The following is a 922,746-nucleotide window of genomic DNA, read 5'->3' on the forward strand; positions in this document are numbered from 1 at the left end:
TTCTTGTAAACGATGAAGACGTTCTTTCGGAGAGACGGTTGTCAATTGATCAATTCGTTGTTGCATCATTCTTAATTTAGATTGCAATTGCATAGCGATGTTAGCATACGATTCGGGATTTGCTTGAAGTCTCTCGTACCATTCACTACTAGTGATTGGTTCCACTTCTGTTTTTATTAAAGCGATGGCTGTACCGTGATATTCTTTCGGTGAAATTAAAGAATGATGAGGTATCGTTTCACCTGGAACGATAATGTTGAATAAAAATGGTGTTCCGTCTTCTTCTAGCCGAACTACTTTTAATAAGCCTGTTTTTATAAAGTATAAAGGACCGTCCTCGCCTTGACGGAATAGTACATCTCCTTTGTGTAGAATCAATGTTAGCCCCCCATTAATATGTTTCTATTTCTTCTATTTTAGCGTATATGTATATAGACAATATGCTATTTCAACAGCAATTTCATTGACGAAATGTATGCTATTACAGTAGTATACTATTTAGTGTGTAATAGTACTAGCAATGAATACGCTGTAGGGGGTTTAGTATATTGTTAGATGCGATGAGAATGACGGATATGAGAATTCCGGCGAATGCTATCGTTCATGTAGAAGAGATGAAAGGTGGAGTCGTTTTATCCGTTGAAGTAGACGGCCAAATTATTTATACGATGGCTTATGATGAAGAAACAGATAGCTATGCTGAATTATATGATCGAAACGATAAGAGGGCGTGCCAAGTACATGAAGACTTCATGGGGTGGTCACTTCTTCATTAAAAAAGATGTCAATATGACATCTTTTTTTATTAAATCGATAGAATATACAAAGAAATGAAATATAAGGATAAAATTTGTAATAATTGATTTTGCATTGTTAGCACTCTGTAACTGCAAGTGAACTATTTTTTCGCTATCATAAAGATAACAGTCGCAGTTATAGGAGTGGTCAACTTGAAGAAAGTACATATTTCAAATTATATGTTATTATGTGTTTGTTTAATTTTATTTGTTCTCCTCGGAGGATTTTTATATTCATGTGTATAAGAAAAACGCATTCTAAAAAGAATACGTTATAAAAGGGAAATAATGATTAATCTAGTTCCAAGAATAATCAACGTAATACGTAATAAATTAATTACGGCGTTACCACTTAGTTTTGTATTAATGTAAGCCCCGATTTTTCCGCCAATCCATGCACCCGGAATCAGGATTAATGCATAAATCCAGCTGACATTTCCAAGTGAGATGTGAGTTGCAGAACTTACAATTGCTGATAGAAATACGATGAACATTGAAGTTGCTACTGCAATATGTGCTGGGAATGCAAAAAGAAGCATCATTGCTGGAACAAGTAAGGCACCGCCACCAATTCCAAATAATCCAGATATAAACCCAACTATAAAGGCGATAAAGATAGCAAGAAACGGTGGGAATTGGTAGTGTACAGTATTTCCATCATTATCTGTAAAAGAACGCTTAATTACAGACGTATTTGAGAGGGAAAGAGGTTTTAATTTGTCTCGAAGCATAAGTAGAATTGAGACGAATATAAGGAAAATCCCAAAGTATAAAGAAAATGTGTCTTGGTTTAAAAATTTATTTGCCCATGATCCGATAATACCACCAGGGCCGCTTCCGATAAATAAAATAAGTCCACTTTTATAATCTACTCGCTTATGCTTCATGTAAGTAAGGGTGGAAGATAGTCCTGTGAAAACGACTGTTACCATAGAAGTCCCTACTGCAAGTTGTGGTGATAAACTGTGTAATCCAATTAATAACGGAACAATAATAATTCCGCCTCCAAGCCCAACTAGGCTGCCGACTGTTCCGGCGATTAGTCCGATGAAAAGTAACATGATGTATTCCAAAATTGCCAACTCCTCTAAATAACTTATCCACCAATTATTATACACGCTTTTTAATGAGAAATAGGCTTGTTCACAAAAAAGTCGTCTTCCTAGAAAAATAAGGAAGACGACTTTTGATTAGAAAACAAAATGTAATAGGTAGTAAAACAGAGCAGCTAAAGAAGCTGAAATAGGAAGTGTAATAACCCATGTAATTAACATACGTTTTGCAGTTCCCCATTTTACCCCTTTCACACGGTGAGAAGCACCAACTCCTAAAATAGAAGAAGAGATAACGTGCGTCGTACTAACCGGTAAGTGAATGAATGTTGCACCGAAAATAACAAGTGATGATGATAAATCGGCAGCTACCCCATTTACAGGACGAATTTTCATAATTTGTCCACCGACAGTTTTAATAATTTTCCATCCACCCACAGAAGTACCAAGCCCCATTGCGACAGCACAAGATAATTGTACCCAGAACGGGATATCGCTAGAAGTATGATAGTTATTAGCCATAAGTGCCATCGTAATGATCCCCATTGCTTTTTGTGCATCATTCGTACCGTGTGTGTAGGCTTGTAATGCTGCAGTGAAAATCTGGAATATACGGAAGTTCTTATTCGTTTTCGTTAAGTTAAAGTTTTTAAATACTACTTTAAAAATACTGTATACGATATAACCAATAACAAAAGCGATAATCGGTGAAATGATTAAAGCTTCAATAATTTTAATGAATCCTTTAAGATTTAGCGAGCTAATCCCAGCGGCCGCAATTGCAGCACCTGCGATTGCGCCGATAATTGCATGCGAAGAACTACTTGGAATACCGTAGTACCAAGTAATTAAGTTCCAAGCTATTGCCGCAAGCAAAGCAGCTAAAATTACAAGAGAACCATTTTGTAAGGCGAATGGATCAACGATATCTTTTGTAATCGTTTTTGCTACACCTGTAAATGTCATTGCGCCTAAAAAGTTCATAATAGCCGCCATAATAATGGCATGTCTAGGCTTTAGAGCTTTCGTTGAAACAGCCGTTGCAATAGCGTTTGCTGTATCGTGAAATCCATTGATAAAGTCAAAAGCTAAAGCGCAAATGACTACTAAAACGGTCAGTATCAAGAGTGTATCCATGATCAAACTCCTTACGCGTTCTTCATAATAATTGTTTCTAATACGTTTGCAACGCTTTGACAGCTATCAGCTACTTCTTCAAGCTCTTCGTAAATCTCTTTAAATTGAATAATCTTAATCGGATCTTTTTCACGAGAGAATAAGTGCTTAATCGCATGACGGCGAATATCATCACACTGTGATTCATAATCCTTAATCTTAATCGCATTTGTACGAATGTCGACTAATTTTTTGTTAGACATTAATTCAACAGAGTTTGCAATCTCAATCGCACATTGATTAATTGCTTCTACGAATTTAATCATGTATTCATCAGCTTCTGTAATAGAATACATTTCGAACAGACCAGCACTGTGATCTAATCCGTCTAATACATCATCCATACTCATTGCAAGTTGTAGGATGTCCTCACGCTCAATCGGAGTGATAAACGCTTTGTTTAACTCCATAATGATTTCGTGAATAAATGAGTCACCTTTTGACTCATACTCTTTCATGCGCATAGAAAACTCTTTTAAATCGCTAGCATTTTTAATTTTATACTCCACGAAAAACTGCGCGCCTTCTTTTAAATTTTCGGAAACATTCATTAACATTTCAGAAAATTTATCTTTTTTTGATTTAAAGACCATTATTGTTACCCCCACAAAAGTAATATATGTAAAATATATTGGCTAATCAATTCTAACAAAAAACTGTCGTTTTTTAAAACATTTTATCGAAAAGTTTACAAAAACTTAACATAACTCTCGTTGTTCTATTAATAATATTAATATCCAATAGTGAATATCTTACTTGTAGAATGTCCTTTTCTTGCAAAAAGTATGAATGTAAAAGAAAAGCTTTACACTATAGGAATGACTACGTTATTATAATAAATTTAAAAGGCGGTATATTCTTCCTTTTAAAAAGAAGAGTGTAAATAAATGAAGGAAGTGAACGAATGAAATTGAAGAACACTCATTTTAAAAAAATGCTTGAGTGGTTCAATAAGAGGAAGAAACTTCGTAATTCATTAATTGTATTAGGAAGTGTATTCGTTACTCTATTTATTGCTGTAAATATAATAATTTCCATTCAAGACATATCTGAACTAAAACAAGCTGTTCCACAACCGACTTTAATTTATGATGCAAATAATGAGGTCGCAACTAAATTAGCTTCTTCGAAAACAGAAGGCGTTAAAAGAAAAGATATTCCTGATATTATGGTTCAGGCAATTGTTGCAGTAGAAGATAAGGAATTTTTTAACCATCATGGTATTTATTATAGTGGAATTATAAGTGCGGTTTTTAAAAATATTACAGCAGGAGAAGTTGTAGCTGGGGGAAGTACAATTACACAGCAGCTTGCGAAGAATGTATTTCTGACACAAGATCGTACATTTTCTCGTAAAATAAAGGAATACTTTTTAACAAAAAAAATAGAACGTACTTATACAAAAGATGAAATTATTGAAATGTATATGAATCAAATTTATTTTGGGGAAGGTGCTTGGGGTATAAAAAGGGCAGCAAAATCTTATTTTGATAAAGAGGTAAAAGATTTAACAATTTCAGAAGCTGCAACGATTGCAGGCTTGATTAAAGCACCATCTGCATATTCACCTTATAAAAACTTTAACAAGTCAATTGAAAGACGTAATGTCGTATTAAGCTTAATGAAAGAGCAAGGGTATATTTCTGACGAACAGTATAATAAAGAAAAAGAGAGCGGTCTTGTATTAAAACGTGGTGTGGATGATAAATACAAGGGAAAATATTCTCAATATGTAGACTATATTGTTAGAGAAGCAATGGACAAGTACGAATTGACACAAAATGAAATTTTAGCGGGTGGTTATCGTATTTATACAGAGCTTGACCCGAAAAAACAACAGGCTGTAGAAGACGTTGTGAATAATGATAGTTATTTCAAAGATAATGGCTCAGACCAACTGATGCAAACGGGTGTAGTTCTTATGAATCCAAAAACAGGTGGTGTACCAGCTTTAGTTGGAGGGAGAGGACCGTACCAGTTTTTACAGTTTAATCATGCAACCCAATTAAAAAGACAACCTGGCTCAACGTTAAAGCCTTTAGCTGTATATGTACCCGCGTTAGAGCAAGGGTATGAAGTATACGATATATTGAAAGATGAACCATTTAATATTAAAGAATATAAACCACAAAATAGCGATCATACTTTTCACGGTGATGTGACAATGTATGAAGCTGTGGCAAAGTCGTACAATGTTTCGGCTGTTTGGCTATTGGAACAGATTGGATTAGATAAAGGATTGAAATCTTTAGAGCGATTTGGTATTCCATTAGTGCCAGAAGATCGTACGTATCCAATCGCTTTAGGCGGTATGCATGTAGGAACATCCCCATTTGTAATGGCTCAAGCGTATAGTACATTTGCAAATGATGGTGTTCAAGTGGAAGCTCATGCGATTAGAGAGATACAAAATGCGGAAGGTGAAACGATTGGAAAGTGGTATAAGAAAGAGACACGAGTGACAAGCGAGAAAATTTCTCAAAAGATGACATATTTATTAAAAGGCGTTGTCGAAAAGGGAACGGGCGAAAAGGCGAAAGTTAATAATGTTGATACGGCCGGTAAGACAGGAACTACTCAAATTGTAAATGGCCCAAGCACTGGCGCAAAGGATTCATGGTTTGTTGGATACACACCAGATTTGGTAGGTGCGATTTGGGTAGGATATGATAAAACAGATAGCGATCATTATGTTCCGAGTGGTAGTCAAATTACGACGACAATGTTCCGGGATATTATGAAAAAAGCGAACGCAAATCCAGCTCAAAAAGCATTTCAGTTATCGCTCATATCTGAGGCTGATTATAAAAAACAATTGACTACAATAGAAGAGGAAAAACGAAGAAAAGAAGAAGAGAAGAGAAGGAAAGAAGAGGAACAACAAAGAAAAAAAGAGCAACAAGAGTGGATTGATAAAGTGAAAGAATGGATTCCTTCATTTTGGTAAAAGAAAGAGGCGAATAATGAAATTCGCCTCTTTTTTGTATGAAAAACAAAATGAAACTTTAAACGATTGAAATTATCCCTTCTCCGTACTAGTTACTACTCGTTAAGTATAATGTTTGTATTGCCAAAGGATTGAGAATCGTATGTGACAATTATTTTTCCTTTACTAATAGGTTCGTAAGGTAATTCTTCTTCGTAATTACCATTATTTTCATTGTGGATAGAAAGTGTAATTTCATCGATTTTTTTATTTGTATACTGATCTTTAATCGTTTCAGCAATTTGAAGTAACGCTTCGGAACTAGAAGCTTTCGTAATAAGCATTCCCGTTATAACTTTCTTTTCATTTTTTGTTGCATTGGAATAAGGGATATTGCTTTGTTTCGTATACAAAATTTTGTATGGAACTGTTTTTCTCTCTGCTTTTGAAATAGTGGAATATTTTAGAGTTAAAAAAAATCCTACACATAAAATAATGCATATCATAAGAGCAATCCAAATGCGTATCGGTGACATAAATCTCATTTTTCATCCCTCTTTCATATCTTTGACTTCATTATTTATCATACAAAATGGGGATTAAGATAGAGTAAATTTGAGGTAAAGAAACGTAAAGAAGGAGCACTTATCCTCCCAAATAAGTGCTCCTTTCTATATAAAGAGAGATTTAATGCACGTTTAATCAATACATACAATTATCAATATACTTATTGAGTGAAAATTAGTAAATTCGGAATATAGATAGTGTTGCAGTTGTATCGCCTGTGTTAGGAATAGAAATAGTGTTTGCCGTAGGCTGTATAGAAATTGTTGTACCAGCTTGTAAAGTAACGATTGTAGAGAACGAAACAGCACTACCGATAACATTAGTTGAGAAATTACGAGTAGGTGGTTGACCATTGAATGAAATACCGAATCCAAATGGTGAAGATCCTGGGAAAGTTGTAGACGCTGAGAAACTAATATCATATACTCCTGTTTCTAAAATTGTTAAAGTATCTGAAGTATCGTTGAAAGAGATATTAGTTAATTCAAAAACTTGATTGAATTGGAGGTTTGTTCCAGGAGATATAGTTTGTGGATTGGAGTTTCCAATTGCAGCGATAGTTACAGGAATTGGAGTACCCGCTGGTCCTTGAGCACCAGTAGCACCTGTTGCGCCCGCCGGCCCTTGAGCACCAGTAGCACCTGTTGCGCCCGCTGGTCCCTGTGCACCTTGAGGTCCTTGAGGTCCGGTAGCACCTGTTGCGCCCGCTGGCCCTTGAGGTCCAGTAGCACCAGTAGCACCTGTTGCTCCCCCTCCAAGGCAACCTGATCCGTATTGAACTAGGATAGTTTGGATTTCTGTTATAAGTTTAACTAATTTGTCGATCGTACAACAATCTACTTTGAATAATTTAGCGATATACAGTAAATAATTAAGCAGACTTTGTAGCTCAACGTACAATGCTCCGCATGAGAAAGGTGTTGTTCTTAAAATAGTTAATAGATTAGCAATAATAGAATTTCCAATTTGTTTTTGTGCTGGAGATAAATCTAAGCAATTAAGGAATTTTTGTAGATTATTTAGGGCCGCGATTAAGTTGTCGATATTATTTTGAGAAGGGTTTTGAAAGACAGCTTGAATAGCTTGACCAAGAGCTTGAAGAAGTCTAACAAATTCTGTAAGTTCTGACTTAGGGATGTTAATATGGCTACATGCTCTTACTTCGCAACAATCATTACCATAAAATACTTTTCCTTTATTTTTATTGTTCATCTTTTCATTCTTTTCTTTCATAGAATCATTAGTCATTACTATATATTAAAATGAAATTTATACTAAATTCGTGATGGACAAACTACCATTTCTAAAAAAATAAGAAATTGGCCCACCTACGAAAGAAATAAGTAAGATATAGAGAAAGGTTTATATAATGTAAAGAAGAAAAGTGCAACATAAAAAACTACATGCTAATTGTTGGGAGTGTTTAACAATTGGCATGTAGTTCGTGGATTAGTCCTCTATTTACATTGATTTAATTTTTCAAGGGTTGTTTTAGGTAAGATTGGAATTGAAATAGTGAAAGTTGTACCATCTTCATTACTAGTCATTTTTAATGTGCCGTTATGATTTTGGATGATTTTTTTTGTTACTGACAAGCCTAGTCCTGTTCCCGAATCCTTCGTTGAGAAGAATGGGTCAAAGATATATTCTTGAATAGCTGGAGGAATACCAATTCCATTATCTGTGAAAGTAATCCGAATGAAGTTATTAAGGCGATAACTAGTAATTTGAATAGAAAGAGGTTTGTCGCCTTGAGCATCGACGGCATTTTGAAATAGATTTAAAAACACTTGAACAAGTTCATGTCGATCAATATTGACTAAAATATCATCTAATTCATTAGAGAAGTTATAATCAATTGAAATATTATGCAAGGAAACTTCACTAGCTAGTAACTGTTGAATATAGTCACGTAAAAATGTATTGATGGGAAACGGTTCTCTTGTAAATTCCCGTGTTTTTGAAATGGCTAAAAATTTTGTAATAATATTATTTGCACGATCTAATTCAGGGATAAGCAAGTTTTTAAATAACTCTTTATTTGATGGAGAAACGCTTTCTTGTAAAAATTGTAAGTATCCTCGTACTGTTGTAAGAGGATTTCGTACTTCGTGTGCAATTCCAGCTGCGATTCGCCCTGCTAACGAAAACTTCTCTGCATCACGTTCTGTATTTAAATAATGAAAGACACTAATAACTCTAAAAATCTCCCCGTTATAATCGCGAATAATTCGGTTATTTATAATGCCATAGTTTTTGTCTAAAACTTCTTCATTATATATTTCTGTTCCCGTTTTTAATGTTTCAATCGCTTTAATTTTTTCTTCCGGCAAGTTTAGTAATTGTTGAATCGGTTTTCCGATAATATCATTTCGTATTATACCGAAATCATCTGCAGCAACTTGATTACATAAAGTAATATTCCCTTTACTATCGATAAAGGTTACATGATGTGAAAAGGCATCAAAAATATGTACAAAGTGTTTTTCAAGTTGTTCAAATAAAAATAATGAATCACAAGTAAGTTGAAAATGAGCCTCTTTATTCTCTTTTGGTATTTCTTGAATGGAATGAGTCGTTCTAGTTTTCTTTATTCGTAAACCAATATGTGGATTTTTGTATGTGAAATGATGTGGTAATTGATTCACAAGTTCTTCATAAAAACGTACTTTATTTTCTAGTTCTTCAATTCGTTTTTCATGAGATACAGTAGCATCGTTTGGAAGCATAAATAAATAACCCCTCATTTTAAAAATTCTTCCATATAGTATATCATATTTTTATAAGGATACCCTTAAAGAAAAGGCTACATGATGCAAAGTGAATAGAAGATGAAGTTAAAAAGGGAGGGGTATATGTGCTGTTTATTGGAGTGACAGGATGGGGAGATCATGATTCTTTATACATAAATCCCTATGAAAATAGAAATAAATTACGAACATACAGCGAGTATTTTCCTATTGTGGAAGTGGATAGTTCATTTTACGCAATGCTACCTGCACGAAATTATATAAAATGGGCAATGGAAACGCCGAAAGATTTTTCTTTTGTCGTAAAAGCGTATCAAGGAATGACAGGACATATGAAAGGTGAAATTCCTTTTTCTACGTTCGATGAGATGTTTGATGTGTATAAACAGTCTATTCTTCCTTTAATAGAAGCTGATAAATTAAAAACAATTTTATTTCAATATCCACCATGGTTTGATTGCAAAAAGAAAAATGTAGATTTTCTTCGATATACGAAAGAAAAAATGGAAGGTTTACCATGTGCAATAGAATTTCGAAATCAAACATGGTTTTATCCAGAAATGAGAGATAAGACGTTACAGTTTCTAGAACAGGAGAAATGGATTCATACAATTTGTGATGAACCACAGGCTGGGATAGGTTCTGTGCCACTCGTGTTAGAGGTTACGAATTCAGACATGGCATTAATACGTTTTCACGGTCGAAATGTTCATGGTTGGCTTGAGAAAGGGGAAAATTGGAGAGCGGTTCGCTGTTTATATCGCTACAACAATAAAGAACTGGAAGAATGGGTTGAACGACTAGAGCAATTAAAAAAGAAAACAAAGGATATATACGTACTGTTTAACAACAATTCAGGTGGGGATGCAGCAGATAATGCGAAACAGCTTATGAAAATGATGAACATTACATATGGTGAGCCGAAGCCGGAGCAATTAAATTTTTTTGAATGATAATAAACAAGAAAGGCACTGTACAAACAGGGGGAATGTACAGTGCCTTTCTATATGAAAAAGAGGGGTAACAATGTTACTGAGCGTTTGGTTGATTCATCAATTGTTGGCTTCATAATAAATGATAATGGTTATCATTATCATTGTCAATGGTTTTTCTAAAAATATATAAAAAACTTTGTGTATTTTAAATAGAGATAAAAAAAGAACAGCGATTAATGCTGTTCTTTTCCATTGACGAATTGTTGTAAATCAAAAGGAGTTATCGCTTGGATAAATTCTTTTGAGATAAGTGTTTGAACGAGAGTGCTCTCAGAGATAGAAGCACCTGTTTTCTTTTCATAAGCTTGTTTTAATAAATCAAGTTTTTCAGCCGTTTCTTTTGGTAATTCAATTGTAAGTGTGTTCATAATTTCTCCCCCTTATTATTAGAGTACCACTACAGTATAGGAGAGACAAGAAAAGAGAATACGAAATATAAAAAAGGTTACCAAATTTTAAAATGGTAACCTTTTTTATGTATAAGAGTTATTAAGCAATACCGATATACTTTAAAGTTTTTGATGGAGTACTGTGATCAAAGAAGTGTTGTAAAAACGCAATATCAACACCTGATTTGTATGCACAATAACCCCAAGTTTTTCGAAGTGTATGTGAGCTAATCCCTTCTAATCCAACTTCTTTTGCGGCTTTGTTTAAAATGTACCATGCATGTTGTCTCGTAATAGATTTTGTTCCTTTTTGAGATTTTAACAATGGTTCATTACGTTTCCAAGTTTTACGTTCTTTCATGTAGTCTTCGATTGCGTGCTGTAAGTCTTCATTTACAGCAAACCATTTATGTTTCTTCACTTTTTCATTGTAAAATAAAATGGAATGGCGAACATTTTCATTTTCATCAATTACATCACTAACTTTTAATTGTAAGATTTCACTTACTTTTAAGCCAGAATTTACAGCTAATACGAATAATAAGCCATCACGTTTCGAAGATTGTAAAAGTATATTTTTGATAGTTTCTAATTGTTTTTCATTTTGAATAGGTTGTCCTGCTTGTTTCATTTCACGCACTCTCCTCTTTTATATGTGTAAAGGAAAGGATTAACTTGTTTCTTACTATAAAGGGAGAGTGTGAATTTCATGTGAACTCCTAGTGAAATTAAGACAAATTATTTGACTTCTTTTACTTTTTGTAAATTGAAATAGAATACAACACTGTTAGTCGTATTATACACACCATACTCGGCATGATGGAGGTCTAAAATGTTTTTTACAATAGATAATCCGAGACCGGTACCTCCGGTGTGACGGCTACGTGATGCATCTAGACGATAGAAGCGATCCCAAATTTTTTCAAGACTTTCTTCAGGGATAGGGTTTCCTGTATTCTCGATTTCGACTTTTACGGTATCTTCTGCTTCTATAATGGAGACTTGTATTTTTTCTCCCTCTGGCGTATAACGGATTGCATTACTTAGTAAGTTCACAACTACTTGTTCAATGCGACTGCGATTTGCTTTAACAAGTATAGAAGGGTCTGCATCGATGTTCACTTGTAAATGTTTTTCTTCCATGCTAAATAATAATTTTGTGTAGACTTGTTGCGTTAATTCACCGATTGAGAACGTCGTCATATCTAGTTTGTAAGTACCAGATTCCAACTTTGCTAATTCTAACATTTCAACAATCAGCCTGTTCATATTTTCTGTTTCTTCTAAAATAACATCAGTATAATACGAAGTATCCTTACTAACACCATCTTTAATTCCTTCTGCAAAACTTCTAATTACACTTAGCGGTGTTTTTAATTCGTGTGATACGCCAGAAATGAATTCTTTTCTTGTTTTTTCTAATTGACGTTCACGTTCAATATCTTGTTGTAACTTTGTATTAGCAACATTTAATCGATCGATTCGATCTTTTAAATTTACAGATAATGTATTGATACTGCCAGAAAGCCCGCCAATTTCATCGTCAGCTGTAACAGGTAATTTCTCGCTGAAATCAAAATTAGCCATTTTTTTTGTAACACGATTTATTTTAATTAATGGCTTTACAATAATTTTTGAGTAGTAGAAGGATAACAAAATAATTACGAGAAACACGATGATTAAGGCATAGACATAATAATCTTTTAAAACGAGCATCGCTTCATTAACAGGCTGCAAAGATGCTATCGCAAAAGCATATTCTGTAATCCTTCCATTTTCTATAATCGGTTTTACAAAGATACTATTTTTTATATTTTCTCCACCATCTAATATGAAAGTACTTAATTGGTTCGAGTTAGAAGTGCCCTCTCTAATCATATCAGCAAAATATTGAACGGCTTGTAATGTTTCAATATCATTTGCAAGACGAACCTCAGCTTTGGATGGGAGCTGTAACTTAGTTATAACACCTGTAAAGACGATTCGAGTTGTAGATTTGTATCGGCTTGCAAGTCTGTTCTTAGAAGGGTTACCATTAATTGACTGAAAATCCGAATAGAAATGTTCGTTCTGCCATTGATTATAATTCGTTCCTAATTTTTGTGGTGTGATTATATTATTCTCTTGTACGACTCCATCAACATTGATTATTACATCTTTTTTTAAACCTAAATTTTCGAATTTATTATATTCTTCTGGTGTTAAAAGATTATTGAGTGGAATGGAATACTGTTTATTATTGTTGGGATTAAATACATCGATATAGTAATTGTTATCACTTTTAATAATACCGTTAGAGTCCAAAAACTGCATATCGGCATTTGTTTTATCATGAAATTCTTGTTTTAGTTTTCTAACCTGCTCATAACTTTTATCACTTTTATCATAATTATCTACGAATTTTTCAAAAGCAGTTTGGACTGTTTTTACTTTCTTATTAATATAAAATTTCTCTAAAAATAGAGATTGTCCTAGGAAAAAAAGTAGGAATATGATTGTAAATAAAGTGGATGTTAATAAAAATAGTTTAAAGACGATACTTCTGTTTTTCACTACGTCACCTCTTATGAGAAATACTGTAAATGATTTCTTTATCCCGCTTTAACGGGCAATAAGACTCCCACTTCAAAATTCGGCGAATACAAGGGAGTTAAGTGGGAAATCAATTGCCCGTAAAATCCGATTGGTTCAACTAATAATCAGTGGGGGATGGAAAAAACCTCCACTGATTAAAGTTTCACTTTATTATAACAAACGTTACAAGAAAGTAGAGGGGAGAAATCTGTCTCTTTATAAAGTAGTTATTTATAAAAAGTCACATAAAAAGAACTCGCCAGACGTATGACAAGTTCTTTAGTGTATTATTGTTGAATTGCTGCATCTAAAGCGATTTCAATCATTTCGTTAAATGTAGTTTGACGCTCTTCAGATGTTGTTTCTTCGCCAGTGAAGATGTGATCGCTAACTGTTAATACAGATAATGCATTTACACCGTATTTCGCTGCTAATGTGTAAAGAGCAGTTGTTTCCATTTCTACTGCTAATACACCGTAATCTCCAAGTTTTTTAACCATGTCCATGCTTTCACGATAAAACACATCTGCTGTTAAAACGTTACCGACACGAACGTGTAATCCTTTTTCAGTTCCAGCATCATAAGCTTTCTTTAAAAGGTCAAAGTTTGCAGCTGGTGCAAAATCAAATCCTGGGAATGTTAAACGGTTCATATTAGAATCAGTACAAGCCGTCATTGCGATAATAACATCACGAACTTTTACATCTTTTTGAATTGCACCGCAAGTTCCAACGCGAATTAAATTTTTAACTCCGTAGCTTTGGATTAATTCGTTTACATAAATAGAAATAGAAGGAACACCCATACCTGTACCTTGAACAGATACACGTTTTCCTTTATAAGTTCCAGTGAAACCTAACATACCACGCACATTATTATAGCAAGTAACGTCCTCTAGAAATGTTTCAGCGATATATTTTGCACGTAATGGATCACCAGGTAATAGAATAGATTCAGCGATTTCGCCTTGTTTTGCTTCGATATGTACACTCATAAAAAAGTCCTCCTTATAATGTATTGATAGAAATCAATATCATTTGCATTATACACTACGAATCCTTTCAATTAAAATCTTTTTATTATTTGTAATATGTGCAAAATAGGAGGATTTCATAAATCATAATCTAGAATATATATCTTAAGAAGTTTTGTATGAATAGAGACAATAAAAATGGTAGGTGATGTTTTGAAAAATCTTGTCATCGGGCTTATTGCGTTAGTACTTATTGTGGCAGGAGGATTTTACATAAAAAAATATCAAGAAAACGAAGAGACTGTAGGAGATGTTCAGGAAGTAAAGTGGGATGTTTCAAATGGAAAGGGAAATGAGAAAGTAGATATTGTATTTCAGTTGTTAAACAACAAGAATAATGAAATTCGTGGTGTAAATGATCAAATGCGGGCAGTGATTGTAGATGGACAGTTAAAAAACATACAACAAATTAAACCCACATTTGCAGGGAACGGGTCATATAAGTTATCTTCCAAAATAGCGAAAGACGAAGAATATACAATATTTTTATACGAAGATAAAAATAAGTCCGTAGAGTCATTCGCTAGGAAGAATTTTGGTAGAACGAAAGAGGAGAACAATAAGAAAAAAGTGAAATTTCCAATCGACAGTGTACTTACAAAAAAAATAGGAGAGTATGAAGTTTCTCTTTTATTTGGCGCATTACATCCGAATGAACCAGTTACGTTAACATTTCAGTTTCAAGCAAAAAAGGGTGAAAAATTGAAATTGCATTCAGAGAGAGGAGAAGTAGAGTCACTCTATATAGTGGATGAAACGAAGGAGAATTTTTTATACGCTATGCCTGTAGATACGGATGAACAATTACAATACCGAATTACATTTCCTGCCGAGGGCACGTATAAAATGTGGGGGAATTTCTATATAAATGGTAAGAAGTATGAAAAAGAATTTATTGTACAAGTTCAAAAAAGAAAAAACAGCTAAGAATTTAGCTGTTTTTTCTTTTTCCTATTAATTTTGTTACAGAGAGCATTGTAATTGGTAAAGAATGATTCTTTCTAAATGCTAAATATTTACCGCTCCATGCTGGTTTATATTTTTCTTTAAAATGTCGTAATCCGCTGAAACTATACGTATAACGAACGTTATTAAAGATTGCAGCAGCCACTCGTTCAGACCAGAAAGACTGTGTGGATAAACCAACATTTGAAAGTGGTGCCATACCGATATTAAAGGAGTGGTATTCATTTTCTTTTGCCCACTGGAATAAGTGGATGAAAATTGCGTCCATAATGCCGCTAGGCGCATCTGGATAATATCGCATTAAATCGACAGATAATGATCCGTTTTGATATACAGGCATGAATGTTGTGAATGCAATAATTTTTCCATCCGAATCAGATAATGTTGCGATAGGAGCGCGACTAATATATTCACGATCGAAGTATCCGAGTGAAAAACCTTTCTCTTTTTTTCCACCAAGCCATGCATCTGAAACTTTTCTTAACTCTTCATATAATTCGTCGGAGAAAGGTGGCTCATGAATAGAGAATGTATAGCCTTCTCTTTCAAAACGGTTGAAAGTAGCTCGCATGCCAGCGCGTTTCTTTCCTGTTATTGTAAAGGTATTTAAATCAACAACAGCTTCTTCACCAAGCTTAAAGAAGTTATAACCAAAATCGTGGTATAAACTCATCCATTTACTTTCAATTTGATAGAATACACAAATGTATCCAAATCGATCAGCCTCAGCTAAAAACTCTTGCAATACAGTACGATAGGAGGAAGGGTCCCCGATTGGATCACCTAGTACAATAAGTCGTTTTCCAGTTATTGAGAAGAGAATGAGTGCTTTTCCATCACTACTGAAAAAGAACTGTTTATCTCCTAAAAAACCTAAATGACTAAGTACATTTCCACCATGTTCATCTAAGAAGTTTTGTAATCGTTTATCATTAGCTGGTTGCCCGGGAAATTCATTTCGATAACGATTTGCAATGAGTGAACCAATTAGTAAAAAAGTAGGAACAAAAAAGGCAGCTGCTAATGCACTTCGTTTCACTTGTGTAATATTACGAACGACAAAATCAGGTTTGAAAGCTTCTTTTGCACCTGCAAATAAAATACCTAAGTTTTTATATAAATATAACGTTACAAGTAGGAATATAAAAACTTTTACGATATCGGAAAGTGAGACTTCCATTTTCTCACGTACAAACCTTTTACGAAGCATATACAATACAGCGAGTACGATTAATAAAATAAAAGTTTCTTCAACATCAATTCCTTTTAGTGTGTTAAAAATAGCCGCTCCAATTAAAGAAACAATCGTCATATAATAAGAACGTTTTGTTCCGTAATATATCCCCCGCGAAAGAATGAGGAGGAGAATACCGAATGTTAGCGATAAGCTAAAAGAAAATTGAATAAGATGTTTTGGAGCTAGAATATGTAAGGCGTGTGCCCGATTTATACTTGTCGGTAGAATGGTTGATAAAATAACCATTAAGCCAGCAAATACTGTTAAAGCAGCAGACGCCCAAGAACCTAACTTTCCTAGAAAGTCACGCTGCAAAGTCCATATAACACCAGTTGTCTCTAATGCAGGCGCAATAAAAGGTTTATCTTCAAACTTTTTAATGGCTACTCCTGTCATTTCAAAAGCTGCAAAAATGAGACCAAGGCAGAAGGGCAAGATGTAATAGACGAGACGATATAATAACATAGCAGGGAGTAAAACACCTGTATCGATGCCGTATTGCCCAAGCCCAGTTAAGAAGACAAGATCAAATGATCCAAGGCCACCAGGAACAAGACTAACGACACCAGCTAAAGCAGCAATAACATATACGCCTAAAAACTTTTGGAATTCGATTTCAATGCCAAATAATAGTAATATGACGTACATAACAATACCAGCGGATACCCACTCGACTAATGAAACTAATGAGTATAAAACAGTTGGGTTTTTCTCCTCTTCTTCTTGTTCCTCTGTTTGCGTCGCTTTTCTATTTTTTAATTTAGAAAATCCGATATATATAGGGACGAAAAGAGCGAAGAAGATAAGAACAGGCCATAGCCATGGTTTTTCATGCAAAATAAATCTCGTGTCTAATATTCCGATGAGACCAAGAAATGAAAGAATGGCTAATCCATTAATAAAGGCAGTTGTCATCCAAGCGATACTTTTAATAAGTTTTCCATTTTCTTTTATATATGGACGATAAAGCATTGTGCGTACGCCGGCTCCAACAAGACCACCAAACCCGATAAATCCATTTAAAGTATTAGCAATCCACGAGATACGGAAAATCTTTTGGACAGGGATATCAGCTTTTAAGTAACGAAGCATAACATAGTCATAAAAGAACATTGTTGATACAGCGAATGCACCAAGTGTAATTGCTAAAAAGACTCCTCCAGTTGGAATGTTTTTAATTGTATCAATCGCTTCTAAAAAAGAAATGCCCGCTAATTCTTTTTTTGCTTGAAAGAATACAATTGTTAATACAACAAATGGGAAGACAATTTTCCCGATTTGTAAGAAACGTTTCCATGAAAACGACATAAATACAACTCTCCTTGTATAAGAAAACTGAGACAATAATATTATTATGACAAACTTCAAGAAAAATAAAAAGGTAAATTCCTGTATAGGCGAGCTATTTTTTATATAGGTATATTTAAAAGAATATTTTGTTTATCAGAAAATTAAGTTAGAATAAGATGAAAGAGGGGGGGAGGGGAGTATATGATTATAAAAGGTTACGTAGGATATGAGTTAGAAAAAGCGAAACCTAATACATCAGAAGATTTTTTTAACAGATCTGAAGTGACATATATATTAAATGGTAAAGAGAAAACTTTTTCGGTTGTATACGTTCGATATTTTGAAGAAGTTTTACAAGAAATTACTCCTTTTGAAGGAAATCCAGTGTATAAAGTAGAAGAACAAAACATATATTTGCGTGATATTGTAGCGATATGTTGTTTAGTGAAAGATAAGGAGCTTCGTGCGCAAAAACGTTTGTATTTAAATAATATGGAAGAATTTCAACAATATTTTGATGAGGGAACGGTGTCGAAAGTACAAGAAATATTGGCTGAATTACATAAAAATAAAAGAGTAGAAATAGCGTGAAATGGCAAAGGAGAGAGAAAAATGTCTAATTTGATGGTTGAAAATCAAACAGAACAAGTTTCTATATTTTTAGAAGATGCTATTAATTTGATAACTAATTATGTAAATTATCATACGTTACCTTCTTTATTAGAGGAAACACCAGCAGGGAATGAGCAATATTATAAAGGGGTATTAGCATCAATGAGACGACTTCTCGTTTTTTGCGAAGAAGGACAGGATGCATGTTTTGTTTTGTTGAATAGCCAGCCATTTCGAAAAACAGCAGCTGAAAAAATTTTATATAAGATTTACCATCAAGTAATTGCAGAGTTTTTTTCACCGAAGAGTGATCATTGGTATGAAAATAGTCGGTCTGCATATACAGGGAAAAATTCTATCGTTTTTCAACAAACACCACCTGCATCTTTGGAGCAAGTGATGAAGAGTTTAGAAGGTAAATTTCAATTGATGCGTGAAGAACTAGAATATTATGAGACGGATTATCAGACAAAGATGTTACACAAATATTGATTGAGGAAAAGAAGCTAAGGTGACTTAGCTTCTTTTCCTTTTGTACAGTTATATAAGGGATTTTCATTGAATATAGTTAAGTGGATAGCATTAGGGAGGTGCAACATGAATCAGCAAGGTGTATTTACAGATTACTTTCATGAAGTAGAAAATTGGTGTGAAAGTGTTCTTCACGTATTAGATAGCCGCGCAATGGAAGTGTATGATGTCCATATGCTTGCTTATAAAATTCAGACGTTATTAGAGCGTATGAAAGAGCATGAGTATGAAACAGATGCAGAGTTTATGTATGAAATAAGCGATGATGTAGAACATATTCAGCATCACTTGCAGGAAGTATTTATGCAAGAAGAAGAGGAATATGAATTATATGAAAGAGGGGATAGTGAACGAGCTGTCCCAATTGGAGGACATACACTCCCGCCATTACCTTATCCGTATAATGCATTAGAACCGTATATTTCCAAAGAAATTATGATGTTACATCATGATAAACATCATCGGAGTTACGTGGAAGGGTTAAATAAAGCAGAGAAGATGATGGAAGAAGCGAGAAAAACAAATAAATTTGATTTAATTAAGCATTGGGAAAGGGAAGCGGCTTTTCATGGGTCAGGTCATTACTTACACACGATATTTTGGAATAACATGAAAAAAGACGGTGGTGGAAGTCCAAGAGGAGCTTTTTCACAACAAATTGAACAAGATTTTGGGAGCTTTTTACGTTTCCAAAAACATTTTACAGAAGCGGCCTCTAAAGTAGAAGGTTCAGGCTGGGCAATTCTCGTTTGGGTACCCCGGTCTGGAAGGTTAGAAATTTTGCAAAGTACACTTCATCAATTATTTACACAATGGGATACGATACCGCTCCTTGTACTAGATGTCTGGGAACATGCGTATTATTTACAATACCAAAATCGAAAAGATGAATATATTAAAAACTGGTGGAATGTTGTAAATTGGCCTGATGTAGAAAAAAGGTTTGAAACTGCGAAACAAATTGAATGGACACCATATTAGACGCAAATTCTCTGCGTCTTTTTTAATGGAAGTAGAAGGAAGATTTCGTTCATATTTTAAAAGGCCAAGCATACACTTGTACAAAAAGTGCCAAAAGGACGTGGGGGGAAATATGAGACGAATTTGTGTAATCATTACGCTTCTTATGATGTATGCAAGCGTTATGCCGATTCCTACATATGCAAAGATGAACAGCAATGTCAGTGCTCGAAATGCTGTATTAATGGAGCAACAGTCTGGTCGTGTATTATACGGAAAAGCAGAACATGAGCCTCAAAAAATTGCTAGTATAACAAAAATTATGACCGCCTTATTAGCTGCTGAATCAGGGAAGATGAAAGAAATGGTATCAGTTAGTAATGAAGCGGTGAGGGTGGAAGGATCGGCAATCTATTTAAAGCCTGGACAAAAAGTGAAGTTAGAAGATTTAGTATACGGACTCATGCTTAGATCTGGTAATGACGCAGCGCAAGTAATTGCTGAAAGTGTGGGTGGGAGTATAGATGGATTCGTATATTTAATGAATCAAAAAGCGAAAGAAATTGGAATGAAAGATACGCACTTCTCAAACCCTCATGGCTTAGATGGAGATGGATCACATTATTCGTCGGCTTACGATATGGCATTATTAACGAAATATGCAATGGGAAACGAGACATTTAAGAAAATCTTTGGAACCAAAACATATAAATCAGATTCTTGGGATTACCCGTGGAAAAATAAACATAAGCTGGTAACGTCTTATTATGAATTTGCAACAGGAGGAAAAACAGGCTTTACAAAGAAAGCTGGGCGAACGCTTGTGACAACGGCATCAAAAGATGGACTAGATTTAATTGTCGTAACTTTGAGTGCCTCTAGTGATTGGGATGATCATATGAATTTGTTTGATAAAGGTTTTGAACGTTTCAAACAAACGAAAGTTTTAGGACAAGGAGCAATTGCTGAAATAAATGAAAAGAAGTATGCCAACCATGTTTATACGAAAAATAGTTTTTCGGTACCGTTAACTGAAGAAGAAAAAAAGAACGTAGTATTAAAAGTTGAACTCCATAAAAGTACAAAACTTACGGATGGAGTAAAGGTTGGGAAGACAGACATTTATGTTGGTAATGAAAAAGTTGGAGAACGGAATTTATTTTATAGTAAACGGAAGTTAGTAGCTACAACGGGACTTTACTGGAATAATGTGAAAGAAATTTTTTCTTACATGATAGGTGTTGGGAACGATGGTTAATCTCGTATGGGTAGCGATGGCTGTCATTGGGATTGTATACGCCATGATAAATGGCACGATGGAAGAAGTGAATAAAGCTGTATTTGACGGAGCAAAAGATGCGGTAACGATTTGTATAGGACTTATTAGTGTTTTAGTATTTTGGCTCGGTTTAATGAAAATTGCAGAGGAAGCCGGATTGTTAAAAAAATTAGTTACACTTTTTATGCCGATAGTAAAAAGGTTGTTTCCAGAAATACCAAAGGATCATCCGTCCATGGGATTTATTCTATCAAATATGATGGCAAACTTTTTTGGTCTAGGTAATGCAGCAACCCCTCTTGGTATTAAAGCGATGGAACAACTGAAAGAGTTAAATGGAGGAAAGGATTCGGCGAGCCGTTCTATGGTGACGTTTCTAGCATTAAATACATCAGCCATTACATTAATTCCTACGACAGTCATTTCCATTCGAATGACGTATGAATCAGCGAATCCTACTGAAATTGTTGGGGTAACATTTATTGCACAAGTACTTTCTATGATTGGAGCAATTTGGATTGACCGCTATTTTTACCGAAGAAGGAGTAGAAAGGGGCGGAAAAAATGAGTATTGTAAATACAATTTCTTTATGGGTAATTCCTTGTGTAATTGGTTTTATCCTTTTATATGGCACAATAAAGAAAGTACCGACGTATGAATCGTTCGTTGAGGGAGGAAAAGAAGGGATTCAAATTGCAATTTCCATCTTACCGTTTATGGTTGGAATGCTTGTGTCTATTTCTATATTCCGGTCTTCAGGTGCGTTAGATGCAATGATATCGGTAATGAAGCCAATGTTAGATTTGATCCATGTTCCAGCAGAAATTGTTCCACTAGCACTTATACGCCCTATTTCAGGCTCTGCTGGTTTAAGTATTACGACCGATTTAATTGCCACATATGGGCCAGATTCGTTTATTGGGAGATTGGCTTCTACGATGCAGGGAAGCACAGATACGACTTTCTACATTTTAACTGTATATTTTGGCGCGGTCGGGATTAGAAAAATGGGTGATGCACTAAAAGTAGGACTTTTTGCAGATTTAATAGGGATTATATGCTCAATTGTGTTCGTTTCTTTATTGTTTCAGTAATACTATTCATTTTTTACGCTATTTCGCTTATAATACGTATACGACCACTATTAAGGTGTAGCTTAATAGTGGTTTTTTTATGTGGTATTTTTGACAAAATGATGAACTTTTATTGTGAGAAATATGAAAAATATGGACAATAATAAAAGGTAAAAACATGATTTGACCTTTATATGTTTATTATCATCGCTATGTTGTTTAAGTAAGATGAAGCGAATAGCCGTAAAGCGTATGCGGTTGCCAAGTCTTTCTAATGTAAGGTAAGATAAATTCGAGGTGAAAAAAGAAATGGAACGATTACAAAAAGTGATTGCGCAAGCAGGTATTGCATCGAGAAGAAAGGCTGAGGAATTAATTCAGCAAGGAAAAGTGAAAGTTAATGGAAAAATAGTGAAGGAGTTAGGGACAAAAGTAACTCCTCAAGATAAAGTAGAAGTAAATAACATCCCTCTTGAAAAAGAAGAACCTGTTTATTTTTTACTATATAAACCAACTGGCGTAATTTCAAGTGTATCAGACGATAAAGGAAGAAGTGTTGTAACGGACTTTTTCCCGGAAATTACACAACGTTTATTCCCAATCGGACGCTTAGATTATGATACGTCTGGCGTATTATTAATGACAAACGATGGGGACTTCGCAAACGTATTAATGCATCCTAGATATAAAGTTGAAAAAACATATGTTGCAAAAATAAAAGGTCCATTAACAGGTGAGAAAATTCGCATGTTAGAACGCGGTGTTACGTTAGAAGACGGTAAAACAGCGCCAGCGCGTGTGAAAATTATTTCTTGGGACAAGCGTAAAGAGATGGCTATTGTACAGTTAACAATTCATGAAGGACGTAATCGTCAAGTACGTCGTATGTTTGAAGCGTTAGACTGTAAAGTAGTGAAATTAAAACGTGAACGTTATGCTTTCTTAGAAGTAGGAAGCCTGCGACCTGGTGATGCGAGAGAATTGACACCACATGAGGTGAAACAATTACGCGCACTTGCTTCTACAAAGCCAAGATAAGCTATAGAGTTAAAAATTCACCAGTGGAGTGCTCTGCTGGTGATTTATTCAATACAACATTTACAGAAGATAATACATAACATTTATCGAGGAGAGGAGAGGTAATATGAAGAAAAATCGCTTATTATTTCGCGTTATTATTCTACTCATTTTATGTGGTGCTGTAGGATTTACCCTTTATCAAGGATTCTTTGCTAATAAAGAGAAAATGCAAATCGGAAAAGAAGCACCTAACTTTGTTGTGACGGATTTAGAAGGGAAGAAAATTGAACTAAAAGATTTAAAGGGAAAAGGTGTATTTTTAAACTTTTGGGGCACGTGGTGTAAACCTTGTGAAAAAGAAATGCCTTATATGAATGAATTATATCCAAAGTATAAAGAAAAAGGTGTTGAAATCATAGCGTTAGATGCAGATGAAACGGATATTGCAGTAAAGAACTTTGTGAACCAGTATGGTTTGAAATTCCCAGTTGCCATTGATAAAGGACAAAAGATTATAGGAACATATGGAGTAGGTCCATTACCGACAAGCTTTTTGATTGATAAAGATGGAAAAGTAGTGGAGCAAATTATAGGTGAACAAACGAAAGAACAGTTAGAAGGGTATTTAAAGAAAATTACTCCGTAATAAAGAAAGCCTTTACATAAGGGGTGCGTGTCTATAGTGCCTCTGGTTTAAAAATTCTGAGTATTGTGGTAACTTGAGGTTAGAATATACAATAGTACATATAGATACAGGGGCGGTGAGAGTGTTGAAAGAAATTAAATGTGAATGTGGACATGTTAATCCGATAGGAACCGTTTTTTGTGAAGCTTGCGGGAAACCATTTGAAAGCAATGAAAATGCAAAACTATTGGATATGCGCTATGAGGGGAGTGCACGGAGATCTCTCACGCAGACAAAAACGATAGTCGATAAAATTTGGAGCTTTTTCTCTTCTGTAAAAGTGGGTGTATGGCTAATCGTAATAACTTTAGCTGCATCAGCGATAGGAACTATTTTTCCGCAAGAAATGTACATAACTCCAGGGATTGCACCAGCTGAATATTATAAACAAGAATACGGATTTTTAGGACAATTATACTATCAATTAGGATTTAATAATTTATACGGTTCATGGTGGTATATGATTTTGATTGCTTCTATCGGTATTTCACTTGTGATATGTAGTTTAGACCGCGTTATTCCACTTTATAAAGCTTTAAAAAAGCAAGGTGTAAAAAGACATCCTAGCTTTTTAAAGAGACAGAGATTATATGGGACTGGTACACCGCAAGATGGTGACCTGGAAAGAGTGCAAAAGAATTTAAAGAAAAGAAACTATAACGTGAAAGTGGAAGACGGAAACGTTTTAGCAGAAAAGGGACGCTTCTCGCGTTGGGGTCCATATGTAAATCATATCGGCCTTATTATCTTTTTATTCGGTGCGATGCTTCGTTTTTTACCGAGTATGTACGTAGACGAAGCACTTTGGTTACGTGATGGTGAAACGAAAGAAATACCAGGGACGGATGGACAGTACTACTTAAAAAACGAGAAATTTATAAAAGAAGTTTATGATAAAAGTAAGGACAAAGAAGTTTTTGAGGAAGCGATTGATCGTGTAGGCGATAAAATGATTGCGAAAAACTTCCAAACGAATGCCGTATTATATAAAGCAGTAGGAGAAAATATAGCAGGACAAAAACCGAAATTAGAAAAAGTAAAAGAAGCGGAAATTCGAGTGAATGAACCACTGAAATTTGATCAATTTGCAGTGTATCAAGTGGATTATAAAGAAAGTGAATTTAAAAGTATGTCCTTTAACTTGCAAAATAAAGAAAATAATCAAAAGTGGGGACCGATTAAAGTAGATTTAACGAATCCTAAGGAAAAATATGATTTAGGAACTGGTTATTCTCTAGAACTATTAAGCTATTTTCCTGATTTTTATTTTGATGAGAATGGAAAACCAAATACAAAAACGAAATTACCAAACAATCCTGCATTTGTATTTAAAATGTTTACACCTGAAACACCAGATGGTGAAGTGAGTTTTGTTGGTATTCAGCAAAATATAGAACCAGATGGAAACAACAAATATAAAATGTCGTTTGCAGGTGTTGAAATGCAAAATGCAACAGCACTTACTGTAAGAAAAGATTTAACGCTTTGGATTCTCGGTATTGGAGGATTTATATTTATGGTTGGTGTCATTCAAGGTATGTATTGGAATCATCGCCGTATTTGGATACAACGTGTTAATGATGAATGGTGGATTGCAGGGCATACAAATAAAAATTGGTTCGGTTTAAAGAAAGATATTGAAAGAGTAATAGAAGGTACAGCAATTCCACAGCCAAATGATAAAGTAATTGATAAAAAAATTAGTTAAGGTGGGGAAACGATATGGTGCAAATAAGTAGTAACTTTCTCTTTACCGCATTTATTTTATATTTAATTGCGACTCTATTTTTTGGGGGAGCCATTAAAGAAAAGGGTCATAAATGGGCAAATGTAGGAATAACGATTACAATTTTAGGGTTTATAGCACAAACAGTATATTTTGTTACAAGGTGGATTGCATCAGGGCATGCGCCAGTTAGTAACTTTTTTGAATTCGGTACATTTTTCGGCATGATGCTTGTAGGAGCATTTATTGTCATGTATTTTATGTACCGTGTAAGCATAATCGGACTATTTGCATTACCAGTTGCGCTTTTATTAATTGCCTATGCAAGTATGTTTCCGAGGGAAATATCTCCGCTTATTCCATCTTTAAAAAGTAATTGGTTACATATTCACGTGACGACTGCAGCAGCAGGACAAGCCATTTTAGCGATTAGTTTTATTACAGGCGTTATGTATTTATTGAAAAATGTAGATCAATCGACGAGAAGTAAACGTACATTTTGGCTAGAGACGGTAGTATTTACACTTGTTTGTACAGTTGGATTTATTGGAGTAACAACGGTATTTTCTAGTATGAAATATGAAGCGAAGTTTCAATGGATTGATAAAAATGAACAACAACTGGAAATGAAGTACAATCTTCCGGCTTTAGTTGGACCGCATGAAGGGAAGTTACTGACAGAAAATAAATTAGAACCGGCAGTTGAAGTTCCAGCAATTGTAAATGCAAAAAAATTAAATACTGTTATTTGGTCAGTGTTAGTTGGAACATTACTGTATATTGTATTAAGACTCGTTTTACGGAAGCGAGTATCGGCGGCACTTCAGCCGTTAGTAAAGAATACGAATAGTGATCTACTAGATGAAATCGGATATCGATCTATTGCAATTGGATTCCCAGTTTTCACATTAGGTGCATTAATTTTTGCGATGATTTGGGCTCAAATAGCGTGGACGCGCTTTTGGGGCTGGGATCCGAAAGAGGTTTGGGCACTTATAACGTGGCTCTTTTATGCTGCAGTACTACATTTACGATTATCTAAAGGGTGGCATGGAGAGAAATCAGCTTGGCTTGCAGTAATTGGTTTTGCAATCATTATGTTTAACTTTATTGTAGTAAACTTAATTATTGCCGGTTTACATTCATATGCATAGAGAAATAAAATAGGAGAGTGTATGTCACTTTCCTATTTTATTTTTGTCAACTTTTCTTCTTTTTTGAGAAAAACATGACAAAGTAGCGGTTGATTTTGTAAAATGATGTCGAGGACATTATATACAGTTCAAAAAAAATACATAGTTTTGGAAAAAAATTGAACAAAATTTATTATTCTTGTGAAGCATAATATGGGAAGTGAAACATTTAGAAGATTGCTTAAATAAACGAGAATAGCGCAACATAATAGTTAAAGAAGGGTAGGTGTGAACCGCTGAGGTGAGAGTACGCAGCGGGTAGAGATGGCAAATGAATCAAGAATTTTAATTGTAGATGATGAGGATCGTATTCGTCGTTTATTGAAAATGTACTTAGAAAGAGAACAATATACGATTGAAGAAGCAGATAATGGTGATACAGCTTTAGAAATGGCGTTGCAAAATGATTACGATTTAATCTTATTAGATCTTATGATGCCTGGTAAAGATGGCATTGAAGTATGTAAAGGGGTTCGTGAGAAGAAAGCGACACCAATTATTATGCTGACAGCAAAAGGTGAAGAAGTAAATAGAGTACAAGGATTTGAAGTTGGAACAGATGATTATATTGTAAAGCCGTTTAGTCCACGTGAGGTCGTGCTACGTGTGAAAGCGGTATTACGTCGTGCTGTACCAACAACATTCTTTACACAAGATACAACGACAAAAGATGTTACTGTATTCCCTCACTTAACAATTGATAACGATGCACACCGTGTTACTGCAGATGGCAATGAAGTAAACTTAACGCCGAAAGAATATGAGTTACTATTATTTTTAGCGAAAGCTCCTGATAAAGTATTCGATCGTGAGCAGCTGTTAAAAGAAGTATGGCAATATGAATTCTTCGGAGATTTACGTACAGTTGATACACATGTAAAGCGTTTACGTGAGAAGTTAAGCAAAAAATCACCAGATGCAGCGAAAATGATTGTTACTGTTTGGGGTGTAGGTTACAAATTTGAGGTTGTGAACGACTGATGCTTTGGAGAAGTGTAGTAGGGAAGTTATGGATGACCATATTACTTCTCGTTTCGTTTGTTCTTGGATTTGTTGCGATTTTACTTTCACAATTTTTTAGAACGTATTATGTTGATATGAGTGAAAATAGACTTCAAAAAGTCGCAACAAGTGTTACGGAATTAATTGAAGAAGGTGCCGATGTAAAAACGATTGAGAACATCGCGTACAAATTCTCTGATCCACTTTCAAGGATTATTATTGTAGAAGATGGCAAGGAAATCTCTTCTTCACCGAAACAAGAAGGGTTAGTCACTCTTACAATGGATGATTTAAAAGAAGATAAAGAATTAGCCGCTGTTTTTACGGACAAAAAAGAAATTAAGAACAACATTAGAAAAGCTTCTGATAGTAGAAAGAATAAAAGCACTGAAAATGATATTGTGATCGTTGGGAAACCAGTGCAATCAAAAAATCAAAGCGCAGTGTTCGTATATGAATCTTTACAAGTGCCAATAAAAGATATGGAGAGAACGACTGATTTCATTTTCTTAGCCGCTGGGATTGCGATTATATTAACAACTTTCTTTGCGTTCTTCTTATCTACTCGGATTACAGCACCGCTTCGTAAAATGCGTGAGGTTGCTTTTGAAGTGTCACGTGGGAAATTTGATGCAAAGGCTCCTATGGTATCTCAGGACGAAATTGGTGAGCTGGCAACGGCCTTAAATCAAATGGGTAAACAGTTGAAGTTTAATATGAATGCTTTGCAGCAAGAAAAAGAACAGTTAGCCAGTATTTTGAGTAGTATGGCAGATGGAGTTATTACGTTAAATCAAGAAGGTGAAGTCGTAGTTATTAATCCACCGGCTGAACATTTCTTACAAGTTTGGCAAGAAGAAAAAGAGATAGAGTTAAGAAAAAAATTACCTTCTGAACTTGTGGAACTATTCCATCTCGTTGTAGAAAGCGAGCAACAACAAGTTGTTGAAATTAATTTACAAAAAGGGAACTATGTAGTTCTTATGACACCACTTTACAATCAAACGAAAATTCGTGGGGCTGTAGCGGTACTGCGAGATATGACGGAAGAACGTCGTCTTGAGAAAATGCGTCAAGACTTTATTGCGAATGTATCACATGAACTTCGTACACCGATGGTCATGCTGCAAGGGTATAGTGAAGCGATTTTAGATGATATTGTGCAAACGAAAGAGGAAATAGATGAGTTTGTTCAAATCATTTATGATGAATCCGTTCGTTTAGGTAAACTTGTAAATGAATTGTTAGATTTAGCTCGTATGGAAAGCGGTCACGTAGAGTTACATATTGGTGAAGTCGACATACATCCATTTGTGGAAAAAATTGGTCGTAAATTCCAAGGGATTGCAAAGGATAAAGAAGTTGAACTAACAGTTGATTTCCGGAATCAGATTGAAGAATATGCGTTTGATGCAGATCGGATGGAACAAGTGTTGACGAACTTGATTGATAACGCAATTCGTCATACGAATGCGGGTGGACATGTAACGCTTGTAATTGATACAAAAAATAATGGCCTCATTTTTGAAGTACAAGATTCGGGTGCAGGCATTCCAGAAGAGGATATTCCATTTTTATTTGATCGTTTCTATAAAGCTGATAAAGCAAGAACACGTGGGAAAAAGGGTGGAACAGGACTTGGGCTTGCGATTGCGAAAAATATTGTTCAAGGCCATGACGGTAAAATTTCTGTATCAAGTGTTGTTGGAGAAGGAACTACATTCTCTGTATATTTACCGAATCGTATAATTTAGATATGTGTTTTTAAAGTTGATAATGAATAAAGTTCTGCTGTTTTTTATTTTTTTGTAAACTCAATTAAATAAAGAATGGTAGAACTTTTTTCTATCTTGATCGAATCAAGAATAACAAGAGAGGGTGCTGTGAAGAAATGAAATTATATACAAAAACAGGAGATAAAGGAACGACAAGTGTAATAGGTGGCAGGGTTGATAAAGATGATATCCGTGTGGAAGCGTATGGAACAATAGACGAGGCAAATTCTCATATTGGATATGCAATGACTAAGGTTCAAGGCGGGGCTTTTAGAGATATTTACAATGAGCTCGAAAATATTCAACATGAACTATTTGATTGCGGAGGAGACTTGGCAATAGTGGAACAAAAAATTCCTTATAAAGTGACAATTGAGATGGTTGAAAGTTTAGAAAGAAAGATTGATTTATATATAGAAGAAGCCCCGCCATTAGAACGCTTTATTTTGCCAGGTGGTAGCGAGGCGGCGGCTACTATTCATATTGCACGTACTGTTGTAAGGAGAGCAGAACGCTCTATAGTATCATTGCAAAAAGAAGTGAAAATAAATGAAGTTGTCTTAAAGTATGTAAATAGATTATCTGATTATTTGTTTGCGATAGCTCGAGTAATAAATGCCCGATTACAAGTGAAAGATGTGGAGTATAACCGTAGTGCATTAGTTTTTCGTGATAAGAAAGAGAAGGAAGTGGAGTAATTCACTTTCTTTTTTTGTATACTTTTTTCTGTAATATACCAAAATAGAGAAGGTATGGTGGTAATTAGAAAACGGAGGATGTATATGAAAGTTTTAAAATGCGGCGTCATGTTATTGAGTATACTGTTTGTATCTCAATTACATGTTTATGCAGAAGAAAATCGATGGACATGGCCTGTTGAAGGTCAGATAAGTGATTATTTTGGGACAAGGCATGGAAAACACTATGGTATTGATGTAGCTGCGCCGATTGGAACGCCTGTGGCAGCTATTCAAGATGGTAGGGTAACGAAGTCTTATTATTCAAGTAGTTATGGAAATGTTGTATTTATTAAACACGGAGAATATGAGGCTGTATATGCACATTTAAATAAGAGATATGTGGGGCAAGGAGATTATATTTCCAAAGGAGAAAAAATTGGAGAAGTAGGGAACACGGGAGAATCGCGAGGTGCACACTTACATCTAGAACTTCATCAAGGAAGATGGACGATGGCGAAAAAGAATGCGATGAACCCATTGCTTGTTTTAAATGAACAAAGAAATGAAGTTGTTTCTTCATCATTATATGTCGTACAAAAAGGGGATACTTTAGTTAGTATTGCACGGAAATTTAGTATGACACTTAAGGAAATTAAAGAAAAAAATGGATTGCAGCAAGAGCTAATTTATCCTAATCAACAATTATATGTTAAGTGAAGGAAACATCTCAAAAATTAAACTTTGAACAAATTTATGTTCTTCTTAAATAAGGTTCAATGTAAATGAAATTATATGGGCGCTTTTGCTAGAACTATTGAGTGAATCAGAGCATCTATATCTAAAAGAAAACCGTCCCAAAATTTATTTTGGGACGGCTTCTTTTACCAAAAAATAAAGACACATATAAATCCAGAAATAGCTAAATAGCTATATAAGTAAAAAACTTTTGTTCTTGTTTTCTCTTTTGTTCGAAACAGTACGATAGTCGGTTCAATTAAACCGATTGTCAAACAAAGTAGGCCAAGAAGCATACAACCAATCGAAATAGAATACAGGGCGATTTGTGGTGCTTGAAATGGAATCATCCATTTTAATGAAAATGCAATAAGTGCAGTGTAACAAATACTACCGATGTATTTATTCAGTGGTGTATTAGAACGAAAACCAGGAAGTTTTTTTAAGAAAGAGCGGGAAACAACTTCTGTTTGTAAAGATGTATGCTCTTCAATAATTTTTTGAGCTTCTTTTCCTTTTTGAAAAAGAGATAAGATCCAATTTCGCTCACCCTGAAAAATAAATTGAGAAGTTGTCAAATAGTGATCAATCTTCACTTTATTCCAACTCTTCCACGGATGACGCTCACACAATTTTAATTTACTTTCTGTTTTTTTATCATACTGATAAATACTGATGCCATCTTCATCGAAAGTAGCATAGTATGTCTCGTTTGAGAATGTGCCTAAATCAATTGGGCAATAGAAAAGTAATTCTTTTTTTAAGTAAAAGTATTCTTTTCTTAAGTTTTTTTTCATTGCTTCTCGAATAGAATGTCTCTTGTCTTTTTTCATGACATTTCCTCCATAACTCAGAAAATGTTCTTATCTTAACAATTCAATATCTTATCACTTTTAATTATATATGACTAGGTAATTCAAAAGAGAAATGCCGAATAATAAAAAATATGGATTGTATTGTAAAATATCTCGCAATTTATTTTTTGTTACGAAAAATAAATAACTAATTTTAAATAAGTTACAATTTTTTAGTTCACAATGTTATGAGGTTGTTGTATAATGAAGGGGAAAATAGAATATCGGTCTATCTTCGGGGCAGGGTGAAAATCCCGACCGGCGGTGATGAACTATTTATGATTTTGTTCTAAGCCCGCGAGCCGTTAAGGCAGGATTTGGTGTGATTCCAAAGCCGACAGTATAGTCTGGATGGGAGAAGATGGAGGTTCAAGCGTTCAAAAAAGATATGGATTTGAACGTCTGTTTGATGTGCCTTAAATTCTCCCTTTGTGTAAAACACAAAGGGTTTTTTCGTTCTATGAAAAAATAGGCATAGCAGAACCTTTCCACTTTCCATGAGATGATCGATGGAAAAGGAGAGAGAAAGATGAAACAAAAAAACAGTGTAGTGCAGATGGTGAGTGTAGCGATGCTAAGTAGTATTGCATATTTACTAATGATGTTAGACTTCCCGTTCCCAGGGCTTCCGCCATTTTTGAAAATTGATTTTAGTGATGTACCAGCTCTAATTGCAGCAATTATCTTTGGACCAGTAGCAGGAGTGATTGTAGAGGCGATAAAGAACATTTTACATTACGGGATTCAAGGAAGTTTAACGGGAGTACCAGTTGGAGAAATTGCAAACTTTATTGCAGGATGTTTATTTATTGGACCAGCAGCTTTCTTATTTAGAAAGTATCGTACTGTGAAGAGTTTAACTACAGGATTAATGCTAGGGACAATTACAATGGCACTTATTATGAGTGTATTAAACTACATCATCATATTCCCGGCTTACACTTGGTTTTTAAATTCACCGGCTATGTCTAGCGAAGCTATAAGAACAACGGTTGTAACGGCAATCTTACCATTTAATTTAATTAAAGGGATTGTTGTAACAATTGTATTTGTAGCATTATTCTCACGCCTGAAAGTATGGGTGTTTGCAAAAATGAAAAATGCATAATATATATTAAAACCATTAGTAGTGTGAAACTACTAATGGTTTTTTATTAAGGAAAATAAAATTTAGATACAAAAAATGCCCCTCATCAATATGAGGGGCATTTTTTGAAGTTAATAAAAGACTATTCGAATTTTAAAGCGTCTCCGTCGAATGATTCGTCAGCAACTTTAATTGAGTCAGTTGGACAGCCTTCGAATGCATCCATCATATCTTCAATTAATACATCTGGAATTTCAACGATACCTTGGTTATCATCTAATGTTACAAATGCAATACCTTCATCATCATAGTCATAAATGTCTGGTGCAGCAGCGCCACAAGCACCACATGCAATACAAGTATCTTTATCAACGATTGTATATTTTGCCATCTTTTTTCCCTCCTGATAATATGTATGTGAAAAGCTCGCCATAAAAATTATAACCTTATTGTAAAACGGTTTGTAAAACTTTTCAACATAAAATTATAATGATAATGCTTATCAATTAGAGTGTCAACTTATTTTTGAATTATGTCATAAGATTTTCAAAATACGTAAATATGATTTCGTTTGATACAATAGAATATATACAAGTATATAGTTCTTATATGATAAGTTTAATGAGCGAAAGTAGATAGTGTAATTGTACTGAAAAGAATGAAGTTAAGATTGGAAGGTGGAAGCGGTCATGCAAATACAATATACTTTGTTGCATTGTTTAAAACAATTGAATGGTGAAAGAACCGTTTCTTCTATTTATTATTTACTAAAGGGCAAACGTTCTTCGCAAACTTTACAAGATGGAAATATGTTCCGAATTTCTTTTTTGTTCGGAATATACAAATCATTGAATAGAAATGACTATGATGGTGAAGTTGCAAAGTTGTTGCAAGCGAATTTTATTCAAGAAATACATGAAAATACATATGTGTTAACACCTACGGGTAAAATGCAGTTACATAAATGGGAGGAAGTCTATGCTTTTCCGGCGCATTTGCATGGTTTACATTATGGTGAATTAGGTGAAACATTTTGGAAAAGATTATCATTAATTATTCAAACTATATCAAATTTACAACAGAATAATACGAAGTTTATCCCAATTCAGCAAGATACAGAAATAATGATGTGGGTGAAACGTTTTCTAACAGGAATACCATATAAGAGAAGTGAGTTGGCGAGAAAACTATGGACGGAAGTACATAATCTTTTAGAAAAGAGCAATACGATAGAAGCGACGATTGTAACATATCGACTAACGGGTTATGAACGTATTGGTTGTACATTGCAACAATTAGCAGAAATTACGAAACAAGATATATTCAGAGTGTATTTTTTATTTTGGGGTACAATGCATTTCTTTATACAAGAAGTTCGTGATAAAGAAAATGAATTTCCACTATTAGCTGAAATTATATCTTATCCAAATGAGAGAGCCGAATTATTTAGTTTATCGACGAAAAAAACATATAATTTTTGGAGACAAGGACGTTCTTTAGAAGAAATAGCGACGATTCGGAATTTAAAGGTTGCAACGATAGAAGATCATTTTGTTGAAATTGCTTTGCGAGAAAAAGATTTTTCTATTGAAATGTTTATGGAAAAAGAAAAGATAGACAAAGTAATAAAAGTAATTGAAGCATTGCAAACGCGGAAGTTACGTGTTTTGAAACAAGCGGTTGGAGAAGATATCTCTTATTTTGAAGTTCGTCTTGTATTAGCGCGGATGGAGGGTGTAAATGAAACTTGAAGAATATTTATATAAGTGGTTTGGATATTCTGAATTTCGTCCAGGTCAAAAAGGAGTTATTACAGATTTATTAGAAGGAAAAGATGTGATAGCAATGCTTCCGACTGGAAGAGGGAAATCTATGTGCTATCAGTTTCCGGGGCTTATGCGAGAAGGAACAGTGCTTGTTGTATCACCGTTATTATCTTTAATGGAAGATCAAGTAACACAATTAAAGTATGTTGTGAAAAACCGAGTAATAGCATTTAATAGTTTTCGGACATTAAATGAAAAAAGAGAAGCGATGAAAAAATTATCTTCATATAAATTTATTTTTGTTTCACCAGAGATGTTACAGTCGGAGTTATTAATTAGGGAATTGAAGAAAATTCATATTTCATTATTTGTTGTTGATGAGGCTCATTGTATTTCTCAATGGGGTTATGATTTTAGACCGGACTATAAAAAACTAAATGTAGTTATTGAAAATATTGGTTCTCCTACAGTATTAGCATTGACAGCCACAGCGACAAAAGGGGTACTGCAGGATATCGCAAATAGTTTAAATTTAAAGGGTGCCGCGGAACATGTATACTCTATTGACCGTCCTAATATTGCAATGGATGTGCAATTTGTAGAGACGATAGAAGAAAAGAAAGAGGCGCTTTTAGAGCAGGTGATGTATTTACAAGGGCCGGGGATTGTATATTGCTCAAGTAGAGCGTGGACAGAAAGGTTAACGGAATACTTGAGAGGAAAAGGTGTTACTGGTGTAGCTTTTTATCATGGTGGTATGGAACATGAAGAGCGTATGTTAATTCAACAGCAGTTTATGAACGATCAACTGCAACTTGTAATATGCACAAGTGCATTTGGTATGGGGGTAAATAAGGCGAATACGCGATATATTATTCATTTTCATTATCCAACTAATATAGCTTCTTACTTACAAGAAATCGGAAGAGCTGGAAGAGATGGCGAACCGAGTATAGCTATTTTATTATGTAGTCCGTTGGATCATGATTTACCAATTTCAATCATTGAGGATGAATTGCCAAGTAAGTCACAAATACAATTTTTATTTTCTTTACTACAAGAAAGAATGTTTCAAACGAAAGAATTACCAATAGAAGATGTAGAAGAAATTTGTTATAATGCAGCAAGATTTAATGAGCAATATTGGCGTTTCGTTCGTTATCATCTCGAACAGGTTGGAATTATACAACAACGAAGATTATTATTAGAAGGTTTGTCAGATGAAATCATGAACCGATTAATAGCTGAAGTAGAACTAAGGTTGCGTAATAAATATAGTGAGCTAGAAAATATGAAGTCATGGATACAAGTTAAAGGATGTAGACGTGAATATGTGCTGCAACAGTTCGGTTATAGGAAAGAGCAAGAGTTAATTAATTGCTGCGATTATTGCGGTATTACAAAAGAAGATTATAAAAAAAGACGAGCGCAACAATCGGATTTCGACTATAATTGGGAAACAGAGTTACAAAAGCTTTTCGGCCTAGAAAAGATGGAGGAATGATGAACATTCAAAGGCATAATGTTGAAGATATGAGTCCGCAGGAAATAAGGCTGAATCTATATATAACACAGTTAATTATTATCGGTATTGGCTGTTTACTGGCATATATATTATTTCAAGATGTAAAAGAAGTCTTTAATTTATGGAAGTGGGAACCAGTATCTATACTTATTATAGGTGGTTTGTTAGCGATTGGTATTGTGTTATTAGATTATGTTGCAATGCGAGTGTTTCCGGAGTCTTGGTTTGATGATGGTGGTATTAACGATAAGATGTTTCGAGGAATGTCCGTTCTGCATTTACTCGTTATTACGTTCTTAATTGGTTTTGCAGAAGAATTTTTATTTAGAGGTGTAGTACAGACTCATTTTGGAATTGTAATTGCGAGCTTCGTATTTGCAGTGTTACATATTCGTTATATAACAAAGCCATTTTTGTTTTGTTTCGTCTGTTTCATTAGTTTTGTCTTTGGTTATGTATTTGAATGGACAGGAAATTTGTTTATAACAATCTTTGCACACTTTCTTGTTGATTTTATAATGGGACTCCAATTAAGAAAATAAATGGAAGGTGGTGGTGAACAACATGAGGAAACGAATTCCTGATTTTGAAGAGGAATTAGAAGTTGAGCGAGTGGAAGAAAAAGAAAGTTTACCGCCGCGTAGTGAAATTCATAGAAATAAAGAAAAAAAACAAAAGTTTAAAATAAATCACATTTTCGTCCGGGTTTTAACATTTCTATTCATTCTGCTGCCAATTAGTATTTTGTGGTATACGGATAAATATATTCAGGTGAAGGGTGATAGTAATAATGCCGGAAAAAGTGCGTTTGAAGTAATCTTCTTTGATTCAGCTAAATCTGAGTCACAGAAACATTCTGAAAAAGTAATAACGCATACTGTGAAAGAGGGAGAAACTTTAGAAAGTATAGCGAAGCAATATTTTTCAGATGGAAATGGAATTGAAGTAATTAAAAAGTATAATAACTTGCAAGAAGATGAAGTGAGTGCAGGTCAAGAATTAAAAATTCCGATAAAAGATAAGTCCACAAAGCAAGAAAGCTAGTGAGTTAAGCGATCACAGTTTGTTATAAAAGCCTAGGATTATCTTTATGAGGAGGGGAGTCAAAAATATGATATGGATTATATTATTCAGTACTCTCATAGGCATGGGGATTTTATTGCTTCTTGTGATGTATAAAGAAGCGATGCGTAATACGGTGTTGGAACATACTTTAGTATTTAAAGAATTTCCGAAAAGTTTTCAAAAAGTAAATGTGTTTTTTATTTCTGATATTCATAGAAGAGTCATTTCGAATTTGTTAATTGAGCAAGTAAAAGGAAAAGTAGATCTCGTAATTATCGGAGGAGATTTAGCGGAGAAAGGTGTCTCTTTATCAAAAATCTCTGCGAATATTCAAAAGTTAAGAGAGATAGCTCCTGTATATTTTGTGTGGGGAAACAATGATTATGAGATAGAATATCATGAATTAGATGCGTTATTATTAGAAAATAACGTAAAAGTTTTAGATAATACAAGAGTGGTATTTGAGTCTGAATTAGGCGAGAAAATTTGTTTGCTCGGTATAGATGATGTTGGATTGCACCGTGATCGTCTAGATTTGGCATTGGCGGATTGTAAAGAAGATGGTTTTCGTATCCTAGTTAGTCACAACCCTGATATAATAAAAAAAATGTCTGGAAATGAACAGATTTCACTTGTCTTAAGTGGACATACGCATGGAGGGCAAATCCGATTATTCCCATCTAAAAAATATTTAAAAGGTGGCGTATATAACCATTTAAATACGATTCTCTTTGTTAGTAATGGGTATGGAACAACATTGATACCACTTCGTTTCCGAGCACCTGCTCAAACACACATCATTACATTGTGCGGAGGGAAATGATGCCAACTCTTAATGGGAAATACAATATAAAAGCCGTTTCGAATATAATTGGAGTTCAGCCGAGTACGCTTCGTGCATGGGAAAGACGATATCAAATTATTGCCCCAAAGCGGAATCAAGCTGGGCATCGTTTATATACAGAAGAGCATATTCAAATTTTAAAATGGTTAATGGAAAAAGTTTCTTCCGGTATGATGATTGGACAAGCAGTTCAATTATTAGAAGAGAATCGTTTGCAGAGTACAGTTCAAAAAGAGATACATTTCGATAAAGAAGTTGTTTTAGTGGACGATTTGCTACAAGCTTTGTTAAAATTTGATGAAATTACAATTGCTGCATTATTAAACGAAGCTTTTAGTATATATTCAACAGAGAAGGTTGTTGCCAGTATTGTTCTTCGAGTGACAGACAAATTATTAACGTCAAAAAATAATAATGAGATTTCAATGGTGCAATTTCAATATGCACTATCATTTTTACAAACGCGTCTAGGGATGGTGTATCACAATGCCTCAATGTTTTCCTCTTTACACAAAGTTATTGTGTTAGAAAAGGATGCATTGAAAGGATTTATTTTTTCAACTTATTTACGCTTAAAAGGATATGAGGCGATATATATTAGGACAAGCTTAGCTGAAGATGGTATGTTATCAGCGGTAGAGGAAATACAGCCGAAATATGTATTTGTATCTTTTGCTGACGAACAAGAAATGAAAAAGACGATGAACTTTATAAATTTATTACAAGAAAAAAGGGAATCTCTTTCAGTTGGATTTATCGGAAAGCTAGGCGTTCTAAACCAGTTGGACATTGAAACAATCTTAATTGGTGATACGAAAGAAGAATGGGATGGATGGTTAAAAATGTCGGAATAGTTGTTCGAAAAGAACCATCTATTTTCTATTTCATATAATAAAAATTAGATGCATTGGTTACGTAGGGAGGGTATGAGATGAGGCTGGAACGATTAAATTACAATAAGATAAAAATTTTTCTAACATTTGATGATTTATCTGAACGAGGATTAACGAAAGAAGATTTATGGAGAAATGCACCGAAAGTACAGCAATTATTTCGTGATATGATGCAAGAAGCAAATAAGGAATTAGGGTTTGAAGCAGATGGTCCGATTGCAGTTGAAGTGTTTTCTCTACAAGCACAAGGAATGGTTGTAATTGTAACGAAAGAAAATCAAGAAATGGATACAGATGATGAGTTCCGTGACGAGTTTATTGAAATGCAAGTGACTCTAGATGAAAGTGAGCATATATTATATGAGTTTGCTACGCTAGATGACGTAATTAACCTGTCGAATCGCTTATATAACCTTGGTGTAACTGGCGGAAAGCTATATACGTGGGATGAGCGCTTCTATCTTTGGGTGGAAGAAGAGGAACAAATTCAATTGTTAAAGGCGGATTTTATAGCTATTTTAGCGGAATACGGTAATCCGTCTACAGCAACCATTTATCGCATCATGGAGTACGGTAAAGAATTAATGGATGTTAACGCAATAGAGCAAATACACAATTACTTTGTGAAAAAACAAAACCTCAGCTAATACAACATAGCTGAGGTTTTGTTTTTATTTGGAGAAGGGAAGGGATGATTGTAAATACTCGAACATACTTTTTGAAAATAAAATATGCAGTTTTATAGGAGTGTGGTTGATGAAAATAAAAAACATTTAAATATTTAAGTATTTTACTTTTCTAAAAGTAATAAAAGGACTATAATAATAGTGAAAACGCTTGCAACAGAAAATAGTTTGTATATATTTGTTAGCGTTTTCTATTGCATTCCAAATTTAAGGGTGTATACTAGGCAATGAAGGTTTACTAAACAAGTGAAATTACAGGGGGTTTACTTACTATGGTAGCCGAAAAGGGAACTCAAACAAAAACACAACAACAAAGGGAACAACATTTTGAACTATTGAATTCAACACAAATTGTTATTAGTGAAGCGTTAGAAAAATTGGGTTATCCAAACGAAGTATATGAATTATTAAAAGAACCAATTCGTATGATGACAGTGAAAATACCAGTTCGTATGGATGACGGGACTGTTAAAATATTTACAGGATATCGTGCACAACATAATGATGCTGTTGGTCCAACGAAAGGTGGGATTCGCTTCCATCCGAATGTAACAGAAAATGAAGTGAAAGCACTTTCAATCTGGATGAGTTTAAAATGTGGTATTGTTGATTTACCATATGGTGGAGGTAAGGGTGGAATTATTTGTGATCCACGTGAAATGTCATTCCGTGAGTTAGAAAGATTAAGCCGCGGTTATGTACGAGCAATTAGCCAAATCGTAGGACCGACGAAAGATATTCCAGCTCCAGATGTATTCACAAACTCTCAAATTATGGCATGGATGATGGATGAGTATAGCCGTATTGATGAATTTAATTCACCAGGATTTATTACAGGTAAACCGCTTGTATTAGGTGGATCACATGGACGTGAAACAGCAACAGCGAAAGGTGTAACAATTTGTATTCGCGAAGCTGCGAAAAAACGTGGCATTGATATTAAGGGTGCACGCGTTGTTGTTCAAGGATTCGGTAATGCTGGTAGCTTCTTAGCTAAATTTATGCATGATGCAGGTGCGAAAGTTATTGCAATCTCAGATGCTTACGGCGCGTTACATGATCCAAATGGATTAGATATTGATTATTTATTAGACCGTCGTGATAGCTTCGGTACAGTAACAAAGCTATTTAACAATACAATTTCAAACAAAGAATTGTTAGAACTTGATTGCGATATTTTAGTTCCAGCTGCAATTGAGAACCAAATTACAGAAGAAAATGCTAATGATATTAAAGCGAAAATCGTTGTTGAAGCTGCAAATGGTCCAACAACATTAGAAGCGACTAAAATTTTAACAGATCGCGGAATTTTACTTGTTCCAGACGTGTTAGCAAGTGCTGGTGGTGTAACAGTATCTTACTTTGAGTGGGTACAAAATAACCAAGGTTACTACTGGACTGAAGAAGAAGTAGAACAACGTTTAGAAAAAGTAATGGTAAGATCATTTGATTCTATTTATGAAACAGCACAAGTTCGTAAAGTGAACATGCGCTTAGCGGCGTACATGGTTGGTGTTCGTAAAATGGCTGAAGCAAGCCGCTTCAGAGGTTGGGTATAAAATATTATATCTTGAGAAAACGTGATTTCCTTTCGAGGGAATCACGTTTTTTTGTTGAAGTATTAAATGAGGTGTTGTATATGGAGAATAAAATGCTGGAGCGAGTAGAACAATTAGAAGAAAAGGTTAAGAGGTTAGAGGGAGAACTCGCAAGAACGATGAAAGCTCGAAAAATAAGTACCATTCGGATGTTCGGGGAAGGGCTACTGTTTCTGATATTTGGTGTGGTTGTAGTAGGGCCGATTATTGCCGTTGTAATCTCAATTTTTACTTGGCTTGCTGAAAAATAAAATAAAAATAAAAAAGAACGCTTGTTCTATACGAACAAACGTGCTATACTCTCCTTAGATAAACAAAACGGAAATGATTTTAAGGAGAGATAAATGATGAAAATGACAGTAGACCAAAGATTTATGATGCCAGCAGATGTTGTAGAGCGAGTGGAAGTATTACGAAACAAACAAAGCAAGCGTGGCACATTATTACAATCGGTAAATAAATTTTTCGGTTTAGATACGAAAGAAGATTGTGTTTGGTTTTACGGTTTTTATGGAGTGGCTGTAAGTATCTTGTTGTTTATGGTGTTCACTTCAAATATTTTCGATTTTCTCTTCGCGTAAGAAATATGCGATAAGGACATTGCTACCGAATACATATATAAGGAAGTAAGGTAATCTTCTAGAGCGGGAGTTGGTAGCAATGGCGATGTTTCCTATAGAGCGCAATTATATTGGATATGGAAGTTCACGACCGGGGATTCCTCTGACTAAAGTGAGATTTATCGTAAGCCATGATACAGGGAATCCTGGAAGCAATGCGATAGGGAATCGAGATTACTTTAATGAATTACAACCGAAAGCTTCGGCGCATACATTTATAGATGATAAAACAATATTGGAGATTATTCCTATAAATGAAGTTGCGTATCATGTTCGATATGGTGTGCCGACGGATAATGACTTATATGGCTATGACGCAAATAAGGCGGCCATTGGAGTGGAACTTTGTTATGGTGGCGATGTTAACTTTTGGGAAGCGTATAATCGTTTTACATGGTATCATGCGTATTTATGCCAAAACTTTGGCTTAAATCCGAAAAAAGATATCGTGTCACATAAAACGCTTGATCCAGCTAGAAAGATTGATCCTGAGAATGTATTAGGGAAACAAGGTATTAAATTTCAGCAGTTTTTAGCAGATGTCTATCGGATGTACGTTTCGTTTAGATGACAAATATATGAAAAATGAATACAATAAAGATAGGTGCCTACTGCTGTAAGTAGGTTTTTTCTTGTTTTTATAAATAGTGCATTGGTAGAAGACTAGGAGTGGACGAGTATGCAGAAAGAAACAGTTATTATAATCGGAGGCGGTCCGTGCGGATTAGCGGCTGCAATTTCGTTGCAAAAGGTAGGGATAAATCCGTTAGTAATTGAAAAAGGAAACATTGTAAATGCCATTTATAATTATCCAACTCATCAAACATTTTTCTCTTCTAGTGAAAAATTAGAAATTGGTGATGTAGCTTTTATTACAGAAAATCGTAAGCCAGTTCGAAATCAAGCGCTTGCGTATTATCGTGAAGTAGTAAAACGTAAATCTGTACGTGTAAATGCTTTTGAGCGAGTGGAGAAAGTTCAAAAAGATGGAGAAGTTTTTCAGGTTGAGACGACAAAGCGTGACGGAAGTAAGGAAATGTATATAGCGAAATATATTGTTGTAGCAACTGGATATTATGATAATCCAAATTATATGAATGTTCCAGGTGAGGAATTGAAGAAAGTAGCTCACTATTTTAAAGAGGGGCATCCTTATTTTGATCGAGATGTAGTAGTTATAGGTGGGAAAAACTCGAGTGTAGATGCCGCGTTAGAACTTGTTAAATCTGGTGCACGTGTAACGGTACTGTATCGTGGAAGTGAGTATTCACCAAGCATAAAGCCTTGGATTTTGCCGGAATTTGAGGCGTTAGTACGAAACGGTACAATTCAAATGCATTTTGGAGCTCATGTGAAAGAGATTGCTGAGCATACATTAACGTTTACAGTTGATGGTGAAGCTTTTACAATCCAAAACGATTTTGTATTTGCGATGACTGGTTATCATCCTGATCATAGCTTCTTAACGAAGATGGGTGTTCAGATTGATGAAGAAACAGGACGTCCAATTTATACAGAGGATAGAATGGAAACGAATGCTGAAAATATTTTCATTGCAGGTGTCATTGCTGCTGGAAATAATGCAAATGAAATATTTATCGAGAACGGTAGATTTCATGGAGATGCGATTGCGCAAACCATTGCATCAAGAGAAAAATAAAAAGGAGCTGTCGGGAAAATCTCGACAGCTCCTTTTTATTCGTGCATAAACATATTTTGAATGGATTCATGGGAATTTGTATTCTCTAATGCAACAAGTAATTTAATGCGTGCTTTTTGTGCATTTAAGCCGTATGTGAATACAATGCCCATATCTTTTAAGTGTTTACCGCCACCTTCATACGAATATACGTCTTGAACGATACCGTTGAAACAGCGAGAAACTAATACGACAGGAATACCTTTATTTAATAATCTTTCTAGGCTAGGTAGTGTTCTTGGAGGGAGATTACCTTGTCCAAGAGCTTCGATAACAATGCCGTCTACAGGAAGATTTTCGATTGCTGCTAATAATGTATCATCCATGCCAGCATATGCTTTTAGAACAACTACATTTTTAGACACTTTGTTTATCGTATATGATTCGCGATGTACTAAAGCGTGATGGAAGACAACGCCGCGTTTTGTTACCATTCCAATTGGTCCGTATTGTGGACTTTGGAATGTTGCGACATTACTTGTATGTGTTTTCGTTACATTTGTAGCGCAATGAATTTCGTCGTTTAATACGACTAAAACACCTTTTTCTGCAGCTTCATCAAAACTAGCAACTTTTACAGCTGATAAGAAGTTATATAGACCATCAGCACCTAACTCATTGCTAGAGCGCATTGCACCTGTCACTACGATCGGAATAGTTGCTTGTACTGTTAAATCTAAGAAATAAGCTGTTTCTTCTAATGTATCCGTACCATGCGTAATAACTACGCCATGAATGTTGTCTTGTTTTACTCTTTCATCAATGATGACTTGTAATTGTAACATTTCGCTCGGTGTCATATGAGGAGATGGTAGATGGAACACATCTTCAACGATTAAATCAACATCGCCTTCTAAATCAGGAATGAATTTTAAAAGAGGATTTTTTTTACCTGGTTGTACGACCCCAGTTTCTTTATCTTCCTCCATTGCAATTGTTCCACCTGTGTGTAAAACTAGGATTCTTTTCAATGCTTATACCCCTTTCAAGTAAAAAAATACATTTAGAACATAACATGTTTTGAGTAAATTCGACAATGGAAATGTATAAAAGTATGCCTCGAAAATGACAATAAAATTAACTGCTATATGTACGATGTATAAAATTACGAAACGAAATGTGCAAATATAGTATAGGAGGGAGAAATTACGGTGAAAAAGATGGAGAGAATTTTTATTCGTATATTAATAATACAATTCATTTGTCTTTCTGTTGTACAATTGTTATTTATACATAAGTCATCAGTGAAATATTTATCTAAAATTGTTTATTATGAGGGTGTTATGGTAAAAAACAAAGTGGAAATCTTGCAGGTGAATCGGTAGTTTTCATTTTCTTCTATGAAGGATTATGCTACAATAATTGAGGATTTAATGACGCGAAGCAAATGAGAAGAAGCAGGGTGAACACCTGCTTTTCGTTTTGTTTTATAAGTGAAAAAATGAGGTGTTACAATGGATAAACGAATTTCGATTGCTATAGATGGTCCAGCAGCTGCAGGGAAAAGTACAGTGGCAAAAGTTGTTGCGAAGGAACTTTCTTATGTTTATATTGATACAGGCGCAATGTACCGTACGCTTACATATGCAGCCCTTGAACAAAAAGTAGACATTGAAAATGAAGAGCAGTTAATGGAAGTTGTAAAGAATGTAAATATTGAGTTTCAGCAAGGAGAAAATACACAGCTTGTATTTTTAAATGGACAAGATGTTTCTGAAGTAATTCGTACACCTGATGTGACGAATCGAGTATCTATTGTAGCGAAACATCGCCTTGTTCGTGAAGAAATGGTACGTCGTCAGCAAGAGTTAGCGAAAAAAGGTGGCGTTGTAATGGACGGCCGTGATATTGGTACACATGTATTACCGGATGCTGAAGTGAAAATCTTTATGCTTGCTTCTGTTGAAGAAAGAGCGGAAAGAAGGCATTTAGAAAATTTAAATAAAGGTTTCGATTCTAATTTAGAGCAGCTAAAAGAAGAAATTGCTCAGCGTGATAAATTAGATTCAGAACGCGAAGTTTCTCCACTAAAAAAGGCTGATGATGCATTGGAATTAGATACGACTTCTTTATCAATTGAAGAAGTTGTCCAAAAAATTATGAGCATTGTTTCTGGAGTGTTTGCGAAATAAAGAAAGGGGATAATCCTCTTTCTTTTTTTGTTTAAATAGAAATGTAAAGGATACGTGAATTGTGAGTCTCTTTCCTTGACAAATGAGCTGATTTGTAAGAAGTTAGTTAAAGAGGAATAAAACTGTCAGAATATATTCGCTATTATATTTCAAAACATACTTTTTTCAAGCTGGTTTTGCTGTATACTATTTATATAGGTTTAATATATTTTCTTGTGAATGTTATTGAAAAAGAGTATGTGATGAGAAATTCTTAAACATGCAAATGAAAACTTTGTTTTCATTTCGTATATACATAAAAAATGCTTTGTCAATTCTGTAGGGAGGTATTTCCATGGTAGAGAAAATGAATGAAGAAGTTATGGATTCAAAAGAATTACAAGTTGGTGACGTTGTTACAGGTTCTGTAACGAAGGTTGAAGAGAAACAAGTGCTTGTAAATGTTGGATACAAAACAGATGGCGTAATTCCAATTAGTGAATTAGCTAACGTTCATATTGAAAAAGCAAGCGATGTTGTAGAATTAGATCAAACACTAGAGTTAAAAATTATTAAATTAGAAGAAGATGATCTTGTCTTATCTAAACGTGCTGTTGATGCAGAAAAAGCATGGGTAGAACTACAAGAGAAATTTACTTCTGGTCATGTATTTGATGTTACTGTAAAAGATATTGTGAATGGCGGATTAGTTGTGGACCTTGGTGTTCGCGGTTTTATTCCAGCTTCACTTGTAGAAGTACATTATGTAGAAGACTTTACTGACTATAAAGGTAAAACATTAGCGGTGAAAATTGTTGAATTAGACCGTGAAAAAAATCGTGTAATCCTTTCGCATAAAGCGGTAGTAGAATTAGAACTAGATTCTAAGAAAAAAGAAGCAATTTCTTCATTAAAAGAAGGGGACGTTGTTGAAGGAACAGTACAACGATTAACTGACTTTGGCGCATTCGTTAATGTTGGTGGAGTGGACGGTTTAGTTCACATTTCACAAATTTCACATGAACGTGTAGAGCAACCTTCTGAAGTGTTAGAGCAAGGTCAAAAGGTTAAGGTAAAGGTGTTATCTGTTGATGCTGATACACAACGTATTTCTTTATCAATTAAAGCAGCTCAACCAGGACCTTGGGAAAACGTTGCTGGCGAAATAAAAGCTGGAGATATTCGTGAGGGAGTAGTAAAACGCCTTGTTACATTTGGTGCATTCGTTGAGGTTTTACCGGGCGTTGAAGGACTTGTACACGTATCTCAAATTGCAAATCGTCACGTGAAAAATCCGAATGAAGTATTGGAAATGGGACAAGAAGTAAAAGTGAAAGTACTTGAAGTTCACGTAGCAGAGAAACGTATTTCTTTAAGTATAAAAGAAGCGCTTGAGGAAAATAATGTAACTGAAGATTATAGTCAGTATGAGCCAAATGCTGATTCTGCTACTTTCCAATTAAGTGATATTATTGGTGAACAATTGAAAAAATTAAAGAAATAATGAGGGGTACAAGTGGTAAGGGCAAAACGTAAATTAGATCATATTGAATACGCTCTTTCTACTGGTCAGTCTCGTACGCATGGCTTTCATGATATTGATTTTGTGCATCAAAGCTTGCCAAATTCAAATTATGACACAATAACATGTGAAACAAAAATCGGCGAACTTTCACTAAGTTCGCCGATTTTTATCAATGCGATGACTGGTGGTGGAGGAGAGAAAACGTTACATATTAATGAGCAATTAGCATATGTAGCGAAACATCATAACCTTGCTATGGCTGTAGGTTCGCAAATGGCGGCGTTAAAAGATGAAAGTGAAGCTGCTTCTTATAAGGTGATTAGAAAGGTAAACCCAAATGGTATTTTCTTTGCTAATTTAGGTAGTGAGGCAACTATCGAGCAGGCAGAGCGCGCCGTTGATATGATTGAAGCGAATGCATTACAAATTCATTTAAATGTCATACAAGAGTTAACGATGCCAGAAGGAGACCGTGATTTTACTGGAGTACTTCAGCGTATTGAGAAAATTGTTTTAAATAGTAAAGTTCCTATCATTGTAAAAGAAGTTGGATTTGGGATGAGTAAGGAAACAATGCAACAGTTAGTGAACGTAGGTGTAACAGCAATTGATATTGGTGGGCAAGGTGGTACAAATTTTGCTGCTGTTGAAAATGAAAGAAGACAGCGAATGCTTTCTTATTTTAATAACTGGGGCATACAAACAGCAACCTCGATTATTGAAGCAACCTCTACAAATAATAACCTCTCTTTTATTGCATCTGGGGGTATACAAACAGCGCTTGACGTAGCGAAAGCGATCGCATTAGGGGCGAATACAACTGCGTTTGCTGGTTACTTTTTACGTATTTTAATGCAAGATGGTATCGAGAAGTTAGTGGATGAAATTGAGCTTCTACATACAGATTTGAAATTTATAATGACAGCTCTTGGTGCGAAGACGATAGAAGAGTTGCAATCTGTATCTCTTGTTGTAAAGGGTGAAACATATCATTGGTTAATGCAGCGTGGTATTGATACTGCGCATTATAGTAGGAGATAAAAAATCAACCGTTCGGTTGATTTTTTTTGTTCTATTCTTTTTCGTAATATAAAGTGGAGAATGGGACTAGTATTATATAAAAATATCATTTCGTAAAAATTGCAATTGAAAAAGGACTAAAAAATGTAGATGGTGTGTTGTCGAATTACTGGATAGAACTTAATTTTTAACGGGAATAGGTGAAGGTAAAAAGAAGTAATGGGAGGATATAGTGCGCAAAATATTATTTCAATATAAATAGAAAACATTAAACTGATTATGTAAAAGACGGTTTCGTACAATATCGAAACCGTCTTTTTGTATTAATTAGTGCTGGTTTTGTTTTCGAGCCTGTTCTGGTGTATCAAGTCCAGTTGCACCTGGATATTGTAGTGATTGATCACGATCGGATTCAACGCGGCGTGATTCTCGTAGTTTTCGTTCTTGGCGATCTTTACCCATAATGAATAACACCTCCTTGTTAAAAGTGTTGCTGTTATAAGAAAAAACTATGCGTAAATAAAGTGGATTAACTTTCATAAAAAGTTCCCATAATGGAAAACATAGGAGGTGAAGTTGATGGATGGAAGTACTTTTTATTTTGTAGCTTGGATAGGGTGGATCATTGTAACCTTTTTTATGAAAAAGGACCTTATTCGGTGGAAGTTAGGCGCTTGTATACTGATTTTTATAATTTGCTCTCCGTTACATGTAACGATTGCCTCATTCGTGGTATCAGTAAATGCTCTTTTACTTTGTATTATTTCTTTTATAGGGATCACGCTATATTCTGTCTGGAAAAAATTATATAGCTTACTTTCGGCACTTATTATTGCAATGTTATATACAAGTTTTCATCTGTTAGAAATATATGATCCGATTTGGATTGTGGTGGATAGAGTGTTTCTGCTAAGTAGTGCTCTTGTGTATGCATCGGTGTTATTGCATGGGGATCGCATATTACGATTATGTTCTCTATATGTAGGGATGTTACAAGGAGAGCTGCTAGTGACATTTATTTTTAGGAAATTGAATTTCCCATATGATTACGGTAGTTTAGCATTTTTTGATATCGTCGCCGTTTCTACATTATTCATGGCAGTATTGTTTTGGAGTGCAAAAGCATCAGTATACATGGAACGGTTTAAGAGAAAAACACGTAAAAGAAAGGCGAGGGTAATACATGACTGAATATACACCAGCCATTTTATGCGGCGTAATAGCGGGGACAGTTACAAGGGTGCTAATGCTTCGGACGGATACGCGGCAATATCCGACGAGGCTGCATGGGAAAATTATTCATATTGCAATGGGGTTAATTGCAGCTGCTTTAGGAGCGATTGCAATCCCGTCTATTTTGAAAAAAGATTTTTCTGCCATTACATTTCTTACGTTAGCAGCGACACAATTTCGTGATGTACGTAATATGGAAAGAAATACGCTTCAACAATTAGATGGGTATGAGCTCGTACCGCGTGGAAATACATACATTGAAGGAATTGCATTGGTTTTTGAAAGTCGCAACTATTTGGCAATGTTAACGTCGTTTGCAACGACGTTTGCGTATATAGGATTCCGTTCATGGATTGCAGGAGTAATTATGGCTATAATCGCATTTTTTATCGCGAAAAAATTAATGTCTGGTAAAAGGCTGCATGATCTTGTTGAAATTGAGCACGTTCCGCTTCGTTTTGAAGGAGCAGGGCTTTATATTGACAATATTTACATTATGAATATTGGATTGCCAGCAAGACAAGAAGAAATTATGAAATATGGTATGGGTTTTATTTTAAAGCCGAAATCAATTGATGCGATGGTTACAATCTCAAATTTAGGGCAACGACAAGCTATTTTACACGATGTTTCAGTAGCGTTAGGGATTTATAGAGATTCTGGTACACCAGCGCTTGTACCGTTAGCAAAGCGTGATTTAGAGGATGGCAGGGTTGGGATTTTTGTACTGCCGCAAGATCAAGATGCAGAGAAAGCGATAGGTGTCATAGGAAATGTACCAACGTTAGAAAGTGCTGTCCATATGTCATCGGAAGCCCCGAAAGGAAGGGGAGATAAGAGATGATGTTAGAAAGTGTTATTCTGGCAGTTATAACAACGACTCCAGAAAAATTTGCAGGTGGTGCTCCTTTATTCGTTTGCGAATCGACAGAGGAACTAGAATTTATTGCAAATAATTTAGAGGCAATTTTAGATGGTATTGCACATCGCTTACAAGAGAATGTATATATTATTGTGAAACATTAGCAACGTGTGTTATAATGTGAGGTGTTTTGATACGTTGAGAAATATTCTGGAATGCAAATCCCTTCTTGCACAAAGAAGGGTTTTTTACATAATAAACAGAAGCAAGTTGAAAGGATGAAAGTATATGCCGAAACCAGTAATAGCGATAGTAGGTCGCCCGAACGTAGGGAAATCTACTATTTTCAATAGAATTGTTGGAGAAAGAGTTTCAATCGTAGAAGATATTCCAGGTGTAACGCGCGATCGTATTTATAGCGCTGGAGAATGGTTAAATCATGAATTTAACATTATTGATACGGGCGGAATTGATATTGGAGACGAGCCGTTTTTGACACAAATTCGTCAACAAGCTGAAGTAGCAATTGATGAAGCGGATGTTATCATTTTTATGACAAACGGTCGTGACGGTGTAACAGCAGCTGATGAAGAAGTTGCAAAAATTTTATATCGTTCAAATAAACCGGTTGTACTTGCAGTAAATAAAGTGGACAATCCGGAAATGCGCAGTGACATTTATGACTTTTATGCATTAGGATTTGGCGAACCATTCCCAATTTCAGGTACACACGGATTAGGATTAGGTGACTTACTAGACGAAGCTGCACAACATTTTCCAAAGATTGAAGAAGACGGATATGATGAAGACACAATTCGTTTCTCTTTAATTGGACGTCCAAACGTAGGGAAATCATCACTTGTAAATGCTCTTCTTGGTCAAGAGCGTGTAATTGTTAGTAATGTAGCAGGAACAACTCGTGATGCTGTCGATACACCATATAGTAAAGATGGAAAAGATTATGTAATTATTGATACAGCTGGTATGCGTAAAAAAGGAAAAGTGTATGAAAGTACAGAAAAATATAGTGTACTTCGTGCGCTAAGAGCGATTGAACGTTCTGACGTTGTTTTAGTCGTTTTAGATGGTGAAGAAGGAATTATTGAGCAAGATAAAAAAATCGCTGGATATGCTCATGATTCAGGGCGAGCTGTTGTTATCGTTGTAAATAAATGGGATGCAGTGAAAAAAGACGAGAAAACAATGAAAGCATTTGAAGAAAATATCCGTGCTCATTTCCAATTCTTAGAATACGCACCAATTGTTTTCTTATCTGCAAAAACAAGAAAACGTACACAAACATTAATACCGGTTATCGATGAGGTAAATGAAAGTCATAGTATCCGTATTCAAACGAACGTATTAAACGATGTAATTATGGATGCGGTAGCGATGAATCCGACGCCAACTCATAATGGTAGCCGTCTGAAAATTTTCTATGCAACACAAGTTGCGGTAAAACCACCGACATTTGTTGTGTTTGTAAACGATCCAGAATTATTGCACTTCTCATATGAGCGTTTCTTAAAGAATCGCTTACGTGAATCATTTGGCTTCGTAGGAACACCGATTCACATTATCGCTAGAGCAAGAGACTAATGGAGAGGATGTGATTTTATGACAAAAATCACAGTAGTAGGAGCAGGTAGCTGGGGAACAGCGTTAGCGATGGTATTAGCTGACAATGGACATGATGTACGTATTTGGGGAAATCGCCCAGAACTTATGGATGAAATTAATACGAAACATGAGAATAGTCGATATCTCCCAGGCATTACATTGCCAAGCACAATCGTAGCCTACTCTTCTTTAGAAGAAGCATTAGTAGATGTAAATACAGTACTGCTAGTAGTACCAACGAAAGCGTACAGAGATGTATTACAAGAGATGAAAGAAATTGTTACTGAACCAATTACTTGGATTCATGCGAGCAAAGGAATTGAACCTGGTACGTCAAAACGTATTTCGGAAGTGATTGAGGAAGAAATTCCAGAGCATTTAATTAAAGATGTTGTTGTACTGTCTGGACCGAGTCATGCTGAAGAAGTCGGTTTACGACAAGCGACAACAGTTACGTCTGCAGCAAAGCGTATGGAAGCGGCTGAGGAAGTACAAGATTTATTTATGAATAGTTATTTCCGTGTATACACAAATCCAGATATCGTTGGAGTTGAACTTGGTGGTGCGTTAAAAAATATTATCGCATTAGCTGCTGGTATAACTGATGGTCTTGGATTAGGTGATAATGCAAAGGCGGCATTGATGACACGTGGTTTAACAGAGATTGCTCGTTTAGGAAGAAAAATGGGCGGGAATCCGTTAACGTTTGCTGGTCTAACTGGTATGGGAGACTTAATTGTAACGTGTACAAGTGTTCATAGCCGAAATTGGCGCGCTGGAAATATGCTTGGAAAAGGACACTCTTTAGAAGAAGTGTTAGAAAGTATGGGTATGGTTGTGGAAGGTGTAAGAACAACGAAAGCTGCTCATGAATTGGCAGAGAAAATGGAAGTTGAAATGCCGATTACAGCTGCTTTATATGACGTGCTGTTCAATGGGAATAACGTAAAAGATGCGGTAGGCTCATTGATGGGGCGTGTTCGAAAACATGAAGTGGAAGCTATACCTGATTTACTGTAAAGAAAAGCGACAGAAGTACATTTGTACTTCTATCGCTTTTTTTATTTTTTGGGTCTTTTCACCATTTTTTCATTTTTGCATAGGATGAAGAGTAACTTGAGGAGAGGGTGAAAAGAATGGATAATAACATTTTTAATAATATTGAGAAGGAAGCGAAAGTAAATAAAGAGGATATTTTTAAATTAGCATCATCCGTGCAAAATGCGAATTTACGTGATGAAACTGTACTTCGTCAATTAATTCATCAAGTGGCTCTTATGGCGGGACGTGAAGTGCCGAAAGAGCAAGAGGATCAAATTGTAAAAGCGATTATTAATAATAATATGCCAACAGATTTTGGCTCGTTAAGCAAAATGTTTAAAAAATAAATTATGAGAAACAAAGAGTTTGTAGATTGCATATGATAGCCATGAAAGAATGGGAATAGAGCTGTTTTTGGGCATATTTGGTCAACCGAAGCGAGAGATACAATCGCTTCGGTTTTATTTTTGTCTAGATTGGTGAGAAATGCTGGAAAACCTATTGATTAAAGTTACATATTCGCAATTTGTAGTAAAAAGTTCTTTTTGTATTTGTTTAAAGATTTTAATTTGTTAAAATAGTATAAAAATAGATTAATAAAAAGGGGTGTGTATATGTCAGAAGGGCTTATGAAAATGTGGTTAGCTTTAGGGGCAATTGGATTTATGTTTTTTGCAGTAAGTTTTATTTTATTAAGTAGACATAAAATAAAGAATAAATTTTTGAAAGGGATTACAGCGTTAGTAGCGTACACCCTTATGATTGTGTCAGGAATTGTTATTTTTCTTGTTGTATTTAGTGGACCTGTACAGCAGTAAATGGAATGGTCTCGAAAATATTACATACGGAGCAAGTTAGATTAGTATGAAAAGGTGATGGTAGTGAAAAAATTCCATATTATTTTAATATTTTGTTGTATGAGCCTTTTAACGGGGTGTCTGTATCCGAAAGAAAATATGAAGCAAAATGCGGTTCCTTATGAAGATCAGCTACAGGTTGTTCAAAAAGCTGTTGTGACATTTAAGGAGCAAAATGATGGGATATTGCCAATTAAGACGAGGGATATGAGTACACCTATTTATCAAAAGTATCCAATCGATTTTCAACAGATTGCCCCGCGTTACATACAAGAAGCGCCAGGGAATGCGTATGAAAGTGGAGGAGTATACCAATACGTATTAATAGACGTTGAAACAAATCCAACAGTAAAGTTAATTGATGTTAGGATAGCTGAACAAATTCAGGAACTATCTTTAAAGCTTAGGATGTATCGTGATGAACATCAATATCCACCTTTTAAAAAAGTAATTTCAGATGGTGTATATGAATTGGATTTCAAAAAACTAGGATATAAAGATGTGCCACAAGTGACAAGTCCATATTCTGGTAAAGGACTTCCTTTTGTAATTAATGAAAAAGGAGAAGTTTTTGTTGATTATAGAATCGACTTATATGACGCTTTGAAAAGAAATGAAGGGCAGTTTGCGGAGGGAGAAGATATTCGAAATATACTTTCGAAAGGTTCCCCGTTTGTACCAGCTTATTCTTTACCGTACACAGTAAAGGACGGAGAACCAATTTTTTTAAAATGATAAGTCATGAACCTTTCTTTTAGTGAATAAGTTCTAGAAGAAAGGTTTTTTATGTTATACAACTTACGATGCAAACAAAAGATATTTTTTAATAGTCATATGAAATTGGACAAAATTATATGATATATTGTCCGAACTTCTAGAATACCATTATATTATATCAGATATTATAGGCAACGTTAGAGAAGGTATTAGTTGACTATAAACGCGGAATTATTCCCAAAAATTTTGAGGGAGGGAATCACTTGGAAAAGGTAGATATTTTTAAAGATATTGCAGAACGAACAGGCGGTGATATTTATTTTGGAGTTGTAGGAGCTGTTCGAACAGGGAAATCAACATTCATTAAAAAATTTATGGAACTTGTAGTTATTCCAAATATTGAGAATGAGTCTGACCGTCAAAGAGCGCAGGATGAATTGCCTCAAAGTGCTGCTGGTCGTACAATTATGACGACGGAACCGAAGTTTGTTCCAAACCAAGCGGTTTCTATCGAAGTAGATGAAGGACTTGAAGTGAATATTCGATTAGTAGATTGTGTTGGATATACGGTTCCTGGAGCGAAGGGCTATGAAGATGAGAATGGCCCGCGCATGATTAATACCCCTTGGTATGAAGAACCTATTCCATTTCATGAAGCTGCAGAAATCGGCACGCGTAAAGTAATTCAAGAACATTCAACAATTGGTGTTGTAATTACAACAGATGGAACAATTGGTGAAATTCCAAGAAGAGATTATATAGAGGCAGAAGAACGCGTTGTAAATGAGTTGAAAGAAGTAGGAAAACCTTTCATTATGATAATTAATACGGTACAGCCGTATCATCCAGATACAGAGCAATTACGCCAAAGTTTATCAGAAGAATATGATATCCCGGTTATTGCAATGAGTGTGGAGAGTTTAAGAGAAACAGATGTATATAATGTACTTCGTGAAGCGCTATTTGAATTCCCTGTATTAGAAGTGAATGTGAACCTTCCGAGCTGGGTAATGGTGCTAAATGAAGGGCATTGGTTGCGTCAAAGTTATCAAGAAGCAGTTCAAGAAACTGTGAAGGATATAAAACGTCTTCGTGATGTGGATCGCGTTGTTTGGCAGTTTAGTCAATATGAATTTATTGATCGAGCGAGCCTAGCTGGCATTGATATGGGGCAAGGTGTGGCGGAGATTGATTTATATGCGCCAGATGAATTATATGATCAGATTTTAAAAGAAGTAGTAGGAGTAGAAATTCGAGGGAAAGATCATTTATTAAAGCTTATGCTCGATTTATCTCATGCGAAAATAGAGTACGATCAAGTGGCGGATGCACTGCGTATGGTTAAGCAAACAGGATATGGTGTAGCAGCGCCTGCATTAGCGGATATGAGCTTAGATGAGCCAGAAATTATTCGTCACGGTTCAAGGTTTGGTGTGAAGTTAAAAGCGGTAGCGCCATCTATTCATATGATTAAAGTAGATGTAGAGTCAACGTTTGAGCCGATTATTGGTACTGAAAAGCAAAGTGAAGAATTAGTTCGTTATTTAATGCAAGATTTTGAAGATGACCCGTTATCAATTTGGAATTCTGATATATTTGGACGTTCACTTAGCTCGATTGTTCGAGAAGGAATTCAGGCGAAATTATCTTTAATGCCAGAAAATGCTAGATATAAATTAAAAGAAACGCTAGAAAGAATTATTAATGAAGGATCTGGCGGATTAATTGCGATTATACTATAAGAAAAAATCCCTCTCACTGTAGAGGGATTTTTTGTTTTTTTGATTATAAAATAGAAAAATAAACAGTCATTATCTAATACATTGTTGTAAATTGTCAAGTTTCATCAGATTTTCACATTTTCAGAGTAACAATTTCCTTAAAAATATTGAATTATAAAGAAGAATCGTATAATATAGGCGTTGATAATGATTTATCTACATCTTTGTAGTATAGAATTTGCAAAAATTGCCTACAAATGAAAGTAAGACTCATTTTATGATCATTATACAGTCTTATCTTTGGGAGGAGGTGAATGGCATGAACAAGACAGATTTAATCAATGCTGTTGCAGAAGCAAGTTCCCTTTCTAAAAAGGACGCAACAAAAGCAGTAGACGCTGTTTTTGATTCTATCTTAGAAGCTTTAAAACAAGGTGATAAAGTACAACTGATCGGATTCGGTAACTTCGAAGTTCGTGAGCGTGCGGCTCGTAAAGGTCGTAACCCACAAACAGGTGAGGAGATTGAAATCGCTGCAAGTAAAGTACCTGCATTCAAACCTGGTAAAGCGTTAAAAGATGCGGTTAAATAATCCTTACATATTAACAGGGAAGAAGAGTTTCCTTTTTGGGAACTCTTCTTTTTGCTTTTAAAAACATAAATATGCTAGAATGTGTTCGTATCACTTTTAGGTTTTCGGGAGGGCTAGCGGATGGCAAAAGTTAATTTAGAACAAATTGAACATGCAGTACGCCTTATTTTAGAGGCGATTGGGGATGACCCAAATCGTGAGGGAGTACTTGATACACCAAAGCGTGTTGCAAAAATGTACGCAGAAGTGTTCTCAGGTATGCATGAAGATCCGAAAGAGCATTTGCATAAAGTATTCGGAGAAGATCACGAAGAGCTTGTACTAGTAAAAGATATACCATTTTATTCGATGTGTGAGCATCATTTAGTTCCATTCTATGGAGTTGCTCACGTTGCATATATTCCGCAAGGTGGAAAGGTGACAGGGTTAAGTAAATTAGCTCGTACCGTAGATACAATTGCACGTCGCCCACAACTGCAAGAACGTATTACATCAACAGTAGCGAACTCTATTATGGAAGTACTAGAGCCTCATGGTGTAATGGTAGTAGTAGAAGCAGAACATATGTGTATGACGATGCGTGGTGTAAAAAAACCAGGTGCGAAAACAGTAACGACAGCAGTGCGTGGTGTGCTTGAAAATGATGCTGCAGCGCGCAGTGAAATTTTATCGTTTATTAAAACGAAGTAAAGAAAAGCGGGAAACTGCTTTTCTTTTTTTTTTTAGTAAATAAATGATATAGTTTTAACTAGACAGAGTGAGATTAGAAAGATTGCTTACATGAATGGTAGGTGTAGCCAAGTTTTGGTTATAGAAAATAGAGTGTATGTGTTATAATAAGTTTTATGAATTAGAAAACAAGGGTGATTTTTTGTGTGTGACATCTACGGAGGGTATGCGGGTATAAAAGAAAAATTGATGGAGAAATTACGCCATCCTTACTTTATAAACTATATTGAAGAACCATTTATTGATGAAGAAAAGATAGCATTGTTATATGGTGCTTTAAAGAGTGCAAACTTACATATAGAACAAATTGAGCATTACGTAGTAACAATTATGCTTGTACAAATTGCGCTTGATACGCATGAAAGGGTATCAAATAAAGCAGGCGAGGAAGAGATTGAATTCCATAAATGTCGTCAATTAACAGTACTTGCAGGCGATTACTATAGTGGACTATATTATTATTTATTGTCTATGAATCGTGATATTGTTTTAATTCGTGCACTTGCTGAAGGAATTAAAGAGATAAATGAACACAAAATTATGTTATACCAAAAAGCGCATGAAACGACGGATGACATAATGAAAAGCGTAGTAGCGATTGAGTCTGCGCTCCTTCAAAAAACATGTGATCATTTTCATTTATCACATTGGAAGCCATTTATTACATACGTATTAGGTGGAAATCGCCTTCAAAAAGAAATTCAATTGTATGCTGATAAGCAACATTCACCTGTTTTTCAAGCTATGCAAGATGCTTTAGGGGATAAAGCAGAAGTAGTGATTAATGGTTGGATGAAGGAATTGAGAAAGAAAGAAAAACAATTTTTAGAAAATCACACAGACATAAATGAAATAAATTCTGTGTTAAGGAATAAATAGAAGACATAAGCAATTTTACATTGGAAGAAGGTACGAGCATGCAACAATCAAAAGAAGAAAGAGTACATGACGTATTTGAAAAGATTTCTGATAAATACGATGTGATGAATTCTGTAATTAGTTTTCAAAGACATAAAGCGTGGCGTAAAGAAACGATGCGAATTATGGATGTACAACCAGGTAGTCAAGCGCTTGATGTATGCTGTGGAACCGCAGATTGGACAATTGCGCTAGCTGGAGCCGTAGGTGAACAAGGAAAGGTTGTTGGCTTAGATTTCAGTGAAAATATGTTATCTGTCGGTAAGCAAAAGGTAGAGGCGTTACAATTAAAACAAGTAGAACTTCTACATGGGAATGCAATGGAACTTCCGTTTGAAGATAATACGTTTGATTATGTGACGATTGGGTTTGGTTTACGTAACGTACCGGATTATATGCACGTATTAAAAGAAATGACACGTGTAGTAAAACCAGGTGGAAAAGTAATCTGTTTAGAAACATCTCAACCAACAATGATTGGTTTTCGACAAGGGTATATTTTATACTTTAAATATATCATGCCGTTATTTGGAAAGATGTTTGCGAAAAGTTATAAAGAATATTCATGGCTTCAAGAATCTGCTAGTACGTTCCCAGGGATGAAAGAATTGGCTCAAATGTTTGAGCAAGCTGGACTTGAACGTGTGCAAGTGAAACCATTTACTTTCGGGGTAGCAGCGATGCATTTAGGTATTAAACCAGAATCAAAATAGAAAAAAGAAGTTTTAGGTTAAGGTGAACAATATGAAGTTACAACTTATGTACTCTTTTTTACGATCGGATATTAATGTGATAGAAAAAGAATTAAAAAAGACAGTCGCTTCTGAACAGCCATTAGTAGAAGAGGCAGCATTACAGCTTATTGAAGCTGGTGGGAAACGAATTCGTCCTGTATTTGTGTTGCTTGCAGGGAAATTTGGAGATTATAAGTTAGATGCGATTAAGCATGTTGCTGTTGCGTTAGAACTTATTCATATGGCTTCTCTTGTTCACGATGATGTTATTGATGCTGCATTTTTACGACGCGGCAGTGCGACTGTGAATGCGAAATGGGGAGATCGTATTGCGATGTATACAGGGGACTATCTGTTCGCTAAGTCTCTTGAATGTATAACAAATATCGAAATTCCAGAGGCGCATCAAGCGTTATCACATACTATTTTAGAAGTCTGTAAAGGTGAAATTGAACAAATTAAAGATAAATACAATTATGACCAAAATTTAAGAACGTATTTAAGAAGAATAAAGCGAAAAACAGCATTATTAATTGCCGCGAGTTGTCAATTGGGAGCGATTGCTGCTGGTGCTAATCGTGATACGGTAAATCGTCTATTTTGGTATGGGTATTTTGTAGGGATGTCTTATCAAATTATTGATGACATTTTAGACTTCGTTTCCACAGAAGAGAAACTTGGAAAACCTGCTGGCGGAGATTTACTACAAGGGAATATTACACTTCCTGCTTTATATGCGATGGAAGATCCAGTACTTCGTCAGAAAATCACATCTGTACATGAAAATTCAACAGCAAGTGAAATGCAAGAGATTATTGATGCTGTAAAAAATAGTACAGCAATTGATCAAGCATTTGCGTTTAGTGAACGTTATTTACATAAAGCTTTAGAAATAATAAAACCACTTCCACGTGGAAAAGCAAAGTACGCATTACAAAATGTTGCAAAGTATATTGGAAAACGAAAATTTTAATGTTTATTCTAAAAAATAAAATAATCTCTCTATTTCAAAACTATTGCACAATTGTGATAAGGGTGATAATATGTGTGTGGGGATATACAATTACATACATAATTCAGAAGTGGAGAGATTTTTTATGGAAAAAACATTTCTAATGGTAAAACCAGACGGTGTACAACGTGCCTTCATTGGGGAAATTGTAGCTCGTTTTGAGAAAAAAGGCTTTCAATTAGTTGGTGCAAAATTAATGCAAGTCACTCCGGAAATTGCTGGACAACACTACGCTGAGCATAAGGAAAAACCTTTCTTTGGTGAGTTAGTAGACTTTATTACATCTGGACCTGTGTTCGCAATGGTATGGCAAGGTGAAGGTGTAGTAGATACAGCGCGTAACATGATGGGGAAAACAAGACCACATGAAGCAGCTCCTGGAACAATTCGTGGAGATTTCGGTGTAACTGTTGCGAAAAACATTATCCATGGTTCTGATTCTTTAGAAAGCGCAGAGCGCGAGATTGCTATTTTCTTTAAAGAAGAAGAATTAGTTGACTACTCAAAATTAATGAATGAATGGATTTACTAATTATTTTGAAATAATTTGTAAACGCTTTAATCACTGTGATAATAGTAAAAAGTGCAAGGAGAATAGGGGTATTCTTCTTGCACTTTTTTTATTTTCAGTTAGTTACGAAGTTTGAGCTGTTATGATATGTTGATATTTAAATTAGGCCTATCGGAAATATAGAATAAGAAAATGGTCGATTTATGATATAATTTCTTTAATATTTTTAGAATGATAAAAGTTAATATAGTGAGATAAATACATATACGAAAAGAGGAATAACGTATGCGATATATTACAGCTGGTGAATCTCATGGTCCACAACTTACAACGATTATAGAAGGTGTTCCGGCAGGATTGTCTTTAGTAGCAGATGATATAAACGAAGAGTTAGCTAGAAGGCAAAAGGGATATGGGCGCGGTAGACGCATGCAAATTGAAACGGATCAAGTGCAAATTTTAAGTGGTGTTAGACATGGAGAAACATTAGGTTCCCCTATTGCACTTGTTGTTGAAAATCGTGATTTTGCACACTGGACAAAAATTATGGGGGCGGAGCCTTTAACTGAGCAAGAAGAAAAAGAGATGAAAAGGAAAGTGACAAAACCAAGGCCTGGGCATGCTGATTTAAATGGTGCGATTAAATATGGTCATAGAGATATGAGGAATGTACTGGAACGCTCGTCAGCGCGCGAAACGACGGTGCGTGTTGCTGCTGGTGCGGTTGCTAAAAAGGTGTTAGCAGAACTTGGTATTAAAGTGGCGGGCCATGTAATTGAAATTGGCGGTGTACAAGCTAAGGAGATTACGTATAGTTCAATTGAAGAATTAAAGAGTATTACAGAAGCATCTCCTGTACGTTGCTTAGATGAAGAAGCTGGTAACCAAATGATGAAAGCAATTGATGATGCGAAAGCAAATGGTGATTCAATCGGTGGAATCGTTGAAGTAATTGTGGAAGGGATGCCAATTGGAGTAGGTAGCTACGTGCATTATGATCGAAAACTGGATGCGAAATTAGCAGCTGCAATTATGAGTATTAATGCTTTTAAAGGTGTCGAGATTGGAATTGGTTTTGAAGCAGCGCATAGACCAGGAAGTGAAGTTCATGATGAAATTCTGTGGGATGAGGAGCATGGATATACACGAAGAACAAATAATGCAGGTGGACTAGAAGGCGGTATGACGACTGGAATGCCAATTGTTGTGCGCGGTGTGATGAAACCGATACCTACACTTTATAAACCTCTTCAAAGTGTAGATATTGATACGAAAGAGCCTTTTACAGCGAGCATTGAACGTTCAGATAGTTGTGCAGTGCCAGCAGCTAGTGTCGTTGCAGAAGCGGTTGTGGCTTGGGAATTAGCGACAGCTTTAATAGAACAATTCGGATTAGATCGTATGGAACTAATTCGTGAAAATATTGAGAAACATAATGAATATGCGAGGGGATTTTAATGGGAAACATACATATTCAAACGAAATCAAAAGAATATGATGTACATGTTGGTAAAGAAGCGTTGTCAAACTTAACAACGATCGTTCAAAATATGCAGCCAGCGGTATCTAACGTAATGATCATTTCAGATGAAGCTGTTGCATCACTACATTTACAGACAGTTATCGATGCATTACAAGTAGAGCAGCACGTGTTTTCGTTTGTTGTACCAAGTGGCGAAAAAGAGAAGTCTTTCGAAAATTTCTATGCGGCTCATACGTCAGCTCTTGAAAATAAATTAGATAGAAATTCTTTAATTCTTGCACTTGGAGGCGGAATGATTGGAGATTTAGCTGGTTTTGTTGCTGCATCGTTTATGCGTGGTATTCGCTTTGTGCAGGTTCCGACAACTTTATTAGCGCACGATAGCGCAGTGGGTGGGAAAGTAGCGATTAACCATCCGTTAGGTAAAAATATGATTGGTGCATTCCATCAGCCAGAAGCAGTTGTATATCATACACCGTTTTTACAGTCTCTTCCTGAAAAAGAGTGGCGTTCAGGTTATGCAGAGGTGATAAAGCATGCTCTTATCGGTGATGTGGAGCTATACCATTGGTTAAAAGAAGAAGTGCAAACATTAGCGGATCTTCATGATGAGAAGTTAATCTATATATTAACGAAGGCGATTCCTGTAAAGGCAAATGTTGTGTCACAAGATGAAACAGAGAAGGGTGTACGTGCTCATTTGAACTTTGGACATACGTTAGGACATGCTCTTGAAAAAGAGCTAGGGTATGGAAATATTACTCACGGTGACGGTGTAGCGGTTGGAATGTTATTCGCCATATTTTTAAGTGAGCAAGTGTACAAGGTTGATCTTGCTTATGAAGATATGAAGCAGTGGTTCTTGAAATACGGCTATCCAAAAATGCCAAGAGATTTGAATGTAGAGCGCCTCGTTCAATTGATGAAACAAGATAAGAAAGCAAATGCAGGAGCAATTCATATGGTGCTTATGCAGGAATATGGGGTAGTGAATGTCGTATCTATTTCAGATGAGACTGTTCATATTGCGTTAGAGGCATTTCAAAAAGATATGGTTTAAAATGATAGCGAAGTGCTGTGAAGTGCTCATTTAGAGGTATTCTCGTAATAGTGACGGTTATGACAAAAGATTACAGTAAGGGGCTATAACCGTATTGTAATCAAATTGAATGAAATGACTGGGGGAAGAAAAATGAGAGTGAAAGAGCAATTGTTAACTTTGAGAGCGTATGTGCCTGGGAAAAACATTGAAGAAGTAAAAAGAGAATATGGTTTATCAAAAATTGTGAAATTAGCATCCAACGAAAATCCATTCGGTTGTTCAGCACGTGTGACAGAAGCATTAACTTCTTTAGCGAGCCAATATGCCCTTTATCCAGATGGATATGCCTTTGAACTTCGGACAAAAGTAGCGGAACATTTAGGTGTAAAAGCAGAACAACTACTATTTGGTAGTGGATTAGATGAAGTCATTCAAATGATTAGCCGAGCGTTACTACATGAAGGAACAAACGTTGTAATGGCGAATCCTACGTTTTCACAATATCATCACCATGCTGTTATTGAAGGAGCAGAAGTTCGTGAAGTATCACTTAAAGATGGTATTCACGATTTAGATGCAATGCTAGAGCAAGTAGATGAGAAAACGAAAATTGTATGGATTTGTAATCCGAATAATCCAACAGGTACATATGTTGAGAAACAAAAATTACTTTCATTTTTAGAATCAGTTCCTAAGTCGGCTCTCGTTATTATGGACGAAGCATATTATGAATACGCGGAAGCAGAAGACTATCCGCAAACATTACCACTTCTTGAAAAGTATGAAAATCTTATGGTTTTACGCACGTTTTCAAAAGCATATGGTTTAGCTGCTTTTCGTATCGGATATGCGATTGGGGATGCGAAGTTAATCGGACAGCTAGAAGTAGCTAGGTTACCATTCAATACATCAACTGTAGCCCAATCTGTAGCACTCGCTGCATTAGAAGATCAAGCCTTTTTACAAGATTGTGTGCAAAAGAATGCTGAAGGTTTAAATCAGTATTATGCATTTTGTAAAGAATATAACGTATTCTATTATCCATCTCAAACAAATTTCATTTTCTTAAAACTTGGTATACCGGGTAATGAAGCTTTTGAACGATTAATGAAAAAAGGATATATCGTTCGTTCTGGTGCTGCATTTGGTATCGATGATGGTATTCGTATTACTGTCGGTTTGAAGGAAGAAAATGATGAAATTATAGAGTTGCTGAAAGAGCTTGTAAATGAGCAAGTACAGAAAGAAGAAACATATTCTTAAGAGATTGTGAAGGCTCCTAGTATAGGAGCCTTTTTTATCGCATTCAAAATAAAGGTTGAAGACTGCTAATTAAGTTATTCTGTAAACCACGGTTTGTATGGCTCGATAATTAGTGAGAGAAGTTATTTGCACGGTCATAAAAGAAAGCGGTACAATAGAAGATGATGATAAGGTATCGGTGTCATATCCGAACCTTTTGAACAATTAACTACTCTGTAAGAAGAAGTATAAGAAGAAGCATGCTCATTCTAAAGGTTGCGTTCTAACAGTGAGTTGCTTATGATAAATGAACAGAAGAGAATATTTTTTAGAATTAAAGGAGACGTTTATGCAAAAGTTTGAACAAGCTGTTTCATATATTGAAAATGGTGAAGCGGAAAAAGGATTACAATTATTAAAAGAACAATTAAAAATTGCGAATGATGAAGAGAAGTATGATATCGCTCGTTACTATCATACGCTTGGATTTACAGATGAGGCATTAGCAATTACTGAAGACTTACGTTTACTGTATCCAGAAGAAAGTGAATTCACTGTATTTTTAGCAGAATTATATATTGATCTAGATAAAGAAGATGAAGCGATTGAAGTGCTTCATGATATTCCAGAAAATGACGATTTATATGTTCAATCGTTATTACTTGTTGCAGATTTATTCCAAATGCAAGGTTTTGATGATGTAGCAGAGCAAAAACTATTAAAGGCGAAAGAAATGATGCCTGATGAACCTGTTATTACGTTTGGGTTAGCAGAATTATATAGTAGTAAAGGTGAAGAACAAAAGGCAATTACTTATTATGAATCGCTATTAGCGGAACATAAAGTAATGGGTGGTGTTGTGATCGCACTTCGCCTCGCAGAAACGTTAAGCGCGATCGGAAACTGGGAAGAAGCGATTTCTTATTATGAAGCAGGCCTAGAGGAACAAAAAGATATTCACTCATTATTTGGATATGCCTTTACATTATACCAAGGTGAAGAATATCAGAGAGCAATTGGTGCTTGGCAAGAACTAAAAGAATTAGACCCTGAGTACGCATCACTGTACATGTATTTAGCGAAAAGCTATGAAAAAGAAGGAATGCTTCAAGAAAGCTATGAAACGCTTCATGAAGGAATTAAAGTAGATGAGCTTTCAGTTCCATTTTATGTAGAGTTAGCGAACATTGCGGCGAAATTAGGAAAAATAGTAGAAGCAGAGGAAGTTCTTCAAAAAGCGCTTGAGTTAGATCCAGGGCATTTAGGTGCAACATTAAAATATGCATATATCTTAAAAGAACAAGAAAAGTACGAAGAGTTAATTGCAATTGTAGAGCGTGCTATTGATAGTGGAGAACCAGATACACAACTACTCTGGGATCTTGCGTATGCAAAAAAACAATTAGAAATGTATTCGGATGCATTAAAACACTATGAAAGTGCATATACTTCTTTTAAGAATCATCCAGACTTCTTAGAAGAGTACGGTTATTTCTTATTGGAAGAAGGAAAACGAAAAGAGGCGAAAGAAGTATTTACTCAGTTATTACAACTAGACCCGACACAAATTCATATTGAAGAGTTGTTATATAATTTAGAGGATTTTTCATAAGTTGGAAGGAAACTGAATGCCGCTTCTTGAATCTAAAAAGAAAAGAGAAAGACAGAGGAGGGACTTAATTGCTATGAATACCCCTGTTTCTGTAAACGAGAAGAAGGATTTTGTAAAATGGTTTTTGAATAATTACCAACTGAAACAGCGTGAATGTGTATGGATTCTGAATTATTTAATGAGTCACGACCAATTGATGCATAAAGTCCACTTCGTAGAGCATGCAAAATATTGTCCGCGTGGCTTAGTGATGTCAGCGAATTGTGTGAAAGACACACCGTTTCACTTTTTTAAACAAAATGTTATGACAACAGATGCTGAAAAATCGTTTCATGATATTCGTTTAAATCGAGATGAGGATATTTATATTCAACTCAACTTTAAATCATCGTTTCAAAATGCGAATTATGTAGCTGTATTAGAAGAAAACCCATATTTACCAAAGCATATTGAAGTAAATGAAAAAGATCGTTTACTTGCAGAAAGGTTTTTGGAAGAAAGTGTATTTTCGTTTAGGAGAGAACGCCTTTTGAAACAAATTGATGAAGCGTTAGATAAGCAAGATAAGGAAGCGTTTCATAGATTAACGGCAGAGTTAAAGACTTTGTAGAATTTATTTGGATTAATTAATTTTTACAAATTTCAGACTTTTATCAAGAAAAACTACCTATATTGGGTAGTTTTTCTTTTTTTACCTCTTTTAGTGTGGTTTAATATATATAAAGTGAAAGTTCTGTCATTTGTAAGTGAAGGAGGGAAGGGATTTGAAGTGGATTGTAAAAGATGTAGAACAGTTTGAGCAAGCAAGAGAGTATGTTGATACAGGAGTAATACCGCTGTTATCAGTTTCGGCAGCAAAAGAAATGAAAATGGTTGTAGAACAAGGTGAATTTATCGAATTGTTGAGCACGGAATTGGAAAGAGAGTATAAAGGAAGAGTGCTTTTACTGCCTGCGTTTACGTATTTGGTAGAAAGTCAAAAGAATGAAAAAGGTCGTTTGCAAGAATGGACAAATCATTTACGAAGTGAAGGTTTTAAGCATATTGCTTATGTTACAAGTGATTTTTCATGGAAAAAGGATATGCAAGAATTACAGGGAGATTTATTTTGGTTTCCTTCATTAGCGTTAGAACAATTTAGTGATCAAGCAAAAAGAGAAGTTATTCATGCGCATATAAAAAATATAATGGTGATGTTGGAAGAGAAATGGGGAAACTCGCAATAAACAGAAAGTTCTTATTATTATGAGTAGTATGATATTGACCTGTGCATGAGCGTATTATATCATGATAGTGTCCTAGTTTTTATTTTTTATATAATTTATCACGAGGGGACAATTTCTGATAGAGGGGGGAAATTTTCGTGAGCGACAAAGAACATCGCGTGTCAAGAAGACAATTTTTAAATTACACACTCACAGGGGTAGGAGGCTTTATGGCTGCCGGTATTTTAATGCCGATGACGCGATTTGCGCTTGATCCGGTGTTAAGAAAAGAAGCGGGAACAGATATGGTTGCTGTTGCGCAAGTAAAGGATATTACAACAGAGCCGAAGCGTTTCGATTTTAAAGTGAAGCAGGTTGATGGTTGGTACAAGTCTGAAGAACCAAAATCGGCTTGGGTTCATAAAGATGAAAGCGGAGACATTGTTGCGTTCTCTCCAGTATGTAAACATTTAGGATGTACAGTTAACTGGAATTCGGACAAAGCACATCCGAATCAATTCTTTTGCCCATGTCACGGGGGGCGTTATACAAAAGATGGGATTAACATTAAAGGTACGCCACCCCTTGCTCCGCTTGATGTGTACGAGTCTAAAGTGAAAGATGGAACGCTGTATCTAGGAAAAGCGAAGCCAAGAGGGGGTGCAAAGTAGATGTTAAATAAAATTTATGATTGGGTGGATGAAAGATTGGATATTACACCAATATGGCGTGATATCGCTGATCATGAAGTACCTGAACATGTAAACCCGGCACATCACTTCTCTGCATTCGTCTATTGCTTTGGAGGACTTACCTTTTTCGTTACTGTAATTCAAATTTTATCTGGAATGTTTTTGACGATGTATTATGTGCCTGATATTAAAAATGCTTGGGAATCAGTTTACTATTTACAAAATGAAGTTGCTTATGGGCAAATTGTTCGTGGTATGCACCACTGGGGTGCTAGTCTCGTAATTGTAATGATGTTTTTACATACACTCAGAGTTTTCTTCCAAGGTGCGTATAAAAAGCCCCGTGAGTTAAACTGGATTGTTGGTGTTCTTATTTTCTTTGTTATGTTAGGTCTTGGTTTTACCGGATATTTATTGCCGTGGGATATGAAAGCTTTATTTGCTACAAAAGTAGGGATTCAAATTGCAGAGCAAACACCGCTCATTGGTCCTTATATTAAAACATTACTCGCTGGTCATTCCGAAATTGTTGGCGCTCAAACATTAACTCGCTTCTTTGCTATTCACGTCTTCTTCTTACCAGCAGCACTTCTAGGTTTAATGGCCTTCCACTTCATCATGATTCGCAAACAAGGTATTTCCGGTCCACTATAAGAGATTGCTAAATTAAAGGGGAAAGAACAAAAGGAGGGAGATTATGCATCGCGGCAAAGGGATGAAGTTTGTAGGAGATTCTCGGGTACCAGTAGCTCGGAAACCAAATATTCCAAAAGACTATTCTGAATACCCAGGGAAAACAGAAGCATTTTGGCCGAACTTCTTGTTAAAAGAATGGATGGTTGGTGCAGTTTTTTTAATCGGTTATTTATGTTTAACAGTGGCGCATCCGTCGCCGCTTGAGAGAATGGCGGACCCAACTGATGCTGGATATATACCACTTCCAGATTGGTATTTCTTATTCTTGTATCAGTTATTAAAGTATTCTTATGCTTCCGGTTCATTTACTGTAATTGGAGCATTTATTATGCCAGGGATTGCGTTTGGAGCATTACTGTTAGCTCCATTTCTTGATCGAGGTCCAGAAAGACGTCCATTGAAGCGTCCTGTGGCAACTGGATTTATGCTTTTAGCAATTGCATCGATTATTTTTTTAACTTGGGAATCTGTAGCACACCACGACTGGGAAGCTGCAAAAAAACAAGGAGCAATTGTAAAAACAGCGCCAGTTGATAAAAATGATGATGGCTATAAATTAATGCAAAAAAATACTTGTTTAACATGTCATGGTGACAATTTACAGGGCGGGGCAGCAGCACCGGCACTGCAAAACTTAACTTTAAAGCCAGAAGAAATTGCTAAAATTGCGAAAGAGGGAAAAGGTTCAATGCCTAAAGGTGTATTTAAAGGTACGGATGAGGAACTGAAGAAGCTTTCGGAATTCGTTGCAAAGTATAATAAAAAATAATAAAAAGCTGACTACAAAATTTGTAGTCAGCTTTTCTATTTAGTTGGATGAAGTTTGTTATAATAGAGTAGGATTTAATGAATGAATTACTTTGCTTGAAAGGTGTTGGACATACGGATTGGTGTACTTGTATGTAATGTTAAGACAACGCTCGGTATTATTATTTTTATTAATTGTTAACATATTAGGTACAATTTACGGATTTATATGGTACGGAAATCAATTGAAAGAAACGTCACCTATATTTTGGCCGTTTGTACCAGATAGTCCTATGGCGAGTCTCTTTTTTGTCTTTGTTTTAATTGCTTTTTTGGCAAAGAGAAACTGGGGATTAATAGAAGCGTTAGCGATTGTAACTTTAATAAAATATGGTATTTGGGCTGTTGTTGTAAACGGGATTATGATTTACGTAAAAGGGCCTATTGGCCTTATGGGCTACATGTTAATGCTTTCGCACTTTGCGATGGCAGTACAAGGATTTTTATATGCTCCATTCTATCGTATAAAAAAATGGCATTTTATAGTAGCAGCTGTGTGGACGTTGCATAACGATGCAATTGATTATTTATTTTGGCAAATGCCGCGATATGGAATTATGCATTTGTTTGTAGAGGAAATTGGTTATTTTACGTTTTGGTTAAGTATTGCTGTACTATGTATTACATATTATTGTTGCTTACGTGAGCAAAGGAAACAATTTTCTTTATGATGGTTAGAACATTTAGGGGGAGAACATGGAGAAAAATAAGAGTGGTACAAAAATATTGGATCGATTGATTACTTTAGTTGTTTCATATAGCATAGCATTTTCTATTTTTGCACTCGCAACAACGGCAGTTGTGTATGGAAAATGGCTGTATTATTTTGAAATTGATTTTTTAAATATTCCTGATTTAGCGGATATGACGAAGGATGAAATTAAAAGAAATTACGATGTGCTTATTACATATTTATCCCCGTTTTATGACGGAGCATTACATTTGCCAACATTAGATATGTCCACAAATGGCCGTATTCATTTTGTAGATGTTAAAAATATTTTAGTAAAGATTCAATATGTGATGTATGCGACAATTATGATTGCAGTGATAGGCGGAATTTATTTATTAAAAAAGAAAAATGAAAAGTTTTTACTGCATGGATCGATTTTAACAATCATTTTTCCGATAGCGCTTATGTTACCAATTGCTATTAATTTTGAAAAGAGTTTTGTATTATTCCATAAACTTTTATTTAGTAATGATTATTGGGTTTTTGATCCTGAAAAAGATCCAATTATATTAATGTTACCAGAAGAGTTCTTTATGCATGCTGCGTGTGCTATTTTATTATTCATTTTAGGTGGTAGTATACTTTGTTACAGTTTATATCGATATTTCGTAAAAAAGAAAAGGATGTCACAGAAAAAATTCTCTGCTTAAAGAGAATTTTTTTCTTTGTAAAATGATAATATATTTTTCGGTCTAGTTCTGTTCTATTCTTGTCCAAATTAACATATTTTGTACTAGTAGTTATAGGGGGGACCGGGATGAAGAGAACATTAATTGGATTGATAGCATTTCTAATTATAATGTTTCCGTTACGTATATATGCTGAAGAGTGGAATGAGCTAACAGGGTTGTTAGACGACTCGTTACAGTTAGTGAAGCGTAATGAAGATGAAAAAGCGGTACAAGTATTACAACATTTCTCGGAGCAATTTTTAATAAAGGGGAATGAAAAGAAGCAGGAAGTAACACCAGATCAAGTTAGAGTTATTTCTTTAGCTTACGATAAGGCGCAACAATCGCTCTCTGAAGAAGGTTTAGGTAAGCAAGCTAAAATTGATAATGTGCTGGCATTACAACTTGCTGTTGATGCACAAGTATCGAAATATCAACCACTTTGGATGGAAAGAGAAAGGAAAGTAATGGATGCCTTTTCTCAAATGGAAAAAGCGATGGAAAAAGAAGATGCTGGGCAGTTTCAACAAACGTTAAATACGTTTTTAAATGAATTCAATATTATTTATCCAAGCTTAATGATTGCTTTGCCAGAAAACGAGGTTCAGCGTGTAAATGTTCATTTATCTTATTTAGATGAATTTCGTAACGTTATGTTAAAAACGAAAGGCGGCCAAATGCAATTAGGGATTATTAAAGGGGATTTGCAAAAGATATTTCACACAGTAAAAAAAGATGAAATTGCACCCTCTCTCATTTGGTTTATGACAATTACTGGGGGACTTATTTTATTCACATTAACTTATGTTGGATGGAGAAAGTATAAAGGAGAGAGAGAAAAAAGAAAAAGTAATGTACATTCTAAAAATAGATAATGCAATAAATAAAGATATGGATTGTAAGGTTTATTCATTGACAATAGTGGCAGAAGAAAATAGAATGAGAAGTACTATAATTAAAACTTCAATGGAGGTTCATGATGTTTTATTTAATTTACTTCGCGATCATAATGATCATACCGTTGTATGCACAGTCAAGAGTACGTAGTGCCTATAGCAAGTATTCACAAGTTTATTCAACATCAGGTATGACAGGAGCGGAAGTGGCTCGAAAAATTTTAGATGAAAATGGATTATACAACGTAGCTGTAGAAGAAACACCAGGTCATTTATCAGACCATTATGATCCAACCGCTAAGACGGTTCGATTATCAACAGATAACTATTATGGACATTCAGTTGCTGGTACAGCAGTTGCAGCACACGAAGTAGGACACGCAATTCAAGATGCAAAAGATTATAAATTTATGCGCGTTCGTCATTCGTTAGTGCCAGTTGCAAACTTTGGTTCGAATATGTCTTGGATTTTCGTCCTAATCGGTATATTTGCACAAATGTCTGGTTTGTTGTTATTAGGTATCATTTTAATGGCAGCAGGTGTTGTGTTCCAGCTCGTTACATTGCCAGTTGAGTTTGATGCGTCAAAGCGCGCAATGCAACAAATTGAAGCGTTAGGTATTGTATCAACAGATGAATATGGGCAAGCTCGTAAAGTATTAAATGCGGCAGCATTAACATATGTAGCAGCTGCAGCTGTAGCGGTATTTGAATTATTACGTCTCGTATTAATGTATACTGGTATGCAGCGTAGCGACGACTAAAGACTATCAATTTTGATAGTCTTTTTTTATTGTATAGATTGAATTATATAATGTATTGCAAATAGAAATAATAGAAGTAATGCGGAAAGGCGGTGGGGGGAAATGAAATATCCAGACCATTTAGTAAAACAAGTGCAAGAGCGCAGTGCTCCTTATCAACTAGAAGGTTTTTTAAGTGGACAAGGTCCTGAAAATCCCAAATTTATGTTGTTAGGAGAAGCGCCTGGTGAAACAGAAATTCATAATGGGATTCCGTTTAGCGGGAGGGCGGGAAAACAATTAATGGATTTTTTAGAGCGTATTGATGTTACAAGGGAAGAAGTATATATTACGAGCGCTGTTCGAAGTAGACCTTATAAATGGCGAGAGAAAAAAGAACGAAATGGTGAAATCATACAAAAAAAGTATAATAGAACGCCAAATCAGGGAGAAATAGTTGCCCATGCGCCTTTGTTAGATTATGAATTAGAGAAAATACATCCGAAGCTTATCGTCACGCTTGGAAATATCGGTCTTCAACGTTTAACAGGAAAAAATAAAAAAATCACAGATATACACGGGCAATTATTAAAACAGCCCATTCAAAAATTAAAGGATATGCAAAGTGCAGAGTTTACATGGTCAGAGAAAGAATATCATGTTTTTCCGACTTTTCATCCAGCTTCCATTTTTTATAATCGGAGTTTATTGGAGCTTATTCATGAGGATTTTGAGAAGCTTAAAAGACTTGTAATAAAAAACTAGAAAAGCTAAGGCGCTTTTCTAGTTACATTTAATTATGTAAAGGGTTTTTATTTTCATCTAACGTAAATCCTTCACCAACTACATCATGTACATCACTTACAGCGACAAAAGCATGAGGATCTACAGAAGTAATGATATTCTTTAATTTCACGATTTCATTTTTAGCAACAACGCAATACAATACGTTACGTTCCACTTTTGTATACGATCCAACAGCTTTTAAAAAGGTTGCTCCGCGCTCCATTTCAGATAAAATTTTGGCAGCAATTTCATCATTTTTCTCTGAGATAATAGTCGCTCCTTTGGCAGCATAAGCTCCTTCTTGCATAAAATCAATGACTTTAGCACCGATAAAAACAGCAACTAGCGTATACATGCCCTCGCGGTATGATAAATAGGTAAGAATAGAGACTACGATAACGACAGCATCAAACATAAACATTGTTTTCCCCATACTCCAGCCAACATATTTGTGAGCTAGTCGTGCGATAATATCTACACCGCCAGTAGTCCCGCCATATTTAAATATTATTCCAAGGCCGATACCGATAAATGCCCCGGCGAATAAAGCTGCGAGTGTCATATCATTTTGCAAGTTTAAATGTAAGTTGAGTACTTCGTAACGCTGGAAAATCCATAGAAATAAAGATACGCTAAAGGTGCCAATTAATGTATATAAAAATGTCGTTCTGCCAAGTAACCTCCAACCAATAAAAAATATAGGGATATTTAAAATTAAGTTTGAGTAGGAAGGATCAAACTTAAATAAAAAATACAATAATAGTGTAATACCAGTAAACCCACCCTCTGCAAGGTGGTTTTCAATATTGATATTGACAATACCGAAAGAAAATATAGCGGAACCGATTAAAATAAAAATAATATTTCGCATCTTCAATTTTGATGTCATATAGAAATCCCCCTAATTATGTAATGATTGCATTGCTCCGCTGAAACAGTAAAACATAATAATAAGTAATTTCTAGTTGCTAGTGAAAATAGTAAGAATTTGATTGGTGTGGGCTGATCTTTTGCGAAAAGCACAAAAGAAGGTTTCACTTTATCCCGCTCTAACGGCTGGTAGGAGATGAAGCAAAGAAGAGGGGCAAACCAGCCGTAGGAACCCGATTAGTTCAACTAATCTTTTGCAAAAAAGCGCAAAAGAAGTTTCACTTTACCCCGTACCAACGGCTGGTAGGAGATAAAGCTCTGAAGAAAGGCGAACCAGCCGTAGGAACCCGATTAGTTCAACTAATCTTTTGCAAAAAAACGCAAAAGAAGTTTCACTTTATTATAGTCTATCCAAAAATGGGTCGCAAATAGGTGTTTGGCGGGGAATAATATTTGTCAAATCGCGATGAATTGGCTAACATGAAAGAGGAAGGATTAGAGGTGAATAGTATGGAAGCAAAAACGATGAAAGATATGCAGAAAGAAGTAGATGCATATATTGGTCAGTTTAAAGAAGGTTATTTCAGTCCGCTTGCAATGATGGCTCGTTTAACGGAAGAAATGGGAGAGCTTGCAAGAGAGGTAAATCATTATTATGGTGAGAAACCGAAGAAAACAACTGAAAAAGAAAGAAGTATTGAAGAAGAGCTTGGAGATGTATTATTTGTTATGATTTGTATGGCAAATAGTTTAAATATTGATTTAGAGACAGCACATAACATTGTAATGAATAAATTTAATACACGTGATAAAGATCGCTGGACACGTATTGATGAGGGAGAGAAAGAATAATGAAAGAAATTAAAGTAATTATCGCCGGACCAAGAGGACGTATGGGACATGAAGCAGTTCTTCTTATGGAAAGAACGGAACATTTTAATTTAGTAGCAGCAGTGGATTATAAGCATGGTGGTGAGAAGATTTCTGATTTACCTGGCATGCCAGCAGTACATGCACCGATTTACGCTGATTTACATACTTGTTTAGATGAAGTAGAAGCAGATGTGTTGTTAGATTTAACAACACCAGAAGTGGGGAAACAACACGTTACACTTGCAGTTGAGCGTGGACTTCGTTCGGTTATTGGTACAACTGGATTTACAGAAGAAGAATTGGCACGTTTAAAAGAGAATGCAAAAGAAAAAGCAGTAGGAACAATTATTGCTCCAAACTTTGCAATTGGTGCAGTTCTTATGATGAAATTCTCACAAATGGCAGCGAAATATTTCCAAGATGTTGAGGTAATTGAATTACATCATGATCAAAAATTAGACGCACCATCTGGTACAGCTGTAAAAACGGTAGAGTTAATTCGTCAAAATCGTGAATCAAAGCAGCAAGGTCATCCAAATGAAGTAGAGCAACTAGCAGGTGCACGTGGTGCAAATGTAGACGGTATTCACATTCATAGTGTACGTTTGCCAGGGCTTATTGCACACCAAGAAGTAATGTTCGGTGGAGATGGACAAATGTTAACAGTTCGTCATGATTCATTCAATCGTGCATCATTTATGTCAGGTGTAAAACTATCAATTGAGACAGTAATGAACCTTGATCATCTTGTGTACGGTTTAGAAAATATTATCGACTAAAGGGGAGACAACGGATGAAAATTGCCTTAATCGCACATGACAAAAAGAAAAATGATATGGTTTCGTTTGCATACGCATATAAACCAATTTTTGAACAACATGAATTATTTGCAACAGGAACGACAGGGCTTCGTATTATGGAAGCGACTGGATTAGTTGTAACAAGATATCAATCTGGCCCTCTTGGTGGAGATCAAGAAATTGGTGCAATGATTGCAAAGAACGATTTAGATATGGTGATTTTCTTCCGCGATCCATTAACAGCACAGCCGCATGAACCGGATGTGAATGCATTGCTTCGTTTATGTGATGTATATGCGATTCCACTTGCAACGAATATGGCAAGTGCTGAAATGTTAATGCACGCATTAGAGCGAGGAGATTTAGATTATCGTAAGTTAAGAAAATGAGGGGAACAATTATGAGTGGATTACATATATTAGCGTTTGGTGCTCATGCCGATGATGTTGAAATCGGCATGGCTGGTACCATCGCTAAATATACAAAGCAAGGGTATGAAGTAGGTATTTGTGATTTAACAGAAGCTGATCTTTCTTCAAATGGAACGATAGAGTTGAGAAAAGAAGAAGCGAAGGTCGCAGCTCGTATAATGGGAGTAAAAACGAGGCTGAATTTAGCGATGCCAGACCGTGGTTTGTATATGAAAGAAGAGTATATACGTGAAATTGTCAAGGTGATCCGTACATATAAACCAAAACTAGTTTTTGCGCCGTACTATGAAGATCGCCATCCAGATCATGCAAATTGTGCAAAGCTTGTGGAAGAGGCTATTTTTTCAGCAGGAATCCGTAAATATATGCCGGAACTTTCACCACATCGTGTGGAGTCTTTTTATAATTATATGATTAATGGTTTTCATAAACCGAATTTTTGTATAGATATAAGTGAGTACCTCTCTATAAAGGTAGAAGCATTAGAAGCGTATGAAAGTCAGTTTTCAACAGGGAGCGATGGTGTTAAGACACCGTTAACAGAAGGTTACGTTGAAACTGTGATCGCTCGTGAGAAGATGTTTGGAAAAGAAGTTGGAGTCTTGTATGCCGAGGGATTTATGAGTAAGAAACCGGTTTTATTACATGCTGATTTATTAGGGGGATGTAAATGAAATTAAAAATAGGTATTACATGTTATCCTTCTGTAGGTGGTTCTGGAGTTGTTGGAACAGAATTAGGAAAGCAATTGGCGGAACGTGGGCATGAAATTCACTTTATTACATCGGGTTTACCATTCCGATTAAATAAAGTATATCCAAACATTTATTTTCATGAAGTGACGGTAAATCAATACTCTGTATTTCAATATCCACCATACGATTTAGCGTTAGCAAGTAAAATGGCCGAGGTTGCACAAAGAGAAAACCTAGACATTTTACATGTGCATTACGCAATACCACATGCAATTTGTGCATATTTAGCAAAACAAATGATCGGAGAGCGTATTAAAATTGTCACAACCTTGCATGGAACAGATATTACTGTGTTAGGTTCCGACCCTTCGTTAAATAATTTAATTCGTTTTGGTATTGAGCAATCGGATGTTGTTACTGCTGTCTCGCATTCATTAATTAACGAAACACATGAGCTTGTAAAACCAAGTAAAGAAATTCAAACGGTATATAACTTTATAGACGAACGTGTATATTTCAAGCGTAATATGTCTCAATTAAAGAAAGAATATGGTATAAGTGAGAGTGAAAAAGTACTTATTCATATTTCGAATTTCCGTAAAGTGAAACGTGTGCAGGATGTTGTTCAGGCATTTGCTAAAATTGTTAAAGAAGTAGATGCGAAGTTGCTTCTTGTTGGAGACGGACCAGAATTCTGTACGATTTTACAGATAGTGAAGAATTTACATATTGAAGATCGCGTTTTATTCCTAGGGAAGCAAGATAATGTTGCAGAACTACTTGCGATGAGTGATTTAATGTTGCTTCTATCAGAGAAGGAAAGTTTTGGTCTTGTTTTATTAGAAGCAATGGCGTGTGGTGTACCTTGTATCGGAACGCGGGTTGGAGGTATTCCAGAGGTTATTCAACACGGGGAAACAGGATATTTATGTGAAGTTGGCGATACAACAGGAGTGGCAAATCAAGCTATTCAGCTATTAAAGGACGAGGAACTTCACCGTAATATGGGAGAACGAGCAAGAGAAAGTGTTTATGAGCAATTTCGCTCAGAAAAAATTGTTTCACAATATGAAACGATTTACTATGACGTACTAAGGGATGACAAAAATGGAAAGATTTAAAAAAGCTAGTGCTATTATTGAGACATTAAAGCAACAAGGACATGAGGCTTACTTTGTTGGTGGGAGCGTACGAGATCTTATTATCGATAGGCCGATTGGAGATATTGATATTGCGACATCTGCTCTACCAGAAGAAGTGATGGCTATATTCCCAAGAAATGTTCCTGTTGGTCTTGAGCATGGAACTGTAATTGTTGTAGAAAATGGTGAGCCTTATGAGGTAACTACTTTTCGAACAGAAAGCGAATATGAAGATTTTCGAAGACCTAGTAGTGTTCAATTTGTTCGTTCATTAGAAGAGGATTTAAAACGTCGTGATTTCACGATGAATGCAATTGCTATGACAGGAGAAGGCAAAATGGTTGATTTATTTGCTGGACAGGAAGCCATTCAACAGAGAGAAATTGTGACAGTTGGAAATGCTGCGGATCGTTTTCAAGAAGATGCCCTGCGAATGATGCGTGGTATTCGGTTTGTAAGCACGTTAGGTTTTTCATTAGAAATGAAAACGAAGCAAGCGATTGAAACGTATGGGCATTTGCTAGAACATATAGCAATTGAGCGTATTACAGTAGAGTTTGAGAAACTGTTAACTGGTACATATTGTGTGAAAGGTCTCAAAGAATTAGTAGAGACGAAGCTATTTTCTCATTTGCCATATTTACAAATGTCAGAAGAGAGACTGTTAAAAGCTACGCAGTATAAATGGGATTCTTTCGAAACGGATATTGAGGCGTGGGCATTTTTCTTATATTGTATCGGAGAAGAACATCCATCTGTCTTTTTACGTCAATGGAAGTTTTCGAATAAAAAAATAAAAGATATTGTTGCAGTTTTATTGGCAATTCGTACTAGAAAGGAGAAGGATTGGGATACAGTCCTTCTTTATAAAACGGGAATTCATATCGCTGAAATGGCAGAGAGAGTATATGAAGCGATGATTGAAAGCTATGATCCTACATCTATTGAACGAGTACAATCAATGTTTCATGCATTGCCAATCCAGGAGCGTCAAGAAATGAATGTGACTGGTAATGATTTATTAAACTGGGCAAACAAAAAGCCTGGTCCGTGGGTTGCTGAAATGCTTCAGAAAATCGAAGAAGCAATCGTACAAGGAAACGTAGTTAATGAGAAAGAGCGTATAAGGGAGTGGCTGCAAGGATGCAATCTACTATAAGAAAGCAGTTATTGCAAGTTTTTTCTGAAGCGGATGGCGAGTTTGTATCCGGCCAAACAATTAGTGATAAACTTGGTTGTTCAAGAACTGCTGTGTGGAAACATATGGAGGATCTGCGGAGTGAGGGATATGAACTTGAAGCTGTGCGCCGATTAGGTTACCGAATTGCAAGTAAGCCAGACAAAGTGACTGCTAATGAAATTCAGTTAGGGCTACAAACGAAGCGGATTGGTAGAACAGTGTATTTTGAAGAAACTGTTGAATCAACGCAGCACATTGCAGCAAAACTTGCTTATGAAGGTGCAGAAGAAGGAACTGTCGTTGTAGCAGAAGAACAAACAGCGGGAAGAGGTCGTTTAAGCAGAAAATGGCATTCACCAAAAGGAACAGGGATTTGGATGAGTATTATTTTACGCCCATCAATCCCAGTTCATCATGCACCGCAACTTACTTTGTTAGCGGCTGTTAGTGTTGCACAGGCAATTGAAAAATGTACAGGTGTAAACGTAGGAATAAAATGGCCAAATGATATTTTAATTCAAGGTAAAAAGGCTGTAGGTATATTAACAGAAATGCAAGCGGATCCTGATAAAATTAATGCTGTCATTATGGGCATCGGTATTAATGCGAATCAAAAGCAAGAACATTTTGATGAAGAAATTCAGCACATCGCTACTTCATTAGCGATTGAATCAGGTAAGCCGATTGTTCGTGCAGAACTTATGCAACAAATCTATTTGCAACTAGAAAAATTATATGAAGAATATTTAAAAAATGGTTTCTCTGTCATTAAAATTCTTTGGGAAAGTTACGCTGTGAGCATCGGGAAAGAAATTACCGCTCGAACAATGAGAGAGACGATTACGGGTGTAGCAAAAGGAATTACAGAGGATGGTGTATTGCTTCTAGAAGACCATGAAGGAAAAGTACATCATATTCATTCTGCAGATATCGAAATTAAGTAAAAGAAGTTCCTCTTTTGGAACTTCTTTTTATTTCAATAGTTTTGAGTTGAATTTGTAACATGATAATAAATTCTTTTCGTATTTAAAGTTCATTTCAAAATAGCTTCCGTCGAGTTGGCCTGGCATGTTATTTGACGATTACTTTGCCTGCCATTCCTTTAAGAAGATGGTATCGACATATTAATTCATATGTACCAGTATTTTTAGGTTTCACGGTAATATTCTTTTCTTTTCCTGACTGGACTACGACGTCAATACCGAGTTTTTTCACTGTAAAGGTGTGCTCGTTTTTACCTTTATTTTTCAATAGTAATGTTGTTGATCCTTCAAGCGGAATCGTGATGACATTTGGATTAAAGTAATCATCATTTAGTTCAACCTCAATCACTTTCGTTAAATCGGTGGGTTGTGTTACGACATGAACTGAGGCAAATACATGGGAGGATCCTAAAGACATCCACCATACAAACATTACAAGCAAACTGCTGAATCGAAATAACCACCTGTTCATAGACATCTGCAATTCTCCTTTGTTAAGTACTTTCCTCAATTAACCTGCATCATTAGTTTAAGAGTTATACTATATAGTTAAATTGATTACAGAAAAAATTAACTTGGACTTTTTTAACATGCGTTGAAAAAACATGTATCTTTTCAGGATTGAATTATCCATAAAAACTGTATAGCATATATACTCTCGTGTTAAATTTCATATACCGTAATAAGAATAAAAAATTATTTTTTCAAAAAAATGTAGTAATTCCTTTTTGTAGTTTGCTATAATTAGTTCGAATGTGGGCAGTATCAGAGCGAACTGCACCATGATTCGAAGTCATACGAAAAATAATAACTTGGATTCTGCCTTGATCCAATAACGGACTGGGACAGAGGGATGAATAATGCCGACTAACACACAACCCTTCTGCCCTTTTATGGCCAGAGGGGTTTTTTTATATGATTTCGGCCATCTCCTCTCTCCTGCATAAAGGAGGAGTAGTTTTTGAAAACAAAAACAGATTTTTTGAAGATGAAAGAGCAAGGTGAGCCGATTACAATGCTAACGGCGTATGATTATCCATCTGCTAAATTAGCAGAAGAAGCTGAAGTTGATATGATTCTAGTTGGAGATTCTCTTGGAATGGTTGTACTCGGATACGATTCAACAGTACCTGTAACAGTAGAGGATATGATTCATCATACGAAAGCTGTACGCCGCGGAGCGAAAGAGACGTTTATTGTAACTGATATGCCATTTATGTCGTATCACGTATCATTACAAGAAACGATGGTGAATGCACGCCGCATCGTTCAAGAGAGCGGGGCACACGCACTGAAGGTAGAAGGTGCTGGAGAAGTTATATCGACGATTCAATATTTGACGAACGCAGGAATTCCTGTTGTAGCGCATTTAGGTCTAACCCCTCAATCTGTAGGAGTGTTGGGTGGATATAAAGTGCAAGGAAAAGATGCGGAGAGTGCAAAAAAATTAATAGAAGATGCAAAGAAATGTGAAGAAGCTGGTGCAATAGCGCTTGTGTTAGAATGTGTACCAATGCAGTTAGCAGAACTTATTTCAGAGCAACTAACAATACCGACAATTGGGATTGGTGCAGGACAAAAAGTAGATGGGCAAGTGCTTGTTTATCATGATCTTATCTCATACGGCGTAAATCGTGTTCCGAAATTTGTGAAGCAATATACGTCTGTTCAAGAGGAAATTGTGCGTGGGATTTCACAATATGTTACTGAAGTAAAGACAAGACAATTTCCTGAAGAAAAACATTCGTTCACAATGAAAGAGGAAGAATGTTTAGCGTTATACGGAGGAAAACAATAATGAAAATCGTAACTACAGTGCAAGAGATGCAGCAAATTACGAGCGAACTTCGTGCAAGTGGAAAGAGTATTGGTTTTGTTCCAACAATGGGTTATTTACATGAAGGCCATGCTACTTTATTACGTAAGGCAAGAGAAGAAAATGAAATTGTAGTTTTAAGTGTATTTGTAAACCCACTACAATTTGGCCCAAATGAAGATTTAGATCGATATCCTCGTGATATTGATAGAGATGAAAATGTAGCAAAAGAAAACGGTGTAGATTATTTATTTTATCCGAGTGTAGAAGAAATGTATCCAGCAGAACAAACAACAACGGTAGAAGTTGTGAAGCGCACGGACGTATTATGCGGTCAACAAAGACCTGGTCATTTTGCTGGTGTTGCAACTGTACTAATGAAACTATTTAATATTACGCTGCCAAAGCGTGCTTATTTCGGTATGAAAGATGCTCAACAAGTTGCAGTAATTGAAGGATTTGTAACTGATTTCAATATTCCAGTTACAATCGTACCAGTTGATATTGTAAGGGAAGAAGATGGTTTAGCGAAAAGTTCTCGTAACGTGTACCTATCACAAGATGAACGTGAAGAAGCTCTTCATTTATACCGCAGCCTATGTATGGCGAAAGAAAGAATTGAGGCAGGTGAACGTAATCCGGAAATCATTACAAATCTTGTGAAAGAGTATATTGAGACGCATACGAAAGGCACTGTAGATTATGCAGATTTATATGCATATCCGTCATTAACAATGGTAGAGAAAGTCGAAGGAAGAATCATTTTAGCTATTGCAGTTAAGTTTGAAAATGTAAGATTAATTGACAATATAACATTAACGGTTAAATAAGGGGGAGCATCTATGTTTCGCACAATGATGAGAGCAAAGTTACATCGTGCAACTGTAACGGAGGCAAATTTAAATTATGTAGGTAGTATTACAATTGATGAAGACTTAATGGATGCAGTAAATATTGTAGAAAACGAAAAAGTCCAAATTGTAAATAATAATAATGGTGCTCGCTTAGAGACATACGTTATTAAAGGGGAACGCGGTAGTGGTGTTGTTTGTTTAAACGGTGCTGCGGCAAGGCTTGTACAACCAGGGGACAAAGTAATTATTATTTGTTATGGGCTAGTTACGGAAGAAGAGATTCATAAACAAGAACCAAAAATTGCAGTATTAGACGATAATAATCAAATTATTGAAATGTTAGGTGCTGAAAAAGCGAGTACGATATTATAAGTAGAAAGGCTATCTCTATTGCGGAGATAGCTTTTTTGTGCATCTTTTCATTAAGATGAGATAAAACGTGGTATAGTAACATTATATAAATTATTGTTGTTTGAAAGGTAAGAAATTGAGGTGTTACATATATGAGTAAGCGTTATGTCGTTGTTGATTTAGAGACGACAGGGAACTCCTGGAAAGATGGGAAGGATAAAATTACCCAAATTGCAGCTGTTGTAGTAGAAGATGGAGAGATATTGGAGATTTTTTCGTCTTTTGTTAACCCAAAGAGAGAGATCCCACCATTTATTACAGAATTAACAGGGATTGATGAAAGTCTTGTAAAACAAGCCCCGTTATTTCAAGATGTAGCCCCGATGATTGTTGAGCTATTACAAGGTGCGGCTTTCGTTGCGCATAATGTTCACTTTGATTGGAATTTTTTAAATGAAGAATTAAGGCAAGCTGGATATACAGAAATACATTGTCCGAAAATCGACACGGTTGAATTGGCTCAAATTCTTTTGCCGACAGCCGATAGTTATAAATTACGTGATTTAGCTAAGAAGCATGAACTAGAGCACAATCAACCACATCGTGCGGATAGTGATGCTCTTGCAACAGCGGAATTATTTTTACAATTTTTAAATGAAATTGAAAAGTTACCACTTGTCACGTTGCAATCGCTTTATGAATTAAGTGATGTGTTCCAAAGCGATATAGCTGATGTGCTTTCTGAAAATATTTTAAAGAAAGTAATGCACGGTAAAGAAGATATAACGGAGTATGAAATACATCGAAATATTGCGCTGAAAAAGCGGAACTATTCCTTAAACCTTGGAGAAACGTGTTCATCAAAGTTTGATGCTTTCTTGAATAAAACGATGGATAAATTGGAATCACATATGCCAAAGTTTGAAAGAAGAGAAAGTCAACAACTGATGATGAAAGAGATATATACGGCTTTAAGAGATTCTCGTTTTTCACTAATTGAAGCCGGTACAGGAACAGGAAAGACTCTCGCTTATTTGCTTCCTAGTCTTTATTTTGCAAAGAGAAAAGAAGAACCTGTCATTATAAGTACACAAACGGTACAACTCCAACAACAAATATTAGAAAAAGAAATTCCGTTATTACAAAAAATAATGCCATTTTCATTTGAGGCAGCTCTTCTAAAAGGAAGAAAGCATTATTTATGCTTACATAAATTTGAGTATGCTTTGCAAGAGGAAGAAAAAAATTATGATATGGCACTTACGAAGGCGAAGATTTTAGTTTGGCTATTGCAAACTGAAACAGGTGATCGAGACGAATTAAATATTCCTGAGGGCGGAAAGTTACTTTGGAATCGTATTTGTAGCGATGCGTATAGTCCAGGCGGTATGCAAAGTAATTGGTTTAGTCGTTGTTTTTACCAGCGAGCGAAGAATAAAGCTTTATTTGCAGATATCGTTATTACAAATCATGCGTTATTATTTCAAGATTTTTCAAGTGAAGAACCGTTGTTTGCTTCATGCGAACATATTATTTTTGATGAAGCTCACCATATTGAAGAAGCTGCGAGTAGAACATTGGGTGAACAGTTCTCTTGTATGTATTTTCAATTGGTTATATCTCGTCTTGGGACGCTAGAAACAGAAGATGTACTCTCCAAAGTATATAAAATGATGAAAAAATCAGAGCAAGCATCTCGTTCAACTTTCCGTATGATAAGTTATAGTTTGAAGGAACTTAAGTTTGATGCGGATGAACTCTTCCAAATGTTACGTACTTTTATATTTAAACAAACAAAGCAAGAGCAAGGAACGAATAATATGCCGCTCATCTATAGGTATAACGCAGAACTAGAAAAAGGTAAGTTGTGGGATAGTATCGTCGAATTAACAAATCGTTTTATATATGAATTAAGAAGGGTAGTAACTGCTCTTGAGAAGCAAGTGGATATATTGCAAAGTAAGTTAGAATGGGAGATGCATGTTGTAACAGGTGAATTTATGCATTTAATTGAGTTGCTGAGAAAGATGGCAGAATCATTACAGTTACTCGTATTAGAAAAGAATTCGTATGTAACTTGGATGGAGACTGAAACGAAAGGGACGATTCATTCAACAGTTCTATACGCACAGCCTGTCCATATTGGTGAAAGATTTGCTGATGAATTTTTAACAGAAAAAAAGAGTGTTATTTTTACATCCGCAACACTAACAGTTAACGATACGTTTGATTATATAAAAGAGGAACTTGGTTTACATGATTTCGCTCCAAATACTTTAAAGGTTCCGTCACCATTTCGTTATGATGAACAGATGAAATTAATGGTTTCAACGGATGTACCTTTTATTAAGCAAGTAAGTAATGAGCGATATATTGAATCTGTATCGGAACATATTGCAAAGATAGCAAAAGCCACAAAAGGCAGAATGCTCGTTTTATTCACTTCGTATGAAATGTTAAAAGAAGCGTATGCGAATTTAAAAAATAATGATGAATTAGAGGGTTATTTATTACTCACCCAAAGTGTGAATAATAGAAGTCGAAGCCGCTTAATTCGAAAGTTTCAAGAGTTCGACAAATCAATTTTATTAGGGACGAGCAGTTTCTGGGAAGGAATAGATATTCCTGGAGATGCCTTAAGTTGTCTTGTTATAGTCCGTCTACCATTTACACCTCCTCATCAGCCGATGATGGAAGCGAAAGGTGAGTGGCTAAAAAATCAAGGTGAAGATGTATTCGCTAAATTAGCGCTCCCACAAGCAATATTACGTTTCAAACAAGGATTCGGCCGCTTAATTCGAACGAATACAGATACAGGAACGGTAGTAGTGTTAGATCGTCGTTTGACGAGTTCTTCCTATGGAAAACGATTTCTACAATCGATTCCTAACGTACCTCTTTATGAAGGACCATTAGAAGAATTGTTAGTACAATTAGAAGAACCATCAAATGAATAAAAATGGAAGAAAAATACGCCTGAAGTACTTATAAACTTCAGGCGTAAAAAATGTGGGTAGGAGGAATTTTATTTTTCTTACTTCTTGTATACAAAATGTGTTGGTTTTCGACTTGAAACCTTTTTTTGCTGTACATGTCCTGCTATAATAGATGGGTGATGAAGCAGGGGTTGTAAAGAATGTACTCTTATTGTAACCGCATTGCGTTCTTCTATAATTAGAAATTTTTGTGTAACGGAGGAGTTTTTTCATGGATAAGAAAATCGAAGTACTATCAACGACGCGTATTAAATATTCGTCGGATTTGTATAAAATTGTTGATAGTTTAAATCGTACGTTAAAAGAGCAGGACCTCATGTTCGGACTAGCATTAGACGAAAAAGATAAAGAAACAGCTGTATTTACGATTTACAGAACGTAGTGATACAATGAAAAAGTGGATCTTTGCAATCATTATTGTTATCGTTGCTAGCGGAATATATGGGGCGTATGTTTATAATAAAGCGATGGGAAAGAAAATTCCAAAAGAGTCGAAATTTGTAGAAATTGCTAAAGAAAAAGCAAAGCTTACAAAGGTGAAATCTGTTGATTATTACAACGGAAAATCTGCATATATAGTCGTGCAAGGTACAGATGAAAAGGGAGAACAACTTATCGTTTGGGTGCCTGAGAAAAAAGGGGATACTGTAGTAAGGAAAAAGAGCGAAGGTATTTCTGAAAAAGAGGCTATACAAAGAACAATAGAGCAAGTCGGCAATGAAAGTAAGGAATCAAAAAGTAAGCCGAAAGAGATTATGAAAGTGAAATTAGGCTTTGAAAATGATGTACCACTATGGGAAGTTACATATATTGATGATGACAATCGTTATAGTTATTACTATCTTGAATTTAAAGATGGAAAATTTTTAAGACGATATAGCATTGAAAAATAGATGTAGGGGGAACTACAAATGAAATTAGCAAAGCGAGTAGCTGCTTTAACACCGTCTTCAACTTTAGAAATTACAGCAAAGGCACAAGCATTAAAAGCAGAGGGTCATGATGTAATTGGATTAGGGGCAGGGGAACCTGACTTTAATACACCAGAGCATATTATGGATGCTGCACATAAAGCGATGTTAGAAGGGCATACGAAGTATACACCAACAGGTGGATTACAATCGTTAAAACAAGAAATTGTGAAGAAATTTACTCGCGATCAAGGTATTGCGTATGATCCATCTGAAATTATTGTATGTAATGGTGCAAAGCATGCATTATATACATTATTCCAAGTATTACTTGATGAGGGAGATGAAGTTATCATCCCAACTCCTTACTGGGTAAGCTATCCAGAGCAAGTAAAGCTTGCTGGCGGTAAGCCGGTTTATGTAGAAGGTTTAGAAGACAATGAGTACAAAATTACAGCAAAGCAGCTGCGTGAGGCAATTACAGAGAAAACGAAAGCAGTTATTATTAATTCACCGAGCAATCCAACAGGAATGATTTATAGCAAAGAAGAATTACAACAGCTTGGAGAAGTATGTTTAGAACATGATATTTTAATCGTTTCTGATGAAATTTATGAAAAATTAATTTATGGTGGCGTAGAATATACTTCAATTGCCCAGCTTTCTAATGCATTAAAAGAACAAACACTTATTATTAATGGTGTATCTAAATCTCATTCTATGACAGGATGGCGTATTGGATATGCTGCAGGAAATAAGCAGCTTATTAAAGCGATGACGAACTTAGCGAGTCATAGTACGTCAAACCCTACTTCAATCGCTCAATACGGCGCAATTGCGGCATACGCAGGCTCACAAGAACCTGTGGAAACAATGCGTCAAGCCTTTGAAGAGAGATTAAACATCATTTATGATAAATTAATTCAAATCCCTGGCTTTACTTGTATTAAACCGCAAGGTGCATTTTACTTATTCCCTAACGTAAAAGAAGCTGTAGCTTTATCAGGATATGCAACAGTTGATGATTGGGCAAAAGCTCTATTAGAAGAGGAAAAAGTGGCTCTTGTACCAGGTACAGGATTTGGTGCTCCAAATAATGTTCGTTTATCATATGCGACATCTCTTGAACAAGTAGAGAAAGCATTAGAGCGCATCCATACATTTATGAAAAGTAAAGTGCAAGCTTAATTTTATATTTCATTCATGTAATATAAAAAACCTCCCTATTAATGGGGAGGTTTTTTTGACGGATTGTGGCAAAAAGAAATAGCTAAAGGTGTGTTATACTAGAGAGCGAGGTGTTTGGTGATGAAAAAGAAAATGATGTTACAGTGGTTTGAGCAGGGAAGCATTGCAATTCCAAAATTGCTTATGATGCATTATAAAAAATTAGGTTTAAATGAGACGGAATTTATGGTTGTACTTCATGTACACACATTTTTAGAATCAGGTAATTCGTTTCCGACTCCTTCAGAGATTTCTGAACGGATGACGATAACGGAAATGAAATGTATGGAAGTAATTCAGACGTTGATTCAAAAAGGTTTTTTATCACTAGAAGGTGGACAAAGATCAGAAGCGATGATGTGCGAAAGTTATTCTTTACAACCGTTATGGGAAAAAATATTACATTTCTTAATGGATGAATCAATAGAGGAAGAGCAAAAAGAAAAAAAACAGCTACAAGTAAATTTATATACAGTATTTGAAAAAGAATTTGGAAGACCACTTTCGCCGTTCGAATGTGAAACGTTAGGGATGTGGGAGGACCAAGATCAACATCATCCAAATTTAATTCAAGCGGCTCTTAGAGAAGCTGTAATGAGTGGAAAACTAAATTTCCGATATATTGATCGTATTTTATTTGAGTGGAAAAAGAATGGAATTAAAACGGTAGATCAGGCTCAAAATCAAGGTCAAAAATTTAGAGCGAATCAACAAAGGGCACAACAAATGACAAAACAAGAGACGAAATTTACTGGAAAAGTGCCTTTTTATAATTGGTTGGAGCAGTAATATAGGAGGAAGTATATGTTAAATAAAACACAAATTCGCTATTGTTTAGACACAATGGCGGATATGTATCCAGAAGCACATTGTGAATTAATTCATGAGAATCCTTTTGAATTAGTAATCGCGGTAGCACTATCTGCACAATGTACAGATGCACTTGTAAATAAAGTGACGAAAAATTTATTTCAAAAATATAAAACACCAGAAGATTATTTAAGTGTATCTTTAGAAGAGTTACAACAAGATATACGTTCTATTGGGTTGTATAGAAATAAAGCAAAAAACATTCAAAAATTATGTCAGATGTTGCTGGATGATTACAATGGAAAAGTTCCAGAAGACCGTGACGAGTTGACGAAATTACCAGGAGTAGGGAGAAAAACAGCAAATGTTGTAGTTTCCGTAGCGTTTGGAATTCCGGCAATTGCTGTTGATACACATGTGGAGCGAGTGAGTAAACGATTAGCTATGTGTAGATGGAAAGACTCTGTGTTAGAAGTAGAAAAAACATTAATGAAGAAAGTACCGATGGATGAGTGGGGAGTTACACATCATCGTATGATTTTCTTTGGACGTTATCACTGTAAAGCACAACGACCGCAATGTGAGGAGTGCAGACTGTTAGAAGTATGTCGTGAAGGAAAGAAGCGAATGAAGGTGAAATAAAGGATGGAGCGAGTTATAGAAATACCGAAAGAATTTCACTGTTTACCATTTTTTGAAGAAAGTATAAATTTAATTAAGTATCATACAGACAATTCTTTTGAAGAGATAATACAAAATACTTACTTTATATTTGATATTGAAAGACAGTATGAGCCATGGAAGGAAATTGAAAACAGCATTCCAGTGATGTTGAATGTATGGAAAAATAAGCATGAAGACATTGCTATACTGTTTCGAAATAGAAATAAGCAAGAGGCTGAGGGACCAATGATTCTTTTTGCAGCTCACTTGTTATCGGTTGTCTATTGGCTAAATGAACAACCTGTTCATAGTTTGAATGAAATGCAAATAAATACGAATAAATTAAAAGTGCAACCTGTTAATTTTATGGAAAGATATTCATTCATTATAAAGAAACCGAGTAATTATCATTCTTATATTCAATTAGCGCAGTTGTATATCGAAATAGAAAAGCTGTATGTAAAGAGAATGATAACAAAAAAGAAGTCCGCTTCTCGTTAAGAGAAACGGACTTCTTTTTTGTATATTAGGACTCTGTTGTAACAACAGTACCGTCTGCGTGAGGTGTATCTCCTCCGGTATTTTGGTGTTGCTGTTCTTGTTGTTTCTTGGCCTCTTCTTCAGCTTTTTTCTTGGCCTCTTCTTCAGCTTTCTTCTTAGCTTCTTCATCAGCTTTTTTCTTAGCTTCTTCTTCAGCTTTTCTTCTAGCTTCTTCATCAGCTTTCTTTTGAGCTTCTTCTTGCTGTTTGCGTTGTTGTTCTTGTTGTTGCTGCTGTTGTTCTTGTTGTTTCTTAGCTTCTTCATCAGCTTTTTTCTTAGCTTCTTCTTGTTTTACTTTATCTTCATTAGCTTTTTTCTGGGCTTCCTCATCAGCTTTTTTCTTAGCTTCTTCATCGGCCTTTTTCTTAGCCTCTTCTTCAGCTTTTTTCGCATCTGGAGTTCCGCCAGGCGCAGTGAAAGATGCACCAACTGCTGGGCTTGTTCCAGTGCCTTTTTTCGCTACTACAGAGAAGCTGTAAGTAACACCTGGTTTAATACCACCAAGAGTAGCTGTCGTACCACTTATTGATAGGCTACCACTTGAACCGTCAGTTGCTTTATAGCTGGCTGCATATGCATCAACTTCTGCTGGTCCAGACCAGTTTAGTGTAACTGTGCTAGCGCCATCAAAAGTGACATTCAGACCACTAGGAGCATCTACTTTAATTTGTTTAATTGCATCTTTTTTCGCACCTTTTACGTATAACTCTCCGTTTATTTCTTGTACAGAAGAAGGACGTTCAAAGCGTGATTTATCTGTAGCGAATTTGCTCATCATTACTTGGAACATTTGCTGTGCAATTCTAGTGGAGCGATCGCTAACATAATTTTTTGGACCATCTTTTTCGTAACCGGTCCAAACAGCCATTGTGTATTGTGGCGTATATCCAGCAAACCAGCTATCTCTGTTTGCATCAGCTGGGATGTCATATTTTTGAAGAACTGATTCATCAAAGTTTTGTGTTCCTGTTTTACCTGCTACGTCAACACCTGAAACGTATGCTGTTGGACCTGTACCACCAGAACCAGGTTTTACTACGTCACGAAGAACGTCAGTAACCATATAAGCTGTATAGTCTTGCATTGCGCGATGTTCTTTCGGTTTAAAGCTTTTCTTTTTCCCGTCCGGGAAGGTTACTTCTTTTACGAAGTGTGGTTTATTATAGTTACCACTATTACCAAAGGTTGCATATGCACCTGCTACTTCTAATGGAGAACTATCGTTACTACCGATTGCTGTTGATTCGTAGACTTTTCCTTCTTTAAAGGTCATGCCTAAACCTTCAGCAAATTCTTTTGACTTATTAAGACCAACTGTTTGTGCTGTCTTTAAAGCTGGAATGTTTAATGACTTTTTCAAAGCTTCACGTAGTGAAACGTCACCTTTGTAACTCTTTGTTGCATTTTGTATTTTCTTACCATTGGAATACGTATATTCTGAGTCGTTTAATTGATGGTATGTAGACCATTGTAAATTTTCAATTGCCGGACCGTAGTCGAAAATTGGTTTCATTGTTGAACCAACTTGGCGTTTTAAATCAGTTGCCATATTATGACCTTTGAAAGTAGACTTACTTTCTTTACGTCCAGCACCAATTGCTCGAACTTCTCCAGACTGTGTATCCATAAATACGAATGACCCTTGGAATTGATCGTCCGGATACTTAATAAGATTGCCATCCATAATTTTGTCGGCGTAATCTTGAGCATCTTGATCAAGTGTTGTATGAATCGTTAAACCATCTGAACCGATATTTACATCAGGATATTCTTTTTCAACTTCTTTTACAACCGCATCTAAAAATGCTTGATACTTCATCTCAGTTACTTCTGAAGACGGTTGAAGGCCCTCAGTTACTGGAATCTTAACGGCGTTATTCATTTCTTCTTTTGTTATATAACCATGTCGATTCATTAATGATAATACGACATTACGACGATTTGTTGCTCGTTCAACATTTTCCTTTTTTGTTGGATCATAAATGTTTGGACCTTGGGGTAAACCAGCGAGCATAGCAGCTTCATGTAATTGCAAGTCTTTCAAATCTTTACCATAATATTTTTGCGCTGCTGTCGCAATACCGTATGAACGGTTACCTAAATTAATCTTATTTAAGTACATTTCTAAAATCTCATGTTTAGAGTATTGTTGCTCTAATTTGTAAGATAAGTACCATTCTTGCACTTTTCTTTTAGCAGTTTTGTCCATTGTTAGAAAGTAGTTTTTAACGACTTGCTGTGTAATCGTACTACCACCTTGGGAACCGAAACCACCAGTGACATTTTCCATAACTGCTTTTGTAGTTCGTTTAAAATCAATTCCATTATGATCATAGAAACGCGAATCCTCAGTTGCAAGAAATGCATTTTCAACTACTTTTGGAATTTGATCATAAGTAACATGTGTTCGTTTTTCAGCACCGTATTCATAGAAGAAATTTCCGTTTTTATCGAGAAACTTTGTTGATAAAGGATTAACAAGTTTGGATTTGTCTAATTTTGGAGCGTCCTTTACCATAACAAAGAAAGCGGAAACGCCGGCTACAAGACCAACGATACCAAGAAGTAGACAACCTATAAGGAATTTCTTGAAAAAGGAGCCTTTTTTCTTTGGTTTTTCTTCTTTATGTGTTTTTTTCTCTTGATTTTTCACATGATTTCGTTCTGTACGAGAACGATAATTATCTGACATTATACTTTCTCCTACCTTTCATTCTCTCCCCCAAAAGTCGAAAAAAGAGCCTTAGTGATGACTCTATCACGAAAAATAAACCATGTCTAGTACACGGATATAGTCAATCCGAGGGTGATAACCGCATGATAATAAGGATCCATGCTCTTCTATTTCTTCTTTCGTAATCGACTTGCGTCCACCAGTATTTTGACGATTCCAAAATGCAATAATATGTTTTGCATCTAGTAAATAAAATTCATCAAAAAGTGTAAATTTAATAATAACAAATGCAATTCCATTATGAGCAACCACTTGCTTCATATGTTCAATTTGATGAAGGTGGAAGTTTTGAAGTGGGAAACTAGTTTTATTTTTGGTTTCCTTTGCTTCAAAATCGATGTATTTCCCTTTGTATACACCGTTGTAATCTGTTGTAGAAGGTTGTTTAAAATACGCTTCTTTTACCACTGCAGCACTTCGAGCGGGGTAATCTACTTTTACAATTTGAAGAGGTGTAGGCTTTTTATGTACACATGCAATATTATGGGTTAAGTAATATTGATTTGTTTCATTCAATTCCTCTTCAAGGGACATACCTCTATTACTATAAGTATGTGTTTTTATAGGTGTTTTTTGAGGTTGTGAAGCTTGATTATACCTTTTTCCATTTGGGTAACGAATGGTCATAGTGTGTCCACCCCCAACTTGCTAAGAATTACTTACAAAGGTGATTATATCAAAAAATGAAAAAAGATGTGACCTTTTTGATGAAAGGTATGATGACTTATTTATGTTTACATGGAATGATTATATGAAAATTAAACAAAATCGAGAAAAAAATTTTTGTACAGAGGAAGAAAAAGCAATCATTCACAATATTAAAAAGAAAACAGAAATAGCTAATGTGGACAATATTTCTCGGACACAATCTTATCAAGAATATTATTTAAGAAATAGTGAAATCAGGTGGGCCTTTTTAGCGAGTATGGTTTCGAGAAATGCGGGCTGGAATATGACTGATTTAGAAGGGAGATATTATGCTACTGTTTTACCTAGAACGGTAAAAAAACATTTATTTCTTCTGTACGAACAGGCTAATTGGATTATTTTTTTAGATGCATTTCCTCAGCTATTATTGTATGAGGAAAGTAAGAAGAGACATGCACCTCTCTTTCATTTGTTGCAATACTTCAATGTATCAATTTTTATGGAAAAAGAATGGTTACTTTTCTGGGAAAGAAGAGATATGAATAGACTTATGACAGCGCTTATTATAAATGAACAAAATAAAATTCAAAAACCAGTCATTGAGAACACATATTTTAAAAAACATGTATTCCATACTGCACTTTTTAAAGTACAAGAAAGACTTCATATTAGTGCAGTTATCTTCCCAACAATTGAAGGGAGAATGTATGGGTTTTCGGTTTATCAATTTGAAACGTTACAAAAGCGTATAGAACTAGGAAAAAAATTAGCATGGTTATTGTTTCATCCAATTTATAATGGTTCGTTTTATAAGTTTGCACTGCAAACTACACATACTGGGTCTAGAGAAGATTATGAAGTTTACGCAAAGGAAACTCGAAAGTCTTATACGCCAACACTTAGAGATATTTATCCTGTTATTTTACATGAAGAAATAAAAATGAGAGATTGGTTTTGTGCAAATATGAAAATGAATGTGCTATTTGTACTTGAAGAACCTAAAGGGGAAGTTAATATAACAGAATGGTATAGAAGAAAGAGAGAACAAATCTATAGGCTATCTATCGTAAACCGTTTTGCTAAAAGGATCGATGAGTTCATGATATAATAAAAAAGAAGTCCCGTCTTCCATTTTGAAGACGGGACTTCTTAATTTGAAAAAATCCTGCTATGCGTGCTACAACTTTAATTTCAAAACGTAATGCTAGTAGGAGATTAAGGATGATTTGAAATTTAAATGTTCGTAATAAAGTCTCGCTTTATGTAGCAGGGAAGTTTGGACCATCTAGCTTTGGATTGCCAGTCTCGGGTTTATTTTGTTGTTTGTTTTGGTTTTTCTTTTTTTCATTTTTGTTCTTTGCCATTGTAATACACCTCCTTTTTGTATTGTTACCATTTCTATAAATGACATACGAAATGATTTCTTTGACGAATAACAACTAGTTTTGTCATGTGGGCAGGAGTGGTGAATCATTCGGCGAAATTACATGACAAAGGAAAAGCAAAGAAGGAGGCGTTTTGTATATGGCGATGGTTCAGAAGGAAGATGTAATGAAAAAAATGGATCAAATGTTAAGTTCTCTCGATTTGCTGGAAATGAATATAGGGATTAGAATGAATCATGCATTAAAGGATGCGAGTGAAAAAATATGTAATAAGATAGAAATAACAGAAATGCATATTGAACATATGGAAAATAAATTAGTGCATCACGAAGAAAAAGGGAATTGGGTGAAGACATTTCAAAACGTCGTAGTGAGTGCATAATAAGGTGGGAAAGAAATGAAGAATGAAGCATTAATACAGTCTTCAGAAAAACTCATGCAGTATAATAATGAAGCGAATGTAAAAAAAAGAGAACTAACTGAATACGACTTTTATAAGGATATGAAACCGTTTGTAGATATGGTAGATGAGGAATTAAAGAAGTGGAAAGAATTAGCTTATACGTGGATTAAAGAAGAAAAGCCAAAGTATATACATGTACAGCAAATTGATCAAGTATACGATAATTTACAAACGAATGTGTTGCAATGCTTTGTAAATAAAGGTAAAGGTAAACGATTCTTTGAAACACACCAAGCCATTTCGTATACTTTGCAAAATATAGTTGAGCAATGTAAATAACAAGAGGGAGAGCCCTCTTGTTATTTTTATGCTTCTGTCATTGTTGTAGGTTTTGTTGCGCCGTTTATTTCTAATTCTTTTATTAATGTTCGATAATCTGATATGCATATTTTTCCTTCGAGATACCAATGTCTCGCAAAGTCTAATAATTCATTTGCATTCTCTGTGCAATACCCCTTTTTTTGAGAAAACGCTTGTTTTAAATCCCCTAATACCATGTTGATTCCTCCCCCATGAGAATCTTCTTCTTAATTATCATAGCATGGAAGGGTTTTCTTTTTTAATTTTTTAAAAATTTAAACTTCCGACAAAAATAGACATATATTCCATCACACATATTATTTTATAGGTACATATTATATATGTAGAAACTTATGTGAAGGAGGAGAGAATGCATGTTTCAACAACCTAACGTATATCAGCAAACGAATCCATATGCACAGCAAAATATGTACCAATATAATACGGATACATATTTACGGTATAATATGTATCCTTTCGAGCCTTATTATGGAAATCAAAATTATTATCAACCGTTTGAAGTGTCCTTTATGAATCAAGCTCAACAACCACAACAGCAGCAACCTTATGTGAATCAAGCTCAACAATCACAAGCTCAGCAATCATCATACATGAATCAACCACAGCAGCAGCCTTATATGAATTCGCAATATTATATGCCACCACCATCGCCGTATGCTAATCAACAAGCGATGTTTTATCCACCAAAACAACCGTACCCGACGCAGGGTAAGCAAAAGCAACAACAGCCAAGCCAGTTTTCTAGTTTTGTTTCTCAATTTAAAACATCAGATGGTAACTATGATGTAAATAAAATGATGAATACAGCTGGACAAATGATGAATGCGATGAATCAAGTGACAGGTATTGTAAAGCAAGTTGGAGGCTTTTTTGGTAAGTGATGTTGAAGGATTGTCTATAAAAACAATGTAAATGAAATAAAGGACTAGACAAATTTCCTTGTAATAAATGGGTATATATAACAAACGGCTTTCTCTCTTTTCTCATACTGTAAAGTGTAATCAGATTTTTTTAACGAGAGAGGAGAGAAAAAACTATGCATCATTGTCATCCTTGCTTTGGAGGGCATAAGCCTACAGGACCTATTTGTACGACTGCTCCTGTCATTCATCCGACGAAACAATGCGTAACACACTCTTTTTCAACAACGGTGGTGCCACACATTTTCCCAACACATACAACACATGTACATCATCAACAAATTAAAAACCAAAACTTCTTCCCACAAACAAATTCAAATGTAAATGTTGTGGACCCAATCGACCCAGGATTCGGTGGCGGATGTGGACCGTGTGGTCATGGACATCATGGACATCATGGACATCACGTATCACCATTTGGTCCAGGACCAAATGTATCTCCGTTTGGACCAAACGTATCACCATTCGGACCGAATATTGGACCAAACGTATCACCATTCGGTCCAAATATCGGACCAAACGTTGGTGGAATGTTTAAAAAGTAAATGATATGTTAGAACTAGCGAAATGCTAGTTCTTTTTTTGTAATTGGAGTGTTGATATGAAAGTTATTGCAGTAACAGGATATAAGCCATTTGAACTTGGAATATTTAAAAATGATCATCCAGGGGTGGAGTGTATAAAGAAAGCGTTACACCGTAAATTAACCAATTTTGTAGAAGATGGTTTAGAGTGGGTTATAATAAGTGGCCAATTAGGTGTAGAATTATGGGCTGCTGAAGTTGTTTTTGAAATTCAAGTAGAATATCCAGATTTAAAATTAGCGGTATTCACTCCGTTTTTAGAACAAGAAGAAAATTGGAAAGAAGATAATCGTGAATATTACGAATTTATCCTTTCTCAAGCAGACCATGTTGATAGTATCACGAAACGGAAGTATGAAAGTCCAGAGCAATTTAAATTAAAAAATCAATTTTTTATTGAAAAAAGTGATGCGCTTTTAGCGGTATACGATGAAGAAAAACCAGGAAGTCCCAAATATATTGTAGAAGCAGCAAAGAAAAAAGGAGAAATAGAAAATTATCACAGTTATTTCATTCTTTTTTCTGATTTACAAGATATAATAGAAGAGGAACAGTGGAATAATGCAGAGTAAATATGTAATATAGTACTCGTATATATGATTGACAAAAAGCATTGTTTCTGAAAAAATTTAGTTAATGAAAGTTTTGGTAAAAATTTGAGGTGAAGAAAATGATTTCGGATAAAATTAAATTAACAGCGAAAGATATTTTAGAAAAAGAATTTAAAACAGGTATGAGAGGTTATCAGCAAGAAGAAGTAGACAAGTTTCTTGATATGATCATTAAAGACTATGAAGCTTTCCACAAAGAGTTTGAGCAATTAAAGCAACAAAATGCTCGTTTAAAGCGTGAATTAGAGGAACAAAAACTAGCAGTAACGCAAGTTCCACAACAACCTGTACAAACACCAGTTGCACAACCAGTTTATAACAACACGAATACGGATATTTTAAAACGCTTATCTAACTTAGAAAAAGCTGTATTTGGAAGTAAGTTATACGAATGATGTAAGGTGGGAAAAGGTTTAAGCATTTTACATAGAAAAAAACGTTGCAAAATCTTTTTGTTTCCACTATACTAATGGATGTCATAACGTTTGGGTAATCGCTGCAACGCCAACGTTGTAGAGGAAAGTCCATGCTCGCACGGCCTGAGATGGCTGTAGTGTTCGTGCCTAGCCAATTCATAAGCTAGGGTATTCTGGCTGTAAGGCTGGTTTAACGGCAGGGAAAAAACCTAAGTCCTTTCGGATATGGTTTGACTACCTTTAAAGTGCCACAGTGACGAAGTCCTTGAAGAAATGATAGGAGTGGAACGAGGTAAACCCCACGAGCGAGAAACCCAAATAATGGTAGGGGAATCTTTTCCAAGGAAATGAACGACGGGAAAGGACAGGTTTTATAACCTGTAGATAGATGATTGCCACCGGAGTACGAGGCGTGGGCCGTTTGTAGTACAAAGGAACAGAACATGGCTTACAGAACGTTATGAACCAACTATGAAATAACTCAGCTCTCCTTTGTTAGAGGAGGGCTTTTTATTTGTATGAAGTTATAAAGTATGAGTTAAAATGGTTAATGAGAAAATTTTTCGTAAAATGTAATGATTAATAGGACCAATTGCTATTAATTATTGTTTGAATATACATAAGAGGTGAATGCAAATGGGAAAAGTTACTTTAATTGCAACAGCGGCAATGGGTATTGAAGCGTTAGTTGCCCGAGAAGTTCGCGATCTTGGTTATGAATGTCAAGTAGAAAACAGCAAAGTAACATTTGAAGCAGATGAAAAGGCGATTTGTCGCACGAATTTATGGTTACGTACTGCGGACCGTGTAAAAATTAAAGTTGGCGAATTTAAAGCAACAACATTTGATGAGCTATTTGAAAAAACGAAAGCATTAAACTGGGGAGATTATATTCCAGAGAATGGCGAATTCCCTGTTATCGGAAAATCTTTAAAATCTGAATTATTCAGTGTTTCGGATTGCCAACGTATCGTTAAAAAAGCTGTCGTTGAAAAATTAAAAACAACATATAAACGTACAACTTGGTTTGAAGAAGATGGTCCGTTATTCCGTATCGAGATTGCAATGCTCAAGGATATTGCGACATTAACAATTGATGCGAGCGGTGTTGGACTTCATAAACGTGGATACCGTATGGATCAAGGGGAAGCTCCGTTAAAAGAAACATTAGCTGCGTCTTTAATTAAATTAACAAACTGGAAGCCGGATCGTCCATTTGTTGATCCATTCTGTGGATCAGGTACAATTCCGATTGAAGCAGCATTAATTGGACAAAACATTGCACCAGGATTTAACCGTGGTTTCGCATCTGACGAGTGGGGCTGGGTAGGTAAACAAAACTGGCGTGAAGCTCGTCAAGAAGCTGAAGATTTAGCGAACTATGATCAACGATTACAAATCATTGGATCCGATATTGATCATCGTATGGTTCGAGTTGCTCAAGATAACGCAGAAGAAGTAGGCTTGGGCGATTTAATTACATTTAAACAAATGCAAGTAAAAGATTTCACAACAAAAGAGGATTATGGCTACGTTGTAACGAATCCTCCATACGGAGAACGTTTAAGTGAAAAAGCACTTGTTGAACAATTGTACAAAGAAATGGGACAAGTATTCCGCCCATTAGATACATGGTCAGCGTATGTATTAACAAGTTACGAAGCATTTGAGAAGTGCTATGGAAAAGATGCATCGAAGAAACGTAAACTGTTTAACGGATTTATCCGTACAGATTACTACCAATACTTCGGAAAACGTCCACCGCGTAATTCATAGTATAAAACTCCTCCAGCGCGCATATACTGGCTATTATGTAATGCGTAAAGGAGGAAGTAATATGGATAATTTCCAATTATCAATGATTCAAAAAGCTATTCACCGTACGTATGATGAGCTCGGAAAAGAAGTGGATAGTCAAGATGCAATTGTAGATGAAATACAAAAAGCACAAGAAGAATATTTGTCAGCTCTTTCACATGAAACAGCGATTGATAAAAGGTATTTAAAGTCATTAATATAGAAGAAAATTTTCCTTTTTCGAAAGGAAAATTTTTTTTCGTGTATTTATATGTATGGCAACAGGGGAAAGTAGCTGCACACATATGAGTAGCGGTTACTATATCTTTTTATAGAAAAACTTTTTGGTTGGAGGCTAAGGATGTTTACTGAGAAGAGATTACCATTTGAAGTAGGAAAACAAGATAATTTTTATGATAAGTTGAATGAGTGGATTGGAGATGTGTTTTACGACATCCTTCCGGAAAAAGGCTTTGAAGAGCGTGATGAACAAATTTTTATGGCGTTTCAGTTAGAGCGTGCTTTCCAAGAAAAGAAAGTTATGTTCGCAGAAGCTGGTGTAGGAACAGGGAAAACAATTGTATATCTTCTATATGCAATTTGCTATGCGCGTTATACTGGAAAACCAGCTATAATTGCTTGTGCAGATGAAACGTTAATTGAGCAGCTTGTGAAAGAAGAAGGAGACATTGCGAAATTATCTGAAGCGTTAGGCTTATCTGTAGATGTAAGACTTGCGAAATCAATGGATAATTATTTATGTTTACGTAAGCTTGAAGATGTTATGAGTGGACGAGCTCCAGAAGTAATTGAAGACGTATATTATGAATTACCACAATTCGTATTTGATCATGGTACGATGCAAAACTTTACTCACTATGGTGACCGAAAAGAATTTCCACTATTAAATGACGAAGAATGGTCAAAAGTAAATTGGGATTACTTCCAAGATTGCTTCACTTGTGATTCTCGTCATCGTTGCGGTCAAACTCTTTCACGTGAACATTATCGTAAAGCAGCAGATTTAATTATTTGTTCTCAAGATTTTTATATGGATCATATTTGGACGTACGATGCTCGAAAGCGTGAAGGACAAATTCCATTATTACCAGAAAGTAGTTGTGTTGTATTCGATGAAGGACATCTTGTAGAATATGCAGCTCAAAAAGCTTTAACATATCGTTTAAAGCAAACGATGATGGAGCAACTTTTAACGAGATTATTACAAAACGATATTCGTGAAGAGTTTGCACATTTAGTAGAAGAAACAATTTGGCAAACAGAGCGATTCTTTGATGTGTTACAAGAAAACAAAAAAGAAATTGCCGGTTCTGATCGTTTAGAAATTACTGTGACAGAAAAAGTAACAGCTGAAGCGAAACGACTTTATGCGAAAATTGGTGAAGTCGGTGATGCATTAGTATTTGAAAGTGAAATGCATACAGTAAACACGTATGACTTAAATATCGTTGATGAACATTTAGATGTATTAGAGCATTCACTTCGTCTGTTCATGCATGAGAAAAATGTAATTACATGGGGTGAAGAAGGTGATGGAGCCTTCACGTTAGTGATTATGCCACGTGCAGTAGAAGAAGTATTACAAGAGAAAGTATTCTCGAAGAAAATTCCGTATATTTTCTCGTCTGCTACATTATCTAATAACGATTCATTCGCATTTACAGCAAATAGCCTAGGGGTAAAAGATTACTTATCATTCTCAGTTGCCTCACCGTTTGATTATGAGGAGCAAATGGCAGTAAACTTACTATCGCATACGAAAGAAAATGAATGGGAAAGAAAGTGCCAATATACACTTGAAAATATACAGAAAACAAATGGACGTACACTTGTATTATTCCGTACAACACAAGAACTTGCAGCGTTTAAAGAATATGTAAGTAAAGAACAAATGTCAGTTCCGTTCTTATATGAAGGGGATCAAGAAATTAGTCAGCTCGTTTCTCGTTTCCAAAATGAAGAAGAGACTGTACTTTGTGCCGTTCATTTATGGGAAGGTTTAGACATTCCTGGTTCATCATTATCACATGTTATCATTTGGTCATTACCATTCCCTCCAAACGATCCTGTGTTTGAGGCGAAGCGTAAACATGTAAATGATCCATTCTGGGATGTAGATGTACCGTATATGATTTTACGTCTTCGTCAAGGGATTGGCCGTTTAATTCGTACGAGCGACGATAAAGGTGCTATATCAATCTTCTTATCTGATACAGAAGATGAGAAAGTGATAGAAGCGGTGAAAAACGTACTACCAGTAGAAGGTAAAGAATTATAAGGAGAAAGCTTGGCGCTTGCCAAGCTTTTTTTCTATTATAAAAGGAAATTAGATTTTCATGTCGAATTAAGTTTGAGGTAGAAAAAGGAGGTTTTTATACAATGACAGTAGCTACATATGAAGTAGAAAAGCAATTTTTAACATACGTGAAGAAGATACAAAATTACGGAGAAGCATTAAGCTTAATGTTTTGGGACTTGAGAACAGGGGCGCCTAAAAAAGGTGTAGACCAGCGTTCAGAAGTAATTGGCATGCTTTCATCAGAAGTATTTGCCATGTCGACTTCAGATGAGATGGGGAACTATTTAACAGAGCTTGAAGCTTTAATACGTGAAGATAAACTTTCTGAAACGACGAAGAAAATGGTTGAAGAGTGTCGTAAAGAATATGATAGAAATAAGAAAATTCCACAAGCGGAATACGAAGCGTATGTGAAATTAGAAGCGAAAGCAGAGAGTGTGTGGGAAGAAGCTCGTGAAAAATCTGATTTCGAAATGTTCCGCCCGTACTTAGAAAAAATTGTTGAATTTAAAAAGAAATTTATTACATATTGGGGTTACGGAACATATAAATACAACACATTATTAGACATGTATGAGCCAGGTATTACAGTAGAAGTTTTAGATCACGTATTTGGTCAACTTCGTGAGCGCATCGTACCGCTTGTAAAAGAAATCTCTGAGTCTAAAAAAGGATTAAAAACAAGTGCTTTATCGGAAAAATTTTCAAAAGAAAAACAAAAGAACTTTACATTAGAACTATTAAAGCAATTGAATTATGACTTTGAGGCAGGCCGTCTTGATGAAACAGTACATCCATTCGAGATTACTTTAAATAGAGGGGATGTTCGTATTACGACACGCTATGACGAAAAGGATTTCCGCATGGCTGTGTTTGGAACAATTCATGAATGTGGTCATGCTGTATATGAACAAAATATTGCAGAGAAATTTGAAGGTACACCGTTATGTAGTGGAACATCTATGGGTATTCATGAGTCACAATCGTTATTCTTTGAGAACTTTATCGGCCGTAATAAATCATTCTGGAAGAAAAATTATGATTTATTAAAAGAGTATAGCAATGGTCAATTTGATGATATGTCAGTCGATGAATTTTATGATGCAATTAACGAATCGAAGCCGTCATTCATTCGTATAGAAGCAGATGAGCTTACATACCCGCTTCATGTTATGGTGCGTTATGAATTAGAGAAAGAATTATTTGATGGTACATTACAAGTGAAGGACTTACCAGCAGCTTGGAATGATAAGATGGAAGCATATTTAGGAATTCGTCCGGAAAATGATGCGCAAGGTGTATTGCAAGATGTTCACTGGGCTGGTGGCTCATTTGGATACTTCCCATCTTATGCGCTTGGTTACATGTATGCAGCACAATTTAAGCAAAGAATGTTAAAAGACATTCCGAACTTTGATGCATTGTTAGAAGAAGGAAACGTAACACCAATTCGTGAATGGTTAACAGAACATATTCACCAGTATGGTAAAACGAAAAAGCCACTTGAAATTTTAGAAGATGTAACAGGCGAAGGGTTAAATGCAAATTACTTAGCAGATTATTTAGAAGTGAAGTATAAAGGAATTTATGAGTTATAAAAAAGAGCTGCTTACTTGCAGCTTTTTTTATAGGGGGATAGAAGATGGTTTATACATATACAGTAATGACGCAAGAAGAGGCGGAAGAGATTGCATATAACTGGCATTATAAAGGGGAATATTCCTTTTACGATATAGAGGCAGATGAAGAAGATTTAGATGAGTTTTTACATGATGAGAGTAGAGGGAATCATACATTTTCTGTGAAGGAAAATGGCATTCTCATTGGTTTTTTTACTGTTTGTAAAATGAATGATAGAACGGTTGAGATTGGACTTGGAATGAGGCCTGATATAACTGGAAATGGATTTGGTTTACAGTTCGTGAATGCTGGACTAGCTTTTAGCAAAGAAAAATACGGATGCAAATATATAACACTATCAGTAGCGACATTTAATGAGAGAGCGATAAAAGTGTATAAAAGGGTGGGGTTTGAAGCGGTTGGAACGTTTATACAGAAAACAAATGGTGGTTGTTTTGAGTTCTTGAAAATGAACTATATATGTAAACGTGATTAAAAAACAGAGGATCTTCTGTTTTTTTATTTTGATTTAGAAATATATGATACATATTGTTTACTTGTTGTAATTGAGGGTTTTGAAATTTCGGTAGAGGGTGTGTATGATAGAAGTTTAGTAGCAAATAGTAGGTTTAGCAAGGAAAGGTAGAGGTAGTATGATTACAATTAAAACGAAAAATGAAATAGATTTGATGCATGAATCTGGAAAATTACTTGCTTCATGTCATAAAGAAATTGCGAAAATGATAAAGCCAGGTATAACGACACAAGAGATTGATACGTTTGTTGAAATGTATTTAAAAAAGCATGGTGCCACATCTGAACAGAAAGGTTACAACGGGTATCCATATGCGATATGTGCATCTGTAAACGATGAAATGTGTCATGCGTTTCCAGCCGATGTTCCTTTAACTGAGGGTAATATTGTAACAATTGACACGGTAGTAAACTTAAATGGGGGTCTTTCAGATTCTGCTTGGACGTATAGAGTTGGAAAAGTTTCTGATGAAGCAGAAAAGTTGTTGTTAGTAGCTGAGAATGCTTTGTATAAAGGGATTGATCAGGCGGTAATTGGTAATCATGTAGGAGACATTGGCTATGCAATTGAAAGTTATGTAACAAATGAAGGTTTTTCTGTCGCAAGAGACTTTACGGGACATGGGATTGGTAAAGAGATTCATGAAGAACCAGCAATTTTTCATTTTGGGAAACAAGGACAAGGACCTCAGTTACAAGAAGGAATGGTAATTACAATTGAACCGATTGTAAATATAGGTATGCGATATTCTAAAGTAGATTTAAATGGGTGGACTGTACGAACGATGGACGGGAAATTATCAGCTCAATATGAGCATACAATTGCGATTACAAAAGATGGGCCAATCATTTTAACGAAGTTGTAATTGGGAATGAAAGAGTTTGCAAAACTCGAACAAAAATAGTGGTTTTTAAAAATTTGTACGTGTTTTTTTGATAAATGCTTTTCAAAGCATAAAAAGTACGTTATAATCCTTCTATAAAATAAATAGTTAGCTACACTCATATAATCGCGGGGATATGGCCTGCAAGTTTCTACCGAAGTACCGTAAATACTTTGACTATGAGTGAGGACGAATATAATTGCTTGTTTAGCATTCTTTTTTTGCGAAACTCCAAAAGCGCGTCTCTCACTTGTAACGAGTGGTGGCGGCTTTTGGAGTTTTTTTATTGCATAAGAGGGGGAACAAACATGAAAGTATTACAAGAAAAGATTTTGAACGAAGGAAAGGTTTTATCTGGTGACGTATTAAAGGTAGATGCTTTTTTAAATCATCAAATTGATCCAGTACTTATGCAAGAAATCGGAAAAGAATTTGCTAAACGTTTTAAAGAAGAGAACATTACAAAAATCGTGACGATTGAATCTTCAGGCATTGCACCAGCGGTTATGGCTGCATTAGAGCTTGGTGTAAAAGTAATTTTTGCACGAAAACGTAAATCGTTAACGTTACAAGATAATATGTACGTTGCAAACGTATATTCATTTACAAAACAAGAAACAAATGAAATTTCATTATCTCGAAATCATATCGATGAAAATGATCGTGTATTAATCATCGATGACTTTTTAGCAAACGGTCAGGCTGCTTTAGGTTTAATGAGTTTAGTAGAGCAAGCTGGAGCGAGTATTGCAGGAATTGGAATTGTTATTGAAAAAGCATTTCAAGATGGAGGAAAGAAGCTTCGTGAACAAGGCGTTCGTGTTGAATCACTAGCAGAAATTGCATCACTTGATAACGGCACAGTTACATTTGTACAGCAAGAAACTGCGGAGGTGAAATAAACGATGAAGCAGCATCCATTTAAAATTGCATCGCTTGGTATGCAGCATATGCTTGCAATGTATGCTGGAGCAATTATCGTTCCGCTTATTGTGGGCGGTGGACTTGGTTTGAATCAAAAAGAGTTAACATATTTAGTCTCAATTGATTTATTAATGTGCGGCGTTGCGACAATTTTACAAGCATTATCAAATCGCTTTTTCGGTATTGGGCTTCCAGTTGTGCTTGGTTGTACATTTACAGCGGTTGGACCGATGATTGCAATCGGGAAACAATACGGCGTGTCTTCTATTTATGGAGCAATTATTGCTGCCGGGTTATTCGTTGTTATTTTTGCAAAATTATTTGGAAAGCTTGTAAAACTGTTTCCCCCTGTTGTAACAGGATCTGTCGTTACAGTAATTGGAGTTACACTTGTTCCAGCTGCTATTAATGATATGGCTGGCGGAGTAGGAAGCAAAGATTTCGGAAGTCTTGAAAACTTAGCGTTAGCATTTGGTGTGTTACTATTTATCATCATTATGTATCGTTTCTTCGACGGATTTATTCGTTCAATCTCTATTTTGCTAGGTTTATTGTTCGGTACAATCGTTGCAGCATTTATGGGGAAAGTAAGCTTGCAAGCAGTTGGAGAAGCAGATTGGTTCCATGGTATTCAGCCATTTTACTTCGGTACACCAACATTTGAATTGACGCCAATTATTACGATGATTTTAGTTGCTTGCGTAGGGATTGTAGAAGCAACAGGTGTATACTTTGCATTATCTGATATTTGCAATAAAAAGATTGGTGAAAAAGAATTAACAAAAGGCTATCGAGCAGAAGGATTAGCGATGGTGTTAGGTGGTATTTTCAACGCGTTCCCATATACAACATATTCTCAAAACGTAGGGCTTGTTCAATTAACTGGAGTAAGAAATCGCGTTATTATTTATACTTGTGGTGGTATGTTAATCGTTCTTGGATTCATTCCAAAAATCGCAGCTATTACAACGATCATTCCGAAATCAGTACTGGGCGGTGCGATGTTAGCAATGTTCGGTATGGTAATGGCATATGGTATTAAAATGTTAAGTAGCGTTGATTTTGGTAAACAAGAAAATTTATTAATCGTTGCATGTTCTGTCGGAATCGGACTTGGAGTTACAGTCGTTCCTACTTTATTCTCACAACTTCCTGAAAATATTCGTATTTTAACAGATAACGGAATTGTACTTGGAAGTGCGTCAGCAGTACTTTTAAATATCGTATTTAATATGGTGCCGCAGCGTAAAGTGAAAATAAAAGAAGAGCCGGTGTCTATGCAAAGTGCGGTAAGAGAAGCGTAAAAAAGCAAGGTCTCATTATGAGACCTTGCTTTTCTTTTTAAGTGGCATCATTTTTCCGTACGTACCAAGACGCCAAATGTACTCAAGTGGCCCGTATTGATAATGTGAAAGCCACCAGCGGCTAATAAAGATTTGTAACGTGTAGAAACTAATGCAGAATATTGGTCCAACCCATAATGGAGCAGGATAATAATTTTTAAGGAATAGACCAAATACAAGTAATGTAACAATTGTATGCGAGATGTAATTTGTTAATGCCATTCGTCCAACGTATTGGAATGGACGTAATAACGTTTGCCATTTTTCTTTTTGTAATAAACGCATTAGCGTGAAAATGTAGAATATGAATAACGTTTTTCCGCTAAACATTGTAAAGACCTGCATATAAATTGGTTCATAAAATGGTTTTGATAAGAAGTAACGGACCATGAAGAACCACATTGGTAATGTTAAAAGGAACATAATAATTTGCCATTTTTTAAGTTTTAGATCTAACTCTTTCGTGCGGCGGAAAATATCCTTTTTGCCGGCGTATAAACCAAGCAAAAATAGCCCAACTGTTTCTGGAAGCATAAGTAAATTTAATCCAATTCCATCAGCGTAAAATGCATGGAAACGATTTTGTATTTGTGACAGCCAATCTTCTAATGGCATGATAGGTAAGGAAAAACCTAGCTCTTCCTTTGGTACCAATGCAACTGTAATACCAGCCATTAGCATAATGAATTGAAAAATACTCAATAAAACGATAGCCCATATTAAAATAGTACGAGGTTCTCTCTTATAAAATAAAAATAAGAAAAATCCAGCAATCGCATAAGTATGTAAAATGTCTCCGTCCCATAAAAGAACGTAATGTAAGAAACCGAATAATAATAAAATAAGTAAGCGGCGAACAAATAAAATTTTCGGATGATCTGTTTTTGCTTCAGCACGAGTCATAAAAATGTAAAAGCCTAGGCCAAATAAAAACGAAAAGATAGTATAAAACTTTGTTTGAATAAACATATCGTAAAATAGACGGATATAGCTATCTAGCCCTTCATAAACTCCTGAAATATCACGTGAGTCAATCCCAGCGATAACAGGCCAGTTCACAAGAAAAATACCTAGTACAGCTATTCCTCTAATAATATCGATGGAGTGTATCCTCTCGCCTTGTGAAATATTTTGTGTCATTATTTTCCTCCCTGTTAAGTAATTCCCTTTTATTATACAAAATGTAAGATGGAGGGTATAGGGTGGATTTCCATTTTTTTTAACTATTAAGTTATGTAAGATGCGATATAATAAGAGGGCACAACAAGTTTTAACCTTTTTCAAAACAGGCAGTAAAGCTCCTTCTTATAAGGAGCTTTCTTTATGAAAAGTGTTGATAATGATTCTCTTTAATGATAAAATATATTTAAAATTGATAATCATTATCAAAAAGGTTGGTGTGTAAGTATGGTATATGCATTAGTAGCAGGTACAGTCGCTGTATATGCAGTTATTGCGAAGTATGTTTTAAATGGAGTAGGAACAGCAAAATGAGTGATATGACATAAAATCCCTTTCATTTGTAAAAAGAATGAAAGGGATTTTTTATTTTTAATGAGAATATGCTGAAAATTTAGTATGATAGTAAAGTGAAACTGTAATCAATGGGTAGGTGTAACTCTCACTGGTTATGAGCTCGCAAATAGCGGGGAAAAGTATATACATCTTGGATAAAGGGGAACAAGGGGATGACAAACATAGTACAGACAAACGGTATGAAAAAACTTGTTTGTTTTTATGAAGAGTGGCAAAAACACGGCGATGCAGAGAATAGTTTAAAGTTGTTTGAGGTGATTCAAAAATATAAACAAGAACAGCTTATGATAGCGTTCTGTGGTCACTTCTCTGCAGGGAAATCAACGATGATGAATCATCTATATAAAGCGCAGTTGTTACCAACAAGTCCAATTCCGACAAGCGCTAACGTTGTCAAAATTGAAAAAGGAATGGATCGTGTTGTTGTAACGGTTAAATCTGGAGAACAGTACGAGTATGACGGTGCATATTCAGCTGAAGAATTAAAACAAATTTGTAAAGATGGTGATGAGGTAATTGGTGTTCACATTTATCGGAATGATGCGCCAATTCCTGAAGGTGTTATGTTAGTAGATACACCAGGGATTGACTCAACAGATGATGCCCATCAATTAGCGACAGAATCAACGCTACATCTAGCAGACGTAATTTTTTATATGATGGATTATAATCACGTCCAATCGGAAGTGAATTTGCAATTTGTTAAAGAATTGAAACAACGTAATAAAACGGTTTATCTCGTTGTCAATCAAATAGATAAACATAAAGAAAATGAATTGTCGTTTGAGAATTATAAAGATAGTGTAAAGCAATCGTTCTCTAACTGGGATATTGAAGTAGATGGAGTATATTATACGTCATTACGAATGATGAACCATCCACATAATGAAATTGGAAGCTTAGAAACGTTAATTACTTCTATTATGAAAGAAAAAGAGCAGTATGTAAGGACTGGAATGGAGCGAGAAACAGAATATTTAATGGGGGAACATTTCTCGTTTATTGTTTCTGAAAATGAAAAAGCTCTTTTGAAATATGAGGAAGAGTTAGCATCACCACTTTCTATTTCAGAGGTAGTTGAAAAGAAGGAAGAGTTAACGGAAGCGAAAAATCGTGAGGCAAGTAAAGAGTCTCATGTGAGAAATGAATTTATAAAAGGCCTACAAGCTATATTAGATAACGCGTATTTAATGCCATTTGAAATGAGAGAATTGGCAAATGCGTACTTAGAAACGAAATTAACAAAGTTTAAAGTCGGTTTGCTATTTGCGAAAGGAAAGACGGAGCAAGAAAAACAAAGGCGTGTAGAGGCGTTTTATTCTGCCCTTCAAAAGACTGTTGAAACGCAGCTTGATTTTCATGTGAAGGAATTTATTGTAGCCTTCTTAAAAGAAGAAGGATTGTTCACGGAGGAAATTGGGAAAGACATATATGGGTTAGAAATTGCTTTCGGACCAGAAATGTTGGCTGAGGTAATTAAACAAGGCGCAGGTTTCACAGGTGATTACTTACTTCTTTATACAGCGGATGTAGCGAATGAACTAAAGAAGCGTTATTTTATAAAAGCACAGCAAATTTTTGATAAAAGTGCGGTCGTTTTAAAGCAAAAGGTGAGGGAAGCAGTTGCTCGTATTGAAGAAGAGATTGAAACATATACGATGTTGCAAACGGCGAAAGAAACACAATTACAATACAATAACAATTTGGCGGCATATGAAGACTATTTACGAAATGTTTGGCACGATCATGTTGCTACGCCTGAAGGTTTGCAAATAGATGAGATATTGCAAAGGGAAAAGCAAATTGTTAGTGAGAAATTTACACTACAAGAGAAGGAAATCGTAAACGATAACGTAGCGATTCATGAAGAAGAGCTGAAAGGAACGGCGGCTTTAAATATTCAGCGGATATTAGAGAAAGTGAAAAAAGCTGAAACGATATTAGAGCCATTGCCAGCGCTGAAACATGTACAGCAAGAGGTAATAGAGAAAAGAAGACGTGTAGAAACAAAACAATTTACAGTAGCGTTATTCGGGGCATTTAGTGCTGGAAAATCATCATTTGCCAATGCCTTACTCGGTGAGAAAGTACTTCCTGTATCACCAAACCCGACGACGGCAACGATTAATCAAATTTTGCCGGTTACAGAGGAAAAACCACATGGAACAGTAATTGTTCAGTTTAAATCAAAGCAAGCGTTATTAGAAGATATGAAAGCTGTTTATAAGCTGTTTCATTATGAGATTGCTACGTTAGATGAAGCGTTAGCACAAATTGATAAAGTTATGAAATATCCTTCACCAACTGGGAAGCAAAAAACAACATTTAGCTTTTTACGAGCGGTACAAAAAGGGTATGATGCAGTTTCTACTTATTTAGGAGAACAAGTACAAGTTACATTAGAAGAGTTCTCTGATTATGTAGCGAATGAAGAGAAATCATGCTTCGTTGAGTATATGGAACTTTATTATGATTGTGCTTTAACAAGGCAGGGAGTAGCGCTTGTAGACACACCTGGAGCGGATTCTATCAATGCTCGCCATACGGATGTTGCATTCCAGTATATTAAAAACGCAGATGCTATTTTATTTGTAACATATTATAACCATGTATTCTCTCGTGCTGACCGTGAATTTTTAATTCAGCTTGGTCGTGTAAAGGATACTTTTTCCCTTGATAAAATGTTCTTCTTAATTAATGCTGCGGATTTAGCAGAGTCTGAAGAAGAACTTGAAATGGTAAAAGGTTATATCGCAGATCAGCTACTGCAATACGGTATTAGAAATCCGCGTTTATTTGCAATTTCAAGTTTATGTGCGCTTGAAGAGAAACAAGGAAAGAATGTTGAAAAAGAGAAGTATGGTATTTTACAAAACTCTGGGATTACTAAGTTTGAGGAATCATTTACGTCCTTTATGATGAGAGATTTAATGCTTGTTTCTGTGCATGCTCTATATGGTGCGTTGCAAGGGGCAGATCAGCTTTTAGTAAACATGATAAAGGGTGCAAAGCAGGGGAATGAAGAGAAAGAGAAGCAAACGAAAAAATATGAAGCAGAGCGTGATCAACTACTTCATATCATTTCTTCATATAGTGTACTTGCTGAAGAACAGGCGATGCAAAATGAAGTGAAAGAGTTGCTTTATTACGTGCAACAGCGTCTATTCCTACGCTATAACGATGTGTTTACTGAATTTATTAATCCGGCGTCACTTCGAACCGATGGAAATGTGAAAACACAATTGCAGCAGTGTGTTATGGAATTAGTAGCATTTATTCAGCATGATTTATTGCAAGAAATGCGTGCGACATCATTACGCCTTGAAAAATGGATAGACGAAGCGATGAAGCGTGCAAAAGACGAAATTGTAGTGAACTGTAAAGTAGAAAATGAATCAATTTCTATGAATGGAACAGTGGAGTATGAATATAAAGATATTACACATAAAGAACCCTTCCCTTCAGTTGAAATAAAAGATTTCAAAAAAGCATTGGCACATTTTAAAAATGAGAAAAGCTTTTTTGAAAAGAATGACAAAGCTTTTATGCAAGAAGACGCTAAATCTGTATTAGAACCGCTCGTATCAAACTATGTAGCTGATGAAAAACATTTATTTGTTCATCATTATAAGCAAGAGTGGGATATGAAGTGGAATTTATTCCAAAAAGTGATGCAGCAAGATGTGATGAACTATTATGAAAGTATATTGTTTGCATTGGCTGAAACGATCGATGTATCTCTATATGAACAAAGTAAAGAACAATTGCAAAAGCAGTTAGTAGAGATTGAAAAAGAAATTTATGTTATATAGTCGTTATGAGAAAAAGATTCGTTCAATTTTCTTTTGAAGTACAGTATCTAAAGATTTTACAAATCCAGCAAATTCATCGGTAGAAATCATATGAGTAAGAACGAGTCGTCTGCCATCTGGTGTTTCACCGCATAAGACGAATGAAGAAAATTCATATGTTTTGTTTTCAACTACTAATTTTGGATAGGAATACGTGTCGCTTTTCTTCTTCTTTCCATCAATAGAGATGACGTTGCATTTTTTCTCATTGTTGTCCATGGTGAATCCCTCCTTTCTATTACTTATGGTAGACAAGGAGGGTTTAGAACAATAGAGAAGGGGGAATTTTTTATGTCTGTTGTAATAGAACGTATTCCAAAAGAGGCTATACCGAAGGCTTTATTGTTACTTGCTGATCCAAGTGAACGGCAAATAGCTACATATGTACAAAGAGGATTAACATACGTAGCTAAGCAGGGGGGGAGCGTTATCGGTGTATATGTTCTTTTGGAAACAAGGCCAAAGACGATGGAAATCATGAATATTGCGGTTGTAGAACATTTACAAGGAACAGGGATTGGGAAGAAGCTATTAAGGCATGCTGTAGAAACTGCTAAAGGATATGGTATGTCAAAACTTGAAGTTGGTACAGGCAATTCTAGTGTTTCACAACTTGCTTTATATCAAAAATGTGGATTTCGTATTTTTTCTATTGATTTTGATTACTTTTCGAAGCATTATGAAGAAGAGATTATTGAAAATGGGATTGTATGTCGTGATATGATCCGGCTTGCAATGGAATTGAATAAAAACGTATAACTATTTAGGGGGAAGAGAAGATGGAAGTACATAAAGCAATTACAGCACATTCTCGTAAACAAAATGAAAGCGTAAAAGCATGTTTACAATTAGATGCACAGCGTGAAGCAGCTATTGAAGCTGCCGTATCTCTTGCGTCAAATGGGAAAGAATTTTCGGTTGATGTCATTAATTTTGTAACGAAGCAAATTAATGATCTTGCAAAAAATGGTGTTACCTTGCAGCGTAAATATGTTACAGAAGAAATGGTTATGGAGTATGTAAGTCGTTTGAAAGAGAAAGAAGGTCGTTAAAGATGATAGTTACAGTCGAATGGTTACGTGAGCATATAGAAGATGAGAATGTCCGTATAATCGATTGTCGTTTTGATTTAGCGAATCCTAATTGGGGTAGAGAAAAGTATGAAGAAGGACATATTCCTCATGCGTTATATTTTGATTTGAATTTAGATTTATCAAGTCCTATAGCAGAACATGGTGGCCGCCATCCTTTACCAAATATTGAGGAGTTTGCAGACAAGCTTTCGAAGGCTGGTATTGATGAACATACGACAGTAATTGCGTATGACAGTCAAGCTGGTGCAAATGCTGCTCGTTTATGGTGGTTATGTAACTATGTAGGACATGAGAAAGTATATATATTAGATGGTGGTTTCCCTGCTTGGAAAGAGAATGGACTACCGACAACAGCGGAAATTCCTGTTGCTATACGAAAAACATTCAAAGCTAATATACAAGATCATATGCTTGTAACGATGGAAACGGTCAGAGAGAATATCCGTGCAGGTGCGGATGTTACATTAATTGATTCAAGAGAGCCGAAACGTTATGCTGGTGTAGAGGAACTTGTCGATCATAAAGCAGGACATATTCCAACAGCGGTAAACCATTTTTGGAAGGATGGAATGTTGCAATCAGGACAATTTAAGAATAAAGCTGGGCAACAAGAACGATTCCAAAATCTGTCGAAAGATAAGGAAACCATTGTATATTGTGGTTCTGGTGTTACGGCATGTCCAAATATCGTTGCATTAAAATTGGCTGGATTCCAAAATGTTAAATTGTATGCAGGTAGCTGGAGTGATTGGATTTCTTATCCAGAAAATCAAATTGCAAAAGAAGAAGATTAATCACTTGCATGCAAAAATAATTTGTATTAAAATAAGGTCACAAGCAAGAGATTGCTCGAAAAACTTTGTATTTTACACATTGGAAACAATGTGATAATATAACGACAAGTAAATAATACATCCTGCGGTGTGCGTAACTTATTTATGTCTAAAACCGATGTTAGTTATACGGAAGCTCAATATTTAGCGACCATCATCAAGCCTTCCTTGTGGAGGAAGATGTACGGTAACTGTGAGGGCATCCACCTGCGAGTAGCGGGTTTTTGGACATTTACGAGGAGCGGCACGTGCGGGGGTCTTATTTCAACTAACCTTATATAAAATTCCTACGGTGTACGTAGCTTATGCATGTCTTAAACCAATAAGTTTAATATGGAAGCTCAATATTTAAATGTAGCTAACATGCCATCTTTTTAAGAAGGAAGTTACAAACATTTGTGAGAGCATCCACCTGTGAGAGCAGGTTTATGGACATCTAGAGAGAACGGCATATGTGGGGCTATATAAAAACCTTACGTTTTATACGTAAGGTTTTTTTGTTGCATAGATATATTAATATTATCTTGATTCACCTGTGAAGTTTCCGTAATAAATGTAGCACTTTCTGTCTTCATCAATCTCTCTTGAATCTAAGGAGAATTCCATAGACATGCCGTCTCGCTGAATATATATAATATCTGAATGAAGAGATGGTAAAATTTCTTCGTAGTTCCATACATCTTGACTATCTACTAAGCTTGAACTCGTTTCACTTAGTTCTCTAATTTCAAAACCGATGTGGGAGTATGTAGGGTCTGAAGGGTCATTGGCGAAAACTTCTTTTTGAATATAAATAACTACTGTTCCGTCTGGATCAACCGAAGTTGCAGTAACAACATAAGTATTTTTCTCTTTAATAAAATATTCACAAGTCATGCGTGCGATAATTTCAGAATTAGAAATATTGGCGTAGTTCCATAAAGCAGGATACCCTTTCGTTTCATCATTAAGTCGATATTCTAAGCGCATTTTATACCTCTTCTTCCTTTTTCTTCTACTTTATCATGCCATCCTATATAATAGGAATAGAAATTAAAAAGGGGAGTGCGAAGGTGACAAAAACGAAATGGCTAGTAGGTGGTGTCGTAACGTCTTTAATGACTGGCACTTTATTTGGTTGCGCACAAGATCTTCCCCCAAAACCGAATGATAATAGTTGTTCTGATTGGGATTGGGATGATGAACTTGGGGTATGGCAGTGTGATGATAGTAGTTCAGGTTATCGTGGGCATTATTTCTATGGTGGGCGATACTATCAAAATAAATCCACTTTTAAAAATTCATCGGCGTTTAAATCGTATCAATCGTCTGCTGAATTTAAAGGTGGAATTGGAAGCGGTTCAAAGGGAGGATTTGGGGGATAAAATATGTCGCAATACATAAGGGATCGAAAAGAGTTTTATTTGAAATATCCAAATTTTTGGTCGAATTTATATGAATGTGAGTATAGTTTGTTTCATGTTTTTTCTATAACAAATCAGACTATGAAGCAATTACAATTAGCGACTGAACGAATGGGAAAAATATTTTTTAAGACTGCTAGACTGCTGCGTAATTTAAGTGACGAACAGCTTCTTGAGCTTGGTTTTCCATCCGCGAGTTTATCATTCATTAGAATGAAAGGGCTTTATCCTGAATCTGTAATTTCGCGATTTGATTTTGCTGTAACAGAGGATAACCAAATCAAAATGCTTGAGTTTAATAGTGATACACCAACTTTTATTGTGGAATGCTTTCAAATGAATGGGAAAGTATGTGAAAATCTAGGTTATGATGATCCAAACTCGGATCAAGAACGATTGCTATCTTCTGGTGTTACGAAAGCCGTAATGGAAGCGACAAAGGGATTAGACAATCCAAATGTTGTTTTTACAGCACATCATGAACATATTGAGGATTGGAATACGACTATGTATTTGAGTCAGTTATGTCATGTGGAAAATAAAGTAGTGCCAATGTCAGAACTTAGAATTACAAAAGATGCTCTAATCGATAAAGATGGGGCGAAGATTGACGTTTTATATCGCCAAACATATCCGATAGAAGATTTAATTGAGGATCAAGATCCTGAAACAGGAGATTTGGTAGGTGTGGAATTGTTGCAACTTGTAAAGGCCGGAAAGCTTTTTATAATAAATCCTTTGTCAGCATTTTTACTTCAGCCAAAATCAATTCAGTGTCTTATTTGGGGGTTAGCAGAAGAAGAGGCCTTTTATACAAATGAGGAACAACAGTGGATTAAAGAATATATGTTACCTACATATTTAGAACCAGATTTATTTTTAGGAAAAGGTTCTTTCGTTCAAAAACCTTCATTTGGTAGAGAAGGAGATACAATTACGATTCGTGATAAGGACGAAAATATTATGCTTCAAAATGCACATCAAACATATAAAAAGTCACTGCCAATATTTCAAAAGTATACAGAACTTCCAGTCGTATCCTTGGAAACAGAAAAAGGGATGGAGAAACTGTCGTATGTGTTTGGTTCTTTTTTAATTGCTGGAAAAGCGAGTAGTATCGGTATTCGCGCGGGAGAAAAGATTACAGGAAATGAATCGTACTATTTACCGGTAGGTATAAAAAGGAGGGGGAAAAATGATTAATTTTTTATTATATTTAGCAGTAACACTTGGACTTTTATGTATTGGTCTGTTCTTGATGGAAGTGACAACGAAAGTTAAGGAATTTAAGTTAATGGCTCAAGGGAATAAGGCGGTAAGCTATGTGCTTGGAGGGCGATTACTTGGGTTAGCTATCGTTTTATATTCGACAGCAGCTAATTCAATTTCACTTCTTGATATGATTTCGTGGGGAGCAGTTGGGATTTTGGCTCAAATTATCGTCTTTTATTTAGCTGAGTGGCTTACACCACGCTTTAATATAAACAAAAGTCTTGAAGAAGATAATCAAGCAGTCGGTCTTTTTCTTATGTTTTTATCGCTTTCAATTGGGATTGTAATCGCTGGTTGTATAACTTATTAAAAACTTTACGTTTAAACGTAAAGTTTTTTATTTTATACCGCTATTTGCCGGGCAGCCCGATTGGTGAGGGCTAATAATCAGTGGCGGATGAACAAAACCCCCACTGATTAAAATTTCACTTTATATACGTTAGTTTGCCATACCATTTGAAAAAATTGTAGGCTACGGTTGACATCTATTTTAAATAAGAGTAACATTTTCAATGTAATGAAAATAAGTCTCTGTTAGGTGAGGCTCCTGTATAGAGAAATGCTACTGCCCAAAAATGTCGAGAGACGCCAATGGGTCAACAGGAATGATCGAATTAAGGTTTTTCTTAACGTAGCTGGTAATGTACCTATGCTATACAGTGCTAAAACTCGGTGAGGGAGAGGTCCGTAGATTTCTAATTATATTAGAAATCGTTTATTTGTGTATGTAATGGCCGCTACTCTCTTAAGGGTAGGGGTCTTTTTTGTTACCAAGCTATGAGTAATTTCATATTATAAACTATAAAATTAAACGAGGAGGTGAGGAGCATGTCAAATTCTGACTCGGTTCCGTTACCCATATACTTCAAATCAAAAATATATGATGTAGGCAGGAAACGATTTGTTCCTCCCTCTATATTTATCACAATGTAGCGTTTATAAAGCGCGAGACACTTTCACAGTAAAGTGGATAAATTGAGAAACAAAGCGTTTCTTCCTATGTTGTAAAGGAGGAGACGATAATATGTTATATGCAAACAAAACTGTGGGTAACACGTCATATAAACTAAGTAAAAAATCAATAAAAGAACAAACAATGCTCCAAAAAAATAAAGATTTATTAATTGAAATTGCAACAAGAGATGTAAAATCTGTATTTGCATATTTTAAAACAACAAGAGACGGACTATCAATGAAAGAGGCACAAAAACGTATTCAAGTATATGGCCGAAATGAACTAACTTCAAAAAGAGCACTTCTTGCAGAAGTAATGATGAAGCTAGGTGGCATGATTCCAGGTTTTTCAAAACAACGTGTGTGTGATGAATTACAACGTGAAACGATTACTGTATCTAGAGTAGAATGTTCTAGTAGTACAGGGTTAAATAGTGAACTGAAAATGATGGAGATACCTGTGCAAGAACTTGTACCTGGAGATATGATTTTTCTTTCGGCTGGAGATGCTGTGCCAGCTGATGTACGTATTATTTATGCAGATGATTTATTAGTGAATGAGTCTGTGTTAACGGGAAACGAAGCGAATATAGAGAAGTTTGAGAGCTGCTATCACCTTGAACGTAAACGATTTATTCCATTAAAACGGATGAAAGATTATAATCCACTTGAGCTTGAAAATGTATGTTTTAAAGGTTCGCATATCGTTAGTGGAAATGCAAAAGCTATCGTTGTTTCTACTGGAAAAAATACGTATTCAGGCATCTTGCATACTTGTTGTAGTAGAACGTCTTAATGTGTTAATGGTGCTAAATATACAAAAACAATGTATAATAGACAAAGTTGAGCAAAAACGTAGAATGGTAATCTATTTATATAACCTTACGTGATAACGTAAGGTTATTATTTTTTTAATAGGAGAGGAATTATGAAAAAAGTATTATTAGTTGATGGTATGGCACTATTATTTCGTGCTTTTTACGCAACAAGTGTCTACGGACAATTTATGAAACGACAAGATGGAACCCCTACGAACGGGATTCATGGTTATATGAAACACTTATTAACAGCTACGCAAGCGATCGAACCAACACATATCGTTACATGCTGGGATATGGGAAGTACGACATTTAGAACAGAATCGTTCTCGAATTATAAAGCAAATCGTGCAGCGCCACCAGAAGAATTAATTCCTCAATTTGATTTAGTGCAAGAAATGACTGCAAAATTATCCATTCCAGTTATCGGTATGAAAGGCTACGAAGCCGATGATTGTATCGGTACGCTTGCAAAACAATATTGCAATGAAGCTGAAGTTTATATTTTAACAGGTGATACGGATTTACTTCAACTTGTTGATAAGAGCGTTACAGTCATGCTTCTGCGTAAAGGAATTGGAAATTACGAATATTACACACCGGAGAAAATCATGGAAGAAAAAGGTGTAGAGCCGTGGCAAATCGTCCATGCAAAAGCTTTCATGGGAGATACAAGTGATAATTATCCAGGTGTAAAAGGTATCGGTGAAAAAACAGCGTATAAGCTTATTCAAGAGCACGGAACAGTATCCGCTGTACTAGAAAATGTAGGATCATTAACAAAAGCGCAGCGTACGAAGATTGAAAGTGATTTAGAGAACTTAAATATTTCGTTACAATTAGCCCAAATTCACTGTGAAGTTCCAATTTCATGTTCACTAGAAGAAGGGTTACACACAATGGATGAAGAAAAACTTAGATTTGTTTGTGAAGAAATGAATTGGGGAAGACCTGAAATATTAATAAATATGCTATAAATAGTTTGGAAAGAGGGATGTTGCATAAGTCGAAATTTGACTTGGTGACACCTTCTTTTTGTTTTTGTAAACAGTATTATAGTAAATAAAATTATGTCGAACTCAATTTTAAATATATAAATGTTTTGACAAGATATAATGATAAAAGTTGATGGAAATAGTAACTTTTATAATGAAGTGAATTAATTTCAACATAGTTTTAGATAATCACTTTTTTCGTGTTCACAAAGTTGTCAGAAAATAAACGGAATTTTCATATGAAGTTCAAATAGAATTCACAACAATCAATTATTATAAGAACCACAGATAATTCTTTATCTTTTATATAAATCATCCCCCAAGGAGGACAATGAAAATGAGAAAAAAAGTGAGAAAATCTTTTAAACAATTATTAATTGAAAATAAACAATCACTATTAAATAATAAAGAAAATATGAAAGAAATCGAGGAGAGAATTGAGAAACGACATGTAGCATATAGTGGTGCCAGTAATTAAATAAAATAAAAAAGATAGCCTATATAGGCTATTTTTTTATTTTATATTGAAAAAATGCTAATCAGCTCTTTAATTTTGTAAATATGCAAGATATTTTTATAGCGTTTTTCTATCAATATTACTCATTTTTCGAGGTTGAAATTGGTATATACCAATTTTTGAGATTTACTATTCATAATATTACAAAAAATGTTACAATACACTCAAATTTATACTATAAAATCATTTTAATATGAAAAATTGGAATGAAAAGAAAGGAGGGGAATATGAATAAAGATGTCGCTTTGAAATGATTATTATCATTTCATTAGGAGTTGATGTAAAAAGATGAAGAGATACGAAGAATTGGACTCTATAAGAGGAATTTCTTCATTAGTAGTAATGATCGGTCATCATTTAATGATTTTTTCAGCATTTCAAAATTACAGTTATGAAGATAATAAGCCATTTGTTGTGTACCTATTAAAAGAAACGCCTGCTCGTCTAATTTTTAGTAGTGGTAACGAATCAGTTATTATCTTTTTTGTTTTGAGCGGATTTGTTTTGTATGAATCTATTCAAAAAAACTATAGTAGCTATGGATCATACCTTTTAAAACGTATATGCAGAATATATATTCCTTATATTGTGGCAATAATTATAGCTATTGTATGCCAGATTACAATTAGTGAATATGGTATTTCTTATTTAAGTGAATGGTTTAATCGCTTATGGACGATTGAAAGTTCTTCAAGCTTAATAGCGCAACATATTTTATTGGTTGGGAAATATAATACAGATGCATATAACGGTGTGATTTGGTCACTTGTCCATGAAATGCGAATATCAATAATTTTCCCGTTAATTTTGATGATTTGCTTACGAAAAACGTTGAGGTGTTCATTACTATTATTGTTTAGTTTTAGTATATGTTCTGTCGTAATATTATTTTTGTTTCGCTCGGGCTTAACATTAACAAGCTATGCATTAACATTGCATTACACGGTGTTGTTTTTACTCGGAGCACTAGTTGCGAAGTATAAAAATAATTTAATAGTTTTTTATAGTAATTGTACTAAAAACACAAAAATTACATGGTTTTTATTTGCGATTTTACTTTTTATGTATGAAGGGCTTATAGGAGAAATTAAAGTGCTCAATAATTTTATATTTCGAGACTATGTAGTGGCGATAAGTGCATGTCTATTTGTCATATTAAGTTTGTCAATATCAACTTTGTCGTCCTTGCTACGTAATAAATATTTGTTATATTTGGGGAAGATTTCTTACAGTCTTTATTTATACCATATTATATCGTTGTTTTCCCTTATATACATGCTCCATGAAATATTCCCGTTGCCAATTATTTTAATTTTTTCACTTGTTTTTTCGTTTATACTTGCAATGCTTTCGTATGTATATGTAGAAAAGTTTGCATTCGGAGTTGGAAAGTATGTAACAAAACAAGTGGATAGAAGAGAGAAAGGGTTATCTGTAAAGAGTGAATTGCAGGATGTTATTCAGAAAAGGGCGGTGAAATAATTGAAGCAAGAAATGAGTATAAAAGATTTTCAACAATTATTGAAAAGAAGATTCGTAACGATTATTTTAACGATGTGTTGTTTAACCGCTTCTTTAGTTCTTATCTCTATGTATGTTTTAAAGCCGTCATATCAATATTCAACGCAAATTCTTGTTGGGAATTTAGATGAATTTAATAAGGAAAATTCAACAAATAAAACACAAGAGAATAAGCAACTAGTAACATCGTATGTTGATATTTTAAAAAGCCCATTAATTATTTCAACAGTCAAAAAAACTTTGAAATTAGAGCAATCAAGTCATGAATTAGCACAAAAAATCTCGGTTGTGAATACGGACAACTCACAAATTGTAACTGTTACAGTAAAAGATTCCAATCCGAAAATCGTGAAAGACATTGTAAAGACATTGGCAGAGCAATCACAAAAAAGCTTTCAACAGTACACAAATGTACAAGGGGTGAAAGTATTAACGGATCCTGAGTTACAGGAACAGGCTGAAAAATTGTTTCCTAAATTTCAACTGATCATTCCTATTTCTTTAATTGTTAGTTTTTTTGTTGGAATAGGTTTAGCTGTATTTCGAGATTATTTTGATGAACGTATATACACGGAACAGGATTTAGAGAAAATAACAACAGTCTCTGTTATTGGTTACATAAATATGAAACAAAATAGAAAAAAGAAACCTACAGAGGTTGATAAAAAATCATCTATATATCGAGGTGAACATGTCGATGTTTAGGACAAAGAAGCAGCTGCCATTCAATTTGCATGATGATCTGATGAAAGAGCAGTTTTATACGGTGTATCACGAGCTGAAAAAATCCGGAAAACAACTGTTCACAGTTAGTTCAACGAAGGACAGAGGTGTTGTTGCCTCGCTTATAGTAAATATGGGTGTAGTGTTTGCGGAAATGAAAAAAAAGGTGTTACTTATTGATGTGAATTTTTCTGACCCTAAACTACATGTATTATTACAAAGTGATCACATGATAACAGTAAACGATATAATAAGCTCTTCCTCCCGCAATTATGAATCTTTTTCTAGTAATTTGTCTAAATACTTATATTGTATTCCTACAAAAAAAACAGTACATACAGGGACGCCCTTAGTTGCTATGGATGAATTTGATAATGCGATTGCTAAGTGGAAAGAAGATTTTGATTACATTTTCGTTTATTCTTCTGAAGTATTTGAGCTTCCTGCTACGCACATTATTGCAGGGAAATGCGATGGAGTGGTTTTAGCAGTTAAAAAGCGAAAAGATTCACTACGTACAGTGCAAAAAGTAATAGCGGATATAAATAGGAAAGAATGTGAATTAATAGGTATAATTTTATATTCTTGAATGTGGGGGTAACGATCCATGATTCGTGAAACAAATCAAGCCAAGTTGTATACGATTCCGGCTCAAGAAAAGCCTAGCATATTGAATCGAAGTGTAAAACGCTTGTTTGATATTATATTTTCAATCATATTGTTACTATTAACAATACCAATTATGTTGTTCTTTTGTATTATGATTACCTTAGAAACATCAGGGGCTCCAATATACTTTCAAGAACGTTTAGGTATAAACGGGAAGAAGTTTAATGTATTTAAATTAAGGTCGATGGTAAAGGATGCTGAAATGAACGGACCACAATGGGCAACAGAACATGATCAAAGAATTACAAAAGTTGGATTGTTTATAAGAAAAACGAGAATTGATGAATTACCGCAACTTTTAAACATTTTAAGAGGAGATATGTCTTTTGTAGGCCCTAGACCAGAGAGAGAGTTTTTTTATAATGAGTTTGATGCGTATATTCCAGAATTTAAGGAACGTTTAATAGTAAAACCAGGATTAACAGGATGGGCACAAATAAATGGAGGGTATAATCTTGATCCAAAGGAAAAGTTGAGGCTGGACATGGAGTATATTGAAATGAAAACATTTCGGATGGACATCCGTATTTTATGTAAAACCGTTTTAATTGTATTGAACGGTAATGGTGCAAGATAAATATATATGTAAATAAACAACATATGTAAGTAGGTTACTTGCAAAGGAGAACTTGTATGGGTAGATCTATTCTAAAAAATATTATCCATCTATTTTATAGTACGATTTTAGCTAACCTTCTTCAGGCCGTCAGTTTAATTGTTTTAGCAAACTTTTTTAACGCACAACATTATGGGATGTTTAGTGTTGCCATAGCAGTGACGTTTGTTATGTTATTCTTTACAGACTTAGGACTTAGTAATACGTTTCTTCGAGAAGGGGCAAAGGATGGAGCAGATTTAGAGCAGATTTTATCATCGTATATAAAAATAAGGATGATTCTACTTATTTTTATTTCTATCATCGGTTATATTGCTATTCATTATATGTATGCGGATAAAAATTTAATTTATATGATGATAAACGTAATGTTTTTCATGTTAATAGGATTAACTTGGCAAAACATAGGGATTGCCTATTTTCAACTGACGGAACGTATGAAGTATATAGCGCTCATAAAAGTTGTATCAGCATCAGTTGTCATTATAATTACATGTTTTTGTATTTTCGGAGAGTTACCGGTGTATGTAACAGCTCGCTTATATGCTTTTGGGTATATGATCGGTGGTTTATTCAGTATATATATCATGAGAAGAAAGACGAAAATGAATATGAAAGTCGTAATTCATAAAGCGTTATTTTGGCAATTAACTCCCTTTATTATTAGCGGTTTTTTAATAATGAGTACGCCACAATTAGCGCCTATCTTGCTTAACTATACATTGCCATTAAGTATGGTAGGTATTTTTGCAGTGGCGTACCGGATGCCGGCAGCTTTATATCAAGTACCAGGGGTAATTGCAGGTGCATTTTTTCCGGTGCTCTTTAAGCATTATAACCAGAATAATATAGAAGAGCATACGAAATTAAATTTGCTTCAAATTAAATCAATGATGATTGTAGGAATATGTATGACGATCGGTTTATATCATTTAGCACCATACTTTATTTCTATATTTTTTCATGAAGAATGGAGCAATGCAGTAGAACCACTCAGAATATTATCATTTCTTATTGTGCTACAAAGTTTAAATATTGCCATTGCTGACGGTTTAACGACGAGTGGATGTCAAAATAAGAGGACTGTTGTGCAGTGTGTAGCATTGGTGATAGGTGGGGTTATGCTTTATAGCTTTAGTAGTCTTGGTGGAGTGATAGGAGCGGCATACGCTATGGTTTTATTTGAAATAGTCGCTTTAGTGGGATATATAGCGGTAAGTGTAGTGAAGAAAAAAATTGTATTCCAAATTGTAATACCGTATACACTTTATTTTGGTGTAACCTTTATTGGAGTGCAATATATATTGCATACATATCATTTAATTGCGCTTGTTCTTAATATACTAATTGTAGTAGCTGCCATATTCCTATATGATTATGAGCTAAAAAAACTTCTTCTTTCTTTTATAAGAAAAATACGCAAAAAGGATTATATTACGAAACAGGGGATATAGCCTATGGAAAATAATATGAAAGTATCAATGGGATGGATTATTCTTCTAATATTATTTGTCATGTTAAGTAAATACAATTTATATATTGGATTTTCATTGAAGATATATATGATTTTTTTAGTCATATATTTTTGTTTAACAATTAAAGACTTTCATATTCAAAAGTTATATTTTCATGAAGTTATATTTTTACTGTTTTATTTCATTTATTGTTTAAGCGGAATTCTTTCTATGTATTTAAATGCTAGTATTCGTATGATTTTTGGCGTGCTACTCGTTTTAGGATGCTATTTTATAATGAGAAATTTATTGGGGAATACTGAAATAGTGGTACTTGAATCATCTATTGCTTATGTAGGAATAGTATTTAATGTTGTAAGTCTACTACTCTATATAATCGGTTTACAATACTTTAGTTTATACGGTGGAGAAGAGAGAGAAATTTTTGCTGGATTATTAGTTGATAGAGGATATCCACGGTTAATTGGATTGCTAGATGATCCTAACATTTTTATTTTCTATAATACAATATTTTTTATGTACTATATGACGAATTTGCAAAATATCACTAACATCTTAGGGTTAATTTTATGTGTTACGACGAGTCTATTAACCTTTTCAAGAGGGGGAATATTAGCGCTTGTGCTTGTCATTTTTGTATATATATGTATGTCTAGTTTCGCTAAAAAAATAAAAATAATTATGAGTTTAGTATTGTTTAGTGTAGTTATTTTTAGTTTATCGAATAGTGTAATGGGGGGGCAATTAGATGACATATTAAATAAACGAATTTCTGATTTTTCCCATGATAATGGAAGTGGTAGATTTACATTATGGGAAGCTGCTTTTAAATATTATTTATCCAATCCATATATCGGAATTGGTGCGTTTAACTTCTCGAATTATTATGAGTATCAATTTAATGAAAAATTATATGTACACAATACATTTTTAGAAATTTTGTCTGAGTCGGGCACAATTGGTTTTCTTCTATATAGTGCGTTTTTATTCATATTAATGTTTAAGTTAGCGCAGCATACTTTGTTTCGTGAAAAACCATACCTTCTATTGACTATGATTGCATTTTTATTTCAGATGATGTCATTGTCACTCATTATTAACGAAGCGTTCTTTTTATTTTTAGCAGTTGTTGTGAAGTATATTTCAATATATGAAGGAAGGGGAAAGATAGATGGTAAAATGTCTATCAGCACATAATAAGGCGCCTCATGTTTCTGTAATAACACCTTCTTATAATAGTAGACGATTTATAGGTGAGACAATTTTATCTGTACAGAATCAATCGTATGAAAACTGGGAAATGATTATCGTTGATGACTGTTCAACAGACCAATCTGCCGCAAAAATTAAAGAGATAATAGAAGGAGACTCACGGATTAGGTTATTATCATTAAAAGAAAATGTTGGTGCTGCTAAAGCTCGGAATTTAGCGATTCGAGAGGCGAGAGGAAGGTACATTGCCTTTTTAGATAGTGATGATATATGGTTGCCGCATAAATTGAAGACACAATTGTTATTTATGGAAGAAATGAATATTGCTTTTTCATATGCGTCGTATAGTTTAATTGATGAAAATGGTAATGAATTAAATCGCGAAGTGAGTGTACCAAAATCTGTTGACTATCATTATTTAGTAGGAAATACAATTATCGGGTGTTTAACGGTGATGATTGATCGTGAAAAAATTCCGTATGTCGAAATGCCTAGTGTACAGCCGGAAGATACAGCGTTATGGCTGAACTTATTACATGAAGGGCATGAAGCAAAAGGGATACAGCAAGTATTAGCGAAGTATCGAATTGTAGCAAATTCTGTTTCGAGAAATAAAGTTAGAGCAGCTTTTCGGTATTGGAAATTATTAAGGGACCAAAAAAATCTTAATGCAGTGCAAAGCTTTTACTATTTTAGTAAGTATGCTTATCATGCTTATAAAAAAAATAAAATCAATGTAGTTGGGAAGACGCAATTATGAATATACTGTTGATGACTGATAAATTGATAACTGGCGGAGCCGAAAATTATTTCTGTAAATTAGAAAATAATTTGCATTATGAGGATTTTAAGATTTATACAGCTGCAGGTGATGGAGAACTATATGAATCCCTTACTAGAAAAGAAAATTTTATCTTACTTAGTCGATGGAATCATTTGAGAAATATTTATTATTTACGAAACGAAATTTGTAAACGAAAGATAGAACTTATTCATGCAAATAGTTTGCGGATGGTATTATATGCTTTTCTACTTCAAAAGTTTATTAAAAAAAAGATGAAAATTGTTTATACGAAACACAATGTAACGATATTAGAAAAGAAAATGCCAACGCTTTTTCGTTATTTCATGAATAAATATGTGAACAATATTATTACAGTAAGTGAGTTTGAAAAGAACAATTTAATTTCAATTCATGTAGCAGAAGAAAAAATAAATACAATTTATAACGGTGTTGATATTGAAAAGTTTTTATTCCAGCAGAAAAAGAAAGAATCTACATATAAAATAGGGATATTAGCTAGACTATCCAAAGAGAAAAACCATCAACTATTTGTCAAAATTGCAAATGTGTTGAAAAAGAGAAATGATTTTATGTTTTATATTGCTGGTGATGGACCAGAGAAAGAATCGATTATGAAAGAAATAGAAAAATATGGATTGCAGCAAAGGGTGAAGATGCTAGGGAATATTTCAGAGCCGCATGAGTTTATAGGGAATATGGACGCCTTACTTTTATTATCTTTTCGTGAAGTGTTTCCAATGGTAGTAATTGAAGCGATGGCTACAGGGACACCAATTGTTTCAATAGATGTTGGTGGAATACATGAAGCGGTAATAGATGGAGAGTCAGGTGTTTTGATATCTGAATATTGCGAATCTGAATTCGCAAGTGCGCTTGAGGAACTACAAGGGAATGAAGAAAAGGTAACTGCTATTAGATTGAAAGCACGAGAGAAAGCAATGAGATATTTTTCGTTAACTAAAATGATAGAGGAAACGAAAAATATATATGAATTAAACAAATGACCGAGTAGGTCGTTTGTTTTTTTTATTATAGAAACTTTTAAGAGACAACTCACATATTATATGAAAAAGGTAATATGAGGAGTGAATTTATTTTGTCAGAATATATTTCATCCCAAGAAGATTGTGCGCCAGAAAGTAGCGTTCATATTGATTGTTTTGGCGCAGTTCCAAACTCGGGAAATGATAGCTCATTAGCAATTCAGCAAGCTATTGATTATTGTGTAGCGAATCGAATTTCGACGGTTAGAATTACAGGGATAAATACGTACAAAATTGTAAAGCCGATTGTTATTAAATCAAACGTAAGATTAGAGTTGGATCCTACCGTAACACTGCAAATTGATGGGGATTTTAATGCATTTGAGCTACAAAGTAACGCTTCGATAGTTGGTGGTACTCTTCAAGTTATAAATCCATTGTTTCAATCTGCTGTTATTTATGTTTCTGGTTCACAACAAATCGAAGTACCTAATCAATCTGTTATATCAAATATAAATATAATAAATACAACTCCATCGTATAAAGGAAAAGCTATACATTTTTATTGTCAAAAGGCATGGGATTACATTAGTTTCTTTCAAGTTAAATTTATTCAAATTAAAAACTTTCAAACTGCAATATATTTGAAAACAGAGTATATAGATGATATCAATACACCTTGCTGGATTAACGCAAATGTATTTCAATCTATATTTATTGATGGATGTGTGTATGGGATTGAAGTTGATGGAAATAGTGATTTGCCAAATGAAAGTTCAGGAAATACGTTTCATGATATTCAAGTGCAATGTAGACAACAAACGAAAAAAGTAATTCGTTGTTCAGGTGCGTATAATACATTTGATTGTATGATTTGGGATACGTACCGGATGAGTAGTGAACAAATTGTCATTGAATTTTCTTCTAATTCTCATCGTAACTCCCTTTTTTCAAATCTGCTTTCAACAACTATTGTAGATAAAGGACAATACAATGTTTGTAAGTCTACTTATGAAGAATCCCTACGAATTCAGTTACCATTGACGTTAAATAGACCTCATTTAATAGGGAATCAAGATGATATTTTAGTAAATGCTCAGCAGAAATATAACGTTAAGCAAGTAAGTGGAAAAGTGCCGTACGGGGGAAATCTCACAAATTGCTTTAATTTAATAGATGAGCAAAGTGTAAACTATATTGACGTTCCAGATAGTAACCCAGTTGTCATTGAACTTGATTTTACGAAAAAACCAATACAAATGTTAAATTGTTTTGGAATGTATTTTGGATGGGGAGAGAGTCCAAAGAAAATTAAAATTGAATATGCATTAAGTGCAACTGGAAATTGGGTTATTGCGTCGGATGTTCCATTAAATGTAGGCGATACAATTATTTCGAATATGAAAGCGACTCAGTTATATAAAGTAAGAATTACATTAAGTGGTTATTCTCAAGATCATAAACGTTTTCGAATTAATCGCATTTTTGCAAGATCTTCTATGGAAAATGGGAGTGCTTGGTTAGCGACAACTGGCGGAAGGATGTTTGGAGATATTGAAATAGAGGCAAGTAAAGGTATAATCATGAAGACTGCTAGTGGAGTGAAATGGAAAGTTACTATTAATGAAGCTGGCCAACTTATTACGACTAAAATAACTTGAGGTGGTGTTTAATCGTATATCCTTGGACGAGTTACAATGTAGTGGAATATAGGTAATGAAAAAGAGATTGTAATTTGGTTTCAACCAAACTACAATCTCTTTTTTGTTTCAATTATTTCCACCAAATCCAAGTCCAAAGGTAATTTCGTACATTTCGAGGAGTAATGCGAATGAAGCGTTCACCGTCAAAGAAGCAATTTAAATTTGGAAGTGTTTCATCTGGATTTTCTGGAACAAAGGTGACGATGTTTTCGTTACTTGTAACGGTTACTGTAATTGGTGGATCGGTAGGCGAGACTTGAAGTTGTAACGAAATATTGGCCGTATTTTTAAATGGAGTATTAACAGGTGGACTTATTACTTGTACTGTGAATAACACGATAATTGTTTCGTTTGGTTCTAAATTAGTGGTAACTAGGAAACCGATATTCGGATTTGCTAGTGGAGAGCGTTCACCGTTAATAAAGACAGTGCCGTTTATAAATTGTAAACCTGCTGGAATGGTATCTTGTAAAGAAATATTTGAGAGTGAAATTTCGGCAGTATTTGTAATACGCACCGTGTAATCAAAATATTGATTTAAATAAGCTGAGCTGACGGAAGCATTTTTCGTGACTGTTGTAGTTATAAATTGAACTGGTATACGAACGATGTTTGAATTAACAATGAAAGTAATAATTGGATCCTGTGGTGTCAATTGAAAGGCAGCGGTAACTGTTGCAGAATTTATAATTGTACTGTTTGAAGGAATAGAAGTTACGAGAACTTGAAATGTTATAGTTGCTACTGTATCTGCAGGTAAAGAACCAATATTAATACCAGTGTCTGGACGAACGTTTTGAACGGTAGAACCGTTAATTGTTACGCTATTTTCTATAAATGTTGTACCAGCTGGAATTGTGTCTATAACAGAAGTACTAATTGTGGGAATTGGGGAGTGATTAAATACCGCTAATGTGAATGTAATGATATCTCCTATAACGATAATAGATTTGTCAGCTGTTTTTTCAATGCGAATCAACGGATCAACTACTGTCGTTGTAACGATATTTGTTTGCTTTGTAATCGTAATAGGTGGTTTTGTTGGATCAATGATAACGGTATAGGAAACAGAAGCATCGTTATTAATTGTAGGTTGAAGAGTAGAAGAAGATATTGTCACTTGGAACGTAATAATAACAAATTCATTAGGCGCAAGATTTCCTAAAGTAATACCATTTTCAGGGTTCTCATTAGGCTGATTGATCCCGTTAATCGTAACACTACCAGCAACAAAAGTCGTATCTATTGGTACAGTGTCTATGGCAAGAAGGTCGTCAATCGTTACATTACCGCTATTCGTAATCGTAATTGTATACGTTAAAGTTTGACCAGGTAAGGCGTTTGTTACATCAGCAGACTTAAAAGCAATGACGTTATCATTTTGGACAGTAGTTTTGACAGTATTTGTTGTAGTCGTATTTGTAACAGGTATGTTATTTGGGTTGACTATATAGTTAAAAGTAGTAATTGCGTTGTTGTTTAGTTCATTTGGTGTTGGAATAGAAGTCACAGTTACTTGGAATGAAACGATAGCATCTTCACTAATAGTTATAGTACCAATTGGTATGCCGCTTACTGGATTCACTCCTGGAAGAGTTTCTCCGTTTACAATGACGCTATTTTCTATAAACGTAGTACCTTGAGGAATAATATCTTGAATGATTACATCATTTACTGCAACATTACCGGTTTGATTTAGTGTAATCGTATACGTTAACGTATCACCAACCGTTGCAAATGCAAGGTCAACAGTTTTATTACTATTCAAATTCGCGTGATTAATTTCTGTTGCTGCAGCTGATGAAATAATAGTTTCGGTAATAGGTGGTCGATCTGGTAACGTGTATTCATATTCAATTGTACTCGTGTTAGAGATAGGATTTGTTTGTGGAATCGAAGTAACTCGTACTTGGAATAGAACAGTTGCTGTCGTATTAGGCGGAATGTTATCAATTTGTATACCGTTAAGTGGATTGTTATTTGGACGAGCGTTTCCGTTCACAATAACACTATTCTCTATAAAGTTCGTATTTGCTGGGATGATATCTGTAACAATAATGTTTTCTATTTGTATATTTCCGTTATTTATGATGGAAATTGTATAAGGGATGATTGTTTGTAGGTCAGCATATTGGATAGGTGTTGTTTTTGTCGCAATTACATTAGCAGAAATAACTTCAGTGAAGGTAATATTGCTAGTCGATATTTGTTCTTCCACGTTTATTGTATAACGAGAAGTTGATTGATTTTGAACACGACCGCTGGCTGGAAGAGCTACGACGGTAACAGAAAATGTGACTGGGATAGAAGTGTTAGGAGCAATCGTTCCTACAAGTATACCAGCACTTGGATTGGCATTAAGCTGAGGAATGTTATTTACTAAAACGCTACCGTCAATAAAGGTTGTTCCATCAGGTATATTGTCTGTAAATACAACAGCAGTTGCATCCGTATTCCCCGTATTCGTTAAAGTTGTTGTATAAGTTAAAATGTCACCAATCGTTACAGAGATCAAATCAACAGTTTTAAGTGAAACGATATCAGCATTATTAATTTGAACGAAAGTAGTATTGGAAGTAGTAGATTTTTGAATTGGTGCAAAGTCAGGATTGAAAAGAAAGTCGTAGACGATGTTTGCAGTATTAGGTGTTGGATTTACAGCAGGTAAATTCGTAACGGAAACTTGGAATGTTATTGTAGCCATTTGACCTGCTGCGACATTAGGAATGGAAAAGCCGATATTTGGATCTGCTGCAGGAAGTACAGTATTGTTAACTATTACACTTCCTGGAATAAATACTGTTCCATCCGCTATAGTATCTGTAAAAAAGATGGAGTTAGTTGTAGTCGATCCATTATTTTGAATGAATACTGTATATTCAATGGTTTCATCAATGTTAGCTAATACAGTATTAGCGGATTTTGTAGCAATAAGAATAGCATCAATAAATTGTATATTTGTACTATTGGAAGAGGTTGTTTCTGAAATTGGTGGTCCGCTTGGGTCTGGTCGATACTCATAGTGAATGACGGCGATATTATTAATGTTATTTTGTGGCGGTATAGAGACTACGCTTACTTGGAACGTAACAATAATCGTATTATTTGGAAGAATTATATCAAGATTAATACCGGTAATTGGATTTTCGTTAGGTCTTGGTACGCCATCTACAAGAATGCTATTTGGAACGAATGTGGTGCCAGAAGCAATTGCGTCAAGTAGGAGAGTATTTGTAATAGGTATTGTACCGGCGTTTGTAACTGCGACTGTATATGTGATGATTTGACCGATACGTGTAATGGATCTGTTAGCGGATTTAATTGCACTAACATTTGCCGTTCGCACTTCAGTATTTACTGCATTTGATAACGATCTACGCTGAATAATTGGAGAACTAGGGTCAATTTGGTATTCGTACGAAGTGTCTGAAATATTAATGACTGTATTGCCCTCTGGTATATTTGTAAGTTGTACTTGGAATGAAATAGTGACTGTTTCATTTGGTTGTATCGTGCCGAGAGTTACTCCGTTTTCAGGATTAGCGCCAGGCTGAGTTACATTATTTATTGCTAAGCTATCCTCAATGAATATAGTACCTTCTGGAATGTTATCAATGAACACGGTATTGTTAGCCGGAACGGTTCCTATATTTTGTAGTGTATTTGTGTAGGTAATAATTTGCCCGATTGATATGAAATTTACATCCGCGCTTTTAACAGAAATAATATTTGCATTTTGAAGTGATGTTGTAACAATGTTAGAATTTGCAGAGCGATTTACTGGTGGGGCTGTAGGAATACTTACATATTGGTAAGTTGCTGAAGATTGATTTGCAATTTCGGTTTCAGTAGGTGGATTATTTGTTTGCACTTGAAATAGTATCGTTTTGGAACTGTTTGCTGGAATTGTTCCAATCGGTATTCCGTTTTCAGGATTTACACCTGGCTGAAGGACACCATTAATTGTGACACTATCGGGAACGAATGTAGTCCCAGCTGGAATAAAATCTGTGAAATTAATATTTATTGCGTCAACATTACCGATATTTTTCACTTCAGAAATATAAAGTATAGTTCCGCCAATATCTACAGTTGTTGGATTGGATGTTTTAGTAATTGTCAATTGTGCTTGCACGAAATTTGTAATGACGATATTACTAGTAGATGTTTCAGTAATAGGCGGTTGCCCTGGGTCTGGTTGGATTGTATATGTTGTATTGGATTGATTTGTAATCGATTCTTGCGAGAATGAATCGTTAATAAGAATTTGGAACGAAATAAGATGAGTAGCGTTTGCTGCTAGGGTAGGTAAAGTAACACCTACATTTGGATTAGCACCAAGTATAGTTGTTCCGTTAAGTGTAAAACTATTTTCTACGAATGTAGTATTTTGGGAGATAGTATCTGAAAATATGAGATTAGTAGCTGGAATATTTCCGGTATTTTCTAGTGTTATTGTGTAAGTCAAAATATCACCTGTTGTTGCTTGAGGTGCATTGACTGCTTTTAAAGAAAGGATAGTCGCATCCGAAATTTGTGTGAAAGCAGGATTAGACGTAATTGTTCGAGAGATGATAGGAGCAGTTGGATCGGCGATAAAAGTATAGTCAATACGGGCTGTATTAGAAATTGGGTTCACTCTTGGTATAGATTGAACGATAACCTGGAATGTTACAGTGACGATTTCTGACGGTGTGATGGAGTTTAATGGTATTCCTACGTTAGGATCGGCACCTGGAACAGAAACACCATTAATGGTAACGCTATTCGGAATAAATGCAGTTCCTTCTGGGACCAAATCTGTTAAAGTAACTGTATTTGCAGTAGTATTTCCGTTATTTTGAACGACTACTGTGTAAGTGATTGTACCGTCAGTAGATTGTACGAGAGAATCTGTACTTTTAATTACGGATAACGATGCATCAACAACAGCTGTATTAACCGTATTAGACGAGGATGTTGCTGTAACAGGAGGTTGACTTGGATTGACAATATACGTGTAACTTGTAAGTGCTTGATTTATAATCGCTCCTTGCGGTGGAATAGAACTTGCAAGAAATTGGAACGTAATAGTAGCGGAATCACCTGGTGCGATAATACCAACTGGAATACCGAGAGTTGGACTTGCATCTGGAAGTGAACTCCCGTTGAGCGTAACACTATTTGGAACAAATAATGCTCCTTCAGGAACTCCGTTAATGAGTAATACAGAGTTTGCAGGGAAGTTTCCAGTATTCGTTAATGTTGCTGTATACGTAATTACATCCCCGATAGATACAATTGAACGATTTGCTTGTAAAACAGTTGTAACAGTCGCGTTATTAATTTGTGTTGAAGCGCTATTAGAATTTATCGTGCCTGTAACAGGAGGAGAGGCCGGATCAACGATGAATGCGTATTGAATAGATGCTACGTTTGTAATCGGATTTGAAGGTGGAGTAGATGTAACTATGACTTGGAAAGTAACGGTTAAGGAACTACCTGCGCTAACTGTTCCGATATTCACTCCGTTATTTGGATTTGCGCCTGGAATAGTACTTCCATTTACAGCAAAACTATTTTCAACAAAGGTCGTTCCAGTTGGAACTGGGTCTGAGAAATTTACATTCGTAGCGTTTGTATTGCCGTTATTTTGAATCGAAACTGTATAAGTGATCCTATCTCCAATATTTGCAAAGGCTGTATTAGCAGTTTTTACAGCTGAAAGTATGGCTGTATTAATAGAAGTAACGAAGACATTCGTTTCCACATTGCCAGGCTGAGCTAGTAATGCATTGCCTACGTTATATTGGAAGTTAACAAATCCTAAGTTTTGGAGTTCAGGTGTGAACGTTGTTGGATTACTTACGATTTGTACTTGGAATATGATTGTAACAGTTTGATTTGGATTGATTGTATTTATGCCAACACCTTCAATGATAGAAGCCGATGGTAATGGAGTGCCATCAACAATAACTGATCCTGCAACAAATTGTGTCCACGATGGTAAAGGGTCTGAGAATATAGCGTTGTTAGCAGGAATATTGCCTGTGTTCGTAATAGTCGTTGTATACGTAATTGTATCACCAATCGTTGCAAAAGTTTTATCTCCTATTTTAATAGTATTTAAAATAGCACTTTCAATTTTTGTTGTCACGTTGTTAGAAATAATATTTTTTGAAACTGGAGGATTAGCTGGATTAACGATATGTTGAAAGCTAACGCTAGCTTGATTAGTAATTGGATTTATAGGCGGAATTTCATTGGCGATAATGTGAAATGCTACGATGACAGATTCGTTTGGCGCGATATCACCGATTGGAACGCCTGTAATGATATCTGCATTTGGGATGCTAGTTCCGTTTAGTGTAAAGCTATTCGGTTCAAAGGAAGTTCCGTCTGGAATAAGGTCGGTAAAAATAACATTCGTTGCACTCACATTTCCGCTATTTGTAATTGTAACGGTGTAGGTAATATCCTGCCCGATATCTACCGTAGATACATTTGAATTTTTTTGTGCAGTAAGGATAGCGCTATTAATTTGTGTTGTCGTTGTATTAGATTGATTGGAAGTTGTAATAGGTGGCTGGCTAGGGTCAACGACATAATGATATGTGATAGAAGCAGAATTAGAAATAGGATTAAGTGTTGGAAGTGTAATAACAGTTGCTTGGAATGTAACGATTGCCGTATTACCACCATTAATGGAACCAATATTTACACCAGTTGATAAATCGGCGTTTGGAATGGTTTGCCCATTAGCTGTGAAACTATTTGGAACGAAACTTAAATTGCTATCAAGAATATCGATAATAGTTACATCAGTTGCGGTCACATTCCCGGTATTAGGAAGGTTAAGTGTAAATGTTATTGTATTACCAACATCCGCAAAAGTAAGATTTGCTGTTTTGGTGCTAATAATAGTTGCGTTGTTTATTTGAAGGAGTGTAGTGTTGGAAGTAGCTGCACTTGAAACGGGAGGATTAACAGGATCAACAGTAAATTCATACGTCGTTGATGCTGTATTTGGTGCTGGGTTACTAGGGGGAATATTGTTTACTGTAACTTGAAAGACGATGCTATATATTTCATTTGGTGGAAGTGTTGCAAGTAATACACCTGTATTTGGATCCGCGTTAGGTTGTAAAACGCCATCGACAGTTAATGTGTTAGGAACAAATGTGAGTCCACTTGGTAATGCATCTGTGAATACAATATTAGTTGCATCGGTATTGCCTACATTGGTAATAGAAGTAGTATAAAAAGCAGTTTGCCCGATATCTGCAAAGGATACACTTTCATTTTTCGTCATAGACAATATTGCTTCGTTAATTTGGGTTGAAACAGGATTACTAATTGAAGTTTCTGAGTCAGGTGGTGAGACTAATTGATACGATGTTGATGAGAAATTTACAATTGGGTTTTCGGTTGGTAATGATGTAACAGTAACTTGGAACGAAACTGTTACTGTAGTCCCGGCTGTTATTGTCCCAATATTCACACCGTTCGATGGGTCCGCCTCACTTTGAGAAACTCCATTAATAGAAAATGTGTTTGCAATAAATGTAGTTCCACTTGGCACGGTATCTGTGAATATAACATTTTGTGCAGATGAGTTTCCATTGTTTGTTAAAGCGACAGTATAAGTGAGTGTGTCTCCAATACGACTAAAGGATTTATCGACTTGTTTTAATGAAAGAATGGTAGCTGTATTAATCGTAGTAAACACTGTGTTTGAAGTAACGTTTCTTGAAACAATAGGTGCATTGGGATCAGCAATAAATGTGTAAGAAGCAGTAGCGGAATTGGCAATAGGATTTTGAACAGGGGTAGAAGTAGCGGTAACTTGAAATGCTATAGATATTGAGCTGTTAGGAGCAATTGATCCAATCGTTATGCCTGTATTAGGATTCAATCCAATTTGTGTGAGTCCATTTATTGTAACGCTATCAGTAATAAATGTTGTACCATTTGGTATAAGATCCGTGAAAGTAATATTCGTTGCATTTGTATTACCGTTATTCGTTAAAATTGTCGTATAGGTTATGGTATCGCCTAGTGTTACAAGGGTTTGATCGACCGATTTTACCATCGTTATCATAGCATTTAATACAGGGTTTGTAGCAATATTCGTTGAAGTAGAGGTAGTAGCAGGAGCGCTGTTTGGATTAACAGTATAAGAATATAAAATTGTATCATTACCCATAATTGAACTGGAAGGGGGAACAGAAATAACATTTACTTGGAAAGTAACAGTTACTGTTTCACCAGGAGCGATATTTGGTATGTTTACTCCAAGTGCTGGTTGCGCACTAGACTGCTGAACGCCATTTATTGTGACTGAATTTGGTATAAAGGTAGTGCTAGCTGGAATAGCGCTTGTGAAAGTAATATTCGTTGCGGCTGTATTTCCGGTATTTGTAATAGTAGTTGTATACGTAATCGTATCTCCAACTGAAACGATAGATTTATCAGCACTTTTTTTGGTTGTTAAAATTGCGCTATTGATAGTTGTCGAAACTGCATTAGATACATTTGTTTGTGATACGGCAGGTTGGCTAGGATCGACCACATGTGTGAATTGTACAGAACTAGAATTAGAAATTGGATTTATACTTGGAATGCTTGTAACAAGTACGTTAAGAGTAATCACGGCCGTTCCATTTGGGTTTATATTTCCAATCTGAATTCCGTTAGCTGGATTTCCGATTTGCTGTGTACCAGAATCGTTTGTAAGAGTGCCAGATATGAATGTCGTTCCATCAGGTAAAGTATCCGTAAAAATTATATTTTGTGAAGTGACATTTCCAGGGTTACTTAATGTAATTGTATAAGAAATTGTATCGCCAATTGTTGCGAAAGTTTTATTTACAGATTTGATTGCCACAATTTCCCCAGAATTTATTTGTGTCGAAACTGGATTAGATGTCGTATTTCTTGAAACGAGTGGTAAGTTTGGACCTGTCATAAATTGATAATTAATGGAAGCGCTGTTTACAACCGGTGAGTTTGGTCCGCCTGGTCCAATTGTGAAAATTGGATTTGGAATGCTAACTACTTGCACACGGAAGGTAACGTTTATAAAATCTCCAGCAATAATATCCCCAATCGGTATCCCATTCGCTGGATTTACTCCAGGCAATAAAACTCCGCCTACTCGAACGCTATCTTCTATAAATACTGTGTTATTTGGAATCGGATCTGTAAAAATGATATTCGTAGCAGTTTCGTTTCCTATATTATCCAATAAAACAGTGTACGTTAAAAATGAATTTCCAAGTGCTACGTCAGAAAATAGTCGATCTACACTTTTCGTTGCTTGAATAATCGCTTCGTTAATTTGAACTAAAGTTGGATTACTTGTAGCTGTTTCTGTCACCGGCGGCTGGGTAGGATCAATAATGATCGAGTATGTTGTGCTAGATTGGTTCAAAGTTGGGTTTGTAGCTGGTATTGAGCCAACGATAGCTTGAAAGCTAATTGTTGTCGTTCCTCCAACTGGAATTGAGTCTAAAGAGATTCCGCTATCTGGTCTAAATCCAAGTTGTGGGATTGTATTAATTTGTACGCTATCAGGAACGAATGAAAGTTCAGGTGGTAATATATCTATAAAAACAGGTGTGTTTGCTGAAGTATTTCCGCTATTGGTGAGGATAGTTGTATACGTAATTGTATCTCCAACAGCAGCAAAAGCACTGCTTGCAGTTTTTGTTGCGATAACGGAAGCAGTATTTACTTGTGTAAAAGTTTTATTAGATTGAACTGTTCGTGAAACTGGCGGTTCATTTATATCTACAATAAAGCTATATTGAAGCGATGATTTGTTCGGGATTGGATTAGGGTTTGGAAGTGTTGTAATGTTTACTTGAAAACTGAGTGTAGCAGATGCATTTGAATTCAAGTTACCAATATTGATACCGTTTTGTGGATTTGCATTAGTAATAGTTGTTCCATTTACCGTAAAACTATTTGGAATAAACGTTGTACCATTTGGAATTACATCTGTAAAAATAACATTGTTTGCGGTAGTATTACCGGAATTAGTAATGGTAGAAGTGAAAGTAAGTGTATCTCCAATAGTAGCGAATGTTGAATTGACAGTTTTATTTATAGAAAGAGTAGCATCAATAATTGGAGTAACCGTTGTATTCGTAATTGTACTATTAACAGCAGGTGATTGGTTGGGATTCACGGTATATTCATAATTTACAAGAGCATTATTTGTTAATGTGCCACTAGGTGGTATCGCTAAAATTTGTGCTTGAAAAGTAATGAATACAGTATCTCCTGGCGAAATATCTGCCAAGTGAATACCAAGTGATGGATCTAATCCTGGTTGTGGGACATTATTGATCGTTACGGAGTTTTGGATAAATGAAGCTCCTGCACCAAGCCCATCCGTTAAAACAGTCGCACTAGCAGGAGTATTACCTGTATTTGTTACTGCAATCGTATAGGTAACGATATCGCCAATTGCAGCTGTCGGTGTATTTACAGACTTAGTAGCGACAATAGTAGCGTTATTAATTTGAGTTGTTATTACATTACTTAACGTATTGGCCGATGCTGGAGGTAAGTTAGGATCTACGACGTACTGGTACATTGTATTGCTTTGGTTCGGGATTGGATTTGGATTCGGGATAGAATTTACTTGTACTTGGAACGAGATAATCGTATTTGCATTCGGATTTATTGGATCAATGGCAATTCCGCTTGCTGGATTTACATTAGGCAGTGTATTCCCGTTTACAGTAACACTATTAGCAATAAATGATGTCCCGTTTGGAATTACATCTGTAAATATTACATTTGATGCAAGTGTGTTCCCGTTATTCGTTAAAGTAGTCGTGTACGTAATAATATCATTTACGTTAGCAAACTGTTTATCTACCGATTTAGTAGCGGCAATTGAGGCGTTATTAATAGTTGTCTGTACAGTGTTAGAAGCAACCATCTGCATTACAGCTGGTTTGGATGGATCATACGTATATTGGAATGTTGTGCCTGATTGATTTGTAATTGGGTTTACAGCAGGGATAGTTGGTACAAAAACTTGGAATGCAACGGTGCGTGATGAATTCGCTCCTATCGTACCAATTGAAATGCCGGTAGCAGGATTTGCGTTAGCTACAGGGACATTATTAATCGTTACAGTATTAGGAATGAAGAGGGTACCCGCTGGAATGATATCTGTAAACGTTACATTAGCAGCAGGGATATTCCCGTTATTCGTTAAAATAGTCGCATATAATATGACATCACCGACATCAGCGAAGTTTGTACTCGTTAGTTTTGTAGCAACGATATTAGCAGTATTAATTTGTGTAGTTACTATATTGCTAGCAGTGTTTCTAACAAGAGCAGGTAAGTTTGGATCAGCGATAAAGCTATATTGAAGTGAAGCGCTGTTTTGAATTGGGTTTGGTGAAGGTAGCCCATTTGCACTTATTTGAAAAACAATCGTTGTAAAACCACCTGAAGGAATGGAGCCGACTTGAAGACCGGTACTAGGGTCTGCACCTTGTTGTAAAGTACCACCTATAAAAATACTATTTGGTACGATAGTGGAGCCATTAGGGATTATATCGGTAACAATAACATTATTTGCTGTAGTATTGCCAAGATTAGCTAAAGAAATTGTATATGTGATTGGTTGCCCGACGTCGGTGATAGTTAAATCTACTTCTTTGACAATAACAACATTTGCTAAATTAATTTGTGTACTTACAGTGTTACTTACAGATGTTTCTATAGTTGGTGGATCACCCGGATTTAGAATAAAGCTATACTGTGTACTAGATGAATTTAATGTTGGATTTTGTGTTGGTAAAGAGGTGACGGTTACTTGATAAGAGACGGTAAGTGAACCGTTAGCAGCAATGGAAGGTAGTGGAACACCTATATTTGGATCTGCGTTATTTTGAAGTACACCATTAATAAGAAAAGTGTTTGGAATAAAGGTAGTACCGTCTGGATTCGTATCTACGAAAGTAGGGCTATCAGCAGAAACACTTCCTGCATTCGTCAAAGTAACAGTATAAGTTAATGTATCCCCTACGGTAGCGAACGCTCGATCCACTGTTTTGGCTGAAATGACATTTGCATCGTTTACTTGAGTAAATGTAGTAGTTGAAGTAGTGTTCTTACTTACAGGTGAAGCGTTTGGATCAACGATAAAGTTATAGGAGATGGAAGCGCTATTTGAAATAGGGTTTGGATTTGGAATGCTAGTTATTACTACTTGGAATGAAGCTGTAATTGTAGTATTAGCATTGATGCTACCAATATTGATGCTAGCTGGTGTAACGCCTGGCTGAGTAACACTGTTAACTATAACGCTGTTTGGGATAAAGGCGGTTCCATTCGCAATTGAATCAGATAGTAATATATTGTTCGCTGCAACATTTCCATCGTTAGTAAGAGCAAAGGTGTAAGTTAATACATCGCCAACTTCCGCAAACGTTTTATCTACAGATTTATTAACATGGAGATTTGCTAGTCTAATTGTTGATGTAACAGAATTAGAATTTGCTGTTTTTGAAGTCGGTGGCAAACTTGGATTTACAGTGTAAATATAAGAGGCGAAAGCGTTATTAATAATAGGGTTTTGGGCAGTAATGTTAATGACTGTTACTTGAAAGGATAAGGTAAAAGTAGCTCCACCAGGAATTGTGCCGATAGGTAAAGCAACGAGAGAATCTACATTCTGCAAAACTCCGTTTAGTGTTACAGTACCAAGAGTCAATATCGTACCGTTTGGAAGTGGATCTGTTAGTTGAACGTTATTAGCGGCTGCATTTCCACTGTTTGTAATAAGGATTGTATAACTTATCGTTTCGCCAATTGTGGCAAATTGTTTGTTAGTTGATTTTGTTAATGTTACATTCGCATTGTTAATTTGAGTGGAAACGAGATTAGAAGAAATGTTTTTTGTAACGGGAGATTGGCTAGGGTTGACGGTATATTGATAAGAAGCGCTTGATCCGTTAGATACGACATTTGACGCGGGTATTGTGTTTACTACTACTTGAAATGCAACATTTTTTATTGTGCCGCTTGGGATGGATCCAATGTTCACGCCGGTAGCAGGGTTTGCGCCCACTTGTGTCGTGCCATCTATTGTTAAACTGTTTAGAACAAAAGTTGTTCCAGTAGGAATGATATCTGTAAAAATAACATTGTTCGCATTGGTATTACCTGTACCTGTAAAGGAAACGGTGTACGTTAGTGTATCACCAATATCTGCGAAATTTTTATCTACTGCTTTTGCCATTGTTACAGTGGCGTTATTCACTTGAGTAGATACGATATTGGTCGTATCAGTCCCACTTACTGCAGGTTGATTTGGTACAGGAATGTATTGATATGTTGTTGTTCCACTATTTAATATTGGGTTTGTTTGAGGGATAGAAGGAACGAGCACTTGGAATGAAATAGTAGTAGTGGAATTTGCGGCAATTGAACCAATTGTTATACCATTAGCGGGATTTGCGCCAGCTTGAGTAACTCCGTTCACAGTTACACTCCCTGGAATGAAAGTAGTCCCGCTAGGAATCGGATCCGTATATATCACATTCGTTGCAGCGATATTTCCTATATTAGCTAAGGCAATACTGTAAGTTAATGTTTCACCAATATCGGTAAAAAGTTTGTTAACTGATTTTGTTCCATTAATATCTGCCAGATTAATTTGTGTTCCAGCAGAATTGCTTGTTGCAAGGCCGTTAAAGGTTGTTCCTCCAGCGATTGGTGTATATTGAAATGTAATATTAGCAGTGTTAGAGATAGGATTTTGACTTGGAAGAGAAACGACAGTAGCTTGAAAAGTTACTGTACGAGAAGCACCATTATTAATTGTTCCAAGAGATATACCAGCTGCAGGATTAGCATTTGTTTGTGGTACGTTATCTACTGTTACAGTGCCGGGTATAAAAGAAGTACCGCTAGGGAGACTATCTATAAAAATAGCGTTATTGGCAGGAAGAAGCCCGGTGTTAGGGATAGTAACTGTATAAGTGAGAATATCTCCAATTGCAGCAACACTTTTATTCACGCTTTTCGTCGCTTGTATATTTGGTGAGTTTATATTAATTTGTAAGCCTACTGTATTTAACATATATGCGTCTCCGTTAGTAGTTAAACGGATTGCGGCGGATACTTGTGAGTTTGTTAAATAAGGAGAAATATCAATGGAAGTAATGTCCCAGCCCTGTCTTCCTGCGGAGATGTTTGTACTTGTAGAAGCACTTTGATTTCGCGTTCCAAATGTCCCTGTTGTATCTAAGTTTCCTGCAGCATTATTAACTTGAGAACCGAAGAAATTATTTATAGCATTGTTTGGTCCAGATAAAGCATTTAATGAACTGAAATTTGGTCCAAATAAAGCTTGATCCCCGGTTAAATCTGCATCTCCTTCGGTAGAACTTAAAAATAATCTCCCGCTTACTGGTCCTCCTGAAGGTGTTAAAAATCCAGAAACAGATACATCGGCACTACCAGTTTCTGCAGAAACACGGTTACCAGCTACATAAATGGTTAAGTTTCTTGCAGGTAATGTCCCGTTTTGATAAGCGACAATGAGTGTCCATCCGGCCGAGTTAATGGATCCATTTGAAGCATCTAAAGGATCAACAAGTCCAGGGACAGCTCCTGTAGTATAAGAACCAGAACCTCCAGCTTGAATAAGAGTTGTTACGTCTGCTGAACGAGTATAAAAGCCAAATGTAATAGAGTTTGAAACGAACGTTTGATTTGAAGCTGTAACAGCTGAAGGAGTAATTGAGTATGTTGAAACGGGTGTTGTAAATGAAACGGGATTACCTAGAACACTCGTAATGTTTTGATCACGAGATAAATAGTTTCCACCCCAAACGAGTTCTGCGTAAAGAATAGTGCTACCAGCAGGGATATTTAAAATAGCGGTAGAACTATTTTGTGTATAGGTTAACGTTGTACCTGCGGGAAAAGTAGGTACTTGTAAAGCGGTATTCGTAGTTATAAACGCACCAATTGCCCCGATTGTACCAGCACGGTTTTGATTACTAATTTTACTTAATCCTAAAGTATTACCTGTAATAGCGAGTGCCCCGTTAGTGGTGGTAGAAAATCGATTCGTAATGGGCATGTTGTCACCTCATTTCCAATATAGTCTTGGTCAAAATAGGATATGTGTGTGATAAATAAATGGAAACATGTACAAGTTGATTTGATAATAATGATTTAAATGTCTAGATAAGGGGATGGAGTATGATTGAATTGGAAATTAGAGTGGAGCGTCTTAGGGAAGCAAAAACAGGGAATATTGTATCATTATCTTCTTATATTGGGTGGGATTATAACAGAGAAGAAATTGAGACTATTTTTAACGCAGGGAATGTATACGGTGTTTGGAATGAGAGAGAGGAACTAATTGCTAGCGCGGCAATAATATTATATGGGGAGAAATTAGCGTCTATCGGAATGGTGATTGTACATCCAGATTATAAGGGGAGAGGGATTGGAAAGATAATAACGGAAGCGTGCGTTAAAAGCGTATCAGCTCATACTCCAATTATGCTTATTGCTACGGATGAAGGGAAACCTTTATATGAAAAGTTAGGATTTAGGGCAGTAAGTTATGTTTCTAAATACATATGTAACTCATACAATGCGAAAGATTATTGTGTAAGAAATGAAGATTATGTGATGAATTATGAAGAGGGTGATTTAGAAAAAATAATAAAAATAGATGAATATGCGTTTGGAACAAATAGAAAAGAGTTTTTAAAGAAAAGAATTATGCAAAGTGAACAGTGTATCGTTGTAAGGGACAAGGAACAAAATGTATTAGGTTACGGTTTAAGCATACAAACACCAGAAAATAAGATAATAGGGCCGGTTGTTGCTAAAAATGATGAGATGGCAATGAGAATAGTACATGATTTAGCAAGAGGGCATAATGGAAAATTAAGAATGGATGTACCAGAAGGAAAGAACGATTTCATGAAAGAATTAGAGGTTGCTGGTTTTAAAAAAGTGAATACACCACCAATTATGATGAAAAATAGTAATCGGTTATTAAAAAGAAATAGTGAACTATATAGTATTGCAGCGCAAATTTTTGGATAAAAAAGAATCCTTTTAAATGAAGGATTCTTTTTTGAGCCAATTTAATCACGATATTGGTCATGAGTTGGCTGAAAGAGGTCTTCCTCGATATCTCGCACCATAGAAAAATGATCAACGTTATAATGACCGTGTAAAGTTTTATTGTGATGACCAATAATTTGTTCTGCAGACAATACGTTAGAATCAGTTGTTGAATGACCGTTTTTAATTAATGTAACGTCAAATCCTTGTACAGTTGCTGTCCTAACGGCAGTGTCAATGCAATGTTCTGTTTTACATCCGCCTATAACAATATGATTAATGTTTTCTTCTTTTAAAAGCTCAAGTAAAGAAGTACCGTAGAATGAATTGGTTGCTGCTTTATTAATAAAGATTGCAGACTGGGGTACTTGAATTTGATTATGTACTTCAAATCCTTCGCCACTACCAGAAGCAACATCGATATCTCTTACGAAAACAATAAGAGCATTTGAATCTATTGCTTTCTGGAGGGCTATATTTAGTGTAGATAATAGCTCGGTTTTACGAAAAACTTCATTTTCTTGCTCATTTCCATCAATTAATTCTTGCTGAGCGTCGATAATTAATAGTGCTTGTTTCATCGTGTCTCCCCTTTAATATGAAATAAGTTCCACTGTACATATTCCTTCAGATTGTTAGAAAATCCTCCATTGTAAGAGAAGTAGAAGATTGATTTACAAAGTTGTCAAAGAAATTTCATTCTCATAGCGTGTAAAAACATGTATGATAGGAGATGGAGAATTTTTGAGTAGGTGGGAATAACATGCAAACAGTAGAAGATTATCTTTCATTCTTACATACGAAAGGATTTAAATTATCAGAGGAAGCACAAGGGTTTATTATGTTTGGACAAGGATATACTGGTGCGTCTGATGGGATTGTGAACGCAGCAATAGAAGCGACAATTAAACATCAATTGCAGTTTGATGGTAGTTATTTCGTTGCGTTATTAGAACGATTGAAAGAGGAAGAAATTACAGATAAAAAAAGCGCTAAGGCTTTTATGCGGAAGTTACAAGCGTAACTTCACGCAGCCTGCGCTTCTTTTTTTGTTTTGGAAGGTAATTCAACAAAAATCATGCCTAGAAAAATACATAGACATCCGATAATAGCAGAAATAGAAAGTTGTTCATTTGCAACGAGAACGCCTGTTAATGCAGCAAAAACGGGCTCCATTGCGAAAATAATTGCTACTCTCGTTGGAGAAGTGTGTTTTTGTGCCGATGTTTGAATGAAAAAAGCAATAGATGTTGCAAACAGGGCAGTTAGAAAGAGTGCGAATAAAAAGGATTGATTCGTCCATAGTGATACTGAAAATAACTTTTCCCAATCTTCAAACAAGAAAGCGCAAATAGAAGAAAATATACCAACAGCTAATACTTGAGATGTGCTTAATAATAAAGGTGATATTTTTTTGGAAAAGAAGCCGTTAATAAGAATATGGGCAGCGAAAGCGACTGCACAACCGAGAACAAGTATATCTCCTATATTTAATTGGAAAGAATCAGCAGCTGTTAATAAGTACAAACCTGTTGTAGCTACAGCAATACCAAGTACGATGAAAATGGTGGCTTTTTGTTTTAAAAAGATAAAGGATAAGATTGGGACCATAACAATGCTTAGCCCAGTTAAGAAACCTGCTTTTGAAGAAGTTGTATAGAGTAAGCCAAATGTTTGTAATAAATAGCCGACAAATAAGAAGAACCCAACTATTAATCCAGCTAAACTACTATGTTTTAATTCTTGTTTTGAAGTTTTCTGTGAGAAAATAATTTGAACGAATAATAAAATAATTCCAGCGAATAAAAAACGAATACCATTAAACGTAAATGGACCAACGAAAGACATAGCGTTTTGAACGACAACAAACGTAGCTCCCCAAATAAAAGAGACAAATAATAAAGCAAGAGGAGCAATCCACTCTTTTTTCACACTCATACCCCCGTTAATTTTGTAAGATAGCTTTTCTAGCTAATTCATCAGCTACTTTATTTTGACTACTTGGAATCCACTTAATAAAAAACAGATCGAAGTTTTTTATGTACTGTAGTGCTTCATCTAAAAGAGGTGCAAATATTTTATTTTTTGCGTATTCCTTTTCAAGAGCTCGCTCAACAAGCTGCGAATCTGTACGAAAAGAGACAGTGCTATAATTATGCTCAATGCAATATTTTAATGCTAGAAGTAAAGCGCGGTACTCTGCTTCATGATTGGACATTGTTCCAAGTGGTACTGATAATTGTACAGGCGGCTGAACGCCTTTAATAAACACTCCTGCACCAGAAGGACCAGGATTTCCTTTTGATGCACCATCAATATATACTTCAATCAAAATGAGAAACCTCCAAATTATAAGATTATCCCCTACTTAAATATTTTTTTGAAGTAGGGGATAGAGTAGTTATCCGATTGTGATGCTGTAACGACATGTAAATGTTTCATTCGCTTGTAAAGATTGAATTCCCTTTTTGTCCTTGAAATCTTTTGCTGGATTTACTTCATCAGCGATTCCATACCAAGGTTCAATACATAAGAAAGGTGCGTTATCCCCTGGTGTCCATACGCCGACAAATGGAAATTCATCAAATTCTACTTTTACAAATTTATTATGTTTATGAGAACGAATCGAAATTTCATTTGTATTCATATGTTCAAAAATAAGTGCATCATTTTTGAATAAATCGTATGTAAGTGGCAATTCAGTCGTATTTTCAGCGATTAATTGCTTTTTGTTTGAAAGATAAGGTCCTTCTAATACGCTTGTTTCTAAGCGTTCCGAACCATTAAACGATAAGTGATAATCTGTAAATGATTCACCGTCCAATAAAGGGAAGTTGAATCCAGGATGTGCGCCGATTGAGAAGAACATTTCTTTAGAAGTAGGATTGTTTACTTCATATGTTACATGAACACTTTGTCCATCTAGCTCATAAGAAACGAGTAATTCGAATTCGTATGGGTATTTTTTTAATGTTTCTTCATTACTAGTAACGATATAAGTGATCTTTGTTTCGCTTTGTTCTTTCACAGAAAAAGTAAGATCACGAGCGAAACCGTGTTGTGTTAATGAATATGGTTTACCGTCTACGTAGTATGTATTATCTACTAATCGACCAACAATTGGGAACAAAATTGGTGCACGGCATCCCCAATAAGTAGAATCACCTTGCCATAAATATTCTGTGTTGTCTTCTTTTAAGCGAACGCTCTGTAATTCTGCACCTTTGTCAGAAATGGAAACGATCACTTTTTCATTTTGAATTGTTGCTGTCATGAAGTGAAACCTCCTAAATCTTTCATATGTTTCATTATACGTTGTCTAAAAGGAAAAAGGTAGTTTATGATAGGAAATCTATTGACGAAAGAGGGGCTACCACGTAAAATATAATCTTGTTGCTTAAAAAACGAATAACGTGGTTCGAAACCATCCCACGTAAAAAAACTAAGGAGATTTTGTCATGAATATTAGAACATTAGTCGGTAATGGTATTTTAGCGGCATTATATATTGCTGTTTCTATGCTTATTCAGCCATTTGGCTTTACGAATGTACAGTTTCGTATTTCAGAGATGTTTAATCATCTCGTTGTATTTAACAAGAAAGCAATTTACGGAATTGTATTAGGTGTATTTTTAACGAATCTCTTTTTCTCACCTATGATCGCTTATGATTTAGTATTTGGAGTAGGGCAATCTATTCTTGCATTAGTTGCAACGATTATTTCTATGCGATTTATTAAAGGTGTTTGGGCTCGTATGATTTTTAATACAGTTATCTTTACGATTACAATGTTTATGATTGCAATTGAACTTCATCTTGCATTTGACCTACCATTTATGTGGACTTGGTTAACATGTGCAGCAGGTGAATTCGTAGTAATGGCGATCGGTATGCCTGTAATGTACTGGATTAATAAGCGAGTACAATTTGAAAGATTTATGTAATAGATGAAAGAGCTATTCCTTATATAGGATGGCTCTTTTTGTATGTGATTATATTGAATATAATACTGTGACTCTTGATAAAATATAATAAAATAAAGTGAGGCTTCAATTAGCCGGATAAATAAGAAGTCTTACATAAGGGGAATGTAGTATGAAATATAAAATTCATTGGTTGTATAAAACGAAGCGCGGATTGCAGACGGAATTAACGACAGAGTATATGAATATAGAAGAAGTACTTCAATTTGCAGAGGATTTTGAGAAAACAGGAAGAGTAAAAGAAATTTCATTTTATGATGAAATGGACGCAGAATGGTCATTAAAAGAGATGAAAAAGTTAAGTAAGCAAGTAGAGGAAGATCCCCAAGAAATACTCGTTTATTTTGATGGGGGATATGATGTGCAAACGAAAGAAGCTGGCGTTGGTATATGTGTGTATTATAAAAAAGGAAATACAAACTACCGGATTCGCCGCAATGCATATATAGAAGGTATATATGATAATAATGAAGCGGAATATGCATCGTTACTATACGGTATGAATATACTCGAGGAATTAGGGGTTAAGTATGAAGCAGTCACACTTCACGGTGATTCTCAAGTTGTACTGCAGCAATTAGCCGGAGAATGGCCTTGTTATGATGAGCATTTAAACCATTATTTAGATCAAATTGAACAAAAGGCGAAGCAAATGAAATTAAAACTTATATGTGAACCAATATCTAGAAAACAAAATAAAGAAGCACATCAATTAGCTACGCAAGCATTGGAAGGAACAGTTATTGATAGTCATAAAGAAATAACTGAATAGAGAGGTGCAAAGGTGGATAAAAAGCAACTCATTACAGAGGTAAATGACTTATTAGAAACGTATTGTGAAGGATGTTTCTTGCGAGAACATAATCGAAAGACAAATAGTAAATATTATGCCCATTCATTTTGTATACGGCAATGTACAGTTGGAGAAACATTGAAAAAGTATGGAGAACAGTTGTCATGAAAAAACATCCAGAGAAAATTCTCTGGATGTTTTTTAGTGTCTTGCTTCGTTTAGTTGATGCTCACATTTATTTAATTTCTTTTCCTCATTCATTAAAAATGGCTCATCTAAATCAGTTGCAACAGATTTCATAATTTCAAGCTGAGAGCGAGCTGCTTCTACAGCAGTAGTAGCATGCTCTAATGTATCTGGATCCATTGAAATTGTTGCTGATCCTACCATTTTTTGTGCTGTTTCTACACGGAATTTCACTTCTTCAAAATCATTTACTTCTGATCCCATTAATAATTCCTCCTTTGTATAGTGCGCATTTCACATAGTTTTTGCTCTGTAAAACGGAAATATACAAAGGAATAACAAAGGAGGTTACCAAGTAAGGCAACCTCCTGTTATATGTTGGATTAAAGTTTTACTACGTTAGCAGCTTGAGGTCCGCGGTTACCTTCAGTAATGTCGAAAGATACTTCTTGACCTTCTTCTAAAGCTTTGTAGCCGTCTCCTTGAATAGCAGAGAAATGTACGAATACATCGTCAGCGCCTGCCATTTCGATAAATCCAAAACCTTTTTCGTTGTTAAACCATTTTACTTTTCCTTGCATGTTACAATTCCTCCTAAAAGCGTTTACTATTTTCATTTAGTGAAATTCATTAAAAAAATAATATAAACTAAAAATGCTATATTCTTGAATATTCTGCTAAATGATTAATTTAAATATACACGAATTGGGAGAATTTAGTCAAGTAAGCGATTTTATTTTTTTGTATTTTTAAATAATTTTCCAGTCAAATTTTTAAATAGGTATAGGACAGGCCTTGTACGTAATATTCTTAATTGAATGCTATACATAATGAGGTGAAAGAATGAATAAGTCTTACTTATTAGATAATGAAGGAATGAGAACGAGAACCGACATACCGGATTGGGTTGCAAAAGAATTTGAGATTTTTTCAAATGTTGTGTTAGAACCAACTTTTCCATGTTATTTCGGTTTAACAGCTTTGAAAAAGAATGAACTTCGTTATTCATTTCTTTCTCATAATGATTGGAGTCATTTGCCGCATACAATGTTATCTTTTTTAGACTTAATGAAAGAGAGACCGATTGTAAGAAGGGGCTTTTTCCTTTTTGTAGAACCGGAATGTGAAGAACGATCACTCGAATATTACCGTGATTCTTTTTGGAAAGTGTTACAGTATTTACATGAAAACGATAATCAAGCATGGCCAAAGCAAATTCCTGAAGACCCAGACCATTATTTATGGGAATTTTCATTTGGTGGTGAGCCAATATTCGCATTTGGAAATGCGCCAGCTTATAAACAACGAAAAACTAGACATTTAGGGAATTCTCTCGTTATTGGGTTTCAGCCACGCACTATTTTTGATGGATTAGAGGGAGATCGTCCTAAAGGAGCATATTCAAGACAAATGGTCCGTGAGCGAGTTGAAAAGTGGGATCAATTGCCGAAACATCCTAACATTAGTCATTATGGTGACCCAGAGCATCGTGAATGGAAACAATATTTCATAGGAGACGATGTAGAGCCAATAAAAGGGAAATGTCCTTTTCTTCATAGGATAGAAAAGTAAGAGCCATCATCTAGATGGCTCTTTTGTATATTTTGGATAAAAAAGGGTATTTTATTATGAAAGCTAGTCTATTTTTTTAAATTACATCATTAACTAGTAGTAAAGAGAGTAGAAAGGATAGAGCGATGATTGGAGCAATTATACAGCAAATTGTATTAGGTATATCATTAGCTGCGCCAGTAGGGCCGATTAATATTGAAATGTTAAAACGAGGAATTGAACGTGGTTTTTGGCATGCTTGGGTTGTTGGAATAGGTGGAATGACTGCAGATGTTTTATTTATGCTTCTCATTTATTTCGGTTTATCTTCTGTGTTTATGTATACATATGTACAAGCCTTCATGTATTGCACGGGTTTTTTCTTGTTATTTTATTTAGGATTTCAAAGTGTAAAACAAGGAATTTTCGAATCGAATATGGAATATAAAAAAGAAGAGGTAGGTGGCCTTAAGCAATCGTTTATGGCAGGATTTTTAATTGCGATATCCAATCCATTAAATCTTGTTTTTTGGTTTGGTATATACGGAAGTACACTTAGCTCATTACTTACGAAGGTAACGAAACAAGAAGCTTTTTTGTACAGTCTTTGCATTATTGTTGGTATTATTTTATGGAATTTAAATATTGCTTTTTCTGTACATTTTGGAAGAACTTTATTAAAACCAAAAGCGCTTGGCTACATAACAGCCGGAGCAGGTATTATTTTAGTAGGTTACTCTATACATTTTGCATACAAAGCTTTACAGTTGTTCACATAAGATTGAAGGGGAGATTTTTATGTATCGAACCACTATTGACGGAAAAGAAATTATAATTACGTTAGCGCCAAAAATCCGAAAAGAAATTACTGATAGAAATCCACTATATGAAGCGGTATTTCATAATGCTGCAAGATTGTTACAAACAAAGCAACCGACGTTTGCAGTAAATCATGAAATATTTGGGCTCATTATTGGAGAAGTGCAAAGAGGAGAAGTAACAGTGTTTGCAGTGGAACATATTATTCCGAAGCAAAATATATTTGGATCAAACAATTTTTTCTCGGCAATAGAACAGCAGGCAAATTTGTAAAGTGAATAGAATAAGAATAGAAAAGAAATAGTCGTAACGATATGTTGCGGCTGTTTTTTTGGAAAAGGGGGAAACAAGATGAAGAAAGTGGGGAAAGAGTTCTTTTTACAACATGATATTGTTATTATGTATAGCATTCTATTTATTTTCATTATTATTTTAAAAATGCAATTTTTTACGTGGTTTGGCATGTTAGCATGTATGTTTGGGATTGTTTTCTATACGCTTAATGAATATATGACACATCGTTTTTTATTCCATATAAAGCCACCTAAAAACACATTTCTATTAAAAATGTTAAGAAGATTGCATTATGATCACCACGTATATCCAGATGATTTAAAACTTTTGTTTTTACCTGTATGGTTTAGTATACCTAGTTTTACTATATATTTACTTATAGCATATGGTATTACAAAAAGTGTTACTATTGCACTTTCATTTGGAATCGGAATGATTATTATGCTGCTCGTTTACGAATGGAAACATTATATTGCTCATAGACCGATTCGTCCCGTCACTAAGTTTGGAAGATGGCTAAAAAAACAACATATATTACACCATTATAAAAACGAAAAGTTTTGGTTTGGTGTTTCAAATCCAGTATTCGATTTTATATTTGGAACACTTAAAGACGGAAAAGATGTTGAGTTAAGCGAAACGGCTCGTAATTTAGAAAAGGAAAAAAAGACAAAAGTAGTGCGTTAAGCACTGCTTTTGTCTTAATGAGGATAAATAAGTAAGGTGTCACTTTATTTTGAAAAAGTATATTAAAAATTTAGGGGAAATTGCCGAAAAATGTCTATCAAAAAATCTTTGCATGAATGCATGGATTGTCTAAAATGAATATAAGTTTCTGAATATTTATAAAATTTAGTCTTTAGGTATGCAAGGGGGAAGTGTATTTTAAGTAAGAGAGGGGATCGGTTAATGAAACGAGACGATACGTCAGCACGTAAGTTGCAAAATGAGGTGAATTATACAGAGGTCGTTCAGTCGGAAGAATTTCAATTGTTATTAAATACGAAAAAGAAGTTTATCATTCCAATGAGTATTTTCTTTTTTAGTTTTTTTATCGCATTACCTATTCTAACATCGTATTCAAAGATGCTTAATACACCTGCATTTGGAGACGTTACATGGGCGTGGGTATTTGCTTTTTCCCAATTTATTATGACATGGACACTATGTATGATTTATAGCAAAAAAGCAGAATCATTTGATGAAATCTCCCGAAAAATTTTGCAAGATATGCAAAAAGGGAGGGGCTGAACTTGAATACTACTGCATTTGCACTATTTTTAATTATTGTTCTTGGTACGCTCGTCATAACCTATTTTGCATCGAAAAAAACGAAAAATGCGAGTGAATTTTATACGGCTGGAGGGGGATTAACTGGTTGGCAAAATGGTCTGGCCATTGCTGGAGATTACATGTCTGCTGCTTCATTTCTCGGTATAGCTGGAGCAATCGCATTAACTGGGTTTGATGGATTCTTTTATAGTATCGGTTTTTTAGTTGCTTATTTAGTTGTACTATATCTTGTTGCAGAACCGCTTAGAAATTTAGGGAAGTACACTTTGGCGGATATGATTGCAGCACGCTTTGACGCGAAAAAAGTTCGCGGAGTTGCAGCTCTTAATACGATGACGATTTCTATCTTTTATATGATTGCACAATTAGTTGGCGCGGGTGCACTTATTAAATTATTATTAGGGATTGAATATACGACATCTGTATTAATCGTTGGAACACTTATGACGGTGTATGTTATTTTTGGTGGTATGACAGCAACGAGCTGGGTACAAATTGTAAAGGCTGTATTACTTATGGCCGGTACGTTTATTATTTCTGTTATCGTTTTCGCAAAATTCAACTTCAGCGTGACTGAAATGTTTGCCCAAATGAAAACAGCTACACCATTAAAAGATTCATTTTTAAATCCAGGTGTAAAGTATAAGGATGGCCTTGATACACTTTCTTTAAATTTAGGACTAGTACTTGGTACAGCTGGATTACCACATATACTTGTCCGCTTTTTTACAGTACGTGATGCAAAAACTGCACGTCAATCTGTCGTATATGCGACATGGTTAATTGGTGCATTTTATATTATGACGATTTTCTTAGGATTTGGTGCGGCAGCGTTTGTAGGAAATGAAGCGATTATTAAAGCGAACCCAGCGGGTAATATGGCAGCACCTTTATTAGCCAAAGCGTTAGGTGGAGACTTCTTATTTGCTTTCGTATCAGCAATTGCTTTTGCAACAATTTTGGCTGTAGTGGCAGGTCTCGTATTAACGGCAGCATCAGCATTTGCTCATGATTTTTATAATGAGATCATTCGCAAAGGGAAATCATCGGAAAAAGAGCAAGTATCTATGGCTCGGTATGCATCTATTGGAGTAGCGATATTATCTATCATACTTGCATTATTTGCCCAAACATTAAACGTAGCATTTTTAGTATCATTAGCATTTGCAGTTGCAGCGAGTGCAAATCTACCAGTGATTTTATTTACAATATATTGGAAGCGTTTTAATACAACGGGTGCTATTTCCGGTATGATTGTAGGGCTCGTATCAGCAATTGTTCTCGTAGCGTTGAGTCCGAATGTTTGGAACCCTGTAGCTGGAAAAGCTATTTTTGTTGGGGAAGCGATATTCCCATATACGACACCAGGAATTATTTCAATTCCGCTCGGATTTCTTGCAGCATATTTAGGAACTGTTTTATCTAGTAAGAAAGAAGATGCAGCGAAATTTGATGAAATTCTTGTGAAATCTAATACTGGTCACGGTATTAGTGATGCGTCTTCACATTAAATAAAAGAGGAGCTTTTCGATAGATAAGAAAAGCTCTTTTTTCTTTTGTCATTTTCTTGTAAATATTACTGATTTGTAAGTAGGATTTGTCTTAATTTTGTGGAATGAAAATAGCAGGGAGAAATTTAAGTCATCATGGCACCAGCGCAGCTTTTGTGAAAAATAAGTTGTTATGGAAGGTGGAAGTAATGATGAAAACGAAGCAAACTGATGAATTATTAGCAAAAGATGAGCGATATGTTTGGCACGGAATGCGTCCCTTTAGTCCAAATAGTACAATGGTAGGGGCAAAAGCTGAAGGGTGCTGGGTTGAAGATATACAAGGAAAAAGATATTTAGATGGTATGAGTGGTCTTTGGTGTGTGAATAGTGGATATGGAAGAACGGAGCTCGCAGAAGCGGCTTATAAGCAATTACAAACATTATCATACTTTCCAATGTCACAATCTCATGAACCAGCTATAAAGCTTGCTGAAAAGTTAAATGAGTGGCTTGGGGGAGAGTATGTTATTTTCTTCTCAAATAGTGGTTCAGAAGCGAACGAAACAGCTTTTAAAATAGCAAGGCAATACTATGCGCAAAAAGGTGAACCACATCGTTATAAATTTATGTCACGTTATCGTGGGTATCACGGGAATACAATGGCGACAATGGCAGCGACGGGACAAGCGCAGCGTAGATATCAATATGAGCCGTTTGCTTCAGGCTTTTTACACGTAACACCACCGGATTGTTACCGTATGCCTGAAATTGAAGGGCAGCATATTTATGATGTAGAATGTGTGAAAGAAGTCGATCGTGTTATGACGTGGGAATTAAGTGAAACAATTGTTGCGTTTATTATGGAACCTATTATTACAGGCGGGGGCATATTAATGCCACCACAAGACTATATGAAAGCTGTTCATGAGACATGTCAAAAACACGGTGCCTTGCTTATAAGTGATGAAGTGATTTGCGGCTTCGGTCGTACAGGAAAAGCATTCGGATTTATGAATTATGATGTGAAGCCAGATATTATTACAATGGCAAAAGGCATTACGAGCGCATATTTACCATTATCTGCAACAGCTGTGAAAAAAGAAATATATGAGGCTTTTAAAGGTAAAGGAGAATATGAATTTTTCCGCCATATTAATACATTTGGTGGAAATCCAGCAGCTTGTGCATTAGCACTTAAAAATTTAGAGATTATGGAAAATGAAAATTTAATTGAGCGATCTGCACAAATGGGTTCCCTTTTATTAGAGCAACTAAAAGATGAAATTCGGGAACATCCGCTTGTTGGGGATATTAGAGGAAAAGGTCTATTAGTTGGAATTGAATTAGTAAATGATAAAGAGACGAAAGAGCCAATTGATAACGACAAAATCGCAAGTGTCGTAAATGCTTGTAAAGAAAAAGGGCTTATTATAGGACGAAACGGTATGACGACAGCAGGATATAATAACGTCTTAACATTAGCGCCGCCGCTTATTATTTCAAGTGAAGAAATTGCCTTTGTTGTTGGAACGTTGAAGACGGCGATGGAGCGTATTTAATAAATAGAGAGAGGGGCGAGCTGTAATATAAGGCTCGCTTTTGTTTAGTAGAGGGGACTTTTAATGGATAAATATGATCCGAACAAACATTATCACATCGGATATTATGAATACGGATATGATTTAGAAGTGACGGCGTATAAGAGAATAAATGAGTCGGTTTGGCATGCTTATATTCCGCACTATGAGGTGGACGATTTTTATAAGAAAGTGGAGGGAATGAAGCTAGGTGAATATATAGATAATTACGGCATTATGGTGTATTCATTTAGTAATGATATGGATGATGAAGAAGCACGAACTATTTTTGAAAATGCTTAAAAAAGAACGAGATTGTTTAAAGATAAAACAAAAAGGAGATTGCTATCTTATAAAATAGCAATCTCCTTTTATTATAGTAAACTTATTTACTTGCTTTCATTGCTTTATCTTTTGCACCAAACGTGTATTTTAACATTGGTGGTGTAATCATTGTAGTTAAAATAACGACAATAACGATTGCTGTAAAGTAATCTTGTGCCAATAGCCCAGAAGAAAGACCTGTTCCTGCGATGATAAGTGCAACTTCACCACGAGAAACCATACCAGAACCGATAATTGCAGAAGACTTAGCATCAAATCCAGTCATGCGTGCACCAACACCACAACCAATTAGTTTCGTTAATACAGCGATTACTGTTAATGCTAAAATGAACCAAATTTGATTGCCAATACCGTCAAATGTAATATTCATACCGATACTAACGAAGAATACTGGAACGAACATAGCGTAAGCAATTGGTTCTACTTTCTTTTCTACTTCATGTTTGTAGTTTGTTTGAGAAATTGCAATACCAGCAGCGAAAGCACCGATAATACCAGCAATTCCTAATAGTTCGCCGAAATATGCGAATGAGAAACAGATGATAAGAGCTGCGCTCACGATAGACTCAGATACGCGCAGTGGTGATAACCAACGCATAATTGCTGGAACACCTTTCCATCCGATTAAAATAATAGAAGCGAAGAATACTACTTTCTTCAAGATAATCATTGTTAAGTTAACATCATCAGTGCCTAAGAAGCTCATTGCGAATGCTAATAAAATAACAACAAGAATGTCATCAAATACAGCGGCTCCAAGCATCGTCGTACTTTCACGTGTTTTCATTTTACCTAAATCACGAAGTGTTTGTACGGAAATACTAACACTTGTCGCACATAGAAGTAATCCTAAGAATACAGCGTTTCCTTGTTCCATTCCCATAACAAGGCCGGAAACGTAACCACCTACGAATGGAAGAATGATACCTCCGAGTGCAACTGCTAAAGAAGAATTACGATTTGCGTTTAATTCTTCTAAGTCTGTTTCAAGTCCAGCCATAAACATTAAAAGAATAACCCCGACATTACTTAATTGAGTTAGAAGCTCTGAATTTTCAATCCAACCTAATACAGCTGGACCGATAACGATACCGACAATTAATTTACCTAGTACAGAAGGTTGACCTAATCTAACACTAAGATCACCAGCAAGCTTTGTACTTAATAAAATAAGTGCAATTTGAAAGAAAAATTCGAATTCCATCTGGTCCTCTCCTCATCATTTTTAGTTTTATCATACGATTTCTCGGAATTTGCCTAATGAAAATATGTAAAACCCATTAAACAAAAGGGTCTGATTACAAGTTCTTTTGAACTCGTAATTTGAACCTGTAATTAATATATAATATATTTTGAAAAAAATCAATGGAAAAATGGGAGCTTTTTTAGAGAGAGATGGTGTTATTAGGGATATACATATAAGAATAGTGTGTGAATTTTTATATGTATGAAATAGTATGAAGTCCTTTTTCATTACAAATAATAAAGCCTACATACTATTTCACGAATTATAAATGTGAAAAGGAGGTTTTATCATTTGAATTCATTAAAAAATAACTTGTCTATTGTTGCTTTAGGTGGAGTAAATGAAATAGGAAAAAATATGTATGCTATCCAATATGAAAATGATATTGTCGTCATTGATTGTGGATCTAAATTTCCAGATGAAAGTTTATTAGGGATTGATTTAATAATTCCAGACGTCACATATTTGCAAGAAAATAAAGAAAAAATTCGCGGTTTAGTAGTAACGCACGGGCATGAGGATCATATTGGCGGAATACCATATTTTTTAAAACAACTAAATGTACCAATCTATGCAACAAAGTTAACGTTAGGTTTAATTGAAATTAAATTAAAGGAACACAATCTTCAAAATGATACGGAATTAATCGTTATTCATTCAGAATCAGAAATTGATTGTGGTTCTATTAAGGCAACCTTTTTTAAAACGAACCACAGTATTCCGGATTGTCTCGGTATTGTTTTTCATACACCAGAAGGTACTGTAGTACATACAGGTGATTTTAAATTTGATTTAACACCAGTAAATAATCAACATCCTGATATTCATAAAATGGCTAAAATAGGGAGTGAAGGTGTACTAGCTTTATTATCTGAAAGCACAAATGCAGAACGCCCAGGTTTTACTCCATCAGAAAGGTCAGTAGGAGAACGGATAGAGGAAATATTTATGAAAGCAAATAGAAAAGTAATTATTTCTACATTTGCTTCTAATGTAAATCGTGTTCAGCAAATAGTTGAAGCTTGCATAAAAACAAATCGAAAACTAGCTTTGCTAGGGAGAAGTATGGTAAATGTAGTAGAAGTTGCTCTAGAGAAAGGGTATTTACATATTCCAGACGGCATGTTAATTGAAGCGAGTGAGATAAATCGTTTAGATCCAAAGCAGGTAGCGATACTTTGTACAGGAAGTCAAGGAGAACCGATGGCAGCTTTAGCGCGTTTAGCGAGTGGAAACTATAGACAAGTTGATGTTTTACCAGAAGATACGGTTATTATAGCTGCGACTCCGATTCCAGGAAATGAACGTAACGTTTCAAGAATTATAGATAATCTATTTGCTTTAGGAGCAAAAGTAATTTATGGATCAGGTAGTTCTACTGGAGTCCATGTATCTGGTCATGCGTATCAAGAAGAATTGAAATTAATGCTCACTTTAATGAAACCTAAATATTTTATCCCAATTCATGGAGAGTTTAGAATGCTACATCACCATAGTTTGTTAGCAGAATCAATTGGTGTCGAAAAAGAAAATATCTTTATCGTTCGTAATGGAGATGTTGTAGATATTAGTAATGAAGTGGCCGTTCAATCTAGAAAAATACAGGCTGGAAATATATATGTAGATGGATTAGGAATTGGTGATGTTGGAAATGCATTATTACGTGATCGAAAACAACTTTCAGAAGATGGAATGCTCGTAATAGTTATTACCTTTAATAAAGTGGATGGAGAAATTATTTCCGGTCCTGATATTATCTCTCGTGGATTTGTCTATGTTCGTGATTCAGAAGAATTTTTAAAGGAATTAAATAAATTAGCTGTTATTACAATTAATAATTTGAAGAAAGAGAATGTGAATAGCTGGGGTATTTTGAAAAAAGAAGTAAGAGAGGCTTTAGGGAAGTTTATATATACTAATACGAAAAGAAAACCGATGATCCTTCCTATAATAATAGAGGTTTAAGAGTTAATAAAAAGAATTCTCGTAGGGGAATTCTTTTTTGTTTTGAAGACAAAATGAACATATAATGAAATAAATAGAAATGGAAGGAAATAAAAGATGTTATTAAATAAACGTTTTACAATTGGAGAAATGGCAAAAATGCATAATATCGCAGAATCTACTTTACGCTATTATGATGAGAAGGGAATTTTTCATCCGTCCACTGTGGACCCGCAAACAAATTATCGCTATTACACAATCGATCAATTTTCACTATTAGATACGATTAAGTTTTTACGCCAATTAAACATTCCATTAAAGGAAATTAAAAAATATATTGATGAAAGAAATCCAGCATATGCACTCAATTTACTGGAAAAACAACAAGAGATGATGTTGAAAAAACAAAGAGAAATTGAGTATGCTTTGGCGAAAATGGAGCATAGAATTCATTTAATTAAGGAAGCAACAAAAGCAAAAGCTGAACAAATGGTAATAAAAGAGATTCCGCAGCGAAAAATAACAGCGATTGCGGTTGCCCCGAATACGACGGATGATATGTTTGAGTACTACATTCATTCGTTGCAAAAAAATATGAGGCAAATGGATGATAGCTTATTTTCTGGAGATATTGGTGTAACTGTTGCGAAAAAAGGGTTAATGCAAAATGAGTTTCAAGCATATAGCAGTGTATTTATTCTTTTGGATTATATGCCGTATGAAGTGCATACTTCAGATGAAATTAAAGAAGGTTTATATGCTTGTTCTTATCATCATGGACCGTATGAAGAAACAGATGCAACGTACAAGGAGTTACTTACATACATTGATAAAGAAGGTTACGAAGTACATGGAGATTCGATTGAGATTGGATTGATTGATTGGTCTGTAACAGAAAATCCAGAGGAGCAAGTAACAGAAATTCAAATTCCTGTAGTAAAAAAATAAGATGAAAACCTTTGAATTGATTACAAATTTACATTCATTCATATAAGTCAGTTACCTATTTTTCAATTCTCTATTGACCTTAAAGTTACTTGAAGGTTTAAACTAAGAAAAGAGAGTTGAAAAAAAGGAGCATATTAGAGTATGGAAGCAACAGAAAAATTAAGAGAAAAACCAATTAAAAGCTTATTTATTTCTTATTTAATACCAGCAGTTCTTGGAATGGTATTAATGTCAGTGAATATTGTAATTGACGCGGTTATGATTAGTAGAGGAGTTGGGGCGAACGGTTTAGCAGGAGTGAACGTGGCTATTCCAGCCTTTTCGATTTTCTTCTCTATTTCATTATGGATCGGAATGGGCGGGGCAACGTTATACTCCATTGCATTAGGTGAAAATAAACGAGAAAGAGCAAGGTCTATTTTTACTCAATCAATGACGGTAGCAGTTGTTATCGTAGGGATTTTAGCAGCGATTTGCTTATGGAGAATAGAAGATTTAGCATACTTATTTGGTGCAAACGAAGTGATTCTACCATATGCGTTAGACTATTTACACGTATTATTAACATTTGGAATGATATACGTTTTAGAAAATATTTTAAGTACATTTATACGAAATGATGGAAATCCTAATTTAGCAATGGCTGGTCTTGTTGTAACGGCTGTATTAAACATAGTGTTTGACTATATCTTTATTTTTATCTTTGGATGGGGCGTTACAGGTGCTGCTTCAGCGACTATTCTTTCGGCAGCGATTGGTTTCCTTGTATTATTAACCCATTTCTTTAGAAAAAGTAGTATTTTAAAGTGGACGAAATTTCATTTTGAATGGGATACTGTCAAACAAATTATGGTGATTGGTTTCCCAAGTTTTACAGCAGAAAGTACGGTTGCAATCGTAACGATTGGTTTTAATATCGCATTTGTCCAATATGCAGGAGAAGTAGGAGTAGCTTCCTATGCGATGGTGAATAGTATTCATGCAATGACATTACTATTATTCTTCGGTGTTGGAGCAGCATTACAGCCAATTGCTAGTTTCCATTACGGGGCAAATTTATCAGAGAGACTTCGTGAAGGATTGAAGTTTGCTGTGAAAATTGCAGTTGTCCTTGGAGGCGTTGCGATAATTGTCGGATTATTCTTCGGGAAATATATCATTGGTTTATTTGATGTTCAATCTCCAGAATTATTGGAGTTAACCTTAACAGGTATTAGTTTATTCTTTATCCAATACGTATTTTTAGGTTATAACATTGTGTATGGAGAGTACTTCCAATCAGTGCGACAAACGAAGAAATCAGTACTTATTATAATGAGCCGAGGATTACTATTTATTATTCCATTGTTATGGATTATGCCGAAACTATTTGGTATAAATGGAATTTGGCTCGTTATGCCAGTTGCAGAAGTAATGACAGCGATTATCGTATTTACGATGAATCGTATGAAACATCCTGTTCCATTAAATATGGCAGGAGAGAAAGAAGCGATATGATAAAAATCCCCTTAAGCAATTAAGGGGATTTTCTTATTCCTTTAAACTAATAGCAAAAGATCCATCCGTTTCTTGAACAGAAGCAAAGGCAACGTTTTTAATATTTGTAATTCCTTTTTCTTTTAATTCTTTATATAACCATTTTTCATCTTTATGTATTAACTTTAAGTTATCATATTGAATTTGTGAATCGACGATAAGTGCAATTGGTAATCCAGCATACTTAACATCTATGTTTAAATCTTTTGGAGTTAATGGTACAAGTTCTCTTTTTGGTAAAATACTAATAGCGCCGTTCGCTTCTAAAATAGCGTATTCAATTTCATGAACACTTGGATATCCTGCAACGCGAAGATTAGAAAGCAGTTCTGCAATGGGGTATCTACTTTTTTGTAAGTTCTCAAAAATAATATCACCATGTTTAATTAAAATGATAGGGTGTCCGAGAATAAAACGATTTAGTTTGTTGAATAGGCTTAATTTTGTAAGGAGTAAATGTAAACATGTGATAACAACCATACCGAGAAATGCTTGTAAAGCACCAGAGACGGGTATGGCCTGGAAAGCTAAATAAGATAAAAAAATTATAGCCCCAAAATCATGAGGAGTTAGTTGCGCTAACGCGGATTTACCGAGTAACTTAAGCGATAGCAAAAATAAGATGAAAAAGAACGACACGTTACATAAAAAGAGAAGCAATAGAGACACTCCTTCGTGTAAAGTTGTACTTACTATTCCCGAAAGTAATATAAATATTACCTTTCAGAGGATAAATTAGGGTTTATTGGAATTTGTCTGTATACAAACAAATAAATGGATATTATCATGAAGGAAGTAAAAGAAAATAGGAGTATATGAATATGAGAAAGAAGAAAATAATGAAGGGCATTTTAGTTGTTATAATGATTTGCACCGTGTATGCGGGGTTTTTACAATATCACATTTATAAGCATGGGCATATGAATGCAACATACGATGCTGATTACATAATTGTACTAGGATCGAAAGTAAATGGGACGAAACCATCTTATTCATTGCAATATCGTATTGATAAAGCAGCTGAATATTTAAAATCACATGAGAAAACAATCGCTATCGTATCTGGAGGACAAGGAAAAGGCGAAGACATTTCAGAAGCATTAGCAATGAAACAAGGACTAATAAAACAAAATATCGCAGAAGACCGCATTATAATGGAGGACAAATCTACGAGTACAGATGAGAATATTACATTCTCAAAACCGTTAATTCCAGCCGATATGAAAAAAGGTATGATCGTAACAAACGATTTTCACATGTTTAGAGCGAAAAAAATAGCGGCCAAACAAGGTTTACAATTAGAAGGTCTTCCGGCAAAAACACCGAAACCAATCATCATTCCATCGAATGTACGAGAATATTTAGCAATTACACAGTATTGGTTTATGAATCGAATATAGTGAAAGTGATCCCGTCTGAAACTCAGGCGGGATTTAGTTTGAGGAAAATCTTACAAATATGTCACGTTCGTGAAAGGTAAAGCGATAGTTTCTAGAATGATTTCCTGACATAATGAAGGTAACAAAAACTATTTAGAGGTGAATCGGATGAAAGGAAATAATATTTTATCTTCGTTATGTTACTTTAGTATCTTTTTTGCACCATTTTTACTACCAATTATCGTGTACTTTATTGCAGAAGATGAAGTGAAGTATCACGCGAAAAAAGCATTTTGGTCACATGTTTTCCCATACGCAATCTTATTTGGAGGGCTAGCAGTATCAGGCATGTACGGTTTAGGTTTCAATCAATCTGACGGTGCTGGAATTGGAATGGCTATCACATATGCAGTGTTCATTCTTGCAGGAATTTACTACTTCATTTGGAATATCGTAAAAGGTATTAAAGTTTTGAAAACGGCGTAATAAGATAATTATAATTTCATTTACCGTATCGATAAACGTTTTAAAAAAGGGCAATTCAAAAAGAATTGCTCTTTTTGTGCTTATAAGTTGTGAAAATTGAAAAAGATATGTTAATTTTTCATTATGAAGAGAAAAAAGGAGTGATTTTCATGAATGAGATCATACATAAGATGGAGCAACATGTTTCAGTTCGTAAATATAAAGAAGAATCAATTCCGAAAGATGTAGTAGAAAAGATGGTGCATGCTGCGCAACATGCAGCTTCATCACATTTTGTACAGGCGTATTCTGTTATATATGTAACAGATCAGGAATTAAAGGCTAAACTAGCAGAGCTATCCGGAAATCGCCATGTGAAGGACTGTGCAGCATTTTTTGTTTGTTGTGCAGATTTAAAACGACTTGAAATTGCATGTGAAAAACATAGTACAGAGATAAAGCATGAGGGAGTAGAAGACTTTATCGTTGCGACGGTAGATGCTTCACTTTTTGCGCAAAACTTAGCACTAGCAGCAGAATCGTTAGGATACGGTATTTGTTATATTGGTGGTATTCGTAATAATCCGAGAGAAGTGAGTGAACTGCTTCATTTACCGGATAAAGTATATCCTGTATTCGGAATGACAGTCGGTGTACCAGATGAAGAACATGGAGTTAAACCACGTTTACCAGTAGCAGCAGTTCTTCATGAAAATGGATATGATGAACAAAAATATGATGAATTACTAAACGAATATGATGAAACGATGAACGCGTATTATAAAGAAAGATCATCAAACAAGAAAAACGTAACATGGACGGAATCAATGAGTTCGTTTATGTCTAAAGAAAAAAGAATGCATATGAAAGAGTTTTTAAGTGAAAAAGGATTAAATAAGAAGTGAGTAAAGAGGCAAACCTGTGATGCAGGTTTGCCTTTTTGAGAAGGAGAAATACCTAAGGCCAGAAAGTTGTTTATTCTTTCTGAACTTAGGTATTTTGTTTGTTATCATGCACATAGAAATAAAAATTAATAATTTTTTACAAAAGTGATAGAAAATGAGGATGAAATGCCAATAGTAAGTAAAAGCGGCATAATAGCCGCTTTTTATCGTTTTATTTAGTATTTGATTTGAAATATTTTCCTTATGAAAGAAAGATTATTGCTAATTGTAAACTGTCAATAAAGTTATTTAAGTTTTGATATGGAATACCCCGCCGGAAAATACAGTAATAATTTCGTTTGAACATATCTGTTATTGCACGCTCTAAAGCATCCTCTATAACAAGTTCAAACTTTCAATAAGAAGATAACCCCCTGTACAACTTAAAAGAATGTACGTAAATATTTTAAAAATCCGTTGATTAAGCCATTTAAAAATAATTTGACCTATAAACAAACCTAAAAATACAATTGGAATGGCATAAAAACTTGATTCCCAAATGGTTTTGTTTGTGCCAGTAAAGAGTATTTGAGTTACTAGACTAATGAAATATATAAACAGATAAAAAGCTAATGTAGTTGCTCTTAACTTCTCTTTTTCAGTATTAGTTCCTGTAAAATAAAGTAACAGGGGTGGACCTGGCATACCGATACTTGTCGTTAAAAGACCAGATAATCCGCCAACTATGAGATCTCTAGATTGTGTTGATCTAACCTTAACGTTGCATATTAGCAACAATGTTAATAGTAAGAGTAGGATGCTAACTGCTAATTTAAAAGTGTTTATGTTAACGGAAATGAAAATTAAAATGCCAAAAGGAACACCAACTATACTTCCAAAAATAAACCTTTTCAGTAGAACAAAATCAACGTCCATTCTTATTTTCCAAATGAGTGAAATGGAGATAATTAAAGATAAAGTAATGTTTATTTGTATAGCTTCTTGTGGTAGAAATAACATAAGTAAGAAAGGGGTTGCCATTATGGAAAAGCCAAAACCTGTACTTGCTTGCAGAATAGAAGCCACTAATATAATACATATGAAAAAGAATGTGATACCCAAAACAGCCCTCCTATTTAATCAAGTTTAACTAGTTAAAGTCTATTATTTAAGTGCAATGTTTCACAAACTTATTTGTATTTTAACATAAATATCTAGTTTTTTCTCAAATAGTGTTGCCATATAAGGCTCTTTAACTAAAAAATCTGACTTGTGTTTTTAAACAATTTTATTATGGGGAAACAAATAATGAATGGGATCAAAATGTATTGATTATCATTAAATTATTCACTGAGATCCCCGCGATAAAACAAGAACAGCCATATAAAACTTACAAAAATACAGCATGTAGCTAATAAACAGCCAATCATTTGAGGAGAAAGAATTTCTAACAGCCCTCCTGTAAAAAACATCGATAACTGAATAAGAGATCCGTAAATGGAATAATGGAATGAAAAAACTTTACCTATCATATTTTCGTGTGTGTAAGTTTGAAGTAATGTCGTATCAAGTGGAACGATGATTCCTCCTGCTATGCGCATACAGAATAAAGTAATGATACCGATAATAAGTTGATCGGATAGAATGAATCCGAGAAAGAAAATTCCTTGTAATAAGTAGGCCCAACCGAATACTTTTTTCATTTTTTCTTTATTATGGGATATATAAAGATTAACGAGAAGGCTTCCTATCATAAGCCCAGCCCCTTGAACCGTATATAAAATCCCAATGTTCGTATGGAAAATTTTTTCGGCATAGATCGTTAGAAGTAGTTGATAAGCACCTCCAATAATCCCCCATGAAATGCCGACAAGAATTATTGTTAAAATGATTTTTGTTTGTAATATGTATGTATAACCACCTTTTATATCAGTGAAAAATGCTTTGTTCTTGTTACAAGTATCATGAGCAGGAATACTCATGTTATAAATAAAATAGGCTGAAATAAAGTATGATAGGCTATTTACTAAAAAAGCGAACTCAATATGTAAAGATTGTGCAATTACTCCGCCCAAAGAAGCCCCCATAATAGACATAAAACCATTAATTGTACTAGAAAGAGAGTTAGCAGTTACGAAATGATTTTGGTGTACGATATTTTTTAGGGTTGCTTGTTTAGCCGGTTCAAATAAACAAGAAAGTACAGATAAACATATATTAGTAATGAAAATAATCTCAATTTTATAGCCTGCGAGTAAGTATGTAAGGACTAGAATTCCCCGTGTAATATCGGTAAAAATCATAATATTCTTTTTAGAGAAACGATCTACAATTCCGCCTATGAATGGACTAAGAAGAAGCTGTGGTAAACTTTTACTTATAAAAGTAAGTGCGATCATAAACGGCGATTCCGTTATGCTGTAGACAAATGTTAATAAAGCTACCGTATGGAACCAATCCCCAAGTACACTTAATGTTTGCCCATAAAATAGTTTATTGAAGTTTTTATTTGTTTTAAGAAGTGTGGAATAAGAAACTGACATAAATAGATTAATCCTTATGTAATGACGATGTTTGAATTTGTTCTTTCCACTCACTTAAATACACTTTTTCCGCTGTGGGAAGTCCAACAGGTAATTGTGCAATCAATTCTAAACTATTTCCATCAGGGTCGTTAAAGTATACGGCTGCATGTGCTAATTCCGGAAAAACAATCGGTTCAATTGGTTCCATTCCAAAGTCTTTTCGTGCTGAAATTCCTTTTTGATTTAGCCAATGAATCGCATTTTCTAAATCATGTAAACTTACTTGAAAGGCGATATGTCGTAAAGAGGGGTGATAATTCACTTTGTATTCTGTGCCTTCCCAAAGGCCGAGCCAACTCTCATTTTCTTTAATCCAAAAGAAAGCAATATTATCTCCTCTTTTATATAATTTTAGCCCTAGTGATTCATAAAAAGGTATTGATACTTTTAAGTTGCGGACAGGTAAATGTGCTTCGTAAAGACCTCTAATCATTGTAATCCCCCTTAGTAAAAATGTTTCTTATTCCATAGTAAACAATATGTTGCTAGTTGAAATCGCAAATAAGAGGGATATAAATTCATACGAAAGTATGAAAAAAAACAGCTCATATTTGAGCTGTTTTTCTATAGTTTTTAGTTCATTTTTCAAGGATAGGATATATTAATATCCGTATCCGCCGCCACCCCAACAGCTACATCCGATGATGATTAGAAGGATGAATAGTACGATAAGCAAAGCAAATCCACCGCCGAAACCAGCGCAACTTCCACCATAACTCATATGTTTTCCTCCTTTTTAGTAAGTTAATCTATATGGTTCATGGACTACTATATACAGTATGTTTTTTGTATAGAAAACGAGCCAGTCTCATTTATAATTAGACAAATGCCTGTAGATTCATTAGGATTGCATGTTAGTGATTTGTAAATAAACCTTTACGTAATTCATAATTTAGGCATAAAAAATAAAAAATTGTAAAAAAAACCATTTTCTTATTTTTTTATGAGAGAATATGTACTATAATTTTACAAGTAATATTATGGGAAAAGGGAGTTTTAGTATAGAGATGGAGATGGGACAATTAAAAAATAAAATAGAAAACAAAAAGAAAGAGTTAATTCAACTTGTTGCGAGACACGGATTGGATCATGATAAAGTTTTGTTATTTAGTCGTGATTTAGATATACTTATTAATAAGTTTATGAACATAAAAGACAAAGTGCATAAATAAAAAATTTATAGTTTTTTATATTAAGATGTTTCACAAAAAGGAGAGGACAGTAATTGGAACATTTACAGGAAGAATTGTATAAACAAATAAAAGAAGAAAAAGGTACAGTTACAATTTTCTTAAAGAGTGGCGTTAGAATAGTAGGAGAAATTGTTGGAGTGGATAAATTTACAGTTTTAATCTTAGTGGATGGAAAACAACAGCTTATTTATAAGCAGGCTATATCAACAATAATGAAATAAGACACTCTTGTTGAGTGTCTTATTTCATTATTGCTTGCATGCCTCAACATCAATGCCGGCAGCAATTAACTTCTTTTCTCCATCTTGTTCAATAATTTTTTGTAATTTAGATAGGAAAGAATCAAAGTTTGTATGCTTTGCTACTTGGAACGTCATTTTATGTTCAATTGGTAGCCACGTATCAATATCAGCTTCGTTATGCTGGATTTTCACCTCAAGTTTATCGAGTGCATTAGCAACTTGTGCTTCGTATGTTTCTTTCGCTTCAAACTCCATCCATAAGTCATATAATTCCTCGCCGAGAGAACCTGTTAACGTTTGTTTAATATTTAAAATAGCCTCCAGTTCATTTTTTTGTTTTTGTAACTGTAATTCGTGACTATTCATTGTATCAAAAGCAGGAATATCACCAGCTTCGGCTTCGACTAGGTCGTGAATAATAACCATTTTAAGTAATTTCTCAATACTTACTTTTTGATCCAAATAAGGTTCAACTAAAATGGCCATTAGAGACATCCGCCATGTATGTTCGGCAACACTTTCTTGACGTCCGTTGGAAAGCCAGCTATGTCGCATTTCATATTTTAGTTTTTCTGCTAATGCAATGACTTGTAAAATGTTGTGTTCCATCGTGATCCTCCTCATTTATTCATACCATAATTCTAATATAGAAATGAAATGTGTCAATTTCATGAGTATATTGCGATAAACAGATGATAAGCGTATAATACATGTTATATGTGAAAACGTATTATTAAAATAAAAAAATGTTATATAAAAATGGAAAGGAAAGGGCAGAAATATGGGAGAGAAAAATCAAGTATTAGCTAGACCACAAAGAAAAAAAAGGAAGTTTGATATTTCTAGCCCAGTGGGCATTATAGTAGGTTTCATTATAGTGATAGCGGCAATTATGCTTGGCGGCGGTGGAATAAAAGCTTTCAAAAACTTTTTAGATGTTTCATCTATTTTAATTGTCATAGGGGGAACAACAGCGACAATTGTTGTGGCATATCGATTTGGAGAAATAAAAAAATATACGAAAAGCATTTTTACTGTTTTACATAGAAGAGAAGAAGATTTAGAACAGTTAACGGATTTGTTTGTCGATTTTTCGAAAAAGTCTAAAAAGCACGGCTTGCTTTCTTTAGAGGTAGATGGAGCGCAAGTAGACAATCCTTTTATTCAAAAAGGAATTCGATTAATGTTAAGCGGTTACGATGAAGATGAATTAAAAGAAGTGTTATTGAAAGATATTGAAACGGAAGTGTATGAGTTAAGAAAAGGAGCAGTATTATTAGATAAAATTGGTGATTTTGCTCCAGCTTGGGGAATGATTGGTACGTTAATCGGTCTTATCATTATGCTCCAAAACTTACAAGATACATCGCAAATTGGTACAGGAATGGCAGTTGCGATGTTAACGACATTATATGGGTCTGTACTTGCGAATATGATTGCAATCCCTCTTGCGGAAAAAGTATATCGTGGTATTGAAGATTTATATACAGAGAAGAAGTTTGTAATAGAAGCAATTTCAGAATTGTATCGTGGACAAATCCCTTCTAAATTAAAGTTGAAACTGGATACATACGTATACGAAACAAAGGTAAAAAAGGTAAAAGGAGCAGCCTAATATTTCAAGGAGTGGTATGATGAGTAAAGGACCGCAAAAGGGATCGCCTCGTTGGATGACGACTTTTACAGATTTAACGATGTTATTATTAACTTTCTTTGTATTACTAGTTGCTACATCAAAGCAAGATGCAGTAAAATTGTCAAAGATGCTTGAAAAGTTTAGTGATACGGGGCAAGTAGATGCAAAAGTAATGGAAAATACAATACCGGATATTTCACATGAAAAAAATGATGAAAAAATGATTTCAAAAAAGAGAATGGATGAATTATATAAGAAGTTAAAAGCGTATGTAGATAATAACGGTATTAGTCAAGTGAATGTATATCGAGAGGATACAGGGGTAAGCGTCGTTATAGTAGATAATTTAATATTTGATACAGGCGATGCGAACGTTAAGCCCGAAGCGAAAGGGATAATAAGTCAATTAGTTGGATTTTTTCAATCCGTACCTAACCCAATTGTTGTAGAGGGACATACAGATAGTAGACCTATTCATAACGAGAAATTCCCCTCTAACTGGGAGTTATCTTCAGCACGAGCGGCAAATATGATTCACCATTTAATTGAAGTGTATAATGTGGACGATAAAAGGCTAGCTGCGGTAGGATATGCAGACACAAAGCCAATTGTACCAAATGATTCACCGCAAAACTGGGAAAAAAACCGTCGCGTTGTTATTTATATAAAAGAGTAGTATATTATTATTTTAATAATAAAATACTAAAAATACGAAAATTCTTTTAAAAAAATATTAAATTTTATCATTTTATTTTGTATAATGAGTGAGAATGATAAGGTGAAATATTAAGATATATTTATACATAGAAGGAGAGAATTAAAAAGAATGGCACATAAAATTTTAGTAGTAGACGATGCGATGTTTATGCGAACGATGATTAAAAACTTATTAAAAAGTAATGCTGAATTTGAAGTTATCGGCGAAGCAGAGAATGGGGTAGAAGCAATTCAAAAGTATAAAGAACTTCAACCTGATATTGTAACATTAGATATTACTATGCCAGAAATGGACGGGCTTGAAGCATTAAAAGAAATTATTAAAATTGATTCAAGTGCAAAGGTTGTTATTTGTTCTGCAATGGGACAACAAGGTATGGTATTAGATGCAATTAAGGGCGGGGCAAAAGACTTTATTGTAAAGCCATTCCAAGCGGATCGTGTAATTGAAGCTTTAACAAAAGTAGCAAATAGTTAATATAGAAGGGGTGCCACAAGGAATCAAAACAGTGATAGCGGATCGACGTGTGGCCCCCTTTTTTCTCATTGTAAAACACTAAATTGTTATACATAAATGAAATGTTTGTTAGACAGGTAGGGGATAAAAATGCAAACAGATCTATTAAATATATTTTTCGAAGAGTCAGAAGAACATTTACAGTCGCTAAATGAAAATGTGCTAGTGTTAGAACAAAATCCTGGTGATATGGATGTTGTAGGAGAAATATTCCGATCCGCTCATACATTCAAAGGTATGTCTGCGAGCATGGAATTTACGGAAATGGCTGATTTAACGCATAAGATGGAAAATGTGTTAGATGAAATTCGTCATGGAAATATAGTTGTAAATGCGGATATTATTGATGTGATTTTTGAGTGCATTGATAATTTGGAGAAGATGGTTGCAGATGTGCAACAAGGTGGAATGGGCAATATTGATGTAGCCTCAACTAAACAGAAATTAGAAGCATTATTGAACGGCAATGTAGAAACTCCTACGGAACATATAGAGCAAAATCATATAGACACCGATGATGGAGTTTCGCATGAAGTGCATATAACAGTTGAACAGCAAGCAATTTTAAAAGCGGTACGTGCTATTATGTGTATTGAAGCATTGCAAAATGTAGGGAATATACAAAAAACAGCTCCGAGTATTGAAGAAATTGAAGCAGATGCTTTCGGATTTGAATTTACAGTATTTATGGATACGGATTGTAGTATAGAAGAGTTGAAACAAGTAGTACTTCATGTTTCTGAAATTGAGAAAGTGGAAGTAAAGCAAGGAGAACCGATATCGAAGGAAGTAGTTTCTAAAAAGGTCGTTACACAAGAAGTTGTGCAAGTAGAAGAAAAGCTACAACCTGCTGTGGTTACGCAAGTAAACTCACCGATAGAGGCAACGAATCAACCTTCAAGTACTATGCCAGCTAAAAGTACTACAAAAACGAAAAATGCTAAAGTGGAGAATCGTTCAATTCGTGTTCAATTAGAGAAAATCGAAAGATTAATGAATATGTTTGAAGAAAGTGTAATTGAACGTGGGCGCATTGATGAATTGGCTCAAACGATTCAAAACAAGGAGCTAATTGAACATTTAAATCGATTAGGCGATATTTCAAAAGATATTCAAAATGTACTATTAAATATGCGTATGGTGCCGATTGAAACTGTGTTCAATCGTTTCCCGCGTATGGTACGTATGTTAGCGAAAGATTTAGGGAAAAAAATCGATTTACAAATTACAGGTGAAGATACTGAAGTAGATAAAATTGTTATTGATGAAATCGGCGATCCGCTCGTTCATTTAATTCGAAATGCAATCGATCACGGTGTTGAAACTGTTGAAAAACGACGTGATGCAGGTAAAAATGAGACAGGTACGATTAAATTAGAAGCCTTTCATAGTGGAAATCATGTCGTTATTCAAATTACGGATGATGGAAACGGTATTAATAAAGGGAAAGTATTAGAAAAAGCGATTAAAAATGGCGTTGTAACTGAAGCGGATGCGAATAGATTAACAGATCGTGAAGTGTTTGATCTTATTTTCCAACCGGGATTTAGTACAGCTGAAGTTGTATCAGATCTTTCTGGACGCGGTGTCGGATTAGATGTTGTAAAACATACGATTCATAGTTTAGGTGGACATTTAATTATTGATTCTGAGGAAGGAAAGGGAAGTACATTTAGAATTGAACTTCCATTAACGTTATCTATTATTCAATCTATGCTTGTTCAAACGAATGATAAGCGTTATGCTTTACCTCTTGGAAATATCGTTGAAGCAATTCGAATTAAGAGAGAAGACATCCAATCCTTACAAGGAAAAGATGTATTAAATTATCGTAATCAAATTATTGAAGTGAAACATTTAAGTACTGTATTTGGTGAAAAAACAGTAGATGAGGCGTTTGCGTCATATGATGGTCAAATGGTTCCTGTGTTAATTGTTCGTAACACACATCGCAGCTATGGACTTATTGTAAACACAATTATCGGTCAAAGAGAAATAGTCTTAAAGTCATTAGGTGACTTCTTTGCAGAGAGTTCTAACTATTTCTCTGGTGCGACGATTCTCGGTGATGGACGAGTGGTCCTCATTTTAAACCCAGAAGGTTTATAATAGGAATGAAGGAAAGCTCCCCACTTGTATACAATTGGGGAGCTTTTTGGCTAATCGTTACGAATCTAATAATGGATACATAGTAACGTTTTATACTAATGAGTTTGCTAACATAAAATAAGAGTTTATATTATTTGATAGAAAAACAGAAATGAGGAGGCAGGGAAAATGCCTGAGCAACACACAAAAGGGGATACGAGCACGATTGTGCTAGAAAAAGAAAATGAGCATTTAACGCCCCAAGAATGCGATATTCTTGGCGAAATTGCAAATATATCATTTGGTTCAGCTTCGACTGTATTATCAACAATTTTAAATAGGCAAGTAAGCATTACTGCTCCTCGCATAGAGTTGGTAGATTTATATGATTCAAGAGATGTCGAAGTTCCGCATGTTGTATTAAACATTCATTTTACAAAAGGATTAGATATGGAAAACCTCCTTGTCCTTAAGCAAGATGTTGCATTGTCCATTGCAGATTTAATGATGATGGGAACAGGTGAAGTGGAGGACGGAAAAGAACTTGGTGAATTAGAGCTAAGTGCTGTACAAGAAGCGATGAATCAAATGATGGGATTCGCAGCTACATCTATGTCGGAATTCTTCCAAGATACAGTAGATATGTCTCCGCCGACGATTAAAGTTGTAAAGTTATCAGAAGAAATGGAGAAAATCTCTGAAATCGATGGGAATCATACGATTGTTAAAGTATCGTTTGATTTAAAGATAGATAATCTTGTAAACTCTAAACTTGTACAAATTGTTTCAGTTGAGCATGCGAAACAAATGGTAAATAAATTAATGCAATTATCTGGTGGAGTAGAAGAAACAGACGAACCAGCAGAAGTAGTGGAAACTGAGATTGTAGAAGAAGTTGAGAAAGAGCATTTAACACAAGAAGAGAAAGATGTGCTTGGTGAAATTGCAAATATTTCAATTGGTTCCGCTTCAACAGTATTATCAACGCTTTTAAATCAGCCAGTTACAATTAGTACACCAAATGTGGAAGCAATCAATGTTCGTCATTATGATGGAGTACCAGTACCATTTGTTATTTTAAATGTCGACTTTGTTGAAGGGCTAAAGAATGAGAATGTATTCGTATTTACGAAAGATGTTGCTTTAACAATGGTAGATTTAATGATGATGGGAACAGGGGAAGTTGACCCAGAAAAAGAGCTTACTGAATTAGAACTGAGCGGTATTAAAGAAATTATGAACCAAATGATGGGTCATGCTGCTACGGCGATGTCAGAAATGTTTCAAGAAAAAATGGACATGACGCCGCCAAATGTTAAATTTGTAACGTTAAAAGAAGAAATGGAATATTTGGGAGAGTCAATGGAAGTGGACGAACTCGTTCAAATTACGTTCAATCTTGAAATTGGCGATTTGCTTCAATCGAAGATGTATCAAATTTTGCCAATTTCCGAAGCGAAAGAAATGGTAAGGCGACTTCTGTATCCGATGGTGGAAGAAGAAGAGATTGCCACAGAAGAAATTGAAGAAGAAAAAATTGTAGAACCAGTTGTGCAACCTATTGAATTTAAAGAAGTAAAACAAATGGAACCAGTATATATGGACACGTCCATTCTACAAAATGTAGAAATGAACGTGAAATTTGTATTTGGAAGTACAGTGAAAACGATTCAAGATATATTAAGTTTACAAGAAAATGAAGCAGTTGTACTAGATGAGGATATTGATGAACCGATTCGTATTTATGTAAATGATGTATTAGTAGCGTATGGTGAACTTGTAAATGTAAATGGATTTTTTGGAGTAAAAGTGACGAAATCACTATAAGGCATTGAAATAGGAGTTTGAACTAGTAGATGAAAAACGTAAAGTTTTTTCTAATGAGTTGGCTATGCATACATGTGTGCTTGTTCTTCCCCTTGCAAAGTCAGGCTGAGGAACAAATTGAGCCAGATCAAAAAATAAATGAAGTGAATGTACAAGAAGAAAATAAGGAATCTCAAGAATCTTCAGAGCAAGTGGAAACGAAACAAGATGAAGAGAAACAAAAAGAAGCAGAACAAGAAGTAGAACAAGAAGTAGAACAACAAGAAGTAGTAAATAAACAATTGAATGAAAGAAAGATAGAAACAGAACAGGGAATTATTACAGTAAATAAGCCGGAGCTTAAAGTTGGCGAAGAAATGCGAATTGCTGTAGAACCAAATGGGAAAAACATTCAAAGCATGAAAGGTATATTGCAGTTACAAAAAAATGGCGAGCAATATGCGCAAGAAAGAATACTATCTTTTGAGTATGATGAAGAAACGAAGAGCTGGGTTGCGAACTATAAAGCAGGGGATTTTGATTTGCAAGGTGATTGGAATCTTCAGCTCGTTCAAAGTTACAAAGAGAATGAGAAAGAAGAGATCGTAAAAAATGAAGTGAAAGTCCCGCTCATTCGTATTAAAAATGAAACGCCAACTATAGATAAAGAATTGCCAAAGTTACAGAAAGTTACTATTGATGAAGTAAAAGAGAACTTAGTTGAACGAAAACAGGGAGATTCTATACATATACGAGTAAAAGCGTCAGATATAGAATCGGTTGTAAAAGAAGTGCGCGTTACATTAAAAGGGAAAGAAAATAAAGAGCTTTCGTTTTTATTAGACTACAACAAGCATGATATGGATTGGCAAAAAGTATTTGAAATAACAGAAGCATTGCCGGCTGGGCCATACGAATTACTTGTAGAGATAATAGATGCAGCAGGTAATAAACTTGTTGAAGAAAGTGAATATACCATTTCTGTTTTGGCGCCAAAAAACGAAGATGATAAAAAGATAGAAGAAAAAGAGAAAGAAGATAAATTAGATAATAAACTAGAAAATGAATTAGAAGATAAGAAAGAAAATGAGAAGCAAGAAGATTTGAAAATCAAAAACCCGCTTCCAGAAGAAAAATTGCCAGTTGTTCAAATTCCGAAGCAAGATGAGAAAGTAAATAAGTTTATAAAAGAACCGTTGAAAGAGAAAGAGGAATTTACTTACGTTATAAAAGAGCCGTTCGAAGACAACAAGGAAGTACATAAGGCGAAGGACCAAAAAGAGAAAAATAACAAACAAGTTGTCTCTAAAAAGAAAGAACAAAAAGAAGAAACGAAAGACAAGGAAGAAGAAAAAGGTGAACAGGGAGTACAAGCTTCGGATGTATTTACTATCATGTCAGGTTTGTTCGTACTGTTTTTAGTTTTAAAGAGTAATAAAGAATGGGGCTAATTATTTCATAGTAGTGGAGGCGCTTAAATGGAGATTAAACGTACGACAATTGAAGATAAGACGCTACAACCATTAAAACAGCCTGCAGCTATTTCGGAACATGAAATCCAGAAAGAACGAAAGCGTAGCAATTTAGTGTTTACTGGACAGTCTAAAATTATTTCGAAAAATAATGAGATAGGTATTTTACTTGCAAGTTTAAGTGATGGAAAGATTATGAAGGAAATGCTTTCTAAAGAGATGGATACAGTGTTACAACTTTTTAAAAAGTTACATACGTTATCTGAAGAAGGAAAGCAATCAGAAAAAGTGTTTGAACAAGTAATTAGAAGCCTGCAAGGACTTGTTAAGCAGGCGCATATAAAAGAACTTCCTTTGTTAGATGGAACATATGATTTCGCTGAAGTGCAACTATCATTTGGTAGAAAAGTACATATTCCTTTACTAGATGTAAGTGCACTCATCTCTAGAGTGGAAAGTGATTCTTCAGAAGGAAATATAAATTTGATGGTAACGGTTATTACTGCTTATATAACGAAATTGTCTAACGAAACGATTTTAATTAGCGTTACAGACCGCATTGCTAAAGATCGGGATGTAAGTGTATGGAGAGCGCTTGCGGAAATGAACATGACACAATTATCACAGGCATTGAAACAAACGATGCAAGAACATAAATGGTCTATGACGTTTCTTTTTCTCTTCATATGGATTGTCGGTATTATTTTAATTCGAGTTATGTAAAAAGGTCGTCACTCCATTGTGACGACCTCTTTTATATTTTTTCGTAGAAGAATGTATCAAATCGCTGAAGATTGTAACGTTCGGGTGTTAAAATTTGTTCCGTACTACCAACAAATAGTACACCGCCTTTTCGTAAAGAACGACTAAATTTTTCGTAAAGTTTTACTCTTGCTTCTTCTGTGAAATATATCATTACATTACGACAAATAATCAAATCATAATTTGTATCGAATGACTGCATTAAAAGGTCATGTTGTTTAAACGAGACGTTTTGTTTAATGTTTTGATGCAATGAATATAGACCATTCTCTTTTGTGAAATGACGTTCTTTCAAATCAGTAGGTAATTCCTTTAACGAACGTTCTGTATATTGAGCGCGTTTTGCGGTTTCTAAAATATGAAAATCAAGATCTGTTGCTTGAATTTCAAAACGAAATGGAGCTAGATGCTTTGATAAAATTAAAGAGAGTGTATATGGTTCTTCACCAGCAGCGCAAGCGGCACTCCATACCTTTAATTTTCCGCTATTTTGTTCGAGTAATTTTGGTAGTGCTTTCGACTCTAAAGTTTGCCATCGTTCTTTATTTCTAAAAAACTCTGAAACGTTAATTGTAATATAGTCAATAAAATTTAAAAATAAATTTTGATCAGCGCGTAATTTGTTTAAAAAATTAGTGTAGTTTTCGAAGCCTTTTCTCGAAATGAAAGCATCGATTCTACGGCGCATTCTATCTTGTTTATATGAAGCGATGTCCATATTGAATTGTTGTTTAAAACTCGCGATAAAATGATCATAATCTTGTTCAATTATCATATTTACAATGGGCACAATAATGGTATTGTGCCTCCCCCTTTACATCATACGAATTTTTTGTTCAAAGCTTTTTTTCATTTGCTTTTCATGTAATCCTGGTAAATCATAAATGACAGCATCAATACCTGCTTCTTTTGCAACATCGACAGGGATGACAGATGTATGTTTGTCCCCGTTATAAAAACAGAGAACTAAATCAGTGTCTTCAATAATTTGTTTAACAAAAAACATATAATCTGATCGGTAAATGGAGTCAGAAGGATGATCAAAAGCAACATATTCGGCTCCGTGTTTTTTTAAGTAATCAACGACTTCTTGAAATTCATCTGTTATTGCTTGTAATGGTTGCAGCGTGTAAAGGCATAAATTTTGAGCGAGTCTTTCATTCTCAACGAAAAAACGAAGAACCTCATTTTCAATAGATTTATAACATAATATGTAAATTTTATGTTTGTGAGCATAGTCAGTTAAAAATTTTTTAATTTCTTCTTGATCTAATGCTGTTAATTGATTTGAACCACAAAGGAAAATATTCATAGAATTGTGCCACCTCATGCTAAATTGTAACATATCTTTTATAAAAAATAACTGCAAAATATTACTGTTCAGAGTATAATTATAAATAACTGGATTTTACGATTAAGTTTAGGAAGAAATAAAAAAATAAATAGGTGATATATATGCTACGTTCTATCTCGCATAATCCAATTTTATCGCATATACCGCCTGCTACTCAAATGCCGAAAGAAGCAAATGTCAGGACAGGACTTGCATTTTCGGATAATTTGCATGCAGATCCGAAAAAAGATAAATTGCTAGAACAAATGGAAGCGTTTGTCGATAATATTGGAGAAATTAAAGAGAAAATTGAAATGGAATTAACGCTTGATAATGTAATGGAATACAAAAATACAGTAAAATCATTTTTGAATTTTTACGTTGATAATGTATTGCAGTATAAAGATGTCATGTCTCGTCACCCGCGTTACGGATATTCACAGAAAATGACGATTGTTAAACAGGCAGAAATGGGATTGAATGAATTAGAAGATGTTATGAATTTAATTAATACGAAAACAGGACATTTAGAAATGTTAAATCAAATTGGAGAAATCCATGGTTTAATTGTGAATTTAGTCTTGTAAAAGAAAGGAAGCTATATGTACATACAATTATATGAAAAACTCGTTATTATTCAAAAAGCGTATGAAAATATTCAAGCGCTTGGAGAGCAAATATATGAGAATTTAAAAAATAAAAATGTAAATGCAGTTCAAAAATTGCAAGTAGAGCAATTGCAGTACATTGATGGTTTAAAAGGGTTATCAAGCTCATTAGAAGAAATGGTTGTTCAGTTCTGTAAAGAACAAGGGGTTGAATCGTTTCGTGTAAGTGCGTTATTTTCGTATTTTTCTCAAGAAGAAATTGAAAAAATGGAAGAATTACAAAAAAACGTAACTGAATTAGAAGAGAATGTAAAAATGCTTCTTTTGAAAAATCAATATTACTTAAACGTACTATTAAAAACTACAGAAAGTATTGTGGATTCTGTTTCTGAATATAATTTAGAGCGAAACAATAATTCGCAAATCTTTATGAATGAACTATTGTAAAGGAGAAGTGAAGCTTTATGAGATTATCTGATTATAATACACCGCTATCTGGTATGTTAGCGGCTCAAATGGGGTTACAAACAACGAAACAAAACTTGTCTAACATTCATACACCGGGTTATGTTCGTCAAATGGTGAATTACGGATCTGTTGGAGCAAGCAATGGTCATACGCCAGAACAGAGAATTGGTTACGGTGTACAAACGCTAGGTGTTGACCGTATTACTGATGAGGTAAAAACGAAGCAGTTTAATGATCAATTATCTCAGCTCTCTTACTATAACTACATGAATTCAACTTTATCACGTGTAGAGTCTATGGTTGGAACGACAGGGAAGAATTCATTATCTAGTTTAATGGACGGTTTCTTTAATGCCTTTCGTGAAGTAGCAAAAAATCCAGAACAACCAAACTACTATGATACATTAATTTCTGAAACTGGGAAGTTCACTAGTCAAGTAAATCGTCTTGCGAAAAACTTAGATACAGTGGAAGCGCAGACGGCAGAAGATATTGAAGCGCATGTTAATGAATTTAATCGTCTTGCTGCTAGTTTAGCAGAAGCGAATCATAAAATTGGACAAGCGGGTACACAAGTGCCGAATCAACTTTTAGACGAACGAGATCGCATCGTTACAGAGATGTCTAAGTATGCAAACATCGAAGTATCTTATGAATCTATGAATCCTAATATCGCGAGTGTTAGAATGAATGGTATTTTAACAGTAAATGGACAAGATACATATCCACTTCAATTAAATAAAGAAAAAGACCCAATGTCAGTTGAGATTTACGGTTCAGAAATCTCTGTAACTAGCGGAGCGATAAAATCAGCGATTGATACGAAAGCGAAGATTGTTGATTATAAAAAAAATCTCGAAGACTTAATGAGTTCAATGAAAAATCAAGTGAATACAGTGATGGGAAAAGATTTCTTCGTTGGAGATTATGCGAAAGAGATGAAGTTAAATCCAGAATTCCAAAAAGATGTTTCGAAAATGAAAATGTCTGCTGAAACAGCAAATAAACTAGCAGCAGTTACAGATGACGATTATAAAGAAGGTCTTTCTTATAAACAAGCATTAGACCAATTTATAGTTCGTGTTGCATCTGATAAAAGTGCAGTAAATGGTTATCAAAAAATTCATGGCGACTTACTAGAAGGTATTCAACAAGAAAAAATGAGCGTTGAAGGTGTAAATATGGAAGAGGAAATGGTAAATTTAATGGCCTTCCAAAAATATTTCGTCGCAAACTCTAAAGCTATTACTACGATGAATGAAGTGTTTGATAGTCTATTTTCGATTATTCGATAAGTGATAATAATTGATTGGAAATATATAAGGAGGAGATAGAAATGAGAGTATCTACATTTCAAAATGCAAACTGGGCAAAGAATCAGTTAATGGATTTGAATGTGCAACAACAATACCATAGAAACCAAGTAACTTCAGGGAAGAAAAATCTTCTTATGAGTGAAGATCCACTTGCAGCGAGTAAATCATTTGCGATTCAACATTCATTGGCGAATATTGAACAAATGCAAAAAGATTTAGCTGACTCAAAAAATGTATTAACACAAACTGAAAATACTTTGCAAGGTATTTTTAAATCTTTAACGAGAGCAGATCAATTAACGGTACAGGCATTAAATGAGCCAAATGGTGAAAAAGAATTGAAAGCCATCGGTGCAGAGATTGATCAAATTTTAAAACAAGTTGTATATTTAGCGAATACGAAAGAGCAAGGTCGTTATATTTTCGGTGGTGATAGTGCAGAAAAGTCACCATTTACAGAAGATGGTACGTACCAGGGTGGACAAAATGATGTGAACTGGCAACTAAATGACGGTTATGAGTTAAAGGCATTCCGTAACGGAGAAGCATTATTATCCCCGGTTATAAAAACGTTAAAACAGATGAGCGAAGCGATGCAAAAAGGTGACCAAAAAGCGTTACAACCGTTATTAGGAGAAAATAAGAAAAACTTAGATGGCATCATTAACCGTACAACTGAAGTTGGTTCAACAATGAACACAATGGAGACGTTTAAAACAATTTTAAGTGAGCAAAATTTAGCGCTTCAAGAAAACCGTAAAGAAATTGAGGATGTTGATTTAGCGGTCGCAATTTCTGACTTGGCATATATAAATGCGACGTATGAAGCGACACTTAAAGCAGTTAGTACGATGAGTAAAACGAGTATTTTAGACTACATGTAATCTACAAGGAGTGAGAAAAATGGCAGGAACAACGATGACAGGTATTGGTGGTAGACAACAAATTTGGAACCTCGGAAATAATATGATCGATACTTCTAACCTAGTAGAATTAGAAATGCAAGCGTTAGATATGAGAAAAACACCATATACGAAAGAAAAGAACGACCTTACAAATGATAAATTATTATATACAAGTTTAAAATCAGAATTTAGTTCTTTCACACAAACGTTTAAAAACTTAGCGGCTTTTAAAGGGAATGAGAAAAAAGTAACGACAACACAAGAAGGTTATATTAATGTAAAAGCAGATGGTGGTGCGATTGCAGGAACTTTTAATATGACAATTACACAGCTCGCGCAACGTCATCAAATAGCTTCTAATGAAATTAAAGATATAAATGCGAAACTTCCTAAAGATGAAACATTAAAACTAGGTGGTAAAGAATTAAAAGTAACAACTGATATGACATATAAAGATTTAATTAATAAGATTAATGATGGAGATTATGGCGTATCAGCTTATACACTTGGAAATAAAATTTTCATGACCTCGAAAAAAGAGGGAACAGATGGACAGATTAAGTTTGAGGCGAACACATCTACACTATTTCAAGATATGGGTTTAGCTAAGGCGGATGGCACAGCGCTCAATACAATCAATGAAGCACAAAATGCTATGTATACTATTAATGGTATCAAAGGGGAAGGTTCTACTAATACAATTGAAGCTCTTCCTGGTGTGAAAATTGAGTTGTTAAAGGTAACTGAGCCGAAAGTAGAAGGAGCGCCAGATGCTAGTACAACAACAGATCCAAAAGCAAAAGGTATAGATCTAAAATTTACAGTAAATGACTCAAACGTAACAGACGCATCGAATGTTATTAAAAAAATGGTAGCTGATTATAATAAAGCTGTTTCTACAGTAGATATCTTTGCTGGAAAAGGTGGAGCTTTCCAAGGTCAAGCTATTATGCAAAGTGTACGTCAGGCAATGAACAATGTCGTAACATTTTCTCAAGATGGTAATTATTTATTCACATTTGGTATTCAATTAAAGCAAGATGGAACGATGGAAGTTAATGATGAAAAATTAACACAAGCATTAAAAGAAAAACCCGATGCAGCGAAGCAATTTTTCTTTAGTTCTAACGGTTTAGGAAAAATGATGGAAGAACCGCTTGATAAACTATTCGGTGATAAAGGTGTAGTCGGCGAGAGAGTTAAAAACATTGACTCACGTGTAAGTGATTTAGATAAAAAGATTAAAGATATTGAGACGCAAAACTTGCAAAAGCAAGATGAAATCGTGAAGAAGTATCAAAAGCTAGAGAGTACATTGGCGGCGCTTGATAGCCAACTAAAAACAATTAAAGCAATGACAAAACAAAAAAGTGATGATTAATGAAAGTTGAGGAAGTGATTGTATGCAAGCATGGCAACGTTATATGCAAAATGATATTATGACGAGTAATCCGATTAAAAATACAATTTTTATTTATGAAAGATGTATTGTAGAGTTTCGTAATTTAGAAGAACTTTTACATACTTTTAAACTTCAAGAAGGGGACGCACTTCTTGAAAAATTAGAACGTATTTTTGAAGAACTAAAGCTTCAATTAAATCCTGAGATTACGAAAGATTTATATGATAGTCTCTATGGTTTATATGATTGGATTAGCATTCAAATTCAAACGATGAAAGTAACGCGTGAAGCGAAAGATATTGATGCAATTGTGAAAGTGTTACAAGATTTAATAGACGGTTACCGCGGAGCACTTGAAAATGAACAATGATATTTATCGGACGTTTGTCAGCTGTTTTAATGAAATCGGTGAATTGCAAGTGTCAGACAGAGAGTTTGCTGAGAAGAGTGAGATGTTAAATCGCTGGATGATGACATTGGATGAAGAAACGCGTGCACAAGTTGCGGCGGAGGTAAGCCCGTTCATTATTAAGGCAGCACAGCATATTCGGGATAAGCAAAAGATTTTGGAAGAAATGATTATGACAAATGATGGGCGAATGAAGGCTAATTCATTTTACGGTAAATATTAATAATAACGTCTGGAAACAGGTTCCCCTTTTAAAAGGGGGTCTATTCCTTCGTTTACATAAAGAACCCGCTGATTGAGGTTTCATTTTATGACTGTGATGAAATAATAATTGTAATCTAAATAATAGAAAAATGGACTTTAGTTTATATATTGAAATGTTCTATAGATTACCGTGTGTATACAGTTTTTTGCATTCTTTTTTATATTTTTATATTTTTCTAAAGACAACAATGAAAAAATGGAATAAAATATGTAAGGGTACATAATAGTAAATATTTTAATAAATGCATATAAGAAAATAAATAATGAAGTGAAACTTCTATCAGTGGATCATTAAGTTAGAAAAGGAAGGGTGTGGAATATGCCAGATTTAGTGAGTGATGTAAGCCATTATATGAATTATTTAGTGACGAAACGAAATACGGTTTCTAGTAATATTGCAAATGCGAATACACCTGGCTATAAAGCACAAGATGTAACATTTGCTGAGCAGATGAATAAAAGTAGTGCATTATATAAAAACAATGCGGCTGATTTAAAGAGCAATCCAGATTTATATCAAACGAATGAAATGCACTTGCCGACAGTAAATACGAAAAATACATATGCAAAGATTCAAACAAAATCAATGCAAACGAATAAAGACGGAAATAGTGTGGATGTAACGACAGAAATGCTAGATTTAATGAAAGCAAATCAGTTATACGGTATTTCAGTTAACGCAATTAATACACAATATGCAATTAACCAAGCGGCACGCGGACGTTAAAAGTAGAAGGAGAGACAACGGATGTTTCAGGCAATTAATGCAAGTGGCTCAGGACTAACGACAGCGAGAAAGTGGATGGAAGTTACTTCTAACAATATTGTAAATGCAAATACGACGGCGGCTCCGGGGGCAGATTTATATGAGCGTCGTAGTGTGGTGCTAGAATCAAACAATAGTTTTGCAAGTATGCTAGATGGGGCTCCTACTAACGGAGTAAAAATAAAAAGTATTGAAGCAGACAAAACGGAAAATTTAGTGTATGATCCGACGCATCCGCACGCAAATGAAGAAGGATATGTGCGTTATCCCAATATTGATGTAACTGCTGAAATGACGAATGTAATGGTTGCTCAAAAAATGTATGAAGCGAATACGAGTGTATTAAATGCGAATAAAAAAATGCTTGATAAAGATTTAGAAATCGGCCGAGGATAAGGGGGAAGATAGTAATATGAAAATTCAACCAATGTTACATACACAACCATTTGGAGCAATTCAGTCAATTGGTGCACCGAAAACTTCTCAAACATCTGTAGTTGAGGGGAAAAAGTTTATTGATTTATTGGAAGATATGAATCAAACGCAAAACAATGCGCAAACAGCAGTATATGATTTACTAACTAAAGGGGTAGGAGAAACACATGACGTTTTAATTCAGCAAAAGAAAGCTGAGTCTCAAATGAAAACAGCTGCTCTCGTACGTGATAATCTTATTGAAAATTATAAGTCACTAATTAATATGCAAATTTAGGAAAGTGGACGGGTGTGTTTAAATGGAAAAGATGAAAAATGTTATTCAATCGTTAAAAACGTGGCATAAGTTAGTAATTGGTGCTGCGCTTTTAGCGATTGTAACAGGAGCACTTTTATACTTCACCTTGCCAGATAAATATGTTGTTGTATATCAAAATTTAAATGATACAGATAAACAAGAGATTACAGCAGAATTATCGAAGTTAGGTGTCGATTATCAATTAGCGGCCGATGGTTCGATTCGTGTGCAAAAGAATGATGCTCCATGGGTTCGAAAAGAAATGAATGGGATGGGCTTACCGTTTAATTCGAAAAGCGGTGAGGAAATTTTATTAGAAAGCTCTCTCGGTTCAAGTGAGCAAGATAAAAAAATGAAGCAAATTGTCGGTACGAAGAAGCAATTGGAGCAAGATATTGTAAGAAATTTTGCGACAGTTGAAACGGCAAATGTTCAAATTACATTGCCTGAAAAAGAGACAATTTTTGATGAAGAAAAAGCAAAAGGAACAGCGGCGATTACGGTTGGAGTGAAGCGTGGACAATTGTTAACAGCTGATCAAGTTGCGGGTATACAGCAAATGATTAGTGCAGCGGTTCCTGGTGTGAAAGCAGAAGAAGTAAGTGTTATTGATAGTAAAAAAGGTGTTATCTCAAAAGGAGCAGATGAAGCACATTCTAGTAGTTCCTCTTCTTATGAGAAAGAAGTAGAGATGCAGCACCAACTTGAAGGTAAATTAAAGCAAGATATTGATGCAACGTTAATGACGATGTTTAAACCGAATGAATATAAAGTGAATACGAAAGTATCTGTAAACTACGATGAAGTTACACGTCAGTCAGAAAAGTATGGTGATAAAGGTGTACTTCGTAGTAAACAAGAGCAAGAGGAAAGCTCTACTGCGCAAGAAGGGGCAGATACGAAGCAAGGTGCTGGTATTACAGCGAACGGTGAAGTGCCAAACTACGGTACGAACAATAATCAAAATGGTAAAGTTGTCTATGATAATAAAAATGGTAACAAAATCGAAAACTATGAAATAGATAAAACAGTTGAAACAATTAAGAAACACCCAGAATTAACGAAAACAAATGTTGTTGTATGGGTAGATAATGATACGCTAGTAAAACGTAGAATTGATATGACAACTTTTAAAGAAGCAATCGGAACAGCGGCAGGACTTCAAGCTGATCCGAACGGTAACTTTATAAATGGTCAAGTTAACGTTGTAACTGTTCAGTTCGATCAGCCGAAAGCAGAAAAAGAGACAGAGCCAGAAAAAAGTGGTATGAACTGGTGGTTATTCGGTGGAATTACAGCTGCCTTATTAGCGATTGGTGGCCTAGTATGGTTCTTATTAGCAAGACGTAAGAGAAAGAAAGAAGAAGAGGAATATGAAGAATACTTAGCAGAAGAGGAAATTGCTGCAAGTAATGAAAGTATCTTGGAAATTCCTGAAGAAAAAATAGTGCCAGAGCCAAAACCTGAACCAGAAGAACCGAAAGAACCAACGTTAGATGAACAAGTGCAGGATGCTACGAAAGAACATGTAGAAGGAACTGCAAAAGTAATTAAAAAATGGTTAAACGGACAGTAAGGGAGGAACAACGATGCTAGATGAAATCTCCTCCAAAGAAAAAGCTGCCATCCTTATTCGTACATTAGAAGAAGGGGTGGCAGCAAAAGTCATTGAATATATGACAGCTGAGGAAAAAGAAGTATTACTTCGTGAAATCGCAAAGTTTCGTGTATACAAACCAGAAACGTTAGAAAATGTACTAGGAGAGTTCTTATATGAACTAAATGTAAAAGAATTGAACTTAGTCACTCCAGATAAAGAATACATTCGTCGCATATTTAAAAACATGCCAGAAGACGAACTGGAAAAATTATTGGAAGATCTTTGGTATAACAAAGATAATCCGTTTGAGTTCTTAAATTCACTTACAGATTTAGAGCCACTTCTTACAGTGCTTAATGATGAGTCACCACAAACAATTGCAATTATCGCTTCTTATATTAAACCGCAACTTGCGTCTCAATTAATTGAGAGATTGCCAGATCATAAGCGCGTTGAAACGGTAATGGGTATAGCGAAACTAGAACAAGTTGATGGTGAGTTAATTAATCAAATTGGTGAGTTGTTAAAATCGAAATTAAATAATATGGCATTTAGTGCAATTAATAAAACTGATGGCTTGAAAACAATCGTAAATATTTTAAATAATGTTTCACGAGGTGTTGAAAAAACAGTCTTTCAAAAGCTGGATGAAGTCGATTATGAGTTATCTGAGAAAATTAAAGAAAATATGTTTGTCTTTGAAGACTTACTTGGTCTTGAAGATCTTGCGCTTCGCCGTGTATTAGAAGAAATTACAGATAACGGTGTTCTTGCGAAAGCACTTAAAATTGCAAAAGAAGAAATTAAAGAGAAATTATTTACATGTATGTCTTCAAACCGTAAAGAGATGATTCTAGAAGAATTAGATGGCTTAGGACCGCTTAAGATGACGGATGCTGAAAAAGCGCAGCAAACGATCACTGGTACAGTGAAAAAGCTAGAGAAAGAAGGAAGAATTATCGTTCAAAGAGGTGAAGAGGATGTCCTTATTTAAAAACAGAATTCCGAAGAATTCTGTTTCTTTTTCTGAAGAAACGTATGAATTACAATTTCCAAAACCAGCTTCAGTTCAAATAGAAGAGGAAGAATTACAAGCTGATCATGCAGAACTTCGCGCCCAGCAAGAATCATTACATATGGAAATGAATCAGCTAAGGCAAGAGAAGCAAATGCTAGAACGAGAGCGGCAGCAGTTATTACAAGATAAAGAACAATTTCAAATGCATATTCATGAGCAAATGGAACAGATGGAAGCAGCGCGTGTGCAATTTCAAAAAGAACAACAAGAAATAGCGTATGAATGGACAGAGTTATTATGGGATCAATCTTTTCATCTAGCAGAAAAAATCGTGAATCAAGCGGTAGATTCACGATTGCTTGATGTGTTACCTATTTTAACTGGCATCGTGCAAACATTGCCAACTTCGTTTGAAAAATTAATCATTACAGTACATCCAGAAACGTTTGAACGTATTCAAGAAGAGAAGGAGAATACGAAAGAATATTGGTTACTACAATTAGTAGAATGGAAATATGATTTCTCCCTGCAGTTTGGTGAATTTGTTCTGGAAGAAGAGAAAGAGTTCTTTGAATTTAAATTTGCACCTATATTTGCGAAACTTCGTCAGAAATGGGAAGAAGAGAAGTTATTTGAGGAGCAAAATGTATGAGCCGCCTGTTAATGAATGAGAACGAAAAATGGAATAAGTTTATTAAAACACCGCTGTATACGAAAGTAGGCAAAGTTCATAGTGTACAAGAACAGTTTTTCGTAGCAAAAGGGCCGAAAGCGAAGATTGGAGATGTTTGCTTCGTTGGAGAACATAACGTCTTATGTGAAGTGATTGCCATTGAAAAAGAAAATAATATGCTACTTCCATTTGAACAGACAGAAAAAGTATGTTATGGAGATTCAGTGACATTAGTTTCAGAAGATGTTGTTGTACCACGTGGTAATCACTTGCTCGGAAAAGTGTTAAGTGCAAATGGTGAAGTGTTAAATGAGGAAGCTGAAAACATTCCATTACAGAAAATAAAACTAGATGCACCACCTATACATGCATTTGAACGTGAAGAGATTACCGATGTATTTGAAACAGGAATAAAATCAATTGATTCTATGCTAACAATTGGTATCGGTCAAAAGATTGGTATTTTTGCTGGGTCAGGTGTTGGTAAATCAACTTTACTTGGAATGATAGCAAAAAATGCAAAAGCTGATATAAATGTTATTAGTTTAGTAGGGGAACGTGGCCGGGAAGTAAAAGACTTTATTCGAAAAGAGTTAGGCGAGGAAGGTATGCGAAAAAGCGTCGTTGTTGTAGCGACGTCAGATGAAAGTCATCTTATGCAACTTCGTGCAGCGAAACTCGCAACGTCTATTGCTGAATACTTCCGTGATCAAGGTAATAACGTATTACTTATGATGGACTCTGTTACTCGTTTTGCCGATGCACGAAGAAGTGTTGATATTGCTGTTAAAGAGTTACCGATTGGTGGTAAAACACTGTTAATGGAAAGTTATATGAAGAAGTTGTTAGAGCGGTCCGGAAAAACACAAAAGGGATCTATAACAGGTATTTATACGGTGCTTGTTGATGGGGATGATTTAAATGGTCCTGTACCAGATTTAGCACGTGGTATTTTAGATGGACATATCGTATTAAAGCGTGAGCTTGCAACGCTTAGTCATTATCCTGCAATTTCAGTATTAGATTCAGTAAGTAGGATTATGGAAGAAATTGTTTCGCCACATCATTGGCAACTTGCAAATGAAATGAGAAGGATTTTATCAATTTATAAAGAAAATGAATTGTATTTTAAGCTAGGAACGATTCAAGAAAATGAAGAAAATGCTTATATTTTTGAATGTAAAAATAAAGTAGAAGGCATAAATACATTTTTAAAGCAAGGTCGATCGGATAGTTTCCAATTTGATGATATCGTTGAAGCGATACAGCATATAGTATAAGGCCTCTGCCCAAGAGGTCTTATTTTTTTGTTTTTTAATATTTCACAGATTTTTTTGGAAAAAAACTATATAATAGAAAAAGAGAACGTTATAATAGAAAGGGGCTATGAAAACAGGTGGATAAACAGCAGTACGACACAATAAAATTGCAAATAAACCAAGAAAAAGAACATATTTTAAAAGAAGTGTATGAATTAACAGCTGAAAAAAGAAAAATAGAACAAAAAAAAGAATATGATTTATATGTTGTGAAATCGCGTAGTAAAGTCGTACAAACTGGGCAACGTATTATGGCTGGCATGCTTTCTTCACATACGTTTTCACCTGAAAGAATAGAAGAATGGAATCGAAAAATTAAAAAAACGGAAGGTTTTATTCAAAAAAATGAAAGCCTTTTAGAGCAAGTAAAAGAAAAAGAACGTGTCATTGATGAGATGTATCAAGAAGATTGCAAAAAGCTTGCGAAAGCACAAGAAAAGCTGGAAGAAAAAATGCTTCTGGATTTGAAAATGTGTATGAATGGATGAGGTGAATGTAGTGATACAGTCTGTATTACCGGTGCGACAAAGTTTACCTCCGCAAAAAGAAAAAGGGCTAGAAGTACAATCAAAAAATGAAGATTCTTCATTCGATCGTACGATGAGAATCGAAAATAAAAAACAGCCGCAAACGGAGAAAACGAAACGAGAAGAAGCACCAAAAGAAGAGAAAAAAGAATATAACCTTTCTAAACCATCGGTAACGAAAGAAGAACCAATTGTAAAGAAAGAAGAAAAAAAAGAGACAGAACAGTTGTTATTAGCTGTATCTGAGCAAATGGTTGCAATTGAGCAATTACATGTGCAGCCGGAATTGTTATATCAATACATACAAAAAATACAAGAGCTATATAAAGAATATGGCAATATTAAACTTAATGAATTACCTGTAGCTGAATTACAACAATTACAAGAACTTCTTTCAAATATGAATATCAAAAATGCTATATGTTTAGAAGATACAATGCAAATGGTATTAGACAAAATGAAGATGCCAGAGCAAGCGATGCAAGCATTGAAGGCTGTAGAAACAGAAACTTGTAATATTGCAAAGAAACAAGAAGAGTTTAAAGACGTAGATCTTCCGAAAGCTGAGAGCGATGATGCAAAGATAGAGTTGCCAGAAGTTGATGCATTAAACGATTCGAGCTCTGCAGGTGCAGAATTATTAAATAAAACAACGAGTACCGAACAAATAGGGAAATCAAATAGTGGTGCTGAGAAAGTTTCATTACCTGACTTAGGAAAGAAAATGGAAGCGCAAGTAGAAGCGCTGCAAAAATTTGTAGTGAAACAAGAACGTGTTTTATTTCAGTTAAATCCAGAAAAACTTGGTACATTAACAGTGTTTATGAAAAAACACGGAGATCAAATTGACGTTCACGTAGAAATGGAAAAACACGATGCGAAAAAACGTGTTGAAATCATTTTTGATGAATTGAGATTAAAGTTAAAAGAAAAAGAAATCAATATTCAAATTAGCTATTCAGATAAAGATGAAAATCGTAAAGAACAGCGAGAACAAGAGCAAAGGCAAAAACAGAAATTAGCAAATACAAATCATGAAAAACAACAATCAACAGAATTTGCGGGATTATTGGAGGAATAAAGCGTGCCAACAGTTGGATTAAATACAACGAGTACAAATCATATTCCGTTACAAGCAGGAGCGCAAAAAAGTAATGTACCTGTTAATGGTGTACAATCGCCAGTGCAACAAAGTAATGGAGTTTCAGCAGGAGCGCAAAAGACTCCTGGGGTAATGGGGAAAGATGATTTCTTAAAATTGTTTTTATCAAGTTTCCAACATCAAGATCCATTTAATGCGATGGATATGAATCAAATGATGAATCAGACAGCGCAGTTATCTCTTATGGAACAAGTACAGAATATGACGAAAGCAGTAGATAAGCTGCAATCAACGATGTATTCAACAGCACTTGATGGTGGAATGAAGTTTTTAGGGAAATACGTAAGAGGTGTTGACGGTGACGGAAACAAAGTAACCGGTCAAGTAGAAACAGTTCGTCTTGCGGAAAATAACGATGTACAGCTCGTTATTAATAATAAAGTTGTCTCTCTTCGTTTCGTTGAGAGAGTGTCTGATAAACCGATTGGGGAAACGAACCCAGAAGACGTAAAGAAAGACGATCAAAAAGTAACTGAAGAAGTAAAAAATACAAATTCATAAGGAGTGTCCATACGTTATGATTAAAGCGTTATATACAAGTATTACAGGGATGAATGCAACACAAAATGCATTAAGTGTAACTTCAAATAATATTGCCAATGCACAAACAGTAGGTTATAAAAAACAAAAAGCAATGTTTGATGATTTACTATATAACAATTCGATTGGTGCAAAAGGTGACGGTAAATACGCAGGAACGAATCCGAAAAGTATTGGTAACGGTGTGAAAATGAGTGGTACTGTTACGGATTATAGTGATGGTACAATTACGTTAACAGGTGGCAAAACACAAGCCGCAATGGAAGGTAATGGTTTCTTCGTTGTAGGTGATTCAAAAGGCGGAAATATGGAATTTACTCGTAAAGGTACGTTTGGGATATCTTCAGATTACTATATTACGAATACTGAAGGTCAATACGTATTTGCATACCCTGCAAATGAGGCAACTGGTGAAGTTGATTTATCTGGAATTCCAGGACCGTTGCAAATTCCAATGGGAACAGCAATTGGTGGTATTCGAACATCGAAAGGGACCATTAAAGGGAATATTCCAACTGGTGAAAAACAAATCACACAAGATTTACCTGTATATGATAATGCGGGGAATACATGGACAATGCGTGTAGAGTTTAAACAAACGAGCGAACATAATTATACATATAAAGTGCAAATGCGTAATGACTCGAAAAAAGAAACAGAGTTTAAAGATGTTCCAGGTGCAGGTGGTAATATGACATTTGATGCTGTTGGAAATCCAAATCCGAAAGAGCAAGGAGCTAATATTCCATTTGATGGCGGCTCTATAAAATTAGACTTAAGCCATTTAACAAATCATCCAACAGATAAAACATTATCAGTAACAGACGTAGATGGTAGAGCAGCAGCGACGGTTAAAGATTGCTTCATTGCTGACGGTGGATACGTAATGGTAAAATATTCTGATGGAAGTATGAAATCTGCAGGTCAATTAGCTGTTGCGATGTTCCCGAACGAAGGCGGACTAATGAAAACAGGTAATGGTAACTATACGGCGACGAATACAACAGGTATTTTAGCTCTTGGTACATCTGGTCAAAACGGTGCAGGTAAAGTACGCGGTGGTGCACAAGAAGGTGCTAACGTAGATTTATCTGTAGAATTCGTTGACTTAATGTTATACCAACGCGGATTCCAAGGAAATGCGAAAGTAATTAAAGTTTCAGATGAAGTATTAAATGAAGTTGTAAACTTAATTAGATAATATATCGCATGGAAAAAATGTAATGGAGTAGAAAGGGTTTTTTATTCGTATGACAAGACAAGAGCGAATTTTACAATTGCCTTTTTTCAAAAATAAACGTGAACTTGCCGAGCAAGTATTAAAAATAGAACGAGAAGAGCATGTATATTTACCAGATCAATTTGAAATTAAGCAAGTGCCTCCGTATTCATTTGGCGAAAAACAAGCAATCATTGGCCGTATCCATGAGTTTTATTTCATAAGTGTTGGTAGCGATACTGTTTGGAAGTATCAACTGTTTAAGGATGAGATGAAGTGTCGTGAGTTTTTTGTTATGTTGCCAAATATTACGGATCAGCAGATAGCGTTTTGGTTTAATAACATAGAGTTATTGAAAAGTTCTTAAAAAAATCTAAAAAGCTCTTTTTAGGGTTGACGAGAGGACCCAGCGTTGTTTTTGAGCGGTTAGTGCCTAATAGGGCCTCGACTGGTGTGTAAGGACAAAGGTATGGAGAGTTACTAGGGTGGTATAAGAAGAGGTAAGCAAAGTTTAGTGTGGATAAACAGTTATGGTCCAGAAGAGCTCCTAGTTGTAAGAATAGAGCTATGGAGGCGTACTGAGATAGTTGGGGATGAGATAATCATTTCATAGTAGGACAGTGCCTTCTGGATAGTATATGACAATAGATTTTTATAAAAGGAGAGGTGAGGAGGATGGCGCAAAATAAGTATCGCGTTACATTCATTTCGCCGAGTGAGGTTGAGCAGCGGACTGTAATGGCGGCGAATAGTTTGCCAGATTTAATTCGTAAAGTAGAAAGTATTATCGCAGATCCAAACGGTTATTTTGTGAATGATAAAAAAAATAATTGTTATTTTAAAGTGATTAAAGAAAATGTTACGTTTATTCAATATGAGTTACTATTTTCGGATAAGGAAATTCATATTGAAAAATTAAAACATATAGCACCGGTAGTATTAAAGCGATTATTCGAAAAAATAAATGACCCGGAATTATATGCACTCGCGCTACTTGATGTTGATATAGCAACGAAAGAATATGTGCTAGCAGAAATGAATTCTGAGCTGAGAATAAGAGTAGAGACGGAGCTTTCGAAAAAATGGGAAGCAATGCCGACAGAAATTGTAGGGGCGCAAGAAGTGTTATTAGAAGCACTTGCTTCGTTTATACAAGATTAATTGTTTTTTAATAAAATGAATCGATCGACTATCTATATTTTTTATATAGGTAGTTGACTTTTTCTCTTTTATAAAGCTTAATAATTAGATATACGGAATTAATGGAAGGGGAGCGACACCTTTATGTCACAAGCACAAAGTATTTTATTAGAAAGCGGAACAAATGAATTAGAGATTGTTACGTACACTGTTGGTGAAAACCTATTTAGTATTAATGTAATGAAAGTACGTGAAATCATTAATCCATTCCCTGTTACAACTGTGCCAGAATCTCATCATGCAGTTGAAGGTGTTGTTCAAGTACGTGGTGAAATTTTACCTGTTATTAACTTGGCAATGGCTCTTAATTTAAAGTCAACAAAGCCACTTGATCAAACGAAATTTATCATCTCAGAATTAAACCAAATGAAAGTTATTTTCCGCGTGGATGAAGTACATCGTATTCAACGTATTTCGTGGGAACAAATTGATGAACCAGCTTCATTATCTATGGGACTAGAAGAAACGACATCTGGTATTGTAAAACTAGATGGCAAAATCATCTTACTATTAGATTATGAAAAAATTGTATGTGAAATTAGCGGCACTGGTTATGATAATAAATCAATTGCAGGGTTAGAACAAAAAACAAATCGAGCTGAAAAAGTAATTTATATTGCAGAAGATTCAGCAATGCTTCGCCAAATATTAGAAGAAACATTATCATCAGCTGGATATACGAAAATGAACTTCTTCAGCAATGGTGCAGAAGCGTTAGCGCAAATTGAAAAATTAGCGAAAGAGCAAGGCGAAAAAATGTTTGAACATATTCACTTGCTAATTACGGATATTGAAATGCCAAAAATGGATGGACATCATTTAACGAAAGTGGTTAAGGATAGTGAAGTAATGAATCGTTTACCAGTCATTATTTTCTCTTCATTAATTACAAATGAATTATTCCATAAAGGTGAAGCTGTAGGAGCAAATGCTCAAGTAAGTAAGCCAGATATTCAAGAGCTAATTGGTTTAGTTGATAAGTTAGTGCTTTAAAAGCTTCTATTTAGCCGGAATAGAAGCTCTAGCTAAGTGTTGAGCGGTCAGTGCTTAATAGAGCCCTATGCGATGTTGAGACCAGAGATATGGAGTGGTTATAGGTAAGTAGAAGAGCTGGCGTATAACATTTTTCTATTTAGTAGGAATAGAGGAACTACTTATGTAAGGAAGTTTTCAGTGCTTAATAGAGTCTCATGCGATGTGAGTTCAGAGGTATGAAGTAGTTTTAGGTAAGAAGAAGTGAGACTTTGATTGAGGATTTGAAGACTGGGTTTATAACTCTATTCTGTTAGAGAGAGGAAGGAATTAGCCAATGCTACATATGGCTAATTCCTTTTTAGTATTCTATACTTTAAGCTGGTAGAAAAATGAAAGGTTTCTTGGGTGTTTGTCGCTGTATGTGTGAATAATCTTTATTTAGAGATTTTTGATTTAAAAATATAAGTGAACGTATTTTTTTGATTACTTGAGTAACATTTCGTGGTAACGCAAATTTTTTCGGTGAAAAAATATTCAAAATACCATATAATATAATTAAATGTAATTAATATGCAATTTTACATATTAATAAAAAAACATTTTCCAAATTTTTATACTTTCTATACATTTTTGTATGTTAATTATTTGACAGATAATTTCGAACTGTTATAATATGGATATGTAAAAATTGCTATTTTCTTAAAAGACATGGGAGTCAGATGAGAATTGTGAAAGGATGAGGGGGAGTGGCACAGATTATGTATCACCACACAGCAATTAATGTATTAGGTCTTTTACAAAACATGTCAAATAATAAAATGAACGATATGCAACTAGAAGCGGAATTAAAAAAAATAGAAAAAGAATTCCAAGTAAAGTATGAAGAGTTAGTTGATTTACATAATAGAATGGTATTATTTCAAATAGATATAGAAAAAAATGGCGGGATGCGAGCATATGAAAAATCAGCAATTACATGGCTGAAGTCTGAATTAGAGCTACTGTATGAAGTGTATCAATTTTGTCAACGTCACGGTTTAAACATTTTAAATATTTCAAAATACGTAAGTAAAAATGAACTAAATCTTTTTCCAAAAACAGAAAGTCAATTGCAAAATACGTATTATAAATTGAAAAAACGTGAAATACCATTTGAAAATATTGAAAAACAAAAACCGGGACGAAAGCGAAAATATATACCAGTAAAAGAGACAATCGTTGCAAGAAAACAAGAAAACGAGTACGAATTAAAAGAAGAAATCCAGCATAAAGAGGATGAAAAAAATCTTGTAACAGTTATATCTGGTATCGTTGATAACTTTGAAACAATTAATCAATGTAGTGAAAGGAAAGAAGACGAACTACATCAGTTTATGGAAGGTATTTATAAGCTTTCTAGCATGGCAGCAGGGCGTTCTAGAGAAGCAAAGAATACACGTAGTCTAGAAGGTGAATTGCAGTCGTTACAACTAGAAAATGAAAGGCTAAAACGAGAGAAAGAAGAGCTTGTACAAGATATTAAAGGTATGACGCAGCTTTTAATTCATTTCATTACAAGTTCTGATATCGATCAAATTCGTAAATTACCAACTTTCGTACAAGATTGTAAAATGGAATTACATAAACTTGGGCTATATAATGCACAAGACGGAAAAATGAAAATAATGGTTGACCGTAGCGGACAAGTTATGACGGTAACACAGTAATAAAATTTGGGTACAAAATAAAAGGGAGATACATAGTTTATATGTATTTCCCTTTTATTTTGTATGGAATCGTTCCAAAGAAGGAAGATTCATTTTTATAATTGTAGTAGTTTAGAGACCATTTTCGGAATTTGGTTCGCTTGTGAAACCATACTAATTGCAACTTCAGTCAATAATTTGAACTTAAAAAAATCACTCATCTCCTGCGCCATGTCTGCATCTTCAATTCGAGATGCAGCATCTGTTAGGGCCATACTTTGGCTATTTAAATTTTCAATATTAAACTGTAAACGATTCATCATAGCCCCAAGATCAGCACGATGAAGTGATACATTTTGTAAAGCCTCTTCAATTTTACGAATTGCCGCTCTTGCTTCCTGTTCTGTTGAAATCTTGATGTCATGTTGTGTAGGGGAAGGGGAAATAGATTTTGATATATGTACCGTATGACCGATATCGTCTAATGTAATAGGGTGGTTTTGACCGTCAAATACGGATAAATCATTAAACTCAGTCGTCTCATCAATATAGCCAATTTGTTCTGTTAAAGATTGAAACTCTTTATTTAACGAATTACGGTTTTTATTTGAATTTGTACCATTTGCAGATTGAACAGCTAAATCACGCATACGTTGCAAAACATTCGTTACAGTTTGAAGGGCAGCTTCTGCTGTACGTAGCATCGATATCGCATCCTCATTATTACGAATCGCTACACGCATACCACTTGCTCTCGCATGCATACGAGTTACAATCGCAACATTTGCAGGATCATCAGAAGCATGGTTTAACTTCTTACCAGTCGCCAAATGCTCCATCGCAACATTCATACGCTTCTCATTTTCATACAACGACTGCCTAGCATTCATACTTAAAACATTCGTACTAATACGCATAATAGACACTCCTTATAGATTGATATAGTTAGTGTTCTAAAGCTAATAAAAGGTCATGAAAAGATAAAAAGGCTTATGCTTATTTGCTATTTGTGTTTTAGCATAAGAGGGGATCAAGATAAGCACTAACCGCTTCTATGCACCGCAGATGCTTTCTTCCATCAAAAAAAAGAAAGTTTTATAAATAATCTATCTATATAGAAAAAAATAAACCTCTCCGCAAGCAGAGAGGTTTATTCATGAAACTAAATCAAATGGCTTATTGTAATAATTTAGAAACCATTTGTGGAGTTTGGTTTGCTTGAGAAAGCATGCTGATACCAGCTTCGTTCAAGATTTTGAACTTAGTCATTTCAGACATTTCTTTCGCCATATCAGCGTCTTCGATTTGAGAAGCAGCTGAAGCCATAGAAGAAGATTGGCTCTTAAGGTTGTTTACGTTAAAGTCAAGACGGTTTAATGTAGCACCTAGAGTTGCACGGTTATCAGCAACTGTTGTTAGAGCTTTATCAATTGCTTTAACAGCTTCTAAAGCATTATCTTTTTCAGCTGCATCTGTTGCTTTAGGAAGTGTAGCACCTTTCAAAGCATCTTGAATATCTTTTACAGTATCCACAGTTGCTGTACCTGCTTTAAATGCATTAAGAGCATCATCTATTGCTGTAGCTTCTGCAGGGTCCATACTACCTTTGATTTTAGCAAAAGCATCTTTAATAGCTGTAACATCAGCATCCTTAGAATCTTTTGTTAAGTCAGCAATTCCTTTAGTAACTGCGTCAATGTCTGTTTGTTCAATTTTAGTACCACCAGCACCAGCACCAGCACCACCAGCAACAGCACCAATAGAAATTTTATCAATTCCTAATTTTTCAAGAGTAACTGCTTTTAAATTAATACCAATTTGTTGTTCAGAACTACTTGAATCAAGTGTTTGAATCTTAACTTCGCTATCTTCTTTTAATAAGTTCTTATCATTAAATTGAGTGTTGTCTGCAATGTAAGTGATTTGTTTTTGTAATTCATCAAATTCTTTTTGTAGTGCAGATTTGTTTGAATCAGTATTCGTACCGTTCGCAGATTGGTTGGCGATGTCACGCATACGAAGTAAGATGTTAGATACTGAGTTCATTGCTGAATCAGCTGTACGGATTAATGACATACCGTCTTGTGTGTTGTTAGCTGCTACGTTTAGACCGCTTTCACGTGCACGCATACGAGTTGCGATTGCAAGTCCTGCTGCATCGTCAGAAGCGTTGTTGATACGTTTACCGCTTGATAAACGATCCATAGAATTGCTCATTTTTGATTGGTTTTGACGCATGTATTCTTGCGTACGTAAACTGTTAATGTTTGTATTAATTCTCATAATTAAGAACCCCCATTTTTTTATATTGACTTTTCTGCAAATTGAAAAACGGTAATATGCGAAAAAATCAATTTCGAGATTTATTGTAATCCCTGTCATAGCGGGTGTCAACTAAAAATTCGAATTAATAAATATAAAAAAATAACAGTTTAACAATATATTCATTTTTTTATTACATAATTATTAAAAGGATTATTGCAAACTTTAAAAAAAAACTCTAATATTAGATTATCTTTGTTTACCGAAAAGGTGATATTATGATAGTTGGAAATATAGTAAAAGAAGTGCTTGCATATAAGAAAGGGCAAATTCAGCAAAGGCTAAGTAGTCCACAAGCATTCGTTAGTAGTCGTTTTCAAGAGAAGTTGCAGAGTGAACCTGCGAAGGAGACGAAGGCTACTACGCAGCCGGCAAACATAGAAGATATGAGTCAGCCGGTACAATCTACGAAAATAGAAGCGGTTGTTAATAAACCGGTAGAAACTATTAATAAAGTAGAGGAAGCGAGTAAGTCTGAAGAAAAGGCTGAAACGAAGAAAGCAGATGAGGTGCAAGTTGCGCAAAAAGAGTTTGAACGACGTTTCCCAGAAACGAAAAATGAGGCCGCTGATACGTGGGAATTAACGAAGAAGTATAATATTCAAAAAATACGTTCTTTCAATGAAGGCAAGTATGAGGATATTATTGATCGAGTAAGTCGTACATATGGAATTCCGAAAACGTTAATTCAAAAAATGATTGAAGTAGAGTCTAATTTTAATCCGAAAACGGTGTCACATGCAGGTGCGATGGGTCTTATGCAGCTTATGCCAGCGAATGTGAAAGAGATGGGTGTGAAGAATCCCTTTTCACCAGCTGAAAGTATTGAAGGTGGTGTGAAAGAGTTAAGCGGTTATTTAAAGAAAAATAACGGCGACTTAGTATTGGCACTTGCTTCTTATAATGCTGGTCCTGGCAATGTGAGAAAGTACGGAGGCGTACCGCCATTTAAAGAAACGCAAGGATATATTAAAAAAATATTAAATATCGACGTTTCAAAATAAGAAGTTTCATATATAGAGAGAACATGAAATTTTCGTGAACATGATATGGGAGTTGGCTAGATTTGAAATTACAAGATGATATTCCGTTAACAATTTATTTTGAAATCGGAAATACGAAAAAGAAAATTGAAGATCTGCTTCATATTACGAAAGGTACATTGTATCGTCTTGAAAATTCAACGAAAAATACGGTGCGTCTTATGCTTGAGAATGAAGAGATTGGAACCGGAAAGATTTTGACGAAGAATGGAAAGATGTACGTTGAAATCGTTGAATTGAAAAGGTAGGGAAGGGGATTGTCATGAGTGGCGAAAAATTAAGCCAAGAGCAAATTGATGCCCTGCTGAAGGCGGTAAATGAAGGCGAGGAAATGCCAGCTTTCGCACAAGAAGCAGGAAAGCAAGAGAAATTTCAAGAGTATGATTTTAATAGACCAGAGAAGTTCGGTGTTGAGCATTTACGTAGTTTGCAAGCGATTGCTTCTACGTTTGGGAAACAGACGTCACAGACGTTATCAGCGCGTATGCGTATTCCAATTGAACTAGAGCCTTCAACGGTTGAGCAAGTTCCATTTACGAGTGAGTATGTGGAGAAAATGCCGAAAGATTATTATTTATATTGTGTAATTGATCTCGGTTTACCAGAGCTTGGAGAAATTGTTATTGAGATTGATTTAGCATTCGTTATTTATATTCATGAATGTTGGCTTGGCGGAGATAGTAAGCGTAACTTTACGATGCGCAGACCGTTAACAGCATTTGAGTTTTTAACGCTTGATAATATATTCTTGCTTCTTTGTAAAAATTTAGAGCAATCATTTGAAAGTGTTGTTGCGATTGAACCGAAATTTGTAACGACGGAAACAGATCCGAATGCATTAAAGATTACGACAGCGAGCGATATCATTTCATTACTTAACGTAAATATGAAAACAGATTTTTGGAATACGACGGTGCGTATCGGGATTCCATTCTTATCTGTTGAAGAAATTATGGATAAGTTAACGTCTGAAAATATTGTCGAACATTCTTCAGACAAGCGTAAAAAGTATACGTCTGAAGTGGAAATGAAAGTAAATCAAGTGTACAAACCTGTTCACGTTGCGATTGGTGAGCAGAAAATGACAATGAGTGAGATTGAACAAATTGAAGAAGGCGATATTATTCCGCTTCATACGAAAGTTTCGGATGAATTACTTGGTTATGTAGATGGAAAGCATAAATTTAATTGTTTTATTGGAAAAGATGGAACGCGTAAGGCGCTCCTATTTAAAAGTTTTGTAGAGTAGGAGGATCCATATGAAGCATGAAGTATCTCCCGTGTCATTAATGGGATTAGAAGATTTTGCAGGAAAGCGAAATGAAGCAGGTAAAGCACATATTGATACTGTTTCAGATATTTCGATTGAACTTGGTGTAAAGCTTGGAAAGTCATCTATTACACTTGGTGATGTAAAGCAGTTAAAAGTTGGCGATGTTCTTGAAGTAGAGAAAAACTTAGGACATAAAGTAGATGTGTATTTAAGTAATATGAAAGTCGGCATCGGTGAAGCAATCGTAATGGACGAGAAATTCGGTATTATCATTTCTGAAATTGAAGCTGATAAGAAACAAGCGGCGCTTATGAAAGCGCAAAGTCAAATGCAAGATAAAGAGTAGAGGAGGAGTCATATGTCGTATATGACGACCTTATTTCAAGTCGTTTTACTGTTTGGTGCGCTCGGCTACGGTGCATATTATATGACGAAAAAGACGCGCAAACAGCAGTTTTTTAAGCAGGGTGAAAATGGCCATATACAAGTAAAAGACGGCGTTTATTTAAATCATCAAACGAGTGCCTTTTTATTTGAAGTGGACGGAAAGCAAGTGTTCACTGTTATTAGTAATAACGGTGTGCAGTCTGTGCAATTAACCGGAACAGGAAATCAGTTTCAACAAGCACTAGAAGACGCGGTGAAGAGTGAGACGAAAAAAGTAGAGGATCCATCATGAGAATAAAGAAACAGTTATCATTATTAGCCGTTATTTTCGTATTTTCTATCGTTTTTTCAATTATTTTTGTAAATCCAGCGTATGCAGCCCCGAACGGTTTTATTAATTTCGAAAATGGGAAAGAGTTTACGAGTAATTCAAGTGTACAACTATTTGCGCTCGTTACCCTTTTATCATTATCTTCTTCTATCGTTCTATTATTTACACATTTTACTTATTTTATGATCGTTCTAGGGATTACACGTCAAGGACTTGGGGTAATGAATTTACCACCAAACCAAGTGCTTGTTGGACTTGCATTATTTTTATCACTCTTTACGATGCAGCCTGTACTTGGGCAACTGAAGAGTGATGTGTGGGATCCGATGACGAAAGAGAAAATAACAGTAAGTCAAGCTGCGGAAACGACAGCTCCTATTATGAAAGAATATATGTCAAAGCATACGTATAAGCATGATTTAAAAATGATGCTGAAAGTACGCGGAGAAGAGTTGCCGAAAGATTTGAAAGATCTTTCACTATTTACGCTCGTACCATCCTTTACGTTAACGCAAATTCAAAAAGGTTTACTAACAGGGATGTTCATTTATTTAGCATTTGTATTTATAGATTTGATTATTAGTACACTTTTAATGTACCTCGGGATGATGATGGTACCGCCGATGATTTTAAGTTTACCGTTTAAAATACTCGTTTTCGTATATTTAGGTGGATATACAAAAATCGTCGACATTATGTTTAAAACGGTCGCCTGAAGCGTTTGATGCTATGTGATAGGAGTCATATAAATGAATACGTCACCAATTATAGATATTTTTCAAACCTTTTTTTATAAAGGGGTTATGATTTTAATGCCGGTTGCCGGCGTAAGTATGATTGTCGTTATTATCATCGCTGTCATTATGGCGATGATGCAAATTCAAGAGCAAACGCTGACGTTTTTACCGAAAATGGCGAGTATTGTCCTCGTTATTATCATTTTAGGTCCGTGGATGTTCCAAGAGTTAACGACACTTATTTTAGATTTATTTGATAAAATCCCATCGCTATTGCGTTCGTACTAAGATAGGTGAACTGAAATGAATATGGAATTATGGGCGGCAACGTTTTTTGCGTTTTGCCGCATTACTTCATTTTTATATTTTTTACCGTTTTTCTCAGGACGATCCATTCCAGCAATGGCGAAGGTTACAGTTGGACTTGCTCTTTCAATTACAGTGGCTGATCAAGTGGATGTCTCTCACATCAAGACAGTTTGGGACGTTGCAGCTTATGCAGGAACGCAAATTGTAATTGGATTATCACTTTCAAAAATTGTAGAAATGCTGTGGAACATTCCGAAAATGGCCGGGCATATTTTAGACTTTGATATCGGTTTATCACAAGCAAGTTTGTTTGATGTAAATGCGGGTTCACAGTCTACTTTACTATCAACCATTTTTGATATATTTTTTCTCATTATTTTTATTTCACTTGGCGGCATTAATTATTTCGTTGCCACGATTTTAAAGTCGTTTCAATATACAGAGGCGATTTCAAAATTGCTGACGACTAGTTTTTTAGATAGTCTACTCGCAACGCTATTATTTGCGATCACATCAGCGGTTGAAATTGCTCTTCCGCTTATGGGAAGTTTATTCATCATTAACTTTGTTCTAATTTTAATTGCAAAAAACGCTCCGCAATTAAACGTTTTTATGAATGCATACGTAATTAAAATTACATGTGGTATTTTGTTTATTGCGATGAGTGTACCGATGCTCGGTTATGTGTTTAAAAATATGACGGATGTATTACTTGAAGAATATACGAAACTATTTAACTTTTTCTTAACGAAGTAGGGGGACGCGCATGGCAAAGGATAATAAAACAGAAAAGGCCACCCCGCAGAAGCGTAAAAAATCGCGTGAAGAAGGGAATATTGCCCGGAGTAAAGATTTAAATAATTTATTTTCCATTCTCGTATTAGCAGTTGTCGTTTATTTCTTCGGAGATTGGCTAGGGTATGAGATTGCGAATTCCGTAGCGGTGCTGTTTGATCAAATTGGAAAAAATACAGATTCAACCGAGTATTTTTATTTAATGGGGATTTTATTACTGAAAGTATCGGCTCCGATATTAATACTCGTATACGCTTTTCATTTATTCAATTATATGATTCAAGTCGGGTTCCTATTTTCTTCTAAAGTCATTAAACCGAAAGCATCACGTATTAATCCGAAAAACTATTTCACGAGACTGTTTAGTCGTAAAAGTTTAGTAGATATTTTGAAATCACTGTTTTATATGGGATTAATCGGTTACGTCGCTTACGTTCTTTTTAAAAAGAATTTAGAGAAAATCGTGAGCATGATTGGATTTAACTGGACTGCGTCACTTACTGAAATTATTAGGCAAATTAAATTTATTTTCTTAGCAATTTTAATTATTTTAATTGTTCTTTCTATTATTGATTTCATTTATCAAAAATGGGAGTACGAGCAAGATATTAAGATGAAAAAAGAAGAAGTGAAACAAGAGCATAAAGATAATGAAGGGGACCCGCAAGTAAAAGGGAAACGAAAAAACTTTATGCATGCAATCTTGCAAGGAACAATTGCGAAGAAGATGGATGGCGCAACATTTATTGTAAACAACCCGACTCATATTTCGGTCGTACTTCGTTACAATAAACACGTTGATGCAGCACCAATTGTTGTTGCAAAAGGGGAAGATGAGCTCGCATTATATATACGAACGCTTGCCCGTGAACAAGAAATACCAATGGTGGAAAACCGTCCGCTTGCTCGTTCTTTATATTATCAAGTCGAGGAAGATGAGACGATTCCAGAAGATTTATACGTAGCTGTAATTGAAGTTATGCGCTATTTAATTCAGACGAATGAACTTGAAGTATAATAGCGCGTTTGGAGGAGATCTCTTTGTTTAAGATAGATTCTGCAAGAACCTATTTTTCTATCTTTTTAGCAGCGTCATTCGTAGTGGCGCTCTTAATTCCACTTCCACCATTTATACTTGATATTATTATCGTTTTTCTACTAAGTATGTCAGTGCTTATTTATATGCGAGCGACAAGTATTAACGAGTGGGATGAATTAAAGTCATTTCCAACGATGCTGTTATTAATCGGGATTTTCCGCGTATCGATTAACGTTTCGACGACGCGAGCGATTTTGACAGATGGAAATGCAGGTCATGTTATTGAAGAGTTCGGCCAGTTCGTAATTGGCGGAAACTTATTAATTGGTATCGTTATTTTTACAGTATTAATCATATTCCAGTTTATTGTTGCAAACGGTGCATCTCGTACAGCTGAAGTAGCAGCTCGTTTTACACTTGATTCTTTACCAGGGAAACAAATGTCTATCGATGCTGATTTAAACCAGCGTATTATTTCAGAAAAAGATGCACAAGCAAAACGAAAAAAATTAAATATGGAAACAGAGTTTTATGGGGCGATGGATGGTGCCGGAAAGTTCATTAAAGGGGACGTTATTTTCGGGATTGTCATTTTATTCGTAAACATTATTTTCGGTTTAATTGTCGGAATGATGCAGCAAGGGATGAGCTTTGCAGATGCGGCTCTTCATTATACACAGTTAACTGTCGGTGACGGAATCGTAAACCAAATTGGATCGCTAATGCTTGCAATTTCAACAGGTATTATCGTAACGCGTGTATTTGACGGCTCACCAGATACAGTAACAGAAGGTATCTTTAAAGAGTTATTAGCGCATGAAGTCGTTGTATATGCGCTCGGTGGTTTATTTATCGCAATGGGTATTTTTACTCCGCTACCGTTTCTACCATTCGCACTCGTTGGCGGAACAATTATCTTCTTAGGAATTCGTAATAAAAATCGAATAAAGAAAGAAAAAGAAGACGAGCTTCAAAAAGAAATAGAAATGATCCAAGGCGAAGATGAGCAACTGCAACAAGTAGAAGATTCATTTGGAGTATTTACGGATAAATATCCAATTATAGTAGAACTCGGTTTAGATTTAGCAGCACTTGTAAAGCAGAAAATTAACGGGGAAACAGCTCGTGATAAAGTTGTTCTTATGAGGAAGTCGATTATTACTGACCTCGGTATTAACGTTCCTGGAATTAACTTTAAAGATAATACGAGTTTTAGACCACGCGGACGTTACATTATTCGAATTAAAGGTGCGAAGGCGGCTGAAGGTGTTTTAAAATCAGGTTATTTATTAGCACTGAAAACACCAAACGTAATGGCTGATTTAGATGCAGAGCCAGCGAAAGATCCAATTTTCGGTGAAGATGGATATTGGATTTTAGAGCATATGGTGCAAGATGCACAAATGAAAGGCTATCAAGTGTTAGAGCCACTTAGCATATTAATTACACATTTAGATGTTGTCGTTAGACGTAATCTTCATGAATTAATTCAGCGCCAACATGTAAAAGACTTAATTAACTCGCTTGAAAATGATAATGGCGTTCTATTAGAAGAGATTAAGAAAAAAGAAATTGATTTATCACTCGTTCAAAATGTTATTAAACAACTTCTAAAAGAAGGTATTTCTATTCGTGATTTACCAACAATTATTGAAGGTATTATTGACGGCAAAGAAATTTATCAAAACCACGTGGATGGTGTAACATCATTTGTTCGTGAATGTATTTCAAAAGTTATTTGTGAAAATGCAAAAAATCCAGACGGAAAAATATATGCAGCGCTCTTCTCTGATTCAATTGAGTTAGATGCTGATGTTGTGAATAATTCATATCAAGGTTACTTATTAAACTGGGATTTAGATTTAGAAACACGTGTCGTTGAGCAAGTGCAGCGCGTCTTTAAACAAGCACGTTTAATGGGAAGAGAACCAGTGTTATTAACACGTAGAAAAGATTTTAGATTTGCGATTGTAAGACTGCTAGAACGTTATCAAGTGGAAGCACAAGTACTTTGTATTAGCGAATTAGCACCAGAAATTGTTGTGGATCAAATTGCCTATATTGAATAGTAGGGGGTGAAGTAATGGAAAGTACAGAAAAGAAAGAAGCGTTAATGCGAATAAAAGCAGCTTCGAAAAATGAATTGTATCGAAAGTTATTTGACCAATATGGTACAGATTATTATTACGTTGTCGATGAAAGTGTAAAACGAAATATACCGTTTTTTTGGAAAAAGGATTATGAAATGTTAGTTGCTTTTCCAGAAGAAAAACAGGAAGAAGTGAATGAAGGTACAGCTCAATTTCATGAACAGTTAATGGATGTTGTGAATGATCCTTCAGAACAAATTGTGAAGGCGAATGGAATTCAATCAGTACTGCACAATTTAGAAAACGTAACGACTTCTATGTCATACGCGGCGATGCAAACAGGAAATAGTGAAGAATGGGCAAGAAAAAAAGAGAAACTATTAAAGCTGTTTGAAAAAGGAATCGTCGTTGTGAAACCGATGAAAGAAACGGAAGTAACGAAAAAGAAAAAAGTTGTGAAACAAGTCGTTCCGGTAAAGAAAGAAGAAGTAGTTCCAAAGAAAGAAAATCAAGAATCTGTACCGTTTATTATTCAAAAAGTAATTCGGATGCTAGAACAAAACGATGTGGAACAATATTTCATTCATGCATATGCTGAAAAGTTAAAAATAAAGTTTGAAAATGCAACGATGATTACGGAAGAAGAAGTTATCAGGTACATATTGGAAGATATGAAATCTCATTTTAATACGGAAAACGTCTTTGAAAAAGAAGTACAAACAATTGCATTAATAGGTCCAACTGGCGTTGGTAAAACGACGACACTTGCGAAAATGGCATGGCAATTTCACGGTAAGAAAAAAACAGTTGGTTTTATAACGACCGATCATTCGCGCATAGGGACAGTGCAGCAATTGCAAGATAACGTAAAGACAATTGGATCTGAAGTAATTGCTGTGCGTGATGAAGCTGCAATGACAAGAGCGCTTACGTATTTTAAAGAAGAAGCACGCGTTGATTATATTTTAATTGATACAGCCGGAAAAAATTATCGTACGTCAGAAACAGTGGAAGAAATGATTGAAACGATGGGACAAGTAGAACCAGATTATATTTGTTTAACGTTATCAGCTTCAATGAAAAGTAAAGATATGATTGAAATTATTACAAACTTTAAAGATATTCATATAGATGGTATTGTGTTTACGAAATTTGATGAAACAGCAAGTAGTGGCGAATTGTTGAAAATTCCAGCAGTATCATCAGCTCCTATTGTATTAATGACAGATGGCCAAGACATAAAGAAAAATATACATATCGCTACAGCTGAACATTTAGCAAAACAAATGTTACAAACATCGTAGAAAAGAGGTGAAGAATAAGGCGCTTGCCTTATTCAAACGAATATGAACGGTCTTTATATAGGTTCTATGGGCATGATGAATTACATGCAGCGCATTAATGTTCATTCGAATAACGTTGCAAATGCTCAAACTACAGGATTTAAAGCAGAAAATATGACGTCTAAAGTATTTGATGTACAAGACACATATCGCCGCGGAGATGGGGCGGTAACAAATATCGGTTCGGTCGATTACGCTGTAGTACCAGCTGCAACGCATGTGAATTTAGTACAAGGAAATATACAAATGACAAATAGCGCTACAGATTTCTTTTTAGATGACGGCGCGGCCGGCACAACATCATTTTTTGTTACTTCTAAAAATGATGAAACGTTTTTAACGAGAGATGGTAGTTTCACATTAAATAGTGATCGATATTTACAAACATCTTCAGGTGCTTTCGTAATGGGAGAGAATAATGAGCGTATTCGTATTCCAGAAGGAGCAAAGGTTGCTGTACAAGCAGACGGTACATTATATGATGAAGTAACACAAAATAATATTGGTCGTTTGCAAACAAAAACAGTAGATGCAGAAACGAATGCACGTCTCGTGCAACGTGAAAACAAAAGCTTTACACTAGCAGAAGGAAACATTGCTAATTTACCGAACGGAACAGGAATAGTAAAAAATCATATGCTAGAAAATTCAAATGTAGATATGACGAAAGAGATGGCAGATCTTATGACAGATCAAAAGATGATTCAAGCATCACAGCGTGTTATGACGTCATTTGATAAAATTTATGAAAAAGAAGCGAATGAAATATTGAGATAGTGGACTCCTAATAAAGGAGTCTTTTATTAATTTAAAATTTCAGAATTATCAATTGACTTTATGAAGTTTCTTTTTTATATTAGTAGGTATAACTATAACTACTAAAGAGGTGAGAGTATGACAACGGCATTATATTTAGAAGATGCATACAAAACGAGTTGCGAAACAGAAGTGATAAGAGTAGAAGGGAATAAAGTATTTGTAAAAGAAACAGTTTTTTATCCAACTGGTGGAGGACAGGAATGTGATACGGGTGTCATTGTACAAGATGGGTCTGTATTTGAAGTTGAAAAAGTAAAGAAGGAGCAAGGAGAAATAGTTCACTATATAAAAGATGAAGCTCAAGTAAAGTTAGGTCCAGTTAAATTAGAGATAAATTGGGAAAGACGTCATAATTTAATGCGTCATCACTCTTTACTGCATCTTATCGGAGCTGTTGTTTATGAAAAGTATGGAGCTCTATGCACCGGAAATCAAATTTATCCTGATAAAGCACGTATCGACTTTAATGAGTTACAAGAGTTATCGAGCGTGGAAGTAGAAGAAATTGTTGAGGAAGTGAATAAACTTATTAAGCAAAATAAAGAAATTTCCACTCGTTATATGAGCCGCGAAGAAGCAGAAAATGCTGTAGGAATGATTAAAACAGCAATAAATCTCCTGCCAACTACTATCCAAGAAATCCGCATTGTTACAATTGAAAATTTAGACGAACAAGCTTGTGGAGGCACACATGTGAAAAATACGAGTGAAATAGGAACACTTGTTATTGATAAAGTAAAAAGTAAAGGGAAGCAAAATCGTCGTTTTGAAGTAAGAGCGATTTAGATTGTGAGGGGTTACCGATGGATGAAATTATAAAGGAATTACAAAAGTTAGGATTTTCCCAATATGAATGTAAAGCGTATATTGGATTGTTAAAACATTCCCCAGTAACAGGCTATGAAGTAAGTAAACAAACAGGAGTACCTCGTTCTATGATTTACGAGGTACTCGGTAAGTTAATGGATAAAGGAGCGGTGCATATTGTACCTTCTGAACCAGTTAAATATGTACCAGTACCAGCTACCGAATTAATGAATCGAATGCGAAAAGACTTTGAAAAGTCCTTTGAATTTTTAGATGAGAAATTAAATTGTTTAGAACAAGAGCGACAAATAGATGTAATTTCGCATATTCGTTCAAATGATCGTGTTTTGAAAGAAATATGCAATATAATTAGTAGAGCTAAGGAAGAGTTATGGGTTTCTGTATGGGAAGAACAAGTGCATGAAATTGAACCATACATTCATCAAAAGGAAGAGGAAGGCGTACATATATTTTCAATCTTATTTGGAGCTCCAGAAACAAAAATAGGAGCGACGTTTCATCATAATTATATGACGCCCCACGTTGTTGAAAAGAGAATGGGTGGTCATTTAACTGTTATTGCTCGTGATGGAGAGGAAGTATTAATTGCGAACTTCTCAAATGATAGCACTTCATGGGCCGTTACAACGTATGACCCAGCGCTAGTTCTCGTTGCTACAGAGTATGTGCGGCACGATATTATGGTTGAAGAAATCACAAAGGAATTTGGAGCTGATAAGTTAGATACGTTATGGCGTGAAAATATAGATTTAGTTCATGTCGTAACAGGAAAACGAACTTTAGAAGGAATGGAGGATGATAGAGATGAGTAAAGCTCAGGCACATGTAGCTTTGCAGAGTGACGATACATTTCAGCAAGGAGTAAAAGATTGTTTACCAACTGTATTTGGTTACTTGAGCATCGGTATAGCAGCTGGTGTAATTGCAAAAACAGCTGGTTTCTCCATCATTGAAATTGCGTTTATGTCCACTTTAATTTATGCAGGTTCTGCCCAATTTATATTAGCTGGTATGTATGCAGCTGGTGCTCCTGCTTCCGCAATTATTTTTACTGTATTTTTTGTTAACTTGCGCCACCTTCTTATGAGTGCTGCACTTGCACCATACTTTATGAAACTGCCTCTATTTAAAAACTTACTAATCGGTTCTCAAATTACAGATGAAACGTTCGGTGTTGCAGTGCAGCATGCAGCGCAAAAAGGATATTTAGGCGAAAGATGGATGATTGGGCTAAATGTAACGGCTTATTTAAACTGGATTCTTGCTACTATTATCGGCGGGCTATTTGGTGAGTGGATACCAGATCCACATACATACGGGATGGATTATGCATTACCAGCAATGTTTATCGGATTATTTGTACTTCAGCTCATAAGTAGTAAACCGAAACTAGCAATTCATTTAAGTGTTGCAATTGTAGCGATTATTATCGCATACGTTTCACACCTATTTATGCCAGATAGTATAGCGGTTATTATCGCAACCTTACTAGCTGCGACGATTGGAGTGTTGATTGAAAAATGGAAATGAGATTAGATGTATTATTACTTTTACTAGCAGCAGGAGCTGTTACAATCGTGCCACGTATTTTACCTCTACTCGTATTTAGCAAACTACAAATTCCTGACTGGGGTTTAAAATGGTTAAATTACATACCAATTGCGATATTAGCAGCGCTTTTAGCACAAGTTTTATTTATGCATGAAACGATGCAGTGGGATTATCTTATTGCAGCAATTCCAACATTTCTTGTAGCGATATATACTCGTAGTTTATTAGGTACAGTATTAACGGGAGTGATTGTGATTATTTTGTTACGTTTCCTTTTCTAAAAAGGATTACACTCATATCATAGCGAAAAGTGTAATAACATGAAAAATATAGGGGTGGTGTTATGATACTTTTAACGATAGGAGCAATTTTGTTAACGTTATTTATTTTCTTTATTATCGGCTTTATTACGTTTATGATGTTTGTTGATAAGGCGACACCTCAAATATATTATACACCTTGTGAATCAGTGACAGTGAAAACTAAAGGTAAACATAGAAGGAAGAAAAGTTGAACGTTAGCTTTTCTTCCTTCTTCTATTACATCCCGGAAAGAACTAACAACAATAATCCAAATAAAAAACTAGTCAAGGAAAGAAAACCGATACATATGGAGAATACACGATTATTTCCCCATTCACGCCAGAAAGTTATAAAACCTAAAATACAAAGGAAAAACCAAATGGGTAGGAATAGGAACTCACTAATTTTCTCGGGAAGTAACGAATAAAAAGTTATTACATATAAGATCCAATTAGTAAAAAATAAAAGGCAAACGATAATAGATTGTAAGTAGGGGCGGTTGAAAAATCCTCCTTTTTTTACGGTTATAAAAATGATAGTTAGCGCTGAGATAAAGGCAATGAGTATGAAAACAAGTAAGAGTAATGTCAGCGTCATTTTGAGTCTCCTGTATAAGATTGTTTTTATCACGTATGGGCAGTAAGACCCACACCTTAAAACTCAACGTAAGAAAAGAGATTAGGTGGGGGATGAACCCCCCCCCCACTGATTGAAGTTTCACTTTACAAGAAATGAATCTATTAAATTGTATGCTTGTTTTGTAGAGTGCCCGTTATATTTTTCAGTGTACGGATTTAGAAATCCATGTTCACCGTGTAGTTGTTTTATTTCTAATAAAGGATTCTTTTGTTGCTGCAATGTGTGAATTAAAGAGGATACTGAAAAACTAGCCTCTTTTTCAGGGAATATAAGTAATGTAGAGCATGTAGGCTTTATGTGAACATAGTCGCGTATACGAGAACCGTAACATCCGATAATAAAATCTATTTTCGGATTGTTACTACATAGCCATGAGATGGTAGCTCCAACACTAAAGCCGATAAGTCCAATATGTGTATAACTACTAGAAAGATGGGAAATGAATTCTTCAATTTGCTTTTTTCCATCATCAAATCCAATATGATTTACAAAATGTTCATATGCTTTTTCTTCATCACGATAATGAAATGCGTGTTGTGATTGTAGAAGATTAGGACAGAATACATCTATATGAGATGAAGTAAAGTGCTGGGTAACGTGATGCATATGGTCGTTCACACCATATATTTCATGAACAATAACGAGAGCTACTTTTTTCTTCATAGTTATAAATCGCCTCTATGAAACTTAAATTCTTTCTCAACAAGGCAAATACGCAGGTGGAAGTTTTCATACCAGTGCTCACGACCTCTTTTTTTCGCTTCTTTATGTAAGGTGTTCTTTTTCCAATTTTCAATTGCATCAAGTGATTCCCAATAAGAAATTGTTATTCCGAGCCCAGAATTACCTCGTGCACTTTCTACACCTAAAAATCCAGGTTGTTGCTTTGCGAGTTTTTCCATTTCTTCGGCAACGGTATTATAGTCAGTTGTATCATTTGATAAATTAGAAGTGAATATAACTGCATAATAAGGCTTGTTTTTTTCTAAATTAGATGCCATTATTTTTCCCCCTTAATGTATAGTACGAATAATTAATCCATAGTTTGTATTTTAGCAGGTCACAAAAAGAAAAGAAGTAGAAAATTCTTATTTTTTCAGCTCATGTAAAATAAAGGATATAAGAAATTTATAATAAGTAATCTGAAAGAAGAAAAATGCCACTTCAAAAGAGAAGTAGCATTTCTTATATTTCCTCTAAGCTATTAACTGGAACAGTTAATTCGCGTCCTGGGTTTTTTACTTCATATATGCGGGCGGTTTCATTGCTTTCATCGACGTGTTGAATCATAACAGGCATGCCTTGAAAATTGACATTGGCTTGTTCTGCTGACATAGAAAGCTCTATTGCACGTTGTATATTCATTTATATTCCTCCCATCATTATTATCTTTGCTAAAAAAGAGGAATAATATACCATTTAGAGACATTCTTAAAGTTTTTGTATTATTTGTAATATTTCTTTAATAAATGCAGAGAAAATAGAATCTGGATAAGATTGTATCATTTCATTTGCTTTTGTTGCTTCTTCAAGAGCTCTTGTTTTATCATTTAGTTTGACGTAACAAAGTGCACGATATGCACCAGCTGTTGTAAGCCACGCTTGATCCAGTGGATGGTTCATATAATCCGGTATAATACCACGTTGCAATGCTTGTAAAGCTTCTTCGTAACGTTTTAATCCGTACAAAGCCTTTCCTTTTTCAAGATAGTACAGTCCATCGTCTTGAAAAATTGGCTCATCTTTTAGTTTTTCTCGAAATTGTTCTAGATGTTTTAATGCGATTGTATATTCATTAGTAATTGTGTTGTAATAGTAAGCTTTTAAAATATCAATAATTGCGATGGATAGAATATCTTCTGTAAAAATGGCAAATTGCTCAGATTTTTTTATGTAATATAAATATTGTTCTTTATCAGCTGTAATGACTTTTTGGTAAGATAAAATCCGGTAAAATTCATCTGTTTTATAATACACTTGATGCTTTTTTGAAAATGCGAGTGCTTCTAATATCGTTTCTTCACATTTTTCATAATCGCCACATGCTAGTAAGATGATGGCTTCATATAAACATAACTCGATATGTATAATGAGATCCATTTCTAAATGTTTTTCCTCATAATCATTTCTAATATAATATATAAGTTGTAAACATTCAGCATACTTTTTACGCGTGAATATCGCAAAAGATAATTTTAATTTTGTTTCTGTACTGTCGCGATATAACTTATATTTTTCAAAAATAGAAACAGCTTTTTCTACGTAAGATTCAATGTTGTAATCTTTCATAATCGTCGCAGCAGTTACAAATTGTTTGTATAAGCGAGCTGTATTTAAAGTAGAAGGTAGCTCTGTTTGAACGATAGGTAGTAAAGTCTTGTATACTTCATCGCATTTATTTGCTTTTATTAATGGCTCCATTTTTTGAATGAGTTCCACAATTTCTCCTTCATCTTCTTCTAATAAAAAGCTCATTTCACATTCAAGTTTTTCCGCAATATATTGTAATGTTTTCATAGAAGGTGTAGCTTTTCCATTTTCAATTTGACTAAGCATACTTTTTGTCAGTTCCAAACCTGCCAGCTCTGTTTGTGTAAGCTTTTTTTCTTTTCTTAATGCTTTAATTTTTTCGCCGAGAGTTGCCATATTATTGCTCCTTTATATTTAAAAAGTTAAATTATATTTAACTTTATGTTGTGAAAATCGGAAAGTTGATTATATAATAAGTTTAACACAATTTAACTTTTAAGGGGAGAGAGTCAAAAATGGGAGATATAAGTATAGGACAACATGATTCAAGAATGAAGATTGCAACGAGAAACATCATTTTAATGATGATTGGAAAAATGACGTCTTTATTAGGCGCAGGTATTTATACGTTCGCAATGGGGTTATACGTATTAAAGACTACTGGTTCAGGGATGGGGTTTGCAACTACGCTCGTTTGCGGATCACTTCCAAGGATGATCTGTGGTCCAATTGCTGGTGCTGTAGCAGATCGCGTCAATCGAAAATGGCTTGTCATTGGTACTGATTTATTAAGTAGTTTAACGATGCTTAGTATGTTTATTCTTGCTACTATATTTGGACCATCACTTCTTTTTATTTATATTTCAGCAGCATTATTATCAATTTGTGCAAGTTTTTATTCCGTTGCATTAACTTCGTCTATTCCGAGTTTAGTAGATGAAGGACGTATTCAAAAAGCGAGTGCTTTAAATCAAACGGCGGCTTCTTTATCAAATATTTTAGGGCCGATTATTGGCGGAGTTGTATTTGGTTTCTTTTCAATTCAGTCGTTCTTTTTGTTGAATAGCATTACATTCTTTTTAGCGGTTATTTTGCAATTATTTATTGTATTTGATTTATATAAAAAAGAAGTGGCTGAGAGTAAAGAGCATTTCTTGACGAGTATAAAAGAAGGTTTTTCATATATAAAACGAAAACATGAAATATATGGTTTAATGAAAATAGCATTGTGGGTAAACTTTTTTGCGTGTGGTCTAACCGTTGCACTTCCATACATTATCGTACATACATTGTATTTATCTTCAAAGCAACTTGGTACTGTAGAGGGAATGTTAGCAGTCGGGATGTTAATTGGTGCGATTGCTTTATCGGTGCGTAAAGAAGTGAATAATCCGTTTCGTTCAATTTATACTGGACTGTTTTTGTTTGCAGGTTTAAGTTTATGTACAGTCTTTCCGTTGTTAGTTATCATTCCAAAAGTAGCAAGTTTTATTTACTATATTGCTTTTATGATGTTAACTGGTATAGCAATTATGATTGTAAACATTCCAATGCAAGTACATATGCAAAAAACGACAGATCCGAGCTACCTAGGGCGTGTGTTTGGCCTACTTGAAACAATTGCGACTGCAATCGCACCACTTGGTATGATTGTATATGGACTACTATTAGATATGTTGCCAACTAGCATTGTTATGATGACAATAGGCGGAGGTTTATTGTTAGTTGTATTAGTTGGAGTAAAGCAACATATGGCGAAAAAACAACTAGATGTGTCCGCTTAAAAATAAGAAAATAATAAAAATTTGACTTATCATTATAAAAATGACTAAATTAGTATTTTAGTTTTTGAAACTCTTTTTCATGTATGTTAAAGTAAAGTGAGCTTGCAAAGAAAAGGAGACAACAGCATGAAAAAATTAAGTTTTGCTATGCTTTTTCTATTAGTCGTAATGGCTGGATGTAGCAATTATGACACATATATTGAAACAGGTATGCAATCATTGAAAGATGAAAAGTATAGTGATGCAACAATGTGGTTCGAAAAAGCAGAAAAAGAGAAATCAGGAAATGAAGCGAAATCATATAAAGAAGTTGCTGAGAAAATGGATCACGGAGCAACAGCATTAAAAGACGGTAAGTATTTAGAAGCGAAAGACATTGCAAATGAAGTGTTACAAAAGAAAAAAGATGATGAACTTGAAAAAGCTGTAACATCAAATGCAGAGAATATGCTTCAAAAAGCAAAAGATGTGGAAGAGAAAGTAAATGAAAGAGTGGCAAAGCGTAGAAAGGTAGAAGAAGAGGGAATCGATAAAATTATTAAAGCTGTCGATAGTATAGATGAAGTGAAAGAAAAAGAGAAGAAAGTATCAGAAGCATTAGATAAGGCTGAAGAGGCGCAAGCAAAAATTGAGGCAAAGAAAAATAAATAGATTTATAGTTTAAAAGGCTGTCGTGCATAACGACAGCCTTTTAATTTTTTGTTGCAAATGAAGTGATGCTCTGTAATAAAAAAGAAATGATTTTAGAATTCCATCTGTCCTCATGATGAATCGTATAAATATTACGCTGAAATTCAAATTCAGGGATTGGTATATAGCATATCTCATTTCGTTGTATTTCTTGTTCGATAGCAAGTTTAGAAATCAAGGCAATTCCATTACCATATTTTAAAATTTGTTTCATCGTTTCTAATGAATCTAATTCAATTTCTGATTGGAATGTAATGTTGTGCGCTAACGTCCATTGTGTAAGTAAATCTCTCGTTGTAGATGGGTTACGATGCAATAGTATGCGTTCCTTTTCTATATTTTGTAACGATACATTGTCTTTTTTTGAAAAATGATGTTCTTTGGAAAAGGAAAGAACAAGTGTATCGGGCATTATATTCGTTTGTTTTAAAAGTGGTTCATCAAATGGAGCAGCGGAAATTATCCCAAGATCGATTTCGTGATTTTGTAGCATCATTCGAATTTCAGGGGCTGTTTTCACTAGTAGCGTTATTTTTATATTGGGAAATTCACATTGAAATTGATGAACGACTGCTGGCAAAAGATAAGTCGCTGGTACATAACTAGCGCCAATTGTTATAGCACCTTTATGAAAATCTTTAAACTCTTGCGTGACACGTCTAGCTTCTTTCATAAGTGCATCTATTTTACAAGCATAATGGTGCAAAGCCTCACCAGCCTCTGTTAAGAAATACCTTCCAGAACGTAATTCGAATAAAGACACACCGAGTTCTTCTTCTAAGCTTTTTATATGAAAAGTAATAGTTGGTTGTTTAACGCCAAGTTTTTCTGCAACGATTGTAAGCTTTTGGTATTTCTTAATAAGTACTACAATTTCTAATTTTAAGAGATTCATTATGAATTGCCGCCTTTTTTATTTTAACTATAGAAAAAATCTATAGAAATAAATAGTTTATTAGAAGTTTTTTAATTTAATCTTTACAGTGCATTAACATTCAGTATAAATCTTCCATATAGAATGAAAGCAGGTTAAGAATGAGGGGAGAGAGGTGAGACGATGGATATTAAAATTAATGGATTAGAAAAAACATTTGGAAAAATACAAGCGTTAAAGCCGTTGCAGATTGTAATGAAAAAAGGGGAATTCACTACACTTTTAGGACCTTCGGGATGTGGGAAAACGACTTTACTTAGAATGATAGCAGGACTTGAAGAACCGGATAAGGGAGAAATATATTTTGGAGACCAGTGCATGTATTCTGCTACAAAAAAGATAAAGACATCTCCTCATGAACGGAATATCGGTATGGTATTTCAAGATTTTGCTTTATGGCCGCACATGACTGTTTTTGAAAATGTTGCATTTGGTTTAAGAGCTACAAAGCAAACGAATCATTTACGAGAAAAAGTAGAGGATGCGATAAAGCGAGTTCGCCTGCAAGGTATGGAGAAAAGGTATCCACACGAACTTTCTGGTGGACAGCAACAACGTGTCGCATTCGCTAGAGCAATTGTAACAAAACCTCATTTTATTTTGTTTGATGAACCGCTAAGTGCACTCGATGCAATTTTGCGAGAAGAAATGAGAATAGAGCTTATGGATATCGTTCATTCCATTGGTTTAACTGCACTGTATGTCACTCACGATCAAACAGAAGCAATGTCAATGTCAGACCAAATTATTGTCATGAAACAAGGAGAAGTATTACAAAAAGGAACACCGGAAGATATTTATGTGAAACCGTCTCATGAATTTGTTGCCAAATTTGTTGGTAAGGCGAATTGGCTTGTAGAGGGTGAAAAAATGATTCGTCCAGAGCATGTGAGTTGGACAAAAAATGATGTGTGCGAAATGTATACAGGTGAAATTCAGCACGTTACATACGTAGGAGAGCGTTATGAAGTGAAAGTAAATATGGGGACTTTAGGCATCTGGACAGCCTATCACAATAGTAAGCTAAGCATCGGGAAACCAGTATCGTTATATGTACCCAAAAAATGTATTCATCATATAGGGGGAGAATCGTATGAAGAAATTCAGTTCGCTTAAGTCTTTATTTGTATTTACTTTACTATTTTCTACTGTAGTAACAGGTTGTAGTTCAAAGACAGGTAATGCAGATGCAAAAAGTAAAAATATGAATGAAAAGAAAATTGTTGTATATAGTGCAGGGCCAAAAGGGTTAGCAGAAAAAATTCAAAAAGACTTTGAAAAGAAAACTGGTATAAAGGTGGAAATGTTTCAAGGGACAACTGGTAAAATTTTAGCGAGAATGGAAGCTGAAAAGAAAAATCCAGTCGTTGACGTTGTCGTACTCGCTTCCTTACCAGCGATGGAAGGATTAAAGAAAGAGGGTCAAACGTTAGCTTATAAAGAGGCGAAACAAGCTGATAAGCTGCGTTCTGAATGGTCAGATGATAAAGGCCATTATTTCGGGTATAGTGCTTCAGCATTAGGGATTGTATACAATACAAAAAATGTGAAGACGGCGCCTGAAGATTGGAGCGATATAACGAAAGGAGAATGGAAAGGGAAAGTGAATCTTCCAGATCCAGCACTTTCAGGTTCAGCTTTAGACTTTGTAACAGGATACGTGAAAAAGAATGGACAAGATGGATGGAATTTATTTGAGCAGCTTAAGAAAAATGAAGTTACAGTAGCAGGAGCAAACCAGGAAGCGTTAGACCCAGTTGTAACAGGTGCGAAAGATATGGTCATTGCGGGTGTTGATTATATGACGTATAGCGCAAAAGCAAAGGGTGAACCTGTTGATATCGTATATCCAAAAAGCGGAACAGTTATTAGCCCACGTGCAGCGGGGATTATGAAGGATAGTAAAAATGTTGAAGGTGCAAAAGAGTTTATTGATTATTTATTATCCGATGATGTACAAAAACAAGTTTCTAAAGCGTATTTATTGCCTGGTAGAACAGATATAAAAGCTGAAAATAGACCAAATGTAGAAGAGATTCCAGTATTAAATATTGATTGGAAAACAGTTGAGAAAGAGCAAGATGAAATAGGGAAACAATTTAAGAAAGTATTTCAATAAGATGGTGATTCCATGGTAAATCGATTCGTATCAGTAAGACAAGTTGGAATGACGATAGCGTTATTACTTGTCGCGATGTTAATCGTCATTCCACTTTTTCTTATTTTATTTTCTAGTGTATATGAAAATAGCAGTTGGAATTTTTTAAAGCCTTTTGAAGTGATGCAGAGTGGTGGATTAGCGGGGATTTTTCTAAATTCGATGCTTCTAGGTGTACTCGTTGTAATAGGTGCTACAATATTTGCATTTCCATTGGCATTTATTATGAGCAAAACAGATGTAGGAAAGTATAGTAAGTTAGATATTGTTTTTATGATTCCATTTATGACACCGCCGTATATTGGATCGATGGGCTGGATTTTGTTCATGCAACCTAACGGCTATTTTGAACAATTTTTCCCGATGCTAAAGACAGTTTCATCATCGTTTTTTAGTTTAGGAGGTATGGTCTTAATTATGAGTCTGCATTTATTCCCATTCCTTTATTTCATGCTGAAAAACACGTTACTTCAGATTGGGAGTAGTAAAGAAGAAGCTGCAGCAGTTCATGGCGGAAGTTTTTTCTATCGCTTAAGAAAAATAATATTGCCGTTATTAGTATCAAGTTATGTAATGGGTGCTTTACTCATTTTCGTAAAGACGATTGCTGAATTTGGAACACCGGCTACATTCGGACGTAGAATAGGATTCCACGTGTTAACATCAGAAATTCATAAATTTATTTCGAGTTGGCCAATTGATTTCAGTAGTGCAACAGCATTATCTTCTTTATTACTTAGTGCTTGTATGCTCATTTGGTATATGCAAAATGTATTGAATCGAAAGTATTCATATGCAATGGTTAGTGGAAAAGGTGTGAAATCTAAAAGATATACTTTGTCTATATTTACGCGCGTTGTAGCATGGATGTATGTAATTGGTTTATTAATCGTATCAATTGGAATTCCATACTTTTCTATACTTATTGCTTCTTTTTCAAAATTAAGAGGCGGCGGTTTACATGTAAATAACTTTACAACAAGCCATTATGAGGCATTGTTTACAATGGGATCTCCGGGATTAGAGGCTTTATGGAATAGTTTTCTTTTTTCACTCGTAACAGCGATTATTGCGGTAATTATTGGAGTCTTTTTGGCACTTATGATTCGAAAAGGGAAAAAAAACTCTGAAAAATGGCTTGATATGTGCGGTATGTTACCGAATATGGTACCAGGAATCGTTATGGTTGTAGGTCTTATTCTATTTTGGAATTCACCATATATGCCTATGTCAATTTATAATACACCAATTATGGTTATCATAACGTATGTTATTCTGTTTTTACCTTACACGGTGCAATATGTAAAATCATCACTCGGACAAATTGATGATTCTCTCGTACAGGCAGGAAGTATTTTTTCGGGAAATTATATTTATATTTTTAGAAAAATAATATTGCCTCTTATTATCCCAGGCATTCTTGCCGGATGGGCGATGACATTTACAATTTCAATAAGAGAGTTAGTAGCATCACTTCTCGTATTACCTCCATCAGTAGAAACGTCAGCAACGTTTATTTTTGCTCAATTTGAACAGGGTGAAGTATCTATAGGAATGGCGATGGCCGTTGTTTCTGTTGGACTTACAACAATGTGCTTATTACTGCTGCAACATATGGAGCAAACACGAAAAGGGGTAGCATGATGAGAATGGAAGTATGGGGAGGAGCAGGGGAGTACGGTCGCTCCTGCTATTTTGTAAAAAATAAAGAGACGAAAATAGTATTTGATTGTGGTATTAATCGATCATATGAGAATAGTTATCCAAAAATAGAGGGAGAAGTTGTTCCATTTTTAGATGCGGTATTTTTATCACATATTCATGAAGATCATACGATGGGTTTACCTTTATTGGCGAAGTATGGATATAAGAAAAAAATTTGGACGACTCGTTATACGAAGGAGCAACTGCCGTTATATTATGAAAAATGGAGAAACTATAATGTGATGCAAGGGTGGAAGTTACCTTATAGCGACCAACATATAAAAGATTTAAATTATGTATGTATTGATGAGATTAGTAATCCAAATGAATGGATACAAATTACTCCTACATTGCGGTTTCAGTGGGGGTATAGTGGGCATGTATTAGGAGCTGTTTGGTTTTTAGTTGATATGTGTAATACATACGTATTTTATTCAGGCGACTATTCAGCAGAGTCTAATATACTACGAGCTAATTTACCTGAGAAATTGGGCCACAATATAAAAGTTGCAATTGTAGATGCCGCTTATCACACAGATGATGTTTCGCAAAATGAAAGATTAGACGATCTATGTGCAGAAATTGAACGAGTTATGCAAAATGAAGGAATAGCATTATTACCGCTGCCACAACTTGGTAGGGCGCAAGATATAGTATTGTATTTATATGAACGATATAAAGAATTTCCGCTTATAGTAGATAAAGAAATTTTGGCTGGATTTGAAGAGATGTTCATATATAAAGGTTGGATAAAAAATAATGAAGAACTTAAATGGATTATGGAGAGTTTAAAAAGAAACATAATAGTGATGGATAATGACATTAGTATGCAAAATAGTTACGGAATAGTTGTAATGAGTGATGCGAATATGCAAACGAAACGAGCACAGTTATACTATGAACAACTTCGGAATGAAAAACGGAATGCCGTTATTTTTACTGGGCATATTGCGAAAGGGAGTTTTGCAGAAAAAGTTATGAAAGAACATGTAAGGAGTACATGTAGGGTGAAGAGAGTTCCGTATAAAGTTCACCAAAGTATAAGAGACGTTAAAGAGATGCTAAATACATTATTACCAGAACATACGGTGTTAGTGCACGCTTTGAAAGAGGATACGGATCGATTACAACAAAAGCTAAGTACAGCAGGATATGAAAATGTATATTCACTTGCAATGGAACGTATAGAAGTCATTTGAAATGTAAAGGGGATAGGTATATGAAAAAAGTATTTGTATTCGTAAGCATTTTCTTTTGTTGTTTCCTTTATAACGTTAAGGAAGGGTTTGCAGCTAGTCCAATGAAACCTAGTTTTGAAGTAAAGTTATTATTGAAGCCAGAACAAGTATTAGGTGATAACAAAGAGATGAAGCAAGAGATGCTAGAACATTTCCAGGCTGGTACAAAATATGAAAGAATACAAGTGCAATTTTTAGATACTGCGAATAAAAGTTTAAGCGAGGAAGGTTGGTTTGCTAGAATTCGAAAGAAAGAATTTAATAAAGATTTTGAATTAACATATAAAAAAAGATATCCTATTCCAAATGGTGTAATTCAAGATGCACTAGAAGTAGCTAAAAAAGAAGGATTCGATAGTAATACGGATAGTTATGAGGCGGAAATAGATTGGGGATTTGAGAAGAAAACATTAAGCATTTCAAATAAGAAAAGTTACAGCGCTAAAGGATATGGGATACTTGATTTACCAAATGAACAAGCTGCTCAAAACATGTTAATAGAAAAATTACCAGGGAAAATGAACAAATGGTTGTATACAAATTGGGGAGAGGAAATGTTAAAGAATTCCCGTATTTACGGTCCTGTATTAATGAAACGATATACAGGAGAGTTTGAAAACATAAAAGCAAATATTGAAGTTTGGCCATTAAGTAATACCGGAAAATTAGAAGATGACTTCGTAATAGAAGTGTCATTTAAAACAAATGAAGAAAGTATTGCGACAAAACAAAGGGAATTATTAATGGCGAGTTTAGAGAAAAAAGGCTGGTTGTTACCGAAAGATAGTTTGAAGACAGAGCTTATTTTTCAGTAAATGAGAAAAAAGGAATCCATATTTCGTGGATTCCTTTTTCCAATATATGAGTATTAAGCTAAGTCAGCTGACACGAACATATCACTATTTTGAAGGTTTTTAGAGCGTAAACTATAAGCAACTACCTTCTTTTTATATTGTTTTACAACATCAACATGCTCCTCGTGACTATAAATATAAAATGTAAAATTCTTTTTGCCACGTTTTGCATTGATAATTAAAGGCGTACCCTCATTGTGTGGTGGTGCATAATAGCGATCTAAAAATAAACCTTCGTTAAAATCATGAATAATTTTTGATTTCTGTTCGCCTTCTACGCTATTTCCATGAATTGTAATAGTCACATTCTCTTCTTCAAGTTTTGGATGTGTTTCGTACTTGCTAATAATGGATTCAATAACAGTGTTAGGAAGGCTAGAAACGATAATTTTAAATGCTCCAAATACAACTAACATTACAATAAACCAAGTCGTCATAGTATATCATCCCCTTTATTCTATTTAATAATATAACTCATATGGTAATAGTACATATGGTGAAGTTTTGTATAATTTGTGAAAAATATGCCATTTTCACGAACGAAATGTTAGAAAAATCAATTTTGTTACAAAAAGTTGAAATCGAAGTATTTTAAAAGAAAAAGGTTTATAATAAAAATATAACTAATAACCACATTACTAATTATAAGGAAGTGTAACTATGAGTACTGTAGCAATCGTATATGGTATTATTCTTTCCACAATTATTGTTTTGTTTTTCGTTGGGGTTTCACGTTATATTCATAAATGGAAAGAAGGCGTTGCGAAATTAAATCACATTGAAGAAGAACTTAGTGATTTAATGTTACATCATGGTAAGTAAACATTTATTTTTTAACTAAACAATGTAAAGAATATCACAAAACGTGCTTTCCTAATGAAGGCATGTTTTTTTGTTGTTTAAGAAAAGAAGTATTTTTGTATAAATAATCTAATTATTACTTAAAAAGGGAAATTTATTTAGTATAATATATAATATGTTTATTTTAGGGGGAGTATCATGAGGGGATTAAAAGTTGTTGGAATTATAGCTGGAATTACTATAGTAGGCTGTATAGCTTTCTTTTCAGTGAAGGAATATGTCAATTCCAAAGAAGACTCTAATTATGTGCTAAATTACATAAAAGAACATAAGGATGATAAAACAACTTCTTTAATTGTTAAAAGAAATGGTGAAACATTGACATCAATAAATGAAAAAGAAAAATTACCGCTAGCAAGTATGTCGAAAATCGTTATAGCAATTGAATATGCTAAGCAAGTAGCTGAAGGGAAAATAAGAAAAGACGAGAAAATTTCATTGAAAGAATTAGAAAAATACTATGTGAAAAATACTGATGGTGGTGCACACCCTGCATGGCTAGATGATGTAAAAGGTAAAGAGTTAGTGAAGGGTGGTCAAACTTCTTTAGAAGAAGTAGTGAAAGGAATGATCCATTATAGTTCGAATGCGAATGCATCATATTTATTGGACAAGCTTGGAGCAGCGCGGATAAATGAAAGTTTGAAAGAGTTAGGCTTAAATAGTCACGATGAATTTTATCCAACGTATACAGGGGCATTATATATGAGGGGCTATGTTGAAAAAGAACTGCATATTCCTCAAAATAAAGCATTGGACAAGCTACGTAATATGTCTAATGATGAATATGTTAAGCATGTATGGCAAATACATGAATGGATGAAAGACGAGAAAGAATGGACAAAACGCGAGATATCGTTAAAAGCCGATATGGATTTTCAGCGTATTTGGTCAGATCGGTTTATAGGTGCAAATGCGAAGGATTACATGAGTTTATTGGAAAAGATAAATAGCAGAAATTATTTTACACCACAAATGCAAGGTGAGGTTGAGAATATATTTAAAGGAACCGTAGGAGAGGGTATATTCGAATTTGCTGGACAGAAAGGTGGTTCTACGGCATTTGTATTAACAAATAGTTTCTATGGTACTGATAAAAAAGGGAATAAGATTGAGATTGTCTTTATGATGAACAATTTGAGTGAAAAAGCATTTGAAAAACTTCTAAGTAATATGGATTACTTTATTCGAGATATTGTCATAAGTGAGGAATTCAGAAATAAATTATAATGAAATAATTTTATTATGTAAACAAAGGGGCACTTATGAAAAGTGCTCTTTTGTAATACAGGATTTTCCAATCTTATTATTGAATATAGATGGAAAATAAGAAAGGAGGTTGAAAAATGACAACAATATATTTCGTTCGCCATGCCCATTCTACATATACAAAAGAAGAACGGGAACGACCTTTATCTGAAAAAGGGCACTGTGATGCAGAAAATGTAACGCATTTATTAAAAGATAAACATATTGATGTTGTTATTTCTAGTCCTTACAAAAGAGCAATCCAAACTGTACAAGGAATTGCGAATACATATAAATTATCAATACAAACTGAAGAAGATTTGCGTGAAAGATTATTGAGCACAGAGCCAGTATCAAATTTTAATGATGCTATGCAGAATGTGTGGAAAGATTGGAGTTTTGCATACGAAGGCGGAGAATCAAATACTGTAGCACAAAAGCGCGCTGTAATATGTATACAAAATATATTAAAAAAATATGAAGGTAAGAATATTGTAATAGGTACGCATGGGAATATTATGGTATTACTAATGAATTATTTTAATTCGAAATATGATTTGGAGTTTTGGAAAATACTTCATATGCCTGATGTGTATAAATTAAATTTTGATAAAAATCGTTTCATTTCTGCTGAAAGAATAGAGAAAACAGGTCATCGGTTAAATATTTTGTAAAAGTTTATCAAAAAAAGAGGAAAGAGAGAAGTTATTGTAGAAGTATGACTTTGTAACATAAAAAATATATGTTAAAGGAGGCTGTTTACATGTTTGAGAAAGAGAAAGAAGGGCTTATTGAAGTTCACAACGTATATGAAATTGCACCAGCAGATGGAACAATTATTGGTATGGCAACAGAAGAAGAAATGGAAATTGCTGCTGAACTAGAGCTGCAGTACTATGCCCATTCTCGTTTGCTAGAAGCAAATATTCAGTTAGACGGTTCCTCCTATAAAGAGTTACTTCAGGAGTTCCAGGAGTACGAAAGAAAATCAATGAGCTTTTGGCGAGCAATACATAAGCGTTTAGCTGTGCCATGGGCATGGGTATTACGTATTGATGTTGCGAATGGCCCTATTTATGTAAGTAATGGGAATGCGTATTACGAAGAAATCGATGATGAAGAAGATTATGAATAGATAAGTAAGGAAGCAACTTTAGTTGCTTCCTTTTTTTATTTATAGAGATTGAACAGCCTCAATAATAATATCAGGCCGATCAATTTCGATTCCGTGACCAGCATGTTTGGCAAGTATATATTGGCTATGTATGGAGAGTTGTAATTGTTCATGGATCAGTTCTTGCCACATTGATTCAAGTTGTGTCGCTTCCTCTTTTGGCATGCCACCCTCAGTCAACTGAGTAATAGAATAATGAGGATCTCTACCGATAACGATTAATGGTATTTCTAATGTTTTATATAGCTCTTTTATTGAGCGAGCACAATTTTTCCACTCATATAGTTCAGAAGCTGTTGCTTTATATAACAGAGGAGAGGTAGAAAATTCAATGTACTGTCTTAATTGGTTAGCGAGTATAGATTTTAGTTTATTAGAAAGCATGTCTACATCCATTTTGGAGTATGTATTATATTTTTCAAGCCACATATTATCCGAGTCAGTTTGATCAGAAATTGGTAAATGAAGTTCATCTAAACGGTGTAAGTTCATCGAAGTAGAATCAACTAAAATAAGTGCTTGCAGCTTATCTTCATGTAACATCGCAAAATGTTTTGCACATAATCCTCCATAGGAATGACCGATTAGAATAAATGGCTCTTGAATAGCTAGTTTGTTTAGTAACATATGTAGCTCTTTTGTAACTTGCCTTATTGTACGTGGCTGATTTCCTAGCTCACTTTTCCCGTAACCTGGGCGATGGTATGAAACGACTGTAAAGTGCTGTGAAAGCTTTTTTATAATAGGAAGCCAATCATAAAATGAGCAACTCATTCCGGTTTGAATGACTACAGTTTGTTTACCACCTCCTTTTATATGTACTTCTATATTTTGCCCCATTATTTCTACAAATTTATGAATGTTAATTCCCCCTAAGCTTGAAATAATTTTTGAAAAGCAAAAACGATACACCAAACACCTATACCGAGTAGGACAGATGTACTAAGTGTAAATGAATTTTTTAAACCAATATAGACAATAAATAATAGTAGTGCTGATGCGGGGAATCCATATAATACCCCTAAAGCAAATTGACTCAATTCTTGTTTATTCCCGCCTTCAAATGAAATCCAAAATAGACTAAGTAAACTTACGAGAGGAAGAGCAGCAATAAAGCCACCTATCGTACTATAATGTTTGGCGACTTCAGTGATAACGCCGATAATAAGTGCCGAAACGATTACTTTAACGAGGAAATGCATATTTTGCCTCCTTCGCTAATAACGAAAATGCTTTTTCAATTAATTGTAGTTCTTCTTTTGATAACTGTGATTCTAATATTTTTATCTTTTCTTTATCTAGTAAAGTATGTTTTTCTAATACTTCAATTCCTTCAATTGTTAATGTAAGGTTTACCACTCTTTCATCTTTTTTATTTCTCTCTTTAACGATGAAACCCTTTTGAATAAGGCGCTTTATATGTTCAGATGCTGTGTTATGAGAAAGGCTAAGCTCAGTAGCGACTTTTCCAATTGTTATATCTTTCTCACGAGAAACGATTTGTAAAATACGAATTGCTTGGTGGGAAAGATTGTCCTCGTATTCGTATCGTAAGTGATAATAAATGCTCTCCCAATGTTGATTAATGTTGTTCATAATAATAAATCCCCTTTTTTATATCGTATAGTAAGATATATTCGTTGTTTTAGAAATAAAATCCTTTTATTTGGATAAAAAATGTTGAAAAAGTTTATTTTTATTGAAATATAAGGTAATCTATGTGTAAAGGTATACATTTAGCAAGAGAGAGGATGATAGTTGTGAATACATTCAAATGGATGAGTCATGAACAGATGTATGTAGATGAAATACATGTTGAAAAATGTGGTCCTCTTTCAGTCGGCGTATATGGGGGAAATCAAGAAAGTGATGCATATGAACGAGGAGATGCGGTACTTGCTTGGTGGGACCCTGAATTACAATTTGAATTTGTTATGATTTTTGATACACACCACAAAACAAAAAATATTGATTATATAATAGAAGCGATTTCAGAAAGAAAAGAGAAATTAAAAGAGTTATTTTCCTATCCAATACATTTAGCTTTTCATCATACACATATGTACTTATTAGCGTTATTTACAGATGAGTTATTTATTAAAAAGTGTGATCAAGATGATGAGGAACTCGCTTGCTTAATTTGTTTACGAAAAGGCGAATTTTTATATTGGTTATCAGTTGGTGATTGTTTCGCGTATTTATTCCATTCTGAGAAAACGAAAAATGGAAAAGGACGATTAAATAAACGGAAAAATTACGAATATATTGGCAGGAAAAATATTTTTGCAGCAAATACACCTTGCTTTACGTCAGGTGTAAGAGGATTAGAAAAAGGAATGAATCACATTGTAATGGCAACGGACGGTATTTTAGAGTGTGACAAACGAAGGTTTGATGATGATCAATCTTTAGTAGAAATATTACACGACGGAAATAGCTTGCAGATTGAGCCCGTATTAACAAATGTACTACAGTGGAAAGGTAGAGACTGTGCCACGATTATTGGATGGTCTATTGATACTGATAATAAACAATGTGCTAATTAATATAAAAGGAGTTCAAGGTTTTTATCCTTGAACTCCTTTTTGTTAAGCAATATGGATGTGATATGTTTTCAACCATTCATTTACTTGTAGCATATACTCCATGGCACTTCTTGCTTCAAAATTGTTAATCACTTTATTACTTTGATCAGCAATTGAAAGTAAGATGGAATGGTTAATAAGTGAGAAAATAGGATTGTTTTTATTGTTACACATATCAAGTGTTAAATTACGGATTGTTTGTAAGTAGTGTGGATCTTGTGAAGTTGGATAAGCGCTTTTTCTTCTATTGCGTACATCGTCAGGTAAAGCTGGTTGTAGTGCTCTACGTAAAATGCCTTTTTCAATATTATCAATACTTTTTATGTTGAAAGGAACATTCCATAAATATTCAACTAATCTATAATCGCAAAACGGTACACGAACTTCAAATCCAACAGCCATACTCATACGATCTTTACGGTCAAGTAAGAAAGGAAGGAATCTTGTTAAAAATAAATAAAACATTTGACGTTGTTTCGCGGATTTTTTACTTTCGCCTTCAAGAGTAGGTACTTCAAGTATCGCTTCTTGGAATCGTGTATCAATATAGTCTTCTAGATTACATTGGTTACTTACTTCATTTAGTAGAAGAGGAGATGTGTTTTTACAATTTGTTAGCCAAGGAAACTTATCTACATATAGTAGTTCTTCTTGATGAAACCAAGGATATCCACCGAATACTTCATCAGCCGATTCGCCGGATAAAGCTACGGTCGCATCTTTTTTCATTTCGCAAAATAGTAAATATAGTGAAGTTTCCATTTCACCAGCACTCGGTAAATCTTTTGCATGAAGGGGAACGAATAAGTGATTTGCTAATTCTTCAGCATTCACAATAATATCATGATGCGCTGTCCCGACATGTTCAGAAACGCGTTTTACCCAAGGAGCGTCTAAACCAGTGCGAGCAAATGTCAGTTCGAAATCTTTTGCGCTATTTACAAAGTCAACAGAATACGTATGAAGTGTTTTATTTTCAGCAGCAAATTCTTTACCCGCAAGTGCAGTAATACCGCTAGAGTCTAATCCGCCTGATAACATACAAACGAGAGGAACATCGGCAATTAATTGTCTTTTTACTGTATCTTGTAAAATAGACAAAATATGCGAAGATGTATCTTCTATAGAGTCTGTATGGAACTTACTTTCTAAATTCCAATACTTCGTAACTACTTTTTTATGACGTGTAAATGTTATAGAATGTCCAGCACGTACTTCTTGAATATGTTTAAAGACGCCACATCCTGGAGTGCGAAATAAGCCTAATCCAAATATTTCATTTATTCCATTCGCATCAATTTCAGCAGGGACAGATGGATGCGCTAATAATGCTTTAATTTCAGAGCCGAAAATAATACTGCCATTTCTTTCTGTAAAAAAGAGTGGTTTTACACCTAAATGATCTCGTGCTAAAAACAATTGTTGCTTCTGATCATCCCATAAGGCAAAAGCGAAAATTCCGTTTAAATGTCGTACGCAGTCTTCTTTCCATTCTAAATAAGCATGTAGTAATACTTCTGTATCTGAATGGGTTTCAAATGCATGCCCACATTTTTGAAGCTGCTCTCTCAGTTCACGGAAATTATAAATTTCTCCATTATAAGTAAGAGCATACGTATAATCACCAGCACGAAATGTCTTAGGCTGTGTCCCGCCTTCTGGATCAATTACAATTAAACGCCGGTGTGCAAAGGCCGCATGAGGTGAAAACCAAAATCCTTCAGCATCCGGACCACGATGCTCAATACTATTTGCCATCTTTTTTAAAATAACATGTTGATTTGAAAGGTCTTCCTTCCAATCTACCCAACCTGTAATTCCACACATACACATCTCATCTCCTAATTTTAAAAATAGATTAATGAAATAAAATGTACACTAAATTAAAGAGTGACTATATAAATAGTGTACTACATGAATTAAATTGCAGACTTGAGAAAGTTTTCTTTGAATGCATAGTTATGTGAGAAAATGGCTAAGGGAAAGTATTCCATTACATACAAAAAATAAAAAAGATGAGAGAAAAAATTTTCTCAGACGTTATATAGGGTGTAAAAGCTTTTACAAAACAATAAGGGGAATCGCTACATGAAATCAAATGAGAAAAATTTTATAAAAAGATTACAGCGGCAAAAAGAAGACGCGTTAGAATTCGTTGTCGATACATACTTACCACTCATAAAGGGGATCACGCATAAAGTTCTACTTCCCATTCAAAATGATGGACTCATAGAGGAATGTATAAACGATATATTTCTTTCCATTTGGAATAACGCAAATAAATTTCATGGAGAGCCGAGTGATTTTAAAAAGTGGATTGCAGCGATTGCGAAGTTTAAAGCAATTGATTATTACCGGAAATCGACTAAAACAGTAGAAATCATTTCAGATGAGTTTCATATCAATACAGAAAAATCAGCAGAAGACGAATTAATCGTTATGGAAGATAGGGAAGAATTATTGAAGCTCATTAATCAATTAGAACCGCTAGATCAAAAGGTGTTCATTATGAAATATTTACTTGGTATGAAGACAGAGGAAATAGGTGACAAGTTAGGATTAACTCGGGCAGCAATTGATAATCGAGTGTACCGGGGGAAAAAGAAACTACAACAAAATGCTACGAAAATTAGTTTTGGAGGTAGTGCAATATGAAAGACATTTATGAACTATTAAATGATATTGATATAGATGAAAAAGAACTAGAAGAAATTGAGGCTTCTGAAATTGAAAAGGAAAAAGTAAAACGAAATGTAAAACAATCGATACGTACGAAGAAAAAGATGAAAAGTTGGAAGAAGGGTGTCGCTGCTGCATCTATTTTAGTAGGATTATCGGTTGCAACTCTTGGTATCGGTTTTCCTACATATGCCGGGGGATTGCCAATTGTAGGTGACATATTCCGATTTTTAGATAATGGTAGAACGGGGTTATATGAAAATTATAAGGAATTTTCGACTGAGTTGAATATGACAAAAGAGAGTAATGGGGTTAAGGTTACAATTAATGATGCTGTATTCGATGGTAGAACAATTACAATTACATATTCTATTGAGAGCGAAAAAGATTTAGGAGAGAAACCGTTCCCATTTGGAAGTCCGCAAGTTATGGGCTTTAATGGCGGAGGAGGTAGTTCGAACGTTACAAAAGTTGGAGAGGGAAAATATGTAGGTATGACTACGATGAGTGGTCATGGTAGTGAAAGGTTAGATGTTGCAAATGTTTGGTGGGATATAGAGGCAATTGAGTTGGATTATGAAGGTAATGTAATAAAGGGAAACTGGAATTTTGCGCTTAGTTTAAAAGCAATGGATAGTAAGGAAGTAAAAGTTAATGGGGTTTCTGAAAATGAATTAATAAAAGTAAATATAGACAAAATGGAAGTAACTCCGATGTCATTTATCGTTTTTTTCAATCAGGAAGAATCTAAGGTATTAAGAAGTATATGGGATAGTGCGGATGTTGAGTTAGAAATAAAAGATGATTTAGGAAATCATTATGCCGGTGAAGGAAATGGCGGAAGTAGTACAGTAGCAGAGCCACATAAAAGTAGTTGGAGTGCCACCTTCCAAAAACTAAACGAAAATGCAACAAATCTTATCGTTACACCTCGCGTGCACTTGCGAGTACATACACCTGAAAATCATGGTGGAGTAGAGTATGTGAATGGGAAAGAGAAGAAAATAGAAGTGCCGAAAAAAGAAGCGAAGAGCAAAGATATTGTGTTAGATGATATTGTCATTGATTTAAAGAAATAAAAGAAAGACTGCCTAAAATCATTTAGGCAGTCTTTTTTCGTTAAGAACTAGTGACGAATAGTGCATGCGGATGCTGCGTTTTATACTCATCTTTCCACGGAATGTTTAGTTGTTCCCACGATTCGCCGCTATCATTGGATTGAAAGACGCCATTGTTATTTAACGTGTAGAACGTATGTGGTTCGGCTTCGTTTGTCGCAAACATCGAAATGACTGTACCGATTGCAGATGGTAATCCTTGTTGTACTTGTTGGAACGGAGTATCTTTCGTTTTTCGATAAATATAAGATTCATAAGGGATACGATGATGAGCAAGATCAGCACTTGGCGCAGCAGAAACGAGAATCGTATCACAATCAGTTGGATCGATAGCCATGCTGTATAAATAATGATGTTCAAGTCCTGCACTACATGAGATCCAACTGTTTCCATTGTTATAACTCTCAAGATAAGCACGATCAGGTCCGCCCATAAATCCGTCACCACATGATGCATAAAGGCGATTTGGTGCTTCAGGGTGCATAAGTAATTGATGAGCATCGATAGGAGCACCGAATTTTTTATCAATCCATGTATGCCCTTTATCGTTACTTTGAATAACAGCACCAGCTTCGATTGAAACGTGTATTGTATTAGGGTTATTTGGGTCAACTGTAATCCAGCGTACGTGATGGGTAAAAGGTCTAGGCGGAAATGCCCACGTATAAGAAGATAATAATGATTTCATATTTTTAAGTTCAGTCCACGTTTCACCACCATTTTCAGAGCGAAATAAAGCGCTCGGTTCTGTGCCGACATAAACGACACCATATCCGTTAACTTGTTCATTTGAGCTTATTGTTATGGAAGTGATAGAGGAGTGCAAAATACCATCTTCTTTAGGGAAATCAAAGTAACGATAGGAATCCCCAATTGGTCTCCATGAATCCCCACTATCGTCACTTAACCAGAGACCTCGTCCAAATGTTCCGCAATATACACGATTCTTTTGAAATGGATCAACAGCGATACAGGTAGGTTGCATATTTTGTAAGTGATAAGTCGTTTCATAGTTATCATTGTGTTCTTTCACTACAACAAGTTCACGTTCCATACAGAGAAATAAACGTTTCATTTAAGTAACCTCCTTAAAAATTCTTTCATTAGTAAACAATATGAAAATAAAAAAGAAGTAGTCTTGTTTTATTTGAGAAAAAGGGATTGTTTAAAAAATAGCGAAGTGTGTATACAGAGGAAGCGGGCGTTTACAATCAGTCAATTCGGGATAAACACGGGGAGTTTGTTTCATACTAACATACAGATATTGTACTTAAAGGAGTATTCGTATGGGACATTCACATGATCACGGTCATTCTAACAATAAAAAGGCGTTACTAATTGCCTTCCTACTAACAACAAGTTTTATGATTGCAGAAGTTGTTGGTGGATTTGTAACAAATAGCTTAGCACTACTATCTGACGCGGGGCATATGCTAAGTGATGCAGTATCTTTAGCTTTAAGTTTACTTGCGTTTAAGCTCGGAGAAAAAACAGCAACAACTGCGAAAACATACGGGTATAAGCGAGTCGAAATGTTAGCAGCATTATGTAACGGTGTCGTTCTTATTGTCATTTCGGTATACATTTTTATTGAAGCAATCCGTCGTTTTAAAGAACCAGTTGAGATTGCTAGTAATGGGATGCTCATTATTGCAGTCCTTGGTCTGCTTATTAATATTTTATCAGCTTGGATATTAATGAGAGGCGGAGATGTGAAAGGTAATTTGAATTTAAGAAGTGCTTTCCTGCACGTACTAGGCGATCTATTGGGTTCCGTCGGAGCGATTATTGCTGCGTTACTTATTAAATTTTTCGGATGGACTGCTGCAGATGCGATTGCTAGTATTCTTGTGTCTATTTTAGTCATTATTAGTGGATGGCGTGTAACACGTGATACGGTTCATATATTAATGGAAGGTGCACCACAGCACATAAATGTTGAAGAGGTAAAAAGTACGTTATTAAATATTCCGATTGTCAAAGAAGTTCATGATTTGCACATATGGTCTGTCACATCAGATTTTCAAGTATTAACATGTCATCTTATTATTAAAGGGAATGAAACGCAAAGTGTATTAAAAGAGGCTACGTATGTATTAAAGGAGAAATTTCATGTAGAACATGTCACCATTCAAGTAGAAATAGATGGTGAATTTAATCATGATGACACAACTTGCAAAGTATGAAAGAAAAAGGATAAGAAAAAGTGTCATAACATTTTTCGCGCGGCATACATATATATAATGTGGCCACAAGTACTTTGCAAGGTAAATATTTCATGAAATTACTTTACTTATAAAGAGTCATCTTTTATAATCAAAAGTGGTAATTGATAGAGATTATCATTTTCAATGATCGTAGAAAGGAGTTTTTTAAAAGATGAGTAGTCAACTCCGTTTTGCTGTTGAAAATCGTAAGAGGCATTTAATTGATGAGTTAATTGGAGCAGGTGTGTTTAAGATTCGCGACCGACAATTATACGAGCTGTCTTTAGAGGAATTGGAAAAAGAGTACGAAGATATGGAAGATTATGCAAATGTTCAGGCGTAGCTATATAGATTAGTAAAAGGAGAGCTGGTTACGATTTTGTGTAACCAGCTCTCTTTTTATTTCGTAGAAATTATTTTTTGTATTTCTTTCATGGGACGGAGCCAGTTTTGGGTCATTATTTGTTCCATTTGTTTTTCGTCCTGCTTCTGTAATGCTTGAATGATAGAGTGATGTTCTTCAATAGATTGACTTGCTGGAACAAAGTTTTGGAAAAACAAATATTCAAGACGTAAAACGTGAAGTTGCATATTTTCTAGAAAGGGTTCAATATATTGGTTTTTAGCAATAGAAGAAATTGTATTGTGGAATTGTATATCTAATTCTAAAGCTTGTTTTGCGTTTTTTTTCTCTATAGATTGCTGAAAATGCTCATTTATTTCAGAAAGTAGTTGAATATCAGCGTCTGTAATGTTTTGAAGAGCTTGCTTTCCTATAATAGAGTGAAGACCAGCCATCGTTTCATAAATGATAGATACGTCGTCTAACTTAATAGGAGCAATTTTCGTTTTTTGCCCTGGTACCATTTCCACTAATCCAGAAAGCTCTAATATTTGAAGTGCTTCTCTTACAGGTGTTCTGCTTACTCCTAGTGCCTCAGCCAATTCCCCATCATTAATTTTTTCATTGGGCTTCAGTACACCTTCAATAATCCAATTTTGTAGTTGATTTAAAACGAGTGATTTTGCTGAAACTCTTCCTGGTTTTTTATAATTTTGAGGGACAGGCATAGTGAATTCAATCCTTTCATTGTATATTTTCCTTTTTTGCATGAACAAGCTTTAATTTTTGTTTCCCTTCATCCGGCTTTTGGCTTAAGATGAGCACCATTACAATGACACAAAAAGCGCCTAATAACTGAAAAGATTGAAATGGCACTTGCAATATAAGTACAGAAGAAATAATAGCTGCGAGTGGTTCTGTGCAACCAAATAATGTTGTTTCTTTCGGAGTCAGGTATCGTATGCTGTCTAAGTATAAATAAAAGGCAATAAGTGTCCCGAAAATGACGACAAATGTGATGAGCGGTAGGGTACTTAGTTTTACATATTTCATAGTTGATAATAAAATGAATTCGTTTGTAGAAATAAAGTGTACAATCGTTACACCAATACCCCCAATAATCATGCCCCATCCAACGATAACGGAGGAAGACCATTTTTCTAACAATTCCTTTGAATATAAACTATAAAAAGCGAGAGATAATCCAGATAAAATCCCCCAAATAATAGCTGGTGTAGAAACAGCCAAGTTATGAACAGACCCGTTTGTTAGTAAGAGAAAAGTGCCTACTAATGAAAGGGTAATTGAAATGAAATCAATTTTTGATGGACGAACGTTCCATTTGAAAAGTAAGTATACAGTGATGAATATAGGAGCTAAATATTGTAATAATGTTGCCACGGCAGCATTTCCTTCTTTAATTGAAGCGAAATACGTATACTGTACAGCAAGCATACCGAATAGACCAAACAAAATCATTTTAATAGCATCAGATTTTTGTTTCCAAATGCTAAATATCTCTTTTTTTCTCGTTCCGAATGAGGAAATAATGAGCAAAATAATTCCAGATATAAGTAAACGGATCGTAACTAACCATTCGGTTGAAACATTGTCATATTGAAAAAGTTGCTGTGCAGCTGTACCAGACAAGCCCCATAAACAAGCACCGATTATGACCATTATAATTCCTTTTAATCGATTTGAATCCATATGATCTAAAATTCTCCTTTCTAAAAATACAAATTGAATACAATATGCAATATATCACAGAATGACGTGTTAATAAACTGAAATTTCTAATTTGTTTTTTATGTATAGTAAAATATTGTAGAGGAGGGGGAGTATATGTTAGCTGGATTTTTAGTTTGTTTATTTGTTGGGTTACTTATCATTTTTTTAGGGTATCAAATACATGTGAAAAAGAGGTTGTTTTTGTTAGCAGGATATCAAGAAGAAACGTTTGTTGGAGATAAAAATAAATTAGCGAAGCTTTCAGGAGCATTTTCTTATATAGTTGGAGTTGCTACTATAATATTACCGCTTGGCTTAGAAAAAATAGGTAATGTAGTTGGTATCGTATATGCTATATTAATTGTTTTAGGTACAATTGTATTCATAATTAAAGCAAACCTATTAAATAAGAGTGCTATAAAGTAAAAAGGCTTCATTCTACTGAAGCCTTTTATTAATTGTTATGAAGTATAAGTAAAAGCCGGGATAGGATCAATAAATGTATTCCAGTTTTGTTGCATTTCTTTTTCTGTTAATAAACAATCATCTAATGATTGTTCAATTAAAGAACAGTTCATATCAATTCCGATAAATACGAGTTCGGTTATTCGATCTCCATATTGTTTATCCCAGTTTTTCAATACTTCTGGTTCTTCTGTAATCATTTGATTTTTTTCAGTTTCAGGTAATGCCGCTATCCATTCACCGGCTCCTTGAATTGTAATAGAGGAGCCTGCTTGAGATAGAAGCCCTATCATATTATTACGAGATGCCAACCAGAAGAATCCTTTCGCTCTTACAACATCTAAAGGCCATTTTTCTAGCCAATTCATAAGGCGCTCGGGATGGAAAGGATATTTGCGGCGGTAAACAAAAGAAGTGATACCATATTCTTCTGTTTCCGGTGTATGATGATCACTGTTTAATTCTTGTATCCAGCCGGCCGATTGACTAGCTTCTTCATAATTAAATAGATTTGTGTTTAAAATTTCTTGTAATGGTACTTTGCTAAACGAAGATTCAAGAACTTTTGCATTAGGATTTAATTTTTTTAGTAAATGATGAAGCTCTATCACATCTTCTTTTTCTAGCAAATCTATCTTATTAAGAATAATTACGTTTGCAAACTCAATTTGATCTATTAATAAATCAATAACTTCTCGGGTATCATTCTCATCGATTGCTTGTTTTCGGTCTAATAAACTTTCTCCATCTGCAAAATCATCCCAAAATCTATTTGCATCTACAACTGTAACCATCGTATCGAGGCGACAATTTTTCGTTAAATCAATGGTAAGAACTTCGTCTGTATAAGTAAACGTTTGAGCAACTGGAATAGGCTCACTTATACCAGAAGATTCAATAATAATATAGTCAATATCACCATTTTCCACAAGACGATTCACTTCTATCATTAAATCTTCTCGTAGTGTACAACAAATACAGCCATTTTGAATTTCTACTAGTTTTTCCTCCGTACGTGAAAAACCACCCTTTTTTATAAGAGATGCATCAATGTTTACTTCGCTCATATCATTAACGATAACAGCTACTTTTAGGTTATTCTTATTAGTCAAAATGTGATGTAGTAAGGTAGTTTTTCCAGATCCTAAAAAACCACTTAATACAGTGATAGGTACTTTTTTCATGAAATGATCTCTCCTTTAAATCGTAATGATTACGTTTTATATTAAACGATAGGAAAAGAAAAATCAATAATAAATCATAATGATTACGATTTAAGAATAGAAATAGACTATAAAATTTGTGCTGTAGTATGAAGGATTTGGACAAGCACATGTTTACATATAAATAAAATGGAGGCGAGAAGCTTGGTCTTTAATAGAGTTTCAAAAGAATTAGTAGGCATAGCTCTTATCGCTATGTTTCTCTTTTTATTATTTTTTGTAGATTTTACAAGTCTAGTAAATTTGCACAAAAATATACCGCAGGAATGGCTGAATGTGAATACGGTATTTTTAAGTATCATTTTTGAAGCAATACCTTTTATTTTATTAGGGGTAATTGTTTCTTCATTTATTCAAGTGTTTGTGACGGAAGATATGATTCAAAAAGTAATGCCGAAATCTCCAATTGTTGCAATGATTCCAGCAGTATTTGTGGGAGTTCTTTTTCCAATGTGTGAATGTGTCATTATACCAATTGTAAGAAGGCTCATTCAAAAGGGGTTACCACTTCATGTAGGCATTGTTATTTTACTGAGTGCACCCATTATGAATCCAGTCGTTTTTTTATCTACTGTATATGCGTTTCAAAAAAATGATTACGTTGTATATGCACGTTTTGGGATAACAATTCTAGTTGCTCTATTCATAGGTCTAATTGTGTATTATTGCTATCGCGAAAGAAATGTTTTAAAAGACGTAGAGGTTTCAGTTCAAACAAGCAAAAAAAAAGAGTTGGAAAGATGTTATGAATCACACTGTAGATGAGTTTTTTGATACTGGTAAGTATTTATTGATTGGTGCTTTTTTAGCAAGTGTATTTCAAACGTTTTTTGATCGAAATGTACTGGATGCAGTAGCACATAACGAAGTAATTGCTCCCGTTATTATGATGGGGTTTGGTTATGTTTTATCAATTTGCTCTGCAGCCGATGCTTTTATAGCTGCGTCTTTTGGACATGTTTTCTCGATAAAGGCACTTCTCGCATTTCTTGTGTTTGGGCCTATGCTTGATATGAAAAATACGTTAATGCTATTTGCGTATTTTCAAAAGAGATTTGTATTCTTTTTGATGGGAATTGTCATTGTATCTGTGTATACCATCGTGCAAATCATAATGTTATAGGAGGTGAGAAAGAATGGAGAAAGAGGAGCAGAAGGCATATCATCGCTATATTCGTGGCATTATTTTAATTGGTTTAGCAATGCTCTTATTTAAACTACTTGTAACAGGGAATATTTATAATTTTATCGCTCCAAAAATGATCAAATTTACGTATATAGCTTTTGTAGTAATTTTAATTTTTGGTATTGTACAAGTTTGGGGGGATGGAAGAGAAAAACAGCATGATTATAATTGTTGTAAACATCATACAACATCAAAATCAGGGATAAAAAGTTTCTTTGTATATGTTTTATTTGTTGTTCCGATAGTTAGTGCTTTTCTCTTTGGAAGTGTAACAATTGATGGAAGTTTAGCAGGAAAAAGGGGTATGAATCAAAGTGTACAGGCGAGAAGTCTGGAAAGAAACGAAAAAGAGGGGAAACAGGTTAAGTTTGATGAGCGAGAAGTATTAGTTGATTCAGAAGAAACATCAAATTTAGCAACGACTTATAAAACGGAAGAGCAAGTAGTAAAAAGTATGTTAGGACAGCGTAAACTACAAGTAAAGGATAAGGATTATGTTCAAACAATGAATGTAATTGGTCAAAATGTTAATTGGTTTAAAGGGAAAGAAATTACATTCTTAGGGTTTATATATAAGGATAAAGATGTGACGGGTAATAAAGCAGTAGTGGCTCGATATGGCATAACTTGTTGTATTGCGGATGCATCAGTCTGGGGGATGATTGTTACCGGGAAAAAGATTGAAAAAATTCCAGAAGAAACATGGGTGAAAATAACAGGATTATTAGATGAAACGACATATAAAGGAACAGTTTTTCCACTTGTAAAAGTAAACAAAATCGAGAAAATTAATAAGCCAACTGACCCATATGTATATGATGCTTTACCTCAATAGAAAAGAATAAATTCTTCATATTTTCATGAAATAGAATCATAATCAAGGCGATAAAAAAATAAAGATAAGAGTAATTTGGTTTGTTAAAAATATGTGCAGAAGGAGTTATGCGATGAACTGGGTTACTCATAAACCATCATTTGAATTTGAAACATTTAGTCCTATTATTCGGTCACAATCTGCGTGGAGTGGACATTTAGATTTTGCATATGACTTAGTACGATTTGAAAAACCAGAAACTTTAGTTGAGTTAGGTACACATTTAGGAGCTTCCTTTTTTAGTTTTTGTCAGGGAGTAAAAGATGGAGGGTTATCGACTAAATGCTTTGCAGTAGATACTTGGGCTGGAGATGGGCATACAGGTCCATATGGAGAAGGGGTTTTTCAAATAGTAGAAAAAGTAGTGAGCGATAACTACCTTAATATAGGAAATTTAATTCGATCTACTTTTGATGATGCTGTAGACCGGTTTCAAGATGAAACGATAAATCTTTTGCATATTGATGGCTACCATACGTATGAAGCTGTTTCTCACGATTATAATACATGGCTACCGAAAGTCGCGAAAAACGGTATTGTATTATTTCATGATATTGAAGTTAGAAGTAGTGATTTCGGCGTATATAAGTTTTGGGATGAGGTAAAAGCGAAGTACCCTCATTTTCAATTTGCGCATTCATATGGACTGGGAGTGTTATTTCCGAAGGGTTGTAGTGATAAGTTTGAGGAAATACTTAAAAATAAAGAAGAAATACAAAATATGTATAAATAAAGATAGGGCATGCATCATTTTAATGATGTGTGTCCTATTTTTGTGTGGAAAATAATAGTGTGAATTAAAAAGTGAAGATAGTTGTAAAAAGTTTTATTGCAGCAAATATTAAAAAAGTTAGTATGGGATTTTTCTTTGTAAATAAAGTGAAGCTTTAATACGTTCATATCAATTCGGAATTTTACAGTAGTTAATTTCTTACCTAAGTGCTTTGCACTTACTGAATTTTGAGACGGGGGTCTTATTGGTCGAAAATATCGGGATAAATAAAAATACAACATTTTTTATATTTTTCATTGCGAAAAACGTAATCTACTTTTACAATAGAAAGGGTTGTGAATATATTATACTGGAAAAATAAATCGAAATAATATGAAAATTTTGTTTTGTCTTCGCTAATTGTATATTACATACATGTAAGACGACATACGTCATGTTATCGACTTGTAAGGAGAGAAAAAAATGAAAAGTGTAAGATTACCATCGATGCTAGAAATCATAGTTCTTTTATTACTATTTCTTGCTGTTGTCTTTTCCTTCCAAACGATTTTTGATCTCCCAATTCAATTAGCGCTATTTATTTCATGGTTTTTAGTAATTGCGCTTGGATTAAGATTAGGATTTCGTTATCAAGAATTGCAAGATGCAATTACGAAAGGGATTTCTAACGGATTAGAAGCGATACTGATTTTAGTTGCAGTAGGTGCTTTAATTGGAACATGGATTGCTGGTGGGGTAGTACCAACATTAATCTATTATGGATTAGAATTTATTCACCCTAGCATATTCCTATTAGCAACATTAATTATTTGTTCTATAACTTCTATCGCAACAGGAACGTCTTGGGGAACAGTGGGAACAGCAGGTATTGCTATGATGGCGATTGGTGAAGGCCTTGGTTTACCACTTCCGCTTGTTGCTGGTGCAGTTCTTTCAGGAGCTTATTTCGGCGACAAATTATCACCACTTTCTGATAGCACAGTTCTTGCAGCTTCTATGGCGAAAGTAGATGTTATTGCTCACGTTCGAGCTATGCTCGTATTAGATGTTCCAGCTTATATTATTACTAGTATTATGTTTACTGTAGCTGGTTGGATGTATGGCGGCGATAATGTAGATTTGAATCGAGTAGAATTTTTAAAAGAAGCTTTATTAAAGCAATTTGATATTAAAATATGGATGCTTGTTCCGGCGGTCATTGTTATCGTTCTATTAGCGATGAAGAAACCGTCTATGCCAACAATTGCAATGGGAGCTTTAATTGGTGCAATTTGGGCAACCCTTTTCCAAGGGATGAACTTTGGAGAGGCGATTGGAACAGCTTATAACGGATTCTCAATTCAATCTGGTGTTGAGTTTGTTGACAAGTTATTAAACCGTGGTGGAATTAACGGCATGCTTGGCTCAGTAGCCGTTATTATTTTCGGTTTAGGATTTGGTGGATTACTTGAAAAACTAGGTGTTTTAAAAGTAATCGTATCAAAATTTGAGAAGAAATTAAATTCTGCAGGTAATGTAACATTGTCTACATTAATCGTGGCATTCTTAGCTAATATATTTGGTTGTGCGATGTATGTATCACTAATTTTAACACCAAAAATTATGGAAGATAGCTATGATAAATTAAAAATAGACCGTCGTGTATTAGCGCGTAACTCAGAAGTAGGTGGAACGTTAACTTCAGGTATGGTTCCATGGTCTGATAATGGTATTTTTATGGCTGGTATTTTAGGTGTAGCAACGTTCTCATACGTTCCGTTTATGTGGTTAAGCTTCGTATCGTTAATTTTAGCAGTTATTTACGGATATACAGGCAAATTCATCTGGTATGTAGATGATGCAGATAAAGGAAAGCAAGCATCATAAAATAAAAATCACCTTCTACAATATGTAGAAGGTGATTTTTTTATTTTTTAATAGCATTTGCTGAAGTTATTTCATTCTCATATTTAGCAATTTTTTGTTGTATCTTTTTTAAGTTTTTTTCAGTGTCTTGAATGAGCTGTAAGACATTGGTCTCCTGTTGTTTCATTAATTCTAACCTTTGAAGGATGGTAGATTCTCCTTCCATAGACCAGTCGATAAATTGTTTTATTTTTTGAATTGGCATACCAGTGTTTTTTAAACACAAAATCATCTCTAAATATTTCAGTGCTTCTTCATCAAAAACTCGATCTCCTTTTTCGTTTCTTTGCAGAAAAGGGAACAGTCCTTGTTTATCGTAATAACGTATTTGAGAAATTGTTAAGTGTTGCATCTTGGCGACTTGTCCAATTGTATAATACATATCATTCATCCTTTTATTACCAAGGTATAATGCCATCTTTATTTAGTATTTTGCCATTATAGTTTGTTTCACTTAATGCATATTTAATAATAATTTTAGCACTTTCAGTGGTTGTATGGCCACCGGGGGAATTTCCATTAAGATCCGTAGTTGTAAAACCAGGAGTTACCCCAAATACTTCTGGACCGTTAGTAGCAAATTCTTTACTAAAAGCTAATGTTAAAGCATTAATAGCTGTTTTTGAAGAATTATATCCTAGTGTATTAATTGGATGTGTTTCACCATTAGAAAACATTGTTAGTGAGGCCATATCAGTTGTTACATTTATTATTTTACTGTTGCTTGAATTCTTTAATAATGGTAAAAAGGCTTGCATCATTTGGAAAGTTCCAAAAAAATTAACTTCAAATCCTTGGCGTAAAGTTTCAATATTTAATTCACTAGGTAGCATATTGAAGTCTAGCGCTATGCCTGCATTATTAATTAATAAATGTAAGTGATCAGTCGTTTCGTAAATTTTCTTTGTTGCTTCTTGAATGGATTGTGAATTTGAAATATCTACTTGAATATAGGAAACGTTTGAAACATTTAAAGATTCTACGGCTTGTTGTCCAAGTTGTTCATTACGAGCACCTAAAAATACGTGATAATCTTTTTCTGCTAATTGACGAACAAGTTCATATCCAATTCCTTTATTCGCACCTGTTATAAAAGCATATTTTTTCATATTGAATTCCTCCAGTAATGTTATAGTAGGTTACAATGGAAAGGATACAGCCTAAACTTAAGTTTAGGTCAAGAGGAATTTTTTTAAATAAATATAGAATATCTATATTTAAGAGTGAGAATTCTTATCATTTAAGAGGAAGTCTGTTATTATAAGAGATGTAGGTATTATATTTTCAAGGGGATGAAAACATGGAGTACAGAATTGAAAGAGATACATTAGGAGAAATAAAAGTTCCAGCTGATAAATTATGGGCAGCACAAACACAACGTAGTAAAGAAAACTTTCCAATTGGAACAGAGCAAATGCCGCTTGAAATTGTAAAAGCATTTGCAATTTTAAAGAAGAGTGCAGCGCTTAGCAATCAAAAATTAGGAAAGCTATCAGAAGAAAAAGCAGAAGCAATTGTAGAAGCTGCTGACGAAGTGATTGCAGGGAAATGGAATGAACATTTTCCGCTTGTCGTATGGCAAACAGGTAGTGGTACACAGTCAAATATGAATGTGAATGAAGTAATTGCAAATCGTGGGAATCAAATTTTGAAAGAGAAGGGATCTGACGTACATATTCATCCGAATGATGATGTGAACATGTCACAAAGTTCAAATGATACATTTCCAACGGCGCTTCATGTAGCTTGTGTAATCGCAGTAGAAAATCGCGTATTACCAGCGATTACGAAATTAAAAGAAACTTTAGCAGAAAAAGTAACTGCATTTGAACATATTATAAAAATTGGTCGTACACATTTACAAGATGCAACGCCGTTAACTTTAGGGCAAGAAATTAGCGGATGGCACCGTATGCTTGAAAAAACAGAGCGTATGATTGCAGAGAGCAATACATATATGAAAGAGTTAGCAATTGGTGGAACTGCGGTTGGAACAGGTATTAATGCTCATCCTAAATTTGGTGAGATGGTATCAGAGGAAATTAGTCAATTTACAGGTAAACAATTTGTTTCTGCACCAAATAAGTTCCATGCATTAACGAGCCATGATGAAGTTGTATATACTCACGGTGCATTAAAAGCATTAGCTGCGGATCTAATGAAGATCGCTAACGATGTACGTTGGCTTGCAAGTGGTCCACGTAGTGGTCTTGGAGAAATTATTATTCCAGCAAATGAACCGGGAAGCTCTATTATGCCAGGTAAAGTAAATCCAACGCAAAGTGAAGCGTTAACGATGGTTGTAGCGCAAGTAATGGGGAATGATGCAACAATCGGATTTGCTGCGAGCCAAGGTAACTTTGAGTTAAATGTATTTAAACCTGTTATTGCTTATAACTTCTTACAATCAGCTCACTTATTAGCGGATGCAATTGTTTCGTTTAATGACAATTGTGCAGTTGGTATTGAAGCAGATGAAGAAGTAATTAATGAAAATGTGAATCGCTCACTAATGCTTGTAACAGCGCTAAACCCACATATCGGATATGAAAATGCAGCGAAAATTGCGAAGCATGCTCATAAAGAAGGATTAACTTTAAAAGAAGCAGCATTGCAATCTGGGCTACTAACAGAAGAGCAATTTGATGAAATTGTAGATCCAAAGAAAATGATTGCTCCAAAAGAGTAATAGAAAAAGCCAAGGTTCTGAGTATAGAATCTTGGCTTTTTTGATGTTCATTTTTAAGTTTCATCTACTTGCAATAATGCAAGCTTCAAAATATATTATTTGTTAGCAGGCGTATTCATTACTTTCATCTGTGGGCAGTTCTCTTTTAAGAGTGAAATGAATTTTTCTTCTTCTAGTGGTACGAAAGAGGTCACTGAGTCAAATAAATTGTAATGTATTTCTAATTGTTGCCTGGTCCATTTTTTTGAACGAAGTTTTTTGCCAGAGTGCTTAATATGGCGAATGTCTTTAAATGGGATTTCAGTACGAAGTATGAAACCGTGTTTTACAACAAGAGATGATTCCGTTACGTTGTAGTGAGAGAAATAGAATGAAGAAAGATTCACGATATTTAGCAGCATCATGAGAGTGAAAAAAATAGAATTTTCATTTTGAAAGAATAACGAAACGAAAAAAATAATTATAAATAATGTAATGAAAATGACGTGGAATGGATTTTTTTTCGCTTTAAATTTCAAGTTAGTCACCTCGGTATACTTGTTCTGTAACTAAATTAAATCATAACATTGTGATAAAACGTGTGAATATGCAGAATTGCATATTCACACGTTTTATTATTCATGTAAAATTTCTTGATGGGATAAATTCAAAAGAAGTTTTGTAATAGTGGAGTGGCATAAAGTGACTTACAAGAATAGAAAGATAGCGTTAGTCATAATTAGTTGTATGATGATTATGAGTAGTTGTGCTAATAAATTTGTTGAAGATAGAAATCGAAAGCATACATTTGTACAAGCAAGTAAGGTTTTAGTAGAGACTGTAAATAGAATATATAAAGTGAAACGTTAATTAGTGGGAGGCTTACTGCCCGGTAAATAGCGGGATAAAAAGTAAAAGGTGTTTTCTTATACGGAAACATCTTTTTTGTAGTTAAAATTGAATACTGAAGTTTTGGAATGAGTGAATACCGGTTCCATATTCACTAATCGCATATGCGTTCTGTGCAATTTGCTTAACGGTAAACCAAGGGTCTTGAAGAATATTCATGTTCTATTTCACATCCTATAAAATGAATTTGTATAAACATATTCGCTTTTCGTTGTATTAACCCCTTTTGATAGATGTTTTTATAAAAGTTTATAAAATGGGCAAACGAAACGTTGAAATGTTTGTTTGTGTTGTGATAAGATGATGAAGTGGTAATAAACGATATAGTGATTTGTTTGGTTTTTAAATAAACATTTTGAAGGAGTGTTTAGTATGAGCGATATTTCAGAGAAGTTTTGGGATGCGTCAATAGAGGAATTAAAGAAAGGGTATGTGTTTGATGAAGAAAAAGAGGGGTACATTTGCTTAGCTTGTGGTGAAACATTTATTAAAGGTGTTATTTATCAAGATAATCAAGTTTTGTATGAAGCAGAGAAGTTCGTCCAATTGCATATTCAAAATGAGCATACGTCTATGTTTGATTATTTGCTAAATATGGATAAGAAATTTACTGGATTAACGGATTTACAAAAGAAAATGGTTCAGTTTTTCTATATGGGACTGAATGATAAAGAAATTGTAAAAGAGTTGGATGGCGGAAGTACATCAACAATTCGTAATCATCGATTTACACTGCGAGAGAAAATGAAGCAAGCAAAAGTATTTTTAGCGCTAATGGAATTATCAGAAGAAAAATCAAAAGTACAAACGAAATTTGTACCAATTCATAGAACAGCAACGATGGTGGATGACCGATACAATATTACGGAAGAAGAAAATAATGAAGTATTAAAAGCTCACTTTACAGAAGGATTAGATGGACCTCTCTCTAAATTTCCGAAGAAACAAAAGCGTAAATTAATTATATTGCGTCATTTAGTGAAGAAGTTTGATAGTAATAAAAAGTATACTGAAAAAGAAGTAAATACAGTGATAGAAAATGTATACTCTGATTTCGTAACTTTAAGAAGATATTTAATTGAATATGGATTTTTAGATCGAACAGCCGATGGAAGTCAATATTGGGTGAAGTTATAATCATAAGAAAAGAAAATGAATAGAAGCACAGTATTATAACAACTATACAAAGAGATAGATATTGAAAATAGATGTTTAATAAAAGGAGAAATGAAATTTGAAACCACCTGCAGATAACAATAAAGAAGGTGCGGAGTCACATAAGTTGGAAAGTGAGAGTAAACCGATTTGGAAATCGATGTCGATGTTTTTAGTACCGTTATTATTAAGTAATGTACTACAATCAGTTGGACAATTATTTGGTATGGTAGTAGTAGGAAGATGGCTTGGAGTTAATGATTTAGCGGCTATATCAGCATTCTTCCCATTATTTTTCTTGCTCGTTTCATTTGTAATTGGTATCGGTTCAGGAAGCTCTATTTTAATTGGTCAGGCGTTTGGTGCTAAAAACGAAGATCGTTTAAAAGCTATCGTTGGTACGACGCTGACATTTACCTTTATTATTGGAGTTGTGTTGGCGATAATAGGAAGTATTTTTGCGATGGATATTATGCGTCTAATGGGAACGCCAGAAAATATTATTGAAATAAGTGTACATTATGCACGGATTTTATTTATATCGATGCCAGTATTATTTTTATATTTCGCATATACAACATTTATGAGAGGTACAGGAGATTCTAAAACGCCATTTTACTTTTTAATTGTAAGTACAGTACTAAATATGATTTTATTACCAGTTCTTATTTTTGGATGGTTAGGAGCTCCGAAATTAGATGTGTATGGAGCAGCCTATGCATCTGTTATATCTACAGTTATTACGTTTATTGTCATGCTTGTGTATTTAAAGAAGAAAAATCACCCATTACAACTAGATGGAACGGTTAGAAAATACCTTCGAATGGATGGGGAGTTATTAAAGCTATTGCTAAGGCTCGGTATACCGGCAAGTATAAATATGATATTAGTTTCATTATCTGAGATTGCCGTAATCGCATTTGTAAATCGTTACGGTTCGGATGCAACAGCTGCTTACGGCGTTGTGAATCAAGTTGCAAGTTATGTACAAATGCCAGCAGTTAGCCTAGGTATTACAGTTTCTATTTTTGCAGCACAATCAATTGGGGCGAATCAATTTGATCGATTGCAGAAAGTTGTGAAGGCCGGAATTATTATGAACTACGTCATCGGTGGTGTGTTAATATCTCTTATTTATTTATTCTCAAGAGACATTTTATCACTATTTTTAACGAGTCAAACTACAATTGAAATTGCTCATAGCTTAGTTATGATTACGTTATGGAGTTATTTAATTTTCGGTCATGCACAAATTATTAGTGCGACAATGCGAGCGAGCGGTACAGTACTTTGGCCAACTGTTATTGGAGTTGTTTCAATTTGGCTTGTAGAAGTACCCGTAGCATATTATCTTTCTTACCATACAAGTCTTGGAATAGAAGGTATCTGGATCGGGTATCCAGCAGCATTTATTGTCAGCTTAATATTGCAGTATGCATATTATAAGCTTTCATGGCAAAAGAAACGAATTACACGATTAGTTAGTTAAATAGAAAAAATGTCCCTAAGTTATTAGACTTAGGGACATTTTTTCTTAAGTGCAGGTTTACAAATAGCTTTTTAAAGTTATATCAAAATGTTGTCTAATGAGTGTTTTATCACTCATATAAAACTCCCATGCTTTTTCCGATTCACCGATAATCTCAAAGGATTCCTCTGTAATATATAAAGCGCAATTATCCTCCAGTGCAATTCCTTCTATATTCCCTTGATGATTTTGTAAAAAGGAATGGAAGGCGTTCATTCTGTTTAATTGATTATAATGTGGACAAAATCTTTTATTAACAATCCCCCATCCATTACTCTCTATATAACCAGAACCTTCATAATCTGATCGGATACTAGACGTGAACCAACACATAGCACCAGCGCTATAGCCAGCAATAAGTGTCCCTTGTTGCAGAGCCAATAATAATTTTTCATCAAGTCTATGTTCTTTCCATTGCGTAAGCATGTGAATATAGTTTCCGCCACCTAGATAAATTAAATCGGCTGAATGAATCATCTCGTCTATTTCATACTTAGAAGGTGAATCTGTTGTAATGCGTAAAATTTGTACTTCACAATGTAATTGTTTTTCAAACGTGTCTAAAAATAATTTTATATAGCTTTCATCATCATGACTAGCCGTTGGAATAAACAATACTTTTGGATACTGTTTATTTGTTAATTCTATAAGGCGTTCATTAATAGGCAAGTGATTTGAATCTTGTAAATCACCGCCACCAATGACAGCTAATTTCATAGTAAAGCACCACCTAATTATTTTTGTTATATAAAAATTCGATAGAAGAGAGTTACATTCCTTCTCTATATGTAATGAATAAGTAGAAAATGTAGTTTAAGTATATCGGGATAGTAAAGAAACTACTGACTATATATACCAATGAATTAGAAACCATTCATTGATATATAATATTTCATACTAATGTTTCAAAAAATGGAAAAAATATGTTTAAATAGATGTAATGAAGCATTCATTCATATTGAATTTATACTTATATTTTAAAAGGGTATCGGAAATAATAGCGATTTTCTAAAACAGTTTTTACTTTTAATAGGAAGTTGTATTACAATATGGTAAAATTATTTCAATATATTTATTTAATATGAAATACAAAGAAGGAGCGTGAAAAAAGTGGATTTTCGATTTGAATTTACAACGAAGCTGAAAGAATACTTAGACGATGAGAAGGATGAAAAAATAATAAAAGATGGACATAGAGATGTAATTTTTCACTATTTATATGCGTTAGAGACTGAAATTGGCGTTGTTAAAAATCCTAATTTTACTTTTTTTGCATCAGGAAGACGTTCACATATAGTGTTAGAAAACGTTGAATTTAAAACAGAAGTAAATGTAAAAAGTAATATAATTGAAATTACAAAAATAGTGGATAATGTAGTTATTCCGTTAGATACTATCGTAGCGAAGGATCGGGAATTATTTGCCCTTGGGCGTAATGAGAAGTTTAGTGTACAAATATTAGAGCAGTATCTTTTTGATACATTTGGAGAAAAATTAGGTTTAAAATGAATGGAATAGCCTATGTATTTATGGGTAGTTAATTTTCATATATATCATTTACGTTTGACCTTTCATTTAATTTATACTACAATCCGTAGTGTGAAAGGAGTTGTACAATGTTTACTCAAAACTATAGGTTAAATGAGCAAGGATTAAATCATTTCTTTGGACCGCTTGAAGCGAAGATTATGGAGATTGTTTGGTCTAGCGATGGTATTACGATTAAAGAAGTCCAGCAGAAATTAAGTGAAGAATCGCCTGTGAATTTTAATACTGTTATGACAGTTATGAACAGGTTAGTAGAGAAATTACACTTAGAAAAACAGACTGTGAAAAGAAGTGGCATATATCGTGCTATACAAACGAAAGAAGAATTCTTATCCAATCAAACGAAGAAAATGACACAGGAATTAGTGGGGGAATTTGGAGATTTAGTTATAACACATATGATAGATGAGTTAGAGCAGGCTGATCCGAATTTAATAAAAAAATTAGAAGACAAATTGAATCAGTTAAAAAAAGAGGATCGATGAAATGAAAGGGCAAATGCGTAAAATCGTATTGTTAGCGCTCATTGTTAGTACCCTCTTTTTCAGCTTGTTATTGTATTATGTTACATATCCATTTCTCTTTCAAAATAAGGCATTCTTCCTTTCAAAGTTTTGCTTGTTTCAGTTAGAAAAACATATGAAAGAACTATCAATGGTTCGTATTATAATAGCGGGGTTATTATTAATTACTGTATTGATTGTTTGTAAAAGAATTTGGCGGCAATTTTTCTATAGTAAAAAAGTACAAAAAGTACTTATCCCATTTATTAGAAAAGGGAAACAAATATATATACTACCGACTGCGGAAGTTGCAGCGTTTACAATTGGATTATTCCGTCCGAAAGTTGTCATGTCGGAAGGTTTGCTTCAGACGTTTTCAGATGAAGAGATTGATGCGATTATTTTCCATGAAGAATATCATCAAAATAATTGGGATCCGCTAAAATTATTTTGTTTTACGTTATTAGCAGAAGGAATGATGTACATCCCGATATTAAAAGAATTGTTACAACGATATCATACGTATCAAGAGTTAGCAGCAGATAAATATGCGATGAAAAAAATGGAATCTTCATTTGAGTTAGGTAGCGCGTTATTAAAATTAATTAAAATAAAGACAATGGAAAATCGATGTGTTACAGCTTCATTTGCAAAAACAGCAATAAATTTACGAATCGAGCAAGTGTTAAATGAAAAGGTTGCTAAGCTTACTATTCCGTTACATACGAACTCGGTATATGTAACAGTAGGGTTATTCTGTGTGTCAATTGTACTTATTGTCGGAGAGTGCATATAGCCTCTTTTTTTAAGAATAAACACTACTATATGTAGTGTGGATAGAGGTGTTGTCATTTATATCATTATACTTTTTATCGCTATATATATCTTATTTATCATATATTACAGGTATTTTATTGTATACAAATCAAATGACGAAAATGACAGCATTCTTTATTCGTCTATTTGGTGGATTTACAGGTTTTTAAAAATGAGGAGGAAGAAAAGTGAAGAAACTAATTGCTATTATACTAGTAGGTGCTCTCGTTTGGGCGGGGGTTAACTTTTATAATTCAAAGAAAGAAGAAAAGGAAAGAAAAGCGAAACAAGCAGAGTTACAAGAGAAAGAAGTATTACCACAAGTAGGTTTTAAAGCACCTGGCATCACATTAAAAGGATTGGACGGAAAGTTGCAGTCGTTAAATGATGCCAAGGGAAAACCATATATTATTAATTTTTGGGCATCATGGTGTGGGCCGTGTGAAATGGAGGCACCTGACTTAGTTCATATGTATGATAAATATAAAAAGGATGTTGAAATTTTTGCGGTGAATGCAACTGTTAGTGACCCAGTACAAGAAGCAAGCGCATTTGCTAATCGCTATGGATTTGAGTTTCCGGTTCTACTAGATATGGACGGAGTAGCTGGACTAGATTATAAAGTATTCTCTTTACCGACGACATTTTTTGTTAATAAAGATGGAATTATAGTAGATCATGTACGAGGTGTATTACCACCAGATCAATTAGAAAAGAAATTTAAGAAATTGATTGAGAGCTAAAAGGGGATTTCGTGATGATGGAGTGGATCGTGAGATTACAACCCGTATCTCTTATAATTGGAAGTCTATTTGGATTTATGTTGATGAAACGAAAGATGAGGCATCAAAATGCATCATATGAAAAAATGATGGATGCCGTAACAAATGCGTTTCTTATCATCGTATTTGTATGGAAGTTTGCACCAGCAATTTTAAATCCTGTATGGGCTTTTGGGGCGCCAGTGCAAGCAATATTAGCTATTGGAAGTATGCAACATATTGTAGTAGGATGCGTAATTGCTAGTGTATACATTGTTTGGAAAAGTAAAAAGGAACAATTTTCGCTTCGTATTTTACTTGATGTACTCCCTTTTGGATTGTGTGTGTGCACTATCTTTTATTTTCTATTACATCATGAAGTAGGTGCACCAACGACACTACCATGGGGAATGAAAATATATGAATCTAAACTTTTATATCACCCTATATTCGTATACGAGATCATCCTTGCTCTTTGTATAATGGGCTTGTTATGGATGAAAAATGAAAGGCTCGGAAATGGAAAGAATATAAGTGTTTTTCTAATTATTGAGGGTTTTGCTCAAATCATTATTTCGCTTGTTAGTGAACAAAATTCGGTTCTGTTTGGTCTATCAGCACAGCAAATAATGAGCTTTTGTATTATTAGTTTAGGGATTTTGTTGGTGCCGAAAAAATAAAAGATAGCCATGTACAGAGAGTATCTGTGTATGGCTATCTTTTATAAGCGTATTATTATATTGTAGAAACCTAAAAACCCCTTTATTAGGGGTTTTTAGGTTTCTATAGGTCTGCATGTGTTTCTTGTTTATCTGTATCCCATTTTGGAAGTTGTTTTGCTTGTTGATTTTCAGTGAAATTATTAAAGCCAAAAGCAAGTATGCATGTAAAGGTTAAAATAGCTAAACTAATCTTTTTCATTATCTTAGTGCCTCCTTAGTTAATAATTTTTGTTTTGCTTCGTAAGTTTTGAAAAAATATTTTTGAGATTTCTCTATTTTATTCACTTTATGAAATTCTACTGCTAATAATTCGTAATATTCTTGTGCATAATCGTATAATTCTTTACTGTTAAAATATGTAGTGCCTGCAATGATTGCGTTTTCTAAGTCGTCTAGAATACCAGTGTGTTGTGTTTTTAAGATAGTGAAATGGTGTTTATATTCTTGATTATTTAATTCATTACAAATTTCTAAGCCTTTTTGAACCCAATCGTTTGCAAGTTCTTTTTCATTTAAACTAAAATGTTCTTTGGCTTGTAGAAAATTGGCTTTTAGGTGTTTAGGTAATTTGTTTGTAACTATTGTAAGATGTCTAATAGCAAGGGTTGATAGATTTTGAGAAGAGTAGAGCCAACCTAAGTTATTTCGAACTTTTAAGATTAGTGTATCGTCTTTCAGCTTTTGTAAAATATTGATTGCTGAATTATAGTTCTCTTCGGCTTGTTCGAATTGTTTTAAATAAACAGAACATGAGCCTAAAATGTTTTCGCATAGAGCTATTTTAATTTCATAACGTGGATATTTTGAGAAAATCTCTTTCGCTTGATTTGCATAATTGATTGCTGTAAGTGGTTTGTTTGTATGGTGATTAAATATAGCAAATTTATATTTATATTCAGCTTCTTCTAGTTCGCCTGGTACATGTTTTAAAAGGGATTCAGCTTTTTCGTATTCTTTTTTTGCTTCATCATAATTTCCAATAATGGTAGCATGTTCAGCTTTAAAAAAGTGATAATAATAAGTAATAAAGTCTTCAGTTATTGGATTGTCTAAACGAACAATTTGACTAAAAGTATCATACTTAATGTTTGTCCAATCGGTTAGGACCTTATATTTAAAGTTTAGTAGGGAGTAGTAAAGCGATAGATTTTGATCAGCTTCAATTTTATTAATCTGTTTCTCTATTTTTTCTTTTAATTGTTTCGCTTCAATTAATTGCTCCGCTACCATTACTTGATATAAAATGTTTAATTCGTTGACAATCTGTTCATGCCCTTTTAATAACACACTCATTATATATTCCCCCATCCGATAAAAGTATCCTAATTTAATTATTTCTATAATAGCAAAATAGAAGAAGTATAAGAGTAATTTTACCATATTTTTCAACAAAATTCTGAAAAATTAATTAATTTTTACGTATTTCTTATTTTTATGTGAATATTACAAGTGCCTCTGGTAGTGGTGGGATGAATCTGACTCATGATACGTTAGCATCAATGGGAGGGATAGCTTCACTTGTAAAAATGTTTTTAGGAGGATTGTTCGGATTGGGTCCAACTGTTAAGTTTTTAACAAAAATTTCACTTTCTTATTTAATAAAAACAGGATAATCCGCATTTTATAAGAATCATCCTGTTTTTATTGATACATTAAAAAATCGGCGGAGTAACAGAAAACAAAACAATGGCATTTTTTTTAAAATGATTCACCCATTTATGCTTTAAATAAGCAGGTATCTTTACACTGTCGCCAGTTTCTAATACGTATTCTTCCTCATTTAAATATAATGTGATTTTCCCATCTAAGACAAATGCTAATTCTTCTCCTTTATGTTCTAGCACATTTTCTGATGAAGCTGTATTAGGCGGGACGGTCATAATTGCTGTTGCTAAATTTCCAGTGAAATCAGGTGAAAGCATTTCATATGATAAATTATCAATAATCATTTTCTTTCGTTTATGGGAACGTACAATTAAATCGTCTGTATTTGTATCTTCAAGTAAAAAGCTAAATGTTGGCACATCAAGAGCTTTAGCAAGCACTTTTAATGTTTGAATAGAAGGGTTAGCAGACCCACGCTCAATTTGACTTAACATAGATGGTGTAATATCGGCCATCTTTGCTAGTTCTTTACTAGTTAAATCTTTTTCTTTTCTTTGTTTTTCAATTTTTTTACCAATATCTATATTTTCCATAATGAAAATCTCCTTAAGGGTTATTAAATTATATTTAAATAAATTAAATTAAAATTAACTAAAGTTAACGATTTGTGTTAAACTATATTAAAATTAATTTAATTATAATTTATTATATGGTGAGCTACAAGGATATAAGGAGGAAACAAAATGAAAGAAATAGGGGCATTACAAGCAGAATACCCATTAGTGAATAAACTTATTGCAACAGAAGAAGTATTTTGGATAAATCCAAACATAGAAAAGTATGAAAGGGCAATAAAAGATTCACCACTTAATGAAAAGAATGTAAAAGATGCGGAAGAGAGATTAAAGCGTTTTGCACCATATATTGCGAAAGTTTTTCCTGAAACGAAAGGGACGAATGGTATAATCGAATCACCTTTAGTGAAAATATCTTCTATGAAAGAAGCTTTAGAGACAAATTACAAGCAACCTATTTTAGGAGAATTATTATTAAAATGTGATAGTCATCTTCCGATATCAGGATCAATTAAAGCTAGGGGTGGCATTTATGAAGTGTTAAAATATGCTGAACAATTAGCTTTGCAGCATGGTATGTTAACAGAAGAAGATGATTATTCCATTTTAGATAGTGATACATGTAGAGAGTTTTTTGCCAAATATTCAATTGCGGTCGGTTCAACAGGAAATTTAGGGCTAAGCATTGGGATTATGAGTGCCAAACTAGGTTTTAACGTAACGGTTCATATGTCAGCAGATGCGAAACAATGGAAAAAAGATTTATTAAGAAGTAAAGGTGTAAACGTTATTGAATATGAAGATGATTATAGTAAAGCAGTAGAAGAAGGAAGAAGACAAGCGGATGCGGATCCTAGCTGTTATTTTGTAGATGATGAAAACTCACATGATTTATTTTTAGGATACGCAGTAGCAGCATCACGATTACAAAAGCAATTAGAAGAGTTAGAGGTTGTAGTAGATGAAGAGCATCCTTTATTCGTTTACCTTCCGTGCGGAGTAGGAGGCGGACCTGGCGGCGTCGCATTTGGTTTAAAGTTATTGTATAAAGACAACGTTCATTGTTTCTTTGCAGAGCCAACACATTCTCCTTGTATGTTACTCGGTTTAATGACAGGCCTTCATGATAAAATTGCTGTTCAAGATATCGGGATTGATAATGTAACAGACGCGGACGGACTAGCGGTAGGAAGACCGTCTGGATTTGTCGGTAAAACGATGGAACCATTTTTGAGTGGAAATTACACAGTAAGTGATGAAGAGTTATATAGATTGTTAAAAGAACTAGCTGATACGGAGAATATTTATTTAGAGCCTTCTGCACTAGCAGGTATGATTGGGCCAGTGAAAGTATGTAAAGAAGATGAGTATTTACAAAAGCAACAGTTAACAGAGAAGGTGAAAAAAGGTACTCATATTGTGTGGGGAACGGGTGGAAGTATGGTTCCAAAAGATGTAATGAATGAATATTATAGGAAAGGTTTGGAGTTAACGGTATAAGAAAAATGAGGCTAATTGTAGCCTCATTTTTTCATGTACATAAAAATCTTTGTTATTTTCACAATAGTTCTTTATAGTATATATAAAGGATAACTAATATGGAATAAATACAACAAAAAAGCTTTATTTTACATAATAAGAGGATGTGTATACGATGTCATTACAGACTAAATATATAGCGGGTATTTCGCTTGGGGTTATGGGGATAGGCTTTGCGGCTTCTATCCCTTTTCAAGGAACGGTAGCAGGAGAGATTATACAAGGGGGATTTGAAGCTGGGTTAGTTGGCGGGCTTGCAGATTGGTTTGCGGTTACTGCTTTATTCCGTCACCCGATGGGAATTCCAATTCCGCATACAGCTTTGTTACCTAAAAACCGTAAACGAGTAACGAAAGGGCTCATCAATACGTTAGAAAATGAGTGGCTAACGAAAGAAAGTATTACGAATAAAGTAAAAGAAATGCAGCTAGCACAAATGGTGCTACAAATTGCAGAGAGAGAAATGCAGTCTGATGCTGTGAAAAAAGGCATTGTAACGATTGCTGAGAAGGCGATTGCTTCAATCGATACAGAAAAATTAGCGGTTATTATTGAAAAAGAATTAAAGACGTATTTACATACAATTAATACAAATAACATTTTACAAGTGCTTGTTGATCAATTAGTTGTGCAAGAATATGATGAGAAGACACTTGATTACATATTAGTGAAGGTAAAAGATTGGACAGCGCAAGATGAAGCTCGTTACCAGCTCGGTAGCTTAGGTATGAAGGCGATGGAAAATATAAAAGTAGATGGATTCTTGCAGTTTACTTTGAAATCATTTATGAATATTGTAGATGAAGATAAAATTGGCGGCATTTTGCAGAAGTTTATCATTAGTAATATTAACAGCCTACAAGAGGCTGATAATAGCACAAGACAACTTATATTAGCGAAGATTCGTCAAGAAATTATCAATGTAAAAGAAAATGAAGCCTTATTAAAGGAATTAGAAAATTGGAAAGAAAAGTGGATTGCGAATTGGGATGCTACTGACAAAATAAAAGAGATGCTAGAGCAAGTACAACAAAGAGCAGTTGCTTTTGTAAATAATGAAGAATTTGCTGATAAATATGTTATTCCATTTTTACAAAAACAAATGAATAAAATAAAAGAAGATGAACAGACAGTTCAAAAAATAGAAGATTGGTTACAAAAACAAGTTGTAAGTCTTGTTGAGAAGAACCATTCGAAAATTGGTAAGCTTGTACAAGAAAACCTTGATAAGTTAGATGATAAAACGTTGATCGAAATGATTGAAAATAATGTCGGTAAAGATTTGCAGTGGATCCGAGTGAACGGGGCGGTTTGCGGATTTATGATTGGATTAGTGTTAGAAGGAATTAAAGCGATTATATGAGAAAAACCTTCCGCAATTGCGGAAGGTTTTTCTCATTTTTCGATAACGCTCATATTCAAATTATAAGTTTTCTCAATATTTAACTTGTACGTCCCATTTCCAGTTTTAATCGAATTTTTATACCAATGTTCTTGGTTGTTTAATTCTGGATGTTCTTCTGAAGAAGTATTTTCGTTTTTCGTTAAATCTTCTACTTGTTCCCAAGGTGTACTTCCATGTGTTTCTTTTTGATTCGTTACTGCTGTTAAAGATACATCACTTTCTTTTGCAAGATGGACAGACACTCTTGAGCTTTCCTGTACAAACCAATTATTTTGTAATTGACCTGGATAAAGAGATAGTTCGTTATTTGAAGCACGGATTTCCACATTTTTATTTTGCGGAAGAACAAGCGTTGGTTTCACCTGTGGTGCTGAATTAAATAACGTATGCTGAACAGGTAATGATTTTAAAGTGATATACATCGTTTCTCCAGCCGTTTGAACTGAAAGGAAATCATCTCGTTTTAAATTGAGTTTTTCATTTGCTTTCGTTGTCATTTCATAAGTTCCCAAAAGATGAATTTGATTTGTATTATTTCCCTCTATCGTTAGAGGTTGATGTCCTGCATCTACTACGATTTTTTTGATAGATTCAGGTATATCAAATTGTCCGTCTGGAATATTACTCGTTTGCCTCGTTGTGTTAATAGAGTGACGAACTTCTTCTAGTAATCCAGTTGATAATAAACAGTAAAAAGCAATTCCGACGCTTCCTAAAACGCCGATAAAGAAAATACTAAAAATATCATATTTAATAAATGATTGTTCCTTCTTAGAAAATAGAAGGTATAGTAAAACTTCGGCTCCAAGTATGATGAGTAAAACTGGCCACCATGCAGTTAGTGTATCTAATACTTGAATTCCTTTTACGACTGAAAATAGTAAAAAGCATCCTAACGATATAATAGAAAGCCCCATTGAGAATGTTCCAACACGCCAAGTCCTCATTCGCTTGTCCCACCTTTGTTTTCTTTATTTCCAAGTAACAATTTAAAGCCGCCGCCAATTAAAAGGAGCGCAACGATAGATGTTTGGAAATAGCGATAATATAGTTCACTAAGATGAATATTAAATATAGTTACAAAATAATCATTCAAAATAGGAAGGACTGTTTGATTTAATAAATAATAACCACCGAGTGTAATTAATCCGATACCGATCCATCTTTGATGATTTATAAAATAATCGATAATGGGTTCGTCTTGAACTCGTTCTTTTCCGTATTTTGCTGTTTGCTGTAACGCATCAAAAAAGCTATAGAACCAAATGATTGGTACTAAAAATAAAAACGCAGAAAGTCTTAATAAGTCGAGTAAATAAATAGATAGTAAGAAGGCTGCCATAAGCTGAAGACCACGGCGTTGTAAGCCTAAATACATATGACCTGCTCCAGGGAACATCGCTAAAATAGAAGCAAATGTTTTACTTTTCTTTCCCTGCTCTCGATGTTCTTCAAAATCTTCGAAAATAGTACGGTCAATTAATTGCTCGCCACGTTCTTTTTTCTGTAGTTGCTGAACAACGTCAAAGAAATTATAAATCCATAAAACAGGTAACGTAATAAGGAAGATAAGAAAACTTTCTTGCGATGTTAAAAGTGCAACGAAAATGATCATACTTCCGATTCCTGTGCAAGCTACTAAAAATGTAAGTCCGCGTTGCATAAGTCCTAATTGGAAATGGCCAAGTCCAGGGATGATGGATAAGAGAATGATATAAAATCGTTCGCTCTCTTTAGAGGAATTTATCACTTCTCCAGCTTCTTGCTTTTTCGTTTGGTTTATAATGGTGATAACTAAATCTAGTAAGTTAATTACCCATAGAACAGCTAGTAAAAATAGAGAAAGAAAAGCAATATCACGTTCTCTTACTACTATGGTACAAAATACTGCAAAGGAGAATAGAAATAGTGATCCTCCGCTATATAAAATAAACCGTCCTAGCTTTTTTAAGTATAAATGTCCAAGCCCAGGAATTAGCCCTAATACAAGTGCTAAAAAGGGATTTTTATTCATGCTTTGAACCTCCGTCCTTTTTCGATGTGTCTACCGATTTGTTTACAATTTGTTGTGAAATAGAAGACTCGTTATGTTTTGAAGATTTCTCTAAATTTGATGTCGCTGTAAAAATATACTGAAATAAACCACTTACCATAAAAATAATTGTAGCCGCAGTCGCAATTATGTAATGAATGATCGTGCGCTTTAGTGAGGTTGTTTTTATATTTTCATTAGACTGTAGTGTTTCAAAATTAATTTGCGTCATAACTTCGTTCGTAAATGAATCATCATTTATCATTGGAAGGTTTTCATGTTGTTCATCAATACTTTCCATATAAAGTGCTAAACAATGATCACATTCATAAAGATGTTCTTCCATAGATTCACGTTCATTGCTTTCTATAAAATCTAATGTATAATTGCGCCAATCTTCTTTTGAATAATGCATCATAGAAACTCTTCCTCCTTCCAATGTTTTTTAATCCATTTTCGTGCTCGATACAGTTTCATTTCGACTGTTTTTACTTCGATGTTTTCCTGTAAAGCAATTTCTTGATAGCTCTTTTCTTCTAAGTAATGTGCGAGAACGACGTCACGGTAATTTTCGGGAAGTTCTCTCAGTTTTTGAGCAATGAGTAATTTTTGCTCTTTCGTCAATAATAAAGCCTCAATATTATGAGAGGACTGTATATTTTCCTCAGCTTCTTTACATAAGGAGAGTTCTTCACTTTCTCTAGCTTTCTTTCTCTTATAATCAATAGCGTGATTGGTGGCAATACGTGCCATCCACGTTTTTAATCCGCGAAATTGATAATTTGGGAGAGAGGTGTGAATTTTTACGAATACTTCTTGTGTAACATCTTTCGCATCTTCTTCATGTCTTAAAATAGAAAAGATAACTTGAAAAATATAATGACGATATGTTTGTACAAGGATACGAAAAGCATGCTCGCTTCCTTGCTGTGCTTTTTCAATTAATTGTTTTTCCTCAATCGGTCTCTCCCTCCTTTTTGACGCATTCTATTATATAGACGTAAAGAATGATAAGTCACCCTACACATTTTGTAAAAAAAGAATAATATATTTTTTGCGGGAGAGCTAGATGAAAAAAGGTGTGAAAAAATGGTAAAGAGAAGTATATAATGAGCAAGTAGGAAATGTTATACGGAGAAAGGATGTGAATGTTAGTAGGGAAAGGTTCATACTAACAAACATGAAAATTAAAATATTAATAGCAGATGATAACTCTTTTATTAGAGAGGGCATGAAAATTATTTTAAATACATACGAAGAGTTTGAAGTAGTAGATACTGTAAATGATGGGGAAGATGCTGTAGCGTATTGTAAAAAGCATGAAGTTGATATTGCTCTTTTAGATGTTCGTATGCCAAATATGAACGGTGTAGAGGCGACGAAGTTCATTTGTGAAGAGACGAAAACAAAACCGCTTATTTTAACGACGTTTGATGATGATGAGTATATTTTGGATGCAGTAAAAAACGGAGCGAAAGGTTATTTATTAAAAAATAACGATCCGGAGCGTATTCGTGATGCGATAAAAGGAGTATATAACGGTCAAACTGTTATGCAAGATGTTGTCCTCGATAAAATTAAGTCTAATTTAATGGAAAGTAAAGAGGAAGAATGTAAAATTGATAAGAGCCTTTTCACAGAAAGGGAGCTTAGTATTATCGCATTAATTGCAAAAGGTTTCTCAAATAAAGAAATTTCGAAACAGCTTTTTATATCTGAGGGAACAATTGCAAATTATATTACATCAGTTTTAGGGAAAACTGGACTTGAACATCGCACACAAATTGCGATTTATTACTTAACAGGGAAAGTAGATTAATGATATGGAATTTTGGTTAACTGTAAGTAAATTAATTGTCTTTTTATATATTGTGTTCAGTTATATTTACGCAAATGTAGCAAATTTACCGTGGGTTATATTTACTTTACTTATTTACCTTTCTGTAAACGTAATGATTTCTATATTTAAAAAAGATACGTATAAAAAAATATTAATCTGTATATCCATTGGCGTAGTTATGTTATTTACATGGAGGGTTCATCCATTTTTTATTTTGTTTTTACCTTTGAACTTATACGAAATTACATTCTATTACATAGAAAAGAATTGGCCACGCTTTGTCGTTATGATGCTCCCAATTACGATTGCAGATGAAAGTATTCGAATGACTTATGGATTAATTGTTGCATTTTCTTTTCTCGTTTTAACTATTGCAGATCGATATATATCGCGTGTAGTAAAACTTGAATCGCAAAATGATAAGATGCGAAAAGATATGCAACGACTTACGAAAAGCTTACATGAAAATAAAGAGTACATAAGACAATCTGAATACACATTTAAGCTAGAAGAGAGAAATCGGTTATCGCAAGAAATTCATGATAAAATTGGTCACTCGATGACGGGTGCGCTTATTCAAATGGAAGCAGCAAAAAGGTTAATGGAAATAGATAAAGAAAAATCTGCGGAGTTATTACAAAATGCAATTCACATTTCAAAAGATGGAATTGAAAGTATTCGCATTACATTGAAAAATATGAAGCCACCAACTGAGCAAATTGGTATTCATCGTATGAAATTATTCATAGAGGAATTTGCCGGTAAGAATGATGTGAATATTCCTTTTGTATATAAAGGGAACTTAGATATGATTTCTCCCATTCAGTGGAAAATTATCGGTGAGAATGTTACAGAAGCACTAACAAATGCAATGAAATATGCTGATGCTACAGTTATTTCTATAGATATTCATGTGCTTAACAAGATGGTTAAGGTGCAAGTGAAGGATAACGGAAAAGGGGCAGCTCTTGTTAAAAAAGGTCTCGGTATTATGGGGATGGAGGAGCGAACAGCTTCAGTAAACGGAAAAATTATTGTAGATGGAACAAGTGGCTTTTCAGTGACGATGTTGTTGCCGATATAAGAGAATGGGACGAAGATGAACCATCTCATATGAAAAAAGTGAATATTCTCATGTGAAAAGAATGAACTTCTGCACTGAGCAGGTTCATTCTTTTTGTTTATACTAAAAGCAGAGAAACCGAAATAGGGGTGAAAATGATGAATACATTAGAAATTAAAAATTTAACGAAAAAATTTGGTGATTTCATCGCAGTTGATAATATGTCTTTATCTATTAAAGAAGGAGAAATATTTGGCTTTTTAGGATCAAATGGTGCTGGTAAGAGTACAACGATAAATATGATTGCTGGCTTGTTAAGAAGTAATGAAGGTGAAATTAGCATACTAGGAAAAAATATAAAGAAACATAATCGATTTGCAAAGATGAATATTGGTATTGTTCCGCAAGATATTGCGATTTATGAAGAGTTAACTGCCTATGAAAATGTGAAATTCTTTGCTGGGTTGTACGGATTACGAGGAGCCGAATTAAAAGCTAGGGTAGAGGAAGCTCTTCAATTTGTAGGACTTAGCGATAAACATAAAAGTTATCCGAAAAACTTTTCTGGCGGGATGAAACGAAGACTGAATATCGCTTGTGCAATTGCTCATAGACCGAAGTTAATTATTATGGATGAGCCGACAGTTGGAATTGATCCACAGTCAAGAAACTACATTTTGCAGTCAGTACGTAAATTAAATGAAATGGGAAGTACGATTATTTACACGAGCCACTACATGGAAGAAGTAGAAGAGATTTGTACGAAAATCGCAATTGTCGACCACGGTAAAGTGATTGCAGAAGGTACGAAAGAACAGTTAAAAGCGATTATTACAGATACGAAAGATATTTGGATTGAAGTGAAGTCAGTAGAAAATTTAGATGTAGAAAAGTTAAAAGAGATAAACGGTGTGAAAGCTGTTCAAATTGAAGAGAACGTAATCAAGGTAAACTCGGATGCAGGATTAAATAATTTAAATCAAATTATTCAGCATTTCATTAATCATGACATTGAAATTCGTTCATTAGAGGAGCAGGCTCCAAACTTAGAAACAGTATTTCTTACGTTAACCGGAAGAAACTTACGAGATAAATAAAAGGTAAATGAAGAAAAGGTAAAGGGAGGTTCATCAATTGAACATCTTCAATATTGCAATTATGCATATTAAAAGAGATTTCAGAGACGTAAGAACTTTAGTTTTTATGTTAGCATTTCCGATTGTACTTATGCTTGTGTTAGGAACAGCGTTAACCAACGCATTTAATAGTGATAGTCATTCGATTAAAGATATACAAGTGCTATATAAAGATGAAGCGAGTAGCACGTTTTCTCAATCATTTGCAGCATTTACGAAAGAAGTGGATAAATCAGGTATTCATTTTAAAAAAGCTTCCGGCAGTATAGATGGGAAAGAAGAAGTGAAGAAAAATAAATATGCTGCTTATGTAGAGTTAAATAAAGATGGTGCAAAATTTTACGGAAGTGACAAAAGTAGTATTGAGGGGAGTATTGTGGAAGGAATGCTTACAACATTTGTTGATAAGTACAATGTAGCGGTCGAAGTTGCAAAAGTAGATCCTACTAAGGTGAGCACAGTTATTTCAAACGGAAATCATAATGATTATATAAAAGAAACATCCTTACAAGCTGCGAAAAAACCAGGTTCTATGGATTACTATGCGGTTGTAATGACAACGATGATTGCACTATATGCTGCGATGGGAGCGAGTTCTTTAATTCGAGGAGAACGAATACGTAAAACAGGAGATCGTCTCATTGCTGCACCTATAAGTAAAGCTGAAATATTCATTGGAAAAGTACTTGGTAGCCTAGTAGCAAATGCCCTGTGCATATTACTCGTCATGTTATTTAGTAAATTTGTTTTTCAAGCGAATTGGGGCGACCATCTTGGAATCATATTTCTTATTTTATTAACACAAGTCTTTCTAGCAATTAGCTTCGGTTTAGGAATCGGATATATCACGAAAACAGCTGAAGCGTCTAGGGCAATTATTATGGTTGTTGTGCAATTAGCTTCTATTTTTGGAGGTGCATATTTCGTAGTAGAAGAAAATTTCGTTACGAATTTATCGCCATTAACTTGGGCAAATACAGCTGTTATGAAAATTATTTATGCAAATGATGTAGGGGCAGCACTACCAGTCATTTCTTTAAACCTTGGAATATCAGCACTCTTTTTATTAATTGCAATTATTGCATTACGTAGACGGGAGGGGCTATAGTATGAAGGATATTTTATGGCTCATACAAAAAACGTTATCTGTACTTTTGAAAAATAAAAAAGGGTTATTCATTATTATTAGTTTGCCGATAATAGGGACGCTCATTTCCTTCTCGATATACGGAAATGCAGGGCAAGGAACGTTAAATATCGGGATTGTAAATAAAGAAAATGAGCCGATAGCAAATGATACGATAAAGTTTTTAGAAGGATTAAATCATGTGAATGTGAGTAAGGTTAAGGAGTCTCAAATAGAAGATAAACTCACTTCCAAAAAACTTGATGGAGTTATTACATTAGATTCTGGTTTTTCAAAAAGTGTTCGAGAAGGGAAACCAGAGCATATTGAAATTTCATCGATTAAAGGTGATCAAGTAACAGGATTTATAAAATCATATTTATATAATTATATTGATAATATAGCAGCTATTAGTAAAGTGGCAGGAACAGATCAAAGTGCGTTTGATAATATGTACGCAGGGTATCAAAAAGGTTCATTTAAAATGAAAACTGAGACGCTAGAAGATACTTCGAAAAATAAAGATATGACAAATCAAACGATGGGTTACCTTATTATGTTTATGCTGTTTTCAGCAGCGAACTTATCAGGTCATATTTTAAAAGAAAAAGAGAATAGAACGTACTTTAGACTATTATCAACGCCGATAGATGGGAAGAAGTTTATATTATCTAATGTCGGAGTAAATATGATAATACTAACAGTACAAATTTTGATTACAATCCTATTCCTAACGAATGTTTTTCATACGAATATCAATATGCCTTTCATAGTGATGATGGGCGTACTAATGCTATTTGCATTAATCGCAATTGGAATATCATTAGTCCTTGTAGCTTTTTCGAAAAACTCAGCATCGGCAAATGCGATGCAAAATATGATCATTGTACCAACATGCTTACTTGCTGGATGTTATTTCCCATATGACATTATGCCAAGTGCAGTACAAAAAGTAGCTAATTTTCTTCCGCAGCGCTGGTTGTTAGATACGATATCAAAACTACAGCAGGGAATACCATTCTCGGAGTTGTATTTAAACATTTTAATTTTATTAGCTTTCGCAATTGCATTCTTCTTAATTGCTATTTATAAGTTTGGAAGAAATAATGATGCGAGAAATTTTGTTTAATGTGAAAAGGTGTGGCTTAATGCCATACCTTTTTTGTTTGAAATTTAGAGTATCTTTTGTAGTATAGGAATGCTTTTGTAGAGCACTTCGTTATGTGAAGCATGCAAAACATATTTATGTCCCTTTAGAAGAAAAACGCTATGTAGAACAGCGTTACCGTCACCATGTTTTGTAAGTAAATCACTGACGACTTTGCCGTCTGTCCATTTCAGTTTGGAATGTGAAGGGACGACTTGTAAATATTGAGTTGTTTCCTCTCCATCTCCGGCAATGAGTGTCGTTTCAATATTTCTTTTTTGTATAATAAATCTATTTTTATTTAATGTATCGAGGAAAGGGTTTTTCGTTTCCATCTTACTATAAGGAAGAAATGTAATAGAAGAGTTGGATTTTATAAATAAATAATTTCCGTAATCTTTACAAGGAATAACATCTTGTAATCCTGGAAAGTAAATGTGTATCGCCTCAACTTTATTCATTTTATGTAAGATGCTTAAGTAACAAATATATTGTTCCATATAAAAATGAACGATATTTATTTTAGAAGAGGCATGGATAGGGAGACTGCCTCCAGTCCAATAACTATAATTTGGTGGAGATCCAGCGTTTGGTGTGCAGAGTATTATAAGTTGATTCACATCATTTTTATATTCGTCACTTTGAACGTAAGAACGTCCAAGAAGGCCGCCCATACTATGACAAATTAAATTTAGTTTATCGCAACCTGTAATCTTTTTAGCATAAGCAATCGTTTGTAATAAATATTTTTGTGTAGAAAAAACAATACGCTGCCGCCAGTCATAAAAACAGATGAACAAGTCTTTATTTCGTTCGTACCCCATACTTTCTAGCATCATGATGAATGGTTCGTAAACAAATGCAGAAAGTCCAAAACTCCAATTACCAGTGCCGGGAATAATAATATTGCTCATTGAACCGAAAAGACCTGGGATAAAAACAATAGGAGTTTTTCCTTTTCTCATATTCGTATCTCCTTTAACTGTTTAGTATCAATAAAAATAAGAAATACATTTCGTATGAAAACATATTTAAATGAAACACTACGAAATAGTAAGGAATATGATTGGAAGGAAACCAAAATGATTAAAAAAATATTAAGAGTTACTTCTATTATTATTGCTATTTTCGTTTTTATTGTAATTTGTATGCATATCGATGTTACCTTAGGTAGGAAAATGGAAGCTGGAAAAAACATGCCGACAGAGTATGCGCCTCATTATAGTGACTTTCAATTATATGTAGAAGGGAAGTCTTTTTATAAACAATTATTTACTGATATAAGAGAAGCCAAAAGCTCCATCTACACTTATTTCTTCATTTTGTCGGATGATAAAAGTAGTCATACTTTTTTAAACTTATTAAAAGAGAAAGCAAAAGAAGGAGTAAACGTCTATTTATCAGTTGATCGCATTAATGATTTATCATTTGAAAGAAAGATGATAAATGAATTGCGGGAAAGTGGTGTGCATTTTACATATAGTAGAAAACCTGCATTGCCATTCGGATTTTATTCACTTCACCATCGTAATCATCGCCGTATTACGACGATTGATGGGGATATTGGCTATACAGGCGGATTTAATATAGGAGATGAGTACTTAGGGAAAGATAAGCGATTTGGATATTGGCGTGATTATCATGTACGGCTTAAAGGAGAAGGAGCAAAAGATTTAGAAGAGCAGTTTGCTTTAGATTGGAAACGAGATACGAAAGAAGAGATAAAGAGGAGTACGAATAAAGCTAGTAAAGGGAATACATTACATACTATGACTAGTTACAATGGGCATTACGTTGCTGAAAAATATATAGAGCTCATAAAACAAGCTCAGCACTCCATTGTAATTGCAACGCCGTATTTTATAGCAAAAAATAAAGAATCCATGAATGCTTTAATCGCAGCACAAAAGCGTGGTGTTACAGTAAAAATACTTTGGTCATATAAACCAGATCTACCTCTTATAAAAGAAGCGGCGTATCCATACATACGTCAAGCTGTTAATAATGGGATTACTGTATATGGGTATAAAAAAGGAATGTTCCATGGCAAATTAATGCTTATTGATAATGAATTAACTGTTATTGGTACAACAAACTTTACTTCGCGTAGCTTCAATATAAATGATGAAATGAATTTTTATATTTATGGCGGTCCTATTGTAGGACAAGTTAATAAGGCGTTAACAGAGGATTTTCATGATTCGAAAGAAATGACGAAAGAGTTTTTTGAGAAGTTATCTTTTTGGGAGCGTTGTAAGGAGAAAGTGGCGGGATTGGTTGAGTTCTATTTGTGATGATGGATTAGGAAAGGGTGCCTACAAAAGGCACCCTTTTTGGTGGGAAATCATTATTTTTCATGCACCAGCATCGTAACATCATCATTAATCAACGTCCCCACATGTTCACCTAAACATATTTTTTTCATGACTCCAGGCTCATCAAAGTTAAAGACATGCGTTGGTAAATTGTAGTCCCGGGCAAGCAGTAATGCCGCTTGATCCATGACTTGTATATTTTGTCTAACGACATCATTATAGTTTAGTTTGCTGTACATTTTTGCTGATTTGTTATGCTTCGGATCACTTGTAAAAACGCCATCGACACCCTGTTTTGCGACTAATATGGCATCGCTATTCATTTCAATAGCTCTTTGTACGCTTGGATAATCTGTCGTCACGAACGGTTGCCCGTTTCCGCCTCCAAAGATAACGATATAGCCGTTATCTAAATGGTGGACTGCACGCAAGCGAATGTATGGTTCAGCTACTGCATTAAATGGAATGGAAGTCATAACGCGTACTTCTCTATTTGTTTTACTTGTTAAAACACCGCGAAGCATTAAGCTGTTAATGATTGTACCTAACGTACCGATATTATCAGCTTCTACGCGATCGATTCCCCATTCTTCAGCTAGATGCCCCCTAAAAATGTTACCGCCACCGATGACGATGGATACTTCGATACCTAAATCAACAATGGATAAAATTTCGTTTGCGATATGTTCTAATCGTTTGGAGTTAAAGCTATTTCCAGTTTGATCGGCAAGTGCACCGCCGCTTAATTTAATTAAGACACGTTTATATGGCTTCATAACAATTCCCCCTATATAGATCGCAATAAAAAAGGAACAAAGGCGAATGCCTTTGTTCCTTTTTAAGAAAATGAAAAAGAAAAGAAGAAGATAGGACGAATTGCTTTGTATAGTTTTTCATAACATCCACTCCTTTTCATTTTGATTTGTTTTAAGTATATATCTTTTTGATTATACGAAACAATCTGATTACTTATCAAGTTTATTTTATCGTTTTTTAACAAAATGGTGTCAATGAAAAAAAGAAGAAAAATATTTGAATTTTTTGTGACGAACTTGTAGGTTTTTGTATGATTTTGTAGGTTCGCTTATAAGATGTGTGAGTAGCTTTTATAAATTCAAATTGAAAGCGTTCGCATGAAGGGGATGAACATAAATGAAAAAATTCGGATTGGCAACACAAATTTTTGTCGCGCTTGTTTTAGGGATTGTAGTAGGGGCAGTCTTTTATGGCAATAAAACGGCGATTTCTTATATCACACCAATTGGGGATATATTTATTCACTTAATTAAGATGATTGTAGTACCAATTGTTATTTCAGCATTAATTGTTGCAGTAGCTGGTGTAGGAGATATGAAGAAGCTTGGGAAACTGGGTGGTAAGACAATTCTTTATTTCGAAATTATTACGACGATTGCTATTTTAATGGGATTACTTGCAGCGAATATATTCCAACCAGGTACTGGTGTTGATATGAGTAATTTACAGCAAAGTGATATTTCTTCTTATAAACAAACTGCAGATGCAACAGAGAAGAAAGGTTTTGCTGAGACAATTGTTCACATTGTACCGAAAAACGTATTTGAATCGATTGCACAAGGTGACCTATTACCGATTATATTCTTCTCAGTATTATTCGGCTTAGGAGTTGCGGCAATTGGGGAAAAAGGAAAGCCTGTCTTTAACTTTTTTGAAGGCGTACTCGAAGCCATGTTTTGGGTTACAAATCAAGTTATGAAATTTGCACCATTTGGTGTATTCGCATTAATTGCCGTTACGGTTGCAAAATTTGGTGTAGCAACACTACTTCCGCTAGGAAAACTAGTGCTAGCTGTATACGTAACTGTTATACTATTCGTTGTGATTGTATTAGGTATTAATGCACGAATGGTTGGAGTAAACATTTTTACATTAATAAAAATTTTAAAAGAAGAATTGATTCTTTCATTTACGACAGCAAGTTCAGAAGCTGTTTTACCTAATATAATGAGAAAAATGGAAGAGTTCGGTTGTCCAAAGGCAGTTGCCTCTTTCGTAATTCCGACAGGTTATACATTTAACTTGACTGGATCGGCTATTTATCAAGCGTTAGCGGCATTGTTTGTTGCACAAATGTACGGTGTGCACATGTCACTAACGGAGCAAATAACGTTATTATTCGTTCTCATGTTAACATCCAAAGGTATGGCGGGAGTTCCAGGTGCATCGTTCGTTGTTGTATTAGCAACGTTAGGTTCAATGGGGTTACCACTAGAAGGTATCGCATTAATTGCGGGAATTGACCGCATTTTAGATATGATTCGCTCATCTGTCAATGTATTAGGAAATGCATTAGCGGCCATTGTTATGTCGAAGTGGGAAGGCGAATTCGATAATGAGAAAGCAAAACAATATGTAGAAACAGTCAAAGAAACAAAAGCAGCATAAGAAATCGTTAAGGAGTGAATAATCATGGCAACATTAACTGAAGTTAAAAATGGTGTTCGAATTGAAAAAGATTTTTTAGGTGAAAAAGAAGTACCAAACTATGCATACTACGGCGTACAAACAATGCGTGCAGTTGAAAACTTCCCAATTACAGGATACAAAATCCATGAAGGTTTAATTAAAGCGTTCGCAGTTGTAAAAAAAGCTGCAGCGCTTGCGAATACAGATGTAGGAAGATTGGAATTAAACAAGGGCGGTGCGATCGCAGAAGCTGCTCAAGAAATTCTTGATGGAAAATGGCATGATCATTTCATCGTAGATCCAATCCAAGGCGGAGCGGGTACTTCAATGAACATGAATGCAAATGAAGTCATTGCCAATCGTGCTCTTGAATTATTAGGAATGGAAAAGGGAGACTATCATTATATTAGTCCAAATAGTCATGTAAATATGGCCCAATCAACAAATGATGCATTCCCAACGGCGATTCATATCGCAACGTTAAATGCATTAGAAGGCTTATTACAAACGATGGGTTATATGCATGATGTATTTGAATTAAAAGCAGAACAGTTTGACCATGTTATTAAAATGGGACGTACACATTTACAAGACGCTGTGCCAATTCGCCTTGGACAAGAATTTAAAGCGTACTCTCGTGTACTTGAACGTGATATGAAACGCATTCAGCAATCACGTCAACACTTATATGAAGTGAACATGGGAGCAACTGCAGTTGGTACAGGCTTAAATGCAGATCCAGAATATATTGAAGCAGTTGTAAAACATTTAGCTGCAATTAGTGAACTGCCACTTGTCGGTGCAGAAGATTTAGTAGATGCGACGCAAAATACGGATGCTTATACTGAAGTATCTGCAGCGCTTAAAGTATGTATGATGAATATGTCTAAAATTGCGAATGACCTTCGCTTAATGGCATCAGGTCCGCGTGTTGGTTTAGCGGAAATTATGTTACCAGCTCGTCAACCAGGTTCATCTATTATGCCAGGGAAAGTAAACCCTGTTATGCCAGAAGTAATTAATCAAATTGCGTTCCAAGTAATTGGTAATGACCATACAATTTGCCTTGCTTCAGAAGCAGGACAATTAGAATTAAACGTTATGGAACCAGTACTTGTTTTCAACTTACTTCAATCGATTAGCATTATGAATAACGGTTTCCGTGCCTTTACAGATAATTGCTTAAAAGGAATTGAAGCGAATGAAGATCGCTTAAAAGAGTATGTTGAGAAAAGTGTAGGAATTATTACAGCCGTGAACCCTCATATCGGTTATGAAGCAGCAGCTCGCGTTGCGAAAGAAGCAATTGCAACAGGCCAATCCGTTCGAGAACTTTGTGTGAAAAATGGTGTATTGTCACAAGAAGACTTAGAGTTAATTCTAGATCCATTCGAAATGACACACCCAGGGATTGCAGGAGCAACTCTTTTAAAGAAAAATTAAAAGAAGGGGGGGACAATCCCCTTTTTTTTGTTTACAATATAGAAATGCTATATATGAATAGAGGTAGGGATGTTATGAGCAAGTTTACAGTAGCTTCTAATGGTGCATTAGAAACAACATTAAGAGGAGCAGAAGTATTATCAACACCACTTTTAAATAAAGGGGTAGCTTTCACACAAAATGAAAGAGAAGAGTTAGGTTTAAAAGGGTTATTACCGCCAGCGGTTTTAACGTTAGAAGAACAGGCACGCCGAGCATACGAACAATTTAGTTCTCAGCCGGATGATTTATTAAAGAATGTATACTTAACTGCGTTACATGATCGAAATGAAGTATTATTTTATCGTATATTAACAGATCATTTACGTGAAATGTTACCGATTGTATATACACCAACTGTCGGTGTAGCAATTCAAAGATATAGTCATGAATATCGTAAACCACGTGGTGTTTATTTATCAATTAACGATCCATCAGGTATCGAAGAAGCATTCACGAATATCGGTGCAACAGCTGAGAACATTGATTTAGTCGTTGTAACAGATGGAGAAGGCATATTAGGAATTGGTGACTGGGGCGTTGGTGGTATTAACATCGCAATCGGAAAATTAGCTGTTTACACTGCTGCAGTTGGAATCGATCCTAGTCGTGTATTACCGGTAATTTTAGATGTAGGTACAAACCGTGAGGAGCTATTAAACAATCCATTTTATATTGGAAATCGTCACCCTCGTATAACAGGTGAAGCTTACGATGAATTTATTGATACGTTTGTACAAGCGGTAAACAAACAATTCCCGAAAGCACTTTTACATTGGGAAGACTTTAGCTCTCGTAATGCACGAAAAATTTTAGATAAATATCGTCATGATGTTTGTACGTTTAATGATGATATTCAAGGTACAGGTGCAGTTTCACTTGCGGCAGTATTATCGGCAGTGAAAGCTTCTGGTGTACCGCTAAGTGAACACCGCGTTGTTGTATTTGGTGCTGGTACGGCTGGAATCGGTATCGCAGATCAAGTTAGAGATGCGATGGTTCGCGTAGGCGTATCTGAAGAAGAATCATATAAGCGTTTCTGGTGTATTGATCGTAACGGGTTAGTTACAGATAATATGGAAGATCTTCTTGATTTCCAAATTCCGTACGCAAGAAAAGAAGTAGAAGTAAGTGGGTGGAAGCAAAATGATGTGATCGGACTTGCTGAAGTTGTGAAACATGTAAAACCGACAATTTTAATTGGTACATCTACTGTTGCAGGTGCATTTAAAGAAGAGATTATTAAAGAAATGGCTTCTCACGTAGAAAGACCAATTATTTTACCAATGTCGAATCCGACGCCACTTGCTGAAGCAAAACCAGCAGATTTAATCGAGTGGACAGAAGGAAGAGCGTTAGTTGCAACAGGAAGTCCATTTGAACCAGTTACATATAACGGTGTAACGTATGTGATTGGACAATCAAATAATGCACTGATTTTCCCAGGTCTTGGTCTTGGAACAATTGTAGTACGAGCAAGCGTCATGACGGATGGAATGTTCGCAGCAGCAGCTGAAGCAGTTGCAAGTATGGTAGATACAAGTCAGCCAGGAGCACCTATTTTACCAGAGGTCGAAGAATTACGTAATATCTCAGAAATGGTTGCAATTGAAGTAGCTAAAGTTGCAGTTGCAGAAGGTGTTGCAAGAGTGAACTTAAGTGATAACGATATCAAGATGGCAGTGAAAGAAGCAATGTGGAAGCCAGAGTATCGCCAAATAAAAGCGGTAGAAAAGGTTAGAATATAGAAAAAAAGCCCGTTTATAACAATAAGCGGGCTTTCGCTTTTACTACTGAAAAAAAGTATAGGAAGTGTCACCTTTGAATTGGAATCAATTATGGAAGAAAGATATGTCCCTTTTAATTATATTAATGGTCGTTGTTCCGATTGCTGGGGAGCTGAACTTTCATCCCTTTAATGATACGTTTCGAGTTAGCTTCGGTACACCGCTATTCTTCTTTTTATTATTATTTTTAAGAAGAGTACCAGCAGGAGTTGCAGGTATTCTTGTTGGTATATCTGTAGTCTTATTCCGAGTATGTCTTGACTGGATCATGCAAGGTTCATTTCATATGACAGAATCATTTTATTTGCGTTATCCTGTGTTCTTCTATTATTTTATTTATGGCAGTTTTTTTTCGCTTTGCAGGGTAAATAAGTTCCATCAGAAACCAATCATTATTGGCTGCCTTGGAATTTCAATTGAAATTGTTGCAAGTATGTCAGAACTTGCGTTTTATCATATGTTAGTACTAGGTACAACAATAACGATTTCTGAAGTAAATAAACTCATCATTATTGCTATTTTTCGTAGTTTCTTTGCACTTGGTTTTTTAAATATGATGAATTTATATGAAACGAAATTAAAAGAATCGCAAGTTCGAAAAGAAAATGAAAATATGTTAATGCATCTTTCTAATTTATATGTGGAATCTGTTCATTTGAAAAAGACGTTACAAAATGCGGAGTTAATTACACAAGAAGCATATCAACTATATCGAAATTTACAAGTAAGCGCTGATTCAAGTAGTAAAACAGCATTGAAAATAGCGGGGGAAGTGCATGAAATAAAAAAGGATAATCAAAGGATATTTGCAGGATTATCTAAACTGTTATTAGATAAAAATGTGGCTGAATATGTAGAAGGACATGAGTTAGCAGAAATGATTGTTAGAATAAACGAGAAGTATGCTGAAATGCTAGAAAAGGATATACGTTTTTCTAAACATATAGAAGGTGAGCATGCTGCATACCACGTGTATACAGTTCTATCAATTTTTAATAACCTCGCTGCAAATGCAGTTGAAGCAATTGAAGATAAAGGTGTCGTTATTATTAAGCTATATAAAAGAGATCAACATATATTTTTTGAAGTAATTGACGATGGACCTGGTATTGCACAAAAGTATAAGAAATTAGTATTTAAGCCAGGGTTTACTTCCAAGTATGATCAAACGGGAACACCGTCAACTGGTATTGGGCTTTCTTACATAAATGAAATGGTAACAGAGCTAGGCGGAGAAGTGAGATTAGAAGGCCGAGAAAATAAAAGAGGATGTAAGTTTATCGTTTGTTTACCAGAGGGTAGTTTAAAGCGGGAAGGGGAATAGATTTGTTTTATTATATCGTAGACGATGATGAAGTTTTCCGTTCGATGCTTTCGCAAATTATTGAAGATGGAGATCTTGGAGAAGTAATTGGTGAGGCGGATGACGGAGCTTTTATTGAGGCGGATCAACTAAATTTTAAAAAAGTAGATATTTTATTTATTGATTTGTTGATGCCGATGAGGGACGGAATTGAAACAGTTCGTCACATTGCGTCAACTTTCACGGGGAAAATCATTATGATTTCTCAAGTGGAATCGAAGCAGCTTATAGGTGAGGCATATACACTTGGTGTAGAATATTATATTACAAAACCATTAAATAAAATCGAAGTTGTATCTGTTGTACGCAAAGTGATGGAGCGTATTAGATTGGAGCGTTCTATACACGATATTCAAAAATCATTGAATAACGTGTTTCAGTGGGAAAAACCGCAATTGCGTACTGAACCAGTGCAAGAAGGAAAAAAGATAGGGGATTTAGGGCGCTTTTTACTATCAGAACTCGGTATTGCGGGAGAGAATGGAAGTAAAGATTTACTTAGTATGCTGGAATATTTATATGGTCAAGAAAAGGCACAGACATTTGAGTTTGGCTTTCCTGCGTTAAAAGAAATTTTCCATCATATTACGATAAGAAAATTAGGGGATTTAGCTTTAGAGGCGGATATTGATAAAGAGAAAAAAGCTTCTGAACAAAGAGTACGTCGAGCTATTTATCAGTCGTTAAATCATTTGGCTTCTTTAGGATTAACAGACTTTTCAAATCCAAAATTTGAAAGCTATGCTCCAAAATTTTTCGATTTTACCGTAGTTAGAAAACGGATGACAGAAATGACGAAAGATGAACTCGCATCTTCTGGTCATACGCGAATTAATACGAAAAAGTTTATTCAAGTGTTGTATTTTGAGGCGAAGAGGTTGATGGAGATAGAGTGAAGAAGATGCTTATAAATAAGCATCTTCTTTTGTTAAATCAACATTTTATATTTTCTCGTGGAGCATGTAAAATGTTAAGTAAGAGAAAATGGTTTTATATTAAGGAAGTGTCAAAGCAATGAGTTTCACATTGAATAAATCGATTATTAAAGAAGTGTGCGGAGAGACCTCATATAAAAGAGGTGAAGCCTATTATAAATCAAATAAAGTGATAATAGATCAGTACGATGAAAATAAAGAAATTTGTGAGGCGACAGTAAAAGGGAACGAGGATTTCCATGTTACAGTAGCAAAAGCCAAAAAGGGTGATGTTGTTGCAAAATGTAGTTGTCCTTCATTAGCGTCTTTTCAAACGTACTGTCAACATGTTGCAGCAGTATTAATACAAATAAACTATAATCAACAAACAGGTGGAATGAGCTCCACTAGTAGCAGAAATGATCAATTGACAAGTGGTATGTTTCAGCTGTTTGCAGATAAACCACTGAGGCCAAAAAGTAAACAACACCGTTTTGATACACGTGAAATATTAGATATTGAGTTTATATGTACACCAGTTGCTACGAGAAGTGGTGGGGCTCTTCTTGGAATTCAATTGAAACTTGCCAAAGTGTATGTCATAAATCATATTAGAGAATTTCTTTCTAAGGTGGAGAAAAGAGAGTCTTTTCATTGTTCAAATGAATTTACATATACACCAGATGTACATAGTTTTAAACAAGAAACGGATGCAATTATTCAGCAGCTCATTAAAATGTATCATAACGAAAAAATGTATGAAGATACGCTAGAAGTACATGCGAAACAAGATGAAAGTATGATATTTATACCACCAGCTTCATGGAAAGATATGCTCTTTTCGCTTTCTAAAGTTGAATATGTACAGCTGAAACAAAATGAACAACTGTTTCAGAGATTACAAGTTTCAAAAGGGTTGTTGCCGTTACACTTTGAATTTACGAAGGGAAATAATGGCGGATTTACACTTCATATAGATGGTTTAAATCGTGTACAAGTTATGGATATGTATAACAATGCACTTTACGATGGGAAATTATATCACTTACACATTGAAGATTGTATGCGACTTATTGAATTACAAAAGATGATGAGTCGCTCAAATAGTAATCAGTTTTATATTCCAGAAAGTAAGATGGAACATTTCGTCGCGAAAGTTGTACCAGGATTAATGAAGCTCGGAACTGTACACATTGATGAAGTAATATCGGATCGTGTTGAAACACCTTCGCTAAAAGCGAAATTGTATTTAGACCGCGTGAAAAATCGCTTATTAGCAGGTCTTGAATTTCACTATGGGAACGTCATGATTAATCCGCTAGAAGAGGATGGACAGCCGTCTGTTTTTAATCGTGATGAGAAAAAGGAAAAAGAGATTTTAGACATTATGAGTGAAAGTGCTTTTGCAAAAACAGAAGGCGGTTACTTTATGCATAATGAAGAAGCTGAGTATAATTTTTTATATCACGTCGTGCCAACATTAAAAGGTTTAGTTGATATTTATGCGACGACAGCAATCAAATTGCGAATTAGTAAAGGGGATGCAGTTCCTCTTATTAGAGTGAGAAGAAAAGAAAGAATTGATTGGTTGTCATTTCGTTTTGATATAAAAGGAATACCAGAAGCAGAAATTAAAGGTGTATTAGCGGCCCTTGAAGAGAAACGTAAATATTATCGATTGGCGAATGGTTCGTTTTTATCGCTAGAGAGTAAAGAGTTTAATGAAATTAATCAGTTTATAAAAGAATCAGGTATTCGGAAAGAATTTTTACATGGAGAAGAGGTAAATGTTCCACTTATTCGGAGTGTAAAATGGATGAACGGACTTCATGAAGGCAATGTTTTAAGTTTAGATGATTCTGTTCAAGAGTTAGTAGAAAACATTCAAAACCCGAAAAAATTAAAGTTTGCTGTGCCAAATACTTTAAATGCAGAAATGAGAAAGTATCAAGTATATGGGTTCGAATGGATGAAAACACTTGCTCATTACCGTTTTGGCGGTATTTTAGCAGATGATATGGGACTTGGAAAAACGTTGCAAAGCATTGCTTTTATAGATTCTGTTTTGCCTGAGATTCGAGAAAAGAAACTACCTATATTAGTCGTTTCACCATCATCTCTTGTTTATAATTGGTTTAGTGAATTGAAAAAATTCGCCCCGCATATTAGAGCAGTTATTGCAGATGGAAACCAAGCAGAGCGCCGGAAAATTTTGAAAGATATAACGGAATTTGATGTCGTAATTACGTCATATCCATTACTGAGAAGAGATATAAGATTGTATGCAAGACCATTTCATACACTATTCCTTGATGAAGCGCAGGCGTTTAAAAACCCTACAACGCAAACGGCAAGAGCTGTGAAAACAATTCAAGCTGAATACCGTTTTGGGCTAACGGGTACACCTGTAGAAAATTCATTAGAAGAGCTATGGTCTATCTTCCATGTCGTCTTCCCAGAATTATTACCAGGAAGAAAAGAGTTCGGTGATTTAAGGCGTGAAGATATAGCGAAGCGAGTGAAACCATTCGTATTAAGACGATTAAAAGGGGACGTATTAAATGAGTTGCCAGAGAAAATAGAGCACTTACAATCATCGGAGTTATTACCCGATCAAAAGAGTCTCTATGCTGCTTATTTAGCGAAGCTAAGGGAAGAAACGTTAAAGCATTTAGACAAAGATACGTTACGTAAAAATAAAATTAGAATTTTAGCTGGTTTAACGAGATTGCGACAAATTTGTTGTCATCCTGCTTTATTTGTTGATGATTACAAAGGAAGTTCAGCTAAATTTGAACAACTGTTAGAGATTTTAGAGGAATGTAGAAGTACAGGGAAGAGAATATTAATTTTTTCTCAATTTACGAAGATGCTTTCCATTATTGGTCGTGAGTTAAATCGACAAGCAATTCCATACTTTTATATAGACGGGAGTACACCAGCGCAGGAACGTGTAGAGCTGTGCGATCGGTTTAACGAAGGAGAAGGAGATCTATTTCTCATTTCTTTAAAAGCTGGTGGTACCGGACTTAATTTAACTGGTGCAGATACAGTAATATTATACGATTTATGGTGGAATCCAGCTGTTGAACAACAAGCGGCCGATAGAGCGTATCGAATGGGACAAAAAAATACAGTGCAAGTTATAAAGCTAGTAGCCCACGGAACAATTGAGGAGAAAATGCATGAACTGCAAGAAAGTAAGAAAAATTTAATTGCTGAAGTGATTGAGCCGGGAGAAGGGAAATTGTCCTCAATCACAGAGGAAGAAATTCGAGATATTTTAATGATTTAATATAAAAAAGCTATGCCTTCAAATTTATGAGGGCATAGCTTTTTTGTTGTAATAATTATATTTTGTTTTGTACAAAGTAAAGAAATCAAATGTTATTTAAATTACTTCTTTGTACCTTTACTTTTGTATGGTTTGGCAGCTGCCTTTTTCTTTGCACTTGATTGCCAACGGTTCCATCCTTTACTTCCTGTACCTTGTCCTACACCTTTTTTCGGTTTTGCTTTCGTTTTACTCATATGATCACTCCGTTATATAAAAATCTTATTTGATAATAGTCAATGATTTAGAAAATACTCTTTATAAATGACTATGATTGCTTTAAGTAAAAATAAACTGCTTGAATGCTATAGTATATCATGAAATTGGAAGTAAACTGAAAGGAATTATAAAGAAAATGAAAATAATAAGAAATACTGCGGATTCTATATTCCGAACGATCACATTAATTATTGTGTATACGTTAGTTTCGGTCAGTGAAACATTTTTTGGATTGACGAGGCAGAAAAAGTAAAGATGTTAAATTAACAACAATCAATAAAGCCGTAAAATAAAGAATTGAAAAATATTTTAAAACTTTTTGTTGACTTTCTTTATTTTTTGTATAGAATAATCATTAATAAAATGTTTCAGAGATGTGACAACAAAACGACTATGAAAGGACGAGTAGTAGTAGGACGTAGTTTAAGCGAGTCAGGGGTGGTGTGAGCCTGATACGAAGCCTATTATGAAGAACCTCCTGGAGTTGCTAACCGAAATCCTTTATAGGAAAGTAGACTTAGCCGGGAACTTCGCCGTTACAAGAAGAACAGTATCGAGATATTTCATCTCCGTATTGTATAAGTGAGCAACCTCTGTTGCTAATTTGGGTGGTACCGCGGAACCAAAGCCTTTCGTCCCAGTTTTTTGGGAAAGAAGGGCTTTTTTTGTTGGCTTCTTTTCACAACATCCAAACATTTTAGGAGGAAACCACCATGTATCAATCATTAATGACAGTAAGAGAGACTCAAATTGCAATTAAGGAAGTTAAAACATTTTTCGAGGACCAATTAGCAAAACGCCTTGAACTATTCCGCGTATCTGCACCATTATTCGTAACGAAAAAATCAGGATTAAACGATCACCTAAACGGTGTAGAACGTCCAATTGAATTTGATATGTTACATTCAGGAGAAGAATTAGAAATTGTTCATTCACTAGCGAAATGGAAACGATTTGCATTACATGAATATGGATATGAAGCTGGTGAAGGTTTATATACAAACATGAACGCGATTCGTCGTGATGAAGAACTTGATGCAACGCATTCCATTTACGTTGACCAATGGGATTGGGAAAAAATCGTTCAAAAAGAATGGCGTACTGTCGATTACTTACAAAAAACAGTACAAACAATTTATGGAATATTCAAAGATTTAGAAGATCACTTATTTGAAAAATATCCGTTCCTTGGAAAGTATTTACCGGAAGAAATTGTTTTCGTTACTTCTCAAGAATTAGAAGATAAATATCCAGAATTAACACCGAAAGATCGTGAACATGCAATTGCGAAAGAACATGGTGCAGTCTTCATTATCGGAATTGGTGATGCACTTCGTTCAGGTGAAAAGCACGACGGACGCGCAGCTGATTATGACGATTGGAAATTAAACGGTGACATTTTATTCTGGCACCCAGTACTACAATCTTCATTTGAATTATCATCAATGGGAATTCGTGTTGATAGTAAATCACTTGATGAGCAGTTAACGAAAACTTGTGAAGACTTCAAACGTGAGTATGATTTCCATAAAGGTATACTAGAAGACGTACTACCATTAACAATCGGCGGTGGCATTGGACAATCAAGAATGTGCATGTACTTCTTACGTAAAGCTCATATCGGTGAAGTTCAATCTTCTGTATGGCCTGACGATTTACGTGCAGCTTGTAAAAAAGAAAACATTCATCTGTTTTAATAGAAGTGAGGGAATAGCTTAAATATAGAGCTATTCCCTCTTTTTTTATAAAACATTACTTATTTATTACCGAGTTCTTCCGCTAAACCGATTAAAATTCCTTCGACTCCACGAATGTAGCAGAGACGATACGAGTTCTCGTACTGAACTACTTCGCCAACGAGCTCTGCACCATGCTTAGTGAGTCTCGATACCATTTCGTCAATGTCTTCAACGGTGAACATGACACGTAGATAACCGAGGGCGTTTACAGGAGCTGTTCGGTGATCTGCTATAGTAGGAGGGGTGAGAAATCGCGAAAGTTCAATTCGGCTGTGGCCATCTGGAGTGGCCATCATAGCGATCTCTACGCACTGAGAACCGAGTCCAGTTACGCGACCAGCCCATTCACCTTCGACATTGGCTCGACCTTCGAGATTCAAGCCAATCTCCTCAAAGAAAGAGATTGCGTTATCAAGGGATTCTACAACGATGCTGACATTGTCCATTCGTAGTAATTTGTTTTTTGCCATAGTCTTATCTCCTTATGTATAAAAGTCTATTATTTAATTATCCCCGTAATTATACTACTAAGTAGTTACAAATTCCTTTCAGTCAAAAACACCTTGTCACAGTATAGGAAAATGTGACAAGGTGTTTTTTAATATGTCATATAGCATCGTGTTAACGAACAGCTTTTTATTTAATAGGAATGTAATACATTAATCAGATTTTTTTAGTATTACTAAATATATCAGATTAGCTCATTTGCACGAAAGGCTCAATTTTCGCCATAAATGATTGATGCAGCGCCTCAACGCCTGTTACTAAATGAAGGCGGTCAATAACGACAGACACTTTAATTTCTGATGTACTTACCATTTTAATATGAATATCTTCTTCTTTTAAAGTAGTGAACATATTTGCAGCGACACCTGGGTTAGATACCATGCCAGATCCTACGATTGATACTTTTGCTAAGTGATTTTCATGTTCTACAGATTCATAGTGAAGAGTTTCTTGATTTTGTTCCAAAACTTCTAAAGTTTCTCTTAAATCATTCGAATGAATGGAGAAGGAGAGGTGTACAGTTCCTTCATTTGTAATACTTTGAATGATGATATCTACATTAATGTGTGCTGCTGCTAATGTAGAGAAAACTGTTGAAAGCGAGCCTTGTTCTAATCCTTTAATTGTGACACGTGTAATGTTATCCTCAAATGCAATACCTTTAACGATTGATTGTTGTTCCATGTTACATTCTCCTTTTACAATTGTTCCGTTTTCTTGTTCCATACTTGAGCGAACTTCTAAAACTACGTTATGATTTTTAGCAAACTCAACAGCGCGCGGGTGTAATACGCCGGCACCGAGATTAGCAAGCTCTAACATTTCGTCATAAGAAATTTCGTCTAATTTGTAAGCATCTTTTACAACTCGTGGGTCCGTCGTATATACACCTGTCACATCCGTATAAATATCACATTTTTTTGCTTTAAGTGCAGCGGCTAGTGCGACAGCAGTTGTATCAGAACCACCACGGCCAAGCGTGGTAATTTCATTTTCTACACTTATACCTTGGAAACCAGCTACGATAACAATCGTGCCTTCAGCAAGATAAGATTGAATACGATCTGTATGAATGTCAGTAATCCGTGCACTACTATGTACAGATTCTGTCGTAATACCTGCTTGCCACCCTGTTAATGAAATTGCATGATAGCCTTTTGCTTGCAGTGCCATTGTTAATAATGAAATAGTTACTTGTTCTCCTGTAGATAGAAGCATATCCATTTCACGTTTACTTGGATTTTCTGTGATAGCGTTAGCGAGTGCGACAAGTTCATCTGTGCTTTTTCCCATTGCTGAAACGACAGAGACAATGCTATGACCTCGTTCATATTCTTCAATAATTAAATTTGCTACATGTTGAATGCGTTCGACGCTTCCGACAGAAGTGCCACCAAATTTTTGAACAATTATTTCCATTACAAATTCCTTCTTTCGTCTATTTTTAAGAATAGATTAGGAAATATATAAATCCCAATACTCCTGTAGTTACCAGAAAGACAAACAAAAAACACCATCTCAAATAAGTGAGGATGGTGCTGTTACAGGAAAAGGGAAACAGAAAACGGAGCTAATAAAAAAACCGCCAAAAAAGGAATATCATAAAAAAATGATATCTCTTTTTTGTAGATAGCTCTTCATACGTACACGTCTGTACATATGACAGTTCTGTTTCTATTCGAAAACAGCCCCAATTGATAAATGCAGAGAAATTTATCAATTTCGGCAATACTTCCTTTCATCTAAGTTCATAGACATCTCTGTGTCTCCATTAGAATACTCATAAGTATCGCAACCTCTATCTCACGTTTTAGGCGAGAGTGTTTGATTTATGAAGTTGTTGGTAACATTTGTTTTATAATAATTTAAATTTTTCGGGGAATCAAGTGTTTTATATATATTTTAAAAATTCTTTCTTTTTCGAGGAAGTTTGTGAAAAATGTAGCAAAATAAATTCATTGCATGTACATTAAACTTATAGTGCATAGGAGGTGGGGAGAATGAAAAGGAAACAGTCTATTTATGTTGCGATAAAAATGAACACGACGATGGAAAAATTATGGGAATATACGCAAGAACCAGATATACATACAGAGTGGGATGCTCGCTTTACTGAAATTTCGTATTTAGAGAAAAAAGAAGGAGAACCACAGAAGTTTTTGTATAAAACAAAGATTGGATTTGGGCTTGAAATAGTTGGAGAAGGGGAATCAATAGGTGAAATAAGAAAAGAAACTGGTGAAAGAATTTCTTCTTTAAAATTTTGGACGGATAATACATTATCTCTTATTCAAATAGGACGTGGTTATTGGAAGTATACGCCCAATAAAGAATACATCCATTTTGAGACACAATATGATTATGATACAAGATTTGGTCGTATAGGAAATGTGATAGATTCCTATATTTTTCGTCCGTTATTAGGTTGGGCGACTGCTTGGAGTTTTGATGCCTTAAAATTATGGTTAGAAAAGGGGCTTCATCCTAGGTTACTAATTAGAAGAACAATGAAGTATTGGCTCGTATGTTCTTTATTTGCTTTTGTATGGATATATCAAGGGATAGTGCCAAAACTACTGTTTACTCATTCAGAAGAAGTAAAGATGCTTTCTTTATTAATCGGTTCAAATGAAAGTAGTGTATGTATACTTAAAATAATTGGGGGGTTAGAAATAATTTTCGGTGTCGTATGGCTGTTGCCACTAACAAAACGAAAATTATTTATACTGCATATTATTGTATTACTAGTTTTAAAGTTAGCGGCAGGATTTACGAATATCGCAAGCTTTACAGGACCGTTTAATCCGATTACATTAAATGTTCTTTTAATGGGGTTATCAATTGTCGGTTATATAAATAGTTTCGATTTACCAAGCGCGAAAAATTGCAAGAGGGCGAGAAAGGGATAAGTATATGGCTAATATGTATGAACGATTATTAGGGGATACCTATAAAAATCTTCATCCTGAATTGCAGAAGCGTTATGCGATTACAGAAGAGAATAGTTTTACAGGGGAAGGAAAGATGGATGAAATTTACGGTGGCTCTTTTTTCGTGAAATTTATATTGAAAATTGCATCGAAGTTTCGAATGTTTTTCTCGGAACGAGGAGAGGAAATTCCATTTACGATACAAAACATAGCTGAGCGAGATGAATATGGACAAGAATTAGTAAGGTGGAACCGTACTTTTTATTTTCATAATAAGAAAAGATATTTTAATGCAGTTATGCAATTGGATGAAAACGAAAATGAAATTGTAGATTATTTTGGTGAACCACATTTACTCGTTTCTACACTGCATTTTCATATCGATGAGTTAGGGGCAATGCATATTTCTTCAAAGAAACAATGGTTTTATATGTTTGGAAGAAAAATGCCGTTACCAAAATTTTTGTATGGTGAGGCAAAAATTGTTGAAAGTTATGATGAAACACTTCAGTGTTTTCGAATTCATGTACAAGTACGAAACCCGTTAATTGGTTCGCTTTTTTCATATAAGGGAACATTTGTGGAAAGGGAATAAACGATATGAAAAATATAATATTTGGGCTTGCTTGCTATGTTGTTTTTCTAATATGTGAGTGGTCGAATATAAATCCTGTTGAAGCAATTATATTATTATCTGTTTTATTATTTATACCAATGTCATTTTGTATTATTGATAAAAGAACAAGAGATGGATCGCAATTATTATTTTATAAATCCGTATCATTTTTATATCCAATCGCAGCAATTTGTGCAATGCTAGCTTTCGTCACACATCACTATTTATTTGCGCTAGTTTGGTTTGTATATACAGGAATTGTTGCGTTATTTGGTGTAAGTAGATTGCTAGAAAGAGGATGGAAGCCGTTAGAAGAAATCGCCATAGATAGTGCGTTTATTTATTTGTTTTTAGGTGGTTTTTGGTTTTCTGCTTCAGTAGCAAAACTTTCAATTATGCATTTTAGCTCTGACATTGTTTTACTCACAGCTGCACATTTTCATTATTCGGCGTTTCTATTGCCATTATCAGCTGGTTTAATAGGGAGAAAAAGAGAAAAGAGAAGTAAAGTGTATGATGCTATTATGTTTATCATCATGATTTCACCTATGACAGTTGCAATAGGAATTACATACTCAAGAATATTTGAATTTTTTGCAGTGTTCCTATATTTATGTGCAATTTATGGGTATGGATTTTACGTTTGGAGAGCAAAATTTAATGCTATCAGTGCAAAGATTCTTCTAATCGTTTCGTCTAGTACACTCATGGTTACAATTATGTTCTCACTCATATATTCATACGGAAATTTGAAGCATGTCTTGACGATTACAATTGCTCAAATGGTTTGGATTCATGGTGTTGTCAATGGAATTGGAGTAGCGTTACCGGCATTTATCGGCTGGGTGATTGAAAAGAGTGTTCCGAATTATAAATACTATGGGAAACCAATGAGTAAGTTAAGAGGAAATGTGGCAATTGGTGAGGCTTATTTATATAGCAGCAATTTAGTAGACAGTAAGGAATACAACGGTTTAGTTGATAAAGTAAATGACTTTCATAGTGAGGCATTTGATGTGACGAAGGTTCCTTTAAGTATTATTCATTTTTATGAAAATACAGCAGAGTATGAATTGCAATCGAATATTAAATGGGCTCGTTGGTTCCGTCCGTTCGCACTTTGCTATGAGAAAATGAGTAAGCGTGTAGAACAAATACATTTAGGAATGGGCGGCAATTGGGAAACGATGCATGGCTCTATCATTAGTGTCATAGATGAGAAAGATGGAAGAGAGAATGTAAGGGCTTGGCTAAGAAAAAATGAAGCAGGTGAATCTATTTTTGTAGCTCTTTATTCAAAGCATACAAATAAGAATGAGACATATATGAATATCGCCTTACCTTTACCTTATTCGAATATGACTGGTATTTTGAAACTATATAATGATAGTCATGATTTAATTATTACTAGTAAGTTAAGAGAAAATGGTCAGGGAGATGAGGGGATTTATTTACATACTCGGTTCTTGACAATCCGTTTACCGTTAGCAGAGACTTTTATTATAAAAGAGCGCACGGATCACATACTAGAAGCTAATCATAGAATGTGGATATTTGGAGTTAAGTTTTTAGAAATTGATTATAAGATTAAGAAAGTAGAGGAGAAGTAAGAAAAGCTTGGAGAGATTCCAAGCTTTTTTACGTATGTGTAATTGTTATAGCAACTTGTTTATCTAGCTCATTATCCCAAACACGTTGAATTTCAAAGGTGCCTTTTTCAAAAAATAATGGGAATCTTTCTTTAAACCAATCTTGCATAGGAAGCTTTAGTGCTGTATCGATTGGTATCCATAATAATTTGCCCTCAGGTGGGTTTAAAAGAAGTTCACCTTCAAATGAGTCTGTCCAGTAGTTAAATACCATGTACCGAACATTCCCTTTCGGATTTACATATTCATCTAATCCCTTAAAATTTAAATCCGAAACAAGTAATCCGGTTTCTTCTTTTACTTCCCTTATAGCGGCTTGAACGATACTTTCGGGAAAATCTACTTTGCCGCCAGGAGCTATGTAGCCAGGGAAACCTCGATGATTGGGTCGTTTTACGAGTAAAACTTCATTGTTGCGCTGGATCATACACATTGTATAGATTTGGTGTTCGATATTATGTGAATTTGGAGGCATAATGATGCATTCTCCTTTATATTTTTTTGATAATTTTACCATAACATAATGGTTTCTTATATAATTAGAAATATAATATTATAAATTTTCAGTCATATATTATGTATTCTATAGTCATTTGAAAAGAGGGGAGAGACATGCAAGGGGAAATACAAAAGGAGAAAAGTTTAGGTTATATTGGAAAATTATTATTACCAGTTAAAGTATCAACGCACTTTAAGTTTTTATGGATTGGACAATTACTCTCGGCCTTAGGTAGTTCGATAACTATGGTCATACTTCCAGTTGTTGTGTATTCATTAACTGGTTCAACAGTTGTAATGGGGATGACGATGGCAATGTACATGCTACCTAATATTCTTGCTTTACCATTTGCAGGTTTAGTTGTAGACCGAATTGATCGGGTTAAATTAATGTTATTTACGGATATAATCCGCTGTATAGTAATGCTATTACTTGCATCGCTTATATTTATGGATTTATTAACAATTACGATTTTATATATTCTCGTTGCCATATATGGACTTATGGAAGGGATATTCCAACCAGCATATTCTGCTGTAAGGGCAAAAGTATTCGTCCCTGAAATTCGTAATGCAGCTAACGCACTCACTCAAATGAGTAATCAAGGTATACGATTAATTGGGCCAGCACTTGGTGGGTTAATCGTATCGGTTGCATCTGCAGGGATAGGTTTCGGACTAGATGCAGCAACGTACTTATTATCATTTTTATGTTTATTATTTTTAAAAGAAATTAAGTTTAAAAAAGTAAAGCCCATTGAAAAGAGTAAGCTTACTTACAAACAAGAGTTTATGGAAGGTGTTTTAGTTTTAAAAAGTCATCCGTGGCTGTGGATTACAATTTTAGTTTTTTCTTTTATAAATATTTGTTATGCCGGCATTATCGTCGTATTAATTCCATGGTTATTTAATGTTCATCATCATTTTGAAGCTTACGTGTATGGACTTGGCATGGCCTTTTCTGGTGGTGGGGCTGTAATTGCCGCATTAATATTTGGTGGGAAAGAGCGGTGGCATAAGAGAGGATTACTGGCTTATGGAGGTGTTTTAATGAGTGGCATTGCTTTATTAATTATGCCATTCATTTCTTGGGCACCCGCTTTAATATTCTTAATGGCAATTGAAGGATTTGGCATGATGATATTTGGACTCATTTGGGAAACGAGTTTACAGGAGCTTGTACCAGAAGAAGCATTCGGAAGAGTGGCAAGCCTTGATATGTTGGGTTCTTTTGCTTTATTGCCATTAGGGTATCTAGTTGTAGGCTGGTTAGCTACTGTCATAGGTGGCGAAATAACTATTATAACACTAGCTAGTTTAGTAATTTTAACAATTGGAATAGCATTGTCTGTACCGAGTATTCGTCGATTTAATTGATTATATGAGAAAAGAGGGCTAGACCTATATAGAAAATAACTTAGCATATAATCAACTAGTATTAATAAAACACCTTTGTAATGAAAAACTGTCCGTACATATTTGGCACAACAAAATTAGAAATCACAAAAGAAGTGACGGAAGCGATACAAGCAGGTTTCAAAAAAGAAGACTAAGCCCTAAAGAAATTAGGACTTAGTCTTCATTAAATACAAATGTTTGTTTCATTTTTTTACCTTCATTTACCGGATGGCCATTGTAAGAGAAATTCTTTTCTTCCCAAGTGATTACAACTTTAAAATTATGACTATTAAAGTCTAATGGGAATACCATGTAGTCAAAGCTTGTATGACTTTTAGAAATGTTTCCATTAGGTGTAGTAGGTTTAAAGGTAGCTTTAGAGGTAGGGTTGTTATCAAGTATTTCCACAGATACGTTTGATACATCATGACCGATGTTTTTTACGAGTAAACTATACGTATCAAATACACCTTGCTTTGGCTGGATTGCTTGCTTGTTTGAGTTATGAGATTTATCGATTTCGACATACCATTGTTTAGACTTTGACGCAATCGGTAGTGACTGAAATGTGTAAGCACTAGCTTGTATTGGTAGTGCTAAGCATAAAAGTGTAAAGAGAGTTAATATTTTTCGTTTCATTTTTTGAGTGCTCCCATTCTTTAATGGATTTACTTGTTATTATCTTCTTTTCACGAGTAAATATACCATATAATGTAAAGAGGCTATTGTGAGTAGTGGATCAATATCTTATTCACTACTCTTATAGCCGGCATAATTACGTATGTAGTAAAAAAGAATAAATTTTTTTCTATACTTAGATTGCTGCCCTTTTTAAAAGGGCTATTTTTACGTTTTAATAAAAAGAATATACTAAGAGTTCAGTATAAATTATTTATTTTAATGTAGTTAAATGTGCTTGTATATGTGAAATTAGAGAAGGAAGCTGTGTAGAGGTGTTTCTACACAGTTTTTTAGGATATGAAAAAATTACCAAAAATATGTTAAAATAACATTGTCATACAACAAGGGGGATTTGTTTTATGGAAAATGGACATCTTGCTAAAGTAGACTTAACGAAAAAAATTGAATCAAAATCTAAGTACAATAAGAAATTAGAAAAATATCAAAGGCGCTTATTAGCATTACAGCAAATTTTGAAAGAAGAAAAAATCGCGGTTATGCTTGTTATGGAAGGATGGGATGCGGCTGGTAAAGGTGGGGCAATTAAGCGGGTGACGGAACACCTTGACCCGCGTGGGTTCCAAGTAAATCCAATTGGAGCGCCTGCACCTCATGAAAAACGTTACCATTATTTGCAACGTTTCTGGCGCAAAATTCCACAGTACGGGCAAATCACCATTTTTGATCGCTCATGGTACGGTCGTGTGTTAGTTGAGCGTGTTGAAGGATTTGCTACAAAGGAAGAGTGGATGAGAGCATATGATGAGATTAATGATTTTGAAAAACTACTAACAGATGACCATTACATAATAGGGAAGTTCTTCTACCATATAAGTAAAGAGGAACAGTTAAAGAGATTTAAAGATAGAGAGAAAAATCCTTTGAAAAGATGGAAAATTACAGACGAAGATTGGCGTAATCGTGAAAAATGGGATGAGTATGTTGAAGTAATGGAAGACATGTTTGAAAAAACAAGTAAGCCAAATGCAAAGTGGCATATTATTGAAAGTAATGATAAATTGTATGCTCGTGTGAAAACGTTAAAAATCATTATTTCATTCATTGAGGATTATTTCTTAGAACATGGTATAGAATTTCCTTCTTATTATTATGAAATGAAAGAGGATATTGAAGGTTTGCAAGATGTAGGTGTGAAAGAGTAAATAAGAAAATGGCCCTGTGAATTGGTGAAACCAAATTATGGGGCTTTTTTATTTAGAAACATTTTACAATTAACAGAATAAGGTATATAATCAATAATCATATTAATATTGTTAATATGATTATTGATTATATACTATGTGGGGGTTTTACTTTGAAGGGAAGAGATGTTGTTTTAGGTTTATTAATGGAAAAGGAATTGTCTGGTTACGATATTAAAATTGTGTTTGAAGACGTATTTACTCATTTTTTTGATGGAAGTTTTGGAATGATTTATCCAACGTTACGGCAATTGGAGAATGAAGGGAAAATAAAAAAAGAGGTTGTCATGCAAGAGGGAAAACCGAATAAGAAAATGTACTTTATTACAGATGAGGGGCGTGAAGAATTTTATCAATACATGCAGACGCCTGTAGAGAAGGATGTTTTACGTTCGGATTTTTTAATGAGAATGTATTTTGGCAACTATAGTGATGATGTAACAATAAAAAAATGGATTAAAGATGAAATTGAAAGAAAAGAAGCGTACATTGCAGATCTTCGATTGAAATATGAAAAGTGGAGAGTAGGTATTACTTTCGTCGAAGAAATTTCACTAGATGTAGGTATTGCATCGTATAGTGCACAAGTGGAGACTTTGAAGAAAAAATTAGAAGAGTTAGAGGCGAAAGAAAACAATAAAACAGAAGAATGAAAAACGCATTCACAATAAATAAAGGGGTATATAAAGATGGAGCAATCAAAGGGTATTAAGATTGTCTTTTTAATGTGTCTAGGTATCTTTCTTTGTATGATTGATACGACAATTATGAATATAGCTTTACCGGCAATACAATCGAGTGTAAATACTTCATTAGAAAAGATGTCTTGGGTATTAAATGTTTATACAATGACGATTGCAGTACTTGCCATTCCGTTAGGGCGGATAGCTGATATCTTTGGAAAAGCAAAGATGTATATTCTTGGTCTGGTGATTTTTGGTGGTGGATCGGTACTTTGCGCTTTTGCTAATACAGGTGATTTTCTTATTTTTTCTCGTTTTATACAAAGTATTGGGGCAGCAATTTTATTTCCAACAAGTATGGTAATTGGTGTATCAGCTATGCCGTTAGCTAAAAGGCATGTTGCACTTGCAATTTTAGGAGTAACACAAGGATTGTCAGCTGCTATGGGGCCAGTAATAGGTGGAATTATTACGCAAAATTTAGGATGGAGATGGGTGTTCTTCTTTAATGTTCCGGTTTGTATAATAGGAATCGTGTTATGTTGCATCATGCTACAAATAAAAAATGAAGAACGTATTATCTCAAAAATAGATTGGATAGGACTACTATTAAGTAGCACAGCAATTTTTTCATTTACTCTCATATTAGTAAAAGGTAATACATGGGGATGGCAAAGTAATATTGCTTTGTCTTGTTATGCAATTAGCACTATTTCTCTTATTCTATTTATTTTAGTAGAACGAAAGATTCATAACCCAATGGTGAATTTAAAGTTATTTCAAGATCGAATGTTTGTCGGAGCGTCGATCGTTGTTATATTAAGTAATTTATTTTTAATTGGAGTTACTGTATTGCTTCCAACGTTCTTGACGAAACTACAAGGTCGAACGGAAATTGAAGCGGCTTTTTTAGTGACACCTATTTCAGCAATGATATTTTTTGTCTCACCAGTTGCAGCAACTTTAATTAAAAAACTCGGAAAAGTAACTATTATTTTGTCAGGATTTCTTGTTATGGGGCTTTCCTACTATTGGTTGCAAATGATTGATGTTCATTCAACAAATATAGAAATTATTATTCCATGTATGATATTAGGTGTCGGATATGGCTTAGTAGTGGGGCCAATTACAGTTTTAAGTGCGTCTTCGTTTGAAGGAGAATTATTAACTGCTTCTCAAAGTGTTGTATCAATGTTACGACAGGTTGGAATTGTATTGGCGGTCGCAATATTTGTCTCTAACTTAACTCATAATTTAAATGTAAATAAAGAAAAAGTATATTGTTATGCAGAAGAAAAGGTGCGGAATATTCATGTGAATAGTACTGAGCAAACTGAAATTTTACAAATGACTAAAGAAAAAATAGAGAATCAAAGTTTAGAGTCGAATATAAATAAGAAACAAAATACAATGACAATGGGATTAAGTAAAGAGAAAAAGGAAGAATTGATTCGCGACAAGACGGATGAAATATTAAGAAAAGTTCCAGTAGAATATAGGGATGTAAAAAGAGAAGAAGTTATGAGGCAAGTAACAAAAGAAGTTGAAAAACAAGAGGAAAGTATAAAGAAAGAGGTACTCACATTCTCGAATGATGTGAATCATTATGCCAAGAATCAGATGGCAATGAGTTTTACAGATTTATATAAAGCAAATGTGCCAATTATTTTAATTTGTGCTTTCGTAAGTTTGTTGTTTTGGGAAGGAAGAGCTTTGAGTAAAAAGAGAAGGGGAAGGATAGTAGAAGAAGTGTAAAGGGAAACAGGCTGCTATTAGCCTGTTTTTTCATTGTTTTCTCCTTGCATATTGTGAATAGTAGTATTTTTAATATAGCATGGGATAAGTCGAGTATGATTAGAAAGTTTTTTAGAATGAAAGGGATGAATGGAAAATGCCATTGAATATGTAACGTTATACATAGTACATTAACAAGAGGGATTAATTTTAAAAGGAGGATGGGGAATTGCTAGATAAGGCAGGGGCTTTAATAGATAATCATGTGTACACAGAAGAAGAGCAACAAAAACTATACAAACGAACGTTAATAATCGTCAGCATTTCACAAATGTTTGGCGGTGCAGGACTAGCTGCTGGTATTACAGTGGGAGCACTTCTTGCGCAGCAAATGCTTGGAACAGATGCATTTGCAGGATTACCAACTGCTATGTTTACATTGGGATCAGCATTAGCAGCTTTCATAGTAGGGAAGCTTTCGCAACGATATGGACGCCGGATAGGTCTTGCAACAGGGTTTATAGTAGGTGGATTTGGAGCAATTGGTGTTGTAATGGCAGCTTTAACGAATAGCATTATTCTTTTACTTATTTCTTTACTCATATATGGTGCCGGTACAGCCACGAATCTACAAGCTCGTTATGCAGGTACAGATTTAGCAGATAAGAAGCAGAGAGCAACGGCTGTTAGTATTACGATGGTAATGACGACTTTCGGTGCAGTTGCAGGACCAAATTTAGTAGGAGTAATGGGTAGTTTTGCGCATTCAATTGGAGTTCCTAAACTTGCAGGTCCGTTCATACTATCGGCAGCAGCATTTATACTGGCGGGTCTAGTTCTTTTTGTTATGCTTCGTCCAGATCCGTTAATTATTGCTAACATAATAGAAAGATATAAACAGGAACATACATATAAAGGGCAACCAATAACAGAAGAAGTGAAAGAAAATAAACGAGGTATTACAGTTGGAGCAATCGTAATGATACTTACGCAAATCGTGATGGTTGCGATTATGACGATGACGCCAGTTCATATGGGACACCACGGTCACGGTTTAAGTGCAGTAGGACTTGTGATAGGTTTTCATGTAGGTGCAATGTATCTTCCATCTCTCGTTACAGGAATGTTAATTGATAAAATTGGCCGAACTACAATGAGCATAGCTGGTGGAGTGATTTTACTTGCAGCGGGTGTCATAGCTGCGATAGCGCCAAGTGATTCTTTATTACTATTAATCGTTGCTCTGTCTTTACTTGGGCTAGGATGGAACCTCGGATTGATTAGTGGTACAGCACAAATCGTTGATTCCACAACACCGTCTACACGTGCTAAAACACAAGGAAAAATAGATGTTTTTATTGCGCTAGCTGGAGCTTCTGGTGGAGCGATGTCAGGTATGGTAGTAGCGAATTCAAGTTATGCGGCATTGTCATTGGCTGGAGGCGTGTTAGCGTTATTACTTATTCCTGTTGTGATATGGTCTCGAAAAGGGGCAAGAAATTAAATGAAAAAGAGGTTCTAGTTACTGACTAGAGCCTCTTTTTATACACTTAAATTAAATTCCACTCTACAATAAGTCCTAAATGTGTAAGACCACCACCGAATCCGTATAGTAAAAGTGTGTCTCCATTATTTAACTTCCCTTCTTTTATAGCTAAATCTAGAGCGAGTGGAATGGTGACTGAAGAGGTATTCCCCATATATTCCACGCTCGTTAATGTTTTTTGTATTGGAATTTGAGATTTTTCGCAAATAGATTCAATCATTCGTAAGTTAGCGCTGTGGGGTATGAACCAGTCTATATCATCTACTTGCATATTTGAGGTATGTATTAAATCTTTTATGCCTTTTGGCACTGTACGTGTTGCCCATTTATATACTTCTCTTCCATTTTGAACGATTTTTTCATTTGTTTGCAGTGGTGTGCCATTCATAGTAGTAGATAAGTTTGTTCTATATAGATGAATGCCGCCATCACCGTTTGTTCCCATGTGAGCAGCGATAAAGCTTGGGGTGTCTTCATCTCTTTCTAATAAAATAGCTCCAGCACCATCACCGAATAAAATACAGGTCGTTCTATCGGTATAATCAGTAACTTTAGATAATGTCTCTGTCGCTACGACAAGTATTTTTTCATGTGATCCAGAAGTGATTAAGCTATTACCGACGTGTAGTCCATATGTAAAACCAGCACAAGTTGCATTTAAATCAAAAGCTAGTGTATGAGGTATGTTGAAGTATTGTTGTATTTGGCAAGCAACACTAGGGAAAACGTAATCAGCAGTAGTAGTAGCGACAATGATACAGTCGACATCTTCTAAGTTTTTCTTATATGTTGTACATAAATTTTTAATTGCTTTAATGGCTAAGTTTGAGGAATATTCTTCTTCGCTAGCGATTCTTCTTTCCTTCATTCCTGTTCTTTGTACAATCCATTCATCATTCGTATGGACCATCTTTTCTAAATCGTTATTAGACAATATTTGATCTGGAACATAAGTACCAATTGCAGTAATACGAGATTTAGAATGCATAGGAACATCTCCTAATTTTTATTTTTTATAACCTGATACTAATATCAGGTTATAAAAATGTCAATATAGATTTTTGTTGTATTAAAACGATAATACTTAACTTACTATGAAGGAATTTGGCGAGTGCTGTAAAAATAATATACGAGAAGTTTCTAAAATTGATAATTGCTTTTGTTATTTTTATTGTGAGAAAAACTCGCAAAAAATGACGATTTTCTTTAGTGTGATATAGGTTGTTAAACCTTGTGAAAGCGAATTACTTATGCTACACTTTATGTAACTTAAAATGAACGGAGGGGCTTCCTTTGATCTTAATCAGATTACGTCTCAATACTTTGTGCCAATAATTGAATAGCGCTCAAAGGCTCTGTCTGTGTACAGAGTGAACGGGATTGGTCTGCCTATTTTAAAGGAACCCTTTATTAAGCTTATATGTGACAAAGAGGGAGGGACGAATACGCCCTCTTTTTGTTTTGCCTTTATAAATAGAATGGGATTGTATAGGTGAACGCTTATTGTGGATACGTATATGATCTTGGGACTTTTTGACTATAAAATAGGATGAAAGCATAGCTTTCTTCTATTTCTTTGGTGAACCCTTATCCGTTTACGAAAACACAGGCAGCGACCTGTGTTTTTTATTTTACGTAATCGAAATGGAGGAATAAATATATGGAAGAAGTATTACAAAGAGCAGTTTTAGTTGGAGTAAATGTAGGTAATGAAGATGATTTTGCATATTCGATGGAAGAGTTAACAAATCTTGCGGAAGCCTGTGATGTAGAGGTAATTGGGCAAGTAACGCAAAATTTACAACGAGTAAATCCATCGCATTATATCGGAAAAGGAAAGATTGAAGAAGTAGCAGCGTATGTACAAGAAATAGATGCGAATATGGTCATCTTTAATGATGAATTATCTCCTTCACAAATTCGAAATTTAGAAGAGGATTTAGATTGTAAGGTAATTGATCGTACCATTTTAATTTTAGATATTTTTGCGCAACGTGCGAAAACGAAAGAAGCACAGCTACAAGTAGAAGTAGCACACCTTCAGTACATGATGCCTCGTTTAATCGGTCTTCGTGAATCGTTAGGGAGACAGAGTGGCGGCGTTGGTACGAAAAATAAAGGTGTCGGTGAGAAGAAGTTAGAGTTAGACCGTCGTAAAATTGAAGAACAAATTTCAGTTTTGAATAAAGATTTAGAAGCGCTCGTTGCCCAGCGTCAAACGCAGCGAAAGCAACGTAAGAAAAATGAAATACCTGTTGTAGCATTAGTAGGTTATACGAATGCAGGAAAGTCAACGACGATGAATGCAATGCTTGAAATTTATAATGGTACAGAAGAAAAACAAGTATTTGAAAAAGATATGTTATTTGCGACGTTAGAAACATCTGTACGAAATATTGATTTGCCAGATAATAAATCATTTTTATTAACAGATACAGTTGGATTTGTAAGTAAATTACCACATCATCTTGTGAAGGCGTTCCGTTCAACGTTAGAAGAAGTAGCGGAAGCAGATTTACTTATTCACGTCGTAGATTACGCAAATCCAAATTATGAACAATTAATTGATATTACAAATGAAACGTTAAAGAAAATTGGAGTAGAAAATATTCCAACGATCTATGCTTATAACAAATCAGATATGGTGGATGTTGAAATTCCGAAAGTACAAGAAGACCGCGTGTATTTATCTGCGAAGAAACATGTTGGAATTGAAGAGCTTGTAGAAATGATTCGTTCCCATATTTATAAAGAATATACGAAATGTGAAATGTTAATTCCGTATGATCAAGGACAGGTAGTTTCGTATTTCAATAATCATGCGCACGTTTTATCAACGAGTTATGAAAATGAAGGTACGAAACTAGAAGTGGAATGTAAGACGAGCGATTACGAGAAGTATAAGCGTTTTGCAATTTAATGTAAGAGGCAACCCAGTTTGTGATTGGGTTGCCTTTTTCTATAATGTTTTACTGCTGAAAGTTACAAGGATGCAAGTCAATGATGGGAGTTAAGTTATATTTCTGGAAAAAGAAATGAAAGCAGTATAGAATAGAAATGTTTCAAAAGTCAGAATTTATTACACCTACTGTAATAAATATATATTTTGTACAGAAAGGAGCGATTCACATATGCAGGCAGTTTCACAAAAAAACACAGTAGAAACACCGACAATATATCGAATATTATTTGCGATTAGTTTCGGACATTTTTTAAATGATTCGATGCAAGCAGTTGTGCCGGCGTTGTTTCCTATTTTGGAAAAAACGATGAATTTATCCTATATGCAAGTAGGGTGGATTGCGTTTGCGTTAAATATGACGTCATCGATTATGCAACCGGTGTTTGGTATGTATTCAGATAAGAAGCCGTCACCATTTTTATTACCACTCGGTATGTTTTCAAGTATGCTTGGAATGATTGGACTCGCGTTTGCACCAAACTTTATTATTGTTATTATTTCTGTTTTATTTATTGGCTTAGGTTCCGCAGTCTTTCATCCAGAAGGCGCTCGTGTTGCGTATATGGCGGCAGGTGCAAAACGAGGGTTAGCGCAAGCGATTTATCAAGTTGGGGGAAACACGGGGAATTCTTTAGCTCCTATTTTTACAGCGCTAATTTTCGTTCCACTCGGTCAAATTGGTTCATTAGGTTTTACAGCATTTGCAGCAGTAGGAATTGCATTATTAATTTTCGTATCGAATTGGTACAAAAATGAATTAGCAACCGGCGCTGTAAGAAGGAAGAAGAGAGCTGCGCTTGAGGCGGAAAATGCAATTGTAAGTACACACATTAAATTTGTTATTATACTTCTTGTTTTTCTTACTTTTGTGCGCTCTTGGTACGGTGCCGGTATCGGGAATTTCTATCAATTTTACTTAATTGAGCATTATGGTTTATCTATAAAAAATGCCCAGTATTTCGTATTCGCATTTATGATTGCTGGTGTGTTAGGCACTTTCTTCGGGGGACCGTTAGCAGATCGATTTGGTAAGAAAAACATCATCGTATTTTCAATGTTAGGTTCAGCGCCACTTGCGCTGTTATTACCACATGTCTCACTTGTGTGGGTCGTACCTTTATTTTTATGTATCGGTTTTATTAGTTCAAGTAGTTTTAGTGTAATTGTTGTATACGCGCAAGAGCTTGTTCCGGGAAAAGTAGGGATGGTATCAGGTCTAATTGTAGGTCTTGCGTTCGGCCTTGGTGCTCTAGGCGCTGTAGTACTAGGAAAGTTAGCTGATATATATAGCCTTCAGTTCATTATGATATTATGTAGTTGTTTACCGTTAATTGGACTTACTTCATGGTTATTACCAAGTGATAAGAAAACGATAGAATAGGGGATGCACTATGAAATTATGTGAAAACGTAACAGAATTAATAGGAGATACACCTGTCGTCCGATTATCTAAATTTATTTCGGAAGACGCAGCGGACGTGTATGTGAAACTAGAAATGTTTAATCCATCACGTAGTGTGAAAGACCGTGCTGCTTATAATTTACTTCACGTTGCAGAAGAAAATGGTCTCATTAAACCAGGGGATACAATTATTGAACCGACAAGTGGGAATACAGGAATTGGTTTAGCGATGAACGCAGCAGCTAAAGGGTATAAAGCGATTTTAATTATGCCAGACAATATGTCAAAAGAGCGTATTAATTTATTGAAAGCATACGGGGCAGAAGTAGTTTTAACACCAGCAGAACAAAGAATGCCAGGAGCAATTGCGAAGGCATTAGAACTGCAAAAACAAATACCGAATAGTTTTATCCCGCAACAATTTGAAAATCCAGCTAATCCGAATATTCACCGTTATACGACTGCACTTGAAATTTACGAACAAATGGATGGAGAGCTTGATGCTTTTGTTGCAACGGCAGGAACAGGCGGAACGATTACAGGGACTGGTGAAACGTTAAAAGAGAAATTACCAAACTTATATATTGCAGTAGTGGAACCGAAAGGATCTCCCGTTTTATCAGGTGGTGTACCAGGTCCTCATAAACTAGTAGGAACAAGCCCAGGATTTATTCCGAAAAACTTAAATACAGAAGTGTATAACGAAATTATTCAAATTGCAGACGAAGAGGCTTTAACGACAATGAGAAATATAGCTAGACAAGAAGGATTATTAGTTGGGCCATCTTCTGGAGCATCTGTTTACGCTGCAATTATGATAGCGAAACGTCTAGGCGTTGGTAAAAAAGTTTTATGTATTGCGCCTGATACAGGTGAACGTTATTTGAGCATGGGGTTATTTGAATAAAAAGGATAGAAACACCTTAATAGTGAATAGCTGCTATTAAGGTGTTTGTTTTATGGAATGAAGAGGGGGAGAAGAACAATGAAACTATTAAAACCAATACATGAATATAGTGAGCATATTACGGCGTATAGACAAGCGTTTTTACACTCAGGGGAACAACCACATGGAAGTAGTTCTTTACAAAACTTTGATTCTCTTGATGAATGGTTTGAAAAAGTGAGTAAACAAGAACTAGGAGAAAATTTACTAGCTAATCGAGTGCCATCTAGTCAGTTTTTAAGTTTTGAAAAAGGAGAACTTATAGGTTTTGTGAATATTAGACATAGATTAAATCCAGAATTATTACGGGAAAGCGGTCATATTGGATATAGTGTCCATCCAAATAAACGTCGCCACGGTTACGCTACGAAACAACTACAACTTGCATTAGCTGAAGCGCAAAAGTTAGGATTGCAGAAAGTATTAATAACTTGCGATAAATCCAATATCGGTTCTGCTAAAACGATTCAAAAGGTTGGAGGTGTGTTAGAAAATGAAGTAGTTTCTTCTCGTACTGGTGAAGTTATTCAGCGCTATTGGATAGAAATATGATTAAGTAGGAATTTGAAAAGGTAATGCAAGCTGTAATATCGAAATAGATAAATGAAATATAGGGGATTACTGCAATTTTAGGGGGAAATGAAATGGGATTAAAAGAGAGAGCGATAGAGATGTCAGAGATTTATAGGAAAAATCCGAAAGTAGAAGCTATTATTTTAGCGGGTTCAGTAGCTAGAAAGCTTGAAGATGAACATTCAGATATAGAATTACATATTTTATGGTCAACACCGCCGGAAGATGAGGATCGTAGGGCCCCTATTTATCATATTGATGGGAAAATATTATCGTATCATCCGTATGAGGAAGAAGAATGGTCGGAAACGTATTTAACGAAAGAGGGAATTAAATTAGAGATTAGTAACTTTTTAACAGAGACAGTAGAGAAAGTAATTTCGGATGTGGTGGATCAATATGATATAAATTATGAAAAACAATGTATTGTATCATCCATTCATGATGGTGTTAGTTTGTATGGAGAAGGGAAAGTGAATGAATTAAAAGAAAAAGTAGCGGCATATCCAGATGAACTAGTAAAACGGATGATTTCAGAAAATCTATGGTTAAGTAATCGTTGGCACAATCGAAAGGCGCTTTTAAAACGGAAAGATTGGCTTATGCTTTATGACGTTATTTGCGAAGTACAAAGGAACGTATTCGGTGTTTTATTTGGTTTGAATAAAATGTACGTACATCATCCAGCGTTTAAATGGATGCCTAATAATGTGGAACGAATGACTATTAAACCTGAAAAATTATATGAACGTATGGCGGACACATTAATAGGGAATCCAGAAAAAAGTGTGCAGGAGTTAGAGTTGCTAATAGAAGAAGTGTTGCAACAAGTTCATACATACGCGCCAGGAGTAAATGTGGATGAGCAAGAAAAATCTATTTTTTGTTTTGTGAAATAGAAAATAGTGATAAGGGGGAAGTTATGGGTTTTTTTAATAGGTTTTTTAAAAAAGTTGAAAAAGTAAATGAGCAAGAAGCTACTCTTCATGAATTAAGTGAAGAATTGTATGTTGAATCACCGGTAGAGGAAGCGACTAGTTACTGGGTATCAATGGCACAAAATATAATTGTTAATGCTGTAAAGGCGGCTGACAATGATGTGGAACGTGCCTTCGTATTATTGAACTTGAAGAAAGGTGAGGCCTCATTTGATATTTTTTATCAAATAAATGGGCAATTGTATTTCTGGGATCAGCTCGAAAATGAGACGATAAGAAATACAATTCAGAACGAGTTGTTACCGCAAGCTCCAGAAGTTTCAAATGCAGTAAATGAGCAATTTCGTGAAGCTGATCACCCTATAATTTCGTTCGCACAATTGCAGTTTGAATGGGAAACGAAAGCCTGGTTCTCACATATAATTTGGGAAGATAACCTTGCTGCTCAATTGCCCAAAACTCAAATTCTAAATGAATGGTTTCGTGTAATTAAAGAAGAAACGAAAAATAGACCACTGGATAGTGATGTGAAATTTTCTTGGTATCCATCAAACTCTTAAAAAACTAATACAGAGAGACAGGTTATGTTTCTAGATGATTTGTATTATTGAATAAGTATCAATAATACGTAATTCTTTTTCTATTGCCTATTAGAATTCGTTATGTACTAATCCACCTGTTTTCTAAACTAAAACTTACATTTTGAATTTTTAAATAGATTGTAATACATAAAAATTCAAAATATAAGTTGACACTATTTTTAATGTGTGATAAAAATGATAGTAATCAATTCGGAAAATAATATTTGGGCAATGAAAGGGTATAGTAGTGAATATCTCCCTATTTCAGAGAGCTGATGGTTGGTGTGAATCAGTATATAGATTATTCATGAAGTTCGTCCTGGAGCATCTTTCATAAATCTCACATTATGAGGAAATGAAAGACGGTAGTTTATACCGTTATCAAATAAAGTGGTGAAGATTTTTCACAACTAGGGTGGTACCGCGATATTTATCGTCCCTACGTATTTACGTAGGGACGTTTTTTATTTAGGGCCTAACTTTGGTGTGGCTTCATAACTAGGGTGGTACCGCGATATTTTATCGTCCCTACGTTTTTGCGTAGGGGCGTTTTTATTTAGGTGGTTTCTTAGTATTCTTCACAACTAGGGTGGTACCGCGATATTTTTGTCGTCCCTACGTATTTACGTAGGGGCGTTTTTTTATTATTAGGGAGGAAGTGAACGTATTAGAAAAGAGTATTGATAGAACAATATAAATACCGAATTGTAACAAAGAAAAAGAGACAGAGAGGAGATTAACAAATGAATTCACAGCAATGGACATCGAAATTAGGTTTCGTATTAGCTGCAGCAGGTTCAGCAATTGGTCTAGGGGCGATTTGGAAGTTCCCGTACATGGCCGGAATTGGAGGGGGCGGCGCGTTCTTCCTTATTTTCATCGGTTTCACATTATTAATTGGTTTACCGCTATTATTAGCTGAATTCGTTATCGGAAGAAGTACACAAAAAGAGGCCGTTGATGCATATAGAGAAATCGCACCAAAAACATTATGGCCATGGTTAGGGAAATTAGGAATTGTAACTTGTTTCATACTACTTTCTTTCTACAGTGTTGTAGGAGGCTGGATTTTATTATACTTATGGAATGCAATTACAGGTAGACTATGGGAAGGAAATGGGGCATACGAAGCTACGTTTGGTGAAATCATTTCCAATCCATATTTAGCAGTTGGGTCACAGCTATTATTCATCCTAATTACTATTTTCATCGTAAGTAAAGGTGTACAAAATGGTGTTGAAAAAGTAAATAAATATTTCATGCCAGCATTATTCGTTTTATTCTTTGTTTTAATCGTTCGTGCACTTACGTTAGATGGTGCTGGAGAAGGAGTTCGTTTCTTCTTACAACCTGACTTCTCACATGTAACATCAGAAGTTATATTATACGCAATGGGGCAATCGTTCTTCTCATTATCTGTCGGGGTAGCCGTTATGGTAACGTATAGCTCATACTTACCGAAAGAAGAAAGCTTACCACGTTCAGCATTTTCTATCGTAGCCTTAACTCTTGTTATTACATTACTTGCAGGACTTGCAATTTTCCCAGTTGTGTTCGCATTTGGAATGGAACCATCTCAAGGACCTGGGCTATTATTTATCGTATTGCCAGCTATTTTCAGTAAAATGGCATTCGGAAAATTATTCTTCATCGTTTTTTTATTACTATTCTTCTTTGCTACGATTACATCAGCAATTTCGATGTTAGAAATTAGTGTTGCATCGTTAACATCAAAAGGTAAAGGGAAACGTGAAAAAATGGCCTTAATCGTAGGGTTATTAATCTTCGTTGTTGGGGTACCATCAGCATTATCATTCGGTATATTAAGTGATCTGAAGATTTTCGGGAAGACAGTCTTTGATTTAGCGGACTATGCAGTAAGTAACGTATTAATGCCACTTGGTGTATTATTAGTTTCTATCTTTGTTCCTTTAAAAATGAAGAAAGATGTATTAATGAAAGAGCTAGGTGTAAGTAAAAATAAAGGATACAAACTATTTGTGTTATGGTTATTCTTACTTCGCTTTATCGCACCAATTGCGATTATTATCGTATTCTTAAATGTACTTGGCATTATATAAATAGAAAGGTAGCGTATCATACAAAGATACGCTACCTTTTTATTTTGCTCTTTTTTGCAGTTCGTTTACCGTTACGAACTGATATCCCTTCTTAGATAAAGAATCTAAAATACCTTCAATCGTTTGTAAATTTTCATTAGACTCATCATACATAGAATGCAATAAAATGATAGAACCTGGTTTTACATTTTTATTAACATATTTAATTTTATCAGCCGCAGATTTATAAAAAGTATCGGGCTCAAGATCCCATATAATCGTTTCGATATTATTTTTATTTAAATAATAGGGTAGTCCAATTAATTTTTTTCCGTTAGGGGGCCTAAAATCAATTGCGTCTGTAAATCCTGTTTGGCGGATTAATGAATTCGTTTTTTCTATTTCATCTTTAATAAAAGAAGGTGTTTTGAAAACCATTCTATTATGAGAATATGTATGGTTTCCAAGTTGGTTCCCAGATTGCGCGATAGCTTCTCCTAACGATAGATTTTTCTCTAATTCATTTCCAATTAAAAAGAAAGTAGCTTTAGCGTTGTATTTATCTAGTAGCGGTAATATTTGTTTTACATTGTTAGTAGGGCCATCATCAAAAGTTAAAGCGATCACTTTTTCATTTGTTTCTACGCGTTGTGTTAAATCTCCAAATAATTGAAAGCTTCTTGCGTTCATCAATTTGTATGTTCCGAATAATGCCGTGATAATAAAGAATAGTGTAACGATCGTAATGATAATTTTTTTCTTCATAACGTAACCTCACAATGATTTTTGATTCAATTAAAAAGTATTATATCAAACTAAGTAATTTCGTGCTTTAAGAAGGGTGTGGATGCAAGGAGAAGGAATTTATCATATAATAAAATACAAAAGGTATATTAGGAGGTGTTTATATGGCGATTATAATTCAATTGCCAGACACTGCAACGTCTCATGCAAAGCCAAGTATGGAAATGGCGATACTTTGCGTGAGGTAGACAAGTAATATACAATCGCCTATATGAGCTCGTATCATTTTTTATATTTGGCTTTGCACCTTATTGAAATGAACCATAAAAAATAAGGGGCGAGCAGAAATGAAATACGTAAAAGCTAATGCTGTTTTACCGGAGAGTTTAATTACTGAAATTCAAAAGTATATACAAGGTGAAACAATTTACATTCCGAAACAAGAAACGAAACATTATAAATGGGGTACACGATCTGGCGGAAGAAAACAATTAGATGAAAGAAATAAAGCAATTAAAGAAGCGTTTAAAAGTGGGATTGCTATTCATCAACTTGCAGAAGAATATTTTCTTTCTGGGGAAACGATTAAAAAGATTGTGTATTCTAAATAAGAGGAAAAGAGTCTGATTCATATATTACTTTGAATCAGACTCTTTTTGTTTTATATGTATTGGATATATGAAGTGTGAACGGGCATGATAATAGAAAAAATGTGCCGTTTTTTATTAAATGCTATACAGAACATTTGAAGAGTAGAAAGGTGAACATATATGAATCATATTGGACAAATAACGATAGAGCTTTTAATTGGTTTTTTTGTTCTATTAATTGCTACAAAAATATTAGGGAAAACACAAATATCTCAGCTAACGCCCTTTGATTTTATTTCTGCAATCGTCCTAGGTGAGCTCGTTGGAAATTCAATATATGATCCTAAAATTAAAGTATGGTCTATTTTATATTCAGTATTTGTTTGGGTAATTTTAATTTATACTATTGAAGTGATAACACAAAAAGTAAGAGGGACAAGAAGGTTTTTTGAAGGATATCCTTCAATTATTATTCGTAATGGAAAGATTGATCGTGAACAATTAAGCGTAAATCATTTGGATATAAACCAATTACAACAAATGCTTAGGCAACAAAAAGATATATTTTCAATCCGAGAAGTTGAATATATGATATTGGAACCTAACGGAAACATAAGCGTTTTGAAAAAAAGTAAATACGAATCTCCTACTGTAAATGATTTAAGTTTAAAACATAAGCCTGTATACTTACCAATTTCATTAATTAGTGATGGAAAAGTAGTTAAGGATAATTTGAGGGAAGCGGGATTTGATGAAGGGTGGCTTTATAAACAAATAAAGCAAAAAGGAATTACTAAATTTGAAGACGTATTATATGCGGAATGGAAAACAGATGATGGCTTCTTTTGTCAGGAAATGCAGCGGTAGAGAATAAGTGATATATGTAATGTTTGTTTCTAAGTTATCTTTTACATATCAAAAAACGTAATCATTGTATACAATAAAACTAGATCAACAATTTGTATGGAGTGATAAAGATGGAAGCGTTTATTAGAAGTGATCAATATAATTTTATAAAATCACAAGCTTATATTTTAGCAAACGGGCATGCAACGGCAAATGATAGAGGTGTAATTCAAGCGTTAAAATCGCTTGCGATTGAAAAGATAATACATGTATTTGAGAATTTAACGGATGAACAGAAAGAGTTAATTGATACGGTATTAACAGTTCAAAATAGAGAAGATGCAGAATCATTTTTAATGAAAATAAATCCGTATGTAATTCCGTTTCAAGAAGTTACAGCACAAACATTAAAAAAGTTATTTCCTAAGGCGAAAAAGTTAAAACTTCCTGATATGGAAGAAATAGATATGAAAGAAATATCTTATTTAAGCTGGATTGATAAGGGATCAAGCAGGAAATTTATTATAGCGAAAAATGATAAAAATAAATTTGTTGGTCTGCAAGGAACGTTCCAAAGTTTAAATAAAAAAAGCATTTGTTCATTATGTCATGGGCATGAAGAAGTAGGAATGTTTTTAGTTGAAATTAAAGGCGATGTACCAGGAACTTTCGTTAAAAAGGGAAACTACATTTGCAAAGATGGTGTAGCTTGCAATCAGAATATGAAATCGCTAGATAAATTGAACGATTTTATTGACCGCTTGAAGAAATAACGAGAAAACCTCTAGTATTTAAACTGGAGGTTTTTATTTTTTGAAGAAGTAAAATAAGCTTTCTTTGTAAATGTAGATTTATAATGAAATTTGATAAAAATATCTATTATGATACAGTTGCTTATATGCAAGGAGGTAAAACATGGATTACCTTTTATCGAAAGAAAAAGTGAAGCGATGGCCCAAAGATATGATAGCGGCGGGGCGTTGTCATACTGTTGGCCTTAAATCGGATGGCACGGTAGTAGCGGTGGGCCGGAATAAAGAAGGTGAATGTAATGTAAGTGGCTGGCGAGATATTGAAGCAGTCGCAGTGGGCAATGTTCATATGGCAACGAACACGGGTAATGCTCATACAATCGGTCTTACATGTGACAGTACTACGGTAGCAGTGGGTTGGAATAAGCATGAACAATGTGATGTAAACGATTGGCATAATATTGTAGCGGTTGCGGCAGGGTGGCGTCGTACTATTGGCCTTAAATCGGATGGCACGGTAGTAGCGGTGGGCCGAAATAAAGAAGGAGAATGCAATGTAAGCAGTTGGCAAGGTATTGTGGCAGTCACAGCGGGTGACTGGCATACAGTCGGTCTTAAATTGGACGGCACATTGACGACTGTGGGGAATAATCGATATGGTCAATGCGATGTAAGTAGCTGGCGAGGTATTGTAGCGGTCAAGGCTGGGTATCTTCATACTGTTGGTCTTAAACGAGACGGTACGGTGACAGCAGTGGGGAATGATAAACATAACCAGTGTGATGTAAGTGGCTGGATAGATATTGTAGCAATAGCGGCTGGTACGAATCATACAATCGGACTAAAATCAGATGGTACCGTGCTGGCAGTGGGCTGGAATGAGTATGGTCAATGTAACGTAAGTGATTGGCGCGATATTGTAGCGATAGCGGCTGGTTGTGCACATACAGTCGGACTAAAATCAGACGGCACGGTGGTCGCGGTAGGTAATAATGAATTTGGCCAATGCGATGTAGGTAGCTGGCGCGACATTCGGTTGCCTGGCAAATAGTCAATTTACAATCAATGATTAGTAATATTATTCTATTTTAGGAGTAATTATGGAATAGGATATGTAGAAAATAATTAAACTTAAATCTACTGAATAAGAATCTCTTTTGAAAAGGGATTCTTATTATTTTTCATAAAATGAGGGTCTAAATGGAATTTTTGAACAAACTATATTTCAAAATTACAGTAGAAGATATAAATAAAGTATAGAGGAGATAAAGGAATGCTTAAAAGGTTTTTACTTTCTTTACCGGATGTTTTACTTATATGTATCGTTCTTTACATAACGTACACAAATTCTTTTAGCTTTGGACAAATGTTAGTAATTTCGATTGCAATCGGAATCATTGGTGGTCTTGTTATAAGGATTGGTAAGGATGTATTTATGTATATAAGGTGGACAATGAAACAGAGGAAATCTTGAATACGTTGTATTGCTGTTAGGAGAAGATGAAATGACTAAGAAAAAGAGTAGAGTGAAAAATGAAGTAGCGCTTTGGGCATTAACAGCGGTTGTTCTCATCATTGTATGGTACTTTTATCAAAAATAAAAACGCATCGTATTAAAAAAGCACGATGCGTTTTTATTATTTTTTTTGCCAATTTTTTTTAATAAAGTCTTCACGACCAGATTCCTTTTGCTCAATAGCATATTTCTCTGGATTCTTTTTATAGAAATGTTGGTGGTATTCCTCTGCTGCGTAAAAAGGTGCAGCAGGACGAATTTCAGTCACGATTGGATCTTTAAACATACCGCTTTCTGTAAGAGCTTGTTTTGATTTTTCGGCAAGCCCTTTTTGTGTTTCGTTATGATAAAAAATAGCGGTACGATAAGATGGACCACGGTCAAAAAATTGTCCGCCATCATCAGTTGGATCGATTTGTGGCCAATATAAGTCTAGTAATTTCTGATAAGGAAAAATAGAAGGATCGAATGTAATTTGAACAACTTCTAAATGTCCAGATGTTCCAGCTTTTACTTGTTCATATGTTGGGTTTTCTACATGACCTCCTGCATAGCCAGAAAGTACTTTATGAATACCAGGAAGTTCATCAAATGGTTTTACCATGCACCAAAAGCAACCGCCTGCGAAGGTTGCGAGTTCGTATGTTTTTTCGGACATTGCTGTAATCCTCCTAAATGTATATGTTTTATATAGTATTATATAAATTGTTTTATTGCGCAATAAAAAAGATTTGAAAATATATGTTTTTTATAAACAAGATCCTCCGCTCACATCAATTAATTGTCCAGTTACCCAGCGGCTGTCTGGAGAAGCAAGGAATGCAGCAGTATCGGCAATGTCTTCTACTTCACCTAAGCGATTGAAAGCGGAAATAGTAGTAGCGTACTGCTTCATCATCGGGTCGCTCAAGAGTTCTGCATTCATATCTGTTTTAATAAATCCTGGAAGTATTGCATTCACCGTTATTCCTCGTGCTCCAAGCTGTTTTGCTAGCGTAAAAGTCATTGTATTAATAGCGCCTTGCGTCATACTATATGCAACAAAATCAGGTAAAGAAATGCGGGTGGCAGCGGATGAAATATTAATAATTCGGCTATTGTCACGTAAACGTGGCAGTGCTTGTTGAATGATAAAGAATGGTGCTTTTGCATTTACTGAAAACATTCTATCAAAAAATTGTTCAGTCGTTTCTTCAATAAAAGCACCAGGACCAATGCCAGCATTGTTTATTAAAATATCAAATTGTGTTTCACCAGTGCGCTTTTGTAATTCAGTATCTAAAGCTTTATAAAGGTTTTCTACACCGTGTAAGGATTCTAAATTTGCGCCGATAGAAAAAGCTTGGCCACCATCTGATCGAATTTCCTGAACAGTTTCTTCAGCGTCATCTTTTCGATTACCGTAATGAACAGCAACCAATGCACCGTCATTTGCTAAACGTTTAGCGATCGCTCGTCCAATTCCTCGGCTTGCTCCTGTAACTAACGCTACTTTCCCTTTTAACATAGTTTCCTCATCTCCTCATAAACTTTATAAGTTTTTCTTTATGTAGTAATGCAAACATACTTAAGTAATATATGAGTGTATGTAAGTAATGCATTCCAATTTTGATTTGAGAAAAAATAAATAGAATGAATTTTGATTTTTTCAAAAAATATGTTGACAACGAAAAGAACAACGTCCTATAATACGTGTAACAAATAAAAGTTAATTAAGAATTTTCTAACTTTATATGTTGTATATGCAAAGAAGAGGAAAGTAGATGATTATGATCGTTTCAGAGAGCTACTCCAAGGCTGTGAGGGTAGTAACAATCGAATCATTGAAGATCACCTCGGAGCATCGCTTGCGAAAGGGAAACTGAGTAGAGGGCGGCGGCATCGTCTCCGGTAAAAGGACGGAGGTCTGATTGGACCTACAAAGCTTATATTTCGTGAGAAGTATAAGGAAGCTGAGTGGTAACGCGAAACTCTCGCCTCAGCAATCAAAGCTACTAAATTGTAGTAGTTGATTGCTGAGGCGAGAGTTTTTATTTTTAAAAATAGAAGAAGAGAATGCGTAGAAGAGGAGAGTAAATGATAAAGATTGTTTCAGAGAGCTGCCCCGAGGCTGTGAGGGTGGTAACAATTCAATCATTGAAAATCACCTTGGAGCACTACTTTTGAAAACTAGTAAAAAGTAGCGGGGGTGTTCCCGATAGAAAAACAAAAGTCTAATTGGACTTGCAGAGCTTATGTTTCGTGAGAAGTATAAGGAAGCTGAGTGGTACCACGATTCCCTCGTCTCAGCAATGGATTGCTACAAGTATGTAAGTAATCGATTGTTGAGACGAGTATATTTTTAAGGGTTATATACTGAATATTCTGTTAAAAATACTCATCTCAGCAATCGATGTAGAAATAGATTGCAAAAATAGAGAAAAAAGAGGAGCGATGTGAGATGGGAAACCAGTACATTTACATGAATGGGGAATTTGTAGAAAAAGAAAAGGCAGTTGTTTCAGTGTATGATCACGGTTTTTTATACGGAGACGGTGTATTTGAAGGGATTCGTAGTTACGGAGGAAATGTATTTTGTTTAAAAGAACATGTGAAACGATTGTATGAATCAGCGAAATCTATTTTACTAACAATTCCAATGACGGTAGAAGAAATGGAAGAAGCAGTTTTACATACACTCCAAAAAAATGAATACGCTGATGCTTATATTCGCTTAATTGTCTCAAGAGGAAAAGGTGACTTAGGACTTGATCCGAGAAGTTGTGTGAAGCCGAGCGTAATTATCATTGCAGAACAATTAAAGTTATTCCCACAAGAATTTTATGATAATGGGCTAAGCGTTGTATCTGTTGCATCAAGACGTAATACGCCAGACGCGTTAGATCCACGTATTAAGTCAATGAATTATTTAAATAACGTACTTGTAAAAATTGAGGCGGCACAAGCAGGAGTGTTAGAGGCTCTTATGTTAAATCAACAAGGATATGTTTGTGAAGGTTCTGGCGATAATGTTTTCGTTGTGAAAGATGGAAAAGTATTAACCCCGCCATCCTATTTAGGGGCATTAGAAGGTATTACGAGAAATAGTGTTATCGAGCTATGTGAACGACTGAGTATTCCGTGTGAGGAAAGACCATTCACTCGCCATGACGTATATGTAGCGGATGAAGTATTTTTAACAGGAACAGCAGCGGAGTTAATTCCAGTTGTAAAAGTTGATTCGAGAGAAATTGGAGATGGGAAACCAGGAAGTGTAACGAAACAATTGACCGAAGAATTTAAAAAATTAACGAGAGAAAGAGGAGTACGTGTTCCCGGGCTGACGGAAAGCTTAGCATAAATAAGGAGAGGAGTTAATTGAAATGAAGCAGCAGTATACAGCGTATGAGAAGTTACAGTGTGAAGAAATGACAGGCGCTGGGCACGTGATTCAAGGTTTGAAGAAATTGGGTGTAACGACCGTTTTCGGCTATCCAGGCGGAGCGATTTTACCAGTATACGATGCGTTATACGAAAGTGGTTTGAAACATGTTTTAACTCGTCATGAACAAGCTGCCATTCATGCGGCTGAAGGATATGCGAGAGCTTCTGGGAAGGTCGGGGTAGTCTTTGCTACCTCTGGCCCAGGGGCGACAAATTTAGTTACGGGCTTAGCAGACGCTTATATGGATTCGATTCCTTTAGTTGTCATTACCGGCCAAGTTGCAACGCCTTTAATTGGTAAAGATGGATTTCAAGAAGCGGATGTTGTCGGAATTACAGTACCTGTTACGAAGCATAATTACCAAGTTCGTGATGTAAATCATGTATCACGAATTGTGCAAGAAGCTTTTGACATCGCCAAAAGCGGAAGACCGGGACCAGTATTAATCGATATTCCAAAAGATGTTCAAAATGCAAAAGTCACCAGTTTCTTTAATGAAGAAGTTGATATTCCGGGGTACAAACCAGAACTTGTACCAGACAGCATGAAACTTAGAGAGGTGGCTAAAGCAATTTCAAAATCAAAGCGTCCACTTCTTTATATTGGAGGAGGTGTCATTCATTCAGGTGGATCCGATGAACTCTTCGAATTCGCAAGGGAGAACCGTATTCCAGTCGTTTCAACTTTAATGGGACTTGGTGCATATCCACCGGGAGATCCATTGTTTCTAGGGATGCTTGGTATGCATGGGACATACGCTGCTAATATGGCGGTAACAGAATGTGATTTACTACTTGCATTAGGTGTACGCTTCGATGATCGTGTAACAGGAAAATTAGAACTTTTTTCTCCGCACTCGAAAAAAGTACATATTGATATTGATCCTTCTGAGTTTCATAAAAATGTAACTGTAGAGCATCCGATTGTTGGTGATGTGAAAAAAGCGTTACACATGTTGTTACATATGTCTATTTATACACAAACAGATGAATGGCTTCAGAAAGTAAAGGCATGGAAAGAAGAATATCCACTTTCTTATAAGCAAAAAGAATCTGAGTTAAAACCACAGCATGTGATCAACTTAGTAAGTTAATTAACGAATGGTGAAGCGATTGTCACAACAGAAGTAGGACAGCATCAAATGTGGGCTGCTCACTTCTATAAAGCAAGAAAACCTCGGACGTTCCTTACCTCTGGAGGATTAGGAACAATGGGGTTTGGGTTCCCAGCGGCAATTGGTGCTCAGCTTGCAAAAGAAGAAGAACTTGTCATTTGTATTGCAGGTGATGCTTCTTTTCAAATGAACATTCAAGAACTACAAACAATTGCTGAAAATAATATCCCTGTAAAAGTATTTATTATAAATAACAAATTTTTAGGGATGGTAAGGCAATGGCAAGAAATGTTTTATGAAAATCGTTTATCAGAGTCAAAAATTGGCTCACCAGATTTTGTGAAAGTGGCAGAAGCTTATGGAGTGAAGGGATTAAGGGCGACAAATTCAACAGAGGCGAAACAAGTGGTGTTAGAAGCATTTGCTCACGAAGGTCCTGTCGTAGTTGATTTTTGTGTAGAAGAAGGTGAAAACGTATTTCCGATGGTTCCGCCAAACAAAGGGAATAACGAAATGATTATGAAGAGGTGGGAAGAATGAGTCATACTTTTTCACTCGTTATTCATAACGAGCCAAGTGTCTTATTACGTATAAGTGGAATTTTTGCTCGGCGTGGCTATTATATTTCTTCTTTACATTTAAACGAAAGAGATACGAGTGGCGTTTCTGAAATGAAACTCACAGCAGTTTGTACTGAAAATGAAGCGACATTACTTGTTAGTCAGTTGAAAAAATTAATTGATGTACTGCAAGTAAATAAATTATAAGGGGTGTATGGAGTATGAAAACGTATTATGAGAAAGATGCAAATGTAGAGTTATTACAAGGGAAAACAGTTGCGGTAATTGGTTATGGATCTCAAGGGCATGCGCAGGCACAAAATTTACGTGATTCAGGTGTGGAAGTTGTAGTTGGTGTTAGACCTGGTAAATCGTATGAAGTAGCAAAAGCAGATGGATTTGAAGTAATGTCTGTTTCAGAAGCGGTTCGAACCGCACAAGTTGTACAAATGTTATTGCCAGATGAACAGCAAGCACATGTATATAAAACAGAAGTAGAAGAGAATCTCCGTGAAGGACAAATGTTACTTTTCTCACATGGATTTAACATTCACTTCGGTCAAATTAATCCGCCAAGTTACGTAGATGTAGCAATGGTTGCGCCAAAAAGTCCAGGTCATCTCGTTCGCCGTGTATATCAAGAAGGAAATGGTGTTCCGGCATTAGTCGCAGTGCATCAAGATGCGACGGGAACAGCGCTACATGTAGCATTAGCGTATGCAAAAGGTGTAGGTTGTACACGGGCGGGTGTAATTGAAACGACATTCCAAGAAGAAACCGAAACGGATTTATTCGGTGAGCAAGCTGTACTTTGCGGCGGGGTAACTGCACTTGTGAAGGCCGGGTTCGAAACGTTAACGGAAGGTGGATATCGTCCTGAAATTGCATACTTTGAATGTTTGCATGAATTAAAGCTAATTGTTGACTTAATGTACGAAGGTGGATTAACGAATATGCGCCATTCTATTTCAGATACGGCAGAGTTTGGAGATTATGTAACAGGATCGAGAATTGTTACAGATGAAACGAAGAAGGAAATGAAGCGTGTTCTGACAGAAATTCAGCAAGGTGAATTTGCGAAGAAATGGATTTTAGAAAATCAAGCAGGGCGTCCGACGTATAACGCAATGAAAAAAGCAGAACAAAATCATCAATTAGAAAAAGTGGGAGCAGAGCTTCGTGAAATGATGAGTTGGATTCATGCACCGAAAGAATTAGTAAAGAAATAGAGTAAGAGAGTATAAATGAAAAATATGTAAGAGGGGATTTGACAAGATGAGAAGTGACATGATTAAAAAAGGTTTTGATAAAGCGCCGCACCGTAGTTTATTAAAAGCAACTGGTTTGAAAGATGAAGATTTTGATAAACCTTTCATAGCGATTTGTAATTCTTTTATTGAAATTATTCCAGGGCATAAACACTTGAACGAGTTTGGGAAACTTGTAAAAGAGGCAGTTCGTGCGGCAGGTATGGTACCATTCGAATTCAATACAATTGGAGTTGACGATGGTATTGCGATGGGACATATCGGTATGCGTTATTCTCTTCCGAGTCGTGAAATAATTGCAGATTCAGTAGAAACGGTTGTAAATGCACACTGGTTTGACGGCATGATTTGTATCCCAAACTGTGACAAAATTACACCAGGTATGATGATGGCTGCACTACGTATTAATATTCCGACTGTGTTTGTTTCAGGCGGCCCGATGGCAGCAGGAAAAACATCTAAAGGAGAAGTTGTTGATCTGAGTTCCGTTTTTGAAGGAGTAGGAGCTTATCAATCTGGGAAAATTTCAGAAGAAGAATTAAAAGATATTGAAGATCATGGCTGTCCATCTTGTGGCTCTTGTTCGGGTATGTTTACCGCGAACTCTATGAATTGTTTATGTGAAGTGTTAGGTTTAGCTCTTCCTGGTAACGGGAGTATTTTAGCAATTGATCCAAGACGTGAAGAGTTAATTAAACAAGCAGCAGAGAAATTGAAAATTTTAATTGAAAGAGATATTAAACCAAGAGACATTGTAACGGAAGAAGCAATTGATGATGCGTTTGCGCTTGATATGGCGATGGGCGGTTCAACAAATACAGTGTTGCATACATTGGCGCTCGCGCAAGAGGCTGGATTAGATTACGATATGAACCGTATTGATGCCGTTTCAAGACGTGTACCACATTTATGTAAAGTAAGCCCTGCTTCCAATTGGCATATGGAAGATATTGATCGTGCGGGCGGGATTAGTGCAATTTTGAAAGAGATGAGCCGGAAAGAAGGAGTACTTCATCTTGATCGAATAACTGCTACGGGGCAAACATTAAGAGAAAATATTGCTGAGGCAGAGATTAAAGATAAGGAAGTTATTCACTCTCTTGAAAACCCTCATAGTGAGGAAGGAGGATTGCGTATATTAAAAGGCAACCTTGCGAAAGATGGAGCGGTTATTAAAAGCGGTGCAACAGAGGTAAAGCGTTTTGAAGGACCTTGCGTTATTTTTAATTCACAAGATGAGGTACTTGCTGGCATTATGCTTGGGAAAGTGAAAAAAGGAGATGTAGTTGTCATTCGTTATGAAGGACCAAGAGGTGGCCCTGGTATGCCAGAAATGTTAGCACCAACATCAGCAATTGCTGGAATGGGATTAGGTGCTGAGGTTGCATTATTAACGGATGGACGTTTCTCTGGAGCTTCACGTGGAATTTCAGTAGGACATATTTCACCAGAAGCAGCAGCTGGTGGAACGATCGCACTTCTTGAACAAGGGGATATTGTATGTATTGATGTTGAAGAACGCTTGCTAGAAGTAAGTGTGAGTGATGAGGAATTAGAAAAGCGTAAAAAAGAATGGAAACGACCAGAACCGAAAGTGAAAACTGGCTGGCTTGGACGTTATGCACAAATGGTAACATCGGCGAATACAGGGGCTGTTCTGAAAATCCCGAATTTTGATTGAGCCAATTTAAAAGAGATAAGGATGATATATAATGGTGCAAAAGGTAAAGGAGAGAGTGAAAATTGAAGATATCTTAATGGCTCATAATTGCATGAAAGATATTGTTATTAAAACACCGTTACAACGTGATACAGTTTTATCTGAGAAATATGATTGTGACGTTTATGTAAAACGAGAAGACTTACAATTAATTCGCTCTTTCAAAATTCGTGGTGCATACAATTTGATTCAAAGTTTACCGAAAGAAAAGTTACAAAACGGTGTTGTTTGTGCAAGTGCTGGTAATCATGCGCAAGGAGTTGCTTATACATGTAATTTATTGAAGATTCCGTCGAAAATATTTATGCCCACAACAACACCGAAACAAAAAGTATCACAAGTACAATTTTTCGGTGGTGATTTCGCAGAGATTGTATTAGTTGGTGATACATTCGATAGCTCTTTCCAAGAAGCACAGTGTTATTGTGAAGAAAATAGAATGACATTTGTTCATCCGTTTGATGATCCGTATGTAGTTGCTGGTCAAGGGACAGTGGCAGTTGAAATTATGCATGATATGGAGAAACCGGTTGATTATATCTTTGCGGCAATCGGCGGTGGTGGATTAGCATCAGGTGTTGGTACATATGTAAAAGGTGTTAGTCCTACTACAAAGGTTATTGGTGTAGAACCGATGGGAGCTGCATCTATGAAAGAGGCTTTTCTTCAAAATGATAATGTCGCATTAGAGAAAATAGATAGTTTTGTTGATGGGGCAGCGGTTAAAAAGGTAGGAAAGTTAACTTTTGAAACTTGTAAAGATGTAATTGATGACATCGTTTTAGTACCAGAGGGGAAAGTTTGTACGACGATTTTAGAACTGTATAAGAAAAATGCGATTGTAGCTGAACCGGCTGGTGCACTCTCTATTGCAGCACTTGATTTATACAGAGATGAAATTAAAGATAAAACAGTTGTATGCACATTAAGTGGTGGAAATAATGACATTGATAGAATGCAAGAAATGAAAGAACGATCTCTCATTTACGAAGGGTTAAAGCATTATTTCATCATTGAATTCCCGCAGCGTTCAGGCGCGTTAAGAGAATTTCTTGATAAAGGATTAGGGCCAGAAGATGATATTACTCGTTTTGAGTATATTAAGAAACATAATAAGGAAAATGGTCCAGCATTAGTCGGAGTAGAATTAAAACATAAAGAAGATTATGAGCAATTAATTACTCGCTTTAAAGAAAATAATATTCAATTTATGGAGCTTAATAAAAACCCTGTTTTGTTTGATTTGCTTATTTAATAGAAGGGAAGAATAAGCATCTAAATAAAAAAGATAGATACAAGCGAGGAAATATAGTGCTTGTTCTATCTTTTTTATAGTTAAACTAGATACTCATTAAATTCAAGAAGAATAAAGCTAGTTAACCAAAAAAATATCGCAATGCGAATAATTACATACATAGTAAATTCAAAGGTAGTAAGTTTTTGTTCGCGTTTTATTTTTTTAGAAATCTAACAGAAAAAACTGAACATAAAAGTAGAACGGCTATAGACATTTTATAAATATTTTCTAACAAACTTACATTTTCTAATAAGTTTTTCAGCATGTTTATCACCTATTCTGTAAAGTAGATTACAGAGAAATAGATCTTGAGCTGTCTAGTTTCGTTTATTTTTTATTTTCCCTGTATCATCAATTTCTACATCAGTTGAAATTGTTTGTAAATATTGAAGAGCTTTTTTCTTTTCTTCCTCATTTACAGGGGAAACTTGGTTGTTGCGAATGATATAAGGATTGAATGACATTTGGACATCCTTTCCTTTAAAAGTTAAAGTTAATACGCCAGTTTCGGCGCTTTTTCCATTCACATAACTTGGGAATAAAAAGTTACCTAATGAGTAAGCGATAGGAACTTTATTATAATACTCAAACCCTTGTAACCAATGTGGATGGCTTCCGACAATCGCGTTAGCTCCTGCTTCAACCATTTTAGGTACATATTGCTTTTGGTATTCTACCGGACGGTTTGATTTTTCAACGCCCCAATGCATATAGACGATTAAATAGTCTGCATCTTGTTTTTGTTCTTTAATTGTTTTTGTTACAAGATTTAAATCATAGCCATTCGCAACGCCAGGTTTATTCTCACCAGCTACCCAATTAGAATCAGGCATAAATCGAACGAAGGAAAGAAATTTAAACTTTTTCCCTTTTACGGTCATTTCTCGTGCAGTATATGCATCTTTTGCATTTTTTCCGGCTCCAATGTAAGGGAACTTTAATTTTTCTACGTGAGAAATCGTATCCAATAATCCATCTTGCCCATAATCAAGTGTGTGGTTATTCCCAATATTTACGATGTCATATCCAGTGTTTTTAATAGCTTGTAGTGTAGATGGATCACTTTTAATCCAAAACAATTGCCCAGGTGCTTTCTTTTCTTTCGTTGTAAATGCCGATTCTAAATTCACAAAAGAAATATCAGCTTTTTTTATTTCTTCTTTTACATGTTGGAATGGGTAATCAACCCCATTCTTTTCGATTATAGGACGTAATTGCCAATCAAACATTGTATCACCAGAGAAGGTGAGTGTGATTTCTTGGTCTTCTATTTTCTTTTCGCTTTTTGAAGCGGTTTTACTAGATTTGTTTTGCAAATCGGGTTTGTCTTTTGCTTTTGAAATAAAAGAGTAATTGATTAATAAAACAATCGGTGTAATGAAAAAGGCTATTAACAAAAATCGTTTTAGTAAAGTTTTCATATATACCTTCCCTTTTAATATTATCCCGCAATTAAATTAACACTGAATCTATTAAAGGTAATTAAAGTTACAAAAAAACAGCGGGTTATGTAGTGGAAAACATTTGTTAATATTCTCAATATTAAGTTAACATATAGATAACCTGTAAATCAATGTATAAACCAAAATATAGAAATAAAGAATTCGAAGGGTGAAGAATGAGAAATGGTTATATTAGGAGCAGTTGTAAATGGGATTTGTATTATATTTGGTACTTTACTTGGTAAATTATTTAGTAGGATTCCAGAAAGTATGAAAGGGACGATAATGCACGCAATCGGTTTAGCGGTTACTGTGCTTGGGCTTCAAATGGCATTAAAAAGTGAAAACTTTCTTGTTGTCATACTGAGTTTAGTGATTGGTACGGTAATTGGAGAATGGTTACAATTAGAAGAAAAGTTAAAACATTTAGGGGATTGGCTAGAAAATAAAGTTGGATCGAAGGGGAAAGGAAGCATATCAGAAGGTTTTGTAACAGCTACTTTAATTTTTGCAATTGGTGCGATGGGGATACTTGGTGCACTTGACAGTGGGATTCGCGGAAATCATAATATTTTATTTACCAAGGCAATTATCGATGGATTTATTTCTATTATATTAACGACAACTCTAGGAATTGGCGTAGTATTTTCGGCGATTCCAGTTGTTTTATATGAAGGTGGTATTGCAGTTTTTGCAACACAAATTAATAGTTTTGTCCCGGAAGAATTAATGAACCAATTTATAGTGGAGATGACGGCTGCGGGCGGCATTATGATATCTGCTATTGGATTGAACTTGCTTAGTATTATTAAAATCAAGGTGGCAAATTTACTTCCAGGTATATTGGTAGTGGGTGTAATTGTTTCAATTATTTATGGTTACGGTTTGTTAGTAAATTAGTAGAGGATGGAAACACATATGGAGGAATTTCAATTTACAAAACGTGTGCATAAAATATTGGAGATTGCAGCAGAAGAGAGTGAGTGTAGCATAATTCACCCGGTCCATCTGTTTATAGGTATGTGTAAAGAAGGTACAGGAGTTTGCGCTGAGTTATTTATGTATTTGTTTCATAAAGTCGGTCCAGATTTTTTAGAAAAACTTTCGTTACGAAAACGATTCGATTTACATAATCAAGAGTATAAAAAAATAGAGCAATATAAACTATCTTATAATGCGATAGAAATTTTACAAATAGCGAAGAAACGTATGGAACGCTTTCAGCAAGTAGTAATCAATGAAGGACATATTATGTATGCATTATTTCGTGTAGATACAGATATTGGTGAATTTATACATACACAAATGCAAGAAGATATATTACGTATTACAGCTGCACCGAGAGACTTAGCGGTTGATTTAAATAGTTTTAAATCTATTTATAATACATTATTTTGTCATGTAAGAAGAGCTAGTCCTTCTGATTTTGATAAGTTATCACGATTTGTGGCGGATGAATTTGGTGAACGGTGGTTACAGTCGGTTGATTATGGATTTCGGACATATAATGAAAAGTTACCTATCTATATTGCACAGCAGGAGGAAGTGATAATTGGTTTCGCCTGTTACGATGTAGTGAGAGGAAAGAAAGGATTGTTTGGTCCAATGGGCATAGCGAAACAAAATCGTGTGAAAGGTGTAGGAAAAGAATTATTGCATCATTGTTTATATAATATGAAGCAAGATGGATATGAATATGCGATTATTGGACAAGCAGGTCCCATTGAGTTTTACGAGAGAAATTGTAATGCTCGTTTAATATCGATAGATAATAAGTAACCAACTTCATCTAAAGGAGTTGGTTTTATTATGAAAATGATGTAGAGATGTAGTGGTTTTTACTAGAAAATAGCGGGTTTTGTAGTAAATCTTGCATATAAAGCAAATTACTAAACTTTTTACAAGAAAGGGTGTAGAATGGGTATCTAAAGAAAGAAGGTGTGAAAATGGCCAGCTGGAAACGAAATTTAATGATTTGTTGGCTAGGTTGTTTTACCACTGCAGCCGGTATGAGTTTAGTAATTCCTTTCTTATCTTTTTATATTGAGGAATTGGGAGTAACTGGCACTTCAAGCATTGCACAGTGGTCGGGACTTGCATTTGGTGTAACATTTTTAATGGGTGCGATCGTATCACCAATATGGGGAAAGCTTGGTGATATACATGGACGGAAATTGATGCTAATTCGTGCTAGCCTCGGTATGGCGATTATTATGACGCTTATGGGGTTTGTAACGGATGTATATCAATTAGTCGCACTAAGATTTTTAATGGGAGCAGTATCTGGTTTCCTTTCAACCGCAATGACATTTATTGCAGCAGAAACTCCGAAAGAACATTCAGGTTGGGCAATTTCCACAATTTCAACTGGTGGTGTAAGCGGTTCGTTACTTGGCCCGTTACTTGGAGGTTATTTATCTGAATTAATTGGAATGCGTCATGTCTTTCTTGTTACAGGAGCTTTTTTATTCCTTTCCTTTCTCATCGTTTTTTTCTTCTTGCATGAAGAAAATCACTCTGCTCAAGCAAAAAAAACACAGCCGAAAAAAGTATGGACGATGGTCCCAGCGAAGCATTTAATTATTAGTTTGTTTGTTACAACATTTATTATTCAACTTGCTAATATGTCAGTTCAACCAATTGTTACATTGTACGTGAAAAATTTAGTAGGCCCTCATACTGCACATATTGAAACAATTGCGGGAGCAGTTATGTCAGCGACAGGATTAGCCGTTATTTTGGCAGCACCAAGACTAGGAAGATTATCAGATCATATCGGTCCTCAAAAAACGTTAGTTGTAGCGTTATTTGCTGCAGGAATTATTTTTATCCCGCAAGCATTTGTAACCTCAGCTTGGCAACTATTAATTCTTCGATTTTTATTAGGTATCGCACAAGCAGGATTATTACCTTCCGTACAAACTCTACTAAAACAACATACACCAACCCATGTTACGGGAAGAATATTTGGATATAATCAATCATTTCAGTTTTTAGGAAATATGATTGGTCCAGTACTCGGGGGACAAATTGCAGCGCATGCAGGTTTCCAATATGTTTTCCTCTCTACATCATCACTATTATTTATTGCGTGTATCTGGGTTTATTTTCATAATAAGAACGAAGAGGTATCAGAGAAACGACATTTGGAAGTTAGTTAACTAAGTGAATAAAAAAAGGATGAAGCAATCATTGCTTCATCCTTTTCTTTAAAATTTAAGACATAGATAGCTTAATGTACCAAGCTCATAACTACGGTGAATGACTTCACCGCTATTTTCACCACTTCCCATAGCGATAAATAAAGGAACAAAATGTTCTGCTCTTGGTACTGCTAATTGTGCATGAGGAGCATTTTTTTCCCAATTAAACAATGCATCTTTATCGTTATTCTGCATATGTTTAATAATCCAATCATCAAATTCAATTGCCCATTTTTCAGGTGTAGTTTGATTCCATTTCAGTGCTCGTAAGTTATGGACGGTAACACCACTCCCGATTACTAAAATATCTTCTTGTCCGAGTCCTTTAAGTGCTTCTCCAATTTTAAATTGTTCTTTTGCAGAAAGGAATGGATTTACTGATATTTGCACGACAGGAATATTTGCTTCTGGATACATGCGGTGCAGGAGTGTCCATGAACCATGATCTAAACCTCTCGTCATATTATGATGGACTGAAATACCTTTGTTCTTAAATTTTGTTTCTAACATAGATGCAATGCTAGAAGAGCCTTTCGCACGATATTTGATTTCGTATAACTCAGGGGGAAAACCTCCAAAATCATAAATTGTTTCATACTCGTTATCTGATGAGGAAATCGTTAATACTTCACTTTCCCAGTGAGCAGTGAAAATAACAATTGCTTTCGGTTTATATGTTTCTCCAAGTGTTTTTAAAAATCGTGTATAGTCTGTATCTTGAATAGCGAGCATAGGCGAACCATGTGCTAAAAATAATGATGGCATCATAATAGTAGAAACCTCCTAAAAATTATATAGTTACTTTATGTAAGTAACTATATAATTTTATTTCAGGTTCGTCAAGAGATCAGTTTGAAAGCAAGTCTGAAAAATACATCATTTGTCATAATGAAAGCAATTACATATAATATAAAATAAGAAAAGTGAATGGATATTCATTTCTCTTAAAGGTATACATAATAGAGTTGGGAGCTGACGAAATGAATGTACAGGAAAGTTTCGTTACGGCATTGGATGGATCGGAAATTTATTTGCGTAAGTGGTTACCAGAAGGAGATCCGAGAGGAATTATTCAAATTGCACATGGCATGACAGAGCATGCAGGGGTGTATACAGAATTTGTGGATGCTTTATTGGAAGCAGGGTATGGTGTTTATGCGCATGATCATAAAGGACATGGGAAAACAGTAAAAAAAGAAGAAGATTATGGTCATTTTGAACCAAATATAGGGTGGAATCAAGTTGTAACGGATGTTATCTTTGTTTCAGAAAGGATAAAAGAAGAGCAGTCAAGTCCTTTGTTTTTACTTGGACATAGTATGGGTTCTTTTTTATCAAGACGTGCTGTACAACTTAGGGGTGAACTATATGATGGATTTCTGATTTCAGGAACAGGTGGAAATCCAGGGCTTTTAGGAGTTATTGGTCATAAAGTAGCAACAATCGAAATGAAGTTGCGCGGGGCAAAAACGAAAAGTCCAATGTTAAACTTTTTATCTTTCGGAAACTTCAATTCGAACTTTAAGCCAAATCGTACAAAATTTGATTGGTTATCTTCAGATAATAATCAAGTTGATAAATATATTGCGGATCCGTTATGTGGTTTCATTTGTACGACGAGTTTTTACCGAGAATTATTTTCTGGTGTATTAGAAGTAAATAAACTAGAAGAATACAAGAAGACGCCAAAGAATCTTCCAATACATATATTCTCTGGTGATCGTGATCCTGTTGGCGATATGGGGAAAGGTGTAAAAGAAGTATATGAAAACTATAAAAAATGTGGTGTGAAAGACGTGACACTACGTTTATATGAAAATGGTAGACATGAAATGTTTCATGAAGTAAATAAGGATGAAGTATTTAAAGATTTAATTTCGTGGTTAGATGCGCATAATAAATGAGAAAGATAATCCCAAACTGTTTGTAGTTTGGGATTATTTATTTTACAGAAATACGGGCAATAAATTCTTAAATTTACTTTACTTAATAAAAAATAAATCTTATTCTAGAGTCGTTAAAAAAATAAAGAAATATTGTATGAGAGGAAACCTCACTTTTCTGAAGTGAGGTTTTTTGTAGTAACGAAGTAATAGTGAATAAAACTAATTTTAAAAATAATTTAAAATCAAACTATTTATAAAGAAACAGATGCCTGTTCATAATAGTAGTATAATAGTGAATGAGGTGTTAATAGAATGGAAGATAGAACATTAGGTTTATTACTAGATGTTGTTGGTGAATTATTTTCAGATGAAATTTCAATTGCTGTTTCGAATACGAAAGAATATATTTACTATCGGCCAAGTAAACGAATTGATTTAAAGATTAGTGTTGGGGATCCTATAAAGGAAGGAACGATTGCTCATAAAGCGATGGTGATGAATCAAAAAACATCTGAGTTTATGAATCGGGATGTTTTTGGTATTCCTTATCATGGAATGGCTGTACCATTTTCAAACAATGGAAAGCTTGAAGGGTGCGTAACGGCAATTTATCCAGCTTTAACGGATGGAAAGTCAGTCGTTACTTTAAAAACAACAGACGGCTGGATTCCGGTTCCTTTTTCAAAGGTTATGTATTTAGAGGCTAAAGATAAAAAGACGTACGTGAATTCAGAAGAGTTATCAGGAACACATAAATACTCTCTGCAAGAATTCGAATACTTGCTTCCTAAAGATTCATTTATTAGATGTCACCGTTCGTTTATTGTAAATGTTAATCATATTAAAGCGATTTATCCTGATACCCATTCTACTTTTGTACTTTCGATGGATAATGGTGAGAGAGTACCAGTTAGTCAATCATACGCTAGTTATTTCCGTAAGCTTCTAGGATTCTAAATTTTTCTGCTTTAGAACCTAAATTTGCTGTTCTGTCTGAATTTTCGTTATTGTATACTAAAATCCCTATTTTGATAGTGTAAATGTGTAAAATAATTATGAATATTCAATGAGAGAGGGATTACATATGGAGAATAATTTAGATAGAATCAGAGATCAACGTCTAAAAGATCGGGTAGTTACACCTGAAGAAGCAGCTTCCTGGATTCAAAGTGGAATGACTTTAGGCTTAAGTGGGTTTACACGTGCAGGTGATGTAAAAGCAGTCCCATTTGCGCTTGTAAACCGAGTTAAGAATGATGAATCTTTTAAAGTAAATGTTTATACTGGGGCTTCTTTAGGCTCGGATGTAGACAAATTATTTGCTGAGGCAGGAATTTTAGGGAAAAGATTACCTTTCCAAGCTGACGCGACGATGCGAAAAGGAATTAATAACGGAGACTTTTTATTTGTGGATCAACACTTATCTCATACAGCAGAGTTACTCCGCGCTGACGTTCTGGATATAGATTTCGCTATTTTGGAAGCGGTTGCGATTACAGAGGACGGAATGATTATTCCAACCACTTCAATTGGAAATTCCTTAGCGTTTTCCTTACATGCTAAGTCTATTATTATTGAAATGAATATGGCTCAATCCACGCAATTAGAGGGACTACATGATCTATATGAACCAGGTAAACAAGGGGAGAGGCTTCCAATTCCGCTTGTGAAAACAGATGACCGAATTGGAACAATCGGTATTCCAATTGATCCTGAAAAAGTAAAGGGAATTGTGTTTACGAATCAATTGGATTCGCCATCGACAATTGTTCCTCCGGATGAAGAAACGGTCATTATGGCACAGCATTTAATAGAATTCCTTCGAGAAGAAGTTAAAATAGGGCGATTAAAAAATCGTTTAGCGCCGTTACAATCAGGAATTGGTTCAGTTGCTAACGCAGTATTGCATGGAATGTTAGATTCAGAATTTGAAGATTTAGAAGTGTATTCTGAAGTTTTACAAGATGCAGTTTTTGATCTTATGGATGCTGGAAAAGTCAATTTTGCTTCTTGTTGTTCTATCACGCTTTCTGAAGAGAAAATGCAACAAGTATTTTCTAACTTTGAAAAATATCGTGACAAATTAATGATGCGTCCGCAAGAGATTTCCAATCATCCTGAAATCATTCGTCGCCTTGGATTAATCTCAATTAATACTGCATTAGAATTAGATATATACGGAAATGTTAACTCTACTCACGTTTTAGGTACAAAAATGATGAATGGAATTGGTGGGTCTGGTGATTTTGCAAGAAATGCACGCCTAGCTATCTTTGTTACTAAATCGATTGCGAAAGGTGGTAACATTTCAAGTATTGTTCCTTTCGTTTCTCATGTAGACCATACTGAACATGATGTAGATGTTATCGTCACTGAACAGGGGTATGCCGACTTAAGGGGACTTGCGCCAAGAGAAAGAGTGGAACTTATTATTGAGAATTGCGCACATCCAATGTATCGTGAACAGCTACGAGCTTATTACGAAGAAGCAAAAACAAGAGGTGGACAAACTCCTCATATTTTAGAAAAAGCTTTTTCTTGGCATACGAATTATGCTAAAAATGGAACAATGCTTGAAGCGATAGTAGAAACTGTATAGGTTTGTATCGTACGAAATAGTAAAATGAATGAGTGAGTTTGAAGATTAAATTTTAGAAAAAGAGAACGCCAACTTTTAGGGATGGCGTTCTTTTTCTTTAAAAAAATTGTTAAAAATTGTACTGGTTATAATAAAGATTTATAAAAATAATCTCTAATTTATGAAAAAAAGGTTTTTTAAAGTGCTTTCCGAATCAATTTAGTAGTTTACATATCGAAGGTGAGGAAAAAGAATCATGAAGATAAGAGAAGCGTTACTAAGTGAAGCAAATGAATTAAGTGAATTCGCACTACAATCAAAAGCAACGTGGGATTATAGTGAAGAATTCATACTTGCTTGTAAGGAAGATTTAACAATTACAGAAGAATACATAAAAAATAATTTTGTATATGTTTTAGAAAACGATAATGCGAAGATTGGTTTTTTCTCATTTTTACGTAATGATAAAGCTCTCGATTTCTTGTACATTCATCCTGATTACAAAGGAAAAGGTTACGGGAAAATACTTTGGGAGTATGTAATAGAAAAAGCCAATGAACTAGGATTAAAAAGTTTTACAATTGATAGTGATCCGAATGCAAAAGGATATTACTTGAAAATGGGAGCACAGTTAATAGGAGAGACGCCATCAACTGTCTTTAAGGATCGTTTACTGCCTCTTTTGAAATATGATGTGTAAAACTATTAATAGTAGGGGAAGATTAGAATGGATGATGTAAAGGAAAAAAGAATATATGAAGCACTAATAAAATCGTGGTCGATTGAAACAAGTTCAAAGTGGACAATTGAAAATCCAGCAAAGGGACAGTGTGGTGTAACGGCTTTAGTCGTTCAAGATATATGCGGAGGTGAAATCAAAAAGACAAAAATAGGGGAGGTGTGGCATTTTTATAACTGTATAGGTGGGGAGAGGTTTGATTTTACAGAGGCTCAATTCAATGAAAACCCGAATTATTTGGATGTGGAATCAAATCGGGAAGAAGCATTTGCAGATACAAATGAAAAACAATATAGCATTTTGAAGGGAAAAATAACGAAAGAATTAAAATTATCTTTTGACTCTTAATCTTTAATAAGTTACTATAATGGTGGTAACTTATTAAAGGGAACTTCATAGAGTTGAAAGGGGAAATACTTTTGAAAACAACTTATGTAAACGCTACAATTGTAACGATGAATGAACAAAACGAAGTGATAGAAAATGGATATATCATTGTAGAAAATGATCAAATTATAGATGTAAAGAGCGGAGAATTCGCTAATGATTTTGAAGTAGATGAAGTAATTGACATGAAAGGAAAGTGGGTTTTACCAGGGCTTGTCAATACACATACACACGTTGTAATGAGCCTTTTAAGAGGTATTGGAGATGATATGTTATTACAGCCATGGCTTGAGACGAGAATTTGGCCACTGGAAAGTCAATTTACTCCAGAGCTTGCGGTCGCTAGTACGGAATTAGGATTACTTGAGATGGTGAAAAGTGGTACAACATCATTCTCTGACATGTTTAATCCAATTGGAGTAGATCAAGACGCAATTATGGAAACGGTATCAAGGAGCGGGATGCGAGCTGCTGTTTCAAGGACTTTATTTAGCTTCGGAACGAAAGACGATGAAAAGAAAGCGATTGAAGAAGCTGAGAAATATGTGAAGCGTTACTATAACGAAAGTGGCATGTTAACTACGATGGTTGCACCACATAGTCCATATACATGTAGTACAGAATTGTTAGAAGAGTGCGCACGGATTGCAGTAGAGAATCAAACGATGGTTCATATCCACCTTTCTGAAACAGAGCGTGAAGTACGTGATATTGAAGCACAATATGGAAAACGTCCAGTAGAATATGCAGCGAGCTGCGGATTGTTTAAACGCCCAACAGTTATTGCACACGGTGTAGTATTAAATGACGATGAGCGTGCATTTTTAGCAGAACATGACGTTCGAGTAGCTCATAATCCGAATAGTAATTTAAAACTAGGTTCTGGTATAGCGAATGTAAAAGCGATGCTAGAAGCAGGAATAAAAGTAGGAATTGCAACAGATAGTGTTGCATCTAACAATAATTTAGACATGTTTGAAGAAATGCGCATAGCGACTTTACTACAAAAAGGTATTCACCAAGATGCAACAGCTTTACCAGTTGAAACAGCTCTTACACTTGCGACTAAAGGGGCTGCTGAAGTAATCGGGATGAAACAAACAGGATCACTTGAGGTTGGAAAATGTGCTGATTTTATTACGATTGATCCATCTAATAAGCCGCATTTACAACCAGCAGATGAAGTGTTATCACATCTTGTGTATGCTGCTAGTGGAAAAGATATAAGCGATGTAATTATTAACGGAAAACGTGTCGTTTGGAATGGCGAATGTAAAACGTTAGATGAAGAGCGTATTATATTTGAAGCAAGTCGTTATAAACGAGGTTTGCAAAGATAACTAATTATGTGGCAGTTGAAAAAGCTATCCTTTTAAAAGGATAGCTTTTTTCTTGAACGAATAAATATTCAAAAGAATGTCGCATCTTTCTGTTCATATTTCTGCTATAATATATAACGCTTTATAATATTTTATACTTAAGGAGAACAACTCATGAAGCGAAAAAAGAGCCATTTAATGGTAATGGCACTTGTTACATCTTTATTATTAACAGCTTGTAATAATAAAGCGAATAAAAGTGATACAGAGGTTAAAAAACAAGTGTTAAATGTAACAGTATCAGAAGAAATTCCTTCTCTGGACACTGCGAAAACGATGGATGGTACATCAGCACACGTTATGCAAAACATATTTGAAGGGTTATATGTATTAAATGATCAAGATCAGCCTACTCCAGCAGTAGCAAAATCGTTTAAAAGAAGTGAAGATGGTAAGAAATATACATTTAACTTGCGTAAAGATGCAAAATGGTCAAATGGAGATAATGTAACAGCAAATGATTTTATATTTGCGTGGAAACGTGCAATTAACCCTGAAACGGCATCTCAATATGCATACATGCTCTTTTATGTGAAAAATGCGAAAGAGATTAATAAGGGAACAATGCCTCTTGATGCACTTGGGGTTAAAGCAATAAATAATTATACGTTAGAAGTTGAACTCGAACAGCCGGTTCCGTATTTTTTACAGTTGTTAGCACTACCTATATACTTACCACAGCATGAATCATTTTTGAAAGAACAAGGAAACAATTATGCATTGGAACCTAGTAATCTCATATATAACGGGCCATTTGTATTAGAAAAATGGAAGCATGAACAAGAGTTTCAATTAAAGAAGAATGCTGCATATTGGGATCGAAAGAAAGTGAAATTAGACGAAATAAACTTTCATATCGTAAAGGATACAATGACAGCTGTAAATTTATATGAAGCCGGAGATTTGGATCGAGTACCTATTAATTCGCAAGTTGTAGACAAGTATAAAGGGAATAAGGAATTACATATGTCGAGTGATCCTGGAATTGCTATGCTTCGTTTTAATGAAAAAAATACCGCGTTAGCAAATAAAAAGGTGCGTCAATCTATTTCATTAGCGTTAAATAAGGATGATTTCGTTGCTCACTTTATTAATAACGGAGCAAAACCTGCAAGCGGGCTTGTACCAGTTGGTCATGTAAATGAAGTGACCGGTAAAGATTTTAGAAAAGAAAACGGAGATCTTTCTTCATATGATTTGCAAAATGCGCAAAAGATTTGGAAAGAAGCGAAAAAAGAGCTTGAAGTAGAGCAAGTAAACCTCGAGTTTTTAACGTTTGAACAAGATAATGCAAAACGGATGGCAGAATATATAAAAGGTGATTTAGAAAAGAATTTGCAAGGAATCGCGATACAAATTAAACAACAGCCATTTAAGCAAAAATTACAGTTAGAACAAGCAGGTGATTACGATATAACTATGGCAAACTGGGGACCTGACTATAAAGACCCAATTAGTTATTTAGAGTTATTTACGACAGGGAATCCGAATAATAAAATGAATTATTCTAATGTTCATTACGATGAATTAATAAAGAAAGCGAAAACGGATTTTGTACTAGATACGGAAAACCGATGGGAAGCGTTGCGAGAAGCCGAGCAGGTATTATTAGAAGATGCTGCGGTAGCGCCGCTTTATCATATTGGCTCAGCATATGTACAAAAGGATTATGTAAAAGGAATTGAAAAGCATCAATTTGGTGGTATTTATACTTATAAGAATGCTTATATTGCTAATGAATAAATACAAAAAACCTTACTTTTTAAAAGTAAGGTTTTTTACACATGAATTCTATTAAATCGATTTTAATAAAGCGTAAAAATTCGTATCATATGGGACATCATCTTGATACATATAATTTTTTAGAACGCCTTCTTTTTCAAAGCCTAATTTTAATAGTACTTTATTGGAAGCTTCATTTTCAAGAAATACAATTGCTCCAATCCGCTTTAAATGAATCGTATGGAAACCGTATGATATAACCTCAGAAACAGCTTCAGTCGCATATCCTTTTCCCCAGTGTTCAGGCAAAAAGGCATAACTTATATTGGCTCGTTTATGCTCAGAAGACCAATCATGAAAACCAATGGTACCGATGAGTTCTTTCGTGTCTTTTAATTCGATTCCCCATTTTATACCGCTTCTTGCATTGTAACTCAACTTAAAGTTATGAATGATTTGTTTCACTTGATCAACATCTTGTAACGGTTTTTGGCCATAATAGCGCAGTACATTAGTATTAGAAAAGCATTGTAGTATACGCGGTGCATCTTCTTCGGTAAGTTCTCTTAAAATGAGTCGGTCTGTTTTCAATATAGGAAACATGCTTTCACTCCATTTCTTTTGAAACTAGAATGTGTTGTTATTATATAATCTAGTCTGAAAATAAAGATTATTCAAGAGGGGAGTATGGTTTTAATTTATGATAAAATTGATTGTGGAATATATTTCAAAAAGAGGTTTGTATATGGAGAAAAATTCAATTTTAATTGTAGATGATGATCAAGATATTGTTCAATTTATAAAAGTGAATCTAATGCAAGAAGGTTTTAAAGTTTTTAGTGCTCATAACGGAGAAGAGGCTTTAGAAATAATAAATAATAACAGTATTCAACTTGCTATTTTGGATATTATGATGCCACAAATGGATGGGATAGAATTGTGTAGAAGGATTAGAGAGAAACATAGTTTACCAATTATGTTTTTAAGCGCGAAATCATCGGATGTCGATAAGGTAATTGGATTTAGTACTGGGGCAGATGATTATATTGTGAAGCCGTTCAGTACAATTGAATTTATCGCAAGAGTGAAAGCTCAATTAAGAAGGTATACATATTTCAACCAAAATGCTGTCCAAGTAATGGAAAAGAAAATAAATATTAGAGGTTTAGAAATAGATGAAGTGTCGAGAACTGTAATGTTATATGGAGAAACAATGAATCTTACGAAAACTGAATATGATATTTTACACTTAATGGCAGCTGCGAAGAATCGTGTGTTTACAATTGAAGAAATATATGAGAGCGTTTGGAACGAAAGAGCCTATGAAAGTAATAATACAGTAATGGTTCATATTGCAAGATTGAGAAATAAAATTGAAGAGAATCCAAAAGAACCGAAGTTTATACAAAATGTTTGGGGAGTCGGATATAAAATTGAAGATTAGATCTTTACAGGGTATTAGGGCGAAATTTTTTTTAGCTTTCATATGTAGCATCTTGTTAGCGACTGTAAGTATAATAGTGCTTCAAATTTTAGTTGGAAATATATATAGTCATGTTAATGCGTTAGAGGAAAAATATTCATTTTTATACTTTATAGTTTTTTTGATTTTTACTACGACATACTTTGCATGTATGACAAAAACAATGATGAAAAGATTGTCTGAAATTAATAAGAACGTGAAGGAAATAAGTAATGGTAATTTTGAAGTACATATACCTATTTCAAAAAATGACGAGATTGGTGAATTAGCGACGAATGTAAATAGAATGGTCAAAAGTTTAAAAGAGTCTATCGAGAATGAAAAAAAATCACAGGAAATGAAAAATGAAATGATTAGTAATATTTCTCATGATTTACGAACGCCAGTAACATCTTTAATCGGTTATGCGGACCTGTTAGGAAATAAACTCCATTCGAATGGAGAAGAATGTGAACAGTATGTAAGTATATTAAAGCGAAAAAGTTATGAATTAAAACATCAAGTAGATGATTTATTAGAATACTGTCAAATAAATTATAGAGAGATTGAATTACATAAAGATGAAGTAGATATGAAAGCATTAATTGAACAAATCATGATTGGCTTTGTACCACAATTAGATGATGCTAATATGAGCTTTTATATTAAAAGTGATGAAGTGCTGTATGTAGAAGTTGATGTGGCACTTATAGTGAGACTATTTGAAAATATAATAGGTAATAGTATTATGTATGGAAAAGATGGAAAGGAAATTGCAATTGGAATTTCCAATAAAACAATGAATGTTGAAGTAGAAATTAAAAATTTTGGACAATGTATTCCGGAAGAGGACCTTCCTTACGTTTTTGAGAAATTTTATCGTAGTGAAAAATCACGTAGTTCTTATACTGGTGGGAAAGGAATGGGGCTTGCAATTTCAAAAAGTATAGCCGAGCTCCATCAAGGGGATCTAACTGTACGTAGTAACGATAAAGAAACAGTTTTCACTGTGAAATTACCGCAGTATAAAAAAGTAAGAAAGTCGTAAGTATTTCTTTTATATGTCGTAATTTTTACTTTGTATCATTGAGAAAAAGGATATGAGAGTAGGGATGCGACATGTGGAAGAAATTTTTATTAGTGATTATAGTTTCTTTTTTAATTATAAGTTGGATCTTAGTTTATGTAGCTAATGGTGTTACATCAGTTTTTGTTTGGTGGAGTATTCAGGCTTTTAGTTTTATTTCAGTTTTCCTCTTGATAGGATCAGTAATAATATTTTTTTGGAAAGGCATTTTTAGAAAGCGGATAGATAGAACGCTATTTTTAATCATTCTGTTTTCTATCATTGGAGCTTGGCCTGTCGGTTGGTTTGCTAATATAGGTAGAATTGCTTACCCAGCAGATATACAATCTATGAGTCCTAAAGCAGTAGTTCGTGTTCCTTTGAATGAACGAGCATTAATAGGCTGGGGCGGTGATCAGTTAGAAACGAACTATCATGTTATAAAGCCAAATGAAAGGTGGGCATATGATATCCTCATTCCACCTGCTGAAGTGAAAAGTAGTAAGTTAGAGGATTACGGAATATATGGAGCGAAAGTAATGGCACCAGCTTCTGGGACGGTTGTATCAATCAATAATGATGAAAAAGATTTAATTCCCGGATTGGATGATTTTCAGTCAATGGCAGGGAATTACATATATTTACGGATAGATGAAACAGAGACATTTTTGATTCTTGCCCACTTAAAGAAAGGGTCCATTAAAGTTAGAGAAGGACAACGTGTAAATGAAGGAGAATTTCTTGCTCAAGTCGGTAACTCAGGAAGTTCAAGTGAGCCATATTTACATATTCATCATCAAAGGCAAGACCCGTCCAAGGTAAGTATGTTTTTTGCGGAAGGATTGCCACTTTACTTTCGAACTGAAAATGGTGTCATGATGCCGGAAAGAGGGACATACATAAGTGGTAACTAGAAGAAAATCATTTCATCCAAAAAGGGTATTCCAAATTAAAATTGGAATACCCTTTTTCATTATCCTACAAATGTTTGATACAGTAAGAAGATATTTAAAATGATAACGAGTGCTGCAATTATCCAAGCGATAAATGTTGTTATAAGGTGGTTAACGAGTGCACCCATAATCTTTTTGTTACTTGTAAACATAATAAGTGGTACTAGCGCAAATGCAATACCGAATGATAAGACGACTTGGCTCATGACTAGAGCGTAAGTTGGATTTACACCTAAAGCGATAATAACTAATGGTGGAATCATTGTAATAAATCGGCGTAAGTATAACGGAATATGCATGCGAATGAAACCTTGCATAATAATATCACCCGACATTGTACCGACAGAAGAGCTAGATAGTCCTGCTGATAAAAGTCCAATCCCAAATAATGCAGCCGATACAGGACCTACTAAATTGGTAAATTGAGTGTAAGCAACATCTAAATCTTCAACGTGCAAGCCGTTTTTAAAGAATAGTGCAGCAGCAACAATTAACATACTTGCATTAATTGCTCCAGCAATAACCATTGCAATAATAATATCGATAAATTCGAAACGAAAAATCTTTTTCTTTTGTTCGTCAGTTGTTCCGACCACGCGGCGTTGTGTTAATGCAGAATGCAAGTATATTGCATGTGGCATAACTGTTGCACCTAAAATCCCTGCTGCAAGTAATATACTGTCTACATCTTGGAATTTTGGAATAAATAGTCCTGAAAGAAGGGGACTTAATTCTGGTTTTGCATAAAAAACTTGAATCCCAAAAGCAATTACTACAATGAAAATCATTCCTGTAATAATAGCTTCTAGTGGACGAAATCCTCTACGTTGAAACTCAAGAATAATAAATGATCCGGCTGCAGTAATTAAAGCGGCAGGTAGCATCGGGATTCCAAATAGTAAGTAAAGCCCCAAAGCAGCTCCAATAAATTCCGCTAAATCTGTAGCCATAATAACTAGTTCACCTTGTATCCATAAGCCGATAGACACAGGTTTTGGAAAGTTTTCACGAGCTATTTCGGGTAAATTGTTTCCTGTAGCAATTCCTAATTTAGCTGATAACGTTTGGATTAATACAGCCATTAAGTTAGAAGCGAGTATAACCCATAATAGTAAATATCCATATTGTGAACCAGCTGCGATATTTGTAGCAAAGTTGCCAGGATCAATATAAGCAACGGACGCGATAAAAGCGGGTCCTAAAAATGGTAACAGTCTTTTCCAGCCTTTTGTTTCTCCACTTAAAGCTAAATGAGCTGATTGTACAGTTGTACTTTCAGAAGGGAGATGTTCATCTTTTGTTATATCTTTATTCATAGTAGTTTTCCCCTTTAAAATGTTAACTTGATGAAATTATTGTATTTATTCTTACTCATTATTTCAATACATTTAAATATGTTATGTGATAATTTCATTTGAACACGAAAGTTTCCTTAATGCAAATTATATGCCTTTACGCAATGGATGGTGTGATAACGTAAAATAAATTGGGAGTTTATGGTGTGATGACGTGGGGAAACATAATAAATTAAAGGGTCAATTTTGAAATTTATGTGAACATAAAGCCGATAATCCAGCATATTAATTGATGGAATTGCATTTGTATGATATATAATATATTGGGATTACAACATAACCATAGTGTTTTGATGTGTAATCTTGTTTTTTATTTTTGTTAACTGATAGAAAATAGTATAAAGAAAAGAAAATGGGATTCATTTTCTTATTATATATGTTTTGATATGAACGTTAACTTATACATGATTTTAAAAATTAGATAGGTGGTAGAAATACATTGGCAACTACAAAACCATACAGAGTATTACTATATTACATGTACACAACAATTGAAAACCCAGAAGAATTCGCGGCAGAGCATTTAGCATTTTGTAATTCACTTGAATTAAAAGGAAGAATTCTTGTAGCAAAAGAAGGTATTAACGGAACTTGTTCTGGAACTGTAGAACAAACAGAGAAATACATGGAAGCAATGAACAATGATCCACGTTTTGATGGCATCGTATTTAAAATAGATGAAGCTGATGGTCATGCATTCAAGAAGATGCACGTGCGTCCTCGTCCAGAGTTAGTTACACTTCGTCTAGAAGATGACATTAACCCACACGAAATAACTGGGAAGTATTTAGAGCCAAAAGATTTTTATGAAGCAATGAAACAAGAAGATACAGTTATCATTGATGCACGAAATGATTATGAATTCGATTTAGGTCACTTCAAAGGTGCGATTAAACCTGATATCGAATCATTCCGTGAATTACCAGATTGGATTCGTGAAAATAAAGAAGTACTTGAAGGTAAAAAGATTTTAACGTATTGTACAGGCGGAATTCGTTGTGAGAAGTTTTCTGGTTGGTTAGTTCGTGAAGGCTATGAAGATGTAAGTCAGCTTCACGGCGGAATTGTAACGTACGGAAAAGACCCAGAAGTACAAGGTGAGCTTTGGGATGGACAATGTTACGTGTTCGATGAGCGTATCGCTGTACCAGTAAACCAAAAAGAACATGTTATTGTTGGTAAAGACCACTTTACAGGTGAACCTTGTGAGCGCTATGTAAACTGTTCAAATCCAGAATGTAATAAGAAAATTTTATGTTCTGAAGAAAACGAAGCGAAATATTTACGTGCATGTTCTCATGAATGTCGTGTAAGTCCACGTAACCGCTACGTAATACAACATGAATTAACGGAAGAGCAAGTAGCTGCTGCATTAGAGCAAATCGAAGCAGGGAAGTAAACAGAATTCGTATAATAAAAGGGGTACTCCAAGTTTAATTTTGGAGCACCCTTTTTTTATTATCCGGTTCTGTCATTTGTCGGTTTTTGTCGGCAAGTCGATATATTAAAAAAATCGCTGATATATTTCGAGTTGCGCCGATATAATCGGAAAATCGCTGATGAAAATTTCACTTACTGCAGCGCGCCAAGAATTTGAAAATAACCTTCTTTAATTTTTATCTTCTTTCTCTTTAACGGCAGAAAGTACAGTTTGTTTTACCCAAGCTTTTCTTCGTTTATGTTGTAGACCCCATTGGTATAAACTTTGGGCTCCTAAAATAAGTGAAATGACAATGCCGCTAATTGCAATTAATAGAGCGAAAAATTCAAGAGGTGACGATATTTTGTTTGAATCGGTGTTTCTTAAAAGGTCAATCATAGTAAACCCTAACATTTGGCCCACTACAGAGTAGAGCGTTAAAATTAATAATAAAAGGCTATCTTTTTTAGAGGCGACATTTTCTTGATATTTAAACAAACTATCAAGATTTTGTTTCGCGTTCGAGTATAGAACCTCAATATTAAAAAGTTTTCTTAAGCGGAAGAAAATATCTTCACTTTGTGATTGGGATACTAATTCTAAAGAAAAATAATTAGCAGTGAACGAATTGATCGAATAAATTAATTTCTCTATTTCATTAGTATCTTGTTCAATGTTTAGCTCAGCATAGGCGTTTGCCATTTTTAATAAAACAATTTTATGGAATAGATTTAATAATAAAGCGTAATAAAATTCCCCGTACATTTGACTAGCAAGTTTAGCGATTTCGCGTTCTCCTTCATTTGTTACACATGTAAAAATATGTTCTTCCATTATGAAATAACGATTTGGAGCCCATCTCTGGTAAGCGTGTTTTTTTAAATAGTCATGAATGTAAGGAAGGTTATTTGCACTCACATATGGCTTACCATCACTTGTTAATCCGGAAAGACTAGAAGTACGATAAACATCCACTTCATTAAGTTCAAAACTTTCTTTTAGTGACAATAAAGTTTGGACGTACATTCTTTGGTCTTCGAAGAAAGGGAAGGTTTGAAAGTATGAACTTCTTAATCTCTTCTTTTCAAAGAAATCAGTTACGCCATGAAATAAATAACCAAAAATGAATTTTTCAACTTGGGAATACTTTTTTCCGTTACATTCAATACAAATAGTCTCATTTGTATCATTTTTAGTTTCAAGTACACGGAAGCGAGCAGCAAATTCGATTGCTTCAGATAAAGTCATGTTTAGAGTAGTGTTTACTTCTGTTCGAATTGTTAAGAAGCCAAGTTCATAAGGACAAAGTGTTACATCAATAGAGTGTATCTTGAATGGAATTGAAATAAGGTTTGTTGTTAAATGTCCAGTTAAGTTAAGGTCCTTTGAATAACGTTGCAAGCCCTTTTGATGCTCTGAGTGAGGAAAGAGAATTTTATTTGTAAATGAAAGATAGTATGCTTCCATATTTTGATGTGAAACTTTAAACTCCCCATAATATGTATTTTCATCATCGAGATGATCGAGCCGAAAAGGACGGAAATCGTTTTTTTGTAAGAATGGGAACATATTTTGTTCATATCCAGCTTTAAACGAAAACGGGAATATAAATTGAAATATAGCTGTTGCTACATCTTTTTCCTCAATTGCTTGTATTGCCTCCATCTACATTGTTTCCTTTCCATATATGCTATAGAAACAACATGCCCAAATTTATTTGAAAATAACCACTGTTTTATACTCGATTGAGAGTGAAAATTCAGCTTATTTAGCAGAGGACATGTATAATGTTATGTATACTAAAAGTTATGAAATTGTATTTTGAAAAGGGGGATGCTGTATGCGGATTTTAGTATTAGGCGCTGGTGGAGTCGGAGGATTTTTTGGTGGCAGATTAGTCGAAAAGGGAGAAGATGTTACATTTCTTGTTCGTAGTAAACGGAAAAAACAATTAGAGGAAAGAGGACTTGTAATCCGAAGTGTTAACGGGGATTTTTCCTTTCAACCGAAATTAATAACGAAGGAAGAGAGAACTTCTCCATTTGATGTCATTTTATTTTCAACAAAAGCGTATCACTTAAACGAGGCAATTCAAGATTTGAAGCCGTTTGTTGGCGAAGGTACTGTAATCATTCCATTGTTAAATGGTATCGCTCATTTATCACTATTACAAAAAGAATTCGGCGAAGAAAAAGTAATTGGCGGTTTATGCTTTATCGAGACGACGTTAAACGATCAAGGAGAAATTGTACAAACTAGCGCTGCCAACAGACTTGTGTTTGGAGAAATTAAGTCTCAGAATTCAGAGAGAGTAAAGCATATTTCTAAAGCATTTGCAGGTACGAAATCTAGTTTTGTTTTAAGTGAAAATATTACGCAAGATATGTGGCATAAATATTTATTTATTACTGTAATGTCCGGTGTGACAACGTTAATGCGTGCACCAATTGGACCAATCCGTGAAAGTGAAGGCGGCCGTGATTTTATCCGTAATGTGTTTGAGGAATCTGTACAAATCATGAGAGTATTAGGAGCTCCAATAAAGGTTAATATTGCCCAGGAACATATGAAAACGATTGATAAAATTTCGTATGATATGAAGTCATCGATGCAACGTGATATGGAGAAGGGTTCGTTTATTGAAGGGAAGCACTTGCAAGGATATTTACTGGATGTAGCAGAGCAATTTTCTATAACGGCACCATTATTAAGCACTATATATCAAAATTTAAAGGTGTATGAAGAGATGACCTTTAACAGATCTGTAATAGAATTAGATGTATGAAAAAATAAAAAAGATAGCAATATATAAGTGTATTGCTATCTTTTTTATTTTTTTGTATGACAAATTATTTATTTCTTTTCGTTCTATCTGTCAAATTTATTTCCTGTTCACGTTTACCATATAACTGATTAATTTCATTTGCTACTGCATCTAAATATGAATCGGAAAAAATAGGCTTCTTTTCTTTAGACATATGGGTCTCCTTTGTGGATTTTTTAGTATTCATTATGTATATTTCTCAGTGGATTATGCACAATCATTTTAATTTTTTTCTTATTAAAAATTTTTGTTTACTTTTTGAAAATAAAGGAGTATTATAATCCACAGTTTCAATTTTCTAAATCGCTGAAACCGCATGGTACGGGGGACCCGTTTTTACGGATTAGTACATAATCCGATGGGGTGAATCCTTGAAAAAGGTAGGGCTACTCATAGGCCCGAATCCGACAGCTAACCTCGTAAGCGTTATATTGAGAAGGAAGGTGGAGCTTGTGCGACAAAAAAAATAATGTCTACAAGTCTATTTCGCTATGGCTTGTAGACATTTTTTGTTTTCTGAAGAAATAGTTTACTGGCTGTAACAAGCAGAAAAGTTCGTACAAAATTATTGGAGAGTGGACAGCATTGGTTTCATCTATTAAAAGATTTTTAATTGGAAGACCGTTAAAATCAACAGAGCTTGGAGAACAAAAGCTTAATAAAACGAAAGCTTTAGCTATTTTATCTTCTGACGCATTATCATCAGTTGCTTACGGTCCAGAGCAAATTTTAATTGCTTTAGCAGGTGTTGGAGCGATCGCTTATTGGTATTCCATTCCGATCGCTGTTGGAGTATTAGTATTATTGACAGCCCTTATTTTATCTTATCGACAAATTATTTTTGCTTATCCGCATGGCGGGGGAGCGTATGTTGTATCAAAAGAAAATTTAGGGATGAATCCAGGCTTAATTGCTGGAGGATCTTTATTAGTTGACTATATTTTAACTGTAGCCGTTAGTGTGTCCGCTGGTACAGATGCAATTACGTCTGCGTTTCCTAGCTTACATGCACATAACGTAATTATTGCGGTTATATTTGTTATATTAATTACGATATTAAATTTAAGAGGAGTAACGGAATCAGCTTCCGTTTTAGCATATCCTGTTTATTTATTCGTTTTAGCACTATTTATATTAATTGGTGTGGGTATATATAATATTTTAACTGGTCATGTTTCACCTACTTTACATGCGCCGATTGGTACACCAGTTGCAGGGATTAGTTTATTTTTATTACTAAGAGCATTTGCATCAGGTAGTTCTGCTTTAACAGGTGTTGAAGCAATTTCAAATGCAATTCCGAACTTTAAAGATCCTGCGCCAAACAATGCTGCAAAAACATTGCTTGCAATGGGTGCATTACTTGCTGTGTTATTTTCAGGAATTGTATTTTTAGCTTATTATTACGGAGTGACTCCGAGTAAAGAAGTAACAGTTGTTTCTCAAATTGCTGAACAAACATTTGGACGTAATTTCATGTACTATTTCATACAAGGTACAACAGCTTTAATATTAATTCTCGCTGCTAATACAGGTTATTCTGCATTTCCTTTATTAGCGGTTAACCTTGCAAAAGATAAATTCATACCGAGAATGTTTACGATTAGAGGAGACCGTCTAGGTTACTCAAACGGTATTATTATACTTGGAGTTGCTTCGATTATTTTAATTGTAGCTTTCCAAGGACAAACAGAACATTTAATTCCACTATATGCAGTAGGTGTATTTATTCCATTTACACTTTCTCAAACAGGGATGGTATTAAAATGGCTTCGCGAAAAGCCTGAAGGATGGGCTTTAAGATTAACGATTAATTTAATTGGTGCAGTTATTAGTTTTATCGTAATGAGCATGTTCTTCTTAACTAAATTTGCACAAGTTTGGTCGATTCTTATTTTCTTACCAGTTATTATCTTCTTATTCCATCGAATTAAGAAGCATTATGATGCAGTGGGTGATCAATTAAGTTTAAAAACTTGCGAACCTCTTATTCCAATTGAGGGGAATGTAATTGTCGTTCCTGTAGCAGGTATGACGCATGTAGTAGAAAATTCGTTGAACTATGCAAAATCTCTTTCGGCAGATCAAGTTATCGCAGTATATGTTGCTTTTGACAGAGAAGAGGAAAAGAAATTTGAAGAGAAATGGAAGAAGTGGCAACCTGAAGTAAGGCTTGTTACATTACATTCTCATTATAGAAGTATTATTCAGCCGCTAACAAAGTTTATTGATACAGTGCAATATAAGGCAAGTGAATCGAATTACCGCGTTACGGTCGTTATACCACAGTTCATTCCGAAAAAAGGTTGGCATAACATTCTTCATAATCAATCCAGTTTACTCATACGTGCGTATTTACTTTATAAAAGAAATGTTGTTATTACGACAGTTCCATATCATTTGAAAAAATAAGAAGATTTTTTAAGGATAGTTTCGTGAAAATGAAGCTATCCTTTTTGTGTATATGCTATGCATAATTGCATACGGGGTTAAAAATTATATCAATATAATTTTATCAGTTATTTGCAAGTGGTGTTTTCTGTTGTGATATGTAGATATTTCAATCGATAAAGTGAATCGGATTATATTTTGAAATAAGGACATGAAAGCTTGAAAATAAAGGGAATGAAAATACTTCTTTACGTTATATAAACAGCTGTGTTTAAATGACCTTACAGTACAAAACTTATATGAAAACAAAACGAAATTTCATATTTATGTATGTTGTTTAGTTTAAAATGAATAATATTTTTAAGTAATATATTCACTGTGTGAATGTGAGAATTTCGATGGAATAGAAAATTTATACAATATTATTCATACTAAACACATATGAAAAATAATAAAATGTTTTGTGACGATAAGTAAGTGCTGTAGCAATACGAGAGAGGTGGTTCATACATGGATCACGGTGAGAACGTTCTCTATTTTAACCATCTCAAATTATGGGCAAGAAAATAGAATAATAAAATGCGATAGTAATAGTTGCTAATACATAGGAGGAGTTAAAGTGAAAAAGACTTTAATTACAGGGTTATTGGTTACAGCAGTATCTACGAGTTGCTTCATTCCTGTAAGCGCTTACGCTAAGGAGGGGCAAACAGAAGTGAAAACAGTATATGCGCAAAATGTAATTGCTCCAAATACATTATCCAACTCAATTAGAATGTTAGGATCACAATCACCGCTTATTCAAGCATACGGATTAATTATTTTGCAACAGCCAGACATTAAGGTAAATGCGATGAGTAGCTTAACGAATCATCAAAAGTTTGCAAAGGCGAATGTACGAGAGTGGATTGATGAATATAATCCGAAGCTAATTGACTTAAATCAAGAGATGATGAGATACAGCAATAGATTTAATAGCTATTATAGTAAGCTCTATGAACTAGCAGGAAACGTAAATGAAGATCAGCAAGCAAAAGCAGATTTTATGAGTGCATATGGAAAATTACAATTGCAAGTACAGAGCATCCAAGAGAGTATGGAGCAAGATTTATTAGAGTTAAATCGATTTAAAACAGTATTAGACAAAGATAGTAACAACTTATCAATTAAAGCCGATGAAGCAATAAAAACACTGCAAGGATCAAGTGGAGATATTGTGAAATTAAGAGAAGATATTAAAAGAATTCAAGGGGAAATTCAAGCTGAACTAACTACTATTTTGAATAGACCTCAAGAAATCATTAAAGGTTCTATTAATATCGGTAAACAAGTATTTACAATCACAAATCAAACTGCACAAACGAAAACAATCGATTTTGTTTCTATCGGTACTTTAAGTAATGAAATTGTAAATGCTGCAGATAGTCAAACGAGAGAAGCAGCTCTTCGCATTCAGCAAAAGCAAAAAGAGTTATTGCCACTTATTCAAAAGTTATCACAAACTGAAGCAGAGGCGACTCAAATTACATTCGTTGAAGATCAAGTAAATAGCTTTACAGAATTAATTGATCGTCAAATTACAACTTTAGAAACGTTATTAACCGATTGGAAAGTTTTAAATAATAATATGATTCAAATTCAAACAAATGTTGAAGAAGGCACGTATACAGACAGTAGTTTACTTCAAAAACATTTTAATCAAATTAAAAAAGTAAGTGATGAAATGAATAAGCAAACAAATCAATTTGAAGATTACGTTACAAACGTTGAAGTACATTAAATAGAAAAATAATTAGCGATATAGGGAGAGAAGAAAAATGACAAAAAAACCATATAAAGTAATGGCTCTATCAGCACTTATGGCAGTATTTGCAGCAGGAAATATTATGCCGGCTCATACGTATGCAGCTGAAAGTACAGTGAAACAAGCTCCAGTTCATGCGGTAGCAAAAGCTTATAATGACTATGAAGAATATTCATTAGGACCAGAAGGCTTGAAAGATGCAATGGAAAGAACAGGTTCAAATGCTTTAGTAATGGATCTGTATGCTTTAACAATTATTAAACAAGGTAATGTTAACTTTGGAAATGTATCGACTGTTGATGCAGCTTTAAAAGGAAAAGTGATTCAGCACCAAGATACAGCTAGAGGAAATGCGAAGCAATGGTTAGATGTATTAAAGCCACAGCTTATTTCAACGAATCAAAACATCATTAACTACAATACTAAATTCCAAAACTATTATGATACTTTAGTTGCTGCGGTAGATGCAAAAGATAAAACGACTCTTACGAAAGGCCTAACTAGATTATCAAGTAGTATTAATGAAAATAAAGCGCAAGTGGATCAGTTAGTAGAAGACTTGAAAAAATTCCGAAATAAAATGACGTCGGATACGCAAAACTTCAAGGGTGATGCAAATCAAATTACATCTATATTAGCTAGTCAAGATGCAGGAATTCCGCTTCTGCAAAATCAAATTACAACGTACAATGAGGCAATTAGTAAATATAATGCAATTATTATCGGTTCATCTGTTGCGACAGCTCTAGGACCAATTGCAATTATTGGTGGTGCAGTAGTTATTGCTACGGGCGCAGGAACACCGCTAGGAGTCGCATTAATTGCAGGTGGTGCAGCAGCTGTAGGCGGTGGTACAGCTGGTATCGTATTAGCGAAGAAAGAACTTGACAATGCACAAGCTGAAATTCAAAAAATAACTGGACAAATTACAACTGCTCAATTAGAAGTAGCTGGGTTAACGAACATTAAAACACAAACTGAGTATTTAACAAATACGATTGATACTGCAATTACAGCGTTGCAAAACATTTCAAACCAATGGTATACAATGGGATCAAAATACAATTCTTTACTTCAAAATGTGGATTCAATTAGTCCAAACGATCTTGTTTTCATTAAAGAAGATTTAAACATTGCGAAAGATAGCTGGAAAAACATTAAAGACTATGCAGAAAAGATTTATGCTGAAGATATTAAAGTAGTAGACACGAAAAAAGCATAATTGAATACGAATCGTTAGAGCGTTAAGTGTTGATGAATGATTTGAAGCTCCTGTTCAGTTGTGAGCAGGAGCTTTTGATATCCTTATAAAGAGAATAGGTGAAAAATATGCAGAAACGATTTTATAAAAAATGTCTTTTAGCGGTAATGATTGCTGGGGTGGCAACGAGTAACACATTTCCTTTACATCCTTTTGCAGCAGAACAAAATGTAAAGGTGCTACAAGAAAATGTGAAAAACTATTCTCTTGGACCAGCAGGATTCCAAGATGTAATGGCACAAACGACATCAAGCATATTTGCAATGGATTCATATGCAAAATTAATTCAAAATCAACAAGAGACGGATTTAAGTAAAATAAGTTCGATTAATAGTGAATTTAAAGGGAATATGATTCAGCATCAAAGAGATGCAAAAATTAATGCAGCATATTGGTTAAATAATATGAAGCCTCAAATTATGAAAACAGATCAAAATATTGTAAATTACAATAATACTTTTCAATCTTATTATAATGACATGTTAATAGCGATTGATCAAAAGGATAGCGGAAAATTAAAAGTGGATTTAGAAAAGTTGTATGCGGATATTGTGAAGAATCAAAATGAGGTAGATGGATTATTAGGGAATTTGAAAGCTTTTCGCGATAGAATGGCGAAAGATACAAATAGTTTCAAAGAGGATACAAATCAGTTAACAGCGATATTGGCAAGCACGAATGCTGGTATTCCAGCTCTAGAGCAACAAATAAATACATATAACGATTCGATTAAAAAGAGTAATGATATGGTCATTGCTGGTGGCGTACTTTGCGTAGCTCTAATAACATGTCTTGCTGGCGGGCCGATGATTGCGGTTGCGAAAAAAGATATCGCAAATGCAGAAAGAGAAATCGCCAATTTAAAAGATAGAATTTCAGGAGCACAAGCAGAAGTCGTAATTTTGACTGATGTAAAAAATAAAACAACAAACATGACAGAAACAATCGATGCAGCAATTGCAGCACTACAAAACATATCAAATCAATGGTATACAGTAGGTGCAAAATATAATAATTTACTACAAAACGTAAAAGGGATTAGTCCGGAAGAGTTTACGTTTATAAAAGAAGATTTACATACAGCGAAAGATAGCTGGAAAGATGTAAAGGATTATACAGAAAAATTACATGAAGGTGTGGCAAAGTAAACAGTGGACTAGTTCTGCTGTTTATTTTTTTATCCTGTTTTTTTGTGAGAGTTGAACTTGTAATTATATATAAGTTTGTCATGTGTTTTATCAATGTGGCTATTGGGTAATATTTAATCAAATTGATACGAATAACCTAAATAAATTTCTGATCAAGTCTTTTATATGTAATGTTTTAATGAAAAAAGCTATACTGTAAGCAAAACTAAAAATTGGAGAGGAAATACTACAACATGGAAAATTATTTGTTATTTATCCTTACAGCAATGCTAATCATAATGATGCCTGGTCCTGGTTTTGCACTAGTTACAAAAAATACTATCTCGCATGGTAAAAATGGCGGGATAAAGACTGTTTTAGGAACGATATCTGGAATGATGATTCATACAATAATGGCTACGTTAGGACTTTCTGCTATCTTAATGAAATTTGCTATGTTATTTACATTTATAAAATATGCTGGGGCTGTTTATTTAATTTATTTAGCTGTAAAGTCAATTAAAAGTGCCTTACATAAAAAAGAAGATATGTCAGGTTCAGCAGAAATGGACTCTAAGGATATTGGGGCAATTAAAAGCTTTAGACAAGGATTTACTACGGCAATTTTAAATCCAAAAACCGCTGTATTTTTCCTTAGTTTTTTACCCCAATTTATTGTGAGTAATCAAAATCATTTCCTCCAATTTCTTTTATTAGGAGTCACATTTACGACTTTGACAGCAATATGGTATTTACTTTACATCTCACTCATACGTCAATTAAGAACTTTTTTAAGAAAAGAAAGAGTGAACCGTACAATAGAGGGTATTACAGGCGCCATATTATTAGTATTTGGAGTTAGATTGTTTTTCCAAAAATAAATATGTAGATAAAACGAGAAATAAAAAAGTTGATTATTTCTCGTTTTATTCTTTAAAATCTGCAACAGAACCAGGATCTCCCATCAAAGTATAAATTCCAAGGGAGGAACTGTTTTTTATTTACTTATATACGTACAGCTGTACCACTGACAGCAACCATTAACATTCCATCACGAACAACTTCGTAATCTACGTCAATACCAACGATAGCGTTCGCACCTTTTTCTTTTGCAAGTTCTTTCATTTCGCCCATTGCAATATCACGAGCGTCTTTTAGTTTACTTTCATAAGCACCAACACGGCCACCGACAACATCACGAACGGAAGCGAATACATCGCGGACAATATTTGCACCCATAATAGCTTCACCATTTACAATATCAATATACTCAATAATCTCTTTACCTTGAATTCCAGAAGTTGTTGTTACAATCATGACTGACACTCTCCTAATATTTTATAATTTTTGATTAGCTTTCTTATGTCATAGAAAAAGTAGTTCTGGTGCCAAAAATGCTTGATAGAAACATAGAATATTTTTGGCATCAGAAACAAGTCTAGTTTCTTACAGAATGAAACCAAGGCAATTGTTTAACATATGTATCGCTATAACATATGCAATGGATCTTTTAGAAATAAGATAAGCCGCAGTAAGTATCAACGATCCAGGTAAATAAATAGCAATATCCGCAAGTTGGTTCGTATGAAGAAGTGTAAAAATCATAATCGAAATGATAGATGCAATAGCGGTACCAATATGGTAAGAAAAACGATTTATTAATATGTGGCGAAACACAATTTCTTCAAGTATTGGACCCAGAATACCAAATACAAGCAATGTAAATACAAGAGGTACCTCTGCACCCGTTTCAAGGAGCTGCTCTTGGTTCTCTGGTTGACCAGTTGCTAGAAAATACATAACACACTGTTCCACAATTAACGTAAATAAAACTACCATAGGAATACTTACTATTTTCAAAATTGTCTTCTCTTTAAAATAAGTAAAACTTTCAATAATTTCTTTCCTAAAGCAAATGATTCCTACAATAGCAGGTACAGTAAAACCGATGGCACTAAGAACAAATTCTGATTCAACTAAATTGACATTAGCTAAAAGTGATATGCCAAATAATATGTACAAGCCAATTTGAAATGGTACAAACAGTGTAAAGATTATTAGCATAATGATTTCTTTTTTATTCATTTTTATAAAGTTCACTGTATTGCCCCCATAATTAAATTACCTATAATTTTTGATTTTTCTTTCTGCATAACGCTCTCCTTCTAAATATATTTATATAAGATTCTAAACCGGACGGTTCGGTCCGAATCGAAATCTAATGATACTACAAGTTTCTAGTTTTTTAAACCCTTTTTATAAAGTATTAACAAAATCAAAATGGAAAAAAGCAAATATATTTATATTTCAGTTGCTTTGTTACAATTTAATTCCAGTAATCATTAATGGTTAATCTTTTATAGAATGAAGTGAAAGTGGGAGTAGTTCAAACACTTTAGCTAAACATATTGATAAAAATTATATATAATAATCATATGTCTATACGTTAAAATTAACTATATATTTTTACACCTCTACGATTTTAGATGAAATTAGTTGTATAATATGACTGAATTAAACAATTGGTCATGTTGTTTTGACAGAAAATTCACTTAAGTTATGTAGGTAATACAATTTGATTAACTTCTTTTCAAACTGTATTGTTTGAGGTTTCCATAAGATAGGGATTGATAAGATATTTCTGTTCCCAACTTATTTATACTTACAAAAAAATTAAGAAAATAGAGAGTAAACATTACCTAGAATATTAGGATCGTTTTCATTAGGAGGATTACAAAGCATGACTAAAGTTGATAAGGTTAAAGAAAAAATTATTGAAACATCTTTATATTTATTTAATACTAATGGGATAACTCGCACATCCATCCAGGATATAATGACAGCTACTGAACTACCTAAAGGATCTATTTATCGTAGATTCAAAAGTAAAGAAGAAATTGTCCTTGCTGCCTACGACAAAAGTGGTGAGATTATGTGGAGTCATTTTCATAAAGCAATGGAAAATAAAAAAACAGCAATTGATAAAATCCTTGCAATTTTCCTTGTATATCAAGATGCAGCTAATAATCCTCCTATTGCTGGAGGCTGTCCATTACTTAATAGTGCCATTGAAAGTACTGGAGTATTTCCAGAATTACAAAAAGCAGCAGCAAAAGGTTATGATGATACAGTAATGTTAATGGCTTCTTTCATAAAAGAAGGAATAGAGAAACAAGAATTTAAAGAAGATATAGAGGTTATATCACTCGCTTCCTTTCTTGCCTCTTCAATGGAGGGGGCTATTATGGCAAGTCGAGTATCTAACGATAATATACACCATCATTATTTTATTGAACAAATAAAACATCATCTTTTCACTTATTCTAAATAAGTGAGAACTTGCATTGTTTCCATCCAATTTTTATAAAATTAAATTGAGTAAATACCCCTTATAAATAGTAACTTCTGTTTATAAGGGGTATTTGAATAGACTTTAGCAAAGGGAGCTTTTTACACGTTGTTTGGATTATTTCACTAATACGAACTTTAGTTGAAGAGCAAGCCATAATGAAAAAGCTGTTTTAATATACTAATTATGTATCATATGTTAAAAAACTTATGTTATTTTGTTTTTCTAAGTTTATAGCTAAGAAGAATATAAGAATTAGAGGAGGGGGGAAATTGAAATTTTTTACGATATTTGCATCAAGGAATGATACAAGTGATATAGAAGGTTTCATTACTCAAGTTTTTCAAAATGGGTTTAAGGTTGAACGCAATAAAAATGAATATACGATTCAATCGAAAAGACTATTTGGCAAAAATAAAATTATTATTCGGGTGGATTCTGAAGAATTATCTCCTGATTATTTTTTCAATAATATTCCTGGAATGATGCACATGTACGATCAAATCGAATTTCAAGAAGAACATCTTAAGAAGATGGTTTTGGCACAGATTTCTGTAATTAATACCATAATCGCTATAGAGACGAAGAAGGATTATAGTGATGAATACGTGGAGCTGTTTCTTAAATTACTTAATGAGGTGAACGGTATTGGTTTTATTCCTGATCGAACTCTCATCGGGAAGGATGGAAAAGTAATTGTATTTCCGGATGGATCCTCTGGTCCTTCAGAATTTACTCCTCAAGCATGTACGAACAAAATAAGGGGACAGAATAGTACTTCTACCGATGGGGAGAAAAGAAAACAGAAATCGATAAGCTATCTGCAAGATAAAGGGATTCCATATATAGAAGGATTGCCTCAATTGCCTCCTTTGACAAGTATTCAGTTAAGAAGCCGAGAAGAGATTACGAAGAGAGCAGTAGCTTTGTTGATTGTCATACAATATGCTTGTGATGTTGCCCAAGAAGGAGATTTGAAAACTTCCAAAGAGTTCGTCATGGAGCTGCTGAATCAATTTGATGTGGTTGAATCATTAACGATGCAGGAAAGAAATTTTCTAAATTCAGAGGAACCTGATGAGAAAGAAGCGATACAGATTGCATGGCAGTATGAAGCCCAATGGGTTTTGCTTTGGTCAATAGGCCTCGTGAATACACTGAAATTCCCAAGAGAAATCTGTGACTGTCATTATGCAATTAAACTTGTTTCTGATTGTAGTTCTTTTAATGAATTTTATCAAAAAACAAAATTGCGAAATGCAGAAGAAATTTTGGACGAGGCCGACCTTATTTATCGGCTTCATTGGGCTTGTGTACATGATAGAATTAATGCGAGAGAAGCAACTGCAGGTATGCATGAAAGTATTGTTATTGAAAGACGAAGAGGCTTGTTTTGGCTAATCAATTATAAAAATGAAGATTGGGATTGTATCTCCATGGATACATAATCCATATTCTTTGTTCTGTAGAGCATTTGTATTCTAGATAATCGAATTATTGCTTCATCAGTTTAATCCCTTATAGAAAAACGGGCGAAAATGCCATAGATAGGAGAAAAAATAGTCTTTGATATTCTAAGCCTCATATACAACTTGAACGGCTTTGTTATCGTTACTACAGAAAAATGTGAATTAAATGTTAATCGATTTATATGTTTCAAGCGTATCTATATTGAGTTTGTAAATCTACACAATAAGTTTTCATTATATATTAAGTGTAGTAGAAGTTCAGATAGATAAAATTCGGTAGTCGAATTTTTTTGCATAAAGCTGTATAATGCTTGTAACGAAAGGGAAATACAGGAAGGGATTTGTAATGAGTTACTATGGAAAAAGATAAACAACAATTAAGCGTTGAAGTTGCAAGATTATATTATCAATCAGATTATAGTCAGCAAGAAATTGCTAACAAATTAAATATTTCAAGACCAACAATTTCTAGATTGTTAAAGTATGCGAAAGAAAAAGGGTTTGTTCAAATTAGCATCGCTGATCCATTTGCGGATTTAGATAACGTTGGGAATTTACTGAAAGAAAAATACAACTTGTTAGAGGCACATGTTGTATTTTCTCCAGTACCGGAATATGCAACGATTACAGAGTATATAAGTAAATATGCTGCTGAGTATATGGAAAAGACAGTTAAAAACGGTGATATTGTTGGTGTAAGCTGGGGAATGACTATGTATGAAATCGCTAGAAAAATCGTACCGCAACATGTAAAAGGGGTAGAGGTTGTCCAGCTAAAAGGTGGTATTAGTCATTCAAGTGTAAATACATATGCGAATGAAACGATAGCTTTATTTGCAGATGCTTTTCAAACGACGCCAAGAAATCTACCTCTTCCAGTTATATTTGATAATGCAGTGACAAAAGAATTAGTAGAGCAGGATCGACATATTCATCATATTATCGAAATGGGGAAGCAAGCGAATATTGCAATTTTCACTGTAGGAACAGTGCGAGACGAAGCGCTATTATTCCGATTAGGTTATTTCGATAAGGGTGAAACGAGTTTACTCAAAAAACAATCGGTCGGTGACATTTGTTCACGATTCTTTGATGGGGACGGAAATATTAGTAGTGAAGAAATTAATAAGCGGACCATTGGAATTGAGTTAGAAGAACTGAAATTAAAGAAACGTTCTATTTTAGTTGCAGGTGGTAATAGAAAAATCAAAGCAATTGATGGTGCGTTACGTGGCGGGTATGCAAATGTATTAATTATCGATCAGCATACAGCAAAAGAATTGTTACATTATCAAAAAGATTAGAAATAAAAGGCGTTCTCAAGATGTTAATTTTGAGAACGCCTTTTATTTTGTTATGTATGAATGATAGGAGTTTTTTGAACACAAGTTGCCTTTTTAAAAATAATTATGGATATGGAGATACATACTACCATTGTTAACATAAAAATTTTGATTATATATTTGAAATGTTCTTTGTTAGAATGCGCTTTATTTACTACAAGAAAATTCCTTTTAAAAAAGAATGAACAAAATTTCAAAAGTGTATTTACATTTGTTCAACTAAGAGTTAGAATGAAGTTGTTAAAAGATATGAGGAGTGAAGATAATGAACATTGCAAAGTTAATTGACCATACAATTTTAAAAGCTAATACTACTAAAGAAGATGTTATGAAAGTAATTGAAGAAGCAAAGGAATATAAATTCGCTTCTGTTTGTATTAACCCAACATGGGTAAAATTAGCGGCTGATGAACTAGCTGGACATGATGTAGACGTTTGTACTGTAATCGGTTTCCCATTAGGAGCAAGCACTACTGAAACAAAAGCATTTGAAACAAAAGATGCTGTCGCAAAAGGTGCAACTGAAGTTGATATGGTAATCAACGTAGGCGCTTTAAAAGATGGCGACAACGAACTTGTTGAAAAAGATATTTATGAAGTAGTACAAGCAGCAAAAGGAAAAGCTCTTGTAAAAGTAATCATTGAAACTTGCCTATTAACAGATGAAGAAAAAGTACGCGCTTGTGAATTATCAGTAAAAGCTGGTGCTGACTTCGTAAAAACTTCAACTGGATTCTCAACTGGCGGAGCAACTGCTGAAGATATCGCATTAATGCGTAAAACAGTAGGACCAAACGTTGGTGTAAAAGCATCTGGTGGTGTTCGTACACGTGAAGATGCAGAAAAAATGGTAGCTGCTGGAGCTTCTCGCGTTGGAGCAAGTGCTAGTGTTGCAATCGTATTAAATGATGCAAAAGGTGCTACAGATAACTACTAATCATTAATGAAGTCAAAAGCGATAGATACACAAAGTAAAGTGTATCTATTGCTTTAATAATTGAAAAAAATGTAAGCGGATACGAATGGGAGGAGACGGCTTATGAAATACTTAATCGGTGTTTTAGGCCTCGTATTGATTTTAGGTATCGCTTGGCTTGCTAGTAATGATAGAAAAAAAGTCAAATATCGCCCAATCATAACGATGGTTATATTACAATTCATTTTGGGATTTTTATTATTAAATACAAGTGTAGGGAATATATTAATTAGCGGAATAGCAGATGGTTTTGGAGAGTTATTAAAATATGCTGCTGACGGTGTGAATTTTGTATTTGGTGGACTAGTAAATCAAAAAGAGTTTTCGTTCTTTTTAAGTGTATTAATGCCAATCGTATTTATCTCGGCACTAATAGGTATATTACAACACATTAAAGTATTACCTATTATTGTGAAATCTATCGGTTTAGCATTAAGTAAAGTAAATGGAATGGGGAAACTAGAATCATATAATGCTGTTGCTTCTGCGATTTTAGGACAATCTGAAGTATTTATATCAGTTAAGAAACAACTAGGGTTATTGCCAGAGAAAAGAATGTATACATTATGTGCATCTGCAATGTCTACCGTTTCAATGTCTATCGTCGGATCATATATGGTGTTATTAAAACCGCAATATGTTGTAACCGCTTTAGTGCTTAACTTATTTGGTGGTTTTATTATCGCTTCTATCATTAACCCTTACGAGGTTACTGAGGAAGAAGATATGTTAGAAGTGCAAGAAGAAGAGAAAAAGACTTTCTTTGAAGTATTAGGTGAATACATTATAGACGGATTTAAAGTTGCCATTACAGTAGCAGCTATGTTAGTCGGTTTCGTTGCTCTTATCGCATTCATTAATGCAGTATTTAAAGGTGTAATCGGTATTTCATTCCAAGAAATTCTTGGTTATGCATTTGCACCATTTGCATTTATTATGGGTGTACCTTGGCATGAAGCAGTTAATGCCGGAAATATTATGGCAACAAAATTAGTATCGAATGAATTTGTCGCTATGACAGATTTAGCACAAGGAAACTTTAATTTCTCAGATAGAACGACAGCGATTATATCTGTATTCTTAGTTTCATTTGCAAACTTCTCTTCAATTGGGATTATTGCAGGGGCGGTTAAGAGCTTAAATGAAAAGCAAGGGAATGTAGTGGCAAGATTTGGTTTGAAATTACTATTCGGTGCAACATTAGTAAGTTTCTTATCAGCAACAATCGTTGGCTTATTATTTTAATAGATTCGTATAATATAAAAAGGAATGGTGATTGTAATGAGAATGGTAGATATTATTGCAAAAAAACGTGACGGCAAAGAATTAACGACTGAAGAAATCAAATTCTTTATTAATGGATATACAGACGGAAGTATTCCTGATTATCAAGTGAGTGCGCTTGCAATGGCAATCTTCTTTAAAGATATGACAGATCGCGAACGTGCAGATTTAACGATGGCGATGGTTGAGTCTGGTGAAACGATCGACTTATCAGCAATTGAAGGAATTAAAGTAGACAAACATTCAACTGGCGGTGTTGGTGATACCACAACTTTAGTATTAGGACCATTAGTTGCTGCTTTAGATGTACCAGTAGCAAAAATGTCTGGTCGTGGTTTAGGACATACAGGCGGAACAATTGATAAATTAGAAGCGGTAGAAGGATTCCACGTTGAAATTACAAAAGAACAATTTATTGATATTGTAAACCGTGACAAAGTAGCTGTTATTGGACAAACAGGAAACTTAACACCTGCAGATAAAAAGATTTATGCATTGCGCGACGTAACAGGAACTGTTAACTCAATTCCTTTAATCGCAAGTTCAATTATGAGTAAAAAAATTGCAGCTGGTGCTGACGCAATCGTACTTGATGTAAAAACAGGTGCTGGTGCATTTATGAAAACAGAAGAAGATGCAAAAGAATTAGCACATGCAATGGTACGTATCGGAAATAATGTAGGACGTCAAACTATGGCTGTTATTTCGGACATGTCACAACCGCTTGGTTTTGCGATTGGTAACGCTCTAGAAGTAAAAGAAGCGATTGATACGTTAAAAGGTGAAGGTCCAGAAGATTTAACAGAATTAGTACTTGTATTAGGTAGCCAAATGGTCGTACTTGCGAAAAAAGCAAATACGTTAGAAGAAGCTCGTGAAATGCTAATTGAAGTGATGAAAAACGGAAAAGCAACTGAGAAATTTAAAGAGTTCTTAAGCAATCAAGGCGGAGATAGCTCAATTGTAGACAATCCAGAAAAAATGCCACAAGCTAAGTATGTAATTGATGTACCTGCAAAAACTTCAGGTGTTATTTCTAACATTGTTGCAGATGAGATTGGTATTGCAGCTATGTTACTTGGTGCAGGTCGTGCAACGAAGGAAGATGAAATCGATTTAGCAGTAGGATTAATGTTACGTAAAAAAGTTGGCGATGCAGTAAAAGAAGGCGAGCCATTCGTAACAATCTACGCAAATCGTGAAAATGTAGAAGATGTAAAAGCAAAAATTTATGAGAACATCTCTATCGCTGAAACAGCAATGGCTCCTAAATTAGTTCATACAGTTATTACTGACTAATCATCATTTCATTTACTTTGAGGGGGAAATAATATGGATAAGAAAAAATATATTGAAGAAGCAAACAAGATGTTATCGAAAGCGTATATTCCGTATTCTAAATTTCCTGTTGGCGCAGCGTTAGTTACGAAAGAAGGGAAAATCTATACTGGTTGTAATATAGAAAATGCTTCTTACGGTTTATGTAACTGTGCAGAAAGAACAGCAATATTTAAAGCAGTATCAGAAGGTGAGCGCGATTTTAGTTACTTAGTTATTACAGGAGAAACTGATGGACCGATTTCACCATGTGGTGCGTGTAGACAAGTAATTGCTGAATTCTGTGATCCAAAAATGCCTGTATTATTAACGAATGTAAAAGGTGATGAAAAAGAAGTGACTGTTGAGCAATTACTTCCAGGTGCTTTCTCAATAGAAGATTTAAAATAAATTGAAAAGCCATTCTACAATTATTATTTGTGGAATGGCTTTTTTATTTTCAAAAATTGAATGTAATATTTTGTTCATACTCCGTTCATAAACTTCGCTTAAAATAATTGCAGCGAATATAGAAAGTTTACAACAGGAGGAATAGAATGAAGAAATTATATAATGCGGCATTTATTTACTTAATTATTGGTTTATTATCAGGTGTATTTGCAAGAGAGTATACGAAAGCACAAGGAATTAAAGGATCCACAATGTTGCAATTAGTGCATACACATGTATTAGTGCTCGGTTTTGTATTCTTTTTAATTGCTTTAGCTTTATGTAAAGTGTTTCATGTACAAGAAACAAAGAGCTTTTGTGCATGGTTTGTTGTTTATAATGTAGGAGTAATCTTTACTATTGCTACAATGCTATGGAGAGGTCTTTTACAAGTAAATGGAACTGACTTTTACGGTTTAAGCCATATGGCTGGATTAGGTCATATTATTATAAGTATCGGGCTCGTTTGGTTTATGATTTTGCTCAAAAAGTCTTTTAAATAGATAGGAGTGGGAAGAGTATGATAGCACTTTTATCAAGTATTTTAGCGGTTTGTATGGCTGTTGGTGTCATGTTTCTGCGCTTTAAAGCAGCGAAAAAACCGGTAACGAAAAAGAAAATTATATTGCCGCCAATTTTTATGAGTACTGGAGCAATGATGTACTTTTTACCGGAATTCCGATTAACGTCGTTAGAAATAATAGAAGCAATTATTGCAGGGCTTATTTTCTCTGTATTTCTTATAAAAACAACGAAGTTTGAAATAAGAGACGAACAAATATATATGAAACCGTCAAAAGCATTTATATTTATTTTAGTCGGATTATTAGCTGTACGAGTAGCGTTGAAATCATATTTAAGTCAATCGATTGATTTAGCGGAGTTAAGCGGAATGTTTTTCTTACTTGCATTTGCGATGATTGTGTCGTGGAGAATTGCGATGTATCGCTCGTTTACTAAATTAGAAAAGACAATAAACAGAGCTGGAATTTCTATATAGGAAATCCAGCTCTGTTTATGTTTTATTGAAATTCTTTAGCGCGGAACTCATTTGCTTAATTTTAAACGTATTTGAGCATCTTGTAATGCAACTGGTGTAACGTTAAGACCATTAGGATCAACAATTTTTGTATTTAATAAAATGGAATCTAGGCTTCCACGAAATGTTTCTGTATAGTTTTGGCGCAACATTTGTTGTTCTTGTTTTTCATCAACTGTTAATCCAGATGTTCTTTCTTTTTTTGATAATTCATTAATACGGAATAAAATGTTTTGCATTTTGTTCACCTCTTATTTTAAAATAAATTAGTGGCTTACCAATTTATAGTTATTGTAACTTGTTTAGTAGTTTGTGTCAATACTATCTAAAATTAAGTTAAAAATTGACGAAAAATTATAACAATAATAGAATGAATTGTATTGATGATTAGTTTCACAAGCATACATAGAACACTAGGAGGATTATTATGAAATCAACATTTTTTTCTCAAAATAGAGAACGATTAGCAAACACATTACCAGAGGGATCTATTACGATTTTATTTGCGGGACAAGCACCGCATATGTCAGCTGATGCACATTATAAATTTGTACCGAATCGTAATTTTTACTACTTAACGGGAATCGATGAACCAAATGTTATTTTTATGCTGAAAAAGGTTGGGAATAGTGTAGAAGAGACACTTTTCATTGAAAAGTCAGATCCAGTAATGGAAAAATGGGTTGGGAAAACAGTTTCTAGCGAAGAAGCAGAGGGAATTTCAGGTATAAAGAAAGTTGTATATTTAGATAGCTTTGAAAAGACAATGTCAAATATACTCTTTACAGAAAATGCGAAGCATTTATATTTAGATATAGAAAGTCGTGAGTGGAATGGTACGGAGACAAAAACATTAGCATTTGCTAAACATGTAAGAGAAAAATACCCACACGTAACAATTGGTAATGTATATCCGAACATTTGTGAATTACGAGTATTTAAAACAGAAGAAGAAATTGAAATTATTAAAGAAGCGATTGCTATAACGAAAGACGGTATTTACAACGTACTTAAGCATGCAAAAGCAGGCATGATGGAGTATGAATTAGAAGCACAATTTGATTTTACACTGAAATCATCTGGCATTAAGCACCATGCGTTCAATACAATTTTGGCGAGTGGGAAAAATGCTACAGTTCTTCATTATGAAGATAATGATGCACAAATTCAAAATGGTGACTTAGTATTACTAGATTTAGGTGCTCAAAAAGACTACTATAACGCTGATATTAGTTATACATTCCCGGCAAATGGAACATTCTCTAGTCGCCAAAAACAAATTTATAATATTGTATTAAAAGCATTAAAAGAAACAACAGAGATTATTAAGCCAGGATTAAAGTTCGATGCATTAAATGAGCATACAAAAAAGGTACTGGCAGAAGAGTGTAAAGCAATTGGTTTAATTCAAGAAGATGAAGAGTTATCAAAATACTATTATCATGGTGTCAGCCATTTCCTTGGTTTAGATACACATGATGTAGGAACATATAAAGATAGAGTGTTAGAAGAAGGTATGGTTATAACAATTGAACCTGGTTTTTATATTGAAGGAGAATCAATTGGAATTCGTATTGAAGATGACATTCTTGTAACGAAAGACGGGTATGAAAACTTGTCAAAAGATATCATTAGGGAAGTTGAAGAAATTGAAGAATTTATGAGTGTAAATAATGAACATGTAAAAGGAAACCGAGCTGTAGTTAAATAATAAAAGAGTCATCACTAATTTATTTGAACTTTATCTCGAATCGTGGACAATTAAAAAATCCATGATTCGGGATAGGGTTCTTTTCTTCGAAATACTAATCTTTAATTATTAATCCTAATAAAGTAGCAAACTGAACAGCTTGATATGTCGATACTTTACATCCTCTTAAATCGTTCACTGAAACTGTAAGTGTATCAAAGGTAGAAGAACTAATATCTATCCCCTTCAGTGATGTCTGATCAAAATTAGCTTCATCAAGACTACATAATTGGAATTCAACTTTTTTAAGTTTACAGTCAAAAAAATCTGCATTATTTAATGAAGTTTCATTGAATATGATTTTTTCTAGTTTAGAATTTCCAAATGCCGCTAAATTCAAAATTGAATTCTCAAATTTAACATTTCCTAAGCTAGATCCTGTGAAATTTACTCCGATTAATTTACTGTTTTTAAATTCGACTCTGTGAACAGAAGAATTGCTTAAATTAACATTTGATAAATCACAGTTTTCAAAACAAACATCTGTAATATCAATATTGCTAAAGTCTGTATTAGTAAACTTACAGTTTTTTATCACCGCATCATATAACCGCACTCTATCTACAGATTCATTTTCGAAAGTGGAGTCTATAATTTCACACACTTCCAATGTTGGATCTTCTTCATAAAAAATATCTTGAAAATTCTTTGAAGATAACTCTGGTGAAATTTTTGGTCTATCAATTTTCATCGTATATCAATCCTCTTCTATTTGATATATTTGTGTAATTTGAGTCCATTGTCTGTGAGGAACATTAGTTCTTATTATACAGAAATCTAAGTTCTTTTGTGAAGAGCATTTTAGCTACATTTTTCTTATTTAATAATAGCAGTGTTATTGTTTCTTAAGAAATAACGTCAAAACAAATACGAGAACGGCTAATATAGTCGCTACAAGGAAAGCATTTTGTATTACTAAAATATTCGTCTCTTGTAATGTCTCCGCTTTTAGTAATTTTCCAATTAGCTTACGTAAGATCTAATTACATCTCCTTATTTTCTTGAAAATCAAGTTCTATAATGATTTTGAAAAAGGAGGGATTTTCCATGAAGCGATTTGTATTAAAAGCTGTTACGGTCTCTGTAATATTTTTAATTGCTGCATGTTCTTTGGCCACAAATACAACAAATGATCATAAAAATATGAATGATAACAAAACACTACAGACTGAAACAGCTACAACACCATTGAAGGTTGAAAAAGGGCCAGAAGTTACTTTAATAGCGAAAGAAGAAAAGCAAAAATTAAGTAACGGTGTTATTGTTCCAGTCTGGACATTTAATGGCTCATCTCCTGGTCCAGAAATTCGGGTGAAAAAAGGTGAAAAGGTGAAAGTGACATTAAAAAATGAATTATCTGCACCAGTATCTATTCATTGGCATGGATATCCTGTCCCAAATAACATGGATGGAATTCCGGGCGTGACACAAGATGCAGTTGAACCAGGAAAAAGTTTCACTTACGAATTTGAAGCGAACGTACCAGGAACGTACTGGTATCATTCGCATCAAGATTCTGTAAATCAATTAGATAGAGGTTTGTATGGAGCGCTCATTGTAGAGGATACAAAGGAAAAATATGATAAAGATTACACATTACTGTTGGATGAATGGGTTACAGATAAAGAAGAAATTAAAAAGCAGTTAAAAGAAATGACAAAAGGGCAAATAGGTAATAAATCTAAAGGTGATGAAAATACGAAAAAGAATGATGATAAGAACGGCATGGATCATTCTGGTATGGACATGGGCAGTGATCAAAAAGACTCTGGCAATATGGCAGGAATGGACCATGGAAATATGAAGATGGAAGGTCATGATATGAGTATGTATGATTTATTCACAATCAATGGAAAAAGCGGTGATTTAGTAGTGCCATTGAAAGTGAATAAGGGAGATAAAGTTCGTCTTCGACTTGTTAATGCTGGTTATCTATCACATGATATACATGTTCACGGTCATGATATAAAAGTAATTGCGACAGATGGTCAACCAATAAACAATCCAAAAGTTATAAAGGATAAAGTAATTTCAATCGCACCGGGTGAACGTTATGATATTGAATTTACTGCTAATAAAACTGGGAAATGGTATGTTGAGGACCATTCAAAAAATAAAGGTGCAAAAGGAATGAAAGCTGTTATTGAGTATGATGGCAGCAAAGAGATGAAAGATAAAGCAGATGAAAAGGGAAAATTAGCGAAATTAGATATGACGAAATATGGTGTTAAAAAATTAGGTAGTTTCACGTTAAATCAAGAGTATACTGCCACATATAATATGGACTTAAATACGCAAATGAATGAAAATGAAATGGTATATACAATTAACGGAAAGGTATTTCCGGATATTGACCCAATTCAAGTAAAAAAGGGTGATTTAGTAAAAGTGAAGTTGGTAAATCGTTCTAAAATGGATGATCACCCAATGCATTTACATGGGCACTTCTTTCAGGTGTTGAGTAAAGATGGAAAACCGATAGAAGGTTCTCCAATTGTAAAAGATACATTGAACTTAAAACCAGGAGAAGAATATGAAGTAGCCTTTGTAGCAGACAATCCCGGTGAGTGGATGTTCCACTGTCACGACCTACATCATGCTTCAGCAGGGATGGTAACGGAAGTGAACTATACAGATTATAAATCTGACTATGTTCCAAACCAAAATATTCCTAATAAGCCAGAATAATAGGAAGCAGTTATCCTATGGATAGCTGCTTATTCATTTTTGTTGCAAGTACTAATGTATATGTTGATTATGCCCAGGTGAAGGCGCAGGAGTATGATCTGGGAATGTCGCGAATACGGCAACGATAATTACTACACTAATTGAAAGTAATAACAAAAAACGCTGTTGGATAAAAGTAGAAAAGTTCTCCGATAACAATTGAATCACACAGGACATAGTAATCGTTATAGTAAGTAAAAGGCTAATGAACAATATACTATGAGCTTGTTGAGCGTTTAACATTTCTGTAATCATTGCTCCCATCATACTTGCCATTAATCCAGAGAACATTCCTTCTAAAGCAGTATATAGGTGAAAACGTAGACCCACTAAAAAACCGATAAAACCACTAATTAAAATAGCAAGTAAAGTAGAATATAGTAATTCCCCCTTAAAGAGAATGCCTAAGTAAAAACCAATACTTAAACCGATACTCATACTAAAAGACATAATAAATACCATATACTCCATTAGGGTACCCTTACGTTTAGAAATATTGGATGCAATAAGAATTGAGGTACAGCAAAGTGTTAGGGCAGTTAATGTATAAACAAACATTATGATACCTCCTTGTCCTATCGTTCATTTCATCATATGTGTACTTATGATAATTTATATCTGCATATTATCTGCACAATTTCATAGATGTAAGCAAAGGAACGCTTGATTTTTTAGGGCGTCTTTTTTAATTGTAAGCATGTGAAAGAAATTGTTATATTATGAGTTTCTATTGTGAAGCCATAAAGAATAAGCGTATAATATTATAGGTCTCCCATTTGCGAGACAAATCGCGAATGATAAATAAGATTGTTGTTTTATCATCGCTTCTAAACATATAGACAATGAAAGTAACACTGGAATACAGATAGGGAGTTATAAAATGAAATTAATTATTGCCGAGAAACCAGATCAAGGGTTGGCTCTTGTTTCACAGTTTAAATATCGCCGGAAAGATGGATATTTAGAGGTAGAAGCGAATGAGTTATTTCCAAATGGAGCGTACTGTACATGGGCAATTGGTCATTTGACGCAGTTATGTAATCCAGAGCATTATCACGCAGAGTGGAAAAAATGGTCACTTAATACATTACCGATGATTCCAGAGCGTTTTCAATTTGAAGTAACAAAGTCAAAGTATAAGCAATTTAACGTTGTGAAACAGCTGTTACATAATCCACAGGTAACAGAAATTATTCACGCAGGCGATGCTGGGCGTGAAGGGGAACTAATCGTACGAAATATTATTAATCTTTGTAACGTGCAAAAGCCGATGAAGCGTCTATGGATTTCGTCTTTAACGAAGCAAGCTATTTATCAAGGGTTTAAAAATTTACTTGACGAATCAGATACAATTAATACGTATTACGAAGCATACACAAGATCTTGTGCTGACTGGGTTGTTGGTATGAATGCATCACGTGTGTTTAGTATTTTGCTAAAGAAAAAAGGAATGAATGATGTATTTTCTGCTGGTCGTGTCCAAACACCAACGTTAGCATTGATTGTAAAGCGTGAGAAAGAAATTGAAAACTTTAAGTCAGAGCCTTTCTGGGAAGTGTTTGCAACCTTTAATATAGAAGGAAAGAAATATGACGGGAAATGGGAGAAGGATAATGAATCCCGCTTAAAAGACCCTGATATGGCGAATAAAATTGCGGCATTTTGCCAAGGGAAACCGGCTGTTGTGAAGGAAATGAAAACGGAGCGTAAAGAGTTTCAGCCGCCGCTTTTATTCAACTTATCATCACTGCAAGCAACGGCAAATAAAGCCTTTAAGTTTTCACCGAAAAAGACGCTTGATATAACGCAAGCACTCTATCAAAAAGGGATTGTTTCTTATCCACGTTCAGATTCTAACTATGTTACTCAAGGAGAAGCAGCGACGTTCCCTGATATTTTACAGAAGTTAAGTCAGTTTGATGAATATAAAGGTTTATTACCGGCTCCGGTTGAATCCATTATGAACAATAAGCGTTATGTAAATGAAAAGAAAGTAACAGATCACTACGCGATTATTCCGACAGAGCAAGTTACAAACCCAAGCAGACTATCAGGTGATGAAAAGAAAATATACGATATGATCGTAAGAAGGCTTATTGCAGCTCATTATGAAGTTGCAATCTTTGACTATACAACGATTGTAACGCTTGTAGATGAACGTGCTGAATTCATTTCAAAAGGAAAACAGCAAATTCAAGAAGGTTGGCGTAAAGTTATTTTCCAAGACGATAAAGATGACGAAACCATTCTTCCAATTGTAGCTGAAGGTGAAGAAGGAAAAGTTGTAAAGGTGAAAGTGAAAGAAGGAAAAACACAGCCACCGAAGCGTTATACAGAAGGACAACTTATTACGTTAATGAAAACAGCTGGTAAGTATTTAGAGAATGAAGAGCTAGAGAAGGTATTGAAGAAAACAGAAGGTTTAGGTACGGAAGCGACCCGCGCAGGGATTATTACGATGCTGAAAGACCGTAAATATATAGATGTAAAGAAAAACCAAGTGTATGCGACTGATAAAGGAAAAGTATTAATTACCGCAATTGGTGACAAAATACTAGCTTCACCGGAAATGACTGCGAAATGGGAACAACGTCTTGCGGAAATTGGTGAAGGTACAGCTTCACCAGCAACTTTTATGGAACAGACGAAAAAGCTATCAGCTAAAATTATTGAAGACGCAGTGGAAATGTCTGAGAAGTGGGATTTCACGGGACTACATGTTGAATCGATTGAACGAAAAGGATCGAAATTTACAACGGGTAAAAAGGTTGGTAGCTGTAAAAAATGTGATGGCGATGTAATTGATAAGTCAACGTTTTACGGTTGTTCTAACTATAATACAACGCAATGTGATTTCACCATTTCAAAGAAGATATTAAGTAAAACAATTTCGCAAAAGAATATGACAAAGCTCTTAAAAGGTGAAAAGACTGATTTAATTAAAGGCTTTAAAAAGGGCGAGAAAACGTTTGATGCGAAATTAGAGTGGAAAGATAATAAGATTAATTTTGTATTTGAGAATTAATTTGTTAAAAGAGCATGACATAAAATTGTCATGCTCTTTTGTTTTTCTTTGATATAAAATTTAACGATAAAAAAAATCCTTTAAATAATAATTTTTTATTGTAAAACGATAAATTTTGTATTAAAATCAAAATCATAATAAATGAGTGAGGTGCTTTTGTTAAAAGGTAACAACCTTATTTTAAAATTAGAGGAGGTATAACTATGAACAGTAACAATTTGATTGTTAAAAATATGGATAACCCCCATGAGTTGGAGAAGATGTATAGAAAAGATCCGAAAGCTTTTAAAAAATCATTCTCACAAGCATGGGACCAAAACCCTGATTCTCAAATTCTAGGTGCTTGGTATGAAAGGTTGCATTTCAAGGAGAAAGTAAATAAAGAAAAAACATCTTTGTTTCAAAAAGGTTTCTTATTCATGGGCCTTTTAGCTATTCTGGCCGGCATAAGCACCAGGATCATTTTCCACTTTGTTGAGCAGGAAGCAATTGCTCCAATAAACTTGGCTTTTGGTGTAATTCCCTTTATTGCTGCTTATTTTGTTTACAATAATAAGCCGAAAAAAAGTATTATTTATTCCCTTATAGCGTTATTCCTAGTTTCCGGGGTGTATCTTAATACGTTGCCAATAAATTATAAAGACAGTACCATACTTGCTTATTTACATCTTCCTATATTTTTATGGGTCTTAGTAGGGCTTGCGTTTACAGGAAATGAATATTCAAAAGGCAGTACAAGATTAGCCTATATTAAATTTAATTTAGAATATTGTCTTCTCTATGCCAGCATGGCAGTGAGCGGAATGATACTAGCGGTATTCACCATGCGTTTATTTAGCTTTGTTGACTTAGATATAGGAGAGTTCTATTTTAGTAATGTTGTTTTATTTGGAGCAGCCGCTCTCGCTATTGTGACTGCATACTTAGTATCAATGAATCTTAAGCTTGCTAAAAATATTACACCATACATATCTAAAATTTTTAGTCCTCTCGTCCTGATCACCTTGCTTATCTATCTTATAACGGTAATTTGGGTCGGGAAAAATCCATTCTTGGATCGCAATTTCCTAATGGCCTTCAACGGAATACTGCTTGGTGTATTGGCTGTTACTATATTTTCTATCGTTGAGAGTGACTCGGACGAGAAAAAGAACATTTCAGATTATATAAATTTTTCCTTAATTGTTTTGGCACTTATTATTGATACTGTTGCATTGTCAGCCATCGTATTTAGACTTTCTTCTTACGGGATTACACCTAATAGACTAGCTGTTTTAGGTGTAAACATACTGATCTGGGCAAATCTAATTTGGATTATGTTTTCCTATATGCGTTTCTTGCAAAATAAATCAGGACCAAAAGCTATCCAAGATGCCGTTACGAAGTATTTGCCAATATACGGACTTTGGGCAGCTTTCGTTATATTTACGTTTCCTATCATTTTTAATTAGAAAGGATCTGTTAATGTAACGAAAAGTTAATTCTCTATAACATATAACATTTTTAGAGCCCATCGATTTATAATGGATATTATTACGTTTGTAGTTTCGGTAATTTCATTTGTATTGATAAATAAGAAGTAAGTGTTGTATGTAATCTTTCCATAATAAAAAACGTCCCAAAATGGGACGTTTTTTATTATGCATATTGCCGTTTTTTCTTAATAAGCAACAAAACTTGTGACACACAAGCTAGTACCGGTAACTCAATCAATGGTCCAATAACGAGTGCAAGTGCGATAAGAGGTTCGTCTGGAAAAGCGGTCACAGCGATAGCGAGTGCAACAGGTGAGTTTCTTGCTAACGTTGTTAAGCTTAGACTTACTGTATCTTTGTAAGATAAATGCATCATGCGCCCGATAAATTGTCCTAGTAAAAAATTAATGATGAAGAACAATAGAACAGGAACGAGTAATAATAAAACAACATTCATATTTTGTAGTAAATATTTACCTTGTGATGCAAACATCGCTACTATTGCTAAACTTAAAAATACAATTTGAGCAGAGCTGAAAAACGGAATGAGTTTATTCTCGAGAGGTTCAGCTTTTTTCATTTTATTCATAATGAACTTTGTAGCGTGTGCAAGTATAAATGGTAAGACGATTACGATAACAATACTTTCTACTAAAACAGAAACCGCTACAGTTTTCATGACACCAGCAAATAAAAATAAATAAATGGGAAGGAGCAGTACTTGCAAAATTAAATTTACAGGTAAAATTGCAGTAGAAAGTGCTACATTACCTTTCGCTATTTCAGTAAAGATTAAGTACCAATCTGTACATGGAGTAACCATTAACATTATAAATCCAACCCAAAGTGCTGGATGATCGGAAAGAAATAGTGCCCCTAACCCCCAAGCGAGTAAAGGTGTCCATAAGAAGTTAATAGTAAGACTTGTTCCAGCAAATTTTAAATTGCGAAATCCGTTTTTTATTTCTTTTAATGGGATGCTGAGGAATAATCCATATAGCATGAAGAATAAGAAGGGGACAATAAATTTGTCTGAATACGTATGTATCATATTAAATTGTCCGAGTACGATGCCGCATGTAACAGCAAAAAGAATAATAAAAGTTTGAATCTTTTCTATAGTGCTCATGAATAAATCCTTTCTATATATGAATTTTCCTCTCTAAGTTTATTATACAAGTAATAAAGATGTATTTGGTGTTCAATTGTATCTCGCTTAATATTTTTAAGTCGAGATTTTATTTTTCATTAAAAGTTACTTGACTAAAGTAAGTGGCTATATTACAATCACTTACATAAGGTAATTAAATAACAAAAAGTTGCAATGGCGTAACTTAAGGTATCTATTGGAACTTTTTCTTAGAATAAGAATTTTTATGATGATGAATAATGAATATGAAAAGAAAGATTAGGTGAAGAAAATGGGACTATTTAGCTCATTATTTGGTAAAAAAGAAGAAAATACGACTGTAGAGGGGAATAAAAAAATGTCGAAAGTATTATTTGTAAAAGCAAACGATCGTCCAGCGGAGCAAGCAGTTAGTTCAAAAATGTATGAAACATTTGTAAGTACTTATAAAGAAGCAAATCCAAATACAGAAATTACGGAATTAGATTTATTTGCATTAGATCTTCCTTATTACGGAAATATTGCGATTTCAGGTGGATATAAACGTAGCCAAGGTATGGAGTTAACAGCTGAAGAAGAGAAGGCAGTTGCTACAGTAGATCAATATTTAAATCAATTTTTAGAAGCTGATAAGGTTGTATTTGCATTCCCATTATGGAACTTTACAGTACCAGCACCATTAATCACATATATTTCATACTTATCTCAAGCTGGAAAAACGTTTAAATATACAGCAAATGGCCCAGAAGGTTTAGTTGGTGGTAAGAAAGTAGTTGTGTTAGGTGCTCGTGGTTCAGATTACTCTTCAGAGCAAATGGCTCCTATGGAAATGGCAGTTAATTACGTAACAACTGTACTTGGATTCTGGGGAATTACAAATCCAGAGACAGTTGTAATTGAAGGACACAATCAATATCCAGATCGTTCACAACAAATTGTTGAAGAAGGTCTAGAAAACGTTAAAAAAGTAGCAGCAAAATTTTAATTCATGATAGTAAATGGAAAAACCAACATGGATGACTATGTTGGTTTTTTAGTCTATTTTTCATGTTAAAAAATGTATATTTATAAAATAAAAGAAAAGTTCGAAAATAGTATTGCAAAATATTATATAGCAAACTATAATGAATTCAAGAATAGTTGATACTTAAATTAAATATTCAGAAAATTCAATTAGTTAAAATTGGAAAATGAGATAAGGAAACTTGAATGGGGGTTATATTATGGCGAATAAAGTACCGTTTTCGTTCATAGTAGTTATTGGATTAATGTTATTTGCACTATTTTTTGGAGCGGGAAATTTAATTTTTCCAGCGATGCTTGGTCAATCAGCTGGAGAGAATGTATGGATTGCTAACGCTGGATTTTTAGTAACTGGTGTTGGATTACCATTACTAGGTGTACTAGCATTTGGTTTTTCAGGTAAAGATGATTTGCAGTCGTTAGCTAGTCGTGCTCACCCAGTGTTTGGGATTGTGTTTACAACAGTTTTATACTTAGCGATTGGTCCGTTATTTGCAATACCAAGAACAGGAAATGTTTCTTATGAAATTGGTCTTAAGCCGTTTATGCCAGAAGGAGTAGGTTCTACACCTTTAATTCTTTTCACAATTATATTCTTTAGTATCACTTGTTTTTTTTCGCTAAATCCCGCGAAAATTGTCGATATTGTTGGAAAAATCTTAACGCCAATTAAGTTGACTTTCATCGGTATTTTAGTAATCGTTGCTTTTATACATCCGATTGGAGATATGCAAGCACCAGTGGAAGCTTATACATCACATGCATTCTTTAAAGGATTCCAAGAAGGATACTTAACGATGGATACGCTAGCATCATTTGTATTCGGGATTATCATTATCAATGCTATTAAAGAAAAAGGTGCGAAAACGAAAACACAAATTATGGTCGTTTGTGCAAAAGCGACAATTATTGCAGCATCTATTTTAGCAATTATCTATACAGCACTTTCTTATATGGGTGCTTCAAGTGTTGCAAAGCTTGGACATTTAGAGAACGGCGGAGAAGTATTAGCGAAAGTTTCTAACTACTATTTCGGATCATATGGCGGAGTATTATTAGGATTAATGATTACAGTAGCTTGTTTAACAACTAGTGTGGGACTTGTATCAGCATGTTCTTCATTCTTCCATAAGTTATTCCCAAATGTTCCTTACAAAGCAATTGCAATTACGCTATGTGTATTTAGTGCAATTGTTGCAAACGTAGGATTAACACAATTGATCGCAGTTTCTGTTCCAGTATTAACAGCAATTTATCCACTAGCAATCGTATTGATTTTCTTAACATTCTTCCATTCATTATTTAAAGGAAGAGCTGAAGTTTATCAAGTAAGCTTAATCGTAACATTTATCATCAGCTTATTTGATGGATTAAGTGCAGCTGGAGTTAACATTGAAGTAGTAAGCCAAGTGTTCACTAAATTCCTTCCGATGCAGGAAGTAGGATTAGGCTGGATCTTCCCAGCGATTATCGGTGGATTTATCGGATATGGCATTAGCATTTTAAAAGTGAAAAACCAAGTTCAACCAGCAACTAGAGCGGATAAGAAAATAGGTTAAATAAAAAAAGTTATAGACTTGTTTCTATAGCTTTTTTTGTTACTATTAATAATGAGAAAAAATAAAGTAGTAGGGGAAATAAAATGAAAAAAACAATTGATCATATCGGAATCGCAGTTCGAGATATAGATCGTTACGTAAGTGAAGCTCCTGGTGTGGAAAGCGAAGTAGCCATTCTTGAAGTAGATGGAGATAGAATAGAATTACTTGCACCGACGAATAATACGACATCTCCAATTGCCCGTTTTATTAAACAAAAAGGTAAAGGTGTTCATCACGTTGCGTATCGAGTAGATGATTTAGATGTGGCTTTAGAGGAATTGAAAGAACAAGGAATTCGAACGTTAGAGCATACACTTCGGATTAATAAGCACGGTAGAAGATTAATATATCTTAACCCAGCGGATACAGAAGGAACGATTATCGAGTATTGTGATTATCCGGAAGAGCAATAGAAGAAGGATATTTTTAAAAAGGTGTTACGTTATTACGTAACACCTTTTTATTTATGCATTTCACATTTTCTTCACAAATGATTCACGATAACTTTTCTTCTTTGATAACTTACATAAATATATTTTATGATATAATAACAATCGACTTAAAAAATGTAAGTTGTATCTATAGTGATAGTTACTATTATATTAGAAGTTTAGAGGTGGAAGAGAAATAAGAGTTATACTTTATAGAAGTTTATATTTAATAAGGTTAATATTTCGCCCGAGAATCAAACTTCGGAAGTTAAAGTAATGAAAATAGAGCGATGAGGAAGAAAGAAGTGAAATGAGTGTGAAAGTAATGAGAAGATTAGGGACATGGTTATTACTTGTGTGTGTGCTTATCATATTGATACCGCAAAGTGCATCTGCTCATGCGTACGTTGTGAAATCAAACCCTACTGAAAATGAAACATTGAAGAAAGCACCATCTGTTGTAAAAATCGAATTCGATGAGGACATACAAGTTTCAAGTTTTAATACATTGTACGTGAGAGATACATCAGGTAAAAGGGTCGATTTAAAAGATGCTCATATTGATAAAAAAAATAAAAAGCTATTAGAAGCTGGATTAAAAGACAATCTCAAAAATGGTCTTTACTCTATTCAGTGGAAAGCTATTTCAGCTGATGGACATCCAATTCAAGGAGTTATCCCGTTCCGGGTTGGATTAGCGGAAGCGGAAACAGACGATATACAAGTGGAAGAGATGGGTTACGTCCCACAAATCGATATGATTATGGAACGTGGAATTTTATATACAAGTTTCTCACTATTTATAGGAGTGCTATTCTTTAATCTTATTATGTATAAAGGCAATGCAACCTCGGTTCGATCAAGGAGTAAGAACATAATATGGATCTCTTTATTTGGGATATTGATTAGCTTGTTATTCAATCTACCACTGCAAGCGAAAATAAATGCTGATGTTTCATGGATAGAAGCATTCAATCCTTTACTATTAAAAGAAACATTACAGCTTTCTGTTTTTGGTTATGTATGGATTACTCAAATGGTTCTCATTAGTACGCTTATAATTGTTACGTATTTTGCGGTGAAGCATGAGAAGTTTTCGTCGTTTAAAGTATGGAGTATTCCAATACTATTGTTTATAGGGTTACTTGTTATGAAGGCCTTTAATAGTCACGCATACGGTTTAAAGTTTAAAGACATTGCTGTCGTTATGGATTTTCTACATTTATTAGCAGCTTCATTATGGGTTGGTGGTTTATCATCTATTATTCTTCTTTTACGTAAAGAGGATAACAAGTGGCATATGTATTGGGATATGATTAAGCGTTTTTCACCGTGGGCAACAGGTGCTGTCATCGTGATTTTAATAACAGGCCTTTTTAACAGTACATTTTTTATTCCAACAATCCACTCGTTATTTGATACGAAGTATGGATTGGCTTTATTAACAAAGATACTTTTATTCATTTTCATGGGGATATTGGGAATTATTCATTATATGAAAGGGAGAATGCGAGCGCAGCAAGGATTAGGAGCTACGGTGAAAGTAGAGTTTGTCATTGGAATTATCATTTTCGTAATCGTAGCTTTTATGACAAACGTACAAACACCACCGATGCCTCCTACTGGACCTTTTACAGAGAGTAAGCAATTAGATAATGGATATGAACTTACGCTAAATGTAAGTCCGAATAAGGTAGGACAAAATAAATTCCATATTACACTAAAGGATGAAAAGGGACAGCCTGTTACTGATATGGAACAAATGATATTGACGACTCAATCATTAGATATGAACATGGGAAAAGGTTCATTTAAAGTTTCAGTAGTTTCACCAGGAGAATATGAAGCAGAAGGTATGTATATTAATATGACAGGAAACTGGAATATACATGTTCATGGATTAACAAAATCTCTTGATAGTTTCGATACAGATTTTAAATTTATTGTCGGTGGCAGATAAAAAGAAGCTATGTATGAAAAGGAGCTAATAGAAAATGAAACGTATAAAAAAATTAGGAACAACAATGATCGCAACAATTATTGCAATGGGAATGTTTTCGTTACCTGTTAGTGCGCACGTCACTGTAAAACCAGCAACTTCTGACGTTGGTTCTTGGGAGACATATACGATAAAAGTACCAGTTGAAAAAAATGTAGCAACAACAAAAGTTACACTGAAAATACCGTCTGGAGTAGAGTTCCAGCAGTATGAACCAGTGCCAGGATGGAAAGTTGAGGAGCAAAAAGATACAGCTGGAAAAGTTAAAACTGTAGTATGGGAAGCAACAGGAGAAGGGATTTTACCCGGTCAGTTCCAGCGATTTACTTTCGTCGCTAAAAATCCGGATAAAGAGCAAAAAATAGCTTGGGACGCATATCAACAATATAAAGATGGAGAAATTGTTGAATGGACAGGCGATGAAAAAGCTGAAAAACCGCATTCACTTACTATAATTGCAAAAGGTACGTCATTAACAGGAGAACATGGTGAAGTGTCTAGTGTAGAAAAGAATGAAGGTACTAGTAATATGCAATTGATAGCAATTGTCTTATCTATTTTTGCGATAGTATCGTCGGTAAGTGCGTGTGTTTTTGTAGTACGTCGTAAAAAGTAAGACGTAAGAAAGAGCCTGCAAACAGTAGGCTCTTTCTTACGTTTATTTCAATTCAACTTGCTGCCTTACAGCAAGTGTTTTCGGTTTTATATTTACAAAACAAATACTCACAACAATAAATAATAGTCCGATGAATAAGCTAATGGTAATGGCCTCATGTAAGAAAATTGAACTTACAATAATAGCAATTAGTGGAATGAGGAATGTATAAGCCCCAACTTTACTTGCTTCACCAGCTCCAACAAGTGTGAAGTATGCAAGCCACCCCATTGCAATAACAAAGAATGAAATAAAGAGAAGTACGCTAACAAATGGTATACTCCAAGCGATACTAGACCAGCTTTCAAATTCTGAACCAAATCCAATTAAGCAAAGTCCACCAATAATAAGCTGAAGTGTTACCATCCAAATGGCATTAACACGGTGACCAGTCTTCTTAATAAATACTGTGCCAAGTGCCCAGCCGATAGCGCATCCTAACGCGAGAAGGATTCCAATAATAGAAATATGTCCTGTTAAACTGCTTGAGCTAATAACACCTACACCAATAAATCCGAGAACAAGCCCAAAAATTTTCAAGCCGTACATTGATTCTTCAAGCCATATCCACGAGAAAATACCGAGTAAAACTGGTTGTAGAAATACAATGGCGGAAAATAATCCAGCAGGCATATATTGAAGGCCGACAGTTTGTAACCCGTAAAATATAATGATGTTAAGTAAAGAAGAAATAACGTATAAATGCCACGTTTCTTTTAAATGTAACTCTTTGTATTTCGGTAATGCGAACAGGAGTAAAATGAATCCTCCAATTAAAGTTCGAACGCCTGCAAATAAAACAGGTGGCGTATAATGCAGGGCAAACTTTGATAAAGGCCAATTGATTCCCCACATGAAAACGAGAAAGGTAAGGATTATGGCCGTCTTAGTTCGAGAAAGCTGTGTCACTGAAAGACCTCCTTGTTGTTATTCATTTCACTATGATATGATATCGACTGTAATAAATAAAATGAATCTTTTTTATAAGGAGTATAAGTGATTAGTTATGACCATTACACAACTGCAAGTATTAATAAAAACTGTTGAGTTAGGTAGTTTTACGAAGGCCGCCAGGGTATTAAATATGACGCAGCCAGCTGTTAGTCATGCGATTTCAAGTATTGAGTCAGAGTTAGGCGTTACTATTCTTATACGTGATAAACGAAAAGGGCTCCTCGTTACGGATGTAGGAAACAGGATTCTTGTACATATTAGAGAGATTTTGAACGGTGTAGAGAAGATTGAACAAGAAGTTGCGATGGAGAAAGGACACGAAGTTGGGACGATTCGAATTGGTAGTTTTCCGAGTGCTTCTGCACATTTCTTACCCAAAATGATAAACCTTTTTAAGGAGAAGTATCCGAGCTTAGAAGTAGTTCTTTGTGAAGGAACGATTAAAGAAGTTGAAGATTGGTTAGTATCGAGGGTTATTGATATAGGAATTGTTATTTTGCCTAATAAAGATATGGAGATTGTTCCATTAACGAAGGGGAAAATGGTTGCTATCTTAAGAGAGGATCATCCTCTCTGTAAGAAGGACGCTATTACAATTAGTGATTTAGAGAATGAACCGATCATATTATGTAAGGGCGGATACGAACCACCTATTATTGATATGTTTAAACAAGCAAACGTACCACTTCGGGCTGAGTATGTAATTTCGACAGTTACTACAGCTTTAAATATGATTCAAGAAGGATTAGGCATTGCAATATTAGCTGAATTATCTTTAACGAATTTACCAAAAAATGTGCAAACGAGAGAATTGGAACCACAAGTATGGAGAGAAATTGCTTTAGCTGTTCCTTCATTAAAGGATTCTTCAATCGCTGTACAGCTATTTATTGAAGAATTTCAAGCGCTATTTGCAGAATAAAAAGAGGTGTCTCATATATCATAATGGGACACTTTTTAATTTACTTATAAAAAATTTATGAAAAGGATTGACTTATTTTTTAGTTGTAACTATAATGATTACATCGAGGTGGTGATTACGATGAAAATTAGTAGCCGCTTTTCCATAGCTGTTCATATTTTATCTATTTTGAAAAACAATCCATCTTCACTTTGTACTTCAGACTATATGGCTGAGAGTGTCAATACAAATCCAGTAGTCATTCGTAAAATCATGTCGTACTTGAAACAAGCTGGCTTTGTTTACGTAAATCGTGGACCGGGTGGCGCGGGATTACTAAAGGATTTACATGAAATCACATTGTTAGATGTGTATCATGCAGTAAATGTAGTAGAAGAAGACAAGCTATTTCATATTCACGAGCAACCGAATCCAGATTGTCCAATTGGGGCGAATATTCAAGCGGTGTTAGAAATCATTTTAATTCAAGCACAATCCGCGATGGAAGAAGTTTTGAGAAATATTACGATGGGGCAGTTGTTTGAAACTTTGCAAGAAAAAATGAATGCTTAAATCATATTTATATTTTTTTATCATTAATGTAACTTATTCGATTACAACTGTAAAGGTAAGGTGTAAAAGTTATGACTGTAAAAATGAAAGTATACTCAGATTTTATATGTCCGTTTTGTTTTTTAGCAAAAGGTCCATTAGATGAGGTAGCGAAAGAGAAAGATGTAGAGATTGAATGGATGCCATTTGAATTACGTCCAAGTCCATATTCAAAAATAGATCCATGGAATGAACCAGAAAAATTAGGTTCATGGGATGCTTTCATTCTTCCGACAGCGAAGAAGTTAGGAATTGATATGCGCTTGCCACGTGTTTCACCACATCCATATACACATTTAGCTTTCGAAGGATGTCAATTTGCGAAAGAACGTGGACTAGGTAATGAGTATCATCACCGCGTATTCACAGCATTTTTCCAAGAAGAGCAAAACATTGAAGATATTGATGTATTAACAAAATTAGCGGTAGAAGTAGGACTTCCTGAGGCGGAATTTAAAGATGCTTTAGTAACTCGTAAATATAAAGAAAAGCATCAAGAAGTAATTCAACACGCATATGATGAAGCGAATATTATGGCTGTTCCAACTGTCATGATTGGAGATGAAGTCATTCAAGGGCTTGCTAGTAAAGAAACACTAGAAAGGGTCATTGATAAAGAAATTGAAAAGGGTAAAACAAATTCATTTGAAGGTATGCAATGTAATACCGATGGATATTGCTAATTCGCTTGTTATGAAATAACAAAATAAATTATAAAACAAACATTTGGAGGAATTAAAATGTCAGCAACTACAACAAACTTAAAAGAAGCAATTGTGAACCGCCGTTCAATTCGTAAAGTAGCAAAAAACGATGCAATTACGAAAGAAAGAATTGAAGAAGTATTAAAAACAGCTTTACACGCACCAACATCTTTCAATATGCAAAGTGGTCGTATGGTTGTATTAATGGATGGAGAGCATGAAAAGTTTTGGGATATCGTTAAAGAAACACTAAGAGCCCGTGTACCAGCAGAAAACTTTGAAGCGACTGTAGAAAGACTAAAAGGTTTTCATGCAGGTGTAGGAACAGTTCTATTCTTTGAAGATCAAGCAACTGTAGAAAAAATGCAAGAAAATGCACCATTATATAAAGATCAGTTCCCATTCTGGTCTCATCAAGGAAATGCGATGTTACAACATACTGTGTGGATGCTATTATCTGCTGAAGGAATTGGGGCGTCATTACAACATTACAACCCAATCGTAGATGCTGAAGTGAAAGAAACTTGGAACATTCCGGCAGAGTGGAGCTTAGTAGGTCAAATGCCATTTGGTGAACCAAACGAACAACCAGCAGAAAGAACGTTCTTGCCTACTGAAGATGTAGTGAAATTTTATTAAGAAATACAATATGTAACGAGAAGGAAGCTGTGCTTAAAAACAGCTTCCTTTTTTGTAGTGGTGTTAATTTATGCGCATTTAGGGAAGAAATATAAGAAATAATACGGTGAGAAGGGAATTAGAAAAATGAATGATGAGAAAAAATATACAGTGGTAGGTACTGATGTTGAGGAAGTAAAGCGTTTAAATAAAAATTCAGGATTAACGTATAATCAAGTGAAAGAAATGTTAGCAAAGCAAATGCAAAAAAAGAAGTAATTAGATTGAAATCTTTCATTTTTTCATTTAGCATTTTGATTGGAGAGAGTTAAGTAAAAGGTAACTCTCTTTTTTGTATAGCTAAGCATCTTATAGAGTGGAGGAAGCAACATGAAGAAATGGGTAAAGGTAACGCTGTCTATCACTGGAGGCATTGTCTTATTAGCGTGTGCCGGTGGATATTACGTGTATAAAAATTATTTTCCAAAGGAACCTGAGCGTATTGTATATGATAAAGAAAGAGTGCTACAACCGATACATAATCAGCTTAAAGGAATCAATATAGAAAATGTAAAGATAAAAGAAAAAGAAGTCGTAAATGCGACTGTAGATGAGCTTCAAAAAATGATTGATAATGGAAAGTTGTCATATGAAGAATTAACGAGTATTTATCTCTTTAGAATACAAGAACATGATCAAAATGGAATAACATTAAATTCTGTTACAGAGATAAATCCTAATGCGATGGAAGAAGCAAGAAAGTTAGATCAAGAGCAGGATAGAAACAAAAATTCGAATTTATATGGTATTCCTGTCGTTGTAAAAGATAATGTACAGACGGAAAAAGTGATGCCGACTAGTGCAGGAACTTATGTATTAAAAGATTGGATTGCAGATCAAGACGCAACAATTGTGAAGCAGTTGAAAGAAGAAGGAGCATTTGTTTTAGGAAAAGCGAATATGTCTGAGTGGGCGAACTATTTATCTTTTACAATGCCAAGCGGGTATAGCGGGAAGAAAGGACAAAATTTAAACCCGTACGGTCCGATTACATTCGATACTTCAGGATCAAGTTCAGGATCTGCTACAGTAGTTGCAGCAGATTTTGCGCCGCTTGCAATTGGAACAGAAACGACGGGATCGATTGTTGCACCAGCGGCGCAGCAATCAGTAGTTGGGTTACGTTCATCTTTAGGTATGGTAAGTAGAACAGGAATTATTCCATTAGCTGAAACTCTTGATACAGCAGGACCTATAGCAAGAACAGTAAAAGATGCAGCAACGTTATTTAATGCAATGATAGGTTATGACGAAAAAGATGTTATGACAGAAAAAATGAAAGATAAAGAAAGAATTGATTATACAAAGGATTTATCAATAGATGGATTAAAAGGGAAAAAGATAGGGCTTCTTTTTTCTGTAGACCAACAAGATGAAAATAGAAAAGTAGTAGCAGAAAAAATTAGAAAAGACCTTCAAGATGCAGGTGCGATATTAACGGATAATATCCAGTTAAGTACTGAGGGTGTAGATAATTTGCAAACATTAGAATATGAGTTCAAGCATAATGTAAACGACTATCTTTCACAGCAAAAGAATGTACCGGTAAAATCGTTAGAAGAGATTATAGCGTTTAATAAAAAGGATAATAAAAGACGAATAAAATACGGACAAACATTAATTGAAGGGTCTGAAAAATCTGTTATAACGAAAGAAGAGTTTGAAAACGTAGTGCAAACGAGTCAAGAAAATGCAAGAAAAGAGCTAGATAGGTATTTAGTAGAAAAAGGTTTGGATGCTCTAGTTATGATTAATAACGATGAAGTTCTTCTATCAGCTGTAGCTGGTTATCCGGAATTAGCGGTTCCTGCTGGATATGATAAAAATCGAGAACCAATCGGTGTAGTGCTTGTAGGGAAACAGTTTGGTGAAAAAGAGCTTTTCAATATTGGATATGCGTATGAACAGCAGTCTAAAAATAGAAAATTACCTAGTTTATAAAAGATTATATGAAAAATAACTGGAATCCACCGAAATATGTTGGTTGATTCCAGTTAAAGGAATCTAACAATATGAAAAGAAAAAAAGGATTCTTCTCAATTAGTAAGAAAGATTGTCTATAGGAGTTCATAAAATGTAATATATTCAATTTCCATCCATTGAAGGGGGAGGTTAATTCTTAATGAATGAAGTAAAGAGTTTTTTTCGAAGTAGAGGGTTTCAACGGTTTCTCGTTTTAATAATAGTAGCGCTTGTATTATACGCATTAAAAAGTATGATTAATTTAATATTAATTACGTTTATACTGACGTTTTTAATGGATCGATTTCAACGTTTTATTTCAAGAAAATTGAAAGTAAACCGGAAAATTGTTATTGCATGTTTATATATAATACTAGTTTCCTTTATAGGCACAACGTTATATAAATATTTACCTGTGCTGACGATACAAATTTCACAATTAATTTATCAATTTAAACTATTTTTTCAAAATCCACCTGATAATGAAATCGTTAAATATGCACTTTCGACAATTAATGGGATGGAAGTATCAAAATATATAGAACAAGGTGTAGACGTCATATATCAATCAATAGCAAATATAGGGAAGGTAAGTTTACAAATATTATTATCTCTAATTTTAAGCTTATTTTTCTTATTAGAAAAAGAGCGTATTATTACATTTACATCAAAGTTTAAAGATAGTAAGTTAAAAATCTTTTATGAAGAAATTGCATATTTTGGTGAAAGATTTGCAAGATCGTTCGGCAAAGTAATTGAAGCTCAGTTTTTAATTGCCGTTGTAAATTGTATTCTTACTGTCATTGCATTAATCGTTTTAGGATTTCCACAGCTACTTGTATTAGCTGTTATGATTTTCTTACTAGGGTTGATTCCTGTTGCAGGTGTGATTATTTCTTTGTTTCCACTTTGTATCATTGCTTACAACGTAGGCGGAGTTATGTACGTAGTATACATACTCGTATTCATAACAGTAATCCATGCTCTTGAAAGTTATTTTTTAAATCCGAAGTTTATGTCTGCAAAAACAAATTTACCAATATTCTACACATTTATGATTCTTATCTTCTCAGAGCATTTCCTCGGAATATGGGGGCTTATTATCGGGATACCAATCTTTATCTTTTTATTAGATGTACTTGATATAAATAATGAGGATGAGACTAAAAAATAAGAAATGATAGAAAATCACTAAAAAGTCATAGGAGATAATGAAAATAAAAAAGCAATCCAAAATAAATTGGATTGCTTTTTTATTTTCATTAAAGAACCGGAGCCATTGTTTCTTTCAATACTTGAACAGAGTGGTCGAATTTTAATTCTTCATCTTCACTTAATTCAACCTCTAAAATTTCACGAACACCGCCGCGATTTAAAACAGCAGGTACCCCGATATAAACATCTTTTTGACCGTATTGACCTTCTAAGTAAGCTGATACAGTTAATACACTATTTTCGTCGTTTAAAATTGCTTTTGTAACACGTAGAAGTGACATACCGATACCATAATAAGTTGCGCCTTTACGCTCAATAATATGGTAAGCTGCATCACGGACGTTTATGAAAATTTTGTCTAAATCTTCTTGATTATACGTGTTGTCTTTTTCAAGCAATGTTTGTAGTTTTTGGATACCAACGGAAACATGGCTCCAAACTGGAAGTTCAGTATCGCCGTGTTCTCCGATAATATAAGCGTGAATGTTGTGTGGACCAATATTGAAGTACTCACCTAACATATAGCGGAAACGAGCAGAATCAAGCGTTGTACCAGAACCGATTACACGTTCTTTCGGTAAACCAGATTCTTTCCAAGTTACATAAGTTAAAATATCTACAGGGTTTGTTGCGATTAAGAAGATGCCATCAAATCCGCTATCCATAATACTGCGAACGATTTGTTTAAAGATTTTGGCGTTTTTCTCAACTAAATCTAAACGTGTTTCGCCTGGCTTTTGTGGTAATCCAGCTGTAATAACTACAAGGTCAGCATCTTTACAATCTTCGTAGCTGCCTTTCCATACTCTAGTTGGAGCTGGTGCGAATGGAACAGCATGACTTAAATCCATTGCTTCTCCTTCAGCTTTTGCCTCATTTACATCGACTAAAACAAATTCTTCAGCTACGGCTTGGTTAATCATGCAGTAAGCATAACTACATCCAACTGCTCCTGTTCCTACTAATACAACACGGTTAATACCTTTTTTCATTTCAAAATTCCTCGCAATTTCATTGGTTTTGTTATGTAAGATAATACGTCTTACTTCTATAGAGTCATATCTAGTTTATTACATTTTATAAAAGATATTCAAGTATTTGAAAATGTATCCGTGCAAATCCGCGAACAAAACATAGGAATTCAGTGAACCGAATATAATTCAGTAAAATCCTTTGTAAAAGGGGAAATGGCATGGGGAACCCATTAGCAATGGAAGAAATGCTTCATATTATTCATGCAGGGCTTGTTAAAAAGAATAACTCAAAACGGATTACGATTGCAGGTGCAGGGATTTCTGGATTAGTTGCAGGTTCTTTATTAAAAGAGGCTGGGCACGAAGTAACGATTATAGAAGCAAATAACAGAATAGGTGGCAGGGTGTATACGATTCGGGAACCATTTAGTGTGGGTTTATATTTTAATGCGGGACCGATGAGAATCCCTGACACCCATAAGTTAACCTTAGCGTATATTCATAAATTTAAACTACCTTTAAACCTTTTTATAAATAAAACTTTTGCAGATATCATTTATACGAATAACATTCAAACGAGATTGAATGTGTTTGAAAATGATCCAAGTGTACTTGAATATCCGGTTTTGGATAAAGAAAGAGGAAAAACGGCAGAAGAGCTAATGATTGAAGTATTAGAACCAATACTAAATTATATTAAGAAGGATCCTGATAAAAACTGGCTTATCGTTGAAAAAAAGTATAAAACGTATTCGCTTGGTTCATTTTTAATGGAGTATTATTCAGATGGTGCAATAGATATGATTGGGGTACTTCTTGATATGGAAGCTTATATGGGAATGTCCTTAATTGAAGTATTACGTGAAATGATTTTCTTTACTTCAACAACGAAATATTATGAAATAACTGGTGGAATGGATAAGTTATCGAATGCATTCTTACCACAATTAAGGGAACATATTTTAATGCAGTATAAGGTTGATAAAATTATACAAGAAGATAATAAAGTAATGTTACAAGGAAATCATGAACAAACGTTAGAGCAATTTACAATAACAAGTGATTTTGCTATTATTACAATTCCATTTTCAGCGTTAAGATTTGTAGAAGTTCAGCCATACTATTTATTCTCTTATTTTAAAAAAAGAGCAATTCGTGAATTAAATTATATTGCTGCAACTAAAATTGCAATAGAGTTTAAAAGTAGATTTTGGGAGAAAGCGGGACAGTGTGGCGGTAAATCTATTACTGATTTACCGATACGGTTTACATACTATCCGAGTTATGGCATTCATACTCCAGGACCAGCTATCGTTATAGCAAGTTATACGTGGGCAGATGAGGCGTTAACATGGGATAGTCTCCCGCAAAGAGATCGTATTCGTTACGCATTAAAAAATTTAGCGGAAATATACGGTGACATCGTCTATAGTGAGTTTGTCACTGGAACATCTTTTAGCTGGAGTAAAAATCCGTATTCTTGCGGTGCATTTACAGCTTTCGAACCAGGCCAAGAGCTCGAGTTATTTCCGTATATTACACCACCATCTGGAAAAGTACACTTTGCAGGAGAGCATACGACATTAACACATGGATGGATGCAAGGGGCAATTGAGTCTGGAGTTAGAGTTGCATATGAAGTGAATGAACAGTGAATCTCTTATATTTACAAATGTTCATTCTTTTAATAAAATGATAAATATAAATCGTAATTATTACGCTTTGAATACATTTGAAGTAAAGAAATGGATGGTCGGTTGAATGAATAAAGTGGAGATTCATATATTAGGTGGTTTTTTAGGTAGTGGAAAATCAACATTATTACAAAATTTATTGTTAGCAGAGAAAAAGAAGAATAGAAAAGTTGCAGTATTAATGAATGAAATTGGTGAATACTCAGTAGATACAGATATTATTGGAAAAGAGAATGTTTTAAGAGAACTTCTTAAAGGATGTATTTGTTGTACGTTAAAAGAAGAGCTTGAAATACAATTGCATTCGTTATATCAACAAGAAAGACCAGATGTAATTTATATAGAAACGACAGGTGTTGCGCATCCAATTGAAGTGTTAGACGCGTGTGTCTCGCCAATTTTAGCTCCTTTTCTGGAAGTGAAATCAATTGTAGTCGTTTTAGATGCAGTAAGGTGGTTAAATCGAAGTATATTAAGTGCAAATGTACAACAGCTATTGCATGAGCAACTGAAATTTGGTAGTCACATTCTTGTTAATAAAGCAGATTTACTAACAGATGAAGATAAGAATACAGTATTTGAAGAAGTAAAGGCAATAAATGATCATGCGAAAATGTATGAGACAAAGTATTGTAATATATCTTTAAAAGATATAGAAGAAGCAGAATTTCCAAATGATGAGGAACATGAGACACTACATGTCAAACAGCATTTACATATACAAACGATGACGTATCAATTTACGAAACCGATTGATCAAGACAAATTATATGAATGGCTTTCGAATTTACCAGATAGTATTTATCGAGTGAAAGGTTTTGTGAAATTCCATGGAGATAAATACCCTCACCTATTCCAATATTCGTTCGGAGTACCAACTTTATTAGAACAAGACTTCGGTTTCCCGACAAACTTAGTAGTAATAGGAGAAGGACTAGATAAGAAACAATTGGCTGAAGGGTTAGAGAAAGTAGAACTTAACTCTAATTAAGGGGAAAAGACTAACTTAAAAATAAGTTAGTCTTTTTGTATGGTCATTACTGAAATGAAACAGTATTTTCAATTGGATTGCAGAATATATATTGATTGTATGTCCGTTTCCATTACATAGGAAGGTGATTATATATTTGTGCCGAATGTAGAGGGTACTACAAGAGTTTTCCATTATCTATCGAATTAGTTAGTCATGATTACGGACAGGGGATTTTGGCGTGTTTGATTCTATCAGAAAGTAAAGTATGGGGAGGATCACAATGTCGATGAAAAAACGTAAGTGGCTAAAGACAATGTTTACTGGTTGTGTTTTAGGTTCATTATTAATAACGGCAGCTTGTTCAGGAAAGAAAACAAGTACAGAGGATGAAAAAACGATTAAGGTAGGAGTCCTTGCTTCTTTAACAGGACCACTAGAATCGTATGGAAAACAAACAGTGAACGGATTTGAATTAGGGTTAGATTATGCAACTGGTGGAACTGGGAAAGTAGATGGGAAAAAGATTAAGTTTGTTGTAGAAGATACAGAAACGAAAGCGGATGTAGCAGTTAAAAAAGCTACGAAGTTATTAGAAGAAGAGAAAGTTGATTTTTTAGTTGGATCGTCTAGTTCAAGTGATACGTTAGCGGTTTTACCACTGGCTGAAGAATATGAAAAGATTATGGTTGTAGAACCGGCAGTTGCGGATAGTATTACCGGGAAGAACTGGAATAAATATATTTTTAGAACTGGAAGAAGTTCCTCACAAGATGCGATTGCAGGAGCAGCAGCAATTGCGAAAAAAGATGTAAAGATTGCGACATTTGCCCCAGATAACGCTTTTGGTCGTGAAGGGATTGCTGCATTTAAAGCGGGTGCGAAAAAATTAGGTGCGAACATTGTGAATGAGCAATACGCGGATACAAATTCAACAGATTTTACAGCGAATATTCAAAATATCATTAGTTCAAAACCAGATTATTTATTTATCGTTTGGGCAGGGGCAAATTCACCTTGGAAACAGTTGAAAGATATGAATGTGGAAGCGCAAGGTATTAAAATTTCTACAGGTGCGCCAGATATACCAGCATTAAAAACAATGGATGCATTAGTAGGTATGCAAGGTTTTTCTGTATATTATCACACACTTCCAAAAAATAAAGTGAATGATTGGCTAGTTGAAGAGCATAAAAAACGTTTTAATGGTGCAGTGCCAGATTTGTTTACAGCTGGAGGAATGTCAGCAGCAATTTCTATTGTAGAAGCCTTAAAGAAAACAAAAGGTGATACAGATGTAGATACCTTGATTAAGAAAATGGAAGGAATGGAATTTGATACACCGAAAGGAAAGATGAAGTTTAGAGAGAAGGACCACCAAGCCATGCAGATACTGTATTCTATCACATTGAAAAAGCAAGACGGTGTTGATTATCCGGTGCCAGTGTTAGAGCGAGAATTAACGATGAAAGAAACAGAACCACCAGTTCAAAATAAATAGACTGAATTTTCTGTTGTTTTTGTATAAAGAGGGGGGACCCTCTTTATACATATTTCTTTCATACTCACGGCTTTAAAGGGAGGGATTTCGTGACACATTTGCTAGAGACGAAAAATCTTAGCGTATCTTTTGGTGAACATCATGTTATTAAAGATGTAAATTTAACTGTCCAAAAAGGAAAGCTCATTTCTATTATCGGGCCAAATGGTGCGGGGAAGACAACATTATTTAATTTACTAAGTGGACAGATTTCACCCACAACAGGTGAAGTGTATTTTAAAGGGCAAGATATTACAAAACTATCGATTTCAGATCGAACACGCTTAGGAATCGGTCGCTCTTTTCAGCTTACAAACATATTCCCAGAATTAACGGTACTTGAAAATGTCCGTTTAAGTGTTCAATCATTCGTACAAGATTACTATAGTTTTTTCCCGAGTTCAGCAAAATTAAAGCAACAAGTTGGAGAGGCGAGACGTTTCTTAAAAACAGTATTACTTCACGAGAAAGAGAACGTATTAGCGAAAGATTTGGCACATGGAGAGAAAAGAAAGCTAGAACTTGCGATGTTATTAGCTTTAAAAACGGATGTGTTATTACTTGATGAGCCGACGGCAGGTATTTCGGTTGAAGAGGTCCCTGCTATATTACAAGTGATTGAAAATATTAAGAAACATCCAGAGAGCACAATTGTACTTATCGAACACAAAATGGATATGATACTAGGTTTGTCAGATCATCTTATCGTTTTATTTCATGGAGAGTTATTGGCTGAAGGATTGCCAGAAGAAATTATGAAAGATGAGCGTGTACAAAGTGCTTATTTAGGGGGATTATATAGTGGCACTATTACAAGTGAATAATATAGAAACGTATTTAGATCAGTTTCATATTTTGCAAGGAGTATCTCTTACTGTTGAGAAAGGGACGATTACTGTACTGTTTGGTAGAAACGGGGCAGGGAAAACAACGACATTACGTTCAGTTATGGGGTTTCACCGGATTGCAGATGGTGAAATTTATTATGATAGTGCAAAAGTAAGTGGATTAGCTACACATTTAATTTCAAGGAAAGGAATAGGGTATGTACCAGAAAATCAAGGTATTTTTCATGATTTGACAGTAGAAGAAACATTCGCTCTTGCTAGGGGGAAAGGTGAAGAAGTAGAAGGGAAAATAGAGTGGATGCTGGAACTATTTCCGGATTTAAAGCAGTTTTGGAATAAGAAAAGTGGGCTCTTGAGCGGAGGGCAAAAGCAAATGTTGGCTATTTCAAGAGCGTTTATTAATAGTGATGGATTATTACTTATTGATGAGCCGAGCAAAGGGCTATCCCCGATAATGGTGGAGAAATTAATGGTAGCTATTTTGAAGATGAAAGAGAAAACAACAGTTTTACTTGTTGAGCAAAATTTTATGATGGCTAGTCAAATTGGTGATTATTTTTACATTATGGATAACGGACGAATTGTTCATAACGGTTTTATGAATGAATTAAAAAAGGATAAGGAAATGTGTCATAAATATTTAGGAATCTCTTAACATGAATCCGAGGTGAAAAGGGTGGATGTGTTAATCAATTTATTTGTAAATGGGATTTCAACAGGGATGCTCATTTTTTTGTTAGCATCAGGTCTTTCACTTATTTTCGGTCTAATGAGCGTTTTAAACTTTGCACACGGTGGTTTATTTGCATGGGGAGCATTTACAGGTGTTTGGTTATTTAATATGACAGGAAGTTATATATTAGCTTTAGTTGGAGCAGTAGCCATGGGAATGTTCCTAGGATTTATTTTAGAAAGGTTTCTTATTAGACCGGTATATGGAAATCATGTTCGACAGCTGCTCGTTACGCTTGGAGGAATGCTCGTTCTTAGTGAGTGTATTAAAATATTTTGGGGGCCAAACCCTATTAGTGCAAAATTACCGTTATGGTTACAAGGAAGTTTTACATTCGGAGGTATTATATTAATTAAATATCGTCTATTTGTTATTTTGATTGGGATAATTATTTACATTGCACTACTACTATTACTCAAAAAGACGAAGATAGGTCTTATGATCCGTGCAGGTGTAATGGATAAAGAAATGGTTCAAGCGCTTGGTATTAATGTAAAAGCGATATTTTCTTTCGTCTTTTTATTAGGAGCAGGGATGGCAGCTTTGGGAGGATTCTTATTAGCTCCGTATTCGGGCGTTATTTTCGCCGAGATGGGCATGCAGTATGCAATTTTAGCTTTTATAGTAGTAATTATCGGTGGATTAGGAAGCGTTCAAGGTTCAGCTATTGCTTCTTTAATTGTCGGATTAGCTGGTGCTTTTACAGCGTATTTTATACCAGATTTATCACTTGCAATTAATATGTTAATGTTACTATTTTTCTTAATAGTGAAGCCAACTGGACTTGTTGGTGAAAAGGGGTGAAATGGTGAACAACACATCGGACCGAATTAAAGTATACTTCGGAGTATGTATGCTCATTTGTTTAAGTGTATTTCCGTTCGTAAATGATTCACGGAGCCTGTTAATTTTGTTCACTCAAATCTTCATCTTTGCTATTTTTGCAATGAGTTTTGATGTATTGCTTGGGTATACAGGAATTGTATCGTTCGGTCATTGTATGTTCTTTGGGATAGGAGCATATGGGGTAGCGCTTTTATTTGATCGACACGGCGTATCAATAACGAACTTTTTAATTGGAATAGTAGCTGCAATTATCATTTCAGCAATAGTTAGTTATATAATTGGTTTACTTTCTTTACGGCTGAAAAGTCATTTTTATGCGATGCTAACACTTGCTATTTCACAGCTGTTTTTCGTCCTTGCTGAAAAATGGCGTGGGCTCACTCACGGAGGAGATGGTTTTACATTTGGTGTACCAGACGTATTCCGTGATCGTTTTACGTTTTATTATGTAACACTTATATGTTTACTTATCATTTTTGTTCTGTTACGTCTTTTCACCAAATCTTCTATTGGAAAAGTATTAAAGGCAATTTCACAAAATGAGCAACGTGTTGAAGCACTAGGATATAAAGTGCTTCATTATAAAATTATTGCTAGCATTGTTGCAGGAGTAGTAGCTGCGATTAGCGGTGGTTTATTTGTTATTACATTACGCTTTGTCAATACGACTGTATTTTCAATTGAAATGACACTAAATGCACTCTTGATGACGATGATTGGAGGAGTCGGAACATTAATTGGAGCTATTGCTGGGTCTGGGATTATTGAATCCCTAAAATATTATTTATCAGAACTAGCTACAGAGTATCCGATCTTTGAACGATGGACGATTATTCTTGGTTTATTGTACATTATCGTATTGCTAGTTTTCCCGAAAGGATTAGTTGGTACGGTTAAGGGACTGAAGAATATGAAACGGAATAAGAAGGAGAAAAGTGCAGAAGTGGAGCAAAATGTGTGAAAAATCAATTGTATAGAATATGAAAATCCCTCTTTTAGATTCATAAAGGAGGGATTTTTTATTAACCAAATAGTTCATCAGGGATTTGTTTGAAAGAGTTTTGATTTGTAAAAAAATGAACAGCTAATTTCTCAACTGGAACATCTTCAATTGGTACCAATTTATCATTTTTAATCGGTAAAAAAGCTATTCCTTTTCCATCATCAATAAACTCTTCCATAAGCGAATAAGAATCCAACTGTTGAAGTTGTCGCTGAGATAGGTTGTTTTCTTTTAGAAATTGTATTGTCTTATTCCTAAAAGGGCACTTTTTGTCATTGCTAACGAAGAAAATTTCTTTTGAATAATCAATGGTACATTTTTCTTTCGCTTTTAATAAGCCTACAGAAATTGAGGTTGTGAACACTTTTTTAAACGATGCGTCAGGATAATCCTCATAAGTTATGACCATATCAACTTTTTGTTGCTGAAGTAATTTTTGCAAATGACTACTACTTTCTACATATATTTGATAATTTCTGAAGTTTTCTTCAATACGCTTACTTAAATAATTTGTCAAAATAGATTGTGACGTCGCTATTATATAAGAAGAACCACTCGTTTTAATTTCATCTTTTACTTCTTCTAATAGAGTTAATATTTTATTCGTGTAATCTAATAAAATGTCACCAGCAGGTAACAAGGAAACGCCTTTGTTATCTCTATGTAGTAAAGGCGTTTCTAATTCTTGTTCTAATTTTTTGATTCGCTCAGTTACGTTCGGTTGAACATATCCTAACTCTTTAGCAGCTTTACTAATAGAACCCTCACTGGCCACAGTTTTGAATATAATAAGATCATTTATTTCCATGTATCTCAGCCCCTTATGCACTATCATTATAAATGATACCAAACATAATTTATACCTATTTTACGTTAGTCAATCATCGGTTTATCATTATGTATATAGGATAGAAAGTGAGTGATAAACATGATTGGAATGCAATATAAGGTCATTTTGCCAAAGGATTATGATATAAAGATTATTAGGAATAGGGTAAAGGATAATGGGCATAAAACTGATGGTTTTCAAGACCTGAATTTTAAAGCTTATTTAATTACTGAGGTAGGTAAGGACGGGAATTTCTATAACTGTTATGCACCTTTATATATTTGGAATGGCCATGAAGGAATGAACAAATTTATCTTTGAAGGATATTATGATAATATTTTACAATCTTTTGGATGGCAACAAATAAATATAGGTGTTCCATTAGTTGTTAATCTAAGTGATGGATTTAAGAAAAGTAGATATGTTGTTGAATATGCGGGAAGTATTTCTCAAAGTAAAACGCTGGTTGGGACTCAATTAAACACGATGAATGAAAATGTACAAAACAATGAAAAGTGTTTAGGGGATGTAATCGTTTATAATCCGGATAAATGGAGATATAGTAGGTTTGAGTTTTATGAAGAGAAACCTGATATTGTAGTGAATAAAGGTGTTACAGTATATGAGATTTTACACATTTCACGATGAAATTTTGTTGTATATTAAAAATAAGAAAAGGAATGAAAGTCTATGCCTTTTGTGAAGATTTATTATTCTGAAAACATATTAAATGAAGAAGAGTTGGAAAAAATGGGTGAATGTATCCATCTTTCATTAATTGAACATTTTAACATCCCTGAAAATGATTATTTTCAAATGTTCCTACCTTACCAACAAAACAAATTTTTATATAATCCATATTATTTGTTGGAAAGAGGAGAAAAGAGAACAGAGAATATGATTTATGTTTCTATTACATGTGGACCGGGAAGAACGGTGCAACAGAAAAAAGATTTGTATCAATCCGTATCCTTAAAAATTACGGAATATTCCGATTTTAAAACTTCGGATATTTTTATTACACTAAATGAGACAGCTGCTGAAAACTGGTCATTTGGTCAAGGAATAGCACAAATGGTGAAAATAAAGGGAGAAAAAAATGAAAAACGAACTTATTGAAGTACATATTAAAAAGAAAATGAGAGAAATGTCACCTGCATTTGCTCATTATAGTGAAAAGATATTATTTGAGGAAGTGTGGCGGGATGCCACTTTAACATTAAGAGAAAGAAGCTTGTGTACTGTGTCAGCACTAATCAGTCTCGGTAATACAGAACAATTACAATTTCATCTGAAGCTAGCTAAACAAAATGGGGTTATGGAGAATGAATTGGTTGCATTAATAACACATATGGCTTTTTACGTTGGTTGGCCAAAAGCTATGGCAGCTTTAAATATAGTAATGAATGAAATGAAAAGTTAAGAATAATGATAAGTAAGAATTCATGTTTATATGAATTCTTACTTATCATTATTTATACAATACTCTATCGCTATATTTATTACATTTTCTCTTGCTTTTTTATCACTTGCGTAGTAAAGTGATAGTAAGATTCACGATAGGAAGTGATCAAACATGCGTGATAATACGATAGGATCATTAATATGGTTACGTTTAATACGATTTACGAACCAAAGTAATCAAATGTCAAATGAGTTTTTAAAACGTTTTGATTTAACGACAGCTCAATTTGATGTGCTTTTGCAAATACGTACGTATCAACCACTAACACAAATGGAGTTAGCTGAAAAGGTAACTGTTACACAAGGGGGCATTTCTCGAATGTTAACTCGTCTTGAAAAAGAAGGATATATTGTACGAAAACAAGATTGGAAAACGAAAACAATTAGTCTTACAGAGCAAGGAGAAGCAGCTTTAGAGAGAGCATTGCCAGAGCAACTTGCATTTCAATCTTCGTTTTTTGATGATGTATTAAATGAAGAAGAGCAGAAAATATTATATGAGCTGATGACGAAAGTTCATAAGCATAGTGAGAAAAAAGAATTACCGCAAGAGTAATTTTTTTTACATTATCAATTGACTAATCAAGTGAAGGTGTAGGTAATACGTAGATATACCTGACTTACCAACGTTTTTAGAAAAAAACTAATACTACTTTATTAAAGGGGAGAGTAACTATGGAAAAATACCGTATAGATATAAGAAAAGGAATTGAGTTTGGATTATATTCAATTGGTGATCATGTTTTAAATCCACATAATGGGGAGAAAATTACGCCAGAGAAAAGAATTCACGAACTAATTGATACAGCTAAGTTAGCAGATGAGGCAGGACTTGATGTGTTTGCTGTCGGCGAAAGTCATCAAACACATTTTACAACGCAAGCTCATACAGTTATTTTAGGTGCGGTCGCGCAAGCTACGAAAAATATAAAAATTGCAAGTTCAGCAACGATATTAAGTACATCTGACCCAGTTCGAGTATATGAGGATTTCGCTACAATTGACTTGATTTCTAATGGACGTGCAGAAATTGTGGCTGGTCGTGGATCTCGTATTGGGGGATATAGTTTACTTGGTTATGACGTGAATGATTATGAAGAATTATTCGAAGAGAAGATGGATCTTTTATTAAAAATTAATAACGAGGAACATGTCACATGGAATGGACAGTTCAGAGCACCGCTCGCACATGCATCGGTTATTCCGAGAGCGAAAAATAATAACTTACCAATTTGGCGTGCGGTTGGAGGTCCACCAGCTAGTGCAATTAAAGCAGGACGCGCGGGTGTACCAATGATGATAACAACACTTGGTGGTCCAGCAATTAACTTTAAAGTGTCAGTAGATGCTTACCGCGAGGCGGCTGTACAAAGTGGATTTGATTCAGCTAGTTTACCAGTTGCGACAACGAGTTTATTTTATACGGCAAAAAATTCACAAGATGCACTTAGTGAATATTACCCTCACATTAATGCTGGTATGCTTACACTGCGCGGTGGTGGGTATCCGAAACAGCAATTTACAAATGCAATAGATTACCGTGATGCTTTAATGGTTGGTAGCCCACAACAAATCATTGAGAAAATGCTGTACCAATATGAATTATTTGGCCAACAACGCTTTATGGCACAAATTGATTTTGGCGGTGTACCAATTGATAAAATTGAGAAAAATATTGAATTAATTGCTACTGAAATTTTACCAGCCGTTAGAAAACATACAGCAAAATAAATAAAAAAACTGAGAGTCTAATCGACTTTCAGTTTTTTTTATTTGTTCTGGAAAAATGACAAAAAAATGAACTTTTAGTCGAGGAAGAGGGAAGTTATTTTCTATTTTTGAATAACATTATTTCGAGTTTGAATTTTGAAAATACATTTTTCTCTTGACAAAAAACAAGCGTTTATCGAGGGTAGTTTCGAGGACATTTTTTCGGGTGAAAGTCAAGTGTATGAAGAGAAAAACGATTGTTTTATAGATATAAAAGTAAGAAGTATATTGAAAAAACACATTTTGCTAATGAGAAAAATCTGATTCAAAAAAATGACAAAAGACATATTTCAGACAAAATGATGTCAATAATACGTCAAAAATAACCTGAATTTACTATGCAGGTATATTATACAATTCGATTAACGAATAAAACACTACAGAAATAGTGAAAAGGTAAAAAATAGCATTACAATAGTTTGAAAAACTGAAACTTCATATTTTTCGACAATACATACAAAATGTTTTTGTCTTTTCGTATTTCTTAATAATTGAGTTTGATAAGATTGCTCAATTAACTTTTATTATAAAAACTATGAAGGAAGTGATTTTAGTATGGAAACGCTCGAATTGGCACGAATACAGTTCGCATCAACAACGATTTTCCATTACTTTTTTGTTCCGCTGTCAATTGGTTTAGCTTTTATTATTGCGATCATGCAAACGTTGTATGTGGTAAAAGGGCGAGAAGTATATAAGAAGATGGCAAAGTTTTGGACGCAATTATTCCTTATTAACTTTGCAGTAGGTGTAGTAACAGGTATTTTACAAGAATTTCAGTTTGGTATGAACTGGTCAACGTATTCACGTTTTGTAGGTGATGTATTTGGTCCCTCGCTTGCAATTGAAGGATTACTGGCATTTTTCATTGAGTCTACATTCCTAGGTTTATGGGTATTCGGTGAGGATAAATTACCGAAGCGAATTCACTTAATGTGTATTTGGCTCCTTTCAATTGGAACGATGTTATCAGCATTCTGGATTTTAACTGCAAGTGCATTTATGCAGTCACCTGTCGGGTATGAAATGGCAGCTGATGGTCGTGCGCAAATGAATGATTTCTTAGCCATTATTCAAAACCCACAACTATGGGTACAATTCCCGCATACAATTACAGCGGCAATTGCAACAGGTGCATTCTTTATTGCTGGTGTAAGTGCATGGAAAATTACAAAAGGACAAGAAACTGTAGTATTTAAAAAATCTTTCCGAATTTCTATCATTGTTGGAACAATTACAACGGCGCTTGTATTATTCTTCGGTCATGCACAAGCGCAACAATTAATTAAGACACATCCAATGAAGATGGCGGCAGCTGAAGCGCTATGGAATACAAGTGAGGATCCAGCACCATTTACAGTATTTTCGAAAATTGATACAGAGAAGAAAGAAAATTCGTTTGAAATTCAAATCCCTTATATGCTAAGTCTATTATCGTATGATAAGTTTAGCGGTCAAGTTGAAGGGATGAATCAAATTCAAAAACAATATGAGGAAAAATATGGACCTGGAGATTATATTCCTCCAGTGCATACAATGTTTTGGAGTTTTAGAGCGATGGTAATGAGTGGAACATTCATGCTTCTTCTAGGAGCTTACGGATGGTTCTTATCAAGAAAAGATCGTTTAGCTGAAAAAACGTGGTATTTAAAATTAATGGTGTATGCAATTTCTCTTCCATTCATCGGTAATACAGTAGGGTGGATTATGACTGAAATGGGTCGTCAACCTTGGGTTGTATTTGGTGTAATGAAAACAGAAGATGCTGTATCACCAAATGTAACATTCGGTGAAGTATTATTCTCACTTATTTCATTCACATCAATGTATTTAATTATGGGTGGAATTTGTGTGTACTTATTTGTTCGTACCATTAAGGGCCACAAGAATAAGAAAACGAAAAAGGATTATCAAAGCCATGATCCATTTGATAAGGAGGAAGAGTATGTTATCTCTTAATGAGTTATGGTTTTTAGTTATTGCAATCTTATTTGTTGGATTCTTTGTACTGGAAGGTTTCGACTTTGGGGTAGGAATGGTTTCGAGGTTTTTAGGAAAGAATGATTTTGAAAAACGAGTTTACTTAAATACAATAGGACCGTTCTGGCACGCGAATGAAGTATGGCTTGTTTGTGCTGGCGGAGCCATGTTTGCGGCATTTCCGCACTGGTATGCAACTTTATTTAGTGGTTTTTATATTCCGTTTGTATTTATGCTTCTTGCTTTAATTTTAAGAGGTGTTTCCTTTAAATTTCGTGCGAAAATAGATAATCATAAATGGAAGAGTGCATGGGATTGGGGGATGTTTATTGGAAGTATGTTACCTCCTATCCTTTGGGGAGTTGCGATTGCAAACTTTATGGTAGGTGTACCTATTGATGAGAGTAAAAATGTTGTAGGTGGATTCCTGCAATTACTTCATCCATTTGCGTTACTTGGAGGAGTAATGTTTCTCCTACTATGTATTGTTCACGGATTACAATTTCTTACGATACGTACAACTGGTAAATTGAGAGAACGTGCACGAATTGCTGCAATAAAAATTGCACCATTTTCATTAATTACACTTCTTGTTTTTGCTGGTGTGGGGTTATGGAAAACCGACATTTTCACTGCTCATGGAACAGAATGGATTATGGTGCCAATCGGAGCTTTTGTAGCACTATTAGTGTCCACTTTATTAAATAAAAGAAGAAGAGATGGTTGGGCTTTCTTTATGACGAGTTTAACAATCATTTTACTAAGTGCGAGTGTATTTATCGGTATGTTCCCACGTGTTATGATTAGCTCTTTAGGAGCAATGAATGATTTGACAATTTACAACGCAGCATCAGGGGCTTATGCATTAAAACTTATGACTTACTTTGCGATTGCTATTTTGCCTTTCGTTATCGGAAGTCAAATATGGAGTTATTATGTATTTAGACAACCTGTTAAGTCAGACAACGATTTGGAGTACTAATGAAAAGAAAAAGAGGACTTCCGTCTTATCCCGGTAGCCGTATTTTATATGTAGCGTTAACGATTATTAGTATTTTAGAAGCTTTTAGTATTATTGCGCAAACAATCTTTTTAGCACGAGCTATTACGTTTTTATTTCATGGAGAGACAGTACAAACAATATTAAGTGAAATTGTTTATTTTGGTATCGCGTTTGCAGCGCGTCACATAGTAGTTCGAACATCACAAATATTAGTGGAACGTTTTGCTGAAAAAACAGGGTCGTTACTAAGAAAACAACTAATAGAGGCATATTTCACATTAGGTCCAAGGTATGTTCAAACTGTTGGGACTGGTCATCTGGTTACCTTATCAATTGAAGGGATTGAGAAATTTAAAACATATATTGAATTAACGATTCCTAAAATGATTAGAAGTAGCATTGTTCCAGGTCTAATTGTACTATATGTTTTTACGCTAGATATTGAGTCTGGAATCATTTTAGTTGTAACGATTCCTATCGTGATCATATTTATGATTCTTCTCGGATTAGCAGCGCAAAAAATGGCAGATAGTCAGTATGAGATATATCGTGTACTTTCGAACCATTTTGTAGATACGTTAAAAGGTTTAGAAACATTAAAGTATTTAGGGAAAAGTGAACAGCACGAAGGAAAGATTGAAAAAGTAAGTAAAAGATATAGAAAAGCAACGATGCGTACTTTGCGAGTTGCTTTTCTTTCTTCTTTTGCATTAGATTTCTTTACGAGTTTATCAATCGCGTTTGTGGCAGTTGGATTAGGGATACGTTTAATAGATGGAACGATTATACTATTACCAGCCCTTACAATTTTGATTTTAGCTCCGGAATATTTTCTGCCGATTAAACAAGTGGGAGCAAATTATCATGCAACATTAGATGGACAAATTGCGATGGAGCAAATAGAAGAGATTTTGCAACAACAAAAAAGAATACAAAAGAAAGATTTAAATGAAGATATAGTATGGAATGCCTCTAGTAGCTTGAAATTACAAGACATCAAAGTTAATAATACTGAATCTGAAAAGGCTATATTAGAAGGAATTAATTTTACTTGGGAAGGTAACGGTGCTATTGGTGTTATTGGTGAAAGTGGTGCAGGCAAATCGACGTTAATCGACGTATTAGCAGGTTTTTTATCTCCTTCGAGTGGAAAGATGTTAGTAAATGGTGTAGAAGTTGATGGATCTACTCGTGAAGATTGGCAAAAAAATATCGCTTATATTCCGCAGCAACCTTATATTTTTCCGCTTTCGTTAAAGGATAACATTCGTTTTTATGAAACAAATGCAACAGATGAAGAAGTTGAAAGAGTTATTAATGAAGTCGGCCTTCGTTCACTCGTTACATCACTTCCAAATGGGATGCACGAAAGAATTGGGGAAGGTGGACGTATGCTAAGTGGCGGACAAGAACAGCGTGTTGCTATGGCGCGTGCGCTTTTAAGTAAAAAACCAATCATTTTATTAGATGAGCCTACGGCACATCTTGATATTGAAACCGAATTTGAAATAAAGCAAGCGATGTTACGTCTATTTAATGGAAAGTTAGTATTTTTAGCAACCCACCGTCTACATTGGATGAAACAAATGGACCATATTCTTATTTTAAATAAAGGGGAAATGAAAGAAAGTGGGACGTATGAAGAACTTTTAGAGAATGAGACATTACATTTTCATAGGGAAGAGAGGGGAGAGAAATGAGTAACTGGGTTAAACCTTATATAAAACAAAATAAAGGTAGAATGACTTTAACTATTTTCCTTGGTCTTCTTGGAGTTAGTTCAGGAGCGATGTTACTTTTTATTTCAGGTTATTTGATCTCAAAATCTGCCCTTAGACCAGAAAATGTAATGGCTGTATATGTTCCTATTGTTGCAACAAGAGCGTTTAGTATAGGGCAAGCTGTATTTCATTATATAGAGCGCTTAGTCGGACATGATGTCGTACTACGTATATTAGAAAAAATGAGAACGAGGCTATATAGAATAGTAGAACCACAGGCGTTATTTTTCCGTTCTCGATTTCAAACGGGTGATATGTTAGGAGTGTTATCCGAAGATATAGAGCATTTGCAAAACCTATATTTACGTACAATATTTCCTAGCATATTAGCGCTAGTTGTTTATAGTATCTTCGTACTTGTTATCGGTGCATTTGATTTTGTTTTTGCACTTATTGTAGGTTGTATGTTAGCTATTATCGTTTTTCTTCTTCCGTTTGTATCATTACTTTTGATGAAGAAACATCATGTTACTTTAAAGCAAGGAAGAAACCGTTTGTATCAACAACTGACAGATGCTGTTTTTGGATTATCTGATTGGCAAGCAAGTGGTCGTAAAGATGAATTTATTAATGAGTATGTAAAACAAAATGATCAGTTGTTAAAAATCGAAAAGAGAGTGAAACGCTGGTATCATATTCGGGACAGTATCATTCAATTAGTAGTAGGTATTGTAGTTATTTCGATGATCATATGGACTGGGAATGAAGCGGCAAGTGAACAAATTGCTCCTACAGTTATCGCAGCTTTCGTATTAATGACTTTATCTGTAACGAACGCGCTTATTCCTATTGCAGATGCCATCGATCGAATACCGTCGTATGTAGAATCTACCCATCGTCTTAATGGCGTAGAAAGTGATAGTGTTTTACATGATGAAACGGATTTGCATGGAGAGAAAGATTATATTGAACCAAAACATGTAGATATTGAACTGAATCACGTATCGTATAGTTATCCAGATAGTAATGAGATTGTATTAAAAGATGTATCATTACAAATAAAAGCAGGGAAGAAAATTGCTATTTTAGGGAGAAGTGGGACAGGGAAATCTACTTTACTAAAATTGTTAACAGGGGCGTTAAGCCCAGTAAATGGCCAAGTTGTACTAAATGGTGAACGAGCTCATACGAATCTTTTATCTAAATATATTTCTGTATTAAATCAAAAGCCGCATTTGTTTGATACGACAATTGGAAATAATGTACGAATTGGCAAACCAGAGGCGACGGATGAAGAGATATGGAAAGCTTTAGAGAAAGCACAATTAGCTTCACATGTTACTTCTCTTCCAGCCGGATTACAAACAAAAATGCATGAAATGGGAAAGCGGTTTTCTGGTGGGGAAAGACAAAGGGTTGCTTTTGCTAGAACTCTTATGCAAGAAACACCAATTATTGTACTTGATGAACCGACTATCGGTTTAGATCCAAAAACAGAATTGTCTTTAATTGAAACAATGTTTTCTGCAACGGAAGAAAAGACAGTTATTTGGATTACGCACCATCTTGTAGGAATAGAACATGTAGACGAAGTTATATTCCTTGATCGTGGCCAAATTGTCATGCAAGGTAGTCATAAACAACTTCTGAAAGAAAATGAAAAGTATCGTAAACTTTATGAGTTAGATAAAGGAATATAATTTGAATAAGCAATAATTGTAAAAATAGCTACGCCTAATGGTGGAGCTATTTTTTTGTTAGATTGCAGGTGTATATGATTGTTACGAATTAAAAATGAATTTCATATTATACATATAATGGAGGGGATGTACATGAAGGAGCAATATAAAATCATTGTTTTAAGTGATGAATTATCAGGGGATAGGATTCGAAATACGTTAGACAAAAATAAATGTAAAACAATAGTTCATGTTGTGGACGTTTCAGATGTTGTTCGTATAGAAAGTTCTTTTCAATATATAGTCATTTGGAGAGGGGACGCAGAAAAACTTACAAATGACTTGATAAATAGGGGCGTGCAAAGTTCAAAAATTATTAATTTAACAAAATACATGTATGAATGGAAGGATAAATTAATTTCTATCTATCAAATAAATCCGGATCTTATGTCTTTATACATTTCTATGAAAAAAGCAAAGAGTGATCCGACGTATGAATTGTTTGCTACCGGTTTGTCTTATCCGCATTGTGGCATAAGTACGGAGCTTCTCTCAAAAAAGTCAATAAAATTAACACTTCCATCGCAAGATCTATACTATGATTATTTAATAGCGTCACAACTTTTATCAAACAATCATTCATTTCAATATTGTTTAATAGGAATAGCCTATTTCTCGTTTTACTTTGATATGTCGTTATCCTCCGAATCATATAGAATTCACAAAGTATATTATCCATTGTTTCAAGATGGTCATCATACTGTAGTTCACTCTCCTCTACCCACTGATGGATTCTCCCATCTAAATACTCCGAAACCACTTCTTTCTATTTTTAATTTGCATTTTGAATATATTTTATTAGACGAACTAAAAGATGAATCATTGATACTGCCTTGGATAAATGCTGAGTGGAATACTACTCCTCTTCATATTCCTTTTGAAGAACACGGGAAAATAAGAGCAGCTTCACATGCTAAATTGTCGTACCCTCATACTTTAGTTGAAAATAAAATGATTTTTAAAAAATATTTAGATTTACTGTTAAAAAACGATATAAAACCACTAATTGTTGTGTTCCCTGTTACTTCACATTATTTCAATTGTAGTAGTAAAAAATTAAAAGAAGATTTTTATAAAGTTATAAATGATTTTCAAACTCAATATTCTTTTCAAATCATAGATCTATTTGATTCGCCATTATTTTGTGACGATGATTTTTATGATAGTGATCATATGAATAAAAAAGGTGCAAATAAAATGTCCGCATTATTAAATATGTTTATTCAGGAACGAAAAGTATGATAATTTGTTTCATGTTTGCATAAAAGTATATAGGCTCCATACAGTTAAAGTAATGTGATTTTTGTGTCGCGTATATAAATAATATGCGAAGAGGTGAGAGAGTTAAAATGAGAACTCGTATTGAAAGAACTGAAGAGGTGGTAGAGCAACTTCCGTTGGTAAGTGTATTAATTCCTACGTATAATCGTCCTCGTTACTTTGAAAAGGCGCTATGTAGTGTGTTAGAACAAACGTACCCTAATATAGAAATTATAGTTGGAGATGACAGCACGAATGATGAAACAGAAAAAGTGTTACAAAAATACTTATGTGATCATTCAAATATTATTTATATAAAAAATAGATCAACTCTCGGACAATTTGAAAATGCGCTAATGTTATTTAATGAAGCGAACGGTGAATATATAAATTTTTTAATGGATGATGATGTATTTCATGTGAATAAAATTGAAAAAATGATGAAGTATTTTTTCGATGATTTAGATAATGAAATTAAGCTTGTAACATCTCATCGTCAAGTCATTGATGATAAAGGGAAAGAGCTACGACATATTTATTCGACTGTCCGTTTATTTGAAGAGGATACCATTATAGCGGGAACAGAATTAGGAAATAAGGTAATTGTGGATCAAAAAAATTATATTGGAGAACCGACAACAGTTTTATTTCGTAAAAATGATTTACAAGAACCGTTTGGGATTTTTGATAAGAGGCGGTATTTATGTAACGTAGATATAGCTTCATGGTTATCTTTATTAAGTAAAGGAAAAGCTGTATATATAGCAGAGACACTTAGTTACTTTCGATTACATCCAGATCAACAGTTAAATGAATCTAATAAAATGATGGATGGGTTAGAAGATTTTTCACACAGTATTATAGCAGGAGAACAATATGGTTTCTTATCCACTGAAAAAGAGTTAGACAAAGCGATAACTAATTTTCTAGATTATGCAAGAAGGATAGTTCCATCATCAATATTATATACATTAGACTATTACCAAAAAATTAGAGCGAAGAAAATAAACATAGAAAAGAAAAAACAACATATAAATAATAATTCTTCTTTACCGAAAGTAAGTATACTTATTCCTGCATACAATAGACCTTATTACTTAGAATTAGCACTCAACAGCGCTTTGAATCAAACATATGAAAATATTGAAATTATTATTTCTGACGACAGTACAAATAATGAAGTCAATGCTATGATTCAACCGTACTTACGTGAATATGAGTGTATTACATATGTAAAAAATGAAACGCCGTTAGTTGCCGAAAACTTTAATAAGTGTGTAGAACTTGCGAATGGGGACTATATAAACTTTTTATTAGATGATGATTTATTTCATCATGAAAAGATCGAGAGAATGATGAAATACTTTTTGGCGTTAGAAAATATTTCATTTGTGACGTCATATCGTGAACTGATTGATGAGAATGGAGAGATATTACCACCTTCAACATTAAATATGAAAATCGCGAAAGAAACTACACTTTTTGAAGGAAAAGAATTAGGGAATTATATGTTAAAAAACTTGAAAAATGTAGTTGGTGAGCCGACAACTGTTTTGTTTAATCGGAATTTGTTTGACGGGAAGTTTGGATATTTTAAAGGAAAGGCTTATTCTGCTATTAATGACATTGCAACTTGGCTAGATATGATGAGGAAAGGAAAAGTAGTTTATATACAAGAACCTCTTAGTTATTTTAGACAACATAGTGGACAAAATCAAAAACAAATGCATTTTATTTTAATGACAATTGAAGAGTGGATTGAATTAATTATAGATGCATATAATAGTGGATTTTTAAGCTCCGAAAGTGAGTATAAAGAGAGTTTATCTTATTGTTTAGAAAATGCGGGATTTATAGTTAAGGATGCAGTAAGAAATGGCGAACTAGATCAAATTTATAATGAAAAGATAAAAAAAGGGTTAAACAAGTTAGTTGCTCATATGTTCGAGAAAGAATGTTGTTATTGTCAATATTGCAATCAACAATTTGAAAAATTTTCACCTTGGCCAGCACATTATGATTTTCCGAAATATAAATTTGAGATGTGGAATAAAGATACAGGGATATGTCCAGTTTGTAATTCGATGGATCGTGAAAGATTGTATCGTGCGTACATTGAAACGGAAACGGACTTGTTAAATAGAAACTATACTATGCTTCATATTGCACCTGAAGCGAAGTTAAGAGATTGGTTTAACGAGTATAAAAATATTACGTATGTATGTGGTGACTTAGAACCAAAGGATCCATTAATGAAGGAAATTGATGTTACAAGGATTACATATGATAGTAATACTTTTGATGTAATATTATGTAGTCATGTGTTAGAACACGTTCCTGATGATGACAAAGCAATGCGAGAGTTATATAGAGTGTTAAAGCCAAATGGATGGGGAATTATTCAAGTACCAATCGTAATGAATGTAGATTTTATTGTAGAGAATGAATTAATTGTAACACCACAATTGAGGAAATTAGCTTTTGGTCAAGAAGATCATGTGAGAATTTATAATCAATCGGGATTTATTCAACGATTAATGAATGCAGGATTTAAGGTGGAATTATATAACATAGCGGAAAAACAAGGAATGAAAAGTGCTAGGAAATTTGGATTATCTGAAACAGATATGCTCTATATTGTCCGAAAATGATAGGAAGGAATAGATAGATATGGAGAGTATTCCTTTTTTACGTGCTTCAACTGTACCTGTAAGTGAGTATTTGGATGAATTGAAGGAAATTGATACATCTCACATATATACGAATTATGGACCTATAAATCAACGTTTTGAGGAAACAATTATGTCGTCATTTTTTCAAAACAGGGGAGCTGTTACAACAGTAGCAAACGCAACGTTAGGGTTAATGGCGGCTATTCAACTAAAGAAAAGAAGAAAGGGAAAGTATGCTCTCATGCCTAGCTTTACATTCCCTGCGACTGCCTTAGCCGCTATTTGGTGTGGATTGGAACCTTACTTTATTGATATTTCAATAGATGATTGGTATATGGATAAAACCGTACTTTTGCATAAGATAGAAGAATTAAAAGAAGAGGTTGCGATTGTTGTCCCGTACGCCACTTTTGGATCATGGATGAACTTAGAAGAATATGAAGAATTAGAGAAGAAGGGGATTCCGGTTGTCGTAGATGCGGCGCCGGGATTTGGTTTAATGAATGGAGGAATGCATTACGGTCAAGATTTTAGTGGAATGATCGTATATAGCTTTCATGCAACAAAGCCTTTCGGAATTGGTGAAGGAGGGCTCATATATAGTAAAAACGAAGAAGATATACAACGTATTAAAAGAATGGGGAATTTCGGATTTGATAAAAATCGTGAATGTACGATGATGGGGTTTAATTGTAAAATGTCTGAATACGCAGCAGCTATTGGGATTGCGACTATAAAAAAGTGGGATCAAAAATTAAAAGAACGCACTCGTATTTCTGAATGGTATAAACAGTTGTTACAAAATACTGGGTTAATGAAAAAAGGGTGGAAAGTCCAAAAGACAGAAGCAGTTATTCACCAATTTATGCCTATCATTTGTCCAGAAGAAGTTCGCAACATACAAGTAATAGAAGAATTGAAAAAACAGAAAATAGAAGCTAGATTATACTTTTCACCATCTTGCCACCAACAAGTTCTTTTTAAAAACTATAAGTCTACAGATTTAACAAAGACGAATAAAATAGCAAAACGAATCGTAAGTTTACCTTTATGGGAAGGAATGACGAAAGAACTAGTAGAGCAAATTGTAATCTGTTTAGAGCAGAAGGTGGTGTCGGTAGATGAATAGTTTTTATAGTCAAGAAGAACTAAAGGAAATTGGATTTTTATCTGTTGGGAAAAATGTATTGGTTAGTAAAAAAGCAAGTATATATAATCCGAGTGCTATATCAGTTGGCAATCATGTAAGAATTGATGATTTTTGCATTTTAAGTGGTAAAATCACAATTGGAAGTTATTCGCACATATCAGCGTATACAGCGTTATATGGAGGGGAAGTTGGGATTGAAATGCATGATTTTGCAAACATCTCAGCTAAAACAATCGTATATGCAGTACTTGATGATTTCAGTGGAAATACATTAATGGGGCCAACCGTCCCGAATCAATATAGGAATGTGAAAGCAGAAAAAGTTATTTTAAAAAAACATGTGATTATTGGTGCCAATTCTATTATTTTTCCAAATGTAATTGTAGGAGAAGGTACGGCAGTCGGCGCGATGAGTATGGTAAAAGAGAGTTTAGATGATTGGTATATTTACGCTGGAGTTCCCGTAAGGAAAGTAAAACCTCGTCAAAAAAAGATGCTAGAGTTAGAAATTGATTTTTTAAAAAGCATTTATTCTTAACAAAAAAGAATGAATGCTTTTTATTTTTATCCTGCTATTTGCCGATAAAGACTCGACTGGTGAGGGTTAATTAAAGTTTCACTTTATGATAGAGCGGAGTGTATCTTAACTTATTATGTTTTAAATTTTGCTGACCAAGGCAATACTGAGCCATAGTGAATGTAAAGTTGGAGGGCGAGCGTATATGTTTGATGAGGATGGGATTGTTTTAATTATGGAACCAGTTGATGAAAGAAACTTGAGGAGATTTATTTTTTCAGTGCCAAAGTCAGTGTATGAAAAGAAGGGGCTTACATTACACTATGGAACAGCTATAGGACAAGGGTATATGGATATAATTGAAGATATTATAAGCGTACATATAGAAATAGATGTTGTAACGATAATAGGGCATGTAAGAGGATAAATAACTATTTGAAAAAGGTTATAAACAATTTAGCTAGAAGTTATGTATAGAGAAAATTACAGACAATTATAAGGACGAAGGGGGTCTAAAATGAAAATAAAATCAATTGTATTAGTATTTATAGTTTCAATTGGTTTAATGGGATGTTCAATAGTGGAGGAAGGAAAGAACTCCCTAGATTACGCGCAAAAAGCGACAGACTATGTAAATGAAATAAGTGCATTTGCAAATGATGCACCAGCATTAGCAGAAAAGGCCGTTAATGATAGCGAGGCTCGAAAAGAATTAGAAACGAAGCTTAGTGAAATTAAACAAGATATACCCGCATTCAATGAATTAACGCCACCTGATGTAGCAAAGGATCTTCATCAACAAATCGTCGGATATAACGAAAAGTTAAATACGTTAATTGATACGGCGAAGACAAAGATAGAAGAAGGGAAAGTGGATGTAGAGCAATTTAAAAACTCTGAGCTTATGCAGACGGTAGATCAAGTTCGAGATTTGAAAGATAAAGTGCAAAATTTAGGTCAATAGTAAAAAGCTCCGTTTGTGATAAACGGAGCTTTTTACTATTGGATACAATAAACGATTACACCAACGATAATAATCATGTTGCCGATGAGTTTACGTTTCGTTATTTTTTCTCCTAGGAAATACCAACCAAAAATTAATATGATGATATAACTTAAGGATTCTAATGCTGATGCTTGTTTTAATGCCATGCCCTTCATGGCGATAACATTTAATCCGGCGTTAATTACAAATAAAGAGTAGCCGATAATAACATAAGGATTCACATATTCTTTTATTCTAGAATCGTATTGTTGCAAAGTAGCTTTTTTTAATAATATTTGTGAGTAATTAGCTAAAATTATCCCGAAAATAAATAATAACATATAACTATTCATCTTTTGTCACCACCACAATTCCGACGATAATAATAGCCGCACCAAGTAAATGATTCCACTGAATCGTATCTCCAAATAGAAATACTGACCAAAGCATTGACCATAGTATAATAATTCCGCGATGTGAATATGCTTTTGAAATTTCGAAATGTTTAATTACTTGTTGCCATAAAATTGCATATCCGAATAAAAGTATAACTAGTCCGAAATAAGCAATAAAAAATGAGATGGAAGCAATGGGGAATTTAGCTGCCCATTTCATGTAAACCATAATGATAGAATATATCAAAAAAGCTACATGTAAAAATACGTAATTTTTAATAGTTGGTTTCATTTATTCACTCTCTTTTACATATAAATATATATTTATATCTATCTTTTCCTAATAATAGATATTGGAACGTATTTTGTTTAATCTTTCACATTCCAAATTATATAGTATCATGGCTTTTATTGTAAAACAATAGAAGCTATGCATTCATTTTTTCCAAGGTTCTACAATATGTATCGTTTTATTTGTTGCATCCAACTTTACTTGAATACCGATAGGCATGGTAATCATGGGATGTGTATGACAACAATCGAAGTCAGCTAGAAAAGGAATTCTTTGATTTTGAAGTACTTCTAATAGTATTTCAAAAGGCTTTCGATTTGTACCACAATCATCAAATTGCTCATGTTTTCCAAGAATGATACCTGAAATTTTATCGAATACACCGTTAATTTTAAGTAATGAAAAGCTTCTTTCAATAGTAGCTGCATCTTTTGAACTGTCCTCAATGAAGAGAATGTCGCCTTCTTGAATATGTGGCATATAGGGGCTACCCAAAATTCCTTGTATCGTGTTTAAATTCCCGCCAATAATACGCCCAGTAGCTTTTCCATCAATTACTGAAATCCAATCGTTTGGTCGAAGTTCTTTCTCCTTCGTCTTTTCTTCCCAATTAATAAATTCATCTGACCAAAATAATGGTTGTTTTATATGATAAGGAAGAGAATGATCATGTAGTAAAGTTTCAGCAAAATATTTGTATGTGCAATCAACAAAAGGTTCAAATTCGCCAAAGGAAGGGACGAGAGCTGGTCCATAAAATGTAGGGATTCCTGTTTTGGCGTAAATTCCTAGTAATAAAGCAGTTGCATCTGAATACCCAATCATTATTTTAGGGTTCTTTAGAAAAGCATCATAATCAATATAAGGTAATATTGAATTTGAATTCATCCCACCAATTGTTGACATAATACAAGAAATATTAGGATTTCTTATTAAGACATTTAGCTCCTCAGCACGCTCTTGTATACTACCAGAACGATAAAAATCATATCGACCTGTTAATGAACCTTCTAATATATGAAACCCTTTCTGTTGTAAGTAAGATTTTGCTCGTTCAAATCTTTTTGGAGAAGTGTAGGTTACTGGTGAAGAAGGGGAGTAGATCCCAATTGTGTCTCCATATTTTAATGATTTTGGAAGTAGCATTTGTATGAATCCCTTCTATTAAATAGTTTATCTCGCTATTTGACGGGTAGCCCGATTGGGGGGCTGATTAAAGTTTCGCTTTATTTACGAGATTTTATTATTGAATATTCTTACGTTTCAATATTGTAAGTTTAACATAAATAAATTAAAATAATCATTGCTGTACTATGAATAAATATACCTTTTACCTTGACTGTATAAAGGAATTGTTGTTAAGGTTAAATGTGAGCGTATAAAAGGTTTGCTAAAGGAGTTTTGAAATGAATCGGTTAAAATGGGGAAGGATGACAGTCCTATTAGTCATTATTTTAGGGATATGTTGGTTCTTATTCCAAGGAAATCAAAAGAGCATAGCGAATGTAGAGGGACAACCTTTGCAAGTGGCAGAACTACCTAAAGCAGGATTTACTGAAAAAGTAGTCCCGCCAAAGTACATCCCACCAGAAATTAACGCAAAAGCAGCTATGATTATCGATGCGAGTGATGGAGATATTATTTATCAATATAATGAAAATGAAGCTTTTGCACCGGCTAGTATGTCTAAGATGATGACAGCGTATCTCTTACTAGAGAGTATACATAACGGGAAAGTTCGCTGGGAAGATCCAGTAAAAATGAGTGCGAAGGCGGCACAAACAGAGGGAGCGAGAATCCCAGTACAAGTTAATGATACATTAACTGTTAAAGATTTATATCATGCATTAATGATTGAGTCAGCTAATAATTCAGCTGTGGCTTTAGCAGAACATATGGCAAAATCGGAGAAAGATTTCGTTCAGCTTATGGATGCAAAAGCGAAACAGTTAAAAATGTCGGAACATGCTAAATTTGCAAATGCTTCTGGATTACAAGAGCCGGATGGAAGTGAAACAAAAATGACGGCTGCTGATGTAGCGCAATTGGCGTATCATCTTATAAAAGATTATCCGGAAATATTAGAAGTGACTCACTTACGCCAAAGTCAGCTAGCATTTAATAATATTAATGTTATAAGCACAAACGACATGTTAAATAAAAATAATAAAAGTTTATATATAGAAGGAATGGACGGACTAAAGACTGGATTTACAGATAGTGCAGGATACTGTTTTACTGGGACTGCAAAGCAAGGTGATAATCGAATTATTACAGTGGTCATGGGGACATCAAATAAAACAAAACGTTTTACAGAGACAAATAAGTTAATGTCGTATGCATTTGGATTAGTTAATTAAGTAAGTAAAATACGAATCTAGATCGCTACATAAGTAAGACTGTTTGTTGTTACTAATTTTAGATAACAACAAACAGTCTTTTTATTTTTATTTTAAAAAGGAAAAAGCTTCTAAATATAAGTGGTATTATTTGAGTTTGTTTGTTGCTGTGATATTATAAAGTTATAAGCTTATTAATAATAAGTTTGAGGGGCGTAATATGATATATACATATGAAATAGCCTCAATTGAAAATTGGAGGGAATTATGATGGCAAAAGATTTTTACTCAGCAATTGAAGACAGAAGATCTATTTATGCAATTAGTAAAGAGCAAGTAGTTTCTGATGAGAAAATTCAAGAAGTGATTTATCATGCTGTAAAACATACACCTTCAGCTTTTAATTCTCAAAGTGCTCGCGTTGTTGTTTTATTAGGAGAACAACATGATAAATTATGGGATATTACGAAAGAAACGTTACGAAAAATTGTACCTGAAAATAACTTTGCATCCACTGAAGAAAAAATGAATGCATTTAAAAGTGGTTATGGAACGGTTTTATATTTTGAAGACAGTGAAGTAGTGGAAAGCCTTCAAGCTAACTTTGCATTATATAAAGATAATTTCCCAACTTGGTCTCAGCAATCATCAGGAATGTTACAATTTGCAATTTGGACAGCTTTAGAAATTGAAGGGTTTGGTGCTACGTTACAGCATTACAATCCGCTAATTGATGAAGAAGTGAGAAAAGAGTGGGATGTTCCAGAGAATTGGAAACTTATTGCGCAAATGCCATTTGGTAAACCGGTAGTACATGCTGGTGAAAAAGAATTCCAACCGCTAGAAGACCGTGTGAAAATTTATAAATAATTTAAAAAGGTGAACAGGAATATAACCTGTTCACCTTTTTTTATACGTAATAAGGGTTTTTTTGTCCGGCATTTTTCATCTGATTTTTTAATTCATTTTTACGTGTTTCAATAGCTGATACTTTTTGTAATGTTATCATTGAAACGAATTGAATAAAAGCATAGTATAGCTCTATGTTTTTTTGTATTGGATCATCTATTATATTTCTCACAAATATGCCTCCTCTTTTTATTCCAATAAAACTCCGTATTAATGGGCAGCCCGAGTGGTGAGGGTTAATAATTAGCGGAGGATGTATAAAACCCTTACTGATTAAAGTTTCATTTTATAAGGGAATGAAACTTTAATCAATTCGCTAAAATTCTTTTTTATTAAGATATGTATATAATACTATGAATATCCTATAAATTCCATTATGGGAAAAAGAGAACAGTTGATATAGTGTGTGTTTTCTTTAAAGGAGAAATGGCTTTTGTGAAATAAATCTTACAATTCGTCAAATTATTTCAAAAATGTAGATAGTATAGAAATTTAGTTTTCTAAAAATATTATACTATTGATAAATAGAGTGATTTTTGTCATGATGAAAGTATACTTCATGTAAGGAGCTTTATAAGGAAATACATAATGTGGTTTGTATTAGGTTAATAGAATTTTTTATAGAAGATAGAAAAGGGATGTTTTATATTGAGATATTAAATGAAATGTCGAATTTTCATGCGATATATGAGAAATTTGAAAAAATCATTGCAAAAACACTATAATTAATGATAAAGTTCACATGAAGTTCACACGGATTTCACTTTGTTCATTTAAAATGAACTCTGTGTGAAAAATAAAACTCTTGCTAAAAAATGGAACTGGATGAATATTTTACTTTGATAATATTGTAAAGTATTAAAGTTTTAAGTTTTTTTTAAGAGGATAGTAGGGAAAGGAAGTAAAGACAACTTATGAAAAAAGTAATTGCAGGTTTAGCAGCAGCTTCTGTAGCTGGCGTTGCAGTTCCAGGAATGGATTCTGCTCATGCACAAGTTTCAAATGAAGCGCTAAAAGAAATTAATGGACAAACTCAAACTCAAACTCAAACTCAAACGACTGTAACTGAAACAAAAACTGTAGAAACAACTTCTGAATTAAAATACACAGTAACTGCTGATGTATTAAATGTTCGTTCAGGTGCTGGTACAGGACATAACGTTATTTCTAAAGTGAAATCAGGTCAAGTGCTACAAGTAGTTGGACAAGAAAACGGTTGGTTCAAAGTAAACGTAAATGGTCAAACAGGTTATGTAAGTGGTGACTTCGTAACGACTGGTGGCAAAACAGGAACGACTGTTCAACAAGGAACAGGTACTTACACAGTAAACGTTTCTTCACTTAACGTACGTACAGGCCCAAGTACATCTCATACAGTATTAGGTTCTGTAAACAAAGGTAAAACAGTACAAGTTGTAGGTGAAGTACAAGATTGGTTTAAAATCAACTTCAATGGTGGAACTGGATACGTAAGCAAAGACTTCGTAACAAAAGGTGGTTCTGCTGTATCTAACGAAACACAACAACCAACTACAAACAACAATACTACAACAGTTCAAACTGGTGGTTCTTATGTTGTTAACACTGGTGCTTTAAAAGTACGTACAGGCCCAGCTACATACAACGCTGTAATCGGTGGAGTAACAAATGGTAAAGTATTAAACGTTACTGGTGCTGAAAATGGTTGGTACAAAATTAACCATAACGGCCGCACAGGTTACGTAAGTGCAGACTTCGTTAAGTTTGTAAAAGGCGGAGTAAACAACGTTACAAATAACAATAATGTTACAAATAACGTTCAACAACCAGGTAAAGACGTACAAAAACCAACAACAGGTGGAGATACATCTTCAATCGCTGGATTCGCTAGATCTTTAAATGGTTCACCATACAGAACTGCTGGTACAACACCTGCTGGTTTTGACTGCAGTGGATTCATTCACTACGTATTAAATCAAACTGGTCATAAAGGCGCTCGTCAAACAGTTGCTGGATACTGGAGCTCTAAAACAAAAACTAGCAATCCACAACCAGGTGATTTAGTATACTTCCAAAATACTTATAAATCAGGTCCTTCTCACATGGGTGTTTACTTAGGAAACGGTCAGTTCATTAGTGCAGAAACAGATGCAACTGGTGTACGTATTAGTTCTGTAAGTAACTCTTACTGGAGCAAGCACCTATTAGGTTACACAAAAGCATACTAAGAAAAAGTAGTTTTATATACTTTTCGTATAGAGAAAAGGCTTTCCAAGGAAACTTGGGAAGCCTTTTTATAGTTGAATAAATTGGAAGTTTAATAGTTTTTATTTTAACTTTCCATTTAAAAATCGATCATATAAGTCATGGAAATAGTTAGGACGAAATAAGTTCGCTGCATGTCCCGCTAAAGGTATTTCCTTATATAAAACGTTAGGCAAAATAGATTTCAAATCAAATAGACAAGATTTATAGAGATGATCATGCTCTCCCATTACCCATAGTATAGGGTGAGGAAGTGATTTTAATTTAGATTTTAAATCGAATTCTAACCGATGTCGTAATGACTGGGCAATTATGGATGAATGTAATTGTAATCCGAAACGGTAGTAAATATTTCTTGAAATGACTGCGAACGGATTTGCTTTTAATATACCGCTTGGAAAAATAGTATTTGCGTATTGAGAGAGCCATTTAGAGTATTCATCTCCTCGCTTCTCCCAAAAATTTTGAAATACATTATATAAACGAGAAGGGTTATTGTAATGTCCTCCAATATGACAAATACTTAATACTTTTTCTGGATGCATTTGTGCAAAAATTGTAGAGATGTAACAGCCGTAACTTAGCGCACAAATATGTGCTTTTTTAATACCTTCTTGTTCATATAAGTTTAATAATTGATCTACGAGGCGCTGTAATGAAAAGTCGATTGCTTCTCCTTTATCATCACCGTGACCTAATAAGTCATAAGTTATAATGTTGTAGGAGGCAGAAAATCGTTTTTGCTCTTTTTTGAAGGCGCGACGATTGCCAACTAATCCATGAATAAAAATAATTGTTTCCTTTTCAGAATGTATATTTGTTTGCAAAAAGGATACTCCTTTCACTAACTGGAGATTTATATCGTGTTTTAAATTATTTATCTATAATTTACATAGAATAATATTAAGTACCAGGTAATAATATCAGATGTTTATATCTGTTGTAAAGATGAGTTTTTATGTATATTTTGTAAAAATAGAAAAAGTGTGTTTACATTCAGTTTACATTTGTATCGTATTCTAATTTTAGAAAGAACAGTTTTGTTTAACATGAGGAGATGAACAGGAATGGAAGTTAGAAATGAAATAAAGAAAAAAGGGAGTTGGAGGCAGTTTTTACGCCTTATTCAAGATACAAATCCTCCGAAAGGAATTTTAGTATTTGCGTTGTTAATGAGTTTGCTTTCTACGGGAGCGAGTTTATTTATTCCTATGCTGACAAAAGGATTAGTAGATAATTTTTCGCTTTCTTCAATTAGTGCAGGACAAATTGTTGGGTTAGTTGCTTTCTTTGTAATGCAAACTATTGCGGCAGGGTTGTCTATATATTTACTAAATTATATTGGGCAGAAGATTGTAGCGGGACTAAGAGAACGTTTGTGGAAAAAGGTACTTATCTTGCCGGTATCTTATTACGATCAAAATAGAACAGGTGATACTATTAGCCGTATGACGAATGATACAGGTGTTGTGAAAACGTTAATTTCTGAGCATTTGTCAAACTTATTAACAGGTGGTATTTCAATTGTTGGATCGTTAATTGTATTATTTGTTTTAGATTGGAAAATGACTGCGTTACTTTTAACGGTTATTCCGTTGTCTGTGTTAATTTTAGTTCCACTTGGAAGAAAAATGTATAAGATTTCAAAAGCGCTTCAAGATGAAACTGCATCTTTTACAAGTGTGTTAACGCAAGTGTTATCAGAAATTCGTTTAGTGAAATCTTCAAATACAGAAAAGAGAGAATATGAAACGGGTAATACAGGCATACAAAAGTTATTACAATTTGGTTTGAAAGAAGGAAAAGTGCAAGCATTAATTTCGCCAGTTATGTCGTTTGTTTTAATGGCACTACTTGTTATTATCGTAGGATATGGCGGGATGCGAGTTTCTAGCGGTGCATTAACAACCGGTGAACTTGTAGCGTTTATTTTGTATTTAGTTCAAATTGTAATGCCAATGAGTCAATTATCTATGTTCTTTACACAATTCCAAAAGGCAATTGGTGCAACGGAAAGAATTAGTACGATTTTAGAATATGAAGTAGAAGATCATGAAACTGGTGTGAAAGTGACAAATGCTAAGCAACCGATTGTTCTTGAAAATGTACATTTTGAGTATAACGAAAAAGAGCAAGTTTTGAAAAATATTGATTTCACAATTGAATCTGGAAAAGTGACAGCGATTGTAGGACCGAGTGGTAGTGGGAAAACAACGTTATTCTCATTACTGGAACGTTTTTATGAGCCAACTAGTGGTGCCATTAAATTAGGGGAAGAATCAATTACGAGTTATTCATTACAGTCATGGCGACGTCAAATCGGTTACGTATCACAAGATAGTCCGTTAATTGATGGAACGATTCGTGATAATATTTGTTATGGTGTCGAGGGCGAAGTAACGGATGAAGAAATTGAAAAAGTAGCTGCAATGGCATATGTTGATGCATTTATTCATGACTTACCAAACGGTTATGCAACAGAAGTTGGAGAACGCGGTGTGAAACTTTCTGGAGGACAAAGACAGCGAATTGCCATTGCCCGAGCGTTACTTCGAAATCCGCAAATTCTTATGTTAGATGAGGCGACTTCAAGCTTAGATAGTAAATCTGAGTCTGTCGTTCAAAAAGCGTTAAATAACTTAATGAAAGGCAGAACAACGTTAGTGATTGCGCATAGACTTTCTACTGTTGTAGATGCAGATAAAATTATCTTTATTGAAAAAGGTAATCTTACAGGAAGCGGTACACATGATGAATTATTACAGACGCATGATATGTATCGTGAGTTTGCAACGCAGCAATTGAAAATTAAAGAGGGTGCATTATAAAATGAATCATCAGTGGGATTTTACTCCACTGATGATTCATTTTTAAACAATATATTAGATGCTAAGTAGAAAGGAAATGGTTCCTTTGATACCTAAAATTTTAATAGTAGACGACGATCCACATATTAGAGAACTCGTTTCTGTATTTTTAGAACGAGAAGGTTTTCAAACATATGAGGCAATTGATGGAGTAGATGCACTTCAGAAAATGGATGACGTAAAAGTCGATATGGTTATTCTTGATATCATGATGCCAAATATGGATGGATTTGATGTATGTTTTGAATTAAGAAAATACTATGATATCCCGGTTCTGATGCTAACTGCCAAAGGGGAAACATCACAAAAAGTAAAAGGATTTCACCTTGGGACAGATGATTATCTTGTAAAACCATTTGACCCTATAGAATTAGTAGTGAGAGTAAAGGCATTATTGAAACGTTACCAAATTACAGTTTCCCAATCGATTCAAGTTGGAAATGTATTATTAAATCGTAAAACATTCGAAGTTACATCTGGAGAACAAACGGTTACATTACCGTTAAAAGAATTTGAGCTGCTCTTTACTTTAGGGTCTAAATCGGGAAGAACTTGTTCGAGAGAGCAATTAATTGAAGAAATATGGGGATATGATTTTGAAGGGAATGAACGTACACTAGACGTTCATATTAATCGGTTACGTGAGAAGTTTCAAGAAGAGCAGTCGAAATTTAGTATTAAAACAATAAGAGGATTAGGGTATCGCTTAGAGGTAAGTAAATGAGAAAAAGAAAACGAATGAGTAAGTTGAAGATGCTGAAAGTATTTGGAGCGGTATTAGCGCTCTTTTCTTTTCTTACTATAATTTGGTCTATCGCATTTTATGTAGCAACTAGTATATTGAATGCTTTTGACGTAAACGTATCGCCGTTTGTTGCCTTTCTAATTAGTGATATGGTCGGTTTTGTATTTATTATTCTTATTTGGACATTGATTGGAATATTAATGAGACCAAAACGAGAGGCGATGATTTGGACTATTATTGAACCGATACAAAAAATTGCAAAAGGAGACTTCTCCGTAAAAATACGAAATGAAGAAAAGTATGATGGAGAAATTGGCGTGCTCGTAAAAAGTATAAATGATATGACAGATGAACTGAATACGATGGAGAAAATGAGACAAGAGTTTGTATCAAATGTTTCTCATGAAATACAGTCACCATTAACTTCTATAAAAGGATTTGCTAGAGCACTACAAGAAGATAATTTTTCTGAGGAAAAAAGAAAGCATTATCTTACCATTATTGAAACTGAAACAACGAGATTATCTAAACTAAGTCAAAACTTATTGAAGCTAACTCTTTTAGAATCAGAAGAGTATACACCAGAAAGAGTGAGCTATCGATTAGATCAACAGTTAAAGCAAATTGTGTTAAATAGTGAACCACTCTGGGCTGAAAAAGAAATTGAGTTAGAACTAGATTTAGAAAAAGTACATGTTATTGCTGACCAAGAAAGTATGAGTCAAGTGTGGATTAATTTAATTCATAATAGTATTAAATTTACTCCAAGCGGTGGTACGATTACTATTCAGTTAAAGGAACATGAGACAGTAGTGGAAGTGCGTATCCGTGATTCAGGAATTGGTATATCAGAAGAACAGAAACAACATATTTTTGAGCGTTTTTATAAAGCGGATTCTTCACGAAATCGTGCCTATGGAGGAAGTGGCTTAGGTTTAGCTATTGTAAAGAAAGTACTTGACCTTCATCATGGGGAAATAAAAGTTGAGAGTGAGGAAGGAAAAGGTACTGAATTTATTGTGCGTATGCCAAATCATGAAGAGAAATAGTGTTAGAAGGAGAACCTTCTAACACTATTTCTCTTTAAAAATGCATTTACCGTTACTGCAATTATATTGATAAGCTTTTCCTTCGCTTTTCATACTCATACACTCCCCTATGCTGGATTTGTTTTTATTTTACATGAATAATGGTAAAAAAATGAAACTTATAAATAAAAACTTTCTATAGTTACCTACAAGTAACCTACGCACATGAAAGTGCATCATTGCCTTTTTACATAAACATAGATACAATTTTAATATAATACATAACTGAGATGATTAAGGAGTGTTATACTTGGCAGAATTATTACAAGGTAAAAATGCTTTAATTACAGGAGCAGGTAGAGGGATTGGTCGCGCTGTAGCAATCGCATTAGCGAAAGAAGGCGTAAATGTAGGCTTATTAGCTCGTTCAGAAGAAAACTTAAAAGCTGTAGCGAAAGAAGTAGAAGCAGAAGGTGTAAAAGCTGTTATTGCAACTGCTGATGTTTCTTCATACGAAGAAGTAACAACTGCGATTGAAATGTTAAAAAATGGTTTAGGATCTATCGATATTTTAATTAATAACGCTGGTATTTCTAAATTCGGTAAGTTTTTAGAACTAGACGTTGCTGATTGGGAAAAAATCATTCAAGTAAACTTAATGGGTGTATACTATGCAACTCGTGCAGCTTTACCGAGCATGATTGAACAACAATCTGGTGATATCATTAACATTTCATCTACAGCAGGACAAAAAGGTGCACCTGTAACAAGTGCATATAGTGCTTCTAAATTTGGTGTCCTTGGCTTAACAGAATCGTTAGCGATGGAAGTTCGCAAACATAACATTCGTGTAACAGCTTTAACTCCAAGTACAGTAGCAACTGATATGGCTGTAGATTTAGGATTAACTGATGGAAACCCTGATAAAGTAATGCAAGCAGAAGATATTGCAGAATTTATCGTAGCGCAGCTGAAATTAAATAAACGTACATTTATTAAATCTGCTGGGCTTTGGTCTACTAATCCATAGGAATTAAATTTAACTTTAAAAGAAGGGATATCTATTCTGTAAGGGGTAGATGTCCCTTCTTTATTTTTTGTATTCGAGACAGAATTTTCGGTATAATTAAAAGTGAATGGTAGAAAGCATTGGTAAATTGAAAGGAATGGCAGTTGTAAAAGAGTGATGTAAGGAGGGAAAAGGGATGAAAAAGAAGTTTCAAAAATTATAACATGTATCGTGTATAACGAGATTAGCTCGTGGACCTCCAGTATACATAGCATTATATTATATATTAAAAAATTGGAGGATATAAGTAGATGAGAACTGAAAAAGAAATGTTAGACGTAATTATAAATATAGCAAAAGAGGATGAAAGAATTCGAGCAGTTATCATGAATGGATCGCGTGTAAATCCAAATGTGAAAAGAGATTGTTTTCAAGACTATGATATTATGTATGTTGTAAATGATATACAATCTTTTACGTCTAATCATAATTGGATTCATAGATTTGGAGAAATAATGATAGTACAAATGCCAGAAGAAATGTCGTTAGTTCCACCAGATGAAGATGGGAAGTTTCCATATTTAATGCAGTTCATGGATGGGAATCGGATTGATTTAACGCTAGTTCCAGTTGAGTTAATAAAAAAGTTCGTTGGACAAGATAGTTTAAGTAAACTGCTTCTTGATAAAGATAATTGTCTGGAAGAATTCCCGCCAGCAAGCGATAAAGATTACTTAATAAAAAAGCCTACAGAAAAAGAGTTTTTAGATTGCTGTAATGAATTTTGGTGGTGTAGTACGAATATCGCAAAAGGGTTATGGAGAGAGGAGCTTTCTTATGCAAAAGGAATGCTTGAAGGACCAGTGCGAGATATGTTCATCGTAATGCTAGAATGGTATATTGGTATGAAAACAGACTTTACAGTTAATACAGGGAAGTTTGGAAAGCATTTTGAGCAATATATTGAAGAAGATATGTGGGAGCAATTTAAAAGAACATTTTCTAATGCAGAATATGAAAATATATGGGATTCATTCTTTGTCATGGGTGATTTATTTAGGGAAGTGGCGAACGAAATTGCTAACACGTATGAATATCAATATCCGCAAGATGATGATGATAAAGTGACGAACTATTTAAAACATGTGAAAGCTTTGCCGAAAGATAGTACATCGATTTATTAATAATAGTAAGCAGCAAGACTGTCCTAATTAAGGACAGTCTTATTTTTTGTTTATGAATAACAATTTCTCTAACAAAGTGCAGAGGAATCACATATGAAAAATTAGGGAGGTTTTTTTATCATGTATTATTTTTATTCGCCACAAATGTTTGCTCCATATCATTGGGGACTAGAACGAGACGTTTCATACGCCTATATGCCATATGACTCATTTTATTATGGAGACTATATAAGTTCATTGCCATACGTATATATCCCTCAAAACTATGAAGTACAAATGAAAGCATATGAGCGTGGATCGTGGACACCATTTTCGTGGGTCGAAAAATATGCGTACGCATTTTCCGGACCGTACAATAAAGCGGAAGTCGCTCTTACATTTGATGATGGACCAGATTTAGAATTCACGCCAAAAATATTAGATAAGTTAAAACAACATAATGTAAAAGCTACTTTTTTCTTACTTGGTGAAAACGCAGAAAAATTTCCGAACGTAGTAAAGCGTATTGCAAATGAAGGGCATGTAATTGGTAATCATACGTATAGTCATCCGAACTTAGCGAAAGTAAACGATGCTGAGTATCGTAATCAAATAATAAAAACGGAAGAAATATTAAATCGTTTAGCTGGTTATGCACCGAAGTTTATACGTCCGCCATACGGTGAAATACTTGAAGAACAATTGAAGTGGGCAACAGAGCAAAATTTTATGATTGTACAGTGGAGTGTTGATACGGTTGATTGGAAAGGTGTGAGTGCTGATACGATTACAAATAATGTGTTAGGGAATTCATTTCCTGGAAGTGTCATCCTCCAACATTCAACACCAGGTGGGCATTTACAAGGATCTGTAGATGCACTAGACAAAATCATTCCGCAGTTAAAAACGAAAGGGGCACGTTTTGTAACACTTCCAAGTATGTTCCAGACATCAAAAGAAAGAAAGTGAATGTGTTATGAATTGGGAAAATAAGGTTTATGTCGTATAATGAAAGTGTAAGTTAGGGGGGATATAATTGATTTATGCACTAGTAAACATAGGAATAAGCATATTGATTGGTATTATTTTTGTACTTGCGGCAATTATTCTTCAAAAGAATCCACCGACCGATATTAATGCGGCATATGGTTATCGTACGAAACGATCTATGAAAAATAAGGAATTATGGGGTGCGGGTAACAGGTATAGTGCAGAAGTGATGAAGCAAAATGGATTCATCATGATGTTAATTGGAAGTGTTATTAGTATACTGTTTAGATACTCCCATACAACGTTAGCTATAATGATCTTTATGCTAGTACTAATCATTCGCTTATTCATACGAGTAGAGAAAAGATTGAAGGCACTTGAGCAATAATGAAAAATAGGACTCCACGCAATATAATGTTAGGAGTCCTATTTTATTTATAAACTATTATTTTCTAGTAAGTCTTTTCCTTGTTCAACAACAAATTCATAGTATGCAAGATCATATGGATAAATATCATCAAAAGTTATCGTTATCGGTTTATTGCTCAAAACAGAAGTAGCTGTAAAAGATGAAATTTCACCATTTAATAGTTGTAGAAAAGAAGTTGCATGTACTTTCATCACATCGTCTACTTCTTCACCTGGTGCGAATGGAAGTGGATTGATGACATTGTGAAAATACATATGACAAAATTCACGATCAGTAAGATTTGAAATTTCATAATCTATTTTAAAGATTCCTTTGTATACTAAATCAGTAGTTTGAAAGGAAAGCCCCAATTCTTCTTCGATTTCACGAAGACCACCAATTTGTACATCTTCATCATGCATAATATGTCCAGCTGAAGTAATATCCCATATAAGTGGAGCTTCTTTTTTATTTTTAGAGCGTAATTGGAAATATAAGAATATATCTTTAGCATCTTTTTCTACAAACCAACAATGAAATGTTTCGTGCCAATCACCGTCACGATGCACTTCATCGCGTAATTTCTTCCCAAGTGTATTTCTTTCAGAATCAAATATTGTTAACCACTCTGTCATTTTAATTCCCCTTTCTGCAAATTTTATTATACAATATTCGTATTGAATTTTGGGAAAATAAAGAAAAAGGGGCGATTATAAGTGGAGATAGAGCGTATGGAAATAAAATCGATTATTTCAACAGAGGAAGAGTTACGGAAAATATTGGGGAAACCAAGTGAGCGAGCATTGAAAAAAGTTATTTCATCATTAGACCACCATGGTGTAGATTTCCTTTCTAAATCTCCTTTTCTAGTATTATCTACTGCAAATAAGTTGGGGGAGTGTGACGCCTCGCCGAGAGGAGACGCACCTGGATTTGTATACGTACTCAATAATAATAAAATTATCATTCCAGAAAGACCAGGAAATCGTCGTATAGACTCCATTTTGAATATTATTTCAAATCCACGTGTAGGACTAATCTTTTTTATTCCAGGTCTTGGGGAGACACTTAGAATAAATGGCCGAGCGTATATTACAAACGACGAAGAAATTTTGAAAGAAATGCAGGCGAATGGACGTAATCCGTTGCTTGGAATTGTTGTTGAAATAGAAGAGTGTTACATTCATTGTGCAAAAGCGTTTATTCGTTCGAAGATATGGGATCCAGAATCTTGGTTACATAAAAAAGAGTTACCTTCAGCAGCAAAAATGTTGTTAGAGCATGCGAAAGTGAATGCTTCAGAAGAAGATGTTGCACGTTCTTTAGAAGAAAGTTATACAAAAAGATTGTATTAAAAATTTTATTGATATAATTTTGTAAGGTGAGTATGTACGGGTTTTAGAATGGGGATTTATCCCGCATTAACGGGCAGTAACACCCCTACCTCAAAATTCAGCGAAAGCAAAGAAGTTAGGTGGGGATCAACTGCCCGTAAAAGCCCGATTGGTGAAGGCTAATAATCAGTGGGGATGAACAAAATCCTCACTGATTAAAGTTTCACTTTATATATGAACCGTTGATTTATAAACTGGAGAAATGACAAAATAGGTAAATTGAGTGGCAGTTGCATAATGCTATTGTGAAATATAATAAAAAATTATTTTGAAAATAGTTAGTAAAAATAGGCTTGCTTTTTAAAAATTTGATAACTATAATAAGTTAACAAATAGACATGAACGAAAAAGTAATGATAAGGACACGAAATCATTTTTACGGTTTACAGAGAGGGAAGCCAAGGGTGTGAGCTTCCTAACACGAGAAATGATTTTACCACCTTTGAACTTCAATAGTGAACGAGTAATCTAGTAATTATTGGCGGTATCAGCCGTTATCTGAACTTGAGCAATCTAGAAGGAGATACGTCTAGATTGGAACAAGGGTGGAACCACGAAAACACATTCGTCCCTTTCCTAGGGATGAGTGTGTTTTTTATGGTATAAGAGATTGAAAAATTAAAATAATTAAAAAATAGTATTGATTTTGTTTTTTATGCGAGTATAATGAGTTAACAAATAAACATGAACGAAAAAGTAACGATAAGGACACGAAATCATTTTTACGGTTTACAGAGAGGGAAGCCAAGGGTGTGAGCTTCCTAACACGAGAAATGATTTTACCACCTTTGAACTTCAATAGTGAACGAGTAATCTAGTAATTATTGGCGGTATCAGCCGTTATCTGAACTTGAGCAATCTAGGAGGAAATACGTCTAGATTGGAACAAGGGTGGAACCACGAAAACACATTCGTCCCTTTCCTAGGGATGGGTGTGTTTTTTTACTTTGAAAGGAGGTGCGGTAATATGAAACGATTTATAAGTACGGAAATAACCACCACCTGCATGACAAAAAAGCAGAGTAAGGTGATTTATAGATGTAACAATTAAACTTTTAGGAGGAGATTAGAAGATGAATAACGTTATAAATGTTGGGGTATTAGGTTTAGGTACGGTCGGAAGTGGTGTTGTTCATATTTTGAAAGAACATTATAAAAAAATCGCACTTGATACAGGATACGAAGTGAAAGTGAAAACAGTCGTTGTACGTGATTTGGAAAAAGAACGCGATGTTTGTATTGATGGAATTGCAGTAACAAGTCATGCAGATGAAGTTCTAAATGATTCAAATATTGATATTGTAGTAGAGGTAATGGGCGGAATTGAAGAAGCAAAACAGCATATTGTTAAGGCTTTACGAAATAAAAAACATGTCGTAACAGCAAATAAAGATTTAATGGCTGTATATGGTGCAGAGCTTCTTCAACTGGCGAACGATAATGATTGTGATTTATGTTACGAAGCGAGTGTAGCGGGCGGTATTCCAGTGTTAAGAGGACTAACTGATGGGTTAGCATCAGATCAAATTGAAAAAATAATGGGAATTGTAAATGGTACAACAAATTATATGTTAACAAAAATGAGTCAAAATGGATGGTCTTATGAAGAGGCTTTACAGGAAGCACAAAAATTAGGCTTTGCAGAATCGGATCCGACAGCAGATGTAGATGGACTAGATGCGGCGAGAAAAGTAGCAATTCTTGCAAACTTAGGTTTTTCGATGAATGTTTCATTAGATGATGTGCAAGTAAGAGGGATTCGAAAGGTCGAAAAAGAAGATTTACAAATGGCTGAAAAGTTAGGATTTACTATGAAGTTAATTGGTAAAGCTGAAAAACAAGGACCAGCCATTCATTTAAGTGTAGAACCGACGCTTTTACCGAGCCAGCATCCATTATCAAATGTGAATAATGAATTTAATGCGGTGTATGTCCATGGCCAAGCGGTAGGAGAAGTGATGTTTTATGGACCCGGAGCTGGGAAGTTACCGACTGGTTCTGCTGTAGTAAGTGATATTATTTCAATCGTTAAAAATATGAATCAAGTTCCGAAAAATAAAAGTGCGTTAAAAGAACCAGTTCCTTATGAATTACAAGGTGATGAAGAAGTAGTTTCGAAATATTTCTTACGTATTTCATTACAAGATGAGCCTGGGATGTTACGAAAAATAACAGAATGTTTCGTTAATTATTCTGTAAGTTTAAAAGAGGTTATTCAATTACCTTTAAACCGTGAACTGGCAGAAGTCGTTGTTGTGACACATCGAACTTCCAAGTATCAATTTGAACGAGTTTTAGAAGCGATAGAAGCTGTCGCAAGTGAAATAAACAGTTACTACATTATTGAGGAGGAAAAACAATATGTATAAAGGACTATTAAAACAGTATGCGTCTTATTTACCGGTGAATGAAAATACACCTGATGTCAGCTTAATGGAAGGAAACACACCACTTATTCCATTATTAAATATATCAAAACAATTAGGGATTCAGCTATATGGTAAGTACGAAGGAGCGAATCCGACAGGTTCTTTTAAAGATCGTGGTATGGTTATGGCAGTTGCTAAGGCGAAAGAAGAAGGTTCAGAAGCAATCATTTGTGCATCAACAGGTAATACATCAGCGTCAGCTGCAGCATATGCGGCACGTCTTGGGATGAAATGCATTATCGTAATACCAGAAGGAAAGATTGCACATGGAAAATTAGCGCAAGCGGTCGCTTATGGAGCTGAAATTATTTCAATAGAAGGGAATTTCGATGATGCGCTTAAGGCTGTAAGAAATATTGCTGCAGAAGAGCCGATTACGTTAGTAAACTCAGTAAATCCTTATCGAATTGAAGGGCAAAAAACAGCAGCGTTTGAAATTTGTGACCAATTGCAAAATGCACCAGATGTTCTAGCTATCCCTGTTGGGAATGCAGGGAATATTACAGCGTATTGGAAAGGCTTCTGTGAATATGAGAAAGAAAAAGGTTATAAAAAGCCAAGAATTCATGGCTTTGAAGCGGAAGGAGCAGCTGCAATTGTAAAAGGGTATGTAATTGAAGAGCCTGAAACAATTGCAACAGCGATTCGCATCGGTAACCCGGCAAGTTGGTCGTATGCAGTAGAGGCTGCCGAGCAGTCTCGTGGTGAAATAGATATGGTATCAGATGAAGAAATTTTACATGCGTATAGGTTATTGGCAAAAACTGAAGGAGTTTTCGCTGAACCAGGATCAAATGCTTCATTAGCCGGCGTAATTAAACATGTTCAATCTGGGAAAATCAAAAAGGGAGAAACAGTTGTTGCGGTATTAACTGGAAATGGTTTGAAGGATCCTGATATCGCTATTTCTTCAAATCAACTAGACATCGCAAGTGTGTCAAATGATATAGAACAAATTAAAGATCATATTAAAGGGGTGATTATGTCGTGATACCATTTAGCGTTCGTGTCCCTGCTAGTACGGCGAATGTTGGTCCTGGATTTGATTCAGTTGGAATAGCTTTGTCATTGTATTTAGGTGTGGTGGTTAAAGAAAAAGCTGATAAATGGCAAGTAATCCATTCCTTTGAAGAATCAATTCCGACAGACGATAAAAATTTAATCGTTAGCACGGCATGTAAAGTATGTCCTTCTATATCACCCCATATAATAGAAGTTACTAGTAATATCCCATTAACGAGAGGGCTAGGAAGTAGTGCATCAGCGATTGTAGCTGGGATAGAGCTTGCGAATCAACTAGGCAATTTGAACTTAACTGCTGATCAAAAAGTTCAAATTGCTACAAATTTTGAAGGACATCCTGATAATGTTGCTGCTTCTATATTAGGTGGAACTGTAATTGGAGCACTTGATGGAAAGGATGTTTCCGTCGTAAGAATTGAGAGCAAGGAATTGGGTGTAATTTCTCTCATTCCGAATGCAGAATTAAATACAGATGAAAGTCGATCTGTATTACCAAAGATGTTTCCGTTTCATGAGGCAGTTAAAGCTAGTGCGATAAGTAACGTATTAGTAGCTGCATTATGTCAAAAGCGGTGGGAAGTTGTAGGTGAAATGATGGAGAGAGACCATTTTCACGAACCATATCGTTTAGAACTCGTACCATTATTACCATCTATTCGTAAATGCGCAAAAGAATTTGGTGCGTACGGCACAGCACTTAGTGGTGCGGGGCCATCTATTTTTATATTAACGCCATATGAGAAGCGTCAAGAAATCGCTGAGCAATTAGCGAGAGTATTTACAGATATGAAAGTATGTGAGCTTGAAATCGACCATAAAGGTATTATTGTAAATAAGGAAGAGCATATTGGATCGTAAAGAAAGCTGGCATGGCTAGCTTTCTTTACGTTGCAAACCTATTTTAAATTAGGTTTTTTCGGAAAAATATAAAACAAATGTTGATTTTGAATAATGTAAGTAAAGAGTGCATTCATTTTGGAGGTGATTAAATGAATAAAGAGTCACCAGAAGAAAAAAGAGAGCGTATGAGACAAAGTGAATTAAAAAGTAATCCTACGGGTTCTTTACGTGACGGACTCAATAGAGCGGAAACGGGTAGTCCAGTTGATATAGCAGGCGGTATGAATTGGAAAGGTACAGGAATAATCATTTTAGTACTACTTTTAGGATACATTGTATACACTTATTTTTTCAGTTGAAGAATGCTTGTTAAAATTTTGATTTGTTTAGTTTCATAATTGTTGAGAAAAAATGTAGTTACTGTATTACATATCTTCTAAGCGAATTATAGTTGTTCATATCAACTTTTAATACTCCAAACAGAGCTAGCAAAATGCTAGCTCTATTATTTTTTGCCACATTCCTGTAACAAAGCATCTGTATATTCATTGGTGGAGGTGCAGAGGATGAAAAAAATGATAGCGATATGTCTTCTTACAACTATGTCGTTTTCGACTTTAGTCGGTTGTGACGTAAAAGGTAGTAATGCTGTACAAGAGTCTAAAATAAAGAAAGCGACGTATAAAGATTTTACTTATGATGTAAATCCAGAAACATTCACATTAACTGTAGAACATGAGGGGGCAAAGGAACAGGCATCACAACCCCTACCGAAAATGAAGGTATCGAATGTAAAAAAAGAAAAGGATCGTACATCGTGGGAATATCCAGATCAAAAAGTAAAAATAAAATTAGAAAAGAAAAAAGACCACTTAAACATTGAAGTGGAATCGACTGGTGCAGAAAGCTTTACATGGCCGAAAGTAGAAGCTGAGAATTATACACTTCCGTTATGGGAGGGTAAGCAAATTCCGAGCAATGATGAGAATTGGAAGAAGTTTTTAAAGGATGATGCATATTCATTTGCTGAATCATTTTCTATGAAGTTTTTCGCATTAAATGGTTCGAAATATTCAATTGTATATATTGCAAAGAATATGTTTAATAATGAATTGAAATTTCATTCGGATCCGAAAATAGGGTTTGATTTTACACATGAATTTCCGAGCATAAATAAAAATAAAACATATGGATTTCAATTATATGTGACAAATAATGATGCGGTAAGTATTGCTAAACTATATAAGGATGATATTGTTCGAAAAGGTGAATTTAAAACATTACAAGAAAAGGCTAGAAAAAATAAAGAAATCGAAAAGTTATATGGAGCGGCGCATTTTTATTTTTGGAATCAAAATGGTTTATCAGAAAATAATATAAATTGGCCAAAACTAAGGGAGCAAATAAATAGCCCGCTGTTTAGTCATATAAAAGAACTTATTCAAAAGAATAGTTCAGAGCCTGGGGAACTGAATGTATTAGATCAAGTAAGTAAACAAGATTTCATTGATAAGTATCAAAAAAATGTTATTTTACGTTATATAAACGAAGTATTATCGATGAAGGAATTTTATAAAGAGGATATTTTCCAAAACGTTGATCAGGAAGCTGGTGCGCTAATAAAGAAAGGTGTAGGTCACTTAACGAAGACAGAATTGTATAGCTTAAATAAGCATTTATTAAAGTCGCTACTTGGTGATGCGGTTGAAGAGGTAAGTAAATGGGGTAATGCAGATGGAACGGACATATTAAAGGAAATGAAAGAGACAGGAATAGAAAAAGCGTGGATTGGTCTGCCGAACTGGGAACAAGGATTTATGCAACCTAATTTTGTGACAAAAGCTAAGGAAATGGGATATTTAGTTGGTCCGTATGACTCATATCATTCCATTCACGAAAAAAGTGATAAAAATTGGAACACAGCATTCTTTAATGACCCATCATTATACGAAGAGGCTACTGTAACGAAGAAAAACGGAGAAAAGGTGCAAGGCTTTTTAGGTAGAGGTCGCAAGTTAAACCCGACTTTATCGCTACCTAGTGTAAAGGAACGCATGAATGATATATTACAAAATGGCCCTAAATATAATTCATGGTTTATTGATTGTGATGCGACAGGTGAAATTTACGATGACTATTCAGCGAAACATATAACGACACAAGAGCAAGATTTAAAAGCACGTTTAAAACGAATGGACTACATTGCGCAAGAAAAGGGTATGGTCGTTGGTTCTGAAGGCGGAAATGATTTTGCTAGTAGTACGATTGCATTTGCACATGGAATTGAAACACCTGTTATTAAATGGGACGATGAAGATATGCGGAAAAATAAAACAAGTCCGTATTATGTCGGTGGATATTGGTCACCAAATCAAAATGTGCCTGAAAAATATGCAAAACAAGTACCATTGAAAGAAGAATATAAACAAGTATATTTAAACCCAGTATATTCGGTACCATTATATAAATTAGTATACAATGATTCCGTTATTACAACGCATCATTGGGAATGGGGAAGTTTAAAGGTAAAAGATGAAGTTGGAAATCGAATGCTGTCTGAATTATTGTATAATGTTCCTCCGTTATACCATTTAGATGAAGTAGAGTGGAATAAGCATAAAAAAGAAATTACAGAGCATCTAAAAGTTTGGAATGAAGTTCATGAAAAAGCAGTAAAAGAAGAGATGACGAATTTTGCGTATTTGTCAGAAGATAAGCTAGTACAATCTGTTTCTTATGGAAAAGATATTAAAATCATTGTGAACTTCTCAAATGAAGACATGGAAGTAGAAAAAACGAAAATAAAAGCAAAGTCGGCTTACATTGATAATCAGGGGAAGAAAAGCGTGTATACGCCGTTTGAGAAATAATAAAGTCAAATATACTGTATTCATAGAGATTTTATAATTAGCTGGATTCTTTATTCATATCGTTTGTTAAGAAAAAGACATCCTAATTTAAAATGAAAGAGTTAATAAATTTGTAAATTCATATGTTGCGAAGTGCTAAATTTTTGAAATTGGTAAATAGTGACTTGCCAAAAATAAGTACGAGAGTATAATGTGAAATGGAATACGTATTGGGTTTAAGTAGTAACCTTACAAAATTGTAAGGTTAGTGAAAGGAAATTCAATATGAAGATAAATAGACTTACATTATACTTGGTAAAGAGAAAGAGAGGCGAATGGGTATGAGCTCTGAATTAGAACAAAATACGAGAAGTAATAAAAAGCGTTCTAAAAGAAAGTCAATAAAATGGTTCATATTAATTCCATTTTTCCTACTTATTTTTGGAGGAGTAGGATATGGTTCGTTTATATATAATAAAGCAAAAGCTGTTGTAAATGATGCGTATGCAAAAATTGATAAGTCATCAAAGCGTGATAAAGAAGTCGAACCTTTAAAGGATAATATTTCAATATTAATCATGGGTGTAGATGGAAGTGAAATGAGAAAAAGCCAATATGGCGAAGCAGTTCGAACAGATGCACTTTTATTAGCAACAATTAATAAAGATGATAAGTCTGTTAAGCTAGTAAGTATTCCACGTGATTCACGTGTTTACATTCCAACTAGAAAAAAATTAGATAAAATTACTCATGCTCACGTATTTGGTGGCGTAGAAAGCACACGCGATACGGTGGAAAGATTTTTGAATGTACCTGTTGATTATTATGTGAAGTTTAACTTTGAATCATTCGTACAAATTGTCGATTCAATTGGTGGTATTGATATTGATGTACCAGTTACTTTCACTGAACAAGATAGTAAAGACCAAGCTGGTATGATCCATTTAGAAAAAGGTTACCAACATTTAAATGGAGAACAAGCTCTTGCACTTGCAAGAACGCGTAAAATTGATAGTGACGCAATGCGTGGACAGAGACAGCAACTTGTAATAGAAGCAATTGCTAAAAAAGCGATGTCTGTTCAATCAATTAGCAAAATGGGCTCTTTACTAGATGCGGTTGATAAAAATATGAAAACGAACTTAACATTTGACGATATGCTTGCCATTACAAAAAATATGGCAGGATCTAATTTGGAAATGGAAAAATTGCAAATAGAAGGTACAGATAAACGTATCGGTGGTATTTATTATTACATTCCAAATGAAAAAAATGTAAAAGATATTTCAAAAAAATTAAATGATCATTTAGGTGTAACGCCAAAATCAGTCCGAAACGAATAATAAAAAAAGATTGGCTTTTGCCAATCTTTTTTTTTGGAATGTATTTGTAACTTTTCTGTAACGATTTTTTAGTTTAGAAAAATTATACTCATATGTATGAGTATAATGGATAGGTAAAAAAGTAAAAGGACATATTCAAAATTTGTGGTAAGGAAAGATATCATATGCAGAAATGGTTAAGCATGATGGGAATTATCTTTATATTGACTGGATGTAAAATGTCTGAAGCTCCAACAAGTCTAATGGAAGCTCCTACAAATGAAAAATGGATTAATGAATTAAAGGAACAAATTGATAAAGATTTACCTGTTAATTATCGCTTACTTACTCCAATGTCTAATAGAGATAAACAGACGACATGGTCAATGAATTTCGAACGAGATAATAAAAAAGAAGCTGTCATCGTATATAAAATACCTAATGAAGATTATCATATATATTTAGCCGTATATGAGAAGAAAAATAATGGATGGAATATGAAGTCAACCTATACATTTGATGGGGAAGAAGTAGATATTGTTGAGGTAGGAGATTTCACAGGGAGTGGGAAAAGGGAACTATTGATAGGAATAACTACCAATCGTGATTTATTAGAAAACACAATGTATGTTTTTTCCGATGAGAGTGACGATATAAAGGAATTTTATAGACAGAAGTATACAAAGTTATTTATAGATGATTTAAACAAAAATGGTTTTAAAGACATAAGCCTTGTTTCGTATATGAAAGATGAACAGTTGAAGGTTCAGTTCATTGAAAAGTTTAAGGTATTGTCAGAGGTTACATTTGATCCGTATATAAATAGTATTCAAAGAATACAAATGGGCCGTATTTCTAAATCATTAAAGGCAGTTGTAATCGATGCGGGAACAGGGGCTCATTCAGGTATAACTTATGTAGCAAAATTTGATCAGGATCATTATGAAGTATTACCTATAGATGGGAAAGAAGATTTATTTAATGAATATGTTGTAGAAAGTAAAGATGTTAATGAAGACGGCATTATTGAATTTGTTCGTACTGTACGTCCAAAAGGTTGGGAGGATAAATCACATGGTGATAGTCCGCTTTTTGAACGTTACATACAGTGGAGTGAATCTGGAATTAAACCAATTGAAGAACGATATATAGATATAGAAAAAGGGTATTATGTGAAAATTCCTAAAGAGTTAATAGGGAAAATTACAATACCAGATCAGCAAAAAGAATCAAATTCTCAAAAGTTTTTGGATACAAGAACAAATAAAATATGGCTTGAAGTTCATATTTTTAAGCGGAAAGAATGGTTCAATATAAAAGGCTACAGCGCAGCAATTAAAACGGCTTCTCACGTATATGCAGTACCGAAGCAATCGGAATTTGAAAAAGTGAAAGCATATATAAAACCGCTAGCGGATTATCAACAAGAGTAGGAGGTGGGAATTATGTCAAAAATTTTAGTTTTAGAAGATGAATTAACGATCCGTAGCTTTATTGTTTTAAATTTAAAACGTGCTGGATTTTATGTAATAGAAGCTACTACTGGAGAAGAAGCGTTACAGATTTTGAGTGAACAAACTGTTGATATAGCACTGCTGGATGTAATGTTACCGGGGATTGATGGTTTAGAAGTTTGTAAGGCTATCAGGAAAGAAAATAAAAAAATGGGTATTATTATGTTAACCGCACGTGTACAAGATGAAGATAAGGTGCAAGGACTAGGAATAGGTGCAGATGATTATATTGCAAAACCGTTTAGTCCAGTAGTATTAACTGCACGTATACAGTCTTTATTAAGAAGAATAGAAGTACATGAAGAAAAAACGAATATTGTTACGTCAGGTCCATTTTCGTTAAATATTATAGAAGAAAGATTGTATAAAGATGGACAATTAGTCGATTTAACACCTACAGAGTATATGATATTACAGTATTTAATGAATCAGGCTTCAAAGCCAGTTTCGCGTGATGAAATTTTAAATATGATTTGGGGAACCAATTACGTAGGTGAGACGAAAGTAGTAGATGTAAATATGAGACGGTTACGTCAAAAAATAGAATGTAATCCATCAGAACCTGAATTTATTCTTACGGTGTGGGGAAAAGGATATGTGTGGAAGGAAAGTATGAGATGAAACGGAAAGTGACTTTATATTTTATGACGGTCATTACACTTATGCTTGTATTATTTGAAGTTGTATTTTCAGTCTCAATTTATCGATACTATTATAATGGTATTGTGCAATATATAGAGTCTCATGCGAAAACGAGTACACGTTTTTTTTCAGAATACAATTCACTATACTTTATTCGATTACAAGAATATAGTGGTGACATAATTAGTAGCTTTCAATTAGAAGGAACAGAATTACAGTTAATTGATCGTCACGGCTCGGTTATACAATCTTCAAGTGGTGAAAAGGTAGAAGGTAAAGTGAATATTCCACAATCATTATTAGAAGGTGAAATGTATAATCAAGTTACTACGAAAGGTAATAAAAAACAACTAGAGGTGCTAAGCCCACTTATACATCAAGGACAAACTATTGGTGTTTTAAAATATACGACTGTTTTAACAAATGTAAATAAAAAGATTATTGAAATTATTACGTTTACTATTTCTGTAGGTATTGTTATTTCGGGAGTCGCCTTCTTAATTAGTAGACGTTTGGCAAATTCATTTGTTGAGCCAATTGAATCCATTATTCAAGCCTCTTCACAAATTGCAGAAGGCACATTAAAGCAAAAAATTAAAGAAGATTATCCTGGAGAATTAGGTGACTTGGCACATAGTTTAAATTATATGGCCTATAAAATAGATAAGGCTGAGCAGATGAAAAATGAATTCATTGCTTCTATTTCGCACGAAATACGAACGCCTTTAACAGGAATTAAAGGTTGGAGTGAGACGTTAAAAACAGTAGATCATTTAACAGAAGAAGAAATAAAGCAAGGTATGGGCATTATTTCAGGTGAGACAGATAGGTTGATTCATTTAGTAGAAGAATTGCTAGATTTTTCAAGATTACAATCAAATCATTTTAATTTATATAAACAAAAGGTGCAATTGTACGATATACTAGAGGAGACGATTTGGCAATTAACTCCTAAATCGGAAGAGAAGGAAATTCAATTTATTACTACTATAGACCGAATTGAATTGATGGGAGATCGAAATAGGCTAAAGCAAGTTTTCTTGAATATTGTTCAAAATGCAATTAAGTATTCACATGAAAAAAGCACAATACACATTGAAGCAACTAAAATAGAAGGACAAGCAGTGATTAAGGTAAGAGACGAAGGGATTGGAATTGCTAAAGAACATTTACCATATATTGAGCAATCATTTTACCAAATTAATAATCATGCTGCAGGTGCAGGTATTGGTTTAGCTATCGTTAAAAAAATGGTAGAGCTTCATGGCGGTGCGCTTAGTGTTACAAGCAAAGAAGGAATAGGAACAACAATTTTGATAAAACTCCCATTATAATACAAATAAAATCTATTTATATGGTGAAATAAAAATAAATAGATGTATAATTATATTGGGCGATTTATATATAAGATTAATAGGGAGAGGAATTCGATAGAATGGAAAAAGCTTTAAAAATTAAACAAATAGTAGTCGTTTTAATAGCGATTGCCGCAGTAGCTATTGGGTATTACATGTTTCAATCAATTACTTCACCAGCAAAAGCTGTTGCGAAACAAGAAAATGTAGTGCAGCTTGCAAGTGAACAGCCGAAAGTTGAAATGAATAAAACGGCACCAAGTCGTTTTAATGGAAAAGAAAGAAAAGTTGCTTATCTTACATTTGACGATGGGCCAGGGAAATATACGGCTGAATTATTAAATACGCTAAAACAACATGATGCGAAGGCGACGTTCTTTTTAATTGGAGCGAATGTAAAAGAATTTCCTGATTTAGTGAAACGTGAAAATGCTGAGGGTCATTATGTAGGCATGCATAGTATGACACATAATTTCGCAAAGTTATATAAAAATGGCGAGTATGTAAATGAGATGAAAGAAGATCAAGGTTTAATCGCTAATATTATTGGGAAATCACCTAAATTAACACGTCCTCCATATGGTTCGATGCCTGGATTGAATGAAGGTCTTCGAAATAAAGTGGTAGAAGGCGGATTTAAAGTATGGGATTGGACAATTGATTCATTAGATTGGAGATACAATAAAATGCCAGTTGATGCAGCTGCAGCACAAATTGCTCAAAACGTATTAACAAACGCAACAAAACCACAAGAAGTAATTTTAATGCATGATATTCACCCGCAATCAGTTGCTGCTGTGCCAGCAATTTTAAAGGGGCTAAAAGAAAAAGGTTATGAGTTTGAAGCTTATCATGAAGAGAGTCACTTCCCAGTGAACTTCTGGCATGATAACCGTATGTAATGGAGGAATTGACGTTGAAGTATGGAAAAGTAGCAGTAGTTGGAGCGTTATCAGTAGGGTTGTTAACAGGTTGTTTCGGTGAAAAGCCAGAAGAAAATTTATATACAGCTTTTGAAACAGCAGCAACACAAGAAAAATCTTTAGTGGATGAAGCAAAAAAATTAGAGCAGTTAGAGAAACAAGGCCAAGAATTATATTCTCAAATTTTGCAAGAAGGCAAAGATCATAATGAAGCAGTTGTGAAGAAACTAGAGCAAGCTACTGCAAATGTAGATGATCGTGAAAAAGTATTGAAAAATGAAAAAGAAATGCTAGAAAAAGCTCAGAAAGAAACAAAATCTGTACAAGGAAATATAGAGAAGCTTGAAGATAAAAAGTTACAAAAACAAGCAAAAGCAGTAGAAGAGTCGTATAAGAATCGTTATGATGCATTCCAAAAGATGAATGAAAATTACACGAAAGTGTTAGCGACTGAAAAAGAACTGTATGAAAAATTAAAAGTAAAAGAAACGAAATTAAAAGAAATCGGTGAAAAAGTTAAAACTGTTAATGAATTAAATGTGGAAGCACAAAAGTCGAAAGAGCAGTTTAACAAATTTACAAAAGAGTATAATGACAGTAAATTAGCATTCTACAAAGATGCAGAAATTAAGATTAAAGATCAGAAATAAAGAAGAATCTAAAGTGTAATAAAAAGCCGGAGAAACATCGTTATAAATGTTTTTTCGGTTTTTTACGTTAAATGAATAGAAAAGACTGGAATTGATATCATAAAAGAGTTATAGTGAGTTATTCTAAGGGAAACATTGTAAAGTAAGGAGAATGGGAATATGTCATATGAATTTTTACTCAAATTAGGTTTAGCACTCTTTTTAGGATTATTCATCGGGATAGATAGGCAGCTAAAGAATAAACCACTTGGTGTGAAAACAAGTATGGTTATTTCTGTAGCAAGTTGTTTAATTACGATGGTTTCAATTGAATCTGTGCATGTATATTCTGTTCCAGGACATACAAATATGGATCCGATGCGACTGGCCGCTCAAATTGTTAGTGGAATTGGTTTTCTTGGCGCAGGTGTCATTTTACGAAGAAGTAATGACGTTATTTCTGGATTAACAACAGCTTCTATGGTGTGGGCTGCTTCAGCTTTAGGAATCGCAATTGGTGCAGGATTTTATTTACAAGCGACAGTTGCTATGGTTTTAATTATTTTAGCGATTAATGTACTTCCGCAACTTGTGAAAATTGCAGGACCGTATTCATTAAGACAAAAGGATTTATCTATAAAAATTACTGTTAAAGAGCATCATGAATTAGATGGTATATTTAAGCAAATTAAAAATTTAGGCATGCATGTGAAACGCGTGAAAATTAAAGATATAGATAGTGGAGCATTTCAGCAACTGGAGATGGTTATTTTAGCTCCAGAAGATTTATATACAACAGAGTTATATAGTTCCCTGAAAGAGATTGATCGAGTAGTTTCAGTTGAAGTGGAAAGTAGATAATTGTGATAAAAAAGAGTGAAGTGAATTGAACTGCACCCCAATTGTTAGACACAGTCTAACAATTGGAGGTGCAGTTTTTCTATGGCTAAATTTACAGCTGATGAAAAAATACAAATCGTTCTACGTTATTTGAACGGGAATGAAAGTTATCGAGAAATGGGTAGATCGCTCGGTATAAGTGACACAATCATTTTGAATTGGGTAAACCAATATAAACAGAATGGTCTGGAAGCTTTTCTAAAACGATGTACAAATTACACACAACAATTTAAACTAGACGTACTAAACTTTATGATTGAAAACGGTATGTCCTTATTTGAGACGGCAGCTATTTTTAATATTCCTGCCCCTTCAACGATTTCTGTTTGGAAAAAACAGCTTGAAACACAAGGAATTGATGCCCTTCAATCTAAGAAAAAGGGGCGTCCATCCATGAAAAAAGATTCAAATAAACAATTAAAACAACCTTTAGCTGAAGGGTCAGTCGAAGCACTTGAAGCACGCATTAAACAGCTTGAGATGGAAAATGAGTACTTAAAAAAGTTAAATGCCTTAGTTCAAAACAAGGAAAAATCACAAAACAAGACAAAGCGCAAGTAGTCTATGAATTAAGGCATAAATATTCGGTGAAGGCACTTGTGGAGCTAGCTACTATTCCTCGAAGCACGTATTATGATTTAGTAAAGAAAATGAATCGTCCAGATGTAGATGCCGATTTGAAAGCTGAGATTAAAGCGATTTATGAGGAAAATGAAGGTCGTTATGGTTACCGTCGCATTCGTGATGAATTAACGAATCGTGGCCAGAAAGTGAACCACAAGAAGGTTCAGCGCATTATGAAAGAGCTTGGGTTAAAGTGTGTCGTGCGTATGAAGAAATATAAATCCTATAAAGGAAAAGTCGGTAGAATCGCACCTAATATTTTAGAGCGTAATTTTCATACAGATGCACCGAATCAAAAGTGGGTAACAGACATCACAGAGTTTAAATTGTTTGGAGAAAAACTGTATGTATCACCTGTATTAGATTTGTATAATGGTGAAATTATTACCTATACAATTGGTTCTAGACCGACGTATTCGCTTGTTTCAGACATGTTAGAGAAAGCATTGGAACGTTTACCTGAAACCCACCAGCTACTGATGCATTCGGATCAAGGATGGCATTATCAAATGGGACAGTACGTCCGGACACTTGAATCAAGAGCTATCGTCCAGAGTATGTCTCGAAAAGGCAACTGTTACGACAACGCAGTAATAGAAAATTTCTTTGGGATTATGAAGTCGGAGTTCCTCTACATAAAAGAATTTGAAAATGTAGAGCACTTTAAAATAGAATTAGAAAAATATATAGATTATTATAATACGAAACGGATTAAGGCAAAATTAAAAATGAGCCCGGTACAATACCGGACTCACTTTTATCAAGCTGCCTAATGAAATAACCGTGTCTAACTTTTAGGGGTCACTTCAAATTCACTCTTTTTTATTTGGATTTTTAAGGAATGAAATTGATATAATGATGAGTAATAAGGGGAGAGAAATGATGGGAATACATATTAGAAGAGCAATAAAGGATGATATACAAGGTATAGCAAAGGTGCATGTCGATAGTTGGAAGACAGCGTATAAAGGGATATTTGCTGACGAAATTCTAGATAATATAGCATATGAGAAACGAGAAAAACAATGGGAAGATATTTTTCAAAAAGAAGGTAATCATCAATTTAGATTTGTAGCAGAGAATTTAAATGGAGAAATAGTTGGATTCATCGATGGGGGGATAGAAAGAACTGATACATATAATTGTGATGGAGAATTATATGCAATCTACCTTTTACAACAGTATCAAGGAATGAAAATAGGACAAAAGTTATTTCAAGCGTTACTATCAGAATGTGTAAAGAATGATATGCAATCACTTTTAGTTTGGGTTGTTACGAATAATCCTTCTAAAAAGTTTTATGAAAAATTTAACCCAGAAAAAATTGATACAAAATTTTTAGAGCGATTACAGGTAGAAGAGACAGCATATTGCTGGAGAGATATAAATAATATTATTATGTAAACTTTATGTTTGAAAGAGGTATACCAATTAAGGTATACCTCTTTTGTTTAACCATTTTGGATAGATTACTAATGAAAAATAGTAAGTATGTAGTTTGAAGCTGAGTATTTTTTTTGTGTATTTTTAACTAGATTAAAGAAAAGGGGGAAAACAAGGAAAATTAAATCAGATAAAAAAATTCTGAAATATACTCTTGAATTGAATATTATTATCAATTAGAATCATAATTGATAACGACATTCAATTATCGTTTATTATATAAAATTTCGATAGCTTTAATATAAAGAGGAGGACCAACATGCAGCTTGCGAAACAAATCGCAGAACATGCAACATTACAAAGCTTTTTAAACTGTTATTTAAGAGAAACAGGGAGTGGAGAATGGATTACAGAGGATGAAAGAATGAAAAGTATCTTCAGTAATACGTTGAATAGAGATACAGTCCCCACATATTTATGTTGTCGGCTATCGGCACAGAACGTTACTTTGTATGGAGAAGTTATATATAAATCACCAACAGATCGCCATTTGTTTGGAGAACAATTTTATTATCAAATTGGAGATAGTAATTCTGTTATTACAGCAGATTACGTTACAGTTATTACGTTTTTAATAAAAGAGATGTCGATCAACTACGGAGAAGGAACGAATCCTGCGGAACTTATGCTTCGAGTTATCCGTAGTTGTCAAAATATTGAGGAATTTACAAAAGAGAGAATAGAAGATACATCCGCATTATACGGTTTCCATACAACTTTTATAGAAGCGGAGCAGTCTTTATTATTTGGGCATTTAACTCATCCTACACCAAAGAGTAGACAGGGGATATTGGATTGGAAAAGTGCAATGTATTCTCCAGAATTAAAAGGGGAATGTCAGCTTCATTATTTTCGGGCACATAAAAGTATAGTAAATGAAAAATCATTATTATCAGATTCTATAACAACGATTATAAAAGAAGAATTAAGTAATGATGAGATGGTTAGTAAGGAATTTATAGCGAAGTACTGTAAGGAAGATCAATATGCATTAATTCCAATTCATCCGCTTCAGGCAGAATGGCTCTTGCATCAAGCTTACGTACAAGATTGGATAATTCAAGAATTGCTTGAGTATATTGGTCCTGTAGGTAAGTATTATATGGCAACATCATCACTAAGGACGCTATATCATCCCAATTCGAAGTATATGCTTAAGTTTTCATTTCCGGTGAAAGTAACGAATTCAATGCGTATTAATAAACTGAAAGAACTTGAGAGTGGTCTTGAAGGGAAGGAAATGTTAAATACGGCTATTGGTGAAGTACGAGAAAGATTTCCAGGATTTGATTTTATTTGTGATCCAGCCTTTATTACATTAAATTATGGAACACAAGAATCTGGATTTGAAGTGATTATTCGTGAGAATCCTTTTTATAGCGAACATGCAAACGACGCAACATTAATTGCTGGGCTAGTTCAAGACGCTATACCTGGGGAGCGTACGCGGTTATCGAATATTATTCATCGCCTAGCAGATTTAGAAAGTAAAAGCTGTGAAGAAGTAAGCTTAGAGTGGTTTAGACGATATATGAATATTTCTTTAAAGCCAATGGTATGGATGTATTTACAGTATGGTGTTGCATTAGAAGCTCATCAGCAAAATAGCGTTGTTCAGCTAAAAGATGGTTATCCGGTCAAATATTATTTCCGTGATAATCAAGGATTTTATTTCTGTAATTCAATGAAAGAGATGCTTAATAATGAATTAGCTGGTATTGGAGAACGTACTGGAAATTTATATGACGACTATATTGTGGATGAGAGATTTCGTTACTACTTAATTTTCAATCATATGTTTGGCCTCATTAATGGTTTTGGCACAGCAGGATTAATTAAGGAGGAAATTCTTCTCTCGGAATTAAGGTCTGTACTTGAATCATTCCTTCCATATAACCGGGAACCTTCTACATTTTTAAGAGAATTATTGGACGAAGATAAGTTAGCGTGTAAAGCAAATTTACTAACGAGATTTTTCGATGTCGATGAGTTAAGTAATCCATTGGAGCAAGCTATTTATGTGCAAGTACATAATCCACTCGTTAGAGAAGTGGCTGTTCGTTCATAAATAACGTTAAAATTTCACGTAATACAAATAATGGTATTTTGTCATAAGGTGGAGGGTTTTATGAGAGTGGACATGTATCATACGAAAGTATTGAAGGCGCTCGAATCAGAAGATTACATTTCAGTACGAAGAAGAGTGCTACGTCAATTAGTAGAATCGTTAATTTATGAGGGGATTATTACACCGGTTCGCATAGAAAAAGAAGAACAACTTCTTTTTCTAATACAAGGACTTGATGAAGAAGGCAAAAGTGTCACGTACAAATGCTATGGCAGGGAACGGATGACATTTGGACGTATTTCGTTAGACTCATTAATAGTAAGAGTTCAAGATGAACAGCAAGAAATACAATCTGTCTCGCAATTTCTAGAAGAAGTTTTTCGGGTTACTAGTGTAGAACAAGCTAAATTAGATTCTTTTATACACGAATTAGAACAAACAATATTTAAAGACACGATTGCACAATATGAAAGAAATAATAAGAGAGAATATACTCAAAAATCTTACGATGAGTTTGAAAGCCATTTAATAGACGGCCATCCATATCATCCTAGTTATAAAGCACGTGTTGGATTTCAATATCGTGACAATTTTCAATATGGTTATGAATTTATGCAGCCAATAAAACTCATATGGATTGCAGCGCATAAGAATTATGCGACTGTAGGTTATGAGAATGAAGTGATGTATAACAACCTTTTAAAAGAGGAGATTGGCGATCGTAAATTAGAAGAGTTTATGGAACGAATTCGTAATAAGGGATGTAATCCAAAACAGTACGTGTTTATACCTGTTCACCCATGGCAGTGGGTGAATTTCATCATTTCAAATTATGCGGATCATATACAGGGGAAATTTATTATTTATTTAGGAACATCTGAGGACGATTATTGCGCGCAACAGTCAATGAGAACATTAAGAAATATTACGAGTCCAAAGAAACCGTACGTTAAATTATCGATGAATTTACTCAACACTTCAACACTTCGTACGCTGAAACCATACTCTGTTGTGAGTGCACCAGCAATATCAAATTGGTTAAATGATGTTGTAAGTAATGACGCCTATTTAATGGATGAAGCACGTTTAATCTTGTTAAATGAGTTTTCCAGTGTAACGTATGACACGAATAAGAAAGCTATATATGGTTCATTAGGATGTATTTGGCGCGAAAGCATTCATAAGTATTTAGATGCACAAGAAGATGCAATTCCTTTTAATGGTTTATACGCTAAAGAGAAAAATGGTACACCAATTATTGATGCGTGGTTGAATAAATATGGAATGAAGGATTGGCTACAATTACTTATTCAAAAAGCGATAATACCAGTTATACATCTTGTTGTAGAGCATGGCATCGCACTGGAATCACATGGACAAAATATGATTCTAGTCCATAAAGAAGGGGTGCCTGTTCGTATTGCGTTAAAGGATTTTCATGAAGGGCTTGAGTTTTATCGTCCATATTTGAAAGAAGTTGACAAATGTCCCGACTTTACTAAAATGCATAAAACATATGCGAATGGAAAAATGAATGATTTCTTTGAAATGGATCGCATTGAATGTTTGCAAGAGATGGTGTTAGATGCACTATTTCTGTTTAATTTAGGAGAATTAGCATTCGTACTTGCGGATGAGTATGGATTGAAAGAAGAACATTTTTGGATGATGGTTGTTGAAGAAATTGAAAATCATTTAAGAATATATCCACATTTGAAAGGTAGATTTGAAAATATTCAATTATATGCACCTACATTCTATGCTGAACAATTAACGAAACGTCGATTATATATGGATCTGGAATCGCTTGTTCATGAAGTTCCAAATCCATTGTATAGAGTAAGACAACTTATGAAACAAAAATCAGCTGTTACAGGGGGAAATTATGCTAATCGTTAATAAACAAGAGTATAGCAAAAGTGATTTTGAATCGAGATTACAAGTTTATGAGGAAATGGAACAATTTAAAGAAGCAGAAGGAAATAGATTTGCACTTTGTCTGAAAGATCCATTCGATATTATTACGATTGTGTTTTTCTTAAAAGAAAAGAAATCATCAGTATTACTTATACATGAAGATACACCAAAAGAAACAGCTATTGAAATGGCAAAGCGTGCAAATTGTGTAGGAATTTTATATGGAGAATATGGCGATTGTACAAAATTAGAAGTAGGGAACTTTTTACTAGAAGAGCCTTCTTTACTGCAATATAGTTCTGGAACTACAGGGGAACCGAAACTAATTCGTAGAGCATGGACGGAAGTTGATACGGAAATTACCGCTTATAATGAAGCTTTAAACTGTGAAGTAGATGAAGTGCCAATCGTTATGGCTCCTGTTTCACATTCATACGGACTAATATGTGGTACTTTATCAGCAATTACGAGGGGGAGCCAGCCTGTAATCATTACGAATAAAAATCCTAAATTCGCATTAAATATAGTTCGCAATACAGAAAAACATATTATATATGCAGTACCACTTATGTTACACATTATGGGGAGTTTTCCATTAGGAACGTTCCAGTTTCATAAAATTATGACATCAGGATCGCCTTTGCCAGAAGCACTATTTTATAAACTAAAAGAAATGACAACATATATGATGCAGCAATATGGTTGTTCTGAAGCAGGTTGTATTAGTATATGTCATGATATGAAGAGCCATTTAGATTTAGGAAACCCTCTACCTCATGCGAGTATAAGCATAGGTTCAGATGAAAATGCACCGGAAGAAATCGTCGTGAAAATGAATGATAAGGAAATCTTCACGAAAGATTTAGGGTATAAATCTGAGCGTGGCATTCATTTTATGGGGCGTATGGACGATGTAATTAATGTTTCGGGATTAAAAGTCTTTCCTATAGAGGTAGAAGAAACGATGCTTCGATTGGAAGGTGTTCAAGAGGCAATTGTATATCGAGGGAAACATCCTGTCATGGGCGAAATAGTTAAAGCGAAAGTGATCTCTCATGTTGATCCAGTACAAATAAGAGAATGGTGTATTCAGCACTTACCTTCTTATAAAGTTCCCCATGAAATTGAAAGTGTAAATGAAATTCCTAAAAATAAAACTGGAAAAGTAAGTAGAAAGTTACTAGAGATGGGAGAGGTTACAACATGAGACGGGAAGCGTTAAAGAATGCCGTGTTAAAAATTATGATTGAAAAAATGGAACTGAAAAATGTAACGCATTTAGAAGAAACGATGCGCTTAAATCAAGATTTATATATAGATTCGGTAATGATGTTACAGCTTATTGTATACATAGAAATGGATGTAAAGCTATGCGTTCCAGAGGATGAGGTAGATCCAAAGGCATTTCTTACTGTAGGATCTTTGCTTGATTTTATGGAGGAGTTACAGGAAATAAATGTGAATAACTAACCTTTAGGAAAGTGGATGAGAGTATGACTTCAATTAAAGTGCACTGTTTAGTGAGTTGTTTTTGTGAAATTATAAAAAGGCGTAGCGACATTGATTTTCGTCCATTTTATTTTGGACTATGGGATGGAGATTTTGATATAACAGAAGGCGGAATTATTTCATATCACTCTGAAAACATTAACCATGATCATTATTTACTTTGGTTTGAAAAATTGTACGGTATTAAAGTAAACGAATGGTATGATCATGCAAAAGATAAAGATAGCAATGTAGAAACGTTTTTAGAATTAGTAGAAAACAAGCCGGAAAATCGTTATGTCATTGTAATGGTTGATATGTCTCTATTACCAGAGAGGGAAAATAAATTTCATCAAAAACCGTTTCCACATTATTTAATGATATCAAAAACAGAGAAAGAAGAAGAGTGGTTCATGCTAGATCCTGATTTTCGTTGGGAAGGAAATATGGAAAGAGAAAAAGTACTTCACTCTATTCAAGATAACCCATTTGGTGGAGGGTATTTCATTGATATAGAAGGAATTGGGGAGCCAACGCAAGAAACAGTAGCTAGTTATTTCACAGAAACATTCAAAAAGAACGACAATGAACTGACTATGGAGCTGAAAAATTTAATTGTAAAAATGGCAAATGAGGAAGAAGGATATGCGCTTTCTGGACTTGTAGCAGCAGTAAAACAAATACCAGTACTTGCAATTCGTAAATATAGTTATGAGCATGCCTTTGCATACTTCCGTGAAACGTTGCAATATTCGGAGCAAGAATTTGATTATTGGTGTGATCGGGTAGAGGATATTGTACAAGGATTTACAAATGTACAGTATCGTGCAATTAAAATGGCAATGACGAATAATAAAGGTATGCTAGTATCGATTATTGAAAAACTGGATGAAATGAATGCAATTGAACTGCAAATTAAGAAGGAATTAGAGAGACAGTTTCTATCATGGAAAGGTATGAAAACAAATCAGTCTGTCGCAACTTTTTAATAAGCTAACTGAATTTAAGATAGGGGAGTTTAATGCTATGAAATATTCGCTATGTACCATTTCATTTCGTCATCAATTAATTTCATTTACTGATATTGTTCAATTTGCATATGAAAACGGTTTTGAAGGAATTGAATTGTGGGGGACTCATGCACAAAATTTGTATATACAAGAACGCGAAACGACAGAACGAGAATTGACTTTTCTAAAGGATAAAAACTTAGAAATTACGATGATAAGTGATTACTTAGATATATCATTATCAGCAGATTTTGAAAAAACGATAGAGAAAAGTGAACAACTTGTAGTACTAGCTAATTGGTTTAATACGAATAAAATTCGCACGTTTGCTGGGCAAAAAGGGAGCAAGGACTTCTCGGAACAAGAGAGAAAAGAGTATGTGAAGCGAATACGTAAGATTTGTGATGTGTTTGCTCAGCACAATATGTATGTGCTGTTAGAAACACATCCCAATACACTAACGGACACATTGCCTTCTACTATAGAACTATTAGAAGAAGTAAATCATCCGAATTTAAAAATAAATCTTGATTTTCTTCATATATGGGAGTCTGGCGCAGATCCAATAGACAGTTTCCATCGATTAAAGCCGTGGACACTACATTACCATTTTAAGAATATATCTTCAGCGGATTATTTGCATGTGTTTGAACCTAATAATGTATATGCTGCAGCAGGAAGTCGTATTGGTATGGTTCCGTTATTTGAAGGTATTGTAAATTATGATGAGATTATTCAGGAAGTGAGAGGTACGGATCTTTTTGCTTCCTTAGAATGGTTTGGACATAATGCAAAAGAGATATTAAAAGAAGAAATGAAAGTATTAATAAATAGAAAATTAGAAGTAGTAACTTCGTAATGTGAAATGATGTGAGAGTCTCGTTTTAGAGGCTCTTTTTTTATGGTAAAAAATAACCAAAAATTTCCATGTATTTTAATTTGAATTTAACACAATTTATATATAAATAAGGAGGTGATTGGTAATGGCTAGAAATCGTAATTCTAATCAATTAGCATCACATGGAGCACAAGCAGCTTTAGATCAAATGAAATATGAAATTGCACAAGAGTTTGGTGTACAACTTGGCGCTGATACTTCTTCACGTGCAAACGGTTCTGTAGGCGGTGAAATTACAAAACGCCTTGTAGCGATGGCAGAACAACAACTTGGTGGCGGATATACTCGCTAATTGTAGAAGGTTATAGGAGAAAGGAAGGATTCTTCCTTTCTTTTTTTTTCAATTAATTGGTATGGATATATTGTGAACTGGATTCAAAGAATAGGAATAATACTATAATTTCCCCAATTTCTTTTGTTGTGAATGGGAAGTAGTAAAGATGTAATAGCCCTGGTGGAATGAAAAGTTACGTTCCAGCGGGGCTATTATATGGTAAGAAATATATGATGAAAGGTTTCGAAGCCAACATGTTAAAAAAAGAAAACTGTTGTTTAATTGCGCTTGCATCAGTTCCACTTGTTATGACATTAGGGAATTCAATGCTCATCCCAATTCTGCCGACTATTGAAAAGAAATTACATATTTCATCGTTTCAAGTATCCATGATTATTACAATTTACTCTATCGTAGCTATTCTACTTATACCGATTGCTGGTTATTTATCAGATAGATGGGGACGAAAGATGGTAATGGTTCCGAGTTTGCTGATTGCAGCTATAGGAGGAGCGATAACTGGTTGGGTATCTTGGAAAGTTGATAATCCCTACAATTGGATATTGATTGGTAGAGCGATTCAAGGTATTGGTGCTGCTGGTGCAATGCCAGTTGTTATACCGTGTGTTGGTGATTTATACAAAGACGAAAAACAAGTTAGTACAGGTTTAGGAATCATAGAAACATCCAATACATTTGGGAAAGTACTGAGCCCTATTTTAGGGTCTGCTCTTGCTGCCGTTGTATGGTTCTTACCATTTTGGGCGATTCCAATTTTATGCGTAGTATCAATTGTTTTATTACTTGTTCTAGTAAAGGCAAAGAAACAAGAAGGAGAAGTCCCACCACTTAAAGAGTTTATAAAATCTATTCTGTCTACGTTTCGAGAAAAAGGAAGATGGTTAATTGCCATTTTTGCATTAGGTGCAATTATTATGCTTATTTTATTCGGAATTCTCTTTTATTTGTCGACTATACTGGAATCAAAGTATGACATTCATGGTATATGGAAAGGGTGTGTGCTTGCTATTCCGTTACTTGTACTGTCACTTAGTTCATATATGGCCGGTAAAAAAATTGGAGATAATCAAAATGTTATGAAGAAGTGTATTTATATTGGTTTTTTAATGGCAGCTGCATCAGTCATCATTCCTTTATTTATAAAAGGGATTTATTTACTACTTCTTTGTCTCGTTATTATGGGGATAGGGATTGGTATGGCACTCCCATGTTTAGATGCCCTCATTACACAAGGAATTGAAAAGGAGCAAAGGGGAACGGTTACGTCATTTTACAGTTCAATGCGATTTATCGGTGTAGCAGCTGGACCACCTTTATATTCTTTTTTCATGAAAGGGGCGGACCATGAAGTGTTTTATTTGACAAGTATTTTCGCTGCCATTGGTGCTGTCATAGCAATCATTTGGATTAAACCAGCAAAGGATGCAAAGGTGGTAAAACAGAAACCGGAACCTACTTCATAATTTGTAAGAGAATTGCATGATGTTTTGAGAAACATGCAATTCTCTTTCGTTCATTAAGAATAAATAACTTGTTTTAACATATAAAGTGCGACACCCCATATGATGAGGCCAGAAAATTTATTTAATAATAAAATTGTCTTTCCGGTTGAGTCTAGTCTTTTTAGAAATTTCCCCGCTAAAGCTAAGCTTATAAACCAAATCCAAGAAACGATAATAGTTGCAAGTGTGAAAGCCCATTTTTCACTTCCTATGTATTGAATAGAATTTGTTCCAATTACACCGATTGTGTCTAAAATAGCATGTGGATTTAATAACGAAACTGATGCTGCGAAAAGGATTTGCTTTTTTAAGGGCATACTTTTTTCTTGTTTTACATCGTTGGAAGGATTACTTCTCCAAATAACAAAGCCCATGTATAGGAGAAAGAAAAATCCAATTATATATAATGAGTTAGTTAGCCAAGAAAAAGTAAGGAGTACAAGGGAGACACCTTGCACTGCAATCAATATGAGTAACGTATCACATATAGAGGCAGTTAATACTACAGGGGCTGCCCTCCAAATGTTTGGTTGGCTCGCACCTTGGTTAAAGACAAAAACATTTTGTACACCTAATGGAATGATAAGTCCAAATGCAAGAATGATACCATGAATAATTGCTTCACTCATCATATTACCTCCTATTTTAATTCATTATGATAGTGTATATTGTATAGAAGAAATGAAAATTTGTATCCATCCATATGGTTGGGGAGGTTACCAACCAAAAAGAATATAAGGTGATATGATGGAAAGATTCGTTTGGAAACCGGATATGTCTCTAGCGACGCCGCTGTATAAACAAATAGAAACGTATATAAAAGAAAAGATCGTTAATGGAGAATGGACCGTTGGAACGAAATTACCTTCACAAAGAGATTTGGCCCATACATTTGGTGTGAATCGAAGCACAATTGTAATGGCTTTCGATGAACTAGTTGCAAAGGGATACATTGAAGGGAATGGCAGGAAAGGAACAATTGTTGTAAATAATAATGAGAATGTTTCAACTTACGCACCCCCGCCTAATTGGCAGTCTTATGTAGAAACAGGACTTCATTATCCGAATCTCCCAGCTATTCAGGAGATTAATCAAGCTGAATTTTATCCACATGTAATTCGATTAGGAACAGGTGAGCTCGCGCCGAGTCTCTTACCTGAGAAAAAGATGAAAGAAATTATGAATAAGCTTTTAAAGTCAAATGTGACGCTTGGGTATGAAGAGCCAAAAGGAAATTTTTATTTAAGGGAAAAGATTTCCGAATACTTAAAGGGGCATGGTGTATATGTATCTCCTGACTCTATATTAATTGTTTCAGGAGCAATTCAAGCGCTGCAACTTATCTCTATGGGGCTTCTTCCAAAAGGCGCATCCATCTTATTAGAAAAACCATCCTATTTATATTCGCTTAATGTTTTTCAATCCGCAGGAATGCGTTTCATTGGAATACCAATGGATGAGAACGGTTTAAATGCATCATATATTACAAAATATAAGAAGCAATTTAATGCCTCTATTTTATATACAATCCCGTCTTTTCATAATCCAACGAACTTTAGTATGAATGCGAAGAAACGAATAGAAGTGATGGAAATATGTAATGAAATTGGATTACCTATTATAGAGGACGCAGTGTATCAAGACTTATGGTTTGATGCACCTTGTTCGAAACCTTTAAAAGCCTATGATAAAAATGGAATCGTACTACATATTGGAAGCATGTCCAAAGTAATTAGTCCAGGTTTAAGAATTGGATGGATTGTTGGACCTGAGCCAGTAATTCAAAGATTGTCAGACATAAAGATGCAAACAGATTATGGTTCAAGCACTATATCCCAGCAAATTGCAGCAGAGTGGTTTACAAATGGTCTATATGATGAGCATTTGCGATTTGTAAGAAGTGAATTGAAAAAACGAAGAGATTTTATGTTACTAATGTTAGATAAATATCTTCGTGAAATAGCAACTTGGCATGAACCAACAGGCGGGTTTTATATATGGGTACATATAAAAGTACCCATTTCATATCGCAGTTTATTTGATAAAGCTCTGCAAGAAAAGGTTTTATTAAACCCAGGTACTTTATATGATAGAAGTGCAAATCAATTTTTGCGCCTATCGTATTCATACGCAACGTTAGAAGAAATTGAAATAGGTATAAAAAAACTTGCACAACTAATGAAAAAGTAAGAGGAGAAAGTAATGAAACAATATGTAATTTGCCAAATGATCAATGGAGAAAAATATTTAGCTGCTTATGCGGAGACGAAGCAAGAGGCGATTGAAAAAGCAGAACTGTTAGGATTAAGAACGGGAAATCGTTACATAGTTATAACTGCAGAAGAAGCCGAAGGCTTAACGTATCCTTAAACAATGTATGAGATTATATAGGAAGTAAATAAGTCTAGTAATATAAGAATTTACTAGGCTTATTTACTATTAAGTTGTTAAACGTTCTCGTATTTATACGCAAAGTAATAATATTATGAGTCAAGTTGACGAAAAAATCGATTTGTCTTTCGGTCTTGATTTCCTTTTCTATACTCATCAATATATTGCCTAAAGTTCCAAGCTTGTAAAAATTTATTAGCAGAGTTATAACCAGAATTGTAAAGCCAGTCTTTTTCTTCCTTCGTCAGTTCAAAATTAGTACTTGTAATCGTTCCTGTTGGAATTGTAATCGTTCTTGCTTTTGATTCCTTATCTAAATGACGTAAATCATGAGCTTGCATCATTGTTTTAAATAGTCCTTTGAACATGGAAATAGGCTCGTTATAGTGAGCAGGGTCAGCTTGAATCTCATCTTTTACAAAATGAAATCCGAAAGTCGGCCAGCGAGGAGCGGTAGGTGAATCGAAGATCCAAATTGGATAATTACTTAGAATTCCTCCGTCAACCATATAACAAGGCTGCTTCCATTTTGGAGTTCTCCATTTTACGGGTTCAAAGAAGAAGGGGATTGTACTACTCATTCTTACCGCTTTAGCGATAGAGAAGCGATAATTTAAAAATCCGTAGTTTGGTAAGTCGTCAGGAAAGACAACCATTTTACCATTACTAATATCAGAAGCGATGATTTTGAGTTTGTTTAGATCCGGTAAATCAGTAAATAAATGAACACCTTTTTTTCGAAGTAATTCTTCAATCCATTCTTCTATAAATACATTAGAGTATATACCTAGAGTAGTCCATGCACTTAGTCCTTTTCCGATAAAGGGGATTTTGTCAATAAATGTTTTCTTCGTAAATTTGTTATAATCGATATCAGTTATAATGGTTTTTAGCTCTGAACAAGAATATCCTGCAGCTAAAAGTGCCGCGATAATTGCACCAGCTGATGTTCCAGCTACACGTTCCCATTCATAACCTTTTTCGGCTAACGCGCAAATTGCCCCAACATGCGCAATACCGCGCACACCGCCTCCTTCAAAAACACCATCAATCTTCATTAAACATACTTCCTTTCAAATAAAAGATTTGGAAATGGCAAAAAAGCACGTATTGTACGTGCTTTTTTACAATGGTTTTTAAGTTTACTAGCAGCCTACAAAGCCGCCCCAACAGCTAGCTCCGATGATGATTAGAAGGATGAATAAAACGATTAATAAAGCGAAACCTCCGTAACCACAACCACCACAGCTACCGCCGTAACCGTAACCGCCGCAACTATATCCGTAACCCATGTGGAATTCCTCCTTATATTAAAAATAAAAATGAACGAGGGGAAAATGTACTGGAAGAACTAAAGAACTATCGTGTTTGTAGGAACAATGTATAGTATGCTTTTTTAAACTTGTTCGCGTACGAAGGATAAGCCCGTTTTTGAAGGCTTGTTGATTTTGTAAAGAATGAAGTATAATCTTTGTACTATGATATAAATAAGTATGTAAATGTAAGGAGAATTTATGAATAAAAAAATTGAAGTATTAATTGATAAATATGAACTAACACACTTGAAAGAGGAACTTATTAATACTGTATTTCCTTGTATAAAAGTTGTGCCAAAGCAGCAGGAAACTGTTGCGATAGGTAGTTCGAAAATGGGAGGAGTTCCTGATTTACCAGCTTTATTCGAATATCCAAAGCATAAAGGAAATCCACTACAATTTATCGCGCAATTTAACTTAAGTGATTTACAAAACGTTGGTATGGATCACAATCTTCCTAAGACGGGGATGCTGTATTTCTTTTGCATTGAAAATTATTTTGAAGAAAATGTGAAGCTAACAGAGGCTGGGCGTGTACTTTATTATGATGTTCCTGTAGAGCAATTACGAAGAGGAAATGAAGTACAAGCGAAATATAACCAGTGTGCAATTACTTTTGAACTGACATACAAATTACCAGAACTTTTCATTGAAGATGAGGCTGATTCAGATCGTTTCTTGCAATTACTTGAAGAGCTAATTCCGGATAACTACGATAACCATCAAATGTTTGGTGAGCCATTCTCTGTACAAGAAGAAGTGTTATATGAGACGGGAGAATATATGGGAGTAGACCCGCAGCAAATGACTCTTTTATTCCAAATTGATTCAGATCATAAAAATTGTAATATGGTTTGGGGAGAACTAGGGATGCTATATTTCTGTATTAGTAATGAAGATTTGAAAAATCAACGTTTTGAAAATACATGCTGCGTATTACAAACATGCTAATGAAAAAAGGTTGTTCTTTTTAAAAGAACAACCTTTTTATGTGAATTAGTTAATATGCATAATCTCATATGACCTATACGAAAAAGTATTGTATACTCTGAAACTATACGATACTTTTTCGTATAGTTATAGAATATAAGGAGTGACAAGATGGGAAAGACAAGTAAGTATGTGACAGCTGCCGCACTTTGTTCAACTATAGTAATGGGAGGCTTACAAGCGTCATCTGTATCTTATGCAGCTACAAATCCGACTACAGTGACAGCACAATCAGATGTAAAGTTATTAGATGATTTCAGAAAAGAATTAAAAAAACAGATTGATAATCGAGAAGAAAATATTACAATCACATATAAAACAAAAGATAGAAATGCTAGAAATATTATGGATCAATTGTATGGTGAGTTTAATAAAATTGTAGATGCTGATGAGTATGTAAAATATAATGTAGCGTCTACTAGATATTCCATTAAAGGAATGCCAGGGGACTATACGTTTACACTGCAAGTAAAATACCGTGAATCAAAAGAACAAACTCAATATGTAAAAGCTCAGGCGAAATCAATTGTTGGATCAATTGTAAAACCAGGGATGGATGAGCATGAGAAAGTAAAAGCTATTCACGATTACGTTGTTAAGCATGTGTCTTATGATACGTCTTATCAAGCGTATACAGCATATGAAGCATTAGCGAATCGTTCTGCCGTTTGCCAAGGATATACATTATTGACGTATGAGTTGTTAAAAGAGGCAGGTATTCAAAATCATATTGTAACAGGCACAGGAAACGGACAAGCTCACGCGTGGAATTTAGTGAACATTGAAAACAAATGGTATCACCTAGATACTACATTTGATGATCCAGTACCAGATAAAGCAGGGCGTGCAACTTACTCATATTTTAATATGTCTGACGAACAGTTAAGTAAAGATCATGAATGGGATCGTAGCAAATATCCAGCGGCAACTACAAGTTATTTTGGTGAATTAACAAATAAAATAAAAGCTGGTAGCTCAAAAACTGTCGTATATGAGCAGATGTTAAAAGAAACAAATTTACAATACTTATCTGCAGAATACGGAGCAGAAAATTATAATGAATTTAAGCAAAAGTTGCAGCAAAAGTTTGCAGCTAAACCAGAAAAAGTAGAAGTGCGATATAAGCAGTCCATGGATGGGACGATGCAAGATATAAAGAAAGTATTAAATGAAATAAATTGGCCAAAAGGTGCAAAGCGTGTGTCTTATCAAGTAGCGCCTTATAGTGCATTGGCGGGTTATTCATTAGCGACAATTACATTTACGTATTAAGCAATGAGAAAGAGCATCTGTAAAAGATGCTCTTTTTATATTTATCGATCACTTTAAAATTTTGGGAATTATGTGATAAAATAAAAAGGAGAGGATGTGAATGCTGAATGAACTTGTTCGAAAGTAATATTTTTACATTGATATATACTTGTTTAGTAATCGGACTTATCGTTTTGTTTTTCATATCATTTACTTTGTTTATTAGAAGAGTATTACAAAGCAGTGCTGCAAAGAAACACCACGTGATTAATATGAACCAGAAGCTAGATCGAATCATTGAATTGCTTGAAAAAGATAAGAAATAGCGATAGAAGAGGTATGAAAAGGGGAAAGAGAATGGCCAATTATATAAAAGAATTACGTGAAAAAGTAGGACATGATTATGTTTTCTTAAACTTTGCCGGTGGTTGTGTATTTAATAAAGAAGGAGAAGTATTACTGCAAAAAAGAGGAGACTTTAACGCTTGGGGATTTCCAGGTGGTGCAATGGAGATAGGAGAATCAGCTGCGGAAACTGCAATCCGAGAAATAAAAGAAGAAACCGGGTATGATGTAGAAATAAATGAGCTTATTGGAGTGTATACAAAATATTTTCAATCATATCCAAATGGAGACAAGGCCCAGTCAATTGTGATGTTCTTTTCATTCTCAATAGTTGGAGGTGACAAAAAAGTAGATGGTGATGAAACGTTGGATTTGAAGTTTTTCCCGTTAGACGACATGCCACCGTTATTTTGTAAACAACATGAAGATTGCCTGCAAGATTTATTGGAGAAAAGAGTAGGGGTATATCGTTAACATATAAAAAAGAAGCTAAATGAAGATTAGCTTCTTTTTTATGTTTCATTTATTTCCACCAATCATCAAACATTGACGCTGGTACTTGTCTTTTATGCTCACTCACTGTGTAACGTTTTTCAATTTTCTCTGCAACGTCAGCTGGAACTGCTTTACCTTCTAAATAATCATCTAATTGATCATAAGTAATACCTAACTCTGTTTCATCAGCTTGACCTGGTTTTTCATCTAATAAATCAGCTGTTGGCATTTTTAAGTACAGTCGCTCGTCTGCACCTAACTCTTGTAATAATGCACGTCCTTGACGCTTCGTTAATCCCGTTAATGGTAATAAATCTGCACCACCATCTCCGAATTTTGTAAAGAACCCTGTTACAGCTTCTGCAGCGTGATCTGTTCCGATAACAAGTAGCCCTTTTTGTCCACCAATTGCATATTGAGTAACCATACGGATACGTGCTTTCACGTTACCTTTATTGAAATCTGTTAATGATTCACCCAATAAGTTTTCATATTGATTTGAAAAAGCATCAACAGTTGAAGCAATATCAAATGCAACAGATTGATCTGCTTGAATGAATTGTAATGCTAATTGTGCATCATCTTCATCTTTTTGTACTTTATAAGGAAGACGCACGGCGATAAACGTTGCATTACCACCTTCGTTACGAATTTCTTCAACTGCAAGTTGTGCTAAGCGTCCTGCTAATGTAGAGTCTTGTCCGCCGCTAATACCAAGTACAAATCCTTTTGCACCTGTTTTTTTTACATAATCCTTTAAGAAATCAACTCGTTTACGAATTTCAATTTTTGGATCAATTACAGGCTGAACATGTAATGCTTTCATAATCTGTTCTTGTAATGTCATTATGTTTCCTCCTATTCATATTAAAGCGGTAATTAAGTTTATATGTATAATGGTACATACTTCTATCCTTTATTATTTCGCAAAATTAACGAATATACAATAGGATGTGTGTATGAATATGAATGTAGTCATTATAAATAAAGTACTACGTATAAGCAATTTTTTTAAACCTTTCAAAAATGTAAGGTTTTTGTCATTTGAATCGATGGAAGGTATTTCCGCACTTTACTAATATAAAAACATAGATAGTAGAAGGGCGGAGAAGTAATATGAACATTAGAGAACTAGCATATCGGAATGTAACCCGAAATAGACGGACATACTCAGCCTATTTTTTGAGTAGTGCATTTGCAATTATGGCCTTTTTTGTGTATTCATTTTTTGCGTTTCATCCGGCATTAAGTGCAGGAGAATTAGGTCAGTACGTATTCGTAAGTATGTCTTTTGCACAGTCTATTATTTACTTATTTACATTCTTCTTTATTTTATATTCGATGGGAATGTTTTTAAAAACGAGAAAGCGTGAACTAGGGATTTTAATGATGTTAGGTATGACGAAATATCAATTAAAGCGTCTAATCTTTTTTGAAAATATTATGATTGGAATAGGGGCAATTATTTTTGGTATTCTTTCAGGTATGTTATTTTCAGGGGTATTACTATTTTTCGCTCCGATGATATTGAAACTAGATATCTCCTTATCCTATTACATACCGATGAAAGCAATTGTTGTAACGAGTATTATGTTTTTTATTTTATTTATGATCATATCATTGTTTAGTGCAGGAATGATTCGTAAAAATAAGATTATGAAGTTGTTTAGAGGATCGGCAGAGGCGAAACCGGAACCGAAAGCATCAATCATTTCTTCCATATTAGCAGTAGTATTGCTTAGTGCTGGCTATGTAGGAGCTCTTCTATCACATGGAGCAATGGTATTTATTATGATGATTCCTGTTACAACGGTAGTTATTATTGGGACGTATTTGTTGTACAAGCAGCTGAGTGTCTTTATTATTCGATTATGTAAAAAAAGTAAACGTTTCTATTGGACACAGACTAATATTATTACGTTATCAGATTTAGCGTATCGCATGAGAGATAACGCAAGAATGTTCTTTATTGTAACCATTATTTCTACTGTAGCATTTTCCGCAATAGGGACATTAGTTGGCTTCGCATCCATGACGAAAGGGATAATGGAGAGACCGATTTCGTTTCATTACCATTCTAAGCAAGGGAATAGTAACGAATCACAGCATATACAAATGATTGACAAAGGATTAAAGAAACATAGTATAGCAGCTTCAAAAACTAATATTTCGACAAAGAAAACGGAGGAACAGTCGTTAAGAAGCGCCATTTTTATAAAAGAATCAGACTATAAGAAATATGCAAAGTTAACAGAAGAACCATTTAATACTGTAGCAAATAAAGAAGTTGTATTTTTGTCAGCTAATATACCAGGGCCAACGATGAAAGAAAGAAAAGAAATTACTTTACCTAATATGAATGAAAATTTAAAAGTGAAAAAAGTTACTTCATCTTCATTGGGGAAAATATTAAGAGGAAATGTTTATGTAATCTCTAATAGTCAATATGATTCATTACAAGATGGGTTTATAGAGACAAAAGATTATATGTATAAAACTGAAAGAACGAAAGATGAGATTGAAATTGGTAAAGAGCTTACGCATCAAATTAAACCGTATCAAGAATATTCAACGTTTAGTGCGGAAGAGTACGAGCAAAACCAAAGTTTACAAATTGCAGGACCGATTTTATTTGTAGGTTTCTTTATTGGTATAGTATTTTTCGTTTGCGCAGGAAGTTTCCTTTACTTCCGTTTATTCTCCGATTTGGAGGATGATGTTCGCTTGTTCGAAATGATTCGTAAAGTTGGATTGACAAGTAGGGAATTATCGAAGGTAGTTACAATTCGATTGGCCCTTTTATTCTTCGTTCCAATTGGTGTTGCAACATTACATGGAGCAGTAGCCTTAACGGCGTTAGGGCAAATGTTTGAGTACTCATTGTTTAAAGAAAATACAGTTGTATTAAGTATTTTCATAGGTATTCAAGTTGTATACTTCTTACTTATAAGATCCCGTTATGTAAAACAATTGAAAGAGAGATTACGTATGCATTAAATGTGTTTTTTTAACTCGAGTACAAAATTTTCTAAAAAGAGGCAAGTATTGTCAAAAAGTGATAAAATGGAAAAAGCGAGGTGAAAAAATTAATAGAGAGTAAGGGGGGAGAAATATGAAAGCAACAGGAGTTATTCGAAAAGTAGACGAATTAGGACGAATTGTTATCCCTAAAGAATTACGCGATGTATTGGGAATACAAATCAAATCACCGCTTGAAATTTTTGTAGAAGCAGATAAAATCATTTTACAAAAATATCAACCTTACAATGCTTGCCAAATCACAGGTGATGTTTCAGGGCAGAATATTACATTAGCAAATGGAAATATTACAGTTGGTATAGAGGGAGCGGAATATTTAGTAAAAGAAATAGAAAAGTTTTTAAACAAGAGTGAGGTTTAGTCTTAATTTATATTATTTTTCAAATTACATATCATTCTTTTAAAAGACTGTAAGAGGACCATTAATTGGTCCTCTTATTTTGGTTATTAGTTGAACGACTCGGGTTGTTACTTCCTACAAATCATAGGGAAAATAAAGAAGTATTATAGAGGTAGTAAATGATGTTGAGAAATATTTGAAAAGAAGGAAAACAAAAAGAATAAAACGAATGTTACATTTACACGTATTCAAAAGTGGTCTGAAATGAAAATAATACATTTTCAGGAGGGATTACGATGAGTAGTACAGTGAATAAACAAAAAGGTATACAATTGATTCCGTTTACCGTAAATAAGGTGGTAGAACAAGTAAATGAAATTCCACCAGGTGTACAACTGATTCACGCTCCGCAAGTATGGGAAAAGAGTGTGAAGGGGCAAGATGTAGTCGTTGCCGTATTAGATACAGGGTGTGATACTAATCATATAGATTTAAAAGATCGTATTATCGGCGGAAGAAATTTCACAAAAGATTATGAAGCTGATCCAAATGTGTATCTTGATAATAACGGACATGGTACTCATGTTGCGGGAACGATTGCCGCGACTGAAAATGGTGTCGGTGTATTAGGAGTTGCACCACTTGCTAAAATGTTAGTATTAAAAGTTTTAGCGGGAGATGGTTCTGGAAGTTATGAGCAAATTATTGAGGCAATTCATTATGCTGTAAATTGGAGAGGGCCGAATCAAGAGAAAGTGAGAATTATTTCAATGTCACTTGGTGGTCCGCAAGATGTTCCAGAATTACATGAAGCAATTCAAAATGCGGTAAAGCAGGATGTTCTCGTTGTATGTGCTGCTGGAAATAATGGAGATTGCGATGATGAAACAGAGGAACTAGACTTTCCGGGTGCGTACTCCGAGGTAATTGAAGTTGGTGCCGTTAATTTAGAGCGGAAGATTGCATGTTTTAGTAATTCAAATCAAGAAATTGATCTAGTAGCGCCAGGTGATGAAATATTATCTACGTATCCAGAAGGAAAATATGCTGTGTTAAGTGGAACTTCCATGGCGACGCCGCATGTTGCTGGAGCGCTCGCCTTGCTCATTAAACAGTGTGAGAAAGAATACGGTCGAAAGTTATCGGAGCCGGAAATATATGCACAACTCATTAAAAGAACTGTACCTTTAGGGTACGAACGTACATCTGAAGGGAATGGATTAATAGATTTATTAAAAGAATAGCCATATAAAAAAAACATCTCATATGAATATGAGATGTTTTTTTTATATGGCTCTGTCGTATGTAATACTTCCCTATTTAAAGAGTCTTATTGTTGTTGAATACTTTTTCTTTGTTTTATTTTTTGTGACAGGAATTTTGTTTGTATTAATGATGAGGCACTTACAAAACATGTCTAGTGTAGCAAGAGGAACAGGAGCCGCGCTTGCAAATGCTTCTATGTACATTGGTCAAATGATTGGTGCGGCAATAGCTGGAATGTTATTTGCAATATCTCACAATTTTATACTTATAGGTAGTTTTACTGCGTTACTATATATAGGAGCTTTATTTTTGTTTAGAAAAAGTGAAAAACTTACTGAAAATAGTGAAACAGGAATTGCATCATAAAGCTTGTATAAATATTTCGCAAATCAGAATTAATAAGAGTGTGAATACATGAATGTGCTTTTAATTAAAGTGGTTACTAAAAGTATAGAGATAGTAGAAGAAATGTATTGTAACAAAGTTATGAGGAATCAAAAAATAAAAATCCCTATAAAGATAGGGATTTATATATCGGCATATAGTTCCTTGGAAAAGGATATACTTAGTTTAGCATATCGGACTACTTATATTTGTGAAATAGATGTGAAAGTAATGTGAAAAATGCCGAAGGAAAAAACTATTTAAATAGAGGGCAATTTAGATGGGGATATGGATTTTACATAAATATTGTGTTATATTTCTACTTATCTGTTAATAATTACATATTTTAATTTTATTGGGGATAAAAGGGAGAGGTTTAAATGCAATGGTATTTGAAAGCTCTAAAGAATTATGGGAATTTTAGTGGTAGAGCTACGCGAAAAGAGTACTGGATTTTTAGTTTATCCAATATCGTAATTTTTTGGCTACTGTTATTTTTATCATCATTTTCAGAGGTGTTAGTTGCTATTATTGCGTTGCTATTTATGTTAGTAATGATTATACCAAGTTTTTCGGTTGGTGCACGACGATTACATGATATTGGGAAAACGGGATGGTGGCAACTATTAAATTTTGTACCGTTTGGTAGCATTGTTTTACTTGTATTTTTTATCATTGAAAGTGAAGAAAATGACAATCAATACGGACCAAATCCGCATTCAGATTTAAAAGAAGCGATTTAATAAACTTATTTAGTTTGTAGCATTACTAGTTCAATTATTTTATCTATTATTAAAATGGTTTGCGTGGACTAATATTATTAGGTTGATCTTTAGGTCTAGATGACTTTTGAAACTGTAAAAATGGAAAGATAAAGGCAGAGAGAATATAGCATGGAAAGAAAAAAATTCTAAATAAAAAGCACTGTTTTAGCTAATGTAGCTAAAACAGTGCTTTTCTCTTTGATTGAACAGTTGCAGCATTTTCATCATGTATACCTGCATCTTTTATAATTCGTTGTTTTGCTTTATTTAATAGATGGTTTACTGCTTCGCCAAAATAGTTAGCTTCGCTTTTTGTGCGGGCTTCTCGTAAACATTTATAGTTTTCTAGCAGTTCCTCTTTTTCGGAGTTTGTTAAGAAATCTTCTATTTTCTTTTTTGTCATACGAAACACCCTTTCTCCTGACAAACGACGCAATAGAAAATATTTATTTCTCATTATAACAATAATTTTAAAAGAAAGTATACACTAACGTCGCAATAATTTGTCAATTTCTTGAATCTTCTCATCAGCTTTCCCAATTTGCGTATTTTTAGCCTGTTCGCCACCAAGAGCTTGATGTAGTAAAAAAGTTTGACCGGAAATAGCAGTTACAATGGATACTTTTATAATTTCTTTTATTGCGGTGACATCGAATAAAACGAGCCCAAGAAGTGCGGCTAGGCTACCAGTAAAAATATCAGTTAAAAATCCAAAATGAAAAAATGTTTTCAAACGGCGTGGAAGCAATAACTTACCTTGGTTATTGATTAGATGGGAAACGAAGCCGGTAATGCCACCAACGAGAACAGCGGTTAGCCATTGATACATTTCCATCGAATCCACTCCTTTTAGTGAATAAGATTCGATTATTTTATATTGATTCCTTTTAATATTTCATATAAGCATATTGAGAAAGTTTGTTTGGGTATATTTTGTATTCAAATTAATTATAACAGAAAATTTAGATAGATTTCAGTCTATTATATGAATCATTTTTACAATAATATGAATGCAGAAAGGGGTGCGTGATATGAATATAGATTATCGAATAAGAAGTGTAGATGGTTATACAAAAAAATAGGGGAATTAGTAAGCCTGCTTGAGCATACGAGAGCTGTAACATTAGGCGAAGTAAAAATTTATCAGTTGAGCAATTAGATTTAATTATGCAAAGCAGCGGAAATTCAATTGGCGCCTTATTAAAGCATATAGCAGCTATTGAAAAAGTTCATCAGCTTATTTCATTTCAAGATCGTGACTTTACAAAAGAAGAATTAGAAATATGGGAAGATGCACTGTATTTAGGGGAAGCGGGTAGAGCAATCCGTGGTCATGAAATACAATATTATGTACAACTTCTACAAAGTGTTCGAGAAGAATCTCTGAAGTATTTAAGTGAACAAGGTGATGAGTGGCTCATGTCAGAAAGAAAGTGGCCTAACGGTGTAGCATATAACCAGCACTATCTATGGTTTCATGTGCTAGAAGATGAAATTAGTCATCGAGGACAAATTAGAATGCTCAAAAAAGTTATTTGAAAATTACGTAAAATAATGTAGCTTTTTATAGGAGAATTCCATATAATGAGAATAATTAAAATAAGAACGGGGTGATGTATTATGGCGAAAATAACTTATATGAATAATCAACCAAATACAAAGGTGGATGGAAAGGGCGATATTATATAAGGTAATTCGCAATCCTTCCACTTAGTACAAACTAGGGAGGATATTTATTTGAATCAAAATATTTTAGAATCTTTCGGCTGGGATTCATTTTTTGAAGAACAAGTTACAGAGAAAAATTATGAAGTAGGTCGTATTTTACTTGAGCATAAGCATATATATCGCATTATTTGTAATGATGGTGAATATATGGCAGAACTGTCTGGGAAGTTTCGGCATGAAGCGGTTACGAAAGGCGATTATCCAGCAGTTGGTGATTGGGTGTATATAAAGAAATTAGAAGATGAAAAGAAAGCGATTATTCATCGTATTTTCCAGCGAAGAAGCTCTTTCTCAAGACAAGAGGCTGGAACAAGAACAGAAGAACAGATTATAGCAGCAAATGTAGATTATTTATTTTTAGTGAATGCACTTAATCATGATTTTAATGTTAGAAGGATGGAACGTTATTTATTATTAGCGTATGAAAGCGGCGCTATGCCAGTTATTGTTTTAACAAAGAGTAGTATATGTAATGATGTGGAAGAGAAAATTGTAGAAACGGAAGCTATAGCAATTGGTGTTCCTATTTTCGTTGTTGATAGTTTAGAGCATACAGGTATAGATTCGTTGAAACAATTCGTTTCTTCAGGGAAAACAATTGCTTTAGTTGGATCATCAGGGGTAGGAAAGTCAACTTTGTTAAATGCTTTAATAGGAATTGATGTAGCAAAAACGGGAGATATACGTGAAGAGGATAGTAGGGGGAGGCATACGACAACGCATCGAGAATTATTCCAATTGCCTAGTGGCGCTCTCGTTATTGATACGCCTGGCATGAGGGAATTGCAACTTTGGGAAGGCAGCGAAGCGATTCAAACAGCATTCTCTGATATTGAAGAACTTGCGACAACATGTCGTTTCCGTGATTGTAAGCATGAGAATGAACCAGGATGCGCGGTGTATAGTGCAATTGAAAACGGACTTATTACGATAGATCGTTTGAAAAGCTATAAAAAATTACAAAGAGAACTGGCGTATTTTATGAGGAAACAAGATGCCATCCTTGCCAGAGCAGAGCGTGATAAATGGAAGAAAATTTCTAAACAACATAAAAAAATGTAAAAACCAAAGGGGCCCCTTTGGTTTTTTCTATTTGTAAATTTTATAATAATATTATTCATATATATAGACAAAGGGAAATTAATTGTTTAAACTTTACAAAGTATTCACCATAATAGGTTATGAAAATAATAATTAAGGAATGGGAAATATTCATAATTAACTCAATTTAACTTTTAAATTTGAAAATTAGGAGGTTCATAATGGGTAAACTATTAAATTTGTTTCGTGATATGAAAGTAGCAAAAAAGCTATTAATTTCATTCTTTGTAATTTTAATTGCAGCCGTTTCTATAATCGGGGGCATGTCTTATCAAACTGCTAAAAAGAATTTTGAATCACAAATTACGAGTAGTGCTAACGATAATATAAAAATATTAGATAATTTAATCAATCAAATGATTGAAGCAAAATTTAACGATGTGAATAACTTTGCACGAGTAATTCAAGGGAATATGTATCAAGGGGATAATCAGGATGAGCTAAGAAAGACATTATCTCAGTATATCAATTTGAATATAGATGTTGAACAAGTGTATGTTGCCGGTAATGATAAGAAATTTGTACAGGAACCAAATATACAAATGGCAGCAGATTATGATCCAACAACACGACCTTGGTATAAAGATGCAGTGGCAAAACAAGGTGGTATTGTTGTTAGCGAGCCATATAAGGCAAAAGGAAATGGACATATTGTCGTAACGATTGCAAAACAAACAGAAGATAAAAATGGGGTTGTTGCGCTAGATTTAAGTTTAGACAATTTATTAAAAACAACAAAGTTAATCAATATTGGTAAAAAAGGATATGCCTTCATTTTAGATGGAAAGCAAAAAATCATTGCTCATCCACAAGAAAAATCAGGGGATAAAGCAGCTGATTCTTGGGCAAAGAAAATTTATGAAGATAATCATGGTGCTTTTACATATTCTTATGGTGGTAGTGAAAAGAATATGGTATTTGCTACAAACGTAAAAACAGGTTGGAAAATTGGTGGGACGATGTACGCAACTGAAGTAATTGAAGCTGCTCAACCTGTATTTTATAATATGTTAATTGTTATGCTTATTTCGTTAGTAGTAGGTGGAGTACTTATTTATTTTGTGACACTTTCAATTACGAAGCCTTTAAAGAGATTAGTTATCACTTCTAAAGAAATAAGTGAAGGGGATTTAACGCAAACAATTGAAATTCATTCTAATGATGAAATTGGTCAACTTGCGAAAGGTTTTAACGAGATGACAAATTCATTACGGACGTTAATTGGAAGGATTAACACTTCGGCAGGACATGTTGCAGCAGCATCAGAAGAACTAACTGCAAGTGTAAGACAAGCGAGTGAAGCAACTGAGCAAATTACAACAGCAATGGATGAAATATCAAGTGGGGCAACGACGCAAACAACAAGTGTAGAAAATGGTGCTATGTTACTGTTTGATGTAACGGAAGGAATTCAGCATGTAGCAAATAGTTCATCATCTATTAATATCGCTTCTGCTCATACTCGTGAAAAAGCAGAAGATGGTGGGAAACTAGTAGGAAGAACAGTAAACCAGATGCAGTCTATTGCAGAATCGGTTTCACAATCAGATGCTGTTATACAGTTATTAAATAATAAATCAAAACAAATTGGTGATATATTAGAAGTAATTCAAAACATTGCAGATCAAACAAATCTTCTAGCTTTAAATGCGGCAATTGAAGCTGCAAGAGCTGGTGAACATGGAAGAGGTTTTGCAATTGTTGCAGATGAAGTACGTAAATTGGCAGAGCAGTCTAGCATATCTTCCAGTGAAATTAGTAAATTAATATGCGAAATACAAGACGATATGGGTAAGACAGTCAAATCAATGAATCATGTAAATGAAGAAGTTCAATCTGGACTTGTTATTGCAAATGAAACGAAGCAAAATTTTGCTGAAATTTTACAATCTACAAATGAAATAGCTAATCAAATTAAGACGATGGTTGAAACGGCTAATGGAATGTCAAAAGGGGCAAATGAAGTATCTATTTCAGTAGGACAAATTGCAATGACGGCACAAAATAATGCGACAAGCACACAAAATGTTGCGGCTTCAGCTGAAGAACAGCTAGCTTCGATGGAGGAAATTGGATCAGCGGCGGGTACGCTATCTCAAATGGCTGAAGAGTTGCAAGTATTAATTGAGAGATTTAAAGTTTAATAAAGAACAGACTACCCCTAGTAGCATTATGACACTAGAGGGTAGTCTGTTTTATTATGTAAAATCAAATGGAGATGTAAACTTCCTTTATGACGTTTAAAATGGTATTTTGCATAATATTTGTCGAAAAATAGAGGTATTTGTTAGCTTTGTGTATAATTATTAACCTATAGAATACAAATAAAAGGAGAGTATTATGGGAGTGTATTGGGGGACAAAAAGACATTCTTGGCTTAGTTACGTCTCATTTTGGCTAAGTATTTCATTTTTTATTGTTTTTCTAATTGAAGTGTTTATATTAAAAACACTTTCGAATAGCTCGGTGCAAATTGTTAAATATTTTTATTTTATACTTGTACCAGTAAATATTTTTCTTAGTTTAAAGTTACTATTTAAGAAAAATGAAAAGAAAGCGTTACCTATTTTTAGTTTCGTTGTCTCATTATTATTTGCAATTTTAATAATCGTATTAGTTTTAGCAGCTATAGGGAAGTTCTTTTAAGGGGAGTGGTATAAGTCACTCTCCTTTTTTATTTGTGGTAGTCTTACTATATGTAAAAGTTGTGAATGCTGTGAGCTAATAAAAGCGGAGAGTAGACAATATTTGCATGGATTAAAGTCTGTCGTTATTTGAACTTATAAGAGTGTATGGAGTAATGAGGTAATATACATAATAATGGAGATAGAATTAGTTATTTTATAAGTGTGTATGAAGCAAATGAATACGGTAAGAACGGTGATATATGGTACAATAGCTATGGATAGTGATAGAGATAAAGGGTATATAAAATACTCATCGTTTTTTAGTAAGAGAGGGGTTATCTTATGCTATACGAGGATTTGGAGACATTATTTCAAACAGCTCCGAAAGAAGATAGAGGCGGATGGAAATATATAATCCAAGAACAAAATGATACATTTAAAATTGGTGATGAAATACTGAAAAATCAAATGAGTGTCGAATTGTATTTTAATGAATACGATGAGGTGAAAATCACTTTATATAAAGATGGAATTCCCATTACGACTATGCAAAAAATTACGATTTCAAAAGTTGAATTAGACGAAGATGAAGAAGGTATTCAATTTGTTTTAGAACGCATGCCTAGTCGAATGATTCGGTTGCAGTTAAAGCCGTATTTAGCATTAGAAATGGGACTGTACTGGGAAGTATGTGATGATTGTGAATGAACATAAAAAAGCATCCAATAACATGGATGCTTTTTTATGTTTTTTGAAGTTGTTTAAACGCAATGATTGGAAGTATAACAATACTTACCCATCCGATGATAGGATATAGAATGTGAAGTAAGTCACTGTAACCGATGTAACTAAAGCAATAACTAATTAGTAAAATGAAGAAAATAATATTGTGATTCTTCCACCCAGTAATAGATTGCATCTGTTTTGTCATTCCGAACACATTACCAACTAAAGTTGTGAAAACTTCACCGAAAATAATGAGGACGAAGAAGAAGTGAAAAGTTGCATTAAATCTTCTTATGACTTCAGCCATTGGGATGTTATATTGATAAAATTGATCGACTGATAAGATTGCTAAATGGCTGCATAATAAAATTAAAGAAAGTCCAGCACCACCTAAAATCCCACCCCAAAAAATGGCTTTTCGATCCTTTACTTCACTGGCTAATGGGACGAGAACACTTTGGGCGAGAGAAAGGTTTAAGGCGACATATGTAATAGGGCTAGTAATCCATTTCATATTCCAGCTCTCTGCAGGAATAGTGTTATTAATAGGAGGTGTACCGTGAAAAAAGGTTGTAATAGCAAGTCCTATAATAAAAATCATCATAATAGGTACGACAAGTGTATTTACTTCAAAAACACCTTGTAACCCGCGGCTACTTATAATGAGACAAGCGATAACTGTAATGAGAATACCGAGTTGTCTTGGTAAGCGAAGTTGCTCTTCAAATACTGCACCAGCCCCTGATAACATAACGCTCGTTACGCCGAATAAAACGAGTAATAATAATGTGTTTACAACATTCCCAAATACATCCCCAAATAAATATTTGTTAAATTCTTGCGCTGAAAATGCCCCGATTTGTGATGAAAGTAACATCATCTTTGTGCCAAGCCAAATAAAAAAAAATCCACTTACACATATGCCAATTGTCCCGTATAATCCATTCACTGTGAAAAATTCAACAATTTCTCGTCCAGTAGCAAATCCAGCTCCAACGACAGTTCCGATATAAGTAGCAGCTACTTTCTTTGCTACTTGCCATTGTTGATTGTCCATGTTATCCCTCTTTCTACTATGATGAGCTTGATGTACTATTATGCATATGTATGAGCTTGGACAATTAGACGTATGAAGTGGTTGAAAAAATACATGAATTAAATGATATTAGGGAAGCATTAAAGGTGTTAAAACTTTGTTACATATAAGCCAATTGTTCGAAAGGAAAGGGAATGTATGGTAAAATGTAATTAAGTTATTAAAAGATAAACATTACAAAATGATAAGAGGAGTGATTGTATGAGTACGAAAACAAATGTTGTTGAAGTATTAAACAAGCAGGTAGCAAACTGGAATGTGTTATATGTTAAATTACATAATTATCACTGGTATGTGACAGGGCCACACTTCTTTACATTACATGAGAAATTTGAAGAGTTTTATAATGAGGCTGGAACGTATATTGATGAGTTAGCAGAACGTATTTTAGCTTTAGAAGGTAAACCATTAGCGACAATGAAAGAATATCTCGCAACATCTAGTGTCAGCGAAGGGACAAGCAAAGAATCTGCAGAAGAAATGGTGCAAACATTAGTGAATGATTATTCTGCACTTATTCAAGAATTAAAAGAAGGTATGGAAGTTGCGGGTGAAGCTGGCGATGAAACATCAGCTGACATGCTGTTAGCAATTCATACAACATTAGAACAGCATGTATGGATGCTAAGTGCATTCTTAAAATAACGATAAATATATAGAAACCCATTGAAAAATTATTTCAATGGGTTTTTTTATGATTTTTCAGTTTTCTTTTATGCTATAATATAGTAAAAAGGAGGCGATGCGATGTTTCGCTTTTTCAGAACTGGAAAAGAAGAGCGGGAAATTACGAAAGATGAATTAGAACAAGCGATGGCTCAGTTTTTAGAAACGAATGCTAATATCGTTTATACAGTATTAGTAAATGACGATTATACAGTAAATTATGATTTGTTAAAACCATATTTACCTGCATTTCCAACAAATATTTTTCTCATAACGAAGGAAACGCTTGAGGTATTTGAACATACAGCAGAAAATTTAAACCTAGTGAAAGAAATTGATGTCGTACAAAAAGCAGTAGATCAATACGTAACAGAAAAAGAAATGTTCCCAATTGTTGAAGGTAGCGAAGATCGCCTCATATGCGGAATGAAACTAGGACCTTACTTAAATCGTAGCTTAAAAAGAGACTTATATATTTCAGAAAAACATTATTTAGTTTCAAGTAAACCAGATAGAAAAAAACAAAAGAGCGGGTAGATGTAATGAAAACAACAATACATATATTGTTGTCTTTTTTTGTTTATTAAAATATTGATTTTTCAGTCTATTCTTATTTATACTAAATGTATTGGACAGGGAAGAGTAACTATTAAGCATCATTCTGAGAATAAGGTATTGTTAGCGTGGGTTATACAAAGTGGTATAAAGATTCGCAAACAAATATTATAAAAGGTTTCGGGGGAATTGGTACATGAAAAATAGTATGACTTACATTCAATTATTAAATGAAACGTTACGTTGTTATGCAAATAAAGGAAGTTTTGAAGCGTACAATTATATAATGGAAAACGCTACAGGTGTAATAGGGAATGAGGCACAAATATATAATTTTCAGTATGCGCTCGCAAGTGCATCGGGACTTGAAAAAGAAGCATTACATTTAATGAGGGAGGCTATTATAGAAAGGGGATTCTGGTATGGAAATGAGTATTTAATTTCCGACGAAGATTTAAAATCACTACATAAATTTGAAGAATTTCATACAATGGTGCAGTTATGTAAAGAAAGAGAAGAATTAGCACATAAAACGGAAAGACCAGATGTGAAATATATATACACCAAGAAAGAAGGAAATCTACTACTTACATTGCACGGTGACCAAGAAAATATTCAAATAGTAGAGCCATATTGGAAATCAGTTTTGACACAAGATTACACGTTAGCTTTACCACAGTCTTCACAAATTCAGTTTTCAGATGGATTTGTTTGGGATGATATAGAGAGAGGGAACGAGGAATTAAAAGGGCATTACAATAAGTTTATAGAAAATCATACAGTAGAAAGTGTAATCATTGGTGGTTTTTCTGCAGGGGCGAGAGTAGCTTTATATACGATTTTACAACAAGATATAAATGTAGATGGTTTTGTTTTTATGGCACCATGGCTTCCGGAGATTGAAGAATGGGATGAGTTGCTAAGAGTGCTGAAGGATAAACATATAAAAGGATATATAGTATGCGGGGATCAAGATGAAGATTGTTTCGAATCCACGCAGCAATTTGTACAACTATTAAGAGAGAAAAATATAGAACATAAGTATAAAGTTGTGCCTGACTTAGATCATGATTATCCTATTAACTTTGAAGAGCTATTAAAAGAAGCTATTGAATATATAGGAAATGAAAACAATAAGTAGTAAGGAAAAGAGATGCATCACATGTGATGCATCTCTTTTTAGAATTATAAATTAAAAGCATTTGCTAGTAAGCGATAAGAATTTAATTTATGTTCAAATTGATGAGTAATCGTGACAATCATAAATTCGTCAGTATTGTATGCTTTGCTTAAGTTTATTATTTTTTCTTTTACAGAAGACGGATCACCAACAATCATACGTTGACGATTTTCTTTTATACGGAATAAATCATAAGCGCTGTATGAATAATTTTGAGCAGTTTCAATAGAAGGTGTACCAGTAGTTCGTTTTCCTTGCTCTAATAATAAGATTGATAAATCTAAACTAGAAGCAATTTTTTCCGCTTCTTCATTTGTTTCTCCGCATATAACAAAGATGGCAACGATTGAATTAGGCTTATCTCCTAAAAATGAAGGCTCATATTGTTCTTGGTAAGCCCTCATAACTTCAGGGCCTCCGAAGCCGTTAATAAATTGTGCAAATGCGAAAGAAGCTCCGTTGTTTGCAGCAATTTTAGCGCTCTCTCCGCTAGAACCGAGCATCCACATTTCAGGAGACGTTGGGATAACTGGAGTGGCTTTTAAGTTTGCATAGTGATGGTTTTCTGGTACTTGATCATGTAAGTACATTGCAACGTCTGCAATTTGTTCTGGGTATTGATCAAGTGAGACCATTTTCCCTTCTTGAAGTGCGCGAGTTGCTATTGGCATACCACCAGGCGCTCTACCAACACCGAGATCGATGCGGTTCGGATACAATGCTTCTAGAACACGGAAATTCTCAGCAACTTTATATGGGCTATAATGCGGTAACATAACACCACCTGAACCGACTCTAATACGGTCCGTTTTTGCGGCAATATGAGAAATAAGTATTTCTGGACTTGAACCAGCTAAGCTTACGGAATTATGATGTTCGGATACCCAAAAACGTGTGAATCCGAGTTTTTCAACTTCTTGTGCAAGCGTAACTGTATGTGAAAAAGCTTGGGCTGCTGTGCTACCATCTGAAATAGGTGATTGGTCTAATACACTTAACTTGATCATAGAATATACCTCTCAATCTTAATGTACATCCTATTATATATTTACTTATGAAAAATGCGTAGTGAAATGCTCAAAATGAAAAGCGGATAATCTTATTTCCGCTTTTAACGAGAAAATCCGCGTTCATAATGATTCATTTCGACTAGATTTAAAATATATTCATAGTTGTCAATTTCACGCTTTAGTTGTTCACGTTCTTTTTCAGATAGTGTCATATTGCTAAGTTTTTTACATAAGTTTTGTTTCTTTAATTCTAAATGTTTTTTTGTAGCATCGTAGTCATAAGTATGTTTCATTTTTAACCACTCCTTCTTTGTAGTTGCTATATTATACGAAGTATAAAGAAAAGTGAGATCTGTCTCTTATGTACTTTTAGTGAATATTCAAATTGCAATGGTGTTATGTTTATGGGGATTTATGAATAAAATGCACTAAACCACTAACGTCCATTTGATGAAGTAAGGGGTGGAATTGTGCAGAAAGATATAATGTATAACACTGAAATGGATGAAGCGTTAAAAGTTATAGATAAAGGATTGAAGAAGACGATAAGCCCAAAACAGATTATTGTAGTGGGAGCTGGTATGGCTGGGTTAGTTTCAGCATCTTTATTAAAGGCTGCAGGACATGATGTGAAAATTTTTGAAGCAAATAACCGGGTAGGTGGCCGTATAGAAACAGTGAGAATGGAAGATACCGGATTATATTTAGATGTTGGAGCAATGAGGATTCCGTATTCGCATACATTAACGATGGCATATATAAGAAAATTTGGGCTACAGGTGAGACCTTTTATTAATAGGAATGAGACGGATATTATATACGTAAATGGACGGAAAACGACGTTAAAACAATATGAAAAAGATCCAAGTATTCTAAGATATCCTGTGGAAATGAATGAAGTTGGAAAAACGTCAGAGGAATTATTAATGTTAGCGGTACAGCCCATTATAAATTTTATAAAAAAGAACCCAGAAAAAAATTGGGATATTGTTGTAAAGGATTTTGGAAGATACTCTACTGGACAATTTTTAAAGTATCATCCTTATCAGTATAATACTTACTTTTCGCCAGTAACAATTGAGATGATTGGTGTTCTATTAGATTTAGAAGGTTTTTTGGAACGATCGTTTGTAGAGACTTTACGCTTTCTATACATTATGCAAGAGGAGAGCGGATTTTGTGAAATTGTGGGCGGGAATGATAGATTGCCAAAGTCATTTTTACCGCAATTAGAAGAAAATATTATATATAATCAAAAATTAATGAAGTTACATCAACACGATAATGGTGTGACAGCTTTCTATCGGAACGAGGAAACTTTTGAATATAGTAGTATTACAGGAGATTTAGTTATTGTTACCATTCCGTTTTCGACAATGCGTTTTGTAGAAGTAGATCCGTTTGATTCTATATCTCATGAAAAATGGAAAGCAATTCGTGAATTACATTATATGCCTGCAACGAAAATAGGAATTCAATTTAAAAGCCGATTTTGGGAAGAACAAGGACAATTAGGTGGCAGAATTATAACAGATTTGCCAATTCGTTATGCCTATTATCCAAGTTATGGAATTGGGGAGAAAGGACCGGCTATGATGTTAGGTAGCTATACATGGTCTTATGACGCGTTGTTATGGGATGGTTTATCAAAAGGGGATCGTATTTATTACGCATTACACAACTTAGCAACAATATTAGGTGGTCAAGTGTATGATGAGTTCATATCTGGAATTTCAAAAAGCTGGACATTGGATCCGTATGCGCTTGGAGGATTTGCACTTTTTCAAGCAGGTCAAGAATCTGAGCTGCAACCAGCGATTGTCAAACCAGAGGGGAGAATATTCTTCGCTGGAGATCATACAACGCTATATCACGGATGGATTCAAGGTGCGATTGAATCTGGAATTCGTGTAGCGGTGGAAGTGAATGAGTAAAAGGTTTTTAATTCAGAAAATTCTTTACTATATAACTTGAGATGGATATTATTATATATAAAAGAAATATAGGGAGTGTTTACAGTGAATCCGTTATTATTCGATTTTCCTTCTGAATTTTATACTGACAGGCTTTTTATTCGAATGCCGAAACCAGGAGATGGTAAAGTTGTATATGATGCAATTCAGGCTTCAATACAAGAACTAAAACCTTGGATGATGTTTGCACAAAAAGAGCAAACAGAGCAAGAAGTAGAAGAAAGTATTAGAAAATCACATATTCAATTTTTGCAACGTGAGGATTTAAGATTACTAGTATTTTCGAAAGAAACAGGTGAATTTATTGCTTCAGCCGGATTACATCGTATTAATTGGGATATACCTCAATTTGAAATCGGATATTGGATTGATACAAGGTTTAGCGGAAAAGGCTATATGGTAGAGGCTGCGAAAGGTATAACGGATTACGCTTTTTCTGAATTAAAAGCAAACCGTGTAGAAATTCGTTGTGATTCTTTAAATAAGAAGAGTAGAGCGATACCTGAGAAATTAGGGTTTAAGTTAGAAGGTACGTTAGAAAGTGCGAGTGTTGCGGTAGATGGAAACGGATTAAGGGATATGTGTGTATTTGCCATGACTAGAAATACATATGAAAAAGAAGAGCTGTAAAAAAACAGCTCTTCTTTTTATGCATTATGGTACAGGATGTCCATTAGAGCTTTCGAAAATTGTAAACCATTGTTGACGGTCTAAGTTAACTTTTGTAGCAAGAGCGGCAGTTTTTACGCGATCTAATTTACCAGAGCCAACGATTGGCATCATATTAGCTGGATGAGCAAGTAACCAAGCATACATAACCGTATCGATACTAGAAACACCTAGCTCAGTAGCAACTTTTTGCACAGTTTCACGTACACGTACGGCGCGTTCTGATTGACCAGTAAAAATCTCCCCACCAGCAAGAGGTGACCAAATCATTGGATTGATTCGTTTTTCTTGGCATAAATCAATTGTCCCTTTTTCAAAATGCTCAAGCTGTAATGCAGAAACTTCAATCTGGTTCGTAATAAGTGGGAAATCTAAGTACGAACTTAACATATTAAATTGTGAAGGTAAGAAGTTAGATACACCGAAGTAACGAACTTTTCCTTCTTGTTTTAATTGTGAAAATGCTTTTGCCACTTCATTTGGATCCATAAAAGGATCGGGACGATGAATAAGTAATACGTCAATATAATCTGTATGTAAATTTTTAAGTGATGCTTCTACACTTTGCATAATATGCTCTGTACTAGTATTGTAGTGAGCAACATATCGCTCTGGAAATTTCGGTGATGGGGGAGCGATTCCACACTTTGTAATAATTTGCATGTTTTCTCGTAAGGAAGGCTTTAATTGTAAAGCTTCGCCAAATAACCCTTCACACGTATATGCGCCGTAAATATCAGCGTGATCAAAAGTAGTAATTCCCATATCCATACAATCTTCAATGAAAGAAAGTAATTCTTGTTTCGTCATATTCCATTCTGCTAAACGCCAAAATCCTTGAATAATACGAGAAAATTCTAGCGTCTCAGCCATTTGAACTCGCTCCATTATAAGTACCTCCTAGAAGAATAATAATGTTTTGAAAAGGCTTTCTTACTACATGTTATTATATAGTTAATTAGGTGTACAGACAATAAATATGTTTTGCTACAAAAACGATTTTCTCTATATGCTATAATATAGAAACATATAGCTATAAGGAGATGTACGAAATGATTCCAGTAACAATATTAACTGGTTTTCTTGGATCGGGGAAAACGACATTATTAAATCGTATTTTATCAGAAAATCACGGTAAGAAATTAGCGGTGATTGTAAATGAAATAGGGCAAATTGGCATTGATAATCAGTTGATTATGAATGTGGAAGAAGAAATTATGGAAATGACAAATGGCTGTTTATGCTGTACTGTACGTGAAGACTTACTTGTTGCTTTAAAACAGTTATTGGACGTAAAAGCAGAAGAGAAAATGGATTTTGATGGTTTAGTAATTGAAACGACTGGCCTTGCAAATCCAGGGCCGATTATTCAAACATTCTTTTTAGATCCAGTCATCCAATCTGCTTACCAAATTAACGGTGTTGTAACGGTGGTAGATAGTTATCATATACATAAACATTTTGAAAAAGGATTAGAAGCAAAAGAGCAAATTGCGTTTGCTGATGTCGTTTTAGTAAATAAATTAGATTTAATTGAAGAGAATGAGAAAGAAAATCTCTTGCATGAAATTCAAGGGATTAACCCGACTGCAAAGTTAATTGAGGCGACTAACTGTGAGGTAGATATACCATCTTTATTACAAATCCAAACATTTAAAACGAAAGATACGTTGCAAATTTACCCTCATAAAGAACATAACCACTTAGAAGGTGTGAAATCATTTGTATTACGTGAAGAACGTCCGCTGGATTTACAAAAGCTTAATGAGTGGATGTCAGCTGTCGTTCAAGAGCTAGGGGAATATTTATATCGTTACAAAGGAATTTTATCGATAGATGGAGTAGATAAACGTATCGTTTTCCAAGGTGTACATACGTTATTTGCTGCTTCGTACGATAGAGAGTGGCAAGAGGGAGAAGAGCGAGTAAGTGAAGTAGTTTTTATCGGAAGAGATATTAATAAAGAGTGGTTCCAAGAACATTTCGAGGAGTGTGTGAAATAAGTCTGCGTAAATTGCAGGCTTATTTTTTATGAGCATTCTATTAGATTGTAAAACAGAATTAAATAAGGGAGAGAAACTAAAAATTGATAAATGTATAATAAAAAGCCTGTTTTCACAGGCTTGTATTTTCGTCTATTAGTAACTCCATTACAACACCTACAACTGGACCTTCATCATCAATATCCCCATTTAAGCGGAAACCAAATGATTCATACAGTCCCATTGCAAGTTTGTTGTCTGGATGTAAACTTAAGTAAATTATTTTGCATTCAAATTTTTCTTGTAAGAATTGAATGAGTAAGCGAAGGAAACGTTTTGCGTATCCTTTTCCTTGATATTGTTGGTCAATCATAAAGCGATCGAGCCATACACTTTTATGTTTTACTGAATACCATCCATACATTGCGTATCCTACAAGTGTTTCTCCATCATATAAACCTACTGACGTTCCGTTTCCTTCATATAATGATTCTGCTAAAGAAAACGCGTTACTTTCAATAAATTGTTGCTGATCTTTTGCGACGTCTAAAGCAACTACTGAACGCCAATTTTTTGCTGTTACTTCACAAATGTGAAGATTCATAATTCCAACTCACCTTCTAAATTAATATAGCTTTAAAGCTAATATGGATAATTTTACTTGTTATTTTGGTCAAGTCAAGGATAAATACATAAAAAGGCAGCTGAATAACAAATTCAGCTGCCTAGAAAATATAATGGATTAGTTTGTTGCTTCTTTCAATGTGTTTATGTTTTCTTCCATTAAAGTAAAGTAATCTTTATTATTTTTTGCATCATCTTCAGAAATAGTAGCTAAGTGATTTAAGCGTAAAACTTTTGTACCAGTTTCTTTTTGAATTACGGATGCTACTTTTGGAGTAGAGAATGTTTCGAATAAAATATATTTTAGATTATGTTCTTTTACTGTTTTTGTAATGTCAGCAAGCTGCTTTTGAGATGGTTCATCAGAAGCTGAAATTCCAGCGATAGGAATTTGTTTTAGGCCGTATCGTTGTTCCCAGTAACCATAGGCAGCATGAGAAACTAAAATTTCTTTCGTTTTTGCGTTCGCTACAGCTGCCTTAAATCCATCGTCTAAATCAGTAAATTTAGTTTGAAGTGCTGCAAAGTTTTTTTCGAATTCTTGTTTATGTTCAGGTTGTAATTCTACAAGTGCATTTTTAATTTTTTCTGCCTGTTTCATTGCTAGAGTAGGATCTAACCAAACATGCGGGTCTTTATCGTGATGATGTTCATCTTCTTTATGGCCATCTCCATGATCATGATGCTCTTCTTCAGTAGAAGCACGAAGCTCAATACCTTTAGATGCATTTACAATTTTAACATTTTCTTTTTGTAATGTTTTTTCCATTTTTTCAGCAAATGGTTCTAATTCAGCGCCGTTATAAACAAATAAATCGGCTTTTGCAACTTGTACTGTTTGTTTTTGACTTGGTTCAAATGTATGTGAATCTGCACCAGGTGGGTAAATCGCTTCAACATTTACATAGTCGCCACCGATTTTCTTTGCGAAATCAGCAATTGGGAAAATCGTTGTATAAACTGTTAGCTTTCCATCTTTCTTGGCATTACTTTCTTTTTTATTTGAGCAGCCAGCGAAAATTAAGGTAAAAATAAGTAAGAATGAAAATATAGTCAATCTTTTAGGCATGAAGTTCTCCTCTTTTCTTTTTTACGGATATATTTTCCCCAATTATAGAAGAAAAATATCATTTTAATACAAAACGGAATAATTACGTTTTAGTTTGCGAACTTAGTATAATACATCTTTAATAAAGTTGCAATAAATAATAATCATTCCGATTTGTTTTTGTTATAAAGTTGTCAAATATAGGTGTATTATTTTTGCAAATGCATGCATATGTGACAACGCTGTTTTCATATATTGAAAAGGAGGTAAAGAGGGGGATGAGCGCTTGGGTTACTTAATGGAAGCTATTTTATTAATATTAGCGGTAGTATTGCCATTATCTTTCGTATTAATTTTTTTAAGAAGATTAATAAGTAATTTAGGGGACGCTACAACAATAACGAAATTACAAGAGAGAGATGAGAAGAAAGAGTGAGTAAAGCACTATGCGTACGCATAGTGTTTTACTTGTGGTAAAATAAGAGCAGGAAACTCCTAAAGGTTGTATTTTACTAAAGGAGAGAAAAGTAAAATAAGAGGTATATGCATATATGAATAAGCGAACAGCGTTAATACTTGGTGCAAGTGGTTTAGTTGGACAAGAGATAACGCGTCTATTACTTGGATCAGATTACTACGATTCGGTTACTATTTTTGTAAGAGAGCCAATGCAATTGCAACATGAGAAGTTACAGCAGAAACAAGTTGATTTTTCGGTATTAGAGGAATATAAAGAGTTCTTTGCTGTGGATGATGTTTTTAGTTGCTTAGGAACAACAATAAAAAAAGCAAAAACAAAAGCAAATTTTAAAAAAGTAGATTATGAATATACGTTACGAGCTGCGTGTTTAGCTGAAAAACAAGGGGTACAAAATTTCCTTGTCGTGTCTTCTATGGGAGCGAATCCTAAATCATTCTTCTTTTATTCACAAGTGAAAGGAAAAATGGAAGAAGAATTGCAAAAGTTAGTGATTGGTGGTATTCACATTTTTAGACCATCATTATTAGTAGGAAATCGACAAGAATTTCGTTTCGGCGAACGAATGGCTGAAAAGTTATCTCGTATTATTCCGTTTATCTTTAAAGGAGCTTTCAAAAAATATAAACCAATTTCAGCTAAAGATGTGGCGAAAGGGATGTATATAACCGCGCTGCGAGAAGAATCGGGTATCCATACTTATAATTCAAATGAAATTACAACGATAGAATAAATAAAACCGAGAAGAATGACTTCTCGGTTTTATTTATTCGTATGAATTTTTCCTGGTGCTCGCTTATATTGGTGAGGTTCTTGCAATTCAAAGCCAAGTTCATTGGCCGCTATTCTCGGAAAATACGGATTGCGAAGTAATTCACGTCCGATGAAAATTAAATCTGCTTCGTTATTATTTAAAATTTGCTCTGCTTGTACTCCGCTCGTAATCAATCCAACTGCACCAGTTGCAATGTTAGCATGCTCTTTAATATGTTTGGCATATTGTACTTGATAACCGGGATACACATCAATATGTGCTGGTACAACTGCGCCAGAACTACAATCGATTAAATCTATTCCCTGTTCTTTCATCCACTTTGTATACTGAACGTAATCTTGAACCGTTAGCCCGTCAGGATGATAATCATTTGCTGAAATACGAACGAATATTGGTCCGTCCCAAACTTCATTTATCGAGTCAATGATTTCGCGTAAGAAACGATAGCGGTTTTCAGGTGAACCACCATATTCATCAGTCCGCTTATTGGAAAGCGGAGAAAGAAATTCATTAATAAGATAACCGTGAGCACCGTGTATTTCAATAACATCAAATCCAGCTTGTTTTGATCGTACTGCAGCTTGCTGAAAAGCTAATACGGTATCTTTAATTTGGTGTTTGCTCATTTCTATTGGCATTTTCATTGTTTCATTAAATGGAATGGCTGAAGGAGCTAACGCATCTGTTTCTAGTTCTGCTTTTCTTCCGGCGTGAGCGAGTTGAATGGCAGCTTTTGCACCATTATCATGTATAAAAGTAGTCGTTTTATGTAAGCCTTCAATTAAACTGTTATCCCAAATGCCTAAGTCTTTATTTGAAATTCGACCTTCAGGTAACACGGCTGTTGCTTCAATCATAACTAAACCAACTTGACCGGCAGCTCTTGTTCCATAATGAATGAGATGGAAATTCGTTACTTGGCCATCCCCGTTTTCCGATGAATACATGCACATAGGTGACATAACAATCCGGTTTTTTAATGTAACGTCCTTAATTGTATAAGGTGAAAAAAGTTCGGAATTCATCCAATAGCCTCCTAGATTGAATTTTCTTACATTGTATCATTCTCTTTTTTGTTTCTCTAATAAAACGCTTATACGAAAAATTTTGTATATTCGTGTTACAATGACTAATATGAACTGAATTGGAGGATGGCATATGTACCAGGCTTATTATGAAAGCGAAGTAGGTTTGCTTGAAATTACAGCGAATCAAGAAGGAATTACGTCTGTTATATTTGTTGATGAACGACAAGAAGAAAATAAAAATGAAATGATAGAACAATGTATAAATGAGTTAGATGAATATTTTAAAGGGAAAAGAAAAGAGTTTACGGTCCCGCTGTCTGCGGAGGGAACAGCATTTCAAAAAAATGTATGGGATGCACTTTATACTATTCCGTACGGCGTAAGTGCTTCATATTTAGATATTGCAGAGAAAGTTGGAAATACAAAAGCTGTACGGGCAATAGGAGGGGCAAATAGTCGGAATCCAATTTCAATAATTGTTCCATGTCACCGTGTAATAGGGAAGAGTGGAAAGCTTGTTGGATATGCTGGTGGTTTATGGAGGAAAGAGTGGTTATTAAAACACGAAGGTATTTTGAAATGACGTATGGATGGGAAGAGGGATTGTTTTGAAATGTATAAATTGTGGGCAACCTTGCGAGGAGGAACAGTTAAATTGTGCAAGTTGTCAGCGAAACTTGGATAATGAACAAGATGAAGGTAGCTCGTTAATAGATAAAGAACTAGAAGTATATGTAGGGAGACAATATCCGTATTACAAAAGGAAATGGGAGCTTGAGAATAAGCGGATTGCTAGGTGGAGCTGGAATGGTTGGGCTGCTATTTTCAATATAGGCTGGCTAGGATATCGTAAGTATTATGTACCAGCTGCTTTATTTATGTTGTTATTAGTAGCGTGTGATGCATTTTCGTATTATATGGGATTTAATGTAGCGTTGCCAATCATTAATATGGTGCCTCTTACGTTTTTATTACTCATTTTTATTCTATTTGGAATGGGGATTTTTGCAAATGAATTGTACTATCAATTTGCGGAAAGACGTATATACCGAATAAAAGCAAGAGAAATAAAAGATAAATCAGTTGAAAACTATCTAATCAATGATAGCGGCGGAACGAGCAAAATGGGAGCGACAATCGTTACTATTTTAGCAGTTGCTAGCATATTTTTTAGTCATTTCTTTTTTCCGACTGATCGAGACGTTATTCAAAAGGTTCGTACAAGTTCGCTTTATGAATATCCTTTCTTTTCAATAGGTGAATCTTTCGAAAATTATTTTCAAAATTCAGGTTGGATATATTATCGTGGAACGGAAGGGTTAGAATTAGTAGAATTCCAAGGATATAACACCGGAACGCCAAGACAAAAGGTGAAGATTCAATTTGTTGTCGATTATAAATTAGGTGAAGTGGAACCATACTCACTTATGGTTAATGGTGAATCTAAAACTGAAGAAGAGTTTTTGAAGCTGATGGAAGAAATATTTAAAGTTCAAAATCCATTTGATATAGAGGATGGATTACAAGTAAATGCTATTCAAGAAAGCGGCTGGAAAGAAATTTCCGATCGCTTTTTTCTATGTTTGTTAAAATAAATATTTAAAATAATCAGAATCTTTTGTATAATAAAATATATTATATAGGATTTAACTTATACATATAGATTGGGGGAAGGAAGAATGAAGAGAAAGACAACAACAATTGCTGCACTTGCGTTAACGACGAGTGTATTGGTTGCAGGGTGTGGGAATGGTGAGAAGGCTTCGACAACGAAGAAAGAATCGAATAAGGGAATGGCAGATAAACAAGTTTTAAATTTGCTAGAAACAGCTGAAATTCCTTCAATGGATACGTCTAAATCAACGGATTCTGTATCTTTCCGTGTATTTGTAAATGCAATGGAAGGTTTATATCGTCTAGATAAAGATAATAAACCAACACCAGGTATGGCAAAAGATGTGAAGATTAGTGAAGATAAAAAGACATATACATTTGAATTACGTGATGCGAAATGGTCAAATGGTGATCCAGTTCGAGCACAAGATTTTGTATATGCATGGCAACGTACATTAGATAAAGCATTAGCGGCAGAATATGCATTCATTTTATTTGATGTGAAAAATGCACAGAAAGTAAATAAAGGAGAATTACCAGCAGATCAATTGGGTGTTAAAGCGAAGGATGATAAAACGTTAGTAGTAGAATTAGAGCAACCAGCACCTTATTTTCTTGAGCTTACGTCGTTCCCTACATTTTTCCCATTAAATGAAAAATATGTGAAAGAGCAAGGAGATAAATACGGATTAGAAGCAGATAAATTAGTATATAATGGACCATTTACAATGAGTCAATGGAAACATGAACAAAATTATCAGTTAAAGAAAAATCCTAATTATTGGGATAAAGATACTGTAAAGTTAGACGAAATTAATGTAAGTATTGTGAAGGAAACAAGCACGGGAGTAAATTTATATGATAGTGATCAAGCAGATCGAGTTATTTTAACTTCTGAATTTGTTGATAAATATAAAAAGAATAAGCCAGATGAATTTAAAACGAAGTTAGATCCACGCATATATTTCTTACGTTTTAACCAAAAAAATGCAACATTTAAAAACCAAAAAGTACGTGAAGCGATTGATTTAGCATACGATAAAAAAGGAATTGCTGATGTCATTTTAAATGACGGTTCATTGCCAGCATATTTCTTAGTACCTGAAAAATTCACGACAGGTCCGGATGGAAAAGATTTCCGCTCTGTAAATAAAAACTTCCGTGATAGTAAAGATAACGCAGAGAAAGCAAAAAAATTATGGGAAGAAGCGAAGAAAGAGCTTGGTCAAGATACAATTACGGTTGAATTACTAAACGATGATAACGGTAGCCGTAAAAAAGTAGGCGACTTTATTAAGGAAGAACTAGAGAAAAACTTGCCTGGTATTAAAGTGAATTTGAAACAGCAACCATACAAGCAGAAGCTAGATTTAGAAAAGAAATTCCAATATGAATTCTCATTATCTGCATGGAGCCCTGATTATCCGGATCCAATGACTTATATTGATATGTTTGTTACTGGAAGCTCATTTAATGAAATGGATTATTCTAATCCGAAGTATGATGATTTAGTAGCGAAATCAAAAGGAGAGCTATTAAAAGATGATAAAGCACGCTGGAATGCACTTGCGGAAGCTGAAAAAATCTTAATTGGTCAAGACGCAGCAATTTCTCCTACGTACCAACAAAGTACAGCTTATTTAGAGAAGCCATTTGTAAAAGGCATTGCTAACCATACGTTTGGCGGGGACTTCAGTTATAAATGGGCATATATTACAAAAAAATAGTATAATAAAAGATGAGTGAATTTTCGCTCATCTTTTATTTGTATAAGGAGGAATTATAGTTGTTAAGAGGAATCAATCATATTTGTTTTTCGGTATCTAATTTAGAAAACTCTATTATGTTTTATGAAAAAGTATTAGAAGGAGAATTATTAGTTAAAGGAAGAAAATTAGCTTATTTTAACATATGTGGAGTATGGATAGCGCTTAATGAAGAGACGCATATTCCGAGAAATGAGATTCATCAATCTTATACGCACATTGCATTTTCTGTTGAACAAGAAGACTTTAAATGTCTAATACAGCGATTAGAAGAAAATGATGTTCATATTTTACAAGGAAGAGAACGTGATTTAAGAGATTGCGAATCTATATACTTTGTTGATCCTGACGGTCATAAATTTGAGTTTCACTCAGGGACACTGCAAGACCGTTTAAATTATTATAGAGATGAGAAACCTCATATGACATTTTATTAGGGAGGGATAGCATTTGCATGCACTTGTAATTGGTGGAACAGGAATGCTAAAGAAAGTTTCTATGTGGCTTTGTGAGAAAGGATTTTATGTTTCTATTATCGGGCGAGATGAAGTGAAATTAGAAAATGTTAAGCGAATGAGTTCTGCACCAGAAAATATTACATGCCTTTCGTTAGATTATCATAATGATGAAGATGTAAAGCTAGCTATTAAAAGTACAATTAAGAAAAATGGCCCAATCACATTAGTTGTTGCATGGGTACACACAAGTGCAAAGCATGCACTATCAAATATTTGTAAAGAACTAGATTTGTCGTCTAAAACATATAGTTTATTTCATATTTTAGGTAGTAAAGCATCACGTATGCCTGCACAAAAAATAGGGAGTACGCGATGTATTTATCATAGAATTATTTTAGGCTTTATTTTAGAAGATACATATGGAAGATGGCTTACTCATGAAGAGATAGCTGATGGAATTATAAAAGGGATTGAAAGTAAACGAGCGGAGTGGATTGTAGGGAGAGTTGAACCGTGGGAATTACGACCAACATGGTGAGGGGGAGTAAGAAATGAAAACAACTATATATGTAACAAGGCATGGTGAAACAGAGTGGAATGTAGCGAAGCGAATGCAGGGACGGAAAAATTCTGCTTTAACTGAAAATGGTATAGTTCAGGCGAAACAATTAGGGAATCGAATGAAAGATTTACCAATCCATGCGATCTATAGTAGTCCGAGCGAAAGAACACTTCATACGGCAGAGTTAATAAAGGGGGAACGTGATATACCCATTATAGCGGATGAGCATTTCTATGAAATCAACATGGGTATATGGGAAGGACAAACAATCGCGGATATAGAAAAGCAATTTCCAGAAGAAGTACATCTGTTTTGGAATGAGCCACATCTTTTTCAGTCAACATCAGGCGAAAATTTTGAGGCTGTTTATGAAAGAGTAATTGAAGGGATGCAGCTTCTTTTAGAGAAGCATAAAGGACAAAACATATTGATTGTGTCTCATGCGGCAGCAGCAAAATTACTTGTAGGGCATTTCGCGGGAATTGAAATAGAAAATGTGTGGGATGATCCATTTATGCATAGTGCCAGTTTGAGCATAATAGAATTTGAAGAGGGTATCGGTAAAGTGAAACAATTTGCAGATATAAGTCACTTTCAATAAATGTAAAAAAGGCCGCAAAACGGCCTTTTTTTGGTGGTATAAAAACTAGCAGTTACGTTTTTTATACCAGAAGTGATCGAATTTCTTATTTTTGCAAGATGGGAATTTATGTCCGCCTTTGCAATCATTCCATTTGTGTCCGCTATCGTGACAGTCTTTACCATGATCACATGAATCATCGCAAGAGTGACCGTGTCTGTTAGGGAAGAATTCGCATTTTTTACAGAAACTTCGTTTTGTCCAGAAAAATTTCTTTTCAAAGCGTATGCATTTTGTAATGAATGTACAATGTTTTCTGCGAGTACGTTTCGTAACTAATACGCATTCTTTTCTACGCGTTACTTTCGTAACGAACGTCCATTTTTGAACACGTACACGAGTACATTTCGTAACAAATGTCCATTTTTTCACATGCGTACATTTTGTAACGAACGTACAATGTTTCACGCGAGTACATCTTGTTCTTGGACATTTACCCCCAGTTGTACATTTACATCCAGTTGTACAATGATGATGAGTGAATTTATCATCATCGCATTCAAAAGTACTTGGATCTTGGTGTAAGAAATCCTCCATCCCAGCACTTTTGATTTCTTCGACAGCTTTTCTAATATCACGTTTCATAGAAATCCTCCTTATCATGTATTAAAGTGAAAAGGTATTCTTTTTCCTTAACATGATATGTATGTAGGCATCTTTCTGAACAGGACAAGAGTGTAATTTTATATAAATAGATGATTGCGGATGTATGGACAAGAAAAGGCGCATACATTGAAGGAAGAGAACTGAGAAGGGATGAGAAAACATGCTGCCTTCATATGATTTTTTTGTTCATCCAATGTACTTAGTGGAATTGAAAAAGGACATTTGGTCAGATAGTCCAGTGCCAGCAAAATTAACTTATGGAAAAAAGAAGTATGATATTGATATCGTATACCGAGGAGCTCATATTCGCGAATTTGAGAAAAAGTCTTATCATGTTATGTTTTATAAGCCTAAAAAATTTCAAGGTGCGAAAGAGTTTCATTTGAATTCGGAGTTTATGGATCCGTCTCTCATACGAAATAAATTATCTTTAGATTTTTTTCATGATATTGGTGTACTTTCGCCAAAATCACAACATGTATTTATAAAAATTAATGGTCAAATTCAAGGTGTGTACTTACAGTTAGAATCGGTTGATGAAAATTTTTTGAAAAATAGAGGATTACCGAGTGGTTCTATTTATTATGCGATAGATGATGATGCGAATTTTTCATTAATGAGTGAACGAGATAAAGATGTTAAGACAGAGCTCTTTGCGGGTTATGAATTTAAATATTCGAATAAAAATAGTGAAGAACAACTGAGTGAATTTGTATTTCAAGCGAATACTTTGACGAGGGAAGCCTATGAAAAAGAAATTGGGAAGTTTCTACATGTAGATAAATATTTACGATGGTTAGCAGGAGTTATTTTTACGCAAAACTTTGATGGTTTTGTTCATAACTATGCACTATATCATAACGATGAAACAAATTTATTTGAAGTTATACCGTGGGATTATGATGCGACTTGGGGGCGAGATGTACAAGGGAGACCGCTTAATCATGAATATATTCGTATTCAAGGTTATAATACGTTGAGTGCAAGATTGCTAGACATACCTGTATTTAGAAAGCAGTATCGAAGTATTTTAGAAGAAATATTAGAAGATCAATTTACAGTTTCGTTTATGAGGCCGAAAGTAGAAGGGTTGTGTGAATTGATTCGTCCATATTTACTACAAGATCCATACATGAAAGAAAAATTAGAAACATTTGATCAAGAGGCTGATATGATTTATGAATATATAAATAAAAGAAGAAAGTATATACAAGACCACTTACATGAATTGGATTAATTTTGAAAGAGATTGAGACGTTATCAATCTCTTTTTTTTTGTATAATAAAGATGTATCAATAAAAATGAAGTAATATATTTGATAGAGAATGGGGATGCGGATATATGACGATTAAATGGATTGATTGGGTAAAACAAATACAATCTATAGCTCAAGCGGGTTTAACGTATTCTAAGGATGTGTATGATATTGAGCGTTTCCAGCAATTACGAGATATTTCTATTTCAATGATGTCACATTACACGAAAACAGATTGGGAAGTCGTAGAGAAATTATTTGCAAGTGAGACAGGCTATCAAACACCTAAAGTTGATATAAGAGCGGTTGTTTTTCAAAATGAAAAGTTATTATTTGTGAAAGAAAAAAGCGATGGGAAATGGGCATTGCCAGGTGGATGGGCTGATGTCGGTTATACGCCAACCGAAGTTGCAGCAAAAGAGGTTTTCGAAGAGACTGGTTATGAGGTAGATCATTTTAAGTTACTAGCTATATTTGATAAAGAAAAACATCAACCATCTCCATCGGCGACGCATGTATATAAGATTTTCATTGGATGTGAGATTATTGGTGGAGAAAAGAAAACTAGCATTGAAACAGAAGAGGTGGAGTTTTTTGGTGAAAATGAATTGCCTAATTTATCAATTGCTAGAAATACAGAAGACCAAATTAAAGAGATGTTTGCCTACATGAAAGACCCGCAGAAAGAGAAATTAATAGATTAATCCTGCTTGAATTGTACATATTGTTAAAATGAAGATATTGGCAGATTGCAGCCTTTATGTAATAATGGGATGGTATGTGAAGAAAAAAGGAGATAAAAAAGAACATGTTAGCAAACATAATAGATCAGTTATTGCAATTTTTTGCAAGCTTAGGTTACTTTGGAGTAGCTCTTGCTTTAATGATTGAAGTAATCCCGAGTGAAATTGTACTTTCGTATGCTGGCTTTTTAGTAGCGAATGGTAAAATTAGTTTTGTGGGTGCAGTTATCGCCGGAACGATTGGTGGTACTTTAGCGCAAATCTTTTTATACTGGCTTGGATACTACGGAGGGCGTCCGGTTGTAGAGAAATATGGGAAATATCTACTTATTAATAAACATCATTTAGACATAGCGGAAGGTTGGTTTAAGCGTTATGGAGCAGGCGTAATATTTTCTGCGCGCTTTATCCCAGTAGTACGTCATGCAATCTCTATTCCAGCAGGACTAGCTAAGATGCCATTAAAACTATTTACACTTTATACGGTTGTAGCGATCATTCCATGGTCAATTCTATTTATATACTTAGGTGAAAAACTTGGTGGGAATTGGCGACAAATTAAAGAGTATGCATCTGATTACACACATTACATAATTATAGGAGCTGTTCTTTTTATTGCTCTATACTTTGGTTTAAAGTATTTCAAAAAGAAAAAAGCAGCGCGTTAAAGTCAATGATAATTCATTGGCTTTTTTTGTTTGTTTCAGTTCTAAAGAAAAGGAGTTGTCCATAATGTGTAATAATAAAGCGTAGCGGAGGAATGTGATGAAAGGGTCACCGTTTATACGTGGAACGATATTTTTAACGATGGCAACGATGATATCAAAAATGTTAGGGTTTATATATGTTATACCATTTACAGCGATGGTCGGTACGAGTGGTTACGTTCTATACACATACGCATATCGTCCTTATACCATCATGCTCAGCATAGCAACAATGGGATTACCGCTAGCTGTTTCAAAGATGGTATCAAAATATGATCAACTGAATGATTATCATACGGTTAAGAGAGTGTTGAAAAGTGGAATCGTGTTTATGTTTATAATGGGAGTCATTTCGTGTTTTACGTTATATATGCTAGCTCCGCATTTAGCTAAACTTGTCATCGATGGGAATGATCAAACGGGGAATAGTGTAGGAGCGGTTACTACTAATATTCGAATTGTAAGTTTTGCGTTAATACTTGTGCCAGTAATGAGTTTATTAAGGGGCTTCTTTCAAGGATTCCAATCGATGGGGCCTTCTGCATTAAGTGTAGTTGTAGAGCAATTTTTTCGGGTTTTAACCATTTTAATAGGAAGCTTTGTCGTTTTATATGTTTTAAAAGCTTCTGTTTCGCTAGCAGTTGGTATTTCAACGTTCGGTGCCTTTATGGGAGCTGTAGGTGGATTAACTGTTTTAAGTGCGTATTATATGAGAAGGAGAAGGCACTTAAAGAAAAAAGAAATGGCAAGTATACCACAAACAACGAAATCTTTTTTCTCGCTTTATAAGGAGCTCTTTACATATTCTATTCCTTTTGTTGTAGTAGGCTTAGCAATTCCGTTGTATCAGACGATTGATACATTTACAATTAATAAACTACTTATACAGATAGGGTATATGCAAGGCGAAGCGGAAAAAATTAATGCAATAATTGGCCTTGTTCAAATGGTTGTGCTTATCCCGGTATCCGTTGCGACAGCTTTTAGTATGTCTCTCGTACCAGAGATGACGAAAGCTTATACAGCAGGAAATACGAAGCTATTGTACAAACATTTTACGAGAACAAATGTATTAGTAGTAGCGATTACGGTACCGGCGGCAATTGGAATGATGGTGTTAGCCAAGCCTGTATATACCCTTTTATTTGGTGCTGGAAATGATCCAGAGATGGGGAGAATCATTTTACAGTATTATGCTCCTGCTTGCATACTATTTTCTCTTTTTACAGTAACGGCTGCTATGCTACAAGGAATCAATCAACAGCAGAAGACGGTGCTAGGACTAGTGATTGGAATTATTGTGAAGATAGTTTTAAATATTGTATTGCTTCCGTATTTCGATTATGTAAGTTTTATCATTTCAACATACGCGGGCTATACGATTTCAGTTGGGTTTAACTTGTGGATGCTTTCTAAATATGTTATAAAGGCAACATAAGCTTTTAAGGCAGAGAGCACTCTGTCTTTTTCTATGTTTATCCCGCTCTAACGGGCAGTAAGATCCTCATCTCAAAATTCAGCGAAAGAAAAGAAGTTTGGTTGGGGGCGGGCAGCCCGTAAAAGCCCGATTGGTGAGGGCTGAAAATCAGTGGGGGGATGAAGCCCCCACTGATTAAAGTTTCACTTTATAATATTTTTCTTATAAAAACGTTTTCAAAATAATTTTTCTATTGAAATTTAAACGTATGTTTCATATGCTGAGAATGGCGGTTTAAAAACTGTGATTTAAGAGAGGTAGATTCCTACATGTAAAAAGAATCGGGGTGATAGTATGTTAAATATATATTTAACAGACCGAAACGGAAAACTACAAGAGATTGAGGAAATGCAAAAGGGGTGCTGGATTAATGTACTTCATCCAACAGAAGAAGAAATTCAATATCTAGTACAAACTTTAAATGTAGACTTAGATTTCATTAAAGACCCTTTGGATGATGAAGAACGCTCTCGTATTGAAAAGGAAGACAATAATACTTTAATTATCGTCGATATTCCGACAGTTAGACATGACGAAGAAGGAAATTCGATTTATGACACGATTCCAATAGGTATGATTGTGATGCCGGATTGTTTTGTTACAATCTGCTTAGAAGAGAATCCAATTTTTGAACGTTTTATTAATCAACGTATTAAAGAATTTTATACGTTTAAGAAGACGCGCTTTGCACTTCAGCTCTTATATACAATTTCTACTTATTATTTAAGATACTTAAAGCAAATAAATCGAAAAACAATTGATTTAGAGCATCAATTAAATCAGTCAATGAAAAATAAAGAGATTTTCACATTGTTAGGCCTTGAGAAAAGTTTAGTATACTTTACAACGTCATTAAAGGCTAATAAAATTGTAATTCAAAAGTTAATGCGTAATAGTACATTTTTAAAAATGTATGAAGACGATCAAGATTTATTAGAAGATGTATTAATTGAAAATAAACAGGCTATTGAAATGGCGGAAATATATAGTCACATTTTAAGTGGAATGATGAATACTTTTAGCTCCGTTATATCAAATAATTTAAATAGTGTTATGAAACTGTTAACGTCAATTACGATCATTTTATCTTTACCGACGATGGTTTCTAGTTTCTTTGGAATGAACGTAAAGGTTCCGTTTGAAGGGGAAGCCCACGGTTTTGTAATTGTACTCATCATATGTGTAACACTATCTTTCACGTTAGCTTTTGTTTTTTGGAAGAAACGTTACTTTTAACGATAAGAAAGCTGCTCTAGCATAGTTATACAACTACGCTAGAGCAGCTTTTTTGCTATGAAATCTCAAATTTTGAATAGAATATAACTTGTACAATGTAATGTATATAAAGGGTATGTATTCCATATAAGCCTTGTTCAATTAATGAAATGGGGTTAAAATTACATATTGTTAATGAAAAGTTGGAGGAAATACATCATGGAATTGTTTCAATTACCGAAAGCATTCCTGCAAATGAATACAATTTTTATCTCCATATTGATCGAAGCACTTCCTTTCGTGCTCATTGGTGTATTTATTTCAGGATTCATTCAAATGTTCGTGACAGAAGATATGGTGGCAAAATGGATGCCGAAAAACCGATTTCTGTCTGTTTTATTAGCTACTTTTTTAGGTATGTTGTTTCCGGGCTGTGAATGTGGAATTGTTCCGATTGTAAGACGATTAATTGGAAAAGGTGTTCCACCATACGCAGGGATTGCATTTATGTTAACTGGACCTATTATTAATCCAGTTGTATTATTTGCTACTTATGTTGCCTTTGGGAGTAGTATGCACATGGTATGGTATCGTTCTATTGTAGCGATTATCGTAGCCATTATCGTTGGAATTATATTATCCTTTATGTTTAAAGAACATCAATTAAGAGATGATCACTTCCCAGAAGTGAATAATAAGCGTCCACTGCGTAAAAAAATGTGGGATGTATGTACACACGCTGTTGAGGAGTTCTTCTCAATGGGAAAATATTTAGTACTAGGTGCGTTAATTGCAGCAGCGGTACAAACGTTTGTACAAACTTCAACACTTCTTGCTATTGGACAAGGTCCGTTTTCTTCATCAGCTGTTATGATGGGACTTGCTTATATATTATCACTTTGTTCAGAGGCAGATGCATTTATCGCTTCTTCGTTCCAAAGTACGTTTTCAACAGCTTCACTTGTCGCGTTCCTCGTTTACGGACCGATGGTGGATATTAAAAATATGTTTATGATGCTTGCGACATTTAAAACGAAATTTGTAATTGTTGTTATAGTTACAGTTACTCTTGTTGTTTATGCAAGCTCACTACTCATTTATGCGATGGGGTGGTAGGTTATGTTTCGAGCATATATATTATTAGGTTTTACAATATTAATTGCGCAACTTCATATTTCCGGTAACATTACGAAGTATATCAATATGAAGTATGCCTATTTATCAACAACAGCAGCAATTATTTTAGGTTTCTTAACGATTGTACAAATTATCGTCGTTTTCCAAAAAGAGCACCAAAAGGAAAAAGAGAGAAATGATTGCAGTTGTGACCATAGCCATTGCGGGCATGATCATTCAAAAGATGAGAATACATGGTGGAAAAAAGCATTTTCGTACTCATTGTTTTGTTTTCCAATTATCTCAGGATTATTTTTCCCAATTGCGATGTTAGATTCGGATATTGTTAAAGCGAAAGGATTTCACTTTCCTGTTGCACAAGCAGAAAGTAAGGATCCATTTATGACAAGACAATTTCTAAGACCTGATACGAGCATTTATTACGGGAAAGAAGGATACCGCGGTGTAATGGAAAAAGGGAAGAAAGAGTTTGTTACGAAAGATAATATTAATTTGAAAGATGAAGACTTCCTAAAGGGTATGGAAACAATTTATAATTATCCTGGCGAGTTTACTGGGAAAAAATTATCTTTTAAAGGGTTTGTTTTTAGAGATGATTCTTCTAAAAAAGAACAATACTTCTTATTCCGTTTCGGTATTATACATTGCGTAGCAGATTCTGGTGTGTATGGTATGTTAGTGAAAAAGCCAGAAGGCGTAGAGTGGAATAATGATGACTGGATTCAAGTAGAAGGAGCGATAACTACTGAGTTTTATCAGCCGTTTCATGCGAATATTCCTGTATTAGAAGTAACAAAATGGAATAAAGTTGAACAGCCGAAAGAACAATATGTATTTAGAGGAGCCGATTGATAAAATCGGTTCTTTTTTGTGGACTAAAAGTTCTGAATGTTGTTAATATTAAACGTGTAGTTCATTTAGTATAGTGATTATTGAAATATTAGGGATAGTTCATTAAAGGGGTGATAACAATGACAGAAGTAAAGGGGAAAACAGCCAATGAGTCAAGGGTGTTCAAAACGAGCCGAGTATTCCCAACAGATTTAAATGATCATAACACGCTATTTGGTGGGAAGATATTAGCGGAGATGGATATGGTTGCTTCTATTTCAGCATCCAGACATTCAAGAAAGGAATGTGTCACAGCATCTATGGACTGGGTCGATTTCTTACATCCTGTTCGTTCTTCAGATTGTGTTAGTTATGAATCTTTCGTAATTTGGACAGGAAGAACTTCGATGGAAGTGTTTGTGAAGGTAGTGGCTGAAGATTTAATTTCAGGTGAGAAGCGTATAGCGGCAACGTCATTCGTTACTTTTGTGGCACTTAGTAAGGAAAATAATCCAGTTCCAGTACCGCGTGTTATCCCTGAAACAGAAGAAGAGAAAGAATTACATCGTATTGCTGTGTTACGTGCAGAACAGCGTCATATACGTAAGGCAGAGAGTAAGAAAGTAGCCACATTGTTAACCTTTTGAGATGAATATTTAGCCATTTAAGTTACTATAGCAGTCGGAAATGGTTTTAAAATGAAAAGCGGACACCTAAAAATAGGTGTCCGCTTTTATAGTTTTTTCATCCACATATCATATGACAGTAGCTACTTAGCAGAAGCAAGCAGCACCGACGATGATTAAGAGGATAAATAATACGACTAATAGCGCAAATCCATTACCATGTGCGAAGCCCATTGTTATTTCCTCCTTTTATTTTAAGATACAACATACAATATGCAAATGAGCTATTGTTTGATATGGACATATATCATGCAATGACATATTTTCTTGAATGATAATGTAATAAAAAAGGGAAGATATAGAAATAACAGTAAGTGGAGAAAGGAATTTATCCATGAAGCACTTTTTCGCTATAATCCTTTGTTTAATAGGTGTATTCATTTGGATGAACATCGATGTAGAAATGGGGAAGGAAATGGCTAGTGAATATGAATTAGGACAAGTTCGATTAGGTGAATTTCAACTATATACGAACGGTGAAGAGTTATATAGAAAATTATTTGAGGATATAAACGATGCAGAAAAATATATATATATCCATTTTTATATTGTAGGAAAAGATGAAATAAGCCAAGAATTTTTACAGTTATTAGAGAAAAAAGCATCTAGCGGAGTAGAAGTGAAATTGTCAGTCGATCGGATAGGTGGATATAAGCTGAAGAAAAAGGTAATTAGCCGATTAAAGGAAAACGGTGTGAAGTTTACATTTAGTAAAAAACCGAAACTGAAAAATGTGTTCTATTCTTTGCATCAACGAAATCATAGACGTATTGTTACGATAGATGGAAAGGTATCATACGTCGGTGGCTTTAATATCGGAAAGGAGTACCTTGGACAAAATCCAAAGTTTGGGCCATGGCGTGATTATCACGTGCGTATCCATGGTGAGGGTGCAGCGGATATGGAAAGAAAGTTCGCCGAAGATTGGAAAGAAGATACAGGAGAAAAAATGCCTATACATGAAAGTATACCTACATTAGGGAATATAAAATATCAATATTTATTTTCAAATGGAAAAGGTTTATGGGAAAAATATGGAGCACTATTAAAGCAGGCTAAAAAATCTTTAATTATAGCTACACCATATTTTGTACCAAGTAAAGAAATGGTGAAAGAGTTAAAAGCTGCATTAAATCGTGGTGTTAATGTGAAAATTCTCGTGCCATTTAAAAGTGATGCCATATTGTTAAAACAAGCTGCCTATCCATATTTGAAAGATATGTTACATGCTGGAGCGGAGATTTATCAATATCGAAATGGATTTTTTCATGGGAAAGTAACAATCATAGATGGAGAAATTGTTGATATTGGGACAGCGAATTTTGATAATAGAAGTTTTTATTTAAATTGCGAGTCTAACTGTATCATATATGATAAAACAGTTGTTGATGAAGTATGGAGTCGATTACAGGTAGACTTTCATAAATCAAAACGATTTTCTGAAGAAGATTTTGAGGAAATTAGTAGATGGGATTGGTTTTTAGCAAGAATAGCGAATGTTTTAGCATCATATTTATAGTATATGGACAAAAGAGAAGGGAGGCGCTTTAATGGACTGTATGAAAGAATTAATGAGATATAGTTATATGCTAATATACAAGGTTGGAGAGTATGCTGGAAAGGTCAGAGACGAAGAATTAAAAAATCTATTACAGCACCATTTACCATATATGTTACAAGCATATAATGAACAAGTAAATTTTCAAGAAGGAGAGAATGTGCAGCATATAACCTGTGAAACAACGGAGTTTGATTTGCATGAAATGGAAAAGGAAACAGTTAGTAAATATACAGGGGATATTCATATTGCAATCAGTTATATTGCGCACTTGAAACGATTAGCTTTAAAGTTTGCTCAAGTTGCAGTGGAAGTTGCTAATCCAGAGTTTCGCTCATTTTTGGAAAATTGTTTCCTGAAAATGAACCGTTACGCTTATAGTGTGTGGCAATATGTTATGAAGAAGGAATATAAGATTACACATCTATATGAAAATGAAAAGTTTGCATGAGAAACTAAGGCGAAATGGTATGCGCCTTAGTTTTTTTACGTCCATTGAGAGAAAAAACTAGTTTTATTGTGTATCGATTGGAAATGAAATAAAATCAGGTTTTGTTATCAGAAAATTTACAAAAATTTACCGTATATTTACTGTTTTTCAATCTCTCCTTTAAAAATAGAGAGTAATATGAGGTTGTACATATTCTATCACAAGGAGGAAACGCAAATGAATAAATGGGTTAAATCATTAACTGCTATGGCACTTGCAAGTTCTTTATTAATGGTAGGTTGTAGTAAAGGTGAGGACAAGAAGAAAGAAGACGACACAACAACACAACAAGAGGATAAAAAGGATAAAGAAACAAGCGGAACCGAGAAGTCTACTGATTCTAAAGAAAAGAAATAAAGTAATAATAAAGCTTCCTCTCATATATGAGGAAGCTTTTTTGTTGTAAATTTATTGAGATTATTGAAAAATAGAAAGAGAATGAAAGAGGGGGAAAACAAATGAAAGTATGTATATTGGGAGCAACAGGACGAGTAGGTTCAAACATAATTAATTTAGCATTAAAGGATTCAGCTGAAGTGAATGCATTAGCGCGTGATTTAAATAGAATAGAAATACAACATGAAAGGCTACGAGTGATAGAAGGTAATGTATTGAACGAAAATGATATAAAGAAAGTGATAGAAGGAAGCGATATAGTAATTAGTGCACTTGGAACGGATCAAAATGGAACATTAGGGAAGAGTATGCCACAAATCATTAAGCAAATGGAAGAAGAAGGGGTTCGTAGAATCATAACAATAGGAACAGCTGGTATTTTACAAGCAAGAACAAATCTAAATTTATATCGTTTTCAATCAACGGAATCAAAAAGGAAAACGACAACGGCAGCGGAAGATCATTTGGCTGCATATAAAGTACTAAGTAATAGTAATAATTTATGTTGGACAGTTGTTTGTCCGACACATTTAATAGATGGTGAGGCGACAGAGGTATATCGAACTGAAAAAGATATATTGCCAGAGGGGGGATCAAAAATTACAGTGGGTGATACAGCACACTTTGCATGGGATCTATGTAAGAAAAACATATATGAAAATAGTCGAGTAGGTATTGCATATTAAAAAACCATCCCGAAGTCGGGATGGTTAAAAGATGATATAACACAAGAAGATGATAATCATAATGATTTGGAGAATTGCTTTCGCTACTGTACTGCTTAAAAAACCAACTACAGTAGCGACTCCAACTAGAAAGGCATCTTTTGGCGCTTTTTTATGCACTAGTTCTGTTATAAATACTGATAAGAACGGTATGATAATAAGTCCGAATGGCGGGAAGAAGAACGATCCGACAATGATAGAAATCATTCCGACACGTTCGCCCCATTTAGAACTACCGTATTTTTTTAAGAAATATCCATTTGCAATAAAATCAGCAACGAAAATGAAAAGAGTGAAAATGACTTGAATAATCCAAAAAGAAGTTGTTAATTCGCCTCCATTTATACCGAAATGGTAAATCAAATATCCAGCCCAGACAGCTAGTATGCCAGGGATAATTGGATAAATGAAGGCGAGAAATGAAACAATGAAACAGGCAATGATACAAATTGTTAATAAAACAGTCACTTTATAGCTCCTTTTTAATATCTAGTTTATGTACAGCAACTTTTTTGACTTGATGTCCATCAAGTTCTAATACTTTAAATTGAAAACCAGCATATTCAATGGAGTAGCCAGCTTCAATATTTAAGTCAACTGCTTGAGAAAGAAGCCATCCTCCGATTGTATCTAAATCACTATCATCAATATGTAGGCCAAACATATCATTTACTTCAGAAATAAGCACCTTTCCATCTAAAACAGTAAGCTTAGGTGTACGCTTTTCAATCATAGGTGATTCATCCGCATCGAATTCATCTTGAATTTCTCCAATGATTTCTTCAAGAATATCTTCCATCGTTAAAAGTCCAGCAGTACCACCATATTCATCCATAACGATTGCCATCTGAACGCGATTTTTTTGAAGGTGGACTAATGTTTTACGAATTGGAACTGTTTCAAATACAGTTAGAACAGGATGTATATAAGATTCAAGTGGTTTATAAATATCTTTCGTTTGATCATGGAATACTTCTTTCGTATTGATCATCCCAATGATATCATCTTTATCTTTTTCGATAATTGGATAGCGTGTATATTTTTCAGTAGCGACGATATCCATATTTTCTTCTAACGTATTTTCAGTAGATAAGCAAATCATTTCGGTACGAGGAACCATAATTTCTTTTGCAACTCGATCATCAAATTCAAAAATGTTATTTACATATTTATATTCGGTTTGGTTTATTTCACCGCTTTTAAAACTTTCACCTAAAATGAGTCGCAATTCCTCTTCAGAATGAGCAAGTTCACTTTCTTTCGCAGGTTCTAATCCGAGTAATTTTGTGAAAAATATAGCTGTACTATTGAGTAGCCAAATGAATGGGTACATAATTTTATCAAATAAAATAAGCGGTCTTGCAAATTTGAGTGTGATTGCTTCTGCTTTTTGAATTGCGAAAGACTTTGGAACTAATTCACCTAATACAACGTGGAAAAAGGTAATAACACTAAAGGCAATAACAAAAGATAAAGTGTTAGCCATTGTTCCAGTAATATTAATTTTTTCAAAGAGCGGTCGTAGTATATGCTCCACAGTTGGTTCACCAAGCCAACCAAGCCCTAAAGAAGTGATTGTAATTCCGAGCTGACAAGCTGATAAATAAACATCTAAATTAGATAGGACGCTTCTTGCAGCTAAAGCTTGTTTATTACCTTCATTTGCAAGTTGGTCAATTCGACTTTTTCGTACTTTTACAACAGCGAATTCTGATGCAACGAAAAAGCCAGAAATAAGAATAAGTACAAAGATGAGAAAAATATTTAATATGTCCAAGCGTGTTCTCCATTCCAAGGTTTGGAATAAAGATGTCACCTCCTGCAATTATGTTATACTTTTATAATAAATCCAAATGAAAAGAATAGTCAAAGGAAAAGGGTAAATATTGGTATGTTTCTGTAATAGTTTTTGAATTTGCTGTTATTTTGTCCGCTATACAAAAGGAATAACCCCCTACTTTTAGATTATAGAGGGTTATTTTAAATTAAGGTTTTGGAACACTTCTCGTTAAAGTGTATGACTGTTGCTTGGAGTAGTTTGTGGTCCATAGTGTTTGAAGGAAAGAAAGTATGCTATATGGGATATAGAGTAGTAATAAGCCGATTGTAACAATTATGGGTGAATTTCCGCCAAATTGAACGATAAATTGTAACAGTCCATTTGCATGAAAAACGCATTCCATAAAAACGAATGAAAGAATAATGGAACCTAAAATTGATTTATGATTCGAAGTAAGCGCCAAAAACAATGTATCCACAAGAAAAGAATCATGTTTTATTTCATATTCATTTGTGTTTTTTAAGAAAGGAATCCATTTTTTTACTGCTTGCATAACGATAATCATGGAAGTACTACATACGATGATAAATGATGAGTAGTAAGGAAGGTTTATAAATTGTGCGATGTATAGAAGTAGTAATAAGACTGAACATTGTAATACTACAGTGCAAAAAGAGTAAGGTATCCATTTCAATACAGTAGTAAACTTTTTAAACGAGTTAGGTACTTTGAAAAATAAATGGCCGATACCCAAACTTATGAAAAATCCGATCGCAAGGGTAAAAGTAAAACGAACAATCGATATAAAATATATTTCCCATATGTAAGGGAATAATGGTGTTGAATGATTAGAAGTATGTATCATTTGGTTTGCTGAGAAAAAGATAGATTCATGCATCCAATCAACCTTTGGAATTGATATAGAAGAAAGCTGTGCGAAGTTTTGAAAAATGCTAATAAATCCATTTTGATAAGAATAATTGTGTGTAATAAAAAGAGCTGGAATAGGACTTATGGCAAAAATAACAATAATACCAATTATAAATTTACATATATGTGAGCGTAATAAGGACATATAACCACCTACTCTTAGAATATTCAGAAAATTCTTATTCTTATTTTAGCTTTTTTTGAAAGAAGTTACAATATATTTTTCATTCAGTAATTCAGAGAGAAGATTTGATAGCAAAAATATGCAAGTGAAGGATTCATGAATAAATTATGACAAGAAAATGAATAATTTTCAGAAAAATAAAATAAATTATTTATTTTTTTCTGAAAATATAATATAGTTATGGCACAGAAAGTATTTTAACATAAGGAGGCTATTTATGAGGATTAAAGGGAATTACGTACCGAAAAGGGAAGTTTTACTGTGCTCAAGTTCGATTACGATAGGGGAAGCGTTAGAGCATTTAAATAAAACGGGGTATCGTTGTGTACCAGTTTTAGATGAAAAAAAAGAGAAATTTTTAGGGAATATATATAAAGTAGATATTTTAGAATATAAAGGATCACTTGATGAGAGTGTAATACAATTATTAAACGATAAAGAAGGATTTGTGAGAGAAGATTCATCTTTCTTTAAAGTATTTTTTACAATAAAAAAATTGCCTTATTTATCAGTAGTTGACGAAAAAGGGGTTTTCCTTGGAATTTTAACGCATAAAAAAGTTTTTGAGTTATTAGAGGATGCATGGGGTGTTCACTCTAGTAAATACTCTGTCATGATTGGAACGCAAGACTATAATGGAGCAATCCAAAAGTTATCGACAGTTTTAAAGAAATACACTGGTATTCAAAGTTTGATGACTTTTGATAATGATGCCTTATTAGTTCGTAGAATTATGTTTACATTAGGAGAAGAGTTTAACGACGGTGAATTAGAGACATTATTGAAAGATTTAGAAGATCACGGATTTAGAGTTGTGTATGTGGAAGAGATGAAAAATCCACGTGAAGTTGAAACGATAGAGTAACATACAAAAGCCATCTAAATTATATTAGATGGCTTTTGTATGTTACGTGTATAAAGTTATTTGAAAATAACGATTGAATAATAGGTGAGATTATAACAATATTTGTGTAAGAGAATAAAAAATGTAGATAATTTCGATTTTCAAAAAAATCAATTTGAAAATATGTTTTTATTTTGCAACTAAATATGTTACTATATGTGTGATAAAAACAAAGAGGTCTGACAACTATACTCCACGTAATAACACTCTAATGATTTAAAAATTCAAAAAAATCAAAAATTAAAATAATAATTATATTAATGATTAGAGTAAAAATAAGGGGAATGGAGAAATTATGGAGAAAGACACTGCTTTGTAAGGGGCATATTTTATCATCTTGAGCAGAGAGGAGGATGCATAGCATATTGTAAAATATAGAGATAAACAATGAAAAAGTGCTATGCAAATGAAGAGCATGAAGGGACGTTTAAGGCCAGGTGATACGGTAGCAATTGGTTTAATGCTATTTGCATTATTTTTAGGAGCAGGAAATTTAATTTTTCCGCCAGTTTTAGGTCAACAAGCAGGAGAGAATGTTTGGATTGCTACAATAGGATTCCTTGTAACGGGAGTCGGATTACCCCTACTAGCTGTAACAGCTGTCGCGTTTGTAGAGGGGGACTTGAAAGCGCTATCTTCTAGAGTCCACCCTATATTTGCGTTTATTTTCCCATTGATTAGTTATTTAGCAATTGGACCATTTTTCGCGATTCCTCGTACTGGAGCTGTTTCGTTTGAAATGGGTATGAAGCCGTTTTTATCAGAGGCAATGGTTTCAGAGTGGTACATGCTATTTCTTTTCACGATAGTTTTCTTCGGAATAACGTGGTATTTATCATTAAATCCATCTAAATTAGTGGATTGGTTCGGAAAGTTTCTTACACCATTATTAGTATTAATTGTCGCTGTTATTGTCGGAAAGGCAATTATTGATCCAATTGGAGAGCCAGCTGCGCCGTTAGCTGCTTACAAAGAAAATGCTTTCTTTGGTGGATTTATTCAAGGATATTTAACGATGGATGCAATTAGCGCGCTCGTATTCGGAATTGTCGTTGTACAAGTTATCCGCTCTAAAGGGATAAAAGAGAGTAGTCAAATTGCAAAAATAACAGTAGTATCAGGTATTATCGCTGTACTTGGTTTAACGTTAATTTATTTATCGCTTGCTTATCTTGGTTCAACAAGCACATCACTTGGTATCTCAGAAAACGGTGGTCTTATTTTAACGAATGTTGTAAATGAGCTATATGGGACGAGTGGTAAAATTTTATTAGGGCTTGTTATTATACTCGCTTGTTTAACAACTTCTGTTGGGTTAACATCTGCGTGTGCGGGTTTCTTTACAAACTTATTCCCAAAACTTTCGCATAAAACGATTGTAACAATGGTATGTGTATTTAGTTTAATTGTATCTAACCTAGGTTTAACACAATTAATCGCAGTAACATTACCTGTGTTAATGATCATTTATCCAGTTGCAATTGTATTAATTGTACTTTCGTATTTCCATAAGTGGATTGGGAAGCGTAATACAATTTATATTGGAGCTATTTTAGGTGCATTGTTAATTAGTTTCTTTAACGGTTTAGAAAGTGCGAAAATTAAAATTGACGCGATTTCTAATGTACTACAAATGTTACCGTTATATAACGAAGGAATCGGATGGTTAATTCCATCATGTATTGGCGGGATTCTCGGTTTCTTCTTCTATAAATCAAATGAATCAAGTGAATTACAAAAGAAAGGTGCTTAGGCACCTTTCTTTTTTTGAAGGGGATTTTTGTATTTTGTCTAAGTAATAATTGGGGGGAATGATAAATGGCTAATTTTGAAGATTTTTTAAATTTGGATTTGAGAATTGGAACTGTAATACATGCAGAGGAATTTAAAGAAGCGAGAGTACCAGCGATTAAACTAGCAATAGATTTTGGAGAAATCGGGATAAAGCAGTCAAGTGCTCAAATTACGAAAAGGTATAGTCCAGAAGATTTAATCGGTCAACAAATCGTTGCTGTTGTAAACTTTCCACCAAAGCGTGTAGCTGGATTCAAATCAGAAGTACTTGTGCTTGGTGGTGTTCCTGAAGCTGGTGATGTTGTGTTACTTCAGCCTAATATGGAATTGCCAAATGGAACAAAAATTAGCTAGGGTGAAGGTAGGGGCTAATATGGATATCGGACGAGAATATTTGCAATGTGCGATTTCGAACTTTAAAGCAACAAAGAAACAAGGGGAACGGGCACTTTCTCAATTATCATATGAACAAATACAATGGTCTTCTCATGAAGAAACAAATAGTATAGCGATTATTATTAAGCATCTGCACGGTAATATGCGTTCTAGATGGACGGATTTTTTAACGTCTGATGGTGAAAAAACAGATCGTAATCGAGATGGTGAATTTGAAGGATGCTATCATTCAAAAGAAGAAACCCTTATAGCTTGGCAAGAAGGATGGAAATATGTTTTTAATACGATGAATACTTTAACGCCGGAACACTTATTGAAGACGGTATACATTCGCGGTGAAGCACATACTGTCATGCAAGCAATTGAAAGGCAAATTGCTCATTATGCATTGCATATTGGTCAGATTATTTACATTGGGAAGATGTTAAAAGAAAATGAGTGGGAATGTTTAAGTATTCCGAGAGGTCAGTCTGCGCGTTATGTAGAGAAAAAACGTTCAACATAATAATAAGAAAGAAACCGATAAAAAATGGGAAAAAAGAAAGTCAGCCAAATAATAGATGGTTCTGTAATCATAAGAATACTGCCAAAAATAAGTCCATATATAATAAGAAAGAAATTGAAAAGTGTATTCACAGGGAGAAATCGTGAGATGAACACTTGCTGTCGTTTAAAACAATCACTGTGAAATAAATAAAAGCGGAAGTACCATGTGGCTGTAATAAGATCTTTCTTTTTCATAATTCTTTTTTTGCATGTATGACAGATAAATGGTGGTTGCATTTCATTACGCTCCATTTTTTATTTTCATAATAATGTGAGACAAAAGTAGGTACAAAGTGTATGTTCCTATATACGCTCCTGCAATAAGGAAAAATGGATTCAGTAAAATTCCATGAATGCTCGTCATGAAAACTAAATCTTGTATTAAAACATCGTATATATTAATGGAAATAATTATACCGAGTACATACAGTGCCAAGTACGCAGAAATATGTAGCACAATAGAGATTTTTGGTTGCTTAGCGGACAAATAAAAAATGAATGATAGAGCGATTGGTAATATTCCTATTAATAGCTTCAATTCATTTCACCTCATTAACAATATAGCCGAAATTTTAACGGTCTATTCTCTAGGGCTTGTACATAACTTGAAATAGAGAGGTGATAGTATGAATCGGGGCTTTTTTTTTATGAAGTTTACAAGTATGCGTAAGTTAGTTTTATTTGTTATTACTACAATGCTAGCGACTTTTTTTCTTATTAGTATGATGGTAACCTCTATGAAAGAGACAAAGTCAACGTATTTATATAATTGGTTAAATGAGTTATCGATGAATGGTTACATGTATGTACTTGGAAAAGAGAATCATTATTTTACACAGGAGTATCGAAATTTGAATCAAGATTTTTCAATTTCTTCTTTTCTCTTTTCTATGGCTACAAATATTCGCTTTAATGATGTACGCAGTTTCGTCGGGAAAGAGCTCCCGGGGTTTGGTAAGTACGATACAGAAATTGTTATTGCGGGTGAGGGTACAAATTATTCTAACTTACCGATAGAGTCGAGTGTTCCTCTTGAAGAAGTGGTGAAGGAACGGACTAGTGGAACTGGACAAGTACCTAAACAAGATACGAGTAAAGAGAAAAAACAGCCGTCCCAAACGACTGGGAAGAGACAAGTTGCGTTTATTTATCATACACATAGCTGGGAATCTTATTTACCTTTACTTAACTTAACGAATGACCCGAATCCGAATAAAGCAACGAGTTCTGTATCGAATATTTCTATATTAGGAGATCGTTTCCGTGAACAACTAGAAGGTGAAGGGATTGGAGCTACTAACGATAAGAGTGATGTTGGTCAAAAGTTAATAAGTAAAGGTTTAAACAGTAATAGTTCGTATAAAATGTCACGGGAAATTGTGCAGCAAGCTATGGCTGGAAATAAAGATCTTCAATACTTTTTTGATTTGCATCGTGATAGTGCCCGAAAGAATGTAACGACAAAAACAATTGGAGATAAATCATATGCAAAGCTTGCATTTGTAGTAGGGAAAGGAAATAAAAACTATGAAAAAAACTTACAATTAGCGACAGCTTTACATGAGGCGATTAATAAGAAATATCCAGGAGTGAGCCGTGGGGTCATTCAAAAAGGGTTCCAGACAGGAAATGGAATCTATAATCAAGACCTATCAGGACAAGCGATATTAATAGAAGTTGGCGGTGTAGATAATACAGAGGAAGAATTGAATCGATCAATTGATGCACTTGCTAATGCATTTGGTGAATATTTTTGGCAGGCAGAAAAAGTGAATGGATAAAGTGAATTTTAAATTGGTGAGAGACCTCACCTGATGAGGATGAGTTCACAGTATTTTTGAAAAAACGTAAGTGTAATGCTTGCGTTTTTTCTTTGTAATGATGAGACGTCACAGAATAGACATAATTTGTCGTTGTTATAGTAATATCGAAATTTGTCAATTTATAGTAGGAGATTTACAAAGGAATTTTCGGGAAAGTAGAGAAAATCTTTTTATAAGGAAAACTTTTTATTATGAAACTGGTAGGGTGATTGAAGTGATTAGGGAAATCGAAATAGAAGATGCAGCATCATTTTTGCAATTAAGTAAGCAATTAGATGAAGAAACGAAGTTTATGTTATATGAACCAGGAGAAAGGAAAACTACAGCTGAGCAACAAGAAAAAATGATCCATCGATTTATGGAAAATGAATATGCAACAATATTTGTAGCAGTTGAAGATGAGAGAATAGTAGGTTTTATATTAGTGAATGGAAATAACATTCAAAGAAAGAGGCATGTGGCAAGCATTGTAATTGGTATTTTGCAAGAGTATAACGGGCGAGGTATTGGGACTAGATTGTTTAAAGAGGTTGAGAAGTGGGCAAAATTACATGATGTATGGCGTTTAGAATTAACAGTAATGGCCCACAATACAAGAGCTCAGGCACTATATAAAAAAGCTGGATTTGAGAAAGAAGGTGTCAAAAAAGCTGCTCTTATTATCGATGGAAAGGACATCGATGAGTATGAAATGGCCAAATTATTAAAATAAGAGGTCGTTATATGAAAAAAAGATGGGCACTACTCGGTATCGTAGCTGCAATAATTATTGTTGGAGTAGCAGGAATCAATTATAAAATGTATAAGGATAAGCAGGCGCAGGAAGTAAGTGTAAATAGCGTATTTCCGAAAGCGAAAGAAACGATTGCTAATATGGATGGGGATATTGCCGTAATTAATAATCCGAATTCAATGCTTGTACTTGTAAATAAAAGTAGGCGTTTACCAGATGGGTATAGACCGCCAGATTTAGTTATTCCGAAAGTGCGCTACTCTAGTGAAGGTGATCAAGAAAAGAAAAAGATGAGAAAAGAAGCAGCGAGGGCGCTTGAGGATATGTTTCAGCAGGCTGACAACGAGCGTATTTTTCTTTTTGCAGTTTCTGGATTTAGATCTTTTGATCGACAAAAAGCATTAAATACGATGTATAAAAAACAAGACGGGGAAGCAAAAACAGCAATGTCTAGCGCGGTTCCTGGCACAAGTGAGCATCAAACTGGACTAGCTATGGATATTACGTCTCAATCTGCTGAATTTCAGTTAGAGACGGTTTTTGGGGAAACGAAAGAAGGTCAGTGGCTTTCTGAAAATGCCCATAAATTTGGTTTTGTTGTTCGATACACAAAAGCGAAAGAAACGATTACGGGTTATCGGTATGAACCATGGCACGTAAGGTATGTGGGAAATCCACAAGCTACATATTTGTATGATAATCAACTGACGCTTGAAGAAGTAACAGAGTAAATGATTGAGGGGAGAGACGTATAATGACGATGTTATATAAGAAAAAAGTACATGCATATATTACAAGAGAAAAAGAGGGGGTTATGCAATTACTTGTTTTTAAACATCGTGATATACATGAAGCTGGTATTCAAGTGCCAGGAGGAACGGTTGATGAAGGTGAAACGTTAGAAGCGGCTATATTGCGTGAAGTACAGGAAGAATCCGGATTGCGTCATTTATGCATAGAACGTTTTTTAGCAGATTACATCATACATATGAAAGAAAAACAGGAATATGAAAAACGCCACTTTTTTCATGTAACTTTACTAACAGATGTAAAGGATACTTGGGAACATATTGTAAGTGCTGGTGAGGAAGATAAAGGATTAGTATTTTGCTACGAATGGGTTGATATTGCAAAATGCCCTGAATTAGCTGGGAAACAAGGTGAGTTTTTACATTTGTTAGATGAAGTATACGCACAGTAATGTAAGAGTCTGAAGCGAAGTTCAATCCGTTTCAGACTATTTTTATTTTTCGGGAAATTAAAGGTGTTTAAATAAGGAAAGTGAATTTCTTTAAAGGGATATTAATTAAGCTAGCTTATGCTTTTGAACAAGCGACAAAGCATAGAAAAATCCCCAACTTATCATGAATAGAATAAACAAAGAGGACAGGAATCCCTGTCCTCTTTGTTTTAGTGATTAAAGTGAAATATCGTTCTGCTCTGTCTTATGATATTTTAATAAACTAAAAGATAAACAAGCGGAACATAAAATAAGAATAGAAGCGATGATATAAATTGTACGAACACCGAACATATCAGTAATAATGCCAATGCTAAGCATAGATAGTCCAGAGGCTGTTGAAAGAAGTGCACCATGTGCTGTATACATTTTGGATAATAAAGCAGGGGAGACACTTGATTGTAAAACAGTCGTTTGGGAAATATCTCTAATTTGATAACATGGTCCCATTAGAACACATAGAAAAAGCGCAATAAATCCGCTGCTTGTCATACCGTATAAAAATGTAAGAATACTAAACATAAGAGAGCCAATCGACATAGATCGTATTAAATTGTTTTGAATATAGGAACTCATTTTCCAGGCTAATAGACCACCGATTAACGTGCCAACATAATAACTTGTATTAATATATCCCCACCATTCTTCGCCCTTATGAAGGATAGTCGTAACGTATGCCATCGTAATAGCACCAATCCATATTGTCCCTGCGAAAGTTTCGATTAAGTCCATATATGTAACGGTACGGAGAGAAGGATTTTGAAATAGGAGTTTCCAACCTTCCAATAAAACAGTACTTTTGGAAGAGGGAGAATCTGCTATTCTTTCAGTATGTATGGAACGTAATGAAAAATGTAATGCAATGCATCCGAAAATCATCAAAATGTTATTAATCATGAGTGTAGAAGTAGCGCCAATGAGAAGAACGACAATACTCGTAAATGAATAAGCAGCGGCTTGCACAATTTGTGTTGAAAAGGAAAAGATACTATTTACTTTTACTAATTTTTCTTTCAGTGTAAGGCGTGGGAGAATACCGTATAATAACGGAGCACTCCACCCACTACATAATGAAATGAAAAAAATAAAAGTTAATAGAGCCATAATGTTTGCTGAGAAGAACGGGAACAAAATCATTAATAATAGTAAAAAGACTGTTTTCAGCCATTGGAGCGTATATAACAACGTATAAGATGGAAAACGATTTATTATAAGTGGTGCAGAGATGTTAGCAATTAGATTTGTGATAACTTGTAATAATGGAAAAAGAGCAGTAATAGTAGCTGATTTAGTTGCTATATAAATATGAGTTGTAATAATCATTACATATACGATGTCAGCGAGAGTAATGCATATTTTGGAACCTAAATAGTAGATTAGTGACAGGTTTCTCAATAAGAATATCACCTCTATAAAAAATAGTATTTAGTAATTAGAATAATTGTAATTTAAAAATTAAAATTTTAAAAGAATTTAATTTTTTGTCACTTTTTGAAAGGGATTTTCATGTATAATGAAGAATATATTGATATAGTATTATATTAATGATCATTGTAACAGTGAATATGTACAATAGCTTGTAGCAAACGCCCAAGTGTAAGAAAGGGCGGATAAACCATTCTTTTCTTCATATACATATAGAAAATGAGAAAGAAAGTGAGGGTTGCATATGGCTGCTTGGGTAATTTGGTTTATAATAGCTGGTATTTTATTTATCGCGGAAATGTTGTCGATTACATTTTACATGCTTTGGCTTGGAATTGGAGCTGTTGTCGGAGGTCTTATTGCTTTGTTTGCTCCTGATGCACTACTGTTACAAGTTACTGTTGGTGCAATTGTAAGTTTAACTTTGACATTCTTTACGAAAAGAATTTCAAAAAACTTTCGAGAAGCAAAAGGTTTTACTGATACAGTAGATATGCTTGTTGGTAAAAAAGGGATTGTTATGCAAGCGATTACAAATGAAGCGAATGGTATTGTGAAGGTGGATGGAGATACTTGGACAGCTATTGCAGATTCTTCAATTGATGCTGGAGAAAAAGTCGTTGTTATAAAGAGGCATAGTACTATATTACAAGTGAAAAAGGAGAGTGAATAAATATGGTAGCATTAACGTTAACGATTATATTCGCACTAATTGTAGTTACATTTATCGCATTAACAATTAAAATTATTCCTCAGCAAAAAGTTGGGGTTGTTGAAAGATTTGGTAAGTTTCAACGTATCATGCACCCAGGGTTAAATATTTTAATACCAATTGTAGATCGTGTTCGTGTATATCATGACTTACGTATTCAACAAACGAATGTACCACCGCAAAAGGTAATTACGAAAGATAATGTTCAAGTAGAAATTGATACTATTATTTTCTATCAAATTGTTGAACCAGAACTTGCGACATATGGTATTTCAAACTATGAATATGGTGTTCGTAATATTACTTCAGCAACGATGCGTCAAATTATCGGTAAAATGGAACTGGATGAAACGTTATCTGGTCGTGAAAAAATTTCAACAGAAATCCGCTTAGCGCTTGATGAAGCAACAGAAAAATGGGGCGTACGTATTGAACGTGTCGAAGTTGTTGATATTAACCCGCCAAAAGATGTGCAAGCATCAATGGAAAAACAAATGAAGGCTGAGCGTAATAAACGTGCGATTATTTTAGAAGCTGAAGCAGCAAAACAAGATAAAGTCCTTCGTGCTGAAGGGGAAAAGCAAAGTAAAATCTTGATGGCTGAAGGGGATAAAGAAGCGCGTATTCGCGAAGCTGAAGGTATAAAAGAAGCAAAAGAATTAGAAGCGCAAGGGGAAGCAAGGGCAATTGAAGAAATCGCAAAAGCAGAACAAAATCGTATTGAATTGCTTCGTGAAGCGAATTTGGATGAGCGTATACTTGCTTACAAATCATTTGAATCATTAGCTGAAGTTGCAAAAGGACCAGCAAATAAAGTCTTTATTCCGTCTAATGCAATTGAAACACTTGGTACTCTTGGGGCAATTGGAGAAATATTTAAAGAAAAACAAGTGAAGAAACTACCTTCAAATGATACAGGAAAAGAACAATAAAAGTGAGGAAGAGAAATGGGATACCATTTCTCTTTTTTTTTGCGTATATTCCGAAAAGTTTGTACATATCCATGTATAAAGAAGGTGATGCAGTGAAAAAGTATGCAACTCGAATACATGGGAAGAAACTGATTTCGTTACTCCTTTTATATGCGCTAATAGTAATTATGATAGCGTCGATTTTGACGTCATTTTTACATACAATGAAATCGAATTATGCAAATCAATGGTTTGGAAAAGTATCGATGCAAGGTTTTGTTCAAATGATAGAAAGTGAGAATCGCTATTACGGATTTGATTATTTTAAGAAGAATAAAAGAGAGTCAGTTGGAAATTTAATGTTCTCTATTGCGACAGATTTGAAAATTAAAGATTTAAGAACATTCGTCGGTAAAGAAGTACCTGGTATGTCAAAGTATTATTCTAATATTATCGTAGCTGGGGAAGGGACAAACTTGACGAATATCCCAAATGAATCTAGTGTACCGATTGAAGAAGTAACGAAAGAACGGGAAGTAGCAAAAGATAAAGTTACAGAAGCGGAAAAGAATAATCCGGTTCAGAAAAAGAACGGAGCGAAAAAAGGTGAAAGTGCAGTATATATTTATCATACACATAGCTGGGAATCCTTCTTTCCATTATTACCAGGGGCTACGGATCCATCAAGTCCAGATGTAAATGTGTCCTTACTAGGGAAACGTATGAAAGAGCAACTTGAAGGACAAGGAATTCCGGTAGTTCACGATAAAACGAATATGGGTGATTTATTAGCGAGTAAAAAATGGAAATGGCCGCAATCATATAAAGCGTCTCATGAATATGTAAAAGAAGCATTAGCACAAAATAATAAAATTGCGTTTCCAATTGATATACACCGTGACGATCAGCGTAAGAAAGTAACAACAAAAGTAATTAACGGAAAATCGTATGCAAGATTATATTTTATAATTGGGATGGAAAATGAAGGCCGTGCTGAAAATGAAAAAATTGCAAGAGCGATCAATAGTTATTTAGATGAAAACTACTACGGATTAAGTAGAGGGATTTTTCCCAAGTATAAAAAAGATGGAAATGGCGTTTATAATCAAGATTTATCGAAAAATGCGATGTTAATTGAAGTTGGTGGTGTTGATAATACGTTAGATGAATTATATAACACAATTGATGTGTTAACAGAAGCGTTTAGTAAATATTATTGGAATGATGCGGAAAAAGTGAATGGATGAGGGACGGGAGACCGTTCCTTTTTTATTTTGGAATCTTAAAATGTGATATAATGGAATTTTATGAATGTTAAATAAAGGGAGAGAGAAACATGCAAATACTACTAATACGCCACGGAGAATCAGAAGCTGATATTTTACATGTGCATGAAGGTCGAGCTGATTTTGAGTTAACTGACAAAGGGAGACAACAAGTACAAAGACTTGTACAGAAAGTGAAAAAAGATTTTGCGCCAGATTTCATTTGGGCAAGCACATTAAAACGCGCTCGTGAAACGGGTGAAATATTAGCAGAAGCAATTGGTTGTCCAATTCAATTAGAAGAGGAATTAATGGAGTTTAATAATGGAGTGCAAGCAGGCTTATCATTTGAAGAAGCAAAGAAATATCCAGAGCCAAAGTTTCTTCATGACCGTTTTGAAAACGGAGAATCATTTATTGAGTTTAGAATGAGAATAGAAGGAATCTTTTCTAAAATTATGATAGAGAATACATATGATCGAATTGCAATTGTTGCCCATGGAGGCGTAATTAATAGTCTATTACGTGCATTTTTCAAAATGCCAATTTCAATGGACTACTATTTCAAAATGGGAGATACGGGAATAAGTTTAATTGAAATTGAGGGTGAACAAAAAACGGTGCATTTCATTAATGATACGAATCATTTGGCCGGGATGTAAAGACTTATGTACAAAGTTGTATTTTTCGATGTTGACGGTACGTTATTAAGTGAGATTGATAGAAGCATGCACGAAAGTACAAAAGAAGCGATACGAAGGTTAATAGATAAAGGAATTCACGTAGTTGTTACAACTGGAAGACCGTATAGTTTATGCTCACAATTTAAGGAACTAGGTATAAATACGTTTATTTCAGCAAATGGTGCACATATAAAATGTGGGGAAGAAGTTATACATAAATCAGTACTTTCAAGCGAAATCGTTCATGATATTTCAAATTTTGCTGAATTACATGGTCACAGTGTTTCTTACTTTACAGAAGAATTTGCAATGAATAATATTGCTTCCAAAGATGAACGTGTCATGCGAGCGTTAAATGAAACTTTAAATTTAGAGCGGTATCCTGACAAAGTTAGAAACTTATCAGATGAGATGTATTGCATATGTCTGTATGCTGATGATACAGAAGCTCAAAAATTCATTGAAAGATATCCAGCACTTACGTTTGAGCGTTTTCATGGTTACGTTATAAATGTATTGGAAGATAGTAAAGTATCGAAGCTAACTGCAATTCAAAAAGTATTGGAACATTTAAACATTAGTAAATTAGAAGCCATTGCTTTTGGCGATGGTGGAAATGATATTGAGATATTGCAGTATGTAGGATTAGGAGTTGCGATGGGAAATGGTGGAGAGGAGTTGAAGAGAAGGGCTGATTTCGTTACAACGAAGGCGAGTGAAGGCGGAATTTCTTATGCCTTAAAGAAGTTGCGAATTATTTAAAACTAATAGTTAGTCAGTGTGAAAAATCCTTTTTTAATAATGGCTTTTGTTAATATGTATACTGTTTTAGGGAATTATTTGAGCTCTCCTACTTACAATTTAACTGCAGAACAAATCCTTTATTTTCGCTTAGCAGGGCTGTTTGGTATGTTGCTGTCACCACTTACAGGTCGTTTAACAAAGAGGTTTGAAGTAAGAAAGGTTCTTCAAGGAGGATTGTTGATTGCTATTTTTAGTCTAAGTTCAATGGGCTTTGTTTCGGATCTATCTCTACTTGTAATGATGAGTGTCTGTTTTGTAATAGGTATTGCTATATCCGTTCCGTCTTTAGTTTCTCTTGTAGGTCAATTAGGAGGGAAAGCAAGGGGAATATACTTTTATTTTATTTTTAGGTACTAGTATAGGACCTATCATTTCTATTTATCTTATGAAAATAGGAGGTTATGCTCAAACATTTATTTTATTAGGAATGATACTTTTTATTGGTTTTGTAGCTTCTCTATTTATAATTAATGAATGAGTGGAAAATCACTCAAATAAAGGAATGCGAGGATCTTTCATATGCTCACATAATAAAATATGAATTTGTCCACGATGATGATAAAAGTGTGCAACGATTTCAAGTAACCATTCAAAGCGCGAATAAGAAATCCCCCAATAGGCAGTCATAACTTCTGCTAATTCTATTTGGGAGTAGGAAAGAAATGTTTTAGAGAGAAGGTTGTATCCTTCAATCATCGTTTGTTGCATGTGAGCAACTGTTACGGGCGTATGTTCTATATAAAAGGTATGTAATTCTTTTTCTGAAATACCATTTAAAATGAGTAAATCAGCATGACAAATAAGAGAAAGATGTGCACACATTTCAAATAATGATCGTTTTGAGTGAATCGGTTGTATTTTTAAATCGTTTTCACTATATTGGTTAAGCATATAAATAGAAGTATCAATAGCAACTTTTAGTTGATGCAATGCAGATTGAACAAACATTGTAATTCTCCTCGTCTCCGTATATAATAGTTTCTTGAGGATATTATATCATACTCAAAATTCCGAAAATTCTAGTAGTTTGACTAGCATAATGAAAAGTATTATATTGTAAAAGGTCATATGAAACGTGAAATAGAATGGAATGCAATTATTGAGTTAGGAGTTAGACCAATGAGTTTGAAATATGGAAGAGATACAATTGTAGAAATTGACTTAAATGCTGTAAAACATAATGTAAAAGAATTTAAAAAACATGTAAATGATGAAGAAATTAAGATGATGGCTGCTGTAAAAGCGAATGGGTATGGCCATGGGGCAGTTGAAGTTGCCAAAGCTGCAATTGAAGCGGGAATACATCAACTTGCAGTTGCATTTGTAGATGAAGCAATAGAATTAAGAGAAGCAGGAATTACTGTACCAATTTTAATTTTAGGATACACACCAGTAGCGGCTGTAGAAGATGTAATTCAATATGACGTTATGATGACTGTTTATAGAGTAGAAGATTTACATGGTATAAATGAAATTGCAAACCGTCTTCAAAAGAAAGTACAAATTCAAGTGAAAATTGATACAGGAATGAGTCGTATCGGTTTACAAGAAGAAGAAGTTAAACCATTTTTAGAAGAATTAAACCGTATGGAGTATGTAGAGGTAGTAGGGATATTTACGCATTACTCTACGGCAGATGAAATCGATAAATCATATACGAATATGCAAACAAGTTTATTTGAAAAGGCTGTTAATACAGCGAAAGAATTAGGAATTCAAATACCATATATTCATAGTTCAAATAGTGCGGGATCAATGGAATTAAGTAACACATTTCAAAATATGGTACGCGTTGGAATAGGAGTGTACGGTATGTATCCATCAAAAGAAGTGGATCATTCAGTCGTTTCTTTACAGCCTGCGTTGTCGTTAAAATCAAAAGTAGCTCATATTAAACATGCGAAGAAGAATCGTGGTGTAAGTTATGGGAATACGTATGTAACAACTGGTGAAGAATGGATTGCGACTGTACCAATTGGTTATGCTGATGGTTATAATCGTCAATTATCTAATAAAGGCTATGCGTTAATTAACGGGGTTCGAGTACCTGTTATTGGCCGTGTTTGTATGGATCAGTTAATGTTGGATGTTTCAAAAGCGATGCCAGTACAAGTAGGAGACGAAGTAGTATTCTACGGTAAACAAGGTGAAGAAAATATCGCAGTAGAAGAAATAGCGGATATGTTAGGTACAATAAACTATGAAGTTACATGTATGCTAGATAGAAGAATTCCGCGTGTCTATAAAGAAAATGACGAAACAACTGCAATTGTAAATATATTAAGAAAAAACTGAATCATTTCGATTCAGTTTTTTTATTTTTTTATTCATATCAAATGCGAATATACCCTCGTTATGTAATACGGAGTAAACTTTGCGAAACACACTTTTTAGTTCAACTAAATTAAACTATCACCGGCAGAGATGACCAGTCCCGCAACAAAGATCTAATATACGAGAGTAGGGAAGAGCATCTTGTAAAACGAGGCTGGATAGGAGTATTCAACAAAATGTCCCCAATGTTTATTATAGATGTCTGCTAAAATATCATAATTAGAATAAATTGTTTTTTTAACATATGTATTCACCTAAAAATTAATTAAATTATAATAGTCATGCCTCGTGTTAATTTCAAAACCACATTGTGTATATAGTTTTAAAGCGTGGATATTTTTCGTTTCGACGTCTAACTCAATTGTTGAAACTCCTTCTGTAATAAGAGTATGTACTATATTACAAAGAATATCTTTTCCGTATCCTTTACCTTGATAAGAAGGATGAACGGCGAATCCTGATAGTGTAGTAGATTGCTCTTGTTTAGAAACTGTAATTGTTCCTATCACTTTTCCAGCAATAAGGGCACTGTAAACTTGATGGGAAGATGAATTCATCATTTTTTGTAACCATGTAGCCGTATTTTCTACTGAATCACCAAAAGCTTTACCAGAAATTTCAATAAGATCAAGAAGTGATTCTGAAGGTGCAAGAGTAAGCTGTATATTATTATCTGTTGTTTTTTGAATTTCGTTTGTTTTGAACTCCATACTATATTCACTATATAAATATGGTAACTTCATATGTTTTACAAATTCATTCCCAGAAATAGAATCCCCATTAATAATAAGAAGAGCTTCATCTGTCTCTCTATTTTGTATTTCTTTCATTGCAGTTTGTAAAAGGATAGTTCCGAAACGTTGTTTTCTAAAATGAGGATGTACAAAGCCTATTAGTTCAAGCTTTGTTGGTCTTTCGAAATCATACATATTTAAAGCGCCAATTAATTGAGTACCGTTATAAAGAAGAAAATCGTTTATATAATCTTCATTTCGATTTTTTAAAAAGTTGATATGTAAATCTGAAGAGTAATCAAGATTGTCTTGTTGCCCACAAATATAAGCCAAATCCTTCATTTGCTGTATTTCACTTTCTGTTACAGAACGCTTTTTCTGAATATCCATTGTATACTCCCTCTCATTTGTATTTAAAAATAGGATGGGTGACTTAACCATTTCTTTAATTCCACATTACCTTGCACAGATAACAGTCGGTATAAATAACGATAAGGCTGTCTATATTCTTCTAATTGAGGAATAGACATAATTGTTTCGTAACCACTTTTAAAGGCATGTGCTTCTTTTTCGGTAAGTACATATTCTAGTCCGATAAAATCAAGCTCTCGCGGAGCAACAGCGTAAGCTTCAGTATCTATTAAACCCGTAATAGTTGTACCGTCAGATAAAAATTGAGTAGGATCCATATCAATTAAGACGAGTGTAGATTCCTTTGGTACGGACAGGGAAGAAAGTTGTGATTCAAAAGTAGGGAATGCATTTTGTATGCTTTCATCATCGGAATAAAACATATTCACAAGCTCTTTACTCACGTTTAAAATATGTGATTGGAATTCATCTAGTGGAACTTGGAACTTGCCTGACGGATTTTCTATGAAATCGGCTTTAAATTTATGTATTTCTGCAAGTCCTTTTCCTAGGCTGAATAAAATAGAATCTGGTTGCTCGATAAAAGATTGAACTGTGTTACCTACTAACTTTTCGACCACCACAAATTCACGGCCATTTAAAACATGTTTTTCTAATATTGTTGGGATAGGAAGATTCGTATGTTCTTGCAGCAATGTATGTACAGTTTCTAAATGATGGACGTTCCTTGGATCAATTCCAAATAGATTTTTACATCCCCACCAAAAATCATTATTTGGTTCTTCATTCATTTTAGAAGCACGAACGATAATTTCTGTATCTTCTGTTTGAACGAGAAAAACATCACTTGCATGATCTTCATAACCTGGGTGCAAGGCTTGAACGGATAGAATAGGTGAATTGAATAGTTGTTGTAACATGAAAAGACTCCTTTTTCTGGAAATTCTATAAATTCATTATATAACAGATGATGAGTTATGAGGATAAAGATAAAAAGATTGAAAGCATACTTACATTTATAGTGAAAACTCATTAAAAATATTATATTTCTCTATTTTTGTATGAATTGTCTAAAAATAATGGTGGTAATACTTTAATGTAAGACTCGTATCTTTAAATCTATGAAGAGTAAAAGTAAAATTAAGCATTCATTTATAAGATTGTGAATCACAATAATGTAGGCTATAGAAAATATTTCTCAATAATAAAATGAAGAGAAAAGCATGAAGAAGTAGAATGCATTCATTTATAATAGACTTAAATTAATTAATATAATTAATTGTTAATTTTATTATATTAATTGGATAGGAGAGAATGTTATGGCAAATGTACTCGTAATAAATTTTCCTGGGGAAGGTCATATTAATCCGACTTTAGCTATTGTAAGTGAGTTAATTCAGCGAGGGGAAACAGTTGTTTCTTATTGTATTGAAGATTATAGAAAGAAGGTTGAAGCAACAGGTGCGGAATTCCGAGTGTTTGAGAATTTTCTCTCTCAAATTAATATTATGGAACGAGTAAATGAAGGTGGGAGCCCTTTGACGATGCTATCTCATATGATTGAAGCATCAGAGCGTATTGTTACTCAAATTGTAGAAGAAACAAAAGAGGAAAAATACGATTATTTAATATATGATAATCATTTTCCAGTAGGACGTATTATAGCGAATATTTTACAATTACCAAGCGTTTCATCCTGTACAACGTTTGCTGTTAATCAGTACATTAATTTTCATGATGAGCAAGAATCGAGACAAGTAGATGAAATGGATCCATTATATCAATCTTGTTTAACGGGAATGCAAAGATGGAATAAGCAGTATGGAATGAAATGTAATAGTATGTATGATATTATGAACCATCCTGGTGATATTACGATTGTATATACTTCAAAAGAATATCAGCCGCGTTCAGAGGTATTTGATGAATCGTATAAATTTGTAGGTCCATCAATTGCTACTCGAAAAGAAGTGGGGAGTTTTCCTACCGAAGATTTAAAAAATGAAAAAGTGATTTTCATTTCTATGGGAACAGTTTTTAATGAACAACCTGCTTTGTATGAAAAATGTTTTGAAGCGTTTAAAGATGTTGATGCGACAGTCGTATTAGTCGTTGGTAAGAAGATAAATATAAGTCAATTTGAAAATATCCCGAAAAACTTTAAGTTGTATAATTATGTCCCGCAATTAGAAGTTTTACAGCATGCTGATGTATTCGTGACACATGGTGGTATGAATAGTTCGAGTGAAGCGTTATATTACGGTGTTCCATTAGTTGTAATTCCGGTAACAGGAGATCAGCCATTCGTTGCAAAACGATTGACTGAAGTAGGGGCAGGAATAAGACTTAATCGCAACGAGTTAACTTCTGAATTATTACGTGAGACTGTAAAGAAAGTAATGGATGATGTGACGTTTAAGGAGAATAGTCGTAAAGTGGGAGAGTCGCTTAGAAATGCCGGTGGATATCAAAGGGCAGTTGAGGAAATATTCAAATTAAAAATGAAGCCGTACGTAAAGATTAAATAGATGTTAAAAACACACTTACTTTTAATTTGTAAGTGTGTTTTTAGTATTACGCGTTACATGTGTTACATAAAAATAGTGATAAAGGAGAAACTTTTGTGTATATAAATCGATACCTTTGAATTAGTAGTAAAATTACGTTAAAATAATACTAAGAAAATATATAAGTTTTGGGGGTAATGAATGAAGAAAGTATTTGAATACGTATTATTAACAATTGGCTCAATTATAGTAGCAGGTTCATTAGAGCTTATTTTAGCACCTAATGGATTAGTAGATGGCGGGGTAACGGCTATTGCTATTATGGCAAATAAAGTTGCAGGATTGCCGCTTTATGGTGTGTTCTTAGGAATTAATATCCCAATTTTATTATTTACTGCAAAAGTAATGGGAAAGAAATTTTTTATCCGTACATCTTATGCGAATGTAGTTACAACACTCGGATTAATTTATTTAAAACCATTTCCAGCAATTACGACTTCTGAGTTATTAATTGTACTTTATGGTGGAGTACTGTTTGGAATTGGTGTTGGGATTGTTGTTAAAATGGGTGGAGCAATTGACGGTTCGGAAATGTTAGCAGTTTGGATGAATAAACACTTTAATGTACCGATTAGTACATTTTTACTTGCAGTAAATGCAGTTATTTTCATCTTTGTTGCCATTTTATTTTCAATCGAACAAGCGATGTTCTCATTAGCAATTTTCTATATTGTTACGAAGATGATTGATTTTATATTAGATGGTATTAATCAAGGTAAGAGCGTTATGATTATTTCTGGTAAGAATAAAGAAATAGGCGATTTACTTATGAAAGAATTGCAACTATCTGTTACGTATCTACATGGAGAAGGTGGTTTTTTAGGGGAGCATAAGAGAATCATTTATTGCATTACAAACCGATTCATTTATCCGAAAATGAAAGATCTCGTTCTCTCTGTAGATCCAGCCGCTATAATCGAAGCTTCCTATTCAACAGAAACGACTGGTGTGAAACGTCCGGGAAGGAAAGCTAGGTCAGGTGAATAACTAGAAGAAGGCTGTCCAAAAAGTTATTTTGGACAGCCTTCTTTTTTATTTTGTTGAATTGTTAACATGTTACAAGTTAAATCCACTGTTAAAAAGTTTCCTTGCAACTAGGAAACCAAGCGTCTTTTAATAATGTAGCCAACGTTTCAATTTTATTTTCTGGAATACTACCAAAGCCGAGTAATACGTATGATTCCTTACGTAAATCATTCACGAAATCATATGGAGAAAGTGGGTATAATTTAACGCTTTGTTTTTTAGCGGATTCAATCAGTTCATTTTCATTCATACTGTTATGGACACATAAAACAATATGAAGTCCGGACTGTTCGCCAAGAATTTGAACATTAGCCCCCATTTCTTTCATAATGGATTTTACTAACGCATGATGTTTTCTTTTATATAGTGTACGACTCCGATTAAGGTGACGTTCCCAATTCCCGCTTTGTATAAAGTTAGCAAAAGCAAGTTGTTGTATTGTAGCGACTGTTTGTTTGAAAATTCCATGCAGTTCTTGATATGTTTTTAAAAGGTGTGGTGGTAAAACAACATATCCCATTCGTAAAGAAGGTAAAAAAGATTTTGAGAAAGTTCCCATATAAATAACGCGTTCATTTGAATCAAGACTTTGTAAAGAAGGAATCGGCTTACCAGCGTAGCGAAACTCTCCGTCATAGTCATCTTCAATAATGTATCCGCTGCAATCATTAGCCCACTTTAACAATTCTAATCTTCTAGATAAAGGCATAATAATCCCGAGCGGAAATTGGTGTGATGGTGTAACGTATGCGACATTGGAATTTGTATTGTATAAACTAGAAATATCAATCCCTTTTTCATCCAATGGTATGGGATGAATTTGTCTATCACAGCTTTTAATGATTGCGTGTATACGGTGAAATCCAGGGTTTTCAATGCCGTATTCTTTTGTAGGGCCAAGCAGTTGAAGTAGTAGCCAGAGAAGTGGCTGCGTTCCGGCGCCAATCACAATTTGATCAGGTGAAGAATGGACACCGCGAGAATGATATAAATATGTTGATATATGCTCTCGAAGAGCGAATTCACCTTGAGGGTCTTCTTTGGCAAATAGTGCATTTTCGTATGTAAGTATGGATTCTTGTAATGCTCGTTTCCAATTTGTAATCGGAAATGTATTTTGATCAATAAGTCCTTGGCTACAATCATATTCAAATTTTTCGTCTATCAAATTGCTCGTCTTCTTTGCTGCATTTCGCTTTTTATTTGGGATAACGTCAATATCGAAATTTGCTACAAAAATACCACGTTTCGGTTTACTTTCTACATAACCTTCAGCTAATAATTGTTGATAAGCTGATTCAACAGTAATGCGGCTAATATTAAGTTGTGATGCTAAATTTCTGTGTGAGGGTAGACGTGTGCCGACAGAAATAGTCCCTTGTATAATTTCAGCTTTAATATATTCGTAAATTTGCAAGTAAATAGGTGTGTTACTTTGTAATTGCAATGGGATAGTAAAATCCATATAAAACTCTCCTTTAAAACTGGCCTTATAAAAAACACTTAAACTGTCACTTAAGTGAAGGGCAGTTACTTTCTATAATAATGATATAACATTTAGAAAATTAAATAAATAGTTAGAGGAGAGTTAAAAATGAATGTTAAAGAAGTAGTAACAGAAGAGCAATTACATGAAGTATTACCTGTTTTACAGCAATTACGAATGGAACTTTCAAAAGAGGAAACAAGCTCTTTATTTCGAAATATGAAAGAAGAAAATTATAAACTATTTTCGCTGCGTAATGAGAATGATGAAGTTGTTAGCCTTGCAGGTGTAGCGATTTGTACGAACTTTTATAATAAGAAACACGTTTTCGTATATGACCTTGTAACAGCAGAAGCACATCGTTCAAAAGGACATGGGAAAGTATTACTTTCGTATATAGAGAACTGGGGAAAGGAAAACGAATGTGAGTCTATCGTCCTCACGTCAGCATTTTCAAGAATTGATGCTCATCGTTTTTATGAAAGAGAAGGGTATGATAAGGTGAGTTATTCTTTTTATAAAGAACTATAAAAAATAAGAAGAAGCTGTCCTGCAAAAGTTGGGAACAGCTTCTTCTTATTTTTTAAGTTATTATTGAACCGTAAATAGGTTGTAAGTTATGGTATATGTATTTGAAAAGGTTATATAGTGTATTTTGTCGAATTGTTTTAATTTAATAAAGAGAATGATTGGAGCGCTTATACTTGAAAAAAATAAAGAAACTATCAATCCCTAATGATGCTAGAGTTATTGTCATATCTGATATTCATGGAGAATTAAATCTTTTAAAAGAAGCACTACATAAAGTTAACTTTAAAGATGAAGATTATTTAATTATTAATGCAGATCTTTGCGAGAAAGGACGAGATAGCGTAGGCGTAGTAAACTACGTTATGAATCTTGTAAAGAACAATTCAAAGGTTCACGTTGTTGAAGGGAATTGTGAAGTTTTAGTTGATGCTCTTCTAAATGAAAATCCTGGTCTTATTAATTATTTATGTACGAGGAAGCATTCAATTTTTAATGAATGGCTAGAGCAATTGGGTTTTTCAGTTCATGAGGGCACTTCAATTCGTGAAGTGAAAGAAGCATTGTTAAGTGAATTTTCACAAGAACTGTATTGGCTAACAGAGTTGCCAACAGCGATTGAAACAGAAGATTATATTTTTGTGCATGCCGGTCTAGAAGATAGAGTAGATTGGAAAGAAACTGAGCGCAAAAATGCGATAGCAATGCCGGAGTTTTTCAATCAATCACATAAAGCAAATAAGTATGTAATAGTCGGTCATTGGCCTGTCGTGAACTATTCTGAAGAAGCACCGTCTAATAATCCAGTTATTGATAAGGAGAAAAAAATTATTGCAATTGATGGAGGAAATGCAATTAAAGAAGCAGGGCAGTTAAACGTATTTATTATTCAGAGGAAACAAACGGACGATACGTTTTCTTATACATATGTAGACTATTTTCCAGAGTACGAAGTAATAGCGGATTTTAATGCGAATTCAGAAATGCAGGGCGGAGTGACATATCCGTATTATTACATAGAGCCTATCGAGAAGGTGCAAGATTACACCGTATGTAAACAAAAGGAAACGAATAATGTGCTCACTGTAAAAAATGAATATATGAAACAACTTAAGTCAGGTGAATATACAGTGAAAACTGATATTTCTTGTGCGCAAATAAGCGTTAGGAAGGGAGATATCGTTTCTCTCATTGATGATAGCTGTTCAGGATATGATTTAATTAAAAAAGATGGCGTAGAGGGTTGGATAGAGAAAGGGATTTTAGTTGAGATAGAAAAAGTGAAAAATAAAACATTAAGCTGAAATAGGAGGGATATAACCTCCTATTTTTTTAAAGGAGTAGATTGCTTGCTGTCTTTAATAAGTAAATAAATCGTACTCGGCAGAATGATAAGCGTCATTCCTAAAAGAATTGCTAGTATAGCATAACCTCTATAGGGAGCAGAAACGATAAAAGGAAGTATCGCTAAAAAAATACCTGCTATCATCATTGAAATACTACTAATATTTGAAGCTCTTTTTTCAAGGTACTTATCATTCCATTCTAATGAAACGGTTGATTTAGTCGTATCAATTTTGGAACTGAAATAACCTATTAATATAAATAAAAGCCCTAATGCTAAAAATATGAAATGATCAAGAGGAAGTGAAAAGCCAAGAGCGATGAGGGCGATGACAATATCGACAAAAAATAAGAATAGTAACATTGTGTTGCCGATCCAATGGAGAAATTTCTGGTTACTCGCTGCTTTAGATAAAGCTAAAAATACAAAGAATAAGAAGGAACATATAATTATATTTATGATTACAAAAGTGCTTTTATCCATTGTTGATGTAGGCGTTCCATTAAAGTCCCATTTCGTAACAATACTTAATGGTAAGAAGAAATAGAGAATAATATTTGTCATAATAATAGTAAGAAATAAAGCAATACTAAATCGTTTATTCATTGAATCACCAGCTTTCTAAATCAATAATTGGTACCTTATAACAAAATTATACAATATAATAAATGATATTTGTTTTGATTTTTCAGAAAAAATATTATAATTATATATGAAATAAAGAGGAATGCAGGAGGGAATTATGCAAAACGTTGTATTAAAGGGGAAGAAAGTTACAATTCGTACAATAGAAGAATCGGATATAAAAACATTATGGAATATCATATTTAAAGAAGAAAGCCCAGAATGGAAGAAATGGGATGCGCCATATTTCCCGTTCTCAATGCAAGAATACTCTTCCTATAAAGAGAAGATGCAAACTCGTTTGAAAGAAGAACCACTGTCAAATTTAATTATAGAAAATAACGGTCAAATCATTGGGACAGTTGGGTTTTATTGGGAATACAAACCGACGCGTTGGTTAGAGATGGGGCTTGTGATTTATGACCCAACATACTGGAATGGTGGATACGGTACAGAAACATTGACATTATATAGAGATTTGCTATTTGAAAAAATGGAGATTGGTAGAGTAGGAATCACGACTTGGTCTGGCAATGAACGAATGATGAAAATAGCGGAGAAAATAGGAATGAGCTTAGAAGGTAGAATGCGAAAGTGTCGTTATTATAACGGAACATACTATGATTCTATTCGAATGGGCATGATTCGTGAAGAATGGGAAGCGCTATGTGTAACGAAGGGGTGAGAAAGATTGTACGCTATTATTGCTACATTTGATCGTGTGTTTACTAATAAAATTACAGAATTGCAAAATGAATTAACAAATGTAATTGGAACAAATCAATTAGCTGGAGTAGAACCTCATATTACGTTAGCTGATTATAATGAGTTAGATGTTCATTTGTATACTGAGAAACTAGGGGAGTTTGTAGCTATTCAAGAAAATATGGATGCAGTAACTTTTCCTTCTGTTGGAATTTTTCCTACTAATGGAACGGTCTTTCTAGCGCCGACCGTTACCGATGAATTGTTAAAACTTCATTATTCTTATCATGATTATTTTAAAACTTTTCATGACAACCCAAATTCATATTACGTACCGGGAAAATGGGTTCCGCATTGTACAATTGCAAATAGATTACATACAAAGCAGTTTTTAAGTGTAATGGAATATATTTATGGGAAGTTTGATTTTGCAACAGCTTCAATTGAGAAATTAAAATTAATTAAGGTGAATTATGAAAATGGTTTTGCCGTTTCTTCTAGTATATTAGCAGAATATAATTTAAAGAGAATGGAGACATCGAGATGACATATATAATTAGAGAAATGAAGCAAGAAGATATTCATGCTGTACAATCAGTAGCAAAAATAGCTTGGCATGATACATACGAAGGCATTATTCCGAGAGAAATTCAAGATAGTTTTTTAGACGAGGCATACTCTGATGAAAAAATGAAATATCGTCTTAAAAATACACATTTATTCGTTGCGGAAGAAGAGGGTGAAGTAATAGGGTTTGCGAACTTTTCACCTGTTAGACTACAAAATGAAGCGGAATTAGGTGCGATTTATTTGTTACCAGATCAGCAAGGAAAAGGGATCGGAAGTGCTTTATTACAAAGAGGGATTAAAGCATTAAATGGGATACGGAAATTGTACATACATGTAGAAGCAGCAAATGAAAAAGGAAAACGCTTTTATGAAGCGAAAGGTTTTGCTGAATTAGAGCAATTTGAAGAAGACTTTGAAGGACATATGATGCAGACAGTAAGGATGGTTTTATACGTATAAGGAGGACTAGTAATGAAAATTTTTGATTTTAGTGAAAAAGTAGGAAAGCACCTATCAGTATTTCAATCTAATTTCATCATGTCGAAAATATTAAACCATCGAGGGAATATACATATCGGTGTTATGCATTTACACGAGAATGGAATCATCGGTAATCATGAAGCAGTTGTATCTCAACTGCTTCTTATTGTGAAAGGAGCAGGATATGTATGTGGGGTAAATAAAGAAAAGATAAATATAGAGGCGGGACAAGCTGTGTTTTGGGAAAAGGGAGAGCTCCATGAAACAAGTACAGAACACGGATTAACAGCAATTGTTATGGAAGCGGAGAATCTTGAACAAGCGATAGTAATGCCTATTATTCAAGGGGAGTTGTAAAAATGATAATTAAGGCGAATCAAGAAGATACCAATGAAATATTAAAATGTGCGGCTCAATCGCTTTTTGAAGGGACGAGAGGCAATTGTCAATTAAGTACCGAGAAAGCGATTGAAATTACAAAGCCGATTGTAGAAAAAGGAGCATACTATTTAATCGTTAAAGAAAAAAATAAAGTAATGGGATGGATATTAATTGGGGAAAATACAGACTATTTTTCTCGTGAAAAACTTGGATTTATATATGAATTGTACGTTTTCCCAGAATATCGCGGGAGAGGATTATCGCGAGAACTGATGGAAGCTGGTATTAAGGAATTAAAGGAGAAGTATTTAGAAATTCGGTTGAATGTATTTGCTGGGAATTTTGCAAAAGAGATGTACGAAGAGTTTGGGTTTGTTGAAAGGCAGGTAATTATGACTTTGAAGTGAGTAGAATAGTCTGAATGAGAGAAGAGAAAATAATGATTTAGTGGCTACTTTATCGCTGGAATTTAAAGCGAATAAGTATAAAATAGATGGTTTGCCTTTATTTTATAGTAGATTTATAGAGTGTGCTTAAAAAACAAATAAATTAGTATTATATAATATATCGTTATTATAGTAAAAGAGAAATTTTGGAAAAATATCATTTTTTTGTTTAGAAATTTTTAAATTATTGATATAATCAATTTGTAGAATTGATTATTGGTTAATTTTACTATTTTTTAATTTTAAGGGGGATTTAATAATGGCAGGACAAATTCGTATGTCACCAGAGGAGCTTAAATCGAAAGCGACTCGATATGGACAAGGTGCAAATCAAATTGAGGACATTTTACGTCAACTACAAAACTTACAAAATGAATTAAGAGGAGAATGGGAAGGTCGTGCTTTCGAAGGTTTTGACCAACAGTTCAATCAATTAAAGCCAAAAGTACAAAACTTCGCACAGCTATTACAAGAAATTAATATGCAGCTTAATAAAACTGCAGAAGCTGTTGCTAGACATGACGAAGATCTTTCTCGTAATTTTGGTCTACAATAAGACAGATAAAAAGAAATATATAATTTAGCCATGCAACCATACGTTGTATGGCTAAATTACTTTAAAACTAGAGTAAGATACGAAGTCTTTCATCAGATAGACTCGCAGTCGCAGGAGTGATAAGTAGTGAAAAAGTTCAAATGGAGCATCTTGTTGTTTATTATTTTAGCTCTTGTACTATCGACAGGGGTCTCCTATTTAGCATTAAATCAAAATGTTAAGAAAGCTAATGAGAATACTACACCAAAAATGACAGTTGCGTTGGTAAATGAAGATCAGGGCACTGTATTTGAGGGCAATAAAATAGCATTTGGAGATCAATTTGTTAAAAATGTAAATAAAAATACGAAACAAGAATGGTACATAGTTAGTCGCGGGGTAGCAGAAAATGGATTGAAAAATAATAATTACAATATGATGATTGTTATTCCAAATGATTTTTCTAGGAAAGCAGTTGCGATTGATTCAGAGATTCCGGAGAAATTAACGTTAAACTACAAAGTAAATGCAACTGGGAATAAGGATTTGAAAGCTGAGGCAGAAAATACAGCTTCTGTTATTTTAGAAGATTTCAATAAGCAAATAATCGACGTTTATTTTGCGAGTATTATCGGTAAGCTACAAGGTGCACAAGATAATATAGGTAAAATAATTGAAAAAGGAAACGTTCAAACAACTATGTATAAAAAAGATATACATAGTCCGTTAGCAAATTACACAAATCAATTTAAAACAGTACAAGATTATACAGGTGTTTCTGTTAATAGTTTCAAAGGATTTCAGGATGTTTTAAAAGGTTTCGGTCAAGCGTTAGATGAAGGGAATAAATCTAACAGTACGTACTTAGATGGTTTTAATAACTTTCAAAAAATGCAAACTGATAACAATTTGTTAGCGAATAATTTCACAAATCAATTCAATCAATATATGAATGATATGAATACAGGCGATGCTTTAAAGCAATTAAGTGCATTGGAATCCGCTAATAAAAGTATTTCAAATCAATTTACGTTTTCAGAGAAAGAACCAAATATTTTAACTGATGCTGCAGCGATTCAAAAATATTTAGCAGATGTAAAAAAACAAGTATCTGAATATGATACAGAACTTGCAGGAAAGTTAGAAAGTGATATTCAAGAGACGGTAATTAAGAAGTTAAAGCAATCTATGTCGAATGATGGAAAGCAAGAAATCTTCATAAATACATTAATGAAACAACCAGATGCTCGAATAAAGAAACAAATCGAGAATTTAATTGCGAAATTACCTAGTTTAAACATGGAAGAAATCGGTCAAAGCGATTTACCAGATGCGACGAAATTACAACTGCAAAATGTAATTCAATTTACAAAAAAATATAATAAAGAAAATAATTTTTATTATGATCCTGTAAATAAAATATCTTTAGGAAACGCTATTAAAGAAGTAAAGGATAGACTTTATACAGAGGGAATTACATTTAGTGATACTGCGAAAGTAATTAAAATGGAATCTCCGCAAATTTTGAAGATAAAGATTCCAGAAGAATTTAAACTAGATGGAAGTACAGAAGCTTTATATATTGATGATGTGGATCGTACAAGTGACTTTCTACAAAGCGAAGCAGGAGAAATTACAATAGCTCCTCGTAATGAAGGGGATATAAAGATTAGCTTGCATGTGAAGCTAAAAGATCCAAACATCAATATAGATGTTTTCTCTCCTGTAACATGGCAGTGGGAATTGAGCGGGACTCATAAAAAAGAAACTAGTCCTGAAAAAGAAGAACCTAATAAAGAGGATAAAGGAACACAAACTGAAAATAGCAAGGTGGAAAATGTGGTTCATAAATCACAGTATGGCATAATGCCGTTAGTACACAATGCTAAAACGCCTATTATTCAAAAAACAGAACAGAGTAATAATGGTGACAGTGTAAAGCCTGATACAGGAGGAAAACCTGATGCAGGAGGAAAACCTGATGCAGGAGGAAAACCTGATGCAGGAGGAAATCCAGACACAGGAGGAAAACCTGATACGGGAGGAAATCCAGACACAGGAGGAAAACCTGATACGGGAGGAAATCCAGACACAGGAGGAAAACCTGATACAGGAGGAAATCCAGACACGGGAGGAAAACCTGATACAGGAGAGAAACCAGACACAGGAGAAAAACCTGATACAGGAGAGAAGCCAGACACTGGGACAGATAACGGTAGCAATTCAAAAACTATTGAAAGTACAACGAATCAAGTTATACATCAAAAAACAGAAAAAATACCAGATATTACTTCTAGTGTATTAATAAAAGAAGCAGTAGATACAGTCGAAAGTTATCAAGGTTTAATGAGCCTTTACGAAATGTATTATGGGATTGATTTAAGAACGAAAGATGTAGGTCCTAAGTTAGAAGAGGGAAGTTTAGATGCAATTGCGACGGATCAATCTTTGTACTACGTATTAAATAAACAAAGTTTAATTGATTTAATTTCAAATCTTGTTTCATCAAGTATTACTACAGAAATAAAGCAAGATATGTCAGGTTTAAAACAAAAAATAAACTCTTATCAACAATCTATTACTAGTGCGGATCAAAATTCTATGCTACTAGCGGAGAAATTAAATGGAACGACGCAACAAGCAACTAGTATGAATGAAAATTTAGGAGAGTATTTAAAAGGTTTAGCGAAATGGCGTGAGAATAGTTTAAAGCTAGTTGAAGAGCAGCAAGTATTAACAACAAATCATGCTGGTGAGCAAACAGCTATTTTATCGTTAGATTCTGGTATTAAATCATTAATGATGCAAAGTCAGTCATTGGTCGAAAGTTCGAAGCATAGTTTAGCAACTTCAGACGATGTATATAAAACATTTGATCAAATTAATGGACAAGCAAAAGAAATTCAAGACAGCGGAACGACAATTGTTTCAAAAGCTGATTTATTATTAAATGACTTTACGAAGAAAATGGAAGATGATAAATCATTCTCCAAAAACTTTACGAAAATTTTAGCGAATAGCCGTATTGGAGATCGTCAAAATGAGATGCTATATGACTTTTTAGCTAGTCCAGTTCAAAAGCAAAATGATGGAGTAATTGTAGCAGGAAATGCTTTTACACCATACTTAATTGTATTAACTTGTTTCATTGTTGCATTATTTACAGCATACGCAATTGCGAATCAAGAAAAGAAACGAATGCAATCAGATCATTTTGAAGAGAAATTCTCATTAATTGATATGAATGTACCAACTACAGTAGTAGCTTTCGGTATATCAATTGTGGAAGGGATTAGTATAGGTATCATTTCTGGGCGTCTTTTAAAGTTCGGTCAGGATCAAAGTTTACTATGGATTGCGTTCATCACATTTATTATGATGGCGTTTGTATTGGTCTCAACCTACTTATTACGACAAATAAAAATGGTAGGAATGTTTATACTATTAGTATTTTTAAGCATGTACCTATTTTTAACTGAGGCAGTTGGAAGTAAAGTAGATCAAATGTCGTCTGTCGGAAAGATACGTCAATTCTCACCGCTTCAGTATATAGAAAGTTTTCTAAATGATTTTATTAGTGGTAAAGATACTGGGAAAGTTATTTTTGTCGTATTGTTTGTAATTGCCATTATTGGATTGGTTAGTAATCTATTTGTATGGCATAAGAAATGGGAGGAAAAAGAAGTAAATGATCAAACAATGGAGCATAGTGGCTAAGTTATCATTTCTCTCTATCCTTTTACTGTTTGTCGCGCTCCCGATAAGGAGCGCGGCTGACAGTTATCTTGGTGATGATGGGAAGATTAAGTTTAAAGTGGATCGACTTGAAGAAAGCGACCAAGAAAAAAATAAAAAGGAACATAAGGAAACAGAATTAGATAAAGCATCGATTGAGTTATTTAACAAAGATATAGAAGAAGAAATTGAGAAAAAGAAAAAGAAAGAACAAAAAGATATGGAAGCTTTGCGAGATTCTCTTTTTACAAAACCAAAAGAGAATAATAGTGTTAAAGATACGAAAAATAGTTTGTTTAGCAGTGAATACATTGTCAGAAAAAGTGCAGATGAAGTAGCGAGTAATGAAACAATGAATGAAGAGCCAATTAGTATAACAATAATATTATTATTTGGCGGCGGCATTCTACTTATTTGCATCGGTATTTATACGGTTCTTCGTAAAAGTTGGAGGTAAAGCGATGGCAATACAAACACATATCAATGTGACAGTAGATTTTAGTAAATGGAATGGAAATACATATGATTTGCGTATTCCGAATCATCAATCTATTAAATATTTATTAAAAAACTTATTAGATACGCTAAAGATTGATAATCATGAAGGTTCACATTTTGTAATTAAAGTGAAAAATAAGTCAATTGTTTTAACAGATAATGATCGTTTAATTGATCACCAAATAACAGATGGAGATATTTTGCAAGTTTTATAAAGAATATTTTTTACTTTTAGTTATTTGAAAATAAGTTATTACGGGTTATAAAGAAAAGGAGAAGAGGATAAACATGACGGAAAAAATAATTCAAATTGATGCAATGAACTATCAATTTCAAATAGAAAAAGAAAATTGGAAATTGGAGATGACCAAATCTCAAACACGTATAAAAGACTTCCGTCAATTCGATATAATTACGGGCGAATCATCTGAATTTGTACCATTAACAATAGAAGAAACGGATGATATGTTTACGTTTCTATATCAAGTAGATAAAAAATTATATAAGTGGGACGATCTTAGCCGTTTTGGAAGAAATGAGAAATTAAGACTACTTCGGAATGTTGCGCAGTTTCGTAAATATTTAAATAAACGAATCACGTTCTTTTTACATCCAGACAATATAGTTTTTAATGCTAATTTAATACCAAGTATTATACATAGAGGAATTCGAGATATTGTTCCGCCAACCCCGTTATTAGAAGAGCAATTTTTAACACAATATAAGTGTCTAATTATTGCTTTATTCTCCCAAAAACATAACTTTGATGATTTGTATGCTGGGTTACTAAAAGATGCAAAAGAAACAACATTTGAACAGACCGTTGCTCAAATGGAAAGCTTAGATGCATTACTGCAGTTTCTTGATGACAGCTTTGAGAAGGAACAAACAAAAACAGAAAAAAATATGCAGTTAGTACCTAAAAAAAGCTACAAATCATTTAAATACTTAGCTTTTTCCTTCATAGCGGCGACAGTTATTTTAGCTGCTCCTTTAATATATTTCACTTTTATAAAATTTCCTTATCAAAATAAATTGTTAGAAGCAAATGCAAGTTTCATAGCAACTGATTATGACAAAGTCATTACGCAATTGAATGAAGAGGAGTTTGAATCATTACCGATTGCATCTAAATATGAGTTAGCATTCGCATACATTACAGCTGAAAAACTAGGTGAAGCTCAAAAGAAATCGATTATGAAAAATATTAGTTTGAAAAGTGATGAAAAGTATTTGCTGTATTGGATGTATAACGGAAAAGGTAATTTTGATAAATCATTAGATTTAGCTAAGACACTTGATGATCCTCAGCTTATTATGTACGGCCTTGTTAAACAAATTGAATCACTGAAAAATAATCCAGATTTATCAGGGGAAGAACGTGATCAAAAGTTAAAAACATATGAGCAACAATTAGATGAATATAAAAAGAAATATGGCAATTCATCAAACGATAAAAATTTGTCGGACACAGAGAAAAAAGAGTAAGCACTTGATGAGACAGTTGAAAAGGAGCAGTGAACACGGATGGAGCAACTATTAGTATTGACTTATGGAGACAAAATATATAAGTGCACATTACATCCAAATGAGCAATCAATAGTGTCGATTGGAAAAGAGTGGACAAATGATATTACGAATCCAAGTTTAGAACAAGAGGTAGAGTTAAAGTGGAATAATGAAGCAAATGCTTGGATGGTACAGGATCAATTAATAGAATTCAATAAGGAAATTGAGATTGGGAAAACAAGAGATGTGAGCTTGAAAATCTTTATATCTATTGTTGGCACAACTAAAGTGTTTGATATTGGAACGAAACATTCTCTTACAGTGAGTCAAAACGATTACGATGATATTTCTATTACCGGGACTAGTGTCGATTTAATGCTATCTCGCGAAACGTTGTACGATTCTTTTAAAGTGAACGTGTATGGCGGGGATGTATTTCATAATTATACGAAGTTAAAAGATAGCGTTATGTTGGAATCAGGAGACGTATTATATTTTGATGGTATTTTATTGGAGATTGGTAGTGAAGACATTCAAGTACTTTCTTCAGAAAATAAAGTGAAATCTGCGTTACCTATTTTAGTAGAATCAGAAACAAATTATCAAAGTGGTTATCCAGACTATCATCGTTCACCACGTATTATTTACCGTGAACCAGAAGAGAAAATGACAATTGCAAAGCCTTCAAGTATGCCATCAAAACCAACGGAGCATTTAGCAAGAATCATTGCACCTTCACTTGTCATGATTGTGGTAACTGTATTACTTGCTATTTTCATGAAATATGGAATGTTTATTATCGCATCGATTGCGATGACATTAGTAACAATCATTGTTTCTGTCACATCGTATATTAAAAATTTGAAGCAATATAAAGTCGACATTGTTGAACGAGATAAAAGCTATAGAGAGTATATAAAACAAAAAACGAAAGATTTACATGCAGAAAGTGAAAAACAGCGTCACGCATTACATTATCACAATCCAAATGTAGAAGTAATACGTAATATGGCAGTTCAAGTAAATCCTAGAATTTATGAAAAAACAATGTTACATCATGATTTCTTAACATTTAGCGTTGGAACAGGACAAGCTAATACGAGTTTTGAAATTCAATTTAATGAAGAAGAATTTAGTCAAACAAAAGATGAATTAATCGATATAGCACGTGAACTAAGACAGCGTTATCTATCATTGGAAGATGTACCAGTTGTAACAGATTTAATGAATGGACCAGTCGGTTATATTGGCCAACGCTCTTTAGTGTTAGAGCAATTACAATTATTAGTTGCACAAACAGCTTTATTCCATAGTTATTATGACTTGCAGTTTATTACTATTTTTCCGGAAGAAGAAAAAGAAAAATGGGATTGGATGCGCTGGTTACCTCATGGAAGTGTTCGCGATATAAATGTACGTGGATTTGTATACCATGATCGTAGCCGTGATCAAGTGTTAAATAGTTTGTATCAAATATTGAAAGAACGAAAATTAAAACTAGATGAAAAAAGTTCTACTAATGAAAAAATGTACTTTGCACCGCACTATGTCGTTCTCATTACAGATGAAAAACTAATATTAGACCATGTTGTTATGGAATTCTTTAATGATGATCCGAGTCAATTAGGTGTATCACTTGTATTTGTACAAGATGTTATGCAAAGTTTACCGGAGCATGTGAAAACGGTAATAGATATAAGAGATGCAAAACAAGGGAACATCATCTTAGAGCAAGGAGAGCTTGTTAACCGTCAATTTAAACTAAATCACGTACCGAAAGGGTTCAATTTAGAAGATATTTCACGGGCATTAGCACCATTAAATCATTTGCAAAACTTAAAAAATAGTATTCCAGAAAGCGTAACATTTTTAGAAATGTACGGCGTTGAAAAAGTAAAAGAACTGAATATCACAAGTCGTTGGGAGAAAAATGCAGCGCATAAATCTTTAGCTGTACCACTTGGATTACGTGGTAAAGAAGATATCGTAAACTTAAACTTACACGAAAAAGCACACGGACCACACGGATTAATAGCAGGTACAACAGGTTCAGGTAAATCGGAAATTATACAATCGTATATTTTATCTCTAGCAGTCAATTTCCACCCGTACGAAGTAGCCTTTTTACTAATTGACTATAAAGGCGGCGGAATGGCGAATTTATTTAAAAACTTACCGCATTTATTAGGAACAATTACGAACTTAGATGGAGCACAAAGTATGAGAGCGCTCGCATCAATTAAAGCTGAATTACAGAAAAGACAACGATTATTTGGTGAAAATGATGTAAACCATATTAATCAGTATCAAAAACTGTATAAAGAAGGCTTAGTAAGTGAGCCGATGCCGCATCTATTTTTAATTAGTGATGAATTCGCAGAACTGAAGTCAGAACAACCAGAATTTATGAAAGAGTTAGTTTCAACAGCGCGTATCGGTCGTTCGCTCGGAATCCATTTAATATTAGCTACGCAAAAACCGAGTGGTGTTGTAGATGATCAAATTTGGAGTAACTCGAAATTCAAACTAGCATTAAAAGTTCAAAATACGTCAGATAGTAATGAAATCTTAAAAACACCGGATGCTGCTGAAATTACATTACCAGGACGTGCTTACTTACAAGTTGGGAATAATGAAATTTATGAACTATTCCAATCAGCTTGGAGCGGAGCAGACTATGTAGAAAACAAAGAGGATAAAGAACATTTAGACGCAACGATATATGCAATAAATGATCTAGGACAATATGAAATATTAAGTGAAGATTTAAGTGGACTTGGTAGCAGTAAAGAAGTAATAAGCGTACCATCTGAGCTGGATGCTGTTATTGACTACATTCACGATTACGCAGAAGTAAATGAAATTGAAGCGTTAGCTAGACCGTGGTTACCACCACTTCCAGAAAGCGTATATTTACAAGACTTACATGCTATTCAGTTCAAAGAAGCATGGACGAAAGAAAAGAAACCATTACAAGCAACAATTGGTCTACTAGATCAGCCTGAATTACAATCACAAACACCATTAACACTAGATATTAGTAAAGACGGACACGTAGCGGTCTTCTCAAGCCCTGGCTACGGAAAATCAACATTCTTACAATCAGTCATTATGGATGTAGCTCGTCAGCATAGTCCGGAGCATTTGCATGTGTATTTAGTGGACCTTGGAACAAATGGTCTTCTACCTTTGAAAGGATTACCTCATGTAGCGGATACGATTACGATTGATGAATCTGAAAAATGTTTAAAGTTTGTTGAAAGATTAACTCAAGAAATGAAAAATCGTAAACGATTATTAAGTGAATATGACGTTGCAAATATTGAAATGTATGAAAAGGCAAGTGGGAAAGAAATACCACATATTATTATTGCGATCGACAATTATGATGCAGTAAAAGAAGCGAAGTTCTATGAAAGCTTTGAAATGCTAATTATGCAAATTGTCCGAGATGGAGCAAGTTTAGGAATTCATACCTTAATTAGTGCAGGGCGACAAAATGCACTTAGAATTCAATTGTACAATAATATTAAAATTCAAACTTGCCTATATATGATTGATCAAAGTGAAGTAGCTAGTATTGTAGGGAGATCTGATATAAAAGTGGAAGAAACAGCAGGAAGAGCGTTAATAAAACTAGAATCTCCTACATTATTCCAGGTTGCATTACCTACGAAAGCAGAAGATGAATTACAGCAAATTCAATTATTACAACAAGAAGCAAATGATATGGACCGAGAATGGGATGGAGAACGTCCGAAGGCAATTCCAATGATGCCAGAAATTATTGATATTGCTACTTATCGTAAAAATAAAGACGTTACAAAAGCTCTACAAGCAGCAAGAATTCCAATGGGGCTTGATTTTGCAAACGTAGAAGTTGTAGCTCATGATATTGCAGTGAATGATCATTTAATGATTTATAGTGTAGATGATAGTATGAGAAAACAAATTGTATCTAGCATCCTATCTCAATTGAATAAAGATTATTTTGAAAGTGTGACGTTAGTGGATACAGCAGAGTATAGTTTCGTTCAATATAAAGATAATGTGACGCACTACATTGTAGACGAAAATGAAATCAATATGCATGCGAAGTATTGGATGGAAGTAATTCGCGAACGAGCTCTTGAATTAGCGCAAGCAAGACAAGAAGGTAGAGAAATTCCTGCATTCACAAAACAACTCATTATCATGACAAATGTTGAAGAGTTTAGTAAATTTGTTTATTTAGAAATGGAGGATGCAGCAACTTTAATTGATCTATCTCGTACAGTAGGCATTTACTTTGTATTAGCAGGTCACCACGACTACATGGACCGAAATCGTGAAGCTCTACCTATGAAAATGAGAAGTAAGCTAACAGCAGCAATTATCGCAATGCCATTAAATGATCAAAGTATCTTCAACATAAAATATATAAGCAACGAAGCGCCATTAGGTAAAGATGAAGTGTATTACTATCAAAAAGGGAACATAATGAAACTAAAAATGCCTAGAGTAACTAACGAGGTGACAGTATGAAATTAAAGAAGAAAGCTAAGGTGATGATAGTCGTGTCAATAGTGGCAAGTTTATTAAGTGGATGTGGTTTTGGGGAGACAAAGATAGAGTATGAGAGATTAGTAAAGGCATTGGATGAAGGGGACATGAAGACTGTTATGTCTGCAAGTGATGATGGGTATGCTTATGTGAAAGAAGAGGTTAGGGATAGCACTTTTATTGAGGATAATAATAAGCAAATAGGAGTAGTTTATCAAACAACGCAAGGTATTTATAGTATTAAAGATAATATTCTTTTTGGTGAGGCACAAAAGAAAGTCAATACTCCAGTTGAGGATGAAAAACATAGTGACAACCCACAATATAAAGAAGAAGTTGTATTCAAGTCAGATATAAGATACGAAAATGGACAGCTAGAAGCTTCAAATCGAGGGAAAGATATGTCTAATATAAAATTAATGCTTAATAGGGTGCAAGGAATAAAAGAATTGAAACCAAATGTGAATAAAAAAAGCTTCAGCCAACCAGCTACGATAAGCTATAATTTATCAGAAATTCAATTTAAAGAGATATTTAATGGGAATTTAGGATTAGAGTACGAGAAGTTTAGTTATGCAACACTACTAATTGAATTTAATTCTGCTAAGGATACAAAGGAAAATCCGATGGAAATAACAGAGATAACAATTTCGATAGGCTATAAACAAAGAAATGAAGAAAATAATATGATTAGGCATGATCAAGAAATAACAACATATTTACATAATAAAGAAGAAAATAATCGGAAATCAAAAAAAGATTACTTACAATATGAAAAGAAATTTAAAGAAAGCCATTAATATATAAGGGGGAGAATATGGTGAATGAGGAAGATTATAAATTAAGTAGTGATGTAGGAAAATTAAGATTATCGGCAAAAGATATTTATGATTATAATGCACAAGAAAAAAAATATAATAATTCTGATCCAATAATAAATAAACAGAAGTTACAAGACAACTTTAATGCTAATCTTATAGCTTCTGATGATATTCATTCAGTAACTGGATTTGGGGCATATGCTTTAGAGGATAGAAACACGCATGAAATTTTCATTGTATACGTTGGAACCCAACCGAGCCAAATAGGTGATTTAGCAACCGATGGAGCAATTGGGCTACATAATTTAACTAATTCACCTATATTGGGGTCATTAGCGGAATTTCAGTATAGTCAAGCAGAAAAATTTTATGAAAAAGTCAAGGCGAAGAATAAAGGAAAGAAGATAACTTTACTAGGGCACTCCTTAGGTGGCGGAGCAGCGAATACAGTTGCATTAAGACATCAAGAAGATAATATAAACGTATTAGCTTTAAATCCTGCGCCTGTTTTAAATAAAGATGTGGTTAAGTACGGATACGGGACCAATATGAAAAATTGCCGCAGTCTTATAAATGAATATGATCCTTTGTATGGCGCCATTAAGGCCGCAGATTTTGTAATACCTGGACAGGTTTATAAAATGGAAAATGGGGAAGGGCATTCTTTTTTATATGATCCAAAATTTTATTTTAGGAATGGGAATGTAGCAATAGATAAATTGAAAAAGGTTAGCGAAACAGGATTTGATTGGAAATTTGGTTTTTTAGAAATATCAGAATCTGCTGGGGACCTATATAAAGGAATCACTGGAAAAAAAACATTAAGTACAACAGAAGAAGTTGTAGTGGATTTAGTGGTAAATGGAACCCCAGTCAGTGCAATTCTAGTTGCAATAACAGTAGTGGGAGATACTAGTGCTCTAGCAACAAAAATAGCAAGTATAGGTGTAGAAACAGGAAAAAAAGCTTTGAAATTTAGTAAGGAAGTTATACAAGAAGTTAGAAATCAGGTGAATGCGGCTGTGGATTGGATAGAGAATAAATTAGCAAAATGTAAGGAAAAGGTACTTGAAGTGTTAGAATCAGTATTTAACGCAGCTGTAGATTTTTTAGTAGGATGCATCATTCTTTATTTATCCCGTGATGAAATTATAGCAATTGCAAAAGAAGTAGCATCTTCTCTTGTTCAAGATATTTTAGATGTATTTAAAGGTGACTTTGAAATTGATACAAATATTGCTTCAATTGCTGGAGATTATGTAAGAAGCCATCGCCAATCATTATTAAACTATTTTATGAATGATGGTAGTAGAGGGTTAAATCGTTCATTATTAGTAGAGATTTCTAGAGATGTGAACGAACTTTCAAATGATTTAAAAGAGTTAAGTCAAGATGTAACAGATGCGGTAATTTCTATGATAGCAAAAGATGAAGAGTTAGCTTCAGTTTCTTATTATTGATAAATGTTAAGGAAGGGGGTATGAGGATGGATTTACATATGATAATGTCGAGGGTTCATAGTACATTTCCGGACAGTGGTGGGCGAGATCAAATTATTAATGTTGTTATGCAACTTGAAAAAGCAGCTGTATCTTTGACCGGAGATATTAGAAGATTAGAAAATAGTATTGATAATAGTTTGCAAGGTAAAACACGTGATGCTTTTATTGATCGTATCCGCCAATTAGAAAAAAGGCGACAAAAAATAGAAGAGAAAATTATCGTGTTAAAAGGATCGGTGAATTAATATGAAAGATTATATGGAGAAAGTTTTGCCTTTAGGAAGTGTAGTGAGGTTGAGTACTGAGGAAGAAAAAGATGTAGAGTATGTAATTACTACAAGAGGAATACTTCTCGATGAAGACACTTTCTATGACTATGGTGGGGTATTACACCCAGTAGGTTTGACGGGAGAGACATATAAATTATTCAATGACTTTGATATATCAGAAGTGAAATTTGAAGGGTATAAAAATTCTATTGAAGGAAATTTTGCTCATAATTTTAAAATATGGCGAAATGAATTTGTAAAAACGATAAAGAACAAGGCTGAAAATAATAAGTAACAATTATTAATAAAACAAAGGCTATAATATATTTGGAAATAAATAGACTTTCCTCTTCCAAAATGGAAAGAGGAAAGTCTATTTTTAATTGAATAAGAATCTAAATATCTAATATTACGTGGGAACAATATGAAAAAGAGCGCCAAGAATTTATAGCGAATAGAAAAAGAATAAGAGAAAAAGAGCAAAAGCTGAAATAATATTTGTAAATAATAGTCATAGACTGTTTTTTTATGGTGAAAATCTATCTGTGAAGAAATAAATCATTTTATACTGTACGATGAAAATGGGGATATTTCGGTATTTTTATAGTTAGGAAAAAGTTATTCTAAAAGGAGTATGTTGGGTGAATCATAGACGCAAGAAAAAGAAACCGAAACAAATAAGAAAAGAATCTGTTCAGATAAAATCGATAGTAGAAGAAAAACCACTAAAGAAGAGTAGCAACAAGTTAGTTGATATTCTCCTAGGTATTCTTCTTTTCCCAATTTTTATATGGGCTGTCTTGGAAGGTTCTACAACACAAGTAAGCAAAGGGAAGACTTTCCTTATTATCGTTTTCTTTATCTTATTGCAATAGGGTTATCTATGATAGGAAACAAATAAGGGGGAGTTCAGATGTTTAAGAAGAAGGAGAAAAAAAACATTTACGTTAGACTGGTAAACACACAAGGGGAAATCATTCGAGAGTTTAATTGTACAGAAAAAGACTTGCGAAAAGTAAAAGAAAATGGTGCTGAAATTCGTTTGGTTGGAGACAACTCATATGAGATGGTAGCAACCGATGAACAACTAGAACAACTAGCAAGAGCTGAAGCAGAAATCGAAGCGGAAATTAAGGCATGGGAAGATGCTTTAAATGAGAGTTTGGATGAACGCGAAGAAAGAGAAGCGAGACAGAAGGAATTGAAAGAAAAGAATAAATGGAGTACAAAGAAGAAAGTAATCGTATTTGGACTGATATTCTTTGTATTTATTGGATTACCTATTATCGAAGGGTATCAAAATAGTAAATTAGTTGAAGAAGGTACATCATTACATGCAGAAATTGTAGGTAGGCATGTAGAGAAGGAATTCATGTTTACACACCCCACATTAGTAGTTGAGGTAGATGGTAAAAAGCATAATGTATGGGTAAGTGAAGAGACATATAACGGAGCAGAGTGGTTAGGTAGACTAAAAGTCATCAAAACAAAAGATGGTAAAGTTGAGAAAGACCCTAGATATGAGGGGGAAGACTTAATTACGAGTTATTAAGCAGTATGTTTTTAATATTCGCTGCTCAAATTAAATAACATTATTATTTGCAAAAATCGAATCCATTAAAATAAAAAACAAATTTTAAATAACTGTAATAACCTCCTAGCATATTGTTGATGGGAGGTTATCACCTTTCTGAAGATAAAATTAAAGCTATGTTATCTCGATACAATTGTGATGACAGTAACGTTTTTACTAAGTGAGTGCAGTTTCGGGGGAAACAAAAATAGAGTATGAGGAATATGCTTAAGTAAAAGAGAGAAGAATATTTAGAGCTTTTGAGGAGAAAGAAGGCTATTTGAACTATCAAAAGTATTCTGATTATGTACGGTAATTAATATAGAGATAATATTATCTGAATATAGTTACACAAAGATGAATGTACTTAAAAAGTTAGGAATGTAATGGGATTTTAGTGAATGAAAATTATTTAAACTGTATAGAAGGTGAAAAGTCAGGATGTGGAATATAAAAGAGGAAGATTTAGAAGCATTTCGGATGACATGCAGAAGGCGTTTAAGTCTTGAAGGTGCGACGGGATTTATGCTCGGAACGATATTTTATACTTCATTATTTATGGTTATTATTTTTATAGGAGGAATAGATTATTATACTACCTTGTTTGATAAGGTAATTGTTAGGATTGAATTAGTGTTATATGGTTTGCAAGTAATGTTTTTAATTCTATATTTATTCCCTAAAGCTCGTTATAAATTTCAAAAATTACAAACGCTCGTTATATTATTATATGCATTTCAACTTGGAACTATCGGATGCACGTTATTTGTTCTTTCTGGAATGATTGAGCATTCAATTGATCTCAATACACGTGTTTATGTAGGTCTATTAGTATTAGGTGGAATTATTGTTCATATTGTGACAACAGTTGATACATTTAAACAAGCAAGCGAAGGTGCATTTAGTAGTGGGGACAAATCAGATTCGTTTTTTAGTAAAACAAAGGGACATGTTATACAAGGTGCTGTAATTTATGTGTTAATTCTTCTTGTTTTGATTTATATAAATAATAATTACTCATTAAACACAATGTTTGGTTATGTTATGTGTAATGTTGTTATGTATGCAGTAGCCATTGGAGCGGCAGAATTCCAACTATTGGCGTACTGTAGATTTAAATTCAAGTCATTTAATATGTCATGGGAAGAGAATGAGAGAATGCGAAAGCGAAATACAAAATCTAAAACGAAAAGTAAATAAGGGTGAAATGTATTACTTTCCAAAAAGGAACATAATGAACTTAAAAATGCCTAGAGAAATCAACGGGGTGTCAGTATGAAGTTAAAGAAGAAAGCCAAGATGATGATAGTTCTGTCAATAATAGCAAATTTATTAAGTGGATGTGGTTTTGGGGAGACGAAGATAGAGTATGAGAGATTAGTAAAGGCATTGGATGAAGGTGATATGAAGACGGCTATGTCTGCGAGTGATGATGGGTATGCTTATGTGAAAGAAGAGGTTAGGGATAGCACGTTTGGGGCGGAAAATGATAATCGCATTAGCGTTGTATATCAAACAACAGGAGGAGTATACAATATTAAAGAAAAAAAGTTCTATGGAACAACTTTGCAAGAAATTGCTAGTTCATTAAATAGTGAGCAAAAAAAAGAAGAGATTGTATATAGAACTAGTATTAAATATGAAGATAATCAATCAAAAAGTCCAGATCAAAATTTGGATGTTTCGAATGTTCGATTTATATTTAATAGATTAAAGGGAATAGATAGTTTAAGACCAAAAAAAGATAAAAAAAGATTTAGTGAGTCATCCAAGGTAACATATTACTTAACTGAATCGGAATTTCAAGAAATAATTAATAATAAGTTAAAGGTGGACTACGATAAATTTGATGAAGCAATATTATTAATGGAATTTAGTTCGGCGAAAGATTCAAAAGAAAATCCAATGGAATTCACTACAATAAGCATCACAATGGGATATGAAAAAAAGAATAAAGAAGGCCGATTAATAAGGCATGATCAAAAAATAGCAATCTATTTAAATACTAAAGAAGATAACGATAAAGCTTCTAAAACCCGATATGAGGAGTATAAAAAACAATATTTGAATAATAAGTAATGTATAAAATAAGGGGAAAGGTGTAGTTATGGCATGAGTAAAAGGTTAGTTAAAAAAATAGTTATTGTAATGACAGTAACGTTTTTACTAAGCGCGTGCAGTTTCGGGGAAAAAATAGAGTATGAGAGATTAGTAAAGGCATTGGATGAAGGTGATATGAAAACGGTTATGTCTGCGAGTGATGATGGATATGCATATGTGAAAGAAGAGACTAGCGACAGTACTTATGAAGAAAAAGAAGATGGTGAACATAGCAGGATAATATATCAAACAACCCATGGAGTATATAATGTGAAAGAAGACGACTTATATGGGAAAACAACTCAAAAGGTTGTTACTGATATAAAAAATGATAAAAACGTTGGTAGTAATCAAAATTACAAAAAAGAAACGGTCTATAGTACAAATTTAAAAAATGAAAAATCCCGTTCAGTAGCCCAGGATCAAGCTATGAATGTTTCATATGTAAAATTAATGTTTAGAGGATTAAATGAACTTAGTAAATTGAAACCGAGTGAAGATAAAAAAAGATCTAGTGAACCGAGCATAATAAGCTATGATTTAACTGAATTACAGTTTAAAAGCATAATGAATGATAAGTTAAATTTAAAATATGATAAATTTGATTCTGCAATATTGATGATTGAGTTTAATACGCCTAATGATACAAAAGAAAATCAAATGAGAATAACACAAATAACAATATCGGTAAATTATGAAGAAAAAAAAGAAGATAAGCTTATAAAATGCAATCAAGAGATTTCAACATATTATCATACCAGGGAAGATAATAATCAAAGTTCCAAAAAAGAATATGTAAATTATGAAAAAGAGTATATAAATCAAAAATAATATATTTTAATTGAATTTTGAGAACGATAAATGTTGTGAAGATATGAGTAAAGGGGTAGTGAAAAATAGTTACTGTGATAACAGTTATGTTTTACTGAGCGCGTATAGTTTTGGTAAATCAAAATAGAGTATGAGAGTCTAATAAAGGCATTGGATGAAGGTGACAAGAAGACGGTTATACTTAATTGAAAGAAGAATATTTGGAACTTTTGAGGAAAAAAGACACTACTTGAACCATCAAAAAGCATTCTGATTAGATGATTATGGTAATTAATATGGTAATGATATACCTAAAAGATTATCTGAATTTAGTTGTACAAAAATCTATGTACTTAAAAATATTAAGAATGGAATAGAATTTTAGTGGATGAAAATTATTTAAACTGTATAGAAGGTGAAATGTCAGGGTGTGGAAAATAAAAGAAGAAGATTTAGATAAATTTCGAATAACATGTCAAGGCCGTTTAAGTCCTGAAGGTGCTACGGGTTTTATGCTTGGAACAATATTTTATATTTCAATATTTATGTTTATTATTTTTGTAGGGAATTTGAATTACTACAACAATTTTTTTGATAGAACAATTGTTAAAACTGAAATTGTGTTATTTAGTATTCAAATTATATTTTTAATTATATATCTATTTCCGAAAGCATGTTTTAAATTTCAAAAGTTACAAACGCTCGTTATATTATTATATGCGTTTCAGCTTGGAACGATATTATTTGTAGTTTCGATTGTCTCTGAAATGGCTGACAATTCAACTGGTAGGATGTATACTGGGCTACTATTTGTAGGGGCAGTTATTATTCATATTGTAGCAACGCTAGATACATTTAAACAAGCAAGTGAAGGTGCGTTTAGTAGTGGTGAAAGATCCACCTCTTTTTTTAGTAAGACAAAAGGAGCTATGATTAAGGGGGCTATAATATATGTATTAATATTATTTATTTTGATGTATTTTCAAAATGATTATTCAATTGATTTTTTTGTTATGTATGGAGTGGGAACTGTATTAATGTATGCGGTTGCAATTGGAGCGGCAGAATTCCAACTATTGGCGTACTGTAGATTTAAATTCAAGTCATTTAATATGTCATGGGAAGAGAATGAGAGAATGGGTGGGAGAATTCGAAAGCGAAATAAGAAATTCAAAACGAAAAATAAAGTGAAACTTTAATCAGTGGGGGTTTTCTTCATCCCCCACTGATTATTAGTTGAACCAATCGGACTTTTATGGGCAGTTGATCCCCCACCTAACTTCTTTGCTTTCGCTGCATTTTGAGGTGGGGGTCTTACTGCCCATTAAAGCGGGATAAATAATATATTAATAGAATTTTAGTGTTTGAAAAATAATTGAAACGTATAGAAGGTGAAGAGCCAGGATGTGGAATATAAAAGAAGAAGATTTAGATAAGTTTAGGATGACATGTAATGATCGTTTAAGTCCTGAGGGGGCTACAGGATTTATGTTTGGAGGAATACTATTTAGTTCAATAACCATTTTTTCTATTGTTTTATCAGCCGGGTGGGATTACTGCATGCTTCTCTTTAATATAGGAATTGTTAAGTTAGAAGTATTCTTATATATTATACAAATAATTCTTTTCGTCATTTATTCATTTCCGATAGCTCAATTTAAATTTCAAAAACTACAAACCCTTGTCGTATTATTATGTTCATTCCAATTGGCAACAATAGCTCCTATTGCTTTGACTGTTACTAAAATGGCTAATAATTCAATTGATTGGATTACAATACTGTATGCGGGTTTATTGCTTTTAGGAGCAGTAATTTTTCATATCGTAACAACAATAGATACATTTAAATTGGCAAGTGAAGGTGCGTTTAGTATGGATGAGAGGTCTGCTTCTTTCTTTAGTAAAACAAAAGGAAAGATGATGAAGTGGGCTACACTATACGCAGTAACTATTCTTATTTTGATATATTTTCATAACGATTATGGGTTTGATGATTTATTTATGTATGTAGTAGGGACCTTTTTAATGTATACGATAGCAATCGGTGCAGCTGAATTTCAGCTATTAGCATATTGCAGATTTAAATTTCCATCATTTAATAAAACGTGGGAGCAACATAAAAGAGAGACTCCAAGATATCGAAAGAAAAATAAAAAAGGTAAATCGAAACGTAAGGCATAAAGAAAGTGCGTATTGTACGTTTTGATGATAGAAAAGTAATTATTTACAAGAGAGTATTTTAACTTCTAAAAGAAAATTTAATTATGTAAGGTGATTAAAGTGATTAGAAGGTTATCTGATCGAAAATGTAGAGTGGGTAGTGTGATGATGAAATGAACATAAAAAAGGTTTCTAAAATGATTACTATCATAATAACAATCAGCCTACTACAAGCATGCAGTTTTTTTGAAGAAAAGGTAGAGTATGAGCCATTTATTAAGGCATTGGATGAAGGTGACATGAAAAAGGTTATGTCTGCAAGTGATGATGGGTATGCTTTTGTGGAACAAAGAGGTATTTATAGTACGTTTGAGCAAAAAGAAGATGGAGAGTATAGTAAGACAATTCGTCAAACTACGGAAGGTGTATATAATACAAAAGATAAAAGTTTATATGGAGAGGCGATACAAACAGTTATGACTGATATAGAAAAAGACAAGGGAAAAAGGACAAATGAGAATTATAAAAAAGAAACTATTTATAGTACTCATGTTAAGTATGAAAATGGACAGGTGAAAAGTTCGGATTCAAATCTAGATGTTTCATACGTAAACTTAATTGTAGATCGTTTAAATGGGATAGGGAAACTAAAGATGAAGCCCGAAGGTGATATAAAAAAGTTTGATCAGCCTAATTCAGTGGGATATCGACTAACTGAATCTGAATTTAAAGATATTATTAATAATAAATTAAAGATACAATACGATGAATTTGATGGAGCAACAATCGTATTGCACCTGGATGCCTCAAAAAATCCAAAACAAATTTTGCAAATGAGGATAGATATAGATTTTAAAGAAAAGAATGAGGATGGAAAATTAGTAGAAAATATGTTCCAAATAATAACGTATTTTAATAGAAAACAGGATAATAACCAAGATGCGAGACAGGAATATTTAAAATACAAGGCGCAGTACAACAAAAGAGATAGTTAAGAGTGGTGATGAACATAAAAAGGTATAAAATCAGTGACTACGAAAATTGAATCTTTATTTTGGTAATATACTATAGTTCGGGGAAAGGTGGAGCTAACAAATGTGGAACATAAAAGAAGAAGATTTAGATGAATTTAGAATTACATGTAGAAATCGTTTAAGCCCAGAACGCTCCATGGTGTTTATACTTGGCGCAACTGTTTATAGTTCATTATTCATGCTTTTTATTTTTGGAGCATTAGTTAAATTTGGCTGGGGTTACTATCCAAATCTCTTTGACAAAATAATTGTTTGTATTGAATTAGTTTTATATACCTTGCAAGTAATCTTTTTAATTCTATATCTATTTCCAAAAGTTCGTTTTAAATGTCAAAGGTTGCAAGCGCTTGTGATATTATTATGTACATTTCAGCTGGGAACTATAGGATTCACATTGTTTATACTTCCAGCAATTTCAAATTATTCGATTGATCAAATTACATTATTGTATGTGGGTTTATTGTTTCTAGGAGCAGTTTTTGTTCATCTTGTGACAACAATTGATACCTTTAAACAAGCAGAGAGTGGAGCATTTAGTATGGATGAAAGGGCAGCTTCATTTTTTAGTAAAACAAAAAACAACGTAATGATTGGTGTTACGGTATATGCACTAATCCTTCTTATTTTAATTTATTTTCATAATGATTATGAAATAGAGATATTAGCAGGGTATATAGCAGGAACTCTTGTAATGTACGCGGTAGCCATAGGTGCAGCTGAATTCCAATTATTAGCCTATTGTAGATTTAAGTTTCCGTCATTTTATATTTCGTGGGAAGAGCACGAAAAGGAACGTCAGAAAAGACTAAAGCTTTATGAAGAAAAGGAAAAAAAGCAAGCCAAAGAAATAAAATAAGTTTTGATTTCTGAAAATTCGAACGGAATATATAAACAATTAAGGATTGTATAAAAATCGATGCTATTAAAAATTAAAGTATCTTCAATATAATCTGTATGAGTTAATAAATACCGGTAAGTAAAGGTGAACTATATTACTATCAAAATGGGAATGTAATGAACCTAAAAATGCCTAGAGAAATCAAGGGGGTGTCAGTATGAAGTTAAAGAAGAAAGCTAGGATGATGATAGTTCTGTTAATAGTATCAAGTTTATTAAGTGGATGTAGTTTTGGGGAGACGAAGATAGATTATAAGCCATTTGTCAAAGCTTTGGATGAAGGTGATATGAAAAAGGTTATGTCCGCTAGTGATGATGGATATGCCTATGTGAAACAAAGAGGTATATATAGTACATATGAGCAAAAGGAAGATGGAGAGCACAGTAAAACAATCTATCAAACTTCGAAAGGCATATATAATACGAAAGATAAAAGTTTATATGGAAATACAACACAAGAAATTACCTCGGAAGTAGATAATAAAAATTATAAAGAAGAAGTTAATTATAGTACAAATATTAGTTATGAGAATGGACAGGTACAAAGTACGGATTCAAGTCTGGATGTTTCATACGTGAACTTAATTGTAGATCGTTTAAAAGGGATAGGGAAACTAAAGATGAAGCCAGGAGGTGATATAAAAAAGTTTGGTCAGCCTAGTACTGTTGGATATACATTAACTGAATCAGAGTTTCAAAATATTATTAATGATAAGTTGAAAATACAATATGATGAATATGGTGGTGGATCGATCGCACTGCATATTGAGTTTACAAAGGGCTCAGAGCAGATATTGGAAGTGAGTATTGTAGTGAATTATAAAAAGAGAAATGAAGAAGGAAAGTCAGTAGAACACATATCACAAATACACACATACTTTGATAGTCAACAAGGTAATAATCAGGACGCGAGACAGGAATATATTGATTTTAAAGCACAGTATAATAAGAAGCAGTAATATTAAAAAGAGCATTTGCACGTAATGATAATAGCGACATAAGTGGAATAAATGTTTCATAAATATAGTGGAAAGAATTTGAGGGTAAACGCCCCAATTGCTGGAGTAGATGCAACTGGGGCATTTATCTGTCTAAATTTAGCTTGAATACATGACATGTTTTAGTTAGGGGCACGGCTTTACAAGTAGTTTCTCCATCTTCATAATAACGGTGTGGGTTATTTTGTAATTTGCTTGTATTACTAAGTTACGACTATTTCCTCTTATAGAGTTACTTCTTATTATCGATACATCGTCCACATCCCAATATCTTTAAACCCTAATCGTTTATAAATTCGCCCAGCAGCTGGATTGTTATAAAACAAACAAAGCGTTCGGCCTTCTTTCGTAAAGTCTTGAATCATTTTTTGTAATATGAGCGAAGCGTATCCGCTTCCGCGATAATTCGAATGTGTACATACGCCAACTACCATAGCGGATAATGAATTTTCAGCGGAAGTAGAGGCGGATGCAATAATAGCACCGTCTTTTTCAATATAATATGTGTGTCCTGTATTTGTTTTGAGAGCTTGTCTTAATATTTTCTCTGATTCATTAGCAACTGGAAATTCAGCAATGTCACTTCGTAATCTCATAATTCGTTCTATATCATCGAGTGAGGCAAGTTTAATTGTTTCATGAATTGGTGTGCTAGGTAAGTAGTTGTCATTTAGACATTCACAAAAATACATTTCATTTTTGACGCCTAATTGTAGACTTGGAGCAGTTTCAAACTTTTCTACAATAGTTGATTTACCAGAGAGTTTAAGCGGCTTATATGCGGAAAGAAGTGCCTCATAATCAGTGGTAATAAATTCTTCTTTACTATAGGGTATAAATGAATCGTGGAATCGGAGTAGAATTGATTTTAATGTTCCATTCTCTTTAAATACTCCCCATAATTCTTGAAAATCTGTGTCATAACCGAAAGCTTCAATATCTCCAATAATAAACAAGTTAATGGCTGCTTCTTCTTTTAGATAAGCGAATACTTGTTCATGATCTTTCTTTGTTAATTTTCGCATCATAACGAATTGACCTCTTTTTTTATTTTTCTAAATATTACAACTTAAGTTTTTTGAAATCAATATAAAATTTTATGTTTAGTTCACAAACTTTCGGAAAAACTAGGAAAGATATGACAAAGGAGGTTATGAACGGTGGATCATCCAATTCAAGGGTTAATGAAAGCAGCAATGGAAAATTTAAAAGAAATGGTTGATGTAAATACGATTGTTGGAGAGCCTGTTCAAACGGCTGACGGTGGTGTGGTGTTAACGGTTTCTAAAGTAGCGTTCGGTTTTGGAGCAGGAGGTTCTGATTTCCAAACGAATGATGGACAAAGAGCGAACGGTAACGCTGCATTTGGTGGCGGTAGCGCGGGTGGTGTTTCGATTACACCAGTAGCATTTCTTGTGGTGAATAAAGATGGAGTAAATATTCTTCATCTACAAAATGCGACACATTTAGCAGAAAAAATGATTGAATTAGCTCCACAAACAATTGATAAAATTCAATCGATGTTCCAAAAAGAAGAAAAGAAAGAGGGAAATCATCATCCTCAAAACCCAGATGAAATCCTTTAAAAACGCCTGCTTATGAGCAGGCGTTTTTTCTTGTAATCACTATGTAATAAAACACATGAAATTGTAAATAGTTTTTGAAGTTTTTTCTATGTTTCTAAAATTTTTCATGTTAAAATATGCTATAGAATTGAAACATATAAAACGAAGGTGGCTAGGTGCTTTGTCTGGAGGATCTGACCAAGTAAAGAATATGATATATATTAATGGTAATCGTCGAGGTCATTGTTTTATTACATCAGGAATTACGTTTAAAGAGTTTGCGAGTAACATCCCTTCACCGCTTCATCAAGTGTTGCTTTTGAAGCACAACTTTGAATGGACGGATTTTCATTATCATACTTTATTTGAATATGTTGAGGAAGAAAATATACATAAGTTAATTCAAGCAGAGATTGATGAATTTGATGAATTTTGTTGGGTAGATTTTGATGATGCAAGCGATTTAGATGAATTAGAGCCGAAAGAAATTGCAGAATTATTATATTTGGCTCACAAAAAAGAACCACTTGCAAGAACATTCTTTCCGCTGTTGAAAAATCGATTTGTTTATTTTTCACATGATGACGGATGGTACAACAAAGTGTATTATCGTAGAATTGCTGATTTTGTAGGAATGTTAAGTAAAGTCATTCCGTATAAACTCGGTGCTTTCGGTAAGAAACGTTTTTCTTTCTTCCAAAAATCAAAAATTTTCCCAGCAATTTCAAAAGAATTGATCATGGGACTGATTCCACTAATGGAAGATGGTCTTTACATAGATCTAGCAGGGAAGATTGAGTCAAGAAGAGGTCTTGAAATTCCGGTATATGTAGTTGGTTCGTATGAAAGTACGGATGAGGTGTTAGATAATATCGATGAATTGAAAGAGGAAGCAACAGAAACAGGTTGGCTCATTTTTGATAAGAAAGAACAAGAGTGGCAATGGGTTGTTGACTAAGAAAACTTGGCGTATGAAGTCAAGTTTTCTTGTCATTTGAAAGGAGTACAAATGAAGAAATATTATACAATTGTGGGTATTATAAGTATTATTCTCGTGGCAATATTACTTATAACTTGTCCGAAAGAATCAGATTTTAAAGTGTATGTAGAGGATAAGTATGCGTTGAATTGTAATGAGAGTAGTTTTGAATGCACGCAAAATGTAGATGGTAAAAAAGAAAAACTACAATTTGAAAGTACAGATGCACGAAATGGTGTATTCTTTATGACTGTAAAGCAAACATTTAAAACAGAAGCTGGTGTTTCAAAAGAATATAGCGGAGTAGGAATGTTTGGTACATTTCTTTTTGTTTCAGAGAAGACTTTCTAGTAATAGAAGGTCTTTTTTTTATGCTTATGTTCATATAGATGAAGTAAGACAAGCATAGGAGGGATAGCGATGAAGAACACATGTATCGTTTGCGGTGGTGAGGAGTTTTTTTCCTCAACGTTATATGCACGTACGAAACAAGATTGGGCATATGCACCAAACATGTATCGATTTGAAAAAGTATTTATTGAGCATCGAGATGAAGAAAATTATCCAGTGTTTCAAGAAATTACAGCGAAACATTGTTGTGGATGCGGTCATATTATGTTGTATCATGAATGAACACACCAAGTATAACTTGGTGTGTTTTTTTAAAACGCTGACAAAGCAAGCGGATAAAGTAAAGTAAATAAAACAGAAAAACTACCAAAACCAATTGCTGTATATCCAAGTGTTCTTGCTCCGAAATTGACAGCTAATAAGCCAACTAAAATTGCTAGGGAGCCGAGCGTAACGGGATAAAAAGCAATGGAGAATAACGAAAGAAATAAAGCGACATAGCCTACCATTGCGCCGGTATTTGTACCTTCTATCTCATTTGCAATTTCTTTACGCTTATGTCTAATTGGAATGCCAGCTGGTGATATTTCAGCAGCATACTCTTCGTTTTTTTCACCACTTTTAAAATGATGATTTCTCTTTCTTCGCATGTACATCCCTCTCTTTCAATTGGGTGTATCTATAGTATCTTTCAAAATGAGAAGAGCATGAGTATGAGTTAAACCCAAGTAAAGCAAAAATTGGAGAATACGCATTCCATCGTTAACATATCCATCTCCTAGTGAAGATAAAGTGTGGGATTTTTTCCACTAGGACTGATTATCAGCCAGCAACAATTGGATTTTTATGAGCAGTTCTCTCCCATTAACTGATCCGCATCCATTGAATTTTGAGGTAGGTATCTTACTGCAAGCGGGATAAAACAGGAATTTTGGAAAATGATGTAGAATGAAATGAATGATAATACGTGAAGGTAGGGGAATGTATGACGAAATTTAATTGGCATGAATCAGCAGAAAAGAAATGGGATAGTAGTGCAGAGTTTTGGCATCAAAATAGTCAAGAGATGTGGGACAGCGGGAGTAGGAGCACAATTATTCCGTTTTTTGAACAATACGTGAAGAAAGAAGCACTAGTGCTCGATGTTGGTTGTGGTGATGGGTACGGTACATATAAATTAAGTCGCGCAGGCTATAAAGCAGTGGGAGTAGATTTATCGGAAGTGATGATTCAAAAAGGTAAGGAACGCGGAGAAGGACCGAATTTATCTTTTATAAAAGGAGATCTTTCTGCATTACCATTTGAAAATGAGCAATTTGAATCAATTATGGCAATTAATTCTTTAGAATGGACGGAAGAGCCATTACGAGCGTTAAATGAAATAAAGCGTGTGTTAAAGAAAGATGGATATGCATGTATTGCAATTTTAGGACCGACAGCAAAGCCACGAGAGAATAGTTATCCTCGCTTGTACGGAAAAGACGTTGTTTGTAATACAATGATGCCTTGGGAATTTGAACAGTTAGCGAAAGAACAAGGTTTTAAAGTTGTAGATGGCATCGGCGTATATAAGCGCGGAGTAAATGAGAAGATGTTAGGTCAACTACCTACAGAGTTGCAACAATCGTTAACATTCTTATGGGTATTTATGTTAAAAAACGTATAAAGAAATGAAAGAATTTTTAGGAGGTAAATAAGTGCAGAAAATACAAAAAACTGATACAATATCATCAGAACCAATTAAAGGGGGACTAGGGTATATGACAACTACTACAACAGTGAAATCCGATATTGAAATCGCACAAGAAGCGAGTATGAAGAAGATTCAAGAAATTGCAGCTGATTTAAATATTTTAGAAGATGAATTAGAGCCATACGGGCATTATAAAGGTAAGTTATCTCTTGATATTTTTAAGCGCTTACAAGATGAGAAAGACGGTAAAGTTGTTTTAGTAACAGCAATTAACCCAACTCCAGCTGGAGAAGGTAAATCAACAGTAACAGTTGGTTTAGGTCAAGCTTTTAACAAAATTGGTAAGAAAACAGTAATTGCACTTCGTGAACCATCTCTTGGACCGACGATGGGATTAAAAGGTGGAGCAGCAGGTGGCGGTTTTTCACAAGTCGTACCAATGGAAGACATTAACCTTCACTTTACTGGAGATATCCATGCGATCACAACTGCCAATAACGCATTAGCAGCGTTTATTGATAATCATATCCAACAAGGAAACACACTTGGAATTGATACGCGTAAAATCGTTTGGAAACGCTGCGTTGACTTAAATGATCGTGCCCTTCGTAACGTAGTAATTGGTCTTGGTGGACCTGTACAAGGTGTACCACGTGAAGACGGTTTTGACATTACAGTAGCATCTGAAATTATGGCCGTGTTCTGCCTTGCAACAGATATTCAAGACTTAAAAGCACGTTTATCTCGCATCGTAGTTGCCTATAACTTTGCAAATCAACCTGTAACGGTTAAAGATTTAGGTGTAGAAGGTGCGTTAACACTATTATTAAAAGACGCATTAAAGCCGAACTTAGTACAAACGTTAGAAAATACACCAGCTATCATTCATGGCGGACCATTTGCGAATATCGCTCACGGTTGTAACAGTGTTATCGCTACAACAATGGCAGCAAAATTAGGTGATTATGTTATTACAGAAGCTGGATTCGGTGCTGATTTAGGCGCTGAGAAGTTTTTAGATATTAAAGCTCGTGCAGCTGGCATTAAACCAGAAGCAGTTGTTATTGTTGCGACGATTCGTGCGCTTAAAATGCATGGCGGCGTTGCAAAAGATCAATTAAAAGAAGAAAATGTAGATGCATTAGCAAAAGGTATGGAAAACTTACAGAAGCATGTTGAAACAATTCAAAGCTTCGGTGTGCCTTTCGTAATTGCAATTAATAAATTCATTACAGATACAGATGCAGAAGTTACATACTTACAAGAGTGGTGTAATGAGCGTGGCTATGCAGTATCCTTAACAGAAGTTTGGGAGAAAGGTGGCCAAGGCGGAGTTGACCTTGCTGAAAAAGTACTAAAAGAAATCGAAAAAGGTGAAAACAACTACGCACCACTTTATGAATTAGAATTACCCTTAGAAGAAAAAATTCGTACAATTGCTCAAAAAGTATATGGCGCAAAAGATATTGAATTTGCTCCGAAAGCACGTAAGCAATTAGCTCAATATGAAGGAGAAGGTTGGAGTAACCTACCAGTTTGTATGGCGAAAACACAATACTCTCTTTCTGACGATGCAACAAAATTAGGTCGTCCATCTGACTTTATTGTTACAATTCGTGAGTTAAAACCATCTATCGGTGCAGGTTTTATCGTTGCGTTAACAGGTACAATGTTAACAATGCCAGGTCTTCCAAAACAACCAGCAGCACTTCAAATGGATGTAAATGAAGATGGAAAAGCAGTAGGTTTATTCTAAAAGGTTGTAATTCATCTCGTTTATCTGTAAACTATATATACATCAAGTGGCGCCTTTCCATCGAAAGGCGCCTGTTTTTTGGAGGAAATTATGTTTGATCCAACTGCTTTTGACAATTTAAAAGTAATCGTAGAAGGTGCTGTGTATGATTTTGATCTACATGGAGATATTCTTGTAACAGATCGAAAAGATATGATGGATCTTGCTTCATTAAGTCGTATATATCATATCTCATTTCAATTAACAGAACCGTTTGAACCATTAGTAGAAGCAACATTTTCATTATCTGTGGATGCAAAGAACTTGTCTGGTGAAATACTAGAAGTGCCTCAGTTTACACCAGGTTGTGAAATGAAGCTAGCATTTTCATTCCCGTTAGAACAACCAGAAGTAAAATGCGAAGAAATTGAAACATTAATACGTTCTATATGGGGAAAAGAAAGAATGATTATGCAGAAAGTTTCATACGAATATAATAAGCAAGCGATTTCATATCATAATAAGGTAGAGGTTCTATTTCAAAAAGCGATTACAGAAGACCATGTTGATGATTTAATAGCTGTTATTTCACACATGATAGAAACGGTGCGAACAATACAGCATTTTCTTCAAAAATAGAGATAAAGGAGAAAAACAAATGATAAAAGATATGCAACCATTTTTACAACAAGCTTGGGAGAAGGCTGGTTTTAAAGAGTTAACTGAAATTCAAAAACAAGCGATTCCAACTATTTTAGAAGGACAAGACGTTATAGCTGAATCTCCCACTGGAACAGGAAAAACATTAGCGTACTTATTACCACTTTTACATAAAATTAATCCTGAAGTAAAACAGCCACAAGTTGTTGTTTTAGCGCCAACACGTGAACTTGTAATGCAAATTCATGAAGAGGTTCAAAAGTTTACAGCAGGAACTGAAATTTCAGGTGCATCTTTAATTGGTGGTGCAGATATTAAGCGCCAAGTTGAAAAATTAAAGAAACACCCAAGAGTAATTGTCGGTTCACCAGGCCGTATTTTAGAATTAATTCGTATGAAAAAGCTAAAAATGCATGAAGTAAAAACAATTGTATTTGATGAGTTTGATCAAATTGTAAAGCAAAAAATGATGGGCGCAGTGCAAGATGTAATTAAATCAACGATGCGCGATCGTCAATTAGTATTCTTCTCGGCGACAATGACAAAAGCGGCAGAAGATGCGGCACGTGATTTAGCAGTGGAACCACAATTAGTACGTGTAACACGTGCAGAATCAAAAAGCTTAGTTGAGCATACGTATATCATTTGTGAGCGACGCGAAAAAAATGATTACGTAAGAAGAATTATGCATATGGGCGATGTAAAAGCAGTTGCTTTCTTAAACGATCCATTCCGTTTAGATGAAATTACAGAGAAATTGAAATTCCGTAAAATGAAAGCGGCGGCTCTTCATGCAGAAGCAAGTAAACAAGAGCGCGAAGCGACAATGCGTGCTTTCCGCGGAGGGAAATTAGAAATTCTACTTGCTACTGATATTGCAGCGCGCGGTATCGATATTGACGATTTAACACATGTAATTCATCTAGAGTTACCAGACACAGTAGACCAATATATTCACCGCTCAGGACGTACTGGACGTATGGGTAAAGAAGGAACTGTCGTATCTCTTGTAACTCCACAAGAAGAGCGCAAATTACTGCAATTTGCGAAAAAACTAGGCATCGTATTTACGAAGCAAGAAATGTTCAAAGGATCATTCGTAGAAACGAAACCGAAAGCACCAAAGAAAAAGAAACCAGCATTTACTGGGAAGAAAAAGCCTAGATAAATGATGGAGAAGGCGTAACTATTTGTAGTTACGTCTTTTTTGTTTGTAAACAAGTGATAATGGGAATTGTATTAGTGTTTTTAATGTGCCTATCATATATATGCTTCTACTGGGAGTATCGAAAAAAGGGTAGTTTATTTATTTGGTTTATACGAGGAAATAATATAAAAAAGTCGAATATTAAAATGATGCGAAATAATAAAAAGAAGGTACATATATGGATAGGAAATTAGGAATGTTTTTGAATACAAAATATATTGAAGTAAACGAAGGAATAAAAAAGGCGAGAGAATGGGGGTTAGAATATATTCAATTATATGCTATGAATAAAAACTTTAACTTAGCTAATATTCCAATGGCAGAGTGGAATGCTTTAAAGAAAAGCGTATCTTTTAATGGAATAAAGATTCCATCATTAGCAATTAGCTTCGGAGAAAATGGAATAATAGGAACTGAAGCTGAATGTGTAATAGAGAGTTTTAAATATATTACTGATAAAGGGTTAAGGTTAGGAGCTAACGTAGTAACAGCCCATATTGGGAAAATCCCTGATGATGAAAATAGTGAGTACTATGATAAAATGCTACGTGTTTGTAATGAAATAGGGGACTTAGCGTTCAGATTTGGAGGATTCTTCGCCATTGAGACGGGATCTGAAAAAGCAATAGTATTAAAACGATTTTTAGAAACTGCAAACTCGAAAGGACTAGCTGTTAACTTTGACCCAGCAAATTTAATAAGTGATGTAAATGAAAATCCGTTAGAAGGTTTATTACTATTAAAAGATTATATAGTACAAACTCATATTAAAGATTGTAAAGAAGTGAAAAGTAATAGTTCAAGTAAGTATATAGAAGTAGCAGTAGGGAATGGTGAAGTAGATTTCGATATATTCTTCAAAGTATTAGATAAAATTGGATTCGACGGATATAACATGATTGAAAGAAATGATTATTTTGATGAACTGGATGGGATGAAACAGTCGATAAATTTTGCAAAGAAGTACATACCAACTCAAAAGGAATAACGATAGTATTTGTAGAAAGCTACATAGAATATAAAAACCATTAGGGGGAAATGTAATGATCCATAAAGTAGGACAAATTATGTTATATGTAAATAATCAAGATGAGGCAGTAAATTTTTGGACGGAGAAGGTAGGGTTTCATGTAGTTGCAGAGGAAGATAATAAGCAAGGAATGAGATGGATTGAAATCGCTCCGAAAAGCGGTGCAGAAACGAGCATTATATTACATAATAAAGAAGTTATTTCGAAAATGAGCCCAGAATTGAATCTTGGTACACCGTCCCTAATGTTCTTCTCAGAAAATCTTGATCAATTATATACAGATTTAACAAATAAAAATGTTACTGTTGGAGAAATGGTAACTATGCCTTCTAGTAAAGTGTTTAACTTTGCTGATAGCGAAGGGAATTATTTTGCGGTTATGGAGAAGAACCAATAATAATATTGCTATGTGAAAATCCCCCTCAAATATATTTGAGGGGGATTAAATTTTTGAAGTGGATTTTTCATTAGAGAGTTGTTTAATAAAAAATACTCCTTTTTCAATAGCTGTCTCAATATAGCCAACGATTTGGTCAAACGTAAATACTTGTAAGTCTTCATGCAAATGTTGCTTTGGATACAACATATCTTCAAAAAGATACTTTCGAAAAGCTAAAACGTTTTCTTTAGAAACCTCTTCAATATCCACAATGTGAGCCTCTTGATTGAGAAGAGAGAAAAGCTGTTGTTCTTGATCGTAATGATGAAGCAACTTTGCATTTAACAATTTAAAATCGTTATAGTACAGGGGTGCGATAGTTTCGTCATTCTCTATTCTATTTTTTAGCCAGGGTAGAAAAAATCCACTTAGCCAATTATCATCGGCAATGAGGTGGGTATAATAGCCTAAAATAAATGGGGAATCTATATGTGATTCATATTTATGAAAAAATGAATCATAATCTATTCTTCTCGTATAGTTCTTCGTTGTACCGGCATAAAAATGTGAGGTTCCTTTTTCTTTTTTTGAATGAACAGCATCAGGGGCTACAGCTCCAAGTAAGAAAGAAGTCTTATCGTGAATTGATAGTTTCTCAGCAATACCACTAGCGATAATAACATGCATAATTCGTGATCCCATGAATGCCACCTCTGTTTCCAGTATTCATTTCAGGAAGAGGACTAAACAGTTAGTATTACTTTCCCTGTACTTTTTCTACTTTCGACCCATTCATGTGCTTTCCCTGCATTTTGAAGTGGAAAAGATTTCGTAGCCTTAATTTGTAAACGTCCGTCACGCAAATAACGGAAAACTTCATTTGCAGTTTCTTGGAGCAGTTCAGGACGCTTTTTTCGTGTGGTTCCAAAGCTAAAACCGAGTATAGAGCGACAACTTGCATGTAAATCTTTCGTTTGAAAGTTACCAATTTCACCGCTAGCATTACCGAAATGAACGAGGCGACCGTAATCAGCAAGGCAGTTTAAACTTCTTTCAGAAACAGTTCCAGAAATAGAGTCCAAAATGATATTCACTCCTTCACCATTTGTCAGTTCATTGACTTTCTCTACAAAATCTTCATCTTGATGACAAATAACATAATCAGCTCCAGCATCTAAAGCAATTTCTTTTTTTGCTTCACTTCCGACAGTACCTATAACTGTTCCAGCCTCTAATAGTTTAGCAAGTTGAATAGCAGTAGTGCCAATTCCGCCAGCAGCCGCATGAATGAGTACAGATTCACCTTGTTGAAGCCTTGCAACATTTGCGAGTAAATTATAGCTTGTAAAAGATACGATTGGACAAGCGGCTGCAGTTTGAAAGTCAACTTCATGGGGTAATACGAAAGTAAGATTTTCATTTGCAACAACGTATTCTGCGTAAGATCCATTTTGAGGAAAAGCAATGACACGTTGTCCAGGGTGAATATTTTTCACATGAGAACCGACACGTTCTACAATACCAGTGGCATCTATACCTGGAATAAAAGGTAGTGCTTTATTTCCTTTTTTACCATAACGTGATTTAATATCAGCGAAATTTACACTAGTAGCAACAACGCGAATTAAAACTTGATCTTCTGAAATAGCCGGTAGATCCAAATCTGTATATTTCATCACTTCAGGACCACCGAACGACGTTACAACGATAGCTTTCATCATATATCCTCCTAAATTTGACTATATAAATTATTTTAAATCTTTATCAGAAATTGGAAAATTATATAATAGTTATGTGTGGTTATAAGTGAAGCTTATGAACTCAATGAATCATAATATTAATTTATATAAAAAAACTTTAAAAAAATCGAACGAAATATGAATTACCTGCCAATATATAGTGTAAGACAAAGGAGGGCTGGAATATGAAGGGTGAAATAGATTACGCACATTTAATCCAATTAACTTTATCAGGAAATAAAGAAGCATATAGCAAGTTGTATGATAAAACGATTCAAGAAATATATAAAACAGCACATTTTTTAATAGAGGATAAAACGGATGTAGATGATGTCGTTCAAGAAATATACATACAGCTATATGAATCGCTTCGTAAGTATGATAGCGAGAAGCCATTTCGTCCTTGGCTAATTGGACTTGCGATTAAACAAATTCACTCTTATAGAAGAAAGAGGTGGATGCGACTACGAATTATAAAAAAAGCAGAAGAGCAAAGAAAGTCAGTGCAAATTGATTTTTCTAACGATGTTGTAAGTGAAATATCAAACCAAAAACTAATTGAACTCATTCATAAATTACCGTATAAATTGAAACAAGTTATTATCTTAAGATACTTACATGATTATTCACAAGAAGAAGTAGCACAAATATTACATATTCCAATTGGTACTGTGAAATCTAGAATTCATGCGGCATTAAAGAAACTACGTCAAAAAGAGCAAGTAGAAGAAATCTTTTTAGGAGAGGTAGGGAATGTGAAATGAGTTTAGATTGTAGAGTTAGGGAATCTATACAAGAAGAAGCAAAAGGTATTGTTGCCCCGCCGGATTTAAAAGAAAAAGTAATCGTACAAATAAAAATGAAGCACGGGCGGAGTAAGAGGAAGAAACGCCTTATCGCAGGAGTACTTGCAGCAGCTCTTTTAATCCCGACGACTGGTTTTGCGTATCAATCTATTATGGCGGATGGTATATACGGATCTTTCGAGAATTTAAAAAAACATGCCGGAACGATGACATTAGAGGCGTATATGCGTTTTAGTGCAAAATTATCAGAGGCGAAAGATGAAATGGGTACGAAGGAATATGAAGAGTTTACAAAAGAACTAAAAAAATTAACAAATGCAAAACTTACGTACGGAGATTCGAACGGTAATATTGATTATGATCAATTATTACCGGCTAAAAAAGAGGAATTGAAAAAGGTGGTAATGGAGCTTCATCCGTATTTTGATAAATTAAATGGCCATAAGTCTAGTAAAGAGGTATTAACTCCTGAAGAGTATGAACAATATATGGAAGCATTAATGTCATATCAAACCGTTTTAGTAAAAACGAAATCGAGTGGGGGGATAACAATAGAAGAAGTACCTGAAGCGTACAAAGAAAGATTTATTAAAGCAGAGCAGTTTATGGAATATGTAAATGAAAAGGTGCAATAATTAGAAAAGCTCATAGCCTTAGCTTTGAGCTTTTTTATTGAAACAAAAAAGAGTGTTCAATTATACTTTTTCATATTTGCATTATCTTTTTGTATAAAACAATCTAAAAGGGAATAACCAGCTATTAAACTAATTATCGTAACAAAAGTTGTATTTATTAGAATAATATTAACTAAATAAGGTAGGTATTCTGCAAGTGGTGAAAAGAGTAGTGCTGGGGAAAAGGAAATGAATAGTGTAGGCACTGTAATAGCAATAAATTTATCCGGTTGAAAGCTCCAGTTTTGTTTACTTGTTTCGCGATTAATAGATTGAAGGAATCGTAATAAAATGCCAACTATAAGAGGGAAGAGTGTAAAGTAGAATAATCTTGGATAAACGTTAAAGTTCACTTGCGTGTCTGTATCTAAATAAAATTGAATTTTTACTCCTACAAATAATAATAAGACGATAAATAATGTAAAGCAGAGGTATAGCATCACTTTTTGCATTATATTCCACCATCCTTTACTCAAAATATATTCAAAAAAAGAAGAGATATACAATAACTACTGTTGTATATCTCTTCTTTTACTGTTAGTTAATAGTGGAGTTTGCTTTTTCTTGCTTCGTGAAATAATCAATAATGCCCATTGCACTAATTTCTATATCTAGATGTAAAATATTATAAACGGAATGATCTGATGGAACGTTTAACTTTGTAAGATGAGAAGAGATTTTATCCATTAACAAAGTTTGTAAAGCTTTAGTCGCTTCATCGAAATCATTATACTTTTCAAAGACTTCCTTACCAGTCTGAACGAAAATAGGTAGCCAATGTTCCAGTTGATTGTATACTTCTGTAACATGAGAGGATGCGCCGTAATGACCGAAATAAATAGTATCTACATCCATACTTTGAATATGATTTTTAGAAGCAATCATCGCATCTGGTTGAAATTGTGAAGGGGACGTTGATGGTAGATACAGTTCTACACCAACGTTTGCGAGTTCTCTATAATAAATTCCAATTGTATCACCAGTGAAAACCCCGTTTGTTAATGAATCGTGAATGCTAATATGGTGCTTAGCATGCCCCGGTGTATCGTAAAATGTAAGGATACGTTCTTCGGCAATTTTTAACGTATCACCATGTTGTACAATACGAACACGTTCTTCTTCTATAGGAAGAATTGGATCAAATAGTTTATCAAAATCTTCTTTGTATACAGCTTTTGCACCTAAAATGAGTTTTGTTGGGTCAATCATATGACGAGCACCGCGAGAATGCACATATAAAGTAGCATTTGGGCACTTTTCCATCATTAAACCAGCAGCCCCTGCGTGATCTAAATGAACGTGTGTAACGATAATGTTTTTAACTGCGTTTAAATCAATATGTAATTGTTGTAAGCCGTCTAAAATATACGGAAGAGAAGGGGCTGCACAAGTTTCAATTAAAGTAATATCGTCACCTAATAAAACGTACGTACCAGTTCGTTCATTATGTTGTAAATCGAAATCATCAATCAGATATAGGTGAGAAGATAATTGCTCTACTTTTTTCATATTTACCACTCCTTATATACTGCATGTTTCTATTATACGCTAAAATAGAAAAAAGGCAGAAAACGAAGCTCGTCTTCTGCCTTTTTGTAATATTATTATTTCGTTTGTTGTTTATTAATAGACATAATGAACAGTCCAACAATCCCGCCTACTAATGGAAGCATAATTTCTCCTGCTAAATTAAAGTAGGAGCTTAAGAATAAACCATTTACATCGATTACCCAGCCAGTAACATACAATAACATCATATATAGTACGAAATAAAACTCGCGATTTGAAATCGTTTCATGTTGTGCAGTTTTCATAATGGACACCATCCTTTTCTTTTATAATGGAATATAAACTGTCACATTTTGTTCACATTTCAATTGTAAAACTTTCCATCATAAAAGTCTAGTAGTATGTGTCGAATTTTGAACGGAAATAAAGCGTTATCATTATATCTTATAAGTACGTAATAAGAGATGTATATTCACGAATGTAGTATAGTATAAACATAGAATGATAGTGAAGAGAGGGGCAAAGACAATGACAGTTTATGATTTTTCAGCTAAAACAATTACCGGTGAAGAAAAATCGTTAAAAGATTACGAAGGAAAAGCACTTCTTATTGTAAATGTAGCTAGTAAATGTGGTTTCACACCGCAATATAAAGGATTACAAGAGGTGTATGATAAATATAAAGACCAAGGACTTGAAATACTCGGATTCCCTTGTAACCAATTTGGAGGACAAGAACCAGGTACAGAAGCGGACATTACTAGTTTTTGTGAATTAAACTACGGTGTAAACTTCCCAATGTTTGCAAAGGTTGATGTGAAAGGTGATAAGGCTCATCCTTTATATACATACATGACAGAACAAGCACCAGGTTTACTCGGTATGAAAGCAGTGAAATGGAATTTTACGAAGTTTTTAATTGGAAAAGACGGGAAAGTAGTAGGGCGTTTTGCGCCACAGACGAAGCCGGTAGATTTAGAGGTTGAGATTGAGAAGGTACTTGGAGAATAATTAGGAGTTTCACTTTATTAAAAAACGTCTCAAAGAACAATGTAGTTCTTTGAGACGTTTTCTTTAAACTCCCATTTTCAAGATTAAATTACTATATCAAAGCCATCTGATTTAGGTAGAGAAGCTGCTTTTTTCATAAGCACTTCCCATAAGTGTACGGATTTCTTCCATTCTGCTGCAGCCTGCCCCTGTTTATACATAGCGTTCTCATAACTGGCAGTAAGTTGTTGCATATCGGCCGAGTTGTAAAGTGTATCGATATGGAGAGCGTATTCTCGGAATGTTTGACTTTCACCCCGTGGTATGCCAATTCTCGCAAATTGTTTTAAAAGTGCACCGTAAGCTTTTTGATAAACAGCATCATTTTTTCGGTATTTATAGAAATGAATAATAAGAAATGTCCTCCATATCATTCTAGTGGTGAAGAGAATGTATCCCATAATACTAATTAGTATCGTAGAGAGGAATACGTACCACCAAGAAAAACTAGTTTGAGAATTTGTGACCTTTTTAGTAGAAGCTTCTTCTGTATTTTCTATTAAACTTTTAAGTTTTGCTTCATTATTTCGTTGTTGTATTTGCGTGTTATTAGAATTATTTGCTTCGCTATTTTGTGAAATAGGAGCAGGCGTATTATTTATAAAATTATAGGGATTAGTAAATCCTTTTGTTGGTTCGAATGGAATCCATCCGTATCCTGGGAAATATACTTCGACCCAAGAGTGTGCGTTATCGTTCGTGATTGTATAAACATCCTCACCTTCTGCAGAGGCAAGTGTATTGTCAAGAGTTCCTTCTGTATAGCCTTTTACCCAGCGAGCAGGAATCCCGGTAGAACGAAGTAGTACAATCATAGACGTCGAAAAATTATTACAGTAGCCGCTTTTTGTATCGAAAAGGAATTGATCTACATAATCTTGGCTTTTGGCAGGGAATAAGACATTCATTGATTCGTATGTAAAAGAGTTGTCTGTAAAGTAATTTTCAATAGCTAATACTTTATCATATCGGTTGTCTTTATCATTTGTAAGATTGACAGCCAAGTCTTTTACGCGCTGTGGTAATGACTTGGGAAGTTGTGTGTACTTTGTCATAAAATAAGGATTTGTTTCTTGACCTTCATTTGTTTTTACAGCTTTCAAGTTTTCTATGGAAAACTCAGGGATCTCATATGTTACTTTATACGAATGTAAAGTAGTAGAAGAGTCTCCATTCATTGTATAAATTTTTTCTGAAAACGGGTCAACACTGTATGATACATCAGAAGCAGCCTCAACTGATACTAATCCTGCTGGATAGGTAAGGTGAGGGTAACTTTTTTGCATGGTAATTGTTGCCTCAGTCGTTTTCATTTTTGTATTTTGTTCGTACCAGCTTACGACGTCGTTTTTATTTTTAAAAGAAATCTTTTTCGGATTTTCAGAAATTTCCCAGCCTTTTCCTGTATAAAAATCTTTTGTTTCTACTCTCCAATATTGTTTGTTTTGCGTTCGTGCTGTGAAAACAATTGTAGGATCCGCCTTAAAAGGACCGCCTAATCGCGAGTCATCTAAACCATACCCAATTGTAGAAACTTTTTGCTCTTTACTTGCTTCAGATGTGTTGAATTTTAAAAAATCCATTGGGTTTGGCCATTGAGGGCCAAATTTTGGAGCAAAGTATGCAATGGTTGCTAATAATACGATAAATATTGTAAGTGGTCTAAGTAATTTTGAGATTTCTCTAGCATAATTTTGTAAGTGTTCACGTTCTTTTATTCGTTCTACTTGAAGAAGACTAAGCATAAAAAAGCCGATGACAACAGTACGAATAATAGCGTAGTTTGCATTGTATAAATGTAAGTTATGAAAAGTTGCGATATAAATAATAGTCAATACAAGGAATAGAAACCCACGTTTTTTATGAATAATCCAAAATGAAGTGAAAGAACTCAAAAACCAAAATGAGAGAAAAAATAAAACCGTCGGAAAAACTGGAGAAATATCTAGTAAATTCCCTTGGAAAAACAGGGAGGAATTTCGAAACATATCAGAAAAGAATGTTGTTAGCCAAGATGGATTTATAAAAGCATTTTTATAATATAGGGAATGAATGATAAATAAGACTGTGACAATTTTTATAGGAATCTGCCACCTCGTTTGAAAAAAAGAGAGAGCGAAGCAAATTCCTATAAATGTTACGAAAATATCTAATCTACCTACATTTGTAATACCTATAAGAGGTCTTAGCCATTCTAGTAAAAGAAGAAATACACATGCATGCATGAAGAATCTGTTCGTATCCCACTTGTATTTTGCTTGTAATATCATCATTTGCTCACCTCAAAAAACACGTTTGTATACTGGTTTTCATAAACCGTGTTTACAAATATTTGTCGTTTTTTTAGAGTTTCTAGTATACTGAGTTCTCGGTGTGAAAGTTGATTCGCTTTTTCTTTCACGACAAAAACCATACATTTTCTATTTCTTATAGCAGCACAATCAGCCGCCTTTTGAATATCGGGAGAAAGATTACTGGTCACGAGTATAACCGTGACGGGCTCATAAATTTTTCTTAGTTCCATGTCTACACTCTGGGAGAGCGGAAATACACTGTCTGCTTGTACTTTTGCTAAATGACAAAGGATTTGTTGTAACTGCGTATCTCCATTGTCTAAAGGGAAAATAGTTTGTTCTTTTCCGATAGACACGAATGATGCTGGTGAATTTTGTTTCAAGACAGCCCTTACGATAGAGGCAGTAAATGTGACGACTGATTCGAATAGAGGAGACTCGGTTCTGTCTATGAATATCATGATATTATGGCTGCGCTGTTGTTCAAACTCTTTTGTCATAATATTGTTTGTTCGTGCAGTTGCTTTCCAATCGATCCATGAAAAGCGATCGCCAGGTTTATAGTCTCTGACACCGACCGAGATTGTAGAGTCTTTTGCTGAATTTATATTTGCTGAAAGCGCTCCTTGTTCGAAATGATTTTCCAATTGTCGATACGCTATATCTACATACTGGGGATAGACTAAAAATGTATCTGGAACTGAAAAAGTTACTTCTTTCTCCATCATGCCGAATAAATCGCCAGTTTTGACACGAACGCTTGAAAAAGTGTGCTCGCCTCTAGGGATTGTGTCAATAACATATTGAAACGAAATATTTCGTTTCAATCCTGGGAAGAGTACTACCTTATTCATCTTTATTTGTTTACAACTTATAAATTGTGGTGGCAGTTCATCTTCTATAACTAAATAAAGTAAGGGAAAAGGAAATTTTCTTTTTATTGTAATCGTGCTTACAAATTGTTCTCCTACTACATATCCATTTTGGTTTGTTATTCGCTTTACTTCAGCGTCCCGTAAAGCGTAGAAGGGGAGTAGTAGTGAATAAAGAGCAATGGGAATTATGCTGTAAAATAAAAACCAACTGACAAACCCTCCTTGAAACATAGCGTACACAAATGTTAAGACTAGGCATAAAGGGAGTAGCAATAACTTCATAACGTGATATAGCGCTCGCAGCATTCGTTTCATCAAGGGTTCATTGTCCTTTGAGTAGGCACGGTAGTTCGTGCAACGATTTTTGCGATAACTTGTTCGCCAGTTATTCCTTCAAATTTTGCTTCCATTTTTATAATGAGTCTATGTGCTAAAACGTAAGGGGCTAAAAGTTTAACATCGTCTGGAATAACATAATTCCTGCCATGGATAAATGCATAAGCTTGTGAAGCTTTCATTAAAGCAATCGAACCACGTGGACTTGCACCTAACTGTATAGAACTGTACGTACGAGTCTGATTAACAAGCTTTACAATGTAATGCTTAATTGCTTTGTCCATACTTACTACCCGTACGCTTTGTTGTAAATAAATTAATTCTTCTATTGTAGTAATGGTCTGTAATTGAGAGAGTGGAGTTGTTTTTTCCATCCGGTTTAAAATTTCAAATTCTTCCTCTGGTGTAGGATATCCCATTTTTAGTTTCAATAAGAAACGATCGAGCTGAGCTTCTGGTAGAGAATATGTTCCTTCATATTCGACCGGATTTTGTGTAGCCATGACAAAGAACGGCTTTGGTAAAGGCCTTGTAATACCATCTATTGTAATATTGCCTTCTTCCATACATTCAAGTAAAGCAGATTGTGTCTTTGGAGATGTACGATTAATTTCATCAGCAAGTACAAAATTCCCCATAATTGGTCCAGGCTTGAACTCAAATTGGAGCTCTTTCGGATTATAAATAGAAACTCCTGTTACATCTGACGGCAATAAATCAGGTGTAAATTGAATTCGCTTATAATCAGCATCAATGGATTTAGAAAGAGCACGTACTAGCATTGTTTTTCCGACACCAGGAACATCTTCTAATAGCACATGACCTTCAGCTAAGAGAGCTGTCAAAGCTAAGATCGTTTCTTTTCGTTTTCCGACCATTATTTTTTCAATATTATTGATTATTTTTTCTACAGTGGGATGTAATGAATCAAGTTGGGGCATCGTAATCCTCCTAATGTTATTATCGTTTTCTAATCTATTTAGTGGACATATTTCTAATTCTATTTGTAGATAGTAAAACTTCCACCTTGAATTCTAAGAATATTCAGATTATTTATTTTGATTATATCTAGTATAATTGTTTCCGTAACTAAGGGCAATACAGTAAATAATGATTTGTAGTTTTATGTAAAATCAGACTCGATATAAAATAATAACATTGGGAAAAATTTTTTTACATACAATTTATACTCTTTTCCTTATGGCAGTTTTGAAATAATATCAAAACTCTTTTTCTTTTGCAAAATAGTCGATACCTCAAAATAGCATTCTCCTAATAATTAAGATTAACCATAATCTTCACAACGGAACAAAAGATTTTCTCACAAACTTATTTTCTACTGAATTTTTGACAATCTCTTGAACTGTGCGAAATGTCACATCTGTATTTTACAACCTCTCTTATAGTAAGGGTATGTAAGAGAGACGTATTAAAGGAGTGAACAGTATGAAGAAAAAAACTTCAGTACTAATGAGACGTTTAAAATATTTTTCACCAATAGATCGTTATAACGATAATCATACACAAGAAACATATGAAGATCGTGAATGGGAAAATGTGTACAGAAAGCGTTGGCAGCATGATAAAGTAATTCGTTCTACACACGGCGTGAACTGTACTGGTTCATGTAGCTGGAATATATATGTGAAAGATGGAATTGTAACTTGGGAAGGGCAGGAGCTTAACTATCCGACTACAGGTCCTGATATGCCAGATTTTGAACCGCGAGGATGCCCACGTGGAGCAAGTTTTTCTTGGTACATTTATAGTCCACTTCGTGTGAAATACCCGTATGTACGTGGTGTTCTTTGGAATATGTGGCAAGAAGAATTGCAAAATAACGAGTCACCATTAGAGGCTTGGAAAAGCATTGTGGAAAACCGTGAAAAGGCACGTACGTATAAGCAGGCGCGTGGTAAAGGGGGATTCATTCGTGCGAATTGGGATGAAGTGTTACAACTCGTTTCAGCTTCTTTACTGTACACAGTAATGAAATACGGTCCAGACCGAAATGTTGGCTTTTCACCAATTCCAGCTATGTCGATGTTAAGTCATGCTGCTGGTAGTCGCTTTATGCAACTTATGGGTGGACCGATGCTTAGCTTCTATGATTGGTATGCGGATTTACCACCAGCTTCTCCTCAAATTTGGGGCGATCAAACAGATGTACCAGAAAGTAGTGACTGGTATAACTCTGGTTACATTATGACATGGGGTTCAAATGTACCAATGACGAGAACACCAGATGCACACTTTTTAGCAGAGGTTCGATATAAAGGAACGAAAGTCGTTTCTGTCAGTCCTGATTTCGCTGAATCAACAAAGTTTGCGGATGATTGGATTAGTGTGAAACAAGGTACAGACGGTGCACTTGCGATGGCAATGGGGCACGTAATCTTACAAGAATTTTACGTAGATAATCAAGTGGAATATTTCACAAATTATGCGAAGCAATATACTGATTTTCCTTTCTTCGTCACATTGAAACAAAAAGGAGATCAATTCGTTGCTGATCGGTTCTTAAATGCTTCTGATATTGGACGAGAAACGAAGTTAGGGGAATGGAAACCTGTTCTTTGGAACGAGAATACGAATGATTTTGCAACACCTCACGGCACAATGGGATCACGTTGGGATAATGAAAAGAAATGGAACTTGCGTTTAGAAGATGAAGAAACAGGTGAAAAGATTGATCCACGTCTTTCTTTACTTGGAATGGAGGATAGTGTTCAAACTGTACAAATTCCGTACTTCTCTGATGATGGAAACAAAATATTAGAACGTACGATTCCAGTGAAAAAGGTTATGACAGAAGAGGGCGAATTGTTCGTTACAACTGTATACGACTTAACGTTAGCAAATTACGGTGTGAACCGAGGGCTTGGCGGACAAGAACCAAAAGACTTCAATGATGACATACCGTTTACACCTGCATGGCAAGAGAAAATGACAGGAGTAAAACGTGAGCTTATTATTCAAATCGCTCGTGAGTTCGCACAAAATGCTGTTGATACGAATGGTCGCTCAATGATAATTGTTGGAGCAGGTATTAACCATTGGTTTAACTCTGATACGATTTATCGCGCCGTTTTAAATCTTGTTCTTCTCGTTGGAGCACAAGGTGTAAACGGCGGTGGTTGGGCTCATTATGTTGGTCAAGAAAAATTAAGACCAGCAGAAGGATGGCAAACAATCGCGATGGCAAAAGATTGGCAAGGTCCACCGAAATTACAAAACGGTACATCCTTCTTCTATTTCGTAACAGATCAATGGCGTTATGAAGATACACCTGTTGGACATTTAGCATCACCAGTTGAAGGTAACTCTCGTTATCAACATCACGGTGATTACAACGTATTAGCTGCACGACTTGGCTGGTTACCTTCTTATCCAACATTCGAGAAAAATGGAATTGAATTATATAAAGAGGCTGTTGCTGCTGGTGCAACAACGCAAGAAGAAATCGGAAAATACGTTGCGCAAAAACTAAAAGAAAAAGAACTGAAATTCGCAATTGAAGATCCTGATAACAAAAACAACTTCCCGCGCAACTTATTCGTATGGCGTGCAAATTTAATTTCGAGTTCTGGTAAAGGACATGAATATTTCTTAAAACATTTATTAGGTACAACAAACGGGTTAATGAATGACGACAGTGATTCATTACGACCAGAAGAAATAAAGTGGCATGAAGAAGCGCCAGAAGGGAAGCTTGATTTACTCATTAATTTAGATTTCCGTATGGCTGGAACAGCACTGTATTCTGATATCGTCTTACCTGCTTCAACTTGGTACGAAAAACACGATTTAAGCAGTACAGATATGCATCCATTTGTACATCCATTTAATCCGGCAATCGGTTCACCGTGGGAAGCGCGCTCTGACTGGGATATTTTCACTTCACTTTCTAAAGCAGTGTCAGATTTAGCGAAGAAAATTGATCTTGAATCAATGAAAGAAGTTGTTGCAACACCACTTCTTCATGATACACCGCAAGAATTAGCGCAACCACTTGGCAAGATTAAAGATTGGAGTAAAGGTGAATGTGAACCAATCCCGGGTAAAACGATGCCACAAATTCACGTTGTTGAAAGGGATTATAAAACGATTTATGACAAAATGACTGCGCTTGGACCAAATGCCGGAAAACAACCGATTGGTACGAAAGGGATTTCTTGGTCAGCAGAAAAAGAGTATGAGCAATTAAAGAGCAAATTAGGAGTCGTTCGAACGGATTCTATCGCGAAAGGTTGTCCAGACATCAAAGAAGCAATCAATGCTGCTGAAGCGGTATTAACACTATCTTCTACAACAAACGGTCATATGGCAGTAAAAGCATGGGAAGCACTTGAAAAACAAACAGATTTAAAACTACGTGATTTAGCAGAAGAACGTGAAGAAGAATGCTTTACATTCGAACAAATTACAGCACAACCGAAAACAGTAATTACTTCTCCGGCCTTTACAGGTTCAGAAAAAGGTGGACGACGTTACTCACCGTTTACAACAAATGTGGAACGTCTCATCCCATGGAGAACGATAACTGGTCGACAATCTTTCTACTTAGACCATGACATGATGAAAGAATTTGGTGAAACGATGGCAACATTTAAACCAATTCTGCAACATAAACCGTTCCGTAAATCACGACCTGAAGTAGAAGGGAAAGAAATTACATTAAACTATTTAACACCGCATAATAAGTGGTCGATTCATAGTATGTACTTCGATTCATTACCGATGTTAACGCTATTTAGAGGTGGTCCAACTGTTTGGATGAATAAAGAGGACGCTGCTGAAGCGGGTGTTGCAGATAATGATTGGATTGAGTGCTTTAATCGTAACGGTGTTGTTGTAGCGCGTGCTGTTGTAACGCACCGTATACCGAGAGGAATGGCATTTATGCATCATGCGCAAGATCGTCACATTAACGTACCTGGTACGAAATTAACAAGTAATCGCGGGGGAACGCATAATAGTCCAACTCGAATTCACGTAAAACCGACACATATGATTGGTGGATATGGTCAATTAAGTTATGGATTTAACTATTATGGTCCAACTGGGAACCAGCGTGATTTAAATGTTGTAATCCGTAAACTGAAGGAGGTAGATTGGCTTGAAGATTAAAGCACAAGTCGGAATGGTAATGAACCTAGATAAATGCATCGGCTGTCATACTTGTAGCGTAACATGCAAAAACACCTGGACAAATCGTCCAGGTGCTGAATATATGTATTTCAATAACGTAGAAACGAAACCAGGTATTGGTTATCCGAAACAATGGGAAGATCAGGAGAAATATAAAGGCGGCTGGGAATTGAAAAATGGTGAAATTCAGCTAAAATCCGGTTCGAAAATGAAACGTCTTATGAATATTTTCCACAATCCAGATCAACCAACGATTGATGATTACTTTGAACCTTGGAACTATGATTATGAAACGTTAACAAATAGTCCGCAGCGTAAGCATCAGCCAGTTGCTCGTCCGAAATCAGCAATTACAGGCGAATTTATCGACAAAATTGAATGGGGTCCAAACTGGGAAGATGACTTAGCAGGCGGACATATAACTGGATTGCAAGATCCAAACGTAAAGAAAATGGAAGAAGAAATTAAAACAGATTTTGAAAACGTCTTTATGATGTATTTACCACGCATATGTGAACATTGTATGAATCCATCTTGCGTATCATCTTGTCCATCTGGTGCGATGTATAAGCGTGAAGAAGATGGAATTGTTCTTGTAGATCAAAATGCATGTCGCGCATGGAGATTCTGCGTATCATCTTGTCCATATAAAAAAGTGTATTTTAACTGGCAAACGAATAAAGCTGAAAAATGTACAATGTGCTTCCCACGTATTGAAGCTGGTATGCCAACAATTTGTTCAGAAACATGTGTAGGACGTATCAGGTATATTGGAGTAATGCTATATGACGCTGATAAAGTAAAAGAAGCAGCTTCTGTTGAAGACGAAAAAGATTTATATGAATCTCAGCTTACTGTTTTCCTAGATCCAAATGATCCAGAAATAGCAGCTGAAGCGAAAAAACAAGGCATTCCTGAAGAATGGATTAAAGCAGCACAACATTCACCTATCTATAAAATGATTATCGATTGGAAAATTGCTCTGCCTCTTCACCCGGAGTATCGTACAATGCCGATGGTTTGGTATATCCCTCCGCTTAGCCCAATTATGAACATGTTGGAAGGGAAAGGTAGTAACTGGCAAGCAGAAGAGGTTTTCCCTGCAATTGATAATATGCGTATTCCAATTCAATATTTAGCGAATTTACTCACTGCAGGGGATGAATCACACATTCGTCTTACATTGAAAAAAATGGCTGTTATGCGAACATATATGAGAGCACTGCAAATTAATAAAGAGCCAAATGAAGCTGTATTAAAAGAACTTGGTTTAACGAAACAGGATGTAGAAGATATGTATCGTCTTCTTGCCATTGCGAAATATAAAGATCGCTTCGTTATCCCGACATCTCACCGTGAACAAGTGGCAGATTTATATAGCGAACAAGGAAGCTGTGGTTTATCATTCACAGGTGGTCCAGGCTCTTGTATGACAATTTCTTAAATAAAGGGGGCAGAAAATTATGAGACAAAGTTTACAAACAGCTTTTTCTTGTTCTTCTTTTCTTCTCTCCTATCCTGAACTAGGGTGGAGAGAAGCTGTAACTGAATTGCAAGAAGAGGTTGAAACAATAGAACAGGAAGACGTTAAAGCGTCACTTACAGCCTTTATAAAGCAAGTGCTAGATAAAACGAATGATCAACTCATTGATAGTTACGTATATACATTCGATTTTGGTAAGAAAACAAATATGTATCTTACTTATATGAACACTGGTGAACAAAGAGAAAGAGGTATTGAATTACTGGAGTTAAAACAGCATTATAAAAAATCTGGTTTTGAAGTAACAGATAAAGAATTACCTGATTATTTACCGCTATTGCTTGAGTTCTTTGCAAATGCAAATGAGATAGACAGTGAACCAATTATGAGTAAATACACGGAGAATATACAAGCGTTACACGTTCAATTAAAAGAAGCAGACAGTATGTATGAACCAATTCTTGCGGCTGTTCTACTCGCTATCGAAACATGGGGTGTACAGACAAATTAGAAAGGAGAGTTGTTAAAATGATGGATCAATTTCTATGGGTATTGTTTCCCTATATCATTTTTGCAATCTTTATCGGTGGACATATTTTTAGATACAACTATGATCAATTTGGATGGACATCAAAATCTAGTGAACTATTAGAAAAGAAAATGCTCCGACTCGGAAGTCTATTATTTCACTTTGGGATCATGTTCGTAATTGGCGGTCATGTTATGGGGATTTTAATTCCAGAAGCTGTATACCGTTCAGTAGGTATTTCTGAGCATATGTATCATGTAGTAGCAATTAGTTTTGGGCTTCCGGCAGGTGTTGCTTCTATTAGCGGTTTAATTATATTAACGTACCGCCGCGTAACTGTAAAACGTATCATTGCAACGAGTACAAAGGGAGATTATATTGCGCTTATTTTATTACTTATCGTAATGCTAGCAGGACTTTCCTCAACATTTTTAAATATCGATTCAAAAGGATTTGATTATCGTACAACGATTGGCCCTTGGTTCCGAAGTCTCTTTATTTTCCAACCGAAAGTTGAATATATGATGGAAGTAACAATATGGTTTAAAATTCACATTCTCGCAGGGATGGGGCTTTTCGCAGTGTGGCCATTTACAAGACTTGTACATGTATTTAGTGCCCCAATTAAATATGTAAGCCGTAGTTATGTAATTTACAGAAGACGTATTCCTAATGAGTTGAAAAAATAATACTGCTGTAAACGGATAGGAGCTAATGGTTAAAACGAAACGAGGTCTAATATGGAAGGCCTCGTTTTTGTTTACATAGGGAATAAATGTTAATAAGTAGTTTAAATTGAAAAAAGATTAGCATCTAAATAAGATGCTAATCAATGCTACAAACAGAAGCAGAGCAATCTTCACAAGCAATTTCACATTTTAAAAATTGTAAATCGTGGATTGTAATCTTTCCTTTATGAATTGAAATTGTACCTTGCTTTTTTAATTCATTTAACATTCGATTTACACTTTCACGTGAAGTTGCACAGAAATTAGCGAGTTCTTGATTCGTTAATGGTAAATCGATGAGAATACCATTTTCTTTTAATACACCGTAACTATTTGTCATTCGTATAAGAGTAGAGTACAGGGCACCTTTTTTGCCGTGTAATACTAAATCTCGGAACTTCGTTTGCATTCTTCTTAAATGTTCACTAATCCATTTCATAAATTCAAATACAAGAGCGGGTTTTTGGAGTAATGCTTTTTCTAACGCTTCACGTTTTATTACACCTACTTCAACATCTTCAAGACATTTTGAGTTTAATAAATATTTTGCATTATCCGTGAACAATGTTAATTCTCCAATAATGTCATATTCCGAACAAATTCGAAGTGTTAATTCTTGTCCGTCAGCACTAAGTTTACTAATTTGTACTTTCCCTGAGTGAATGATATAGAGTTCTGTTGCCTCCATACCTTCTTGAAAAATAAAACTACCTTTTTTTATCTGCATTTTATATTCAACAGATGCAAGTAATTCTTTTAAATCTTGAGATAATGTCATACTGTTTGCCACAGTGATCACCTTTCTTCTTATAAGCAATACATTTCCTATTTTGAGTGTAAGTATGATGAAAATGCAAGAGCTATTTAAAAATAAATTGAAATTTCAATGACCGTAAGGAGGAGTGGCTAAAGATGTGAACAAAATGCGAACGGATTTGTGAAAATTTTTTGAATGGGGAAAGTGATGTGAGAAAAGTCACATTGAATATGTAGCTTCTTTTTTATAATGAAGGCAAATAAAAAAATGAAAGCTTACTAAGGATTGCAGCAGAAAAGAAGGGATAGAGATGCACGAGAACATGAAAGATTCTTTAAAGCGGCCACTTCAAGATTTACGCATTTCAGTTATTGATCGTTGTAATTTTAGGTGCACATATTGTATGCCTGCTGAAGTGTTCGGACCTGATTATGCTTTTTTACAGAAAGAGTGTTTATTAACATTTAATGAAATAGAAAGGTTAGCTAGATTATTTATAAGTATGGGAGTTAATAAAATTAGGCTTACTGGCGGTGAACCTTTATTGCGTAAAGACTTACCGAAATTAATTGCAAGACTTACAAATCTAGAAGGCTTAAAAGACATTGGACTCACAACAAACGGAATTTATTTAGCAAAACAAGCTAAGGCGCTAAAAGACGCGGGATTAAAACGTGTAAATATTAGTTTAGATGCGATAGAGGACCATGTCTTCAAAAAAATTAACGGAAGAAATGTAAGTACAAAACCTGTACTGAAAGGAATAGAAGCAGCAAATGCTGCTGGATTAGAAGTAAAGGTAAATATGGTCGTAAAAAAAGGGATGAATGATAGTCAAATTCTTCATATGGCTCGTTATTTTAAAGAAAAAGAAATTCAGCTCCGTTTCATTGAGTTTATGGATGTAGGCAGTACAAACGGATGGAATTTTGAAGAAGTCATTACGAAGGAACAATTAATAGAGAAAATTAATCGTGTATATCCAATTGAGCCCGCTCAGCCTCGTTATTTTGGAGAGGTTGCGAAATTGTATCGATATGTAGGGAGTAATGCAGAAGTTGGATTTATTACTTCTGTTTCTGAGTCATTTTGTTCTTCTTGTACGAGAGCTCGTATTTCGGCAGACGGCAAGTTTTTCACGTGCCTATTTGGAGCGAAAGGAACGGATTTGCGAACGCTTCTTCGAGAAAATATTTCTGATGCATCACTATTAAAAATTTTAAATGATACATGGCGATATAGAACAGATCGATATTCAGATGAAAGAACGGTTGAGAATACAAGTAAACGTCCAAAAGTTGAAATGTCTTACATTGGTGGATAGTGAAAGGAGGATTTCTTATGCAAGAGCGTTATTCAAGACAAGTGTTGTTTTCTGGAATTGGTGAAATGGGACAAAGAAAAATAAGAGAAAAGCATGTGCTCCTAATCGGTGCGGGTGCGCTAGGAGCTGCGAATGCAGAAGCACTTGCTAGGATGGGAATTGGGAAATTGACAATTGCTGATCGTGACTACGTCGAATGGAGTAATTTACAGCGGCAGCAGTTATATACAGAAGAAGATGCGCAGCAGTGTAAACCAAAAGCAATTGCAGCAGCAGAACATGTAAGAAAGATTAATTCTGAAGTGGAAATTGTACCAGTTGTAACAGATGTCACAATGCGAGAAATAGAAGAGTTAACAAAAGATGTGGATCTCATATTAGATGCGACTGACAATTTCGATACGCGTCTACTTATAAATGACATTTCACAAAAAGAAAATATACCTTGGATATATGGCGGATGCATTGGGAGTTACGGTGTAACGTATACAATTCTTCCTGGGAAAACACCATGTTTTCGCTGTCTAATGGATCATCCTATGGGCGGTGCAACATGCGATACAGCCGGAATCATTCAGCCAGCTGTACAAATGGTCGTTGCTCACCAAGTTACAGAGGCGATGAAAATATTGGTGGGTGATTATGAATCATTAAGAGGGACGATGTTGTCATTTGATATTTGGAACAATCAATATCTTTCATTAAAAGTAAATAGACAGAAGAAAAGTACATGTCCTTCTTGTGGGAAATCACGAACGTATCCAAGCCTAATATTTGAAGCGCAAATGAAAACGGAAGTGTTATGCGGACGGAATACAGTTCAAATCCGTTCAGGAATAAAGAGAAATCTTAATTTAACCGAAATTCAAAAACGATTACAAAAAAGTGTACATGTTAAAAAAACGCCTTACTTACTATCATTTCTAGTTGATGAATATCGTTTTGTTTTATTTATAGACGGTAGGGCATTTATTCATGGGACAAATGATGTAAAAATAGCAAAACGATTATACGCCAAATATATAGGATGAACAGAAAAATCGTTTTTTCCTTATTAAAACGAGGTGAAAAAAGAATGTTAGATAAACGTATACCAATTCCAGTAGCAGAAGCAGTTGCTCGTGTAATGAAATATGCCTACCAAGGTGAAATGGAAAAGGTTTCTCTTATAGAAAGCTACGGTAGAACACTTGGAGAAGATGTTATTGCAGATCATGATGTTCCGCATTTTGATCGCTCTCCGTACGACGGGTTTGTGATTCGAGCGGAAGATACAAAAGAAGCGAGTAGTAGTAACCCCATTCAATTTGAAGTAATTGGCGAAATTGGAGCAGGCTTTGTTTTTACAGAAGAAGTGAAAGAATTTCAAGCTGTCCGTATTATGACAGGTGCCGCAATTCCGGAAGGGTGTAATGCGGTTGTTATGTTAGAGCTAACGGAAGGATTTGAAGAAAACGAAAAGATTTATATGGTATTAAAACGTTCTTTCTCTTCTGGCGATAACATTTCTTTTAAAGGAGAAGATGTAAACCAAAATAGCATCCTTGTGAAAAAAGGGACTGTTATTAATCCTGGAGTAGCAGCGCTTCTTGCTACGTTTGGTTATAGTTCCGTACATGTTATAAAACAGCCGGTTATTGGAATTGTAACGACAGGAAGCGAACTGCTTGAAGTACATGAACAATTAAAGCTAGGAAAGATTCGAAATAGTAACTCTTATATGATTGCTGCTCAAATTGAACGAGCCGGCGGAGCTGTACAGTATTATGGGCAATTCGCTGACGATTTAGAGACGTGTTATAACACTGTAAAAAAAGCGATGAAAGAAGTCGATATTTTAATTACAACTGGTGGCGTTTCGGTAGGAGATTATGACTATTTACCTGCTATTCATAAGAGGTTACAAGCTAATGTACTTTTTAACAAAATAGCGATGCGACCAGGAAGTGTGACAACTGTAGCTGAGGTAGAAGGAAAACTACTATTTGGTTTATCTGGTAATCCTTCTGCTTGCTATGTCGGTTGTGAATTATTTGTTCGGCCAGTTATTCGAACATACTTGTATAAGAAAAATCCGCACGTATTTCGTGCAGAGGCAATATTACAAAAAGACTTTCCGAAAGCAAATCCATTTACTCGATTTGTAAGAGGGAAAGTGGAAATTGTAGATGGAACATTGCAAGCTATACCAGTTGGTTTAGATAAATCTAGTGCAATTTCTTCACTTGCAGAGGCGAACGCATTTATCGTCCTGCCGGGAGGAACGAGAGGATTTGAAGCAGGAATAACTGTTTCGGTACTGTTATTAGAATCAAACGCTGGAAGTGAGTGGCCTTGGGAAGAACCACTTCGATCATACAAATAATAGAAAAATAGATTACTAACTTATACAAAGATAAGAGGTGCAAAATGATACAAACGTATTATGAAGTAATTGATACACCTATTTCAATTGAGGAAGTTACAAACAAAGTAATTCGTCGTGAGTGTGGCGCAGTTACTACTTTCGTTGGTACTGTTAGAGAATTTACGAAAGGGCGTCGTACGCTACATTTAGAGTATGTAGCATATAAAACAATGGCAGAAAAACAACTTGAGAGAATTGGTACTGAAGTAGGAGAGAGGTGGCCTGGGACATTTGTCGCCATTACACATCGCATTGGTACATTACAAATTTCTGATCTTGCTGTTGTCGTCGCTGTTTCTACACCACACCGGAAAGCAGCCTATGAGGCGAACGAATATATTATGGAGCGTATAAAACAAATCGTTCCAATTTGGAAGAAAGAATTTTGGGAAGATGGTGAATCATGGATTGGTGATCAGTTAGAGAATGTAGCATATGAGAATGGTGAGCCTGAAGAGGAGATGAGAATATGATTGAAGTACTATTATTTGCACATTTACAAGAAGAAGTAAGTAAGCCAGCATTACAAATCGATTGTGAAAATATTACAGTTGCTGAACTAAAGAAGGTACTCATTAAGAAATACAACGTAGCGATTTCAAATGAAATCATGGTAGCTATAAATGAAGAGTATGCAAATGAGAATGACATCATTCAAACTGGTGATACTGTGGCGATGATTCCGCCAGTAAGTGGTGGTTGATTCTTTTCGACCTAATCATGTTACGACGTGATTAGGCTGGAGAGAATGAATATAACTATGCATACATAGGAGGGAACAGGATGAAAAGTCCTAATTTTCAATTAAGCTTACAAACTTCTAATCTAATTATAGGTTTTATGGTATGGGTCATTTTATCATCATTAATGCCTTATATTAAAGTGGATATCCCATTAACTGCGGGGCAAATTTCTATGGTCACAGCAGTACCCGTTATTTTAGGTTCTGTTCTTCGCATTCCAATTGGTTATTGGACAAATCGTTTCGGAGCAAGAAAATTATTCTTTATTAGTTTTATTCTATTATTACTTCCTGTCTTTTATATTAGTGTTGCCAATTCTATGATGGATTTAATTATTGGTGGATTATTTGTAGGAATCGGTGGTGCTGTATTCTCTGTAGGAGTAACTTCTTTACCAAAATACTTTCCGAAAGAGAGTCATGGTTTTGTAAATGGTATTTACGGTGTCGGTAACGCCGGAACAGCAATTACTTCATTTTTAGCGCCTGTTATCGCAACTTCAGTTGGCTGGAGAACGACAGTACAATGTTATTTAGTTTTACTTGCAGCATTTGCACTTATGAACTTTTTATTAGGTGATCGTAAGGAGAAAAAGGTGAATACACCATTAATGGAACAAATAAAAGGTGTATATAAAAATGAGAAACTTTGGTTTTTATGTATCTTTTACTTTTTAACATTCGGATCATTTGTCGCATTTACAGTATACTTACCAAACTTTTTAGTATCTCACTTCGGATTAGAGAAAGTAGATGCTGGTATGCGAACTGCAGGATTCATCGTACTCGCAACAATTATGCGTCCGATTGGTGGTTGGCTCGGCGATAAGTTTAATCCATTTAAAATATTAATCTTCGTATTTATTGGTTTAACACTTTCAGGTATTATTTTATCATTCATGCCTAGTATGAACGTGTATACATTTGGTTGCTTACTAGTCGCATTTTGTGCAGGCATTGGTAATGGTACAATCTTTAAACTCGTTCCAATGTACTTCTCAGAACAAGCAGGTATTGTAAATGGACTCGTTTCAGCTTTAGGCGGACTAGGAGGGTTCTTCCCGCCCCTAATTTTAACATTACTATTCCAACTAACAGGCCATTATGCAATTGGATTTATGGCATTATCAGAAGTCGCACTTGCTTGTTTAATCATTACAGTGTGGATGTATAGTCAAGAAAAGCTGTTAGTGATGTTAAAGAATCATTAATAAGGAAAAAGAACCATCCCAAAGTATTTTGGGATGGTTCTTTTAGTAATAGGCTTCAACATGTTTTTATTGATCTCTCAATAAACGCTTGTTTTCTATAAGAATGTGCTTTTAAAATGAAGATGTCAAAAGTTATTCAATTAAAGGGCAGATTAATTAAGGAAATCTTAAATCTATTCTAAAGATCGAACTCATTTTTAGAATGCAAATATTTAATTGAATCGGGATGTTTAGATGAAAAAAATATAAGTCCACTCAAGATAAACAAGTATCAGGTGTGTTAGGTAGTTTAAGCGACAAGTATAGGATTGATGCAAGTATCCTTCGCATAGTAACTGCATTATCAGATTTTTTTAGGGCCAAATTTTTTGGTAAGGTTAATGGATATTGTGAAAAAGTATACTTAAAATAAAGAAGATAGTTTAGGTCAATAAGATAAAATTATGAATTTGTATAAATAATCCATAATTTTCTTTATGAGTTATATTTGGTATGTTAAAGAAAAGAGAGGAGAGGGAAATGAAATAAGAATTTTTGATGCACATTTTCATATTATTGGTTTAAGTTTTTCTGATTATTGAGAATTGAAGAGATTTTCCGACTGATTAAATGTGATTCATATTTAGTAAAGTGTTTAATCCAACTAAAATATATTTAGAATGAGGTTTTACATGTTTGTTTTTATTATACTAGACGTAATATTACCAATATTAATATTAATGCTAATTGGTGCAATCTTACAAATAAAGTTCCAATTTAACTTAAAGCAGCTTTCTACACTTATTACTTATTGCTTAATGCCAGCGGCTGTATTTGTGAATATATATGATATTAGTATAGAGACAGGTTTGTTGCTCCAAATAATATACTATTTAATGCTTTATAGTCTGAGTCTGATCATAGTAAGTCATTTCATTTCAAAAACATTAAAGTTAGAAAAAGGAGAAAGTGCAGCTCTAAAAAATAGCATTTCGTTAATGAATTCCGGTAATTATGGGTTACCAGTAAGTCAATTGATTTTCAGTCACAATCCAGTGGGGGTTTCCATTCAGATTTTTATTGTGATTTTCCAGAATCTTTTAACTTATTCATATGGGATATATAACTTACTATCAGCAACAAAAACAATCGGAGGTATTATTCAATCATTTCTAAGACTGCCTGTATTTCATGCGCTCGTATTAGGGGTTCTCTTTCAATCTTTTAAAATTCAAATACCTAATTCTATCTTGCTACCTCTTAATCAGCTTGCGAATGGTTTTGTTGCAATAGCACTCATATTGCTAGGGGCGCAATTATCCAACATTAAACTTAATTTTTTCCATCGAGTCATAACATGGGCTTTAATTGGAAGGTTACTGATGGGACCATTATTAGCACTTGCTGTAATATACATACTAAACATCGATGGTATTGTTGCACAATCGTTATTTATTGCAAGTTCTTTTCCTACTTCAAGAAATACATCAACCATTGCTATGGAATATCAAATAGAGCCTGAATTACATGCACAAATCGTTTTATTTTCAACAATTTTCAGCATTATTACAGTAACTGTCGTTATTTATTTATCATATATTTTGTTTTGAATATACGTGCAAAAACGAAAAGATTTGAGGCGGTAAATGATGGACAGAAGTCCTATAGATATGAGAAGAAAGCAGTCTTTCATATATTGGGTGTCGTTTACAATTGTACCATGTTTCAAAATCTAGTGACTTAATTCAAAAAAAGAAACTTATTAGGGTTTATTTCGTATGGAAATCTTTAAAGTATTTACATATAGACTTGCGAAAAAAAGACACAATCTCGCTTATAATTAAAGTTATATGAGCTTAGGGTGATAGCGATGGGGTGGGAGTGTCAAGTAAGAATTTTATGCATAATTGCCACTAAGGGAGATGATTAAAAGTTGAGTAAACAGAATATCAGCACAATAGTTTCAGGAGATTTGATTGTTACCCATCTAATTGGCCAGATTAATACAGAGGATGTGTATGAATGGTTTAATGATTTTGAGCAGGTTTGTCAGCAATTTATTTCTGAGGGTCGGAAATACAAATTGTTGGTGGATAGAAAAGGGTATACCCCAAATCATTTTTCTGTTCAAAAAGTATGGAAAGATAAGTTCTTCAATGAAACCATTTTGAATCATAGTAAGGCAATTGCATTTCTTCTTGAAGAAGGAGAGATACTGAAGTATTTACAACAATCCAATACAAAAGAATCCGTGGAGTTTTTTGATGATTATGAACAAGCGCTAATTTGGTTGAATGAATATCCAATATAAAAACTGAATAGAAAGAGTTGCTCGTAATGTTACACTTGTCATGAAATTTATTTGTTTACAAGTTGCAAACACCATTTATTTTCTTCATAGATTGCTTGTGAAATAAAAGAACAGAACTACAATAAAAAGAACAAACGTCCCCTAAAAAACGTTTGTCCAAAGGTAATTACTATTTTAACTAAGAAATAGATTACAATTTATGTGTACGAGAAATCTTTTTTATAAGTTTAGGCAATATAGATGTTAGTTCTTGCTTCAAACGCTTCGTAAATGATGGATCTTTACCAGAAGTTGAAATAGTGACAACATATTCATTATTTCTTATAACGCCAGGTGTGTGAAAAGATGATTCTGTACCATCACTTACAACGTTAACCCACTGGAAATCATGAGCGGCCTGTTTGACCATCATATTTACAGCGTGTTGATTTGTAGCTGCATAAATAAGGTGAGCATCTTTAATATCATCATTACTAAAAGCTTTTTGCTTCCAAGTAATATAAGAAAGTTCCTTCATTTCCTCGCAAATTTCTGGGCTGACAACAGTGACGAAAGCGCCTGTATCTTTTAATCCAGACGCTTTTCGATATGCAATTTTACCTCCACCAATGATAACAACCACTTTATTTTGTAGATTAAACATAAGAGGGTACATGTTATACATATATGCATTCCTCCATTCGTTCTAACAATGTTAGTTTCATATATGTATCAAACTGAAGACAGTTACAAGTCGTAACATGATTGTATTTTTTTGTATGCAATTCAATTTTTTGAAGTAATAATCCGGTAAAGAGAAGGTATGGCATGACATATACATGGGACGCAGTCGATGTTATAGCCTTGAGCTCGGCAGTAAAAGAGGGAGTTCCTTTCGTTAAAAAGGAACAGGATACTGGCATACCAAGTTTTCGTTCGATAGCTGCTCCGATTTGTTGTAACTCATATATCGGTTGTGTATCACTACTGCCTCGTCCTACGAGTAAAATACTACTATTTTGCATTGGCATAGCTTCACGTATTCTTTTCACTACAAGTTCCACCATATGTGGATGTGTACTAAAAGGAGGTACAACTGAAAATGTTATTTGTGGATATTTCTTTTGTAGTTGTTCTATTTCAAAAGGAATATCACGTTTATAGTGAGCTGCTGCAAATAATAAAACAGGTACAATCATTATTTCAGTTACTCCCTCTATTATCGTTTCTGTAACTGCATCCGAAATAGTAGGTGTCGTTAGTTCTAGAAAAGCTATTTTTTGAATTCTTTCGTTTCGCTCTTTCATAACAGATTGAATAAATTGAATGAATTGTTCATTACCTTCTTGTAGCCGGCTCCCATGTCCAACATATACAATTCCTTTCATTGTCTCACCATGTCTTTCTTCATAAGAGTTTCTTGTAATTGATGATCTACGTTATGAAACCCAACTTTATTTGCATAGTATAAAGTTGGAACATCGGTATACGAGAATGGGAGAGTAAGAATATTGATAAAGCCAAGGCGTTTTATTTCTGCTAGAAACGTATCAATAGAAGCACGACCTTCAAATACAATGCTATCCCATGAGAATTCAGAAAGCATACGTGAATGAATTTCATCGAAGCGATGATCAATTGTGTACTCATGAGTCATCATATAGGAACCAGCACCAATTTTTTCTTGAATAACAGCAATTCGGTTAATGTTTCGTCCTAAATAAACTGTTGTATTGGAAGAGAACTCTGCTTGTTTACTTAGTAGCCCATATTGCATAAGTTTTTCTTGAGTGGCAACGTTCATATGTTGTAGTTGCGCTTGTAAAGAACGAATATCTTTTTGGTGTTTACTACATGATTGCATCAATATTTCTACACTTTCAGCTGAACAAAAAACAAGACGATTAACGTTAAAAATTTCATTGATTTGTTCAAGTGTTAATGTGTATTCTACCTTTTTGAAAGTAGGAATTTGATATATTTCTGCACCGGCTTCTTGTAACTTTTGCTTCATTGAACTTGTTTTATTCGTTGCAGATGCAAATAAAACTTTTTTCTCGTGTAATGGTTTACGTTCTTTCCAAGCGATCTGATCCCGTAAGGAAACGACATCACCAATAATTGTCATAGAAGGATTAGAAATATTTTCGTTTTTGACAATAGAAACAATGGTAGACAGTGTCCCTGTGACAACGCGCTGTTTACCAGTTGTACCCCATTCAATGACTGCTACTGGCGTATCTTCTTTTTTTTCTGCTTGTAGTAAGTTTTCACAAATTGTAGGTAAGTTTTCTATACCCATGTAGTAGGCAATTGTGTCGCTATTGTGAGATGAATTATATTTTCCATGGTCGGTTAAAGGACCTTTTGCATGTCCGGTTAATAAAGTGACGCTATTACTGTAGTCACGGTGGGTGAGGGGAATACCTGCATAGATACTAGCGGCGATGCTAGATGTAATACCTGGTACAATTTCATATGGAATATTTGCTGATGCTAAAGTCTCTGCTTCTTCACCAACACGGCCAAAAATAGATGGATCTCCGCCTTTTAAGCGGACTACGATTTTTCCCTCTTTCGCAAATTGAAGGAGGTGTGCGTTAATCATTTCTTGACGCATAGTATGATTCTTTGGCATTTTTCCGCAATAAATAAGTTCACATGTTTCTTTTGTATAATTAAGAAAGGAAGGGTTTAATAAGCGGTCATATAAGACGATATCTGCACGATTTAAGCACTCTATCGCTTTTTTTGTAATAAGCCCTTCATCACCTGGTCCTGCACCAACTAAATATACATATCCGTTCATATTCGCACCTCGTCTATTTTTATTTAAAAGGAAGCCAGGGGAGGCTTCCTTTTGTAAATTACATGTATATATAAATATCCCCGTCAATAACTTCTACTTCATACGTTTGAATACAACCATCATCAGGTTTTTGAACTTCACCTGTTAGTAGTGAAATTTTCCAATCATGTAGTGGACAAAAGACGAATTCTCCAGATACAATACCTTCCGCTAATGGCCCGTTTTTATGAGGACAACGATTTTCTACAGCTCGAATATCGCCATTTGAAAGGCGGAATAGGGCGATAGACATACCTTTCATTTGTACCTCTTTACCGATTTGAATAGGAAGGTCTTCTGCACGCATAACTTTTATTTTTTCTTTCGTTTGTATCATATAGATCACAGCTCCTTATTTCACAGTTTCTACTTCATACATCGCTTTTAATGATTTCGTTTCTAGTGCTTGTCCCCATGCTTCTTTATATGTGCCACGAGCTTTTTGGAAACGTTCATTTAACTTAGTGACCATATTTGCATCTTGCAGTATTTCCTTTATGTGATCGAAGCCTAATCGTTCTGTCCAGTAGGCAGTACGCTCTCCATAAATACCAGTTTCACGATAATACTGCATGTAAGCTGTAGCGATGCGAAGGACATCATCTTCAGTAGGGACAATCATTACAAAATCAGCTTCGCGTACTTCCGTACCACCATTTCCGCCAATATAAAGTTGGTATCCATTTTCGACACAAACAACGCCAAAATCTTTCGTCAGTACTTCCGCACAGTTACGCGGACAGCCCGTTACACCCATCTTCATTTTATGAGGTGTATCTACCATTTCTAATGATTGTTCAAGCAACATACCAAGTCCTAATGAATCTTTCGTACCGAAACGGCAGAAACGAGAGCCAACACATGATTTTACATTACGAAGAGATTTTGAATACGCATATCCAGAAGCCATATTTAATTCAGCCCATACGTTAGGTAAATCTTGTTTCTTAACACCGTATAAGCCGATTCGGCTCGCACCTGTAATTTTCACAAGTGGAACATCGTACTTTTTCGCAACTTCAGCAATTTTCATTAAATCATCTGCTGTTGTAACGCCTCCGTACATACGTGGAATAACAGAGAAGGTACCATCGTGCTGGATGTTACCATTCATTCTTTCATTCACGAAACGGGATGATTTATCATCTTCATATTCTTCTGGAATCGCCATACGTAAATAGTAGTTTAAAGCAGGACGACATTTCGAACATCCATCTTCATGTACAAAACCAAGAACGTTTCGTACTTCTTTTGGAGATTTTAAACCTTTCTCATGAATGGCCGCTACGACTTCATCACGTGATAAAGGTGTACATCCGCACATACCGGTAGACTGCGCAGAAGCATCAAAAGCATCTCCAAGTGTATGAGATAAAACTTGTTCTACAAGCGGACGACATTTACCACAAGACCCTGCGGCTTTCGTACAGCCTTTAACTTCTTCAAAAGTCTTTAACTCCTGTTCTAAAATGGCGTGAACGATTGTGCCTTTCGTAACACCATTACATCCGCAAATTGTGTCATCCGCACTCATAGTAGCAACGTCAAGTTCACATTCTTCACCAGCTTTGTGAAGAATGGAAGCTGGTGTATATTCTTGTATATCTTCTTCTTTCTTTAACAGGCTAAAGAGGCGTGTACCGTCAGCTGTATCACCGTATAAAACGATACCGACGACTTTATTATCACGAATTAATACTTTTTTATAGGAACGTTTACATTCATTAAAGATGGATATTGCTTTCGTTTGATCATCTTCATAAATTTGGCCAGCAGAGAATAAATCACAACCAGCAACTTTTAATTGTGTACCGACGATACTGCCCGAATATCCATCAGTTTGTAAATTTGTTATATGTTTTGCTAATATTGCACCTTGTTCATAAAGAGGAGCAACAAGTCCATATGCGATACCGTCATGCTCTGCACATTCTCCAACTGCATAAATGGACTCATCATTTGTTAGCATATAGTCATTGACTACAATACCGCGATTTACAATTAGACCAGCATCTTTTGCTATTTGCGTATTTGGGCGTATTCCGACAGCCATTACGATTAAATCACAATCTACAACTTCACCGTCTTCAAATTGAATGCCCTCAACATGGTCTGTACCAAGAATTTTTACAGTTTTCTTTTCCATTAAAAACTTCATGCCTTGTGCTTCTAAATCTTCACGCAGAAGAGCAGCTGCTTTCGTATCTAGTTGTTGCTCCATTAAGCTAGGCATTAAATGAACAACATGTACGTTCATTCCTAAATCAATTAGACCTCTTGCGGCTTCTAAACCGAGTAACCCGCCACCAATGACAACGGCCTTTTTCTTTTCTTTAGCGGTATCTATCATAAATTGTGTATCTTCAATAGTTCGAAATCCTGTTACACCAGAAAGTGCGGAACCTTCAACAGGTAAAATAAAAGCACTAGAACCTGTTGCGATAATGAGCTTGTCGTATGTAAGAGTACGCTTCTTTTCTGTAATAATAATTTTTTCTTCTCGGTTAATACTTTGAACTCTTTCATTCGTATACAAAGTTATTTCGTTTTCTTCATACCAACTGTATTCATTCATAATGATATCTTGCATATTTGTTTTGCCTTGTAAAACATGAGAAAGCATAATGCGGTTGTAGTTTGGATGCGGTTCATCTCCAAAAATAGTAATCTCATATGAATCACTATCATGTTTTAAGATTTCTTCCATACAGCGAATGCCAGCCATACCATTTCCGATCATAACTAAACGTTTTTTCATTTTCGTTTCCCCTTTTTATGTGAAATATTGAACAAAGGATTATATTTTTATTATAGAAAATCAAATAAGGGGAAGATGTGATATTTATCACATTTTTATAATGATTCACAAATTGTTAAAATTCGGTTTTATGTGAAGGGGATGTGAATATTTTTCGCAAAACGAAAAAGCAGGCCATAAGTATTTACACTCATGTCCTGCACTTGATTTATGCTCTTGTAATAGCACGTGGAAATAAAATATTATTTTCTAAATGAATATGCTCAAATAAATCAGACTCTAGAGCTTCAAGACGTTGGTAGACAAGTCGATAAGTACCGCAAGCGCCTTCTGGAGGAGTAAAGTCATTTGTCACTTTACGAAGTTCTTTTATAATATTTCCGGCATGATTGTGCTCATTTTCTAGTTCATCCACTACTTTACGTAACTTTGTATAATTTTCATCAGTTGGATTTTGTTCAAATTCTAAAATTAATGGGAAATCTTCCATTTCTTCTTTAATTAAATGCTGTTCTAATTCCATTTTAAGTTCATGAAATAGCTTATGAATTTGAGCTAAATGAGGCTGACTTGCCCCATGAACACGTAATACTTTTGTCACATATGGACTTAACTGTGGTAATTCTTCATTTAAATAGCGATGATGCTTATTTATAACATAATCAATCAATTCACGATAAGAAGCATTTTTCCAATCAATTTCCGATTCATTTAATCGTTTCGTATTATGATAAAGCGTATTTAACTCTGTAAGCACTTCAGTAGCTGATAAATTTCTTTCATGAATTGCATCAATAAGTGGCTTATTACCGCCACAACAAAAATCTATTCTATATGATTTAAAAAGATCACTAGCTTTCGGAAATTGTGTAACAATCTCACCAACAATTGAAGTTTCAGTAAATGTATGTTCCATATGAATGCCTCCATAAAGTTTTAATGTAATATCTAAATTAAGAATAGCGATAAATTAAAATCTATGTAGTGATTGAAATCACTTATTCTGTGTCGTTTTTGAGAATAATAAGAAGAATGTTATTAAAATAAGGGGGAAAGTAATAAGTGGTAATATTTTACGTTAATAAAAAAGAAGCTTAGTAAAAGCTTCTTTTTTATTACTATTTTTCACATGCAATTCCATCGCCATCACGATCAAGATGAGAGCTATAACCTGGTTGCCCTTTATGTAAAGGAGCTTTCCCAGCTGCTCTAACTGCAGCACAATTTTTGTAGTATGCACTATCAGTATTACCATTAGCTGGTTGTGTTTGAGCTTGCTGTGCTTTTTGTTCTTCTTGTTGTTTACGAGCTTGTTCATCAGCCTGACGTTTTTGTTCTTCTTGTTGTTTACGAGCTTGTTCATCAGCCTGACGTTTTTGTTCTTCTTGTTGTTTACGAGCTTGTTCATCAGCCTGACGTTTTTGCTCTTCTTGTTGTTTACGAGCTTGTTCATCAGCCTGACGTTTTTGCTCTTCTTGTTGTTTACGAGCTTGTTCATCAGCCTGACGTTTTTGCTCTTCTTGTTGTTTACGAGCTTGTTCATCAGCCTGACGTTTTTCATCCTCTTGCTTACGAGCTTGTTCTTCGGCTAGACGCTTCTCATCTTCTTGCTTTTGAGTTTTTTCGTCCGCCTCTTTCTTTTCTAGCTCTTTTTTCTGTTCGCTATCTTTTGGCTCTTCATTATTAGAGGCAACTTTTGTACTAGTTGCTGTCGTTTTTTCAGAAGAAGGAGCTGAAATACCTAATAACGCAACAAAAATGACAAATAATACAGCTGTAATAATAAATTGTTTTTTCGCTACACCTGTTTTCTTAATAACAGATAAGATTGCTAGAACAAGGAAGAATATAAATAGAATGAAACTTAAAGTAGAAAAAAACTCGACGACGGGGTGTTCCGATTTTGTTGTACCGGCCGTTATTAATATAATAGAAATCATAAAAAGAATAACGGTAGGACGTCCATATTGTTTTGCTTTTCCATTTTTCTTAAAGAATGAAATGATACATAAGATTAAAAGAATAAAAGCAATAAAAAATAAAGCTGCACCAATATTACTTAAAATCGACATTTTCATACCTCCATTTGTAAGATTCTTCTTATTGATTATATAGGAGTTTATTGGATATTACACGGTTTGTATAAATTTAGAAAATTAATATTTTTAATAGACTTATAAACATTTATTTTATATATAAGGGAAAATGGATATATTTCCTATTACTTTTTGAAAGAGATTTCATAAATTATAGTATATCGATTGAAAGGAGGAGATTTGAATGGAATTTCAATTGTTGGTAACTTGTATATTACAAGAAGGTAATGCTTACTTTTTAGTAACGAAGGTAGATGATGTTATTACGTTAAAAGTACCGATTACTGCGGGAGTAGCAGGTTTATTTTTAGCTTTAGGTGTACCAAGATGTTCTTAATTTAAATCTCTATAGTAGAAGGGGAAGGGACATGCCTTCCTTTTCTACTATTACATAATATAATTATGTAAACTTAAATATCATATTTGTGATAGCACGTTTGAAATGGACATGCATATACTATAATGTTTCATTGGATGTTAGCGGTGAAAGGTAGTTTTAATAAGTGCATCCAGTGATATTTTTAAGCTATGAAAATAAAAGAGGTGCTATTATATATGAAAAGAAAAACATTGGATATTCCAGTTACATTGCGAAGAGAGTGGTTTTTAATAGAGTTAGCTCATTTAACGAAAAAATATGGAATTGAAATTGCAACTAGTAAAATGGATGCTGCACCGTTTTTAAGAGATCAAGTTACGGAGTCAAAGATAGGGAAAGGGCTACAATACGATAAATATGATGATGAGTATATAATTGAAAATTAAAGGGTAACAACAAAATTAAATTAATTTATAACAAATATAAAATAAAGCAGATTCTAAATATAGAATCTGCTTTATTATGAAATACTTGTAGTCAACTAGCCTCTTTCTAGTGTTTTTCCTACATATTTCTCTTGCGTTATTCCAAAAGAGTCACGAAGAATGCGAGCATAATCTTTAGATTCTATTGGTCGTTTATTTTTGGTGCCTTTAAAGGTTTCTGTATAATTTTTATTTGTTAATGATATGTGACCATAAGTAGTTAATTTACAAGTGATAGCTCCTTTATTAAAAGGAGATTCTTTATGCTCTACAATCACTTTTTGAATCTTATTCACTTTTTTCTCATCTATTGGATCTACAGTGAAAGCATAGCCTATTTTCCATTCGTTTGAAGGTTCAGATTGTAAGAAACTTGTAGATTCCCCGTTAGCTCCTTTTCTCATTTCTAAAATATGCGTACCTTTTCGAGTATTTCGCTTACGAATTCGATATTCTCCTGTTTGAGAGGAGATGACTTCTCCGTTAAAAGGGACTGGATGTAAAGGGAGATGAGATGCAAAACCTGCATCCACAACATAATCTTTATCCTCATGACTTAATATGATAATGACATGACCATCATCGGGTTTCCATTTATTATCGTAAAGGTCATAAACAGTACCGGCTACTTTGTATACTTGAAACCCACAATCAATTAAAAAATAATACAATAGGGAGTTTAATTCATAACAAAGTCCACCTCGTTTTTGAATAAGTAACTTTTCTATTAAGTTATCTTTTGAGATATTTTTAATAGTACCAGCCATAATATCAAGATTTTCATAGGGGAGAATCATTCCCATTTTCAAGAGAATTCCATCTAAATCATCAAATGTTATTTCTTTTGCAGGAATTTCTAAGCGTTTAAAAAACTCCTTTTGTAATTTGGTCATCATAAAGTATTCTCCTTTCTTTTTACAGAATTTTCTTCTGCTCACCGATAGGTTAGTACTTCTAAAAAGTTAATTCAAGTGTGCGGAAATTATCATAATATATGTTTCTGGAAATATGATTTTCTATTCGGAAATTTCAGTTTAATTTTTAATCGTAGGAAAGTCTTATAATACAAGCTCCTTTAAAATTAGTTTGTATTTAATGAAAAGAAAGTACATATCTTTATTATATTTTTAAATAACTAACTAGTAATAAAATGTTTTTTTACTAAAATTTTTTCAAGATTTGTATGCTTTATATAAACAATAATGATTTAAAAAATATCTGGGTGTAGCGAAGTTAACAATTATTGAGAAACTTTTTTGTCGTATTCTATCAAAAGGAAGAGGTAGAAACAAAGAGAATAACGAGAGTTAAGGAAGAGGGGATACAACTAGTAACCTTCTAAAAATAGGGCTAACATCTTTTAAAAATGAAAGATTAGCTATTATTAAGGAAGGGAAAATATAAAATATTATAAAGAACACCTTCTTTCAAAAAAATAGGGGGAGTAATATGCGACTGATGAGAAGATGTGTGGCCTTACTAATTGTATTTTTTATCATGGCTCCAACGATTAGCACAAATGTACAGGCAGAAGTTGTAAAAGAGCTTGGAAAGGGGTTTCCTGATACAGAAGTATTCACACCTGGAGAATGGTTTTTAGGCCAAAAACCTGCTAATTATGATGAGAATAAACCGCCAATTCTCTTTGTACAAGGAAGAAATGGTAATGCTGATAGTTGGTATGGAAAGACAGTATATCATGATATAAATGATATGTATGATTATGCTTTAAAAGCAGGCTATCAAACAGTGTTTATACAATTGTATGATGCTGCAGGGAAAGGTTCGGCTAGTCAGTGGGATAACGGAAAATTGTTAGCACAAAAACTTGAAGAAATATATAATCATTTCGGTAAAAAAGTTAATATTGTAGCGCATAGTAAAGGTGGTATTGATACACAAGCCGCATTAGTTGAATATGGTGCGAATCGATTTGTTGGAAATGTTATTACACTTGCTACACCGCATCACGGCTCAAATTTAGCAGATTTGTCATATAGTTGGTGGGCAGGTTGGCTTGCTTCTATATTAGGTCAAAAAGATGATGGTACGTATTCGTTACAAATAGGTGAAATGGCAAAGTTTCGTTCAATAATAGATAACAACCCAGCAGCTAAATTAAACCGTTACTATACGGCTACTGGAACTAGCTGGGGGCCAACATTTTCTGCATTATCTATGGGCGGGTTATATTTATCATCGTACGGTTCAAATGATGGACTAGTAAATGAATGGAGTGCGAAGCTATCGTACGGTACACATTTATTTACAGATTCCAGATTTGATCATGACAATATAAGAAAAGGATCAGCTGTTTTTGCACGAATTGAACCATATTTACGTACGACAAATGTGGGATTACCAGCTTTAATAGCATCCAGCACTAGTTCAAATGAAAATCTAGAACAATTAAATACAACTTCAAATCAAAATATTTTAGGAGGCGAATTACCACAAAATCAGTGGATAGAGCAAAGTATTTCTGTTGATAAAAAGGCTGAAGGAATAGTTTCTGTACTAACTGCTTCTTCTGATGTAGAAGTACAAATGGTATCTCCAAAAGGAAAAATCTATGCAAATAAAGATAGCGCTATAACTACTGGTGAAGGCGAATCTTTTTTTAATGGGGCGACAATTAGAACGTTTAAGTTTGATAAATTAGAAGTAGGCGAATGGAAAATCAAAATGATGGCGAAGCAGTCGAAAGATGCATATTTAGTTGTAAGCGATTACAAGGATGACGCACCATTTGTTCTTCGAATGCCTACAAAAGTTAAAATAAATAAACCTGAGTATAAACTGAAAAAATCACCTGTAGCACCTGAAATGAAAGGGGATCTTTCCATAACAGTAAGAGTTGTTAATAAAGAAGGTAAGTTAGTCTCTGAATTTAATGAATTACAAAATGTTAATACGAATACATTTACAGGTGCTTTGAAAGATATAAAACAACCGGGAGTATATAACGTTACGATGGATATAAAAGGGATGAATAAAGAAGGAAAACCATATAATCGTACGATTGTTAAGTCGGTTTATGTAGAGAAATAAGGAAGAATAAATAAGTATAATAAAAAAGTGCAGAAATCTTGTGTTAGAAAGAATTCTGCACTTTTTTATGTGGGGAGAGATAATAAAAGTTGAAAAAACTGTTATTCAATAAAAAAAGATGCTGAAATAGCATCTGAATGTGAAGAAATAATTTTAACTTAGTTTTGTAACTGTTAATTCAACTGAATTTATACCATTGTCACAAGTTACAATACTTTGACGATTAAAACCACTATTATTTCTAAGTTGAAGAGTTGAATTAGCAGGCACTGTAACAATCGTTTCGCCAACGAGTTGAAGACATTCGTTATTTGATGAAGTATTCATTTGAATAGCGAAGTCACCTTGACTATTAGCAAGTGGATTGTTATTTAAAAATATAGTTATGACTGGGATATGTGGAAATACAGGATTTAAAGTAGTATTAATACTGGAAATGAACGAAACTCTATAATCACTAGCTTGTCTAAAGTGTATAGTAGTAGGATTTAGTAAGGAAACACCTCCTGCTAAAGGTCCAACGTGATTAAATGGAAAAGGATCGCCAAAAGGAACAGTTATAAATTCAGTTTGCCAAAAAGTTCCGTATGCAGGACAGCTTCGTTTATGTGAATGGTCACATGAACATTTTTTATTTGAACTGGAAGAAGATTTGCATGAGCATTTTTTATACGAGTTTGAAGAATGATAGTATGAACCCAATATATTACCTCCTATTCTTAATAAATTTAAACCACATAGTAGTTTATGAAGATGAATCACAATTGGCGTGTATGCTTGTACTATAAAAGGAAATAGATTTGGAATATAAAGTGGTCAAATGATGAAGTGTAGTATTTGGGTATTACCTGTAACACCTTTTGAAGATGATAAGGTTTATAATTTGATAGAAAAATAAATGGAATTTCTAAATAGATTGAAGTAATGAGGAAACGTTTATCCCGCTATTTTCCGAGCAGTAAGACTCCCATCTCAAAATTCAGCGAAAGCAAAGAAGTTAGGTGGGGGATGAATTAAACCCCCACTCATGAAAATTTCACTTTACTATATTTATTTAGTCTGACAAAACAGAAATATTACCTTTAGCTGTATGGATGTTATCATTTGGTAAAGTTATAATATTTAGCTATATTTATATTAGGTTATTCAGTTTATTTTTTATTTGCGTAGCTGAGCAGGAAAAAGTCAGAAAATATAGAATAATATACATATGAAGCATCGTTTGTTTTTGGTGTGAATAGTAATTAAAGATACGCTAAAATATTTAAAATTGTAACGAAAGAGAGATTAAATAATAGAGGGAGCAACTTACATGGAAAATATATTAAAGGTATCTTCAAAATCAAGCCCAAATTCAGTCGCGGGTGCAATAGCAGGAGTACTAAGAACAAGTGGTAATGTGGAAATTCAAGCGATTGGGGCTGGAGCTATAAATCAAGCGATTAAAGCAATTGCGATTGCAAGAGGGTTCGTCGCTCCAAGTGGTATTGACTTAGCTTTTGTTCCAGCGTTTCAAGAGATTTCTATCAATAATGAAGAGAGAACAGCGATTAAATTAATTGTAGGCCCTAGAAAGAAAAGGTCTTAGTAGAAGAGAGCGTTACTATAAGGGAAAAAGCTAATAGACTTCCCAGGTTAGATACGTTATTTTATGTAACCGATCCTTGGGTGTGGACACGGCATTATACCGGACTCATGTCTGTTAATTTCTCCTTAAATTTAGCGCGTGTTCTAGATACTTAAAAATGCCAAATCCTTTGTGATATAAGGGATTTGGCATTTTTGATGTTTTTAAAAATAAACAACCCTAAAACTGCTCATTTAGAAGATTTAGTTTTAGTAGCGGCCATTGAACGTTTTTATGATAGTTTACCTGATAAATAGAAGAGTTTACCAATGAAAAGTAACTGGGGGATTCAAAAAATGAATCAAACTATTTTAGAGAAAGTCCTAAAATTTCGGGACGATAGGAACTGGAAGCAGTTCCACAATCCTAAAGATTTAGCTATTTCTCTTTCTTTAGAGGCGAGTGAGTTGTTGGAGAATTTTCAGTGGAAAAGCAGTGAGGAAGCTGTAGAAACAAAAAAAGAAGACATGAAAGATGAGTTGGCAGATGTACTCATTTATTCAATGTTGTTGGCAGATCAATTGGATATTGATTTAGAAGAGATTATTATAAACAAAATAGAAAAAAATAATAAAAAATATCCAGTAGAGAAATCTCGAGACTCTAAAAAGAAATATAATGAAATTTTAAAAAGGTGGAATTAAATATGTTATATCTTTTTACTGCAAGTAATGATAGTGCTATAAAAAATTTGGAAGCTACTATTGAAAAACCATATCCTATTTCTAAATGTTTAGCAGATTTAGATGCCGATACAGTAACTAAACTTAAAGATAATGAATTACATGAGAATGTATGTGGGGAGCAACTCCTGGTTCTTCAAATGTTGATAGATGGGAAAAGTTAAAAGAGGGTGACGGGATTTTAGCATATTCTAAAGGGGAATTTAAGTTTTTCGGGACAATTTTTGCTAAGACTCATAACCCAGATGTAGCTAGGGAAATTTGGAAAACAAACGATAATGATGAAACTTGGGAATACATCTATTTTATTAAGGATCTAAAACCTGTAAACATTAAAGCAATCGAATTCGCAGCTTTCTTTGGCTACAAATTGAACCATACACCACAAGGATTTACTAATATTGATTCAACAAAATTAGAAATTAAATTAGCAAAATATAAATCTATTGATAATATTATTAAAGCGTTGAATGAGAGCTTTATTCTTTCTGAGGATGAGCAAGAGGAAGATATGTATCAGGCTAATATTGATTCGGATTTTAGTAAAGTAAAGATTGCAGAAGAAGAGAAACCGGAAAATCGAAAAAAAACTAAAATGGAATCTGGTAGGGAAGTATGGCCTCGTGATCCGAAAAAAGCTAAACAAGCTATTAAACAGGCAGAATTTAAATGTGAAATAGATGACACACATGAAACATTTGTATCGGAAGCCAGCCGAAAAAATTATATGGAGGCCCATCATCTAATACCGTTAAGAATGCAACATGATTTTGAAAATAGTTTAGATGTTGTTGGAAATATAGTTAGTATATGTCCGAACTGTCATAGGTTGATTCATTATGGAAGAGACAAAGATAAGAAAAAAGTTTTAGAACTTCTCTTTGAACAAAGAAAAGATTCTTTGAAGAAGTTCGGTATTGAGGTATCTCTCAAAGAGCTATTTGGATACTATGGAATTCTAAAATAAGAATATTCATAGCTATAGTGAAGGTAGAATGTTTCATACTTAAACATAGCTATTATTGTGATGGAAATTTAAATTTCGTCTTTTGAAAGTATCAATAATTTGTATTATTTTTATAGGGTTATATATATTTCTTTTGCTCTGCTGTATAGCAGAGCTCTTTTTTTGTCGTACAAAAGCCACCTATATATGTGAAGTGCACCCCAATTGTTAGGCTGTGTCTAACAATTGGGGTGCACTTCAGTCCTGTCGGGCGGCTTCTTTTAATTTATATTCACCAATTCATCAAACTTAAACTTAGTATTCAAACCAAAAGCATCTGTACAATATATAATTTTCGTCATCGGTTCAATATGTAATACATTTATGTACATGTCTTGCACCATTCCATCACGATAGTATGAGATATGTATTTCTTCTTCCTCGTGAAAAGATTGCATTAACGCTCTTTCTATTCGTTCCATAGTATCTTGTGTTAAAAAAGGTTTAGGTACTTTATATTGTTCCTCAAACATACTATGTATTTCCTCGTATTGCTCCGGTATTGAAGCAAACGGATTCCATTTCACCATACCTCTTCCACGTACTACAGGAAAGCCGTTATATTCCATGATGTAATACCTCACGTTTGTTTTTTTAATTCCACTAAAAACAAACGTGTGTTCTTTTTTTAGGTTTGAAAAGGGACCAATTTGTTAACATGAATATTCAAAAATAATTTTTTCAAGTTAGAATATTCAAAAACTTATTTATGCAAACAAGCATGTCATGGTAACATTTAACAAAAGGGGGTAGAAGTAGATGAGTGTTGACATTATTTCTAAAGAAGAAATCACAAAATTATTAAACGACTGGTATCAAGCTATGATTTCACAACGTGTATTACAGTCTCAGAAAATAAAAGAGGATATTGCAAATAAAATCAATAATATTAAGGAAGACCAAACAATATTAGTCTACTACGCTTTATTGAATGCACGGTATAAACTGCTAATTCGGGATATGGATAGTACAAAAGATATTCTGGACAAAATCGAGCCTTTACCAGAGTCTACAGAAACATTTTTAGAGTACTATCATCATTTATTTAAAGCAATTTACGCTATTAATAAAGCAAACCATAGTGAAGCAAGAATGCAATTTGAAAAAGCTGAAACGTTTTTAGAGTACATGCATGATGAAATTGAAAAAGCTGAATTTAATTATTGGCTTGCAGTCCATTACTATCACGTATTAAAACCGATCTTAGCAGTTCAATTTGCTACAAAGGCGAATGAAGTATTTTCAATTAGTCCAGGGTATGAATTAAAAACTGCAGCATGCTTAAATACTTTAGGAATGGCACACATTCGACTAAATGAATTCGAAAGTGCAGAGGAATATTTACTTTCAGCACTAGGTACCTTCCAAAAATCTAATGATGAACTTCTTATTAAACGAGTTAAGCATAATTTAGGGCTTTTATACGCAAGTCAAAACATGCCAGAGTTAGCAATTAAACACTTAGAGGATTCATTAGAAAATAACGCTAAAACTATGTTTCTTTTAGCAAGAGAACATTTTAAGTTAGGTTATAGTCATATCGCTAATGAATATATTGAGAATGGCTATAAGATTAGCGACTTATGTTACCGTCATCATTTCCGAATTTTAAAAGCAGTACATAACTATGTACCGCAAGAAGAATTAGAAAATGTGGTTATAGAAGGTATTTCGTATTTTGAAAAAGAAGAATTATATGATTGGGTAAAAGAATATGCTTCTCTTTTAGGTGAAATATTCTATGGTTCAGAAAATCACAGAAAAGCAAGCAAGTATTTGCACATCGCTTTAGATGCAGACAAAAAGAGCATAGAAAGAAGGGCGCTAAAATGAAAAAAGCAATCTTATTAATGATGATGTTATCCGCTGTTTTTACTTTTGGTCTTACTAATGTAAAAGACATACCACAAAACGAAGCAATTGAAGTGTTTATGGATCATGGAGAACATATTTAAAACCTAAGGAAGAGGGCGCTTATAGTGTCCTCTTTTTAATATCTATTATTTATATGATGAGGTTGCAGGTACGTCTTTTGGTTATTGTTTGATAAACGTAGGATGTTTCTAAAAATGTGTATACAAAGGTGTATTTTTGTACTGTATATGTTCACGTACTATATAAAAAAGTATGAAAATCTATAAAAATAATTATTTCAATAAAATTTGTTTTAGATATTAAAAAGTGCCAAAACCCTTGTGGTATAAGGGGTTTGGCACTTTTGTGTTTTTTATATTTTATCAAATAAACAACCCTAAAACTGCTCATTCTTCTCCCAAGATTCAACGATATAGTATAAAAAACCTTATTATATCAAGGTTTATAAGTGTTGATTTTCCTTGATGCTCACATTTTGCTCACATTAAATCATTTCATTTTTTATCAGACGTTTTCATTAGATTTTATTATGCTCTCGAAGTTTTCTGCGGCTTGTTGCTGCATGTTCTGTGTGATGTGGCTATACTTGTCTAACGTCATTTGAATAGATGAGTGTCCTAAGCGATCTTGTACGATTTTAGGGTGTTCTCCAGCCTGAAGCATGAGTGTAGCGTGAGTATGTCGTAAGTCATGTATACGAATTCGGGGAACACCAGCTTTTTTATAGTGATCATTCAAAAAGCGATGGGGAGCATCTATATGTAAGGGCGAATGTATCGTATTGCCAGTGAAAATATAGGCCTCTCCATTCAAGTGTATACCCCAGCGGAAAAATTCTTTCTTTTTATAGGAGTAGTAGGATTGTAACTTCCCTATAACAAAAGAAGAGATACTAATGCTTCTATTTGAAGACTTAGTTTTTGTAGCAGCTTTAAAAAGTCCTTTTTCTGTTTTTACAAGCGATTTATTTACCAGGATACGTTTATTATCAAAGTCAATATCTTTCCATGTTAGTGCAAGTAATTCTCCGCGTCTCATACCTGTATAGATTGCGAGTAAGAAGAACATATGGTACTTGGTATTTTTTTCTTTTAAATAATGGAGGAATCGATTACATTCTTCGCTAGACCATGTTTTCATCTCACCTTGCTCTTCACGTGGTTTTTTTACTTTATTCATTATATTATCATGTACGATCTCCCATTCTACTGCATGTTTGAATATGCATCTGAAGCAGCGATGGATATTGCTGATTGTACCATTTGACAGGCCTTTTTCTTTAAGTTCAGCATAGTAGCTTTGAATCATTACGGACTTAATACTTTTAATTTTTTTATAACTAAATGGGGGAAGGATATAGAGCTTAACTAAGCTCATGTCTTTTTCATAAGATGTAATTTTTAATTCAGCTTTACGAAGAGGCTTTAACTTTTCCCATACATCTAAAACAGTTAATTGTTTGTCATCAAAATATATTCCTTTCTCTATCTCTGTAATCATCGTTGCAGCAGCATTTTGGGCTTCTTTTTTTGTTCTAAATCCACTCTTACTTTTTTGCTGGCGTTTTCCTGTGGCCGGATCTATACCGATATCTATTGTAAAAGACCACGTATTTCCACGTTTACGGAAACTTCCTTTCATATTCAATACCTCCTGAATCGTTATTTTTGAAAATTACAGTATTGTGATGTTTGATTCTGTAATTTACTTGCTAATAATTGATTTTCATAATGTAAAAGCCTTTTTTCAGCAAACTGTGTTGTTACATTGAATTTTTCTGAGATTATATATGCTTTTAACTGTAGGGGAGGAAGCTTTCTTAACATAAAAGTAGGTACACAAAATTGTTGTGCGAAGTTTTTAGCTTTTGCTTCTTGATAATCTAGAAACATTTGATGCATTAATAATTGATTACCAGAATGAAATAGAATGTGACAGGTCTCATGGCCAAAATCCTCCCATTGTTCTTGCTGAGAGATACGATTATCTATAACTAAGTTAGCTATTTGATTTTTTTCCATTGCATGACTTCCAAACGGAGCAAAGTACAGCCAAATGTTTAGCTTTTTCGCAATCTCTATCATATCTATTTGTTCAGGAACAATAATAGATATGGATTGGTACAAGTGCTGGATATAGTCTTCGAGTTGTGTAGTGTAGTAGGGTTGCGATTTAAACATGATTTTCACTCCATTTAATTTATAAAATAAGAACGTTTGTTCTCATTTTATAATAAAAGAGAAAGAGTTTGAAGTTTTATTTTTGTATATTAAAATATATATATAAAAATTATATGAAATTAATAATTTATATCTTGCCAGGAATTAAATGTTAAGATACGGTAATAAATGAAAGAAATATATGGCAAAGAGGGTTGAGAGTAGTTGGAAATGAAAAGAATGGTAACACAAAAACACATCCTGGAACATTTCAATTTATCTAGAAATACTTTGGTTACTATGAAAAAATAATCATGTTGAGTTAAAAAAGAATAGATTTAAATAAATTTGTAGTTTTTTCTACGAATGGAGTGTTGTACTTGGATCACAGGATAATACGTAGTCAAGAAATAATAGAAGAATTATTAACACTAGCATTAAATGCGGAACAATGGAAGGCCCTTGCAAGACGAAGTGGTATAAATCCATTAGAGGTGTTTGGTGAGAATTACAATAATCCCCAGAAAGCAGATGCCTTAGTAGAAAGAGCTATGCAATTTGATAAGGAAGAGAATTTAATTAATATAGCGAAGGACCTAAGCTGTGCTGCTGTTATTGTTGATGAACAGTCAAATAGCAATAGAACAACATTTAGTAAGCTAGATACACAATTAGCTATAAAATTAGGTGAATTATATCAAGAATTACTAGTAAAATTAAATGAGGCTGAAGAAGAGTATGAGGAAGAGGAGTTTTCAGGAGCAAATGATAATGTAGATGATGGTAATAAAATTATTGAATTTAAGAGGAAATTGAGAGATGTGGCTGAGTTTTCTCCGAGTAATTGTATACATGCAATAGATAGTAAAAATGAAAACACTGTACTAAAACGAAAAGCCAAAAAGTTAGGTTTTGACAAGTATGAAGAGCTAATTAAAAAAATGAGAAACTATTATAATAAGAGAATTTTATCGAGATATCCTCCAAATTTATATAATGCAGATAAAAGACTAGAAATTATGATTGATGAGTTGTTTGAATTTTTACCTGCTAATTTTCAAGATGACGACGCAATAGACTATCTAAATGGGATAATTTTTGATACAACATTTCAATGTAAAATTTTTAACGAATAGGAGAATATATGAATATAGATATTGAAGAAGCTTATAACATTGAAGAAAATAGTATTTTAAATGGCATGTATTTAGTTATTATTATTCATGAATTAGGTGAATGTACTGTTGAGGAATTAGCAATGACTTTATATCTTTGCCGATTTCCCAACATAACAAAATATTTCTTAAGTGAAAATGATAAAAATGGATACTTGAATCTTTATTCTGATACAGAGATGAATAATCTGGATAATGTTTTTTTAACTTCTTTTTTAATTGGAAAATATAGCACGAGGTTTATTAGAGGATTAAAAGAGATAATATCAAGGGATATGATTAAAATTGATGAACAAGTGATTAGATTAACAGAAAATGTGGATGCTGGAATGGTAGTTCTGAATGACAAGAATGTTAGTAATATCCAAAAAAAAGTAAGATACATAGAAAGAATTATAAATGAAAATACCATTGATATAATTAACACTAGAATAGAAAAAATTGTAGGTGATAGATAATGAAAAATACTCTTTTTATCAATAGGGTAACTACAGAACCGAAAATTAATAAATTCGACGTTCAGTTAACAAAAGGGTTGAATATCATCTTTGCACAAGATGTAGGGGGGAAAGGTGCAGTTAATAGTGTAGGGAAATCTACATTTATAAAGTTAATTGATTATGGTTTAGGATCAAACTCTTTTTTGAAGAGTGAAAGTGCGAAAAAACAATTAAAGAATACTTATTTGCTAATGGAATTTAGTGTAAATGATACGAAGACTACAATCAAGAGGAATTTAATAAAAGGAACCGTCTGTGAAGTTTATGATGGATGGGTAATAGATAAACTTTTATCGAATCCTAGTTATACAGGGGAAAAAATGGATAATGGAGATTATAAATCAAGGCTTGAATCTCTTCTGTTTTCTAATAAAAATTATTATAAAGATAAAAAGATATTAAGTATTAGGCAAATTTTATCCCAGTTAATTCGTGTGCAAGGAAGTGGATTTGAAGCAATTGATAAACCGCTTGGAATAAATGAGTCTGCTAATATACGAAGACAAAGATTAGAATTTTTGACGGGATTATTATCTGAAGAAGAAAAACATCTAAATCATGAGATAGAGCAGGCCGAAGAGAGAGAAAAAGATCTAAAAAAACAATATCAAATAATCGAGGGGTACATCAGACACAAAACAATCAAATATGAGTTTGAATTAAAAGAAGAGTTAAGTCAGTTAGAGTTTCAGATAGGAAATATAGAACAAAATTTAGAAGATGAGAGGTACGAATTAGTAAAAATCTATGAAAGACAAGATGAATTGAAAAAGGAGAAACAAAAGAATATAAAAATTATAAATGAAATTCAAGAAAAGATAAGTGCTTATAAATTAAGGACTCTAAATTATACCACTACCTGTAATGAAATTGAAAATGAATCTGAATCAATAGATTTTACAATAAGATCTATGGAATGGTTTAAAAGATATCCTCATAAAAAATGCCCTACATGTTTAAAGCCTTTAAAATATGATGATAATGAGAAATGCGTATTGCATGAGGTAGGGGCTTCCAATATGGCTATAGAAACCATTAAGCAAGTATTGGAAAATGAAAAAAAAGAACTACAAGAATCTATATCATTTTATGAAGATCAGATAAAACAATTAGTGAAAGAAAAATCAGATGTCCAAAAGTTAGTGAATGAAATAAATGGGCGTATGGCTAAAGAAATTGATACAGTTATTGAAAATATTACAAATCTAGAGGGTAAAAAAGAAGAATTGCAAAAAGACTTAATGAGTATAAATATTCAAATGAATTCATTGAATGATGTAAATAGATATCAAAAAGAATGGAGTGATGAAAAAGATACACTTGAGATTTTAAGAAAGGACTTAAAAAGCTATCAAGAAGGAATGCAAGTAAGATTACAATCTCTGAGTACATATTATGATGAAATTGTGCAATTTCTTTATAATGATACTAAAAAAGGGATATTAGATTTAAGTCCAAGGGCAAAAAATATACAGGTAAAGATAATTAACAATGACGGTGTAGGTGAAGAAGACACTGGAGATGCAACCAAAATAATGAAAGTAGTTGCTTTTGACTTAGCGCTATTAAAACTTGCGGAATCTAGTGAGGTTATGCATCCTAAATTTTTAATACATGATTCGCCTAATGTTAGAGATGTTGATCCAGAAGTTTATAAGAGAATTATGAGTTATATATTAGAATTAGAGAGAGAGATAGTTGATATAGATTTTCAATATATAATTACAACTTTACTTCTTCCAGAAGATATTAAGGAGAACTCTGAGTATATAAAATTAAAATTGAATAATAATGGAGAGGAAGGTAAGTTATTTGGATTCTCATTTTAGGTTAACAAGTATAAAGGAAGATGATTTAGTTGATTATTTAAAGCAGTCATATTCTGACCCAGAGTTATATAGTTTATGCAGACAACTAGAGATAGATAAGAATGATATTTTTTCAAAGTATTTGCCTAAGAAACAAAATTGTGAAAATCTTGTTGAAACTATTCAACAAAAAGATTTAATGAGTGAACTTTTCCAACTTTTACAATCTGAGAAGTTTTATAGAAAAAGACTAATAGAGACTTTTCCTGACCTAGATTTGCAATCACCTATAGAATTCGAAGAGTTAAGAAGATTAGTTGAAAAAGTTTATACAATAAACAACGAAACTTCGGATTCCTCTCAAAATTCTATGCAGTGGGTAAAGGCATGTAAGGAAAAAATGGTATTAGTATTGGGAAAGGATAGTCCACAGGAGTATATGAAGGAACTAGAGGATATTTGTGAGTGTGTTGAAAAAATGGGATATACTCCAATTCTAATAAAAAAGCAGGATGAAATTGAAACCATAACTAATGAAGAGAAAATGTTGGCATATGCGAGCATCTCAAGGTTTGTTATAATTGAAAAATCGTATCCAGCAGGTCAAATCGATGAGGCGAAGATATGTGCAATAAATAGGTTCCCTACAATTTGGCTTCAAAAGGAAGGGATGGGGGACACCTGGATGCAGGGCGATTATCATATAGACCAAAGGAGTATCCAATTATTTAAATATAAAGACGAAAATGTAAAAGGGAAATTAGAAGAGGCGGTTAAATGGGTAGAGCAGTTTATAAAAGAAAAATCAGAAACATTAAACGATCTATATCCCTGGAGATAAATTTATATTTTAGATGTGTAAAGGATGTTTAAGCAATGAAAAATCAGGACTATCTTGAAAAAATTATGATAGAAGAAGTGAAAATAATACAAGATATAATAAAAAGAATGTCTTCGAATTCTTTTATTATTAAGGGGTGGACAATAACCTTAGTTGTAGGTTCATTGTTGTTTAAAGGAGAGAAGATTCAATTTTTCATATCTTTTATACCATTAATAGTGTTTTGGTTTTTAGATGCATACTTTTTGCGCCAAGAAAGATTATATCGAAAATTATATGAATGGGTTATTAAAGAAAGGGTAGAAACAGACCTATTTTTACTTAGTATGGATACTGATAGATTTAGAATGGAAGTTCCTACAAGAATACAAATTATGTTTTCATCAACCCTTATCTATTTCTATGCTTTAATAGGATTATTAATAGCAGTTTACTTAGTTTATATAAATTAGGTGTAAAGGGTATAAAGAACGCTTAAAATACTTTGATTTAGCAACCGACTTAATTATAGTTGGAGCGGTTAGGATTAAATAATATGAATTTTATTTAAAACCACTTGTTTTTATTAAAGCAAGTGGTTTCTTTTTTAATAATATTAGAGTAGACATGCAAGGGGAGCAGGATAGATAGAATTTTTGAACTTAATAATAAGATACATACACATATTTGAATGAACATTTGTTGTTAGCAGATGTTTTGTTCTTAATTATCTTCTCTCATGCTATTCTTTTCATTTTGCATTATAAATTCCCAAAAGCGTTTTAATTCCTCGCGTTTCTCAGGAGAAGCATCTTTAATATTTTTGAACCAGAGACCTAGTTCTGGGTCATTTATAATGATATCTATGTCAGATGATTTAGTTTGCTTACAATCAGATATTCTACCCAATAAAAAATCAGTAGAAACAGAAAAGAGGTTAGCTATCTTTAAGACAGTCTCCATAGGTGGTTGTTTAGTGTCATTTTCATATGCAGTGTATGTAGTACGAGCAACATCTAGTTGATTAGCTACATATGTTTGCGTCCATTCAGAGTTTTCCTTCTTTTTTTCTTCTCGTAAACACTTCAGTTTTCTACCAAAGGTATTCAAATTAGTCACCACCATTATATTTAAATCTTACTTTTAATTATAAACGAATTTCTGTGTTACTAATAGTAACTTCAATAAATGCTCCTATTAGGAACATTTTTGTTGATTTGTTCCTAAAAGTAACATATAATCTTGTTAAGATGTAATTTTAAGAAACAAGGAGGTCATAATATTGAGAGAATGGTTAAAAGAATTTAGATGTGTAAAAGGCTATACCCATGAAAATATTGCGAATAAATGCAAAATATCTAGAAGTTATTATACCCACATTGAAAATGGAACAAAAACACCTTCGGTTGAAATCGCTAAAAAAATAGGGGGGAGTCTGAATTTTGATTGGACAATTTTTTTTGGAAGTCAACGTTCCTTAAAGGAACAAAAAATTATTTGAAGAGGTGATATTTATGATTAACTTCGACATCGAATCATTTCGCAAAATAATCAGAGAAGAAGTACAAAAAGCAACTGAACATCTTCAACCAATGAAAGAATTACCACCATTTTTAACTATTACGGAATTAATGGCATTATTACATATTAAACGCACTAAAGCATCTGAGTTATTAAACCGTTCTGATTTTCCAGTATGTCGCGAAGCAGGAGTTCTTATTCCTACACATCTTCTTTTTAAGTGGATGGAAAATCACACTGAATGGGTAGAAAACAATACAGAGTATTACAATCCATTTAAAGAATCCGTCTAATAATAAATTACCATAGTAAGTTGTCACAAATAAATATTGCTTTAGGTACGAATGGGGGAAGTAAACGATGTCCATAGGAAAAGAAGTTGCTATGGCACGCAAACGAAAGGGAATCACCCAAGAACAACTCTCCTTAGAAATCCCCGTGAGTCGTGAGTCACTAGCAAAATATGAAACTGAACAACGACGTTTACCAGAAGATTTACGAAAGTGTATTACTGAAGGAATTGATGATCCACAGTTGTTTTTTAAAATGTGGAGTGAAGCAACAGGGGATGTAAGTATTCCGTTCTTCAACGGAGAGCAAATAGATCTTCATCCTACAAGTATGAGATACATGGTTTATCAAGAGACAAATGAAGCTTTGGAACAACTCGATACAGTATGTTGGTTTAAACCTTCACAAGCTTGGTCCGAAAGTGAGAAAGAGGATTTGAAAAAAGTAATGCATGAAATCTTGGATGCTACAGGTTCGATGATGAGCCTCGTAGCGATCCTATGTGATCAATATGGTTTTTCAATGAAAGAAATCTTTAAGTACTGGAAAGTATCATTACGAGCTAGGAAGTATATAAAAGCTTAATTTAATTATTTTATTGGGGAGGTTTAAGTTATGACAATTGATTATGCAAGTCCAACTTTAAATCAATACAAAGCACTAATTCGTAAGGAAGCAAATTTATATGGTGATATTCGAATTGCATCAGTTTGTGGAGACTATAGAAAAGCAAAAAGCTTAAAGCAAGAGAAGAAGTTGATGGAGATAAGAATTCGAATTATAGAAGCAGCGTTCGTTTTGAAAAACAAAAATAAAAAAGAAAAGACTACCGCATAGCCCGCGATAGCCAATCATGACAATATATAAATTATAGCATATAACAATTTGGTGCGACAAGCTGTTGTGCTTGTCGTTATGACCAGGAGGATTTGTTACCCTCAATCTTTTATACATTACTTTCTGGTCATAACGATGCGTACAGTATCAAATTATTAAAAATGGGGAGCAAATTATGAAAGTAGAATGTAATCGTCTATTCGACTTAGTTCTACCAGGTGATTTTGCTTTTGCAAATGAATTACATAACTGCATGGTGACATGTATTCATAACATGTTCAATGCTGGTTCATTAGATGAAGCAAATCATTGGGAGAAAGAATTAAATAGATGCGCAAAAGAATTCAAGAGCCTTCGTAATGAAAAAGAGGATCACGATGTATCAAAGAGTTATCGTGTAGTTGTTAAAAGCCTTCAAGGGCAGGGGATCAATGCACCAGTAGTTAGTCGAAGAAAATAAAAAATCTATCACTTGGCAGAGTGATAGATTTTAGACTCTAATAGAGAGTCTTTCTAAAATTTGAATTGGATTAAGTATATCAAAGCAAACCAAGTAAAACAATGGAGGATGAATAATATGGCAGTTTATAGACCTGTTCAAGTTTCATATTGGCAAGATGCTTTCGTTTTAGATCTTACACCGGAGGAGAAATACTTCTACTTATACTTAATGACTAATAGCAAAACTTCTCAGAGTGGTATCTATGAGCTTCCATTACGAGTGATAGAAATGGATACAGGGTATAACCGTGAAACGGTTGAGAAGCTGCTAGAGCGATTTGCTGATTATGGGAAAATTTATTACAACAAAAAGACGAAAGAAATTATGTTGCTTAATTGGCTTAAATTTAATGCTATTACAAATATGAATATTGAAAAGTGCGTGTTAAAAGAAATCCAGAATATTAAGTGTGAAGATTTTTTAATTGATTTTTATGAGACATGTTTAGATTTAGAACAGCAGCAAGATTTTAAAATTCCTCGTATTAAGGATTACTTCCAAGCTCGTTTTGAGTGGCTTATAAGGGGCTTCGAAGACCCTAAGAAGGAAAAAGAAGAAACAAAAACAGAAACAAAAGAAAAAGAAGAAACAAAAACAAAAGAAGAAGCAGCAAGCTGCTCAAGAGATAAAAAAGTTGCAGAAGAAAATCCAATAGCATTTTATGAGCAAAACTTTGGAGTTCTTAAACCATTTGTAGCTGAGGGTATTAATGCGTGGATTGAAGATTTGAATGCACAGCTTGTTATCAAAGCAATGAAAATAGCTTTAGAAAAGAATGCACCTAATATGTCTTATGTACAAGGTATTTTAAGAGATTGGCATGCTAAGGGGTATAAGAGTATTACTGATGTTGAAGCTGCACAAACTCAATTCCGTAAGAAATACCAGTCTCGTGGTGGGAGAAGTAATACTAGAAAAGAAATCGTCCCTGATTGGTTACATACACAAGATACAGAAGTGCAATCCCAGCCTGTAAAGCACGATGAAATGGATTTAGAGGGTGAACGTAAACGTTTAGAACAAGTGTTATCTAAATATAAAAAAGAGGCTTAGGAGGATTGTAATGCCAAAGCAGTTAACAATATTTGATGTTGAGCCTGTAGTAGCATTTGATACTGAGAAAGCACACATTCATCGATTAAATTCTAAAGTTCGTTTTACGGATGTAGTTGTTCAAGTACCAAATCAAGTAAGAGCTACTGATGAATTAAAACCAACAACAGAGCCAAATGATCAGTATGAATTATTTGAGGAATATACAATCGGAATTTGGAGATTTAAGCGAGTGGAAGATAAGCAGTTCGATTGGGAAGAAGCGGTGGAGCTTTGCAAGTCTGCGAGAGATAATAAAGAACCGATTTCAATACGACTTTATTTATCATTAGAACAATCATTTATTCCCGATAATGTTGTGGAATATCTATAACAAAATAAAAAAGTCGAGATTACTCCCGACTTGCTTCGACAAAATAATCATAACATACGGGAGTGGTCTCAGTGGGAATTATTAAAGAAAAACTTGAAGAAATGACAGCTGAAATAGATTTGAAAATAAACGGAATATATGTTGTTAAAAATGGTCAGGTCCAACTAATAGAACCACCCCAAGGTGGATTTGGTGAACAATCATTTGTATATCAAAGTGGAAAAGTAATTCGTATGGAAGAACGAAAAACACAGTTACTTTAATCAAATTTGAATTTTTTAGAGAAATGAGGAATAAGAAATGGATCCAAATACAAAGGTGTGTTTTACATTGGGCATCGGTTACGTAGGTGCAACACATGATGAAACATTCACGTTATATGATCCGAAAGTAGATAAGGATGTAGAACAATTTCTTGAAGAACAATGGCGAGAGTGGTCAAACAATTATATTGATGGTGCATGGAGTTTTGCAGAGGAAAACTAAACAAAAAGCGTTAATTGAATAGATAAATCCAATCCACTCCAAATGTGTTTCTTTGGAACGGATTGGAGTAGTGAAGCTATTTATCACTGGTCTAAGGAAGAACGAATGTTTTTTGCTTAGTGATATCCGCTGTGAAGACAGCTGTTACATTTGAGTTTTTTAAATGTATAGCTATGTCTTTACCAAGCGAATCTGTTACTTTCTTAAATTGTTTATCAGTAATAGGTGTTCTCCTGATGCAATGATAATAAATTGCTTCATTCGGTAGCACAGAATTACTGTTGGCATCTCGGATTTTTTGTATGCCTTCACGACTATCAAGAAAAGAGATTTTAAAATCATCATTTGAGTTGACTACACTTTGAATTGACTCTTTAAGTTTTTTCTGAAACTCGGTAAATCCTGGGTTTGTTGTGTTGCTTAATCCAATAGCGTATGTATAGTAACTACCCCAGTGCATACCAATATTAGCAACACCATTTTTGAAAATGACTGGGTAATTTTTAACAAAAGAGATTTTACTATTTTCGCACACAAGAACCAAAAATTGATTTTCTTCTTTGTTAGAAAAGAATATTTTAATTCTATGCTTTTTAAAGTCAAACGAAATTTCTAGTATTTTATCAGGATTTATAGAGCGCAATATTTCATATTCTTTTTGAAATTTCATTAAAAATACACCTCCTAAATCTGTCAATATTCGACATTTAGGAGTGTAAGTCCTGCATGATTTGTAGAGATGGGCTGGAAATTGAACAAAAGCGTTATTTGAATACAAAACAAAAATAAGGGAGCGATAATAATGAATTTAGAAAACAGCATTAAAGACGTGATTGGCAAGAAGTTAGCAGAGGGAATGGTTGAGAAGTTAATTGAGGAACAGTTAGAAAAAGGCATTAACAATGCATTAGGAAGTTTATTTGGATCATATGGCGATTTAACAAAAGTGATTGAAGAAAAAGTGAAGTCGGTTATGGTTCCATATCTAGAAAACTATGATTACTCGAATTATATAACTAAATTAGACAGCGTAATGGTCGCTGTTCTAAAGAATTCAGCATTAGAAAACAAAAAGTTATTAAGTAATTTCCAAGAATTAATGATACCGGCAGCAGAAAAAGAAATTAAGGTAACAGACTTATTTGATAAATGGAAAGAACATGTTGAACAAAATGTAGAAACAGATGGATTAGAAGTTGATTACGATGATGAACCAACGTATGAATATGTGGATGTTAGATTTGAAGTAGTTGAGGATGATGATAGGGATTGGAGTTCCTTTAAATATGCAACATTAGTATTTGAATGTGATCATGATGAGAAAATGAACTTTGCCATTCGATTATCTAAATGGAAATCAGGAAAAGGTGAAGGATGGGACATGCAATTTGATAATGTTCCTGATTTAAAATCTTTAAGAAATTTAAACTCATTTGAACTGCTATTAATGAAAATGAATCAAGATCGTACGCAAATAATTCTTGATGAAATAGATGACAGTGATTCCATCGTACCAGAAGAAAGACCAGAGTTATCTTATTAATAATAGGCAATTGGTACTGTACTTACCTAGCGATATTAAAGAGGGGTTTAAAAAAGTACAGTACCAATTTAATAGGGTTCTAAAACCAAACAAAATAGTTATTTTATGACGAAAAAATAATAGAACCCGTTTGTTATAAACGGATTCTTTCCACAAGGTGTGCAAGAAATTCAAGGTAACTGGACCAGAGCCGCCTGTGGAATTCCTTGTGATAATACTGTATGCAAAGGAATCAATAAGGTTAATGAAATTTAAACAAAATCCTTATTTTAAAGCTAAAGAGCGACTTGTAGTGCGCTACTAATTTTGATCTTAGATTTCTTACTTGGAGGAATAAAATGCTCTTAAACAAAGTTTAGATAGACAATCCAGCCAATAATTACAATATAAAACACCGCACAAAAGAAGATTAAAATGTATTTGAATGTCTTGTTCATATTAGTACCGTCCTAAAAGAGGAATATTTGGATTTTAATAGGGTGTGTAAAAAAGGCGCATTTATACAAGAGAAGGGTAGCTAGCAAAAGTAAAACAAAATCTCTATTTGAAAAAACGAACAAAAAGCACTACCAGATCCAGTGAAAGTTCGTGATTTAATACAAAATAGTTATTTTAATTAAAAGTGCAGCTAGCAAAAGCTAACTGCTTGTTGAAAAAAGAATCCACCCCAGGTTATTTACTGGCAGAGTTTCAAGAAATAAATGATTAAATTAATTTAATTTTTCAATTACAATCGAAGCATTTATATTTGTTTGTGTTCCACCTGCCAAAGTCTGTAAAGTAACTGCAGCAGCGGAAGTATGATTATTAAGGGTAATAATATCACCTGCGGCTAAAGAGAGAATTGTTTGCCCATTGTTTTGCTGAGTTCCTGCACCTGATCCATAAACTGCGTTGGTAACTGGAGCACCATTTAAAAAGAGCGTAAATTGATTAGGCTCAACTCCTGATACAGAAAAAGAAATTTTATAATCTCCTGCATTAAGAACCATTAATTGAGAAGTTCCCAGTGTATGAGTAAACCCAGATGTCATTCTACCATGTGAATTAAAAAGAATAGGTGCTTCTAAGGCAACAACTTGAGCTGCTGTATTGAAAACATAAGCATAATGAGATAACCCAGATACTGTAAGAGCGGTAGGCCCAGTAGGTCCGGTAGCTCCAGCGGTTCCTGGTAATCCAGTAGGCCCAGGAATGCCTTGGATACCTTGGATACCTTGAAGCCCAGTTGGGCCAGTCGGGCCGATAGGTCCAATAAGTCCCGGATTACCTTGAATACCTTGGATACCCTGAATTCCAGTCGCCCCAGTTATTCCAGTGGGTCCAATAGGACCAATAGGCCCCGGATTACCTTGAATCCCCTGAATCCCTTGACTTCCTTGAGGTCCAGTGGGGCCAGGAATGCCTTGGATACCTTGGATGCCTTGAAGTCCGGTTGGTCCTGGTGACCCAGAAGGTCCAGTGGGGCCAGTCACTCCGGTTGGTCCTGGTGGTCCCCCAGAAGGTCCAGTCGGGCCCGTTGGTCCTGGCGGTCCCCCGGAAGGGCCGGTAGGTCCAACAGCTCCAGAAGGTCCAGTTGGACCTACAGAACCAGGAATGCCAGGAATCCCTTGAGGGCCGGTCGGACCAGGAATCCCTTGAATCCCTTGAATGCCAGGAATCCCTTGAATGCCAGGAATCCCTTGAATTCCAGTGACCCCTGTTATTCCAGTGGGTCCAATAGGACCTTGAATGCCAGGAATGCCTTGGATACCTTGGATACCTTGAATTCCAGAAGGTCCAGTTGGACCAATAGATCCAGAAATCCCAGGAATCCCTTGAGGTCCAGAAATACCTTGAGGTCCAGTAGGTCCCAGGCTACCTTGAATTCCAGTAGGCCCGGTAGGTCCCCGAGGTCCACCTGAAGGTCCGGTAGCTCCAGTAGGTCCCGAAGGTCCAGTAGCACCAGTTAATCCAGTAGACCCGATTTGAGGTAAAGGAAAGGCACATGGAAAGGGTATGTGACAATTCTTTTTAAATTTACTCATTTTTACACCTCCCTTATAAATTAACTAACAATTTATATTTATACTTTAACAACTTATGAGTAAACAGACACACGGGTGTAAGGAAAAACCCTACAATAATTACATAAAAGGTTTTAAGAGCAAGCCTTTATTTCACATTCCATACCAAAAAGAGCACTATATAAGTGCTCTTCGGATCAAAGCTCTTAGTGTAAAAGAGTACATGATACCAAATGTAATTTTTTTATGGACGTGAAGTATTTGAACAAAAACACTATTTGATACTGAAATTATCCACTTTAAAAAGAGCACTATAAAAAGTGCTCATTCAAAAAATATTGTTATTTACTTAATTTTAATAATAACTAACAAAAAGAAATTGGAGTTTGCTTACTGTTATATAAGTTGCAGAAAATTTATTACGGCTAAGACTACTGCTAATACTCTTAGTGAAATTGTTGCTGACCTTGTTGACCGCTCATTTGCTGACCTTGTTGACCGCTCATTTGTTGGCCTAGTTGGTTACCCATTTGTTGACCTTGTTGACCACCCATTTGCTGGCTCACTTGATCAACCTGTGTTTGGGCCTGTGCAATAGCTTGATTAATTTGACTTAATGTTTGATTAGATTGTAGGTACTGTAAACCTTGATTTAATGTTTGAATAGCTTGTTGGATAGTTTGCTGTAATTGTTGATCCGCTTGTTGCATTTGTTGTTGAGATTGATGACTAAATTGTTGAAGTTGTTGCATTAGTTGATTAGCTTGTTGTAATCCTTGTTGTTGACCTTGTTGTTGACCTTGTTGTTGACTTTGAGTTGTTTGAGATAAAGATTGTTGTAACTGTTGAATTTGGTTTTTAAGGCTAGTTAATTCTTGTGAAACTTCTAAATCAGCAGCTTTACGTGCTACGGCTTCAACTTTTTTCTCAGTACGTTTGTCCATTTTTAACTCCTCCTTATGTAACCACATCATTGTGTGGAACATTTTTATAATGTACAAATTCTTATTTTTGATACTAAAAAAATAAAATTTAAAGACTAGGGAGGAGAGGGATATAAATAGTACTTTAATCGAAAATAGGACAAGCAATTTTGCTTGTCCTAGAAGGAGGAAATTTCAAAACACCAAATTGACTCGTATTGGTAAACAGGTTCCTGCATAGTATGATTCAAATTAAGAAAGTTATACAAAAATAGCAGGCAAAGAAACTTTGCCTGCTTGTGGGTTGAATGAGTTAGCCAATTGTGATGAAACGCCTTCCCATCCTTTTACAAGAAGAGTGAAGCCACTAGTTCGAATGGCTTAGAAGTATCGTGTGTATTTTAGTTGAAAAATATGTAAAGGAAGATAAAGAATTTATTTTATAGCAAAAAAGAGCATTATTTGTAAATGCTCTTGAAAGACGAGCATCAATAATTACAAGAGATTGGCTCAATAGAACGTAGGATTTTCTTATTTCAAGGTGAAAATTAAATGTAAAATAGGAGAACAGATACATAGACTGTTCTCCTAAGGAGCGGGAATACTGAATTTGAAGTGCATCTCAAATGACAATCAATCAAGCGTTTCATAAATAGTATGTACTTATGTTGAGATTTAATACAACAAAACAGCTAGCGTAGCTAACTGTTTTGTCTTAGGAAGAATTCAAGAAAATCTGAGATTCATTATGGAATAGCTATTACCAACTTATTTATAGTATGTGGATATTTTTGTAATATTATGTATGTGTTGAAAAGGTAATAAAAATTTCATTTTGTAGAAAAGAGGAAGCTAAAAAAGAGCACTATATAAGTGCTCTTTTCGAGAGTGAGTATAAATACCTATCATTCTATACTAGTATATGCACTGTATTATGTAGTTGATACTAAAGTTAATGTCAGTTTTTAAAATTAGAGGTTTCTACTAAAGAAACCTCTAAAAAGACAACTAAAGTTACGTTATAGTAAATTCAATTGCAATAGGAGTACCTCCATCTAGGACGGCTCCTCCTACAATAGTAGCAGCTGTAGTAGTCACACCAGTAATAGTATCACCAGTTTGAATAATGCCATTAATATAAAGCGTAAAATAAGCGTAAGAAGCAGGGAATGTTGTTACAGCACCAGTGTCATCAGTGAAGTCTGTGTTAGCAAAAGTTAAATCCGCTCCAGCTACAGTTCCTGTTGCTGCTGTACTTACAAATCTTCTTCCAGCTATAAAAGGTTTAACAATAGGCATTTATGTTCACCCCTTTTTGGGAATTAACTCAGACAAGTTTTTTGAAAGTCTTGTCCTGTATTGTATTCTATGTTGTGCTTCCTTTGAAAGATACGGCTTGTAAACTAGTAAAAAAGTATAATTCTTATGTGTTTATTAGATTTTGTATAAATTTAAACAAAATAATCCTTTTAAAGTAGAGCAAACAAAATATAGTCCGGCTAGAAAACTAGAGGACACCAATCCATTAAAGCAGCAGTTAAAGCTGTTTTAGGAATAGGTGTCCTTTTTATTTTGAAAAGAGAGATGAGGAAATGAAAGGGTTAAAGGATCAGTTACGTGAATGGAAAAAGCAATCAAAAAAAGCAAAGAAGAAAACCAAGAAAAAACGAAAAGAGAAATTAAGCACTCGTGAAATTGAAGATTTAATGGGGATGCATAGACCTTGTTATGAACGAAGATGTGGAGCAATAAGACAAAAGTAATCTAAAAATAAAAAGGAGTGGTCTTTCATGACTAAACAATTATCTTTCTTACCAAAAATCGATAGAACAGCGACACAAGAGGAATTAGAAGGTGTGTTGGAAAGTGTACGTATACATAGACAATTCGGGATGATGCGTAAAGAAATGAAGGTCACTCCTTCTTATGAAATGCGTGAGCACGGCCCTACACATGCAGTTGGTAAACCGTTAGAAGATGTTGCTATAGCAAATATTCAACAAAGCAAACGAGAAGAATGGCTTGAAAGAATGTCATTACGTATTGATCAATTTCTAAATCGATTAGGAAATGGACGTGCAGGAAGCATTCAGAGAGATATTATTTATAAACGTTATTTAGAAGAAGAGGACGTATGTGATTACATGGTTTATAACGAAATAGGGATGTCAGAGCGTACTTATCGACGTTGGAAGTCCAAAGCGTTTTATAAACTTGCTTTTGCACTTGGATTAGAAGTTTACGAGACAGAAGAAACGGTAGGTAATAAATAATGAATTTTGTTCAACCGATACGTGATCCAGAGCAAATACAACAAATTAAAGAATATCTAAAAGAAAAGAATGAACGCAATTATATTTTGTTTGTAATGGGAATTAATACAGGTCTACGTATTAGTGATATTTTAAAACTGAAGGTTGGAGATTTAAATGGCAGCCATATATCAATGCGTGAAATGAAGACAGGTAAGCAGAAACGTATTCAGATTACTGCAGCATTAAGAAGAGAGTTAAAGTGGTACATTGAAGATATGGAAGACTATGAGTATTTAATTAAGAGCAGACAAGGAAAGAATCGACCAATCGGAAGAAGCATGGCATATAAAATACTTAGTACCACAGCAGCAAAGTTTGGTTTAGAAGAGATTGGGACACATACATTACGTAAGACATTTGGATATCATATGTACATGCAGACAAAGAACATAGCTTTGCTGATGGAGATATTCAATCATTCAAGTGAACGAGTAACGTTAAGATATATAGGAGTAAACCAAGATGCAATGGATAAAGCAATGACTAGGTTTAAAATCTAATCATTGCTTTTTTGTTCGAGGATAGCAACATATGCTTATCGACTTAAGAACAGAAACTTACGCTTGAACATAAAATCAAATTTAGATGAGAAAAGCTATTTCAAGTGAATAGAATCCACTCTTTAAGAATACATAAAAAATATATATACAAGCGTATTCTAATCACTGCATCATTGGTGAAAGTAGAATTCTATAAATTTTGGAGGAAGAGATATGCAAAAAAAGGTTCTCCTGTTTACAGATTTAGGGATTGATGATGCGTTTGCTATACTGTACACCTTTTTTCGTAAAGACATTCAACTTGTAGGAATTGTGGCCGATTATGGAAATGTATCAAGAGAAGATGTAATAAGAAATATTAACTATTTAAAGTACATTGCGGGAAGAGAAGAAATACCTGTATTCCTTGGTGCTTCTGTACCGTTGACAGGTATAGTGATTCAGTATTTCCCTGAGGTACATGGAAAAGTTGGATTAGGACCTATTATTCCACCTGAAATTTCATATCCAGTTTATCCTTTAAATGATATTTATCAAATTATAGAATCAAATTTAGAAGATCTTACAATTATCAATTTAGGAAGACTTTCTTCGCTAGCTACGACTTTTGTATTAAATTTAGAAACAATGCGAAATGTAAGAGAATGCATTTGCATGGGGGGAGCTTTTTTCTATCCAGGTAACGTAACTGCTGTGGCTGAAGCTAATTTTTACGCAGACCCTTATGCAGCAAACTTAATTCTGCAGCATGCAAAGAACTTGACGATTATTCCTTTAAATGTGACTCAACACGCGATTGTTACACCCGAAATGGTCCAGCAAATTGATGCATTTCATCGGAGTACACAGGATCTTGCAGGACTCATCATCAAACCTATGTTAGATTATTATTATAATTTCTACTCCAAGTCTAATCCTGGTATAAGTGGAAGTCCTATGCATGATTTTGTAACGGTGTGGTATTTGCTGAATCAAGAGGCTGTTAGTCTTTCAAGGGTACCCATTAAAGTGATTCCTGATCAAGGGGAAGGATTTGGTCAAAGCATTGCAGACTTTCGTTTTGTTACTAATCCAGGCTATAAAACGCATAATGTAGCTTTTCAGTTTGATTATGAATGGTTCAAGAAGGATATTATGGAAACGTTCCTAAAGAAGAGAGTGTAACAGACTTTATTAATTTCAGATAATACGGATTATCTGAATGAAATATCACTGCGCTTCACGTACAAGAATTCGACTTTTTTAGGTTAAAATTCGTCTAACATACAAAGCTTCCGAAATGTTGGCTGTACCCTATCACTATCAAGCTAACAGAATAAAATCTTCCTAATTTCTGGTATGTTAAAACTTTAAGTTGATGACCATGTGGCGCTCCCCCACATCCATCAACTTAAGAAAAGTAAACACCTCAAAAACAAAAAATGAGTTGACTTCTCAAAATAACTAAATATAGAGAAAGAGAAATTTCATTTAGTGGGTACTTCAAAACCTTAGCTTGATTGCGATGGGGTCACCATATCAAAAAAGAAAATTGTGCGTTTAGACATATTTTTCAACCGCTTCCTGTACGTTAAGGGACTCGTTATTTTTTTACAGTTTTTTATTATGCAATTCAAAATAATTAATTATAATAGGTGAAAAAAACGATCAATAGTTGGGGTACGGAAAGGATTTGAATTTACATTCTTTCTCAATACATATCATGGAAAAATAAAGTAAAATATGGGTTGGGGCTATGTCTCATGTTGTGTTAATCCTAACAATAACTAAGGGTACATAATATGCTTTCATACCTTTGAATAATTTTGTTATAGAAGGGATGGAGACTTAACTGGCTCAAATTGTTGGTATTGATAGATACCTTTGTACTGGGGCTTTAATCTATATGCGTGAGGACCTTTCCCTAAGTCTTGTCAGGAAGTAAGGAACAGTAAGCAAACACTTATACAATATGAATAGAGGAGAGGAATGCCTTATGAAAATACGTGGTCAAATTACATGTGCAAGTCTGGCCCTTTTAATAGCTGGAAGTTCCCTGTTATATACAACATCAACCTCAATTGTAAAAGCAGAGCCCACTCAAAATGTATCTAGTTCGTTACAAACAAATATGCAACGAGATCGTACTTCCGTCAAGCAAGCAATGCGAGATACATTGCAACTTGGATACCCGGGGATACTTGCTAAAACTTCTGAGGGTGGAAAAACGTGGGGGTATGCCGCTGGAATAGCGGATCTGAGAACCAAGAAACCAATGAAAACAGATTTTCGCTTTCGCATTGGGAGTGTGACGAAGACGTTCACCGCAACAGTTGTACTTCAATTAGTTGGAGAGAATCGCCTGAAGCTAGACGACTACATCGAAGACTGGTTGCCTGGTGTCATTCAAGGAAATGGATATGATGGTAACAAGATTACTATCCGGGAGATATTGAACCATACAAGTGGTATCGCTGAATACTCAAGGTCAAAAGACGTTGATTTTACGGATACAAAAAAATCGTATACGGCTGACGAGTTAGTGAAGATTGGGATCTCTCTTCCCCCAGACTTTGCTCCAGGAAAGGGCTGGTCTTATTCAAACACAGGATACGTATTACTGGGTATCCTTATTGAAAAAGTAACTGGAAACAGCTATGCGGAAGAGGTTGAAAATCGAATTATTGAACCACTTGAATTGTCGAATACATTCCTACCAGGCAACTCAAGTGTTATTCCAGGCACTAACCATGCCCGTGGATATTTCCAACTAGACGGAGCAAGTGAGCTAAAAGATGTTACTTATTATAACCCAAGTGCAGCTAGCTCTGCTGGAGATATGATTTCTACTGCTGACGACTTAAACAAATTCTTCTCTTACTTGCTCGGTGGCAAATTACTGAAAGAACAGCAACTAAAACAAATGCTTACTACAGTTCCTACAGGAAAAGAAGGAATCGATGGATATGGTCTTGGAATCTATGAAACTAAGCTTCCAAGCGGTGTCTCGATATGGGGACACACAGGTGGCATTCTAGGGTTTACTACTCTTGTTGGAGGTAAACTTGGAGGCAAGCATACGCTGGTCGTCAATTGGAATAGTTTGGGTAGAACTGACAGTCCTAATCCTTTTAAAAAAATTTTACTTGCTGAATTTAATAAGTAGGAAAAAGGAAAAATTTATCGTAGTTTTCATAGTTAAAAATATACTTTTCTGTTTCAAAAGCCTCAACTTATTTTTTAGAAAAATTTGGGGCTTTTTTTGTTTTGGTAGCGTTTATTCTCCTTAAGTTGATGGATGTGTGATGCTACCCTATTCTATACGGTTACTCATTTTTATTGTGTTGTGTAACTCAAAAGAGAACGTGCTATGAAGCTATTAATATCAAGGGCTGTAGCGTTTGGATTAGTTACACACAATATAAGATATGGGTAAGTGGCAGTATCAAGGTATCGAATGGTGTATATACATAAATATAAAATGCAAGGGGGAGGTAATTGTGATTCATGTTAAATGAAGAACTATTAGAAGTAATAATTAAATACAAAAGGAATACTGGAAGAAATCCTGATATGTTAAAGCTAAATCCAAATTATTTTAGAAATATTCTAGAAGAATTGAATTATCCACATTGGATTATTAAAAAGAAAATGACAGAAATGAAAAAAAGTATATTCGGAGTACCAGTGGAATTAACGGATGCAGTGGAAAAATTTGAGCTATGAAAATGTTGGCAGAGTCGTGACCGCTTTTTGGCAGGAAATGTGTCGGTTATTTTGGAATTAACGTGTTATATTTGTATTGTGGGAAGTGGCGGAAAACACAACTCACTATGTTGTTTTTAAAATTCTAAACGGTTCGTAATGATGGCGCATAAAATCCGAAACCAGCAGATGGTAACGATTGAATGATACCGTTATTAAGGAGAGCTTTTGCTCTTCTTTCAGTTACTTAATAATGCATAAAAAGATTGGTGCAGCAATATTAGGTGATTGGAAGAAGGGTAAAACTTCATTTACCGTAATTAAAATACAAATAAATAATTGATATCAGAGCATCCATACCGGTTGCTTTTTTCTTTGTTATATAGAAATTACACATTAAACGTATTTAAATACTGTTTTAGGTATAACATGAATTGACATCAATGGTACAGATATTAGATGTTAAATGTACCGTGAAACTCTTGGAAATACAATGATGGGAAATTATAATGATATTGGTATATTACAGGAGAAGGCGCAATTGTAGGAGTAAAGGGGATATGCCCAGGTTGCATACCATATTGACCATATGAAGGATATTGAGGTAAATGTTGCCAAGCAGAAGCTGGAGCTACAACAATCCTCATCGGTAAAGGATTCATAATATAATCACTCCTAAAGTAGTATTCATGTAATAGGGTATGCGCTCACTGAATATAGATGTGCACAATCTAGGCCTATAAACATAATAATTAACGAACAGAAAATACGGTTACTAATCTTATGATGTGTCCATTAGGGATGTTTTATTTTTAGAACAAACATGTGTATAGTAATTAGAGCAGGCGCTGCCGTGATCTGGGTGGCGTCTTGTTTGTTGTTAAGGAAAAATAAGCGCAAACGTGTTGCATTTATTATGAGGTGATACATATGGAATTAGAATTATTAAATGATTTAACAGCAGAGTTAAAGACACGAGTTTTATCTGATGCAGTTACATGGGAATTAATTAATGATATTGTATTGGATCATTTAGAGAGAATGACAGATAAAACAAAAATGAATGAAATGGGTATAGGGATGTATGGTGTTAAATGGGAAGATGTTAATTTGAAACCATATGCAGCGCTAGATAATGTTATTGGTGTTAATGATGCTCATCTTATTAGCGGCCTTTCTCCTGGTCATATAAAGAATCTATGTGCAGCAGGTGCTATTGAATCCAAAAAGGTCGGCAATACGTGGATTTTAGATAATGAGAGATTTAGAGTATGGTTTGAATGCTCCCAATTAAACGAAACAAACTCAACACAACCCAAATATTGTAAGGGGTGATGGTATTGTCAAATGTACAATATACTGCTCATGCAAATAATGATAGTAAAGATGCTACAGAATATGTAAATGCATTAGCTTATATATCTTCATTTTTGTTAGCTTATTCTGATCAGAAAGTTATCGATAAATTGCTAACTCAATCCAATGAAAAAGAAACTGAACTAATTAATGGTATTTTAAGTAGATTGCAACTGCGTTTGTCCGAAAACTAGTGTCTCAAAAACAAAACATTATGAGACACTGAATATATGGGCATTAAAACCTATAAAAATGGTATAACAAATGTCTCAAAACTATGTCTCAATTAATAATTGATTTTGATACAGGAATTTGATACACTTTTTATATCAAATAACAAGGGATGATGGTGCATGATATTCGGATATGCTAGGGTTTCTACTAAAAAACAAAATTTAGATATGCAATTGGATGAATTAAACCGTTATGGTTGTGAAGAAATAGTTACAGAAAAAGAAAGTGGAGCAAAAAAGGACAGAAAAGAGCTTCAATTATTACTTGGCAAACTTCGCAAAGGTGATACATTGGTTGTTTACAAGTTAGATCGTTTAGGAAGAACCATGCATCAGTTAGTTAATTTATTGCAAGAATTTAATGATAAGGAAATTCACTTTGTTTCTATTAAAGATGGTATTGATACATCTACAACAATGGGAAGGTTTTTATTTCATATATTTGGTGCAATGGCTGAAATGGAACGCGAGGTTATTAATGAACGCGTTGTTAGTGGTGTAGCTGCTGCAAAAGAAAGAGGGAAACAAGGTGGGCGCAAACGTGCTCATACTCCGGAACAGATAGAGGGGATGCTAAAAATGGTTGAACAAGGGTTGCCTAAAGTTGATATCTGTAAGATGTTCAACGTTTCAAGGGCAACTTTATATAGATACATAAATGAAGAAGAGAAAAATACGAAAAATTTAAAGTAGCGAATCCGCTGCTTTTTTATTTTAAAAAAAAGAACCTGCAAACCTGCAGATTCTCCTGACAATGATTTATATAAGTAAGATTCGAAAATGAATTCAAGATCGCTTGTTAATTCAATCTGTTCTATAATCATTGTTTCTAATTTTCTTTTTTATATCTAAAAATCCTATAAGCATAATTGCTATAAATATTAATTTAGTCCAATGAAATTCTTGATGGAACATTAGCCCATAGAAGAATTCACAAGCATATATTACCCCAATGATGGGGAATAGCCAAATCATAAATTTTAAATCTTTTAAATGATATTTGTAATTATTGATTTTTTTCCACATATGTATCAGCTCCTTTTATTATGAGTTACTTATAATACTACATTTAAATTAATAGATTAACAATAAAATACAAAGAAATTATCGTGAGGTGGTGTAAATGGAAGAAGAAGCTATAAACGTTCCTACATGCTCTGTTTGTAATGAGCCGTGCATGTGGACATTAAAAATGCCATTAACTATTACTCATTTTGATAAAACATATCTCCGTGAAGCAAATACGGATAATGCTCATATATGCATTGAGTGTTTAGAGAAAGAAGTACAAACAATTGGATAAGGGGGCAGGTGTTATGTAATTATGGCCAGACAACGAAGTCCAGACCGTAACAAAGCGTATGAAATATTTAAAGAACATAACGGTGATATTACGAATCGTAAAATTGCTGAATTGTTGTCTACATCCGAAAAAACTGTAAGCGAAAAAACGGTTGGTGGATGGAAATCCAAAGATGGATGGATAGACAAATTAAATGGAGTACTCCATAAAAATGAAAGGAGTACTCCGAAGAAAGATACGGAGTACTCCAAAAAGAAACCAGGAGCACCCAAGGGTAATAAGAATGCTGTAAACAATCGTGGTGGAGCTAAAAAGGGTAATAAAAATGCTGTTGGTAATTCCGGTGGCGCTGCGCCACTACGTAATGGTAATGCTGCTACTCATGGTTTATATAGAAAGTACTTACCGCAAGAAATATATGATTTAAAAGAAGAATTAAAAGAAGCAGTTAACAACGATTCCTTAACAATCATTTGGGACAGTATTATGCTGCAGTACACTCAAATCATCCATGCTCAACGTATTATGTTTGTTAGAGATAAAGAGGACATGACAAAGGAACTGCGAAAGAAAAAGCTCACTGAAAGTGGATTTGAGGAAGAATGGGAAATTCAATTCGCCTGGGATAAGCAAGCTAGTTTCTTAAATGCTCAATCGAAAGCAATGTCAACATTAGTAAATCTTATGGAAAAATACGATAGGTTAGCTAATACAGAAGAACAAAAACTACGAATTGAGAAACTCAAGAAAGAAATCGCTGCTATTAAAGTTGATGGTGATACTAATCAGAATACAGAAGACTGGAAAGAGTCTCTTATGAAGATAGCAGAGCGCAGACGTAAGCAAAAGGAAGCTGAACAAAATGAGTAATACAGCTTTTAGCGAATTTATGGAGATTATCGATATTTATTGGGATGATCCTGTAGCGTTTGCTGAGGATATGCTAGGTTTTTATCCAGATGAATGGCAGAGAAAAGTTCTTATGGATTTGGCACAAAGTCCAAAGGTTTCAGTGCGTTCTGGCCAAGGTGTTGGTAAAACAGGTCTTGAGTCAGTCGTTGTTATCTGGTTCCTCTGCTGTAGGCCGAATCCAAAAGTTATATGTACAGCCCCTACAAAGGAACAGTTATTTACTGTACTTTGGGCCGAAATAGCCAAATGGTTAGAAGGAAGTGCAGTTAAAAATCTTCTTAAATGGACTAAAACACGAGTATACATGATTGGTAGTGAAGAACGTTGGTTTGCTACTGCTAGAACAGCAACGAAGCCGGAGAATATGCAGGGTTTCCACGAAGATTATATGTTATTTGTATGTGATGAAGCTTCTGGTATAGCAGATCCTATTATGGAAGCCATACTCGGTACTTTATCTGGCGCAGAAAATAAATTGTTTTTATGCGGAAACCCAACAAGAACAAGCGGTGTATTTTATGATTCTCATAATCGTGACAGAGATTTATATAAAATACATAAAGTCTCTAGCTTAGATAGCCCTCGAACCAGTAAAGACAATATAGAAGTATTGAAAAAGAAATATGGTGAGGGTTCAGATGTTTGGCGTGTACGTGTACTTGGTGAATTTCCTAAAGCAGAAGCAGATGCATTTATCCCGTTAGAAATTGTAGAGCAAGCAGCATCTTGTAAAGTGGAGCCGACTGGTGAAACACTTGACTTAGGTGTTGACGTTGCACGATTTGGTGATGATGAAACTGTAATTGCTCCAAGGATAGGAAATAAAGTCTTTAAATTATTAAACCACTATAAACAAGATACTATGGAAACTGCTGGTCATGTATTGAAATTAGCTAAGGAATACATGGCAAAGTACAAGCAGTTAAAAAGAGTTGATATAAAAGTCGATGATAGTGGTGTTGGTGGTGGTGTTACGGACAGATTGAAAGAAGTTATTAAATCTGAACGATTACCATTCAAAGTATATCCGGTTGTGAACAATGGGAAGCCGCTTGATGATGAGCATTATGATAATGCAGGTGCAGAAGGTTGGGCCGTAGTAAGAGATTTACTTGAAGAGAATATGAAAGCATTTATACAGGGTGAAGAACCTACAATGGAGATTCCAAATGATGAAAAAATGATTTCTCAATTTTCTAGCCGTAAATACAGAATAACAAGTAGAGGTAAGATTGCATTAGAGCGAAAAGAAGAAATGAAGAAACGCGGATTGCAATCACCTGATAGAGCAGATGCTATAGTTCTAGCCTTCTATAAACCAAAAGTAGTTATGGGCGGAAAGGTTAAAAGAGTGTAGTCGAACATTTATTGTTCGGCTATTTCTTTTGCTCTCCATTAATAGAAGAAAGGAGGACACACAAACGATATGAGTGACAAGAAAACCATAAAGAATGTAAAAGTATTTGGTATTAATAAAGCAGCAGATGATCCAAAGAATAGGGAAGATAACAGTAAGCAAATGGCGGTTGACCCATTTGCACAAATATATGGTGATAAGGGATTGATTAAACCTCCTTATGATATGAAAGTGCTGCTTGATATAAAAGAAAGTAACCCTATTCATTCTGCTTGCATTAGCGCTAAAGTTGATGATATTGCTGGTGTTGGTTTTGACTTTGCTCCTTTTGAAGAAGTAAAAGAAGCAGCGAACCAGGAGCAATATAAAAGGTTAAAAGACTTTATGAGGAATTGTAATCCGGAAATGACAAGCTCTGAAATCATAAGGGCCGTATGGGACGATTATGAAACAGTCGGATGGGGCATTATTGAAGTTGTTCGTAATAACAAAGATGAACCGTCGGAACTATACCACATTCCAGCTCATACGGTTCGTGCTCATAAAGATAAAGTACGCTTTGCTCAAATTGTAAATAACAAAGAACGATGGTTTAAAAAGTTCGGTTATCCTGATGATTTCCGTCTTGCTGATGGTAGACCTTTAAATGAAGAAGATATTGCAGAAAGCGGAACAGAAAAAGCCGGAGAAGTAATTGTTATTCGTAAATTCGGTTCTCGTTCTTCTTATTATGGAATACCTAATTATGTTAGTTCTATTGGCTCAATAGTCGGCTCTCAAGCGGTAAGAGATTACAATATTAACTTTTTTACAGGCAAGACTATTCCAGACGCTCTACTATTCCTTGAGGGTGTCGATGAAATAGATGAGGGAACAGAAAACGAACTAAAAGCATTTTTCTCTGCAGAAACTAAGGGTGAACATCATAAGTTGGCCGTAGTTCCTGTTCCACCAGGAGCAACAGCTAAGTTAGAAAAAGTCAGTCCAGACGTAAAAGAAGGTAGTTTCCGTTTATATAAGCAGGATAGCGCAATGGAGATATGTGTGGCCCATCGTGTACCACCTTATCGTATTGGTTGGGCTATGACAGGTTCATTAGGACAAACAACTGCTAAAGAAATGAACGAGATGTACAAGCGTTCTATTATTGAACCTGGACAAGAAATATTAGAACATCGATTAAATAATCAATTGTTCCGTGTATTTGCTGAAATACTAGGTGGCTTAGATTGGTATTTCAAATTAAATGAAATTGATACGGATGATCGTGAAGCAGATTTGAAGTATGCGAAAGACAGTTATGATGGTGGAATATTAATGCTGAATGAGTCACGAAAAGTAGTAGGTTATGAACCTGTACCAGGGGGAGATAAATTCATTAATGATAAAACTGAAACTACCCTCCCTGAACCAATTGCAAAAGCTGCAGATAATGAGCAAGAGAACATAATTGCTATTAATGCATTTAGGGAAAAGCATGAAGAAATAGAGAAAGCTATGCAAAAGAAGGTCACTGATTTTTTTCAGAGCAGGGAAAACGGCTCTTAAACCTGCTTCCCGTAATTCGTATTAATAAAGCAGATGAAGAGATTGATCTTGTAATTGCAGAAGCAGAAGTTGATGAATTTCTGGATAGTGTTGATTGGGATGAGGAACGACAAATGTTTGTCGATGGAGTCACGGACACACTACAGGATGATGTAACAGAGTTTGTACAGAGTACTATAGCTTCTAACGGTTTAACCTGGATGGTATTAGATCCAATTGGTGACGTTGCTGCAAAATGGGTAGCTACTTACGCTTTTGAATTAGCAAAGGGAATCCATGAAACCACTAAAGATAGATTAAGAGAAACAATGCTAAAGAATCTTAGTCAGGGAATGGGTGTCGATGCATTAAGTGTTTCCATTGCAGATGTAATGTCAGAAGCGAGCAACTACAGAGCGATGATGATTGCACGTACAGAAACTACATATGCAATGAATTACGGCAATTTAATTGCTTATAAGGGCGCAAATAGAAACAAGAAAACATGGCTTACAGGAAACGATGAGCGTGTTTGTAAAGAATGTGGTGGTTTACATGGGGAAACGGTAGATATTGATGGTCTATTTAGTAATGGAAAGATGTGCCCACCAGCTCATCCGCATTGCCGATGCACTATGATTTCAGAAGAGTAATAAAATACACCTATTTAATTGGGGTTTCATCGTCAAAACGTATATGGCTTTAAATTGGCTGCTATGCGTTTTGACAGTGGAACCCCAATATTTATAGGGAAGGAGGTAAAACGATGGGATACGAACTAAAAAACGCCAATATTAGTTATGTTTCATTAGTTACAAAGGGCGCAAACGGTCGTCAATTTGCCATTATGAAAAGTGAATCTGCTAAACAACCAAATATATCAAAGCAAGTTCCAATCCTTAAAACAGAGGAAGAGAAGCAGCTTGTTACAGGAGTTGTGTATGAACCGGATGTAGAAGATTCACATGGGGATACAATGACTGCAGAAGAAATAGAAAAGGCCGCTTATACCTTTATGGAAAATTACCAGCACATCGACAAGCAACATGACGAAATCGCTGGTAAAGGAACAGTTGTTGAAAACTGGATTGCTAAAAGTGATATGACAGTAGGCGAACAAGAAGTACAAGCAGGAACATGGCTTATGACTGTTCGCGTTGATGATGCAGACACCTGGGAAGAAATTAAAAAAGGTGAAGTCACTGGTTTTTCTATGGGTGGATTTGGTGAACGTGTAGAAATCGCCAAGACTGATGATTTTACTCATGAAGATAAAGGCCTTATTCGAAAGATGTTAGATTTCGTTAAAGGTGAAAGTCACAAAGTCACAAAAGGCGAAGTAAAAGACCGTTTTATTGATGAAAAACAAAAGCGTGATTTGCGAGCTGTATTTAATTTGTTTGAAGATGTGTTCTATTGGGGAATTTGGGAAAGTAATCCCGATATCGACCGTATGGCAGCTGCTCTGGATGATATGAAGGACATACTTTCTTCTATTAAAGGTGGTTACACCATTGCGAAATCAGAAGATAGTGTACAAGCAGAAAGCATTGTATTAGAAAGTATTAAAAAAGCCGGGAAAGTTTTATCCCAAAAGAATCATGCAAAATTAGATGAAGCATTAGCTTTAATTAGTGAAATAAAAGAAGCTGCTTCACCACAGGAGGAAGAGGAAATGAAAGCAGAAGATATTGCAGAGATTGTTAAACAAGCAGTAGAGCCACTAGCTACTAAGTTAGATAAGATTCAAAAACAAGTGAATGGTGAGGAAGCAGAACCGACACCAGAAGAGCAAACAGAGGAAGAAAAAGCTGCAGCAGTTATTCAAAAAGCACTAGAACCAATCACAAAGCGACTTGAAAATATCGAAAATGCTGCTTCTATCCGTAAAGGTTTAGATCCAGATGAAGAAGTTACACCAGGACAACAACAAATTAAAAAATCTAAATGGGCAGGATTGAACCTGTAAGGGGAGGTTTTATCATTATGACAATGACTAACGCACAATTATTAAAACGTTTAGATCGTATTGAAAAGGCAGCAATGACAACAAGTGGAATGAATGCAGGATTATTAAATCCAGAACAAAGTAAAGAGTTCTTCCGAATGGCATTCGATACAACACCATTCTCACAATTACATCGTAAAGAAATGCGTAAAGCAAAACAAGGTGAATTAGATAAAATTGCAATTGGTGGACGTATCTTACGTAAGAAAACAGAAAACAGTGATGATAATTACCGCGCAGGTGTTCAAACTTCTAAAATTGAGTACAATACAAAGGCTATTCGCTTACCTTGGGAGATTACAGAAGAATTACTGCGTGAAAATATTGAGGGTGAAGGTTATGAGGATACTGTAATGGCCCTTATGTCTACACAATTAGGTATCGATTTAGAGGATTTACATTGGAATGGTGATACAGAATCTTCCGACGGAATGTTATCTATTAATGATGGATGGTTGAAAAAAATCAAGAAATCGAAAGAGTCTCATATTGTCGATCATGCTAAATTGGTAACTGGTACAGGCGAAGCTGCTGCGGCAAATGGATTTGGAAAAGGCTCTATCTTTGCTTTATCCGGTGCAATGCCAAATAAATATAAAAACAGCAACCTACGTTGGATTATGTCTCCAAGCCGTAGAGAGAAATGGATTGAGTATTTAACAAATCGTCCTACTGGTGCTGGTGATGCCGCGTTACTTGGAGCAGGAGATCAAGTTAATAAACCAATGGGATACGGAATTGTTACGGTTCCATCTTTAGAAGACGATGTTATTATTCTTGCAGACCCTAAAAACTTTATTGCAGTTAATACATACGACACTCGTGTTCGTAAAACTACAGAAGGTAAAACTGCAGTAATGGAAGATAAACGATTCTATGTAATTCACTTTGATGACGATGCTGTAATTCAGGAAATGGATGCAGTAGCAATCCTAACAAATATTCCGGATACGTTTGGAGCTTAATATCCAGGTGTATTTTTTATGGGAATAAACCCTTTGTTATTAGGGTTTTGAATGTATACTTTTTTAATGTTTTCTTGTTTTTAACGGAAAACGAGACAGAACCAATAAAACCAACAATACGAATGTAAACTTTCATTGATTAGTTTACATTCGTATTTTCAATGAGAAAAAACACAGCAATGACCTAGGCTATATTGTGAATGCTCATAGTACTATATGTTGGATATCAAAAACGTGTTAAAAAGTAAACTTTTAATAATTAGTTTACATTCGTGAAAGGGGTGTTAATTATGAAAGTAGTTACGCTGCGATTAGGTGGTACTTATACCGCTTATGGACAAAAGTTTAAGAATGGCCAAGAAGAAACAATAGCAAATGATAAAGCTGATTACCTTGTAAGTACTGGAAATTTTGAACTTTTAAAAGAAGTCGATAAGAAGGAGAAAGAAACATAATGGATATTACCTTGCAGGACATTAAAGACCGCGTAAATGTACAGAAGATGCCTGATACAGTTATTCAAGAACTAATAGATTACTATGCGGTTATTGCTAGAAAGTATTTACGAGTAAAACCGGAGAAGCCGATGAAAGAAATCATCCAAACAAGTAAACTAGCTTGGCTTTCTTTTCCTGCTGAATCTATAGCAAAAGTAACTCATGTTAGTTCTAAACAAGATATGACCGATTCTATTACTGTAAATGGGCGTATTGTTTATGGTTTATCCGAAAATCAGTTATATGAATTTGAATATAAGATACGAGATTATGATGATCTGCAGGTACTTATGAAGAAATGTAATATTGATTTGGTTGTTTCTGCAGTAGTTCGTGCTAACTTACAACGAAAAGGTATGAAGACATCGGAGAGTATTGGTGATTATTCGTACCAGATTAGCCCAGAAACGTTAGATGAACCAGCTACAAACAATAAGATACTCAATGGTTTAAAAGGTTTTAGAGCAAGAGTTAAGCCGGTGATGGCCACATGAACGAAATGTATTTCGATGATGGTGGAATGGATGATTTATATATTCATGAGGTAGTTGTAAAACGAAAAAAGAAAAAGAAGCAATCCGCTGGTAACTATGCAGAAGTACCAGAGGACGTTTACGAGAAGATGATTTGCCGTGTAACAACTAATTCTGCTGCTGATAATGAGAGGTTCAAGCGTGATAAACAAAATTTCGATACAACCTTTAAGATATTTGCACCTGCTTCTTACAAAATTAAACCTAATGATCGTATCCATTTCAAAAGTGAAGAATTAGGCGTTGATTATATGTTTGAAGTAAAAGGCGAACCGCGTAATCCTGCATTTATGAATCATCACATTGAGATTTATTGCGAAAAGGTATGATTATATATGGCAAATTCAGTGGAAATTGAGTACTCAAGCAATATGGAGCAAGTAAAGACACATATTAACGCTATGTGTGTTGAAAAGGTCACAGCAGCATCTATTCATTTGCAAAATCAAGTTAAGAAGAATCTCACAGGTAGCCGTAGCGGTAAGCAATACAAAATACCTCATACAAGTCGTAAATATACCGCTTCTAAACCAGGTGAAGCACCTGCTGTTCGTACCGGGGATTTATTAAATTCGATTAAGTATAATGTCAAACGATCACAATCGGAAGTGTTAGGCGCAGTAGGAAGCGATTTGAAAAAAGCAATATGGCTTGAAACTGGTACAAGTCATATGGAAGCCCGTCCATTCCTATTAAAAGCGTTTGAAAAAGAACGTAGAGAACTTAAAAGAATGATGGGAGGGTAATAGATGTCTAACGCTATTGCAGCTATTAGAATACTTGTAGAGAACGATGAAATAATAAAAGCTAATCTATCAGAATATGGTGAAGGCGAGGGCAAAGGCCCTGCTCTTTCATTCCAAACTGCACAAGATGATATGGAAATGCCTTATGTAGTTATGAGAATTGAAGCAGATAATCCGGATGATGTTGAAATTATAGATCGTATGATTCTAAATTTCGATGTGTATTGTGATAATGGGGATTATGATAAGGCAAAGTTAATTGCTACACGTATTGAGAAGTTACTAGATAGAGAAGTTGGTTTAAAAGATGATGGGATACTTTCTATACATCGTGCAGGGAAACTGCCGGTACCGGATGAAGACCCATCTATCATTCATATAAATGCGAAATTTCTTGTCCGAACCATGCGAACGGACTTGTATTAGGGGGTAGGACAAATGAGCTGGAAATTAATTAATGGTGTCCGTGAAGGGACTACAGATAATTTTGTTATCGGTCCTGGTGTCATGTACAAAGGATTTAAAAGTGTAAAAGAATTAGGTGAGCTTGTAGGAGCGACTACAGGCGGAACTAAAGTGGGTTTTGATCGTGAGTATTATGATGCAGATATTGATGGTGTGCTAGGTAAAATGGTGCGTGGTAAGTGGTTATTAAAAGATGAACCGCATGTAGAACTTACATTAGTAGAGTTCACAAAAGAAAACCTGCAGTTAGCTTTACCTGGTATGACGGTAGATAGTACAACTGAAGAAGATTACGATATTATGAAACCTTCAAATGATATTCCAGATTCAAACTATCATGATATTGCACTCATTGGTATGATTTCGGGTAGTGAGCTACCAGTCATTTTTGTAATTCGTAATGCAATGGTAGTTTCATCTATTGAAGTAGATCTAAAAGACGGTAAAGGAACGGTTGGTTTAAAGTGTAAATTTATCGGTCATTATAGTGAGTCTGCACCAACTACACCACCATACTCAATTTATCTACCAAAGAAAAAGAAAGCAACAGCACTTAAAGCACCGGCTACCGAATAAATGGTAGTCGGTTTTCTATTGCATAAAACAAGCTGAATGCTAAAAGGAGAGAACAAAATGACTTCTATATTAGAAAAAATGATGAATACCGGTACAGAAATTACAATCTTAGGTGAAAAAGTAACGATGCGACGATTAAATGTAACGGACGTTTGGCGATTCGCTAAGATTATTTCGAAGGTTGGACGCAGCGCAATAGTTAACTTCGCTGATTTCGGTAAGGATAAGCAAGCAATGGATGAACTTACTAAAGCAGCAGAATCTCTTCCAGAAGAAGAAAAACAAGCACAATTAGTTGCACTTAAAGAGAAGCAGCAACAAAAAGGATTAGAATTTGCTTTCCGTGTTCTAACGATGATCCCTGCTTGTGAGGATGATTTTACAGAGTTCTTTGCTAGTTTATTAAAAGTAAAAGCAGAAGAATTTAGACAGTTCCCTCCGGAAGCAATGGTTTCTGTTATTCAAGGATTACTGGAAAGTGAAGACTTAATGACTTTTTTCAACCAGGTCAAGGGACTCGTGAAAGTTCAGAGCGAGAAATGGAGCCAATCAGCAGCAGCGCCAATCCTAGCGTAAATGAAGACTCAGATGAATATTTAGAAGAAGCAGAACAAAATATGTTACGTGCTTTCGACAAGATACAAAAACGGTATGGATGGACAGATGATTATGTCTTATCAATACCGTATTCGCGTTTAATGGACCTGTTTTCTCTAATTGCACGAGAAGAGCAGCAAGAAGAACTAAATGAGTGGAAGAAGATGGCGTTCATTGGCTTTCAAACTCGTCAGCTTGAAGAAGGTACTACTTTCAATGATTATCTTCAAGCCTTTGGGCTCACTGACAACCAGGGCGATAAAGAATCGTCTTATGAAATGGGTGAAGTATGGACGAAAGAAGAATGTGAAGCGCATGTTGAGCAGATCATGGCCCACTTCCAAGAAGACGATGAAGATGCAGAATAAAATGGTTATCGGCCCCGTGAAAGGGGGTGCGTAAATGTTAGCTGAAATGTTCCAACTGTTCGGAACGATTGGTATTAAAGCAGAAGGCGCTTATAAAGATTTACAACAATTCGAAGATCGTGTACAAAAAACTGCAAATGGAATGCATGATAAATTCCAAAAGGCAGGGGAATCCATTAGTCATGTAGGTAACAAAATGAAAGATGTTGGTACAAACATGACAACGGGCGTTTCTTTACCTTTAGCTGGTATCGGTGCTGCAGCTGTAAAAGTGGCCTCTGACTTCGATACTTCTCAAAGAAACATCCAATCTTCTTTAGGTCTTACGGAAAAAGGTGCAGAAAACCTTGGTAAAGTCGCAAAAGAAACTTGGAAAGATGGATTTGGCCAGAGTATTGAAGAAGTAGATCAGTCTCTTATAAAAGTGTATCAGAATATGAAAGAAGTCCCTCACGAAGAATTAGAAGAAGCTACAAAAAGCGCTATGACATTGGGTAAAACATTTGATTCTGATATCAATGAAGTAACTCGTGGTGCAGGGCAGTTAATGAATCAGTTTGGTATTTCTTCAAAGGAAGCATTCGATTTATTTGCTGCTGGTGGACAAGAAGGTTTGAACTATTCAAATGAAATGTTTGATAATGTGGCCGAATATGCTCCACTGTATAAACAAGCCGGCTTCTCTGCTAACGAGATGTTTACCATTATGGCAAACGGTACTCGTGATGGTAGTTATAATCTCGATTACATTAACGACCTTGTAAAAGAGTTCGGAATTCGGGTACAGGATGGTTCTAAAGGTGTATCTGATGCCTTTGCTGAAATGTCACCTCAAACACAAAAGGTCTGGGATAACTTCAACAAAGGTAAAGGGACTTCTGCGGATGTGTTTAATGCCGTCTTAGGTGATTTAGGTAAGATGGACGATAAAGTAAAAGCAAACCAACTTGGTGTTGCTGTATTCGGTATAAAATGGGAAGACATGGGCGCTCAAGCTGTCTTGGGACTTAATAATGCAAATGGTGCGTTAGGCGATGTCGAGGGCACAATGGGTAAAATGCAGAAGACGCAGCAAGAAGCTTTTGGTGTTCGTTGGCAAAAGTTAATGCGTACTACAATGGCATCTTTAGAACCATTAGGACAAGCTATTTTAGATATTGCAGAAGTAGCACTTCCTCCAATTATTAAAACAGTAGAAGTTGTTGCAAAGGCATTTAGTTCTATGCCTAAGCCAATTCAAATTGGTATTGTAGCAATTTTAGGTATGGTCGCTGTATTAGGTCCATTAGTCGCCATGATGGGCTTTATGACAAGTGGGGTTGGTGCATTTGTTGGCTCATTAAGATTCCTAGTACCAATACTTACTAAAGTACCATTACTATTTACAGGTATTCTTAAAGTCGGCCCTAAACTTATTGGTATGTTTGGTGGAATCGGGAAAGCTCTAGCGCTGTTGGGCAGATCCATGATGACCTTACTGATGAATCCCTGGACGATTGCCATACTAGCAATTGTAGGATTAGTATATCTAATTTATAAAAACTGGGATGACATTGTAAAATACACCAAGAAAGCAGTTAAATGGATTGGCGATGTCTGTTCCAAAGCTTGGGACGCAACCGTAAAAGGTGCAAAAAAGGCATGGAATGGTTTAGGTAAGTTCTTCTCTGGATTTTGGAATGGTACAAAAAAACTTTTCAAATCTGCTTCATCATTTTTGGGTAAAGTCTTAGAAGAAGCTTGGAAATATATAAAACAAAGAATTGAATACAACATTAAGATTTGGAAAAACATTTTCGAATTTGGATGGAATGCCATTAAATTTGTTTTTAACCTAGCATTAAGTGGTTTGAAAAAAATTGTAGATGGCACATGGAAATTCATTAAGAATAGTGTCCAAAAGGCAGTTAATACCTGGAAGAAAATTTTCTCTACTGGATGGAATGCTATTAAGAGAATTTTCTCTATGGCTTTAGCGATAATAAAGCAGTACGTAAAAACCGAATTCGAAAAAATGAAAAATACAATATCCAGTGTTTTTAACACGATTAAGGAAATTGTAAAAAAAGCCTGGGACTCAATTAAATCAACCTTTACTACAGTATTAAAATTCTTAAAAGATTTTGTGAAATCTTCTTGGGAATCTATTAAAGGTACAATTTCTAGCGTTATGAACACCATTAAAAATGTGATTCAATCAGCTTGGAATTTTATAAAGTTTACAATCATTAATGCAGTTCGTGAATTTGTTGGGTTTGTTATTACTAATTTCAACAAATTATATAACACAATAACCGATGTTGTTGGCGGTATAAAAGAATTTATTGTTAGTAACTTTAAGTCTATAAAGAAAGCAATCACGGGTGCATTTACAGGAGTTGTAGATACTGTAAAAGATGTATTTAGTAAAGTTGGTTCTATAGTAAAAAATGTAGCAAAAGATGCAGTTAACTGGGGAAAAGATATTATCGCTGGTATTGGTGAAGGGATGGCTGGAATGGCCGGATGGGTAGCTGATAAAGCGAAAGGTGTAGTAAGTGGAATTCCAAAAGCAGTTAAAAAGTTCTTTGGTATTCGAAGTCCTTCACGCCTAATGATGGAATTTGGTGGATTTATTACAGAAGGTCTAGGTATAGGGATGGAAAAAATGATTCCTGCAGTAGACAGAGCTTCTGAACTACTAAATAAAGCTGTTGTTCCACCTAAACCAATGAAACTAGTAACCGATGTATCTACTCAAATCGGACAAATGGGCGCACGTTCTGCAGATCTAATCGGGAAAACTGCACATCCATTTGCTGGACAAACCCACGTCGAAAAGAAAACGGATAATGGCGTAACAATTCAAAATGCTACATTTAAAGTCTCTGTTGAAAAACTACAATCTGCAGACGACTTTGTAAAAATGAGAAAGCTGCTACAAAACGTAGTTGCTGATGATCTAATGGGAATGGCGGTGCGAAATGTATGAGTATATTAAAAACATTGCATAGAAGAGGTGGTTCATACCATCTCTTAGGGGATGCAGCAGAAGTAAAAAACACAATACGATATACAATTAATTTCTCATGGCCAGGGACATATAACTTTTCGTTTTTGTCCCAGGTTCCTATTGGTTCTGATGGAATGCTACCAAATAAATACTTTGTTGTTCGAGTTAATGGGATTGAAAGATTCAGAGCACGAGGTCCTTATGATTGGGAAGCGAGAGAAATTTTTGTAGGTGCAGGACCACAAACAATTGAATTTACAACAATCGGTTATGGTTCCTCTGATATAGCATATATACGCGACGTACATTACTATGCATTTGGGCATGTACCTAATATCGAAAAGATTGAACAAACAAAATTACCAAAATCACTAGATGGCTTAAAATTACATAATGTCATGCATGGATACCCGCGTTCTCAAAGTGCAGGTAGCAAAGGATGTGAAGTAGAATTCACTTTACTATTCAACGATATCAGTTATTGGCGTGATTTCATGAGGGAAATATACCGCCCTCATATTATTACTGGTGATTATGGTACCTACGGGGGTATAATACCACCGGATGAAGTAGATGCAATACGAAAAGGAACGCTAGTCATAGCAAAATGTAAATTAATATCTATGTCACAAGCAGGAATAGGAGTTGATGGAATGTGAGAGAAGGTTCTATTTCTTTAATTAGAATGTTGGGGAGCTATTTCCAAGTGGGGAATAACTCCCCTAATTTAATTGTTTATATGAAAAGAAGGGACTCTTCTTCTTACGTCCAAATACAACATCGTGTAATGGGCCTAGAAGTACAGGAGAACGCAGATCAGTTTGCTAGTACATTTACTATTACCTTTGCAAATGAATACGGCCAAATGGCTCCTGATAACTGGTATGGTAAGTTCTCTTCTATTTCAGAATGGTTTTATAACAGTGAGGTAACAAATACAAACCAGCTATATCCGCAGACTGAATTTAAGGTGTCTATTGGCTACGGTGAAGAGGCTTTACCATATATACATGGTTTTGTATCTGATGTGAAGGTAAATGCAGAAAGTGGCACGATTTCAGTAACCTGCACTACATCCTATAAGAAGGTTTTACATAAATCAGTAATCCCAACACCTGGATCAGATGAAATTGTTGCACCTACCGGTAATGTTTATGATGTTGTGAAGTTCTTCTTCCAAAAAGCCGGAGTTGTTCTACACGGTAACAGAGTAAATATTCCTGGAACCAATCAGAGTTGGATTGTTGAAGGAGCAACCGGTAAGAGATTTCAAAAATGGGATGAAATTGTTCGCGATATTATAGATACAACATTCCACTATATTAAACACGAACCAGACGGAAGTTGTACATTTATGAAAATGCCAGACTATGCAATTAATGAACCTGCAAAGTTTAGTTTTAGAGAAGGGGAAAACCTTATCTCTTTAGATATGCAGCTAACTGACCAGGATATAAGTAATAGTATTGTTGTTAAATGTGGAGATTACGCAAACGGATTTCTTAATTCGTTTCTATTAAAAAATGTATCGCAGGGTGATTTGCGAGAGGAAATGATAGAAGTGCCCTGGGCAACAACATTCTTTGCAAGAAGAGCGGTTGCTGCAGCTTATCATTTAAAAGCAATTCAGAAGTTCAGAACATTAACAGTAGCAGTAGTTGGTGATCCAAGGATTCAATTATTTGATGTTATTTCTGTTTACAATAGAGATTCTGGCCAACAGTGGAATTACTTTGTTAAAGGGATTAATACAATGATTTCTGCAGATGATGGATTCTATCAAACTTTAGATTTAACTGTTAACTATGGGTATGAACCTGCTCCCTATACAGATATAACCGGTATTACCGTAAATGTAGATACATTACGTTTAAAACTTTGGGATTGGGATTTAGAGGATGGCGATTTATTAAATATTTACTGTAATGATAAATTAATCGAAGAAAATTATTTCATCCGGAACAATCCAACGTATGTAGATATTCCGCTTGAATACGGCGTGAATATTATTGTATTTGAAGCAGTACGAAACCCAAAAGGGATTCTTACAGGACGTTTGCAAGTACTGGATACGCAGAATAATATCTTATTTGATTATGGTTCTTTACCAGATTTATCATTTCCTCGGGTAAATCAAGATGCAAATCACTATTATATCCAGCGTCCAGCCAAAACATGGTCTGTTACGCGCGTGAACTAGGGGTGATTCTATGATAATGCAAAAAAACTTATATGATCCTATCATGTATTTGATGAAAGGATTAATTGACAGGCAAATATATACCGGTGGTAAACCACTGCCTGGTAATGACCCAAACGATGTATTTAAAGAAGGTATGACAGAAGGTTACACCCTCATTCGTGATGGTGCTCGTTTATCTGCAGTCGATGGAGATAAATATTTACACTACGATTTAGCTTTTAATGCACATGGCATGTTAGAAAAAGTCCTTGTCTCCCATAAAGTAACCGGAAAAGAGATGGAGATACAATTAATATATAATGCACAAAAGCAATTAGAGCGTGTGCAGCCGAGACTTCTTAATAAAGGTAACGGTATACTATCTGATTTACCAATTCCCGATGTGTCGTAATGATGCACGGGAATTTTTTAATACACGAAAAAGGGTGATTGCTCTTGTTTGAAACAACCTATTTAGCCGGTGGCCGATTAGATCCACCTTTTCATCCGACTAAAACAGAACCATTTATACCTGGTTTCATTATGGATTCCACATCATTTAAAACGGATGAAGTGAAATATACATTACCTGCAGATATGGAGATTTATGCAATTAGTGTTAGTTCTTCCATTTACGAATTAGATGATAAATGGGATTTAATCGTAAACGGGCAAACCGTTTGCCAAGATATTTATACAAAGCGGCTTCCGGAAGGGATGCACTTTATGGTTTATAAAGCAGTTAAAGCAGGAGACACAATTGTATTTCAATTCCATAACCAAGGAATTCTTGATAAAACAGTTTGGTTTGAATTGCACTTTTTAAGATAAGGGGTCGTATTGATGAGTTTTGCTGTTACCTATATGGCTGGTGGAAGATTCGACGCACCTTACTTCCCAACAAAAACAGAGCCATTCATACAAGGGCGAAGAGTTGATATACATGATGAAATTCATGTAGATAAGTTTTCATTACCATTCGAAACAGAAATGATTGCTTTTTCTGTTGCCGCTTCACATTACAGTGATTCGGACTACTGGAATTTATTTATTAATGGCCAACAAGTATTTAAAGAGGTTTATGTAAAAGATGTGCCGGAGGGGTTTAATTTCTCCATTGTAAAACCTATACCTGCTAATGCAGAACTAAAGTTTGAATATCACAATGCATCTGCAGAGAAAAAGGCTATATGGCTTAATTACCAACTATTAAGAGATTAGGAGCGTGAAATAGATGGCATACGTTGAAAAAATGTATACAGAAGGTGAATTCCAAGACGAAATGGTTAAATTGGTAATCGCTAACGGATGGAAGAAAGTAAAATCGTTTTTTAGAGCCGTTTATCCGGATTTAGACGTAAAATCCGAAGATGATTCAAAGTTTGAGTTCGGCATGAGTAAGCACATGCTAGTGAAGAACAATAGCGGTTCTATTTATGGAATTGCTCAAATTTCAAAATGGTCACTTAAAAAGTCAGAGATTAAATACAACTTCACAAATGAAGAAGGTAAGAAAGCTTTTGCCGAAGATGGTAAAAAACGTTTAGAAAGCGGCAGGGATCGTTCTTGTTTTTATGTTTATATGATTGAAAAAGAACCCAGCGTTGCAGATGATGGCGTTCTTGTTCTCCCTTATGAATTTAATAAATTTGAAAAAATATTATTAGATGTGGAATTAACTAAGATAGGAATTACTCTAAAGACAAATCCAAATGGTGTCGGTACATATAAAGTTTACTCCTATGACGAAGCAGAGACACAAGTCATGATGTCCCCTTGGGTGAAAGTAACATTACGAAATACGAATTTACAAGGTATCGATGCTCAAACAAATTGGTGGCCGGATTCATTGGTTCGAATTAATGGCCAAGTTGATGAAAGTCGCGTTGTGTTGTTAATACAAGCAGATAACACACCAGCTTTTGAAAATAATGTGGTTCCAGTTACGCCACTTTACATGGGCCAATTAGAAAGCTATGCAAATGATGATACATTAGGTGACGCTTTATGGGCAGGAACAGCCTTTGATACTGGAAACGAAGCAGCATCACACAAATTCGATTTTAACGATACGAAACCATATAGGAATGTAGAAAACTACATGCCTGTCATGAAGTCTTATCCACGTTCCCCTGGTAATGGTATTGATAACGTAATTATTAAACGTTCAAGATTAGGAGCAAGATACCAGGCCCATTTTATTGCTTGGAATGTAGCACCTAATGCAATGCCACCAGATCGCGTCGGCAAAGATGGCGGCCAATATTCACTAGCATGGCAATCGCAAGATAATGACGAATATAAATATCAATTTAACCCGTCTGTTTATAGCAATAAAGTACATACTTCTCGTGCTTATATTGTGCATCCAGATGAAGGTGTACGTGGATATTTACCTTATATGATCCTATTGTCTCCGTTAGGTCTATTAAATGGCGATAGATTAAAAGTTAGAAAGAATACTTGTCCGGATTCACACGACATTTACAAATTCTTTAATGTAGATGCTATTTCACCAATTACAAAAAGACCTGCTACGGCGTATCGTCCTGCTGGATTAGGTATTTTTGAGAAAACAGTATAAAGGAGTGTACATATATGTGGTTTGATAAAGTCGTATATTTACAAACATTACCGCAAGAATTAGAAAAATTATTTGCTGATAACGGTTGGAAACGAACGCTATTTTTCCAAATTAAGAGCGGAATTTCAAAATTTATTGATGTAAGGTTGTTTGAATCGTTAGGAAGCGATGGAGAACGTAGAAGATTCGGTATAGCAAATGCATATGACACTGCTGATTCTGATTTCACTGATAGCCGGTTTATTTCTGCAGATTCTCCACTAGGTAAATTAGGAATGGGCGATGGAGTGAAGAAAGACTTCTCTATCCCTGTTTCTCCTGTTCTTGGCCCTTCAGTCATTGTATATGTAAATGGGTTTGAGCAAGAAAAGAGTAAATATAAGGTGGATGCAACTACAGGAAAAGTAACATTTACTACTGCTATTGCAAAAGGCGATAAAGTAACATGCGAATACAGATTAGCTACCAACACATATGAGCCAAACAATGACATGCTGCTATTTACTTTCAATCGATACTTTATTGAAAAAGAGATCCTTTCCGGTGATAAATTAGGGGAATTAGGAAAAGGAAATGGAACGAAAAAGAACTTCGAATTGCCATTCCCTAACTTTGACGAAAGTAGGACCGTAGTTTACAAGGATAATACAATTGTTGATCCTAGCGAGTATTCGTTCACTGAAACGGAAATTGTATTTAAAACCGCACCTGCAGCAGATACAACAATTAAGATTGGCGGTATTTATTTCTTATTACCAAAAGAAGACGGAACACTGGATACATTAACAGCAAAAACAAGTTTCGATGTACAAAAGATGGAAAGTATTATGGGTGAAGTATATTCTACGATTAATTTTGTGAATCCATCGCCTTATACATCCATTAGTTTTACACCGGAGCAACGTTTCTCTAAAGAGTTAAATCGTGATTCTGTTGTTTATCTGTACGGGAACGCAAACAAGGACCGATTAATTATGTTTATGCGTGTAGATCCAACACCAAATCCAGTTCGTGCATTATTTGTTCCGTTGTATATCGGTAAATTATATACATTCGATGTTGCACCAAGAAAAAACATGATTATTTTAAGCGGCTGCAGACCAGGCGACCAATTTGTATATTCACCAAATAAGAAAATTGGTAATGCGCCACTTGATTATGGTTCTGATACATCAAACGGAAACGAAACGGTTCAATTATCACAATCAAGTACAGGAGCCATGTACCAGCATCATTATTTAGCTTTCATTACCCATGATATGTCAGTAGATAGTGGACAAGGACGCTTTAATCCATCGGTTTATAGTGGTAAATATCATTTATCTCAAATTTATATTGTGCATCCAAATGATGGCTATGTTGGAAAGTTGGATGATGTATATGCAGTACATCCGAAGAACATCCAACAAGCTGATGAGCTAGAAATTGAAAAAACAGTTGTAGATGAAGTACTTGGACAAGGTGACGGACACCATAAGGTATTTCATCTAGAACATAAGCCAAAAGGCGAAACGTTACGATTATTCATTTCATGTAAAGAAGTAGAAAAAACGGATTATGTATACAATGCAGAAGATAAGACCGTTACATTTAACGAAGCACCGGTTATTGGTTCTGAAATCACAGGTGCTTATGAAATGGCTCAATTATATCGTTACACATTACCAACAACGCCGGTTTGTCCTATGACACAAGCGAAAGCAACACCATTTAATCCAATTGGTTTAGCAATCTACAAAGAAGATATTTAAGCATAAGGGGGTAGCAGAAGAATGAGTGAAAAAGTTTATTCTATTGCTTCCCCTTCTATATGTACCAAAGAAAAAAGTCATGTTGTTGTAGTTGGTTCTGGACCAGATCAGAATGAAAAAGTTTATTCTTTTTCTATTACACCAGCAAATACAGAAAACAAAAATGATGTTGATTATCCAATTTGCATTGCTCCTTATGCGAGATATAAAGCTGTTAAAGAAGATAACGCAGGAGTAACCGCCACAAAAGTAAGAGCAAAAGGGATTTTAACAGATGCTGTAGAGAATGCATTGCGACAAATAGAGGTAGAAGCCTACATTTTAAATGCAACTGATTCTGATTTAAATCGAAATATAAATGTGGCCAACATTGAAATGCAGCATTCACAACGAATGGACAGTATTTCTGTTCAACTAATTTCCGCAGAAGCATCGCAACAACATAGACGAATTTTCGATATAAACCATATCGAAGGGGTAGAGAGCGAAAAACCAAACGAGATAGAGGCAATGGTACACGCTTCTGATGAAACAGATCTTATAACGAATGAATATGAAGCTGCACCGATCATACAGCAGGATTTACTACAAGGTAAGTTACGTGAATTCGCTGCAGGTGTAGAAGTATTACCGGAATGGGTAAATGTTGCGCGTATTGTATATGGTGAGGGTTTTTATAATGAGCTTATGGCTGATAGAGTTACAACGGATTATGAAGCTGTATCAATGCATAATGAAACGAGCGAGATTGTTACCAGGGAGCTAAAAGCTACACATGCAGAGGTTACTTTATCTACTGCAGTGCCAAATATATTACCTGTATCCATTGCCGAAAATGAAACTGGTGATATACAGCAAAAAGAAATACTTCTTCATGCTCTGGCACAATTCGAATTTGGTACAAAAGAGCGAGAAGTCAAAGGAATCATAGAAGAATTTGATTTGTTCAATGGTATGGGTATACCGGTTTATCTTCCGGATTATGATTTATTTGCTCGTATGCAAAGAGACATTGAAACGTCTATCGCTAAACAATATGAATTGAATCGTGTAGAAGAAATTGAAAATGTGGACCTGCTTCCTTATGAAGATATTGAAAGTGCGTATTTAATTCGTGACATAGATGTAGCTCAAATTAACCTGAATCACTCTATTCGAGCAAAGGAACTTGCTGCAGATGTTATCGCAAGTAACGACGTAAGCAAGAAAATAAATATGTTTGATTCTGAAAGAAATGAATCCGCATCATTTACAAGAACAAAAGAACAGTATGCGAATGTAGATACAACACACACATTTGAACGTATCGTAGAAACACTTGATTCTGTTTATGCTGATCAACAAGAATTCGCAAATAAAGAAAATGTATTTGCTGCGGCTATAGAGGTAGGACAAGAAATTGAAAATACTTCACGGATATTATCTGTTAAAGATATTTCCGAAACTGACGATGCGAATAAATCGCAAAACATATTCGAGATACAGACAATTGTCACAGAAGAAGCAGAAAGGTTACATGAAATAAATGCCGGCATTACTGATGCAGATTATTCTCATCGTATCTTCAAAGAATTACAAGGTGTATCGCCAGACGTTACATTTGCAGAAGTGAAAAATGAGCTACAAGTAACTGTATTTGAACTGGAACAAGCTGATAAAGAAGATACTGCAGTACTTACACATGTTGATGAAATTTCTTCATTCGGATTAAAAGAACACGTACTTATTACTGATGTAAATACTGATGAAGTTGCCAATAAAATCGAAAAAGCATTTCAAGCTAACATAGAAGAGTTTGATTTATTTGAGGGCCTTGGTATTCCTGTATATCTTCCAGAATTCGATTTGTTTGGCCGTGTTCAAAAAGAACTAGAAACACGTATTGCCTTACTTAATGATTCATCTAAATCACTAAATGTGATGCAAATGCAGCTAAATCAAACAATTGAATCTGAAAAAGCAATGAAAGAACATACAACTGCAGTAATTGAAGAAGTAGCTTCGGACACCGTTCCAGTTTTCTTAGATGCTGAACATATAACTTTAGACATTTCTTACAAACAAGATTCACAACAAGCCCTTATTACAGAGCAAGAAGCTTTTAACGGTATTCGTGAATTTGAGGGCGGAATTATCTCTGATATAACACCTGCTGATAAAGAAGTTATAACAACAGATACAAATGTAATTGAAACTGTACATGCAGCAAGGGAATCTGAACGATATGCAATCGTTAGTGAACATGAATTAGTAGAGCGACAAACTAGCATAGAAGCTGTAACTAATGAAGCAGATACATTTTATAGGGAACATGAATTAGAAAGTGTTACAGAGAAATATGAATGGTTTGAGCGTACACCAGAAAGGGAATCAGTTCTAGAAGATAATGAGCTATTCAAAATGGAGAGAGCACTAGATACAGAAAAGCCAGATGAATTAATAGTTATCGAAAAAGAAAATGATGATCCTAAGTTATGGCTGCGGCATAGTCGTCAATCTTGGTGGACAAATTCAAATTGGAAAAAAACAAGATAAAGAGAAGGTGATGGTATGGCTTATATAGGACAAGTGCTTCTAAAACCAGAAACGGGTTGGAATCGTTATGATGATAACGATAAGTTAATCACATATGAGGGGAATTGGACTGCAAATGGCTTGTCTACATCTTACAATAGAACATATCATTTTGGTGTTGGTGAATCAAAAGTACGCTTTTCATTTGTAGGTAGTAAGATTCGTATAATAGGCTGCACCTATAGTTCTTGGAAGGGGACTGTAAATGTTGAAATAGATGGTAAAGAGTGCGGTTCGTATACTCCAATTAGATCCGGGGATGATGCCGTTCTCCTATACGAGAAGAATGATTTAATATATACAACTCATAATGTTGTTTTATATGGAACTGGAATTACTACTCTGGATGCTCTGGATTTTGGAGAACCAGGAGGGCTTGTCGCTCCTATCAAAGTGGGTGATGTTCTCAAAAAACCTGAACTTGGATGGAAACGATTTGATGATACGGATAGTAATTTCCGATATTCCGGAGCATGGAGCACGACTAACAGACCTGACTACTACGGTGGTTCTATACACTATTGTCCAGGTAATAAAGATTTAGCGACTTTACAATTTCAGTTTTATGGTAAAGCTTTGCGGATTATAGGCTTATTCTCCCCTTCATTTGATATAGGTCAAATTTCAATTGATAATCTACCAACTGAAAATATCAATTATAAAAATACTACTGTACATTATCAGGCATTACTATACGAGAAATCGGATTTAACTGAGGGCGTTCATACAGTGAGTTTATCCGGCCTTAATATAAATTTTGATGCAATCGATATTCTGGCCGGAGAGTTAATTCCCTTTAATGCTCAAAAAAAACAAGTATCGCTATACGAAAAAGAAAGCGGAAAAATATTTGTAGATGATTTTGATTCCGTAAATCCAAAATGGCTTATGTCACCATCAAATTCATTTAACAATGCTGTTAAAAAAGGATTCTTACGTATGAATCATTCTACAGATAAAGACGTTATGCTTTTAATCGATAAACCACAAAGTAACTTTGCAATCCAGGTTATTGCGGATTATGCTCCTACAAAAGAAGGAGATGAAGGCGGCTTACTAATCTATCAAAATGAAAAGAATAAAGTCGAGTTTCTTGAATCCTATTCTGCTAATGGTTCACAAAGCAATAAAAAGTGGATGGCAATATGCAAGGAAGATCAATGGGACTTTTATACAAAGACAGATACATTTTTTGATTATGCGGATAACGATTCATTGGCAGCAAAAAGAATTGGTGTTGTTTTAAAAAGAGGAACTGCAGAGGGATTTGTACCGCTAGACATCAATAAAATTATTATGACAACAAGCAACATGTTACGTCTGCGCCAACTATATGAAAATTATAAGGTTGTATTAAAAGATACTGCAGATAATATCCTGTCTACTAACATCGTAGCTGCAGCTCATACCGGCATTGATATTCTACTTCCTTCTTTAGAGTTTGAGGGAATCATAGAAATATATGACGAGGAAAACGAATTGATAGCAAAGAAACAAGCTACCTTTTACGGTGGGGATATGTATTGCATGGGTTCATCCCTGCAAATCAAAATGAATAGCGCAGAATTAAATACAACGGATCCAACGAACTTAGGTTACATGGTGAATAATGAGCGTACTGTAAAAATGACAATCGTAAATGATAACATCGGTGCTGCTACAAATATAAAACTATCCATTCAACAGTACATGGAGAAAGTTGGTTACACCTGGGCGCTTATTTCGTTAGATGGGACAAGTTATTTAAATGAAATACAGATTGATTCAGTAGCCGCACAAAGTACGCGTGATTTTTGGGTAAAGGTTGTGAAGGATACAAATTTCCTAGTATTCGAACCAATTTATTTTAATATTCATCTAAAACATAATTGAGGTGAATACATTATGGGAACTGTAATGAAATTATATAGATATACATCGGAAAGTGAGATTACACCATCAATCCTTATTGAGAGGAATATACAAATTACAATTGAACCAGGAAAAACTCTATATGCTCCACTAGATGTAGGTTGTAACAAATACGATATTCGCACGATTCAAGTTACAAATGACTCAAATGTTGAAGCAATGTTATTTATGTACGATCAAAAAGAGAATGGGAATCAAATCTATAAAAGCTTATCAGAAAAAAGAACATATGATATTTTGGCTATTCCTTGTGAGGATAAAGATCATACAAACAAGGTACATCTTTATATAGAAAATAGGGGTGTGGCAACCTCTACTTTTAATGTTTCTATGAAAGCAATACGTTTAAGTTAAGGAGGAACATGCAGAATGACAAATAAAATTTGTAAGTTACACAGACTAGAGCGAAGAGAAGTTTTTATGAAGATTATCGATGAAATGAAAAAGGCTGGATGGCAGCAATTAAATGCTGCTGCACCATCAAAGGATACCATTTATGTTATGTACTCAAATGGTAACGACGGCATGAAGAACCATTCTATAGAATTACGTCCATTTGATGTCGCCACTGCAAGTAGCAAAGATATTATAGCAGGTACATATAAGGGCTATGATATAAGAGATCCTAGTTGTATTTTTACCGATGCAACCTTTAGATTAATTGAACGATATGATAAAGAGCAAGATGTTACTTTTGGAGGACCTGGTCCTTTCTACCCGTTATGTTTTCATCAAGGGAAAACAACTAACTCCACTAATGTTACCACTATTAGCAAACCAATTGTTATGGTGGACCTATATTTATACGTTGATAAAGACATTGTTATCTATTGTGTTTATGAAAACGATGATAATCTTCCAGAACGAAAAGGGAAAACTGTAATAGGATTATTTGGTATTCCAGATGAACTATATCAACAAGAGCAATTCACACCTATATCCTCTCCTTTTAGTGTCATGGTAAGTGCTGGTTCGGCTTGGGGTTCTCCTGCGGCACTGGTAATTGCTAGAAGCAAATTATTGTATGAGGGGATAAAAAATATTAATGTTAGTACTTTTTTTTGGGACAAACCTTTTTTAAGAGCACCATCTTTAGAAGGTAATATAATATTCACACCACTTTTCATGGGAGATGGTATAGATGGATTAAGGGCAAAATTCGATGGTTTTTACATATATAGAGGATCCAATTATGTAACTGGTGATATTGTTGAAATTTCTCAGGGTTCAGAAGTGCAGAAGTATAAGCTATTTAACACTTACTACTCAGGTTTATGGGGTTCAATTAATGATTTTCAAATTGCGTTACGAATAGAATAAGGCTGGTGTTTTTATGACGATAAAGGGCATAGTAATTCAACCGGAAAACCTATACCAAACTGTAAAACGCAGCCCCCAAATACACCAAGGTTCAAAATTAGAAATCAGTAACATGTATATTACAGGAGTTAGAGCAACTGCTATACGCAAAGGGGTTATGTTTGATTTCTCTCGAAACGAAAGTAAAACTACTGAAAAAGCAGTGATGAAACCACCACGTACTGAACCACTAGAATACGCGTGGAAGAAAATGAACATATAATTTTATCGAAATCGAGCGTGCTGCAGCAGGCTTTTTTATTTTGATCAAATTTTGAAAGGAGGTGAGAACTTGGAAAGAATTCACGAACTCATCAAGGCATTGAATATAAGCGATGTTATTACAAGTACTCAATTTAAAGTAGGTGGTGCTATAGGCGGTGGATTAGGAACAATAATTAATTTGTTATATGGTAAAGCGAACTTAATTTGGATCTCGATTTACTGCTGGATTATCATGCTCGACTGGATTACTGGTAGTAAGGCTTCAAAACTAGATGGAACATACTCATCACAATATGGAATTGAGGGCATCACGAGAACCGTGGTGCTTTTATCATTACCAGCTCTTGCGCATTTATTTGATATTGCTCTTAAACTACCTGATTTCTTTTTCTTCATGGTAGTCGGTGGATTGAGTTACCACATTTTTAATAGTTTCGCAGCAAACTGTGCACGAATTGGCTGGGAAAAATGGATTCCTGCATGGTTATTAGAAAGTGTAGCATCCGAAATTCAAGCAAAAATCCAAAGAAGTGATGCACGAAAAGAAAAACATAATACCAAATAAAAAATACACGCCTTACATAAGGAGAGCATTGTCAAAAGACGGTGCTCTTTTTGTTTGGCAAAAAGGGGAAAATACACAATGAAAAAACCAATTAAACTATTCAGCTCATTATTTATGACTCTATTACTCTTATTTTCGTTTGCTACGGCTTCTTTTGCCGATAGAGCACTAATTATCCAAGACTTACCGAAACAAGCATATCGCTACGGTGTGGGCGCTTATGAGGGCGTTGTTGCACATAGTACTGCAACACCAGAAGCACCAGCAATTAACATTCGAAATTATGAAGCTAGAACATGGAGAAATGCATTTGTACATTATGCTGTAGATTGGAACGAAACAGTCCAAATTGCCGATACAAAATATGTGGCTTACGGTGCTGGACCATCTGCAAATAAAAGATTTGTTCACGTAGAACTTTCTGAAACTAGCAATCCAGATAAATTTAAATCTTCTTACGAGCGTTATGTAAAACTATTAGCTAAGATTTTAAAAGATAGAGGGATTCACCCAAGCAAAGGTTTATGGACACATAAAGATATTACTTACAAATTAGGTGGAACTGACCACGAAGATCCGATTGATTACCTTCGCAGTCACGGTGTATCAGAATCACAATTCAGAACGGACGTACAAAAGGCGTATGAAGGCGCGACAGTTACAGTTAAACCAAAACCACAAGAACCATCTCAAAACGTTGTAGGCGAAACAGGAGTAGCTTATATTGAAGGGTTTAACGTCAACCTAAGAAGTGGACCATCAACAAATCATGGTACTATCCGTCAATTAACTAAAGGGGAATCATATCAGGTATGGGGAAAACAAGGTGATTGGTTAAATCTTGGCGGTAACCAATGGATTTATAACAACCCATCTTACATTAAATATCAAGGGGAACAAACTACTACTTCAAGTTCTGTAGTAGGAAAACGTGTTGTTTCTAAAGTGGACGACCTTCGTTTCTATGACTCTGCTTCTTGGTCTGATAAAGATGTAGCAGGAACGGTAGATGAAGGGCTTGGATTTACTATTGATGCTAAAGTATCCGTTAATGGTTCACCACAATACAAGGTACACAACAGTAAAGGCGTAACATACTATATAACTGCAAATGAAGCCTATGTGTATGTGAAGTAGAAAAAAGGGTATGCCCAAGTTTGGACATACCCTTTTTTTGTTTATTTCACGTAAAAAAATGGAGTTTTTTCTATAATTCAGCCTATATTTGGAACCCTTTTCTATAATTCTTATTACATACTAAAAGGAATCTTATTTTCAAAACAGAATAGTTATATTTTAAAATTACTTTTGTATTTTTTTAGAGGAGGTGAATTAATGTTAAAATTTATTTGGGCAATTGCATTCGCTCTAATTATATTTTTTTTAGTGCGCGGTACGTTTATACCATATATAGCTTCTAATGAAAATATTGTAGCTTTATTTGTAATTTTTACCGTAGTTATTATTAATTCATGGATTATTGACTTAATAAATCGTTTAAATAAAAAAAGAACCGAACTAGATAAATAATCTAGTTCGGTTCTTTTTTTATTTTGTATATTTCATAACTTTTGTATCAGTATATACTTTCTTACCGTTTTTAATTGTATCCGTTACTGTTTTTACATAATGGTTAACGGCATCGATATCTCTATATGCTTCAGTGTGATAATACGTAATAGAAGGTTGATTAAAATACATTAATCCGCTTGCAACTACTTGTGCTGTAACCTGTACTGGTTTCCAAGGAATATAAGAAGATAATCCATTTACTAAAATAAGTCCTACATTATAACTGTCTTTATTAATTCTATTGCTTGAATCTTTACTACTAGCGTGTTTCCAGTTGAAACTACCATCAGCAATAATTACTCCCTGTGTATTACTTGTACGAGTTTCAGTGCCTGAAACCTCTCTATTAATAACGTTTTCATTTTCATCAAATTTTACTGTTTCGCTGTATAACACTTCAAAGTCTGCACTTGAAGTATCCAAAGGTGATGTTACACCTGCAAATTTTGCTGGTGAATTAGCAGATTCAGGTGCTGTAGGCGAATCTGCATATGCATTACCTGCACCCCATCCAGTACTAGCTAACATTCCACCAACTAGTAACATTGGGATTGTTTTTTTCTTTAATAAATTTTTATAACCCATAATAACATCTCCATCCTTTTGAAAATTTATGCTAATTTACCGGTATTTACTAGCACAATCCCGATAATAGACTATAAAATTCAAAAAATAAACAATATTTAGATTAAAATTTTCACAAAACAATTCGACAAACCTTCTTAAAACCATGTCATTACTGGAGTTATAATGATTTTTATATAAAGAATTTCTTTTTTGCGATCTAACAATTTACCGATAACCATACGTCAATTGATAAAATAAAAACTAAATATTCTGAATTATATTTATAAAATCGTTTTTTACAACTTATTACAATTGAACTTTGTTATGATTGATTCTATATAAACTAAATAAAGGAGATTGTGATATGATAATTCTGAATAATGAAAAAGTTACCAAACTATTGAATGAATGGTATAAGGTTATTTTATCTAAGCAAATAACAAAAGCGACAAGAATGAAAGAAGAAGTTGATGAAAAGATTAGTGTCTTAATGGTCGAACAAAACCGAGATCTACAAGATCAAAATCTCTTATTGTATTATTCTCTATTGGATTATAGTTATAAAGTGTTAATCAATAAATCATATGTAACTCGTAGTGATTTTGATGCAGTTGAAAAACTTACAACAAAAACTATCGATGAGTATTTAAAATACTACTACCATTTCTATAAAGCTGTGCATAACACCATGATTGCTAACTATATGGAGGCTATGGAGCAATTTGAAGAAGCTGAACGACTTTTAGAGTATATTCCTAATGACATTGAAAAAGCTGAATTTAATTATAAACTTGGTGAACTATATTACCATCTTCAACAACCTTTATTAACAATTAAGCATGTAATGAAAGCAAAAGACATATACAAAAAGTATGAAGATTATGTAATAAATCAAATTGAATGTGATACAATCCTGGGATTAGCAAGTGTCACTTTAAGTCAGTTTGAACAAGGAGAAGAACTTTTTGTTAAGTGTTTGGATATGGCTAAAAAACATAACTGTACTCGACTAATTACCTTAATTCAGTACAACTTGGGTTTCCTTTATGCAAAACAAGGTATATCCGCAACTGCAATACGACATTTAATGGATGTATATAAATCTGAAAAACCATATCATAAAACTGTATTCTTACTGGCTCGAGAACATTTCAAAGTAAATGAAATTGAACAAGCACAAGAATTTTTGACTCAAGGCTTTGGATTAGCTGACGTTGAATATACACATCATTTACGAATACTTCGAGCACAATACGATGAAAATTATAAGCAGAATCTAGAAACAACGATTGCAGATGGACTAGATTACTTCGAATCCCAAAAACTTTATGGATTTATGGAAGAGTACTCTGGAATTTTAGCGAAAAAACTTTATCAAGAAGGTAATCATGAGAAGGCTAGCCAATACTTTAATATATCTTATGATGCTAAAGAATTACTTCAGAAGGGAAGTGCGTTAAAATGAAAAAAGTACTAATAGGATTTTTTAGTTTTGCTGCTGTTTTAACTATTGGAAGTTTTGCAGAATCTTATACATCACAAGCTGATCATGGTAGACCGCCTGCACCACAAAGACCAGATTATATTTCTAATGTGGCCGATTTTGATCACGGTAGACCACCTGCGCCGGCATACGAATACGGCGATACTTATATTGATCATGGTGAGCATATCTAAAACAAAAAGAGGACGTGATATATACGTCCTCTTTTTGTTTTATTTTAATTACGACCAAATTATATTTAAAATAATATAAGGGATAATGTTCTCTAGTATATCAATCCCATCAACAATAATGTCTGGGTGTGGCTTGCTATCAAGAAACTGTCCGAGTGCCAACAGGAAAAAGTGTTGGTTTTTCATATAAATCTCATAATTGAGAATTGGTTTAAATAACCAGTGCACCAACAGCAAAATGTGATTCATATATTTGCGCACATTTTGCTCACATTTTGTTCACGTACTATATAAAAAAGTATGAAAATCTATAAAAATAATTATTTCAATAAAATTTGTTCTAGATATTAAAAAGTGCCGAAACCCTTGTGGTATAAGGGGTTTCGGCACTTTTGTGTTTTTTATATTTTATCAAATAAACAACCCTAAAACTGTTCATTCTTCTCCCAAGATTCAACGATATAATGTGCAATCGTCGGATTGAAGCCTTTACCAACTAAAAACATAATCGCAGCAACTTCTGTTAATGCGTGTTCATGTGATGTATGTTTTGCTTCATTTAAACCGTAATCTACCCATGGTTTTACGAAATCTAGTACGGGTTTCTTGAAAGGTAAAAACTGTGTACCGACAACTTGTTGAATTTGTTGTTGTGTTGGTTCAGTAATTGGTCCAGGTGGCAATATTTGTGGTTGTGTAATGTCTAGTGTTGGTCCAGGCGGTAAAATTTGTGGTTGAGTTGGATCTATTGTTGGTGGTTTAGGTGGTGAGACACGTGCGTCGTAGTTTGGTTGATACATTTGTTGTTGGTATTGCGGTTGTTGTGGTTGAGTTGTGTATGGGTTTTGTGGTGCTACATATGGATTTTGAGGATATTGTTGTTCTTGGTTTTGTGGTGCTACATATGGATTTTGAGGATATTGTTGTTCTTGGTTTTGTGGTACTGCATATGGATTTTGTTGATATTGTTGTTCTTGGTTTTGTGGTATTACATATGGATTTTGAGGATATCGCTGTTCTTGATTTTGTGGTGCTGCATATGGATTTTGAGGATATTCATAATTTGGACGTGTGTCATATGGATTTTGTTGAAATTCAGTTTCTAGGTTTTGCTTTGTTGCATATGGGTTTTCGTCATATTGTGGCTCTTGCTGTTGTAACTCTTGTTCTTCGTATTGTTCTGTGTATCTCTGTTCTTGTTGTTGAGGATACAATGGTTGCCTTGGATAAGGCGGTTGATTATTATAGAACATGTTTATTCCTCCTTCATGATGATGCCTACCACCTAGTGTATGGGCGGACAAGAAAATATGTGATGAAAAAATGCGGGCGTGTTACAATAAGTAACTGGGTGAAGATAAAATGACAAAACAAGAAAAAATTCAAAAAACAATTACTTTTGTAAAACATATTTTAGAAAAAGATGCGAGTGGGCATGATTGGTATCATATTGAACGTGTACATAAAATGGCGATTTCTTTATCTGAGCAAGAAGGTGGAAATCGTTTTATAATTGAAATGGCAGCATTACTTCACGATGTGGCAGATGAAAAGCTAAATGAAAGTGAAGAAGCAGGAATGAAAAAAGTTTCTGATTGGTTAGAAGAGCTACGTGTTGAAGAAAAGGAAAGTAAACATATTCTTCATATCATCGCCAATATGTCTTATAAAGGTGGTCATGGCGGTAAAGTGGATTCACTTGAAGGGAAGCTTGTTCAAGATGCGGATCGCTTAGACGCCCTTGGAGCAATTGGAATAGCTCGTACCTTTGCATATGGCGGGGCGAAAGGGAGATTAATGTATGACCCAACTATTCCGCCGCGTGAAGAAATGACGAAAGAAGAGTATAGAAAAAATAATGATCCATCTTTAAATCATTTTTATGAAAAACTTTTGAAATTAAAAGATTTAATGAATACGAATGCAGCAAAACAAGAGGCTGAAATTCGTCATCGTTATATGGAACAGTTTATTGAACAATTTATGAAAGAGTGGAATGCACAAATATGAAAATGTTAACTGTGGAGAACTTATCAAAATCATATGGGGAAAAGCCGTTATTTGATGGATTATCATGTAGTATTACAGAAGGACAACGTGTCGGAATTATTGGTGTAAACGGAACTGGTAAATCGACATTATTAAAAATAATTGCAGGATTAGAAACTCCTGATACAGGTGATATGACGCATTCACGTGGGTATACAATTAGTTATTTATCACAGCAACCAGAGTTTGATGAAAAACTGACAGTATTAGAGCAAGTGTTCCATGGTGATACACCTTTAATTCGTCTTCTTCGTGATTATGAAAAAGCACTATTAAATATTGAAAAAGATCCAAGTAATGAAAAAGTACAGGAACAATTATTTGTAGTGCAGCAACGTATGGATGCAATGAGTGCATGGGAAGCAAATGCAAATGCGAAATCTCTTTTAACGAAATTAGGAATTACGGACTTCACTGCAATTGTTGGGAATTTATCTGGTGGACAGAAAAAACGTATCGCAATGGCACAATGTTTTATTGAAACACCGGATTTATTAATTTTAGACGAGCCTACGAACCATCTTGACCATGAGACAGTTGAATGGTTAGAAGAATATTTAGCGAGATATACAGGTTCGGTATTACTTGTAACCCATGATCGTTATTTCTTAGATCGTGTGACGAATCGTATTTTTGAATTAGATAATGGTAAACTATATAGCTACGAAGGAAACTATAGTACATTTTTAGAAGCGAAAGCACTTCGTGAAGAGCAAGAATTGGCACAAGAATCGAAACGCCAAAATTTATATCGTCGTGAACTTGCTTGGATTCGTCGTGGTGCAAAAGCCCGTTCTACGAAACAAAAGGCGCGTATTCAGCGTTTTGATGAGCTAAAGGCACAAGAAGGACCAGCTGCAAAACAGTCAGTTGATATTGCACTTAGCGGTAGCCGTCTTGGGAAAAAAGTACTTGAGTTAAAAGATGTAACGAAAAAATTTGGTGATAAAACGGTATTAAACAACTTTAATCATATCGTGAAACCAGGCGATCGCATCGGAATTATTGGAGCGAATGGAAGCGGGAAATCTTCGCTATTAAATATGCTTGCAGGTAAGTTATCTCCTGATAGTGGTGAAATTGAAGTTGGGCAAACTGTAAAAGTTGCTTATTATACGCAAGAAAATGAAGAGATGAATTTAAATCAGCGTATGATTGAATACATTAAAGAGATTGCAGAAGTTATTCATACGACAGATGGAAAAGTAATTGGTGCATCTCAAATGTTAGAACGTTTCTTATTCCCGACGCATTCACATGGTACACCACTTGGTAAACTATCTGGTGGTGAAAGAAGACGTTTATATTTATTACGTATTTTAATGGGAGAACCAAACGTACTTTTACTTGATGAACCTACGAACGATCTAGATACACAAACATTAACAGTACTAGAAGATTATTTAGAAGATTTCCCAGGTGTCGTTTTAACTGTATCGCATGACCGTTACTTCTTAGATAAAGTAGTAGATGAACTGTTCATCTTTACTGGCGGAGGCGAAGTGCGTGAGTTTCTAGGTAGTTATACAGATTATTTAGAAATGGAAAAAACGAGAGGACTTATGGAGAAAGCGGAAGTTCAAAAAGAGAAAAAAGTTGTAGAAGAAGCTCCAAAACAACAACGTAAACGTAAACTTTCATACAATGAGCAGCGTGAATGGGAAACGATTGAAGATACAATTGCCGAACTTGAAGAGAAAATTGAGTCAATTGGAGAAGAACTTGCGAAAGTTGGATCTGACTTCACAAAGGCACAAGAATTATCTGAAGCACAGCAGAAAACAGAAGAAGAGCTAGAAAAAAAGATGGAAAGATGGAGTGAACTATCAGACATCGTTGAAGGATTAAAATAAAAACAAGCTGCATATATTGAAAAGTAAAGAGAAAAACTTTACACTATTGGTAGAACCTATTTTAGGAGGGAAAAAATGAGAACATCTAATCCAATGCTGAAAAAAGAGGCATTCCGTAAAGAGGGAGCAAGTGCTTCTGCGATGACGATTGGCGGAACAGTAGGCAAAACGTTTATTATGCTTATCTTGCTACTTGCAACGTCTGTCTATTCATACATACAGATGATGCAGGGGACGATGAAGATGCCAGTATTAATTGGTGCTTTAATCGTTGCGGCAATCATCGCATTCGCGTCTATGTTCTTCCCGCGCATTTCACCTTTTGGTGCACCAATCTATGCAGCGGTAGAAGGGGTTGTGTTAGGAAGTATTTCAGCAGTTTATACAATGAAATTTGGCGATTCTATCGTTTTAAATGCTGTATTACTAACAATCTCAATTCTATTTGCAATGTTAGTGTTATATGCAACACGTGTAGTAAAAGTAACGGATAAATTCCGTACAGGCGTTATGGCAGCAACACTTGGAATTATGGTTATGTATTTAGTCGTATTCCTACTAAATATGTTTGGTGTAACTGTTCCATACATTCACCAAGGTGGTACAATCGGTATTATTATTAGTGCAGTTGTTATTGTAGTTGCTGCATTAAACTTATTACTAGATTTCGATTTAATCGAAAATGGTGTACGTAGTCAAGCTCCGAAATATATGGAGTGGTATACTGCGATGGGACTAATGCTTACATTAGTATGGTTATACTTAGAAATTCTTCGTTTCGTTTCTTACTTTACGAAAAATGACTAATAAAAAAATCCTGCATGAGAAATGCAGGATTTTTTTATTTTTAAAGATAAATTGATTTTATGGTATAATATGGATATTGGTAACTTGAGTTAAGGGGGGATGGAATATGATGAAAGAGAAGAAAGGGATTATGAAAAAACTATTTTCTAAAAGTTTTTTCATAGAACTAGATGAAGCTTTAACGTATCCATCATCAAAAGTTATTACTTCAGCGATTGAAGGATATGCAACTGAATGCAATGAAAGACTAAAATTTGAGAGTAAAGTTAAACCGATTACTTTCTACTTAGAAAATGTAATGTACCGTGCTGAAATAAAGATGGCTCGCGGAGGATATTACATATCTTGTACTGAAGTGTAATAAATTTTGAAACCATACATGTTTGAACTATGTATGGTTTCTTTTTTGTTTTGTAAGGTCCAAAATAATACTTTCTACTTACGGATATATCATTTTGTGCTTTTTACCATTCAAACATTTCTCCTTACAATGAAGAAAAACATGTGAGGTGGTATAACTTATGATGAATCGAGTTGTATTAATCGGTAGATTGACAAAGGAGCCAGAATTATACTACACAAAACAAGGCGTCGCTTATGCACGAATATGTGTTGCGGTGAATAGAGGATTTCGAAATAGTTTAGGTGAACAACAAGTCGATTTTATTAATTGTGTCGTTTGGCGCAAATCGGCTGAGAATGTAGCTGAATATTGTAAGAAGGGGTCGCTCGTTGGGATTACAGGGCGTATTCAGACTAGTAATTACGATGATGAACAAGGCAAGAGAATATATAGAACTGAAGTTGTGATTGAGAGTATTACCTTTTTGGAGAGAAGGCGGGAGGGGGCATCGTAATAAAAGGTGATTTTAAGTAATAGCTTCGGAAAAAATTGTGGAAAGTATTTTAATAAACTTAAAGAGGGGATACCGCCAGCTTTTTTGAAAAAACAAGTAAAGAGTATACAAAATTTTATAACGTTTTTTGGCTAATCCAGTAACAAACGAGAATCGTAAAACCCATCACAGGATAGGAATGTATAAAAAGATGAATCGAGTGATAGAAAATAAAAAAAGGGATTCCTTCTGAGAGTAAGGAATCCTCCTTTTTGTTGCTACCGATAATAGGACGCTATGTTAATTAGAAATGTATACTATATTCATAAAATTGGAACTGTTCAATTTGTTTAAAAAAACTATAGTTGAAATTCTTTCTTTATAATTTCAGCTACTTCTGTAGCATTTAAATTCGTATTATTGATCCTTATATAATTTTTCTCTGTAATTTCTCCTTCTCTTGAATTTAATCTAAAATTTTCAAATGTGCTTAATAAATTTTGTTCAGATTGTTCAATATTTCTTTTCGTTGGCTTATGTTCAAGTCGATGAGGTGTTTTATTTCGTTGAAGTCTTTCTTCTACATCAGCTTCTAATTCAACAAAATAAATATCAACCCCTTGGGAACGAAAAATATTACATATACTTTCAACATCATCCCAATCGTTCTTTTCATTAAACGCCCATACGTATGTAAAAATCATTCCATAATGTTCACTCTTTGAAAATGATTGAAATATTTCCTTTCGAAAAAGATGGGTCAATCGCCACATTTCCGAAGAGAATCCATACAATGGCTCCAATAAATCAATTGTCATATGGTTATGAAATAATTTTAAATCAGTCATCTTTGCTAGTTCTTGTCCAACTGTCATTTTCCCAACTGCTTGTGGCCCAAATATCAAAACAAACTTTTTCATCGAATTCCCTCCAAAAAATAATAAGACATTAATTACAAAATAAGAGATTCTGTAAATGTATCATAATCAAAATATTTTGTAGAATCTATATACTTTTCTGCCTTTTGTATTATAAAAATAGTTGTCTTCCAATAACGAAAATTATGTAAATAAGCTATCCATATGGATAGCTTATTATATTTTTTTGCTTAGCGTGTTTTTTTCAAAAATAATGGCGATGCCTCAAGAAATGGATAAAAAATAAAAATCATCGGAAACGAAAGCTTTTAAAATCCCGTTCCTAATTTAAAATGTAAAAAGAATGAAATAGTATGGTAGCGGGAAGAAAGTAGTAAAATTAAGCATCCGAGTAGGAGTATAGAGTGATAACATGTTACAATACAGCTAAGAACATGCAATAAAGGAGAGTTTTTTACGTGAAGATTAAAGCAATTGAACCGACGCCAAGTCCAAATACAATGAAAGTTATTTTGAATGAAGTATTACCATCAGGAGCGCGTAATAATTATACTAATGAAAATAAAGAACAAGCACCAATGCAAGTGCAAGAAATTTTGAAAATTGAAGGCATTAAAGGTGTATATCATGTAGCCGACTTTTTAGCAGTGGAGCGAAATGCGAAGTATGACTGGAAAGTTTTATTACAACAAGTTCGTGCTGTTTTCGGCGAAGAAGTAGTGGAAGAAAGTGAAGAACAACAACTTGCTCATTTTGGAGAAGTGAAAGTGTTTGTTCAAATGTTCTTTACAATTCCAATGCAAGTAAAGTTAACAGATGGAACGACGGAAGAACGTGTTGGTTTACCAGATCGTTTTAAAGAATCAATTATGAAAGTGCAAATGTCTGCACCAAACGTTGTAAAAGAGCGTAAATGGGTGGAACAAAGTACACGTTACGGTAATTTTGAAGAAATTGGGAAAGAAGTAGTGGAAGAGATTGTTGCTGCTTATTCAGAAGAACGTGTAAATGAAACGGTTAAAGAATTATTAAATCAAGCAGGTGCTGTTGAAGTAACGATTCAAAAGCGTGAGCCATATAAAGTAACAGAAGAGATGATGAAAGATTCTGACTGGAAAAACCGTTTTGCAGCATTAGAACAAATGGATCCTACTGAAGAAGATATTCCAGTGTTGAAGATGGCGTTAGATGATGAAAAAGTTTCAATACGCCGCTTAGCAACAGCGTATTTAGGTATGGTAAAAGGTGATGAAGTATTACCGTTATTATATAAAGCGTTGTTAGATCGCTCTGTAAGTGTTCGCCGTACTGCAGGAGATTGTTTATCAGATGTAGGTGATCCGGCAGCGATGTTCGTTATGATTAAATCTCTGAAAGACCCAAGTAAATTAGTACGCTGGCGTGCAGCGATGTTCTTATTTGAACTTGGAGATGAAAGTGCGATTCCAGCATTAAAAGCAGCGCAAGATGATCCAGAGTTTGAAGTAGCGATGCAAGCACGTCTAGCATTAGAGCGTATTGAAGGCGGAGAAGAAGCAAAAGGTTCTGTATGGAAACAAATGACGGAGTCACGTAAAGGGGAATAATGCATGATTGTTTTCTATGATAGTTGGTGTCCGATGTGTACGGCCGTTGCAGAACGTACGAAAAAATTAGATAAAAAGGGTAAGATGAAATTTGTTTCATTTCGAAATGAAGATGTAGTTGAGAAGTATGAGCTTTCTCAAGAACTACAAAGTAAGATGGAACAAAGACTGTATATTTTAAAAAATAATAAGTGGTATGACGGTATTCAGAGCATAGATGTATTAGCAAAGGCCGTTCCATCTTATTGGTTTGCAGTTCCTTTTATAAAGCTATCTATCGTACTTGGTTTTGGAAGTAAAGTATACGATTATATCGCTAATAATAGAAAACTTGTTCCAGTGGGACATTGCCGCGGTGGGGTTTGTGAAATCCCTACAAAAAAATGAAATCATCGTTATCTTTCTTTTGCACCTATTAATAGAGCGTGATATGATGAATTTGGAATGAAAGTTGAAGGAGAGATTACAAGATGTCAAATGCTTATGAAGAATACATGCGCCAAATGGTAATCCCAATGCGCCAAGAGTTAGTGCGTTCTGGGTTTGAAGAGTTAACTACAGAAGAAGCTGTAACAGAATTTATGGAAAATACATCAGGTACAACTTTAGTAGTTGTAAACTCTGTTTGTGGTTGTGCAGCTGGTTTAGCACGTCCATCAGCAGGTCAAGCGGTTGTTCGTGCTGAAAAACAACCTGATCATCTTGTAACTGTATTCGCAGGTCAAGATAAAGATGCTACTGCAAAAATGCGTGAATACTTCGGAGAAATTCCTCCATCTTCACCATCTATGGCATTATTAAAAGGAAAAGAAGTTGTTCACTTCATTCACCGTCATGAAATTGAAGGTGCAACTATGGACGAAATTATTACGAACTTAGAACAAGCTTTCGAAAAGAATTGCTAAAGAAGGGGGAGAGTAAATCTCCCTCTTTTCTTTATATAGAGGTGAAACCATGATCGTAACAACAGCAGGAAGAACGAATAAAGAAATGACAGATTATGCAAACGAGGTAGCAGCAGAATTAAATGCTTCTTTCGTTAAACGTAATGACATACCAGTACATAAGCTGCATGAGCAGTATGAACAAGATGTGCTTGTCGTAGGGAAGAACCGATTAGCTATTTATCCGAAAGGTACGGAAGAATCGTTTTTCTTTCATCCGAACTCAGCGATGTTTCGTGTGAAAAGGTTAATGCGTGGAGAACACGATCCGTTTGTACAAGCCACGCAATTAGAGAGAGGAATGACAGTGTTAGATTGTACGCTCGGTATGGCATCAGATAGTATTGTAGCTAGTTATGTTGTTGGTGAAAGCGGAAAAGTAACAGGACTTGAAGGCAATGAGTATATGGCTTATATTATGGAAAATGGTTTGAAAACATGGTCTTCATCCGTTTCTGAAATTGATGAAGCAATGCAAAGAATTCAAGTAAAGCAAATGGAGCATTTTTCATTTTTAGCGCAATGTGAAGACAATAGTTACGATGTTGTTTACCTTGATCCGATGTTTGAAGAAACTGTCATAGAATCTGACGGAATTAAAGGATTAAAACACTTCGCTTTGTATCATGATATTACTGACGAAACAATTGCGGAGGCAAAACGAGTGGCGAGAAAACGTGTCGTTTTAAAAGATCATTTTCGTAGTTCTAGATTTGAAAAACACAATTTCCACGTATACAAAAGAAAAAGTGCTAAGTTTCACTTTGGTGTAATTGACCCTTGCTAATTGTTTGAAAAGATGTATAATAAGCAATAATTAATTAAATATACTGTCTGTGATGAAGAGAGTAGTCTTTTTTAGAAGGAAAGCGAGCTAGGGATGGTGTGAGCCTAGTACGGAAGAAAAAGATGAAGCGCACTTCGGAGATGCTTCTTGAACGAATAGTAGAGAAAGCCGAGGCCCCCTGTCCTCGTTATAAACGGGAAAGTGGTTCGTAACGAACAACAAGGGTGGTACCACGGGTTAAAACTCGTCTCTTTTTTAGAGACGAGTTTTTTGTGTTTTAAAAAATAAGGAGGTTGTATCATGGATTATAAAATGCAGTTTGCGGAAAGTTTATCTAATATTTTCACGAATGAATTAACGCAAAAACAAATTTTAGATTTAATTGAAACACCGAAACAAGATGAATTTGGAGATGCAGCGTTCCCATGCTTTTCATTAGCGAAGCAATATAAAAAAGCACCAGCTCTTATCGCAAAGGAAGTTGCTGAGAAATTCAATGATCAGTTTTTTACGAAAGTAGAAGCCGTTGGTCCTTATGTAAATGTATTTTTCAATCGTGAAACTGTAAGTGATGCAGTATTAAAAACAGTTTTAGCGGAGAAAGAAGAGTTCGGTCAAAACCACTTTGGCTGTGAAAAAACAGTAGTAATTGATTATTCCTCTCCTAATATCGCGAAACCTTTTTCGATGGGGCATTTACGTTCTACAATGATAGGAAATTCGCTGAAACATATTGCTGAAAAATGTGGCTATGAAGTTGTAGGGATTAATTATATAGGAGATTGGGGAACACAGTTTGGAAAGTTAATTACGGCTTATAAAAAATGGGGAAATGAAGCAGTAGTTAAAGAAGATCCAATACGTGAGCTATTTAAGTTATATGTCCAATTCCATGAAGAGGTAAAAGACGACGAAGAACTAGAAGAAGAAGGACGTGCTTGGTTTAAGAAATTAGAAGAAGGTGATGAAGAAGCGGTAGAGCTTTGGAATTGGTTCCGTCATGAGTCCCTTAAAGAATTTTCTCGCATTTATGAACTTCTCGGCGTAGAATTTACTAATTTTCAGGGAGAAGCATTTTATAATAATTTAATGGAAGATTTTATTGGGATTTTAGAAGAACATGAGTTGCTTGAAGAATCAGAAGGTGCATTAGTCGTTAATTTAGAAGAAGAAGGAATGCCGCCTTGCTTAATTAGAAAATCAGATGGTGCGACGATTTATGCAACGCGTGACTTAACGGCAGCTTTATATCGTCAAAACACTTATGGGTTTGATAAAGCGCTATATGTTGTTGGTCCAGAACAAAGCTTACATTTCAATCAATTTTTCACCGTATTAAAAAAACTTGGCTATACTTGGGTTGATGGTATGGAACACGTACCGTTTGGCTTCATTTTAAAAGATGGTAAGAAAATGTCGACACGTAAAGGAAGAGTTATTTTACTTGAAGAAGTACTCGAAGAAGCAATCGAACTTGCAAAACAAAATATTGAAGAGAAAAATCCAAACTTAAAACAAAAAGAAGAAGTAGCAAAGCAAGTCGGTGTTGGTGCAGTCATCTTCCATGATTTAAAAAATGAGCGTATGCATAATATCGAATTCTCATTAGAAAATATGCTGAAATTTGAAGGAGAAACAGGACCTTACGTACAGTACACACATGCACGTGCTTGTTCTATTTTAAGAAAAGAAAGTGTAGAATTTGAAACATGTACATTTGCTTTAAAAGACGATCATAGCTGGAGTGTCGTAAAATTACTTAATAAATTCCCTCAAGTAATTGAAGCAGCTTTCAATAAAAATGAGCCATCTATTATTTCGAAATATATATTAGATGTAGCACAATCATTCAATAAATATTACGGTAATGTTCGTATATTAGAAGAGAGCGCAGAAAAAGACAGCAGACTCGCATTGGTTTATGCTGTGACGGTTGTATTAAAAGAAGGATTACGTTTACTTGGGGTGGAGGCACCTGAGGAAATGTAACATAGTAGTAAACTAACAAACTGGGTCTAGTATAAACCTGGTTTGTTTTTTTATTGGATATATATTTTTTTTGCAAAATCAATTAAAATCTTTTTAGAGAGGGTGATTCATATTGATTCGAACTTTTATTTTACAAATTCCTTGTCATAGAAGATTAGATAGGAGTTTTTTTAAACTACAAAAGTACATACCTTTATGTGCGCGTTGTACAGGCATGCTTATTGGTATTTTAATGTTTCCAATTTATTTTTATATGACACCTTCATTTCTTTTGGCAATCATACTATCATTTTTCGCTCAAATTCCGTTACTTATCGATGGGTTCACCCAAAAGTGGAAATGGAGAAGTAGCTCAAATTTGCTAAGAATAACTACTGGTGTATTAAGCGGTAATGGTATGGGATTATTCATTTCCTCTAGTGTTATATGGATATTATCTTAAGATATATAGTAATGGAGGTATTTACATAGATGTTCTGGATTTATTTAATTCTAATTTTTATTTCAGGCGGAAGTGGAATTGGTTTTATGACTCAAAATAAGTATACAGAAGCAATAATAGCTTTTGTTATTTGTATACTATTGTTTGGGCTACTGTATTATTATCTTAAAAGAAACAAAAGAAAGAGAAAAGCAGATTGTGACGATTTAGACTGTACGGATTGTTTTGATTGTGATTGTACTTGTTAAATTTTTCTTCCAAATAAAAAGCTAGTGTATTTTTAATAATACACTAGCTTTTTGCTTTGAAATTTTAAGAAAAGTGTAGGAATACGGCTATTATATAGAGAACTTTAGTTTTGTATATAAAAGGAGGCGTTAGATGTTGGAAACGTATGATTGGAACAATAAACTAACATATTTAAAAAACACGAGAGATTTATATTACAACGACGATTATGTAAGCTTTTTAGTAAATACAGTTTGGAAGATTACTAAGCCTGTACATATCGTTGATTACGGTTGTGGATATGGTTATTTAGGGTTAGTATTAATGCCATTACTCCCAGAAGGTTCAAAGTATACAGGTATTGATAGTGGAGAAACATTATTAGCTGAAGCCAGAGAGTTGTTTCGTTTACTTCCGTATGATTCAGGATTTCTTGAAGGAGATGCTACAGAAATTGAACTGAACGATAAATACGATATAGCAATCTGTCATGCTTTCTTATTACATATGACTACTCCAGAAACAATGCTACAAAAAATGATACATTCAGTTAAAAAGGGTGGAAAAATAATCTGTTTTGAACCACATTGGATTTCTAATATGGCTTCTTATTTACTAGATGGGGAGAAACAATCGGAATTTATTCAGCTAGGTGTTTTGCAGAAATTATTTGAAAGTGATACGCAAAGAAATGGTAAAGATGGCAATATAGGCATGAAAATACCGATATATTTAAGTGAATTAGGTGTGAAAAATATTGAATGTAGAGTAAGCGATAAAGTGAACTTTTTAGATTCAAATATGCATCACAATGATAAAAACGATTTGTATCAATCATTAAAAGAAGAGGGGATTGCAGGTGATCCGGGTGATAAGCAACAATTTGTAGAACGTTTAATAGCCAGAGGATTAACATATGATAATGCGCTAGCTCAATATGAAGCTGAACTACGATTTTTTAAAATATTTCATGTGTATTCTTCTTTTGTATACGCTCCCAATATGAAAATTACATTTGGTGACATAGTTTGTTAAAAGGTATGATGTATAAGGATTGTCGTTTAATGTCGATAAGTCGATATTCGACATATAATCGCTGATAAATGTTAAGAATCGGTCGATATAATTTGAAAATCGCCGATAAAATGAAAGAATCGCTGATATATTTGAATTATCGCCGATATAATTTTATGTACTAATTTCAGCTTCTACAAGATTAAAACCGCATGTTACGTTATTCCATATAATTAAACAAAATACGGAGAAAAACAATCATTTTTACTATATTTTGTTATAAATTTGAATAATATTAATTAATACCATCCACTATAAGAGATTTTAGTTGAATACATACTATATGGTGTGTAAAATCTAAGCAAGTAGCAGTTTAAATATAAATTCGAGGTGAATGCATGCTAGATTTTAAGCAGTTAGAAACTTGTTTAAAAGACAAGAGATTTGTAGATGGATTACAGGAAATAAATAATGAAATTGCATATATAAAAGAAACGAATACTTTATCCTATGTGAAGAAGTGGCTTGCCAATATTCCTTCGCATAAGGAGTTCGATATATTAATTCGCCTTACTGATGAAGGGCTTATGCACCAATACAGTTCATTCCTCATTCGTTACGCTTATAAAAAATTCCCAAATATGAGAACGCTCTCTTTATATTGTGATGAGTTAATTGATGAGCGGAAAATTCTTGAAGCGGAGCAGTTGTTAAAATCTTCTTTAGAAGAGTTAAGTAAAGAAGAAATAGATGCAGATTTTTTAGCGAAAACATATTTTACGTTAGTACGATGTCTTTTAGAAATGAAACGAAACGAAGAAGCGTTAATGTATATGCAAAAAGCAGAGGAGTACAGTGCACGCGCAGTGTTTGATAAATGGGGCTACGTTTATATGCATACAGGTGAATGGGAGAAAGCGGAAGAACAATTTATTGCTGGCATGCAGCATGAAGATTGTGAAGAGTTATCTACCTATTTATTATCACAATTGTATGCGAATAAAGGAGACCAAAAACGCGCGATACAGTTAATCGATGATGCGATTGTAAAATTCCCACAAGTACCATATTTTCATTTTGAGAAGATAAAGTATTTATTAGATTTAGAGCAATATGAAGAGATGTTAGCGGTAATAGATAACATAAATACTCAGCTGCCATATCATGCCTATAATACTTACTTTGTACATTTACGTGCAGAAGCACTGTACAAAATGAATAAATTTGCAGATTTACAAAAACTATTAAAAGAAGAAAAGAGTTTAAAAGAATCTTTATATCATAATTTAGAAAAAAATCCGGATGGAAAAAAGGTTCACTTGCCGATAGTTCCTATTGTACAAAAGGATAATTATTGTGTTCCGACAAGTTTAGAGATGATGTTGCGTATATGGGGAGAGAAACGTACACAAGATGAAATAGCAGAGTTTATTTTTGATATGACAGGTTCGAAGTTTTCAGATACTGTTTCTTATTTAGAAGAATTAGGTTATGAATATCGTTATTTTAAAGGAAATGAAGAGAATTATAAGAGACTGATTGACGAAGGGATTCCTGTTTTATTAAGTATAGATATTGAGCATGCTTCACACGTACAAGTGTTATCTGGATATGATGATACATTGCAAGCTTTCTATGTTCAAGATCCAAACTTTATAGAACCAGTTCTTGTGGAATATAGTAAATTACAAGAAAAATATCGTTATACAGGCTGTTTAGCAATCACGTTTGTTCCGAAAGAAAAGAAGGAGCAACTAGCGTTTCTAAGTGAAGAAGAAAATCGTTATTTTAAATCTATTTTTTCTCTTACGGATCATTTAGATGAACATGACAAAGAGGGAATTAGTAACTTAGTACAATTTTTAAAAGAAACGAGTGATAATCCAAATACGTGGTTATATACGATAAAGCACTTAGATGTTGAAGTAGATAAAGAATTTATTTTATATTGTATCGATAAGTTAATGGAAAAGTTTCCGAACTCGGACTTTGTTAAATTGCATGGTGCACAGTGTTTTATTCGTCTTCAAGAAGTAGAGAAAGCGGAGCAAATGCTGACAAGCGTTGAGAAGAAAAATAATCGTGCTTTATATCATTTAATAAACGGAAGATATGCGTTTGAACAGGAAAGTTATCTAGAAGCGATTTCAAGCTTTCGTTCATCGTTACAATTAGACGCAGATCAGCCTATTGCTTGGAGTTTTCTCGCTTTATCCTATATGTATATTGATCAATCTGAAAAAGCATTGCAATACTCTCAAGTTGCGTTAGAGCGTAGTCTTGAAAGGTTCACTTTAACAAATCACGGTTTAATATTAATAGATTTAGAAAGATATGAAGAAGCATATGAAATCTTTAATGACTTGTTAAAAGAGTATAAATATGAAGCGCATGTATGGTATGAACGAGCGAGATGTGCACATCAACTAGGGAAATTATATTTAGCAATAAAAGGGCTTAAAGTAGCGATTCATTTGGATAGTAATGCACCTTACATTTATACGAAACTTTCGGAAATATACGAATCTGATTTGAAGGATGAGGAAAGTGCGAAAGAAATTTTATTAAACGGTATTGAGAATTGTGATGATAAAGCACCCCTTTACGTAAAATTAGGTGACTATCATTTTCAAAATGATAGCTTGGAAGAAGCAGAAGTATTGTATAAGCGTGCTTTAGAAGAAAATGATGAGGATGTTTATTCTCACTTCGGACTTACACAAGTTTATATGGCAAGAGAACAATATAAGGAAGCAAAAGAATATATTCTTGGTCTTGAGAAGCAAATTGAAAAGAGCCAAGATTTCCTCATGAATGCAGGAATGGTTTTATGGGATGCTGAAATTGAACTTGGTGGAAATGAAGAAGGATTTAAAGTAGCGCTATCTAAGTTAGAAAATGCTATAAAGAAAAGTGATTATAATGTAGCAAGTGCGTTAGATGAATATGTGAATCGAATTAAAGGAACGGAATTTGTACAACGAGGTATAGCATTTTTAAGAACGTTACACAAAGAAAGAAATGAAGTAAGTGAGTACGGTTGTTATGCAGGTATTTTATATGAATCTATTGGACAGTACGGCCAAGCGATGAAAAGATATAATAAGGCGATAGAACAAATGGAAACGGCATTACCGTATTACCGAATTGGCGAAACACTTATGGCATTAGGGCAATTGACGGAAGCAAAGCAGGCGTATGAAACATGCTTAGAGCTTGATGGGAATTTCGTAGGTGTACATTTACAGCTTGCGGAAATATACGAAAAAGAAGAAAACCGTTCTAAAGAACAAAGTCATATGGTTCAGGCGATGAAAGAAGAGCCGTTGCATATTAATATGGAATATTTGGCACAGCTTTCAGTAGAAATGAACCTTCAGGAAGAATTGCTGATTGAACTAGAACAATTAGCGGACGAAGTACCTGAAATATGGCGTTTAGATGCGATTGCATATGTGTACGGAGCGATGAATGAAACAGATAAAGAACAAGCACAGATTGAATACGCGCTACAATTAGATGGTGAGCATATAGAAGTACTATATCATTATGCAAAAGTATTAGTGAAAAAAAGAAATGTAAAAGCAATTGAAGTTGCAATGAAAGTAATACAAAAAGATTTTGATAATGAACGTATATTTGATGTTTATGTAAAAGCAGTAGAGCAACATAAAAAATTGTCTAACATACGAGATTTTCTTCATACATTAAAGGTGAAAAAAGCAGAAAGAAGTACAGCATTCATGTATGCTGCAGCTGCGGTTACGGAAATATGGATTGAACGCCAGCTGCATGAACAGCCGAAACGATCTATCATTACGAGAGCTTTTTATCGTATGAAAAATCGTGCGAAAGAAATTTCAATGGTTACTATGATAATTGATTTATATGAAATCTCTTTAAAGTTAAATCCGAAAAATAGTATGGCAGCACAGCGATTTGCGCTATTTTATGAGAATGTAGAGATGAATAAAGAAGCAATAGAGATTCTGCACACGTCACTAGAAAATAAATGGAATTATGACGTAGCGAAGCAACTTGTAAATCTTTTCGTTGAGTGCGAGGAAGAAGATATGTTAAGAGATGCTTTGGAATTAACGAAACAAATGGTTCGAGAACTACCAGATGATTATGATACTCTTCTTCTGCAAGCACAAGTATTCTTTAAAGCAGGGGAAGAAAGAAAAGCAGAAAAGATTATCTTACAATTAACAGAGCAAACACCGTTTGTAAGTAGAGCATTTCTTGCTTTAGGAGAAATATATCAAAGTCAAGAAAGGTTTGAAGAGGCAATTCATGTATTAGAAAATGCTTCTGTACATCATCCAAATGAAACAGCAATTCTTCTTTCTTTAGCATCTTCATATCATGGTGTCGGCCAAACGATAAAGGCAGAAAAAATAACAAATGAAGTATTAATAATTGACGCGAGTGATTTGTTAGCAAGATATGATCGTGCTTGTTATTTAGCGCAGTTAAATAGAAATGAAGAGGCGAAGGAAGAGCTTGAATTTGTCCTTCGTGAGGATGAATCGGGATTCTTTGCTGAACTTATTGAGGATGATGAAAATTTAGCAGCATTGCGAGAATTTGAAAAGTAATTGTATAAGAATAGGGGAAAAAGATAAGGATATATTTTGAATTAGTTGACAATTAGTTGCTAAATGGCATAAAATAACTTTTAACAAAGTATACAAATCTGAAGACGAGAAAGAGTAAAATAGTGAGCTGTTCTCCAGAGAGCCGGTATATTGCTGAAAGCCGGTGTGCAGACGTTATTTGAAAATCATCTCCGAGGAGCCGAGGCTGAAAGTGAGTAAGCCCGGACGGATGTCTACCGTTACAAAGAACACGTATGATAGTACGTTGCTAAGTGCTATTAGTGAAAAAGCTAATAGAATTAGGGTGGTATCGCGGGTAAACCCGTCCCTACTTTATAGGGACGGGTTTTTTGTGTGCTTTAAAATATTCAAAGGAGTGATTGTATATGGAAAAAGTAGATGTAAAAGAATCAGCTGTAGGAAGAGAAATGCGAATTCGCAAACAGTGGAACGAACAAAATATTTTCGAACAATCAATTCAGAATCGAGAAGGCGCACAGTCTTTCGTATTTTATGAAGGACCACCAACGGCGAACGGACTACCGCATGTAGGTCATGCACTTGGACGAACAATTAAAGACTTAGTAGCAAGATATAAAACGATGGCTGGTTATAAAGTGTTAAGAAAAGCGGGATGGGATACACATGGTTTACCTGTAGAATTAGGCGTTGAGAAGCAACTTGGTATTTCTGGTAAACATGAGATCGAAGAATATGGCATTGAACCATTTATTCAAAAGTGTAAAGAGAGTGTTTTCACATATGAGAAGCAGTGGCGTGAATTCACTGAAAGTATTGGTTATTGGGTAGATATGGATGATCCATATGTAACTTTAAAGAATCCATATATCGAAAGTGTATGGCATATTTTGGGGACAATCCATGAAAAAGGATTGTTATATAAAGGACATAGAGTTTCACCATACTGCCCAAGCTGCCAAACCTCATTGAGCTCACATGAGGTTGCACAAGGGTATAAAACAGTAAAAGATTTAAGTGCAACTGTGAAGTTTAAAGTGAAAGATAGTGAAAATGAGTATTTCTTAGGTTGGACCACAACACCTTGGACACTTCCAGCAAACGTTGCGCTTGCTGTCCATCCAAATATGGAATACGTTAAAGCAAAACAAGAAAGTCATGTATACATTGTTGCGAAAGAACGTGTACAAGAAGTATTAAAAGAGAACTATGAAGTATTGTCTGTTCATAAAGGCGAAGAATTATTAAACACATCTTATACAGCGCCATTTCCGATGAAAGAAGTTACAAATGGTTACCGCGTTATTGCAGCAGATTTTGTAACGGGAGATAGTGGTACAGGACTTGTTCATATTGCTCCAGCATATGGAGAGGACGATTATAGAGTCGTTCAAAGTGAAGGATTGTCATTTTTGCACGTTGTAGATGAAAAAGGTGAGTATACAGAAGCAGTACCATTTTTGAAAGGGAAATTTGTAAAAGATTGTGACGTGGATATCGTTCGTTATTTAGCGAAGGAAGGTTTACTGTATCATAAAGAAAAATATGAACATAGCTATCCGCATTGCTGGCGTTGTGATTCACCACTACTTTATTATGCAGGAGAAAGTTGGTTAATCCGAACAACTGCAATTAAAGATACATTTTTACAAAATAATGATTCTGTTACTTGGTATCCGGATCATATGAAACATGGACGTTTTGGTAAGTTTTTAGAAAATATGGTGGACTGGAATATTAGCCGAAATAGATATTGGGGAACACCATTAAACGTGTGGGAATGTGAAAGTTGTAATCATCAGTTCGCACCGAAGAGCATTGCCGAATTAAGAAAGCATAGTACGAAAGAAACACCGGAAGATTTGGAATTGCATAAGCCGTATGTAGATGAAGTGCAAGTGTGCTGCGGGAAATGCGGAGGCACAATGAATCGTACACCAGAAGTGATTGATGTTTGGTTTGATAGTGGTTCTATGCCATTTGCACAATATCATTACCCATTTGAAAATAAAGAGTTATTTGAAGAGCAGTTTCCAGCGGATGTTATTGCAGAAGGAATTGATCAAACACGCGGCTGGTTTTATAGTTTATTAGCAGTATCAGCACTATATACAGGAAAAGTACCGTATAAACGAGTGTTATCACTAGGGCATGTTTTAGATGAAGAAGGGCAGAAAATGTCTAAAAGCAAAGGAAATGCACTAGATCCAGTTGATTTAGTAGATAAGTTTGGTGCAGATGCGTTAAGATGGGCTTTACTTGTTGATAGTGCCCCGTGGAATGCGAAGCGTTTTTCTGAAAGAACAGTACTGGAAGCGAAATCTAAATTTGTAGATACATTAGTCAATGTGTATAGCTTCTACGTTTTATATGCAAATTTAGATGAGTATAATCCGAAAGAAAAGTATGATGTAAAGCTTACAAAATTAGACGAATGGGTATTATCAAGGTTGCATAGTACAACGAAAAAAGTGAGAACTGGACTTGATGATTATCAATTTACGAATGCAGCTCGTGAAATTGCAACACTTGTAGATGAAGTGAGTAACTGGTATGTAAGACGCTCACGTAATCGTTTCTGGGAATCTGGTATGAACGCTGAGAAAGCAGCTGCGTATGAGACACTTCATGAAGTGCTTGTAACAATTAGTAAATTAATTGCACCATTTACACCATTTGTCGCGGAAGACATTCATCTAAATTTAGAAGGAAGCAGCGTTCATTTAGCCGATTATCCAGTTGTAAATGAATCACTACTTCAACCGAAATTAGAAGTGGAAATGGATGCTGTTTTACAAGTTGTTGAACTTGGAAGAAGTAACCGTAATCAGCATTCTTTAAAAGTAAAACAGCCGCTAGCAGAACTTGTATTACTTGAGCATAACGAGAATGATATGGATTGGGAATCTTATCGTGATATCGTTATGGATGAGTTAAATGTAAAAGCGTTCCATGTTGAACTCGATGAAACAAAATACACATCATATCAATTGAAGCTTAATTTTAAAACAGCGGGGCCGAAGTTCGGTAAAAATGTGAATGCAGTGAATGGTTGGCTAAAACAATTATCACAAGAAGAAGTGCAAAACTTTGTATCAACAGGAAGAGCAGTTTACGAAGCAATACCAGGAGAAGAAGTAGTTGTAACTGCTGAAGATGTGTTAGTTGAGAAAGTTGCAAAATCAGGATTCTCTAATACGACTAACGGACAATATACAGTTATGTTAGATACGAATGTAACGGAAGAATTGTTACAAGAAGGAGTAGCGCGTGAATTCATTCGTGCGGTTCAAGAATATCGTAAACAGTTGAATTTACCAGTTAATTTACGAGTCGATGTTATTCTTGATACAGAAGTAGAGCTACAGAGAACGTTAACGAACCATAAAGATTTATTGGAAGAAAACTTACTCGTTAAACAATTTACATTTGGTCACTTAACGAACGAAGACGATGAACTTTCTTTAGGTGAAACAAAACTTAGAATTAAATTAAGTGCAGCTAATTAAAGAAAAAAGGAAGTTGGAATGATTCCAACTTCCTTTTTGTATGATTAGAATTTATTTGACTATACATTCGATAGGACCACTAGCAATTGTCTTTTTTCATAGCGTACCGAACACAATACTGTAGAAATATATTTCTACAGTATTGTGTTCGGTTTATACATAAATATTGAGAAAATTTCACTTACCCTAAATGAAAAGGTAATAGAAGTGTTCATAGAGAATTACTCGTAGATTCAATTTTTATCCATCCGTTTTGCGGGGAATGATTGCCTAGTGGTAATGGGATAAGGTTGAGCTACTTTATTAGGGGGAGTGGTTCTATGTTTAATAAAAAAATGGTGGCAATGGCAATGACTGTGCCGTTAGTAATGGGGACAATTACTACGGTTTCGGCATTGGAAAAACAACAGCAAGTAAAGTTAGAAGCTTATTCGCCACAGAAAAAAGCAACTGAATATTTAAAAGAAAATGCTGCGCAGTATGGATTGAAAACAGATCTTTCAGACTTGCAATATATTTCTACAACAGAAACGTCAGTAGCGTCATATGTTAGGTTCCAACAAGTTGTTAATGGTGCACCTGTATTTTCAAAACAAATAACAGTTACGCTTAACGGAGAGGGAAAGGGAGTACTCGCTGTTTCTGATTATCAGCCTGTTACAGGTGTGAAGGAAGTAACGACAAAAATTAGTGAAAAAGATGCAATACAAAAATCAATGGCGTATGTTGGAGAAGCAAGTGAGCAAAATTTATGGGCTCCTACAGATAAAGAGTTCGGATATATTGTTGAAGAAGGAATTGCTCGTCCAGTATATAAAGTTGTAGTCCATTCTAATAATCCATTTGGTGCATGGGAAACATTTATTGATGCAGAAAATGGAAAGTTAATTAAAAAGGTTGATATAAACCGAAAAGCTGAAGGGTCAGGAAAAGTATTTTTACCTAACCCAGTCGTATCTAGCGGTAGTAAAGTAGGCTTAAAAGATAATAACGATGCAGATTCAACAGCTCTAACGAACCAACTGAAAACTGTTACGTTAAAAGGTTTAGATGGAACAGGATTTTTAATTGGAGAATATGTAACGATTTCTTCAAAAGCGAAAACAAAATCTACGAATTTACAATTTAACTATACACGCGCAAATGATAGCTTTGAAGATGTTATGTCGTACTATCATATCGACACATTGCAACGTTACATTCAAAGTCTAGGTTTTAAAAATATTAATAACCGTTCGATAAAAGTGAATGTTAATGGTACAACTGATGATAACTCATTCTATTCTCCATCAACAAAAGCTTTAACTTTCGGTACTGGCGGTGTTGATGATGCAGAAGATGCTGGTATTATCGCACATGAATATGGGCATTCGATTCAAGATAACCAAGTTCCTGGCTTTGGTAGTTCAGCAGAAGGTGGAGCGATGGGAGAAGGATTTGGCGACTTCTTAGGTGCTACGTATGAAGATGCAGTATCGACGACAGGGTACGGAAAAGCATGTGTTGGAGAATGGGATGCGACTGCTTATTCTAGTTCAGATCCGACGTGCTTACGCCGATTAGATACGAATAAAGTGTATCCGAAAGATATTACAAATGAGGTACATGATGATGGGGAAATTTGGGCACAAGGCCAATATGAAATGGCACAAGCATTTGGACGTGATGTAGCAACGAAAATTATTTTACAATCGCACTGGTCATTAACACCAAACTCTAAATTCAGTGATGGAGCAAAAGCAATTAAGCAAGCGGATGCTCTTTTATATGGCGGACAACATGCTGCTGATATCGATCGCATTTGGGCAGCGAGAGGCATTAGTACGAATTAATATAAAAAGTCGTGGCATTTATAAGCCACGACTTTTTAATTTGCTTACGAACTGGTACTAGTAAATAAAGCTATATCAATGATAGTGTGAATGTATCCATATCCCATTTACTTTTTAGCTTCTTTAAAAACAAAATGCTCTTTAAATTTTCTAGATTCAACTTTTTGACCATTTCGCATCGATCGGAATGGGTGTTCTTGCCATGTAATAATAACATCAACTTCATCCGCTTTTGTAGCAACAGGTAAATTAGCGTGTTCAAATCCAGTTTTTCCACTTGCCAAACGACTTTCCTTTAGGGAAAAGAGTTCATATTTCGTTTTCTTATTTGGTTCGTTGCGGAATACTTCTACGTTTACATTATATACTTCACTATTCCCGACATTCTTTACTGAAAAATGATATGTTTGAAATTCATCTTTTTTAGCTTGAAGCATATTCTTGTTTGTTTTTTTCGGTTTATCAATATTCACTTGCCATTGATCAGAGCTTTGAGAGATTGGTAAAGATTTTGGTGAATAGGCGTACGTTTCGTTTACTACAATTAAGCAAAACAAAAGGAGAAAGAAACTAATTGCTTTTTGCATATACACACCTCGCTTTAAAATTTTTATTAATATGCGTAAATGAATTAGTTTTTATGTAAAAATTGGAAAATATTAAAGGGGTAATTTCGGATGTAATACATAAGAATGTGTATTACAAAATTAACTTTTCACACTTTAGAAGAAGTTAGGAGTTAGAAAACCAGAATGTTTCAAAAAAAGCTTGCGTTTTATAAGGTAAGGAGTTAGAATACTCTGTAAATATAAAAAGTGATGATCAGGAAAAGTACATGGTGCAAAGGTCTACAGAGAGCAGCCGGTTGCTGGGAAGGTTGCGATACCGCATGATGGAAAGACACCTGTGAGTGTTGCTTTGAACGTGATTATTAGTAAAAGCAAACGGTACCTACCGTTATCAGGGCTAAGATGGTCAGTATGACAATTTGGGTGGTACCGCGGAAAAAATCCGTCCCTATTTATAGGGGCGGATTTTTGTATTCTTTGAAAGGGGGTGAGTGACCGTGGATGATGACGATGACAACAATAACGTAAATAAATATAAAATTACTGGAGGGAAAAATAATGGATTCATTAATGAAGCGTTCACTCACAAAAGAATGTACAAAGCAAAACGGAAAGGTTGTATTACTTCAAGGATGGGTAAAAAAAATTCGGCATCTTGGAAATGTTAGTTTTTTATTATTACGGGACAGAACAGGAGTAATTCAATGTGTATTAGAAAATGAATTGGCTGGATATAAAGTTGATGTAGAAAGTGTCGTCCACGTAATTGGTGAAATAGTCGAGACGTCGAAAACAGAATTGGGTGTTGAAGTACTTGCTCATGAAGTGAACGTAATAAACGGTGCAGAGCCACTTCCATTTGAAATAAATAAAAAGAAATTACAAGTTGGCTTAGATCAATTATTGAATGAGCGGGTACTCTCATTAAGACATGAGCGAACTGCAGCGATTTTTAAAGTGAAATCTACACTCGTTCAGAGCTTTAGTGAAGTTCTAATAGAGAACGATTTCACACGAATATTTACGCCAAAAATTGTTTCGCAAGGGGTAGAAGGAGGAGCAAATGTTTTTAAGCTTCCATACTTCCAAAAAGAAGCTTATTTAGCACAATCACCACAGTTCTATAAGCAAATGATGGTGGCAGGTGGGTTAGAACGAGTTTTTGAAATTGCACCTGTATATAGAGCGGAACATCATAATTCTTCCCGTCATTTGAATGAATATATATCGTTAGACGTAGAGCTTGGTTTTATTCATGATTTTTATGAAGTGATGCAACTAGAAACGGATGTTTTACGATATATGTTTCAACAAGTAGCGAAAAAATGTGAAATAGAACTACAACTATTACAAATAGAAGTACCTATTATTACTGAAATACCTAAAATTACATTGTTAGAAGCACAAGAAATTTTGAAAAGTAAGTATCGTAAAGAATCTCCTGTAGGGGATTTAGATACAGAAGGTGAAAAGTTACTAGGGAAATATGTGAAGGAAATATATAATAGTGAATTTGTTTTCATTACGCATTATCCGAAAGAAGCGAGACCGATGTATACGATGCCGAATAAAGAGAATCCATCTATTACTGATTCATTCGACTTATTATATAAAGGATTAGAAATAACGTCAGGGGCACAGCGAATTCATAATTATGAAATGTTACTCGCTTCGTTTAAAGAAAAAGGATTACACCCAGATAAATTTCAATCTTATTTAAATACATTTCGATATGGTTGTCCACCACATGGAGGTTTCGGAATTGGGTTAGAAAGGGTTGTATATAAACTTTTAGAATTAACAAATGTACGAGAGGCGAGTGCTTTTCCGAGAGATTGTACTCGTCTCATACCGTAAAAAGAATCTTCGCGATTATCGCGAAGATTCTTTTTTTATAGTTCGTTTAAAAAGGTGAAAATATAGACTCTTTCTTTTTCTAATAAGCTTAGTAAAAGTCAGTTGAAATATGAACCATTTCGACAAAAAAATCAATATACCCTTGACAGTTACAAATATAACAGATATACTTCATATTAATTTCAAAAGAAAATATATTCTAAATATTAAAATGTGTTGAATAGGAGTAGTAAGGTCATGTATTTGTACAGAGAGCTATGGGTTGGTGTGACATAGTCAAATGACATCCTGAACTCGCCTAGGAGCAGTAAGGTGGAACGGAATTACATTCTTAGTAAATCTTAACGGTTAACCTTCGATATTAGGTTTGTAATCAAACGATTACTACTAAGGTGGATTCATAATGGAATCAATAAGGGTGGTACCGCGTTAAGTAAATGGCTTAGCGTCTCTTTATATAGAGATGCTAGGCCATTTTTTTATTATATGGAAGAAGAAATGGAGGGTTTATTTGAATAGGTTTATAAAATTTATTTATTTGTATAAAAAGATTTAATTAGGAGGAAAATGAGATGAAACAGACGGAGCAATGGACTTCGAAATTAGGTTTTATAATGGCGGCAGCCGGATCAGCAATTGGACTTGGTGCGATATGGAAGTTCCCTTATATCGCTGGGAAGAGTGGGGGAGGAGCGTTCTTTTTAATATTTATATTATTTACTGTTTTAATTGGACTACCGCTACTTATAGCTGAATTTATGATTGGACGCAGTACGCAGAAACAAGCATTTGGAGCATTTAAAAGCATCGCACCAAATACAGGATGGCATTGGATTGGACGCCTTGGCGTTGGAACGTGTTTTATACTACTTTCGTTTTATAGTGTTGTAGGTGGATGGGTATTAATTTATTTATTCAGAGGAATAACTGGACAACTGATTACTCCAGGACAAAATTACGGTACATTATTTACTGAAACAATTGGGAATCCTGCTTGGGCTATTATGGGACATTTCGCTTTTATGTTCATTACGATATGGGTTGTATCAAAGGGTGTACAAAACGGAATTGAAAAAGCAAGTAAATATATGTTGCCAGCATTGTTCGTTTTATTTGTCGCTCTTATTATTCGTTCGTTAACACTTGATGATGCAATGAAAGGTGTGAAGTTTTTCTTACAACCAGATTTCTCAAAGATTACTTCGGAAAGTATTTTGTTCGCAATGGGGCAATCATTCTTTGCAATTAGTATCGGGATTTCAATTATGGTTACGTATAGTTCCTATTTAAATAAAAAAGAAAGTTTACCAAAATCAGCAATAACAATTGTTGGATTAAATTTATTTGTTTCATTATTTGCAGGTCTTGCTATTTTTCCAGCCGTATTTTCATTAGGAATGGAGCCAACAGAAGGACCTGGATTACTATTTATCGTATTACCATCTGTATTTAGTCAAATCCCATTCGGTGGATTTTTCTTAACAGTATTTCTTGCACTATTTACATTTGCGACATTAACATCAGCATTTTCTCTACTAGAAACTGTTGTTTCAGCATTAGCAAATGGTGAACAAGAAAGAAGAACGAAATTATCATGGATGATCGGCTTCTGCATTTTCTTAGTAGGTATACCATCTGCGTTATCATTTGGAGTATGGAGTGATATTACGATTTTTGGAAAGAATATTTTTGATGCAGTAGACTTTTTATCTAGTAATATATTAATGCCACTTGGAGCACTATTTATTAGTATTTTCGTTTCATTCAAAATGGAGAAGAAGGTACTAGAAGCAGAGTTTTTTGTAGGTGGAAATTATGGAAAGAAAGTATTTACTTGTTGGGTATTTTTACTTCGATTTGTAGCACCACTTGCAATAATTATCGTCTTCTTAAATGTAATAGGGATTATTTAATATTAAATGTTATAATATTCAGTAAAAAAGGGGGGCGATGATCATAAAGGAAAATTTGATAGAAGCAGGGAAATATATGAATATTAGAGGGAAAAAGCTATACGTTGAAACACATGGAAATCCTAAAAATAAGCCAGTCTTATACTTGCATGGTGGACCAGGAGAAAGTTGTTATGATTTTTCATTTCATCAAGCGGAACGTTTAAAAGATTCTCTATATGTAATTATGATAGATCAAAGAGGTGTTTGTCGCTCAGAAGAAATTACTGAAGACGAAGCTTTTGGATTAAATGATTTGATTGAAGACTGTGAGGAATTAAAAAAAGTATTACAAATTGAGAAGTGGTCTATAATTGGACACTCTTTCGGTGGATATGTAGCATTGCTTTATGCGTCGATATATCCAAGTTCAATAGAGAAAATAATATTTGAAGGACCAACTTTTGATTTTGCATTAACAAGTAGGGCTTTGTTAAAAAAGACAGGGCATTTATTAAAAAAGTATGGAAAAGAAGAAGTAGCAGAAGAGTCTCTTGCTTATTCATCTAGCAATGCTAGTTCAAAAGAGTTGTTAGAAGCTTATATAAGACTAAGCAATGAATTAGAAGAAAAAAGAATGGAGATTTACAATAATAAGGAAGATAGGACAGATGAGAGTTTATACAGTGATGAAGAGTGGGAAAAATTTTCAAATCGCTCTCAAATTCATTTTGATAGATTAAAATTAGAGGGCTCATGTCATACGTCATTATTATATAAAATAAAAGAAGTACAAAATCCAATGTTATTAATTGTAGGAAAACATGATGTAGTAACGTGTGAAGAACAAATTAAAACATTTAATAAAGATGCCCGAAACGGCAAGTATATCGTATTTGAAGAGAGCGGTCATTCACCTCATTATGAGGAAGCGGATAGATTTGCAGAAACAGTCATACATTTTTTGAAATGAAGAAAAGGGTGCTTCTATAAATGAGAGGCACCCTTTCTAAATTTCTGGATATGTGATTGTGATGTTAGGCCACTTACTTTGCCAATTCTTTTTTATAACTCTGTTTTTGTACATATGTAATCGTTCTTTCGATTTAAGAAAATGAGCTGTTGGTTTCACTTGTAAGGAAAGGACATCTTCAATACCACATGGGGCTGTTAAGATAACGTTGTTTAGTTCATCAAGTGTAACTCCTAAAGCCGTTGCTGTTTCAGGGAATTTAGAAATAGCATTAACAGAAGAAGAATATGGTGGCATATTATTCACTACATGCATACGAGCTTGATTTTTTACAGACCAAGGGATAGTAGCATCAATATTCATTAATTTCGTTTCTAATGATTGTTCGTATATCTCATCTTGATGTAGACTATCATAATAAATCACATCAACATCAGGCATAGCCGTTTTCGCTTCATAGTCATGTAAAGTATCCCAAATTTTAGAACGAACAAATCCGGCACAAATCCACCAATCAGGTAGCTCTAGTGATTTTGCCATTTGTAATACATTCATCATCCATTCGTCGTTTTCTATTAAGCGAATTATATCTTTCTCTGTTTTGATCTTCATTGATAAATTCACCTTTCTAGTAAATTAATGCATCAGTTCAATAATCCATAAAATCCAGTAAGCACCTGGTACAAATAGCAGTTGTGCTAATAATGTGCCGAGAAGTCTAGAAATCATTAGCCAACCATACATTTTACTCATAGATTCAGCACCGCTTTCTGATTGTAGAGCACGTTCTGTTAAAAGAGCAATGCGTGGATCGAGTAATACAGTTAATAAAATAGTGGCGAAACCATTTACAAGGCCAGAAGCTGTACTTGCATTTGTTGCATAATCTGGATTTAAAAAAGAAGCGTAAAGGGCTGAAAGTACCCCTGCTGTATAAATAGCAGTAGCAAACATGTTAATAAGCATAATACGCTTTGGAATACCACCGATACGCAGTCTATGAATCATTTCTAACTTTGGAAAACGGACATATTTTTTTGTGTACTTTAATTTTTGAATGTTATTCGTTTTCATCATTCGAATGAAAGAACCGTCTGTTTCAAAGTTTTGAATGACATATCCAAATAATTTTGTCAAAGTTGGATAAAGAATGATCGCGATTAATGTACCGATAGAAGCCGATAATAGTACGAGTCGTATAATATGCTCTAAATTAATAGAAGAATCTAGTTTTGCTTCATCGACAATACCACCGATTAAAAAGGCTTGTAGTAAGTTTGATGTTCTTGAAATAAGTAACACCATTCCTACAACAGACAAGGCAACCGCAATCTTCTTTAAACGTACTCCAGCTAATCGAATACTATAAGAGCTTGTTTCAACTGCGTGGATCACAATTGTGAAAGCCATTATAAAAATTAACGTAATTGACATTTGTTTCACCAGTTTCTATTAAAATAATTGTAACTTTTTTACTGTATCATATCTATCGTATTTTGTAACTGAAAGTATGTGACATATGGAAATTGATTTTTCGAAAAAATAGATAATAATAGTATAATAAGGAGAAGTGGAAGAGATGTTAGCACTTATTTATACAGCAAATTAAGTGGAGGAATGAAGCATGTATAAAACATTTCTATTTGATTTAGATGGAACTTTAACGGATCCGAAAGAAGGGATTGTAAACTCGGTTTTATATGCATTAAAAAAAGTAGGAATTGAAGAAGTACATATAAGTGAGTTAGATTCATTTATAGGTCCTCCTATTCAGCAATCATTCATAGAGAGATATAATATGAGTGAAGGAGAGGTTGAACGTGCTGTTTTTTACTTCCGTGAGTATTTAAAGCAGCGTGGATTGTTTGAAAATAATGTATACGAGGGGATTCTGAAGCTCTTGCAACAATTAAAAAGTTCAGGGAATCGCATATTCGTAGCAACTTCAAAGCCCACTGTATTTGCGAAACAAGTTATAGAGCATTTTCAATTAACGAATTATTTCGAAGACATCATTGGAAGTAATTTAGATGGTACGAGAATAAAAAAAGAAGAAATAATTGCTCATATTTTACAAACACATGAAGAATTAAATAAAGAAGAAATGATAATGATTGGTGATAGAAAGCACGATATAATAGGTGCAAATCAGAATGGAATTGCTTCAATTGGTGTTTTATATGGCTATGGCTGTGAAAAAGAACTGACTGAAGTTAGTGCGACCTACATAGTGAAAGATGTTGAAGAACTGTATCATTTTTGTGTAGAGAAAAATTTAATACAGCAGTAAATATAGATTCTAGCAATCCCTTTATAACGTATGACGATGAATTCGTTTCTGTTTAAAGGGATTTTTCATATGTAATCGAATAATTATAATTAGACATTTTTAGCATAAAAATTTGTATGAATAAGAGGAGGGATGTCAGAATTAAAAGGTTAGTAGAAATTTATCAATAAAATTTAGAATATTCTGTTTAATGGAGGGGTAAAATTGGAGTTAGTTATTATATTATTAGCACTAAGTTTACTTATGTTCGTAGCATACAGAGGTTTTTCTGTTATTTTATTCGCGCCGATATTTGCATTATTTGCAGTATTTTTGACAGAACCTAGTTATGTATTACCTTTCTTTTCTAATATCTTTATGGAGAAAATGGTTGGATTTATAAAATTATATTTTCCTGTGTTTTTATTAGGAGCAATATTTGGAAAAGTAGTGGAAATGTCAGGAATTGCAGATTCTATCGCAAAAACAATTATTGAGTTAGTTGGTGAAAAACGTACTATATTAGCGATTGTATTAATGGGGGCTATTTTAACGTATAGTGGTGTTAGTGTGTATGTAGTAGTGTTTGCTGTTTATCCGTTCGCAGCTAAGTTGTTTCGACAAGCTAATATTCCAAAGCGTTTAATCCCTGGAACGATTGTTCTTGGAGCAGTAACGTTTACAATGGATGCGCTACCTGGATCACCACAAATTCAAAATGTAATACCTACAACATTTTTTAAAACGGATATTTATGCTGCACCGATACTTGGGATTGTAGGAGCAATTTTTGTTCTTACATTAGGTTTACTATATTTAGAGAGTAGACGTAAGAAGGCAAAAGCAGCAGGTGAAGGATATTTTGGTTTTAATGATGGAAATACTGAAATGGCAGCATCTTTGCAAGTAGAACAAAAAAATATGCCATTAATTAATAACATTGAAATCACAAGAGCGCAACAACTTATTGCATTTATACCACTTATTTTAGTAGGTGTAATGAATAAAGTGTTTACTATTATGATACCGAAGTGGTATCCAAGCGGTTTTGATTTTTCTGCAATTGGTATGAAAGCATTTGGAAAAGTAGAATTAAGTGCAGTAGTAGGAATTTGGTCTGTAGAATTGGCACTTATTATAGGGATCTTAACAACGTTATTATTGTATTGGAAGCGAGTAGTAACAGGTTTCCAAGCTGGATTGAATACAAGTATTGGTGGAGCGCTACTTGCAACGATGAATACAGGAGCTGAGTTTGGATTCGGTGGTGTCATTGCAGCACTTCCAGGCTTCGCAATTATGAGAGATGGCATCTCTGCTACTTTCACAAATCCGTTAGTGAATGGTGCAGTAACGACGAATATTTTAGCTGGAATTACAGGCTCGGCATCAGGAGGAATGGGAATAGTATTAAGCGCAATGGGAGATAAATTTATTGCAGCGGCCAATCAATTTGATATTCCATTAGAAGTTATGCACCGTATCGTATCAATGGCATCAGGCGGAATGGATACACTACCACATAACGGGGCTATTATTACTATTCTTACAGTAACAGGATTAACACATAAACAGTCATATAAAGATATATTTGCTATTACAATTTTGAAAACGGTTGCTGTATTTTTAGTTATCGCATTCTATACTTTAACAGGACTCTATTAAAAAATTTGAATCGTAAAGATTCATCAAATCGATAATTTATATTATAAAATATTAATTAGGATAAGAAGGGGTGGGGGACTTGCAAGAGGTTTCTGAGTTTCGTATGCCAAAGTCGGTATTATATGGAAGAAATTCGCTTGAAAAACTGGGAGAACAATCAAAAAAGTTAGGGAAAAAAGCTTTTATAGTTACTGATACAATTATGGAGAAATTAGGATATGTTGAAAAGTGTATGCAACAACTAAATAAGAAAGGTATTACTGTTAGCACATATAATAAAGTGGATGCTGAGCCTACAAATATACACGTATTAGAAGCGTTATCTCTTTGTAAAGAGGAAAAGTGCGATTTTATTATCGGTATTGGTGGTGGAAGTTGTATTGATGCTGCGAAAGCGGTAGCGGTTTTATATACAAATGGTGGAGAAGTTGAGGATTATGTCCAAAAGGATATTGAAATAGAAAACAATCCACTACCACTTATTGCAATTCCAACAACTTCTGGTACTGGTTCGGAAGTTACAAGTGTAGCAGTAATTACGAATAAAAAAACAGATGTAAAAATGATGATGAAGCATCCTAGTTTTATACCGAAAGTAGCAATTATAGATCCAGTTTTGACAAGTTCGTTACCACCACAAATTACGGCAGCAACAGGAATAGATGCGTTATGTCATGCGATTGAAGCTTATATTTCTAAATTTTCACAACCACTTACAGATGTACTTGCTCTTTCAGCTATTGAAAGTATTATGAAATATTTACGTATAGCATATGAAGATGGACATAACATGGAGGCAAGAGAAGCGATGATGATTGCTTCCTTACAAGCTGGAATTGCATTTTCGAATGCATCAGTTACATTAGTTCATGGAATGTCAAGGCCAGTGGGAGCATTATTTCATGTACCGCATGGAATATCAAATGCCATACTATTACCTACAGTGTTAGAGTTTACAAAAACAAGTGCAGTGAAAAGGTTAGCAAAAATTGGGCGTAGTTTAAATAAGGATTTGTATTCGAATTCTGATGAGGAAGTAGCAAACTACACGCTTGGGGAAATAAAAAAACTTTGCTTTGATCTTCGTATTCCAAATTTAAAAGAATATGGAATCGATGAAATTGAATTTGAAAATGCTATTTCTAAAATGGCATTAGATGCAATTGAAAGTGGTAGCCCAGCTAATAACCCACGTGTTCCATCATATGATGAAATCAAAGAGTTGTATCGAGAGTGTTTTAATTATAAGTATAAAGAATTTATAAAAACATCAAATTTTTAATTTCAGAATATTCTATAAAAATTTCCTTGGAAATGAAAGTAGAATTATTCTTTATTATTCCGTTAAAACAAGACTTTATATAAGACTTTATATTCCAAACTTAAAGTCTTGTTTTATTGTGTATAATATACATAATAAAACGTTGTTATTAGTTTTATAAAAATAGTTTAGGTAGGTGTTTGTTTATATGAAAACGATAGGTCTTATAGGTGGTATGAGTTGGGAATCAACTTCAGAATATTATCGAATTATTAATGAAGAAATAAAAGAGAGATTAGGAGGGCTACATTCAGCAAAATGTTTGATTAATAGTGTGGATTTTGAAGAGATTGAACGATGTCAGTCTAGCGGAGATTGGGATGGTGCTGGAGAAATTCTAGGGAATGCGGCATATTCATTACAAAAGGGAGGAGCAGACTTTATAATTATTTGTACAAATACAATGCATAAGGTAGTTGGAAAAATAAAGGCGAAAATTGATATTCCAGTCTTACATATTGCTGATGCAACTGCAAAAGAAATTAAAAGAAAAGACATTCAAAAGGTTGGTCTGCTTGGAACTAAATATACAATGGAGCAAGATTTCTATAAGTCACGTATAGAAGAAAATAATATAAAAGTAATAGTACCATCAGAAAAAAATAGAAAAGAAATAAATAAAGTAATATATACAGAATTATGTTTAGGAAAAATAGTATCTCAATCTAGAGAATATTATAAAAGAGTCATCGAAGAGTTAGTGCAAAAAGGAGCACAGGGAATCATATTAGGTTGTACAGAAATAGGATTATTAATAAAGCAAGAAAACGTATCTGTCCCGATATTTGATACAACTCATATACATGCAATTGAAGCAGTCAAGGTAGCTCTAGATAGAGTATAATTATATTATGTAAACTTGATTCGTATATCTGGAAAACATTCAGAAAATATTTTATAATGTAAGTGGTTACATTTAAGGGGGAATGCGTATGTTTTCAGTTCAACCAATCGCATTTGTACATAATGAAAGAAAGGAAATAAAAGATGATGAGTGGGGGAAAGTAAGATCCCGTATAACTTTAACTGAAATGTATGCAGAAGAAAGTATACAAGGGATTGAAGATTTTTCTCATATTGAAGTTGTTTTTTATTTTCATAAAGTAACTGACGAGCAAATTCAGTATTTTGCTAGACATCCTAGAAATAATAAGGATTATCCTGAAGTAGGTATTTTTGCACAGCGCGGGAAAAATCGTCCGAATCGCATAGGTGTAACAATTGTCAAGGTAATCAAAAGAGAAGGTAAATCAATTATTGTTGAGGGATTAGATGCTATTGATGGCACTCCTATATTGGATATAAAACCAATAATGAAAGGGTTTATGCCGACAGAAGAAATACACCAGCCTAAATGGGCAACGGATATAATGAGACAGTATTGGAAGGGGAATGGAGTAAAATGAGAATATATGAGGCAACAATTGCAGATTTAGATGGACTAGCATCAGTTTTTAATAACTATCGCATATTTTATAGACAAGATTCTGATTTAGAAGGGGCAAAAGTATTTTTACGAAATCGAATTGAGAGAAAAGAGTCCGTTATTTTCGTAGCAGTTGAAGACGGCGAATATATTGGGTTCACGCAACTATATCCATCATTTTCTTCCATTTCAATGAAAGAATTATGGATTTTAAATGATTTATTTGTACAAGCGGCGAAGCGTGGAGCCGGAACAGGTAAAAAATTATTAGAAGCTGCTAAAGAATACGCATTAGAAAATGGAGCAAAAGGTGTAAAGCTGCAAACAGAGATTGATAATTTATCAGCACAACGATTATACGCTGAAAATGGTTATTTGAGAGATAATCGTTATTTCCATTACGAATTAACGTTTTAAAAAATTAAGTTGAAAGAGACATTTTCAAGAAAAAGAATTTCTTTGTAATGAGAAATTCTTTTTTATTTTTGCCTAAATTAAAAAACATGACAAAAATAAAACGATATTTATTTATTGTTAAACAATAAATGTTGTGATAAAATTATGTTGTCATTAAATAAGTGAGGAATTGTAAATGAATCTTAAACGAAGTTCAACAACGTTCTTAAAAGTAATTATTTTTCTTGCTGGAATTTCAGTGCTTGCTTTATGCATATTTTTAGTGCCGGAAATGGCGAATTTCGCAGCAAATTTGTATCCTAATATTGCTCCGATGAAATATCTTGTTTTCATTGTGATGTATGGAGCAGCTGTGCCTTTTTACGTTGCTCTTTATCAGGCTTTCAATCTTTTACAGTACATTGATGAGAACACAGCGTTCTCGGAATTATCAGTAAAGGCGTTAAAGAATATAAAGCGCTGTGCAATTACAATCAGTGGTTTGTATGTATTAAGTTTGCCACTTTTTCATTTTATAGCGAAAAAAATGGACCCTCCTATTGGGCTAGTGGGACTCATTATCGTTTTTGCTTCGCTCGTTATCGCCGTTTTTGCTGCTATCCTCCAACGACTTCTACAAGAGGCAATTAACATAAAATCAGAAAATGATTTGACGGTCTGAGGTGGCGGATATGACAATCATTATTAATATTGACGTCATGTTAGCAAAACGAAAAATGAGTGTAACGGAGCTTTCGGAGAAGGTTGGAATTACGATGGCGAATCTTTCTATTTTGAAAAATGGGAAAGCAAAAGCGGTTCGTTTTTCAACATTAGAAGCGATATGTAAAGCTTTAGAGTGTCAGCCAGGGGATATTTTGGAGTATAAAAACGATGAGAATACTCAATAAAAACAGATAACAAATGTAAATAATAGAAGTCAATAAAGAAGGGATAGCCACTAAGCTATTCCTTCTTTACGTTAATTGCTGTTACTAATAAAAAATATAATTTGAATTGCAATGTTTGCGTATCAAAAGGGAACTTGCTACCTTTTGAGGTGATCCGTTTTGTGGAAGACAATTATTTGCCAAAAAGGCTATTTAAACTATGTTTTAAATTATTTCGAGTGAATCAAAATCTTCATTTGTATTATAGTTGATTTAAAACCCAGTTTGTTGCATCTTCAAAGTTATCTGCAATGTAGTTTGGTTCAATATGTGCCCATTTGTCTCGGTACGTATGCAAAGCATCATACCCAGCGCCTGTTCGGACTAGAATCGTAGTCGCATTTACTTTTGCCCCTGCAACAATATCAGTCCAGCGATCACCAACTACAGCACATTGTGTTAAATCAAGCCCATGTTTTTTTGCTGCTTTAAGCAGCATGCCTGTACTTGGTTTACGGCATTCACAACCATCACCGTGTTTATGAGGACATACATAAACATCATCAAAACCGAAGCCTTCTAATTCTTGTACAAAATCGGCTACAGTGGCTATTCCATCTGCGATACCAGGTTGATTTGTGAAAGAGAAAATTTTTATATTTTTAGCTTTTAGTTTTTGCAAAGATGTTTTTGTGAATGGAAATAATGTAAAAGATCCTGGATAATGTATTGTAGTGTCACCACCAATTGTACCGTCACGATCAATGAAAATTGCTTTAATGTTTGTCATAGTTATAGTCCCTTCAATTTATTCCGTATTAACGGGGAGTAAGACCCCCACTGATTAAAGTTTCACTTTATAAGTAGTTTAAAAATGTTTTACAAATCGGTAGCCATTTACTTCATAGCCTAATTTTTTGTAAAAAGGATGAGCTTCTACTCTTTTTGTTCCACTAACTAGCCATGTGCCAATGCAATTATGTTTCTTTGCTAATTGCTCGGCATAATCCATCAACACTTGTCCAATGCCTTTCCGTCGTATGTTAGAATCAACGCTAATAATTGAAATCTCTCCATAACGTGTTACATCTTCTAAATTTTCACGTATACGAAATCCAAGTAATCCAAATATAGCTTCTTCTTCCTCGTAAACATATAAAAAATCAAACGGACTCATTTGTACGAATTGTAGGCGGTTGTTCATATCTTCATAGGAAATAGAGGAACCTTTTAATTCTTTCGTTAAAGAACAAAGTGCGTCTATATCATCTATCGTTGCTTCACGAATTTGAAAAGACATATTATCAACTCCAATAAAATGTAATCAAACATTTTGTATTCTGTTAAAAAATGTTTTTTCCTGCTATGAAAATAAATATTTTATAATGATATACAGATAGTTATATATTATTATTTTCCTTGATTGTATTAGAAATGGAAAGAAGGGGAATGCATGTTAAAAGTAAATATCCGCTCAGCTGGATATGAAATAGGTGAAAAAATAATTCATGATATAGCTTTTTCTATCGAAAAAGGTGAACTAGTTGCTCTTATTGGAGCAAATGGTGCTGGGAAGAGTACGACGATTAAAACGATACTCGGATTACTTGTAAATATGGACGGTGAAATATCATTCGGTGAAAAGAAAAATCCGTATGCATACGTACCAGAACATCCAACATACTATGATTACTTGACGCTCTGGGAACATATTGAATTATTAATGGCAGCTCGTGGAAGTGAAATGGGAAGTTGGGAAGAACGAGCGGAACAATTATTACATACTTTTCGAATGAATAAGCATAAACATGAGTATTTATCAAAGTTTTCAAAAGGCATGAAACAAAAATCGATGCTAATATTGGCATTTTTAACTGAGCCAGATTTTTATATCATTGACGAACCTTTTATCGGTTTAGATCCAGTAGCTACGAAAGAGTTTTTAAATTATTTATATAAAGAAAAAGAGCGCGGGGCAGGAATTTTACTTTGTACGCACGTATTAGATACTGCTGAAAAAATTTGTGAAAGATTTTTACTCATTTCACAAGGTACATTAGTCGCAGATGGACATTTAGAATCTATTCAAATATTAGCGGAAATGCCGGGTAGTTCATTATTAGACTGCTTTGATGTAATTGTAAGGCGTGAACAACATGATTAAACAACAATTTTATAAGAGATTACGCCATGAACTTGAGCGGAAATGGAAGTCTATACGTTCGGTAACAGATTGGACAGTCGCATTATATATTATTATTCCAGCACTTATATTTATGGGAATCTATTATCGATCGCTATGGATAAATGAATTATCAACGGAAGAGACGATTTATTTCGGATTAGGATTACTCGCATTTTATTTAGTAACATATCCAAGAGGAGTTCGTTCATTTTTTGAGCAAGCGGATAGTTTATTTTTAATTTCGTATGCAACACATATGCGAAAATTAGTCCAGTATGGCATGATGTACACATTTGTTCGAATAGCGATAACGAATATAATAGTAGTCGTTATTATGTTACCGGTGTTGATGAAAAGTATCGAAGTAACAGAGATACAAGTCCTATTATTTTGGGTATTCTTTACTATATTTCGATTTATGTTGTCGTTGTTAACGAGATTTGTTCATGTACATGTGGGGAAACGATGGGTTTTATGGATTGTAAAAAATGTAGTATTTTCTATGAGCGTGTCCTTTTTTGGAATTAGTTTATTTTTTATTTATAAAAATCCGTTGTATTCAATTTTATTTATCGGTCTAGTAATTTTCTTAAGTAGTGTATTAGTAAAAGAGAAAATGAATTATAAAAAGTTCTTTTTTAAAGAAATCGAGAAAGAAAAGGAGGAAAGCATGCGCTGGACGAGCGGAATTATGCAAGTTGGTGGTCATGCGGCTAAACCGAGTAGTTCGAATAAAAAACCGTGGATGTTTCCGCGCTCTAAAAGACTTTTAGGGAAAAAAGCTGATTCTCGTATTGTCGAATCTTTTTTGAAAGAATTTTTCCGTACAAGTACTGCACGAATATTTTATATTCAAATTGTATGTATCAGTACTGCAAGTATAATTATGACTCCAAGGTGGATTGCAGCTATTGTTCTCGTATTTGCTGTAGTTGCAATTTCTCGCTATGCACGTGATTATTGGAATGAATTTACGAATAAGATGTTTCTTCGTTTATATTGTGATGAAGGGAAATTACTATTGTTAAGATGGAAGGCAAATCGTTATTTACTACTACCAGCAATACTTTTATATGGAATAGTTATACTTTCACAGTTTTATTTATTGCCAGCTGTGGTAGGCAGCGTTGTTTTTATTTTATTAATTGTATGGATTGTATTTCTACCATTAAAAAAGAGCCATTGATGGCTCTTTTTCTAGTCTGTAACACATTGATAAATAAAATATACTAAAACGAGTATGCTTGCGGCGGAATACATGACGTCTAAAGTCATTCAAGTGCCTCCTCAATATCGTGGTATTAATATTGTATGAAATCTTACAATTTCATATTCAAGTGAAAAATATGTGAACGTTAACAAAATTGTAAAGTGCAAAAATTATAATCATTTTGTATAATAGAAGAAACCACCGTTATATAAAAAATAATGAGTGAAAGGGGAGGGAACATAAATGCCAAATTGGTTTAGAAAAACCTTAGTCGCATTAATTACCGTATTTACATTTGGTTTAGTGACGCCTCCTTCCATATTGCTTGATAATGCCAAAGCTGCGGACAAGCCTACGAGCACAGCTGGGCAACAAAGTTTGGAGAGTACGTCCTATACATATGAAGAAACGAATGACAGGTTAACCACCGATACTTTTATTACTTATGCGATGCAAGAAGCAGAGAAGCAGTCGATGCAAAAGTTTGGTACTAAAATTGGTCCAGTAATTGAAGATGAATTTAAAGATGTAATATTACCAAAGATTGAAGAGGCAATTGCTGAGCTTGCTAGTGATGTACCAGAAGATTCACTACAATCATTAGCGATTTCTCAAAAACCAGCTGGTGGGAATAATGAAAAGATTTTTCATGTCTACGATACGAAATCAGGAAATGATTTATTGCGTTTCCATGTAAGAAGAGATCATCCACCGCAAGATGGTTATTATTTTAATTTCCATTATCATCGTTTTGATGATGGATACTCAGGACATCATGAGTTAGGAAATATTTATTGGAATACGAATGTACCGCCGAAATGGCTTTCTTAAAAAGAACAAGAGAAAATCTTGTTCTTTTTTATTTTTATAGAAGGGACAGACAACCATGTTGTTGAATAACATAGGTTTAGAAAAAAGAAGCAAAGGGAGTATGGGAATGCAAAAATATATTGTTTTTGACTTTGATGGCACATTAGTAGATTCACAAAATATATTTGTACCAATTTATAATCAAATTGCTGAAAAGCACGGATATAAAACGGTAAGAGAAGAAGAAATTGAGTATTTACGCAAGTTAACGATGGCGGAGAGATGTAAACAACTCGATGTACCACTGTATAAACTACCGATATTAGCGCTGGAGTTTTATAAATTGTATCAACCTGCTATAAAAGATCTTATTTTGTTCCATGGGATGAAGGAAGTATTAGATGAACTACATAAAAAAGGCTACGGAATTGCAGTCATATCATCGAACTCAGAAGAGCATATTCGGGCGTTTTTACAAAAGAATGATATAGAAAATATACAAGAAGTGTATTGTTCTAAAAATTTGTTCGGTAAAGACAAGATGATAAAAAGATTTTTAAAATCGAAAAAGATAACAGAGAAAGATATGTTATATGTCGGTGATGAACAGCGAGACGTAGCAGCGTGTAAAAAGGCTGGAGTGAACGTAATTTGGGTATCTTGGGGATATGATGTTATTGAAACAGTGAAAAAAGATGCACCAGATTACATGGTTCATAAGCCGATGGAAATTGTGCAAGTAGTACAAGGAGCGTATTCTTAATATGAATACACTGCGAGCAGGCATTCATCATATTGAATTTTGGGTAGCAAATTTAGAGGAGTCCATTTCTTTTTATAATAAGTTGTTTTCCATAATTGGGTGGAGAAAGTTAAATGAAGTAGCATATAGCACAGGAGAAAGTGAAATATACTTTAAAGAAGTAGATGAGGAAATTGTAAGGACGTTAGGGCCTAGACATATTTGTTATCAAGCTATTCATAGAGAAGTAGTTGATGAAGTAGCAGATTTTCTTTCTAGTACGAAAGTGAAGGTAATACGTGGTCCAATTGAAATGAATCATTATTCGGAAGGTTACTATACGATTGATTTTTACGATCCGAATGGATTTATTGTAGAAGTTGCCTATACACCAAATGCAGAAATGTAAGGGGAATAGATATGAAGATAATTACAGCACGGCAAAGCAATATACAAATAGTAAAAGATGCAGCGAATATTGAAGAAATTTCTAAAGGTTTTTCGCCTGATAAGAAATATATAATTACGAATGCAAATAATGAAAAATATTTATTTCGGACAGGCGATATAAAAGAGTATGAAAGAAAGAAAATAGAGTTTCAAATTTTAAATGAAATGGTAAAACGTAACGTACAGGCACAAAGGCCAATTGAAATAGGTATATTGGAAGAAGAAGGTGTATGCTATAGTATTTTTTCATATTTAGAAGGGGAAGATGCGAAGAAGCTATTGCCTACGTATTCACCAAAAGAACAATATGATATTGGTATAGAGGCAGGAAAAGATTTAGCAAAAATGCATACATTTGAAGCTCCTAAGGATATACTTCCATGGTATGAAAGAGCTATGAAAAAACATAGTAAATATGTAGAGGTATACAAAACATGCGGAATAAAAATAAAAAATGATGATAAAATCATAAAGTTTATAGAGGAAAATGAAATATATTTAAAGAGCCGCCCGAATCGATTTCAACACGATGATTTTCATTTAGAAAATATAATTGTACGGGATGGAAAATATGTAGGTGTTGTTGATTTTAATGGCTATGACTGGGGCGACCCAATTCATGATTTCGTAAAAATTGCACTGTTTGCAAGGGATATTAGTATTCCGTATTCAATTGGACAAATAGAAGGATACTTTAATAGGAAAATACCAGAGGAGTTCTGGAAATTATACACGGTGTATATTGGCATGACAGTTTTCTCCTCAGTTGTCTGGACATTACGAGCAGCGCCGCATATGTTAGATGATATGTTAGAGCGTCTTACTATAGTTTTAGAGGATCATAATAACTTTGAGTTATCCAAGCCAATTTGGTTTCAACCAGATAAGATTGATATGAAATAGAAAAGGTAGGTGTGATTCGCACCTACCTTTATTTTTTACCATCAAGATACTTATTTAATTTTCTTAAATGTAAGCGGCTGAGTACTTAATGTAGCTGGTACATGTAACTGAAGGGATGGGAATTCACCACTTACATTCATTTCATAAGCGAATAATAAGCTCATTTTCATTTGGAATAAGTCAACTTTTGTGGAGAAGATGTCGTAATGATGATGCCCTAATTGAATATCCATTTCCATAAATTGTACATATAACGAATCATCTCGTTTGTATACTTGTAATGTTCCGTATGCAGGATGTTCAAAAGTACCAGTATAATCCTCTAACTTGTGCGAAGGTGTAGTCCCTTTAATTTGTTCAGGGAGGGATTCAGTTGCTTCTTTCATCATTTCCTTCATTTTTTTAGTATCTTCTACAGCACGTTTATGCCAATCAATGGATTCTAATTCAAGTAGTTCGTCATAAATTTGATTAGCGAGATAAGTAGGAAGTAATGTTCCTCCAGCATTCGTTAAAATGACAAGGCCTATGTTTTCTGTTGGTATGAATGAAACAAGCGCTGAAAATCCATCGATATTACCGCCATGATGAATCACTTTTTTACCACGATAAGCGCTAATAAACCAACCAAGACCGTAACTATTTAATGGAGATTCAGGGAGTGATAAAACCGGTTGGTCTGGAATTGAATTGTGTGGTGTATACATTTGTTGTAATAATTCAGAGGAGATTAATTCATGATCTCCAAATTTTCCTTCATTTAAGTGGAGAAGTACCCAATTTGTCATATCTTCAATTGTGGAATTAATACACCCAGCAGCGCCAACTGTATCGATGTTACGGAATGGAACTGCTTTTATTTCACCGTCATTTTCAATGTAAGGTAAAGCGTAATCATCTGTAGTTTGTGAATCGTTAACAGAGAAGTTTGTATGTCTCATATTTAAAGGTTCTAAAATATGTTCTGTAGTGTATTGCTCCCACGTTTGATTTGTAATGTTTTCAACAATGTAGCTAATTGTTGCATACATTAAGTTGTTATATAGAAATGCAGTCCGGAACGGTGCATCAAGTGGTAAATGTTTTATTTTTTCAACGAGATCTTTTCGAGATAAGGAAGAACTGTACCAAAGAGCCTCATGACGACTCACTCCAGTTCGATGAGAAGCTAAATCCCGTCCTGTAACTTGTGAGCTAGCAAGTAGTTCAGATAAAGTAAAGTTAGGTATATAAGACGAGACAGGAGCATCCCAATTAAACTTTTTTTGCTGTGCTAACAAGCTTAATGAAAGTGTACCAAACGCTTTCGTTGAGGAACCGATTGCGAATCGAGTATTCGGTGTAACAGCCTCTTTTGTTTCTATATTACGATAGCCGAAACCTTCTGAAAGAATAACTTCACCGTCTTTTATAACAGCGACAGCAACACCAGGAACATTTAAATCCTTCATCATTTTTTCAACCGTGGTTTGTAAAGAAGTCATAACAGGTGTTTCAATTTTAGACATATTTCTAACCTCCAAATATAAATTTTGATCTACCGCACTATACTTTCGGTAATAGAAAATGAAAACCTTTTAAAATATGGAAAGTTAATAATTTTGTAAGAATTAGCGCAAGAAATTTTATTAATTAAGATTATTAAATTTACCATTTTTCATGTTATGATAAATTCCATATACGATTGAAAGAAGGTTTTCCTACATATGAAACATGCTGAAAATGAATACTTAAATTTATGCCGCCATGTAATGGAACATGGTACGAAGAAAGAAGATCGTACAGGGACAGGAACTGTATCTGTATTTGGATATCAAATGCGTTTTGATTTGAGCAAAGGATTTCCTTTATTAACGACAAAAAGAGTACCATTTCGCCTTGTAGCAAGTGAACTACTTTGGTTTATGAAAGGTGATACAAATATTCGCTATTTATTGCAGCATAATAATAACATTTGGAATGAATGGGCGTTTAAGAGCTGGGTAGAAAGTGATGAGTATACTGGTCCTGACATGACTGATTTTGGTCTTCGCTCACAACAAGATGAAGAATTTAAAGTACAGTACGATGAGCAAATGGAATTGTTTAAAAAGAACGTTTTAGAAGATGATGAGTTCTCAAATAAATATGGTTATTTAGGAGACGTTTACGGTAAACAATGGCGTGCTTGGAAAACGACAGCTGGTGAGACACTTGATCAATTAAAAGATGTAATTGAAATGATTAAAAAAACACCAGACTCACGTCGTTTAATCGTTTCTGCTTGGAATCCTGAAGACGTACCGAGTATGGCATTACCGCCTTGTCATACATTATTCCAATTTTATGTAGCGGACGGAAAACTTTCTTGTCAGCTATATCAAAGAAGTGGTGACATATTCCTTGGAATTCCATTTAACATCGCAAGTTATTCACTACTAACACATTTAATTGCACATGAATGTGGTCTTGAAGTAGGAGAATTTGTTCATACAATTGGAGATGCACACATTTATACAAATCATTTTGAACAAGTAGAAAAGCAATTGGCACGTGAACCACGTCCATTCCCGAAACTTACATTAAATCCAGATGTGAAATCTGTGTTTGATTTTGAAATGGAAGATTTAATGATTGAAGGATACGATCCGCATCCAGCAATTAAAGCACCGGTTGCAGTATAATTGTAGAGGAGATGAAAAAATGATTGTTTCATTTATGGTCGCGATGGACGAAAATAGAGTAATTGGTAAAGATAATAATTTACCTTGGCGTTTACCGAGTGAATTACAATACGTGAAGAAAACAACGATGGGCCACCCGCTTATTATGGGAAGAAAGAACTATGAAGCGATTGGTAGACCACTGCCTGGAAGACGTAATATTATTGTAACTCGTAATGAAGGGTATCATGTTGAAGGCTGTGAAGTTGTTCATTCTGTAGAAGAAGTATTTGAACTATGTAAAAATGAAGAAGAGATTTTTATTTTTGGCGGAGCGCAAATTTACGATCTCTTTTTACCTTATGTAGACAAGTTATATATAACAAAAATCCATTATGCATTTGAAGGAGATACATTCTTCCCAGAAATGGATATGACAAATTGGAAAGAGATTTTTGTAGAAAAAGGTTTAACGGATGAAAAAAACCCGTATACGTATTATTACCATGTATATGAGAAGCAACAATAATAAAAAAGATTGATGTGAGAATTCACGTCAATCTTTTTATTTGTATTCACCAATATAAGTTTATAGATGAGATTCGATAGTGCTATAATGATAGGTAGCATGTAAAAATGCTAAAATTTTCAAAAGTACTAATATAGAAAGAGGAGGAGAATCGATTGAGAAAGATATGGGGGATTCTTTTTCTTTGCTTAACATTCATGTTAGTTGGATGTGGTAAAGAAGAAAAACCACAAGAAGCGTTTGATACATATGTAAAAGCGTGGAATAAACAAAAATTTGCAGATATGTATGATCAACTATCAAAAAATGCAAAAAAAGATATTTCAAAGAAAGAGTTTACTGAGAAATATGAAAAAATTTATTCTGGTATCGAAGTGAAAGACTTAAAGGTAGAAACAGGGGAAGTAAAAGAAGATAAAAAAGATGAAGGTCCTGTTCCTTTTAAAGTAAGCATGGATACAGTTGGTGGTAAAATCACATTTGGTCATGAAGCAAAAATGGTGAAAGAAAAAGATGGAGATAAAGAATCTTGGAAAATAGATTGGACTCCTGATTTTATTTTCCCTGGCATGACGAAAGATAGTAAAGTGCGTATGCAGACAACACAGCCAAAACGTGGTGAAATATACGATCGTAATGGAAAAGGTCTTGCAACGAATGGGAAAGCTTCTGAAATCGGATTGATTCCTGAAAAGTTAGGCGATACTGCTCCGCAGACGAAAGAAACAGTAGCGAAGTTATTAAATATGTCTGTAGAAGAAATTGATCAAAAATTAGCTGCTAAATGGGTAAAACCAGGGTATCTCGTACCAATTGGAATTTTGCCTGAAGGGGCAACACAAAATACGTACATTGATTTACCAGGTGTTTCAACAAAACCTGTAAATGTTCGTACATATCCGTTAGGGGAAGCGGCAGCTCATCTGACTGGTTATATTGGAAAGGTAAATGCTGAAGATTTAAAAACGCTACAAAAGAAAGGCTATCAAGCTGATGACCCAGTTGGTAAAGCTGGCTTAGAGCAAGTATTAGAGGAAAAGCTACGCGGTAAAAAAGGTGGCCGTGTCTTTGTAGAAGATGCGCAAGGAAAAGAAATTAAAAATTTAGCAAAAACAGATGCTGTTGATGGAGAAAATGTAACTTTAACTATTGATAGTGTTGTTCAAGAAAAAACGTATAATGAAATGAAGGGCGAAGCTGGTTCAAGTGCAGCAATTAATCCGAAAAGTGGAGAAACAATTGCACTAGTAAGTAGTCCAGCATATGATCCTAATATAATTGCACGAGGGACATCAAAGGCACAACGCGAAGCGTGGAATAATGATCCGAAAAAACCAATGACAAATCGCTTTACACAATTGTCGGTACCAGGTTCTGTATTTAAACCTATTACAGCTGCAATTGGTCTTGAAACGAAAACGATTGATCCAAAAGAAGAGTTGAAAATTGAAGGATTAAAATGGACAAAAGATTCTTCTTGGGGTAATTACTATGTAACGCGTGTGAAAGATGCAAATCCGATTGATCTTGATAAGGCGATGAAATACTCGGATAATATTTACTTCGCACAAGAAGCTTTAAAAATCGGAAAAGACAAGTTTATGAGTGAAGCGAAAAAATTCGGATTCGATGAGAAACTACCAATTGAATATGGATTCCCTGCTTCTAAAATTGCAAATGACGGCATTAAAAATGATATTCAAATGGCAGATACAGGATATGGACAAGGACAAGTATTAATGACTCCTCTTCATTTAGCTTTAACGTATGCGCCAATTGTAAATGATGGAACGATTCCGTCACCGTATATTATTAAAACAGATAAACAACCAAAAGCTTGGAAAGAAAATGTAATTTCTAAAGGAAATCAGGATATATTAAAAACTGCAATGACGAAAGTAATTAATGATCCAGATGGTACAGGGAAAATTGCTAAAATTGATGGCATGACTCTTGCTGGAAAAACAGGTACAGCGGAATTAAAAGTATCAAAAGAGGCCGAAGGAAAAGAACTAGGTTGGTTCGCTGCATTTGATTTAAATTCACCAGATATGGTCATTACAATGATGATTGAAGATGTAAAAGGTAGAGGCGGAAGTAATATTCCAGCTGAAAAAGTAAAACATGTATTTCAAAAATAATATGTAATAGAAGGCTATCTCTATAAGTTGTAGAGGTAGCCTTTTTATATGAAAGAGTTCTTAATATCTGTATACTAAATTTTAAGGAAACAAAGTAAATCATTAACTTACGAAAAAAAAGTAGCTATTTTTTATTGACATTGATTAAAACTTTTTGTATTATACTTACATAAGGTAAGTTGTTAACTTTTAAAAAATAAATCTTGAATTAAAGATAAAGAGAAAAAAGGGAGAGAATACAATGACAAAAGTACTATTTATTACAGCAAATCCAAATTCAGCAGAAGGTTCTTTCGGAATGGCAGTAGGGGAAGCTTTCATCGAAGCTTATAAAAATGAACATCCACAAGACGAAGTTGTAACAATTGATTTATTCAATACTACAGTACCAGCAATTGATGCAGATGTATTTGCTGCTTGGGGTAAATTTGCAGCAGGTGAAGGCTTTGAAGCTTTAACTGAAGTTCAACAACAAAAAGTAGCAGCAATGAACACAAACTTAGAAACATTTATGAATGCAGATCGTTATGTATTCGTAACTCCAATGTGGAACTTTAGCTATCCACCAGTAGTAAAAGCATACTTAGATAACGTAGCAATCGCAGGTAAAACATTCAAATATACTGAAAATGGTCCAGTCGGCTTATTAGAAGGTAAAAAAGCACTTCACATTCAGGCAACAGGTGGCGTATATTCTGAAGGAGCATACGCAGCTGTAGACTTCGGTCGCAATCACTTAAAGACTGTATTAGGATTTGTCGGTGTAAATGATACTGAATATATCGCAGTTGAAGGTATGAATGCAAACCCTGAAAAAGCACAAGAAATTAAAGAAGCAGCAATTGCTAATGCTCGTGAATTAGCAAAACGTTTCTAATATAGAATGCTTAAAAAGTCCAAACACTTGCTGTTTGGACTTTTTTTCTTCTTTTTCCTTCGTTTGTCTAGTATAATGAAGGTCGGAATGATAATAGGTGGGGGTTCTGTATGATTCAAACGTTTTTTAAAATCTTTTATTTAATTTTAATCGTAATTGCGATTACACCGAGAATGTGGCGTCTTAAAAGACAAGTAAATACGATGGCGCCAAAAGAAAAAGATAATGCTGTGTATAAAACGACAAATTGGTTTGGTAAGAAAATGGTACGTGTAGCTGGAGGGGCAGTAGAAGTGAAAGGACTTGAAAATGTTCCGAAAGACAAGCCAGTACTAGTTGTAAGTAATCACCAAAGTAATATGGATATCCCTGTTTTACTAGGTTACTTAAATAAACCAATTGGATTCGTTTCAAAAGCAGAGATTAAAAAGTTCCCAGTTGTACCAACTTGGATGGAACTTATGAATTGTGTATTTATGGATCGTAGCGATCGTCGTCAATCTCTTCAAGCGATTAAAGATGGAATTGAACTATTAAAGAATGGACATTCTATCGTAATTTTCCCTGAAGGAACGAGAAGTAAGGGTGGCGAAGTTGGAGAGTTTAAGGCTGGTAGTTTTCATCTTGCAGTAAAGTCAGGTGTAGCAATTTTACCTGTAACGTTAGATGGTACATATAAGATGTTTGAAGCGAATGGAAATCGTATGAAGCCAGCTCATGCAACAGTAACAATTTCTAAGCCGATTACACCTGAAGATTATGCGAATATGGATATTAAAGAATTAACGAAGCATACACAGGAAGTTATCGCATCACAATTACATAAGTAATAAAAAAGGATTCAGCTTATAGTAAGCTGAATCCTTTTTTATTATGCTGTAGGTAAGACATAAAAGAGTACACAGAAGAACATCATCGCACTACCACCTAAAACGAACAGGTGCCATATGGCATGGTTGAAAGGTAGCTTTTCCCAAAGGAAGAATATAGCTCCGACAGAATATAAAATTCCACCTGCTAAAAGTAGTGAAAAACCATGTCCAGTTAGATTTTCATAAAGTGGTTTAATGGCAACGATTATGAGCCAACCCATAATGATGTAACATAAGGTTGAAGCCTTTATAAAGCGACGTACAAAGAAAATTTTGAAGACGATACCTCCGATTGCTAGTGTCCATATTATAGCAAGCAACGTCCATCCTAATGGGCCACGAAGTGTAATAAGTAGAAAAGGAGTATACGTGCCAGCAATCAATAAGTAAATGGCTGAATGATCTAAAATAGTAAATATTTTTTCTACTTTAGGATGATGAATGCTATGTAGTAATGTTGAAAACAAGTACAGTAAGAACATGCTTACACCATAAACAGTAAATGCAACTACAGCTGATGCGGTACCGTGCTTAGAAGCATGAATAATCAATATGATTAAGGCAGGGATGCTTAAAATGGCACCGATACCATGTGTAATTGCATTTGCAATTTCTTCTTTTACAAATTGGGTCATTCGTGTCATTTTTTCAGTCATAATGCAAATCCTTTCTACTATCATAAAATAATATGTCATTTCCCTTACCATATCATACACAAGAGCAATAGAAAATGAAATTTGTATAATTGATTATATTTTTGAATTTTTTTGATAAAAGACAATGGATTTGTTGACGTTTTCAAACTTTTTTGACAAAATAAAATTATGTAATAGTAGGACAAGGAAACTACTAATAAAGGGGATGGGGAAATGTTTTCAAATATTGGCTTTCCAGGGTTAATTTTAATTTTAGTAGCAGTACTCATTTTATTTGGACCTAAAAAATTGCCGGAAATCGGGAAGGCTTTAGGGGAAACGTTAAAAGAGTTTAAAAAATCAACGAAAGAATTGACAGATGACGCATTTCAAGAAAAGGAAAAGAAAGAAAAAATGTAGTGTATTTTCCTTGTAATGGATAAATAAAGTGTGGTGAACGAGATGGAAGATCGGGAAATGAGCGTAGTAGAACATATTGTTGAGCTTCGAAAAAGAGTAATATATACGGTGTTATCCTTTGTACTATTTTTAATTATTGGATTTACTTTTACAAAGGATATTTATTTTTGGCTTGTAAAAGATTTACCAATGAAATTAACTGTTCTCGGTCCAAGTGATGTATTGTGGATTTTTTTCTCGATTGCTACAGTATTTGCTATCGTTTGTACAATTCCTTTTGCTGCTATACAAATTTGGTTATTTGTAAAACCGGGTTTACATCCAAATGAACAAAAGATGACAATAATGTATATACCGGTATTGTCTATATTATTTCTCGCAGGTTTATGTTTTGGATATTTCATTGTAATGCCGTTTCTATTTCACTTTTTAACTACGATAGGTAATGAAATGTTTAATACGATGTTTACGACAGAAAAGTATTTTCATTTTGTACTTAATTTAACAGTTCCATTTGCTGTGATTTTTGAATTGCCAGTCGTTGTAATGTTTTTAACTAGTATTGGAATACTTACGGCGGAATTTTTAATAAAAATAAGAAGGTATGCTTACGTAGCATTAATTATCATTGCATCTTGTATATCACCGCCAGACTTTTTATCTCATAGTTTAGTTGCAGTGCCGCTTATTTGTATTTATGAAGTAAGTATTGCGTTATCAAAGGTTGTTAGTAAGAGGAAAAAGAAAAGAGAAGAAATGCAGTCGAAAAGTGCCTCGTTATAAAGGCACTTTTTTATTTATTTGTTATACTATAGCTATAAACGTATACAATATATAGAAGAAAAAAATTATAGAATCTCCAAAATTTAGACAAACTTTGCGCTTTTATAAGCTTATACTAAATGTATTAAACAATTGATGGATAATGAGATTCCCGTCTCAGAGATATTTAGGACGGGAAGGTGAATTAGGTGGAGATGAATAGAGTATAAATCTTCTAGCCATAAGGACTACAGAAATCATATAAGTCTGATTTTACTCCACTTTAAACAACGTGTTACAGCGCAAAGTAGAGGAAGTTCAAAAATCCAATGAAAAAGAGGATTGATATTGTGATTACGAAAAGTTTTTATTTCACTCATTCAACAGGGGATTGCATTAAAATATTCGAAATCCCTGTCCTACAGGCACAGCATCCATTATCGTTTCTAATTCAGTCTCGTCTTCAATTATTTATTGCAAAAATTCAAAGACAAAAACACCCAAGATTTTCGTATTCTTTCCGTGAATATTTACAAAATTGTTTGAAGTGGAATGATTATTTAAATGTATATAAAACAAATACCCTTGAAAAAAATGCATGATACGAAGTACGGACAGGGTTAGTAAACTCTGTCTTTTTCATTTTAGATATGAAAATATAATTAATTTGATGAAATTTCGTTCCAAATTGTTGAAAGCAATGGGAATACTAGTATAATAACAAGGAGAGCGTATTGGAAAGGGAAGAAGTATAGTATGCAAAAAATTAAAATTGTAACAGATTCAACGGCAGATTTATCACAAGACGTAATCGAAAAGTATGACATTCATGTTTTACCATTATCAATCTCTGTAAATGGACAAACATATTTAGATCGCGTTGATTTACAACCTGACGAATTTATTGAAGAAATGATTAAATCAGAGGAATTACCAAAAACATCACAACCAGCTATGGGTACATTTGTAGAAATGTATGACAAGCTAGGGGAAGATGGAAGCGAAGTCCTTTCTATCCATATGACAAGTGGAATGAGCGGTACTGTAGCAACTGCAAATAGCGCTGCATCAATGACTGATACAAAAGTAACGGTTGTTGATTCTCAATTTATTACACATGCTTTAGCATATCAAGTAATTGAAGCTGCAAAAATGGCAAATGACGGACGCTCACTAGAAGAAATTTTAAAACGTGTAGATGAAGTAAGAAAGAATACTCGTTTATATGTAGTAGTGGATACATTAGAAAACTTAGTGAAGGGTGGACGTATCGGTAAAGGAAAAGCGTTTATCGGTTCGCTACTTAATATAAAGCCAATTGCTAGTCTTGAAGACGGTGTTTATAATCCTGTAACGAAAGTTCGTAGCCAAGGCCAAATTGTAAAAACATTAGCTAAGTTATTTGAGCAAGATACGGCTGGAAAAGTCGTAAAAGCTGTTGCAATTCCGCATGCGAAAGCAATTCCTTTAGCTGAAAGTATGAAAGCGGCGGTTGAAAAAGTGAGTGGATTTGCTCAATCAGAAATTTTTTATACAACGCCTATTATTAGTACTCATACAGGTCCGGGCGCAATCGGATTTATGTATTTAGCAGAGTAATAAAAAAGCTACTTGAAAATATATTTCAAGTAGCTTTTTTATGTAAATAGAAAGTAAGAAATAAGAAGAGCTACACAGGCACTACCGCTAATGATATAGCGAGTCTGTAAATATTCATTCATAGAAAACACCCTTTATCCCGCTATTTGCGGACAGTAAAACTCTCTACCTTAAATTTAGCTGGAGCAAAGAGGTTAGGTAGCGGGCTGCCCGTAAAAGCTTGATTGGTGAAGGCAAATAATCAGTGGGGATGAAGAAATCCCACTAATTAAAGTTTCACTATAGGATTTTCTATATTATATGTTGGATATAGAAAATCAGTCATTACGTTACACATGTAAAGTTTCAATTTTTTCGTTTATTTGCTTATCATTTGTTGCGTTACTATAAATAAAAGTTTGACCTAAAAAGAGTACATGCAGTTGTTCCCACGGTAACATGCGCAAATTCCAATTATTTCGAAGTCTAGTTATTGCTTCACGAGGTGTTTCATCGGCGAGTGCAAAAGCTCCGTAATGCATTGGTATAAAATGTGTAGCGTTTAAATCTAAATAAGCTTGCACGGCCTCTTCAGGTGAAACATGAGATACTTTCATAAACCATTCTGGTTCATAAGCGCCAATGGGCATAAGAGCAATATCAATTAAAAAGCGTTCACCAATTTCTTTGAAACCTTGGAAATAGCCACTGTCGCCACAAAAATATATGGTTTCCATAGTCGTTTCATTATCAATAATCCATCCGCCCCAGTGAGACGTATTCATATCAAATAAGAATCTTCTCGTCCAGTGCTGAGCAGGTACGAAGTGAAAAGAAACTTCGTTAATTATCGTACTTTCCCACCATTTATACTCTTCTACATGTTTAAATCTCTTACGAGTAAATAATTTTTTTAATCCAATAGGTACAAGATATAGAACATCATCATTCAACTGACGAAGAGTTGAAAAATCTAAATGATCATAATGACCATGTGAAATAAGGACAATATCAATTTTAGGTAGTGCTTCTATAGAGAGTCCAGGTTCTGTAAGTCTTGGAACTAGCTTTAATTTATTAGCCCATACTGGATCTGTTAATATATTAAGTCCATTCGTTTGGATAAGAAAAGTGGAATGCCCAATCCATGTGATAGTCGTTTTTTCAACATTACTTTGCAAAAATGCACTTTGTTTAACGGGTGATTGTTCTACTAAGAAAGAAAAATCTTTTTTGTTTTGCTTTCGTTCTTTACGCCAGCGTAAAAAAGAGCGAATTGATTTTTTTGTACTAACATTATCCATATTTTCATAGCGCTTTGCCATGAACATCACCTCATTTAAAATCGTTGTATTTGTATTGTACCGAAATGTTGTTAAGGAATACAGTGTAAAACATGGATTAATGTTTAAGGAATTGTTAAAAAATAGGGAGAGGTATTTACAAAAGTAACAATGAAATTAGTTTTATCACTTTTATTTAGAGAAATAATAGTAAAAAAATATATTTTGTCTAGTAATTCGCTTGAAATAAAGAAGTAACATACGTAAATTCGTACGATTTCGTGAACAAATGTAGTAAACAATTTTCTCGTAGTGTTAACTTTTGTTATTATAAACATAACCTATTTAAATTTAGGATAGAGAAAAGAGGTTTATAAATGAAGCGTTATCAAAAAATAATTGGTCTTATGGTTGTATTTTGTCTCTTTGTACTTGCTGGATGTAGTGAATCAGGTTCAAAGCTTCGTAAACCATTAAATTGGGATTTAGAAACCTTCCAATTTACAAATCAAGATGGAAAGAAATTTGGTACAAAAGATTTAAAAGGGAAAGTTTGGGTTGCAGATTTTATGTTCACAAATTGTCAGACAGTTTGTCCACCAATGACTGCAAATATGGCCAAGCTTCAAAAGATGGCAAAAGAAGAGAAATTAGACGTTCAGTTTGTTTCATTTAGTGTAGATCCAGACCTTGATAAGCCAGAAAATCTGAAAGCTTTTATTCAAAAGTTTACAGAGGATACTAGTAACTGGAATTTATTAACGGGGTATTCGTTAGAAGATATTACAAAGTTTTCAAAAGATAATTTCCAATCACTTGTTGATAAGCCGGAGAACGGTCAGGTCATGCATGGGACATCATTTTATTTAATTGATCAAAACGGAAAAGTAATGAAAAAGTATAGTGGCATTAGTAATACGCCATACGAAGACATTATACGTGATATGAAGCGATTAGTGGGTTAAAAATAAGGGTGCATAGCACCCTTATTTTTTTTGTATTAGTCTATCGATAAAATGTCATGTTGCTGGGGAAGTTTCGGTGCACGAATTTCTAATACGCCGTTTTGATAAGAAGCTTTTGCCGCTTTTTTATTAATTGAATACGGCAATTTAATCAATCTTGATGCTTCTGAAATGGAACGTTCTCGGCGATAATAGTTATGGGATGTTTGTTCTTCTTCCTCTTCAAGTATCTCTTCTTTTACAGAGACTTTTAAGTATTCACTTTGTATTTCAATTTGGATTTGTTCTTTTTGTATACCTGGTAGTTCAGCTGTAACAACGAGTTCTTCACCAACTTCATATAAATCTACAGGGAATGTTAATAAACGGTTTCCTTTTTGGAAAAAATGATTTAAATCAGCGATTACATTGCGAAGAGGTGTTTGCTCGAAGAAATCATCAATTTGCTTTAAGTAATTACGAACCGGTGGGCGAGAAGAATCTTTTTTTTCTTCACTCATGGTATTCCCTCCTAGAAATCAATTTGCAATATCATATGACAAAAGCGGAGAAAGGTGAGTGCCTAGTTTTCATGTTTTCATAAAAAATTGTTAAAAATGTGAAATGGAGTGATTTTTTTATAGTTTTTGGTCGCCATATTCAGTTGATTATGCTAGTATAAATAGGGTTGATATAGTAGTATAGAGACAGAATGAAAACTGAAAGAGGGTAAGAAGTATGTGTGGTTTTGTAGGATGTTTATGTGAAAACCCTAGAGAGTTTTCAGAAACAGAAAAACATCAATTTGAAAATATGAACACGATGATTTTCCACCGTGGTCCAGATGACGAAGGATATTTTCGTGATGAACATGTACAATTTGGCTTCCGCCGTTTAAGCATCATTGACTTAGAGGCAGGACATCAGCCGCTAACTTATGAAAATGATCGATATGTAATTATTTTTAATGGTGAAATTTACAACTATGTAGAATTACGTGAAATGTTACTTGAAAAAGGTGCAACGTTTGCAACGCAATCTGATACAGAAGTTATCATTGCATTGTATGCACATATGAAAGAAAAATGTGTAGACTACCTTCGTGGTATGTTTGCATTTATGATTTGGGATCGTGAGGAAAAGAAACTTTTCGGTGCACGTGACCACTTCGGTATTAAACCTTTATACATCGCACAACAAGGTGATACTACATTCTTCGCATCTGAGAAGAAAAGTATTATGCATGTGATGGAAGATAAAGGCGTTAATCCAACGTCACTACAACATTACTTTACGTACCAATATGGTCCAGAGCCAGAAACGTTAACAATTGATGTTAATAAAATCGAGCCTGGTCATTATTTCGTAAAAGAAATCGGTAAAGAGATGGAAATCCATCGCTACTGGAAACCTTATTTCAACGCTTCAAGTGCAACGAAAGAGGAGCATATCCAAGCAATTCGTGATGTGTTATATGATTCAGTAAAAGTGCATATGCGTAGTGATGTACCAGTAGGTTCATTCTTATCTGGTGGTATCGATTCATCTATCATCGCTTCTATCGCAAGAGAAATGAATCCAAATCTTTTAACATTCTCTGTTGGTTTTGAGCAACGTGGTTTCAGTGAAGTTGATGTTGCGAAAGAAACAGCTGAGAAATTAGGCGTTAAAAACCATAACGTATTCATTTCAGCGAAAGAATTTATGGATGAGTTCCCAAAAATCATTTGGCATATGGATGATCCTTTAGCTGATCCAGCAGCTGTACCATTGTACTTCGTTGCGAAAGAAGCACGTAAACATGTAACAGTTGTTCTTTCAGGTGAAGGCGCAGACGAGCTATTTGGTGGTTATAACATTTACCGTGAGCCAAACTCACTAAAAATGTTCTCTTACATTCCTAGCCCAGGTAAGAGCGTTCTAAAAGCATTAAGTGGTGCTCTTAAAGAAGGATTTAAAGGTAAGAGCTTCTTAGAGCGTGGATGTACACCAATTGAAGAGCGTTACTATGGAAATGCTAAAATCTTCCGTGAAGAAGAAAAAGCTGAATTAATGAAGTATTACAATGAAAGTGTTAACTATATGGATATCACGAAACCATTGTATAACGAGATTAAAGATTATGATGATGTAAGTAAAATGCAGTACATTGACATGTTCACATGGTTACGCGGTGACATTTTATTAAAAGCTGATAAAATGACAATGGCAAACTCATTAGAACTTCGTGTACCGTTCTTAGATAAAGAAGTATTCGATGTTGCATCTAAAATTCCAACTGAATTTAAGATTGCTAACGGAACTACGAAAGCTATTTTACGTGAAGCAGCACGCGGAATCGTTCCAGATCACGTATTAGATCGTAAAAAACTTGGATTCCCAGTACCAATTCGTCACTGGTTAAAAGACGAAATGCATGATTGGGCTATAAATATTATAAACGAAAGTAAGACAGAGCATTTAATCGACAAACAGTATGTATTAAACTTACTGGAAGCACATTGTGCAGATAAAGGCGATTATAGCCGTAAAATTTGGACTGTACTTGCGTTTATGGTATGGCACCAAATTTATGTTGAGCATAAATACGATACGAATAAGTTCCATGAAGAAACAAAACGTGCGTATAGCTTAGTTTAATTAGAAAAACCTTAAGATCGCATACGGTCTTAAGGTTTTTTTCATAAATAGGAAGTATTATTGATACAATAATAGTAAAAGGATGGACAACATATGATTACGTTTGAGAAAGTTACTGTAGAAAATGAAAGCGTTGTTAAAGAAATGTTTAAATCGCATAGTTTAGGTGAGAAAAAGGTACAGTACTGTGTGAAAGTTGATGATACATATATTGGTGTAATAGATTATAGTGTACAAGAGGAACGGGCTGTTTTATCACAGCTAATTATTCATTTTGATTACCAAGGTTACGGTTATGGTACAAATACGTATTTTACATTTGAAGAAATGATGAAACAAAGAAATGTGAAAGAAATAAAAGTGCTACAAGAGAAATTAACAGAAAAGGCGAAGTCTTTCATAGAGAGTTTTGGTTTTACTTCAGAAGATGAAGAGTATGTAAAGAAAATATAACGATGATTATTTATGCGATACAATAAATATAAGGCAGGTGGATGTATGACGATGACTTCTGGTCTTGTATTAATTGGAGGGTGCTTTATAGTAGCAGAATTATGTCATATAATCATTCGGAAAAGAATGAGTAAGAAAAAAAAGCCATATGAATTACAATACATCCCTGTCTTTTTCATTATGTTTTGTATGCTTAGTACATTACAAAATCTAATGAACTTTCCACCACTTGTAAATGTTTTTTTAAAGTTTGGTTTACTTTATAGTGGTGTTGGAATAGCACTTTTATTTATTTTATTTTGCATACGTTATGTTCACTATCAATCGTATATATTTATTTTAAATTGGTTAAAGCAAGATGATAGAAACCGCCTTACATAAGGCGGTTTTTTTATTTGCAATTGTAACAGAACTTGTACATTTCACATAAAATAGGACGAGTAGAAATGCGAACATATTACAAGAAAGGGGCGGGGCAATAAAATGAAACTTGTTATAGACGCAGGGCACGGTGGATATGATTCTGGTGCTGTTGGTAATGGTTTAGTAGAAAAAAACTTAACACTTCAAATTGCTAGACGCGTTCGAGACATTTTAACGGTAAATTACCCAATTACAATTAAAATGACACGTGATAGTGATGTGTTTATTTCTTTATCGGAACGTGCTAATATTGCTAATGCTTTCAGTGCGGATTATTTTATTTCATTTCATATTAATAGCGGCGGGGGTACAGGTTTTGAAAGTTATATTTATAATGCGTTATCCAATAGCAGCACTGCATATGCAAAGCAACAAAAAATGCATACAGCTGTCAATCCTGTATTAATAAAATACGGTCTTCGTGATCGAGGAGCAAAAAAAGAAAATTATGCGGTATTAAGAGAAACCGCAATGGATGCAATTTTAACTGAGACTGCTTTTATTGATACAGCGTTTGATGCGAATTTATTAAAAAATCCACAATTTATTGAAGATCTAAGTCAAGCGTATGCAAATGGAATAGCAGCTATTTTGGGAGTAGCTCCAAATCCACAACCCCCTAACCCACAACCGACACCTCAAACGAAGGGAATCGCTTATGTTCTTGGGAAAAATGTAAATTTAAGAAATGGTCCATCAACTTCTTCCTCAGTTATTCGTCAATTAAATTCTCCAGAATCTTACGTTGTATATCAGGAAAGTAACGGATGGCTAGATTTGGGGAATGGACAATGGGTGTATAATGATCCTTCGTACATTAATTTTGTAAAGACAAGCAATAGTGATGGAAGCCCGATTGGGGTTGCATATATACAAGGGATGAATGTAAATTTAAGAAGTGGTCCATCAACTACATCTGCAGTTATCCGCCAATTAAATTCTCCAGAATCTTATTTAGTATATATAAATGAAAATGGTTGGTTAAACCTTGGGGGAAATCAGTGGGTATATAATGACTCAGCGTATATTAAGTATACTCAATATTAGGAATTGAAATGATAGTGCAATATGGATGCGTATCCTTGTTATGTATAACAAGGATACGCATTTTAATAACAACATTTTTTTTCATACTTATGCACTATGTTTTAAAAAGAAACATTAGAAAAGCGGATAGAATCTAAATAGTATATATTAAAAAAGTTATCTTATATACATTGACAATGTATGTAAGATACATTAATCTTTAAATGTTAATGATAATCGATTTCATCTAGGGAGGACATATGATACATACTAAAAAACTAATTATGTTCTGCATTATGATACTCATGGTTGTAATTGCAGGATGTAGTAAAGAAGAGAAAAAAGAAAATAATATATCAGCGAAAGCAAAAGATTCATATACGGTAAAGCATGCAATGGGTGAAACGACAGTAAATGGTACACCTAAAAAAGTTGTTGTTTTAACAAATGAAGGCGCAGAGGCTCTCCTAGCTGTGGGCGTAACGCCAGTGGGGACTACGAAACCACGTGCTGGTGATGAATGGTATCCTCATTTAGCGAAAGAGTTAAAAAACACGGAAGTTGTAGGAACTGAACGTGATATTAATTTAGAGGCTGTAATGAAGCTTAAGCCAGATTTAATTATCGGAAATAAAATGCGTCATGAAAAAATATATGATCAGCTAAAAGAAATCGCACCAACTGTTTATGCAGAAACATTACGCGGTGATTGGAAAGAAAACTTTACACTTTATACAAAAGCTGTAAATAAAGAAAAAGAAGGGCAAAAAGCTCTTGATGATTATAAAAAACGCATTGAAGGAATGAAAGAGAAGTTAGGCGATAAATTGAATTCTAAAGTTTCTATTATTCGTTTCGTGCCAGGTGATGTTCGTATTTATCAAAAAAACTCATTCTCGGGCGTTGTTTTAAATGATATTGGATTTAAACGACCACCATTACAAGATAAAGATGATTTTGCGATAAAAGGAATTACAAAAGAGCAGATTCCAAATATGGACGGAGACTACTTATTCTATTTCACGTCTGATAAAGATGCAGATAAGAATAATGAAGGAAATTCGTTAGCAAAGGAATGGACAGAAGATCCACTCTTTAAGCAACTACAGGCTTCTAAAAATAACAAAGTATTCCAAGTAGATGAGGTAATCTGGAATACAGCAGGCGGTATTAAAGCTGCGAACCTTATGTTAGATGATATTGAAAAATATTTCCTTAAATAAATGATAAAATACATCACTTTTACGAAGTGATGTATTTTTTGTTTGTGAAAATACAGAAAATTCCTTCTTTCAGGGTGTCATAAGTTGTACAATAAAATCAATCATGTGATAAAGGAGTGGGGAAGAATGAAAGCTACTCATAAAGATTGGATCTTGTTTAATGGGAGAATGATTAATACGAAGGAAGAACAGCCGATGGTCGCATTAGAAGAGCGAGGCTTCCAATTTGGTGATGGGATTTATGAAGTATTTAGACTATACGATGGCAAGCCTCATTTATTAGATTTACATTTGGAACGATTCTTTAACTCTATGGCGGAAATAAAACTAATTCCACCATTTACGAAGGAAGAATTAGTAGAAGAGTTATATCAAATGATTAAAAAAAATCAATTTCAAGAAGATGGGAATGTATATTTACAAATATCAAGAGGTGCACAACCGCGCAATCATGTATATGAATCAGATTTACAACCGACATATTTTGCAAATCTTGTTTCGTTCCCAAGACCAGTTGCTTCAATGGAGGCAGGGATTAAGGTGACAGTAGAAGAGGACATCAGGTGGAAGTTTTGCCATATAAAATCTTTAAATTTGCTTCCTAATATCATGATCAAAAACAAAATAAATGAACAAGGGTATCAAGAAGCAATATTAGTACGAGATGGCATTGTGACTGAAGGGTGTCATTCCAATTTCTTTATCGTGAAGAATAATAAGTTGATTACACATCCAGCGGATCATTTCATTTTACATGGTATTACACGTCACTACGTAATTACATTAGCGAAAGAGTTACATATCGATGTAGAGGAACGAGAGTTTTCATTACAAGAAGTATATGACGCTGAGGAGTGCTTCTTTACAGCGACGCCGCTTGAAATATTCCCAGTCGTTCAAATTGGTGATGAACAGTTCGGGGCTGGTGAAAGAGGACCAATTACGAAAAAACTACAAGCTGCATACGAAGAGAGTATTCGTTTATTTAAAGTGACAAATTAATTATGAAGAAAAAAGCTGGTATTCTTCCGGCTTTTTTTCATGATATAATTCAAGCATAGGACAAGTTTTGAAAACGCTGTAAAAAGGGGATTTAATATATGAATTATGAAGATTTTAAAGAAGTAATTCACGGAAGACGAAGTGTTAGAAAGTTTACAGATCAAGAAGTATCTACTAATGATATAAAAGAAATAATTGATTGTGCTCGTTACGCACCAAGTGATACGAATTCACAAACGTGGGAATTCTTAGTTATCATGAATCGAGAGAAGATTAAAGAAATTGAACAAATGACATGGGATGCATTACATAAACTTGCGACAAAAGCAGCAGAAAATGGAGAAGAGAAAGCAGGGAAATTACTTACACGTTCTTTCGGACCATATGCAACAGCTTTCTCGGAGGCACCAGTATTAATCGTATGTTTGGCAACACCATATGAATCAAAGTTCCGTGAAAAGATATTTGATCCAATTGCTTTTGTTCCAGATTCAGTTTGGGAAGAAGAAGGCATTAAGAGTAGCTGTTTAGCGGCACAAAACTTAATGTTAGCTGCACATGCAAAGGGACTTGGTACTTGTCCAATGACAGGGCCAGTATTGCTAGCTCAAGATGAACTGCGCCAATATTTACAAATTGAGCCTGAAAAACAAATAAATATGGTTATTTCACTCGGATTTCCGAAAGATAAACCGAAGAAACTTACAAGAAAAGAAGTAGATGAGATTACAACGTTTGTTTTTTAATTGCTGTATAGAAAAGACATTGAACTAACAATGTCTTTTTATTTTTGAGGGTATGTAATTCATATGTTGGGCTAAAATGATAGATAAGAGGGAATTACTATTTATTTCATAAAAAAAATTAATGTTCTATTAAGGAAAGTATGATACATTAATCGTGAGCAAGATTCTATTTGTTCATGAAAGTGTTGAAAGTAGTCTCAAAATTTAAAAGTTATTTTTGTATAATAAATTATAATGAAGTTACAGGGGGGATGAATTTTGAAAAAATTCATAATCACTGGATTGTCTGTATTGTTATTAGTTGGTTGCGGTGCTCCACAGGAAAAAGAGGACGCGCAATCAAAACAGGAAGAACAAGTTGTAAACGCAAGTGATGAGAATATGGTTGTATTTCCTGAAGGAGCAATGTCAATTGGAGAAGGGAAAGTAAAAGTTATTACTCCAGATGGTACTTCTGAAAACGGCAATATACCGACTGTATTCATCAAAAAGGATACGTTAATTCAGCAAGTTGAATTAGAACTTTCTAATTTTCAAAGTGATAAAGAAACATTCGTATTTGTAGATCAAATGTATACGGATAAACATCAAGTAACTAGTACAACGCAGACAACAGTGCAGTTAAAAGAAAAAACGCTGGAAACAGGTAGTCATACAATTACTGCAGTTCAGTATGAAAACAATGACCCGAAAGGAAAGGTTATTAGTTTTAATCAAGCAACATTTGAGACAAAACCAGCGTCTTAATATGAATAAAAAGTACATTACTCAAAAAGTAGTGTGCTTTTTTGTTTGGACTAGAGTGTGCAAGAGTGAATAACTTATTTCATTTTCTAATACAATTAAATAGGAAGAAATCACTTGTTACTTATGACAGAGAAAGAGGCTGAATACGTGAATCGGTGTATTCGTATCATTTTGATTAGCCTAATGATGGCAGTAATTTGGTTTACGATATAAGAGTTTATGCAAATAACGCTCAATTATCAAATTCATGACTTGTTAATAGGAGCTATTTGTTTTACCATTGTTTATCTATTATATCCCGCACTAACGGGCAGTAAGACCTTACCTTAAAACTCGGTATAGGTGAGGAGATTAGGTGGGAGATCAACTGCCTGTAAATGCACGATTGATGAGGGCTGATAATCATTGGAGATGAACAACCTCTCCAATGATTAAAGTTTCACTTTATGATAAACTCGGATTAAGGTGAGTTTTGCAAGAAAAATGTAGGTATTTCATTTGAAATGTCGAATAGTACATACGATGTCGTAATAACAAATTTTCTATTGTTTACTGTGAAACAGAAGAAGGAGAGATAGTAATGAAACGAGCTCTTATTAATATTGATTATACATATGATTTTGTAGCGGAAAAAGGTGCTTTAACTTGCGGAAAACCAGGACAAGAAATTGAGAATGAAATTGTACATATAACGAAGCAATATATTGAAAATGGGGATTACGTAGTGTTTGCAATTGATAAACATGAAGAAAATGATGAATATCATCCCGAAGCGAAATTATTTCCTCCTCATAATATAGCAGGTACAAATGGTAGAGACTTATTCGGTGAGTTACAAGAAGTATACGAAACATATAAAAATGCTGAGAATGTATATTATATGGATAAAACGCGATACAGTGCGTTTGCTGGAACGGATTTAGAGATGAAGCTAAGAGAAAGAGGAATAGCAGAAGTTCATCTTGTAGGTGTTTGTACTGATATTTGTGTTCTTCATACAGCAGTAGATGCTTATAATAAAGGGTTTAAAATTGTTGTTTATGAAAAGGCGGTTGCATCTTTTAATGCACAAGGACATGAATTTGCACTTGGACATTTTAAATCTTGTTTACATGCAGAAGTGAAATAAAAAAGAGGCCTTTAAAAAGGTCTCTTTTATTTGTCATTGTTCATTGAAAACAGCTACCGCAACGCCTACTAAATTGAGTGGTCTTGATCCGACAACTTCTCTAATTTCTTCCATATACCCTATTGTAGGTAACCTCCTTAAGGAAAAATAAGAGCATATAAACTATTCGTTATTATATAAATATATTCCTCTTTATAAAGATGAGAGATGTCAAATATCTCATGTGTTTTATTTGGTAAAATATACATCAAAAAAGGTCAAATGTTATAATAAAGGCAGAAAGAGATAATCTTTCATTCATAAATAATAAGGAGGAAAAAATATGCGTAATTTATTTCCAGAGATAACAAAACGTCAAAATGGTATTTTTGATTTTGGGCCTTCTTTATTAGAAGGGATGACAGATGCTTTCTTTAAGCCACTGAACATGGATACTTTTAAAGTAGATGTTCATGAGCAATCTGATAAATATACTGTGAAAGCAGATTTACCAGGTTTTCAAAAAGAAAACATTCAAGTTGATTTTGAACAAGATGTATTAACGATTCAAGCAACTAACCATAATGAAGTAGAAGAAAAAAATGAGAATGGCACATATATTCGTAAAGAACGTTCTATAGGTTCTGTAACTCGACGCTTTAGTTTTAAACAAGTTGAGGAAGAAAATGTTAGAGCAAATTATAAAGATGGCGTGTTGACAATAGAATTACCAAAACTGAAAGAAGAAAAAAACAGTAAGACAACAATTAACATCGAATAAAAGAGCTGATGATTTCAGCTCTTTTTTGTACTTAGTTAATAAATTAATTGAAATCGTAATGAGTAGAATAAAGTTGTAATATTAAAAAAATCACTATTAGCTCCCTTTAGATTATTAAAAAGGGTATATTTAAAGGGAAAGGAAAAAGAACAGCTAGACATACTGTTTAAAGTGAATTAGTAATAGAGTCAAAATACATAGTAAGGGTAGTGGCATTTAAGATTAGGATAATAGATTTTTCTGGAACAAACTTAGGCGATTATGAATTTTTTAATTAGTAAGGAAGTGGTTAAATGAGCTTATTAACGTATACGGAAGAATTTTTTAATTATGTACGAGAGTTTTTACTTTTAAGATTTTTACTATTTGCTTTAGTTTTAATCATTATTTCTTTTGTAATAAACCGTATTATTGATTGGTTTTTTAGGAAATCAAGCTTTTTTGATGAAGAGGTAGAGCAGACAATTCAAAGTGTAATTCGATCTATTTTTAGATATATCATTATCATCAGTCTTATCATATATTTAATTAGCCAATTTGTAGATATAAAAAGTATTATTGCAGGTGCAGGGATAGCTGGAGTTGTCATCGGTTTTGCTGCACAACAGATGCTAAAAGATGTTATATTAGGTTTTGCAAGATTAGCGGACAAAGAGTTTCGAGTTGGTGATTTTGTAACTTTTAACGGAACAAATTCAGGAACTATTGAAGAGATTAGTATTCGTTTTATGCAAATTCGTGAATGGTCAGGAAAACTACTTACCATCCCGCACGGAGAGATTAGAACGATACAAAATTTTAATAAAGGATGGATGCGTGTAATTGAACGCATCACGGTAAGTTATCAGGAAGATCCAACAAGAGTGAAGGAATTGTTAGAAGAAGTATGTGTTATATGCAATGAAAAATTGAATCAAACTCTTTATAGAGTAGAGGATGAGGCTGTTGAACCATTTAAATACGTTGGTGTTACAGACTTAAATCCTAACTTGAAATATGTTGGCTATGAATTTTGTATTACAGGTTTAATAAAGCCAGAAGATTATTTTGAAACTTCTAGACAAGTAAGATTTGAATTAATGTCTATGTTCCATAAAAATCAAGTGCAAATGCCAGCAGCGAATATGGTTGTTACTACTGAAGGTTTACAGCATATCCATGGTGGACAATCTTTATCGGACAGCTAAAGTAGAATCGTTTGTTAACAAAAATTCTGCTTCCAAAATTGGATAGAATAACAATAATAAAATGATTGATATAAAGAAAGGGCTGAAGGAATTCGGTTCTTTTTTTATTTATAGAATTTAGAAATTTCTTAATGTTATAATTGTAGTTGGTGATGAGAATGAACTTTGAAGAAAAAGAGATGCGTCGTTTAGAAGCATTAAAAGAAATTGCTGAATTATTAAATGAAGCAACAAACTTACAGGATATGTTAGAAAAAGTGTTGCATACATTGTTACAAGTAATGAATTTACAAACAGGGTGGATATTCTTTATTGATGAAAGTGGAAAGCATAGCATGCTTGTAGACGAAAATTTACCAGAAGCTCTTACGTGGCAAGAGAAGAAGCCGATGTGTGAAGGAAACTGTTGGTGTGTAGAACGTTTTGTAAATGGGAGATTGGAAAAAGCGACTAATATTATTGAATGTAAGCGAATAGAAGATGCAATTGAATGTAATTGGGGAGAGACAGAAGATGTTACACATCATGCGACAATTCCGCTTAGGTCTGGATCAGAAAAATTTGGTCTACTAAATGTGGCTGCACCTCATAAGACTCATTTTTCAGAGGAAGAGTTAGCATTATTAGAATCAATTGCATTTCAAATTGGAACGACAATACAACGTATTCAGTTAGTTGAGAAAGAACGTAAATATGTAGTGGTAGCGGAAAGAAATCGACTTGCACGTGATTTACATGATTCAGTAAAACAATTGTTATTTTCTATTATGCTAACAGCGAAAGGTACTCTGAATATGACGCAAGATAGAGAATTGCAAGAGATGTTAAGTTATATTGGAGAATTATCACAAGAAGCATTACAAGAGATGACTCTATTAATTTGGCAATTAAGACCTGAAGGATTAGAGAAAGGGTTAGCAGAAGCAATTCAAAATTACGGGAAGTTATTAGGAGTTCAAGTGGAAGTTCGAATTGATGGGATGGTTTCAATTGGGGATGAAATAGAAGAAGTTTTATGGCGTATTAGCCAAGAGGCGCTACATAATTGTAAAAAGCATGCTTCGTGTGAAAAGGTACATGTTCTTTTAAAAATAGAAAATAACCAGTTACATTTTTACATAGAAGATAATGGAATAGGATTTATACAAGAACAAGTAAGGGAATCAGCACTTGGTCTGAAAAGTATGAAGGAACGTATTCAGTTAATGAAGGGATCGTTTCAAATTATAACGGAGCTGAAAAAGGGTACAAAAATAGAAATTCAATTGCCGATTTGAAGGGGAGAATAAGATTGAAGATTAAATTGCTACTAGTTGAGGATCATCATATCGTTCGAAGAGGACTTGTATTCTTTTTGAAAACGAGAGAAGAATTTGAAATTATTGGGGAAGCGGAAAATGGCGAAGAGGCATTACATTTCGTGCAAAAAGAAAGACCGGATGTCGTACTAATGGATGTATCGATGCCGAAAATGGATGGAATTGAGGCAACAAAACGTCTAAAGCAATACGATGAGACGATAAAGGTACTTATATTAAGTAGTTTTTCAGAGCAAGATTATGTTATACCAGCACTTGAAGCTGGAGCAGATGGTTATCAATTAAAAGAAGTACAACCTGAGCAACTTGTCGCTTCTATTATTGCAGTACAGCAAGGAAATGCGAATTTTCACCCGAAAGTAACACCTGCATTAATGGGGCGTTCCGCAGTAAAGAAGGAAATAGAAAATCCTTTTTCAATGTTAACGAAAAGAGAACAAGAGGTACTTCGCGAAATTGCAAAAGGAAGAAGCAATAAGGAGATTGCAGCAGAACTTCATATTACAGAACAAACTGTGAAAACACACGTTTCAAACGTTTTAGCTAAATTGGAAGTGGATGATCGTACGCAAGCCGCATTATACGCAGTGAAACATGGAGAGAATTATTCATAAGCATGAATAATTCTGTTATATCGTATGACAGAATACATAGGAGCAATTAAAAATTATAGTAATCCCTAATATAGGTTTTTCTTCTTTCGATAATTAGGTACAATAAAGTGAAACTCTAATCAGTGGAGGACCATCCCCACTGATGATTAGTTCAACTAATCGGTTTTTACAGGATAAAGCTACGATGGAAGGGGAGGATATGCTATGCCTGGTACAAGAAGTGGGATTGGAAAGATTCAGGCTTCGTTAAATGGTTTATCACCGAAATTGCGAAGTATTGCCGAACATATTTTGAAACATCCACAAGATGTTGTACATAAATCTATTACAGAATTAGCTGAAGTTACGAATAGTTCCGAAGCTACGATATTCCGCTTATGTAAAAACCTTGGTTTGCAAGGTTTTCAAGATTTAAAGATTACATTAGCTCGTGAAATTGTACATACACCGATGCAAAATATCCATGAAGAGGTATCAGCAGAAGATAGTATGGTAACTGTTGCTAAAAAAGTTTTTCATTCGCATATTACAGGACTGCAAGATACTTTACATTTGCTTAATGAAACGGCACTTGAGCAGGCTGTACGAGCCTTACAAGAAGCAAGTCGAATTGAGTTTTATGGAAATGGTGGCTCTGGTATTATTGCAATGGATGCGTATCATAAGTTTATGAGAACGGGTATTTCTTGTATCGCTCATACTGATTCGCATTTTCAAATTATGGGGGCAGGTTTACTCTCGGAAAATTCAGTTGTTATTGGTATTTCTCATTCTGGTAGCAATAAAGGATTACTTGAAGCGTTAGAAGTAGCGAAAGCAAGAGGAGCCAAAATTATTGCGATTACGAGCTATAAGAAATCAGCATTAAGTCAACTTGCTGATATAACGTTATATACATCAACACGTGAGACTGAATTCCGCACAGAAGCAAGTTCATCAAGATTAGCACAGTTAAGCTTATTAGATACTTTGTATGTAGGGTTGTCGTTGCAACGACAAGAGGAAACTCTAAAAAATTTACAAAGTATACGTGAAACGATTTCGATGAAGCGAATATAAAAAAAGCTCTTCAAATGAAGAGCTTTCAGACTGTAGACAAACTATTTTTGGAGAGTTCAAATGCTAAAAATAGTTTGTTTCTTATTTTAGGGATAATTTATCCAATGGAATTTATATGTAGTGCTTTCTATACTATAATTTACTATAAGTGAGGAAGGTGTCTTATGAAAATATCTGTTTATGTTGCAAGTGCATTTAGTAAGGATCATAAAGGCGGAAATAAAGCAGGAGTGGTATTTATTGAGAATACATTGACCACTACTCAAAAAATGGAAATAGCCAAACAACTGGGCTATGCGGAAACCGCATTTATATCAGAATCTGAAATTGCTGATTATAAATTTGAGTATTTTACACCAAAAGAAGAAGTTGATTTATGTGGTCATGCCACAATTGGCTCTTTCGCGATACTGATGCATTTAAATAAACTTTTCAGGAATCGCTATACGATTGAAACGAACAGCGGTGTTCTTACTATTACTATAAAAGATGATATCATATTCATGGAACAAAATAAACCGATATTCTATGATGTTGTATCTCCAAACGAGTTCATCGACTGTTTTGATAGTAAAGATATAGAAAATAAATACCCAATTCAAATTGTCTCCACGGGATTAAAAGATATTTTAATTCCTATAAAAAGTGAAACACAATTACATGCACTGCAACCTAATTTTGAAAAAATTAAAGAAATCAGCAAGTATTATAATGTTGTCGGGATGCATCTATATACTTTTAATGACAATCGAATTATATGCAGAAATTTTGCTCCGCTATACGACATCAATGAAGAAGCAGCGACTGGAACTTCAAACGGTGCATTAGCTTGCTACCTTTATGAACAGCACTACTTGCAAAAAGAAGTCTATGTATTTGAACAAGGCTATTCTTTACACTCGCCTTCTGAAATATTAGTTAAATTAGCAACCAATAGCAAAAATAAAATAGAAAAAGTTTATGTTGGTGGCAAAGGATATTACTGTGAAACTAAGTGTTTACATGTAGAAAATATTGAGTGAAGAGCTTTTTTATCGGTAAGAAGTTTGTTAATTTATTTTCTTTTAGAAATATGTGACTTACTTATAGTCAATGATAAACTCTCATTTTTAAAAATTTAAAATAAAGACCGATTTGTGTAATGATTCAAATATTGTTCATAATTTCACAAGTTGTTTATGAAGTGTCATGTTATGATGAAGATGTAATGATGATTGAACACTTAAATTTGGTACAATAACTAGCCAAAGTAGTGAAGAAAGTAGTTGTGAGATAAACTCATTAAAATGCTAAAACACTAAAGGGGAGATCACATATGAAAGCAGTAGTGGTTAATAAAAACAGCAAAGCAAACATCGAAGTGATTGAAAAAGAATTACGTCCGTTACACTCAGGTGAAGCGTTAGTAGATGTAGAATATTGTGGAGTTTGCCACACTGATTTACACGTTGCGAATCATGATTTTGGTAACACTGATGGCCGTATTCTTGGTCATGAGGGTGTAGGTATTGTTACGAAAATAGCTGATGATGTTACTTCACTAAAGATAGGTGACCGTGTAAGTATTGCATGGATGTTCCAATCTTGTGGACGTTGTGAATATTGCGTAACTGGTAGAGAAACATTTTGCCGTGAAGTTAAAAACGCTGGTTATTCAGTGGATGGTGGTATGGCTGAACAATGTATCGTTACAGCTGATTATGCGGTAAAAGTACCAGAAGGATTAGATCCTGCTCAAGCATCATCAATTACTTGTGCTGGTGTAACTACATATAAAGCTATTAAAGTATCAGATATTAAACCTAGTCAACCTATTGTAATCTATGGCTGCGGTGGATTAGGTAACTTAGCTATCCAATATGCTAAAAATGTATTTGGTGCAAAGGTAATCGCAGTAGACATTAATGATGACAAATTAGCCTTAGCAAAAGAAGTTGGTGCTGATATGACTATCAATCCAATTTCTCAAGGTCCTGCTGATAAAATTGTGCAAGAGGAGTTTGGTGGCGCTTATGCTGCGGTAGTAACAGCAGTCTCTAAAGTAGCCTTTAAATCAGCAGTTGATGCAGTACGTGCTTGCGGTAAAGTAGTTGCAGTAGGGCTACCAGTAGAAACAATGGATTTAAACATTCCACGACTTGTATTAGACGGAATTGAAGTAGTTGGTTCTCTAGTTGGTACTCGTAAGGATCTGGAGGAGGCATTTATGTTCGGCGCAGAAGGAAAAGTAGTGCCGGTTGTTCAAACGTGTTCTCTAGATAAAGTACAAAATGTATTCGAAGAAATGGAACAAGGTAGAATTCAAGGGCGTATGGTAATCGATTTTAAACAGCATAATTGTGAGTGTAAATAATTCATTTTAAATATAAAAAGCATGAGTCTAGCAAAGGACATTTAAAAAGTTAGACGGCATAAAAAAGGTGATCCCTCGTATTCAATAGGGATCATCTTTTTTACATTCTACTAATATCAATGCCAATTAATACTTGATTAATGAGAAATGATTAAAGGTTTACTTTATTTGCAAACGAAAAGGAATCTTTATGTTTAACAAATTTTTTATGATCTGGAACGTTTTGAATTGCTACAATTTGCGAATCTCTTGCTTTCAGTGCATCTTGAATCCCGATGGTCATAAGCTTAATAAATAGAATCGTAATAAAGAATGAAGCGAGAGTATAAAAAATAATCCACCATGAAAGATTCATTTCATTACGATTTAATCCAATAAGACCTGCCCAATCATTAGATAGAGAAACAGGTTTAAGCACTCCGTCATAGAGTTCACGCATTTGTATCCCGCCAATTACAATGTTAAGCAACGCTAAATGGATAACGAGTATGAGTGTTTGGACGATATGTTCCATAAATAATACAAATAAGCGGTCAAGTAATAAGACTCGTAAGTGTTTTTTAATAATATGAAAACGGCTAGCACCCAGTAATTGTGAACTTAAGATGTAATCTCGTTTCATAAATTCATCAACCTCTGAGGATATGTATAAAGAAAGTGTAGGCAGAGCGACGAAAATAAGTACGAGTACTTGATAAAACGTAAATGAAATATTTGGATCTACCCCATCAGCATTTGATGTGATTATAATATTAACGGGCGTGATGAGTATGAATGCGATAAATAGAGTTGGAATATAATAAAAAACTTCTGAGCATGACTGGAAAAATCTCTTGAGTTTTGGAGCAAATAAACTTAAGAGGATTCCTATACATGTTCCGCATAAAATTCGAAAGAAGCTAATTGCCACTGCTAATAAAATAGTGAATTTTGCTCCTTCTACAATTTGTAAGAAAACAGACTCTCCAAAACGATCAGATCCAAAAGGTGGAATTAACGATGGCGGAAAGGGGGCCTTTCCAAGTAATTCGTTATTGTCATTGTAAAGTAACTGAGGAGGTTTTGGGATGTTATCTTTAAAGAACCAACTATAAATAAAACTAGCTGAAATAAGTATGAATAGATAAGTAAAGCCGATTAAAAAGCGTTTTGATTTCCAAATAGATTTCATAATGATACTCCTTTCAATTGCTTTTTCCATCTATTCATCATGAATGAGACTATTTGGAAAATGGCATAAAACGGTAAAATAATCATAACAAGTATGATAAATGCAGCTGGAGGTGAAACAAACGCCTTATTAAATAAAAATTGAATAATGCCTTCCATATTAAAAACAAATTCTAAAATGAATAAATTAGAAAGTAAGAAAACAAAAATCGTTTTTAAATGGTGGAAGAAGTGGATAGATATATTTTTGAATAAATGAATGCATAGTATATAACTTGATGAAAGGCCTTTTCCATATGCAACCTCTACGTAATGTTTTCCTTGTTCTTCTTTTATGTATAACACAATCATCCGAAACATTTGTAATGTAGGTAAGACAGCTAATGATAAAATAGGGAGTAAATAAGCTCGATTTTCATTAAAAGAAATAATAGTGACAGGAGATTCCCCAAATTTCTGAAGTACCCATATGAAAAATATTTGCAAACAAATCATCATCATCATATCAGGGACAGCTTCTAATATGAACACAATTCGGTTTATCCATTTTTTTATATAATCTTTTGCTAAAAAATAAAAAAATGCCATGCTGGATGATAAAAAGAGAGCAAGAAAAAAGGCTGAAAATAATATAGTAAATGAATATAGGTAAGGTTCTAAAACAGTTGGAAATAATGGTGTTTTTTTGAAATGGCCAAACTTCGGGTCTGATCCTATAATCACTAATGATTCAGGGGAGAAGACCTGTTTTAACATGGTAACGATCTGATTAAAAAAATAAATTGGTTGAAAGGTAAATCCTTGTTGAGTGATAAATAAATAAGGTAAATTTAATAATAGTAAGAGTGATAAAAGAATTGATGAAAGCTTAATTGTGAATTGAGATATTTTATTTAACATTAAATCCCTCCGACATCTTTTTACAACATTATACAATAAATTCCGTATTATTATTTTATTTTTCTGAAAAATAAAAATACACTTCGGTTTTATAGTATGCAAGATATATTTACAAGATAAAAAAGTGATAGTAGGGGGCCACGCTCTATGTTTATCAAGATAAAAGACTAGTGAACTTAAAACAATAAATAAGAGCAAAATGCACAGAATTCTCATTCTGCGGTTAGTTACTTTTCTTGGTTTGATGGTGATGTTACGTGACCGCTAAAAATGAATATTGCTTTTCAACTCTTTCTTCAAGCAAATAAGTAGAACGTGTGGAGGACTATGTATGTGTTGTTAATGAGAGGAAAGAGTGTATTGCGTAACGAATATAACGTAATTTTACCGCATGGAAAAGCTAAATGTAGTATATAAGTGAAATGGAATGAGGGGATTTATTTTTTGGTATGAAAAAAATTTTCTTTTTATAACTTGATAAATGAAAAAATATTTTATATACTAATTCATGTAAACGGTTTACTAAATCGTATTTTGCTAGAAATGAAGGGAAGATTCGCATGGAAACAAGGGGGAGAGTAATCGGGATTGATATCGGTACCACAAGTACAAAAACGGTTGTGTTCACAGAAAAAGGAAAAGTCATTGCATCACATGCAATCGATTACCCAATTATTCAACCGAATGTAGGATGGGCTGAGCAAGATCCTGATGTAATATGTGCCGCTGTATACAAAAGTGTAAGCGTTGCCATTGAAAAAGGTAATGTATTACCAGAAGATATTTCTTCAATCGGTATTAGTACAGCTATGCACGCATTAATTGCAGTAGATGAAAATGGTGCGCCATTAACGCGTTCTATCATTTGGGCAGATAATCGAAGTACGAAGCAATCAGAAAAATTATTACAACAAATGAATGGGCATGAAATTTATAGACGTACAGGTACACCGATTCATCCGATGTCACCACTTTCTAAATTGTTATGGATGAAAGAAGAGGAACCAGAGTTATATACAAGTGCCTATAAATTCATTTCCATTAAAGAGTATGTGATTTACCAATTATTTTCACGCTACGTAGTTGATTATTCGATTGCTTCTGCTACGGGGTTATTTAATTTAGAAACATTAAACTGGGATGAAGATGTTTTAACTATGTTACATATGTCACCAGAACAATTATCAACCCCTGTACCAACTACATATATTTTATCAGGTATGAAGCCAGAATTAGCACAGAAGATGGGGATAAGTGCAGAAACACCAATTGTCATCGGAGCAAGTGATGGGGTTCTTGCAAATGTAGGAGTTGGTGCGATATCACCGGGTGCGGCTGCAATTACGATTGGAACGAGTGGTGCGGTTCGAACAATCTCATCAAATATAAATACAGATGAGAAAGGGAGAACGTTTTGTTACGCATTAACAGATGAGCACTGGGTAATCGGTGGTCCAACGAATAACGGCGGAATATTACTGAGATGGTTACGTGATGAATTTGGTAGTCCAGAGCAAGAAGTAGCAAGAAAGCTCGGCATTGATCCTTATGATTTATTAATTAAATATGCAGAAAGCGTACCAGCTGGAGCGGATGGGCTATTGTTCTTACCTTTCTTATCTGGAGAACGCGCACCTTACTGGAATGCCAATGCTCGTGGTACATTCTTTGGAATCAATCTTCAACATAAGCGAGAACATTTTATACGTGCAGTGATGGAAGGTGTTTGTATGAGTGTATATTCAGTAGCACTCGCAATCAGGGATTGTACAGGTCCACTTACTGAAATACGAGTTTCAGGAGGGTTTGCAAAATCTGCATTTTGGAGACAAATGTTGTCCGATATGATGGGAAAAGAATTGTTTGTACCTGAAAGTCATGAAGCATCTGCGCTTGGGGCAGCGGCAGTTGCTTTATATGCTGTAGGAAAAATTGATTCTCTTGAAGAGGTAAAGGATTGGATTGATATTGTCCATCATCATGTACCGAATAAAGAAAATACGGCTATATATTTAGAAATGTTTTATATGTATGAACGACTTTACAATCGCTTGAAAGAAGAATTTGATTGTATAGCTGCTTTCCAACGTAAAAAATAGGGGGATTGGGAGAAATGGTAGTTGGGATCGTACTAGCGGCAGTTGTCATACTACTTTTACTTATTACGGTAGTAAAATGGCATCCATTTGTCGCATTAATTTTAACAGCAATTGGTGTAGGATTAGCAATGGGAATGCCTTTAATTGGAACTTCACCAAAAGATCCAGGGATTATTGATTCTATTAAACTAGGGCTTGGTAATACGTTAGGATTTTTAGCGATAGTTTTAGCACTAGGAACGATGCTTGGAAAAATGATGGCCGAATCTGGTGGTGCTGAACGAATTGCTAACACATTAATTAATCGTTTTGGGAAGAAACGAGTTCACTGGGCGATGATGTTCGTTGCATTTTTAGTCGGGATTCCGGTATTTTTCCAAGTTGGATTTGTACTATTAATTCCGTTAGTATTTACAATTGCGTTAGAAACTGGGGTATCACTTATTACAATTGGTATTCCGCTAGTAGCAGGACTGTCAGTCGTACACGGACTTGTTCCACCGCATCCAGCGGCAATGGCGGCAGTTGGTATTTTTAAAGCAGATGTAGGGAAGACAATTTTATATGCGTTAATTGTCGGACTTCCAACTGCAATTATTTCAGGTCCACTTTACGGGAAATGGATTGGTGCTCGTATACATAAGGAAGTACCATTAGATATAGCGGAGCAATTTGTTGAAAAAGATAATAAAAAAGAGCTTCCTAGCTTTTGGAATACATTGTTTACAATTTTACTTCCAGTATTTCTTATGCTTGGTGCATCAATAGCAGAAGTTGCATTAAATAAAACAAGTCAACTAGCACAAGTATTACACTTTATTGGAGATCCGATTGTGGCTTTATTAATTGCAACCATTTACTCTTTCTTTAGTCTTGGATATGCAAAAGGTTTCTCAAAAGATAAAGTGTTACAATTTACAAATGATTGCCTTGGACCTATTGCAAACATATTGTTAGTGATTGGTGCAGGCGGCGCATTTAATAAAGTATTATTAGATTCTGGAATTGGAACGACAATTGCAGATATGGCGAAAGAATCACATATTTCACCGATATTATTAGGGTGGGGAATTGCGGCACTTATTCGAATTGCAACTGGATCAGCTACTGTTTCTATGATGACAGCGGCTGGAATTGTTGCACCGATTGCAGCAAGTACACCAGGTGTAAATGTTGAACTACTAGCACTTGCAACTGGTGCAGGGTCATTAATTTTATCACATGTAAATGATTCAGGATTTTGGATGATTAAAGAGTATTTCGGAATGACTGTGAAAGAAACGTTATTAACATGGACTGCAATGGAGACTATATTATCTGTAGTAGCACTTGGGCTAATTTCGATATTAAATATATTTGTATAGAATAGGAGATTGATTAATATGAAACTAGGTTTAATTGGATTAGGAAAAATGGGATTCCCATTAGCTGAACACTTACATGAAGACAAGCATGAAGTAGTAGTATACGATGTAAATAAAGAGCTTGTTGAAAAGGCAGGAAAACTAGGAATTACTGCACGTCATACATTAAAAGAAATGATTGCTGAACTAGAAGCTCCTCGTACAATTTGGGTAATGGTGCCTGCAGGAGAAGTTGTAGAGTCAGTACTAAAAGATGTATATCCGTTATTAGATGAAGGTGATATCGTTATTGAAGGCGGAAATTCATTCTATAAAGATACGTTACGCCGTGCTGAAGAAGCAAAAAGCTTCGGATTACATTATGTAGATATCGGTACATCAGGCGGTGTAGAAGGAGCTAGATACGGTGCTTGCTTAATGGTTGGTGGAGAAAAAGAAATTTACGACCAATTAGAACCTTTATTTAAAGATTTAGCAGTAGAAAATGGCTATTCTTATGCTGGCCGTGTTGGTAGTGGTCATTTCTTAAAAATGGTTCATAACGGTATTGAGTACGGCATGATGCAAGCAATCGCTGAAGGATTTGAAGTACTAGATAAGAGTGACTTTGATTTCAATTATGAAGATGTTGCAAAAGTATGGGCGAATGGATCAGTTATCCGTGGTTGGTTAATGGACTTAACTGAAAAAGCATTTGCAGAAGATCCCAAACTAGATGGCATTAAAGGTGTAATGAACTCTTCGGGAGAAGGAAAATGGACTGTTGAAACTGCACTTGAACTTCAAGCTGCAGCACCAGTAATCGCTATGTCATTATTTATGCGCTATCGTTCTCAGGAAGATGATACATTCCATGGAAAAGTAGTTTCAGCACTACGTAATCAGTTCGGTGGACATGAAGTTGTGAAAAAATAAGGATGTTTTTGAAAAGAAACTTGTGCATAAGCGCAAGTTTCTTTTTTATAGTTTAAGAAATTACTAATTTAAAAATACCAATCAATCATCGTTTTTTTGTCACAAATGACACTAACCTCCTCTTAGACTTTGAAATGTACGGATTCCCGCATTATGTTTTTTGTATTGATTGTATCAAATATAAAGCGCTACATGAAATATGTCCCAACATAAAAGTAAGAATAAATAAAATGAAGTTTTCATAAATAGTAAAAGGGTGCTTATGTCATCAGTATAGCTAAGAAATGTTGTTACATATGAGAAGAGCGTGTTAATAAAATATGAGGTGGTTAAATGGGAAATGAGCAAGTGAAGTCTGTAAAGGAAGAAAAAAAGTTATGTCTTTGTATGATCGTCAAAAATGAGTCTAGAATTATGGAAAGATGTTTAAATGCAACAAAATCAATTGTAGACTTTGTTTCTATTTGTGATACTGGATCGACGGATAATACGCCTGAAATTATTGAAAATTGGTGTAAGGAAAATGAGATACCTGGGACGGTTCATCATGAGCCGTTTAAAAACTTTGGTTATAACAGAAGCTTAGCTGTTTCGTTAGCGCAAAAAACATACCCAGAAGCAGATTATTTATTAATATTAGATGCAGATATGATTTTAGAGGTTGGTCCGAATTTCGATAAAACGAGCTTAACGGAAGATCATTATCTTACATTACAATATGATGTTCATATTAAATATTGGCTTACGCGTCTTTTAAAAGCTTCTTTACCATGGAAATCTGTCGGTGTTACTCATGAGTATTGGGATATAGATCGTTCAAAAGTTGGAGCGAATTACAATACGAGGGTAGCTCGGTTAGAGACTCTTGTCGTGAATGATCCCGGAGATGGCGGGAGCAAAGCTGATAAATTTGAAAGAGATGAGAGGTTGTTGTTACAGGGGATAAACGACCCAGAAACAACGCCAGATTTGCATATAAGATATTTATTTTATTTAGCTCAGACTTATTTTCATTTAAGTCAATTTGAGAATTCAATTAAATGGTATAAAAAACGAGTGGAAGCAGGAGGATGGGTTGAAGAGGTATTCTATTCGTTATTGCGAATAGGATTTTGTTATGAGCAGTTAGCAAATCGTTCAGCAAATAAACAAAATGAAGTGACAGATGCTGATGAAAAAGAAACTGTTAAAGGGCAAGAAGAGCAATATTTAGCATTAGCTGTTTTTTATTTTCAAAAAGCGTGGGAATATAGACCAACCCGGGCTGAACCATTATACCAACTTGCAAGGTTGTATCGATTACGATCTCAAAACAATATTGCTTTGATGTATGCTCTGCAAGGGAAGGAAATTCCTTTTCCAAAGGATGATCTACTATTTGTAGATTATCATGTGTATGATTACTTATTTGACTATGAAATTTCTATTAGTGCTTTCTATATACCTCATAAAAAACATTTAGGGGCGGTATCGCAAAAGTATTTGGAATCGATAAAGGAAAAGATTCCATTTCATATAGCAAATATAGTAGAGAATAATGCGAAATTTTATTAAATACATTTTCGATTAAAGGAGTAGTGGAGTAATCATGGAATTAATGCGATGGGCGATTGAACTAGGAGAATCGGTGCATGGAAATACGTATGAAGAATTGATGCCACTACTAGACTATTATTATGATCGTGATCATTTAAAAGCGTATTGTATCGCAAATCTTCTTTTAAACATGGATGTATTAGATGAGGACCGGGAAAGAATCGAATTAAGAAGATGCATCGCTGCTTATTATGCTGGATTATATAAAGTAGCAAGAAAACATGCAAATGAGTTGGTACTTAAACATCCAGATGTAGATTTATATAAAAATAATTTAAGATTAATGGAAGTTTATTTGAATAAAGAATATGATTATTGTCTTTTTATATGCCCAAAGACATACGGTAGTTTCATAGATGTTGCGCGAGCTTTAAAGTGGCGGTTGGAGCAGGAGGGAAATACAGTAATTATATCAGAAACAATACTGGGAAATGTAAAGAATACAGTTGTTTTTGGAGCACATACATACGCATATAACCCGAATCTTCTTCCGAAAGATGCAATTATTTATAATTTAGAACAGCTATACGAAGGAAGTCCATATGCGCATCCCCTTTATTTAATATTATTAAAAGATAGAGTGATTTGGGATTATAGTAAACAAAATATAGAATGGCTTCAACAAAAAGGGGTAGGAAAAGAAATAAAACATGTAGAAATGAACTATGCTCCAACTTTGGAAATAAAAAAAGATGCGTTTGAAGATGAGATTATTGAAGATATTGATATTCTGTTTATAGGTGCTCTTAATCCGAGGCGACAAGCTATTTTTGATCATCTAAAAGCGATTGCCCCGAATTTAAATATAGTTTTTAAAAATAATGCGTGGGGAATTGTTAGAAATGAATTGATTGCTAGAGCTAAAATTATATTAAATATTCATTTTTACTTATCAGGAATTCTTGAAACACCTCGCGTGTCTTATGCAGTCGCGAATAAGAAATTTATTATTTCCGAAAATAGTAATCCAGAAGATGAGGTAGAGTGGCCAGGAATTGTATTTACTCCGTACGAAAAAATAATTGAAAACGTAATGAAATATATAGAATTACCAGAAGAACGGAAAAGATTAGCGGAAAAAGCATATAATCATTTTGAAGCAAATGAAAGTTTAGGTACATTGAGCATGAGAGATGAATCAAAGTAATTGTACGAAACTCATACGAAAGTATGAGTTCTTTTTTGTTTATCATACTATTTTATGAAACAAGTTAACTCTTTATATTGTGTTTTGTATAGAAATTTCTGATAATATATAAGTTGAACTTGAAAACAAAGGGGAGAAATAATCATGAAACTAGTCGTTATTAACGGTACACCAAGAAAATTTGGTAGAACTCGCGTGGTGGCAAAATATATTGCGGATCAATTTGAAGGAGAATTATATGATTTAGCAATTGAGGAGTTACCTTTATACAATGGAGAAGAGTCGCAACGTGATTTAGAGGCAGTAAAAAAATTAAAAACGTTAGTGAAAGCTGCGGATGGGGTTGTATTATGTACACCAGAATATCATAATGCGATGAGCGGTGCGCTGAAAAACTCTTTAGATTACTTAAGTAGTAGTGAATTTATTCATAAACCAGTTGCGTTGTTAGCGGTTGCTGGTGGCGGTAAAGGTGGAATAAATGCATTAAACAGCATGCGAACGGTCGCTAGAGGTGTTTATGCAAATGCAATTCCAAAACAAGTTGTGCTTGATGGATTACATGTTCAAGATGGTGAACTTGGGGAAGATGCAAAACCATTAATTCATGATGTAGTTAAAGAATTGAAAGCATATATGAGCGTATATAAAGAGGTGAAAAAACAACTAGGAGTGGAATGATATGTCCTCACTTTATCATGATTCTCGCTTGTATTACATTCTAGGAGCCAATAGTCTATCTGCTATTGGTTCTGGAATTGTTATGATAACGATTCCTTGGCTGTTAATTAAAGAGAGTGGAGGAGAGACAACATTTGGTTATGTTTCTATCATTGCAACCCTCATTATGTTTTTATTAACACCATTCATTGGGCAAAGTATTGATCGTTTTTCAAGAAAATCTTTATTGCTATGTAACGAAGGAATCGGAATAGCCGTAATCGGAATAATGGTTATATGGGGATTTGCTGGGCAACCTTATCATTCTATTCACTATATTCTTATTTATATAGCCGGATCATTTTACTATTTATTATTTTATCCTACAATATTTGCGTTCAACCAAGAGATATTTCAAGCAGAACATTATAAAAGTTTAAGTGGAACGATGGAAATACAAGGACAGTTAACACAAGTTATTTCTGGAGCGGCCGCGAGCTTCTTAATTGAAATTGTATCTTTGAAGTGGATTTTGTTAGTAGACATGTTAACTTTTGTTGGAGCATTTTTTCTTTTCTTATGTATACCGTACGTAAAGAAAAAAGAAGTGAAAAGAAAAATAACATTTAAGAAGCAATTGTTTGAAGGAATTCACTTTATGAAAAAACGTCCTAAGCTCTTTTGGTTCTTACTGGCCACTTATATGCCGTTTATAGGTGTTATGATGGCAAATTATTTAATACCAGTTTATATTTCGGATATACTTAAAGCCAATGCCTCTGTATACGCAATAGAGGGAATGATGTACGGTGTTGGAGCGGTTGTTGCAGGAATATGTATTCCACTCATAATGAAATATGTAAAAACAGAAGTTTCAATCGTTATGACGATGTTCATTTATGTAATTTCAATTACCGCAATGATTATTGAACCTTCCGTAATTTTCTTATATGGACTTGCAATTTTTCAAGCAGTTGGAAATGCGGGTACAAGAGTGGCGAGAAATGTATTGATGATGGAGGAAATTCCAAACGAAGTAATGGGACGTGTAGACAGCTTATTTCGCCTAATTGGTACTGGAATACGAATTGTATTATTAATGCTGTTTACAGCGGGTGTATCTAAAGCCGGAGTAATGCTTCCGTTTTACGTATTAAGCTGCATATTGATCTTCTCATTAGGAATCGCTATTTATTATGTACTATCACAACGTAAAGTAGCGGCGAATGTTTCTAATAAATCAATCGTTTAAAAAAACACTTCTGCCGCCCTTTCTTTTTCTGTATAATAAAAAGAAAGGGAGTGCAAACTTATTTATGAACAAATGGATTTTTCTTATCATTTTATTATTACCGCCACTATATATCATTTATATGACGTTTAGAATGAACAAAGTTGCTCGTGAAAAGTTGAGCTATCACTCTCCGTACGTTCTTATACTGGGTGCAAAGTTATTTGGAGATAGACCGTCTTTATCTCTTCAAAATCGTTTGGATGTAGCGTTGGAGTATTTATTTTCCCATCCTGAAGCGAAAGTAATTGTTTCAGGTGGTCAAGGAGAAGATGAAGATATACCGGAAGCTCACAGCATGAGAAACTATTTAATGGTACACGGTATAGATGAGAGTCGTATTTTAATAGAAGATCAATCTACAAATACGTATGAAAATTTAAAGTTTAGTATGGATTTATATAATGTGAAACATGCGGTAGTTGTAAGTAATACGTATCATTTATATCGAACGAAAATAATTGCAAAGCGTTTAGGCATGAAGATGGAGGCACTAGCTGCTGAAACACCAATTCGTTCTAAGAGAAAAATGTATGTTCGCGAATATGCTGCTATTATGAAAACAATATTGTTCGACCGTTAGAGCTCAAATGTGAGCTCTTTTTTTATTTAAAAGCGTATCATTTGAAATGAATGCCATATTCCATCAAAATAAAGGAAACAACAGTAAAGGAGTTGTATTTGTGATTCAATTTAATCATGTGTCAAAATCGTATGAAGATGGCACGAAAGCAGTGGATTCATTGCATTTAGAAATTAAAAAGGGAGAATTTTTTGTTCTTATCGGTCCGAGTGGTTGCGGGAAAACCACGACAATGAAGATGATTAATCGTTTAATCGAAACGACTGAAGGATCGATTTTAATCGATGGAAAAGATATTCAACAATATAATATAAACGAATTACGTTGGGATATAGGATACGTGTTGCAACAGATTGCTTTGTTTCCTCATATGACAATCGCTGAAAATATTGCAGTTGTTCCTGAAATGAGGCAATGGAGCAAAAAAGAAATTAAAGCACGCGTCGATGACTTGTTACATATGGTTGGATTAGAGCCGGATATATATCGAGATCGTATGCCTGATGAATTGTCAGGAGGACAAAAACAACGTGTCGGTGTCGTGCGAGCATTAGCCGCAAATCCGAAAATCGTTCTTATGGATGAACCATTTAGTGCGTTAGATCCATTAAGTAGGGAACAGCTTCAGAAGGATATTGTACAGTTGCAAAAAAAGATTCAAAAAACAATCGTGTTCGTAACACATGATATGCAAGAAGCATTATCACTTGGAGATCGCATTTGTATTATGAAAGAAGGAAAAGTTGTTCAACTAGATACACCAGAAGGAATTATACATAATCCGAAAAATGAATTTGTAGAGGAGTTCATTGGAAATCATGGGCGAACTTGGTATGAGGGGAAAAGTGTAGCAGATGTATTGCCACTTGATCAAAGTGTGCAATTAGAAGGGCAGGCGCTATCATTACATTCTTCCTTACAAGAAGCACTAGTTCGTGTGCGTGATGAAGAGGTCGTTCCAGTTGAAGAAAACGGTCAATATATTGGAGCGTTAACAAGTCGTCATATTGTCAATTACATTGTTGAACAAATGAAGGAAAGAGGCTAAACAGTGACTAATTTTATACAAACGTTCCAAGAACGAAAAATAGAATTACTAACTGCATTAAGTGAGCATTTACAAATATCGCTTATTTCATTATTTTTTGCAGTAATTATAGCAGTGCCACTTGGCATCTTATTAACAAGAAAAGAACGAATGGCTGAATTTATAATAGGAACTTCTGCAGTAATGCAGACAGTGCCATCACTTGCATTGCTTGGACTCTTAATTCCGTTAGTAGGAATCGGAAAACTTCCAGCGATTATCGCATTAGTTGTGTATGCACTATTACCTATTTTACGAAATACATATACAGGAATAAGGGAATTAGATGAATCTCTAATAGAAGCCGCGAAAGCTATGGGGATGAATAGTTGGAGAAGGTTGTGGAAGGTAGAACTTCCTCTTGCATTGCCTATTATTATGGCCGGTATTCGTACAGCGATGGTATTAATTGTTGGAACGGCTACATTAGCAGCTCTCATTGGTGCTGGTGGGCTCGGTAAGCTTATATTATTAGGTATAGATCGAAATGATCATGCACTTATCATTTTAGGGGCCGTACCAGCCGCGTTACTCGCTTTATTCTTTGATATAGTACTTCGCATACTTGAACGACCGAAACGCCCTTCTAAGCGTGTTATATTGACGATATGTATTGTTTGTATAATGATTGCTTCTCCATTTCTTTGGAGTACAGAAAAGAAAGATATTGTTATTGCGGGCAAACTTGGATCAGAACCTGAAATTTTAATTCAAATGTATAAGCAGCTTATTGAACAAGATACAGATTTACACGTACAATTAAAACCAGGTCTTGGGAAAACAGCATTTGTATTTGAAGCGTTGAAATCAGGGGAAGTAGATATATACCCAGAATTTTCAGGAACAGCTTTATCTACTTTCGTGAAAGAAGAACCAAAGAGTACAAATCGTGATGAAGTATATGAGCAGGCTCGCGTTGGAATGGAAAAGAAATATAATATGATTATGTTGAAGCCAATGGAGTATAACAATACATATGCACTAGCCATGCCGAAAAAAATAGCAGATCAAAAGAATATAAATACAATTTCTGATTTAGGGAATGTTGCGCAGGAAGCCAAAGTAGGATTTACATTGGAATTTGCTGATCGTGAAGATGGTTATAAAGGAATGCAAAAATTATATAACTATAAGTTCTCAAATGTTAAAACGATGGAGCCGAAGCTGCGTTATAGCGCAATTGAATCTGGAGATGTTAACGTAATTGATGCATATTCAACAGATAGTGAATTGGAGCAATACGGACTGAAAGTGCTAAAAGATGATAAAGGGTTATTCCCACCTTATCAAGGAGCACCATTATTAAGAAAAGAAACGTTACAGAAATATCCTGAACTTGAAAAGGTATTAAATAAATTATCTGGAAAGATTACAGATGAAGAAATGCGAAAAATGAATTATGAAGTTAACGTAAATGGTAAAAGTAGTGAAGAAGTCGCAAAACAATTTTTACAAAAAGAGAATTTACTTCGTTAAATTTACAAGAAATATACAAATTTATATGTTTGAAATGACCGTTCATTACAAAATGAGCGGTTTTTTTATGCATACTTATACATTTTTTCAAAAAAGTATTCCATTTTTGCTCATTTTCTTTTAGAATAAGTAATGTTTTCCTGAAAAAATATAAGAGAAACGTCTATTAGAGAAAAAGGTGACTTTAATAGTTGAACGAACATAACACCTAGAATGACAGATGGGGTGGTACAAATAGAAAAGAAGTTAGGATTTTTTCCATTAATCGCATTAGTAGTTGGAACAATGGTTGGTGGCGGTGTTTTTAGTTTACCGCATGATTTAGCAGTAGGAGCAAACAGTGGTGCAATAATAATTGGCTGGTGTATTACAGCGATGGGAATGATTCCCCTTGCGCTCGTATATCAAACGTTAGCAAGACAAAAACCGGAACTTGAAGGTGGAATTTATAGTTATGCACGTGCTGGTTTTGGTGAATATATTGGATTTAATAGTGCTTGGGGATATTGGCTAGCAGGAATCTTAGGTAATGTCGCAACAATTATGTTACTGTTTAGTACATTAGGTTATTTCTTTCCAATTTTCAAAGGAGGAAATAATGTTGCGTCTATCGTTGGGGCATCACTTTTATTATGGACACTTCATTTTCTAATTTTATTTGGGATCCGTGAAGCTTCTATTATGAATGTTATCGCAACAATAGGGAAGTTAGTTCCAATCGTTTTATTTATTGTTGTAATGGTAACAGCCTTTCGCTGGGACACATTTACACATGATTTTTGGGGAGAAGGAACGATCTCACTTTCCGCTATACTTGGTCAAGTGAAAAATACAATGCTTGTAACACTTTGGGTTTTCATTGGAGTTGAAGGAGCGGTTGTATTATCTGGAAGAGCGAAGAATAGTCGAGATGTTGGTAAGGCAACAGTATTGGGACTTATTTTAGTAATGTCCATTTATATTTTAATTTCTGTCCTGTCAATGGGAGCTATGACAAGAGGCGAACTTTCTGTGTTAGAAACTCCGTCAATGGGACATGTATTAGAGCACGTTGTTGGCCCATGGGGTGCAGTTGCGATTAACATCGGATTAGTTGCTTCACTTGTCGGTACATTAATTGGCTGGTTTTTACTTGTTTCTGAAATTTCTCATGTAGCAGGAAAAGATGGCGTATTTCCGAAAGTCTTTACGAAAACAAATAAAAAGCAAACACCGTACATGGCATTATGGATTTCAAATGGTGTTGCCCAAATTATATTTATCATCGTTTTGTTTTCGGAATCAACATATCAAATTATGTATTTCATTGCATCAACATCAATTTTATTACCATATTTATTATCAGCGTTATTCCAATTTAAATTAGTCATTACAAACGAGCTAAAAGACGCAAAATTAAAAAACGGAGCGTTGGCTTTAATTGCTTCTATTTACTCTGTATGGCTTCTTTATGCAGCTGGTTTAAAGAATTTACTACTCGTTTCAATTGTGTATGGAATTGGAATTATTGTTTACACGTTTGCAAGAAAAGAACAAGGGAACCGTTGCTTTGTAGGTGCAGAGAAATATGTGATGTGGGCAATTATTGTTGCGGCTATCACATCCATATATATGTTATTAACTGGAAATATAAAAATGTAAAAAGTCCTTTTCATTTAAAGGGCTTTTTTCTTTGTTTAGAGAATATTTACTACATAAGATATTCAGGAGGGATGAGAATGGAAAAAAAAGAACAGTTGTCTAGAATAATTGATTTAGCTAGTGAGTTAAGGAAAGTATTAGTGCAAGAATCTTTTTTTAATCATCATCCTGAACTGAGAGGAGTCATTGAAAATTTAGCAAGTTCTGTTGAAAATTTGGCGGAATTACAAATAAGTAAAGATGAAAACGCTGAAGATCGATTACGTTATGTACTTGCGAAAATGAAAATTGCTCATAATGCAATTTTACAAGAGAAAAAAGCATTTCCTTCTCATTAATATAAGTTTTTATTTTGAACCTGGCGGATAACGTCAGGTTTTTTATTTCTAGTTTTTCGTTTCTTTCATACACTAAGAATAGTATGAAAAAAGAAGGTGACTAAGGTGAAATTACATAAAGCTCTTCAGCCAAGTTTTATAAAACGAATGTACTATATGAGATTTTTAGGGAAATTTACAAAAGCTGAGAAAGAGAAGAGTGGAGAGAATTTCTTTGTACAATGCTTATCGCCAATACCATTCACTTTACAGGAACAATTTACAAATGAACCATATGTATTTGAAGGGTTATGTAGCAATAAAAAGAATGAAAAAATCTTTTCGGAATTAAAGAAGAGGAAATTAGAAAAGCAACTAGTAATGTTTCGTCTTTATTATGAAAGAGGAAATGTATACGTGGAGTTAATATGTACAGAAGAACCGAAAGAAATAGCAAGCAGCTATAAAATGATTCCGGCACCTAAAGTTACAAATAATAAAAAAAGAGAATCTTTAGAACGAAAACTTAGCAACGGTTATTTATCATTTCTTATGCCAAAATTTCCGAAAGACTTTGAGCCTCCCGAATTATTGTGGCACGATGGAAGACTTTACGGAAACATATCCCTAAAGTCATCAATTAGCTCAATCGCCTATTTTGAACAGAAACGTGAATGTAAATATATAAACTGCAGTGACTGGACGAAGTATGTAGAAATAGCGGTAGAAGATCAATTATATTTTGTAAGTGATTATGTGTATGAGCAATTAAAAAAACGAATGCATGAAGAAGGTAAGCTAGTTGAAGTAGAGGATATAAAAGTACAAAAAGATGAATGGGAATGGGATGAGCGTGAATCGTCTTTTTTACAGTATGTACAAAGTATGGTGCATAATAAAGGGTTATATTTGGATGAAACGGATATTTATAATTTCCATATAAGTGTAAAAACAAATATGTTAACGATTCTTGGTGGTATACCGGGCGTTGGGAAATCACGGTTTGTGCAAACTTATGCAGAAGCATTAGGGTTACAGTATGGGGAAGAGTTGGTTTGGATTCCGATTTCGCCATCGTATCAAGAACCACATGATTTACTTGGTTACCTTCATCCAAATGGTACTTTTATTGAAAGTGAAACGAAGTTAGTTAGAACGTTAATGAAGGCGAAAGAAAATCCCAATCAACTGTATATAATCGTTTTTGATGAAATGAACATGTCTTATATTGAGCATTGGTTTACTCCGTTTCTATCTGTTCTTGAACTTGAAACAAAAAATCGTATTTTAAACTTGTATGAGGGTGTACAGGACATAGAGAATTCAATTCCATCAACAATTGAAATTGGAGAAAATATTATATTTGTAGGTACTGTGAATTTTGATGAAACAACAAAAGAGCTCTCTGATCGATTATTAGATCGAACGAACCTAATAACGTTACAGAAAATTCCGTTTTGTGAGATGGACATGGAACAGGGGAAAGTCGTATTACATCCACCTTTGAAAGTAACAGCGGGAGAATTTCGGATAAATTGGATGAGAAATAAAGCGATGATTGAAGTGTTTTCTGAAGAAGAATTAGAGCTATTAGATAAGTTGCATGTCGTATTGTCATCACATGACGCGTCTAAGGGAATTTCTTTCCGATGTGCAAATGCAATTGCGACTTATTTGCAAAACATACCGTTCCAAAATAATCATACCTATATGATCAGTAGAGAAGAGGGGTTTGATTTACAAATAAAGCAGCGTGTATTGACGAAAATCAGAGGGACCGAAATGATGGTTGGGCCTTTACTTTCTGAAGAAGCAAAAAGGGGGGCGACCTTAGTACCTCTTTTGCAATCTGCACTTGCAAACAGAGTATCTACATTTGAACACTCTTTAGCATATATACGAGAAAAACGTAGAGAACTGGAGCTGTATGGATATGCAAAATGAAGGGCGTTACGAAACAAAAATCGTTGATACGAATGAAACGCTCCCTTTTGTATTAAAGTTAATCATTGGAAATGAGGGGAAAGGAGATTATATTTTATTAAATCGTCTTTGTACATCTACTACAGCATTAGTTCAATGTATTTATAAAGTACAAGAATTAAAACCAATAAGATTGCAGTACAATTATGAAATTCCAATGAATATTACTTTTATATGGAATAAAGTATATGAGGGACAGAAAAATATAAAAGAGGCTCAATATGAAATAAATGAAAAAAAACAAAGAGTATTAATATATGAACATGGGAAAACAGAATTCTTTTATCCATGGCGCTGTGGTTTATACCATTTTGAAGTGCGTATAGAAGATACAACGTATTATGGCGCATTTCAAATCGTACCGAAAAACTTTTTTGATGATCAATTTGAAATGATTCAAGACTATGTGAAGTCAATTTTAAATGAGTTGATTTTGGATAGAGGTTACTATAAAAAGACCTTCTCTGCACTTAGCGATATTGAGGATTCTTCTTATTTAGTGTTACTTAGAAAGTTACCCCAAAAAATGAAAATGATAAAGCAAATCTTTAAGAAAATAGAATCAAGCTCAAAATTTATAAATGAATATAAATGGGAAGGAAAAGAGCGAAGGCCAACAAGAAAAGGAACTATAGTGGCAGAACGAAAACCTTATGCCAAACATTATAATCGTAAGTTTATGGAACAAAAAAATAGTAAGGAAAATGCATTTCTTAAATATAAAGCGATGCAATTTTATCATTATTTAATTGAAGCAAAAAGTTTTTTACGTCAAACAATTGAAATCTTAGAAAGAGAAAAAAAGAAAAAATCAGAAGAGTTTCAAGCCGTAAAAACGATTATACAAACAATTGAGCGTAATGGATCGGTAACTGATAGAGAGAAGCAAAAATATAAAAATATACATTTACTAAAAGAAGCCGATTTACGAAAGAGCTCAATGAAAATACAAGAATATAAAATATTGGCGCATATTGTGCATGAAAATGTACAATACTTTCAAATGTTAATGCATTCTTCGTTTTGGAGGGAAGTTACTGAAACAAGTAACATGAACTTACATGATTTACCGATACCACATCAACAATTACTACATCATTTAGAAGTACTCCCGCAATATACGGATCAATCTCCATCGTTATTATTTGTTTATAAGCCAACGTTTTTAGTGTATGAATATTACGCTTTTTTTATCGTTATTTCAATTTTAGAGCAAATTGGTTTTGAAGCTAGAAACTCTATCCGTGAACAAATACAAGAACATTTTTATGTAGATGGATTACAAGATGGAACGACAGTAGTTTTAGAACGAGATGATATAAAGGTGCATGTTGCATTTAATGACTTAATTGAAACACATCCTCTTATTGCATTAAGTAAAGGTAGTAATTTTTACAATGGTGAGGATACGAAGAAGCCAGATATTCGCTTAGACTGTTATGTAAAAGAAGATGGGAAATACGTATATAAATCTTCTATTATTATTGAAGTGAAGTATAGTCCAATGTACAATATTTTTCAGCACGTCGGAAATACGAAAGCAACTGAGCAAATGTATAAGTACTGGTCTATAAAGTATGTAGAAGAACAGGATGGAAAGCGAGTCTATTATCGAAGGTCAATTTATGAAGTCATTTGTGTATATCCAGGAAGCCATATGCATAGTAAAAAAATTGAGTCTGGATGCGGCGTTTTCTTGCAGTTATATCCATATAAGACGAAACAAGGGGAAGAGAAATTAGCTGGAAAACATGGGATGATACAAATTTTTGAAAAATGGTTAAAAAGCATTAAGAAGTAAAAGAAATCCTTTTTCATAAAGGATTTCTTTAGATTAAGAAGAATTATATGCTGTATGGAAAGAAACATAATGTAATTTAGATTTGAAAAGTGCTACAAATGTGTTATTAAAAGGAATGTGAGCGCGGGATAAAAGTCGATTAAATTGGAATCTAATTCATTTTGCAGAATATAATAAGTCATAAATATTTTTAGTTGCATACGAAGATTTGTTCTTATATGATAGATAGTGAAAGCGTTATCAAAAACAGAGCGGCGATGGGAAAGGCGGTTAAATATGTTCCAGCGTGTTCAAACAAAGGAAGAACATTTTGGGTTCGAGCAACTATGGGGAGATTTTTGTGAAGAAAGAAACTTAATGTTCGTAGAACGTAATTTAAATCCATCACGATTTTTATTAATAGAAGATGAACATCCTATTGGTACAGTAGAATGTATTAAGTATACGATACCTGAACAATCAAATTCTGAGTTTTTCTATCCGTTTTCTAAAAATGATTTAGTAAAAGATTTGAAGAATGTGTATGAAATAGGTAAGTTAAGTATTTCGAAAACGTCTCGTGGGAGAGGACATTTCAAAAGGCTAACAGCTATTTTATTTATACATGCGTTAGAAACAAAAGCTGAATGGTACATTGCAGCAGTAACAAAAAGAATGTATATGTATTTACTTACACTTGGTTTTCCAATTGAGCCAATAGATAATCCATTTCAGTTTCATGATACTTTACAAGGTGTACCAGTAAGAATTCATGCTCGAAAAGGGGTTACGCATTTGTATTCTTTAAAAGAATTTCGTGATGTGATTCAAGGGAATGCTCATGCACAGGCATTAATTGCAGAATACAGTAAAAATATTATGTTAACGAAATAAAGCGAAGTGAATATGTATAATAAAGAGAATAATATTTGTATAGGATATAACTCTTCATTAAAAAAGACCCTTATTATTTTAATAAGGGTCTAAAAATTATAATCCAAATATACTAAAAATCATTTTGCGGCGCTTCGGTTTCTTTTCTCGTTCATATGTTGGTTTTGAATCAGGAGTAATATAAATGGGTTCTTCTTTCGTTAGGGCAGCTTCTAACTTTTGAATTCGCTCTAACATTTCCTCCATTTCACGACGGTGTTGTAAAAGTTGGTACGTGACGACATCATTTGCCTTATCTTGCATTTGTTCTTCCATTCGATCAAGTCTTCTCGTAATAGTGTTTAATTGATCAGCTAATTGCTCAAAATCATTCGATGATATGTTTTGAACAATTGTATTAACTTGAGTTTTTAATTCCTCAACTTCATTTGAGGAAGCCTTTTGAGTAGATTGAGAATTTTGAGATTGCTCTATTTGAAATCGATGGTGTTCTAACATTTGATCGACATCCTCTTGTGTGAAAATAAAGTGACCATATTTGTTTTTCTCTATCGTAAGATTTAATTGTTGTGCGATCCGGACAACAGCCTTTGGGCTAACACCTAATTTCTTTGCGATAAATGGTGTTTTATATTCCAAAATAATCCCTCCTATATATATCCTGTTGAATGATTTCGAGCTATGAAGTAAGTTCCCTTCTAGTGTGACAAAAGAAGTGTGGAATCGGCAAAGAAAGTGTTTTTTCACGAAATTGAGTTGAGAAGAATAGTTCGTTTAAATAAAAATGTTTTATCGTAACATTTAGAATAATTTGACGAGTGTAAATGAATTAGATTATCATAATGATAAATATCTTTTTTATGTATGCATATAATATATAAAAAGGTGGTTGCTAATGTAGAATTTTGTTAGAGTATTAGAATGCTTACTTCACTTGAATAAAATTAAGTAGGAGGTGGCTTCCTTGCTTACAATGTAAGTAAGGAAAAGTATTTGGACATATATAGTATAAGTATAGTGATTGTTTTAATTGCTTTAACGGCATTTTTCGTTGCAGCAGAATTTGCAATTGTTAAAGTGAGAAGTTCACGAATTGACTATTTAATTGCAGAAGGAAATAATCGTGCAAAATCGGTCAAAACAGTCATTACAAACTTAGACGAATATTTATCTGCTTGTCAGCTAGGAATTACTGTTACAGCTTTAGGAATTGGGTGGTTTGGTAAACCTGCGTTAAAGCAAATGTTTGATACGCTTTTTGCAAATTGGAATATCTCTACTCAACTAGCAGACATTTTTGCTGTGATTTTAGTGTTTTTGTTAATTACTTTTTTGCATGTTGTAATAGGTGAATTGGCCCCAAAAACATTTGCAATTCAAAAATCTGAACAAGTGAGTTTACTTGTTTCTAAGCCGTTAATTTTCTTTTATCGTATTGCATTCCCATTCATTTGGCTATTAAATGGTTCAGCTCGAATCATTACGAAGCTGCTAGGGCTAAAACCGCCGAAGGGACATGATGAGGTTCATTCAGAAGAAGAATTACGGTTGTTAGTTTCAGAAAGTTATAGAAATGGTGAGATTAATCAATCTGAATATAAATATGTGAATAAAATTTTTGAATTTGATGATCGGATTGCAAAAGAAATAATGGTACCTCGAACTGAAATGAATATTATAAGTAAAGAGATGTCTGCTGAAGAAGCTCTGCAAAAAATGTCTCGTGAAAAATATACAAGGTATCCAGTTGTTGATGGCGACAAAGACCACGTAATAGGTTTTGTGAATTTTAAAGATATTTTTACTGAATTTGTACAACATAAAGCTGTTAATAAGAAGACAGTAGAGCAATATATGAGACCAATTATTTTAGTTATCGATTCTATTCCAATTCATGATTTGTTTTTGAAAATGCAAAAAGAAAGAACACATATTGCTATATTGATAGATGAATATGGTGGAACATCTGGACTTGTTACTGTTGAAGATATTCTGGAAGAAATTGTTGGAGATATTCAGGATGAGTTTGATACGGATGAGCAGCCAGAAATTCAAAAGGTTAGTGAAACGAAGACGATACTAGAGGGAAAAGTACTTGTTAGTGAAGTAAATACGTTATTTGGTTTAGGGATTGATGATGATGGTGTTGATACAATCGGTGGTTGGATTTTAACGAAGAATATAGAGATTGCTGAAGAGGATTCCATTGAAATTGAAAATTATAAGTTTTGTGTGAAAGAATTAGATGGACATTATATAAAAAGATTAGAAGTTACAAAGATAGTAGAATCGATTGTTATTTTAGAAGATGAAAAACAAATTTCGTTACAAGAGCAAATTAGCTCGTAAACTCTGCTATATAGCAGAGTTTTTTTGAGCATAATGTTTTTTGAGGGATAGGAGCTATGATACAATGACATAAGTCAAACCTTTCACTAGGTGAAGTATTGTTGTATACATATATTTGGAAGGAGAAGAAGTATGAAAAAGCATTTATATATAAATGGAGACTGGAAATCTGTAAACACGTATAAACCATTGTACGCACCATATTCTGAAGAAACATTAGCGGAAATTGCACAAGGAACGGAAGAAGATGTAAAAGAGGCTGTTACTGCTGCAAAAAATGCAATGACAAAAATGAATACATTATCTGCATATGATCGTGCGACTATTTTAGAGAAAGTTGCACAAAAAATGGATGAAAGAAGAGAAGAATTTGCAGAGATTATTGCAAAAGAAGCTGCAAAACCAATACGTGCTGCAAGGGGAGAAGTAGATCGTACTGTTCAAACGTACAAATTTGCAGCTGAAGAAGCGAAGCGTATATATGGTGAGACATTGCCATTAGACGCCGCACCTGGTGCGGATGGGCGTATCGCATATACAATCCGAAAGCCGATTGGGGTTATAGGGGCTATTACACCATTTAATTTCCCATTAAATTTAGTAGCGCATAAAGTTGGACCAGCAATTGCTGCCGGAAATACAGTTGTATTAAAGCCAGCTGATCAAACGCCATTATCATCTTATGCATTAGTTGAGTTATTTGAAGAGGCAGGATTGCCAAATGGAGCTTTAAATATCATTTCTGGCCCTGGCTCCACGGTTGGTGAGGCCATCGTCAAAAATGATTACGTTGCTTCTATTACTTTTACCGGAAGTCCAAAAGTTGGAATTGGAATAAAACAAAAGGCTGGGCTAAAACGAGTTACGTTGGAACTAGGATCAAATGCTGCTGTTATCATTGATGAAGATGTAGAGTTAACAGATGAAATAATTGAACGTGTAAAATGGGGAGCATTTGTTAATAATGGACAAGTTTGTATTTCCGTACAACGTGTTTTTGTACATGAAACGAAAATGCATGAATTTCTTTCGAAGCTGAAGAAAGCGATGGAATCAGTTGTTGTTGGTGATCCACTGCTTGAGGAAACGGATGTATCAGCTTTAATTTCAAAAAAAGATGTAGAGCGAATTGATATGTGGGTTCAAGAAGCAATTAAGGAAGGAGCAACTGTTTTATGCGGTGGTAAAAAGCGCGATGCAAGAATTTTTGAACCGACTGTATTAACAAATGTTCCAGATCATGTATCTGTGCAGTGCCAAGAAGTATTCGGCCCACTCATGACAGTAAATACATTTAAAGAATTTGATGAAGCGATTGAACAAGTAAATAATTCGCGTTACGGCTTACAGGCAGGTGTATTTACAAATAATTTAGTTAAAGCAATGCGTGCAATTGATGAGCTAGAGGTTGGTGGTGTCATGATTAATGATATACCAACGTTCAGAGTAGATCATATGCCTTATGGTGGTGTGAAAGAAAGTGGTACGGGGCGTGAAGGAATTAAATATGCAATAGAAGAAATGACAGAAATGAAATTAGTATGTATTAAAAAATAAAATAGAAAAACTTAAAACTTGCACTAAAAAACGAGTAGGAAATGTTTACGATTCCATACTCGTTTTTTACGCTTCTAGTAACTATTTAATTAAGTGTAACTTTTACTTCATTTCTTGTTTGAAAATAGTATCTTCTACATAAATTTGTTCTTTATCTACAGCAGTAGCATGAGTTAATACTAAACCGATTGGTGTTTTTGTATCTTTATTTTGAACAATTGTAAAAGGAACATTTTTTTCGTTTGCTAATTTAATGTATTTTGATAAATGTGGGTAAGCAATGCCACCATTTAGGAGGAGTTGTAATGATTGAGAAGGGCGCATGCTACCCGCCACTTCAGAGTATACATTACTTTGCATTACTTGACCGATCGTTAAAGCGATTTCCACACGCTCACGTAATGTAGTTAAATACATATTACGTTCTTCTGGTTTGTTTTGCTTTTGGCCGTAAATGCCTTCTTGGAGATAATCTTCCACATTTTTATTTACCATATTTTTCACACCTTTCATTTTCTATTGTACGCAAGAATTAAAAATGATGCAAAAAAAGTCGTTTTGACTACGGAAATAATGAAAATATGTGAAGGAAAAAGGGGATTTGCATACAATTAGTTAAATAAGAAAGAAAAAATAATTTTATCAACAGAAATTAACAAAATGTGACAAAAATCTATTAACGAATCGTATTTTTTGTGTTAATATTCAAAATATAAAGGGTATTCGTCGTATGGAAATGGAGGGAATGGAGGTTTTTCCAATCGATAAGGATATTAAAGAAATATTTTGTTCACACTTGAAAAACAATAGGCACCAATTCGTAGAGAACTGGAAAAACAAAATGATAATTTCCGAAAAAGATCCATTTAAACTAGAAGTAGTTCAAAATGGAGAGGATTTACTAGAGTTAATTATCGAACTTACTATGGAAGATAAAGATATAAATTATCTTCAACCGTTATGTGAGAAAATTGCTATTGAACGTGCTGGAGCAGATGCGAATATTGGAGATTTTGTTTATAACGCAAACGTGGGAAGAAATGAACTTTTCGAAGCGATGTGTGAATTAGATGTTAGTGCTCGTGAATTGAAACCAATTATGGCAAAAATACATACTTGTTTTGACAAATTAATTTATTATACCGTTTTAAAATACTCGGAAATTATATCGAAGAATTTAGAGGAAAAACAGCAATATATTAACGAAACACATAAAGAAAGACTGACGATTTTAGGACAAATGTCAGCTAGTTTTGTACATGAATTTCGTAATCCGCTTACTTCCATTATGGGGTTTGTCAAATTATTAAAGGCAGATCATCCGAGTTTATCGTATTTAGATATTATTTCGCATGAATTAGATCAATTAAATTTTCGTATTTCGCAATTTTTACTCGTATCAAAAAAAGAAATGTGGAATGAATCGGAACGGTTTTGGCTTAATGACTTGTTTCAAGACATTATACAATTTTTATATCCGAGTTTGGTCAATGCGAATGTTTTGATTGAAAAGAATTTACCGTATCCAATTCCGCTTGTTGGTTATCGAAGTGAAGTGAGACAAGTATTTTTAAACATATTAATGAATTCAATTGATGCTCTTGAATCAATGAAAGAAGAACGAAAAATTATCATTGATGTATTTGAAGAAGATCAAGCTATTCGAATTGTGATAAAAAATAATGGACCAATGATTCCAGCTGAAAATGTAGAAACGATTTTTGAACCATTTGTAACTACTAAAAAGTTAGGAACTGGTATTGGATTATTTGTATGTAAACAAATTGTGGAAAAACATAATGGATCCATTATGTGTCGATCAGATAACGATTGGACAGAATTTCAAATTGCATTTCAAAAATAAACAGTCTACACCAAATGAATGGTGTAGACTGTTTTAATTTGTGAGTATAACGGCTTCTAATTTAGGATCTTTAGTTGAATAACCTACTATTGAAATTGTATAAATAACATTTGGTTCAACATTGAATTTCGGTATAGTCAATAAAACGTTTTTATTATCTGCGAGTGAAATTTCAATATCTGCTGTACCAGGGCTAACTTGCAAAAAATCTGTTATTTGTTTAAAGAGTACATTTTCAAATAAATGATCCCCATCTTTTAAATCTACATTTACAACAGGGGTATCTGGAGAGAAATGTGCAAACCGTATTTTTGCTTGACCAGCTGGTAAATGTGTATTATCAAGTATAGGCTGTAATTGTAGGTGATTATCACTATTTATTGCAGCAAGAGTGTAAGTATGATTTCCCATTATTGGTACCAACGCTGAAAAGATTGGAGTTTCATTTCCGACAGGAACAATGTCTATACGGTATTTACCTTGCACTAATGATAAATAAGGGCTGAATTGCTTAAATGAAATATTTTTAATAACCTTTTGTCCGTTTACTAAAATGTCAACTGCTGGTATATTTGGATCGGCATGAAAAATTCTTATATGTGACGGTAAAGCAGCTTCTTGTGAGTCTCTTGTTTCATACGCCTGTACAAGTTTTGATAGTGCATCGTAATATTTCATATATAATTCTATATATTTTTTAGGATTACGAAACTGATAGTAACGTGCGAGCTGTTCGTATTGCGTAACTTCTTGTCCATATTTTTCGATTTCAGATTGAGACATGAACATTCCTCCTTTGTCATCATTAAAACTATATGCGAAGCAAGAAAGCGGTTATGCAAAAAAAAAGATTTTATAAGGGGAAAATTAAAAATTGACAACAAATATGTTGTCATAAAGAGGTGCTGGTACTTACGAGAATTTCGTAGAGTAAAGCAGTACATATGACTGCACGAAAGTAAAATAAATTCCAAATTGAAAGTGTATTTCAATTAACATATTGAATACATGTCCAAAAATCGCTAGAAAACTAGGGATTTTTTTAATTATAGGCAAATACACATACAAAGTGATAATTGTCCTACATAAATTATAAAGGAAAGATAGTTTGAATCTGAGGAAAGGGGTGCCACTTCGGGAGAGAGATATCCTGATAGTAATTGTGATGTGAATGAAGTTATGAAAAGGTTTTGTGTTATAGGCTGTAGGATGAATTTGTAAACTTCATTTTTCTATTTATTTTAGCAATTGACAGTATTAACCCATAAGAGAGCGTCATGACGAACTGATTAGTGTGGTTAATCGGTTCTTTTTTTATAGTTTAAAAATGAAAAGTTTACATATTAAATATGAATCTGAATTGATTAGTAAGGTGGGGTGTCGAAATTTGTTTTAAAATATGCAATTTAAAGTAGGATAATAGGAAGGAGTTTAACGGGAGTTCCGTCGAAGTGTACAGAATGTCGGTATTTAAGGACAGCTGGCATTATGCTATAAAAACATTTGGTGATGCAGTCATTTCATATAAAAGGGAGGGGTATTTGGGCGTATAGAAAAGGGTTGGTCTTCGTTTTCTAGTTCTGAATTTTCTGTTTTATAAATATTTTTAAGCACTCATTTGTATATTTTATAATAGTTTTTTGATAAATTCACTGCTTTTGCAGAGGATTCTTTTTTATGAAAGAAACGTCAATTTTCTTCATATATATATACAAATTGGAGAAATGGGGGAGCGCTATGCGCGATTACTTAATTAAACCACTTGTTGGTCAGCCGTATCCAATGATTTCACATGGAAAAGGTGTTTATTTGTATGATCAAAATGGCAATAAATATTTTGATGGTTCGTCAGGAGCAATTACGGCAGGTATTGGGCATGGCGTAAAGGAGATTGCAGACGTTATTAAAAAGCAAGCTGAGGAGATTGCTTTCGTTTATAGATCACAGTTTACGAGTGAACCAGCTGAAAAATTAGCGAAGAAGTTAAGTGATTTAAGTGTAGGAGATTTGAACTGGAGTTTTTTTGTAAATAGTGGTACGGAAGCGAATGAAACAGCTATGAAAATTGCAATTCAGCATTTTCAAGAGCGAGGTATTCAAGGGAAACATAAAATTTTATCAAGATGGATGAGTTATCACGGTATTACGATGGGTGCTTTATCGATGTCTGGTCACCCACTACGTAGACAACGTTTCGTATCTATTTTGGAAGATTATCCGACTATACCAGCTCCATATTGTTTCAGATGTCCTGTTCAAAAGGTATATCCAACTTGTCAGCTGGCATGTGCGACTGAACTAGAAAGATCAATTGAAAGAATTGGTGCAGAGCATATTGCTGCTTTTATTGCTGAGCCGGTTATTGGAGCAGCTGGAGGCGCGGTTGTTCCGCCGAAAGACTATTATAAAGTCATTAAAGATATTTGTAATCATTACGATATTTTATTTATTGCGGATGAAGTAATGACTGGGCTTGGTCGTACTGGAGCATGGTTTGCGATGGAGCATTGGGGCGTAGAGCCGGATATTATGACACTTGGTAAAGGATTAGGAGCGGGATATACACCGATGGCAGCTACAGTTGTAAGTGATCGTGTTATGGAACCAATATTACGCGGATCACGTTCAGTAATGAGTGGTCATACGTTAAGTGCAAATCCATTGTCTGCAGCAACGGCTTTAGCTGTTATTGAATATATGGAGAAACATAATCTCCCTGAAAAAACAGCAGAAAAGGGAGATTATTTAATAAAGGGCTTGCAGAAAGTTCAGCAACAATCGACAATCATTGCTGATGTGCGCGGAAAAGGGTTGCTAATCGGAGTAGAATTGCAACCGTTTACAAAAGCGTCGGAGCTTATTTCAGTTGCAGCTAAAAACGGCCTGCTTTTATATCAAGCAGTTTCAGGGCAAGCAGGAAAAGAAGATAGTGCACTGCTTGTAGCACCGCCAATGACAACTACATATTCCGAGTTAGATGAATTACTTTCAATTTTCTCTAAAAGTGTGGAAGAGATGATGCAAAAAGGAGGGCATAGTATCGCATGACAACTATTACAAATACATTCGGTAAATTAAAAGAAATTGAGGAAGTAATTTCTTTGTTCCATGATGATATGACATTAATGTTTGGGGGATTTGGAGGGATTGGATCCCCTCCATCTTTAATACAGGCAATTTTAGAAAAAGGCGTTACAAATTTAAATTTGATTGGAAATGACACTGGATTTCCTGATGTAGGTATCGGTCGTCTTGTTACAAATGAAAGAGTTAAATCACTAATTACTTCTCACATTGGCTCCAATCCAAATGCAGGAAGGCAACTAAACGAGGGAAGATTACAAATTGAGTTTTCTCCCCAGGGAACATTAGCAGAGCGCATTCGCGCTGGTGGCGTTGGTCTTGGTGGTGTTTTAGTTGATGTTGGTGTTGATACAATTGTGGAAGAGGGAAAACGAACAGTTGAAATGAATGGTAAGACCTATTTAGTTGAAACAGCATTAACTGCTGAAGTTTCAATTGTATATGCAAAGAAGGCAGATCCGTTTGGTAACCTTGTATTTGACAAAAGTGCACGAAATATGAATCCTCATGTAGCTATGGCTGGGGATATAACAATTGTAGAAGCAGAAGAAATAGTCCCGCTTGGAAATTTAGATCCAGAGGAAATTGTCGTTCCAGGTGTTTTCGTAAATTATATTGTACCGTCGAAAGGAGTGAACTGGAAATGGGTATGGGCGTAGAAGTGAGGGATAAGATTGCTAGGCGTGCGGCGAAAGAAATACAAAATGGTATGATTGTAAATTTAGGTATTGGCATACCATCGCTTGTACCAAATCATTTGCCTGACGATATAAATGTTATGTTTCATGCGGAAAATGGAATCGTGGGCATGGGACCAACGCCAAGTAAAGGGAATGAAGACGAAAATTTGTGTAATGCAGCAGGTTTACCAACTTCTCTTATAACAGGAGCGAGTTATTTCGATAGCTGCACAGCGTTTGGGATGATTCGAAAAGGTTTGCTAGACATAACGATTCTTGGTTCATTACAAGTAAGTGAAAATGGTGATTTAGCAAACTGGATTGTACCTGGAAAACGTGTTCCAGGTATTGGTGGAGCAATGGATTTAGCACAAAAAGCGAAGCGGGTCGTTGTTGTGATGAATCATGTTGATAAGTACGGAAATGCAAAAATTGTTTCAGAGTGTACATTGCCATTAACTTCAAAGAAATGTGTAGATTTAATTATTACTGATATGGCAGTCATGGAGGTAACTCCGAGTGGACTTATATTACAAGAATTAATGAGCCCATACACAGTAGAAGATGTAAAACGACATACAGAAGCTGATTTTCAAATTAGTTCTAACTTACTAGTAATTGAATGAAGGGAGATGTAATATATGGAGCAATTAAAAAAGCAAGTTTGTGATTATATTGAGAGCCATGAAGAGGAAAGTGTGAAATTTTTAAAACGATTAATTCAAGAAAAGAGCGTATCTGGTGATGAAAGCGGTGCGCAGGCAATTGTGATTGAAAAATTACGTGAATTAGGTTTAGATCTCGATATATGGGAGCCCTCCTTTTCTAAAATGAAAGATCACCCTTATTTTGTATCACCCCGTACAAGTTTTTTGAATAGCCCAAATATTGTAGCGACTTTAAAAGGAAGTGGCGACGGGAAATCTATGATATTAAATGGGCATATTGATGTAGTTCCAGAAGGGGATGTGAATCAGTGGGAACATCACCCTTATAGCGGTGAGAAAATAGGGAATCGTATATATGGCCGTGGAACGACGGATATGAAGGGCGGAAATGTCGCACTTATGCTTGCGATGGAAGCGATCATTGAATCTAGCATTGAATTAAAAGGAGACATCTATTTTCAAAGTGTAATAGAAGAGGAAAGTGGCGGAGCAGGGACATTAGCAACTATATTACGAGGATATAAGGCAGATGGTGTCATTATTCCAGAGCCTACTAATATGAAGTTTTTCCCGAAACAACAAGGTTCCATGTGGTTTCGTCTACGTGTAAAAGGGAAAGCTGCACACGGTGGAACGCGCTATGAAGGGGTTAGTGCAATTGAAAAAAGTATGTTTGTTATAGAACATGTAAGAAAGCTAGAGGAGAAAAGAAATAGTCGAATTATAGATCCGTTATTTAAAGAAATTCCGATTCCAATTCCAATTAACATTGGGAAAATTGAAGGAGGGAGTTGGCCAAGTTCTGTTCCCGATGAATTAATTTTAGAAGGAAGATGCGGTGTTGCGCCGAATGAGACTATAGAGGCGGCAAAAGAAGAGTTTGAGAATTGGATTGCTGAATTAAATGATGTGGACAATTGGTTTGTTGAAAATCCAGTAGAAGTAGAATGGTTTGGAGCGAGATGGGTTCCTGGTGAACTAGAAGAGAATCATGAACTCATTACAACACTTCATCATAACTTTGTTGAAATCGAAGGGAACGAACCAATTATTGAAGCATCTCCGTGGGGGACTGATGGAGGTTTATTTACACAAATTGCAAACGTACCAACAATAGTATTTGGTCCAGGGGAGACGAAAGTAGCACACTATCCAAACGAATATATAGAAGTTGATAAAATGATAGCTGCCGCAAAAATTATTGCATGTACATTACTAGATTGGTGTGAGGTGAAAAAATGAAATACTATGAATCTTTTAGAGAACAGACGAATTGTTATACAGTAGAAGGCGTTTTAGATTATTTTAATAAGCGTATTCGGGTAGATCACTATACAGGAAATGTTGAAAGTATTATACAGACAATTGACGAACTAGCAGAGAAACATTCTTTCACTAAATGCATTATTAAAGGAAAGGGAGAGCATGTTTCAACATGGCTCTCTTTCGGTTTTTTGTTGGAAGCAACGATACCTCATTATTTTCAAGGACACGATGCATACTTTTTCGTGAAATATAATAATGATGAAAGACGAAATAGTATGCATTGGACTGAGGAAGATACTATATTAAGCGGTGTAAAAGGAAAAGAAATAAAAGAAAAAGTAGTTCCAGAGGAATTTTTGCTGAGAAAAGCGACTGAAGAAGATGCAGAAGAATTAGCAACTGTATTCGGAAAAGTGTTTGAAGTGTATCCGACACCTTTAAATGAAGCGAGTTATGTATTACAGACGATGAAAGAAGACGATACAATTTACTACGTATATGAATTTGAGGGGAAAATTATTAGTACAGCATCTGCAGAAATGAACATAAAGGAAGGGAATGCAGAATTAACGAATTGTGCTACTTTACCTGAATATCGTAAACATGGATTTATGAAAAGTTTACTAATTAAATTAGAGGAAGAACTTCGAGAAAGATCTATTTTCTGCTCCTATACAATTGCTCGATCGCTTTCTTTCGGAATGAATGCTGCCTTTCATCAATTAGGCTATACGTATACAGGAAGACTGGCAAATAATTGCTACATTTTCGATAAGTTGGAAGATATGAATATATGGGTGAAAGATCTATCTAGCTATTCGAAAGCAGTAAAACTTCCGCTTCAAAATTTGGCTGTAAAGCAAAACATTTAGGTGGAGCTGGGTGTTTGAAAAAGCCTTACTAATTAGAGTTTCGAGTTATCTAATGAAAATATAAAATTGATTAAAATTATAGAACGGAATCGTCATGCTTACAATCGCACATAGGTGTGCCGAAAATTCGGCATGTAATTGCTGGATTTTCGGCAAGAGGGGGGATGACATTGCTAGCAGTTTCGACACAAGAAGTCATTGAAGCGATTTTGGGCAGTATTGATGAGGCTATACACGCTGTAGATGAAAATGGAATTACAATATTTTATAATTCTGTAGCTGCAAAACACGATGGATCGAAGATTGAAAAAGTGTTAGGGAAACATCTGTTAGAAGCGTTCCCGTCTTTATCAAGGGAAACGAGTACATTGATGAAAGTACTAGATACAAAAAAACCTATCGTACATCAGGTACAACATTATCAAAATTTAAATGGTGAAGATGTTTGTACAGTAAATACGACGTTACCTATTTTTATAGATGGGAATATTGCTGGGGCTGTTGAAATTGCAAAGGATTACTCTACAATTCAAAAACTTACTGACACAATTGTTGACTTACAGTCGAAAATAAAGCGATCATCTAGAAAAAAAGTGATTAAAAAGCACGCTGCATTTGAGACGATAGTGACAAATGATACGCGGTTTAAACAGACGAAAGAGTTAGCACAAAAAGTAGCACCAACAGACGCGAATGTTTTAATATATGGTGAAACAGGAACAGGAAAAGAACTGTTTGTACAAGCAATTCATGAAGCTTCTAAAAGAAAAAACAAGCCATTTATTGCACAAAACTGTGCAGCTTTACCAGAGTCGCTATTAGAAAGTTTATTGTTTGGAACGACAAAAGGAAGCTATACGGGAGCGATTGAAAGAGCTGGGCTATTTGAACTTGTTGATGGTGGTACATTATTTTTAGATGAACTGAATTCAATGCCTCTTGATTTGCAGGCAAAAATGTTACGAGTGTTAGAAGATGGAGTCATTAGAAGAATTGGTGATAATAAGACGAGAAAAGTAGATGTTCGTGTTATTACCGCAATGAACCAGCCTCCAGAAATATGTTTACGAGAGAATAAAATTCGCACTGATTTATATTATCGCTTAAACGTATTTTCATTATATATCCCACCGCTTCGTGAAAGAACTGAGGATGTACTATTATTAGCATCTTATTTTTTGAAAGAATATAATAAAAGTTATAAAAAAGGTGTACTTCAAATTGATGAGGAAGCGAAAGATAGACTGCAAGCTTATCAGTGGCCTGGAAATGTCCGGGAGTTAAAACATACGATTGAACATGCTGTTATTATTGCAGAAGGGAATACATTAACAGCCAATTGTTTACCACGTACATTTCGGAAAGAGAAGTTTTCGAAGAAAAAAGGTATAATGCCACTTAGAGAAGCACTTCATCAAACAGAAAAAGAATTAATAGATCAAGCGTTGATTGAAACGGAAGGGAATATACTACAAGCCGCAAAAATGTTAGGTATCCCTCGTCAAACGCTTCAATATAAACTGAGCAAGTACGACAAAACCGCCGAATAATCGGCGGTTTTTGTGTGTTTGCACCAATAAAAGAGCGTTTACATATATAAAAAGTAATGAATGTGATGTTAATTATTGATCTCATACAACACTTAAAAATATTTTTTCGCTTATGTAATAGGGTTCTCCGCACATTTACTTATCAACAATGCAAAGTTGGCATAACTATTGCTTATATAAAGGATGAGCGTATAAAAAGGGGGAATAGCAATGTTACATGATGTATACAAACCAAATCGTCACTGGAAGGATATCGAATTATGGAAAGATGTTACTGAAGAGCAATGGAATGATTGGGTTTGGCAATTAACGAATACGATCAAAACGTTAGATGACTTAAGAAAAGTGATTAACTTAACACCTGAAGAAGAAGAGGGCGTTAAAATTTCAACGAAAACGATCCCGTTAAACATTACACCGTACTATGCTTGGCTAATGAATCCTGATGATCCACGCTGTCCGATTCGGATGCAATCAGTACCGATTTCGGAAGAGTTATATAAAACAAAATATGATTTAGAAGACCCACTTCACGAAGACGAAGATTCACCAGTTCCAGGGCTAACACATCGTTATCCGGACCGTGTACTATTCTTAGTAACAAATCAATGTTCTATGTATTGTCGTTACTGTACACGTCGTCGTTTTAGTGGACAAATTGGAATGGGTGTACCGAAGAAACAATTAGATGATGCAATTGCTTATATTCGTGAAACGCCACAAGTACGAGATGTATTAATCTCCGGTGGTGACGGACTTCTAATTAACGATAAAATTTTAGAATATGTATTAAAAAATTTACGAGAGATTCCGCATGTTGAGATTATTCGTATCGGAACGAGAGCACCAGTAGTATTCCCGCAACGTATTACAGAAAACTTATGTAACATTATTAAAAAATACCATCCAGTATGGTTAAATACACATTTCAATACATCTATTGAAATTACTGAAGAATCGAAAAAGGCATGTGAAATGTTAGCGAATGCTGGTGTTCCAGTCGGAAACCAAGCAGTAATTTTAGCTGGTATTAACGACAGCGTTCCAATTATGAAAAAACTTATGCATGACTTAGTAAAAATCCGTGTACGTCCATACTACATTTATCAATGTGACTTATCTGAAGGTATCGGTCACTTCCGTGCACCAGTATCTAAAGGTCTTGAAATTATTGAAGGTTTACGTGGACACACATCTGGTTATGCTGTTCCGACATTCGTTGTTGATGCGCCAGGTGGAGGCGGTAAAATTGCACTTCAGCCAAACTATTTAATCTCACAAAGTGCAGATAAAGTTGTACTTCGTAACTTTGAAGGTGTTATTACGACGTATCCAGAGCCAGAGAGCTATATTCCAGGAAGAGCGGAAGGATACTTTAAAGAGATTTATCCGAACTATGAAGAAAAACGTTCAGATGTTGGTATCGCAGGTCTTATGAGCGATAAGAAATTTAACCTCGTTCCAGACGACTTACAGCGTATGAACCGTCGTAAAGACTACGAAGATAATGATACTCATGCATCTTTAAAAGATAAACGTGATAAGCGCGATCAATTAAAAGATAAAAAATATCAAGCACAAATGGCTAAATTAGAAGAAAACGACAAAAAAACTGAGGGTGATGCAGTATGAATTGTATGTGGTGTGACAGTACAGAAGCGAAAGAAAGCTTGAATACTGTATATTGGGAATTACCAGATGGTACGAAAGCCATTGAAATCCAAGAGACACCATGTATTTCTTGTTCCTCGTGCGGGATGGACTATCAATCAGACCATACAGTAAAAGAAATTGAAGATCAATTATTCTTAATTTACACGAAAGATTTACCAAAACAACTAACATATGAAGAATTAATGGGAAGACCGCGTCTATTAAAAAGAAATTATTTCGACTTTTAACCAGCTTTTATGCTGGTTTTTTTCTTTTTTGCCTTGTATAATGTACCCAAGTTAGAAAGGTAGGGAATATTTTTGAAAAAGACATTTTACCATTATATGATGAAGCATCGTGCAGCTTTATTTAGAAATGAAATTTCAGATTTAGCAGAGGCGATGTATGATGATTTAAGTTTTCCGAAGCAATCTGAAGACTATGATGAAATTAGTTTATACTTAGAGTTGAGCGGAATGCTAGAAAGTATGTCTATATTTGATGAAGCCTGGGATTTATACATACAAGATAGATAAAAACTATTTGAAAACATACAGAATACATTACTTTATTTAAAGTGAAGTATTCTGTATGTTTTTTTATTATGAAATTTGTTGATTTGAAGCTAGTCTAGTTACTAGCTTTTGTTTGAGTGTAATGTAAATTTTATAAGATTATATTTTTTATTGAAAAAATTTATGAATATAAGCTTCTGTGATAAGCGTTTTTATGTAGGTTGCATATACTGATATCAAAATCACGACGTCAAAAAAAGGAGAGATAGAGATGGCAAGAAAAAAACAACCTAAATACAACGTAGGGGACATAGTCGTGATTACGCTATATGGAACCGTTGGGAAAATCACAAATATGAAGGTTTTAGATGGAGTTTATGTATACGAAGTCAATAATCACGATGGCTTTTACGTAGAGCAAACATTGCAGCACGTTACAGAGCAAGATATGAAAAAGGGCGATACGGAGTGGATTGAACTAAATTATAATTTCACGTTTGGTGATCTTGTGCAAGTAACTGGATATGATAAAGATGTTTTCCGTATTGTTGGTTTTCGTACAGAAGTATGGAGATATAAGAATGACGCATGGGAAGATACAATTTATGAATTGTCACGGATTACGGATGGTGAATGGTTAGAAGCGGATGAATCAGATTTAACGTTACTCGCCAATGCTCAAACGGCAAATGCAATTTTGAAGAAAATGAAACAAGATAAAGCAGGTATGAATAAATTAGATTTAGGAAAGTTAAAGTCAATTAACAACTCGAAAAAAGTGAGTGTTAAGACGAATCGTCAAGAAATCATTGATGGATTACTTGACATTTATAACGATTATCAATTATTGTTCGATACATTTAAAGATGAAGAATATAAAATTGTAATGGATGTTGTTCATAATTATTTAGTTAAATTGACAGAGAAAAAATAGTTAACTAGAAAGAGAGAATAAATTGAACAACAACATATGCAGTATAAGGTATGCCTACAACTATTAAAAAAATAAAAAGCCACTTTATAAGAGAGTCTGCCCATTGATCTTCATGCATGAACTCTTCTTTTGTTTGTCCTACTTCATATTGATTTTCCATTATTATTTCCCCCTTTGAATAGCTTGTACTACAATCGTATGTATCTCGTCCAAAGCTTATGACCTATAAAAAAATAAAATCTATTTTTCTAATCTCATATACATAATTTTGAGATTTTTTCATAAAACAGAAATAAAGGAGTGATGCTCATGAAGGAAATTGAAGTCGTGATTGATACGGAAGAGATTGCGGAGTTTTTTTATGAGCAACTAATTGAAAGAGGGTACGTCCCAAAACGAGAAGAAATTGAAGATCTCGCAGATATTACATTTGAGTATTTATTAGAGAAATGCATGATTGATGAAGTTTTTGATGAAGAGGATGAATGAAAGTAACGACGGGCATAACTCGTCGTTTTTTACTCTTTACAAACCTGTCACAAATATAGTCAATAATTATTGGTATAATGAAAAGGAAATTTTACTCAAGAGGTGAAGTAATGTTCAAAAAAATTATTGATTCTTTATTAGGAAAGAAAAAATATCGTTCGTATTCAAGTAGTGATTATCGTCGTAGAGGGCGCTCGTATTCAAGTAGCGATTATAAACGACGTTCATCTGGTTATGGACATCAACATTATAAAAGAAAACGTAAAAGCCGTAGCTTTTTTTCAAGTAGCTGATGAAATGGCGTCGTGTACTAGCATTATTTGATAGACCACTGCGAAAAAATACAATTGTTGCAGAGCGTTATAAAATTGAATCAGTAATTGGAATGGGCAGTTATGGGGTTACATATGTCGTTAATGATTTGCAAATAAATAGATATAAAGTCTTAAAACAATTAAGACAAAGTAAACAAAGATATGAGTCTGGTAGAAAATCATTTGAACAAGAGAAAATGATTTTACAAACATTAAATTATCATGCAATTCCTAGTCTATATGATCATTTCATATGGGAGAAAAAGAGCTTCTTTGTGATGGAGTACATGCCTGGTAAAAATTTTGAAGATTATATTTTCATAGATGAGTATGTATATACAGAACGTGAAGTTTTTGAGATTTTATATGAAATATTAGAAATTGTATCGGTGTTTCATAGTGAAGGCATTATTCACCGAGATTTACGCATTCCAAACATATTAATGAAAGAAAATCAAATTAGTATTATTGATTTTGGATTAGCTAAATGGAAAGGTGAGGATGATGAGCGAGCTACAACTTACGAAGGTGAACAAGCTTTGATGCGAGAAGTTCAATTTCGTAGCGACTTTTATGCGCTCGGTCATTTCTCATTATTTTTATTATATGCAGGATATGAATCTAATGAAAAACAGGAAAAACCATGGTACGAAGAATTAACTTTGGAAAATTATAATCGCGAAATGCTTATGCGAATGTTACAAATAAAAACGCCGTACTATGAGAATGTACAAGATTTAAAACAAGATGTAGCTTCTGCTTTAGAAAGGATGGAGACTCCATGTTTCAAAAGTTTTTAGCAAGCGTTGGTATTGGAAGTGCAAAGGTAGATACTGTTCTTGAAAAAGATGAGTATATTGTTGGGGAAGAAATAGTTGGAAAGGTTCATATAACTGGAGGTTCAGTTAGCCAACAAATTGAAAGCATTTACTTAACATTATCGACGTCGTATGTACGAGAAGTGGATGATAAAAAAGTAACAGCAACATATGATTTAGAGCGAGTACGCTTAACCGAACCTTTTTCTGTAGAACCGAATGAAACAGTTGACATTCCATTTTCTTTTCCAATGCCAATTGAAGCACCACTTACACTTGGTATGAAAACGGTTTGGATTCATACAGGTCTTGATATTAAACGTAGTATAGACCCAAGTGACCGCGACTACGTTCAAGTGTTACCTAATGCATTATTAAGTAGTGTTTTAGATAGTGTAAATGAATTAGGGTTTAAAGCACGTCATATAGAATGTGAAGAATTACCGCACCGATTACGTAAACAAGTTCCATTCGCACAAGAATTTGAGTTTATTCCGGTTTCTGGAGAGTACTACGGCAGATTAGATGAATTAGAATTATTAATTTTGCCACGTGCATACGACCGATTAGAAATAATTATGGAAGTAGATAGAAAATCACGTGGATTAGCTGGTTTATTCGCTGAGGCACTTGATCTTGATGAGAAGGTTATTCGCTTCACTGTAACAAGAGAAGATATCCCTGAGATGAAGCAAAAAATTAATAATTATATTTTTTAATAAACTATGCATAAAAAAGAAATGGAGAGGAAAACTAAAACAACCGCTCCATTTTTTTGCATAGTGAGGTTATGTATGTGAAACGATATCGACATTTATACTTGCTAAGTTTTACGTTACTCATTTGTTTTGTCGTATTATCACTTTCGTATCATACCGCTTGTATTGAGAACTTTGACAATATAGTCGCACATTTTATTCAAAGCTTTCGAAACGATTATTTGACGACCTATTTTACTTGGGTGTCTTTTATCGGTTCCAAAAGAATATATTTTCCATTACTCATTATTCTTGTAATGTATTTTCTCGTTAGAAAAAAGTTGCTTAGTGCGTTGCTTCTAACAATTAATTACTACGGATCTCGTTATTTAAACAGTATGCTTAAACTATGGTACGAACGAGCAAGACCTGATGTCACGCAGCTTGTTACTGCAACTGGATATAGTTTTCCGAGCGGTCATACGATGAATGCTACTGCTTTTTTAGGATTTATTGCATACGTCACAATTACTGAAGAGCGTATTTCGTTGCATAAAAAATTGTTAATTATTCTTATAGCAAGCTTTGTTGTATTATCTATTTCAGTTAGTCGAATATATCTTGGCGTGCACTATCCATCTGACATATTAGCAGGATGGGCAGCTGGTGGTAGCTGGCTCGTTTTATGTGTTATATTCCATAAAACGTTCATAAAAAAAGAACCTATGTCATAATAGGTTCTTTTTTCATTGGCTCAACATGAATGTGTGCATGGTAAATTCCAAACTTTTTGCGAAGCATAGCTTCGATGTTGTCGGTAATACAGTGACTTTCTCCAACATCCATGCGAGCATCTACTTCAATTGTAATATCAACGTACGTTTGATTCCCGTACATACGTGCTCGAATATCTACAATGTTTTCCACACCGCCAATATGCTCAATAGCATCAGCGTATTCTTCCATTTTATCAGGATCAATTCCATCTGTAAGCATATGAGAAGATTCTACGAAAATCTCCCATGCAGTTTTACAAATAATAAGACCGACAATTAAAGCGGCAATAGGGTCTAAAATAGGCATTTGGAACTGAGAACCGACAATACCTACTACAGTACCAATACTTACGAGTGCATCTGATAAATTATCCTTTGCAGCGGCTTCTAATGATTTACTTTTTGTTCGTGCTGCAATTTTTTTCGTATACAAATACACGCAATACATAACGACAGCAGAAAATAAAGCAACCCATGCAGCGAGTACATTAGGCGCTGCTTGTTTCGGATTTAAGAAAGATTGAATGGCACTAATAACAACTTCTAATCCGACTGTTGCCATAATGAAGGACGCAACAAGTGATGCGATTTGTTCGGCACGCGAATGCCCATACGGATGATCTGGGTCACGAGGTTTACGAGATATTTTTAGACCAATTAATATCGCTAAAGAAGCACCGATATCCGTTAAGTTATTTAAACCGTCAGCGCGTAATGCGCTAGAGAAGGTAATATAACTGATGATGATTTTCATAGAGGATAAAAATATGTAGGCCATAATGCTGACAATAGCGCCTTTATCAGCTTCTTTATGAGAAAGAGTATCCATTTTAATCACTCACCTTTCTTTAAAGGAATTTCTTTCTATAAATAGAGTATCAAACGAAAGTCGTGTGGGTCTATACAAACATTGTTGACGTTTTATAGCTTTTTAAGAAGGGGATAACAAAGTTTCGTGAAGGAAAAATATGTTGAAAAGTACAAAGTCAGGGTGTAAACCGAATTGGAGTTTATTTACTAAAGAGAGAGGAGGGGAGATGGATCAAGAAACGAATACTTTTCTTACTACATATTATTCTTATCATGACAAGGTGTAATTCATTAAACGAGGAAAAAAGTCAAAAGATAATTATGAAAACAGATGAAAGCCCTCTGAAAAATATTTTCCAGAGGGCTTTCATCTTAGTATGCTTCTAAAAACTCAGTAACTTGCTCTTCAGTTTTTGCATTAGCACTATGTAAGTGGCCTAGCTTCTCACCGTTTTGGTATACAAGTAAACTTGGAATACCCATTACTTGATACTCTTCAGCGATACTTGGAAACTCATCTTTATTAATAGAATACCATTCAAATTTATTGAACTCTTCCATTACATCTCCGATAAAGTTGTCCATACGTACGCAATCTGGGCACCATGTAGTAAAGAACTTAACAACTACTGGCTCCTCGCTTGCGATGATGTCTTTGAATTCTTGTTCTGTTTTAATTTCTTTCATAAGTAAAACTCCTTTCAATATCACACGAATTTATATGCAAAATTCGTATTTGCAAACATGTTGCAAACTTATTATTTGTTTTTTAGTTTTGTAGTTCGTTCACACTTATAAAATTGTATGTAACATGACTGTGCTACTAAGTGTGAAAATAACGGAACCTCACTTTTCTTTATAAGCTTTTTCCAGGATTGTGTCAAACTTTTGAATTTTATACAGAAATTAAAGAAGCCCAAACTTTGATTGAGTATGGGCAGAGTGACTAAAATTAATCGCTTATTAATTTCGAATAAATATTTAAATCGATAAGCTTTCCAGCTGATTTTTCGCTTTTTCTCAGAGTACCTTCAAAAGTAAAGTTTAATTTTTCTAATAATTTTACGGAATTTACATTTGCTGGTTCAACTTTTACAAAAATTGAATCAGGTTAGAAATTATATGGTTGTAATGGGAATTGAGGGATATGAATAAAAAAATTGTATCCCGCATTAACGGGCAGTAAGACCTCCACTGATTAAAGTTTCACTTTATTAGGGATTTGCCTTAAACATTTATTACAGTCAAGAATATTTATAATAATATGAACTAAAAAAGGTCCAATTTTTGTAATGTTGGAGGGGAGTATTGTGGACATAACTCAAAGCGTGGCAAGAATAGTGGTTAATGGGAAAGACCTTTCTTTCACTTCAGTTCAAACCTCTGCATGGAATCATGGACCTGTAAATGATTTAATCGTTACGACGAATCAGAGAGTGAATGAGCTTTATCAATTCATGTGGTCACAAGTACCGGTTACGATGTCGGTATATTTTCTTCAAGGGGCGGATTTACTTAGATTCGTTAGGGTTGCTGGAATTGATGAGCGTGTAAACGGAGAATATGTATATCATTTCATTTGGTAATAAGAAGAATTAAAAGTAGTCTAGCAGCTACTTTTTTATTTTATCATTTGAATATAAGCGAGCGAACTAGCATTATAGTACCAATGAAATAAAGAATCATAATATAATGTGTAACAAATTATACGGAAGTGAGTTGAAAATTATGTTTTATTCATATATTAATTCTGAAGCTGGCATGCGACCAGCGTATGGTACGTCTATAACGTATAGTGGAGCACAAAGTACAGTTCAAGCTATTCAACAAGCATTGCAAATGCAACAACAAATGCAGCAGCAAGGAGTACAACCATATTACTCATCCGTAGAGTATTTTTATCCAGTACATCATGTTACACCGTACGGAAGTTCTTTTCTTACTATTCCATATGGAACTATATACAACTTATAACTAGTAAGGAATGAAGTGGTTTATATAAATAAGGGTGCAGATTAATAGCGCCCTTATGAATAAGAAAAATAGCTAGTCCAAACCTTATAAATCAATCTTACATAATATGTAGTAATAAGTTTGAAAGGGGAATTAGTATGTCTTGTTATTACTACTGTAAGTATTGTAAGGAGTATAAAAAGAAGCATCATGATTGTTGTAAGAACATTAGTAAGTGTCATGATAATAAGGACAATCTTGTTAGAGCATCGGCATTTAGAGCTAGAAATACTGTGAATCAAAATGTTCCTGCTAATACTTTTGTGAAAGTGTTATTTCAAAATGAACAATTTGATTTAGCGAATGAGTATAATCCAGCAACATCTATTTTTACGCCGAAGACTAAAGGAGTATATTCTATTATTGGAACGATTGGTTTCTTTCCAAATGATCCAACTTTAAATTATAGAGCGCGTGTAGAAATTCGTGTGAATGGAAACGCAGCGATAGCTATAGATAATGACTTTTTTGGTCCAATAAGTTTTGGAAATGTCGTAAGTGTTTCGACGATTGTTCAATTGAATGCAGGGGATGAAGTTGAGATTTATGCACAAAGTAGTATAGATGGGGTTTTAAGTCCTTTAGAAGATGGGGCACATTTTGAAGCGGCAAGATTTCCTTCTCCAACTAAATAAAACTGATCATTAAATGTTTTTTAGTAGGTTTAGTTAATCCCCTTACCAAATGGTGGGGGATTATTATTGTTTTTCTAGAATATATAAGTAAACAGGTGAAGTGTAGTTTAATTTGTAGAGGTTTCAACCTTCTTCAGATAATAAACAGAATAATAAGTAACATGCTTGTGAAAACTCATTGTTAGTAAGTTTGCTAGTTTTCTTATAGAACAAGAAAGACGGAATACATAAAAGATCGTATCATTACGTTTTTTCTTTACTATATAGAAATTATATATTGAACATAGATTTGTGTAGGGAATCCTAATACACTGAAAAGAATAACATAAAGGCGATTACACTATATAAAAACAAAATCAATCCTAAGATGAGTAGTATTGGATGCAACTTGAACATATTTGACCTCCTTGAGTATATAAAGAATTTTAATATATTGTTGGTCAATTTAGAAGGGGGACGGTTACATAAAAAAAGAGCATACATAAAAAGTATGCTCCAAAGAAAGATAGGTTTTATGAGTGGATAATCTCCATACGATAATATATGTTCTATTAATAAAAACGTGTAAAAAATCAATGAATTATCAATGGAATATCATAAAATGAGTAATTTTAATTTAGAAATGCAGTTATTTTCTTTCTCAGTTATTTTAGGTAACAAAGTTGTGAAAATCGTGCATTATGCGGACTAACAACGGGATAACGATCGTACTTCAGTTACATATTTCTTAAAGTCTGGATATTGCGTGATAGTTTGACATTTAGGGGCGCATAGTTGATTAATTATAGACACATTTGTAATTACTTCGTTACAAGGACCGAAAAATGTAACTTTTAGTTTTGAATTTGGTGGGATTTTAAACACGATAGGTTTTTTTTTCATGAAATCAGCTCCTAATATTGAGTATTATAATTTAAAGGATATAGAGTCGTATTAGTATAATATGAAATTTCAGTGGATTTGCTTATAATAAAGAATTTCATAGTAGTAAAAGTGCTTAAAGATGTAAAGGGAAAATTGAGAATGTGAAATAAGATGTTTAATTAATATAACTGATGCATTTTTTAGTTTTTTACATATTATGCTAGTAAGAATTGTATAAGGAGGTAGTGTAAAATATTGGAAGAAAATGTACAAGTTCAGCTTTTGCCACCTTGGATCACATATTTTAATGAATTAAAAAATTCAACATTTGACTTAATAATATATAGAAAATGAGTAGTGATTTTTATTAACTGAAAGGGAATTGATACTGGGAGTTTTAAGTTAATAATATAAGAGGATTTTTTCTAATATCTATAAAAATGTTCAATACCTAAATTGATAGGATGAGACTACATAACAAATAGTAAGGTATATTTCGAATATGAGAATATTTTTTGTGACATACATGTTAAAACTAATAGAAATATTTCTGAAAGAGAATATATTTTGAAAAACGGTAAAGATTCTTTTTATTTATATTATAGATAGCTAGTTCTAGAGAGAGGAGGCTTACAATAAAACAAGCTATGAATAAGACATTAAAAAGGAGCTGGAATGTGTGGGGTATATTGTAGATATTTCAAAATGGAATGGAACTATCAATTGGGATATTGCAGCATCTCAGCTAGATTTAGTGATTGCTAGAGTTCAAGATGGCTCTAATACGGTGGATTTTATGTATCAAAATTATGTTAGTGAAATGAAAAAGCATAGTATCCCATTCGGTAATTATGCTTTTTGCCGTTTTATATCTATTGCTGATGCAAAGAAAGAGGCACAAGATTTTTGGAATCGTGGTGATCAATCTGCTAAGTTTTGGGTAGCGGACGTAGAAGTTCAAACGATGGTAGATATGCAAGGCGGGACACAGGCATTTATTGATGAATTACGCCGTTTAGGTGCGGAAAAAGTAGGATTATATGTAGGGCATCACACGTATCTATCATTTGGAGCACGTAATATTGAAGCTGATTTCGTATGGATCCCTCGTTATGGAGGGAATAAGCCAGCATATCCATGCGATATGTGGCAATATACGGATTCAGGGAATGTTCCTGGGATTGGGAAATGTGATCTGAATCGATTAGTAGGAAATAAGTCACTTTCTTGGTTTATAAATTCGAACAAAGCAAATCAATCTAACATAGTGTATACACAGCAACCGAATGGCATTGGTATTGCAGTTTCGAAATATCCTGATGGATATGGAATAAATTTATATGAAAACCCCATGAATCCCCAATTTACAGGTACACTCACTCAGAAAATTCCATATTTAATCTTAGCAGGTTATTGGGGAGGCGGTGAGCAAGATATGATTTGTTTAGGGAACGATAAGCAGTGGGTATATTTAAAACATTTTAATGTGAAATGGTTTTATGCAACTTCAAAATATCCTGTCGGTTACGGAGTAAATTATTATGAAGAGCCTGAATGTATGAATTATAAAGGAAACATAGATGGATCGACATCTTTTCGAGTGTGGGGTAGAGTGGGAAATGCGGTAGATATCGGGCAGAATAGTTGGATACCTGAAAAACATGTAATTATTAAGCAACTATAGAAGCTATATTTTTTTGAGAATTATATAAAGAGTCTTCTTACTATGCATAGTAAGAAGACTCTTTATATTTAAAAATGAAAATACATGATACATAGTCAACTCATATGAAATGAATTACATGTAGAAAACACACTGTTTTCACAATGACTGTGTATAGTTAATTTGCATAATGATAAAAGTGAGGTATTTGAATTGAAAAAGAAGAAAATATTTATTGGAACAATTATTTCATGCATGATGCTAGCATTATCTGCATGTGGTTCCTCAGACAACGTAGTAACATCAAAAGTAGGAAATGTTACAGAGAAAGAATTAAGTAAAGAATTACGACAACAATATGGAGAAAGTACTTTATATCAAATGATGTTAAGTAAGGCATTGCTAGATAAATATAAAGTTTCAGATGAGGAAGCAAAAAAGAAAGTAGAAGAAGCAAAAGATAAAATGGGTGAAAACTTTAAATCGACTTTAGAACAACTTGGGTTGAAAAATGAAGATGAATTAAAAGAAAAAATGAAGCCAGAAATTGCATTTGAGAAAGCGATTAAAGCAACAGTTACAGATAAAGATGTGAAAGATAACTATAAACCAGAAATGAAAGTAAGTCACATTTTAGTGAAAGATGAAAAAACGGCTAAAGAAATAAAGGAGAAAGTAAATAATGGTGAAGATTTTGCTGCCTTAGCAAAACAGTATTCAGAAGATACTGGTTCAAAGGAACAGGGCGGGGAAATATCTGGTTTTGCCCCTGGGCAAACAGTGAAAGAATTTGAGGAAGCTGCGTATAAATTAGATGCAGGCCAAGTAAGTGAGCCGGTTAAAACAACTTACGGTTACCATATTATTAAAGTGACGGATAAAAAAGAATTGAAGCCATTTGATGAAGTAAAGGATAAAATACGTAAAGATATAGAACAACAAAGACTACAAGATACGACAGGTAAATGGAAACAACAAGTAGTCAATGATTTATTGAAAGATGCTGATATTAAAGTGAATAATAAAGAATTTAAAGATACATTTAAATTTCTAGAAAAGAAATAATGACTGTAATCATAATTAGAAAAGGGAACTCATATAGAGTTCCCTTTTTCTAATTAGTGTGTGAGTTATAAATAGATAGTAAGACAATACAATATTACATTTAAATATTAAGAATTACAATGGAAAATTATGGATTATAATTATTTCAACGAAAGTGAATATTCTACGGTTTTCATTATGCAAGTTTATTACATATATTTACTCTTTAATAATGGATATCGAACATAATTTAAAAAATAATACATATAATGTTTTTGAATAAATATTTAACATGGATAATTAGTAAAAAGCTGAGCATTCGATTGGAAAGGATGTTCTTTTTCATATGAAAATTTTAGGATAAAGAATGAATCGTTTTAAACGCGTCATTTACCACATCAATAAATTAAGGTGGTGGAGAATATATGAAAGTAATCTTTCAAGGAGAGGGCGGCGCGAAAATTTTTGAGTCATATGATGAAAATGTAAGTGATTTATTAGCTATATTAAAAGAAACGAAAGGGATTAAAATCGGGATGGTTGAGTATAAAGTGTTAAAGTACGAACTTAATTATTTTCGTCATCCGAAAAAAGCGGATACAGAGAGAGAGTTACATATAATAGTACAACCTAAGTATATGTAATAAAATATAATAATAAAAATCATTGATTCAGTTTTGTAAAGTTCCATAGAGTATGTAAGAAAAGAGAGTGTTGTAAATGCTCTCTTTTCTTATGCTTTGTGAGTTCGTTCATCATAGTATATGTTTTCAGTTATAGATGGTTAATAAACGATAAAAATTTAAAACTTTTTCGTTTAGGCAGGGATTTTATATTTGAGTAAATAAATATACTATGAAGTATTTTTTATACGAATACTGGAGGAGTATAAAATGAGTTTAGCAAGTTACATAGGCTGTAATGTAGAAATTCCGTTAACGGATCCGGATTCTAATAATCTAATTGTTTTTGGACCGTGTTTTTCAGATGAAAGTATGCTTGAAATTGTACAAGATTATCAATTCCAAACAAATTACACATATGAGGTTTCAACTAGTTGGGGAATTGAACTTGTCGAGTGGCAAAATGTAAAGGAAAAAAAGAAGCGAAAGAAAAACTTTTAACTTTATGCAAGATTATGGAAGGTTATTTGGAAGATGGAGACTATTTCGAATTATTTAGTTGTTGGGTTGGTGATGAAGATAAGGAACGAGTAGGGGAATTGAACTTAAAAATAAATCATTTTAATATAGATGAATTATGTATTCCAGAAAGAACATTAGTTAGGATAGAAAAATAAGCTTTGAAATATTTTTTAGAAAAGGGCGATTTCACTTTGGGTGAAGTCGCCTTTTAGTTGTTATATGCATGTTATATAAGAAATGAGAAGTTTATTTGATAAAGGAAAAAAGTATGGAGATAAATAAAATTATGTTTTTTGTTAAGAAATAATAAGTATGGCTCTTCTCAAAAGAACGTAAGTTCGTGTATAATAAGAACGAGTGTTCTTTTGAGAGGTAACCTAATTATAGTTTAGAAGTAAATCCGAGTTTAGTAAGTATTAAAAATAACTAAGGGATAGTATGGCTAAATAAATGTATAAATGATCAAGGAGATAAAAAATGAACGATGTAAAGATACAAAAAGAAGAAAGAGAGTGGGTTCTGTTTACAGTAATGTCCGAACAACTTTTAAATATGAGAAAGATTATTGGAGAGAAATTAAAAGTACAAAAACCGCTTTTAACAAATGAAGCAAAAGAGAGAATTTCTGATAAATTATTAACGTCATTATTGTCTGAGAAAGAAATATTGGTAACATATTTTGAAGATGGTTACATACTAACAAGCTACATGACTGTTGTACATATCAATCCGGTAAAACAAATTGTAATTTGTACAGACGCCTTTTATAAAACTTACGTATTTAACGCTATGGATATTATTGAAATAACGTAAAAGAAGCTGAATATTAAATGGCAGCTTCTTTTATTTCTGATTTATGAGACAAATAATACAAGAAAAAGCAGCTAGCTTCGTGCTAGCTGCTGAGCCCCAGGGAAAGGGAGAAAAAGATAGGGTACTCCAAAATCAACAAGAGCTGTCAAACAGCCTGATTATAGTATAGACAAATTAAAATTTTCTATACAGAAAGTTGAACATAAGATTAGGCTGTACCCACTTGGTTTTGATCTGCAAGGTCAGAATCAAATGTATTGGTCGCGCTAACACCGCTAAAAGTATTAACAACAAAACCAACGTTTGATGCGCCGGAACCATTATAAGCTTTCGTATTTTCTTTCGGAGATACGTTGTAGAAATCACCTAAGTTAAATGATCCATTGCTATTTTGTACAACTAAATTTCCTACAACTGATGGCATAATTTTCACCTGCTTTATAATAAGTTGTTAACATTACTATATGGAGTTATAGTCCAGATGGTTCATACAATAAAAATTGTGGAATAGTAAAACGTTTGGAGCATGGATTTCAATAAAAGTGTGTTAAAATTAATATAATAAAGTTGAGTAATTTTTTTAAAAAATTTGTATAATTGATATATATGAAAATAAAGGAGGCAAAATGTAATGAAAGATATTATGAAAAAAGTTGATTTAACAGATGCCAAATCAAGTAATCTTGTTGCACTAATTTATAGTAATGAAGTTATATTAGTTGAAGACGCATTTTGTCCAAATGAAATAAAATTAAAGTTTAATGAAATTGCAATTTTATCTGCAATTAAAACAGCCCATATTGCGAAAGTGTCTATTAGGAAAGAACTTGAAGCGCTTTTTCATGATACGGGTGTTATATTAGTGAAACAAAATGTTGATTATGGTAGTAGCCAATCTATTACCATGCATTTTGAGCAATTTAAAAAATTGCAAGATGAGATTGAACATTTAAATAAAAGTATATAATAAAGCAGCTAAATAAAGGTTCTATCATAAAGGTGGAATGTGTTGTGTTGAAAAAGTGGTTTAAAAATTATTTGGGTGAATCGCATTGTAAACATAAATATATTTTTATTAAGATGCAGGATAATGAGGATTTTAAAAAAGGTATATTAGGTGTAGTTTATATTTACCAGTGTGAGAAATGTGGAAAAGAGAAGCTGAAATGTAAAAACAATAATGAAATAAACAATGAATTTTTAGATATATAGCAAAAAGTAACCATGATGGTTACTTTTTTTGCTTATGTATGCAATATCAAAACCATTACTAAAGTATGAGTTGAGTTGATACTATAGTAAATCGCTGAATAAAAATGAAGAGAGTAAGATATAGGGAAGGAGGATGAGAGAAATGAAGCGAAAAGAAATTAGTAAATCTGTAATTATTACAGGTGTGACACAAGGGTTAGGACGTGCGATGGTTGATCGATTTCATGAATTAGGGTGGAACATATATGGTTGTGGACGTTCAAAAGATAAAATTGAAGAACTAAAAAAACAGTACAGTAAAATACATGATTTCCAAGTAATTGATGTTTCAGATTCTCAGCAAGTTAACAATTGGGCAAATTATATACTTAATAGACATACGGCTCCCAATCTGATAATAAATAATGCATCGATTGTAAATCAAAATGCACAACTTTGGAAAATTACGGCTCAAGAATTCGAAAGTGTAATGAATGTAAACGTGAATGGTGTAGTAAATGTAATAAGAGCGTTTGTTCCCGCAATGGTATCTAGGAAAGAAGGAATTATCATTAATATGAGTTCTAGTTGGGGGAGAGAAGGTGAAGCTGAGCTTGCGCCATATTGTGCCTCGAAATTTGCAATTGAAGGTATCACTAAATCTATGGCCCTGGAATTACCCCATGGCATGGCTGTAGTTGCTTTAGATCCTGGAGGGAGTATTAGTACTCCAATGCTGAAGTCATGTGCGCCACAATATATAAATGAATCGCCTACACCTGAAACTTGGTCACATAAAGCGATTGAATATATATTGAATATAACAATAGATAAAAATGGAGATTCATTGACATGCCCAGCATGCGTATAAAAAGCACCTTTAAGGTGCTTTTTATATTAGTAGCACATTATATCATTCACAAAATTACATCTGAAAAATAAAATAAAAGATTAAGGGTGAGATTTGTTTGTTTTGAAAGCTTTAGAAAATATTTGAATAGGTGATAAAAATGAATCCAAGCAGTTTAAAAGTGACAGGGGCATGGTTTCAAGTAGGGGGGAATCTTACAGCTGCTATTGGAACGACAAGAGGATTTATTGGAGAAGAGAAAGTTGAATCGGAACTTGTTATTGTAGGAAGCTCATTACAAGCCCTCGGGTATATATTACAAATCATTGCGAGCAATTATGATGATGGGGAAGAAAAAAGAGAGAATCAAAGTAAATTACTTGATCAAATAGGAATTGAGTTATTAGCATTAGGAAATATATCAAATGTAATAGGAATATATTTTAATATAAATGAACAATTGAAAGAGAATGATTATCTTATCATTACAGGGAACAGTTTACAATCGATTGGTGCTTTTTTAGGAGTAGAAGCAGCTTTGGTGGATATAAATGTATTACAGAAAATTATTATACTGGGTAACTCCATGCAAAGTTTAGGAGCTGGATTACAAGCGTATCAAGGTGTTTTAAATGTATTGAAAGATGAGAAAGAAAATAAAGATAGTATTTTTGATAAGAAGGATGAGAGAATCATTGCACTCATTGGTATTTGGATACAAGCGATAGGAACGTTAATTTCCGCAATTGGAATAACTGCAATAGAGGAAGAAAATAGGCTAGAAAACAATGAAAAGTCTGAAATACTTATATAAATAGAAGGGGATACATTGATTTTAGAGGCAGGTTAAGATTAAAATGGTAGTAGGTTTTTTTGCGTATATTTTGAAAAGTGATATATAAAATATAAAATAAGGAGTTTTCAAGGGATGATGTATTTATTAGCAATTTTTCTTCCACCTGTTGCTGTATTATTTTGTGGAAAACCAATTCAGGCAATCATAAATTTCATATTAACATTAATATTTTGGGTTCCAGGAGTTATACACGCAATTCTTGTAGTGCATGATAAAAAAGCTGATCGGCGTTTGAAAAAACAAATTCAAGCATATGATGAAATTAATAAGAGAAATCGAAGATAATTCATCTGCCAAATGTTTTTAAAAGAAAGGAGGATTAACCTCCTTTCTTTTTTAGTGGGTGTTAAGTTTAAATTTTTGTGTGGCGGAAAGAATTTTTAATGTAAGTATTATGATAATAACTTTTAGATTGTGCATGTAATAGGCCAGTATAAATGCTTTCTGGTACATTAAAGAAATCATACATACCATGCTTTAATTGGATTCGCAAAATCATAGAAAAAGGATTATAACCAACAGCAACTATATTTTTTGAGGTAACCGGAGATAGCTTCATTATTATGCAACTCCTTATTTTTCATTTTTAATAATTCTTTGTAGGAAACGGTATTGTGGTGTTGAAATCTTTATAATTAAAGAGGTATTATACCAATATTAAATATATTAAATATTGGTTATACGTAATTATAAGTAAGTTCACACGAAGTTCATATCGATATGCTATTTTTATTTCACCTTTGATTTATTAATAAGAAAATATTGACCATTTGAAAAAAAGGTATATTATTTATACGAGGTAATAAAAATTCACTTCTTTCATTATTATGCTAAAAGGGGCAGCATTATTAGAAAATTAGAAGTGAAAATAGTATGTATAAGAGCCATTCTAAAATTTGTAATCTGTGAATTGGGAAAATATTGAATGCTCCAGGTCAATACACTTTCTTGCCTAAACGTATTTACGAAAGTGACCTCAATATTTTTAATTAAATCAACGGGAGAATTGAAAGGCAGGAGAAAGTAACATGTCAGAAAATTATCGTTCTCGCGAGGAGCGACGACAAGTTAAAAAGAAAAAACAACCAGCTTCTAAAACACAAAAACCAAAAGGTAAAACATCATTTTTCCGCAAGTTTTTAATTACTTGTTTATTACTTGGTATTGTAGGTTTAGTGGCGGGGGTTGCTACCTTTTTCGTAATGATTAAGGACGCACCAAAACTGGAAAAAGCAAAACTTGTTAATCCGTTATCCTCAAAAATTTATGATAAAAACGGGGATTTGGTATATGAATATGGAAAAGAAAAAAGGACGAATGTTACGTATGATCAAATACCTAAATTAGTAGAAAATGCATTTTTAGCGACAGAAGATTCACGTTTTTATGAGCATAGCGGAGTAGACTTTAAAGGTACTGCCCGTGCTGTTTTAGTGAGTCTTAAAGGAGATTATGGCTCTCAAGGTGGAAGTACGATAACGCAGCAAGTTATTAAAAACTACTTCTTATCTATGGATAAAACACCAAAGCGTAAGGCGCAAGAAATATATTTAGCTTATAAGCTAGAACAACAGTATTCAAAACATGAAATATTAGAGATGTACTTAAATAAAATTAACTTAGGTAATCGTTCATATGGTATCGCAACAGCAGCACAAAACTACTATGGTAAAGAATTGAAGGACTTAACATTACCAGAAGTTGCGATGCTTGCAGGTTTACCGAAAGCACCGAATAACTATGATCCAACGAAAAAAGAAAATGTTCAAAAAGCAACAGAAAGAAGAAATGTTGTTCTAAGTTTAATGAACCGACATGGATATATAACAAAACAGGAAATGGAAGAAGCATCAAAAGTTGACGTAGAAAAGGGGCTTAAGCCTGCAGCTCAACTACAAACAATGCCATACCCTGCATTTATGGATGCAGTTGTGAAAGAAGTAGAAAAAGAATTACCAGATGCTAATATCGGTTCTGACGGTTTAGAAATTTATACAACGTTAGATCCGAAAGCACAGAAACTTGCTGATAATATTTTAAATAATAATATCATTGATTATCCGAACGATAAATTCCAAGGTGCATTCACATTTATGGATACGAAAACAGGAGAAGTTCGTGCTATAGGTAGTGGCCGTGGAGAAAATAAAGCTGTATTTAAAGGGCATAATATGGCAATTGAATTAGATCGTGCAGCTGGTTCAACGATGAAGCCGATTTTCGACTACGCTCCTGCAATTGAATATTTAAAATGGGCTACGTACCATCAAATTGATGACTCTCCATTTAAGTATTCAACGGGACAAGAAGTACGAAATGCAGATAGAAGTCATATGGGTCCAATTACAATGCGTGAAGCATTAAAAATGTCGCGTAATATTCCTGCAATTAAAACTGCAAAAGAAGTAGGGATTAGTAAATCGAAAGAATTCTCTGAGAAACTAGGTATTACATTTAATACAGCACCGACAGAATCGACAGCGATTGGTACAAATGAAGTATCGCCAACTGAAATAGCGGGTGCTTATGCGGCATTTGGTAATGAAGGTAAATATACGAAACCGCATTTTGTTAAGAAAGTCGTTTATCCAGACGGTAAGTCACAAAGTTTTGGACAAAAACCAAAACAAGTTATGACAGATTCTACCGCATACATGATTACTGATATGCTTCGTTCTGTAGTTACATCAGGTACTGGTACATCGGCAAATGTAGGCTCTTTAGATGTAGCTGGTAAAACGGGTACGACAAACTATTCATCAAAGCAATTAGCTCAATATAAAATTCCAGAAAGTGCAACTCGTGATAGTTGGTTCGCTGGATATACACCGCAATATACGATGGCAGTATGGACTGGGTATATGAAAGATGGTAAAGACGAGTATATTAGTAGTAAAAATACGAAAATTGCACAGTTGATCTTTAAAGAAATGATGAGCGAAATGGCTACAGATAAATCACGCTTTAAAATGCCAAGTAGCGTTATTCAAGAAGGTAGTGAGCTACGTATAAAAGGTGAAAAACGTGATTCATCGCCAAATACTAGCGTACCGGATACAACGGAGCAACCAAAACAAGATCAACAGCAAAAAACTGAAGAAGAGAAAAAGCAAGAAGAATTAAAGAAACAAGAAGAACTGAAAAAACAAGAAGAACAAAAGAAACAAGAGGAACTTAAGAAGCAAGAAGAACAAAAGAAACAAGAAGAGCAAAAGAAACAAGAAGAGCAAAAGAAACAAGAAGAACAAAATAATGGAAATGGCCAAGGAACGACACCTCCAGTAAATAATGGAGGAGGCCAAGGAAATACGACACCTCCAGCAAATAATGGAGGAGGTCAAGGAAATACGACACCTCCAGCAAATAATGGAGGAGGTCAAGGAAATACGACACCTCCAGCAAATAACGGAGGAGGTCAAGGAAATACGACACCTCCAGCAAATAATGGAGGAGGTCAAGGAAATACAACTCCACCAGCGACCACACAACCAGAGACTGGCGGTAATGCAGGAGAGGCCCCTGCTAATAATGGGCAATAAGAAAAATTTATAAAAAATATTAAAAAGCACTTAAGATTTGTGAAAATTACAATCTTAAGTGCTTTTTTCATTTAAATGTAGTAGCTATGAAATGATGTGTTTTAAATGTTAAACGTACCATAAAAATTTTGAAAATAAATTGATGGGAAATGATAAAAGACTTGAGCTTGAGGTAGTGGAGCGTAGCTAGGATGATAAAAGGTAGTGCTACTTGGATGGGCACCATGATGCCAAAATGAAGGGGTAACTTGACCGGGAATTTGATATTGCTGCCAAGTTGCGGGAAGTTCAATTCCTACATCGGAGCTAGCTGTATGAACTGCAGGAACATGTATCCCAGGAGTCGAAGGAACTACGGCAGTTACTCTTAATAATACCCACATAAAATATTCACTCCTAAGTTGTGTTAATAAATTAGTATATTCTTTTCACACGTATAAAGGTACATATATAGGACTTTCGTTTAAAACATGCGTACAAAGTCTTAAGACTAATGTAAGCTGATGGTGGACTATTTAATATGAAAAGATACGTCTATTTGCGGAGGGAAAAGAGATAAAAAAAATATACAATGAGGGTGTTAATCGTAATATTTTACGAGTGTATGGAGGTATTTTTATGGAACGATTATGGACGAAATCATTTATTCAAATGACTTTCGCAATGTTATTTTTATTTACAGCATTTTATTTACTTGTTCCAACGCTCCCGCTCTTTATTAAAGAGATAGGTGGCAATGAATCGCAAGTTGGACTTATGACGGGGATGTTTACAATAGCTGCGGTTGTAATACGACCGATTATTGGAGGAATGTTAGATCAATATGGTAGAAGATCCTTTATTATTTTCGGACTCATCTTTTTTGGCTTAACGATGTATTCCTATAATATAGCATCGACTATTGTCCTTTTAGCTGTTTTACGTGTTATTCACGGAGTAACATGGGCTGTTTCTACAACAGCTGTTGGAACAGCAATAACGGATATTATTCCAGATTCACGCCGCGGTGAAGGTATGGGTTGGTACGGGATGGCGATGACAATTGCAATGGCGATCGGACCTATGATTGGATTATGGGTTGTGCAAAATTATTCATTTGATGGTCTATTTTTATTAGCGACGTTGTTATCTTTTATGGCAGTCGTATTATCATTAATAACGAAGATGCCATTTACGCCACAAAAAGAAAAAGGGAAGATGCAGCTATTTGAGAAATCCGTATTAACAATCACGATTGTAGTATTCTTTTTATCGTTTGCATATGGAGGAATAACAACCTTTTTACCGTTATTTGCATCATCAATTCATGTGAATCCGGGAACTTTCTTTCTTGTATATGCAATTGCATTAACAATTGTAAGACCAATTTCAGGGAAACTATTAGATAAGTATGGAGAAGTATTCATTATACTTCCAGCATTATGTATTACTATTTTAGCTATAGTTGTTTTAACTATTTCAAATGGTTTGATAGGTGTAATTATTGCAGCAACATTATACGGTATTGGATTTGGTTCAGCACAGCCAGCTTTGCAAGCGGCAATGCTTACAATTGTCGATCCGAGTAAAAGAGGAGTTGCAAATGCTTCATTTTTTACAGCGTTTGATTTAGGAATCGGGTTAGGTGCTATTTTACTTGGAGTTGTTTCACAAATGTTTGGTTATCGTATTTTATTTTCAGGGAGTGCAATTTCAGCATTGATAGCCTTAATTATTTTCGTCTTTTTTGTAAAACAACGATTAGGAAAAAAAGAGTTTGCGTAAACTGGAGGAATAAAGATGAGAATTTCAATTGATCGTAAGGCTCTGCAATGGTTCCAGGAAGAATTACGTATAAAGCACGGTGAATCTGTACGTTTTACTGTAAGGTACGGAGGGAATAGTTCAATTCAGCCCGGATATTCTTTAGGGGTTGTTGCTGAGAAACCCGATGGCGAAATAGTGTCAGTTGAGAAGGAAGGTATTATATTTTTTGTAGATTCTGATAATCTTTGGTATTTTCAAAACTATGATTTATTTGTAAGTTATCATGAGGAAATGGAAGAAATTCAATTTAATTATGTAAAATAATAACTTTATTAAAAATGAATAAGTTTTATATAAAAATTATATTTAAGAGATATTGAAATAAATATCATATAGTAACGAGCTGTATTTATGTACAGCTCGTTTTTTCTATTTCTCAAATAAAATTAGAATAATTTTATATTTGGCGGTGTTATATGAAAAATCTTTATATCTTGTTTTTGAAAATACGCAAAGAAGTCTATCCTTTCTTTATAAAATATAAGAATTATTTTCAAAAAATTGTATTGTTACAGTAAGAAAAGTGTAGGAAACTTATCATTATAAAATAAATTGAAATCTTCTAAAAACTCTGATACATTGAAATAGAAATGTAGTTTCACAATATTGTAAAGGCTTACAGTTATGTGCACGAAGATCTATTAGGATTGGAGGAAATAATGATGAAAGCTGAAGAAAAATTTTCCCCGGGATTAGATGGTATAGTGGCAGCGGAGACGAAAATCTCGTTTCTTGACACAGTAAAAGGTGAAATTGTAATTCAAGGGTATGACTTAATCGAACTCTCAAAAACAAAAGAGTATTTAGACATTGTGCACCTTTTATTGGAGGAACATCTACCGAATGAAGATGAAAAAGCAACACTTGAAAAGAAATTAAAAGAAGAATATGCAGTACCAGAAGGTGTATTCAACGTACTAAAGGCATTGCCTAAAGAGACGCATCCCATGGATGGATTACGTACAGGTGTGTCAGCGTTAGCTGGTTACGATAATGATATCGAAAACCGCTCGTTAGAAGTGAATAAAAGCCGAGGGTACAAGCTGTTAAGTAAAGTGCCAAACATTGTAGCAAATAGCTATCATATTTTAAATAATGAGGAGCCAATTGAACCTCTTAAAGAATTATCATATAGTGCGAATTTCTTCTATATGTTAACTGGTAAAAAACCAACTGAACTTGAGGAAAAGATCTTTGATCGTTCCCTTGTTTTATATAGTGAGCATGAAATGCCAAACTCTACATTTACAGCTCGCGTTATTGCATCAACACAATCAGATTTATACGGTGCTCTAACAGGTGCAGTTGCATCTTTAAAAGGAAGTTTACATGGCGGTGCAAATGAAGCGGTTATGTACATGCTTTTAGAAGCTGGTAATGTTGAGAAATTTGAAGAGTTATTACAGAAGAAACTATATAACAAAGAAAAAATTATGGGCTTTGGACACCGTGTTTATATGAAGAAGATGGATCCAAGAGCACTGATGATGAAGGAAGCTTTAAAACAGTTATGTGATGTAAAAGGTGATTATACACTATATGAAATGTGTGAAGCTGGAGAAAAGATTATGGAAAAAGAAAAAGGAATTTATCCAAATCTTGATTATTATGCAGCTCCAGTATATTGGATGCTAGGTATTCCAATTCAACTTTACACACCAATCTTCTTTAGCTCTAGAACAGTGGGGTTATGTGCGCACGTTATTGAGCAACATGCAAATAATCGTTTGTTCCGTCCACGTGTAAATTATATTGGCGAGCGACATGTACTTAGTAAATAAGAACAACTGGGGAGTTGTTAGCGCCGCCCGCCAGATGGGTGTTTGACCGACACCCATCATTAATAATAACGAATTTTCGACAGAAAGGGAAGAATAGCATGATTAAAACAAATGAAATTAAGCAAAAAGATGCATTATTAGAAGAGATTACCGATTATGTATTAAATAAAGAGGTTACTAGTGCAGAAGCATTCAGTACAGCTCGTTACGTATTACTTGATACACTTGGATGTGGAATTTTAGCACTGCAATATCCAGAATGTACGAAATTACTAGGACCAGTTGTGCCAGGAACAATCGTGCCAAATGGTACACGTGTACCAGGTACGTCTTATGTACTAGATCCAGTAAAAGGTGCATTTAATATCGGATGTATGATCCGTTGGTTAGACTATAACGATACTTGGCTTGCAGCAGAGTGGGGACATCCATCTGATAACCTAGGCGGAATTTTAGCAGTTGCAGATTATATTAGCCGTGTTCGTATTTCAGAAGGAAAAGAAGCTTTAAAAGTACGTGAAGTATTAGAAATGATGATTAAAGCACATGAAATTCAAGGCGTGCTTGCTTTAGAAAACAGCTTAAACAGAGTTGGTCTTGACCATGTATTATATGTAAAAGTAGCAACAACTGCAGTAGTTGCGAAAATGCTTGGCGGAACACGTGAAGAAATCTTTAATGCATTATCACATGCGTGGATTGATAATTCTAGTCTTCGTACATATCGTCATGCTCCAAATACGGGCTCACGTAAATCATGGGCTGCAGGTGACGCAACGAGCCGCGGTGTTCATCTTGCAATGACTGCTCTAAAAGGTGAAATGGGTTATCCAACAGCATTATCTGCGCCAGGATGGGGATTCCAAGATGTATTATTCAATAAACAAGAATTAAAATTAGCAAGACCACTAGAGTCATATGTAATGGAAAATGTATTATTTAAAGTGTCATATCCAGCAGAATTCCATGCACAAACGGCTGCAGAATGTGCAGTGAAGTTGCATCCGGAAATTAAAGAGAGATTAGATGAAATTGACCGTATTACAATTACAACTCATGAATCAGCAATTCGTATTATTGATAAAGAAGGTCCATTAAATAACCCAGCTGATCGTGATCATTGCTTACAATACATTACGGCAATTGGTTTATTAAAAGGAGATATCGTTGCAGACGATTATGAAGATGCAGTAGCAAACGATCCACGTGTAGATGAATTACGTAATAAGATGGTTGTTGTTGAAAACAAACAGTACAGTTTAGATTACCTTGACCCGAACAAGCGCTCAATCGCCAACGCTGTTCAAGTTCGCTTTAAAGATGGCACAGTAACAGAAAATGTGGAATGTGAATATCCACTTGGTCACCGCTTCCGTAGAGACGAAGCAATTCCAAAAGTTGTTCAAAAATTCACTGCAAATATGGCAGGTCATTATTCTAGTAAGCAACAAGAACAAATTCATGAAGTTTGTTTAAATGAAGAAAAACTAGAAAATATGAATGTAAACGAATTTGTAGATCTATTCTTAATTTAATAATAGGGGGAATTTAGAATGGCTTGGGTTGTGAAAAAGCAGTCAACACAAGAGGAGCTTGCGAATCGATTCCGAGCTTTAGTAGAAGCAAATGAAATTTTGCAAATTCCAGGTGCTCATGATGCAATGGCGGCTTTAGTTGCAAAAAATACAGGTTTTTCAGCTCTTTATTTATCAGGAGCTGCTTATACTGCAAGTAAAGGCTTACCAGATTTAGGTATCGTGACGTCTACTGAAGTGGCTGAGAGAGCAAGAGATTTAGTAAGAGCTACAGACTTACCTGTTCTTGTTGACATTGATACAGGATTTGGTGGTGTACTAAATGTGGCGAGAACAGCTGTAGAAATGATGGAAGCGAAAGTAGCAGCTGTCCAAATTGAAGATCAGCAATTACCAAAAAAATGTGGACATTTAAATGGTAAGAAACTTGTTACTACAGAAGAATTGGTTCAAAAAATTAAAGCGATTAAAGAAGTTGCACCGAGCTTATACATTGTGGCACGTACTGATGCTCGCGGCGTTGAAGGATTAGATGAAGCAATTGAAAGAGCAAATGCATATGTAAAAGCAGGTGCAGACGCAATTTTCCCTGAAGCGCTTCAATCAGAGGAAGAATTCCGTCTATTTAATAGTAAGATAAATGCACCTTTGCTTGCGAATATGACTGAATTCGGAAAAACTCCATATTATAGTGCAGAGGAATTTGCGAATATGGGCTTCCAAATGGTTATTTATCCTGTAACTTCACTTCGCGTTGCAGCGAAAGCGTATGAAAATGTGTTTGCTTTAATTAAAGAAACAGGTTCTCAAAAAGATGCACTTTCTAATATGCAAACGAGAAGTGAATTATACGAAACAATTTCATATCATGACTTTGAAGAGTTAGATACTGGTATTGCAAAAACAGTATTATCAGAAGATCAATAGATAAAGCAGCGAAGGCGATGAAAATACATCTTTGGCAAAATAAAATGCTTGATGTGAAAAATCATCGCCTTCTATTTTCAAAAAAGATATTCCACTCATCGTAGACGAGCATAAGCAAAAAGCTATGAAAGCCGAATGATAGGGGGATACATATGGAGAAAACGAAGTTACCATGGGATGAATTTTTTTCACTCAAAAAAGATATAAATCATACTTACTTTACACCAGAAGATTTTTCAGGTGATGAAGATTTAATCGCAAAAACGACAGAACAATTTGTTAAACAAGAAATTGTTCCACAAATGGAGAATATTGAACAACATAACTATAAAGTTTCTCGTCAATTATTTGAGAAAGCTGGGGAACTTGGATTATTAGGCATTGAGGTACCAGAAGATTATGGCGGGTTCGAGTTAGGAAAGGCTGTCTCAGGTCTTGTAGCAGAGAAAATGGGTTACGCTGGTGCGTTTAGCGTTTCTTTTAATATACACGCTGGTGTCGGTACATTGCCTTACATATATTATGGAACGAAAGAGCAAAAAGAAAAATATTTACCGAAAATCGCATCGGGAGAATGGATTGGGGCTTATGCTTTAACGGAGCCAAATGCTGGTTCGGATGCATTAAGCGCAAAAACAAGCGCCGTATTAAATGAAGAGGGAACAGCTTGGAAGTTAAATGGTGAGAAGCAATGGATTACAAATGCTCATATGGCAGATGTATACGTTGTTTTTGCGAAGACAAATAAAGGAATGACAGCGTTTATTGTCGAAAGAACATGTGAAGGTGTATCTATTGGATTAGAAGAAAAGAAAATGGGGATTAAAGGTTCTTCAACAGCGACTCTTATTTTAGAAGATGTTGTCATCCCTGCTGAAAATGTTTTAGGGGAAGTTGGGAAAGGGCATCACGTAGCTCTTAATATTCTTAACTTTGCTAGACTTAAACTTGCTTTTGGAAATATTGGAACAGCAAAACAAGCAATTGGTTTGTCGGTTCAATATGGAAAAGAGCGAAAACAGTTCCAAACGGAATTAGTAGACTTTACGATGATTCAAGAGAAGATTGCAAATATGATCATTGCTACATATGGAGCCGAAAGTGCAGCTTATCGTACAGCAGGTGTAATTGATGAAGCAATTCATGAGAGCGATGAGGATCTTATGAAGAAAATGTCCCAATTTGCAATTGAATGTGCACTGAATAAAGTAAATGCTTCTGAAACACTTGCTTATATCGTAGATGAAGCTGTACAAATTCATGGTGGTTACGGTTATATGCAAGAATATGAGGTAGAACGATTATATCGTGATGCTAGAATTAGTCGTATTTTTGAAGGGACGAACGAAATTAATAGATTAACAGTTGCTAAAATGTTAATGAAGCAAATCGAACAATTAGAAGATACTGAAGTAGAAAGTGATGTAGCAAATGTCGAAAGAAACCATCGTTACATTTTATTAGCGAAAAAATTGTTGAAACAATCTTTGAAAACGCTCTCTAAAACTCCGGGTCTAAAAATTGACCAAGAACAAGAATATTCACGTGTAATTTCAAATATGTTGACGGACGTGTACGTCATGGAATCAGCGTTTTTACGTACGAGAAAAGCGGTAAGTAAAAATGGTGAGGAAAAAGAACGTACGAAGCAATTAATAACGGATGTTATTTGTGAAGAAGGATACCGTAAAGTAGAAGAAGCGGCGATTTCTGTACTTTCAGCAGCTGTCACAGAAGAACAAGATAGACATGTGATTTTAGCTGAAATCCGTCAATTATTAGTGCCTGTATACACGAACGTATTTACGAAGAAGAGAGAAATTGCGAAAGCTATTATAAATCGTGGGAAATATATTGTGTAAATAGGAGGAAAGCGATATGAAAAAGATTGGTTTTATCGGTTTAGGTAACATGGGTCTTCCAATGTCAAAAAATCTAGTTAAATCAGGTTACACAGTATATGGCGTGGACTTAAATAAAGAGGCGGAAGCGTCCTTTGAAAAAGAAGGCGGAATTATCGGTCTATCAATCTCAAAACTAGCAGAAACATGTGATGTAGTTTTTACAAGTTTACCTTCACCTCGCGCTGTTGAAGCGGTATATTTTGGAGCAGAAGGATTATTTGAAAATGGTCACTCGAATGTAGTTTTCATTGATACAAGTACGGTATCGCCGCAGTTAAACAAACAGTTAGAGGAAGCTGCAAAGGAAAGGAAAGTAGACTTTTTAGCAGCACCTGTGAGCGGTGGTGTAATCGGAGCCGAAAACCGTACATTAACGTTTATGGTTGGTGGATCAAAAGAGGTATATGAGAAAACGGAATCTATCATGGGCGTACTAGGCGCGAACATTTTCCACGTTAGTGAGCAGATTGATAGTGGTACAACTGTTAAGTTAATTAATAACTTATTAATTGGTTTTTATACAGCTGGTGTGAGTGAAGCTTTAACATTAGCGAAAAAGAACAATATGGATTTAGATAAAATGTTTGATATTTTAAATGTAAGTTACGGTCAAAGTAGAATTTATGAACGTAATTATAAAAGTTTTATAGCACCTGAAAACTACGAGCCAGGATTTACTGTGAATTTATTGAAGAAAGATTTAGGATTTGCAGTTGACTTAGCTAAGGAAAGCGAACTCCATTTACCGATAAGCGAAATGTTATTAAACGTATATGACGAAGCGAGTCAAGCTGGATATGGTGAAAACGATATGGCTGCTTTATATAAGAAAGTTAGCGAGCAATTAATTTCTAATCAAAAATAAATTATACAAAGGAGAGAATACAATGATTACAACTGAAATTAAACGAGTAAAAAATCACATTAACGGTGAGTGGGTTGAATCGACAGGTACGGAAGTAGAAGCAGTGCCAAATCCAGCGACTGGGAAAATTATCGCTTACGTTCCACTATCTCCAAAAGAAGATGTCGAAAAAGCTGTTGAAGCGGCAAAAGCAGCATTTGAAACATGGTCTAAAGTACCAGTTCCGAATCGTTCAAGAAATTTATATAAATATTTACAGCTATTACAAGAAAACAAAGATGAGCTTGCAAAAATCATTACGCTAGAAAATGGTAAGACGCTAACGGATGCAACAGGTGAAGTACAGCGTGGTATTGAAGCGGTAGAACTTGCAACATCTACGCCAAATTTAATGATGGGTCAAGCACTTCCGAATATCGCTAGCGGAATTGATGGATCGATTTGGCGCTACCCAATCGGAGTTGTTGCTGGTATTACGCCGTTTAACTTCCCGATGATGATTCCGTTATGGATGTTCCCACTTGCAATTGCTTGCGGTAATACATTCGTATTAAAAACATCTGAAAGAACGCCACTTTTAGCGGAGCGACTTGTAGAGTTATTCTATGAAGCTGGTTTTCCAAAAGGAGTATTAAATTTAGTACAAGGCGGAAAAGATGTTGTAAATAGCATTTTAGAAAATAAAGATATTCAAGCTGTTTCATTCGTTGGATCTGAGCCGGTAGCTCGTTACGTTTATGAAACTGGTACGAAACACGGGAAACGTGTACAAGCGTTAGCTGGTGCGAAAAACCATGCGATTGTAATGCCAGATTGCAATCTTGAGAAAACAGTACAAGGTGTAATTGGATCTGCATTCGCAAGTAGTGGAGAGCGCTGCATGGCATGTTCAGTAGTAGCAGTAGTAGATGAAATTGCTGATGAATTCATTGATGTATTAGTAGCAGAAACGAAAAAATTAAAAGTAGGCGATGGTTTTAACGAAGAGAACTATGTTGGACCATTAATCCGTGAATCTCATAAAGAGCGCGTTTTAGGCTATATTAATAGCGGTGTAGCAGATGGGGCAACTTTATTAGTAGATGGCCGTAAAATTAAGGAAGAAGTTGGAGAAGGTTACTTTGTAGGTGCAACAATCTTTGATGGCGTGAATCAAGAAATGAAAATTTGGCAAGATGAGATTTTTGCTCCAGTATTAAGCATTGTACGAGTTAAAGATTTAGAAGAAGGTATTAAACTAACAAATCAATCTAAATTTGCAAATGGTGCAGTTATTTATACGTCAAACGGTAAACATGCACAAACGTTCCGTGATAATATCGATGCTGGTATGATCGGTGTAAACGTAAATGTTCCAGCACCAATGGCATTCTTCGCATTTGCAGGAAACAAAGCGTCATTCTTTGGTGATTTAGGTACAAATGGTACAGATGGCGTTCAATTCTATACACGTAAAAAAGTTGTAACTGAGCGCTGGTTTTAATATAAAATAAACAGCCAAATTAGTTATTAAATGAAAACCACCACTATTAATAGTGGTGGTTTTCATCTTGTTAATTACTTTTTTCAAAAGCAAGTTTAATACCAAAACCAATTAAGACGACTCCCGTTAACCCTTGAATATAACGTTGCGTCTTCGGTTTTTTCATAAAAGCACTAATTTTATCAATTAAAAATATATAAAAAGCGAACCAAATGGCTGTTAAAACGAGGTAAGTAAGGCCCATTACGAGTAGTTGGATAAACGTATTATGATTTGGATTTAAAAATTGCGGTAAAAACGTTAAAAAGAATACTGCAACTTTAGGGTTTAATAAATTTGTAAGAAATCCTTGGCGAAAGCAAGAAGTATGTTCGTTTTCATTATTCAAAGATAGATCATTTGCATCTAAGTTTTCTTTGTTTCTTACTGCTAAAAGGGCTTTAATACCGATATATATTAAATAGAGAGCCCCAACGTACTTGAAAATAGAAAATAAAAGAGCTGACTTTACAATAAGTGCAGAAAGACCAATTACAGCAGCTAAAGTATGAATTAATAGTGCAATACATGTACCAAACACTGTTTTCACTCCACCGACTTTACCAGCAACCAATGTATTTTTCGTAGCCATTGCTGTATCTGGACCAGGTAAAATGATAAGGCAAATAGACATAATGATGAAAAGAAGATAATTTTCTATCATAGCCGCCCCTCCTTTTTATTTTTAGAATATTTGATTAAAATCAGTGTAGCACAAAAATGGATTTAATAAAATTAAATTTTATTAAAAAGCATTAAATAAAAAGGCTATATAGTAGCTGTAATTACAGCTACTATATAGCCTCGATTTTATACCGCTATTTGCGGGTAGTAAGATTTTTACCGCACAAGATTTAGCTGAAGCAAAGAAGTTAGGTGGGGGATGAACGAAACACCCCCTCATGACAGTTTCATTTTATGCATTAAGTAAGTTAAAGAAACGATTCACATCTTCTTCTGAAACGTCACTTAACTGTTTATATTTATAATTCGGATTTTGATCTTTATCAACGACAACGGAGCGTACTCCTTCGAAGAAATCTTCATGTCTCATGAAATTTTTAGCAAGTATAAGGTCCGTAGCGAAACATTCTTTAACGGATTTATCTTTTCCATCAATAAACTGTTTTAATGTTACTTTTAGTGAAATAGGGGATTTTGATAACAGTGTTTCTTTCGTTTTTAGAGCAAAGGAACTTTCATCTTTCTCCAATGAATGGATGATTTCTTCAATTGTATCGAAAGCAAAATGTGAATTGATTACTTCTATTGAAGGAGCAAGCTCGCTTTCTAAGTTTGGAGCAGTTGCAAATGTACGAATAACTTCTTTTAAATTAGTATGTACATCATCTTCTTTATGCCAATTTACACTTTCAAGTTCAGTAAGAAACTTTGGTAATGAATCAGATGTCATAAAGTAATCAGCAGCATTAATAAATAATACGTCAGAAGCTTTTAAAATAGATGCTGTTAAAGCAACGAATCGTCCTGTATATCCAGGCGCTTTATTTAAGAAATATGCAGCTCCGACGTCTGGGAAGAAGCCGATATTCATCTCTGGCATTGCCCATTTCGTACGCTCAGTTACAATGCGATACTTCGCACCATTTGTAAGACCGACACCACCGCCCATTACAATTCCATCTAAACAAGCAATAATCGGTTTTGTATATTGATAAATATATGTATCAATTTCATACTCTTCTTCAAAAAAACGTTCTGCATGTTGCAATGCCACTTCATTGGAACGCGCTTCATAAAGAGTTTTAATGTCGCCGCCTGCACAAAAACCTTTTGTGCCAGCTCCTTTTAACACGATAAGTGCAATACGCTCATCGTGTTCCCACTCTTTAAGTTTTTGTCCGATAGGTTGTAACATGTCATAAGATAAAGAATTAAGTGCTTTTGGACGGTTTAAAGTAATTGTTGCAACGCCGTTTTCACTAACAGAAAATAAAACGTGTTCAGTCATAATGCATCCTCCCTTACATATCTTCTTATTCTTAATTCTTGATATGTACTGAAATGTCCTTTATAAATTTCGTCAAAAGTTGACGGTAAATATTAATTTGGTCACCGCATATTTTGACGAGTTATCTTTGCAGGATTTCAGAGACTGAGGGGGAATATTACAACATTACTGTAAGTGTAATTATTTGAAGTTATAATGATAAAAGCGCTATTATATAGGTGTGAATTGTTCATTATCAATTCTAAAAAGAGTGTTTGAAGAAAAAATGAATCGTACAATTGTAATAAAAAATTTTACACTGAATTAGAAATAGAGAAAGGAGAAATCGGAATGCCAGGACCTTTACTATTGTCGGTTATTATTTTGTCTTCTTTAATGATAGGAATAACGCAGTATTTTCATCATACAGATACGACAGAAGAAGTGAAGGATAAAGTACGTCTCGTATTTCCGATTTTTATAATATCTATTTCATTCTGTATTTTATTAAATAAAGATGGGTACATTGTCGCAGTGTTCTCATTTTTCGTCGCAATCGTTTTAATTACCGTTTTATATTATGTAATGAAAGACTTTATACAAAAATAAAGATGTCACAATAGGCATTTTTATTTTGGGAAAAATATAAAATTTCACATACCGTATTTTATATAAAATACATAAAACATATAACAATAGAAAAGTGTGTACTTTGCTGTGTATGTACTTGTCAATCTTGCATAGCCACTATACTATTAAAATGTAGAGATTATAAAAAGGGGTTGTATCTATCATGAAATTTGAGATGCACACAAAAATTATTTCAAATGAAAAAGAAGTAAGATTACATATTGAAGAAAATATATTTCAATTAATATTGGATGGTTATCACTTATTTACAGTTCAAGAAATATTGCCTTTATATAAATCAAATGAAGAAAGAATTGGAAGTGCAACGATATTAAAGCTAGAGTGGGAGAACGGAAAAACTATAATAAACTATCAACTCGTTTCACTAAAATCAGTAAATTAAAAGGAGTAGAAAAATATGAAGTTATTTCATACAGCGGATTGGCATTTAGGTAAGCTTGTTCATGGCGTGTATATGACTGAAGACCAAAAGATTGTATTAGATCAGTTTGTACAGGCTGTTGAAGAAGAAAAACCTGATGCTGTAATTATTGCAGGGGATTTATATGATCGAGCAATTCCACCTACAGAAGCAGTAGACTTATTAAATGATGTGCTGCAAAAAATAGTTATTGATTTACAAACACCAGTTATTGCAGTAGCTGGTAATCATGATAGTCCGGATCGTATCCATTTTGGAAGTAGTTTAATGAAAAAACAGGGCTTGCATATTGCAGGTCAATTTCAATTCCCGTATGAACCTGTTGTACTAAATGATGAATATGGAGAGGTTCACTTCCATCTAATACCGTATGCAGACCCAAGCATAGTGAGGCACGTGTTGAAAAATGAAGACGTACGTTCTCATGATGATGCGATGCGCATTTTTATGAATGAGCTCTCTGAAACGATGGATAAAGAAGCTAGACATGTATTTGTTGGACATGCATTTGTAACTTCTTCAGGAGAAGCGGAGGAGAATACAAGTGATGCAGAACGACCACTTTCAATTGGTGGTGCTGAATATGTAAATAGTCATTATTTTGATAAGTTTCATTACACAGCGCTTGGACATTTACATCAAGCGCATTTCGTACGTAATGAGACGATTCGATATTCAGGTTCACCACTTGCCTATTCAATTTCTGAAGAGAAACATAAAAAAGGTTATTACATTGTAGAACTGAATGAAACTGGTGAAGTAGCAATTGAAAAAAGGTTACTTTCACCACGTCGTAAAATGCGAATAGTAGAAGCGAAAATAGATGAATTATTACAGCACCCAGTAAGTGAAGATTACGTATTTGTAAAATTATTAGACGAAAACCCTGTCTTACAGCCAATGGAGAAAATACGATCTGTATATCCAAATGCAATGCACGTTGAAAGAGCGATGCAAAGACGAGAACTCACAGATACAAATGAAGTAACTGTTTCAAGACATAAAACGGATGATTTATCTCTTTTAAAGGCTTTCTATAAAGAAATGAAAGGGTTAGATTTATCAGAAGAGAAAGAACGCCTATTTATAGATGTATTACAAACAGTGCAAGAACGGGAAGGTGAACGAGGATGAGACCGATTCAGCTTATTATGACAGCATTCGGGCCATATAAACAGAAAGAAATAATCGATTTTGAAGATCTTGGAGAACATCGTATTTTCGCTATTTCTGGGAATACAGGAGCTGGAAAAACAACGATTTTTGATGCGATTTGTTATGTGTTATATGGTGAGGCTAGTGGAGAAGAACGTAGTGATACGAGCATGCTTCGAAGTCAATTTGCTGATGATAATGTTTATACAAGTGTTGAACTAACCTTTCAATTAAAAGGGAAACGCTATGAAATAAAACGACAACTTGGACATAAAAAACAAGGGAATAAGACCATTACAGGACATGCAGTAGAATTATATGAAGTTATTGATGGAGAAAACGTTCCAGCCGTCGATCGTTTTCATGTAACAGACGTAAACAAAAAAGTGGAAGATTTAATTGGGTTAAGTAAACATCAATTTAGCCAAATTGTTATGTTACCCCAAGGGGAATTCCGAAAATTATTAACATCTGAGACGGAAAACAAAGAAGAGATTTTACGTCGTATTTTTAAAACGGATCGTTATAAGTTAATGCGTGAGTTACTTGACCAAAAACGAAAACAATGGAAAGACGTCTTACAAGAAAAGCAGAAAGAGCGAGAGTTATACTTCCGTAATGTTTTTAAATTACCAATCCGTGATGGAGCATTATTAGAGACATTAGTGGCACAAGAACATGTAAATACGCATCAAGTAGTAGAAGCGTTAGAACAAGAAACAACCGTGTATAAGGCAGAGGTTGAGCAATTACAAGTAGAACAAGATGTTCAAACGAAGCAATTAAAGGATGCAGAAACACGTTTTCATGCAGCAAAATCTGTAAATGAGAAATTTATAGATTTACAACAAAAGAATGAGAAATATAACACTTTACAAGAGAACCGTGCAGCAATTGAAAGGAAAGAAAAATTCTTTAAACGTGCGGAACAAGCAAAGCACTTATTACCATTTGAACAATGGTATGAAGAAGCGATGGAAAATGAGCAGAAAGCTGAAAGTTTGTTAAAACAGATAATCGTCAAACAAGAACAGATAATGAATAGCTTTGAACTTGCTCAGGAGAAGTATGAAGTAGTAAAGAATAAAGAAGCTGAACGAGAAGATGCTAAAAAACTTGTTCAAAGATTAGAAGAGTTACAAGCGATCATTGAATCATTAGCTGAGAGAAAGTTGAATTTACAAAATGCCGAAATTCAAATAGGGAAATTAAAAGAAAGTATGCAAAAGTTGGATCAACAACTAGAAGAGCATACAAACCAAAAACAGAGAATGTCTGATGAATTGCAGCAATTAGAACAAGCACTTGAGCAATATGTAGCTAAAGTGGAAGAACTAACGAATATGCGAGAAGATGCAAAAGTTTTAAAACAAGCATATGATGTTTGGCAAGAAAAACAAAAATTCGAGCAAGAAAAAGAAGCGGCAAATAATAAAATGCAAGTGGCAGTTCGTGCATATGAAAACATAGAGCGCCGCTGGTTAAGTGAACAAGCTGGTATATTAGCTCTTCATTTACATGACGGTGAATCTTGTCCGGTATGTGGTAGTACGAATCATCCACAAAAAGCTACAGAGCAAAGTAATGCGATCGATGAAAAAGAGTTAAACGATTTAAGAGATAAGAAGAACATTGCTGAAAAATTCCATGTGCAAGTAGAGGAGAAATGGAATTTCTATCGACTACAATATGAACAAGTGATAGAAGAAGTTGTGAAGCGCGGCTACAATTCGGAAAAATTAGCTGAAACATATAGTGCACTTGTTCAAAAAGGAAAACAATTAGCTGCAGATGTTAATACGTTAAAAGCAAGTGAAGAAACACGTAAGCAGATTGCTGCGAACATGAAAAGCGTAGAAGAAAAAATAGAAGAACTTCAGAAACAAAAACGAGAAGTAGAAACAATGCAGCACCGTACAGAAATGGAGTGTATGCAACTTCGTACGTCATATGAACATGATAAACGAAATATTCCAGAAAACTTACAAACAGTACAAGCTTGGGAAGCACAGTTTAATCAAGCTATGCAGGAACTTAGGTTAATGGAGGACGAATGGAAGAAAGTGCAGGAAGCGTATCAGCATTGGCAAAATGAAAATATACGTATTCAAGCTGAACAAAAAGGTGCTTCTAATCAATTTGAAAGTGCAAAATTAAAGAAAGAAGAGACTTTCGCACGCTTTATGAAAGAGCTAGAACAAAGTGGGTTTACAGATCAATTCACGTATAAAGAAGCCAAATTAAGCGATGCCGAGATGGAGATATTACAAAAAGAAATTCAAGGTTATTATTCATCGCTTGAAGTACTTGCAAAACAAATTGAAGAGTTAAACTCAGAATTAAAAGATAAAGAGTATATGGATATTACATCTTTAGGTGAACACATAAAAGATCTAGAAATTAATCTCGATATAATTAAAGAAAAACGTCAACGTGCGCAAAATGCGGTAACATATATTTCTGATTTACATGAAAACATTAGACGTATTGACGAACAAATTCACGAGGAAGAAAAAGCCTTCCAAGAACTTGTTGATTTATATGAAGTAATGAAAGGTGATAACGAAAGTCGTATATCATTTGAACGTTACATCTTAATTGAGTATTTAGAACAAATTGTTCAAATCGCAAACGAACGACTACGTAAATTATCAAATGGACAATTTTATTTAAAACGAAGTGAGCGAGTTGAAAAAAGAAACCGCCAAAGTGGATTAGGTTTAGATGTGTACGATGCATACACTGGCCAAACGCGCGATGTAAAAACATTATCCGGCGGAGAGAAATTTAACGCATCACTTTGCTTAGCGCTAGGAATGGCAGATGTCATTCAAGCATATGAAGGTGGTATTTCTATCGAAACGATGTTCATCGATGAAGGGTTCGGTTCATTAGATGAAGAATCATTAACGAAAGCAGTAGATGCCTTAATTGACTTACAAAAATCAGGCCGATTTATCGGTGTCATCTCACACGTTCAAGAGCTGAAAAACGCAATGCCAGCTGTATTAGAAGTAACGAAGCAGAAGGATGGATGTAGTCAGACTAGGTTTGTGGTGAAGTAAGCTTAGAAAATGGAGTAGGGAATCTATCGATACTTTTAGTGTCATATGTATGAATCATAAAACGTCGTCTCTTCATATTGGAGGCGACGTTTTATTTTATAAAATATCTATGAATTATCTGTAGAAGGCGGCGTATTCTCCAAACGATTATAAGCTTTAAAAGCTGAAATTGCCGATATAACCCCGCCTACTAAAAATAAAGTCGATCCTCCAACTAAGATGATACGACTGACATATGTTTCCCGTGCTTCTTCGACTTCTTCTTGTAACGCTGTAGGCATATGAATCCTCCCTTTATAAAAGTTGTTTTATAAATAGTATATACAAACGCCTAAAATGTGTTAAAATAACTGATGATTTTATGCAGTGAGTAATTAGATGAGTAGGATGTGAGTGGCTAAATAAATCTTCATCATAAATTTATGCGAACTTCACATAGAGCACATATTAACATTGTATTATGTATATGTACCAAATAAATAAATAAATAAAGTGAATGTAAGTTCTGTTTTCAAAAATTTAAAATCCTTTTATTTCTATATGAAAGTTTTAATCAAGGGTTTTAAAAAATTTGGAAATAGATCTTATGAATATGGAATTCATATAAAAGGGGAATGTCTTATGACAACATATACGAGTGAAATGAGAAAAACTTTAGTTTCAGAAGAAGATGTAGATATTTTAAAAATTATGGCGCATCCAATCCGACTGCAAATTGTAAATGAATTAAGTACGAGAAAAACTTGTAATGTAACACAATTAACAGAGTTACTGAATATTCCGCAATCTACTGTTTCACAACATTTATCAAAAATGAAGGGTAAAGTGTTACGAGCAGAGAGAAGAGGTTTAGAAATTTATTATCATATTAACAATTTAAAAGCGAGTAAGATTGTTAATGTTTTAGGGTATATAAACTAGTGAAATATTTTTATATAAAATAGCCCCTGCTGTTGAGCAGGGGCTATTTTGTGGTGTTTTATGTATTTGTATTTAAAACTTTATAGTTTTTATGATTTACAATTGTTCGATCAAATTCAAAAGTACCACCGCTTACATTTGTAATTTCAACTAAGACCGATTCAGTATAAAGTTTTAATACAGATCCTGTAATCTTTAAATTATTTCGTTGAAAAAGTATAGTATCCCCTACGTTTGCTTTCATAGTACCTCCTCATTAAAGACAGAAATATTTTTTATTATATATATTAAACCACGGATAGATATATTAGTGAATATTTAGTTTTATTTATTGGAAAAAAATTTGTTCTCTAATAGAAGAGTATAAAGTACTCCTATGTTAAAAGTTATATTTTATTTAAGTTTATCCCGCTATTTGTTGGGCAGTAAGACCCCCGCCTCAAAATTCAGTGGAAGCAAAGAAGTTAGGCGAGGGCCCTGTTGCCCGTAAAAGCCCGATTGGTGAGGGCTGATTAAAGTTTCACTTTATTATAAGCAAAGTAAATTGTTTTCAGCATTAGCGAAACAATATTTCTATGTAAATACTGCAGAGAAACATAAACGTATAAAAAAAGTCAGGCTTATGAATTGAACTAATAAAACCGTCTCTTTAATAAATAGTAAAGAGACGGTTTTATTGTTTCACTTTTTAAAAAAGGGTTCAAAAACAAATGTAAATAGAGCTTATACAAAAACTACTTATTAAATAACTGTTACGTATTTAATAAGTAGTTTTTGTATTTCATCCTTCGTTTTTTGTAACTGATTCTACGTTTTTGACGCTCTGTCTTGTAAGTGCTTACATAAACGAAAACATCTTATACAATGAAGGTGTTAAATCAAAAGAGGTGACCAAAATGAACATAAAAAAAGTAAATTTAGCGAATAGCATTGAAATAGAAAGAGGAGGCGGAAAGGTATGAAAAAATCAACTGTTAATCCATGGCTTGTTGTCCTTGGCACAGTTATAGTACAAATGGGGCTTGGGACGATATATACATGGAGTTTATTCAATCAGCCTTTAGTTAGTAAATACGGTTGGAGTCTTAACGCTGTTGCGATAACTTTCTCAATTACTAGTCTTTCTTTAGCATTTTCAACTTTATTTGCGAGTAAATTGCAAGAAAAATGGGGACTTCGTAAACTTATTATAATAGCTGGATTAGCATTAGGACTAGGATTAATACTTAGCTCACAAGCATCCTCACTAATATTACTTTATGTACTAGCGGGAGTTGTTGTAGGTTATGCAGATGGTACAGCATATATCACTTCACTATCAAATTTAATAAAGTGGTTTCCAGAGCGTAAAGGTTTAATTGCTGGTATTTCTGTCTCTGCATATGGTTCAGGTAGCTTAATCTTTAAATACGTTAACGCACAGTTGATTGAATCAGTTGGTGTATCCCAAGCATTTATATACTGGGGTTTAATTGTTACAGCTATGATTGTAATTGGTGCTTGTTTAATCCATCAAGCTGCAGATCAAGGAGCAGTTCATGAAACAAAAACTGAGGAATACACAACGAAAGAAATGTTAGGCACAAAACAAGTATACTTATTATTTATCATGTTATTTACATCATGTATGAGTGGCTTATACTTAATTGGTATGGTAAAAGACATTGGTGTTCAACTTGTAGGACTTAGCGCAGCAACAGCAGCTAATGCGGTGGCTATGGTTGCAATCTTCAATACATTAGGTCGTATCATTTTAGGACCGTTATCGGATAAAATTGGGCGTTTAAAAATCGTTACTGGTACTTTTGTTGTTATGGCGAGTTCAGTCTTAGTTCTAAGTTTTGTAGATTTAAATTATGGTATTTACTTCGTATGTGTAGCAAGTGTAGCGTTTTGCTTTGGTGGAAATATCACTATTTTCCCAGCTATTGTTGGTGATTTCTTCGGTATGAAAAACCATAGTAAGAACTACGGAATTGTGTATCAAGGATTTGGATTTGGGGCGCTTGCAGGTTCCTTTATCGGTGCACTTCTAGGTGGATTCAAACCAACGTTCATGGTAATAGGTGTATTATGTGTCGTGTCATTCATTATCGCAATTTTAATTCAAGCACCTAAACAGAAAAAAGAAAAAGAAGAAGAGTATCGTAGCGTAGCATAAGTATACAAATCTTCTATAACACTATGATTACGAAAAAGCATCCTATTCTATTAATTAGGATGCTTTTTTATGAGTTATTTTAACAAGGTTAAATTACTTTTGGGATTTTTATAGATGTAAAAGTGAGTGGAATACCCATTTGGAATATAATAAATTGATACATCGTATTCGAAATATATATTAAATCTTAAATGATAAAGAAGACATTCATTAGTATTTGTAAGATATATTTTCAGAAAAATATTGAGAAAATATATACTTGAGTTTTTCATAAAGCATTGTAAATGAACGTATCTCTAGTTTAGCTTCTTCAATTTTAAAAAGAGGACTTTGAATTTTATTTATAATATAAGTACTTTTAATGCGTTTACATATGATTTTATTAAGAAGCATTAAAATGGTTTATCTGAAAAATAAAAAAAGATTGACAAGTTTATTGAGAAACATTATCATTTCGGTGTAAGATGGTAAATGAAAAACATTATCAATAAAATGAATTTTAAAGTAATGCGCACTTGACCAATTAGTTTAGTAAGTGTATTATTTTTTACAACACAACTGATAATGAAAATCAATATCATCGGTGTTACTTAATGAAATTAATGTTTATGTGAAAGGATAGAGAAAATGAACTTAGGGGAATTTGATGGGAAAACAGTTTTAGTAACAGGTGCAGCACAAGGCATAGGCAGTGTCGTTGCCAAAATGTTTTTAGAAAGAGGAGCCACAGTTATTGCGGTTGATCAAAATGAAGAGGGGTTAAATGTACTCTTAAATCAAAATGAATTAAACAATACACGTATGAAAACGTTTCGTTTAGATGTGAGTGATAGCGCCGCTGTTGAAGACATGGTAAATCATATTGCAAATGAAATAGCGCCAATAGATATTTTAATAAATGTTGCAGGGGTTTTACGTATGGGACCAATTCATTCGTTAAGTGATGAAGATTGGAATAAAACATTCTCTGTAAATACTACAGGGGTTTTCAATATGTCCCGAGCGGTAAGTAAAAATATGATGTTAAGAAAATCGGGGGCAATTGTTACAGTCGGTTCAAATGCGGCAAATACGCCAAGAATGGAGATGGCTGCGTATGCTGCGTCAAAGGCCGCAACGACGATGTTTATGAAATGTTTAGGACTAGAGCTTGCGGCATACAATATACGCTGCAACTTAGTTTCTCCAGGTTCTACTGAAACTGAGATGCAAAGATTACTATGGGCTGATGAGAATGGAGCTAAAAATATAATTGCTGGTTCTCAAAATACATATAGACTCGGAATTCCATTACAAAAAATTGCACAACCTTCAGAAGTTGCTGAAGCAGTGTTATTTTTAGCCTCAGATAGAGCAAGTCATATTACAATGCACAATTTATGTGTTGATGGCGGTGCTACGTTAGGAGTTTAATAAAAATTCAGGAGGTTATTATATTATGAATGAACATATAGCTGTAAAGGAATTGTCAGAAAAACTTTTAGAAGATTATAAGACTGAATCTTCATTCTTTTTCGCTTCACCAACTCGAACGATATTAGCAGAAGGAGAGTTTACTACAGTAAAGCATCGTGAAATTGAAAGTTTCCCAGAGCTTGTGCAAGCGACATTAAGTAATGCGAAACAAGCTGGAAATCCAAATCCTATCGTTGTGGGTGCTTTGCCATTTGATCGTAGAAAAGAAGTCCAACTCATCGTACCAGAATATAGCAGAATTTCTGAGCGTTTACAATTGGATACAACAAATCAGCTTGAAACAAATGAGAATGTAACATTTGAAATGACACCAGTGCCAGACCCTGAAGTTTATATGAATGGTGTGAAGCAAGGAATTGAAAAAATACAGGACGGTGATTTAAAGAAAATCGTTCTATCCAGATCGTTAGATGTTAAATCTTCCGAAAAGATTGATAAGCAAAAACTTCTGCGAGAATTAGCAGAGCATAATAAGCATGGTTATACATTTGCTGTAAATTTACCGAAAGATGAAAAAGAGAACAGTAAGACGCTAATTGGAGCAAGCCCTGAATTACTTGTTTCACGTAATGGTATGCAAGTTATTTCTAACCCGTTAGCTGGTTCAAGGCCACGTAGTGAGGACCCAGTAGAAGATAAAAGAAGAGCAGAGGAATTACTTTCTTCGCCAAAAGATTTACATGAACATGCGGTAGTAGTTGAAGCGGTTGCCGCTGCACTTCGTCCGTATTGTCATACATTACATGTTCCAGAAAAGCCATCAGTTATTCATAGTGAAGCGATGTGGCATTTGTCTACAGAAGTGAAAGGTGAACTTAAGGATCCAAATACTTCTTCTTTACAATTAGCAATTGCCCTTCATCCTACGCCAGCAGTTTGCGGAACTCCGATGGAAAAAGCAAGAGAAGCTATACAGCATATTGAGCCATTTGACCGCGAGTTCTTTACAGGAATGCTAGGATGGAGCGATTTAAATGGAGATGGAGAATGGATTGTTACAATTCGTTGTGCTGAAGTACAAGAAAATACACTTCGTTTATATGCAGGAGCTGGAGTTGTTGCTGAGTCAAAACCAGAAGATGAATTAGCAGAAACATCAGCTAAGTTCCAAACAATGCTAAAAGCTTTAGGGTTAAGAGATAGTTCACTTAATGAAAAATAGGGGGAAGAAAGAATGCTAGTAGGTTATACAGAATGGCCAAAAGAATTTGCCGATCGTTACCGAGAAGCAGGATGTTGGCTTGGTGAAACATTTGGAGGAGTGTTAAGAGAGCGGGCTGAGAAATATGGAGATCGAATCGCGGTTGTAAGTGGTAAGAAGCATATAACATATAGTGAACTTAATAAAAAGGTAGATCGTTTAGCAGCAGGTTTACTCAATTTAGGAATAAAGAAAGAGGACAGAGTTGTAATCCAGTTACCTAACATTATTGAGTTTTTCGAAATATGTTTTGCACTATTTCGAATTGGAGCGCTTCCTGTCTTTGCACTACCTTCACATCGAAGCAGTGAAATTAGTTATTTTTGTGAGTTTGGCGAGGCGAGCGCTTACGTTATTTCAGATAAGGCTCTCGGTTTTGATTATCGAAAACTAGCAAGAGAAGTGAAAGAGAAAGTGCCAACTTTACAACATGTAATTGTAGTGGGAGAAGAAGAAGAGTTTGTGAACATAAATGATCTGTATATGGATCCCGTCTCATTACCAGAAGTTCAGCCAAGTGATGTTGCATTTCTCCAATTATCAGGAGGCACAACAGGTCTTTCTAAATTAATTCCTAGAACGCATGATGACTATATTTATAGTTTACGTGTTAGCGCTGAAATTTGTAATTTGAATGCAGAAAGCGTCTATATGGCAGTTCTTCCAGTAGCACACAATTACCCAATGAGTTCTCCAGGGACATTTGGAACTTTCTATGCGGGTGGAAAAGTGGTATTGGCAACTGGTGGTAGTCCAGATGAGGCCTTTGCTCTTATCGAAAAAGAAAAAGTTACAATTACAGCGCTTGTTCCGCCATTAGCAATGATTTGGCTTGATGCTGCATCTTCTCGTAATGCCGATTTATCAAGCCTAGAGGTTATGCAAGTAGGTGGTGCTAAGTTTAGCGCTGAGGTTGCAAAACGTATACGTCCTACATTTGGATGTACGTTACAGCAAGTATTCGGTATGGCGGAAGGATTAGTGAACTATACAAGATTAGACGATCCGGAAGAAATTATTATTCATACACAAGGTAGACCAATGTCTGCACTCGATGAAGTACGAGTTGTTGATGAAAATGACAACGATGTACAACCGGGCGAAGTAGGTAGTTTATTAACACGAGGTCCATATACAATTCGTGGTTACTATAAAGCCGAAGAGCATAATGCACGATCATTTACAAAGGATGGGTTTTATCGCACAGGTGATCTTGTAAAAGTAAATGAACAAGGATACATCATTGTAGAAGGAAGAGATAAAGATCAAATTAATCGTGGTGGTGAGAAAGTTGCTGCGGAAGAAGTTGAAAATCATCTATTAGCACACGATGCGATCCATGACGTAGCAATCGTATCTATGCCTGACGATTATTTAGGTGAACGCACCTGTGCTTTTGTTATAGCTCGCGGACAAGTTCCGGCAGTAAGTGAATTAAAAATGTTTTTAAGAGAACGTGGTATAGCGGCTTATAAAATTCCAGATCGAATTGAATTTATTGAATCATTCCCGCAAACAGGAGTCGGAAAAGTCAGCAAAAAAGAACTACGTAAAGTCATTGCTCAAAAACTTATTACAGTAAAACAATAATAAAAACCGGAAGGAAGTGATTAGATGGCTATCCCATCTATTTCAGTATATAAAATGCCAATTGAATCAGAACTACCAAAAAATAAAGTGAATTGGACACCAGATCCGAAACGTGCAGTACTTTTAATTCATGACATGCAAGAATACTTTCTTGATGCATATAGCGATAAAGAATCACCAAAAGTAGAACTTATTTCAAATATTAAAATGATAAGAGAAAAATGTAAGGAACTTGGTATACCAGTTGTTTATACAGCACAACCTGGTGGGCAAACGTTAGAACAACGAGGTTTATTACAAGACTTTTGGGGTGACGGTATACCTGCTGGACCAGATAAAAAGAAAATTGTTGATGAACTTACTCCTGATGAGGATGATATATTCATAACAAAATGGAGATATAGTGCATTTAAAAAGACAAATCTATTAGAAATTTTAAATGAACAAGGAAGAGATCAACTCATTATTTGCGGTATTTATGCGCATATTGGCTGTCTTTTAACAGCTTGTGAAGCATTTATGGATGGTATAGAGCCGTTCTTTGTAGCAGATGCAGTTGCTGATTTTTCACTAGAGCATCATAAACAAGCATTGGAGTATGCATCTAATAGATGTGCAGTAACGACATCAACAAACCTACTGTTAAACGATTTACAAAGTGTAAAAGATGATGAGAGTGAAGGAATCACTATACAGGAAGTGCATGAACTAGTTGCACAACTACTTCGTGAGCCAGTAGAGAGTATTGATATTGATGAGGACTTATTAAATAGAGGGCTTGATTCGGTCAGAATTATGAGTTTAGTAGAGAAGTGGCGTCGTGAAGGGAAAGAAATCACTTTTGCACATTTAGCAGAACATCCAACTGTTGCAGGTTGGTACAGTTTACTATCTTCACAAACAGCACAGGTGCTGTAACAAATAGACTACATAATAAAGGGGTAGTAAAGAATGCCTAACAGTCAAAAGATTCGTCATTCGTTATCATCTGCGCAGTCTGGTATGTGGTTTGCGCAACAATTAGATCCGCTTAATCCAATTTATAATACTGGGGAATATGTAGAAATAAACGGAAATATTCATCAAGACATTTTTGAATTAGCTGTACGTAAAGTTGTAATGGAAACAGAAGCACTTCATGTTCGCTTCGAAGAGAATGAAATTGGCCCATGGCAAGTTATTGAAGAATCACAGTTTCATATGCATTTTATTGACGTTCGTAAAGAAGAAAATCCTGAAGAAGCTGCTAAAGTATGGATGAAAAATGATTTATCTATGCCAGTCGATTTGAAAAAAGATACATTATTTACTGAAGCACTTATTCAAGTTGAAAATAATCGTTTCTTTTGGTATCAGCGCATCCATCACATTGTGATGGATGGCTATGGATTTTCACTTCTTAGCCAAAAAGTGGCGAATGAGTATACATCACTTATAGAAGAAACAAAGAAGAATGAAAAGCCGTTTGGTTCTCTTACAAAAGTCGTGCAAGAAGATATTGAGTATCGTGAGTCTAAAAAATTTCAGGAAGATCGTACTTTTTGGTTAGAAAAATTTGCGGATGAACCAGAAGTTGTAAGCTTGGCAGAGCGAGCACCGAGAACATCAAATGGATTTTCACGAAAAACAGCTTATTTATCTAGTTCTAGCACGAAAACTTTATTAGAAGATATCAATATTTCGTTAACAAGTTGGCCGGAATTCATTGTCGCTGTAACAAGTATTTATATGCATAAGTTAACAGGTGCAAATGATATTGTTTTAGGTTTACCGATGATGGGACGTCTAGGTTCGGTATCTATTCATACACCAAGTATGGTAATGAATTTAGTGCCACTTCGTATTACAGTAACTCCAAATATAACTCTTGCGGAATTATTGCAGCAAGTTTCTAAAGAAATCCGAGATGTACGTCGCCATTATAAATACCGTCATGAGGAATTAAGAAGAGACTTAAAGTTACTAGGTGAAAATCAAAGGTTGTTTGGACCGTTAGTGAATGTTATGCCTTTTGATTACGGGCTAAATTTTGCTGGAAATCGTGGTATTACGCATAATTTATCAGCAGGACCTGTCGATGATTTATCAATAAATGTATATAAACGTTTTGATCAAAATGAGCTAATGATTCATTTTGATGCAAATCCTGAAGTATATAATGGCGCGGAGCTAGCATTGCATAAAGAAAGATTTATGAGTCTATTTGAATTAGTAGTAAATAATTATGAGAAAAACGAGTCGATTGGAAAAATAAACATTACTCTGCCTGAAGAAAATCATAAAGTTTTATTGGAATGGAATGAAACGAAGGAAGACGATGAGTTAATCAGTCTGCCTATATCATTTGAAAAACAAGTGCAAAAAAATCCCAATAAACTAGCCATTACTTGTGACGGTGTAAACCTTACGTATAAAGAGCTAAATGAACGAGTGAATGAACTAGCACATTATTTAGTAGAAGAAGGAATACGACCAAACCAGTTTGTAGCTTTAGTATTCCCTAGATCAATAGAAATGGTAGTTAGTATGCTAGCAGTCTTAAAGGCTGGTGCAGCGTATTTACCAATAGATCCAGAATACCCAGCAGAAAGAATTAATTATATAGTAAATGATGCAAAACCAGTTTGTATCATAACACATTCATCTGTTTCATCTAAGTTAGTTATAGAAAATGATATGAAAAAAATTGTATTAGATGAAGAAGAAACGAAACTAGCGTTACATACATATTCCCGTATGAATATAGCATGTAAGAATGATGTATCACTTTTAAACCCAGCCTATACAATATATACTTCAGGCTCAACAGGAAACCCAAAAGGTGTAATTGTTCCTATGAGAGGTTTAAGTAACTTTTTAATGGCTATGCAACAAAAGTTTTCATTAAATGAAAATGATCATTTATTAGCAGTTACAACGTTTGCGTTTGATATTTCTGCTCTAGAAATTTATTTACCTCTTATTAGTGGTGCAAGTTTAACAATTGCGCAAAAAAAAGACATACAAGAGCCTTCTGCATTAACGACACTTTTACATGAAGAAAGAGTGACCATTATGCAGGCTACACCGACGCTTTGGCAGGCGTTAGTAACTGATTATCCAGAGAAGCTACAAGGGCTAAACATACTAGTTGGTGGTGAAGCTCTTTCAGCGCATTTAGCAAATAAATTAAAAGAATTAGGTTGCTCAATAACTAATTTATATGGACCAACTGAAACGACGATTTGGTCTACTTTCATGAACATTGATGAAGGTGAAAAGGGTATACCTCCTATTGGAAAGCCAATTTGCAATACAGAAGTGTATGTATTGGATGCAGGGTTACAACCAGTTCCACCTGGAGTTATTGGGGAATTATATATTGCAGGGGAAGGACTTGCAAGCGGATATTTAGGAAAACCTGAGTTAACAGCTGAACGGTTTGTTGCAAATCCTTATGGAGAATCAGGGAAGCGCATGTACCGTACAGGAGATCTTGTGAAATGGCGTAGTGATGGTGCGTTAGAGTACATTAGTCGCGCAGATCATCAAATTAAAATTCGTGGATTCCGAATTGAATTAGCTGAAATTGAAACGGTATTACAACGACATGAAAATATTCAACAAGCGGTAGTAATAGTACGAGAAGATCGTCCAAATGATAAACGCATCATTGCGTATATCGTTGCAGAAGAAAAGGAACCGATTAATCTTTCAGAAATTCGTTCTTATGTTTCAGAAAGTTTAGCGAATTATATGATACCATCGGCATTTGTTGTGCTAGAAGAATTACCATTAACGCCAAATGGTAAGGTTGACAGAAAGAAATTACCTGCTCCTGATTTTAATGGAATGCACAATGAGAGAGTTGCTAGAAATCCGAAAGAAGAAATATTATGTGATTTATTTGCAGAAGTACTTGGTGTTTCTCGAATTAGCATTGATGATAATTTCTTTGAAATGGGTGGACATTCACTTCTTGCATCTCGTTTAATGGCAAGAATTCGCGAAACGTTAAGTGTGGAATTAGGAATTGGGAAACTATTTGAATCACCAACTGTTGCCGAACTGGCGAAACAATTAAACCATGCAAAAAGTGCAAGACCAGCTATTCAGAAAGCAAGTAGGCCAAATGAAGTTCCACTTTCATTTGCACAGCGCAGGTTATGGTTCTTAAATTGTTTAGAAGGTCCAAGTCCTACTTATAATATTCCGCTAGTCATTCGTATGAATGGAATATTGAATCGGGAAGCATTACAAGGTGCTTTTTATGATGTAGTTGAGAAACATGAAACACTTAGAACAATTTTCCCTAACGTATTAGGTAGTTCCTATCAGAAAATTTTAGATATGGAAAACTTAAATCTAGAAATGGTTATAACTAATACATGTAAAGATGAATTAGAAAGTGTACTTTCAGAGGCGGTAAGATATAGCTTTAACCTCGATTTTGAGCCGGCAGTTCGTTTGCAACTTTTTACAGTGAGTGAAAACGAACATGTATTATTAATTCTATTACATCATATTGTAGGTGATGGCTGGTCATTACAACCGTTAACGAGAGATTTTACAGCGGCGTATAAAGCGCGATGTCAAGGTGATAGAGTTCAGCTGGAGTCACTTCCAGTTCAATACGCAGATTATGCACTTTGGCAACAGCAATTGCTAGGTGATGAAACGACACCAGAGAGTCTTATTTCAACACAATTAGATTTTTGGAAAGAAGAACTTAAAGGTTTACCAGACCAAATGGAGTTACCTACAGATTTCCAGCGTCCAATTGAGACGAGTTACCGCGGGGAAACAATTCATTTTCATATAGATGAAGGTATGCATAGTAGGTTAGTAGAGCTTGCACGTAAAAATGGAGTTAGTTTGTTTATGGTATTGCAAGCAGGGCTTAGTGCACTATTTACAAGATTAGGTGCAGGCACTGATATACCAATTGGAAGTCCGATTGCTGGAAGAAATGATGATGTACTTTCAGATATTGTTGGTTTATTTGTAAATACATTAGTGTTACGTACAAATACGTCAGGAGATCCAAGTTTTAAAGAATTATTAAATAGAGTGAAGCAGGTAAATCTTGCAGCTTATGAAAATCAAGATGTTCCATTTGAAAGGCTTGTTGAAGTGTTAAATCCAGTACGTACTCGAAACAGCCACCCGTTGTTTCAAGTTATGTTAGCTTTTCAAAATACACCAGAAGCAACGTTTCATGTACCAGGTTTAGAAGCGAGCCTTGAAATTCAAAGCGTCGGTTCTGCAAAATTTGATTTAACATTTGAAATTAGTGAGAGTAACGGGGTTGATGGTACTCCGAACGGTTTACATGGATTACTAGAGTTTAGTACCGATTTATATAAACGTGAAACGGTTCAAAAACTAATAGAACGATTCATTTTGTTATTAGATGATGCAGCGAAACATCCGGATCAATCAATTGGCAGATTAGAAATATTAACTGTAGCAGAGAAAAATACAGTGTTAGAAAAGTGGAATGGTGGTTTTCAAATTGCACCAGAAATGACATTGCCACAATTATTTGAAAAGCAGGCTCATATAAATCCAAATTCTATTGCTGTTGTCTTTGAAGATAAGAAATTAACTTATGAAGAGTTAAATAGAAAAGCAAATAAAATAGCTCGATTCCTAATAGCAAAAGGGATTGGTCCTGATCAACTCGTTGCTTTAGCGATGCCAAGATCATTAAACATGGTTGTAAGCTTATTAGCTGTTCTTAAAGCTGGTGCTGGATACCTTCCGTTAGATCCAGATTACCCAGCAGACCGTATTTCATTTATGCTACACGATGCGAAACCATCATGTGTTTTAACGAATTCAGAAGTGGAAATTGAATGTAATGAGGCACTAAAAGTTTTAATTGATAATGTAAAAGTAATAGCAGAAGTTGAGAAATATAGTGAAGACAATATTGATGAAGTGGAACGCATTAAGCCATTATCTCCATCACATATTGCTTACGTTATTTATACGTCAGGGTCAACGGGTAGACCGAAAGGCGTTATGATACCTCATCAAAATGTAGTAAGACTTTTAGGAGCAACTGATCATTGGTTCCAGTTTGACGAAAACGATGTTTGGACGATGTTCCATTCATATGCTTTTGATTTCTCGGTTTGGGAAATTTGGGGACCTTTATTATATGGAGGGCGTTTAGTTGTAGTGCCACATACTGTAAGTCGCTCGCCGAAAGAATTTTTACAGCTTCTTGTTAAAGAAAAGGTTACGGTTTTAAACCAAACTCCATCAGCGTTCTATCAATTGATGCAAGCAGATCGTGAAAATGAAGAGATTGGTCAAAAATTATCTTTACGATATGTTGTTTTTGGAGGAGAAGCACTTGAGCTAAGTCGCTTAGAAGATTGGTATAGTCGACATCCTCATAACGCACCAAAGCTTATTAATATGTACGGTATTACGGAGACGACAGTACATGTTAGTTATATTGAAATAGATGAAACTATCGTCTCTTTACGAGCAAATAGTTTAATTGGGTGCAGTATACCTGACCTTAAAGTGTATGTGTTAGACAACTATTTACAACCAGTGCCACCTGGAGTAGTTGGAGAAATGTATGTTGCAGGTGCAGGGCTTGCGCGTGGATATTTAGGAAGAGCAGGATTAACGGCTGAACGCTTTATCGCAGATCCATTTGGCAAGCCAGGTACAAGAATGTATCGTACAGGAGACTTAGCTCGCTGGCGTAAAGATGGGACGCTAGATTATATAGGACGTGCAGATCATCAAATCAAAATTCGTGGGTTCCGAATTGAATTAGGAGAAATAGAAGCAGTCATAATGAAGCACCCTAAAGTTGAGCAAGTAGCCGTTATTGTACGTGAAGATCAACCAGGGGATAAACGGTTAGTTTCTTATATCGTTGCATCAAATAATGAAGCGATTGATACGAATGAAATGCGTCAGTTTGCTAGTGGTAGTTTACCAGATTATATGGTTCCATACGCTTTTGTAGTAGTAAATGAGTTACCTTTAACTCCAAACGGTAAATTAGATAGAAAGGCATTGCCAGCTCCAGAATTTATTGCATCATCTTCTAGTCGTGGTCCAAGAACACCGCAAGAAGAAATGTTATGTGACTTGTTTACAGAAGTGCTAAGTGTACCTCAAATTGGAATTGATGACGGATTCTTTGATCTTGGTGGCCATTCACTCCTTGCAGTGCAACTTATGAGCCGCATGAAAGAGGCGCTTGGAGTGGAACTAAATATTGGCACTTTATTTGCAGCACCGACTGTTGCAGGGTTAGCTGAAAGACTTGAGATGGGGAATGGTCAAAGTGCACTTGATGTGTTGCTTCCATTACGAGCAAGCGGGGATCAATTACCACTATTTTGTGTACATCCAGCAGGTGGATTAAGTTGGTGCTATGCAGGACTTATGAAATCTTTAGGAACAGATTATCCAATCTATGGTGTACAAGCACGAGGTATTGCTAAAAATGAAGAACTTCCAAAAAGCTTAGAGGAGATGGCGGCGGATTACTTGAAACATGTTCGTGAAGTACAGCCTCATGGACCATATCGTTTACTAGGTTGGTCGCTTGGAGGAAATGTTGTGCATGCAATGGCGGCGCAATTACAAAATGAAGGGGAAGAAGTAGAATTACTCGTTATGCTTGACTCTTATCCTGGACACTTCTTACCGAATACGGAAGCGCCTACTGAAGAGGAAGCGTTAATCGCATTACTTGCTTTAGGCGGATATGACCCAGATAACATGGATGGTAAACCACTTACAATGGAAAGTGCAGTTGAAATCCTTCGTAAAGATGGAAGTGCATTAGCAAGTCTTGAAGAAGAGACTATATTGAACTTGAAAGAAACATATGTAAATTCAGTAGGGTTGTTAGGGAAATATGTACCGAAAGTTTATAACGGAGATATCTTATTCTTTAGATCTACTGTTATACCAGACTGGTTTGATCCTATTTCTCCAAATACGTGGCTAAATTATTTAGATGGGCAAATTGTGCAGCACGATATTGATTGTAGACATAAAGATCTATGTCAGCCAGGTCCACTTACGGAAATTGGACAAGTATTAGCGAAATATTTGCAGAATAAGAAAGGGGTAAGTAGAGTATGACGAATCCATTTGAAAATGATAATTACACATATAAAGTATTAATAAATGAGGAGGGCCAGTATTCTCTCTGGCCTGCTTTTCTCGATGTACCTATTGGCTGGAATGTCGTATATGAAGAAGCTAGTAGGCAGAGCTGCTTAGAATATGTTGAATATAACTGGAAAGATTTGAATCCACAAGGTAATCAAGTTCGCGAAAAAACATTAGTAGGAAAACGATAATGAAAGAAAAACTAAATCCAAAAGTAGTTGTAAGTATCGTTTATATAACTGCGATGTTTATGGCTGCGATGGACGCAACGATTGTAAATGTAGCACTGCAAACGATAAGTAGAGAACTACAAGTACCTCCATCTGCAATGGGGACGGTGAATGTTGGATATTTAGTTAGTTTAGCTGTTTTCCTTCCGATTTCTGGTTGGTTAGGAGATCGTTTTGGTACGAAAAGAGTATTTTTAATTGCTCTTTTCGTATTTACAATTGCATCTGCTTTATGCGGAATGGCTAACGATATTACTTCATTGAATATTTTCCGTATTATTCAAGGTGCTGGCGGAGGGCTTTTAACACCGGTCGGAATGGCGATGTTATTTCGAACATTTTCACCAGAGGAAAGACCGAAGATTTCCCGGTTCATTATACTTCCAATTGCTGTAGCACCAGCAATTGGTCCTATCATCGGTGGTTTCTTTGTAGATCAAATGTCTTGGCGTTGGGCATTTTATATTAATCTACCGTTTGGAATCGTTGCATTGCTATTTGGACTTCTATTTTTAGCAGAACATGTTGAAAAATCAGCTGGTCGCTTTGATTCGCTCGGCTTTATTTTATCAGCACCAGGATTTGCGATGCTCATATATGCACTCAGCCAGGGACCATCAAAAGGGTGGATTTCTCCAGAAATTATGAGTACTGGGATAGCTGGGGTTGTATTCATTACATTGTTTATAATTGTAGAACTGAAAGCAAAGCAACCGATGTTAGATTTACGCTTATTAAAAGAACCAGTCTTTAGAAAGATGAGCATTATATCATTATTTTCATCAGCTGGTTTATTAGGAATGTTATTTGTTTTTCCTCTTATGTATCAAAATGTGATAGGAGTTTCTGCACTGGAATCAGGACTTACGACATTTCCAGAGGCGATTGGATTAATGATTTCTTCACAAATTGTACCATGGTCATATAAGAAATTAGGAGCTCGAAAGGTAATTTCTATTGGATTAATATGTACGGCGGTTATATTTGTTTTATTGAGTTTTGTAAATCACGATACGAATCCGTGGCAAATCCGGGCATTATTGTTTGGTATCGGTATTTTCTTAGGTCAATCTGTCGGTGCGGTTCAATTTTCTGCCTTTAACAATATCACGCCGCCTTCTATGGGGAGAGCGACTACTATATTCAATGTGCAAAATCGACTAGGTTCAGCAATAGGAGTAGCGGTTTTAGCTAGTATACTAGCTGGTTTTGGAGGTAATAACGTTCAATCCGATTTTTTACCATATCAAGCAGCATTAATTGGGTCAGCAATATTTTTGCTCATAGCACTACTATTTTCTTTACGTATTTCCGATAAAGAGGTAATGTCAAAGAAGAAAGAAAAAACATTATCTGTATCAGAAAAAGAGAAAGTACTTGTCAATGAATAACAATATACGTATGCTTTTTTATGAAAATTGATATTCGTTGAATAAAGGAGAGTTTACATGATAGAAAGTAAAGTTGTAGATTCTATTCCAACTTTGAATGAGAATGATTGTCAAATATGGTGGGCAAGAATTTCGGATTTACAATCATGGCATTACAATTTACTAAATGATATAGAGCGAGAGAAAGCAAATTCGTATCATCATTCGGCAGATCGAGCTCGTTTTATAATAGGTTGCGTAATAAGTAGATTAGTTCTCGGCAAGATACTTTCTATGTCACCAGTCCAAGTACCAATTGATCGAATGTGCTCAGTATGTAAATTGCAGCATGGAAGACCACAATTACCAGAAGGTATGCCGCAATTATCCGTTTCGCATTCAGGTGAGTGGGTTGTCGTTGCATTTACAAAATCTGCACCTGTTGGCATAGATGTAGAACAAATGAATCCAAGTATAGATGTTATGAAAATGGCAGAAGGTGTATTAACAGACATTGAAATAGCGCAAGTTATGAAACTGCCAAATGAACAGAAAATAGAAGGTTTTTTAACATATTGGACTCGAAAAGAAGCGGTGCTGAAAGCGACAGGTGAAGGACTAATGATTCCACCAGTACATATTACAGTATCAGCTCCAAATGATCCTCCAAACTTGTTGGTTTTTAAGGATAGACAAGAGTTAGCAAGTAATACAATGATGGAAGATGTAAGGCCTAGTTTAGATTATAGGGCTTCTGTTGCAATATTCAGTAAGGAAGTGACTGAAATTACGCAATTAGACGCGGCAGCACTTTTAAATCTTAAATAAAAAAATTACAGAAGAGGTGTTCCTCATGTTAGTAGCGGAAAATAGAAAGAATGAATTCACTTATAATGTACAAGCAATTAAAAATATTTTATTTTCTGGAGATACATCATCCATTCATGCTTTAGAAAAGCTTTTAAATGATACAGTTCAGTTTGATGTTCTTGAACAAGAGGCACTTGGTAGACAGTACATTCCGAAAGAAGCAAAGAATTTCTTTGATAAAGATGGAACATTTCTTTACCGTGTATCTAATGTTAGTTATAAAGGAAAGGTGTTATCTGAAAATCTAATTTTTGCAGACACTTCGTTTTTAACGGACGCAATAAAGAGTGAATTAGAGAGTGGAAATATTCCTGTTGAAAAGCTTATAGAAAAGATGGAAGTAAGAAGAAACGTATTATATGAAGGATATCAGCCATCTGGAAATATTATTGAATTGTTTGATGGATGTTCTGTTACAGCGAATGTGTATCCAACTAGAAAGTATCAAATTGTAAGTAACTGCAAATGTGTATTTTATATTTGTGAAGTGTATCATGCAGAGAATATAAAGCAATTGCTTAAATAAAAACAAGAAACCAGCCTATAAAATGGCTGGTTTCTTGTTTTTTATTTAACAGCTTCTTTTAATTCTTTACCTGCTTTAAATGCAGGAACTTTACCAGCGGCGATTTGAATTTCTTCGCCAGTTTGCGGATTACGTCCTGTACGAGCAGATCTTTCGCGTACTTCAAAAGTTCCAAACCCGATTAGTTGAACTTTATCTCCAGATTGTAATGCATTAGCAATTGTGTCAAATACGGATTGTACAGCTGCAGAAGCGTCCTTTTGAGAAATATCAGCTGATTGAGCTACGTTTTTAATTAATTCTGTTTTGTTCATGTTTTCACCTCATAAAAAAATTTTTGGAATGAATGTTTTAGTATAATAGATAGTAAAGATAAAGCTATCACTATGATTAGAAAGAATACTATATAATTATGTTAATTTCGTTGCAAGAGACTGAATCCCTTCTATTATTTAGGGATTAATTAAGAATCGATGCATATAAAAAGCTTTAATATGAGGATGAGGGGGAGTATACGAATGATTTTTCGTGAAAAAAATGAGAAGGAAAGTATTTTAATTCGTCAACATGATCATGGTTTTTTAGCCGGAGAGATTGCAAAGCATATAAAAGAAGACTTTTTTGAAGATAAAACATATTTAAAAGAAACAGTTGATGCAATATATGAGCATGACAGAGGATGGATAGAGCTTGATAAAGTACCAATTTTGAATGATGCTAAAAATATTCCATATACATTTATGGATTGTCCAAGCCCATTACGTTTTGTTTTTTATACGATTGGATTGAATGAAATTGAAAATTCTAATCCATACGGGGCATTGCTTTGTAGTAAACATTTTTTATCATTTCCACTAAACGAGGAAGATGAAGAGATGATGTCATTTTATAAACATGAATTAGAACGACAAAAAAGAGTTTTGAAAACGTTAACAAAGGAACAGTTTGCGATGTTCGATAAGCATTATAGATTATTAAAGTTTTGTGATGAACTTTCTTTATACGTATGTATGAATAAGCCTGGTGTCAAAAAGAAAGATGAAATTGATTTATTTAAAGATGGTTTTGAAGGAACAGAAATGTTTAATAGTAAAGAGGAGAAACTTATTCAAGCTGAATGGGTGGACGAGGAAACAATTCGGATTACACCATTTCCATTTCAAACGGAATTTTATACGTATGTAAAATATAAAACGATAAATAAGCATGAAATGAAAGAAAAAGGGATTGCAAAGGCTGATAGAGAATCAGAAATGAAGAAACAAGCCATTCGTTTCATACAATAAGGAGGTAATATAAATTGAAAGATTATATATTAAAACAGTGTGATTACCATGCTTGGGCTAATACTAGATTATTCAATCGATTAAAAGAGTTACCAAACTATGAGAAAATTTTTAATGAGCAGATACAGAGTGTATTCCCATCCATTAAGGATACTTTTGTGCATATTTATATTACAGATCAAGTGTGGTTACATATATTGCATGGTAAAAGTATGAATGAAGCAATACAAGACCGAGAAGATTTACGAAAACAAATTGAAACTAAATCGTTACATGAATTAGAAAAAATGTTTGAAAACATGGCAAATCAATATAAAGAGTTTTTAATTACAATACAAGATGTGAATGCTGTATTTGTTATTGAGAATCCATATGTAGGGAAATTAGAAACTTCGATTTTAGAATTAGTGCAACATGTTGTAAATCATGGTACATATCATAGAGGAAATATAACAGCGATGATCCGTCAACTTGGTCATTCGTCGACAATGATGGATTTTGTACTGTATTTACATATGGTTAAAAAGCAGGGAGAGTAATATAGTTTGTAAGAAGGAGAGGCTTTAATTGTAGAAGTCTCTCCTTCTATTTTATCCGGCATTAATGGTAGATCGACCGATCAAAATTTTACTTTATTTATTAAGAAGCTTTATTTTCTTGTAATTGCTTAGCGTATTGTACAGCCTTATATGCATTGACTCTACCGTTTTTCCAGTACGTACCTGTACCACTAATTTTATCAGTAGTAGACTCAATAATTTGGCGGATTTGTGTATTGCTATATCCTTGATTTGCTAAAAGAGCTGCGACTCCTGCAACATGAGGTGTTGCCATAGATGTACCACTTAATGATTGATACGTACTTCCTTTATATGTTGAATATATATTTGAACCTGGTGCTGCAACATCTACCCAGCTACCATAAGTAGAGAATGAAGATTTTCTATCTGATTGATCTGTAGAAGCAACTGCAATTACTTCGCTGTAATAAGCAGGGTAATTAGCTTTTGTATTTCCAGCATTTCCAGCAGCTGCAACTATAACAGAGCCTTTATTCCATGCATATTGAACGGCTTGTTGTAATGCAGTACCACCATTTGGAGCTCCTAAACTTAAACTAATTACTTTTGCACCCGAATCAGCAGCTTCTCGAATACCTTGCGCTACAGCATCAAGAGTACCACTTCCTTGATTATCTAATACGCGGACAGCATAAATTGAAGTTTGTGGGGCAACACCAGCAATTCCGACGCTGTTATTCGTAAGTGCTCCAGTAATTCCAGCGCAATGTGTACCATGACCATTACCATCATCAGATGTATTGTCGTTATCAACATAATCATGCCCGTAAATTACTTTCGAAGCCAGATCAGGGTGTGAGCCTTGAACTCCTGTATCAATAATAGCTACTTTTACACCAGGATCACTTCGTTGGCTATCCCAAGCTTGTGGAGCTTGAATCTTTTGTAACCCGTATTGATTATTAAAATATGGGTCGTTTGGAGTCCAAAAGGCGTGAACGTAATAATTCGGTTCTGCATATTCCACATCTGGATTATTTTTATAGCTCTTTATTTTTTCTTTTACAGTACCTTTTGAAAATTGTACGACTTCAAAACCTAACTTATCATCTTTAGATAAGACATTAGCTCCGACAGATTTATGAAAAGATTGCACATTACTTAAAGATGCATTTTGTTTGAACTTAACGATTAATTGGTTAGGAACGTAATCAGTAGATGATGTTTCAGCGCTTGAAGTATTCGTGTTAAAGAAGAAACCACCAATAATAAATGATAAAACAGATAGGAAAACGATGATTTTGTTTTTCAAAAGATTTTTCCTCCCTTTTCTTGGATGAGTTTTTCAGTGACACCTTAATGTCGCATTCCTTTTCAACTATATAGTTAGACCATACGATTTATGACATTTATGTGAAAAACTTTTGAAGGAATAAAAAGGAGTAAATATTGATATAAATATATTTTTAATGATAGTAATTAAGTAAAAGAGGGGATGAAAAAAGGAACGCTCATCATGTATGAGTCATTCCTTTTTTCATAGATTAACTTGCCTGTTTTTTATTATTTTCTTTCAATTTCTCTGCTTGTAAAAAGCGATTCGTTTCAGCAACAACAATACTACTTAATCCAATTAGACCAATCAAGTTTGGAATTGCCATAAGTCCATTTGCAATATCAGCAAATGTCCATACGATTCCTAGCTTTAAATTAGCACCAATTGCAATCATAACAATAAAGATTGCTTTATAATATTTAACTGCACTTTCTCCGAATAAATAAGCTACACATTTTTCTCCATAATACGACCAGCCTAAAATAGTAGAGTAGGCAAATAAAATAATTGCGATACCGAGAATCATACTACCAGCAGTACCAAATACAGATTGGAATGCAAATGTTGTAGCTTCAACGCCAGTTTTACCAGATCTCCAAGCACCTGTAGTAATTAATACTAGTCCTGTAATTGTACATACAATAAACGTATCTAGAAAAGTACCAGTCATTGAAACTAAAGCTTGCTTTGCAGGCGAATCAGTTTTTGCCGCCGCCGCGGCAATAGGGGCACTCCCTAAACCAGCTTCGTTCGCAAATACACCACGCGCCATTCCGATTTGAATAGCTGATGCAACTGTTGCCCCAATAAAACCACCAGCAGCTGCTGTACCATTAAATGCACCAGAAAAAATAAGTGAAAATGCTTCTGGAATTTGGTCGTAGTGATAGAAAATAATTATAAGACCAGCAATTATATAAAAGAAAGCTTTAATAGGAACGACATATCCCGTCACTTTCCCAATTTTTTTTACACCGCCTAAAATAACAATTGCGATTAAAAATGACATTACTATACCAGTTAAAGCAGGAGGGAAAGAGAAATTAATTCGCATTGCCTCTGCAACTGAGTTAGATTGCACCATATTACCAATACCGAAAGAAGCAGTTGTGCCGAATATAGCGAATAATACTGCCAGCCATTTCTTACCTAAACCACGCTCTAAATAATACATTGGTCCACCTGAATATTCACCATTTTCATTACTAACACGGTATTTTACTGCAAGTATTGCCTCGGCATACTTTGTTGCCATACCGAATAAAGCGGTAATCCACATCCAAAATATTGCACCAGGACCACCAATTGTAACCGCTGTTGCAACACCGGCTATATTTCCCATACCAATCGTTGCGGCCATAGCTGTCATGAGTGCTTGGAAGTGACTAATATCTCCAGAAGAAGAAGTATCTTCTGATTTTTTAAACGCTAGTTTGTGAGCGTATAATAGTTTACTAAACTGTAAACCTTTCAAACGCACTGTGAGAATGATACCTGTTCCAACGAGTAGCAACAAAGTTGGTAATCCCCACACGTATTGATTCATTTGTTCTAATACTTTACTTACTGTCTCCATCTTTATTCTCCTTTTTTAGAAAAAATAAAAACCACTTCAAGTAAATGAAATGGTCTCTGGAGAAACAAGGGATAGAAAAATAAACCGATACAATCGGCTTTTTCTTTCGCTTGTCTCTGTCCTTTTACCTGAGAGATTATCCGCTAAAGTAGCGGATTTGCTCCTTCGGTGCTCGTTTTCCTCCGCGCTCTATGAAAGCGAGAGGGAGTCTCTCCAGAGATTCGTCCCCATGCAGTTCTACTTGTAACCAAGACCTGAGAGTTTCAAAGTTGGTATAACAACTTTTTGCCCCGTCGGTAGATCAATAGACCTTCTCCTGAATGGTTCATCCGAATTATAAAATTTATAAACACATTGATTGTAAATCAATAAAAACATTATAGACATACAAATTGTGAATTGCAATCATTTTTTATTTTAAAATAGTAAATAGTTTTATTTTTTTGTAAGTCCTAATTTATCTTCAACTTCATTTAAAGTAGATAAAGCGATGACAATATGTTGATCCGCAAGTCCTAAAGCTTGTTTTGTTTTTTCAATAGTTTCATCGGTTGGAGTAGAGTTATTTGCTCCGTCTATAATCAAATTTGCTGCATTTTTCATGAAATTTGATGCGGATTTAAACTGATTTGTGAATTGAAGTAGTTGTTTTTGTATATCTATATCTGTTATGTTTTCTTCAATTTTAAGCGTGTCTATTTCGTTCATAATTGTTTCGTACTGCTTGGAAACAGCACTCATTGTAACTAATAGTTTATTTCGATCTACTGAATCTCCATTCGTGTTAATCTCTTCCCAAGCAGGTAACCAATCTTTTTTGATGATGTTATTATAAGTAGTAGTCAATTCATTGATTTTAGGTTGTAATTTAGTTTTGAAAGTTTTTGTATCCGCTGTTTCTATAGTTGCTTTTTCGTGGTTATTTTTAACATTAGTAACGTAGAAAATTGTACCAAAAATGATGAAAATAGAAATAACAACTGTCCATTTAGTAAAAAGTAATTTCTGCAATATGTAACGCCTCCAAAATTTAAAAACTTATAATTATAATATATAACAATAATGTTGTTTTAAGTAGAGAAAATAGGTTAGAAATGATTTAAAATATATCTTTTCTATACATAAATAATTAAAGTTAGTAAAATGATGAAAGTTATATGTGAGAAAAGAGGGTTTTTAGTGAAAATGAATAGAAGAAAACTAGTTTCAAGTATTTCAATGGTTATGTTATTAGTTGGTTTAATTGCATTCATATTTATGAATAAAGAATCTAAAATTAAAGATTTTCCAGTGCCAATGTCAGCAATCCATATTAACGATGATAAGGAAGAGGACTATCAATATATAAGTGTAATGCCAATTACAAAGGCGAGTGGATGGGAGAACTTAGGGGAAAATGGGCATACTGTTAGTTTTAAAAAAGGGGAGCGGAAGGTAGCAGTAGTACATTATCCGGGAGAAATTACGTATTATTTATTTGAGAAAAAGATGAATAAGGGAGATTAGCTAAAGATGTAATTCATTAAGAGTTACATCTTTTTTTATTCTGAATCATTTGAAATTAAATTCGATAGATGTTTTGATAGATGTAGTGATAAATATGATTAGTTCTATATGTCTATAAAAAGTATTAGGGTGATTATAAAAATATTATGTGAACTAATTATTGTGAGAAGAAGATAAATTATATGCTAAAGGGGGAATTAAAAATGCTACTAAAAACAATCTACTGTAAGGTGGAAGAAGAGAAAAAGGAATTGTTTTCAAATGCGCAAGGAAAATGGCGTGATATACGGCACCTAGATGGTTTTCATGGACAATTTGGTGGATGGTATGAAGATGAGGCATGTGTATTTACTTTATGGGAAGATAGAAGTACATATCAATCATTTATGAATGGTGCTCACGATACAATTTATTTAAATAGTAATCAAGAGGATACGTTTCTTGCATGTGAAATTGAATTATTTCAAACGTTGTATGATATAACTGATACGCATTTGAAAGACGTTGTTACAGAAGGATCATTCGTAAGAGTTGCTATATGTGATGTAAAGATGGAAAAGGAAAATCATTTTTTACATAAGCAAGAAACAATTTGGAATAAAGGAATGGAAAAAGCAAAAGGAATGTTAGGTGGAGTAGTTGGGAAGTCTTTAAAAAATGAAAATCGTTACATAGTGTTAACGTATTGGAAAGATGAAAAGACACATCAACATTATGTGGAAGAGATTTTCACAGATTTATATAAATTAGCTAATATTCATGAAGAGATAGAAGAGATAAAAGGAAAACAAGCTGTATGTAAGGAAGAATGGCTTGTATATTAAACGCTGAAAAAGTGCATAAATGAATGTATAATAAAGATATTTTCTTATAAACAAGTAATTAATAGAAGACGTTATATACCCTTTCATGTTAATATATTTAAGTTATAATAGGAGGCTTACCCTTTTGTATTGTACGGTAGAAGCAGTGTGAGCTTGAAATTTTTTTTAGAAAAGGATGTGCCTAATTTGCGTATCAATAAATTTATTAGTGAAGCTGGAAAAGCGTCTCGACGTGGAGCGGATAAACTAATTAATGAGAGAAGAGTAATTATTAACGGTAAGGTTGCAAAAATTGGTGACCAAGTGAACCCAGGTGATGATGTACGAGTAAATGGAGAGCAGCTTCGAATTGCTCGAGATCACGTATATATCGCTTTAAATAAACCAGTAGGTATTACATGTACGAGTGAAAAATCAGTAAAAGGTAATATTATTGATTTAGTGAATCATCCTTTACGAATTAGCCACATTGGACGTCTTGATAAAGACTCTGACGGTTTAATTTTGTTAACGAATGATGGCGATATTGTTAATGAGATTTTACGTGCTGAAAACAAACATGAGAAAGAATATATCGTTTCAGTAGATAAGCCAATTACACCTGATTTCTTAGAGAAAATGGCAGCGGGTGTTAAAATTTTAGGAACAAAAACGCTTCCTTGTGAGATTACACAGTTATCAAAATATGAGTTCCAAATTATTTTAACACAAGGGCTAAATCGCCAAATTCGCCGTATGTGTGAAGCTTTAGGTTATCAAGTATACACGTTAAAACGTACGAGAATTATGAATATCGAATTGAATAATTTACCAGTTGGGCAGTGGAGAGATTTAACGAAGAAAGAGAAAAGACGTCTATTTGCAGACTTAAATTACGAACCACAAGATTGGTAAAATTGTGAAGTGAAACCAAAAAAATTTGGTTTCGCTTTTTTAAATTAAATAAATAATTTTTTTAAACACTTGCAAAAATAAAATGAATAAGATATATTAAATAACAATAAATGGATGTTTTACAAAAAGCAAAGAAAAGGACACGAGTTATTTTACCCGGTTATACAGAGAAGGAAGGAAAGCTGAGAACTTCCTAACGCAGAAAAATAACTTACCACCTTAGAGCTGCACTAGGGAAATGAAGTATCTAGTGCCGTGTATGCGACGTTATCGCAAAAGAAGCCATTATGTTTTTTTGTGATGGGAATCTGGGTGGAACCACGGATATAAGCATATTCGTCCCTATATTTTGGGATGAATATGCTTTTTTGCATTCAATTTCATAATAAGCGAAGAAAAGGACACGAGTTATTTTACCCGGTTATACAGAGAAGGAAGGAAAGCTGAGAACTTCCTAACGCAGAAAAATAACTTACCACCTTAGAGCTGCACTAGGGAAATGAAGTATCTAGTGCCGTGTAAACGACGTTACCGTAAATGAAGCCATTGTATATTTACAATGGGAATCTGGGTGGAACCACGGGTAAAAGCACGCTCGTCCCTATTTTAGGGATGAGTGTGCTTTTTATTATGAAATGGAGAGATGAAAAATGAAAGAACAAATGATTGAAATTAAATTTCCAGATGGTAGCGTTAAAGAATTTGTAAATGGAGTTACTTTAGAAGAAATTGCTGGATCCATTAGCAGTAGTTTGAAAAAGAAAGCAGTCGCGGGGAAAGTAAATGATGGATTATATGATTTACGCCGAGATATTGAAGAAAATGCGGAAGTGGAAATCATTACTATAGATTCAAATGAAGGGGTAGAAATTGCAAGACACTCCGCGGCACATATTTTAGCGCAAGCTGTAAAAAGATTGTATGGTGATATAAATCTTGGAGTAGGACCTGTTATTGAAAATGGATTTTATTATGATATGGATCTTCCAAGTAGTGTAAACATAGAAGATTTACGAAAAATCGAAAAAGAAATGAAAAAAATCATAAATGAAAATATAAAGATAGAACGAGTTGAGGTTTCTCGAGAAGAAGCAGCTAAACTGTTTCAAGAAATGAACGACCGCTTGAAATTAGAACTTTTAGAAGCAATTCCTAGTGGGGAAAGTGTAACACTATATAAACAAGGTGAATTTGTAGATTTATGTAGAGGACCACATTTACCATCTACAGGTTATTTGAAAGCATTTCAATTAACTCACGTTTCCGGTGCATATTGGCGAGGTGATAGTAATAACCAAGTGCTTCAGCGCATATATGGTGTTGCATTCTCTTCTCAAAAAGAATTAGAAGAGTATTTACATTTCGTTGAAGAAGCAGCAAAAAGAAATCATCGTAAGTTAGGCAGTGAGCTTGAGTTATTTATGTTTTCTGAAGAGGCTCCGGGAATGCCGTTTTATTTACCGAAAGGACAAATGATTCGTAACGAATTGGAAGCATTTTTAAGAGAAATTCAAAAAGAGTATAAGTATCAAGAAGTACGCACTCCGTTCATGATGAACCAAGAAGTATGGGAGAGATCAGGGCACTGGGGACATTATAAAGATAATATGTATTTCTCTGAAGTAGATAATAAAAGTTTTGCATTAAAACCGATGAACTGCCCAGGGCACATGCTTATGTTTAAAAATAAATTGCATTCTTATCGTGAATTACCGATTCGTATGTGTGAATTTGGTCAAGTACATCGTCATGAATTTAGTGGTGCGTTAAACGGATTATTAAGAGTACGTACTTTCTGCCAAGATGATGCACATTTATTTGTAACTCCAAAACAAATTGAAGATGAAATTAAATCAGTAATGGCGCAAATTGATTACGTATATAAAACTTTTGGATTCGAATATGAAGTAGAGCTTTCTACTCGTCCAGAAGATTCAATGGGTGATGATAAATTATGGGAGCAAGCAGAAGCGGCATTAGAAAATGTATTACAATCGCTAAATTATAAATATAGACTAAATGAAGGTGACGGTGCATTTTACGGGCCGAAAATTGATTTTCATATTAAAGATGCTTTAAATAGAAGCCACCAGTGCGGAACAATCCAGCTTGATTTCCAAATGCCAGAGAAATTTGATTTGAATTATATAGATGAAAATAATGAAAAGAAAAGACCAGTTGTTATTCACAGAGCAGTTTTAGGGTCATTAGATCGCTTCTTAGCAATATTAATTGAGCACTTTGGAGGTGCGTTCCCGGCATGGGTGGCACCAGTTCAAGTGAAAGTAATTCCAGTTTCAAATGCAGTACATGAACAATATGCCAATGAGATTGCACATAAATTAGCACAAGCTGGAGTTCGTGTTGAACAAGATGCACGAGATGAAAAATTAGGATATAAAATAAGAGAAGCACAAATGCAAAAAGTACCGTATGTTCTTGTTATTGGGGATAAGGAAATGGAAAACGGAGCTGTAAATGTACGTAAATATGGGGAAGAGAAGTCAGAAGTTATTGCGCTAGATGTATTTGTGGCAAGTATTGAAGAAGAAATAAGGAATAGAAAATATTGATTGTAAAGAAAACACACTATTAGCAATTAGTGTGTTTTCGTTTTTATCTTACAAAAATGTAAGGTAAATGTAAGCGAAATCGAGGGAACGAGTTGTAGAAAAATGAGAATATGGAGTAGGAAATAGGTTCATGTTAAGGATGTAACTCTTATTGAATGAATAATTAAAAAAATCTTAAGGATTTACATGGCAAAATAATAAGAAATATGTGAGAAATTAATTTTATACAAAAGGGATGGAGTGAAAGAGATGTCAACAAATGTAGTTACTGTAGAAAGTGTAGAAAAAACGTATGGGAAAAGAAATGAGAATCAGTCAAAAGCATTAAGGGGTGTATCGTTAAGTATTAAAGAAGGAGAATTTGTCGGGATCATGGGACCTTCTGGGTCTGGCAAAACGACTTTACTTAATGTGATAAGTACACTTGACCAAGCGACAGGTGGTAGTGTGACGATAGCTGGTACAAATATTACTTCTATGAAGGGCAATGCGTTATCTGATTTTCGCTCTCAAAAATTAGGTTTCATTTTTCAAGATTTTAATCTTCTAGAAAACTTATCAATTTATGAAAATATAGCTTTACCACTTTCTTTGCAAGGCGTACCGTCAAGTGAGATTACTGGAAAGGTAAATGACGTTGCCAAGAAATTAGGTATCACCGAAATTTTAACAAAATATCCGACGGCTGTTTCTGGAGGACAAAAGCAAAGAACAGCGGCGGCAAGAGCTTTAGTACATAATCCAGCAATTGTATTAGCAGATGAACCGACAGGTGCGCTTGATAGTAAAAACGCAAAAAGTTTATTAGAAGCGATGCAAGATTTACATGAAAATCACAATGTAAGTATTTTGATGGTTACACACGATGCATTTAGTGCAAGTTATTGTGAGCGTATTTTATTTATTCAAGATGGTCTTCTTTATAAAGAATTAAATCGTCAAGGCACTCGAGAGAATTTCTATCAAGACATTTTAGGTGTGCTCGCTCATATGGGCTCAGCTGCTGAGTCTAAGTAGGGGGGCGAAACTATGTTATTTAAATTATCACGTCATAGTATGAAAAAGATGTTAAAAGATTATATGGTTTTACTTATTGGCCTCGTTATTAGTATTAGTATTTTCTACATGTTCCAAACGATGGCGATGAATAGTGAATTTACGAAAGATAATAGTCTAATTAGTAGTATTAGACTCGTCTTTTGGGTAGGTGCAATACTATTATCTTTCATTACTGTATTTTATATTATATATGCCAACTCTTTCTTGCTCACATTAAGAAGAAAAGAACTCGGTATGTACATGATGCTTGGTGCGAAAAAGAAAAAAGTAGCACAGTTATTATTTATTGAAACATTCGGTATGGGTATTGTCAGTATTATTATCGGTATTTTAGTAGGGATGTTACTTGCAAGTGTAGCAGGAAACTTTTTAATGAATGGAATGGAAATTTCAGCAAAAGGTAGTTATGCATCTGTATACACACCAGCAATTTTAGTCACAGCTATTTTCTTCTTAATACTATTTTTCATTACTGGCTTAATGAACAGTGTCCGATTGTTACGTAAAACTGAACTAGAGTTAATTCGTGAGGATGAAACACTAGATGAAGTGAAGAAAAGTAAAACTCGCATTATAATAATGACAGTACTTGGTGTATTACTAGTAAGTACAGGGTACTATTTTATGATTAATGTAAAAATATATGCTGAATTAGGTTTTATTATAGCAACCATCGTTACAACACTTGGAACATATTTCATCTTTAGTTCATTACTCCCATTTTTTGTGATGAAAATTAAAGGAAATAAAAAACGAAATGAAACGGGCTTAAATAGTTTTACATACGCACAGCTACGCTTTCGAGTTAATAGTTTATCAAGAGTATTAGGTACTGTAGCTATGTTAATTGCATTAGGCGCAGGTGCGATGACTGCAGGTATGGCTTTCCAAAAAAATGTAGGTATTATGACAGACCTTTCTCGTGTATATGATGTTGCAATTCATGATCCAAACGAACAAGATACAGCAGCATTAAAAGAAATGGAAATTGTTGAAGAAAGCAAGTACAAGTATAAAGTAGATGGGGAAGCGGTGTATTACTTACGTAACGACTTAGTAGCGAAGCCACCACTAATTTCCGAACGCTTTGATACGAAAACTTTAAAAGAACCTGCGCGTAAACGGGTGGCTGAACCTTTAACTGAACCCGTATATTCTGCTTTGGAAGCTCCTGAAGTAGCGAATAAGCTTCCTCGTATGCCAAAAGATTGGGAAGATGCTATTGTAAGAGAAATACAACTTACACATAATCAATTTAACGGAAAACCAGTAAGAATTGCAGATGAAGAGCATTATAAAGGAATTCAAGGAACCGAACACACTGTAACATTAGCAAAAGTAGATGATATGAAAAAATATAAACCATTATTGATCGAAATAGACAAGAGACAAAAAGAACAAATTGAAAAAGCAACAGGTGCAAAGGTAGACATATTTACGAAAATGACAATTTATCAGTTAACGAACAGCTTCATGAGCGGAACAATGTTTATGGGATTTTTCCTCGGAATTGCCTTTTTAGCAATGATGGTAAGTTCCCTTATGTTCAAAATATTAACAGGTGCTTCTCGCGACGTACGACGTTATGAAATGTTACGAAAAATTGGCGTAAGACGTAGTATGTTAACGAAAAGTATATATAAAGAAATTTCGTATTTATTTATCTTCCCAGCAATCATTGGCATTTCTCACGTTTTAGTTGGGCTTAACTTATTCAGCTTTATATTAGTTGACCCGTTTGTGAAAGTGTGGGTGCCAATAGGAATCTTCTTAGTCATTTATTTCATGTATTACTGGATAACTGTTCAACTTTATAAAGGTATGGTAATGCCGAAAGAAGAAGTAGCTAAATAGTTTATGAAAAGAGTCATTGTGTTGAAAACAAGGGCTCTTTTCTATGTGTTTTTATAAAAATGTGTATGCGAGATGTTTTCAAATCTTTCTGTAATGAATATAACTTGTTAGACGTAATTCGTTATAACGTTGGATTATCACATTCTCAAACTGTCTTATTAGAAAAGGATTTAAAAAATCCATTGCCTACTAAGGTGATTGAAATGAAGCTACCGTTTTATTTCTTTATAGGGAAATATGACTATAACACTTCATTGCATGCAGCAAAAACATATTTTGATAAGATAGAAGCAGATCAAAAACAATTTATTACTTTTGAGAAATCAGCTCATTATCCACAATTTGAAGAGAAAGAAAAATTCTATAAGTGGATGTGCGATACATTCATAAAATAAAGTATATCCGAACTTTAGAGAATTGAAATAGTTAGCGAGATGTATAAAGATTTTTAGATGCATAGTATTAACTGAAGCGAAATTAAATAAAAAGACTCTTGATAAAAAATAAGAGTCTTAAGTACAACCAACTATGGATGACTTTTCTTTTTATAGAGAGATACAAAAATAAAAAAGATAGCTGAAGACAAATTGTTTTCAGCTATCTTTTTTCGCTTAAAGTGGAGGTAAATCAATCTTACCTTCTTCAAATAATTCTTTTATCATATGCTTCGTATAACCAGCGGCTTGACCAAATGTGATTTTTGCTGGCATTGGTGCTTCGTTAGCATCTACAACTACATCAATAATACATGGTTTATTTTGTTTTACTGCATTTTCGAAAGCGGGAAGTAGTTCATCTAAATTCTCAACACGGTATCCAATACCTCCACAAGCCTCTGCATATTTTGCGAAATCAGGGTTCGTTAAGTCTGTTTCGAATTCGATATTACCCATAACTTCTTGTTCAAATTTAATCATCGCAATTTTATTATTGTTTAATACGACGACAACGATTGGTAATTTATATTTTACAGCTGTTACGAAGTCATTCATCGTCATTCCAAATCCGCCATCACCACAAACTGCAAATACTTGTTTATCCGGGAAAGCAATTTTTCCAGCAAGTGCACCAGGTAAACCGCAGCCAAGTGTTGCGAGCCAGCTAGAAATGATAAATTGTTGGTTTGTCATACGGAAGTGTCTTGCTGTCCATACTGTTACATTTCCGACATCGACTGATAGAATTGCATCATCATGAGCTACTTGCTGCAGAGCATGCATAACACGTTGTGGTTTAATTGGAATGGAAGAGTCTTCTTCTTGATCGTGTAATTTATCTTCCCACTTTTTCATCATTTCTTGGTGCTGTTCTAAGAAGGAATGGTCTGTGTGTTCTTCAACATTTTCAATTAACCATCGTAATGTTTTATCAGCATCACCAGCTAAACCAATATCTGTCGCATAACGTTTCCCGATTTGGGCAGGATCTGTATCGATATGAATTGTTTTTGCTTTTTCAGGTAAGAAGCCGGTGAACGGATAAGAAGTACCGACCATAATTAAAGTATCTGCATGCTTCATTGCTTCATAAGAAGGTTTCGTTCCAATTAATCCTAATCCACCAATACAAAGAGGGTGTTCATCAGGAATAATTCCTTTAGCAGGTAATGTAAGTACGATTGGAGCACCAATATGTTCTGCTAATGCAAGTAAAGATTCTCTCGCATGTTTTGTTCCTTTTCCAGCTAAAATCACAGGCTTTTTCGCTTCATTTATTGCGAGTTTCGCTGCATCTAAATCTTCTTTTTGTGGAAATAATTCAGGCAAAGTAAAAGAAGTATTTGTAACACGGGCACCATTTTTCACTTCAAATTTCGGGACATCATCTGGAATAGTAAGAACGGATACACCTTTTTTCGTATAAGCCATTCGAATTGCTTGATTCACTACGGCAGGTAGTTGCTCTGCTGACATAATACGCTGGTTATAAACCGCAACATCATCAAACATTCTTTCTAAATTTACTTCTTGGAAAAAGTCCGTTCCAAGTAAATCGGTTTCTACTTGACCTGAAATTGCTAGAACAGGGGCTTTATCGAGTTTCGCATCATATAAACCATTTAATAAATGAATAGCACCAGGTCCTGCAATTGCCATACAAACGCCAAGTTTTCCTGTTAATTTCGCATAGGCAGCCGCTGCTAGTGCACCAGCTTCTTCATGGCGAACTTGAATGAATTTAATTTTATCTTGTTTTTTTCTTAAAGCTTCAATGATAGAATTAATGGAATCTCCAGGCATACCGTATATGTGCTCTACTCCCCAATCAATTAATAAATCAACTAATGCTTCACCTGCTGTTTTCCCAAACATAATTGTTCCTCCTTATAATAGGTAGATAACATTATGTTTTGAATAAAAAGGAAAAATATACAAGTAAGAAATTTATCTAGTTATTTGTAATCCAAGAATCAGTGTGGGAGGAACAAAAGTTTCACTTTAGCAACTTTAATGATGACCAGCGAATAAAGTGAACACTGTTATTAGTAAAAAACCACTAGTTGCCCACATTAGAAATGTAAGGAAAGAGAGCTGTTTCTTAGCTTTCCAAAGCATTTCATGAATTGTGACATATCCAAGTGAACCAATAGCACTTCCCATAATGAGGCCTTGCAGGTGAAGAGCTTTTCCTTCCATCAAAATGCCAAAAACTGTGCCAGTACCGAGAATAAGAGAAAGTAATAAAGTCGTTAATAAAAAGGAAATATATTTATGTTTTGTAAAAAGAAATGGAATAATTAAAGCTAATCCTTCTGGAATATGGTGAACGACGATTGCTATTAAAAAGGGAATGGCAGAGTCATTATGATTTATAAAAGCTGTACCTAACGCAAATCCACTCGGTATATTATGAATAAATATAGCGAAAGAGAGAAAAAGGAAGGTTTGCCATGCTTGTTGATCTTTTTTATGTATCATTGGATGGTGACAATAGTTATCTAATAAGCTCATAACTAAAATACCGATAGCTATACCAAGTATAGGCCCAACCATTTCGTAGCTTGAAAATGTTTCAGGAATAATTTCAAGGGATAAAAGCCCAAGTAAAATACCACCACATAATGCGTATAAACGATGCATCTTTTCTTCAATAAGTTGGCGTGTTGCTACTCCAACAGCACCTCCTAATAGTAATCCACCGAACGAAAAAAATGTTACAATCATTGGAATCCATAAACGTTCCATAGTATCACACTCCGATTCTATTCCCTTATTTTTAGCTTACGAAAAAGAAAGTTAGATTAGTCCAAGTAATTGTGTTTGATTATAGAGAAAAAAGTAGTGATTCGTTATAATTTATATATTAATTTTAAGTGAGAAAATGAAAAGGGGAATTGGTTATGCAACAAATTAAAAAAATAGGAAACTCATTTTGGTATATGACACCTGTTTCTGAAACAGATAGACCTATCTTAGGAATGGTCGTTGGACAAGAAAAAACGTTAATGATTGATGCAGGAAATTCAGAAGAACATGCACAATTATTTTTAGAAATGTTAAAAGAACAAAATGTATCGAATCCTGATTTTGTAGCATTAACGCATTGGCATTGGGATCATATTTTTGGATTATCTGTATTACAGAATGCATTAACTATTTCGCACGCTGAAACGAAAAAAGAAATGCAGGCAATAGTATCTTATGAATGGACAGATGAAGCGTTGGACGCACGCGTAAAAGAGGGTACTGAAATTGCATTTTGTGCGAATTGTATCAAGAAAGAGTTTGAAGAAAAAGCGAGAAATATTAACATTATTCCTCCAACCTTAACGTTCCAGGATCAAATGGAATTAGACCTTGGTGAAGTGACATGCGTGTTAAAACATGTGGGCGGAGATCATGCGCATGATTCAGTTGTTATGTATATAAAAGAAGAAAAGATATTGTTTGTAGGAGATTGTATATATGCAGATATTTTTTCTTCAAAGTGGAACTATACGACGAAAAAAACGTTTAAATTGATAGATGAATTAGAGAAATTTGATGCTGAGACATATATTCTTTCTCATGGGACAGCTATAAATCGAGACGAGTTTTTACAAGAAATTCATTTGCTAAAAACAGTAGGAACATATACAGAAGCTCATAAAGGCGATGAAGAGAAGATAAAGGCAGCGTATAAACAAGAGCTAGATAGAGAATTAAATGCAGATGAGTTAGAAACAATAACGTATTTTGTCAATGGTTATGAAATGAATAATCTGTAAGACACTACATTAATCAAATATAATTAAATTGCACAAAAAGAGTATTGAAATTTAATTCAATACTCTTTTTAATAGTTAAATATCTAGTTACAACCAATTTCTAAAATTGGGGCTCATTATCTGAAGTTATATCACTTTATAGGGGTTCAGATAGAAGCTTTCTTTGCTAATTCAGTAATATATTCAAAGAAAACATCATGTTTTACATCATAAACGACATTTACAGGTCGTCCATCAGTAGTTTCCTCTGTACGTCCTTGGCTTGGTCCGTATGTATGAACGATACTATTAATCGTTTCAGTTTTTGCAAGGCTAGTGTTTCCGACAAAAGCGGTAGTTAGTACATCCCATAAATAGTAAGTAGAGTTCGTTGAGAAGTGAACGAGAGGGGGGACCATTGCATAGCATTGACCAAGGAAATCCATACCAATATACTTTCGTTCTTTTGCCCACTGCTCACGTATGTTTATAGTTAACGGAACTTGGTTTGTACTTTCTAGTGTCACTAAGTCGATTTTAATTTTTGCATCCCATACACGAGCTACTGCTTCAGGATCCCAAAATGAATTCCACTCAGCTGTTCCATCATGCTCTGGTTCATGTACATTGCCAGCTTTAAGAAATGTACCACCCATCCAAACAAGGCGTTCAATTTGATCTTCGATTATGGGAGCTTCATATAATGCACGAGCAAGGTCAGTTAGGGGCCCAGTAAATAATAAAGTTGTTTTTCCTTCCGTTTGTAGAAGCGTTTCTATTAAATGATGATGCGCGGGTTTTGCCACCACGGGTGTTACAACTTTTCCAGACTCATTTAAAATTGGTAGAGCATCTACATAAAATGCATGCATCCGCCAGTCTTTAGGAAACGGGTTTTGCCCGCGAGAGTTTGAAGCGGCTACGGCAATATTACCTTTGCCGAAGCAATCGATAATTTTACGACTGGCAGACATTGCGGGTTCTAAATAGCAGTCTGCTGGGATAACAGATACACCCGTAAGTTCAATGTTTTCCATTTGAAGTAATAAAAATAATGAAATTAAATCATCTACGCCGCCATCATGATTGAAGTACACTTTTTTCTTCATTGTAATCTCCATCCTATATGATTTAGTTAGAAATTAAATATGAATTGAGGAAAAGTCATCAATAATTTCCACCACTTCAATTTCTCCATTAATCAGTAGCTCAGGAAGCTCATTTCTAATATTTCCTTTCCAATACTCTCTAGCTTGTTCGATTTTTTGAGAAAAAGGAATTCCATCTTCTTTCGGTAAAAGATTCCCGTCACCTTCAAAAGAACTTCCAATCACTCGTAGTTTAACAATCTGTAAAACTTCTCGATTGTAAGAATCAAATAGCGCTCTCCATTTCAAAGCATCCTCATAGCTTTTAGCAGCATATAAGCAAGATAACCTGGAAGGGTATTCAGGGAATTCTTGTAGTCTAACCATTTCTACAATTGTTTCTCTAACTGCTCTAATTGTTTGATCCATATAACTCATAACTACTTTAGTATTTTCATTATTTATATGTAATTCGTTATTTTTATAGTGTTTATTTAAAATTTGTATGCCATCTTCACCACTAGCATTTAATTGTTCTCTTTCAAAAAAGAAGTGATATAGAGTATTGTGTTGATTTTTGTTAAAAGGAATGATTTGTCCGATATGCATTTTTTTCCTTGTTACGATGTGATATGCGTAAAATTCTGCTTCATTCATGGTTATCCTCCTAGTAATAGTGTAATGCAATGTTAAATTTAGTAATTCAACATTGCGATATATATAACCTCTATAAGTAAAAGTGAGAATTTGAGTAGAAAGGAAAAATATGAAAACGCTTTAAATTTGTTCACAAAATGTTCACTTACGAAGGGGTTTCCAATGTCGATATAATGACAAAGACTCAAAGAGAAAGGATGATGAAATTTGCCAACAACAAGAAAGGAAAACCTCCAATTTGGCATGATGATGTGCCTTGGGATGGTTATCGTAATGACGTTTTACAATTTACTAATGAATGAAACAGGAGGACCAATTTATATTAAAGAGATTGCATTAGAACTATTAATTGGCTTTATTATTGCACTATTAATTGAAATATGTATCGTTGGACCTTGTGCGAAAAAAATTGTATTCATATTGCCATTTGATAAATCTAAAAAAATAAATATTATCGTTGCAATGGCGACAACTATGGTAATTGGAATGGTGTTCTTTATGTCATTTTTCGGTATGGCTATGATGTATTTACATGGTGGACTACAAGGAGATTCATTTGTTTCCATTTATTTTTCGATTTTTATTAAAAATTTCATAATGGCATATCCATTACAATTAATTATTATGGGACCGCTTGTACGTTTCTTATTTGCAAAGTTTGTTATGAAAAAGAAATCTTTTAATGTAGCGTAATTTTCATTTTTAAAACATTATATATAAATAATGAAAAACACATCTCGCATTTTTGAGGTGTGTTTTTGTTCATTTCAAGTTATTTTCATAGTGATGTGACATTTGTCCTTTTGCCATTATAGGATGATGGTTTTTAATTAAGTCAGAAATAAAGGATGAGGAGATGATTTTTTGAAAGGTATTCTATTTGCTATTTTTGCGGGGATATTTATAACACTTCAAGGTACCTTTAATGCGAAACTTAGTTCACATATCGGTATATGGTCGACGAGTATTATAACCCATTTAATTGGATTCATTATTGCAACAACTGTATTTTTATTAAAGAAAGAGGAGAAAGTAACAAATTTAAAGAGTGTGAAAAAAATATATTTAGCAGCTGGTGCATTTGGTGGATTCATTATTTGTGCAGAAACTATGGCGATATATTCATTAGGAGTTACATTGACAGCTGGCACATTAATGGTTGCTCAATTGTTAACGGCAACAGTTATTGAAATGAAAGGACTGTTTCATATAAAAAAGATACAGATGGAGAGATATCATATTGTGGGAACGATAGTAATGATTATAGGTATTGTTGTATTTAATATGTAAATGAAAGGAGAAATGAATATGGAGAATAGATCAGGTTTAATTACGCATTATTTGAAAACCAATAAAACGCTCGAGGTTTTTTCAGAAATAGATACAGCTTATTTTCAATTAAATCACTTTGAAAAAGGCGAGCTTATTTGCAATATAGATGACGAAATGGATCGTTTATATTTTGTTGTTAAAGGTAAAGCAAAAGTTTACACGATTACACCTGAAGGGAAGAAACTAATCCTTCGCTTTATCAATCCATTGGCCATTGTTGGTGATATTGAATTAATTCAAAATAGCAAAGCACATAATGTCGTTGAAGCTTGTTCAGATGTTGTAGCAATCTCTATTTCTAATACGGTTATTAGAAACAAGTTATTACATGATCCTATATTTATGAAGTTCTTGCTTGAAAACATTGCGAACACATTAAAAATATCGACTCGTTTTACTGCTCTTAATTTACTTTATCCTGTAGAAGTACGTGTAGCTAGTTATTTACTTTCAATTTCAACAGATAGTAACGGGAATATGTATAAAGAGGATTTGGATGCAACTTCGGTAACGAGTATTGCGGATTTTATAGGGGTAAGTTATAGGCACGTAATACGGGTATTACAAAAATTTTATAATGAAAAATTAATTGAAAAGAGTAATGGAGTTATTGTAATTAAAGATTTTTCTAGAATGAAGGAAGTCGCTAAAGATAATATATATGAGCAATGAAAGGGAGAGGAAGATTTTGATTGGATTTAGTTTAGCTATATTAGCAGGAATATTAATTAGCTTACAATCTGTTTTTAATGCAAAAGTAAATGAAAATGTAGGACAGTGGTTAACGACTACATGTGTCCTTGGAATAGGTCTCATTAGTTCTATTCTATTTTATATCATTACAGAAAACAGTATTAACATTAAAGTGTATACTACAAATTATTTGTTTTATGTAAGTGGACTGTTTGGCATCGGGTTAATTATTTGTATAATGGGTGCAATAAAGAGCTTAGGTCCAGCATATACGGTGCTAATTAGTCTTATTACTCAATTGGTTGTTGCGTTATGTATTGATACATTCGGATTATTTGGAATGGAGAGTGTTCCATTACAAGTAAATAAATTAGTTGGTATAGTTTTATTAATTGTGGGAGTAGGAATTTTTAAAAATCTATTTTTGAATAAGAAAGCTATTCATATAAATGAGGATAGTGTCTAAAGGATACAAAGGGAGAAAGTGTGAATGGTCAGAACTTATACATTTAGATAGTAATAAGTGAGCGATGAGGAGAGAGGGTAAATGAATCAGTTAATGTTGCAAGATGGTGTACACTATTTGAAAATCAATGGGGTATTGCATTGGTGTAAAGTTGCAGGGGCAGCTCATAATACAGTTCCTCTCATTATTGTACATGGTGGTCCAGGTGGCAATCATTATGTATTCGAAAGAACACTTGGGTTGAGGTTAGAAGAAAATATGACTGTTGTTTATTATGAACAAAGAGGATGTGGTAGAAGTGAGGCACCACAAGATGACGGTGAGTACTCAATCAATACTCTAGTCGAAGATTTAGAGGAATTAAGAAAGCAATTACATGTAGAGAAGATAAATTTGTTAGGATATTCTTTTGGTGGACAACTTTGTTTAGAGTATGCTTTGAAATATCCAAAAAATGTTGAACAAATGGTATTACAAGCACCATCGTTAGATGATTTAAATGATATGTATACTGTGCAGATAGAAGGTTTTCTACAAGTAACGAAAGGAGAAATGAAAGAAGAAATATTGATAATAAGTAAGTCAGAAATTCCTTTAAAAGAAAGGTATAATCAAGTTTGGAGTATAGTTGATACAAAAGCTGTAGATCGATTATTGTTTAAAAATGAAGAATTTGCAAAGCTAAATCGGAGTCTTTGGGAGGAAAGTCAGTTAAGTAATACAGGGAAGATGAGCAAAGTTATTTTTGGAACAAAATCATCTTTACCGCTTATTGAGCGTATTAAAGGTTTAGAAATTGATACGTGTGTCATAGTTGGAGCGCATGACTATAACACGGGTGTAGGAATGAGTTATAGAATAACGAGACAATTGAAAAATGGTAAACTTGTTATATTTGAAAAAAGTGGACATTTCCCAGATATCGAGGAGACGGATAAAGTATGTGAAACGATTATTGAGTTTTTGGAATAAAAGGGGGATATTAAGATCGAACCGAATTAATAGAGTTGAATTGTCTATGGGGATATTAAATCATGTAATATGCTAATTGTTTACTTGTAATTGAGGAAGAATCAATTAGTGTATTTGGAAAATAAGTAAAAAAGACCTCGTAAGGTGGAGGTCTTCTTGATTTATTATTTAATATTTTGAACTTATATGAACTGAAGTAGAAGAGTATGATAAGCACTTTCAGGGAACGAGAATATAACGGAATATAAAATATTACTAAACGTATATAACTAATGAATACAATGTCTTTTTCAGTTATTAAGTTGTAAATCATTTTATGATAAAATCTTTTACATAATTTAATAAAGGGGTAGTATTTAATGGGTTATTTCTCAAATGGTTTATTAGTTTTGTTTGTGCTAATCGTATGCAGTTGTATATTTTTTGGTTGATAATATAATGAGAGTCTTATATAAAAGAAGTTATCTTAAGTGAGATAACTTCTTTTTATTTTATATTGAGAAGGAATTCTATCTTTCTTATTGAAGTTTGTTCTAGTTATTTTTACATCGATCAGATTTGTGTAAAGGGAATTTTATGAAATATAAACAAGCCAGAGAATAGGGAGTATTTACATGGAAAATAGTATACGCTACACAAGTGAACATCCTACAGATTTTAATGGATTATTATCCTTATACGAATCTTTAGGATGGAATTCTCTTAAATTAACGGTTAACGAGTTAGAACGAATGTGTAAGCAAAGTTGGTATGCAATTTATGTTTTTGATGATAAGAGGTTAGTAGGGATGGGGCGTGTCATATCAGATGGAGTAATAACAGGCGTTATTTGTGGAGTTGGTGTATTGCCAAAATATCAGTCTAGTGGCATCGGAAAAGAAATAGTGAAACGATTAATCCAGCACTGTGAACAAAACAAGGTTATTCCACAACTTATGTGTGTAGAAAAATTGCAATCTTACTATGAATCTATAGGGTTTGAGGCATTCTCTATTGGTATGACAAAACATATTATAAGATAGAGGTGCTTTATCCCGCTATTTGCCGGGTAGTAAAACCCCCACGGATTAAAGTTTCACTTTATATTTTCAGTTTACTCGTACATATTTTCAAACTTCAACATAAAGGAGAATGGCTGTATGGAGATTGCTAAAGGGATAGAAATGTTACAACTTGAATTTCAAGAATTTGTTATTCATCCAATTCTTTTATGGGATGATGAAATGGCAGTATTAATAGATACGGGTTTCCCAGGACAAATTGAAGATATACAAGTAGAGATGGAAAAGGTTGGGGTATCATTTGATAAGTTAAAAGTCGTGATTTTGACGCATCAGGATATTGATCATATAGGTAGTCTTCCGGAGTTGTTGCAGCGCTGTCGAAGTAATATTAAAGTTTATGCGCACGAACTAGATAAGCCATATATCGAGGGGGATTTACCTTTATTGAAGGACGGAAATGTAGAGAACCGACCAAAAGGAAAAGTGAGTGATACTGTGATTGATGGGCAAGAACTTCCGTATTGCGGTGGAATACTAATTCTTCATACTCCAGGGCATACTCCGGGTCATATTAGTTTATATTTGAAACAAAGTAAAATTCTTATTGCAGGAGACTCTATGTATAGTGTGAATGGGATGTTAGGAGGAATTCACGCCCCAACAACTATAAATATTAAGGAAGCAAAGAAGTCTTTGAAGAAGTATTTAAATTTACATATTGAATCTGTAGTTTGTTACCATGGGGGATTTAGTAAGGAGAATATAAATGTTCAACTTCAAAATTTGTAAAAGTTAAAGTGAAATTTTTTGTTAAACAGCATTGAAGTATAATCTGATTATTAGTATATAAATAAATTATAAAAGAGCATGTTTGAAAAAATTCAAACATGCTCTTTTATTAAAGCAAATCAGTTTAATATGAATGATCCAATCCGTTCCAATAAAAAGAAACGATTTCTTGTGCTAATTCATCTATATTTGCAAGAATAGGATTGTGATTTTCATCTTTAAAATTCCCAATTGATAATAAAGATACGAAAGCATGAGCCGCAAATTTAGCGTTTCCTTTCGGAATTTCTCCGATGTGCATCGCGTTATCGAGTGCTTTTTCTAGTACTTCATACATATTATCTTCAGCATTTTTTAATTGCTTCAATTGCTCTTTAGATAACGACAGTTTTGCATCTTTCATAAAATTTTTCATATCAATATCCATCGTTGCGTGTAAGTAAACTTTAGCGAAGTCTAATAATCTTTCTTCTAAAGTTTTGTTTGTAGAGAGTATTTGAGACATATTCTCACGTATACGTACCATCATTTCGATCATAGTAGCGGTAAATAAATCGGCTTTTGTTGAATAGTAATAGTAGACAGTTGCTTTCGTAACGTCACAAACTTTTGCGACCTCATCCATAGAAACGACTTGATAATTTTGTGTAAGAAATAAGCGGGTTGCTACTTCTAAAATGGTTTCTTTTGTAGATTTTGTATTTTTATTTTGACGCGGCCTTCCGAGAGGACGTTGTTTTTGTTCCAAATCCATTCGCTCCTGACATTTATGATTGAGATAATTATAACATAATTTTCAATCACCCTTGATTAATTAACCGACCAGTATATATAATTAATAATGGAGGGAAAAAGGAAGGTGGGTTTTTTATGAAAAAGCACCCGTTACATATGTTAGGGAGGCTTATAGCAGGGAGAAATACGCAATGGATCACTTTATCGGTGTGGGTTCTTATTACATTATTACTTTCATTTACGTTACCACAAGTAAACAGTACGAAAGAACCGAATCCGAAAAATTCACCTGAAACAGCTATGTCACAGCAAGCGGAAGCGCTTATGAAAAAAGAATTTCCGAATAATGCAGGGAATCCGCTGTTAGTAGTATGGTATAGAGATGGTGGATTACAGTCACAGGATTATAAACTCATACAAGACGTTTATAAAGAGTTAAAAGCTAGTCCTTTAAAAGAACAATCAACGTTACCACCATTTGATACAATTCCAGAGCAAGTATTATCAAAAAGTGCATCAAAAGATGGTACATCATTTGTTACACCGGTATTCTTTAATAAATCTGCTGGTACGGATATATTAAAAGGAAATCTTGAAGAGTTTAGAAAAATAGTGAATAGTAAGGTGGATGAAGATCCATTTAAACAAAAAATAAGTGAATCTGGTTTACATGTTCGATTATCTGGACCTGTAGGTATTCAAACGGATGCAGTTAGTTTATTTAGTCAAGCAGATGTGAAATTGTTAGTGGCTACTGTATTATTAGTCTTGGTCCTATTAATTTTACTTTACCGTTCGCCAATTTTAGCAATTTTACCTATACTTGTTGTTGGCTTTGCATACGGTATCATTAGTCCTACACTCGGTTTTTTAGCTGATCACGGATGGATTAAAGTGGATGCCCAAGCGATATCAATTATGACAGTATTATTGTTTGGTGCTGGAACGGACTATTGTCTATTTTTAATTTCGAGATATAGAGAGTACTTGTTAGAAGAAGAAAGTAAATATAAAGCATTGCAACTTGCGATTAAAGCTTCTGGCGGTGCAATAATAATGAGTGCGTTAACTGTTGTACTTGGATTAGGAACATTATTACTTGCTCATTATGGTGCCTTTCATCGATTTGCAGTACCATTTAGTGTTGCTGTATTTATAATGGGAATCGCAGCTTTAACGATTTTACCAGCACTATTATTAATTTTCGGTAGAATTGCATTTTTCCCGTTTATACCGAGAACAACTTCAATGAATGAGGAGTTTGCAAGAAAGAAAAAGAGGGCTGTAAAAGTTAAAAAATCAAAAGGCTCCTTTAGTAAAAAACTTGGAGATGTAGTAGTCCGAAGACCGTGGACAATAATTATGCTAACTGTGTTTGTATTAGGTGGATTGGCTTCGTTCGTACCACGTATTCAATACACATATGACTTATTAGAATCGTTTCCAAAGGATATGCCTTCTCGTGAAGGGTTTACGTTAATTAGTGATCATTTCTCAGCTGGTGAACTAGCACCAGTAAAAGTGGTTGTTGATACGAAAGGAAAAGAGCTTCCTATTAAACAAGAACTAGAGAAATTTTCTTTCGTAAATACAGTGAAAGAGCCAAAAGAGGGAAAAGAAAATAAGCAAATACAAATGTATGAAGTTTCTTTAGCGGAAAATCCATACTCAATTGAAGCGTTAGATCAAATTCCTAAATTGAAAAGTAATGTAGAAAAAGTATTAAAAGATGCTGGGATTAGTAATGCTGAAGAGCAATTGTGGATTGGTGGAGAAACAGCTTCATTATATGATACAAAGCAAATTACTGAACGTGATGAATCAGTAATTATTCCAGTAATGATTAGCATTATCGCTTTACTATTACTTGTTTATTTACGATCGGTTGTTGCGATGATTTATTTAATTGTAACTGTCGTTTTATCATTCTTCTCAGCGTTAGGAGCAGGATGGATATTACTTCATTACGGTATGGGATCGCCGGCCATTCAAGGTGCGATACCGTTGTACGCATTCGTATTTTTAGTTGCTTTAGGTGAAGATTATAATATCTTTATGGTTTCAGAAATATGGAAAAACAGAAAGACACAAAATCACTTGGATGCAGTAAAAAATGGTGTAATACAAACAGGTAGTGTTATTACATCGGCAGGTTTAATTTTAGCAGGAACTTTTGCAGTGTTAGGCACACTTCCAATTCAAGTATTAGTTCAATTTGGCATTGTAACTGCAATTGGCGTATTACTAGATACGTTTATCGTAAGACCGTTACTTGTACCCGCAATTACAGTTGTGTTAGGCCGATTTGCTTTTTGGCCAGGTAAACTTTCAAGAAAGAGTGAAGAAATACAAAAGGTGGATGCCTAGTTAAAAAAGCCAAGGATATTTTCCTTGGCTTTTTTCAATGTAGTTAATTAATTTTTCGAAGTCAAATCATCAGCTGCAGCGTGATCAGCATCTTCAATTGTTGTTTCGGGCATTCCGTATAAGCCGTTCATTGCTTGTTCTTCGATAGTAAGGTTTGCAGTATTATTATTTTGAATAGATGTAGTGTTTTCAGTAACATTTTCTTTTTTATTCATATTTTTGTTATTCATGTATGTATCCTCCAAATTTTATTTGATTTATCTATAGTATGTGGATGGATTTCCAGAAATATGTGAATTGATTCTTACATATGTTATATAATTAAATAAATAATTAGGGTGAATTGTAAACTGTTAGGAGTGAACAATTATGGTGAAAGCAAGGGAATTAGCCTTCTAAAATAAAAAGAAAATTTTAGGAGGCTATTAGAATGAAGTTTCATGTAATTGATAGAGAAGATTGGAATAGAGAGCAGTATTTTGAGCATTATTTAAAGTTGAAATGTACATTTAGTATGACTGTTAATGTTGATATCACGATGTTATTAGAGGAAGTATATAAAAAGGGAATAAAATTTTATCCCGTTTTTATATATTTAATTTCTAGAGTAGTAAATAATCATAAAAAATTTCGAACATGTTTTAACGATGAAGGAGTTTTAGGCTATTGGGAGGAAATGATACCGAGTTATACGATCTTTCATAAAGATGATAAGTCTTTTTCAAGTATATGGACGGATTATTCAAGGTATTTCCGCACTTTCTATAAGAATTATGAAGACGATATGAGATGCTATGCTAGTGTTCATGGTTTTTTCACGAAAGAAAATATTCCGCCTAATGTATTTCCAATTTCTAGTATACCTTGGACTAGTTTTACTGGATTTAATCTTAATATTAATAATGATGAAAATTTTCTATTGCCAATTATAACTTGTGGGAAATATTTTAACGAAGGAAACAAGGTTATGCTACCAGTTTCATTGCAAGTACATCATTCGGTTTGTGATGGATATGATGCGAGTCAATTTATAGAAGATTTACAGCAGTTAAGTAATACTTGCAACGAGTGGCTTAAGTAATATCTAATTTTTAATTATATAAAGTGAAGCTTTAATCAGTGGGGGTTTTGTTCAGCCCCACTGATTATTAGCCCCACCCCCACCTAACTTTTTTGCTTTCGCTGAATTTTGAGGTGGGGGTCTTACTGCCTGGAAAATAGCGGGATAAAATTGAAAATGAATAAAAGAAGAGAACATGTTTACATTACATGGTCTCTTCTTTTATTCATTAATACTAAGTGATTGTGGAAAATATAGGGTGATTTGTAGTTTAATAGTAAAGAGAGTGATTAGTATTAATTTTCTTTGTTTTTAAAAGAATAAGGATATAAATGTTTTAACAGGGGGGGGAATAAAGTGAAATTCATAAGCATTGAAAAAGATGAGATCTTAATTGGGGATATGGCAAAATTGTATTGTAAAGTATTTGAGAAAACAAATTTCAATGAAATGATCGAACGAATGAATAGGCATATAGAATATACAGGTTTTAAAGGTATAGTAGCAATAAATGATGAAAATGAAGTAGTTGGCTTTACTTATGGTTATCGCTCAATGGAGGGACAGTACTATAATCAATTAATGAGAGAAGCGTTACATCTAGAGCAAGTAGACGAATGGTTACAAGATTGTTTTGAATTTGTAGAGTTAGCAGTTCACCCACAATATCAAAATGAAGGTCTTGGAACGAAATTACATAATAAATTACTAGAAGGGCTTTCAAATAGAACGAGTGTTTTAACAACACAAGTAAACAATGAAAAAGCACGTTCGTTATATGAAAGATTAGATTGGGTAAATGTATTGGAGTCATTTCATCCAAGTACAAATGATACTCCATATGTAATAATGGGAAAAGCATTAAAAATAAAAGTGAATTGATAATTATAGCATTCACAACAGTTGTCGGTTTGTAATAATGAAGGGGAAAACAACAATGATATCTATAGAAAAAGCTACAATTTTAGATGCTGAGAAATTAACAGAAATAATGAAAAGAACATTTGATGCAGAAGCAAAACAATGGCTATATGGACAAGATGATGTCATTGATTATAACATTCAACCACCAGGATATTCTTCAGTTGAAATGATGGAATATTCCATTGAAGAATTGGATTCTTTCAAAGTTGTAATGGATAAAGAAATAATTGGAGGGATAATAGTTACGATTTCTGGTAAGTCGTACGGTCGAATTGATCGTATTTTTGTAGATCCTGTTTATCAAGGAAAAGGAATTGGATCACATGTTATGAAATTAATAGAAAAGGAATATCCAAACATAAAGATTTGGGATCTCGAAACATCTAGTAGACAAATTAATAATCATCACTTTTATAAAAAGATGGGCTACCAAATGATTTTTGAATCGGAAGATGAGTATTGTTACGTGAAAAGAATAAAAACAAGCTCAAACAAAGCGAGTGTAGTTACAAATAAAGATATGAAAAATAGTCAATACGAAAACTGTAATTTAGCAAATACAGGGTATTATCAAGTGAATTTAAAAAACAGTTCATTTGTTGGTAGCAATATAATGAATACGAATATGAGTAATTGCAATGTAAGTCAATCAAAGTTTAGAAATATAAATTTTAGAAGGTCATCATATGCAGATTTAAATCTTTCTGGCAGTAAATTTAATTTGGTGACTTTAGGTGGAGTACAATTCAAAAATACAAGTCTCGGAGATGAGAAGGAACCTATTTTATTCGATAAATGTGACTTGGAAGGTAGCACCATAAGTAACAGTAATCTGAAAAATATTGAAATAGAAAATTGTAATATAGTCGGGATGAAACTAAATGGTATTCCAATTGAAAATTTACTTGATTTATATAACGAGGTGAAAAGTTAACCAAATCCATATTTGTTAATCTTTTTGGAAAATAAGTGTTATATCGAAATAATTATGTAAAAATGACATAAAGAAATACGAGTGAGAAGGTCATTCATACATGTTTCTAGAATACACACAAACAAATATATTGTTATTTATATGGAGGAGAGAAAGATGGGGATCAACGTTAGAGCAGTAGAAATACAAGATGCTAGAGCAATTCATCGTATATGTATACAGGATGACGTTTTACCGTATATGGTTTTCCTACCTAGCATGCGTGTAGAAGCTATGGAAAATAGAATTCGAAATTTAGCACAAAATCAATTTGAATTTGTTGCAGAATATGATGGAGAAGTTGTTGGGTTTGTAGGTTTAACACAAAGTCCGGGCCGAAGATCTCATTCAGGCGATCTATTCATTGGGGTAGACAGTGAATATCATAATAAAGGAATTGGGAAAGCACTTCTTACGAAGATGCTTGATCTGACTGATAATTGGTTAATGTTAGAGAGAGTAGAACTAGGTGTGTTAGAAACGAATCCAAAAGCAAAAGCTTTATATGAAAAATTTGGATTTGTAGAAGAGGGAGTAAAGATAGGGAATTTGAAAGCTCACGGAAAGTTTATTAATGAAATTATGATGAGTCGTTTTAGACCGAATGGTTTAATTGTACATAATTAATAGTTAAAAGCATGACAGTATACTGTCATGCTTTTTCATTAGAATTTGGCTGTAATAAAAATAATACTAAACCAATAAAAATAACTGTAATTCCTAGTCCTTGTTGTAAAGAAATAGTCTCATGTAATATAAAGTACGCTAGCATACAAGTGCCAATTGTTTCACCTAAAATACTCATTGAAATTACAGTAGCACTCATCCATTTTAATAACCAATTAAAAATGGTTTGTCCTAAAATTGTAGCAATGAAAGCTAATCCAATAAAGCACAACCAAGTTTGTGTAGAGTAATGGATGAAAGATTCTTGTTGCATGAAAGCAAATATGCTAAGAAAGCCAGCACTACTTCCATAACTAATTACCGAATAGGGTATAAGTGACAAATCTTTACGAACGTGTTGGCTAATGAAAAAATAAGCAGTAATGATACCGGCAGCGATAAATGCTAAAATATCTCCATATAAAGCTTCTCCACTAATTTTGAAATCTTGCCAGCCAATGATGATACTACCTGAAATAGCGATGAGGCAACCAATAACCGCTCCTTTCGTAAATCTCTCCTTAAATAAAAAATAACCACCAATCATTGAGAACAAAGGTTGTAACGTTACGATAACTGTAGAGCTTGCTACAGAAGTATATTGTAATGATTCAAACCATAGTACATAATGTGCAGCTAAAAATAGCCCAGATACGAATCCAAGTGCCCATTGTTTTTTCGGTAAAGTTATTAGCTCATTTCGACTATTTTTATTAAATAGTAATAACGGTAACAGGATTAGTGTGGCAAAGAATAATCGGTAAAAAGCAATGATTGTCGCAGGAGCATCTGCCAATTTTACAAAAATTGCTGAAGTTGATAAGGCGAATACACCAAAAAATAAGATGCAATATGAAAGAATAGGTGATTTCAAAGTTTGTCCCTCCGATAGAATGTTTATTATAATAAACTTAATGCGATATAATGTACAAAAGTAAGTATATAAGTCCCTGAGATAATAGGAAAGGATTATTTGCCTTTGTTTAGTATGTCAGCACAAAGACAATGAAATATGCATTATGATGGACGAAAGGAAGTTTTACTATGATACATGATAGGCTTGGACAAACAGTATTAAGTTATCGTAAGAAAAATAATATGACAATTCGTGAATTCGCTGAGTATGCAGGGATTAGTACATCACTAATTAGCCAAATTGAAAGAGGACATGCTAATCCTTCTTTAAATGTTTTGGAGTTAATTGCAAAAGCATTAAATGTACCGCTGTTTACACTTTTTATTAATGATATTGATACAGATTCGCTCATTTCTAAGAAAAAAGATCGAAAAAAAGTATATCGGGAAAACAATGATCACATTGTATATGATGTATTAACACCTGATTTTATGAAAGCACGTATTGAAATGTTAATGATGGATTTAAATAAACAAGCAAACACAACAGAAAGCCATTATTCCCATGAAGATAAGGAAGAGATTGCTGTTATTATGAAAGGGGAAGTGTACGTGGAATTGGAGGGAAAAGAATATTTTTTAGAAGAAGGCGATGTTGTACGTATTCCACCGAATGTGAAGCATCGATTTTTGAATAAAAGTGATGAATCGAATCACATTTTATTTGTACTGACACCATCTTTAGGATGAAAATATAGTGATTTTTATTAGGGGAGAAAGAAAATGGAAAACAAAAGTATTTTAAAAGGCGGCCTTTCAATTATTTCTCAATGCAAAAAAGAAACAAATGATATTTGGCATGCGCATTTTGGAGCAGCTACAATTGCTAGTTATTTTAATCATATAAAGAGAGCTCCAAATTATAAAGATATAACATTAGAAAAATTCCGGTATGTTATTCATTCTTAATGAACGTCAATAATCTGTAAAAGGAAGCTTAATCTAGTTTCTTTTTTTGTTAGTAGTATATTATTTTTTCAAATATGTAAGATTTTACATGCTTATTTTACTTTTACTAATTATGTAAGTAGGCTATACTGAAATACATACATTTTATTTTTGGAGAGATGTAAAACGACATGGAACTAGCGAAATTAGAAAAAGTAATTGAAATAAAAAAAGAAGAACTTTTATATTTAGTATCGGATTATGGAATTCAACATGAAAAAGTATTGGCATTGAGTCAAGAACTAGACAAATTAATCAATTACTTTATGTTTTTAAAATAAAGAGAACTATGACGTGGTTTGTATATGTTATAGTTCTTTTTTATTAGGTAATTTGAAAATATATTCAAATATATTGTCTAATTTCTTACAGAATGCGCAACTTGCTAGTCGAATATAAGGACTTTTGGTTATAATAAAAAGGAATTATTAATTGTATCGGTTAGGAGCGCAGCACATATGAAAACAGTTGTTGTTATCGGTGGAGGTATAACGGGACTTTCTACTATGTTTTATTTAGAAAAATTAAAAAAGGATTATAATATCGATTTAAATTTAATTCTTATTGAGAAAGAAGAGTATTTAGGTGGAAAAATCCATAGTGTGGAAGAAAAGGATTTCATTATGGAGTCAGGAGCGGATTCAATCGTTGCTCGTAATGAATATGTTATGCCACTTGTAAAAGATTTAAATTTAGAAGATGAAATGGTATATAATGAAACGGGTATTTCTTACATATATTCTGAAAACATGTTACATCCGATTCCTTCTGATACTATATTTGGGATACCGATGAGCGCCCGGTCGTTGTTTAGCAGTACACTAGTCTCAACGAAAGGGAAAATCGTAGCTTTAAAAGATTTCATAACGAAAAATAAAGAGTTTACGAAAGATACATCACTTGCTCTATTTTTAGAAAGTTTCTTAGGGAAAGAGTTAGTGGAAAGACAAATTGCTCCTGTGCTTTCAGGCGTATATTCTGGTAAATTGAATGAGCTTACAATGGCATCTACATTACCATATTTACTAGATTATAAAAATAAGTATGGAAGTATTATTAAAGGTTTTGAAGAGAATAAAAAACAATTTCAATCAGCAGGAAATAAAAAATTCGTATCATTTAAAGGTGGACTATCTACGATAATTAATCGCTTAGAAGAAGTGCTGACTGAAACTGTCGTAAAAAAAGGTGCTATAACGACGGCTGTAAGTAAACAAGAAAATCGATATGAGATTTCTTTTGTAAATCATGAAACAATACAAGCTGATTATGTTGTTTTAGCAGCTCCACATGATATAGCACAAACTTTATTACAGTCTAATGAGTTAAATGAGCAGTTTAATACATTTAAAAACTCATCTCTTATAAGTATTTACTTAGGATTTGACATACTAGATGAACAACTACCAGCTGACGGCACAGGGTTTATTGTAACGGAAAACAGTGATTTACATTGTGATGCTTGTACATGGACAAGTCGAAAGTGGAAACATACATCGGGTAAACAAAAATTATTAGTAAGAATGTTTTATAAGAGCACCAATCCGGTATATGAAACAATCAAAAATTATAGTGAAGAAGAATTAGTACGAGTAGCTTTATATGATATTGAAAAGAGTCTTGGAATTAAAGGTGAACCAGAAGTAGTCGAAGTTACAAATTGGAAAGATTTAATGCCGAAATATCATTTAGAACATAATCAAGCGGTTCAAACATTGCAAGAAAAAATGACGAATCTTTATCCAAATGTATATTTAGCTGGTGCCTCATATTACGGTGTCGGAATTGGTGCGTGTATTGGAAATGGAAAGAATATAGCCAATGAAATAATGGCTATATTAAATAAATAATACTGTAGAATAAATAAAAACTGTCTCTTCAGCAAAATGGAGGAACAGTTTTTATTTATTTTATTTGAATGGAAATTTTGTTGTTTTTTACATTTTTTTCTTTTATTGTTAATGTTATTTCTCCAGACTCTTTAAATGAATACGGTGATAGTTGATAAATATCTTTTATATCATGTTTTTCCTGTAATTTATTTACCGGTATTGATACGATATTTGGCTTCCATGTTTCTTGTTTTCCTGAAGGATATTCTATAAGTATTACCGGATTTTTTAACTGTATTGTTTTCCAAGAGATGAAATATAGTTGTACTTCTGTATCTTTTTTTAATAATTCTTCGGAGAAATAACCGAATTCGCCTACATTACCGAAAACAGTATAGTTTTGATTTTTTAATTTAATATCTAAATAACCAGGTTGATATGTTACTGCATGATAAGTTCCATATGAAAGTGAGAGTATGGCAGCGATTAAAATACCGATTGAAAATGTCGTAAAGCTATTGCCTTTAAAGCTAGTCATCATGAATGAGTTTGGTGTGAATTTCTTTGCGAATAAAAAAATAAGTAATATGAGTAAGAGGGATAAGCCGATGAATATATACATAGGAAATTTTCACCTCCACAATAAAATAATATATTAACTATATTTTACCATAAATGTATGGGGTAGGTTGGTTGTTTAGAAGGAGAAAATGAAGAAACAATTTCTTTACAGTTCTTGATAATTTAAAATTCGATTTATGGAAATTATAGCGTGATGTTTGAGGTGCAATCAGAAGGTATCTAATTCGTGTATATAGAATTAAGAGAGAATGTGCCATTAGAAATGTTTGATTTATGGAACAATAAGGACTTTACTAATTATACATATTTTTTCTGATATAATGAATGAGTAGAGAGAAAGGAGTGATCCTATGGCATTTCCTATATTAGAAACAGAACGCTTACGTTTAGTTGAAATAGAACAATCTTATTGTCAAAAAATATATGAAATCTTTTCATTGGATGAAGTGACGTGTTACTACGGTATGAATTCTTTTACGGAGTTTGGACAAGCTTCACGTATGATCGAATCTTTTTCAAAAAATTACTTTGAGAAAAAGGCAATACGATGGGGAATTGTGTTAAAAGAAACGAACGTTTTAATAGGAACAATTGGACTAAACAATTTACAATTATGGAGTAAACGATCTGAGATTGGATATGATCTGCATCCTCGCTATTGGGGAAATGGTTATGCTTCAGAAGCAGCTGGAGAAATTATTGATTATGGATTTAAAGATTTAGGTTTGTTTAGAATTGGAGCTATTACATATCCTGAAAATGTTACTTCTTGTAGAATGTTATCTAAAATTGGCTTCCAAAAGGAAGGGCTATTGCGCGGATATATTCATCAAGGAAATAAGCAACACGATGCATTATTGTATTCTATAGTGCGAACTGATGTTGAGGACATAAATTTATAATAAAAAAACCTCTTAATTAAAAGAGGTTTTTTTTATTATAAATTAACCTAATTTAGGTAATAAACGTTCTCCGCTTTTCATGCTACTTTTACATAAAGGGCATTTAGGCTCTTCTTCAAATGAAAAGTTCTTTCTCATCCATCCTAAACAATCCTCTGATTCACATTCCCAAACAGGGGTTTGTTCTGGTGGTACTTCTGCTACATCGTTCTTTCGATTGCGATACATGTAACCACTCCTTTTATGTAAAAAATTTTAGTTATATATTAAAAAGGTTGTTAACCTTGCTGGTAACAACCTTTTTATTGTTTGAATTATAGCTTTACAACGTTTTTAGCTTGAGGTCCGCGGTTACCTTCTTCAACTTCAAAGCTAACTTCTTGACCTTCGTCAAGAGACTTGAAGCCGTCACCAGTGATAGCTGAGAAGTGAACGAATACATCGTTACCGTCTGCAACTTCGATGAAACCGAAACCTTTTTCGCTGTTAAACCATTTTACTTTACCTGTTAATGTCATGGTAATGCCTCCTAAAAGTAGAAAAATTACAATATGATCGGCCTTATTTGAATGAAAATAAAATTTCACATATTATCAAAAACCCATAAGGGGTACAAACTGTCCCTGATTGATACTTGATAATATGCAAAGAAAATATAGTGTTAAATTGACCTTAATTACTATCTTACAACAAATGGTGGGAAATAGCAAGTGCTGGTAATGCCACTGAGTAATCTGGGTGATAATAGTAAAGGCACAAAGGCACCTCTTTTATTTATATATTATTCCTAATTTGGATTTATGCAAAATCATGTAAGAAAAACTTAGAGTAAATATTAATAATGTATTTTTTGTGGTAAAATATGGTTGTTTACTGTTGGTAGTTAAATATTATAAAAGGAGAAAAGAAAGTGAAAAATAATTCATTTTTAATAATTGAAGCAGCAAAAGCAGGGAGAAAAAAGGTCCATCCAGTCTTTGCTGTAATATTAGCCATTATATTTTTGACTTTAGGCGAACTTTTTATGTTATTTATGTTATTTTTACCGAAAGCTGAAACGATATTCATGAAAGGTATTTATGACAATGTTAGAATGGTGTTAACGTTTGGCGGAGCTATATTTATTTTATTTATATGGGTTCGTTTTGTAGAAAAAAGACCTTTTTCATCCATTGGCTTTTGGAAAGAGAAATGGATGAGAAAGTATTTAAAAGGTGCGTTAATAGGGTTTTTATTTATTTCAACGCCAGTTATTTTACTATTATTAATGGGGAGTGTGAAATTGCAAGTACAACATATTACCTCAACAGTGATAGTAGGAATAGTAGGATCTCTAGTTGCCTTTTTAATACAAGGGGCAACGGAAGAAATTATTGTACGAGGTTGGTTATTCCCGGTTCTTTCTGTTAGAAGTCGTATATGGGTTGGAATAATTGTAACTTCATTTTTATTTGGATTTCTTCATCTACTTAATCCGGGAATTACAATATTATCTATATCGAATATAATATTAGTGGGTGTTTTCGCAGCTTTATATGTATTGAAAGAAGACGGTCTGTGGGGAATATGTGCATGGCACTCAATTTGGAACTGGGCTCAATATAATGTATATGGTTTTGCAGTTAGTGGCACAACTGTATATTCTACTCCAATTTTTAAGTCTATAACAAATGGACCAGAAACATTGCATGGAGGCACGTTCGGAATTGAAGGTAGTATCATTACAACAATCATGCTCACTATTGCTTCAATTGTTTTATGGAGAAAGTTATGGGGAAGAAAAGTGAAACAACGAAATTTTAGTTAATGAAAGAGGAAGAAACTATGGGGATAATAGCATTTGAGGGAGCAAGCGCTGTTGGTAAAAGTACCACGTGCCGTGAATTAGAAAAGAATTATGGTGCTTATATAATACCTGAAGTGAATTCTTTATTTGAAAGGCCAAAAAATGAACATAGAACATGGTATTTTGAAAAACAAGTTGAGCGCTGGAATATAGCTGTTCAGAAGTCAAAGCAATATGAATTAGTAATACTCGATGGCGATATATATCAGCCACTTAGTTATAATTGGTGTTTTCATTTTGATATATTTAATCAGCCATTATCTTTAATAGAAAATTTTTATAAAGAAAAGATGATAAATAGGGAAATTGGTTTTCCAGATCAATATTTTTATTTATATACGAACGATGAAGAACTTAGAAAGCGGAAAGTATCTGATGAGACGAAAAGAAGAAGAAACTTCGAAAAACATTTACATATATCAAAATCGTTTCAACGTTATTATGAAAATTTAAATACTGTTACAGATGGGTATTGTAAATTAATTGAGGCGAAAAGTGTAAGAAATAATGAATTAGAAATAGTGAAAAACTCAAAAAAATTGAACGTGTGTGAAGAAAGACGTTTTGATGTTTCGAAGTTAGATGTTATTACGAAGTGGTTAAAAGAAAATCGTGCATAAAGTAAAAACAACGAGTGTTGTAGAACGCAATCGTTGTTTTTTTGTTTCTTTATAAATATAAAGGAAAAATTTGTAGAATATTTTCATTATTTAACAGAATAATCTTTTAATTTCAAAGGAAAAGAAATACAATATGAGGAAGTATATATAAATAATATGATAGGGGATGCGATATTTTGAATGAAGTAACAGTTTTTATATAAGAAATAATTAGGTAGTCAGAACAGAGAAATTTGGGAGGAAACAAGCGCGATGAAAACACTATTTAAAATAATCGGTATTCTAGCTGGTATGGCGGTAATCGGAGTAGGTTTAACATATGGTATGCTGCATTATTTAAATAATAGTAAACCAGCTGCGAAAAAGGTATCACCAGCTGCTCCAGCAGTAGAAGTATTAGCTGATAGTAACGTAAAAGCAGAAGATGCAAAGCTTTTAGAAAATGGAAATTATTCATTGCCGAATAGTGGTTTTAATAAAAATTTTAAATGGACAGATGAGAACATACAGACAGCATTACATGAAATGGCACATCAAAAAGCGAAAGCTGATCAAAAGTGGGGCTATATTTTTATTACACAAGAGCGGATTGAAAGCTTAATTGATATTGTAAAGAGTAATGATCTTGTACAGGGAAGTACATATGTAGAAATTTTAGAACGATGGAAACAAGGAAAATATGAAAAAGTTGATGGGGATCACAATAAGATTTGGAAATTACAAAGTGGGAATTTAGGAGAAGGAAAAGGAGTAATGTCGGAAGCTGAGCAAAAAGAATTAATTAATCAAGTGTTTATGAACAAAGGTACATATTCAGGTAGTAAATTAATTGCAGGTGGGGGACAGACTAATAAATAGTATACTAATTAATGAAAGAGAGTAATTGCTTATTAGGCAATTACTCTTTTTCTATGTACGTCTTAATATTTTAGTCTCGTTCAAGTAAGGAAAGGAACGATTGTAATACCGGGGAAATCCATCTAGATTTATGATAGATTACATAACTTTGAATAACTGTTGGAGTTTCGATAGGTTGAAAACATAGTTGTCCTTTTTGGCAACTTTCTTGTACAACGATATAAGGAAGAATTGAAATGCCTAACTCACACATAACGGATTGTTTAATGACTTCAACATTGGAAGTTTCAAATGTTTTAGCTGGAATATTTCCAATTTGACATAAAAAACGATCTACCATTGGCCTATAGCCGCAGCTTTGTTCTGTAAAAATGAACTGGGTGTCTTGTAATAACTGGAATGGATTTGTATGCGCAGAGGAATAAGCTGGTAAAATCCATCCAAATGTTTCATTACTAAAAGTACGCGTAATAAAATCATTATGTTCTATACTTTCTCCAATTATGAAGACAACGTCTGTTTCTCCTTCACGTAATTTTTGTAATGCTTGTTCATTTGTGTTTGTTTCAAGTACGATATTTACTTTTGGATTTTTCTGTTTGTAAGTACGTAATAATTGTGGTAATTGGTATACCGCTAATGATTCATTAGATGTAATACTTAATGTACCTTCTAAATAATCTTTATTTTGGGGGATTTCTCGCGCTTTTTCATATATTGAAAGTAATTCTAATGCATAAGGATGAAATTGATGACCTGCTTTTGTAAGTAGCACTTTTTTCCCTAACCGATCGAAAAGAGGAATATGTAAATCGTTCTCTAAAGCTTTCATATGTGCTGTAACAGTAGATTGCGCATAACCTAGCGCATGCGCAGCCTTAGAAAAATTACCATACTTCACAATGGCGCAAAATGTTTTAACATGTCTCATTTCCATAAGCGATCCCTCTTTTATTATCATGATTTGTGAATGATTATATCATGTATTTTAATTTTCCAAATGATTAAATTCTGTATAAAATGAAATTGTAGAAATATTCATTTAGGTGATATTGGAGGAGAAAAGATGAAAAAAAAGGGCTATCATGTAGCTGTTGTTGGGGCTACAGGTGCGGTAGGGCAAAAAATTATTGAACTGTTAGAGAATGAAATGAAGTTTAATATAGTTGAAGTTACATTGCTTTCGTCAAAACGATCCGCTGGTAAGAAAGTAAGATTCAAAGGACGAGAGATAATTATAAAAGAGGCAAAAACAACTAGCTTTGAAGGTGTAGATATTGCCTTTTTTAGCGCTGGGGGAGAAGTATCTAGACAATTTGTAACTCATGCAGTTTCTAGTGGTGCGATTGTAATTGATAACACAAGTGAGTACCGAATGGCACAAGGTGTACCGCTCGTTGTTCCGGAAGTGAATGCGCATACTTTAAAGCAGCATAAAGGTATCATTGCAGTTCCAAATTGTTCAGCATTACAGATGGTAACAGCACTTCAGCCGATTCGAAAATCATTCGGTTTAGAAAGAATTATCGTTTCAACATATCAAGCTGTATCGGGTTCTGGCATTCATGCGATTCATGAATTACAAGAGCAGGCTAAGTCTATGCTTGCTGGTGAAGAAGTGAAAAGTAATATATTACCGGCGAAAAAAGATAAAAAACATTACCCAATAGCGTTTAATGTACTGCCTCAAGTAGATATATTTACAGACAATGATTTTACTTTTGAAGAAGTAAAAATGATTCAAGAAACGAAGAAAATATTAGAAGATGAAAACCTGAAAATGGCAGCTACTTGTGTACGTGTTCCAGTTGTATCAGGACATTCAGAATCGGTTTATATAGAACTGGAAAAAGAAGCAACCGTTGCGGAAATTAAGGAAGTATTAATGGATGCACCAGGTGTTATTTTGCAGGATAACCCTAGTAAACAGCTGTATCCAATGCCATTATATGCAGAAGGGAAAATAGATACATTTGTCGGAAGAATACGTAAAGATCCTGATATGCCAAACGGATTCCACCTCTGGATTGTTTCCGATAACCTATTAAAAGGTGCGGCTTGGAATTCAGTTCAAATCGCAGAGACTTTAGTAGAAAAGGGAATACTTTAATCTAGTTTGAAAAACCGGGGAATCGATAATGATTTTCCGGTTTTTATCCCGCTATTTGCTGGGCAGTAAGACCCCTACTGATTAAAGCTTCACTTTATTTAATAATTGTTTTCTTTATTTCGCCCAACTTTAATTTAAATTAGTCGTTATTGAATTTTTATAAATATCTACTTTATGTGCAGTGAAGCGTAAGGTTTTGGATTCTGCATGAATTGTTAGGTTAATAATAATCGATAACGGCATTTCGACCGTTTTCACAATATCTTCTATAGCAATATACTCATTTTCTACTTCGTTATAATAAACAACAGAACGAATTACTGCCTCGTTATTTTCAATGTCAATTTCACACATCATAGGGGATTTTTTACCATTATGTAAGAATAGTTCGCCTAGTACGATTGAACCGTTTAACTCCTCTGTAAAATTAGTAGTTGCTGCTAGTTTTACCCATGTTTCGTCATGTTCTTCGTTTTCCTCTTCATCTATTGCCCATTCCAAAATGGGGTTTTGTTTTAGGTCTTCAATAGTTAATTCATCAATTGGTTTGCAATTGCTCATACATAAATTCTCCTTTTGCTTTGATAAATAAGTTTCTTAGTTTCATGAATTAGATGATTGCTTATAAGTGGGGACAATGTATTGTTTTTGTTTATCGGATGTCAAATCACTTTATTTTGGAACTCTATTATTACCATAATCTTAACAAGGCAATTATCAGTTAGCAAATAATCATTAGTTGAGAGTTTTGATGAGGTCTGATGTGAAGGAAAGATAGTGAAAAACAACAGGAATGAATAAAAGTTCTTTAGTACTATGTGGTATAATATGGTAGTGTAAAGAGTGCGTTTATACAGGAGGGATTACCAATGCTAAAAGTTATGTTACCATTTGTTCTTATCTTTTTTCTTGTTATTGCGATGTATATTGCTTATCAAAAGAGAAAAAAATCTGGGATAAAAGGATTGAAAAGTGCGTTAACTTCTATTTGCTTCTTTTCACTCGCAATTTTAAATATGTTTGCATATTGGTTTCACTTTGGCGGTGCTTTTACTTGGTTATTTTCAATTGTATTATTGCTAGTTGGTGCATATTTTACTAAATATATTCCAATATCTAAAAAGGTACATTAAAATCTATAAGAGTTTAATATAATGTTTACTTTGTTTTGAAAAGAGATTATTCTACTAGATCGTTGTGAAACGGTTTCATAGGATAATCTCTTTTTTTAGTTTTGGAAAGAACTTACTGTGCTTTTTAGTTGTTCAATAAATTCTTGAGTTGCAGCACACATATATTTATCTTTTCTATAAATTAACCCTATTTCAATTGTTGGAGTAGGGTTTTCTATTTTAATAGCTTGAATGTTATTATTTTGTAAAAAGTCTATATATGGTTTGGGTAACACTGTAATTCCCATTCCTTTGGAAACCATTTGGATTAAAGATTCCATCGTGCTAATTTCTAAAATTGGTCTTGGTTTAAAGTTGAATTTTTGACAATGAGATGTAATTAGTTCGGTTAAAAAGAAATTTTTAGGTAAAAGAATTAAAGGATAGTTCTGTAATTCAGCAATAGATACATGATTACGTTCAGCTAATCGATGACCAGTGGGCACGACTAATGTAAGATCGCTTTTGTATAGAGGGATAGAGATAATCTCTTTATCTTGCACCGGGAGAAATGTAATTCCAATATCTAGTTCGTTTTGTAATAATTTTTCACGGATATCTCCTGTGCGAAGCCCTAATACAGAAAGCTCTATATTGGGATATAAATTATTGAAATTTAAAATAGTTAGTGGTAGTAAATAATTTACGACGGTTAACAAAGCCCCTATTGTTAAGGAACCTTGCTGTAATCCGTTTAGGTCTTGAATAGCTGAACGAGCTTGTTCAACTTCATGAAAAATGGTTTTACTATGTGATAATAAAATCTTTCCTGCTTCAGTTAAAGATATTTTTTTACCAATTCGATCGAAAAGTGGCATTCCTAGTTCATGCTCTAATGCACGTATTTGTTGACTTAGAGAAGGCTGTGAAATATTTAATTTCTCAGCTGCTTTTGTGAAATGTAATTCTTTTGAAACAGCTAAAAAGTATTCAAGTTGTCGTAATTCGATTGGAATCACCTCAAGTATAATAATAGGTTATACCTATCATTATTATATAAATAATTGAATTGAACAATGATTTTAGAGGTTTTATAATCATCTTTATATAACAGAGAGGGTTGTAAAAATTAATTGAGAGAAAATACATGTAACACCTTTAAAGGAGGAAATAGAATGGCTAATGAATATCAATTATTATCTTTAAATATAGGGTTACCAAAAGAGGTTATATACGGCGGAAAGGTAGTTCATACAGGCATAAATAAGAAACAAGTAAAGGAACCGGTATATTTATCCTTTGTAAAATTTAATGGGGATGGACAAGCTGACTTAGTTCATCATGGAGGAGTAGATAAAGCAGTTTGTGTTTATACTGGTGATCACTATCCATACTGGGAAAAAGAATTGAATCAAGATCTTGTATATGGGGCTTTCGGAGAAAATATAACAGTTAGTGGTATGAGCGAAGAGGATGTTTGTATTGGTGATACGTTTGAGCTAGGACAGGCAATCGTACAGGTAACACAACCAAGGCAACCTTGTTTTAAATTAGCAAAAAAATATAATATTCCAAAGTTACCACTATATTTTCAAGAAACAGGATATACAGGATTTTATTTTCGTGTATTAAAAGAAGGATGGGTATCATCAGTCGACACCTTAAAAAGACTACAGTCTGATCCAAAAGGTGTTTCAGTAGCATTCGCTAACCGTATCATGCATAAGGAAAAACAAAATATTGAAGGGGTAAAAAGGATATTAGAAGTAAATGCACTTTCAAATAGTTGGAGAAAGTCTTTTGAAAAGCGTATAAGTGGAGAAGAAATTAATACGAAGGAAAGACTTGAAGGGATAAAAGAATAAAAATATTTTATTATAAATAGTGTATTTCTATTAGTAAAAGCTAATTAGAAAGCGCTATTTTTATAAAATAAACTAATTAATATCCAGAAATCTTAATATTTTTTTATTCGACTTATTTTCAAATAGTCGAAACATAAAATTAATTAGACTTTTTTTTTATGTTTTATGATAGTATATTGATTGGTAAGACCTCTATTTTTAAGAGTAGGTCATATAAGTATATCTAATTTAATGGAATTTAACATTTGGAGGTACAACATGGGGAATGTTGAAAAATTGGCAAGTCTTCTAATAGAAGAACCGAAAAGAGAGCAGTTATTTCCTTTATTTGAAGAAGTGTTGGGAATTACAACTCAAACATTGAATGATTTTTCGGATAAAGGATATTGGGATGATACATATAAAGCTTTATCATTTTTACAAGAAGATAAAGTGATTGCAAATGTTGCGGCATTTTCACTCCCATTATTAATTAATGGTGAAAAAATAAATGCGGCGGGTATTCAATCAGTAATGACACACCCTAATTTCCGTAGACAAGGGCTAATGACACAATTAATGAGTAAAATGATAGAAGAAATCGATAAGAAATGTGAATGTGCATTATTGTTTACGGAAAAACCTGAACTATATACAGCATTTGGATTTAAAGTTGTGCAGGAATATTTGATGACTATACCATATGATAAAAATATTAATAATAACGATTCACTACTTAAAAAGTTAGATTTCTATAATATAGAGAATAGACAGTTAATACATGAAACTATTGATAGTAGCCAAAGACTTTCAAATAGTTTTTCAACTTTAAACTTCCATCCTTCATTTTATTTGAATATGTATGATTCGGAATGGAATGAGAAATTGTATTATTCAGAGAAACTAGATGCTTTAATCGTTTATGAAGTAGACAATGAAAAGTTGAAATTATTTGGAGTATTTGCGCCAGTACTTCCGGTTTTAGATGAATTATGTGGAGAAATCAATGAAAGGTTTACGGAAATCGAATTTTATTTTTCTCCGGATCAATTAGGGATTGAGGATGTACAGTTTACAGAATTACAGTCTAGCAAGTATTTAATGGTTCGAAGTGATAAAGAGTTAGATTTTAAAGGTTATAAATTTCCAGTATTAGCGGAGTTTTAAATGTCTATATAAATGCTTTATTATGGAGGAGCTATGAATATATCGTATATACCAGAACGTATTGAGCAACTCACTATAATGAATGTACCTGAATACTATAAAATTAATGATAATCATGCGTTTATTGTCCGTTCGAAAGCAGAAACCGATTTTTGGCTTAAAACACATTATGGTTTTGAAGTCATGAATGGTCATGTATTTTATAATGAGATGATGACAGACTTTCAAGCTGAAGTTCAGTTACGTATGAATCCAAATTCAAAATTCGATCAAGCAGGTCTTTTTGTTATGATTTCGGAGAACTGTTGGCTAAAAACATCTTTAGAATATATCCCTGAAGGGCCATCTCACTTAGGTGCTGTCGTAACGAATAATGGATATTCTGACTGGTCAACGCAAGATTATCCAACTGAAGCAGCTAAGCAACAACTTCGTTTTCGAATTATTCGAAAACGCGGTGATTATACAATATATGTGAAAAAGAGCCATCAATGGGAACAAATAAGAATCGCTCATTTAATGGAGGATATAGGAAATGAGCCTATTAAAATAGGTTTTTACACGTGTAGTCCTTCTAAAAATAAGGGATTTGAGACTGAGTTTTTAAATTTTACAATTGAAGAAATATAGATGAAAAAAACCGTATTCTTTTCATTAAGAATGCGGTTTTTGTATTTACATAATATAAAGCACATTTATTGACTAGAAAGTCATTAATACTTATCATTTAATAATGTTAAATATTAATTTGCATAATATAATAAAAGTAATGAAGAAATTACAAAAAATATCAATTAAATAAGGAGGGATATGAATTATTCAGTGGTAATTTTATGGGAAAAGGAGATTATGTATGAAATCATTTCGTAAGTTATTACAGTATTTAAAACCATACATGTTCTTCGCTATTATTGGACCGCTATTTATGGTACTTGAGGTTGCGATGGACTTAATTCAACCGACTATTATGCAACATATCATTGATGTTGGGATTGCAAATCGGGATTTAAATTATGTAATAAAAATGGGGCTTCTTATGATAGGAGCAGCAGCACTCGGTTTAGTTGGAGGGCTTGGGTGTATGATGTATTCTACAAAAGCAGCTGTTAATTTCGCTACAGACATACGAAAAGATGTGTTTGCGAAAATAGAAACATTTTCTAGTAATAATCGTGATTCATTTGGAACAGGTAAATTATTAACGATCGTGACGAATGATATCACTTCCATTCAATCAGCAATGACAATGACATTACGTGTTCTCGTTCGTGGTCCGCTGTTATTTATGGGAAGTATAATTATTGTTTTTGTAACAGCAAGAGAGTTATTTCCAATATTACTTGTAGTTGTTCCGATTTTATTACTTGCGATTATTTTAATTGCAAGTAAAGCAAGTGGTACATTTAAAAAGGTGCAAGAGGCATTGGACAAAGTGAATACAAAGTTACAAGAAAATTTATCTGGTGTACGTGTTATAAAAGCGTATGTAAGACAAAAATATGAAATCGCTCAATTTGGAAGTGTAAATACAAATTTAACGAAGATAAATATTCGAGCTGTGCAACTTATTTCTTTAATGATGCCAATCATTATGCTAGTTGTAAGTGGCGGGATTGTCGCAACATTATGGATTGGTGGAGAAAAAGTATTCAATGGAACGCTTCAAGTAGGAGCGATTTTGGCATTTATTAATTACTTGAATATCATTTTAATGTCACTTATGTCGATTAGCATGGTATTTATTCAAATTGCGCGAGCTTTTCCATCTGCGGATCGTGTACAGCAAGTGTTAAATACCGAGGTTGATATTATAAGCGAAGCGAATGCAATCGAACCTGAGAAAATCGAGGGGAATATCGAATTTAAAAATGTTAGTTATAGCTATACGAAAAATAATGAATACGTTTTAAAAGATATTTCGTTTAGCATACAAAAAGGTGAAAAAGTAGGGATTATTGGATCAACTGGAAGTGGTAAATCTATCTTAGCGAAACTGTTACCACGTCTATATGATGTGGATCAAGGTGAAATATGTATAGATGGAATAGATGTTAAAACATATGATTTGCAAAAACTCCGTGCTTCAATAGGGTTTGTACCTCAGAAGGCTTTGTTGTTCTCAGGTAGTATAGAAGAGAATTTACGTTATGGTAAAGAAAATGCAACACATGATGAGCTGGAAGTAGCAGCTGCATCAGCTTGTGCGACTGAGTTTATTAATAAGCTGGAAGAATCTTATCAATATAATTTAACACAAGGTGCGACAAATCTATCAGGTGGACAAAAACAACGTGTATCAATTGCAAGAGCACTTGTGAGAAAACCACCGATTCTCATATTAGATGATTCTACATCAGCAGTTGATGCAAAATCAGAGGCTACTATTCAAACAGCTTTAAAAACAAAATATAAAGGCACAACGACTTTATTAATCGCGTCCAAAATTTCTTCCATAATGGATGCGGATAAAATACTTGTATTAGATAATGGTGAATTAGTTGGCAATGGTACACATGAACAATTGTTAGAACGAAGTGAGGTTTATCAGGAAATTTATCTTTCCCAAGGTGGTAATTTGCATAAAGAAGGTGGGGAAGAACATGCGTAATTTTCAAGGACAATTTGCTAATAAAGGTGGACGAAATACGCCAAAGATGGGAAAAGCTAAAAATGCCCAAGGAACTGTAATGCGGATATGGAACTATATGGGCTATCAAAAAGCTGCTCTAATGTTTGTTATATTTCTAGTCGTTGTTACTACTTTACTTGGATTATTAGGTCCCTATTTTATGGGAGTCATTATAGATCAATATATTGTACCGAAAGATTTAAGTGGTACAGCAAGAATGTGTATGTTACTTATCGCGATTTACGGTGTAACTGTACTTTTAACATGGTTACAAACATTTGTCATGATTAACGTTGCATTAAAAACAATTCAAAAAATACGACAAGATATTTTTGAGAAAATCCAAACGCTTTCTTTACGGTTCTTTGATGTGCGTTCTCAAGGTGATTTAATGAGCCGTGTGACAAATGATATAGATAATTTGAACCAAGCTTTGACACAAAGTGTTGTACAAATTATTTCATCAGCGTTAACTTTTATAGGTGTAACGATTGCGATGTTCGCCTTAAATTGGATTTTAGCAATTGTAACTTTAATTACAGTACCTATTATGTTTTACGTTACAAAAAAACTAGTTGCATATAGTGGTAAAAACTTTGCGAAGCGTCAAAAAGATTTAGGTGAATTAAATGGATTTATTGAGGAAGCAATTACAGGTGCGGATGTTACGACGTTGTACGGAAAAGAAAAAGAAACTGTACAAAATTTCAATAAAATTAATGAACAGCTAAGAGTTTCAGCTACGAAGGCTGATACATTTTCAGCTTTTATTTTTCCAAGTATGAACTTTATTAATAACTTAGGTATGGGGCTTGTCATTGGGACTGGATCAGTTATGGTCTTAAACGGAATGACAACAGTAGGTGTTATTGCGGCTTTTATTAATTATTCTCGTCAATTCTCAAGACCGTTAAGTCAATTTGCGACTTTAATGAATACAATTCAAGCGGCAGTTGCTGGTGGAGAACGTGTTTTTGAGATTATGGATGAGGTACCAGAAATTCAAAATAAAAAAGACGCATTTGTTGTACAAAATTTACAAGGGCATGTTGCACTTGAGAATGTTTCATTTGGCTATGCAGAGAATAAAACGATTTTAAAAGAAGTGAGTCTTAAAGCGCAGCCAGGAGAGACAATTGCTTTAGTTGGTCCGACTGGATCAGGGAAAACAACAATCATTAATTTGTTAACTCGCTTTTACGATATACAGCAAGGACAAATTCATATTGATGAAAAAGATATAAAAGATTATGATATTAATTCTTTACGAAGTAAAATAGGAGTAGTTTTACAGGATACGTATTTATTTGCTGGTTCGATTATGGATAATATCCGTTATGGACGCTTAGATGCTACTGATGAAGAAGTTATCACTGCAGCTAAGGCAGCATCTGCACATTCTTTTATTAAGCATTTGCCAAATCAATATGAAACAGAAATTGCTTCAGAAGGATCGAATTTAAGTCAAGGGCAAAAACAACTTCTTGCGATTGCACGAGCAATTTTAGCAGATGCAGATATATTAATTCTAGATGAAGCGACATCTAATATTGACACAAGAACAGAATTACAAATACAAGCAGGACTAAATAATTTAATGAGAGGTCGCACAAGTTTTGTGATTGCTCATCGACTTAAAACAATTGAAAAAGCAGATCAAATCCTTGTTATAAAGGATGGGAGAATTTTAGAAAGAGGGAATCATGAATCTCTCATGGAAGATAAAGGATTCTACTTTGATTTGTATACGAGCCAGTTTAAAATATAGTAAAAGCATTGATATGTTGCGGTTTCTCTTGAGAGGAGAAACCGCATTTTTTTATATTTGTAAATATTATTCTAATGGTCTTTCAATACATAGTTTAACAGCATCCGCCTGCATTCCAGGTAAAACATGTGAATAGCGATTTAATATTATGAACATATCTTTATGACAGAAGTGTTCACTTGCAGTCTTTAGATGTATATCTTGTTTCAAAAGTAGTATAGCATGTGTATAACGTAAAGCATAAAATCGAACTTTAAAATTAAATAAAAAGAGGGCTGTTAAAAGCGCTCTGAGACAAACTATATATTTAGAGAGGAATCAAGATAATATATGGATATTGTTTGAGAATGTTGTAGGTTTTAATTAAAAATAAAGCACACATATAAGTGTGCTTTTATGAACGCTTTAGATTTGTATGACTATATAGTCAACATACAATAAAATATGCTTGTTTGATATAAATGTGTGTCAAATCTATAAAAATATATTTTAGTGTGTATAAGGAACATTAAATGTTAGTTAGCCAAGTCTTTTGTTTTTATCCCGCATTAACGGGCAACCCAATTGGTGAGGGCTAATAATCATGGAGGATGAACTAAACCCCAATGATTAAAGCTTCACTTTATTAACGAATTTGCGCAACCGTTAACGCTGCAGAACGAATATCTACTGTACCTATTACTTCAACGGGGACAATTTGAATTAAATCACCTGGGTTTAAGTTAATTAGAATGACACCACTTGATACATCGACTTCACCAGTTCCGATAATATTAGAACGGACTGCGGTTCCGGATCCTGCAATAACATTAGTCGATGAATTTAATGTCAAGAAAAAGCGTGCTGCTTCTGGGGCTACTGGAACGTTATCAAGACTAATCGTTAATGTATAGCTAATTTGATAAATACCAGCTACTTGAATTTTAATACCAGTTCCAGTACTAATTGTATCATTGATTACAGGGACAGTAATGTTAGGATTTGGGCCTGTACTAGGTAATAGTAGTGGTGTAAATAATGTTGCAAATTGAGGTGAAGTAGCATTGAAGGCAAAACCTAGGGCAGGTAGTGTACTAGGTGCTTGTGCTTCACAATTAAAATTAGTGAATTTACGAATGGATGAGCGCATATTTTCACTCCTTTCTTGTATTTAGATTTCGTGAGTATTAACTTCACGTTTTGGACAAGCATAATACAATATATGAAAATTTATAGTAGATAGTGCACAAGCGTTACTATTATGGATAAAGCTATGAATAATAAATACAATATCGAAAAAGCAGTTAGCTAATTTAGCTAACTGCTTAGTAGGTTCTCCAAGAGCAAATAGGCGAAAAAATATTGTGCTATATAAAAGATCACTATAGATAAGTGCTCTTTTTGAGAGTGAGTATAAATTTTTATTATTCTATTTAGTATATGCACTTGTATTATGTAGTTGCTACTAAAATTGATGTAAATTTTTAAAATTAGAGGTTTCTTTTAATGAAACCTCTAAAAAGACAACTAAAGTTACGTTATAGTAAATTCAATTGCGATAGGAGTGCCTCCATCTAGGACTGCTCCTCCTACAATAGTAGCAGCTGTAGTAGTCACACCAGTAATAGTATCACCTGTTTGAATAACACCATTAATATAAAGTGTTAAAAAGGCATAAGAAGCAGGGAATGTTGTTACAGCACCAGTGTCATCAGTGAAGTCTGTGTTAGCAAAAGTTAAATCTGCTCCAGCAGCAGTTCCTGTTGCTGCTGTGCTTACAAATCGTCTTCCAGCTATAAAAGGTTTAACGATAGGCATTTATGTTCACCCCTTTTTGAAAATTAACTCGGACAAGTGTTTTGAAAGTTTTGTCCTGTATCGTATAATATGCTGTGCTTCTACTAAGAGATACGGCTTGTATACTAGTAAATAAGTATAATTATTATGCGTTTTATAAGTTAGGTTCTTATAAGTAATTAAGTGGTTAAGGTTGGATTTTGTATATGGTATGTTTATGTAAAAAAAGAGAGCTCTTTTAGAAAGAGCTCTTAATCAAATTATTATCTTAGTGTTGGAGGGAGACTGGCGGCCTCAGTGACAGATGGTAAAAATAATTTCCGTGGTATTGTAATAAATTCAAGCGCAATTTGCTTTGGATAAAAAAGTATTTGAGTTAAATCTAGAGCATGTATTAATAGTATCATGAAGCTTGTAAGAATGATAAAACTACCCCAAAAGAAACTTTTTGAAGTGTTGCGAAAATCTTTTATTAAAGAAAAGAATGAAAAAAATGCGGTAACAATGAGAATGAAAAATTTATACTTATCAGCCATTGTAATCCTCCTAAAGAACAGTAATTTATATTATACCGTATTTTTCAATATTATTATAAAAAGATTTTAAAGTGAATAATAAAAAAAAATAAAGCCATAACTTAAAACATTAGTTTAGGTTCTATTGTTTGAATTCTTTGTTTTAGAAGGTATATAATCTGAATTTGAAAATTTTCCAAATGAATTACCATTTTTTATTTCTGATCCAACATCAAGTGCTGAATGAAATGGTATGAAAGATTATAGGCTAGTGATACGAGATTAAATAAGAGGAATTTGCGTGCAGCAAGAGTTCTAGCTCAGATTTCTACTAGAGAAAAGTATTTAGTTGGAGTTGGTATGTTAATAAAAAACGGATAGATGTCGAAACTAAATATTCATGACATTAAGGACAAAGATCAGGAAATATAATTTGGTATTCTGGGAATAACCGGAGATCCGTAGTTAAGGTTGCATAGTATTTGTATTTTTTTTCTAATTTTTCAATTGTTGTTAAGTGATGAGAACCTAATCCACGTCGTACACTATGTTGAGAAAGAGTCGGCCCAATTTGTAATTTTCGTTTTTTCATTGGATCGTTCCATGGACTGTAAAAAAATTTAAAAATAAAAGCAGGTTCCATGTAAATGCTATAAGGATAATGCGAACCATGTCTCCCGACTCTATAGTTCCCGTGCGAATTATTGTGAATTAATCTACCGTTAAGATATAGTTGATTTGGATTAGGTTGAATTATTATGCCGTGATAACGTTGTTTAACAAGCGGAGAACTATATCTTGGATTAGTGTAGCCATAAGTCGGTTCATCAATCATCATAATCATTCTTATTGAAAACATATTGCCGCCCATAGTGCTAAGTGATTTAAAAAATTGTTCTTTATTATAACAGCACAGGAATTCTGTCGTATTCAATACCATTTTCCATCCTGTAATTTCTCTTTCAATTTCCATAACTTCTTGATCAACTAAATAAGCATCAAATTCGAGTGATTTTGAGTTTCGTATTTCCCAATTAGGAGCGAATGTTTTACAGATTTCAACTGAACGATCAGTGGATCCACGATTAATAAGAATGCCATGATCAAATAGCTTTGTATGGTGCATTAACCACCATGGAAGTAAATATTCTTCATTGTAAAAATGAGAAATTAAAGTAGTCTTAATCAAAATCACCTCCGTATTTAACCTGCTTCTTATTTAATATGATATGGAAGGAAACCTATTGTTAGAAGGTTTCCTCTTAAAAGTTTTAAACCACATAGGGTATGTGAATGGATTAGTATATAAAGTAGTCTGATTTTTATTTTTTGAATATAAAAAAAGACACTCAATTGAGTGTCAATATAGTATTGCTCTCGCGTATAGGATTGGAGATGTTCCTCAAATACATATTGAGATGGTCTGTAAAGAAGAAACAATCTTCATCTTTAATGTAACATCGACATGGGTGAGTGTAAATTGATAATATATATACGGAAAATTTAGTATAGATGTTTTCTACTATGGATATAGTAAAATTTATTTTTATTACTTAATCACTATCGTAATATTTATCAATTGAGTATTTAGATTGTTTATTATAAAAACAATGAATCATTTTTTTAATCAATTCGTATAATTGTAAGAGAGGCACCTGTTGATCCGCCTCCAACTAAATTCACGACGGATAATATACCAAATAATTGTAGTGAGATTGTATTACCAGCATTTAAATTAGTAATTAAGTTATTACTATAATTTGAAGTGGATAAAGCGGGAGAAAAAATAGAGCCAGGAATTGGCGTAGAAGCGTTTAATAGTAGTCTAGTTCCAGCAAGTAGAGCGGTTGTCGTATTAACTTGATAGGTTAAATGATATCTTCCAGTTACAGGAATTGTAAATACGTCATTTGAAGCGTTAACTGTAAAATTACCGAGACTTTGGTTATTTGCCAGTGGAATGTTTGTTCCTCCTAATACGACTGAAACAGAACCACCTGATGTATTATTAGCGAACATAGAGTTTGTTGTAACGATTGAACCAGTACTTCCGGTAGGTCCAGTACTTCCGGTAGGCCCAGTACTCCCGGTAGGTCCAGTACTTCCGATAGGCCCAGTACTTCCGGTAGGTCCAGTACTTCCAGTAGATCCAGTATTCCCGGTAGGCCCCGTAAGCCTGTAAGGGAAAATAATGTCAAGAGCCATTGACATTAGTTCCTTTTTTCTAATTTCATTATTATCTTGAATATAAATCACCTCATCTTTTTAAATAAGAATGTTATAGATTTAATACTTTTTAAATAGAATGATCAATTTATTATATTAATAATAGTGGCTATAGCAACGGTAAAATGTTTAATACATGTAATAATTATTATGAGAAGAAAAGAGAATAGTTATAAAGTTATTCTTTAATGATAAGGTCTAAATGATATGTATGAGTTAAAAAACATGTGGAATGAGGTATTAACTTGAAACGCAATGACAAATTATCATTGAATAAGGGGATGATAGGACCAGAAAATATTGGACCTACATTTCCGATTCTTCCACCAATTTATATTCCAACCGGAGCAACAGGACCAACTGGAATAACGGGACCGACCGGAGCGACAGGGATAACAGGAGCAACCGGAATAACGGGAGCAACCGGAGTAACAGGACCGACTGGAATAACGGGACCGACCGGAATAACAGGACCGACTGGAATAACAGGACCGACTGGAATAACAGGACCGACTGGAGTAACAGGACCGACCGGAGCAACGGGACCAATTGGAATAACGGGACCAATCGGAATAACGGGGCCGCCCGGAATAACAGGAGCAACCGGAATAACAGGACCGACCGGAGCAACAGGACCAATTGGAATAACCGGGCTAACCGGAATAACGGGACCAACCGGAGCAACGGGGCCGTCCGGAGCAACAGGAGCAACCGGAATAATGGGACCAACTGGAGTAACCGGGCTAACCGGAGCAACGGGACCAACTGGAATAACGGGATCGCCCGGAATAACGGGACCAACCGGAGAAACAGGCCCGACCGGAGCAACAGGCCCAACCGGAATAACAGGCCCAACCGGAGAAACGGGACCGACCGGAGAAACAGGCCCGACTGGAATAACGGGGCCGACCGGAGAAACGGGGCCAACCGGAATAACAGGCCCGACTGGAATAACGGGGCCGACCGGAGAAACGGGGCCAACCGGAATAACAGGCCCAACCGGAGAAACAGGCTCGACCGGAGAAACAGGCCCAACCGGAATAACAGGCCCAACCGGAGAAACGGGGCCGACCGGAGCAACAGGCCCTACTGGGGGTATTGGTCCTATCACAACAACCAATTTGTTATATTATACTTTTGCAGATGGAGAGAAACTTATATATACAGATGCCGATGGGATACCTCAATATGGTACAACGAATATATTATCGCCTAGTGAAGTTTCATATATTAATTTATTTATTAATGGAATAATGCAACCACAGCCATTATATGAGGTGAGTACTGGTAAATTAACTTTATTGGATACTCAACCTCCATCGCAAGGATCTTCAATTATATTACAATTTATCATTATTAATTAAAAGGACAGATCCTTAATGAAAAGGAATCTGTCTTTTTTTGTTTTATATTTAAATAGTTAAAATTAAGTGAAGGTACATTCAATTTCTAGCTGTCATAAATGGTTGAATGATAGGAATTTTAACTTCAATCCTTTTCACAGTGTATTGGAATAAAATATAAAATGAATTTTTCAATATATTATATGAGAGTTCTCTATAATACAAACGGCTTCATGCTTAAAAAGAGAACACAATCTTAGTAAAGAAATAATGTATATTTATATAAAAAAATAGCACTGTTAATTGTTGAGTATATTCAAATTAATATGTGTATTTAAACCTAAGAGATAAACGTGGAAAAATAAAATAAACCCGTAAGTTTAGGTATTTAATCTAAGCAGTCAATTATTAAAAACATATAATTAATATGTGAGTCATGAACATAATTAAATAGCGTTTGTAAGTTTAATTATATTTCATGTTTCCTATTTTAAGTCAATATATAACATATTTTTTTACAACTTTATGATCCTTATAATAGGAAAAACTCAAATATAAAACAAGTAAGGAGGACATAAATGACAAACAATAATTGTTTTGGTCATAACCACTGCAATAATCCGATTGTTTTCACTCCAGATTGCTGTAACAATCCACAAACAGTTCCAATTACTAGTGAGCAATTAGGTAGATTAATTACTTTACTAAACTCTTTAATAGCGGCTATTGCAGCGTTTTTTGCAAATCCAAGTGATGCAAACAGATTAGCTTTACTCAATTTGTTTACTCAACTATTGAACTTACTAAATGAATTAGCACCTTCCCCAGAAGGGAATTTCTTAAAACAATTAATTCAAAGTATTATTAATTTACTACAATCTCCTAACCCAAATCTAAGTCAATTACTTTCTTTATTACAACAATTCTACAGTGCTCTTGCACCATTCTTCTTCTCTTTAATTATTGACCCTGCAAGTTTACAACTTTTATTAAACTTATTAACTCAATTAATTGGTGCTACTCCAGGAGGCGGAGCAACAGGTCCAACAGGTCCAACAGGTCCAGGAGGCGGAGCGACAGGTCCAACAGGCCCAACAGGAGCGACAGGTCCAGCAGGTACTGGTGGAGCAACAGGTTTAACAGGAGCAACAGGTTTAACAGGAGCAACAGGCTTAACAGGAGCGACAGGCCCAACGGGAGCAACAGGTTTAACAGGAGCAACAGGTTTAACAGGAGCAACAGGCTTAACAGGAGCGACAGGTCCAACAGGAGCAACAGGTCCAACAGGAGCAACAGGTTTAACAGGAGCAACAGGTTTAACAGGAGCAACTGGTGCAACTGGTGGCGGAGCTATTATTCCATTTGCTTCAGGTACAACACCATCTGCGTTAGTTAACGCGTTAATAGCTAATACAGGAACTCTTCTTGGATTTGGATTTAGTCAGCCTGGTGTAGCTTTAACTGGTGGAACAAGTATCACATTAGCATTAGGTGTAGGTGATTATGCATTTGTAGCACCACGCGCAGGGGTTATTACGTCATTAGCTGGTTTCTTTAGTGCAACAGCTGCATTAGCTCCATTATCACCTGTTCAAGTGCAAATACAAATATTAACTGCACCTGCAGCAAGCAATACGTTTACAGTACAAGGCGCACCTCTTTTATTAACACCAGCATTTGCCGCAATAGCGATTGGTTCTACAGCATCAGGAATCATACCTGAAGCTATTCCAGTAGCAGCTGGGGATAAAATACTGTTATATGTTTCATTAACAGCAGCAAGTCCAATAGCTGCAGTTGCTGGATTTGTAAGTGCAGGTATTAATATCGTTTAATTTGTTACAATGTTTAGTAGGAAATTAAACAGGGGTTTGTATATAGTCCTTCCTAATAAATTTAGGAAGGACTATATTTTTTGAGGAAATAAGTAATAAATCAATTGAATAATTACTCTTTATTAAGTTCGTATAAAAAAGTATAATTTACCCTTTCTCATTTAAGGCATAAGTTATGTAACTTTAAAAATTTCCGATCAGCAAAAAAAGATGAATTCTTTTAAAAAAGAATTCATCCATAAAATAAACTATTTATTTTTATTGCAGTTACATCCTTTTTTCTTTACATAGCCTTGCTCGGCTAAGTCTCTTTGCGATTGGGAATTGGAAGATTGAGAATTGGAAGATTGAGAGGATGCTGAAGAGCTACTATTTTTATTATAAGAGTAGTTTTTTCGATAGTTATAATTACTCATAGTACTATCACCTCCAATTTAATATATAAATATTATATGTATGTACACTATCAATTGTTACTATTTTTAATAGGAAGAGAAGATACAATAAAAAAATCTCCTCGGTATTTTCCTAGGAGATAAACTGTGTTTTTTTGAAAATTTACAAATTAATAGCCCCAGTAAAGAGGAAAGTAATAAGAATCTTGGTGATGCGGATTATGTTGTTGAGCGAGGGGCTGGGTTGGATAATTTTTCGTTTCACGGTTTTGATTGCAGTTTGCCGGAGGACCAATTACAGTAGTTGATTGAATAGGGGAAACCGCTTGTTTCCATTGTTGTTCATTGAGGCAGTAAGTATGGGCCATCATATGAGCCGGAGTTAATCTTAAAATATCAGAACCGAAAATAACTTCTGGCGCTGGGGCATTGAAAATAGCTAATAAATGAGTATTATCTGCTGTAGCAATTTCATAATGCCACCACGCTTGTGGAATGTTGGCAACTTGCCCCGGTTTTATCGGTAAGTTTAAAATTTGATTCGTAAATGGATTAAGTAAAGAAACAACAGCAGACCCTGAAATACAATAAACAAGTTCAGCTGCATTTTGATGAATATGTGGTTCTACAACATTTCCTGTACTTAAATAAATATCTAATAAAGAAGTATTTTCTAAAGTATTTAATTGTTTAATACCGAGTACATTTATATAATTTTGGGCATCTTTCCGAAAAAAATTACTTTTATTTACATTATAAGTAAAATTGGTTGAGGGAGAGGTATAGTCGATGTTGGCAGTCAATTGTATTACCCGCCTTTCTATAGGGAAGTTAGGTTACAAAATTAGGATATGAGTCTAGTCTTTGTTTTGTGCTGTTGTCGGCAGCTTAATAAATTCACTTATTTCATAAAGAATAAGGTGTTAATACTAAACTATATTCGTATTCCCATTCATACTTTGGATTGATGGAAAAAAGTAATGAAAATGTTAATTTAAAAGTACATCAATCATTTATAAGGAGTGAATGTTCATGTCATTTAGTGAAATGATTAGAAATGAAGTACTCAGCTGGGCGGGTGTTTCTGAAAAACCGCATCGATTTGGTGGTATTGAAATAAATTATGGTAAGAAAGAACTTGGCCATCTTCATGGTGATAAATTAGCTGATTTACCATTTCCGAAGTTAAAGCGAGATGAATTAGTGAAGCAAGGATTGGTAAAACCACATCACGTATTACCTGAATCAGGATGGATCAGTTATTATATAAAGAGTGAAGAGGATATTCCATTTGCAATTGAGTTATTTCGTATGCAATATGACCGAATTAAAAAGTAATGAAATAAAGTAGGGTAATAAAAATTTATTTTCATGTCACATCCCTCCTTAATCGTTCGTCTTGTATGTAGAACGATAAGGAGGGATTTTATTATGAATACATTTGATGTAGCAATTATTGGCGGTGGGCTTGCTGGATTAACAGCATCTATATATTTAGCGAAAGCTGGAAAGAAAGTGATTGTATTAGAAAAATCCAGTCAATTCGGTGGCCGAGGGATGACTATAAATAAAAATGGAATCTGCATGAATCTTGGTGCACATGCTTTATATAGAGGCGGAGCAGCGTTTATAACTTTTAATGAGCTCGGTTTGAATCTTCCAGGTGGAATACCATCTACAAAAGCACATGGAATATGGAAAGGGGATATATTCACCATCCCAACAGATTTTCGCTCAATTTTATCAACACCACTACTTTCGTGGTCTGCAAAAGTACAATTCTCACGTCTTATGATTCGTTTAGGAAATTTAGATGTAGGAGAAGTTCCGAAAATGAGTCTAACTACATGGGCAGAAAATGAAATAAAAGATCCAATGGTTCGCAATATATTTTATGCGCTATGCCGGACAACAACATATACGTTTGCTCCTACAATACAATTAGCATCATCTGTACTAAAGCAAATACAGCTTTCTATAAAAGCAGGAGTGCTTTATGTAGATGGTGGTTGGGAGACGATAATAACAAAATTAAGAGATTTAGCGAATGATGTCGGGGTAAAATTTTTGGCTAAAAAGCATGTTTTGGAAATAGAGCATTATGAAGATAAACAAAGAATACATTGTGTTGATGATGAGGTTTTTGAAGTAGGTACAGTCATCGTGACGACTCCGCCAAAAGAGGCTTGTAAAATAATAAAAGGTGCAGAAGGAACAAGTTTGCATAGATGGAGTGAACAATCGGTACCGGTTACTGTTGCTGCATTAGATATTGGCTTGAGACAATTACCCAATCCTACACATCAATTTGTATTAGGATTAGATCAACCTATATTTTTCACAAATCAATCGAGAGCAGCTAAATTAAGTGAAGATGGATCAATTGCAGTGAGTCTAATTAAGTACCATAATCCTATGCTAGAGATGAATCATATTCATGAAGATAAAGAACAGTTGGAAAGTACGATGGAGTTGTTACATCCAAATTGGAAAAGAGAAGTTGTTGCACAGCAATATTTACCGAAAATAACAGTAGTACATGATTTTCCTCATATTGACCGTGTTGAAAAGCCGGGTCCTAATATACCTGAAATGCCAGGTGTTTATGTTGCAGGAGATTGGGCAGGGCATGATGAAATATTAGCTGATGCTGCGGTAGCAAGCGGGAAACGTGCAGCGTTACACATTTTAAAGCAATATGAAAGTGAGGCAGTTCATCATGGAAACGGAGCAGTTATATGAAGCGTATCAACCATTATTATTTTCGTTAGCATACAGAATCCTTGGGAGTGTTATGGATGCTGAGGATATCGTTCAGGATGTATTTATCTCGCTAAATAATATAGAAGATCCTCAATCTATAGAAAATATGAAAGCATATTTATGTAAGATGGCGACAAATCGTTCAATTGATAAATTACGATCGGCAGCGCATAAACGTAACGTGTATGTAGGGATGTGGTTGCCAGAGCCAATTGTAGAAGAGAGTGATGAGCCATCAAAGTCATTTATAATGAAAGAATCCCTTTCCACCGCATATTTATTACTTTTACAACAATTATCTGAGGTAGAAAGGATTGTTTTCATATTAAGAGAGGTTTTCAGTTATGAATACGAAGAAATAGCTTCAATTGTTGATAAGAGTAGTGTGAACTGCAGGAAAATCTTTCAACGTGCTCGAAAAAGCATGTTGGAGAAACCGAAGCAATCAAAATTAAGCACGGAGAAAATGGCTTCTTATGTTGAAAAGTTTGTATCATCATTACAGTGTGGGGATGCGGAAGGTATGTTAGAAGTATTAAAAACAGATGCTATACTCAAAGCTGATGGTGGTGGTAAAGTTACGACTGCTATTAACCCGATTTATTCTGCGGATCGAATTATACGTTTGTTCTTTGGGATTGCACAACGATTGACAGAAGAGTACACTGTTGATTTCAAAATGGTCAATGGTATACCAGGAGTTATAGTTACAATAAATAATAAAGTAACTTATGTTCTTTCGTTTGCATTTGAGGATGAGAAAATTTCAAATATTTATATGATGGTTAACCCTGAAAAACTTATGCATTTAAATGTAAAAATATAAAAAAGCGCATTTCTTCAGAAATGCGTTTTTTTATTATTTTTCTAACATTTCAAGAGGTACATCTTTTTCGCCAGCTACCTCAAATTTAATTTCCCCGTCTTCTTCATAAATACGTGTAATAATCGGTATAGTAATCATTAATTTTTTATGCTGCTTTCGTTTTCGAGCAGCATCTAAGCTAATCACGTTCATTTGTAAGCATCCTTTCTTCTGGAAATATATAAACAAAGAAAATGCGTCCGAAAAGGGCGCTTAATTGAATTTGAAATACCGATTCATTTAAATGGGGTTTATATAATTTAATAACTGCAATTTTAATATGAAATAATATGAATGGAATAATTGCACGTAGAAATTAACTTTACCAAAAAACGAAACAATATGCTATAAAAAATTATAAATCTTTGTCATATAACAGGAAAAAGGTTTTTGTTTCGCATATAATAAAAAGTAGACGGGCAGCAAGAGCTTTTTCATCATATTGCTTTGGAAAGGCGATGAAAAAAATGGATACGTTAGATTCATTATTATTTCAACTTGAACAATATGGAGAAGAGCATGATCGAAATAAAAAAACACGGGAAGAAAAATTACGGAATATTACTCGTGAGATGGGGCAATTTTTATCAATTTTAGTAAAAGGGTGTAGCGCAAAAAACATTTTAGAAATCGGAACTTCTAATGGCTATTCTACATTGTGGTTAGCTAATGCGGTAGAAGAAACAAATGGAAATGTAACAACTGTAGAGCTTTCTTCAGAACGAGTTGGAGAGGCACTTGTCAATTTTGAAAAGGCAAACCTTTTACAAAGGATTGATGTTCATAATCAAGAAGCAGGGGCATTTTTAGATGCGCAATTAGATCATTCATTTGATTTTATTTTCCTAGATTCAGAGCGTACGCAATACATGTGGTGGCTTGAGCATATAAAACGCATTTTACAACCAAAGGGTTTTCTTGTTGTTGATAACGCAACCTCTCATGCGAGTGAATTAGATGAGTTTATAAAAATGATAGAAGAAGATGAAATGTTTGAAACGGTTTTATTGGCATTTCAAAATGGAGCATTTGTAGCGCATAAGAAGAAATAGGGTATAGCGTAATATAATTATCACATTGAAAAAGGGTGTATGTCAAAAGATTGAGTACAGTAGGATAGGAAGAACATAATTTATAGTAACATACGAAGAATCCGCCTTCAGCATGTCGTTCTCTAGGTCTTAAGTCTGAGGAAAATTATGTTGATTACAGGTATACTTATAGTAAGAAACAGGGAATGACTGCATAAACAGGCATTTCTAAAAAAATCGATTTCAAGCAGTCAGAATGTATATGAAATACGATATAATTGATGAAATATAGTGCATATAAATTCGCACATATAAATAAAGGAGCGATTTTGTTGACTGAACTCGAGAAAAAAGAACCTGTATCCATTGTGAAAGATAATAATGTAGAAGTAGTAGTTGATACAGTTATAAAAGATGAAGAATTAGAGGAACTAAATAAAGAAGCTGATCTTTATGTACAAAAGTTAAATAGCGAGCAAAATACAGATTTATCAAAAGTATTGTCTCAGCTAGGAGATTTAGGGGATAAAGAGCAACAAGCAGCAGGACAAACGTTGTCAGCATTAAAACGTCCTGTAACAGCGATGATGAATGGAAAAAACGAAGAAATTCCAAATACATTGTTAGAATTACGAAAAGTGGTATCAGAACTTGATCCGAATTCATTAAAAGCAAGTGGTATGAAGAAAATTATGTTTAAAGTATTCAAGAAAAACCCACTTGAAACATACGTGCATAAATATCAATCTATAGATAAGCAAATTGAGGAGATTATAAGATCCCTTCTAATTGGTCGTGACAACTTACAAGAAGATACAGTTGGTCTTGAAATGCTTAAAGAGCAATCGCATGATAAAATTCACGCTCTTGATAAGCAAGTATACTTAGGGAGAAAACTTGCTGGCATGCTGGAAGCTGAGAAACAAAATCCAGAACGTCAAAGAGATATTCCATTAATTAACGATGCGTTAGAAAAGATACTTGTACGTACACGTAATATGCAGCAAGCGAAAAGTGTTTTATTACAATCTATCGCATCTGTAGACATTATTAAGAAAAATAATGAAAAGTTAACAGAGGCAATTCGTAATGCAATTACGATGACGCAAAACGTTGTAACGGTTTCAGCTGCTATTCAGTTAGCGTTAACAAATCAACGGAAAACAATCGATGCAGTGAATGCGACAAATGAAGCAATTGAATCGATGGTATTAAGTAATTCTCAAGCGTTAAAACAAAATACAGAAGAAACGACAAAATTGCTTGAAAACCCTGCTATTAGCATGGATAAATTACGTGAATCATTCCAAAATGTGTTCGCTGCAATTGAAGCATCTGAAAAATCGTCAGAACGTATTATCGAGTCAAGTAAGAAGTTCGTTATTGAACTAGACACATTTAATGATGAGATGAAGCAGAAACTCATTCAGCGTCCAAGGAAATAACGGATTATTAGAGGAGGTGAACAAATGAGTTTCATTCAAACAGTATTATTACTACTCGGTACATTGCTTTTAATAGCATTTACTGTCGTTGTTTTAGTGGTATATTTCGGACGGAAGCTGTATTTTTCATGGACGAAGCCATATAAAAGAGCGCAAGATTCTTTAGACAAGTTATCAAACAAATCAATACCGTTTCTACAAGAATTTACACAACATCCACTGTTTTATCGTTGGATTCGCACTGAAGGAAAGAAAGAACAAAATACATTAAATACTCTATTTTGTGCATCAGGTCAACGTACGAGAGAACAAGTCTTCTCGATGTTACCGAAAGAAAAGCAGAAAAAAGTGCATGTAATGGCAAAAACTACGAAAAAGCTTACGAATGAAGATATTGATGTAGCTGCGATGAAAGTGAAAGATTTCTTAAGACAAGAAACACAGCAAACTGTAAAACCGACAGACTTATCATTTTACAAATTGTATTTTTATGACCGTTATCCAGACGCATTAAATACAATTCAAGCGTATAAACGCTCAATAAATCCTTCATTACAAAGAACGGTTGATGATATTACAATTTCAGTATTGAATGCACTTCCGTACTATCAAGAGCAACGCATGTTTGAACAACAACATAAACTTGAAACGTTCTTATTGAAAGATTTAACGGCTATGTTATCGTTGGTAGTACAATTACCGCCTTCACAAAGACCAGAGAAGGAAGAAGAACTGAAAATCTACTTAGAAAATTTCCAAAAAGAAATGGAAGTAGTAGAGCGAGATATTCGCGACTCAATTGATCACGATTTAAATGTGAAGATGAGAGCAGCGACTGAGAAGTTTAAGAATAAATAGAAGAGATCGCCTAAAAAGTTGAATGTTTCAGCTTTTAGGCGTTTTTTTTGAATTGAGGGAGTGTAATCTTTTGTGAAATTGTATATACAAACGTTAATAAATGGTAAAATATAGAGTGTTTTTTTATACTTTGTGTAAACAATTATTATAAAAGGGGTATGATATTGTGCTATTTGAGTTAGTCATACTATTTGTAATTCTATTTTTATTTCTTGGCTACCCTATTAGTAAAGCTTGGGATAGTTTCCAATCGAAGAAGGAGAATTCCTCAAGTATACTAAAGTTCGAGCCGCAGGAAATATTATCAATGGGTTTGAGTTATTTTATCTTTGGTTTAGGTATTATGTGGAATGCAAATGATGTAAGAGCAGGAATACCATTACATAAATTTGAAAAGAACGGAATGATGTCTGATCAATATGCTTCTTTAGCCCATGACTACATTGCGATAGTAGTTCTCTTAGTTATTTTAGGTGGAGTTTCGTATTGGAGATTAACAACAGGATTAATAAAACTTTCACCAATATTTTATATTTTTTATAGTACTTTAATGATAGTAAACATTGTATATACATTCATCTATATTACCCATACAGGCTTTGCCTTTTATACGGAATTAGGAGGATTGAGATACATTCCAGTCTTTTGTATTCAAGTTGGAATGCTTGCCTTTAGTCTATTATTCTTAGCTAAATTAAGAAATACATTAGGTTATTTCATACAATCTCAGAATGAGAAAGATTATACGCAGAGCAACAGAATTATATTATTGCTGTATCGTATTTCTTTTGGATATCAAAAAATGGCTACAGTCTGGATGATAAGTTTATTTCCTGTCTTGTTAATTGTTCAATTTATTTTAATACTGTTTGGCCAAAAACCAGATAGTTTTATAAGAGTGTTTATGGAAACAAGTAGTTTTAATTATTCTAAGATTCCTGCCCCAAGTCCTCAAATTGTCTCCGGCGATGGGCATTATTTATGTACAGTTTCTGTGAAAGGCCATAAAAACATCGTTAAGCCATTACGAGCAGGAATTAGGCATGGGGAAAGAATTACAGTTAATCGACAGTTATTAATTGCGAACGCTTTTGAAAATGTAATTGAGGAGCGGGTACCAAAATGTCATAAAGTTATTCGTAATTTTTATGATAAATACGGTTATCCGATTAGTAAACATATTAATACGAAATGGTCGGCTGATTTTGTTTATATTTTAATGAAGCCACTAGAATGGTTCTTCTTATTTGTACTTTACACAGTAGATAAAAACCCTGAGAATAGAATTCATATTCAATATAGTGAACTACGAAAATAAAAGTAAGAGCCCGCATTCAAAAAAATGGGGGCTTTTACTTTTATTTTGCTTGAATAGTAGATTTACTAGAAGCCACACTTTCATTATGCAATCGATCAACTGCAGTTACGACATACGTATACGTTTCTCCAGAAATAACTGTTTTATCTACATAAATTTCTCCAAGTTTTGTTTTTCTTACAGTAGTAAGTAAATTTTTCGGATTTTGTATATCCACTTCATTTTTCCCATTCGCGCGGTAAATAGCGTAATAAGCAGAATCATTATCTCTATTGTCAATGATACCGATTGCAATACCTTCATCTCTTGGAATGGCGCCTTTTAAAGTCGGTTGTTTTGGTGGATCATGATCAAGCCAAGGCATAGGCGGGATTAATGCAGGATATTTATATATGTCTTTTGAGAGTCTATCTTTAACTCCAAGTGGATTGTTATTAATATCTTTTAAGCTAAAATGCATACTACCTTTTATTTCAGGATATAGCCGGTTTAATGCAATTTGTCTTGGATATTCTTCTGGATCAGACCAAGCAGGGACGGAGTTATTATTAATTTTATAGGCCGCTTGACCGATGTATAGGTGAATCGGTTTGTTATTTGTTTCTTTAACCCACCAATCTACTAATATGTCATATGCAGCTGGGGTGAAACCTATATTCCAATATATTTGCGGTGTAATGTAGTCAATATATCCTTTTTGTATCCACTCACGTGTGTCAGCATAAAGGTCATCATAGTTTCTTTGGCCTGCGGTTGTGTTAGAGCCAGTCGGATCGTCAGCTATATTTCTCCATACGCCGAACGGACTAATGCCAAACTTTACATATGATTTTTCTTGTTTTATAGCAGTATTTAAATCTTTTACAAGTTCATTTACATTGTTACGTCGCCAATCTTCTATATTTGTAAATCTACCGTTATTATATGTTTCGTACGTTTTCTGATCTGGAAATTCTTCACCGGCTACTTTATATGGATAAAAATAATCATCCATATGCAGCGCATCAATATCGTAATTTTGCACGATTTCTAAAGCACCTTCTGTTATAAATTTTTTCACTTCTGGAATACCGGGATTGTAATATAACTTTCCGCCATAAGAGACAACCCAATTGGGATGTTGCCTTGCAGGGTGATTATTCGATAATCGATTTATATCGGTGTGATTCATCGTTATTCGGTATGGGTTAATCCAAGCGTGGAATTCTATATTTCTTTTATGAGTTTCTTCAATCATAAATGCAAGCGGGTCATAACCAGGATCTTTTCCTTGTGTTCCTGTAATGTATTCAGACCAAGGACCGTAATTTGAAGGATAGAAAGCATCAGCGGTTGGTTTAATTTGTACAACAACTGCATTCATACCAGTGCTTTTTACATCGTCTAATAATCTTATAAATTCTTGTTTCTGTTTTTCAATGGGTAAGCCAGTTTTTGAGGGCCAATCAATATTCAGAACAGATGCAATCCATACAGCACGTAATTCATGTTTTTTGTATGCAGTATTTACTTCAGCATAAGTAGAGTGAGGGGGAATGAAAGAGAAAGGGATGAACAAGATGACGATACAACATATCATTAATAAACGTTTAACGATCATTTATACGCCTCCCTATCATATGATTATTTAAAATAATATAGGAGGCGAGGTTGACTTTGCAATAGAGAAAATTGCATATTGAAACATTAATTTAATAGGAAAAATATTTTTAATGAAATTTACTTTCATTATAACTAAATTCATTTACTACTTCATATGCTTGTTAGTAAAGTGAAACTTCCTTTCATTTGAAGGGTAATAAATTATAAGTATAGGAGGATTAATAAATGAAAGTTTTGTTCGTCTGTTCTGGAGGAATGTCCAGTGCAATTGTTGTAAACGCTTTAAAAAAAGAAGCGGAGAAAAATGGTGTAAACATGGAAGTGCATGCAATTGGAACGAATGAGGTAGAGGAAGAAGTAAAGAATGACTGGGATGTCGTAATGGTGGCACCTCAAATAAGACACCGATTTGACTCTGTAAAAAAATTTGCAGAGGAGGAATCTATTCCGTGTGGCATCATTCCACCGCAAGCATACACGCCACTTGGAGGCCCGACTTTATTAAAAACTGTAAATGAATTAATTAGTTAGGGGGAAGCGTTATGAATAAGTTTGTCACGTTTCTTGATAAAAACTTATCTGGCCCGATGGCAAGGCTTTCTGAGCAGAGGCATCTACAAGCAATCCGTGATGGAGTTATTTCGGCGTTACCATTTATTATAGTAGGAAGCTTTTTTTTAATAGTAGCATTTCCACCACTGCCGAAAGATAGTTTCATATCGGTTTGGGCATTAAAGAATCAAACAAGTATATTGATACCATATCGTTTAACTATGTTTATTATGTCCTTATATATAGCATTTGGAATAGGATATAATTTAGCGAAAAGTTATAAATTAGATGCTTTATCAGGAGCACAGCTTGCGGTATGTTCACTACTTTTAACATTAACGCCTGAGTTAATTGATAAAAAAGGATTCATGCTTCCGATGACAAATCTTGGAGGTCATGGATTATTTGTGACGATGATCGTCTCTATTTTATCAGTTGAGATTTTAAGATTTTGTAAGAAGAATAACGTAACGATAAAAATGCCAGAACAAGTACCACCGTCAGTATCACGTTCATTTGAAGCACTTATACCTGCAGCATTCGTTATTATTATTATGAGTCTTATTACAGTCGTTTTTAAAGTTGATTTACATTACGTTGTAGATAAACTAGCCGCACCGTTAGTAAAAGCTGGTGATAGTTACTTTGGCGTTATTATACCTGTATTTTTAATTACGTTTTTCTGGTCTTTCGGGATACACGGAGTATCAGTTGTAGGTACTGTGGCAAGGCCACTTTGGGATGTGTATTTAGGAAAGAACGGTGAAGCTGTAGCAAGTGGAGCGAGTCATTTTCCGTTTATTGCACCAGAACCGTTTTATCAATGGTTTATTTGGATTGGTGGTTCGGGTGCAACGTTAGGGCTTGTGTTAGCTATGATTGTATTTGGTCGATCAAAATATTCGAAAGCATTATCGAGAACATGTATTGTCCCTGGGATTTTTAATATAAATGAACCGGTTATATTCGGTTTGCCGATCGTATTAAATCCAATTTTAATTATTCCTTTCGTCATTACACCGTTAGTAACAGCTACTATAGCGTATGCTGCAACCGCAATGGGATTTGTAACACCAACGCATATTATGCCGCCATGGACATTACCTGCTCCAATCGGTGCATATTTAGCAACAGGTGGAGATTGGCGTGCGATTGTATTAGTTTTTATAAATATAGCAATATCGTTCCTTATTTATTTACCATTCTTTAAAATGTACGACAAAAATATGCTTGAAATTGAAAAGAATGGTGACGGAGAGTCGGTTAATCCTTAATCTGCATGCTGTTATTTTGAGTGATAGACTTTTTGTCTATCACTTCTTTCACATTAAAATTAGAAAGGGGGAAATTGAATGAATATAAAATTTAGTTATAAAGGTGTGTTTTTATTATTATTTGGAGTGATTTGTGCAAATTTACTTTTTGTCCCTTTATTAGGCATGCTAAATTTATCACAAATGCATAGTATCTGGCTCGTTACAAGCATTGCGGCAAGCGTTTTGCTTACGGTAGTTGTTTCTTTCATTGATGGATCGTTTGCATCGAAAGCTCAGTTGTTTTTTAGATTTATATTGTTTTCGATTGGTTGTACGTTGGTTACTTACATGATTGTTTTTTAGTAAATAGGAGGTCATGCACGTTATGTATATTGCAGGGGTAATGTCTGGTACTTCATTAGATGGAATAGATGTAGCGCTCGTTCATATAGAAGGAAGTGGTGTAGATTCTAAAATCGAACTCATCCATTTTACTACTGTTCCATTTTGTAATGATATGAAAAATGAGATCCAACAAGCGTTATCAATTGAAACTTCGAATGTCCAACTTATATGTAGCTTGAATTTTAAACTTGGTTTATGCTTCGCCAATGCTGTAAAGGAAGTTTGTAAAGAGGCCAATTTTCCTTTGAGACAATTAGATTTAATAGGCTCTCACGGACAAACGATTTATCATCAGTCAAAGCAAGAAGAGAATATTATTTCTTCAACATTGCAAATTGGGGAACCAGCAGTAATAGCATATGAAACAAACACGACGGTTATCTCGAATTTCCGAACGATGGACATGGCGGCAGGGGGACAAGGTGCACCACTTGTACCATATTCAGAGGTTATTTTATATCGGCATCAAACTAAAAATAGACTACTACAAAATATTGGCGGGATTGGTAATGTTACAGTTGTTCCAAGTAAACGAAGTAAAGAGAGTGTTATTGCTTTCGATACTGGACCAGGCAACATGGTAATCGATGAAGTATGTCAAAGATTATTTCATGTACCATATGATCAAAATGGTTGGATTGCAAAGGAGGGGGTAGTTGTAGATGAAATTTTAACATACTGCATGAACCATCCATTTTTGAACATGAAACCACCAAAATCAACAGGTAGAGAACAGTTTGGAGAAGCGTTTGTGACTGAATTATTGAATCGATTTAAAAAGCATAGTAAAGAAAATATATTGGCAACTGTCACGATGTTTACAGCATGTTCAATTGTTCATCATTATAAGGCGTTTATTTTGCCGTATTATGAAATTGATGAGGTGATTTTAGGTGGTGGTGGAAGTTATAATAATACACTTGTTGAAATGTTACGGAATGGATTAAGAGAAGGGAAATGTAGCATATGTATACAAGAAGATATTGGTCATTCTTCAGCAGCGAAAGAAGCAATTGCATTTGCTATTTTAGCAAACGAAACGTATCATCGTAATCCGAGTAATGTGCCGAGCGCAACAGGTGCTAAGAATTCCGTAATTTTAGGGAATATAACATTCCCTCCATACGCAGATGAAAATGAGGCGAACATATGAAGTATATGATTGGAGTAGATGGCGGGGGAACGAAGACCGAGGCAATTGCATTTGATCAAGATGGAAATGAAGTTGTAAGAGGTACGAGCAGATTTGGAAATGTATTAATAGATTTTGATCAGGCGCTTTTGCATATTATGGAAGCAATTAATCAATGCCAGAAGAGTTTAATAAATGAGCATTGCGTTTGTATTTGTTTAGGGTTAGCTGGTATAAGCGGAGCGAATACAAATGAATTAACATTACGTTTAAAAAAGAAATACGGAACAAAAATTGAAATTTTTAATGATGCAATGATCGCACATGCAGCTGCTTTAAAAGGTAAGGAGGGAATATTAACTATAGGTGGTACAGGTGCAATTTGTATAGGAAAGAAAGGGGAAGTATATCAGTATAGCGGTGGATGGGGACATATTTTAGGAGATGAGGGGAGCGGATATTGGATTGCATTACAAGCTTTAAAGAAAATGGCAATTCAGTTCGATCAAGGAATCAGTCTTTGTCCATTGAGTTTGAACATTCAAAGGCAGTTTCAACTTTTGACACCGTCTCATATAAAAAGCTTAGTATATACTTCTTCTAAAGATAAAATTGCAGCAATCGCGCCATTAGTTATTCAGGAAGCGAGAAATGGCAATGATGATGCGCATGAAATTATGATGCAAGCTGGAAAGGAATTGGCAAGGATTACAGTAAGTGTTTATAACAAGTTGAACTTTAAGCACTCAACGCCAATTGCAGTAAGTGGCAGTATATTACGTTTAGTTCCTGAAATATTTGCTGTATTTAAGAAATGCTGTGAAGATAGTATGAAAGAAATTACATTCGTATCACAAGCAGAAATGGCAGTGAAAGGAACATATTATTTAATGAGGGATATATATTTTTAAAAATAGTGTATGAGAATTTTTGTATGATTTGTAAAAATATGATGTTAAAATGTATAAAGGGATGTATGTTAAAAACGTACAATATACGTAGTAATTGAATATTGTATATGTAATCCCATGTAGAAAGTGAATGATTACATGATTAATAGTATGCAGTTTTTATATTTGGTGGCTTCTTATTTAATTGGAAACATATTGACCGCTTATATAGTAACAAAATTGAGACATAACGTTGATATTAGGGATGAAGGAAGCGGAAATCCTGGCGCAAGAAATATGGGGCGCGTATATGGAAAAGGGTATTTCATCGCTACATTTTTAGGTGATGCGATTAAAGGGGCAATCGTTGTTACTGTTGCAAAATATCTTTTTGAAGATCCTACATTCGTAATGTTAACATTATTGGCCGTTATTATTGGACATATTTATCCAGTTTTATTTAAAGGCAAGGGCGGTAAAGGTATTTCAACATTTATAGGAGGACTAATCGCATTTGATTATTTGATAGCGCTTACCCTCTTAGGCATTTTTATTGTATTTTATTTAATATTTAAAGGGTTTACGAAGCCAGGACTAATTACAATTGCTTGTTTACCAATTTGTATGATTCTTTATTCTTATTCTATTGTTACCACTATATTAAGTGGAATGATTATTGTACTTATTCTATATGTGAATCGAGAATAAAATGAATGTTTAATAAGTGGGGATAATCTCCACTTATCATTTTTTATTAAATAGATAAAGGAGATAAGGCATGGGGTTAATTTATAAAGTTGCTGATCAAGATTGGGAATTTGAAAGTATACATAAATTAAATTATAAAACTTTTGTGGAAGAGATACCACAACATGAAGAAACGAAAGACCGGTTTCGTATAGATCGGTTTCATAAAGAAAATACATATTTAATTTGTTTAGATGAGGATAGATTAGTAGGTATGGTCGCAGTGCGGGGAAAACGACCATTCTCGTTAGATTATAAAATCTCAAATTTAGATGTTTATTTGCAAGAGCATGGAGAAAAAATGTATGAAATTCGTTTACTTTCAGTAGAACGTGAATATAGAAATGGAAGAGCGTTGTTAGGATTAATTCGTTTTCTACATCGTTATTTGCTTCTAAATGGATATGAATTAGCACTCATTTCTGCAACAACACGTGAACTAGCTTTATATGAGCAAATGGGATTCAAATCTTTCCATACGTTAGTTGGTACAGAAGAAGCAGCCTTCCAGCCAATGTATGTTACCCCTGCTATGTTTGAAGAGTCGAGTGTTGGGGGGATTATGACGAAAGAATATACGTTTTTACCTGGTCCAGTAGATATTGAAGAGAACGTTCGAAAGGCATTTTCTACGCGGCCTATTTCGCATCGCTCTAAGTCATTTCAAGTGATGATGGGCAATGTGAAAAAACGGTTACTTTACATGACAAAAGCAAAACATGTACAGCTTATGTTAGGAACAGGGACGTTAGCAAATGATGCGATTGCTTTACAGTTACGTTCTTTAAAAGGGAAAGGACTAGTATTAACAAATGGGGAATTTGGTAATAGATTAGTTGGACATGCAAAACGAGCACGGTTACATTTTGATACGTATAAAAAGGAAATGGGAGATCCATTTATTTATACCGAATTAGAAGAAATCATGACAACTGGAAATTATGAATGGATTTGGTTTGTTCATCATGAAACATCTACTGGAATGTTAAACGATTTAAACGAGCTAAATACTCTTTGTAACGAGAATCAAATAAAACTATGTGTAGATTGCATAAGCTCAATTGGAGCAATACCATTAGACTTGAAGGATGTGTATTTTGCAAGTGGTGTTAGCGGTAAAGCGATTAAATCATATACAGGAATTTCTTTCGTTTTTCATAACCACATTGTAAAAATAAACGAGGCTGTGCCGGCCTATATGGACATTGGTATGTATGAAGAAAATGAAAGCATTCCATACTCACAATCATGGAATTTAATTTATGCATTGCAAGAAGCGTTGAAGAGATTTGAAGATGAAAAGGCATTTGTAAAAATTAAAGAGACATTCGATTATGTTGAAGAAGTTATTACTGATATGGGTTTAAAGCTTGTTTCACCTAAAGAACATGCCGGGCCAATTATACTTACTATTGTATTGAGCGAAGATCATTCTTCTAAAGTAGTAGGCGATGCATTAGCATTACAAGGATACATCGTTCATTATGAGTCATCTTATTTACAAAAGAATAATTGGATTCAAATTGCATGTTTAAATCATTATAAAGAACGTGATATGAAGAGAATGTTAAATTGTTTGCAAATGTGTTTATTTCAGAGTGGGGTACATATATAAAGACTTTTTCTTTTCGTATAAAGGAGCTACGACTTACGAAAACTTAGAAATAGAACAGTGGAAGAGGTGTCAGTATGATAACTAGAAAACTACGATTACATATAGACGATATTAAAAAAGCTCACAAAATTCTAGATAGAAATGCTCGTAAAACGCCATTAGTAAAATCTTTTTACTTGACTAGTAAAACGGGCGGAGAAATTCATTTGAAATTAGAAAATATGCAATTAACGGGTTCGTTTAAATTCCGTGGCGCATTTAATAAAATGTCGCGGCTCACGGATCAAGAAAAAGAAAGAGGTGTAATTGCATGTTCAGCAGGTAATCATGCACAAGGAGTTGCATTATCTGCTCATTTACTCGGTATTAAGAGTAAAATTGTTATGCCAATTTCTGCACCGCAGGCGAAAGTTGAAGCAACAAAAGGATATGGATCTGAAGTGATTTTACATGGTGAAACCTTTGATGATGCAAAGGCAAAATGTGAAGAAATTATAAAGGAAACAGGTGAAACATACTTACATCCATATGATGATGTAGAGGTAATGGCTGGTCAAGGTACAATTGGATTAGACATTCTTGATGATATGTGGGATGTAGATACTGTCATTGTACCAATAGGTGGAGGCGGAATTATTTCTGGTATTTCTGTAGCATTGAAATCTTTTAATCCATCCATTAATATAATTGGTGTCCAAGCAGATAATGTTCATGGAATGAAGGCATCTTACGATAAAGGCGCAATCGTAGAACATTATGAGGCGCCTACTATTGCAGATGGTTGCGCAGTTAAAATACCAGGAGAATTAACATTTGAAATTGTAAAAGAATTAGTAGATGATATTGTAACTGTATCAGAAAAAGAGCTGGAAGTAGCGATGAAAGATTTATTACAACGTGGGAAAGCTGTTGTAGAAGGTGCAGGTGCATTAGCAACTGCTGCACTTCTTGCAGGAAAAGTTGATAGCTATATAAAAGGAAAAAAAGTAGTAGCGGTTATATCTGGTGGGAACGTAGACTTACAGCGCATATCAAGTGTATGTGAGCACTTTTTTGTCGCTAATGAAGTGAAATAGTTTTATGAAAGAAGAGCTAAGAGAAATAGTCTTAGCTCTTACTTTTTGTCTACTGTTTACTGTAAGTAGCAATAAGCTTGCAAAATTTGCTGTTTAAAAATTATTTTATTTAAGCGCCTATTTTTACACATATCTTTAATGTTACAATAATTATTTCAATATTGTCGAAACGTAAGCAGAAATTTAATATAATAGTTTTAATGTGCTAATGAGCGGTGAGGAGGGCAGATCATGAATAAAGAAGAACAGGTCATGAACGGTTTCAGGGAATTATATAATAAGCTGGTTTGGCTTAATAAAGATAAGATGGAAGAAGGTCTTAAAGGTTTTAAGTCTTCTGAAGTCCACTGCATTGAATATATTGAAAACAATGCAGATTCTAACGTGACGCAACTCGCAGAGGCTTTTTATGTGACTCGCGGTGCTATAAGTAGAATGACTAAGAAGCTCATACAAAAAGGCCTTGTTGAAAGTTATCAAAAGTCAGAAAATAAGAAAGAAATTTATTTTAAGCTTACCGAACAAGGGAAAGAAATTTATAAAATCCATGAAAATCTGCACAAAGAGTTTCAAGAGCGGGATAAAGCTGTATTTGAGCAAGTAACTGAAGAAGAATTCGACAGTATAATTAGCTTTGTGGAAAAGTATAGTAGACATTTGGATGCAGAAATAAAGAAACAAGGTATACATATTAAATCGTAATACATTTTAATAATGAAATGGCAGCCTTACTCTAATATGAGAATAGGCTGCTTTTTTATTATTTTATCTTTGTTGACTAATCAACAAAACAGAGTTATTATTTTGTTGACAAAGCAACATTTTTTTGAGGGGAGAAGTTAAATGTCTATATTTAGATCAAAAAATGAAAGGGAAACTGAAAAAAGCATAGATAAACATGCGTTACTATTCGGACTTATTTCTGTATTTCTTTGTGGTATAGGTTTCAGTATCATCATGCCTGTAGTCCCATTCTTAGTACAGCCATATACAAGTAATCCGGAAGAACAAGCATTGGTTGTTACACTACTAACTTCCGTATATGCGGCCTGCGTGTTTTTAGCTGCTCCAGCACTCGGGGTTTTAAGCGATAAGTATGGCCGTCGTCCATTACTTTTAATATGCTTATTTGGTTCTGCAATTGGGTACTTAGTTTTTGGAATAGGAGGAGCTTTATGGGTACTATTTGCTGGACGCATAATAGAAGGAATAACAGGCGGAAGCATAAGTACCATTTTCGCATATTTTGCAGACATCATCCCTCCAGAACAGAGAACGAAATACTTTGGATGGGTGAGTGCAGTTGTAGGTGCGGGAACTATTATTGGACCAACTCTTGGGGGCTTACTTGCAAAGTTTGGTCATTCTGTACCTTTATACTTTGGAGCGCTCATAACTTTATTAAATGTTTTATATGGTATGAAATATATGCCTGAAAGCCTTGACAAAAATAATAGGTTAAAAGAGATTACTTTTGTAAGGTTAAATCCTTTTGCGCAGTTAGCAAACATACTTTCCATGAAAAACTTAAAATGGTTACTTGTCTCAGCGTTTTTACTATGGATACCTAACGGATCTTTACAAGCGATTTTCACACAATTTACAATGGATACTTTCAGTTGGAAACCTGCATTAATCGGACTTATGTTTTCAATTTTGGGCTTTCAAGACATTGTTTCACAAAGTTTTATAATGCCAAAGCTTTTAATCAAGCTTAGTGATAAACAAATAGCAATTCTTGGGATGGTTTCGGAGATTATAGGATACAGTTTTATTGCAGCATCAGCTGTATTTTCACTCTCTCCACTACTTATCGTTGGAATGCTAATGTTTGGTTTTGGGGATTCAATTTTCGGGCCTTCATTCAACGGGATGCTTTCAAAGTCTGTCAGTTCTAATGAACAAGGAAGGATTCAAGGTGGAAGCCAATCTATTCAAGCTTTAGCAAGAATGATTGGTCCGATTATTGGAGGACAAATCTATGTATCACTTGGTCATGCCGCACCTGCTTTTATGGGTATGATTCTTATAGTAGCGGCAATAGCAGTTTTGTATAAGGGAATGCATGCAACTGTATAACAGATAGATATAAGAACAAATAAAAGGGAGTCAGAACTTAGGAACAAGTGCTGATTCCCTATTTGTTTACGGTTTGAGAGCTAAGAGAAATGCTTTTGTTTAGGAATTTATTCTGCTATGCTCTCATGGTGAAGGGTAATATTCAGTGAGGTGGAACTATTATTAATTACAGTTAGCTTTATTTGAAAGTAAAAAGGTAGGTAAATGACTAGATAATTTCATTATGCTTGTGCTGAAGTAAATAATGATTCCATCTTTACTTTGCTCTTCTCTCGGATTTCAGCATCTGCATGGCGCATCACATATTTATGCGCTACAGCGATTGCTAAAACATCATCTAATAAGCCAATCCCAATAATAGCAGCTATATCTGGAATGAAATCGATTGTTAATACGTAATAAGATAAAGCGGCTAATATTATGAATTTCGCCTTAGTAGGTAATTTTTTCTTTTTCATTGTGTAGAATAAAATAATACTTTCATATACGCTAGATTTACCGAGGTTTACAGAGCTTTTTTTGAACTTTTTCCAAAGTGTCTGTTTCTCCATATAAACACTCCTTTTACAAAACATAGATTTTTTAAAAGGATGGACAAAGAAGTGAGAGATTAATCAATTTTATTGTTTTTCTTAATTATATATTTCCATAAAAATAGGGGATTACCTGTTTAAAATAATATAATGTGGATTATGCAACGATTCATAGTGTTCCGTTACATAGTATATATATTGTAAAATGTATGTGGATGATTTAGTTATTATTATGCATTTTATAAGCGGTATGGGGGAAGCAAAATGAAAATAATAGAACTACCAATTGAATTCGAATTTAACGGGCAAAAACAATGTGTTTATCCAAGTTTAATTATAGTACATAATGAATTAACGTTAGTCGATACAGGATATCCAAGTTTTTTACCTTTAATTGAAAATGCAATATTAAAACATGGATATGAGATGAAAAACTTAAAAAATATAATTATTACTCATTATGATGATGATCATCTAGGGTCTGTATACGATTTTAAAGTGAAATATCCTCAAATTAATGTTATTGCTAGTGAAATTGAATCTAACTATATTAGTGGTGATATAAAATCAGAGAGGTTAGTTCAAGCTGAAGAAATGTTAGAACGTATGCCAAATGAAGAAAAAGAATTTGGTAAATGGTTTATACAACAGTTAAAAAATATAAAACATATTTCCGTCGATGAAAAAGTGCATGATGGTCAAATGATTTTGAATAATGAATGTCAAATAGTAGCGACGCCAGGACATACTTCGGGGCATATTTCATTATATTTTCCGAATTTAGATTGTGTAATTACGGGAGATGCGGCTGTTCAAGAGAATCGTGAGTTAGTAATAGCTAATCCGAATTTTTGTTTGGATATAGAAAAAGCGAAACAGTCTTTAAACAGGATTAAAAGTTTTAAAGCAGCAGAGTATTATTGCTATCATGGAGGAAAGCTTACTGTATAAATTAATGAAAACCGGTCTTTCCTAAATCGAAAAGATCGGTTTTTTAGTTCATATATTTTGCGATTTCAACCAAATCAGTAACATTATATTTCGGTAAAATTGAAATATATATGTAAAGAAGAATATATATATAATTTGAGCAAGGGTATAGGGGGGAGAAGATGGGTTCGTTATTTGATGTAATAGCAAAATTAAGAAGTTCATTTTGTCTTCTACTAACATGGAAGCATTAATAAAATCTGAGAAAAAGCAAAAAGATTTTGTTCATCTAGTACAGGATGAATATAAAAAAAGAAGATAAGAATTTTTTTATTTTTCATATTTGGCGAAACAAATGGTACAATGAAAGCTAATGTGAAAAATAAGGAAAAGAAGTGGTCTATTTGAAAAACTTTTTAGAATTAGGAATTAGTGAAACTTTTAATCATACATTACGTGAAAATGGAATTACAGAAGCAACACCAATTCAAGAGAAGGCAATTCCTGTTATTATGTCAGGTAAAGATATTATTGGGCAGGCGAAAACAGGAACGGGTAAAACGTTAGCATTCGTGTTACCGATTTTAGAAAAAATCGATCCAGAGTCTAGTGATGTTCAGGCTTTAATTGTTGCACCAACAAGGGAACTAGCTCTGCAAATTACAACTGAAATTAAAAAAATGCTTGTTCAAAGAGAAGATATTAATGTACTAGCGATTTATGGTGGGCAAGATGTAGCACAACAATTGAGAAAATTAAAAGGTAATACACATATTGTTGTAGCGACACCGGGGCGATTATTAGATCATATACGACGTGAAACAATTGATTTAAGTAATCTTTCAACGATTGTATTAGATGAAGCGGATCAAATGCTTTATTTTGGTTTCTTATATGATATTGAAGATATTTTAGATGAGACACCTGATAGTAAACAAACGATGTTATTCTCAGCAACGATGCCAAAAGATATTAAAAAATTGGCGAAGCGTTATATGGATGAGCCGCAAATGATTCAAGTACAAAGTGAAGAAGTAACGGTTGATACAATTGAGCAGCGTGTCATTGAGACGACAGACCGTGCAAAGCCAGATGCACTTCGTTTTATTATGGATCGTGATCAGCCATTTTTAGCTGTTATTTTCTGTCGTACAAAGGTTAGAGCAAGTAAGCTTTATGATAATTTAAAAGGATTAGGTTATAATTGTGCTGAACTTCATGGTGATATACCTCAAGCGAAACGTGAAAGAGTTATGAAGAGTTTCCGCGAAGCTAAAATTCAGTACTTAATCGCAACGGATGTAGCAGCTCGTGGACTTGATGTAGATGGTGTAACGCACGTATTTAACTTTGATATCCCTGAAGATGTAGAAAGTTATATTCACCGCATTGGCCGAACAGGACGTGCAGGTGGATCAGGTCTTGCAATTACGTTCGTTGCAGCGAAAGATGAAAAACATTTAGAAGAAATTGAAAAAACGCTTGGTGCACCACTGCAAAGAGAAATAATCGAACAACCGAAGATAAAACGTGTAGATGAAAATGGAAAACCGGTACCAAAGCCGGCTCCGAAGAAATCAGGTCAAAATCGTCAAAGAGATAGCCGTGAAGGTTCAAGAAGTGAATCAAGACGTGATTCGAGAAATAGCTCGAGAAGTGATTCAAGAAATAGTTCTAGAAATGAAAATAACCGATCATTTAATAAACCAAGTAATAAAAAAGGTAGTACAAAGCAAGGTCAGCAAAGACGTGGTCGTTAAATAGTTATAATTGTAAAAGAGTCGCAAAATATTGTGGCTCTTTTTTTGTTTGTATACAACAAGGATGATGACAAGAAAAAACAAAAATTTCATTCACCGTATTTGAAATTTATAAAGGAAATTTTATAGTCCAAAACCAGTAGAGCAAGGGTATTACTACCATGTCGTCATTCAAGAACAAGTGCAACTTATGCATGAAAAATATTTAAGCGGAAAAATCGAGAGAAAGCAATTTGTAACATATTCAAACGGTACGGGAATGTTATGCAGTAGCAAAAGAGAACGGAACTTATTATGTCTACTATTTCGGCAGAACACTTTGGTTGAAAGCAAAGGTATTAAAGTGAGCGAGTATTTTCATTACACGTTCCGCAATTATCGAAAGGGAACAAGAGAAGTTTATGAAGGATTAAACTCGTATTGGTTTACGATCGTTGGAAACTGGAAAACTAATTTGTTAGTTTTGATCAATGAGGAAATCGAGAAGCACCACTGCCATCCTTATGGGGAAATTGCTTATGACGATGAAGGTAATGTAGTGATAATATGCGAAATAAGAAAAAAGGACTAGCAGTCGTACCTGCCGTCCTTTAATAGGAGAAAAAGTAATCTTGTTTAGAACTACGCATAAACAGAAAATCTGCTTGTAATTAGTTTTACCCTAAATATACATGTCTATACAAAAAAGGGATAAGTAAAAGATACTTATCCCCGGAAGGGAAATCCCAAGCACCAAAATGGCTCGTATTGGTCTGCAGGTTCAAAAGTAGTATATGTAAAACGAAAAATCTCATACAAAAAGCAGACAACGATTTTGGTTGTCTGCCAGTGAGTTCAATGAGTTAGCTAATTGTGATAATTTGCATCCCCATTGCGAGAAGAGTGAAGCTGCTAGTTCAAACAGCTTGTTGGTATTATTTTCGATTTCTTAAAAAATATACAGAGAAAGCAGATAAGTGAAGAACCTACCTGCTTTTGCTGTAACAAAAGAAAGAGGTATTAGCCGTGGACACGGCGGCTTGAAAATAGTATGTATTTTTATTTGAAAAATATTCACGGGGTGAAGAAACGTGGAATGTTTGATAAAGGTGTTTGTGAAATTAATCAGCTAATTAGTAAAACAAAATAGTTATTTGGAAGAAAAGGAAAATGAATATGAGATGAATTGAAGCTGTTGAAGAATTACTTGAAGTGATGAAAGAATGCTTTTGGAACGGAACATCTTTAAAGGGTGAAGCTAATGATTTTAATATTGTATCTTGGCTGATTGAAGAAGCGACGCGTAAAACAAAATAAAGATTTCATTTTGTAGCAATGGAGAATAGATATGTGTACTTATTGGGGGAAAGTAGATAAAGAGTTCTTTAAGAGGCAAGAACCGGAACAAAATAAAAGAGCGGCTAGCAAAAGCTAACTGCTCAATACAAGGAGATACAGAGAAGACTACTTTAAATGAATGTTGGCATACAGCCTACATACAGTATTGACCGAATATTTATTTTAAATTCAATTTATTTAAAGTAAACATCCCAACAGATAAAATGGTTGCGCCTGCTACAGAACCTAGCCAGTCTCTCCAACCTAATGTATTTAAAGATGCATCTGTTAAATCCGTAATTAAGAAGATAGCAAACATTAATACACCAAATGTTAAGCATCCCCAAAATGTTTGCAAATATTTAATCATCTTCTTTCGGAACTTGCTCATATAAATCACCCTTATTAATAATTTATATTTTTATAAATAAATTATCGCATGTGCAAAAATTAAAAGTGCGAAATATGCAATATTACATATTGGAACTCAACAAAATACTCCATTGATAAGTACATAGATCGAACGGAGGCATCGTTCTTTTCCTAAAATGAAAGGTGACGATAAGAAACATGAGATACGTTTTAAACAAATTGAGCGGACGTTAAAAAATAAAAATTTATAAAGGAAATAGAAAGTATGGTGTTGTATATGTACGATAATAGGAAACTTTTTGCAAACTAAACATATAATTTTAATAGACCGACAGTCGGTCTGATGGGAAGGAGAACTTGAATGCGAATTGTAAAGGAGTATGAGGAGCGTAGAAAGGAAATTTTAGAAACAGCTGAGCGTTTGTTTCTTACGAAAGGTTTTACGAAAACAACCGTGAATGATATTTTAAAAGAAATTGGTATAGCAAAGGGGACGTTTTATCATTATTTTAAGTCGAAGGAGGAAGTAATGGATGAAATCATTATGAGGATTATTAAAGAGGATGTCACTAAGGCGAAAAGGATTGTCTCCAATCCCGATATCCCCGTTTTAGATAAGTTATTTAAAATTTTAATGGAACAATCACCAAAATCAGGAGATGTCAAAGAAAAAATGATTGAACAATTCCATCAACCAAATAATGCAGAAATGCATCAGAAAAGTTTAGTGCAATCCATTATACATTTATCTCCTGTATTAACGGAAGTTTTAGAGCAAGGAATAGAAGAAGGCATATTTTCTACTCCATACCCACAAGAAACAATTGAATTATTACTCTCTTCAGCACAAGTCATATTTGATGATGGTTTATTCCAGTGGAAACCGGAAGAAATGATGAGAAGAGCTAAGGCTTATATTAAAATGATGGAAGTATCTGTTGGAGCGAAAGAAGGGTCCTTTAATTATATGATCGAGGTTTTAATGAAACAGAAATAGCTTTTTTCTGTTTGGGTGTTATAGACCGGCAGTCGGTCTAGACTAAATGAAGGATGTGATGAAGATGCCAGCAAGTATTCAATCTTCCTTGAAAGATTTTCACTTAATGGTAAGTGGTCAAATTATTACTATTTTAGGTTCAACACTATTACGTTTTGCACTGTCTTTATATGTGCTAGATATAACAGGACGTGCCGATATATTTGCAGGGTTATATGCCATAACGAGTATCCCGTTTTTGTTAGCTCCTCTTGGCGGAGCGATAGCAGATCGTTTCAACCGCCGTAATGTAATGGTCATTTTGGATTTTATAAACGCTGCTATTGTATTAAGTTTTATAGTTTTGTTATTAACTGAATCGGTATCTATTTTATTGATTGGAGCAATTATGTTTTTACTAGCAGTCATTAGTGCAATGTACTCACCAGTTGTTATGGCAAGTATTCCGCAATTAGTTCCAGAGAAAAAGTTAGAACAAGCAAACGGTATCATAAATGGTGTGCAAGCATTATCTAATATAGTTGCACCTGTACTAGGAGGAATATTATATGGCATAATTGGTTTGAAAATGCTCGTAATAACAAGTTGTCTTGCTTTCTTTTTATCTGCAATTTTAGAAATGTTTATTACAATACCTTTTATAAAAAGAGCGCAAGAAAGCCATATCATACCGACAATTGTAAAAGATATGAAAAAAGGTTTTCTTTATGTTTTAAAGCAACCTTTTATTTTGAAGGCTATGTTACTTGCAGCTTTACTAAACTTAATTTTGACACCGTTATTTGTTGTTGGAGGACCTATTATGTTACGAGTAACTATGCAGAGTAGCGATACGATGTATGGAATTGGAATGGGATTAATTGATTTCGCAACCATATTAGGGGCATTGTCAATCGGTTTCTTTGCTAAAAAGTTACAGATGAAAACATTATATAATTGGATGCTTATCATAGCTTTATTAGTAATGCCAGTGGCACTATCATTTACACCGTTTATTCTTAATTTAGGATACTATCCACCATTTATCCTCTTTATACTTTCTTCTCTTCTAATCGCAATGATTATGACAATTGTATCCATCTATGTGATTACTGTAGTCCAAAAGAAAACACCAAATGAAAATCTAGGAAAAGTGATGGCAATTATAGCAGCGGTATCTCAATGTATGGCACCAATTGGGCAAGTCGTATATGGTTTTATGTTCGAAGGATTCAGTACGAAAATTTATTTACCTATATTTGCTATTAGTTTCATAATGACAATAATAGCTATATTGACGAAGAAAATATTAAGAAATGAAGGGAACTAGCTTCATATGCTTAGAGTATTAGCGAAACCCAACCCTAATCAATTCTTCATCATTTATTTCAATTACGAATCTATATTCTTTGTCTAATAGCCAGTAATAAAAACTGACTGCATCAACGTCAACTAGTGATTGGAATACTTTATCAAGATTTGTACTTACTACAGGGATTTCATAGTTATCCCATATTATAAAAATCTGTTCGTCAAAATCTAGTTGGTTTGCTCTAATAAGGGAAATTAGTTGTTCTTTGTTCGAAGCTATGAATTGATTATCTATCTGTTCCCAATCTATTCTTCCCGAGACAGTTATAGGAAATGAATTCATTAAAATAGTAGCAATCTGCTGGCTTTTTTCTTGGGAGAAAATGAGAGTTTCGTTTCCTAGGGATTCAAGGCATTCACTAAATAAAGGGTTTGTGTCATTGTTGTTTTTGGTTTTCAGTGCTCTTAACTTTTGTCGCAATTTCCATTGTCTTGACGATCTATCATCCATTTTTAACATTCCTTATACAATTATTTAAGAATGAGTATAGCATATAAGGGAAGTCTTTATGAAAAGGAACTTTTTAAATATAAATTAAACAAAAGCGTTATTTGAAAAAAAAGCCTTTTAAGGAAAGATAAGAGGCCATCAAAAAATATAACAACATGAAAATTTTATATTATGTATATACAATTTAAAGAGTTAGTGGAAATAATAAAATGTATAAAATTCTTATAAAAAAGCCCTAGGATTAGGGGATCTAGGGCTTCCTCTGTTGGTATATCTCACACGACATTATAAAAAGAAAAGAACTTAATGAAGATAACACATGAATGTTTCGTAAATGTATCAAAAAAGTGAACAAAAGCGTTATTTTAAGGACCATGATATATCATCAAGGGCTTTATAAATATAACTATACATTCGGTAAAGGAGATATTTTGGATTGTATTTTTGTTTCCAGTTCATAATAATCACCTCTCATACAAATAGTTTAATTATATTATAAGGTTATTAAAGAGAATGTTAAGAAAACTTGATATGAATTAAGGTGAATTTAAACAAACTAGTAATTGTAATTAAAAAGCAGTTAGCTTTTGCTAGCTGCTTCACTCACTGGGAGTTTTTTTATGTAATTTAGATAAAGAAACTAGCCATTAAAAATATTGCTTCTATCAAAATTAGAGAATCAACTAAAATCAAGAACTGTTTTTTCTGTAGCTTTTGAAATTCCTTTATTAATCTAAAAACTGCACTTATTCCGAAACAGATGTATAACAAAATCATTATTATTTTTAGTATTACTAACATTCCTAATATAATTAATTAAGTATCAGAAAATATATCCATGTAAGTTTTTAACAAAAACCTTATTTAAATAGAAAATGCCAGCTGAAATGTCAAGGGTGTATCAGCTGGCACTGAAATAGATATTAAATTTTAATATTAGGTTTTTTAGTTCGTACTTTTGTTCTTATTTCTAGAAGAGATTGTACCAAATATTGCTCCGGACATTGCTCCGATCAAAGTCATAAAAATTGCACTCCATACTGCAAATGACATAATTACACCTCCTAATAATAAAATGCTGCAACTATGTTTTTATTATATATGAATTTTAGTATGTTAAGTGGGGGAAAAGTTAGAAAATTAAACAAAACCGTTAATTAAATTAAAAAAAGAGCCCCGCGATAATGGCTGCAAGGCTTCATAAGGTCGAGTTATGTCGTACTCACAAGGGATTTTAACATGAATGTTGTGGTAAACATACTGGTAAATGTATCTAATTTATTTAGAGCATTTATTTTAAACCAAAACGCTATTTGATAAGTATATGTAAAAAAAGAGCGCCTTGTAAAGGCAATCTTTGCAAAGTCTTTTGTCTACTGTCGTGTTTTTATATTTACAATTCAGTAGCTTTGAAAGTTCGTTATTTTTAACAAAAATTTAATTTTATGGAAATGAAAACCCTAGTTTCCTAGGGTAATGGTATAACAGCCAAATATATTTTATTCTTTTATATCGTAACTTAATTTTACGTTAAAAACATCAGGTAAGTGTAACCAATTGCAGAAAATAAAAGAGCAGCCAGCAAAAGCTAACTGCTTGGTTCTCCAAGGGGAAAGGAGAAAGGTTAGGGATTTCATTAAATGAGTTTTGGCTATTGCCTATCTATATTATTAACGGAATATTGAGTTTTATTCACGAAGAACGATGTTTAACTTAATGCATAGCCAACAATCAAAGTTAGTGTTAAAAACACTGATAATACCAATGTTAGTAAGACTGTTGCTACACTTCTAAGCATCGCAATCCAATTATTCATCTTAGAAAATCCTATGATGTCTGCAAAAAAGTTCCTATTGCTAAAACTAGTAATATAAACAAAGGGTGAATGTGTAATAAATCCGTGAAAAATTTGAATAGTTCAAGTGAAATTTCAAAATATAAACGGAATAGCCCAACGCAAACTAAAGAACAAATAAAGGATCATAGATTGATGTTATGCTTCATAGCTTTCTCCTATGTTATCAAAATAGTTTTACTCAATTTTAATGGAAAATAAAAGAAAAAGATAGCGGTTATAAATTAAAATGAATTTTTTAACAAAATAGATCCTTTGAATAGAAAGTGAAGTAATGTAGGAGTTTTTTCTTTGTTTGAAAGTTCAAAAAGATATATAATAATTTTCTGACTATTAATTCGTGGAGGGGTGTTAATGAAAAATGAAACGTTACACACACAAGAAGACATTTTAAAAATGCTTGATTCATTATTAAGACCTGCAGAACCATTTTGGAATGAATTTTATGAGAATAGAGAGAAGGATGTTCCGTTTTTTGGAAATGTTCCAGATGAGAACCTAGTTTCGTATATACAAAAAGAGAGAGTTTCAAAAGGGAAAGTATTAGAACTTGGATGTGGTCCAGGTAGAAACGCCATTTATTTAGCGACTCAAGGGTTTGATGTAACCGCAGTGGATTTATCTGTAGAAGGCATTAATTGGGCTAAAGAAAGGGCATTGGCAAAAGGGGTAGAAATTCATTTTATTTGTGATTCAATTTTTAATTTAGAGGTTCAAAACGAATTTGATTTTTTATACGATTCGGGCTGTTTGCATCACATTCCACCGCATAGAAGAATAAATTATGTGGATTTAATTAAAAACTCATTAAAATCGGGTGGTTATTTCGGATTAACATGTTTTGCGGCAGGCGATTTAGATGAGCGAAATGGATCGGAAATAACAGATTGGGACGTATATAGAGGGTGGAGTCTACAAGGTGGTCTTGCATACTCGGAAGAAAAGTTAAGAGAGATATTTAAAGAATTTGAGGTAATTGAGATTAGAAGGATGAAACAAATGAAACAACCGAAAGAAATGTTTGGAGAATCATTTCTTTGGACAGCATTATTTAAGAAGAAATAATAAAGTAGATAATTGACAAACTCATCGTTTTTATAGACAATATATTAAAAGGAACATACGTTTGTTTTTGGTGGCGTATGTTTTACATAAATACATAGCAAGGGGCTGTCTCCATATGAGTAACGCAAATCAAAAAATTACTACGTTTTTAATGTTTGAGGGCAAAGCTGAGGAAGCAATGAATTTTTATACGTCACTATTTGATCAATCAGAAATTGTAAGTATTTCTCGCTACGATGAAAATGGACCTGGTAAAGAGGGAACTGTAATTCATGCAACTTTTACGCTAAATGGCCAAGAGTTTATGTGTATTGATAGTTATGTAAATCATAATTTCACATTCACTCCAGCTATGTCTCTTTATGTAACTTGTGAGACAGAAGAAGAAATTGAAATGGTCTTTCATAAATTAGCGCAGGATGGAGCGATTCTTATGCCTTTAGGTTCTTATCCGTTTAGTAAAAAGTTTGGCTGGTTAAATGATAAGTATGGTGTATCTTGGCAGTTAACTCTTGCTGAATAAAAAAAGAAAAAGCGTAGCTTATTTGTTTAATGGATTTAGTTAAAAGCTTGAAAAATGAAATAACATAAAAAAGCGTTCCAACTGTCAACAGATTTGGAATGCTTTTTTTATGTGGAAGTGAGTTGTTTAAAACTTACCAATTCTACGATTATTTTAAATGAATGGAATGGATGTATAATTTTTTGTCTTTTTAGAATTTTTAGCGATTATTAGCGTTTATCTGTTAATATAAATATAGACAACTATGTATGAACTATCAGGCGGGTTAATAGAAAAAGGAAAGCATAAATAGTTAATAAGTTTACACTTAAAATGCAACTAGATCGTTAGGAGGAATAATTGTAATGGATACTACACAACAAAACAGTAATGCATGGGATAAGAAGGTGGAAGAAGGTTCTAGATACACGCAGTCTGTAAGTAGCGAGATTATTGAGAAAAGCAAATCAGGTGAATGGGAGATTACAGTCACTACGGAAAAATCAGTTCCTAGAGAATGGTTTCCAAAGTCATTAGATGGATTAAAGATACTTTGCTTAGCATCAGGTGGCGGACAACAAGCACCAGTTCTATCTGCTGCTGGAGCAGATGTAACAGTTACTGATATATCTAAGAAGCAATTGGAACAAGATGAAAAGGTAGCAAAACGGGATGGTTTAACTTTAAAAACCGTACAAGGAGATATGTCAGACCTTAGTGATTTTGAGGAAGAATATTTTGATATTGTTGTAAATCCTGTGTCTAATTTGTTTGTAAAAGATGTTCATCTTGTATGGAATGAAGTTTCTAGGGTTTTAAAGAATAAAGGTGTTCTTATTGCTGGATTTACAAATCCGTTACTATGGATTTTTGATGATAACCAAGAGCAAAAAGGTATTCTGGATGTTAAACATTCAATTCCTTCATCAACATTGGATTATTTACCAGAGGATGAAGTTCAAGATTACATCGATTCAAATCAAACAATAGAATATGCGCATACTTTAGAAGACCAAATCCAAGGTCAAATTGAAGCTGGTTTTGCTATAACAGGTTTTTATGAGGATGATTTTGGTGGAACAAGGATATTAGATAAGCATATTAAAACATTTATTGCGACAAAAGCTATAAAGTTAAAGATGGATTAAGAATTTTTGCTTGTCACACGGGGCGTTAGTCGAAGAAGGCTCTTAAAATAGAAAAGGATGGTGCTTTCCATCCTTTTCCTTATGTATTTTGAGTGTCGAAACTATTCTCAAAACAAGCTTTACACTACTAGTTGTATAATTAGGTTATGCTTTTATATTAAGAATTTTGCTGACCGAATCTTTTCCCGAGTTTAGCTAACAATTCAGGTTGATCGCTTTGGCTCATTATAACTTCAATAAAGATAAGTTGATTCTTATTAAAAATTATATTTGCTAAGGTTTCTGCTAATTCTGCTTCATTTTCTACTTTAAATGTTAGACTTTTTTCTTCTGATCCAAATATCATTGATAGTTTATTGTAATCCCACATCTGTATGTCATTATAAGGTTGGTTTTGGCCGTGAATGGCACGTTCAACAGTGTATCCGTTGTTATTGATTAAAAATATAATCGGTTTTAAATTTTGACGTAGTATAGTTGATAACTCTTGGGCAGTTACTTGGAAAGAACCATCACCAATAATTAAAATGTTGCGCCGTGATAAATTGGCGAGCTGTGTACCAAGTAGAGCGGGCAGTGTATATCCGATAGATCCCCATAACGGTTGTCCTACATATGCAGTGTTATTAGGTAGAGGGATAGCAGCGCTACCAAAGAAAGGTGTTCCTTGCTCTACAATTAAGACGTCGTTTTCTTGTAAGAAATGGTATATATGCTGCCAAAAACGTTTTTGTGTGACCATTTGTGCTTTTGGATTGAACTCTTCAGTAAAAGGTGATGATTCTAAAATAAATGGCTTAATGTCAAGGGTATTTTTATTACGATGCTCAATTAAATCACTTAAATGTTGTAAAACATCCTGCATTACAACTGGACCGTATTTTTTATCTATAATTTTCACAGTGTAGGGATGGATTTCTATCACTTGTTCTTTTGTAAAACCTTGTGTGAAGCCGCCTGTAATAGTATCAGTTAACTTCACACCAATACTAATAATACAATCAGACTCATCAATTCTTTTTCGCAAGTACGGAGAACTTACATCACCAGTATAAACACCTATAAATTGAGGGTGTTTTTCTGGGAATATTCCTTTTCCCATACTTAACGTCGCGATGGGAAACCCAGTTTTTTCTACGAATTGATGTAAATTTTCTTTAGCGTGAAATCGATCTACTTCAAAATCAGCTAAAATAACAGGTTTTTTGGCGTTTTTTATTTTTGAAGTGGCATGTAGAAGCATTTTATCCAACGCTTCTTTATTACTTAAAATCGGTTTATATAAAATTGGTTCCGTAGGTTTATTAATTGGTTTATTATACACATCAATCGGCAAATTAATATGAACAGGGCGTTTTTCATTCCAACATGCACGTAAAACACGGTCAATTTCCTCAACAGCATGCTCAGGTGTTACATTTGTTTGTGCCACAGTGATTTCTCGATACATATTGGAAAAGTGGTCGAACTTTCCATCGCCTAACGTATGATGAACGATTGCTCCATTTTCCATTACTTTTGTTGGTGGCGTACCCGTGATTTTTATAACTGGTACGTTTTCTGCATATGAGCCAGCAATGCCGTTAATGGCGCTTAATTCTCCGACACCGAAAGTAGTAATAAGAGCAGCGATTCCTTTTATGCGAGCGTACCCATCTGCTGCATATGCAGCATTTAATTCATTACAATTGCCAATCCATTTTAAACTTTTATGTGCTATCACATCATCTAAAAAGGCAAGATTATAATCACCAGGAACCCCAAATATATGTTCAATTCCTAATTCGTGTAGTCTATCCAATAAATATGTACTTACAGTATATTGTTTTTTCAAATGAATCATCTCCTAATTATGCAATGAATGTTTCAATAGACTAAAGAAGTTCTAATGCGTTGATTAAAATATTCATTACTAGATTGTGGTATAATTTACATACAGGGGGAAAGTAGATGACACAACATAAAGAAGAGCAGATGAATGAGGCATTAGCATTATTTTATTTTGCATATAAAACATTTACTGAAAAGCCAGATGAAATTATAAAAGAATATGGCATTCAACGAGTACATCATCGAATTTTATTTTTTATCGCACGTTTTCCAGGGATAAGTGTAAATGAGTTATTATCACTATTAGAAATAAGTAAACAAGCTCTCCACGGGCCGCTACGTCAACTTGTGGAAAAGGGCTTAATTGAGAGTAATGAAGCTATGCATGATCGACGTGTAAAACAGTTGTCTTTAACAGAAAAAGGTACAGATTTAGAGAAAAAACTGAGTGATGTACAAAGACAACAAATGGGTGCTATTTTTTCAAAATTTGGTGAATCATGTGAGGACAATTGGCACCAAGTTATGAATGAAATGGCAAATAGCCGATCAGGTTTTGATGCTTGGATATCGAAACGGGAAATACCAGTCGATCAAAAATAATGAAAAAGCTTCTGTTTTTATCGTTTGAAAAAGAACAAATTTTATCCATACATTTGGCAACTATCGATTGGTCATAGA

General features: G+C 34.3%; 935 protein-coding genes, 3 other RNA genes, 18 pseudogenes, 7 riboswitches and 11 other annotated features (1 of these 974 only partly in view). Of the genes and pseudogenes, 735 read left to right on the plus strand and 221 right to left on the minus strand.

Annotated elements, in window-relative coordinates; all coding sequences use genetic code 11:
* Positions 1 to 378: the 5' portion of a Crp/Fnr family transcriptional regulator gene (locus MKY21_RS07355; protein ID WP_000600585.1), read on the minus strand. It extends 135 nt beyond the left edge of the window; 378 of the gene's 513 nt are visible here — the first part of the coding sequence; the start codon lies at positions 376 to 378; the stop codon falls past the left edge of the window.
* A gap of 170 nt (positions 379 to 548) precedes the next feature.
* On the opposite strand from MKY21_RS07355, the gene MKY21_RS07360 reads away from it, so the two are divergent.
* A complete protein-coding gene (locus tag MKY21_RS07360; protein ID WP_000883010.1) occupies positions 549 to 776 on the plus strand; it encodes a hypothetical protein in 228 nt (75 codons plus the stop codon).
* Between the two features lie 293 nt (positions 777 to 1,069).
* Here MKY21_RS07360 and MKY21_RS07365 read toward each other — a convergent pair whose 3' ends face one another.
* The 3 genes from MKY21_RS07365 to MKY21_RS07375 all read right to left on the minus strand — a co-directional run bounded on the left by MKY21_RS07365 (position 1,070) and on the right by MKY21_RS07375 (position 3,618).
* The gene (locus MKY21_RS07365; protein WP_000455762.1) at positions 1,070 to 1,870 is read right to left on the minus strand and encodes a sulfite exporter TauE/SafE family protein; all 801 of its coding nucleotides are present in this window, start codon (positions 1,868 to 1,870) and stop codon (positions 1,070 to 1,072) included.
* Positions 1,871 to 1,987: 117 nt separating this feature from the next.
* Positions 1,988 to 2,986, minus strand: coding sequence for an inorganic phosphate transporter (locus tag MKY21_RS07370; RefSeq protein ID WP_000380270.1), 999 nt, complete (start codon positions 2,984 to 2,986; stop codon positions 1,988 to 1,990).
* 11 nt (positions 2,987 to 2,997) lie between these two features.
* Positions 2,998 to 3,618 carry a DUF47 domain-containing protein gene (locus tag MKY21_RS07375; protein ID WP_000231447.1) on the minus strand — a complete coding sequence of 207 codons (621 nt, stop codon included), beginning with the start codon at positions 3,616 to 3,618 and terminating at the stop codon, positions 2,998 to 3,000.
* Between the two features lie 311 nt (positions 3,619 to 3,929).
* Here MKY21_RS07375 and MKY21_RS07380 point away from each other — a divergent pair, with 311 nt between their 5' ends.
* Positions 3,930 to 5,972, plus strand: a complete 2,043-nt coding sequence (locus tag MKY21_RS07380; RefSeq protein ID WP_341075825.1) for a transglycosylase domain-containing protein — start codon at positions 3,930 to 3,932, stop codon at positions 5,970 to 5,972.
* 95 nt (positions 5,973 to 6,067) lie between these two features.
* Here MKY21_RS07380 and MKY21_RS07385 read toward each other — a convergent pair whose 3' ends face one another.
* From MKY21_RS07385 to MKY21_RS07395, 3 genes are all read right to left on the minus strand, one after another.
* Positions 6,068 to 6,496, minus strand: coding sequence for a hypothetical protein (locus MKY21_RS07385; protein WP_086408929.1), 429 nt, complete (start codon positions 6,494 to 6,496; stop codon positions 6,068 to 6,070).
* A 196-nt stretch (positions 6,497 to 6,692) separates the two neighbouring features.
* Positions 6,693 to 7,751, minus strand: coding sequence for a Gly-Xaa-Xaa repeat protein (locus MKY21_RS07390; RefSeq protein WP_341075828.1), 1,059 nt, complete (start codon positions 7,749 to 7,751; stop codon positions 6,693 to 6,695).
* Positions 7,752 to 7,975: 224 nt separating this feature from the next.
* A complete protein-coding gene (locus MKY21_RS07395) occupies positions 7,976 to 9,247 on the minus strand; it encodes an ATP-binding protein (RefSeq protein ID WP_000937238.1) in 1,272 nt (423 codons plus the stop codon).
* Between the two features lie 128 nt (positions 9,248 to 9,375).
* Between MKY21_RS07395 and MKY21_RS07400 the strand changes: the two genes are divergently transcribed.
* Positions 9,376 to 10,221 (plus strand): DUF72 domain-containing protein, encoded by an 846-nt coding sequence (locus MKY21_RS07400; protein ID WP_341075830.1) that lies wholly within the window; start codon positions 9,376 to 9,378, stop codon positions 10,219 to 10,221.
* A gap of 215 nt (positions 10,222 to 10,436) precedes the next feature.
* Here MKY21_RS07400 and MKY21_RS07405 read toward each other — a convergent pair whose 3' ends face one another.
* The 4 genes from MKY21_RS07405 to deoD all read right to left on the minus strand — a co-directional run bounded on the left by MKY21_RS07405 (position 10,437) and on the right by deoD (position 14,221).
* Positions 10,437 to 10,631: a DUF3924 domain-containing protein gene (locus MKY21_RS07405; RefSeq protein ID WP_001094860.1), complete on the minus strand. Its 195-nt coding sequence runs from the start codon at positions 10,629 to 10,631 to the stop codon at positions 10,437 to 10,439.
* A gap of 121 nt (positions 10,632 to 10,752) precedes the next feature.
* The gene (locus MKY21_RS07410) at positions 10,753 to 11,283 is read right to left on the minus strand and encodes a tyrosine-type recombinase/integrase (protein ID WP_000806236.1); all 531 of its coding nucleotides are present in this window, start codon (positions 11,281 to 11,283) and stop codon (positions 10,753 to 10,755) included.
* A 107-nt stretch (positions 11,284 to 11,390) separates the two neighbouring features.
* The gene (locus MKY21_RS07415) at positions 11,391 to 13,205 is read right to left on the minus strand and encodes a sensor histidine kinase (protein ID WP_000797516.1); all 1,815 of its coding nucleotides are present in this window, start codon (positions 13,203 to 13,205) and stop codon (positions 11,391 to 11,393) included.
* A 308-nt stretch (positions 13,206 to 13,513) separates the two neighbouring features.
* Entirely contained in the window at positions 13,514 to 14,221 is a 708-nt protein-coding gene (deoD, locus tag MKY21_RS07420; RefSeq protein WP_000110707.1) for a purine-nucleoside phosphorylase, read from the minus strand.
* Positions 14,222 to 14,398: 177 nt separating this feature from the next.
* On the opposite strand from deoD, the gene MKY21_RS07425 reads away from it, so the two are divergent.
* On the plus strand, positions 14,399 to 15,187 hold the full coding sequence (locus MKY21_RS07425) for a hypothetical protein (protein ID WP_000232610.1): 789 nt from the start codon (positions 14,399 to 14,401) through the stop codon (positions 15,185 to 15,187).
* A 4-nt stretch (positions 15,188 to 15,191) separates the two neighbouring features.
* Here MKY21_RS07425 and mprF read toward each other — a convergent pair whose 3' ends face one another.
* Positions 15,192 to 17,771: a bifunctional lysylphosphatidylglycerol flippase/synthetase MprF gene (gene mprF, locus MKY21_RS07430; RefSeq protein ID WP_000010893.1), complete on the minus strand. Its 2,580-nt coding sequence runs from the start codon at positions 17,769 to 17,771 to the stop codon at positions 15,192 to 15,194.
* A 183-nt stretch (positions 17,772 to 17,954) separates the two neighbouring features.
* On the opposite strand from mprF, the gene MKY21_RS07435 reads away from it, so the two are divergent.
* The 14 genes from MKY21_RS07435 to MKY21_RS07500 all read left to right on the plus strand — a co-directional run bounded on the left by MKY21_RS07435 (position 17,955) and on the right by MKY21_RS07500 (position 31,007).
* A complete protein-coding gene (locus MKY21_RS07435; RefSeq protein ID WP_000584365.1) occupies positions 17,955 to 18,344 on the plus strand; it encodes a hypothetical protein in 390 nt (129 codons plus the stop codon).
* Positions 18,345 to 18,365: 21 nt separating this feature from the next.
* Positions 18,366 to 18,857, plus strand: a complete 492-nt coding sequence (locus tag MKY21_RS07440; protein ID WP_000067556.1) for a YpuI family protein — start codon at positions 18,366 to 18,368, stop codon at positions 18,855 to 18,857.
* 105 nt (positions 18,858 to 18,962) lie between these two features.
* On the plus strand, positions 18,963 to 19,877 hold the full coding sequence (locus MKY21_RS07445) for a superoxide dismutase (RefSeq protein WP_001075739.1): 915 nt from the start codon (positions 18,963 to 18,965) through the stop codon (positions 19,875 to 19,877).
* A 112-nt stretch (positions 19,878 to 19,989) separates the two neighbouring features.
* A complete protein-coding gene (locus tag MKY21_RS07450) occupies positions 19,990 to 21,114 on the plus strand; it encodes a D-alanyl-D-alanine carboxypeptidase family protein (RefSeq protein WP_001252637.1) in 1,125 nt (374 codons plus the stop codon).
* A complete protein-coding gene (gene spmA, locus MKY21_RS07455; RefSeq protein ID WP_000247811.1) occupies positions 21,107 to 21,703 on the plus strand; it encodes a spore maturation protein SpmA in 597 nt (198 codons plus the stop codon). The genes MKY21_RS07450 and spmA overlap by 8 nt, the downstream gene beginning before the upstream one ends.
* Complete coding sequence (gene spmB, locus MKY21_RS07460; protein ID WP_000029514.1) at positions 21,700 to 22,230, plus strand: spore maturation protein SpmB; 531 nt, start codon at positions 21,700 to 21,702, stop codon at positions 22,228 to 22,230. Before spmA ends, spmB begins: the two co-directional genes overlap by 4 nt.
* Before the next feature lie 276 nt (positions 22,231 to 22,506).
* Positions 22,507 to 23,247 carry a 23S rRNA pseudouridine(2605) synthase RluB gene (gene rluB / locus MKY21_RS07465; protein WP_372474244.1) on the plus strand — a complete coding sequence of 247 codons (741 nt, stop codon included), beginning with the start codon at positions 22,507 to 22,509 and terminating at the stop codon, positions 23,245 to 23,247.
* Between the two features lie 106 nt (positions 23,248 to 23,353).
* Positions 23,354 to 23,875: a thiol-disulfide oxidoreductase ResA gene (resA, locus tag MKY21_RS07470; protein ID WP_000742194.1), complete on the plus strand. Its 522-nt coding sequence runs from the start codon at positions 23,354 to 23,356 to the stop codon at positions 23,873 to 23,875.
* 121 nt (positions 23,876 to 23,996) lie between these two features.
* Positions 23,997 to 25,622: a cytochrome c biogenesis protein ResB gene (gene resB, locus MKY21_RS07475; RefSeq protein WP_016117480.1), complete on the plus strand. Its 1,626-nt coding sequence runs from the start codon at positions 23,997 to 23,999 to the stop codon at positions 25,620 to 25,622.
* Between the two features lie 14 nt (positions 25,623 to 25,636).
* Positions 25,637 to 26,794: a cytochrome c biogenesis protein ResC gene (gene resC, locus MKY21_RS07480; protein ID WP_000250081.1), complete on the plus strand. Its 1,158-nt coding sequence runs from the start codon at positions 25,637 to 25,639 to the stop codon at positions 26,792 to 26,794.
* Between the two features lie 303 nt (positions 26,795 to 27,097).
* Positions 27,098 to 27,814 (plus strand): DNA-binding response regulator ResD, encoded by a 717-nt coding sequence (gene resD, locus MKY21_RS07485; protein WP_001262938.1) that lies wholly within the window; start codon positions 27,098 to 27,100, stop codon positions 27,812 to 27,814.
* Positions 27,814 to 29,589, plus strand: coding sequence for a sensor histidine kinase ResE (gene resE / locus MKY21_RS07490; protein ID WP_000964695.1), 1,776 nt, complete (start codon positions 27,814 to 27,816; stop codon positions 29,587 to 29,589). The genes resD and resE overlap by 1 nt, the downstream gene beginning before the upstream one ends.
* A gap of 137 nt (positions 29,590 to 29,726) precedes the next feature.
* The gene (locus tag MKY21_RS07495; protein WP_000781277.1) at positions 29,727 to 30,308 is read left to right on the plus strand and encodes a cob(I)yrinic acid a,c-diamide adenosyltransferase; all 582 of its coding nucleotides are present in this window, start codon (positions 29,727 to 29,729) and stop codon (positions 30,306 to 30,308) included.
* A gap of 84 nt (positions 30,309 to 30,392) precedes the next feature.
* Positions 30,393 to 31,007: a peptidoglycan DD-metalloendopeptidase family protein gene (locus MKY21_RS07500; RefSeq protein ID WP_000866120.1), complete on the plus strand. Its 615-nt coding sequence runs from the start codon at positions 30,393 to 30,395 to the stop codon at positions 31,005 to 31,007.
* A gap of 164 nt (positions 31,008 to 31,171) precedes the next feature.
* On the opposite strand, the gene MKY21_RS07505 is transcribed toward MKY21_RS07500, so the two are convergent.
* Positions 31,172 to 31,858, minus strand: coding sequence for a hypothetical protein (locus MKY21_RS07505; RefSeq protein ID WP_016117483.1), 687 nt, complete (start codon positions 31,856 to 31,858; stop codon positions 31,172 to 31,174).
* Positions 31,859 to 32,106: 248 nt separating this feature from the next.
* Positions 32,107 to 32,246, plus strand: a riboswitch (FMN riboswitch).
* Positions 32,247 to 32,408: 162 nt separating this feature from the next.
* Here MKY21_RS07505 and MKY21_RS07510 point away from each other — a divergent pair.
* The gene (locus MKY21_RS07510; protein ID WP_000810856.1) at positions 32,409 to 32,987 is read left to right on the plus strand and encodes an ECF transporter S component; all 579 of its coding nucleotides are present in this window, start codon (positions 32,409 to 32,411) and stop codon (positions 32,985 to 32,987) included.
* Between the two features lie 121 nt (positions 32,988 to 33,108).
* Here MKY21_RS07510 and MKY21_RS07515 read toward each other — a convergent pair whose 3' ends face one another.
* On the minus strand, positions 33,109 to 33,357 hold the full coding sequence (locus tag MKY21_RS07515) for a ferredoxin (RefSeq protein WP_001151993.1): 249 nt from the start codon (positions 33,355 to 33,357) through the stop codon (positions 33,109 to 33,111).
* 298 nt (positions 33,358 to 33,655) lie between these two features.
* Between MKY21_RS07515 and MKY21_RS07520 the strand changes: the two genes are divergently transcribed.
* The 12 genes from MKY21_RS07520 (at position 33,656) to MKY21_RS07575 (ending at position 43,623) form a co-directional block, all read left to right on the plus strand.
* Positions 33,656 to 34,717 (plus strand): helix-turn-helix domain-containing protein, encoded by a 1,062-nt coding sequence (locus MKY21_RS07520; RefSeq protein WP_001167008.1) that lies wholly within the window; start codon positions 33,656 to 33,658, stop codon positions 34,715 to 34,717.
* Positions 34,707 to 36,236, plus strand: coding sequence for an ATP-dependent DNA helicase RecQ (recQ, locus tag MKY21_RS07525; protein WP_016117484.1), 1,530 nt, complete (start codon positions 34,707 to 34,709; stop codon positions 36,234 to 36,236). Before MKY21_RS07520 ends, recQ begins: the two co-directional genes overlap by 11 nt.
* A complete protein-coding gene (locus MKY21_RS07530; RefSeq protein WP_001025780.1) occupies positions 36,236 to 36,799 on the plus strand; it encodes a CPBP family intramembrane glutamic endopeptidase in 564 nt (187 codons plus the stop codon). Before recQ ends, MKY21_RS07530 begins: the two co-directional genes overlap by 1 nt.
* Before the next feature lie 22 nt (positions 36,800 to 36,821).
* Positions 36,822 to 37,301, plus strand: a complete 480-nt coding sequence (locus tag MKY21_RS07535; protein ID WP_001231553.1) for a LysM peptidoglycan-binding domain-containing protein — start codon at positions 36,822 to 36,824, stop codon at positions 37,299 to 37,301.
* Between the two features lie 67 nt (positions 37,302 to 37,368).
* Entirely contained in the window at positions 37,369 to 38,145 is a 777-nt protein-coding gene (locus tag MKY21_RS07540; RefSeq protein WP_000637796.1) for a metallophosphoesterase, read from the plus strand.
* A complete protein-coding gene (locus MKY21_RS07545) occupies positions 38,145 to 39,020 on the plus strand; it encodes a MerR family transcriptional regulator (protein WP_001142651.1) in 876 nt (291 codons plus the stop codon). Before MKY21_RS07540 ends, MKY21_RS07545 begins: the two co-directional genes overlap by 1 nt.
* Positions 39,021 to 39,097: 77 nt before the next feature.
* Positions 39,098 to 39,706, plus strand: coding sequence for a genetic competence negative regulator (locus MKY21_RS07550; RefSeq protein ID WP_001235402.1), 609 nt, complete (start codon positions 39,098 to 39,100; stop codon positions 39,704 to 39,706).
* Between the two features lie 311 nt (positions 39,707 to 40,017).
* On the plus strand, positions 40,018 to 41,304 hold the full coding sequence (gene gudB / locus MKY21_RS07555) for an NAD-specific glutamate dehydrogenase (RefSeq protein ID WP_000225173.1): 1,287 nt from the start codon (positions 40,018 to 40,020) through the stop codon (positions 41,302 to 41,304).
* Positions 41,305 to 41,384: 80 nt separating this feature from the next.
* Entirely contained in the window at positions 41,385 to 41,594 is a 210-nt protein-coding gene (locus tag MKY21_RS07560) for a hypothetical protein (RefSeq protein WP_000428473.1), read from the plus strand.
* A gap of 93 nt (positions 41,595 to 41,687) precedes the next feature.
* Complete coding sequence (locus tag MKY21_RS07565; protein WP_001983018.1) at positions 41,688 to 41,924, plus strand: DUF3961 domain-containing protein; 237 nt, start codon at positions 41,688 to 41,690, stop codon at positions 41,922 to 41,924.
* Between the two features lie 79 nt (positions 41,925 to 42,003).
* The gene (locus MKY21_RS07570; protein ID WP_001240655.1) at positions 42,004 to 42,534 is read left to right on the plus strand and encodes a peptidoglycan recognition protein family protein; all 531 of its coding nucleotides are present in this window, start codon (positions 42,004 to 42,006) and stop codon (positions 42,532 to 42,534) included.
* Between the two features lie 108 nt (positions 42,535 to 42,642).
* Complete coding sequence (locus MKY21_RS07575) at positions 42,643 to 43,623, plus strand: YpdA family putative bacillithiol disulfide reductase (RefSeq protein ID WP_001168515.1); 981 nt, start codon at positions 42,643 to 42,645, stop codon at positions 43,621 to 43,623.
* Between the two features lie 35 nt (positions 43,624 to 43,658).
* Here the strand turns inward: MKY21_RS07575 and ansA are convergent, their stop codons facing one another.
* A complete protein-coding gene (ansA, locus tag MKY21_RS07580; protein ID WP_000822027.1) occupies positions 43,659 to 44,633 on the minus strand; it encodes an asparaginase in 975 nt (324 codons plus the stop codon).
* A 180-nt stretch (positions 44,634 to 44,813) separates the two neighbouring features.
* Here ansA and MKY21_RS07585 point away from each other — a divergent pair, with 180 nt between their 5' ends.
* From MKY21_RS07585 to MKY21_RS07600, 4 genes are all read left to right on the plus strand, one after another.
* The gene (locus MKY21_RS07585) at positions 44,814 to 44,987 is read left to right on the plus strand and encodes a YpfB family protein (RefSeq protein WP_000738057.1); all 174 of its coding nucleotides are present in this window, start codon (positions 44,814 to 44,816) and stop codon (positions 44,985 to 44,987) included.
* A 129-nt stretch (positions 44,988 to 45,116) separates the two neighbouring features.
* A complete protein-coding gene (gene cmk / locus MKY21_RS07590) occupies positions 45,117 to 45,794 on the plus strand; it encodes a (d)CMP kinase (protein ID WP_000361252.1) in 678 nt (225 codons plus the stop codon).
* Between the two features lie 334 nt (positions 45,795 to 46,128).
* Entirely contained in the window at positions 46,129 to 47,277 is a 1,149-nt protein-coding gene (gene rpsA, locus MKY21_RS07595; protein WP_000229561.1) for a 30S ribosomal protein S1, read from the plus strand.
* Positions 47,278 to 47,289: 12 nt separating this feature from the next.
* Positions 47,290 to 48,339: a type 2 isopentenyl-diphosphate Delta-isomerase gene (locus MKY21_RS07600; protein ID WP_341075839.1), complete on the plus strand. Its 1,050-nt coding sequence runs from the start codon at positions 47,290 to 47,292 to the stop codon at positions 48,337 to 48,339.
* Positions 48,340 to 48,645: 306 nt separating this feature from the next.
* On the opposite strand, the gene MKY21_RS07605 is transcribed toward MKY21_RS07600, so the two are convergent.
* Positions 48,646 to 48,780: a YpzI family protein gene (locus tag MKY21_RS07605; protein ID WP_000513900.1), complete on the minus strand. Its 135-nt coding sequence runs from the start codon at positions 48,778 to 48,780 to the stop codon at positions 48,646 to 48,648.
* Between the two features lie 117 nt (positions 48,781 to 48,897).
* Between MKY21_RS07605 and MKY21_RS07610 the strand changes: the two genes are divergently transcribed.
* The 29 genes from MKY21_RS07610 to MKY21_RS07750 all read left to right on the plus strand — a co-directional run bounded on the left by MKY21_RS07610 (position 48,898) and on the right by MKY21_RS07750 (position 73,452).
* Positions 48,898 to 49,509, plus strand: a complete 612-nt coding sequence (locus MKY21_RS07610) for a YphA family membrane protein (protein ID WP_000349096.1) — start codon at positions 48,898 to 48,900, stop codon at positions 49,507 to 49,509.
* Positions 49,502 to 50,395, plus strand: coding sequence for a YIEGIA family protein (locus MKY21_RS07615; protein ID WP_000141596.1), 894 nt, complete (start codon positions 49,502 to 49,504; stop codon positions 50,393 to 50,395). Before MKY21_RS07610 ends, MKY21_RS07615 begins: the two co-directional genes overlap by 8 nt.
* A complete protein-coding gene (locus MKY21_RS07620; RefSeq protein ID WP_000979058.1) occupies positions 50,392 to 50,577 on the plus strand; it encodes a capping complex subunit for YIEGIA in 186 nt (61 codons plus the stop codon). The genes MKY21_RS07615 and MKY21_RS07620 overlap by 4 nt, the downstream gene beginning before the upstream one ends.
* 124 nt (positions 50,578 to 50,701) lie before the next feature.
* A complete protein-coding gene (gene der, locus MKY21_RS07625; RefSeq protein ID WP_001125893.1) occupies positions 50,702 to 52,012 on the plus strand; it encodes a ribosome biogenesis GTPase Der in 1,311 nt (436 codons plus the stop codon).
* Positions 52,013 to 52,030: 18 nt separating this feature from the next.
* A complete protein-coding gene (locus tag MKY21_RS07630) occupies positions 52,031 to 53,053 on the plus strand; it encodes an NAD(P)H-dependent glycerol-3-phosphate dehydrogenase (RefSeq protein WP_000161763.1) in 1,023 nt (340 codons plus the stop codon).
* A 116-nt stretch (positions 53,054 to 53,169) separates the two neighbouring features.
* Positions 53,170 to 53,421, plus strand: coding sequence for a stage VI sporulation protein F (locus tag MKY21_RS07635; protein ID WP_000369754.1), 252 nt, complete (start codon positions 53,170 to 53,172; stop codon positions 53,419 to 53,421).
* A 267-nt stretch (positions 53,422 to 53,688) separates the two neighbouring features.
* On the plus strand, positions 53,689 to 53,892 hold the full coding sequence (locus tag MKY21_RS07640) for a DUF2768 domain-containing protein (protein WP_001289004.1): 204 nt from the start codon (positions 53,689 to 53,691) through the stop codon (positions 53,890 to 53,892).
* Between the two features lie 63 nt (positions 53,893 to 53,955).
* Positions 53,956 to 54,666 (plus strand): hypothetical protein, encoded by a 711-nt coding sequence (locus MKY21_RS07645; protein WP_000713405.1) that lies wholly within the window; start codon positions 53,956 to 53,958, stop codon positions 54,664 to 54,666.
* Positions 54,667 to 54,911: 245 nt separating this feature from the next.
* On the plus strand, positions 54,912 to 56,390 hold the full coding sequence (gene spoIVA / locus MKY21_RS07650; protein ID WP_000416519.1) for a stage IV sporulation protein A: 1,479 nt from the start codon (positions 54,912 to 54,914) through the stop codon (positions 56,388 to 56,390).
* 298 nt (positions 56,391 to 56,688) lie between these two features.
* Positions 56,689 to 56,961, plus strand: coding sequence for an HU family DNA-binding protein (locus MKY21_RS07655; RefSeq protein WP_001043860.1), 273 nt, complete (start codon positions 56,689 to 56,691; stop codon positions 56,959 to 56,961).
* A 120-nt stretch (positions 56,962 to 57,081) separates the two neighbouring features.
* Positions 57,082 to 57,651: a GTP cyclohydrolase I FolE gene (gene folE, locus MKY21_RS07660; protein WP_001151482.1), complete on the plus strand. Its 570-nt coding sequence runs from the start codon at positions 57,082 to 57,084 to the stop codon at positions 57,649 to 57,651.
* 183 nt (positions 57,652 to 57,834) lie between these two features.
* Entirely contained in the window at positions 57,835 to 58,569 is a 735-nt protein-coding gene (locus tag MKY21_RS07665; RefSeq protein WP_000332850.1) for a heptaprenyl diphosphate synthase component 1, read from the plus strand.
* Between the two features lie 38 nt (positions 58,570 to 58,607).
* The gene (gene menG, locus MKY21_RS07670; RefSeq protein ID WP_001187674.1) at positions 58,608 to 59,321 is read left to right on the plus strand and encodes a 2-heptaprenyl-1,4-naphthoquinone methyltransferase; all 714 of its coding nucleotides are present in this window, start codon (positions 58,608 to 58,610) and stop codon (positions 59,319 to 59,321) included.
* A 31-nt stretch (positions 59,322 to 59,352) separates the two neighbouring features.
* Positions 59,353 to 60,315 (plus strand): heptaprenyl diphosphate synthase component II, encoded by a 963-nt coding sequence (gene hepT, locus MKY21_RS07675; RefSeq protein WP_000776077.1) that lies wholly within the window; start codon positions 59,353 to 59,355, stop codon positions 60,313 to 60,315.
* Between the two features lie 124 nt (positions 60,316 to 60,439).
* Positions 60,440 to 60,886 carry a nucleoside-diphosphate kinase gene (gene ndk / locus MKY21_RS07680; protein ID WP_000415883.1) on the plus strand — a complete coding sequence of 149 codons (447 nt, stop codon included), beginning with the start codon at positions 60,440 to 60,442 and terminating at the stop codon, positions 60,884 to 60,886.
* Positions 60,887 to 61,150: 264 nt separating this feature from the next.
* Positions 61,151 to 62,323: a chorismate synthase gene (gene aroC / locus MKY21_RS07685; RefSeq protein ID WP_001269386.1), complete on the plus strand. Its 1,173-nt coding sequence runs from the start codon at positions 61,151 to 61,153 to the stop codon at positions 62,321 to 62,323.
* Positions 62,323 to 63,408: a 3-dehydroquinate synthase gene (gene aroB / locus MKY21_RS07690; protein ID WP_086392148.1), complete on the plus strand. Its 1,086-nt coding sequence runs from the start codon at positions 62,323 to 62,325 to the stop codon at positions 63,406 to 63,408. The genes aroC and aroB overlap by 1 nt, the downstream gene beginning before the upstream one ends.
* A gap of 132 nt (positions 63,409 to 63,540) precedes the next feature.
* Positions 63,541 to 64,653 carry a histidinol-phosphate transaminase gene (gene hisC / locus MKY21_RS07695; protein ID WP_001264023.1) on the plus strand — a complete coding sequence of 371 codons (1,113 nt, stop codon included), beginning with the start codon at positions 63,541 to 63,543 and terminating at the stop codon, positions 64,651 to 64,653.
* Positions 64,654 to 64,981: 328 nt separating this feature from the next.
* Positions 64,982 to 66,244, plus strand: coding sequence for a tetratricopeptide repeat protein (locus MKY21_RS07700; RefSeq protein WP_001168671.1), 1,263 nt, complete (start codon positions 64,982 to 64,984; stop codon positions 66,242 to 66,244).
* A 73-nt stretch (positions 66,245 to 66,317) separates the two neighbouring features.
* Positions 66,318 to 66,854 (plus strand): ReoY family proteolytic degradation factor, encoded by a 537-nt coding sequence (locus MKY21_RS07705; RefSeq protein WP_001095925.1) that lies wholly within the window; start codon positions 66,318 to 66,320, stop codon positions 66,852 to 66,854.
* A 154-nt stretch (positions 66,855 to 67,008) separates the two neighbouring features.
* A complete protein-coding gene (locus MKY21_RS07710; protein ID WP_086392150.1) occupies positions 67,009 to 67,470 on the plus strand; it encodes a YpiF family protein in 462 nt (153 codons plus the stop codon).
* Between the two features lie 137 nt (positions 67,471 to 67,607).
* On the plus strand, positions 67,608 to 68,120 hold the full coding sequence (gene qcrA / locus MKY21_RS07715; RefSeq protein ID WP_001280593.1) for a menaquinol-cytochrome c reductase iron-sulfur subunit: 513 nt from the start codon (positions 67,608 to 67,610) through the stop codon (positions 68,118 to 68,120).
* Positions 68,121 to 68,795 (plus strand): menaquinol-cytochrome c reductase cytochrome b subunit, encoded by a 675-nt coding sequence (gene qcrB / locus MKY21_RS07720; protein ID WP_000932700.1) that lies wholly within the window; start codon positions 68,121 to 68,123, stop codon positions 68,793 to 68,795.
* A 43-nt stretch (positions 68,796 to 68,838) separates the two neighbouring features.
* A complete protein-coding gene (gene qcrC, locus MKY21_RS07725; RefSeq protein ID WP_000554603.1) occupies positions 68,839 to 69,606 on the plus strand; it encodes a menaquinol-cytochrome c reductase cytochrome b/c subunit in 768 nt (255 codons plus the stop codon).
* A gap of 118 nt (positions 69,607 to 69,724) precedes the next feature.
* A complete protein-coding gene (locus MKY21_RS07730) occupies positions 69,725 to 70,315 on the plus strand; it encodes a DUF1405 domain-containing protein (RefSeq protein WP_142954689.1) in 591 nt (196 codons plus the stop codon).
* 25 nt (positions 70,316 to 70,340) lie between these two features.
* Entirely contained in the window at positions 70,341 to 71,027 is a 687-nt protein-coding gene (lit, locus tag MKY21_RS07735) for a lipoprotein intramolecular transacylase Lit (protein WP_000414377.1), read from the plus strand.
* Positions 71,028 to 71,134: 107 nt separating this feature from the next.
* The gene (gene ypjB, locus MKY21_RS07740) at positions 71,135 to 71,923 is read left to right on the plus strand and encodes a sporulation protein YpjB (RefSeq protein WP_000831584.1); all 789 of its coding nucleotides are present in this window, start codon (positions 71,135 to 71,137) and stop codon (positions 71,921 to 71,923) included.
* 101 nt (positions 71,924 to 72,024) lie between these two features.
* Positions 72,025 to 72,708, plus strand: a complete 684-nt coding sequence (locus MKY21_RS07745) for a zinc metallopeptidase (protein ID WP_058839490.1) — start codon at positions 72,025 to 72,027, stop codon at positions 72,706 to 72,708.
* Between the two features lie 102 nt (positions 72,709 to 72,810).
* Positions 72,811 to 73,452 carry a uracil-DNA glycosylase gene (locus tag MKY21_RS07750; protein WP_016117488.1) on the plus strand — a complete coding sequence of 214 codons (642 nt, stop codon included), beginning with the start codon at positions 72,811 to 72,813 and terminating at the stop codon, positions 73,450 to 73,452.
* 28 nt (positions 73,453 to 73,480) lie between these two features.
* Here MKY21_RS07750 and MKY21_RS07755 read toward each other — a convergent pair whose 3' ends face one another.
* Entirely contained in the window at positions 73,481 to 74,362 is an 882-nt protein-coding gene (locus MKY21_RS07755) for a YitT family protein (protein ID WP_000202121.1), read from the minus strand.
* A gap of 491 nt (positions 74,363 to 74,853) precedes the next feature.
* Here MKY21_RS07755 and MKY21_RS07760 point away from each other — a divergent pair, with 491 nt between their 5' ends.
* From MKY21_RS07760 to MKY21_RS07790, 7 genes are read left to right on the plus strand one after another with little or no spacing between them, the layout of a single operon-like run.
* Complete coding sequence (locus MKY21_RS07760) at positions 74,854 to 75,195, plus strand: nucleotide pyrophosphohydrolase (protein WP_002108639.1); 342 nt, start codon at positions 74,854 to 74,856, stop codon at positions 75,193 to 75,195.
* On the plus strand, positions 75,195 to 75,995 hold the full coding sequence (dapB, locus tag MKY21_RS07765) for a dihydrodipicolinate reductase (protein ID WP_137070194.1): 801 nt from the start codon (positions 75,195 to 75,197) through the stop codon (positions 75,993 to 75,995). The genes MKY21_RS07760 and dapB overlap by 1 nt, the downstream gene beginning before the upstream one ends.
* Positions 75,996 to 76,009: 14 nt before the next feature.
* Positions 76,010 to 76,405, plus strand: coding sequence for a methylglyoxal synthase (gene mgsA / locus MKY21_RS07770; protein WP_000684765.1), 396 nt, complete (start codon positions 76,010 to 76,012; stop codon positions 76,403 to 76,405).
* An 11-nt stretch (positions 76,406 to 76,416) separates the two neighbouring features.
* A complete protein-coding gene (bshB1, locus tag MKY21_RS07775) occupies positions 76,417 to 77,121 on the plus strand; it encodes a bacillithiol biosynthesis deacetylase BshB1 (protein ID WP_000015673.1) in 705 nt (234 codons plus the stop codon).
* The gene (gene bshA, locus MKY21_RS07780; protein ID WP_000768305.1) at positions 77,118 to 78,263 is read left to right on the plus strand and encodes an N-acetyl-alpha-D-glucosaminyl L-malate synthase BshA; all 1,146 of its coding nucleotides are present in this window, start codon (positions 77,118 to 77,120) and stop codon (positions 78,261 to 78,263) included. Before bshB1 ends, bshA begins: the two co-directional genes overlap by 4 nt.
* A complete protein-coding gene (locus MKY21_RS07785; protein WP_086392153.1) occupies positions 78,250 to 79,443 on the plus strand; it encodes a CCA tRNA nucleotidyltransferase in 1,194 nt (397 codons plus the stop codon). The genes bshA and MKY21_RS07785 overlap by 14 nt, the downstream gene beginning before the upstream one ends.
* On the plus strand, positions 79,428 to 80,408 hold the full coding sequence (locus tag MKY21_RS07790) for a biotin--[acetyl-CoA-carboxylase] ligase (protein ID WP_016117490.1): 981 nt from the start codon (positions 79,428 to 79,430) through the stop codon (positions 80,406 to 80,408). The genes MKY21_RS07785 and MKY21_RS07790 overlap by 16 nt, the downstream gene beginning before the upstream one ends.
* A gap of 127 nt (positions 80,409 to 80,535) precedes the next feature.
* Here the strand turns inward: MKY21_RS07790 and MKY21_RS07795 are convergent, their stop codons facing one another.
* Positions 80,536 to 80,925: a cupredoxin domain-containing protein gene (locus MKY21_RS07795; RefSeq protein WP_086392154.1), complete on the minus strand. Its 390-nt coding sequence runs from the start codon at positions 80,923 to 80,925 to the stop codon at positions 80,536 to 80,538.
* Positions 80,926 to 81,408: 483 nt separating this feature from the next.
* On the opposite strand from MKY21_RS07795, the gene panB reads away from it, so the two are divergent.
* The 10 genes from panB to MKY21_RS07845 all read left to right on the plus strand — a co-directional run bounded on the left by panB (position 81,409) and on the right by MKY21_RS07845 (position 90,576).
* Positions 81,409 to 82,245 carry a 3-methyl-2-oxobutanoate hydroxymethyltransferase gene (panB, locus tag MKY21_RS07800; protein WP_000851108.1) on the plus strand — a complete coding sequence of 279 codons (837 nt, stop codon included), beginning with the start codon at positions 81,409 to 81,411 and terminating at the stop codon, positions 82,243 to 82,245.
* Positions 82,245 to 83,093 carry a pantoate--beta-alanine ligase gene (gene panC / locus MKY21_RS07805; protein WP_000707024.1) on the plus strand — a complete coding sequence of 283 codons (849 nt, stop codon included), beginning with the start codon at positions 82,245 to 82,247 and terminating at the stop codon, positions 83,091 to 83,093. The genes panB and panC overlap by 1 nt, the downstream gene beginning before the upstream one ends.
* A 12-nt stretch (positions 83,094 to 83,105) precedes the next feature.
* The gene (panD, locus tag MKY21_RS07810; protein WP_000490183.1) at positions 83,106 to 83,489 is read left to right on the plus strand and encodes an aspartate 1-decarboxylase; all 384 of its coding nucleotides are present in this window, start codon (positions 83,106 to 83,108) and stop codon (positions 83,487 to 83,489) included.
* A 131-nt stretch (positions 83,490 to 83,620) separates the two neighbouring features.
* Positions 83,621 to 86,425: an ATP-dependent DNA helicase DinG gene (dinG, locus tag MKY21_RS07815; protein WP_341075848.1), complete on the plus strand. Its 2,805-nt coding sequence runs from the start codon at positions 83,621 to 83,623 to the stop codon at positions 86,423 to 86,425.
* A gap of 250 nt (positions 86,426 to 86,675) precedes the next feature.
* Positions 86,676 to 86,846 carry a YpmA family protein gene (locus MKY21_RS07820; RefSeq protein ID WP_000358352.1) on the plus strand — a complete coding sequence of 57 codons (171 nt, stop codon included), beginning with the start codon at positions 86,676 to 86,678 and terminating at the stop codon, positions 86,844 to 86,846.
* 7 nt (positions 86,847 to 86,853) lie between these two features.
* The gene (locus MKY21_RS07825; protein ID WP_000758739.1) at positions 86,854 to 87,357 is read left to right on the plus strand and encodes a cell wall elongation regulator TseB-like domain-containing protein; all 504 of its coding nucleotides are present in this window, start codon (positions 86,854 to 86,856) and stop codon (positions 87,355 to 87,357) included.
* A gap of 18 nt (positions 87,358 to 87,375) precedes the next feature.
* Positions 87,376 to 88,563: an aspartate transaminase AspB gene (aspB, locus tag MKY21_RS07830; RefSeq protein WP_000761571.1), complete on the plus strand. Its 1,188-nt coding sequence runs from the start codon at positions 87,376 to 87,378 to the stop codon at positions 88,561 to 88,563.
* Between the two features lie 120 nt (positions 88,564 to 88,683).
* A complete protein-coding gene (dnaD, locus tag MKY21_RS07835; protein WP_000728552.1) occupies positions 88,684 to 89,391 on the plus strand; it encodes a DNA replication protein DnaD in 708 nt (235 codons plus the stop codon).
* Between the two features lie 15 nt (positions 89,392 to 89,406).
* Complete coding sequence (nth, locus tag MKY21_RS07840) at positions 89,407 to 90,054, plus strand: endonuclease III (RefSeq protein WP_016117493.1); 648 nt, start codon at positions 89,407 to 89,409, stop codon at positions 90,052 to 90,054.
* A 3-nt stretch (positions 90,055 to 90,057) separates the two neighbouring features.
* Positions 90,058 to 90,576, plus strand: coding sequence for a YpoC family protein (locus MKY21_RS07845; protein WP_016117494.1), 519 nt, complete (start codon positions 90,058 to 90,060; stop codon positions 90,574 to 90,576).
* Between the two features lie 25 nt (positions 90,577 to 90,601).
* On the opposite strand, the gene MKY21_RS07850 is transcribed toward MKY21_RS07845, so the two are convergent.
* Both MKY21_RS07850 and recU read right to left on the minus strand, forming a co-directional pair.
* Positions 90,602 to 93,307: a PBP1A family penicillin-binding protein gene (locus tag MKY21_RS07850; RefSeq protein ID WP_206904357.1), complete on the minus strand. Its 2,706-nt coding sequence runs from the start codon at positions 93,305 to 93,307 to the stop codon at positions 90,602 to 90,604.
* A gap of 66 nt (positions 93,308 to 93,373) precedes the next feature.
* Positions 93,374 to 93,976, minus strand: a complete 603-nt coding sequence (gene recU / locus MKY21_RS07855) for a Holliday junction resolvase RecU (protein ID WP_000155598.1) — start codon at positions 93,974 to 93,976, stop codon at positions 93,374 to 93,376.
* A gap of 103 nt (positions 93,977 to 94,079) precedes the next feature.
* Here recU and MKY21_RS07860 point away from each other — a divergent pair, with 103 nt between their 5' ends.
* A complete protein-coding gene (locus MKY21_RS07860) occupies positions 94,080 to 95,105 on the plus strand; it encodes a DUF2515 domain-containing protein (RefSeq protein WP_000495653.1) in 1,026 nt (341 codons plus the stop codon).
* A 151-nt stretch (positions 95,106 to 95,256) separates the two neighbouring features.
* Here MKY21_RS07860 and MKY21_RS07865 read toward each other — a convergent pair whose 3' ends face one another.
* Positions 95,257 to 95,436, minus strand: coding sequence for a hypothetical protein (locus tag MKY21_RS07865; RefSeq protein ID WP_001987054.1), 180 nt, complete (start codon positions 95,434 to 95,436; stop codon positions 95,257 to 95,259).
* An 85-nt stretch (positions 95,437 to 95,521) separates the two neighbouring features.
* Here MKY21_RS07865 and MKY21_RS07870 point away from each other — a divergent pair, with 85 nt between their 5' ends.
* Together MKY21_RS07870 and MKY21_RS07875 are read left to right on the plus strand one after the other, a co-directional pair.
* On the plus strand, positions 95,522 to 95,764 hold the full coding sequence (locus MKY21_RS07870) for a hypothetical protein (RefSeq protein ID WP_001252036.1): 243 nt from the start codon (positions 95,522 to 95,524) through the stop codon (positions 95,762 to 95,764).
* A 15-nt stretch (positions 95,765 to 95,779) separates the two neighbouring features.
* The gene (locus MKY21_RS07875; protein ID WP_000786940.1) at positions 95,780 to 96,124 is read left to right on the plus strand and encodes a YppE family protein; all 345 of its coding nucleotides are present in this window, start codon (positions 95,780 to 95,782) and stop codon (positions 96,122 to 96,124) included.
* A gap of 26 nt (positions 96,125 to 96,150) precedes the next feature.
* Here MKY21_RS07875 and MKY21_RS07880 read toward each other — a convergent pair whose 3' ends face one another.
* Positions 96,151 to 96,342 (minus strand): YppF family protein, encoded by a 192-nt coding sequence (locus MKY21_RS07880; RefSeq protein WP_000242652.1) that lies wholly within the window; start codon positions 96,340 to 96,342, stop codon positions 96,151 to 96,153.
* 177 nt (positions 96,343 to 96,519) lie between these two features.
* On the opposite strand from MKY21_RS07880, the gene MKY21_RS07885 reads away from it, so the two are divergent.
* From MKY21_RS07885 to pbuX, 13 genes are all read left to right on the plus strand, one after another.
* Positions 96,520 to 97,047 carry a YppG family protein gene (locus tag MKY21_RS07885; protein ID WP_341075853.1) on the plus strand — a complete coding sequence of 176 codons (528 nt, stop codon included), beginning with the start codon at positions 96,520 to 96,522 and terminating at the stop codon, positions 97,045 to 97,047.
* Positions 97,048 to 97,202: 155 nt separating this feature from the next.
* Complete coding sequence (locus MKY21_RS07890; RefSeq protein ID WP_000546268.1) at positions 97,203 to 97,631, plus strand: CotD family spore coat protein; 429 nt, start codon at positions 97,203 to 97,205, stop codon at positions 97,629 to 97,631.
* Between the two features lie 56 nt (positions 97,632 to 97,687).
* Positions 97,688 to 98,242, plus strand: a complete 555-nt coding sequence (locus MKY21_RS07895) for a DUF1273 domain-containing protein (RefSeq protein ID WP_000862912.1) — start codon at positions 97,688 to 97,690, stop codon at positions 98,240 to 98,242.
* A gap of 98 nt (positions 98,243 to 98,340) precedes the next feature.
* A complete protein-coding gene (gpsB, locus tag MKY21_RS07900) occupies positions 98,341 to 98,676 on the plus strand; it encodes a cell division regulator GpsB (protein WP_000622431.1) in 336 nt (111 codons plus the stop codon).
* Positions 98,677 to 98,762: 86 nt separating this feature from the next.
* Positions 98,763 to 99,153: RNase P RNA component class B (gene rnpB / locus MKY21_RS07905), an RNA gene on the plus strand.
* 180 nt (positions 99,154 to 99,333) lie between these two features.
* The gene (locus MKY21_RS07910; RefSeq protein WP_341075855.1) at positions 99,334 to 100,473 is read left to right on the plus strand and encodes a THUMP domain-containing class I SAM-dependent RNA methyltransferase; all 1,140 of its coding nucleotides are present in this window, start codon (positions 99,334 to 99,336) and stop codon (positions 100,471 to 100,473) included.
* A 61-nt stretch (positions 100,474 to 100,534) separates the two neighbouring features.
* Complete coding sequence (locus MKY21_RS07915; RefSeq protein WP_000368569.1) at positions 100,535 to 100,717, plus strand: DUF3921 family protein; 183 nt, start codon at positions 100,535 to 100,537, stop codon at positions 100,715 to 100,717.
* Between the two features lie 138 nt (positions 100,718 to 100,855).
* Positions 100,856 to 102,793 carry an ATP-dependent DNA helicase gene (locus tag MKY21_RS07920; RefSeq protein ID WP_000493698.1) on the plus strand — a complete coding sequence of 646 codons (1,938 nt, stop codon included), beginning with the start codon at positions 100,856 to 100,858 and terminating at the stop codon, positions 102,791 to 102,793.
* Between the two features lie 101 nt (positions 102,794 to 102,894).
* Positions 102,895 to 104,412, plus strand: coding sequence for a carboxypeptidase (ypwA, locus tag MKY21_RS07925; RefSeq protein WP_341075857.1), 1,518 nt, complete (start codon positions 102,895 to 102,897; stop codon positions 104,410 to 104,412).
* Between the two features lie 44 nt (positions 104,413 to 104,456).
* On the plus strand, positions 104,457 to 104,930 hold the full coding sequence (locus MKY21_RS07930; RefSeq protein WP_000263214.1) for a GNAT family N-acetyltransferase: 474 nt from the start codon (positions 104,457 to 104,459) through the stop codon (positions 104,928 to 104,930).
* A gap of 157 nt (positions 104,931 to 105,087) precedes the next feature.
* Positions 105,088 to 105,834 carry a type I methionyl aminopeptidase gene (locus MKY21_RS07935; RefSeq protein ID WP_000628415.1) on the plus strand — a complete coding sequence of 249 codons (747 nt, stop codon included), beginning with the start codon at positions 105,088 to 105,090 and terminating at the stop codon, positions 105,832 to 105,834.
* A gap of 116 nt (positions 105,835 to 105,950) precedes the next feature.
* Positions 105,951 to 106,052: riboswitch (purine riboswitch) on the plus strand.
* Positions 106,053 to 106,160: 108 nt separating this feature from the next.
* A complete protein-coding gene (locus tag MKY21_RS07940) occupies positions 106,161 to 106,754 on the plus strand; it encodes a xanthine phosphoribosyltransferase (protein ID WP_000866483.1) in 594 nt (197 codons plus the stop codon).
* Positions 106,755 to 106,757: 3 nt separating this feature from the next.
* Positions 106,758 to 108,080 (plus strand): xanthine permease PbuX, encoded by a 1,323-nt coding sequence (gene pbuX / locus MKY21_RS07945; protein WP_000809219.1) that lies wholly within the window; start codon positions 106,758 to 106,760, stop codon positions 108,078 to 108,080.
* A 15-nt stretch (positions 108,081 to 108,095) separates the two neighbouring features.
* On the opposite strand, the gene MKY21_RS07950 is transcribed toward pbuX, so the two are convergent.
* A complete protein-coding gene (locus MKY21_RS07950) occupies positions 108,096 to 109,259 on the minus strand; it encodes a DUF418 domain-containing protein (RefSeq protein WP_098616271.1) in 1,164 nt (387 codons plus the stop codon).
* Between the two features lie 548 nt (positions 109,260 to 109,807).
* Between MKY21_RS07950 and MKY21_RS07955 the strand changes: the two genes are divergently transcribed.
* Complete coding sequence (locus tag MKY21_RS07955; RefSeq protein ID WP_341075861.1) at positions 109,808 to 113,467, plus strand: dynamin family protein; 3,660 nt, start codon at positions 109,808 to 109,810, stop codon at positions 113,465 to 113,467.
* Between the two features lie 3 nt (positions 113,468 to 113,470).
* Here the strand turns inward: MKY21_RS07955 and MKY21_RS07960 are convergent, their stop codons facing one another.
* The gene (locus MKY21_RS07960; protein WP_000369740.1) at positions 113,471 to 113,725 is read right to left on the minus strand and encodes a DUF3931 domain-containing protein; all 255 of its coding nucleotides are present in this window, start codon (positions 113,723 to 113,725) and stop codon (positions 113,471 to 113,473) included.
* Positions 113,726 to 113,797: 72 nt separating this feature from the next.
* Here MKY21_RS07960 and MKY21_RS07965 point away from each other — a divergent pair, with 72 nt between their 5' ends.
* The 5 genes from MKY21_RS07965 (at position 113,798) to ssrS (MKY21_RS07985) (ending at position 115,898) form a co-directional block, all read left to right on the plus strand.
* The gene (locus MKY21_RS07965; RefSeq protein ID WP_000117687.1) at positions 113,798 to 114,265 is read left to right on the plus strand and encodes a GNAT family N-acetyltransferase; all 468 of its coding nucleotides are present in this window, start codon (positions 113,798 to 113,800) and stop codon (positions 114,263 to 114,265) included.
* A 20-nt stretch (positions 114,266 to 114,285) separates the two neighbouring features.
* Positions 114,286 to 114,558, plus strand: coding sequence for a YpbS family protein (locus tag MKY21_RS07970; RefSeq protein WP_000451810.1), 273 nt, complete (start codon positions 114,286 to 114,288; stop codon positions 114,556 to 114,558).
* 2 nt (positions 114,559 to 114,560) lie between these two features.
* Positions 114,561 to 115,394 (plus strand): sulfurtransferase, encoded by an 834-nt coding sequence (locus MKY21_RS07975; protein WP_000637562.1) that lies wholly within the window; start codon positions 114,561 to 114,563, stop codon positions 115,392 to 115,394.
* 116 nt (positions 115,395 to 115,510) lie between these two features.
* Positions 115,511 to 115,693, plus strand: a non-coding RNA gene (ssrS, locus tag MKY21_RS07980) — 6S RNA.
* Positions 115,694 to 115,714: 21 nt separating this feature from the next.
* A non-coding RNA gene (gene ssrS, locus MKY21_RS07985) (6S RNA) lies at positions 115,715 to 115,898 on the plus strand.
* A gap of 54 nt (positions 115,899 to 115,952) precedes the next feature.
* On the opposite strand, the gene MKY21_RS07990 is transcribed toward ssrS (MKY21_RS07985), so the two are convergent.
* Entirely contained in the window at positions 115,953 to 116,402 is a 450-nt protein-coding gene (locus MKY21_RS07990) for a hypothetical protein (protein WP_086392164.1), read from the minus strand.
* An 83-nt stretch (positions 116,403 to 116,485) separates the two neighbouring features.
* Here MKY21_RS07990 and MKY21_RS07995 point away from each other — a divergent pair, with 83 nt between their 5' ends.
* The 15 genes from MKY21_RS07995 to MKY21_RS08065 all read left to right on the plus strand — a co-directional run bounded on the left by MKY21_RS07995 (position 116,486) and on the right by MKY21_RS08065 (position 131,057).
* A complete protein-coding gene (locus MKY21_RS07995; RefSeq protein WP_000169030.1) occupies positions 116,486 to 116,797 on the plus strand; it encodes a hypothetical protein in 312 nt (103 codons plus the stop codon).
* A 3-nt stretch (positions 116,798 to 116,800) separates the two neighbouring features.
* Entirely contained in the window at positions 116,801 to 118,039 is a 1,239-nt protein-coding gene (locus tag MKY21_RS08000) for a glutathionylspermidine synthase family protein (protein ID WP_000084949.1), read from the plus strand.
* Positions 118,032 to 118,418 carry a DUF350 domain-containing protein gene (locus tag MKY21_RS08005; protein WP_000606857.1) on the plus strand — a complete coding sequence of 129 codons (387 nt, stop codon included), beginning with the start codon at positions 118,032 to 118,034 and terminating at the stop codon, positions 118,416 to 118,418. The genes MKY21_RS08000 and MKY21_RS08005 overlap by 8 nt, the downstream gene beginning before the upstream one ends.
* 213 nt (positions 118,419 to 118,631) lie before the next feature.
* A riboswitch (M-box (ykoK) riboswitch) is annotated at positions 118,632 to 118,797 on the plus strand.
* Positions 118,798 to 119,132: 335 nt separating this feature from the next.
* Positions 119,133 to 119,858: a P-type ATPase gene (locus tag MKY21_RS08010; RefSeq protein WP_000964949.1), complete on the plus strand. Its 726-nt coding sequence runs from the start codon at positions 119,133 to 119,135 to the stop codon at positions 119,856 to 119,858.
* Between the two features lie 132 nt (positions 119,859 to 119,990).
* Positions 119,991 to 120,857, plus strand: coding sequence for a 5'-3' exonuclease (locus tag MKY21_RS08015; RefSeq protein WP_000757076.1), 867 nt, complete (start codon positions 119,991 to 119,993; stop codon positions 120,855 to 120,857).
* Positions 120,858 to 121,212: 355 nt separating this feature from the next.
* A complete protein-coding gene (locus tag MKY21_RS08020) occupies positions 121,213 to 121,353 on the plus strand; it encodes an FbpB family small basic protein (protein ID WP_001228048.1) in 141 nt (46 codons plus the stop codon).
* Between the two features lie 327 nt (positions 121,354 to 121,680).
* Complete coding sequence (locus tag MKY21_RS08025) at positions 121,681 to 122,874, plus strand: acyltransferase family protein (protein WP_341075867.1); 1,194 nt, start codon at positions 121,681 to 121,683, stop codon at positions 122,872 to 122,874.
* Positions 122,875 to 123,618: a YveK family protein gene (locus MKY21_RS08030; protein WP_098938142.1), complete on the plus strand. Its 744-nt coding sequence runs from the start codon at positions 122,875 to 122,877 to the stop codon at positions 123,616 to 123,618. It begins immediately after the preceding gene.
* Positions 123,605 to 124,225 carry a CpsD/CapB family tyrosine-protein kinase gene (locus tag MKY21_RS08035; RefSeq protein ID WP_141444305.1) on the plus strand — a complete coding sequence of 207 codons (621 nt, stop codon included), beginning with the start codon at positions 123,605 to 123,607 and terminating at the stop codon, positions 124,223 to 124,225. The genes MKY21_RS08030 and MKY21_RS08035 overlap by 14 nt, the downstream gene beginning before the upstream one ends.
* An 18-nt stretch (positions 124,226 to 124,243) precedes the next feature.
* Positions 124,244 to 124,882: a sugar transferase gene (locus tag MKY21_RS08040; RefSeq protein ID WP_000617652.1), complete on the plus strand. Its 639-nt coding sequence runs from the start codon at positions 124,244 to 124,246 to the stop codon at positions 124,880 to 124,882.
* Positions 124,883 to 124,938: 56 nt separating this feature from the next.
* Positions 124,939 to 126,375: an oligosaccharide flippase family protein gene (locus MKY21_RS08045; protein WP_200462139.1), complete on the plus strand. Its 1,437-nt coding sequence runs from the start codon at positions 124,939 to 124,941 to the stop codon at positions 126,373 to 126,375.
* A 3-nt stretch (positions 126,376 to 126,378) separates the two neighbouring features.
* Positions 126,379 to 127,593: an O-antigen ligase family protein gene (locus MKY21_RS08050; protein ID WP_000429870.1), complete on the plus strand. Its 1,215-nt coding sequence runs from the start codon at positions 126,379 to 126,381 to the stop codon at positions 127,591 to 127,593.
* Complete coding sequence (locus MKY21_RS08055) at positions 127,568 to 128,368, plus strand: glycosyltransferase family 2 protein (protein ID WP_341075876.1); 801 nt, start codon at positions 127,568 to 127,570, stop codon at positions 128,366 to 128,368. Before MKY21_RS08050 ends, MKY21_RS08055 begins: the two co-directional genes overlap by 26 nt.
* Positions 128,365 to 129,417, plus strand: coding sequence for a glycosyltransferase family 4 protein (locus MKY21_RS08060; RefSeq protein ID WP_001023684.1), 1,053 nt, complete (start codon positions 128,365 to 128,367; stop codon positions 129,415 to 129,417). Before MKY21_RS08055 ends, MKY21_RS08060 begins: the two co-directional genes overlap by 4 nt.
* Before the next feature lie 92 nt (positions 129,418 to 129,509).
* A complete protein-coding gene (locus tag MKY21_RS08065) occupies positions 129,510 to 131,057 on the plus strand; it encodes a hypothetical protein (RefSeq protein WP_341075877.1) in 1,548 nt (515 codons plus the stop codon).
* A 112-nt stretch (positions 131,058 to 131,169) separates the two neighbouring features.
* On the opposite strand, the gene MKY21_RS08070 is transcribed toward MKY21_RS08065, so the two are convergent.
* Positions 131,170 to 146,202 (minus strand): DUF7507 domain-containing protein, encoded by a 15,033-nt coding sequence (locus MKY21_RS08070; RefSeq protein WP_341075878.1) that lies wholly within the window; start codon positions 146,200 to 146,202, stop codon positions 131,170 to 131,172.
* A gap of 122 nt (positions 146,203 to 146,324) precedes the next feature.
* On the opposite strand from MKY21_RS08070, the gene MKY21_RS08075 reads away from it, so the two are divergent.
* Positions 146,325 to 147,185 carry a GNAT family N-acetyltransferase gene (locus tag MKY21_RS08075; protein ID WP_000571012.1) on the plus strand — a complete coding sequence of 287 codons (861 nt, stop codon included), beginning with the start codon at positions 146,325 to 146,327 and terminating at the stop codon, positions 147,183 to 147,185.
* A gap of 41 nt (positions 147,186 to 147,226) precedes the next feature.
* Here the strand turns inward: MKY21_RS08075 and MKY21_RS08080 are convergent, their stop codons facing one another.
* The gene (locus MKY21_RS08080; protein WP_000806320.1) at positions 147,227 to 147,787 is read right to left on the minus strand and encodes a cysteine hydrolase family protein; all 561 of its coding nucleotides are present in this window, start codon (positions 147,785 to 147,787) and stop codon (positions 147,227 to 147,229) included.
* 182 nt (positions 147,788 to 147,969) lie between these two features.
* On the opposite strand from MKY21_RS08080, the gene MKY21_RS08085 reads away from it, so the two are divergent.
* Positions 147,970 to 148,230: a DUF6123 family protein gene (locus MKY21_RS08085; RefSeq protein WP_001195212.1), complete on the plus strand. Its 261-nt coding sequence runs from the start codon at positions 147,970 to 147,972 to the stop codon at positions 148,228 to 148,230.
* A 2-nt stretch (positions 148,231 to 148,232) separates the two neighbouring features.
* Here MKY21_RS08085 and MKY21_RS08090 read toward each other — a convergent pair whose 3' ends face one another.
* The 3 genes from MKY21_RS08090 to MKY21_RS08100 form a co-directional block, all read right to left on the minus strand.
* Complete coding sequence (locus tag MKY21_RS08090) at positions 148,233 to 149,138, minus strand: DMT family transporter (RefSeq protein WP_000712602.1); 906 nt, start codon at positions 149,136 to 149,138, stop codon at positions 148,233 to 148,235.
* A 13-nt stretch (positions 149,139 to 149,151) separates the two neighbouring features.
* Complete coding sequence (locus MKY21_RS08095; RefSeq protein WP_000573878.1) at positions 149,152 to 149,538, minus strand: reverse transcriptase-like protein; 387 nt, start codon at positions 149,536 to 149,538, stop codon at positions 149,152 to 149,154.
* Positions 149,539 to 149,607: 69 nt separating this feature from the next.
* Complete coding sequence (locus MKY21_RS08100) at positions 149,608 to 150,480, minus strand: aldose 1-epimerase family protein (RefSeq protein ID WP_341075879.1); 873 nt, start codon at positions 150,478 to 150,480, stop codon at positions 149,608 to 149,610.
* Between the two features lie 133 nt (positions 150,481 to 150,613).
* Positions 150,614 to 150,658, plus strand: a riboswitch (PreQ1 riboswitch).
* A 6-nt stretch (positions 150,659 to 150,664) separates the two neighbouring features.
* On the opposite strand from MKY21_RS08100, the gene MKY21_RS08105 reads away from it, so the two are divergent.
* The 3 genes from MKY21_RS08105 to MKY21_RS08115 all read left to right on the plus strand — a co-directional run bounded on the left by MKY21_RS08105 (position 150,665) and on the right by MKY21_RS08115 (position 152,150).
* Positions 150,665 to 151,150, plus strand: coding sequence for a QueT transporter family protein (locus tag MKY21_RS08105; RefSeq protein ID WP_001026471.1), 486 nt, complete (start codon positions 150,665 to 150,667; stop codon positions 151,148 to 151,150).
* Between the two features lie 151 nt (positions 151,151 to 151,301).
* On the plus strand, positions 151,302 to 151,961 hold the full coding sequence (locus tag MKY21_RS08110) for a ribonuclease H family protein (protein WP_000875555.1): 660 nt from the start codon (positions 151,302 to 151,304) through the stop codon (positions 151,959 to 151,961).
* Positions 151,962 to 151,973: 12 nt separating this feature from the next.
* Positions 151,974 to 152,150: a zinc-finger domain-containing protein gene (locus tag MKY21_RS08115; RefSeq protein WP_000358801.1), complete on the plus strand. Its 177-nt coding sequence runs from the start codon at positions 151,974 to 151,976 to the stop codon at positions 152,148 to 152,150.
* Between the two features lie 33 nt (positions 152,151 to 152,183).
* Here MKY21_RS08115 and MKY21_RS08120 read toward each other — a convergent pair whose 3' ends face one another.
* Both MKY21_RS08120 and cspB read right to left on the minus strand, forming a co-directional pair.
* Entirely contained in the window at positions 152,184 to 152,432 is a 249-nt protein-coding gene (locus MKY21_RS08120) for a DUF2564 family protein (RefSeq protein ID WP_000534392.1), read from the minus strand.
* 119 nt (positions 152,433 to 152,551) lie between these two features.
* Positions 152,552 to 152,749, minus strand: a complete 198-nt coding sequence (cspB, locus tag MKY21_RS08125; RefSeq protein WP_341075881.1) for a cold shock-like protein CspB — start codon at positions 152,747 to 152,749, stop codon at positions 152,552 to 152,554.
* 262 nt (positions 152,750 to 153,011) lie between these two features.
* Here cspB and MKY21_RS08130 point away from each other — a divergent pair, with 262 nt between their 5' ends.
* The 8 genes and pseudogenes from MKY21_RS08130 (at position 153,012) to MKY21_RS08165 (ending at position 159,518) form a co-directional block, all read left to right on the plus strand.
* Positions 153,012 to 153,740 (plus strand): YqcI/YcgG family protein, encoded by a 729-nt coding sequence (locus MKY21_RS08130; protein ID WP_001043762.1) that lies wholly within the window; start codon positions 153,012 to 153,014, stop codon positions 153,738 to 153,740.
* A 125-nt stretch (positions 153,741 to 153,865) separates the two neighbouring features.
* Positions 153,866 to 154,498, plus strand: a complete 633-nt coding sequence (locus MKY21_RS08135; protein ID WP_000578569.1) for a LysE family transporter — start codon at positions 153,866 to 153,868, stop codon at positions 154,496 to 154,498.
* 19 nt (positions 154,499 to 154,517) lie between these two features.
* The gene (locus MKY21_RS08140; protein WP_000286362.1) at positions 154,518 to 154,811 is read left to right on the plus strand and encodes a hypothetical protein; all 294 of its coding nucleotides are present in this window, start codon (positions 154,518 to 154,520) and stop codon (positions 154,809 to 154,811) included.
* A gap of 78 nt (positions 154,812 to 154,889) precedes the next feature.
* Positions 154,890 to 155,519: a sterol desaturase family protein gene (locus MKY21_RS08145; protein ID WP_000755396.1), complete on the plus strand. Its 630-nt coding sequence runs from the start codon at positions 154,890 to 154,892 to the stop codon at positions 155,517 to 155,519.
* 222 nt (positions 155,520 to 155,741) lie between these two features.
* Positions 155,742 to 156,083 carry a DUF485 domain-containing protein gene (locus tag MKY21_RS08150; RefSeq protein WP_341075885.1) on the plus strand — a complete coding sequence of 114 codons (342 nt, stop codon included), beginning with the start codon at positions 155,742 to 155,744 and terminating at the stop codon, positions 156,081 to 156,083.
* A 2-nt stretch (positions 156,084 to 156,085) separates the two neighbouring features.
* Positions 156,086 to 157,636, plus strand: a complete 1,551-nt coding sequence (locus MKY21_RS08155; RefSeq protein WP_001098233.1) for a solute symporter family protein — start codon at positions 156,086 to 156,088, stop codon at positions 157,634 to 157,636.
* Positions 157,637 to 157,827: 191 nt separating this feature from the next.
* Positions 157,828 to 159,177 carry an aspartate aminotransferase family protein gene (locus MKY21_RS08160; RefSeq protein WP_341075887.1) on the plus strand — a complete coding sequence of 450 codons (1,350 nt, stop codon included), beginning with the start codon at positions 157,828 to 157,830 and terminating at the stop codon, positions 159,175 to 159,177.
* A 63-nt stretch (positions 159,178 to 159,240) separates the two neighbouring features.
* Positions 159,241 to 159,518: pseudogene (locus MKY21_RS08165) on the plus strand (DUF3986 family protein).
* 62 nt (positions 159,519 to 159,580) lie between these two features.
* On the opposite strand, the gene MKY21_RS08170 reads toward MKY21_RS08165, so the two are convergent.
* Positions 159,581 to 160,744 carry a cation:proton antiporter gene (locus MKY21_RS08170; protein WP_000393892.1) on the minus strand — a complete coding sequence of 388 codons (1,164 nt, stop codon included), beginning with the start codon at positions 160,742 to 160,744 and terminating at the stop codon, positions 159,581 to 159,583.
* A 333-nt stretch (positions 160,745 to 161,077) separates the two neighbouring features.
* Between MKY21_RS08170 and MKY21_RS08175 the strand changes: the two genes are divergently transcribed.
* From MKY21_RS08175 to MKY21_RS08185, 3 genes are all read left to right on the plus strand, one after another.
* Positions 161,078 to 162,751, plus strand: a complete 1,674-nt coding sequence (locus MKY21_RS08175) for an RNase J family beta-CASP ribonuclease (protein ID WP_100619600.1) — start codon at positions 161,078 to 161,080, stop codon at positions 162,749 to 162,751.
* A 96-nt stretch (positions 162,752 to 162,847) separates the two neighbouring features.
* Positions 162,848 to 163,678, plus strand: coding sequence for a MerR family transcriptional regulator (locus MKY21_RS08180; protein WP_000925951.1), 831 nt, complete (start codon positions 162,848 to 162,850; stop codon positions 163,676 to 163,678).
* A 141-nt stretch (positions 163,679 to 163,819) separates the two neighbouring features.
* Positions 163,820 to 165,175: an MATE family efflux transporter gene (locus tag MKY21_RS08185; RefSeq protein WP_000388390.1), complete on the plus strand. Its 1,356-nt coding sequence runs from the start codon at positions 163,820 to 163,822 to the stop codon at positions 165,173 to 165,175.
* A 33-nt stretch (positions 165,176 to 165,208) separates the two neighbouring features.
* Here the strand turns inward: MKY21_RS08185 and MKY21_RS08190 are convergent, their stop codons facing one another.
* Complete coding sequence (locus MKY21_RS08190; protein ID WP_000923922.1) at positions 165,209 to 165,874, minus strand: DUF421 domain-containing protein; 666 nt, start codon at positions 165,872 to 165,874, stop codon at positions 165,209 to 165,211.
* Positions 165,875 to 166,035: 161 nt separating this feature from the next.
* On the opposite strand from MKY21_RS08190, the gene MKY21_RS08195 reads away from it, so the two are divergent.
* The 3 genes from MKY21_RS08195 to nfsA all read left to right on the plus strand — a co-directional run bounded on the left by MKY21_RS08195 (position 166,036) and on the right by nfsA (position 167,963).
* Positions 166,036 to 166,614 (plus strand): YdcF family protein, encoded by a 579-nt coding sequence (locus tag MKY21_RS08195; RefSeq protein WP_001227679.1) that lies wholly within the window; start codon positions 166,036 to 166,038, stop codon positions 166,612 to 166,614.
* Between the two features lie 147 nt (positions 166,615 to 166,761).
* Positions 166,762 to 167,079, plus strand: a complete 318-nt coding sequence (locus MKY21_RS08200; protein WP_000678033.1) for a DUF4870 domain-containing protein — start codon at positions 166,762 to 166,764, stop codon at positions 167,077 to 167,079.
* 149 nt (positions 167,080 to 167,228) lie between these two features.
* Positions 167,229 to 167,963 carry an oxygen-insensitive NADPH nitroreductase gene (nfsA, locus tag MKY21_RS08205; protein WP_001002392.1) on the plus strand — a complete coding sequence of 245 codons (735 nt, stop codon included), beginning with the start codon at positions 167,229 to 167,231 and terminating at the stop codon, positions 167,961 to 167,963.
* A 375-nt stretch (positions 167,964 to 168,338) separates the two neighbouring features.
* On the opposite strand, the gene MKY21_RS08210 is transcribed toward nfsA, so the two are convergent.
* The 4 genes from MKY21_RS08210 to MKY21_RS08225 form a co-directional block, all read right to left on the minus strand.
* Positions 168,339 to 169,064, minus strand: coding sequence for a sulfite exporter TauE/SafE family protein (locus tag MKY21_RS08210; protein WP_000513082.1), 726 nt, complete (start codon positions 169,062 to 169,064; stop codon positions 168,339 to 168,341).
* Positions 169,065 to 169,285: 221 nt separating this feature from the next.
* On the minus strand, positions 169,286 to 170,485 hold the full coding sequence (locus tag MKY21_RS08215) for an MFS transporter (RefSeq protein WP_000117067.1): 1,200 nt from the start codon (positions 170,483 to 170,485) through the stop codon (positions 169,286 to 169,288).
* A 7-nt stretch (positions 170,486 to 170,492) separates the two neighbouring features.
* Entirely contained in the window at positions 170,493 to 170,960 is a 468-nt protein-coding gene (locus tag MKY21_RS08220) for a VOC family protein (protein ID WP_000617953.1), read from the minus strand.
* A 168-nt stretch (positions 170,961 to 171,128) separates the two neighbouring features.
* Positions 171,129 to 171,248 (minus strand): YjcZ family sporulation protein, encoded by a 120-nt coding sequence (locus MKY21_RS08225; protein ID WP_000120179.1) that lies wholly within the window; start codon positions 171,246 to 171,248, stop codon positions 171,129 to 171,131.
* 232 nt (positions 171,249 to 171,480) lie between these two features.
* Here MKY21_RS08225 and MKY21_RS08230 point away from each other — a divergent pair, with 232 nt between their 5' ends.
* Entirely contained in the window at positions 171,481 to 171,699 is a 219-nt protein-coding gene (locus MKY21_RS08230; RefSeq protein ID WP_000291688.1) for an aspartyl-phosphate phosphatase Spo0E family protein, read from the plus strand.
* Between the two features lie 53 nt (positions 171,700 to 171,752).
* Positions 171,753 to 171,941 carry an RNA chaperone Hfq gene (hfq, locus tag MKY21_RS08235; RefSeq protein WP_025688342.1) on the plus strand — a complete coding sequence of 63 codons (189 nt, stop codon included), beginning with the start codon at positions 171,753 to 171,755 and terminating at the stop codon, positions 171,939 to 171,941.
* Positions 171,942 to 171,968: 27 nt separating this feature from the next.
* On the opposite strand, the gene MKY21_RS08240 is transcribed toward hfq, so the two are convergent.
* Positions 171,969 to 172,571, minus strand: coding sequence for an HD domain-containing protein (locus tag MKY21_RS08240; RefSeq protein WP_000400781.1), 603 nt, complete (start codon positions 172,569 to 172,571; stop codon positions 171,969 to 171,971).
* A 172-nt stretch (positions 172,572 to 172,743) separates the two neighbouring features.
* On the opposite strand from MKY21_RS08240, the gene MKY21_RS08245 reads away from it, so the two are divergent.
* The 7 genes from MKY21_RS08245 to MKY21_RS08275 all read left to right on the plus strand — a co-directional run bounded on the left by MKY21_RS08245 (position 172,744) and on the right by MKY21_RS08275 (position 180,921).
* Positions 172,744 to 173,577: a flagellar motor protein MotP gene (locus MKY21_RS08245; RefSeq protein WP_086392175.1), complete on the plus strand. Its 834-nt coding sequence runs from the start codon at positions 172,744 to 172,746 to the stop codon at positions 173,575 to 173,577.
* A 19-nt stretch (positions 173,578 to 173,596) separates the two neighbouring features.
* Positions 173,597 to 174,274 (plus strand): OmpA family protein, encoded by a 678-nt coding sequence (locus MKY21_RS08250; RefSeq protein WP_000033627.1) that lies wholly within the window; start codon positions 173,597 to 173,599, stop codon positions 174,272 to 174,274.
* A 150-nt stretch (positions 174,275 to 174,424) separates the two neighbouring features.
* Positions 174,425 to 174,793: a response regulator gene (locus tag MKY21_RS08255; RefSeq protein WP_000940568.1), complete on the plus strand. Its 369-nt coding sequence runs from the start codon at positions 174,425 to 174,427 to the stop codon at positions 174,791 to 174,793.
* 129 nt (positions 174,794 to 174,922) lie between these two features.
* Positions 174,923 to 176,941 carry a chemotaxis protein CheA gene (locus tag MKY21_RS08260; RefSeq protein ID WP_086392176.1) on the plus strand — a complete coding sequence of 673 codons (2,019 nt, stop codon included), beginning with the start codon at positions 174,923 to 174,925 and terminating at the stop codon, positions 176,939 to 176,941.
* A 168-nt stretch (positions 176,942 to 177,109) separates the two neighbouring features.
* Positions 177,110 to 178,747, plus strand: coding sequence for a flagellar motor switch protein (locus tag MKY21_RS08265; protein WP_001115015.1), 1,638 nt, complete (start codon positions 177,110 to 177,112; stop codon positions 178,745 to 178,747).
* Between the two features lie 29 nt (positions 178,748 to 178,776).
* Positions 178,777 to 180,177 carry a transglycosylase gene (locus MKY21_RS08270; protein ID WP_086392177.1) on the plus strand — a complete coding sequence of 467 codons (1,401 nt, stop codon included), beginning with the start codon at positions 178,777 to 178,779 and terminating at the stop codon, positions 180,175 to 180,177.
* A 27-nt stretch (positions 180,178 to 180,204) separates the two neighbouring features.
* Positions 180,205 to 180,921: a hypothetical protein gene (locus MKY21_RS08275; RefSeq protein WP_030024807.1), complete on the plus strand. Its 717-nt coding sequence runs from the start codon at positions 180,205 to 180,207 to the stop codon at positions 180,919 to 180,921.
* A gap of 31 nt (positions 180,922 to 180,952) precedes the next feature.
* On the opposite strand, the gene MKY21_RS08280 is transcribed toward MKY21_RS08275, so the two are convergent.
* Both MKY21_RS08280 and MKY21_RS08285 read right to left on the minus strand, forming a co-directional pair.
* Entirely contained in the window at positions 180,953 to 181,735 is a 783-nt protein-coding gene (locus tag MKY21_RS08280; RefSeq protein ID WP_021728666.1) for a CheR family methyltransferase, read from the minus strand.
* Positions 181,736 to 181,774: 39 nt separating this feature from the next.
* A complete protein-coding gene (locus tag MKY21_RS08285) occupies positions 181,775 to 182,272 on the minus strand; it encodes a flagellar motor switch protein FliG (protein ID WP_001020110.1) in 498 nt (165 codons plus the stop codon).
* Positions 182,273 to 182,415: 143 nt separating this feature from the next.
* Here MKY21_RS08285 and MKY21_RS08290 point away from each other — a divergent pair, with 143 nt between their 5' ends.
* The 22 genes from MKY21_RS08290 (at position 182,416) to MKY21_RS08395 (ending at position 201,103) form a co-directional block, all read left to right on the plus strand.
* On the plus strand, positions 182,416 to 182,880 hold the full coding sequence (locus MKY21_RS08290; protein ID WP_000946323.1) for a YaaR family protein: 465 nt from the start codon (positions 182,416 to 182,418) through the stop codon (positions 182,878 to 182,880).
* A 15-nt stretch (positions 182,881 to 182,895) separates the two neighbouring features.
* Entirely contained in the window at positions 182,896 to 183,348 is a 453-nt protein-coding gene (locus tag MKY21_RS08295; protein WP_000275885.1) for a hypothetical protein, read from the plus strand.
* Between the two features lie 17 nt (positions 183,349 to 183,365).
* On the plus strand, positions 183,366 to 184,664 hold the full coding sequence (gene flgK / locus MKY21_RS08300) for a flagellar hook-associated protein FlgK (protein ID WP_001239711.1): 1,299 nt from the start codon (positions 183,366 to 183,368) through the stop codon (positions 184,662 to 184,664).
* A gap of 41 nt (positions 184,665 to 184,705) precedes the next feature.
* Entirely contained in the window at positions 184,706 to 185,569 is an 864-nt protein-coding gene (locus tag MKY21_RS08305; RefSeq protein ID WP_001266405.1) for a flagellar hook-associated protein 3, read from the plus strand.
* Between the two features lie 19 nt (positions 185,570 to 185,588).
* Positions 185,589 to 186,971 (plus strand): flagellar hook-associated protein 2, encoded by a 1,383-nt coding sequence (locus tag MKY21_RS08310; RefSeq protein ID WP_044796755.1) that lies wholly within the window; start codon positions 185,589 to 185,591, stop codon positions 186,969 to 186,971.
* 22 nt (positions 186,972 to 186,993) lie between these two features.
* On the plus strand, positions 186,994 to 187,362 hold the full coding sequence (locus MKY21_RS08315) for a flagellar export chaperone FliS (protein ID WP_001149516.1): 369 nt from the start codon (positions 186,994 to 186,996) through the stop codon (positions 187,360 to 187,362).
* Positions 187,352 to 187,624 carry a hypothetical protein gene (locus tag MKY21_RS08320; RefSeq protein WP_001058088.1) on the plus strand — a complete coding sequence of 91 codons (273 nt, stop codon included), beginning with the start codon at positions 187,352 to 187,354 and terminating at the stop codon, positions 187,622 to 187,624. The genes MKY21_RS08315 and MKY21_RS08320 overlap by 11 nt, the downstream gene beginning before the upstream one ends.
* 360 nt (positions 187,625 to 187,984) lie before the next feature.
* Positions 187,985 to 188,392 (plus strand): flagellar basal body rod protein FlgB, encoded by a 408-nt coding sequence (flgB, locus tag MKY21_RS08325; RefSeq protein ID WP_001113109.1) that lies wholly within the window; start codon positions 187,985 to 187,987, stop codon positions 188,390 to 188,392.
* Between the two features lie 21 nt (positions 188,393 to 188,413).
* The gene (gene flgC / locus MKY21_RS08330; protein WP_000484680.1) at positions 188,414 to 188,827 is read left to right on the plus strand and encodes a flagellar basal body rod protein FlgC; all 414 of its coding nucleotides are present in this window, start codon (positions 188,414 to 188,416) and stop codon (positions 188,825 to 188,827) included.
* A gap of 16 nt (positions 188,828 to 188,843) precedes the next feature.
* Entirely contained in the window at positions 188,844 to 189,143 is a 300-nt protein-coding gene (gene fliE / locus MKY21_RS08335; protein WP_000701672.1) for a flagellar hook-basal body complex protein FliE, read from the plus strand.
* Between the two features lie 22 nt (positions 189,144 to 189,165).
* Complete coding sequence (locus tag MKY21_RS08340) at positions 189,166 to 190,740, plus strand: flagellar M-ring protein FliF C-terminal domain-containing protein (protein WP_086392180.1); 1,575 nt, start codon at positions 189,166 to 189,168, stop codon at positions 190,738 to 190,740.
* 13 nt (positions 190,741 to 190,753) lie between these two features.
* Entirely contained in the window at positions 190,754 to 191,758 is a 1,005-nt protein-coding gene (gene fliG, locus MKY21_RS08345; RefSeq protein WP_000883364.1) for a flagellar motor switch protein FliG, read from the plus strand.
* The gene (locus tag MKY21_RS08350) at positions 191,745 to 192,434 is read left to right on the plus strand and encodes a FliH/SctL family protein (RefSeq protein ID WP_000051690.1); all 690 of its coding nucleotides are present in this window, start codon (positions 191,745 to 191,747) and stop codon (positions 192,432 to 192,434) included. The genes fliG and MKY21_RS08350 overlap by 14 nt, the downstream gene beginning before the upstream one ends.
* Positions 192,431 to 193,735: a flagellar protein export ATPase FliI gene (fliI, locus tag MKY21_RS08355; RefSeq protein WP_044796752.1), complete on the plus strand. Its 1,305-nt coding sequence runs from the start codon at positions 192,431 to 192,433 to the stop codon at positions 193,733 to 193,735. Before MKY21_RS08350 ends, fliI begins: the two co-directional genes overlap by 4 nt.
* A gap of 116 nt (positions 193,736 to 193,851) precedes the next feature.
* Complete coding sequence (locus tag MKY21_RS08360) at positions 193,852 to 194,262, plus strand: hypothetical protein (RefSeq protein ID WP_000360855.1); 411 nt, start codon at positions 193,852 to 193,854, stop codon at positions 194,260 to 194,262.
* Positions 194,263 to 194,272: 10 nt separating this feature from the next.
* On the plus strand, positions 194,273 to 195,382 hold the full coding sequence (locus tag MKY21_RS08365; protein WP_137070144.1) for a flagellar hook-length control protein FliK: 1,110 nt from the start codon (positions 194,273 to 194,275) through the stop codon (positions 195,380 to 195,382).
* A 3-nt stretch (positions 195,383 to 195,385) separates the two neighbouring features.
* On the plus strand, positions 195,386 to 195,964 hold the full coding sequence (locus tag MKY21_RS08370; protein ID WP_086392182.1) for a flagellar hook assembly protein FlgD: 579 nt from the start codon (positions 195,386 to 195,388) through the stop codon (positions 195,962 to 195,964).
* A 16-nt stretch (positions 195,965 to 195,980) separates the two neighbouring features.
* Entirely contained in the window at positions 195,981 to 197,204 is a 1,224-nt protein-coding gene (locus MKY21_RS08375; RefSeq protein WP_000588321.1) for a flagellar hook protein FlgE, read from the plus strand.
* 49 nt (positions 197,205 to 197,253) lie between these two features.
* The gene (locus tag MKY21_RS08380) at positions 197,254 to 197,589 is read left to right on the plus strand and encodes a DUF3964 family protein (RefSeq protein ID WP_086392183.1); all 336 of its coding nucleotides are present in this window, start codon (positions 197,254 to 197,256) and stop codon (positions 197,587 to 197,589) included.
* 308 nt (positions 197,590 to 197,897) lie between these two features.
* Positions 197,898 to 198,383, plus strand: a complete 486-nt coding sequence (locus MKY21_RS08385) for a hypothetical protein (protein ID WP_000068301.1) — start codon at positions 197,898 to 197,900, stop codon at positions 198,381 to 198,383.
* A 123-nt stretch (positions 198,384 to 198,506) separates the two neighbouring features.
* Positions 198,507 to 199,415 carry a chemotaxis protein gene (locus MKY21_RS08390; RefSeq protein ID WP_341075896.1) on the plus strand — a complete coding sequence of 303 codons (909 nt, stop codon included), beginning with the start codon at positions 198,507 to 198,509 and terminating at the stop codon, positions 199,413 to 199,415.
* A 740-nt stretch (positions 199,416 to 200,155) separates the two neighbouring features.
* On the plus strand, positions 200,156 to 201,103 hold the full coding sequence (locus tag MKY21_RS08395) for a DNA-binding domain-containing protein (protein WP_000274675.1): 948 nt from the start codon (positions 200,156 to 200,158) through the stop codon (positions 201,101 to 201,103).
* Positions 201,104 to 201,198: 95 nt separating this feature from the next.
* Here the strand turns inward: MKY21_RS08395 and MKY21_RS08400 are convergent, their stop codons facing one another.
* Positions 201,199 to 201,999 carry a flagellin N-terminal helical domain-containing protein gene (locus MKY21_RS08400; protein ID WP_341075898.1) on the minus strand — a complete coding sequence of 267 codons (801 nt, stop codon included), beginning with the start codon at positions 201,997 to 201,999 and terminating at the stop codon, positions 201,199 to 201,201.
* Positions 202,000 to 202,258: 259 nt separating this feature from the next.
* Positions 202,259 to 203,365: a flagellin N-terminal helical domain-containing protein gene (locus tag MKY21_RS08405; protein WP_088867714.1), complete on the minus strand. Its 1,107-nt coding sequence runs from the start codon at positions 203,363 to 203,365 to the stop codon at positions 202,259 to 202,261.
* Positions 203,366 to 203,622: 257 nt separating this feature from the next.
* Here MKY21_RS08405 and MKY21_RS08410 point away from each other — a divergent pair, with 257 nt between their 5' ends.
* The 17 genes from MKY21_RS08410 (at position 203,623) to MKY21_RS08490 (ending at position 216,463) form a co-directional block, all read left to right on the plus strand.
* Positions 203,623 to 204,408, plus strand: coding sequence for a lytic transglycosylase domain-containing protein (locus tag MKY21_RS08410; protein ID WP_341075904.1), 786 nt, complete (start codon positions 203,623 to 203,625; stop codon positions 204,406 to 204,408).
* Positions 204,409 to 204,470: 62 nt separating this feature from the next.
* Entirely contained in the window at positions 204,471 to 204,695 is a 225-nt protein-coding gene (locus MKY21_RS08415) for a flagellar motor switch protein FliN (protein WP_000775712.1), read from the plus strand.
* Between the two features lie 14 nt (positions 204,696 to 204,709).
* Positions 204,710 to 205,696 (plus strand): flagellar motor switch protein FliM, encoded by a 987-nt coding sequence (gene fliM, locus MKY21_RS08420; RefSeq protein WP_000012356.1) that lies wholly within the window; start codon positions 204,710 to 204,712, stop codon positions 205,694 to 205,696.
* A gap of 10 nt (positions 205,697 to 205,706) precedes the next feature.
* The gene (gene fliN / locus MKY21_RS08425) at positions 205,707 to 206,066 is read left to right on the plus strand and encodes a flagellar motor switch protein FliN (RefSeq protein WP_000680010.1); all 360 of its coding nucleotides are present in this window, start codon (positions 205,707 to 205,709) and stop codon (positions 206,064 to 206,066) included.
* Positions 206,067 to 206,078: 12 nt separating this feature from the next.
* A complete protein-coding gene (locus tag MKY21_RS08430; RefSeq protein WP_000121176.1) occupies positions 206,079 to 206,399 on the plus strand; it encodes a hypothetical protein in 321 nt (106 codons plus the stop codon).
* A complete protein-coding gene (locus tag MKY21_RS08435; RefSeq protein WP_001220582.1) occupies positions 206,396 to 207,154 on the plus strand; it encodes a flagellar type III secretion system pore protein FliP in 759 nt (252 codons plus the stop codon). Before MKY21_RS08430 ends, MKY21_RS08435 begins: the two co-directional genes overlap by 4 nt.
* A gap of 33 nt (positions 207,155 to 207,187) precedes the next feature.
* Positions 207,188 to 207,463 carry a flagellar biosynthetic protein FliQ gene (locus tag MKY21_RS08440; protein WP_001098085.1) on the plus strand — a complete coding sequence of 92 codons (276 nt, stop codon included), beginning with the start codon at positions 207,188 to 207,190 and terminating at the stop codon, positions 207,461 to 207,463.
* 15 nt (positions 207,464 to 207,478) lie between these two features.
* Positions 207,479 to 208,240 carry a flagellar biosynthetic protein FliR gene (locus MKY21_RS08445; RefSeq protein ID WP_001055718.1) on the plus strand — a complete coding sequence of 254 codons (762 nt, stop codon included), beginning with the start codon at positions 207,479 to 207,481 and terminating at the stop codon, positions 208,238 to 208,240.
* 10 nt (positions 208,241 to 208,250) lie between these two features.
* Positions 208,251 to 209,297, plus strand: a complete 1,047-nt coding sequence (gene flhB, locus MKY21_RS08450; RefSeq protein ID WP_001040114.1) for a flagellar type III secretion system protein FlhB — start codon at positions 208,251 to 208,253, stop codon at positions 209,295 to 209,297.
* A gap of 23 nt (positions 209,298 to 209,320) precedes the next feature.
* Positions 209,321 to 211,387, plus strand: coding sequence for a flagellar biosynthesis protein FlhA (gene flhA / locus MKY21_RS08455; RefSeq protein WP_000472534.1), 2,067 nt, complete (start codon positions 209,321 to 209,323; stop codon positions 211,385 to 211,387).
* Positions 211,388 to 211,401: 14 nt separating this feature from the next.
* Positions 211,402 to 212,712 carry a flagellar biosynthesis protein FlhF gene (flhF, locus tag MKY21_RS08460; protein WP_025967105.1) on the plus strand — a complete coding sequence of 437 codons (1,311 nt, stop codon included), beginning with the start codon at positions 211,402 to 211,404 and terminating at the stop codon, positions 212,710 to 212,712.
* A 42-nt stretch (positions 212,713 to 212,754) separates the two neighbouring features.
* Positions 212,755 to 213,528 carry a flagellar basal-body rod protein FlgG gene (locus tag MKY21_RS08465; protein ID WP_001013935.1) on the plus strand — a complete coding sequence of 258 codons (774 nt, stop codon included), beginning with the start codon at positions 212,755 to 212,757 and terminating at the stop codon, positions 213,526 to 213,528.
* Between the two features lie 117 nt (positions 213,529 to 213,645).
* On the plus strand, positions 213,646 to 214,356 hold the full coding sequence (locus MKY21_RS08470; RefSeq protein ID WP_000205398.1) for an alanyl-tRNA editing protein: 711 nt from the start codon (positions 213,646 to 213,648) through the stop codon (positions 214,354 to 214,356).
* A 17-nt stretch (positions 214,357 to 214,373) separates the two neighbouring features.
* Positions 214,374 to 215,210 carry a TrmB family transcriptional regulator gene (locus MKY21_RS08475; RefSeq protein ID WP_000343362.1) on the plus strand — a complete coding sequence of 279 codons (837 nt, stop codon included), beginning with the start codon at positions 214,374 to 214,376 and terminating at the stop codon, positions 215,208 to 215,210.
* Entirely contained in the window at positions 215,203 to 215,928 is a 726-nt protein-coding gene (locus MKY21_RS08480) for an AzlC family ABC transporter permease (protein WP_000030474.1), read from the plus strand. Before MKY21_RS08475 ends, MKY21_RS08480 begins: the two co-directional genes overlap by 8 nt.
* Positions 215,919 to 216,230 carry an AzlD domain-containing protein gene (locus MKY21_RS08485; RefSeq protein ID WP_000425938.1) on the plus strand — a complete coding sequence of 104 codons (312 nt, stop codon included), beginning with the start codon at positions 215,919 to 215,921 and terminating at the stop codon, positions 216,228 to 216,230. Before MKY21_RS08480 ends, MKY21_RS08485 begins: the two co-directional genes overlap by 10 nt.
* A 62-nt stretch (positions 216,231 to 216,292) precedes the next feature.
* Positions 216,293 to 216,463, plus strand: coding sequence for a DUF3951 domain-containing protein (locus MKY21_RS08490; RefSeq protein WP_000602236.1), 171 nt, complete (start codon positions 216,293 to 216,295; stop codon positions 216,461 to 216,463).
* A gap of 25 nt (positions 216,464 to 216,488) precedes the next feature.
* On the opposite strand, the gene MKY21_RS08495 is transcribed toward MKY21_RS08490, so the two are convergent.
* From MKY21_RS08495 to MKY21_RS08515, 5 genes are all read right to left on the minus strand, one after another.
* Entirely contained in the window at positions 216,489 to 216,848 is a 360-nt protein-coding gene (locus MKY21_RS08495) for a hypothetical protein (RefSeq protein ID WP_044584281.1), read from the minus strand.
* Between the two features lie 120 nt (positions 216,849 to 216,968).
* Positions 216,969 to 217,553 carry a dienelactone hydrolase family protein gene (locus MKY21_RS08500; RefSeq protein WP_341075909.1) on the minus strand — a complete coding sequence of 195 codons (585 nt, stop codon included), beginning with the start codon at positions 217,551 to 217,553 and terminating at the stop codon, positions 216,969 to 216,971.
* A gap of 2 nt (positions 217,554 to 217,555) precedes the next feature.
* A complete protein-coding gene (locus tag MKY21_RS08505) occupies positions 217,556 to 217,891 on the minus strand; it encodes an antibiotic biosynthesis monooxygenase family protein (protein ID WP_000157878.1) in 336 nt (111 codons plus the stop codon).
* Positions 217,892 to 218,075: 184 nt separating this feature from the next.
* Complete coding sequence (locus MKY21_RS08510) at positions 218,076 to 218,255, minus strand: H-type small acid-soluble spore protein (RefSeq protein WP_001025731.1); 180 nt, start codon at positions 218,253 to 218,255, stop codon at positions 218,076 to 218,078.
* A gap of 66 nt (positions 218,256 to 218,321) precedes the next feature.
* Complete coding sequence (locus tag MKY21_RS08515) at positions 218,322 to 219,536, minus strand: helix-turn-helix transcriptional regulator (RefSeq protein WP_341075912.1); 1,215 nt, start codon at positions 219,534 to 219,536, stop codon at positions 218,322 to 218,324.
* Between the two features lie 119 nt (positions 219,537 to 219,655).
* Here MKY21_RS08515 and MKY21_RS08520 point away from each other — a divergent pair, with 119 nt between their 5' ends.
* Together MKY21_RS08520 and MKY21_RS08525 are read left to right on the plus strand one after the other, a co-directional pair.
* Positions 219,656 to 220,924, plus strand: a complete 1,269-nt coding sequence (locus MKY21_RS08520) for an MFS transporter (protein ID WP_341075914.1) — start codon at positions 219,656 to 219,658, stop codon at positions 220,922 to 220,924.
* Between the two features lie 126 nt (positions 220,925 to 221,050).
* Complete coding sequence (locus MKY21_RS08525) at positions 221,051 to 221,575, plus strand: hypothetical protein (RefSeq protein ID WP_341075916.1); 525 nt, start codon at positions 221,051 to 221,053, stop codon at positions 221,573 to 221,575.
* Between the two features lie 40 nt (positions 221,576 to 221,615).
* Here MKY21_RS08525 and MKY21_RS08530 read toward each other — a convergent pair whose 3' ends face one another.
* Positions 221,616 to 222,509, minus strand: a complete 894-nt coding sequence (locus tag MKY21_RS08530) for a LysR family transcriptional regulator (protein ID WP_341075918.1) — start codon at positions 222,507 to 222,509, stop codon at positions 221,616 to 221,618.
* Positions 222,510 to 222,671: 162 nt separating this feature from the next.
* Between MKY21_RS08530 and MKY21_RS08535 the strand changes: the two genes are divergently transcribed.
* Genes MKY21_RS08535 through MKY21_RS08555 form a run of 5 tightly spaced genes read left to right on the plus strand, consistent with a single transcriptional unit; the run spans position 222,672 to position 228,463 of the window.
* On the plus strand, positions 222,672 to 223,664 hold the full coding sequence (locus MKY21_RS08535; protein WP_341075920.1) for an ABC transporter ATP-binding protein: 993 nt from the start codon (positions 222,672 to 222,674) through the stop codon (positions 223,662 to 223,664).
* Positions 223,642 to 224,667 (plus strand): ABC transporter substrate-binding protein, encoded by a 1,026-nt coding sequence (locus tag MKY21_RS08540; protein ID WP_341075922.1) that lies wholly within the window; start codon positions 223,642 to 223,644, stop codon positions 224,665 to 224,667. Before MKY21_RS08535 ends, MKY21_RS08540 begins: the two co-directional genes overlap by 23 nt.
* Positions 224,668 to 224,679: 12 nt before the next feature.
* Positions 224,680 to 226,350, plus strand: a complete 1,671-nt coding sequence (locus tag MKY21_RS08545) for an ABC transporter permease (RefSeq protein ID WP_000248144.1) — start codon at positions 224,680 to 224,682, stop codon at positions 226,348 to 226,350.
* Positions 226,347 to 227,609, plus strand: coding sequence for an MBL fold metallo-hydrolase (locus MKY21_RS08550; protein WP_323630448.1), 1,263 nt, complete (start codon positions 226,347 to 226,349; stop codon positions 227,607 to 227,609). The genes MKY21_RS08545 and MKY21_RS08550 overlap by 4 nt, the downstream gene beginning before the upstream one ends.
* A gap of 20 nt (positions 227,610 to 227,629) precedes the next feature.
* Entirely contained in the window at positions 227,630 to 228,463 is an 834-nt protein-coding gene (locus MKY21_RS08555; RefSeq protein ID WP_341075927.1) for a hypothetical protein, read from the plus strand.
* 53 nt (positions 228,464 to 228,516) lie between these two features.
* Here the strand turns inward: MKY21_RS08555 and MKY21_RS08560 are convergent, their stop codons facing one another.
* A complete protein-coding gene (locus tag MKY21_RS08560) occupies positions 228,517 to 228,939 on the minus strand; it encodes a YfmQ family protein (protein WP_088066895.1) in 423 nt (140 codons plus the stop codon).
* A gap of 41 nt (positions 228,940 to 228,980) precedes the next feature.
* On the opposite strand from MKY21_RS08560, the gene MKY21_RS08565 reads away from it, so the two are divergent.
* The 5 genes from MKY21_RS08565 to MKY21_RS08585 all read left to right on the plus strand — a co-directional run bounded on the left by MKY21_RS08565 (position 228,981) and on the right by MKY21_RS08585 (position 231,746).
* Positions 228,981 to 229,097: a hypothetical protein gene (locus MKY21_RS08565; protein ID WP_001987133.1), complete on the plus strand. Its 117-nt coding sequence runs from the start codon at positions 228,981 to 228,983 to the stop codon at positions 229,095 to 229,097.
* 65 nt (positions 229,098 to 229,162) lie between these two features.
* Entirely contained in the window at positions 229,163 to 229,324 is a 162-nt protein-coding gene (locus MKY21_RS08570; RefSeq protein WP_000108701.1) for a hypothetical protein, read from the plus strand.
* A 177-nt stretch (positions 229,325 to 229,501) separates the two neighbouring features.
* The gene (locus MKY21_RS08575) at positions 229,502 to 230,593 is read left to right on the plus strand and encodes a serine hydrolase (protein ID WP_001214673.1); all 1,092 of its coding nucleotides are present in this window, start codon (positions 229,502 to 229,504) and stop codon (positions 230,591 to 230,593) included.
* Between the two features lie 116 nt (positions 230,594 to 230,709).
* Positions 230,710 to 231,285 (plus strand): histidine phosphatase family protein, encoded by a 576-nt coding sequence (locus tag MKY21_RS08580; RefSeq protein WP_341075932.1) that lies wholly within the window; start codon positions 230,710 to 230,712, stop codon positions 231,283 to 231,285.
* 89 nt (positions 231,286 to 231,374) lie between these two features.
* Complete coding sequence (locus tag MKY21_RS08585) at positions 231,375 to 231,746, plus strand: hypothetical protein (protein ID WP_000461766.1); 372 nt, start codon at positions 231,375 to 231,377, stop codon at positions 231,744 to 231,746.
* A 39-nt stretch (positions 231,747 to 231,785) separates the two neighbouring features.
* Here MKY21_RS08585 and MKY21_RS08590 read toward each other — a convergent pair whose 3' ends face one another.
* Genes MKY21_RS08590 through MKY21_RS08600 form a run of 3 tightly spaced genes read right to left on the minus strand, consistent with a single transcriptional unit; the run spans position 231,786 to position 233,381 of the window.
* Positions 231,786 to 232,697: an alpha/beta fold hydrolase gene (locus tag MKY21_RS08590; RefSeq protein ID WP_141541455.1), complete on the minus strand. Its 912-nt coding sequence runs from the start codon at positions 232,695 to 232,697 to the stop codon at positions 231,786 to 231,788.
* Positions 232,658 to 232,987, minus strand: coding sequence for a DUF3147 family protein (locus MKY21_RS08595; RefSeq protein WP_000545641.1), 330 nt, complete (start codon positions 232,985 to 232,987; stop codon positions 232,658 to 232,660). Before MKY21_RS08595 ends, MKY21_RS08590 begins: the two co-directional genes overlap by 40 nt.
* Positions 232,971 to 233,381, minus strand: coding sequence for a MarR family winged helix-turn-helix transcriptional regulator (locus tag MKY21_RS08600; RefSeq protein ID WP_001059784.1), 411 nt, complete (start codon positions 233,379 to 233,381; stop codon positions 232,971 to 232,973). The genes MKY21_RS08595 and MKY21_RS08600 overlap by 17 nt, the downstream gene beginning before the upstream one ends.
* Positions 233,382 to 233,503: 122 nt before the next feature.
* Between MKY21_RS08600 and MKY21_RS08605 the strand changes: the two genes are divergently transcribed.
* Positions 233,504 to 234,331, plus strand: coding sequence for a protein phosphatase 2C domain-containing protein (locus MKY21_RS08605; RefSeq protein ID WP_001999549.1), 828 nt, complete (start codon positions 233,504 to 233,506; stop codon positions 234,329 to 234,331).
* 42 nt (positions 234,332 to 234,373) lie between these two features.
* Here the strand turns inward: MKY21_RS08605 and asnB (MKY21_RS08610) are convergent, their stop codons facing one another.
* Positions 234,374 to 236,197: an asparagine synthase (glutamine-hydrolyzing) gene (gene asnB / locus MKY21_RS08610; protein ID WP_341075935.1), complete on the minus strand. Its 1,824-nt coding sequence runs from the start codon at positions 236,195 to 236,197 to the stop codon at positions 234,374 to 234,376.
* A 261-nt stretch (positions 236,198 to 236,458) separates the two neighbouring features.
* Here asnB (MKY21_RS08610) and MKY21_RS08615 point away from each other — a divergent pair, with 261 nt between their 5' ends.
* The gene (locus MKY21_RS08615; protein ID WP_089148926.1) at positions 236,459 to 237,025 is read left to right on the plus strand and encodes a sigma-70 family RNA polymerase sigma factor; all 567 of its coding nucleotides are present in this window, start codon (positions 236,459 to 236,461) and stop codon (positions 237,023 to 237,025) included.
* The gene (locus MKY21_RS08620) at positions 237,022 to 238,128 is read left to right on the plus strand and encodes a DUF4179 domain-containing protein (protein WP_098616248.1); all 1,107 of its coding nucleotides are present in this window, start codon (positions 237,022 to 237,024) and stop codon (positions 238,126 to 238,128) included. Before MKY21_RS08615 ends, MKY21_RS08620 begins: the two co-directional genes overlap by 4 nt.
* A gap of 40 nt (positions 238,129 to 238,168) precedes the next feature.
* On the opposite strand, the gene MKY21_RS08625 is transcribed toward MKY21_RS08620, so the two are convergent.
* Positions 238,169 to 239,242 (minus strand): WD40/YVTN/BNR-like repeat-containing protein, encoded by a 1,074-nt coding sequence (locus MKY21_RS08625; protein ID WP_065704425.1) that lies wholly within the window; start codon positions 239,240 to 239,242, stop codon positions 238,169 to 238,171.
* A 211-nt stretch (positions 239,243 to 239,453) separates the two neighbouring features.
* Between MKY21_RS08625 and MKY21_RS08630 the strand changes: the two genes are divergently transcribed.
* Together MKY21_RS08630 and fbpA are read left to right on the plus strand one after the other, a co-directional pair.
* Positions 239,454 to 240,353, plus strand: a complete 900-nt coding sequence (locus MKY21_RS08630) for a cation diffusion facilitator family transporter (protein WP_016117538.1) — start codon at positions 239,454 to 239,456, stop codon at positions 240,351 to 240,353.
* 193 nt (positions 240,354 to 240,546) lie between these two features.
* A complete protein-coding gene (gene fbpA / locus MKY21_RS08635) occupies positions 240,547 to 240,717 on the plus strand; it encodes a Fur-regulated basic protein FbpA (protein ID WP_000098303.1) in 171 nt (56 codons plus the stop codon).
* 56 nt (positions 240,718 to 240,773) lie between these two features.
* On the opposite strand, the gene MKY21_RS08640 is transcribed toward fbpA, so the two are convergent.
* On the minus strand, positions 240,774 to 241,445 hold the full coding sequence (locus MKY21_RS08640; RefSeq protein WP_001145065.1) for a GntR family transcriptional regulator: 672 nt from the start codon (positions 241,443 to 241,445) through the stop codon (positions 240,774 to 240,776).
* Positions 241,446 to 241,461: 16 nt separating this feature from the next.
* A complete protein-coding gene (locus MKY21_RS08645) occupies positions 241,462 to 242,427 on the minus strand; it encodes a DMT family transporter (RefSeq protein ID WP_000378087.1) in 966 nt (321 codons plus the stop codon).
* Positions 242,428 to 242,562: 135 nt separating this feature from the next.
* On the opposite strand from MKY21_RS08645, the gene MKY21_RS08650 reads away from it, so the two are divergent.
* Entirely contained in the window at positions 242,563 to 242,874 is a 312-nt protein-coding gene (locus MKY21_RS08650; protein ID WP_000879375.1) for a DUF3784 domain-containing protein, read from the plus strand.
* A gap of 35 nt (positions 242,875 to 242,909) precedes the next feature.
* Here the strand turns inward: MKY21_RS08650 and MKY21_RS08655 are convergent, their stop codons facing one another.
* A complete protein-coding gene (locus tag MKY21_RS08655; RefSeq protein WP_000757681.1) occupies positions 242,910 to 244,097 on the minus strand; it encodes a GTP-binding protein in 1,188 nt (395 codons plus the stop codon).
* Positions 244,098 to 244,280: 183 nt separating this feature from the next.
* Here MKY21_RS08655 and MKY21_RS08660 point away from each other — a divergent pair.
* From MKY21_RS08660 to nhaC, 4 genes and pseudogenes are all read left to right on the plus strand, one after another.
* Positions 244,281 to 245,259, plus strand: a pseudogene (locus tag MKY21_RS08660) (permease).
* Positions 245,260 to 245,272: 13 nt separating this feature from the next.
* A complete protein-coding gene (locus MKY21_RS08665; protein ID WP_341075940.1) occupies positions 245,273 to 246,157 on the plus strand; it encodes a TIGR03943 family putative permease subunit in 885 nt (294 codons plus the stop codon).
* Between the two features lie 112 nt (positions 246,158 to 246,269).
* The gene (locus MKY21_RS08670; RefSeq protein WP_001104673.1) at positions 246,270 to 246,929 is read left to right on the plus strand and encodes a class I SAM-dependent methyltransferase; all 660 of its coding nucleotides are present in this window, start codon (positions 246,270 to 246,272) and stop codon (positions 246,927 to 246,929) included.
* 462 nt (positions 246,930 to 247,391) lie between these two features.
* The gene (nhaC, locus tag MKY21_RS08675) at positions 247,392 to 248,795 is read left to right on the plus strand and encodes a Na+/H+ antiporter NhaC (RefSeq protein WP_000843992.1); all 1,404 of its coding nucleotides are present in this window, start codon (positions 247,392 to 247,394) and stop codon (positions 248,793 to 248,795) included.
* Positions 248,796 to 248,835: 40 nt separating this feature from the next.
* Here nhaC and MKY21_RS08680 read toward each other — a convergent pair whose 3' ends face one another.
* Both MKY21_RS08680 and MKY21_RS08685 read right to left on the minus strand, forming a co-directional pair.
* Positions 248,836 to 249,216, minus strand: a complete 381-nt coding sequence (locus MKY21_RS08680) for a MerR family transcriptional regulator (RefSeq protein ID WP_000291861.1) — start codon at positions 249,214 to 249,216, stop codon at positions 248,836 to 248,838.
* A gap of 16 nt (positions 249,217 to 249,232) precedes the next feature.
* A complete protein-coding gene (locus tag MKY21_RS08685; RefSeq protein WP_016117541.1) occupies positions 249,233 to 249,943 on the minus strand; it encodes an SDR family NAD(P)-dependent oxidoreductase in 711 nt (236 codons plus the stop codon).
* Between the two features lie 191 nt (positions 249,944 to 250,134).
* On the opposite strand from MKY21_RS08685, the gene fumC reads away from it, so the two are divergent.
* Positions 250,135 to 251,523 carry a class II fumarate hydratase gene (fumC, locus tag MKY21_RS08690; protein ID WP_061664437.1) on the plus strand — a complete coding sequence of 463 codons (1,389 nt, stop codon included), beginning with the start codon at positions 250,135 to 250,137 and terminating at the stop codon, positions 251,521 to 251,523.
* Between the two features lie 95 nt (positions 251,524 to 251,618).
* Here fumC and MKY21_RS08695 read toward each other — a convergent pair whose 3' ends face one another.
* Entirely contained in the window at positions 251,619 to 252,041 is a 423-nt protein-coding gene (locus MKY21_RS08695) for a PH domain-containing protein (RefSeq protein ID WP_044796727.1), read from the minus strand.
* 163 nt (positions 252,042 to 252,204) lie between these two features.
* Here MKY21_RS08695 and MKY21_RS08700 point away from each other — a divergent pair, with 163 nt between their 5' ends.
* The 3 genes from MKY21_RS08700 (at position 252,205) to MKY21_RS08710 (ending at position 255,055) form a co-directional block, all read left to right on the plus strand.
* A complete protein-coding gene (locus MKY21_RS08700) occupies positions 252,205 to 252,372 on the plus strand; it encodes a hypothetical protein (protein WP_000221433.1) in 168 nt (55 codons plus the stop codon).
* A 411-nt stretch (positions 252,373 to 252,783) separates the two neighbouring features.
* Positions 252,784 to 253,548, plus strand: coding sequence for a DUF2087 domain-containing protein (locus tag MKY21_RS08705; protein ID WP_016117543.1), 765 nt, complete (start codon positions 252,784 to 252,786; stop codon positions 253,546 to 253,548).
* Positions 253,549 to 253,645: 97 nt separating this feature from the next.
* On the plus strand, positions 253,646 to 255,055 hold the full coding sequence (locus tag MKY21_RS08710) for an MATE family efflux transporter (protein ID WP_044796725.1): 1,410 nt from the start codon (positions 253,646 to 253,648) through the stop codon (positions 255,053 to 255,055).
* 57 nt (positions 255,056 to 255,112) lie between these two features.
* Here the strand turns inward: MKY21_RS08710 and MKY21_RS08715 are convergent, their stop codons facing one another.
* On the minus strand, positions 255,113 to 255,811 hold the full coding sequence (locus MKY21_RS08715) for a peptidase E (RefSeq protein ID WP_016117545.1): 699 nt from the start codon (positions 255,809 to 255,811) through the stop codon (positions 255,113 to 255,115).
* 393 nt (positions 255,812 to 256,204) lie between these two features.
* Here MKY21_RS08715 and MKY21_RS08720 point away from each other — a divergent pair, with 393 nt between their 5' ends.
* The 6 genes from MKY21_RS08720 to MKY21_RS08745 all read left to right on the plus strand — a co-directional run bounded on the left by MKY21_RS08720 (position 256,205) and on the right by MKY21_RS08745 (position 259,402).
* Positions 256,205 to 256,603, plus strand: a complete 399-nt coding sequence (locus MKY21_RS08720; RefSeq protein ID WP_142318432.1) for a DUF3942 family protein — start codon at positions 256,205 to 256,207, stop codon at positions 256,601 to 256,603.
* A gap of 107 nt (positions 256,604 to 256,710) precedes the next feature.
* A complete protein-coding gene (locus MKY21_RS08725; protein WP_000495079.1) occupies positions 256,711 to 257,127 on the plus strand; it encodes a BlaI/MecI/CopY family transcriptional regulator in 417 nt (138 codons plus the stop codon).
* Between the two features lies 1 nt (position 257,128).
* Positions 257,129 to 257,941 carry a M56 family metallopeptidase gene (locus tag MKY21_RS08730; RefSeq protein WP_016117547.1) on the plus strand — a complete coding sequence of 271 codons (813 nt, stop codon included), beginning with the start codon at positions 257,129 to 257,131 and terminating at the stop codon, positions 257,939 to 257,941.
* Between the two features lie 49 nt (positions 257,942 to 257,990).
* On the plus strand, positions 257,991 to 258,131 hold the full coding sequence (locus MKY21_RS08735; protein WP_162495399.1) for a hypothetical protein: 141 nt from the start codon (positions 257,991 to 257,993) through the stop codon (positions 258,129 to 258,131).
* Between the two features lie 18 nt (positions 258,132 to 258,149).
* Positions 258,150 to 258,704 (plus strand): TlpA family protein disulfide reductase, encoded by a 555-nt coding sequence (locus tag MKY21_RS08740; protein WP_000733185.1) that lies wholly within the window; start codon positions 258,150 to 258,152, stop codon positions 258,702 to 258,704.
* 17 nt (positions 258,705 to 258,721) lie between these two features.
* The gene (locus MKY21_RS08745) at positions 258,722 to 259,402 is read left to right on the plus strand and encodes a prolipoprotein diacylglyceryl transferase family protein (RefSeq protein ID WP_033693872.1); all 681 of its coding nucleotides are present in this window, start codon (positions 258,722 to 258,724) and stop codon (positions 259,400 to 259,402) included.
* Between the two features lie 103 nt (positions 259,403 to 259,505).
* Here MKY21_RS08745 and MKY21_RS08750 read toward each other — a convergent pair whose 3' ends face one another.
* Together MKY21_RS08750 and MKY21_RS08755 are read right to left on the minus strand one after the other, a co-directional pair.
* Positions 259,506 to 259,643, minus strand: a complete 138-nt coding sequence (locus MKY21_RS08750) for a hypothetical protein (protein ID WP_000724010.1) — start codon at positions 259,641 to 259,643, stop codon at positions 259,506 to 259,508.
* Positions 259,643 to 260,737, minus strand: a complete 1,095-nt coding sequence (locus tag MKY21_RS08755) for a response regulator aspartate phosphatase (RefSeq protein WP_000114846.1) — start codon at positions 260,735 to 260,737, stop codon at positions 259,643 to 259,645. Before MKY21_RS08755 ends, MKY21_RS08750 begins: the two co-directional genes overlap by 1 nt.
* 143 nt (positions 260,738 to 260,880) lie before the next feature.
* Between MKY21_RS08755 and MKY21_RS08760 the strand changes: the two genes are divergently transcribed.
* Entirely contained in the window at positions 260,881 to 261,057 is a 177-nt protein-coding gene (locus tag MKY21_RS08760) for a hypothetical protein (protein ID WP_001999537.1), read from the plus strand.
* Between the two features lie 39 nt (positions 261,058 to 261,096).
* Here the strand turns inward: MKY21_RS08760 and MKY21_RS08765 are convergent, their stop codons facing one another.
* Entirely contained in the window at positions 261,097 to 261,642 is a 546-nt protein-coding gene (locus MKY21_RS08765; RefSeq protein WP_086392039.1) for a helix-turn-helix domain-containing protein, read from the minus strand.
* Between the two features lie 150 nt (positions 261,643 to 261,792).
* Between MKY21_RS08765 and MKY21_RS08770 the strand changes: the two genes are divergently transcribed.
* Together MKY21_RS08770 and MKY21_RS08775 are read left to right on the plus strand one after the other, a co-directional pair.
* Positions 261,793 to 263,124, plus strand: a complete 1,332-nt coding sequence (locus tag MKY21_RS08770) for a D-serine ammonia-lyase (protein WP_061664942.1) — start codon at positions 261,793 to 261,795, stop codon at positions 263,122 to 263,124.
* A 154-nt stretch (positions 263,125 to 263,278) separates the two neighbouring features.
* Positions 263,279 to 264,526: a DUF445 domain-containing protein gene (locus MKY21_RS08775; protein WP_137070149.1), complete on the plus strand. Its 1,248-nt coding sequence runs from the start codon at positions 263,279 to 263,281 to the stop codon at positions 264,524 to 264,526.
* A 32-nt stretch (positions 264,527 to 264,558) separates the two neighbouring features.
* On the opposite strand, the gene exsE is transcribed toward MKY21_RS08775, so the two are convergent.
* The 4 genes from exsE to MKY21_RS08795 are packed head-to-tail and all read right to left on the minus strand — an operon-like array spanning position 264,559 to position 267,560.
* Positions 264,559 to 265,515, minus strand: a complete 957-nt coding sequence (exsE, locus tag MKY21_RS08780) for an exosporium protein ExsE (protein ID WP_086392037.1) — start codon at positions 265,513 to 265,515, stop codon at positions 264,559 to 264,561.
* On the minus strand, positions 265,512 to 266,582 hold the full coding sequence (locus MKY21_RS08785; RefSeq protein WP_001039124.1) for a hypothetical protein: 1,071 nt from the start codon (positions 266,580 to 266,582) through the stop codon (positions 265,512 to 265,514). The genes exsE and MKY21_RS08785 overlap by 4 nt, the downstream gene beginning before the upstream one ends.
* Positions 266,575 to 267,018, minus strand: a complete 444-nt coding sequence (locus MKY21_RS08790) for a hypothetical protein (protein ID WP_000972351.1) — start codon at positions 267,016 to 267,018, stop codon at positions 266,575 to 266,577. The genes MKY21_RS08785 and MKY21_RS08790 overlap by 8 nt, the downstream gene beginning before the upstream one ends.
* Positions 267,015 to 267,560, minus strand: a complete 546-nt coding sequence (locus tag MKY21_RS08795; RefSeq protein WP_306461541.1) for an RNA polymerase sigma factor — start codon at positions 267,558 to 267,560, stop codon at positions 267,015 to 267,017. The genes MKY21_RS08790 and MKY21_RS08795 overlap by 4 nt, the downstream gene beginning before the upstream one ends.
* Positions 267,561 to 267,780: 220 nt before the next feature.
* Here MKY21_RS08795 and MKY21_RS08800 point away from each other — a divergent pair, with 220 nt between their 5' ends.
* From MKY21_RS08800 to MKY21_RS08820, 5 genes are all read left to right on the plus strand, one after another.
* Positions 267,781 to 268,419, plus strand: coding sequence for a response regulator transcription factor (locus tag MKY21_RS08800; RefSeq protein WP_050569649.1), 639 nt, complete (start codon positions 267,781 to 267,783; stop codon positions 268,417 to 268,419).
* Between the two features lie 4 nt (positions 268,420 to 268,423).
* Positions 268,424 to 269,524, plus strand: a complete 1,101-nt coding sequence (locus MKY21_RS08805) for a sensor histidine kinase (protein WP_016117554.1) — start codon at positions 268,424 to 268,426, stop codon at positions 269,522 to 269,524.
* A gap of 137 nt (positions 269,525 to 269,661) precedes the next feature.
* Positions 269,662 to 270,600, plus strand: coding sequence for an ABC transporter ATP-binding protein (locus tag MKY21_RS08810; RefSeq protein ID WP_001093811.1), 939 nt, complete (start codon positions 269,662 to 269,664; stop codon positions 270,598 to 270,600).
* Positions 270,601 to 270,637: 37 nt separating this feature from the next.
* On the plus strand, positions 270,638 to 271,747 hold the full coding sequence (locus MKY21_RS08815; protein WP_001020152.1) for an ABC transporter permease: 1,110 nt from the start codon (positions 270,638 to 270,640) through the stop codon (positions 271,745 to 271,747).
* A 1-nt stretch (position 271,748) separates the two neighbouring features.
* A complete protein-coding gene (locus MKY21_RS08820; RefSeq protein WP_063264000.1) occupies positions 271,749 to 272,894 on the plus strand; it encodes an ABC transporter permease in 1,146 nt (381 codons plus the stop codon).
* A 44-nt stretch (positions 272,895 to 272,938) separates the two neighbouring features.
* On the opposite strand, the gene MKY21_RS08825 is transcribed toward MKY21_RS08820, so the two are convergent.
* Positions 272,939 to 273,877, minus strand: a complete 939-nt coding sequence (locus MKY21_RS08825; protein ID WP_016117556.1) for an esterase/lipase family protein — start codon at positions 273,875 to 273,877, stop codon at positions 272,939 to 272,941.
* Between the two features lie 117 nt (positions 273,878 to 273,994).
* On the opposite strand from MKY21_RS08825, the gene cls (MKY21_RS08830) reads away from it, so the two are divergent.
* The gene (gene cls, locus MKY21_RS08830) at positions 273,995 to 275,206 is read left to right on the plus strand and encodes a cardiolipin synthase (protein WP_000591931.1); all 1,212 of its coding nucleotides are present in this window, start codon (positions 273,995 to 273,997) and stop codon (positions 275,204 to 275,206) included.
* 53 nt (positions 275,207 to 275,259) lie between these two features.
* On the opposite strand, the gene pyrH is transcribed toward cls (MKY21_RS08830), so the two are convergent.
* A complete protein-coding gene (pyrH, locus tag MKY21_RS08835) occupies positions 275,260 to 276,003 on the minus strand; it encodes a UMP kinase (RefSeq protein WP_000806138.1) in 744 nt (247 codons plus the stop codon).
* Between the two features lie 376 nt (positions 276,004 to 276,379).
* Between pyrH and MKY21_RS08840 the strand changes: the two genes are divergently transcribed.
* The 6 genes from MKY21_RS08840 to MKY21_RS08865 all read left to right on the plus strand — a co-directional run bounded on the left by MKY21_RS08840 (position 276,380) and on the right by MKY21_RS08865 (position 286,513).
* Positions 276,380 to 277,651, plus strand: coding sequence for a cation:dicarboxylate symporter family transporter (locus MKY21_RS08840; RefSeq protein WP_000713291.1), 1,272 nt, complete (start codon positions 276,380 to 276,382; stop codon positions 277,649 to 277,651).
* Positions 277,652 to 277,675: 24 nt separating this feature from the next.
* Positions 277,676 to 279,115, plus strand: a complete 1,440-nt coding sequence (gene aspA / locus MKY21_RS08845; protein ID WP_000224190.1) for an aspartate ammonia-lyase — start codon at positions 277,676 to 277,678, stop codon at positions 279,113 to 279,115.
* A 74-nt stretch (positions 279,116 to 279,189) separates the two neighbouring features.
* Positions 279,190 to 280,902, plus strand: coding sequence for an oxaloacetate-decarboxylating malate dehydrogenase (gene malS / locus MKY21_RS08850; protein WP_044795800.1), 1,713 nt, complete (start codon positions 279,190 to 279,192; stop codon positions 280,900 to 280,902).
* Positions 280,903 to 280,966: 64 nt separating this feature from the next.
* On the plus strand, positions 280,967 to 282,265 hold the full coding sequence (locus MKY21_RS08855; RefSeq protein ID WP_002195356.1) for a sensor histidine kinase: 1,299 nt from the start codon (positions 280,967 to 280,969) through the stop codon (positions 282,263 to 282,265).
* A 2-nt stretch (positions 282,266 to 282,267) separates the two neighbouring features.
* Complete coding sequence (locus MKY21_RS08860) at positions 282,268 to 283,200, plus strand: response regulator (RefSeq protein WP_000500302.1); 933 nt, start codon at positions 282,268 to 282,270, stop codon at positions 283,198 to 283,200.
* A gap of 118 nt (positions 283,201 to 283,318) precedes the next feature.
* A complete protein-coding gene (locus tag MKY21_RS08865; RefSeq protein WP_341075955.1) occupies positions 283,319 to 286,513 on the plus strand; it encodes a DEAD/DEAH box helicase in 3,195 nt (1,064 codons plus the stop codon).
* Positions 286,514 to 286,614: 101 nt separating this feature from the next.
* Here MKY21_RS08865 and MKY21_RS08870 read toward each other — a convergent pair whose 3' ends face one another.
* Positions 286,615 to 286,749, minus strand: a complete 135-nt coding sequence (locus MKY21_RS08870; protein WP_000047588.1) for a DUF3934 domain-containing protein — start codon at positions 286,747 to 286,749, stop codon at positions 286,615 to 286,617.
* A 406-nt stretch (positions 286,750 to 287,155) separates the two neighbouring features.
* Positions 287,156 to 287,414 (plus strand) — a binding site (T-box leader).
* Between the two features lie 70 nt (positions 287,415 to 287,484).
* Between MKY21_RS08870 and asnA the strand changes: the two genes are divergently transcribed.
* On the plus strand, positions 287,485 to 288,468 hold the full coding sequence (gene asnA / locus MKY21_RS08875) for an aspartate--ammonia ligase (RefSeq protein ID WP_016117560.1): 984 nt from the start codon (positions 287,485 to 287,487) through the stop codon (positions 288,466 to 288,468).
* Between the two features lie 59 nt (positions 288,469 to 288,527).
* On the opposite strand, the gene MKY21_RS08880 is transcribed toward asnA, so the two are convergent.
* Both MKY21_RS08880 and MKY21_RS08885 read right to left on the minus strand, forming a co-directional pair.
* Complete coding sequence (locus MKY21_RS08880; RefSeq protein WP_001107256.1) at positions 288,528 to 288,980, minus strand: VOC family protein; 453 nt, start codon at positions 288,978 to 288,980, stop codon at positions 288,528 to 288,530.
* A 226-nt stretch (positions 288,981 to 289,206) separates the two neighbouring features.
* Entirely contained in the window at positions 289,207 to 290,436 is a 1,230-nt protein-coding gene (locus MKY21_RS08885) for an aspartate kinase (protein WP_016117561.1), read from the minus strand.
* Between the two features lie 203 nt (positions 290,437 to 290,639).
* A riboswitch (Lysine riboswitch) is annotated at positions 290,640 to 290,826 on the minus strand.
* Between the two features lie 191 nt (positions 290,827 to 291,017).
* Between MKY21_RS08885 and MKY21_RS08890 the strand changes: the two genes are divergently transcribed.
* Genes MKY21_RS08890 through MKY21_RS08900 form a run of 3 tightly spaced genes read left to right on the plus strand, consistent with a single transcriptional unit; the run spans position 291,018 to position 294,173 of the window.
* On the plus strand, positions 291,018 to 291,926 hold the full coding sequence (locus MKY21_RS08890; protein WP_341075959.1) for a DoxX-like family protein: 909 nt from the start codon (positions 291,018 to 291,020) through the stop codon (positions 291,924 to 291,926).
* Positions 291,927 to 291,930: 4 nt separating this feature from the next.
* The gene (locus MKY21_RS08895; protein ID WP_000002650.1) at positions 291,931 to 292,542 is read left to right on the plus strand and encodes a DUF4166 domain-containing protein; all 612 of its coding nucleotides are present in this window, start codon (positions 291,931 to 291,933) and stop codon (positions 292,540 to 292,542) included.
* A gap of 5 nt (positions 292,543 to 292,547) precedes the next feature.
* Positions 292,548 to 294,173 carry a YndJ family protein gene (locus tag MKY21_RS08900; RefSeq protein WP_016117563.1) on the plus strand — a complete coding sequence of 542 codons (1,626 nt, stop codon included), beginning with the start codon at positions 292,548 to 292,550 and terminating at the stop codon, positions 294,171 to 294,173.
* Positions 294,174 to 294,201: 28 nt separating this feature from the next.
* Here MKY21_RS08900 and MKY21_RS08905 read toward each other — a convergent pair whose 3' ends face one another.
* Positions 294,202 to 294,687, minus strand: a complete 486-nt coding sequence (locus tag MKY21_RS08905) for an 8-oxo-dGTP diphosphatase (RefSeq protein WP_001134949.1) — start codon at positions 294,685 to 294,687, stop codon at positions 294,202 to 294,204.
* A 137-nt stretch (positions 294,688 to 294,824) separates the two neighbouring features.
* Between MKY21_RS08905 and MKY21_RS08910 the strand changes: the two genes are divergently transcribed.
* Positions 294,825 to 296,087: an MFS transporter gene (locus MKY21_RS08910; RefSeq protein WP_098616424.1), complete on the plus strand. Its 1,263-nt coding sequence runs from the start codon at positions 294,825 to 294,827 to the stop codon at positions 296,085 to 296,087.
* A gap of 195 nt (positions 296,088 to 296,282) precedes the next feature.
* Here the strand turns inward: MKY21_RS08910 and MKY21_RS08915 are convergent, their stop codons facing one another.
* Positions 296,283 to 296,747, minus strand: coding sequence for a hypothetical protein (locus MKY21_RS08915; protein ID WP_016117566.1), 465 nt, complete (start codon positions 296,745 to 296,747; stop codon positions 296,283 to 296,285).
* Positions 296,748 to 297,148: 401 nt separating this feature from the next.
* Here MKY21_RS08915 and MKY21_RS08920 point away from each other — a divergent pair, with 401 nt between their 5' ends.
* The 4 genes from MKY21_RS08920 (at position 297,149) to MKY21_RS08935 (ending at position 301,912) form a co-directional block, all read left to right on the plus strand.
* Positions 297,149 to 297,952, plus strand: a complete 804-nt coding sequence (locus tag MKY21_RS08920; RefSeq protein WP_000427322.1) for a polyphosphate kinase 2 family protein — start codon at positions 297,149 to 297,151, stop codon at positions 297,950 to 297,952.
* Positions 297,953 to 298,104: 152 nt separating this feature from the next.
* Entirely contained in the window at positions 298,105 to 298,644 is a 540-nt protein-coding gene (locus tag MKY21_RS08925) for a PadR family transcriptional regulator (RefSeq protein WP_000678333.1), read from the plus strand.
* Positions 298,645 to 298,680: 36 nt separating this feature from the next.
* The gene (locus tag MKY21_RS08930) at positions 298,681 to 300,429 is read left to right on the plus strand and encodes an MDR family MFS transporter (protein ID WP_341075962.1); all 1,749 of its coding nucleotides are present in this window, start codon (positions 298,681 to 298,683) and stop codon (positions 300,427 to 300,429) included.
* A 208-nt stretch (positions 300,430 to 300,637) separates the two neighbouring features.
* Positions 300,638 to 301,912: an MFS transporter gene (locus tag MKY21_RS08935; RefSeq protein ID WP_000884517.1), complete on the plus strand. Its 1,275-nt coding sequence runs from the start codon at positions 300,638 to 300,640 to the stop codon at positions 301,910 to 301,912.
* A 46-nt stretch (positions 301,913 to 301,958) separates the two neighbouring features.
* Here MKY21_RS08935 and MKY21_RS08940 read toward each other — a convergent pair whose 3' ends face one another.
* Positions 301,959 to 302,942 carry a ketoacyl-ACP synthase III gene (locus MKY21_RS08940; RefSeq protein WP_098616422.1) on the minus strand — a complete coding sequence of 328 codons (984 nt, stop codon included), beginning with the start codon at positions 302,940 to 302,942 and terminating at the stop codon, positions 301,959 to 301,961.
* Positions 302,943 to 303,614: 672 nt separating this feature from the next.
* On the opposite strand from MKY21_RS08940, the gene hflX reads away from it, so the two are divergent.
* From hflX to MKY21_RS08975, 7 genes are all read left to right on the plus strand, one after another.
* A complete protein-coding gene (gene hflX / locus MKY21_RS08945; RefSeq protein WP_000393282.1) occupies positions 303,615 to 304,874 on the plus strand; it encodes a GTPase HflX in 1,260 nt (419 codons plus the stop codon).
* Positions 304,875 to 305,085: 211 nt separating this feature from the next.
* Positions 305,086 to 306,297 carry an MFS transporter gene (locus tag MKY21_RS08950; RefSeq protein ID WP_001149411.1) on the plus strand — a complete coding sequence of 404 codons (1,212 nt, stop codon included), beginning with the start codon at positions 305,086 to 305,088 and terminating at the stop codon, positions 306,295 to 306,297.
* A 10-nt stretch (positions 306,298 to 306,307) separates the two neighbouring features.
* Positions 306,308 to 307,225 carry a cysteine synthase A gene (cysK, locus tag MKY21_RS08955; RefSeq protein WP_341075967.1) on the plus strand — a complete coding sequence of 306 codons (918 nt, stop codon included), beginning with the start codon at positions 306,308 to 306,310 and terminating at the stop codon, positions 307,223 to 307,225.
* A gap of 78 nt (positions 307,226 to 307,303) precedes the next feature.
* Positions 307,304 to 307,816: a GNAT family N-acetyltransferase gene (locus MKY21_RS08960; protein WP_000771270.1), complete on the plus strand. Its 513-nt coding sequence runs from the start codon at positions 307,304 to 307,306 to the stop codon at positions 307,814 to 307,816.
* Between the two features lie 92 nt (positions 307,817 to 307,908).
* Positions 307,909 to 308,736 carry a DUF4037 domain-containing protein gene (locus tag MKY21_RS08965; RefSeq protein WP_109140120.1) on the plus strand — a complete coding sequence of 276 codons (828 nt, stop codon included), beginning with the start codon at positions 307,909 to 307,911 and terminating at the stop codon, positions 308,734 to 308,736.
* A gap of 23 nt (positions 308,737 to 308,759) precedes the next feature.
* A complete protein-coding gene (locus MKY21_RS08970; protein ID WP_000505548.1) occupies positions 308,760 to 309,335 on the plus strand; it encodes a hypothetical protein in 576 nt (191 codons plus the stop codon).
* A 243-nt stretch (positions 309,336 to 309,578) separates the two neighbouring features.
* Positions 309,579 to 309,800: a binding site (T-box leader), on the plus strand.
* Between the two features lie 299 nt (positions 309,801 to 310,099).
* On the plus strand, positions 310,100 to 311,437 hold the full coding sequence (locus MKY21_RS08975; RefSeq protein ID WP_001088185.1) for a sodium-dependent transporter: 1,338 nt from the start codon (positions 310,100 to 310,102) through the stop codon (positions 311,435 to 311,437).
* Between the two features lie 39 nt (positions 311,438 to 311,476).
* On the opposite strand, the gene MKY21_RS08980 is transcribed toward MKY21_RS08975, so the two are convergent.
* Positions 311,477 to 312,181, minus strand: a complete 705-nt coding sequence (locus tag MKY21_RS08980; RefSeq protein ID WP_341075972.1) for a polysaccharide deacetylase family protein — start codon at positions 312,179 to 312,181, stop codon at positions 311,477 to 311,479.
* A 326-nt stretch (positions 312,182 to 312,507) separates the two neighbouring features.
* Between MKY21_RS08980 and MKY21_RS08985 the strand changes: the two genes are divergently transcribed.
* The 5 genes from MKY21_RS08985 to MKY21_RS09005 all read left to right on the plus strand — a co-directional run bounded on the left by MKY21_RS08985 (position 312,508) and on the right by MKY21_RS09005 (position 315,822).
* Positions 312,508 to 312,771 (plus strand): CD3324 family protein, encoded by a 264-nt coding sequence (locus tag MKY21_RS08985; RefSeq protein ID WP_000878325.1) that lies wholly within the window; start codon positions 312,508 to 312,510, stop codon positions 312,769 to 312,771.
* A gap of 159 nt (positions 312,772 to 312,930) precedes the next feature.
* On the plus strand, positions 312,931 to 313,617 hold the full coding sequence (locus MKY21_RS08990; RefSeq protein WP_001015535.1) for a DUF421 domain-containing protein: 687 nt from the start codon (positions 312,931 to 312,933) through the stop codon (positions 313,615 to 313,617).
* Between the two features lie 110 nt (positions 313,618 to 313,727).
* A complete protein-coding gene (locus MKY21_RS08995; protein ID WP_000387064.1) occupies positions 313,728 to 314,369 on the plus strand; it encodes a FusB/FusC family EF-G-binding protein in 642 nt (213 codons plus the stop codon).
* Between the two features lie 142 nt (positions 314,370 to 314,511).
* On the plus strand, positions 314,512 to 315,399 hold the full coding sequence (locus MKY21_RS09000) for an RCC1 domain-containing protein (protein ID WP_137074598.1): 888 nt from the start codon (positions 314,512 to 314,514) through the stop codon (positions 315,397 to 315,399).
* A gap of 222 nt (positions 315,400 to 315,621) precedes the next feature.
* A complete protein-coding gene (locus MKY21_RS09005; protein WP_000919320.1) occupies positions 315,622 to 315,822 on the plus strand; it encodes a hypothetical protein in 201 nt (66 codons plus the stop codon).
* Between the two features lie 163 nt (positions 315,823 to 315,985).
* Here MKY21_RS09005 and msrA read toward each other — a convergent pair whose 3' ends face one another.
* On the minus strand, positions 315,986 to 316,522 hold the full coding sequence (msrA, locus tag MKY21_RS09010) for a peptide-methionine (S)-S-oxide reductase MsrA (protein WP_016117574.1): 537 nt from the start codon (positions 316,520 to 316,522) through the stop codon (positions 315,986 to 315,988).
* Positions 316,523 to 316,612: 90 nt separating this feature from the next.
* Complete coding sequence (locus MKY21_RS09015) at positions 316,613 to 317,371, minus strand: SDR family oxidoreductase (RefSeq protein WP_341075974.1); 759 nt, start codon at positions 317,369 to 317,371, stop codon at positions 316,613 to 316,615.
* A 544-nt stretch (positions 317,372 to 317,915) separates the two neighbouring features.
* Positions 317,916 to 318,155 (plus strand) — a binding site (T-box leader).
* Between the two features lie 149 nt (positions 318,156 to 318,304).
* Between MKY21_RS09015 and ilvE the strand changes: the two genes are divergently transcribed.
* From ilvE to ilvA, 6 genes and pseudogenes are all read left to right on the plus strand, one after another.
* Positions 318,305 to 319,204: a branched-chain-amino-acid transaminase gene (gene ilvE, locus MKY21_RS09020; RefSeq protein WP_000528156.1), complete on the plus strand. Its 900-nt coding sequence runs from the start codon at positions 318,305 to 318,307 to the stop codon at positions 319,202 to 319,204.
* Between the two features lie 22 nt (positions 319,205 to 319,226).
* Positions 319,227 to 320,942, plus strand: a pseudogene (gene ilvB / locus MKY21_RS09025) (acetolactate synthase large subunit).
* The gene (locus MKY21_RS09030; RefSeq protein WP_000019916.1) at positions 320,939 to 321,169 is read left to right on the plus strand and encodes an ACT domain-containing protein; all 231 of its coding nucleotides are present in this window, start codon (positions 320,939 to 320,941) and stop codon (positions 321,167 to 321,169) included. Before ilvB ends, MKY21_RS09030 begins: the two are co-directional and overlap by 4 nt.
* 14 nt (positions 321,170 to 321,183) lie before the next feature.
* The gene (gene ilvC / locus MKY21_RS09035) at positions 321,184 to 322,191 is read left to right on the plus strand and encodes a ketol-acid reductoisomerase (RefSeq protein WP_044795702.1); all 1,008 of its coding nucleotides are present in this window, start codon (positions 321,184 to 321,186) and stop codon (positions 322,189 to 322,191) included.
* 46 nt (positions 322,192 to 322,237) lie between these two features.
* Positions 322,238 to 323,911: a dihydroxy-acid dehydratase gene (ilvD, locus tag MKY21_RS09040; protein ID WP_341075977.1), complete on the plus strand. Its 1,674-nt coding sequence runs from the start codon at positions 322,238 to 322,240 to the stop codon at positions 323,909 to 323,911.
* A gap of 31 nt (positions 323,912 to 323,942) precedes the next feature.
* Complete coding sequence (gene ilvA / locus MKY21_RS09045; protein ID WP_000250321.1) at positions 323,943 to 325,205, plus strand: threonine ammonia-lyase IlvA; 1,263 nt, start codon at positions 323,943 to 323,945, stop codon at positions 325,203 to 325,205.
* Positions 325,206 to 325,285: 80 nt separating this feature from the next.
* Here the strand turns inward: ilvA and MKY21_RS09050 are convergent.
* Positions 325,286 to 325,512, minus strand: a pseudogene (locus MKY21_RS09050) (hypothetical protein).
* A 52-nt stretch (positions 325,513 to 325,564) separates the two neighbouring features.
* Positions 325,565 to 326,668, minus strand: a complete 1,104-nt coding sequence (locus MKY21_RS09055; RefSeq protein ID WP_341075979.1) for a CapA family protein — start codon at positions 326,666 to 326,668, stop codon at positions 325,565 to 325,567.
* A gap of 204 nt (positions 326,669 to 326,872) precedes the next feature.
* Between MKY21_RS09055 and MKY21_RS09060 the strand changes: the two genes are divergently transcribed.
* The 3 genes from MKY21_RS09060 (at position 326,873) to MKY21_RS09070 (ending at position 329,850) form a co-directional block, all read left to right on the plus strand.
* Positions 326,873 to 327,589: a DUF554 domain-containing protein gene (locus MKY21_RS09060; protein ID WP_016117577.1), complete on the plus strand. Its 717-nt coding sequence runs from the start codon at positions 326,873 to 326,875 to the stop codon at positions 327,587 to 327,589.
* Positions 327,590 to 327,607: 18 nt separating this feature from the next.
* Positions 327,608 to 328,468, plus strand: coding sequence for a GNAT family N-acetyltransferase (locus MKY21_RS09065; protein WP_000390845.1), 861 nt, complete (start codon positions 327,608 to 327,610; stop codon positions 328,466 to 328,468).
* A 167-nt stretch (positions 328,469 to 328,635) separates the two neighbouring features.
* A complete protein-coding gene (locus tag MKY21_RS09070; protein WP_000179303.1) occupies positions 328,636 to 329,850 on the plus strand; it encodes a multidrug efflux MFS transporter in 1,215 nt (404 codons plus the stop codon).
* 48 nt (positions 329,851 to 329,898) lie between these two features.
* Here the strand turns inward: MKY21_RS09070 and MKY21_RS09075 are convergent, their stop codons facing one another.
* Positions 329,899 to 330,660: a DODA-type extradiol aromatic ring-opening family dioxygenase gene (locus tag MKY21_RS09075; RefSeq protein WP_016117578.1), complete on the minus strand. Its 762-nt coding sequence runs from the start codon at positions 330,658 to 330,660 to the stop codon at positions 329,899 to 329,901.
* A 212-nt stretch (positions 330,661 to 330,872) separates the two neighbouring features.
* Here MKY21_RS09075 and MKY21_RS09080 point away from each other — a divergent pair, with 212 nt between their 5' ends.
* The 7 genes from MKY21_RS09080 to MKY21_RS09110 all read left to right on the plus strand — a co-directional run bounded on the left by MKY21_RS09080 (position 330,873) and on the right by MKY21_RS09110 (position 338,604).
* A complete protein-coding gene (locus MKY21_RS09080; RefSeq protein WP_001102590.1) occupies positions 330,873 to 331,796 on the plus strand; it encodes an alpha/beta hydrolase in 924 nt (307 codons plus the stop codon).
* Positions 331,797 to 332,090: 294 nt separating this feature from the next.
* Complete coding sequence (locus tag MKY21_RS09085; RefSeq protein ID WP_000390211.1) at positions 332,091 to 332,735, plus strand: LytTR family DNA-binding domain-containing protein; 645 nt, start codon at positions 332,091 to 332,093, stop codon at positions 332,733 to 332,735.
* A gap of 127 nt (positions 332,736 to 332,862) precedes the next feature.
* Complete coding sequence (locus MKY21_RS09090) at positions 332,863 to 334,377, plus strand: acetyl-CoA hydrolase/transferase family protein (RefSeq protein ID WP_341075981.1); 1,515 nt, start codon at positions 332,863 to 332,865, stop codon at positions 334,375 to 334,377.
* 235 nt (positions 334,378 to 334,612) lie between these two features.
* The gene (locus tag MKY21_RS09095) at positions 334,613 to 335,056 is read left to right on the plus strand and encodes a GNAT family N-acetyltransferase (protein WP_000701893.1); all 444 of its coding nucleotides are present in this window, start codon (positions 334,613 to 334,615) and stop codon (positions 335,054 to 335,056) included.
* A gap of 27 nt (positions 335,057 to 335,083) precedes the next feature.
* Positions 335,084 to 335,443: a YunG family protein gene (locus tag MKY21_RS09100; protein WP_098283975.1), complete on the plus strand. Its 360-nt coding sequence runs from the start codon at positions 335,084 to 335,086 to the stop codon at positions 335,441 to 335,443.
* A gap of 53 nt (positions 335,444 to 335,496) precedes the next feature.
* Positions 335,497 to 336,822, plus strand: a complete 1,326-nt coding sequence (locus MKY21_RS09105; RefSeq protein ID WP_141529109.1) for a bifunctional S-methyl-5'-thioadenosine deaminase/S-adenosylhomocysteine deaminase — start codon at positions 335,497 to 335,499, stop codon at positions 336,820 to 336,822.
* Positions 336,823 to 336,975: 153 nt separating this feature from the next.
* Positions 336,976 to 338,604 carry a peptide ABC transporter substrate-binding protein gene (locus MKY21_RS09110; protein WP_000823521.1) on the plus strand — a complete coding sequence of 543 codons (1,629 nt, stop codon included), beginning with the start codon at positions 336,976 to 336,978 and terminating at the stop codon, positions 338,602 to 338,604.
* Between the two features lie 51 nt (positions 338,605 to 338,655).
* On the opposite strand, the gene MKY21_RS09115 is transcribed toward MKY21_RS09110, so the two are convergent.
* Positions 338,656 to 339,186, minus strand: coding sequence for a GNAT family N-acetyltransferase (locus MKY21_RS09115; protein ID WP_016117584.1), 531 nt, complete (start codon positions 339,184 to 339,186; stop codon positions 338,656 to 338,658).
* Positions 339,187 to 339,328: 142 nt separating this feature from the next.
* On the opposite strand from MKY21_RS09115, the gene MKY21_RS09120 reads away from it, so the two are divergent.
* The 3 genes from MKY21_RS09120 (at position 339,329) to MKY21_RS09130 (ending at position 342,025) form a co-directional block, all read left to right on the plus strand.
* The gene (locus tag MKY21_RS09120) at positions 339,329 to 340,027 is read left to right on the plus strand and encodes a response regulator transcription factor (RefSeq protein ID WP_016117585.1); all 699 of its coding nucleotides are present in this window, start codon (positions 339,329 to 339,331) and stop codon (positions 340,025 to 340,027) included.
* Positions 339,993 to 341,093 carry a HAMP domain-containing sensor histidine kinase gene (locus MKY21_RS09125; RefSeq protein WP_116777434.1) on the plus strand — a complete coding sequence of 367 codons (1,101 nt, stop codon included), beginning with the start codon at positions 339,993 to 339,995 and terminating at the stop codon, positions 341,091 to 341,093. The genes MKY21_RS09120 and MKY21_RS09125 overlap by 35 nt, the downstream gene beginning before the upstream one ends.
* 71 nt (positions 341,094 to 341,164) lie before the next feature.
* Entirely contained in the window at positions 341,165 to 342,025 is an 861-nt protein-coding gene (locus MKY21_RS09130) for a M23 family metallopeptidase (RefSeq protein ID WP_341075987.1), read from the plus strand.
* Positions 342,026 to 342,084: 59 nt separating this feature from the next.
* Here MKY21_RS09130 and MKY21_RS09135 read toward each other — a convergent pair whose 3' ends face one another.
* A complete protein-coding gene (locus tag MKY21_RS09135) occupies positions 342,085 to 343,380 on the minus strand; it encodes an Nramp family divalent metal transporter (RefSeq protein WP_341075989.1) in 1,296 nt (431 codons plus the stop codon).
* 478 nt (positions 343,381 to 343,858) lie between these two features.
* On the opposite strand from MKY21_RS09135, the gene trhO reads away from it, so the two are divergent.
* Entirely contained in the window at positions 343,859 to 344,818 is a 960-nt protein-coding gene (gene trhO, locus MKY21_RS09140; RefSeq protein WP_000246214.1) for an oxygen-dependent tRNA uridine(34) hydroxylase TrhO, read from the plus strand.
* Between the two features lie 210 nt (positions 344,819 to 345,028).
* Here trhO and MKY21_RS09145 read toward each other — a convergent pair whose 3' ends face one another.
* Complete coding sequence (locus MKY21_RS09145; protein WP_341075991.1) at positions 345,029 to 346,504, minus strand: hypothetical protein; 1,476 nt, start codon at positions 346,502 to 346,504, stop codon at positions 345,029 to 345,031.
* Positions 346,505 to 346,679: 175 nt separating this feature from the next.
* Between MKY21_RS09145 and panE the strand changes: the two genes are divergently transcribed.
* On the plus strand, positions 346,680 to 347,624 hold the full coding sequence (gene panE / locus MKY21_RS09150; RefSeq protein WP_016117589.1) for a 2-dehydropantoate 2-reductase: 945 nt from the start codon (positions 346,680 to 346,682) through the stop codon (positions 347,622 to 347,624).
* A gap of 64 nt (positions 347,625 to 347,688) precedes the next feature.
* On the opposite strand, the gene MKY21_RS09155 is transcribed toward panE, so the two are convergent.
* The gene (locus tag MKY21_RS09155; protein WP_000031873.1) at positions 347,689 to 347,817 is read right to left on the minus strand and encodes a hypothetical protein; all 129 of its coding nucleotides are present in this window, start codon (positions 347,815 to 347,817) and stop codon (positions 347,689 to 347,691) included.
* A gap of 140 nt (positions 347,818 to 347,957) precedes the next feature.
* Positions 347,958 to 348,104, plus strand: a riboswitch (cyclic di-AMP (ydaO/yuaA leader).
* A gap of 144 nt (positions 348,105 to 348,248) precedes the next feature.
* On the opposite strand from MKY21_RS09155, the gene MKY21_RS09160 reads away from it, so the two are divergent.
* The 5 genes from MKY21_RS09160 (at position 348,249) to MKY21_RS09180 (ending at position 355,127) form a co-directional block, all read left to right on the plus strand.
* Positions 348,249 to 350,075: an APC family permease gene (locus MKY21_RS09160; protein ID WP_000254884.1), complete on the plus strand. Its 1,827-nt coding sequence runs from the start codon at positions 348,249 to 348,251 to the stop codon at positions 350,073 to 350,075.
* A gap of 598 nt (positions 350,076 to 350,673) precedes the next feature.
* Positions 350,674 to 351,834 (plus strand): non-hemolytic enterotoxin NHE subunit A, encoded by a 1,161-nt coding sequence (gene nheA / locus MKY21_RS09165; protein WP_000751823.1) that lies wholly within the window; start codon positions 350,674 to 350,676, stop codon positions 351,832 to 351,834.
* A gap of 37 nt (positions 351,835 to 351,871) precedes the next feature.
* Positions 351,872 to 353,080 carry a non-hemolytic enterotoxin NHE subunit B gene (nheB, locus tag MKY21_RS09170; protein WP_000162981.1) on the plus strand — a complete coding sequence of 403 codons (1,209 nt, stop codon included), beginning with the start codon at positions 351,872 to 351,874 and terminating at the stop codon, positions 353,078 to 353,080.
* A gap of 107 nt (positions 353,081 to 353,187) precedes the next feature.
* Entirely contained in the window at positions 353,188 to 354,267 is a 1,080-nt protein-coding gene (gene nheC, locus MKY21_RS09175; RefSeq protein WP_341075995.1) for a non-hemolytic enterotoxin subunit C, read from the plus strand.
* A gap of 233 nt (positions 354,268 to 354,500) precedes the next feature.
* A complete protein-coding gene (locus MKY21_RS09180) occupies positions 354,501 to 355,127 on the plus strand; it encodes a LysE family translocator (RefSeq protein WP_000433000.1) in 627 nt (208 codons plus the stop codon).
* A 124-nt stretch (positions 355,128 to 355,251) separates the two neighbouring features.
* Here the strand turns inward: MKY21_RS09180 and MKY21_RS09185 are convergent, their stop codons facing one another.
* Positions 355,252 to 355,563 (minus strand): heavy metal-binding domain-containing protein, encoded by a 312-nt coding sequence (locus tag MKY21_RS09185; RefSeq protein ID WP_000637518.1) that lies wholly within the window; start codon positions 355,561 to 355,563, stop codon positions 355,252 to 355,254.
* 129 nt (positions 355,564 to 355,692) lie between these two features.
* Complete coding sequence (locus MKY21_RS09190; RefSeq protein WP_341076000.1) at positions 355,693 to 356,346, minus strand: CPBP family intramembrane glutamic endopeptidase; 654 nt, start codon at positions 356,344 to 356,346, stop codon at positions 355,693 to 355,695.
* Positions 356,347 to 356,986: 640 nt separating this feature from the next.
* Between MKY21_RS09190 and MKY21_RS09195 the strand changes: the two genes are divergently transcribed.
* The 9 genes from MKY21_RS09195 (at position 356,987) to MKY21_RS09235 (ending at position 365,434) form a co-directional block, all read left to right on the plus strand.
* Positions 356,987 to 357,577 carry a TetR/AcrR family transcriptional regulator gene (locus tag MKY21_RS09195; RefSeq protein ID WP_341076003.1) on the plus strand — a complete coding sequence of 197 codons (591 nt, stop codon included), beginning with the start codon at positions 356,987 to 356,989 and terminating at the stop codon, positions 357,575 to 357,577.
* 290 nt (positions 357,578 to 357,867) lie between these two features.
* Entirely contained in the window at positions 357,868 to 359,043 is a 1,176-nt protein-coding gene (locus MKY21_RS09200; RefSeq protein WP_341076005.1) for a DUF4272 domain-containing protein, read from the plus strand.
* 377 nt (positions 359,044 to 359,420) lie between these two features.
* Positions 359,421 to 360,368, plus strand: a complete 948-nt coding sequence (locus MKY21_RS09205; protein WP_000409785.1) for a sugar-binding transcriptional regulator — start codon at positions 359,421 to 359,423, stop codon at positions 360,366 to 360,368.
* A gap of 304 nt (positions 360,369 to 360,672) precedes the next feature.
* Positions 360,673 to 361,344, plus strand: a complete 672-nt coding sequence (gene deoC / locus MKY21_RS09210) for a deoxyribose-phosphate aldolase (RefSeq protein WP_044795722.1) — start codon at positions 360,673 to 360,675, stop codon at positions 361,342 to 361,344.
* Positions 361,345 to 361,446: 102 nt separating this feature from the next.
* On the plus strand, positions 361,447 to 362,628 hold the full coding sequence (locus tag MKY21_RS09215) for a NupC/NupG family nucleoside CNT transporter (RefSeq protein WP_044795723.1): 1,182 nt from the start codon (positions 361,447 to 361,449) through the stop codon (positions 362,626 to 362,628).
* Between the two features lie 36 nt (positions 362,629 to 362,664).
* Complete coding sequence (locus tag MKY21_RS09220) at positions 362,665 to 363,966, plus strand: pyrimidine-nucleoside phosphorylase (protein ID WP_061664479.1); 1,302 nt, start codon at positions 362,665 to 362,667, stop codon at positions 363,964 to 363,966.
* A 33-nt stretch (positions 363,967 to 363,999) separates the two neighbouring features.
* On the plus strand, positions 364,000 to 364,395 hold the full coding sequence (locus tag MKY21_RS09225) for a cytidine deaminase (protein WP_000358532.1): 396 nt from the start codon (positions 364,000 to 364,002) through the stop codon (positions 364,393 to 364,395).
* Between the two features lie 146 nt (positions 364,396 to 364,541).
* Complete coding sequence (locus tag MKY21_RS09230; protein WP_341076008.1) at positions 364,542 to 364,937, plus strand: DUF2871 domain-containing protein; 396 nt, start codon at positions 364,542 to 364,544, stop codon at positions 364,935 to 364,937.
* A 17-nt stretch (positions 364,938 to 364,954) separates the two neighbouring features.
* Complete coding sequence (locus tag MKY21_RS09235; protein WP_098906283.1) at positions 364,955 to 365,434, plus strand: CcdC family protein; 480 nt, start codon at positions 364,955 to 364,957, stop codon at positions 365,432 to 365,434.
* Positions 365,435 to 365,481: 47 nt separating this feature from the next.
* On the opposite strand, the gene MKY21_RS09240 is transcribed toward MKY21_RS09235, so the two are convergent.
* Positions 365,482 to 365,712 (minus strand): DUF896 domain-containing protein, encoded by a 231-nt coding sequence (locus MKY21_RS09240; RefSeq protein ID WP_001179616.1) that lies wholly within the window; start codon positions 365,710 to 365,712, stop codon positions 365,482 to 365,484.
* A 188-nt stretch (positions 365,713 to 365,900) separates the two neighbouring features.
* On the opposite strand from MKY21_RS09240, the gene MKY21_RS09245 reads away from it, so the two are divergent.
* Entirely contained in the window at positions 365,901 to 367,184 is a 1,284-nt protein-coding gene (locus tag MKY21_RS09245; protein WP_341076014.1) for an aminopeptidase P family protein, read from the plus strand.
* Between the two features lie 94 nt (positions 367,185 to 367,278).
* Here the strand turns inward: MKY21_RS09245 and MKY21_RS09250 are convergent, their stop codons facing one another.
* A complete protein-coding gene (locus MKY21_RS09250) occupies positions 367,279 to 367,914 on the minus strand; it encodes a pentapeptide repeat-containing protein (protein WP_000687273.1) in 636 nt (211 codons plus the stop codon).
* A 356-nt stretch (positions 367,915 to 368,270) separates the two neighbouring features.
* On the opposite strand from MKY21_RS09250, the gene MKY21_RS09255 reads away from it, so the two are divergent.
* Complete coding sequence (locus tag MKY21_RS09255; RefSeq protein WP_341076016.1) at positions 368,271 to 369,911, plus strand: multicopper oxidase family protein; 1,641 nt, start codon at positions 368,271 to 368,273, stop codon at positions 369,909 to 369,911.
* A 51-nt stretch (positions 369,912 to 369,962) separates the two neighbouring features.
* On the opposite strand, the gene MKY21_RS09260 is transcribed toward MKY21_RS09255, so the two are convergent.
* Entirely contained in the window at positions 369,963 to 370,508 is a 546-nt protein-coding gene (locus MKY21_RS09260; protein WP_341076018.1) for a hypothetical protein, read from the minus strand.
* A gap of 322 nt (positions 370,509 to 370,830) precedes the next feature.
* Here MKY21_RS09260 and topB point away from each other — a divergent pair, with 322 nt between their 5' ends.
* Both topB and MKY21_RS09270 read left to right on the plus strand, forming a co-directional pair.
* Positions 370,831 to 372,975, plus strand: coding sequence for a DNA topoisomerase III (topB, locus tag MKY21_RS09265; RefSeq protein ID WP_000766771.1), 2,145 nt, complete (start codon positions 370,831 to 370,833; stop codon positions 372,973 to 372,975).
* Between the two features lie 203 nt (positions 372,976 to 373,178).
* Entirely contained in the window at positions 373,179 to 374,426 is a 1,248-nt protein-coding gene (locus MKY21_RS09270; protein ID WP_341076019.1) for a DUF4153 domain-containing protein, read from the plus strand.
* A gap of 187 nt (positions 374,427 to 374,613) precedes the next feature.
* Here MKY21_RS09270 and MKY21_RS09275 read toward each other — a convergent pair whose 3' ends face one another.
* Positions 374,614 to 375,579: an arsenic resistance protein gene (locus MKY21_RS09275; RefSeq protein WP_044795731.1), complete on the minus strand. Its 966-nt coding sequence runs from the start codon at positions 375,577 to 375,579 to the stop codon at positions 374,614 to 374,616.
* A 292-nt stretch (positions 375,580 to 375,871) separates the two neighbouring features.
* Here MKY21_RS09275 and MKY21_RS09280 point away from each other — a divergent pair, with 292 nt between their 5' ends.
* From MKY21_RS09280 to MKY21_RS09300, 5 genes are all read left to right on the plus strand, one after another.
* Complete coding sequence (locus tag MKY21_RS09280) at positions 375,872 to 376,564, plus strand: FMN-dependent NADH-azoreductase (protein ID WP_000522529.1); 693 nt, start codon at positions 375,872 to 375,874, stop codon at positions 376,562 to 376,564.
* A gap of 238 nt (positions 376,565 to 376,802) precedes the next feature.
* Complete coding sequence (gene brnQ / locus MKY21_RS09285) at positions 376,803 to 378,161, plus strand: branched-chain amino acid transport system II carrier protein (RefSeq protein WP_001284783.1); 1,359 nt, start codon at positions 376,803 to 376,805, stop codon at positions 378,159 to 378,161.
* An 83-nt stretch (positions 378,162 to 378,244) separates the two neighbouring features.
* Positions 378,245 to 378,616, plus strand: a complete 372-nt coding sequence (locus tag MKY21_RS09290; protein WP_341076023.1) for a VOC family protein — start codon at positions 378,245 to 378,247, stop codon at positions 378,614 to 378,616.
* A gap of 328 nt (positions 378,617 to 378,944) precedes the next feature.
* Positions 378,945 to 380,594: a copper resistance CopC/CopD family protein gene (locus tag MKY21_RS09295; RefSeq protein ID WP_103572896.1), complete on the plus strand. Its 1,650-nt coding sequence runs from the start codon at positions 378,945 to 378,947 to the stop codon at positions 380,592 to 380,594.
* A 34-nt stretch (positions 380,595 to 380,628) separates the two neighbouring features.
* Positions 380,629 to 381,249 carry a YcnI family copper-binding membrane protein gene (locus MKY21_RS09300; protein WP_074624961.1) on the plus strand — a complete coding sequence of 207 codons (621 nt, stop codon included), beginning with the start codon at positions 380,629 to 380,631 and terminating at the stop codon, positions 381,247 to 381,249.
* Between the two features lie 42 nt (positions 381,250 to 381,291).
* Here MKY21_RS09300 and MKY21_RS09305 read toward each other — a convergent pair whose 3' ends face one another.
* Entirely contained in the window at positions 381,292 to 382,197 is a 906-nt protein-coding gene (locus tag MKY21_RS09305; RefSeq protein WP_016117597.1) for a DMT family transporter, read from the minus strand.
* 97 nt (positions 382,198 to 382,294) lie between these two features.
* Between MKY21_RS09305 and MKY21_RS09310 the strand changes: the two genes are divergently transcribed.
* The 7 genes from MKY21_RS09310 to MKY21_RS09340 all read left to right on the plus strand — a co-directional run bounded on the left by MKY21_RS09310 (position 382,295) and on the right by MKY21_RS09340 (position 388,273).
* Positions 382,295 to 383,164 carry a LysR family transcriptional regulator gene (locus MKY21_RS09310; protein WP_086424367.1) on the plus strand — a complete coding sequence of 290 codons (870 nt, stop codon included), beginning with the start codon at positions 382,295 to 382,297 and terminating at the stop codon, positions 383,162 to 383,164.
* Positions 383,165 to 383,284: 120 nt separating this feature from the next.
* Positions 383,285 to 383,716, plus strand: coding sequence for an Rrf2 family transcriptional regulator (locus tag MKY21_RS09315; RefSeq protein ID WP_000704073.1), 432 nt, complete (start codon positions 383,285 to 383,287; stop codon positions 383,714 to 383,716).
* A gap of 71 nt (positions 383,717 to 383,787) precedes the next feature.
* Entirely contained in the window at positions 383,788 to 384,438 is a 651-nt protein-coding gene (locus MKY21_RS09320; protein ID WP_341076027.1) for a DsbA family oxidoreductase, read from the plus strand.
* Between the two features lie 57 nt (positions 384,439 to 384,495).
* A complete protein-coding gene (locus MKY21_RS09325) occupies positions 384,496 to 385,098 on the plus strand; it encodes a nitroreductase family protein (protein WP_001277011.1) in 603 nt (200 codons plus the stop codon).
* A gap of 126 nt (positions 385,099 to 385,224) precedes the next feature.
* Positions 385,225 to 385,356, plus strand: coding sequence for a hypothetical protein (locus MKY21_RS09330; RefSeq protein WP_000997344.1), 132 nt, complete (start codon positions 385,225 to 385,227; stop codon positions 385,354 to 385,356).
* A gap of 111 nt (positions 385,357 to 385,467) precedes the next feature.
* Entirely contained in the window at positions 385,468 to 387,078 is a 1,611-nt protein-coding gene (locus MKY21_RS09335; RefSeq protein ID WP_341076029.1) for an amidase family protein, read from the plus strand.
* Positions 387,079 to 387,259: 181 nt separating this feature from the next.
* Positions 387,260 to 388,273 carry an AI-2E family transporter gene (locus MKY21_RS09340; protein ID WP_001006598.1) on the plus strand — a complete coding sequence of 338 codons (1,014 nt, stop codon included), beginning with the start codon at positions 387,260 to 387,262 and terminating at the stop codon, positions 388,271 to 388,273.
* A gap of 88 nt (positions 388,274 to 388,361) precedes the next feature.
* Here the strand turns inward: MKY21_RS09340 and MKY21_RS09345 are convergent, their stop codons facing one another.
* Positions 388,362 to 389,306 carry an L-lactate dehydrogenase gene (locus MKY21_RS09345; protein WP_000715326.1) on the minus strand — a complete coding sequence of 315 codons (945 nt, stop codon included), beginning with the start codon at positions 389,304 to 389,306 and terminating at the stop codon, positions 388,362 to 388,364.
* A gap of 200 nt (positions 389,307 to 389,506) precedes the next feature.
* On the opposite strand from MKY21_RS09345, the gene MKY21_RS09350 reads away from it, so the two are divergent.
* The 7 genes from MKY21_RS09350 (at position 389,507) to MKY21_RS09380 (ending at position 396,880) form a co-directional block, all read left to right on the plus strand.
* Positions 389,507 to 390,943 carry a flavin monoamine oxidase family protein gene (locus MKY21_RS09350; protein WP_016117602.1) on the plus strand — a complete coding sequence of 479 codons (1,437 nt, stop codon included), beginning with the start codon at positions 389,507 to 389,509 and terminating at the stop codon, positions 390,941 to 390,943.
* A gap of 106 nt (positions 390,944 to 391,049) precedes the next feature.
* Positions 391,050 to 391,973 carry a CobW family GTP-binding protein gene (locus MKY21_RS09355; protein ID WP_001044939.1) on the plus strand — a complete coding sequence of 308 codons (924 nt, stop codon included), beginning with the start codon at positions 391,050 to 391,052 and terminating at the stop codon, positions 391,971 to 391,973.
* A gap of 262 nt (positions 391,974 to 392,235) precedes the next feature.
* On the plus strand, positions 392,236 to 393,453 hold the full coding sequence (locus tag MKY21_RS09360; RefSeq protein ID WP_000061994.1) for a substrate-binding domain-containing protein: 1,218 nt from the start codon (positions 392,236 to 392,238) through the stop codon (positions 393,451 to 393,453).
* Positions 393,454 to 393,542: 89 nt separating this feature from the next.
* The gene (locus MKY21_RS09365; RefSeq protein ID WP_000149328.1) at positions 393,543 to 394,316 is read left to right on the plus strand and encodes an ABC transporter ATP-binding protein; all 774 of its coding nucleotides are present in this window, start codon (positions 393,543 to 393,545) and stop codon (positions 394,314 to 394,316) included.
* On the plus strand, positions 394,294 to 394,995 hold the full coding sequence (locus tag MKY21_RS09370) for an ABC transporter ATP-binding protein (protein WP_001196707.1): 702 nt from the start codon (positions 394,294 to 394,296) through the stop codon (positions 394,993 to 394,995). Before MKY21_RS09365 ends, MKY21_RS09370 begins: the two co-directional genes overlap by 23 nt.
* Positions 394,996 to 395,016: 21 nt before the next feature.
* Positions 395,017 to 395,877: a branched-chain amino acid ABC transporter permease gene (locus MKY21_RS09375; protein ID WP_000382787.1), complete on the plus strand. Its 861-nt coding sequence runs from the start codon at positions 395,017 to 395,019 to the stop codon at positions 395,875 to 395,877.
* A 49-nt stretch (positions 395,878 to 395,926) separates the two neighbouring features.
* Positions 395,927 to 396,880, plus strand: a complete 954-nt coding sequence (locus tag MKY21_RS09380; RefSeq protein WP_136986674.1) for a branched-chain amino acid ABC transporter permease — start codon at positions 395,927 to 395,929, stop codon at positions 396,878 to 396,880.
* 61 nt (positions 396,881 to 396,941) lie between these two features.
* Here the strand turns inward: MKY21_RS09380 and MKY21_RS09385 are convergent, their stop codons facing one another.
* Positions 396,942 to 397,730, minus strand: coding sequence for a LysR family transcriptional regulator (locus MKY21_RS09385; RefSeq protein WP_341076034.1), 789 nt, complete (start codon positions 397,728 to 397,730; stop codon positions 396,942 to 396,944).
* Positions 397,731 to 397,850: 120 nt separating this feature from the next.
* Between MKY21_RS09385 and MKY21_RS09390 the strand changes: the two genes are divergently transcribed.
* The 15 genes from MKY21_RS09390 to MKY21_RS09460 all read left to right on the plus strand — a co-directional run bounded on the left by MKY21_RS09390 (position 397,851) and on the right by MKY21_RS09460 (position 413,991).
* Positions 397,851 to 398,399 (plus strand): DUF4865 family protein, encoded by a 549-nt coding sequence (locus MKY21_RS09390; RefSeq protein WP_000579876.1) that lies wholly within the window; start codon positions 397,851 to 397,853, stop codon positions 398,397 to 398,399.
* Between the two features lie 42 nt (positions 398,400 to 398,441).
* A complete protein-coding gene (locus MKY21_RS09395) occupies positions 398,442 to 398,870 on the plus strand; it encodes a tautomerase family protein (RefSeq protein WP_044795745.1) in 429 nt (142 codons plus the stop codon).
* Entirely contained in the window at positions 398,851 to 399,174 is a 324-nt protein-coding gene (locus MKY21_RS09400) for a carboxymuconolactone decarboxylase family protein (RefSeq protein WP_000787201.1), read from the plus strand. Before MKY21_RS09395 ends, MKY21_RS09400 begins: the two co-directional genes overlap by 20 nt.
* A gap of 153 nt (positions 399,175 to 399,327) precedes the next feature.
* Complete coding sequence (locus MKY21_RS09405) at positions 399,328 to 399,771, plus strand: MarR family winged helix-turn-helix transcriptional regulator (RefSeq protein WP_001205523.1); 444 nt, start codon at positions 399,328 to 399,330, stop codon at positions 399,769 to 399,771.
* 119 nt (positions 399,772 to 399,890) lie between these two features.
* Complete coding sequence (locus MKY21_RS09410; RefSeq protein WP_341076039.1) at positions 399,891 to 400,946, plus strand: LLM class flavin-dependent oxidoreductase; 1,056 nt, start codon at positions 399,891 to 399,893, stop codon at positions 400,944 to 400,946.
* 594 nt (positions 400,947 to 401,540) lie between these two features.
* Complete coding sequence (cydA, locus tag MKY21_RS09415) at positions 401,541 to 402,944, plus strand: cytochrome ubiquinol oxidase subunit I (RefSeq protein ID WP_341076040.1); 1,404 nt, start codon at positions 401,541 to 401,543, stop codon at positions 402,942 to 402,944.
* Positions 402,931 to 403,947, plus strand: a complete 1,017-nt coding sequence (gene cydB / locus MKY21_RS09420; protein WP_000950083.1) for a cytochrome d ubiquinol oxidase subunit II — start codon at positions 402,931 to 402,933, stop codon at positions 403,945 to 403,947. The genes cydA and cydB overlap by 14 nt, the downstream gene beginning before the upstream one ends.
* Positions 403,947 to 405,668, plus strand: a complete 1,722-nt coding sequence (cydD, locus tag MKY21_RS09425) for a thiol reductant ABC exporter subunit CydD (protein WP_000824022.1) — start codon at positions 403,947 to 403,949, stop codon at positions 405,666 to 405,668. The genes cydB and cydD overlap by 1 nt, the downstream gene beginning before the upstream one ends.
* The gene (gene cydC / locus MKY21_RS09430) at positions 405,665 to 407,389 is read left to right on the plus strand and encodes a thiol reductant ABC exporter subunit CydC (RefSeq protein WP_053512680.1); all 1,725 of its coding nucleotides are present in this window, start codon (positions 405,665 to 405,667) and stop codon (positions 407,387 to 407,389) included. Before cydD ends, cydC begins: the two co-directional genes overlap by 4 nt.
* A gap of 132 nt (positions 407,390 to 407,521) precedes the next feature.
* A complete protein-coding gene (locus MKY21_RS09435; protein WP_000664248.1) occupies positions 407,522 to 408,670 on the plus strand; it encodes a hypothetical protein in 1,149 nt (382 codons plus the stop codon).
* Between the two features lie 107 nt (positions 408,671 to 408,777).
* A complete protein-coding gene (locus MKY21_RS09440) occupies positions 408,778 to 411,339 on the plus strand; it encodes a glycosyltransferase (protein ID WP_242320116.1) in 2,562 nt (853 codons plus the stop codon).
* A 19-nt stretch (positions 411,340 to 411,358) separates the two neighbouring features.
* Positions 411,359 to 412,489, plus strand: coding sequence for a DegT/DnrJ/EryC1/StrS aminotransferase family protein (locus MKY21_RS09445; RefSeq protein WP_000443945.1), 1,131 nt, complete (start codon positions 411,359 to 411,361; stop codon positions 412,487 to 412,489).
* Positions 412,482 to 413,048, plus strand: coding sequence for an acyltransferase (locus tag MKY21_RS09450; protein WP_001084165.1), 567 nt, complete (start codon positions 412,482 to 412,484; stop codon positions 413,046 to 413,048). The genes MKY21_RS09445 and MKY21_RS09450 overlap by 8 nt, the downstream gene beginning before the upstream one ends.
* Positions 413,049 to 413,232: 184 nt before the next feature.
* On the plus strand, positions 413,233 to 413,454 hold the full coding sequence (locus MKY21_RS09455) for a hypothetical protein (RefSeq protein WP_000459116.1): 222 nt from the start codon (positions 413,233 to 413,235) through the stop codon (positions 413,452 to 413,454).
* 90 nt (positions 413,455 to 413,544) lie between these two features.
* Positions 413,545 to 413,991: a DUF6376 family protein gene (locus MKY21_RS09460; protein ID WP_242320118.1), complete on the plus strand. Its 447-nt coding sequence runs from the start codon at positions 413,545 to 413,547 to the stop codon at positions 413,989 to 413,991.
* 35 nt (positions 413,992 to 414,026) lie between these two features.
* On the opposite strand, the gene MKY21_RS09465 is transcribed toward MKY21_RS09460, so the two are convergent.
* From MKY21_RS09465 to MKY21_RS09475, 3 genes are all read right to left on the minus strand, one after another.
* Positions 414,027 to 414,365, minus strand: coding sequence for an EamA family transporter (locus MKY21_RS09465; RefSeq protein ID WP_001089868.1), 339 nt, complete (start codon positions 414,363 to 414,365; stop codon positions 414,027 to 414,029).
* Positions 414,358 to 414,699, minus strand: coding sequence for an EamA family transporter (locus tag MKY21_RS09470; RefSeq protein ID WP_049107612.1), 342 nt, complete (start codon positions 414,697 to 414,699; stop codon positions 414,358 to 414,360). The genes MKY21_RS09465 and MKY21_RS09470 overlap by 8 nt, the downstream gene beginning before the upstream one ends.
* A 144-nt stretch (positions 414,700 to 414,843) precedes the next feature.
* On the minus strand, positions 414,844 to 415,845 hold the full coding sequence (locus MKY21_RS09475) for a S66 family peptidase (RefSeq protein WP_098877179.1): 1,002 nt from the start codon (positions 415,843 to 415,845) through the stop codon (positions 414,844 to 414,846).
* Positions 415,846 to 416,105: 260 nt separating this feature from the next.
* Here MKY21_RS09475 and MKY21_RS09480 point away from each other — a divergent pair, with 260 nt between their 5' ends.
* Positions 416,106 to 417,059, plus strand: coding sequence for a D-alanyl-D-alanine carboxypeptidase family protein (locus MKY21_RS09480; RefSeq protein WP_016117616.1), 954 nt, complete (start codon positions 416,106 to 416,108; stop codon positions 417,057 to 417,059).
* A 246-nt stretch (positions 417,060 to 417,305) separates the two neighbouring features.
* The gene (locus tag MKY21_RS09485) at positions 417,306 to 417,908 is read left to right on the plus strand and encodes a nitroreductase family protein (RefSeq protein ID WP_103572897.1); all 603 of its coding nucleotides are present in this window, start codon (positions 417,306 to 417,308) and stop codon (positions 417,906 to 417,908) included.
* A 40-nt stretch (positions 417,909 to 417,948) separates the two neighbouring features.
* Here MKY21_RS09485 and MKY21_RS09490 read toward each other — a convergent pair whose 3' ends face one another.
* On the minus strand, positions 417,949 to 418,119 hold the full coding sequence (locus tag MKY21_RS09490; RefSeq protein ID WP_001244279.1) for a hypothetical protein: 171 nt from the start codon (positions 418,117 to 418,119) through the stop codon (positions 417,949 to 417,951).
* 742 nt (positions 418,120 to 418,861) lie between these two features.
* On the opposite strand from MKY21_RS09490, the gene entFM reads away from it, so the two are divergent.
* Positions 418,862 to 420,154, plus strand: a complete 1,293-nt coding sequence (entFM, locus tag MKY21_RS09495; RefSeq protein ID WP_000755498.1) for an enterotoxin EntFM — start codon at positions 418,862 to 418,864, stop codon at positions 420,152 to 420,154.
* A 99-nt stretch (positions 420,155 to 420,253) separates the two neighbouring features.
* Here the strand turns inward: entFM and MKY21_RS09500 are convergent, their stop codons facing one another.
* Entirely contained in the window at positions 420,254 to 421,018 is a 765-nt protein-coding gene (locus tag MKY21_RS09500) for an alpha/beta fold hydrolase (RefSeq protein ID WP_001194306.1), read from the minus strand.
* A 240-nt stretch (positions 421,019 to 421,258) separates the two neighbouring features.
* On the opposite strand from MKY21_RS09500, the gene MKY21_RS09505 reads away from it, so the two are divergent.
* The 3 genes from MKY21_RS09505 (at position 421,259) to hitS (ending at position 424,852) form a co-directional block, all read left to right on the plus strand.
* On the plus strand, positions 421,259 to 423,019 hold the full coding sequence (locus MKY21_RS09505; RefSeq protein ID WP_242320121.1) for an ABC transporter ATP-binding protein: 1,761 nt from the start codon (positions 421,259 to 421,261) through the stop codon (positions 423,017 to 423,019).
* 85 nt (positions 423,020 to 423,104) lie between these two features.
* The gene (hitR, locus tag MKY21_RS09510) at positions 423,105 to 423,782 is read left to right on the plus strand and encodes an envelope stress response regulator transcription factor HitR (RefSeq protein ID WP_000612414.1); all 678 of its coding nucleotides are present in this window, start codon (positions 423,105 to 423,107) and stop codon (positions 423,780 to 423,782) included.
* Positions 423,779 to 424,852 (plus strand): envelope stress sensor histidine kinase HitS, encoded by a 1,074-nt coding sequence (gene hitS, locus MKY21_RS09515; RefSeq protein WP_142954707.1) that lies wholly within the window; start codon positions 423,779 to 423,781, stop codon positions 424,850 to 424,852. Before hitR ends, hitS begins: the two co-directional genes overlap by 4 nt.
* A gap of 24 nt (positions 424,853 to 424,876) precedes the next feature.
* Here the strand turns inward: hitS and MKY21_RS31155 are convergent.
* Positions 424,877 to 424,945 (minus strand): annotated as a pseudogene (locus tag MKY21_RS31155) (DUF3139 domain-containing protein); the annotation flags it as partial.
* 196 nt (positions 424,946 to 425,141) lie between these two features.
* Between MKY21_RS31155 and MKY21_RS09520 the strand changes: the two are divergent.
* The 4 genes from MKY21_RS09520 (at position 425,142) to MKY21_RS09535 (ending at position 428,381) form a co-directional block, all read left to right on the plus strand.
* The gene (locus MKY21_RS09520) at positions 425,142 to 425,861 is read left to right on the plus strand and encodes a 3-ketoacyl-ACP reductase (protein WP_215712499.1); all 720 of its coding nucleotides are present in this window, start codon (positions 425,142 to 425,144) and stop codon (positions 425,859 to 425,861) included.
* Between the two features lie 290 nt (positions 425,862 to 426,151).
* The gene (locus MKY21_RS09525; RefSeq protein WP_341076051.1) at positions 426,152 to 427,024 is read left to right on the plus strand and encodes an aminoglycoside 6-adenylyltransferase; all 873 of its coding nucleotides are present in this window, start codon (positions 426,152 to 426,154) and stop codon (positions 427,022 to 427,024) included.
* A 120-nt stretch (positions 427,025 to 427,144) separates the two neighbouring features.
* Positions 427,145 to 427,972 (plus strand): peptidoglycan-N-acetylglucosamine deacetylase, encoded by an 828-nt coding sequence (locus MKY21_RS09530; RefSeq protein ID WP_325764029.1) that lies wholly within the window; start codon positions 427,145 to 427,147, stop codon positions 427,970 to 427,972.
* A 70-nt stretch (positions 427,973 to 428,042) separates the two neighbouring features.
* Complete coding sequence (locus MKY21_RS09535) at positions 428,043 to 428,381, plus strand: SdpI family protein (RefSeq protein ID WP_033667343.1); 339 nt, start codon at positions 428,043 to 428,045, stop codon at positions 428,379 to 428,381.
* A gap of 47 nt (positions 428,382 to 428,428) precedes the next feature.
* Here MKY21_RS09535 and MKY21_RS09540 read toward each other — a convergent pair whose 3' ends face one another.
* The gene (locus MKY21_RS09540; RefSeq protein ID WP_000141384.1) at positions 428,429 to 429,037 is read right to left on the minus strand and encodes an NUDIX hydrolase; all 609 of its coding nucleotides are present in this window, start codon (positions 429,035 to 429,037) and stop codon (positions 428,429 to 428,431) included.
* An 81-nt stretch (positions 429,038 to 429,118) separates the two neighbouring features.
* Between MKY21_RS09540 and MKY21_RS09545 the strand changes: the two genes are divergently transcribed.
* The 23 genes from MKY21_RS09545 to MKY21_RS09655 all read left to right on the plus strand — a co-directional run bounded on the left by MKY21_RS09545 (position 429,119) and on the right by MKY21_RS09655 (position 455,428).
* Positions 429,119 to 429,757 (plus strand): pyridoxamine 5'-phosphate oxidase family protein, encoded by a 639-nt coding sequence (locus MKY21_RS09545; RefSeq protein WP_061664160.1) that lies wholly within the window; start codon positions 429,119 to 429,121, stop codon positions 429,755 to 429,757.
* 383 nt (positions 429,758 to 430,140) lie between these two features.
* Positions 430,141 to 430,372 (plus strand) — a binding site (T-box leader).
* A gap of 114 nt (positions 430,373 to 430,486) precedes the next feature.
* Positions 430,487 to 430,718: a binding site (T-box leader), on the plus strand.
* A 151-nt stretch (positions 430,719 to 430,869) separates the two neighbouring features.
* Positions 430,870 to 432,165 carry a homoserine dehydrogenase gene (locus MKY21_RS09550; protein WP_001066900.1) on the plus strand — a complete coding sequence of 432 codons (1,296 nt, stop codon included), beginning with the start codon at positions 430,870 to 430,872 and terminating at the stop codon, positions 432,163 to 432,165.
* Positions 432,158 to 433,216, plus strand: a complete 1,059-nt coding sequence (gene thrC / locus MKY21_RS09555) for a threonine synthase (protein WP_341076057.1) — start codon at positions 432,158 to 432,160, stop codon at positions 433,214 to 433,216. The genes MKY21_RS09550 and thrC overlap by 8 nt, the downstream gene beginning before the upstream one ends.
* Positions 433,213 to 434,106 carry a homoserine kinase gene (gene thrB, locus MKY21_RS09560; RefSeq protein ID WP_000612105.1) on the plus strand — a complete coding sequence of 298 codons (894 nt, stop codon included), beginning with the start codon at positions 433,213 to 433,215 and terminating at the stop codon, positions 434,104 to 434,106. Before thrC ends, thrB begins: the two co-directional genes overlap by 4 nt.
* 131 nt (positions 434,107 to 434,237) lie before the next feature.
* Positions 434,238 to 434,447 carry a DUF6366 family protein gene (locus MKY21_RS09565; protein ID WP_001031483.1) on the plus strand — a complete coding sequence of 70 codons (210 nt, stop codon included), beginning with the start codon at positions 434,238 to 434,240 and terminating at the stop codon, positions 434,445 to 434,447.
* 207 nt (positions 434,448 to 434,654) lie between these two features.
* Positions 434,655 to 436,958 (plus strand): glycoside hydrolase, encoded by a 2,304-nt coding sequence (locus MKY21_RS09570; RefSeq protein ID WP_044795760.1) that lies wholly within the window; start codon positions 434,655 to 434,657, stop codon positions 436,956 to 436,958.
* 320 nt (positions 436,959 to 437,278) lie between these two features.
* Positions 437,279 to 438,280, plus strand: a complete 1,002-nt coding sequence (locus MKY21_RS09575) for an LCP family protein (RefSeq protein ID WP_002163948.1) — start codon at positions 437,279 to 437,281, stop codon at positions 438,278 to 438,280.
* Positions 438,281 to 438,444: 164 nt separating this feature from the next.
* On the plus strand, positions 438,445 to 439,692 hold the full coding sequence (locus tag MKY21_RS09580; RefSeq protein WP_001174875.1) for a hypothetical protein: 1,248 nt from the start codon (positions 438,445 to 438,447) through the stop codon (positions 439,690 to 439,692).
* Positions 439,693 to 439,704: 12 nt separating this feature from the next.
* On the plus strand, positions 439,705 to 440,394 hold the full coding sequence (locus MKY21_RS09585; protein ID WP_000036071.1) for a response regulator transcription factor: 690 nt from the start codon (positions 439,705 to 439,707) through the stop codon (positions 440,392 to 440,394).
* Positions 440,391 to 441,749, plus strand: coding sequence for a sensor histidine kinase (locus tag MKY21_RS09590; RefSeq protein WP_000824531.1), 1,359 nt, complete (start codon positions 440,391 to 440,393; stop codon positions 441,747 to 441,749). Before MKY21_RS09585 ends, MKY21_RS09590 begins: the two co-directional genes overlap by 4 nt.
* A 101-nt stretch (positions 441,750 to 441,850) precedes the next feature.
* Complete coding sequence (locus MKY21_RS09595) at positions 441,851 to 442,672, plus strand: peptidoglycan-N-acetylglucosamine deacetylase (RefSeq protein WP_000409484.1); 822 nt, start codon at positions 441,851 to 441,853, stop codon at positions 442,670 to 442,672.
* 14 nt (positions 442,673 to 442,686) lie between these two features.
* Complete coding sequence (locus MKY21_RS09600; protein ID WP_000873574.1) at positions 442,687 to 443,343, plus strand: YkyA family protein; 657 nt, start codon at positions 442,687 to 442,689, stop codon at positions 443,341 to 443,343.
* Positions 443,344 to 443,502: 159 nt separating this feature from the next.
* Positions 443,503 to 444,183 carry an MgtC/SapB family protein gene (locus tag MKY21_RS09605; protein ID WP_000119510.1) on the plus strand — a complete coding sequence of 227 codons (681 nt, stop codon included), beginning with the start codon at positions 443,503 to 443,505 and terminating at the stop codon, positions 444,181 to 444,183.
* 81 nt (positions 444,184 to 444,264) lie between these two features.
* A protein-coding gene (locus MKY21_RS09610; RefSeq protein ID WP_325764816.1) for an IS3 family transposase occupies positions 444,265 to 445,619 on the plus strand; the annotation gives its coding sequence in 2 pieces (ribosomal slippage) (positions 444,265 to 444,718 and positions 444,718 to 445,619; 1,356 coding nt in all).
* Positions 445,620 to 445,725: 106 nt separating this feature from the next.
* Positions 445,726 to 446,250, plus strand: a complete 525-nt coding sequence (locus tag MKY21_RS09615; protein WP_033682813.1) for a GNAT family N-acetyltransferase — start codon at positions 445,726 to 445,728, stop codon at positions 446,248 to 446,250.
* Positions 446,251 to 446,548: 298 nt separating this feature from the next.
* The gene (locus MKY21_RS09620) at positions 446,549 to 448,357 is read left to right on the plus strand and encodes an IucA/IucC family protein (protein WP_341076065.1); all 1,809 of its coding nucleotides are present in this window, start codon (positions 446,549 to 446,551) and stop codon (positions 448,355 to 448,357) included.
* 60 nt (positions 448,358 to 448,417) lie between these two features.
* Entirely contained in the window at positions 448,418 to 450,256 is a 1,839-nt protein-coding gene (locus MKY21_RS09625; protein ID WP_341076067.1) for an IucA/IucC family protein, read from the plus strand.
* Positions 450,243 to 451,481, plus strand: coding sequence for an AMP-binding protein (locus tag MKY21_RS09630; RefSeq protein ID WP_000909578.1), 1,239 nt, complete (start codon positions 450,243 to 450,245; stop codon positions 451,479 to 451,481). Before MKY21_RS09625 ends, MKY21_RS09630 begins: the two co-directional genes overlap by 14 nt.
* Positions 451,478 to 451,744, plus strand: a complete 267-nt coding sequence (gene asbD, locus MKY21_RS09635) for a petrobactin biosynthesis protein AsbD (RefSeq protein WP_001250561.1) — start codon at positions 451,478 to 451,480, stop codon at positions 451,742 to 451,744. Before MKY21_RS09630 ends, asbD begins: the two co-directional genes overlap by 4 nt.
* Before the next feature lie 23 nt (positions 451,745 to 451,767).
* On the plus strand, positions 451,768 to 452,751 hold the full coding sequence (locus tag MKY21_RS09640) for a DUF6005 family protein (RefSeq protein ID WP_000200704.1): 984 nt from the start codon (positions 451,768 to 451,770) through the stop codon (positions 452,749 to 452,751).
* A gap of 37 nt (positions 452,752 to 452,788) precedes the next feature.
* Positions 452,789 to 453,631 carry a sugar phosphate isomerase/epimerase family protein gene (locus MKY21_RS09645; protein ID WP_000877670.1) on the plus strand — a complete coding sequence of 281 codons (843 nt, stop codon included), beginning with the start codon at positions 452,789 to 452,791 and terminating at the stop codon, positions 453,629 to 453,631.
* Between the two features lie 124 nt (positions 453,632 to 453,755).
* Positions 453,756 to 453,962 carry an alpha/beta-type small acid-soluble spore protein gene (locus MKY21_RS09650; RefSeq protein ID WP_000113545.1) on the plus strand — a complete coding sequence of 69 codons (207 nt, stop codon included), beginning with the start codon at positions 453,756 to 453,758 and terminating at the stop codon, positions 453,960 to 453,962.
* A gap of 236 nt (positions 453,963 to 454,198) precedes the next feature.
* The gene (locus MKY21_RS09655; RefSeq protein ID WP_044795802.1) at positions 454,199 to 455,428 is read left to right on the plus strand and encodes an MFS transporter; all 1,230 of its coding nucleotides are present in this window, start codon (positions 454,199 to 454,201) and stop codon (positions 455,426 to 455,428) included.
* A gap of 53 nt (positions 455,429 to 455,481) precedes the next feature.
* On the opposite strand, the gene MKY21_RS09660 is transcribed toward MKY21_RS09655, so the two are convergent.
* Entirely contained in the window at positions 455,482 to 456,096 is a 615-nt protein-coding gene (locus MKY21_RS09660) for a LysE/ArgO family amino acid transporter (RefSeq protein ID WP_001287303.1), read from the minus strand.
* 118 nt (positions 456,097 to 456,214) lie between these two features.
* Between MKY21_RS09660 and MKY21_RS09665 the strand changes: the two genes are divergently transcribed.
* Positions 456,215 to 457,657, plus strand: coding sequence for an aminotransferase-like domain-containing protein (locus MKY21_RS09665; protein ID WP_000439397.1), 1,443 nt, complete (start codon positions 456,215 to 456,217; stop codon positions 457,655 to 457,657).
* 12 nt (positions 457,658 to 457,669) lie between these two features.
* The gene (locus MKY21_RS09670; protein ID WP_000816389.1) at positions 457,670 to 457,837 is read left to right on the plus strand and encodes a DUF3933 family protein; all 168 of its coding nucleotides are present in this window, start codon (positions 457,670 to 457,672) and stop codon (positions 457,835 to 457,837) included.
* A 113-nt stretch (positions 457,838 to 457,950) separates the two neighbouring features.
* Here the strand turns inward: MKY21_RS09670 and MKY21_RS09675 are convergent, their stop codons facing one another.
* Positions 457,951 to 458,916, minus strand: a complete 966-nt coding sequence (locus MKY21_RS09675) for a patatin-like phospholipase family protein (RefSeq protein ID WP_000686789.1) — start codon at positions 458,914 to 458,916, stop codon at positions 457,951 to 457,953.
* A gap of 87 nt (positions 458,917 to 459,003) precedes the next feature.
* A complete protein-coding gene (locus tag MKY21_RS09680) occupies positions 459,004 to 459,150 on the minus strand; it encodes a YjcZ family sporulation protein (RefSeq protein ID WP_000540425.1) in 147 nt (48 codons plus the stop codon).
* A gap of 222 nt (positions 459,151 to 459,372) precedes the next feature.
* Here MKY21_RS09680 and MKY21_RS09685 point away from each other — a divergent pair, with 222 nt between their 5' ends.
* From MKY21_RS09685 to MKY21_RS09700, 4 genes are all read left to right on the plus strand, one after another.
* A complete protein-coding gene (locus MKY21_RS09685) occupies positions 459,373 to 460,125 on the plus strand; it encodes a YwqG family protein (RefSeq protein WP_001034836.1) in 753 nt (250 codons plus the stop codon).
* A 150-nt stretch (positions 460,126 to 460,275) separates the two neighbouring features.
* A complete protein-coding gene (locus MKY21_RS09690; RefSeq protein ID WP_000520857.1) occupies positions 460,276 to 461,436 on the plus strand; it encodes a transglutaminase domain-containing protein in 1,161 nt (386 codons plus the stop codon).
* Positions 461,437 to 461,543: 107 nt separating this feature from the next.
* Positions 461,544 to 461,741 carry a DUF4083 domain-containing protein gene (locus tag MKY21_RS09695; protein ID WP_001048102.1) on the plus strand — a complete coding sequence of 66 codons (198 nt, stop codon included), beginning with the start codon at positions 461,544 to 461,546 and terminating at the stop codon, positions 461,739 to 461,741.
* A gap of 31 nt (positions 461,742 to 461,772) precedes the next feature.
* The gene (locus MKY21_RS09700) at positions 461,773 to 462,234 is read left to right on the plus strand and encodes an NUDIX hydrolase (RefSeq protein WP_000024999.1); all 462 of its coding nucleotides are present in this window, start codon (positions 461,773 to 461,775) and stop codon (positions 462,232 to 462,234) included.
* 49 nt (positions 462,235 to 462,283) lie between these two features.
* Here MKY21_RS09700 and nadE read toward each other — a convergent pair whose 3' ends face one another.
* Complete coding sequence (gene nadE / locus MKY21_RS09705; protein WP_000174891.1) at positions 462,284 to 463,102, minus strand: ammonia-dependent NAD(+) synthetase; 819 nt, start codon at positions 463,100 to 463,102, stop codon at positions 462,284 to 462,286.
* Positions 463,103 to 463,371: 269 nt separating this feature from the next.
* Between nadE and MKY21_RS09710 the strand changes: the two genes are divergently transcribed.
* The 6 genes and pseudogenes from MKY21_RS09710 to MKY21_RS09735 all read left to right on the plus strand — a co-directional run bounded on the left by MKY21_RS09710 (position 463,372) and on the right by MKY21_RS09735 (position 468,027).
* Positions 463,372 to 465,252: an ABC transporter permease gene (locus MKY21_RS09710; protein ID WP_137074238.1), complete on the plus strand. Its 1,881-nt coding sequence runs from the start codon at positions 463,372 to 463,374 to the stop codon at positions 465,250 to 465,252.
* Positions 465,253 to 465,367: 115 nt separating this feature from the next.
* Positions 465,368 to 465,655, plus strand: a complete 288-nt coding sequence (locus tag MKY21_RS09715) for an AbrB/MazE/SpoVT family DNA-binding domain-containing protein (protein ID WP_000648325.1) — start codon at positions 465,368 to 465,370, stop codon at positions 465,653 to 465,655.
* A gap of 275 nt (positions 465,656 to 465,930) precedes the next feature.
* Positions 465,931 to 466,878, plus strand: coding sequence for a serine protease (locus MKY21_RS09720; protein WP_000099756.1), 948 nt, complete (start codon positions 465,931 to 465,933; stop codon positions 466,876 to 466,878).
* Positions 466,879 to 466,921: 43 nt separating this feature from the next.
* Positions 466,922 to 467,266 (plus strand): annotated as a pseudogene (locus tag MKY21_RS09725) (MFS transporter); the annotation flags it as partial.
* Between the two features lie 48 nt (positions 467,267 to 467,314).
* Positions 467,315 to 467,521, plus strand: a complete 207-nt coding sequence (locus MKY21_RS09730; protein ID WP_001101741.1) for a hypothetical protein — start codon at positions 467,315 to 467,317, stop codon at positions 467,519 to 467,521.
* Between the two features lie 143 nt (positions 467,522 to 467,664).
* Positions 467,665 to 468,027: a DUF805 domain-containing protein gene (locus MKY21_RS09735; protein WP_001198794.1), complete on the plus strand. Its 363-nt coding sequence runs from the start codon at positions 467,665 to 467,667 to the stop codon at positions 468,025 to 468,027.
* Positions 468,028 to 468,226: 199 nt separating this feature from the next.
* On the opposite strand, the gene MKY21_RS09740 is transcribed toward MKY21_RS09735, so the two are convergent.
* Positions 468,227 to 468,451, minus strand: coding sequence for a hypothetical protein (locus MKY21_RS09740; RefSeq protein ID WP_000162602.1), 225 nt, complete (start codon positions 468,449 to 468,451; stop codon positions 468,227 to 468,229).
* Between the two features lie 84 nt (positions 468,452 to 468,535).
* Entirely contained in the window at positions 468,536 to 468,883 is a 348-nt protein-coding gene (locus tag MKY21_RS09745; RefSeq protein ID WP_000426317.1) for a DUF4257 domain-containing protein, read from the minus strand.
* Positions 468,884 to 469,079: 196 nt separating this feature from the next.
* Here MKY21_RS09745 and MKY21_RS09750 point away from each other — a divergent pair.
* The 6 genes and pseudogenes from MKY21_RS09750 to MKY21_RS09770 all read left to right on the plus strand — a co-directional run bounded on the left by MKY21_RS09750 (position 469,080) and on the right by MKY21_RS09770 (position 474,212).
* Positions 469,080 to 469,603, plus strand: a pseudogene (locus tag MKY21_RS09750) (DinB family protein).
* Between the two features lie 182 nt (positions 469,604 to 469,785).
* Positions 469,786 to 470,838, plus strand: a complete 1,053-nt coding sequence (gene rsgA / locus MKY21_RS09755) for a ribosome small subunit-dependent GTPase A (RefSeq protein WP_001073077.1) — start codon at positions 469,786 to 469,788, stop codon at positions 470,836 to 470,838.
* Positions 470,839 to 471,140: 302 nt separating this feature from the next.
* Positions 471,141 to 472,079 (plus strand): annotated as a pseudogene (locus tag MKY21_RS31160) (HAMP domain-containing protein); the annotation flags it as partial.
* A 123-nt stretch (positions 472,080 to 472,202) separates the two neighbouring features.
* Positions 472,203 to 473,021, plus strand: a complete 819-nt coding sequence (locus tag MKY21_RS31165; protein ID WP_420953500.1) for a methyl-accepting chemotaxis protein — start codon at positions 472,203 to 472,205, stop codon at positions 473,019 to 473,021.
* Positions 473,022 to 473,217: 196 nt separating this feature from the next.
* Complete coding sequence (locus tag MKY21_RS09765; protein WP_325764741.1) at positions 473,218 to 473,523, plus strand: hypothetical protein; 306 nt, start codon at positions 473,218 to 473,220, stop codon at positions 473,521 to 473,523.
* A 323-nt stretch (positions 473,524 to 473,846) separates the two neighbouring features.
* Positions 473,847 to 474,212: a DUF3979 family protein gene (locus tag MKY21_RS09770; protein WP_016117642.1), complete on the plus strand. Its 366-nt coding sequence runs from the start codon at positions 473,847 to 473,849 to the stop codon at positions 474,210 to 474,212.
* A gap of 34 nt (positions 474,213 to 474,246) precedes the next feature.
* On the opposite strand, the gene MKY21_RS09775 is transcribed toward MKY21_RS09770, so the two are convergent.
* Positions 474,247 to 475,287, minus strand: coding sequence for a YkvI family membrane protein (locus tag MKY21_RS09775; protein ID WP_000370203.1), 1,041 nt, complete (start codon positions 475,285 to 475,287; stop codon positions 474,247 to 474,249).
* Positions 475,288 to 475,527: 240 nt separating this feature from the next.
* Between MKY21_RS09775 and MKY21_RS09780 the strand changes: the two genes are divergently transcribed.
* The 3 genes from MKY21_RS09780 to MKY21_RS09790 all read left to right on the plus strand — a co-directional run bounded on the left by MKY21_RS09780 (position 475,528) and on the right by MKY21_RS09790 (position 477,688).
* The gene (locus MKY21_RS09780) at positions 475,528 to 475,971 is read left to right on the plus strand and encodes a Dps family protein (RefSeq protein ID WP_000105199.1); all 444 of its coding nucleotides are present in this window, start codon (positions 475,528 to 475,530) and stop codon (positions 475,969 to 475,971) included.
* Between the two features lie 102 nt (positions 475,972 to 476,073).
* On the plus strand, positions 476,074 to 476,529 hold the full coding sequence (locus tag MKY21_RS09785) for a DUF3939 domain-containing protein (RefSeq protein WP_044795770.1): 456 nt from the start codon (positions 476,074 to 476,076) through the stop codon (positions 476,527 to 476,529).
* A gap of 214 nt (positions 476,530 to 476,743) precedes the next feature.
* On the plus strand, positions 476,744 to 477,688 hold the full coding sequence (locus MKY21_RS09790; protein WP_325764742.1) for an alpha/beta hydrolase: 945 nt from the start codon (positions 476,744 to 476,746) through the stop codon (positions 477,686 to 477,688).
* A 44-nt stretch (positions 477,689 to 477,732) separates the two neighbouring features.
* On the opposite strand, the gene MKY21_RS09795 is transcribed toward MKY21_RS09790, so the two are convergent.
* Together MKY21_RS09795 and MKY21_RS09800 are read right to left on the minus strand one after the other, a co-directional pair.
* Positions 477,733 to 478,734, minus strand: a complete 1,002-nt coding sequence (locus tag MKY21_RS09795; protein ID WP_000594042.1) for an LLM class flavin-dependent oxidoreductase — start codon at positions 478,732 to 478,734, stop codon at positions 477,733 to 477,735.
* 104 nt (positions 478,735 to 478,838) lie between these two features.
* Complete coding sequence (locus MKY21_RS09800) at positions 478,839 to 479,030, minus strand: DUF3896 family protein (RefSeq protein ID WP_000683359.1); 192 nt, start codon at positions 479,028 to 479,030, stop codon at positions 478,839 to 478,841.
* Between the two features lie 177 nt (positions 479,031 to 479,207).
* Here MKY21_RS09800 and MKY21_RS09805 point away from each other — a divergent pair, with 177 nt between their 5' ends.
* On the plus strand, positions 479,208 to 480,671 hold the full coding sequence (locus MKY21_RS09805) for a flavin monoamine oxidase family protein (protein WP_001168113.1): 1,464 nt from the start codon (positions 479,208 to 479,210) through the stop codon (positions 480,669 to 480,671).
* A gap of 84 nt (positions 480,672 to 480,755) precedes the next feature.
* A complete protein-coding gene (locus tag MKY21_RS09810) occupies positions 480,756 to 481,340 on the plus strand; it encodes a GNAT family N-acetyltransferase (protein WP_001068740.1) in 585 nt (194 codons plus the stop codon).
* A 24-nt stretch (positions 481,341 to 481,364) separates the two neighbouring features.
* On the opposite strand, the gene MKY21_RS09815 is transcribed toward MKY21_RS09810, so the two are convergent.
* A complete protein-coding gene (locus tag MKY21_RS09815; protein WP_044795773.1) occupies positions 481,365 to 482,267 on the minus strand; it encodes an aldo/keto reductase in 903 nt (300 codons plus the stop codon).
* Between the two features lie 164 nt (positions 482,268 to 482,431).
* Between MKY21_RS09815 and MKY21_RS09820 the strand changes: the two genes are divergently transcribed.
* The gene (locus MKY21_RS09820) at positions 482,432 to 483,382 is read left to right on the plus strand and encodes a CobW family GTP-binding protein (RefSeq protein ID WP_341076076.1); all 951 of its coding nucleotides are present in this window, start codon (positions 482,432 to 482,434) and stop codon (positions 483,380 to 483,382) included.
* Between the two features lie 112 nt (positions 483,383 to 483,494).
* Here MKY21_RS09820 and MKY21_RS09825 read toward each other — a convergent pair whose 3' ends face one another.
* The gene (locus MKY21_RS09825) at positions 483,495 to 483,965 is read right to left on the minus strand and encodes a GNAT family N-acetyltransferase (RefSeq protein WP_001048677.1); all 471 of its coding nucleotides are present in this window, start codon (positions 483,963 to 483,965) and stop codon (positions 483,495 to 483,497) included.
* A 138-nt stretch (positions 483,966 to 484,103) separates the two neighbouring features.
* Entirely contained in the window at positions 484,104 to 485,054 is a 951-nt protein-coding gene (locus MKY21_RS09830) for a metal ABC transporter substrate-binding protein (protein WP_016117645.1), read from the minus strand.
* A gap of 265 nt (positions 485,055 to 485,319) precedes the next feature.
* Between MKY21_RS09830 and MKY21_RS09835 the strand changes: the two genes are divergently transcribed.
* Both MKY21_RS09835 and MKY21_RS09840 read left to right on the plus strand, forming a co-directional pair.
* Complete coding sequence (locus MKY21_RS09835) at positions 485,320 to 485,469, plus strand: hypothetical protein (RefSeq protein ID WP_000540932.1); 150 nt, start codon at positions 485,320 to 485,322, stop codon at positions 485,467 to 485,469.
* Between the two features lie 115 nt (positions 485,470 to 485,584).
* Positions 485,585 to 486,244: an oxidoreductase gene (locus MKY21_RS09840; RefSeq protein WP_001042740.1), complete on the plus strand. Its 660-nt coding sequence runs from the start codon at positions 485,585 to 485,587 to the stop codon at positions 486,242 to 486,244.
* A gap of 29 nt (positions 486,245 to 486,273) precedes the next feature.
* Here the strand turns inward: MKY21_RS09840 and namA are convergent, their stop codons facing one another.
* Positions 486,274 to 487,311 carry an NADPH dehydrogenase NamA gene (namA, locus tag MKY21_RS09845; RefSeq protein WP_016117646.1) on the minus strand — a complete coding sequence of 346 codons (1,038 nt, stop codon included), beginning with the start codon at positions 487,309 to 487,311 and terminating at the stop codon, positions 486,274 to 486,276.
* 133 nt (positions 487,312 to 487,444) lie between these two features.
* Between namA and MKY21_RS09850 the strand changes: the two genes are divergently transcribed.
* The 6 genes from MKY21_RS09850 to MKY21_RS09875 all read left to right on the plus strand — a co-directional run bounded on the left by MKY21_RS09850 (position 487,445) and on the right by MKY21_RS09875 (position 492,315).
* On the plus strand, positions 487,445 to 487,897 hold the full coding sequence (locus tag MKY21_RS09850; protein ID WP_000283913.1) for a methylated-DNA--[protein]-cysteine S-methyltransferase: 453 nt from the start codon (positions 487,445 to 487,447) through the stop codon (positions 487,895 to 487,897).
* Positions 487,898 to 487,904: 7 nt separating this feature from the next.
* Positions 487,905 to 488,909, plus strand: coding sequence for a DUF2628 domain-containing protein (locus tag MKY21_RS09855; protein WP_445662222.1), 1,005 nt, complete (start codon positions 487,905 to 487,907; stop codon positions 488,907 to 488,909).
* Positions 488,910 to 488,993: 84 nt separating this feature from the next.
* A complete protein-coding gene (locus MKY21_RS09860) occupies positions 488,994 to 490,655 on the plus strand; it encodes a peptide ABC transporter substrate-binding protein (protein WP_000824278.1) in 1,662 nt (553 codons plus the stop codon).
* 59 nt (positions 490,656 to 490,714) lie between these two features.
* The gene (gene fosB / locus MKY21_RS09865; protein WP_086424331.1) at positions 490,715 to 491,131 is read left to right on the plus strand and encodes a FosBx1 family fosfomycin resistance bacillithiol transferase; all 417 of its coding nucleotides are present in this window, start codon (positions 490,715 to 490,717) and stop codon (positions 491,129 to 491,131) included.
* Positions 491,132 to 491,144: 13 nt separating this feature from the next.
* Positions 491,145 to 491,690, plus strand: coding sequence for a short-chain dehydrogenase (locus MKY21_RS09870; protein ID WP_016117649.1), 546 nt, complete (start codon positions 491,145 to 491,147; stop codon positions 491,688 to 491,690).
* 13 nt (positions 491,691 to 491,703) lie between these two features.
* A complete protein-coding gene (locus MKY21_RS09875) occupies positions 491,704 to 492,315 on the plus strand; it encodes a phosphoserine phosphatase 1 (protein WP_000858827.1) in 612 nt (203 codons plus the stop codon).
* Positions 492,316 to 492,360: 45 nt separating this feature from the next.
* Here the strand turns inward: MKY21_RS09875 and exsB are convergent, their stop codons facing one another.
* Complete coding sequence (gene exsB / locus MKY21_RS09880) at positions 492,361 to 492,939, minus strand: exosporium protein ExsB (RefSeq protein ID WP_000817498.1); 579 nt, start codon at positions 492,937 to 492,939, stop codon at positions 492,361 to 492,363.
* 181 nt (positions 492,940 to 493,120) lie between these two features.
* Here exsB and cotH point away from each other — a divergent pair, with 181 nt between their 5' ends.
* The 8 genes from cotH (at position 493,121) to MKY21_RS09920 (ending at position 500,973) form a co-directional block, all read left to right on the plus strand.
* On the plus strand, positions 493,121 to 494,197 hold the full coding sequence (cotH, locus tag MKY21_RS09885; RefSeq protein WP_000937999.1) for a spore coat protein CotH: 1,077 nt from the start codon (positions 493,121 to 493,123) through the stop codon (positions 494,195 to 494,197).
* A 105-nt stretch (positions 494,198 to 494,302) separates the two neighbouring features.
* On the plus strand, positions 494,303 to 494,920 hold the full coding sequence (locus tag MKY21_RS09890; protein WP_000153584.1) for an NUDIX hydrolase N-terminal domain-containing protein: 618 nt from the start codon (positions 494,303 to 494,305) through the stop codon (positions 494,918 to 494,920).
* Positions 494,921 to 495,024: 104 nt separating this feature from the next.
* Positions 495,025 to 495,627 carry a DedA family protein gene (locus MKY21_RS09895; protein WP_000880691.1) on the plus strand — a complete coding sequence of 201 codons (603 nt, stop codon included), beginning with the start codon at positions 495,025 to 495,027 and terminating at the stop codon, positions 495,625 to 495,627.
* Between the two features lie 97 nt (positions 495,628 to 495,724).
* Entirely contained in the window at positions 495,725 to 497,104 is a 1,380-nt protein-coding gene (locus MKY21_RS09900) for a putative polysaccharide biosynthesis protein (RefSeq protein ID WP_000678847.1), read from the plus strand.
* 333 nt (positions 497,105 to 497,437) lie between these two features.
* On the plus strand, positions 497,438 to 498,379 hold the full coding sequence (locus tag MKY21_RS09905) for a magnesium transporter CorA family protein (RefSeq protein ID WP_000932389.1): 942 nt from the start codon (positions 497,438 to 497,440) through the stop codon (positions 498,377 to 498,379).
* 198 nt (positions 498,380 to 498,577) lie between these two features.
* Complete coding sequence (locus MKY21_RS09910) at positions 498,578 to 499,474, plus strand: permease (protein WP_000418716.1); 897 nt, start codon at positions 498,578 to 498,580, stop codon at positions 499,472 to 499,474.
* Positions 499,475 to 499,477: 3 nt separating this feature from the next.
* A complete protein-coding gene (locus tag MKY21_RS09915) occupies positions 499,478 to 500,347 on the plus strand; it encodes a TIGR03943 family putative permease subunit (RefSeq protein ID WP_341076084.1) in 870 nt (289 codons plus the stop codon).
* Positions 500,348 to 500,466: 119 nt separating this feature from the next.
* Entirely contained in the window at positions 500,467 to 500,973 is a 507-nt protein-coding gene (locus MKY21_RS09920) for an acyl-CoA thioesterase (protein WP_000141164.1), read from the plus strand.
* 126 nt (positions 500,974 to 501,099) lie between these two features.
* Here the strand turns inward: MKY21_RS09920 and MKY21_RS09925 are convergent, their stop codons facing one another.
* Entirely contained in the window at positions 501,100 to 501,186 is an 87-nt protein-coding gene (locus MKY21_RS09925) for a YjcZ family sporulation protein (protein ID WP_000505094.1), read from the minus strand.
* A 160-nt stretch (positions 501,187 to 501,346) separates the two neighbouring features.
* On the opposite strand from MKY21_RS09925, the gene cls (MKY21_RS09930) reads away from it, so the two are divergent.
* The 4 genes from cls (MKY21_RS09930) to MKY21_RS09945 all read left to right on the plus strand — a co-directional run bounded on the left by cls (MKY21_RS09930) (position 501,347) and on the right by MKY21_RS09945 (position 504,142).
* Positions 501,347 to 502,531 (plus strand): cardiolipin synthase, encoded by a 1,185-nt coding sequence (cls, locus tag MKY21_RS09930; protein WP_016117651.1) that lies wholly within the window; start codon positions 501,347 to 501,349, stop codon positions 502,529 to 502,531.
* Between the two features lie 31 nt (positions 502,532 to 502,562).
* On the plus strand, positions 502,563 to 503,021 hold the full coding sequence (locus MKY21_RS09935) for a spore coat protein (protein ID WP_000340540.1): 459 nt from the start codon (positions 502,563 to 502,565) through the stop codon (positions 503,019 to 503,021).
* A 216-nt stretch (positions 503,022 to 503,237) separates the two neighbouring features.
* A complete protein-coding gene (locus MKY21_RS09940; RefSeq protein WP_001045960.1) occupies positions 503,238 to 503,417 on the plus strand; it encodes a hypothetical protein in 180 nt (59 codons plus the stop codon).
* Positions 503,418 to 503,518: 101 nt separating this feature from the next.
* Entirely contained in the window at positions 503,519 to 504,142 is a 624-nt protein-coding gene (locus MKY21_RS09945; protein WP_000861639.1) for an NAD(P)-dependent oxidoreductase, read from the plus strand.
* Positions 504,143 to 504,166: 24 nt separating this feature from the next.
* Here the strand turns inward: MKY21_RS09945 and MKY21_RS09950 are convergent, their stop codons facing one another.
* From MKY21_RS09950 to MKY21_RS09960, 3 genes are all read right to left on the minus strand, one after another.
* Positions 504,167 to 504,649 (minus strand): DUF456 domain-containing protein, encoded by a 483-nt coding sequence (locus MKY21_RS09950; RefSeq protein WP_000217334.1) that lies wholly within the window; start codon positions 504,647 to 504,649, stop codon positions 504,167 to 504,169.
* Position 504,650: 1 nt separating this feature from the next.
* A complete protein-coding gene (locus MKY21_RS09955) occupies positions 504,651 to 505,958 on the minus strand; it encodes a hemolysin family protein (protein ID WP_322375385.1) in 1,308 nt (435 codons plus the stop codon).
* Between the two features lie 208 nt (positions 505,959 to 506,166).
* Positions 506,167 to 507,036 (minus strand): hypothetical protein, encoded by an 870-nt coding sequence (locus MKY21_RS09960; RefSeq protein ID WP_000055260.1) that lies wholly within the window; start codon positions 507,034 to 507,036, stop codon positions 506,167 to 506,169.
* Positions 507,037 to 507,292: 256 nt separating this feature from the next.
* On the opposite strand from MKY21_RS09960, the gene cbpA reads away from it, so the two are divergent.
* From cbpA to MKY21_RS09980, 4 genes are all read left to right on the plus strand, one after another.
* Positions 507,293 to 507,940 carry a cyclic di-AMP binding protein CbpA gene (gene cbpA, locus MKY21_RS09965; RefSeq protein WP_001220526.1) on the plus strand — a complete coding sequence of 216 codons (648 nt, stop codon included), beginning with the start codon at positions 507,293 to 507,295 and terminating at the stop codon, positions 507,938 to 507,940.
* 454 nt (positions 507,941 to 508,394) lie between these two features.
* Entirely contained in the window at positions 508,395 to 509,732 is a 1,338-nt protein-coding gene (brnQ4, locus tag MKY21_RS09970; protein WP_011110049.1) for a branched-chain amino acid transport system II carrier protein BrnQ4, read from the plus strand.
* A gap of 65 nt (positions 509,733 to 509,797) precedes the next feature.
* On the plus strand, positions 509,798 to 510,127 hold the full coding sequence (gene csaA, locus MKY21_RS09975; protein ID WP_001263017.1) for a chaperone CsaA: 330 nt from the start codon (positions 509,798 to 509,800) through the stop codon (positions 510,125 to 510,127).
* A complete protein-coding gene (locus MKY21_RS09980) occupies positions 510,108 to 510,674 on the plus strand; it encodes a DUF1572 domain-containing protein (RefSeq protein WP_000435828.1) in 567 nt (188 codons plus the stop codon). The genes csaA and MKY21_RS09980 overlap by 20 nt, the downstream gene beginning before the upstream one ends.
* Here the strand turns inward: MKY21_RS09980 and MKY21_RS09985 are convergent.
* Together MKY21_RS09985 and MKY21_RS09990 are read right to left on the minus strand one after the other, a co-directional pair.
* Positions 510,647 to 510,952: a hypothetical protein gene (locus MKY21_RS09985; protein ID WP_047386009.1), complete on the minus strand. Its 306-nt coding sequence runs from the start codon at positions 510,950 to 510,952 to the stop codon at positions 510,647 to 510,649. The two genes, MKY21_RS09980 and MKY21_RS09985, sit on opposite strands and share 28 nt — an antisense overlap.
* Before the next feature lie 4 nt (positions 510,953 to 510,956).
* Positions 510,957 to 511,253, minus strand: coding sequence for a hypothetical protein (locus MKY21_RS09990; RefSeq protein ID WP_000770736.1), 297 nt, complete (start codon positions 511,251 to 511,253; stop codon positions 510,957 to 510,959).
* A gap of 88 nt (positions 511,254 to 511,341) precedes the next feature.
* Between MKY21_RS09990 and spoIIP (MKY21_RS09995) the strand changes: the two genes are divergently transcribed.
* The 4 genes from spoIIP (MKY21_RS09995) to MKY21_RS10010 all read left to right on the plus strand — a co-directional run bounded on the left by spoIIP (MKY21_RS09995) (position 511,342) and on the right by MKY21_RS10010 (position 514,472).
* Entirely contained in the window at positions 511,342 to 512,496 is a 1,155-nt protein-coding gene (gene spoIIP, locus MKY21_RS09995) for a stage II sporulation protein P (RefSeq protein ID WP_341076091.1), read from the plus strand.
* Between the two features lie 256 nt (positions 512,497 to 512,752).
* Positions 512,753 to 513,250, plus strand: coding sequence for a GNAT family N-acetyltransferase (locus MKY21_RS10000; RefSeq protein ID WP_141444310.1), 498 nt, complete (start codon positions 512,753 to 512,755; stop codon positions 513,248 to 513,250).
* 11 nt (positions 513,251 to 513,261) lie between these two features.
* Entirely contained in the window at positions 513,262 to 514,002 is a 741-nt protein-coding gene (locus MKY21_RS10005; RefSeq protein ID WP_016117655.1) for a M15 family metallopeptidase, read from the plus strand.
* Positions 514,003 to 514,025: 23 nt separating this feature from the next.
* Complete coding sequence (locus tag MKY21_RS10010; RefSeq protein ID WP_000178285.1) at positions 514,026 to 514,472, plus strand: NUDIX hydrolase; 447 nt, start codon at positions 514,026 to 514,028, stop codon at positions 514,470 to 514,472.
* 216 nt (positions 514,473 to 514,688) lie between these two features.
* Here the strand turns inward: MKY21_RS10010 and MKY21_RS10015 are convergent, their stop codons facing one another.
* A complete protein-coding gene (locus tag MKY21_RS10015) occupies positions 514,689 to 515,906 on the minus strand; it encodes an MFS transporter (protein WP_341076096.1) in 1,218 nt (405 codons plus the stop codon).
* Between the two features lie 274 nt (positions 515,907 to 516,180).
* Between MKY21_RS10015 and MKY21_RS10020 the strand changes: the two genes are divergently transcribed.
* The 6 genes and pseudogenes from MKY21_RS10020 to MKY21_RS10045 form a co-directional block, all read left to right on the plus strand.
* A complete protein-coding gene (locus MKY21_RS10020; RefSeq protein WP_000741974.1) occupies positions 516,181 to 516,609 on the plus strand; it encodes an NfeD family protein in 429 nt (142 codons plus the stop codon).
* Between the two features lie 2 nt (positions 516,610 to 516,611).
* On the plus strand, positions 516,612 to 517,580 hold the full coding sequence (locus MKY21_RS10025; protein WP_000226253.1) for an SPFH domain-containing protein: 969 nt from the start codon (positions 516,612 to 516,614) through the stop codon (positions 517,578 to 517,580).
* A gap of 20 nt (positions 517,581 to 517,600) precedes the next feature.
* Positions 517,601 to 518,806, plus strand: a complete 1,206-nt coding sequence (gene spoIIP / locus MKY21_RS10030; protein ID WP_313897460.1) for a stage II sporulation protein P — start codon at positions 517,601 to 517,603, stop codon at positions 518,804 to 518,806.
* A gap of 89 nt (positions 518,807 to 518,895) precedes the next feature.
* Complete coding sequence (locus MKY21_RS10035) at positions 518,896 to 519,486, plus strand: histidine phosphatase family protein (protein ID WP_341076098.1); 591 nt, start codon at positions 518,896 to 518,898, stop codon at positions 519,484 to 519,486.
* 6 nt (positions 519,487 to 519,492) lie between these two features.
* Positions 519,493 to 520,269 carry a Cof-type HAD-IIB family hydrolase gene (locus MKY21_RS10040; protein ID WP_341076100.1) on the plus strand — a complete coding sequence of 259 codons (777 nt, stop codon included), beginning with the start codon at positions 519,493 to 519,495 and terminating at the stop codon, positions 520,267 to 520,269.
* A 33-nt stretch (positions 520,270 to 520,302) separates the two neighbouring features.
* Positions 520,303 to 520,789, plus strand: a pseudogene (locus tag MKY21_RS10045) (MFS transporter); the annotation flags it as partial.
* Positions 520,790 to 520,797: 8 nt separating this feature from the next.
* Here the strand turns inward: MKY21_RS10045 and MKY21_RS10050 are convergent.
* On the minus strand, positions 520,798 to 521,259 hold the full coding sequence (locus MKY21_RS10050; protein ID WP_000498002.1) for a DinB family protein: 462 nt from the start codon (positions 521,257 to 521,259) through the stop codon (positions 520,798 to 520,800).
* 171 nt (positions 521,260 to 521,430) lie between these two features.
* Here MKY21_RS10050 and alr point away from each other — a divergent pair, with 171 nt between their 5' ends.
* On the plus strand, positions 521,431 to 522,606 hold the full coding sequence (gene alr / locus MKY21_RS10055; protein WP_001987589.1) for an alanine racemase: 1,176 nt from the start codon (positions 521,431 to 521,433) through the stop codon (positions 522,604 to 522,606).
* A 30-nt stretch (positions 522,607 to 522,636) separates the two neighbouring features.
* Here alr and MKY21_RS10060 read toward each other — a convergent pair.
* The 3 genes and pseudogenes from MKY21_RS10060 to MKY21_RS10070 form a co-directional block, all read right to left on the minus strand.
* Positions 522,637 to 522,899: pseudogene (locus tag MKY21_RS10060) on the minus strand (class I SAM-dependent methyltransferase); the annotation flags it as partial.
* The gene (locus tag MKY21_RS10065) at positions 522,900 to 523,769 is read right to left on the minus strand and encodes a GNAT family N-acetyltransferase (protein WP_000354424.1); all 870 of its coding nucleotides are present in this window, start codon (positions 523,767 to 523,769) and stop codon (positions 522,900 to 522,902) included.
* 23 nt (positions 523,770 to 523,792) lie between these two features.
* Entirely contained in the window at positions 523,793 to 524,671 is an 879-nt protein-coding gene (locus MKY21_RS10070) for a nitrate reductase (protein ID WP_341076102.1), read from the minus strand.
* A 399-nt stretch (positions 524,672 to 525,070) separates the two neighbouring features.
* Between MKY21_RS10070 and MKY21_RS10075 the strand changes: the two genes are divergently transcribed.
* On the plus strand, positions 525,071 to 526,279 hold the full coding sequence (locus MKY21_RS10075) for a macrolide family glycosyltransferase (RefSeq protein WP_016117661.1): 1,209 nt from the start codon (positions 525,071 to 525,073) through the stop codon (positions 526,277 to 526,279).
* Positions 526,280 to 526,459: 180 nt separating this feature from the next.
* On the plus strand, positions 526,460 to 527,305 hold the full coding sequence (locus MKY21_RS10080; protein WP_000755125.1) for a YitT family protein: 846 nt from the start codon (positions 526,460 to 526,462) through the stop codon (positions 527,303 to 527,305).
* 88 nt (positions 527,306 to 527,393) lie between these two features.
* Here the strand turns inward: MKY21_RS10080 and pdxR are convergent, their stop codons facing one another.
* The gene (gene pdxR / locus MKY21_RS10085; protein WP_098284009.1) at positions 527,394 to 528,809 is read right to left on the minus strand and encodes a MocR-like pyridoxine biosynthesis transcription factor PdxR; all 1,416 of its coding nucleotides are present in this window, start codon (positions 528,807 to 528,809) and stop codon (positions 527,394 to 527,396) included.
* A 129-nt stretch (positions 528,810 to 528,938) separates the two neighbouring features.
* Here pdxR and MKY21_RS10090 point away from each other — a divergent pair, with 129 nt between their 5' ends.
* Both MKY21_RS10090 and MKY21_RS10095 read left to right on the plus strand, forming a co-directional pair.
* Positions 528,939 to 529,361, plus strand: coding sequence for a GNAT family N-acetyltransferase (locus tag MKY21_RS10090; protein WP_341076104.1), 423 nt, complete (start codon positions 528,939 to 528,941; stop codon positions 529,359 to 529,361).
* Between the two features lie 173 nt (positions 529,362 to 529,534).
* A complete protein-coding gene (locus MKY21_RS10095) occupies positions 529,535 to 530,662 on the plus strand; it encodes a metallophosphoesterase (RefSeq protein ID WP_341076106.1) in 1,128 nt (375 codons plus the stop codon).
* A 20-nt stretch (positions 530,663 to 530,682) separates the two neighbouring features.
* On the opposite strand, the gene MKY21_RS10100 is transcribed toward MKY21_RS10095, so the two are convergent.
* The gene (locus MKY21_RS10100; RefSeq protein WP_016117662.1) at positions 530,683 to 531,309 is read right to left on the minus strand and encodes a DUF1648 domain-containing protein; all 627 of its coding nucleotides are present in this window, start codon (positions 531,307 to 531,309) and stop codon (positions 530,683 to 530,685) included.
* Positions 531,310 to 531,445: 136 nt separating this feature from the next.
* Here MKY21_RS10100 and MKY21_RS10105 point away from each other — a divergent pair, with 136 nt between their 5' ends.
* The 26 genes and pseudogenes from MKY21_RS10105 (at position 531,446) to MKY21_RS10230 (ending at position 556,853) form a co-directional block, all read left to right on the plus strand.
* Positions 531,446 to 532,012, plus strand: a complete 567-nt coding sequence (locus MKY21_RS10105) for a GNAT family N-acetyltransferase (RefSeq protein ID WP_341076108.1) — start codon at positions 531,446 to 531,448, stop codon at positions 532,010 to 532,012.
* 6 nt (positions 532,013 to 532,018) lie between these two features.
* The gene (locus MKY21_RS10110; protein ID WP_016117664.1) at positions 532,019 to 532,579 is read left to right on the plus strand and encodes a 2'-5' RNA ligase family protein; all 561 of its coding nucleotides are present in this window, start codon (positions 532,019 to 532,021) and stop codon (positions 532,577 to 532,579) included.
* Positions 532,576 to 533,061, plus strand: coding sequence for a GNAT family N-acetyltransferase (locus MKY21_RS10115; RefSeq protein WP_000221050.1), 486 nt, complete (start codon positions 532,576 to 532,578; stop codon positions 533,059 to 533,061). The genes MKY21_RS10110 and MKY21_RS10115 overlap by 4 nt, the downstream gene beginning before the upstream one ends.
* 12 nt (positions 533,062 to 533,073) lie before the next feature.
* The gene (locus MKY21_RS10120) at positions 533,074 to 533,439 is read left to right on the plus strand and encodes a hypothetical protein (protein ID WP_000688080.1); all 366 of its coding nucleotides are present in this window, start codon (positions 533,074 to 533,076) and stop codon (positions 533,437 to 533,439) included.
* A gap of 2 nt (positions 533,440 to 533,441) precedes the next feature.
* On the plus strand, positions 533,442 to 533,870 hold the full coding sequence (locus MKY21_RS10125) for a GNAT family N-acetyltransferase (protein WP_000584232.1): 429 nt from the start codon (positions 533,442 to 533,444) through the stop codon (positions 533,868 to 533,870).
* 298 nt (positions 533,871 to 534,168) lie between these two features.
* Positions 534,169 to 534,465 carry a WXG100 family type VII secretion target gene (locus tag MKY21_RS10130; protein WP_000918601.1) on the plus strand — a complete coding sequence of 99 codons (297 nt, stop codon included), beginning with the start codon at positions 534,169 to 534,171 and terminating at the stop codon, positions 534,463 to 534,465.
* Between the two features lie 126 nt (positions 534,466 to 534,591).
* Complete coding sequence (gene esaA, locus MKY21_RS10135; protein ID WP_341076110.1) at positions 534,592 to 538,161, plus strand: type VII secretion protein EsaA; 3,570 nt, start codon at positions 534,592 to 534,594, stop codon at positions 538,159 to 538,161.
* Positions 538,133 to 538,636: a type VII secretion protein EssA gene (essA, locus tag MKY21_RS10140; RefSeq protein WP_000595655.1), complete on the plus strand. Its 504-nt coding sequence runs from the start codon at positions 538,133 to 538,135 to the stop codon at positions 538,634 to 538,636. Before esaA ends, essA begins: the two co-directional genes overlap by 29 nt.
* Before the next feature lie 4 nt (positions 538,637 to 538,640).
* Positions 538,641 to 538,892 (plus strand): EsaB/YukD family protein, encoded by a 252-nt coding sequence (locus MKY21_RS10145; protein WP_001007571.1) that lies wholly within the window; start codon positions 538,641 to 538,643, stop codon positions 538,890 to 538,892.
* A gap of 73 nt (positions 538,893 to 538,965) precedes the next feature.
* The gene (gene essB, locus MKY21_RS10150; RefSeq protein WP_000136611.1) at positions 538,966 to 540,165 is read left to right on the plus strand and encodes a type VII secretion protein EssB; all 1,200 of its coding nucleotides are present in this window, start codon (positions 538,966 to 538,968) and stop codon (positions 540,163 to 540,165) included.
* Positions 540,166 to 540,204: 39 nt separating this feature from the next.
* Positions 540,205 to 544,710 carry a type VII secretion protein EssC gene (gene essC / locus MKY21_RS10155; RefSeq protein WP_000436730.1) on the plus strand — a complete coding sequence of 1,502 codons (4,506 nt, stop codon included), beginning with the start codon at positions 540,205 to 540,207 and terminating at the stop codon, positions 544,708 to 544,710.
* Positions 544,707 to 545,528 carry a DUF3952 domain-containing protein gene (locus MKY21_RS10160; protein ID WP_000768474.1) on the plus strand — a complete coding sequence of 274 codons (822 nt, stop codon included), beginning with the start codon at positions 544,707 to 544,709 and terminating at the stop codon, positions 545,526 to 545,528. Before essC ends, MKY21_RS10160 begins: the two co-directional genes overlap by 4 nt.
* 17 nt (positions 545,529 to 545,545) lie before the next feature.
* Positions 545,546 to 547,009: a lipase family protein gene (locus MKY21_RS10165; RefSeq protein WP_044797222.1), complete on the plus strand. Its 1,464-nt coding sequence runs from the start codon at positions 545,546 to 545,548 to the stop codon at positions 547,007 to 547,009.
* Positions 547,010 to 547,035: 26 nt separating this feature from the next.
* Positions 547,036 to 547,296 carry a hypothetical protein gene (locus tag MKY21_RS10170; protein WP_000363090.1) on the plus strand — a complete coding sequence of 87 codons (261 nt, stop codon included), beginning with the start codon at positions 547,036 to 547,038 and terminating at the stop codon, positions 547,294 to 547,296.
* Position 547,297: 1 nt separating this feature from the next.
* Positions 547,298 to 547,615, plus strand: coding sequence for a DUF4176 domain-containing protein (locus MKY21_RS10175; protein WP_000656388.1), 318 nt, complete (start codon positions 547,298 to 547,300; stop codon positions 547,613 to 547,615).
* A gap of 346 nt (positions 547,616 to 547,961) precedes the next feature.
* Positions 547,962 to 548,221, plus strand: a pseudogene (locus tag MKY21_RS10180) (hypothetical protein).
* 12 nt (positions 548,222 to 548,233) lie between these two features.
* Positions 548,234 to 548,872 (plus strand): hypothetical protein, encoded by a 639-nt coding sequence (locus MKY21_RS10185; protein ID WP_044797221.1) that lies wholly within the window; start codon positions 548,234 to 548,236, stop codon positions 548,870 to 548,872.
* 462 nt (positions 548,873 to 549,334) lie between these two features.
* Positions 549,335 to 550,093 carry a hypothetical protein gene (locus MKY21_RS10190; RefSeq protein ID WP_000267149.1) on the plus strand — a complete coding sequence of 253 codons (759 nt, stop codon included), beginning with the start codon at positions 549,335 to 549,337 and terminating at the stop codon, positions 550,091 to 550,093.
* A 75-nt stretch (positions 550,094 to 550,168) separates the two neighbouring features.
* Complete coding sequence (locus MKY21_RS10195) at positions 550,169 to 550,972, plus strand: DUF3952 domain-containing protein (protein WP_000768458.1); 804 nt, start codon at positions 550,169 to 550,171, stop codon at positions 550,970 to 550,972.
* 33 nt (positions 550,973 to 551,005) lie between these two features.
* Positions 551,006 to 551,824, plus strand: coding sequence for a DUF3952 domain-containing protein (locus MKY21_RS10200; RefSeq protein WP_044797220.1), 819 nt, complete (start codon positions 551,006 to 551,008; stop codon positions 551,822 to 551,824).
* 141 nt (positions 551,825 to 551,965) lie between these two features.
* Complete coding sequence (locus MKY21_RS10205; RefSeq protein WP_229163603.1) at positions 551,966 to 552,013, plus strand: hypothetical protein; 48 nt, start codon at positions 551,966 to 551,968, stop codon at positions 552,011 to 552,013.
* A 218-nt stretch (positions 552,014 to 552,231) separates the two neighbouring features.
* A complete protein-coding gene (locus MKY21_RS10210) occupies positions 552,232 to 553,002 on the plus strand; it encodes a hypothetical protein (protein ID WP_044797219.1) in 771 nt (256 codons plus the stop codon).
* 205 nt (positions 553,003 to 553,207) lie between these two features.
* A complete protein-coding gene (locus MKY21_RS10215; protein ID WP_000267121.1) occupies positions 553,208 to 553,984 on the plus strand; it encodes a hypothetical protein in 777 nt (258 codons plus the stop codon).
* Between the two features lie 152 nt (positions 553,985 to 554,136).
* A complete protein-coding gene (locus tag MKY21_RS10220; RefSeq protein ID WP_001999669.1) occupies positions 554,137 to 554,958 on the plus strand; it encodes a DUF3952 domain-containing protein in 822 nt (273 codons plus the stop codon).
* Between the two features lie 100 nt (positions 554,959 to 555,058).
* The gene (locus tag MKY21_RS10225) at positions 555,059 to 555,853 is read left to right on the plus strand and encodes a hypothetical protein (RefSeq protein ID WP_048567944.1); all 795 of its coding nucleotides are present in this window, start codon (positions 555,059 to 555,061) and stop codon (positions 555,851 to 555,853) included.
* A 199-nt stretch (positions 555,854 to 556,052) separates the two neighbouring features.
* Positions 556,053 to 556,853, plus strand: a complete 801-nt coding sequence (locus MKY21_RS10230; protein WP_000768487.1) for a DUF3952 domain-containing protein — start codon at positions 556,053 to 556,055, stop codon at positions 556,851 to 556,853.
* A gap of 281 nt (positions 556,854 to 557,134) precedes the next feature.
* Here MKY21_RS10230 and MKY21_RS10235 read toward each other — a convergent pair whose 3' ends face one another.
* On the minus strand, positions 557,135 to 557,920 hold the full coding sequence (locus tag MKY21_RS10235) for a GNAT family N-acetyltransferase (RefSeq protein WP_341076118.1): 786 nt from the start codon (positions 557,918 to 557,920) through the stop codon (positions 557,135 to 557,137).
* 132 nt (positions 557,921 to 558,052) lie between these two features.
* On the opposite strand from MKY21_RS10235, the gene ytfJ reads away from it, so the two are divergent.
* The 4 genes from ytfJ to MKY21_RS10255 all read left to right on the plus strand — a co-directional run bounded on the left by ytfJ (position 558,053) and on the right by MKY21_RS10255 (position 560,069).
* Positions 558,053 to 558,478 carry a GerW family sporulation protein gene (gene ytfJ / locus MKY21_RS10240; protein WP_000349986.1) on the plus strand — a complete coding sequence of 142 codons (426 nt, stop codon included), beginning with the start codon at positions 558,053 to 558,055 and terminating at the stop codon, positions 558,476 to 558,478.
* Between the two features lie 160 nt (positions 558,479 to 558,638).
* A complete protein-coding gene (locus MKY21_RS10245) occupies positions 558,639 to 559,415 on the plus strand; it encodes an oxalate:formate antiporter (RefSeq protein ID WP_000014087.1) in 777 nt (258 codons plus the stop codon).
* Positions 559,416 to 559,466: 51 nt separating this feature from the next.
* Positions 559,467 to 559,787 (plus strand): hypothetical protein, encoded by a 321-nt coding sequence (locus tag MKY21_RS10250; RefSeq protein WP_000761171.1) that lies wholly within the window; start codon positions 559,467 to 559,469, stop codon positions 559,785 to 559,787.
* Positions 559,788 to 559,856: 69 nt separating this feature from the next.
* Positions 559,857 to 560,069 (plus strand): hypothetical protein, encoded by a 213-nt coding sequence (locus MKY21_RS10255; protein WP_000798747.1) that lies wholly within the window; start codon positions 559,857 to 559,859, stop codon positions 560,067 to 560,069.
* A gap of 29 nt (positions 560,070 to 560,098) precedes the next feature.
* Here the strand turns inward: MKY21_RS10255 and MKY21_RS10260 are convergent, their stop codons facing one another.
* Entirely contained in the window at positions 560,099 to 560,437 is a 339-nt protein-coding gene (locus tag MKY21_RS10260) for a hypothetical protein (RefSeq protein ID WP_001253201.1), read from the minus strand.
* 335 nt (positions 560,438 to 560,772) lie between these two features.
* Between MKY21_RS10260 and MKY21_RS10265 the strand changes: the two genes are divergently transcribed.
* The 6 genes from MKY21_RS10265 to MKY21_RS10290 all read left to right on the plus strand — a co-directional run bounded on the left by MKY21_RS10265 (position 560,773) and on the right by MKY21_RS10290 (position 566,509).
* A complete protein-coding gene (locus tag MKY21_RS10265) occupies positions 560,773 to 561,453 on the plus strand; it encodes a class I SAM-dependent methyltransferase (protein ID WP_137074706.1) in 681 nt (226 codons plus the stop codon).
* Between the two features lie 94 nt (positions 561,454 to 561,547).
* Positions 561,548 to 563,236 (plus strand): formate--tetrahydrofolate ligase, encoded by a 1,689-nt coding sequence (locus tag MKY21_RS10270; protein WP_014482011.1) that lies wholly within the window; start codon positions 561,548 to 561,550, stop codon positions 563,234 to 563,236.
* A gap of 90 nt (positions 563,237 to 563,326) precedes the next feature.
* Positions 563,327 to 563,854 (plus strand): hypothetical protein, encoded by a 528-nt coding sequence (locus MKY21_RS10275; RefSeq protein ID WP_000460218.1) that lies wholly within the window; start codon positions 563,327 to 563,329, stop codon positions 563,852 to 563,854.
* Between the two features lie 19 nt (positions 563,855 to 563,873).
* Positions 563,874 to 565,043 carry a DEAD/DEAH box helicase gene (locus tag MKY21_RS10280; RefSeq protein ID WP_000588613.1) on the plus strand — a complete coding sequence of 390 codons (1,170 nt, stop codon included), beginning with the start codon at positions 563,874 to 563,876 and terminating at the stop codon, positions 565,041 to 565,043.
* A gap of 217 nt (positions 565,044 to 565,260) precedes the next feature.
* Positions 565,261 to 566,070, plus strand: coding sequence for a sugar phosphate isomerase/epimerase family protein (locus tag MKY21_RS10285; RefSeq protein ID WP_098783421.1), 810 nt, complete (start codon positions 565,261 to 565,263; stop codon positions 566,068 to 566,070).
* A gap of 55 nt (positions 566,071 to 566,125) precedes the next feature.
* Positions 566,126 to 566,509: a VOC family protein gene (locus MKY21_RS10290; protein WP_153582318.1), complete on the plus strand. Its 384-nt coding sequence runs from the start codon at positions 566,126 to 566,128 to the stop codon at positions 566,507 to 566,509.
* 45 nt (positions 566,510 to 566,554) lie between these two features.
* On the opposite strand, the gene MKY21_RS10295 is transcribed toward MKY21_RS10290, so the two are convergent.
* Positions 566,555 to 567,193, minus strand: coding sequence for a zinc dependent phospholipase C family protein (locus MKY21_RS10295; RefSeq protein ID WP_000535630.1), 639 nt, complete (start codon positions 567,191 to 567,193; stop codon positions 566,555 to 566,557).
* A 41-nt stretch (positions 567,194 to 567,234) separates the two neighbouring features.
* Positions 567,235 to 568,209, minus strand: a complete 975-nt coding sequence (locus MKY21_RS10300; RefSeq protein WP_098783419.1) for a quinone oxidoreductase family protein — start codon at positions 568,207 to 568,209, stop codon at positions 567,235 to 567,237.
* Between the two features lie 206 nt (positions 568,210 to 568,415).
* Between MKY21_RS10300 and MKY21_RS10305 the strand changes: the two genes are divergently transcribed.
* Together MKY21_RS10305 and MKY21_RS10310 are read left to right on the plus strand one after the other, a co-directional pair.
* The gene (locus MKY21_RS10305; RefSeq protein WP_098783418.1) at positions 568,416 to 568,994 is read left to right on the plus strand and encodes a sigma-70 family RNA polymerase sigma factor; all 579 of its coding nucleotides are present in this window, start codon (positions 568,416 to 568,418) and stop codon (positions 568,992 to 568,994) included.
* Positions 568,991 to 569,671, plus strand: a complete 681-nt coding sequence (locus MKY21_RS10310; RefSeq protein ID WP_000050675.1) for a DUF3600 domain-containing protein — start codon at positions 568,991 to 568,993, stop codon at positions 569,669 to 569,671. The genes MKY21_RS10305 and MKY21_RS10310 overlap by 4 nt, the downstream gene beginning before the upstream one ends.
* Positions 569,672 to 569,727: 56 nt before the next feature.
* On the opposite strand, the gene MKY21_RS10315 is transcribed toward MKY21_RS10310, so the two are convergent.
* From MKY21_RS10315 to MKY21_RS10325, 3 genes are all read right to left on the minus strand, one after another.
* Positions 569,728 to 570,162 (minus strand): hypothetical protein, encoded by a 435-nt coding sequence (locus MKY21_RS10315; RefSeq protein ID WP_001174543.1) that lies wholly within the window; start codon positions 570,160 to 570,162, stop codon positions 569,728 to 569,730.
* A gap of 85 nt (positions 570,163 to 570,247) precedes the next feature.
* On the minus strand, positions 570,248 to 571,219 hold the full coding sequence (locus tag MKY21_RS10320; protein ID WP_136986095.1) for an MBL fold metallo-hydrolase: 972 nt from the start codon (positions 571,217 to 571,219) through the stop codon (positions 570,248 to 570,250).
* Positions 571,220 to 571,314: 95 nt separating this feature from the next.
* Positions 571,315 to 571,524 (minus strand): DUF3925 domain-containing protein, encoded by a 210-nt coding sequence (locus tag MKY21_RS10325; RefSeq protein WP_000844984.1) that lies wholly within the window; start codon positions 571,522 to 571,524, stop codon positions 571,315 to 571,317.
* Between the two features lie 223 nt (positions 571,525 to 571,747).
* On the opposite strand from MKY21_RS10325, the gene bsaA reads away from it, so the two are divergent.
* A complete protein-coding gene (gene bsaA / locus MKY21_RS10330; protein ID WP_000219434.1) occupies positions 571,748 to 572,230 on the plus strand; it encodes a glutathione peroxidase in 483 nt (160 codons plus the stop codon).
* 83 nt (positions 572,231 to 572,313) lie between these two features.
* Here bsaA and MKY21_RS10335 read toward each other — a convergent pair whose 3' ends face one another.
* Genes MKY21_RS10335 through MKY21_RS10345 form a run of 3 tightly spaced genes read right to left on the minus strand, consistent with a single transcriptional unit; the run spans position 572,314 to position 576,715 of the window.
* On the minus strand, positions 572,314 to 574,542 hold the full coding sequence (locus MKY21_RS10335; protein WP_136986094.1) for a transglutaminase TgpA family protein: 2,229 nt from the start codon (positions 574,540 to 574,542) through the stop codon (positions 572,314 to 572,316).
* Entirely contained in the window at positions 574,539 to 575,753 is a 1,215-nt protein-coding gene (locus tag MKY21_RS10340; RefSeq protein WP_136986093.1) for a DUF58 domain-containing protein, read from the minus strand. Before MKY21_RS10340 ends, MKY21_RS10335 begins: the two co-directional genes overlap by 4 nt.
* Positions 575,753 to 576,715 (minus strand): AAA family ATPase, encoded by a 963-nt coding sequence (locus MKY21_RS10345; RefSeq protein ID WP_109140182.1) that lies wholly within the window; start codon positions 576,713 to 576,715, stop codon positions 575,753 to 575,755. The genes MKY21_RS10340 and MKY21_RS10345 overlap by 1 nt, the downstream gene beginning before the upstream one ends.
* A gap of 505 nt (positions 576,716 to 577,220) precedes the next feature.
* Between MKY21_RS10345 and MKY21_RS10350 the strand changes: the two genes are divergently transcribed.
* The 4 genes from MKY21_RS10350 to narI are packed head-to-tail and all read left to right on the plus strand — an operon-like array spanning position 577,221 to position 583,626.
* Positions 577,221 to 580,904, plus strand: coding sequence for a nitrate reductase subunit alpha (locus MKY21_RS10350; RefSeq protein ID WP_201145270.1), 3,684 nt, complete (start codon positions 577,221 to 577,223; stop codon positions 580,902 to 580,904).
* Entirely contained in the window at positions 580,894 to 582,369 is a 1,476-nt protein-coding gene (narH, locus tag MKY21_RS10355) for a nitrate reductase subunit beta (protein WP_341076131.1), read from the plus strand. Before MKY21_RS10350 ends, narH begins: the two co-directional genes overlap by 11 nt.
* A 19-nt stretch (positions 582,370 to 582,388) precedes the next feature.
* Positions 582,389 to 582,919 (plus strand): nitrate reductase molybdenum cofactor assembly chaperone, encoded by a 531-nt coding sequence (gene narJ / locus MKY21_RS10360; RefSeq protein ID WP_001249924.1) that lies wholly within the window; start codon positions 582,389 to 582,391, stop codon positions 582,917 to 582,919.
* A gap of 17 nt (positions 582,920 to 582,936) precedes the next feature.
* Positions 582,937 to 583,626, plus strand: a complete 690-nt coding sequence (narI, locus tag MKY21_RS10365; protein ID WP_341076132.1) for a respiratory nitrate reductase subunit gamma — start codon at positions 582,937 to 582,939, stop codon at positions 583,624 to 583,626.
* Positions 583,627 to 583,762: 136 nt separating this feature from the next.
* On the opposite strand, the gene MKY21_RS10370 is transcribed toward narI, so the two are convergent.
* Complete coding sequence (locus MKY21_RS10370) at positions 583,763 to 584,455, minus strand: Crp/Fnr family transcriptional regulator (protein ID WP_000013866.1); 693 nt, start codon at positions 584,453 to 584,455, stop codon at positions 583,763 to 583,765.
* 277 nt (positions 584,456 to 584,732) lie between these two features.
* On the opposite strand from MKY21_RS10370, the gene moaA reads away from it, so the two are divergent.
* From moaA to MKY21_RS10415, 9 genes and pseudogenes are all read left to right on the plus strand, one after another.
* Positions 584,733 to 585,746 (plus strand): GTP 3',8-cyclase MoaA, encoded by a 1,014-nt coding sequence (gene moaA / locus MKY21_RS10375; protein WP_134995332.1) that lies wholly within the window; start codon positions 584,733 to 584,735, stop codon positions 585,744 to 585,746.
* 17 nt (positions 585,747 to 585,763) lie between these two features.
* Positions 585,764 to 586,777, plus strand: a complete 1,014-nt coding sequence (locus MKY21_RS10380; RefSeq protein ID WP_001158130.1) for a molybdopterin-synthase adenylyltransferase MoeB — start codon at positions 585,764 to 585,766, stop codon at positions 586,775 to 586,777.
* A 44-nt stretch (positions 586,778 to 586,821) separates the two neighbouring features.
* Positions 586,822 to 588,111 carry a molybdopterin molybdotransferase MoeA gene (locus MKY21_RS10385; protein WP_341076133.1) on the plus strand — a complete coding sequence of 430 codons (1,290 nt, stop codon included), beginning with the start codon at positions 586,822 to 586,824 and terminating at the stop codon, positions 588,109 to 588,111.
* 44 nt (positions 588,112 to 588,155) lie between these two features.
* Positions 588,156 to 588,626 (plus strand): molybdenum cofactor biosynthesis protein MoaE, encoded by a 471-nt coding sequence (locus MKY21_RS10390; protein WP_000616829.1) that lies wholly within the window; start codon positions 588,156 to 588,158, stop codon positions 588,624 to 588,626.
* Positions 588,623 to 588,856, plus strand: a complete 234-nt coding sequence (moaD, locus tag MKY21_RS10395; protein WP_000573682.1) for a molybdopterin converting factor subunit 1 — start codon at positions 588,623 to 588,625, stop codon at positions 588,854 to 588,856. Before MKY21_RS10390 ends, moaD begins: the two co-directional genes overlap by 4 nt.
* Before the next feature lie 80 nt (positions 588,857 to 588,936).
* The gene (gene narK / locus MKY21_RS10400) at positions 588,937 to 590,106 is read left to right on the plus strand and encodes a nitrate transporter NarK (protein ID WP_000841857.1); all 1,170 of its coding nucleotides are present in this window, start codon (positions 588,937 to 588,939) and stop codon (positions 590,104 to 590,106) included.
* Positions 590,107 to 590,344: 238 nt separating this feature from the next.
* A pseudogene (locus MKY21_RS10405) lies at positions 590,345 to 590,473 on the plus strand (PspC domain-containing protein); the annotation flags it as partial.
* Between the two features lie 304 nt (positions 590,474 to 590,777).
* Positions 590,778 to 591,695 (plus strand): AEC family transporter, encoded by a 918-nt coding sequence (locus MKY21_RS10410; RefSeq protein WP_341077898.1) that lies wholly within the window; start codon positions 590,778 to 590,780, stop codon positions 591,693 to 591,695.
* Between the two features lie 323 nt (positions 591,696 to 592,018).
* Positions 592,019 to 592,396: an STAS/SEC14 domain-containing protein gene (locus tag MKY21_RS10415; protein WP_000043362.1), complete on the plus strand. Its 378-nt coding sequence runs from the start codon at positions 592,019 to 592,021 to the stop codon at positions 592,394 to 592,396.
* Positions 592,397 to 592,586: 190 nt separating this feature from the next.
* Here MKY21_RS10415 and MKY21_RS10420 read toward each other — a convergent pair whose 3' ends face one another.
* From MKY21_RS10420 to tolA, 7 genes are all read right to left on the minus strand, one after another.
* Positions 592,587 to 593,060, minus strand: a complete 474-nt coding sequence (locus MKY21_RS10420; RefSeq protein WP_000282595.1) for a precorrin-2 dehydrogenase — start codon at positions 593,058 to 593,060, stop codon at positions 592,587 to 592,589.
* Positions 593,053 to 593,763: a sirohydrochlorin chelatase gene (locus MKY21_RS10425; RefSeq protein WP_000676476.1), complete on the minus strand. Its 711-nt coding sequence runs from the start codon at positions 593,761 to 593,763 to the stop codon at positions 593,053 to 593,055. The genes MKY21_RS10420 and MKY21_RS10425 overlap by 8 nt, the downstream gene beginning before the upstream one ends.
* Positions 593,760 to 595,184 carry a uroporphyrin-III C-methyltransferase gene (locus MKY21_RS10430; protein WP_001014973.1) on the minus strand — a complete coding sequence of 475 codons (1,425 nt, stop codon included), beginning with the start codon at positions 595,182 to 595,184 and terminating at the stop codon, positions 593,760 to 593,762. The genes MKY21_RS10425 and MKY21_RS10430 overlap by 4 nt, the downstream gene beginning before the upstream one ends.
* A gap of 58 nt (positions 595,185 to 595,242) precedes the next feature.
* Positions 595,243 to 595,560, minus strand: coding sequence for a nitrite reductase small subunit NirD (gene nirD, locus MKY21_RS10435; RefSeq protein WP_000616692.1), 318 nt, complete (start codon positions 595,558 to 595,560; stop codon positions 595,243 to 595,245).
* Between the two features lie 15 nt (positions 595,561 to 595,575).
* On the minus strand, positions 595,576 to 597,981 hold the full coding sequence (nirB, locus tag MKY21_RS10440; protein WP_341076135.1) for an NADPH-nitrite reductase large subunit: 2,406 nt from the start codon (positions 597,979 to 597,981) through the stop codon (positions 595,576 to 595,578).
* A 208-nt stretch (positions 597,982 to 598,189) separates the two neighbouring features.
* A complete protein-coding gene (gene ric, locus MKY21_RS10445; protein WP_086391309.1) occupies positions 598,190 to 598,897 on the minus strand; it encodes an iron-sulfur cluster repair di-iron protein in 708 nt (235 codons plus the stop codon).
* Positions 598,898 to 599,099: 202 nt separating this feature from the next.
* On the minus strand, positions 599,100 to 600,053 hold the full coding sequence (tolA, locus tag MKY21_RS10450) for a cell envelope integrity protein TolA (protein ID WP_044584406.1): 954 nt from the start codon (positions 600,051 to 600,053) through the stop codon (positions 599,100 to 599,102).
* Positions 600,054 to 600,261: 208 nt separating this feature from the next.
* On the opposite strand from tolA, the gene exsG reads away from it, so the two are divergent.
* Both exsG and MKY21_RS10460 read left to right on the plus strand, forming a co-directional pair.
* Entirely contained in the window at positions 600,262 to 600,414 is a 153-nt protein-coding gene (gene exsG / locus MKY21_RS10455) for an exosporium protein ExsG (protein ID WP_000395679.1), read from the plus strand.
* A 218-nt stretch (positions 600,415 to 600,632) separates the two neighbouring features.
* On the plus strand, positions 600,633 to 600,842 hold the full coding sequence (locus MKY21_RS10460) for a hypothetical protein (protein ID WP_000824207.1): 210 nt from the start codon (positions 600,633 to 600,635) through the stop codon (positions 600,840 to 600,842).
* A 95-nt stretch (positions 600,843 to 600,937) separates the two neighbouring features.
* Here MKY21_RS10460 and MKY21_RS10465 read toward each other — a convergent pair whose 3' ends face one another.
* Positions 600,938 to 601,777 (minus strand): arylamine N-acetyltransferase family protein, encoded by an 840-nt coding sequence (locus MKY21_RS10465; RefSeq protein ID WP_000988428.1) that lies wholly within the window; start codon positions 601,775 to 601,777, stop codon positions 600,938 to 600,940.
* 553 nt (positions 601,778 to 602,330) lie between these two features.
* Between MKY21_RS10465 and MKY21_RS10470 the strand changes: the two genes are divergently transcribed.
* Positions 602,331 to 603,932 carry an esterase/lipase family protein gene (locus tag MKY21_RS10470; protein ID WP_267378074.1) on the plus strand — a complete coding sequence of 534 codons (1,602 nt, stop codon included), beginning with the start codon at positions 602,331 to 602,333 and terminating at the stop codon, positions 603,930 to 603,932.
* Positions 603,933 to 604,085: 153 nt separating this feature from the next.
* Here the strand turns inward: MKY21_RS10470 and MKY21_RS10475 are convergent, their stop codons facing one another.
* Entirely contained in the window at positions 604,086 to 604,634 is a 549-nt protein-coding gene (locus MKY21_RS10475; RefSeq protein WP_134995335.1) for a preprotein translocase, read from the minus strand.
* A gap of 610 nt (positions 604,635 to 605,244) precedes the next feature.
* Between MKY21_RS10475 and MKY21_RS10480 the strand changes: the two genes are divergently transcribed.
* The 4 genes from MKY21_RS10480 to MKY21_RS10495 all read left to right on the plus strand — a co-directional run bounded on the left by MKY21_RS10480 (position 605,245) and on the right by MKY21_RS10495 (position 607,209).
* A complete protein-coding gene (locus MKY21_RS10480) occupies positions 605,245 to 605,520 on the plus strand; it encodes a stage V sporulation protein S (protein ID WP_000427801.1) in 276 nt (91 codons plus the stop codon).
* Positions 605,521 to 605,855: 335 nt separating this feature from the next.
* Positions 605,856 to 606,203 (plus strand): nucleotide pyrophosphohydrolase, encoded by a 348-nt coding sequence (locus MKY21_RS10485; protein WP_044797225.1) that lies wholly within the window; start codon positions 605,856 to 605,858, stop codon positions 606,201 to 606,203.
* Positions 606,204 to 606,205: 2 nt separating this feature from the next.
* The gene (locus tag MKY21_RS10490) at positions 606,206 to 606,406 is read left to right on the plus strand and encodes a hypothetical protein (RefSeq protein ID WP_241669928.1); all 201 of its coding nucleotides are present in this window, start codon (positions 606,206 to 606,208) and stop codon (positions 606,404 to 606,406) included.
* Positions 606,355 to 607,209, plus strand: a complete 855-nt coding sequence (locus MKY21_RS10495; RefSeq protein WP_229172705.1) for an HNH endonuclease — start codon at positions 606,355 to 606,357, stop codon at positions 607,207 to 607,209. Before MKY21_RS10490 ends, MKY21_RS10495 begins: the two co-directional genes overlap by 52 nt.
* A gap of 260 nt (positions 607,210 to 607,469) precedes the next feature.
* Here the strand turns inward: MKY21_RS10495 and MKY21_RS10500 are convergent, their stop codons facing one another.
* Positions 607,470 to 607,817 carry a YolD-like family protein gene (locus tag MKY21_RS10500; protein WP_044797204.1) on the minus strand — a complete coding sequence of 116 codons (348 nt, stop codon included), beginning with the start codon at positions 607,815 to 607,817 and terminating at the stop codon, positions 607,470 to 607,472.
* Between the two features lie 190 nt (positions 607,818 to 608,007).
* On the opposite strand from MKY21_RS10500, the gene MKY21_RS10505 reads away from it, so the two are divergent.
* Both MKY21_RS10505 and MKY21_RS10510 read left to right on the plus strand, forming a co-directional pair.
* Positions 608,008 to 609,081 (plus strand): response regulator aspartate phosphatase, encoded by a 1,074-nt coding sequence (locus MKY21_RS10505; protein ID WP_000109855.1) that lies wholly within the window; start codon positions 608,008 to 608,010, stop codon positions 609,079 to 609,081.
* Entirely contained in the window at positions 609,078 to 609,203 is a 126-nt protein-coding gene (locus tag MKY21_RS10510; protein ID WP_000709202.1) for a hypothetical protein, read from the plus strand. The genes MKY21_RS10505 and MKY21_RS10510 overlap by 4 nt, the downstream gene beginning before the upstream one ends.
* 424 nt (positions 609,204 to 609,627) lie before the next feature.
* On the opposite strand, the gene MKY21_RS10515 is transcribed toward MKY21_RS10510, so the two are convergent.
* Both MKY21_RS10515 and MKY21_RS10520 read right to left on the minus strand, forming a co-directional pair.
* A complete protein-coding gene (locus tag MKY21_RS10515; RefSeq protein ID WP_341076143.1) occupies positions 609,628 to 610,764 on the minus strand; it encodes a site-specific integrase in 1,137 nt (378 codons plus the stop codon).
* A gap of 20 nt (positions 610,765 to 610,784) precedes the next feature.
* Positions 610,785 to 611,303 carry an ImmA/IrrE family metallo-endopeptidase gene (locus MKY21_RS10520; RefSeq protein WP_341076146.1) on the minus strand — a complete coding sequence of 173 codons (519 nt, stop codon included), beginning with the start codon at positions 611,301 to 611,303 and terminating at the stop codon, positions 610,785 to 610,787.
* A gap of 359 nt (positions 611,304 to 611,662) precedes the next feature.
* Between MKY21_RS10520 and MKY21_RS10525 the strand changes: the two genes are divergently transcribed.
* From MKY21_RS10525 to MKY21_RS10545, 5 genes are read left to right on the plus strand one after another with little or no spacing between them, the layout of a single operon-like run.
* Positions 611,663 to 612,418, plus strand: a complete 756-nt coding sequence (locus MKY21_RS10525) for a hypothetical protein (protein WP_063263960.1) — start codon at positions 611,663 to 611,665, stop codon at positions 612,416 to 612,418.
* Between the two features lie 8 nt (positions 612,419 to 612,426).
* Entirely contained in the window at positions 612,427 to 612,915 is a 489-nt protein-coding gene (locus MKY21_RS10530; protein ID WP_063263961.1) for a hypothetical protein, read from the plus strand.
* The gene (locus tag MKY21_RS10535; RefSeq protein WP_063263962.1) at positions 612,915 to 614,786 is read left to right on the plus strand and encodes a DUF2326 domain-containing protein; all 1,872 of its coding nucleotides are present in this window, start codon (positions 612,915 to 612,917) and stop codon (positions 614,784 to 614,786) included. The genes MKY21_RS10530 and MKY21_RS10535 overlap by 1 nt, the downstream gene beginning before the upstream one ends.
* Positions 614,770 to 615,606: a hypothetical protein gene (locus tag MKY21_RS10540; RefSeq protein ID WP_063263963.1), complete on the plus strand. Its 837-nt coding sequence runs from the start codon at positions 614,770 to 614,772 to the stop codon at positions 615,604 to 615,606. Before MKY21_RS10535 ends, MKY21_RS10540 begins: the two co-directional genes overlap by 17 nt.
* Before the next feature lie 35 nt (positions 615,607 to 615,641).
* The gene (locus MKY21_RS10545; protein ID WP_063263964.1) at positions 615,642 to 616,058 is read left to right on the plus strand and encodes a hypothetical protein; all 417 of its coding nucleotides are present in this window, start codon (positions 615,642 to 615,644) and stop codon (positions 616,056 to 616,058) included.
* Positions 616,059 to 616,308: 250 nt separating this feature from the next.
* Here MKY21_RS10545 and MKY21_RS10550 read toward each other — a convergent pair whose 3' ends face one another.
* Complete coding sequence (locus MKY21_RS10550) at positions 616,309 to 616,695, minus strand: helix-turn-helix domain-containing protein (protein ID WP_341076152.1); 387 nt, start codon at positions 616,693 to 616,695, stop codon at positions 616,309 to 616,311.
* A 172-nt stretch (positions 616,696 to 616,867) separates the two neighbouring features.
* On the opposite strand from MKY21_RS10550, the gene MKY21_RS10555 reads away from it, so the two are divergent.
* The 9 genes from MKY21_RS10555 (at position 616,868) to MKY21_RS10595 (ending at position 620,648) form a co-directional block, all read left to right on the plus strand.
* Positions 616,868 to 617,086, plus strand: a complete 219-nt coding sequence (locus MKY21_RS10555) for a helix-turn-helix transcriptional regulator (RefSeq protein ID WP_063263966.1) — start codon at positions 616,868 to 616,870, stop codon at positions 617,084 to 617,086.
* Between the two features lie 13 nt (positions 617,087 to 617,099).
* The gene (locus MKY21_RS10560) at positions 617,100 to 617,399 is read left to right on the plus strand and encodes a DNA-binding protein (RefSeq protein WP_063263967.1); all 300 of its coding nucleotides are present in this window, start codon (positions 617,100 to 617,102) and stop codon (positions 617,397 to 617,399) included.
* A gap of 67 nt (positions 617,400 to 617,466) precedes the next feature.
* Positions 617,467 to 617,982 (plus strand): helix-turn-helix domain-containing protein, encoded by a 516-nt coding sequence (locus MKY21_RS10565; protein WP_098920109.1) that lies wholly within the window; start codon positions 617,467 to 617,469, stop codon positions 617,980 to 617,982.
* 30 nt (positions 617,983 to 618,012) lie between these two features.
* The gene (locus MKY21_RS10570; protein ID WP_341076156.1) at positions 618,013 to 618,234 is read left to right on the plus strand and encodes an RNA polymerase subunit sigma; all 222 of its coding nucleotides are present in this window, start codon (positions 618,013 to 618,015) and stop codon (positions 618,232 to 618,234) included.
* 175 nt (positions 618,235 to 618,409) lie between these two features.
* Positions 618,410 to 618,694, plus strand: a complete 285-nt coding sequence (locus MKY21_RS10575; protein ID WP_088119523.1) for a hypothetical protein — start codon at positions 618,410 to 618,412, stop codon at positions 618,692 to 618,694.
* A 117-nt stretch (positions 618,695 to 618,811) separates the two neighbouring features.
* Positions 618,812 to 619,789, plus strand: coding sequence for a DnaD domain-containing protein (locus tag MKY21_RS10580; protein ID WP_341076162.1), 978 nt, complete (start codon positions 618,812 to 618,814; stop codon positions 619,787 to 619,789).
* A gap of 10 nt (positions 619,790 to 619,799) precedes the next feature.
* Positions 619,800 to 620,162: a cell division protein SepF gene (locus MKY21_RS10585; RefSeq protein WP_098346552.1), complete on the plus strand. Its 363-nt coding sequence runs from the start codon at positions 619,800 to 619,802 to the stop codon at positions 620,160 to 620,162.
* Positions 620,163 to 620,233: 71 nt separating this feature from the next.
* Positions 620,234 to 620,425, plus strand: coding sequence for a DUF3954 domain-containing protein (locus MKY21_RS10590; RefSeq protein ID WP_050821784.1), 192 nt, complete (start codon positions 620,234 to 620,236; stop codon positions 620,423 to 620,425).
* Positions 620,426 to 620,462: 37 nt separating this feature from the next.
* Positions 620,463 to 620,648 (plus strand): DUF7167 family protein, encoded by a 186-nt coding sequence (locus MKY21_RS10595; protein ID WP_098659964.1) that lies wholly within the window; start codon positions 620,463 to 620,465, stop codon positions 620,646 to 620,648.
* 91 nt (positions 620,649 to 620,739) lie between these two features.
* Here MKY21_RS10595 and MKY21_RS10600 read toward each other — a convergent pair whose 3' ends face one another.
* Positions 620,740 to 621,318, minus strand: coding sequence for a hypothetical protein (locus MKY21_RS10600; RefSeq protein WP_341076171.1), 579 nt, complete (start codon positions 621,316 to 621,318; stop codon positions 620,740 to 620,742).
* A 132-nt stretch (positions 621,319 to 621,450) separates the two neighbouring features.
* Between MKY21_RS10600 and MKY21_RS10605 the strand changes: the two genes are divergently transcribed.
* Positions 621,451 to 622,191 carry a hypothetical protein gene (locus MKY21_RS10605; protein WP_098145723.1) on the plus strand — a complete coding sequence of 247 codons (741 nt, stop codon included), beginning with the start codon at positions 621,451 to 621,453 and terminating at the stop codon, positions 622,189 to 622,191.
* A 710-nt stretch (positions 622,192 to 622,901) separates the two neighbouring features.
* Here MKY21_RS10605 and MKY21_RS10610 read toward each other — a convergent pair.
* From MKY21_RS10610 to MKY21_RS10620, 3 genes are all read right to left on the minus strand, one after another.
* A complete protein-coding gene (locus MKY21_RS10610; protein WP_341076180.1) occupies positions 622,902 to 624,218 on the minus strand; it encodes a BclA C-terminal domain-containing protein in 1,317 nt (438 codons plus the stop codon).
* Positions 624,219 to 624,643: 425 nt separating this feature from the next.
* Positions 624,644 to 625,141, minus strand: a complete 498-nt coding sequence (locus MKY21_RS10615) for a hypothetical protein (protein ID WP_341076183.1) — start codon at positions 625,139 to 625,141, stop codon at positions 624,644 to 624,646.
* Between the two features lie 993 nt (positions 625,142 to 626,134).
* A complete protein-coding gene (locus MKY21_RS10620; protein ID WP_341076185.1) occupies positions 626,135 to 626,419 on the minus strand; it encodes a DUF4183 domain-containing protein in 285 nt (94 codons plus the stop codon).
* 293 nt (positions 626,420 to 626,712) lie between these two features.
* Between MKY21_RS10620 and MKY21_RS10625 the strand changes: the two genes are divergently transcribed.
* The 6 genes from MKY21_RS10625 to MKY21_RS10650 all read left to right on the plus strand — a co-directional run bounded on the left by MKY21_RS10625 (position 626,713) and on the right by MKY21_RS10650 (position 631,640).
* Positions 626,713 to 626,883 (plus strand): hypothetical protein, encoded by a 171-nt coding sequence (locus tag MKY21_RS10625; protein WP_098659967.1) that lies wholly within the window; start codon positions 626,713 to 626,715, stop codon positions 626,881 to 626,883.
* 27 nt (positions 626,884 to 626,910) lie between these two features.
* Positions 626,911 to 627,393, plus strand: a complete 483-nt coding sequence (locus tag MKY21_RS10630; RefSeq protein ID WP_070183773.1) for an ArpU family phage packaging/lysis transcriptional regulator — start codon at positions 626,911 to 626,913, stop codon at positions 627,391 to 627,393.
* Positions 627,393 to 627,935 (plus strand): site-specific integrase, encoded by a 543-nt coding sequence (locus tag MKY21_RS10635; protein WP_001012135.1) that lies wholly within the window; start codon positions 627,393 to 627,395, stop codon positions 627,933 to 627,935. The genes MKY21_RS10630 and MKY21_RS10635 overlap by 1 nt, the downstream gene beginning before the upstream one ends.
* Positions 627,936 to 628,148: 213 nt before the next feature.
* Positions 628,149 to 629,099 carry a nucleoside hydrolase gene (locus tag MKY21_RS10640; RefSeq protein WP_016117709.1) on the plus strand — a complete coding sequence of 317 codons (951 nt, stop codon included), beginning with the start codon at positions 628,149 to 628,151 and terminating at the stop codon, positions 629,097 to 629,099.
* 811 nt (positions 629,100 to 629,910) lie between these two features.
* Positions 629,911 to 631,080 (plus strand): serine hydrolase, encoded by a 1,170-nt coding sequence (locus MKY21_RS10645; RefSeq protein ID WP_100616968.1) that lies wholly within the window; start codon positions 629,911 to 629,913, stop codon positions 631,078 to 631,080.
* 341 nt (positions 631,081 to 631,421) lie between these two features.
* Complete coding sequence (locus tag MKY21_RS10650; protein ID WP_000930969.1) at positions 631,422 to 631,640, plus strand: hypothetical protein; 219 nt, start codon at positions 631,422 to 631,424, stop codon at positions 631,638 to 631,640.
* 434 nt (positions 631,641 to 632,074) lie between these two features.
* Here MKY21_RS10650 and MKY21_RS10655 read toward each other — a convergent pair whose 3' ends face one another.
* On the minus strand, positions 632,075 to 632,281 hold the full coding sequence (locus MKY21_RS10655; protein ID WP_001068927.1) for a hypothetical protein: 207 nt from the start codon (positions 632,279 to 632,281) through the stop codon (positions 632,075 to 632,077).
* Positions 632,282 to 632,549: 268 nt separating this feature from the next.
* On the opposite strand from MKY21_RS10655, the gene MKY21_RS10660 reads away from it, so the two are divergent.
* From MKY21_RS10660 to MKY21_RS10670, 3 genes are all read left to right on the plus strand, one after another.
* Complete coding sequence (locus tag MKY21_RS10660) at positions 632,550 to 632,954, plus strand: hypothetical protein (protein WP_000418198.1); 405 nt, start codon at positions 632,550 to 632,552, stop codon at positions 632,952 to 632,954.
* Positions 632,954 to 633,169, plus strand: coding sequence for a hypothetical protein (locus MKY21_RS10665; RefSeq protein WP_000244509.1), 216 nt, complete (start codon positions 632,954 to 632,956; stop codon positions 633,167 to 633,169). Before MKY21_RS10660 ends, MKY21_RS10665 begins: the two co-directional genes overlap by 1 nt.
* Before the next feature lie 159 nt (positions 633,170 to 633,328).
* Positions 633,329 to 633,901 carry a recombinase family protein gene (locus MKY21_RS10670; protein WP_000576166.1) on the plus strand — a complete coding sequence of 191 codons (573 nt, stop codon included), beginning with the start codon at positions 633,329 to 633,331 and terminating at the stop codon, positions 633,899 to 633,901.
* Positions 633,902 to 634,012: 111 nt separating this feature from the next.
* Here the strand turns inward: MKY21_RS10670 and MKY21_RS10675 are convergent, their stop codons facing one another.
* Positions 634,013 to 634,234, minus strand: coding sequence for a hypothetical protein (locus MKY21_RS10675; RefSeq protein ID WP_100616967.1), 222 nt, complete (start codon positions 634,232 to 634,234; stop codon positions 634,013 to 634,015).
* 97 nt (positions 634,235 to 634,331) lie between these two features.
* Between MKY21_RS10675 and MKY21_RS10680 the strand changes: the two genes are divergently transcribed.
* The 31 genes from MKY21_RS10680 to MKY21_RS10830 all read left to right on the plus strand — a co-directional run bounded on the left by MKY21_RS10680 (position 634,332) and on the right by MKY21_RS10830 (position 662,735).
* The gene (locus tag MKY21_RS10680) at positions 634,332 to 634,511 is read left to right on the plus strand and encodes a hypothetical protein (protein WP_086392344.1); all 180 of its coding nucleotides are present in this window, start codon (positions 634,332 to 634,334) and stop codon (positions 634,509 to 634,511) included.
* Positions 634,512 to 634,532: 21 nt separating this feature from the next.
* Positions 634,533 to 635,381 carry a phage terminase small subunit gene (gene terS, locus MKY21_RS10685; protein ID WP_086392345.1) on the plus strand — a complete coding sequence of 283 codons (849 nt, stop codon included), beginning with the start codon at positions 634,533 to 634,535 and terminating at the stop codon, positions 635,379 to 635,381.
* Positions 635,374 to 636,780: a DEAD/DEAH box helicase family protein gene (locus tag MKY21_RS10690; RefSeq protein ID WP_015670499.1), complete on the plus strand. Its 1,407-nt coding sequence runs from the start codon at positions 635,374 to 635,376 to the stop codon at positions 636,778 to 636,780. Before terS ends, MKY21_RS10690 begins: the two co-directional genes overlap by 8 nt.
* A 69-nt stretch (positions 636,781 to 636,849) precedes the next feature.
* A complete protein-coding gene (locus tag MKY21_RS10695) occupies positions 636,850 to 638,328 on the plus strand; it encodes a phage portal protein (RefSeq protein WP_061663819.1) in 1,479 nt (492 codons plus the stop codon).
* A gap of 113 nt (positions 638,329 to 638,441) precedes the next feature.
* Positions 638,442 to 638,960, plus strand: coding sequence for a phage head morphogenesis protein (locus MKY21_RS10700; protein WP_086392347.1), 519 nt, complete (start codon positions 638,442 to 638,444; stop codon positions 638,958 to 638,960).
* Between the two features lie 113 nt (positions 638,961 to 639,073).
* On the plus strand, positions 639,074 to 640,276 hold the full coding sequence (locus MKY21_RS10705) for an XkdF-like putative serine protease domain-containing protein (protein WP_341076192.1): 1,203 nt from the start codon (positions 639,074 to 639,076) through the stop codon (positions 640,274 to 640,276).
* 17 nt (positions 640,277 to 640,293) lie between these two features.
* On the plus strand, positions 640,294 to 641,280 hold the full coding sequence (locus MKY21_RS10710; protein WP_044795829.1) for a phage major capsid family protein: 987 nt from the start codon (positions 640,294 to 640,296) through the stop codon (positions 641,278 to 641,280).
* Positions 641,281 to 641,570: 290 nt separating this feature from the next.
* On the plus strand, positions 641,571 to 641,735 hold the full coding sequence (locus MKY21_RS10715) for a YqbF domain-containing protein (protein ID WP_341076194.1): 165 nt from the start codon (positions 641,571 to 641,573) through the stop codon (positions 641,733 to 641,735).
* Positions 641,735 to 642,271, plus strand: a complete 537-nt coding sequence (locus MKY21_RS10720) for a hypothetical protein (RefSeq protein ID WP_341076197.1) — start codon at positions 641,735 to 641,737, stop codon at positions 642,269 to 642,271. The genes MKY21_RS10715 and MKY21_RS10720 overlap by 1 nt, the downstream gene beginning before the upstream one ends.
* Positions 642,268 to 642,639, plus strand: a complete 372-nt coding sequence (locus MKY21_RS10725; RefSeq protein WP_341076198.1) for a hypothetical protein — start codon at positions 642,268 to 642,270, stop codon at positions 642,637 to 642,639. The genes MKY21_RS10720 and MKY21_RS10725 overlap by 4 nt, the downstream gene beginning before the upstream one ends.
* Before the next feature lie 6 nt (positions 642,640 to 642,645).
* Complete coding sequence (locus MKY21_RS10730) at positions 642,646 to 643,056, plus strand: HK97-gp10 family putative phage morphogenesis protein (RefSeq protein ID WP_000024034.1); 411 nt, start codon at positions 642,646 to 642,648, stop codon at positions 643,054 to 643,056.
* Positions 643,057 to 643,059: 3 nt separating this feature from the next.
* Positions 643,060 to 643,482: a hypothetical protein gene (locus MKY21_RS10735; RefSeq protein ID WP_341076200.1), complete on the plus strand. Its 423-nt coding sequence runs from the start codon at positions 643,060 to 643,062 to the stop codon at positions 643,480 to 643,482.
* Positions 643,483 to 643,494: 12 nt separating this feature from the next.
* On the plus strand, positions 643,495 to 644,097 hold the full coding sequence (locus tag MKY21_RS10740; protein ID WP_086392352.1) for a hypothetical protein: 603 nt from the start codon (positions 643,495 to 643,497) through the stop codon (positions 644,095 to 644,097).
* Between the two features lie 57 nt (positions 644,098 to 644,154).
* Positions 644,155 to 644,673, plus strand: a complete 519-nt coding sequence (locus MKY21_RS10745) for a hypothetical protein (RefSeq protein WP_000200742.1) — start codon at positions 644,155 to 644,157, stop codon at positions 644,671 to 644,673.
* Entirely contained in the window at positions 644,637 to 645,062 is a 426-nt protein-coding gene (locus MKY21_RS10750) for a hypothetical protein (protein WP_086392353.1), read from the plus strand. The genes MKY21_RS10745 and MKY21_RS10750 overlap by 37 nt, the downstream gene beginning before the upstream one ends.
* Positions 645,063 to 645,096: 34 nt before the next feature.
* A complete protein-coding gene (locus MKY21_RS10755; RefSeq protein ID WP_341076203.1) occupies positions 645,097 to 648,033 on the plus strand; it encodes a phage tail tape measure protein in 2,937 nt (978 codons plus the stop codon).
* Positions 648,030 to 648,713 (plus strand): hypothetical protein, encoded by a 684-nt coding sequence (locus tag MKY21_RS10760; protein ID WP_086392355.1) that lies wholly within the window; start codon positions 648,030 to 648,032, stop codon positions 648,711 to 648,713. Before MKY21_RS10755 ends, MKY21_RS10760 begins: the two co-directional genes overlap by 4 nt.
* Positions 648,710 to 650,254: a hypothetical protein gene (locus MKY21_RS10765; RefSeq protein WP_341076205.1), complete on the plus strand. Its 1,545-nt coding sequence runs from the start codon at positions 648,710 to 648,712 to the stop codon at positions 650,252 to 650,254. The genes MKY21_RS10760 and MKY21_RS10765 overlap by 4 nt, the downstream gene beginning before the upstream one ends.
* A 10-nt stretch (positions 650,255 to 650,264) precedes the next feature.
* Complete coding sequence (locus MKY21_RS10770) at positions 650,265 to 650,648, plus strand: hypothetical protein (protein WP_341076207.1); 384 nt, start codon at positions 650,265 to 650,267, stop codon at positions 650,646 to 650,648.
* Between the two features lie 44 nt (positions 650,649 to 650,692).
* Positions 650,693 to 651,067, plus strand: coding sequence for a Low copy number virion structural protein (locus MKY21_RS10775; RefSeq protein WP_087969597.1), 375 nt, complete (start codon positions 650,693 to 650,695; stop codon positions 651,065 to 651,067).
* 12 nt (positions 651,068 to 651,079) lie between these two features.
* A complete protein-coding gene (locus MKY21_RS10780; protein WP_341076212.1) occupies positions 651,080 to 651,457 on the plus strand; it encodes a Low copy number virion structural protein in 378 nt (125 codons plus the stop codon).
* A 13-nt stretch (positions 651,458 to 651,470) separates the two neighbouring features.
* Positions 651,471 to 652,820, plus strand: coding sequence for a hypothetical protein (locus MKY21_RS10785; protein ID WP_098659984.1), 1,350 nt, complete (start codon positions 651,471 to 651,473; stop codon positions 652,818 to 652,820).
* Positions 652,821 to 652,834: 14 nt separating this feature from the next.
* A complete protein-coding gene (locus MKY21_RS10790; RefSeq protein WP_341076216.1) occupies positions 652,835 to 654,571 on the plus strand; it encodes a hypothetical protein in 1,737 nt (578 codons plus the stop codon).
* Positions 654,572 to 654,592: 21 nt separating this feature from the next.
* A complete protein-coding gene (locus MKY21_RS10795; protein ID WP_341076219.1) occupies positions 654,593 to 657,106 on the plus strand; it encodes a hypothetical protein in 2,514 nt (837 codons plus the stop codon).
* Positions 657,107 to 657,121: 15 nt separating this feature from the next.
* Positions 657,122 to 659,017: a hypothetical protein gene (locus MKY21_RS10800; RefSeq protein ID WP_341076221.1), complete on the plus strand. Its 1,896-nt coding sequence runs from the start codon at positions 657,122 to 657,124 to the stop codon at positions 659,015 to 659,017.
* Positions 659,018 to 659,029: 12 nt separating this feature from the next.
* The gene (locus tag MKY21_RS10805; protein ID WP_086392362.1) at positions 659,030 to 659,410 is read left to right on the plus strand and encodes a DUF1998 domain-containing protein; all 381 of its coding nucleotides are present in this window, start codon (positions 659,030 to 659,032) and stop codon (positions 659,408 to 659,410) included.
* Between the two features lie 15 nt (positions 659,411 to 659,425).
* Entirely contained in the window at positions 659,426 to 660,376 is a 951-nt protein-coding gene (locus MKY21_RS10810; protein ID WP_341076224.1) for a hypothetical protein, read from the plus strand.
* Between the two features lie 13 nt (positions 660,377 to 660,389).
* A complete protein-coding gene (locus MKY21_RS10815) occupies positions 660,390 to 660,638 on the plus strand; it encodes a hypothetical protein (protein WP_341076226.1) in 249 nt (82 codons plus the stop codon).
* 69 nt (positions 660,639 to 660,707) lie between these two features.
* Positions 660,708 to 661,205, plus strand: a complete 498-nt coding sequence (locus MKY21_RS10820) for a phage holin family protein (protein WP_000439586.1) — start codon at positions 660,708 to 660,710, stop codon at positions 661,203 to 661,205.
* Positions 661,206 to 661,283: 78 nt separating this feature from the next.
* Positions 661,284 to 662,342 (plus strand): N-acetylmuramoyl-L-alanine amidase, encoded by a 1,059-nt coding sequence (locus MKY21_RS10825; RefSeq protein ID WP_341076228.1) that lies wholly within the window; start codon positions 661,284 to 661,286, stop codon positions 662,340 to 662,342.
* 198 nt (positions 662,343 to 662,540) lie between these two features.
* A complete protein-coding gene (locus tag MKY21_RS10830) occupies positions 662,541 to 662,735 on the plus strand; it encodes a hypothetical protein (protein WP_063263838.1) in 195 nt (64 codons plus the stop codon).
* A gap of 18 nt (positions 662,736 to 662,753) precedes the next feature.
* Here MKY21_RS10830 and MKY21_RS10835 read toward each other — a convergent pair whose 3' ends face one another.
* A complete protein-coding gene (locus MKY21_RS10835) occupies positions 662,754 to 663,362 on the minus strand; it encodes a hypothetical protein (protein ID WP_063263839.1) in 609 nt (202 codons plus the stop codon).
* Positions 663,363 to 663,708: 346 nt separating this feature from the next.
* On the opposite strand from MKY21_RS10835, the gene MKY21_RS10840 reads away from it, so the two are divergent.
* Both MKY21_RS10840 and MKY21_RS10845 read left to right on the plus strand, forming a co-directional pair.
* Positions 663,709 to 664,809, plus strand: a complete 1,101-nt coding sequence (locus tag MKY21_RS10840; protein WP_341076230.1) for a response regulator aspartate phosphatase — start codon at positions 663,709 to 663,711, stop codon at positions 664,807 to 664,809.
* A complete protein-coding gene (locus tag MKY21_RS10845) occupies positions 664,806 to 665,021 on the plus strand; it encodes a hypothetical protein (RefSeq protein WP_000756625.1) in 216 nt (71 codons plus the stop codon). The genes MKY21_RS10840 and MKY21_RS10845 overlap by 4 nt, the downstream gene beginning before the upstream one ends.
* A gap of 425 nt (positions 665,022 to 665,446) precedes the next feature.
* Here the strand turns inward: MKY21_RS10845 and MKY21_RS10850 are convergent, their stop codons facing one another.
* Positions 665,447 to 666,274 (minus strand): hypothetical protein, encoded by an 828-nt coding sequence (locus MKY21_RS10850; RefSeq protein WP_000499709.1) that lies wholly within the window; start codon positions 666,272 to 666,274, stop codon positions 665,447 to 665,449.
* 109 nt (positions 666,275 to 666,383) lie between these two features.
* On the opposite strand from MKY21_RS10850, the gene MKY21_RS10855 reads away from it, so the two are divergent.
* The 5 genes from MKY21_RS10855 to MKY21_RS10875 all read left to right on the plus strand — a co-directional run bounded on the left by MKY21_RS10855 (position 666,384) and on the right by MKY21_RS10875 (position 670,587).
* Positions 666,384 to 667,031, plus strand: coding sequence for an HD domain-containing protein (locus tag MKY21_RS10855; protein ID WP_000165969.1), 648 nt, complete (start codon positions 666,384 to 666,386; stop codon positions 667,029 to 667,031).
* Positions 667,028 to 668,923: an ABC-F family ATP-binding cassette domain-containing protein gene (locus MKY21_RS10860; RefSeq protein ID WP_000783179.1), complete on the plus strand. Its 1,896-nt coding sequence runs from the start codon at positions 667,028 to 667,030 to the stop codon at positions 668,921 to 668,923. The genes MKY21_RS10855 and MKY21_RS10860 overlap by 4 nt, the downstream gene beginning before the upstream one ends.
* Positions 668,924 to 668,998: 75 nt before the next feature.
* Positions 668,999 to 669,730 carry a Bax inhibitor-1/YccA family protein gene (locus MKY21_RS10865; RefSeq protein WP_001260655.1) on the plus strand — a complete coding sequence of 244 codons (732 nt, stop codon included), beginning with the start codon at positions 668,999 to 669,001 and terminating at the stop codon, positions 669,728 to 669,730.
* Between the two features lie 106 nt (positions 669,731 to 669,836).
* Positions 669,837 to 670,091 carry a DUF4318 domain-containing protein gene (locus tag MKY21_RS10870; protein WP_000975140.1) on the plus strand — a complete coding sequence of 85 codons (255 nt, stop codon included), beginning with the start codon at positions 669,837 to 669,839 and terminating at the stop codon, positions 670,089 to 670,091.
* A gap of 160 nt (positions 670,092 to 670,251) precedes the next feature.
* Positions 670,252 to 670,587: a single-stranded DNA-binding protein gene (locus tag MKY21_RS10875; protein WP_000982014.1), complete on the plus strand. Its 336-nt coding sequence runs from the start codon at positions 670,252 to 670,254 to the stop codon at positions 670,585 to 670,587.
* A gap of 338 nt (positions 670,588 to 670,925) precedes the next feature.
* Here MKY21_RS10875 and MKY21_RS10880 read toward each other — a convergent pair whose 3' ends face one another.
* Positions 670,926 to 671,486, minus strand: coding sequence for an AAA family ATPase (locus tag MKY21_RS10880; protein WP_000714951.1), 561 nt, complete (start codon positions 671,484 to 671,486; stop codon positions 670,926 to 670,928).
* Positions 671,487 to 671,902: 416 nt separating this feature from the next.
* Here MKY21_RS10880 and MKY21_RS10885 point away from each other — a divergent pair, with 416 nt between their 5' ends.
* From MKY21_RS10885 to MKY21_RS10935, 11 genes are all read left to right on the plus strand, one after another.
* Positions 671,903 to 673,030: a conserved virulence factor C family protein gene (locus MKY21_RS10885; RefSeq protein ID WP_000692580.1), complete on the plus strand. Its 1,128-nt coding sequence runs from the start codon at positions 671,903 to 671,905 to the stop codon at positions 673,028 to 673,030.
* A gap of 3 nt (positions 673,031 to 673,033) precedes the next feature.
* A complete protein-coding gene (locus tag MKY21_RS10890; RefSeq protein WP_000634887.1) occupies positions 673,034 to 673,417 on the plus strand; it encodes a thiol-disulfide oxidoreductase DCC family protein in 384 nt (127 codons plus the stop codon).
* Positions 673,418 to 673,500: 83 nt separating this feature from the next.
* Positions 673,501 to 673,935: a BrxA/BrxB family bacilliredoxin gene (locus tag MKY21_RS10895; protein WP_000063706.1), complete on the plus strand. Its 435-nt coding sequence runs from the start codon at positions 673,501 to 673,503 to the stop codon at positions 673,933 to 673,935.
* A gap of 49 nt (positions 673,936 to 673,984) precedes the next feature.
* Entirely contained in the window at positions 673,985 to 674,761 is a 777-nt protein-coding gene (locus MKY21_RS10900; RefSeq protein WP_000637457.1) for a class I SAM-dependent methyltransferase, read from the plus strand.
* Positions 674,762 to 674,801: 40 nt separating this feature from the next.
* Positions 674,802 to 675,016: a binding site (T-box leader), on the plus strand.
* A gap of 45 nt (positions 675,017 to 675,061) precedes the next feature.
* Positions 675,062 to 676,750 (plus strand): arginine--tRNA ligase, encoded by a 1,689-nt coding sequence (gene argS, locus MKY21_RS10905; RefSeq protein WP_000384914.1) that lies wholly within the window; start codon positions 675,062 to 675,064, stop codon positions 676,748 to 676,750.
* A 112-nt stretch (positions 676,751 to 676,862) separates the two neighbouring features.
* On the plus strand, positions 676,863 to 677,192 hold the full coding sequence (locus tag MKY21_RS10910) for a DUF2085 domain-containing protein (RefSeq protein WP_000621475.1): 330 nt from the start codon (positions 676,863 to 676,865) through the stop codon (positions 677,190 to 677,192).
* Between the two features lie 29 nt (positions 677,193 to 677,221).
* Complete coding sequence (locus tag MKY21_RS10915; RefSeq protein ID WP_000498604.1) at positions 677,222 to 677,440, plus strand: hypothetical protein; 219 nt, start codon at positions 677,222 to 677,224, stop codon at positions 677,438 to 677,440.
* Positions 677,441 to 677,576: 136 nt separating this feature from the next.
* Complete coding sequence (locus MKY21_RS10920; RefSeq protein WP_033683862.1) at positions 677,577 to 678,455, plus strand: class I SAM-dependent methyltransferase; 879 nt, start codon at positions 677,577 to 677,579, stop codon at positions 678,453 to 678,455.
* 377 nt (positions 678,456 to 678,832) lie between these two features.
* On the plus strand, positions 678,833 to 683,035 hold the full coding sequence (locus MKY21_RS10925) for a tetratricopeptide repeat protein (RefSeq protein WP_341076234.1): 4,203 nt from the start codon (positions 678,833 to 678,835) through the stop codon (positions 683,033 to 683,035).
* A gap of 92 nt (positions 683,036 to 683,127) precedes the next feature.
* Positions 683,128 to 683,368 (plus strand) — a binding site (T-box leader).
* A 53-nt stretch (positions 683,369 to 683,421) separates the two neighbouring features.
* Positions 683,422 to 686,523: an isoleucine--tRNA ligase gene (gene ileS / locus MKY21_RS10930; RefSeq protein ID WP_000416537.1), complete on the plus strand. Its 3,102-nt coding sequence runs from the start codon at positions 683,422 to 683,424 to the stop codon at positions 686,521 to 686,523.
* Positions 686,524 to 686,843: 320 nt separating this feature from the next.
* Positions 686,844 to 688,355, plus strand: coding sequence for a M36 family metallopeptidase (locus MKY21_RS10935; protein WP_016117723.1), 1,512 nt, complete (start codon positions 686,844 to 686,846; stop codon positions 688,353 to 688,355).
* Between the two features lie 107 nt (positions 688,356 to 688,462).
* On the opposite strand, the gene MKY21_RS10940 is transcribed toward MKY21_RS10935, so the two are convergent.
* Positions 688,463 to 688,942: a hypothetical protein gene (locus MKY21_RS10940; protein ID WP_341076236.1), complete on the minus strand. Its 480-nt coding sequence runs from the start codon at positions 688,940 to 688,942 to the stop codon at positions 688,463 to 688,465.
* 222 nt (positions 688,943 to 689,164) lie between these two features.
* Positions 689,165 to 689,377, plus strand: a binding site (T-box leader).
* Positions 689,378 to 689,482: 105 nt separating this feature from the next.
* Here MKY21_RS10940 and aspS point away from each other — a divergent pair.
* The 3 genes from aspS (at position 689,483) to MKY21_RS10955 (ending at position 693,646) form a co-directional block, all read left to right on the plus strand.
* Complete coding sequence (aspS, locus tag MKY21_RS10945; RefSeq protein WP_341076237.1) at positions 689,483 to 690,781, plus strand: aspartate--tRNA(Asn) ligase; 1,299 nt, start codon at positions 689,483 to 689,485, stop codon at positions 690,779 to 690,781.
* 207 nt (positions 690,782 to 690,988) lie between these two features.
* Positions 690,989 to 691,237 (plus strand) — a binding site (T-box leader).
* Positions 691,238 to 691,353: 116 nt separating this feature from the next.
* A complete protein-coding gene (locus tag MKY21_RS10950; RefSeq protein ID WP_341076240.1) occupies positions 691,354 to 692,694 on the plus strand; it encodes a sodium-dependent transporter in 1,341 nt (446 codons plus the stop codon).
* Positions 692,695 to 692,770: 76 nt separating this feature from the next.
* The gene (locus tag MKY21_RS10955; protein ID WP_016117725.1) at positions 692,771 to 693,646 is read left to right on the plus strand and encodes an alpha/beta fold hydrolase; all 876 of its coding nucleotides are present in this window, start codon (positions 692,771 to 692,773) and stop codon (positions 693,644 to 693,646) included.
* A gap of 36 nt (positions 693,647 to 693,682) precedes the next feature.
* On the opposite strand, the gene MKY21_RS10960 is transcribed toward MKY21_RS10955, so the two are convergent.
* On the minus strand, positions 693,683 to 694,258 hold the full coding sequence (locus MKY21_RS10960) for a nucleotidyltransferase family protein (RefSeq protein ID WP_016117726.1): 576 nt from the start codon (positions 694,256 to 694,258) through the stop codon (positions 693,683 to 693,685).
* Positions 694,259 to 694,282: 24 nt separating this feature from the next.
* A complete protein-coding gene (locus MKY21_RS10965) occupies positions 694,283 to 695,080 on the minus strand; it encodes a lipid II flippase Amj family protein (protein ID WP_000028915.1) in 798 nt (265 codons plus the stop codon).
* 190 nt (positions 695,081 to 695,270) lie between these two features.
* Between MKY21_RS10965 and MKY21_RS10970 the strand changes: the two genes are divergently transcribed.
* The 8 genes from MKY21_RS10970 to MKY21_RS11005 all read left to right on the plus strand — a co-directional run bounded on the left by MKY21_RS10970 (position 695,271) and on the right by MKY21_RS11005 (position 701,634).
* Complete coding sequence (locus MKY21_RS10970; RefSeq protein ID WP_000278478.1) at positions 695,271 to 695,936, plus strand: HAD family hydrolase; 666 nt, start codon at positions 695,271 to 695,273, stop codon at positions 695,934 to 695,936.
* A 204-nt stretch (positions 695,937 to 696,140) separates the two neighbouring features.
* Positions 696,141 to 697,580: a GntP family permease gene (locus MKY21_RS10975; protein WP_000424327.1), complete on the plus strand. Its 1,440-nt coding sequence runs from the start codon at positions 696,141 to 696,143 to the stop codon at positions 697,578 to 697,580.
* A gap of 79 nt (positions 697,581 to 697,659) precedes the next feature.
* Entirely contained in the window at positions 697,660 to 698,862 is a 1,203-nt protein-coding gene (locus MKY21_RS10980) for an iron-containing alcohol dehydrogenase (protein WP_044795534.1), read from the plus strand.
* 187 nt (positions 698,863 to 699,049) lie between these two features.
* Entirely contained in the window at positions 699,050 to 699,745 is a 696-nt protein-coding gene (locus MKY21_RS10985) for an aspartate/glutamate racemase family protein (RefSeq protein ID WP_000848571.1), read from the plus strand.
* Between the two features lie 88 nt (positions 699,746 to 699,833).
* Positions 699,834 to 700,307 carry an SAM-dependent methyltransferase gene (locus MKY21_RS10990; protein WP_016117728.1) on the plus strand — a complete coding sequence of 158 codons (474 nt, stop codon included), beginning with the start codon at positions 699,834 to 699,836 and terminating at the stop codon, positions 700,305 to 700,307.
* On the plus strand, positions 700,304 to 700,744 hold the full coding sequence (locus MKY21_RS10995; protein ID WP_001223853.1) for a GNAT family N-acetyltransferase: 441 nt from the start codon (positions 700,304 to 700,306) through the stop codon (positions 700,742 to 700,744). The genes MKY21_RS10990 and MKY21_RS10995 overlap by 4 nt, the downstream gene beginning before the upstream one ends.
* A gap of 175 nt (positions 700,745 to 700,919) precedes the next feature.
* Positions 700,920 to 701,405 (plus strand): DUF2975 domain-containing protein, encoded by a 486-nt coding sequence (locus tag MKY21_RS11000; protein WP_001050149.1) that lies wholly within the window; start codon positions 700,920 to 700,922, stop codon positions 701,403 to 701,405.
* A 10-nt stretch (positions 701,406 to 701,415) separates the two neighbouring features.
* On the plus strand, positions 701,416 to 701,634 hold the full coding sequence (locus tag MKY21_RS11005; RefSeq protein WP_000152534.1) for a helix-turn-helix domain-containing protein: 219 nt from the start codon (positions 701,416 to 701,418) through the stop codon (positions 701,632 to 701,634).
* Positions 701,635 to 701,875: 241 nt separating this feature from the next.
* Here the strand turns inward: MKY21_RS11005 and MKY21_RS11010 are convergent, their stop codons facing one another.
* Together MKY21_RS11010 and MKY21_RS11015 are read right to left on the minus strand one after the other, a co-directional pair.
* A complete protein-coding gene (locus MKY21_RS11010; RefSeq protein ID WP_016117730.1) occupies positions 701,876 to 702,403 on the minus strand; it encodes an HAD-IIIA family hydrolase in 528 nt (175 codons plus the stop codon).
* Positions 702,404 to 702,481: 78 nt separating this feature from the next.
* Positions 702,482 to 702,913, minus strand: a complete 432-nt coding sequence (locus tag MKY21_RS11015; protein WP_000009776.1) for a GNAT family N-acetyltransferase — start codon at positions 702,911 to 702,913, stop codon at positions 702,482 to 702,484.
* 153 nt (positions 702,914 to 703,066) lie between these two features.
* On the opposite strand from MKY21_RS11015, the gene MKY21_RS11020 reads away from it, so the two are divergent.
* The 6 genes from MKY21_RS11020 to MKY21_RS11045 all read left to right on the plus strand — a co-directional run bounded on the left by MKY21_RS11020 (position 703,067) and on the right by MKY21_RS11045 (position 707,913).
* Positions 703,067 to 703,777 carry an ABC transporter ATP-binding protein gene (locus MKY21_RS11020; RefSeq protein ID WP_000921904.1) on the plus strand — a complete coding sequence of 237 codons (711 nt, stop codon included), beginning with the start codon at positions 703,067 to 703,069 and terminating at the stop codon, positions 703,775 to 703,777.
* On the plus strand, positions 703,770 to 704,984 hold the full coding sequence (locus MKY21_RS11025; RefSeq protein WP_098207085.1) for an ABC transporter permease: 1,215 nt from the start codon (positions 703,770 to 703,772) through the stop codon (positions 704,982 to 704,984). Before MKY21_RS11020 ends, MKY21_RS11025 begins: the two co-directional genes overlap by 8 nt.
* Before the next feature lie 267 nt (positions 704,985 to 705,251).
* Positions 705,252 to 705,839: a YpjP family protein gene (locus MKY21_RS11030; protein WP_001134421.1), complete on the plus strand. Its 588-nt coding sequence runs from the start codon at positions 705,252 to 705,254 to the stop codon at positions 705,837 to 705,839.
* A gap of 106 nt (positions 705,840 to 705,945) precedes the next feature.
* Complete coding sequence (locus MKY21_RS11035) at positions 705,946 to 706,581, plus strand: HAD family hydrolase (protein WP_001987851.1); 636 nt, start codon at positions 705,946 to 705,948, stop codon at positions 706,579 to 706,581.
* A 1-nt stretch (position 706,582) separates the two neighbouring features.
* Positions 706,583 to 706,969 carry a VOC family protein gene (locus MKY21_RS11040; protein WP_001094668.1) on the plus strand — a complete coding sequence of 129 codons (387 nt, stop codon included), beginning with the start codon at positions 706,583 to 706,585 and terminating at the stop codon, positions 706,967 to 706,969.
* Positions 706,970 to 706,980: 11 nt separating this feature from the next.
* Complete coding sequence (locus tag MKY21_RS11045; protein WP_341076248.1) at positions 706,981 to 707,913, plus strand: aminoglycoside phosphotransferase family protein; 933 nt, start codon at positions 706,981 to 706,983, stop codon at positions 707,911 to 707,913.
* Positions 707,914 to 707,963: 50 nt separating this feature from the next.
* On the opposite strand, the gene MKY21_RS11050 is transcribed toward MKY21_RS11045, so the two are convergent.
* Entirely contained in the window at positions 707,964 to 709,421 is a 1,458-nt protein-coding gene (locus MKY21_RS11050; RefSeq protein ID WP_044795538.1) for a serine hydrolase, read from the minus strand.
* Between the two features lie 198 nt (positions 709,422 to 709,619).
* Here MKY21_RS11050 and MKY21_RS11055 point away from each other — a divergent pair, with 198 nt between their 5' ends.
* The 5 genes from MKY21_RS11055 (at position 709,620) to MKY21_RS11075 (ending at position 714,932) form a co-directional block, all read left to right on the plus strand.
* Positions 709,620 to 710,576, plus strand: a complete 957-nt coding sequence (locus tag MKY21_RS11055; RefSeq protein ID WP_044795539.1) for a thymidylate synthase — start codon at positions 709,620 to 709,622, stop codon at positions 710,574 to 710,576.
* 19 nt (positions 710,577 to 710,595) lie between these two features.
* Positions 710,596 to 711,084: a dihydrofolate reductase gene (locus MKY21_RS11060; RefSeq protein WP_000637207.1), complete on the plus strand. Its 489-nt coding sequence runs from the start codon at positions 710,596 to 710,598 to the stop codon at positions 711,082 to 711,084.
* Positions 711,085 to 711,239: 155 nt separating this feature from the next.
* The gene (gene pbpC / locus MKY21_RS11065; RefSeq protein ID WP_001227248.1) at positions 711,240 to 713,225 is read left to right on the plus strand and encodes a penicillin-binding protein 3; all 1,986 of its coding nucleotides are present in this window, start codon (positions 711,240 to 711,242) and stop codon (positions 713,223 to 713,225) included.
* Positions 713,226 to 713,466: 241 nt separating this feature from the next.
* The gene (locus MKY21_RS11070) at positions 713,467 to 714,102 is read left to right on the plus strand and encodes an FMN-dependent NADH-azoreductase (RefSeq protein ID WP_000170025.1); all 636 of its coding nucleotides are present in this window, start codon (positions 713,467 to 713,469) and stop codon (positions 714,100 to 714,102) included.
* 110 nt (positions 714,103 to 714,212) lie between these two features.
* Entirely contained in the window at positions 714,213 to 714,932 is a 720-nt protein-coding gene (locus MKY21_RS11075; RefSeq protein ID WP_000616577.1) for a lysophospholipid acyltransferase family protein, read from the plus strand.
* Positions 714,933 to 714,973: 41 nt separating this feature from the next.
* Here MKY21_RS11075 and trhA read toward each other — a convergent pair whose 3' ends face one another.
* Positions 714,974 to 715,630 (minus strand): PAQR family membrane homeostasis protein TrhA, encoded by a 657-nt coding sequence (gene trhA, locus MKY21_RS11080; RefSeq protein WP_000136889.1) that lies wholly within the window; start codon positions 715,628 to 715,630, stop codon positions 714,974 to 714,976.
* A 213-nt stretch (positions 715,631 to 715,843) separates the two neighbouring features.
* On the opposite strand from trhA, the gene MKY21_RS11085 reads away from it, so the two are divergent.
* The 4 genes from MKY21_RS11085 to MKY21_RS11100 all read left to right on the plus strand — a co-directional run bounded on the left by MKY21_RS11085 (position 715,844) and on the right by MKY21_RS11100 (position 718,390).
* Positions 715,844 to 716,029 (plus strand): twin-arginine translocase TatA/TatE family subunit, encoded by a 186-nt coding sequence (locus MKY21_RS11085; protein ID WP_000492443.1) that lies wholly within the window; start codon positions 715,844 to 715,846, stop codon positions 716,027 to 716,029.
* Between the two features lie 42 nt (positions 716,030 to 716,071).
* Positions 716,072 to 716,812, plus strand: a complete 741-nt coding sequence (gene tatC / locus MKY21_RS11090) for a twin-arginine translocase subunit TatC (protein WP_000390120.1) — start codon at positions 716,072 to 716,074, stop codon at positions 716,810 to 716,812.
* Positions 716,813 to 717,141: 329 nt separating this feature from the next.
* Positions 717,142 to 717,393, plus strand: a complete 252-nt coding sequence (locus MKY21_RS11095) for a DUF2535 family protein (protein WP_000629013.1) — start codon at positions 717,142 to 717,144, stop codon at positions 717,391 to 717,393.
* Between the two features lie 154 nt (positions 717,394 to 717,547).
* Positions 717,548 to 718,390: a DegV family protein gene (locus MKY21_RS11100; protein ID WP_001169470.1), complete on the plus strand. Its 843-nt coding sequence runs from the start codon at positions 717,548 to 717,550 to the stop codon at positions 718,388 to 718,390.
* 329 nt (positions 718,391 to 718,719) lie between these two features.
* Here MKY21_RS11100 and MKY21_RS11105 read toward each other — a convergent pair whose 3' ends face one another.
* Complete coding sequence (locus MKY21_RS11105; protein ID WP_016117735.1) at positions 718,720 to 719,694, minus strand: MBL fold metallo-hydrolase; 975 nt, start codon at positions 719,692 to 719,694, stop codon at positions 718,720 to 718,722.
* Between the two features lie 335 nt (positions 719,695 to 720,029).
* On the opposite strand from MKY21_RS11105, the gene MKY21_RS11110 reads away from it, so the two are divergent.
* A complete protein-coding gene (locus MKY21_RS11110) occupies positions 720,030 to 720,617 on the plus strand; it encodes an SCO family protein (protein ID WP_000833331.1) in 588 nt (195 codons plus the stop codon).
* A gap of 35 nt (positions 720,618 to 720,652) precedes the next feature.
* On the opposite strand, the gene MKY21_RS11115 is transcribed toward MKY21_RS11110, so the two are convergent.
* Positions 720,653 to 721,117: an Hsp20/alpha crystallin family protein gene (locus tag MKY21_RS11115; RefSeq protein ID WP_001288085.1), complete on the minus strand. Its 465-nt coding sequence runs from the start codon at positions 721,115 to 721,117 to the stop codon at positions 720,653 to 720,655.
* 217 nt (positions 721,118 to 721,334) lie between these two features.
* On the opposite strand from MKY21_RS11115, the gene asnB (MKY21_RS11120) reads away from it, so the two are divergent.
* The 10 genes and pseudogenes from asnB (MKY21_RS11120) to MKY21_RS11165 all read left to right on the plus strand — a co-directional run bounded on the left by asnB (MKY21_RS11120) (position 721,335) and on the right by MKY21_RS11165 (position 729,985).
* Positions 721,335 to 723,236 carry an asparagine synthase (glutamine-hydrolyzing) gene (asnB, locus tag MKY21_RS11120; RefSeq protein ID WP_000333816.1) on the plus strand — a complete coding sequence of 634 codons (1,902 nt, stop codon included), beginning with the start codon at positions 721,335 to 721,337 and terminating at the stop codon, positions 723,234 to 723,236.
* Positions 723,237 to 723,329: 93 nt separating this feature from the next.
* Positions 723,330 to 723,689 carry a GNAT family N-acetyltransferase gene (locus tag MKY21_RS11125; protein WP_000627523.1) on the plus strand — a complete coding sequence of 120 codons (360 nt, stop codon included), beginning with the start codon at positions 723,330 to 723,332 and terminating at the stop codon, positions 723,687 to 723,689.
* 51 nt (positions 723,690 to 723,740) lie between these two features.
* Positions 723,741 to 724,070, plus strand: coding sequence for a hypothetical protein (locus MKY21_RS11130; protein WP_000200459.1), 330 nt, complete (start codon positions 723,741 to 723,743; stop codon positions 724,068 to 724,070).
* A gap of 102 nt (positions 724,071 to 724,172) precedes the next feature.
* Positions 724,173 to 725,159, plus strand: coding sequence for an N-acetylmuramoyl-L-alanine amidase (locus MKY21_RS11135; RefSeq protein ID WP_044795542.1), 987 nt, complete (start codon positions 724,173 to 724,175; stop codon positions 725,157 to 725,159).
* Between the two features lie 239 nt (positions 725,160 to 725,398).
* Positions 725,399 to 726,361, plus strand: coding sequence for an ABC transporter substrate-binding protein (locus MKY21_RS11140; RefSeq protein ID WP_000581989.1), 963 nt, complete (start codon positions 725,399 to 725,401; stop codon positions 726,359 to 726,361).
* A gap of 126 nt (positions 726,362 to 726,487) precedes the next feature.
* Positions 726,488 to 727,363 carry a D-amino-acid transaminase gene (dat, locus tag MKY21_RS11145; protein ID WP_000648387.1) on the plus strand — a complete coding sequence of 292 codons (876 nt, stop codon included), beginning with the start codon at positions 726,488 to 726,490 and terminating at the stop codon, positions 727,361 to 727,363.
* 98 nt (positions 727,364 to 727,461) lie between these two features.
* Entirely contained in the window at positions 727,462 to 728,109 is a 648-nt protein-coding gene (locus MKY21_RS11150) for a nitroreductase family protein (protein ID WP_044795545.1), read from the plus strand.
* A gap of 258 nt (positions 728,110 to 728,367) precedes the next feature.
* Positions 728,368 to 728,856, plus strand: coding sequence for a hypothetical protein (locus MKY21_RS11155; protein WP_000713496.1), 489 nt, complete (start codon positions 728,368 to 728,370; stop codon positions 728,854 to 728,856).
* Positions 728,857 to 728,979: 123 nt separating this feature from the next.
* Positions 728,980 to 729,186, plus strand: a pseudogene (locus tag MKY21_RS11160) (hypothetical protein).
* A 250-nt stretch (positions 729,187 to 729,436) separates the two neighbouring features.
* On the plus strand, positions 729,437 to 729,985 hold the full coding sequence (locus MKY21_RS11165) for a cysteine hydrolase family protein (protein WP_016117736.1): 549 nt from the start codon (positions 729,437 to 729,439) through the stop codon (positions 729,983 to 729,985).
* 36 nt (positions 729,986 to 730,021) lie between these two features.
* Here the strand turns inward: MKY21_RS11165 and MKY21_RS11170 are convergent.
* Positions 730,022 to 730,108: pseudogene (locus MKY21_RS11170) on the minus strand (DNA mismatch repair protein MutT); the annotation flags it as partial.
* A 199-nt stretch (positions 730,109 to 730,307) separates the two neighbouring features.
* On the opposite strand from MKY21_RS11170, the gene MKY21_RS11175 reads away from it, so the two are divergent.
* From MKY21_RS11175 to adhP, 7 genes are all read left to right on the plus strand, one after another.
* Entirely contained in the window at positions 730,308 to 730,745 is a 438-nt protein-coding gene (locus MKY21_RS11175) for an Hsp20/alpha crystallin family protein (protein ID WP_001245052.1), read from the plus strand.
* A gap of 293 nt (positions 730,746 to 731,038) precedes the next feature.
* Complete coding sequence (locus MKY21_RS11180; protein WP_000055434.1) at positions 731,039 to 731,932, plus strand: mechanosensitive ion channel family protein; 894 nt, start codon at positions 731,039 to 731,041, stop codon at positions 731,930 to 731,932.
* A gap of 179 nt (positions 731,933 to 732,111) precedes the next feature.
* A complete protein-coding gene (gene casK, locus MKY21_RS11185) occupies positions 732,112 to 733,209 on the plus strand; it encodes a two-component system sensor histidine kinase CasK (protein WP_268501773.1) in 1,098 nt (365 codons plus the stop codon).
* A 14-nt stretch (positions 733,210 to 733,223) separates the two neighbouring features.
* Positions 733,224 to 733,865, plus strand: coding sequence for a two-component system response regulator CasR (gene casR, locus MKY21_RS11190; protein WP_000694631.1), 642 nt, complete (start codon positions 733,224 to 733,226; stop codon positions 733,863 to 733,865).
* 204 nt (positions 733,866 to 734,069) lie between these two features.
* Positions 734,070 to 734,924 (plus strand): MurR/RpiR family transcriptional regulator, encoded by an 855-nt coding sequence (locus tag MKY21_RS11195; RefSeq protein ID WP_001119646.1) that lies wholly within the window; start codon positions 734,070 to 734,072, stop codon positions 734,922 to 734,924.
* 164 nt (positions 734,925 to 735,088) lie between these two features.
* Positions 735,089 to 735,946, plus strand: a complete 858-nt coding sequence (locus tag MKY21_RS11200) for a PhzF family phenazine biosynthesis protein (protein ID WP_000704317.1) — start codon at positions 735,089 to 735,091, stop codon at positions 735,944 to 735,946.
* Positions 735,947 to 736,239: 293 nt separating this feature from the next.
* Complete coding sequence (adhP, locus tag MKY21_RS11205) at positions 736,240 to 737,277, plus strand: alcohol dehydrogenase AdhP (RefSeq protein ID WP_341076252.1); 1,038 nt, start codon at positions 736,240 to 736,242, stop codon at positions 737,275 to 737,277.
* A gap of 151 nt (positions 737,278 to 737,428) precedes the next feature.
* Here the strand turns inward: adhP and MKY21_RS11210 are convergent, their stop codons facing one another.
* Together MKY21_RS11210 and MKY21_RS11215 are read right to left on the minus strand one after the other, a co-directional pair.
* Complete coding sequence (locus MKY21_RS11210; RefSeq protein ID WP_000836568.1) at positions 737,429 to 738,448, minus strand: ABC transporter permease; 1,020 nt, start codon at positions 738,446 to 738,448, stop codon at positions 737,429 to 737,431.
* Entirely contained in the window at positions 738,445 to 739,347 is a 903-nt protein-coding gene (locus MKY21_RS11215; protein WP_000932681.1) for an ABC transporter permease subunit, read from the minus strand. The genes MKY21_RS11210 and MKY21_RS11215 overlap by 4 nt, the downstream gene beginning before the upstream one ends.
* Before the next feature lie 560 nt (positions 739,348 to 739,907).
* On the opposite strand from MKY21_RS11215, the gene gntK reads away from it, so the two are divergent.
* Genes gntK through gnd form a run of 3 tightly spaced genes read left to right on the plus strand, consistent with a single transcriptional unit; the run spans position 739,908 to position 743,725 of the window.
* On the plus strand, positions 739,908 to 741,446 hold the full coding sequence (gntK, locus tag MKY21_RS11220; protein WP_341076254.1) for a gluconokinase: 1,539 nt from the start codon (positions 739,908 to 739,910) through the stop codon (positions 741,444 to 741,446).
* Positions 741,447 to 741,460: 14 nt separating this feature from the next.
* Positions 741,461 to 742,810, plus strand: coding sequence for a GntP family permease (locus MKY21_RS11225; RefSeq protein ID WP_000260208.1), 1,350 nt, complete (start codon positions 741,461 to 741,463; stop codon positions 742,808 to 742,810).
* Between the two features lie 18 nt (positions 742,811 to 742,828).
* Positions 742,829 to 743,725, plus strand: a complete 897-nt coding sequence (gene gnd, locus MKY21_RS11230; protein ID WP_000765982.1) for a phosphogluconate dehydrogenase (NAD(+)-dependent, decarboxylating) — start codon at positions 742,829 to 742,831, stop codon at positions 743,723 to 743,725.
* Positions 743,726 to 743,839: 114 nt separating this feature from the next.
* Here the strand turns inward: gnd and MKY21_RS31170 are convergent.
* Positions 743,840 to 743,907 (minus strand): annotated as a pseudogene (locus tag MKY21_RS31170) (DUF2711 family protein); the annotation flags it as partial.
* 151 nt (positions 743,908 to 744,058) lie between these two features.
* Between MKY21_RS31170 and MKY21_RS11235 the strand changes: the two are divergent.
* From MKY21_RS11235 to MKY21_RS11290, 12 genes are all read left to right on the plus strand, one after another.
* Positions 744,059 to 745,279, plus strand: a complete 1,221-nt coding sequence (locus MKY21_RS11235) for a glycosyltransferase family 2 protein (protein WP_000526227.1) — start codon at positions 744,059 to 744,061, stop codon at positions 745,277 to 745,279.
* 34 nt (positions 745,280 to 745,313) lie between these two features.
* Complete coding sequence (locus MKY21_RS11240; RefSeq protein ID WP_016117744.1) at positions 745,314 to 746,468, plus strand: hypothetical protein; 1,155 nt, start codon at positions 745,314 to 745,316, stop codon at positions 746,466 to 746,468.
* Between the two features lie 144 nt (positions 746,469 to 746,612).
* The gene (locus MKY21_RS11245; RefSeq protein WP_000780355.1) at positions 746,613 to 747,149 is read left to right on the plus strand and encodes an NADPH-dependent FMN reductase; all 537 of its coding nucleotides are present in this window, start codon (positions 746,613 to 746,615) and stop codon (positions 747,147 to 747,149) included.
* A 1-nt stretch (position 747,150) separates the two neighbouring features.
* Positions 747,151 to 748,380 (plus strand): MFS transporter, encoded by a 1,230-nt coding sequence (locus MKY21_RS11250; RefSeq protein ID WP_000097171.1) that lies wholly within the window; start codon positions 747,151 to 747,153, stop codon positions 748,378 to 748,380.
* 64 nt (positions 748,381 to 748,444) lie between these two features.
* Positions 748,445 to 749,002 (plus strand): YdcF family protein, encoded by a 558-nt coding sequence (locus tag MKY21_RS11255; RefSeq protein ID WP_001045713.1) that lies wholly within the window; start codon positions 748,445 to 748,447, stop codon positions 749,000 to 749,002.
* A 100-nt stretch (positions 749,003 to 749,102) separates the two neighbouring features.
* Positions 749,103 to 750,050 carry an ABC transporter ATP-binding protein gene (locus MKY21_RS11260; RefSeq protein ID WP_000614082.1) on the plus strand — a complete coding sequence of 316 codons (948 nt, stop codon included), beginning with the start codon at positions 749,103 to 749,105 and terminating at the stop codon, positions 750,048 to 750,050.
* A gap of 3 nt (positions 750,051 to 750,053) precedes the next feature.
* Positions 750,054 to 751,565, plus strand: a complete 1,512-nt coding sequence (locus tag MKY21_RS11265; protein WP_044796278.1) for an ABC transporter permease/substrate-binding protein — start codon at positions 750,054 to 750,056, stop codon at positions 751,563 to 751,565.
* 213 nt (positions 751,566 to 751,778) lie between these two features.
* Positions 751,779 to 753,206, plus strand: coding sequence for a basic amino acid/polyamine antiporter (locus MKY21_RS11270; RefSeq protein WP_086392381.1), 1,428 nt, complete (start codon positions 751,779 to 751,781; stop codon positions 753,204 to 753,206).
* A gap of 77 nt (positions 753,207 to 753,283) precedes the next feature.
* Positions 753,284 to 753,544 (plus strand): hypothetical protein, encoded by a 261-nt coding sequence (locus MKY21_RS11275; protein WP_000412089.1) that lies wholly within the window; start codon positions 753,284 to 753,286, stop codon positions 753,542 to 753,544.
* Between the two features lie 105 nt (positions 753,545 to 753,649).
* Positions 753,650 to 755,467 (plus strand): AAA family ATPase, encoded by a 1,818-nt coding sequence (locus MKY21_RS11280; protein WP_000766199.1) that lies wholly within the window; start codon positions 753,650 to 753,652, stop codon positions 755,465 to 755,467.
* Positions 755,457 to 757,307, plus strand: a complete 1,851-nt coding sequence (locus MKY21_RS11285) for a hypothetical protein (protein ID WP_016117746.1) — start codon at positions 755,457 to 755,459, stop codon at positions 757,305 to 757,307. The genes MKY21_RS11280 and MKY21_RS11285 overlap by 11 nt, the downstream gene beginning before the upstream one ends.
* A 276-nt stretch (positions 757,308 to 757,583) precedes the next feature.
* A complete protein-coding gene (locus MKY21_RS11290) occupies positions 757,584 to 758,180 on the plus strand; it encodes a hypothetical protein (RefSeq protein WP_000487794.1) in 597 nt (198 codons plus the stop codon).
* A 96-nt stretch (positions 758,181 to 758,276) separates the two neighbouring features.
* Here the strand turns inward: MKY21_RS11290 and racA are convergent, their stop codons facing one another.
* Entirely contained in the window at positions 758,277 to 758,819 is a 543-nt protein-coding gene (racA, locus tag MKY21_RS11295; RefSeq protein ID WP_000456022.1) for a chromosome-anchoring protein RacA, read from the minus strand.
* Between the two features lie 354 nt (positions 758,820 to 759,173).
* Between racA and MKY21_RS11300 the strand changes: the two genes are divergently transcribed.
* Both MKY21_RS11300 and MKY21_RS11305 read left to right on the plus strand, forming a co-directional pair.
* The gene (locus MKY21_RS11300) at positions 759,174 to 760,529 is read left to right on the plus strand and encodes a hemolysin family protein (protein ID WP_002098489.1); all 1,356 of its coding nucleotides are present in this window, start codon (positions 759,174 to 759,176) and stop codon (positions 760,527 to 760,529) included.
* Between the two features lie 132 nt (positions 760,530 to 760,661).
* Complete coding sequence (locus tag MKY21_RS11305; protein WP_000716457.1) at positions 760,662 to 762,086, plus strand: aldehyde dehydrogenase family protein; 1,425 nt, start codon at positions 760,662 to 760,664, stop codon at positions 762,084 to 762,086.
* A gap of 102 nt (positions 762,087 to 762,188) precedes the next feature.
* Here the strand turns inward: MKY21_RS11305 and MKY21_RS11310 are convergent, their stop codons facing one another.
* Positions 762,189 to 762,581: a YueI family protein gene (locus MKY21_RS11310; protein WP_000247557.1), complete on the minus strand. Its 393-nt coding sequence runs from the start codon at positions 762,579 to 762,581 to the stop codon at positions 762,189 to 762,191.
* Between the two features lie 235 nt (positions 762,582 to 762,816).
* Here MKY21_RS11310 and MKY21_RS11315 point away from each other — a divergent pair, with 235 nt between their 5' ends.
* On the plus strand, positions 762,817 to 763,950 hold the full coding sequence (locus MKY21_RS11315; protein WP_000425086.1) for a BA2291 family sporulation histidine kinase: 1,134 nt from the start codon (positions 762,817 to 762,819) through the stop codon (positions 763,948 to 763,950).
* A gap of 33 nt (positions 763,951 to 763,983) precedes the next feature.
* Here the strand turns inward: MKY21_RS11315 and MKY21_RS11320 are convergent, their stop codons facing one another.
* A complete protein-coding gene (locus tag MKY21_RS11320) occupies positions 763,984 to 764,733 on the minus strand; it encodes a DUF4397 domain-containing protein (protein WP_000083284.1) in 750 nt (249 codons plus the stop codon).
* 954 nt (positions 764,734 to 765,687) lie between these two features.
* Between MKY21_RS11320 and MKY21_RS11325 the strand changes: the two genes are divergently transcribed.
* The 10 genes from MKY21_RS11325 to MKY21_RS11370 all read left to right on the plus strand — a co-directional run bounded on the left by MKY21_RS11325 (position 765,688) and on the right by MKY21_RS11370 (position 775,172).
* Positions 765,688 to 766,998: an aspartate aminotransferase family protein gene (locus tag MKY21_RS11325; RefSeq protein ID WP_001205897.1), complete on the plus strand. Its 1,311-nt coding sequence runs from the start codon at positions 765,688 to 765,690 to the stop codon at positions 766,996 to 766,998.
* Positions 766,995 to 767,693 (plus strand): acetate CoA-transferase subunit alpha, encoded by a 699-nt coding sequence (atoD, locus tag MKY21_RS11330; protein WP_086392382.1) that lies wholly within the window; start codon positions 766,995 to 766,997, stop codon positions 767,691 to 767,693. The genes MKY21_RS11325 and atoD overlap by 4 nt, the downstream gene beginning before the upstream one ends.
* A complete protein-coding gene (locus tag MKY21_RS11335) occupies positions 767,678 to 768,340 on the plus strand; it encodes a CoA transferase subunit B (protein ID WP_000525278.1) in 663 nt (220 codons plus the stop codon). Before atoD ends, MKY21_RS11335 begins: the two co-directional genes overlap by 16 nt.
* 15 nt (positions 768,341 to 768,355) lie before the next feature.
* Positions 768,356 to 769,624: a peptidase gene (locus MKY21_RS11340; RefSeq protein ID WP_000436685.1), complete on the plus strand. Its 1,269-nt coding sequence runs from the start codon at positions 768,356 to 768,358 to the stop codon at positions 769,622 to 769,624.
* Positions 769,621 to 770,520 (plus strand): putative beta-lysine N-acetyltransferase, encoded by a 900-nt coding sequence (gene ablB, locus MKY21_RS11345; protein ID WP_086392383.1) that lies wholly within the window; start codon positions 769,621 to 769,623, stop codon positions 770,518 to 770,520. Before MKY21_RS11340 ends, ablB begins: the two co-directional genes overlap by 4 nt.
* Positions 770,521 to 770,684: 164 nt before the next feature.
* Positions 770,685 to 772,070 carry an arginine utilization transcriptional regulator RocR gene (gene rocR, locus MKY21_RS11350; protein WP_011110073.1) on the plus strand — a complete coding sequence of 462 codons (1,386 nt, stop codon included), beginning with the start codon at positions 770,685 to 770,687 and terminating at the stop codon, positions 772,068 to 772,070.
* A gap of 210 nt (positions 772,071 to 772,280) precedes the next feature.
* Positions 772,281 to 773,702: a lysine 2,3-aminomutase gene (gene ablA / locus MKY21_RS11355; RefSeq protein ID WP_000902142.1), complete on the plus strand. Its 1,422-nt coding sequence runs from the start codon at positions 772,281 to 772,283 to the stop codon at positions 773,700 to 773,702.
* Positions 773,699 to 773,971, plus strand: coding sequence for a YokU family protein (locus MKY21_RS11360; RefSeq protein ID WP_000995763.1), 273 nt, complete (start codon positions 773,699 to 773,701; stop codon positions 773,969 to 773,971). Before ablA ends, MKY21_RS11360 begins: the two co-directional genes overlap by 4 nt.
* Before the next feature lie 72 nt (positions 773,972 to 774,043).
* Positions 774,044 to 774,259, plus strand: coding sequence for a YozE family protein (locus MKY21_RS11365; RefSeq protein ID WP_016117750.1), 216 nt, complete (start codon positions 774,044 to 774,046; stop codon positions 774,257 to 774,259).
* 250 nt (positions 774,260 to 774,509) lie between these two features.
* Positions 774,510 to 775,172: a hypothetical protein gene (locus MKY21_RS11370; protein WP_000101499.1), complete on the plus strand. Its 663-nt coding sequence runs from the start codon at positions 774,510 to 774,512 to the stop codon at positions 775,170 to 775,172.
* Between the two features lie 4 nt (positions 775,173 to 775,176).
* Here MKY21_RS11370 and MKY21_RS11375 read toward each other — a convergent pair whose 3' ends face one another.
* On the minus strand, positions 775,177 to 775,332 hold the full coding sequence (locus MKY21_RS11375; protein ID WP_000431486.1) for a DUF3930 family protein: 156 nt from the start codon (positions 775,330 to 775,332) through the stop codon (positions 775,177 to 775,179).
* A 149-nt stretch (positions 775,333 to 775,481) separates the two neighbouring features.
* Here MKY21_RS11375 and MKY21_RS11380 point away from each other — a divergent pair, with 149 nt between their 5' ends.
* The 5 genes from MKY21_RS11380 (at position 775,482) to MKY21_RS11400 (ending at position 778,225) form a co-directional block, all read left to right on the plus strand.
* A complete protein-coding gene (locus tag MKY21_RS11380; protein WP_000658451.1) occupies positions 775,482 to 775,661 on the plus strand; it encodes a YozD family protein in 180 nt (59 codons plus the stop codon).
* Positions 775,662 to 775,771: 110 nt separating this feature from the next.
* Entirely contained in the window at positions 775,772 to 775,954 is a 183-nt protein-coding gene (locus MKY21_RS11385) for a hypothetical protein (protein WP_000473371.1), read from the plus strand.
* Entirely contained in the window at positions 775,954 to 776,775 is an 822-nt protein-coding gene (locus MKY21_RS11390) for a serine/threonine protein kinase (protein ID WP_086392386.1), read from the plus strand. The genes MKY21_RS11385 and MKY21_RS11390 overlap by 1 nt, the downstream gene beginning before the upstream one ends.
* Complete coding sequence (locus MKY21_RS11395; RefSeq protein ID WP_000486631.1) at positions 776,757 to 777,512, plus strand: sporulation protein; 756 nt, start codon at positions 776,757 to 776,759, stop codon at positions 777,510 to 777,512. The genes MKY21_RS11390 and MKY21_RS11395 overlap by 19 nt, the downstream gene beginning before the upstream one ends.
* A 77-nt stretch (positions 777,513 to 777,589) precedes the next feature.
* Positions 777,590 to 778,225: a phosphatase PAP2 family protein gene (locus tag MKY21_RS11400; protein ID WP_000833370.1), complete on the plus strand. Its 636-nt coding sequence runs from the start codon at positions 777,590 to 777,592 to the stop codon at positions 778,223 to 778,225.
* Here MKY21_RS11400 and MKY21_RS11405 read toward each other — a convergent pair.
* The 3 genes and pseudogenes from MKY21_RS11405 to MKY21_RS11415 form a co-directional block, all read right to left on the minus strand.
* On the minus strand, positions 778,215 to 779,096 hold the full coding sequence (locus tag MKY21_RS11405) for a cation diffusion facilitator family transporter (protein WP_044796285.1): 882 nt from the start codon (positions 779,094 to 779,096) through the stop codon (positions 778,215 to 778,217). The genes MKY21_RS11400 and MKY21_RS11405 overlap by 11 nt on opposite strands.
* A gap of 353 nt (positions 779,097 to 779,449) precedes the next feature.
* Positions 779,450 to 779,764: a thioredoxin family protein gene (locus tag MKY21_RS11410; RefSeq protein ID WP_000658787.1), complete on the minus strand. Its 315-nt coding sequence runs from the start codon at positions 779,762 to 779,764 to the stop codon at positions 779,450 to 779,452.
* A 265-nt stretch (positions 779,765 to 780,029) separates the two neighbouring features.
* Positions 780,030 to 780,179, minus strand: a pseudogene (locus MKY21_RS11415) (GNAT family N-acetyltransferase); the annotation flags it as partial.
* Between the two features lie 208 nt (positions 780,180 to 780,387).
* Between MKY21_RS11415 and MKY21_RS11420 the strand changes: the two are divergent.
* The 3 genes from MKY21_RS11420 to MKY21_RS11430 all read left to right on the plus strand — a co-directional run bounded on the left by MKY21_RS11420 (position 780,388) and on the right by MKY21_RS11430 (position 781,725).
* Complete coding sequence (locus MKY21_RS11420) at positions 780,388 to 780,663, plus strand: hypothetical protein (protein ID WP_000355691.1); 276 nt, start codon at positions 780,388 to 780,390, stop codon at positions 780,661 to 780,663.
* Between the two features lie 142 nt (positions 780,664 to 780,805).
* Positions 780,806 to 781,051 (plus strand): DUF3947 family protein, encoded by a 246-nt coding sequence (locus tag MKY21_RS11425; protein WP_000500112.1) that lies wholly within the window; start codon positions 780,806 to 780,808, stop codon positions 781,049 to 781,051.
* Between the two features lie 137 nt (positions 781,052 to 781,188).
* The gene (locus tag MKY21_RS11430) at positions 781,189 to 781,725 is read left to right on the plus strand and encodes a C1q-like domain-containing protein (protein ID WP_001278086.1); all 537 of its coding nucleotides are present in this window, start codon (positions 781,189 to 781,191) and stop codon (positions 781,723 to 781,725) included.
* A gap of 687 nt (positions 781,726 to 782,412) precedes the next feature.
* Here the strand turns inward: MKY21_RS11430 and MKY21_RS11435 are convergent.
* Positions 782,413 to 782,607, minus strand: a complete 195-nt coding sequence (locus MKY21_RS11435) for a hypothetical protein (protein WP_044796288.1) — start codon at positions 782,605 to 782,607, stop codon at positions 782,413 to 782,415.
* A gap of 661 nt (positions 782,608 to 783,268) precedes the next feature.
* Here MKY21_RS11435 and MKY21_RS11440 point away from each other — a divergent pair.
* The 6 genes from MKY21_RS11440 (at position 783,269) to MKY21_RS11460 (ending at position 787,254) form a co-directional block, all read left to right on the plus strand.
* Positions 783,269 to 784,273, plus strand: a complete 1,005-nt coding sequence (locus MKY21_RS11440; protein ID WP_000540659.1) for a glycoside hydrolase family 25 protein — start codon at positions 783,269 to 783,271, stop codon at positions 784,271 to 784,273.
* A gap of 192 nt (positions 784,274 to 784,465) precedes the next feature.
* The gene (locus MKY21_RS11445) at positions 784,466 to 785,317 is read left to right on the plus strand and encodes a peptidylprolyl isomerase PrsA (RefSeq protein WP_000727342.1); all 852 of its coding nucleotides are present in this window, start codon (positions 784,466 to 784,468) and stop codon (positions 785,315 to 785,317) included.
* Between the two features lie 404 nt (positions 785,318 to 785,721).
* The gene (locus MKY21_RS11450) at positions 785,722 to 785,940 is read left to right on the plus strand and encodes a hypothetical protein (RefSeq protein ID WP_000864279.1); all 219 of its coding nucleotides are present in this window, start codon (positions 785,722 to 785,724) and stop codon (positions 785,938 to 785,940) included.
* 249 nt (positions 785,941 to 786,189) lie between these two features.
* Positions 786,190 to 786,420 (plus strand): hypothetical protein, encoded by a 231-nt coding sequence (locus tag MKY21_RS31175; protein WP_000050517.1) that lies wholly within the window; start codon positions 786,190 to 786,192, stop codon positions 786,418 to 786,420.
* A 26-nt stretch (positions 786,421 to 786,446) separates the two neighbouring features.
* Positions 786,447 to 786,596 carry a hypothetical protein gene (locus MKY21_RS31180; protein WP_194807957.1) on the plus strand — a complete coding sequence of 50 codons (150 nt, stop codon included), beginning with the start codon at positions 786,447 to 786,449 and terminating at the stop codon, positions 786,594 to 786,596.
* Positions 786,597 to 786,918: 322 nt separating this feature from the next.
* Positions 786,919 to 787,254, plus strand: coding sequence for a YolD-like family protein (locus tag MKY21_RS11460; RefSeq protein ID WP_016117757.1), 336 nt, complete (start codon positions 786,919 to 786,921; stop codon positions 787,252 to 787,254).
* Between the two features lie 208 nt (positions 787,255 to 787,462).
* Here MKY21_RS11460 and gerPF read toward each other — a convergent pair whose 3' ends face one another.
* Positions 787,463 to 787,678: a spore germination protein GerPF gene (gene gerPF / locus MKY21_RS11465; RefSeq protein WP_001141569.1), complete on the minus strand. Its 216-nt coding sequence runs from the start codon at positions 787,676 to 787,678 to the stop codon at positions 787,463 to 787,465.
* A 207-nt stretch (positions 787,679 to 787,885) separates the two neighbouring features.
* Between gerPF and MKY21_RS11470 the strand changes: the two genes are divergently transcribed.
* From MKY21_RS11470 to MKY21_RS11490, 5 genes are all read left to right on the plus strand, one after another.
* The gene (locus MKY21_RS11470) at positions 787,886 to 788,221 is read left to right on the plus strand and encodes a hypothetical protein (RefSeq protein WP_000651906.1); all 336 of its coding nucleotides are present in this window, start codon (positions 787,886 to 787,888) and stop codon (positions 788,219 to 788,221) included.
* A gap of 44 nt (positions 788,222 to 788,265) precedes the next feature.
* A complete protein-coding gene (locus MKY21_RS11475) occupies positions 788,266 to 788,466 on the plus strand; it encodes a hypothetical protein (protein ID WP_000915140.1) in 201 nt (66 codons plus the stop codon).
* A gap of 142 nt (positions 788,467 to 788,608) precedes the next feature.
* Positions 788,609 to 789,316, plus strand: coding sequence for an SDR family oxidoreductase (locus tag MKY21_RS11480; protein WP_016117759.1), 708 nt, complete (start codon positions 788,609 to 788,611; stop codon positions 789,314 to 789,316).
* Positions 789,317 to 789,455: 139 nt separating this feature from the next.
* Entirely contained in the window at positions 789,456 to 790,109 is a 654-nt protein-coding gene (locus MKY21_RS11485; RefSeq protein WP_001070041.1) for a DUF6944 family repetitive protein, read from the plus strand.
* A 114-nt stretch (positions 790,110 to 790,223) separates the two neighbouring features.
* Entirely contained in the window at positions 790,224 to 790,436 is a 213-nt protein-coding gene (locus MKY21_RS11490) for a YqaE/Pmp3 family membrane protein (RefSeq protein WP_000990219.1), read from the plus strand.
* A gap of 67 nt (positions 790,437 to 790,503) precedes the next feature.
* Here the strand turns inward: MKY21_RS11490 and MKY21_RS11495 are convergent, their stop codons facing one another.
* Complete coding sequence (locus tag MKY21_RS11495) at positions 790,504 to 790,710, minus strand: KTSC domain-containing protein (RefSeq protein ID WP_000777843.1); 207 nt, start codon at positions 790,708 to 790,710, stop codon at positions 790,504 to 790,506.
* 469 nt (positions 790,711 to 791,179) lie between these two features.
* Between MKY21_RS11495 and MKY21_RS11500 the strand changes: the two genes are divergently transcribed.
* The gene (locus tag MKY21_RS11500; RefSeq protein ID WP_341076269.1) at positions 791,180 to 793,690 is read left to right on the plus strand and encodes a transglycosylase domain-containing protein; all 2,511 of its coding nucleotides are present in this window, start codon (positions 791,180 to 791,182) and stop codon (positions 793,688 to 793,690) included.
* Positions 793,691 to 793,791: 101 nt separating this feature from the next.
* On the opposite strand, the gene MKY21_RS11505 is transcribed toward MKY21_RS11500, so the two are convergent.
* Positions 793,792 to 794,073: a hypothetical protein gene (locus tag MKY21_RS11505; protein WP_000270087.1), complete on the minus strand. Its 282-nt coding sequence runs from the start codon at positions 794,071 to 794,073 to the stop codon at positions 793,792 to 793,794.
* A gap of 235 nt (positions 794,074 to 794,308) precedes the next feature.
* On the opposite strand from MKY21_RS11505, the gene MKY21_RS11510 reads away from it, so the two are divergent.
* The 8 genes from MKY21_RS11510 to MKY21_RS11545 all read left to right on the plus strand — a co-directional run bounded on the left by MKY21_RS11510 (position 794,309) and on the right by MKY21_RS11545 (position 803,991).
* Positions 794,309 to 795,454: an MFS transporter gene (locus MKY21_RS11510; RefSeq protein ID WP_341076271.1), complete on the plus strand. Its 1,146-nt coding sequence runs from the start codon at positions 794,309 to 794,311 to the stop codon at positions 795,452 to 795,454.
* Positions 795,455 to 795,469: 15 nt separating this feature from the next.
* The gene (locus MKY21_RS11515) at positions 795,470 to 795,760 is read left to right on the plus strand and encodes a HesB/YadR/YfhF family protein (RefSeq protein ID WP_001222847.1); all 291 of its coding nucleotides are present in this window, start codon (positions 795,470 to 795,472) and stop codon (positions 795,758 to 795,760) included.
* 395 nt (positions 795,761 to 796,155) lie between these two features.
* The gene (gene mmgD, locus MKY21_RS11520; RefSeq protein WP_001987369.1) at positions 796,156 to 797,277 is read left to right on the plus strand and encodes a citrate synthase; all 1,122 of its coding nucleotides are present in this window, start codon (positions 796,156 to 796,158) and stop codon (positions 797,275 to 797,277) included.
* A gap of 98 nt (positions 797,278 to 797,375) precedes the next feature.
* Positions 797,376 to 798,812, plus strand: coding sequence for a 2-methylcitrate dehydratase (prpD, locus tag MKY21_RS11525; RefSeq protein WP_086392389.1), 1,437 nt, complete (start codon positions 797,376 to 797,378; stop codon positions 798,810 to 798,812).
* An 18-nt stretch (positions 798,813 to 798,830) separates the two neighbouring features.
* Positions 798,831 to 799,739: a methylisocitrate lyase gene (prpB, locus tag MKY21_RS11530; protein ID WP_061664875.1), complete on the plus strand. Its 909-nt coding sequence runs from the start codon at positions 798,831 to 798,833 to the stop codon at positions 799,737 to 799,739.
* A 152-nt stretch (positions 799,740 to 799,891) separates the two neighbouring features.
* Entirely contained in the window at positions 799,892 to 801,601 is a 1,710-nt protein-coding gene (locus MKY21_RS11535) for an acyl-CoA dehydrogenase family protein (RefSeq protein ID WP_000415984.1), read from the plus strand.
* 16 nt (positions 801,602 to 801,617) lie between these two features.
* A complete protein-coding gene (locus tag MKY21_RS11540; RefSeq protein ID WP_044796251.1) occupies positions 801,618 to 802,508 on the plus strand; it encodes an NAD(P)-dependent oxidoreductase in 891 nt (296 codons plus the stop codon).
* A 22-nt stretch (positions 802,509 to 802,530) separates the two neighbouring features.
* Positions 802,531 to 803,991, plus strand: a complete 1,461-nt coding sequence (locus MKY21_RS11545) for a CoA-acylating methylmalonate-semialdehyde dehydrogenase (RefSeq protein WP_000633346.1) — start codon at positions 802,531 to 802,533, stop codon at positions 803,989 to 803,991.
* A gap of 70 nt (positions 803,992 to 804,061) precedes the next feature.
* On the opposite strand, the gene MKY21_RS11550 is transcribed toward MKY21_RS11545, so the two are convergent.
* Together MKY21_RS11550 and MKY21_RS11555 are read right to left on the minus strand one after the other, a co-directional pair.
* Positions 804,062 to 804,694, minus strand: coding sequence for a LysE family translocator (locus MKY21_RS11550; RefSeq protein ID WP_044796252.1), 633 nt, complete (start codon positions 804,692 to 804,694; stop codon positions 804,062 to 804,064).
* A gap of 252 nt (positions 804,695 to 804,946) precedes the next feature.
* Positions 804,947 to 806,002, minus strand: coding sequence for an enoyl-CoA hydratase/isomerase family protein (locus MKY21_RS11555; protein ID WP_000134923.1), 1,056 nt, complete (start codon positions 806,000 to 806,002; stop codon positions 804,947 to 804,949).
* A 330-nt stretch (positions 806,003 to 806,332) separates the two neighbouring features.
* Between MKY21_RS11555 and MKY21_RS11560 the strand changes: the two genes are divergently transcribed.
* From MKY21_RS11560 to MKY21_RS11575, 4 genes are all read left to right on the plus strand, one after another.
* The gene (locus MKY21_RS11560; RefSeq protein ID WP_001119409.1) at positions 806,333 to 806,590 is read left to right on the plus strand and encodes a hypothetical protein; all 258 of its coding nucleotides are present in this window, start codon (positions 806,333 to 806,335) and stop codon (positions 806,588 to 806,590) included.
* A 184-nt stretch (positions 806,591 to 806,774) separates the two neighbouring features.
* Positions 806,775 to 807,014, plus strand: a complete 240-nt coding sequence (locus MKY21_RS11565) for a DUF2584 family protein (protein WP_000667345.1) — start codon at positions 806,775 to 806,777, stop codon at positions 807,012 to 807,014.
* Positions 807,015 to 807,029: 15 nt separating this feature from the next.
* Positions 807,030 to 808,187 carry an exonuclease SbcCD subunit D gene (locus MKY21_RS11570; protein ID WP_044796255.1) on the plus strand — a complete coding sequence of 386 codons (1,158 nt, stop codon included), beginning with the start codon at positions 807,030 to 807,032 and terminating at the stop codon, positions 808,185 to 808,187.
* Complete coding sequence (locus MKY21_RS11575; protein WP_016117766.1) at positions 808,184 to 811,273, plus strand: AAA family ATPase; 3,090 nt, start codon at positions 808,184 to 808,186, stop codon at positions 811,271 to 811,273. Before MKY21_RS11570 ends, MKY21_RS11575 begins: the two co-directional genes overlap by 4 nt.
* A 107-nt stretch (positions 811,274 to 811,380) precedes the next feature.
* Here the strand turns inward: MKY21_RS11575 and MKY21_RS11580 are convergent, their stop codons facing one another.
* Positions 811,381 to 811,554, minus strand: coding sequence for a hypothetical protein (locus MKY21_RS11580; RefSeq protein WP_001141668.1), 174 nt, complete (start codon positions 811,552 to 811,554; stop codon positions 811,381 to 811,383).
* A 340-nt stretch (positions 811,555 to 811,894) separates the two neighbouring features.
* Between MKY21_RS11580 and MKY21_RS11585 the strand changes: the two genes are divergently transcribed.
* Positions 811,895 to 812,194, plus strand: a complete 300-nt coding sequence (locus tag MKY21_RS11585; RefSeq protein WP_000214801.1) for an ArsR/SmtB family transcription factor — start codon at positions 811,895 to 811,897, stop codon at positions 812,192 to 812,194.
* Positions 812,195 to 812,252: 58 nt separating this feature from the next.
* Here MKY21_RS11585 and MKY21_RS11590 read toward each other — a convergent pair whose 3' ends face one another.
* Positions 812,253 to 812,438: a YkvS family protein gene (locus MKY21_RS11590; RefSeq protein WP_000646793.1), complete on the minus strand. Its 186-nt coding sequence runs from the start codon at positions 812,436 to 812,438 to the stop codon at positions 812,253 to 812,255.
* Between the two features lie 714 nt (positions 812,439 to 813,152).
* Here MKY21_RS11590 and MKY21_RS11595 point away from each other — a divergent pair.
* The 10 genes from MKY21_RS11595 (at position 813,153) to MKY21_RS11640 (ending at position 829,757) form a co-directional block, all read left to right on the plus strand.
* Complete coding sequence (locus MKY21_RS11595) at positions 813,153 to 814,355, plus strand: L-lactate MFS transporter (protein ID WP_341076277.1); 1,203 nt, start codon at positions 813,153 to 813,155, stop codon at positions 814,353 to 814,355.
* A 627-nt stretch (positions 814,356 to 814,982) separates the two neighbouring features.
* Positions 814,983 to 815,768, plus strand: a complete 786-nt coding sequence (dhbA, locus tag MKY21_RS11600) for a 2,3-dihydro-2,3-dihydroxybenzoate dehydrogenase (RefSeq protein WP_001048430.1) — start codon at positions 814,983 to 814,985, stop codon at positions 815,766 to 815,768.
* Between the two features lie 25 nt (positions 815,769 to 815,793).
* Positions 815,794 to 816,993 carry an isochorismate synthase DhbC gene (dhbC, locus tag MKY21_RS11605; RefSeq protein WP_001002075.1) on the plus strand — a complete coding sequence of 400 codons (1,200 nt, stop codon included), beginning with the start codon at positions 815,794 to 815,796 and terminating at the stop codon, positions 816,991 to 816,993.
* Between the two features lie 12 nt (positions 816,994 to 817,005).
* Positions 817,006 to 818,622, plus strand: a complete 1,617-nt coding sequence (locus MKY21_RS11610) for a (2,3-dihydroxybenzoyl)adenylate synthase (RefSeq protein WP_044796258.1) — start codon at positions 817,006 to 817,008, stop codon at positions 818,620 to 818,622.
* Positions 818,623 to 818,646: 24 nt separating this feature from the next.
* Positions 818,647 to 819,540 carry an isochorismatase family protein gene (locus MKY21_RS11615; protein WP_044796259.1) on the plus strand — a complete coding sequence of 298 codons (894 nt, stop codon included), beginning with the start codon at positions 818,647 to 818,649 and terminating at the stop codon, positions 819,538 to 819,540.
* A gap of 33 nt (positions 819,541 to 819,573) precedes the next feature.
* On the plus strand, positions 819,574 to 826,731 hold the full coding sequence (locus MKY21_RS11620) for an amino acid adenylation domain-containing protein (protein WP_341076279.1): 7,158 nt from the start codon (positions 819,574 to 819,576) through the stop codon (positions 826,729 to 826,731).
* A complete protein-coding gene (locus MKY21_RS11625; protein WP_000184059.1) occupies positions 826,728 to 826,952 on the plus strand; it encodes an MbtH family protein in 225 nt (74 codons plus the stop codon). Before MKY21_RS11620 ends, MKY21_RS11625 begins: the two co-directional genes overlap by 4 nt.
* Positions 826,952 to 828,382, plus strand: a complete 1,431-nt coding sequence (locus tag MKY21_RS11630) for an MDR family MFS transporter (RefSeq protein ID WP_098601372.1) — start codon at positions 826,952 to 826,954, stop codon at positions 828,380 to 828,382. Before MKY21_RS11625 ends, MKY21_RS11630 begins: the two co-directional genes overlap by 1 nt.
* 57 nt (positions 828,383 to 828,439) lie before the next feature.
* Positions 828,440 to 829,189, plus strand: coding sequence for a 4'-phosphopantetheinyl transferase Sfp (gene sfp / locus MKY21_RS11635; RefSeq protein ID WP_000572999.1), 750 nt, complete (start codon positions 828,440 to 828,442; stop codon positions 829,187 to 829,189).
* A gap of 25 nt (positions 829,190 to 829,214) precedes the next feature.
* Positions 829,215 to 829,757, plus strand: a complete 543-nt coding sequence (locus tag MKY21_RS11640; RefSeq protein WP_016081713.1) for a hypothetical protein — start codon at positions 829,215 to 829,217, stop codon at positions 829,755 to 829,757.
* Positions 829,758 to 829,798: 41 nt separating this feature from the next.
* On the opposite strand, the gene MKY21_RS11645 is transcribed toward MKY21_RS11640, so the two are convergent.
* Positions 829,799 to 830,071, minus strand: coding sequence for an HU family DNA-binding protein (locus MKY21_RS11645; protein ID WP_001043905.1), 273 nt, complete (start codon positions 830,069 to 830,071; stop codon positions 829,799 to 829,801).
* Between the two features lie 204 nt (positions 830,072 to 830,275).
* Here MKY21_RS11645 and MKY21_RS11650 point away from each other — a divergent pair, with 204 nt between their 5' ends.
* Complete coding sequence (locus MKY21_RS11650; protein ID WP_044796265.1) at positions 830,276 to 831,043, plus strand: DUF3891 family protein; 768 nt, start codon at positions 830,276 to 830,278, stop codon at positions 831,041 to 831,043.
* A 14-nt stretch (positions 831,044 to 831,057) separates the two neighbouring features.
* Positions 831,058 to 831,582: a DinB family protein gene (locus MKY21_RS11655; protein ID WP_016117772.1), complete on the plus strand. Its 525-nt coding sequence runs from the start codon at positions 831,058 to 831,060 to the stop codon at positions 831,580 to 831,582.
* A gap of 100 nt (positions 831,583 to 831,682) precedes the next feature.
* On the opposite strand, the gene MKY21_RS11660 is transcribed toward MKY21_RS11655, so the two are convergent.
* The 3 genes from MKY21_RS11660 to MKY21_RS11670 form a co-directional block, all read right to left on the minus strand.
* A complete protein-coding gene (locus tag MKY21_RS11660) occupies positions 831,683 to 832,876 on the minus strand; it encodes a S8 family peptidase (protein WP_000790937.1) in 1,194 nt (397 codons plus the stop codon).
* Between the two features lie 232 nt (positions 832,877 to 833,108).
* Entirely contained in the window at positions 833,109 to 834,476 is a 1,368-nt protein-coding gene (locus MKY21_RS11665) for an alanine/glycine:cation symporter family protein (RefSeq protein WP_000451049.1), read from the minus strand.
* 106 nt (positions 834,477 to 834,582) lie between these two features.
* Positions 834,583 to 834,703, minus strand: a riboswitch (glycine riboswitch).
* A gap of 208 nt (positions 834,704 to 834,911) precedes the next feature.
* Positions 834,912 to 835,487, minus strand: coding sequence for a hypothetical protein (locus MKY21_RS11670; RefSeq protein ID WP_086392393.1), 576 nt, complete (start codon positions 835,485 to 835,487; stop codon positions 834,912 to 834,914).
* A 132-nt stretch (positions 835,488 to 835,619) separates the two neighbouring features.
* Here MKY21_RS11670 and MKY21_RS11675 point away from each other — a divergent pair, with 132 nt between their 5' ends.
* The 7 genes and pseudogenes from MKY21_RS11675 to MKY21_RS11705 all read left to right on the plus strand — a co-directional run.
* Complete coding sequence (locus MKY21_RS11675) at positions 835,620 to 835,982, plus strand: hypothetical protein (RefSeq protein WP_001999750.1); 363 nt, start codon at positions 835,620 to 835,622, stop codon at positions 835,980 to 835,982.
* A 203-nt stretch (positions 835,983 to 836,185) separates the two neighbouring features.
* Positions 836,186 to 836,806: a YdbC family protein gene (locus tag MKY21_RS11680; RefSeq protein WP_044796268.1), complete on the plus strand. Its 621-nt coding sequence runs from the start codon at positions 836,186 to 836,188 to the stop codon at positions 836,804 to 836,806.
* Between the two features lie 186 nt (positions 836,807 to 836,992).
* Positions 836,993 to 837,700, plus strand: a complete 708-nt coding sequence (gene rluF, locus MKY21_RS11685) for a 23S rRNA pseudouridine(2604) synthase RluF (protein ID WP_001222170.1) — start codon at positions 836,993 to 836,995, stop codon at positions 837,698 to 837,700.
* Positions 837,701 to 837,822: 122 nt separating this feature from the next.
* Positions 837,823 to 838,047: a binding site (T-box leader), on the plus strand.
* Between the two features lie 36 nt (positions 838,048 to 838,083).
* Positions 838,084 to 838,306, plus strand: a binding site (T-box leader).
* A 44-nt stretch (positions 838,307 to 838,350) separates the two neighbouring features.
* Positions 838,351 to 840,273 (plus strand): threonine--tRNA ligase, encoded by a 1,923-nt coding sequence (gene thrS / locus MKY21_RS11690; protein ID WP_044796237.1) that lies wholly within the window; start codon positions 838,351 to 838,353, stop codon positions 840,271 to 840,273.
* Positions 840,274 to 840,522: 249 nt separating this feature from the next.
* On the plus strand, positions 840,523 to 841,290 hold the full coding sequence (locus MKY21_RS11695; RefSeq protein ID WP_000106426.1) for an ABC transporter ATP-binding protein: 768 nt from the start codon (positions 840,523 to 840,525) through the stop codon (positions 841,288 to 841,290).
* A gap of 12 nt (positions 841,291 to 841,302) precedes the next feature.
* Complete coding sequence (locus tag MKY21_RS11700) at positions 841,303 to 843,186, plus strand: ABC transporter permease (protein WP_341076287.1); 1,884 nt, start codon at positions 841,303 to 841,305, stop codon at positions 843,184 to 843,186.
* A 92-nt stretch (positions 843,187 to 843,278) separates the two neighbouring features.
* Positions 843,279 to 843,581: pseudogene (locus MKY21_RS11705) on the plus strand (hypothetical protein); the annotation flags it as partial.
* 216 nt (positions 843,582 to 843,797) lie between these two features.
* Here MKY21_RS11705 and MKY21_RS11710 read toward each other — a convergent pair.
* Positions 843,798 to 845,498 carry a pyruvate oxidase gene (locus tag MKY21_RS11710; protein WP_000467235.1) on the minus strand — a complete coding sequence of 567 codons (1,701 nt, stop codon included), beginning with the start codon at positions 845,496 to 845,498 and terminating at the stop codon, positions 843,798 to 843,800.
* Positions 845,499 to 845,633: 135 nt separating this feature from the next.
* Positions 845,634 to 846,371, minus strand: a complete 738-nt coding sequence (locus MKY21_RS11715) for a ZIP family metal transporter (protein WP_000440632.1) — start codon at positions 846,369 to 846,371, stop codon at positions 845,634 to 845,636.
* Positions 846,372 to 846,526: 155 nt separating this feature from the next.
* Between MKY21_RS11715 and MKY21_RS11720 the strand changes: the two genes are divergently transcribed.
* Complete coding sequence (locus tag MKY21_RS11720; RefSeq protein WP_086392395.1) at positions 846,527 to 847,393, plus strand: MBL fold metallo-hydrolase; 867 nt, start codon at positions 846,527 to 846,529, stop codon at positions 847,391 to 847,393.
* A gap of 146 nt (positions 847,394 to 847,539) precedes the next feature.
* On the opposite strand, the gene MKY21_RS11725 is transcribed toward MKY21_RS11720, so the two are convergent.
* Together MKY21_RS11725 and MKY21_RS11730 are read right to left on the minus strand one after the other, a co-directional pair.
* On the minus strand, positions 847,540 to 848,493 hold the full coding sequence (locus MKY21_RS11725) for a nucleoside hydrolase (protein ID WP_142668977.1): 954 nt from the start codon (positions 848,491 to 848,493) through the stop codon (positions 847,540 to 847,542).
* Positions 848,494 to 848,514: 21 nt separating this feature from the next.
* Positions 848,515 to 849,117, minus strand: coding sequence for a DUF2441 domain-containing protein (locus tag MKY21_RS11730; RefSeq protein WP_001001048.1), 603 nt, complete (start codon positions 849,115 to 849,117; stop codon positions 848,515 to 848,517).
* 207 nt (positions 849,118 to 849,324) lie between these two features.
* Here MKY21_RS11730 and MKY21_RS11735 point away from each other — a divergent pair, with 207 nt between their 5' ends.
* The 7 genes from MKY21_RS11735 (at position 849,325) to MKY21_RS11765 (ending at position 854,373) form a co-directional block, all read left to right on the plus strand.
* Positions 849,325 to 849,810 (plus strand): hypothetical protein, encoded by a 486-nt coding sequence (locus tag MKY21_RS11735; protein ID WP_002103059.1) that lies wholly within the window; start codon positions 849,325 to 849,327, stop codon positions 849,808 to 849,810.
* A 171-nt stretch (positions 849,811 to 849,981) separates the two neighbouring features.
* The gene (locus tag MKY21_RS11740) at positions 849,982 to 850,407 is read left to right on the plus strand and encodes a DMT family transporter (protein WP_000676256.1); all 426 of its coding nucleotides are present in this window, start codon (positions 849,982 to 849,984) and stop codon (positions 850,405 to 850,407) included.
* A gap of 18 nt (positions 850,408 to 850,425) precedes the next feature.
* Positions 850,426 to 851,121, plus strand: coding sequence for a Crp/Fnr family transcriptional regulator (locus MKY21_RS11745; protein WP_016117888.1), 696 nt, complete (start codon positions 850,426 to 850,428; stop codon positions 851,119 to 851,121).
* A 16-nt stretch (positions 851,122 to 851,137) separates the two neighbouring features.
* Positions 851,138 to 851,608: a DMT family transporter gene (locus tag MKY21_RS11750; RefSeq protein ID WP_086392397.1), complete on the plus strand. Its 471-nt coding sequence runs from the start codon at positions 851,138 to 851,140 to the stop codon at positions 851,606 to 851,608.
* A gap of 81 nt (positions 851,609 to 851,689) precedes the next feature.
* Positions 851,690 to 852,580: an alpha/beta fold hydrolase gene (locus MKY21_RS11755; protein WP_061664946.1), complete on the plus strand. Its 891-nt coding sequence runs from the start codon at positions 851,690 to 851,692 to the stop codon at positions 852,578 to 852,580.
* Between the two features lie 614 nt (positions 852,581 to 853,194).
* Positions 853,195 to 853,602 (plus strand): GNAT family N-acetyltransferase, encoded by a 408-nt coding sequence (locus MKY21_RS11760; protein WP_000431736.1) that lies wholly within the window; start codon positions 853,195 to 853,197, stop codon positions 853,600 to 853,602.
* Positions 853,603 to 853,719: 117 nt separating this feature from the next.
* Entirely contained in the window at positions 853,720 to 854,373 is a 654-nt protein-coding gene (locus tag MKY21_RS11765; protein ID WP_086392398.1) for an MBL fold metallo-hydrolase, read from the plus strand.
* A 124-nt stretch (positions 854,374 to 854,497) separates the two neighbouring features.
* Here the strand turns inward: MKY21_RS11765 and MKY21_RS11770 are convergent, their stop codons facing one another.
* Positions 854,498 to 855,121 (minus strand): TetR/AcrR family transcriptional regulator, encoded by a 624-nt coding sequence (locus MKY21_RS11770; RefSeq protein WP_016117891.1) that lies wholly within the window; start codon positions 855,119 to 855,121, stop codon positions 854,498 to 854,500.
* 122 nt (positions 855,122 to 855,243) lie between these two features.
* On the opposite strand from MKY21_RS11770, the gene MKY21_RS11775 reads away from it, so the two are divergent.
* Positions 855,244 to 857,475, plus strand: a complete 2,232-nt coding sequence (locus MKY21_RS11775; protein WP_086392399.1) for an MMPL family transporter — start codon at positions 855,244 to 855,246, stop codon at positions 857,473 to 857,475.
* A 47-nt stretch (positions 857,476 to 857,522) separates the two neighbouring features.
* Here MKY21_RS11775 and MKY21_RS11780 read toward each other — a convergent pair whose 3' ends face one another.
* The gene (locus MKY21_RS11780) at positions 857,523 to 857,705 is read right to left on the minus strand and encodes a DUF4021 domain-containing protein (RefSeq protein ID WP_001060657.1); all 183 of its coding nucleotides are present in this window, start codon (positions 857,703 to 857,705) and stop codon (positions 857,523 to 857,525) included.
* A gap of 200 nt (positions 857,706 to 857,905) precedes the next feature.
* On the opposite strand from MKY21_RS11780, the gene catA reads away from it, so the two are divergent.
* The 4 genes from catA (at position 857,906) to MKY21_RS11800 (ending at position 861,059) form a co-directional block, all read left to right on the plus strand.
* Entirely contained in the window at positions 857,906 to 858,556 is a 651-nt protein-coding gene (catA, locus tag MKY21_RS11785) for a type A chloramphenicol O-acetyltransferase (RefSeq protein ID WP_137070641.1), read from the plus strand.
* A 336-nt stretch (positions 858,557 to 858,892) separates the two neighbouring features.
* Positions 858,893 to 859,417, plus strand: coding sequence for a GNAT family N-acetyltransferase (locus tag MKY21_RS11790; protein WP_000668805.1), 525 nt, complete (start codon positions 858,893 to 858,895; stop codon positions 859,415 to 859,417).
* 37 nt (positions 859,418 to 859,454) lie between these two features.
* Positions 859,455 to 860,393, plus strand: a complete 939-nt coding sequence (locus MKY21_RS11795) for a GNAT family N-acetyltransferase (RefSeq protein WP_001999770.1) — start codon at positions 859,455 to 859,457, stop codon at positions 860,391 to 860,393.
* 156 nt (positions 860,394 to 860,549) lie between these two features.
* Positions 860,550 to 861,059, plus strand: coding sequence for a GNAT family N-acetyltransferase (locus MKY21_RS11800; protein ID WP_016117894.1), 510 nt, complete (start codon positions 860,550 to 860,552; stop codon positions 861,057 to 861,059).
* A 25-nt stretch (positions 861,060 to 861,084) separates the two neighbouring features.
* On the opposite strand, the gene MKY21_RS11805 is transcribed toward MKY21_RS11800, so the two are convergent.
* Entirely contained in the window at positions 861,085 to 861,972 is an 888-nt protein-coding gene (locus MKY21_RS11805; RefSeq protein WP_016117895.1) for a DMT family transporter, read from the minus strand.
* Positions 861,973 to 862,142: 170 nt separating this feature from the next.
* On the opposite strand from MKY21_RS11805, the gene MKY21_RS11810 reads away from it, so the two are divergent.
* The 4 genes from MKY21_RS11810 to MKY21_RS11825 all read left to right on the plus strand — a co-directional run bounded on the left by MKY21_RS11810 (position 862,143) and on the right by MKY21_RS11825 (position 864,811).
* Positions 862,143 to 862,703, plus strand: a complete 561-nt coding sequence (locus MKY21_RS11810) for a helix-turn-helix domain-containing protein (RefSeq protein ID WP_000581041.1) — start codon at positions 862,143 to 862,145, stop codon at positions 862,701 to 862,703.
* Positions 862,704 to 862,736: 33 nt separating this feature from the next.
* Entirely contained in the window at positions 862,737 to 862,922 is a 186-nt protein-coding gene (locus MKY21_RS11815; protein WP_000428905.1) for a hypothetical protein, read from the plus strand.
* A gap of 170 nt (positions 862,923 to 863,092) precedes the next feature.
* Positions 863,093 to 863,242: an aspartyl-phosphate phosphatase Spo0E family protein gene (locus MKY21_RS11820; RefSeq protein WP_000417698.1), complete on the plus strand. Its 150-nt coding sequence runs from the start codon at positions 863,093 to 863,095 to the stop codon at positions 863,240 to 863,242.
* Positions 863,243 to 863,419: 177 nt separating this feature from the next.
* Positions 863,420 to 864,811, plus strand: a complete 1,392-nt coding sequence (locus MKY21_RS11825; protein ID WP_000860365.1) for a protoporphyrinogen oxidase — start codon at positions 863,420 to 863,422, stop codon at positions 864,809 to 864,811.
* 55 nt (positions 864,812 to 864,866) lie between these two features.
* On the opposite strand, the gene MKY21_RS11830 is transcribed toward MKY21_RS11825, so the two are convergent.
* Positions 864,867 to 865,415, minus strand: coding sequence for a hypothetical protein (locus tag MKY21_RS11830; RefSeq protein ID WP_016117897.1), 549 nt, complete (start codon positions 865,413 to 865,415; stop codon positions 864,867 to 864,869).
* A 310-nt stretch (positions 865,416 to 865,725) separates the two neighbouring features.
* Between MKY21_RS11830 and MKY21_RS11835 the strand changes: the two genes are divergently transcribed.
* Positions 865,726 to 866,277, plus strand: coding sequence for a GNAT family N-acetyltransferase (locus MKY21_RS11835; RefSeq protein WP_000885387.1), 552 nt, complete (start codon positions 865,726 to 865,728; stop codon positions 866,275 to 866,277).
* 42 nt (positions 866,278 to 866,319) lie between these two features.
* Here the strand turns inward: MKY21_RS11835 and MKY21_RS11840 are convergent, their stop codons facing one another.
* Together MKY21_RS11840 and cspD are read right to left on the minus strand one after the other, a co-directional pair.
* Positions 866,320 to 866,505 (minus strand): cold-shock protein, encoded by a 186-nt coding sequence (locus MKY21_RS11840; protein ID WP_000286203.1) that lies wholly within the window; start codon positions 866,503 to 866,505, stop codon positions 866,320 to 866,322.
* An 86-nt stretch (positions 866,506 to 866,591) separates the two neighbouring features.
* Positions 866,592 to 866,795, minus strand: a complete 204-nt coding sequence (cspD, locus tag MKY21_RS11845) for a cold-shock protein CspD (RefSeq protein ID WP_000176366.1) — start codon at positions 866,793 to 866,795, stop codon at positions 866,592 to 866,594.
* A 392-nt stretch (positions 866,796 to 867,187) separates the two neighbouring features.
* Between cspD and MKY21_RS11850 the strand changes: the two genes are divergently transcribed.
* The 3 genes from MKY21_RS11850 to MKY21_RS11860 all read left to right on the plus strand — a co-directional run bounded on the left by MKY21_RS11850 (position 867,188) and on the right by MKY21_RS11860 (position 869,601).
* On the plus strand, positions 867,188 to 868,084 hold the full coding sequence (locus MKY21_RS11850) for a CPBP family intramembrane glutamic endopeptidase (RefSeq protein WP_016117898.1): 897 nt from the start codon (positions 867,188 to 867,190) through the stop codon (positions 868,082 to 868,084).
* On the plus strand, positions 868,084 to 868,743 hold the full coding sequence (locus MKY21_RS11855; protein ID WP_000656807.1) for an AAA family ATPase: 660 nt from the start codon (positions 868,084 to 868,086) through the stop codon (positions 868,741 to 868,743). Before MKY21_RS11850 ends, MKY21_RS11855 begins: the two co-directional genes overlap by 1 nt.
* Positions 868,744 to 868,995: 252 nt before the next feature.
* Positions 868,996 to 869,601 (plus strand): PRK06770 family protein, encoded by a 606-nt coding sequence (locus MKY21_RS11860; RefSeq protein ID WP_137070653.1) that lies wholly within the window; start codon positions 868,996 to 868,998, stop codon positions 869,599 to 869,601.
* A gap of 70 nt (positions 869,602 to 869,671) precedes the next feature.
* Here the strand turns inward: MKY21_RS11860 and MKY21_RS11865 are convergent, their stop codons facing one another.
* Positions 869,672 to 870,538, minus strand: coding sequence for a LysR family transcriptional regulator (locus MKY21_RS11865; RefSeq protein WP_098782340.1), 867 nt, complete (start codon positions 870,536 to 870,538; stop codon positions 869,672 to 869,674).
* Between the two features lie 129 nt (positions 870,539 to 870,667).
* On the opposite strand from MKY21_RS11865, the gene MKY21_RS11870 reads away from it, so the two are divergent.
* Complete coding sequence (locus MKY21_RS11870) at positions 870,668 to 871,711, plus strand: aspartate-semialdehyde dehydrogenase (RefSeq protein WP_016117900.1); 1,044 nt, start codon at positions 870,668 to 870,670, stop codon at positions 871,709 to 871,711.
* A gap of 129 nt (positions 871,712 to 871,840) precedes the next feature.
* On the opposite strand, the gene MKY21_RS11875 is transcribed toward MKY21_RS11870, so the two are convergent.
* Positions 871,841 to 872,272 carry a hypothetical protein gene (locus MKY21_RS11875; protein WP_341076311.1) on the minus strand — a complete coding sequence of 144 codons (432 nt, stop codon included), beginning with the start codon at positions 872,270 to 872,272 and terminating at the stop codon, positions 871,841 to 871,843.
* Positions 872,273 to 872,580: 308 nt separating this feature from the next.
* Between MKY21_RS11875 and MKY21_RS11880 the strand changes: the two genes are divergently transcribed.
* Entirely contained in the window at positions 872,581 to 872,844 is a 264-nt protein-coding gene (locus tag MKY21_RS11880) for a hypothetical protein (protein WP_000921858.1), read from the plus strand.
* Positions 872,845 to 872,939: 95 nt separating this feature from the next.
* Here MKY21_RS11880 and MKY21_RS11885 read toward each other — a convergent pair whose 3' ends face one another.
* Positions 872,940 to 873,842, minus strand: a complete 903-nt coding sequence (locus tag MKY21_RS11885) for a LysR family transcriptional regulator (protein WP_016117902.1) — start codon at positions 873,840 to 873,842, stop codon at positions 872,940 to 872,942.
* A 156-nt stretch (positions 873,843 to 873,998) separates the two neighbouring features.
* Between MKY21_RS11885 and MKY21_RS11890 the strand changes: the two genes are divergently transcribed.
* The 5 genes from MKY21_RS11890 (at position 873,999) to MKY21_RS11910 (ending at position 880,231) form a co-directional block, all read left to right on the plus strand.
* Complete coding sequence (locus MKY21_RS11890) at positions 873,999 to 874,688, plus strand: MOSC domain-containing protein (RefSeq protein ID WP_086392405.1); 690 nt, start codon at positions 873,999 to 874,001, stop codon at positions 874,686 to 874,688.
* A 258-nt stretch (positions 874,689 to 874,946) separates the two neighbouring features.
* Entirely contained in the window at positions 874,947 to 875,834 is an 888-nt protein-coding gene (locus MKY21_RS11895) for a GNAT family N-acetyltransferase (protein WP_044797081.1), read from the plus strand.
* Positions 875,835 to 875,867: 33 nt separating this feature from the next.
* A complete protein-coding gene (locus tag MKY21_RS11900; protein ID WP_016109944.1) occupies positions 875,868 to 876,464 on the plus strand; it encodes a DUF1349 domain-containing protein in 597 nt (198 codons plus the stop codon).
* A 223-nt stretch (positions 876,465 to 876,687) separates the two neighbouring features.
* Positions 876,688 to 878,442: an ABC transporter ATP-binding protein gene (locus tag MKY21_RS11905; RefSeq protein ID WP_341076318.1), complete on the plus strand. Its 1,755-nt coding sequence runs from the start codon at positions 876,688 to 876,690 to the stop codon at positions 878,440 to 878,442.
* Positions 878,435 to 880,231 carry an ABC transporter ATP-binding protein gene (locus MKY21_RS11910; RefSeq protein ID WP_016117906.1) on the plus strand — a complete coding sequence of 599 codons (1,797 nt, stop codon included), beginning with the start codon at positions 878,435 to 878,437 and terminating at the stop codon, positions 880,229 to 880,231. Before MKY21_RS11905 ends, MKY21_RS11910 begins: the two co-directional genes overlap by 8 nt.
* A gap of 625 nt (positions 880,232 to 880,856) precedes the next feature.
* Here the strand turns inward: MKY21_RS11910 and exsF are convergent.
* From exsF to MKY21_RS11935, 5 genes are all read right to left on the minus strand, one after another.
* Positions 880,857 to 881,360 (minus strand): exosporium protein ExsF, encoded by a 504-nt coding sequence (exsF, locus tag MKY21_RS11915; protein WP_001257881.1) that lies wholly within the window; start codon positions 881,358 to 881,360, stop codon positions 880,857 to 880,859.
* 383 nt (positions 881,361 to 881,743) lie between these two features.
* Positions 881,744 to 882,028: a DUF4183 domain-containing protein gene (locus MKY21_RS11920; RefSeq protein WP_001123247.1), complete on the minus strand. Its 285-nt coding sequence runs from the start codon at positions 882,026 to 882,028 to the stop codon at positions 881,744 to 881,746.
* 242 nt (positions 882,029 to 882,270) lie between these two features.
* A complete protein-coding gene (locus MKY21_RS11925; RefSeq protein WP_000774116.1) occupies positions 882,271 to 882,543 on the minus strand; it encodes a hypothetical protein in 273 nt (90 codons plus the stop codon).
* A gap of 385 nt (positions 882,544 to 882,928) precedes the next feature.
* A complete protein-coding gene (locus MKY21_RS11930) occupies positions 882,929 to 883,711 on the minus strand; it encodes a glycosyltransferase family 2 protein (RefSeq protein WP_000598287.1) in 783 nt (260 codons plus the stop codon).
* A 434-nt stretch (positions 883,712 to 884,145) separates the two neighbouring features.
* Complete coding sequence (locus MKY21_RS11935) at positions 884,146 to 884,778, minus strand: BclA C-terminal domain-containing protein (RefSeq protein WP_080467900.1); 633 nt, start codon at positions 884,776 to 884,778, stop codon at positions 884,146 to 884,148.
* A gap of 215 nt (positions 884,779 to 884,993) precedes the next feature.
* Between MKY21_RS11935 and MKY21_RS11940 the strand changes: the two genes are divergently transcribed.
* Both MKY21_RS11940 and MKY21_RS11945 read left to right on the plus strand, forming a co-directional pair.
* Complete coding sequence (locus MKY21_RS11940; protein WP_341076322.1) at positions 884,994 to 886,112, plus strand: DUF4183 domain-containing protein; 1,119 nt, start codon at positions 884,994 to 884,996, stop codon at positions 886,110 to 886,112.
* A gap of 557 nt (positions 886,113 to 886,669) precedes the next feature.
* The gene (locus MKY21_RS11945) at positions 886,670 to 887,926 is read left to right on the plus strand and encodes an exosporium glycoprotein BclB-related protein (RefSeq protein WP_283746628.1); all 1,257 of its coding nucleotides are present in this window, start codon (positions 886,670 to 886,672) and stop codon (positions 887,924 to 887,926) included.
* A 565-nt stretch (positions 887,927 to 888,491) separates the two neighbouring features.
* Here the strand turns inward: MKY21_RS11945 and MKY21_RS11950 are convergent.
* Entirely contained in the window at positions 888,492 to 889,124 is a 633-nt protein-coding gene (locus MKY21_RS11950) for a cupin domain-containing protein (protein ID WP_086392409.1), read from the minus strand.
* Positions 889,125 to 889,353: 229 nt separating this feature from the next.
* On the opposite strand from MKY21_RS11950, the gene MKY21_RS11955 reads away from it, so the two are divergent.
* The 3 genes from MKY21_RS11955 to MKY21_RS11965 all read left to right on the plus strand — a co-directional run bounded on the left by MKY21_RS11955 (position 889,354) and on the right by MKY21_RS11965 (position 891,910).
* Positions 889,354 to 889,659: a luciferase domain-containing protein gene (locus MKY21_RS11955; RefSeq protein ID WP_000010317.1), complete on the plus strand. Its 306-nt coding sequence runs from the start codon at positions 889,354 to 889,356 to the stop codon at positions 889,657 to 889,659.
* Positions 889,660 to 889,752: 93 nt separating this feature from the next.
* Entirely contained in the window at positions 889,753 to 891,063 is a 1,311-nt protein-coding gene (locus MKY21_RS11960) for a phytoene desaturase family protein (RefSeq protein ID WP_001091200.1), read from the plus strand.
* On the plus strand, positions 891,041 to 891,910 hold the full coding sequence (locus tag MKY21_RS11965) for a sigma-70 family RNA polymerase sigma factor (RefSeq protein WP_000447142.1): 870 nt from the start codon (positions 891,041 to 891,043) through the stop codon (positions 891,908 to 891,910). Before MKY21_RS11960 ends, MKY21_RS11965 begins: the two co-directional genes overlap by 23 nt.
* Before the next feature lie 33 nt (positions 891,911 to 891,943).
* On the opposite strand, the gene MKY21_RS11970 is transcribed toward MKY21_RS11965, so the two are convergent.
* Positions 891,944 to 892,102 carry a hypothetical protein gene (locus MKY21_RS11970; RefSeq protein ID WP_001100984.1) on the minus strand — a complete coding sequence of 53 codons (159 nt, stop codon included), beginning with the start codon at positions 892,100 to 892,102 and terminating at the stop codon, positions 891,944 to 891,946.
* Between the two features lie 305 nt (positions 892,103 to 892,407).
* Between MKY21_RS11970 and MKY21_RS11975 the strand changes: the two genes are divergently transcribed.
* The 4 genes from MKY21_RS11975 (at position 892,408) to MKY21_RS11990 (ending at position 896,601) form a co-directional block, all read left to right on the plus strand.
* Complete coding sequence (locus tag MKY21_RS11975; protein ID WP_001999789.1) at positions 892,408 to 893,001, plus strand: O-methyltransferase; 594 nt, start codon at positions 892,408 to 892,410, stop codon at positions 892,999 to 893,001.
* Between the two features lie 311 nt (positions 893,002 to 893,312).
* Positions 893,313 to 894,425 carry a toxic anion resistance protein gene (locus MKY21_RS11980; protein ID WP_000137408.1) on the plus strand — a complete coding sequence of 371 codons (1,113 nt, stop codon included), beginning with the start codon at positions 893,313 to 893,315 and terminating at the stop codon, positions 894,423 to 894,425.
* 24 nt (positions 894,426 to 894,449) lie between these two features.
* Complete coding sequence (locus tag MKY21_RS11985) at positions 894,450 to 895,283, plus strand: DUF3974 domain-containing protein (RefSeq protein ID WP_000008376.1); 834 nt, start codon at positions 894,450 to 894,452, stop codon at positions 895,281 to 895,283.
* Between the two features lie 166 nt (positions 895,284 to 895,449).
* The gene (locus tag MKY21_RS11990; RefSeq protein WP_016117914.1) at positions 895,450 to 896,601 is read left to right on the plus strand and encodes a DUF6688 domain-containing protein; all 1,152 of its coding nucleotides are present in this window, start codon (positions 895,450 to 895,452) and stop codon (positions 896,599 to 896,601) included.
* 40 nt (positions 896,602 to 896,641) lie between these two features.
* On the opposite strand, the gene MKY21_RS11995 is transcribed toward MKY21_RS11990, so the two are convergent.
* Positions 896,642 to 898,201 carry a glycoside hydrolase family 10 protein gene (locus tag MKY21_RS11995; protein WP_000636011.1) on the minus strand — a complete coding sequence of 520 codons (1,560 nt, stop codon included), beginning with the start codon at positions 898,199 to 898,201 and terminating at the stop codon, positions 896,642 to 896,644.
* Between the two features lie 227 nt (positions 898,202 to 898,428).
* On the opposite strand from MKY21_RS11995, the gene MKY21_RS12000 reads away from it, so the two are divergent.
* The 10 genes from MKY21_RS12000 to MKY21_RS12045 all read left to right on the plus strand — a co-directional run bounded on the left by MKY21_RS12000 (position 898,429) and on the right by MKY21_RS12045 (position 907,955).
* Positions 898,429 to 898,734, plus strand: coding sequence for a PTS sugar transporter subunit IIB (locus MKY21_RS12000; protein ID WP_000865905.1), 306 nt, complete (start codon positions 898,429 to 898,431; stop codon positions 898,732 to 898,734).
* Positions 898,735 to 898,745: 11 nt separating this feature from the next.
* Positions 898,746 to 900,029: a PTS sugar transporter subunit IIC gene (locus MKY21_RS12005; RefSeq protein WP_001032289.1), complete on the plus strand. Its 1,284-nt coding sequence runs from the start codon at positions 898,746 to 898,748 to the stop codon at positions 900,027 to 900,029.
* Between the two features lie 78 nt (positions 900,030 to 900,107).
* On the plus strand, positions 900,108 to 900,374 hold the full coding sequence (locus tag MKY21_RS12010; protein ID WP_001021966.1) for a hypothetical protein: 267 nt from the start codon (positions 900,108 to 900,110) through the stop codon (positions 900,372 to 900,374).
* A gap of 22 nt (positions 900,375 to 900,396) precedes the next feature.
* Positions 900,397 to 901,569, plus strand: a complete 1,173-nt coding sequence (anmK, locus tag MKY21_RS12015) for an anhydro-N-acetylmuramic acid kinase AnmK (protein WP_086392411.1) — start codon at positions 900,397 to 900,399, stop codon at positions 901,567 to 901,569.
* Positions 901,566 to 902,459, plus strand: coding sequence for a BadF/BadG/BcrA/BcrD ATPase family protein (locus tag MKY21_RS12020; protein WP_000876614.1), 894 nt, complete (start codon positions 901,566 to 901,568; stop codon positions 902,457 to 902,459). Before anmK ends, MKY21_RS12020 begins: the two co-directional genes overlap by 4 nt.
* Positions 902,460 to 902,597: 138 nt before the next feature.
* Positions 902,598 to 903,146 carry a glycerol-3-phosphate 1-O-acyltransferase PlsY gene (gene plsY / locus MKY21_RS12025; protein ID WP_000610876.1) on the plus strand — a complete coding sequence of 183 codons (549 nt, stop codon included), beginning with the start codon at positions 902,598 to 902,600 and terminating at the stop codon, positions 903,144 to 903,146.
* Positions 903,147 to 903,216: 70 nt separating this feature from the next.
* A complete protein-coding gene (locus MKY21_RS12030) occupies positions 903,217 to 904,800 on the plus strand; it encodes an aminotransferase class V-fold PLP-dependent enzyme (RefSeq protein WP_086392412.1) in 1,584 nt (527 codons plus the stop codon).
* A 74-nt stretch (positions 904,801 to 904,874) separates the two neighbouring features.
* Positions 904,875 to 905,876, plus strand: a complete 1,002-nt coding sequence (gene tdcB, locus MKY21_RS12035; RefSeq protein WP_000632968.1) for a bifunctional threonine ammonia-lyase/L-serine ammonia-lyase TdcB — start codon at positions 904,875 to 904,877, stop codon at positions 905,874 to 905,876.
* Positions 905,877 to 906,107: 231 nt separating this feature from the next.
* On the plus strand, positions 906,108 to 906,578 hold the full coding sequence (locus MKY21_RS12040) for a MarR family transcriptional regulator (RefSeq protein ID WP_001030901.1): 471 nt from the start codon (positions 906,108 to 906,110) through the stop codon (positions 906,576 to 906,578).
* A gap of 141 nt (positions 906,579 to 906,719) precedes the next feature.
* Positions 906,720 to 907,955 (plus strand): MFS transporter, encoded by a 1,236-nt coding sequence (locus MKY21_RS12045; RefSeq protein WP_044797235.1) that lies wholly within the window; start codon positions 906,720 to 906,722, stop codon positions 907,953 to 907,955.
* Between the two features lie 221 nt (positions 907,956 to 908,176).
* Here MKY21_RS12045 and MKY21_RS12050 read toward each other — a convergent pair whose 3' ends face one another.
* Positions 908,177 to 908,506, minus strand: a complete 330-nt coding sequence (locus MKY21_RS12050) for a YkvA family protein (protein ID WP_086392413.1) — start codon at positions 908,504 to 908,506, stop codon at positions 908,177 to 908,179.
* A 246-nt stretch (positions 908,507 to 908,752) separates the two neighbouring features.
* Between MKY21_RS12050 and MKY21_RS12055 the strand changes: the two genes are divergently transcribed.
* Positions 908,753 to 909,439: an MBL fold metallo-hydrolase gene (locus tag MKY21_RS12055; RefSeq protein WP_000691171.1), complete on the plus strand. Its 687-nt coding sequence runs from the start codon at positions 908,753 to 908,755 to the stop codon at positions 909,437 to 909,439.
* 374 nt (positions 909,440 to 909,813) lie between these two features.
* Positions 909,814 to 911,178 (plus strand): DEAD/DEAH box helicase, encoded by a 1,365-nt coding sequence (locus MKY21_RS12060; RefSeq protein ID WP_044797541.1) that lies wholly within the window; start codon positions 909,814 to 909,816, stop codon positions 911,176 to 911,178.
* A gap of 1,495 nt (positions 911,179 to 912,673) precedes the next feature.
* Here the strand turns inward: MKY21_RS12060 and MKY21_RS12065 are convergent.
* Positions 912,674 to 912,886 carry a hypothetical protein gene (locus tag MKY21_RS12065; protein ID WP_000033163.1) on the minus strand — a complete coding sequence of 71 codons (213 nt, stop codon included), beginning with the start codon at positions 912,884 to 912,886 and terminating at the stop codon, positions 912,674 to 912,676.
* 342 nt (positions 912,887 to 913,228) lie between these two features.
* On the opposite strand from MKY21_RS12065, the gene MKY21_RS12070 reads away from it, so the two are divergent.
* Both MKY21_RS12070 and MKY21_RS12075 read left to right on the plus strand, forming a co-directional pair.
* Complete coding sequence (locus MKY21_RS12070) at positions 913,229 to 913,864, plus strand: TetR/AcrR family transcriptional regulator (protein WP_016117921.1); 636 nt, start codon at positions 913,229 to 913,231, stop codon at positions 913,862 to 913,864.
* Between the two features lie 64 nt (positions 913,865 to 913,928).
* Complete coding sequence (locus MKY21_RS12075; RefSeq protein ID WP_341076339.1) at positions 913,929 to 915,173, plus strand: MFS transporter; 1,245 nt, start codon at positions 913,929 to 913,931, stop codon at positions 915,171 to 915,173.
* A gap of 18 nt (positions 915,174 to 915,191) precedes the next feature.
* Here MKY21_RS12075 and MKY21_RS12080 read toward each other — a convergent pair whose 3' ends face one another.
* Both MKY21_RS12080 and MKY21_RS12085 read right to left on the minus strand, forming a co-directional pair.
* Positions 915,192 to 915,665 (minus strand): CDI toxin immunity protein, encoded by a 474-nt coding sequence (locus MKY21_RS12080; protein ID WP_000342729.1) that lies wholly within the window; start codon positions 915,663 to 915,665, stop codon positions 915,192 to 915,194.
* Positions 915,666 to 917,373: 1,708 nt separating this feature from the next.
* Positions 917,374 to 917,639, minus strand: a pseudogene (locus MKY21_RS12085) (hypothetical protein).
* A gap of 235 nt (positions 917,640 to 917,874) precedes the next feature.
* Between MKY21_RS12085 and MKY21_RS12090 the strand changes: the two are divergent.
* The 3 genes from MKY21_RS12090 to MKY21_RS12100 all read left to right on the plus strand — a co-directional run bounded on the left by MKY21_RS12090 (position 917,875) and on the right by MKY21_RS12100 (position 920,235).
* Positions 917,875 to 918,585, plus strand: coding sequence for a class I SAM-dependent methyltransferase (locus MKY21_RS12090; protein ID WP_044797539.1), 711 nt, complete (start codon positions 917,875 to 917,877; stop codon positions 918,583 to 918,585).
* Between the two features lie 115 nt (positions 918,586 to 918,700).
* Positions 918,701 to 919,108: a VOC family protein gene (locus MKY21_RS12095; protein ID WP_000063588.1), complete on the plus strand. Its 408-nt coding sequence runs from the start codon at positions 918,701 to 918,703 to the stop codon at positions 919,106 to 919,108.
* A gap of 344 nt (positions 919,109 to 919,452) precedes the next feature.
* On the plus strand, positions 919,453 to 920,235 hold the full coding sequence (locus tag MKY21_RS12100; protein ID WP_016117925.1) for a class I SAM-dependent methyltransferase: 783 nt from the start codon (positions 919,453 to 919,455) through the stop codon (positions 920,233 to 920,235).
* Positions 920,236 to 920,392: 157 nt separating this feature from the next.
* On the opposite strand, the gene MKY21_RS12105 is transcribed toward MKY21_RS12100, so the two are convergent.
* Positions 920,393 to 922,078 carry an alpha-keto acid decarboxylase family protein gene (locus tag MKY21_RS12105; protein WP_086392415.1) on the minus strand — a complete coding sequence of 562 codons (1,686 nt, stop codon included), beginning with the start codon at positions 922,076 to 922,078 and terminating at the stop codon, positions 920,393 to 920,395.
* 107 nt (positions 922,079 to 922,185) lie between these two features.
* Between MKY21_RS12105 and MKY21_RS12110 the strand changes: the two genes are divergently transcribed.
* Complete coding sequence (locus MKY21_RS12110) at positions 922,186 to 922,668, plus strand: MarR family winged helix-turn-helix transcriptional regulator (RefSeq protein ID WP_000191888.1); 483 nt, start codon at positions 922,186 to 922,188, stop codon at positions 922,666 to 922,668.
* The last annotated feature ends 78 nt before the right edge of the window (positions 922,669 to 922,746 follow it).

The organism is Bacillus sp. FSL R9-9497 (assembly GCF_038005805.1).
Classification (GTDB): domain Bacteria; phylum Bacillota; class Bacilli; order Bacillales; family Bacillaceae_G; genus Bacillus_A; species Bacillus_A cereus.

Bases quoted from the DNA above. Each gene is read 5' to 3' on its own strand.
- MKY21_RS09240 (WP_001179616.1), bottom strand. From the start codon at position 365,712: ATGCAAAACATTTTATTCCGTATTAATGAATTATCAAAAAAAGAAAGA.
- MKY21_RS08665 (WP_341075940.1), top strand. From the start codon at position 245,273: ATGGAGAAAGAGGAGCAGAAGGCATATCATCGCTATATTCGTGGCATT.
- MKY21_RS11975 (WP_001999789.1), top strand. From the start codon at position 892,408: ATGAAAAAAATGGATACGTTAGATTCATTATTATTTCAACTTGAACAA.
- MKY21_RS07505 (WP_016117483.1), bottom strand. From the start codon at position 31,858: ATGAAAAAAGACAAGAGACATTCTATTCGAGAAGCAATGAAAAAAAAC.
- MKY21_RS11210 (WP_000836568.1), bottom strand. From the start codon at position 738,448: ATGAAATCTATTTGGAAATCAAAACGCTTTTTAATCGGCTTTACTTAT.
- MKY21_RS10670 (WP_000576166.1), top strand. From the start codon at position 633,329: ATGATATTCGGATATGCTAGGGTTTCTACTAAAAAACAAAATTTAGAT.
- MKY21_RS10520 (WP_341076146.1), bottom strand. From the start codon at position 611,303: ATGTTTAAATCGCAACCCTACTACACTACACAACTCGAAGACTATATC.
- MKY21_RS11960 (WP_001091200.1), top strand. From the start codon at position 889,753: ATGAATACATTTGATGTAGCAATTATTGGCGGTGGGCTTGCTGGATTA.
- MKY21_RS08500 (WP_341075909.1), bottom strand. From the start codon at position 217,553: ATGAAGAAAAAAGTAGCTCTCGTTATTGTTCATGAAATATATGGTGTG.
- MKY21_RS11485 (WP_001070041.1), top strand. From the start codon at position 789,456: ATGAATCCAAGCAGTTTAAAAGTGACAGGGGCATGGTTTCAAGTAGGG.
- MKY21_RS08285 (WP_001020110.1), bottom strand. From the start codon at position 182,272: ATGAATATTTTCCTTTGTGGTTCAAATCAATTAACAGCATTAGATCAA.
- MKY21_RS08990 (WP_001015535.1), top strand. From the start codon at position 312,931: ATGAATCATATTGGACAAATAACGATAGAGCTTTTAATTGGTTTTTTT.
- MKY21_RS08315 (WP_001149516.1), top strand. From the start codon at position 186,994: ATGCAAGCATGGCAACGTTATATGCAAAATGATATTATGACGAGTAAT.
- rocR (WP_011110073.1), top strand. From the start codon at position 770,685: ATGACATTGCTAGCAGTTTCGACACAAGAAGTCATTGAAGCGATTTTG.
- cspB (WP_341075881.1), bottom strand. From the start codon at position 152,749: ATGCAAGGAAAAGTAAAATGGTTTAACAACGAAAAAGGTTTTGGATTT.
- MKY21_RS10860 (WP_000783179.1), top strand. From the start codon at position 667,028: ATGAAAATGTTAACTGTGGAGAACTTATCAAAATCATATGGGGAAAAG.
- MKY21_RS08255 (WP_000940568.1), top strand. From the start codon at position 174,425: ATGGCACATAAAATTTTAGTAGTAGACGATGCGATGTTTATGCGAACG.
- MKY21_RS08595 (WP_000545641.1), bottom strand. From the start codon at position 232,987: ATGCATTTCCTCGTTAAAGTAATCGTTTCGGCACTTATTATCGGCGTT.
- MKY21_RS11895 (WP_044797081.1), top strand. From the start codon at position 874,947: ATGGGGAATGTTGAAAAATTGGCAAGTCTTCTAATAGAAGAACCGAAA.
- MKY21_RS09570 (WP_044795760.1), top strand. From the start codon at position 434,655: ATGAAAAAAATGATAGCGATATGTCTTCTTACAACTATGTCGTTTTCG.
- bshB1 (WP_000015673.1), top strand. From the start codon at position 76,417: ATGAGTGGATTACATATATTAGCGTTTGGTGCTCATGCCGATGATGTT.
- sfp (WP_000572999.1), top strand. From the start codon at position 828,440: ATGATAGAAAGTAAAGTTGTAGATTCTATTCCAACTTTGAATGAGAAT.
- MKY21_RS11150 (WP_044795545.1), top strand. From the start codon at position 727,462: ATGAATTATGAAGATTTTAAAGAAGTAATTCACGGAAGACGAAGTGTT.
- aroB (WP_086392148.1), top strand. From the start codon at position 62,323: ATGGGAAACATACATATTCAAACGAAATCAAAAGAATATGATGTACAT.
- MKY21_RS09565 (WP_001031483.1), top strand. From the start codon at position 434,238: ATGAATAAAGAGTCACCAGAAGAAAAAAGAGAGCGTATGAGACAAAGT.
- dinG (WP_341075848.1), top strand. From the start codon at position 83,621: ATGAGTAAGCGTTATGTCGTTGTTGATTTAGAGACGACAGGGAACTCC.
- MKY21_RS07970 (WP_000451810.1), top strand. From the start codon at position 114,286: ATGGAAGTACATAAAGCAATTACAGCACATTCTCGTAAACAAAATGAA.
- MKY21_RS09300 (WP_074624961.1), top strand. From the start codon at position 380,629: ATGAAACGTATAAAAAAATTAGGAACAACAATGATCGCAACAATTATT.
- MKY21_RS10105 (WP_341076108.1), top strand. From the start codon at position 531,446: ATGCAAAACGTTGTATTAAAGGGGAAGAAAGTTACAATTCGTACAATA.
- MKY21_RS08280 (WP_021728666.1), bottom strand. From the start codon at position 181,735: ATGATAATTGAACAAGATTATGATCATTTTATCGCGAGTTTTAAACAA.
- MKY21_RS10510 (WP_000709202.1), top strand. From the start codon at position 609,078: ATGAAAAAAGCAATCTTATTAATGATGATGTTATCCGCTGTTTTTACT.
- MKY21_RS09770 (WP_016117642.1), top strand. From the start codon at position 473,847: ATGCTATACGAGGATTTGGAGACATTATTTCAAACAGCTCCGAAAGAA.
- MKY21_RS11010 (WP_016117730.1), bottom strand. From the start codon at position 702,403: ATGACAAACATTAAAGCAATTTTCATTGATCGTGACGGTACAATTGGT.
- ilvD (WP_341075977.1), top strand. From the start codon at position 322,238: ATGAGAAGTGACATGATTAAAAAAGGTTTTGATAAAGCGCCGCACCGT.
- MKY21_RS07380 (WP_341075825.1), top strand. From the start codon at position 3,930: ATGAAATTGAAGAACACTCATTTTAAAAAAATGCTTGAGTGGTTCAAT.
- MKY21_RS11945 (WP_283746628.1), top strand. From the start codon at position 886,670: ATGACAAACAATAATTGTTTTGGTCATAACCACTGCAATAATCCGATT.
- ilvC (WP_044795702.1), top strand. From the start codon at position 321,184: ATGAAAACGTATTATGAGAAAGATGCAAATGTAGAGTTATTACAAGGG.
- MKY21_RS11515 (WP_001222847.1), top strand. From the start codon at position 795,470: ATGAGAATTTCAATTGATCGTAAGGCTCTGCAATGGTTCCAGGAAGAA.
- spoIIP (WP_341076091.1), top strand. From the start codon at position 511,342: ATGAATCGGGGCTTTTTTTTTATGAAGTTTACAAGTATGCGTAAGTTA.
- MKY21_RS10270 (WP_014482011.1), top strand. From the start codon at position 561,548: ATGACAACTACTACAACAGTGAAATCCGATATTGAAATCGCACAAGAA.
- MKY21_RS11665 (WP_000451049.1), bottom strand. From the start codon at position 834,476: ATGGAGACAGTAAGTAAAGTATTAGAACAAATGAATCAATACGTGTGG.
- MKY21_RS11810 (WP_000581041.1), top strand. From the start codon at position 862,143: ATGATACATGATAGGCTTGGACAAACAGTATTAAGTTATCGTAAGAAA.
- MKY21_RS11905 (WP_341076318.1), top strand. From the start codon at position 876,688: ATGAAATCATTTCGTAAGTTATTACAGTATTTAAAACCATACATGTTC.
- MKY21_RS08920 (WP_000427322.1), top strand. From the start codon at position 297,149: ATGGAAAATGGACATCTTGCTAAAGTAGACTTAACGAAAAAAATTGAA.
- MKY21_RS09655 (WP_044795802.1), top strand. From the start codon at position 454,199: ATGTTAAAAAAAGAAAACTGTTGTTTAATTGCGCTTGCATCAGTTCCA.
- moaA (WP_134995332.1), top strand. From the start codon at position 584,733: ATGCACGAGAACATGAAAGATTCTTTAAAGCGGCCACTTCAAGATTTA.
- MKY21_RS09205 (WP_000409785.1), top strand. From the start codon at position 359,421: ATGGAAAAAGATAAACAACAATTAAGCGTTGAAGTTGCAAGATTATAT.
- MKY21_RS08750 (WP_000724010.1), bottom strand. From the start codon at position 259,643: ATGAAAAAGATTAGTTTAGCTATTTTAACCTTTACATGCATACTTGCT.
- MKY21_RS11495 (WP_000777843.1), bottom strand. From the start codon at position 790,710: ATGAAGCTATCTCCGGTTACCTCAAAAAATATAGTTGCTGTTGGTTAT.
- MKY21_RS07560 (WP_000428473.1), top strand. From the start codon at position 41,385: ATGGAGAATAAAATGCTGGAGCGAGTAGAACAATTAGAAGAAAAGGTT.
- MKY21_RS11820 (WP_000417698.1), top strand. From the start codon at position 863,093: ATGGAACTAGCGAAATTAGAAAAAGTAATTGAAATAAAAAAAGAAGAA.
- mmgD (WP_001987369.1), top strand. From the start codon at position 796,156: ATGATGAAAGCTGAAGAAAAATTTTCCCCGGGATTAGATGGTATAGTG.
- MKY21_RS10390 (WP_000616829.1), top strand. From the start codon at position 588,156: ATGATACAAACGTATTATGAAGTAATTGATACACCTATTTCAATTGAG.
- MKY21_RS09575 (WP_002163948.1), top strand. From the start codon at position 437,279: ATGAGCTCTGAATTAGAACAAAATACGAGAAGTAATAAAAAGCGTTCT.
- MKY21_RS07825 (WP_000758739.1), top strand. From the start codon at position 86,854: ATGAAAAAGTGGATCTTTGCAATCATTATTGTTATCGTTGCTAGCGGA.
- MKY21_RS10075 (WP_016117661.1), top strand. From the start codon at position 525,071: ATGGCAAATGTACTCGTAATAAATTTTCCTGGGGAAGGTCATATTAAT.
- MKY21_RS07540 (WP_000637796.1), top strand. From the start codon at position 37,369: ATGATATGGATTATATTATTCAGTACTCTCATAGGCATGGGGATTTTA.
- MKY21_RS08530 (WP_341075918.1), bottom strand. From the start codon at position 222,509: ATGAATCTCTTAAAATTAGAAATTGTAGTACTTATTAAGAAATACCAA.
- MKY21_RS08755 (WP_000114846.1), bottom strand. From the start codon at position 260,737: ATGAGTGTGTTATTAAAAGGGCATGAACAGATTGTCAACGAATTAAAC.
- ablB (WP_086392383.1), top strand. From the start codon at position 769,621: ATGAAATACTATGAATCTTTTAGAGAACAGACGAATTGTTATACAGTA.
- deoD (WP_000110707.1), bottom strand. From the start codon at position 14,221: ATGAGTGTACATATCGAAGCAAAACAAGGCGAAATCGCTGAATCTATT.
- cspD (WP_000176366.1), bottom strand. From the start codon at position 866,795: ATGACATTAACAGGTAAAGTAAAATGGTTTAACAGCGAAAAAGGTTTC.
- MKY21_RS10665 (WP_000244509.1), top strand. From the start codon at position 632,954: ATGGTATTGTCAAATGTACAATATACTGCTCATGCAAATAATGATAGT.
- flhF (WP_025967105.1), top strand. From the start codon at position 211,402: ATGGAAAGTACAGAAAAGAAAGAAGCGTTAATGCGAATAAAAGCAGCT.
- MKY21_RS07940 (WP_000866483.1), top strand. From the start codon at position 106,161: ATGAAAGTATTACAAGAAAAGATTTTGAACGAAGGAAAGGTTTTATCT.
- MKY21_RS07405 (WP_001094860.1), bottom strand. From the start codon at position 10,631: ATGAACACACTTACAATTGAATTACCAAAAGAAACGGCTGAAAAACTT.
- MKY21_RS08195 (WP_001227679.1), top strand. From the start codon at position 166,036: ATGAGAAAGAAGAAAATAATGAAGGGCATTTTAGTTGTTATAATGATT.
- MKY21_RS11965 (WP_000447142.1), top strand. From the start codon at position 891,041: ATGGAAACGGAGCAGTTATATGAAGCGTATCAACCATTATTATTTTCG.
- MKY21_RS12080 (WP_000342729.1), bottom strand. From the start codon at position 915,665: ATGGATGATAGATCGTCAAGACAATGGAAATTGCGACAAAAGTTAAGA.
- MKY21_RS11200 (WP_000704317.1), top strand. From the start codon at position 735,089: ATGAAAATATCTGTTTATGTTGCAAGTGCATTTAGTAAGGATCATAAA.
- fliN (WP_000680010.1), top strand. From the start codon at position 205,707: ATGAAGCATGAAGTATCTCCCGTGTCATTAATGGGATTAGAAGATTTT.
- MKY21_RS08130 (WP_001043762.1), top strand. From the start codon at position 153,012: ATGAATAAGTCTTACTTATTAGATAATGAAGGAATGAGAACGAGAACC.
- MKY21_RS11035 (WP_001987851.1), top strand. From the start codon at position 705,946: ATGCAAAAATATATTGTTTTTGACTTTGATGGCACATTAGTAGATTCA.
- MKY21_RS10420 (WP_000282595.1), bottom strand. From the start codon at position 593,060: ATGTATAACATGTACCCTCTTATGTTTAATCTACAAAATAAAGTGGTT.
- MKY21_RS11130 (WP_000200459.1), top strand. From the start codon at position 723,741: ATGACTTCTGGTCTTGTATTAATTGGAGGGTGCTTTATAGTAGCAGAA.
- MKY21_RS08670 (WP_001104673.1), top strand. From the start codon at position 246,270: ATGAACTGGGTTACTCATAAACCATCATTTGAATTTGAAACATTTAGT.
- MKY21_RS08145 (WP_000755396.1), top strand. From the start codon at position 154,890: ATGAAGAAAGTGGGGAAAGAGTTCTTTTTACAACATGATATTGTTATT.
- MKY21_RS11815 (WP_000428905.1), top strand. From the start codon at position 862,737: ATGGAAAACAAAAGTATTTTAAAAGGCGGCCTTTCAATTATTTCTCAA.
- fliI (WP_044796752.1), top strand. From the start codon at position 192,431: ATGAGCCGCCTGTTAATGAATGAGAACGAAAAATGGAATAAGTTTATT.
- MKY21_RS11615 (WP_044796259.1), top strand. From the start codon at position 818,647: ATGGCTATCCCATCTATTTCAGTATATAAAATGCCAATTGAATCAGAA.
- MKY21_RS08465 (WP_001013935.1), top strand. From the start codon at position 212,755: ATGAACGGTCTTTATATAGGTTCTATGGGCATGATGAATTACATGCAG.
- MKY21_RS07425 (WP_000232610.1), top strand. From the start codon at position 14,399: ATGGTAGGTGATGTTTTGAAAAATCTTGTCATCGGGCTTATTGCGTTA.
- MKY21_RS07700 (WP_001168671.1), top strand. From the start codon at position 64,982: ATGCAAAAGTTTGAACAAGCTGTTTCATATATTGAAAATGGTGAAGCG.
- MKY21_RS08495 (WP_044584281.1), bottom strand. From the start codon at position 216,848: ATGACGCTGACATTACTCTTACTTGTTTTCATACTCATTGCCTTTATC.
- MKY21_RS09480 (WP_016117616.1), top strand. From the start codon at position 416,106: ATGAATCGGTTAAAATGGGGAAGGATGACAGTCCTATTAGTCATTATT.
- MKY21_RS08445 (WP_001055718.1), top strand. From the start codon at position 207,479: ATGAATATGGAATTATGGGCGGCAACGTTTTTTGCGTTTTGCCGCATT.
- MKY21_RS07950 (WP_098616271.1), bottom strand. From the start codon at position 109,259: ATGACACAAAATATTTCACAAGGCGAGAGGATACACTCCATCGATATT.
- ypwA (WP_341075857.1), top strand. From the start codon at position 102,895: ATGACAGTAGCTACATATGAAGTAGAAAAGCAATTTTTAACATACGTG.
- MKY21_RS10650 (WP_000930969.1), top strand. From the start codon at position 631,422: ATGTTAAATGAAGAACTATTAGAAGTAATAATTAAATACAAAAGGAAT.
- MKY21_RS08055 (WP_341075876.1), top strand. From the start codon at position 127,568: ATGGTAAAATGTCTATCAGCACATAATAAGGCGCCTCATGTTTCTGTA.
- MKY21_RS11005 (WP_000152534.1), top strand. From the start codon at position 701,416: ATGACAATCATTATTAATATTGACGTCATGTTAGCAAAACGAAAAATG.
- MKY21_RS09650 (WP_000113545.1), top strand. From the start codon at position 453,756: ATGGCTAGAAATCGTAATTCTAATCAATTAGCATCACATGGAGCACAA.
- MKY21_RS08120 (WP_000534392.1), bottom strand. From the start codon at position 152,432: ATGGGATCAGAAGTAAATGATTTTGAAGAAGTGAAATTCCGTGTAGAA.
- MKY21_RS07845 (WP_016117494.1), top strand. From the start codon at position 90,058: ATGGAGCGAGTTATAGAAATACCGAAAGAATTTCACTGTTTACCATTT.
- MKY21_RS08070 (WP_341075878.1), bottom strand. From the start codon at position 146,202: ATGCCCATTACGAATCGATTTTCTACCACCACTAACGGGGCACTCGCT.
- hepT (WP_000776077.1), top strand. From the start codon at position 59,353: ATGAAGTTACAACTTATGTACTCTTTTTTACGATCGGATATTAATGTG.
- moaD (WP_000573682.1), top strand. From the start codon at position 588,623: ATGATTGAAGTACTATTATTTGCACATTTACAAGAAGAAGTAAGTAAG.
- MKY21_RS08535 (WP_341075920.1), top strand. From the start codon at position 222,672: ATGGATATTAAAATTAATGGATTAGAAAAAACATTTGGAAAAATACAA.
- dat (WP_000648387.1), top strand. From the start codon at position 726,488: ATGAAAGCTACTCATAAAGATTGGATCTTGTTTAATGGGAGAATGATT.
- resA (WP_000742194.1), top strand. From the start codon at position 23,354: ATGAAGAAAAATCGCTTATTATTTCGCGTTATTATTCTACTCATTTTA.
- MKY21_RS09700 (WP_000024999.1), top strand. From the start codon at position 461,773: ATGGCCAATTATATAAAAGAATTACGTGAAAAAGTAGGACATGATTAT.
- MKY21_RS07955 (WP_341075861.1), top strand. From the start codon at position 109,808: ATGACAAACATAGTACAGACAAACGGTATGAAAAAACTTGTTTGTTTT.
- nheC (WP_341075995.1), top strand. From the start codon at position 353,188: ATGCAGAAACGATTTTATAAAAAATGTCTTTTAGCGGTAATGATTGCT.
- MKY21_RS09795 (WP_000594042.1), bottom strand. From the start codon at position 478,734: ATGATCAAGTTAAGTGTATTAGACCAATCACCTATTTCAGATGGTAGC.
- MKY21_RS10725 (WP_341076198.1), top strand. From the start codon at position 642,268: ATGAACGAAATGTATTTCGATGATGGTGGAATGGATGATTTATATATT.
- MKY21_RS09400 (WP_000787201.1), top strand. From the start codon at position 398,851: ATGAAAAACGAACTTATTGAAGTACATATTAAAAAGAAAATGAGAGAA.
- MKY21_RS12020 (WP_000876614.1), top strand. From the start codon at position 901,566: ATGAAGTATATGATTGGAGTAGATGGCGGGGGAACGAAGACCGAGGCA.
- MKY21_RS08225 (WP_000120179.1), bottom strand. From the start codon at position 171,248: ATGAGTTATGGTGGAAGTTGCGCTGGTTTCGGCGGTGGATTTGCTTTG.
- MKY21_RS10080 (WP_000755125.1), top strand. From the start codon at position 526,460: ATGAAGAAAGTATTTGAATACGTATTATTAACAATTGGCTCAATTATA.
- MKY21_RS10870 (WP_000975140.1), top strand. From the start codon at position 669,837: ATGATGAAAGAGAAGAAAGGGATTATGAAAAAACTATTTTCTAAAAGT.
- MKY21_RS08375 (WP_000588321.1), top strand. From the start codon at position 195,981: ATGATTAAAGCGTTATATACAAGTATTACAGGGATGAATGCAACACAA.
- MKY21_RS11460 (WP_016117757.1), top strand. From the start codon at position 786,919: ATGAACGATGTAAAGATACAAAAAGAAGAAAGAGAGTGGGTTCTGTTT.
- MKY21_RS07410 (WP_000806236.1), bottom strand. From the start codon at position 11,283: ATGAAACAAGCAGGACAACCTATTCAAAATGAAAAACAATTAGAAACT.
- MKY21_RS11115 (WP_001288085.1), bottom strand. From the start codon at position 721,117: ATGAGTGAAGAAAAAAAAGATTCTTCTCGCCCACCGGTTCGTAATTAC.
- MKY21_RS10875 (WP_000982014.1), top strand. From the start codon at position 670,252: ATGATGAATCGAGTTGTATTAATCGGTAGATTGACAAAGGAGCCAGAA.
- MKY21_RS07545 (WP_001142651.1), top strand. From the start codon at position 38,145: ATGCCAACTCTTAATGGGAAATACAATATAAAAGCCGTTTCGAATATA.
- MKY21_RS08580 (WP_341075932.1), top strand. From the start codon at position 230,710: ATGACAACAATATATTTCGTTCGCCATGCCCATTCTACATATACAAAA.
- MKY21_RS09590 (WP_000824531.1), top strand. From the start codon at position 440,391: ATGAAACGGAAAGTGACTTTATATTTTATGACGGTCATTACACTTATG.
- MKY21_RS08440 (WP_001098085.1), top strand. From the start codon at position 207,188: ATGAATACGTCACCAATTATAGATATTTTTCAAACCTTTTTTTATAAA.
- MKY21_RS10890 (WP_000634887.1), top strand. From the start codon at position 673,034: ATGATTGTTTTCTATGATAGTTGGTGTCCGATGTGTACGGCCGTTGCA.
- MKY21_RS11920 (WP_001123247.1), bottom strand. From the start codon at position 882,028: ATGCCTATCGTTAAACCTTTTATAGCTGGAAGACGATTTGTAAGCACA.
- MKY21_RS08585 (WP_000461766.1), top strand. From the start codon at position 231,375: ATGTTTGAGAAAGAGAAAGAAGGGCTTATTGAAGTTCACAACGTATAT.
- MKY21_RS10560 (WP_063263967.1), top strand. From the start codon at position 617,100: ATGATTAACTTCGACATCGAATCATTTCGCAAAATAATCAGAGAAGAA.
- MKY21_RS08270 (WP_086392177.1), top strand. From the start codon at position 178,777: ATGAAAAACGTAAAGTTTTTTCTAATGAGTTGGCTATGCATACATGTG.
- MKY21_RS08715 (WP_016117545.1), bottom strand. From the start codon at position 255,811: ATGAAATTAGCTGTCATTGGTGGCGGTGATTTACAAGATTCAAATCAC.
- fliM (WP_000012356.1), top strand. From the start codon at position 204,710: ATGAGTGGCGAAAAATTAAGCCAAGAGCAAATTGATGCCCTGCTGAAG.
- MKY21_RS08245 (WP_086392175.1), top strand. From the start codon at position 172,744: ATGGGAGAGAAAAATCAAGTATTAGCTAGACCACAAAGAAAAAAAAGG.
- exsE (WP_086392037.1), bottom strand. From the start codon at position 265,515: ATGAGGACTTGGCGTGTTGGAACATTCTCAATGGGGCTTTCTATTATA.
- MKY21_RS08555 (WP_341075927.1), top strand. From the start codon at position 227,630: ATGAAAAAAGTATTTGTATTCGTAAGCATTTTCTTTTGTTGTTTCCTT.
- MKY21_RS11720 (WP_086392395.1), top strand. From the start codon at position 846,527: ATGCAACAAATTAAAAAAATAGGAAACTCATTTTGGTATATGACACCT.
- MKY21_RS08605 (WP_001999549.1), top strand. From the start codon at position 233,504: ATGTGTAAAGGTATACATTTAGCAAGAGAGAGGATGATAGTTGTGAAT.
- MKY21_RS10680 (WP_086392344.1), top strand. From the start codon at position 634,332: ATGGAAGAAGAAGCTATAAACGTTCCTACATGCTCTGTTTGTAATGAG.
- MKY21_RS09550 (WP_001066900.1), top strand. From the start codon at position 430,870: ATGAATAACGTTATAAATGTTGGGGTATTAGGTTTAGGTACGGTCGGA.
- MKY21_RS10545 (WP_063263964.1), top strand. From the start codon at position 615,642: ATGAAAAATCAGGACTATCTTGAAAAAATTATGATAGAAGAAGTGAAA.
- folE (WP_001151482.1), top strand. From the start codon at position 57,082: ATGGCAAAAGTTAATTTAGAACAAATTGAACATGCAGTACGCCTTATT.
- MKY21_RS10515 (WP_341076143.1), bottom strand. From the start codon at position 610,764: ATGAAAGGAAGTTTCCGTAAACGTGGAAATACGTGGTCTTTTACAATA.
- hitS (WP_142954707.1), top strand. From the start codon at position 423,779: ATGAGAAAAAGAAAACGAATGAGTAAGTTGAAGATGCTGAAAGTATTT.
- MKY21_RS08050 (WP_000429870.1), top strand. From the start codon at position 126,379: ATGGAAAATAATATGAAAGTATCAATGGGATGGATTATTCTTCTAATA.
- MKY21_RS08485 (WP_000425938.1), top strand. From the start codon at position 215,919: ATGGAAATGAGATTAGATGTATTATTACTTTTACTAGCAGCAGGAGCT.
- MKY21_RS11835 (WP_000885387.1), top strand. From the start codon at position 865,726: ATGGCATTTCCTATATTAGAAACAGAACGCTTACGTTTAGTTGAAATA.
- MKY21_RS10325 (WP_000844984.1), bottom strand. From the start codon at position 571,524: ATGAAAACTGCACAACATGAAACGATTTCAAATCGCGAGTTTTATTTC.
- cmk (WP_000361252.1), top strand. From the start codon at position 45,117: ATGGATAAACGAATTTCGATTGCTATAGATGGTCCAGCAGCTGCAGGG.
- MKY21_RS11595 (WP_341076277.1), top strand. From the start codon at position 813,153: ATGAAAAAATCAACTGTTAATCCATGGCTTGTTGTCCTTGGCACAGTT.
- MKY21_RS08510 (WP_001025731.1), bottom strand. From the start codon at position 218,255: ATGAATATACAACGTGCAATAGAGCTTTCTATGTCAGCAGAACAAGCC.
- MKY21_RS10835 (WP_063263839.1), bottom strand. From the start codon at position 663,362: ATGGGTTATAAAAATTTATTAAAGAAAAAAACAATCCCAATGTTACTA.
- MKY21_RS07370 (WP_000380270.1), bottom strand. From the start codon at position 2,986: ATGGATACACTCTTGATACTGACCGTTTTAGTAGTCATTTGCGCTTTA.
- MKY21_RS10480 (WP_000427801.1), top strand. From the start codon at position 605,245: ATGGAAAATATATTAAAGGTATCTTCAAAATCAAGCCCAAATTCAGTC.
- MKY21_RS10410 (WP_341077898.1), top strand. From the start codon at position 590,778: ATGTTTGTTTTTATTATACTAGACGTAATATTACCAATATTAATATTA.
- MKY21_RS12090 (WP_044797539.1), top strand. From the start codon at position 917,875: ATGAAAAATGAAACGTTACACACACAAGAAGACATTTTAAAAATGCTT.
- MKY21_RS09330 (WP_000997344.1), top strand. From the start codon at position 385,225: ATGAATGATGAGAAAAAATATACAGTGGTAGGTACTGATGTTGAGGAA.
- MKY21_RS08075 (WP_000571012.1), top strand. From the start codon at position 146,325: ATGATTGAATTGGAAATTAGAGTGGAGCGTCTTAGGGAAGCAAAAACA.
- MKY21_RS11105 (WP_016117735.1), bottom strand. From the start codon at position 719,694: ATGGCAAAGCGCTATGAAAATATGGATAATGTTAGTACAAAAAAATCA.
- MKY21_RS07750 (WP_016117488.1), top strand. From the start codon at position 72,811: ATGAAATATCCAGACCATTTAGTAAAACAAGTGCAAGAGCGCAGTGCT.
- MKY21_RS11880 (WP_000921858.1), top strand. From the start codon at position 872,581: ATGCTAAAAGTTATGTTACCATTTGTTCTTATCTTTTTTCTTGTTATT.
- MKY21_RS11270 (WP_086392381.1), top strand. From the start codon at position 751,779: ATGACAGATGGGGTGGTACAAATAGAAAAGAAGTTAGGATTTTTTCCA.
- spmA (WP_000247811.1), top strand. From the start codon at position 21,107: ATGGTTAATCTCGTATGGGTAGCGATGGCTGTCATTGGGATTGTATAC.
- MKY21_RS09060 (WP_016117577.1), top strand. From the start codon at position 326,873: ATGGTTATATTAGGAGCAGTTGTAAATGGGATTTGTATTATATTTGGT.
- ndk (WP_000415883.1), top strand. From the start codon at position 60,440: ATGGAAAAAACATTTCTAATGGTAAAACCAGACGGTGTACAACGTGCC.
- aroC (WP_001269386.1), top strand. From the start codon at position 61,151: ATGCGATATATTACAGCTGGTGAATCTCATGGTCCACAACTTACAACG.
- MKY21_RS09905 (WP_000932389.1), top strand. From the start codon at position 497,438: ATGTTAAATATATATTTAACAGACCGAAACGGAAAACTACAAGAGATT.
- MKY21_RS11075 (WP_000616577.1), top strand. From the start codon at position 714,213: ATGATTCAAACGTTTTTTAAAATCTTTTATTTAATTTTAATCGTAATT.
- dhbA (WP_001048430.1), top strand. From the start codon at position 814,983: ATGAACTTAGGGGAATTTGATGGGAAAACAGTTTTAGTAACAGGTGCA.
- MKY21_RS11250 (WP_000097171.1), top strand. From the start codon at position 747,151: ATGTCCTCACTTTATCATGATTCTCGCTTGTATTACATTCTAGGAGCC.
- MKY21_RS12045 (WP_044797235.1), top strand. From the start codon at position 906,720: ATGTCTATATTTAGATCAAAAAATGAAAGGGAAACTGAAAAAAGCATA.
- MKY21_RS09530 (WP_325764029.1), top strand. From the start codon at position 427,145: ATGTATTATTTTTATTCGCCACAAATGTTTGCTCCATATCATTGGGGA.
- MKY21_RS08000 (WP_000084949.1), top strand. From the start codon at position 116,801: ATGTCGCAATACATAAGGGATCGAAAAGAGTTTTATTTGAAATATCCA.
- MKY21_RS09325 (WP_001277011.1), top strand. From the start codon at position 384,496: ATGTCAGCAACTACAACAAACTTAAAAGAAGCAATTGTGAACCGCCGT.
- MKY21_RS10700 (WP_086392347.1), top strand. From the start codon at position 638,442: ATGTTTGTCGATGGAGTCACGGACACACTACAGGATGATGTAACAGAG.
- MKY21_RS10255 (WP_000798747.1), top strand. From the start codon at position 559,857: ATGAAGAACACATGTATCGTTTGCGGTGGTGAGGAGTTTTTTTCCTCA.
- MKY21_RS07920 (WP_000493698.1), top strand. From the start codon at position 100,856: ATGTTTACTGAGAAGAGATTACCATTTGAAGTAGGAAAACAAGATAAT.
- pbuX (WP_000809219.1), top strand. From the start codon at position 106,758: ATGAAGCAGCATCCATTTAAAATTGCATCGCTTGGTATGCAGCATATG.
- MKY21_RS10675 (WP_100616967.1), bottom strand. From the start codon at position 634,234: ATGTGGAAAAAAATCAATAATTACAAATATCATTTAAAAGATTTAAAA.
- MKY21_RS09685 (WP_001034836.1), top strand. From the start codon at position 459,373: ATGAATAAAAAAATTGAAGTATTAATTGATAAATATGAACTAACACAC.
- MKY21_RS11995 (WP_000636011.1), bottom strand. From the start codon at position 898,201: ATGATCGTTAAACGTTTATTAATGATATGTTGTATCGTCATCTTGTTC.
- MKY21_RS11765 (WP_086392398.1), top strand. From the start codon at position 853,720: ATGGAGATTGCTAAAGGGATAGAAATGTTACAACTTGAATTTCAAGAA.
- MKY21_RS09030 (WP_000019916.1), top strand. From the start codon at position 320,939: ATGAGTCATACTTTTTCACTCGTTATTCATAACGAGCCAAGTGTCTTA.
- MKY21_RS09185 (WP_000637518.1), bottom strand. From the start codon at position 355,563: ATGATTGTAACAACAACTTCTGGAATTCAAGGTAAAGAGATTATTGAG.
- thrC (WP_341076057.1), top strand. From the start codon at position 432,158: ATGTATAAAGGACTATTAAAACAGTATGCGTCTTATTTACCGGTGAAT.
- MKY21_RS11630 (WP_098601372.1), top strand. From the start codon at position 826,952: ATGAAAGAAAAACTAAATCCAAAAGTAGTTGTAAGTATCGTTTATATA.
- MKY21_RS08650 (WP_000879375.1), top strand. From the start codon at position 242,563: ATGTTAGCTGGATTTTTAGTTTGTTTATTTGTTGGGTTACTTATCATT.
- MKY21_RS08310 (WP_044796755.1), top strand. From the start codon at position 185,589: ATGGCAGGAACAACGATGACAGGTATTGGTGGTAGACAACAAATTTGG.
- MKY21_RS11650 (WP_044796265.1), top strand. From the start codon at position 830,276: ATGATTTTTCGTGAAAAAAATGAGAAGGAAAGTATTTTAATTCGTCAA.
- MKY21_RS08645 (WP_000378087.1), bottom strand. From the start codon at position 242,427: ATGGATTCAAATCGATTAAAAGGAATTATAATGGTCATAATCGGTGCT.
- MKY21_RS10470 (WP_267378074.1), top strand. From the start codon at position 602,331: ATGCGACTGATGAGAAGATGTGTGGCCTTACTAATTGTATTTTTTATC.
- MKY21_RS09840 (WP_001042740.1), top strand. From the start codon at position 485,585: ATGAATAAGCGAACAGCGTTAATACTTGGTGCAAGTGGTTTAGTTGGA.
- MKY21_RS09900 (WP_000678847.1), top strand. From the start codon at position 495,725: ATGAAAGGGTCACCGTTTATACGTGGAACGATATTTTTAACGATGGCA.
- MKY21_RS10275 (WP_000460218.1), top strand. From the start codon at position 563,327: ATGTTTGATCCAACTGCTTTTGACAATTTAAAAGTAATCGTAGAAGGT.
- bshA (WP_000768305.1), top strand. From the start codon at position 77,118: ATGAAATTAAAAATAGGTATTACATGTTATCCTTCTGTAGGTGGTTCT.
- MKY21_RS08540 (WP_341075922.1), top strand. From the start codon at position 223,642: ATGAAGAAATTCAGTTCGCTTAAGTCTTTATTTGTATTTACTTTACTA.
- MKY21_RS09230 (WP_341076008.1), top strand. From the start codon at position 364,542: ATGAAGAAATTATATAATGCGGCATTTATTTACTTAATTATTGGTTTA.
- der (WP_001125893.1), top strand. From the start codon at position 50,702: ATGCCGAAACCAGTAATAGCGATAGTAGGTCGCCCGAACGTAGGGAAA.
- cydA (WP_341076040.1), top strand. From the start codon at position 401,541: ATGGAAACGCTCGAATTGGCACGAATACAGTTCGCATCAACAACGATT.
- MKY21_RS08240 (WP_000400781.1), bottom strand. From the start codon at position 172,571: ATGGAACACAACATTTTACAAGTCATTGCATTAGCAGAAAAACTAAAA.
- MKY21_RS09640 (WP_000200704.1), top strand. From the start codon at position 451,768: ATGACTTCAATTAAAGTGCACTGTTTAGTGAGTTGTTTTTGTGAAATT.
- MKY21_RS10605 (WP_098145723.1), top strand. From the start codon at position 621,451: ATGAATTTAGAAAACAGCATTAAAGACGTGATTGGCAAGAAGTTAGCA.
- MKY21_RS09445 (WP_000443945.1), top strand. From the start codon at position 411,359: ATGGAGAGTATTCCTTTTTTACGTGCTTCAACTGTACCTGTAAGTGAG.
- MKY21_RS10845 (WP_000756625.1), top strand. From the start codon at position 664,806: ATGAAAAAAGTACTAATAGGATTTTTTAGTTTTGCTGCTGTTTTAACT.
- MKY21_RS08390 (WP_341075896.1), top strand. From the start codon at position 198,507: ATGTCACAAGCACAAAGTATTTTATTAGAAAGCGGAACAAATGAATTA.
- MKY21_RS10740 (WP_086392352.1), top strand. From the start codon at position 643,495: ATGAGCTGGAAATTAATTAATGGTGTCCGTGAAGGGACTACAGATAAT.
- asnA (WP_016117560.1), top strand. From the start codon at position 287,485: ATGTATCAATCATTAATGACAGTAAGAGAGACTCAAATTGCAATTAAG.
- MKY21_RS09460 (WP_242320118.1), top strand. From the start codon at position 413,545: ATGAAAATAAAATCAATTGTATTAGTATTTATAGTTTCAATTGGTTTA.
- MKY21_RS09235 (WP_098906283.1), top strand. From the start codon at position 364,955: ATGATAGCACTTTTATCAAGTATTTTAGCGGTTTGTATGGCTGTTGGT.
- lit (WP_000414377.1), top strand. From the start codon at position 70,341: ATGGAGAAAAATAAGAGTGGTACAAAAATATTGGATCGATTGATTACT.
- MKY21_RS11745 (WP_016117888.1), top strand. From the start codon at position 850,426: ATGGAGAATAGATCAGGTTTAATTACGCATTATTTGAAAACCAATAAA.
- MKY21_RS11870 (WP_016117900.1), top strand. From the start codon at position 870,668: ATGAAAAAAAAGGGCTATCATGTAGCTGTTGTTGGGGCTACAGGTGCG.
- MKY21_RS08430 (WP_000121176.1), top strand. From the start codon at position 206,079: ATGTCGTATATGACGACCTTATTTCAAGTCGTTTTACTGTTTGGTGCG.
- flgC (WP_000484680.1), top strand. From the start codon at position 188,414: ATGTTTCAGGCAATTAATGCAAGTGGCTCAGGACTAACGACAGCGAGA.
- MKY21_RS09850 (WP_000283913.1), top strand. From the start codon at position 487,445: ATGTACCAGGCTTATTATGAAAGCGAAGTAGGTTTGCTTGAAATTACA.
- MKY21_RS10620 (WP_341076185.1), bottom strand. From the start codon at position 626,419: ATGCCTATTGTTAAACCTTTTATAGCTGGAAGAAGATTTGTAAGTACA.
- MKY21_RS08250 (WP_000033627.1), top strand. From the start codon at position 173,597: ATGAGTAAAGGACCGCAAAAGGGATCGCCTCGTTGGATGACGACTTTT.
- MKY21_RS10115 (WP_000221050.1), top strand. From the start codon at position 532,576: ATGACATATATAATTAGAGAAATGAAGCAAGAAGATATTCATGCTGTA.
- MKY21_RS10070 (WP_341076102.1), bottom strand. From the start codon at position 524,671: ATGTTACAACAACTATTCAATTCACCTATTCTATCCGTTCAAGCCTTG.
- adhP (WP_341076252.1), top strand. From the start codon at position 736,240: ATGAAAGCAGTAGTGGTTAATAAAAACAGCAAAGCAAACATCGAAGTG.
- MKY21_RS08655 (WP_000757681.1), bottom strand. From the start codon at position 244,097: ATGAAAAAAGTACCTATCACTGTATTAAGTGGTTTTTTAGGATCTGGA.
- MKY21_RS11840 (WP_000286203.1), bottom strand. From the start codon at position 866,505: ATGTATCGCAATCGAAAGAACGATGTAGCAGAAGTACCACCAGAACAA.
- MKY21_RS09830 (WP_016117645.1), bottom strand. From the start codon at position 485,054: ATGCCTAAAAGATTGACTATATTTTCATTCTTACTTATTTTTACCTTA.
- MKY21_RS09115 (WP_016117584.1), bottom strand. From the start codon at position 339,186: ATGTTTCCTATATTGAAAACAGACCGACTCATTTTAAGAGAACTTACC.
- MKY21_RS07635 (WP_000369754.1), top strand. From the start codon at position 53,170: ATGGATAATAACATTTTTAATAATATTGAGAAGGAAGCGAAAGTAAAT.
- MKY21_RS08765 (WP_086392039.1), bottom strand. From the start codon at position 261,642: ATGGAAAATATAGATATTGGTAAAAAAATTGAAAAACAAAGAAAAGAA.
- MKY21_RS07440 (WP_000067556.1), top strand. From the start codon at position 18,366: ATGTCTAATTTGATGGTTGAAAATCAAACAGAACAAGTTTCTATATTT.
- MKY21_RS07975 (WP_000637562.1), top strand. From the start codon at position 114,561: ATGATAGTTACAGTCGAATGGTTACGTGAGCATATAGAAGATGAGAAT.
- MKY21_RS09360 (WP_000061994.1), top strand. From the start codon at position 392,236: ATGTCGATGAAAAAACGTAAGTGGCTAAAGACAATGTTTACTGGTTGT.
- MKY21_RS10065 (WP_000354424.1), bottom strand. From the start codon at position 523,769: ATGGATATTCAGAAAAAGCGTTCTGTAACAGAAAGTGAAATACAGCAA.
- MKY21_RS10715 (WP_341076194.1), top strand. From the start codon at position 641,571: ATGAAAGTAGTTACGCTGCGATTAGGTGGTACTTATACCGCTTATGGA.
- MKY21_RS07795 (WP_086392154.1), bottom strand. From the start codon at position 80,925: ATGTCTATGAACAGGTGGTTATTTCGATTCAGCAGTTTGCTTGTAATG.
- MKY21_RS11545 (WP_000633346.1), top strand. From the start codon at position 802,531: ATGATTACAACTGAAATTAAACGAGTAAAAAATCACATTAACGGTGAG.
- MKY21_RS08790 (WP_000972351.1), bottom strand. From the start codon at position 267,018: ATGATGCATTATTCAAAAGAAGATTGGCGCAATTATACATTAGATTTT.
- MKY21_RS12050 (WP_086392413.1), bottom strand. From the start codon at position 908,506: ATGGAGAAACAGACACTTTGGAAAAAGTTCAAAAAAAGCTCTGTAAAC.
- MKY21_RS10225 (WP_048567944.1), top strand. From the start codon at position 555,059: ATGTGGAACATAAAAGAAGAAGATTTAGATGAATTTAGAATTACATGT.
- MKY21_RS11140 (WP_000581989.1), top strand. From the start codon at position 725,399: ATGATACATACTAAAAAACTAATTATGTTCTGCATTATGATACTCATG.
- MKY21_RS11430 (WP_001278086.1), top strand. From the start codon at position 781,189: ATGTCTTGTTATTACTACTGTAAGTATTGTAAGGAGTATAAAAAGAAG.
- MKY21_RS09455 (WP_000459116.1), top strand. From the start codon at position 413,233: ATGTTTGATGAGGATGGGATTGTTTTAATTATGGAACCAGTTGATGAA.
- MKY21_RS09290 (WP_341076023.1), top strand. From the start codon at position 378,245: ATGAAAAAAACAATTGATCATATCGGAATCGCAGTTCGAGATATAGAT.
- MKY21_RS10790 (WP_341076216.1), top strand. From the start codon at position 652,835: ATGTGGTTTGATAAAGTCGTATATTTACAAACATTACCGCAAGAATTA.
- MKY21_RS09630 (WP_000909578.1), top strand. From the start codon at position 450,243: ATGCTAATCGTTAATAAACAAGAGTATAGCAAAAGTGATTTTGAATCG.
- MKY21_RS11305 (WP_000716457.1), top strand. From the start codon at position 760,662: ATGAAAAAGCATTTATATATAAATGGAGACTGGAAATCTGTAAACACG.
- MKY21_RS09680 (WP_000540425.1), bottom strand. From the start codon at position 459,150: ATGGGTTACGGATATAGTTGCGGCGGTTACGGTTACGGCGGTAGCTGT.
- MKY21_RS11215 (WP_000932681.1), bottom strand. From the start codon at position 739,347: ATGTTAAATAAAATATCTCAATTCACAATTAAGCTTTCATCAATTCTT.
- fumC (WP_061664437.1), top strand. From the start codon at position 250,135: ATGGAGTACAGAATTGAAAGAGATACATTAGGAGAAATAAAAGTTCCA.
- menG (WP_001187674.1), top strand. From the start codon at position 58,608: ATGCAACAATCAAAAGAAGAAAGAGTACATGACGTATTTGAAAAGATT.
- MKY21_RS09715 (WP_000648325.1), top strand. From the start codon at position 465,368: ATGAAAGCAACAGGAGTTATTCGAAAAGTAGACGAATTAGGACGAATT.
- MKY21_RS07450 (WP_001252637.1), top strand. From the start codon at position 19,990: ATGAGACGAATTTGTGTAATCATTACGCTTCTTATGATGTATGCAAGC.
- MKY21_RS07910 (WP_341075855.1), top strand. From the start codon at position 99,334: ATGGGAAAAGTTACTTTAATTGCAACAGCGGCAATGGGTATTGAAGCG.
- MKY21_RS08515 (WP_341075912.1), bottom strand. From the start codon at position 219,536: ATGGCAACTCTCGGCGAAAAAATTAAAGCATTAAGAAAAGAAAAAAAG.
- MKY21_RS11405 (WP_044796285.1), bottom strand. From the start codon at position 779,096: ATGGATACTCTTTCTCATAAAGAAGCTGATAAAGGCGCTATTGTCAGC.
- ric (WP_086391309.1), bottom strand. From the start codon at position 598,897: ATGGAACATACATTTACTGAAACTTCAATTGTTGGTGAGATTGTTACA.
- MKY21_RS11000 (WP_001050149.1), top strand. From the start codon at position 700,920: ATGAATCTTAAACGAAGTTCAACAACGTTCTTAAAAGTAATTATTTTT.
- MKY21_RS08970 (WP_000505548.1), top strand. From the start codon at position 308,760: ATGGGTTTTTTTAATAGGTTTTTTAAAAAAGTTGAAAAAGTAAATGAG.
- ileS (WP_000416537.1), top strand. From the start codon at position 683,422: ATGGAAAAAGTAGATGTAAAAGAATCAGCTGTAGGAAGAGAAATGCGA.
- MKY21_RS11570 (WP_044796255.1), top strand. From the start codon at position 807,030: ATGAAGTTATTTCATACAGCGGATTGGCATTTAGGTAAGCTTGTTCAT.
- MKY21_RS11315 (WP_000425086.1), top strand. From the start codon at position 762,817: ATGGAAATGGAGGGAATGGAGGTTTTTCCAATCGATAAGGATATTAAA.
- MKY21_RS10630 (WP_070183773.1), top strand. From the start codon at position 626,911: ATGACTAAACAATTATCTTTCTTACCAAAAATCGATAGAACAGCGACA.
- cbpA (WP_001220526.1), top strand. From the start codon at position 507,293: ATGAGGATTAAAGGGAATTACGTACCGAAAAGGGAAGTTTTACTGTGC.
- MKY21_RS11180 (WP_000055434.1), top strand. From the start codon at position 731,039: ATGAGCTTATTAACGTATACGGAAGAATTTTTTAATTATGTACGAGAG.
- MKY21_RS12095 (WP_000063588.1), top strand. From the start codon at position 918,701: ATGAGTAACGCAAATCAAAAAATTACTACGTTTTTAATGTTTGAGGGC.
- MKY21_RS09275 (WP_044795731.1), bottom strand. From the start codon at position 375,579: ATGAGCACTATAGAAAAGATTCAAACTTTTATTATTCTTTTTGCTGTT.
- MKY21_RS11245 (WP_000780355.1), top strand. From the start codon at position 746,613: ATGAAACTAGTCGTTATTAACGGTACACCAAGAAAATTTGGTAGAACT.
- gudB (WP_000225173.1), top strand. From the start codon at position 40,018: ATGGTAGCCGAAAAGGGAACTCAAACAAAAACACAACAACAAAGGGAA.
- MKY21_RS10805 (WP_086392362.1), top strand. From the start codon at position 659,030: ATGGGAACTGTAATGAAATTATATAGATATACATCGGAAAGTGAGATT.
- MKY21_RS11620 (WP_341076279.1), top strand. From the start codon at position 819,574: ATGCCTAACAGTCAAAAGATTCGTCATTCGTTATCATCTGCGCAGTCT.
- MKY21_RS09595 (WP_000409484.1), top strand. From the start codon at position 441,851: ATGGAAAAAGCTTTAAAAATTAAACAAATAGTAGTCGTTTTAATAGCG.
- MKY21_RS09780 (WP_000105199.1), top strand. From the start codon at position 475,528: ATGAGTACGAAAACAAATGTTGTTGAAGTATTAAACAAGCAGGTAGCA.
- MKY21_RS11640 (WP_016081713.1), top strand. From the start codon at position 829,215: ATGTTAGTAGCGGAAAATAGAAAGAATGAATTCACTTATAATGTACAA.
- MKY21_RS10830 (WP_063263838.1), top strand. From the start codon at position 662,541: ATGTTAAAATTTATTTGGGCAATTGCATTCGCTCTAATTATATTTTTT.
- brnQ4 (WP_011110049.1), top strand. From the start codon at position 508,395: ATGAAGGGACGTTTAAGGCCAGGTGATACGGTAGCAATTGGTTTAATG.
- MKY21_RS08215 (WP_000117067.1), bottom strand. From the start codon at position 170,485: ATGTCAGTTTCTTATTCCACACTTCTTAAAACAAATAAAAACTTCAAT.
- MKY21_RS09055 (WP_341075979.1), bottom strand. From the start codon at position 326,668: ATGAAAACTTTACTAAAACGATTTTTGTTAATAGCCTTTTTCATTACA.
- MKY21_RS09335 (WP_341076029.1), top strand. From the start codon at position 385,468: ATGAAGAAATGGGTAAAGGTAACGCTGTCTATCACTGGAGGCATTGTC.
- MKY21_RS10645 (WP_100616968.1), top strand. From the start codon at position 629,911: ATGAAAATACGTGGTCAAATTACATGTGCAAGTCTGGCCCTTTTAATA.
- MKY21_RS10940 (WP_341076236.1), bottom strand. From the start codon at position 688,942: ATGCAAAAAGCAATTAGTTTCTTTCTCCTTTTGTTTTGCTTAATTGTA.
- resD (WP_001262938.1), top strand. From the start codon at position 27,098: ATGGCAAATGAATCAAGAATTTTAATTGTAGATGATGAGGATCGTATT.
- MKY21_RS09380 (WP_136986674.1), top strand. From the start codon at position 395,927: ATGCTCATTTGTTTAAGTGTATTTCCGTTCGTAAATGATTCACGGAGC.
- MKY21_RS11510 (WP_341076271.1), top strand. From the start codon at position 794,309: ATGGAACGATTATGGACGAAATCATTTATTCAAATGACTTTCGCAATG.
- aspA (WP_000224190.1), top strand. From the start codon at position 277,676: ATGGCAACATTAACTGAAGTTAAAAATGGTGTTCGAATTGAAAAAGAT.
- MKY21_RS08960 (WP_000771270.1), top strand. From the start codon at position 307,304: ATGAAACTATTAAAACCAATACATGAATATAGTGAGCATATTACGGCG.
- MKY21_RS11875 (WP_341076311.1), bottom strand. From the start codon at position 872,272: ATGAGCAATTGCAAACCAATTGATGAATTAACTATTGAAGACCTAAAA.
- MKY21_RS08295 (WP_000275885.1), top strand. From the start codon at position 182,896: ATGTACATACAATTATATGAAAAACTCGTTATTATTCAAAAAGCGTAT.
- MKY21_RS12055 (WP_000691171.1), top strand. From the start codon at position 908,753: ATGAAAATAATAGAACTACCAATTGAATTCGAATTTAACGGGCAAAAA.
- MKY21_RS09065 (WP_000390845.1), top strand. From the start codon at position 327,608: ATGGAGGAATTTCAATTTACAAAACGTGTGCATAAAATATTGGAGATT.
- MKY21_RS10300 (WP_098783419.1), bottom strand. From the start codon at position 568,209: ATGAAAGCTATCGTTGTAACGTCGTTCGGTGGTCCTGAAGTGATGAAA.
- MKY21_RS09280 (WP_000522529.1), top strand. From the start codon at position 375,872: ATGGGACTATTTAGCTCATTATTTGGTAAAAAAGAAGAAAATACGACT.
- flhB (WP_001040114.1), top strand. From the start codon at position 208,251: ATGGCAAAGGATAATAAAACAGAAAAGGCCACCCCGCAGAAGCGTAAA.
- MKY21_RS09390 (WP_000579876.1), top strand. From the start codon at position 397,851: ATGATTGGAATGCAATATAAGGTCATTTTGCCAAAGGATTATGATATA.
- MKY21_RS07790 (WP_016117490.1), top strand. From the start codon at position 79,428: ATGCAATCTACTATAAGAAAGCAGTTATTGCAAGTTTTTTCTGAAGCG.
- MKY21_RS09675 (WP_000686789.1), bottom strand. From the start codon at position 458,916: ATGAAGATTGATGGTGTTTTTGAAGGAGGCGGTGTGCGCGGTATTGCG.
- MKY21_RS10310 (WP_000050675.1), top strand. From the start codon at position 568,991: ATGAGTTTAGATTGTAGAGTTAGGGAATCTATACAAGAAGAAGCAAAA.
- terS (WP_086392345.1), top strand. From the start codon at position 634,533: ATGGCCAGACAACGAAGTCCAGACCGTAACAAAGCGTATGAAATATTT.
- cydC (WP_053512680.1), top strand. From the start codon at position 405,665: ATGAGTAACTGGGTTAAACCTTATATAAAACAAAATAAAGGTAGAATG.
- MKY21_RS08260 (WP_086392176.1), top strand. From the start codon at position 174,923: ATGCAAACAGATCTATTAAATATATTTTTCGAAGAGTCAGAAGAACAT.
- MKY21_RS10760 (WP_086392355.1), top strand. From the start codon at position 648,030: ATGAGTATATTAAAAACATTGCATAGAAGAGGTGGTTCATACCATCTC.
- MKY21_RS11560 (WP_001119409.1), top strand. From the start codon at position 806,333: ATGCCAGGACCTTTACTATTGTCGGTTATTATTTTGTCTTCTTTAATG.
- MKY21_RS09745 (WP_000426317.1), bottom strand. From the start codon at position 468,883: ATGGAAATGTATCAATGGCTAACCGCTGTTCTCGTTGGTGGCATTACC.
- MKY21_RS10530 (WP_063263961.1), top strand. From the start codon at position 612,427: ATGAATATAGATATTGAAGAAGCTTATAACATTGAAGAAAATAGTATT.
- MKY21_RS11575 (WP_016117766.1), top strand. From the start codon at position 808,184: ATGAGACCGATTCAGCTTATTATGACAGCATTCGGGCCATATAAACAG.
- MKY21_RS11700 (WP_341076287.1), top strand. From the start codon at position 841,303: ATGTTATTTAAATTATCACGTCATAGTATGAAAAAGATGTTAAAAGAT.
- MKY21_RS11015 (WP_000009776.1), bottom strand. From the start codon at position 702,913: ATGTCTTTTCAAATTCGTGAAGCAACGATAGATGATATAGACGCACTT.
- MKY21_RS10020 (WP_000741974.1), top strand. From the start codon at position 516,181: ATGGCTGCTTGGGTAATTTGGTTTATAATAGCTGGTATTTTATTTATC.
- MKY21_RS09440 (WP_242320116.1), top strand. From the start codon at position 408,778: ATGAGAACTCGTATTGAAAGAACTGAAGAGGTGGTAGAGCAACTTCCG.
- MKY21_RS11020 (WP_000921904.1), top strand. From the start codon at position 703,067: ATGTTAAAAGTAAATATCCGCTCAGCTGGATATGAAATAGGTGAAAAA.
- essA (WP_000595655.1), top strand. From the start codon at position 538,133: ATGATCAAACAATGGAGCATAGTGGCTAAGTTATCATTTCTCTCTATC.
- MKY21_RS11730 (WP_001001048.1), bottom strand. From the start codon at position 849,117: ATGAATGAAGCAGAATTTTACGCATATCACATCGTAACAAGGAAAAAA.
- MKY21_RS08170 (WP_000393892.1), bottom strand. From the start codon at position 160,744: ATGGAATTCGAATTTTTCTTTCAAATTGCACTTATTTTATTAAGTACA.
- MKY21_RS12105 (WP_086392415.1), bottom strand. From the start codon at position 922,078: ATGATTCATTTGAAAAAACAATATACTGTAAGTACATATTTATTGGAT.
- MKY21_RS08060 (WP_001023684.1), top strand. From the start codon at position 128,365: ATGAATATACTGTTGATGACTGATAAATTGATAACTGGCGGAGCCGAA.
- MKY21_RS08340 (WP_086392180.1), top strand. From the start codon at position 189,166: ATGGAAAAGATGAAAAATGTTATTCAATCGTTAAAAACGTGGCATAAG.
- MKY21_RS09215 (WP_044795723.1), top strand. From the start codon at position 361,447: ATGAAATACTTAATCGGTGTTTTAGGCCTCGTATTGATTTTAGGTATC.
- MKY21_RS09260 (WP_341076018.1), bottom strand. From the start codon at position 370,508: ATGTTTGTTTATACATTAACTGCCCTAACACTTTGCTGTACCTCAATT.
- MKY21_RS11955 (WP_000010317.1), top strand. From the start codon at position 889,354: ATGTCATTTAGTGAAATGATTAGAAATGAAGTACTCAGCTGGGCGGGT.
- MKY21_RS10970 (WP_000278478.1), top strand. From the start codon at position 695,271: ATGTATAAAACATTTCTATTTGATTTAGATGGAACTTTAACGGATCCG.
- MKY21_RS08965 (WP_109140120.1), top strand. From the start codon at position 307,909: ATGGGATTAAAAGAGAGAGCGATAGAGATGTCAGAGATTTATAGGAAA.
- MKY21_RS10900 (WP_000637457.1), top strand. From the start codon at position 673,985: ATGATCGTAACAACAGCAGGAAGAACGAATAAAGAAATGACAGATTAT.
- MKY21_RS09925 (WP_000505094.1), bottom strand. From the start codon at position 501,186: ATGGGCTTCGCACATGGTAATGGATTTGCGCTATTAGTCGTATTATTT.
- cysK (WP_341075967.1), top strand. From the start codon at position 306,308: ATGAAATTATGTGAAAACGTAACAGAATTAATAGGAGATACACCTGTC.
- MKY21_RS08550 (WP_323630448.1), top strand. From the start codon at position 226,347: ATGATGAGAATGGAAGTATGGGGAGGAGCAGGGGAGTACGGTCGCTCC.
- MKY21_RS11040 (WP_001094668.1), top strand. From the start codon at position 706,583: ATGAATACACTGCGAGCAGGCATTCATCATATTGAATTTTGGGTAGCA.
- MKY21_RS09660 (WP_001287303.1), bottom strand. From the start codon at position 456,096: ATGAGTGAAGCAATTATTCATGGTATCATTCTTGCATTTGGACTTATC.
- MKY21_RS08010 (WP_000964949.1), top strand. From the start codon at position 119,133: ATGTTATATGCAAACAAAACTGTGGGTAACACGTCATATAAACTAAGT.
- MKY21_RS07515 (WP_001151993.1), bottom strand. From the start codon at position 33,357: ATGGCAAAATATACAATCGTTGATAAAGATACTTGTATTGCATGTGGT.
- MKY21_RS10215 (WP_000267121.1), top strand. From the start codon at position 553,208: ATGTGGAATATAAAAGAAGAAGATTTAGATAAGTTTAGGATGACATGT.
- MKY21_RS11385 (WP_000473371.1), top strand. From the start codon at position 775,772: ATGTTCAAAAAAATTATTGATTCTTTATTAGGAAAGAAAAAATATCGT.
- MKY21_RS10580 (WP_341076162.1), top strand. From the start codon at position 618,812: ATGGCAGTTTATAGACCTGTTCAAGTTTCATATTGGCAAGATGCTTTC.
- MKY21_RS11500 (WP_341076269.1), top strand. From the start codon at position 791,180: ATGTCAGAAAATTATCGTTCTCGCGAGGAGCGACGACAAGTTAAAAAG.
- qcrB (WP_000932700.1), top strand. From the start codon at position 68,121: ATGTTAAATAAAATTTATGATTGGGTGGATGAAAGATTGGATATTACA.
- MKY21_RS09075 (WP_016117578.1), bottom strand. From the start codon at position 330,660: ATGATGCCATCATTATTTTTAGCACATGGTTCGCCTATGCTCGCTATT.
- pyrH (WP_000806138.1), bottom strand. From the start codon at position 276,003: ATGAAGCCATATAAACGTGTCTTAATTAAATTAAGCGGCGGTGCACTT.
- gerPF (WP_001141569.1), bottom strand. From the start codon at position 787,678: ATGCCATCAGTTGTAGGAAATTTAGTTGTACAAAATAGCAATGGATCA.
- MKY21_RS09645 (WP_000877670.1), top strand. From the start codon at position 452,789: ATGAAATATTCGCTATGTACCATTTCATTTCGTCATCAATTAATTTCA.
- MKY21_RS08915 (WP_016117566.1), bottom strand. From the start codon at position 296,747: ATGAAACGAAAAATATTAACTCTCTTTACACTTTTATGCTTAGCACTA.
- MKY21_RS07990 (WP_086392164.1), bottom strand. From the start codon at position 116,402: ATGCGCTTAGAATATCGACTTAATGATGAAACGAAAGGGTATCCTGCT.
- MKY21_RS10120 (WP_000688080.1), top strand. From the start codon at position 533,074: ATGAAAATTTTTGATTTTAGTGAAAAAGTAGGAAAGCACCTATCAGTA.
- MKY21_RS10705 (WP_341076192.1), top strand. From the start codon at position 639,074: ATGGGATACGAACTAAAAAACGCCAATATTAGTTATGTTTCATTAGTT.
- MKY21_RS09015 (WP_341075974.1), bottom strand. From the start codon at position 317,371: ATGTTAAAAGGGAAAGTAGCGTTAGTTACAGGAGCAAGCCGAGGAATT.
- MKY21_RS10340 (WP_136986093.1), bottom strand. From the start codon at position 575,753: ATGAAACGAATGCTGCGAGCGCTATATCACGTTATGAAGTTATTGCTA.
- MKY21_RS11275 (WP_000412089.1), top strand. From the start codon at position 753,284: ATGGAAAAAAAAGAACAGTTGTCTAGAATAATTGATTTAGCTAGTGAG.
- mprF (WP_000010893.1), bottom strand. From the start codon at position 17,771: ATGTCGTTTTCATGGAAACGTTTCTTACAAATCGGGAAAATTGTCTTC.
- MKY21_RS10865 (WP_001260655.1), top strand. From the start codon at position 668,999: ATGAGAACATCTAATCCAATGCTGAAAAAAGAGGCATTCCGTAAAGAG.
- MKY21_RS08180 (WP_000925951.1), top strand. From the start codon at position 162,848: ATGTTATTAAATAAACGTTTTACAATTGGAGAAATGGCAAAAATGCAT.
- ilvE (WP_000528156.1), top strand. From the start codon at position 318,305: ATGGGAAACCAGTACATTTACATGAATGGGGAATTTGTAGAAAAAGAA.
- MKY21_RS09740 (WP_000162602.1), bottom strand. From the start codon at position 468,451: ATGACAAAAAAGAAAATAGAAGATTTCTTAACAAACTCCGAAAAAGAG.
- csaA (WP_001263017.1), top strand. From the start codon at position 509,798: ATGGCTAATTTTGAAGATTTTTTAAATTTGGATTTGAGAATTGGAACT.
- MKY21_RS07510 (WP_000810856.1), top strand. From the start codon at position 32,409: ATGAAACAAAAAAACAGTGTAGTGCAGATGGTGAGTGTAGCGATGCTA.
- MKY21_RS07615 (WP_000141596.1), top strand. From the start codon at position 49,502: ATGACTGAATATACACCAGCCATTTTATGCGGCGTAATAGCGGGGACA.
- fliG (WP_000883364.1), top strand. From the start codon at position 190,754: ATGCTAGATGAAATCTCCTCCAAAGAAAAAGCTGCCATCCTTATTCGT.
- MKY21_RS10625 (WP_098659967.1), top strand. From the start codon at position 626,713: ATGAAAGGGTTAAAGGATCAGTTACGTGAATGGAAAAAGCAATCAAAA.
- MKY21_RS07930 (WP_000263214.1), top strand. From the start codon at position 104,457: ATGGTTTATACATATACAGTAATGACGCAAGAAGAGGCGGAAGAGATT.
- MKY21_RS10965 (WP_000028915.1), bottom strand. From the start codon at position 695,080: ATGTCAATTACGTTAATTTTTATAATGGCTTTCACAATTGTGATCCAC.
- MKY21_RS08565 (WP_001987133.1), top strand. From the start codon at position 228,981: ATGGTAATAGTACATATGGTGAAGTTTTGTATAATTTGTGAAAAATAT.
- asnB (WP_341075935.1), bottom strand. From the start codon at position 236,197: ATGTGTGGAATTACAGGTTGGGTAGATTGGAAGGAAGACCTTTCAAAT.
- MKY21_RS09220 (WP_061664479.1), top strand. From the start codon at position 362,665: ATGAGAATGGTAGATATTATTGCAAAAAAACGTGACGGCAAAGAATTA.
- MKY21_RS09225 (WP_000358532.1), top strand. From the start codon at position 364,000: ATGGATAAGAAAAAATATATTGAAGAAGCAAACAAGATGTTATCGAAA.
- MKY21_RS10460 (WP_000824207.1), top strand. From the start codon at position 600,633: ATGAAAAGAAAAACATTGGATATTCCAGTTACATTGCGAAGAGAGTGG.
- MKY21_RS10610 (WP_341076180.1), bottom strand. From the start codon at position 624,218: ATGAGTAAATTTAAAAAGAATTGTCACATACCCTTTCCATGTGCCTTT.
- MKY21_RS08100 (WP_341075879.1), bottom strand. From the start codon at position 150,480: ATGACAGCAACAATTCAAAATGAAAAAGTGATCGTTTCCATTTCTGAC.
- rpsA (WP_000229561.1), top strand. From the start codon at position 46,129: ATGGTAGAGAAAATGAATGAAGAAGTTATGGATTCAAAAGAATTACAA.
- MKY21_RS10385 (WP_341076133.1), top strand. From the start codon at position 586,822: ATGTTAGATAAACGTATACCAATTCCAGTAGCAGAAGCAGTTGCTCGT.
- MKY21_RS07965 (WP_000117687.1), top strand. From the start codon at position 113,798: ATGTCTGTTGTAATAGAACGTATTCCAAAAGAGGCTATACCGAAGGCT.
- MKY21_RS08525 (WP_341075916.1), top strand. From the start codon at position 221,051: ATGAAAAAATTAAGTTTTGCTATGCTTTTTCTATTAGTCGTAATGGCT.
- MKY21_RS09485 (WP_103572897.1), top strand. From the start codon at position 417,306: ATGATGGCAAAAGATTTTTACTCAGCAATTGAAGACAGAAGATCTATT.
- MKY21_RS10165 (WP_044797222.1), top strand. From the start codon at position 545,546: ATGGTGAATGAGGAAGATTATAAATTAAGTAGTGATGTAGGAAAATTA.
- asbD (WP_001250561.1), top strand. From the start codon at position 451,478: ATGAGACGGGAAGCGTTAAAGAATGCCGTGTTAAAAATTATGATTGAA.
- MKY21_RS09820 (WP_341076076.1), top strand. From the start codon at position 482,432: ATGATTCCAGTAACAATATTAACTGGTTTTCTTGGATCGGGGAAAACG.
- MKY21_RS09095 (WP_000701893.1), top strand. From the start codon at position 334,613: ATGAAGATAAGAGAAGCGTTACTAAGTGAAGCAAATGAATTAAGTGAA.
- MKY21_RS10795 (WP_341076219.1), top strand. From the start codon at position 654,593: ATGAGTGAAAAAGTTTATTCTATTGCTTCCCCTTCTATATGTACCAAA.
- MKY21_RS11825 (WP_000860365.1), top strand. From the start codon at position 863,420: ATGAAAACAGTTGTTGTTATCGGTGGAGGTATAACGGGACTTTCTACT.
- MKY21_RS08620 (WP_098616248.1), top strand. From the start codon at position 237,022: ATGAAAGACATTTATGAACTATTAAATGATATTGATATAGATGAAAAA.
- MKY21_RS10770 (WP_341076207.1), top strand. From the start codon at position 650,265: ATGATAATGCAAAAAAACTTATATGATCCTATCATGTATTTGATGAAA.
- MKY21_RS11985 (WP_000008376.1), top strand. From the start codon at position 894,450: ATGAGTTTCATTCAAACAGTATTATTACTACTCGGTACATTGCTTTTA.
- MKY21_RS11480 (WP_016117759.1), top strand. From the start codon at position 788,609: ATGAAGCGAAAAGAAATTAGTAAATCTGTAATTATTACAGGTGTGACA.
- MKY21_RS09985 (WP_047386009.1), bottom strand. From the start codon at position 510,952: ATGCAACCACCATTTATCTGTCATACATGCAAAAAAAGAATTATGAAA.
- MKY21_RS10130 (WP_000918601.1), top strand. From the start codon at position 534,169: ATGGCAGGACAAATTCGTATGTCACCAGAGGAGCTTAAATCGAAAGCG.
- MKY21_RS10485 (WP_044797225.1), top strand. From the start codon at position 605,856: ATGAATCAAACTATTTTAGAGAAAGTCCTAAAATTTCGGGACGATAGG.
- MKY21_RS07375 (WP_000231447.1), bottom strand. From the start codon at position 3,618: ATGGTCTTTAAATCAAAAAAAGATAAATTTTCTGAAATGTTAATGAAT.
- MKY21_RS07785 (WP_086392153.1), top strand. From the start codon at position 78,250: ATGGAAAGATTTAAAAAAGCTAGTGCTATTATTGAGACATTAAAGCAA.
- MKY21_RS08135 (WP_000578569.1), top strand. From the start codon at position 153,866: ATGATTGGAGCAATTATACAGCAAATTGTATTAGGTATATCATTAGCT.
- MKY21_RS11285 (WP_016117746.1), top strand. From the start codon at position 755,457: ATGCAAAATGAAGGGCGTTACGAAACAAAAATCGTTGATACGAATGAA.
- MKY21_RS08020 (WP_001228048.1), top strand. From the start codon at position 121,213: ATGAGAAAAAAAGTGAGAAAATCTTTTAAACAATTATTAATTGAAAAT.
- MKY21_RS08160 (WP_341075887.1), top strand. From the start codon at position 157,828: ATGAAAACGAAGCAAACTGATGAATTATTAGCAAAAGATGAGCGATAT.
- MKY21_RS11725 (WP_142668977.1), bottom strand. From the start codon at position 848,493: ATGGAGATTACAATGAAGAAAAAAGTGTACTTCAATCATGATGGCGGC.
- MKY21_RS09690 (WP_000520857.1), top strand. From the start codon at position 460,276: ATGGGAAAGACAAGTAAGTATGTGACAGCTGCCGCACTTTGTTCAACT.
- MKY21_RS10895 (WP_000063706.1), top strand. From the start codon at position 673,501: ATGTCAAATGCTTATGAAGAATACATGCGCCAAATGGTAATCCCAATG.
- MKY21_RS10010 (WP_000178285.1), top strand. From the start codon at position 514,026: ATGACGATGTTATATAAGAAAAAAGTACATGCATATATTACAAGAGAA.
- MKY21_RS11100 (WP_001169470.1), top strand. From the start codon at position 717,548: ATGCAAAAAATTAAAATTGTAACAGATTCAACGGCAGATTTATCACAA.
- mgsA (WP_000684765.1), top strand. From the start codon at position 76,010: ATGAAAATTGCCTTAATCGCACATGACAAAAAGAAAAATGATATGGTT.
- MKY21_RS07535 (WP_001231553.1), top strand. From the start codon at position 36,822: ATGAGGAAACGAATTCCTGATTTTGAAGAGGAATTAGAAGTTGAGCGA.
- MKY21_RS09465 (WP_001089868.1), bottom strand. From the start codon at position 414,365: ATGAATAGTTATATGTTATTATTTATTTTCGGGATAATTTTAGCTAAT.
- MKY21_RS10735 (WP_341076200.1), top strand. From the start codon at position 643,060: ATGTCTAACGCTATTGCAGCTATTAGAATACTTGTAGAGAACGATGAA.
- MKY21_RS07655 (WP_001043860.1), top strand. From the start codon at position 56,689: ATGAACAAGACAGATTTAATCAATGCTGTTGCAGAAGCAAGTTCCCTT.
- ilvA (WP_000250321.1), top strand. From the start codon at position 323,943: ATGGTGCAAAAGGTAAAGGAGAGAGTGAAAATTGAAGATATCTTAATG.
- MKY21_RS10160 (WP_000768474.1), top strand. From the start codon at position 544,707: ATGAAATTAAAGAAGAAAGCTAAGGTGATGATAGTCGTGTCAATAGTG.
- MKY21_RS08040 (WP_000617652.1), top strand. From the start codon at position 124,244: ATGATTCGTGAAACAAATCAAGCCAAGTTGTATACGATTCCGGCTCAA.
- MKY21_RS09910 (WP_000418716.1), top strand. From the start codon at position 498,578: ATGGAATTGTTTCAATTACCGAAAGCATTCCTGCAAATGAATACAATT.
- MKY21_RS08680 (WP_000291861.1), bottom strand. From the start codon at position 249,216: ATGTATTATACAATTGGACAAGTCGCCAAGATGCAACACTTAACAATT.
- MKY21_RS10780 (WP_341076212.1), top strand. From the start codon at position 651,080: ATGAGTTTTGCTGTTACCTATATGGCTGGTGGAAGATTCGACGCACCT.
- MKY21_RS10955 (WP_016117725.1), top strand. From the start codon at position 692,771: ATGAATATTAGAGGGAAAAAGCTATACGTTGAAACACATGGAAATCCT.
- MKY21_RS07395 (WP_000937238.1), bottom strand. From the start codon at position 9,247: ATGCTTCCAAACGATGCTACTGTATCTCATGAAAAACGAATTGAAGAA.
- MKY21_RS10145 (WP_001007571.1), top strand. From the start codon at position 538,641: ATGGCAATACAAACACATATCAATGTGACAGTAGATTTTAGTAAATGG.
- MKY21_RS07860 (WP_000495653.1), top strand. From the start codon at position 94,080: ATGTTTACATGGAATGATTATATGAAAATTAAACAAAATCGAGAAAAA.
- MKY21_RS09735 (WP_001198794.1), top strand. From the start codon at position 467,665: ATGCAATGGTATTTGAAAGCTCTAAAGAATTATGGGAATTTTAGTGGT.
- MKY21_RS08320 (WP_001058088.1), top strand. From the start codon at position 187,352: ATGAACAATGATATTTATCGGACGTTTGTCAGCTGTTTTAATGAAATC.
- MKY21_RS07850 (WP_206904357.1), bottom strand. From the start codon at position 93,307: ATGTCAGATAATTATCGTTCTCGTACAGAACGAAATCATGTGAAAAAT.
- catA (WP_137070641.1), top strand. From the start codon at position 857,906: ATGAAGTTTCATGTAATTGATAGAGAAGATTGGAATAGAGAGCAGTAT.
- MKY21_RS10855 (WP_000165969.1), top strand. From the start codon at position 666,384: ATGACAAAACAAGAAAAAATTCAAAAAACAATTACTTTTGTAAAACAT.
- MKY21_RS11410 (WP_000658787.1), bottom strand. From the start codon at position 779,764: ATGAAAGAAATTAAAACAGAACAAGAATTCAAAGACATCATCGCAAGC.
- MKY21_RS12030 (WP_086392412.1), top strand. From the start codon at position 903,217: ATGGGGTTAATTTATAAAGTTGCTGATCAAGATTGGGAATTTGAAAGT.
- MKY21_RS09940 (WP_001045960.1), top strand. From the start codon at position 503,238: ATGAATAAATGGGTTAAATCATTAACTGCTATGGCACTTGCAAGTTCT.
- MKY21_RS11550 (WP_044796252.1), bottom strand. From the start codon at position 804,694: ATGATAGAAAATTATCTTCTTTTCATCATTATGTCTATTTGCCTTATC.
- anmK (WP_086392411.1), top strand. From the start codon at position 900,397: ATGTATATTGCAGGGGTAATGTCTGGTACTTCATTAGATGGAATAGAT.
- resC (WP_000250081.1), top strand. From the start codon at position 25,637: ATGGTGCAAATAAGTAGTAACTTTCTCTTTACCGCATTTATTTTATAT.
- atoD (WP_086392382.1), top strand. From the start codon at position 766,995: ATGACAACTATTACAAATACATTCGGTAAATTAAAAGAAATTGAGGAA.
- MKY21_RS08805 (WP_016117554.1), top strand. From the start codon at position 268,424: ATGGAATTTTGGTTAACTGTAAGTAAATTAATTGTCTTTTTATATATT.
- MKY21_RS07500 (WP_000866120.1), top strand. From the start codon at position 30,393: ATGAAAGTTTTAAAATGCGGCGTCATGTTATTGAGTATACTGTTTGTA.
- cotH (WP_000937999.1), top strand. From the start codon at position 493,121: ATGCTGCCTTCATATGATTTTTTTGTTCATCCAATGTACTTAGTGGAA.
- MKY21_RS07875 (WP_000786940.1), top strand. From the start codon at position 95,780: ATGAAGAATGAAGCATTAATACAGTCTTCAGAAAAACTCATGCAGTAT.
- MKY21_RS11585 (WP_000214801.1), top strand. From the start codon at position 811,895: ATGACAACATATACGAGTGAAATGAGAAAAACTTTAGTTTCAGAAGAA.
- panD (WP_000490183.1), top strand. From the start codon at position 83,106: ATGTTTCGCACAATGATGAGAGCAAAGTTACATCGTGCAACTGTAACG.
- MKY21_RS08035 (WP_141444305.1), top strand. From the start codon at position 123,605: ATGTCGATGTTTAGGACAAAGAAGCAGCTGCCATTCAATTTGCATGAT.
- MKY21_RS11060 (WP_000637207.1), top strand. From the start codon at position 710,596: ATGATTGTTTCATTTATGGTCGCGATGGACGAAAATAGAGTAATTGGT.
- dnaD (WP_000728552.1), top strand. From the start codon at position 88,684: ATGAAAAAGAAAATGATGTTACAGTGGTTTGAGCAGGGAAGCATTGCA.
- MKY21_RS10935 (WP_016117723.1), top strand. From the start codon at position 686,844: ATGTTTAATAAAAAAATGGTGGCAATGGCAATGACTGTGCCGTTAGTA.
- MKY21_RS10025 (WP_000226253.1), top strand. From the start codon at position 516,612: ATGGTAGCATTAACGTTAACGATTATATTCGCACTAATTGTAGTTACA.
- MKY21_RS10660 (WP_000418198.1), top strand. From the start codon at position 632,550: ATGGAATTAGAATTATTAAATGATTTAACAGCAGAGTTAAAGACACGA.
- MKY21_RS09895 (WP_000880691.1), top strand. From the start codon at position 495,025: ATGTTAGCAAACATAATAGATCAGTTATTGCAATTTTTTGCAAGCTTA.
- MKY21_RS07530 (WP_001025780.1), top strand. From the start codon at position 36,236: ATGAACATTCAAAGGCATAATGTTGAAGATATGAGTCCGCAGGAAATA.
- MKY21_RS08275 (WP_030024807.1), top strand. From the start codon at position 180,205: ATGGAGATTAAACGTACGACAATTGAAGATAAGACGCTACAACCATTA.
- MKY21_RS09125 (WP_116777434.1), top strand. From the start codon at position 339,993: ATGTTTGGGGAGTCGGATATAAAATTGAAGATTAGATCTTTACAGGGT.
- MKY21_RS09525 (WP_341076051.1), top strand. From the start codon at position 426,152: ATGAGAACTGAAAAAGAAATGTTAGACGTAATTATAAATATAGCAAAA.
- narI (WP_341076132.1), top strand. From the start codon at position 582,937: ATGATGGATCAATTTCTATGGGTATTGTTTCCCTATATCATTTTTGCA.
- MKY21_RS09250 (WP_000687273.1), bottom strand. From the start codon at position 367,914: ATGAAAATTGATAGACCAAAAATTTCACCAGAGTTATCTTCAAAGAAT.
- MKY21_RS09180 (WP_000433000.1), top strand. From the start codon at position 354,501: ATGGAAAATTATTTGTTATTTATCCTTACAGCAATGCTAATCATAATG.
- MKY21_RS10005 (WP_016117655.1), top strand. From the start codon at position 513,262: ATGAAAAAAAGATGGGCACTACTCGGTATCGTAGCTGCAATAATTATT.
- MKY21_RS10125 (WP_000584232.1), top strand. From the start codon at position 533,442: ATGATAATTAAGGCGAATCAAGAAGATACCAATGAAATATTAAAATGT.
- MKY21_RS11135 (WP_044795542.1), top strand. From the start codon at position 724,173: ATGAAACTTGTTATAGACGCAGGGCACGGTGGATATGATTCTGGTGCT.
- MKY21_RS08870 (WP_000047588.1), bottom strand. From the start codon at position 286,749: ATGAGTAAAACGAAAGCAAAACCGAAAAAAGGTGTAGGACAAGGTACA.
- MKY21_RS10495 (WP_229172705.1), top strand. From the start codon at position 606,355: ATGTGGGGAGCAACTCCTGGTTCTTCAAATGTTGATAGATGGGAAAAG.
- MKY21_RS11780 (WP_001060657.1), bottom strand. From the start codon at position 857,705: ATGAATAACAAAAATATGAATAAAAAAGAAAATGTTACTGAAAACACT.
- panE (WP_016117589.1), top strand. From the start codon at position 346,680: ATGCGGATTTTAGTATTAGGCGCTGGTGGAGTCGGAGGATTTTTTGGT.
- MKY21_RS10840 (WP_341076230.1), top strand. From the start codon at position 663,709: ATGATAATTCTGAATAATGAAAAAGTTACCAAACTATTGAATGAATGG.
- MKY21_RS10915 (WP_000498604.1), top strand. From the start codon at position 677,222: ATGTTCTGGATTTATTTAATTCTAATTTTTATTTCAGGCGGAAGTGGA.
- gnd (WP_000765982.1), top strand. From the start codon at position 742,829: ATGAAACTAGGTTTAATTGGATTAGGAAAAATGGGATTCCCATTAGCT.
- MKY21_RS08775 (WP_137070149.1), top strand. From the start codon at position 263,279: ATGTCATTACAGACTAAATATATAGCGGGTATTTCGCTTGGGGTTATG.
- ablA (WP_000902142.1), top strand. From the start codon at position 772,281: ATGTTACATGATGTATACAAACCAAATCGTCACTGGAAGGATATCGAA.
- MKY21_RS07610 (WP_000349096.1), top strand. From the start codon at position 48,898: ATGGATGGAAGTACTTTTTATTTTGTAGCTTGGATAGGGTGGATCATT.
- MKY21_RS07760 (WP_002108639.1), top strand. From the start codon at position 74,854: ATGGAAGCAAAAACGATGAAAGATATGCAGAAAGAAGTAGATGCATAT.
- MKY21_RS09410 (WP_341076039.1), top strand. From the start codon at position 399,891: ATGGAAAAATACCGTATAGATATAAGAAAAGGAATTGAGTTTGGATTA.
- MKY21_RS11435 (WP_044796288.1), bottom strand. From the start codon at position 782,607: ATGAAAAAAAAACCTATCGTGTTTAAAATCCCACCAAATTCAAAACTA.
- MKY21_RS08995 (WP_000387064.1), top strand. From the start codon at position 313,728: ATGGAAGCGTTTATTAGAAGTGATCAATATAATTTTATAAAATCACAA.
- MKY21_RS11175 (WP_001245052.1), top strand. From the start codon at position 730,308: ATGCGTAATTTATTTCCAGAGATAACAAAACGTCAAAATGGTATTTTT.
- MKY21_RS12010 (WP_001021966.1), top strand. From the start codon at position 900,108: ATGAATATAAAATTTAGTTATAAAGGTGTGTTTTTATTATTATTTGGA.
- MKY21_RS08110 (WP_000875555.1), top strand. From the start codon at position 151,302: ATGAAATATAAAATTCATTGGTTGTATAAAACGAAGCGCGGATTGCAG.
- MKY21_RS10825 (WP_341076228.1), top strand. From the start codon at position 661,284: ATGAAAAAACCAATTAAACTATTCAGCTCATTATTTATGACTCTATTA.
- MKY21_RS09135 (WP_341075989.1), bottom strand. From the start codon at position 343,380: ATGAATAAAGATATAACAAAAGATGAACATCTCCCTTCTGAAAGTACA.
- MKY21_RS09960 (WP_000055260.1), bottom strand. From the start codon at position 507,036: ATGTCCTTATTACGCTCACATATATGTAAATTTATAATTGGTATTATT.
- MKY21_RS10810 (WP_341076224.1), top strand. From the start codon at position 659,426: ATGACAAATAAAATTTGTAAGTTACACAGACTAGAGCGAAGAGAAGTT.
- MKY21_RS11865 (WP_098782340.1), bottom strand. From the start codon at position 870,538: ATGGAAATGAGACATGTTAAAACATTTTGCGCCATTGTGAAGTATGGT.
- trhA (WP_000136889.1), bottom strand. From the start codon at position 715,630: ATGACTGAAAAAATGACACGAATGACCCAATTTGTAAAAGAAGAAATT.
- MKY21_RS10050 (WP_000498002.1), bottom strand. From the start codon at position 521,259: ATGTTTGTTCAATCTGCATTGCATCAACTAAAAGTTGCTATTGATACT.
- MKY21_RS09775 (WP_000370203.1), bottom strand. From the start codon at position 475,287: ATGGACAATCAACAATGGCAAGTAGCAAAGAAAGTAGCTGCTACTTAT.
- MKY21_RS11855 (WP_000656807.1), top strand. From the start codon at position 868,084: ATGAAAGAGGAAGAAACTATGGGGATAATAGCATTTGAGGGAGCAAGC.
- MKY21_RS10750 (WP_086392353.1), top strand. From the start codon at position 644,637: ATGGAGCCAATCAGCAGCAGCGCCAATCCTAGCGTAAATGAAGACTCA.
- MKY21_RS08545 (WP_000248144.1), top strand. From the start codon at position 224,680: ATGGTAAATCGATTCGTATCAGTAAGACAAGTTGGAATGACGATAGCG.
- MKY21_RS09405 (WP_001205523.1), top strand. From the start codon at position 399,328: ATGCGTGATAATACGATAGGATCATTAATATGGTTACGTTTAATACGA.
- MKY21_RS07915 (WP_000368569.1), top strand. From the start codon at position 100,535: ATGGATAATTTCCAATTATCAATGATTCAAAAAGCTATTCACCGTACG.
- MKY21_RS09695 (WP_001048102.1), top strand. From the start codon at position 461,544: ATGAACTTGTTCGAAAGTAATATTTTTACATTGATATATACTTGTTTA.
- MKY21_RS11580 (WP_001141668.1), bottom strand. From the start codon at position 811,554: ATGCCTACAGCGTTACAAGAAGAAGTCGAAGAAGCACGGGAAACATAT.
- MKY21_RS08025 (WP_341075867.1), top strand. From the start codon at position 121,681: ATGAAGAGATACGAAGAATTGGACTCTATAAGAGGAATTTCTTCATTA.
- MKY21_RS09340 (WP_001006598.1), top strand. From the start codon at position 387,260: ATGAATGAAGTAAAGAGTTTTTTTCGAAGTAGAGGGTTTCAACGGTTT.
- MKY21_RS08150 (WP_341075885.1), top strand. From the start codon at position 155,742: ATGAAACGAGACGATACGTCAGCACGTAAGTTGCAAAATGAGGTGAAT.
- tdcB (WP_000632968.1), top strand. From the start codon at position 904,875: ATGATAACTAGAAAACTACGATTACATATAGACGATATTAAAAAAGCT.
- plsY (WP_000610876.1), top strand. From the start codon at position 902,598: ATGATTAATAGTATGCAGTTTTTATATTTGGTGGCTTCTTATTTAATT.
- MKY21_RS08475 (WP_000343362.1), top strand. From the start codon at position 214,374: ATGGATGAAATTATAAAGGAATTACAAAAGTTAGGATTTTCCCAATAT.
- MKY21_RS07390 (WP_341075828.1), bottom strand. From the start codon at position 7,751: ATGAAAGAAAAGAATGAAAAGATGAACAATAAAAATAAAGGAAAAGTA.
- nfsA (WP_001002392.1), top strand. From the start codon at position 167,229: ATGAATGAGATCATACATAAGATGGAGCAACATGTTTCAGTTCGTAAA.
- MKY21_RS09435 (WP_000664248.1), top strand. From the start codon at position 407,522: ATGAAGGAGCAATATAAAATCATTGTTTTAAGTGATGAATTATCAGGG.
- MKY21_RS10635 (WP_001012135.1), top strand. From the start codon at position 627,393: ATGAATTTTGTTCAACCGATACGTGATCCAGAGCAAATACAACAAATT.
- MKY21_RS09790 (WP_325764742.1), top strand. From the start codon at position 476,744: ATGAAAAATAGTATGACTTACATTCAATTATTAAATGAAACGTTACGT.
- MKY21_RS09295 (WP_103572896.1), top strand. From the start codon at position 378,945: ATGAGTGTGAAAGTAATGAGAAGATTAGGGACATGGTTATTACTTGTG.
- MKY21_RS11240 (WP_016117744.1), top strand. From the start codon at position 745,314: ATGGAATTAATGCGATGGGCGATTGAACTAGGAGAATCGGTGCATGGA.
- MKY21_RS10505 (WP_000109855.1), top strand. From the start codon at position 608,008: ATGAGTGTTGACATTATTTCTAAAGAAGAAATCACAAAATTATTAAAC.
- MKY21_RS10745 (WP_000200742.1), top strand. From the start codon at position 644,155: ATGACTTCTATATTAGAAAAAATGATGAATACCGGTACAGAAATTACA.
- tolA (WP_044584406.1), bottom strand. From the start codon at position 600,053: ATGTCGATTTTAAGTAATATTGGTGCAGCTTTATTTTTTATTGCTTTT.
- resE (WP_000964695.1), top strand. From the start codon at position 27,814: ATGCTTTGGAGAAGTGTAGTAGGGAAGTTATGGATGACCATATTACTT.
- MKY21_RS08005 (WP_000606857.1), top strand. From the start codon at position 118,032: ATGATTAATTTTTTATTATATTTAGCAGTAACACTTGGACTTTTATGT.
- MKY21_RS10185 (WP_044797221.1), top strand. From the start codon at position 548,234: ATGTTTAAGAAGAAGGAGAAAAAAAACATTTACGTTAGACTGGTAAAC.
- nheB (WP_000162981.1), top strand. From the start codon at position 351,872: ATGACAAAAAAACCATATAAAGTAATGGCTCTATCAGCACTTATGGCA.
- MKY21_RS10985 (WP_000848571.1), top strand. From the start codon at position 699,050: ATGAAAACGATAGGTCTTATAGGTGGTATGAGTTGGGAATCAACTTCA.
- hisC (WP_001264023.1), top strand. From the start codon at position 63,541: ATGAGAGTGAAAGAGCAATTGTTAACTTTGAGAGCGTATGTGCCTGGG.
- MKY21_RS08410 (WP_341075904.1), top strand. From the start codon at position 203,623: ATGATAGTTGGAAATATAGTAAAAGAAGTGCTTGCATATAAGAAAGGG.
- MKY21_RS10305 (WP_098783418.1), top strand. From the start codon at position 568,416: ATGAAGGGTGAAATAGATTACGCACATTTAATCCAATTAACTTTATCA.
- topB (WP_000766771.1), top strand. From the start codon at position 370,831: ATGAAATTAATTATTGCCGAGAAACCAGATCAAGGGTTGGCTCTTGTT.
- MKY21_RS09070 (WP_000179303.1), top strand. From the start codon at position 328,636: ATGGCCAGCTGGAAACGAAATTTAATGATTTGTTGGCTAGGTTGTTTT.
- MKY21_RS09475 (WP_098877179.1), bottom strand. From the start codon at position 415,845: ATGCTACTTCCAAAATCATTAAAATATGGAGACACAATTGGGATCTAC.
- MKY21_RS11045 (WP_341076248.1), top strand. From the start codon at position 706,981: ATGAAGATAATTACAGCACGGCAAAGCAATATACAAATAGTAAAAGAT.
- MKY21_RS09145 (WP_341075991.1), bottom strand. From the start codon at position 346,504: ATGGAGGCAATACAAGCAATTGAGGAAAAAGATGTAGCAACAGCTATA.
- MKY21_RS11235 (WP_000526227.1), top strand. From the start codon at position 744,059: ATGGGAAATGAGCAAGTGAAGTCTGTAAAGGAAGAAAAAAAGTTATGT.
- MKY21_RS07890 (WP_000546268.1), top strand. From the start codon at position 97,203: ATGCATCATTGTCATCCTTGCTTTGGAGGGCATAAGCCTACAGGACCT.
- MKY21_RS11070 (WP_000170025.1), top strand. From the start codon at position 713,467: ATGACAAAAGTACTATTTATTACAGCAAATCCAAATTCAGCAGAAGGT.
- MKY21_RS11925 (WP_000774116.1), bottom strand. From the start codon at position 882,543: ATGGCTGATAAGTATAAATTTTTCATTCTCATTGTTACCGCATTTTTT.
- MKY21_RS07605 (WP_000513900.1), bottom strand. From the start codon at position 48,780: ATGGGTAAAGATCGCCAAGAACGAAAACTACGAGAATCACGCCGCGTT.
- MKY21_RS10280 (WP_000588613.1), top strand. From the start codon at position 563,874: ATGATAAAAGATATGCAACCATTTTTACAACAAGCTTGGGAGAAGGCT.
- MKY21_RS09255 (WP_341076016.1), top strand. From the start codon at position 368,271: ATGAAGCGATTTGTATTAAAAGCTGTTACGGTCTCTGTAATATTTTTA.
- MKY21_RS11795 (WP_001999770.1), top strand. From the start codon at position 859,455: ATGAAGGGGAAAACAACAATGATATCTATAGAAAAAGCTACAATTTTA.
- entFM (WP_000755498.1), top strand. From the start codon at position 418,862: ATGAAAAAAGTAATTGCAGGTTTAGCAGCAGCTTCTGTAGCTGGCGTT.
- MKY21_RS08570 (WP_000108701.1), top strand. From the start codon at position 229,163: ATGAGTACTGTAGCAATCGTATATGGTATTATTCTTTCCACAATTATT.
- argS (WP_000384914.1), top strand. From the start codon at position 675,062: ATGGATTATAAAATGCAGTTTGCGGAAAGTTTATCTAATATTTTCACG.
- MKY21_RS10615 (WP_341076183.1), bottom strand. From the start codon at position 625,141: ATGGACAAACGTACTGAGAAAAAAGTTGAAGCCGTAGCACGTAAAGCT.
- MKY21_RS07705 (WP_001095925.1), top strand. From the start codon at position 66,318: ATGAATACCCCTGTTTCTGTAAACGAGAAGAAGGATTTTGTAAAATGG.
- MKY21_RS08940 (WP_098616422.1), bottom strand. From the start codon at position 302,942: ATGCATTCTAAATCTCGTATTACTGCAATTGGTACTTATGTTCCAGAT.
- MKY21_RS11375 (WP_000431486.1), bottom strand. From the start codon at position 775,332: ATGGAAAATCAATATGAAGTAGGACAAACAAAAGAAGAGTTCATGCAT.
- MKY21_RS10425 (WP_000676476.1), bottom strand. From the start codon at position 593,763: ATGAAAGGAATTGTATATGTTGGACATGGGAGCCGGCTACAAGAAGGT.
- MKY21_RS11625 (WP_000184059.1), top strand. From the start codon at position 826,728: ATGACGAATCCATTTGAAAATGATAATTACACATATAAAGTATTAATA.
- MKY21_RS09720 (WP_000099756.1), top strand. From the start codon at position 465,931: ATGAGTAGTACAGTGAATAAACAAAAAGGTATACAATTGATTCCGTTT.
- MKY21_RS09945 (WP_000861639.1), top strand. From the start codon at position 503,519: ATGAAAGTATGTATATTGGGAGCAACAGGACGAGTAGGTTCAAACATA.
- MKY21_RS11055 (WP_044795539.1), top strand. From the start codon at position 709,620: ATGAAACATGCTGAAAATGAATACTTAAATTTATGCCGCCATGTAATG.
- MKY21_RS11255 (WP_001045713.1), top strand. From the start codon at position 748,445: ATGAACAAATGGATTTTTCTTATCATTTTATTATTACCGCCACTATAT.
- MKY21_RS08885 (WP_016117561.1), bottom strand. From the start codon at position 290,436: ATGGAAATAATTGTTCAAAAATTTGGTGGCACTTCTGTCGGAAGCGTC.
- MKY21_RS11540 (WP_044796251.1), top strand. From the start codon at position 801,618: ATGAAAAAGATTGGTTTTATCGGTTTAGGTAACATGGGTCTTCCAATG.
- MKY21_RS10465 (WP_000988428.1), bottom strand. From the start codon at position 601,777: ATGATGACCAAATTACAAAAGGAGTTTTTTAAACGCTTAGAAATTCCT.
- MKY21_RS10320 (WP_136986095.1), bottom strand. From the start codon at position 571,219: ATGAAAAAAGTAGAGCAATTATCTTCTCACCTATATCTGATTGATGAT.
- tatC (WP_000390120.1), top strand. From the start codon at position 716,072: ATGGAAGATCGGGAAATGAGCGTAGTAGAACATATTGTTGAGCTTCGA.
- MKY21_RS09980 (WP_000435828.1), top strand. From the start codon at position 510,108: ATGGAACAAAAATTAGCTAGGGTGAAGGTAGGGGCTAATATGGATATC.
- MKY21_RS09005 (WP_000919320.1), top strand. From the start codon at position 315,622: ATGCTTAAAAGGTTTTTACTTTCTTTACCGGATGTTTTACTTATATGT.
- MKY21_RS08840 (WP_000713291.1), top strand. From the start codon at position 276,380: ATGAAAAAATTCGGATTGGCAACACAAATTTTTGTCGCGCTTGTTTTA.
- MKY21_RS10690 (WP_015670499.1), top strand. From the start codon at position 635,374: ATGAGTAATACAGCTTTTAGCGAATTTATGGAGATTATCGATATTTAT.
- MKY21_RS08230 (WP_000291688.1), top strand. From the start codon at position 171,481: ATGTACTATAATTTTACAAGTAATATTATGGGAAAAGGGAGTTTTAGT.
- MKY21_RS10295 (WP_000535630.1), bottom strand. From the start codon at position 567,193: ATGGGATCACGAATTATGCATGTTATTATCGCTAGTGGTATTGCTGAG.
- MKY21_RS08520 (WP_341075914.1), top strand. From the start codon at position 219,656: ATGGGAGATATAAGTATAGGACAACATGATTCAAGAATGAAGATTGCA.
- aspS (WP_341076237.1), top strand. From the start codon at position 689,483: ATGGATTCATTAATGAAGCGTTCACTCACAAAAGAATGTACAAAGCAA.
- MKY21_RS11425 (WP_000500112.1), top strand. From the start codon at position 780,806: ATGTTTTATTCATATATTAATTCTGAAGCTGGCATGCGACCAGCGTAT.
- MKY21_RS07620 (WP_000979058.1), top strand. From the start codon at position 50,392: ATGATGTTAGAAAGTGTTATTCTGGCAGTTATAACAACGACTCCAGAA.
- casK (WP_268501773.1), top strand. From the start codon at position 732,112: ATGCGTCGTTTAGAAGCATTAAAAGAAATTGCTGAATTATTAAATGAA.
- MKY21_RS10655 (WP_001068927.1), bottom strand. From the start codon at position 632,281: ATGAATCCTTTACCGATGAGGATTGTTGTAGCTCCAGCTTCTGCTTGG.
- MKY21_RS10640 (WP_016117709.1), top strand. From the start codon at position 628,149: ATGCAAAAAAAGGTTCTCCTGTTTACAGATTTAGGGATTGATGATGCG.
- MKY21_RS08290 (WP_000946323.1), top strand. From the start codon at position 182,416: ATGCTACGTTCTATCTCGCATAATCCAATTTTATCGCATATACCGCCT.
- MKY21_RS08905 (WP_001134949.1), bottom strand. From the start codon at position 294,687: ATGCCTCCAAATTCACATAATATCGAACACCAAATCTATACAATGTGT.
- MKY21_RS09540 (WP_000141384.1), bottom strand. From the start codon at position 429,037: ATGACAGAGTGGTTAACAATATTTGATTCTGAAAGAAATACACTTGGG.
- MKY21_RS08895 (WP_000002650.1), top strand. From the start codon at position 291,931: ATGGCTAATATGTATGAACGATTATTAGGGGATACCTATAAAAATCTT.
- MKY21_RS08105 (WP_001026471.1), top strand. From the start codon at position 150,665: ATGAATATTAGAACATTAGTCGGTAATGGTATTTTAGCGGCATTATAT.
- exsB (WP_000817498.1), bottom strand. From the start codon at position 492,939: ATGAAACGTGATATTAGAAAAGCTGTCGAAGAAATCAAAAGTGCTGGG.
- MKY21_RS11470 (WP_000651906.1), top strand. From the start codon at position 787,886: ATGAAAGATATTATGAAAAAAGTTGATTTAACAGATGCCAAATCAAGT.
- MKY21_RS10100 (WP_016117662.1), bottom strand. From the start codon at position 531,309: ATGAATAAACGATTTAGTATTGCTTTATTTCTTACTATTATTATGACA.
- essB (WP_000136611.1), top strand. From the start codon at position 538,966: ATGACGGAAAAAATAATTCAAATTGATGCAATGAACTATCAATTTCAA.
- MKY21_RS09195 (WP_341076003.1), top strand. From the start codon at position 356,987: ATGACTAAAGTTGATAAGGTTAAAGAAAAAATTATTGAAACATCTTTA.
- MKY21_RS10880 (WP_000714951.1), bottom strand. From the start codon at position 671,486: ATGAAAAAGTTTGTTTTGATATTTGGGCCACAAGCAGTTGGGAAAATG.
- prpD (WP_086392389.1), top strand. From the start codon at position 797,376: ATGATTAAAACAAATGAAATTAAGCAAAAAGATGCATTATTAGAAGAG.
- MKY21_RS08385 (WP_000068301.1), top strand. From the start codon at position 197,898: ATGGCGCAAAATAAGTATCGCGTTACATTCATTTCGCCGAGTGAGGTT.
- MKY21_RS11380 (WP_000658451.1), top strand. From the start codon at position 775,482: ATGAAGGAAATTGAAGTCGTGATTGATACGGAAGAGATTGCGGAGTTT.
- MKY21_RS07885 (WP_341075853.1), top strand. From the start codon at position 96,520: ATGTTTCAACAACCTAACGTATATCAGCAAACGAATCCATATGCACAG.
- MKY21_RS11860 (WP_137070653.1), top strand. From the start codon at position 868,996: ATGAAAACACTATTTAAAATAATCGGTATTCTAGCTGGTATGGCGGTA.
- MKY21_RS07385 (WP_086408929.1), bottom strand. From the start codon at position 6,496: ATGAGATTTATGTCACCGATACGCATTTGGATTGCTCTTATGATATGC.
- MKY21_RS08395 (WP_000274675.1), top strand. From the start codon at position 200,156: ATGTATCACCACACAGCAATTAATGTATTAGGTCTTTTACAAAACATG.
- MKY21_RS09130 (WP_341075987.1), top strand. From the start codon at position 341,165: ATGTGGAAGAAATTTTTATTAGTGATTATAGTTTCTTTTTTAATTATA.
- cls (WP_016117651.1), top strand. From the start codon at position 501,347: ATGAAGCACTTTTTCGCTATAATCCTTTGTTTAATAGGTGTATTCATT.
- MKY21_RS07755 (WP_000202121.1), bottom strand. From the start codon at position 74,362: ATGACATCAAAATTGAAGATGCGAAATATTATTTTTATTTTAATCGGT.
- MKY21_RS09670 (WP_000816389.1), top strand. From the start codon at position 457,670: ATGAAACAATATGTAATTTGCCAAATGATCAATGGAGAAAAATATTTA.
- msrA (WP_016117574.1), bottom strand. From the start codon at position 316,522: ATGTCCGAAAAAACATACGAACTCGCAACCTTCGCAGGCGGTTGCTTT.
- MKY21_RS09085 (WP_000390211.1), top strand. From the start codon at position 332,091: ATGGAAGATAGAACATTAGGTTTATTACTAGATGTTGTTGGTGAATTA.
- MKY21_RS09345 (WP_000715326.1), bottom strand. From the start codon at position 389,306: ATGAAAAAAGGTATTAACCGTGTTGTATTAGTAGGAACAGGAGCAGTT.
- aspB (WP_000761571.1), top strand. From the start codon at position 87,376: ATGAAATTAGCAAAGCGAGTAGCTGCTTTAACACCGTCTTCAACTTTA.
- nadE (WP_000174891.1), bottom strand. From the start codon at position 463,102: ATGACATTACAAGAACAGATTATGAAAGCATTACATGTTCAGCCTGTA.
- MKY21_RS10570 (WP_341076156.1), top strand. From the start codon at position 618,013: ATGACAATTGATTATGCAAGTCCAACTTTAAATCAATACAAAGCACTA.
- MKY21_RS07870 (WP_001252036.1), top strand. From the start codon at position 95,522: ATGGCGATGGTTCAGAAGGAAGATGTAATGAAAAAAATGGATCAAATG.
- MKY21_RS09245 (WP_341076014.1), top strand. From the start codon at position 365,901: ATGAAATCAACATTTTTTTCTCAAAATAGAGAACGATTAGCAAACACA.
- MKY21_RS09270 (WP_341076019.1), top strand. From the start codon at position 373,179: ATGAACAGTAACAATTTGATTGTTAAAAATATGGATAACCCCCATGAG.
- MKY21_RS11195 (WP_001119646.1), top strand. From the start codon at position 734,070: ATGCCTGGTACAAGAAGTGGGATTGGAAAGATTCAGGCTTCGTTAAAT.
- MKY21_RS11225 (WP_000260208.1), top strand. From the start codon at position 741,461: ATGGTAGTTGGGATCGTACTAGCGGCAGTTGTCATACTACTTTTACTT.
- MKY21_RS11970 (WP_001100984.1), bottom strand. From the start codon at position 892,102: ATGAACGTGATTAGCTTAGATGCTGCTCGAAAACGAAAGCAGCATAAA.
- ypjB (WP_000831584.1), top strand. From the start codon at position 71,135: ATGAAGAGAACATTAATTGGATTGATAGCATTTCTAATTATAATGTTT.
- MKY21_RS11645 (WP_001043905.1), bottom strand. From the start codon at position 830,071: ATGAACAAAACAGAATTAATTAAAAACGTAGCTCAATCAGCTGATATT.
- MKY21_RS10250 (WP_000761171.1), top strand. From the start codon at position 559,467: ATGAAGAAATATTATACAATTGTGGGTATTATAAGTATTATTCTCGTG.
- exsG (WP_000395679.1), top strand. From the start codon at position 600,262: ATGGAATTTCAATTGTTGGTAACTTGTATATTACAAGAAGGTAATGCT.
- MKY21_RS10595 (WP_098659964.1), top strand. From the start codon at position 620,463: ATGGATCCAAATACAAAGGTGTGTTTTACATTGGGCATCGGTTACGTA.
- MKY21_RS09825 (WP_001048677.1), bottom strand. From the start codon at position 483,965: ATGAATCTTCACATTTGTGAAGTAACAGCAAAAAATTGGCGTTCAGTA.
- MKY21_RS08640 (WP_001145065.1), bottom strand. From the start codon at position 241,445: ATGCCTGTCCCTCAAAATTATAAAAAACCAGGAAGAGTTTCAGCAAAA.
- MKY21_RS07575 (WP_001168515.1), top strand. From the start codon at position 42,643: ATGCAGAAAGAAACAGTTATTATAATCGGAGGCGGTCCGTGCGGATTA.
- MKY21_RS08910 (WP_098616424.1), top strand. From the start codon at position 294,825: ATGCAAGGGGAAATACAAAAGGAGAAAAGTTTAGGTTATATTGGAAAA.
- MKY21_RS11555 (WP_000134923.1), bottom strand. From the start codon at position 806,002: ATGACTGAACACGTTTTATTTTCTGTTAGTGAAAACGGCGTTGCAACA.
- MKY21_RS09315 (WP_000704073.1), top strand. From the start codon at position 383,285: ATGAAAATTAGTAGCCGCTTTTCCATAGCTGTTCATATTTTATCTATT.
- MKY21_RS11710 (WP_000467235.1), bottom strand. From the start codon at position 845,498: ATGTTTGGGAAAACAGCAGGTGAAGCATTAGTTGATTTATTAATTGAT.
- MKY21_RS09470 (WP_049107612.1), bottom strand. From the start codon at position 414,699: ATGAAACCAACTATTAAAAATTACGTATTTTTACATGTAGCTTTTTTG.
- flgK (WP_001239711.1), top strand. From the start codon at position 183,366: ATGAGATTATCTGATTATAATACACCGCTATCTGGTATGTTAGCGGCT.
- MKY21_RS09580 (WP_001174875.1), top strand. From the start codon at position 438,445: ATGCAGAAATGGTTAAGCATGATGGGAATTATCTTTATATTGACTGGA.
- asnB (WP_000333816.1), top strand. From the start codon at position 721,335: ATGTGTGGTTTTGTAGGATGTTTATGTGAAAACCCTAGAGAGTTTTCA.
- MKY21_RS10260 (WP_001253201.1), bottom strand. From the start codon at position 560,437: ATGCGAAGAAAGAGAAATCATCATTTTAAAAGTGGTGAAAAAAACGAA.
- alr (WP_001987589.1), top strand. From the start codon at position 521,431: ATGAGTTTGAAATATGGAAGAGATACAATTGTAGAAATTGACTTAAAT.
- MKY21_RS10380 (WP_001158130.1), top strand. From the start codon at position 585,764: ATGCAAGAGCGTTATTCAAGACAAGTGTTGTTTTCTGGAATTGGTGAA.
- MKY21_RS08985 (WP_000878325.1), top strand. From the start codon at position 312,508: ATGAAATACGTAAAAGCTAATGCTGTTTTACCGGAGAGTTTAATTACT.
- MKY21_RS10290 (WP_153582318.1), top strand. From the start codon at position 566,126: ATGATCCATAAAGTAGGACAAATTATGTTATATGTAAATAATCAAGAT.
- MKY21_RS10575 (WP_088119523.1), top strand. From the start codon at position 618,410: ATGAAAGTAGAATGTAATCGTCTATTCGACTTAGTTCTACCAGGTGAT.
- MKY21_RS08705 (WP_016117543.1), top strand. From the start codon at position 252,784: ATGAGCGATATTTCAGAGAAGTTTTGGGATGCGTCAATAGAGGAATTA.
- MKY21_RS10285 (WP_098783421.1), top strand. From the start codon at position 565,261: ATGGATAGGAAATTAGGAATGTTTTTGAATACAAAATATATTGAAGTA.
- MKY21_RS11360 (WP_000995763.1), top strand. From the start codon at position 773,699: ATGAATTGTATGTGGTGTGACAGTACAGAAGCGAAAGAAAGCTTGAAT.
- MKY21_RS12000 (WP_000865905.1), top strand. From the start codon at position 898,429: ATGAAAGTTTTGTTCGTCTGTTCTGGAGGAATGTCCAGTGCAATTGTT.
- MKY21_RS11290 (WP_000487794.1), top strand. From the start codon at position 757,584: ATGTTCCAGCGTGTTCAAACAAAGGAAGAACATTTTGGGTTCGAGCAA.
- MKY21_RS09785 (WP_044795770.1), top strand. From the start codon at position 476,074: ATGTTTCGCTTTTTCAGAACTGGAAAAGAAGAGCGGGAAATTACGAAA.
- MKY21_RS07630 (WP_000161763.1), top strand. From the start codon at position 52,031: ATGACAAAAATCACAGTAGTAGGAGCAGGTAGCTGGGGAACAGCGTTA.
- MKY21_RS08975 (WP_001088185.1), top strand. From the start codon at position 310,100: ATGAATTCACAGCAATGGACATCGAAATTAGGTTTCGTATTAGCTGCA.
- MKY21_RS08725 (WP_000495079.1), top strand. From the start codon at position 256,711: ATGTTTACTCAAAACTATAGGTTAAATGAGCAAGGATTAAATCATTTC.
- MKY21_RS09080 (WP_001102590.1), top strand. From the start codon at position 330,873: ATGAATGTACAGGAAAGTTTCGTTACGGCATTGGATGGATCGGAAATT.
- MKY21_RS09350 (WP_016117602.1), top strand. From the start codon at position 389,507: ATGGGGAACCCATTAGCAATGGAAGAAATGCTTCATATTATTCATGCA.
- MKY21_RS10200 (WP_044797220.1), top strand. From the start codon at position 551,006: ATGAGTAAAAGGTTAGTTAAAAAAATAGTTATTGTAATGACAGTAACG.
- MKY21_RS07435 (WP_000584365.1), top strand. From the start codon at position 17,955: ATGATTATAAAAGGTTACGTAGGATATGAGTTAGAAAAAGCGAAACCT.
- MKY21_RS12005 (WP_001032289.1), top strand. From the start codon at position 898,746: ATGAATAAGTTTGTCACGTTTCTTGATAAAAACTTATCTGGCCCGATG.
- MKY21_RS10035 (WP_341076098.1), top strand. From the start codon at position 518,896: ATGCAAATACTACTAATACGCCACGGAGAATCAGAAGCTGATATTTTA.
- deoC (WP_044795722.1), top strand. From the start codon at position 360,673: ATGAACATTGCAAAGTTAATTGACCATACAATTTTAAAAGCTAATACT.
- MKY21_RS09450 (WP_001084165.1), top strand. From the start codon at position 412,482: ATGAATAGTTTTTATAGTCAAGAAGAACTAAAGGAAATTGGATTTTTA.
- MKY21_RS11755 (WP_061664946.1), top strand. From the start codon at position 851,690: ATGAATCAGTTAATGTTGCAAGATGGTGTACACTATTTGAAAATCAAT.
- MKY21_RS08880 (WP_001107256.1), bottom strand. From the start codon at position 288,980: ATGGCAAAAAACAAATTACTACGAATGGACAATGTCAGCATCGTTGTA.
- MKY21_RS11760 (WP_000431736.1), top strand. From the start codon at position 853,195: ATGGAAAATAGTATACGCTACACAAGTGAACATCCTACAGATTTTAAT.
- MKY21_RS08800 (WP_050569649.1), top strand. From the start codon at position 267,781: ATGAAAATTAAAATATTAATAGCAGATGATAACTCTTTTATTAGAGAG.
- flgB (WP_001113109.1), top strand. From the start codon at position 187,985: ATGCCAGATTTAGTGAGTGATGTAAGCCATTATATGAATTATTTAGTG.
- MKY21_RS08950 (WP_001149411.1), top strand. From the start codon at position 305,086: ATGCAGGCAGTTTCACAAAAAAACACAGTAGAAACACCGACAATATAT.
- MKY21_RS08015 (WP_000757076.1), top strand. From the start codon at position 119,991: ATGAAAAAAGTATTATTAGTTGATGGTATGGCACTATTATTTCGTGCT.
- MKY21_RS08865 (WP_341075955.1), top strand. From the start codon at position 283,319: ATGAGTTTCACATTGAATAAATCGATTATTAAAGAAGTGTGCGGAGAG.
- MKY21_RS07445 (WP_001075739.1), top strand. From the start codon at position 18,963: ATGAATCAGCAAGGTGTATTTACAGATTACTTTCATGAAGTAGAAAAT.
- MKY21_RS09710 (WP_137074238.1), top strand. From the start codon at position 463,372: ATGAACATTAGAGAACTAGCATATCGGAATGTAACCCGAAATAGACGG.
- MKY21_RS09155 (WP_000031873.1), bottom strand. From the start codon at position 347,817: ATGTCTAAAGAAAAGAAGCCTATTTTTTCCGATTCATATTTAGATGCA.
- bsaA (WP_000219434.1), top strand. From the start codon at position 571,748: ATGACAGTTTATGATTTTTCAGCTAAAACAATTACCGGTGAAGAAAAA.
- spmB (WP_000029514.1), top strand. From the start codon at position 21,700: ATGAGTATTGTAAATACAATTTCTTTATGGGTAATTCCTTGTGTAATT.
- MKY21_RS08685 (WP_016117541.1), bottom strand. From the start codon at position 249,943: ATGAAAAAATATGCTTTTATAACAGGTGCGAATAAAGGAATTGGATAT.
- MKY21_RS11340 (WP_000436685.1), top strand. From the start codon at position 768,356: ATGGAGCAATTAAAAAAGCAAGTTTGTGATTATATTGAGAGCCATGAA.
- MKY21_RS07745 (WP_058839490.1), top strand. From the start codon at position 72,025: ATGATGTTTTATTTAATTTACTTCGCGATCATAATGATCATACCGTTG.
- MKY21_RS08435 (WP_001220582.1), top strand. From the start codon at position 206,396: ATGAGAATAAAGAAACAGTTATCATTATTAGCCGTTATTTTCGTATTT.
- MKY21_RS08080 (WP_000806320.1), bottom strand. From the start codon at position 147,787: ATGAAACAAGCACTATTAATTATCGACGCTCAGCAAGAATTAATTGAT.
- MKY21_RS09855 (WP_445662222.1), top strand. From the start codon at position 487,905: ATGGGAAGAGGGATTGTTTTGAAATGTATAAATTGTGGGCAACCTTGC.
- nth (WP_016117493.1), top strand. From the start codon at position 89,407: ATGTTAAATAAAACACAAATTCGCTATTGTTTAGACACAATGGCGGAT.
- MKY21_RS09505 (WP_242320121.1), top strand. From the start codon at position 421,259: ATGGAAGTTAGAAATGAAATAAAGAAAAAAGGGAGTTGGAGGCAGTTT.
- MKY21_RS08575 (WP_001214673.1), top strand. From the start codon at position 229,502: ATGAGGGGATTAAAAGTTGTTGGAATTATAGCTGGAATTACTATAGTA.
- MKY21_RS08480 (WP_000030474.1), top strand. From the start codon at position 215,203: ATGAGTAAAGCTCAGGCACATGTAGCTTTGCAGAGTGACGATACATTT.
- MKY21_RS10585 (WP_098346552.1), top strand. From the start codon at position 619,800: ATGCCAAAGCAGTTAACAATATTTGATGTTGAGCCTGTAGTAGCATTT.
- MKY21_RS08930 (WP_341075962.1), top strand. From the start codon at position 298,681: ATGGAGCAATCAAAGGGTATTAAGATTGTCTTTTTAATGTGTCTAGGT.
- malS (WP_044795800.1), top strand. From the start codon at position 279,190: ATGAGCAAGTTTACAGTAGCTTCTAATGGTGCATTAGAAACAACATTA.
- MKY21_RS10090 (WP_341076104.1), top strand. From the start codon at position 528,939: ATGAATGTTAAAGAAGTAGTAACAGAAGAGCAATTACATGAAGTATTA.
- brnQ (WP_001284783.1), top strand. From the start codon at position 376,803: ATGGCGAATAAAGTACCGTTTTCGTTCATAGTAGTTATTGGATTAATG.
- MKY21_RS11800 (WP_016117894.1), top strand. From the start codon at position 860,550: ATGGGGATCAACGTTAGAGCAGTAGAAATACAAGATGCTAGAGCAATT.
- MKY21_RS10345 (WP_109140182.1), bottom strand. From the start codon at position 576,715: ATGCCCCAACTTGATTCATTACATCCCACTGTAGAAAAAATAATCAAT.
- MKY21_RS10315 (WP_001174543.1), bottom strand. From the start codon at position 570,162: ATGCAAAAAGTGATGCTATACCTCTGCTTTACATTATTTATCGTCTTA.
- gntK (WP_341076254.1), top strand. From the start codon at position 739,908: ATGGAAACAAGGGGGAGAGTAATCGGGATTGATATCGGTACCACAAGT.
- MKY21_RS08185 (WP_000388390.1), top strand. From the start codon at position 163,820: ATGGAAGCAACAGAAAAATTAAGAGAAAAACCAATTAAAAGCTTATTT.
- MKY21_RS10710 (WP_044795829.1), top strand. From the start codon at position 640,294: ATGACAATGACTAACGCACAATTATTAAAACGTTTAGATCGTATTGAA.
- MKY21_RS10190 (WP_000267149.1), top strand. From the start codon at position 549,335: ATGTGGAATATAAAAGAGGAAGATTTAGAAGCATTTCGGATGACATGC.
- MKY21_RS11610 (WP_044796258.1), top strand. From the start codon at position 817,006: ATGCTAGTAGGTTATACAGAATGGCCAAAAGAATTTGCCGATCGTTAC.
- fliE (WP_000701672.1), top strand. From the start codon at position 188,844: ATGAAAATTCAACCAATGTTACATACACAACCATTTGGAGCAATTCAG.
- MKY21_RS11110 (WP_000833331.1), top strand. From the start codon at position 720,030: ATGAAGCGTTATCAAAAAATAATTGGTCTTATGGTTGTATTTTGTCTC.
- fbpA (WP_000098303.1), top strand. From the start codon at position 240,547: ATGAGTAGTCAACTCCGTTTTGCTGTTGAAAATCGTAAGAGGCATTTA.
- MKY21_RS10235 (WP_341076118.1), bottom strand. From the start codon at position 557,920: ATGATGCGAAAATTAACAAAGAAAGATCATGAACAAGTATTCGCTTAT.
- MKY21_RS10220 (WP_001999669.1), top strand. From the start codon at position 554,137: ATGAACATAAAAAAGGTTTCTAAAATGATTACTATCATAATAACAATC.
- MKY21_RS10990 (WP_016117728.1), top strand. From the start codon at position 699,834: ATGTTTTCAGTTCAACCAATCGCATTTGTACATAATGAAAGAAAGGAA.
- MKY21_RS11395 (WP_000486631.1), top strand. From the start codon at position 776,757: ATGTTTCAAAAGTTTTTAGCAAGCGTTGGTATTGGAAGTGCAAAGGTA.
- MKY21_RS10720 (WP_341076197.1), top strand. From the start codon at position 641,735: ATGGATATTACCTTGCAGGACATTAAAGACCGCGTAAATGTACAGAAG.
- MKY21_RS09860 (WP_000824278.1), top strand. From the start codon at position 488,994: ATGAAGAGAAAGACAACAACAATTGCTGCACTTGCGTTAACGACGAGT.
- MKY21_RS11490 (WP_000990219.1), top strand. From the start codon at position 790,224: ATGATGTATTTATTAGCAATTTTTCTTCCACCTGTTGCTGTATTATTT.
- MKY21_RS08400 (WP_341075898.1), bottom strand. From the start codon at position 201,999: ATGCGTATTAGTACGAATGTTTTAAGTATGAATGCTAGGCAGTCGTTG.
- MKY21_RS10335 (WP_136986094.1), bottom strand. From the start codon at position 574,542: ATGATGATATTACAAGCAAAATACAAGTGGGATACGAACAGATTCTTC.
- MKY21_RS08405 (WP_088867714.1), bottom strand. From the start codon at position 203,365: ATGAGAATTAATACAAACATTAACAGTTTACGTACGCAAGAATACATG.
- MKY21_RS07935 (WP_000628415.1), top strand. From the start codon at position 105,088: ATGATTACAATTAAAACGAAAAATGAAATAGATTTGATGCATGAATCT.
- MKY21_RS10265 (WP_137074706.1), top strand. From the start codon at position 560,773: ATGACGAAATTTAATTGGCATGAATCAGCAGAAAAGAAATGGGATAGT.
- MKY21_RS07495 (WP_000781277.1), top strand. From the start codon at position 29,727: ATGAAATTATATACAAAAACAGGAGATAAAGGAACGACAAGTGTAATA.
- MKY21_RS09730 (WP_001101741.1), top strand. From the start codon at position 467,315: ATGAATGTGCTTTTAATTAAAGTGGTTACTAAAAGTATAGAGATAGTA.
- MKY21_RS10565 (WP_098920109.1), top strand. From the start codon at position 617,467: ATGTCCATAGGAAAAGAAGTTGCTATGGCACGCAAACGAAAGGGAATC.
- MKY21_RS10230 (WP_000768487.1), top strand. From the start codon at position 556,053: ATGAAGTTAAAGAAGAAAGCTAGGATGATGATAGTTCTGTTAATAGTA.
- MKY21_RS09915 (WP_341076084.1), top strand. From the start codon at position 499,478: ATGTTTCGAGCATATATATTATTAGGTTTTACAATATTAATTGCGCAA.
- MKY21_RS09355 (WP_001044939.1), top strand. From the start codon at position 391,050: ATGAATAAAGTGGAGATTCATATATTAGGTGGTTTTTTAGGTAGTGGA.
- exsF (WP_001257881.1), bottom strand. From the start codon at position 881,360: ATGCGCTCATCCATTCGTAAATTCACTAATTTTAATTGTGAAGCACAA.
- MKY21_RS08045 (WP_200462139.1), top strand. From the start codon at position 124,939: ATGGGTAGATCTATTCTAAAAAATATTATCCATCTATTTTATAGTACG.
- MKY21_RS10695 (WP_061663819.1), top strand. From the start codon at position 636,850: ATGAGTGACAAGAAAACCATAAAGAATGTAAAAGTATTTGGTATTAAT.
- MKY21_RS12065 (WP_000033163.1), bottom strand. From the start codon at position 912,886: ATGAGCAAGTTCCGAAAGAAGATGATTAAATATTTGCAAACATTTTGG.
- MKY21_RS12040 (WP_001030901.1), top strand. From the start codon at position 906,108: ATGAATAAAGAAGAACAGGTCATGAACGGTTTCAGGGAATTATATAAT.
- MKY21_RS09100 (WP_098283975.1), top strand. From the start codon at position 335,084: ATGGATGATGTAAAGGAAAAAAGAATATATGAAGCACTAATAAAATCG.
- MKY21_RS10535 (WP_063263962.1), top strand. From the start codon at position 612,915: ATGAAAAATACTCTTTTTATCAATAGGGTAACTACAGAACCGAAAATT.
- MKY21_RS09605 (WP_000119510.1), top strand. From the start codon at position 443,503: ATGTCATATGAATTTTTACTCAAATTAGGTTTAGCACTCTTTTTAGGA.
- MKY21_RS09665 (WP_000439397.1), top strand. From the start codon at position 456,215: ATGGAAAGATTCGTTTGGAAACCGGATATGTCTCTAGCGACGCCGCTG.
- MKY21_RS09310 (WP_086424367.1), top strand. From the start codon at position 382,295: ATGACCATTACACAACTGCAAGTATTAATAAAAACTGTTGAGTTAGGT.
- MKY21_RS10600 (WP_341076171.1), bottom strand. From the start codon at position 621,318: ATGAAATTTCAAAAAGAATATGAAATATTGCGCTCTATAAATCCTGAT.
- MKY21_RS10500 (WP_044797204.1), bottom strand. From the start codon at position 607,817: ATGGAATATAACGGCTTTCCTGTAGTACGTGGAAGAGGTATGGTGAAA.
- MKY21_RS11390 (WP_086392386.1), top strand. From the start codon at position 775,954: ATGAAATGGCGTCGTGTACTAGCATTATTTGATAGACCACTGCGAAAA.
- MKY21_RS11715 (WP_000440632.1), bottom strand. From the start codon at position 846,371: ATGGAACGTTTATGGATTCCAATGATTGTAACATTTTTTTCGTTCGGT.
- MKY21_RS12110 (WP_000191888.1), top strand. From the start codon at position 922,186: ATGACACAACATAAAGAAGAGCAGATGAATGAGGCATTAGCATTATTT.
- MKY21_RS31165 (WP_420953500.1), top strand. From the start codon at position 472,203: ATGGATGAAATATCAAGTGGGGCAACGACGCAAACAACAAGTGTAGAA.
- MKY21_RS08140 (WP_000286362.1), top strand. From the start codon at position 154,518: ATGTATCGAACCACTATTGACGGAAAAGAAATTATAATTACGTTAGCG.
- MKY21_RS09585 (WP_000036071.1), top strand. From the start codon at position 439,705: ATGTCAAAAATTTTAGTTTTAGAAGATGAATTAACGATCCGTAGCTTT.
- MKY21_RS08980 (WP_341075972.1), bottom strand. From the start codon at position 312,181: ATGAAGAAAAAAATTATCATTACGATCGTTACACTATTCTTTATTATC.
- MKY21_RS10850 (WP_000499709.1), bottom strand. From the start codon at position 666,274: ATGTTCTATAATAATCAACCGCCTTATCCAAGGCAACCATTGTATCCT.
- MKY21_RS09935 (WP_000340540.1), top strand. From the start codon at position 502,563: ATGGACTGTATGAAAGAATTAATGAGATATAGTTATATGCTAATATAC.
- recQ (WP_016117484.1), top strand. From the start codon at position 34,707: ATGAAACTTGAAGAATATTTATATAAGTGGTTTGGATATTCTGAATTT.
- MKY21_RS11370 (WP_000101499.1), top strand. From the start codon at position 774,510: ATGGCAAGAAAAAAACAACCTAAATACAACGTAGGGGACATAGTCGTG.
- MKY21_RS08220 (WP_000617953.1), bottom strand. From the start codon at position 170,960: ATGATTAGAGGTCTTTACGAAGCACATTTACCTGTCCGCAACTTAAAA.
- MKY21_RS11050 (WP_044795538.1), bottom strand. From the start codon at position 709,421: ATGTCTAAAATTGAAACACCTGTTATGACTTCTTTACAAACCACGGTT.
- MKY21_RS09875 (WP_000858827.1), top strand. From the start codon at position 491,704: ATGAAAACAACTATATATGTAACAAGGCATGGTGAAACAGAGTGGAAT.
- MKY21_RS10730 (WP_000024034.1), top strand. From the start codon at position 642,646: ATGGCAAATTCAGTGGAAATTGAGTACTCAAGCAATATGGAGCAAGTA.
- MKY21_RS11565 (WP_000667345.1), top strand. From the start codon at position 806,775: ATGAAATTTGAGATGCACACAAAAATTATTTCAAATGAAAAAGAAGTA.
- MKY21_RS10800 (WP_341076221.1), top strand. From the start codon at position 657,122: ATGGCTTATATAGGACAAGTGCTTCTAAAACCAGAAACGGGTTGGAAT.
- MKY21_RS11165 (WP_016117736.1), top strand. From the start codon at position 729,437: ATGAAACGAGCTCTTATTAATATTGATTATACATATGATTTTGTAGCG.
- MKY21_RS08560 (WP_088066895.1), bottom strand. From the start codon at position 228,939: ATGACGACTTGGTTTATTGTAATGTTAGTTGTATTTGGAGCATTTAAA.
- MKY21_RS07960 (WP_000369740.1), bottom strand. From the start codon at position 113,725: ATGGACAACAATGAGAAAAAATGCAACGTCATCTCTATTGATGGAAAG.
- MKY21_RS09120 (WP_016117585.1), top strand. From the start codon at position 339,329: ATGGAGAAAAATTCAATTTTAATTGTAGATGATGATCAAGATATTGTT.
- MKY21_RS11590 (WP_000646793.1), bottom strand. From the start codon at position 812,438: ATGAAAGCAAACGTAGGGGATACTATACTTTTTCAACGAAATAATTTA.
- MKY21_RS08615 (WP_089148926.1), top strand. From the start codon at position 236,459: ATGAAATCAAATGAGAAAAATTTTATAAAAAGATTACAGCGGCAAAAA.
- MKY21_RS08730 (WP_016117547.1), top strand. From the start codon at position 257,129: ATGAAAGGGCAAATGCGTAAAATCGTATTGTTAGCGCTCATTGTTAGT.
- narK (WP_000841857.1), top strand. From the start codon at position 588,937: ATGAAAAGTCCTAATTTTCAATTAAGCTTACAAACTTCTAATCTAATT.
- nhaC (WP_000843992.1), top strand. From the start codon at position 247,392: ATGAAAAGTGTAAGATTACCATCGATGCTAGAAATCATAGTTCTTTTA.
- nirB (WP_341076135.1), bottom strand. From the start codon at position 597,981: ATGAAAAAACGTTTAGTTATGATCGGAAATGGTATGGCTGGCATTCGC.
- MKY21_RS11535 (WP_000415984.1), top strand. From the start codon at position 799,892: ATGGAGAAAACGAAGTTACCATGGGATGAATTTTTTTCACTCAAAAAA.
- MKY21_RS07550 (WP_001235402.1), top strand. From the start codon at position 39,098: ATGAGGCTGGAACGATTAAATTACAATAAGATAAAAATTTTTCTAACA.
- MKY21_RS10960 (WP_016117726.1), bottom strand. From the start codon at position 694,258: ATGAAGATCAAAACAGAGAAAGATATAATTCGCTTAATAGAAAACGAC.
- pdxR (WP_098284009.1), bottom strand. From the start codon at position 528,809: ATGGATTTTACTATCCCATTGCAATTACAAAGTAACACACCTATTTAC.
- MKY21_RS08825 (WP_016117556.1), bottom strand. From the start codon at position 273,877: ATGAGAAAAGGAAAAACTCCTATTGTTTTTATCCCAGGTCTTTTCGGT.
- MKY21_RS09800 (WP_000683359.1), bottom strand. From the start codon at position 479,030: ATGAAACATACTTATGACTACGATGCTACAAAAAAACATTTAGAATTA.
- MKY21_RS10170 (WP_000363090.1), top strand. From the start codon at position 547,036: ATGGATTTACATATGATAATGTCGAGGGTTCATAGTACATTTCCGGAC.
- MKY21_RS08350 (WP_000051690.1), top strand. From the start codon at position 191,745: ATGTCCTTATTTAAAAACAGAATTCCGAAGAATTCTGTTTCTTTTTCT.
- MKY21_RS11025 (WP_098207085.1), top strand. From the start codon at position 703,770: ATGATTAAACAACAATTTTATAAGAGATTACGCCATGAACTTGAGCGG.
- MKY21_RS09320 (WP_341076027.1), top strand. From the start codon at position 383,788: ATGACTGTAAAAATGAAAGTATACTCAGATTTTATATGTCCGTTTTGT.
- MKY21_RS11030 (WP_001134421.1), top strand. From the start codon at position 705,252: ATGCCAAATTGGTTTAGAAAAACCTTAGTCGCATTAATTACCGTATTT.
- MKY21_RS10430 (WP_001014973.1), bottom strand. From the start codon at position 595,184: ATGAACGGATATGTATATTTAGTTGGTGCAGGACCAGGTGATGAAGGG.
- narJ (WP_001249924.1), top strand. From the start codon at position 582,389: ATGAGACAAAGTTTACAAACAGCTTTTTCTTGTTCTTCTTTTCTTCTC.
- MKY21_RS08625 (WP_065704425.1), bottom strand. From the start codon at position 239,242: ATGAAACGTTTATTTCTCTGTATGGAACGTGAACTTGTTGTAGTGAAA.
- MKY21_RS08600 (WP_001059784.1), bottom strand. From the start codon at position 233,381: ATGAACAACATTAATCAACATTGGGAGAGCATTTATTATCACTTACGA.
- MKY21_RS11450 (WP_000864279.1), top strand. From the start codon at position 785,722: ATGAAAGTAATCTTTCAAGGAGAGGGCGGCGCGAAAATTTTTGAGTCA.
- nirD (WP_000616692.1), bottom strand. From the start codon at position 595,560: ATGATACAAACGAAAGAAAAAATAAAAGTTATGCGTGCAGAAGACCTT.
- MKY21_RS12075 (WP_341076339.1), top strand. From the start codon at position 913,929: ATGCCAGCAAGTATTCAATCTTCCTTGAAAGATTTTCACTTAATGGTA.
- MKY21_RS12100 (WP_016117925.1), top strand. From the start codon at position 919,453: ATGGATACTACACAACAAAACAGTAATGCATGGGATAAGAAGGTGGAA.
- MKY21_RS10950 (WP_341076240.1), top strand. From the start codon at position 691,354: ATGAAACAGACGGAGCAATGGACTTCGAAATTAGGTTTTATAATGGCG.
- MKY21_RS11890 (WP_086392405.1), top strand. From the start codon at position 873,999: ATGGCTAATGAATATCAATTATTATCTTTAAATATAGGGTTACCAAAA.
- MKY21_RS09615 (WP_033682813.1), top strand. From the start codon at position 445,726: ATGATGGGAATACATATTAGAAGAGCAATAAAGGATGATATACAAGGT.
- MKY21_RS08820 (WP_063264000.1), top strand. From the start codon at position 271,749: ATGAAGGATATTTTATGGCTCATACAAAAAACGTTATCTGTACTTTTG.
- MKY21_RS11325 (WP_001205897.1), top strand. From the start codon at position 765,688: ATGCGCGATTACTTAATTAAACCACTTGTTGGTCAGCCGTATCCAATG.
- MKY21_RS07565 (WP_001983018.1), top strand. From the start codon at position 41,688: ATGATGAAAATGACAGTAGACCAAAGATTTATGATGCCAGCAGATGTT.
- MKY21_RS10755 (WP_341076203.1), top strand. From the start codon at position 645,097: ATGTTAGCTGAAATGTTCCAACTGTTCGGAACGATTGGTATTAAAGCA.
- MKY21_RS10785 (WP_098659984.1), top strand. From the start codon at position 651,471: ATGGCATACGTTGAAAAAATGTATACAGAAGGTGAATTCCAAGACGAA.
- MKY21_RS11675 (WP_001999750.1), top strand. From the start codon at position 835,620: ATGATGAAAGTTATATGTGAGAAAAGAGGGTTTTTAGTGAAAATGAAT.
- essC (WP_000436730.1), top strand. From the start codon at position 540,205: ATGGAGCAACTATTAGTATTGACTTATGGAGACAAAATATATAAGTGC.
- MKY21_RS31175 (WP_000050517.1), top strand. From the start codon at position 786,190: ATGAGTTTAGCAAGTTACATAGGCTGTAATGTAGAAATTCCGTTAACG.
- MKY21_RS07570 (WP_001240655.1), top strand. From the start codon at position 42,004: ATGGCGATGTTTCCTATAGAGCGCAATTATATTGGATATGGAAGTTCA.
- prpB (WP_061664875.1), top strand. From the start codon at position 798,831: ATGGCTTGGGTTGTGAAAAAGCAGTCAACACAAGAGGAGCTTGCGAAT.
- MKY21_RS08810 (WP_001093811.1), top strand. From the start codon at position 269,662: ATGAATACATTAGAAATTAAAAATTTAACGAAAAAATTTGGTGATTTC.
- MKY21_RS09620 (WP_341076065.1), top strand. From the start codon at position 446,549: ATGCAGCTTGCGAAACAAATCGCAGAACATGCAACATTACAAAGCTTT.
- MKY21_RS10040 (WP_341076100.1), top strand. From the start codon at position 519,493: ATGTACAAAGTTGTATTTTTCGATGTTGACGGTACGTTATTAAGTGAG.
- MKY21_RS08470 (WP_000205398.1), top strand. From the start codon at position 213,646: ATGACAACGGCATTATATTTAGAAGATGCATACAAAACGAGTTGCGAA.
- cydB (WP_000950083.1), top strand. From the start codon at position 402,931: ATGTTATCTCTTAATGAGTTATGGTTTTTAGTTATTGCAATCTTATTT.
- MKY21_RS08770 (WP_061664942.1), top strand. From the start codon at position 261,793: ATGAAAGAAATAGGGGCATTACAAGCAGAATACCCATTAGTGAATAAA.
- panC (WP_000707024.1), top strand. From the start codon at position 82,245: ATGAAAATCGTAACTACAGTGCAAGAGATGCAGCAAATTACGAGCGAA.
- MKY21_RS09110 (WP_000823521.1), top strand. From the start codon at position 336,976: ATGAAGCGAAAAAAGAGCCATTTAATGGTAATGGCACTTGTTACATCT.
- MKY21_RS08630 (WP_016117538.1), top strand. From the start codon at position 239,454: ATGGGACATTCACATGATCACGGTCATTCTAACAATAAAAAGGCGTTA.
- MKY21_RS11900 (WP_016109944.1), top strand. From the start codon at position 875,868: ATGAATATATCGTATATACCAGAACGTATTGAGCAACTCACTATAATG.
- cls (WP_000591931.1), top strand. From the start codon at position 273,995: ATGATTAAAAAAATATTAAGAGTTACTTCTATTATTATTGCTATTTTC.
- dhbC (WP_001002075.1), top strand. From the start codon at position 815,794: ATGAATGAACATATAGCTGTAAAGGAATTGTCAGAAAAACTTTTAGAA.
- MKY21_RS08305 (WP_001266405.1), top strand. From the start codon at position 184,706: ATGAGAGTATCTACATTTCAAAATGCAAACTGGGCAAAGAATCAGTTA.
- MKY21_RS07520 (WP_001167008.1), top strand. From the start codon at position 33,656: ATGCAAATACAATATACTTTGTTGCATTGTTTAAAACAATTGAATGGT.
- MKY21_RS10995 (WP_001223853.1), top strand. From the start codon at position 700,304: ATGAGAATATATGAGGCAACAATTGCAGATTTAGATGGACTAGCATCA.
- MKY21_RS11125 (WP_000627523.1), top strand. From the start codon at position 723,330: ATGATTACGTTTGAGAAAGTTACTGTAGAAAATGAAAGCGTTGTTAAA.
- dapB (WP_137070194.1), top strand. From the start codon at position 75,195: ATGAAAGAAATTAAAGTAATTATCGCCGGACCAAGAGGACGTATGGGA.
- MKY21_RS07880 (WP_000242652.1), bottom strand. From the start codon at position 96,342: ATGGTATTAGGGGATTTAAAACAAGCGTTTTCTCAAAAAAAGGGGTAT.
- MKY21_RS10350 (WP_201145270.1), top strand. From the start codon at position 577,221: ATGAAGAAAAAAACTTCAGTACTAATGAGACGTTTAAAATATTTTTCA.
- MKY21_RS10925 (WP_341076234.1), top strand. From the start codon at position 678,833: ATGCTAGATTTTAAGCAGTTAGAAACTTGTTTAAAAGACAAGAGATTT.
- MKY21_RS07820 (WP_000358352.1), top strand. From the start codon at position 86,676: ATGGATAAGAAAATCGAAGTACTATCAACGACGCGTATTAAATATTCG.
- hflX (WP_000393282.1), top strand. From the start codon at position 303,615: ATGGAAGAAGTATTACAAAGAGCAGTTTTAGTTGGAGTAAATGTAGGT.
- MKY21_RS08890 (WP_341075959.1), top strand. From the start codon at position 291,018: ATGAAAAGGAAACAGTCTATTTATGTTGCGATAAAAATGAACACGACG.
- MKY21_RS08785 (WP_001039124.1), bottom strand. From the start codon at position 266,582: ATGAATAAAAATCCCTTTTTAGCACTTGTATTAGGGCTAATTCCTGGG.
- MKY21_RS11310 (WP_000247557.1), bottom strand. From the start codon at position 762,581: ATGGTAAATAAAAATGTGGAAGATTATCTCCAAGAAGGCATTTACGGC.
- MKY21_RS11335 (WP_000525278.1), top strand. From the start codon at position 767,678: ATGGGTATGGGCGTAGAAGTGAGGGATAAGATTGCTAGGCGTGCGGCG.
- MKY21_RS11680 (WP_044796268.1), top strand. From the start codon at position 836,186: ATGCTACTAAAAACAATCTACTGTAAGGTGGAAGAAGAGAAAAAGGAA.
- MKY21_RS07895 (WP_000862912.1), top strand. From the start codon at position 97,688: ATGAAAGTTATTGCAGTAACAGGATATAAGCCATTTGAACTTGGAATA.
- MKY21_RS11910 (WP_016117906.1), top strand. From the start codon at position 878,435: ATGCGTAATTTTCAAGGACAATTTGCTAATAAAGGTGGACGAAATACG.
- MKY21_RS08505 (WP_000157878.1), bottom strand. From the start codon at position 217,891: ATGGCATCTAATTTAGAAAAAAACAAGCCTTATTATGCAGTTATATTC.
- MKY21_RS09920 (WP_000141164.1), top strand. From the start codon at position 500,467: ATGACAGAAGTAAAGGGGAAAACAGCCAATGAGTCAAGGGTGTTCAAA.
- MKY21_RS09000 (WP_137074598.1), top strand. From the start codon at position 314,512: ATGGATTACCTTTTATCGAAAGAAAAAGTGAAGCGATGGCCCAAAGAT.
- MKY21_RS09625 (WP_341076067.1), top strand. From the start codon at position 448,418: ATGAGAGTGGACATGTATCATACGAAAGTATTGAAGGCGCTCGAATCA.
- MKY21_RS08900 (WP_016117563.1), top strand. From the start codon at position 292,548: ATGAAAAATATAATATTTGGGCTTGCTTGCTATGTTGTTTTTCTAATA.
- MKY21_RS08085 (WP_001195212.1), top strand. From the start codon at position 147,970: ATGCAAACAGTAGAAGATTATCTTTCATTCTTACATACGAAAGGATTT.
- MKY21_RS11085 (WP_000492443.1), top strand. From the start codon at position 715,844: ATGTTTTCAAATATTGGCTTTCCAGGGTTAATTTTAATTTTAGTAGCA.
- MKY21_RS09090 (WP_341075981.1), top strand. From the start codon at position 332,863: ATGGAGAATAATTTAGATAGAATCAGAGATCAACGTCTAAAAGATCGG.
- thrS (WP_044796237.1), top strand. From the start codon at position 838,351: ATGAAAGAACAAATGATTGAAATTAAATTTCCAGATGGTAGCGTTAAA.
- recU (WP_000155598.1), bottom strand. From the start codon at position 93,976: ATGACCATTCGTTACCCAAATGGAAAAAGGTATAATCAAGCTTCACAA.
- MKY21_RS08745 (WP_033693872.1), top strand. From the start codon at position 258,722: ATGGAGTGGATCGTGAGATTACAACCCGTATCTCTTATAATTGGAAGT.
- MKY21_RS11695 (WP_000106426.1), top strand. From the start codon at position 840,523: ATGTCAACAAATGTAGTTACTGTAGAAAGTGTAGAAAAAACGTATGGG.
- MKY21_RS07640 (WP_001289004.1), top strand. From the start codon at position 53,689: ATGTCAGAAGGGCTTATGAAAATGTGGTTAGCTTTAGGGGCAATTGGA.
- MKY21_RS10175 (WP_000656388.1), top strand. From the start codon at position 547,298: ATGAAAGATTATATGGAGAAAGTTTTGCCTTTAGGAAGTGTAGTGAGG.
- MKY21_RS09765 (WP_325764741.1), top strand. From the start codon at position 473,218: ATGGGAGTGTATTGGGGGACAAAAAGACATTCTTGGCTTAGTTACGTC.
- MKY21_RS09395 (WP_044795745.1), top strand. From the start codon at position 398,442: ATGCCTTTTGTGAAGATTTATTATTCTGAAAACATATTAAATGAAGAA.
- MKY21_RS10815 (WP_341076226.1), top strand. From the start codon at position 660,390: ATGACGATAAAGGGCATAGTAATTCAACCGGAAAACCTATACCAAACT.
- qcrC (WP_000554603.1), top strand. From the start codon at position 68,839: ATGCATCGCGGCAAAGGGATGAAGTTTGTAGGAGATTCTCGGGTACCA.
- cydD (WP_000824022.1), top strand. From the start codon at position 403,947: ATGAAAAGAAAAAGAGGACTTCCGTCTTATCCCGGTAGCCGTATTTTA.
- MKY21_RS11320 (WP_000083284.1), bottom strand. From the start codon at position 764,733: ATGTCTCAATCTGAAATCGAAAAATATGGACAAGAAGTTACGCAATAC.
- MKY21_RS11830 (WP_016117897.1), bottom strand. From the start codon at position 865,415: ATGTATATATTCATCGGCTTATCCCTCTTACTCATATTACTTATTTTT.
- MKY21_RS10195 (WP_000768458.1), top strand. From the start codon at position 550,169: ATGAAGTTAAAGAAGAAAGCCAAGATGATGATAGTTCTGTCAATAATA.
- MKY21_RS08265 (WP_001115015.1), top strand. From the start codon at position 177,110: ATGCCTGAGCAACACACAAAAGGGGATACGAGCACGATTGTGCTAGAA.
- MKY21_RS11505 (WP_000270087.1), bottom strand. From the start codon at position 794,073: ATGTGGGTATTATTAAGAGTAACTGCCGTAGTTCCTTCGACTCCTGGG.
- namA (WP_016117646.1), bottom strand. From the start codon at position 487,311: ATGAATTCCGAACTTTTTTCACCTTATACAATTAAGGACGTTACATTA.
- MKY21_RS08490 (WP_000602236.1), top strand. From the start codon at position 216,293: ATGATACTTTTAACGATAGGAGCAATTTTGTTAACGTTATTTATTTTC.
- MKY21_RS09815 (WP_044795773.1), bottom strand. From the start codon at position 482,267: ATGGAGCGAGTTCAAATGGCTGAGACGCTAGAATTTTCTCGTATTATT.
- MKY21_RS09385 (WP_341076034.1), bottom strand. From the start codon at position 397,730: ATGGAAATAAATGATCTTATTATATTCAAAACTGTGGCCAGTGAGGGT.
- MKY21_RS11775 (WP_086392399.1), top strand. From the start codon at position 855,244: ATGAAAAAGCACCCGTTACATATGTTAGGGAGGCTTATAGCAGGGAGA.
- gpsB (WP_000622431.1), top strand. From the start codon at position 98,341: ATGATTTCGGATAAAATTAAATTAACAGCGAAAGATATTTTAGAAAAA.
- MKY21_RS10490 (WP_241669928.1), top strand. From the start codon at position 606,206: ATGTTATATCTTTTTACTGCAAGTAATGATAGTGCTATAAAAAATTTG.
- MKY21_RS12070 (WP_016117921.1), top strand. From the start codon at position 913,229: ATGCGAATTGTAAAGGAGTATGAGGAGCGTAGAAAGGAAATTTTAGAA.
- MKY21_RS08200 (WP_000678033.1), top strand. From the start codon at position 166,762: ATGAAAGGAAATAATATTTTATCTTCGTTATGTTACTTTAGTATCTTT.
- MKY21_RS08380 (WP_086392183.1), top strand. From the start codon at position 197,254: ATGACAAGACAAGAGCGAATTTTACAATTGCCTTTTTTCAAAAATAAA.
- MKY21_RS09890 (WP_000153584.1), top strand. From the start codon at position 494,303: ATGACGATTAAATGGATTGATTGGGTAAAACAAATACAATCTATAGCT.